At 53.2% G+C, this 881,848-nt stretch carries 952 protein-coding genes, 13 tRNA genes, 3 rRNA genes, 9 pseudogenes and 1 riboswitch (2 of these 978 only partly in view); of the genes and pseudogenes, 513 read left to right on the top strand and 464 right to left on the bottom strand.

The features are described 5' to 3' along the window. The 6 genes from nuoH to SynSYN20_RS13010 all read left to right on the top strand — a co-directional run. Positions 1–577, top strand: the 3' portion of a protein-coding gene (gene nuoH / locus SynSYN20_RS13035) for an NADH-quinone oxidoreductase subunit NuoH (RefSeq protein ID WP_011620517.1). The gene continues 542 nt to the left of window position 1, outside the view; 577 of the gene's 1,119 nt are visible here — the last part of the coding sequence; its start codon lies off the left edge, out of view; the stop codon is at positions 575–577. An 81-nt stretch (positions 578–658) separates the two neighbouring features. Further along, positions 659–1,318, top strand: a complete 660-nt coding sequence (ndhI, locus tag SynSYN20_RS13030) for an NAD(P)H-quinone oxidoreductase subunit I (protein ID WP_186524009.1) — start codon at positions 659–661, stop codon at positions 1,316–1,318. Next, a complete protein-coding gene (locus SynSYN20_RS13025; protein WP_186524008.1) occupies positions 1,315–1,914 on the top strand; it encodes an NADH-quinone oxidoreductase subunit J in 600 nt (199 codons plus the stop codon). The genes ndhI and SynSYN20_RS13025 overlap by 4 nt, the downstream gene beginning before the upstream one ends. A gap of 20 nt (positions 1,915–1,934) precedes the next feature. Further along, the gene (nuoK, locus tag SynSYN20_RS13020; protein WP_048347370.1) at positions 1,935–2,267 is read left to right on the top strand and encodes an NADH-quinone oxidoreductase subunit NuoK; all 333 of its coding nucleotides are present in this window, start codon (positions 1,935–1,937) and stop codon (positions 2,265–2,267) included. Positions 2,268–2,282: 15 nt separating this feature from the next. After that, positions 2,283–3,230, top strand: a complete 948-nt coding sequence (locus tag SynSYN20_RS13015; RefSeq protein ID WP_186524007.1) for an NAD(+) kinase — start codon at positions 2,283–2,285, stop codon at positions 3,228–3,230. A gap of 1 nt (position 3,231) precedes the next feature. After that, a complete protein-coding gene (locus tag SynSYN20_RS13010; protein ID WP_186524006.1) occupies positions 3,232–3,735 on the top strand; it encodes a CYTH domain-containing protein in 504 nt (167 codons plus the stop codon). A gap of 194 nt (positions 3,736–3,929) precedes the next feature. Here the strand turns inward: SynSYN20_RS13010 and SynSYN20_RS13005 are convergent, their stop codons facing one another. Then, positions 3,930–4,181 carry a helix-turn-helix transcriptional regulator gene (locus SynSYN20_RS13005; protein WP_186524005.1) on the bottom strand — a complete coding sequence of 84 codons (252 nt, stop codon included), beginning with the start codon at positions 4,179–4,181 and terminating at the stop codon, positions 3,930–3,932. A gap of 108 nt (positions 4,182–4,289) precedes the next feature. Here SynSYN20_RS13005 and SynSYN20_RS13000 point away from each other — a divergent pair, with 108 nt between their 5' ends. Then, on the top strand, positions 4,290–5,180 hold the full coding sequence (locus tag SynSYN20_RS13000) for a methylenetetrahydrofolate reductase (protein ID WP_186524004.1): 891 nt from the start codon (positions 4,290–4,292) through the stop codon (positions 5,178–5,180). Here the strand turns inward: SynSYN20_RS13000 and SynSYN20_RS12995 are convergent. The 6 genes from SynSYN20_RS12995 to SynSYN20_RS12970 all read right to left on the bottom strand — a co-directional run bounded on the left by SynSYN20_RS12995 (position 5,164) and on the right by SynSYN20_RS12970 (position 12,413). Further along, a complete protein-coding gene (locus tag SynSYN20_RS12995; RefSeq protein ID WP_186524003.1) occupies positions 5,164–6,339 on the bottom strand; it encodes an NDP-sugar synthase in 1,176 nt (391 codons plus the stop codon). The genes SynSYN20_RS13000 and SynSYN20_RS12995 overlap by 17 nt on opposite strands. Before the next feature lie 45 nt (positions 6,340–6,384). Continuing rightward, positions 6,385–7,287, bottom strand: a complete 903-nt coding sequence (locus tag SynSYN20_RS12990) for a segregation/condensation protein A (protein ID WP_186525652.1) — start codon at positions 7,285–7,287, stop codon at positions 6,385–6,387. A 97-nt stretch (positions 7,288–7,384) separates the two neighbouring features. Then, complete coding sequence (locus SynSYN20_RS12985) at positions 7,385–7,774, bottom strand: lipopolysaccharide assembly protein LapA domain-containing protein (protein WP_186524002.1); 390 nt, start codon at positions 7,772–7,774, stop codon at positions 7,385–7,387. An 85-nt stretch (positions 7,775–7,859) separates the two neighbouring features. Continuing rightward, positions 7,860–9,536, bottom strand: coding sequence for an NAD(P)H-quinone oxidoreductase subunit 4 (locus tag SynSYN20_RS12980; RefSeq protein ID WP_186524001.1), 1,677 nt, complete (start codon positions 9,534–9,536; stop codon positions 7,860–7,862). 116 nt (positions 9,537–9,652) lie between these two features. After that, positions 9,653–11,656 (bottom strand): NAD(P)H-quinone oxidoreductase subunit 5, encoded by a 2,004-nt coding sequence (locus tag SynSYN20_RS12975; protein ID WP_186524000.1) that lies wholly within the window; start codon positions 11,654–11,656, stop codon positions 9,653–9,655. Between the two features lie 34 nt (positions 11,657–11,690). Then, complete coding sequence (locus SynSYN20_RS12970; protein ID WP_186525651.1) at positions 11,691–12,413, bottom strand: NnrU family protein; 723 nt, start codon at positions 12,411–12,413, stop codon at positions 11,691–11,693. 114 nt (positions 12,414–12,527) lie between these two features. Here SynSYN20_RS12970 and SynSYN20_RS12965 point away from each other — a divergent pair, with 114 nt between their 5' ends. Continuing rightward, positions 12,528–13,523 carry a LysR family transcriptional regulator gene (locus SynSYN20_RS12965; RefSeq protein ID WP_186523999.1) on the top strand — a complete coding sequence of 332 codons (996 nt, stop codon included), beginning with the start codon at positions 12,528–12,530 and terminating at the stop codon, positions 13,521–13,523. Here SynSYN20_RS12965 and SynSYN20_RS12960 read toward each other — a convergent pair. Both SynSYN20_RS12960 and SynSYN20_RS12955 read right to left on the bottom strand, forming a co-directional pair. After that, on the bottom strand, positions 13,520–14,122 hold the full coding sequence (locus tag SynSYN20_RS12960; protein WP_186523998.1) for a DUF3172 domain-containing protein: 603 nt from the start codon (positions 14,120–14,122) through the stop codon (positions 13,520–13,522). The two genes, SynSYN20_RS12965 and SynSYN20_RS12960, sit on opposite strands and share 4 nt — an antisense overlap. After that, positions 14,119–14,466 (bottom strand): NAD(P)H-quinone oxidoreductase subunit M, encoded by a 348-nt coding sequence (locus SynSYN20_RS12955; protein WP_186523997.1) that lies wholly within the window; start codon positions 14,464–14,466, stop codon positions 14,119–14,121. Before SynSYN20_RS12955 ends, SynSYN20_RS12960 begins: the two co-directional genes overlap by 4 nt. Before the next feature lie 107 nt (positions 14,467–14,573). Between SynSYN20_RS12955 and pds the strand changes: the two genes are divergently transcribed. Both pds and SynSYN20_RS12945 read left to right on the top strand, forming a co-directional pair. Beyond that, the gene (gene pds / locus SynSYN20_RS12950; protein ID WP_186523996.1) at positions 14,574–15,989 is read left to right on the top strand and encodes a 15-cis-phytoene desaturase; all 1,416 of its coding nucleotides are present in this window, start codon (positions 14,574–14,576) and stop codon (positions 15,987–15,989) included. A gap of 3 nt (positions 15,990–15,992) precedes the next feature. After that, on the top strand, positions 15,993–16,901 hold the full coding sequence (locus tag SynSYN20_RS12945; RefSeq protein WP_186523995.1) for a phytoene synthase: 909 nt from the start codon (positions 15,993–15,995) through the stop codon (positions 16,899–16,901). A 22-nt stretch (positions 16,902–16,923) separates the two neighbouring features. Here the strand turns inward: SynSYN20_RS12945 and SynSYN20_RS12940 are convergent, their stop codons facing one another. Together SynSYN20_RS12940 and SynSYN20_RS12935 are read right to left on the bottom strand one after the other, a co-directional pair. Next, positions 16,924–17,355 (bottom strand): RNA-binding protein, encoded by a 432-nt coding sequence (locus tag SynSYN20_RS12940; RefSeq protein ID WP_186523994.1) that lies wholly within the window; start codon positions 17,353–17,355, stop codon positions 16,924–16,926. Between the two features lie 70 nt (positions 17,356–17,425). Further along, positions 17,426–18,643, bottom strand: coding sequence for a CCA tRNA nucleotidyltransferase (locus SynSYN20_RS12935; protein ID WP_186523993.1), 1,218 nt, complete (start codon positions 18,641–18,643; stop codon positions 17,426–17,428). Between SynSYN20_RS12935 and SynSYN20_RS12930 the strand changes: the two genes are divergently transcribed. Genes SynSYN20_RS12930 through SynSYN20_RS12920 form a run of 3 tightly spaced genes read left to right on the top strand, consistent with a single transcriptional unit; the run spans position 18,636 to position 20,094 of the window. Continuing rightward, positions 18,636–18,887, top strand: coding sequence for a Ycf34 family protein (locus SynSYN20_RS12930; RefSeq protein WP_186523992.1), 252 nt, complete (start codon positions 18,636–18,638; stop codon positions 18,885–18,887). The two genes, SynSYN20_RS12935 and SynSYN20_RS12930, sit on opposite strands and share 8 nt — an antisense overlap. Continuing rightward, entirely contained in the window at positions 18,884–19,507 is a 624-nt protein-coding gene (tsaB, locus tag SynSYN20_RS12925) for a tRNA (adenosine(37)-N6)-threonylcarbamoyltransferase complex dimerization subunit type 1 TsaB (protein WP_186523991.1), read from the top strand. Before SynSYN20_RS12930 ends, tsaB begins: the two co-directional genes overlap by 4 nt. After that, complete coding sequence (locus SynSYN20_RS12920) at positions 19,507–20,094, top strand: YdcF family protein (protein ID WP_186523990.1); 588 nt, start codon at positions 19,507–19,509, stop codon at positions 20,092–20,094. Before tsaB ends, SynSYN20_RS12920 begins: the two co-directional genes overlap by 1 nt. On the opposite strand, the gene SynSYN20_RS12915 is transcribed toward SynSYN20_RS12920, so the two are convergent. The 5 genes from SynSYN20_RS12915 to rpaB form a co-directional block, all read right to left on the bottom strand. Further along, positions 20,073–20,756 (bottom strand): 1-acyl-sn-glycerol-3-phosphate acyltransferase, encoded by a 684-nt coding sequence (locus SynSYN20_RS12915; protein WP_186523989.1) that lies wholly within the window; start codon positions 20,754–20,756, stop codon positions 20,073–20,075. The genes SynSYN20_RS12920 and SynSYN20_RS12915 overlap by 22 nt on opposite strands. A gap of 6 nt (positions 20,757–20,762) precedes the next feature. Beyond that, entirely contained in the window at positions 20,763–21,659 is an 897-nt protein-coding gene (fabD, locus tag SynSYN20_RS12910; RefSeq protein WP_186523988.1) for an ACP S-malonyltransferase, read from the bottom strand. A 27-nt stretch (positions 21,660–21,686) separates the two neighbouring features. After that, positions 21,687–22,676 carry a beta-ketoacyl-ACP synthase III gene (locus SynSYN20_RS12905; protein WP_186525650.1) on the bottom strand — a complete coding sequence of 330 codons (990 nt, stop codon included), beginning with the start codon at positions 22,674–22,676 and terminating at the stop codon, positions 21,687–21,689. An 81-nt stretch (positions 22,677–22,757) separates the two neighbouring features. Continuing rightward, complete coding sequence (plsX, locus tag SynSYN20_RS12900) at positions 22,758–24,098, bottom strand: phosphate acyltransferase PlsX (RefSeq protein ID WP_186523987.1); 1,341 nt, start codon at positions 24,096–24,098, stop codon at positions 22,758–22,760. Further along, complete coding sequence (rpaB, locus tag SynSYN20_RS12895) at positions 24,079–24,825, bottom strand: response regulator transcription factor RpaB (protein WP_186523986.1); 747 nt, start codon at positions 24,823–24,825, stop codon at positions 24,079–24,081. The genes plsX and rpaB overlap by 20 nt, the downstream gene beginning before the upstream one ends. Before the next feature lie 91 nt (positions 24,826–24,916). On the opposite strand from rpaB, the gene radA reads away from it, so the two are divergent. Beyond that, complete coding sequence (gene radA, locus SynSYN20_RS12890; protein WP_186523985.1) at positions 24,917–26,314, top strand: DNA repair protein RadA; 1,398 nt, start codon at positions 24,917–24,919, stop codon at positions 26,312–26,314. Positions 26,315–26,317: 3 nt separating this feature from the next. On the opposite strand, the gene SynSYN20_RS12885 is transcribed toward radA, so the two are convergent. Beyond that, on the bottom strand, positions 26,318–26,866 hold the full coding sequence (locus SynSYN20_RS12885; protein WP_370586688.1) for a photosystem I assembly protein Ycf3: 549 nt from the start codon (positions 26,864–26,866) through the stop codon (positions 26,318–26,320). Positions 26,867–26,903: 37 nt separating this feature from the next. Here SynSYN20_RS12885 and SynSYN20_RS12880 point away from each other — a divergent pair, with 37 nt between their 5' ends. Genes SynSYN20_RS12880 through SynSYN20_RS12870 form a run of 3 tightly spaced genes read left to right on the top strand, consistent with a single transcriptional unit; the run spans position 26,904 to position 30,882 of the window. Beyond that, complete coding sequence (locus tag SynSYN20_RS12880; protein ID WP_255476276.1) at positions 26,904–29,249, top strand: cation-translocating P-type ATPase; 2,346 nt, start codon at positions 26,904–26,906, stop codon at positions 29,247–29,249. A 2-nt stretch (positions 29,250–29,251) separates the two neighbouring features. Beyond that, on the top strand, positions 29,252–29,902 hold the full coding sequence (tmk, locus tag SynSYN20_RS12875; protein ID WP_186523984.1) for a dTMP kinase: 651 nt from the start codon (positions 29,252–29,254) through the stop codon (positions 29,900–29,902). Beyond that, positions 29,899–30,882, top strand: a complete 984-nt coding sequence (locus tag SynSYN20_RS12870) for a DNA polymerase III subunit delta' (RefSeq protein WP_186523983.1) — start codon at positions 29,899–29,901, stop codon at positions 30,880–30,882. Before tmk ends, SynSYN20_RS12870 begins: the two co-directional genes overlap by 4 nt. 10 nt (positions 30,883–30,892) lie before the next feature. Here SynSYN20_RS12870 and SynSYN20_RS12865 read toward each other — a convergent pair whose 3' ends face one another. From SynSYN20_RS12865 to SynSYN20_RS12850, 4 genes are all read right to left on the bottom strand, one after another. Then, on the bottom strand, positions 30,893–31,693 hold the full coding sequence (locus tag SynSYN20_RS12865; protein WP_186523982.1) for a response regulator transcription factor: 801 nt from the start codon (positions 31,691–31,693) through the stop codon (positions 30,893–30,895). Between the two features lie 303 nt (positions 31,694–31,996). Continuing rightward, positions 31,997–32,068: transfer RNA gene (locus tag SynSYN20_RS12860), tRNA-Asn, on the bottom strand. A 35-nt stretch (positions 32,069–32,103) separates the two neighbouring features. After that, on the bottom strand, positions 32,104–32,784 hold the full coding sequence (locus SynSYN20_RS12855; protein WP_186523981.1) for an ABC transporter ATP-binding protein: 681 nt from the start codon (positions 32,782–32,784) through the stop codon (positions 32,104–32,106). Positions 32,785–32,795: 11 nt separating this feature from the next. After that, positions 32,796–33,059 carry a hypothetical protein gene (locus SynSYN20_RS12850; protein ID WP_041426744.1) on the bottom strand — a complete coding sequence of 88 codons (264 nt, stop codon included), beginning with the start codon at positions 33,057–33,059 and terminating at the stop codon, positions 32,796–32,798. 157 nt (positions 33,060–33,216) lie between these two features. Between SynSYN20_RS12850 and psbD the strand changes: the two genes are divergently transcribed. Continuing rightward, complete coding sequence (psbD, locus tag SynSYN20_RS12845; RefSeq protein WP_115071676.1) at positions 33,217–34,272, top strand: photosystem II D2 protein (photosystem q(a) protein); 1,056 nt, start codon at positions 33,217–33,219, stop codon at positions 34,270–34,272. Between the two features lie 440 nt (positions 34,273–34,712). Here psbD and SynSYN20_RS12840 read toward each other — a convergent pair whose 3' ends face one another. The 3 genes from SynSYN20_RS12840 to SynSYN20_RS12830 form a co-directional block, all read right to left on the bottom strand. After that, positions 34,713–36,107 carry a DUF2079 domain-containing protein gene (locus SynSYN20_RS12840; RefSeq protein WP_186523980.1) on the bottom strand — a complete coding sequence of 465 codons (1,395 nt, stop codon included), beginning with the start codon at positions 36,105–36,107 and terminating at the stop codon, positions 34,713–34,715. Further along, on the bottom strand, positions 36,104–37,702 hold the full coding sequence (locus SynSYN20_RS12835; RefSeq protein ID WP_186523979.1) for a glycosyltransferase family 39 protein: 1,599 nt from the start codon (positions 37,700–37,702) through the stop codon (positions 36,104–36,106). Before SynSYN20_RS12835 ends, SynSYN20_RS12840 begins: the two co-directional genes overlap by 4 nt. Before the next feature lie 197 nt (positions 37,703–37,899). Next, a complete protein-coding gene (locus SynSYN20_RS12830; RefSeq protein ID WP_186523978.1) occupies positions 37,900–39,543 on the bottom strand; it encodes a DUF2079 domain-containing protein in 1,644 nt (547 codons plus the stop codon). A gap of 381 nt (positions 39,544–39,924) precedes the next feature. Between SynSYN20_RS12830 and SynSYN20_RS12825 the strand changes: the two genes are divergently transcribed. From SynSYN20_RS12825 to SynSYN20_RS12805, 5 genes are all read left to right on the top strand, one after another. Next, positions 39,925–41,541, top strand: a complete 1,617-nt coding sequence (locus SynSYN20_RS12825; protein ID WP_186523977.1) for an iron uptake porin — start codon at positions 39,925–39,927, stop codon at positions 41,539–41,541. A gap of 457 nt (positions 41,542–41,998) precedes the next feature. Then, positions 41,999–43,657: an iron uptake porin gene (locus SynSYN20_RS12820; protein WP_186523976.1), complete on the top strand. Its 1,659-nt coding sequence runs from the start codon at positions 41,999–42,001 to the stop codon at positions 43,655–43,657. A gap of 209 nt (positions 43,658–43,866) precedes the next feature. Then, positions 43,867–44,835, top strand: coding sequence for a cysteine synthase A (cysK, locus tag SynSYN20_RS12815; protein ID WP_186523975.1), 969 nt, complete (start codon positions 43,867–43,869; stop codon positions 44,833–44,835). Further along, the gene (locus tag SynSYN20_RS12810; protein ID WP_186523974.1) at positions 44,832–45,557 is read left to right on the top strand and encodes a J domain-containing protein; all 726 of its coding nucleotides are present in this window, start codon (positions 44,832–44,834) and stop codon (positions 45,555–45,557) included. Before cysK ends, SynSYN20_RS12810 begins: the two co-directional genes overlap by 4 nt. Further along, positions 45,557–47,629 (top strand): phospholipid carrier-dependent glycosyltransferase, encoded by a 2,073-nt coding sequence (locus tag SynSYN20_RS12805; RefSeq protein ID WP_186523973.1) that lies wholly within the window; start codon positions 45,557–45,559, stop codon positions 47,627–47,629. The genes SynSYN20_RS12810 and SynSYN20_RS12805 overlap by 1 nt, the downstream gene beginning before the upstream one ends. A 12-nt stretch (positions 47,630–47,641) precedes the next feature. Here the strand turns inward: SynSYN20_RS12805 and ndhO are convergent, their stop codons facing one another. Then, on the bottom strand, positions 47,642–47,899 hold the full coding sequence (gene ndhO, locus SynSYN20_RS12800) for an NAD(P)H-quinone oxidoreductase subunit O (protein ID WP_186523972.1): 258 nt from the start codon (positions 47,897–47,899) through the stop codon (positions 47,642–47,644). 55 nt (positions 47,900–47,954) lie between these two features. Between ndhO and SynSYN20_RS12795 the strand changes: the two are divergent. Together SynSYN20_RS12795 and SynSYN20_RS12790 are read left to right on the top strand one after the other, a co-directional pair. Then, a pseudogene (locus SynSYN20_RS12795) lies at positions 47,955–49,207 on the top strand (cation:proton antiporter). 29 nt (positions 49,208–49,236) lie between these two features. Beyond that, positions 49,237–50,181, top strand: a complete 945-nt coding sequence (locus SynSYN20_RS12790) for a TIGR01777 family oxidoreductase (protein WP_186523971.1) — start codon at positions 49,237–49,239, stop codon at positions 50,179–50,181. On the opposite strand, the gene SynSYN20_RS12785 is transcribed toward SynSYN20_RS12790, so the two are convergent. Genes SynSYN20_RS12785 through SynSYN20_RS12770 form a run of 4 tightly spaced genes read right to left on the bottom strand, consistent with a single transcriptional unit; the run spans position 50,117 to position 52,469 of the window. Next, positions 50,117–50,392: a hypothetical protein gene (locus SynSYN20_RS12785; RefSeq protein ID WP_186523970.1), complete on the bottom strand. Its 276-nt coding sequence runs from the start codon at positions 50,390–50,392 to the stop codon at positions 50,117–50,119. The genes SynSYN20_RS12790 and SynSYN20_RS12785 overlap by 65 nt on opposite strands. Beyond that, positions 50,393–51,595, bottom strand: coding sequence for a lipid-A-disaccharide synthase-related protein (locus SynSYN20_RS12780; RefSeq protein ID WP_186523969.1), 1,203 nt, complete (start codon positions 51,593–51,595; stop codon positions 50,393–50,395). A 1-nt stretch (position 51,596) separates the two neighbouring features. After that, positions 51,597–52,025 (bottom strand): M48 family metallopeptidase, encoded by a 429-nt coding sequence (locus tag SynSYN20_RS12775; RefSeq protein WP_186523968.1) that lies wholly within the window; start codon positions 52,023–52,025, stop codon positions 51,597–51,599. A 51-nt stretch (positions 52,026–52,076) separates the two neighbouring features. Then, complete coding sequence (locus SynSYN20_RS12770; RefSeq protein WP_186523967.1) at positions 52,077–52,469, bottom strand: iron-sulfur cluster assembly accessory protein; 393 nt, start codon at positions 52,467–52,469, stop codon at positions 52,077–52,079. A gap of 113 nt (positions 52,470–52,582) precedes the next feature. On the opposite strand from SynSYN20_RS12770, the gene zds reads away from it, so the two are divergent. The 3 genes from zds to SynSYN20_RS12755 are packed head-to-tail and all read left to right on the top strand — an operon-like array spanning position 52,583 to position 55,020. After that, a complete protein-coding gene (gene zds / locus SynSYN20_RS12765; protein WP_186525648.1) occupies positions 52,583–54,055 on the top strand; it encodes a 9,9'-di-cis-zeta-carotene desaturase in 1,473 nt (490 codons plus the stop codon). 4 nt (positions 54,056–54,059) lie between these two features. After that, positions 54,060–54,515: an SRPBCC family protein gene (locus tag SynSYN20_RS12760; RefSeq protein ID WP_186523966.1), complete on the top strand. Its 456-nt coding sequence runs from the start codon at positions 54,060–54,062 to the stop codon at positions 54,513–54,515. Positions 54,516–54,552: 37 nt separating this feature from the next. Continuing rightward, positions 54,553–55,020, top strand: coding sequence for a hypothetical protein (locus SynSYN20_RS12755; RefSeq protein ID WP_186523965.1), 468 nt, complete (start codon positions 54,553–54,555; stop codon positions 55,018–55,020). Here SynSYN20_RS12755 and SynSYN20_RS12750 read toward each other — a convergent pair. Genes SynSYN20_RS12750 through SynSYN20_RS12730 form a run of 5 tightly spaced genes read right to left on the bottom strand, consistent with a single transcriptional unit; the run spans position 54,999 to position 59,326 of the window. Continuing rightward, on the bottom strand, positions 54,999–55,808 hold the full coding sequence (locus SynSYN20_RS12750; RefSeq protein ID WP_186523964.1) for a uroporphyrinogen-III synthase: 810 nt from the start codon (positions 55,806–55,808) through the stop codon (positions 54,999–55,001). The genes SynSYN20_RS12755 and SynSYN20_RS12750 overlap by 22 nt on opposite strands. Continuing rightward, a complete protein-coding gene (locus SynSYN20_RS12745; protein ID WP_186523963.1) occupies positions 55,805–57,013 on the bottom strand; it encodes a glycosyltransferase family 2 protein in 1,209 nt (402 codons plus the stop codon). The genes SynSYN20_RS12750 and SynSYN20_RS12745 overlap by 4 nt, the downstream gene beginning before the upstream one ends. Before the next feature lie 41 nt (positions 57,014–57,054). Then, complete coding sequence (locus tag SynSYN20_RS12740; RefSeq protein WP_186523962.1) at positions 57,055–58,713, bottom strand: glycoside hydrolase family 3 N-terminal domain-containing protein; 1,659 nt, start codon at positions 58,711–58,713, stop codon at positions 57,055–57,057. After that, positions 58,710–59,114 (bottom strand): 30S ribosome-binding factor RbfA, encoded by a 405-nt coding sequence (gene rbfA / locus SynSYN20_RS12735; protein WP_186523961.1) that lies wholly within the window; start codon positions 59,112–59,114, stop codon positions 58,710–58,712. The genes SynSYN20_RS12740 and rbfA overlap by 4 nt, the downstream gene beginning before the upstream one ends. A gap of 2 nt (positions 59,115–59,116) precedes the next feature. Further along, complete coding sequence (locus SynSYN20_RS12730; RefSeq protein ID WP_186525647.1) at positions 59,117–59,326, bottom strand: DUF751 family protein; 210 nt, start codon at positions 59,324–59,326, stop codon at positions 59,117–59,119. Positions 59,327–59,384: 58 nt separating this feature from the next. Between SynSYN20_RS12730 and SynSYN20_RS12725 the strand changes: the two genes are divergently transcribed. Continuing rightward, the gene (locus tag SynSYN20_RS12725) at positions 59,385–60,110 is read left to right on the top strand and encodes a glutathione S-transferase family protein (RefSeq protein WP_186523960.1); all 726 of its coding nucleotides are present in this window, start codon (positions 59,385–59,387) and stop codon (positions 60,108–60,110) included. Here SynSYN20_RS12725 and SynSYN20_RS12720 read toward each other — a convergent pair. Continuing rightward, positions 60,022–60,783 carry a DUF6816 family protein gene (locus tag SynSYN20_RS12720; protein ID WP_186523959.1) on the bottom strand — a complete coding sequence of 254 codons (762 nt, stop codon included), beginning with the start codon at positions 60,781–60,783 and terminating at the stop codon, positions 60,022–60,024. The genes SynSYN20_RS12725 and SynSYN20_RS12720 overlap by 89 nt on opposite strands. 25 nt (positions 60,784–60,808) lie before the next feature. Here SynSYN20_RS12720 and SynSYN20_RS12715 point away from each other — a divergent pair, with 25 nt between their 5' ends. Then, entirely contained in the window at positions 60,809–61,069 is a 261-nt protein-coding gene (locus SynSYN20_RS12715; RefSeq protein WP_186523958.1) for a chlororespiratory reduction protein 7, read from the top strand. Here the strand turns inward: SynSYN20_RS12715 and SynSYN20_RS12710 are convergent. Beyond that, on the bottom strand, positions 61,026–61,640 hold the full coding sequence (locus SynSYN20_RS12710) for a shikimate kinase (RefSeq protein ID WP_186523957.1): 615 nt from the start codon (positions 61,638–61,640) through the stop codon (positions 61,026–61,028). The genes SynSYN20_RS12715 and SynSYN20_RS12710 overlap by 44 nt on opposite strands. A 52-nt stretch (positions 61,641–61,692) precedes the next feature. On the opposite strand from SynSYN20_RS12710, the gene SynSYN20_RS12705 reads away from it, so the two are divergent. Both SynSYN20_RS12705 and SynSYN20_RS12700 read left to right on the top strand, forming a co-directional pair. Further along, positions 61,693–62,613 carry a 6-carboxytetrahydropterin synthase gene (locus SynSYN20_RS12705; RefSeq protein WP_186523956.1) on the top strand — a complete coding sequence of 307 codons (921 nt, stop codon included), beginning with the start codon at positions 61,693–61,695 and terminating at the stop codon, positions 62,611–62,613. Positions 62,614–62,640: 27 nt separating this feature from the next. Next, positions 62,641–63,297, top strand: coding sequence for a dihydrofolate reductase family protein (locus tag SynSYN20_RS12700; protein WP_186523955.1), 657 nt, complete (start codon positions 62,641–62,643; stop codon positions 63,295–63,297). Here the strand turns inward: SynSYN20_RS12700 and SynSYN20_RS12695 are convergent. Continuing rightward, complete coding sequence (locus SynSYN20_RS12695; protein WP_255476275.1) at positions 63,279–63,662, bottom strand: hypothetical protein; 384 nt, start codon at positions 63,660–63,662, stop codon at positions 63,279–63,281. The two genes, SynSYN20_RS12700 and SynSYN20_RS12695, sit on opposite strands and share 19 nt — an antisense overlap. A 151-nt stretch (positions 63,663–63,813) precedes the next feature. Here SynSYN20_RS12695 and SynSYN20_RS12690 point away from each other — a divergent pair, with 151 nt between their 5' ends. Together SynSYN20_RS12690 and SynSYN20_RS12685 are read left to right on the top strand one after the other, a co-directional pair. After that, positions 63,814–64,995, top strand: a complete 1,182-nt coding sequence (locus tag SynSYN20_RS12690) for a GNAT family N-acetyltransferase (protein WP_186523953.1) — start codon at positions 63,814–63,816, stop codon at positions 64,993–64,995. A 24-nt stretch (positions 64,996–65,019) separates the two neighbouring features. Beyond that, positions 65,020–65,418: a DUF4346 domain-containing protein gene (locus SynSYN20_RS12685; protein ID WP_186523952.1), complete on the top strand. Its 399-nt coding sequence runs from the start codon at positions 65,020–65,022 to the stop codon at positions 65,416–65,418. Between the two features lie 4 nt (positions 65,419–65,422). Here SynSYN20_RS12685 and SynSYN20_RS12680 read toward each other — a convergent pair whose 3' ends face one another. From SynSYN20_RS12680 to rimO, 3 genes are all read right to left on the bottom strand, one after another. Next, the gene (locus tag SynSYN20_RS12680; RefSeq protein ID WP_186523951.1) at positions 65,423–66,997 is read right to left on the bottom strand and encodes a B12-binding domain-containing radical SAM protein; all 1,575 of its coding nucleotides are present in this window, start codon (positions 66,995–66,997) and stop codon (positions 65,423–65,425) included. A 235-nt stretch (positions 66,998–67,232) separates the two neighbouring features. Then, a complete protein-coding gene (locus SynSYN20_RS12675) occupies positions 67,233–68,462 on the bottom strand; it encodes an MFS transporter (protein ID WP_186523950.1) in 1,230 nt (409 codons plus the stop codon). Beyond that, the gene (gene rimO / locus SynSYN20_RS12670) at positions 68,459–69,856 is read right to left on the bottom strand and encodes a 30S ribosomal protein S12 methylthiotransferase RimO (RefSeq protein WP_186523949.1); all 1,398 of its coding nucleotides are present in this window, start codon (positions 69,854–69,856) and stop codon (positions 68,459–68,461) included. Before rimO ends, SynSYN20_RS12675 begins: the two co-directional genes overlap by 4 nt. Before the next feature lie 113 nt (positions 69,857–69,969). On the opposite strand from rimO, the gene SynSYN20_RS12665 reads away from it, so the two are divergent. After that, positions 69,970–70,911 (top strand): vitamin K epoxide reductase family protein, encoded by a 942-nt coding sequence (locus SynSYN20_RS12665; RefSeq protein WP_186523948.1) that lies wholly within the window; start codon positions 69,970–69,972, stop codon positions 70,909–70,911. A 16-nt stretch (positions 70,912–70,927) separates the two neighbouring features. Here SynSYN20_RS12665 and nadB read toward each other — a convergent pair whose 3' ends face one another. The 3 genes from nadB to SynSYN20_RS12650 form a co-directional block, all read right to left on the bottom strand. Beyond that, entirely contained in the window at positions 70,928–72,607 is a 1,680-nt protein-coding gene (gene nadB / locus SynSYN20_RS12660) for an L-aspartate oxidase (RefSeq protein WP_186523947.1), read from the bottom strand. 48 nt (positions 72,608–72,655) lie between these two features. Continuing rightward, complete coding sequence (gene psbU, locus SynSYN20_RS12655) at positions 72,656–73,033, bottom strand: photosystem II complex extrinsic protein PsbU (protein ID WP_186523946.1); 378 nt, start codon at positions 73,031–73,033, stop codon at positions 72,656–72,658. Positions 73,034–73,145: 112 nt separating this feature from the next. Next, complete coding sequence (locus tag SynSYN20_RS12650; RefSeq protein WP_186523945.1) at positions 73,146–73,841, bottom strand: DUF3120 domain-containing protein; 696 nt, start codon at positions 73,839–73,841, stop codon at positions 73,146–73,148. A gap of 173 nt (positions 73,842–74,014) precedes the next feature. Between SynSYN20_RS12650 and SynSYN20_RS12645 the strand changes: the two genes are divergently transcribed. The 11 genes from SynSYN20_RS12645 (at position 74,015) to SynSYN20_RS12595 (ending at position 86,206) form a co-directional block, all read left to right on the top strand. Beyond that, positions 74,015–74,866 carry an undecaprenyl-diphosphate phosphatase gene (locus SynSYN20_RS12645; protein WP_186523944.1) on the top strand — a complete coding sequence of 284 codons (852 nt, stop codon included), beginning with the start codon at positions 74,015–74,017 and terminating at the stop codon, positions 74,864–74,866. Between the two features lie 21 nt (positions 74,867–74,887). After that, a complete protein-coding gene (locus SynSYN20_RS12640; protein ID WP_186525646.1) occupies positions 74,888–76,285 on the top strand; it encodes a TIGR03279 family radical SAM protein in 1,398 nt (465 codons plus the stop codon). A gap of 66 nt (positions 76,286–76,351) precedes the next feature. Further along, positions 76,352–78,025, top strand: coding sequence for a TolC family protein (locus SynSYN20_RS12635; protein ID WP_186523943.1), 1,674 nt, complete (start codon positions 76,352–76,354; stop codon positions 78,023–78,025). A 5-nt stretch (positions 78,026–78,030) separates the two neighbouring features. After that, a complete protein-coding gene (locus SynSYN20_RS12630; RefSeq protein WP_186523942.1) occupies positions 78,031–78,831 on the top strand; it encodes an inositol monophosphatase family protein in 801 nt (266 codons plus the stop codon). A 603-nt stretch (positions 78,832–79,434) separates the two neighbouring features. Beyond that, positions 79,435–80,919, top strand: a 16S ribosomal RNA gene (locus SynSYN20_RS12625). Between the two features lie 184 nt (positions 80,920–81,103). Beyond that, positions 81,104–81,177: transfer RNA gene (locus SynSYN20_RS12620), tRNA-Ile, on the top strand. A gap of 9 nt (positions 81,178–81,186) precedes the next feature. Next, positions 81,187–81,259, top strand: a tRNA-Ala gene (locus SynSYN20_RS12615). 418 nt (positions 81,260–81,677) lie between these two features. After that, positions 81,678–84,543, top strand: a 23S ribosomal RNA gene (locus tag SynSYN20_RS12610). 113 nt (positions 84,544–84,656) lie between these two features. Further along, positions 84,657–84,773: ribosomal RNA gene (gene rrf / locus SynSYN20_RS12605) — 5S ribosomal RNA — on the top strand. The 16S, 23S and 5S rRNA genes sit together here with 2 tRNA genes alongside, the layout of an rRNA operon. A 98-nt stretch (positions 84,774–84,871) precedes the next feature. Further along, positions 84,872–85,804, top strand: coding sequence for a YihY/virulence factor BrkB family protein (locus tag SynSYN20_RS12600; RefSeq protein ID WP_186523941.1), 933 nt, complete (start codon positions 84,872–84,874; stop codon positions 85,802–85,804). A 51-nt stretch (positions 85,805–85,855) separates the two neighbouring features. After that, positions 85,856–86,206, top strand: a complete 351-nt coding sequence (locus SynSYN20_RS12595) for a hypothetical protein (RefSeq protein WP_186523940.1) — start codon at positions 85,856–85,858, stop codon at positions 86,204–86,206. Positions 86,207–86,210: 4 nt separating this feature from the next. Here SynSYN20_RS12595 and SynSYN20_RS12590 read toward each other — a convergent pair whose 3' ends face one another. The 7 genes from SynSYN20_RS12590 to SynSYN20_RS12560 all read right to left on the bottom strand — a co-directional run bounded on the left by SynSYN20_RS12590 (position 86,211) and on the right by SynSYN20_RS12560 (position 92,009). Further along, positions 86,211–86,567 (bottom strand): DUF2834 domain-containing protein, encoded by a 357-nt coding sequence (locus SynSYN20_RS12590; protein WP_186523939.1) that lies wholly within the window; start codon positions 86,565–86,567, stop codon positions 86,211–86,213. Next, complete coding sequence (gene xseB / locus SynSYN20_RS12585) at positions 86,560–86,844, bottom strand: exodeoxyribonuclease VII small subunit (protein WP_186523938.1); 285 nt, start codon at positions 86,842–86,844, stop codon at positions 86,560–86,562. Before xseB ends, SynSYN20_RS12590 begins: the two co-directional genes overlap by 8 nt. A 5-nt stretch (positions 86,845–86,849) precedes the next feature. Then, the gene (xseA, locus tag SynSYN20_RS12580) at positions 86,850–88,022 is read right to left on the bottom strand and encodes an exodeoxyribonuclease VII large subunit (RefSeq protein ID WP_186523937.1); all 1,173 of its coding nucleotides are present in this window, start codon (positions 88,020–88,022) and stop codon (positions 86,850–86,852) included. A gap of 278 nt (positions 88,023–88,300) precedes the next feature. Further along, positions 88,301–88,444 (bottom strand): chlorophyll a/b-binding protein, encoded by a 144-nt coding sequence (locus SynSYN20_RS12575; protein WP_186523936.1) that lies wholly within the window; start codon positions 88,442–88,444, stop codon positions 88,301–88,303. A gap of 89 nt (positions 88,445–88,533) precedes the next feature. Next, on the bottom strand, positions 88,534–91,092 hold the full coding sequence (gene hrpB, locus SynSYN20_RS12570) for an ATP-dependent helicase HrpB (protein ID WP_186523935.1): 2,559 nt from the start codon (positions 91,090–91,092) through the stop codon (positions 88,534–88,536). A 218-nt stretch (positions 91,093–91,310) separates the two neighbouring features. Continuing rightward, positions 91,311–91,694, bottom strand: a complete 384-nt coding sequence (locus tag SynSYN20_RS12565) for a hypothetical protein (protein WP_186523934.1) — start codon at positions 91,692–91,694, stop codon at positions 91,311–91,313. Positions 91,695–91,751: 57 nt separating this feature from the next. After that, positions 91,752–92,009 (bottom strand): DUF2973 domain-containing protein, encoded by a 258-nt coding sequence (locus SynSYN20_RS12560; RefSeq protein ID WP_186525645.1) that lies wholly within the window; start codon positions 92,007–92,009, stop codon positions 91,752–91,754. Positions 92,010–92,256: 247 nt separating this feature from the next. Between SynSYN20_RS12560 and SynSYN20_RS12555 the strand changes: the two genes are divergently transcribed. Then, entirely contained in the window at positions 92,257–93,318 is a 1,062-nt protein-coding gene (locus tag SynSYN20_RS12555; protein WP_255476429.1) for a trypsin-like peptidase domain-containing protein, read from the top strand. 18 nt (positions 93,319–93,336) lie between these two features. Here the strand turns inward: SynSYN20_RS12555 and SynSYN20_RS12550 are convergent, their stop codons facing one another. Together SynSYN20_RS12550 and SynSYN20_RS12545 are read right to left on the bottom strand one after the other, a co-directional pair. Further along, positions 93,337–93,522 (bottom strand): hypothetical protein, encoded by a 186-nt coding sequence (locus tag SynSYN20_RS12550; protein WP_186525744.1) that lies wholly within the window; start codon positions 93,520–93,522, stop codon positions 93,337–93,339. Positions 93,523–93,639: 117 nt separating this feature from the next. Then, positions 93,640–95,388 (bottom strand): ATP-binding cassette domain-containing protein, encoded by a 1,749-nt coding sequence (locus tag SynSYN20_RS12545; RefSeq protein ID WP_255476274.1) that lies wholly within the window; start codon positions 95,386–95,388, stop codon positions 93,640–93,642. 6 nt (positions 95,389–95,394) lie between these two features. On the opposite strand from SynSYN20_RS12545, the gene SynSYN20_RS12540 reads away from it, so the two are divergent. Continuing rightward, the gene (locus SynSYN20_RS12540) at positions 95,395–95,658 is read left to right on the top strand and encodes a hypothetical protein (RefSeq protein WP_255476273.1); all 264 of its coding nucleotides are present in this window, start codon (positions 95,395–95,397) and stop codon (positions 95,656–95,658) included. Here SynSYN20_RS12540 and SynSYN20_RS12535 read toward each other — a convergent pair. Both SynSYN20_RS12535 and SynSYN20_RS12530 read right to left on the bottom strand, forming a co-directional pair. Next, positions 95,636–95,863, bottom strand: a complete 228-nt coding sequence (locus SynSYN20_RS12535; protein ID WP_006854525.1) for a hypothetical protein — start codon at positions 95,861–95,863, stop codon at positions 95,636–95,638. The genes SynSYN20_RS12540 and SynSYN20_RS12535 overlap by 23 nt on opposite strands. Before the next feature lie 69 nt (positions 95,864–95,932). After that, a complete protein-coding gene (locus tag SynSYN20_RS12530; RefSeq protein ID WP_186523932.1) occupies positions 95,933–96,280 on the bottom strand; it encodes a hypothetical protein in 348 nt (115 codons plus the stop codon). Between the two features lie 137 nt (positions 96,281–96,417). Between SynSYN20_RS12530 and SynSYN20_RS12525 the strand changes: the two genes are divergently transcribed. Continuing rightward, on the top strand, positions 96,418–96,729 hold the full coding sequence (locus SynSYN20_RS12525; RefSeq protein ID WP_186523931.1) for a hypothetical protein: 312 nt from the start codon (positions 96,418–96,420) through the stop codon (positions 96,727–96,729). 7 nt (positions 96,730–96,736) lie between these two features. Here the strand turns inward: SynSYN20_RS12525 and SynSYN20_RS12520 are convergent, their stop codons facing one another. The 5 genes from SynSYN20_RS12520 to SynSYN20_RS12500 all read right to left on the bottom strand — a co-directional run bounded on the left by SynSYN20_RS12520 (position 96,737) and on the right by SynSYN20_RS12500 (position 102,982). After that, positions 96,737–97,891, bottom strand: a complete 1,155-nt coding sequence (locus SynSYN20_RS12520) for an anhydro-N-acetylmuramic acid kinase (protein ID WP_186523930.1) — start codon at positions 97,889–97,891, stop codon at positions 96,737–96,739. A gap of 3 nt (positions 97,892–97,894) precedes the next feature. Next, entirely contained in the window at positions 97,895–98,599 is a 705-nt protein-coding gene (locus tag SynSYN20_RS12515; RefSeq protein ID WP_186523929.1) for a TrkA family potassium uptake protein, read from the bottom strand. Between the two features lie 24 nt (positions 98,600–98,623). Then, a complete protein-coding gene (locus SynSYN20_RS12510; protein WP_186523928.1) occupies positions 98,624–100,027 on the bottom strand; it encodes a TrkH family potassium uptake protein in 1,404 nt (467 codons plus the stop codon). Between the two features lie 109 nt (positions 100,028–100,136). Next, the gene (hflX, locus tag SynSYN20_RS12505) at positions 100,137–101,837 is read right to left on the bottom strand and encodes a GTPase HflX (RefSeq protein ID WP_186523927.1); all 1,701 of its coding nucleotides are present in this window, start codon (positions 101,835–101,837) and stop codon (positions 100,137–100,139) included. After that, the gene (locus SynSYN20_RS12500; RefSeq protein ID WP_186523926.1) at positions 101,834–102,982 is read right to left on the bottom strand and encodes an NAD(P)/FAD-dependent oxidoreductase; all 1,149 of its coding nucleotides are present in this window, start codon (positions 102,980–102,982) and stop codon (positions 101,834–101,836) included. Before SynSYN20_RS12500 ends, hflX begins: the two co-directional genes overlap by 4 nt. Positions 102,983–103,030: 48 nt before the next feature. Between SynSYN20_RS12500 and SynSYN20_RS12495 the strand changes: the two genes are divergently transcribed. Further along, entirely contained in the window at positions 103,031–103,840 is an 810-nt protein-coding gene (locus SynSYN20_RS12495; RefSeq protein ID WP_255444291.1) for a phosphoadenylyl-sulfate reductase, read from the top strand. Then, the gene (locus tag SynSYN20_RS12490; protein ID WP_186523925.1) at positions 103,830–104,528 is read left to right on the top strand and encodes a type III pantothenate kinase; all 699 of its coding nucleotides are present in this window, start codon (positions 103,830–103,832) and stop codon (positions 104,526–104,528) included. Before SynSYN20_RS12495 ends, SynSYN20_RS12490 begins: the two co-directional genes overlap by 11 nt. On the opposite strand, the gene bcp is transcribed toward SynSYN20_RS12490, so the two are convergent. Next, positions 104,521–104,988, bottom strand: a complete 468-nt coding sequence (bcp, locus tag SynSYN20_RS12485; RefSeq protein WP_186523924.1) for a thioredoxin-dependent thiol peroxidase — start codon at positions 104,986–104,988, stop codon at positions 104,521–104,523. The two genes, SynSYN20_RS12490 and bcp, sit on opposite strands and share 8 nt — an antisense overlap. Between bcp and SynSYN20_RS12480 the strand changes: the two genes are divergently transcribed. The 3 genes from SynSYN20_RS12480 to SynSYN20_RS12470 all read left to right on the top strand — a co-directional run bounded on the left by SynSYN20_RS12480 (position 104,987) and on the right by SynSYN20_RS12470 (position 106,981). Continuing rightward, complete coding sequence (locus SynSYN20_RS12480; protein ID WP_255476272.1) at positions 104,987–105,643, top strand: 4'-phosphopantetheinyl transferase superfamily protein; 657 nt, start codon at positions 104,987–104,989, stop codon at positions 105,641–105,643. The two genes, bcp and SynSYN20_RS12480, sit on opposite strands and share 2 nt — an antisense overlap. Before the next feature lie 46 nt (positions 105,644–105,689). After that, complete coding sequence (locus SynSYN20_RS12475) at positions 105,690–106,169, top strand: thymidylate synthase (protein ID WP_186523923.1); 480 nt, start codon at positions 105,690–105,692, stop codon at positions 106,167–106,169. Positions 106,170–106,348: 179 nt separating this feature from the next. Next, positions 106,349–106,981: an alpha/beta hydrolase gene (locus tag SynSYN20_RS12470; RefSeq protein ID WP_255476271.1), complete on the top strand. Its 633-nt coding sequence runs from the start codon at positions 106,349–106,351 to the stop codon at positions 106,979–106,981. Positions 106,982–107,041: 60 nt separating this feature from the next. Here the strand turns inward: SynSYN20_RS12470 and SynSYN20_RS12465 are convergent, their stop codons facing one another. Then, positions 107,042–109,237 (bottom strand): AAA family ATPase, encoded by a 2,196-nt coding sequence (locus SynSYN20_RS12465; RefSeq protein WP_186525640.1) that lies wholly within the window; start codon positions 109,235–109,237, stop codon positions 107,042–107,044. Positions 109,238–109,341: 104 nt separating this feature from the next. Here SynSYN20_RS12465 and SynSYN20_RS12460 point away from each other — a divergent pair, with 104 nt between their 5' ends. The 3 genes from SynSYN20_RS12460 to SynSYN20_RS12450 are packed head-to-tail and all read left to right on the top strand — an operon-like array spanning position 109,342 to position 114,182. Continuing rightward, positions 109,342–110,481, top strand: a complete 1,140-nt coding sequence (locus tag SynSYN20_RS12460) for an efflux RND transporter periplasmic adaptor subunit (RefSeq protein ID WP_186523921.1) — start codon at positions 109,342–109,344, stop codon at positions 110,479–110,481. A gap of 9 nt (positions 110,482–110,490) precedes the next feature. After that, positions 110,491–113,901, top strand: coding sequence for an efflux RND transporter permease subunit (locus SynSYN20_RS12455; RefSeq protein ID WP_186523920.1), 3,411 nt, complete (start codon positions 110,491–110,493; stop codon positions 113,899–113,901). Continuing rightward, complete coding sequence (locus tag SynSYN20_RS12450) at positions 113,901–114,182, top strand: hypothetical protein (protein WP_186523919.1); 282 nt, start codon at positions 113,901–113,903, stop codon at positions 114,180–114,182. Before SynSYN20_RS12455 ends, SynSYN20_RS12450 begins: the two co-directional genes overlap by 1 nt. Positions 114,183–114,203: 21 nt before the next feature. On the opposite strand, the gene SynSYN20_RS12445 is transcribed toward SynSYN20_RS12450, so the two are convergent. Beyond that, positions 114,204–115,862 (bottom strand): alpha-D-glucose phosphate-specific phosphoglucomutase, encoded by a 1,659-nt coding sequence (locus SynSYN20_RS12445; protein ID WP_186523918.1) that lies wholly within the window; start codon positions 115,860–115,862, stop codon positions 114,204–114,206. A 92-nt stretch (positions 115,863–115,954) separates the two neighbouring features. Beyond that, positions 115,955–116,365, bottom strand: a complete 411-nt coding sequence (locus SynSYN20_RS12440; RefSeq protein WP_186523917.1) for a hypothetical protein — start codon at positions 116,363–116,365, stop codon at positions 115,955–115,957. Between the two features lie 89 nt (positions 116,366–116,454). Here SynSYN20_RS12440 and SynSYN20_RS12435 point away from each other — a divergent pair, with 89 nt between their 5' ends. Continuing rightward, a complete protein-coding gene (locus SynSYN20_RS12435; RefSeq protein WP_255476270.1) occupies positions 116,455–117,153 on the top strand; it encodes a PucC family protein in 699 nt (232 codons plus the stop codon). Here SynSYN20_RS12435 and SynSYN20_RS12430 read toward each other — a convergent pair. From SynSYN20_RS12430 to sufR, 9 genes and pseudogenes are all read right to left on the bottom strand, one after another. Next, positions 117,103–117,294, bottom strand: a pseudogene (locus tag SynSYN20_RS12430) (phospholipase D-like domain-containing protein); the annotation flags it as partial. The gene SynSYN20_RS12435 and the pseudogene SynSYN20_RS12430 sit on opposite strands and share 51 nt — an antisense overlap. A 475-nt stretch (positions 117,295–117,769) precedes the next feature. Continuing rightward, a complete protein-coding gene (locus SynSYN20_RS12425) occupies positions 117,770–118,648 on the bottom strand; it encodes a LysR substrate-binding domain-containing protein (protein WP_255476269.1) in 879 nt (292 codons plus the stop codon). Between the two features lie 288 nt (positions 118,649–118,936). Further along, positions 118,937–120,319: a phosphatidylserine/phosphatidylglycerophosphate/cardiolipin synthase family protein gene (locus SynSYN20_RS12420; RefSeq protein WP_255476268.1), complete on the bottom strand. Its 1,383-nt coding sequence runs from the start codon at positions 120,317–120,319 to the stop codon at positions 118,937–118,939. A gap of 79 nt (positions 120,320–120,398) precedes the next feature. Continuing rightward, complete coding sequence (locus SynSYN20_RS12415; RefSeq protein WP_006854495.1) at positions 120,399–120,569, bottom strand: hypothetical protein; 171 nt, start codon at positions 120,567–120,569, stop codon at positions 120,399–120,401. Positions 120,570–120,583: 14 nt separating this feature from the next. Further along, a complete protein-coding gene (locus SynSYN20_RS12410; protein ID WP_370586735.1) occupies positions 120,584–121,717 on the bottom strand; it encodes a DUF4912 domain-containing protein in 1,134 nt (377 codons plus the stop codon). Positions 121,718–121,864: 147 nt separating this feature from the next. Further along, entirely contained in the window at positions 121,865–122,626 is a 762-nt protein-coding gene (locus SynSYN20_RS12405) for a phycobilisome rod-core linker polypeptide (protein WP_186523915.1), read from the bottom strand. Positions 122,627–122,729: 103 nt separating this feature from the next. Next, positions 122,730–123,341: a phycobiliprotein lyase gene (locus SynSYN20_RS12400; RefSeq protein ID WP_186523914.1), complete on the bottom strand. Its 612-nt coding sequence runs from the start codon at positions 123,339–123,341 to the stop codon at positions 122,730–122,732. Then, complete coding sequence (locus tag SynSYN20_RS12395; protein ID WP_186523913.1) at positions 123,338–123,769, bottom strand: hypothetical protein; 432 nt, start codon at positions 123,767–123,769, stop codon at positions 123,338–123,340. The genes SynSYN20_RS12400 and SynSYN20_RS12395 overlap by 4 nt, the downstream gene beginning before the upstream one ends. 3 nt (positions 123,770–123,772) lie before the next feature. Then, positions 123,773–124,414, bottom strand: coding sequence for an iron-sulfur cluster biosynthesis transcriptional regulator SufR (sufR, locus tag SynSYN20_RS12390; protein WP_186523912.1), 642 nt, complete (start codon positions 124,412–124,414; stop codon positions 123,773–123,775). A gap of 278 nt (positions 124,415–124,692) precedes the next feature. Here sufR and SynSYN20_RS12385 point away from each other — a divergent pair, with 278 nt between their 5' ends. The 5 genes from SynSYN20_RS12385 to SynSYN20_RS12365 are packed head-to-tail and all read left to right on the top strand — an operon-like array spanning position 124,693 to position 129,836. Beyond that, entirely contained in the window at positions 124,693–125,052 is a 360-nt protein-coding gene (locus tag SynSYN20_RS12385) for a ferredoxin-thioredoxin reductase catalytic domain-containing protein (RefSeq protein ID WP_186523911.1), read from the top strand. 5 nt (positions 125,053–125,057) lie between these two features. Continuing rightward, on the top strand, positions 125,058–126,497 hold the full coding sequence (gene sufB, locus SynSYN20_RS12380) for a Fe-S cluster assembly protein SufB (protein ID WP_186523910.1): 1,440 nt from the start codon (positions 125,058–125,060) through the stop codon (positions 126,495–126,497). 50 nt (positions 126,498–126,547) lie between these two features. Beyond that, the gene (gene sufC / locus SynSYN20_RS12375; protein ID WP_186523909.1) at positions 126,548–127,336 is read left to right on the top strand and encodes a Fe-S cluster assembly ATPase SufC; all 789 of its coding nucleotides are present in this window, start codon (positions 126,548–126,550) and stop codon (positions 127,334–127,336) included. 2 nt (positions 127,337–127,338) lie between these two features. Continuing rightward, on the top strand, positions 127,339–128,571 hold the full coding sequence (gene sufD, locus SynSYN20_RS12370) for a Fe-S cluster assembly protein SufD (RefSeq protein WP_186523908.1): 1,233 nt from the start codon (positions 127,339–127,341) through the stop codon (positions 128,569–128,571). Continuing rightward, positions 128,568–129,836, top strand: a complete 1,269-nt coding sequence (locus tag SynSYN20_RS12365; RefSeq protein ID WP_186523907.1) for a SufS family cysteine desulfurase — start codon at positions 128,568–128,570, stop codon at positions 129,834–129,836. Before sufD ends, SynSYN20_RS12365 begins: the two co-directional genes overlap by 4 nt. 6 nt (positions 129,837–129,842) lie before the next feature. Here the strand turns inward: SynSYN20_RS12365 and SynSYN20_RS12360 are convergent, their stop codons facing one another. Then, positions 129,843–130,544 carry a class I SAM-dependent methyltransferase gene (locus SynSYN20_RS12360; protein WP_255476267.1) on the bottom strand — a complete coding sequence of 234 codons (702 nt, stop codon included), beginning with the start codon at positions 130,542–130,544 and terminating at the stop codon, positions 129,843–129,845. A gap of 37 nt (positions 130,545–130,581) precedes the next feature. On the opposite strand from SynSYN20_RS12360, the gene SynSYN20_RS12355 reads away from it, so the two are divergent. From SynSYN20_RS12355 to SynSYN20_RS12345, 3 genes are read left to right on the top strand one after another with little or no spacing between them, the layout of a single operon-like run. After that, a complete protein-coding gene (locus SynSYN20_RS12355; RefSeq protein WP_186523905.1) occupies positions 130,582–131,133 on the top strand; it encodes a DUF1543 domain-containing protein in 552 nt (183 codons plus the stop codon). Between the two features lie 54 nt (positions 131,134–131,187). Next, on the top strand, positions 131,188–132,300 hold the full coding sequence (mtnA, locus tag SynSYN20_RS12350) for an S-methyl-5-thioribose-1-phosphate isomerase (RefSeq protein ID WP_186525637.1): 1,113 nt from the start codon (positions 131,188–131,190) through the stop codon (positions 132,298–132,300). A gap of 13 nt (positions 132,301–132,313) precedes the next feature. Next, positions 132,314–132,982 (top strand): class II aldolase/adducin family protein, encoded by a 669-nt coding sequence (locus SynSYN20_RS12345; protein ID WP_186523904.1) that lies wholly within the window; start codon positions 132,314–132,316, stop codon positions 132,980–132,982. On the opposite strand, the gene SynSYN20_RS12340 is transcribed toward SynSYN20_RS12345, so the two are convergent. Further along, positions 132,972–134,888 (bottom strand): prolyl oligopeptidase family serine peptidase, encoded by a 1,917-nt coding sequence (locus tag SynSYN20_RS12340; RefSeq protein WP_186523903.1) that lies wholly within the window; start codon positions 134,886–134,888, stop codon positions 132,972–132,974. The two genes, SynSYN20_RS12345 and SynSYN20_RS12340, sit on opposite strands and share 11 nt — an antisense overlap. A gap of 65 nt (positions 134,889–134,953) precedes the next feature. Here SynSYN20_RS12340 and def point away from each other — a divergent pair, with 65 nt between their 5' ends. From def to SynSYN20_RS12315, 5 genes are all read left to right on the top strand, one after another. Then, a complete protein-coding gene (gene def, locus SynSYN20_RS12335; protein WP_186523902.1) occupies positions 134,954–135,562 on the top strand; it encodes a peptide deformylase in 609 nt (202 codons plus the stop codon). Between the two features lie 4 nt (positions 135,563–135,566). Further along, positions 135,567–135,764: a hypothetical protein gene (locus tag SynSYN20_RS12330; protein WP_006854479.1), complete on the top strand. Its 198-nt coding sequence runs from the start codon at positions 135,567–135,569 to the stop codon at positions 135,762–135,764. A gap of 59 nt (positions 135,765–135,823) precedes the next feature. Continuing rightward, positions 135,824–136,402: a DUF3747 domain-containing protein gene (locus SynSYN20_RS12325; RefSeq protein ID WP_186523901.1), complete on the top strand. Its 579-nt coding sequence runs from the start codon at positions 135,824–135,826 to the stop codon at positions 136,400–136,402. A gap of 53 nt (positions 136,403–136,455) precedes the next feature. Then, positions 136,456–136,626 (top strand): 30S ribosomal protein S21, encoded by a 171-nt coding sequence (gene rpsU, locus SynSYN20_RS12320; protein WP_006043142.1) that lies wholly within the window; start codon positions 136,456–136,458, stop codon positions 136,624–136,626. Positions 136,627–136,756: 130 nt separating this feature from the next. Further along, a complete protein-coding gene (locus tag SynSYN20_RS12315; RefSeq protein ID WP_222929776.1) occupies positions 136,757–136,894 on the top strand; it encodes a hypothetical protein in 138 nt (45 codons plus the stop codon). Between the two features lie 12 nt (positions 136,895–136,906). On the opposite strand, the gene SynSYN20_RS12310 is transcribed toward SynSYN20_RS12315, so the two are convergent. Continuing rightward, entirely contained in the window at positions 136,907–138,478 is a 1,572-nt protein-coding gene (locus SynSYN20_RS12310) for a YifB family Mg chelatase-like AAA ATPase (protein ID WP_186523899.1), read from the bottom strand. Positions 138,479–138,547: 69 nt separating this feature from the next. On the opposite strand from SynSYN20_RS12310, the gene SynSYN20_RS12305 reads away from it, so the two are divergent. The 3 genes from SynSYN20_RS12305 to SynSYN20_RS12295 are packed head-to-tail and all read left to right on the top strand — an operon-like array spanning position 138,548 to position 141,124. Beyond that, complete coding sequence (locus tag SynSYN20_RS12305) at positions 138,548–138,889, top strand: histidine triad nucleotide-binding protein (protein ID WP_186523898.1); 342 nt, start codon at positions 138,548–138,550, stop codon at positions 138,887–138,889. Positions 138,890–138,914: 25 nt separating this feature from the next. Then, positions 138,915–140,903 carry an ATP-binding cassette domain-containing protein gene (locus SynSYN20_RS12300; RefSeq protein WP_186523897.1) on the top strand — a complete coding sequence of 663 codons (1,989 nt, stop codon included), beginning with the start codon at positions 138,915–138,917 and terminating at the stop codon, positions 140,901–140,903. A 17-nt stretch (positions 140,904–140,920) separates the two neighbouring features. Next, positions 140,921–141,124: a chlorophyll a/b-binding protein gene (locus tag SynSYN20_RS12295; protein ID WP_370586734.1), complete on the top strand. Its 204-nt coding sequence runs from the start codon at positions 140,921–140,923 to the stop codon at positions 141,122–141,124. On the opposite strand, the gene SynSYN20_RS12290 is transcribed toward SynSYN20_RS12295, so the two are convergent. The 4 genes from SynSYN20_RS12290 to psbX all read right to left on the bottom strand — a co-directional run bounded on the left by SynSYN20_RS12290 (position 141,125) and on the right by psbX (position 143,341). Then, a complete protein-coding gene (locus SynSYN20_RS12290; RefSeq protein WP_186523895.1) occupies positions 141,125–141,610 on the bottom strand; it encodes a hypothetical protein in 486 nt (161 codons plus the stop codon). Next, positions 141,607–142,134, bottom strand: a complete 528-nt coding sequence (locus SynSYN20_RS12285; protein ID WP_186523894.1) for a Tol biopolymer transporter periplasmic protein — start codon at positions 142,132–142,134, stop codon at positions 141,607–141,609. The genes SynSYN20_RS12290 and SynSYN20_RS12285 overlap by 4 nt, the downstream gene beginning before the upstream one ends. Before the next feature lie 23 nt (positions 142,135–142,157). Further along, a complete protein-coding gene (locus SynSYN20_RS12280) occupies positions 142,158–143,138 on the bottom strand; it encodes a Ycf66 family protein (protein ID WP_186523893.1) in 981 nt (326 codons plus the stop codon). An 80-nt stretch (positions 143,139–143,218) separates the two neighbouring features. Further along, the gene (gene psbX / locus SynSYN20_RS12275) at positions 143,219–143,341 is read right to left on the bottom strand and encodes a photosystem II reaction center X protein (RefSeq protein WP_011620364.1); all 123 of its coding nucleotides are present in this window, start codon (positions 143,339–143,341) and stop codon (positions 143,219–143,221) included. A gap of 100 nt (positions 143,342–143,441) precedes the next feature. On the opposite strand from psbX, the gene SynSYN20_RS12270 reads away from it, so the two are divergent. Next, positions 143,442–143,762 (top strand): YggT family protein, encoded by a 321-nt coding sequence (locus SynSYN20_RS12270; RefSeq protein WP_186523892.1) that lies wholly within the window; start codon positions 143,442–143,444, stop codon positions 143,760–143,762. A 40-nt stretch (positions 143,763–143,802) separates the two neighbouring features. Here SynSYN20_RS12270 and accC read toward each other — a convergent pair whose 3' ends face one another. After that, on the bottom strand, positions 143,803–145,146 hold the full coding sequence (accC, locus tag SynSYN20_RS12265) for an acetyl-CoA carboxylase biotin carboxylase subunit (protein WP_186523891.1): 1,344 nt from the start codon (positions 145,144–145,146) through the stop codon (positions 143,803–143,805). A gap of 100 nt (positions 145,147–145,246) precedes the next feature. Here accC and SynSYN20_RS12260 point away from each other — a divergent pair. The 3 genes from SynSYN20_RS12260 to msrB all read left to right on the top strand — a co-directional run bounded on the left by SynSYN20_RS12260 (position 145,247) and on the right by msrB (position 147,100). Continuing rightward, positions 145,247–145,328, top strand: a tRNA-Leu gene (locus SynSYN20_RS12260). A 29-nt stretch (positions 145,329–145,357) separates the two neighbouring features. Then, on the top strand, positions 145,358–146,644 hold the full coding sequence (locus SynSYN20_RS12255; protein WP_186523890.1) for a glycosyl transferase: 1,287 nt from the start codon (positions 145,358–145,360) through the stop codon (positions 146,642–146,644). Positions 146,645–146,671: 27 nt separating this feature from the next. Then, a complete protein-coding gene (gene msrB, locus SynSYN20_RS12250) occupies positions 146,672–147,100 on the top strand; it encodes a peptide-methionine (R)-S-oxide reductase MsrB (RefSeq protein WP_186523889.1) in 429 nt (142 codons plus the stop codon). Between the two features lie 20 nt (positions 147,101–147,120). Here msrB and SynSYN20_RS12245 read toward each other — a convergent pair whose 3' ends face one another. From SynSYN20_RS12245 to SynSYN20_RS12235, 3 genes are read right to left on the bottom strand one after another with little or no spacing between them, the layout of a single operon-like run. After that, entirely contained in the window at positions 147,121–148,341 is a 1,221-nt protein-coding gene (locus tag SynSYN20_RS12245; protein WP_186523888.1) for a PRC-barrel domain-containing protein, read from the bottom strand. Positions 148,342–148,401: 60 nt separating this feature from the next. Further along, positions 148,402–152,007: a chromosome segregation protein SMC gene (gene smc / locus SynSYN20_RS12240; RefSeq protein ID WP_186523887.1), complete on the bottom strand. Its 3,606-nt coding sequence runs from the start codon at positions 152,005–152,007 to the stop codon at positions 148,402–148,404. Positions 152,008–152,057: 50 nt separating this feature from the next. Next, entirely contained in the window at positions 152,058–152,480 is a 423-nt protein-coding gene (locus SynSYN20_RS12235) for a hypothetical protein (protein ID WP_186523886.1), read from the bottom strand. 45 nt (positions 152,481–152,525) lie between these two features. Between SynSYN20_RS12235 and SynSYN20_RS12230 the strand changes: the two genes are divergently transcribed. After that, on the top strand, positions 152,526–152,951 hold the full coding sequence (locus SynSYN20_RS12230) for a hypothetical protein (protein ID WP_186523885.1): 426 nt from the start codon (positions 152,526–152,528) through the stop codon (positions 152,949–152,951). Further along, positions 152,951–153,349 (top strand): phage holin family protein, encoded by a 399-nt coding sequence (locus SynSYN20_RS12225; RefSeq protein ID WP_186523884.1) that lies wholly within the window; start codon positions 152,951–152,953, stop codon positions 153,347–153,349. The genes SynSYN20_RS12230 and SynSYN20_RS12225 overlap by 1 nt, the downstream gene beginning before the upstream one ends. A gap of 10 nt (positions 153,350–153,359) precedes the next feature. Here the strand turns inward: SynSYN20_RS12225 and SynSYN20_RS12220 are convergent, their stop codons facing one another. After that, a complete protein-coding gene (locus tag SynSYN20_RS12220; RefSeq protein WP_186523883.1) occupies positions 153,360–154,514 on the bottom strand; it encodes a class I SAM-dependent RNA methyltransferase in 1,155 nt (384 codons plus the stop codon). 723 nt (positions 154,515–155,237) lie between these two features. On the opposite strand from SynSYN20_RS12220, the gene SynSYN20_RS12210 reads away from it, so the two are divergent. Continuing rightward, positions 155,238–156,305: a tyrosine-type recombinase/integrase gene (locus tag SynSYN20_RS12210; protein WP_186523882.1), complete on the top strand. Its 1,068-nt coding sequence runs from the start codon at positions 155,238–155,240 to the stop codon at positions 156,303–156,305. 568 nt (positions 156,306–156,873) lie between these two features. Here SynSYN20_RS12210 and SynSYN20_RS12205 read toward each other — a convergent pair. Further along, complete coding sequence (locus SynSYN20_RS12205) at positions 156,874–157,266, bottom strand: PspC domain-containing protein (protein WP_186523881.1); 393 nt, start codon at positions 157,264–157,266, stop codon at positions 156,874–156,876. 158 nt (positions 157,267–157,424) lie between these two features. Continuing rightward, positions 157,425–157,691 (bottom strand): hypothetical protein, encoded by a 267-nt coding sequence (locus SynSYN20_RS12200; protein ID WP_186523880.1) that lies wholly within the window; start codon positions 157,689–157,691, stop codon positions 157,425–157,427. 253 nt (positions 157,692–157,944) lie between these two features. On the opposite strand from SynSYN20_RS12200, the gene SynSYN20_RS12195 reads away from it, so the two are divergent. After that, the gene (locus SynSYN20_RS12195) at positions 157,945–158,100 is read left to right on the top strand and encodes a hypothetical protein (RefSeq protein ID WP_186523879.1); all 156 of its coding nucleotides are present in this window, start codon (positions 157,945–157,947) and stop codon (positions 158,098–158,100) included. Between the two features lie 169 nt (positions 158,101–158,269). Further along, positions 158,270–158,548, top strand: coding sequence for a DUF1311 domain-containing protein (locus SynSYN20_RS12190; protein WP_370586687.1), 279 nt, complete (start codon positions 158,270–158,272; stop codon positions 158,546–158,548). A gap of 347 nt (positions 158,549–158,895) precedes the next feature. Here SynSYN20_RS12190 and SynSYN20_RS12185 read toward each other — a convergent pair whose 3' ends face one another. The 5 genes from SynSYN20_RS12185 to SynSYN20_RS12165 all read right to left on the bottom strand — a co-directional run bounded on the left by SynSYN20_RS12185 (position 158,896) and on the right by SynSYN20_RS12165 (position 163,462). Then, a complete protein-coding gene (locus SynSYN20_RS12185) occupies positions 158,896–159,318 on the bottom strand; it encodes a tetratricopeptide repeat protein (RefSeq protein WP_186523877.1) in 423 nt (140 codons plus the stop codon). Positions 159,319–159,332: 14 nt separating this feature from the next. Beyond that, positions 159,333–159,791, bottom strand: coding sequence for a DUF6636 domain-containing protein (locus SynSYN20_RS12180; RefSeq protein WP_370586686.1), 459 nt, complete (start codon positions 159,789–159,791; stop codon positions 159,333–159,335). A 283-nt stretch (positions 159,792–160,074) separates the two neighbouring features. Next, entirely contained in the window at positions 160,075–160,746 is a 672-nt protein-coding gene (locus SynSYN20_RS12175) for a hypothetical protein (protein WP_186523875.1), read from the bottom strand. A gap of 218 nt (positions 160,747–160,964) precedes the next feature. Then, positions 160,965–162,020 carry a hypothetical protein gene (locus SynSYN20_RS12170; RefSeq protein ID WP_186523874.1) on the bottom strand — a complete coding sequence of 352 codons (1,056 nt, stop codon included), beginning with the start codon at positions 162,018–162,020 and terminating at the stop codon, positions 160,965–160,967. Between the two features lie 203 nt (positions 162,021–162,223). Continuing rightward, the gene (locus SynSYN20_RS12165; RefSeq protein WP_186523873.1) at positions 162,224–163,462 is read right to left on the bottom strand and encodes a site-specific integrase; all 1,239 of its coding nucleotides are present in this window, start codon (positions 163,460–163,462) and stop codon (positions 162,224–162,226) included. Positions 163,463–163,787: 325 nt separating this feature from the next. Here SynSYN20_RS12165 and SynSYN20_RS12160 point away from each other — a divergent pair, with 325 nt between their 5' ends. The 4 genes from SynSYN20_RS12160 (at position 163,788) to SynSYN20_RS12145 (ending at position 167,470) form a co-directional block, all read left to right on the top strand. After that, positions 163,788–164,138: a hypothetical protein gene (locus tag SynSYN20_RS12160; protein WP_255476266.1), complete on the top strand. Its 351-nt coding sequence runs from the start codon at positions 163,788–163,790 to the stop codon at positions 164,136–164,138. 361 nt (positions 164,139–164,499) lie between these two features. Continuing rightward, positions 164,500–164,892 carry a cupin domain-containing protein gene (locus tag SynSYN20_RS12155; RefSeq protein WP_255476265.1) on the top strand — a complete coding sequence of 131 codons (393 nt, stop codon included), beginning with the start codon at positions 164,500–164,502 and terminating at the stop codon, positions 164,890–164,892. A 222-nt stretch (positions 164,893–165,114) separates the two neighbouring features. After that, positions 165,115–165,402, top strand: a complete 288-nt coding sequence (locus SynSYN20_RS12150) for a hypothetical protein (protein WP_186523871.1) — start codon at positions 165,115–165,117, stop codon at positions 165,400–165,402. Positions 165,403–166,285: 883 nt separating this feature from the next. Continuing rightward, positions 166,286–167,470: an acyltransferase gene (locus SynSYN20_RS12145; protein WP_370586685.1), complete on the top strand. Its 1,185-nt coding sequence runs from the start codon at positions 166,286–166,288 to the stop codon at positions 167,468–167,470. A gap of 1,357 nt (positions 167,471–168,827) precedes the next feature. Here SynSYN20_RS12145 and SynSYN20_RS12140 read toward each other — a convergent pair. Both SynSYN20_RS12140 and SynSYN20_RS12135 read right to left on the bottom strand, forming a co-directional pair. Next, entirely contained in the window at positions 168,828–169,139 is a 312-nt protein-coding gene (locus tag SynSYN20_RS12140) for a hypothetical protein (RefSeq protein ID WP_186523869.1), read from the bottom strand. Between the two features lie 979 nt (positions 169,140–170,118). Further along, positions 170,119–170,529, bottom strand: a complete 411-nt coding sequence (locus SynSYN20_RS12135) for a hypothetical protein (protein ID WP_186523868.1) — start codon at positions 170,527–170,529, stop codon at positions 170,119–170,121. Positions 170,530–172,269: 1,740 nt separating this feature from the next. Between SynSYN20_RS12135 and SynSYN20_RS12130 the strand changes: the two genes are divergently transcribed. Both SynSYN20_RS12130 and SynSYN20_RS12125 read left to right on the top strand, forming a co-directional pair. After that, positions 172,270–172,569 carry a hypothetical protein gene (locus tag SynSYN20_RS12130; protein ID WP_186523867.1) on the top strand — a complete coding sequence of 100 codons (300 nt, stop codon included), beginning with the start codon at positions 172,270–172,272 and terminating at the stop codon, positions 172,567–172,569. Positions 172,570–172,995: 426 nt separating this feature from the next. Further along, positions 172,996–173,346, top strand: a pseudogene (locus SynSYN20_RS12125) (carbamoyl-phosphate synthase); the annotation flags it as partial. A gap of 265 nt (positions 173,347–173,611) precedes the next feature. Here the strand turns inward: SynSYN20_RS12125 and SynSYN20_RS12120 are convergent. From SynSYN20_RS12120 to SynSYN20_RS12105, 4 genes are all read right to left on the bottom strand, one after another. Further along, positions 173,612–174,136, bottom strand: coding sequence for a hypothetical protein (locus SynSYN20_RS12120; protein WP_222929738.1), 525 nt, complete (start codon positions 174,134–174,136; stop codon positions 173,612–173,614). A 2,708-nt stretch (positions 174,137–176,844) separates the two neighbouring features. Beyond that, positions 176,845–177,018 (bottom strand): hypothetical protein, encoded by a 174-nt coding sequence (locus tag SynSYN20_RS12115; RefSeq protein ID WP_186523865.1) that lies wholly within the window; start codon positions 177,016–177,018, stop codon positions 176,845–176,847. A 456-nt stretch (positions 177,019–177,474) separates the two neighbouring features. Then, positions 177,475–181,389 carry a peroxidase family protein gene (locus tag SynSYN20_RS12110; protein WP_186523864.1) on the bottom strand — a complete coding sequence of 1,305 codons (3,915 nt, stop codon included), beginning with the start codon at positions 181,387–181,389 and terminating at the stop codon, positions 177,475–177,477. A 1,784-nt stretch (positions 181,390–183,173) separates the two neighbouring features. Next, a complete protein-coding gene (locus tag SynSYN20_RS12105) occupies positions 183,174–185,021 on the bottom strand; it encodes a YadA-like family protein (RefSeq protein WP_186523863.1) in 1,848 nt (615 codons plus the stop codon). A gap of 1,597 nt (positions 185,022–186,618) precedes the next feature. Between SynSYN20_RS12105 and SynSYN20_RS12100 the strand changes: the two genes are divergently transcribed. Then, complete coding sequence (locus SynSYN20_RS12100; RefSeq protein WP_186523862.1) at positions 186,619–186,870, top strand: hypothetical protein; 252 nt, start codon at positions 186,619–186,621, stop codon at positions 186,868–186,870. Positions 186,871–187,325: 455 nt separating this feature from the next. Here SynSYN20_RS12100 and SynSYN20_RS12095 read toward each other — a convergent pair whose 3' ends face one another. Continuing rightward, positions 187,326–187,643: a DUF3303 domain-containing protein gene (locus SynSYN20_RS12095; RefSeq protein ID WP_186523861.1), complete on the bottom strand. Its 318-nt coding sequence runs from the start codon at positions 187,641–187,643 to the stop codon at positions 187,326–187,328. Between the two features lie 1,288 nt (positions 187,644–188,931). On the opposite strand from SynSYN20_RS12095, the gene SynSYN20_RS12090 reads away from it, so the two are divergent. Both SynSYN20_RS12090 and SynSYN20_RS12085 read left to right on the top strand, forming a co-directional pair. Next, positions 188,932–189,360, top strand: coding sequence for a cupin domain-containing protein (locus tag SynSYN20_RS12090; RefSeq protein WP_186523860.1), 429 nt, complete (start codon positions 188,932–188,934; stop codon positions 189,358–189,360). 157 nt (positions 189,361–189,517) lie between these two features. Then, positions 189,518–189,835 (top strand): DUF3303 domain-containing protein, encoded by a 318-nt coding sequence (locus SynSYN20_RS12085; protein WP_186523859.1) that lies wholly within the window; start codon positions 189,518–189,520, stop codon positions 189,833–189,835. Between the two features lie 167 nt (positions 189,836–190,002). Here SynSYN20_RS12085 and SynSYN20_RS12080 read toward each other — a convergent pair whose 3' ends face one another. Together SynSYN20_RS12080 and SynSYN20_RS12075 are read right to left on the bottom strand one after the other, a co-directional pair. Beyond that, positions 190,003–190,476, bottom strand: a complete 474-nt coding sequence (locus SynSYN20_RS12080) for a hypothetical protein (protein WP_186523858.1) — start codon at positions 190,474–190,476, stop codon at positions 190,003–190,005. Between the two features lie 321 nt (positions 190,477–190,797). After that, a complete protein-coding gene (locus tag SynSYN20_RS12075) occupies positions 190,798–191,070 on the bottom strand; it encodes a DUF3764 family protein (RefSeq protein WP_186523857.1) in 273 nt (90 codons plus the stop codon). Between the two features lie 226 nt (positions 191,071–191,296). On the opposite strand from SynSYN20_RS12075, the gene SynSYN20_RS12070 reads away from it, so the two are divergent. From SynSYN20_RS12070 to SynSYN20_RS12045, 6 genes are all read left to right on the top strand, one after another. Next, positions 191,297–191,539, top strand: coding sequence for a hypothetical protein (locus SynSYN20_RS12070; protein WP_186523856.1), 243 nt, complete (start codon positions 191,297–191,299; stop codon positions 191,537–191,539). A gap of 67 nt (positions 191,540–191,606) precedes the next feature. Further along, positions 191,607–191,852 (top strand): sulfiredoxin, encoded by a 246-nt coding sequence (locus tag SynSYN20_RS12065; RefSeq protein WP_255476264.1) that lies wholly within the window; start codon positions 191,607–191,609, stop codon positions 191,850–191,852. An 858-nt stretch (positions 191,853–192,710) separates the two neighbouring features. After that, the gene (locus SynSYN20_RS12060) at positions 192,711–192,857 is read left to right on the top strand and encodes a hypothetical protein (protein WP_186523854.1); all 147 of its coding nucleotides are present in this window, start codon (positions 192,711–192,713) and stop codon (positions 192,855–192,857) included. Positions 192,858–193,483: 626 nt separating this feature from the next. Continuing rightward, positions 193,484–193,708: a hypothetical protein gene (locus SynSYN20_RS12055; RefSeq protein WP_186523853.1), complete on the top strand. Its 225-nt coding sequence runs from the start codon at positions 193,484–193,486 to the stop codon at positions 193,706–193,708. An 88-nt stretch (positions 193,709–193,796) separates the two neighbouring features. Then, on the top strand, positions 193,797–194,285 hold the full coding sequence (locus SynSYN20_RS12050) for a L,D-transpeptidase (protein ID WP_186523852.1): 489 nt from the start codon (positions 193,797–193,799) through the stop codon (positions 194,283–194,285). 136 nt (positions 194,286–194,421) lie between these two features. Then, on the top strand, positions 194,422–194,694 hold the full coding sequence (locus SynSYN20_RS12045; protein WP_006854405.1) for a DUF1651 domain-containing protein: 273 nt from the start codon (positions 194,422–194,424) through the stop codon (positions 194,692–194,694). Positions 194,695–195,605: 911 nt separating this feature from the next. On the opposite strand, the gene SynSYN20_RS12040 is transcribed toward SynSYN20_RS12045, so the two are convergent. Together SynSYN20_RS12040 and SynSYN20_RS12035 are read right to left on the bottom strand one after the other, a co-directional pair. Continuing rightward, complete coding sequence (locus tag SynSYN20_RS12040; protein WP_186523851.1) at positions 195,606–197,252, bottom strand: SulP family inorganic anion transporter; 1,647 nt, start codon at positions 197,250–197,252, stop codon at positions 195,606–195,608. A 3-nt stretch (positions 197,253–197,255) separates the two neighbouring features. Beyond that, the gene (locus tag SynSYN20_RS12035; RefSeq protein ID WP_186523850.1) at positions 197,256–197,624 is read right to left on the bottom strand and encodes a hypothetical protein; all 369 of its coding nucleotides are present in this window, start codon (positions 197,622–197,624) and stop codon (positions 197,256–197,258) included. A 115-nt stretch (positions 197,625–197,739) separates the two neighbouring features. On the opposite strand from SynSYN20_RS12035, the gene SynSYN20_RS12030 reads away from it, so the two are divergent. From SynSYN20_RS12030 to SynSYN20_RS12015, 4 genes are all read left to right on the top strand, one after another. Further along, positions 197,740–198,720 (top strand): DnaJ C-terminal domain-containing protein, encoded by a 981-nt coding sequence (locus SynSYN20_RS12030; protein ID WP_186525636.1) that lies wholly within the window; start codon positions 197,740–197,742, stop codon positions 198,718–198,720. Between the two features lie 42 nt (positions 198,721–198,762). Beyond that, complete coding sequence (gene hemB / locus SynSYN20_RS12025) at positions 198,763–199,764, top strand: porphobilinogen synthase (protein ID WP_186523849.1); 1,002 nt, start codon at positions 198,763–198,765, stop codon at positions 199,762–199,764. A gap of 107 nt (positions 199,765–199,871) precedes the next feature. Then, positions 199,872–200,273: a VOC family protein gene (locus tag SynSYN20_RS12020; RefSeq protein WP_186523848.1), complete on the top strand. Its 402-nt coding sequence runs from the start codon at positions 199,872–199,874 to the stop codon at positions 200,271–200,273. After that, the gene (locus SynSYN20_RS12015; RefSeq protein ID WP_186523847.1) at positions 200,273–202,690 is read left to right on the top strand and encodes an endonuclease MutS2; all 2,418 of its coding nucleotides are present in this window, start codon (positions 200,273–200,275) and stop codon (positions 202,688–202,690) included. The genes SynSYN20_RS12020 and SynSYN20_RS12015 overlap by 1 nt, the downstream gene beginning before the upstream one ends. A 16-nt stretch (positions 202,691–202,706) precedes the next feature. Here the strand turns inward: SynSYN20_RS12015 and SynSYN20_RS12010 are convergent, their stop codons facing one another. Next, positions 202,707–203,939, bottom strand: a complete 1,233-nt coding sequence (locus SynSYN20_RS12010; protein ID WP_186525635.1) for an ABC transporter ATP-binding protein — start codon at positions 203,937–203,939, stop codon at positions 202,707–202,709. A 60-nt stretch (positions 203,940–203,999) separates the two neighbouring features. On the opposite strand from SynSYN20_RS12010, the gene cgtA reads away from it, so the two are divergent. Beyond that, positions 204,000–204,989 carry an Obg family GTPase CgtA gene (cgtA, locus tag SynSYN20_RS12005; RefSeq protein ID WP_186523846.1) on the top strand — a complete coding sequence of 330 codons (990 nt, stop codon included), beginning with the start codon at positions 204,000–204,002 and terminating at the stop codon, positions 204,987–204,989. Positions 204,990–205,069: 80 nt separating this feature from the next. Here the strand turns inward: cgtA and SynSYN20_RS12000 are convergent, their stop codons facing one another. From SynSYN20_RS12000 to SynSYN20_RS11985, 4 genes are all read right to left on the bottom strand, one after another. Further along, the gene (locus SynSYN20_RS12000; protein WP_186523845.1) at positions 205,070–205,288 is read right to left on the bottom strand and encodes a CP12 domain-containing protein; all 219 of its coding nucleotides are present in this window, start codon (positions 205,286–205,288) and stop codon (positions 205,070–205,072) included. A 188-nt stretch (positions 205,289–205,476) separates the two neighbouring features. Further along, the gene (locus SynSYN20_RS11995; RefSeq protein WP_186523844.1) at positions 205,477–207,396 is read right to left on the bottom strand and encodes an ATP-binding cassette domain-containing protein; all 1,920 of its coding nucleotides are present in this window, start codon (positions 207,394–207,396) and stop codon (positions 205,477–205,479) included. Further along, entirely contained in the window at positions 207,393–208,055 is a 663-nt protein-coding gene (locus SynSYN20_RS11990; RefSeq protein ID WP_186523843.1) for a DUF2301 domain-containing membrane protein, read from the bottom strand. The genes SynSYN20_RS11995 and SynSYN20_RS11990 overlap by 4 nt, the downstream gene beginning before the upstream one ends. After that, positions 208,052–209,044 (bottom strand): glutathione S-transferase C-terminal domain-containing protein, encoded by a 993-nt coding sequence (locus SynSYN20_RS11985; protein ID WP_186523842.1) that lies wholly within the window; start codon positions 209,042–209,044, stop codon positions 208,052–208,054. The genes SynSYN20_RS11990 and SynSYN20_RS11985 overlap by 4 nt, the downstream gene beginning before the upstream one ends. Before the next feature lie 55 nt (positions 209,045–209,099). On the opposite strand from SynSYN20_RS11985, the gene SynSYN20_RS11980 reads away from it, so the two are divergent. Next, positions 209,100–210,038 carry an aspartoacylase gene (locus tag SynSYN20_RS11980; RefSeq protein ID WP_186523841.1) on the top strand — a complete coding sequence of 313 codons (939 nt, stop codon included), beginning with the start codon at positions 209,100–209,102 and terminating at the stop codon, positions 210,036–210,038. Here the strand turns inward: SynSYN20_RS11980 and SynSYN20_RS11975 are convergent. From SynSYN20_RS11975 to SynSYN20_RS11965, 3 genes are all read right to left on the bottom strand, one after another. After that, complete coding sequence (locus SynSYN20_RS11975; protein ID WP_186523840.1) at positions 210,027–210,395, bottom strand: hypothetical protein; 369 nt, start codon at positions 210,393–210,395, stop codon at positions 210,027–210,029. The genes SynSYN20_RS11980 and SynSYN20_RS11975 overlap by 12 nt on opposite strands. Positions 210,396–210,460: 65 nt before the next feature. After that, on the bottom strand, positions 210,461–210,829 hold the full coding sequence (locus tag SynSYN20_RS11970) for a hypothetical protein (RefSeq protein ID WP_186523839.1): 369 nt from the start codon (positions 210,827–210,829) through the stop codon (positions 210,461–210,463). An 89-nt stretch (positions 210,830–210,918) separates the two neighbouring features. After that, positions 210,919–211,197, bottom strand: a complete 279-nt coding sequence (locus SynSYN20_RS11965) for a hypothetical protein (protein ID WP_255476263.1) — start codon at positions 211,195–211,197, stop codon at positions 210,919–210,921. Between the two features lie 476 nt (positions 211,198–211,673). On the opposite strand from SynSYN20_RS11965, the gene psbA (SynSYN20_RS11960) reads away from it, so the two are divergent. Beyond that, a complete protein-coding gene (psbA, locus tag SynSYN20_RS11960; RefSeq protein WP_006854385.1) occupies positions 211,674–212,753 on the top strand; it encodes a photosystem II q(b) protein in 1,080 nt (359 codons plus the stop codon). 147 nt (positions 212,754–212,900) lie between these two features. Then, positions 212,901–213,407: an HIT family protein gene (locus SynSYN20_RS11955; protein ID WP_255476262.1), complete on the top strand. Its 507-nt coding sequence runs from the start codon at positions 212,901–212,903 to the stop codon at positions 213,405–213,407. Positions 213,408–213,418: 11 nt separating this feature from the next. On the opposite strand, the gene SynSYN20_RS11950 is transcribed toward SynSYN20_RS11955, so the two are convergent. Next, entirely contained in the window at positions 213,419–214,669 is a 1,251-nt protein-coding gene (locus SynSYN20_RS11950) for a DUF389 domain-containing protein (protein ID WP_186523837.1), read from the bottom strand. 109 nt (positions 214,670–214,778) lie between these two features. Here SynSYN20_RS11950 and SynSYN20_RS11945 point away from each other — a divergent pair, with 109 nt between their 5' ends. Next, positions 214,779–214,937, top strand: a complete 159-nt coding sequence (locus SynSYN20_RS11945; protein WP_186523836.1) for a metallothionein — start codon at positions 214,779–214,781, stop codon at positions 214,935–214,937. A gap of 402 nt (positions 214,938–215,339) precedes the next feature. Here the strand turns inward: SynSYN20_RS11945 and SynSYN20_RS11940 are convergent. Next, positions 215,340–215,412: transfer RNA gene (locus SynSYN20_RS11940), tRNA-Thr, on the bottom strand. Between the two features lie 41 nt (positions 215,413–215,453). Here SynSYN20_RS11940 and SynSYN20_RS11935 point away from each other — a divergent pair. Continuing rightward, complete coding sequence (locus SynSYN20_RS11935; protein ID WP_370586684.1) at positions 215,454–215,711, top strand: DUF3493 domain-containing protein; 258 nt, start codon at positions 215,454–215,456, stop codon at positions 215,709–215,711. 204 nt (positions 215,712–215,915) lie between these two features. Here SynSYN20_RS11935 and SynSYN20_RS14560 read toward each other — a convergent pair. The 10 genes and pseudogenes from SynSYN20_RS14560 to SynSYN20_RS11890 form a co-directional block, all read right to left on the bottom strand. Further along, positions 215,916–216,476 (bottom strand): annotated as a pseudogene (locus tag SynSYN20_RS14560) (low-complexity tail membrane protein); the annotation flags it as partial. Continuing rightward, positions 216,476–219,886: a translation initiation factor IF-2 gene (infB, locus tag SynSYN20_RS11930; RefSeq protein ID WP_186523835.1), complete on the bottom strand. Its 3,411-nt coding sequence runs from the start codon at positions 219,884–219,886 to the stop codon at positions 216,476–216,478. The gene infB and the pseudogene SynSYN20_RS14560, both read right to left, overlap by 1 nt. A 62-nt stretch (positions 219,887–219,948) precedes the next feature. Beyond that, complete coding sequence (locus SynSYN20_RS11925) at positions 219,949–220,230, bottom strand: YlxR family protein (RefSeq protein WP_186523834.1); 282 nt, start codon at positions 220,228–220,230, stop codon at positions 219,949–219,951. After that, complete coding sequence (gene nusA / locus SynSYN20_RS11920; protein WP_186523833.1) at positions 220,227–221,720, bottom strand: transcription termination factor NusA; 1,494 nt, start codon at positions 221,718–221,720, stop codon at positions 220,227–220,229. Before nusA ends, SynSYN20_RS11925 begins: the two co-directional genes overlap by 4 nt. Positions 221,721–221,777: 57 nt before the next feature. Then, on the bottom strand, positions 221,778–222,245 hold the full coding sequence (rimP, locus tag SynSYN20_RS11915) for a ribosome maturation factor RimP (protein ID WP_186523832.1): 468 nt from the start codon (positions 222,243–222,245) through the stop codon (positions 221,778–221,780). Between the two features lie 113 nt (positions 222,246–222,358). Then, complete coding sequence (locus tag SynSYN20_RS11910; protein WP_186523831.1) at positions 222,359–222,868, bottom strand: hypothetical protein; 510 nt, start codon at positions 222,866–222,868, stop codon at positions 222,359–222,361. Positions 222,869–222,885: 17 nt separating this feature from the next. After that, complete coding sequence (gene grrM / locus SynSYN20_RS11905) at positions 222,886–224,034, bottom strand: cyclophane-forming radical SAM/SPASM peptide maturase GrrM/OscB (RefSeq protein ID WP_186523830.1); 1,149 nt, start codon at positions 224,032–224,034, stop codon at positions 222,886–222,888. After that, entirely contained in the window at positions 224,031–224,345 is a 315-nt protein-coding gene (grrA, locus tag SynSYN20_RS11900) for a GrrA/OscA1 family cyclophane-containing rSAM-modified RiPP (RefSeq protein ID WP_186523829.1), read from the bottom strand. Before grrA ends, grrM begins: the two co-directional genes overlap by 4 nt. A 38-nt stretch (positions 224,346–224,383) precedes the next feature. Continuing rightward, complete coding sequence (grrP, locus tag SynSYN20_RS11895) at positions 224,384–225,301, bottom strand: extracellular substrate binding-like orphan protein GrrP (protein ID WP_186523828.1); 918 nt, start codon at positions 225,299–225,301, stop codon at positions 224,384–224,386. Positions 225,302–225,390: 89 nt separating this feature from the next. Continuing rightward, positions 225,391–225,663: a hypothetical protein gene (locus SynSYN20_RS11890; RefSeq protein ID WP_186523827.1), complete on the bottom strand. Its 273-nt coding sequence runs from the start codon at positions 225,661–225,663 to the stop codon at positions 225,391–225,393. A gap of 141 nt (positions 225,664–225,804) precedes the next feature. Here SynSYN20_RS11890 and SynSYN20_RS11885 point away from each other — a divergent pair, with 141 nt between their 5' ends. Both SynSYN20_RS11885 and rpiA read left to right on the top strand, forming a co-directional pair. Beyond that, entirely contained in the window at positions 225,805–226,935 is a 1,131-nt protein-coding gene (locus tag SynSYN20_RS11885; protein ID WP_186525632.1) for a trypsin-like peptidase domain-containing protein, read from the top strand. Positions 226,936–226,972: 37 nt separating this feature from the next. Further along, positions 226,973–227,689 (top strand): ribose-5-phosphate isomerase RpiA, encoded by a 717-nt coding sequence (gene rpiA, locus SynSYN20_RS11880; protein ID WP_186523826.1) that lies wholly within the window; start codon positions 226,973–226,975, stop codon positions 227,687–227,689. A 6-nt stretch (positions 227,690–227,695) separates the two neighbouring features. Here the strand turns inward: rpiA and hisD are convergent, their stop codons facing one another. Next, positions 227,696–228,979, bottom strand: a complete 1,284-nt coding sequence (hisD, locus tag SynSYN20_RS11875; RefSeq protein WP_186525631.1) for a histidinol dehydrogenase — start codon at positions 228,977–228,979, stop codon at positions 227,696–227,698. 147 nt (positions 228,980–229,126) lie between these two features. Between hisD and rpsT the strand changes: the two genes are divergently transcribed. The 14 genes from rpsT (at position 229,127) to SynSYN20_RS11810 (ending at position 246,297) form a co-directional block, all read left to right on the top strand. After that, the gene (rpsT, locus tag SynSYN20_RS11870; RefSeq protein ID WP_186525630.1) at positions 229,127–229,426 is read left to right on the top strand and encodes a 30S ribosomal protein S20; all 300 of its coding nucleotides are present in this window, start codon (positions 229,127–229,129) and stop codon (positions 229,424–229,426) included. Between the two features lie 49 nt (positions 229,427–229,475). Beyond that, a complete protein-coding gene (locus SynSYN20_RS11865; RefSeq protein WP_186523825.1) occupies positions 229,476–230,261 on the top strand; it encodes a TatD family hydrolase in 786 nt (261 codons plus the stop codon). Positions 230,262–230,533: 272 nt separating this feature from the next. Continuing rightward, a complete protein-coding gene (rpoB, locus tag SynSYN20_RS11860) occupies positions 230,534–233,827 on the top strand; it encodes a DNA-directed RNA polymerase subunit beta (protein ID WP_186523824.1) in 3,294 nt (1,097 codons plus the stop codon). A gap of 47 nt (positions 233,828–233,874) precedes the next feature. Beyond that, positions 233,875–235,779, top strand: a complete 1,905-nt coding sequence (locus tag SynSYN20_RS11855) for a DNA-directed RNA polymerase subunit gamma (RefSeq protein WP_186523823.1) — start codon at positions 233,875–233,877, stop codon at positions 235,777–235,779. A 46-nt stretch (positions 235,780–235,825) separates the two neighbouring features. Next, positions 235,826–239,923, top strand: coding sequence for a DNA-directed RNA polymerase subunit beta' (locus SynSYN20_RS11850; RefSeq protein ID WP_186523822.1), 4,098 nt, complete (start codon positions 235,826–235,828; stop codon positions 239,921–239,923). 67 nt (positions 239,924–239,990) lie between these two features. Further along, entirely contained in the window at positions 239,991–240,143 is a 153-nt protein-coding gene (locus tag SynSYN20_RS11845) for a high light inducible protein (RefSeq protein ID WP_186523821.1), read from the top strand. After that, positions 240,140–241,180 carry a 23S rRNA (adenine(2503)-C(2))-methyltransferase RlmN gene (gene rlmN, locus SynSYN20_RS11840; RefSeq protein WP_186523820.1) on the top strand — a complete coding sequence of 347 codons (1,041 nt, stop codon included), beginning with the start codon at positions 240,140–240,142 and terminating at the stop codon, positions 241,178–241,180. Before SynSYN20_RS11845 ends, rlmN begins: the two co-directional genes overlap by 4 nt. A gap of 33 nt (positions 241,181–241,213) precedes the next feature. Further along, the gene (locus SynSYN20_RS11835) at positions 241,214–242,980 is read left to right on the top strand and encodes a sodium:solute symporter family protein (RefSeq protein WP_186523819.1); all 1,767 of its coding nucleotides are present in this window, start codon (positions 241,214–241,216) and stop codon (positions 242,978–242,980) included. 29 nt (positions 242,981–243,009) lie between these two features. Next, positions 243,010–243,135: a hypothetical protein gene (locus tag SynSYN20_RS14555; RefSeq protein WP_255476261.1), complete on the top strand. Its 126-nt coding sequence runs from the start codon at positions 243,010–243,012 to the stop codon at positions 243,133–243,135. 24 nt (positions 243,136–243,159) lie between these two features. Next, positions 243,160–243,969: a HEAT repeat domain-containing protein gene (locus SynSYN20_RS11830; protein ID WP_186523818.1), complete on the top strand. Its 810-nt coding sequence runs from the start codon at positions 243,160–243,162 to the stop codon at positions 243,967–243,969. A 78-nt stretch (positions 243,970–244,047) separates the two neighbouring features. After that, positions 244,048–244,251: a DUF2997 domain-containing protein gene (locus tag SynSYN20_RS11825; protein ID WP_186523817.1), complete on the top strand. Its 204-nt coding sequence runs from the start codon at positions 244,048–244,050 to the stop codon at positions 244,249–244,251. Further along, entirely contained in the window at positions 244,251–244,643 is a 393-nt protein-coding gene (locus SynSYN20_RS11820; protein ID WP_186523816.1) for a DUF1257 domain-containing protein, read from the top strand. Before SynSYN20_RS11825 ends, SynSYN20_RS11820 begins: the two co-directional genes overlap by 1 nt. Further along, complete coding sequence (locus SynSYN20_RS11815) at positions 244,636–245,073, top strand: ferredoxin (protein ID WP_186523815.1); 438 nt, start codon at positions 244,636–244,638, stop codon at positions 245,071–245,073. The genes SynSYN20_RS11820 and SynSYN20_RS11815 overlap by 8 nt, the downstream gene beginning before the upstream one ends. Positions 245,074–245,079: 6 nt before the next feature. Continuing rightward, on the top strand, positions 245,080–246,297 hold the full coding sequence (locus tag SynSYN20_RS11810) for an aldo/keto reductase (RefSeq protein ID WP_186523814.1): 1,218 nt from the start codon (positions 245,080–245,082) through the stop codon (positions 246,295–246,297). Here the strand turns inward: SynSYN20_RS11810 and rsmG are convergent. Then, positions 246,273–247,037 carry a 16S rRNA (guanine(527)-N(7))-methyltransferase RsmG gene (gene rsmG / locus SynSYN20_RS11805; protein ID WP_186523813.1) on the bottom strand — a complete coding sequence of 255 codons (765 nt, stop codon included), beginning with the start codon at positions 247,035–247,037 and terminating at the stop codon, positions 246,273–246,275. The genes SynSYN20_RS11810 and rsmG overlap by 25 nt on opposite strands. A gap of 62 nt (positions 247,038–247,099) precedes the next feature. Here rsmG and SynSYN20_RS11800 point away from each other — a divergent pair, with 62 nt between their 5' ends. After that, positions 247,100–247,630 carry a J domain-containing protein gene (locus tag SynSYN20_RS11800; RefSeq protein ID WP_186523812.1) on the top strand — a complete coding sequence of 177 codons (531 nt, stop codon included), beginning with the start codon at positions 247,100–247,102 and terminating at the stop codon, positions 247,628–247,630. Beyond that, positions 247,602–247,838: a DUF3143 domain-containing protein gene (locus SynSYN20_RS11795; protein WP_370586683.1), complete on the top strand. Its 237-nt coding sequence runs from the start codon at positions 247,602–247,604 to the stop codon at positions 247,836–247,838. Before SynSYN20_RS11800 ends, SynSYN20_RS11795 begins: the two co-directional genes overlap by 29 nt. Positions 247,839–247,842: 4 nt before the next feature. Here SynSYN20_RS11795 and bioA read toward each other — a convergent pair whose 3' ends face one another. From bioA to SynSYN20_RS11765, 6 genes are read right to left on the bottom strand one after another with little or no spacing between them, the layout of a single operon-like run. Continuing rightward, entirely contained in the window at positions 247,843–249,135 is a 1,293-nt protein-coding gene (gene bioA, locus SynSYN20_RS11790; RefSeq protein ID WP_186525629.1) for an adenosylmethionine--8-amino-7-oxononanoate transaminase, read from the bottom strand. A 44-nt stretch (positions 249,136–249,179) separates the two neighbouring features. Next, a complete protein-coding gene (locus SynSYN20_RS11785; protein ID WP_186523810.1) occupies positions 249,180–249,335 on the bottom strand; it encodes a hypothetical protein in 156 nt (51 codons plus the stop codon). Beyond that, positions 249,335–249,997 carry a dethiobiotin synthase gene (gene bioD, locus SynSYN20_RS11780; protein WP_186523809.1) on the bottom strand — a complete coding sequence of 221 codons (663 nt, stop codon included), beginning with the start codon at positions 249,995–249,997 and terminating at the stop codon, positions 249,335–249,337. Before bioD ends, SynSYN20_RS11785 begins: the two co-directional genes overlap by 1 nt. Next, positions 249,994–250,749: a methyltransferase domain-containing protein gene (locus SynSYN20_RS11775; RefSeq protein WP_186523808.1), complete on the bottom strand. Its 756-nt coding sequence runs from the start codon at positions 250,747–250,749 to the stop codon at positions 249,994–249,996. Before SynSYN20_RS11775 ends, bioD begins: the two co-directional genes overlap by 4 nt. Then, positions 250,746–251,471 (bottom strand): alpha/beta fold hydrolase, encoded by a 726-nt coding sequence (locus SynSYN20_RS11770; RefSeq protein WP_186523807.1) that lies wholly within the window; start codon positions 251,469–251,471, stop codon positions 250,746–250,748. The genes SynSYN20_RS11775 and SynSYN20_RS11770 overlap by 4 nt, the downstream gene beginning before the upstream one ends. Positions 251,472–251,477: 6 nt before the next feature. Beyond that, entirely contained in the window at positions 251,478–252,638 is a 1,161-nt protein-coding gene (locus tag SynSYN20_RS11765) for an aminotransferase class I/II-fold pyridoxal phosphate-dependent enzyme (RefSeq protein WP_186523806.1), read from the bottom strand. 48 nt (positions 252,639–252,686) lie between these two features. On the opposite strand from SynSYN20_RS11765, the gene SynSYN20_RS11760 reads away from it, so the two are divergent. After that, on the top strand, positions 252,687–255,422 hold the full coding sequence (locus SynSYN20_RS11760; protein WP_186523805.1) for an RNA helicase: 2,736 nt from the start codon (positions 252,687–252,689) through the stop codon (positions 255,420–255,422). 5 nt (positions 255,423–255,427) lie between these two features. On the opposite strand, the gene fumC is transcribed toward SynSYN20_RS11760, so the two are convergent. From fumC to SynSYN20_RS11740, 4 genes are all read right to left on the bottom strand, one after another. Next, positions 255,428–256,819, bottom strand: a complete 1,392-nt coding sequence (fumC, locus tag SynSYN20_RS11755; RefSeq protein WP_186523804.1) for a class II fumarate hydratase — start codon at positions 256,817–256,819, stop codon at positions 255,428–255,430. After that, positions 256,816–256,917 (bottom strand): adenylosuccinate lyase, encoded by a 102-nt coding sequence (locus SynSYN20_RS11750; protein ID WP_115070580.1) that lies wholly within the window; start codon positions 256,915–256,917, stop codon positions 256,816–256,818. The genes fumC and SynSYN20_RS11750 overlap by 4 nt, the downstream gene beginning before the upstream one ends. Before the next feature lie 4 nt (positions 256,918–256,921). Then, on the bottom strand, positions 256,922–258,217 hold the full coding sequence (purB, locus tag SynSYN20_RS11745) for an adenylosuccinate lyase (RefSeq protein WP_186523803.1): 1,296 nt from the start codon (positions 258,215–258,217) through the stop codon (positions 256,922–256,924). A gap of 65 nt (positions 258,218–258,282) precedes the next feature. Beyond that, the gene (locus SynSYN20_RS11740) at positions 258,283–258,546 is read right to left on the bottom strand and encodes a hypothetical protein (protein WP_186525742.1); all 264 of its coding nucleotides are present in this window, start codon (positions 258,544–258,546) and stop codon (positions 258,283–258,285) included. Between the two features lie 98 nt (positions 258,547–258,644). On the opposite strand from SynSYN20_RS11740, the gene SynSYN20_RS11735 reads away from it, so the two are divergent. Then, positions 258,645–259,463 carry a TlyA family RNA methyltransferase gene (locus tag SynSYN20_RS11735; protein ID WP_186523802.1) on the top strand — a complete coding sequence of 273 codons (819 nt, stop codon included), beginning with the start codon at positions 258,645–258,647 and terminating at the stop codon, positions 259,461–259,463. Here the strand turns inward: SynSYN20_RS11735 and SynSYN20_RS11730 are convergent. Further along, positions 259,452–259,790 carry a P-II family nitrogen regulator gene (locus SynSYN20_RS11730; protein WP_186523801.1) on the bottom strand — a complete coding sequence of 113 codons (339 nt, stop codon included), beginning with the start codon at positions 259,788–259,790 and terminating at the stop codon, positions 259,452–259,454. The genes SynSYN20_RS11735 and SynSYN20_RS11730 overlap by 12 nt on opposite strands. 31 nt (positions 259,791–259,821) lie before the next feature. Next, the gene (locus tag SynSYN20_RS11725) at positions 259,822–260,049 is read right to left on the bottom strand and encodes a hypothetical protein (RefSeq protein ID WP_186523800.1); all 228 of its coding nucleotides are present in this window, start codon (positions 260,047–260,049) and stop codon (positions 259,822–259,824) included. A gap of 150 nt (positions 260,050–260,199) precedes the next feature. Here SynSYN20_RS11725 and queF point away from each other — a divergent pair, with 150 nt between their 5' ends. Then, on the top strand, positions 260,200–260,610 hold the full coding sequence (gene queF, locus SynSYN20_RS11720) for a preQ(1) synthase (protein WP_186523799.1): 411 nt from the start codon (positions 260,200–260,202) through the stop codon (positions 260,608–260,610). Here queF and SynSYN20_RS11715 read toward each other — a convergent pair. From SynSYN20_RS11715 to SynSYN20_RS11685, 7 genes are all read right to left on the bottom strand, one after another. After that, complete coding sequence (locus tag SynSYN20_RS11715; RefSeq protein WP_186523798.1) at positions 260,582–261,889, bottom strand: cytochrome c biogenesis protein ResB; 1,308 nt, start codon at positions 261,887–261,889, stop codon at positions 260,582–260,584. The two genes, queF and SynSYN20_RS11715, sit on opposite strands and share 29 nt — an antisense overlap. A gap of 4 nt (positions 261,890–261,893) precedes the next feature. Further along, positions 261,894–262,562, bottom strand: a complete 669-nt coding sequence (locus SynSYN20_RS11710) for a cytochrome c biogenesis CcdA family protein (protein ID WP_186525628.1) — start codon at positions 262,560–262,562, stop codon at positions 261,894–261,896. An 89-nt stretch (positions 262,563–262,651) separates the two neighbouring features. Beyond that, entirely contained in the window at positions 262,652–263,896 is a 1,245-nt protein-coding gene (locus tag SynSYN20_RS11705) for an FtsW/RodA/SpoVE family cell cycle protein (protein WP_186523797.1), read from the bottom strand. Positions 263,897–264,018: 122 nt separating this feature from the next. Further along, complete coding sequence (locus SynSYN20_RS11700) at positions 264,019–264,219, bottom strand: phycobilisome linker polypeptide (protein WP_006854332.1); 201 nt, start codon at positions 264,217–264,219, stop codon at positions 264,019–264,021. Next, complete coding sequence (gene apcB, locus SynSYN20_RS11695) at positions 264,219–264,707, bottom strand: allophycocyanin subunit beta (RefSeq protein ID WP_186523796.1); 489 nt, start codon at positions 264,705–264,707, stop codon at positions 264,219–264,221. Before apcB ends, SynSYN20_RS11700 begins: the two co-directional genes overlap by 1 nt. A gap of 41 nt (positions 264,708–264,748) precedes the next feature. Beyond that, positions 264,749–265,234, bottom strand: coding sequence for an allophycocyanin (locus SynSYN20_RS11690; protein ID WP_186523795.1), 486 nt, complete (start codon positions 265,232–265,234; stop codon positions 264,749–264,751). Between the two features lie 410 nt (positions 265,235–265,644). Continuing rightward, positions 265,645–268,560: a phycobilisome rod-core linker polypeptide gene (locus SynSYN20_RS11685; protein WP_186523794.1), complete on the bottom strand. Its 2,916-nt coding sequence runs from the start codon at positions 268,558–268,560 to the stop codon at positions 265,645–265,647. Between the two features lie 157 nt (positions 268,561–268,717). On the opposite strand from SynSYN20_RS11685, the gene SynSYN20_RS11680 reads away from it, so the two are divergent. The 14 genes from SynSYN20_RS11680 (at position 268,718) to SynSYN20_RS11615 (ending at position 278,525) form a co-directional block, all read left to right on the top strand. Continuing rightward, positions 268,718–269,938, top strand: coding sequence for a bifunctional 2-polyprenyl-6-hydroxyphenol methylase/3-demethylubiquinol 3-O-methyltransferase UbiG (locus SynSYN20_RS11680; RefSeq protein ID WP_186523793.1), 1,221 nt, complete (start codon positions 268,718–268,720; stop codon positions 269,936–269,938). 86 nt (positions 269,939–270,024) lie between these two features. Then, positions 270,025–270,360: a hypothetical protein gene (locus tag SynSYN20_RS11675; RefSeq protein ID WP_186525627.1), complete on the top strand. Its 336-nt coding sequence runs from the start codon at positions 270,025–270,027 to the stop codon at positions 270,358–270,360. Between the two features lie 23 nt (positions 270,361–270,383). Next, positions 270,384–271,112 carry a F0F1 ATP synthase subunit A gene (gene atpB, locus SynSYN20_RS11670; protein ID WP_186523792.1) on the top strand — a complete coding sequence of 243 codons (729 nt, stop codon included), beginning with the start codon at positions 270,384–270,386 and terminating at the stop codon, positions 271,110–271,112. Between the two features lie 154 nt (positions 271,113–271,266). Next, entirely contained in the window at positions 271,267–271,515 is a 249-nt protein-coding gene (atpE, locus tag SynSYN20_RS11665) for an ATP synthase F0 subunit C (protein WP_186525626.1), read from the top strand. A gap of 90 nt (positions 271,516–271,605) precedes the next feature. Beyond that, a complete protein-coding gene (locus SynSYN20_RS11660) occupies positions 271,606–272,070 on the top strand; it encodes a F0F1 ATP synthase subunit B' (protein ID WP_186523791.1) in 465 nt (154 codons plus the stop codon). Continuing rightward, on the top strand, positions 272,070–272,591 hold the full coding sequence (locus tag SynSYN20_RS11655) for a F0F1 ATP synthase subunit B (RefSeq protein WP_186523790.1): 522 nt from the start codon (positions 272,070–272,072) through the stop codon (positions 272,589–272,591). The genes SynSYN20_RS11660 and SynSYN20_RS11655 overlap by 1 nt, the downstream gene beginning before the upstream one ends. Continuing rightward, the gene (atpH, locus tag SynSYN20_RS11650; protein ID WP_186523789.1) at positions 272,591–273,139 is read left to right on the top strand and encodes an ATP synthase F1 subunit delta; all 549 of its coding nucleotides are present in this window, start codon (positions 272,591–272,593) and stop codon (positions 273,137–273,139) included. Before SynSYN20_RS11655 ends, atpH begins: the two co-directional genes overlap by 1 nt. Positions 273,140–273,198: 59 nt before the next feature. Then, positions 273,199–274,719, top strand: a complete 1,521-nt coding sequence (gene atpA, locus SynSYN20_RS11645) for a F0F1 ATP synthase subunit alpha (RefSeq protein ID WP_186523788.1) — start codon at positions 273,199–273,201, stop codon at positions 274,717–274,719. An 11-nt stretch (positions 274,720–274,730) separates the two neighbouring features. After that, on the top strand, positions 274,731–275,684 hold the full coding sequence (locus SynSYN20_RS11640; RefSeq protein ID WP_186523787.1) for a F0F1 ATP synthase subunit gamma: 954 nt from the start codon (positions 274,731–274,733) through the stop codon (positions 275,682–275,684). Positions 275,685–275,740: 56 nt separating this feature from the next. After that, positions 275,741–276,448: a putative 2OG-Fe(II) oxygenase gene (locus SynSYN20_RS11635; RefSeq protein ID WP_186523786.1), complete on the top strand. Its 708-nt coding sequence runs from the start codon at positions 275,741–275,743 to the stop codon at positions 276,446–276,448. A gap of 46 nt (positions 276,449–276,494) precedes the next feature. Then, positions 276,495–276,836, top strand: coding sequence for a 2Fe-2S iron-sulfur cluster-binding protein (locus SynSYN20_RS11630; protein ID WP_255476260.1), 342 nt, complete (start codon positions 276,495–276,497; stop codon positions 276,834–276,836). After that, positions 276,833–277,021: a hypothetical protein gene (locus SynSYN20_RS11625; RefSeq protein WP_186523785.1), complete on the top strand. Its 189-nt coding sequence runs from the start codon at positions 276,833–276,835 to the stop codon at positions 277,019–277,021. The genes SynSYN20_RS11630 and SynSYN20_RS11625 overlap by 4 nt, the downstream gene beginning before the upstream one ends. A gap of 38 nt (positions 277,022–277,059) precedes the next feature. Continuing rightward, positions 277,060–278,088: a DUF3326 domain-containing protein gene (locus SynSYN20_RS11620; RefSeq protein WP_186525624.1), complete on the top strand. Its 1,029-nt coding sequence runs from the start codon at positions 277,060–277,062 to the stop codon at positions 278,086–278,088. Then, positions 278,088–278,525 (top strand): YchJ family protein, encoded by a 438-nt coding sequence (locus SynSYN20_RS11615; protein WP_186523784.1) that lies wholly within the window; start codon positions 278,088–278,090, stop codon positions 278,523–278,525. The genes SynSYN20_RS11620 and SynSYN20_RS11615 overlap by 1 nt, the downstream gene beginning before the upstream one ends. 392 nt (positions 278,526–278,917) lie before the next feature. Here the strand turns inward: SynSYN20_RS11615 and SynSYN20_RS11610 are convergent, their stop codons facing one another. The 7 genes from SynSYN20_RS11610 to SynSYN20_RS11580 all read right to left on the bottom strand — a co-directional run bounded on the left by SynSYN20_RS11610 (position 278,918) and on the right by SynSYN20_RS11580 (position 286,869). Beyond that, the gene (locus SynSYN20_RS11610; protein ID WP_186523783.1) at positions 278,918–279,055 is read right to left on the bottom strand and encodes a high light inducible protein; all 138 of its coding nucleotides are present in this window, start codon (positions 279,053–279,055) and stop codon (positions 278,918–278,920) included. A 303-nt stretch (positions 279,056–279,358) separates the two neighbouring features. Next, complete coding sequence (locus SynSYN20_RS11605; protein WP_255476259.1) at positions 279,359–280,768, bottom strand: SagB family peptide dehydrogenase; 1,410 nt, start codon at positions 280,766–280,768, stop codon at positions 279,359–279,361. Positions 280,769–280,996: 228 nt separating this feature from the next. Further along, positions 280,997–282,136, bottom strand: coding sequence for an alanine dehydrogenase (gene ald / locus SynSYN20_RS11600; protein WP_186523781.1), 1,140 nt, complete (start codon positions 282,134–282,136; stop codon positions 280,997–280,999). Between the two features lie 70 nt (positions 282,137–282,206). Then, the gene (locus SynSYN20_RS11595) at positions 282,207–283,928 is read right to left on the bottom strand and encodes an NAD+ synthase (protein WP_186523780.1); all 1,722 of its coding nucleotides are present in this window, start codon (positions 283,926–283,928) and stop codon (positions 282,207–282,209) included. 6 nt (positions 283,929–283,934) lie between these two features. Continuing rightward, positions 283,935–284,513 carry a nicotinate-nucleotide adenylyltransferase gene (locus SynSYN20_RS11590; protein WP_186523779.1) on the bottom strand — a complete coding sequence of 193 codons (579 nt, stop codon included), beginning with the start codon at positions 284,511–284,513 and terminating at the stop codon, positions 283,935–283,937. Next, a complete protein-coding gene (locus tag SynSYN20_RS11585; RefSeq protein WP_186523778.1) occupies positions 284,510–285,859 on the bottom strand; it encodes a GTP-binding protein in 1,350 nt (449 codons plus the stop codon). The genes SynSYN20_RS11590 and SynSYN20_RS11585 overlap by 4 nt, the downstream gene beginning before the upstream one ends. Beyond that, positions 285,856–286,869: a CNNM domain-containing protein gene (locus SynSYN20_RS11580; protein WP_186523777.1), complete on the bottom strand. Its 1,014-nt coding sequence runs from the start codon at positions 286,867–286,869 to the stop codon at positions 285,856–285,858. The genes SynSYN20_RS11585 and SynSYN20_RS11580 overlap by 4 nt, the downstream gene beginning before the upstream one ends. 53 nt (positions 286,870–286,922) lie before the next feature. On the opposite strand from SynSYN20_RS11580, the gene SynSYN20_RS11575 reads away from it, so the two are divergent. Then, positions 286,923–288,260: an aminopeptidase P N-terminal domain-containing protein gene (locus SynSYN20_RS11575; RefSeq protein ID WP_186523776.1), complete on the top strand. Its 1,338-nt coding sequence runs from the start codon at positions 286,923–286,925 to the stop codon at positions 288,258–288,260. A gap of 6 nt (positions 288,261–288,266) precedes the next feature. Here SynSYN20_RS11575 and SynSYN20_RS11570 read toward each other — a convergent pair whose 3' ends face one another. Both SynSYN20_RS11570 and SynSYN20_RS11565 read right to left on the bottom strand, forming a co-directional pair. Continuing rightward, positions 288,267–289,409 (bottom strand): calcium:proton antiporter, encoded by a 1,143-nt coding sequence (locus SynSYN20_RS11570; protein WP_186523775.1) that lies wholly within the window; start codon positions 289,407–289,409, stop codon positions 288,267–288,269. Beyond that, entirely contained in the window at positions 289,409–290,200 is a 792-nt protein-coding gene (locus tag SynSYN20_RS11565) for a TIGR01548 family HAD-type hydrolase (RefSeq protein ID WP_186525623.1), read from the bottom strand. Before SynSYN20_RS11565 ends, SynSYN20_RS11570 begins: the two co-directional genes overlap by 1 nt. A 93-nt stretch (positions 290,201–290,293) precedes the next feature. Between SynSYN20_RS11565 and SynSYN20_RS11560 the strand changes: the two genes are divergently transcribed. Next, on the top strand, positions 290,294–290,854 hold the full coding sequence (locus SynSYN20_RS11560; protein WP_186523774.1) for a 30S ribosomal protein PSRP-3: 561 nt from the start codon (positions 290,294–290,296) through the stop codon (positions 290,852–290,854). A 190-nt stretch (positions 290,855–291,044) separates the two neighbouring features. Here SynSYN20_RS11560 and atpC read toward each other — a convergent pair whose 3' ends face one another. Together atpC and atpD are read right to left on the bottom strand one after the other, a co-directional pair. After that, positions 291,045–291,452 (bottom strand): ATP synthase F1 subunit epsilon, encoded by a 408-nt coding sequence (atpC, locus tag SynSYN20_RS11555; protein WP_186523773.1) that lies wholly within the window; start codon positions 291,450–291,452, stop codon positions 291,045–291,047. Positions 291,453–291,523: 71 nt separating this feature from the next. After that, the gene (gene atpD / locus SynSYN20_RS11550) at positions 291,524–292,987 is read right to left on the bottom strand and encodes a F0F1 ATP synthase subunit beta (protein WP_186523772.1); all 1,464 of its coding nucleotides are present in this window, start codon (positions 292,985–292,987) and stop codon (positions 291,524–291,526) included. 220 nt (positions 292,988–293,207) lie between these two features. On the opposite strand from atpD, the gene groES reads away from it, so the two are divergent. Next, on the top strand, positions 293,208–293,519 hold the full coding sequence (gene groES / locus SynSYN20_RS11545) for a co-chaperone GroES (RefSeq protein ID WP_011620192.1): 312 nt from the start codon (positions 293,208–293,210) through the stop codon (positions 293,517–293,519). 69 nt (positions 293,520–293,588) lie between these two features. Next, the gene (groL, locus tag SynSYN20_RS11540) at positions 293,589–295,217 is read left to right on the top strand and encodes a chaperonin GroEL (RefSeq protein WP_186523771.1); all 1,629 of its coding nucleotides are present in this window, start codon (positions 293,589–293,591) and stop codon (positions 295,215–295,217) included. Between the two features lie 159 nt (positions 295,218–295,376). Here groL (SynSYN20_RS11540) and SynSYN20_RS11535 read toward each other — a convergent pair whose 3' ends face one another. Further along, a complete protein-coding gene (locus tag SynSYN20_RS11535) occupies positions 295,377–296,402 on the bottom strand; it encodes a class I SAM-dependent methyltransferase (protein ID WP_186523770.1) in 1,026 nt (341 codons plus the stop codon). A 22-nt stretch (positions 296,403–296,424) separates the two neighbouring features. Here SynSYN20_RS11535 and groEL point away from each other — a divergent pair. Beyond that, positions 296,425–297,339, top strand: a pseudogene (groEL, locus tag SynSYN20_RS11530) (chaperonin GroEL); the annotation flags it as partial. Between the two features lie 319 nt (positions 297,340–297,658). Here groEL and secG read toward each other — a convergent pair. Together secG and gpmI are read right to left on the bottom strand one after the other, a co-directional pair. Continuing rightward, positions 297,659–297,889, bottom strand: a complete 231-nt coding sequence (gene secG, locus SynSYN20_RS11525) for a preprotein translocase subunit SecG (RefSeq protein WP_186523769.1) — start codon at positions 297,887–297,889, stop codon at positions 297,659–297,661. A gap of 13 nt (positions 297,890–297,902) precedes the next feature. Next, positions 297,903–299,534: a 2,3-bisphosphoglycerate-independent phosphoglycerate mutase gene (gpmI, locus tag SynSYN20_RS11520; RefSeq protein WP_186523768.1), complete on the bottom strand. Its 1,632-nt coding sequence runs from the start codon at positions 299,532–299,534 to the stop codon at positions 297,903–297,905. 146 nt (positions 299,535–299,680) lie between these two features. Here gpmI and pyrR point away from each other — a divergent pair, with 146 nt between their 5' ends. Continuing rightward, positions 299,681–300,265, top strand: coding sequence for a bifunctional pyr operon transcriptional regulator/uracil phosphoribosyltransferase PyrR (pyrR, locus tag SynSYN20_RS11515; protein ID WP_186523767.1), 585 nt, complete (start codon positions 299,681–299,683; stop codon positions 300,263–300,265). Here the strand turns inward: pyrR and SynSYN20_RS11510 are convergent. From SynSYN20_RS11510 to SynSYN20_RS11500, 3 genes are all read right to left on the bottom strand, one after another. Further along, positions 300,262–300,483, bottom strand: coding sequence for a ferredoxin-thioredoxin reductase variable chain (locus tag SynSYN20_RS11510; protein ID WP_186516228.1), 222 nt, complete (start codon positions 300,481–300,483; stop codon positions 300,262–300,264). The genes pyrR and SynSYN20_RS11510 overlap by 4 nt on opposite strands. A gap of 53 nt (positions 300,484–300,536) precedes the next feature. Further along, the gene (locus SynSYN20_RS11505; protein ID WP_186523766.1) at positions 300,537–301,379 is read right to left on the bottom strand and encodes a hypothetical protein; all 843 of its coding nucleotides are present in this window, start codon (positions 301,377–301,379) and stop codon (positions 300,537–300,539) included. A 75-nt stretch (positions 301,380–301,454) separates the two neighbouring features. After that, complete coding sequence (locus SynSYN20_RS11500; RefSeq protein ID WP_186523765.1) at positions 301,455–303,086, bottom strand: Hsp70 family protein; 1,632 nt, start codon at positions 303,084–303,086, stop codon at positions 301,455–301,457. Between the two features lie 39 nt (positions 303,087–303,125). Between SynSYN20_RS11500 and SynSYN20_RS11495 the strand changes: the two genes are divergently transcribed. From SynSYN20_RS11495 to SynSYN20_RS11480, 4 genes are all read left to right on the top strand, one after another. Next, a complete protein-coding gene (locus SynSYN20_RS11495; RefSeq protein ID WP_186525622.1) occupies positions 303,126–303,410 on the top strand; it encodes a hypothetical protein in 285 nt (94 codons plus the stop codon). A 26-nt stretch (positions 303,411–303,436) separates the two neighbouring features. Next, a complete protein-coding gene (locus tag SynSYN20_RS11490) occupies positions 303,437–303,664 on the top strand; it encodes a DNA-directed RNA polymerase subunit omega (protein WP_011620178.1) in 228 nt (75 codons plus the stop codon). Next, on the top strand, positions 303,661–304,029 hold the full coding sequence (locus SynSYN20_RS11485; RefSeq protein ID WP_186523764.1) for a DUF1818 family protein: 369 nt from the start codon (positions 303,661–303,663) through the stop codon (positions 304,027–304,029). The genes SynSYN20_RS11490 and SynSYN20_RS11485 overlap by 4 nt, the downstream gene beginning before the upstream one ends. Positions 304,030–304,428: 399 nt before the next feature. Continuing rightward, positions 304,429–304,662, top strand: coding sequence for a DUF2811 domain-containing protein (locus tag SynSYN20_RS11480; RefSeq protein ID WP_255444518.1), 234 nt, complete (start codon positions 304,429–304,431; stop codon positions 304,660–304,662). Here SynSYN20_RS11480 and SynSYN20_RS11475 read toward each other — a convergent pair. The 6 genes from SynSYN20_RS11475 to SynSYN20_RS11450 form a co-directional block, all read right to left on the bottom strand. Next, the gene (locus tag SynSYN20_RS11475; RefSeq protein WP_186523762.1) at positions 304,614–305,384 is read right to left on the bottom strand and encodes a hypothetical protein; all 771 of its coding nucleotides are present in this window, start codon (positions 305,382–305,384) and stop codon (positions 304,614–304,616) included. The genes SynSYN20_RS11480 and SynSYN20_RS11475 overlap by 49 nt on opposite strands. Beyond that, entirely contained in the window at positions 305,368–305,838 is a 471-nt protein-coding gene (locus tag SynSYN20_RS11470; RefSeq protein ID WP_186523761.1) for an EVE domain-containing protein, read from the bottom strand. The genes SynSYN20_RS11475 and SynSYN20_RS11470 overlap by 17 nt, the downstream gene beginning before the upstream one ends. Before the next feature lie 660 nt (positions 305,839–306,498). Next, positions 306,499–307,890, bottom strand: coding sequence for a UDP-N-acetylmuramoyl-L-alanine--D-glutamate ligase (gene murD / locus SynSYN20_RS11465; RefSeq protein WP_186523760.1), 1,392 nt, complete (start codon positions 307,888–307,890; stop codon positions 306,499–306,501). 27 nt (positions 307,891–307,917) lie between these two features. Next, positions 307,918–307,989 (bottom strand) — tRNA-Val (locus SynSYN20_RS11460). A 96-nt stretch (positions 307,990–308,085) separates the two neighbouring features. Further along, complete coding sequence (locus SynSYN20_RS11455) at positions 308,086–308,865, bottom strand: photosystem II S4 domain protein (protein WP_186523759.1); 780 nt, start codon at positions 308,863–308,865, stop codon at positions 308,086–308,088. Then, entirely contained in the window at positions 308,862–309,419 is a 558-nt protein-coding gene (locus SynSYN20_RS11450) for a hypothetical protein (protein ID WP_186523758.1), read from the bottom strand. Before SynSYN20_RS11450 ends, SynSYN20_RS11455 begins: the two co-directional genes overlap by 4 nt. 146 nt (positions 309,420–309,565) lie before the next feature. Between SynSYN20_RS11450 and serA the strand changes: the two genes are divergently transcribed. From serA to SynSYN20_RS11430, 4 genes are all read left to right on the top strand, one after another. Beyond that, positions 309,566–311,152, top strand: a complete 1,587-nt coding sequence (gene serA, locus SynSYN20_RS11445; RefSeq protein WP_186523757.1) for a phosphoglycerate dehydrogenase — start codon at positions 309,566–309,568, stop codon at positions 311,150–311,152. Further along, positions 311,152–312,045 carry a 50S ribosomal protein L11 methyltransferase gene (gene prmA / locus SynSYN20_RS11440; RefSeq protein WP_186523756.1) on the top strand — a complete coding sequence of 298 codons (894 nt, stop codon included), beginning with the start codon at positions 311,152–311,154 and terminating at the stop codon, positions 312,043–312,045. The genes serA and prmA overlap by 1 nt, the downstream gene beginning before the upstream one ends. A gap of 141 nt (positions 312,046–312,186) precedes the next feature. Beyond that, positions 312,187–312,486: a ferredoxin gene (locus tag SynSYN20_RS11435; RefSeq protein WP_006043345.1), complete on the top strand. Its 300-nt coding sequence runs from the start codon at positions 312,187–312,189 to the stop codon at positions 312,484–312,486. 91 nt (positions 312,487–312,577) lie between these two features. Continuing rightward, positions 312,578–312,982, top strand: a complete 405-nt coding sequence (locus SynSYN20_RS11430) for a hypothetical protein (protein WP_370586682.1) — start codon at positions 312,578–312,580, stop codon at positions 312,980–312,982. Between the two features lie 129 nt (positions 312,983–313,111). Here the strand turns inward: SynSYN20_RS11430 and psbV are convergent, their stop codons facing one another. Both psbV and SynSYN20_RS11420 read right to left on the bottom strand, forming a co-directional pair. Continuing rightward, a complete protein-coding gene (gene psbV / locus SynSYN20_RS11425; RefSeq protein ID WP_222929390.1) occupies positions 313,112–313,624 on the bottom strand; it encodes a photosystem II cytochrome c-550 in 513 nt (170 codons plus the stop codon). Between the two features lie 114 nt (positions 313,625–313,738). Beyond that, entirely contained in the window at positions 313,739–314,686 is a 948-nt protein-coding gene (locus SynSYN20_RS11420) for a ribonuclease Z (protein WP_186523755.1), read from the bottom strand. Positions 314,687–314,776: 90 nt separating this feature from the next. Here SynSYN20_RS11420 and SynSYN20_RS11415 point away from each other — a divergent pair, with 90 nt between their 5' ends. From SynSYN20_RS11415 to SynSYN20_RS11395, 5 genes are all read left to right on the top strand, one after another. After that, positions 314,777–316,285 carry a SpoIID/LytB domain-containing protein gene (locus SynSYN20_RS11415; protein ID WP_370586681.1) on the top strand — a complete coding sequence of 503 codons (1,509 nt, stop codon included), beginning with the start codon at positions 314,777–314,779 and terminating at the stop codon, positions 316,283–316,285. A gap of 75 nt (positions 316,286–316,360) precedes the next feature. After that, complete coding sequence (locus SynSYN20_RS11410; protein WP_186525619.1) at positions 316,361–317,086, top strand: glucosamine-6-phosphate deaminase; 726 nt, start codon at positions 316,361–316,363, stop codon at positions 317,084–317,086. A gap of 4 nt (positions 317,087–317,090) precedes the next feature. Then, positions 317,091–320,759, top strand: a complete 3,669-nt coding sequence (locus tag SynSYN20_RS11405) for a hydantoinase B/oxoprolinase family protein (RefSeq protein ID WP_186525618.1) — start codon at positions 317,091–317,093, stop codon at positions 320,757–320,759. Between the two features lie 704 nt (positions 320,760–321,463). Beyond that, positions 321,464–321,760: a hypothetical protein gene (locus SynSYN20_RS11400; RefSeq protein ID WP_255476258.1), complete on the top strand. Its 297-nt coding sequence runs from the start codon at positions 321,464–321,466 to the stop codon at positions 321,758–321,760. A 47-nt stretch (positions 321,761–321,807) separates the two neighbouring features. Then, positions 321,808–322,011 carry a hypothetical protein gene (locus tag SynSYN20_RS11395; protein ID WP_186523754.1) on the top strand — a complete coding sequence of 68 codons (204 nt, stop codon included), beginning with the start codon at positions 321,808–321,810 and terminating at the stop codon, positions 322,009–322,011. 856 nt (positions 322,012–322,867) lie between these two features. On the opposite strand, the gene SynSYN20_RS11390 is transcribed toward SynSYN20_RS11395, so the two are convergent. Continuing rightward, complete coding sequence (locus SynSYN20_RS11390; protein ID WP_186523753.1) at positions 322,868–324,154, bottom strand: MFS transporter; 1,287 nt, start codon at positions 324,152–324,154, stop codon at positions 322,868–322,870. A 752-nt stretch (positions 324,155–324,906) separates the two neighbouring features. On the opposite strand from SynSYN20_RS11390, the gene SynSYN20_RS11385 reads away from it, so the two are divergent. Both SynSYN20_RS11385 and SynSYN20_RS11380 read left to right on the top strand, forming a co-directional pair. Next, positions 324,907–325,425 (top strand): GNAT family N-acetyltransferase, encoded by a 519-nt coding sequence (locus tag SynSYN20_RS11385; RefSeq protein WP_186523752.1) that lies wholly within the window; start codon positions 324,907–324,909, stop codon positions 325,423–325,425. A 619-nt stretch (positions 325,426–326,044) separates the two neighbouring features. Beyond that, positions 326,045–326,194 (top strand): hypothetical protein, encoded by a 150-nt coding sequence (locus SynSYN20_RS11380; RefSeq protein WP_186523751.1) that lies wholly within the window; start codon positions 326,045–326,047, stop codon positions 326,192–326,194. Between the two features lie 124 nt (positions 326,195–326,318). On the opposite strand, the gene SynSYN20_RS11375 is transcribed toward SynSYN20_RS11380, so the two are convergent. The 3 genes from SynSYN20_RS11375 to SynSYN20_RS11365 all read right to left on the bottom strand — a co-directional run bounded on the left by SynSYN20_RS11375 (position 326,319) and on the right by SynSYN20_RS11365 (position 328,497). Beyond that, entirely contained in the window at positions 326,319–326,777 is a 459-nt protein-coding gene (locus tag SynSYN20_RS11375) for a cupin domain-containing protein (RefSeq protein ID WP_255476257.1), read from the bottom strand. A 188-nt stretch (positions 326,778–326,965) separates the two neighbouring features. Beyond that, positions 326,966–327,238, bottom strand: coding sequence for a DUF3303 domain-containing protein (locus SynSYN20_RS11370; protein ID WP_186523750.1), 273 nt, complete (start codon positions 327,236–327,238; stop codon positions 326,966–326,968). Positions 327,239–327,357: 119 nt separating this feature from the next. After that, positions 327,358–328,497: an acyltransferase gene (locus SynSYN20_RS11365; RefSeq protein WP_186523749.1), complete on the bottom strand. Its 1,140-nt coding sequence runs from the start codon at positions 328,495–328,497 to the stop codon at positions 327,358–327,360. A 301-nt stretch (positions 328,498–328,798) separates the two neighbouring features. Between SynSYN20_RS11365 and SynSYN20_RS11360 the strand changes: the two genes are divergently transcribed. Then, complete coding sequence (locus tag SynSYN20_RS11360) at positions 328,799–329,686, top strand: oxaloacetate decarboxylase (RefSeq protein WP_255476256.1); 888 nt, start codon at positions 328,799–328,801, stop codon at positions 329,684–329,686. Positions 329,687–330,103: 417 nt separating this feature from the next. Here SynSYN20_RS11360 and SynSYN20_RS11355 read toward each other — a convergent pair whose 3' ends face one another. Continuing rightward, the gene (locus SynSYN20_RS11355; RefSeq protein WP_186523748.1) at positions 330,104–330,850 is read right to left on the bottom strand and encodes a YebC/PmpR family DNA-binding transcriptional regulator; all 747 of its coding nucleotides are present in this window, start codon (positions 330,848–330,850) and stop codon (positions 330,104–330,106) included. Between the two features lie 17 nt (positions 330,851–330,867). Then, complete coding sequence (gene truB / locus SynSYN20_RS11350; RefSeq protein WP_186525614.1) at positions 330,868–331,761, bottom strand: tRNA pseudouridine(55) synthase TruB; 894 nt, start codon at positions 331,759–331,761, stop codon at positions 330,868–330,870. Positions 331,762–331,835: 74 nt separating this feature from the next. Between truB and SynSYN20_RS11345 the strand changes: the two genes are divergently transcribed. Further along, positions 331,836–332,600, top strand: coding sequence for a bifunctional 2-polyprenyl-6-hydroxyphenol methylase/3-demethylubiquinol 3-O-methyltransferase UbiG (locus SynSYN20_RS11345; protein ID WP_186523747.1), 765 nt, complete (start codon positions 331,836–331,838; stop codon positions 332,598–332,600). A 120-nt stretch (positions 332,601–332,720) separates the two neighbouring features. Here SynSYN20_RS11345 and rpmA read toward each other — a convergent pair whose 3' ends face one another. Both rpmA and rplU read right to left on the bottom strand, forming a co-directional pair. Continuing rightward, the gene (gene rpmA, locus SynSYN20_RS11340; protein ID WP_006853593.1) at positions 332,721–332,990 is read right to left on the bottom strand and encodes a 50S ribosomal protein L27; all 270 of its coding nucleotides are present in this window, start codon (positions 332,988–332,990) and stop codon (positions 332,721–332,723) included. Between the two features lie 42 nt (positions 332,991–333,032). Then, positions 333,033–333,410, bottom strand: a complete 378-nt coding sequence (gene rplU / locus SynSYN20_RS11335; protein WP_186523746.1) for a 50S ribosomal protein L21 — start codon at positions 333,408–333,410, stop codon at positions 333,033–333,035. A gap of 135 nt (positions 333,411–333,545) precedes the next feature. Between rplU and SynSYN20_RS11330 the strand changes: the two genes are divergently transcribed. The 3 genes from SynSYN20_RS11330 to kaiC all read left to right on the top strand — a co-directional run bounded on the left by SynSYN20_RS11330 (position 333,546) and on the right by kaiC (position 336,400). Continuing rightward, on the top strand, positions 333,546–334,442 hold the full coding sequence (locus SynSYN20_RS11330) for a circadian clock protein KaiA (protein WP_186523745.1): 897 nt from the start codon (positions 333,546–333,548) through the stop codon (positions 334,440–334,442). Beyond that, entirely contained in the window at positions 334,439–334,798 is a 360-nt protein-coding gene (gene kaiB, locus SynSYN20_RS11325; protein WP_048347100.1) for a circadian clock protein KaiB, read from the top strand. The genes SynSYN20_RS11330 and kaiB overlap by 4 nt, the downstream gene beginning before the upstream one ends. Positions 334,799–334,864: 66 nt before the next feature. Then, positions 334,865–336,400 carry a circadian clock protein KaiC gene (gene kaiC, locus SynSYN20_RS11320; RefSeq protein ID WP_186525613.1) on the top strand — a complete coding sequence of 512 codons (1,536 nt, stop codon included), beginning with the start codon at positions 334,865–334,867 and terminating at the stop codon, positions 336,398–336,400. 48 nt (positions 336,401–336,448) lie between these two features. Here kaiC and SynSYN20_RS11315 read toward each other — a convergent pair whose 3' ends face one another. Together SynSYN20_RS11315 and purD are read right to left on the bottom strand one after the other, a co-directional pair. Continuing rightward, entirely contained in the window at positions 336,449–338,530 is a 2,082-nt protein-coding gene (locus SynSYN20_RS11315) for an ATP-binding protein (RefSeq protein WP_186523744.1), read from the bottom strand. Between the two features lie 23 nt (positions 338,531–338,553). Then, positions 338,554–339,879 (bottom strand): phosphoribosylamine--glycine ligase, encoded by a 1,326-nt coding sequence (purD, locus tag SynSYN20_RS11310; RefSeq protein ID WP_186523743.1) that lies wholly within the window; start codon positions 339,877–339,879, stop codon positions 338,554–338,556. Positions 339,880–339,981: 102 nt separating this feature from the next. Between purD and SynSYN20_RS11305 the strand changes: the two genes are divergently transcribed. Genes SynSYN20_RS11305 through msrA (SynSYN20_RS11270) form a run of 8 tightly spaced genes read left to right on the top strand, consistent with a single transcriptional unit; the run spans position 339,982 to position 348,028 of the window. Then, entirely contained in the window at positions 339,982–340,968 is a 987-nt protein-coding gene (locus SynSYN20_RS11305) for a hypothetical protein (RefSeq protein WP_186523742.1), read from the top strand. Continuing rightward, positions 340,965–341,717 carry a phosphoribosylaminoimidazolesuccinocarboxamide synthase gene (gene purC / locus SynSYN20_RS11300; RefSeq protein ID WP_186523741.1) on the top strand — a complete coding sequence of 251 codons (753 nt, stop codon included), beginning with the start codon at positions 340,965–340,967 and terminating at the stop codon, positions 341,715–341,717. Before SynSYN20_RS11305 ends, purC begins: the two co-directional genes overlap by 4 nt. 47 nt (positions 341,718–341,764) lie before the next feature. Then, entirely contained in the window at positions 341,765–344,023 is a 2,259-nt protein-coding gene (locus SynSYN20_RS11295; RefSeq protein ID WP_186523740.1) for a BamA/TamA family outer membrane protein, read from the top strand. Then, entirely contained in the window at positions 344,023–344,877 is an 855-nt protein-coding gene (lpxC, locus tag SynSYN20_RS11290) for a UDP-3-O-acyl-N-acetylglucosamine deacetylase (RefSeq protein WP_186525612.1), read from the top strand. The genes SynSYN20_RS11295 and lpxC overlap by 1 nt, the downstream gene beginning before the upstream one ends. A 5-nt stretch (positions 344,878–344,882) precedes the next feature. Continuing rightward, positions 344,883–345,347, top strand: a complete 465-nt coding sequence (gene fabZ / locus SynSYN20_RS11285) for a 3-hydroxyacyl-ACP dehydratase FabZ (protein ID WP_255444244.1) — start codon at positions 344,883–344,885, stop codon at positions 345,345–345,347. A gap of 5 nt (positions 345,348–345,352) precedes the next feature. Next, entirely contained in the window at positions 345,353–346,204 is an 852-nt protein-coding gene (gene lpxA, locus SynSYN20_RS11280; RefSeq protein ID WP_186523739.1) for an acyl-ACP--UDP-N-acetylglucosamine O-acyltransferase, read from the top strand. Next, positions 346,204–347,388 (top strand): lipid-A-disaccharide synthase, encoded by a 1,185-nt coding sequence (gene lpxB / locus SynSYN20_RS11275; RefSeq protein ID WP_186523738.1) that lies wholly within the window; start codon positions 346,204–346,206, stop codon positions 347,386–347,388. The genes lpxA and lpxB overlap by 1 nt, the downstream gene beginning before the upstream one ends. A gap of 4 nt (positions 347,389–347,392) precedes the next feature. Continuing rightward, positions 347,393–348,028 (top strand): peptide-methionine (S)-S-oxide reductase MsrA, encoded by a 636-nt coding sequence (msrA, locus tag SynSYN20_RS11270; protein WP_186523737.1) that lies wholly within the window; start codon positions 347,393–347,395, stop codon positions 348,026–348,028. Positions 348,029–348,339: 311 nt separating this feature from the next. Here msrA (SynSYN20_RS11270) and SynSYN20_RS11260 read toward each other — a convergent pair whose 3' ends face one another. The 5 genes from SynSYN20_RS11260 to SynSYN20_RS11240 are packed head-to-tail and all read right to left on the bottom strand — an operon-like array spanning position 348,340 to position 352,126. After that, a complete protein-coding gene (locus SynSYN20_RS11260; RefSeq protein ID WP_006853577.1) occupies positions 348,340–348,576 on the bottom strand; it encodes a hypothetical protein in 237 nt (78 codons plus the stop codon). Between the two features lie 31 nt (positions 348,577–348,607). Next, positions 348,608–350,098, bottom strand: a complete 1,491-nt coding sequence (locus SynSYN20_RS11255; RefSeq protein WP_186523736.1) for a leucyl aminopeptidase — start codon at positions 350,096–350,098, stop codon at positions 348,608–348,610. Positions 350,099–350,135: 37 nt separating this feature from the next. After that, positions 350,136–350,750, bottom strand: coding sequence for a GIY-YIG nuclease family protein (locus tag SynSYN20_RS11250; protein WP_186523735.1), 615 nt, complete (start codon positions 350,748–350,750; stop codon positions 350,136–350,138). Between the two features lie 4 nt (positions 350,751–350,754). Further along, the gene (locus tag SynSYN20_RS11245) at positions 350,755–351,342 is read right to left on the bottom strand and encodes a hypothetical protein (RefSeq protein WP_186523734.1); all 588 of its coding nucleotides are present in this window, start codon (positions 351,340–351,342) and stop codon (positions 350,755–350,757) included. A 55-nt stretch (positions 351,343–351,397) separates the two neighbouring features. Then, on the bottom strand, positions 351,398–352,126 hold the full coding sequence (locus SynSYN20_RS11240) for a response regulator transcription factor (protein ID WP_186523733.1): 729 nt from the start codon (positions 352,124–352,126) through the stop codon (positions 351,398–351,400). Between the two features lie 106 nt (positions 352,127–352,232). On the opposite strand from SynSYN20_RS11240, the gene SynSYN20_RS11235 reads away from it, so the two are divergent. Genes SynSYN20_RS11235 through pyrF form a run of 5 tightly spaced genes read left to right on the top strand, consistent with a single transcriptional unit; the run spans position 352,233 to position 355,948 of the window. Further along, positions 352,233–352,562 carry a DUF1825 family protein gene (locus tag SynSYN20_RS11235; RefSeq protein WP_186523732.1) on the top strand — a complete coding sequence of 110 codons (330 nt, stop codon included), beginning with the start codon at positions 352,233–352,235 and terminating at the stop codon, positions 352,560–352,562. A gap of 37 nt (positions 352,563–352,599) precedes the next feature. Beyond that, positions 352,600–353,847: a tyrosine--tRNA ligase gene (gene tyrS, locus SynSYN20_RS11230; RefSeq protein WP_186523731.1), complete on the top strand. Its 1,248-nt coding sequence runs from the start codon at positions 352,600–352,602 to the stop codon at positions 353,845–353,847. A 40-nt stretch (positions 353,848–353,887) separates the two neighbouring features. After that, positions 353,888–354,283 (top strand): hypothetical protein, encoded by a 396-nt coding sequence (locus SynSYN20_RS11225; RefSeq protein ID WP_255476255.1) that lies wholly within the window; start codon positions 353,888–353,890, stop codon positions 354,281–354,283. Then, complete coding sequence (locus SynSYN20_RS11220) at positions 354,283–355,164, top strand: SMP-30/gluconolactonase/LRE family protein (RefSeq protein ID WP_186523730.1); 882 nt, start codon at positions 354,283–354,285, stop codon at positions 355,162–355,164. Before SynSYN20_RS11225 ends, SynSYN20_RS11220 begins: the two co-directional genes overlap by 1 nt. Before the next feature lie 28 nt (positions 355,165–355,192). Then, positions 355,193–355,948, top strand: a complete 756-nt coding sequence (gene pyrF / locus SynSYN20_RS11215; RefSeq protein ID WP_370586680.1) for an orotidine-5'-phosphate decarboxylase — start codon at positions 355,193–355,195, stop codon at positions 355,946–355,948. A gap of 47 nt (positions 355,949–355,995) precedes the next feature. On the opposite strand, the gene plsY is transcribed toward pyrF, so the two are convergent. From plsY to SynSYN20_RS11190, 5 genes are all read right to left on the bottom strand, one after another. After that, positions 355,996–356,583 carry a glycerol-3-phosphate 1-O-acyltransferase PlsY gene (plsY, locus tag SynSYN20_RS11210; RefSeq protein ID WP_186523728.1) on the bottom strand — a complete coding sequence of 196 codons (588 nt, stop codon included), beginning with the start codon at positions 356,581–356,583 and terminating at the stop codon, positions 355,996–355,998. Then, positions 356,583–357,575 (bottom strand): DUF3086 domain-containing protein, encoded by a 993-nt coding sequence (locus SynSYN20_RS11205; protein ID WP_186523727.1) that lies wholly within the window; start codon positions 357,573–357,575, stop codon positions 356,583–356,585. Before SynSYN20_RS11205 ends, plsY begins: the two co-directional genes overlap by 1 nt. 126 nt (positions 357,576–357,701) lie before the next feature. Further along, positions 357,702–358,100, bottom strand: a complete 399-nt coding sequence (locus tag SynSYN20_RS11200; protein ID WP_186523726.1) for a DUF3119 family protein — start codon at positions 358,098–358,100, stop codon at positions 357,702–357,704. A 12-nt stretch (positions 358,101–358,112) separates the two neighbouring features. Continuing rightward, positions 358,113–358,859: an ABC transporter permease gene (locus tag SynSYN20_RS11195; protein ID WP_186523725.1), complete on the bottom strand. Its 747-nt coding sequence runs from the start codon at positions 358,857–358,859 to the stop codon at positions 358,113–358,115. A 23-nt stretch (positions 358,860–358,882) separates the two neighbouring features. Beyond that, positions 358,883–360,199, bottom strand: a complete 1,317-nt coding sequence (locus SynSYN20_RS11190) for an MFS transporter (RefSeq protein WP_186525609.1) — start codon at positions 360,197–360,199, stop codon at positions 358,883–358,885. A gap of 134 nt (positions 360,200–360,333) precedes the next feature. On the opposite strand from SynSYN20_RS11190, the gene SynSYN20_RS11185 reads away from it, so the two are divergent. Continuing rightward, a tRNA-Gly gene (locus tag SynSYN20_RS11185) sits at positions 360,334–360,404 on the top strand. A 4-nt stretch (positions 360,405–360,408) separates the two neighbouring features. On the opposite strand, the gene SynSYN20_RS11180 is transcribed toward SynSYN20_RS11185, so the two are convergent. Next, the gene (locus tag SynSYN20_RS11180; RefSeq protein WP_186523724.1) at positions 360,409–362,484 is read right to left on the bottom strand and encodes a glycogen-debranching protein; all 2,076 of its coding nucleotides are present in this window, start codon (positions 362,482–362,484) and stop codon (positions 360,409–360,411) included. 66 nt (positions 362,485–362,550) lie between these two features. Here SynSYN20_RS11180 and SynSYN20_RS11175 point away from each other — a divergent pair, with 66 nt between their 5' ends. The 5 genes from SynSYN20_RS11175 to SynSYN20_RS11155 all read left to right on the top strand — a co-directional run bounded on the left by SynSYN20_RS11175 (position 362,551) and on the right by SynSYN20_RS11155 (position 365,646). Then, positions 362,551–363,222 (top strand): MBL fold metallo-hydrolase, encoded by a 672-nt coding sequence (locus SynSYN20_RS11175; RefSeq protein ID WP_186523723.1) that lies wholly within the window; start codon positions 362,551–362,553, stop codon positions 363,220–363,222. A gap of 142 nt (positions 363,223–363,364) precedes the next feature. Continuing rightward, positions 363,365–363,640, top strand: coding sequence for an HU family DNA-binding protein (locus SynSYN20_RS11170; protein ID WP_011620102.1), 276 nt, complete (start codon positions 363,365–363,367; stop codon positions 363,638–363,640). A gap of 76 nt (positions 363,641–363,716) precedes the next feature. After that, positions 363,717–364,643, top strand: a complete 927-nt coding sequence (gluQRS, locus tag SynSYN20_RS11165) for a tRNA glutamyl-Q(34) synthetase GluQRS (RefSeq protein WP_186523722.1) — start codon at positions 363,717–363,719, stop codon at positions 364,641–364,643. Between the two features lie 179 nt (positions 364,644–364,822). Continuing rightward, positions 364,823–365,323, top strand: coding sequence for a hypothetical protein (locus tag SynSYN20_RS11160; RefSeq protein WP_186523721.1), 501 nt, complete (start codon positions 364,823–364,825; stop codon positions 365,321–365,323). Between the two features lie 41 nt (positions 365,324–365,364). Next, positions 365,365–365,646, top strand: a complete 282-nt coding sequence (locus tag SynSYN20_RS11155; RefSeq protein WP_186525607.1) for a hypothetical protein — start codon at positions 365,365–365,367, stop codon at positions 365,644–365,646. A 528-nt stretch (positions 365,647–366,174) separates the two neighbouring features. Here the strand turns inward: SynSYN20_RS11155 and SynSYN20_RS11150 are convergent. Beyond that, a complete protein-coding gene (locus SynSYN20_RS11150) occupies positions 366,175–366,624 on the bottom strand; it encodes a GNAT family N-acetyltransferase (protein ID WP_186523720.1) in 450 nt (149 codons plus the stop codon). A gap of 58 nt (positions 366,625–366,682) precedes the next feature. Between SynSYN20_RS11150 and SynSYN20_RS11145 the strand changes: the two genes are divergently transcribed. After that, positions 366,683–366,883 (top strand): chlorophyll a/b-binding protein, encoded by a 201-nt coding sequence (locus SynSYN20_RS11145; protein ID WP_186523719.1) that lies wholly within the window; start codon positions 366,683–366,685, stop codon positions 366,881–366,883. A gap of 759 nt (positions 366,884–367,642) precedes the next feature. Here SynSYN20_RS11145 and SynSYN20_RS11140 read toward each other — a convergent pair. Both SynSYN20_RS11140 and SynSYN20_RS11135 read right to left on the bottom strand, forming a co-directional pair. Continuing rightward, entirely contained in the window at positions 367,643–367,903 is a 261-nt protein-coding gene (locus SynSYN20_RS11140; RefSeq protein ID WP_186523718.1) for a hypothetical protein, read from the bottom strand. A gap of 463 nt (positions 367,904–368,366) precedes the next feature. Beyond that, positions 368,367–368,528 carry a hypothetical protein gene (locus SynSYN20_RS11135; protein ID WP_006853551.1) on the bottom strand — a complete coding sequence of 54 codons (162 nt, stop codon included), beginning with the start codon at positions 368,526–368,528 and terminating at the stop codon, positions 368,367–368,369. Between the two features lie 407 nt (positions 368,529–368,935). On the opposite strand from SynSYN20_RS11135, the gene SynSYN20_RS11130 reads away from it, so the two are divergent. Both SynSYN20_RS11130 and SynSYN20_RS11125 read left to right on the top strand, forming a co-directional pair. Then, entirely contained in the window at positions 368,936–369,253 is a 318-nt protein-coding gene (locus tag SynSYN20_RS11130; RefSeq protein WP_186523717.1) for a DUF3288 family protein, read from the top strand. Positions 369,254–369,661: 408 nt separating this feature from the next. Beyond that, positions 369,662–370,117 (top strand): MAPEG family protein, encoded by a 456-nt coding sequence (locus tag SynSYN20_RS11125; protein WP_186525606.1) that lies wholly within the window; start codon positions 369,662–369,664, stop codon positions 370,115–370,117. A gap of 61 nt (positions 370,118–370,178) precedes the next feature. On the opposite strand, the gene SynSYN20_RS11120 is transcribed toward SynSYN20_RS11125, so the two are convergent. Both SynSYN20_RS11120 and SynSYN20_RS11115 read right to left on the bottom strand, forming a co-directional pair. Beyond that, a complete protein-coding gene (locus SynSYN20_RS11120) occupies positions 370,179–370,697 on the bottom strand; it encodes a DNA recombination-mediator protein A (protein WP_186525605.1) in 519 nt (172 codons plus the stop codon). A 71-nt stretch (positions 370,698–370,768) separates the two neighbouring features. After that, entirely contained in the window at positions 370,769–371,851 is a 1,083-nt protein-coding gene (locus SynSYN20_RS11115) for a phosphotransacetylase family protein (RefSeq protein ID WP_186523716.1), read from the bottom strand. A 122-nt stretch (positions 371,852–371,973) separates the two neighbouring features. Between SynSYN20_RS11115 and SynSYN20_RS11110 the strand changes: the two genes are divergently transcribed. Beyond that, positions 371,974–372,741, top strand: coding sequence for an SDR family oxidoreductase (locus SynSYN20_RS11110; protein WP_186523715.1), 768 nt, complete (start codon positions 371,974–371,976; stop codon positions 372,739–372,741). On the opposite strand, the gene map is transcribed toward SynSYN20_RS11110, so the two are convergent. Beyond that, entirely contained in the window at positions 372,722–373,561 is an 840-nt protein-coding gene (map, locus tag SynSYN20_RS11105) for a type I methionyl aminopeptidase (protein WP_186523714.1), read from the bottom strand. The two genes, SynSYN20_RS11110 and map, sit on opposite strands and share 20 nt — an antisense overlap. Positions 373,562–373,652: 91 nt before the next feature. Here map and SynSYN20_RS11100 point away from each other — a divergent pair, with 91 nt between their 5' ends. The 6 genes from SynSYN20_RS11100 (at position 373,653) to gltX (ending at position 376,719) form a co-directional block, all read left to right on the top strand. Continuing rightward, positions 373,653–373,979, top strand: a complete 327-nt coding sequence (locus SynSYN20_RS11100; protein ID WP_186525604.1) for a PepSY domain-containing protein — start codon at positions 373,653–373,655, stop codon at positions 373,977–373,979. A gap of 32 nt (positions 373,980–374,011) precedes the next feature. Beyond that, the gene (gene rplS, locus SynSYN20_RS11095) at positions 374,012–374,470 is read left to right on the top strand and encodes a 50S ribosomal protein L19 (RefSeq protein ID WP_186525603.1); all 459 of its coding nucleotides are present in this window, start codon (positions 374,012–374,014) and stop codon (positions 374,468–374,470) included. Between the two features lie 60 nt (positions 374,471–374,530). Next, positions 374,531–374,603 (top strand) — tRNA-Trp (locus tag SynSYN20_RS11090). 39 nt (positions 374,604–374,642) lie between these two features. Then, positions 374,643–374,834: a hypothetical protein gene (locus tag SynSYN20_RS11085; protein ID WP_186516106.1), complete on the top strand. Its 192-nt coding sequence runs from the start codon at positions 374,643–374,645 to the stop codon at positions 374,832–374,834. A gap of 361 nt (positions 374,835–375,195) precedes the next feature. Then, positions 375,196–375,269 (top strand) — tRNA-Asp (locus tag SynSYN20_RS11080). Between the two features lie 19 nt (positions 375,270–375,288). Next, positions 375,289–376,719: a glutamate--tRNA ligase gene (gene gltX, locus SynSYN20_RS11075; protein WP_186523713.1), complete on the top strand. Its 1,431-nt coding sequence runs from the start codon at positions 375,289–375,291 to the stop codon at positions 376,717–376,719. On the opposite strand, the gene SynSYN20_RS11070 is transcribed toward gltX, so the two are convergent. From SynSYN20_RS11070 to wecB, 4 genes are read right to left on the bottom strand one after another with little or no spacing between them, the layout of a single operon-like run. Beyond that, positions 376,669–377,949 carry a sodium:proton antiporter gene (locus SynSYN20_RS11070; RefSeq protein ID WP_186523712.1) on the bottom strand — a complete coding sequence of 427 codons (1,281 nt, stop codon included), beginning with the start codon at positions 377,947–377,949 and terminating at the stop codon, positions 376,669–376,671. The two genes, gltX and SynSYN20_RS11070, sit on opposite strands and share 51 nt — an antisense overlap. Further along, positions 377,939–378,184, bottom strand: a complete 246-nt coding sequence (locus SynSYN20_RS11065; protein ID WP_186516103.1) for a hypothetical protein — start codon at positions 378,182–378,184, stop codon at positions 377,939–377,941. Before SynSYN20_RS11065 ends, SynSYN20_RS11070 begins: the two co-directional genes overlap by 11 nt. After that, positions 378,102–378,731, bottom strand: a complete 630-nt coding sequence (locus SynSYN20_RS11060) for a DUF1643 domain-containing protein (RefSeq protein WP_255476254.1) — start codon at positions 378,729–378,731, stop codon at positions 378,102–378,104. Before SynSYN20_RS11060 ends, SynSYN20_RS11065 begins: the two co-directional genes overlap by 83 nt. Continuing rightward, on the bottom strand, positions 378,712–379,824 hold the full coding sequence (gene wecB, locus SynSYN20_RS11055) for a non-hydrolyzing UDP-N-acetylglucosamine 2-epimerase (protein WP_186523710.1): 1,113 nt from the start codon (positions 379,822–379,824) through the stop codon (positions 378,712–378,714). Before wecB ends, SynSYN20_RS11060 begins: the two co-directional genes overlap by 20 nt. A 110-nt stretch (positions 379,825–379,934) precedes the next feature. On the opposite strand from wecB, the gene SynSYN20_RS11050 reads away from it, so the two are divergent. Next, positions 379,935–381,089: a type IV pilus twitching motility protein PilT gene (locus SynSYN20_RS11050; RefSeq protein ID WP_186523709.1), complete on the top strand. Its 1,155-nt coding sequence runs from the start codon at positions 379,935–379,937 to the stop codon at positions 381,087–381,089. Positions 381,090–381,095: 6 nt separating this feature from the next. Here SynSYN20_RS11050 and SynSYN20_RS11045 read toward each other — a convergent pair whose 3' ends face one another. Further along, positions 381,096–381,281 carry a chlorophyll a/b-binding protein gene (locus SynSYN20_RS11045; protein ID WP_186525602.1) on the bottom strand — a complete coding sequence of 62 codons (186 nt, stop codon included), beginning with the start codon at positions 381,279–381,281 and terminating at the stop codon, positions 381,096–381,098. A gap of 39 nt (positions 381,282–381,320) precedes the next feature. Next, positions 381,321–382,391, bottom strand: a complete 1,071-nt coding sequence (gene tsaD / locus SynSYN20_RS11040) for a tRNA (adenosine(37)-N6)-threonylcarbamoyltransferase complex transferase subunit TsaD (RefSeq protein WP_186523708.1) — start codon at positions 382,389–382,391, stop codon at positions 381,321–381,323. Positions 382,392–382,468: 77 nt separating this feature from the next. On the opposite strand from tsaD, the gene SynSYN20_RS11035 reads away from it, so the two are divergent. Then, positions 382,469–382,948 carry a Photosystem I reaction center subunit III gene (locus SynSYN20_RS11035; protein ID WP_186523707.1) on the top strand — a complete coding sequence of 160 codons (480 nt, stop codon included), beginning with the start codon at positions 382,469–382,471 and terminating at the stop codon, positions 382,946–382,948. Positions 382,949–382,980: 32 nt separating this feature from the next. After that, on the top strand, positions 382,981–383,100 hold the full coding sequence (gene psaJ, locus SynSYN20_RS11030; protein WP_011620067.1) for a photosystem I reaction center subunit IX: 120 nt from the start codon (positions 382,981–382,983) through the stop codon (positions 383,098–383,100). Positions 383,101–383,150: 50 nt separating this feature from the next. On the opposite strand, the gene gmk is transcribed toward psaJ, so the two are convergent. Continuing rightward, a complete protein-coding gene (gene gmk / locus SynSYN20_RS11025) occupies positions 383,151–383,723 on the bottom strand; it encodes a guanylate kinase (protein WP_186523706.1) in 573 nt (190 codons plus the stop codon). 65 nt (positions 383,724–383,788) lie between these two features. Here gmk and SynSYN20_RS11020 point away from each other — a divergent pair, with 65 nt between their 5' ends. After that, positions 383,789–385,534: an NFACT family protein gene (locus tag SynSYN20_RS11020; protein WP_186523705.1), complete on the top strand. Its 1,746-nt coding sequence runs from the start codon at positions 383,789–383,791 to the stop codon at positions 385,532–385,534. Between the two features lie 120 nt (positions 385,535–385,654). Then, complete coding sequence (tatC, locus tag SynSYN20_RS11015; RefSeq protein ID WP_186525601.1) at positions 385,655–386,389, top strand: twin-arginine translocase subunit TatC; 735 nt, start codon at positions 385,655–385,657, stop codon at positions 386,387–386,389. On the opposite strand, the gene SynSYN20_RS11010 is transcribed toward tatC, so the two are convergent. Continuing rightward, on the bottom strand, positions 386,340–386,708 hold the full coding sequence (locus SynSYN20_RS11010) for a DUF3067 family protein (RefSeq protein WP_186523704.1): 369 nt from the start codon (positions 386,706–386,708) through the stop codon (positions 386,340–386,342). The genes tatC and SynSYN20_RS11010 overlap by 50 nt on opposite strands. Before the next feature lie 82 nt (positions 386,709–386,790). Between SynSYN20_RS11010 and petC the strand changes: the two genes are divergently transcribed. From petC to SynSYN20_RS10980, 6 genes are all read left to right on the top strand, one after another. Next, a complete protein-coding gene (gene petC / locus SynSYN20_RS11005; protein ID WP_186523703.1) occupies positions 386,791–387,327 on the top strand; it encodes a cytochrome b6-f complex iron-sulfur subunit in 537 nt (178 codons plus the stop codon). Positions 387,328–387,370: 43 nt separating this feature from the next. Further along, a complete protein-coding gene (petA, locus tag SynSYN20_RS11000) occupies positions 387,371–388,303 on the top strand; it encodes a cytochrome f (RefSeq protein WP_186523702.1) in 933 nt (310 codons plus the stop codon). 5 nt (positions 388,304–388,308) lie between these two features. Further along, a complete protein-coding gene (gene lgt / locus SynSYN20_RS10995) occupies positions 388,309–389,175 on the top strand; it encodes a prolipoprotein diacylglyceryl transferase (protein WP_370586679.1) in 867 nt (288 codons plus the stop codon). Then, entirely contained in the window at positions 389,172–389,927 is a 756-nt protein-coding gene (gene cobM / locus SynSYN20_RS10990) for a precorrin-4 C(11)-methyltransferase (protein ID WP_186523701.1), read from the top strand. The genes lgt and cobM overlap by 4 nt, the downstream gene beginning before the upstream one ends. Positions 389,928–389,966: 39 nt before the next feature. Then, a tRNA-Val gene (locus SynSYN20_RS10985) sits at positions 389,967–390,038 on the top strand. A 110-nt stretch (positions 390,039–390,148) separates the two neighbouring features. Next, positions 390,149–390,958: a helix-turn-helix domain-containing protein gene (locus tag SynSYN20_RS10980; RefSeq protein ID WP_186523700.1), complete on the top strand. Its 810-nt coding sequence runs from the start codon at positions 390,149–390,151 to the stop codon at positions 390,956–390,958. On the opposite strand, the gene SynSYN20_RS10975 is transcribed toward SynSYN20_RS10980, so the two are convergent. Continuing rightward, a complete protein-coding gene (locus tag SynSYN20_RS10975; protein WP_186523699.1) occupies positions 390,942–392,552 on the bottom strand; it encodes a Ppx/GppA phosphatase family protein in 1,611 nt (536 codons plus the stop codon). The two genes, SynSYN20_RS10980 and SynSYN20_RS10975, sit on opposite strands and share 17 nt — an antisense overlap. Positions 392,553–392,653: 101 nt before the next feature. Here SynSYN20_RS10975 and SynSYN20_RS10970 point away from each other — a divergent pair, with 101 nt between their 5' ends. Both SynSYN20_RS10970 and SynSYN20_RS10965 read left to right on the top strand, forming a co-directional pair. Further along, complete coding sequence (locus SynSYN20_RS10970) at positions 392,654–393,541, top strand: 4-hydroxybenzoate polyprenyltransferase (RefSeq protein ID WP_186525599.1); 888 nt, start codon at positions 392,654–392,656, stop codon at positions 393,539–393,541. Beyond that, a complete protein-coding gene (locus tag SynSYN20_RS10965; protein WP_186523698.1) occupies positions 393,541–394,473 on the top strand; it encodes an LD-carboxypeptidase in 933 nt (310 codons plus the stop codon). The genes SynSYN20_RS10970 and SynSYN20_RS10965 overlap by 1 nt, the downstream gene beginning before the upstream one ends. Here the strand turns inward: SynSYN20_RS10965 and ispD are convergent. Continuing rightward, positions 394,433–395,110, bottom strand: a complete 678-nt coding sequence (gene ispD, locus SynSYN20_RS10960) for a 2-C-methyl-D-erythritol 4-phosphate cytidylyltransferase (RefSeq protein ID WP_186523697.1) — start codon at positions 395,108–395,110, stop codon at positions 394,433–394,435. The genes SynSYN20_RS10965 and ispD overlap by 41 nt on opposite strands. A 72-nt stretch (positions 395,111–395,182) precedes the next feature. Between ispD and SynSYN20_RS10955 the strand changes: the two genes are divergently transcribed. The 3 genes from SynSYN20_RS10955 (at position 395,183) to fabG (ending at position 397,936) form a co-directional block, all read left to right on the top strand. After that, positions 395,183–396,013, top strand: a complete 831-nt coding sequence (locus SynSYN20_RS10955; protein ID WP_186523696.1) for a glycosyltransferase family 9 protein — start codon at positions 395,183–395,185, stop codon at positions 396,011–396,013. Further along, on the top strand, positions 396,013–397,119 hold the full coding sequence (locus SynSYN20_RS10950) for a TrkA family potassium uptake protein (protein WP_255476253.1): 1,107 nt from the start codon (positions 396,013–396,015) through the stop codon (positions 397,117–397,119). Before SynSYN20_RS10955 ends, SynSYN20_RS10950 begins: the two co-directional genes overlap by 1 nt. 64 nt (positions 397,120–397,183) lie before the next feature. Continuing rightward, a complete protein-coding gene (gene fabG, locus SynSYN20_RS10945; protein ID WP_186523695.1) occupies positions 397,184–397,936 on the top strand; it encodes a 3-oxoacyl-[acyl-carrier-protein] reductase in 753 nt (250 codons plus the stop codon). Between the two features lie 3 nt (positions 397,937–397,939). Here the strand turns inward: fabG and SynSYN20_RS10940 are convergent, their stop codons facing one another. Beyond that, positions 397,940–398,083: a hypothetical protein gene (locus SynSYN20_RS10940; RefSeq protein ID WP_186525734.1), complete on the bottom strand. Its 144-nt coding sequence runs from the start codon at positions 398,081–398,083 to the stop codon at positions 397,940–397,942. A gap of 151 nt (positions 398,084–398,234) precedes the next feature. Here SynSYN20_RS10940 and groL (SynSYN20_RS10935) point away from each other — a divergent pair, with 151 nt between their 5' ends. Next, entirely contained in the window at positions 398,235–399,896 is a 1,662-nt protein-coding gene (gene groL / locus SynSYN20_RS10935) for a chaperonin GroEL (RefSeq protein ID WP_186523694.1), read from the top strand. A gap of 219 nt (positions 399,897–400,115) precedes the next feature. On the opposite strand, the gene SynSYN20_RS10930 is transcribed toward groL (SynSYN20_RS10935), so the two are convergent. From SynSYN20_RS10930 to SynSYN20_RS10905, 6 genes are read right to left on the bottom strand one after another with little or no spacing between them, the layout of a single operon-like run. Next, positions 400,116–400,817 carry an N-acetylmannosamine-6-phosphate 2-epimerase gene (locus SynSYN20_RS10930; protein WP_186523693.1) on the bottom strand — a complete coding sequence of 234 codons (702 nt, stop codon included), beginning with the start codon at positions 400,815–400,817 and terminating at the stop codon, positions 400,116–400,118. A gap of 5 nt (positions 400,818–400,822) precedes the next feature. Beyond that, a complete protein-coding gene (locus SynSYN20_RS10925; RefSeq protein WP_186523692.1) occupies positions 400,823–401,272 on the bottom strand; it encodes a hypothetical protein in 450 nt (149 codons plus the stop codon). A gap of 4 nt (positions 401,273–401,276) precedes the next feature. Continuing rightward, positions 401,277–402,134 carry an ABC transporter permease gene (locus SynSYN20_RS10920; protein WP_186523691.1) on the bottom strand — a complete coding sequence of 286 codons (858 nt, stop codon included), beginning with the start codon at positions 402,132–402,134 and terminating at the stop codon, positions 401,277–401,279. 39 nt (positions 402,135–402,173) lie between these two features. Then, a complete protein-coding gene (locus SynSYN20_RS10915; RefSeq protein ID WP_186523690.1) occupies positions 402,174–403,187 on the bottom strand; it encodes an ATP-binding cassette domain-containing protein in 1,014 nt (337 codons plus the stop codon). 29 nt (positions 403,188–403,216) lie between these two features. Then, positions 403,217–404,200 (bottom strand): heme o synthase, encoded by a 984-nt coding sequence (locus tag SynSYN20_RS10910; protein WP_370586733.1) that lies wholly within the window; start codon positions 404,198–404,200, stop codon positions 403,217–403,219. A gap of 19 nt (positions 404,201–404,219) precedes the next feature. Continuing rightward, positions 404,220–405,152, bottom strand: a complete 933-nt coding sequence (locus SynSYN20_RS10905; RefSeq protein WP_186523688.1) for a heme A synthase — start codon at positions 405,150–405,152, stop codon at positions 404,220–404,222. A gap of 229 nt (positions 405,153–405,381) precedes the next feature. On the opposite strand from SynSYN20_RS10905, the gene SynSYN20_RS10900 reads away from it, so the two are divergent. The 4 genes from SynSYN20_RS10900 to SynSYN20_RS10885 all read left to right on the top strand — a co-directional run bounded on the left by SynSYN20_RS10900 (position 405,382) and on the right by SynSYN20_RS10885 (position 408,976). Then, a complete protein-coding gene (locus SynSYN20_RS10900; protein WP_186523687.1) occupies positions 405,382–406,206 on the top strand; it encodes a cytochrome c oxidase subunit II in 825 nt (274 codons plus the stop codon). Then, on the top strand, positions 406,203–407,867 hold the full coding sequence (gene ctaD, locus SynSYN20_RS10895) for a cytochrome c oxidase subunit I (RefSeq protein WP_186523686.1): 1,665 nt from the start codon (positions 406,203–406,205) through the stop codon (positions 407,865–407,867). The genes SynSYN20_RS10900 and ctaD overlap by 4 nt, the downstream gene beginning before the upstream one ends. Then, entirely contained in the window at positions 407,864–408,466 is a 603-nt protein-coding gene (locus tag SynSYN20_RS10890; RefSeq protein ID WP_186516075.1) for a cytochrome c oxidase subunit 3, read from the top strand. Before ctaD ends, SynSYN20_RS10890 begins: the two co-directional genes overlap by 4 nt. 96 nt (positions 408,467–408,562) lie before the next feature. Beyond that, on the top strand, positions 408,563–408,976 hold the full coding sequence (locus SynSYN20_RS10885; RefSeq protein WP_186523685.1) for an AbrB family transcriptional regulator: 414 nt from the start codon (positions 408,563–408,565) through the stop codon (positions 408,974–408,976). A 49-nt stretch (positions 408,977–409,025) separates the two neighbouring features. Here SynSYN20_RS10885 and SynSYN20_RS10880 read toward each other — a convergent pair whose 3' ends face one another. Together SynSYN20_RS10880 and SynSYN20_RS10875 are read right to left on the bottom strand one after the other, a co-directional pair. Then, entirely contained in the window at positions 409,026–409,616 is a 591-nt protein-coding gene (locus SynSYN20_RS10880; RefSeq protein ID WP_186523684.1) for an HdeD family acid-resistance protein, read from the bottom strand. 86 nt (positions 409,617–409,702) lie between these two features. Next, entirely contained in the window at positions 409,703–410,365 is a 663-nt protein-coding gene (locus tag SynSYN20_RS10875; RefSeq protein WP_186523683.1) for a riboflavin synthase, read from the bottom strand. 58 nt (positions 410,366–410,423) lie between these two features. On the opposite strand from SynSYN20_RS10875, the gene SynSYN20_RS10870 reads away from it, so the two are divergent. Continuing rightward, a complete protein-coding gene (locus tag SynSYN20_RS10870; protein WP_186525597.1) occupies positions 410,424–411,038 on the top strand; it encodes a bifunctional nuclease family protein in 615 nt (204 codons plus the stop codon). After that, on the top strand, positions 411,038–412,195 hold the full coding sequence (locus SynSYN20_RS10865) for an aldo/keto reductase (RefSeq protein ID WP_186523682.1): 1,158 nt from the start codon (positions 411,038–411,040) through the stop codon (positions 412,193–412,195). The genes SynSYN20_RS10870 and SynSYN20_RS10865 overlap by 1 nt, the downstream gene beginning before the upstream one ends. Here the strand turns inward: SynSYN20_RS10865 and SynSYN20_RS10860 are convergent. Genes SynSYN20_RS10860 through topA form a run of 5 tightly spaced genes read right to left on the bottom strand, consistent with a single transcriptional unit; the run spans position 412,184 to position 418,292 of the window. Next, complete coding sequence (locus SynSYN20_RS10860; protein ID WP_186523681.1) at positions 412,184–413,197, bottom strand: ABC transporter substrate-binding protein; 1,014 nt, start codon at positions 413,195–413,197, stop codon at positions 412,184–412,186. The two genes, SynSYN20_RS10865 and SynSYN20_RS10860, sit on opposite strands and share 12 nt — an antisense overlap. 2 nt (positions 413,198–413,199) lie before the next feature. Continuing rightward, positions 413,200–414,435: a nicotinate-nucleotide--dimethylbenzimidazole phosphoribosyltransferase gene (locus SynSYN20_RS10855; RefSeq protein ID WP_186523680.1), complete on the bottom strand. Its 1,236-nt coding sequence runs from the start codon at positions 414,433–414,435 to the stop codon at positions 413,200–413,202. Beyond that, positions 414,407–415,051, bottom strand: coding sequence for a DUF2232 domain-containing protein (locus SynSYN20_RS10850; protein ID WP_186523679.1), 645 nt, complete (start codon positions 415,049–415,051; stop codon positions 414,407–414,409). Before SynSYN20_RS10850 ends, SynSYN20_RS10855 begins: the two co-directional genes overlap by 29 nt. A gap of 5 nt (positions 415,052–415,056) precedes the next feature. Continuing rightward, positions 415,057–415,542, bottom strand: coding sequence for a hypothetical protein (locus SynSYN20_RS10845; RefSeq protein WP_255476252.1), 486 nt, complete (start codon positions 415,540–415,542; stop codon positions 415,057–415,059). 20 nt (positions 415,543–415,562) lie between these two features. Further along, positions 415,563–418,292 carry a type I DNA topoisomerase gene (topA, locus tag SynSYN20_RS10840; protein ID WP_186525596.1) on the bottom strand — a complete coding sequence of 910 codons (2,730 nt, stop codon included), beginning with the start codon at positions 418,290–418,292 and terminating at the stop codon, positions 415,563–415,565. Positions 418,293–418,418: 126 nt separating this feature from the next. On the opposite strand from topA, the gene SynSYN20_RS10835 reads away from it, so the two are divergent. The 3 genes from SynSYN20_RS10835 to SynSYN20_RS10825 are packed head-to-tail and all read left to right on the top strand — an operon-like array spanning position 418,419 to position 421,497. Next, positions 418,419–419,990 (top strand): NAD(P)H-quinone oxidoreductase subunit N, encoded by a 1,572-nt coding sequence (locus SynSYN20_RS10835; RefSeq protein WP_186525595.1) that lies wholly within the window; start codon positions 418,419–418,421, stop codon positions 419,988–419,990. Beyond that, positions 419,983–420,726: an ABC transporter ATP-binding protein gene (locus tag SynSYN20_RS10830; RefSeq protein WP_186523677.1), complete on the top strand. Its 744-nt coding sequence runs from the start codon at positions 419,983–419,985 to the stop codon at positions 420,724–420,726. Before SynSYN20_RS10835 ends, SynSYN20_RS10830 begins: the two co-directional genes overlap by 8 nt. Positions 420,727–420,744: 18 nt before the next feature. Then, complete coding sequence (locus SynSYN20_RS10825; RefSeq protein ID WP_186523676.1) at positions 420,745–421,497, top strand: response regulator transcription factor; 753 nt, start codon at positions 420,745–420,747, stop codon at positions 421,495–421,497. A 5-nt stretch (positions 421,498–421,502) separates the two neighbouring features. Here the strand turns inward: SynSYN20_RS10825 and SynSYN20_RS10820 are convergent, their stop codons facing one another. From SynSYN20_RS10820 to SynSYN20_RS10800, 5 genes are read right to left on the bottom strand one after another with little or no spacing between them, the layout of a single operon-like run. Then, positions 421,503–422,450: a M23 family metallopeptidase gene (locus tag SynSYN20_RS10820; RefSeq protein ID WP_186523675.1), complete on the bottom strand. Its 948-nt coding sequence runs from the start codon at positions 422,448–422,450 to the stop codon at positions 421,503–421,505. Between the two features lie 30 nt (positions 422,451–422,480). After that, a complete protein-coding gene (locus SynSYN20_RS10815) occupies positions 422,481–423,266 on the bottom strand; it encodes a biotin--[acetyl-CoA-carboxylase] ligase (RefSeq protein WP_186523674.1) in 786 nt (261 codons plus the stop codon). After that, positions 423,245–424,438, bottom strand: coding sequence for an aminotransferase class I/II-fold pyridoxal phosphate-dependent enzyme (locus SynSYN20_RS10810; RefSeq protein WP_186523673.1), 1,194 nt, complete (start codon positions 424,436–424,438; stop codon positions 423,245–423,247). The genes SynSYN20_RS10815 and SynSYN20_RS10810 overlap by 22 nt, the downstream gene beginning before the upstream one ends. Further along, on the bottom strand, positions 424,425–424,751 hold the full coding sequence (gene trxA, locus SynSYN20_RS10805) for a thioredoxin (RefSeq protein ID WP_186523672.1): 327 nt from the start codon (positions 424,749–424,751) through the stop codon (positions 424,425–424,427). Before trxA ends, SynSYN20_RS10810 begins: the two co-directional genes overlap by 14 nt. A 57-nt stretch (positions 424,752–424,808) precedes the next feature. Next, entirely contained in the window at positions 424,809–425,576 is a 768-nt protein-coding gene (locus tag SynSYN20_RS10800) for a PspA/IM30 family protein (RefSeq protein ID WP_186523671.1), read from the bottom strand. 79 nt (positions 425,577–425,655) lie between these two features. Between SynSYN20_RS10800 and SynSYN20_RS10795 the strand changes: the two genes are divergently transcribed. Continuing rightward, positions 425,656–426,249: a DUF721 domain-containing protein gene (locus SynSYN20_RS10795; protein ID WP_255476251.1), complete on the top strand. Its 594-nt coding sequence runs from the start codon at positions 425,656–425,658 to the stop codon at positions 426,247–426,249. Here the strand turns inward: SynSYN20_RS10795 and SynSYN20_RS10790 are convergent. From SynSYN20_RS10790 to SynSYN20_RS10780, 3 genes are read right to left on the bottom strand one after another with little or no spacing between them, the layout of a single operon-like run. After that, positions 426,209–428,062, bottom strand: coding sequence for a glycosyltransferase family 39 protein (locus SynSYN20_RS10790; protein WP_186523670.1), 1,854 nt, complete (start codon positions 428,060–428,062; stop codon positions 426,209–426,211). The two genes, SynSYN20_RS10795 and SynSYN20_RS10790, sit on opposite strands and share 41 nt — an antisense overlap. After that, positions 428,053–429,165 carry a glycosyltransferase gene (locus SynSYN20_RS10785; protein ID WP_186523669.1) on the bottom strand — a complete coding sequence of 371 codons (1,113 nt, stop codon included), beginning with the start codon at positions 429,163–429,165 and terminating at the stop codon, positions 428,053–428,055. The genes SynSYN20_RS10790 and SynSYN20_RS10785 overlap by 10 nt, the downstream gene beginning before the upstream one ends. Further along, positions 429,162–430,124 (bottom strand): DMT family transporter, encoded by a 963-nt coding sequence (locus tag SynSYN20_RS10780; RefSeq protein WP_186523668.1) that lies wholly within the window; start codon positions 430,122–430,124, stop codon positions 429,162–429,164. The genes SynSYN20_RS10785 and SynSYN20_RS10780 overlap by 4 nt, the downstream gene beginning before the upstream one ends. A gap of 54 nt (positions 430,125–430,178) precedes the next feature. Here SynSYN20_RS10780 and sppA point away from each other — a divergent pair, with 54 nt between their 5' ends. The 14 genes from sppA (at position 430,179) to SynSYN20_RS10710 (ending at position 441,759) form a co-directional block, all read left to right on the top strand. Beyond that, positions 430,179–430,991, top strand: a complete 813-nt coding sequence (gene sppA, locus SynSYN20_RS10775; protein WP_186523667.1) for a signal peptide peptidase SppA — start codon at positions 430,179–430,181, stop codon at positions 430,989–430,991. Further along, positions 430,988–431,374, top strand: coding sequence for a chorismate mutase (aroH, locus tag SynSYN20_RS10770; RefSeq protein ID WP_370586678.1), 387 nt, complete (start codon positions 430,988–430,990; stop codon positions 431,372–431,374). The genes sppA and aroH overlap by 4 nt, the downstream gene beginning before the upstream one ends. A gap of 99 nt (positions 431,375–431,473) precedes the next feature. Beyond that, positions 431,474–432,064 carry a DUF2808 domain-containing protein gene (locus tag SynSYN20_RS10765; RefSeq protein ID WP_255444256.1) on the top strand — a complete coding sequence of 197 codons (591 nt, stop codon included), beginning with the start codon at positions 431,474–431,476 and terminating at the stop codon, positions 432,062–432,064. 54 nt (positions 432,065–432,118) lie between these two features. Then, complete coding sequence (rpmH, locus tag SynSYN20_RS10760) at positions 432,119–432,256, top strand: 50S ribosomal protein L34 (protein WP_011620012.1); 138 nt, start codon at positions 432,119–432,121, stop codon at positions 432,254–432,256. Between the two features lie 53 nt (positions 432,257–432,309). After that, positions 432,310–432,699, top strand: coding sequence for a ribonuclease P protein component (locus SynSYN20_RS10755; RefSeq protein WP_186525591.1), 390 nt, complete (start codon positions 432,310–432,312; stop codon positions 432,697–432,699). Positions 432,700–432,701: 2 nt separating this feature from the next. Next, positions 432,702–433,118 (top strand): PH domain-containing protein, encoded by a 417-nt coding sequence (locus SynSYN20_RS10750; protein WP_186523666.1) that lies wholly within the window; start codon positions 432,702–432,704, stop codon positions 433,116–433,118. A 90-nt stretch (positions 433,119–433,208) separates the two neighbouring features. Then, positions 433,209–434,357, top strand: coding sequence for a membrane protein insertase YidC (gene yidC, locus SynSYN20_RS10745; protein ID WP_186523665.1), 1,149 nt, complete (start codon positions 433,209–433,211; stop codon positions 434,355–434,357). Beyond that, positions 434,354–434,905: a DUF177 domain-containing protein gene (locus SynSYN20_RS10740; protein ID WP_186523664.1), complete on the top strand. Its 552-nt coding sequence runs from the start codon at positions 434,354–434,356 to the stop codon at positions 434,903–434,905. Before yidC ends, SynSYN20_RS10740 begins: the two co-directional genes overlap by 4 nt. Beyond that, positions 434,898–436,397, top strand: a complete 1,500-nt coding sequence (locus SynSYN20_RS10735) for an AAA family ATPase (protein WP_186523663.1) — start codon at positions 434,898–434,900, stop codon at positions 436,395–436,397. Before SynSYN20_RS10740 ends, SynSYN20_RS10735 begins: the two co-directional genes overlap by 8 nt. Before the next feature lie 50 nt (positions 436,398–436,447). After that, the gene (locus tag SynSYN20_RS10730) at positions 436,448–436,630 is read left to right on the top strand and encodes a hypothetical protein (RefSeq protein ID WP_186525733.1); all 183 of its coding nucleotides are present in this window, start codon (positions 436,448–436,450) and stop codon (positions 436,628–436,630) included. A gap of 64 nt (positions 436,631–436,694) precedes the next feature. Continuing rightward, complete coding sequence (serS, locus tag SynSYN20_RS10725; protein ID WP_186523662.1) at positions 436,695–437,972, top strand: serine--tRNA ligase; 1,278 nt, start codon at positions 436,695–436,697, stop codon at positions 437,970–437,972. 19 nt (positions 437,973–437,991) lie between these two features. Further along, the gene (rseP, locus tag SynSYN20_RS10720) at positions 437,992–439,074 is read left to right on the top strand and encodes an RIP metalloprotease RseP (protein ID WP_186523661.1); all 1,083 of its coding nucleotides are present in this window, start codon (positions 437,992–437,994) and stop codon (positions 439,072–439,074) included. A gap of 43 nt (positions 439,075–439,117) precedes the next feature. After that, on the top strand, positions 439,118–439,420 hold the full coding sequence (gene rpsN / locus SynSYN20_RS10715) for a 30S ribosomal protein S14 (protein ID WP_186523659.1): 303 nt from the start codon (positions 439,118–439,120) through the stop codon (positions 439,418–439,420). Positions 439,421–439,593: 173 nt separating this feature from the next. Next, positions 439,594–441,759: a polyribonucleotide nucleotidyltransferase gene (locus SynSYN20_RS10710; protein WP_186523652.1), complete on the top strand. Its 2,166-nt coding sequence runs from the start codon at positions 439,594–439,596 to the stop codon at positions 441,757–441,759. Between the two features lie 17 nt (positions 441,760–441,776). On the opposite strand, the gene SynSYN20_RS10705 is transcribed toward SynSYN20_RS10710, so the two are convergent. Further along, the gene (locus SynSYN20_RS10705; RefSeq protein WP_186523650.1) at positions 441,777–442,694 is read right to left on the bottom strand and encodes a 3'(2'),5'-bisphosphate nucleotidase CysQ; all 918 of its coding nucleotides are present in this window, start codon (positions 442,692–442,694) and stop codon (positions 441,777–441,779) included. A gap of 23 nt (positions 442,695–442,717) precedes the next feature. On the opposite strand from SynSYN20_RS10705, the gene rsmI reads away from it, so the two are divergent. Both rsmI and SynSYN20_RS10695 read left to right on the top strand, forming a co-directional pair. Beyond that, complete coding sequence (rsmI, locus tag SynSYN20_RS10700; RefSeq protein ID WP_186523648.1) at positions 442,718–443,584, top strand: 16S rRNA (cytidine(1402)-2'-O)-methyltransferase; 867 nt, start codon at positions 442,718–442,720, stop codon at positions 443,582–443,584. A 20-nt stretch (positions 443,585–443,604) separates the two neighbouring features. Continuing rightward, a complete protein-coding gene (locus SynSYN20_RS10695; protein WP_186525590.1) occupies positions 443,605–443,838 on the top strand; it encodes a hypothetical protein in 234 nt (77 codons plus the stop codon). A 1-nt stretch (position 443,839) separates the two neighbouring features. Here the strand turns inward: SynSYN20_RS10695 and SynSYN20_RS10690 are convergent, their stop codons facing one another. Beyond that, a complete protein-coding gene (locus tag SynSYN20_RS10690) occupies positions 443,840–444,571 on the bottom strand; it encodes a helix-turn-helix domain-containing protein (protein WP_186523646.1) in 732 nt (243 codons plus the stop codon). Between the two features lie 66 nt (positions 444,572–444,637). Between SynSYN20_RS10690 and SynSYN20_RS10685 the strand changes: the two genes are divergently transcribed. Then, positions 444,638–444,711 (top strand) — tRNA-Arg (locus SynSYN20_RS10685). A 101-nt stretch (positions 444,712–444,812) separates the two neighbouring features. On the opposite strand, the gene SynSYN20_RS14550 is transcribed toward SynSYN20_RS10685, so the two are convergent. Beyond that, positions 444,813–444,938: a hypothetical protein gene (locus tag SynSYN20_RS14550; protein ID WP_255476250.1), complete on the bottom strand. Its 126-nt coding sequence runs from the start codon at positions 444,936–444,938 to the stop codon at positions 444,813–444,815. An 8-nt stretch (positions 444,939–444,946) separates the two neighbouring features. Here SynSYN20_RS14550 and SynSYN20_RS10680 point away from each other — a divergent pair, with 8 nt between their 5' ends. Both SynSYN20_RS10680 and SynSYN20_RS10675 read left to right on the top strand, forming a co-directional pair. Further along, a complete protein-coding gene (locus tag SynSYN20_RS10680) occupies positions 444,947–445,261 on the top strand; it encodes a DUF1651 domain-containing protein (protein ID WP_255476249.1) in 315 nt (104 codons plus the stop codon). Between the two features lie 68 nt (positions 445,262–445,329). Beyond that, the gene (locus SynSYN20_RS10675) at positions 445,330–445,608 is read left to right on the top strand and encodes a DUF3764 family protein (RefSeq protein WP_186523644.1); all 279 of its coding nucleotides are present in this window, start codon (positions 445,330–445,332) and stop codon (positions 445,606–445,608) included. A 90-nt stretch (positions 445,609–445,698) separates the two neighbouring features. Here SynSYN20_RS10675 and SynSYN20_RS10670 read toward each other — a convergent pair whose 3' ends face one another. After that, positions 445,699–446,451: a hypothetical protein gene (locus SynSYN20_RS10670; protein ID WP_186523642.1), complete on the bottom strand. Its 753-nt coding sequence runs from the start codon at positions 446,449–446,451 to the stop codon at positions 445,699–445,701. A gap of 437 nt (positions 446,452–446,888) precedes the next feature. Here SynSYN20_RS10670 and SynSYN20_RS10665 point away from each other — a divergent pair, with 437 nt between their 5' ends. Both SynSYN20_RS10665 and SynSYN20_RS14725 read left to right on the top strand, forming a co-directional pair. After that, complete coding sequence (locus SynSYN20_RS10665; RefSeq protein ID WP_186523640.1) at positions 446,889–447,122, top strand: hypothetical protein; 234 nt, start codon at positions 446,889–446,891, stop codon at positions 447,120–447,122. A gap of 241 nt (positions 447,123–447,363) precedes the next feature. Next, positions 447,364–447,666, top strand: coding sequence for a hypothetical protein (locus SynSYN20_RS14725; RefSeq protein ID WP_370586677.1), 303 nt, complete (start codon positions 447,364–447,366; stop codon positions 447,664–447,666). Positions 447,667–448,219: 553 nt separating this feature from the next. On the opposite strand, the gene SynSYN20_RS10655 is transcribed toward SynSYN20_RS14725, so the two are convergent. Further along, a complete protein-coding gene (locus SynSYN20_RS10655; protein WP_186523638.1) occupies positions 448,220–448,402 on the bottom strand; it encodes a hypothetical protein in 183 nt (60 codons plus the stop codon). Positions 448,403–448,783: 381 nt separating this feature from the next. On the opposite strand from SynSYN20_RS10655, the gene SynSYN20_RS10650 reads away from it, so the two are divergent. The 4 genes from SynSYN20_RS10650 to SynSYN20_RS10635 all read left to right on the top strand — a co-directional run bounded on the left by SynSYN20_RS10650 (position 448,784) and on the right by SynSYN20_RS10635 (position 451,226). After that, on the top strand, positions 448,784–449,860 hold the full coding sequence (locus SynSYN20_RS10650; RefSeq protein WP_186523631.1) for a site-specific integrase: 1,077 nt from the start codon (positions 448,784–448,786) through the stop codon (positions 449,858–449,860). A gap of 450 nt (positions 449,861–450,310) precedes the next feature. Then, positions 450,311–450,862 (top strand): hypothetical protein, encoded by a 552-nt coding sequence (locus tag SynSYN20_RS10645; protein ID WP_255476248.1) that lies wholly within the window; start codon positions 450,311–450,313, stop codon positions 450,860–450,862. After that, positions 450,859–451,065, top strand: coding sequence for a hypothetical protein (locus SynSYN20_RS10640; RefSeq protein WP_186523628.1), 207 nt, complete (start codon positions 450,859–450,861; stop codon positions 451,063–451,065). The genes SynSYN20_RS10645 and SynSYN20_RS10640 overlap by 4 nt, the downstream gene beginning before the upstream one ends. Next, positions 451,062–451,226, top strand: coding sequence for a hypothetical protein (locus SynSYN20_RS10635; protein ID WP_222929737.1), 165 nt, complete (start codon positions 451,062–451,064; stop codon positions 451,224–451,226). Before SynSYN20_RS10640 ends, SynSYN20_RS10635 begins: the two co-directional genes overlap by 4 nt. A 13-nt stretch (positions 451,227–451,239) precedes the next feature. Here the strand turns inward: SynSYN20_RS10635 and SynSYN20_RS10630 are convergent, their stop codons facing one another. Beyond that, complete coding sequence (locus SynSYN20_RS10630; protein ID WP_186523633.1) at positions 451,240–451,878, bottom strand: 2OG-Fe(II) oxygenase; 639 nt, start codon at positions 451,876–451,878, stop codon at positions 451,240–451,242. Positions 451,879–452,930: 1,052 nt separating this feature from the next. On the opposite strand from SynSYN20_RS10630, the gene SynSYN20_RS10625 reads away from it, so the two are divergent. From SynSYN20_RS10625 to SynSYN20_RS10610, 4 genes are all read left to right on the top strand, one after another. Beyond that, positions 452,931–454,007, top strand: a complete 1,077-nt coding sequence (locus SynSYN20_RS10625; RefSeq protein ID WP_186523631.1) for a site-specific integrase — start codon at positions 452,931–452,933, stop codon at positions 454,005–454,007. A gap of 450 nt (positions 454,008–454,457) precedes the next feature. Beyond that, entirely contained in the window at positions 454,458–455,009 is a 552-nt protein-coding gene (locus SynSYN20_RS10620; RefSeq protein WP_255476247.1) for a hypothetical protein, read from the top strand. Beyond that, positions 455,006–455,212, top strand: a complete 207-nt coding sequence (locus tag SynSYN20_RS10615) for a hypothetical protein (RefSeq protein WP_186523628.1) — start codon at positions 455,006–455,008, stop codon at positions 455,210–455,212. Before SynSYN20_RS10620 ends, SynSYN20_RS10615 begins: the two co-directional genes overlap by 4 nt. Positions 455,213–455,388: 176 nt before the next feature. Next, positions 455,389–456,180, top strand: coding sequence for a transposase (locus tag SynSYN20_RS10610; protein ID WP_186523626.1), 792 nt, complete (start codon positions 455,389–455,391; stop codon positions 456,178–456,180). Positions 456,181–457,074: 894 nt separating this feature from the next. Here the strand turns inward: SynSYN20_RS10610 and SynSYN20_RS10605 are convergent. Further along, a complete protein-coding gene (locus SynSYN20_RS10605) occupies positions 457,075–457,971 on the bottom strand; it encodes a sulfotransferase domain-containing protein (protein WP_186523619.1) in 897 nt (298 codons plus the stop codon). An 11-nt stretch (positions 457,972–457,982) separates the two neighbouring features. Then, positions 457,983–458,966, bottom strand: a complete 984-nt coding sequence (locus SynSYN20_RS10600) for a hypothetical protein (protein WP_186523617.1) — start codon at positions 458,964–458,966, stop codon at positions 457,983–457,985. A gap of 41 nt (positions 458,967–459,007) precedes the next feature. On the opposite strand from SynSYN20_RS10600, the gene SynSYN20_RS10595 reads away from it, so the two are divergent. Further along, on the top strand, positions 459,008–460,234 hold the full coding sequence (locus tag SynSYN20_RS10595; RefSeq protein ID WP_186523615.1) for a nucleotidyltransferase family protein: 1,227 nt from the start codon (positions 459,008–459,010) through the stop codon (positions 460,232–460,234). Here SynSYN20_RS10595 and SynSYN20_RS10590 read toward each other — a convergent pair. Further along, positions 460,194–461,921, bottom strand: a complete 1,728-nt coding sequence (locus SynSYN20_RS10590) for an ATP-binding cassette domain-containing protein (RefSeq protein WP_186523613.1) — start codon at positions 461,919–461,921, stop codon at positions 460,194–460,196. The two genes, SynSYN20_RS10595 and SynSYN20_RS10590, sit on opposite strands and share 41 nt — an antisense overlap. On the opposite strand from SynSYN20_RS10590, the gene SynSYN20_RS10585 reads away from it, so the two are divergent. Together SynSYN20_RS10585 and SynSYN20_RS10580 are read left to right on the top strand one after the other, a co-directional pair. Continuing rightward, entirely contained in the window at positions 461,920–463,347 is a 1,428-nt protein-coding gene (locus SynSYN20_RS10585) for a hypothetical protein (protein WP_186523610.1), read from the top strand. The two genes, SynSYN20_RS10590 and SynSYN20_RS10585, sit on opposite strands and share 2 nt — an antisense overlap. Beyond that, on the top strand, positions 463,344–464,453 hold the full coding sequence (locus SynSYN20_RS10580; RefSeq protein WP_186523608.1) for a hypothetical protein: 1,110 nt from the start codon (positions 463,344–463,346) through the stop codon (positions 464,451–464,453). Before SynSYN20_RS10585 ends, SynSYN20_RS10580 begins: the two co-directional genes overlap by 4 nt. Here the strand turns inward: SynSYN20_RS10580 and SynSYN20_RS10575 are convergent. The 5 genes from SynSYN20_RS10575 to SynSYN20_RS10555 all read right to left on the bottom strand — a co-directional run bounded on the left by SynSYN20_RS10575 (position 464,450) and on the right by SynSYN20_RS10555 (position 468,691). Continuing rightward, entirely contained in the window at positions 464,450–465,988 is a 1,539-nt protein-coding gene (locus SynSYN20_RS10575; RefSeq protein ID WP_186523606.1) for an asparagine synthase-related protein, read from the bottom strand. The two genes, SynSYN20_RS10580 and SynSYN20_RS10575, sit on opposite strands and share 4 nt — an antisense overlap. A 15-nt stretch (positions 465,989–466,003) precedes the next feature. Then, entirely contained in the window at positions 466,004–466,435 is a 432-nt protein-coding gene (locus SynSYN20_RS10570; RefSeq protein WP_186523604.1) for a lasso peptide biosynthesis B2 protein, read from the bottom strand. After that, positions 466,432–466,701, bottom strand: a complete 270-nt coding sequence (locus SynSYN20_RS10565; protein ID WP_186523598.1) for a PqqD family protein — start codon at positions 466,699–466,701, stop codon at positions 466,432–466,434. Before SynSYN20_RS10565 ends, SynSYN20_RS10570 begins: the two co-directional genes overlap by 4 nt. A gap of 64 nt (positions 466,702–466,765) precedes the next feature. Then, positions 466,766–467,923: a hypothetical protein gene (locus SynSYN20_RS10560; RefSeq protein ID WP_186523597.1), complete on the bottom strand. Its 1,158-nt coding sequence runs from the start codon at positions 467,921–467,923 to the stop codon at positions 466,766–466,768. Positions 467,924–468,547: 624 nt separating this feature from the next. Continuing rightward, on the bottom strand, positions 468,548–468,691 hold the full coding sequence (locus SynSYN20_RS10555; protein WP_186523596.1) for a hypothetical protein: 144 nt from the start codon (positions 468,689–468,691) through the stop codon (positions 468,548–468,550). Positions 468,692–468,819: 128 nt separating this feature from the next. Between SynSYN20_RS10555 and SynSYN20_RS10550 the strand changes: the two genes are divergently transcribed. Both SynSYN20_RS10550 and SynSYN20_RS10545 read left to right on the top strand, forming a co-directional pair. After that, positions 468,820–469,146 (top strand): 4a-hydroxytetrahydrobiopterin dehydratase, encoded by a 327-nt coding sequence (locus SynSYN20_RS10550; RefSeq protein ID WP_186523595.1) that lies wholly within the window; start codon positions 468,820–468,822, stop codon positions 469,144–469,146. A 643-nt stretch (positions 469,147–469,789) separates the two neighbouring features. Next, positions 469,790–470,242: a hypothetical protein gene (locus tag SynSYN20_RS10545; protein WP_186523589.1), complete on the top strand. Its 453-nt coding sequence runs from the start codon at positions 469,790–469,792 to the stop codon at positions 470,240–470,242. Between the two features lie 148 nt (positions 470,243–470,390). On the opposite strand, the gene SynSYN20_RS10540 is transcribed toward SynSYN20_RS10545, so the two are convergent. Continuing rightward, positions 470,391–470,600: a hypothetical protein gene (locus SynSYN20_RS10540; protein WP_186523588.1), complete on the bottom strand. Its 210-nt coding sequence runs from the start codon at positions 470,598–470,600 to the stop codon at positions 470,391–470,393. A gap of 107 nt (positions 470,601–470,707) precedes the next feature. On the opposite strand from SynSYN20_RS10540, the gene SynSYN20_RS10535 reads away from it, so the two are divergent. The 5 genes from SynSYN20_RS10535 to SynSYN20_RS10515 all read left to right on the top strand — a co-directional run bounded on the left by SynSYN20_RS10535 (position 470,708) and on the right by SynSYN20_RS10515 (position 475,207). Continuing rightward, positions 470,708–471,805 (top strand): DUF819 family protein, encoded by a 1,098-nt coding sequence (locus SynSYN20_RS10535; RefSeq protein ID WP_186523587.1) that lies wholly within the window; start codon positions 470,708–470,710, stop codon positions 471,803–471,805. Positions 471,806–473,331: 1,526 nt separating this feature from the next. Continuing rightward, entirely contained in the window at positions 473,332–473,868 is a 537-nt protein-coding gene (locus SynSYN20_RS10530) for a DUF2808 domain-containing protein (RefSeq protein WP_186523586.1), read from the top strand. 139 nt (positions 473,869–474,007) lie between these two features. Then, positions 474,008–474,418 carry a hypothetical protein gene (locus SynSYN20_RS10525; RefSeq protein WP_186589165.1) on the top strand — a complete coding sequence of 137 codons (411 nt, stop codon included), beginning with the start codon at positions 474,008–474,010 and terminating at the stop codon, positions 474,416–474,418. 71 nt (positions 474,419–474,489) lie between these two features. Then, positions 474,490–474,747: a hypothetical protein gene (locus SynSYN20_RS10520; protein WP_186523584.1), complete on the top strand. Its 258-nt coding sequence runs from the start codon at positions 474,490–474,492 to the stop codon at positions 474,745–474,747. 160 nt (positions 474,748–474,907) lie between these two features. Further along, entirely contained in the window at positions 474,908–475,207 is a 300-nt protein-coding gene (locus SynSYN20_RS10515; protein WP_186523583.1) for a DUF3104 domain-containing protein, read from the top strand. A gap of 229 nt (positions 475,208–475,436) precedes the next feature. On the opposite strand, the gene SynSYN20_RS10510 is transcribed toward SynSYN20_RS10515, so the two are convergent. Further along, positions 475,437–476,081: a hypothetical protein gene (locus SynSYN20_RS10510; RefSeq protein WP_255476246.1), complete on the bottom strand. Its 645-nt coding sequence runs from the start codon at positions 476,079–476,081 to the stop codon at positions 475,437–475,439. Here SynSYN20_RS10510 and SynSYN20_RS14545 point away from each other — a divergent pair. Continuing rightward, positions 476,081–476,242 (top strand): hypothetical protein, encoded by a 162-nt coding sequence (locus tag SynSYN20_RS14545; protein ID WP_255476245.1) that lies wholly within the window; start codon positions 476,081–476,083, stop codon positions 476,240–476,242. The genes SynSYN20_RS10510 and SynSYN20_RS14545 overlap by 1 nt on opposite strands. Positions 476,243–476,507: 265 nt before the next feature. Here the strand turns inward: SynSYN20_RS14545 and SynSYN20_RS10505 are convergent, their stop codons facing one another. The 3 genes from SynSYN20_RS10505 to SynSYN20_RS10495 form a co-directional block, all read right to left on the bottom strand. Next, a complete protein-coding gene (locus SynSYN20_RS10505) occupies positions 476,508–476,813 on the bottom strand; it encodes a hypothetical protein (RefSeq protein ID WP_186523582.1) in 306 nt (101 codons plus the stop codon). Between the two features lie 89 nt (positions 476,814–476,902). Then, complete coding sequence (locus SynSYN20_RS10500) at positions 476,903–477,094, bottom strand: hypothetical protein (RefSeq protein WP_186523580.1); 192 nt, start codon at positions 477,092–477,094, stop codon at positions 476,903–476,905. 282 nt (positions 477,095–477,376) lie between these two features. Continuing rightward, a complete protein-coding gene (locus SynSYN20_RS10495; protein WP_186523578.1) occupies positions 477,377–477,601 on the bottom strand; it encodes a hypothetical protein in 225 nt (74 codons plus the stop codon). A gap of 218 nt (positions 477,602–477,819) precedes the next feature. On the opposite strand from SynSYN20_RS10495, the gene SynSYN20_RS10490 reads away from it, so the two are divergent. From SynSYN20_RS10490 to SynSYN20_RS10475, 5 genes are all read left to right on the top strand, one after another. Next, the gene (locus SynSYN20_RS10490) at positions 477,820–478,026 is read left to right on the top strand and encodes a hypothetical protein (protein WP_186523576.1); all 207 of its coding nucleotides are present in this window, start codon (positions 477,820–477,822) and stop codon (positions 478,024–478,026) included. Positions 478,027–479,244: 1,218 nt separating this feature from the next. Next, positions 479,245–479,484 (top strand): hypothetical protein, encoded by a 240-nt coding sequence (locus tag SynSYN20_RS14540; RefSeq protein ID WP_186589060.1) that lies wholly within the window; start codon positions 479,245–479,247, stop codon positions 479,482–479,484. A 239-nt stretch (positions 479,485–479,723) separates the two neighbouring features. Then, positions 479,724–480,116, top strand: coding sequence for a hypothetical protein (locus tag SynSYN20_RS10485; protein WP_186523574.1), 393 nt, complete (start codon positions 479,724–479,726; stop codon positions 480,114–480,116). Positions 480,117–480,240: 124 nt separating this feature from the next. Further along, positions 480,241–480,585 carry a hypothetical protein gene (locus SynSYN20_RS10480; protein WP_186523573.1) on the top strand — a complete coding sequence of 115 codons (345 nt, stop codon included), beginning with the start codon at positions 480,241–480,243 and terminating at the stop codon, positions 480,583–480,585. Positions 480,586–481,018: 433 nt separating this feature from the next. After that, the gene (locus tag SynSYN20_RS10475; RefSeq protein WP_255476244.1) at positions 481,019–481,204 is read left to right on the top strand and encodes a hypothetical protein; all 186 of its coding nucleotides are present in this window, start codon (positions 481,019–481,021) and stop codon (positions 481,202–481,204) included. Positions 481,205–481,239: 35 nt separating this feature from the next. Here the strand turns inward: SynSYN20_RS10475 and SynSYN20_RS10470 are convergent, their stop codons facing one another. Beyond that, positions 481,240–481,482, bottom strand: a complete 243-nt coding sequence (locus SynSYN20_RS10470) for a hypothetical protein (protein WP_186523571.1) — start codon at positions 481,480–481,482, stop codon at positions 481,240–481,242. A gap of 318 nt (positions 481,483–481,800) precedes the next feature. On the opposite strand from SynSYN20_RS10470, the gene SynSYN20_RS10465 reads away from it, so the two are divergent. Further along, positions 481,801–482,295, top strand: coding sequence for a YajQ family cyclic di-GMP-binding protein (locus SynSYN20_RS10465; protein WP_186523570.1), 495 nt, complete (start codon positions 481,801–481,803; stop codon positions 482,293–482,295). A 6-nt stretch (positions 482,296–482,301) separates the two neighbouring features. Here SynSYN20_RS10465 and SynSYN20_RS10460 read toward each other — a convergent pair whose 3' ends face one another. Genes SynSYN20_RS10460 through hemL form a run of 3 tightly spaced genes read right to left on the bottom strand, consistent with a single transcriptional unit; the run spans position 482,302 to position 485,799 of the window. Next, entirely contained in the window at positions 482,302–483,225 is a 924-nt protein-coding gene (locus tag SynSYN20_RS10460; protein ID WP_186523569.1) for a DUF481 domain-containing protein, read from the bottom strand. A gap of 34 nt (positions 483,226–483,259) precedes the next feature. Then, positions 483,260–484,438 (bottom strand): carbohydrate porin, encoded by a 1,179-nt coding sequence (locus SynSYN20_RS10455; protein ID WP_255476243.1) that lies wholly within the window; start codon positions 484,436–484,438, stop codon positions 483,260–483,262. Positions 484,439–484,497: 59 nt separating this feature from the next. Further along, complete coding sequence (hemL, locus tag SynSYN20_RS10450; RefSeq protein WP_186523568.1) at positions 484,498–485,799, bottom strand: glutamate-1-semialdehyde 2,1-aminomutase; 1,302 nt, start codon at positions 485,797–485,799, stop codon at positions 484,498–484,500. A gap of 136 nt (positions 485,800–485,935) precedes the next feature. On the opposite strand from hemL, the gene SynSYN20_RS10445 reads away from it, so the two are divergent. After that, positions 485,936–487,408, top strand: a complete 1,473-nt coding sequence (locus SynSYN20_RS10445; protein ID WP_186525587.1) for an FAD-linked oxidase C-terminal domain-containing protein — start codon at positions 485,936–485,938, stop codon at positions 487,406–487,408. Between the two features lie 8 nt (positions 487,409–487,416). Here SynSYN20_RS10445 and xth read toward each other — a convergent pair whose 3' ends face one another. After that, a complete protein-coding gene (xth, locus tag SynSYN20_RS10440; RefSeq protein ID WP_186523567.1) occupies positions 487,417–488,235 on the bottom strand; it encodes an exodeoxyribonuclease III in 819 nt (272 codons plus the stop codon). A 160-nt stretch (positions 488,236–488,395) separates the two neighbouring features. Here xth and SynSYN20_RS10435 point away from each other — a divergent pair, with 160 nt between their 5' ends. The 4 genes from SynSYN20_RS10435 (at position 488,396) to SynSYN20_RS10420 (ending at position 493,284) form a co-directional block, all read left to right on the top strand. Then, positions 488,396–489,583 carry a tyrosine-type recombinase/integrase gene (locus tag SynSYN20_RS10435; protein WP_186523566.1) on the top strand — a complete coding sequence of 396 codons (1,188 nt, stop codon included), beginning with the start codon at positions 488,396–488,398 and terminating at the stop codon, positions 489,581–489,583. A 338-nt stretch (positions 489,584–489,921) separates the two neighbouring features. Next, complete coding sequence (locus SynSYN20_RS10430; protein WP_186523558.1) at positions 489,922–490,404, top strand: hypothetical protein; 483 nt, start codon at positions 489,922–489,924, stop codon at positions 490,402–490,404. 868 nt (positions 490,405–491,272) lie between these two features. Then, positions 491,273–492,181, top strand: coding sequence for a hypothetical protein (locus SynSYN20_RS10425; protein ID WP_186523556.1), 909 nt, complete (start codon positions 491,273–491,275; stop codon positions 492,179–492,181). A gap of 182 nt (positions 492,182–492,363) precedes the next feature. After that, a complete protein-coding gene (locus SynSYN20_RS10420) occupies positions 492,364–493,284 on the top strand; it encodes a hypothetical protein (protein ID WP_186523554.1) in 921 nt (306 codons plus the stop codon). A gap of 4 nt (positions 493,285–493,288) precedes the next feature. Here the strand turns inward: SynSYN20_RS10420 and SynSYN20_RS10415 are convergent, their stop codons facing one another. The 4 genes from SynSYN20_RS10415 to SynSYN20_RS10400 form a co-directional block, all read right to left on the bottom strand. Then, positions 493,289–493,924 carry a hypothetical protein gene (locus SynSYN20_RS10415; RefSeq protein WP_186523552.1) on the bottom strand — a complete coding sequence of 212 codons (636 nt, stop codon included), beginning with the start codon at positions 493,922–493,924 and terminating at the stop codon, positions 493,289–493,291. Continuing rightward, on the bottom strand, positions 493,917–494,138 hold the full coding sequence (locus SynSYN20_RS10410; protein ID WP_186523550.1) for a hypothetical protein: 222 nt from the start codon (positions 494,136–494,138) through the stop codon (positions 493,917–493,919). Before SynSYN20_RS10410 ends, SynSYN20_RS10415 begins: the two co-directional genes overlap by 8 nt. Positions 494,139–494,143: 5 nt before the next feature. Beyond that, complete coding sequence (locus SynSYN20_RS10405; RefSeq protein ID WP_186523548.1) at positions 494,144–494,434, bottom strand: hypothetical protein; 291 nt, start codon at positions 494,432–494,434, stop codon at positions 494,144–494,146. 559 nt (positions 494,435–494,993) lie between these two features. Beyond that, complete coding sequence (locus SynSYN20_RS10400) at positions 494,994–495,269, bottom strand: DUF3764 family protein (RefSeq protein ID WP_186523546.1); 276 nt, start codon at positions 495,267–495,269, stop codon at positions 494,994–494,996. 901 nt (positions 495,270–496,170) lie between these two features. On the opposite strand from SynSYN20_RS10400, the gene SynSYN20_RS10395 reads away from it, so the two are divergent. The 6 genes from SynSYN20_RS10395 (at position 496,171) to SynSYN20_RS10375 (ending at position 502,517) form a co-directional block, all read left to right on the top strand. After that, positions 496,171–497,235, top strand: a complete 1,065-nt coding sequence (locus SynSYN20_RS10395) for a carbamoyl-phosphate synthase (RefSeq protein WP_255476242.1) — start codon at positions 496,171–496,173, stop codon at positions 497,233–497,235. A gap of 363 nt (positions 497,236–497,598) precedes the next feature. Beyond that, entirely contained in the window at positions 497,599–497,730 is a 132-nt protein-coding gene (locus tag SynSYN20_RS14535; protein ID WP_255476241.1) for a hypothetical protein, read from the top strand. Positions 497,731–498,331: 601 nt separating this feature from the next. Beyond that, positions 498,332–499,396 (top strand): carbamoyl-phosphate synthase, encoded by a 1,065-nt coding sequence (locus tag SynSYN20_RS10390; protein WP_255476427.1) that lies wholly within the window; start codon positions 498,332–498,334, stop codon positions 499,394–499,396. Positions 499,397–499,775: 379 nt separating this feature from the next. Beyond that, complete coding sequence (locus SynSYN20_RS10385; RefSeq protein ID WP_186523544.1) at positions 499,776–500,150, top strand: hypothetical protein; 375 nt, start codon at positions 499,776–499,778, stop codon at positions 500,148–500,150. A gap of 119 nt (positions 500,151–500,269) precedes the next feature. After that, the gene (locus SynSYN20_RS10380; RefSeq protein WP_186523542.1) at positions 500,270–501,664 is read left to right on the top strand and encodes a DUF4041 domain-containing protein; all 1,395 of its coding nucleotides are present in this window, start codon (positions 500,270–500,272) and stop codon (positions 501,662–501,664) included. Between the two features lie 547 nt (positions 501,665–502,211). Beyond that, entirely contained in the window at positions 502,212–502,517 is a 306-nt protein-coding gene (locus SynSYN20_RS10375; RefSeq protein ID WP_186523541.1) for a hypothetical protein, read from the top strand. On the opposite strand, the gene SynSYN20_RS10370 is transcribed toward SynSYN20_RS10375, so the two are convergent. Beyond that, positions 502,483–503,247, bottom strand: a complete 765-nt coding sequence (locus SynSYN20_RS10370) for a hypothetical protein (RefSeq protein WP_186523539.1) — start codon at positions 503,245–503,247, stop codon at positions 502,483–502,485. The genes SynSYN20_RS10375 and SynSYN20_RS10370 overlap by 35 nt on opposite strands. Before the next feature lie 132 nt (positions 503,248–503,379). On the opposite strand from SynSYN20_RS10370, the gene SynSYN20_RS10365 reads away from it, so the two are divergent. From SynSYN20_RS10365 to SynSYN20_RS10350, 4 genes are read left to right on the top strand one after another with little or no spacing between them, the layout of a single operon-like run. After that, complete coding sequence (locus SynSYN20_RS10365; protein WP_186523537.1) at positions 503,380–504,051, top strand: hypothetical protein; 672 nt, start codon at positions 503,380–503,382, stop codon at positions 504,049–504,051. A gap of 4 nt (positions 504,052–504,055) precedes the next feature. Beyond that, complete coding sequence (locus SynSYN20_RS10360) at positions 504,056–504,694, top strand: hypothetical protein (RefSeq protein WP_186523536.1); 639 nt, start codon at positions 504,056–504,058, stop codon at positions 504,692–504,694. Further along, the gene (locus SynSYN20_RS10355) at positions 504,691–505,902 is read left to right on the top strand and encodes a LarC family nickel insertion protein (protein WP_186523534.1); all 1,212 of its coding nucleotides are present in this window, start codon (positions 504,691–504,693) and stop codon (positions 505,900–505,902) included. The genes SynSYN20_RS10360 and SynSYN20_RS10355 overlap by 4 nt, the downstream gene beginning before the upstream one ends. Further along, positions 505,896–506,831 (top strand): lysylphosphatidylglycerol synthase domain-containing protein, encoded by a 936-nt coding sequence (locus tag SynSYN20_RS10350; protein WP_186523532.1) that lies wholly within the window; start codon positions 505,896–505,898, stop codon positions 506,829–506,831. Before SynSYN20_RS10355 ends, SynSYN20_RS10350 begins: the two co-directional genes overlap by 7 nt. 247 nt (positions 506,832–507,078) lie before the next feature. On the opposite strand, the gene SynSYN20_RS10345 is transcribed toward SynSYN20_RS10350, so the two are convergent. From SynSYN20_RS10345 to SynSYN20_RS10330, 4 genes are all read right to left on the bottom strand, one after another. Beyond that, positions 507,079–508,617, bottom strand: a complete 1,539-nt coding sequence (locus SynSYN20_RS10345) for an iron ABC transporter permease (RefSeq protein ID WP_186523523.1) — start codon at positions 508,615–508,617, stop codon at positions 507,079–507,081. 177 nt (positions 508,618–508,794) lie between these two features. Further along, a complete protein-coding gene (locus SynSYN20_RS10340) occupies positions 508,795–508,944 on the bottom strand; it encodes a hypothetical protein (protein ID WP_186523522.1) in 150 nt (49 codons plus the stop codon). Between the two features lie 89 nt (positions 508,945–509,033). Beyond that, entirely contained in the window at positions 509,034–510,092 is a 1,059-nt protein-coding gene (locus tag SynSYN20_RS10335; RefSeq protein WP_186523521.1) for a GTP-binding protein, read from the bottom strand. Positions 510,093–510,100: 8 nt separating this feature from the next. Continuing rightward, positions 510,101–510,400: a 4a-hydroxytetrahydrobiopterin dehydratase gene (locus tag SynSYN20_RS10330; protein WP_186523520.1), complete on the bottom strand. Its 300-nt coding sequence runs from the start codon at positions 510,398–510,400 to the stop codon at positions 510,101–510,103. Positions 510,401–510,493: 93 nt separating this feature from the next. Between SynSYN20_RS10330 and SynSYN20_RS10325 the strand changes: the two genes are divergently transcribed. The 5 genes from SynSYN20_RS10325 (at position 510,494) to SynSYN20_RS10310 (ending at position 513,622) form a co-directional block, all read left to right on the top strand. Then, positions 510,494–510,781 (top strand): hypothetical protein, encoded by a 288-nt coding sequence (locus SynSYN20_RS10325; protein ID WP_186523519.1) that lies wholly within the window; start codon positions 510,494–510,496, stop codon positions 510,779–510,781. Positions 510,782–510,843: 62 nt separating this feature from the next. After that, entirely contained in the window at positions 510,844–511,077 is a 234-nt protein-coding gene (locus tag SynSYN20_RS14530; protein WP_255476240.1) for a hypothetical protein, read from the top strand. Beyond that, a complete protein-coding gene (locus SynSYN20_RS10320; RefSeq protein ID WP_370586676.1) occupies positions 511,026–511,310 on the top strand; it encodes a DUF6737 family protein in 285 nt (94 codons plus the stop codon). Before SynSYN20_RS14530 ends, SynSYN20_RS10320 begins: the two co-directional genes overlap by 52 nt. A gap of 106 nt (positions 511,311–511,416) precedes the next feature. Further along, positions 511,417–512,952, top strand: a complete 1,536-nt coding sequence (locus SynSYN20_RS10315) for a carboxypeptidase M32 (RefSeq protein ID WP_186523518.1) — start codon at positions 511,417–511,419, stop codon at positions 512,950–512,952. A gap of 82 nt (positions 512,953–513,034) precedes the next feature. Beyond that, positions 513,035–513,622, top strand: coding sequence for an inorganic diphosphatase (locus tag SynSYN20_RS10310; RefSeq protein ID WP_048346946.1), 588 nt, complete (start codon positions 513,035–513,037; stop codon positions 513,620–513,622). Between the two features lie 73 nt (positions 513,623–513,695). Here the strand turns inward: SynSYN20_RS10310 and SynSYN20_RS10305 are convergent, their stop codons facing one another. Next, a complete protein-coding gene (locus SynSYN20_RS10305) occupies positions 513,696–514,673 on the bottom strand; it encodes a hypothetical protein (RefSeq protein WP_186523517.1) in 978 nt (325 codons plus the stop codon). 128 nt (positions 514,674–514,801) lie between these two features. On the opposite strand from SynSYN20_RS10305, the gene SynSYN20_RS10300 reads away from it, so the two are divergent. Beyond that, positions 514,802–515,329, top strand: coding sequence for a L,D-transpeptidase (locus tag SynSYN20_RS10300; RefSeq protein WP_186523516.1), 528 nt, complete (start codon positions 514,802–514,804; stop codon positions 515,327–515,329). A gap of 10 nt (positions 515,330–515,339) precedes the next feature. Here the strand turns inward: SynSYN20_RS10300 and hemC are convergent, their stop codons facing one another. After that, a complete protein-coding gene (gene hemC / locus SynSYN20_RS10295; RefSeq protein WP_186523515.1) occupies positions 515,340–516,290 on the bottom strand; it encodes a hydroxymethylbilane synthase in 951 nt (316 codons plus the stop codon). 166 nt (positions 516,291–516,456) lie between these two features. Between hemC and SynSYN20_RS10290 the strand changes: the two genes are divergently transcribed. Continuing rightward, positions 516,457–516,912 (top strand): DUF6561 domain-containing protein, encoded by a 456-nt coding sequence (locus SynSYN20_RS10290; RefSeq protein ID WP_186523509.1) that lies wholly within the window; start codon positions 516,457–516,459, stop codon positions 516,910–516,912. A gap of 38 nt (positions 516,913–516,950) precedes the next feature. On the opposite strand, the gene SynSYN20_RS10285 is transcribed toward SynSYN20_RS10290, so the two are convergent. Continuing rightward, positions 516,951–517,307, bottom strand: coding sequence for a hypothetical protein (locus SynSYN20_RS10285; protein ID WP_186523508.1), 357 nt, complete (start codon positions 517,305–517,307; stop codon positions 516,951–516,953). Between the two features lie 233 nt (positions 517,308–517,540). Next, positions 517,541–518,875 (bottom strand): RNA polymerase sigma factor RpoD, encoded by a 1,335-nt coding sequence (rpoD, locus tag SynSYN20_RS10280; RefSeq protein WP_186523507.1) that lies wholly within the window; start codon positions 518,873–518,875, stop codon positions 517,541–517,543. Between the two features lie 319 nt (positions 518,876–519,194). Here rpoD and priA point away from each other — a divergent pair, with 319 nt between their 5' ends. Next, positions 519,195–521,474 (top strand): primosomal protein N', encoded by a 2,280-nt coding sequence (gene priA / locus SynSYN20_RS10275; RefSeq protein WP_186523506.1) that lies wholly within the window; start codon positions 519,195–519,197, stop codon positions 521,472–521,474. A 2-nt stretch (positions 521,475–521,476) separates the two neighbouring features. Here priA and SynSYN20_RS10270 read toward each other — a convergent pair whose 3' ends face one another. Genes SynSYN20_RS10270 through SynSYN20_RS10260 form a run of 3 tightly spaced genes read right to left on the bottom strand, consistent with a single transcriptional unit; the run spans position 521,477 to position 524,009 of the window. Beyond that, positions 521,477–522,571 (bottom strand): DUF3153 domain-containing protein, encoded by a 1,095-nt coding sequence (locus SynSYN20_RS10270; RefSeq protein ID WP_186523505.1) that lies wholly within the window; start codon positions 522,569–522,571, stop codon positions 521,477–521,479. Between the two features lie 3 nt (positions 522,572–522,574). After that, on the bottom strand, positions 522,575–523,432 hold the full coding sequence (argB, locus tag SynSYN20_RS10265) for an acetylglutamate kinase (protein ID WP_186525585.1): 858 nt from the start codon (positions 523,430–523,432) through the stop codon (positions 522,575–522,577). Positions 523,433–523,442: 10 nt separating this feature from the next. Continuing rightward, complete coding sequence (locus SynSYN20_RS10260) at positions 523,443–524,009, bottom strand: DUF2854 domain-containing protein (RefSeq protein ID WP_186523504.1); 567 nt, start codon at positions 524,007–524,009, stop codon at positions 523,443–523,445. Between the two features lie 67 nt (positions 524,010–524,076). On the opposite strand from SynSYN20_RS10260, the gene SynSYN20_RS10255 reads away from it, so the two are divergent. Next, a complete protein-coding gene (locus SynSYN20_RS10255; protein WP_186523502.1) occupies positions 524,077–524,271 on the top strand; it encodes a hypothetical protein in 195 nt (64 codons plus the stop codon). 21 nt (positions 524,272–524,292) lie between these two features. Here SynSYN20_RS10255 and SynSYN20_RS10250 read toward each other — a convergent pair whose 3' ends face one another. Beyond that, a complete protein-coding gene (locus SynSYN20_RS10250) occupies positions 524,293–524,787 on the bottom strand; it encodes a single-stranded DNA-binding protein (protein WP_186523500.1) in 495 nt (164 codons plus the stop codon). A 29-nt stretch (positions 524,788–524,816) separates the two neighbouring features. On the opposite strand from SynSYN20_RS10250, the gene cobK reads away from it, so the two are divergent. The 3 genes from cobK to SynSYN20_RS14715 are packed head-to-tail and all read left to right on the top strand — an operon-like array spanning position 524,817 to position 525,927. Then, positions 524,817–525,611, top strand: a complete 795-nt coding sequence (cobK, locus tag SynSYN20_RS10245; protein ID WP_186525584.1) for a precorrin-6A reductase — start codon at positions 524,817–524,819, stop codon at positions 525,609–525,611. Continuing rightward, positions 525,595–525,771 carry a divalent cation tolerance protein CutA gene (gene cutA / locus SynSYN20_RS14720; protein ID WP_370586675.1) on the top strand — a complete coding sequence of 59 codons (177 nt, stop codon included), beginning with the start codon at positions 525,595–525,597 and terminating at the stop codon, positions 525,769–525,771. Before cobK ends, cutA begins: the two co-directional genes overlap by 17 nt. Positions 525,772–525,774: 3 nt before the next feature. Then, positions 525,775–525,927, top strand: coding sequence for a hypothetical protein (locus SynSYN20_RS14715; RefSeq protein WP_370586674.1), 153 nt, complete (start codon positions 525,775–525,777; stop codon positions 525,925–525,927). Here SynSYN20_RS14715 and SynSYN20_RS10235 read toward each other — a convergent pair. The 4 genes from SynSYN20_RS10235 to SynSYN20_RS10220 form a co-directional block, all read right to left on the bottom strand. After that, entirely contained in the window at positions 525,911–526,924 is a 1,014-nt protein-coding gene (locus tag SynSYN20_RS10235; RefSeq protein WP_186523497.1) for an adenosine kinase, read from the bottom strand. The genes SynSYN20_RS14715 and SynSYN20_RS10235 overlap by 17 nt on opposite strands. Positions 526,925–526,998: 74 nt before the next feature. Next, positions 526,999–528,336, bottom strand: coding sequence for an adenylosuccinate synthase (locus SynSYN20_RS10230; RefSeq protein ID WP_186523495.1), 1,338 nt, complete (start codon positions 528,334–528,336; stop codon positions 526,999–527,001). 66 nt (positions 528,337–528,402) lie between these two features. Next, the gene (gene psb27, locus SynSYN20_RS10225) at positions 528,403–528,825 is read right to left on the bottom strand and encodes a photosystem II protein Psb27 (protein ID WP_186523494.1); all 423 of its coding nucleotides are present in this window, start codon (positions 528,823–528,825) and stop codon (positions 528,403–528,405) included. Between the two features lie 32 nt (positions 528,826–528,857). After that, positions 528,858–530,654 carry a proline--tRNA ligase gene (locus tag SynSYN20_RS10220; protein WP_186523492.1) on the bottom strand — a complete coding sequence of 599 codons (1,797 nt, stop codon included), beginning with the start codon at positions 530,652–530,654 and terminating at the stop codon, positions 528,858–528,860. A 148-nt stretch (positions 530,655–530,802) separates the two neighbouring features. Here SynSYN20_RS10220 and SynSYN20_RS10215 point away from each other — a divergent pair, with 148 nt between their 5' ends. From SynSYN20_RS10215 to SynSYN20_RS10200, 4 genes are all read left to right on the top strand, one after another. Next, positions 530,803–531,267: a resolvase gene (locus SynSYN20_RS10215; protein ID WP_186523491.1), complete on the top strand. Its 465-nt coding sequence runs from the start codon at positions 530,803–530,805 to the stop codon at positions 531,265–531,267. 300 nt (positions 531,268–531,567) lie between these two features. Then, on the top strand, positions 531,568–532,080 hold the full coding sequence (locus tag SynSYN20_RS10210) for an inorganic diphosphatase (RefSeq protein WP_186523489.1): 513 nt from the start codon (positions 531,568–531,570) through the stop codon (positions 532,078–532,080). Positions 532,081–532,186: 106 nt separating this feature from the next. Beyond that, a complete protein-coding gene (locus SynSYN20_RS10205) occupies positions 532,187–532,546 on the top strand; it encodes a 2Fe-2S iron-sulfur cluster-binding protein (RefSeq protein WP_186515992.1) in 360 nt (119 codons plus the stop codon). A 2-nt stretch (positions 532,547–532,548) separates the two neighbouring features. After that, positions 532,549–532,911: a Spx/MgsR family RNA polymerase-binding regulatory protein gene (locus tag SynSYN20_RS10200; protein ID WP_186523488.1), complete on the top strand. Its 363-nt coding sequence runs from the start codon at positions 532,549–532,551 to the stop codon at positions 532,909–532,911. On the opposite strand, the gene SynSYN20_RS10195 is transcribed toward SynSYN20_RS10200, so the two are convergent. Further along, a complete protein-coding gene (locus SynSYN20_RS10195) occupies positions 532,874–534,379 on the bottom strand; it encodes a hypothetical protein (protein WP_186523485.1) in 1,506 nt (501 codons plus the stop codon). The two genes, SynSYN20_RS10200 and SynSYN20_RS10195, sit on opposite strands and share 38 nt — an antisense overlap. Before the next feature lie 51 nt (positions 534,380–534,430). On the opposite strand from SynSYN20_RS10195, the gene lepB reads away from it, so the two are divergent. Next, complete coding sequence (gene lepB, locus SynSYN20_RS10190) at positions 534,431–535,204, top strand: signal peptidase I (protein ID WP_186523483.1); 774 nt, start codon at positions 534,431–534,433, stop codon at positions 535,202–535,204. Here the strand turns inward: lepB and SynSYN20_RS10185 are convergent. Next, a complete protein-coding gene (locus tag SynSYN20_RS10185; protein WP_186523481.1) occupies positions 535,176–536,453 on the bottom strand; it encodes a dihydroorotase in 1,278 nt (425 codons plus the stop codon). The genes lepB and SynSYN20_RS10185 overlap by 29 nt on opposite strands. A 4-nt stretch (positions 536,454–536,457) precedes the next feature. Next, positions 536,458–537,786: a histidine phosphatase family protein gene (locus SynSYN20_RS10180; protein WP_186525582.1), complete on the bottom strand. Its 1,329-nt coding sequence runs from the start codon at positions 537,784–537,786 to the stop codon at positions 536,458–536,460. Positions 537,787–537,907: 121 nt separating this feature from the next. On the opposite strand from SynSYN20_RS10180, the gene SynSYN20_RS10175 reads away from it, so the two are divergent. The 5 genes from SynSYN20_RS10175 (at position 537,908) to SynSYN20_RS10155 (ending at position 544,555) form a co-directional block, all read left to right on the top strand. Then, positions 537,908–539,299: a CPBP family intramembrane glutamic endopeptidase gene (locus SynSYN20_RS10175; RefSeq protein ID WP_304623037.1), complete on the top strand. Its 1,392-nt coding sequence runs from the start codon at positions 537,908–537,910 to the stop codon at positions 539,297–539,299. 87 nt (positions 539,300–539,386) lie between these two features. After that, complete coding sequence (locus SynSYN20_RS10170) at positions 539,387–539,842, top strand: hypothetical protein (RefSeq protein WP_186523479.1); 456 nt, start codon at positions 539,387–539,389, stop codon at positions 539,840–539,842. A 4-nt stretch (positions 539,843–539,846) separates the two neighbouring features. Then, positions 539,847–541,667 carry a penicillin-binding protein 2 gene (locus SynSYN20_RS10165; protein WP_186523477.1) on the top strand — a complete coding sequence of 607 codons (1,821 nt, stop codon included), beginning with the start codon at positions 539,847–539,849 and terminating at the stop codon, positions 541,665–541,667. 53 nt (positions 541,668–541,720) lie between these two features. After that, complete coding sequence (locus SynSYN20_RS10160) at positions 541,721–542,893, top strand: transaldolase (protein ID WP_186523475.1); 1,173 nt, start codon at positions 541,721–541,723, stop codon at positions 542,891–542,893. A gap of 147 nt (positions 542,894–543,040) precedes the next feature. Then, positions 543,041–544,555, top strand: coding sequence for a deoxyribodipyrimidine photo-lyase (locus SynSYN20_RS10155; protein WP_186523467.1), 1,515 nt, complete (start codon positions 543,041–543,043; stop codon positions 544,553–544,555). Here the strand turns inward: SynSYN20_RS10155 and SynSYN20_RS10150 are convergent. From SynSYN20_RS10150 to SynSYN20_RS10125, 6 genes are all read right to left on the bottom strand, one after another. After that, on the bottom strand, positions 544,552–545,682 hold the full coding sequence (locus SynSYN20_RS10150; protein WP_186523465.1) for an NAD(P)/FAD-dependent oxidoreductase: 1,131 nt from the start codon (positions 545,680–545,682) through the stop codon (positions 544,552–544,554). The two genes, SynSYN20_RS10155 and SynSYN20_RS10150, sit on opposite strands and share 4 nt — an antisense overlap. Continuing rightward, entirely contained in the window at positions 545,679–546,227 is a 549-nt protein-coding gene (gene frr / locus SynSYN20_RS10145) for a ribosome recycling factor (protein WP_186523463.1), read from the bottom strand. The genes SynSYN20_RS10150 and frr overlap by 4 nt, the downstream gene beginning before the upstream one ends. Before the next feature lie 8 nt (positions 546,228–546,235). Beyond that, a complete protein-coding gene (pyrH, locus tag SynSYN20_RS10140) occupies positions 546,236–546,943 on the bottom strand; it encodes a UMP kinase (RefSeq protein ID WP_186523462.1) in 708 nt (235 codons plus the stop codon). A gap of 139 nt (positions 546,944–547,082) precedes the next feature. After that, complete coding sequence (cobO, locus tag SynSYN20_RS10135; RefSeq protein ID WP_186523460.1) at positions 547,083–547,787, bottom strand: cob(I)yrinic acid a,c-diamide adenosyltransferase; 705 nt, start codon at positions 547,785–547,787, stop codon at positions 547,083–547,085. After that, positions 547,784–548,449, bottom strand: coding sequence for a class I SAM-dependent methyltransferase (locus SynSYN20_RS10130; RefSeq protein ID WP_186523458.1), 666 nt, complete (start codon positions 548,447–548,449; stop codon positions 547,784–547,786). The genes cobO and SynSYN20_RS10130 overlap by 4 nt, the downstream gene beginning before the upstream one ends. After that, positions 548,449–549,630 (bottom strand): site-specific integrase, encoded by a 1,182-nt coding sequence (locus SynSYN20_RS10125; RefSeq protein ID WP_186523457.1) that lies wholly within the window; start codon positions 549,628–549,630, stop codon positions 548,449–548,451. The genes SynSYN20_RS10130 and SynSYN20_RS10125 overlap by 1 nt, the downstream gene beginning before the upstream one ends. 72 nt (positions 549,631–549,702) lie before the next feature. Here SynSYN20_RS10125 and hemH point away from each other — a divergent pair, with 72 nt between their 5' ends. The 6 genes from hemH to SynSYN20_RS10095 are packed head-to-tail and all read left to right on the top strand — an operon-like array spanning position 549,703 to position 556,319. Continuing rightward, positions 549,703–550,878 carry a ferrochelatase gene (gene hemH, locus SynSYN20_RS10120; RefSeq protein WP_186523455.1) on the top strand — a complete coding sequence of 392 codons (1,176 nt, stop codon included), beginning with the start codon at positions 549,703–549,705 and terminating at the stop codon, positions 550,876–550,878. A 60-nt stretch (positions 550,879–550,938) separates the two neighbouring features. Continuing rightward, positions 550,939–552,720, top strand: a complete 1,782-nt coding sequence (gene ilvB / locus SynSYN20_RS10115) for a biosynthetic-type acetolactate synthase large subunit (protein ID WP_186523453.1) — start codon at positions 550,939–550,941, stop codon at positions 552,718–552,720. Next, positions 552,717–553,145 carry a thermonuclease gene (locus SynSYN20_RS10110; protein WP_186523450.1) on the top strand — a complete coding sequence of 143 codons (429 nt, stop codon included), beginning with the start codon at positions 552,717–552,719 and terminating at the stop codon, positions 553,143–553,145. Before ilvB ends, SynSYN20_RS10110 begins: the two co-directional genes overlap by 4 nt. After that, positions 553,090–553,365: a GIVxVP protein gene (locus SynSYN20_RS10105; protein ID WP_370586673.1), complete on the top strand. Its 276-nt coding sequence runs from the start codon at positions 553,090–553,092 to the stop codon at positions 553,363–553,365. The genes SynSYN20_RS10110 and SynSYN20_RS10105 overlap by 56 nt, the downstream gene beginning before the upstream one ends. 24 nt (positions 553,366–553,389) lie before the next feature. Continuing rightward, positions 553,390–554,646 carry an ABC transporter substrate-binding protein gene (locus SynSYN20_RS10100; protein WP_186523446.1) on the top strand — a complete coding sequence of 419 codons (1,257 nt, stop codon included), beginning with the start codon at positions 553,390–553,392 and terminating at the stop codon, positions 554,644–554,646. A gap of 5 nt (positions 554,647–554,651) precedes the next feature. Then, complete coding sequence (locus tag SynSYN20_RS10095) at positions 554,652–556,319, top strand: NAD(P)/FAD-dependent oxidoreductase (protein WP_186523444.1); 1,668 nt, start codon at positions 554,652–554,654, stop codon at positions 556,317–556,319. Here the strand turns inward: SynSYN20_RS10095 and pgeF are convergent. Genes pgeF through SynSYN20_RS10080 form a run of 3 tightly spaced genes read right to left on the bottom strand, consistent with a single transcriptional unit; the run spans position 556,311 to position 559,323 of the window. Beyond that, a complete protein-coding gene (pgeF, locus tag SynSYN20_RS10090; protein WP_186523441.1) occupies positions 556,311–557,129 on the bottom strand; it encodes a peptidoglycan editing factor PgeF in 819 nt (272 codons plus the stop codon). The genes SynSYN20_RS10095 and pgeF overlap by 9 nt on opposite strands. After that, positions 557,126–558,040 carry a Tab2 family RNA-binding protein gene (locus tag SynSYN20_RS10085; protein ID WP_186523438.1) on the bottom strand — a complete coding sequence of 305 codons (915 nt, stop codon included), beginning with the start codon at positions 558,038–558,040 and terminating at the stop codon, positions 557,126–557,128. Before SynSYN20_RS10085 ends, pgeF begins: the two co-directional genes overlap by 4 nt. Next, on the bottom strand, positions 558,037–559,323 hold the full coding sequence (locus SynSYN20_RS10080; RefSeq protein WP_186523437.1) for a S1 RNA-binding domain-containing protein: 1,287 nt from the start codon (positions 559,321–559,323) through the stop codon (positions 558,037–558,039). Before SynSYN20_RS10080 ends, SynSYN20_RS10085 begins: the two co-directional genes overlap by 4 nt. 56 nt (positions 559,324–559,379) lie before the next feature. Here SynSYN20_RS10080 and SynSYN20_RS10075 point away from each other — a divergent pair, with 56 nt between their 5' ends. From SynSYN20_RS10075 to folE, 6 genes are all read left to right on the top strand, one after another. Then, entirely contained in the window at positions 559,380–560,225 is an 846-nt protein-coding gene (locus SynSYN20_RS10075; RefSeq protein ID WP_186523436.1) for a creatininase family protein, read from the top strand. Positions 560,226–560,296: 71 nt separating this feature from the next. Next, a complete protein-coding gene (locus tag SynSYN20_RS10070; protein WP_186523434.1) occupies positions 560,297–561,025 on the top strand; it encodes an aldehyde oxygenase (deformylating) in 729 nt (242 codons plus the stop codon). Between the two features lie 159 nt (positions 561,026–561,184). Continuing rightward, entirely contained in the window at positions 561,185–562,231 is a 1,047-nt protein-coding gene (locus SynSYN20_RS10065; protein ID WP_186525581.1) for a long-chain acyl-[acyl-carrier-protein] reductase, read from the top strand. 20 nt (positions 562,232–562,251) lie between these two features. Then, the gene (locus SynSYN20_RS10060; protein WP_186523433.1) at positions 562,252–563,241 is read left to right on the top strand and encodes an acetyl-CoA carboxylase carboxyltransferase subunit alpha; all 990 of its coding nucleotides are present in this window, start codon (positions 562,252–562,254) and stop codon (positions 563,239–563,241) included. 24 nt (positions 563,242–563,265) lie between these two features. Then, on the top strand, positions 563,266–563,973 hold the full coding sequence (locus SynSYN20_RS10055; protein WP_186523432.1) for an SDR family oxidoreductase: 708 nt from the start codon (positions 563,266–563,268) through the stop codon (positions 563,971–563,973). Positions 563,974–563,985: 12 nt separating this feature from the next. After that, complete coding sequence (folE, locus tag SynSYN20_RS10050) at positions 563,986–564,729, top strand: GTP cyclohydrolase I (RefSeq protein WP_186523431.1); 744 nt, start codon at positions 563,986–563,988, stop codon at positions 564,727–564,729. A gap of 43 nt (positions 564,730–564,772) precedes the next feature. Here folE and SynSYN20_RS10045 read toward each other — a convergent pair whose 3' ends face one another. Together SynSYN20_RS10045 and SynSYN20_RS10040 are read right to left on the bottom strand one after the other, a co-directional pair. Further along, on the bottom strand, positions 564,773–565,321 hold the full coding sequence (locus SynSYN20_RS10045) for a hypothetical protein (RefSeq protein WP_255476239.1): 549 nt from the start codon (positions 565,319–565,321) through the stop codon (positions 564,773–564,775). After that, positions 565,296–565,979: a phosphoribosylanthranilate isomerase gene (locus tag SynSYN20_RS10040; protein ID WP_186525579.1), complete on the bottom strand. Its 684-nt coding sequence runs from the start codon at positions 565,977–565,979 to the stop codon at positions 565,296–565,298. The genes SynSYN20_RS10045 and SynSYN20_RS10040 overlap by 26 nt, the downstream gene beginning before the upstream one ends. A gap of 74 nt (positions 565,980–566,053) precedes the next feature. On the opposite strand from SynSYN20_RS10040, the gene SynSYN20_RS10035 reads away from it, so the two are divergent. Further along, a complete protein-coding gene (locus tag SynSYN20_RS10035) occupies positions 566,054–567,319 on the top strand; it encodes a site-2 protease family protein (protein ID WP_186523430.1) in 1,266 nt (421 codons plus the stop codon). On the opposite strand, the gene SynSYN20_RS10030 is transcribed toward SynSYN20_RS10035, so the two are convergent. Then, the gene (locus tag SynSYN20_RS10030) at positions 567,229–568,065 is read right to left on the bottom strand and encodes a lipoate--protein ligase family protein (protein WP_186523429.1); all 837 of its coding nucleotides are present in this window, start codon (positions 568,063–568,065) and stop codon (positions 567,229–567,231) included. The genes SynSYN20_RS10035 and SynSYN20_RS10030 overlap by 91 nt on opposite strands. A gap of 7 nt (positions 568,066–568,072) precedes the next feature. Between SynSYN20_RS10030 and SynSYN20_RS10025 the strand changes: the two genes are divergently transcribed. Continuing rightward, on the top strand, positions 568,073–568,840 hold the full coding sequence (locus tag SynSYN20_RS10025; protein ID WP_186525578.1) for a sulfite exporter TauE/SafE family protein: 768 nt from the start codon (positions 568,073–568,075) through the stop codon (positions 568,838–568,840). 59 nt (positions 568,841–568,899) lie between these two features. Here SynSYN20_RS10025 and SynSYN20_RS10020 read toward each other — a convergent pair whose 3' ends face one another. After that, positions 568,900–569,373 carry a CRR6 family NdhI maturation factor gene (locus tag SynSYN20_RS10020; protein ID WP_255476238.1) on the bottom strand — a complete coding sequence of 158 codons (474 nt, stop codon included), beginning with the start codon at positions 569,371–569,373 and terminating at the stop codon, positions 568,900–568,902. Positions 569,374–569,470: 97 nt separating this feature from the next. On the opposite strand from SynSYN20_RS10020, the gene psaM reads away from it, so the two are divergent. The 3 genes from psaM (at position 569,471) to SynSYN20_RS10005 (ending at position 571,048) form a co-directional block, all read left to right on the top strand. Beyond that, the gene (gene psaM, locus SynSYN20_RS10015; RefSeq protein ID WP_071778033.1) at positions 569,471–569,575 is read left to right on the top strand and encodes a photosystem I reaction center subunit XII; all 105 of its coding nucleotides are present in this window, start codon (positions 569,471–569,473) and stop codon (positions 569,573–569,575) included. Between the two features lie 62 nt (positions 569,576–569,637). Further along, positions 569,638–570,024 (top strand): hypothetical protein, encoded by a 387-nt coding sequence (locus tag SynSYN20_RS10010; RefSeq protein ID WP_186525577.1) that lies wholly within the window; start codon positions 569,638–569,640, stop codon positions 570,022–570,024. Between the two features lie 73 nt (positions 570,025–570,097). Continuing rightward, positions 570,098–571,048, top strand: a complete 951-nt coding sequence (locus SynSYN20_RS10005) for a protochlorophyllide reductase (RefSeq protein WP_186523427.1) — start codon at positions 570,098–570,100, stop codon at positions 571,046–571,048. Here the strand turns inward: SynSYN20_RS10005 and bchL are convergent, their stop codons facing one another. The 3 genes from bchL to SynSYN20_RS09990 form a co-directional block, all read right to left on the bottom strand. Next, the gene (bchL, locus tag SynSYN20_RS10000) at positions 571,049–571,939 is read right to left on the bottom strand and encodes a ferredoxin:protochlorophyllide reductase (ATP-dependent) iron-sulfur ATP-binding protein (protein ID WP_186523425.1); all 891 of its coding nucleotides are present in this window, start codon (positions 571,937–571,939) and stop codon (positions 571,049–571,051) included. A 219-nt stretch (positions 571,940–572,158) separates the two neighbouring features. Continuing rightward, complete coding sequence (locus tag SynSYN20_RS09995; RefSeq protein ID WP_186523423.1) at positions 572,159–573,727, bottom strand: ferredoxin:protochlorophyllide reductase (ATP-dependent) subunit B; 1,569 nt, start codon at positions 573,725–573,727, stop codon at positions 572,159–572,161. Positions 573,728–573,731: 4 nt separating this feature from the next. Continuing rightward, positions 573,732–575,018 (bottom strand): ferredoxin:protochlorophyllide reductase (ATP-dependent) subunit N, encoded by a 1,287-nt coding sequence (locus SynSYN20_RS09990; protein ID WP_186523421.1) that lies wholly within the window; start codon positions 575,016–575,018, stop codon positions 573,732–573,734. 195 nt (positions 575,019–575,213) lie between these two features. Here SynSYN20_RS09990 and SynSYN20_RS09985 point away from each other — a divergent pair, with 195 nt between their 5' ends. Further along, the gene (locus SynSYN20_RS09985) at positions 575,214–575,693 is read left to right on the top strand and encodes a hypothetical protein (protein WP_255476237.1); all 480 of its coding nucleotides are present in this window, start codon (positions 575,214–575,216) and stop codon (positions 575,691–575,693) included. A gap of 22 nt (positions 575,694–575,715) precedes the next feature. Here the strand turns inward: SynSYN20_RS09985 and SynSYN20_RS09980 are convergent, their stop codons facing one another. Further along, a complete protein-coding gene (locus SynSYN20_RS09980) occupies positions 575,716–576,120 on the bottom strand; it encodes a hypothetical protein (protein WP_186523418.1) in 405 nt (134 codons plus the stop codon). 96 nt (positions 576,121–576,216) lie between these two features. Between SynSYN20_RS09980 and SynSYN20_RS09975 the strand changes: the two genes are divergently transcribed. Beyond that, complete coding sequence (locus tag SynSYN20_RS09975; protein WP_115071553.1) at positions 576,217–577,002, top strand: BMC domain-containing protein; 786 nt, start codon at positions 576,217–576,219, stop codon at positions 577,000–577,002. Positions 577,003–577,043: 41 nt separating this feature from the next. Here the strand turns inward: SynSYN20_RS09975 and SynSYN20_RS09970 are convergent, their stop codons facing one another. Beyond that, positions 577,044–577,646, bottom strand: a complete 603-nt coding sequence (locus SynSYN20_RS09970) for a non-canonical purine NTP pyrophosphatase (protein WP_186523416.1) — start codon at positions 577,644–577,646, stop codon at positions 577,044–577,046. 318 nt (positions 577,647–577,964) lie between these two features. On the opposite strand from SynSYN20_RS09970, the gene SynSYN20_RS09965 reads away from it, so the two are divergent. The 13 genes and pseudogenes from SynSYN20_RS09965 (at position 577,965) to cbbX (ending at position 591,656) form a co-directional block, all read left to right on the top strand. Further along, a complete protein-coding gene (locus tag SynSYN20_RS09965) occupies positions 577,965–578,276 on the top strand; it encodes a BMC domain-containing protein (RefSeq protein ID WP_006169870.1) in 312 nt (103 codons plus the stop codon). 68 nt (positions 578,277–578,344) lie between these two features. Next, positions 578,345–579,757, top strand: coding sequence for a form I ribulose bisphosphate carboxylase large subunit (locus SynSYN20_RS09960; RefSeq protein WP_186523415.1), 1,413 nt, complete (start codon positions 578,345–578,347; stop codon positions 579,755–579,757). A gap of 102 nt (positions 579,758–579,859) precedes the next feature. Further along, positions 579,860–580,201, top strand: a complete 342-nt coding sequence (locus tag SynSYN20_RS09955; RefSeq protein ID WP_006853347.1) for a ribulose bisphosphate carboxylase small subunit — start codon at positions 579,860–579,862, stop codon at positions 580,199–580,201. 99 nt (positions 580,202–580,300) lie between these two features. Next, entirely contained in the window at positions 580,301–582,691 is a 2,391-nt protein-coding gene (locus SynSYN20_RS09950) for a CsoS2 family carboxysome shell protein (RefSeq protein ID WP_186523414.1), read from the top strand. A 7-nt stretch (positions 582,692–582,698) separates the two neighbouring features. Further along, entirely contained in the window at positions 582,699–584,504 is a 1,806-nt protein-coding gene (locus SynSYN20_RS09945) for a carboxysome shell carbonic anhydrase (RefSeq protein WP_186523413.1), read from the top strand. Positions 584,505–584,506: 2 nt separating this feature from the next. Beyond that, positions 584,507–584,791 (top strand): carboxysome peptide A, encoded by a 285-nt coding sequence (locus SynSYN20_RS09940; RefSeq protein ID WP_186523412.1) that lies wholly within the window; start codon positions 584,507–584,509, stop codon positions 584,789–584,791. After that, entirely contained in the window at positions 584,791–585,042 is a 252-nt protein-coding gene (locus tag SynSYN20_RS09935; RefSeq protein ID WP_115071559.1) for a carboxysome peptide B, read from the top strand. The genes SynSYN20_RS09940 and SynSYN20_RS09935 overlap by 1 nt, the downstream gene beginning before the upstream one ends. 46 nt (positions 585,043–585,088) lie before the next feature. Beyond that, positions 585,089–585,628: a BMC domain-containing protein gene (locus tag SynSYN20_RS14610; protein WP_272158940.1), complete on the top strand. Its 540-nt coding sequence runs from the start codon at positions 585,089–585,091 to the stop codon at positions 585,626–585,628. A gap of 79 nt (positions 585,629–585,707) precedes the next feature. Next, complete coding sequence (locus SynSYN20_RS09925; RefSeq protein WP_186523411.1) at positions 585,708–587,552, top strand: NAD(P)H-quinone oxidoreductase subunit F; 1,845 nt, start codon at positions 585,708–585,710, stop codon at positions 587,550–587,552. Positions 587,553–587,559: 7 nt separating this feature from the next. Beyond that, positions 587,560–589,065 (top strand): NADH-quinone oxidoreductase subunit M, encoded by a 1,506-nt coding sequence (locus SynSYN20_RS09920; protein WP_186523410.1) that lies wholly within the window; start codon positions 587,560–587,562, stop codon positions 589,063–589,065. After that, positions 589,062–590,204, top strand: coding sequence for a CO2 hydration protein (locus SynSYN20_RS09915; RefSeq protein WP_186523408.1), 1,143 nt, complete (start codon positions 589,062–589,064; stop codon positions 590,202–590,204). The genes SynSYN20_RS09920 and SynSYN20_RS09915 overlap by 4 nt, the downstream gene beginning before the upstream one ends. A gap of 293 nt (positions 590,205–590,497) precedes the next feature. Then, positions 590,498–590,749, top strand: a complete 252-nt coding sequence (locus tag SynSYN20_RS09910; protein WP_186523406.1) for a 4a-hydroxytetrahydrobiopterin dehydratase — start codon at positions 590,498–590,500, stop codon at positions 590,747–590,749. After that, a pseudogene (gene cbbX / locus SynSYN20_RS09905) lies at positions 590,733–591,656 on the top strand (CbbX protein). Before SynSYN20_RS09910 ends, cbbX begins: the two are co-directional and overlap by 17 nt. Before the next feature lie 4 nt (positions 591,657–591,660). On the opposite strand, the gene SynSYN20_RS09900 reads toward cbbX, so the two are convergent. Next, positions 591,661–591,885 (bottom strand): DUF3136 domain-containing protein, encoded by a 225-nt coding sequence (locus SynSYN20_RS09900; protein ID WP_006853336.1) that lies wholly within the window; start codon positions 591,883–591,885, stop codon positions 591,661–591,663. A 71-nt stretch (positions 591,886–591,956) separates the two neighbouring features. Further along, complete coding sequence (locus SynSYN20_RS09895) at positions 591,957–592,355, bottom strand: RidA family protein (RefSeq protein WP_186523405.1); 399 nt, start codon at positions 592,353–592,355, stop codon at positions 591,957–591,959. Here SynSYN20_RS09895 and SynSYN20_RS09890 point away from each other — a divergent pair. Continuing rightward, entirely contained in the window at positions 592,354–593,475 is a 1,122-nt protein-coding gene (locus tag SynSYN20_RS09890; RefSeq protein ID WP_186523403.1) for an ABC transporter ATP-binding protein, read from the top strand. The two genes, SynSYN20_RS09895 and SynSYN20_RS09890, sit on opposite strands and share 2 nt — an antisense overlap. A gap of 5 nt (positions 593,476–593,480) precedes the next feature. On the opposite strand, the gene gloB is transcribed toward SynSYN20_RS09890, so the two are convergent. After that, positions 593,481–594,245, bottom strand: coding sequence for a hydroxyacylglutathione hydrolase (gene gloB / locus SynSYN20_RS09885; RefSeq protein ID WP_186523401.1), 765 nt, complete (start codon positions 594,243–594,245; stop codon positions 593,481–593,483). A gap of 29 nt (positions 594,246–594,274) precedes the next feature. Between gloB and hisG the strand changes: the two genes are divergently transcribed. Both hisG and SynSYN20_RS09875 read left to right on the top strand, forming a co-directional pair. Beyond that, on the top strand, positions 594,275–594,928 hold the full coding sequence (gene hisG, locus SynSYN20_RS09880; protein WP_186523396.1) for an ATP phosphoribosyltransferase: 654 nt from the start codon (positions 594,275–594,277) through the stop codon (positions 594,926–594,928). Further along, positions 594,928–596,790, top strand: coding sequence for an ABC transporter ATP-binding protein (locus tag SynSYN20_RS09875; RefSeq protein WP_186523389.1), 1,863 nt, complete (start codon positions 594,928–594,930; stop codon positions 596,788–596,790). Before hisG ends, SynSYN20_RS09875 begins: the two co-directional genes overlap by 1 nt. Here the strand turns inward: SynSYN20_RS09875 and SynSYN20_RS09870 are convergent. Further along, positions 596,763–597,509 (bottom strand): alpha/beta fold hydrolase, encoded by a 747-nt coding sequence (locus SynSYN20_RS09870; protein WP_186523388.1) that lies wholly within the window; start codon positions 597,507–597,509, stop codon positions 596,763–596,765. The two genes, SynSYN20_RS09875 and SynSYN20_RS09870, sit on opposite strands and share 28 nt — an antisense overlap. 36 nt (positions 597,510–597,545) lie before the next feature. Between SynSYN20_RS09870 and SynSYN20_RS09865 the strand changes: the two genes are divergently transcribed. Next, positions 597,546–598,049 (top strand): GNAT family N-acetyltransferase, encoded by a 504-nt coding sequence (locus tag SynSYN20_RS09865; RefSeq protein ID WP_186523387.1) that lies wholly within the window; start codon positions 597,546–597,548, stop codon positions 598,047–598,049. On the opposite strand, the gene SynSYN20_RS09860 is transcribed toward SynSYN20_RS09865, so the two are convergent. The 3 genes from SynSYN20_RS09860 to SynSYN20_RS09850 are packed head-to-tail and all read right to left on the bottom strand — an operon-like array spanning position 598,019 to position 600,563. Continuing rightward, complete coding sequence (locus SynSYN20_RS09860) at positions 598,019–598,774, bottom strand: TIGR04283 family arsenosugar biosynthesis glycosyltransferase (RefSeq protein WP_186523386.1); 756 nt, start codon at positions 598,772–598,774, stop codon at positions 598,019–598,021. The genes SynSYN20_RS09865 and SynSYN20_RS09860 overlap by 31 nt on opposite strands. After that, positions 598,771–599,409, bottom strand: coding sequence for a TIGR04282 family arsenosugar biosynthesis glycosyltransferase (locus SynSYN20_RS09855; protein ID WP_186523380.1), 639 nt, complete (start codon positions 599,407–599,409; stop codon positions 598,771–598,773). Before SynSYN20_RS09855 ends, SynSYN20_RS09860 begins: the two co-directional genes overlap by 4 nt. Beyond that, positions 599,406–600,563, bottom strand: a complete 1,158-nt coding sequence (locus SynSYN20_RS09850) for a trypsin-like peptidase domain-containing protein (RefSeq protein WP_186523375.1) — start codon at positions 600,561–600,563, stop codon at positions 599,406–599,408. The genes SynSYN20_RS09855 and SynSYN20_RS09850 overlap by 4 nt, the downstream gene beginning before the upstream one ends. Before the next feature lie 86 nt (positions 600,564–600,649). On the opposite strand from SynSYN20_RS09850, the gene dnaA reads away from it, so the two are divergent. Continuing rightward, entirely contained in the window at positions 600,650–602,047 is a 1,398-nt protein-coding gene (dnaA, locus tag SynSYN20_RS09845; RefSeq protein WP_186523373.1) for a chromosomal replication initiator protein DnaA, read from the top strand. 3 nt (positions 602,048–602,050) lie between these two features. On the opposite strand, the gene SynSYN20_RS09840 is transcribed toward dnaA, so the two are convergent. Continuing rightward, complete coding sequence (locus tag SynSYN20_RS09840; protein ID WP_370586732.1) at positions 602,051–602,737, bottom strand: ParB-like protein; 687 nt, start codon at positions 602,735–602,737, stop codon at positions 602,051–602,053. A gap of 119 nt (positions 602,738–602,856) precedes the next feature. Between SynSYN20_RS09840 and gorA the strand changes: the two genes are divergently transcribed. Further along, on the top strand, positions 602,857–604,218 hold the full coding sequence (gene gorA, locus SynSYN20_RS09835; RefSeq protein ID WP_186523372.1) for a glutathione-disulfide reductase: 1,362 nt from the start codon (positions 602,857–602,859) through the stop codon (positions 604,216–604,218). A 22-nt stretch (positions 604,219–604,240) separates the two neighbouring features. Here the strand turns inward: gorA and SynSYN20_RS09830 are convergent, their stop codons facing one another. From SynSYN20_RS09830 to SynSYN20_RS09800, 7 genes are all read right to left on the bottom strand, one after another. Next, a complete protein-coding gene (locus tag SynSYN20_RS09830; protein ID WP_186523371.1) occupies positions 604,241–605,758 on the bottom strand; it encodes a GMC oxidoreductase in 1,518 nt (505 codons plus the stop codon). Between the two features lie 44 nt (positions 605,759–605,802). Beyond that, entirely contained in the window at positions 605,803–606,408 is a 606-nt protein-coding gene (locus tag SynSYN20_RS09825) for a heme-copper oxidase subunit III (RefSeq protein WP_186523370.1), read from the bottom strand. A gap of 4 nt (positions 606,409–606,412) precedes the next feature. Continuing rightward, complete coding sequence (locus tag SynSYN20_RS09820; protein ID WP_186523369.1) at positions 606,413–608,101, bottom strand: cbb3-type cytochrome c oxidase subunit I; 1,689 nt, start codon at positions 608,099–608,101, stop codon at positions 606,413–606,415. 5 nt (positions 608,102–608,106) lie between these two features. Then, positions 608,107–609,054, bottom strand: coding sequence for a cytochrome c oxidase subunit II (locus SynSYN20_RS09815; protein WP_186523368.1), 948 nt, complete (start codon positions 609,052–609,054; stop codon positions 608,107–608,109). Further along, complete coding sequence (locus tag SynSYN20_RS09810; protein ID WP_186523367.1) at positions 609,051–609,671, bottom strand: DUF2231 domain-containing protein; 621 nt, start codon at positions 609,669–609,671, stop codon at positions 609,051–609,053. The genes SynSYN20_RS09815 and SynSYN20_RS09810 overlap by 4 nt, the downstream gene beginning before the upstream one ends. Further along, entirely contained in the window at positions 609,668–610,177 is a 510-nt protein-coding gene (locus SynSYN20_RS09805) for a DUF2231 domain-containing protein (protein WP_186523366.1), read from the bottom strand. Before SynSYN20_RS09805 ends, SynSYN20_RS09810 begins: the two co-directional genes overlap by 4 nt. 86 nt (positions 610,178–610,263) lie before the next feature. Beyond that, complete coding sequence (locus SynSYN20_RS09800) at positions 610,264–611,361, bottom strand: calcium/sodium antiporter (RefSeq protein WP_186523364.1); 1,098 nt, start codon at positions 611,359–611,361, stop codon at positions 610,264–610,266. Between the two features lie 98 nt (positions 611,362–611,459). On the opposite strand from SynSYN20_RS09800, the gene SynSYN20_RS09795 reads away from it, so the two are divergent. Continuing rightward, positions 611,460–613,136 carry a SulP family inorganic anion transporter gene (locus tag SynSYN20_RS09795; RefSeq protein WP_186523359.1) on the top strand — a complete coding sequence of 559 codons (1,677 nt, stop codon included), beginning with the start codon at positions 611,460–611,462 and terminating at the stop codon, positions 613,134–613,136. After that, positions 613,137–614,216 carry a dihydroorotase gene (gene pyrC, locus SynSYN20_RS09790; RefSeq protein WP_186523358.1) on the top strand — a complete coding sequence of 360 codons (1,080 nt, stop codon included), beginning with the start codon at positions 613,137–613,139 and terminating at the stop codon, positions 614,214–614,216. 109 nt (positions 614,217–614,325) lie between these two features. Here the strand turns inward: pyrC and SynSYN20_RS09785 are convergent. Beyond that, positions 614,326–614,411: transfer RNA gene (locus SynSYN20_RS09785), tRNA-Leu, on the bottom strand. A gap of 57 nt (positions 614,412–614,468) precedes the next feature. Between SynSYN20_RS09785 and SynSYN20_RS09780 the strand changes: the two genes are divergently transcribed. The 4 genes from SynSYN20_RS09780 (at position 614,469) to SynSYN20_RS09765 (ending at position 616,328) form a co-directional block, all read left to right on the top strand. Continuing rightward, positions 614,469–614,720 (top strand): NAD(P)H-quinone oxidoreductase subunit L, encoded by a 252-nt coding sequence (locus SynSYN20_RS09780; protein ID WP_186523357.1) that lies wholly within the window; start codon positions 614,469–614,471, stop codon positions 614,718–614,720. A 4-nt stretch (positions 614,721–614,724) separates the two neighbouring features. Continuing rightward, positions 614,725–615,072 (top strand): DUF3007 family protein, encoded by a 348-nt coding sequence (locus SynSYN20_RS09775; RefSeq protein ID WP_186523356.1) that lies wholly within the window; start codon positions 614,725–614,727, stop codon positions 615,070–615,072. A gap of 28 nt (positions 615,073–615,100) precedes the next feature. Continuing rightward, positions 615,101–615,907 carry a tryptophan synthase subunit alpha gene (gene trpA / locus SynSYN20_RS09770; RefSeq protein ID WP_186523354.1) on the top strand — a complete coding sequence of 269 codons (807 nt, stop codon included), beginning with the start codon at positions 615,101–615,103 and terminating at the stop codon, positions 615,905–615,907. Positions 615,908–616,058: 151 nt separating this feature from the next. Further along, on the top strand, positions 616,059–616,328 hold the full coding sequence (locus SynSYN20_RS09765; protein ID WP_048346849.1) for a YciI family protein: 270 nt from the start codon (positions 616,059–616,061) through the stop codon (positions 616,326–616,328). On the opposite strand, the gene SynSYN20_RS09760 is transcribed toward SynSYN20_RS09765, so the two are convergent. Then, positions 616,304–616,630, bottom strand: a complete 327-nt coding sequence (locus tag SynSYN20_RS09760; RefSeq protein WP_186523352.1) for a c-type cytochrome — start codon at positions 616,628–616,630, stop codon at positions 616,304–616,306. The genes SynSYN20_RS09765 and SynSYN20_RS09760 overlap by 25 nt on opposite strands. Before the next feature lie 138 nt (positions 616,631–616,768). On the opposite strand from SynSYN20_RS09760, the pseudogene SynSYN20_RS09755 reads away from it, so the two are divergent. Next, positions 616,769–617,188: pseudogene (locus SynSYN20_RS09755) on the top strand (Nif11 domain/cupin domain-containing protein); the annotation flags it as partial. On the opposite strand, the gene SynSYN20_RS09750 reads toward SynSYN20_RS09755, so the two are convergent. The 5 genes from SynSYN20_RS09750 to SynSYN20_RS09730 all read right to left on the bottom strand — a co-directional run bounded on the left by SynSYN20_RS09750 (position 617,151) and on the right by SynSYN20_RS09730 (position 619,719). Continuing rightward, complete coding sequence (locus SynSYN20_RS09750; protein ID WP_255476236.1) at positions 617,151–617,723, bottom strand: phosphate-starvation-inducible PsiE family protein; 573 nt, start codon at positions 617,721–617,723, stop codon at positions 617,151–617,153. The pseudogene SynSYN20_RS09755 and the gene SynSYN20_RS09750 sit on opposite strands and share 38 nt — an antisense overlap. Positions 617,724–617,729: 6 nt before the next feature. Continuing rightward, entirely contained in the window at positions 617,730–617,987 is a 258-nt protein-coding gene (locus tag SynSYN20_RS09745) for a hypothetical protein (protein ID WP_186523350.1), read from the bottom strand. A gap of 40 nt (positions 617,988–618,027) precedes the next feature. Further along, entirely contained in the window at positions 618,028–618,357 is a 330-nt protein-coding gene (locus tag SynSYN20_RS09740; protein ID WP_186525575.1) for a hypothetical protein, read from the bottom strand. Between the two features lie 5 nt (positions 618,358–618,362). Further along, complete coding sequence (locus SynSYN20_RS09735) at positions 618,363–618,728, bottom strand: YkvA family protein (protein ID WP_186523349.1); 366 nt, start codon at positions 618,726–618,728, stop codon at positions 618,363–618,365. Between the two features lie 64 nt (positions 618,729–618,792). Beyond that, positions 618,793–619,719 (bottom strand): sigma-70 family RNA polymerase sigma factor, encoded by a 927-nt coding sequence (locus SynSYN20_RS09730; RefSeq protein WP_186523348.1) that lies wholly within the window; start codon positions 619,717–619,719, stop codon positions 618,793–618,795. A gap of 226 nt (positions 619,720–619,945) precedes the next feature. On the opposite strand from SynSYN20_RS09730, the gene SynSYN20_RS09725 reads away from it, so the two are divergent. Together SynSYN20_RS09725 and SynSYN20_RS09720 are read left to right on the top strand one after the other, a co-directional pair. Then, positions 619,946–620,437 carry a DUF2214 family protein gene (locus tag SynSYN20_RS09725; RefSeq protein WP_186523347.1) on the top strand — a complete coding sequence of 164 codons (492 nt, stop codon included), beginning with the start codon at positions 619,946–619,948 and terminating at the stop codon, positions 620,435–620,437. A gap of 8 nt (positions 620,438–620,445) precedes the next feature. After that, positions 620,446–621,090 carry a peptidase gene (locus SynSYN20_RS09720; RefSeq protein ID WP_186523346.1) on the top strand — a complete coding sequence of 215 codons (645 nt, stop codon included), beginning with the start codon at positions 620,446–620,448 and terminating at the stop codon, positions 621,088–621,090. Here the strand turns inward: SynSYN20_RS09720 and hisIE are convergent. Beyond that, complete coding sequence (hisIE, locus tag SynSYN20_RS09715) at positions 621,087–621,755, bottom strand: bifunctional phosphoribosyl-AMP cyclohydrolase/phosphoribosyl-ATP diphosphatase HisIE (RefSeq protein WP_186523344.1); 669 nt, start codon at positions 621,753–621,755, stop codon at positions 621,087–621,089. The two genes, SynSYN20_RS09720 and hisIE, sit on opposite strands and share 4 nt — an antisense overlap. A gap of 67 nt (positions 621,756–621,822) precedes the next feature. On the opposite strand from hisIE, the gene SynSYN20_RS09710 reads away from it, so the two are divergent. After that, positions 621,823–622,308: a 6-carboxytetrahydropterin synthase gene (locus SynSYN20_RS09710; protein WP_186523340.1), complete on the top strand. Its 486-nt coding sequence runs from the start codon at positions 621,823–621,825 to the stop codon at positions 622,306–622,308. On the opposite strand, the gene SynSYN20_RS09705 is transcribed toward SynSYN20_RS09710, so the two are convergent. The 4 genes from SynSYN20_RS09705 to clpB form a co-directional block, all read right to left on the bottom strand. Then, positions 622,289–623,338 carry an HlyD family secretion protein gene (locus tag SynSYN20_RS09705; protein ID WP_186523339.1) on the bottom strand — a complete coding sequence of 350 codons (1,050 nt, stop codon included), beginning with the start codon at positions 623,336–623,338 and terminating at the stop codon, positions 622,289–622,291. The two genes, SynSYN20_RS09710 and SynSYN20_RS09705, sit on opposite strands and share 20 nt — an antisense overlap. A gap of 64 nt (positions 623,339–623,402) precedes the next feature. Further along, entirely contained in the window at positions 623,403–624,893 is a 1,491-nt protein-coding gene (locus SynSYN20_RS09700) for an MFS transporter (protein ID WP_186523338.1), read from the bottom strand. Positions 624,894–624,964: 71 nt separating this feature from the next. After that, complete coding sequence (locus SynSYN20_RS09695; protein ID WP_186523336.1) at positions 624,965–626,470, bottom strand: MFS transporter; 1,506 nt, start codon at positions 626,468–626,470, stop codon at positions 624,965–624,967. 89 nt (positions 626,471–626,559) lie between these two features. Next, a complete protein-coding gene (gene clpB / locus SynSYN20_RS09690) occupies positions 626,560–629,151 on the bottom strand; it encodes an ATP-dependent chaperone ClpB (protein ID WP_186523335.1) in 2,592 nt (863 codons plus the stop codon). Positions 629,152–629,309: 158 nt separating this feature from the next. On the opposite strand from clpB, the gene SynSYN20_RS09685 reads away from it, so the two are divergent. Then, entirely contained in the window at positions 629,310–629,507 is a 198-nt protein-coding gene (locus SynSYN20_RS09685; protein WP_186523333.1) for a hypothetical protein, read from the top strand. 340 nt (positions 629,508–629,847) lie between these two features. Here SynSYN20_RS09685 and SynSYN20_RS09680 read toward each other — a convergent pair whose 3' ends face one another. Continuing rightward, a complete protein-coding gene (locus SynSYN20_RS09680; RefSeq protein WP_186523331.1) occupies positions 629,848–630,147 on the bottom strand; it encodes a hypothetical protein in 300 nt (99 codons plus the stop codon). 862 nt (positions 630,148–631,009) lie between these two features. Here SynSYN20_RS09680 and SynSYN20_RS09675 point away from each other — a divergent pair. After that, positions 631,010–631,216 carry a hypothetical protein gene (locus tag SynSYN20_RS09675; protein ID WP_186523329.1) on the top strand — a complete coding sequence of 69 codons (207 nt, stop codon included), beginning with the start codon at positions 631,010–631,012 and terminating at the stop codon, positions 631,214–631,216. Between the two features lie 14 nt (positions 631,217–631,230). Here the strand turns inward: SynSYN20_RS09675 and SynSYN20_RS09670 are convergent, their stop codons facing one another. The 12 genes from SynSYN20_RS09670 to SynSYN20_RS09615 form a co-directional block, all read right to left on the bottom strand. Then, positions 631,231–631,461: a TIGR03643 family protein gene (locus tag SynSYN20_RS09670; protein WP_186523327.1), complete on the bottom strand. Its 231-nt coding sequence runs from the start codon at positions 631,459–631,461 to the stop codon at positions 631,231–631,233. 89 nt (positions 631,462–631,550) lie between these two features. Then, positions 631,551–631,754 carry a Nif11-like leader peptide family natural product precursor gene (locus tag SynSYN20_RS09665; protein ID WP_186523325.1) on the bottom strand — a complete coding sequence of 68 codons (204 nt, stop codon included), beginning with the start codon at positions 631,752–631,754 and terminating at the stop codon, positions 631,551–631,553. After that, a complete protein-coding gene (locus SynSYN20_RS09660; RefSeq protein ID WP_186523320.1) occupies positions 631,751–632,119 on the bottom strand; it encodes a c-type cytochrome in 369 nt (122 codons plus the stop codon). The genes SynSYN20_RS09665 and SynSYN20_RS09660 overlap by 4 nt, the downstream gene beginning before the upstream one ends. Before the next feature lie 112 nt (positions 632,120–632,231). Then, positions 632,232–632,591 carry a plastocyanin gene (gene petE, locus SynSYN20_RS09655; protein WP_186523319.1) on the bottom strand — a complete coding sequence of 120 codons (360 nt, stop codon included), beginning with the start codon at positions 632,589–632,591 and terminating at the stop codon, positions 632,232–632,234. 34 nt (positions 632,592–632,625) lie between these two features. Continuing rightward, entirely contained in the window at positions 632,626–633,627 is a 1,002-nt protein-coding gene (locus tag SynSYN20_RS09650) for an NAD(P)-dependent oxidoreductase (RefSeq protein WP_186523318.1), read from the bottom strand. Next, positions 633,628–634,683: a uroporphyrinogen decarboxylase gene (hemE, locus tag SynSYN20_RS09645; RefSeq protein WP_186523317.1), complete on the bottom strand. Its 1,056-nt coding sequence runs from the start codon at positions 634,681–634,683 to the stop codon at positions 633,628–633,630. 96 nt (positions 634,684–634,779) lie between these two features. Then, positions 634,780–637,077, bottom strand: a complete 2,298-nt coding sequence (glgB, locus tag SynSYN20_RS09640; protein ID WP_186523315.1) for a 1,4-alpha-glucan branching protein GlgB — start codon at positions 637,075–637,077, stop codon at positions 634,780–634,782. 81 nt (positions 637,078–637,158) lie between these two features. Next, a complete protein-coding gene (locus tag SynSYN20_RS09635; protein WP_186523313.1) occupies positions 637,159–637,899 on the bottom strand; it encodes a DUF3887 domain-containing protein in 741 nt (246 codons plus the stop codon). Positions 637,900–637,935: 36 nt separating this feature from the next. Beyond that, the gene (locus SynSYN20_RS09630) at positions 637,936–639,594 is read right to left on the bottom strand and encodes a CocE/NonD family hydrolase (protein ID WP_255476235.1); all 1,659 of its coding nucleotides are present in this window, start codon (positions 639,592–639,594) and stop codon (positions 637,936–637,938) included. Continuing rightward, entirely contained in the window at positions 639,584–639,817 is a 234-nt protein-coding gene (locus SynSYN20_RS09625; protein WP_370586672.1) for a hypothetical protein, read from the bottom strand. The genes SynSYN20_RS09630 and SynSYN20_RS09625 overlap by 11 nt, the downstream gene beginning before the upstream one ends. A 143-nt stretch (positions 639,818–639,960) precedes the next feature. After that, on the bottom strand, positions 639,961–640,365 hold the full coding sequence (locus tag SynSYN20_RS09620; RefSeq protein WP_186523311.1) for a DUF4332 domain-containing protein: 405 nt from the start codon (positions 640,363–640,365) through the stop codon (positions 639,961–639,963). Then, positions 640,362–640,802 carry a Ycf51 family protein gene (locus SynSYN20_RS09615; RefSeq protein WP_186523309.1) on the bottom strand — a complete coding sequence of 147 codons (441 nt, stop codon included), beginning with the start codon at positions 640,800–640,802 and terminating at the stop codon, positions 640,362–640,364. The genes SynSYN20_RS09620 and SynSYN20_RS09615 overlap by 4 nt, the downstream gene beginning before the upstream one ends. A 64-nt stretch (positions 640,803–640,866) precedes the next feature. On the opposite strand from SynSYN20_RS09615, the gene SynSYN20_RS09610 reads away from it, so the two are divergent. The 5 genes from SynSYN20_RS09610 to SynSYN20_RS09590 are packed head-to-tail and all read left to right on the top strand — an operon-like array spanning position 640,867 to position 648,533. After that, a complete protein-coding gene (locus tag SynSYN20_RS09610; RefSeq protein WP_255476233.1) occupies positions 640,867–645,291 on the top strand; it encodes a translocation/assembly module TamB domain-containing protein in 4,425 nt (1,474 codons plus the stop codon). A 3-nt stretch (positions 645,292–645,294) separates the two neighbouring features. Next, on the top strand, positions 645,295–646,200 hold the full coding sequence (locus tag SynSYN20_RS09605; RefSeq protein ID WP_186523307.1) for an ROK family protein: 906 nt from the start codon (positions 645,295–645,297) through the stop codon (positions 646,198–646,200). A gap of 25 nt (positions 646,201–646,225) precedes the next feature. Then, a complete protein-coding gene (locus SynSYN20_RS09600; protein ID WP_186523305.1) occupies positions 646,226–647,548 on the top strand; it encodes a glutamate-5-semialdehyde dehydrogenase in 1,323 nt (440 codons plus the stop codon). Next, the gene (locus SynSYN20_RS09595; protein ID WP_186523303.1) at positions 647,545–647,928 is read left to right on the top strand and encodes a dihydroneopterin aldolase; all 384 of its coding nucleotides are present in this window, start codon (positions 647,545–647,547) and stop codon (positions 647,926–647,928) included. The genes SynSYN20_RS09600 and SynSYN20_RS09595 overlap by 4 nt, the downstream gene beginning before the upstream one ends. Then, positions 647,928–648,533: a triacylglycerol lipase gene (locus SynSYN20_RS09590; RefSeq protein WP_186523301.1), complete on the top strand. Its 606-nt coding sequence runs from the start codon at positions 647,928–647,930 to the stop codon at positions 648,531–648,533. Before SynSYN20_RS09595 ends, SynSYN20_RS09590 begins: the two co-directional genes overlap by 1 nt. A gap of 105 nt (positions 648,534–648,638) precedes the next feature. Here SynSYN20_RS09590 and SynSYN20_RS09585 read toward each other — a convergent pair whose 3' ends face one another. The 6 genes from SynSYN20_RS09585 to thrS form a co-directional block, all read right to left on the bottom strand. Next, positions 648,639–650,756 (bottom strand): M3 family metallopeptidase, encoded by a 2,118-nt coding sequence (locus SynSYN20_RS09585; protein ID WP_186523300.1) that lies wholly within the window; start codon positions 650,754–650,756, stop codon positions 648,639–648,641. A 5-nt stretch (positions 650,757–650,761) separates the two neighbouring features. After that, positions 650,762–652,333 carry an NAD(P)H-quinone oxidoreductase subunit 4 gene (locus tag SynSYN20_RS09580; RefSeq protein ID WP_186523298.1) on the bottom strand — a complete coding sequence of 524 codons (1,572 nt, stop codon included), beginning with the start codon at positions 652,331–652,333 and terminating at the stop codon, positions 650,762–650,764. A 56-nt stretch (positions 652,334–652,389) separates the two neighbouring features. Then, positions 652,390–653,337, bottom strand: coding sequence for a homoserine kinase (gene thrB / locus SynSYN20_RS09575; RefSeq protein ID WP_186523296.1), 948 nt, complete (start codon positions 653,335–653,337; stop codon positions 652,390–652,392). Between the two features lie 14 nt (positions 653,338–653,351). Next, positions 653,352–654,425, bottom strand: a complete 1,074-nt coding sequence (locus tag SynSYN20_RS09570) for a glucokinase (protein WP_186523294.1) — start codon at positions 654,423–654,425, stop codon at positions 653,352–653,354. Positions 654,426–654,503: 78 nt separating this feature from the next. Continuing rightward, positions 654,504–654,914 carry a DUF1824 family protein gene (locus tag SynSYN20_RS09565; protein WP_186523292.1) on the bottom strand — a complete coding sequence of 137 codons (411 nt, stop codon included), beginning with the start codon at positions 654,912–654,914 and terminating at the stop codon, positions 654,504–654,506. Then, positions 654,911–656,764, bottom strand: a complete 1,854-nt coding sequence (gene thrS / locus SynSYN20_RS09560) for a threonine--tRNA ligase (protein WP_186525571.1) — start codon at positions 656,762–656,764, stop codon at positions 654,911–654,913. The genes SynSYN20_RS09565 and thrS overlap by 4 nt, the downstream gene beginning before the upstream one ends. A 25-nt stretch (positions 656,765–656,789) precedes the next feature. Here thrS and SynSYN20_RS09555 point away from each other — a divergent pair, with 25 nt between their 5' ends. After that, entirely contained in the window at positions 656,790–657,107 is a 318-nt protein-coding gene (locus SynSYN20_RS09555; protein WP_186523290.1) for a DUF2605 family protein, read from the top strand. Here the strand turns inward: SynSYN20_RS09555 and SynSYN20_RS09550 are convergent. The 4 genes from SynSYN20_RS09550 to SynSYN20_RS09535 all read right to left on the bottom strand — a co-directional run bounded on the left by SynSYN20_RS09550 (position 657,104) and on the right by SynSYN20_RS09535 (position 660,539). After that, entirely contained in the window at positions 657,104–657,778 is a 675-nt protein-coding gene (locus SynSYN20_RS09550; RefSeq protein WP_186523289.1) for a glycoside hydrolase family 104 protein, read from the bottom strand. The genes SynSYN20_RS09555 and SynSYN20_RS09550 overlap by 4 nt on opposite strands. Before the next feature lie 246 nt (positions 657,779–658,024). Next, a complete protein-coding gene (gene trpS / locus SynSYN20_RS09545; protein WP_186523287.1) occupies positions 658,025–659,035 on the bottom strand; it encodes a tryptophan--tRNA ligase in 1,011 nt (336 codons plus the stop codon). A gap of 3 nt (positions 659,036–659,038) precedes the next feature. Beyond that, the gene (locus SynSYN20_RS09540) at positions 659,039–659,557 is read right to left on the bottom strand and encodes a hypothetical protein (protein WP_186523285.1); all 519 of its coding nucleotides are present in this window, start codon (positions 659,555–659,557) and stop codon (positions 659,039–659,041) included. A 76-nt stretch (positions 659,558–659,633) separates the two neighbouring features. Continuing rightward, complete coding sequence (locus SynSYN20_RS09535) at positions 659,634–660,539, bottom strand: cation diffusion facilitator family transporter (protein WP_186523283.1); 906 nt, start codon at positions 660,537–660,539, stop codon at positions 659,634–659,636. Positions 660,540–660,699: 160 nt separating this feature from the next. On the opposite strand from SynSYN20_RS09535, the gene SynSYN20_RS09530 reads away from it, so the two are divergent. The 5 genes from SynSYN20_RS09530 (at position 660,700) to psbA (SynSYN20_RS09510) (ending at position 667,929) form a co-directional block, all read left to right on the top strand. Then, positions 660,700–662,040: a YcjF family protein gene (locus SynSYN20_RS09530; protein WP_186523281.1), complete on the top strand. Its 1,341-nt coding sequence runs from the start codon at positions 660,700–660,702 to the stop codon at positions 662,038–662,040. A gap of 163 nt (positions 662,041–662,203) precedes the next feature. Beyond that, the gene (gene psbA / locus SynSYN20_RS09525; protein WP_186523279.1) at positions 662,204–663,280 is read left to right on the top strand and encodes a photosystem II q(b) protein; all 1,077 of its coding nucleotides are present in this window, start codon (positions 662,204–662,206) and stop codon (positions 663,278–663,280) included. A 145-nt stretch (positions 663,281–663,425) separates the two neighbouring features. Beyond that, positions 663,426–664,937, top strand: coding sequence for a TRIC cation channel family protein (locus SynSYN20_RS09520; protein ID WP_255476232.1), 1,512 nt, complete (start codon positions 663,426–663,428; stop codon positions 664,935–664,937). A 232-nt stretch (positions 664,938–665,169) separates the two neighbouring features. Next, positions 665,170–666,705, top strand: a complete 1,536-nt coding sequence (locus tag SynSYN20_RS09515; RefSeq protein ID WP_186523277.1) for a bifunctional orotidine-5'-phosphate decarboxylase/orotate phosphoribosyltransferase — start codon at positions 665,170–665,172, stop codon at positions 666,703–666,705. 144 nt (positions 666,706–666,849) lie between these two features. Continuing rightward, on the top strand, positions 666,850–667,929 hold the full coding sequence (psbA, locus tag SynSYN20_RS09510; RefSeq protein ID WP_006854385.1) for a photosystem II q(b) protein: 1,080 nt from the start codon (positions 666,850–666,852) through the stop codon (positions 667,927–667,929). Positions 667,930–668,028: 99 nt separating this feature from the next. Here psbA (SynSYN20_RS09510) and katG read toward each other — a convergent pair whose 3' ends face one another. From katG to nth, 6 genes are all read right to left on the bottom strand, one after another. Continuing rightward, complete coding sequence (gene katG / locus SynSYN20_RS09505) at positions 668,029–670,221, bottom strand: catalase/peroxidase HPI (RefSeq protein WP_186523275.1); 2,193 nt, start codon at positions 670,219–670,221, stop codon at positions 668,029–668,031. Between the two features lie 95 nt (positions 670,222–670,316). After that, entirely contained in the window at positions 670,317–671,138 is an 822-nt protein-coding gene (locus SynSYN20_RS09500) for a PfkB family carbohydrate kinase (RefSeq protein WP_186523272.1), read from the bottom strand. After that, positions 671,139–671,672, bottom strand: a complete 534-nt coding sequence (locus SynSYN20_RS09495) for a hypothetical protein (protein ID WP_186523270.1) — start codon at positions 671,670–671,672, stop codon at positions 671,139–671,141. Positions 671,673–671,754: 82 nt separating this feature from the next. Continuing rightward, positions 671,755–672,024, bottom strand: a complete 270-nt coding sequence (locus SynSYN20_RS09490; protein WP_186523261.1) for a hypothetical protein — start codon at positions 672,022–672,024, stop codon at positions 671,755–671,757. Between the two features lie 62 nt (positions 672,025–672,086). Continuing rightward, positions 672,087–672,323 (bottom strand): high light inducible protein, encoded by a 237-nt coding sequence (locus SynSYN20_RS09485; protein WP_186523260.1) that lies wholly within the window; start codon positions 672,321–672,323, stop codon positions 672,087–672,089. A 58-nt stretch (positions 672,324–672,381) separates the two neighbouring features. Continuing rightward, positions 672,382–673,035, bottom strand: a complete 654-nt coding sequence (gene nth / locus SynSYN20_RS09480) for an endonuclease III (RefSeq protein WP_186523258.1) — start codon at positions 673,033–673,035, stop codon at positions 672,382–672,384. On the opposite strand from nth, the gene SynSYN20_RS09475 reads away from it, so the two are divergent. Next, positions 673,035–673,310 (top strand): hypothetical protein, encoded by a 276-nt coding sequence (locus tag SynSYN20_RS09475; RefSeq protein ID WP_255476231.1) that lies wholly within the window; start codon positions 673,035–673,037, stop codon positions 673,308–673,310. The two genes, nth and SynSYN20_RS09475, sit on opposite strands and share 1 nt — an antisense overlap. 13 nt (positions 673,311–673,323) lie before the next feature. Here the strand turns inward: SynSYN20_RS09475 and SynSYN20_RS09470 are convergent, their stop codons facing one another. Continuing rightward, positions 673,324–673,539 (bottom strand): hypothetical protein, encoded by a 216-nt coding sequence (locus tag SynSYN20_RS09470; RefSeq protein WP_186523256.1) that lies wholly within the window; start codon positions 673,537–673,539, stop codon positions 673,324–673,326. Between the two features lie 213 nt (positions 673,540–673,752). On the opposite strand from SynSYN20_RS09470, the gene SynSYN20_RS09465 reads away from it, so the two are divergent. Next, entirely contained in the window at positions 673,753–673,977 is a 225-nt protein-coding gene (locus SynSYN20_RS09465; RefSeq protein ID WP_186523254.1) for a hypothetical protein, read from the top strand. Here the strand turns inward: SynSYN20_RS09465 and SynSYN20_RS09460 are convergent. Together SynSYN20_RS09460 and SynSYN20_RS09455 are read right to left on the bottom strand one after the other, a co-directional pair. Beyond that, positions 673,962–674,498, bottom strand: coding sequence for a rhomboid family intramembrane serine protease (locus tag SynSYN20_RS09460; protein WP_186523252.1), 537 nt, complete (start codon positions 674,496–674,498; stop codon positions 673,962–673,964). The two genes, SynSYN20_RS09465 and SynSYN20_RS09460, sit on opposite strands and share 16 nt — an antisense overlap. Continuing rightward, positions 674,495–675,277 (bottom strand): SIMPL domain-containing protein, encoded by a 783-nt coding sequence (locus SynSYN20_RS09455; RefSeq protein ID WP_370586671.1) that lies wholly within the window; start codon positions 675,275–675,277, stop codon positions 674,495–674,497. The genes SynSYN20_RS09460 and SynSYN20_RS09455 overlap by 4 nt, the downstream gene beginning before the upstream one ends. Before the next feature lie 85 nt (positions 675,278–675,362). Here SynSYN20_RS09455 and SynSYN20_RS09450 point away from each other — a divergent pair, with 85 nt between their 5' ends. Next, complete coding sequence (locus SynSYN20_RS09450; RefSeq protein WP_186523246.1) at positions 675,363–676,895, top strand: NAD(P)/FAD-dependent oxidoreductase; 1,533 nt, start codon at positions 675,363–675,365, stop codon at positions 676,893–676,895. Positions 676,896–677,143: 248 nt separating this feature from the next. Here SynSYN20_RS09450 and SynSYN20_RS09445 read toward each other — a convergent pair whose 3' ends face one another. The 3 genes from SynSYN20_RS09445 to SynSYN20_RS09435 form a co-directional block, all read right to left on the bottom strand. Next, positions 677,144–677,797 (bottom strand): methyltransferase domain-containing protein, encoded by a 654-nt coding sequence (locus SynSYN20_RS09445; protein WP_186523245.1) that lies wholly within the window; start codon positions 677,795–677,797, stop codon positions 677,144–677,146. A 47-nt stretch (positions 677,798–677,844) separates the two neighbouring features. Further along, positions 677,845–678,060: a TIGR02450 family Trp-rich protein gene (locus tag SynSYN20_RS09440; RefSeq protein WP_186523244.1), complete on the bottom strand. Its 216-nt coding sequence runs from the start codon at positions 678,058–678,060 to the stop codon at positions 677,845–677,847. Between the two features lie 538 nt (positions 678,061–678,598). Continuing rightward, positions 678,599–679,126: a hypothetical protein gene (locus SynSYN20_RS09435; RefSeq protein ID WP_255476230.1), complete on the bottom strand. Its 528-nt coding sequence runs from the start codon at positions 679,124–679,126 to the stop codon at positions 678,599–678,601. Between the two features lie 274 nt (positions 679,127–679,400). On the opposite strand from SynSYN20_RS09435, the gene SynSYN20_RS09430 reads away from it, so the two are divergent. Together SynSYN20_RS09430 and SynSYN20_RS09425 are read left to right on the top strand one after the other, a co-directional pair. Next, entirely contained in the window at positions 679,401–680,168 is a 768-nt protein-coding gene (locus tag SynSYN20_RS09430) for a hypothetical protein (protein WP_186523242.1), read from the top strand. A 163-nt stretch (positions 680,169–680,331) separates the two neighbouring features. Beyond that, positions 680,332–680,508, top strand: coding sequence for a DUF4278 domain-containing protein (locus SynSYN20_RS09425; RefSeq protein ID WP_186523241.1), 177 nt, complete (start codon positions 680,332–680,334; stop codon positions 680,506–680,508). A gap of 104 nt (positions 680,509–680,612) precedes the next feature. On the opposite strand, the gene SynSYN20_RS09420 is transcribed toward SynSYN20_RS09425, so the two are convergent. Continuing rightward, positions 680,613–680,783, bottom strand: coding sequence for a hypothetical protein (locus tag SynSYN20_RS09420; protein WP_255476229.1), 171 nt, complete (start codon positions 680,781–680,783; stop codon positions 680,613–680,615). Between the two features lie 200 nt (positions 680,784–680,983). On the opposite strand from SynSYN20_RS09420, the gene SynSYN20_RS09415 reads away from it, so the two are divergent. Next, the gene (locus SynSYN20_RS09415; RefSeq protein ID WP_186523239.1) at positions 680,984–681,661 is read left to right on the top strand and encodes an SDR family oxidoreductase; all 678 of its coding nucleotides are present in this window, start codon (positions 680,984–680,986) and stop codon (positions 681,659–681,661) included. A 127-nt stretch (positions 681,662–681,788) separates the two neighbouring features. Here SynSYN20_RS09415 and SynSYN20_RS09410 read toward each other — a convergent pair whose 3' ends face one another. After that, entirely contained in the window at positions 681,789–682,736 is a 948-nt protein-coding gene (locus tag SynSYN20_RS09410) for a bestrophin family ion channel (protein ID WP_255476228.1), read from the bottom strand. A gap of 38 nt (positions 682,737–682,774) precedes the next feature. Between SynSYN20_RS09410 and SynSYN20_RS09405 the strand changes: the two genes are divergently transcribed. Continuing rightward, positions 682,775–683,911: an NAD(P)-binding protein gene (locus SynSYN20_RS09405; RefSeq protein ID WP_186523238.1), complete on the top strand. Its 1,137-nt coding sequence runs from the start codon at positions 682,775–682,777 to the stop codon at positions 683,909–683,911. 241 nt (positions 683,912–684,152) lie between these two features. On the opposite strand, the gene SynSYN20_RS09400 is transcribed toward SynSYN20_RS09405, so the two are convergent. Next, the gene (locus tag SynSYN20_RS09400; RefSeq protein ID WP_186523236.1) at positions 684,153–684,554 is read right to left on the bottom strand and encodes a DUF1499 domain-containing protein; all 402 of its coding nucleotides are present in this window, start codon (positions 684,552–684,554) and stop codon (positions 684,153–684,155) included. A gap of 140 nt (positions 684,555–684,694) precedes the next feature. On the opposite strand from SynSYN20_RS09400, the gene SynSYN20_RS09395 reads away from it, so the two are divergent. Together SynSYN20_RS09395 and SynSYN20_RS09390 are read left to right on the top strand one after the other, a co-directional pair. Continuing rightward, positions 684,695–686,017 (top strand): Rieske 2Fe-2S domain-containing protein, encoded by a 1,323-nt coding sequence (locus SynSYN20_RS09395; protein ID WP_186525566.1) that lies wholly within the window; start codon positions 684,695–684,697, stop codon positions 686,015–686,017. Between the two features lie 22 nt (positions 686,018–686,039). Further along, positions 686,040–686,309, top strand: coding sequence for a cupin domain-containing protein (locus SynSYN20_RS09390; protein ID WP_255476227.1), 270 nt, complete (start codon positions 686,040–686,042; stop codon positions 686,307–686,309). A 51-nt stretch (positions 686,310–686,360) separates the two neighbouring features. Here SynSYN20_RS09390 and SynSYN20_RS09385 read toward each other — a convergent pair whose 3' ends face one another. After that, entirely contained in the window at positions 686,361–686,609 is a 249-nt protein-coding gene (locus tag SynSYN20_RS09385; RefSeq protein WP_186523232.1) for a DUF1651 domain-containing protein, read from the bottom strand. Between the two features lie 284 nt (positions 686,610–686,893). Here SynSYN20_RS09385 and SynSYN20_RS09380 point away from each other — a divergent pair, with 284 nt between their 5' ends. Beyond that, positions 686,894–687,271, top strand: coding sequence for a zinc-binding dehydrogenase (locus tag SynSYN20_RS09380; protein ID WP_255476226.1), 378 nt, complete (start codon positions 686,894–686,896; stop codon positions 687,269–687,271). A gap of 38 nt (positions 687,272–687,309) precedes the next feature. On the opposite strand, the gene SynSYN20_RS09375 is transcribed toward SynSYN20_RS09380, so the two are convergent. Continuing rightward, positions 687,310–687,633 carry a hypothetical protein gene (locus SynSYN20_RS09375; RefSeq protein ID WP_186523231.1) on the bottom strand — a complete coding sequence of 108 codons (324 nt, stop codon included), beginning with the start codon at positions 687,631–687,633 and terminating at the stop codon, positions 687,310–687,312. A gap of 224 nt (positions 687,634–687,857) precedes the next feature. On the opposite strand from SynSYN20_RS09375, the gene SynSYN20_RS09370 reads away from it, so the two are divergent. From SynSYN20_RS09370 to SynSYN20_RS09360, 3 genes and pseudogenes are all read left to right on the top strand, one after another. Beyond that, the gene (locus SynSYN20_RS09370; RefSeq protein ID WP_186525729.1) at positions 687,858–688,040 is read left to right on the top strand and encodes a hypothetical protein; all 183 of its coding nucleotides are present in this window, start codon (positions 687,858–687,860) and stop codon (positions 688,038–688,040) included. Between the two features lie 274 nt (positions 688,041–688,314). Next, a pseudogene (locus SynSYN20_RS09365) lies at positions 688,315–689,010 on the top strand (AhpC/TSA family protein). A 2-nt stretch (positions 689,011–689,012) separates the two neighbouring features. Then, a complete protein-coding gene (locus tag SynSYN20_RS09360; RefSeq protein WP_370586670.1) occupies positions 689,013–689,597 on the top strand; it encodes a pyridoxamine 5'-phosphate oxidase family protein in 585 nt (194 codons plus the stop codon). On the opposite strand, the gene SynSYN20_RS09355 is transcribed toward SynSYN20_RS09360, so the two are convergent. Beyond that, positions 689,587–690,060 (bottom strand): hypothetical protein, encoded by a 474-nt coding sequence (locus tag SynSYN20_RS09355; protein WP_186523230.1) that lies wholly within the window; start codon positions 690,058–690,060, stop codon positions 689,587–689,589. The genes SynSYN20_RS09360 and SynSYN20_RS09355 overlap by 11 nt on opposite strands. Positions 690,061–690,189: 129 nt before the next feature. Between SynSYN20_RS09355 and SynSYN20_RS09350 the strand changes: the two genes are divergently transcribed. The 4 genes from SynSYN20_RS09350 (at position 690,190) to SynSYN20_RS09335 (ending at position 693,139) form a co-directional block, all read left to right on the top strand. Beyond that, the gene (locus SynSYN20_RS09350) at positions 690,190–690,426 is read left to right on the top strand and encodes a DUF1830 domain-containing protein (RefSeq protein ID WP_186523229.1); all 237 of its coding nucleotides are present in this window, start codon (positions 690,190–690,192) and stop codon (positions 690,424–690,426) included. Between the two features lie 25 nt (positions 690,427–690,451). Further along, positions 690,452–691,702, top strand: coding sequence for a glutathione S-transferase (locus SynSYN20_RS09345; RefSeq protein WP_186523228.1), 1,251 nt, complete (start codon positions 690,452–690,454; stop codon positions 691,700–691,702). Positions 691,703–691,762: 60 nt separating this feature from the next. Further along, positions 691,763–692,107: a molecular chaperone DnaJ gene (locus tag SynSYN20_RS09340; protein WP_186525564.1), complete on the top strand. Its 345-nt coding sequence runs from the start codon at positions 691,763–691,765 to the stop codon at positions 692,105–692,107. A gap of 396 nt (positions 692,108–692,503) precedes the next feature. Next, positions 692,504–693,139, top strand: a complete 636-nt coding sequence (locus SynSYN20_RS09335; protein WP_255476225.1) for a hypothetical protein — start codon at positions 692,504–692,506, stop codon at positions 693,137–693,139. A gap of 413 nt (positions 693,140–693,552) precedes the next feature. Here SynSYN20_RS09335 and SynSYN20_RS09330 read toward each other — a convergent pair whose 3' ends face one another. After that, positions 693,553–693,771 (bottom strand): chlorophyll a/b-binding protein, encoded by a 219-nt coding sequence (locus SynSYN20_RS09330; RefSeq protein WP_186515851.1) that lies wholly within the window; start codon positions 693,769–693,771, stop codon positions 693,553–693,555. A gap of 83 nt (positions 693,772–693,854) precedes the next feature. Here SynSYN20_RS09330 and SynSYN20_RS09325 point away from each other — a divergent pair, with 83 nt between their 5' ends. Both SynSYN20_RS09325 and SynSYN20_RS09320 read left to right on the top strand, forming a co-directional pair. Beyond that, a complete protein-coding gene (locus SynSYN20_RS09325; RefSeq protein WP_186523225.1) occupies positions 693,855–694,274 on the top strand; it encodes a nuclear transport factor 2 family protein in 420 nt (139 codons plus the stop codon). 304 nt (positions 694,275–694,578) lie between these two features. Beyond that, entirely contained in the window at positions 694,579–695,061 is a 483-nt protein-coding gene (locus tag SynSYN20_RS09320; RefSeq protein WP_186523224.1) for a DoxX family protein, read from the top strand. Between the two features lie 13 nt (positions 695,062–695,074). Here SynSYN20_RS09320 and SynSYN20_RS09315 read toward each other — a convergent pair whose 3' ends face one another. Next, positions 695,075–695,242: a hypothetical protein gene (locus tag SynSYN20_RS09315; RefSeq protein WP_186523223.1), complete on the bottom strand. Its 168-nt coding sequence runs from the start codon at positions 695,240–695,242 to the stop codon at positions 695,075–695,077. Positions 695,243–695,502: 260 nt separating this feature from the next. Here SynSYN20_RS09315 and SynSYN20_RS09310 point away from each other — a divergent pair, with 260 nt between their 5' ends. Then, a complete protein-coding gene (locus tag SynSYN20_RS09310; protein WP_186523222.1) occupies positions 695,503–696,381 on the top strand; it encodes a GNAT family N-acetyltransferase in 879 nt (292 codons plus the stop codon). 11 nt (positions 696,382–696,392) lie between these two features. Here SynSYN20_RS09310 and SynSYN20_RS09305 read toward each other — a convergent pair whose 3' ends face one another. After that, positions 696,393–696,620: a hypothetical protein gene (locus tag SynSYN20_RS09305; RefSeq protein WP_186523218.1), complete on the bottom strand. Its 228-nt coding sequence runs from the start codon at positions 696,618–696,620 to the stop codon at positions 696,393–696,395. A 94-nt stretch (positions 696,621–696,714) separates the two neighbouring features. On the opposite strand from SynSYN20_RS09305, the gene SynSYN20_RS09300 reads away from it, so the two are divergent. Beyond that, positions 696,715–697,374, top strand: coding sequence for an SOS response-associated peptidase (locus tag SynSYN20_RS09300; protein WP_186523217.1), 660 nt, complete (start codon positions 696,715–696,717; stop codon positions 697,372–697,374). A gap of 17 nt (positions 697,375–697,391) precedes the next feature. Here the strand turns inward: SynSYN20_RS09300 and SynSYN20_RS09295 are convergent, their stop codons facing one another. The 4 genes from SynSYN20_RS09295 to SynSYN20_RS09280 form a co-directional block, all read right to left on the bottom strand. Beyond that, positions 697,392–697,568, bottom strand: a complete 177-nt coding sequence (locus tag SynSYN20_RS09295; protein WP_186523216.1) for a hypothetical protein — start codon at positions 697,566–697,568, stop codon at positions 697,392–697,394. Positions 697,569–697,570: 2 nt separating this feature from the next. After that, positions 697,571–698,074 carry a hypothetical protein gene (locus SynSYN20_RS09290; protein WP_186523215.1) on the bottom strand — a complete coding sequence of 168 codons (504 nt, stop codon included), beginning with the start codon at positions 698,072–698,074 and terminating at the stop codon, positions 697,571–697,573. Positions 698,075–698,088: 14 nt separating this feature from the next. Next, entirely contained in the window at positions 698,089–698,775 is a 687-nt protein-coding gene (locus tag SynSYN20_RS09285; RefSeq protein WP_186523214.1) for a response regulator transcription factor, read from the bottom strand. Between the two features lie 79 nt (positions 698,776–698,854). Further along, positions 698,855–699,073 carry a CP12 domain-containing protein gene (locus tag SynSYN20_RS09280; protein WP_186523213.1) on the bottom strand — a complete coding sequence of 73 codons (219 nt, stop codon included), beginning with the start codon at positions 699,071–699,073 and terminating at the stop codon, positions 698,855–698,857. A gap of 150 nt (positions 699,074–699,223) precedes the next feature. Here SynSYN20_RS09280 and SynSYN20_RS09275 point away from each other — a divergent pair, with 150 nt between their 5' ends. Next, entirely contained in the window at positions 699,224–699,442 is a 219-nt protein-coding gene (locus SynSYN20_RS09275; RefSeq protein WP_186523212.1) for a DUF3136 domain-containing protein, read from the top strand. Positions 699,443–699,476: 34 nt separating this feature from the next. Here the strand turns inward: SynSYN20_RS09275 and SynSYN20_RS09270 are convergent, their stop codons facing one another. The 6 genes from SynSYN20_RS09270 to SynSYN20_RS09245 all read right to left on the bottom strand — a co-directional run bounded on the left by SynSYN20_RS09270 (position 699,477) and on the right by SynSYN20_RS09245 (position 705,122). After that, positions 699,477–699,731 (bottom strand): DUF3136 domain-containing protein, encoded by a 255-nt coding sequence (locus tag SynSYN20_RS09270; protein ID WP_186523210.1) that lies wholly within the window; start codon positions 699,729–699,731, stop codon positions 699,477–699,479. Positions 699,732–700,879: 1,148 nt separating this feature from the next. Beyond that, positions 700,880–701,725: a sulfite exporter TauE/SafE family protein gene (locus SynSYN20_RS09265; RefSeq protein ID WP_186523208.1), complete on the bottom strand. Its 846-nt coding sequence runs from the start codon at positions 701,723–701,725 to the stop codon at positions 700,880–700,882. A 448-nt stretch (positions 701,726–702,173) separates the two neighbouring features. Then, entirely contained in the window at positions 702,174–702,494 is a 321-nt protein-coding gene (locus SynSYN20_RS09260; RefSeq protein ID WP_186523206.1) for a hypothetical protein, read from the bottom strand. Positions 702,495–702,529: 35 nt separating this feature from the next. Beyond that, on the bottom strand, positions 702,530–703,276 hold the full coding sequence (locus tag SynSYN20_RS09255; RefSeq protein WP_186525563.1) for a fatty acid desaturase: 747 nt from the start codon (positions 703,274–703,276) through the stop codon (positions 702,530–702,532). Next, positions 703,266–704,222 (bottom strand): orange carotenoid-binding protein, encoded by a 957-nt coding sequence (locus SynSYN20_RS09250; protein ID WP_186523204.1) that lies wholly within the window; start codon positions 704,220–704,222, stop codon positions 703,266–703,268. Before SynSYN20_RS09250 ends, SynSYN20_RS09255 begins: the two co-directional genes overlap by 11 nt. 81 nt (positions 704,223–704,303) lie before the next feature. After that, a complete protein-coding gene (locus SynSYN20_RS09245) occupies positions 704,304–705,122 on the bottom strand; it encodes an SDR family NAD(P)-dependent oxidoreductase (protein WP_186523202.1) in 819 nt (272 codons plus the stop codon). Between SynSYN20_RS09245 and SynSYN20_RS09240 the strand changes: the two genes are divergently transcribed. Continuing rightward, complete coding sequence (locus tag SynSYN20_RS09240; RefSeq protein WP_255476224.1) at positions 705,110–705,466, top strand: hypothetical protein; 357 nt, start codon at positions 705,110–705,112, stop codon at positions 705,464–705,466. The genes SynSYN20_RS09245 and SynSYN20_RS09240 overlap by 13 nt on opposite strands. On the opposite strand, the gene SynSYN20_RS09235 is transcribed toward SynSYN20_RS09240, so the two are convergent. Beyond that, positions 705,461–705,625 carry a hypothetical protein gene (locus tag SynSYN20_RS09235; RefSeq protein WP_186523186.1) on the bottom strand — a complete coding sequence of 55 codons (165 nt, stop codon included), beginning with the start codon at positions 705,623–705,625 and terminating at the stop codon, positions 705,461–705,463. The two genes, SynSYN20_RS09240 and SynSYN20_RS09235, sit on opposite strands and share 6 nt — an antisense overlap. A gap of 113 nt (positions 705,626–705,738) precedes the next feature. Between SynSYN20_RS09235 and SynSYN20_RS09230 the strand changes: the two genes are divergently transcribed. Beyond that, a complete protein-coding gene (locus tag SynSYN20_RS09230) occupies positions 705,739–706,548 on the top strand; it encodes a prohibitin family protein (RefSeq protein ID WP_255444220.1) in 810 nt (269 codons plus the stop codon). 949 nt (positions 706,549–707,497) lie between these two features. On the opposite strand, the gene SynSYN20_RS09225 is transcribed toward SynSYN20_RS09230, so the two are convergent. After that, complete coding sequence (locus tag SynSYN20_RS09225) at positions 707,498–707,875, bottom strand: DCC1-like thiol-disulfide oxidoreductase family protein (protein ID WP_186523184.1); 378 nt, start codon at positions 707,873–707,875, stop codon at positions 707,498–707,500. Positions 707,876–707,924: 49 nt separating this feature from the next. Between SynSYN20_RS09225 and SynSYN20_RS09220 the strand changes: the two genes are divergently transcribed. Next, positions 707,925–708,227 carry a TIGR03894 family protein gene (locus SynSYN20_RS09220; protein WP_186523182.1) on the top strand — a complete coding sequence of 101 codons (303 nt, stop codon included), beginning with the start codon at positions 707,925–707,927 and terminating at the stop codon, positions 708,225–708,227. Positions 708,228–708,379: 152 nt separating this feature from the next. On the opposite strand, the gene SynSYN20_RS09215 is transcribed toward SynSYN20_RS09220, so the two are convergent. Further along, positions 708,380–709,840: a glycosyl hydrolase family 57 gene (locus tag SynSYN20_RS09215; RefSeq protein ID WP_186525560.1), complete on the bottom strand. Its 1,461-nt coding sequence runs from the start codon at positions 709,838–709,840 to the stop codon at positions 708,380–708,382. 149 nt (positions 709,841–709,989) lie between these two features. Here SynSYN20_RS09215 and SynSYN20_RS09210 point away from each other — a divergent pair, with 149 nt between their 5' ends. From SynSYN20_RS09210 to SynSYN20_RS09195, 4 genes are all read left to right on the top strand, one after another. After that, complete coding sequence (locus SynSYN20_RS09210) at positions 709,990–710,208, top strand: Nif11-like leader peptide family natural product precursor (protein ID WP_186523180.1); 219 nt, start codon at positions 709,990–709,992, stop codon at positions 710,206–710,208. Positions 710,209–710,414: 206 nt separating this feature from the next. Further along, the gene (locus SynSYN20_RS09205; RefSeq protein ID WP_186523172.1) at positions 710,415–710,756 is read left to right on the top strand and encodes a hypothetical protein; all 342 of its coding nucleotides are present in this window, start codon (positions 710,415–710,417) and stop codon (positions 710,754–710,756) included. Between the two features lie 3 nt (positions 710,757–710,759). Next, positions 710,760–710,948, top strand: coding sequence for a hypothetical protein (locus SynSYN20_RS09200; protein WP_006853144.1), 189 nt, complete (start codon positions 710,760–710,762; stop codon positions 710,946–710,948). Positions 710,949–711,031: 83 nt separating this feature from the next. Then, positions 711,032–711,187: a hypothetical protein gene (locus SynSYN20_RS09195; protein WP_186523170.1), complete on the top strand. Its 156-nt coding sequence runs from the start codon at positions 711,032–711,034 to the stop codon at positions 711,185–711,187. A gap of 526 nt (positions 711,188–711,713) precedes the next feature. Here SynSYN20_RS09195 and SynSYN20_RS09190 read toward each other — a convergent pair. Beyond that, on the bottom strand, positions 711,714–711,872 hold the full coding sequence (locus SynSYN20_RS09190; protein ID WP_186523169.1) for a hypothetical protein: 159 nt from the start codon (positions 711,870–711,872) through the stop codon (positions 711,714–711,716). A 104-nt stretch (positions 711,873–711,976) separates the two neighbouring features. On the opposite strand from SynSYN20_RS09190, the gene SynSYN20_RS09185 reads away from it, so the two are divergent. The 6 genes from SynSYN20_RS09185 (at position 711,977) to SynSYN20_RS09160 (ending at position 716,829) form a co-directional block, all read left to right on the top strand. Then, complete coding sequence (locus SynSYN20_RS09185) at positions 711,977–712,216, top strand: hypothetical protein (protein ID WP_186523168.1); 240 nt, start codon at positions 711,977–711,979, stop codon at positions 712,214–712,216. Positions 712,217–712,646: 430 nt separating this feature from the next. Continuing rightward, positions 712,647–713,024 carry a hypothetical protein gene (locus SynSYN20_RS09180; RefSeq protein ID WP_186523167.1) on the top strand — a complete coding sequence of 126 codons (378 nt, stop codon included), beginning with the start codon at positions 712,647–712,649 and terminating at the stop codon, positions 713,022–713,024. 919 nt (positions 713,025–713,943) lie between these two features. After that, on the top strand, positions 713,944–714,228 hold the full coding sequence (locus tag SynSYN20_RS09175) for a DUF427 domain-containing protein (protein ID WP_186523166.1): 285 nt from the start codon (positions 713,944–713,946) through the stop codon (positions 714,226–714,228). 235 nt (positions 714,229–714,463) lie between these two features. Continuing rightward, on the top strand, positions 714,464–714,679 hold the full coding sequence (locus SynSYN20_RS09170) for a hypothetical protein (RefSeq protein WP_186525728.1): 216 nt from the start codon (positions 714,464–714,466) through the stop codon (positions 714,677–714,679). Between the two features lie 1,382 nt (positions 714,680–716,061). Continuing rightward, complete coding sequence (locus tag SynSYN20_RS09165; RefSeq protein ID WP_186523165.1) at positions 716,062–716,235, top strand: hypothetical protein; 174 nt, start codon at positions 716,062–716,064, stop codon at positions 716,233–716,235. Between the two features lie 399 nt (positions 716,236–716,634). Further along, positions 716,635–716,829, top strand: coding sequence for a hypothetical protein (locus SynSYN20_RS09160; protein WP_006853133.1), 195 nt, complete (start codon positions 716,635–716,637; stop codon positions 716,827–716,829). A gap of 167 nt (positions 716,830–716,996) precedes the next feature. Here the strand turns inward: SynSYN20_RS09160 and SynSYN20_RS09155 are convergent, their stop codons facing one another. The 3 genes from SynSYN20_RS09155 to SynSYN20_RS09145 all read right to left on the bottom strand — a co-directional run bounded on the left by SynSYN20_RS09155 (position 716,997) and on the right by SynSYN20_RS09145 (position 717,910). Continuing rightward, positions 716,997–717,134 (bottom strand): hypothetical protein, encoded by a 138-nt coding sequence (locus SynSYN20_RS09155; RefSeq protein WP_186523164.1) that lies wholly within the window; start codon positions 717,132–717,134, stop codon positions 716,997–716,999. Positions 717,135–717,263: 129 nt separating this feature from the next. Then, a complete protein-coding gene (locus SynSYN20_RS09150) occupies positions 717,264–717,494 on the bottom strand; it encodes a hypothetical protein (RefSeq protein WP_186523163.1) in 231 nt (76 codons plus the stop codon). A gap of 188 nt (positions 717,495–717,682) precedes the next feature. Further along, complete coding sequence (locus tag SynSYN20_RS09145) at positions 717,683–717,910, bottom strand: hypothetical protein (protein ID WP_186523162.1); 228 nt, start codon at positions 717,908–717,910, stop codon at positions 717,683–717,685. Here SynSYN20_RS09145 and SynSYN20_RS09140 point away from each other — a divergent pair. Then, on the top strand, positions 717,903–718,085 hold the full coding sequence (locus SynSYN20_RS09140; RefSeq protein WP_186523160.1) for a hypothetical protein: 183 nt from the start codon (positions 717,903–717,905) through the stop codon (positions 718,083–718,085). The genes SynSYN20_RS09145 and SynSYN20_RS09140 overlap by 8 nt on opposite strands. A 61-nt stretch (positions 718,086–718,146) precedes the next feature. Here the strand turns inward: SynSYN20_RS09140 and SynSYN20_RS09135 are convergent, their stop codons facing one another. The 3 genes from SynSYN20_RS09135 to SynSYN20_RS09125 all read right to left on the bottom strand — a co-directional run bounded on the left by SynSYN20_RS09135 (position 718,147) and on the right by SynSYN20_RS09125 (position 719,630). Continuing rightward, a complete protein-coding gene (locus SynSYN20_RS09135; RefSeq protein ID WP_186523158.1) occupies positions 718,147–718,560 on the bottom strand; it encodes a YccF domain-containing protein in 414 nt (137 codons plus the stop codon). Between the two features lie 10 nt (positions 718,561–718,570). Next, positions 718,571–719,200 carry an isoprenylcysteine carboxylmethyltransferase family protein gene (locus SynSYN20_RS09130; RefSeq protein WP_186523156.1) on the bottom strand — a complete coding sequence of 210 codons (630 nt, stop codon included), beginning with the start codon at positions 719,198–719,200 and terminating at the stop codon, positions 718,571–718,573. A gap of 190 nt (positions 719,201–719,390) precedes the next feature. Further along, complete coding sequence (locus SynSYN20_RS09125; RefSeq protein ID WP_186523155.1) at positions 719,391–719,630, bottom strand: DUF2973 domain-containing protein; 240 nt, start codon at positions 719,628–719,630, stop codon at positions 719,391–719,393. A 118-nt stretch (positions 719,631–719,748) separates the two neighbouring features. Here SynSYN20_RS09125 and SynSYN20_RS09120 point away from each other — a divergent pair, with 118 nt between their 5' ends. After that, the gene (locus SynSYN20_RS09120; RefSeq protein WP_186523154.1) at positions 719,749–719,982 is read left to right on the top strand and encodes a hypothetical protein; all 234 of its coding nucleotides are present in this window, start codon (positions 719,749–719,751) and stop codon (positions 719,980–719,982) included. 61 nt (positions 719,983–720,043) lie between these two features. Here the strand turns inward: SynSYN20_RS09120 and SynSYN20_RS09115 are convergent, their stop codons facing one another. From SynSYN20_RS09115 to SynSYN20_RS09095, 5 genes are all read right to left on the bottom strand, one after another. Beyond that, positions 720,044–720,910 (bottom strand): alpha/beta fold hydrolase, encoded by an 867-nt coding sequence (locus SynSYN20_RS09115; RefSeq protein ID WP_255476223.1) that lies wholly within the window; start codon positions 720,908–720,910, stop codon positions 720,044–720,046. Further along, positions 720,907–721,434, bottom strand: coding sequence for a superoxide dismutase family protein (sodC, locus tag SynSYN20_RS09110; protein ID WP_186523153.1), 528 nt, complete (start codon positions 721,432–721,434; stop codon positions 720,907–720,909). Before sodC ends, SynSYN20_RS09115 begins: the two co-directional genes overlap by 4 nt. A 48-nt stretch (positions 721,435–721,482) precedes the next feature. Continuing rightward, positions 721,483–722,706 carry a glycosyltransferase family 2 protein gene (locus tag SynSYN20_RS09105; RefSeq protein ID WP_186523152.1) on the bottom strand — a complete coding sequence of 408 codons (1,224 nt, stop codon included), beginning with the start codon at positions 722,704–722,706 and terminating at the stop codon, positions 721,483–721,485. A 334-nt stretch (positions 722,707–723,040) separates the two neighbouring features. Further along, positions 723,041–723,781, bottom strand: a complete 741-nt coding sequence (locus SynSYN20_RS09100; RefSeq protein WP_186523151.1) for a DUF924 family protein — start codon at positions 723,779–723,781, stop codon at positions 723,041–723,043. Beyond that, positions 723,781–724,077 (bottom strand): hypothetical protein, encoded by a 297-nt coding sequence (locus SynSYN20_RS09095; protein WP_186523150.1) that lies wholly within the window; start codon positions 724,075–724,077, stop codon positions 723,781–723,783. Before SynSYN20_RS09095 ends, SynSYN20_RS09100 begins: the two co-directional genes overlap by 1 nt. A 69-nt stretch (positions 724,078–724,146) precedes the next feature. On the opposite strand from SynSYN20_RS09095, the gene SynSYN20_RS09090 reads away from it, so the two are divergent. From SynSYN20_RS09090 to SynSYN20_RS09080, 3 genes are all read left to right on the top strand, one after another. Next, a complete protein-coding gene (locus SynSYN20_RS09090) occupies positions 724,147–724,542 on the top strand; it encodes a hypothetical protein (RefSeq protein ID WP_255444216.1) in 396 nt (131 codons plus the stop codon). A gap of 104 nt (positions 724,543–724,646) precedes the next feature. Next, positions 724,647–724,817, top strand: coding sequence for a hypothetical protein (locus tag SynSYN20_RS09085; protein WP_186523147.1), 171 nt, complete (start codon positions 724,647–724,649; stop codon positions 724,815–724,817). A gap of 21 nt (positions 724,818–724,838) precedes the next feature. Continuing rightward, positions 724,839–725,192 carry a hypothetical protein gene (locus SynSYN20_RS09080; RefSeq protein WP_186523146.1) on the top strand — a complete coding sequence of 118 codons (354 nt, stop codon included), beginning with the start codon at positions 724,839–724,841 and terminating at the stop codon, positions 725,190–725,192. A 195-nt stretch (positions 725,193–725,387) separates the two neighbouring features. On the opposite strand, the gene SynSYN20_RS09075 is transcribed toward SynSYN20_RS09080, so the two are convergent. After that, complete coding sequence (locus SynSYN20_RS09075; RefSeq protein ID WP_186523145.1) at positions 725,388–725,546, bottom strand: hypothetical protein; 159 nt, start codon at positions 725,544–725,546, stop codon at positions 725,388–725,390. 151 nt (positions 725,547–725,697) lie between these two features. On the opposite strand from SynSYN20_RS09075, the gene SynSYN20_RS09070 reads away from it, so the two are divergent. The 16 genes from SynSYN20_RS09070 (at position 725,698) to SynSYN20_RS08995 (ending at position 737,565) form a co-directional block, all read left to right on the top strand. Continuing rightward, positions 725,698–725,880 carry a hypothetical protein gene (locus SynSYN20_RS09070; protein WP_186525558.1) on the top strand — a complete coding sequence of 61 codons (183 nt, stop codon included), beginning with the start codon at positions 725,698–725,700 and terminating at the stop codon, positions 725,878–725,880. 308 nt (positions 725,881–726,188) lie between these two features. Continuing rightward, positions 726,189–726,383, top strand: coding sequence for a DUF2256 domain-containing protein (locus SynSYN20_RS09065; protein ID WP_255476222.1), 195 nt, complete (start codon positions 726,189–726,191; stop codon positions 726,381–726,383). A 117-nt stretch (positions 726,384–726,500) separates the two neighbouring features. Continuing rightward, positions 726,501–727,397 (top strand): metal ABC transporter substrate-binding protein, encoded by an 897-nt coding sequence (locus SynSYN20_RS09060; RefSeq protein WP_186523144.1) that lies wholly within the window; start codon positions 726,501–726,503, stop codon positions 727,395–727,397. Between the two features lie 14 nt (positions 727,398–727,411). Next, the gene (locus SynSYN20_RS09055; RefSeq protein ID WP_186525556.1) at positions 727,412–728,164 is read left to right on the top strand and encodes a metal ABC transporter ATP-binding protein; all 753 of its coding nucleotides are present in this window, start codon (positions 727,412–727,414) and stop codon (positions 728,162–728,164) included. A gap of 35 nt (positions 728,165–728,199) precedes the next feature. Further along, on the top strand, positions 728,200–729,027 hold the full coding sequence (locus tag SynSYN20_RS09050) for a metal ABC transporter permease (RefSeq protein ID WP_186525555.1): 828 nt from the start codon (positions 728,200–728,202) through the stop codon (positions 729,025–729,027). A 139-nt stretch (positions 729,028–729,166) separates the two neighbouring features. After that, entirely contained in the window at positions 729,167–729,451 is a 285-nt protein-coding gene (locus SynSYN20_RS09045; protein ID WP_255444213.1) for a DUF3721 domain-containing protein, read from the top strand. 9 nt (positions 729,452–729,460) lie between these two features. Continuing rightward, a riboswitch (cobalamin riboswitch) is annotated at positions 729,461–729,609 on the top strand. A 12-nt stretch (positions 729,610–729,621) separates the two neighbouring features. Next, the gene (locus SynSYN20_RS09040) at positions 729,622–730,251 is read left to right on the top strand and encodes a HupE/UreJ family protein (protein WP_186523142.1); all 630 of its coding nucleotides are present in this window, start codon (positions 729,622–729,624) and stop codon (positions 730,249–730,251) included. 92 nt (positions 730,252–730,343) lie between these two features. After that, on the top strand, positions 730,344–730,685 hold the full coding sequence (locus SynSYN20_RS09035) for a c-type cytochrome (RefSeq protein ID WP_186523141.1): 342 nt from the start codon (positions 730,344–730,346) through the stop codon (positions 730,683–730,685). A gap of 15 nt (positions 730,686–730,700) precedes the next feature. Further along, a complete protein-coding gene (locus tag SynSYN20_RS09030) occupies positions 730,701–731,660 on the top strand; it encodes a permease (RefSeq protein WP_186523140.1) in 960 nt (319 codons plus the stop codon). A gap of 4 nt (positions 731,661–731,664) precedes the next feature. Then, entirely contained in the window at positions 731,665–732,354 is a 690-nt protein-coding gene (locus tag SynSYN20_RS09025; protein ID WP_186523139.1) for a TIGR03943 family protein, read from the top strand. Next, positions 732,351–733,739, top strand: a complete 1,389-nt coding sequence (locus tag SynSYN20_RS09020) for a hypothetical protein (protein WP_186523138.1) — start codon at positions 732,351–732,353, stop codon at positions 733,737–733,739. The genes SynSYN20_RS09025 and SynSYN20_RS09020 overlap by 4 nt, the downstream gene beginning before the upstream one ends. 11 nt (positions 733,740–733,750) lie before the next feature. Beyond that, the gene (locus SynSYN20_RS09015) at positions 733,751–734,467 is read left to right on the top strand and encodes a metal ABC transporter ATP-binding protein (RefSeq protein WP_255444992.1); all 717 of its coding nucleotides are present in this window, start codon (positions 733,751–733,753) and stop codon (positions 734,465–734,467) included. Beyond that, positions 734,460–735,242, top strand: coding sequence for a metal ABC transporter permease (locus SynSYN20_RS09010; protein ID WP_186523136.1), 783 nt, complete (start codon positions 734,460–734,462; stop codon positions 735,240–735,242). The genes SynSYN20_RS09015 and SynSYN20_RS09010 overlap by 8 nt, the downstream gene beginning before the upstream one ends. A 48-nt stretch (positions 735,243–735,290) precedes the next feature. Further along, the gene (locus SynSYN20_RS09005; protein WP_186523134.1) at positions 735,291–736,184 is read left to right on the top strand and encodes a metal ABC transporter substrate-binding protein; all 894 of its coding nucleotides are present in this window, start codon (positions 735,291–735,293) and stop codon (positions 736,182–736,184) included. A gap of 40 nt (positions 736,185–736,224) precedes the next feature. Beyond that, the gene (locus SynSYN20_RS09000) at positions 736,225–737,256 is read left to right on the top strand and encodes a hypothetical protein (RefSeq protein ID WP_186523132.1); all 1,032 of its coding nucleotides are present in this window, start codon (positions 736,225–736,227) and stop codon (positions 737,254–737,256) included. 45 nt (positions 737,257–737,301) lie between these two features. Continuing rightward, positions 737,302–737,565 (top strand): 2TM domain-containing protein, encoded by a 264-nt coding sequence (locus tag SynSYN20_RS08995; RefSeq protein ID WP_186523128.1) that lies wholly within the window; start codon positions 737,302–737,304, stop codon positions 737,563–737,565. A 390-nt stretch (positions 737,566–737,955) separates the two neighbouring features. Here SynSYN20_RS08995 and SynSYN20_RS08990 read toward each other — a convergent pair whose 3' ends face one another. Together SynSYN20_RS08990 and SynSYN20_RS08985 are read right to left on the bottom strand one after the other, a co-directional pair. Continuing rightward, positions 737,956–738,429 (bottom strand): hypothetical protein, encoded by a 474-nt coding sequence (locus tag SynSYN20_RS08990; protein WP_255476220.1) that lies wholly within the window; start codon positions 738,427–738,429, stop codon positions 737,956–737,958. Positions 738,430–739,008: 579 nt separating this feature from the next. Next, on the bottom strand, positions 739,009–739,395 hold the full coding sequence (locus tag SynSYN20_RS08985) for a hypothetical protein (protein WP_186523126.1): 387 nt from the start codon (positions 739,393–739,395) through the stop codon (positions 739,009–739,011). Positions 739,396–739,621: 226 nt separating this feature from the next. On the opposite strand from SynSYN20_RS08985, the gene SynSYN20_RS08980 reads away from it, so the two are divergent. The 3 genes from SynSYN20_RS08980 (at position 739,622) to SynSYN20_RS08965 (ending at position 741,629) form a co-directional block, all read left to right on the top strand. After that, positions 739,622–739,924: a hypothetical protein gene (locus SynSYN20_RS08980; RefSeq protein ID WP_186525726.1), complete on the top strand. Its 303-nt coding sequence runs from the start codon at positions 739,622–739,624 to the stop codon at positions 739,922–739,924. 277 nt (positions 739,925–740,201) lie between these two features. Beyond that, the gene (locus SynSYN20_RS08975; protein WP_186523124.1) at positions 740,202–740,714 is read left to right on the top strand and encodes a hypothetical protein; all 513 of its coding nucleotides are present in this window, start codon (positions 740,202–740,204) and stop codon (positions 740,712–740,714) included. Between the two features lie 726 nt (positions 740,715–741,440). Continuing rightward, positions 741,441–741,629: a hypothetical protein gene (locus tag SynSYN20_RS08965; protein WP_186519590.1), complete on the top strand. Its 189-nt coding sequence runs from the start codon at positions 741,441–741,443 to the stop codon at positions 741,627–741,629. Positions 741,630–741,668: 39 nt separating this feature from the next. On the opposite strand, the gene SynSYN20_RS08960 is transcribed toward SynSYN20_RS08965, so the two are convergent. Next, positions 741,669–742,265, bottom strand: a complete 597-nt coding sequence (locus SynSYN20_RS08960; RefSeq protein WP_186523123.1) for a PCC domain-containing protein — start codon at positions 742,263–742,265, stop codon at positions 741,669–741,671. Positions 742,266–742,359: 94 nt separating this feature from the next. On the opposite strand from SynSYN20_RS08960, the gene SynSYN20_RS08955 reads away from it, so the two are divergent. Further along, positions 742,360–742,596, top strand: a complete 237-nt coding sequence (locus tag SynSYN20_RS08955; protein WP_186523117.1) for a CopG family transcriptional regulator — start codon at positions 742,360–742,362, stop codon at positions 742,594–742,596. 8 nt (positions 742,597–742,604) lie between these two features. Here the strand turns inward: SynSYN20_RS08955 and SynSYN20_RS08950 are convergent, their stop codons facing one another. Beyond that, positions 742,605–743,681, bottom strand: coding sequence for a transporter substrate-binding domain-containing protein (locus SynSYN20_RS08950; protein ID WP_186523116.1), 1,077 nt, complete (start codon positions 743,679–743,681; stop codon positions 742,605–742,607). Between the two features lie 256 nt (positions 743,682–743,937). Here SynSYN20_RS08950 and pdeM point away from each other — a divergent pair, with 256 nt between their 5' ends. Together pdeM and SynSYN20_RS08940 are read left to right on the top strand one after the other, a co-directional pair. Continuing rightward, a complete protein-coding gene (gene pdeM, locus SynSYN20_RS08945; protein ID WP_370586669.1) occupies positions 743,938–744,678 on the top strand; it encodes a ligase-associated DNA damage response endonuclease PdeM in 741 nt (246 codons plus the stop codon). Further along, positions 744,675–746,180, top strand: a complete 1,506-nt coding sequence (locus tag SynSYN20_RS08940) for a hypothetical protein (protein ID WP_370586668.1) — start codon at positions 744,675–744,677, stop codon at positions 746,178–746,180. The genes pdeM and SynSYN20_RS08940 overlap by 4 nt, the downstream gene beginning before the upstream one ends. Before the next feature lie 18 nt (positions 746,181–746,198). On the opposite strand, the gene SynSYN20_RS08935 is transcribed toward SynSYN20_RS08940, so the two are convergent. Continuing rightward, a complete protein-coding gene (locus SynSYN20_RS08935) occupies positions 746,199–746,477 on the bottom strand; it encodes a hypothetical protein (protein ID WP_186523114.1) in 279 nt (92 codons plus the stop codon). 15 nt (positions 746,478–746,492) lie between these two features. Beyond that, positions 746,493–746,951 (bottom strand): L,D-transpeptidase, encoded by a 459-nt coding sequence (locus SynSYN20_RS08930; RefSeq protein WP_370586731.1) that lies wholly within the window; start codon positions 746,949–746,951, stop codon positions 746,493–746,495. A gap of 92 nt (positions 746,952–747,043) precedes the next feature. Between SynSYN20_RS08930 and SynSYN20_RS08925 the strand changes: the two genes are divergently transcribed. Beyond that, complete coding sequence (locus SynSYN20_RS08925) at positions 747,044–748,228, top strand: hypothetical protein (protein WP_186523111.1); 1,185 nt, start codon at positions 747,044–747,046, stop codon at positions 748,226–748,228. Here SynSYN20_RS08925 and SynSYN20_RS08920 read toward each other — a convergent pair. Continuing rightward, a complete protein-coding gene (locus SynSYN20_RS08920) occupies positions 748,225–748,695 on the bottom strand; it encodes a CBS domain-containing protein (protein WP_186523109.1) in 471 nt (156 codons plus the stop codon). The two genes, SynSYN20_RS08925 and SynSYN20_RS08920, sit on opposite strands and share 4 nt — an antisense overlap. A gap of 31 nt (positions 748,696–748,726) precedes the next feature. On the opposite strand from SynSYN20_RS08920, the gene SynSYN20_RS08915 reads away from it, so the two are divergent. Then, on the top strand, positions 748,727–749,275 hold the full coding sequence (locus SynSYN20_RS08915) for a CDP-alcohol phosphatidyltransferase family protein (protein WP_186523107.1): 549 nt from the start codon (positions 748,727–748,729) through the stop codon (positions 749,273–749,275). Here the strand turns inward: SynSYN20_RS08915 and SynSYN20_RS08910 are convergent. Then, positions 749,241–750,164 (bottom strand): NAD-dependent epimerase/dehydratase family protein, encoded by a 924-nt coding sequence (locus tag SynSYN20_RS08910; RefSeq protein WP_186523105.1) that lies wholly within the window; start codon positions 750,162–750,164, stop codon positions 749,241–749,243. The genes SynSYN20_RS08915 and SynSYN20_RS08910 overlap by 35 nt on opposite strands. A 106-nt stretch (positions 750,165–750,270) precedes the next feature. On the opposite strand from SynSYN20_RS08910, the gene hisA reads away from it, so the two are divergent. From hisA to fba, 20 genes are all read left to right on the top strand, one after another. Next, the gene (gene hisA, locus SynSYN20_RS08905) at positions 750,271–751,041 is read left to right on the top strand and encodes a 1-(5-phosphoribosyl)-5-[(5-phosphoribosylamino)methylideneamino]imidazole-4-carboxamide isomerase (protein ID WP_186525552.1); all 771 of its coding nucleotides are present in this window, start codon (positions 750,271–750,273) and stop codon (positions 751,039–751,041) included. Between the two features lie 123 nt (positions 751,042–751,164). After that, positions 751,165–751,599, top strand: a complete 435-nt coding sequence (locus SynSYN20_RS08900) for a Fur family transcriptional regulator (protein ID WP_186523103.1) — start codon at positions 751,165–751,167, stop codon at positions 751,597–751,599. A gap of 66 nt (positions 751,600–751,665) precedes the next feature. Further along, positions 751,666–753,303, top strand: coding sequence for a DUF3685 domain-containing protein (locus SynSYN20_RS08895; protein WP_186525551.1), 1,638 nt, complete (start codon positions 751,666–751,668; stop codon positions 753,301–753,303). Positions 753,304–753,317: 14 nt separating this feature from the next. Then, positions 753,318–753,896: a thylakoid membrane photosystem I accumulation factor gene (locus SynSYN20_RS08890; protein ID WP_370586667.1), complete on the top strand. Its 579-nt coding sequence runs from the start codon at positions 753,318–753,320 to the stop codon at positions 753,894–753,896. A gap of 59 nt (positions 753,897–753,955) precedes the next feature. Next, positions 753,956–755,122 (top strand): F420-0:Gamma-glutamyl ligase, encoded by a 1,167-nt coding sequence (locus SynSYN20_RS08885; RefSeq protein WP_186523101.1) that lies wholly within the window; start codon positions 753,956–753,958, stop codon positions 755,120–755,122. A gap of 17 nt (positions 755,123–755,139) precedes the next feature. Next, the gene (locus SynSYN20_RS08880) at positions 755,140–756,210 is read left to right on the top strand and encodes a hypothetical protein (protein ID WP_255476219.1); all 1,071 of its coding nucleotides are present in this window, start codon (positions 755,140–755,142) and stop codon (positions 756,208–756,210) included. Between the two features lie 17 nt (positions 756,211–756,227). Further along, positions 756,228–756,683: a Holliday junction resolvase RuvX gene (gene ruvX, locus SynSYN20_RS08875; protein ID WP_186525548.1), complete on the top strand. Its 456-nt coding sequence runs from the start codon at positions 756,228–756,230 to the stop codon at positions 756,681–756,683. Between the two features lie 19 nt (positions 756,684–756,702). Beyond that, positions 756,703–757,248, top strand: a complete 546-nt coding sequence (locus SynSYN20_RS08870) for a DUF3727 domain-containing protein (protein ID WP_186523099.1) — start codon at positions 756,703–756,705, stop codon at positions 757,246–757,248. Continuing rightward, positions 757,248–757,757, top strand: coding sequence for a YqeG family HAD IIIA-type phosphatase (locus tag SynSYN20_RS08865; protein ID WP_186523098.1), 510 nt, complete (start codon positions 757,248–757,250; stop codon positions 757,755–757,757). Before SynSYN20_RS08870 ends, SynSYN20_RS08865 begins: the two co-directional genes overlap by 1 nt. Continuing rightward, the gene (gene proB / locus SynSYN20_RS08860) at positions 757,754–758,869 is read left to right on the top strand and encodes a glutamate 5-kinase (protein ID WP_186523096.1); all 1,116 of its coding nucleotides are present in this window, start codon (positions 757,754–757,756) and stop codon (positions 758,867–758,869) included. Before SynSYN20_RS08865 ends, proB begins: the two co-directional genes overlap by 4 nt. Before the next feature lie 4 nt (positions 758,870–758,873). After that, positions 758,874–759,914 carry a UDP-3-O-(3-hydroxymyristoyl)glucosamine N-acyltransferase gene (gene lpxD, locus SynSYN20_RS08855; RefSeq protein WP_186525547.1) on the top strand — a complete coding sequence of 347 codons (1,041 nt, stop codon included), beginning with the start codon at positions 758,874–758,876 and terminating at the stop codon, positions 759,912–759,914. A 28-nt stretch (positions 759,915–759,942) separates the two neighbouring features. Then, positions 759,943–761,016 carry a 3-isopropylmalate dehydrogenase gene (leuB, locus tag SynSYN20_RS08850; protein ID WP_186523094.1) on the top strand — a complete coding sequence of 358 codons (1,074 nt, stop codon included), beginning with the start codon at positions 759,943–759,945 and terminating at the stop codon, positions 761,014–761,016. Between the two features lie 74 nt (positions 761,017–761,090). Next, a complete protein-coding gene (locus SynSYN20_RS08845) occupies positions 761,091–761,993 on the top strand; it encodes a phosphoribulokinase (protein WP_186523092.1) in 903 nt (300 codons plus the stop codon). Between the two features lie 52 nt (positions 761,994–762,045). Next, the gene (locus SynSYN20_RS08840) at positions 762,046–762,375 is read left to right on the top strand and encodes a hypothetical protein (protein ID WP_186523090.1); all 330 of its coding nucleotides are present in this window, start codon (positions 762,046–762,048) and stop codon (positions 762,373–762,375) included. Then, a complete protein-coding gene (locus tag SynSYN20_RS08835; protein ID WP_186525546.1) occupies positions 762,372–763,205 on the top strand; it encodes an A24 family peptidase in 834 nt (277 codons plus the stop codon). Before SynSYN20_RS08840 ends, SynSYN20_RS08835 begins: the two co-directional genes overlap by 4 nt. Before the next feature lie 196 nt (positions 763,206–763,401). Then, positions 763,402–764,280 (top strand): acetyl-CoA carboxylase, carboxyltransferase subunit beta, encoded by an 879-nt coding sequence (gene accD / locus SynSYN20_RS08830; protein WP_186523088.1) that lies wholly within the window; start codon positions 763,402–763,404, stop codon positions 764,278–764,280. Next, entirely contained in the window at positions 764,277–764,675 is a 399-nt protein-coding gene (locus SynSYN20_RS08825) for a hypothetical protein (RefSeq protein ID WP_186523086.1), read from the top strand. The genes accD and SynSYN20_RS08825 overlap by 4 nt, the downstream gene beginning before the upstream one ends. A 16-nt stretch (positions 764,676–764,691) precedes the next feature. Further along, positions 764,692–765,780 carry a Gfo/Idh/MocA family protein gene (locus tag SynSYN20_RS08820; protein WP_186523085.1) on the top strand — a complete coding sequence of 363 codons (1,089 nt, stop codon included), beginning with the start codon at positions 764,692–764,694 and terminating at the stop codon, positions 765,778–765,780. 133 nt (positions 765,781–765,913) lie between these two features. Continuing rightward, positions 765,914–766,981, top strand: coding sequence for a class I fructose-bisphosphate aldolase (locus SynSYN20_RS08815; protein WP_186523083.1), 1,068 nt, complete (start codon positions 765,914–765,916; stop codon positions 766,979–766,981). A 126-nt stretch (positions 766,982–767,107) separates the two neighbouring features. Next, positions 767,108–768,181: a class II fructose-bisphosphate aldolase gene (gene fba / locus SynSYN20_RS08810; protein WP_186515786.1), complete on the top strand. Its 1,074-nt coding sequence runs from the start codon at positions 767,108–767,110 to the stop codon at positions 768,179–768,181. A gap of 55 nt (positions 768,182–768,236) precedes the next feature. Here fba and SynSYN20_RS08805 read toward each other — a convergent pair whose 3' ends face one another. The 3 genes from SynSYN20_RS08805 to purS all read right to left on the bottom strand — a co-directional run bounded on the left by SynSYN20_RS08805 (position 768,237) and on the right by purS (position 770,419). Then, positions 768,237–769,217 (bottom strand): LD-carboxypeptidase, encoded by a 981-nt coding sequence (locus SynSYN20_RS08805; RefSeq protein WP_186523081.1) that lies wholly within the window; start codon positions 769,215–769,217, stop codon positions 768,237–768,239. Positions 769,218–769,508: 291 nt separating this feature from the next. After that, positions 769,509–770,168 (bottom strand): phosphoribosylformylglycinamidine synthase subunit PurQ, encoded by a 660-nt coding sequence (gene purQ / locus SynSYN20_RS08800; RefSeq protein ID WP_186523078.1) that lies wholly within the window; start codon positions 770,166–770,168, stop codon positions 769,509–769,511. Then, positions 770,165–770,419 (bottom strand): phosphoribosylformylglycinamidine synthase subunit PurS, encoded by a 255-nt coding sequence (gene purS / locus SynSYN20_RS08795; protein WP_186525545.1) that lies wholly within the window; start codon positions 770,417–770,419, stop codon positions 770,165–770,167. Before purS ends, purQ begins: the two co-directional genes overlap by 4 nt. Positions 770,420–770,550: 131 nt before the next feature. Between purS and SynSYN20_RS08790 the strand changes: the two genes are divergently transcribed. The 3 genes from SynSYN20_RS08790 to SynSYN20_RS08780 all read left to right on the top strand — a co-directional run bounded on the left by SynSYN20_RS08790 (position 770,551) and on the right by SynSYN20_RS08780 (position 772,171). After that, positions 770,551–770,865 (top strand): hypothetical protein, encoded by a 315-nt coding sequence (locus tag SynSYN20_RS08790; RefSeq protein ID WP_255444205.1) that lies wholly within the window; start codon positions 770,551–770,553, stop codon positions 770,863–770,865. 15 nt (positions 770,866–770,880) lie between these two features. After that, positions 770,881–771,459, top strand: coding sequence for an isoprenylcysteine carboxylmethyltransferase family protein (locus SynSYN20_RS08785; protein WP_186523077.1), 579 nt, complete (start codon positions 770,881–770,883; stop codon positions 771,457–771,459). A 79-nt stretch (positions 771,460–771,538) separates the two neighbouring features. Then, complete coding sequence (locus SynSYN20_RS08780; RefSeq protein WP_186523076.1) at positions 771,539–772,171, top strand: L,D-transpeptidase; 633 nt, start codon at positions 771,539–771,541, stop codon at positions 772,169–772,171. A gap of 140 nt (positions 772,172–772,311) precedes the next feature. Here SynSYN20_RS08780 and cobW read toward each other — a convergent pair whose 3' ends face one another. Then, positions 772,312–773,397 carry a cobalamin biosynthesis protein CobW gene (gene cobW, locus SynSYN20_RS08775; RefSeq protein ID WP_186523075.1) on the bottom strand — a complete coding sequence of 362 codons (1,086 nt, stop codon included), beginning with the start codon at positions 773,395–773,397 and terminating at the stop codon, positions 772,312–772,314. Further along, the gene (locus tag SynSYN20_RS08770) at positions 773,397–773,915 is read right to left on the bottom strand and encodes a pentapeptide repeat-containing protein (RefSeq protein ID WP_186523074.1); all 519 of its coding nucleotides are present in this window, start codon (positions 773,913–773,915) and stop codon (positions 773,397–773,399) included. Before SynSYN20_RS08770 ends, cobW begins: the two co-directional genes overlap by 1 nt. A gap of 84 nt (positions 773,916–773,999) precedes the next feature. Here SynSYN20_RS08770 and SynSYN20_RS08765 point away from each other — a divergent pair, with 84 nt between their 5' ends. From SynSYN20_RS08765 to ilvD, 3 genes are read left to right on the top strand one after another with little or no spacing between them, the layout of a single operon-like run. Further along, complete coding sequence (locus SynSYN20_RS08765; protein WP_186523072.1) at positions 774,000–774,617, top strand: uracil phosphoribosyltransferase; 618 nt, start codon at positions 774,000–774,002, stop codon at positions 774,615–774,617. 24 nt (positions 774,618–774,641) lie between these two features. Then, positions 774,642–774,932, top strand: a complete 291-nt coding sequence (locus SynSYN20_RS08760; protein WP_186523070.1) for a hypothetical protein — start codon at positions 774,642–774,644, stop codon at positions 774,930–774,932. Between the two features lie 53 nt (positions 774,933–774,985). Next, positions 774,986–776,659, top strand: coding sequence for a dihydroxy-acid dehydratase (gene ilvD, locus SynSYN20_RS08755; RefSeq protein ID WP_186523068.1), 1,674 nt, complete (start codon positions 774,986–774,988; stop codon positions 776,657–776,659). A 119-nt stretch (positions 776,660–776,778) separates the two neighbouring features. Here the strand turns inward: ilvD and SynSYN20_RS08750 are convergent, their stop codons facing one another. Together SynSYN20_RS08750 and SynSYN20_RS08745 are read right to left on the bottom strand one after the other, a co-directional pair. Continuing rightward, a complete protein-coding gene (locus SynSYN20_RS08750) occupies positions 776,779–777,162 on the bottom strand; it encodes a hypothetical protein (RefSeq protein WP_186523066.1) in 384 nt (127 codons plus the stop codon). Beyond that, the gene (locus SynSYN20_RS08745; RefSeq protein ID WP_370586730.1) at positions 777,159–777,641 is read right to left on the bottom strand and encodes a CIA30 family protein; all 483 of its coding nucleotides are present in this window, start codon (positions 777,639–777,641) and stop codon (positions 777,159–777,161) included. The genes SynSYN20_RS08750 and SynSYN20_RS08745 overlap by 4 nt, the downstream gene beginning before the upstream one ends. 502 nt (positions 777,642–778,143) lie before the next feature. On the opposite strand from SynSYN20_RS08745, the gene SynSYN20_RS08740 reads away from it, so the two are divergent. Then, positions 778,144–779,499, top strand: coding sequence for a hypothetical protein (locus tag SynSYN20_RS08740; RefSeq protein ID WP_186523064.1), 1,356 nt, complete (start codon positions 778,144–778,146; stop codon positions 779,497–779,499). Positions 779,500–780,052: 553 nt separating this feature from the next. Here SynSYN20_RS08740 and pgl read toward each other — a convergent pair. From pgl to glpX, 5 genes are all read right to left on the bottom strand, one after another. Beyond that, entirely contained in the window at positions 780,053–780,769 is a 717-nt protein-coding gene (pgl, locus tag SynSYN20_RS08735) for a 6-phosphogluconolactonase (protein ID WP_186523062.1), read from the bottom strand. An 8-nt stretch (positions 780,770–780,777) separates the two neighbouring features. Then, entirely contained in the window at positions 780,778–782,196 is a 1,419-nt protein-coding gene (gene gndA, locus SynSYN20_RS08730) for an NADP-dependent phosphogluconate dehydrogenase (RefSeq protein WP_186523056.1), read from the bottom strand. 115 nt (positions 782,197–782,311) lie between these two features. After that, positions 782,312–783,607 (bottom strand): glucose-1-phosphate adenylyltransferase, encoded by a 1,296-nt coding sequence (locus SynSYN20_RS08725; RefSeq protein ID WP_186523055.1) that lies wholly within the window; start codon positions 783,605–783,607, stop codon positions 782,312–782,314. A 93-nt stretch (positions 783,608–783,700) separates the two neighbouring features. Beyond that, complete coding sequence (locus tag SynSYN20_RS08720; RefSeq protein ID WP_186523054.1) at positions 783,701–785,014, bottom strand: glutamyl-tRNA reductase; 1,314 nt, start codon at positions 785,012–785,014, stop codon at positions 783,701–783,703. A gap of 27 nt (positions 785,015–785,041) precedes the next feature. Further along, positions 785,042–786,046, bottom strand: coding sequence for a class II fructose-bisphosphatase (gene glpX / locus SynSYN20_RS08715; protein WP_048348193.1), 1,005 nt, complete (start codon positions 786,044–786,046; stop codon positions 785,042–785,044). Between the two features lie 138 nt (positions 786,047–786,184). Here glpX and rpe point away from each other — a divergent pair, with 138 nt between their 5' ends. Further along, positions 786,185–786,853: a ribulose-phosphate 3-epimerase gene (gene rpe / locus SynSYN20_RS08710; protein WP_186515771.1), complete on the top strand. Its 669-nt coding sequence runs from the start codon at positions 786,185–786,187 to the stop codon at positions 786,851–786,853. A 367-nt stretch (positions 786,854–787,220) separates the two neighbouring features. On the opposite strand, the gene SynSYN20_RS08705 is transcribed toward rpe, so the two are convergent. The 3 genes from SynSYN20_RS08705 to SynSYN20_RS08695 all read right to left on the bottom strand — a co-directional run bounded on the left by SynSYN20_RS08705 (position 787,221) and on the right by SynSYN20_RS08695 (position 788,396). Then, a complete protein-coding gene (locus SynSYN20_RS08705; protein WP_186523052.1) occupies positions 787,221–787,427 on the bottom strand; it encodes a hypothetical protein in 207 nt (68 codons plus the stop codon). Between the two features lie 138 nt (positions 787,428–787,565). Next, positions 787,566–788,123 carry a YqhA family protein gene (locus tag SynSYN20_RS08700; protein WP_186523050.1) on the bottom strand — a complete coding sequence of 186 codons (558 nt, stop codon included), beginning with the start codon at positions 788,121–788,123 and terminating at the stop codon, positions 787,566–787,568. 30 nt (positions 788,124–788,153) lie between these two features. After that, a complete protein-coding gene (locus tag SynSYN20_RS08695; protein ID WP_186523048.1) occupies positions 788,154–788,396 on the bottom strand; it encodes a hypothetical protein in 243 nt (80 codons plus the stop codon). Between the two features lie 333 nt (positions 788,397–788,729). On the opposite strand from SynSYN20_RS08695, the gene mfd reads away from it, so the two are divergent. The 4 genes from mfd to SynSYN20_RS08675 all read left to right on the top strand — a co-directional run bounded on the left by mfd (position 788,730) and on the right by SynSYN20_RS08675 (position 793,625). After that, entirely contained in the window at positions 788,730–792,272 is a 3,543-nt protein-coding gene (gene mfd / locus SynSYN20_RS08690; protein WP_186523046.1) for a transcription-repair coupling factor, read from the top strand. Between the two features lie 61 nt (positions 792,273–792,333). Then, positions 792,334–792,522, top strand: coding sequence for a hypothetical protein (locus SynSYN20_RS08685; RefSeq protein WP_186525725.1), 189 nt, complete (start codon positions 792,334–792,336; stop codon positions 792,520–792,522). A 63-nt stretch (positions 792,523–792,585) separates the two neighbouring features. After that, positions 792,586–793,125: a hypothetical protein gene (locus tag SynSYN20_RS08680; protein WP_186523044.1), complete on the top strand. Its 540-nt coding sequence runs from the start codon at positions 792,586–792,588 to the stop codon at positions 793,123–793,125. A 35-nt stretch (positions 793,126–793,160) separates the two neighbouring features. Then, positions 793,161–793,625 carry a hypothetical protein gene (locus tag SynSYN20_RS08675; protein ID WP_186523043.1) on the top strand — a complete coding sequence of 155 codons (465 nt, stop codon included), beginning with the start codon at positions 793,161–793,163 and terminating at the stop codon, positions 793,623–793,625. Here the strand turns inward: SynSYN20_RS08675 and SynSYN20_RS08670 are convergent. Genes SynSYN20_RS08670 through SynSYN20_RS08655 form a run of 4 tightly spaced genes read right to left on the bottom strand, consistent with a single transcriptional unit; the run spans position 793,616 to position 797,263 of the window. Then, positions 793,616–794,968, bottom strand: coding sequence for a S41 family peptidase (locus SynSYN20_RS08670; protein WP_186523042.1), 1,353 nt, complete (start codon positions 794,966–794,968; stop codon positions 793,616–793,618). The genes SynSYN20_RS08675 and SynSYN20_RS08670 overlap by 10 nt on opposite strands. A 36-nt stretch (positions 794,969–795,004) precedes the next feature. Then, positions 795,005–796,198: a (E)-4-hydroxy-3-methylbut-2-enyl-diphosphate synthase gene (gene ispG, locus SynSYN20_RS08665; RefSeq protein WP_186523039.1), complete on the bottom strand. Its 1,194-nt coding sequence runs from the start codon at positions 796,196–796,198 to the stop codon at positions 795,005–795,007. Then, positions 796,198–796,797 carry a uracil-DNA glycosylase gene (locus SynSYN20_RS08660; protein WP_186523029.1) on the bottom strand — a complete coding sequence of 200 codons (600 nt, stop codon included), beginning with the start codon at positions 796,795–796,797 and terminating at the stop codon, positions 796,198–796,200. The genes ispG and SynSYN20_RS08660 overlap by 1 nt, the downstream gene beginning before the upstream one ends. A 25-nt stretch (positions 796,798–796,822) precedes the next feature. After that, positions 796,823–797,263, bottom strand: a complete 441-nt coding sequence (locus tag SynSYN20_RS08655; RefSeq protein WP_186523027.1) for a VOC family protein — start codon at positions 797,261–797,263, stop codon at positions 796,823–796,825. 85 nt (positions 797,264–797,348) lie between these two features. Here SynSYN20_RS08655 and SynSYN20_RS08650 point away from each other — a divergent pair, with 85 nt between their 5' ends. The 6 genes from SynSYN20_RS08650 to SynSYN20_RS08625 all read left to right on the top strand — a co-directional run bounded on the left by SynSYN20_RS08650 (position 797,349) and on the right by SynSYN20_RS08625 (position 803,884). Further along, positions 797,349–798,527 (top strand): pyridoxal phosphate-dependent aminotransferase, encoded by a 1,179-nt coding sequence (locus SynSYN20_RS08650; RefSeq protein ID WP_186525542.1) that lies wholly within the window; start codon positions 797,349–797,351, stop codon positions 798,525–798,527. 18 nt (positions 798,528–798,545) lie between these two features. Beyond that, on the top strand, positions 798,546–799,460 hold the full coding sequence (locus SynSYN20_RS08645; protein ID WP_186523025.1) for a putative selenate ABC transporter substrate-binding protein: 915 nt from the start codon (positions 798,546–798,548) through the stop codon (positions 799,458–799,460). Continuing rightward, positions 799,457–800,218, top strand: coding sequence for a phosphonate ABC transporter ATP-binding protein (locus tag SynSYN20_RS08640; RefSeq protein ID WP_186523023.1), 762 nt, complete (start codon positions 799,457–799,459; stop codon positions 800,216–800,218). The genes SynSYN20_RS08645 and SynSYN20_RS08640 overlap by 4 nt, the downstream gene beginning before the upstream one ends. Further along, positions 800,215–801,744, top strand: coding sequence for a phosphonate ABC transporter (locus SynSYN20_RS08635; protein WP_186523016.1), 1,530 nt, complete (start codon positions 800,215–800,217; stop codon positions 801,742–801,744). The genes SynSYN20_RS08640 and SynSYN20_RS08635 overlap by 4 nt, the downstream gene beginning before the upstream one ends. A gap of 25 nt (positions 801,745–801,769) precedes the next feature. Further along, on the top strand, positions 801,770–802,444 hold the full coding sequence (locus SynSYN20_RS08630) for a GDSL-type esterase/lipase family protein (RefSeq protein WP_186523014.1): 675 nt from the start codon (positions 801,770–801,772) through the stop codon (positions 802,442–802,444). Positions 802,445–803,035: 591 nt separating this feature from the next. Then, entirely contained in the window at positions 803,036–803,884 is an 849-nt protein-coding gene (locus tag SynSYN20_RS08625; RefSeq protein ID WP_186523012.1) for a sigma-70 family RNA polymerase sigma factor, read from the top strand. Here SynSYN20_RS08625 and SynSYN20_RS08620 read toward each other — a convergent pair. Further along, positions 803,811–804,590 (bottom strand): TIGR00297 family protein, encoded by a 780-nt coding sequence (locus SynSYN20_RS08620; RefSeq protein ID WP_370586666.1) that lies wholly within the window; start codon positions 804,588–804,590, stop codon positions 803,811–803,813. The two genes, SynSYN20_RS08625 and SynSYN20_RS08620, sit on opposite strands and share 74 nt — an antisense overlap. A gap of 59 nt (positions 804,591–804,649) precedes the next feature. Between SynSYN20_RS08620 and SynSYN20_RS08615 the strand changes: the two genes are divergently transcribed. Further along, positions 804,650–805,126, top strand: a complete 477-nt coding sequence (locus SynSYN20_RS08615) for a translation initiation factor 2 (RefSeq protein ID WP_186523010.1) — start codon at positions 804,650–804,652, stop codon at positions 805,124–805,126. A 17-nt stretch (positions 805,127–805,143) separates the two neighbouring features. Here SynSYN20_RS08615 and SynSYN20_RS08610 read toward each other — a convergent pair whose 3' ends face one another. The 7 genes and pseudogenes from SynSYN20_RS08610 to SynSYN20_RS08580 form a co-directional block, all read right to left on the bottom strand. Further along, positions 805,144–805,908, bottom strand: a complete 765-nt coding sequence (locus SynSYN20_RS08610) for a 16S rRNA (uracil(1498)-N(3))-methyltransferase (RefSeq protein WP_186523008.1) — start codon at positions 805,906–805,908, stop codon at positions 805,144–805,146. A 5-nt stretch (positions 805,909–805,913) separates the two neighbouring features. Further along, positions 805,914–806,846, bottom strand: coding sequence for a glycosyltransferase family 2 protein (locus tag SynSYN20_RS08605; RefSeq protein WP_186523006.1), 933 nt, complete (start codon positions 806,844–806,846; stop codon positions 805,914–805,916). A gap of 101 nt (positions 806,847–806,947) precedes the next feature. Continuing rightward, positions 806,948–807,103: a hypothetical protein gene (locus SynSYN20_RS08600; protein ID WP_006171625.1), complete on the bottom strand. Its 156-nt coding sequence runs from the start codon at positions 807,101–807,103 to the stop codon at positions 806,948–806,950. Positions 807,104–807,141: 38 nt separating this feature from the next. Next, entirely contained in the window at positions 807,142–807,834 is a 693-nt protein-coding gene (locus tag SynSYN20_RS08595; RefSeq protein WP_186523004.1) for a DevA family ABC transporter ATP-binding protein, read from the bottom strand. 4 nt (positions 807,835–807,838) lie between these two features. Then, on the bottom strand, positions 807,839–809,011 hold the full coding sequence (devC, locus tag SynSYN20_RS08590; RefSeq protein ID WP_186523002.1) for an ABC transporter permease DevC: 1,173 nt from the start codon (positions 809,009–809,011) through the stop codon (positions 807,839–807,841). Further along, positions 809,008–809,913 carry an HlyD family efflux transporter periplasmic adaptor subunit gene (locus SynSYN20_RS08585; RefSeq protein WP_186523000.1) on the bottom strand — a complete coding sequence of 302 codons (906 nt, stop codon included), beginning with the start codon at positions 809,911–809,913 and terminating at the stop codon, positions 809,008–809,010. Before SynSYN20_RS08585 ends, devC begins: the two co-directional genes overlap by 4 nt. Continuing rightward, positions 809,910–810,703, bottom strand: a pseudogene (locus SynSYN20_RS08580) (phycocyanobilin:ferredoxin oxidoreductase). The gene SynSYN20_RS08585 and the pseudogene SynSYN20_RS08580 overlap by 4 nt, the downstream one beginning before the upstream one ends. Before the next feature lie 64 nt (positions 810,704–810,767). On the opposite strand from SynSYN20_RS08580, the gene SynSYN20_RS08575 reads away from it, so the two are divergent. The 4 genes from SynSYN20_RS08575 to SynSYN20_RS08560 all read left to right on the top strand — a co-directional run bounded on the left by SynSYN20_RS08575 (position 810,768) and on the right by SynSYN20_RS08560 (position 814,848). Further along, positions 810,768–811,964: a pitrilysin family protein gene (locus tag SynSYN20_RS08575; protein WP_186525540.1), complete on the top strand. Its 1,197-nt coding sequence runs from the start codon at positions 810,768–810,770 to the stop codon at positions 811,962–811,964. Beyond that, complete coding sequence (locus SynSYN20_RS08570; protein ID WP_186522999.1) at positions 811,961–813,223, top strand: pitrilysin family protein; 1,263 nt, start codon at positions 811,961–811,963, stop codon at positions 813,221–813,223. The genes SynSYN20_RS08575 and SynSYN20_RS08570 overlap by 4 nt, the downstream gene beginning before the upstream one ends. 695 nt (positions 813,224–813,918) lie before the next feature. Further along, positions 813,919–814,380 carry a hypothetical protein gene (locus SynSYN20_RS08565; RefSeq protein ID WP_186522997.1) on the top strand — a complete coding sequence of 154 codons (462 nt, stop codon included), beginning with the start codon at positions 813,919–813,921 and terminating at the stop codon, positions 814,378–814,380. A gap of 243 nt (positions 814,381–814,623) precedes the next feature. Further along, a complete protein-coding gene (locus SynSYN20_RS08560) occupies positions 814,624–814,848 on the top strand; it encodes a hypothetical protein (RefSeq protein WP_186522995.1) in 225 nt (74 codons plus the stop codon). Positions 814,849–814,968: 120 nt separating this feature from the next. Here SynSYN20_RS08560 and SynSYN20_RS08555 read toward each other — a convergent pair. The 6 genes from SynSYN20_RS08555 to SynSYN20_RS08530 all read right to left on the bottom strand — a co-directional run bounded on the left by SynSYN20_RS08555 (position 814,969) and on the right by SynSYN20_RS08530 (position 818,462). Then, positions 814,969–815,042: transfer RNA gene (locus SynSYN20_RS08555), tRNA-Pro, on the bottom strand. 14 nt (positions 815,043–815,056) lie between these two features. Next, entirely contained in the window at positions 815,057–815,404 is a 348-nt protein-coding gene (locus tag SynSYN20_RS08550; RefSeq protein ID WP_186522993.1) for a hypothetical protein, read from the bottom strand. Positions 815,405–815,471: 67 nt separating this feature from the next. Further along, positions 815,472–815,633, bottom strand: a complete 162-nt coding sequence (locus tag SynSYN20_RS08545; protein ID WP_186522991.1) for a hypothetical protein — start codon at positions 815,631–815,633, stop codon at positions 815,472–815,474. Positions 815,634–815,637: 4 nt separating this feature from the next. Next, the gene (gene msrA, locus SynSYN20_RS08540; RefSeq protein ID WP_186522989.1) at positions 815,638–816,360 is read right to left on the bottom strand and encodes a peptide-methionine (S)-S-oxide reductase MsrA; all 723 of its coding nucleotides are present in this window, start codon (positions 816,358–816,360) and stop codon (positions 815,638–815,640) included. Between the two features lie 24 nt (positions 816,361–816,384). Then, a complete protein-coding gene (locus SynSYN20_RS08535; RefSeq protein WP_048346672.1) occupies positions 816,385–816,636 on the bottom strand; it encodes a hypothetical protein in 252 nt (83 codons plus the stop codon). Between the two features lie 74 nt (positions 816,637–816,710). Next, the gene (locus SynSYN20_RS08530) at positions 816,711–818,462 is read right to left on the bottom strand and encodes an ABC transporter ATP-binding protein (RefSeq protein WP_186522987.1); all 1,752 of its coding nucleotides are present in this window, start codon (positions 818,460–818,462) and stop codon (positions 816,711–816,713) included. A gap of 209 nt (positions 818,463–818,671) precedes the next feature. On the opposite strand from SynSYN20_RS08530, the gene trpD reads away from it, so the two are divergent. The 8 genes from trpD to SynSYN20_RS08490 all read left to right on the top strand — a co-directional run bounded on the left by trpD (position 818,672) and on the right by SynSYN20_RS08490 (position 828,976). Further along, positions 818,672–819,718 carry an anthranilate phosphoribosyltransferase gene (trpD, locus tag SynSYN20_RS08525; protein ID WP_186522985.1) on the top strand — a complete coding sequence of 349 codons (1,047 nt, stop codon included), beginning with the start codon at positions 818,672–818,674 and terminating at the stop codon, positions 819,716–819,718. A 30-nt stretch (positions 819,719–819,748) separates the two neighbouring features. Then, positions 819,749–820,888 (top strand): glutamine-hydrolyzing carbamoyl-phosphate synthase small subunit, encoded by a 1,140-nt coding sequence (carA, locus tag SynSYN20_RS08520; RefSeq protein WP_186522983.1) that lies wholly within the window; start codon positions 819,749–819,751, stop codon positions 820,886–820,888. 68 nt (positions 820,889–820,956) lie between these two features. Continuing rightward, a complete protein-coding gene (locus SynSYN20_RS08515; protein ID WP_186522980.1) occupies positions 820,957–821,331 on the top strand; it encodes an STAS domain-containing protein in 375 nt (124 codons plus the stop codon). Next, positions 821,328–821,735 carry a Mini-ribonuclease 3 gene (locus SynSYN20_RS08510; RefSeq protein WP_186522978.1) on the top strand — a complete coding sequence of 136 codons (408 nt, stop codon included), beginning with the start codon at positions 821,328–821,330 and terminating at the stop codon, positions 821,733–821,735. Before SynSYN20_RS08515 ends, SynSYN20_RS08510 begins: the two co-directional genes overlap by 4 nt. 11 nt (positions 821,736–821,746) lie before the next feature. Beyond that, positions 821,747–823,558 (top strand): 23S rRNA (guanosine(2251)-2'-O)-methyltransferase RlmB, encoded by a 1,812-nt coding sequence (gene rlmB / locus SynSYN20_RS08505; protein ID WP_186522976.1) that lies wholly within the window; start codon positions 821,747–821,749, stop codon positions 823,556–823,558. A 55-nt stretch (positions 823,559–823,613) separates the two neighbouring features. Further along, positions 823,614–823,859: a DUF1816 domain-containing protein gene (locus SynSYN20_RS08500; RefSeq protein WP_186522974.1), complete on the top strand. Its 246-nt coding sequence runs from the start codon at positions 823,614–823,616 to the stop codon at positions 823,857–823,859. 43 nt (positions 823,860–823,902) lie between these two features. Next, positions 823,903–825,366 (top strand): Asp-tRNA(Asn)/Glu-tRNA(Gln) amidotransferase subunit GatA, encoded by a 1,464-nt coding sequence (gene gatA / locus SynSYN20_RS08495; protein ID WP_186522972.1) that lies wholly within the window; start codon positions 823,903–823,905, stop codon positions 825,364–825,366. Positions 825,367–825,454: 88 nt separating this feature from the next. Further along, the gene (locus SynSYN20_RS08490) at positions 825,455–828,976 is read left to right on the top strand and encodes a DNA polymerase III subunit alpha (RefSeq protein WP_186522971.1); all 3,522 of its coding nucleotides are present in this window, start codon (positions 825,455–825,457) and stop codon (positions 828,974–828,976) included. A 24-nt stretch (positions 828,977–829,000) separates the two neighbouring features. On the opposite strand, the gene SynSYN20_RS08485 is transcribed toward SynSYN20_RS08490, so the two are convergent. The 4 genes from SynSYN20_RS08485 to SynSYN20_RS08470 all read right to left on the bottom strand — a co-directional run bounded on the left by SynSYN20_RS08485 (position 829,001) and on the right by SynSYN20_RS08470 (position 831,658). Continuing rightward, positions 829,001–829,417: a PAM68 family protein gene (locus tag SynSYN20_RS08485; RefSeq protein WP_186522969.1), complete on the bottom strand. Its 417-nt coding sequence runs from the start codon at positions 829,415–829,417 to the stop codon at positions 829,001–829,003. Between the two features lie 27 nt (positions 829,418–829,444). Continuing rightward, positions 829,445–829,714 (bottom strand): 30S ribosomal protein S15, encoded by a 270-nt coding sequence (gene rpsO, locus SynSYN20_RS08480; protein WP_186515734.1) that lies wholly within the window; start codon positions 829,712–829,714, stop codon positions 829,445–829,447. 56 nt (positions 829,715–829,770) lie between these two features. Next, positions 829,771–830,430, bottom strand: a complete 660-nt coding sequence (gene ruvA / locus SynSYN20_RS08475; protein WP_186522967.1) for a Holliday junction branch migration protein RuvA — start codon at positions 830,428–830,430, stop codon at positions 829,771–829,773. Between the two features lie 808 nt (positions 830,431–831,238). Further along, a complete protein-coding gene (locus tag SynSYN20_RS08470) occupies positions 831,239–831,658 on the bottom strand; it encodes a DUF3750 domain-containing protein (protein ID WP_186522965.1) in 420 nt (139 codons plus the stop codon). A gap of 1,094 nt (positions 831,659–832,752) precedes the next feature. On the opposite strand from SynSYN20_RS08470, the gene SynSYN20_RS08465 reads away from it, so the two are divergent. The 4 genes from SynSYN20_RS08465 (at position 832,753) to SynSYN20_RS08455 (ending at position 836,279) form a co-directional block, all read left to right on the top strand. Beyond that, positions 832,753–832,983, top strand: a complete 231-nt coding sequence (locus tag SynSYN20_RS08465) for a hypothetical protein (RefSeq protein ID WP_186522963.1) — start codon at positions 832,753–832,755, stop codon at positions 832,981–832,983. A gap of 848 nt (positions 832,984–833,831) precedes the next feature. After that, positions 833,832–834,251: a hypothetical protein gene (locus SynSYN20_RS14710; RefSeq protein ID WP_370586665.1), complete on the top strand. Its 420-nt coding sequence runs from the start codon at positions 833,832–833,834 to the stop codon at positions 834,249–834,251. A 12-nt stretch (positions 834,252–834,263) separates the two neighbouring features. After that, on the top strand, positions 834,264–834,785 hold the full coding sequence (locus SynSYN20_RS14705) for a hypothetical protein (RefSeq protein ID WP_370586664.1): 522 nt from the start codon (positions 834,264–834,266) through the stop codon (positions 834,783–834,785). Between the two features lie 1,020 nt (positions 834,786–835,805). Then, positions 835,806–836,279: a hypothetical protein gene (locus SynSYN20_RS08455; protein ID WP_186522962.1), complete on the top strand. Its 474-nt coding sequence runs from the start codon at positions 835,806–835,808 to the stop codon at positions 836,277–836,279. 19 nt (positions 836,280–836,298) lie between these two features. Here SynSYN20_RS08455 and SynSYN20_RS08450 read toward each other — a convergent pair whose 3' ends face one another. Continuing rightward, the gene (locus SynSYN20_RS08450) at positions 836,299–837,213 is read right to left on the bottom strand and encodes a DMT family transporter (RefSeq protein ID WP_186522961.1); all 915 of its coding nucleotides are present in this window, start codon (positions 837,211–837,213) and stop codon (positions 836,299–836,301) included. A 102-nt stretch (positions 837,214–837,315) separates the two neighbouring features. Here SynSYN20_RS08450 and dnaG point away from each other — a divergent pair, with 102 nt between their 5' ends. Both dnaG and SynSYN20_RS08440 read left to right on the top strand, forming a co-directional pair. Then, complete coding sequence (gene dnaG, locus SynSYN20_RS08445; RefSeq protein WP_186522958.1) at positions 837,316–839,397, top strand: DNA primase; 2,082 nt, start codon at positions 837,316–837,318, stop codon at positions 839,395–839,397. Positions 839,398–839,615: 218 nt separating this feature from the next. After that, positions 839,616–839,813, top strand: a complete 198-nt coding sequence (locus tag SynSYN20_RS08440; RefSeq protein WP_186522956.1) for a hypothetical protein — start codon at positions 839,616–839,618, stop codon at positions 839,811–839,813. A gap of 93 nt (positions 839,814–839,906) precedes the next feature. Here SynSYN20_RS08440 and SynSYN20_RS08435 read toward each other — a convergent pair whose 3' ends face one another. Continuing rightward, positions 839,907–840,905, bottom strand: a complete 999-nt coding sequence (locus SynSYN20_RS08435) for a hypothetical protein (RefSeq protein WP_186522954.1) — start codon at positions 840,903–840,905, stop codon at positions 839,907–839,909. Positions 840,906–840,937: 32 nt separating this feature from the next. Here SynSYN20_RS08435 and SynSYN20_RS08430 point away from each other — a divergent pair, with 32 nt between their 5' ends. Beyond that, positions 840,938–841,195 carry a hypothetical protein gene (locus SynSYN20_RS08430; RefSeq protein ID WP_186525538.1) on the top strand — a complete coding sequence of 86 codons (258 nt, stop codon included), beginning with the start codon at positions 840,938–840,940 and terminating at the stop codon, positions 841,193–841,195. Further along, positions 841,195–841,494: a hypothetical protein gene (locus SynSYN20_RS08425; RefSeq protein WP_186522952.1), complete on the top strand. Its 300-nt coding sequence runs from the start codon at positions 841,195–841,197 to the stop codon at positions 841,492–841,494. Before SynSYN20_RS08430 ends, SynSYN20_RS08425 begins: the two co-directional genes overlap by 1 nt. 26 nt (positions 841,495–841,520) lie before the next feature. On the opposite strand, the gene SynSYN20_RS08420 is transcribed toward SynSYN20_RS08425, so the two are convergent. Next, positions 841,521–842,483 (bottom strand): AEC family transporter, encoded by a 963-nt coding sequence (locus SynSYN20_RS08420; RefSeq protein ID WP_186522950.1) that lies wholly within the window; start codon positions 842,481–842,483, stop codon positions 841,521–841,523. Positions 842,484–842,734: 251 nt separating this feature from the next. Here SynSYN20_RS08420 and SynSYN20_RS08415 point away from each other — a divergent pair, with 251 nt between their 5' ends. Next, entirely contained in the window at positions 842,735–843,754 is a 1,020-nt protein-coding gene (locus SynSYN20_RS08415) for an NAD(P)/FAD-dependent oxidoreductase (RefSeq protein ID WP_255476217.1), read from the top strand. 121 nt (positions 843,755–843,875) lie between these two features. Here SynSYN20_RS08415 and SynSYN20_RS08410 read toward each other — a convergent pair whose 3' ends face one another. From SynSYN20_RS08410 to SynSYN20_RS08400, 3 genes are all read right to left on the bottom strand, one after another. Further along, positions 843,876–845,150 (bottom strand): Y-family DNA polymerase, encoded by a 1,275-nt coding sequence (locus SynSYN20_RS08410; protein WP_186522948.1) that lies wholly within the window; start codon positions 845,148–845,150, stop codon positions 843,876–843,878. A 16-nt stretch (positions 845,151–845,166) separates the two neighbouring features. Next, a complete protein-coding gene (locus SynSYN20_RS08405; RefSeq protein WP_186522946.1) occupies positions 845,167–845,610 on the bottom strand; it encodes a LexA family transcriptional regulator in 444 nt (147 codons plus the stop codon). A gap of 260 nt (positions 845,611–845,870) precedes the next feature. Then, positions 845,871–846,626, bottom strand: a complete 756-nt coding sequence (locus tag SynSYN20_RS08400) for a GAF domain-containing protein (RefSeq protein ID WP_186522944.1) — start codon at positions 846,624–846,626, stop codon at positions 845,871–845,873. A gap of 90 nt (positions 846,627–846,716) precedes the next feature. Between SynSYN20_RS08400 and SynSYN20_RS08395 the strand changes: the two genes are divergently transcribed. Then, entirely contained in the window at positions 846,717–847,298 is a 582-nt protein-coding gene (locus tag SynSYN20_RS08395; protein WP_370586663.1) for a hypothetical protein, read from the top strand. 20 nt (positions 847,299–847,318) lie between these two features. Here the strand turns inward: SynSYN20_RS08395 and SynSYN20_RS08390 are convergent, their stop codons facing one another. The 5 genes from SynSYN20_RS08390 to SynSYN20_RS08370 all read right to left on the bottom strand — a co-directional run bounded on the left by SynSYN20_RS08390 (position 847,319) and on the right by SynSYN20_RS08370 (position 850,055). Beyond that, on the bottom strand, positions 847,319–848,002 hold the full coding sequence (locus tag SynSYN20_RS08390; RefSeq protein ID WP_186522942.1) for an SGNH/GDSL hydrolase family protein: 684 nt from the start codon (positions 848,000–848,002) through the stop codon (positions 847,319–847,321). 42 nt (positions 848,003–848,044) lie between these two features. Next, on the bottom strand, positions 848,045–848,479 hold the full coding sequence (locus tag SynSYN20_RS08385) for a 23S rRNA (pseudouridine(1915)-N(3))-methyltransferase RlmH (protein ID WP_186522940.1): 435 nt from the start codon (positions 848,477–848,479) through the stop codon (positions 848,045–848,047). A gap of 33 nt (positions 848,480–848,512) precedes the next feature. Further along, positions 848,513–848,938, bottom strand: coding sequence for a hypothetical protein (locus SynSYN20_RS08380; protein WP_186522938.1), 426 nt, complete (start codon positions 848,936–848,938; stop codon positions 848,513–848,515). After that, positions 848,935–849,387, bottom strand: coding sequence for a pentapeptide repeat-containing protein (locus SynSYN20_RS08375; protein WP_255476216.1), 453 nt, complete (start codon positions 849,385–849,387; stop codon positions 848,935–848,937). The genes SynSYN20_RS08380 and SynSYN20_RS08375 overlap by 4 nt, the downstream gene beginning before the upstream one ends. 62 nt (positions 849,388–849,449) lie before the next feature. Continuing rightward, the gene (locus tag SynSYN20_RS08370) at positions 849,450–850,055 is read right to left on the bottom strand and encodes an ATP-binding protein (RefSeq protein ID WP_186522934.1); all 606 of its coding nucleotides are present in this window, start codon (positions 850,053–850,055) and stop codon (positions 849,450–849,452) included. A 51-nt stretch (positions 850,056–850,106) separates the two neighbouring features. On the opposite strand from SynSYN20_RS08370, the gene SynSYN20_RS08365 reads away from it, so the two are divergent. Next, complete coding sequence (locus tag SynSYN20_RS08365; RefSeq protein ID WP_255476215.1) at positions 850,107–850,544, top strand: YraN family protein; 438 nt, start codon at positions 850,107–850,109, stop codon at positions 850,542–850,544. On the opposite strand, the gene SynSYN20_RS08360 is transcribed toward SynSYN20_RS08365, so the two are convergent. Next, on the bottom strand, positions 850,545–851,198 hold the full coding sequence (locus SynSYN20_RS08360) for a uridine kinase (RefSeq protein ID WP_255476214.1): 654 nt from the start codon (positions 851,196–851,198) through the stop codon (positions 850,545–850,547). A 23-nt stretch (positions 851,199–851,221) separates the two neighbouring features. Between SynSYN20_RS08360 and rsmA the strand changes: the two genes are divergently transcribed. The 8 genes from rsmA (at position 851,222) to SynSYN20_RS08320 (ending at position 857,727) form a co-directional block, all read left to right on the top strand. Beyond that, a complete protein-coding gene (gene rsmA / locus SynSYN20_RS08355; protein ID WP_186522933.1) occupies positions 851,222–852,055 on the top strand; it encodes a 16S rRNA (adenine(1518)-N(6)/adenine(1519)-N(6))-dimethyltransferase RsmA in 834 nt (277 codons plus the stop codon). Between the two features lie 4 nt (positions 852,056–852,059). After that, complete coding sequence (gene ispE, locus SynSYN20_RS08350; protein ID WP_186522932.1) at positions 852,060–852,992, top strand: 4-(cytidine 5'-diphospho)-2-C-methyl-D-erythritol kinase; 933 nt, start codon at positions 852,060–852,062, stop codon at positions 852,990–852,992. After that, a complete protein-coding gene (locus SynSYN20_RS08345; protein ID WP_186522931.1) occupies positions 852,989–853,306 on the top strand; it encodes a DUF3082 domain-containing protein in 318 nt (105 codons plus the stop codon). Before ispE ends, SynSYN20_RS08345 begins: the two co-directional genes overlap by 4 nt. Before the next feature lie 200 nt (positions 853,307–853,506). Next, the gene (locus SynSYN20_RS08340; RefSeq protein WP_186522930.1) at positions 853,507–854,490 is read left to right on the top strand and encodes a pyruvate dehydrogenase complex E1 component subunit beta; all 984 of its coding nucleotides are present in this window, start codon (positions 853,507–853,509) and stop codon (positions 854,488–854,490) included. Between the two features lie 3 nt (positions 854,491–854,493). Then, positions 854,494–855,984 carry a protein translocase subunit SecD gene (gene secD / locus SynSYN20_RS08335; protein WP_186522929.1) on the top strand — a complete coding sequence of 497 codons (1,491 nt, stop codon included), beginning with the start codon at positions 854,494–854,496 and terminating at the stop codon, positions 855,982–855,984. Between the two features lie 3 nt (positions 855,985–855,987). After that, the gene (gene secF / locus SynSYN20_RS08330) at positions 855,988–856,989 is read left to right on the top strand and encodes a protein translocase subunit SecF (RefSeq protein ID WP_186522928.1); all 1,002 of its coding nucleotides are present in this window, start codon (positions 855,988–855,990) and stop codon (positions 856,987–856,989) included. Then, on the top strand, positions 856,982–857,212 hold the full coding sequence (locus SynSYN20_RS08325; protein ID WP_370586661.1) for a hypothetical protein: 231 nt from the start codon (positions 856,982–856,984) through the stop codon (positions 857,210–857,212). The genes secF and SynSYN20_RS08325 overlap by 8 nt, the downstream gene beginning before the upstream one ends. 32 nt (positions 857,213–857,244) lie before the next feature. Then, entirely contained in the window at positions 857,245–857,727 is a 483-nt protein-coding gene (locus SynSYN20_RS08320) for a flavin reductase family protein (RefSeq protein ID WP_186522926.1), read from the top strand. Here the strand turns inward: SynSYN20_RS08320 and SynSYN20_RS08315 are convergent. From SynSYN20_RS08315 to mnmH, 4 genes are read right to left on the bottom strand one after another with little or no spacing between them, the layout of a single operon-like run. Next, positions 857,659–858,726 (bottom strand): AI-2E family transporter, encoded by a 1,068-nt coding sequence (locus tag SynSYN20_RS08315; protein WP_186522924.1) that lies wholly within the window; start codon positions 858,724–858,726, stop codon positions 857,659–857,661. The two genes, SynSYN20_RS08320 and SynSYN20_RS08315, sit on opposite strands and share 69 nt — an antisense overlap. Further along, entirely contained in the window at positions 858,723–859,802 is a 1,080-nt protein-coding gene (locus tag SynSYN20_RS08310) for an AI-2E family transporter (RefSeq protein WP_186522922.1), read from the bottom strand. The genes SynSYN20_RS08315 and SynSYN20_RS08310 overlap by 4 nt, the downstream gene beginning before the upstream one ends. Beyond that, a complete protein-coding gene (gene psb28 / locus SynSYN20_RS08305) occupies positions 859,799–860,185 on the bottom strand; it encodes a photosystem II reaction center protein Psb28 (RefSeq protein ID WP_186522920.1) in 387 nt (128 codons plus the stop codon). The genes SynSYN20_RS08310 and psb28 overlap by 4 nt, the downstream gene beginning before the upstream one ends. Positions 860,186–860,214: 29 nt before the next feature. Next, positions 860,215–861,270, bottom strand: coding sequence for a tRNA 2-selenouridine(34) synthase MnmH (gene mnmH, locus SynSYN20_RS08300; protein WP_186522918.1), 1,056 nt, complete (start codon positions 861,268–861,270; stop codon positions 860,215–860,217). Between the two features lie 40 nt (positions 861,271–861,310). On the opposite strand from mnmH, the gene SynSYN20_RS08295 reads away from it, so the two are divergent. Together SynSYN20_RS08295 and SynSYN20_RS08290 are read left to right on the top strand one after the other, a co-directional pair. After that, positions 861,311–862,024 carry a GUN4 domain-containing protein gene (locus SynSYN20_RS08295; protein ID WP_186522916.1) on the top strand — a complete coding sequence of 238 codons (714 nt, stop codon included), beginning with the start codon at positions 861,311–861,313 and terminating at the stop codon, positions 862,022–862,024. 63 nt (positions 862,025–862,087) lie between these two features. Next, positions 862,088–862,594 carry an ATP-binding protein gene (locus SynSYN20_RS08290; protein ID WP_186522914.1) on the top strand — a complete coding sequence of 169 codons (507 nt, stop codon included), beginning with the start codon at positions 862,088–862,090 and terminating at the stop codon, positions 862,592–862,594. On the opposite strand, the gene SynSYN20_RS08285 is transcribed toward SynSYN20_RS08290, so the two are convergent. From SynSYN20_RS08285 to SynSYN20_RS08275, 3 genes are all read right to left on the bottom strand, one after another. Further along, positions 862,554–862,808: a DUF6439 family protein gene (locus tag SynSYN20_RS08285; RefSeq protein WP_186522912.1), complete on the bottom strand. Its 255-nt coding sequence runs from the start codon at positions 862,806–862,808 to the stop codon at positions 862,554–862,556. The two genes, SynSYN20_RS08290 and SynSYN20_RS08285, sit on opposite strands and share 41 nt — an antisense overlap. Positions 862,809–863,175: 367 nt before the next feature. After that, positions 863,176–863,490 carry a copper-binding protein gene (locus tag SynSYN20_RS08280; protein WP_186522911.1) on the bottom strand — a complete coding sequence of 105 codons (315 nt, stop codon included), beginning with the start codon at positions 863,488–863,490 and terminating at the stop codon, positions 863,176–863,178. Positions 863,491–863,565: 75 nt separating this feature from the next. After that, a complete protein-coding gene (locus SynSYN20_RS08275; protein WP_186522909.1) occupies positions 863,566–864,621 on the bottom strand; it encodes a class I SAM-dependent methyltransferase in 1,056 nt (351 codons plus the stop codon). A 151-nt stretch (positions 864,622–864,772) separates the two neighbouring features. Between SynSYN20_RS08275 and SynSYN20_RS08270 the strand changes: the two genes are divergently transcribed. Then, entirely contained in the window at positions 864,773–865,039 is a 267-nt protein-coding gene (locus SynSYN20_RS08270) for a hypothetical protein (protein WP_186522907.1), read from the top strand. A gap of 473 nt (positions 865,040–865,512) precedes the next feature. On the opposite strand, the gene SynSYN20_RS08265 is transcribed toward SynSYN20_RS08270, so the two are convergent. The 4 genes from SynSYN20_RS08265 to SynSYN20_RS08250 all read right to left on the bottom strand — a co-directional run bounded on the left by SynSYN20_RS08265 (position 865,513) and on the right by SynSYN20_RS08250 (position 867,597). After that, positions 865,513–865,677: a hypothetical protein gene (locus SynSYN20_RS08265; protein ID WP_186522905.1), complete on the bottom strand. Its 165-nt coding sequence runs from the start codon at positions 865,675–865,677 to the stop codon at positions 865,513–865,515. A 159-nt stretch (positions 865,678–865,836) separates the two neighbouring features. Then, a complete protein-coding gene (locus SynSYN20_RS08260) occupies positions 865,837–866,325 on the bottom strand; it encodes a hypothetical protein (protein WP_186522904.1) in 489 nt (162 codons plus the stop codon). A 36-nt stretch (positions 866,326–866,361) separates the two neighbouring features. Continuing rightward, positions 866,362–866,730 (bottom strand): hypothetical protein, encoded by a 369-nt coding sequence (locus SynSYN20_RS08255; RefSeq protein WP_186522902.1) that lies wholly within the window; start codon positions 866,728–866,730, stop codon positions 866,362–866,364. A gap of 351 nt (positions 866,731–867,081) precedes the next feature. Beyond that, positions 867,082–867,597: an SET domain-containing protein-lysine N-methyltransferase gene (locus SynSYN20_RS08250; RefSeq protein WP_255476213.1), complete on the bottom strand. Its 516-nt coding sequence runs from the start codon at positions 867,595–867,597 to the stop codon at positions 867,082–867,084. A 646-nt stretch (positions 867,598–868,243) separates the two neighbouring features. On the opposite strand from SynSYN20_RS08250, the gene SynSYN20_RS08245 reads away from it, so the two are divergent. Continuing rightward, the gene (locus SynSYN20_RS08245; protein WP_186522900.1) at positions 868,244–868,639 is read left to right on the top strand and encodes a hypothetical protein; all 396 of its coding nucleotides are present in this window, start codon (positions 868,244–868,246) and stop codon (positions 868,637–868,639) included. Between the two features lie 250 nt (positions 868,640–868,889). Here the strand turns inward: SynSYN20_RS08245 and glnA are convergent, their stop codons facing one another. Next, complete coding sequence (glnA, locus tag SynSYN20_RS08240) at positions 868,890–870,311, bottom strand: type I glutamate--ammonia ligase (RefSeq protein WP_186522898.1); 1,422 nt, start codon at positions 870,309–870,311, stop codon at positions 868,890–868,892. 220 nt (positions 870,312–870,531) lie between these two features. Between glnA and SynSYN20_RS08235 the strand changes: the two genes are divergently transcribed. Both SynSYN20_RS08235 and SynSYN20_RS08230 read left to right on the top strand, forming a co-directional pair. Then, positions 870,532–871,056 (top strand): allophycocyanin subunit beta-18, encoded by a 525-nt coding sequence (locus SynSYN20_RS08235; protein ID WP_006852826.1) that lies wholly within the window; start codon positions 870,532–870,534, stop codon positions 871,054–871,056. A 97-nt stretch (positions 871,057–871,153) separates the two neighbouring features. Then, a complete protein-coding gene (locus tag SynSYN20_RS08230) occupies positions 871,154–872,350 on the top strand; it encodes an alanine--glyoxylate aminotransferase family protein (RefSeq protein ID WP_370586659.1) in 1,197 nt (398 codons plus the stop codon). Here SynSYN20_RS08230 and SynSYN20_RS08225 read toward each other — a convergent pair. Further along, complete coding sequence (locus tag SynSYN20_RS08225; protein WP_255476212.1) at positions 872,280–872,834, bottom strand: nucleoside deaminase; 555 nt, start codon at positions 872,832–872,834, stop codon at positions 872,280–872,282. The two genes, SynSYN20_RS08230 and SynSYN20_RS08225, sit on opposite strands and share 71 nt — an antisense overlap. A gap of 42 nt (positions 872,835–872,876) precedes the next feature. On the opposite strand from SynSYN20_RS08225, the gene SynSYN20_RS08220 reads away from it, so the two are divergent. Further along, a complete protein-coding gene (locus SynSYN20_RS08220) occupies positions 872,877–874,313 on the top strand; it encodes an aminotransferase class V-fold PLP-dependent enzyme (protein ID WP_186522896.1) in 1,437 nt (478 codons plus the stop codon). A gap of 90 nt (positions 874,314–874,403) precedes the next feature. Here SynSYN20_RS08220 and SynSYN20_RS08215 read toward each other — a convergent pair whose 3' ends face one another. From SynSYN20_RS08215 to SynSYN20_RS08200, 4 genes are read right to left on the bottom strand one after another with little or no spacing between them, the layout of a single operon-like run. Then, the gene (locus SynSYN20_RS08215) at positions 874,404–875,999 is read right to left on the bottom strand and encodes a YcjF family protein (RefSeq protein WP_186522894.1); all 1,596 of its coding nucleotides are present in this window, start codon (positions 875,997–875,999) and stop codon (positions 874,404–874,406) included. After that, entirely contained in the window at positions 875,996–878,158 is a 2,163-nt protein-coding gene (locus SynSYN20_RS08210) for a transglycosylase domain-containing protein (RefSeq protein ID WP_186522893.1), read from the bottom strand. Before SynSYN20_RS08210 ends, SynSYN20_RS08215 begins: the two co-directional genes overlap by 4 nt. Further along, positions 878,139–878,627 carry a signal peptidase II gene (lspA, locus tag SynSYN20_RS08205; RefSeq protein ID WP_186522884.1) on the bottom strand — a complete coding sequence of 163 codons (489 nt, stop codon included), beginning with the start codon at positions 878,625–878,627 and terminating at the stop codon, positions 878,139–878,141. Before lspA ends, SynSYN20_RS08210 begins: the two co-directional genes overlap by 20 nt. Continuing rightward, positions 878,624–879,196 carry a biotin transporter BioY gene (locus tag SynSYN20_RS08200; RefSeq protein ID WP_186522882.1) on the bottom strand — a complete coding sequence of 191 codons (573 nt, stop codon included), beginning with the start codon at positions 879,194–879,196 and terminating at the stop codon, positions 878,624–878,626. The genes lspA and SynSYN20_RS08200 overlap by 4 nt, the downstream gene beginning before the upstream one ends. A gap of 56 nt (positions 879,197–879,252) precedes the next feature. Here SynSYN20_RS08200 and SynSYN20_RS08195 point away from each other — a divergent pair, with 56 nt between their 5' ends. The 3 genes from SynSYN20_RS08195 to SynSYN20_RS08185 all read left to right on the top strand — a co-directional run. Next, positions 879,253–879,480, top strand: coding sequence for an NAD(P)H dehydrogenase assembly family protein (locus tag SynSYN20_RS08195; protein WP_186522881.1), 228 nt, complete (start codon positions 879,253–879,255; stop codon positions 879,478–879,480). Between the two features lie 384 nt (positions 879,481–879,864). Then, the gene (locus SynSYN20_RS08190; protein ID WP_186522880.1) at positions 879,865–881,484 is read left to right on the top strand and encodes an iron uptake porin; all 1,620 of its coding nucleotides are present in this window, start codon (positions 879,865–879,867) and stop codon (positions 881,482–881,484) included. Between the two features lie 325 nt (positions 881,485–881,809). Then, a protein-coding gene (locus SynSYN20_RS08185; RefSeq protein ID WP_186522879.1) for a response regulator transcription factor crosses the window boundary here: on the top strand, positions 881,810–881,848 show its 5' portion. The gene runs 675 nt beyond the window's last position; the window shows 39 of its 714 coding nt (coding positions 1–39); its start codon is at positions 881,810–881,812; its stop codon lies off the right edge, out of view.

Here is an 881,848-nt window from a genome sequence, read left to right as displayed (position 1 = left end):
GGCCGTCGTGATGATGAGTAACTCCCTAAGCACCGTCGATATTGTCAATCAACAAACTGGAGCTGGTGTTCTGAGTTGGAACATCTGGCGCCAGCCCGTGGGCTTCTTGATTTTCTGGATCTGTGCGCTCGCTGAATGTGAGCGTTTGCCTTTTGACCTCCCAGAAGCGGAAGAAGAACTCGTTGCTGGCTATCAGACCGAATACTCGGGAATGAAATTTGCCCTCTTCTATCTGGGCAGTTACATCAATCTCGTTCTATCGGCTCTCCTCGTTTCCATCCTTTATCTGGGTGGTTGGGGCTTCCCGATCCCGGTTGAATGGCTTGCTTCGTGGTTAGGTCAGCCCATTGACGCTCCTCTCGTGCAACTGATCACAGGCACTGTGGGCATAGTGATGACTGTCTTGAAGGCCTACCTGCTGGTCTTCATCGCAATCCTTTTGCGTTGGACCACCCCACGGGTCAGGATCGATCAGTTATTGGACCTTGGCTGGAAATTTCTGTTGCCTCTGGCCTTGGTCAACCTCCTGGTCACAGCCGCTCTCAAGCTGGCTTTCCCGGTCGCTTTTGGCGGCTGAACTCGTCACTTCTTCTTTCCCGGCGGCATCATGAAAGCCGGGTTTTGACTCCTCGATCGTTCACTTCCCCGATTCCAAACCATGTTCGGCTTCCTTAAACAGGTTGGTGATTACACCAGGGATGCAGTGGATGCGGCCCGTAATCTCACGCAAGGCCTGTCGGTCACCTTCGATCACATGAAGCGCCGTCCGGTCACGGTGCAGTACCCCTACGAAAAGCTGATTCCTTCAGAGCGGTATCGAGGACGTATTCATTACGAATTCGACAAGTGCATTGCCTGTGAGGTCTGTGTGCGTGTGTGTCCCATCAATCTCCCGGTGGTTGATTGGGTGATGAACAAGGAGACGAAGAAAAAAGAGCTACGCAACTATTCAATTGATTTCGGAGTTTGTATTTTCTGTGGCAATTGTGTGGAGTACTGCCCCACCAATTGCTTGTCGATGACTGAAGAATATGAATTGGCAGCCTTCGATCGCCACAGCCTGAATTACGACAATGTTGCTTTAGGTCGCCTGCCCACCAGTGTGACGACAGATCCATCGGTCCAGCCGTTGCGGGAACTGGTGTATTTGCCTGCTGGAGAAGTTCATCCCCATGGCGTTTCTCCTGATCGTCCACGAGCGGGCAAGCTCCCTGAGCAAATTCTTGAGGAACTCAAGGCAGCTGGATCCATGAAGGTTGCCGAGGATGGGAGAGAATCATCTTCATCAGCTTCCAATGAGGAGGAGAGCGCAGGATGACGATCGCCGCGTCAACGCAGCTCATTAGTTTTTTGGCACTGAGTGCCGTCATCGTGCTGGGAGCTCTCGGTGTTGTGCTCCTAAGCAACATCGTGTATTCAGCCTTCCTCCTTGGTGGTGTGTTTTTGGCTGTGGCAGGTCTCTACCTGCTGTTAAACGCCAGTTTTGTGGCAGCGGCCCAAGTGCTGGTGTACGTGGGTGCAGTCAACGTCTTGATCCTGTTTGCGATCATGCTGGTCAACAAGAAGGAGGATCTAGCTCCGATCCCTGGACTCCTCATACGCCGTCTTCTGTCTGGGGGTGTATGTGTGGGCCTCTTTGCTCTTTTGACCCGTGTGGTTGTCACCACTCCCTGGGCCAAGGGGCCAACGCCGATCGGGGAGGAAGCAACTGTGCGAATTGGTGAGCACTTGTTCACCGATTATTTGCTGCCTTTTGAGTTGGCATCTGTTTTATTGTTGATGGCCATGATTGGAGCGATTGTTCTGGCCCGTCGTGACGTTCAATCGGAGGATCCAGTGACTGGTGAAGAGGTTGATCAGGGCCTGATTGAGAAGGCACGTACCCCTTTGCTTGTCGACCAGCCTCGCGCCTGAATCCTTTCTTCTTTTTTGTGATGCTCTCTGAGCTTCTTGCCGGTTCCGTTCCTCTCCAGGCCTATCTGCTGTTGGCGGCAGTCCTGTTTTGTACAGGGGTCTGGGGTCTGATCAACAGCCGTAATGCTGTCCGCGTGTTGATGAGCATTGAGTTGATGCTCAATGCAGTGAACATCAACCTGATGGCGTTTTCGTCCTATGTGGATGGCCAACTCATTCGTGGCCAAGTTTTCTCGGTGTTTGTGATCACAGTTGCAGCAGCTGAGGCTGCGGTCGGTCTGGCAATCTTGTTATCGCTGTACCGGAACAGAGTCACTGTGGACATGGAGCGCTTCAACCTTTTGCGCTGGTAAAAGCGACACGCTGTTATGCGTCTTCAACGGGTCTGGCTGATATATCGCGCAGATAGCCCACTGGCGTTGAAAGAAGCGCGTCGCTGTGCCGATGAACTCGAGACGATCGGTGTGATTTGCGTCTTGGCGATGAGTGGCCTAACGGCAGACCCTTTCCCAGGGCTGCTGGCCTCTGAGCCTCGGCTACCGGATCTGGCGGTGGTGCTTGGTGGTGATGGAACCGTGCTGGGTGCTGCCCGACACCTCGCTGTTCTTGATGTCCCGATTCTGAGTTTCAACGTGGGAGGCCATCTTGGCTTTCTGACGCATGATCCCGGCTTGCTCAGGAGTGAAGGGCTCTGGCAGCGCGTGCTGGAAGATCGTTTTGCCTTGGAACGGCGCATGATGTTGCAGGCGGTGATCCAGCGCATGGGGGATCTGCATGGTTCGGAGGGGGCCTCTGGCATGGAAGTTGGTCCTTCTGACCATCAGGAGATTCACTGGGCCCTGAATGACCTTTACCTCAAGCCTTATCACGAGGATTTGTCTCCAACCTGCATTCTGGAAATGGAGATCGATGGAGAGGTTGTTGACCAAGTCCGCGGAGATGGCTTGATTTTGGCCTCGCCTACAGGCTCGACGGGTTATGCGATGGCGGCGGGCGGCCCGATCTTGCATCCAGGCATCGATGCAATTGTCGTCAGTCCGATTTGTCCAATGAGTCTGTCGAGTCGTGCTGTTGTATTGCCTCCCCGATCCAGGGTTGTGATCTGGCCTCTTGGTGATGCCAGCCGGCAGGTGAAACTTTGGAAAGATGGGTCTGCTGGAGAGGTTTTTGGTCCAGGTGAATGCTGCGTGATTCAGCAGGCCGCGCATCACGCGCTGATGGTGCAGTTGGAGCAAAGTCCCTCCTATTACCGAACGCTGTCACGCAAACTTCACTGGGCGGGGAGTTTGCTGGATAGTGCTCCCTCCGCAAACTGAGATGGCATTGGAGATTGAACGGCGCTTCCTGGTTGCAAATTCTGGTTGGCGTCTTCTGGCGGGACCCCCGCAAGCGCTACGACAGGGATATTTGTCAGCCTCGCCAGATGGATTCACTGTTCGCATGCGCTTGCGCGCAGATGGCAGGGCATGGCTGACGTTGAAGGCTCCTGCCGCCGGGATTGCTCGCCATGAATTCGAGTACGACATTCCAGAGAGGGATGCGGAGGAGCTTTGGGCACTGACGCCCCATCGCCTGGTTAAAACGCGCTACTCCCTTCAACAGGAAGGCGGCGACTGGGTCGTTGATTGCTTTGAAGGAAGTAATTCACCCTTAATCCTGGCTGAGGTTGAGCTCGAGACCTCCGATAGCCCCTTGACCATCCCCGACTGGTGTGGCGTTGAAATTACAGGGGATCAGCGCTGGAGCAATGCAGCGCTCGCCTATCAACCGCTTTCAAGGTGGCCTCAGGATTGGATTGACCAATATCGGCTCCAAACCTAAAAATTCTTTCGATTTCCTTTAGGTTTGGAGCATGGCTCGCGAGGGAGACGGCATGCTTGGTCTTTACGACTCTGATGGCATCCTGCGTTTCACAGGCTTAGATCGAGAAGCCTGTCTCGCTTACGCCAGCTTGTTTGGCCTTTCTTTGGCGAGCTGCTCGCTTACAGACATCCCAATCCCTGAACCTCTTCCGGTTAGGTCTCGTCGGAGGCATCAGAGGGAAGGACACAGCAATTAAAGCCGTCTCGACAAATTTTCCCGTGATCCATAGCCCAGTTCAACAGGGCCACTCGATTCTTTGAGCCGGTTTTCGTGAACACGTTGCTGACGTGGTTGTCGACCGTGCGCTTGCTGATCGTTAGTCGTTCAGCGATCTCTTGATTGGTCAGCCCTTCGGCCACCAGTTCGATGATCTCGATTTCGCGGCTGGAGAGGGAAACAGTCATTGAACAGGGCTCCTAGCCGATGGCCATTCTTCTTGGACCATGGTTTGCATCTTAAGCAGGTATGGAGAACCTGATCTTCCATAGTGTTCTGTAGTAGCGATCGTTCATTTGAGTTCAGCGCTGCAAAGCAGCCTCGAGGCTGGGACCGTCACCATTACGGCTGAAGTGATGCCTCCACGGGGTGGAGACCCATCCCATGCTCTCGAGATGGCAAGGGGCTTAAAAGGTCATGTCCATGCCGTCAATGTCACGGATGGCAGTCGAGCGGTCATGCGGATGAGCAGTCTTGCGCTGGCTCGCCTCCTGTTGGACGAGGGCATTGAGCCTGTACTGCAGATGGCCTGTCGCGATCGCAATCGCATTGCGATTCAAGCTGATCTCTTGGGTGCCCATGCTTTGGGGATTCGCAATCTTCTTTGCCTCACAGGTGACCCTGTTCGTGCTGGTGATCAGTCCAAAGCACGTCCTGTGAATGAACTGGAATCCGTGCGATTGCTACAGCAGGTCACGGCCTTCAATCGGGGCGATGATCCGGTTAAGGGTCAGCTTGCCGATGGCCCGACCAACATCTTCGCTGGAGCGGCTGCTGATCCCCAGTGTGCGAGCTGGTCGGGCTTGGTACGACGTATGCAGCGAAAAAAAGCTGCAGGAGCACGTTTTATTCAGACGCAGATGGTGATGGATGCTGCGGTTTTGGAGCGGTTTTGCCGTGAGATAGCCGAACCCATGCAGCTTCCAGTCCTCGCTGGTGTGTTCTTGCTGAAGTCGGCGCGCAATGCAAGTTTTATCAATCGGATGGTTCCTGGTGCTTGCATTCCCGAGAACCTGATCGCCCGATTGGAGGCCGCGGCAGACCCTGCGGCAGAGGGAATACAAATTGCCGCTGAGCAGGTTCAGCAATACCTAGGAGTGGCTCAAGGCGTTCATTTAATGGCCATCAAGGCAGAGGAACGCATCCCAGCGATTTTGAAACAAGCTGGCGTCAGCTTGCCTGGGTGAGATCGGTCCCTAGCAGTTCTGCCATGGCTTTCTGTTGAGGAGAAGGCTCCACCAAGTCCTGGCGACGTGCATCCGTGATCAACCAATCAAGTGCCGCTTCTTGGAGATCAATGTGATCACCTTCTTTGTCAACGCAATAGCGGCCAAACACAAGTTTCTCGACTAATTGCACGCCTGCCCCGATCCTGGAGTAATCAAAAATGATCGAGTTGTCGATGGTTGCGCCTTCGCAGATATAGCAACTTGGTCCAATCATCGTGGGACCGATCAATGAGGCACCATCCTCAATTTTGGTCATTCCGCCCACGTAGATCGGGCCTTCAACGTTGATTTTGTCCCAGTTGGCCGCCACGTTTAGGCCCGTAAAGACCCCAGGCTTGACCTCTTTCCCAGGGACGCCAACTTGGCGAACCTCTCCTTGGAGAACGCTGCGAATGGCTTGCCAGTAATCAGGCACTTTGCCAATGTCGACCCATTCGAAATCCATGGGCAGCGCATAAAAAGGAGCTCCCTGCTTCACCAAAGCGGGGAAGAGATCAGCTCCGATGTCGAAGGATGTCCCGGAGGGGATGTGCTCAAAAATCTCAGGTTCAAAGAGATAGATGCCGGTGTTAATCGTGTCGCTTAAAGCTTCCTCAACACTGGGCTTCTCTTGGAAGGCTTGGATTTTGCCGTCGTCATCACTCACCACCACCCCGTAGCTGCTCACCTGATCCTTGGGGACTGTTTTGGTAACAAGGCTGGCGAGAGCCCCTTTGGCACGATGACGCTTAACGGCCTCGGTGAGGTCGAGGTCGATCAGAGCGTCGCCACATAACACCACAAAGGTGTCGTCAAAAAAGGTCTGAAAATCTTGGATTTTTTTGAGGCCTCCCGCAGACCCCAGGGCGTCTCCGATCAGTTCGCCATCTTGAATACTGCCTTCGAAGCTGTATGCGATTTCAACCCCGAAGCGCTGGCCATCGCGGAAATAATTCTCTATTTCCTCGGCCAAGTGAGACACGTTGACCATGACCTCAGTGAAACCATGCTCTTTGAGAAGCTCCAGCAGGAACTCCATCACCGGTTTCTGCAGGATCGGAATCATCGGTTTCGGGATCACATGCGTGATCGGCTGTACCCGGGTTCCCTTGCCTGCGGCCAGGATCATGGCCTTCATTGACGTACCAAGCTTGAAAACGTGTTCCTCAACATACGAGGGTGATTAAGCGGCAATCGCGGGCAAGGTCGGCGTGATATCTGGCACTTCCAGACTTTTGATCGGCAACTGAGTGATTTCACCGGCAACGAGCAGACGTTTTAAACGAATGGGTGCATGCAGCGAGCCCACTTGCTCTAGTTCCACCTGACTCTGAGAGGACAGAAACAACAGGGCCCAAAACACCCCGACGCGATCGGTGTCCAGGTCAGGTCCAGCCGCCTCTGCCCAGCGGCTGACGAGAAACTCGAAATCAATCCAGTGCAAGGCCTGCTCCCATCCTTTCAAGAAAATTCCTAAGGCTGCGGTGGTTTCAGGGAGTTTTTCTCGGTGAGCCAACGCCGCTACTTGGGCGATCGCCTCGCGATTGCTGAAGCGCTTTTGCCGCTGCCGCCGGCGCATGTCTAGTTCGTCTGTCTCTAATTGCTCGGCAATGGTCTCCAACTGTTCGATCAGTTCCCCAAGCGTGACGGGCCGCCTTAGGGGAGGTGGAGCAACAGGGCGCCTTAGAAGGTGGCGTTCAGGGTGTCTGGGCAAATTGAAGCGGGGATCCAGCCAACCCTGCTCCATCAAGTCAGCGTCGAAGGCTTCTTCCAGCATTGGTTCTGGAGGGAGAGTGCTGGCTTCAAGCACTTCTGCTTTAAGCCCCACCAACACGGAAGCAGCGAGAAAGGCTTCGCTGCTTTCTGCTAGATCACGCTCGTAGCTTCCTCCCTGTTGGCCCAGCTGAACGGCAACGCGCCTGGGAACTTCGATGCGTTGTCTGAGTTGATCTAAGAATCCGTCTACGACTGCAATGACGTCAACATCCCATGGATCGAGAGTGCCGCTTTGGGCGGCATCCTGAAGAAGACGGATCGCAAGACGGGCGCCGGCATCAGCTTTCGAGGTCAGACCGGCATAAGACAAAGACAATCTCAATCTGAGCGAAGGGTATCGGCCCAATCCCGGGGACGCCAGTCCCCACAGGAGATTCGCTTCTTTCGCTCCGTCAAGCCTTTCTTTTTTAGGAATTGGTATCGATGTCGACGGTGGGATTCGCGCTTGTGGTTGAGGCCGAGTCACTGTTGCCTGATGGCAGCAGTCCTAACTGGGTCTGCACTGTTGAGCGGTAGCGATCGAGGTCGGTTTCCAGCTCTTGAATGCGAACCTGCTGGGCTTCGAGGTCAGTGGCTTTGCCTAAGCGTTCGACCGTGTTGAGCATTCCGCTCCAGCTTGCAAAAAGCCAGGCTGCAACTGCACCGATACCCGCTGATAGGAGTAGTAGAGCGGCCAGAGGCAAGGTGTAGTGCATCCACGGCAAAACGTTGACCGTGGTGGGGTTGGTGTTTTCCAACGTGAAAAACACCGTGCCGAGTCCGAAGATGAAAATCAGACTGAAATTGATCTGACGCATGGCGAACAGAGTGTGCGACAAGCGTCTGAAAATTAAGGAGCGATTCAGGCTCTGAATCGCATTCGCAGAGAAAGGACGAAGATCTTTACGAGATGGGCTGGGTGGCCTCTGTCAGTTTTGGTGCTGAGAACAGCGCTGGCACAAGGGAAGTGCTGCGGATTAAAGGTGCTGTTGGTCGTTTGATCCTTTCCATCGCATCGACGTCCCGCTTCACAAGAGCTGAGATTGTATTGCTGTAGCTGTCAGTCATCAGTTTTGGATAGAGCCCGATCCCAATGATTGGAACGAGCAGGCAACCAATGATGTAGACCTCCCTGGGCTCAGCATCCACAAGATTGGAGTGAGACACCAGTTCGCTGTTTTCTTTCCCGAAAAAGATCTCTCTCAACATCGACAGCAGGTAGATCGGAGTCAGGATCACCCCGATGGCAGCTAACCCATCAATCACGATGCGGAAGCTGAGGGTGTAAGCCTCATCGGTGGCAAAGCCTGTGAACACCATCAGCTCGCTGACGAATCCGCTCATGCCAGGCAGGGCGAGGGAGGCGAGGCAGCAAACAGTCCAGAGGGCAAACATGATGCGCATTTTTTGGCCAATGCCACCCATTTCATCCAGCTGGAGGGTGTGGGTACGGTCGTAGGTGGCACCCACAAGAAAGAACAGACTGGCTCCGATCAGTCCATGACTGATCATCTGAAGCATGGCGCCACTCGTCCCTAACTCGCTGAAGCTGCCAATGCCAATCAGCACGAAGCCCATATGGCTGATGGAGCTGTAAGCGATCTTGCGTTTGAGGTTGCGTTGCGCGAAAGATGTGAGCGCTGCGTAAATGATGTTTACGACTCCCAGCACCACCAGAAGGGGTGCGAATTGGGCATGTGCTCCGGGCAGGATTTCGGCGTTAAAGCGCATCAAGGCATAGCCACCCATTTTGAGCAAAATGCCTGCCAGCAACATGTGTACAGGTGCGGTGGCCTCCCCATGGGCATCAGGAAGCCAGGTGTGGAGGGGAACAATCGGTAATTTCACCCCGAATGCAATCAACAACCCCGCGTAACAGAGCAGCTCAAATCCAGTGCTGAATCCCTTTTGGGCTAGAACGCTGTATTCAAAATTGGGCACTCCACCTCCAAAAAAGCCCATGGCCAAGGCCGCCAAGAGGATGAACAGTGAGCTGCCAGCTGTGTAAAGAATGAACTTTGTCGCCGCGTATTGACGTTTCTTTCCGCCCCAGATGGCCAACAAGAGATAAACCGGAAGCAGCTCTAGTTCCCAGGCGAGGAAGAAAAGCAGCATGTCTTGGACAGCGAAGACGGCAATTTGGCCGCCATCCATCGCCAGGATCAAGAAGAAGAACAGCTTGGGTTTAAAGGTCACAGGCCAGGCGGCCAGAACCGCCAAGGCCGTGATGAAGCTTGTGAGCAGGATAAGCGGCATCGAGAGGCCATCAGCCCCGACAGCCCATGTGAGCCCAAGATTGGGCAGCCAGCTCACCCGTTCCGACAGTTGGAGTCCGCTGTAACTGGGGTCGTATCCCGTGAGATAGGCCGCAGCAGTGATGAGGAAGGTGGTGAGGGCGATACCGAGCGCAAACCAGCGCACTTGTTTGCCATCACCTTCGTCTGGCACGAATGGAACGATGAAGGCCCCAACGATGGGGAACAGGATCGAAAGGCTCAACCAGGGGAACGTGGCCGGAACGATACCGCTTGAGATGTCGAATGCCGGATCAAAGGGTGCACTAACGGCAAATTCGAGCACGGGACAGGTCTTTCACCACTGTTCGGAGTGTAGAAATCTTGGGCGAACGCGCATCCACTCGATAGGCGTTGACACACATAACCCTCATGCCTGAAGGCTCGGAATTCGAAGATCGCTCAGCCCAGGGCCCCGAAGAGGACCACCAAGGCAATCACTCCACCAAACACGATCAGGGCATAGAACTGGGCTCTGCCGGTCTCGAAGTATTTGAGACCTTCGCCACTACCAAGGGTGAGCAGACCGGTGAGATTCACCACCCCATCCACAACCTTTGCATCCACTTCCAGGACTTCACGGGCCAACTTGCGGCTGCTGCGAACGAACAATTTCTCGTTGATGGCATCTAGGTACCACTTGTTTGCCAAGAAGGCGTTGATGGTTGGAAAGCGAGCGGCAACCAGTTCGCCAAGGTCGATGCGGCGCAGTGCATAGGCGAGGACGGCCACTGTTAGGCCGGTTACTGAAATGGCGACGGAGGCGCCTGCGAGCGGAAGGAATTCTCCCCAGCTGAAATGTTCGGCCATTTCCGCTGCCTCTTCGGGATTCAGCAGCCCAGCAAAGCGACTGTTCCAGGGTGTTCCAAGCAAGCCGATCAGGGCTGAGGGAACCGCGAGAACAGCGAGCGGAAGGGTCATCGACCACGGCGACTCATGGACACTTCCGGCGGCATGGTGATCATGACCCTCTTCGACGTTCTTGCCGGCGGCAGCCATGAGCTCTTGTTGCAGAGCTGAATCATTGCCTCGGAACTCACCTTCAAAGGTGAGGAAGTAAAGGCGGAACATATAAAAGGCGGTCATACCCGCAGTGGCAAAGCCAACTGCCCAGAGCAGCGGGAAACTGTTGAAGGCCTGGCCAAGGATCTCGTCCTTGCTCCAGAAGCCAGCTAGGGGTGGGATGCCACTAATGGCAACACAACCAATTAAGAAGGTGATGGCCGTAATCGGCATCTTTTTGCGAAGTCCGCCCATCAGTCGCATGTCTTGGGCGAGGACAGGTTCGTGACCCACCACATCCTCCATGGCGTGGATCACAGATCCAGAGCCAAGGAACAACATCGCTTTGAAAAAGGCATGGGTCACCAGGTGGAACATGCCAGCAACGGGAGCGCCGCAACCCATGGCCAGCATCATGTAGCCCAACTGCGACACAGTGCTGTAAGCGAGCCCCTTTTTGAGATCCATTTGGGTCAGAGCAATGGAGGCGCCTAAGAAGCAAGTGATCGTTCCAATCACGGCGATGAACGTGCCCACAGCCGGGAACTGGCTGTACAGAGGTTCCAGCCTTGCAACAAGGAAAACGCCTGCAGCGACCATGGTGGCCGCGTGGATCAAAGCAGAGATCGGCGTGGGACCTTCCATGGCATCAGGCAGCCAAACATGGAGAGGAAATTGGGCTGACTTGGCCATTGGCCCCATAAACACGAACAGGCAGAGAGCGAGCGCTGCCCATCCAGGCACCACTCCACTGCTAACCGCTGCTGATAATCCATCGGCAATACCTTGGAATCCAAAGCTTCCGGTGGCCCAATAGAGCCCAAGAATGCCGAGCAGAAGTCCGAAATCGCCAACGCGATTCACGACAAACGCTTTCTGGGCTGCATGAGCGGCGCCTTCGCGGTCGTACCAGAAGCCAACCAAGAGGTAGGACGCCATCCCCACCAGCTCCCAGAACACATAGATCTCCAGAAGATTGGGGCTCACCACGAGCCCCAACATGGAGCTGCTGAAGATGGCTAGATAGGTGAAGAAGCGCACATAGCCCTTGTCGTGGGCCATGTAGCCGTGGGAATAAATCATCACCAGCAGCGCCACCGTTGTCACCAAGGCGAGCATCACAGCTGCAAGAGGGTCGACGACGTACCCCATCGGAAGGCTGAAGTCTCCAGCACTCGCCCAAATGAACAAATGCTCGACGGGGGGTGCTCCACCCAATTGCTCGAACAGAACGGCATAGCTAATGACCGCTGCAGCTCCAATGCAGCTGATCAGCAGCAAGGCAACGGGTTTTTTAAGCCGGTTGATGGTGCGATTGAAGCTAATCAGACCAAGCCCTGTGATCAATGCCCCAACGAGAGGGAGCACTGGGATCAGCCAGGCAAAATCGGCAGCCGAAGGCATCCGAATGAAGCAGAGTGTTTTGAGTGTAGGCAGTTCAGCTCAAAAGCCCTTCGAGTCGTGAGTGAAGGAACGCGATGCTTCCTAAGGAGATAAAGCGATGAGCCCACCAAAAAACTCCCACGGCGATCGCGATGCCGAGTTGAGCAGGCCGCAGAAACTCACTCCAAACCAGGGTCTGGCGTCCATCTAGAACAGCTGCAAAAGGCAGCACTGAGGTGCTTTGTTTCAGCTTTAAGAAGTCATCACCAAATCGAGCCTGTAGGCGTCGGTCTCCATGCCACACCGCAAAAAGGTGATGTCCGATCAGGCCTATGCAGGTCACGACCATGAAGCTGCTTCCGATCCAAAGGGCATGGCTAAAGCACCAGAGAACCTGACCAACGGCCTGAGGGTGTCGGCTAATCCGGATGATCCCGGTGGCATAGAGACGCACTTGCGGCTTCAGGACAGCGGGAATCTCAAGCAGGTTGTAAGTGGCTGGATACAGGAACAGAAAACTGATGGCTGTTAGCACCCAGATCACGGGTACCAAGCCAGGTACACCTTGAAGATTCCAGAGCCTGATGCCGTCATACCGATGGGCAAGGAAATAGCCGATCACGACAATCGCTGAGGGAATGCTCAAGGCGGCGAACAGTACGCGCCAGGCTCGGGCCCCGATTTTGGCTTCAGCGCGAGTGCGAAGGGCAGCCCCTCCGCTGTGAATGACAGCGAAAACCAAGAGCAGCAACAGCATCACCAAGCTGGAGTGATGCATTCCGCCGCTTAGGAGCTCATCCAAAGAGTTGCTGCATGAAAAGTAATTCTGAAGGGCGGCGGGTTCCTCCCCTCTAAAGTTTTGGAGCTATCCCTGCCGGGTCGGCTGTCGCTTATGGCCGATCTGCCTTTCACACTGGATCAGCTGCGTATCCTTCGCGCCATCGTCAGCGAAGGCAGCTTCAAAAAAGCTGCCGACAGCCTTTACGTCACGCAGCCAGCGGTCAGTTTGCAGATCCAGAACCTGGAGAAGCAACTTGAGGTGTCCTTGTTTGATCGCGGCGGTCGCAAGGCTCAGCTCACTGAAGCAGGTCACTTGCTTCTGAGTTACTGCGATCGAATTCTGAGTCAATGCCATGAGGCGTGTCGTGCTCTGGATGACTTGCACAACTTGAAGGGAGGGTCCCTCGTGGTGGGTGCGAGCCAAACCACGGGGACTTACTTGATGCCTCGAATGATTGGTCTGTTTCGGCAAAAATTTCCAGATGTGGCAGTTCAGCTGCATGTTCACAGCACAAGACGAACGGGCTGGAGCGTGGCGAATGGTCAGATCGATTTAGCGATCATCGGCGGTGAATTACCTGCTGAGTTGAATGAGTTGCTTCAGGTGGTTCCTTACGCAAGTGATGAATTGGCACTTGTGCTTCCTGTGAAGCATCCCCTGGCTCGCTTGCCAGAACTCAGCAAGGAAGATCTGTATCGATTGGGTTTTGTTTGTTTAGATGCTCAGTCCACCACTCGGAAAATGGTGGACCAGCTCCTGGCTCGTTCTGGTTTGGATGTGCAGAGGTTGAGGATTGAGATGGAGCTCAATTCCCTTGAGGCCATCAAAAATGCTGTGCAATCGGGTTTGGGAGCTGCTTTCCTTCCTGTGGTTTCGATTGAGCGAGAGCTCACAGCAGGCAGTTTGCACAAGCCATCAGTGGTGGGCTTGCAGGTGCGGCGGCAATTAAGGCTGATTACCCATCCCGCTCGCTACTGCTCTCGGGCTGCAGAAGCATTTCGGTGCGACGTTTTGCCGGTATTTGCCAGCGCCGATAGTCCTTTGCGTCAGCCAAGGACTGCGGCCATAGGGACAGAGCCCATGGTCGCAGAGCTCGACTCTCCCTAAAACTGATCAGCTTCCGGCGTGATTCCAACGGTGTCGTCGGCGATCCCTTTGGTCAGAAATTTGTTCTGTGTGATGTCGGTTTGATAAACACAACGAACGACGGGTTTGTCCCTCACGGATCCGATGTAAGCGAAGGTGTTCATCCTCTGTTTGCACTGCCTTTCCTGAGCAGCAGTGACAGCACCCTCTTTGCGTAAAACAGACCAGTTTTCTCGGCGAATCACGCAGCCAGGCTGGAGGGTGGGCTGTGTAACAAAGCTGCTGGATGGGTTGAGTGTGGTGTACATCTCTATGTCCATCACAAAAGCACTCGCTCCCCACTGTCTGCAAAACTCCGGATCAGGCACCGCCATATCCAGCTGTTGGCTGCTGGCGATGTTGCCTTGATCGCCCCCTGTGGTGCTCGTGACGGCACTGCCAATGCCGATCCCCACCACCAACACTCCGGCGAGGACAGCAATCCTGGTGGTGTTGAAACGACCTCCTCCATCACCACCATTGTTGTTGCCCTGTGGAGGGGGGCTGTACCGAGCTCCTCTGCGCTCATCAGGCCGACGTGGATTTCCGCCCCGTGGACGGTCGTAGGGGGAGCGGCTCACAGCAGTTCAGGTGTGCGGGGCAGGCCCATGGAGTAATTCAGAACCCGGCAATCAGGGTTGTAGCTCAGCTGGCCTGCCTGAAGGAGCTGGCGAATCGTTCCTTCTAATTCAGAGCCGATCCGTCGGAGGTTGTAATCGTTCAGAGGCTGGCCGGCATGGGCGTCAACTAACTCACGGAAGCGTTGTTGAACGGTTTGAACGCAGCTGTCGTTCCATAGGAATTCATTGTCTGGATCCAGGTCGAGAGTGAGCTGATTGGGGTCTGGTATAAGCCGCCCGTCATTCACGCGAGCTGTGAACAGGCGCACGTGGCGAGTGGTGCTCTTCAGCAGGGTGTCGGCCATGGGGGCTTGTATTGCGTAAGGACACCGCGCTTGCGGTTGGTGACGACTTTAGGAAGCGAACGGGGTCGTGATCCTTTTAAGGTTGGCTTCAAATTCTGGTTTGAAGCATGCGTATCGCCATTGCAGGAGCAGGTCTGGCTGGTCTCTCCTGCGCGAAATATCTGGCGGACGCGGGTCATATCCCCATCCTCATGGAAGCCAGGGACGTTCTTGGCGGCAAGGTTGCGGCTTGGAGAGATGAAGACGGCGATTGGTACGAAACGGGCTTGCATATTTTTTTCGGTGCTTACCCGAACATGCTGCAGTTGTTCAAAGAGCTCAATATTGAAGACAGGCTCCAATGGAAGAGCCATTCGATGATCTTCAATCAGCCAGAGGAGCCTGGTACTTACAGTCGCTTTGATTTCCCAGACTTGCCGGCTCCGATTAATGGTGTCGCGGCAATTCTCGGTAATAACGACATGTTGTCCTGGCCTGAAAAGATCAGTTTTGGCCTCGGCTTGGTGCCAGCGATGCTCAGAGGGCAGGGTTATGTGGAGGAGTGCGATAAATATTCTTGGACCGAGTGGCTCAAGCTGCACAACATTCCAGAACGCGTGAATGACGAAGTCTTCATTGCGATGAGTAAGGCGTTGAACTTTATTGATCCTGATGAAATTTCGTCAACGGTGTTGCTAACTGCTTTAAATCGGTTTCTTCAGGAAAAAAATGGTTCTCGGATGGCCTTTCTCGATGGAGCACCACCAGAGCGTCTATGCGATCCGATCGTCGAGCATGTGCAATCGCTCGGTGGTGAAGTGCACCTGGATAGTCCCTTGAGAGAGATCAAGCTCAACCCTGATGGAAGCGTTGCTGCTTTTCATATTGGAGGAGTAAAGGGCAAGGAAAGTTTTGATCTCGTTGCTGATGCTTACGTGAGTGCTCTTCCAGTGGATCCCTTCAAGCTCTTAATTCCAAAGCCATGGCAGCAAATGGATGTATTTCGCAAATTGGATGGTCTCCGCGGCGTGCCGGTGATCAACATTCATCTCTGGTTTGACCGCAAGCTTACTGATATTGATCATTTGCTGTTCAGTCGTTCGCCCCTGCTCAGCGTTTATGCCGATATGAGCATTGCTTGTAAGGAGTACGAAGATCCTGATCGATCAATGCTTGAGCTTGTGTTCGCTCCTGCGAAGGATTGGATTGGTCGTAGTGATGAAGACATCATTGAAGCCACTATGGGAGAGCTCCAGAAGTTATTCCCGATGCATTTTGGGACTGATAACCCTGCAAAACTCCGCAAGTCTAAAGTTGTAAAAACTCCTTTATCGGTGTACAAAACGACGCCTGGTTGTCAGCAGCTGCGACCTGATCAAAAAACCCCAATTAAAAACTTTTTCTTGGCAGGTGATTACACGATGCAGCGTTATTTGGCCTCCATGGAAGGCGCTGTGTTGAGTGGCAAACTATGTGCTGAGGCTGTGGACCGCAAGCATGACCAATTGTCATCATCATCTGTCAGCGAGCCGGTCACGGCCTGAGTCATGACTCTCGCAGCTTCGGATCTCGATGCTGCCTTCGAGGCCTGTCGCTCCGAGACGGCCGAGTGGGCAAAGACCTTTTATTTGGGCACGTTGTTGCTGCCGCTCGAGAAGAGGCGGGCGATTTGGGCCATTTATGTCTGGTGTCGACGAACCGACGAGCTTATGGATAGCGAGGAGGCTCAATCACATTCGGTTGATGAGCTTGCCGAGCGACTCGACCGTTGGGAAGAAAAAACCAGAGCACTTTTTAACGGCCATGTCGTAGATGATCTAGATGCGGTAATGCTCGACACCTTGCAAAAGTTTCCGCAGGATATTCAGCCTTACCTCGACATGATCGAAGGACAACGGATGGATTTATCTTGGACTCGCTATCCCACTTTTAAAGATTTAAAGCTTTACTGCTACCGCGTGGCTGGAACCGTTGGCTTGATGACCCAGGGGGTCATGGGAGTCGACGAGGCGTATACATCTGCGCCATGGAGTGATTGCCCTGACCCCTCCGATGCAGCCGTTGCTTTGGGGATTGCCAATCAACTCACCAATATTCTTCGAGACGTAGGGGAAGATCGTTCGCGCGGACGAATCTATCTTCCCCAAGAAGATCTGCGCCACTTTGGAGTGAGTGAAGATGATCTCTTGGCTGGAAGAATCAACGAGGCCTGGATTGATCTGATGACATTTCAATTGGCCCGTGCCAGGGAATGGTTTGTCCGCTCAGAAGCTGGAGTGCGTTGGTTGTCTGCCGACGCGCGCTGGCCTGTTTGGACTTCTCTTCGACTTTATAGAGGAATCCTGGACGCAATTGAACGCAATAACTATGACGTCTTTAATCGACGTGCTTTCGTGGGCAAGTTGGCTAAAGCTCTCGAACTTCCGAGATGCTTTGTGATCGCTCAGTCCCGCTAAGTGATCACAAAGCTCAAGAAAATCAGACTGTTGTTTTCTGATCCGCGAGTAAATCCTTCAGTTTGGATAATTCTCCAGCCCAGCGAGGGTCTGGGGCTGATTCGGTTTTAGCATCGCTATGAACCACTTTGTTGACGGCTTTCCGTGCCGAGCCAGGTGCGTTGCCAGGACCGCCACGGCGATTACCTGCAGCACCTGCGTTGCTCTCGCGTCGTTCAGAGCGTTCTACGCGCAGGGTGTTGCCGTTGAAATCCTTGCCGTTGAATTGCTCGATCAAAGCATCGGCAACTTTTTCATCGTCGACATTGGCGAAACCAAAGCCGCGGCATGCGCCCGTTTCTCGATCGAGAACGGTCTTGAAGCGGATTCCCTCCCCCACGCTGGTGAGTTGGGTCTCCAACTCTTTGGCTTCAAAGGTTTGCGGCAAGTTGCCGATGTAAAGACGCACGCTCATGAGACGGGGGGGAGAGAGAGAAGAAAACTGCCTATCAGGCCGATCGCTGTCGTTAAGGCAAGTCAGTTAATCACAGCGGCTTGTGAATCCAGGCGCGCGCGCACTGAATGGCGTCGTCTTGGCTACGAATTCGACCAAAGGCTTGTTCCAGGCAAAGATGATCAATGAGTTCCCCTAATCGGGGCCCTGGAGCCAAGCCAAGCTCTGCTTGCAACGTTCGGCCATTGAGTGGTGCACTGGGATGGAACAGCTTGTCTTCCTGATCACGCCACCGACTCAGCCATTCCTTTTGGTGCTCCATGGGCCAAGCCAGTGTGAACGCAGGAAGATCTTCCTCAAGCTCTTGATGCAGCTTTAATCGCTCACTCTCATTAAGAGTGTCGGCACTTTGCTGTTGATCTCGCATCCACCACTTCCGCAGTCGCATGCTGCGTTGGATTTGCTTCCGGCTGAACCGCAACTCGTTCACGCCTTGATCGCTAAGTAACTGCGTTAAGCGTGCGAGTGGCAAGGCGAGTTGTTGTTCTTGTTGTGTCAACGCTTCTGCGTTGAACGTTCTTTGCGGTTGATCGGAGCACCATGGCGCGATCAATTGCAACGAGTGCAGCAAACGGATCGCCTGATCGGCGCTGTTGGCTTGAACCAGCTTCAGGACTTCAGCCTGAATGCGCTCTGGTGCCACCTTGGCTAAGAGGTGGCGATGGCGCGCGATCATCTCAAGAGTGGTCTCATCAATCGTCATCGAGAGCTCTGCAGCCAGTCTTAGGGCTCTCAACAGCCGGAGGGGATCATTCAGCAGGTTCTGTTCGTTGACAGCAGTGATGCGTCGAGCGCGTAGATCAGCAATACCGCCGCTGGGATCCAAGAGCTTTGGGTCAGGTGTGAGGGTGAGAGCAATCGCGTTGATTCGATAATCACGTCGCAAGAGATCAGCGTTGAGGTCATCACCGTCTTGTCTTGCAAGATCGATGGTCCAGCTCCCCAGCACCAGGCGGGCCATGTCTCTTTCACGATCGAGCACCACGCAGGCGCCACCGAACTCTCGAGACAGTTTGCGGACCTGTTCCAGCGCATCCGCTGGAACCACCATGTCCAGATCTGGATGGTCTGGCAAACGGTTCAGCAATCCGTCACGGACGGCTCCGCCCACCAGCACCGTCCCTGCGGGTAGGCGGTCGAGTGGGATCGGCCAGCGTTCCGGCTGCAGCCGTGTCATAAGTTGACGCGCTATGTGGCCGCCCTCCCCCTCCAGAATGGAGTCCTCTACAGAGGTGGGGTGCATGTGCATCTGCGTAAATTGCCGCTGGGTGGATCGTTGTCAGGCCTATCACGCGGTGGAACGTCAGCATGGTGTGGCTCATCTCACTAACAAGCCTGACGTGAGTCCCCAAGATCCACGCATTCATATCAGCCTTCATGACCTCAGCGGGGGTGGCGTCGGCGTGGAATGGGATGTGCGAGCTTGCGCCAGCTTTGAGGCTGATGACGGGCGATGGCAGCGATTGCGCCCTGAGCAGGAGTTGCCTCGATGAGTCGTTGGCTGCTGGCTATGCATAGCTCGAGTGAAACGCTTGGCCTTGCCGTTTGCGACGCTGAAGCCCCCGCTGGGGGAACTCGCATTCTGTCTCGCCAGATGGGACGTCAGCTCACGAATGGTTTGATTTCTGCTGTCGAGGAAGTGCTCCCTCGCGCGGAATGGGCTTCGATTGGCCGTTTGGCAGTGAGTACAGGTCCGGGAGGGTTCACGGGGACTCGCTTGACCGTGGTGATGGCACGCACCCTGGCCCAGCAGTTGGGGTGCCCTCTCCATGGTGAGAGCAGTTTCGCTTTGATGGCCGCACGCTTATCCGTGGCCTTGCCGGCTAGTCAGGCATTGGAGCCGTTCTCGATTGTGCAGACCCTTCCCCGTCGGGGTCGCGTAGCTGGGCGCTACCGCCTGCGTTCAAATTCAGATGATGTGGAGGAGCTGGAACGTCCTCGTCTACTCAGAGAGGACGAGGACCCATCTCCTGCGTTGACCATGGAGCTTGATGTTGCGTCTGATGTGCAGCATCTGCTTGGGCTTTGTTGCCAATGGGATCTGGAGGACACTCCAGGCCCATGGGAGCCTGTTCTGCCCATCTACCCCACATCCCCTGTGGGACCCGTCTAATGGCCCCAGGTTGGCGCTCCTCGCTAGTGGTCCTTGCTTCTCTGGTGTGGGCCAGCACTGCGGGCCCTTTAAAGCCATTCCGTGAGGCCATCACCACGGTTGAGCCTCCGCAACGCATCCTCGTGCTGGGTGGAGATCTCGATCGCGAACGGGTAGGACTGCGCTTGGCGCAGCAGTTGGAGCTTCCTTTGGTGGTGAGTGGCGGCAGCAATCCGGAGTACGCGCAATGGCTTTTACGGGATGCGGGGATGGACCAAAGCCGGGTTGTGCTCGATTACAGAGCCAAAGACACCTTCACGAATTTCACATCTTTGGTGGATGACTTGAAACGCGATGGTGTGAAGCACGTCTATCTAGTGACAAGCGATGATCATTTGCCCCGTGCCATGACCGTGGGACGGCTGGTGGCGGGAAGCCGAGGAATTCGTCTCACTGGGGTGCCCGTTGCTTGTCAACCTTCCTGTCGGAAGGAGACGTTAGGCAAGCGCTTGGGTGATGGGATCAGAGCGCTGACCTGGGTCATCACAGGTCGAGATCTCAAGTCTTGGGCGCTACGGAATTGGCCTCAAGGATTTCCTACGCCTTGATCGATTAAGGCATTAATTCGCCGCTGAAGCTCACGGGTGGTGGCCTCTAGCTCAGGCTTTTTCCGACCGGTTGGCGCAGGGATTGGCTCTCCGATGCGAAGGGCAACGGGAAGAAGCCTTGGCCAGCCCCTCCCTGTGCCGAGGACTCGATGGCTGTTGATGATTGCCACAGGGAGAAGGGGAGCTCCACTGCGCGCAGCAAGTAAGGCTGCACCTGGTCTTGGTTGATTGACGCGGCCGTCCGATTGGCGCGTGCCATCAAGAAAGACACCGATCGCCCAGCCCTCATCAAGTCGAGCCGTTGCTGTACGGATCGCTTCTCGATCACTTGCTCCCCGTTTCACCGGGTAAGCGCCGCAGGCGCGGATAATGCTCCCCAAGATTGGAATTCGGAACAGTTCGGCTTTGGCCATGAACGCAACAGGACGGCCTAGTGCGTGGCCAAGGAATGGTGGGTCGAGATGGGATCCGTGATTCGCGACTACAACCAAGGGGCCTTGAAGCGGCACCAAGGCGTTGCCATTGGTGTGCCCTCTTAAGAGACCTCGAAAGACAGGAAACACCAGCAAGTAGCTCACGAGCTGGTACATCAGGCTTGGTTTTGGCGTGACGGACGTCACAACAGCAGAGCCGTCGCTCGGGCTTGGCACAAGAGGGGGCATGGCTTCTTAGAGACCTAAATCAGCAGAGCTTGAAAGCTGGACGGTTGAGACACCAGTCATGGCCCTTTTGGCTAAGCCACTGAGCACATTCCCAGGCCCCACTTCGACCAAAGTGTCGACCCCCGCTGATGTCAGCGTCTCCATGGTTTCTCTCCAGCGAACGCCCTTGGTCATCTGCTGAGACAAGCGTTGCTTCAATTGAGATGCGTCGCTGCAGGGGGTTGGATCGGTGTTGCTCAGTACAGGGACGCGAGCATCTTCGAAAGCCAGGCCTTCCAGGTGGAGCTTGAAGGCCGCAGCCGCTTCTGCCATCAAGGGAGAGTGGAAAGCTCCGGAGACGGCGAGGGGAATTGCGCGCTTGCAGGTGAGTTGCTTACTCACGCTTTTCACAGCCTCAGGGTTCCCTGAGATCACGACCTGCGCAGCGCTGTTGTCATTGGCGATCACCACGCCATCTGTTTTGTTGACAAGGCTTTCAAGCTGATCGCGATCAAAACCGATGACGGCCGTCATCGCCCCTCCTCCAGCGGCTGCCATCAGCTCGGAGCGCCGCTGCATCAAGGCAAGGCCTGTGGACACATCAAAAACACCGGCGGCGTACAGCGCCACAAGTTCTCCGAGGCTGTGGCCAGCGACAAACGCTGGCTCGCGTCCCTGCCTGCGCAGTTCATCCACAATCAGGCTTTCAACGACGAAGAGTGCTGGCTGGGTGTTGCGGGTGTCGTTGAGATCAGCGGGATCGGCTTGTGCATCCGCCTCCCCTTGGCAGATCGCCAGTAAATCTCTGCCAAGCAGTCGGGAAGCAAGTGCAAATCGTTCTTCCGCTCCGGGAAGGGTCAGCACGGGCGCAGCCATGCCCGACTTCTGAGACCCCTGTCCGGGGAACACCCAGGCAATCGTCATCGTTGGCAGGTAGAGATGGCTGGGAGCCTAGGCGGGACCTTGCCAACGCAACAATGCGGCTCCCCAGCTGAGGCCAGCTCCAAAGCCACTACTCGCCAAAAGGTGACCAGGGGCCACGCGGCCTTCTCGCACGGCTTCGTCAAGCATGAGCGGGATCGTGGAGGCCGAGGTGTTGCCGTAGTTCGCCAAATTGCTTAAGACCTTGGAGTGCGGGATGGAAAAGCGATCCGCCACGGCATCCAAAATGCGCTGGTTGGCTTGATGAAGCAGAAGCCAGTCCAGTTGGTCCGGGGTTGTTTCTGTTTGCTCTAGAAGCTCTTTGAGGATGGCTGGCACTTCGCGCACGGCAAATTTGTAAACCTCTTGTCCATTCATCTGAATCGGCAGGTAGCCACCGCATTGATGGCGAGTGGTGTTGACCAAGGGAAGACTGGTGGGGATCTGCGGCAAGGTCAGGGAATGGCCGCGGCTGCCGTCGCTTCGTAACCGGAAACCCAGTAATCCGTCGGCCTCTGCAGAGGTGGCTTCGAGGGCAACGGCTCCAGCCCCATCACCAAAGAGCACACAGGTGCTCCTGTCGTCCCAGTCGACAAAGCGGCTCAACTGGTCGGCGCCGATCACCAGTACCCGCTGCATGGCGCCTGTGCGTAGGTATTGGGCGGCTGTCACGAGCGCGAAAAGAAAGCCGCTGCAGGCCGCTGTGAGGTCAAAGGCAACGGCATTCTGCGCTTTCAATCCGGCCTGAACCCTTGGTGCAGATCCAAACAGGTCGTCAGGGGTGGAGGTGGCAAGTAATACCAGGTCCAGGCTGTCTGGCTCCCACTGGGCCATCGCTAGAGCCTGTTGCCCAGCACGAACAGCGAGATCGTTCAGAGATTCGTCCGGGGTGCTGACGCGTCGAGACTGAATTCCGGTGCGGGTGCGAATCCATTCGTCACTGGTCTGCACCCGCTCGCTTAGAGCAGCATTGCTGATGGTTTGGTTCGCCTGGGCGCTGCCACTTGCGACCAGAGCCATGCCACGGAAGGGTGGGGGAGAACCAGCCAAAGTGGAAGTGCTTTGAGTGGCGTCAGTCAATCACAGTCCAGACAAGGTGCTTCAGCTTTTGACAGGTGCTGGCTTGCTGAGTTCGGCGAGATCGTCCATCACGCCATGACTTGCAGCGGAGTGAGCTAAGCGCAGAGCGCTCACCACGGATAGGGCTTTGCTGCTTCCATGACCAATAACGCAAATCCCATTCACACCAAGGAGAAGAGCTCCGCCATGTTCCGCATGGTCGAGTCGTTTTTTGATGCGTTTGAGATTGCTGCGTAGAAAGGCTGAACCAACTTTGCCGCGGCGTCCCCTCGGTAATTCAGCCCTGAGCACGCCGAGCAGAACACTGCCGACGGATTCAAGGAATTTCAGCAGCACATTTCCCGTAAAGCCATCGCAAACCACCACATCAAATTCACCGGATAGAACATCTCTTCCTTCGCAATTTCCTGCGAAATGAAGACGGGTTTCCTCCCGGAGTAATTCGTGCGTGCGTAGAGCTAGTTCATTGCCCTTGCATTCCTCTTCGCCAATGTTGAGTAAGCCAACGCGAGGGCGGTCGACCTGGAGGACGTCGCGGCAATAAATGTTGCCGAGCAAAGCGAATTGATGCATGTAGGCAGGCTTGCAATCCATATTTGCTCCCACATCCAGCACCAGGACTGGCTGGCCGGGGTCCTTGGTGGGGAACAGGGCTCCAATGGCGGGTCGATCGATCCCGGCCAGGCGACCGAGGCGAAAGATGGCCGAAGCCATCACAGCACCAGAATTTCCCGCGGAGTAAATCGCTAAGGCGTCTCCGCGTTTCACTAAATCCATGGCCACATTGACGCTGGCATCACGCTTCCGGCGCACAACAGTGGCTTCCTCGTGCATCTCCACTGAAGGTCCACTGGGGATCAGCTCCAGGTGCCCGGCATTGATCGCGTTGTTGAGCGGTTCTGTGAGTCCAGAGGTCTCAGCCGCCTCCATGATCCGGTTGGTTTCGCCCACAAAGCGGATTCGCAAGGGAAGCCGATCGATGGCTTGAAGAGAGCCCTCCAGGATCTCCCCAGGGGAATGGTCTCCACCCATCCCATCCACCGCGACCCAAAGGCGATCACTGTCATTGATCAGTCCGTCATCACCGGTCTCTGTGGTTTGCAGGCGGCGCAGAGGGTCCATCATCGGTTGGAGCATCTGTCCAGCCATGCTCCCCGCGTTGGTGACGACGCTTCCTGCCATCGATCCCACCGATTCAGCCACGTTCCCTGCAGCGTTGGCAGAGGTGGTAGCGGTGTCGACGAGACTGGTCACGGCGCTATTGCGCCTGTACCAAATCACAAGTCTTCTCACCGCCTTGGATCGGCGTGCTTTGCTCCGGGCTTCGTCGGCCGGGCTGAATTCAGGATCCTTCGGGTGCAACGGAATCGATGATGCGCTGGAACAAGTAACCGGTTCCCCGAGCCGTCAGGATTAGCTCGGGATTGGCCGGATCGTCTTCGAGTTTGGAGCGAAGCCGTGAGATATGAACATCCACGACCCTGGTGTCCACGTGACGTTCAGGGGTATATCCCCACACATCCTTCAAGATCTCTCCGCGGCTGAATGGCTCACCGGAGCGACCCACGAGCAATTCAAGGAGGCTGAACTCCATTCCGGTGAGGCGAACCCGTTCATCCGCCCGGAACACCTGACGCTTATTGGTGTCGATGCGTAGATCTGCCACTTGAATCACCCCAGAGTTGGGGATGCCAGCGACCTGTTCTTTTTCAACTCGGCGAAGAACGCAGCGGATTCTTGCTTCAAGCTCTTTGGGACTGAACGGTTTGACGACATAGTCATCAGCACCGAGCTCAAGGCCGGTAATCCTGTCTGCAACGTCACCCAAAGCGGTGAGCATCACGATCGGAACATCCGATTCCTTGCGTAATTCTTGGCAGACGCCGTAACCATCAAGCTTTGGCATCATGACGTCCAGGACCACTAGGTCTGGATTGCACTGCTCAAAACTTTCGAGAGCTTCAGTGCCGTCGCAGGCGGTTACTACGTTGTAACCAATCATCGACAGACGAGTTTCCAGAATGCGTCGAATACTGGCCTCGTCGTCGACAACGAGAATGGTTTCTTTGCTGGCGGCTGTGGCCGTCATATCCGAACTTATTTCGTACTGGTATTGCTTACAGATAAATGGACGGAGGCCCCGTTCATTCACCGAAAGCCAACTTTCTTCATAGTTCTACGTGTCCCGACCCGTTTCAATCTTCGTTTGCCAGAGCTGTGGTGCGCAGACACGGCAGTTTTTTGGTCGCTGCAGCAGTTGCGGCAGCTGGAATTCTCTGGTCGAACAAACCGCTCCGAAACCCGACGGCCGGCGCAGACGCGCTCCTGCCGAGTCAGCAGCGGCGCCAGTGGCGCGACGTTCCACTGCCATGGCCGATCTGGGTGATCGGCCGATTCAACGTCTTGAGAGCGGTTATCCAGAATTGGATCGAGTCTTGGGCGGTGGAGTTGTACCCGGCTCGCTCGTGCTCGTGGGGGGTGACCCAGGGATCGGCAAAAGCACGCTGCTTCTGCAAAGTGCATCAGTCATGGCGAACCGCCTGTCCGTTTTGTATGTCAGCGCTGAGGAATCAGCCCAGCAAGTGAAGTTGCGCTGGTTGCGTTTGGGTGGAGCGAGCGAGGGGCTCCAACTGCTCGCTGAAACAGATCTGGAGTTGGTGTTGGAAGAGCTCGAGGCTCTACGGCCCGATGTGGCGATCATCGACAGCATTCAGGCGTTGCATGACGCCAACCTGTCGAGCGCTCCGGGATCAGTGGCTCAAGTGCGGGAATGTGCCGCGTCTCTGCAGCGATTAGCCAAGCGACAGAACACGGCTTTGCTGCTTGTCGGCCACGTCACTAAAGAGGGGATGTTGGCAGGACCGAAGGTTCTCGAACATCTGGTAGATGCCGTGCTCACCTTTGAGGGGGATCGTTTTGCCAGTCATCGACTCCTGCGTGCCGTTAAAAATCGTTTTGGCGCTACCCATGAACTTGGCGTGTTTGAAATGCAGGGCCAAGGTCTTGTTGAGGTTAATAACCCGAGCGAGTTATTCCTGAGTGGAGATGAGGCCAGCGGAGTCGCCACGATTGTGGCCTGTGAAGGCACCAGGCCTCTTGTTGTGGATCTGCAGGCTTTGGTCAGTACCACGAGCTATGCGAGCCCCAGAAGGACGGCCACAGGGATTGCTGTGAATCGTTTGCATCAGATCTTGGCGGTGCTGGAAAAGCACATGGGCCTGCCGCTGTCCCGCTTCGACTGTTACCTCGCGGTAGCGGGTGGTCTCGATGTGGAGGAGCCTGCGGCTGATTTGGGCGTGGCTGCCGCTGTAGTTGCGAGTTATCGCGATCTCATCTTGCCGGCAGGGACCGTCCTGCTAGGTGAACTTGGCCTTGGTGGGCAGCTCAGGCCTGTTGGTCAGTTGGAGTTGCGCTTGCAAGAGGCGGTCCGTCTTGGCTTCAGACGAGCGGTGGTTCCGAAAGGGTGCGGACTCGGAAAGGGGGAGGCCAGCTTGAACTTGGAGCTGCACGAAGCTGGTTCGATCACGGAAGCGCTGGTCCTTGCCCTTGGTGTTAATCCTTCCGATGACCAAGCATGACCGTCAGAAATACACGTCCACGTTGCTGCGGCCGGTTGATTTCAGCCAGTTTTCGATATCGAGATATCCACCTGGATTCAGCCTGACGGCTTGGGTCCAAACATCTGCTGCTAAGTCAAACCAGCCATCCGCATCATCACGACGACCATCTTCTTCCGCCGTGCGACCGCGTTTTTCATAAATCAGGCCCATGTTTTTCAGGCATGACGGTTGCTTGGGGTTCTCATCCAAGGCCTTTTGGTAGGTCTCCAGCGCTCGCTCTTCTTCTCCATTGCTCATGTAGATGATGGCAATGTTTTTAAGGGTTTCGCCCCTGTCGATCGCGTTCTCCTCCAGCTTCAGGCTTTCCTCGTAGTTTTCCAAGGCTTCCGCGTAATCACCGTCGTTCTGGGCTGAGAGCCCGTCGCGGTAATACACATAAGCTTCTTTGGCACGGGCGTTAATCGGCAGTAGCTTCACGATGAGATCGGCCATGACCGTGAAGCTTTTGTCGATAAAATTGTCGTTTCGGTTGCTGCGCGGCACAGGAAGCCAAAAAAGGTGTGACTCCATCCTGACTGGAATCAGCAGCCCTGCCTAGCGTTCCTTGATGCGTTCTGCAGTTGTGACAAATTCCGCCAACGCCACAAAGTCGTCCCCCACGATGCTCTTAGACGTGGATGGCATGAAGTGCGGTGGTTGCGTGCGTTCGGTCGAGCGCACGCTTCTGGATCAACCCGGGGTGTGCGAAGCCAGCGTGAATCTGGTCACTCGCAGTGCTTGGCTTCGCTTTGAAGAGGATGCCGTTGCTGATCTTGCTGGCGTCGTTGAGGCTTTAACGGCGCGAGGTTTCAGTGCCCATCCTCGAGAGACTGATGCATTTGGTTCATCGGTTGAGGCAGATCGCAGCTGGGGTTGGTGGCAGCAGTGGCGTCAGCTAATCGTCGCGCTGGTCCTGCTCGTGTTGTCCGTGGTGGGTCACCTGGCTGAAGCCGGAACTGTCCAGGTTCCACCACTTGGTTCGCTTCCTTTTCATGCCGGTTTGGCCACTGTTGCTTTGGTGGGACCGGGCCGCCCCATCCTGATCGCAGGTTGGCGATCCGCTCGCATGGGGGTGCCAACGATGGACACCTTGGTGAGCCTTGGTGTTGGAAGTGCCTACCTGGCCAGCTTGGTCGCTTTGGTTTGGCCTCAGGTGGGTTGGCCCTGCTTCTTTAACGAGCCGGTGATGCTCTTGGGTTTTGTGTTGCTGGGACGCTTTCTTGAAGAGCGGGCGCGCCGTCGCACGGGCCGGGCACTGCAGGACCTAGCGGCTCTCCAGCCAGATGGTGCTCGACTGTTGATGGACGATGGCACGATCCGTGAAGTATCGGTTTCGGCGCTGCGCCCAGGAGAGTGTGTGCAGCTCCTGGCTGGCGACCGCGTCCCGGTGGACGGAATCGTGCGTGAAGGGCATTCGGCTGTGGATCTTTCCAGCCTCACTGGGGAACCCTTACCTTTAGATGCCTCTCCAGGCGCTGAGCTCAGTTCAGGCAGCCTCAATCTTGAGGCCACCTTGATCGTTGAGGTGCAGCGGATTGGTCGTGAAACCGCTCTTGCTCGGATCATTGATTTGGTGGAGCAGGCCCAAGCAAGGAAGGCACCGATTCAGGGTCTTGCCGATCGCGTGGCAGGCCAGTTTTGTTATGCGGTGGTGAGTTTTGCCATTCTCACGTTCCTGTTTTGGTGGCAGGTCGGTTGTCGACTTTGGCCTCATGTCCTTGATGTGCCTGTCGCGTTGATGGATCACGGCCATGCGCATGGTCTGCATGGCTCTCTTGGTGCGGGAGCTGAGACGTCGCTTGGTCTTGCTCTACAACTCTCCATTGCGGTGCTTGTTGTGGCTTGCCCTTGTGCTCTGGGATTGGCCACTCCCACCGTGATCACCGTTTCCTCAGGTTTGGCAGCGAAGCAGGGCTGGTTGTTTCGAGGCGGAGATGTGATCGAGTTGGCAGCCTCTGTCCAGCGCATGGTGTTCGATAAAACAGGCACGCTCACGCTCGGGCGGCCCCTGGTTGATTCGGTGTTGGCCAGCGAGGATCCCCCTCAAGCGCTTCAGCTGGCGGCAAGCCTTGAACAGACGAGCCGGCATCCACTCGCCCATGCGTTGCTGCAGGAGGCACAAAGGCTTCAGTTGCCTCTTTTAGGGGTTGAATCCAGCCGCACCACTCCTGGTGCAGGGATGGAAGGTCGTTTGCAAGGCGTGGATGGTCTGGTGCGTGTTGGCTCGCCGGAATGGCTGCGTGATCAAGGTGTGTTCTGGACGGAGCAACAGCAACAAGCGCTTGATTCGGTTGTTCAGCGTGGGCAGTCGTTAGTGGCTGTTGCTTTGGCTGAGACTCCGCTTGGCCTCGTGACTGTTGACGATCGACTTCGCCCGGATGCATCGCTCGCCATCCAGCGCTTACGAGACCAGGGTCAGTCGGTTGCCATGTTGAGTGGCGATCGTCGCCAGACCGTTGAACGGGTGGGGCGTGAGCTTGGTTTCGCCGACGCCGATTTGGCATGGCAACTGTTGCCGCATCAAAAACTTGAACGCCTTGAGCTTTTGCGAGAGCAGGGTTCTGTGGCGATGGTGGGTGACGGAATCAACGATGCCCCCGCTTTGGCGGCAGCAGACCTCGGCATTGCAGTCGGCACAGGAACTCAGATCGCTCAGGACACGGCCGATCTGGTGCTGCTCGGAGATCGGCTTGAGGCTGTGCCTGAGGCGCTTTGCTTGGCCAGGCGAACGATGTCCAAGATTCGTCAGAATTTGATTTGGGCTTTTGGTTACAACCTCATTGCCTTGCCGATTGCGGCTGGTGTGCTTTTGCCCGGATTTGGCCTTTTGTTGTCACCTCCCCTGGCAGCACTGCTTATGGCGTTTAGTTCGGTGTCTGTTGTGCTGAATGCCCTCAGCTTGCGGCTTCGTTAACCATGGCCAGGAGCAAGGGACGACTGCTGGTGCTGGAGGGCATTGATGGTTGTGGAAAAACCACCCAGCTTCAGCAGCTGTCCAGTTGGCTCGCGACGAGCGGTCTGATGCCCGCGGGGTCTCAGCTGATTGTCACTCGAGAACCGGGAGGAACGGCCTTGGGAAAAAGCCTGCGTGAGCTTCTGCTCCACCCCCCTCAAGATGCTGACCCGGGTCCAACAGCAGAGTTGTTGTTGTATGCAGCGGATCGTGCCCAACACGTAGACCGAGTCATTCAGCCTGCCTTGGAGAGGGGTGATTGGGTGCTCAGTGATCGCTTCACGGGATCGACGATGGCTTATCAGGGATACGGACGCGGTCTCGATCGGGAGCTCATCACTGATCTCGAGCGCATTGCCACGAGAGGGCTCAGCCCCGACGTGACGGTTTGGCTTGATATCCCTTTGGCATTGAGTGTTCAGCGACGCGGTAGTCGAGAGGAGGACCGCATCGAAGCGGAAGGTTTTGCTTTCTTAGAGCGTGTCTCCAATGGTTTTTCTAACTTGGCTAAGGCGCATGGCTGGGTGTCGGTTATGGCTGACCGTCCGCTTTTGGAGGTTGCTGAGGTGATTCAAACCGCGTTGCTAACCCGAGCGGCGTCTTGGCAGCGATGAGCGACGTGTTGCTCGAAGAGCAAGATCTGTTTGCTGATCTGGTGGGCCAGCCTCTGGCTGTGACCCTTTTAAAGGCAGCCCTGATGCAAGGGCGCCTCGCTCCTGCCTATGTTTTCGCTGGCCCAGAAGGCGTTGGCCGTCGCCTGGCTGTTCTGCGCTTCCTCGAAGGCGTGATCAGTGAGGGCCAGTGCAATCAACGCCAGCGGCGGCGCTTGGCAGAACGCAACCACCCTGATCTCCTCTGGGTCGAACCCAGCTACAGCCACCAAGGGCGTTTGATCTCCCGCTCTGAAGCTGAGGAGGCGGGCGTCAGTCGGCGAACCCCTCCCCTCGTGAGGTTGGATCAGATTCGAGACATCAGCCGTTTCTTGTCACGGCAACCGCTGGAGTCGTCGCGTGGCCTTGTGGTGCTTGAGGAGCCTGAAGCGATGGCGGAAGCCGCCGCCAATGCTTTGCTCAAAACTCTTGAGGAACCAGGCCATGGAGTGTTGATCCTGCTCTCAGCGGCTCCCGAACGGCTGCTCTCCACCATTCGTTCGCGCTGTCAGCTGATTCGATTGATCCAGCTCAGTGCTGAAGATATGCAGTCAGTTCTCAAACGTTTGCCCGCTGATGTCGATCAAGAGGCTGTCAGGCAAGGGCTTATGCAACCTGAGTTGGTTGCAATGGCTGGTGGTTCTCCAGGTGCGCTATTAGGCCATGTCAGGCAGTGGTTACGTGTTTCACCCGAACTGATTGGACGCTTGCATCCCTTACCAACTCAACCGATTGAAGCCCTCGCGCTCGCCCGTGATCTCACTGAGGCTCTTGATGGTGAGCAACAGCTGTGGCTCATCAATTGGCTTCAGCAGCACCTTTGGAGGTTGCAAAAAAGTGAGCGAGTTCTCCGAAAACTCGAGAGGCTACGCATTCAATTGCTGTCGTTTGTGCAGCCCAGATTGGCTTGGGAAGTCACATTTCTGGATTTGATGGAACTTTGATTGTTGTCAATCAGGCCGTGGCCCGATTCGCTGCCTCAGTTTTTTGCTCTCGATCTTGGCGCGCTTGAGCGAGGACATCCTGAAGTCCATCGAGTTGAGATCCTGTGGGCAGTTCAAGGCAATACCCGGCTCCATAAACCGTTTTGATGAAACGGGGTTTGCGTGGATCTGGTTCTAATTTCGTACGTAGGTGACGAACGTGAACGCGAATCGTTTCAATGTCGTCGTCTGGTTCATAGCCCCACACTTCTTTGAGGATGAGAGAGGGAGCAACCGTTTGTCCGTGGCGTTGGAGCAAACAATGCAGAAGCTCAAATTCCAAGTGAGTCAGTCGTACCGGATGATCGAACCAGATCGCTTCAAAGCGCTCTGGCACCAAGGTCAGCGGTCCATAACTAAGGATTTCGTGATGGTTCCCAGATGTTCCGATAGGCGCTCTATCACTACGCCTCAGTAGCGCTTTGACTCGCGCTTGGAGCTCTTCGAGATCGAATGGTTTTGTGAGGTAATCATCAGCGCCTGAGTTGAATCCGCTCACTTTGTCTTTCGTCCCACCTAGGGCTGTCAGCATCAGGATCGGAATGGAGGCTGTCCTTTCATCTCGGCGTAATCGTTGGCAGAGCGTGAGTCCATCCACATTGGGAAGCATTAAGTCCAGAAGGATTAAATCTGGGGTGTATTGAAGTGCGAGCGCCTGTCCCTTTATGCCGTCGTCGGCTCGTTGGACATCAAAACCACTGTGCTCGAGGTGTCCACCTACCAATTCGCTCATGTCCCGGTCATCTTCGATCAGCAGGATGGAAGGTTTCATCTAAATGCTGGCGAAAAAACAATTGGACGAGGTAGGGCCGCGTCATTAAGAAGTAATTCTCTCAAGAGCAACAAGTTTGTGCAGAATTCAGGTCCTCCCCTTCATGGTTGGCATGCCCCTGAAAAAGTGTTTGCCTCACTGGGATTTGGCTCAGTAGCTTGGAGATCAGCTCGCGCAGCTCTACAGGAAATCTTTTGATTTGAATGGCCCCTATCGGCGATTTTCTTCTGAGCAGAGAAAAAATAGTGTTGCTAAGGGCAAAAAAAATGTCACCACCTTGAGGGTGATGACATTAATTAGAAACTCCCCGGGCGGGATTCGAACCTGCGACCAATCGATTAACAGTCGACCGCTCTACCGCTGAGCTACCGAGGATTGAGACCTGGAGACCTTAACTGTCTGGCCCTGACTTAGGCAAGTGCCTTGAGTGTGCGGCGCAAATTGTGACCTTTCTCCCAAGGACCAATCGCTCCCTTTTTCATGAGTGCTGCCCCGTCAGCATGGTCCAGTTCATCGAGTCGATGGGTGATCCAAAGAGCTGTGAGTGGATTGAGCGAGCGGTGACAAAGCTGTTGAACCGTTGCCAAGACTGAGCTTTGGCTTGATGGGTCCAACAGTGCTGTCGGTTCATCAAGCAGCATCAGTTTTGCGTCACTGGCTAGAGCACCAGCAATGGCTAAACGCTGCTTTTGGCCCCCACTCAAGGTGTGAATTTGCCTCCCAGCCATGCCGGCAAGTCCCACCTGCTCCAGCAGGTGGGCGATCCGCTTGCGTTTCAGGGAAGGAGCAAGCGTGGGGGGAAGGTTGAGCAGAAGGTCGCTGCCGCAACTTGGGAGCAGCAATTGATGATCGGGATTTTGAAACACCAAGGCCGTTTGGACATTGCAATCCACTCGTCCCGATTGAGGTTGGATCAACCCGCCGATCATTCGAAATAGGGTGCTTTTCCCGCTGCCATTACTACCTACCAGCATCCATAGGCCTGGCCCTGGAACGCTGAAGCTGCAGCGGTCAAGAGCGCGGGTCCCGCAGGGCCAGCAAAAACATACCTTCTCAAATTGAAGAATCCGTTCGTTGGTGTCCGTGCCCACAGCGGTTACGGTTAGCTGTCGAGTGAAAAGCCAGGGCGTTTGCTTCCCCCGGATGCCGCCGTCTTCTCATAAATCTGAACAGCTAAAACGTCGCTCGTAAGAACGCTGAGTCGTTTGCCTTCTACTTTTTCGCAGGTCATTTCAAGCAATCGAGGCTGTCCCTGTTCAAGGGCTTGGCGAACCTGTTGATAAACGGATTCGGCATCTCCTGATTCTTTGCGTTGAACAGAGATGGGCATCGGGCTCATGCGAAGAGCTAATTCGACGACGTACACAGCTAAAAAAAATGGTTATGGCTCCATTCTCCTCATCAGAAGCACGAAACGGAGTGATGGGTATTTTCACTCATCTATGGGCCGTCCGGCTGTGTCGCCCCTGCAAGAACAGCGGAAGCCATTAGTCTCCACATGTAAAGCTTCATGAAGCAACCTCATGACGATCGCTGCAGGTCGCATGCCGCAGCGGGGATGGTTCGACGTCCTCGATGATTGGCTCAAACGCGACCGATTTGTTTTTGTCGGCTGGTCCGGCATTCTTCTTCTTCCCACGGCCTACCTCTCGATTGGTGGCTGGTTAACGGGAACCACCTTTGTAACTTCCTGGTACACCCACGGCATTGCGTCGTCGTACCTCGAAGGTTGCAACTTCTTGACCGCTGCTGTGTCCACCCCCGCTGATGCGATGGGTCACAGCTTGCTGTTGCTCTGGGGCCCAGAAGCCCAGGGTGATTTTGTCCGCTGGATACAACTTGGAGGCCTTTGGGCTTTCGTTGCTCTCCACGGCGCTTTTGCACTGATCGGTTTCATGCTCCGTCAGTTTGAAATTGCTCGTCTCGTCGGCATTCGTCCTTACAACGCCATCGCCTTCTCAGGTCCGATTGCGGTGTTCGTCAGTGTCTTCCTGATGTATCCCTTGGGACAGAGCAGCTGGTTCTTTGCACCCTCCTTCGGTGTGGCTGCAATTTTCCGCTTCCTGTTGTTCCTCCAGGGCTTCCATAACTGGACCCTGAATCCATTCCACATGATGGGAGTGGCCGGCATTCTTGGCGGTGCACTGCTTTGCGCCATTCACGGCGCGACCGTGGAAAATACTCTTTTTGAGGATGGTGAACAGTCGAACACCTTTAAGGCGTTCGAACCCACCCAAGAAGAAGAGACCTATTCAATGGTCACCGCCAACCGTTTCTGGAGCCAAATCTTCGGAATTGCGTTCTCCAACAAGCGTTGGCTGCACTTCTTCATGCTGTTTGTGCCAGTGATGGGCTTGTGGACCAGTTCCATCGGCATCATCGGCCTTGCACTCAACTTGCGTGCCTATGACTTCGTGTCACAGGAAATCCGCGCTGCTGAGGATCCTGAATTTGAAACCTTCTACACGAAGAACATTCTTCTGAATGAAGGTCTGCGTGCCTGGATGGCACCGGCTGACCAGCCGCATGAAAACTTCGTCTTCCCTGAAGAGGTTCTGCCCCGTGGCAACGCTCTCTGATTTTCATCTTGAGCTTAGTTTTCATTTGCCCCCGCAAGGGGGCTTTTAATGCTCATAAAGAAATATTCGTTTAAATGTTAATTGTTTGTAGGTGCTTGATGGGCATGAGCTCAGAATTTTAAACGTATTTGAATGCAATATTGGTTTGCTAATGGTTTGCGGTGTAGCTAACTCTGTCCAGGGTGGATCAGGGCTGTAATTGTATGGGCTGGCAATGCGCCTTCAGTGCTTTGGATGGCAAAGAGTTGATCCTAGGCATCTATAGGATCTGGGAGTTGTGTTTAGGTTTAAGTTCTACGTTGTTGCATCGATTTGAAGCGTTTGCGAGTGGTGTGAGGCGAAATGAATTTCAATCTTAAACAAAGTTTATCGATTAAATATGCATTCTTATTCGAGAACTAAATTGCGATTTTGTTGGATGATGGGTAAGCCTTAGGAGGCTAGATTGCTGCTCTGGGATTTTTGCAAAATGTCAGCCCAGAGTGCCAACTTTCGCAATCCCAATTCCTTTCCTTGGCTTGATTGAGCAAGAGCTTTTGGATGCTCTTTTTGGACCCCCACCCTGGTTGGTTTGGGTTTAGTAAAAATACGTTCCAATTTCGCTTAAAGGCTTGCTTGCTTTGCGATTGTTTTGCAAAAGCGATGTGTTCCCTGTGGCTGATCTGCGGAACTAAATAACTTGTTGTTAAGACACGATCTTTTGGAGTGAGCTTGGCGATGACTTGTTGAACCTCGCCAACCATCTCCATTCTGTTTAAATAAGGGCCTGTGAAAAACCAGGGTTTGGCTAGTGCTATCCAGCAAGCTATAGCCCATATTATGCCTTTCCATGGGAAAACCTGTTTTTGTTTTGTTGCTAATCCATCGATCGCTGCTGTGACGCTGATCACTGCCAGGGGGATGCTGTAGTGGTGGATCAGTGTTCGATAAGATGATGTTTCAGCGTTGAGGTTGACGAGTAATAGTGGCACCGCAGCGCTTAGAATTACAAGTGAGCGTCTTCTCCAGAAAGGAAGTGTGGGAAGAATTAAGAGTAGTAAATAGAATGCGCTACCCCCCAAGTCGATGTGCGTGAAAGCAAGCCATGGTCGGCTTATTAATGTGAAAAGAATGTCGCCAAAGTTGTTGCCTAGATGGGAAAACATCCGACCAGCGGCTTTTGGCCCTTCTCCATTTCGGAGCAATGGATAAAGCCATTGGCTCAGCAGCAGAATCCAGGCGCCAGATAGTCCTGTGCCAGCAATGACCCAATTCCAGCGCTTTTGTATTAATAAGCTGAGGCTTAGCCCGAGCGTCACCAGAACGAGGCCATCACGGCAGCCCAGCATCAAGATTAGGAGCAAAATCCACCCTCTAAAGCGTTGCTGGCGTTGGCACCAAATCGCCATGGCTAGTGCTGGCATCACCCAAACCTCTGGGTGGAAATCGAAAAGATTGACGTTGAAGACCAAAGGTTGGAGCCACCACAGCAGGCAGCTGAACCAGCAGAGTCGTCTGGAAAGACCGGCTTGAGACGCAAGCATCCAAATCGGAATTGCCGTAAGGCTGAGAGCAAAAGCTTGACTTGCCAGCAGCCATTGAATAGTGGGATGAAACCAATACAGCAAGCCGGTTAAATACAACATCCAGGCGCCGTGATCAGCCAGTACATGAACGTTTTCCATCGATGAAATCGGTGAAAGTCCTTTGCTCATCAACCAGGCCCATTGATCAAAGAGACCAAGGTCGTAAGCATTGCTCTGAAGCAACCAATGACGTGAAGCGGCTACCCCCCAACCCAGGAATCCCAAGCCAAGAGCGGTCCACCAAAGACGTGGTGTAAGGGTGTTGTTCATGGTTGGTCCTCGGAGGAACAGTGCCAGAGAGCCCAATCCTCCATATGGGTTCTGTCTCCCGTTGTCGAACATGCCTGGCGAGGGCCTTTGCTCACGAGCCAAAACTCTGATGGAGGGTTGGAAGTCAATTCCTTTAAGGGACGCTTCGCGTACCAGTTCAATGAGGGTCGCGTGGATCCGTCCAGCATTACAACCGCATCCGGTGGGAGCGTACGGATTTGTGCTGCTACAGGCCTGGGATCCCAGATTTCATTAAGTTCCCATAGCCACAGTTGGCTGTGCCAAAGCGTGAGTAGACCGAGGCTCCAACCCGTGACCACCAGCGCGAGCCCCTGCCGGCGTTGACGCTCTGGGGATTGAGAGAGCTTCAGTCCGCCGATGAGCAGGCCAAGGCCTGCGGTAAGTAAGGCTGGAAATGGAAGCGCCGCGCTGGTGTTCAGCGTTATCAGAACGATGGTGCTGAACAGGAGGACAGTTCCGATCCATTTCCAAGCATGCGGGATCCAAAAGGGGCGACCTTCCTTCAAAAGACGAGCTAGGGCTTCTCCGCAGAGAAGAGCGATCGGTGGCCAGAGAAGGTGGCTGTACCAAGGTAATTGGGTCCTTAAGGGCAAGACCATCAACGCGCTACCGACTAGGAGGCCTAGTTCCCATAGGCCCGTGGGGGTTTTGCGATGGCGCCATGCCCAGTGAATGCCACTGGGTAAGAGCAAAATCCAGGGCCACCCCCCTTCAAGAACTTCTGTTAGTGGCATCACCCAGGCTCCACTGTTATTGCCTACGACTTCGGTGACGCGACCAAACCCCTGGCCGCCCCACATCACGAGTGCATCACTTCCGCGTTGCCAAAGGTGCCAGAGGTGCCAAAGCGCTCCTGGAATCAGGCCGCTCATCGCCCAGCCCAAGGCTGAATTCTTTCTGCTGTAGGACCTGTCTAAAAGGGTGATGATCCCGATCACGGCCAAGTAACCAATCAGGGCTGGTGGCTTTAGGAGCAAGATGCCGCTCCCTCCCAATCCGGCAAGCAAGCCATGCCAGGGCCAGCGTTTGCTGCTCAGCCAGGCGCTGATCAGTAGCAAACTGCAGCTCACAAGAGTGCCGTCCAGCATCGCTAGCCGCCCATGGCGTGCCATGGGCAACAGGGTCATCAGGATCACACCGGAACAAAGCGCGGAACGCTCAGTCCCTACGCCATCGTTGAGTTGGCGCCTCAGGATCACGATCAGTGGCACGGCCAAGCTGGCCATCAGGCTTGGCATCAGGCGCACGGCCCATTCGTTGTCTCCAAACCGCTTGATCGATGCACCAATCAGCCAGTGCAGTCCTGGTGGTTTGTTGAGGTAAATCGCCTCACTGTTTTTAATGGCTAAAAGCCAGTCCCAAGCCGGTTGTGCTGTGGTGGAGCGGGAGACTCCTGCTACGAGAGCTTCATCCCAATCGCGCAACGGCAGATTGCCCAGCCAAGGGAGCCAAATCAGCAGAGTCAGCAACCAGAGCAAAAGCGGCAATTGCACTGCCGTAAGCCCCCAGCGTCCGTTAGCTTGCAAAGGACTAGTTCGCAGTGATGTGGTCTCATCCTCAACCTTCGGGTCCATGGATGAGATCGAATGCATCGCCGGCGTTCATCTATCCATCCAGGAGGAGGTGTCCATGAGTTCCAGTTGTTTGACCCAGGGTCTGCTGATCGCGGAGAACGCCGGCTGACGGCATTGTCTCTTGATTGATCAATCGGTTTCGCGACAGAGCGGACCCGGCGAGAGCCCCCGGCCAGTTTCTGGTCGGGGGCATCGTTTTAGGACTTTTCGTCAGCTTGTTGGCGTGGGTCAGGAGGCAAAGGCGTTGCAAGTCTTTCCTGCAATTGCCGCTCTAATTCGGGTTTCAAAGGTCCGTTGTGTTGCAAAACGGCGATGCCATTCTTGATGGCTTGCACCCGGTAATCGCTCATCTGATCAGGCAACTCTTGCTTGATACGTCTGAGTTCACGCCAATCACTGCGAAACGCCACGCTGTAACGCTCTAACCAGTCGAGATCAATGGCGATCCAATCCACAGCACGTTTGTTCTTGTCTCGGTCGAGGTAATGCAGAGATTCGGGATAGCGCACCGCAACCTCACGTCGAGCGATTAACGGAACGAGAGGTGTATTAGCGCTCACAGAGGCGTCGTTGGGGATCAGACGAAGAACTTGGCGGGCATCCTGTCCGTGCCTCCATTGCTGAATCGGGCTGCTAAAAACCATCGGCTTAATGCTGTCAGGAACGATCCACGACAGGCTGCGATGGGGGTTGCTGCTCACGGTGAGCAGGAGAGAAAGGCTGATGGCAATTCCCCAGGCCAGGCGCGTGCGGCGGCCGGGGACCGGTTGCTGGCGACGGCTCCACCAGAGCAGGGTTCCCAGGCTGAAGCCCGGGACCACGAGCAGGGTGTAGCGAATGGTGATCGAGAGCGGGTCATTGCTGCCTTGGGCCAGAAACAAGCCAAGGAGTGATGGGCCTGCAAGGATCCATGCATCAAGGCTGATCAGTGGCACCATCAGGAAGGGAAGGCCATGACCCAGCAGGTACAACAAGGTTTGGCCTGGAGGGGAGATCAGTTCCCTGAGCATGATCAATGGCTGGCCCAAAGCCTGTTGCACCATTGAGAGGCTGCTGGCTCCTTCGCTCGGATCCACATCGAGATATTGGCCAAAGTTTTCCACCATGAATCGCTTGCTGTTGTCGTCGGAGAACAGCGGCATCAAGGCATTGGTAACCAGCACCATCCATCCAGCTCCCCAGATGACAAGGGCAATCGCCATTGGCCATCGTTTTGGCTCTCGTAGGAGCAACCACAGTCCGATGGCAATCAGCATGATGCCGGTGTCTTCTCGAATAAGCGGGATGACCACAGCAGCGCTGAGGATCAACCATCCCATTCGCTTCTGAAGACCCAGCATTAAGGCGAAAACAGCGAGGGGAAGCTGGCAGAGATCAGTGAAATTTCCCAGCGTGGGACCGATGAGTGCATTCCCTCCGTAAAACCCATAGGTCAGCCAGTTCGCCGTTCTTGCCGGAACGAGTTGAAGGGCAAGTCGATGCAGGACTAACCCTGCAGAGACAATGAGCCCCACCTGTACAAGTGGAAGCGCGGCGCCTCCGATCAACCCGAACAAAGGAGCCCAAAGCAGAAGGGAGGGCGTGAAATGCTGGCCTAAACGGGCATAGCCCAAGCCTGCTGGTTCACCGCTGTGGATCACATTGGTGGAGAGTTGTGAGGAGAGCGTGCTTTCAAAGGGGTGTCCCCGCAGGCTGTTCCAAAGCACTTGCTGAAAAATGCCTTGGTCGTAACTGGCGAGGAGGACCTGGGAGCGCCAAGCCTGCAATAGAAGTGCGACGACCGCGAAGATCAGCGCAGCAACCAGAGCTTGCCTGGTGGACTTTGAGAGCGTTGCAGGCATCCGCAAAGGCCCTGGGACAGTTTCTTATCAATAGTGGATGGCCATCTCCACGATGGGAGCATTCCCCTGCCGAGGAAGGGTGATGGGTGCTGCCTGAATTCATCAGGAAGAGACGCCCTGAAAATTAATTGGCTTGTATCAATAGATGCATAATTCATGTTTTCTGTATGAATGAATACATATAACTCATGCTTTGTATTTTGGGATACACAAAGGTGATTTTTATGTTGTATTTGATACGCGGCGAGGAGATATTGTCTTTTTCGATACACTCCATATTGCTTTCTGGCACACAGGTGCTCGATTTAATTGACTTGATAAATATCTTTTATTCGACGCCATGCGTCTCGATACCTCAATTTTTTGGTGTGAGGACCGAAAATGAAACTTTTCCATCAACTGCTGGTGGCCCCAGCTGCCCTGGGCCTTTTGGCACCTGTGGCTGCTAACGCCACTGAGCTGAACATCAACGGTGTTTCTGACTACGCCGCTACCGGCGAGCAAGTCACCAGCATCACTCAGTTTTCAGACGTCTACCCAACCGACTGGGCTTATCAGGCACTTAGCAACCTGATCGAGCGCTACGGCTGTGTTGCCGGTTACCCCAACGGCACCTACCGCGGTAATAGGGCAATGACCCGCTTTGAAGCGGCTGCTCTGTTGAACGCCTGTCTCGACCGCGTCACCGAAGTGACCGACGAGCTGAAGCGCCTAATGAAAGAGTTTGAAAAGGAACTCGCCATCCTCAAGGGCCGTGTTGACGGACTTGAAGCCCGCGTTGGCGAACTGGAAGCCACTCAGTTCTCCACCACCACCAAACTGAAAGGTCAAGCCACCTTTGTGGTCGGTGCTAACACCTTCGGCGGAAACGCTAAGCAATTCGATGGTGAGAAGCGTGCCGATGTGGCTGCTGCGACTTCAGGCGCTACTAGCTTCAACTACGACTTGCGCTTGTTCTTAGATACCAGCTTCACTGGTAAGGACTTGCTTCGCACCATGTTGCGTGCAGGCAACTTCGGTAAGTCAGCCTTCGGTGGCAATGGCTACGTAGGCCTTGATGCCATGGAGACTGCATTTGAAGAGCCTTCAGGTGCTAACAGCGTTGCTGTAAACCGCCTTTGGTACCAGTTCCCCATCGGCAGCAGCTTCACTGCAACCGTGGGTGGCTTGGTTCGTCAGGACGACATGTTGGCTGTATGGCCTAGTGCATATCCTGCAGACACAATCATTGACTTCTTTACCTATGCGGGTGCTCCAGCCACTTACAACCTCGGCCTTGGCCAAGGTGCTGGTATTTCTTGGGCTTCTGATGACTTCAGCATTAGTGCCAATTACTTGAGCACTAACGGTGCCCTTTCCGATCCCAACGCTGGTGGTATTGCCACCGATGCTGCCGGTTCCAATGGAACTGTTCAGATTGCCTACGCTCCTGAGAATTGGGGTTTGGCTGCTGCTTACAACTACACCTCTCAAAACGCTGGCACTCTTTACGCCGGTAATGGAACACCTCTCGCTGTTCTTGCGACCGGAGAAGGTAATAATTCTTCGTTCGGCTTGAGTGCTTGGTGGTCCCCAGAAGAAGCTTCCTGGTTCCCCAGCGTCAGTGCTGGTTGGGGCTACAACAGCGTCACCAACAACGACAGCCTCACTTTCCGTGAACTAGATACTCAGTCATGGTATGTGGGCTTGCAGTGGGCTGATGCCTTCTTGAAGGGCAACACCTTGGGCATGGCCGTTGGTCAGCCAACATTCGTAACTAATGTTGAGTACCGCAATGACGTGTCTGAATCAGACTTCGTTGCTGACGGAAACTACGCCTGGGAATTCTGGTACCAGTTCCAAGTCACCGATAACATTTCTGTGACTCCTGCGATTTACTACCTCAGCCGTCCCTATGGCGACCTGACTGATGGTGGTGGCAACATTGTTGGCGGAGATCGTGGCAACGACACCTTCAACAACTTCGGTGGACTTGTTAAGACCACCTTCAAGTTCTGATCTCTTTTGCATCTAAAGAGCTCATCTCGAGTTCTTGTTAATTAGATCCGAATTATTATCAGCCCTCTGGATGACAATTAGTCCTCCAGAGGGCTTTTTGTTTGCTGATTGTTGGCGCATATCTGTCTTTGGTCGCTTTCTTGCCGCTCCGATTTGAAAAGTTGTGCCTTAGCCCTGTTGGTGCCAAGTCACGAGAGTGCGGGGCTGCTTTCGTTTCTTGGGCCAATCGTTCAACTGTCATGCCATAAAGCTGGTTTCTGGGCGTCCGCGAGATGTCTTTTTTTCAGGCTGGATGCGGAGAGTGCGGCAATGGATGGATGAATCAAATCAAGGACTGTTGGCTGTGTGCCATTGCCTCATCTGGTACGCAAAGAATTGGCGTCAGGATCACTTGGTATCAAATTACACACGACGCCATGCGTCTCGATACCTCAATTTTTTGGTGTGAGGACCGAAAATGAAACTTTTCCATCAACTGCTGGTGGCCCCAGCTGCCCTGGGCCTTTTGGCACCTGTGGCTGCTAACGCCACTGAGCTGAACATCAACGGTGTTTCTGACTACGCCGCTACCGGCGAGCAAGTCACCAGCATCACTCAGTTTTCAGACGTCTACCCAACCGACTGGGCTTATCAGGCACTTAGCAACCTGATCGAGCGCTACGGCTGTGTTGCCGGTTACCCCAACGGCACCTACCGCGGTAACAGGGCAATGACCCGCTTTGAAGCGGCTGCTCTGTTGAACGCCTGTCTCGACCGCGTCACCGAAGTGACCGACGAGCTGAAGCGCTTGATGAAAGAGTTCGAAAAGGAACTCGCCATCCTCAAGGGCCGTGTTGACGGACTTGAAGCCCGCGTTGGCGAACTGGAAGCCACTCAGTTCTCCACCACCACCAAACTGAAAGGTGTAGCCACCTTCGTGATTGGTGCTAACAGCTTCGGTGGCGACGCTGATGATTTTGTCGGTAACCGACGTTCTGACGAGGCTGCTGCTCTCTCAGGCGGAACAACGTTTAACTACGACCTGAAACTTTTCCTTGACACCAGCTTCACTGGTAAGGACTTGCTTCGTACGGTTCTCCGTGCTGGTAACTTCGGCGATTCAGCCTTCGGTGGCGACGGCTACGTGGGTCTTGACGCTCTGGAAGTTGCGTTTGAAGAGCCATCAGGTGCTAACAGCCTTGCTGTAAATCGCCTCTTCTACCAATTCCCCATTGGCAGCAACTTCACTGCAACCGTTGGTGGTGTCGTTCGTCAGGACGACATGCTGGCTGTCTGGCCTAGTGCATATCCTGCCGACACCATTCTTGATGTCTTTACCTACGCCGGTGCTCCTGCGACCTACAACCTCGGTTTAGGTGCTGGTGCAGGTTTGAGCTGGGAGTCCAACGACTTCAGTATCAGTGCTAACTACTTGAGCACTAATGGCGCTAACTCCACACCTGGTGGCCCAGACACCTTGCTGGGCACTGATTGCGCAAATGCAGGTGGCATCGCCACTGATTGTGCAGGTTCAAACGGTACTGTTCAGATTGCTTACGCTCCTGAGAATTGGGGCCTTGCAGCTGCATACAACTACACCTCCAAAAACAATGGTGGTTCCTTGTATGCAGGCAACGGCACACCTCTTGCCAACATCTTCACTTCTAACGGCAACAGTTCTTCTGTTGGCTTGAGTGCATGGTGGTCTCCTGAAGAAGCTGGTTGGATCCCCTCCATCAGTACTGGCTGGGGCTACAACAGCGTCACTGATGGCGACGACACGAATTTCTTCCGTTCTGCAACTACGCAGTCCTGGTACGTGGGTCTTCAGTGGGCCGATGCCTTCATGAAAGGCAACACCTTGGGTATGGCCGTTGGTCAGCCCACCTTCGTGACGAACGTTGAATACCGCAATGACGTGTCTGACTCAGACTTCGTTGCTGATGGCAACTATGCCTGGGAATTCTGGTATCAGTTCCAAGTCACCGACAACATTTCTGTGACTCCTGCCATTTACTACCTCAGCCGCCCATTTGGTGACCTGACCGATGGTGGTAACCGTGCCTTCGGTGGAAACCGTGGCAACGATACCTTCAACAACTTCGGCGGTCTCCTGAAGACCACCTTCAAGTTCTGATCGCTTAAAGCTTGATCTCTCTTTAGAGGGATCTTCTTTTTTCCTTTTTCTCCCATACTGCTTCTGCAGTGTGGGAGTTTTTGATGGAGATTCTGTCCCTAAAACAATCTTCTGCGGGGCATGTGTCGGTCGTGAAAGTCTTTTTTATGGGGTTTCTGTTGGTGGCTTAGACCACAGATCTCTGGGACGCCATCTGATTGGATAGAAGCATGTCAATTGCTTCGGACATCACAGATCTGGTGGGTCGTACTCCGCTTGTACGTCTGAACCGGCTTCCCGCGCGAAGTGGGTGTCTGGCTGAATTGGTTGCAAAGCTTGAAAGCTTTAATCCCTCGGCTTCTGTCAAGGATCGGATTGCGGGTTCGATGGTTCAAGCTGCTGAACAAGCTGGCACGATCGCTCCAGGACGCACCGTGCTTGTGGAGCCCACCAGCGGAAACACTGGGATCGCTCTGGCCATGGTTGCGGCAGCTCGGGGCTATCGCTTAATCCTCACCATGCCGGACACGATGAGCACGGAGCGCCGCGCCATGCTCCGGGCCTACGGAGCTGAGTTGCAGCTCACCCCAGGCAATGAAGGAATGCAAGGGGCGTTAGATCTCGCCAGAGCGCTGGTCTCTGAGATCCCCGAGGCTTATCTCCTTCAGCAGTTTGATAATCCTGCAAATCCAGCGGTGCATGCCGCGACGACGGCAGAAGAGATCTGGAGTGATACCGGAGGTGAGATTGATGCTCTTGTGGCTGGTGTCGGGACGGGCGGCACGATCACAGGCTGTTCCAGGGTTCTTAAGCAGCGCAATCCTGATCTGAAAGTGATTGCCGTAGAACCGGCAGCAAGTCCTGTCTTGGCTGGTGGAGCCCCTGGCCCCCATCGCATTCAGGGCATTGGTGCTGGTTTTGTTCCCTCTGTCTTTGATCAAAGCTTGATTGATGAAATCCTGGGAGTGAGTGATCAAGAAGCGATGGACGTGGGGCGCCGTCTGGCCCGGGAAGAAGGTCTGCTCTCCGGGGTCAGTAGTGGAGCAGCTGTAGCGGCTGCTCTGCGACTTGGCCAAAGACCTGAGATGGCAGGGAAAAGGATCGTTGTGATTCTCGCCAGTTTCGGTGAGCGTTATCTGTCCACACCCATGTTCAGTGCATCGGCTGCTCCACCAGCTCGGCGGGATGGTCAGCTTTGAGCCACTCTCCTCAGCTTCAGACCAAAGGTGGTGACCCTTACCTCGTGCTCGGAGTGAGCCATAGCGCCACTGCGACTGAAATCAAGGCGGCCTATCGCCAACTTGTGAAGAGGCATCACCCTGATGCGGGTGGTGATTCTGAACGCATCCTTGCTTTAAATGCTGCTTGGGAGTTGCTTGGCGATCGCGATCGACGGCGCGCCTTCGATCAGCAACTGTCCCCTAAAGCTGGAGAGAAGAAAGAAGCTCGCCGCCGTGGTGTCAGGAATGCTCGAGCGAGTCAGGCTGCTCGACGTGCCTCTGGACAGGCTGCCGCTGAGGATGATGCCCTAGCAAATTGGTTGAAGAAGGTGTATGTGCCGATTGATCGCATGCTGGGACAGGTGATCAATCCCTTTGCCGCCCAGTTGCGTGAGCTTTCGGCAGATCCTTATGACGACAGTCTGATGGAAGGCTTTTGCCATTATTTGGAGCAAAGTCGCAGCAAGCTGGACAAGGTGAAAGATCTTTTCCAATCCATTCCAACGCCTTCATCCGCAAAAGGCTTCGGGCTGAGTCTTTATTACTGTCTCTCGGAGGTGGAAGATGCGATTGGCGAATTGGAGCGATACACGATGGGTTATGTGGATGGCTATCTCCACGATGGTCGTGAGATGTTGCGAGAAGCCAAGCAACGGCGCAAGCGTCTTCAGGAGGAACGCCCTCGCTTGGAGATCGGTTGATGAAGCCTTGGCAATTCAGGGGGTTGCTGACTTTGATTTGGCTGCTCTCAACCTTGATCGACAGGATGTGGTGGGCCAATCATGGTGGCTTACCTGCTTGGGATCAGGCGGACTACCTCAACAGCGCTCTTGATCATGGTCGTGCCTTGGCAATTCTCCCTGGTGGCAGTTGGCAAGGATGGGGCTCTTTATTAGATCTTTCGCCCAAAATCCCCCCCCTGGCCTCACTGGTGAATGGGACGGTGATGGCCTTCTCCGGTGATGAGCCTCAGCAAGCGGCCTGGAGCCTCAGCCTTTGGAACGGACTGTTGCTGTTTGTGGTTGCATCCTGGGCACAGCAGTTGCGTCAGCCCTTGAAAGGGGCACGCGCCTTTGCCCTGTCTTGCAGCGTTTTCGTTGCGATGGTGCCGCTTCTACTGGAGCTTCGGACCGATTACGTGTTGGAGCTTCCGCTCACCGCCACGGTCGCCCTAGCGCTTTGGCGTCTTGGCTGTTGGTGGCATCCCATGGATGGGGGACGTTGGAGACAGGCGCTTGGGGCTGCTCTGTCGATAGCGGCGGCGTTGCTGGTCAAACAAAGTGCGCTGTTGGTTCTCATCCCGGTGCTGCTGTTGGTCGTGGCGAGCGTTTGCCTTGATCGAGGCAGTCGCGTTGTCGTGCGGCGTTGGCAGCTGCTGATGGGCTTGGGTTTGGTGTGCGCGGCAGTCTTTCCCTGGTTAAGACACAACTGGATCACCACCTTGGGCGGCACAAACCGTGCCGTGATCGAATCGGCGGCTCTTGAGGGTGACCCCGGAGTGTTGAGTCTCGAGGGGTGGCTTTGGTACGTCCGTTTGCTTCCTGATCAGATCGGTTGGGGATTGCTCGTGCTTGGTGTGAGTGGTCTCATCCTCTGGTTTTGGCAGCGTCGCACGTCCAGCGGCGATGAGAGGTTCGCTTGGCGTTGGTTGATTCTCAGCCTCTTAGTGGGATGGATCTTTACCCATCTCAGCCCGAATAAGGACGACCGCTATATCTCCCCCTTGTTGCCCATGCTCCTGATTCTGTTGACGCGTGGCGTTTGGCAGTGGGGCCTCTGGTCCAAGCAGCGCTGGCCAGCGCGCTCCAGCTGGTTGCCGGGATTGGCCTTGCTTTTGGGTGCGTCCAACATGGTGTGGACTGGTTGGTCCCTTCAATCCCTGCGCTTGAGCCAAGGGCATCAAGGTCCTTTAGATGCGATTGTGCGTCGGGCTGGAGGCGTAGATCCCAAATCGCAGCCCTTGACGCTAATTGTTGTCCCGAGTACCCCTGACCTCAATCAGCACAATGTGAGCTACTACGGTCGCCGTGAAGGCGGACGGCTGGTCGGCAGGCAATTGGGCAGCAGCAAATCTGATGTGAAACCTGTGCTTGAGCAGGCCCAATGGGTGCTGCTGGCGGAAGGGGGTCAGGGCTCGGTGCGGGGCAGTGCTGAACAACTGGATCGTGCCGTTCGCATGAGCGGAGTGTTTGTGCGTGTTGAAACTTTTCCAAGGCCGCAGGGGGGGACTTATTCCCTGTGGCGTCGCGATGCAAACAGCGTGGAACCTGTGTTGTTTCAGGAGAGATTTCCAGCTCTCGCCGCAGGTCTTTCGCAGGGACCTGCGGGATTGGACGCTGTGTTCAGCTCCATTGCTGTGGAACACATGCTTGACGGTCACTTCCTCTATCGCGAACCATTGCAGAAGCAGGCGCTGAGTCGTCTGGCTACCAATCCTTCAGACGAAGAAGCGCGCTGGATTCTGGCCCTCTTGGCAGTTTTGGCCAATCGGCCCTCAGAAGCGGCTGAGCAGTTCGCTGCTCTGGAAGCCTTGCTCCCTGATAATCCTTGGCCGAGCGCCTATCGAAGTGTTGTGACCCTTGCAGGCTGGAATCCTTGGGGAGCATCCTCTGTGGCTGCTGCTGCTCGGCAACAGCATGGCGATCAGCCTGTTTTGGTGGGACTGGATGCAATCTCTGCTGTGTTGGGGGGAGCGCTCTGGAGGTTGCCGGAGGCCGTGCAGGCACTACCGCCGGCTGTGCGTGCTGTGGAGACCTCTTTAAACAGTCAGTAGAAGGCCTCTAAGTCAGGAGAACACCTCTAATTGAGCAAGTTTCAGCCAGACGTCTGGAACAGGACGCCTCCAGCGCACTTGGCCGTAGTCCCCTTTCACTACAAGCAGTTCTCCCGGGCCTTCGAAAATGTATTCCGGTGGTCTTAGATCACTGGCTGACGCTTCCACGCTCCCCATGTAGGCAGCGCGGTTGACGCGAACCAGCGCCCCCTTTTTGAGCGTCGCCGCTGGTTTAGCGGTCGGGGTGGGCTCAGCGGATGGTTCAGCCATGAAGAGACGATCAATCGAAACCAGGCTAAAACCTCCCTACCAACAAGGCTGATGTTTGTCTCACCCTCTTGCCTTGTACTTAGTGGCTTTTGGAGGGTTGCTGCTCGTTTCAGTCCTTCTTGACGATCTTTCCGCTCGTATCAGGATCCCTGGCATCCTCATGGTGCTGCTTTTGGGCCTGCTGATTGAAAACCACATCGGCGTTGTGGGAGACCAGCAGATCACGCTTCTAAACATCAATCAAGCCCAGCAAATCAGTCAGGCCGCCTTGGTGCTTGTGCTTTTTTTGGCGGTCTCACCACCAATTGGTCCGCGGTTCGCGGTGTGATTAAGCCTGCTGCGCGTCTAGCCACAGTTGGAGTTCTAATCACTGCGGTTTTGATTGGATGGGCTGGATTCGGACTGAGCGCAGCCAGTGGTGGTGGAACCAATTCAGGAACGTTGCCGCGGGTTCTATTCATTGGCGCGATGGTGGCCAGTACGGACGCCTCTGCCGTTTTGGTCCTCCTCCGCCCACTAGCCGGGCGATTGCCAAAGCGATTGATCGATTTGATCGAGTGTGAGTCGGGATTCAACGACCCAATGGCTGTTGTTTTGGCTGGCTTGGCGTTGGCCTTGGCCGGTGGTGATGGCGTAGCTGCCGGGGTCTTGGTTACGGATGTCGTCAGACAGTTTGTGCTCGGGATCTTGCTGGGGTTTATCGGCGGCACCCTCACCCTGCAGCTGCTCGGAAGCCGTCTAACCCTCAACCATGCCGCCATGCTCCCTGTCGTGAGCTTGGCATTGTTGATGGTCTTAACCGGTGGAACGTTGTTGGTGGGTGGGAGTCCATTGCTAGCGGCCTACGTGGCGGGCTTAGGGCTCGGCAATGGTCCATCCCTGGATCGAACAGCGCTTGCTGAGGCCCATTCCAGTTACGCAAAAATGGCTGAGCTTTTGCTGTTTTTATGCATGGGGCTTGTTGTAGCCCCGCAGGATGTGGTGTATGCCTCTGGCTGGGCCTTTGTTTTATTCCTGCTCATGCAGGCGGTGAGATTTCTGATGGTGCATGCCTTGCTTTGGCACACCACATTCACCAAGCCTGAACAGATTTTCGTGAGCTGCGCAGGATTGCGTGGAGCGGTGCCAATCGCATTGGCCATTGATGCCTGGTCGTCTGGGATTAGCTGGGGTGCTTCGATGCCCCCTCTTGCCCTTGCCGTCGTGCTTTATGGCCTTTTTATTCAGGGCTTTGCCCTAGTTCCCTTGGCTGAACGCATGAACCTCACACTGCCCTCTCCTCAACAGGATCCTGACGCTGCTGCCTAGCCTCTGGAAGCAGACAAGATGGATACTCCATGCGCCTTTTGCTGATCGGATGCACCGGACTTGTCGGTAGGGCCTTGGTTCCCATGCTTCAAACCGCTGGGCACGATCTCACCATTGTGAGTCGCAGATCAGCTCCGGCCGGACTTCCTGCCAGTTGCCTTGCAGGTCTGGAGTGGGTGCAGTGCAATCCAGCTGATTCGATCAGTTGGGCGCCGTCTAGCCCTCTGCAGCAGGCATTGGCGCAAGCAGAAGGGGTTGTGAACTTGGCCGGCGAGCCGATTGCAGAGAAGCGTTGGACACCAAGGCATCTTCAATTGTTGGAAGACAGTCGTCTGCAGACCACAGGTCAGCTTGTGAAGGCGATGGCGGATTTGTCACAGCCTCCGGGCGTATTGATTAATGCCTCTGCGGTTGGGTATTACGGCACCAGTGCAGACCAGTGCTTCGAAGAATCCAGCCCTTGTGGCAACGATGTACTTGCTGGCCTCTGTCAACGCTGGGAAGCGGTAGCGGCGGAAAAGCCTGCCGCCACGCGATTGGTGGTGTTGCGCATTGGGATCGTGCTGGCGGCCGATGGTGGCGCACTAGGCAAAATGCTGCCGATCTTTCGGATCGGTTTCGGTGGACCGATTGGATCAGGACGTCAGTGGATGAGTTGGATTGAGCGCAGCGATCTTTGTCGGATGATTCGTGCCGCTGTGGAGAACGACGCTTGGTCGGGAGCGGTGAATGCTGTAGCTCCTACACCGGTCACGATGGCAACGTTCTCAGCAAGCCTAGGTCGTTGTTTGGGGCGTCCCAGCCTGCTTCCGGTCCCCGGTCCACTTCTGAAATCGTTGCTTGGCGACGGAGCGCGGGTAGTGCTGGAAGGACAGCGGGTCCAGTCAGCCCGTCAAGCAGCGTTGGATTTCAGTTGTCGTTTTTCTGAGCTGCCTGCAGCATTCGACGCTGCCACCAGCTCCATAGGCCGTTGATCAGTGCGGCTGCCATGAGTAGCCCAATCGCTGGGGTAAAAAGGGGATCCCAGAGCCTTTGAAAGTGCTGCATAGGTGCTGTGAAGCCTTGTCCATCCGCGATGACCGCCACGGCAAACCAAACAGCACCCCCCAGCACTAAAAACACATCCAGAACAAGCAGCCGATCCAGCCAGCGTTTCCATGGGGGTTCAATGTTCTTTGACGTCATCTAGCTCTTTTGCAGTAGCCCACTAATCAATTCAGCCATCTTGCTGCCTCCGCCTTGGGGACCTAGCCGTTGCAACGCTTGCTCTCGACAATCACGACGAAGGGCTGGATCATTCACGCTTCGCTCTAGCAGCTCGATTGCCAGGTTGGCTGTTGCTTTTAGAAGCTCTTTCCCTTCACAAGGGGAGGCAGCGCAAAAAACGGTTGGACCAAGCAACCGGCGCTGCGCTTCCGCGAAACCAGCGGTGAATTGAGGGCCTTGGCCAGGGAGTTGCAGCACTGGCTTGGCCATGCCTACGGCCTGTTCTGCAGCTGTGCCGGCCATACATAGCAAGAGGTCTGAGCTGAGAAGTACGGAGGTGAACCCCTTCCGTCGCACCTGAATCTGCCGACCGCCCTTCTCTAACCGTGCTGGGGCGTTGGCATGCCCCAGCACAAAGGACCAGCCATGGGATTGGGCAAGTGTGTTCAAGTGGTCATCTCCTAGTGCTCCAACGAGTGCGATGTCGATTTCAAGGTCTCCTGGGCTGGGCTGCGAGATCGGGATCTGGTCGATCACGTCGAGAAGCAGCAGCAGATTGTGTTCAAGTTCTGGCCTACGGCTGCCTGGCAAGAGGCCAAGGCGTCTTTTGGCGTAGGGCAGGAGATTGCTGGGGCTCAAGACAGAATCCATAAAAGGATTGCCAACGAACACCACCTCTCTCTTCAGCTGTTCGCTGAGATCTTGAGCTGTAAGGGCATCTCGGCTGAACACCGCTTGAAATCTCTGCGACCTGAGGCAGCTTCCGCAGGGCCATGGAAGTCGCAGTCGACCCTCGTAATGACTGGAGTAGGCCACGAGATACGTTGCGACTGGTCGCTGGCAGAGCCATGCCGCCATCACGGGGATGACATCCCCGATCACCACCACTAAGTCATAACGGCCGGCGATACGAATCAGCCGTAGCAGGCGCCTTAGGAGATAGATCACTTGGCCTTGGACAAGCTCCGTGAGACGCCCGCGCAAGGTTGTGTAGCCAAGCCCACCAGTGCTGAATTCGCGCGTGCGAGCAACGAGAGGAATGGTTGCATCGCTGTAGGGATTGCCGCGACCCACCAAGGGAAGAGCTTCCACGTCATGCCCTTGCTCTTTTAAAACTTGTCCAAGCAGAGCCCCAGAGAGGTCTTCGCCATGACCATTGCTTAGAAGCAGCAGCCGAGCCACCTCAGAGCTCCAACCAACTCTTCACTTTGAGAAGGGCGGGCCAGTCCGGCCGACGTTTAAAACCATCGTTGATGGACTCTCTCAGTTCATCTCCCATCTCGGGTGCAACAGCTAAAACCTGCTGCACCACAGCAATTTGGTCACGAACGCCCTTTGCTTTGGTTTCGAGCATGGCCAGGGTCAGGTTGATCCGTGCTTGAGGATCTTGGCTGTTGAGCTTGACCGCCAACCGAGCAGAACGCAGCGCATCGTCTGGCTTGTCACAGAGCAAGAGAAGCCATGCCAAGCAAGTCCAGCCCGACGATTGACGGGGTGCCGCTTCGGTGATCGCGACGAAATCGTCGATCAAATTGGCCGCCGGCTCTCCAGCTTGATAGCGGGCCATGGCCTGTTCGAACAGGCTGGATTCCTGAGATTCCTGGGACTCCATCGCTGATTCTGATTCTCTAGAAATTGTCAACAGATTCCCATGCGGTGTTGTTCAGACCGCAAAGGAACTTCCGCATCCGCAGGTTTGGGTGGCATTTGGGTTGGTGAAGTTGAACCCACCCCCGATCAAGGCAGTGCTGAAATCCAGCTGCATGCCATAGATGTAAAGGAGGCTTTTAGGGTCACAGACCACCCGAAATGCAGCACCAGAGGGGGCTGCGTAGTCGTACATCTCATCGCCTTCCTCGATCTCAGTGGCGGGCACAAAATCCATGGTGTAGCTCATTCCGCTGCAACCCCCGGAGCGCACACCAACACGGAGGATTTGCTCATCACCTTGCTCCCTGCAGAGCTTCGAGAGTTGAAGCATTGCTGAATCCGTGATCTGAATGCCTTTTCCACCCTTCGCTGTGTGGGTCGCAGTACTGGGGGTGGAGGTGGTCATGAGTCAAGAGTCCAGCTGGCCTGACGTCACTGTATTGAACCCACGCGTCTCTTGCTCAAAGCAGTTAAGGCGTTCGGATTCATAGAGTCATGGAATTCTTGGTTGAAGCGCTGGTGCAGGTCGCGATTGTGGGCTCAGGACTGGCCGGCCTAGCCGCTGCCGTCGACCTCGTGGATGCAGGTCACAAAGTCGATCTGTATGAAGCGCGTCCATTCATGGGAGGCAAGGTCGGGAGCTGGGTTGACGAAAACGACAATCACATCGAAATGGGATTGCACGTATTCTTTTTCAATTATGCAAACCTGTTTGCGCTGATGCGCAAGGTGGGTGCGATTGATAATCTCCTGCCAAAAGATCACACGCATTTGTTTGTGAATAGTGGAGGTGATCTGCGCGAATTAGATTTTCGTTTTCCGATCGGTGCTCCGTTTAATGGCCTCAAGGCTTTTTTCACAACTCCGCAGCTGACCTGGGTCGACAAGCTGCGCAATGCATTGGCATTGGGCACGAGTCCAATCGTTCGAGGTCTCGTTGATTACGAAGGGGCGATGCGCACGATTCGCTCCTTGGATTCAGTAAGTTTTCAGACCTGGTTTGTTAGCCATGGCGGCAGTTTGGAGAGCATTCGCAGAATGTGGAATCCAATTGCTTATGCCTTGGGGTTTATCGATTGTGAAGCCATTTCAGCGCGATGCATGTTGACCATTTTCATGATGTTTGCGTCCAAGACAGAAGCTTCAAAGCTCAATTTGCTGAAGGGTTCACCACATCGATGGCTTACTGGACCAATTTTGGAGTACATCCAGGAACGAGGCGCCACATTGCATCTTCGTCACCGTGTGAAGGAGGTGCATTACGAGGAAGGAGAGACCCCAAAGGTGACGTCCTTAACCTTGAGTACTCCCGAGGGTGAGTGCAATGTTCAGGCTGATGTGTACCTGGCAGCCTGTGATGTTCCTGGGATCCAGCGCCTTCTCCCCGATGCATGGCGTAAACATGAGCAATTTGATGCCATTCATCGCTTAGAGGCTGTCCCTGTGGCCACGGTGCAGTTGCGCTACGACGGTTGGGTGACGGAACTGGCGGAAGGAGATGTCGCTGACACCCGTCGAACGGACTTGTCCCATCCGATTGGGTTAAATAACCTGCTCTACACCGCTGACGCAGACTTCAGCTGTTTCGCTGACTTGGCCTTGGCGAGTCCTGAGGACTATCGAAAGCCAGGGGAGGGATCCTTGTTGCAGTGCGTCTTGACGCCTGGAGATCCCTGGATTCCAAAATCAGTGAGTGAAATCGTTGCCCACACCGATGCTCAGGTGCGCAACCTTTTCCCATCAGCCCAGCACTTGAACCTCACTTGGAGCAACGTTGTGAAGTTGGCCCAGTCTCTGTATCGAGAAGCGCCTGGAATGGAGCCCTATCGCCCTGATCAACGCACTCCGGTTAGCAATTTTTTCCTTGCCGGTAGTTACACCCGACAGGACTACATCGATTCGATGGAGGGAGCAACGATGAGTGGCCACCTTGCTGCTGCAGCCATCCTTGGAACGCAAGCAAAGCTGGCCACCAACACCGCGGTGGCCTGAACCGATGGGACGCTGGCTTGACCACACCGTAACCACCGAAGTTCAAGCCCCTGTGGAGCAGGTTTGGACCGTTTGGAGTGATCTGGAAGCGATGCCTCGCTGGATGCGCTGGATCGAATCTGTCAAAACTCAAGAGGACCCTGACCTAACCGATTGGACCCTGGCAGCCCAAGGTTTTCGTTTCCACTGGAAAGCACGCATTACCAGCCGCATTGACCAGCAGCAACTGCTGTGGGAATCGGTGGGGGGACTTCCCACCAAAGGTGGTGTCCGTTTTTATCAAGAGCAGCCTGAACTCACAGCGGTGAAGTTGAGCGTGGGCTACGAACTGCCCGGAATCTTGGCACCGTTGATGGAACCGAGCATCCTGGGGGGGATTGTTACCAAGGAGCTCCAGGCCAACCTTGATCGTTTTAGGGATTTGGTGGAAAGCGGTTACACGCCACGGTCGGAGCCTTGAGTTGAGGCAAGCTTCGCGCCTTGCTCTTTCAACTCTGATGCTTGGGGCATTGATCGGTGGATGTTCTGCTGATTCAACGGATGCAACTCAAACCAATCGCGTTAATGCAACCCCTTTGGCATTGCCTGAGTCCAAGGTTGTTTCGCTGCCACCGGTAACTTCCTTAACCGTTTTGCCCAGTGTTGATGAGGTTCTTGTCGCTGTTCCAGAGGGACGCATCGACCCTTTTGCGCCTTTTCCGACACGTACGTCTGGGCCCGAGCTCGGTGCCTCGGGAGAACGGGACTGGAAGGTCCTCGGTGTGCTCTCTGTGGATGATCAGTTGCGTGCATTGATCAGCACTACTGAGGGATCGGGAGTGGTGTGTTTGGGGGCAGGAGGCCGTTGCCCTGGCGAGGCTCAGCAGCTTTTCCCAATGGACCTTGAGGTGCAAGCCATCAATATCCGCACGGGCTGCCTAACTGTGATTCAGTCCGGGCAGTCTCAGCGGGTTTGCATCACCTGAAGGCAGGCCTGGGTTAAACCGTCGAGATCATGAGGGTTGGCTTCTTGGTCGACGCGTCCGAATTGGTCAAGACAACGCTGGCTGGTTTGGGGCCCAATCGACACAAGTGCGATAGAGCTCATGGCATGGGCTGCTTTCTCCGCTCCAAGTGTTTGCTCCAGCAGTGCAGCCGTATGGAGAACCGTTTTCCCACTGCTGAACGTGATCGCATCCACCTCCCCAGAAGCCAACGCCGTGGCCGTGGTTTCTGGCATGTCCGCTGGACAGCGGGATTCGTAGGCAGCTACTTCCACGACCCTCGCACCCGCTTCTCCAAAGGCTTCAGCGAGCAGCGTGCGGCCTCCGCTTTGCACCCGCGGCAACAGGAGTCTGAGCCCCCAACCTGAAACAGGGAAGTGTTCGATCAGGCTGTCGGCCACGAAGTCAGGTGGGACGAAATCAGCGGGGGCTCCCAGGTGATCCAGCAGGCGTGCTGTTTTGCGTCCCACAGCAGCAATACGGAGCCCAGCAGGCCTACGTCCGAGGCTGCTGCCCTGGAGCCGCAGGCGTTCATCAACGGCCTGCACCCCATTGGCACTGGAGAAGACCACCCAGTGGAATTCATCCAATTCAGCTAGAGCATCATCCAGAGGCCCCCATTCATCAGGAGGGCCGATTTCTAAAGCCGGCAGGTCGAGAACCCTGGCACCTTGTTGTTCCAAAAGCTTTCGGGCTTCTCCCAGTTGTTCCCGAGCCCTTGTAACAACGATGGTGCGCCCTTTCAGACCGGGACTGCCTCCAGCAATCATGCATTCACCTCATTGAGTTTCACCAGTCCGCTCACCTGATCGTGCAAGGCTCTGGCCTGGTCGCCTTTCCCCTGGCTGTTGAATAAGGCGATTGCCTCACGGAATGACGTTCTCGCTCCGTCGATGTCTCCACCGACGAGCCGCGCAACGGCAAGGTTCTGATGGCATTCGGCATGGTTGGGTTCCAGGCTGATCGCTCGTTCATAGGACTGCAACGCATCCTTGATCTCACCCTTGCGGCGTTGCATCAGCCCCAGGTTGTACCAAGCAAGGGCCACTTCAGGAGCACGCTGACACGCTGTTTTGGTCAGTTGGATCGCCTCATCGATCTTGTTGGTCTGGAGCAGCAGGGCGGCCAAATTCAGCCTGGCGCCAAGGCCGAGACGGACGTCCAAAGCCTGCGCCAAGGCTTGTTTGTAGAACCCGATGGCCTGGTCGGTGTCCTCTGTGCTCAAGGCGATGCCCAGATGGAGCAACAGCTCATAGCGCTCTGCAGCGTTCTCATCACCCTCGCCAAGGTTGGCAAGTCCTTCGCGCAGCAGGGCGGTGCCGTGCATCCGATCTCCATCCGCCACCTCGAGGGCCCCGAGCTTGGCGCAGGCGTAGGGATGTCCGGGTTCCTGCTCCAGCCATTCCTGCATGGACCGGCGGAGACGATCTGCTTTATCCGTTCCTTGCAGTTGTTCGGGCCGGTAACCGTCGTGAAGTAGGGCTGGCTCTGGGCAGTCGGCGATTCGCCAGTGGGGTTCGTCCTGGAGCAGTTCGCGCACGCTGTCATCCACCATCGAGTGATATGGGCGGCTCCAGCGGATGCGTGGATGCCGGCGAAAGAGACGACTCACACTGGAGTAGGGCGCCATCGCAGCACCCTGCTCATGGCGCAGCAGATTGATGACCAGCACATCCGGCTGGGCCATGAGCGCCTTAAGAGCAGGGACCGCTTCAGCTCTTAGGCACTCATCCGCATCAAGCACGAGCACCCAGTCGCCGGTTACAAAGCCCAGGGCAACATTGCGTGCGGGAGCGAAATCGCCTGGCCAAGGCATCTGCTCGACCCGAGCACCAGCTTCTTTTGCAATTGCAATCGTGTTGTCGGTAGAGCCCGTGTCAACAATGACCATTTCGTCGGTAAAGGCCTTTACGGAGTCCAGGCAGGCCCCCAGCCGCTCCTGCTCGTTTCGCACGATCATTGAGAGGCTGAGCATGGTCTTGTCTTGGGCAGGTCTGGGGCTGAGGCTAGGCCCGTTCAGTCGGTGAATTCATTGATGCCCAACCTGGATAGAGCTGGAGAAGGATCGGGATTCAACAGACGTTGAAGCAGCTGTTCCTGTGCGTCAGGCATTTGGCCCGGGCTGTAAGCCGCTGGAATAAAGCTCGGCAGGAGTGCGCTCAGGGCCTCCCAGACATAGGGACTTCCATAGACCACCAATCCAAACAGTCGGTTCAAGTCAATCAGTTGTTGGATGGCGTCAGTCCAGGGTTCCCGAATGCTGCGGTTGGCTTGAAATGGATTGCCGCGCACAAACAATTGCAGGAGCAGAGGCCCATGCCCGAGGCGATCGAGCGCCAGAGGTGCCAGGGGGTCTGCAGGGTCTGCCCACGGAGAAATCCCGAGGGGATGACTCAGCACGGAGTGGAATCCGAGCTTCTTGGGAAGAAGGATTGCAGGGGCGTCAGCAGGAAGCACCGGGCAGGGAAGAACACCATCCACCCGGATCAGGTTGATGCCATCGATCCGGTTGGCCTCGGTTGACCCGTTGGGCTGAGTTGAGGCCTTGGTGGTTGGAGAGTTGGAGATCTCCAGCGACTGCGTTACGAGCTCCAACGTGAGGGCTCTTTCTTCTGCTGTTTCGATCCTGTGGTCGTTGTTGTCCGAATCGAGCGCCGGCGGGATCGACTGCACAGCAGCCTGGCGGCGTTCCAGAGAGTCGTGTAGACGGGCCATCGGCACACGACCAGAACGGAGTGCATCACAGAGGGCATCGATGGCCGCTACGGCATCGGCCGGCATCAAGATGAGGTCAGCACCTGCGGCGAATGCGAGCACTGCGGCTTCGCCTGCTCCGTAGCGAGCCGCTATGGCCTCCATCACCAAGGCATCGGTGACAACAAGTCCCTTGAAGCCAAGATCAACGCGCAAAAGCGTGGTGAGCACATTGGCGGAGAGGGTGGCTGGCCACTGTTCATCCAAGGATGGAATCAGCAGATGGCCGGTCATCACACTGCTGATTCCCTCCTGAATCAGGGTGCGAAACGGTTGAAGTTCAAGGCTCTCTAGGCGTTCGCGACTGTGTTGCAGCAGAGGAAGTTCCAGGTGGGAGTCGGTGGCGGTGTCTCCATGCCCAGGGAAATGCTTGGCGCAGCCCAAAACACCCGTAGCGGCCAGTCCACGCTGAAAGGCTGTTGTTAACTCCCCCACGGTGCGTGGATCTTCTCCCCATGCCCGCACGTTGATGACGGGATTGTCGGGGTTGCTGTTCACATCGCAAACAGGAGCTAGCACCCAGTTGAGCCCGCAACGCTTTGCCTGATTGCCGCAACAACGTCCGTAGTTTTCTGCAAGCTGCACCGCCTGTTGCGGAGCTCTCTGATGCAACCGTCCGAGCGCCATCGGAGGTACAAGCCAGCTGGCCCCCTCAAAGCGTTGGCCCACGCCTTCCTCAACGTCAGCGCATAACAGAATCGGTTGCCCAGCCCAGCGTTGCAGTGTGCGGCAGCGTTGTTGCAACTCTGTGGCTGTTCCACCGAGCAGGATCACCCCCCCGACTCCAGCGCCTAAGAGCTGTTCTAGCTCGTTATTGCTGAGCTCCCAGCGCGGGTATCGCCTTTGCCTGTCTGTGGCATGACCGCTGGCGCGCACAACCAACAACCTGGCGACGGCTTGACGGAGCTCTCCCTCTTTCATGGATTGTTTGGGAGATCTGTTCCCTCCGGTACGTCTCCTCGTACATTCCGCTCCCGTCCGAGCTCCCCAAGCAAATGGAGCACTGTGGTGCCTTTCTCAATTCCAAGATCGAGTTTGAAAACGATTTCAGGGGCTCGGCGCATTTGCAATCGACGGCCTAGTTCCCCACGGAGAAACCCTCTTGCAGCCTCAAGGCCCTCCATGACCTCATCTTTTTGCGCTTGTTCGCCGAAGACACTGACGAAAATTCGACAATGTTGAAGGTCGCCGCTGACTTCTACTTCGGTGATGCTCACCATCCCTTGATGGACCCGTTCGTCACGGATTCCATTAATGAGCAGCTCGCTGGTTTCCTTGCGGATTAAGGCGGCAACCCGCTCAACTCGACGTCCCTGGGCCATCGTCAGCTCAGTGGTGCTGTAGTAGTCACCATGGCACGCAGCACTAATCCAAGCGTGATCAATCCACTAATCAAAGCCCCGATCAGTGCAACTGCAGTGACGGGATTGCTGCGCCGCTGAGCCAGAGGCTCGGCAACGGAGTTAAGGACTCCAAGACTGAAGGCAATGAGATAGCGCGGGTAACGCGTCACATTGACGAAAAACTCGCGCATGGTCCTGGCAGGGATATGAATCTGATAGCTACTCTGCCGGCTTAGGGCAAAGACGGTCATGCTGGAGCTGCATCAATTCCGTCATTCCGCCTTCTGCCTCAAGGTGCGAATGGCGTTGCATGCCAAGGGTTTGAGCTTCCGAGAAGTGGAGGTCACACCAGGAATCGGTCAACTTGCCGTGTTCCGTTTGTCGGGGCAAAGGCAAGTTCCGGTGCTCGTGGATGGCGACACGGTGGTGGCAGATTCCAGCGCGATTTGTGGTTACTTGGACGAGCTGCAGCCCGAACCGCCCTTCTTCCCGAAGGATCGTCGCGCTGTGGCCCAGATTCATTTGATCGAAGATTGGGCCGATACAACCTTGGCTGGATCCGTCCGCGCGGCTCTGCTTCAGGCTGCTGTGGATGACCCAGATTTGCGTGCAGCCCTTTTGCCTGATGACGTACCGGGCCCGATTCGGCAGGTGATGACCGGCGTTCCCACGGGTTGGCTGAGTGGGGTCAATGAGCTGTTTGGCCAGGAGGAGCGTTCCGCCATGCTCCACAACCTGATCGCGATCGCAGATGGCCTGACTCCAGGCGGCTTCTTGGTTGGAGATTCCCTCAGCCTGGCTGATTTGGCAGTAGCGGCGCAGCTATCTCTGTTGCGCTTCCCCGCCTCAGCAGGGTCTCAATTGGCTGGCCGCGGCGTTGCTGGCCTCAGTGATCATCCCCGCCTTCAGCCATTATTTGAATGGCGCGATCAGCTTGAGTCTCGCGTGTTTCAGCCAGATCCTGCAGCCGTGTGAGCGTGAGCTTGAAACGGCTTTCTCGTTGCATAAATGATGTGCTGGCTTCCCCGGGAGCTGGATAGGTCTGCTGCCATTGCTCCACACAGATTCGGTTGATGATTTCAGCGGTTGGAACATCTGGGCATGGTTGATACCGACTCAGTGTTTCAATTCTGCTGAGCCTTGGTGCCCTTGCCCCATGCATGACCTGGAGAACAAGCTCATCACTCAGAAAGGCTGCGGCGTTGATCGATGTTTGTTGCCTCCCGATCACGGTCGTTTCCAGCAGTCGATCGTCGCTCAGTCGAGCGAGCTGACGGTTCACTTGATGAGGGGCTTGCTCCACGCTGATCAGTTGCTCGCCTAAGAGCGCCTGTCCAACGGCCCTGGCATTAAACGGTCGATTTCCCACCACATCGTCGTGCTGATTGCGCTGAAACTGGGCCAGATGCTGCAAGGGAGGCACGTTTACGTTCACCGTTCCGTCCGCCAAAAGATCGAGACTTTCCACCTCCCAAAGCCCTTCAAACCAATCGGGATACACCAAGTCCTGCTTGGCTCGTGGCCGCGGCAGAGGCGCAGGATCCGACCAGGCGGGCCATGCTTCGAGCCGGGCTTCGAGTTGCTGATTGTTTTGAGTGTTGTCCGCTAGGGCTGGTTTTGAGGGCCCACTGAGAAGAAGCACGGCCATGATCATTGCCAGCAGTGGCCGAGTTATGTCCGATCCCCTCATCCGTGCTTGTGATCACTATGTGGTGCTTGAACCGGGCAAGCCAGAACGACTGCTCAGTTCCGAGGACACCTTGACATGGCTGACCGAACAGCTGGAAAACATGTCAGTGCTACCGAGTGATTTGCGTGATTTTGGCTCCTCGTCTGCTGCCGCAGAAAGGCTGTTAGATACGGCGTGCGATCTCGAATTGGCTCCCGGCTTCAATCTTCAGTGGTTTGCGGTGCGTTTGGAGCCTGGAACATGAGCTCATCGGGTTTGAGAATGCCAGGGACGGCCTCAAGGATGCGTTCTGTCACAGCGTTGACCGTTTCGTTGCCCACCGTGATCCGTAAATCGGCCTCGGCATAAAGAGGGGTGCGAGCTTCAAGAAGTGCGTCTAGTGCCGCAGCAGGATCGCGCTCTTGGAGCAGGGGCCTTGCGCCTGGATCTTGATGCAGACGCGCCAGAAGTTGGTCCCGCTCAGGGGCAAGCCAGATCACGATCCCTTGATGCAGAACGCCCCAGTTTTCTGGTTGTGTGATCACCCCACCACCGGTCGCAACCACGAGCGAATGGCGCTCGCCAATGGCCTGCAGCACCTGCCTCTCGAGTGTTCGGAACCCTTGCTCACCGTCTGTTTCAAAGATTTGGGGAATGGGGCGGCCAGCTAAAGCTTCCACGACTCCGTCGGCGTCGACGAAGCCATAGCCCAGGCGTTGGGCCAGGGGGCGCCCTGTGCTGCTTTTGCCGCTTCCCATCATTCCGATCAGGTAGAGGTTGCGGCCGCCCAGACGGGCCTTCAAAGGGTGTGGTGTCGTGGTCGCGACGTCAGCCATCAGTTCGGCAGGTGGGTGAACTCACTAGGATGATCGTTGGTCAGACCACGTCATGACTGATGCCATCACGACGGCACCGCACGGCCAAGGTCGTGGCTGTGTCATCACCCGCCGAGCCTGTTTCAGCTCCAGCCACCGTTATTGGTTGCCGGAATTAAGTGCTGATGACAACGCTGCCCGCTTTGGATCCTGTGCCATAGCCCCTGGCCATGGACACAACTACGAATTGATTGTGTCCATGGCCGGTGGCCTAGACGCCAACGGCATGGTGCTCAACCTCTCTGAGGTCAAGCACGCGATTCGCTCGGAGATCACTGAACAACTCGATTTCCGCTTCCTCAATGAGGCATGGCCAGAATTCGATATCACGCGTTCGGAGGGTTGCCTGCCAACCACCGAAGCCCTTGTTCGGATCATCTGGTCTCGGTTGGCCAATCAGCTCCCTCTTGTGGCGCTGCGCCTTTACGAATCATCAGGCCTGTGGGCCGACTACCTCGGACAAACCATGGACGCCTATCTCACTATTCGCACTCACTTCGCTGCTGCGCACCGTCTGGCAAGACCAGAGTTGAGCCAAGAGGAAAATGAGCAGATTTATGGAAAATGTGCCCGACCCCATGGACATGGCCACAACTACTTAGTTGATGTCACTGTTCGCGGAAGTATTGATCCCCGTACTGGGATGGTTTGCGATTTAGCAGCCCTTCAGCGTCTCGTGAGTGATCTGGTCGTTGAGCCTTTTGATCACACGTTCCTCAATAAGGACGTGGCCCATTTCGCTGATTGTGTTCCTACCGCTGAGAATATTGCCCTTCACATCGTTGATCGACTAACCACTCCCGTTCGCGCCATTGGCGCTCAGCTGCACAAGGTGCGGCTTCAGGAGAGTCCTAATAACGCTGCAGAGGTGTACGCCGAAGCGCCTGCGCTCAACGCGATGCCAGAAGCAATGCATTCCGCCGTTAACGGCTAAGGCTGTCTTAACTGAGGCTGTTTCAACGTGGAGCGACCGTCGGTTCGCCTTGTTCTTGCCGTCAGCCTTGATGGACGGCTTGCACCTGCTTCTGGAGGGGCCGCTCAGCTGGGCGGTGCTGGTGATAGGCACGTGCTTGAGCAGGCTTTGGCCTGGTCCGATGCTGTCCTGATCGGTGCAGGGACACTGCGGGCCCACCGCTGCACCTGTTTGATTCATGAACAACAGCTTTTGGCTCAGCGCAAACAAGACGGCAAGCCATTACAGCCAACGGCTCTCGTGGTGAGTCGCAGCCCAGATTTTTGTCTGGAGTGGCCGTTTTTTCGACAAAAGCTTGAACGTCATCTCTTGACCCCAGATCGGTTGTCAGTGGAAGGTTTCTCCGTCATTCATCCGTTGCAAGCGTCTTGGGAGACCACCTTGGTTGATCTCGCTGCATTGGGCTTTCATCGCCTTGTTCTTCTTGGAGGGGCGGGCCTCTGCGGGTCTCTATTGGAAGCCGATCAGGTGGATGAACTGCAGCTCACCCTGAGCCCATGCCTTCTGGGAGGTCGGTTCAGCTGGATTCCGATCGATGGATTCAGCATGCCAACGGCGCTGTCGCAGCCCGACGCTTGGACGCTGTTATCGGCCGATCGACTGAGTGGCAGTGAGCTTGTGGTGCGTTATGGACGCAGTCGCTGAAAGAGCTCGCTGAGGGGGACATCTTGTAGGTCAGTTGCCTGGAGTCCCAGCAGCGACGCCAGACAGCGTTTGATCACAACTTCGACGTCATCTCCAATTCGGCCTGATAACAGCTCGCTGATCACACCAAGCTCTCTGCCACTACGACTGGTTTCACGAATCAGACATTCACTGACGGGTTTGGCCAACGCCTGACAAGGCTGCTTCCCCATGCTGCTAGGTGGTTCCAGGTCGAGTTCAGCGCCCTGGAGAGCTTGTTTTGCGAGTGCCTGACATTGATCAGCAAGCTCACGCTCTAGTTTTGGGCGCATCATTTGCAGCAATGGCTGCAGTAGGCCTGCTTGGACTGCAGCTCCGCTGAACATCAAGCTAAAGGCCAAGAACGTGAAAACCACCAGCTTTTTTCGTGGTGTTGAACGGTTCACAGCAGGTTGGAAAGAACTGACCTGCGTTCAGTGTGACTCTGTTGGCGCTCACTGGTTAGGGTCTTGACCTTCGCCGCTGTCTTCGCCGGTTATGGCATCCCTGAAGGCTCGTTGGCATCGCTCGATTCGGGAGATACCCGAACAGCAGTGGGAGCAACTGCTTGGTCCTGAAGTCATTCCCTTCTATCGCTGGAATTGGCTCGCTGCTCTTGAGGATTCTGGGAGCGTGGCGCCCGATCAGGGATGGCAGCCACTGCATCTTTCCCTGTGGCGTGGAGAGGACCAGCTTTGTGCGCTTGCGCCTCTGTATCTCAAGGGCCACAGCTACGGGGAATTTGTATTTGACCAAGCGTTCGCACGGCTTGCTGGCGATCTTGGTCTTCGTTACTACCCAAAATTGATTGGGATGAGCCCCGTAAGCCCGGTGCAGGGCTATCGCTTTTATGTGGCGGCAGATGAAGATCTTGCAGTATTAACTCAACTCATGCTGGAGTTAATTGATACCTTCGCTCGTAATAATGGCATCCTCAGCTGTAACTTTCTCTATGTCGATCCGCTTTGGCGCCCTTTGGCAGAAGCGGCAGGTTGCGCCTCTTGGTTGAATCAGCAGAGTCTTTGGACGTCTGATGGTCAGGCTAATTTCAGTGACTATCTGGCAGGATTTAATGCCAATCAGCGCCGCAATATCAAGCGAGAGCGGAAGGCAGTCCGTGAAGCAGGTCTAGAGATCACGCCACTTTCTAGTGATGATCTCGACCCTTCGTTGATGCAGTGCATGCATAGGTTCTATGAACAGCACTGTGCGCGTTGGGGAATGTGGGGTAGTAAGTACCTCGACGCATCATTTTTCGATGCTTTGGCTAGGAACTCGTTGCGTGAGCAGATTGTTCTCTTTAGTGCTCATCGTGGCAACCCCCATGAGCCCGTTGCCATGTCACTATGCGTTCACGATGATGCGTCGCTCTGGGGCCGTTACTGGGGTAGCAATGAGGAAATTGATTGTTTGCATTTTGAGGTTTGCTACTACGCCCCGATCGAGTGGGCGCTGAAACAAGGGCTGAAGAGTTTTGATCCAGGAGCAGGAGGGAGCCATAAACGACGGCGTGGGTTTGTTGCTCGACCTCATACGAGTCTCCATCGCTGGTATGAGCCCCAGATGGATGGACTGATTCGTGGCTGGCTTGGCACGGTCAATCCACTGATGCTCGAGGAGATTGAGGCAATCAATGCTGAGCTCCCTTTTCGAAAAGAGACGCCTTCACTTGCTCTGTAAGTTAAGAAGAGCATCGCCGCCAGATTGAACCAGATTAATACCGCCATTGCCCGAGACGCGCGTTCCCATCTGGATGATCAGCTGTCTCAACGGTTTATCGCTTTGGATCCATTGGGCTATTTCTTGATTCGCGTGGATGTTGCTGCCGATGACTTAGTTGTTGAGCACTACGGAAACACGATTGATGAGCGAGGCCTTGCACGAGACCCCGATTCCGGTGAAGTGATCGCTTGCCGCCAGGGTGGAGCGAGAACACCGTCGGCCGTGTGGCGAGGGCGTACTGCAAAAGAGGTGGGGATTGCTTTAAGCGAAGGGGCAGAGGACCATCCACTTAGCTGTTTAGATCATGCGTTGTATCTAGGTCGGGAACTTCAGAAGGCCGAACAGTGCTTGCGAGACGGAAGCACTTACGTTCAGGATTAATTCATCAAACAGGCTGAAGTTCGCGAGAATTGCTGGGTTCTTCTGGGGGCAACGATTCCAGCTGCTCACGGATCTCCTGTTGCACAATCGCTCTGTATTCCATGAAATGCTCGTTATGCGCGAGTACAACGATGAACTGCTCAAGCATCGCTGGATTCTGACGTGCCATCCCAAAGAGATAGCGCCAAAAGCGTCCGCGAGTATCGCGTTTTAGGCCTTGGCGCCAGATCACGATGGATAGGGCCTTGATATCAGTCCAGGTTGGCAATTTGCTGGTGCCTTTCCAGCGGGGAGCACCCATTTTTAAGTAATAGGAGTAAACCCGATCCATGTAGGCATTGGGTTCATACAGCGCACAAAATGCTTCAACATATTCGTTGGCGATATCACGAATGGGCCTGGTTGGTTTGAAATTAAGCAAATTAGTTTGATTCACACCTTTGGCTGCCGATTCGTCTTGAATTAATCGACCTTCTTTCTCAAGGCGATGCCATAGGGCTGTTTGAGGAAGAGCTTGAAGCATTCCCATCATTGCTGCGGGGATGCCAGTACGGGTCACGAAATCAACGATCCGTAAACCAGCACCATCTTTTTCTCCGTCAAAACCAATGATGAATCCAGCCATGACCCGAATGCCGTTTGCGGTAATGCGGTCAACAGCAGCATCAAGTGGGTTGCGAGTGTTTTGAACTTTTCTCGCAACTTCTAAACTTGCTTCGTCTGGAGTTTCGATGCCCAGAAATACGCTTTCAAAGCGAGCTTCGTGCATCATTCGCATCATTTCGTCGTCGTCTGCTAAATCGACTGAGGCTTCAGTGGCAAAACTAAATGGGTAGCCCCGATCTTCTTGCCAGGATTTGATTTCCGGGAGCAAAAGCTTCGCGTTGCGCTTATTGCCGATGAAATTGTCATCTACCAGGAAGATCGAACGTCTCCATCCCAGGTCATAAAGAGATTGCAATTCAGCAATCAATTGCTCAGGTGTTTTTGTGCGTGGTTTGCGACCGTAGAGAACGATGATGTCGCAAAATTCGCAATTAAACGGACATCCCCGAGAGAACTGCACGCTCATTGAGTCGTAGGCATCGAGCTGCAGCAGGTCAAACCGGGGAATTGGGGTGGAAGTCACATCGGGTTTTTCTCCTTCTGCGCTAAATCGACCGCTGATATCACCCCTTTGGATGGCTTCGATAAATAGAGGCAGGGTGATTTCGCCCTCATCCAAGATCTTGAAGTCGGCGTCAGCAATTTCAGGAGCATCAGGGGTGGAACTGGCGTAAGGGCCTCCCACCGCCACAGGAATGCCACGGCGCCTAGCTTCATTGATCTGCTGTTGCATGTCGTCCTTCTGGACAATCATTCCTGAGATCACCACCAGCTCTGCCCAATCCCATTCGGCATCGGCGACTTCGCGCACATTGCGATCGACCAACTTCATCTCCCATTCCTGGGGCAGCAGGGCTGCAACCGTTACCAGCCCTAAAGGCGGCAGCAACACCTTTCGGTTCACCAGTTCCAGAATTTTTTCGTAACTCCAGAACGTCTTTGGAAATTGTGGATAGACGAAAAGAGTGCGCATGGTGGTATCGGGAGAGCTAAGCGTTCGTGGAAGCCGGCCAACCCTCAATGCAGACCGGTTATAAATCCGAAGATTTCGATGCGTACAAGCTTAAGCGCGTTTGCACGTATCTCGGCACTGTTTCTGATCTAATGGTTGCTGCAACCTGTGTCTGTTATGGGCGTCGTTATCTATTTGGGTCTTGTGGGCGCCGGTTTGGTCGCAGCTTTTGTCTTCAGCACTCTCCTGCGCGGCATCAAGCTGATTTGACCTCGTTCATCGGCATTCCGCCGCGTCGCCAGATCTCCCCTACGGAGAAAATCAGGCCAATTCCCCCTGCAATCGCAAATGTTGCTTGGAGGCCAAAGGTGATCGTGAGCTGAGCTGCGATCAGTCCACTTAAGCCTCCACCACCCAAAAAAGCGATTTGACTTAACCCGGCCATACGGCCTCTAATCACCTGCTTCGAGCCAACCTGGGTGATCAAATTGGCGCTACTGAGCAGACCAGCAGTTCCAGCACCAATGAGCCAAACCATTAGCAGCACGATGGGAATCCATGTGCTGCTTGCCATCCCAAGCTGAGCCACCGCTGTAATTAGGGCGAAACAACCCAGCGTGAGACCAGGCCGGCTGCTGAATTTGTGGCTGTTCCTTTGCAGAACGATTCCACCGGTGATGCTTCCTGCGGCCAGCACACTGGTGAAGAGTCCTAGATCTTGGGGGCTTGGTCCAAGCGTGTTTGCGGCAATGAGTGGTGCCAGGCCTGGGTGAAAGAAGCCAACAACACAGATCAAGCCGGTGAATTTCAGCACATGCCTCAACACTGGACCGCACTCTTGCCATGCGGACTTCAACGTGGCGGCACGCATGTTGCTACTCAGTTGTTCGAGAGATCTGTTGGGCTTTAACAACCAGATCACGCTGGCAATTGGTAAGAGATAGGTGAGGGCATCGAGGCTGAGGGCTGTGGCTGGCCCGGTCAAAGCCACAAGCCATCCCCCCAGAGGAGGACCGACTAATTTGCCAACATTGAAAACCACCGAAAAGCTGGTGAGGTAAGGCGCCAATGTGCGTGGATCATCCACAAGCAATGCGCAGTACTTGTTGCGGGCCGTGAGTTCGTAGGCACTGGCAATCCCCATAAGCAGGGTGCTGGCGAGCAGCACAGCAACCTGGGCGTTGTCTGCAAGGAGAGGAATGGATAGGGCACCAAGTAGGCCTGCTCCTAGGAGGGCCCACTGCGCCTGAATCAAAACCTTCTCACAGCCGATTCGGTCTGTTCGCACACCCGCAGGACCGCTGACCAACAGAGTTGGTAAGGAGAGTGCGGCGAAATGCAGGGCGAGCAACATGGCGCTGTCTGTGCCGCTCATCAGGATCCAGCCCTTTGCGGTGAGCCCAGCAAAGGATCCCGCTGTGCTCAAGCCGGAGGCAAGAAGAAAAATAGTGCGTTGACGTCGATGCCAGCTAGGGCTTCTGTTCACGTAGCAGCGCGTGCTGCGGCAACCATGTGCGAAGCGCCAACAACTCTGCCGGTGAGGTCATAGATATCTGCTCCTGTGATCTGAACGGGCACCATGGTTCCCGGATTCACTTGCAGTCCGTTCTCCCCAGGTAGTACGAGCACTTCCCCATCCACTTCTGGAGCGAAACGGGAGCATCGACCGATCATTTCTCCGGTGGAGGGATTGTGTTGCTCCACTAAGACATCCACAGTTTTGCCAATCCAGGACGCATTACGAGCGGCAGAAATGGGCTGTTGCAAGGTCATTAACTTGTCCTTGCGCGCGATGGCAATCTCGTCAGGTACTGCATCAGGAAGTGTTGCTGCAGCCGTGCCGTCTTCTGGCGAGAAGGTGAAAATCCCAACATGATCAAAGTGTTGACGTTCTAAGAAACCGGCCAGATGTTCGAATTGGGCTTCTGTTTCGCCGGGGAAGCCCACAATCAATGTGGTGCGCAGGATCGCGTCAGGGAGTTGTTCACGAATCTGATCGAGCAATCGATCATTCACATCAGCCTGCCAAGGGCGATTCATCGCTCGCAAGACTTCAGGATGGCTGTGCTGAAGCGGTAAATCGAGATAGGGCAGAACATTGGGAACATCGCGGTAAGCCGCGAGTACGTCTGGGGTGAGGCCTGTGGGATAGGCGTAATGCACGCGGATCCAGGGGATTTCTACGTCGCCTAGGGCCTTCAGAAGATCTGCAAGCCGAGGCTTGCCATAGAGATCAAGGCCGTAATTGGTGGTGATCTGACTGATCAGGATCAGTTCTTGAACCCCTTGTGCTGCCAACTGATGGGCTTCAGCCACGATCGATTCAATCGTTCGTGAGCGCTGATTCCCCCTTAGATGCGGAATGATGCAAAACGCGCAGCGATAGTCGCAGCCCTCAGCAACTTTCAAGTAGGCAACGGCTTCACCAGTGGTGCGGTAACGAGGCAGGTTTTCGTCGGCCACAAAGGTTGGCGTTTCACTCACGCGGTTCACCCGTTCGCCAGCTTCTACCTGCTGCAGCACTTCCACAATGTGCTGATAGTCGCCTGTGCCAACGATCGCTTTTGCCTCTGGGATCGACTCCAGGAGCTCGTCCTGAAAATGCTGGGCCAAGCATCCAGCAATGATCAGCTCCTTGCCTTGCTCTGCAAGTCCCACAAGAGTTCGTACTGACTCTTCCCGGGCGTCTTGAATAAAGCTGCAGGTATTGACCACCACAAGGTTGGCGTCGTTCTCATCGCTGCTCACCCCATAGCCGGCCTCTGCGAGAAGTCCGAGCATGTGCTCAGTATCCACGCGGTTTTTTTCGCAGCCCAAATGGGCGAAGGCCACAGTGGGCCGTTCCGAGAGGCTGTTGCCTGTTTTGGCGTTCCCGGCCATGGCATGACCCTGCAATCCCCCACTTTAGGAGCGGATGAACGGATGACAGCCATGTTTAAACGCTGAATTGCTCACGCTTTGCTGTCAAAATCATGGGTAATTGATCAGCCTTGATGGCAACTCAGCGTCTCACCAGCCGACGCCGGCAGGACCAAGGTTCGAAATGGGTTCGGATTGTCATGGCCGTTTTGGCCACGGTCGGCGTCATCGATACCGGCTCGATCACTCTGAACTTTTGGGGAGTGCTGGGGAATCTCACCTGCCCGATGGGCGCTGGTGGTTGTGACAAGGTCCTGAATAGTCCATGGGGCACTTTGTTTCAGGGGGATGGGTTCAGCATTCCCCTCTCTTTTGCCGGCTTGATCGCGTATCTCGCGGTTCTGGTCATGGCGGTTGTGCCCTTGCTTCCAGGTTTGTCAGAGAACAAAGCTGACTTGTCGCGTCGCACCTGGTGGGGCTTGTTCACGGTCTCACTCGTCATGGCTGTGTTCAGCCTGGTGTTGGTGGGCCTGATGGTGATCAAGATCCAGGCCTTCTGTTTTTTCTGCGTTCTTTCGGCTCTTCTCTCCCTCACCTTGTTGGTGTTGTCGGTCATCGGAGGAGGATGGGACGAACCCTCTCAACTTCTGTTTCGCGGTTTCTTGCTCGCCCTAGCAGTTTTGCTTGGTGGCCTGATTTGGGCTTCAGTGCTTGACCCTGCTCGTCCCGATGCCGCAGCAACAGGCCCAGGTGTAGCTCCAGCGGTTGTTTCAGAGAGCAACCCAGCCAAAATCTCCCTTGCAGAACACCTCACGGCCTCTGGAGCAGTCATGTACAGCGCCTATTGGTGCCCTCACTGCCATGACCAGAAGGAGATGTTTGGGAAGGAAGCTGCAAAAACCCTCAAGGTTGTTGAGTGCGCCCCAACAGGTCAAAACAACGACGCCAAGCTCTGTCAGAGCAAGGGCATTGAGGGTTTCCCGACGTGGGAGATCAACGGCGAGCTTGACTCTGGGGTGAAAAAACTCCCTGACCTTGCTCGTCTTTCTGAATATCAGGGGGCCAAGGACTTCTGAGCCCAAGGCTCATGCGTTAAGAGGTCACAGCTCTCGTCCCGATGGCCTGGCCTTTCACTTGGCGGCTATGACGGCACCATTGAGGCATAGGAGCAGGGGTGTCGTTACGGAAATGTCCACCCCTGCTTTCTTTCCGGAACAAACAAGCTTCCAGTAGCAATGAACTCGATTGCTGGCGATGAAGAAGATCCAACATCAGGTTTAGCTCCGCACGCCTGCTTTCATCGAGAAGGGTGCTCAGCTCAGGATGTTGTTGCTGCATCAGCTTGAGGGGAGTCATCGCTTCGAGGAGTGGCGTGGCTTTCTGCAGTGTTTTCAACACGTCTTGCATGCCTTGGGCTGATCGATCAACGCCCGCGACCCGCCAGCATTCTGATCTCAGCCACTGGATGGATTGGGTGAGTTCTTGTTTGCTGAACGCTCCATGATCGTGATCGTTGTTTGAAGTTGCTTTCCTTTGTCGTTCCGTTGTGGTTGTTTTAGGGAGTGGATTGCCAAGGTCGATGTCACGTAGTTGCCTTGCGAACACCAGGCATTCCATCAATGAGTTGCTGGCGAGTCGATTGGCTCCATGCAATCCGGTGCAGGCCACTTCACCAACGGCGTAGAGGCCAGGCAGGCTGGTAGCAGCTTTCAAGTTGGTGGCAACACCTCCCATCCAATAGTGGGCTGCGGGAGCCACTGGAATTGGCTGTTGTTCTGGGTTAATCCCAAAGCTGTGGCAGCGTTCCAGGATGGTGGGAAAGCGCCGCAGCAACGTCTCAGTGTTGATGGGGGTGAGGTCCAGCCCCATATGCGCGACCCCTTGGGCCTGCATGCAACGAACAAGAGCGCGACTGACTTGATCTCTTGGGGCTAAGTCTTTCCCTACTAGTTCATGGACGGGGCTTTGCCCCAAGGCGTCGACGAGGAGAGCGCCCTCACCGCGGACGGCCTCAGAGATCAAGAAGCAAGGTGCATGCTCAAGCTTGAGGGCTGTGGGATGGAACTGAATGAATTCCAGATCTTCGATTGCGGCTCCGGCTTGCCAAGCCAGCGCTACACCTTCGCCGCAGGCTTGTGCTGGGTTGGTGGTGTTGGTGTAAAGGTGGCCTCCACCTCCGGTGGCTAACACCACTGCACGGGCCGGAATCCAGTGAAGCCGCGGGCCTTCTAGGACTTGGACGCCACAGCAGCGATTGTTTTGCACCCACAGCTGGGTCACCCGAACGCCACGGCGATGTTGCAAACCAGGACGAGCATCCACCCGGTCTCTCAAGACATCCACCAAGGCTTTGCCTGTGCGGTCTTGCACGTGGAGAACCCTTCGATGACTATGGGCTGCCTCGAGGGTGGTCGCGAGTGACCCATCCGGGTTGCGATCAAACTCCATGCCGACCTCTTGAAGTCTGAGCACGCATTGCGGAGCTTCATCAACCAGAAGACGCACGGCATCGCCATCACACAGCCCAGCTCCTGCTTGCACTGTGTCTTCGCCGTGGCTTCCAGCGTTGTCGTTGGAACGGGTGACGGCTGCGATTCCTCCTTGAGCCCAGCGACTAGACGATCGCCTGCTCGTGTTTCGATTGAGGAGCAGAACGCGCAGACCCGCTGGAAGCTCTAAACATGTCATCAGTCCGGCAGCACCGGCGCCAATCACGATCACATCCCAGGGTCCAGGCGCAATCGGATCGATAGAGGTTGCGTGGCTGCTCATGGGAGCAAAAACCGCCAGTGCTCCTGGCGGTTCAAGCTTGGGTCAATGTCAACGGTACTGACCGTCGTTGATGCGATCGAAGCCTTCGTTGAGAGCAATCGATGGAGCTGTGACCACGAAATTGTCGCGGTATTTCTCAAACAATTCTTTCTGACGTTCTGAAAGGTCGAGATCGAGAACGTCATCGACGTTCTCGTAGGGACCACCGAGAACAATCTTTCCCGCGAACGTGGGGTACATCCCAGGGAATTGCTGAAAGCGACGCACCGAGGAATTGTTTAAATCAACCTTGTCGCCGCGTTCGGCGAGTTTGTCGTCTGCGACATTTCTGATCTCAGCGGCAGAAACACTGGGGGGAACGAGAAGGCCTATCAATAGGCCACCGATCACTACCAAGCCCGTCAGCCAGGACAACAGGCGCTTCATCTGAACTCTCCGTCGGGATTCGGAACTGAACTTCCGGCAGCGCCGGTACGGAAACCTTACAAGTGCAGAACCCTTTTGCTGCCTCAGCACTGTCAGGCGTTCGCAGTTCGTTTCAGATCAGACCGCTCAGACTTGGAACTGACAGGGAGAGCACAAGAAACAATGCATCGATCAAGATGGTGGTGGAGAGGACAGCCGCTGCAACGCTCCAGGCCTCTTGCTGCTCTGAAGGCCTTGCTGCTTGGGTCCAAAACTGCTTTGCCAACCACAGAACAAGCCCTGCAGCTGAAACAAGGATCAAGAGAGACGTTGGTTGCAAAACCAACTTTGCTGCTGCGTTGAGGAGATGAGGGGCCTCGTTCGATGCGGCATTAACAACTTCTGGCCAAAACGACATCACCCCGGTCAGAGCCATTGTGATGTCAGTGATGGCTGTGCCTAGAAGTGAAGCTAGATAAAAAGAGCAGCTCAACTTCCAGCGACTGTTAAGCCCGCCAATGGCTAGCGGTAGGGCAATGGCCTCCACAGGGATATGCAAAACCGGATGCATGCGCAGCCATCCCCAAAACAGCGAGCCAGCAAGCCAACTCCCACTGAATCCAACCAGCAGGGTTCCGGATTGCTTCCAAGATGTATTGCCAAGCTGTACCGCCACGATCCCTGTTGTCAGGAGAATTGCGGTGAACAGACAAGAACTAAAAGGGTGAACTCGCACCCAGGGCGCCTGAAGAAAGACTGGTAGAACAACCAAAGCGCCTGCCCATAAGGACAGCGAGCGAGGAAACAAAAACGTTGGACCCTGGGACATCTCCAGGGTCTTCGTCTCTGTTGATGGCGTCTGAATCAGACCACTCAGCAAAAGGGCTTCCCCGGATGAGGTAACGAAAGGACTCGAAGATTAGAAGATTTGAACCCATCGTCGGGATCTGATTCAGGAAGTCAGTGGCGCATAGTCGTATTGGCCCCTCTTAGCAGAGCGCTTTGACGACAGATCCCGGACTGCTTGAAGCTTGCTGGCGTGATTTTGTGCTCGGTGTTGTGCAGGGCCTCACGGAATTTTTGCCGATTAGCAGCACGGCCCACCTCAAGGTTGTTCCTGTGCTTGCCGGGTGGGGCGACCCTGGCGTCTCGGTAACCGCGGTGATTCAACTCGGCAGCATCGTGGCTGTTATTGCCTATTTCCGCGCTGATTTGGCGGGAGTGCTCAAAGGCATCAGTGGAGCGTTCAGGCGCGGTCAATGGCGTGAGCCTGAGGCCCGGCTTGGGATTGCGATGGCGATCGGCACCGTACCCATTTTGATTGCTGGTTTATGCATCAAGTTGTTTTGGCCTGGCTATGCAACCTCGCCTTTGCGAAGTGTCCCTGCCATTGCTGTGGTCTCGATCGTGATGGCGCTTCTGTTGGGTCTCGCTGAACGCATGGGGCCGCGCTTGAAGCAGCTCACTCAGGTGGAAGGACGCGATGGTCTGGTGGTTGGCTTAGCTCAAGTCCTAGCTTTGATTCCAGGTGTTTCTCGCTCTGGAAGCACGCTGACGGCATCACTGTTTGATGGATGGAAGAGGGCGGATGCCGCTCGCTTCTCCTTTTTGTTAGGGATTCCTGCAATCACGATCGCAGGATTGGTGGAATTGAAGGATGCCTTTTCAGAGCCCAGCGTGGGGGGAGTGTTGCCTGTTTTTGTGGGGATCTGTTCTGCCGCAGTGGTGTCATGGCTGGCCATCGACTGGCTGATCAAGTATCTCCAGAGCCACAGCACCTGGATTTTTGTTGTGTACAGGTTGCTCTTTGGTGTGCTCCTTCTGGTCTGGTGGTCTGGTTCGGCATCAAACTGAACGGAGTTGACCGACAGCTCCGTGTGGAATGAACCTTCTGCCGGTGTGGCTGTTGCGGCTCTTGACCCAGATCGTGCCTCCCGCCAGCCCGCACCGGCTGTGGTGGCATCGGTCGAGCCGGGATCGATTGGAGAGGACCTTGGCTTTGAGCCCGGGGATCAGTTGTTGAGCATCAATGGTGTCCGTCCGCGAGATCTGATCGATTACCGCTATTTGATCGTTGAGGAGGAGTTGCACTTAGAGATTCGCGATGCAGCAGGGGTGCTCCATCAGGTGGATCTGGAAAAGGATGAGGACGACGGCCTGGGTTTGGCCTTCACAGAAGCATTGTTCGATGGCTTGCGTCAGTGCAGCAATGCCTGTGCGTTCTGCTTTATCGATCAGCAACCACCCGGCCATCGCAGCAGCCTTTACCTCAAGGACGACGACTATCGCTTGAGTTTTCTTTACGGCTCCTATCTCACCCTGACGAATCTCAGTGATGCCGATTGGCAAAGGATCGAACAACAGCGTCTGTCTCCCTTATTTGTTTCTGTCCATGCCACTGATCCCGATCTGCGCTCGAGCCTTTTGCAGAATCCACGAGCAGGTCAGCTCCTGCAGCAGCTGGCCTGGTTCTCTGAACGTGATCTTCAGATCCACGCGCAGGTGGTGGTCTGTCCTGATCAAAACGATGGAGCGGCGTTGCTACGCACTATTCAGGATTTGGCTCAATTTGGAGGCGGTGAGTGGCCGGCAGTGCTCTCTGTCGCAGTAGTTCCTGTGGGCCTGACCCGGTTCAGGCCAGCATCTGATGGTCTGCGAGCGGTGAATCCCATTGATGCCAGAAAGGTGATTGCCGCGGTGGAACCTCTTCAGAAAGAGTTTCAGACCAGATTCGAGAGCAATTTTGCCTGGCTTTCAGATGAGTGGTATCTGATTGCTGGCTTGTCGTTGCCCTCGCGCGCGAGTTACGAAGACTTTCCACAGCAGGAAAATGGGGTTGGAAGTATCCGGGCATTCCTCGCTGCGTTGGATGAAGCCACAACCAATCTCCCCCAGTCTGTTGAGAAACCAGTGAAGAGCAGCTGGGTGGTTGGACGCTTGGTTGCCAATGCCCTGGAGCCTGTACTGCAGAGGCTTAATGCGGTGGAGGGAGTTCAGCTCAGTTTGCATGGCCTCCCAAGCCCTTACTGGGGGCAAGATCAAGTTGTTACTGGCTTGCTAACGGGACAAGACCTCCTTGATGGTCTGCTGGATCAGGACCTTGGTGATCAGCTTTTGCTGCCTTCCGTCATGCTCCGCCAAGACGATCCTGTGTTTTTGGACGACATGACGTTGGATCAATTGAGGGCGAGTTTGCCGGTTCCGATCCGAATCGTGCATGGAGCAGCTGAGATCGTGGCCTCTGCACTCGATTCCCTCGAGAAAAGCACTTAAGCTCCGAGGAGTTTTAGTTTTGTTGTGCTTCGGACAGCTGCTCATATTTTTTTAGTTGCAGGTTGTATGCCTGTATTGGCGGCTTCGCCTGCCCTCGCTCAGTCTGTCGAGGGTGCGTCCCCCTCCCCTGAATCCTCACTCATGGATCAGTCGACGCTTCCTAATGCCATTGAACTCAAAGGATCACGGCCGAAGGCTGATTCTTCTGTCATGGCGCCCGCGGCTACAACCCTTCCTGAGGATTTGGATGCGTTTAAGTCACCGGACAGCCTCGCCTTACCCGATCTTCCTTCTCAAGTCACGATCCGCGAACTTCGTCCGCTAACACTTGCTGAGGTTGAACAACTTGTTGAAGTGAATAACCCCAGCTTGAAGGCTGCTTCAAGTCAGGTTGAACAGGCCAAATCTGCAGTGCTCGCTGCAATTTCAGCGTGGTATCCCACGGTGAACCTCACAGCTAATGGACTGCCTCAATACCTGGAGGGTGAGCAATATCGAAATCCAGCTTTCATTGGTGCAAATTCCGTTAACCCCGAAACTGGGGATCCGATACGACAACCCAACACCTACACAAGTCGCTGGTCAGCCAATTTTTCTGTCCAGGCGCAGTGGAACTTGATCGATCCTGCGCGTGTTCCTCAAATTTCAGCTGCACGTGACAACTTTGAGAAGGCCAGTGACGCCTACCTGATTGCGTTGAGAGAGCTGAGGCTGCAATCCTCGACAAGTTATTTTCAGCTTCAGCGTCAAGATGAACAGGTCAGGATTGGCCAGGAGTCAGTGCGTGCCTCGCTTTTGAGCTTGCGCGATGCTCGTGCGCGTTATCAGGCTGGAGTCGCAACTAAATTAGAGGTATTAGAAGCTCAAACACAATTGTCTAGAGACCGCCAAGTCCTTACAGACGGTCTTGGGGGGCAGGCCCGAGCTCGCAGATCCTTGGCGGCTCTTCTCGATCTTCCACAAGATGTCACCCCCACTGCGGCGAATCCCTCTCGCGTACTCGGGATTTGGCAACCATCACTTCAAGAAAGCATTATCGCGGCCTATGCGTTTCGGGAAGAACTGGATCAATTCATCCTCGATATCTCAATTAATAACAGCAACGCCAATGCTGCTCTAGCTGCTGTTCAACCGGTATTGAGCATTTTTAATAATTTCAGTACGAGCAAGAATCAAGGCCAAGCCAACCGAACTGGCTCCATCGATATGGCTGATTACAACTGGAATGTCAGCAACGCAATCGGACTCAATGCAAGTTGGGCCATCTTTGACGGTGGGCGTGCCCGTGCCCAATACCGCCAAAATAAACAGCGTGCTGAAGAGAGCAAATTTAACTTTGCCTCTGAGCGCGATCGCATCCGGTCTGAAGTGGAAGAAAGTTTTTATAACCTTCGCGAAGCTTCCCAAAACATTCACACCACTTCCACAGAAGTTCTCTCCTCAACTGAATCGCTTCGACTAGCTCGCCTCCGCTTCCAAGCTGGTGTAACCACTCAGAGAGAAGTTGTGGATACTCAGCGTGATCTCACAAATGCCGAGGTCCGATACGCCAACGCGATCACGGACTACAACATCAGTATTGCTGAACTGCGTCGTCGTACTGGGCTTGACCAAGTTCTGTCTTGCTCAGCTTTGAATTTGCCGGCTAGAAAGCCAAATCAGATAGATCTTGATATTCCGATTGAGCCTCAACCCAATCGTCCTGCTTGTGAAGCTCCTGTTCCTGTCCTTCAAGGCTGATTGGGGTGCCCGACCCTCTTACTCCCCAACAACTGCAGAGAGTGCATCGCCTGATCGATCAGGTTGCTGAACGTCAGCGCAATGATTTTGGCCACATCGTGTCTGATGTCAAACCCGACGGCAGTCTGATCACTGCCTGTGATCGATGGAGTGACGCTGCCTTTGTTGAGGGACTAGCGGAGATTGTCCCTGGCGAGGGGGTCCTAAGCGAAGAGGGAAGTCAGCAATGTCCGACGACTCCTGCGTACTGGGTGGTTGATCCCTTGGATGGCACCACCAATTTTGCTGCTGGGATTCCCTACTGGGCTATTTCGATTGCAAGATTTGTGGGCGGAGAGCCATCGGAGGCGTTTCTCGACATCCCATCTTTGCGCCAGCGGATCGTTGCGATTCGAGGACAAGGGGCTTGGCGGAATCAAAAACGTTTGACTCCTGAGAGCAGGGTTGCGGCTGGAAGCTCTTGCGTATCGCTTTGCAGTCGATCGATTCGTGTTCTCCAAAAAAGGCCCGATCAGTCCTTTCCTGGAAAAATTCGTCTTCTGGGTGTAGCAAGCCTCAATTTGGTCAGTGTGGCGATGGGGCAAACCGCAGGTGCGCTCGAGGCCACTCCGAAAATTTGGGACATAGCAGCAGCTTGGCTCGTGCTCACTGAATTGGATTGCCCGTTGATTTGGCTGGGCCCTCACCCCGCTCATTTGGAACCAGGTCTTGATCTTTCGGAGATGGGCTTCCCTGTGGTGGCTGCGGGCTCTCGGAAGCAGCTGGAACGCTTGGCGCCCTGGGGCGAGTCTCTGCTCAAGTCTTGAGATGCTGAAGTTTGAGTTGGAGTTGCAAAAAGGGCAGTGATTGGGTTATTGTTTTGTACTGCGCAGGTGAGCAAGACTCCGAAGCGCAGCCGCGGGACGTAAAGAGCGAAAGCTTGGAGTGTTCTGAGGGTTCTTACGAGATTGAGGGAGCGATCCCACGATGTTGTAAGTTTCAAAGGCGGTCGCGAGACCGCAGGCCGCACGTCTCTGAAAGGGGACGCAAGGCTAGAACCTGGACAACCGAAAAGTTTAGGAACTGACGCTTTTATCGCGTTTAGTTTGAGTTAAGACCGCAAGGTTTTAAGGAGAGCTGAATGATATTGCGATAGAGGTGTGAGGTCCCGTCAACAAAATTTTAGTTGCTTAGAAGCATTGTGCTTACAACTTGAAGGTTTTCACGAACCTTTTGGTTGTCGGTGTGCGCAATGTGGAGCAACGACCGGATCTGAGATCCTGGAAAGTCAAACAAGGAAGAAATTCTAAATTTGCACTCTTGTGAATCCTTCTGTCAGAGGAAGGGTGCGACAACTGCAAGCAGTACGCCAGTGCTGTGGAGTGGGTGAAGCAAGTCAATCTGAGGTGAAAGCCAAAAGGGGTTGATCTACAACGGAGAGTTTGATCCTGGCTCAGGATGAACGCTGGCGGCGTGCTTAACACATGCAAGTCGAACGAACCTTCGGGTTAGTGGCGGACGGGTGAGTAACGCGTGGGAATCTGCCCTCAGGAGGGGGATAACGGCCGGAAACGGCCGCTAATACCCCATATGCCGAGAGGTGAAATGAATTTCGCCTGAGGATGAGCCCGCGTCTGATTAGCTAGTTGGTGAGGTAAGAGCTCACCAAGGCATCGATCAGTAGCTGGTCTGAGAGGATGATCAGCCACACTGGGACTGAGACACGGCCCAGACTCCTACGGGAGGCAGCAGTGGGGAATTTTCCGCAATGGGCGAAAGCCTGACGGAGCAACGCCGCGTGAGGGATGAAGGCCTCTGGGCTGTAAACCTCTTTTATCAAGGAAGAAGATCTGACGGTACTTGATGAATAAGCCACGGCTAATTCCGTGCCAGCAGCCGCGGTAATACGGGAGTGGCAAGCGTTATCCGGAATTATTGGGCGTAAAGCGTCCGCAGGCGGCCCAACAAGTCTGCTGTTAAAAAGTGGAGCTTAACTCCATCATGGCAGTGGAAACTGTTGGGCTAGAGTGTGGTAGGGGCAGAGGGAATTCCCGGTGTAGCGGTGAAATGCGTAGATATCGGGAAGAACACCAGTGGCGAAGGCGCTCTGCTGGGCCATCACTGACGCTCATGGACGAAAGCCAGGGGAGCGAAAGGGATTAGATACCCCTGTAGTCCTGGCCGTAAACGATGAACACTAGGTGTCGGGGGAATCGACCCCTCCGGTGTCGTAGCCAACGCGTTAAGTGTTCCGCCTGGGGAGTACGCACGCAAGTGTGAAACTCAAAGGAATTGACGGGGGCCCGCACAAGCGGTGGAGTATGTGGTTTAATTCGATGCAACGCGAAGAACCTTACCAGGGTTTGACATCCTGCGAATCTCTTGGAAACTTGAGAGTGCCTTCGGGAACGCAGTGACAGGTGGTGCATGGCTGTCGTCAGCTCGTGTCGTGAGATGTTGGGTTAAGTCCCGCAACGAGCGCAACCCACGTCTTTAGTTGCCAGCATTTAGTTGGGCACTCTAGAGAGACCGCCGGTGATAAACCGGAGGAAGGTGTGGATGACGTCAAGTCATCATGCCCCTTACATCCTGGGCTACACACGTACTACAATGCTACGGACAAAGGGCAGCAAGTTCGCGAGGACAAGCAAATCCCATAAACCGTAGCTCAGTTCAGATCGTAGGCTGCAACTCGCCTACGTGAAGGAGGAATCGCTAGTAATCGCAGGTCAGCATACTGCGGTGAATACGTTCCCGGGCCTTGTACACACCGCCCGTCACACCATGGAAGTTGGCCATGCCCGAAGCCGTTACTCCAACCCTTGTGGAGGAGGACGTCGAAGGTGGGGCTGATGACTGGGGTGAAGTCGTAACAAGGTAGCCGTACCGGAAGGTGCGGCTGGATCACCTCCTAACAGGGAGACAAACAACGATTTTGATGTCTGAGTTTATTTATTCTTAGGCCAAAATCCTGTCACCTTAGGTCGATCGGTACCTCAACTTTGAAGCTAAGAGAATCCAGCAATGGATGCCTGCTTAGTGGAGATTTTTAGTTCCTAAACTTTGTCTAGTTCACAACCCATTAGGGATGAGACTCCTGGGCCATTAGCTCAGGTGGTTAGAGCGCACCCCTGATAAGGGTGAGGTCCCTGGTTCAAGTCCAGGATGGCCCATTCGGTGTAGGGGGTTTAGCTCAGTTGGTAGAGCGCCTGCTTTGCAAGCAGGATGTCAGGAGTTCGAGTCTCCTAACCTCCACTGACTACCAAAATCCCCATCTCCAAAGCCTGGAGTATGAACTCGTATGGATTGTGATTTAGATGTGTCCGCTAGATGACCCTAGCTTCTTGTCATTTTAAGGCATGGAAATGATTCCATGATATTTAATTGATAGGATGCTGGGCTCGATGCAATGTATTGAGAGATCGATGCATTGTTTTGATGTCTGGTCGAACCTTGACAACTGCATAGTAAGTCTGGAAAGAATAAAGCATCTTTATGGATGCATCATTCTTGAATGTTAATTCATGATGGGATGGTGTTAATTCTAAGCAAGAGCCGAGACTCCAGCATGTTCTTTCAAATGTGTCGAGCATTTGAGAGTTTGATTTTAATTTCTATTCGTAGAAGTTAGAAGAATCTGTTTCAACGACAGCAATCGTGTTGGAGATACATTGGTCAAGCTACAAAGGGCTCACGGCGGATACCTTGGCACACAGAGGCGATGAAGGACGTGGTTACCTGCGATAAGTCTCGGGGAGCTGGAAACACGCTTTGATCCGGGAATTTCCGAATGGGGCAACCCTTAAAACGGCCAGCTGAATCTATAGGCTGGCGCGAGCCAACCCAGCGAACTGAAACATCTTAGTAGCTGGAGGAAAGGAAAGTAAAAACGACTCCCTAAGTAGCGGCGAGCGAACGGGGAAGAGCCTAAACCAATGGTTTCGACCATTGGGGTTGTGGGACAGCAACGTGGATCAGGAATGTTAGTGGAAGTGTTTGAAAGACATGCCACAGAGGGTGAAAGCCCCGTACACGAAAACTGAACTGACCTAGCTGTATCCCGAGTAGCACGGAGCACGTGGAATTCCGTGTGAATCAGCGAGGACCACCTCGTAAGGCTAAGTACTCCTGTGTGACCGATAGCGAAACAGTACCGCGAGGGAAAGGTGAAAAGAACCCCGGGAGGGGAGTGAAATAGAACATGAAACCGTGAGCCTACAAGCAATGGGAGCCCTACTAATAGGGTGACCGTGTGCCTGTTGAAGAATGAGCCGGCGACTTATAGGCACTGGCGGGTTAAACCGGAAATGGTGGAGCCATAGCGAAAGCGAGTCTGAATAGGGCGTTTGTCAGTGTTTATAGACCCGAACCCGGGTGATCTAACCATGGCCAGGATGAAGCTTGGGTGATACCAAGTGGAGGTCCGAACCGACTGACGTTGAAAAGTCAGCGGATGAGCTGTGGTTAGGGGTGAAATGCCAATCGAACCCGGAGCTAGCTGGTTCTCCCCGAAATACGTTGAGGCGTAGCGTCTCGTGCTCCAGCAGGGGGGTAAAGCCACCATTTCGGTGCGGGCTGCGAGAGCGGTACCAAATCGAGATGAACTCTGAATACCCTGTGTGTAGCGAGGCAGTCAGACTGTGGGGGATAAGCTCCATGGTCGAGAGGGAAACAGCCCAGACCGCCAGCTAAGGTCCCCAAATCAACACTAAGTGATAAAGGAGGTGGGATTGCCCAGACAACCAGGAGGTTTGCCTAGAAGCAGCCATCCTCAAAGGAGTGCGTAATAGCTCACTGGTCGAGCGATCCTGCGCCGAAAATGAATGGGGCTAAGTGTTGTACCGAAGCTGCGGATTTATGGTAGGGGAGCGTTCTATGTGGGGCGAAGCGTTAGCGTGAGCGGGCGTGGACTGCATAGAAGTGAGAATGTCGGCTTGAGTAGCGAAAACATGGGTGAGAATCCCATGCACCGAAACCCTAAGGGTTCCTCCGGCAGGCTCGTCCGCGGAGGGTTAGTCTGGACCTAAGGCGAGGCCGAAAGGCGTAGTCGATGGATAACAGGTCAACATTCCTGTACCGGTTATGTTTTGGGAAGAGGGACGGAGAAGGCTAGCCAAGCCAGATGTTGGTTACTGGTTCAAGCGTCCGAGGCGTTGAGGATCGGCGAAAACGATCCGAGCTGAGGCGTGAGTACGAGCTGCTACGGCAGCGAAGTTGGTGATGTCATGCTTCCAAGAAAAGCTCTATACCCGTTAAGACATAACTGCCAGTACCCGAAACCGACACAGGTGGGGTGGTAGAGAATACCGAGGTGCGCGAGGTAACTCTCTCTAAGGAACTCGGCAAAATGGCCCCGTAACTTCGGGAGAAGGGGTGCCACAGCAATGTGGTCGCAGTGAAGAGGCCCTGGCGACTGTTTACCAAAAACACAGGTCTCCGCTAAGTCGCAAGACGATGTATGGGGGCTGACGCCTGCCCAGTGCCGGAAGGTTAAGGAAGCCGGTCAGCGTAAGCGAAGCTGGCGACTGAAGCCCCGGTGAACGGCGGCCGTAACTATAACGGTCCTAAGGTAGCGAAATTCCTTGTCGGGTAAGTTCCGACCCGCACGAAAGGCGTAACGATCAGGGCGCTGTCTCGGAGAGAGGCTCGGCGAAATAGAATTGTCTGTGAAGATGCGGACTACATACACCCGGACAGAAAGACCCTATGAAGCTTTACTGTAGCTTGGTATTGTGCCCGGGCTCTGAATGCGCAGGATAGGTGGGAGATGTTGATCTAGTGCTCGTGGGTACTAGGGAGTCAATGGTGAGATACCACTCTTTCAGAGCTAGGGTTCTAACGTTCACCCGTTATCCGGGGAGCGGACAGTATCAGGTGGGCAGTTTGACTGGGGCGGTCGCCTCCTAAAAGGTAACGGAGGCGCGCAAAGGTTTCCTCAGGCTGGTTGGAAATCAGCCGACGAGTGCAAAAGCAGAAGGAAGCTTGACTGTGAGACCAACAAGTCGAACAGGGACGAAAGTCGGCTTTAGTGATCCGACGGTTCTGAGTGGAAGGGCCGTCGCTCAACGGATAAAAGTTACTCTAGGGATAACAGGCTGATCTCCCCCAAGAGTTCACATCGACGGGGAGGTTTGGCACCTCGATGTCGGCTCATCGCAACCTGGGGCTGAAGTCGGTCCCAAGGGTTGGGCTGTTCGCCCATTAAAGCGGTACGCGAGCTGGGTTCAGAACGTCGTGAGACAGTTCGGTCCATATCCGGTGTATGCGTAGGAATATTGAGAGGATTTCTCCCTAGTACGAGAGGACCGGGAGGAACGCACCTCTGGTGTACCAGTTATCGTGCCAACGGTAAACGCTGGGTAGCCATGTGCGGAGTGGATAACCGCTGAAAGCATCTAAGTGGGAAGCCCACCTCAAGATGAGTATTCCCATGGGGTAACCCAGTAAGGTCACGGGAAGAACACCCGTTGATAGGCTCTACGTCGAAGTTCAGTAATGGATGCAGCGGAGGAGTACTAATAGACCGAGGGCTTGACCAACACTTGGTTCTTGCCTTTAAAGACTTTATTCAATTCAGATTGCATCAATAAAACGAAAGTTAAGTTGATGCTGCTATGCAGTTCTCAGGGGTCAAACCTTGGGAATTTTCTATCCTGGTGTCCATAGCGCTGTGGAACCACTCCGATCCATCTCGAACTCGGTTGTGAAACGCAGCAGCGGCGACGATATTTGGGGGGTAGCCCCCTGAGAAAATAGCTCGATGCCAGGTAAAAACATTCCAAACGAAGAAAGCCATCCCTTGAAGGGGTGGCTTTTTTTGTGCTTATTGTCTTGTTAGTTTCGTTTTAATTGCTGCCAGCACCTGCCATGGCTAGTTATAAACCACTGAAAAGGTTGGTTCGTAGCCTTTGGTGTGCCTGTTTGCGTTGGGCGAAGTGCGATTGTGTGGATCTGAGTGCTGCATTCGCGTACTACACGTTGCAGTCAATCTTCCCTATTTTGTTGATTTCGTTATCAATTGCCTCGTGGTTTCTTGGGCGCCAAGATGCCTTGGAGAGCAAGATTGTTGCGTATGCAAGTGGTGTCTTGCCGCCATCAGCAGTTGTGATTGTGCAAAACACGCTGATGCAGTTAGTCCGTCAGGGGTTTGGTGCTGGTTTGTTGGGTGCGGGTGTGTTGTTACTTACTGCAAGCAATGTATATCTGACATTGCAACGTGGATCGGAAAGACTTTGGAATGGTGTGATTGCACCCCAACAACGTAACTTGCCTTTCAAGCTTCAAGCTGTTCAGTTTTTTCGGAATAGGCTTGAAGCTTTTTTTGTTGTGATCTTGATAGGGCTCTTGGTTGTTCTCGATCAGCTCAGTGCCAATGTCCGCATGATTCCTGCTGATGCTTTGTCCGAGTTGTCGTTGACGATCCCTTGGCTTGGGACTCTCCTTTCTCATATCCCAGTCTTGCAATTTGGTCGGTTGATGGTTCCATTCTTTGGGTTTTCACTTTCAGCACTATCGCTTCAATTTTTGCTGCCAAGTCGCCGAGTCCCGTTTAGGCCGCTTATACCAGGTTCGTTATTGATTGGTTTTGCGCTTACTGTTCTTAATCTTGCTGTGAGTCGTAGCATCCTCTCTCTGGGGTCTCGCTTTCAGGCCTATGGAGTGATTGGCAGTGTCCTAGTTCTCACCTTGTGGGTTTGGATGGTGGGTGTTGTGATTTATTTTGGACAATGTTGGAGCGTTGAACTTGCGAAGGCCTCTGCCAGACATGCCAGGGATCCAAATAAATCCATCCGTGCCTGAATGCAAAAAAACAGCGATTATGAGAGCATCGTTCGTATGGAGTGTTGATTGATGGGACGTTTCCCTCCACTCCTCTGGTTGCTTTTGTTAGCGCTGTTGCTGCTACCTACGGCAGCAGGCCGTGTTCTGCTTGATTTGGCTGGAGGTCTCCTGATCACCCTGCTTGCCTTGCCCGTTGTCCTCGGTGGTTTGGGGTGGATTGGTTGGAAGGTGTTGCAGAGCCGGGTGAGGACGTGTGAGGCTTGTGGCTTAAGCACGATGACGACAGACGCTCAATGCCCTGCCTGCGGATCTCCTCTTCCGGCAAAACAATCTGGTGCATCAACGGAGAAAGCCGTTGATGATTCACTGCCAGCGAGTGATGTCACCATCGATATCAAAGCTGAGGATGTAGATCCCTAGCCTCTCAATTTGTATCTTGTTTTGAATTGATTTCCATTAATTTGCGTTCCCGCAAATACAGGAAGAGTGGGCCTCCACATGCGAATGAAATGCTGACGCTGACGATTAAAGCGATCCACCAACCCTTGATCTGTAGCTTTCTTCCTTCGGTAACGATCCAAATACTGAAGGCTGATGCGGCAATCACGAGATCCCTGTTTAAAGAGCGGGAGGCTGCATTGATATTGGCATCTTGGATGAAACTTTGGAGGTCAAATCCACCACCAGGATTCATTTGCATGAATTCGAGATTGGCTTGCCAAGGGAGGATGGCTCCAAGGATGGCAAGCAAGAGGTAAATCCACGGGAGAGATTTATTCATTGTTGCTTGTGTCGAGCGTGCGTTCTTCCATCGTATTCGGATCGAGCTGTCGGACTGATTGCTCCACCTGGCTGAGAAGTAAGTCGCAGCGATCGAGGTAGATCGTCGCACGCGCATGATTTTTCTGTAGATCCGCTAATGGAATGGAATCGTCTTGTAATTGGCCTAGCAGTACATCGAGAGCCTGTAAGGCCTCTTCATAGCTGAGCTTCGATGCATCTTCTCTCCAAGTGTCTTGTTCGGATGTCTTTGATGGTTCGGGCTTTTTGCGTGGCATATCAGTTATACAGATGCCTTTGAGTTAGATGTTTCATTCGCTTGAATGGTTTTGGTGACGGCCTGAATCACACCATCCTTGAGACGGATTTGCAGCTGTTCATTGAGGCTGATGTCATCAATGCTTTGCAGGGGTAGGCCGTTCGTTGTGTGCAGCATCGCAAAGCCCCGATTGAGCCATCGTTGGGGTGAAAGAGCACGCAACAATTGTTGCCGCTGTTGCCACTGATCTCGACGACGTTGCAGCGCCACAGCAGGTCGAAGTGCATGGAGGAGGAGATGTCGTTCTTTTAGTCGTGAGCTGGCTTGCTCTAGTCGCCAGCGTTTGTATTCGCTAAGGCGTGTGCGCCTTTGGCTGATGGTTTGTTGTGCCGACTCCTTGCTCGGCATCAGTGTGACCATGGCGGCTGTTGGCGTTGCGGCTCGATGGTCTGCCACGAGATCCGCAACGGTGAGATCATCTTCATGCCCGAGTCCAGTCACGACCGGAAGTGGGAACTTGGCCAACTTTCGGCAAACGTCTGCATCATCAAAGACCATCAAATCTTCTCGGCTTCCTCCCCCGCGGGCGAGCACGATCGCGTCCAATCTGAGCTGATGATGTTGTTCCGCAAGGCGACTTAGAACCCCGCAAATGATCGGCGCGACCTCCCCTTGGACGGGGATCGGAACCACAAGAAGCTCGCTCAAAGGCCATCGCTCTTGTGCGGTACGCAGCATGTCTGCGAGTGCTGAGCTTGGAACGCTTGTGAGGACGGCTAATCGTTTGGGGTAAGCCGGCAATTTTCGACGCCTGCCGGGATCAATGACGCCTTCCTCGAGCAACTGTGCTTTGACCGTTTCAAACCGTCGCAACACGGTGGTTAAGCTGGGCCTCATATCGAGAACCTGAACAGCAAGGCTCGCTCGTGCTGACCAGAAATTGAGCCTGCCAATCACGGTGACGCCGTCGCCGTCGGCAGGAACAAAGTCCAACTGTTTTAATTTTGAAGCCCAGGCCACGGCAGTGATGCTGGCATCTCCATCAGTCAAGGAGAGCCAGAGATGCCCCTTTTTGACTTGAGGCCTCGATGCTGTTGCTTGGATCACAAATCGAGGCGCAAAACCCCGCTCCAACAGCACTCCGATCGCGTTGTTGAGTTCGCGGACGGAGTAGGTAGGAACTGATTCAGCGTTCAAGACGTTGGTATGCCAATCCCCAGTAAATGCAGATGATCCCAGAAACAATGCTCAGGATGATTCCCCACGTCTGGTGAACCTGCGTCAATCCGATGGCTAAGAAAACGAGCATGCTGCTCAGCAGCCTGGCGCCTTCACGGCGACTGCTAGCAAAGAAGGGAAGCATTGCTAACGACGCGAGTCTCACCAGTTTGGACTAACGGGTGGATCCCATTAAAAAATCCCATCAAATGAATGATGGGATCAAAAGCTGGGACTCATCCCCAGCAGCGGCCGAATCAACCGAGGCCAACCTGAGTCAGGATGCCCTGACCGGTGAGAAGCTCGGTGCCAAGTCCGATGACGAAACCAAGCATGGCAAGACGGCCATTCCAGGTTTCTGCAAAATTTACGAATCCAAAGCGGGCTGTGTTGTCAGACATGTGAAACTCCGTTACTCATGCATCGTAACAAACCGTAGCGATCTCTTGACTGTTTCTTCGGATACATTTATAGGGATGCGATGAGCACCTCAAGGGTGTGGCTTCCTTTTTGCGGTGGGTTCGGCAATGGCTGGATCCTTTGGCCATGGATGCTTTGGATAGCGACCACGCATTTCCTTTCGCACCTGTTGGTAGCTTCCCTGCCAAAACCCAGCGAGGTCTCGGGTGCGTTGAAGCGGGCGTCCTGCGGGTGATAACAATTCAATGGTCACGAGGAGTTGGCCATTTAAAACAGCAGGTCCCTCAAGGCAGCCAAACATTTCTTGCAGCTTGACCGACAGCACAATGTCGTCGTTTTGATAATCCAGTGCTGCATTGCGCCCTGATGGGATTTTGATCTGCGTTGGTAAGAGCTGATCGAGTTGCTGCCGGTTCGACCAGGTGAGATCACCCCAAAGAGCTTCCATCAGTTGCTCTTCCTTGACGTCGTCCCAGCCTCTGCAACCCATCAAAGTGTCTCCAATCCAGGAGTCTGGATGCTTTACCAGGTGTTGAAGGTTGCGTAGCGGCCACGGCTTCCCTAGCTGATGGTGGGCTAAAGCGAGACGACTGCGAAGTTGTTCCGTTCGCTGGCTCCAGGGCAGTGCCGACAGGCCATCCTTGCTGAGTTGCTTGACCAAGACGTCCCGGCTTTGTTCATAAGACGCATGTTGTTGAGGCTGTCGCTCGAGTTCCAGCGCACCAAGCTGCAAGACCCGTTCAGCTCTGATCCGCTTGGTTAGCTCGTCCCACAGCACACGCTCTTGCCAGTGACCTTTTTGATCTGCAAGGTCCCTAACCCACTGATGTGTCAGGGGTAGCGCTAAACGGATCTTGGCTCTCGTGTCACCGAGGTCAAGCTGTGCAATCGCAAGTGCCTCAGCTCCATCGAGTGGATCGCTGACCTGCAGAGCCGCACCGCGCCCTTGGCGCAGCAGAAATTGTCCGCGTTGTCCTGGACGGGCCACTGCAATCCATTCTGGAAAAGCTGTTGCAATCAGCTGTGCTGCGAGTTGCTCGTCTGTGGCCTCAATGGTTTGGGGCGCTTGCTCCTGTTCGAATTGACCAAGTTGTTGAACCCAACGACGGCTCTGATCGAGGACTGTCCTGAGGCGATCGGCTGCTGCCCGATCCCCTGAAATTCGTGTTGAGCTCCGGTGGTCTCGGAGCAAGAGCATGCGAGCCCAGAGGTCGCTGCCGTGGTTGTTGTGGCTTAATAGATCGCGCTCATTGAGGATGGAAGCGAGATCGGCTCCTAGTTGTGGTCTCCCCATGGCACGCGCTTTCAGAAGAAGCAATCCCAGGCGCGGATGGGCACCAAATCGAGCCAATTTCTGCCCGGTGTCCGTGGGACGTCCCTCTGGAGTTAGTGCTCCCAGCTCAATCAATTGCCGTCGGCCTTCCTGAAGTGCGGCCCTCGGAGGGGGCTCCAGCCACGGCAAAGATTCGCCTAGACCAGCACCCCAGAGTGCAAGATCAAGAACGGTGGGTTGAGGGTCAGCTCGCTGCAATTCAGGGATGTCATGGGCTGGCCTTCGTTGCTGTTCGGCAGGAGACCAGAGCCTGATGCAACGACCAGCGTTTTGGCGTCCAGCACGGCCTCGCCGCTGATCAGCACTGGCCTGACTGGCTGGCACTGTGATCAGTCCCTCCATTCCGGTTCCAGGATCAAATTGGGTGTGTCGCGTGAGTCCGCAATCGATCACAAGGCGAACACCATCCAGAGTGAGGGAGCTTTCAGCGATGGACGTTGCCAAAATCACGCGTCCGTCGTGCTTGTGGTTGCAAGGTTTTAGGGCTCTCCCCTGCTCAGCGAGGGATTGCCTTCCATGCAGAGCGATGACCTCCCATTGGCTCAGCAAGCCTGACTTGAGTAAACGTTGCCGGCAACGTTCGATCTCCCCTAATCCAGGTAAAAAAACCAAGACGGTGGGCGGATGATTGCGACTTTCTTCAGTGATCAGCAGGTGGGCGATCTCCTGCTCAATCGCTCGTAGAACGCGCGCCTCGAGAGGTTCATTCGGTCGGGGCGAGAGGTGTTGCGTCTCAACAGGGAAGGCCTTCCCTTCGCTCGTGAGGACCTGCGCATGAGGTAATTGGGCGCGCAGGTTGGTGAGATCCAGCGTGGCCGACATCAGCAGCAGGCAAAGATCTGGCCTGAGCAGTTCCTGCGCTTCCCGAACCAACGCAAGCGCTAATTCACTGTTTCGACTGCGCTCATGGAATTCATCAAAGATCACGCAGTTAATCCCTGTGAGCTCGGGATCGTTTTGCAGTCGACGGAGGAAGAGGCCATCCGTCATCGCTTCCATCCGCGTGCGAGAGGAGCGCTTTTGCTCGTGCCGCACGGAATAGCCCACCCGCTCGCCAATCGGTTCGTTCAGGCTGAGCGCGAGCCTGGTTGCGGCAGCCCTTGCCGCAAGCCGCCTGGGCTCAAGCATCAGGGAGCGACCCGGAAGAGGCTCCGTCCCCGCAATTTCCCCAAGAAGTGCCAAGGGCACCCGCGTTGTCTTGCCCGCACCTGGCGGGGACTGCAGTAAGACCGTGGCACCTGGAACAAGACTGGCCCGCAGTCTTGGTAGTAAGGGATCAATCGGGTACTCGCCCAACGCCTCTCGCCCTTAGCTGAAAAAGTTGATCATCCCAACGAGCAAAATGCTGCTGAGGGCTCCGAAGGCAGCCAAGAGGCGCACCAGTGAACCAACGCGAACAGGAATGGAGGCCATGAAGAAATCCTTAAGGCCGGTTTGAATTCATGTTTAGCTGAGCTCAGGGAGGATTCTCACTCCCTGGTTGCAGTGCTTCACAACTTCTCCAAACTCAGACGTCAGCGAATGTGCCGTGCGCCGTCAACCGGGTGGTATTCCTCCCCCGTCAGCTCCTCGTAAACGATGGCGGGGAGTCCTGTTTCGAACATTGTTTGCAGCGCTTCTTTGAGATAGGGATTCCAGCCGCCGGTGCTGACATCGCCATGACGCACGGTCCAGTCCCAGGTGCCTTGTAGGTCTCGTGGAATGCGGCCTTCACGATCTCGTCGCGCCACTAAATCCAACGATTCCACCAGCCCTACCTGAATGGGATCTTTCCCGTAGGCAGGAGTCAGGCTGAGCTCAAGCCGAACAGGATCTTCTTTCATCAGCCTTAAGCGGAAGCGGGGTGGCAGTTTCACGGATTTAATTACCGCCGCCACAATCCGTGTTCGTTGGTCCACCTAGGAGTCCCCTCTACGAGTCAATCGAGCAACTTAAGCAGTTGCCATTAACCCAACCTATTCACCGGGCTTCGCCGTTGGATTTGGAGGCTCACTATCTCCGCCAAATCGCACAGTCAAAAGATCCTCTTCTGTGAGACGACCTTCTCCATCAAGGAGCTCTGGATGAATCGTCAGGCGACCTGTCCGGTCGACTTGTTCCGCGACAAGGGGTTTGCCGGCAGCGTTGAATCCGCGTCCCATGACGCGAAAGGCTTGCCACAACAGGACGATGAAGATCAGTCCATAGATGAGAGGAAACAGGCTACTGAGCATGGCAATCACCGCTGAACTCGGAGATGGGCCGAACCATCCCATGCATCATCGCTCTTTTTGGACATAGGGACGCTGATTTTGTGGACCCTGGTCGCATCCAGTCATGAAATCACTGGAAATGGGTCTGTTTTTGTAGGGATTCACTGCTTACGGTCACGTTGACTCAGATCATTGATGACATAGGGACATGGCGGTGTTTAATCCTTTGCTTCCCCTGGTTTGCGCTGGTGCGCTAACCGTTCCAGGGATGTTGATGCAACCGCCGCGAGCCTTCGCATCGGCTCCCCCACAGGCTGTCGCACCAAAATCGTTCGTTGCGCAAGCCGTTGCACGCAGTGGACCGGCTGTTGTCACACTTGAAACACAGCGAACGGTCCGGACGGCTGGTGGAAATGGGCTTCCTCGGAGCGTGATGGCGGATCCATTCCTGCGCCGTTTTTTTGGGTTGCAATCTCAAACGGCCCCGCGTTCACGGGTCGAGCGCGGGCAGGGCAGCGGGGTGATTTTTGATGAACAAGGGTTGGTCCTGACCAACGCTCATGTTGTGGAGAATGCGGATCGCGTGATGGTGGGACTGCCTGATGGCAGACGTGTTGCTGGTCGGGTGATTGGACAAGACTCGCTGACGGACCTGGCAGTGGTGCAGTTGGAAACCAGAGGGCCATGGCCTACGGCTCCCTTGGGCAACTCAGATCGTCTTCAGGTGGGGGATTGGGCGATCGCTGTAGGAAATCCATACGGTCTTGAAAACACAGTGACGATGGGGATTGTCAGCAACCTCAATCGCAACATGTCTCAACTGGGCATTTCAGGAAAGCGTCTGGATCTCATCCAGACAGACGCTGCGATCAATCCTGGTAATTCGGGTGGCCCGCTGTTGAACGCCCGTGGTGATGTCATTGGGATCAATACCCTCGTGCGCTCAGGACCAGGGGCTGGCCTCGGTTTCGCAATTCCCATCAACAGGGCACGGTCGATCGCCAGTCAGCTCGTTAAGCAGGGAAGGGCGAGTCATCCCATGGTGGGTGTCGGCCTTTCAACGGTTCCTGCTCCCACACCAGGATCGAGTGCTCCTCCTGGAGCTGTGGTTCGATCCGTTGTGCCGGGTGGCCCTGCAGATCGTGGAAACTTGCGCGTCAACGATGTGATCGTGTCGATCGATGGAAAATCCATTAACAATCCCGCTGAAGTTGTTTCAGCGGTTGATAGGCATGGCGTGGATCGTCCTTTAACTCTTGATGTGATGCGTTCTGGTCAACGTATTACGCTTTCAATTACACCTGTTGAGATGACATCTTTGCGTCGATAGTTATCTCAATGCTGTTCGTTAGCTATCGGTGTCTTTGAGTTGTTCTACGCACTGTGTGATGCATTCCCCATCATCGAGGGAGCATGTTGTGATGCACTCGAAGTAGGTTTCAACCGCGTCCCAGGTCTGGGCATGCTCAGCGCTTTCAGTCATGGACGCGGGGGTTCCAGCGGGAGTGACATGACGTGATTGCGTGTTGTTCATGGCCGACTGGGGATCAGTGATGTCAGCCTATCCACACCGTCTGGACTGGTAAAGGGAAATGAGTCTTCCTGCCTAAACAAGTGTGAAGTTTCGTCTTGCGATCGCCGAGATGCTTTGCTACGCAGCGTTCTTTTTGCGAGAGGCCCGCTGTTTTTGCTTGGCGGTGTTCGCTTTGCGCTTGGCTTCTTTCTCAGCACTCAGCCGGTTTGCCTCCGCTTCGGCCTTTTCCTCGACCTTTTTCTCTTGGTAGTACGCGTAATTTCCGCGATAGACCACAAGTTCTCCGTCGCGAATTTCCACGATCCTGTTCGCTACACGTGAGATGAAATAACGGTCATGCGATACCAATAAAGCGGCTCCCTCGTAGGCGCATAGTGCATCTTCAAGCATCTGTTTGGCGGGGATGTCGAGATGGTTTGTTGGTTCATCGAGAACCAGCAAATTGCAGGGACTGAGCAACATCAGAGCCAGAGCAAGACGTGCTTTCTCTCCGCCACTAAGTTTGCCAACGTCTTTAAAAACACTGTCATTGCTGAAACAGAAACTCCCCAGCAATGAGCGCACTTGAGTTTGCGTCCAATCAGGAACGGCTTCGAACATGGTTTCGATCACCGTCTTGTTGAGATCGAGGGCTTCGGCTTGGTTTTGTTCGAAATAGCTGGCAATGACGTTGTGTTCCCCGAGCCTTGCTGACCCTTCTTCGGGAGTTTCGACCCCCATGATCAATCGGAGCAGCGTGGACTTTCCGGCTCCGTTAGGACCAACAAAGGCGATCCGATCACCTCTCTCGATTTCGAGATCAGCTTCCATGAAAAGGATATTTTCCCCGTAGCAATGGGTCATGTTTTCGATCACAGCGACCTGAGCGCCAGATCGTGGTGCCGGGGGGAAGCGGAAGCTGGGTCCACCCACTGACTCAACCGGGGCATCAACCCTCTCCACCTTGTCCAGCTGTTTTTCTCGGCTTTTTGCCTGGGTGCTGCGCGTTGCACTGGCACGGAATCGATCGATATAGGCCTGTTGGGTTGCGATCTCTTTCTGCTGCCGTTCAAAAGCTGCTTGTGAGGCCTCTTTCTCGAGTGCTTTTTGCTCGAGGTGCGAGGTGTAATTGCCTAAGTACGCCCTCGACACACCTCGCTCAGTACTCACAATTTGATTGCAGACGCGATCCAGAAACGTGCGGTCATGACTGATGACGACCAGTGCAGCTTTTTGTTCGATGAGATATCCCTCGAGCCACTGAATCGTTTCGACATCGAGATGGTTGGTTGGCTCGTCTAACAGAAGAAGATCAGGGTCTTGTAAGAGGATTTTCCCCAGTGCTATGCGCATTTGCCAGCCACCGGAGTAATCCGAAACCAGGCGGTCTGCCTCATCGAGTTTGAACCCGATGGTTGGGAGAAGTTTGTCGATGCGTGCATCGAGCTCATAGCCATGCAGTCCTTCAAATCGGGTCTGCAGTCGCCCTAGTTCGTGAATGAGCTCATCAAGATGATCGGGGTCTGCCGCTGCGCGGTCTGACCCCATCTCCAATTCAACTTTTTTTTGTTTGTCCAGCACAATGGCGGCCTCCCCAAAGGCTTGAAACAGCTCTTCGCGGACCGTGCGGCTGGGGTCAACATCGAATTCTTGCTGCAGGTAAGCGATTCTTGGCTCACCTTGTTTCACGACTTGCCCACTGCTGGCTTCTTCCATGCCAGCAATCAGCCTGAGCTGAGTTGACTTCCCTGCCCCATTCACGCCAACGAGGCCGATACGGTCACCGGGTTTGACCTCCCAGGTCACATCCCGCAGAACTTCTCCGGTGGGATAAATCTTGCCGACTCGCTCAAGTCGCAGCACGGAGTGGAGGCAGGGAAATCCCATCATCCCGTGTCGAGGTTTCCAGGCAGACTGCTGGAGCTGGGAGCAGGCTCAATGCGAAGACTGGAGCAGGTCACGGCCCTTGTGGTGGCAGCCGGTCTTGCCGTGATTAGTTATTGGTTGTTTTTTAGCTGGGCAGGAGGAGGAGGAGTGCGAGAACGTTCGACACCCAAGCCAGTCTTAGCGCCCTCTGATCAATCCATTTCTGATCAATCCAGGACATCCAAAGACTCGCTGGAAGCAGCTGAAATCAAAGCCCTCCCCTCGCCTTGATCAGCCATTGCTTGGTGATCTCGTCGTCGAGGCTATTGAGGTGATCCTTCACCTCTTGGAGCGTGACAGGCAAGTTGAGTTGATTGCCGATTTCACAGATGGAATCGAGGGCTCCAGAAGGATTTTGAAGTGCCTGCCTGAACAATCCCTTGCTGAGGTCTCGATCATTCTCAATGCGTGCGTACAGAGCAGCTGCGTTGGACATGATCGTGATGCTTCTGACGAAACCTTATTCACGCCATCACGAACTGCCATCCCTTCCCCATGCCGCTCCTTATGCCGCTTGGTCGAGCTCTGTCGCCTTGAGACCGGAGGCTGAGGCGTCTTCCATGCTGCGAGCGTCCATGCAAAGCACTTTGCGCAGTTGGGCGTAATTCGCTGCTTGCGATCGGCGTCCGTCTTGAACGGCGCCATATTCAGCGCGTTGGAGCACGTGATGAAGATGGGTGAGCAGATAGGTGCTGATGACAGCCGAGACGAGCACCTCGCTGTTCTCAGGGGTGCGGCTCGGGCGTCGCTTCTTTCGAGGTTCGTTGCCTTGGCGATTGCTTTGACGAGCGACCGGCTTGCTGCGGCTTGGTAGCTGGGGGGAGCTGACGTCCGGGCTTTGGGAATGGGGCATGGCACTCCTGGAATGGGTCGGCCGAGGGCCTGGCCTGCAGATGGATCAGAGATCTGATCAATGACAGCAGCATAGTGCTGGATACTACCCTTGCGCATCTCTGTACACTTTTAAGTAGCTCTGCCTCTTTCTGGGTCGTGGCCACTCGCCAAAATTCATCCAGTGGGAAGCCAAAGTCACCTCGTATTCAGGTGGTGCTCCCCGAAGATCTTTGCCTCCGCTTGACTGCATTGGCTGAGGATGAATCGCGCACGGTCAGCAACATGGCCAAAGTGTTGATTCAGCAAGGGGTTCAGCGGTACGAACAGGGAGGCGACAGGCAGGCTTCGGCTCCCGTTGCGGACGCACATCAGGCGTCAACGGAGCAATTGCGCAACGCCCTGGAGTCGAAGCAAACCGGGCGGTTGCGGGGCGCACCGCGTCGGGTCAGGCTTCACCGCCCGAATTAATCCGAGATCAAGCCGGATTGACGCGTACTCCGAGGACGGCCTCGTGCTCTGCACCCGTAATCGCTGGTGCATTCCCTGGATATCCCAAGTGATGCCACCACGCCAAAAGAGCAAACACCATGGCTTCGCGGCTTTGACTGGGAAGTCTTAACTCGTCGCTGCGACGCAGTCTTAGACCTCGGCAGCGTTTGGTGAGTTCTCGCATCAACGTGAGGTTCTGACTGCCACCTCCAGCGACCAAGAGCTCGATGGGGAGCGGATGGTTTTGGTTGGAGAGCTGTTGCAGATCCTGCGCCACGACAGCGGCTGAGAAGGCTGTGAGCGTTGCGATTTGATCGGCAATCGCTTGTCCTTGCATGTCCTGAAGGCGCCTTGTCAGATCAGCTCTTCCAAAGAGTTCACGACCTGTGGACTTGGGGGGGCTGAGCTGGAAGTAAGGCTCAGCGAGCCAGCGGAGAATCAATGCTTCATCGCATTGACCTGTCTCTGCCAGGCGGCCGCTCTCGTCACAGCTTTCCTTGCCTTCGCTGAACTGCTCCATCGCCAGGTCGATCAAGCTATTTGCAGGCCCGCAATCCCAGCCCCTGACGGGTTGGAGTCGATCAGGACCTGCGTCGGGTGGAATGAGGGTGAGATTGGCAATGCCACCCAAATTGAGCAAGGCTCTCCAACCTTTGGTTCGTCCCAATAGGGCCGCATCAGCTTTGGGAACAAGTGGTGCTCCTTGACCTCCAAGGGCTAGATCAGCAGCCCGAAAGTCAAAGATCACAGGGCGTTTCAGCAGTTGTGCCAGCAGGGGTGCTTGCAACATCTGCCAGCTTGCTCCGGGCTGAAGTGCGCCAGTTTCGGCATTTTTCGGTGGGCGATGCCAGAGGGTTTGGCCATGACATCCCACCAGCTGCGCCTGTCCTTTTGGATCGCACTGACGAGCTGCTGCGGCCTGGATCTTGGTGATCGTCTCGGAAAGATTGAGGAGCGTTGACGCGGTTTTGGCTTCGCCTTGTCCTACGGCCAAGATCAGTTGCCGTGTTGAGGCTGGATAGTCCAGCGACGCTGATCGCAGCAGTGTCCAATGGGGATGTTCGGCGGACCCTGAGAGCTCGACAAGGACAGCATCCACGCCATCGGCGCTTGTGCCGCTCATCAGACCGAGAACGCGCATGGCTCAGGTTTTTGGCAGCTCTTGGAGATCGTCGGTTAAACCCATCACCACAAGGACATGACCGTCTTGAAGGACGTGGGACGCCGGTGGGTTGACCATGAGTTCTTTTGCAGGACCTGCCGCAAGAACATTCACTCGGAAGTTCTTGCGCAGGTTTAGGTCTCGAAGCGAGCGTCCCACGAACCTGCCTGGGACCTTGATCTCTTCAATTGAATGATGCTTATCGAGTTCAAGCCGCTCCATCAAGTTGGGGCGCACCAATTCCACACCCAAGCGTTCTCCCTGCATTCGGGAGGGAAAGACCACCCGATCAGCTCCCACGCGCTTGAGCATTTTTTCGTGCAAATCGCTGGTGGCTCTTGCAATCACGCGACGAACTTTGCTCCCTGCACTGTCTTTGGCAATCAGGGTGGCCGTGATGCTGGCTTCAATGGGTTCGCTGATGGCGACAACCACGGTTTCCATATCGAGAATCCCCGCTTCACGAAGCGCTTCCTCATCGGTGCAGTCCACGATGCGCGCTTCGATCGAAGGCTCGAGTTGGCGTAGTTCTTCGATGGCCTTTGAAGAACGGTCCACAGCAAGAACTTCAGCACCGTTTTGCATCAGTTCCTTGCAGACAGCACTCCCGAAACGACCTAAGCCCACAATCCCAAAGCTTGAAGGTTCTGCCTGGTTGGATTGGGACCAATGCCACCACTCCCTCACTGCATTTCTCCTAGGGATCGGTGATCAGACATAGAGATCCTCACGGGGATAACCAACACGATTCTCGCGCTGTAGATGTCCGCGGTTAAAACTCTCCCAAATGGCGCTTAAAAGTAAAAGGATGCCCAGTCGTCCCACAAACATTCCTATCACCAGCACAAACTGTCCAAAAGGAGCCAGTTGGCGCGTGACACCTAGATCCAATCCAACGGTGGCAAAGGCGGAAATACACGTAAAAATCAGCTCTAGGAAGGTGAAGGGTTCTTCTCCGCTGAGATTGCTGCTTAATGCCAATAACAAAGCCATCCCCAGCACAAAGAGTAGGGAGGCAACCGTGATGCTCAGAGCGCGCAGCACCACTTTGTCTGAGATTTGTCGATGACGAATCACCACATCGTTGTGACCGCGAAGGGTGGAGCGCGTAGCGGCCATGAGGGCCGCCACCGTTGTGGTTTTGATCCCGCCACCTGTTCCGCCTGGACTCGCACCGATGAACATCAGGGTCATTACCAACAACAGGCCTGAATCAGAAATGCTGTTCAGAGAGAGGGGCACCGTCGTGAATCCAGCGGTTCTAGAACTCACTGATTCAAAAAGGGCGCTCATCAACCGTTCGCCCCAACCCATCCCTGTGAGCACATGGCCCCTCGAGAGTGATTCTGTCAGCATTAATCCGAAGGTTCCGATCAGGATCAGAAGACCAGAGGTACGCAGAACGAGCCGAGTGTGAAGGCTGAGATGACGCCGTCTTAGCCGTTGACGGTTGATCCATAGGTCATTGGTGACACGCCATCCAAGTCCGCCCAGGACCACCAACACCATGATCACTGCGTTGACCGTGCTGTTGGTGCGATACGTCTCAAGACTGTCATTCCACAGTCCAAAGCCAGCGTTGTTGTATGCAGAAATGCTGTGAAAGAGCGCTGCCCACAGGCGTTCGCCTCCAGGAGCAATGTCTGTGAACCCAAAGACGTAGAGCATGAACGCCCCAAACAAGATCAGCACCACGGCGGTGAGCGCAATTCCGCGAAAGGTGGTTCCGACGCCCCCAACCCCAAACTCATCGAGGGTTTGACCACGATCGAGGCGACGCCGAAGAGCTGTTCCGCGAACCACAAACCCCTGCAGAAACGTGGTGACGGCCATCAATCCCAGGCCTCCGACCATGATCATCATGGCCAGCACGATTTGCCCGGGGCGGGTCAGATCTTCGCGGATGTCGATCACTGAAAGCCCTGTCACGGTCACGGCTGATGTGGCTGTGAAGAAGGCTTCCCAAAGGCCCACTCTGGAGCTTGAACACAGCGGCGTCGCGAGGATCAGTGTGCCGGCTGCGATGACAAGTAACCCCGTCACAACAGTGAACTGTGGAATTGTGAGGCGGCGGTACCAGGCCTGAGTGCGGTGAATGGCGTAGGGAATCGGCATTGCGCTTACCTTCCTCCCCGTGGCGAAACGCCCAATGCAGCACTCCTGCGCGTCAGCACTAAACCAGGTCGACCTAGCGTTTGGGAGATGAGCTCAGCCATTGTTTAGCTCAGCCATGGTCGGAAAAGGACGTCTGTTGGGTGAAGGATTCAGGGGTTGGTGCGCCGTCCCAGAACTGCTTTTCCAGCCAGCTTCGCAGACCTTTCAATCCCGTACCTTCGGTGGCTGATAGATAGATCACATCCGGCTCGAGAGTGCGCATCGCTTCGATCGCCGCAGCGTCACAACGGTCAATTTGATTGGCCACCACTTTGCGCAGTTGGTCACAGCTGAGGCCATCCAAGAGTTGATGAACCGCCTCCAATTGTGACTGCCAATCGGGGTCTGCGAGATCCACCACGAGGAGCAACACATCGGCCTCGCGTGTTTCTTCCAACGTGGCTCTGAACGCTTCTATGAGTGGTTTGGGAAGTTCACGAATGAATCCCACGGTGTCCGTTAGCAGCAGCTCTCTCGGTGCCGCTGATGTTTGGGGAAGGCTGAGTCTCCGAGTGGTGGGATCCAGCGTGGCAAATAACTTGTTTTCCGCTAATACCTCAAGCCCTGGATTGCGGCAGCACAGCGCATTTAAAAGTGACGATTTGCCGGCATTCGTATATCCAACAAGGGCGACGCGAGGTAGGCCGTCTCTGCGGTCGCGCAAGCGGGCGCGATGGGCGCCCAGCTGAAGCAGTGATCGTCCGAGATGTTCGATGCGACGGCTGATCGCTCGGCGATCCTTTTCCAATTGGGTTTCACCGGGTCCGCGCGTGCCAATCCCTCCCCCTTGACGCGAGAGGCTGAGGCCGCGGCCCTTGAGCCGTGGAAGTCGATAGCGCAATTGAGCGAGCTCCACTTGCAGACGTCCAGCAGCGCTCGCCGCTCGCTGGGCAAAAATATCCAGGATCAATTCACTGCGATCCATCACTGGGCAGTCAATGAGCAACTCCAGATTCCGAGCTTGAACGGGAGAGAGTTCCCGATCTGTGATCACGAGGGTGGCTTGATGGCGTCTCGCTTCGAGCGCCGCCTCTTGTAATTTTCCCGTGCCCCAGAGGGTCTGAGGGTTGGGTTGTCCCTGCCGCTGCCGGCAGACAGCAACGGGCAGAGCACCTGCGCTACGAACGAGCCCCTCTAATTCGGCTAGATCCCTTTCGCTCCGCTGTGTGTCAGCACCCGTGAGGATGAGTAGCAAGACCCGTTCTTGCACATCAGAGGGAGCTGTTGCGGGGCGAGTGGAATCAAGGTCTTTGGAGGTCTCTGGAGCGGGACGGTCGCAGAGCTCCTTAAGCGCGCCAAGCGCGGCTTGATGCCAGCCGGACTGCTGTCCTGGATCTGGTTGCCAAAGCGAGGCGAGATGCCCACCCCCTGTGGAGGGCGAGGCCTGAAAACGAAGCCAGGTGTCGGGCTTGAGGTCGAGGGCGACGACGGCATCTTTGCCATCAGGCTTCAGGTCCGTCCCCGCTTTTCCTTGCAGGCTGCTGATCAACCTCCAGCGTCGCTTGATCCGCCGTGGCCCCCCAGGTAAGTGGGAGCGTAATTGGTCTGATTCGCTCAGGGGTCCAACCCAGAGCAGTCTGCAGAGTCCCCGTTCATCGACGATCAAATGCAACGGCTGACCTAAATCGAGCACCAGCTCAGACAGTCGTTCCAAGGTGAGCGGATCGGCGCCGCTCGAGCTCGGGTGCCTCCTCTGACTCAATCGCTCAAGCTGACGGTTCAGTGATGGGCGTAGGCCGTTGGTTCGGCCTGCTAGGTGAGCCTGCTTCAAGAATGAACCAGCCAGGCGCCTGCAGACCTCAAGCCCAGGGAGAGTCCTGGCATTCGAGCGAGGTATGTGAGTCGCCTCATGCGATAGGCGAGAGGGCCGGCGAGGGTGAGTCCCATGCCTGTGATCGAGGCATCTCCCCTGCCAAGGCTGAGCATCTCGCCAAGATCTTGGAAGTGAAAACTGGGAACAGCCTGTCCCATGCGAATGGCCTGAAGCGTTCGGGCCGCCGCCGTTCCTTGCTGGAGTGCCGATTGGGCAGAGCGGGGCCAAGGGGCGTCTGCATCGGTGTGACAGGCGACATCCCCAAGAACCACAACATTCGGATCTGTCGTTAGTTGCAATCCATCGTCAACACTCAGAAGCCCTCGCTCCCTGGTGGGGTTGGGGATCAAGGTGGGCAGCACCGGTTTGGTCCCTGCCGTCCAGATCAAACCGTCATGGTGGAGAGTTTGCGGTAAGTCGTTTTCAAGCAGCTGAACGGCATTGGCTGATACGGAGGTCACGCGGGTGTTGAGGTGTCGATGCACGCCCTTTTTGTCCAGTGCCTTTTGCGCTTGTTCACGATTAAAGGCTCGGGAGCGTGAAAGAACGCTGTCTCCTAGTTCAACGAGATGAATCGCGGCTGATCCCTCCAACATGTCGCTGAGCTTGCAAGCCAACTCAACGCCTGTGGCACCCGCTCCAACGATGACCAGTGCCCCGTCTTTGGAGGCTCGGTTGCGAAGACTGTGAACGCGTTCTTTAAGGGGAGAAATATCAGCGAGGGAATGGAAGGTGAGGGCATGCTCCTTGACTCCTGCAATCCCAAAGTCATCGGGCTCTGAGCCAGTGGCGAGCACCAGCTGGCTGTAGTTCAGAACCTGGCCGCGGCTGGTTTGAAGGGATTTCTGCGCTGTATTGATTGATATCACCCGGTCATCCAGGTGGGGAATGCGTCGTCCTTGAAGAAGGCTGTCGTAGCTGGGAGCAACCTCCCAACTCTTCATTTCGCCGCTGAGAAGCTCGTAAAGAAGAGGTAAAAAGAGAAATTGCTGACGCGGTTCAATCAGTAATAACTGCGGACGGGGTCGTTGATTACTGAGCGCTAAAGCCGTTGTTAAACCAGCAAAGCCACCGCCCACAACAATGATTGGATCGTTGTGCATGGTGGTATCGGAAGTCAGAGCTTCGAAAGTGGTTTTGAAACCATAGACATGACACCGTGCCCCTCGGCGTTGGAAGATGGAGAGATGAGGGATGTCTCTACCTCCAAGAATCAGCCTGTCGTTGCCGCTGGCCCCAAGGCTGATGCGGGAGACCTTCAAGAGGCCCGTCAGCAGCTTGAGCCGTTGGATGCGCGTGCAAGGTTGCTGTGGGCTCATGAGCAATTTGGCTCGGGTTTTGCCTTGACCACGAGCTTCGGAATCCAATCCTCTGTGTTGCTCCACCTGTTGAGCGGGATGGATCGAGGCCGAGATATTCCGGTGATCTGGGTTGATACCGGCTATCTCCCCCCCGAGACCTATCGCTACGCCGAGGATCTTTGCCAGCGCTTTGATCTGAATCTCCACATCGCACAGTCCTCCTCATCTGCAGCGCGGATGGAGGCGCTCCATGGCCGCCTCTGGGAATCAGGTGTGGTTGAGGATATGGAGCTCTACCTCAAAATCCGCAAGGTGGAGCCACTCGAAGCAGCGATGCATCGTCTGCAGGTGTCCTGTTGGGCGAGTGGTGTGCGCCGTGCGCAGACGGATACACGTAGGACCATGACTTCCCTCGATCCCATTCGCGGGCGCATGTCTCTGAGGCCGCTGTTGGAGTGGACCTCAAGAGATGTTTTCTATTACATGCAGGAGAATGACCTCCCCCAACACCCCTTATTTGAGAAGGGGTATTCCACCGTTGGGGATTGGCATTCCAGTGGCCCGGATGGGCTAGAGGCGTCGGGACGAGATACCCGCTTTGCTGGCCTTAAGCAGGAATGTGGCATCCACGTGCCGGGTGTTATGGGTGATGGCATCTAGCGAGGACCTTCCATCCCGTTGCTTGTTGATTGGGAACAGCCGCTGGCACTGGGCCGAGCAGAGGGGGGCTTCTCACTGGACCTATCAGCATGAGGCCGCGTCCCCTGTGGGATTGGATGCAGCCAGCGATCTCCTCGCCTGGGCGGCTGTGGGACCAATTCCAAGCCATTCTTCTCTGCAGTCCAGCCGACGCTTGAAGCTCAGTGACATCTCTCTTCAGGGGATTCCCTCTTGGTTAGGGATCGATCGCGCGCTCGCCGGATGGGGGGCTTGGCATGCCAATCACAATCGTGTGGGCGTGCTGGTGGTGGATGCAGGCACGGTTCTCAGCGTGACCAGAATTTCGGCGAATGGCTCGTTCGCTGGTGGGTTGTTGGCGGCTGGATATGGCCTGCAGTTGCGTGCGATGGCTGAGGCCACCGCGGGTCTCAAAGCGACCTCGCCCTTGGTTCAAGAACCAGAAGAGCTGGAGCCTTTCCCTTTCGAGACTCAGGCAGCCATGCGCTCTGGAGCACAACAAAGTTTGGTGGGCCTCATCCGTCAAGCGCATGCCCAAAGCCCCTGGGCGATTTGGCTTTGTGGAGGAGATGCCCCCCAATTGCTCCCGAAACTTCAAGAGCAATTGGGTGTTGAAGTGATTCATTCACCGAATTTGGTGATGGAGGCGATGGTCGAGCTGATCAGCTGATCCCTAAGTCATTGAGGATTTGATCGGCCATCGAATCAGATTTCACTTTTCGGTAGATCAATTCCAACCGTCCTTCTGCGTCGACGACGAAGGTGTGTCGCATCATTCCGATGGATTCGCGACCCATGAACTTTTTCAGGCCGTAACTCTCAAAGCTGCTGGCAACAGGGCAAGGCTCCTCATCACTCAACAGCGTGAAGGGCAAGTCCTGTTTGGCGATAAAGCGCGTATGGGATGAGGCGTTGTCCTTGCTGATCCCTAAGACGAGAATTCCATGCTCTTTAAAGGACGACCAGCGATCTCGAAAGTTGCAGGCCTCTTTCGTGCAACCAGGGGTGGCGTCTTTGGGATAGAAATAGATCACCACGCGCTGCCCCCGTAAAGAGGACAGCTGCACGGGCTCTCCGTTTTGGTCAGGAAGTGTGAAATCAGGCGCGAGATCGCCGATCTGCAAAGTCATGGAGGAAGGCTTCAACCGGAGCGGAAGCGTAACCGTGATGTGGCTTGGGCCTGCTTCCCCAACAGATCCTTGCGTGTCGGATCAAGAACAAGACTGGGCCTGCAACTTGAGCCAGACCCGTCAGAGGCGCTTCCTTGGCTCTCGTTCCTGGATGCGTTCCTGCCTGAGTGATTTGTGGGGAGTGCCGGCACAGGACATTCCTCTGCATGCTCCTCCAGGCAAGCCTCCAGCTCTGCACTCAGGTTGGGGATTTGTCAGCCTCAGCCATAGCAAGGGGTCTGCGTTGATGGCCTGGTCTTCTGCTCCCGTCGGGGTTGATTTAGAGCGGTTGGATCGTCCGTTTGCTTCTGACGCTCTAATGAACCGTTACTACGCATCGAGCGAGCAGCGTCGTCTTAGAAGTCTTCCTAAGCACGCGTTTCACCAGGCTGTTTTGGAGCACTGGCTGATCAAGGAAGCTGCGATTAAGTGGCAACAGGGATCATTGGCTCAGGATCTGACGCACTGGGTTGTGGCGGCCGATGGGCTGAGTGCAAGCCACCAGAACAGAGCTGTTCAGGTGGCTGCTCGCTGTCGCCAACAAGGGCCATGGGGCATGGCGATCGTGTCAGCTTGCGAACAGAACTTGATTGGAGCACGAGTCTGCTTAGGTTGAAATCTCAATCGGGATCGAGATCCTTGTTGGCGTGACTCAATCTTGGATGCGATCTTTGCCCACTGTGGTGGCCGCCTTGCTATTAGGGGGCCTTGGCCTGATCGCGACCAGTCAAACGCAGGTGTTCTCTCCAGGAGATGCAGGCCTCCCAATGGATGCGCGTCTTGTTGAGCAGCTCGATGATCAAGAGGCAACCTTGAATCAACGTCGCCAAGCCGAAACCTTGCTTAGGGCGTTCGTTCGCGGCCAGCTCGCCAGCTTCTACTGGGGACAATTTGCGTCATCACTTACTGATCTCGGTTTGAGCAGCGATGAAACCATGGACGTCAGAGTTGAAACGCAAGCCAGCAGTACGCGCCTCTGGCTGACTCCCAAGCGCGGGAGTGAAAGCTACGTTGCGATCGTTCATTTCAATGGCTCCAAGCTTGTGCGCGTTCAGTGTCGAGGCCTAACCCCTGCTTCCACTGAGCAGATGGCTGCGGTTTGCCCCGAAGGATGGAGGGCGTTTGAGATCCCAGCGCTCTGAGTTTTGAGCCCTGCAAGGCGCTGTTAGAGCGAGAGTCGCGAGTCTCGTTTTGATACCCCTAGTGGGATGATCCTGTTAGTGCGTGTTTGGGACAGTTTCCTGTACTGGTCTCTACATTTTTGTTGGCATTTTATTTTCCTGCGCCTAAATTTTTAGTGATGTCTACATCTTCATCGTCCGTGTTTACACGTCTTGCAGCTGGCGTTCTTGCCGCCGCTTCTCTCACAACTCTGGCTGTTTCAGCCGAAGCCGCTGAGCGCCCTGTGCGCTGGAAAACCGGTGGTGCTGTTTGGTCCACTAAATCTTCAGCTTTCAAAACCTTCTTCGCTGACGGTGAAATCACCGATCGCGGCCTCCAAGGTGGAATCAACAATTCCGGTTGGACCGCAGAAGAAATCCAAGAGGGCATGACCCGCTCTTACGAGGTTGACCTCGTGGGCGTTTCACGCTTCCTGTATTCCAGCGATGGCGTTGCCTTCCTTGAAGAAGCGACCAAGAGCTACTACCCCTACTGGATGAAGCAGAAGACAGCCGTTGTTGCTCTTCGCTCCGCCATCGTTCTTGACGCTGCTGACGGCCAGATCTCTTCTGCCGGCATCCTGAATGGTCTCCCCGTTGATTTCGCTCTGGCTGACAACGGTGCATCAGATGGTTCCCAGAACGTCTGTAAGGACGGTCTTGACGGTGCCCAGGCCACTTCCCTGATGTCTTGGTACGTTTTCTTGCCTGCTTGTGTGCAAGCCAACCAGATCCTTCCTGCTGCTCCCGCTCCTCGCGCTGCTGCACCTGCTCCCGTTCGCGGCCTCTGGTGATCGAACGGCTTCGGCCCTTTCAAGCCTCGGCAATGCCGGGGCTTTTTTTATGGCTGGCTGCTACGAGGACGCCATCGTGCAGGTCAATCGGCGATGGATCAGGGGTTGTGGAAGTTGCCCTCCCCGTTTCGCTTGCAAGAGCTGCTGCAGTGTGGTGAGCACTTTTTCTGGCTGGCAGCAGCGATTGATCAGAGATCGATAAGGACGCTCCTCTCCCAGCCAGCGTTTCGACAGACGTTCGTCTATTGGGAGTGATAGAGATTCCTGCCACTGCTCTGTGATGACTGCGGTTGAGAGGTTTGCGAGCTGCTGCCGGACGAGCTGATCAAGCTGCTGGGTTAGAAGCCACTGCTGTTCCTTTTCGATGAGTTCCGACAGGACTTCGCTGGACCCAGGGCATTGCTCTGAGAGCGCTGCCGCTGGACCGATGGCTGTTTGGCTGAGTAGGACGTTGAGCTGTGCGCCAGGTGACAGCTTCCATTGGAGTTGCTGCCAAAACGTTGGCGATTCGATCCAAGCCTGATCATCACTGCTGAATCGACCTCCTACAACTTCGAATTGCCAATCTTGAGGAAGCCCCTGCAACGCCTTGAACCCTCCTGTGAGGAGATTGGGACGATGCAGTGGATCCAATAGATCCACCTGTGCTTCAAGTCGGGCGCGTTCTTCAGCGCTGCTGCACAGGATTGTGACGCTCCCCTCCTGCACCGCATTCAGGGGACCCAGGGCCCAGAGCAGGGATCGTCCCCCGAGCACCAGCACCCTGTCGGTGCGTTGAAAGGTCGCTGCGGTCCAGAGTCGCTGCTGCAGATCTTGCAAACGCTCATCGTTTTGGGCGAGCTGTCGATGCAGCCAGCGTTCCATCTCAGGCAGGTCTGGACCACTACTGAGGAGTAGGGGGTGGGTTTGGGCCACCTCTGCTGCGACGGCGAGCTGAGCAGCCCGTCGTTCGAGCATCCTTCCTCGCCGTTCCCCCTCCCACCCCTGCTTGCTAGGTGTCCAAAAGACCTCTCCCTGCAGCGCATCGGGAAGGTAATTCTGTGCGATCCAATGCTCTTTGTAGGCGTGGGGGTAGCGATACCCCTTTCCGTCTCCGAAGGCTTCACCATCGCGATGGGCATCGCGGAGGTGGCTTGGCACATTTTGGTTCTGTGTACTGCGCACAAGGCGGATGGCTTCGAACAGTCCCATCGTGCTGTTGCTTTTTTCGGCGCAGGCCAGGTAAAGGGCTGCCTGGGCAAGCGGATAAAGCCCCTCTGGCAGGCCGATGCGTTCGAAGGCTGCTGCACAGGCTTCGACGACGACCACAGCTTGGGGGTCGGCTAGCCCGATGTCCTCTCCCGCTGAAATCAACATCCGTCGAAAGATGAACCTTGGGTTTTCCCCTGCTTCCAACATTCGCGCCAGCCAAAACAGGGCTGCGTCCGCATCGGAGCCCCGAAGGGATTTGATGAAAGCGCTAATCGTGTCGAAGTGGGCATCTCCCTGTTTGTCGTAGAGCACAGCTCGCTCTTGAATCGACTCCTCGGCGATGGTCAAATCAATCTCAATCGTGGCCTCTGGATCGGAAGGCGTTGAGCTTTCCACCGCCAGCTCGAGGGCATTGAGAAGGCTGCGCGCGTCACCGTTGGCCACATCCACCATGTGGGCTTCGGCATCGGGAGTGATCGTGATCGAACGCTTGCCATAGCCCCGCTCTTTGTCGTGAAGGGCTCGATGGAGCAATTGACGTAGATCGTTGGCTTCGAGGCTCTGCAGTCGAAACAGGCGTGAACGACTCACGAGGGCTTTGTTGACTTCGAAGTAAGGGTTCTCAGTGGTGGCACCGATCAAGGTGAGAGTTCCGTTTTCGATCCAAGGGAGCAGCGCATCCTGTTGAGCACTGTTGAAGCGATGGACCTCATCGATGAACAGGATGGTTCTCAAGCCATGGTTTTCCAAGCGCTTCTTGGCGGCGTCCACTTGCTCACGAAGGTCCTTCACGCCGGCCAGAACAGCATTCAGACTGCTGAACTGCGCACGGGTGTGGGTAGCAATGATTCTGGCAAGGGTTGTTTTTCCGACGCCAGGCGGTCCGTGCAGGATCAGATTGCCCACACGGTCAGCGGTGATCGCCCGGCGCAGCAAACGGCCTTCGGCGAGGATCGCGTTTTGGCCCTCAAATTCTTCGAGTGATGTGGGCCTTAAACGGTCAGCCAAGGGCGCCTGACGTCGTCTTAGCTGGTTGCCGTGGTGGCTGAATAGATCTTCAACCAACCGACCAATCTCCTTTAAATGGTCTTCGTTTATGGAGTCTTGCCTGATCCGAACCAACACTGGGTTCAAGTTCGACCATAATCCGATCGTTTGTCACAGGATTTGTGCTGCGTTTTCGTCCACTGCTACCTGTGCTGCTAACAGCCATTTCCGTTAGTGCTTGTGGAGGCTCTGATGAAAAGACGCCTGCACTACCTGTCCAGCAAGCATCTGTCCTTGAAGCTCCCTTCACTGACGATATCGATACGGTGAGCACGCTCGAGGCCAATGCGTTGGTTGAGCTAGCTGCGCAAACATCAGGTCGTGTCACTGAGCTCAAAATGTCTCAGGGCGATCGTATTGAGGAGGGGCAGTTGCTCGTCGTGTTGGATCAAGTTCAAGCACGGGCGGCCTTGGCGGAACAACGGGCAAAAGCGGCAACAGCAAAAGTGGATTGGGAGCGCGAAGAATTTCTCGCAAAAGCGGGGGCTGCTTCGCTTCGTCAGCGGGACTCATATCGCACGCGCTATGTCGCGGCACTTGAAAAAGTTAAAGCTCTAGAAGCAGAGCTCAGCTACAGCAATTTGCGCTCCCCAACAGCAGGGACCGTGGCAAATGTTCAGGTGAAGGTTGGCGATGTGGTGCAACAAAATCAGCCATTCACGAGTGTTGTTCAAAACAATATTCTCGAGGCGAAGGTTGAGGTTCCGGCGGCTTACGGCGATCGTCTCGCCATCGGTCAACCCGTCATTTTGAGCGTGCCTGGCACGGTTAAGCCTCTAGCGACGAGTCAGATTGAGTCGATTGATCCGCAAGTGAATCCACAAACGCAGGGCCTCTTGGTGAAGGCCTTATTTAATAATTCTGATGGCCGACTACGCAGTGGTCAACGTCTTCGGACCAGGGTCCAATTGAAATCAGGCCAACAGATCTCAGTTCCATTCGCGGCCGTAACGCAAACTTCTGGGCAAAGCTTTGTCTTTCGTGTTGGTACCTTCTCCGACTTAAAGGCCAATCCAGGCAAGGCTGATATTGAGCGGATTAGTAAAGGCATCGAAAAGGGTAAATTGCCTAAAAATGCCCTGTTTGCACTTCAAACACCGGTCAATATAGGTGAGGTTCAGAACAACCGTTATCCGGTTACGAAAGGGCTGAAGCTCAATCAGAAGGTGATTACAACCAATCTCCTCAATCTCAAGCATGGAATGCCGATTCAGGTGAAAACACAGCGCGCGGGATCACAGCCTGCTGCAGCTAAGAACTGAGGTTGATTCATGTCTGCATCGAATAATTTTATTACGCGACCGGTTCTTAGTACGGTTTGTAGCCTTTTGATTGTGATCGTGGGATTGATTGCAATTCCGATCCTCCCGATCGAGAATCTTCCCGACATTGCTCCTCCAACGGTCAAAGTACAGGCCACCTATGTAGGGGCTGACGCTGTTTCTGTTGAGCAGGGTGTGACCACTGTTCTTGAGCAGCAGATCAATGGTGTGGAGGATATGGATTTCATTACCTCTACGAGTTCTTCTGATGGTGTGAGTTCCGTTTCTGTTTCCTTTAATAGTGGGACTGACGGTAATATTAACCAGGTTAATGTTCAGAATAGGGTTTCACTGGCTGAGCCCCAGTTGCCTGAGGAGGTTCGTAAGGCAGGCGTCACAGTTAACAAAGCCTCGAACTCGATCCTGCTTGTTTATAACTTTGTTAATACGGATCCCTCTAATGCGGAATATAGTGTTGAGACAATCAGTGGCTATTTAGATAAAAATTTAACCGATAATATAAAACGTGTTCCTGGTGTTGGAGAAGTTACCTATTTTGGTAATCGTAAAATCGCTTTCAGGCTATGGCTCGACCCTGAAAAGCTCGCTGCAAATGGTCTTACTTCAACTGATGTTGTTCAGCAACTTCAAAGTCAAAACCGTCTGGTTCCTGCGGGTAAAATCGGTGGCTCTCCTGCTCCTGAAGGTCAGCAATACACATTCACTGTGCAATTGCAGGGTCGTTTGACCACGGAATCTGAGTTTGAAAATATTATTTTAAAAACCACCGATGCTGGTGGCTTGATCAAGCTCAAGGACGTTGGTCGCGTGAGCCTGGGTGGAGAGGCCTATGGGATCGACGCCATGGATCTCAATGGCACGCCTTCTGTTGGTGTTGCTGTTTATCAACTGTCTGGCAGTAATGCCATTCAGGTGTCTAACGGCGTGAAGGATGTGATCGAGACATTTGAGCAAACGCTCCCTGTTGGTCTTGGTACACAGGTGATTTACGACACCACTGATTTCATCAATCAGTCCATTAAGGGCGTGACCAATTCTCTGCGAGATGCTGTGATTCTGGTGGTTTTGATCTTGTTCTTATTCCTTCAGAACTGGAAAGCAACTCTTGTCCCGGCTATTGCCATTCCCGTGGCCTTGATTGGCACCTTCGCTCTCGTGCTGGCCTTTGGCTTCTCCCTCAATCAGCTCACCTTGTTTGGCCTTGTTTTGGCAACAGGTTTGGTTGTTGACGACGCGATCACGGTGGTCGAAGACACCTCAGCAAAAAAAGCAGAAGGGATGACATCGGTTCAGGCGGCCATGGCCACCATGGATGAACTCTTTAGCGCTGTGATTGCAACATCACTGGTGAAGATGGCTGTTTTCCTTCCTGTGTTGTTCTTTCCCGGAGCAACAGGAACGATTTATAAGCAGTTTGCTGCCACGATCCTGTTCTCAATCGGGATCTCAACCTTCAATGCCCTGACGTTCTCGCCAATGCTTGCGGCCCTTTTGCTGGAAAAGGACACAAAACAGCTGAGCAAACAGCAATACGCCACAGCTGGTGTGTTTCTTGGATTGGCTTACGGCCTTTTGAGTGCGGGAGATGGTGCCGCATTGGTGCTGGTCCCAGTGATTGTTGGAGCATTGGTTGGCTTCGTTGCGATGAAGCTCACCTCGATTCCATTGCGGATGCCTGGAGCTGTAGGCGGTGCGGTTGTTGGGCTGATTCTCGTTGGCGTAACCAATCTCATCCCTGTGATCTTGTTTACGGGAATAGGTCTTGTTGTTGGTTGGTTTGTTCCCCAGATCTTCATCCACTTCAATCGCTTTTACTCAGGCTTTGAAAAGCGTTATTCGAAGATCCTCGACCATGTGCTCAAAGCTCGCCCAATCGTGATGGCGGCTCTTGCCGCTGGAATCTTGCTCACCGGTTTTGCGTTCACACGCATACCCGGTGGATTTGTTCCGATCGAAGATCAGGGTTATGCAATTGGTTTCGTGCAGGCTCCTGATGGGGTTTCGAATGAGACGACCCTTGCGGTCAACCGCAAAGTGGCCGAGGTGTTGCGTTCTGAGGATGATATCTCTGCTGCAGCCCTATTCAGCGGGGCCAGTTTGGATGGAAATGCTCCAAACAAAGGCTTGTTCTTTTTTGGAACGAAGCATTGGGATGAGCGGCAAGGAAGCGATCACTCTGTAGCGGCGATTGTTGAACGCTTAAACAAAAAACTGTTGATGTCGATTGATGGTGGTCGGGTGTTTGTGGTGGAGCCCCCCTCAATCCCTGGCTATGGGTCTGGTGGTGGCTTTGAATTCCAATTGTTGGATCAAAGCAGTGGTGCCTATGGATTGAACCAATTCTTTGCTTCTGCCGGTCAAATCATGCAGGCGGGCAACGCCAATTCAGTTCTCAACCGTGTTTACACCCTATTTTCGCCTGAATCACCTCAGATTGAGATCAAGGTGAACCGCGAGAAGATGGCTTCTTTAGGGGTTGATTTTGGCTCCGCCATGCAATCCTTCAGCGTTAACTTTGGAGGGGCCTATGTCAATGACACCTTCCAAGAGGGCAAGGTTCGACGCGTCTACGTGCAGGCTGATGATGTCAACCGGGCCACTCCTGAGCAGCTTTCGGCTGTTTATGTGAACAGCATGAAAGGTGAGCAAATTCCCTTGTCTGAGTTTTTCACCGTGAAGCCCACCAGTGGCCCCAGCGTCATTCCTCACTTCAATCTCTACCGCTCAATCAAGATTGAAGGAACACCTGCTGTTGGTAAAAGCTCAGGTCAGGCGATTACGGAAATGAAGACGATCTTTAAGGATGCCAACTTGCAAGGCTTGGGATTTGATTGGACTGGTATTTCAAGAGAAGAAGTGAAGGCCGGATCCTTGGCCGTTGTGATTTTTGCCCTTGGTATTTTGGCGGTGTTCTTGGTGCTCTCAGCACAATATGAAAGTTATTCGGATCCAATCATTATTTTGTTGACGGTACCAACTGCTCTGCTTGGTGCCTTGGTTTTTCTGGGTGCTGCCGGTCAGGTTCTGAATATTTACGCCCAGGTGGGTCTTGTGATGCTGATTGGTTTAGCAGGCGGAAACGCGATTTTGATTGTGGATCTTGCCAACCAAAAAATGGGCGAGGGCAGTTCAGCCCTTGAAGCTGCTCGATTCGCTGCTCAATCTCGTTTAAGACCGATCTTGATGACTGCCATTTCGTCTTTAACGGGATTCTTGCCGTTGATGCTGGCGAGTGGAGCTGGTGCGCAGAGCCAGTCTTCGCTCGGTTTGGTTGTGTTTGGCGGACTCTTGGTTGCCACGTTCCTTTCCACCCTGGTGGTTCCTGTGTTCTACGTGGTGATGAAGACGCTTCTAGGTCAGGCCGATGCCAAGCCTGCTGCTGATCCTCAGCTCAGCTAATGAATAAAAAGACTTTTAGTGGCTCAAGGGTGTTGGTGGCAATTGCGATTGGACTCATCATTGGTTGTGCAATTGCCTACTTCTTGAAGGTTTTAATTGAGAACACCCCAGCCGAGATTGATCTCCGCAGGATGCGATTGTTTTATTTAATGGTGATTACATCGTCTGGACTCGCTGGTTTTGCGATTGAAAGCACCCGTCAACTTCAGGAAGAAGCTGTTGACCCCCTGTATCGCCATGCCAATGCCCATCGAGGCAGGCGCGGGTCACTCAAGAAATAACCCACGCACGCCTGAGCCCAATCAGGTGATCACGGTTGGACGATCCATTCCGGTGCGTGTTGTGATCTCGGCGAGCTGATTGATGGCTTGGATCATGTCTCCCAACGCAATCTGGGGATCCTGATCAAGATCACCCGTGGTTGGCACGTAGCTCTCGAGGTACACCCTCAAGGTTGCTCCCTTGGTGCCGGTGCCAGACAGGCGCAGCACCACTCGGCTTCCATCGTCGAGCAGGATGCGCAGTCCCTGCCCTTTTGTGACGGATTGATCCACCGGATCGGTGTAGCTGAAGTTGTCAGCGGCACTGATGCTGCGGCCCGCAAATGGCTGACCGATGAGGCTTGGAAGCATGGCTTCCAAGCGGTCATACAACCCGTGCGCTGCCTCGCTGGCAACGGCTTCGTAGTCGTGGCGTGAGTAGTAGTGCCGCCCGTAACGCTTCCAGTGTTCGGCCATGATCTCGGCGACACTGCAGCGTCGCTTCGCCAAGATCTGAAGCCAAAACAGCACCGCCCACAGCCCATCCTTTTCGCGCACGTGGTTGCTGCCTGTTCCGAAGCTTTCTTCCCCGCAGAGGGTGATGTCGCCAGCATCCAGCAGGTTTCCGAAGAATTTCCAGCCGGTCGGCGTCTCAAAGCACTTGATTCCCAAATCTTTGGCGACAACATCCACAGCAGCACTGGTGGGCATGGAGCGAGCTACGCCGGCCAGGCCTGAGGCGTAACCAGGGGCCAGGGTGGCGTTGGCCGTGAGGACGGCCAGGCTGTCGCTTGGGTTCACAAAGCAACGGTTGCCCAGAATCATGTTGCGGTCGCCATCGCCATCACACGCAGCACCGAATTGATAGGCATCACCTTTCATGAGAAGGTCGGCGAGTTCGTGCGCATAGGTGAGGTTGGGATCGGGATGCCCACCGCCGAAATCTTCCAAGGGAGTCCCATTGCGGACGCTGCCAGCCGGTGCGCCTAAGACCTCTTCCAGCAATGTTTTGGCATAGGGGCCTGTGACCGCATGCATGGCATCAAAGGCCAACGGGAAGTCGTTGCGAATCAGAGAGCTGATGCTGTCGAAGTCAAACAACTGCATCATCAACAACACGAAGTCATCGACGCCATCGATCACCTCGACCTGCATTTCCCCGATCGTGTGGTGCCCTGGGGACTGCAGGCTGATGGCTGGGGCGTCAACAATCGAATAGCCCTCAAGGGTTTTGCTGCAGTCGTAGACCGCATCCGTAAAGGACGCCGGGGTGGGGCCGCCGTTGGCTCCGTTCACCTTGACGCCGAAGTCACCATCAGGCCCACCGGGGTTGTGACTGGCGGAAAGGATGATCCCGCCGATGGCTTGACGTTGTCGAATCAGGTTTGAGGCGGCAGGTGTGGAGAGGATGCCGCCTGTGGTGACGATCACCTTCTGCAATCCGTGAGCTGCACCCATGCGCAAGATCACATCGATGGCGCGGAGGTTTCCGTAGCGGCCATCTCCACCGAGAACCAAGGTTCCGCCCTTCATTCCAGGGAGGGTGCGGAAAGAGGCTTCGATGAAACTCTCTAAATAGTGAGGCTGTTCAAACTGTTGGCTGCTTTTGCGTAGACCAGAGGTACCTGGTTTTTGGTCGGTGAAAGGCGCCTCGAGTTGCACCTGCCGCTGGGTGGGTTCCGTCGGCATTGAAGGGGTCATGACGAGGCAGCATCGTTCCCCAAAACCTAAGCCTGTTCAGGTGCGTTCCTTGCCTTAGATCAGGCCAGTTATTACAGCTGTTGATGAGCTTCTCAGGTTTGACTCGGCGGAGATCCCGCTGAAGGGGGATTGTTTGGTTTATTGCGCTTTTCTGGATCCGCACAGACCATGGTCAGCCGGCGAGCGGGGCTGTCAATGCCGTCGCGACGTTGAGAGCTGTTGTTGGTAGCTGGTTTTGCTTCTTGCATGAGCTCCCATACCGTGTCTTTGCAGGCGGCTGGAAGCCGTGGATGGTCCATCAGTGGATTGGCAAGCTCGCGCGTGCGCGTACAGGTGTCCACCGTGTTTTCCCTTGAGCAGGCATAGGCCAGCAGCTGCAGGGACCTCAATTCACTCTTCGTGGGAAAGGGAACGTATTTCAGTTGTGCGCGGACAGCACAAGGCGCCAGGATCGCTAACCCAAGAAAGAGTGGCGAGAGTCGCACGGGCAGAAGAGACGTCATGGGGCCATTCTGGCGCCAGAACAAGCGCATGGACGCACGCCGCCAGGTCGTCCTTTTCGCTTTGCGTACCATCTCGGTGAATGGATGGATTGGCTCAGCCCTTGTCAGTTGTGCGTGTCGTACGTCTAGGTCTGCGTCTGGGCTTGTTTCAGCTCAGCCTTGGCATCCTCGGGGTTCTCATTCTTGGGCTCCTGAATCGTCTCCTGATTACTGAGATTGGCGTTTCTGCTGCATTGACGGCTCTGGCCTTCGGGGCCCAGCAACTGATGGGGTTCAGCCGGGCTTGGTTCGGTAATCGCTCGGATCGAATCCCTCCGGGGCGATTGCGGCGAACCCCTTTCATCGTGATGAGTTCGCTTGCCTTGTCGTTGCTGTTTGGAGGCGCGGGATGGGTGGTGTTGCAACTCGCCAGAACCATGCCCTCAGCAGAGCAGCCTTTCTTTGGTGCCTGGATGGGACTTCTGACCTTGATTTCCATCGCCATCGGTACAGCCGTTGCGGCGGGGGGAACGGCATTCTCTGCTCTGATCGTTGATCTCGCGACGGACCGCGAGCGTCCCCGTGTGTTGTCTGTGGTTTGGGGCATGCGGCTGCTTGGGGTTCTGTTAGTAACCGCTCTTGTGAATCGGATCTTTGGTGCTGCTTGTGGTTTGGAGGTGGGTCAAGCTGCCGTCATCGCTGGACTCGAACGGCTGATTGTGGTGACTCCCCTGGTGCTGTTTGGTCTTGGTGTGTTGTCAGTCTTTGGTTTGGAGCGACGTGATCCCCAATTCAGCTCCTCGCCATAGTCGATCCACCTCGCGGGTGAAATGTGCGGCTAGTTGTGGTGACTCAATGGCCAGCAGGGTTTCATCATTGGTGTAGGCGGCAGAGGGCGACAAATTGAATGAACCAGTAATCACTTTTCTGTTGTCGATCACCGCGAACTTGAGAAAGAAATGTGATGAATTTTATGTATTTCTCCAGGGCGAATAAGGTGATAGATAGCAGTTATGAGAAAAAGTTCCGACGCCATTCGTTTCCCTTTTCTGCTCAAGGGGTATAAGGTGCCTTCAATTCTTTTGACCATGTACGGAGTTCTTTGTATAAGATCTCGTATCCATTTGATGCTGCTATTGCAATGATCTGCTCGCAGGTTGTTGCTTCTTTTGTCTGGGACTACAAAACATTACTTTCGCTAAGTAGCGCGCAGAAGTTTATTGGTTGATTCGAAGGTGAGCACTCACTGAACGCTTAGAGATGATATTTTAATTGATGGTAGCGAAAATTCAAGTAGCAATGATTGCATTTTTTGCATAAATCCTCCTCAATTCATGATTTGCGTAAAAGTTTCAATTACCTCTTTGGGTATCGTTTTTAATGCATTGTTTGTGGAAAAAATTGTTATTGCGTGGTCTTATTGGTTCAGAAGCAGGGAGTTAATTCATTGTGAATTTTAGCCTTTTCAAGGATTCGTCCCTTTAGGCAAGATAAAAGCGAGTGTATTTTTTCATTGTCTATCAAGCTTTTCTTTACTATTAAGCTTTCGCCGCTGATCAGTTCAAGATCATAGTCAAGGACTGAAAGATTCTCCATTGCCTCTAGCCCCAAGCATGTTGCGTAGCTGAGTGTTGCCTGGTCTTCAGTTTTACCTTCCCATTGTTCCTTTATATACCTTTTCATCCTTGCTTCTGTGGACCATAATCCATGAGACCTAAGTTTTTCTTCGGTAAGTGGAAACCATCCTTTAGGTAGTGATAAAGCAGGGAATGATTCTAAATCTTGCTTGCAAATATTTTTTTTCTTTGCCAATGGGTGATATTTATTTGCAACTAGCTTTACTGGGGTTCTGCAAAGATCAATGACGGCAAACTCAGGATTGTCTGGTTCGGGTAAATCGGGTTGATAACTGCTTATCCATGCATCGATAATTCCTTCACGGATGAGATGGAGTGGTCGTGCCATCCCAACATGATTCCAGACACCATTAACCCATCCTTCTGGTACAGGCGTTGCCAATGTTGGTCCAGACCAGAACGTTGCTTCTAATCGTAGTTTCTCTTCGCTGTTTCCTGCTCTATAAAGCTGATGAATATTTCTTTCCATGTTGACAAATGTTTTGTCGCCCTCTATTATCCAATCGCCAAAGCCATCTCTCTTTGTATTTAGATTAAGTGTTTTAAGTGTTTCTGCATTGCGACGAGAAATAGTGCTTTGTGTAGTGAATAAGCGTTTTGCACACTCTTCGCCAGACCTTAGCCAGATCTGAAAGTCTAAATATTTTAGGTCTTCTATGCTGACCATCAATCTGTACGCAAATCAAAGAGTTGGAAAGATAACAGTTTTCGTGCTTGCGTACTGTGTTTGCAACGATTTTATGCATTTTGCGAATAAAGCGCTTTTGCGTAAAGGCTTAGATAAGATTGATAAATTTTTTCTTTGGACCCTAATTGTGTTTTGCTTGAGCTGTTGCCAATTGGTTTCTCTCGAAGTCGCGTTTCCGTTTAGTTGCCTATTTGCTTGTCTGGTTTGCCAAAAGCATCTTTATGCTATCTGTCTCTTTTTGGGATAAAGCCAGAACTCAAGCCGCTTTCATCCTCGCTTCACTCCGCTCCCGCATTTTCTTGTTTGTCGATCCAGCTTGCGCTGCATCCGAGCGGTGATCCCCAGTTCAGCTCCTCGCCACATTCGATCCATCTCACGGGTGAAATGTGCTGCAAGTTGTGGTGACTCAATCACCAGCAGGGTTTCATCATTGGTGTGGGCAGCAGAGGGTGACCAGTTGAATGATCCTGTGATCACTTTGCGGTTATCGATCACCGCGAACTTGTGATGGAGCTTGTCGCCATGGGCGAGGCGTGGAGTGCCAATGCCCTTGAGTGGTTTGGTTAAGGGTTGATTGCCTGCCTCTAGTTTGCAGAAGCGATCGGGCAGGGCGACGCCGAGAAGATCAAGCACTTCTGAAAAGGAGCGGCTGGCAAATCCAGGATCGGCAAGCAGCCGCAGCTTCACCCCGGCTGATATCCGCTCTGCAAGTTTGTTGGTGAGTTGCTGTGCAGAAAAGACAAATAAGGCGAGGTCAACGGTCTTTTTGGCTCTTCCCAGCTGATCCTCAATCAGATCAAGTCCTTGGCCTGAATGTGTTTTGGCATGGGGCGGAAATAGCACGCTGACATTCATGGAGCCCACCTTGACGGTCCGCAAAGGCTGGGCAGTTTTATTGCGTCCAAAGCGACTGTTTTTCGAGCCGCCAGGGCCATCTCCCCACATCTGAGCAAACTCTTTTTTAAAAATAGATGCCAGAGCTGGACTTTGAATGTTGATCAGGTGATTCACATTGCCGCGAGTTTGTGTGGCTCCAGCATCACCATGAATTCCGGAATTGGTGAAGTTGGCGCTGCCAGTGATCACGCGTTCACCATCGATGACGACAAACTTGTGATGCATCAGGCCGCTGCCCTTGCTGCCGTCTTCGGTGTCATCAATCCAAGCAATCTGTCCGTTCTGAAGGATCAGTAGCGCATCACTCTTTCGTTCTTCTTCTGGAGTCACAACACCGTTTTGGTCTTGATCGGCTAAAGCTTTTAAGCGCCGAAGTCTTTGGCGTCCGTGATGACTGAGATCGAGCTCATGCTGTTGGCTCCAGGGGGTGCTGTAGTTGTTTTCTAAAATGACTTTGACGTTAACCCCTCGGCGTGCTGCGGCAACAAGACTCTGGGCAATGTGCGGTAGGGAAAGTTCTTGGACCGCCACTAAGATTTCTTCTTCTGCAGACTGAATTCCATCCATCAGCATCTGTTCGAGATTGTCGCCATTTCTCCATTCGCCGCTTAGGGGACTTCGATAGCGACGGCCCCCGCGGTGGTTAAACCCGACATCGATCCCATTGGGTAAGGCCAGATCGATCGGCCTCTGTCCGAGCACTACACCAGCTCGGCTGCAACCACTTGCTAGGAGGCCAAAAGCAGCCGACACGATCAGCTTCCCTAAAGGAAGCCTGTGTTGTGATCGATTCACAGGGGAATGTTCTCTTCTCAGACTGAGGGTTCCACCCTCAGTGCGGCATCTCAGATGTCCGCAACATGGCGACAAACCAAAGAGTGCTCAAAACGAGAGCGACACCCACACCGGCGCCGATTCCCACTTTCGCCATGGTGATCGGCACAAGGATTGGGAAGGCCATGGCCCCTGCCAGGGGAGTGATCGCAACAAACCAACGCAGCATTGAAGAATTCAGAATCAGAACCACTCAGCGCGTGCTTCGCTAGCGGGATTGCTGTTGTCTTCCGGTGTTACACGCTCAAAATTGAGGGTGATGTTGCGCTTTTGTTCGCCGTCTGCAGCTGTGGCTTCGATGGCATACACCTGCTCGCCATCGCGGAATGGCACTTGAATGCGGAAGGTGCCATCGCTCGAAAGGGGCACATCTTCTTTGCCAATGGTGAGGCGGGCAGAGGGATCTGTTGCGCCGTAAACGATCAACTCAGCATCGGCAACAAGCCAGAACGACCGCTGACGCGGAGTCACTCCACCGAGGCCAGATTCATTGCGCCCGCTGGCCCATAGGCCAACACCTGAATCATTGAGCCCATGCTGATCAGGCCCCATCGAATCCCTTTCATGCAGGATCTCGGAGCCAACGCGGCGACTGCGGAAGTGGGTTGTTGCGCTTTGGTAGAGGCGCTCGTGCAGCTTGCTGTCGGTTGCTTCTGGATCAGGAGCCGGAGTGCTCATCGGCTGCGTGGGAGCAACCGTCGGTGTGGCTTCCAGGCTGAAAGGGACAAACTGATCAAGAATTTGATCGCTTGGGTGAAGTGCTGGGACCCTTGCTACTGAAGAGAATGCAAGGGAGATCCATTTGTTCTCAGACTTATATCCAAGTTCAACCCTGTAATCACGGTCGCAAAGAGGAACAGGCAAATACCACTCAGTGCTGTGGCTATCAACAGGCACTTCCTGGAGCGTGTGAGGGTGGGATGAGCCGTTGGCGAGTCCGGTCACATCGGCGAGGCGCAGGCAGAGGAACACTGCTCCCTCTGATTGAGCTTGCCGTCGATCGCTATCGGATATTTCCCAAAAAACGTAAGCCCACTGCGGGTCCCTAGGCAGGAAGACCACGCGGGTCGATGCCTCGGGCATGGAGGGGGCATGGAGCTCAGCCTCCACTGCCTTGAGATCGCCATCGCGACGATCTTGCCGCTCAGCAATAGCGCTTACAAGGTCCTCCTTGCTCTTCCTGCTGTAGAGGGTTACCCCCAAATCACTCGCCATTTGGCGAAGCTGACGCAGCGTCAGGCGGGCTAGAGATGAGAGGGCTTGCGTCACGGACAACCAACCGAGTTTCTTCGGGATCAGTTTGCAGCCAACTTCCATTTTTCTGACATCTCCCACTGCTGTGGTCAGCATCTTCTGACTCCAGACCAGCGCGTTTAAGGCCTCAGTTGGCTGCTTTAAACAGCTGGACACACAAAAAAAGAGGGCCTATTGGCCCCCGCGACTTTTGCTGTTTTTTCTTGTGGTTCAGCGACCAACGCTGCGATAAGGAACCTTGGCGAGGTAATCGATATCTGCACTGCCGCTGGGTGAGGCCCCGCGAGCGCTTCCCATGCCACGAACCCAAGGGAGGTAGTCCTCTGGGAAGCCGCCGCGCTTGATCTTGGCGCGGGCTGGGATCGTTTTGCCCGGACCGCCGGTGTAGATGAATTGGGGGAACCCAAGGATTCCGCGGTAGTACTCGTCGTAGCGAGGACTGGTGATGTTGAAGGGTGTGTCTCCTAGATCTCGTCCAGGGAGCACCCTGTTGCGTTGATAGGGGACCGTGTCATACCCAAAGGCGTCGAGATATTCCTCACTGTCGAGCAGCGCATCCACCATCCCGGTCACGCCTTTGGTGGCAATCAAGATCGACCAGGCGATCTCTTCGGATTTACCACTTGTCTTTCGGCCTAAGAGCTTCTCTACAAGGTGGCGGACCACCTTGTAGTTGCTGTTGAAGCCATAAAAGCTTCTTTGAAACGTGTCGGAGAGGCAGAGTCCACGAACGAAATCGCGGACAGTGATCTGACCGTCTCGCAGCTGGGATTCCAGATTGACGTCCCGATCTGACTTGAAGGCGTGGAAATAAATCTGCCGGTAGCCGCTTTCAATCACCGTTTTCAGATTGTCGGCATCCATGGCGATGTCCATGGAATACGCCCGTGGCACCTCTTCGGATGCGACCCGCAGCGCCGCCACCCTTGAATTTTGGGTGATCGGTGCGTACTGCAATAGAGGAATGGCCACGCAAACTTCATCATCCTTCGCCTGCGATCGTAGAAGAAGAGTCCGGTAGACCTCTTCTTCGCAGGTCAGCACTCACAGTCCGTAATAGTCATGCCGCCCGATCTCACCAGCCAAATGGGGCTGAAAGTGCTTCCAAAGACTCATCTTTTGACCCTGCTGGCGCCTCTGTGATGTCCTCGGTTTCTTCGCTCAAACGCGTTTCCATGCAAAAGGATGCGTTGTTCGAAAGGCCTTCCACCGTGCTGGATCGCAACCTCACATTTGGGCCGGTGAACCAGAAGCGTTCCCAGACGGTCATGGTTTCGTAGCTGGTGCAGAGAATGAGACCGTCCTGCTGATCCATTTGGAAGGTGGAGGTGGCCGGCGCTTTTTCGGCGTAGCCCAAATCGCGAAGCAGGGTTCCGCTGCGGCCGTCATCCCCATCAGGGATCAGGCCAAAGACGGTTTCGCCGTCATGGGCATCACCGTTTTGATCCCATGCCATCGAGGCGCTCCAGCGCACAAAGCTGCCTCCTGCAATGCTCCCCGGGGATTGGCCGTGTTGTTCCGCCAGTGTTTGCAGCCGTGGGTCATTCGGATCGAGATCTTCCACAACGATGAGCGATCCACCCGCTTCTGCACGTCGGTGCAAGAGGTGATGAACACTCCGTTGTGATCGCCAGCGACCGCAACTCAGTTGAAAGAAATGGACCGCGTTGGGAATGGCCGAGGTCATGAGGGGGATGACTCTTGTAGTGGATGATCGCAGTCCGAGGGATGGTTGTGCGGCGCCTCGAGCCTGGCTTTGCATGCCGTGGTGCTGGCCTCAATGAGTTCCCCCAGGTTCAGTTCCAAAGGTGAGAGGTCTCGCTGTTTGGCGAGGTCTTCCAGCTGCTGTGCTGCGGTAAGAAATTGCTGGATCAGTAAGTCGCGGAATTGAGGCTCTTCAACCAATTGTGGCTGCTCCAAGAGCCATTGCTCGAGCGCTTGTTGGTCTGGAAGTGGACCTGATTGTCGCGGTTTTGCGATCACTTGAAAGCTGCGTAAACAATGGGCTAGGAGGCGAAGGTGGTGGCGATCAAGGTTGGGAAGCAACGTGGCTTCAATCTGCTGGGCATCAGCGCGAGATAGGGGCCCCGAGCCGAAGGGTGGCCGTTCAGCCATGAATCAGTCCTGCTTAGGGGCGATGCTGAAACCACAGGAATGTCCTGATTCCAGGCGCCAATGCACCCGTTCGACAAGACAGTCGGGAAAGGTGTGCCTGATGAGCTGTAGCTCTTGATCACAGACCGCTGGGTATTCCTCAGCAATCCTCTGCACGGAGCAGTGAAATTCACTGACGCACCAACCCGGACCAGTTGGGGCTGGCTGCATGTCGCTGACGTAACCCTCTTTAAAGCGAAGATTCACAAGCGCACGGACGCGCTCTTCGAGCGGTGCGTTCCCCAGCTGTTTGCGATAAAGGGTGGCTTTCTCTATGGCTTGCTGACGCAGGAGATCAGCCATGACCTCAGGCGACAAGGTTGCTGCCATGGACTCAAGCAGACCTAAGGCGAAATTCTCGCTGCCATCGGGGAAGTGTTGGTGCCCTTTCGAGGTGAGTCTCCACAGGTTGGAAGGACGACCTGGACCCGCTGGGGTGGGGCTGGCCTCGACAAGTTCATCGTCTTCGAGGCTGCGCAGATGCCTGCGCATCGCTTGCACAGAAATTCCGAGTGTCTCTGCCAATGAGGCCGCACTGGTCTCGCCCTGCCGCAGAAGCAAGGTGAGCGTCGTTTCGCGAGTAGGGGCCTGCGCTTGAGCTCCCATGGATTGAAGCTATTGAACTCACGATGCCACGGGAAGGCCGCAACCGTCGTGTGAGTTCCCTCTGGCCTTTGCCTCGGTTAACGAATGATTGGATGGAAGTCCGCTCAGCGGGTGCCTGCCCCTTCAGAATGCTGGGGTCTCCGGACGATGGATCTGTGCCTTAGTCTCCTAGAAACGAAACCCTTTTGTTTCGTATCTCGGTCTAGGCCTGACTCCTGACCGGAGTGTATTCAGACTTTCGTTCTGACTACGTCCTCTTCTTTCCCCCCTTGAGCCCAATGTCCGATGCGTCCGCTGGCAGCACAGAGCCGACAGCTGAAAGCCTTGAGGTCATTCGCAAATTTGCCGAAACGTACGCCCAACGGACCGGAACCTACTTTTGTAGTGATCCCGGCGTCACGGCTGTTGTTTTAAAGGGTCTTGCTAAGCACAAAGACGATTTGGGTGGCGCGCTGTGCCCATGCCGTCACTACGAAGACAAGGAAGCTGAAGTGTCTCAGGCCTTTTGGAACTGTCCTTGCGTGCCAATGCGAGAGCGCAATGATTGCCATTGCATGTTGTTTCTCACCGAGGACAATCCTTTCCGCTGTGAAGACCAGACCATCAGCACTGAAACGATTCACGCCACGGCAGGTTGAAGTCCATGACCAGTACCTCCACACGCGATCTTGTTAGTCAGCCGTACAAGTACGGTTTTATTACTGACATTGAAACCGAGAAGATCGCAAAAGGTCTTAGTGAGGAGGTGGTGCGACTGATTTCTTCTAAGAAGAATGAGCCTGAATTCCTCCTCGATTTCCGGCTCAAGGCCTATCGCCAATGGCTCAAGTTGCAAGAGCCTGACTGGGCTGCATTGGGTTATAAAGCTATTGATTACCAGGATATTGTTTATTACGCTGCTCCAAAGCAGCAAGAGAAAAAGCAAAGCCTTGATGAAGTTGATCCCAAGCTTCTCGAAACATTCGAAAAGTTGGGGATTCCTTTAAGTGAGCAAAAAAGGCTTAGCAATGTTGCTGTCGATGCTGTCTTTGACAGTGTTTCGATCGCAACCACCTACAAAGAAAAGCTTGCTGAACATGGAGTGGTGTTTTGCTCCTTCACTGAGGCGGTTGCTGAGCATCCCGAGCTGATTGAGAAGTATCTCGGCTCGGTTGTTCCAAGTAACGATAATTACTTTGCAGCTTTAAATTCTGCCGTTTTTAGTGATGGATCATTCGTGTTCATCCCTAAGGGTGTGGAATGTCCAATGGAGCTTTCTACATATTTTCGAATTAATTCTGGCGATACCGGACAGTTTGAACGCACGTTGATTGTTGCTGAAGAAGGAGCATCGGTGAGTTATTTGGAAGGTTGTACGGCGCCGATGTTCGATACAAATCAGCTTCATGCTGCTGTTGTCGAGCTTGTCGTTTTGGATGATGCTTCGATTAAGTATTCCACGGTCCAAAATTGGTACGCTGGTGATGAGAATGGTGTTGGCGGTATCTATAACTTTGTGACTAAGCGTGGCCACTGCCGAGGTGCTCGCAGCCGTATCAGTTGGACGCAGGTCGAAACGGGTTCAGCGATCACCTGGAAATATCCAAGTTGTGTGTTGCAAGGTGCTGATTCCGTGGGTGAGTTTTACTCAGTGGCGCTCACGAATAATCGCCAGCAAGCTGATACGGGAACGAAAATGGTGCATGTCGGTCCACGCACCCGTTCCACGATCGTGAGCAAAGGGATCAGTGCTGGTCACTCAAGCAATAGTTATCGGGGTCTTGTTCAAGTTGGCCCGAATGCCAAGGGTGCTCGAAATTACAGCCAATGCGATTCGATGCTGATCGGAGATCAGGCTGCAGCAAACACTTATCCATATATCCGCTCTCAGCAACCTCAAGCTGCGATCGAACATGAGGCCAGTACTTGCCGCATGTCGGAAGACCAATTGTTTTACCTCCAAAGCCGTGGCATCGGCTTCGAAGAAGCCGTGTCGATGATGGTGAGCGGGTTTTGTCGGGATGTGTTCAACCAACTCCCCATGGAGTTTGCGGCCGAGGCCGACAAGCTTCTCGCTCTCAAGCTTGAGGGGTCGGTGGGTTAATCCCAGCGCCAAACTTTTAATACTCGTTTTTTTCTTCGTTTTCTTCTGACGTGATTCGTCCCGACGCCGAGCTTCTCCTCGAAATCAATGATCTGCATGCGTCCGTTGAGGACAAGCCGATCCTGAATGGGGTGAACCTGCAGGTGAAGGCCGGTGAGATTCACGCCGTAATGGGGCGTAACGGAAGCGGGAAGAGCACGTTGTCCAAGGTTTTGGCTGGTCATCCCGCTTACCGCGTGACGTCTGGGTCTGTGCGTTACCTCGGTCGTGACCTTCTTGAGTTGGAGCCTGAAGAGCGCTCTCGACTTGGCGTGTTCTTGGGATTCCAGTACCCGATTGAGATCCCTGGAGTCAGCAATCTTGAGTTTCTCCGGGTCTCCACAAATGCCCGGCGCGAGAAGCAAGGGAAGGAAGAATTTGACACGTTTGATTTCGATGATCACGTGCGTAACCGCTTGCAAGTGGTGCAAATGGACCCTGCGTTTCTTGAGCGCAGCGTGAATGAGGGTTTCTCTGGTGGGGAGAAAAAGCGCAATGAGATTCTTCAGATGGCTCTGCTGGATCCCGTGGTTGCGATCCTCGATGAAACCGACTCTGGGCTTGATATTGATGCCTTACGCATCGTTGCTGGAGGTGTGAATGAGTTGGCGAGTCCCGACAACTGCACGTTGCTGATCACTCACTATCAGCGGCTTTTGGATGAGATCACTCCGGACTACGTGCATGTGATGGGGGCTGGTCGCATCTTGCGAACCGGGGGGAGTGAACTGGCTCTGGAGTTGGAAAAAATTGGTTACGACTGGGTGGATCAGCAGCTCGCGGCCGAGGGGGTGGCCTAACGATGGCGATGCCCGAGGGTTGGTTGACGCAGCTTCCTGCACCAGCAGGGACACTGGAGCCGGTTCAGCGCCGGGGACGCTTGGCTCTGTCAGAGCAGGGCTTTCCCAGCAGGAAGCAGGAGTCGTGGAGGCTTACAGATCTCACGCGCCTTGAGGCGCTGTTTCAGCTGTCGATTGCGGATCAAAAAAGTGATCGCTCAAGTGCTGACAGCTTGCCCAGCGTTCCTGAGCAGGCTCTGAGACTTGTGATTGATGGCAGCCTGGATCCCTTGCAGGGTGTGACCTTGCCGGCAGGGATTTCGCAGCTTGAAGGTGCTGAGTTGCAGCAAGCTCTCGGCCATACCTTGTCCCGTTGTCGTTGCGCGTCGGATTGGCCGGTGGAGCTCAACCACGGAGTGAGTCAGCAGATTCTGGCGTTACGCATTCGCGGCAACGTTCCACCGGTTGAGTTGGTCATGCTTGCGGCCAACGCCATGTTGGTTCCAACCAGGGTTTTGCTGTTAGTTGAGGAAAAAGCAGAGCTTGAGCTTCTCCAGGTTGTGAGTGCTCAGGGTCAGGCTGCCCACAGTCATCTTCTCGAGATTCATCTCGGCCAGGAATCCAAGGTGAACCATGGCTTGCTTGCCTTGGGCGAAGGCCAAGAGGCTCTGCTCGCCAACCTGGCTGTGGAGCAAGAGTCACGGAGTCACTACTCCCTAGTTTCGGTGTCGCAGGGCTGGTCGTTTGGACGGCTGGAGCCGCGTGTTGTGCAGGTGGATGGCCAGGCTTCTACGTCGATTCATGGCCTTTCCGTCACCGCTGCTGATGAGCAGTTTGCGGTCCATACCGCGATGCGTTTTGAGGGCCCGGAAGGCACGCTGGATCAAGTGCAAAAAACGATTGCAGCGGATCGCTCTCACAGTATTTTCAACGGAGCGATTCAAGTGCCGAGGCCGGCGCAGCGCACCAACGCCTCCCAGCTCAGCAGGAACTTGTTGCTCTCGGGACGCGCCCGCGTTGATGCCAAGCCCGAGTTGGAAATTGTGGCCGATGACGTTCGTTGCACGCACGGGGCCACCGTGAGTCAGCTCCAGGAGGATCAGCTCTTTTATCTGCGTAGCCGTGGCATTACGCAGTCCTCTGCGGCAGCCCTGCTGCTGCGTGGTTATTGCAAGGAAGTGCTGGATCGCTTGCCTCTCGAGGGCTCGCAGCGCTGGCTGGGCGACAGCTTGCAAGTGGGAGGGATGACGCCATGACGACACTTCCCCGTAACGCTGCCGTTACCCTTGCGGAACGAGTGCGTGCTGACTTCCCGATCCTTGATCAGGTTTCAAGTTCTGGTCAGCCCCTGATCTATTTGGATCATGCGGCCACCAGTCAGAAGCCTCATGTGGTGCTCGACGCGATTCAGCATTACTACGCCTGCGACAACGCCAATGTGCATCGAGGTGCCCACCAGCTCAGCGCACGTGCGACGGAGTCGTTTGAAGCGGCTCGTGCCACGACCGCTGGCTTGATCGGTGCATCGAGTTCAAAGGAGATTGTGTTCACCCGCAATGCCACGGAAGCCATCAATCTGGTGGCGCGCAGTTGGGGTGATGCCCAGCTGAAGGCTGGTGACGAGGTGCTGCTCACCGTGATGGAGCACCACAGCAACTTGGTGCCTTGGCAGTTGCTCGCTGAGCGCACCGGTTGCGTACTCAGGCATGTGGGTGTGACCCCTGACGGCACCCTTGACCTCGCCGACTTGCGCGATCAGCTCTCGGAGAAAACGCGCTTGGTGAGCTTGGTCCACATCAGCAACACTCTTGGCTGCTGCAACCCGATTGAAGAGATTGCAGCCCTCGCCCATGCGGTGGGGGCCAAGGTTTTGGTGGACGCTTGCCAAAGCTTGGCTCACAAATCCATTGCCGTGCAGAGTCTCGGGGCTGATTTCCTTGTGGGCTCCTCTCACAAGCTATGTGGCCCCACCGGAATGGGGTTTCTATGGGCATCGGAGCAAACCTTGATGGCGATGCCACCCTTCCTTGGTGGTGGCGAGATGATTCAAGAGGTGTTCTTGGATCACAGCACCTGGGCGGAACTCCCTCATAAGTTTGAAGCGGGCACACCAGCTATTGGTGAAGCGATCGGCATGGGTGCTGCAATTACTTATTTGCAAACCCTTGGACTCGATGCGATTCAGGCCTGGGAGGCGGAGCTCACCATCCATTTGTTTGGCCGGCTTCAATCGATCGATGGCCTGCGCATTCTTGGTCCCACGCCAGAGCAGCAGCCTGATCGAGGAGCGCTGGCCACGTTTGTGGTGGAGGGTGTTCATGCCAATGACATCGCCGCGATGCTTGATCTCTCCGGTGTTTGTATTCGTAGTGGTCACCATTGCTGCCAACCCCTGCACCGGCTGTATGGCGTGACCGGATCAGCTCGCGCGAGCCTTAGTTTTTGTACAACGCATGCTGAGATTGATCGGTTCGCTGATGAGCTCGTCAGTGTGATTGAGTTTTTCCGTGAAAACGGCTAATGAGTTTTAGATGGGCTGAAGCAGCGCTACAGCTTCAGCATTGTGTTGACCGTTCCAAGCCCAGCAGAATGACCAGCCCAAGGCTCGAGCTTGCTTTTCCAACCAACCTCGGTTGGCTGGAAAATCATGGGTTTGGATGTGTTGGGTGATCGATTCTCGTTGCGTCTGACAGAGACCAGGCCATTGGTTGATTCGGTTGAAATATCTGCTGAGATAGTCCAATCGTGATTCTTGATTGGGAAGAAAGACATCCACCCAAATGAACAGGCCATTGGTCTCAATACGCTCCCTGGCACCCTCCAGAAACAGCAGCTTTTGGTCTTGATCTAGATGGTGTAACGCGAATGAGGAGTGTATGAGGTCGAATTGATCATTCGGGTTGGAACAAGCCCAGTTCATGAGATCGCCGTGCTCCCAGAAACAGGGGTAAGGAACGGATCCCAGGTTGCGTTGAGCGAGTGGCAGAACTGCTTGTGTGAGGTCTAACCCGACGTATTTTTCAAGTGGAAGGGTCTGGAGTAGGGGTGCCAGCTGCCCGAGGTCTCCACAGCCCAGATCAACCATGGAAACGGCTTGAGTCTGCTCTTCTCGTAGGGCCAGCCATTGTTGAATTGCACCGGTAGTGGCATTACTAATTTCGCGGTGTTCCATCAGGTTGTGTTCAACCAGGATTTGGTACGTGGCCCATTGCCTTGCGAATAGATCCACGCATGATTCACATCTGGACCACACGATGGCACGGTGAGTGAGCCCTTCCCACCCCTCACCTTTGGAGCTCTCAACCTTGTTTTTGGTGGTACTCGGAGGTCGCACTGATCGGAGCTTGATCGAGCTTCACGATGTGCGCTTTGTGGCGGGCCGCTGCATCGAAGACACCTATCCCGAGCTTCGTCGGCAGTGGTTTGGTCGCCGTCGTGGGTTGCATCTCGACAGCTACATGGCCGTGCATTGCATTGATGGCTGGCGCGTCACCCTTGAGCGGGAGCCTCCTTCAGAGAAGCAGCGGCTGTGGTTCGTCAACCTCGGGGGCTATCAACCCGATTCGCTTGCGGAATTGCATCACTTTGGACTTGTGGTGGCCCCTTCGCTGCAAGCCGCTAAATCAGCAGCCAAGAAGCGCTGGTTGCTGGATGCGCTTGAGCAGCACAAGGACGATCTCAGTGCCGTGGATGATTGCTTGGCGATTGAACAGTTGTCTTTGACAGAGAGCAACAGTGTGTATGTGCATCTCCATCTCCAGCTCGATGGTGAAAGTCAGCACCAGGTGCCTGACTGGTTTGGATATCGACCGATTTGATCAGCAAACGTGAGTGGTAAAACAATTGTTCCGGAGAACTGGCGCGTTTCGACCATGAACATTGATGGCCAGGCCTGGCGGACGATTTGGCTTGAAGCCGATCAGCGCTCCGTGGGTGTGATCGATCAAACCCTGTTGCCACATCGCCTGATCACTCGAACGCTGACGCGTTGTGATCAGGCGGCAGATGCGATCAGCACGATGGTGGTGCGGGGGGCGCCACTAATTGGGGTGACAGGCGCCTATGGCTTAATGCTCGCGCTTCAAGACGACGCCAGCGATGCTGGCTTGGCCCAGGCCTTTGATCAGCTCAATGCCAGTCGGCCCACAGCCGTGAACCTGCGTTGGGCTTTGGAACGGGTTCGTGATGTGGTGCAGCCGTTGCCGGAAGCGGAGCGAGCGGCTGCGGCTCGGCGGGAGGCGGCACTGATTGCTGATGAAGATGTGGCGATGTGCGAGGCGATTGGGGAGCATGGACTCGATCTATTCCGAACGCTGGCAGAGCAGCGACCGCGTGAACGACAGAATGAGCCGCTTCAGGTGCTCACCCACTGCAATGCGGGCTGGTTGGCGACCGTTGACTGGGGAACGGCGTTGGCACCGATTTATAAGGCCCATCGCGCCGGGTTGAACATTCATGTTTGGGTGGATGAGACCCGGCCGCGCAATCAAGGGGCATCGCTCACGGCCTATGAGTTGGCGCGTGAGGGTGTGCCGCACACCGTGATCGTGGATAACGCAGGTGGTCACCTGATGCAGCATGGCCAGGTGGATGCTGTGATCGTTGGGACGGATCGGACTACGCGCTGCGGCGATGTGTGCAACAAAGTTGGCACCTATCTCAAGGCTCTGGCGGCTCACGACAACAACGTTCCCTTTTATGTCGCCCTGCCGACGTCCACGATCGACTGGCGCCTTGCGGATGGGGTGGCAGAGATCCCGATTGAGGCGCGTTCCGCTGAGGAAGTGACCGCCATTCAGGGGCGGGTCATCGCTGGGGAGTCGGCTGGTGAAATTGTGAGCGTGCAGCTCACGCCTGATGGTTGTGCCGGGTTTAATCCGGCATTCGACGTCACCCCAGCTCGGCTTGTCACGGCTTTGATCACCGACCGAGGCGTAGCGAAGGCCAGCGAAGTTGGCCTGAAGGAGCTTTACAACCGTGGTTGATTCATGGATAGGGATGAACGATCGGGCGTTGCGCTGTGAGCTCGTGGACGTGGCCCGTGCCATGAACAGCAGCGGCTTGAATCAGGGCACATCCGGCAACCTGTCGCTGCGAATTGAGGGGGGATTGTTGGTGACCCCCAGCTCCTTGGCCTACGACTTGATGGAGCCGGAGGATCTGGTGGCAATCGATTTTTGCGGCCAACCTTTGCCAAGCGGGCTCCCTGGCCATGACCGCAGACCGTCTTCAGAGTGGCGATTGCATGCCGATGTCTTCGCTGATCGGCCCGATGCCATGGCGGTGTTGCATTGCCATCCCATTCATGCAACCGCGCTGGCCTGCCATGACAGGGGGATTCCACCGTTCCACTACATGACAGCGGTGGCTGGTGGTGACGACATTCGTTGTGCTCCCTATGCCACCTTCGGCACCGCTGAACTGTCGGCCCATACAGTGCAGGCACTGCAAGACCGCCAGGCCTGTTTGCTGGCTCACCATGGATTGGTCAGTTTGGGACGGGATCTTGATCAGGCGCTGAAGATTGCCGTTGAGGTGGAAACGCTGGCACAGATGTATTTGCAAGCTCTGCAGCTCGGGGAGCCGCCGCTGTTGTCGTCATCACAAATGGAAGAGGTGCATCGCCAGTTCCGTGGGTTGGGATATGGCCAAGCCACTAACAATTGAGGTGTTGCCGGAAAAAGCGCTCTGTTGCCTCCAGAACGGCTACCTGCACGCTGCTATCTCGGAAGCCATGACCTTCCTCAGGGAACGTGTGCACTTCCACTGGGATGGCATTGCGGCGTAAAGCATCGGCCATGCGTTCGGTTTGCTGTGGCAGGACGACCTTGTCTTTGAGACCCTGGAAAAAGATCACAGGACAGCGGATCTGTTGTGCATGGCGCAGCGGCGATCGCTGCTCATAAAGGTCCCGCTCCTGTGGCCAGGGGCCGATCAGTCCATCGAGATAGCGGGCTTCAAAACGGTGGGTCTCTGTGGCTAAAGCGCTGGGATCGCTCACGGCATAGCGGCAGGCACCAGCGCGGAAGACATCGGTGAAGCAGAGGCAGGCCAGCGTGGTGAAGCCACCGGCGCTTCCCCCTTCGATGGCGATGCGATTCGGATCGGCATGCTTCGCAGCAATCAAAGTTTTGGCTGCTGCTGCGCAATCGTTGACATCCACCACGCCCCACCCCCCCTGCAGTCTGTTTCGGTAGGTCCGGCCAAATCCTGTGGATCCCCCGTAATTCACGTCCACCACTCCCCAGCCCCGGGAGGTCCAGAACTGAACCGCGAGGCTGAGGCCGCGGCGGGCCATCGACGAAGGCCCGCTGTGACTTTTCACTAGCAGGGGGGATGATGCATCTGCTCCCCCGCTTGGGGGGTAATACCAGGCATGGGTGCGTTGCCCGCCAGACCCGTCGAACCACAAGGATTGCCCCACGCTGATCTCGTTGACCTCCATGGCGGCGGCGGCGGCGGCTGGAGTGTGTGTCCAGGTTCCTAAGCCCAAGTCGAGCTCCAGAAGCCCTTGGCCTGTGGTGCTGTTGCTTGTGATGGCAACAGCCCTGCCATTGGATGCGTTCAGATCGGCGAGATCGTTGAAGGGTTGTTCCACCCTCTCTGCAGAGCCGTCGAGCCCAAGTCGTTGCAACTGCCATTCACCTTGATCGCAGACGGCAGCTAAGAGCTTGTTCCCATCCCAAGCGGTGGTACTCATCCCAAACACCCACTGGGGCATGGCCGTCTCCTTGGCCATCGGCCAGAGACGTTGCCAGTGGCTACTGAAGTTCTCGGTGCTGGGATGGCGCATCAGATTCCACCAGCCGCTGCTGTCCTCAGCTACGACGAGGCTTCCATCCGGCAGCCATTGGGGTTGAAACACTGAGATCCCCTGGGGCTGTGAAGGTTCACCGCCGGCGATCATGTGGCAATCCTCCAGTGCTCCAGAGGTCCTAAGCCGCGCCACAACCAGCTGGGAGCAATCCCAGGGCATGGAGGGTTGCCGCCATTCCACCCAGGCAAGCTCGGCTCCGTCTGCGCTGAGGGCGAGATAGCCCGCGAAATCGGCCGGCTGATGCACGACAACAGGGGTTTGATTGCGTTGATCAAGGTCCACGCTCACCAAGCGATCACAACCGGCCTCCTCGATGACGCCCAACCATCGCGATCGGGCATGGTCGATCACCCCGCCCCCCAGCGCGCTGTCGCTGGGGGAGGTGAGCCGTTGGGGGCTGGCTATGGCTTGCAGCGATTGGGCGTTAGCCCCATTCAGGCCTGTCCAGGCTTGGAACCAGAGGCAAGCGTCGTTGTCATCGACCCAAACCAGCTGGAGTGTTCCTGCCGTCAGGGTCGCCGTCAGCGGCGCTCCCCCGTAGTCGTGCACTCTGCTGCGCAAATTAATTGGCGCTGGCGTGAGTTCCAGGGGTGTGGTTTCTGTCTCCCCCCAGCGGCGAATGAATGCTGTGGTGCGGCCTTTTTCGTGGGGTCGCTGCTCGAGCCAGAGCACCCAATCGCCAAGGAGTTGTGGAGCTCGCAGCACCGGAGTGCGTCCGAGCGCGGTTGTGGCGGGCAGGGGCTGTTGCAGAGACATGTCGAACGGATCAAGCAGAGATCAGGCCTGCCTAAGATCAGCACAACTTCAAGGTAGGAGGGGTTTTGGCTAGGAGCTTCGCCCAGTTGGCACGATCGGCTGAGAAAAGCAGCTCCTCTATTGCCGTGCCTAAGGAGCCCTTAGAAAGTGCTCCGCTCAATATTCATACTCTTGGCGACGATGCGCTACGGGCAGATGCTCGCCGGATCGGCAAGGTTGACGAGCGCGTGCGCGACTTGGTCCGTGACATGTTGCGCAGCATGTACACCGCCCGAGGCATCGGCTTAGCAGCTCCTCAAGTTGGGGTGCATCAGCAATTACTGGTAATCGACCTCGACCTTGAGACGCCAAGCACCCCACCCCTTGTCCTGATCAACCCTGAAATCACAACTTGCAGCGCATCTGTGGATACCTATGAGGAGGGCTGCTTAAGCATCCCTGGGGTGTATCTCGATGTAGTTCGTCCGACGGCTATTCAATTGAGTTTCAGAGATGAGATGGGGCGACCCCGCACGATGAAGGCTGATGGTCTGATGGCGCGTTGTATTCAGCACGAGATGGACCATCTCCGTGGGGTGCTGTTTGTCGATCGTGTGACCGATTCCAGTGGCCTCAACAAGGAGCTGAAGGACCATGGCTATCTCGCCAAGGACGTCCGCCCCATGACGCCTTAAACCGATGCCGATGAAACCCCTCTCTGGCCTGTTCCTGGCCCTGGCATGTGTGCTCGGAATCGCAGCTACAGGCTGTGTTTTTGAATTGGCATATGGAGATCCTGATCTGGGCGTGAATCCAACGCGATGGATCCTTGGTTTGAGTCTTCCGGCAACGCTTGGGTCACTTTTAGTCGCGATTCGTCTCAACAAACCGGCCTGATGGCACGTGCTCAGACGCAAAGGGACTAATACGATCCCCTTAATGATCGGATTTGATTGATGGGCCGTCCTTGGAACGCTGCTGTTGCTTGTGCTGTGTTTACGGCGACTGTCGCCACAGGTCTGCCGCAAGCAGCGAAAGCTCAAGGATCCGTCTTCACTGCTGCAGACGTTGACGAAAGTCAATTTGTGATGGTGTCGGCTCCCATCGGTAAGGGTGAGAGCTCTCAGCTGAATATTTATGAGCAGCGGAGCAGTGCCCGGCCTTGTTTTGCGGTGTCAGACGCTTCCCCTGCAGTGGTTGATCCCCTGTTGGCCAGTTTTGACTTCACCGGAATCTGTAACCGCTACATCGATGGCAATGGGTATTCCCTGCGCATTGGCGGCGATGACCTTGGAACGCGTTATCGACTCTCCGTGGTCAAAACCGGTTCCGATATCGAGCTCTTGGCCGTCCCGACGCGTGATCCCTCCCGCCCCACCATGGTGGTGGCTCGCTCAGGAGGGCCTGGAAACGGTTTCCTCAAGCTGAATCTTGAATCGGGCTGGAAGCTGATGAGGCGTCAATACGGCAAGCGCACGCTGGGACATCTCTATGTTTACCGTGATGGCATGCCTGGATCCCCCGGCGCCCTTTGAGCCATTTGCCGATCGCTTGCTACATTGCTGAGCTGGAAATCCTCGCTTTTTGAATGACTCAGGTCACGGTTGGAGAAAACGAAGGCATCGAATCTGCCCTACGTCGCTTTAAGCGTCAGGTCTCCAAGGCCGGGATCTTTGCGGATCTCAAGCGCCTGCGTCATCACGAGACTCCAATCGAGAAGTACAAGCGCAAAGCTCAGCAGCGCCGCCGCCGCCGTTGATCGGTCGGCATTTTTAGTTTTAAGCCCTCTGTTCTGTCGAAATATCGAAGGATCGGTATTTTGACTGGTTCTTTTTTTTAGTTGCGTTCCGAGACTAGAAGCATCTCGAATGGGATCCACCATGGCATTGATGTTTAAATCGCTTCGCGACTGGGTGGGTGAAACCCTCTCCCACGCCCTTGGAAATCCAAGTGAGGAGAAGAAGACGGTTCCTCCTGCGATTGGATTTCAACCGTACCGAGACGTTCCTGAAGAGGGATCGCGCTAAGCGGCGATCGGATCAAACAATGGCTTTGGGCCTTTGGTCATAGCTACGGAAGCAGATTGCTTCCGCAAGATGTTGTTCGCCCACTTTTGGTACAGCGTCTAAGTCGGCAATGGTTCGGGAAACGCGCAGAAGCCTCAAGCTGCTGCGCATGCTTAGCTGCCGTTTCGACACCACCTGCTCCCAGCATTGAAAGGCCCGTTCTTCGATCTGGCCGTAGCGGCCGAGCTCGAGCGCGCTGAGTTGGCTGTTGAGTTGGCCGCTCGGGTTCCGTTGGCACATTTTGATGCGCGCGGCTTGGATGGCTTCGGGGGAGACGCTCTCTTCCGTTTGGTTCTCTGTTGAATCTGCTGTTGTTTTGAAACAACGGCGTAGTTGGCCTGTTGGCACAGGTTCGAGGCGGCATTGAAGATCAAGACGATCCAAAAATGGACCTGATAGGCGGTTCCAGTAGCGCTGCCGTTGCAGCTCCGAACAACGGCAGCGGTTGGAAGGATCACCATGCCAGCCGCAAGGGCAGGGATTGGTGGCAGCCACCAGGGTCACCCTGCAGGGGAAGGCGCAGCGCAATCGCGCTCGGCTCATCCAGAGAACCCCCTCCTCCAAAGGCTGACGCAACTGATCGAGGATGGATCTTGGGAATTCGGTGAGCTCATCGAGAAAAAGCACGCCTCCATGGGCCAGGCTCAATTCACCGGGCCGAGGATTGGTGCCGCCGCCGAGAAGCCCCGCTGCCGTGGTGCTGTGATGCGGTGCACGGAATGGTCGTTGCCGCACCAGGCTTGTCACGCTGCCGAGCGTGCCAGCAATGGATTGAAGGCGGGTGAGCTCCAGAGCCTCTGAGTCGCTTAACGGCGGAAGAATCTTGGGGAGCTGGCGCGCCAACATTGTTTTGCCACAGCCAGGAGGCCCCACCATCAGGAGGTGGTGTCCACCGGCGGCAGCAATCGCCAGTGCCTTTCGCGCGAAAGGCTGAATCGTTAGGGGGGCTGCGGACGAGGGAGCTGAGGCGCTGGAAGGGCTCGTTGTCGTTGCAGGCTGCTCCCTTGTGGGCTGAGGGCAAGAGTTGTGCTCGATGCCATGCCGTAACTGCTCAACGAGTTGCCCCAGCGTCTGGGCGCTCACGATGGGGAGTCCGGCCACCAGAGAGGCTTCTGCCGCGTTGGCGGATGGCACCACAAACGCCTTGGCTTGCTGGGTCTTTGCTTGGCAGGCGATGGCCAGAATGCCGCGGCAGGGCCTCAAACTTCCATCCAGGCCCAGTTCTCCTGCGCAGCACAGCCCCTCCAGTTTTTGGGGATCAAGCTGACCGCTGGCGACGAGCAAGGCCAGCGCGATCGGGAGATCGAAGGCGGGTCCTTCCTTGCGTCGATCCGCTGGTGCCAGATTGACGATGACCCGCACGAGGGGGCCGCGAAAGCCGCTGTTGCGCAGCGCTGCTCGAACGCGTTCGCGCGATTCTTGAATGGCAGCATCTGGAAGTCCCACAAGCTGCAAACCTGGAAGCCCTGGGGCTAGATCCACTTCCACCGTGACGGGAAGCGCCTCCATTCCTTGAATGGATGCACTTGAGCAGCGTGCCAGCATTGGGTGGTTGCGGGGTAAGCATCTGATGCCCCACCCGTCTCATCCACTGTTTTGCCCAGGGTTGTGACCATGGCTGGCGACACGATTTTTGCCCGCATCTTGCGTGGAGAGATTCCATGCGATGAGCTTTACAGCGATGACAGCTGTCTGGTGTTCCGTGACGTTGCTCCGGCCGCTCCTGTTCATCTGCTGGTGATTCCGCGCAAGCCACTAGAGAGCTTGCGCGAAGCGGAGACAGCGGATGAGGAGCTGCTTGGGCATCTGTTAGTCGTGGCGGCGAAGGTTGCCAAGCAAGAAGGCTTAAGCGATTGGCGAACGGTGATTAATAGCGGAGAGGGTGCAGGGCAGACCGTGTTCCACCTGCACGTGCATGTGATCGGTGGGCGTTCCCTGGATTGGCCTCCCGGATGAAGGTGTGGCTTGAGAGAATGACGTCATGACAGCGTCTTCATTTGCCAGCAGCGGCCCGTTTAAAAATTTGCGTCATCAGCTGGCCAAGCTGCGTCACCTGGCCCAACCCTTCTTTTTGCCGCTCGATCAGGCGAGCGGATGGCAGTTCATTTGGCTGTTGGTATGCCTTCTATTTTGTGTTGGCGGTTTGGTGCTTGCGGTGCTTACCGCATTGATTCGCAGCCTGGATCAGTTTCAGCCGGACTTAACGGACAAATATCTCTCTGGTGTTTCGGGAACGATCGCCACGATTTGGTCGAGTTGGTGGGGCGCGGCTTTTGTGGCGCTCTTTTTGGTTGGTTTGGCCAGTTTCGTGGCTTTCCGTCAGCAATTGCGTCAAAGGCGTTGGCTTAATTGGGGCTTGCTGGCAACAATCGTATTCATGTTGCTTGCTGTGAATGGAATTAATACTGGGATTGGGTTTATCTATCGAGACATTACGAATGCCTTGGTTGATAAAGATCAAGGAGGCTTTTATGGGCGATTGGCAATCTATGGCGCCTGTTTTGTGATCGCCCTTCCGATTCGGGTGACTCAGGTTTATATCACCGCGAAGCTGGGGATTATTTGGAGAGAGTGGCTGTCTAAATCGCTGATTGGCGATTACATGAAAAATAAGGCGTATTACGTTCTTAACCCTAATAGTGAGGATGAAACAGATGTTGACAACCCTGACCAGAGGATTACTCAGGATACGGAGTCTTTCACGGCACAAAGCCTTAGTCTTGCTCTTGGGCTTTTTGATGCACTTCTAACGTTTTCGCTTAATATCTTGGTGCTTTGGAGTATCAGCTCCAGGCTTACTTTCACCCTGTTTGGATATTCAGCAGTTGCTACAACTCTATTGATTGTCTCAGGGCGCAATCTGGTAAGAATCAATTACGACCAGCTTCGTTATGAGGCTGATTTTCGTTATGGCTTGGTTCATATCAGGGACAACGCTGAATCGATTGCTTTTTATTCGGGGGAGGGGCAAGAAAAGCAAGAGTCATACAGGCGTCTTGGCTCGGTTGTTAAAAACTTCAACCTCCTGATTATTTGGCAGGTAATCATTGATGTCATGCGTCGATCGGTCTCCTATGCAGGGGTTTTCTTGCCCTTTTTGGTGATGGCTCCGGTATATTTTGCGGGTGAAATTGATTTTGGGGTTTTCAATCAGGCCAACTTTGCCTTCAACATGGTGGAGGGATCATTATTCTTCATCGTGGCCCGAATTGAGCAACTTGCTCAGTTCGCTGCAGGTATTAGTCGTCTCGAGGGATTCCAAACCAAGATTGAGCAGGTGAGCAAGCAGGCCCCTAGTAGCAATAGCCGTGTTGTTCCTGGAAGTAACAGCATCGTGATTCGTTCTGCCGACCTTTACCCTCCCAATGGAAAGAACCCGGTTATTGAAGATCTCACGATTGATATCGGTGACCACGACAAGTTGTTAGTTGTTGGGCCATCCGGATGCGGAAAGACATCACTCTTGAGGATGATTAGCGGCCTTTGGGAGCCCACTCGGGGCAGCGTGGAGAGGCCATCGATGGGTGACCTTCTGTTCATTCCTCAAAAGCCTTATATGCTGCTGGGCTCGCTCAGAGAGCAGCTTTGCTATCCAGCAGACGAGAACCGTTTTAGTGATGAACAGCTCCGAAGTGTGCTTGAGCAGGTCAGCTTGCAAAAGCTCGTGACCCGTTATCCCGACTTGGATATCAAGCAGGATTGGCCTCGAATCCTTTCCTTAGGAGAACAGCAGCGGTTGGCCTTTGGAAGGTTGTTGTTGAACTCTCCTAGTTTTGTGGTCCTGGATGAGGCAACCAGTGCCCTTGATGTGAAGACGGAGAAGCAGCTTTATGAGTTGCTCGTAGACCGAGATCTCTCGTTTATTAGTGTTGGCCATCGCCCTTCCCTCAAGCACTTCCATGACAACGTGCTTGAACTGCGGGGGGATGGCGATTGGAGCCTGATCCCCGCCAGTAGCTATCAACCATGACCAAATCTGATCAAGCCATGGATCGCGTTCCTGAGGAGCCCTCCTCAACGTCGACCGCTCCAGAGACCAGTGCCACAACAAAAGATGTGCCTGCCTTTGGCTGGAGTGCCTACGCGGAGCGGATTAATGGGCGCTTCGCCATGATCGGATTTTTAGCTGTGCTGCTCACGGAAGCGCTCAGTGGTGACACGTTTTTGCATTGGGCAGGGCTGATTCCCTAACTAGGGGAGGCGAATCAAGTCCACATCCCAACGCCCTCTTCGGCTCACCTGAACGGCTAACAGTCGGCCATTTTCATTGAGGCTGACCGAACGGGGCACCCCAGGAGGATTAATTGGCAGTCGTTGCAAAGCGCTCACACTGCGTCGGTAGAGCATTAATTCGGTTCGCTCTTCGCGTTGGCGGACCAGGGCGATCCTCTGACCATCACCACTCACACTGAGGCTGATGGTTTGGGAATCGGCCTGATTGATTCCATTGAGTGGCGCCGGTGTGTCGTTGCTCAGGTCAATAAGCTCCACACGCTCTCTGCCGTTGCGACTGGCCAGGCTGGCTAGCCAACGTTGTCCCATCGAGGGCAGACGCCGGCTCTCGGCGCTGCGTCGAAGGGATGCCCCGACCCGGGACATGGGGCGGATGCCGTTTTGACTGCACCCCAAAGCGACGAAGCAAAGCAGTAAAGCCGATGTGAGGCATCTCTTTTTCATCGGTTTGGTTCGCTTGGAGTGCTGCGTCGCTGGCCTCCAGGTCCGTCGGGCTCCAGTAATCCGCTCAGGTCAATCACTTCGACTCGCCAACGCCCTTGATCCGCGGTTTGAATCGCCAGTTTGCGTGCATCAGGAGCGAGGCTGACCTGCACAGGATCTCGACCGGAGGGCAAGCGTAGGGGGTGAGCTTTGCCGCTCAGGCGGTCTTCAATTAAGACCAGTCTGTGGTTGCCGCGTTGGGTGATCACAGCTAAGTAACGGCCGTTCCAGCTCAAGGACGGTGAGCTGTGGGGCTGATGACGCGAGAGGTGGCGCAATCGCAATGAACCCCCACCTTCCACGTTCCGTAATTGGACGGTCGGCCTGCCGTTTTGGTCCTCGATCACGGCTAACAACCGCCCGTTACCGCTCAGGGCAGGGTCTTGTTGTTGTGGTGAAAGCAGGCCAGATGGTGCTCGAGTTGAACGACCTTCACAGGCCAGCACTCCCAGTGCGAGCCACACGAGGAGGAGGTGTCGGGTCATGCCGGGGTGAATGCTCAGGCTGATCAGTCGTCGAAGCGGGAGCTGTTATCCCTTGGGCGGGAACTGCGAGGAGGAGTGCGGTTGCTCTCACGTGTCGTCGTTGGCCCTTTTTCAGACCCTGGATTGCCGCTGATGAAGGGCGAAGAGCTCGAGGGTTGACGCGTGCTTGGGGAGTAAGCGGCATCTTCGGGTTCTCGTCGCAGTGGGCTGCCTTGAGGAATGCCAGGTGGTCCCTCTAAGCCACGACTGCTGCTGCGCGCAGTTGCCGCCCCGCGCTGATTGATGCCAGCAGGCCCAGCAGAGGCTCGGGAAGAGGGCTCAGGTCTTGATGATGCAACTGGGGTAGGTCTGGAACCTCTGCGCTGATCCTGGCGTTGGCTGCGGCGCTCCCCAAAACTTGGGCCACTCGGTGCAGAGTCTTCATTGCGGCCGAATCGGGCCATGCGCCGATCTCGCTCGCTGCTCTCTGACCAATCGGAGGAGGGATCGGGCCGCTGACGGCTCCGACTTGCGGCCTGCTCGGGAATCGCAGCTCTGGAGGTGCGACGGGGGCGATAAAAATCCTGTTCAGGCCTTTCATCTTCATCAGAACCCTGACCGCCAAACCTGCGTCGAATCGGCTGAGGTTCGTCGAAACGCTCGTAGGGATCGTCATAACCACCTCGCAAGCCTCCGCCTCCAGCGGGGCTTGCGGCTTCAGGTTCGTCATCGAAATAGGCCGAGCGTCTGGCCTGTTCCGCTGAAATCCCCCGAAGGCGCACGCTCTCGTAGGCAAAAAACACGGTGGTTCCAGCCAACAAGAATTGCCCAAACTGGAGAATTGGATCAAGCCTCCAGCCCTGGAAGAAAAGAATTCCTCCGCAGAGCAAGCCGATCGCCGCGAAGAACACGTCGTAATCACGGGCGAGAGCGGGCTTGAAGGTGCGCATGAAGTAGAGCAGTGCTCCCCCCACAGCCAGCACAATGCCAACAATGCTGGCCCAATTCAGACTGGCATTAACCACAGTGAAGCTCTCTGATAAGGACCTGCGTGGAACCGAAGCTCGGGTCGAGTGAGCTCAGTCTACGGAGCGTGAAAGGGTCTTCAAAGTTTGCGATCAACCTGGTCGGTTTGGCTGAGAAAAAAGAGCCCGATAGAAGCAGGGATCACAACGATCGCTACACCAGCAACAAGGCTGGTAAGAAAATTGGAGAGGGAAGGCGTCATAGGGGATTAGGACCGAATGCGTACAGCGAGGCCTGATTGGCTGCGATCCTAGGGATCAGGGTCAAGTTTCTACGATGACAGCTCCATTGCTTAGGGCTTTGTGACGCCAACGCTTATCGCCATCCTTCCGCTGCTCAACGTGGCACTGGGTTTGCTGTTGGCCGCATGGACCCTCACCTTCCTGGCGCGCATCGTGCTCACTTGGTACCCCCAGGTGGATCTTTCCAAAGGCTTCTGGCCCCTTGTGGCCTGGCCCACTGAGGCGATTTTGGGGTTGACCCGCCGGGTTGTCTCTCCCATCGGGGGCGTGGATGTCACTCCCGTGATCTGGGTTGGGCTGCTCAGCCTGCTGCGCGAACTGTTGGTGGGCCAGCAGGGGTTGCTCTCACTGGTGCTGCTCCGCGCCCAGTCCATCGCCTAAATCACTCTTGGGAAGCAGTGCCCGGCATCGGTGAGCTGCCTTAAAGCATCTCCTCTTCGACGAATTTGGTGTGCACGTCACCCCTTTGGAATTCAGGGCGGTCGAGCATGCGCAGATGGAAGTCCACCGTTGTTGGGATCCCTGTGATGGCGCACTCGTTGAGAGCTCGTTTCATGCGTGCGAGTGCAGCAGGACGATTGGGCGCCCAGATGATCAGCTTGCCAATCAGGGAGTCATAGAAGGGCGGAATGTCGTAGCCCGTGTACACGTGGCTGTCGACCCGTACTCCAGGGCCTCCAGGAGGCAACCATCCAGTGATCCGTCCAGGGGCTGGCCGAAAATTGTGCTGCGCATCTTCGGCATTGATTCGGCATTCGATCGCATGACCGTTCATTTGAATGTCTTCTTGGCGCACGCTGATCGGTTCGCCTCCGGCGATGCGTAGCTGCTCAGCAATCAGGTCGATACCCGTCACCATTTCCGTGACGGGATGTTCGACCTGAATGCGGGTATTCATTTCCATGAAATAAAACCCACCGCTTCTGTCCAGGAGGAATTCCACCGTTCCGGCCCCCTCGTAATTGATGCTTCGCGCCGCTGCCACTGCTGCATCTCCCATCTGACGACGCAGCTCAGGGTCGAGGGCCGGGCTTGGCGCTTCCTCGAGAAGTTTCTGATGACGTCGTTGGATCGAACAGTCCCGTTCGCCGAGATGAACCACGTTGCCGTGCCTGTCCGCGAGGATCTGCACCTCGACGTGCCGGGGACGGTCGATGAATTTTTCCATGTACAGCCCCGGATTCCCAAACGCTGCATCGGCTTCCCCTTGAGCCGCTTTGTACAGCTTCACCAACTGATCAGGACTGGGGACGAGCCGCATGCCACGACCGCCGCCTCCAGCGGTGGCCTTGATCATGACGGGATATCCCATGGCAGCAGCGAGCTCAGCAGCTGCCTCCGGGTTGGGTAACAGGCCTTCGCTACCAGGCACCGTTGGCACGCCAACAGCCTGCATGGTGGATTTCGCCGTTGATTTGTCCCCCATCGAGCGGATGGCGTGGGGAGAGGGGCCGATAAAGGTGATGCCGTGATCGCGGCACATCTCGGCGAAGCGGTCGTTTTCCGCCAAAAACCCATAGCCGGGGTGAATGGCATCCACACCGCGAGAGGTGGCTGCCGCCAGGATGTTGGGGATGTTGAGGTAGCTCTTGTTGCTAGGGCCTTCGCCGACGCAGACCGCTTCATCAGCGAGCTGCACGTGCAGTGCAGAGCGATCCACGGTGCTGTACACCGCAACCGTGCTGATGCCGAGTTCACGACAACTTCTCAGAATTCTTAGGGCAATCTCGCCGCGGTTGGCGATCAGCACCTTGCCGATGGGCATTCCGCAGCATCCGAGCCAGCGCGGATCGTATCAGCGGTTGGGACTTTTAGGCCTCTCGGTATACTCATCCATCGACGAGCCTTCTTGGCAGCGTCGCCACGCGGATGTGGTGGAATTGGTAGACACGCACGTCTAAGGAGCGTGTGGCTTCGGCCTTGCGAGTTCAAGTCTCGCCATCCGCATCATTCTTTCCCAGCCCCACCGGCACTGAGTGACGTCACACACCAAGGACCAAACCCTGGCTGTTGTGTTTGTCTCCAACGGCCCCGGTGAACTCACGACCTGGGTTCGCCCCCTGGCAGAACAGCTGCATCGCCGCCTACTGATGCGGCCCAGGGCTCCTGGATCGTTATTGAGCCTGCGGCTCGTGTTGGTCCCCTGTCCCAATGCCACCGGAACAGAAGCCACAGCAGCCTCCCGTTGGGGTTTGTTTGATCGCATCACGCTGGCCCGGCAATTTTGGTTGTTGTTGTTCAGGCCTTCTCGGTTTGGGGTATGGCCAGACCGCGGTGTGGTGGTTTTTTTAGGTGGGGATCAATTTTGGAGTGTGTTGCTATCAGCTCGGCTGGGCTATCGCCACATCACCTACGCCGAATGGGTGGCGCGTTGGCCGCGTTGGAACGATCGAATCGCCGCCATGGCACCAGCGGTGCGGGATCAGCTGCCCAGACGCTTTCGCACCCGCTGCCGTGTGGTGGGCGACTTGATGGCGGATCTTTCCAGCCATGCAAGAGAAGAGGCTCCACTCCCATCGGGTGAGTGGGTGGCTTTGTTGCCTGGTTCGAAACCGGCCAAACTCAGCGTGGGTGTTCCGTTTTTACTTGAAACCGCCGATCGTTTGGCGGCTCAACGCCCTGGCTGCCGCTTTTTATTGCCGGTGGCACCCACCACCACCGTCGAAGACTTGGAGCGTTACGCCAGTCGCTCGAATCCGATCGCTGCTTCGTATGACACCAATATTGCTTCGATTGAACCGGCTCGATCGGGCGAGGGATTGCGGCGGTTCATTACGCGCCATGGCACGGAGATTCACTTGCAGGAAAACCCTCCAGCCCACGGAGCCCTGAGCCAGTGCCAGCTTGCGCTCACCACGGTTGGAGCCAACACGGCTGAACTCGGTGCTCTTGGGGTGCCCATGATCGTGTTGGTGCCTACTCAGCATTTGGGAGTGATGCAGGCTTGGGATGGTTGGCTTGGGCTCCTGGCCCGTTTGCCAGGACTGCGGCGTCTGATCGGTTTGTTGCTCAGCGCCTGGCGTCTCCGCAACCACGGATTGATGGCTTGGCCGAACATCAGCGCAGGTCGCATGGTGGTTCCTGAACGAGTGGGTCCGATCACGCCTGAGCAAATCGCCCTAGAGGCCGAGTCTTGGCTTGCAACCCCGGACAGGCTGCAGGGTCAACGCGATGACTTGCGGGGCCTTCGCGGTGAACCTGGTGCCGTTAGAGCCCTTGCTGAGGAGGTTCAGGAACTCTTGCCGTTGGCTCTTTCCGACTAGCGTCCCCGCCAGTCAAAAATTTGAGTCATGACGAGTGCGCCAATCGCAGGTGGAGATCGGGTGGAACGCACTCCTGAGGAATGGAAGGAGAAACTCAGCCCAAGCCAGTTTCAAGTGGCGCGTCAGGGCGGTACTGAAGCTGCGTTCACTGGTTCCTATTGGAATCACAAGGAAGACGGCATGTATCACTGCGTCTGTTGTGATGCGCCTCTGTTTAGCTCCAGCACAAAATTTGAGTCTGGTACGGGCTGGCCAAGCTTCTGGAATGGTGTGACCGAGGGTGCGATTCGCACCCATGAGGATCGAAGCCATGGGATGGTTCGAACCGAGATTCTCTGCTCACGTTGTGATGCCCACTTAGGGCATGTGTTCAACGATGGACCTGCACCCACAGGGCAGCGCTACTGCACGAACAGCGCTTCACTCGAGTTCAAAAAAAGTGATTCATTGAGCTGAGGAGTGGATGATCCCTGGCTTTACCAGGGATCATCCAGCGGTTGGCTGTCCTGATCTTGGGGAGAGTGACGTTCGATGGGTTCGACATCCAGTGGTTCGCCGGGGCGTTCGATCGGACGACGTGAAGCCGGTCTTGGACGCTGCTCGATGCGAGAAGCTGCATCCCGTTCCTGATATTGCGCTGATGTGCGCTGGGGTTCTTGGTAGCGGTCTTCGCGCTGAAACGGCTCGGCTTCGCGAAAACGCTCTGGCTTCGGTTCCGGGAACCTGCTGGCTTCGCGGTAAGGCTCATTCAGCGGCTGTCTTTCATCAAACGGCTGATTTTCATTGAACGGTTGCCTCTCATCAAACGGCTGTCGCTCGTTGAACGGCTGGGGCTCGTTGTATCTCTCAGGTTCGCGGTACGGCTCTTGATAGGAGTTGTTTCGCTCCTGCATCGGCGCCTCATCGAGGTAGCGACGCTCACGCGTGTTGTCACTACGACGATCTTCGAGTTCGACGTACTCAAGTTCCCGTTCCGTTTCGAAGCGTTGTGAATCGGAAGCCTCCAGCATCCTGGGTGCCTCTTCCACCGCTTGCCCTGAACTGAGCTGGTTTTCGACAGGGACGATGTTCACCCTGTAACGCTCCCGTTCCTGCTCCTCCCAGCTCGGACCTCCGACTCCCAGTTTTTCCAGAACGCCGCTGCTCAGTTGTTTGAGTTTGTCTTCGGCGCCCTCGTAAACAATGATTCGGTCGGCTCCACTGCTAACGATTTCACCAACAGGGATTTCCCAGGTGCTCAGTACTCCTTCTCCCAGGAGGGGGACGCCAACAGCTCCCATCACAAGTGTGGTGAGTTCGCCCGTCTCGATGTCGAAGGAGAAGCCCAAAACGCGGCCGAGTGTTTGCCCCGATTCCGTAATCACTTGGCAGTTGATCACCCGGCTGTATCGGTCTGGGGAAAAGCCCTCGCTGAGCGAGTCTGCGGAATCAACAAGGATCACATCGCCCACCTGGCGAATGCGATCAAGGGGCATCCAACGGGGGAGTCCCGGCAAGAAACGGGTGAGCGGGTTATCTCTCAAGCCGAGGGCGACCACTTCGCGACGGTCAATATCCACAACCACTTCGCCGACAACACCCAGGCGTCTGCCGGAGTCGCGGGTGATCACTTGGGTCCCCATTAATTCCGAGCGAAGCCACAGCCTGTCGCTGGGGACGGTTGCCAGTGGGTCGTTGGGGGACGGGGACGAGCTCAAACGCAGGCCTCAGCCGAAGCAATTCGACTCATTTTGACGCAAGGCCAGGGAGCCCGTTGTTCAGGCTGCATCGGGTAATCCCACCACCTGGGTATGAGCGCCACGCGCTTGGGTGACACCAATGGTGCGCTGTGAGGCGCCAATCATCGGTCGCCTGTGGCTCACGACAAGGAACTGGGCTTGTTCGGCTTGACGAGCAATCAACGCCGCAAGCCGCTCCACATTCACGCCATCGAGGAAGCTGTCCACCTCGTCGAGGGCATAAAACGGTGAGGGGCGGAAGCGCTGTAGAGCAAACAGAAAACTGAGTGCTGTTAGTGACTTTTCCCCACCAGACATCGCCGCCAGGCGGCGCACGGCCTTTCCTTTCGGGTGAGCGACCAGGGTGAGCCCTCCCTCGAGGGGGTCATCCGGATTGTCGAGTTGCAGCTTGCCGTCGCCCTCGGACAGGCTTGCAAAGATCTCTGAGAAATGCCCATCCACGGCTTCAAAGGCTTCCATAAATGCCTCTTGCCTGAGTGTGGCCACCGTTTCAATCCTTAGGAGCAGTTCCTCGCGCTCCTGGCTGAGCACATCCAGGCGTTCTCCTAGGTCTCCAAGTCTTTCTTCCAGTGCTGTTAGTTCTTCGAGGGCCAGCATGTTGACCGGTTCAAGGGCTTCCATTCGTTTCAGAAGTTGTTGCAGCTGTTCCTGCAGTGCCGCAAGGCCGGCATTGCGGATCTCCTCTGGGATCTCTGGAAGGGGGTTGGGCAGTGTTGGCTTGAGTTCCTCTAGGCGGATTCCACCGCTGCGCAGTTGCTCTTGAATCGCTTGACGCTCTTCCTGCAAGCGTTCAAGTTCCCAGCGGGCTTGCTGGAGGTTCTGTCGCAGCTCGGCCACTGAAGCCTCTGCTGCATCCCGAGCGCGACGCTCTTCCCCAAATTTGGTTTGGAGGATTTGTTGCTGGCTTTCCAACGTCTGGCGACGTTCTTGCAGCTCCTTTTGTTCGTTACGCCAGCTTTGATGCGCTTCGGCGAGTGCTGTGACGGCTAATTGGAGGGTGTTTTCTTCCTCTTCGATGGCCTGTTGTTGGTCACCGATTCGGGTCTGCGCCAGCTCGCGTTCACGCTGATGCTGAAGGCGATCATCACGATGGCGGCGTGCCTGCTCTAAGGCGGTGTCCGACTGTTCGAGTTCAGTCTGGAGTTGTTGCCAATTCCCGGCATCGGCCTCGGCTTGAACTTTTCGTTCCTCTGTGGAGATTCTTTCGAGTTCGTCCAGTAGAGGGGTGATGGTGGTTTTGAGAACTTGGAGCCGCTGTTCCTGTTCCGTGCGGTTGGCTTGAAGGCTGTGGAGACGCTCACTGCGTTGGCGGCAACGCTCCAGCAGTGGTCCATGGGCTCGCTTGGCTGCTGTTCTCTCCGCATCGAGAGCCGCTTGCCTCTGTTCCAGCTGACGCAGCAGTGGACGTTCGTGCTCAAGAGATTGGAGTAGTCGGCTTTCTTCGCGTCTGCAGGCGACCAGGGTCTCGCCGAGCTCGAGCAGCCGCTGCCGGAGGGGATCGGCCTCATCGCTATCACTGCTCACCCCGAAACTCAGCCCACCGCTGCGCTGGCTGAAGCTTCCACCCGTCATCGCGCCACTTTTTTCGAGCAGTTCGCCTTCGAGGGTGACGGCACGGAAACGCCCGAGCTGTTCTCGAGCACTGCCTAAGTCGCTGAAGACTTGAGTGTCGCCAAAGACATACCCGAACACGTCGCTGTAGATCGGCTCGTAGCGGATCAATTCCACTGCGCGACCAATGAGGCCGGCGCCATTGCCTCCCTCCGGTCGGCGGCCACGGGCCATCGCCGCGCCACCACCTGCGGCCTGCGAGCGAATTTTGTTGAGGGGTAGAAACGTTAAACGGCCTGCTCGCCTGCTTTTCAGTAGGTCAATGGCACGGGCTGCAATCCGGTCGTCATCGACGACCACCTGGGCCATGCGCGCTCCGGCCGCAACCTCTAGAGCCAGGCGATGACGATCTTCCACTTCACCGAGTTGGGCGACCGCTCCATGGATGCCATCCAGTCCCGCCTCCAGCAAGAGGCGTAAGGCTCCCGTGCCGCGTGTTTCCTGTAGGGCCTCCCGTCGACTCTCTAAACGGGCGATTTCTCGTTCCAGGCGGGTCTGTTCCTCTTCAAGCCTGGTGCGGGTGCGTTGTTGAATCGCAACGGCTTCAGCGCGTTCTTGCAGCTGTTCTTTGCCGCTGCGCAGGCTTTCCAGCAGCGATTGCCACTCCTGCTCCAGTTGTTCCAGCTGGTCTTGGACCTCACGGTCTTCGGCACCGGCTTCGTCACGCTCCAGCTGCAGCTCGGATTGACGAGCTTCGTCCTGACGCAAACGCTCGTGTAGTTGCTGTTGCTCCTCCTGAAGAGGCGTGAGTGTGGTCTGCAGGTCTGAGCGGCGTGCTGCCCGTTGGCGTTGCTCATCGAGCCAGGCTCCAGATCGTCCCGCGACATCGCCGAGGCGCCTGCGGGAGATTTCAACGGCAGCTTCGGCGTCGCGGCAGGCTTGCTCGGCGGCCTGGAGCACTTCTGGGTTGTTGGCTTGTTTGAGGCCTTCGCTATCTGCTTGAAGTTGGTGACGGCGGGAGGTGAGGTTGTGGCGCAGCCCTTGTAAGCGTTCTCCTTCTTGCTGATGTTGCGTGGCTTGACGTTCGAGCGCGCGATTCTGGGGATCGAGGCCGGCCAATTCAGCCTGAACGCTGAGCAGTTGGTCTTCGCCTAGAGCTTTGACGCTCTCCTGAAGGGTTTGCAGGCGTGCTGCTTCTGCAGACAGGGTTGCTTCCTTCTCGGTGATCGACGCGCTGTCGCGGATCTCCTTTTCGCTGAGGTGTTGTTGGCGGGCTTTGAGCTGCTTCAGCTCCGCTTCCGCTGCTTCGAAGGCCAGCACCAGCTCTTGCTGCCTGCCACGCTGCACCTGATCGCGTAGGTCCTGATAGGCCCGTGCTTTCGCGCAGTCCTTTTCAAGACGTTGGCGCGCGGTGAGTAGCTCCTGTTCAACGATGCGGCAGCGATCTTGTCGCTCTTGAACATCGTCAAGTTTGCGGCGGCTTTGTTCGATTCGGGTGTCGAAGAGTGCCACACCCGCAAGCTCGTCAATGAGGCCGCGGCGGTCCCGATTGCTCATCGAGACAATCCGAGTGACGTCGCCTTGCATCACGACATTGCTGCCTTCCGGGTCGATGCGTAATCGGCGCAACTGGGTTTGCAGCTGCTGCAGGTTGCACGGCTCCCCGTCTGAGCTGTAAGTGCTGCTGTACGAACCTCCAGGCATCACGCGCAGCTTGCGGGTCACCGTCCATTCATTGGCATCCGCTTGAATCCAAGGACCCTCTTCAGGAGGTTCAATCCCCTCCTCTGCGGCATCAGGCTTCCAGTCGCTCAGATCAAAACGCACACTGACGGTGGTCTCAGCCGACTTGCCTGCTTTGAGCATGCCGCTGTTAACCAGATCGGGTAAGCGATCGGCACGCATCCCACGGCTGTTCGCTAGACCGAGGCAAAAAAGGACGCCATCAAGAATATTGCTCTTTCCAGACCCGTTGGGACCGGTCACGACAGTGAACCCGGTCTCGAGGGGGATGGTCATCGCCCCACCGAAGGACTTGAAATGGGTCAGTCCGACCTGATTGATATGGACCAACAGGTGACACAGCTGTCAGCAATTCAAAACTAGCGAAGCTTCTGAAAAGCTCAAGGGCTTGGCGCCGGTCTGTGATCTGCCGATGAATGCAGCCGGCATTCGCCATCGGCCAGTTCGAGAGTTAGTGGGTCTGGTAAGTGCAGTGCGGCAGTGCCGGTTAGTTCAACTCTGATCAGCTCTGTTGGATTGTCTGGCAGGACCCCTTGGAAAGCGCCACCCACAATCCGGCGTCCCCAACCGCGTCCTCCAGACACAGCCGCTGAGGTTCGTTCAAGCCAGATCAGTCGGTGCCTTGGCAATGGGATCGCTTGAAGGCTGGGGCCGTTTGGAAGGGGCATACTGCTCAGTCGCCAGGTGCGGCAGCTTTCTCCATCCTCAAGGAGTAGATCCACATGCCTGGATGCCGGATCATCTGGAGCATTCGTGTGCTCAAGGAATAGGTATCGAGACAGTTGCGTTGTGATGGGTGTCATCTTCTAGACACCATCTCTAGTCTGGGAAAGGCGTTATCCCTATTCATGGACTCAGCTCCATCCCAAGAGGAAGACAAGGCTTTTGCGCAACGGTTTCGGGATCATTTTGAGACTCTCGTTCCTGAAATTCAGCGGCGTTGGCCCGAGGTGACGCATCAAGCTTTAGAGGCCACCAGGGGCAGTTTCGATGAGGTTGTGCACTTGATTGCCTCCCAAGGCGATCGTGCGGTTCAAACCGTGCAGCAACAGCTGGAAGATCTGATGCATCATCCCGGTGAGAGCGTGCGCAGTTTTGCCGACACCCTTGAGCCCCTTGAGGAGCAACTTGAGCAGCTGCTGGATGATCTCAACTCCACCTTGCGCCCCAAGATTGAACGGCCCGTGCGGCAGCGGCCGCTGCTGGCGTTGGCCATCGCTGCTGGGGTTGGCGTGCTCGTCGGTGCCCTGCTGACCGGAGGTCGTCGTTCCTGATGAGTGAACTTCCAGGATCTCAAGAGAGCCGCCCAAGGGGTCTCGGCGCTGCAGGTCGAGTGACAGCGCTAGCCAGTTCGGTGATGGACCTGCACGTCCGTATTGCTCTGCAGGAAGTGAGTCGCGAGAAACGTCGCCTGATCAGCGGAGGTGTGTTTTTGGCCATGGGCGGAACCTTGATGCTCCTGGCTCTTGTGGCTGCTGAAACGGCTTTTGTTGTTTGGTCGTTGACTGCTTTCAACTGGACGTTGCTGCAGTCGTTGCTCACCCTTGCTGTTTTGAATGTGGTGATTGCTGGAGCGAGCCTGCGGATTGGAGGACAGCTGGCGAAGGGCCCTTACCTGCCCCAGACCCTTGAAGGCTTGTCCAAAACCACCCGTGCCGTGATGGGGCGTTGATCGGTCTCGGCTAACGCACTTGGTAATGGAGCCAACGGCAGTCGAGCCCTCCGTTGTTGATGGGGATGCGTCGGGATGCTCTCATCCGGAGTGCTCCCGTGACGCCGGCATTACCGCTAAGCAGCCAGAAATCCCATCCTGAGGCTTGGGTTTTCACCATTGCTCCGAGATCGCCATACAGCGCCTCGAGATTCTGATCGGCTCCGATGCGTAATCCATAAGGCGGATTGCAAACGATTGTTCCTGGTCCTTCTGGCAACTGGAGATCTCTGAAATCTCCCGTTTGGATGGAGATCAAGTGGGAAAGGCCAGCGGCCTCTGCGTTGTTGCGAGCCTGTTTGGCGATCGATGGATCCTGCTCGCAGCCAATGATCATGGGCTGGAATTGACCTTGCTCTTGGCGCTTGCATGCGCGTTCTTTTTCCTCTCTCCAGAGGTCGTCATCAAAATCAGCCCAGCCTTCAAGGGCAAAGCTGCGGTTCATCCCTGGGGCATGCCCTGCAGCCAGGGATGCCGCTTCGATCAGCAGGGTCCCTGAACCACAGAGGGGATCCACGAGCGGAGTGGTTCCTGTCCAACCGCTCAGGCGGATCAAACCAGCAGCGAGATTCTCTTTAAGCGGAGCATCCCCCATTTCGGCGCGATAGCCGCGGCGATGGAGACTGCCGCCCGATCCATCGAGACTTAGCACCCCGCCCTCTCGATCGAGATGCACATGCAGGCAAACATCGGGTTCTTCGAGATCGATTGAGGATCGCTGCCCCCAGATATCGCGTTGTCGATCAACGATCGCGTTTTTGACCTGAAGTGCTGAATAGTGACTGTGATTGAGGCCTGGAGCCGTGCCGGTGACATCAACGCGGAAACTCATCGAGGGATGTAGCCAGCGTTCCCAGTCCAGTCCTTCCTGAATTCCTGAATACAGCGACTCGCGTCCATCACACGGGAATCGGGCCACTTCCCGGAGCAATCGAAAAGGAAGACGGCATTGCAAATGAAGCCGATAGAAGCAAGCCATATCTGCCTCAAATGCGGCCGCCCTACGCAGCGGTTTGACTGCTTTAGCCCCTAAGGCAAGAAGCTCAGCCACTCCTGCTTCCTCTAAACCTTGAGGTAGTACGGAGACACCTTTGATGCGCTCAAAGTTTGCTTTTGTTTTCTTCATTATGATCGCTCGCTTTTGCCAATGATTAGTAAGGTATCTGAACCTTAAGCCCTTGTCGCCATCACGTGGTTCGAGGGCATTCTGCGAAAGCCACTTTTAGGAAAAAGCGGAATAGAGATGCGATTAGGTGTTCTAAATGGAGTCTTAGATTGTGCTTAGGACCTGCAGGAGTCTTGGATTTGGCATATTAATTGCTGTCTTATTATAATTCGAAATGGTAGCGTAGGGGTGCCAAGGCTTCATGCCCGAACTGGAAAGCTTCTAAGTGGTGAATCGCAATAGATTCTTTATGCTTATTGGCTTTATTGCTTGCTTATGTGATAAGTAAGTAATTTTTGGCATGTTCAATCTTGATGCGTGATTGCTTTCAGGGCTTGCTATGGCAGAGCGTTGCTCCATCCGTGCATCTGCTGATTCAGCGGCGATGCCATCTCTCGTGTTGGATGCCAGAATGACAAAGTCCGTTCTTGAACGGACTAGGTGGTCCACACCGGTGTTTCGGACAGCGGTTCGATTCCGCTCAGCTCCATTCTCCCTTCGGGGCTGCAATGGTTTCGACGGGGCATAAGGAGGGTGACTGAAGCCTGCTCGGTAAGAGCAAATCCCGTAACTGCGAACAACATCGTACGTTTCTCCCGTCAGACAGCCCCTGTTGCTGCCTGACCCTATTAAGGGAGATGGGGTGAAGTCAGCCTTATCACCCAAGTGACTCGTGGGGGTGGAATGCCCCCTCTAATCGTTACTGCTGCAGATGATCTGGTAATTACGCCAGAAGCCAGTAAAGCGGTTTCCGACAAATCTTCCGACAAGCTTCCTGCGGTGTTCGTGGGGCTGGATAAGGCGGAGGCTTTGGCATACGTCAGTCGGCTCTTTGATGCCGCTCATGCTGGCGCTGTCCTTTGGGGGGACAAGCTCCTCCTAAAACGATTCCTTGATCAGTGCAGTCGCACTGGTTCTCAGGAAACCAAGGATGGTTATCGGCGAGAGCTGAGGCATTTCACAGGCTGGAGAGATCAGCACCATCCCCACCTGCACCTGAGGGAGTTGGACCCTGCACTTGCTCAGGATTGGGTGTCACAGCTGCGGGAACAAGTTGAGGGTGGCGCGCTGATGCCGCGTTCTTTTAATCGACGGATCAGTGCCGTCAGCGCTCTCTATCGCTGGGCCGCGGAACCTACGAGATCAGCTGTGTCAGGAGTGCCGCGGAACCCAATCCCCCAAAGAACAGGAATGTCGGCACCAAAGCTGGCCAAGCCTCTATCTGAGTCTGATCTGACATCAGTTCTTGGTGTAATTAGTGCCCAGAAGTTAAAGGGTTCAGCTATCGCGGCGCGTGACTACGTGATGGTGCGTGGGTCTTATTTGTTGGGGTGTCGCGTGTCTGAATTGTGCAGTCTCTGTTGGCAGGACATTGAGCGGTTGGAGGATGGCGGGAACATTCAGCTCTTGGGCAAGGGCAACAAACCACGCACCATTCGCATCAGCTCTGCAACGCTGGAGTTATTCGAGTCGTTGGGCCGCGGCAAGCCTGATGGCTGGCTGTTTCCATCCGATAGGAGAGATGTCCCATTGACCCGTCAGGCAGTTGCTGCTCGCATGGCGAAATGGGGAAGCGCAGCCGGAGTACGGCTTTATCCGCACCGGTGCCGTCATACCCACGCGACACATGCAATCAGGAGAGGTGTCGATGTCTTCACGCTTCAAACAACCCTCGGACACAGTTCATCTGGGACGACTGCTCATTACGTTGCGGCAAACCCAAAAGACAGCAGTTCATTGAGACTGGGATAACAGCACACTCAATAGTTGATAACAGCCTGCCTCAAGCATTTTTCGACTTTGTATGTATCGCGACAAACATGTTCGTTGCGATACATGATCCTTGCTGCGGCGGCGACGTGCTGCTCTCACAAGGACAGATGACATTGGGGGCGGAGTGAGAAACCGCTCTTTTTTTATGAGTAGACAAAAGAAAACCCCGCCAAAGGCTGGGTTTCTTGGCTTCTTGTTGGGCGTGTTGCCTAGTTTCCACTCCGTGAAGAAGCCCTCTTCACAAATGAATAATGCCTCAGAAATCCGGCTGAGCAAGTCCCTCCGTATCAGTTGATTGACTGATCTGCAGGCACCTCATCATCGTGGGAGAGGCCAACTCCTCACAAGGTTTGGCTCCTCACACCCCCTGAAGAAGGCTTAGTCGCCTTCTTTTTTTATGCCTTGACTCATCCTTTTAAATGAGTGGCTCTCACCCCAATGGGCAATCTCGCCAAACTGCTCTGATGTGGCAGCAGCAGCCTGATTACGCCCGATACAAAGAGAAGTCCGGCGGTGAGGGCTGTGGAGTGATTCTTTGTGGCGAAGATCAGCCGTTACCACTGTCTAGAGCTTTCTTCCTTAATTTGTCATACTCCTCAGCCGATATGAGATTCCTCTCATGGAGCTGCTTGAAATAGGAAAGCTCTTTTTCAAGTTTGCTCTGCGTTTCTGAAAGATCAGCTGAAGCAGTAACTCTTGCACTTCCACTATCACTACTTAAGGACATCTTTCTTTTGCCTTTCTTTGCCTCTTCAACAGTCGCGACCTGTGGTAAAGCTATTGCCATACCGATATAGACAGCGATTGGTAAGAAGAAAACGGCTCCTATTAGCAAAAAGAAAAGCCTCCAGGCTGTGGCTGAACCCCGATCACAGGCTTCAAGTCCGCTACAAACGCCTGAAAGATTCGCGCCCTCTTTAACACGGACTAATTCGGACATCGATTCATACTTGATACGTTACCAAGATGCTCGCGAAAACTATTGGTGTCAATGAGATATGACTCAGGCGCCCTTGCCTGCTGATCGGTCAGGCCATTGGCCGGCCTTCGGCTTATGAGCCCGACTGACTCAGAGGAGCTGCATTCGTAGCACTGCCATCACGACACACCGTGCCTCCGGCTGAACTCCTCCAGTACCTCAAGAAATTCTGATTCCTCTGGTGGGTCATCAAAGCGTGTGGCGCATTGCACGCAGAACCTGATCCAGGTGTTGGCTGGTGCATCGCCTGAAGCGATCACTAATGAATAGGCGTTATCGAACTCAGCACCATCTTGCAGCATCTCTCCGATGCATCGATACAGGGCATCCATCCCGTCGATTTGGGGGTCAGCAAATACAGCGCGGATTTCTTCTTTAGTTGCCATAGATTCGATTCTGGCAAAGGAAACACCTCGTACTAATCAGTTCATCCCAGCTGATTGCACCGACTCCACCGTCCACCAATTTCCTGCCGCGAGCGGGGTTTTATTGCATCGGGGAATGCTTCTAACCCAATAAAAAACTCCGCAAGGCAATGCTTGTAGGAGTGGGTGATGGGGAACTTGTAGCATAAGTTACATTTTAAGTTAGACGTGATTATTGTTACAGCATTGACCATTATTTATCATTGGATTATTGATGACGCTGACTCTGCTGCAAGAGCTACTGATGGCACTACGAGCGAATGACGCTGATGGCTACAAGTCTTGGCTTGCGCTTGGCATCGAAGAGCTTGGAAGGGATGTAGCTGCTGAGGTTGAGTCTGAGTTGATGGTTCCCTTGTTAGTGGAGTAAGTCCTGCAATAAATTTTTTTACTCAGTAGGTCGCTCTAAGCGAGCAATAGGTGAGTTCACTACAAACCCCACTAGGTCGCTGCACTCCAAGACCGAGTGCGGGATGCTGTGCATTAGCAAGTCCTAGAAAACAATGAGAGCACTTCTACTGCTGATGTTGCTGCCGATGATGCCAGCGAAGGCAGAGCAACCAGACATCAAGTGCCCGGGCAACAACACCGTTGAGATGAGATGGTGCGCCTCCAAGAGTTTGGATGAGTCCAAGGAAGCACTTGAGAAGAAACTCACACCAGAGACTGTTAAGCAATGGAGAGAGGCAACAATGGAAGTCTGCTCTGCTGCCTATAGACCTTATTTGCAAGGAACCATTTACCCGCAGATGGTGGTTGGGTGCGATGACCGACTCAACAGAGTTCTGCTTCAAGAGTTCAGAGGACTAGGCGAATGACGTTCTTACTCCCACTACTCCTTTCACTTGCACTACCAGTGATGGCAGCACCCAAATACAAGATCCAAGTAAGAAATCAGTTCGGTGGATGGCAGCAGTATCAAACCGTTCATCACCTTCCCTCTGCCGCAAGGACAGCACAAACCAAGGCAACTCAATCGGGTAAGCAATACAGGATTGTTGATGAGAACGGAAACCTTATGGACCTCTTCTATCCCTAACCAGAGAACCTTGTTTGGTAGTTCATCTTTGCCAATGCCTTCTCTCTTACATACTTCCTGTATTGACGTGGGTTCCACTGCTTGAGAAAGGTGGAGAACCTCATCGTGTGATGCCAGGACTGACCATTAACACTGCTTCTTGACCCATTCAGCAGGCTGTTTCAGTCCGAAATCTGCTGCTTTTCTCCAATCATCACATGCACCTTTGAGATCATTTACCATTTCCCTGGCAATACCACGATTCAGATAGGAATTGGTATTCTGAGAATTAATCTCTATTGCCTTATTATAATCAACAATTGCTCCTTGATGATCTCCTGAATCATACTTGGCAAGACCACGATTGTAGTAGGCAAGAGCATCCTGAGGATTAATCTCTATTGCCTTATTCCAATCAGCAATTGCACCTTGATAATTGCCTACCTCGTATTTCTCTACTCCTTGATTGAAATACTGAGTTGCCAATGGGTTCGCGTTTGCAATAACCAACGGAGATCCAAGAGCAAGCACAGACAGTGCAGCAGCAATGGCAGTAGTCCTGCGAGACATAGAAGACAATATACTTATCTAGGCACTGGCTTATTGAGGATATAGAACTCACGGTTTAAATGCAGTAAACCACCACTTGTATTCGTGCATGTAAGCCCGATCTTTTCGGAGATGCATGTAATTGTACCGTCTTCGGGACGGTCTGCAAAGGTTAACTTACTTCCATATTGCAAAACAGGACCTGCACTTCCAACCAATGTATCTGAACTCCCTATGGCTTCTGCAGGGCCATTACCAGGAATCATAAATCTATTGCCATGAGAACCATTCTGATCTCCTTGAATCCACTCCTTCCAGGCATGATGGGCAACATCACATGAGACAGATAAGGGGATTTTGGTCGAAAAGTCATGCCTCCTAACACACCAAATATTTTTAGATGGTGTGGTGAAAAATTCATAGTCATTGTCTGCAAAAGCAGGCATGGCAGAAATACATATTGAAGCTGTAGCAAGTGCTGTGAATAGTTTCATTGGGCAGATCATGACTTAGCTTGAGTATCTCAAGCCGTAGAGATAGTTAATCAGGCGGTAAAAAGGCTATGCCCGCTCAGGTGGTGAGCTAACAGTTCGGTTGTCTTAATTATTGTTCAATGCCGCATGATAGTCAGTTTTTTTCGTCTGTCACGGCTAATGGCAACTACTCTGCTCGATGTTGAGCGCGAAAAATTGCATAAGTGATTCAGGACAAAGGGCTTTGGAATAGAGACTAAGACTTAATGCTGATTCAAGGGATGCTTTTGTGACGATATACAAGTTAATTACATGTCCAGATCCCATCAGTGTATTTAATTCCTGATCCTTGATCGGAGCAGCCCTTTTTAATCGAAGCCGGATCGAATTGAGTCTTTTGATTTACTTCTTTTTTGTCACTGCAATACCAGCCTGCACCTAAAGAACCCTTGTTAGCAAAGCCGGGAGTACTGGAGCAACCTTTATGGATATAAGCCTTCTCAAGGCATTCCCAGCTTTTACTATTAGCTACATAGCCAACGTAGTTCTTGTCGTTTGTGCAGCCCTTGCGGATATTGCATTTATCAAAACTAGTATTTGTATTGACAACTTTTGCGTCTTTGCAATACCAGCCAGCTCCCATACTGTTTTTGTTATCACTGCTGTATCCAGCACCAGCCGTGCAGTTTGGATGTATAAAGCATGGGTCGTAATTCCCATCAACAGATGAAGAGTCAGAGTTATCGTTGCTTGAGTCAGAGTTATCGTTGCTTGAGTCAGAGTTATAGTTATCCGAGCTTGAGTCTGAATTTCCGTCATTAATTTCAAGTTCAGGCTTTCCTCCCCCAAGTTTTAAATCAATTCCGATTTCAGCAGAAGCCTTAGGGATTGAGGAAAAACTTAAAACACTAAGAGCCAAGCAGGCTGTTAAGTTAATTGCTCGCATTATGCTAATAAGCTTTTCATGATGATTCACGGATTATACATTTATTTAATAGAGAATAACGTGTTAAATCATGGTTTGAAACAATGCATATTGACTAGTCGATCAAGTAAAGCGATTGCTGATTTCAAAAGTTTTTGACAAATCAGCAAAGGAGAACTGGGAGGAGAGTGATTTACTCTAAATGTACAATTTTTTCAATTATATTTTTCACGAACGATAAACAAATCTTTCTCCTCTGCTTCTTCTTTCTACCAAGGGCTTCCGTATGGCTCTAGTTTCCATTGGCCTAACGATTTCATTGTCTTAGTGCTGTTGTCTAAGGTATAACCTCTAACGTCAAGATATTTATTTCCATTGTCTGTTCTTAGATTCATCCAATAAAGATTCATTTGTGGAGGCCAGTATGGATCCATTGCTCCTTCATCTCCATTTTTTGCCTTGTCTTCAGCCCATTGTGGGGCGCCACTTTCGTTGTCCCAATAACATTTGACACCTGGGGTATTAGTCTGTGTAAACAAGCCATTAGTTGCATCTCCCTCGTTTTGGTTGGCTCCTCCTTTGCCGATTCCTGTGCATACCCAAGGAAATGTCATCATATAAAGAACTGGCCCTTTACTGTTAGGAAAAGGGTTTCGAACGTAGGTAACTGCATTCTCTGCACTTTGAGACCAGCCTCCTGTCGCTGCTGATAGAAAAATATCTAAATTAATTTGGGTGGATCTATCTCCCCATTGCCATACGCCGGCTTCGTAATTCTCGTAAATATGGCCAGTACCTGGATGCTTGAACTTGCATTGTCTGCGGTTGGAGTTTTTATCGGTTGTATGCGAAGCCACTTGGTTGACCGTTATTCCACCTTGGCACCAAACCTTTGATTGATCTTTTGCATACCCGTAAAAACGCTCTAAGAAGAGAACATCACCTTTGCAATCTGGCATGATTCCGGCTCCATCGCAGCCGTGAAATACCCAATAACTAGTGTCTTTAGTACCATTACCCTTGTTATACATCCAAGCTTGAGATTGATATGGCCCACCAGCTACATCTTTGACTGTTTTTGACGTGCAAAAACTATTTTTATTTCCTCCGAGCCCATTTGCATTATTAAATGACCAAGGCTTGTAGGCAAATGGCGTGCAACTCATTTGATCAAGAGCGTTCCCTGCGGTGCTACCGCCGCCGCACCAAGCCTGTTTTCCCTCGTTTTTGCAGTATTCAGCATGAGCTGGTGCAGCCAGTGAAATCGCTCCAGCGCCACATGCAAATAAGACAATACTCAATAACCTTTGAAGCTTAATTGTCATCTAACGCTTTCCGTTAATTAAGTCATACCATGAATCATGGCTATCTGGCTCAAGAATGTGCTATTTGTTTATATTCATTAGACTATTTTGGGCTGTAAGTCTCCAGCGAAGGTCTGTTACATCAATCTTAAAACGATTACTCGCCTCCCCTAGTTCTTCCTTCTCAGAAGCCTGCTCGATATATCGAATGGCTTGTATACGATTTATCTTTGCCAACCTGCTGGTTCAGCTGCTGAAGCAAATGCCTTTGCTGTGGTTTGTTGGGATTCCCAGCGGTAAGCCCTGGCATGAGCTTCAAGGTTGTGGCCCATAGCGGCGCAGATCGCACCTAGTTCGATTTTTTGACGATGGCAGCGCAGGCTGAATGTGTCCCTGAAGCTGTACGCCCGAAGCCATTCACCACGGTCTTCGCATATTTGTTTGAGTTGGTTCCATTCCAGTTGTCGTTTCAGGAAGGTTTCGACGTAGTGGCCATCCAGTTTTCGTGGTTCACCGTCATTTCCCAGCGGTAACTCAAGAAGACCCGCGTGCATTTGCTCGATCACGGTCCATTTGATTAGAGCGCCATCGCTGTCTTGCAGCCAACAAGGCTCTAACTGTCGTTGAGATGTTTGGCTCCCTCCGCAGGTTTTCTCATAACTGCACCAGAGCCCGAGGCTTTTGTCCTCTCTTGTATTTGGAGAGAGGTATTGCAGCTCAATCGGACGCAATCCAAATAGGGTCAGAATCCGCAGCACGTTCGCCCAACGGTGATTCCGATTGGCGATGCCGTCGATCAGGAACTGAAGCTCGGTGTCGGTCAGTGTTGCCTTACGGCGTTTCTTGGCTGGTTTTCCGCGCAGCTCTTTGATGTCTAATGCCGTGATCTGCCAAGACTTCGCTGCTCCAAATCGTGAGATGGCGTGATCGCTGAGGTTGCGTAGCGCGATGCAGCAGGCAGCCCTTGATGGTGCTTTTCCAGCCCACTTAGTCAAGGTGTTCTTAAGCAGAGTATGTCCATCAGTAGCTTCTCCTGAATTGATCAGACGCAGTGCTTCGTTGATATACGGCTCATAGTTGTCACTCCAGGTTTTGGCCAGAATTTCGTTCCGATGGTTCATCAGAACGTCGCGTAGACCCTCAGCTACCTCTTCCCAATTCACGCCTATGCGCATGGTGGTGCTGTTGCCTTGGGCTATCGCGATTGCAGCAGTAAGCGAATCAGTACTGCCTTCTAGAAGAGCTTTGGCTGCACGGTTAATCAGCAGCGTTGCTCTATTGACATTTCCCTGCTCCCAAAGAAGTGGAAGACGTACGGCTTGAGCCTTCCCCTTAGAGGGGCGAAATCGAACCTGTATCTTTCCGCCAGCATTGCTGACGGTCCAGCTTTCGAGGCCAGGCGTAGTACGTATGGATGACCGGAAGTTAGCTTCCCAGGGTGAGCCCACATTGGTTTTTGGCATGGGTCACTTCTGACTTGCCCGTGACAAAAGCGTGACATAAGCGTGACAACAGGTCAATGCAGGTCCGTATAAGTCTTTATAGAGCTTAGTAGCAGCAATGAGTTTGAGTGATGATCTTTGATATGTCGCTCGTATCACCCAAGTGACTCGTGGGGGTGGAAGGCCCCCTTAAACCATTCCGTCGGAAGCAATCTCGGAATTACGCCACAGGCGCCCGAGAGCCATCCAGACAGCGGATCCAGACAATTCCCAGCGGTGTTTGCGGGGCTGGATAAGGCGGAGGCATTGGCATACGTCAGCCGCCTATTCGATACCGCCCAAGCAGGTGCAGTTCTCTGGGGGGGGGGGGGGTGACAAGCTCCTCCTGAGGCGATTCCTCGATCAGTGCAGTCGCTCCGGCTCAAAGGAAGCGCAGGACGGTTATCGGCGAGAGCTGCGGCACTTCACCCGCTGGCGTGATCAGAACCACCCACACCTGCATCTACGGGAGCTGGATCCTGCGCTTGTTCAGGACTGGGTGTCCCAGCTGCGGGAACAAGTTGAGGGTGGTGAGCTACTACCGCTTGTCAGCTCGCATTGGGAAACCCATCAGACAACAGCGGATGCTCAGACACCTGGGCATCGAGATGTGGATCAACCTGCAGAAAATTGGTTGGGAACGCTGCACGTTGCCTAACTAAATCCTCAATTTTGGAATAGCAACAAAGCCGAAACTGACTACTTCAGCGGGCATCACCGTTAGGAATAGTCAAGGTGAGCCTCTCACCAAGTTCTCAGACATGCTCCGTGTCTCTCTATGGCGCTATTGGCTTCTGCCAGATCTCATTCTGCATTGCAGGTGCAGTCAACAAGGTAGGAGAAGTGTTGTGTTCTACGCGCAATGGAGCCAATTGGTAATTCGATAGATTTTGTGCCTACTTCAAGTATCTTATGTTTATAGAAAAATATACCCTTTATCGATGAAGCTATTACGTGCCCTAAGCTGTTTTCTCATCTTCTCCTCTGCATTAAGCCTCAGCAGTTTTTCTCGTTCGGTGATGGCTCAGGTCGAACCTATCGAAAAGATTAACGGAAAGAATCTACCCGGTTTGATCAAAGGATTACGCGACAAGAAAACTCTTATTGATGATATAAGGCACGATGGACAAAGAGTTTTGGCTGCTCGCGGCACGCGACTTCCTGGTACGCGTACTCCGATTCATGTTCACGATTACTCGGGTCTGACCTGCGTTATTTCAGGACAGATAACAGATTTTATTGAAGGTAAGAAAGATCGAATCTATGGAGCTGGAGACTGCTATTTCATGCCTGCCGGTACACCAATATCGGCGGCTAATCTTGGTAGTGAGCCAGTGATTCTTGTTGACATTTTCGTGCTTCCCCCAGGTGAGGCACCAATGAAAGTGATTGATTCTGAGCTTTCCAAGTAAAATAACAGGCTAAATATTCACTTACCCCGCCACGAGCGGGGTTTTTTATTGCCTCACTCCTTTGGGGGATAGCTCAGCAGCAAAAACCCCTCAGATGGGGGATTCGGATTCGTTCCGTTTCCGCGATGGTGAATACATCGAGGGGCGACCTTCACACAACACCTGAATCAAATCAAACTTTCTGCTTTTGTCGCTATCGCTGCTGTTATTGGAGGTTCTTATTTGATTCCCGTACCAGCGGTAGCTGCTGACTGCAGTGCAATGAAAATAGAAAACCAGATAGAAGACCAGCGTTCTACTAACGAGCTTCTAGAACTTCAAGCGGCTAATAGAACTGCATCTAGACAGCAAAGGGAAAACGCAATTTCATCTGGGATGCGACCACAATTAGCTGCAACCTCGCAGGAATTTGACGACGCATTTAGAGCTATTGCTGAGCAAGACTTATGGGCAAGCCAACAAAAAGATAAGTTAAAACGCGATTCAGAATTTAAAATACAGTGTATGTAAAAATAAATGCATATTGGTCGGATACATATTTAGGAGCAATGGAGGAAACTGCAATTATCAATTCAAGTCGGGAAGCCTGAAGCCTTATGGCTGAGAGCAATACAACACCCGCAAGGGAAAAGCAGGGGGCGTGTGTGTCGCTATCGATCTCCCGACCAAGCAATGTAAAAATCCAATCAAGGAGAATATCTTGAACGATCAATCGTGGAAGAAGACTCATCTAACAGATCCCGACAGAAAACCTCTTGCTGAGTGCCCTCACTGCGATTGGAAAGCTTACTCAGTTATCGAAGCATGGGGCAAAGCTTCGCACATGTGGGAGTGCCACGGCGTCCCAGGCGAGTTCACCATGAATGGGAGAAGAACTCAATACGGACCAGATTCAGCAGACCCTGCTCCAGAGGACACAGAGCTTTCAGAACACCTGATTCTTTTAACCTTCCAAATCTTATTCAACGCATCACTCCTAGCAAGATCACAGCAATCTTCTTTCTTGGTCTTGGCACACTAATTCTCGTAGGAAATTTCACCTTTGCTCCTATCCACATCCTCTGTGCTGGAGGCTTCATCGGCTTTTGGTTCTGCGCCGCTCTTGTCGAAGGTCGCTACTGAATCTATGAACAAGGATTATTCCCACGCAGACCCTTGCAGTGAATGCGGGTCCATCGTCAAATGACGCTCATGGCTGCAAGTCCTGGCTGGCACTCGGCATCGAAAACTTGGAAGGGATGTGGCTGCTGAGGTGGAATCGGACTGGATGGTGCCCTTACTGGTTGAAGAAGAGAGGGACAAGTTTATGGCATGGCAGCTGGGTGTAAGCCCTTTGTTAATGTGAGATTTAGGTCTTTGTTACTAACTCTATGATCAGGAAGTAATAACCAACATGATGGTGCAAGAATTTCAAATCTCTGGCGAGGCTGAGCCTATGACATACCGGCAACATAGCAATAACAAGCGTGTGCTCTTCTTTGATCAGATCAAGGCACTAATGGTCGCGCTAGTCATTGTCGTCCATGTTTTATTCGCACTTTTGTTTGGCTGGTACGGAGTGCACATTCCTAGGGAAGGATCTTCTGATCCGTTGTTTGGAGTTGTAGCCGGTTGGTGCATATATTTCTGTCAAACCTTCTTCATGTATATGTTGTTTTTGCTCTCGGGCTACTTTGTCCCGCGTTCAGTACATAAGAAGGGCATAGCGGATTACCTCAAAGAACGTCTTAGGCGAATTGGCATTCCCTTTTTAGGTGGTCTGTTGTTGATCAACAATGCTTCTTGGTTGTTAGGGAGGCTCTCTCCAGCAAGTCCCTTGGCCGAGTTGCCCTGGAGCGATATACCTTTTAATCGCGTAGGGGTGCTGTGGTTTCTGGTTGTTCTTTTCCTCTTCGATTTGCTCTATTGCACCTGGGTTGCTTTGCGAGGAGATCGCTTCTCTGTCGACACCTCTGTTCCCACACCCCAGCTGCGCTCTTGGCTAATCAGTGCCGTTGTCCTCTCGATTCTTGAGGTAGTGCTAGCGACACGAACAGACTTCTGGGCTGCTTTGCGACGTTCATCGTTAGATGGCCTGGGTCTCCAAGGCATGCACGTTTTTACTTATGCCTTTTTGTTTTTTCTGGGTTGCAAGGCATCCTTCCATCGCTGGCTAGAGCGGCTTAATACCCATCTGGTTGTGCGTTGGTTCCGCTTCTCCGTCGCATTGGCTCTCTGCCTATTGGCAATCTCATTAGTGCTGACTTTCAACGGCAGTATGTCATCTGAGTCTGGCAGGCTCTCACTTTTAGGGACTCTCTTGAATCCATTCATCGGCTGGGGAATGATCGCCTATCTGTTGCTATGGTTCCAGCATCATGAGAATCAATGCGGGCAGTGGCTAGCCACCGCTGGAGTCGACAGCTTCGGGGCCTACATCATTCACCCACTAGTGCTAGTGATACTACTAAAGGCCATTGGTTTCATTGGACTCAATCATTGGCTGATTGCACTATTTGCATCAGCCACAGGAATGATGATCTCGTTCGGAATCAGCCATCAGCTAAGGCGGATTCCATCTGTAGCCAGGATCATCTAGATCACACATCACCTGCCTTCACCCATTATTTCTATTACTGCTTCAGCAGGGGGCGAAGGTGTCGCTATCGATCTCCCGACTGAATATTTACTAGCCCCGCCACGAGCGGGGATTTTATTGTCTTGGCTTACTCGAATGGCTTGCACGTCTAACAGGAACAGTAATAGGACTCAGAACTCATCCTTCAGGGATTATTATGTAACTTACAAAGATCTCTTTGGCTATTTGCTCAATATCAAGGTTGATGGATTATGGCAGGAGGCAACTGCTTAGAGCATTCCTCACTGTCAACTTCGAGTATCTGGTGATAAGTGCAGGAAAGTGCAAGCCATGCAGAGGGCTCTAATCGCTTTGCTACTTGAACCATTCTTAGAGTCGAAGTAAAGTAAAGCCTGATAGGCGGGCTGGGATACTATCTTCACTGAAGATTGCTAAAACTTTTGAAGAAATAATGCAAAATCCTTCTGACAGTCTTAAAATTAATATGTTTGCGTTTATTGCTATGAGAGTCTGCCTTGGATTGATTACTGGATTATTTCTTTTTGGAATACAAGCACAAGCCAATACTCGGTCGCTTACAAGGAGTGGAGTGAGTGAGGAGATCACGCTCAACCTCTTGAAGTCAAAGGTTCCTCAAGGCGCAACAGTTACAGATACATCCTGTAAGGAAATACAAACAGCAGGTTTTAATTATTCATATCGTTGTACTATTACGTGGGAAGAAAATTAGACATGATCCATTGAACTGCCCGCTTGATGATCTAAGTCCCATCAACAGCTTTTGAAGTAGAGCCAGCGTCATCTGAGTGTCGATGGTAATTGGTGGTAGGAGACAACTGCTTGAAGCATTCCCCTCTGCAATGAAAACCCCGCTCGTGGCGGGGGAAGGTAAGTAGAGGTGCCTGAAGCTCTTTTTAATTAAATTACGAATACCTCAGTTACTCTGAAATCCCCTTTCTCTGAACTTTTCCAATATAGAGGGCCTCGGATCACAAAAGAAACAGGAAAAGAATCATAAATGCAGAGCTAATAAAGAACAACTTGTCTGCCCCTTTGTCAATGTCAAATGGTTCGTAACGTTGCTGATTCATTGTGATGTGACTGAAATCGAATAAATTCTACTGCATTCACTTCCTAATCGTGTTCTACGACTCTAATGAATCTATTTAGATCCCACTACTTTTAAATACTCTAGCGAATTCGATAGTGACTCAAATGCCCCCTGCTTTTCTCTTATGGGTTTTATATAGCTTTAGGCATAAGGCATAAGGCAGGTTCATGTTCAGCTTGATTCTTTGTTTGCTATGTAAATCATCACAAATTCAGTAGATTTGTCTTCTGGAAATTCAATTGCTGCTCAGGCTAAAGCTCTATTTTTATAATCTGTCTCTTCGATAGCTCGTATGGCCTTTTGATTTTGTTCTTGAGTCATTCCCTGGAGTGACGACTTCACAATGGGATCCATAAAGATATTTGGATTGTTTGAAGTGTCTCTCTTCATTCGCTTAGTCAACTGATCTCTCGTAGGCATACTTTCCTTATAGTGATATCTTGAGGTTGCTACATAATCAATCTTTATCTCAGTAAACGATAGTACTTCGGCCTGAGTTGTTGAACAGACAGTCATTAATACTCCTGCAATAATAGTAAGTAAAAGTTTTGAATTCATGGTTTTCTGTTGTGTGGAGGTCGTCCCTCCTGGGCCCCTTCACCATCCCTGAATTAGAGCATATCCGAATCTCCCATTCGGATGGTCTTCGCTGCTCCTCTATCACCCAAACGGGTTAAAAACTCACGCCCAGCTGCCAATCCATCCTCCTGATCCTCTTCTCTTCAATCAGGTTGAACTTTTTTGGTCCTTCGTTGATTGCATCATGGTGACTCAACCATGCTTAAAAGATAAAGTCATAGCGTTCAATAAATATTTCCTCACCATCTTCATAGCTGATGCAATAGGTTCACATGTCAGCTAATGACTATCCACTCTCGCCGAGAATCAATGATTTTATAGTCATCTATGACTCATCAAACTTTTAAAGAACTAACTCCATGTCAATCTTACCCAAATTATCCTGTTCGTCCTTTTCTTCCTCCCAATGTTGCATGATCTCTTCGTATGATTCTGATGTACATTCGGTTTGAGATTCTCCCGTTGTTTGATTAAGGATGATTCTGTAGGTAGTCATTGCGAGAACTCTGCAATCTTATAAAGGATATAGAAGAGTAAGGTATAACCACCAGGTGCCATCAGTAGCTCCTGAAGCAGAGCCAGCATCATCTGTGTGTCGCGTGCCATTAATTAAGGTCAACTGCTTAAAGCATTCTCTGCTGCAATGAAAACCCCGCTCGTGGCTAGGTAAGTAATGATTAGTGGAAGGTATTGGAGGGTGAATTAAGGGCCAATGGTGGCGCTTGAAGAGATGGAATTCCTTTTATCGTTGTAGCTTTGCCGCTCTATACCTAGCATTAACCCTCAGACTAGCTCTTCTGTCGAAAATCTCTGCGGATGAAAGAAAAATTACTTCTCTGTATTGACTGCAAGCGAGTTCAAGTAACGTTAATTGATCTGATCTGTAGCACGTTCAACTAATAACCATTGCTCAGGAGCGTACATTGAAAATATTAGCTCACGTCTGTTGATAATAATGCTAACAAGAGAGGCACTGCCTGGTAGCAATTGATGGGTGGTTTAGTGGATTATGATCAGACGAATCTTCCGCGCCAATTGTTTTTAGGTGGTCATGGTTTTGGTGATAAATGCCTGTGAAGTTGTTGGTAATTTCCTTTAGGAATAGCTGATCATACTCATGACAACTTCTGAAGTCTAGGTAGGGGGTACGCTTGGCATTGCTTAGGAATGGCATCTTTTTGGATGAATATATGGCTGCCCAGTCATTGCCAATGTCTCTTAAGTGAAGACGTTTAGTCTTAAAAACGCAATCTCTATACAAATACCAGCTTCCAGTTCCAGTTAGAGAAATAATTAAATCAATACCTACCTGATAGATGGACAAGAGCTCAAAATACATAACGGTCACAAGCAAGACGGCTTTAGCCATTGAAGAAACATTGGAGTATCTAATGAGCGCTGGAGAGCTGTCTTTAGCTCAAAAGCTTTGGCGTGAGACGTTAGGTAGCACGATGATCAAGAGACCAGTTCTGCCTGAGCTGCCCTCCACCGCAAGAAGGAGCTACGCCAAACCACGCATGCCTCTGGCTCCCTCCAGCTTTAATCCTCTGCCTTTTGTGTCAAGCGACTGACGGTTGGCTGGTCCCAACCTCGTCAGGCAGTGTTTGCTTCGCTAACTCGGGTGAGATCGTTCGTCTGTGATCCTGCAACAGGAAAAGATATTCGCAGATGGGGGTAAAATTATATAAACTCATCGGTATGGAACCATTAGGGTCACTGTTTTCGCAGCTCAATAGCAACAGAAATGAATTTAGGCATCAACTGGAATCAGCGATGATGTTGACTGCTAGAAATTTCTTTCTTGTCAAATATCAGCGAGGCTATGGGACACATAACAGACGTTCATCGTGTGATCTTTCTCAGATTCAATTCAATCGCAAAGACTGAGATCATCGTTGCGGTTAATGTTTGCTAGCCATTCAAACCGATAAGCAATGAGTGGGCATTAGTTGATCGGACTATTCATAGCCGCTGGTGTTGGTGGCTTCATGTGCGAAAGTTGCATCAGTTCACTCCTTCTGTGGTGCTCGAAGAAGCAGGGCGAATCTTTCTGGCTTCCTTTGGATGAAGCTGGCAATCTAATAAAAGAGGCAAAGTCGTGAGAATCCTTTTTTCAGTACTTTTATGGTGTCAGTTTGAGGTTTTGAATTGTGTCTAGTGGTCACAATAGACCTTTTCAACTTAATGCCACGCAATCGACTTGTCTGCAGTGACGCACTAGGTCCAAGGCTTTGGAATCTTTTAGCTAACTCCTTACTTTTGATTCTATAAAAACTATGATCGGAATGCTTATGAGAAAAATGTTTCTGCCTATATCGTCTATTTAGTTTTTCTTGCCTTTTTGCTTGACCATAGGCTTTGCCTTTTGAGGCATAGATCTTGTTTTTTGGCTTTTTGTTGGCCAACTTCTCACAGGTTGGAGGTACGGTCCCACTAAAGCTGATTAGCGATCTACTCTGAGCGGAAAAATATGAGCTCGAAATTAGAAGTGTGAATGCCGTTATTGAAGCGAACCAACTCATCTCACCAGTGAATCGAAGAGTCAACGAGTCAGAGCCATCGGAATCACCTATGAAGCGGATATGCAACATAAATAAGTGATACCACGCTTTGCAAGTTTGTCAATAGGCCCGATAGTATCGACTTTTATCCGATTTTTTTCAATGACTAGTCCGAAAAATGCCTTATTGAGAAGTGAGTAACACGCTTGCTGCTACCATCTAAATGTCAGCTAAAAGTTAAGACATTTGCAGCTTTGCTGTATCGAATAGTCGGTATTGAGCCCATTCGTTGAATGCTCATCAGTTCAATATTGGTTGCTTTGTAACTCTTGTAGTGATGTTTGTGTTGATTGCCTCCAACAGAATGGTGGTTGAGAATAAATATTCGTCCTGTGGTGCTCGGAGGCTCTTGGCGTGTTGCTAGCTGCCCCCCAAGCACGGCATCAACGAAGCCTTCTCATCAAGAGTATCGGAAAAATCTGAGATGCACACACCGAAGAAGGCTTATTCGCCTTCTTTTCTTATGCCTTGACTCATCCTTTTGAGTGATTTAGATGACACTGTTTTTTGAATGAGTCTGCGAGAGTCCCAGCAATCGGAGATCTCAAGTGGCAGCCAAATTCCTAAATAACGTACGCGTGCTTTGTAAGGAGGGGTGCGAGGAAAGGTTCATTGCGGCAACTGAAGCCTGGGTGAATCCAAAGGGGATGCTGCATGCTTTTTGGGCTAAGACAGGTGATCGTCGTTATTGCTTTGTTGGTATCCGGAAAACCGAGGAAAATCCTGTCGCTGCAAGACCTCAGATGATTGAGCATTTAAATCCTGTCCGTGACTTTTTTGAGGAACTCTTTCCACATCAGGGTGTGACTGACCCTGTCTCTGGTCCTGTTGTTACCCACAAGAGATAACTGACCTCATCCTTTCGAGTGAGTCGGTCTCAACTCAATGGGCAATCTCACCTGAATGGTCTGCTTTGGCAGCGGCAGCCTGATTAAGCCCGATAAAAGAGAACTCAACGGTGAGGGCTGGCTGGTGAACAGGCAAGAGGAGATACTCCTTTAGATCAAGCCAGATACACCAACGCAACATACTCAGTTTGTTTTGGTGAGCTACTACCGCTTATCAGCACGCATTGAGTAACCCGTCAGACAGCAGCGGATGCTCAGACATCTAGGCTTCAGATGTGTTTCAACCTGCAGAAAATTGGCAGGGAACGCTGCTCAGCTACCAGATAAGGCTTGAATTACTGGAATTGCAGCAAAGCTAAAACTGGCTAGTACAGCGGGCATCACCAGTAAGAGCAAAGCATCGTTACGGCATCTAATTAACTTCCGATTCTGTGTCGTCTCTCCCTGGGGCTGTTGGATTCTGCCGTCTCTGTAGCTGCTCTGCCTGCCATTGCTCAAGAGGGCAGTGGTGCTGATGATCTTGGTATTGGCCTGAAGGATGTGGTCAAGGCAACTCTTGGCTTTCAAGGTGCACTGCAAGGAGCAGGTACACCAAACTAAGCAGGTGTTAGTGGGTTTCTGCCGCTGTCTGTTGGCGACAACAGCGTCTGGTTTCTTGATGTCCTCGCTAATGCCAACTTCGCTGATCGAGCAGGCGAGAGCCGCATCATCAATACCGATGTCGCTGGTATCATCATCTCAATCTCATCACTCCTTGGTGTAGTTCTCGTTGGTGGGATCGGGAGCACACCACTGGATCATGAAACGTGACATCTAAAAGCCTTGCAAGAGTGCTAGATCTTCGCTTTGGCAGCTGGATACCAGTGGTATCAAAACGTACATCCGGCATTCCGTGTTGATCTGCTCCCGCTCGATTTGGGTGGATCGTCCAATGATCGACCTGCCTCCGAGTTCTGCCTCGCTGTAGCGAGCTTGGATCTATCACCATCCTGAAATTACATCTTTAGCAGGTTGACCAGCAACAAGCGGGGCATTTTTTTATTCAGATGCATCGTTGTTTTAATGCCTTCATTAGCATCGATGATGCATTCTTCTGACCTTGAAGAAAAAATGCTTCCTGTTCAAGTGTGCGATTTTTATGGTTATAGTTTTTCAAGAGAATTGCGCTGATTTCGCGTTCAACAACTGGGTTTAGGCTAACTTGCCATCCCACTGGAGAAAGTCTTCCTGATGGGCAGCTTTGGATAGCATGAACGGCCTCATGCAAAAAAGTTTGGCGGGAGATACCGAGTGGAAAAGTAACTGGTGAAATCCAGAGGGTTTTGTTTTTACTTTGGAACAATCCATAACTTCCACGCAGGGGAGGTAATGCAATGAGAACCTTGAAACCTTTGGTGTTGAGGGCCTGGATGAGTGGTTGTAGGTCCGCCAGTAGTCGGCTCAAGGGCTGTGGTGACAGCGAGGATGATGTGATGATCACCTGAAATGCTGCTGAAAGAATTGGATTCATTGCTTGAGTTTCAATTTGACTTTCCCCTTTCCTTTGTGGCGATCTTTGAATAAGCATTATTTGCAATCACCGATAATCTACTGCTTTGGGGAATTCTTATATTTCACTCGCATAGAACATCTGGCTCAGAAACAGGGAGTTTAGTTTGCGCTGAGTAGCAAACAGCTTTCTACTCTTTAGATAATTCAAGACGATTGGACTGTTATAAAAGTGTGATACAAACTTGTTGAAGCTTCCAAGGCTTACATGTTTCGTTGTGTATCACTTTGCAGTACCCCTGCAGACAACAGTATCGACACTTCCAGTAATTAATACTCTTTCTTGATCAGAACATTGAATACCATCGTACTACTGAGCGGTACCGTCCACTGGTAAAGCCACCGACTTTTCGATGCACTCTGGGCATTAACTATTCATAGAAATGAGGGAGGTGTGATGGGGAACACCTCCTTCACCCTTGATGATCCGAACTACAAGCTCCCAACTTTGTTAGTTGCGGATATAATCAATATGGCTCTAAAGCAGTGACAAGTAGTTGTACTTAAAATGACAACGCTATACGAACAGTTTCGTCGGTTTTTGGACAATTATTGGTATCACTAAAGGTCTTTTGGGACTCAAAATTTAGCAGTAAATTATTTCCAGACAAAAAAAAAGAAGGTCATCACTCCTCCCTTTGATGAGATCTTAATTAAGAGCTGCCTTCAAGAACACTACTCTTAACAACTATCTGCCTTCCATACCACAACACTTCGCCCTGAGTTGACAGAGTCTATAAAGTGAGTTTCATCGCTTTTAAGCCAACAAGACCACGCATCTCGAACAAAACAGGCTGAAACAGGAAAATTGGGTGCTCATCGACCAAATGAGAGGAAATCAATCCTCCTACTGTATGCACCTCAACGCTAGTTTTTCGAATGTTCTAAATCTACTGGTTACGCATCAAAATATTTAATTTTCATGTGTAACATAGTTCGTTGCAAGAGCTTATGCGTTGATAATGTCAATTATTTTTGTCGTGCTCTGACTCTCTAAAGACGGAGATTTGAGTCACTACTCAATACTTCTGTATACTAAGCCATTTTTAAGAATAACGAGAAGAATGCTTATCCTGAAAATAGTTAATAGGTTCTATTGATGGATGCAACCTTCTCAAGCGTAAGACTTACTTGTGACATGTATGGTTTTAGTGATCAAGTGTCATGAATACAAGCATGTCAATTGTTTTTATAGTCAGAGCGGTTGATAGGGAAGAGTGTTGCTGAGTGCGTCCCTCAAAGGTAATGACTAGTTAAGTATCTCTAAGCCGTTAATTCGTCTTGGCTTGAAGATATATTTCATGATTTCTTTAAAGGTATGTTTCTGCAAGTCCAATGTAATATTCGAATAGTTTCCACATACACTCATATGGCTACTGTATAGATCCCGAATACGTTGCCTCGTTTCTCTGGATCGATCGATAGAGGATTGTTTCAGCTGACATTGATCACAATGTTAATAGTCGCTTGCCACCTCAGGGTAAATATTTAGCTGGGTGGGTAAGGTTCTGACAAGACCTTGCCTACCTCCCACAGACTCTAATCAATGTTGAGTTATTCGATATAGGAGAATTCTATTGGCTCACTGATTTATTATGACTGGAAGCCCCAGTCATAGATTACTTATCTGATATATTTGTTCTCATCAAAAACTATTGAAATAGATAAGTAATCTTTTAATTCTTAGCGGCCATCAATGCTTTGGATGCCAGGTGTTGAAAAACTTGTGCTTACTGTATTTATAGATGTAGCATTCTGATTCTCAGCGGTTCTTGTAATGAAGTGTGCTACTTCTCGGATTTCTGTATGGCTGTAAGGTTGTGTAGTTGCTCTTAGATGCATACTCTCGACACTTAGCTGCCCCATCTCTGATGGAGTATCTGTTCATTGGGATAAGATCTGCAGACGGCTATTAAGCCTTTCTTGCAATCGGTATTGAATGGTGGGAAGGAACCTGGCAGCAGCTGAGTTCTATTTGGGGTGAGTTTATCATCAATACGTGAAGACTAGAGAGGAACATTTCTTTCCGAGATTTTAAAGTTAAGCTCCCTAATATTGCGTGAACTCTTTGAGGCCAAGCTGTGGCGTCCTCAGAATCTATAATTTTTCCGAGCAAGATTCAACGCGCTATTTATTGCCTCTATTCTGCTATTGCCTCAGTTTACGATTGATGATGGTGTTTTTGGCTTAGTAGGCAATTCCTGCAACATCTACTATTCAAGAAATCTTTCAAATATTGATCTCGACTTTGGACGTGCTAGTATTCACTGCTTCTGCAATATTTCTGCATATATCATAAATAGTTTTAGTCCTTTACTGCTGTTCAATGTCAATCATTGCACTGGTGTGTAAGAGAAGAATGCATCTAGTAGATTCCAAAGACAGGCAGCGTTATATATTACTTGCGATAGACCAACCATGACGATTTTGCTTCAGATGCTTTTTGTACTTAGCTACGTAAGCTTATACGGAGAATCTCTCTCAGCTAAAACCACGCGGATAGTTCTTAGTATTTGTGGCGATGGAGAAGTGACTTTTCTTTGATTGGTTAACTAATATTATGAACATAGTTAGAGAGCTAATGGCTTAGACCCAAATAAATGGTCTTAAAGCTAAGATAGAGACTGTGATCTTTTTTTTGATTCTTAATCCTTTTTTATGCGGAGCTAGTGTCTCTAAATTGTTGGAAAGGTCTCCCATGTATTAATGAAGTCAGGAACAGATGAATCATTCTAAGGTTCGGGTTAATTCATCTTTTAGCAAAGTAAATGCTTTTTGTTCAGCTTTTAACAGTGTTTCTTGTTGGAGCCAAAATTGATGAGTCAATGCGTTTAACTCCTCCCTAAAGTTTCGAGCTTTCACCCAATCTGAAACTGCTACAGCTTTTTTGTAGGCTTTCATTACGTCTGATCTGCGAACTCTGTACTCTAAGTTGCCCATTGATTTATAGTATTTCATTGGTTATATTGGCTTGTATGATTCGGAATTGACTAAGCTTCTTATGATGGATCTCTTAGAGCTCGCTGAAACTTAGTATAGTTATCCATTCTATGGCAGGTATGGTGAGTAGTTCCGAGATTAATGGCATTGCTATTGCTACATTCTGAACATTTCTCTTTTCCTAGTTCATCTCGGTATTCATAATGCTTGCATTTGTTAGCGGACAAAAGTATTTCTGAATAGATGAGATTTCTGGATATAAATATGGCATTTTTGCAAAGCAAAAGGGAAGAAAACTCATTAATGAGTTTTCTTCCCTTTCTCTCAGGGTTTAGTTTCAGCTGGGCGAAAGGTATGAGTTTTATCTATTTTAAGATTGAAAGCAGTAACTACGATTATTATCTACTTAGACTACAATTAGGCTAAGGGAAGGAAAAACCCTTCACCAATCTGGTTGTGATCTATTGATGCTCTTGAGTTATGAGCAAATAAATTATTTTTGTTCCATGGATCAAGAGCATTGGCATCCCAGTTAGTTGCAAAATTCCTATAGATAGCACCTACTCGTTCGTATATAGCATTGTTATCTGCCAAAATGTAAGGATTTGGCATCGGGCCTTCGTGTGGACCTTCGCTTATTTCAGGTGCGCTTCCTTGACTTGCAGGACGTAAACCATCCAAATAGTCAACCTTGGCTATTGTACTAGGGTCGAATGGACCTTCAAAATTACCTGTTACAGCATCCCGAAGAGTGGCTTGGATAGGTCGTGTATTGAAGAACGTTTCATCAAATCCGGAGTCAATAAGATTATCAGAAGTAGAGTTAGTTGTATTTCTTGCAATAATATCTTCCAACGGATTTAATGTGTGGTTCCATACTCCATTACCAAGGCCATCAAGTGCGGTTAAATAGTAGTGTGCATCTCCATCCTGGAATCGATCGAATTGTTCCCATACAATAGACGCTGCTAGCTCGCCGAGGAGTTGTTCTCCACTAGGCTTTTCAGCCAGCATATAGTTCCATACGTCTGCTAACTCTATACCATTACTTCCAAGGCTGTAGATATCATTGTTGGGATTTGCTTGCGCGAGATCTATTTTTGCTGTAGCACTTATTTTCTTTTCGTTAATAGTACTGCCTTCTAATGAATCATCATATGCTGCCATGAAGCTACTTAGAAGATCATTTTTCTCTACTTGATTATTTCCTCTCATCCTATCCCCGAAGTCTTCCCAACTTATTATGGGACGTAAGCCATAGTTTCCTACAAAGCCGTAATCTAAGCCTGAGGTATCATCACTAGTTCCATACAATCCGTCAGCTCCAAGAACTCCTTTGGTTACATCACTTCCGGTTGCCAAATTTAGAGGGCGATAACCCTCCTTCATAACTCCATTCTCATCATGTTGTAATTCGTACTTGCCTGTTATATCATTATACTCAAAACCTGATAATGAACGAAGCAAAGCATTTGTGGAAGTCTGACCAGTTTCTCGGCTCCTCATTATATTTGCTGATTTGAGGTCGAGCTTGTTTGCAAGTAAATTAGATCTAACTGATTCGTTGACCTTTGTATCTACCTTTGCTGCTTCTAGATCTGATAATCCATTAAGTATACCTGAGATGCCGTACGAATCTGTTACCTGTGGAGTCAAAAATGCGTCAAACAGATCCAATCCTGGAATTAACTCTTTTTGGATTTGTGAATGTCCAAATCGATATGCTGCATTTGAAAACTCTTCTGCTACAGAGGGATCAACTTCTGGATTAAATCCATCCGATCCATGCCTTCCATCTTTGACTTTATCTCCAACTAACGTTGGAGCAAACTGTTCATAGAGAATCTTTTGATATTCCATTTCAACCATCCTTCTAGCCATATTTGCAATATCATTCGTTGTAATTGTTTCGAGGTTCACTCCATATTGATCATTGAATTCAGTTATACCTTCGTCAGATTTTTTGATTTCGTTAATAGTTGATGTTATCCAATCAACTTGGAAGGTATGCTCCCTAGTCCACAATGTATGTAGTGAAGTTAAGCCGGCATTTTCGTTAGCGCGCCAATCACCACCAACTTTATGAGTAAGTAGTAATCCTGTTCCCCAGTCTTCTGCGTTGATCTTTGGTTGAGGATTAGCAGTTAGATCTTCTACTTTTACTCCGTCAAAGGTGTATACAGGTATGTATGGTGAATTTATTTTTTCAATTGCATATACATCTGCTATATTATCTTGATTTTGGTCCAAGCTGCGCATTGCACCTTGATTGATTTCTCCAGCAAACACTCGAGGTGAGATGTCACCAATTAATGGATATCCATCAATATTGCCAAAATCAATAAAATTCGGGTCATTTTGTATATTGGCAAAGAGTGGATTGGTTTGACCCATCCTACTGAACCATTGTTCGCTTTGCTCAGCATCAAATACCGCTTGTATAAGAGCTGTGTCTACACCATTATTCGCCAACAAATCTGCATAATTTGGCAATGAGGCGAGACCATCGCTTCCTATAGATACAGATTTAAGCATATGTGGTGTTTTGAGGATATCAGCATCCAATATTTTACCGCCGCAATTTATTTTTATAAGTTCAGATAATGTCTCTCCATTTTCACCTAGTCCAGTTGAAATACCATAGTTTTGAATTGAATATGTTTCCCCATTCCTAATTACTGTACCTCGTACGATATCCCCGACCGTTAACATGTTCTCAGTTATTTTCTCTTTTTTGTATTCGTTGCCGAGGCTATCAGTAAAATAAACAAAATCTCCATCTTCCGTTGACCACCGAGCTGATTCCCTTAGTATGTAATTTCCAGCATCAGTTGCGCCATAAAGTTGGTTATTTTGAATCAATGATTCGGTTTTGTTCATATGAACTAGATCATCCCCTGTGATCTCCTGTCCATATCTATTGAGTACGGGCTGGCCTATAGCTGAAATATTTTCATCAAATTCATAAAATCCACTTTCTAGAATTTCCTGTTTTGTTGCATCTCCGTCAGCTTCAGGTGTAAATTTATCAAAATAAGCAACCCGAACGAGATTCCCTTCACTAGATACTACATAATGCTCGCCTCGTCCGCCCAGGATGCCCGTTTGGTTTGGAATTAGATTGCCTTGATCATCTTTTTTAACATTTGGCCGGCCGTCAAAACCATTATTGAGTGGATCAGTTAGATCATTAGGGTCAACCTCAGTTGCTAATCCTTGGCCTGTTGCTGTTCGATCTAAAAATGACATGTTGTGGTCTGTATATTGACCAAATGCCATGTGCATATTTGACACCCCCGATCTGTTGGCTGATTCTCCGTCTGATCCTTCGCCTAACAGGTTGCTGAGTTTCCTTGCATTAAGCAGAGTTCCTGTTTCAGAATCAGTAACTGCGTCGTAGGGATCAACCAGTCTTTCTTCACTGTTTACACCAAATTGTCCTTGATAGCCTTTTGGTCTTCCTGGCTGCTCAACAAGCTCTCCGTCAACAAGTACTGATCCCCATTCAGCTTTTGCAAAACGTATCAATGTGCCATTTGACTTCCCCCATATTTCTGAAGCTATACCTTGGTAATTAGGATCAATAGTATTCAATCCTTTGCCTGTTAATCTTCCTCCTGCAAATGTTCTGGAACCTGAGACATCAAACGATCCTTTTGGCGGCCCATTCGCATCTTTAATCTCTACACTCTTATTCGTGTAATCTCCATATTCCACGTATACGGGTTTATCTGTTACTAACTGGGTCAATCGCCCCAACAGTTTATCCATTCTTGATGAAATTTTTCCATCAGAATCCGGAAAGAAATCCCCTAGGTTTGCATTTGTTTTTCTTGTCCCAAAAACTAGCTGTTTTGGTACGTTGGTGCCTGAGTCTATGATATGTGAAAAATCTTGTATAGACAACGTTTCTTCAATATTTGTTTTTATTCCATCATCATTTTCTTCCTCTGAATCGGTTTCTTTAAGGAATTTCTTGAGCTGTTTCCTATCCTCTTTATTCGTAAGTTCAAGATTTTGATTGTCTGAAAGGAATTGATTTGCACTTGTAATTGAAGAAGCAAACCCCCAATCTTTTAGGATTTGGATAAGTGGCCGATCGTTGGATTCTTTGTGTGTTTTGTCACCTTCTTGATCTTTTTTTGACGTTTTACTTTCATCATTTATCAATGACACTCTTCCACTCTCTAGCGCACTTCTTAGTGACTCTATTTCGTTGTTGGTTCCGAAACTAAATTCCTCCAGAATTCCACTTTTTTCAAGTGTCTTCAGAAGGTCCTTTTCAAAACCCCAATCCATCAGTAGTGTTTCTAATTGATCGTTGATGTCCATGATGAAGGCAGAGAACGTGATTAATTAAAGGATCGATCTATTTTCAAAATGCTTGCATTCAGATATGACAATTAATGGGAAGTAAGTTTTGGCAATAAAAACAGTCAGCAGTTGCTTCTCCTCTGCTTTGTTATCTGTTATTGCACATAACAAGTGCCGAGGTGATTAAGGCTTCGGCAACTTTCTTTCCACTAGTTTAATCTTAAATGCAGAATTTGAAATAGAATGTTTATGCAGTTCTTCAATTAATCCAATGTGCGGAGATGAATCGCACAAGCCTCAGAGAATTAAATGTGATGCAATTTTGATTGTTTGTATTGCTGATATTAGTATTGCAAGCAATTTTGCACTAATATCGGTTTTTTGCTTGTTTTGGATTTGTATGGATTCATGTACTCCGATTTTGCAGTACAAGCCTCAGTGATCCATATTATCCTTCAGTTTTCATGGAAGCATGTTTTATTTATTAGATTCCTTCTCACTCTATACCAGTTCATCGCTTTATGTCAGCATGAACTTATTAATTCTTAAGATACGCTTTTAGGCCTCGATTCCTTCCCTGGGTAAGCAGTAGGCCAGTACTAGATTTTTTGTCATATGCTTTTTTTCTGTTCTTGTGCCTTTTGGCTTAACTAGCAGCATTGTCCTGAATTCGCTTCTTAGTCGTAAAAGTTTCCACCTTCTTGTAATTCTCATTTGTTTCATTCTTCTTTATATTGATAGATTTTAGCTTTTTAAGTCTTTTCGGTTGCTTGCTAAATCTTCACCTTTACATATTTGCCAAGAATTTAATTCAGGCGAAGGCTCTATACTCTTGCATTGTTTTAGAAGCTTATCATAGCTATTCCCCATTGGCATTTAATTGGCCATTATTGTTTCCTTTCTTATCTTTGTTTAAGCTTCGCTTTTGGTTCTTGTTTTATTTGCTTTTGATATGGCATTCTCGTATTATTCTTTTCGGGGTTTTCGCTCTCTCTTTATTTATACAAGCTTCCGCGTTTATTCTTCCTAGCTTGTGGCTTTTTAGCTAGTTGTTAGTATATTATCTTTTGAGCTCTCTTTTGGCCGTCTCTTGGTTTATAGATCGTTATATTCCCTCCTTATGCTTTTTCATGGATTATTGCTACAATATATTTTGTTTCCCTCTTCACTGGTCAATTTTTTGCAAGCAAATTATTTTTCATTCAGATAGTAGTTTTTCACTACCTCTCTTTAATGCCTATGTTTGATGCTGCTGCTTCATCTTTTGAGATTGTGTACATACAGTTTCTTGTGCATTTTTGGCTTGTAGCTTCTTTTTTCTAATTTTTTTTAGTTATATGTAATTGCTATCTTTATTAGCAGATCGTCAAGCAATCCCTAAGGCGTTATTGATTTTTAGCATTTTATTTTATCTGGAAATTCTTTCCACCATCTTTGCTTTAGCAGGCTATTTCTAGCGATTTTTGTTTAAGCCTTTATTCGTTTTGTTTAAGCCATCTCCCTTCTGTTTTAATGTCTATATTTTTTGTTCTGCTTATCATTACTCCTTCACTTCTGACTCTTGATTAGTATTCGCAGTTTTGCTATCACTTTTGAATTCTTGCTTTTATTTTGAGTTGATTGGAGGCTGAGGCTTGACTTCTTTTAATTCTTGTATTTCCTAAAGACTATTGATAAGTTGCAAGTTTGGTTAATGCAAATCATGCGATCATCTGTTGATTTAAAAACTTGGCTTGATCTCTTGCTTGATTGAGCTATCATTCTATCATTTTCAAATTATGTTATGTATTTATTTTTTGTTTTCATCTCATCCTTGTATTTGTAGATGCGCTCTGCACGTACGAAATAGCTTCTAAACGCTCCAGCCGCCTTATTAGCTCTTCATTTTGATTCTTTATTGCGTCATTCTCTTGCTGTATCTTGTTGTTTAAGTTTTGGATTTTCTTCAGTTGTGCTCTCATCTCTTCATTGTTTGTTGTAGGTGTATTGATTTTTCCTAGCTTCAAAATGAAACCAGCACGTGCAGCTGCAGTTGACAATGATCCATTGCCGTAATCAGCAGCTCCTCCAAACACATGAGATACTCCAGCATTGATCGAGACCCGCTTACCTGCTTTCACGGCACATCCAACACTCATAGCAAATCGACTGCTGTAACCACCTGTACCTAAACCACAGGATATGGGTGAGTCTTGAGAGACTGTTGGTAGTGCCGAGATTGCTGTGGATAGAGCCGTTGCACCGGCCACACCGTATCCAAGTTCATTTACGTTGTCTTGAACATTATTGATCACTTTTTGGTTGTTTAGTATAGCGTTTGTGTTGGTCGATATGTTTTCAATATTATTGTCGATTTGCCCCTGTACGCTTACACCATTTATCTGAAGATCTGACCCATTTGTTATATTGATTGGAATAGAGTTCCCGTTTGCATCAGCGGCCCATACTAATTGTTTCCCGTTTTGCTCTACTGTCTTGATTGAATTCTTTCCAATGCTTATTACACCATTCTTATCTCTTGATATTAAATTTTCGCCCTCAATTTCTATTCCGTTAGGATTGATGACTCTGCTGTTAATATTTTCAATGTCAATGATTGTTCCTAGGCTAGAAAGCGTTGATTGGTTTGTGGATATGCTTTCAGTATTGACAGTGATATTTCCAGTGTTTGTATTTATTTGATCGGTATTAGTTAAAATCTTTTCAGTATTTTTGCCAATGTTGTCTTTGTTGGTAGCAATGCTTTCAATGTTGCTACTTGCTTGATTCTTGTTGATATTAATTTCTTTAGAATTATTGCTAATACTGACTTCATTGCCAGAGATCTTATCAGTATTCTTGTTTATTAGACCATTATTTATGTTTATATTGTTGCTATTTGAGGCTATTCCTTCTCCGTTGATTTTAATCTTTTCGGTATTGCTTAATATTGCTGTGCCATTTGGGATCTCTACGTTGACTTTCATTATAAGATCTTGATTGTCTTTGATTGCTGCGTTATTGGATGATATATCCATAGTATTTGAATTTATTGCTGCGTTATTGGATGATATATCCATAGTATTTGAATTTATTGCTGCGTTATTGGATGATATATCCACAGTATTTGAATTTATTGCTGCGTTATTGGATGATATATCTACAGTATTTGTTTTGATAGCTGCGCTATTGTCTTTGATTGATTGCTTATTCGTCTCTATGTCTTGAGTGTTTTGTTTCGTAGCCGGATTGTTCAGATTGTTAGTGTTTATTTTCTCGAGATTTTCAATAGCGGCTGCATTGCCATCGATACTTTGTGTATTCTTATTGATATTGGTGCTATTTCTCTCTATCGCTTTTGTATTGCCGGCAATAGCGTCCATGTTTTTGCCTATATTGTTGATATTCTTTCCAAGGATTTTCTTTATTCTGTTCAAGTTTTGTGCATTGCTTTTGTAATCGCTTTTGTGAGACTTCTTTTTAATATCTTTGTGCTCTGATCTTTTTTGTACATCTCTTTTAATAGTATAGCGACTATTCTGCTTTGCTTCGTTCGTTTTCTTGCAATTTTTATAATAACGATAATTGCTCTTGCAATTTATTGTCGTGCTGATCAGTTCCTTTTTTTTGTATCTATTCGACCTGTTATTGGTTAAATCGTCTGCCTGCATCTCATGATTTGAGGCAATGTCTAGTGAGCAAAGTGTCAACAAAACTCCAAGGAATTTACTGCAATTCTTAGCTGTTTTGTTCATATTCTTTAAAGTTAGTTGTTGGTTTGTGGTTGGTTTTGGTTTGGTGTGTGGTTGACTTATATATACGAATCAGACGAACCTATCGCGTTGTTTGCCAGTTGTCAACTGTGACAGTAATCTTTTTGGTTCCAGTTGTTAATGCTTTCACTTGCTGTTGATTCGTTCTTGATTATTCGAAGTCTTTTGCTTTATCTATTAGCGTCAATATCATTTGAATATAGTCATTATACGGCCTTGCATTAATAGCCTTTCTAGTAGTGGTTGGCTAGTGTTTTTGTCCTTAGCTGTCAGATTTCAATTGGTCTTGTTCTTGTTTTGGAAATTCCCAAGGACTTATTTTGATTTTTTCTATTGTTCCACTCCCTTCGCATTCTTACTTTTCCTTTTGGATGTTTTATGCGATTATTTTTTCTTTTTCTGTTAGGTGTGATCTGTGACGTCTGTATGTCTTCTGTGAAACTTGATTCTTTCCCTTTTGTTGGTGAGTGCTCTTATTGCTTCGAGCTTACGGGTTGGCCTTAATCTTAATACTCTTGTTTTATTGCTAGAGGATGATTGTCCTGTTTTGAGCCTATTCATGGGAAGCACTTTCTCTTTTCAATAGTCGTTGCTAAAGCCTTGGGCCTTGCGATGGACTACTATGCGCACGATTTATTTCTTGTTTACCGTTTTTCTGGCAAAGTCTTGTTTGCCTTGTCAAGTGGCAGCCCAGGTAAACTCTATAGCCCAGCTCGATAGTACAAAATGGTGTACATTTGATAAGTCTAATTCCATAGCTAGGTTGACCTATCGTAGTGATCTTAGCTATTTTTCAATTGGTAATACTTGTATGAGGTTTGATAAGGTTGGGAATGTTGGAGCTTGGAAGGTAGGTTTTGAATGGTGGAATCTGGAGCCAAAGAGTAGAGCAAGAGAATACGCCTTGGGCTCACTGGTTACAACAAAAGTTCTTGCCTATGAAGAAGCAAAATCTGCTGAGGATCGACCTTCTCCCTATGCGAGCACGACCTCCTCGTACTAGAGGTGCGGGATTTATTAATGTTGTAGATGGAAAAACATTGAGATTGTCCCAATTGGGTACAGGCAGCAATGGGGATGTGACCCTTCTTGTGTACTATCTCGAAAGAGTTGATTTCTTTCCTGATTTGGTCATGGCTTTGACATTCCCATCGCCTCAGAATTAAGCAGTGAACAGGATCAAGTGATTCGATTGGTTTTTGCTTATTTTTCTTGGTTCTAATATTAGTTTATATTCTGTTCTTCGTATAATGTATTGGCGATTTTGTTTTGCTTTCTGAGCGTTTCGAATTGTTTAACTGACCCGTCCATCTTGATGTGAGAAATTTCCTTTTTCTGGCACCATACCTCATACCTTGTCACACTACTTGCAACATCAACGCAACAACCAGCAAGATGCGTTACATCATTCCATCTCTTTTGGTTTCACAACGGCATTGACTGGGATGAGGAAGACTCAATACTTACCTTGGCCTACTGGGAAGACTGATGTTTCATGGATGGATGGACGGACGAACGTTGGGCGGATAGCACAGACGTGATGCTGCTGATGCGTCATGTTCACACGCACGGCTTTCATGCCGTTGGTTGCACGTGGCAATTGGCTAAGCAGCGAGGTGATCGAGGGATCCGAGGCATGGGATCTAAGAAATTTGCGGAGGCTGTTCAGGAATTGGTTTCTCTCGGTTATGGAGAGGTGGCGTGTGCCAAGCCCCTCACCTATCGGTCCGTCAAAGAGTTGGCATAAAAAAAGAAGGCGACTCAGCCTTCTTTGGGGGGTGTGAGGAGCCAAACCTTGTGAGGAGTTGGCTGATCACATGTTGCGGAAATTCCGCAGAACAGTCAATCAACTGATGCGAAGGGACTTGCCCAGCCCGATTTCTGAGGCATCAGCAATTCGTGAGGAGAACTTCTTCACGGAGTGTAAACAAGGCAACACGCCCAACAAGAAGCCGAGAGACCCTGCCTTTTGCGGGGTTTTCTTTTTTACTTGTGCACAGCTAAGCCCGTGCTGTTCGCTTGTGCTCATCCACGATGCTTTCATCACTGACGAGTGAATGCTGTGATTTACCGACCTTGCAGCCAACTCTGCCTCGGCAACGTGTGCTGTTTGGCATTGGTCACTAAAAACCCCGCTGGTGGCGGGGCGCAACGCACAAACTCGAATGGTTCCATTCCGTGCTCGTTTTGGTCTGGTGAAATTCAGTCTGTTGCGGCAGCCGCTTGAACTCCAGGCCACATCGCTGCGAACTCTTGATCAGAGACAACAGGGGTGACTTCGAACTCGATTCCAAAGCCCTTGATCCAAGGAGCAAGATGAGCCCATACCTTGCCGATATCGCATGCAACTGCAATCGCTATCCCTGTTCCACCAATTGGTTCACAGATTCGATATTTGAGCTCAAAGCCTTCAAAACAATCTCCAGGCCCACCAGCGTTGATGTATTCAGCAAATGGAGTGCAGGCATCCCAAGATCCTTCTACTGTTGGGAAGTTCCAGGCAATTAGATAGTGCTGCATTGAAGCCCAATAAATTCCAACCTTACTAGTTGCTTAATTTACTGAATGTTATCGATCAGACTGAAAGTTCTCGAGACTTCCCTCTAGTTTGAAGCCATAAGCTCGTTGTGCTCTATTCCCACCAATTAGGGTGCAATCCACTCCGGCTAGGCCGTCGGTGGCTTCTGTCTATTGAACCGATCATCTGGGAGGAATTAGTCGCTTGGCTCCAACCCGGTTTTTAGTCACCTAGTCGTTATTTCTTTCGTCAAGCCTGACAGTCCTTGCCTAGGCAGCGGTTCTAGGGGCCTGAGCTAACTGTCAATTGAAATCAGTTGGAAGCGACTGAGAGTTGAGCAGCTCTTGTGATGCCTTTGGCGGAAAACAGTAGTGATTCGCACCACGACTAGTCCAGACAAATATTTAGAACAAGGAGAGAGAAGCTTGCCCTCATGGAAATCCACACAGCCCATGGCGAACCCATTGGTGAGTTCATTTGTGAAGGTCGTCATAAGCCATTTCGTGCATTGGCTTGCCCAATCGGCCCCAGCTGTCGGCTCACAATCGCGAACGAACTTATTCAGAAGACCTGAATCAGGATGATCAAGCCAGAAAGAACGTACTCCACCCCCGGAAAAAATTAAATGTCATCTTGCCTATGAAGCAGAAAGCTTTCTCTCGGCAAGCACGTGCTCTTGCTGGTTGATCAGAGAAATATGTTCGGGGCTAACCGACAAAATATCTGATGTGCTCGAGAGTGCTTTCAGTTGCTAAGGAACCGATGTCTAGAAGCACTTGGCTCAAAAGACCAACTCGGTGCTCGGTAGCCTCTACATGGCGCTTCTCTCACCAGCAGTCAATACAGGCGCTGACATCACCCTCTGAGATCACGTCTAAAGAGTCCTCATCTGTTCTCAGGGTTATCTCATCCTCTCCGATGTAATTCAGTGTGTCTTTATGGTTGTGTGTTGCAGCTGATGCCTGCTTTGGCGAGTTATTTGTAGCCTAATATTAATCTGTATCCTTCTAACAAGCAGCGTAATGGTCGTTTATTGACATCCTTTTGCTAGCGCTTTGAGCAAGAATGTACGCAAGTGGACCACTTTGGTTTTATAGTATATTTAGGTCTATGATCGCAAAGTATTAATTCTAGGGAAACTTCAGTTCGCACGAATGTTCTCAAGGCTTAAGCTAGACATTGGCTTATGTCGCGATGAAAGCCGCTGATAATAGAAACAATCCGTCAGCCACTGCATAATGCATCCATTGCATTTAGCCTGAGATTAAATAGCTCTTTCTTGCAATGATTATGGTTTCTAAGCTTTTTGGTATTGCTGCTGCGTCCCTGCTGCTTTATTCGGGCCATGCACTGGCCTCACCCAATCCAGTTGTTGAGGAACTTTTCACGGCCAATCGAACTCTTGGGGGGAGAATTGTTGCCTATCCCGAGGGAACCCCAGAGATGCGGGTTTATCGGATCACTGTTCCTGTTGGGGCCAAGATCCCTTTGCATATCCATCCATCACCTGTTGTGGTGATGGTTGAGCAGGGAAAACTCAGCAATGTGAGGATCGTCGATGGTGCTGAGGTGACTGACACTATTGCTGCAGGAGAAGGCTTTCTTGAAGGCCACCCAGGTGAACCGCATTACGTCATCAACACAGGAACTGAACCAGCAATAAGCCTGGTCACCTTTGCCAGTGTGGAGGGAATGCCAAATATGGTTCGTGTTGAGTGATCAAGTTTCGTGCTGACTCCCATGATCTTGATTTGTCATGTGAGTTACACCTCGTAACGCCTAGTGCTAACGGGTTCATCAGTCAGTAAGTGGTGACTTAGCCAGTATTTTTAAGTTGCACTTGCTATCAAAAGATTGAACTTGTCTTTGACACGCCATGCAGATGTATCTCGCGGATTGTATCTTTCCTGATATTGAAGGGCAGCTCGCTGCTTACAAGAGTTTTTGTGAGTTGTGGGATTCAGGTGAAATGGCAAAGGCAGATACCTTTCCTGGCTTTGAAATGCTGTTTCGTGTTCATGCACCAGGAGCTGGTCGTGTGACGTGTTTGTTTAAAGCCGAAAGTGACGCACAGATTTTTGAGCACTTTGCTCCTTGGCGCGCTCAATTCGGCATTGAAATGGACTTCACCCCTGTGATCGGCTGCCAAGACGTTGTGGACCATCACAAAAAACTGGTCGCTAAAATGGCCTGAGCAATACTGCCGGATTGAATCATCTCCGGGGCCGCCTCGACTGGCTAGATGCGCGCCTATATATGGTTTGCGTCTGGCCCCAGAGCCAAGGCACAGTTTGTAGACGGCTCATCTTCACGCTGTCAATGAATGGTCATTCAGGGCTTAAGAGGTCTTGCTCATTGTCATTAATCATCGGGTTGGTATTGAGCAAGGTTGTTCAATTCCTTTTGCCAGATTTCTGAGTTGGGATCCCAAACAGGTTTGGAGTATGTGCCCTTCAATTCTTTCTGCGGTTGCTTGATTTCAAGTGATTCGTGGCATTGCTTCGCGACAAGAATTGATTCTTTGTGGTAGATCGTCCAAGGCACCAAAGTTTCACCATTCCAAATGGGTGGGAGCCCTGTTTCTCTAAAGATCTGATCAAACGTCTCAAAGTGTTTAGGTAGTTCTTCTGGTGTTACCGACGCCTCCGTCTTGGCTGTGTTCAAGGCGTGCTTAAAGGGAGCGGCTTCCATGCAGGCCTCAAAGTTTTTAGTCAGCGTCGTCTGATGGCTCCACGCTCTTTGCCCTAAAAAAACACCAACCAGAGCAAGAACCAGAGCCAAAAAAGCAGCAGCCATCACTGGTAGGTGTCCTGCTGATTGGTTGGTTTGTTCCATTGGTTTGGATTCAGTGGGTGCATTGTGGATTGGTGTGGTGATGACCCAAAATCATGCTGAGGAACATACCCTCGCCTCCAAGTGGTCCAAGGAAGACGCTCTCTATAGATAGGGGTACTTTGCCTTCATTTCTGGTTTCGATGCCATCGCGCTTTGCAAGCACTAGGCGAGTTCCGCAATGGTCACCGGGCTCCAAAGTCTGTGCATCTCAAGAGGCCTATCCTTACAGCCGTCCACAAGGGCGAAACGCTCACTCTTAGCTCCTAAACCATCAGGCATACTCTGTTTGGGTGGGCTGATGGTGTGTCAAGCACTAACAAATTAGTGGTCTGAATAAGCTCTGATCACTGTACTTTCAATAATGTGCCCTGAGCTGCGAATCATCTCTTTGTTGTCCTCAAAGATCTTCTGAGCCACACCAATGGGGGCTTGTTGGATTGCACAGATCTTGGATGGATCGTCTTTGCTAATTCCACGAAAGATTGATTTTATACCAACTGCCTCGTGCATCTTTGCGACGTCTTCGCTGTCATAAATAGCAGCCCATGTTGCAAAGGGAACGTTCAGATTGAAAGTCCAGATCGTGGTTTCCATGGTTGACACTATTTCGATCATTAGAGCACATGCATTTTGGCTTCGTTGGTTGCTGTTGTTACAATGACTCTGTGCTTGCCGATAAGAATGATTCTGTCAGGCATTTCAGGAGGGTACCTGAGATTTTGTGGGCATCGAGATTGTGAATTGGATTTAAAGAAGCATCTCAATTGACTTGTCTTTTTATTGCCGTTCAGGCAGAACGGAGACAGTTCAGGAGCAGCGAATGTCTTCCGTACGCAACCGCTCGCAATCGCACTTCAGCCCTCAGGTGAATCAGCGCGTCCTTCAACATGATCTGGAAGGGGCGACGGAAGCCCTGGCAGCCTTTGATGGTTTCGAATCTGCAGGCCCAGTACTGCAGTCCACCGTTTTGCAACGGCCAAGGGGGCCTCAACAGCGCAGCCTTCTGCAGCAGTGGCTGAAACAGGCCCGCAACCTCTTTGCATCCGTTTGCTCTTGGCGATGACGGTTGTTAGAGATGGCGACATCACTTCATTCCAACAAAAGGCCGATTGATGAAAAGGTGCGTTCCAGTGCCGATTGAGGCCATTAATCGCCCTCATGAGAGCTTGATCGATGAAGGCAAAGTCGTTGATCTGATGAAAATTATCAGTGAGATTGGGCTTCTGGAGCCTGTTGATCTCATTGAGTTTGAGGGTAAGTTGTATGGATTCAATGGTTGCCATCGATATACAGCACATAAGCGTCTGGGCTGGACAACGATTCAGGCGAATATCCGCCATGTTGACCGGGCTACGTTCCGTCTTCATTTGATGTGATGCACCGGTATAGAAGGAGTATTGGCGTTAAACCTTCAAGGTAAATATAGCTGTGGGCAAAAGTTTGCTCTGGATTTAAAAGAAGCAAAGCAAGAGCGGCTTGGGGTGATTGTTTTGTCGTTTAAATTTCAATCTAAGTGTACTCTGTCTGCTTTATAGAGCTTGTTTTGAACTAGAAACTTCTACTTTTGAGGCCTGCACTTTTGACATTGGGAAATGCTGTTTTTGTGATCATCGGGAAGCGTTAGAAAATATGGATCTATGTCGAATTCATAGCCGCAATCACAAACGACGTGGTATCGAAGCTTTTTTGATTTGACGAGTCTTGTGAGTAGGGTGATCCTTCCATATTTCTGTCCTGATTTGAATCTTTCGAGTTTCCTTTCTCCAAGTGAAGCTCGATTGACCCGTGCTTTAACTAAGCAATTCCGAACTGAATTTTCGCTTCCTTTCCCGATGACTTTGGCGATTTGAGAAAAGGTTCTTCCTTCTTCAACGTACAGGCGCTTGATTTCTTCAAATTCGCTTTGAGTGAAACCAGATTTTCCTGCCACTAAAGGTTTTCCCGACTTCAGTACCAAGTATCTCAGGGCTCAGCCCACGGTCTACAAATGTTGTGTGCTCCCCACGGACCATGGATCGCTGCCTTTGATCCGCGAAGAGCTCGCTGTGATGATCTTTTGGGGTTTCGAACGCAGTGGACTGACCAAGGAGCGGTTGTTACACCATCGAATGTTCGGTCCATGGCTTTCAGATTTGCGTTTTCCGCCTTATATTCAAAGGACGTTGGTCCCCCCATAGGGGACGCAGTTCGATCTCAAACAAGCAACGGGGTTTGAGACGCTGTTGGTCGTTCCCATGAACACCCTCCTCCTGATCAAAGAGAAAGAGCTGAAGGCACAACGCCTACAGGATGCTCAGCGCTGGTTTGCTGCTCATTCAGAGGGCATTGATTACACCTCTGCGCATCTTTCCCCAACGAAGCTTGCTTCTGTTGGAAGCTGATTTTGCTCCGATCTTTAAGATTCACCCCGCTTTCAGTGGGGTTTTTTATTGTTTGATCGGTTTGGCGATTGCCTAGATGTCTGAGCCTTGAAGGAAGCTCTACTTCTTTGCGCTCGAAGATGTGAGCTGTCACAACCAAAGGGCTTCTATGACAAACCCTTTGGTTGTTCTTAAGGCATTAGCCCGTTTTCGTGTTCTTGGCCGCTTATCTCTTTTTGCCGATTCGGACCATGCGTGGATTCAGCGGGCAGGCCAAGGCGTGGAAGGGTGTATGTGTTCCGTCATGGATCAGGCTTCCCATTGGATGGGAGTTTGCACTATCGAGCTTCATTGCTTGGGAATATCACTTAATTGTTCTAATGAGCCGAGTATCCCTTCGGCGATAGGCATATCTGCCCATCTTTGATGCAGCCCCTGCGATGCTTGTCATACAACCGGTAGGAGCTGTTTCAAGGGCATTCCTTAAGGTCATTATTTCAACAAATTGCTGCGGCCATCAGTGGCCATCTTTGTTCGATCGCCGGTTGGCCCACTTGTCGGGATTGTCCTTTGTTGTCTTAAGTAAAACTGTATTTGCTGCCAGTGTTGGGTCTGCCTGTCAGCTTGGATGAAGATGCACCGGGTTGATGTCTAATTCATTCTCATTTAAGCCAGCAATTGAATTTGCAATCTCCCAAGACAAGATTAAGCATGAGGATGAAGTGGATTTGTCTAAAAGCTCTGTTGGGATCGACGCTGTGGTTTTGCGAAATGCTGATGGTCAGGTGTTAGCAAGTATCTATAAAAGAATTATCAAAGAATATGAGGAGTCTAAACGTCTTGAAGAAGGCGATCAAATGGTTGATTCTTGACTCTTGTCTTTCAACTTTCCTTCGTTTGATTGTTGCTTCTTTGGGTTGTTAATGGATGTAGAGTTCTCAAAACCCTCCTATTGACTCAATGCGTCTGCCAAAGCCTCTTTTGAATGTGTTTTTGGCCATGTCGGTTGGCTGCATTTCCTTGGTTAGTTCTGCTGCGCCTGAGGCTAAAGCTGAGATCGAAATTGAGGTGAGCCTCAAAGAACGCTACCTTTGGCTTAAGGACTCAGGAACTGTGGTTAAGAGATATCCGATTGCGATTGGGGCGCCTGAGTCACCAACGATTCCAGGTGTCTTTAGCATTCTCAAAAAAGTAAAAGACCCTACTTACTATTCAAAGTCTCATCATAAAGTCTTCCCTGCTGGACCAAATGACCCAGTTGGTGTTCGATTTATGCCTTACTTAAAGTCTGCTACGGATGGAAAAGTTTATGCCGTTCACGGAACGGCATGGCCAAGGTGGGTTCATCTTCGTGCGGCTGCCAGTTTGGGTTGTATCAGAATGCTGAATAGTGACGTCATTGAGGTTTTTAATCAGGTTGAGGTAGGCACTCCTGTTGTGATTCGATAGGGAGCTTCCCCATTCGGAATGCTTTGGTTTTGTAATGGCGTCAATGGATGTGGTTCATTTGCTCCTGAATCAGTACGTATATCTTTTGATGATTATTAATTCTGCCGATTTCCGTTAAGGCTGTCATAATTAATGGATGCCACGTCTTCGCCCCGATTCCAAGCGTTTGCCAGACATTCCTGGTGGTGAGGGTTGGCTCTCCAACGAGCTTCAACAGCAGCTGGTGCATTTTCAGTCTGCTGGCAACTCTGCTGATGGCGAATTGATTGCTTTAAGGACGTTTCAATGGAAACCGCCCTATCCACCAGTTCCCCTTTCACGCCGTCGGATGCTTCGTCATCAGGCCGTCGATACCTGGGACACCATGCGCGAGGCCGGGTGGCAGCGCTGTTACCCTCCGGTTCGATAAAGGAAGCCAAGATAGTCCTGGAAGATGATGGAAATTTTGCTTCAAGGTTGGACCAACATTTTTTGATGGATGGCCAAGAACCCTTGGGTTTGTTTGGTCGTCGTTGAGTAGAGGTTTCGCAGATCGTTGCTTTTTATTGGACAGCTTCGTTCTCAGCAATTTGCAAATGCATGTTGCGCCATGAAACGAATTGATGAGCTTCATCAATGAAGCCTGTTTTATTGACTTGGGTGCTTCATAACTGATTTGTAGCTTGTCGTTCTGGTCAATGGCTCATCGTTCTTCACTTTCTGACCGAAGCCCTTCTGCGACCCGTGCTGTTTACGATATTGCCATCACCGGTGGCATTTCCATTACCCTCCTAGGTATTGGTGCCACGATGTTCTTGGCATTCGCTGAGGCATCATCGAGACCATACGGCCATTGGCTTTCCGGACAAATTTTCTTCTGACTTTTTTGTTTAGAAATTGCTTAGACGTTTAATATTTGTATTCATTGTTGCCTGTTAACTTGGCCGATACTTTTCACTCTTTAGTTCGTCTAACTACGTTGAAAAGAAAGGTATGAATAATAAAGTTGTACCTTAGCTTTAAGGTTGATGTTTATTGGCTTTGCTGGTGGTTTCTTAGGTGTTGGATGTCTAAGGGATATCAGTATGCGAGATGGTCAAATGGTTTTGCACAACCGATCGCTCTGTGCCTTTATCGATTGTTTTGCTCTTCGAGCTCGGCTTCTCTAGCGCCGAGGACGAGAGCAGCTAAAAATGGCGCAATGGCAAGAGCTGTGAGGATTTCCATGGAATTTTTATTCGTATAAATATTTTGTCGAGAATCCCTATCTGCCGCGTGCCCAAAGCTACAGCGCCTCATTGTTGAGTATAAATACTTCCATCTGCTGCTGTTTTGATGCCTTTAGTGCGGATCTAGTTCTTGAGCTGCATAGGTCAAAGCTTCTCTTCTGCTTCCAGTGAGTTCCTGGATACGGAATTGTTCCAGACGCGCTTTGACCTTTGTATTGGCGCCCGCGATCAGGACTTGACGTTCGTGGTGCTCTGCTTCCTCCACCATTCTTTCGATCGCCAATGTGGCAGTGATTCCAAGATGTGGAACGTCTGTTACATCAAGTAAAAGTATTTTGTATTGCCTGATTTGGGTCATGCGCTCGCTAATCCCTTTTGCGGCTCCAAAGCTCAGTGGTCCCTCCAAGCGAAACAGCATCAGTGCATCTCCGCAACGATCGAGTAGATGTTTCTCTTCTTGATCGAGCTGAGAACTGTCTTCTGAACTCATGCTTTCCAACTGATGCGTTGTGATCGATTCAATGGTCAAAAGGTTGGCAACGAACATGCCAACGAGGACTGCACCGATGAGATCCCAGAATACGGTCATCAGTAAAACACCCCACATCACAAGTGCCGTTTTGATGGATAGACGGTGTGCTCTTAATAGGAATCCCCAGTCGATAATATCCAGGCCTACTTTAATTAATATCCCAGCTAGCAATGACTCTGGAATGCTTTCGGCTAGTGGCCCAGCGCCTAGCAGCAGCACCAGCAAAAAGACTGAATGTGCCATCCCTGAGAGTGGAGTTCGTCCTCCTGACTTGATGTTTATTACCGTTCGCATCGTTGCTCCGGCCCCAGGTAGGCCGTTGAACAGTCCAGCAACGCTGTTGGCAATTCCTTGTCCGATCAGCTCTCGATTGGAGTGGTGACGAGTTTGGCTGATGTTGTCGGCCACTAATGATGTGAGCAACGAGTCAATGGCACCAAGTACCGCGAGCACAAGACCAGCGCGTAATAAGACGGGGAAGTGATCTTTGAGATTCGGCAGGCTGAAATTCAATCCGCCTTCTGGAATGGTTCCAATTCGGGGGATCCCGTCTTGAAACAGCAGCATGGAAAGAGGTGTAATCACTACCAATGCAATCAGTGGTGATGGAACCCAGGTGCTGATTCTCTTGGGGGTTAAAAACACTACTGCTAGCGTCAATGCGCCTACCAGTAATGCAGCTGTATTGGGATTAAATTGACCAAAGACTGTTCCGAGCGAAGTGATCACTCCTCCCTGGGTTTTGATTCCTAATAAGGGCCCAATTTGCAGGCAAAGAATAATTACCCCTATGCCAGACATGAACCCCGATACCACGGAGTAAGGAACCAGAGTGATGTAGCGACCGAGGCGCAGAACCCCCATCAGGATCTGAATGAGGCCGCCGATTATGACGGCTCCCATAACAAGTGGGAGTAGCTCATTGCTCCCAAGCTCTCGAGAGATTCCAACGGCTGCGAGTGTGCCAATCACACCGGCAACGGTGACGCTCATCGGTCCAGTAGGCCCTGTGACTTGCGCAGGGGTACCGCCAAAAAGAGCGGCTAGAAAGCCCGTAATGATTGCTCCGTACAGCCCGTAAATGGCTCCGCCTGGTCCTAGTGCTGCGTTTCCGAATGCAAGGGCTAGGGGTAGGGCCACTACGGCTGCCGTGAGGCCGCCCAGTAAATCTCCTCTCCAGTGCCTCCAGCTGAAGCCGTGAACTAAGGCCAGTTTTGGAAGCGCCATGGATTAAGGACGGGCTGGCATGGATGTCCACACCTTGAGTTGCTCGAGGGTTTGAACTCCTTCTCTGCGCTCCCCGTTCTCAAGAATCCAGGTGGGATATGCGCGAATCTCGGCTGTTTTACAGGCTGCCGCTTGAATTGGAAGTTCCTTGGGTTTCGCGCATTCCACGTAAGGAAGTTTGTTGGCTGCATCGCCAAACAATCTGGTTTGCGTGATGCAGGCAGGACAGCGCCAAGAGCCGTAGTACAGCGCCTTGCTTGTCTTGAGGTGGTCTGCCAGGTCTGTCGCATTGGGTGATGCGGCTACTGGAAATGGCAGCGCGAAAGCCGCCAGAGATGCCAATACGGGCAACAATTTGTTGATTTCAACCATCTTCTAAATCTAAGAACGCTCTGCCGTTCGGGCATCCCGCCATTGCTCCGGTTCGCATCCACGGACGAAACTGTTCTTTGGATCTGATGCGCAGCCCTACGGGTTGATGAATTCCATGGCCGGCAGTGGCTACCGCGATTACTTCAAAGTGCTGGGTGTGGAACGCAGTGCTGACGCCGACACGGTGAAGCGTGCTTTTCGCAAATTGGCTCGTCAGTATCACCCCGATGTGAATCCGGACGATCAGGACGCAGAAGCGCGCTTTAAAGAGGTCAGTGAAGCCTATGAGGTGCTTTCCGATCCTGAGAAGCGCCGTCGCTATGAACAATTTGGCCAGTATTGGAACCAGGCAGGCATGCCCGGTGGTGGCTCAGGCCCTGCAGGAGTTGATGTTGACTTTGGCCGCTACGGGAACTTTGATGATTTCATCAATGACCTCCTGGGCCGTTTCGGTGGTGGGGCTGGAGGTGGTTCTGGTCCTGCCGGATATGGCGGAGGATTTGCAGGAGGTGGCTTTCCCGGTGGCGGTTTTCCTCGCGGTGGATCGAGAGCCCCAATCAACCTTGATGCAGAAGCTTCGGTCAAAGTGACGTTCTCGGAAGCGTTTCGAGGCGGAGAGCGCACCTTGTCTGTCAACGATGAGCGGGTTCAAGTTCGGATCCCCCCTGGCGTGAAAAGTGGTTCGAAGCTTCGGCTTAAAGGCAAGGGAAATGTTCAACCGGGTACGGGTCGTCGAGGTGATCTTTATCTTGTGATTGAGGTTCAACCGCATCCGATCTGGACCCTGGAGGGTGATCAGTTGCGAGCTGAATTGCCCGTTGCCTTCGACGAACTTGCTCTTGGTGGCATGGTCAAGGTCATGACGCCCGATGGTGAGGCAGACGTCAACATTCCCGCGGGTACAGCTCCAGGGAAGAGCCTTCGCTTACGAGGAAAAGGCTGGCCAGGAAAGTCAGGCCGTGGAGATCTCCTACTCACCCTGGATCTTCAATGGCCCAAGCAGTGGTCAGATGAACAGCGTGAGCTGCTTGAACAGCTTCAGACCAGCCGAGACGGAGATCCACGCCAACAATGGATCCAGAACGCCAGCCTTTGAGGCGGGATTTACGATTTCAGCATCTGTTGTCAGACCTTATTAATGGAGATCACCTATCGCCCCCGCCGTTTGCGTCGCACGCCTGCCCTAAGGGCCATGGTGCGCGAAAACCAATTGCTTCCAGCTGATTTCATTTATCCGCTGTTTGTGCACGAAGGCGCTGAGGTTGAGCCGATCGGTGCCATGCCAGGTGCAAATCGCTGGAGTCTCGATCGCTTGAGTGCTGAGGTTCAGCGTGCCTGGAATCTAGGGATTCGCTGCGTGGTGCTTTTCCCCAAGGTGGCTGAAGGCCTGAAAACTGAAGACGGTTCAGAAAGTTTCAATGCCAACGGTTTGATCCCCAGGGCGATTCGTCAGCTCAAGAGGGATGTTCCCGAGATGGCGATCATGACCGACGTTGCCCTCGACCCTTACTCCTGTGATGGCCACGACGGGATTGTGAGCCAAGAAGGCATCGTGTTGAACGACGAAACCATTGAGCAGTTGTGCAAGCAGGCCGTGATGCAGGCGGAGGCCGGGGCTGATCTCATTGGACCGAGCGACATGATGGATGGCCGCGTTGGCGCCATTCGTGAAGCCCTAGATGACGCCGGTTTCGAGCACGTTGGAATCATCAGTTACACCGCAAAGTATTCCTCTGCTTATTACGGCCCGTTTCGCGAGGCGCTCGATTCCGCTCCACGAGCAACTACTGAGAAGGTCATCCCTAAAAACAAAGACACCTATCAGATGGATCCGGCCAATGCTCGTGAGGCCATCACGGAGGCCCAGCTTGATGAACAAGAAGGTTCCGACATCATGATGGTGAAGCCAGGGTTGGCTTATCTGGACATCATCTGCCGCCTGCGTGATGAATCAGAGCTTCCGATCGCTGCTTATAACGTCAGTGGCGAATACTCCATGGTGAAGGCGGCTGCCGAACGTGGATGGATTGATGAACGTGCGGTGGTCCTCGAGACCTTGCTGAGCTTCAAGCGTGCAGGTGCCGATTTGATCCTCACTTATCACGCTTGTGATGCTGCCGAGTGGCTTCAGACGCGTTGAAGGCGGCTTGCTCATAGGCGGTCTGGGTCAAGGAACGGTCTGGCTCGTGGCGTCACTCACAGATGGTGATTGACACACCAGAATGATCCTCATCTTTCATCGCATCTATGCCAGCAGTACAGCGCCTTGGCCACGTCGCCATCCGTGTGCAGGATCTGTCACGTGCGATCGCTTTTTACTGTGATCTCGGCATGCGCTTGGTATGGAAGGCGGACGACTGGTGTTACCTCGAGGCGGGAGAGAGTCGAGATGGATTAGCCCTCCTGGGACCCACCTACAAAGCTGCAGGGCCGCATTTTGCCTTTCACTTTCGCGATCGCGCTGAGGTTGATGTGGTCCATGATCACTTAAAAGCGTCTGGGGCCAGCGTTGGGGCGGTGCATGACCACAGAGATGGCACAGCCTCCTTTTACTTCCGGGATCCAGATGGGAACTGGCTTGAGATGTTGTATGAACCTCCCGGTGGAATCCCTTCCAACCAAATGGAGGCATCGGCGGGTCTCTCTTAATGACGTCTGAATCCCGCACGACATCAGCTCCTCCTTCGGTTTCGATCCTGGAAGAGACACTGGAGTTGCTGGAGTGGCCACGGTTGTGCCAGCACTTTTCAACATTTGCCAATACACCACAAGGGCGTCAGCACTGTTTGAAGGGGCAGCTGCCAGCTGACCTCGAAACCACGCTGACCCTTCAAACAAGGAGTATGGAGCTCGCCAGCCTGGACGGGCTCCTTGATGGCGGATTGAGTTTTCAAGGGGTGTACGACCTCGAGATGGTGGTGCTCCGCTGCTCCAAAGGAGGAACGGCGTCAGGCGAGGAGTTGTTGTCTGTGGCGCACACACTCGCCGCCGCCCGACGCCTACGTCGTCAGATCGATGACCCTGATTTAAGACCTGACTGTTCAGCTCTGCTAGAGAACGTGGCGACACTTCCTGAGCTCGAACAGCGTTTGAAATTTGCCCTGGAAGAGGGGGGGCGCGTTGCGAATCGAGCGAGTGAATCGTTGGAAGAGTTGCGTCTCCAATGGCAGGTTGCACGCCAGGAACGGCGTGATCGTTTGCAGGCGGTTGTGAGGCGCTGGGCGTCTTTGTTGCAAGACACCGTGATTGCCGAACGCCATGGAAGGCCGGTTCTAGCGGTGAAGGCTGGTGCCGCCTCTCAATGTCCAGGAATGGTTCACGACAGCTCTTCGTCTGGCAACACTGTGTTTGTTGAACCGAAGACTGTGATTGGTCTCGGCAATCGTCTGGCCGCCCTCGATGGCCGAATCAGAGAGGAGGAGCGTCGGGTTCTGGCGGAGCTCAGTGCTGCCGTTGCAGAGCAAATCGATGCGATCGCTCGCTTGATGGCTGTGCTGTTGAAGTTAGATCTGGCCTTGGCGAGGGGGCGTTACGGCCAATGGCTTGGTGCCGTACCACCCCGGCTTGATGCTCAAGCTGATGCTCCATTTCAAATTCTGGAGCTGCGCCATCCCCTATTGGTTTGGCAGCAGCGCAAGGAGGGTGGCGCACCTGTGGTGCCCGTGAGCGTTGAGGTGTCGGAGCAGTTGCGGGTTGTTGCCATTACTGGACCCAATACCGGTGGCAAAACAGTGACGTTGAAGAGCATTGGCTTAGCTGCATTGATGGCCAGAGCCGGCATGTGGATTCCGTGCAACGGCAGTCCCTCACTCCCTTGGTGTGCACAGGTTCTTGCAGATATCGGCGACGAACAGTCGCTTCAGCAGAGTTTGTCCACGTTTAGTGGTCATGTGAAAAGGATCGGAAGCATCCTTCAATCCATCGCCTCTGGACCGTCTCCGGCATTGGTGCTGCTCGATGAGGTGGGCGCTGGTACCGATCCCAGTGAAGGCACAGCCCTGGCGATTGCGTTGCTGCGCAATTTGGCCAATTGCGCCCGACTCACGATTGCCACCACCCACTTTGGGGAGCTCAAAGCACTCAAGTACAGCGATTCACGCTTTGAAAACGCTTCGGTGGCCTTTGATAGCGATTCCCTTTCTCCGACGTATCAGCTGCTTTGGGGGATCCCAGGACGCAGCAATGCGTTGGCGATCGCAACGCGTCTTGGTTTTGACAGCGGCGTGATTGAACAAGCGAGGCAACTGTTGAAGCCAAGTGGGGATGGCGATGTCAACGCTGTGATCCGTGGTTTGGAAGAGCAGCGGCAACGCCAACAGGCCGCGGCGGAAGATGCGGCTGCACTCTTGGCTCGGACTGAATTGCTGCATGAGGAGCTCCTTCAACGCTGGGAGCAGCAACGCAAAAACTCTGCGCAGCAGCAGGAGTTGGGACGGCAGCGTTTGGAGAGTTCGATTCGTGATGGTCAACAAGAGGTGCGTCGTTTGATTCGCAGGTTGCGGGATCAGAAGGCCGATGGTGAAACCGCTCGTCGCGCTGGTCAGCGGCTGCGCAAGCTTGAATCCAACCATCGCTCCGTTCCAGAGCGTCGTCTGCATCCGGAATGGCGCCCCTCTGTGGGCGAGCGCATTCGCCTGCTTGCTCTCGACAAAGCAGCCGAGGTGCTGGAGGTGTCAGACGATGGTCAGCAACTGAGTGTGCGCTGTGGCGTGATGCGCAGCATGGTGGATCTTCAATCGGTGGAAAGCCTGGATGGTCGCCGAGCTGCACCGCCTGAGAAACCTGTGGTGCAAGTGAAAGCGCGGAGAGGAGTCGGCGGCTCCCAGGTGCGTACCGCTCGGAACACGGTGGATGTTCGCGGCCAGAGAGTGCATGAAGCTGAAGCCGCTGTGGAAGAGCTGCTTCGTGGTGCCAATGGTCCGGTTTGGGTGATCCACGGGATCGGGACGGGTCGCCTGAAGCGCGGCTTGCGTCAGTGGCTCGATTCACTCCCGTATGTGGAACGGGTTGGTGATGCTGATCAGGGAGATGGCGGTCCAGGTTGCAGTGTTGTTTGGGTGCGCTGATCGCTGATCGCTGATCTCAGCTCAGTAGGGGTAGTTGAGGCTCGTCGCTATCGACGGGCGGGAGCTCTTGTAAAGCAATGGCGTCCCCAGCCTCATCAAATAACCTCCAGCCATCTGGATCGGCTTCTAAGTGAATCGATCCACCAATCGAAACGTTCAGGCTTGGATCGGCTCGCACTTGTACGAGGTGGTCCCCATCCAGCAGGCGGCAGGTGAGCAGTTGCTCATTCCCTAAAACCTCACTGTGACTCACTTCGGCTGGAAGATTTCGGTTGGTGGCTGGTGCAACATGCAGATGCTCAGGACGGATCCCTCCGCTTAGCCGTTGGCCTTCGAGGTTCTGAAGTAGGGCCCTAGTGGGCCCCTCCACATTGAGGCGTCGGTCCTTCAGCATCAATGTGGCACCAGGCCCAACATGGACGGGCAGCACATTCATCGGTGGGCTACCGATGAATTGGGCCACAAACAGATTGGAAGGCCAGCGGTACAACTCCATCGGAGTACCCAATTGCTGCAGGTGTCCCTGGTTAAGTACGGCGATGCGGTGGCCCATGGTCATCGCCTCCACCTGGTCGTGGGTGACGTAGATGGTGGTGGTCCCGAGTTGTCGCTGGAGGTCAACGATCCGGGCGCGAGTGCTCCCGCGTAATTTTGCGTCGAGATTGCTCAGCGGTTCATCCATCAGGAACACCTCTGGCTTGCGGGCCATGGCCCGGCCCAGCGCCACCCGTTGTTTTTGTCCCCCAGAGAGTTCCTTTGGTCGGCGATCGAGGAGCTGATCCAATTCGAGAGATTGCGCCACATCCTGAATGCGCTTCTCGAGCTGTTGCTCTCGATGCGAGGGAATCCTTAGAGCCGCAGGGAGACGGCGTGTGTTGCGATGCAGTTGGTCCTGGAGCTGCTGCAAATTCGTGCGCTGTTGGCTTCTCCTCAGGCCGAAGGCCAAGTTGTCGCGAACGCTCAGATGGGGATAGAGCGCATAGCTTTGAAACACCATCGCCACATTGCGCTTCGCTGGCCTCAGGCCTGATACGGGTTGGTCTCCCACCAGGATTTCTCCAGAGCTGGGGGATTCCAGACCTGCCATCAGTCGCAGAAGTGTGCTTTTGCCGCAGCCAGAGGGACCCACCAGCACCAGAAATTCGCCGTCAGCGATGCTGAGGGAGAGATCACGAATCACCTCAACAGGCTTGCCCCCCCCACGGGACGGATAGTTCTTGCTGAGTGCCTCGAAGCGAACTCCGGCCAAGCTCTTGTCCTCGTACTCTTCGATCCTAGGGTTGGGAATTGGCCCCAACTGAGGCTTGCTGTGCAGTTCATCGACCAAGCGCGCATTTCCGTGCGGGGTGGCCGTGGTGGTGACGGCATCATGGCCTTCCGTCGAGAAAAATATGTTCCAGCTGGAGGGCCTTCTGGTGGTGATGGAGGCCAGGGCGCGGATGTGGTGTTGGAGGCAGATTCCAACCTGCAAACCCTTTTGGATTTCAAATACAAACGGTTATTCGCAGGAGATGATGGGCGCAGGGGAGGTCCCAACCGTTGCACTGGGGCATCAGGCCCGCCGTTGGTGATCAAGGTTCCATGTGGCACGGAGGTTCGTCATATGAGTACGGGAGTCGTGCTCGGTGACCTCACGACACCAGGAGAACGTCTCACCGTGGCGTTTGGGGGGCGGGGCGGGCTTGGCAATGCCCATTACCTGAGCAATCGAAATCGTGCTCCAGAAAAATTCACTGAGGGCCGTGACGGCGAAGAGTGGCCGTTGCAGCTGGAGCTCAAGCTCTTAGCCGAAGTGGGGATTATTGGGCTTCCGAATGCAGGGAAAAGCACCTTGATCAGTGTTTTGTCTGCCGCTCGACCCAAAATTGCCGACTACCCGTTCACAACCCTGATCCCGAATCTTGGTGTGGTGCGCCGCCCGACAGGAGACGGCACCGTGTTTGCTGATATTCCAGGCTTGATTGCTGGTGCAGCCCAGGGCGCGGGCTTGGGCCACGATTTCCTGCGCCATATCGAACGCACCCGACTCCTCATTCACCTTGTGGATGGCGGAGCCGAAGATCCCTTGCTGGATCTCCGCGTTGTTGAAAAAGAACTTGAAGCTTATGGACATGGGCTGGTTGAGCGCCCCAGAATTCTGGTTATTAACAAGCAGGAGCTCATTCAGGAAGAGGATCTGGAGGGGATCGTTTCTGCTTTGACCGATGCCAGCGGGCGCACTCCTCTCCTGATCTCGGCAGCGATGAGTCGCGGCTTGACTCAGATGTTGGATCGTGTTTGGAGCGAATTGGGGATCTAGGGCTGGATGCTGGATCGAAGGCGCTGCATAAAAAAACCTGCCTTGAGAGGCAGGTTCATTACCAAGAGGGGCTCGATGGCTCAGTCGTCGTAGACGCGGCACTCGTCGGCGTCTGGGTTTGCATCGCAATACAGCTCGAGTGAGGTGGGATCGTGCTTGTCCTCAGGATTGTGCTCCTTGTATTCCTCAAGAGAATGAAGCTCGTCCGTCAGGTGACGCACCTTTGCTTGGTCGCCTGAAGCGCGAGCTGCTTCAATCTCTGACTGATCTTTCTTGATGTGCTCGTCGATGGATTTCATGGAATCGGCGGCTCTTAAAAGCCAATTGCGATGTGATTATTTTACGTCTGGTTTCTTCTAGTGCCAATGATTCTGCTGGCGCGATGGCTTCCTTAACAACATGGCGGGCCTCTCTCAAGGGGCTGAATCTGTTGTTGGAGGGCATCAGTGAAGAAGGGCGATGCGATCTACATCATGAGGAATAAGGCTTAAGGCTCGAGTTCACTGAGTTCAAGCCAGCGCTCCTCACTGGTATGAATCGAGTCCAATAAAGCTGCGAGTTCCAAGCTCAGAGAGCTGAGATCTCCCCCACCACTAGCCATGGCCTGTTCCAGCTCCTGTTTTCTCAGCTCCAGGGCGGGGAGGACACTGTCGAGGCGCTCCAGCTCCTTCGATTCTTTAAAGCTGCGCCGTTTCGGCTTGTTGTCTGGAATTGAACCCTGTTTCGAAGCTGCTTTTGACGAACGTTGGGCGTTTTCCTGCGCTGCCAGTGCTTCGCTTTGCGCTTTTCCCAGATCACGTCGGTGATCTAGAAATGCGCTGTAGTTCCCTTCAAAACGCTGCAGGCGTCCGTTCTCAAAACAAAAGAGACGGTCAACGGTGCGGTCTAGGAAATAGCGATCGTGCGACACGACCACAACACAGCCACGGAAGTCCTCGAGGAGGTCTTCGAGGACACTCAGGGTCTGGACATCCAAGTCGTTGGTTGGTTCGTCGAGCAGCAACACATTGGGTGCCTGAATCAACATGCGGCACAGGCTTAAGCGCCGTCGCTCTCCACCAGAAAGTTTGCTGAGGGGGCTGTGTTGTTGTGCTGGTGGGAACAAAAAGCGTTCCAGCAGCTGAGATGCACTGAGTTGCTCATTCCCCAGGTCAATGGTTGACGCCGCTTCCTCGACAAAGTCGATCACTTTGCGCTCTAGTCCTTTTCCATCGCTGAGGACATCGGTGTGTTGGTCGAGATATCCAAGATGAACAGTTTCTCCAATCTGTAGGGACCCGCCAGTTGGCTGACGGCGTCCCGCGATCAGATCAAGCAGGGTTGATTTGCCACTTCCATTGGGGCCAATGATTCCGACACGATCTTCTGGACTGAAGCTGTAACTGAAGTCTGAGAGCAATAAGGGGCCGTCTTTGCTGCCGTCAGCTGAGACGGAGAGATGCTCCGCCTCGATCGCGACCTTCCCAATACGACGACTCACGCTGGCCATCTCCAGCTGGCTGCGACTCTGTTTCGTGGGCGCACTCTGCATCTCATCGATGCGTTGCAGCCGCGCCTTTTGTTTGGTGCTGCGTGCCTTTGGCCCTTGGCGTAACCAAGCCAATTCGCGCCGGAGCACGCTTTTGAATTTGGCAGCACCAGCGGCATCGGCGAGATTTTGTTCGGCTTTTCGCTGCAGATAAGCGCTGTAATTGCCGTCAATACTGCGGGCTTCCCCCAGCTCAACTTCCACGATCCTGCGGGTCACGCGATCCAGTACATAGCGGTCATGGGTAACGAGGACGACCGCTCCTGGATAGCGATCCAGCCAGCTTTGCAACCACTCGACAGCTGCGGCATCAAGGTGGTTGGTGGGCTCATCGAGAAGCAGGACATCAGGACAAGCCACAAGGGCCGATGCCAGACCTACCCGTTTGCGATACCCACCCGAAAGAGCCTCCACAGGGCTGTGTAGATCAGTGATCCCAAGCCTTTGCAGGACTTCCTGGCATTGTTGTTCGAGACTCCAAGCCTCGGATTCATCCATTCTTTGGCTCAGGACGCCCAGCTCGGCTAGGAGCACTGCATTGTCCGGATTGTCGGCAACGGCTTCGCTGAGTTCACTGAAACGCAGCAGCAGATCTCGTTTCTCTCCGCACCCTGCCAACACCTGTTCCAAGACGGTGAGGCCCGGGTCCACGCTGCTCTCTTGGCCTACCAGCTCGACCCTCAACCGCGACGAGCAGCGTCGTTCTCCTCCCCCAAGGGGCTCCTCGCCTGCAAGCACTTTCAGCAAGGTTGATTTCCCTGACCCATTGGGGCCGATCAGTCCCAGGCGATCACCTTCCCGAATGTGGAGGGTTAGGTCGGCAAACAGCGTGCGGATGCCGAAGTCTTTAGATGCATCGACAAGACTGATCAGGCTCACGCGCTCTTGGCCTTTCGCAGGTCTTCTAGATAAGCAAATACGCTTTTATCGCCAACGTCAGCAGCGGCCTCCATTCCGAATTTGCGTAAGGCAAGAAGCACGAGAAGAGAGGAGCAAATCGCAAGCATGCTGATGGCTACTGGCCCTGGAATCAGGCCACTCAAATGACCGAGGAGTGCCACTGGTAGAAGCAGGGTGAGTCCGATTGCTTCTGGACGTCTGAAGCAAAAGAACTCCTTGAAGCCGATGCCTGCCAGGGATGCAAACAGAGGACCAATCGCCAAGGTCCAAAGACGTTGGCCCTCAAGCGTGTTGAAGATGTTGGATGGACCGGCCTGCATGGCTAAGACCAGCCAGCCGATGCATCCAGCGGCCCAAAACAATTGAAGGGCTTGATGGAGAGGGCGCAAATAGATGTGAATCCAGCGCAAGGCAAGACCAAGTGATACGGCAAGGGGCAACAGCCATAGGGGTGCTAGCTGGGGCCCTATGAGGATCCATTGTCCGAGTCCGGCACTGAAGCTCAGACCACAGACCAGCAAGCAGATTCGGTAAAGCTGAACCTCTCGCTGATCCTGGAGAGTGATGCAATAAGGGCCATACATCCCCTCAAAGCAGGGTTCTGATTGTTCTGCTCTTGTTTTGCTGTTGGTCGTCATTTCGGTTGTGCCACTCCCGACCCAATCAGTCTGCTCAGGTCAGGGCTATCTGGAACAATTCCACTTGGGTTGAGCGGAAAGAGTGCCCCGAAATAATCCTGTTTCCACCCTTGGCTGTCGCAACTCTCACTGACTCCAGGAAGCGCAAAGAAGCGTTGACGCCAGCCCCAAAGGGCTGGAAACATCCAGAGTGGCTTGGCACTGCAACCAAAGAGGGATGCATAGACCACTTCCCAACGGATCAAAGTTGGGAAAAGACGCACGTCTGCCAGCGTGATTCGCTCGCCGCAGAGCCATGGTCCTTTGGTCTGCAAGCTCTCCTCTACTTTCTCCAAAGCTGAGAACAGGGCTTGGCTGGCTTGATCAAAGGCCCTTTGGTTCCGTGCAAATCCACAGCGATAGACGCCGTCATTGATGGAGGGTTGGATCAACTCCTGCCATGACGCAATGGAAGCTTTCAATTCGCTTGGGGCGAGATTGAGTGCCGTCGCCTCGGCTGGCCATGAACACAGTGCTTCGCTCAGGGGGGTGCTGTCATTCCCCAGCAATCGGGTTTGATCGGATGCGCATGCACCCGGATCAACCAGGACCGGCACCGTGGCCCTGTAACTGGGTGGTGCTCCGCACAACTTGTAAAGATCAAGGAGGGTGTCGCAGCCAAGCCAGGTCGGCTCCAGTCGCCAACGCCCTTCGCCGTGATCGGCATGGGCCATCAGCAGGTTGATGCTTGCGCTGAGCCCTCTCAGTTGAAACACCAGCCAGACCCGATGGGCCCATGGGCAACTTCGTCCAACGATCAGCTGGGGTTTTGTTGTGCTGTCTCTCGCTTCAAGCTCCCTCTCCCCTAAGACGAGGGTTTGCATCGGCGTGCTGGTTGGTCTCCGATAGTGACCTCCTTGGTCGGCAGGGCCTAGTCCTCCCATCAAGCGGAGCCATTGCCAGCGCCATCCTTGACGAGCGCTGCGCACAATCAGTGGATGGATCGCCATCGTTGTTCCATTTCCACTTATCTTCCAACAGATTGATTGAGGCTGCTGAGAGTTGATGCCAAGCCCTCGAGTGCTTGTGGTGGCTGGAACCCATGGAAATGAGATCAATGCTCCCTGGTTGTTGGAGCAGTGGCAGCAGCAGCCGCAATTGATTCAGTCCCATGGATGCGAGGCTCTTTCGGTGATTGGCAATCCCGATGCCTATGCCAAAGGTTGTCGTTATCTCGACCGAGATCTCAATCGTTCGTTCCATCCTGATCTTCTGCAGCAGGTTGGTTTAGGGCGGATTCCATCGTCCAAGGTGGATCTCGAAGTTCAGCGTGCCTTCGACCTGTTGAGCCGTTACGGCCCGGAAGGCATCGAGGCCTGTGGGTTCGTGATCGATCTCCACAGCACCACGTCTTCGATGGGAAGCTCATTGGTGGTCTATGGCCGTAGGCCTGCTGATTTGGCCTTGGCGGCGCTTGTTCAGGGACGTCTTGGCTTACCGGTTTATCTTCATGAAGCCGATCAGGCTCAGCAAGGATTTTTGGTGGAGAGCTGGCCCTGTGGCCTGGTGATTGAAGTGGGGCCCGTCCCTCAGATGGTGCGTCATCACAAAATCCTGACGCAAACTCGCCTGGCTCTCGAGGCCGTCTTTGAGGGCTGCTCTGATGTGCTGGCTGGCCGAGCCCGCTACCCCAGACAATTGGTGGTTCATCGCCATCTGGGGAGTCTTGACCTACCGCGCTCTTCATCCGGTTCACCTGATGCCTTCGTTCACCCTCAGCGTCAGGGTTCGGATTGGCAGCCCATGCGTCGCGGCGATCCGCTCTTTCAGAAGTCTGATGGCAGCTGCGTTGCCTATGAGGGGGCCGATGGACATGTCCCTCTTTTTATCAACGAAGCGGCTTATGCAGAGAAGGCCATTGCGTTAAGTCTCACACTTAGAGAGAGCTGGCCCCTGTCTTTTGAATGGACAGAGGCACTTCAAGCGCAGCTATCAGCGGGGTGATCCGTTGTAGAGGACCTCATTCACAGTTCGCCCATCTGGAGCAATCTTGATCTCTGTCTCCGTGGTGGGTGAGCTGCCATCTTCAGGCCAGCCTGGGGCTCCACCAAGAAATTGAAAGGTGTATCCGTTGTCCTCCTGATTCACAAGGCAATCCCCGCCTCCAGCACTGGTCTGAAACATGCATGGCTGAGGGCGATAAGCCGTAAGGCCACCATTTTCGGCAACAGCAGTGTTGCGAGCCAAATTGAGCGCTCTCACTTGAGACGCCGGGATGGTGCCTTGAGCAAGACCAGGTGTTGCGCCCATCACGCTTGCGCCAGTGATCACGGCCATGGCCGAGAGGGTACGGAGATTCATGCAGAACCAGGTAGTGCCATTACATCGGAATCATGGCGGCCTGATCTGTCAACTAAATCTTGCACTTAACGAATCGTTCCGTTGTAGGAAACTTCCAGAATTCGCTCGCCATCTCTGGAGATAAGCACCGATGTCTCGATGGTTGGTTCGGGCGGGTTTTGCTGTTGCCAACCTGGCGCTCCGCCTCGAAACAGAAAAAGGAAGCCTCTATTGCTCACGGACTCGAGGCAAGATCCAGCTCCGGTTTCGTACATGCAGCTTGCCGCTCTGTATTGACTTAACCCCCCATTCAGCGATTCTGCACGCATGCGCGCGAGATTGACTGCCTTTGGTTGCGCCAGTGGGACTGGTCTGAAGCTTTGTGCTGTTGCAGTAATTGGAGCTAATAGCCCGATGCTGCTGATGAGCGCCAACACTGTTTTGAACTGATTCATCCCGCAATTTTGACGCGATGTATCACTTCTTTAACGGTCAAAGCGCGTTGCAGGTGTTAGCGGTTGTGACTGGTTTTCCAGTGTTAGTTCTACCCACAGGCCCATGTGTTTTGTTCTCTGGTGCAGGGGAGGTCACTGCGCGTGCCGTCAGCCCAGTAAATCCTCAACCTGTCATCAGCAGTTCCTGTCCTCATCGTGATGGAACTAATAGGGCCGGCAGGAACCTTGCTGCTGGTGCCTGAAGGCGTTGGGAGCTTTTCTTCGACTTGGCGTTCGAGCTTCTCGATGCGTTGTTCCAAGCGAGTGATCGTTTCGTGCTGTGTTTTGTTGACTGGCACTGTTTTTGATCCGCAGGCGCTGAAAGTCATTGCCGCAGAACTGGCTAACGCAACAGTGATGACCCCTCTTTGAAAGCGGGATGACCTGGAGCTGATTGTCATTGTTCCTGTTGCGACGAAACCGTTTTGGATGGCTAAAAGGCGTTGCCTAGTCGTTCGCTCCAGTACACAACCGCTCCTTGAGCTTCAAGCTCATTTCTCCTATGCCTGGCCATGGCTACAGGAATGGTTTCCTCCGTGCGCCGTCCAGCTTTGTGCCATCGAATTAAAACCATGCGACCGTCCTCAGGGAGTCCAATCAAATCTTAAGCCTTTCTGAAGCTCTTCCTCTGACTTTGCTCATGTGCGGACGCTAACAACTGCATCTGCTGCAACGCCCGGCAGCGGGCTTAAGGATTACCGCATGAATAAGTGGTTACAAACCGCAAACTTGCTTTACAATGCATTCGGCAGGGCGTCCTGCCCTTCCGTAACCGTCTCCTTGCGAGACCTTCTTTTCCGTATTCATGACTACCACCATCCAGCAGCGCTCCGGCGCTAACGGCTGGCAGCAGTTCTGTGAGTGGGTCACCTCCACCAACAACCGTCTTTATGTCGGTTGGTTCGGTGTGTTGATGATCCCCACACTGCTTGCCGCTACCACTTGCTTCATCGTTGCTTTTATCGCCGCTCCTCCGGTTGATATCGACGGCATCCGCGAGCCTGTTGCAGGTTCACTGATGTATGGCAACAACATCATCTCTGGTGCTGTTGTTCCTTCCAGCAACGCCATTGGCTTGCACTTCTACCCAATCTGGGAAGCTGCCTCACTCGACGAGTGGCTCTACAACGGCGGTCCTTTCCAACTGGTTGTGTTCCACTTCCTGATCGGCATCTACGCCTATATGGGACGTGAGTGGGAACTTTCCTACCGCTTGGGCATGCGCCCTTGGATCTGTGTTGCATACAGCGCACCTGTTGCTGCTGCATCTGCAGTGTTCCTGGTCTACCCCTTCGGTCAGGGTTCTTTCTCTGACGCCATGCCTTTGGGCATCTCTGGAACCTTCAACTACATGTTGGTCTTCCAGGCTGAGCACAACATCCTGATGCACCCCTTCCACATGCTTGGTGTGGCTGGTGTCTTCGGTGGTTCACTGTTCTCCGCCATGCACGGTTCATTGGTGACCTCATCCTTGGTTCGTGAAACAACCGAGACCGAGTCCCAGAACTACGGCTATAAGTTCGGCCAAGAAGAAGAGACGTACAACATCGTGGCTGCTCACGGCTACTTCGGTCGCCTGATCTTCCAATACGCCTCGTTCAACAACAGCCGTAGCCTTCACTTCTTCCTTGCAGCCTGGCCTGTGGTCGGCATCTGGTTCACCGCCCTTGGCGTGTCAACCATGGCCTTCAACTTGAACGGCTTCAACTTCAACCAGTCAATCCTTGATGGTCAGGGCCGCGTCCTGAACACCTGGGCCGACGTTCTTAACAGAGCTGGACTGGGCATGGAAGTGATGCACGAGCGCAACGCTCATAACTTCCCCCTCGACCTGGCAGCTGCTGAGTCCACACCTGTGGCACTTCAAGCACCTGCAATCGGTTGATCTGGAACCCTTCAAAAGTTCAGATCAACTGAACTAGAAAGCCCCCTCCTCACGGAGGGGGCTTTTTTGTGCCTTAGTGAGGCTTTGATCCCAACCATGATGACGAGCCTTCGATCAGGATCATGGAGCGACCACAATCATTAACCGATGGCAATCAATCCAGACACGCCTACTTCTGTTGATTTGATTGAGCGTTCACAACACTGTGGGATTTGTGAGATTCATTCCGATATAGAACATCTGCGTGAACTAGAAATTTGGCGCAGTCGGCATTGGTTGCTGCGTCACCATCCGCATCCCTCTCCATTGCTTGGTTGGTGTCTACTCGATGCTCGTCGCCATCTCGCTGGCGCAGTCGATTTTCTCGGAGATGAAGCGGCTGAATGGGGAACAGTTGTTCAGCAAGCGTCCAAGCTCGTTCAAAAGGTGAGTGGTTGCGACCGGGTGTATTTGATTGCCTTTGGGGAGGGCGCTCGACATCTGCACTTGCATCTGATCCCTAGGTTTCAGGAGGATCAGCGCAGTGCGGCATGGAGTGTGGCTGATCTCTATCGCGATGTAGAAACTGGTCTTGAGCTGCCTGCTCAGTTTAAATCTGTTGAAGAATTTCTCGCAGCTGCTCGCCTTCAATCTCAAAAGGGTTTTATGAATTAATTCAATAGAAATTAGTTTAAGGTTTTACCTGTAGGTTGAATGTCAAGAGGCAACTCTTTTTCTGCCTTGATCTCTTCAAGCTCAGATATTGAGTTGGGCCTGTTTTTGTTTTCATTCATCAACGGTTGCATGTTGTCAAGGAAGGGCATGTTGTCAATTTTTGGTACTTCCTTGAAGGTTCTAGAGCTATCAATGGGTTCTGTTTCATTAAATGGTTGGGTGTTTAAATCGATGAGTTTTTTGGAGATTGGAGTTTGAGTGTTGGGCTTTTCTTTGGGGCCGACAATGTCAACAGCTGTCCGTTGAACGACAAGTCGAAATCGAAGCCTTTGCCTTTTATTGATCTCTTCTTGAACGGCTGAAACTTGTTTGAAGGTTGGAAGTTCTGGATCTGCAACACGCACGACCACTCGGACGACCGGTGGATTTTGCTTCCAGTCAATATCAACTCTCTCGACGTCAACTTTCTTTTTGTCTCCAAAAGTCAAGGTTTGCCGCGTTAGAAATTGTTCAATGGTTTTTTCCACTGAATCGCGAGTGTTGTCTTGTCTTGCCTGGCTAAGAAGATTTATAAAACTGCTCCCTAGCGGAATCAATAACAAGCCGGTGAGTGCAAAGTTTGCGGCTCCTAAATGGCTTCGCTTGAGTTCCTGGCGAAAGTAGGAGTCCCTGCAGGCCATGAGGACCAATCCCCCGGTCAAAATGCCAAGAAGGTTGGTGGCAAACAGGAGGCCGGCTCCCAGCGCGTCTTCCCAATACGCATGGGATAGGAGAAGGCCCATCACGCAGACCGGTGGTACAAGAGCAACGGCAATGGCAGTTCCTGCCAGTGAGCTCACGGCATCACTGCGAAGCTTGGCGTAAGTGGCCAGTCCACCGGCCACAAGAGCGATCCCTAAATCGAGAAGGTTTGGCGATGTCCGCGCTGCGACTTCCGAGCCGAATTGAGGCAACCCTGCCAGTTTTCCCAACACAATGGATAGGAGAGTGGTAGCGCATACGCCCACGAACAATGTTCGCAAGGAACGGGTGAGCAGGGGGATGTCACCAAAAAGCACGGCAAAAGCTGCGGCTCTTAGCGGCATGATCCATGGAGCCACGACCATCGCCCCGATCACGACGGCGGGGCTGTTGGCGAGTAACCCCAGAGTTGCGATGAGCCCTGCACCGATACTCAGCACGATGAACACTTCATCGAGTGCGGCATCGTTCCCAAAGCTGCGTTTCATGCGATCGAGCTTGCTGGGTTCGATGCTGGCCATGAACTCTGGTTTAGATGGTTTCAGTTTGAAGGAGTGTGCTTTCCCCCAGATGGGTGATGGACTTGGACGCATTTCCGTTTTATGAAAGTGGGAGACGTCCACTCAAGGCATGGCAACCAGTAATCAAATTTGTGCCTGTGCTCCCTGCACCTGCGCAGTGTCTGTTGAATCCGCTGTCGAGAAAGATGGCAAGGTGTATTGCTCACAGCCTTGCGCTGACGGACACGCCGGTTCCGAGGAGTGCTGCAACAGTTGCGACTGCTGCTGATCTTTAGATCGTTCGGCGCATTGCCCTTCCGGACTCAATCTGCAGATTGCTCCCTTATAACTTGGGATTCACTGTGGAATTTCAAGGGTTGATGCACCCCTTCTATTGGCTTGGGTTCGTCGTCATCTCCAGTGGTGATCAGTTGGATCATGCGGATACGTTTCAACTGAGATAAAAAGCATCGGTACAACTTGAGCTCGCTCAAGGGCTTTATTAGTTGTGTGATACCGATTGCTTTTACCGGTTACCAGTCGTTGATTCGATGTTGAAAGTATTTAGCCCTGGATATTCTGCGAAAGCAGAATTGATCGCAAAGTGAAGACGCCTTTACGGCTTGAAAGTGCAGGGGCATAAAAAACAGCTACAGCGCAAATGTCATGCTGCAACTGGGTTGGTGTTTTAAGCCGATGACCTGACTTGAACAGGCGACCCACGCTTTACGAAAGCGTTGCTCTACCAGCTGAGCTACATCGGCAGCTTTAGGAACTTAACATTTGGCATTGCGCAGCACAGGGTTTGAGCGACCGCGACTCTCAAAGACAGTTGGATCCAGAACTGAAGGCGAGGCTCTTGCAGGAAGCGCGCACGCCTTGGCGGTCGCTACGGCGCTTGCTTTGGCTCGCTCTCTTCGCTTCCGGAGGTCTTGGTCTGTTCGTCATGACCTTCAGAGTCAGTGCTGGAAACGATGTTGTTCTCAGTGATCTGGTCATCCAGATCAGCGCTGTTGCTCTCTTCGGCAGCTTGCTCTGGTTCGATCGAACTCGAGAGACTTGAATCTGGCGCCTTAGGGAGATTCAGTCCTTCTTCGTTTGGGTCGTTCAAAGCGTTGGAGTCAGAGTCTGAGAGATCCTCCTCGTCCTGCTCGATGGATGGCTCAGGAGGTGGAGGCGTCTCGATGGTCTTTTGAGGTTCCTTCGGTTCATCAACTGTTGATGTGTTGACCTCTGCCGTGTCCCAATCCAACGACTCCAGGCGTAGAAGACCCAATCCGAGTGAAAACCTTGAGTCTTCTAGCTGGCGTTCACTCATCGCCAAAGCTCCTTCAATGGCCATCGAAGGACGAGTGAGAAGCCAGATGGACTGAACCAGCTGATTCCATTGCCAAAAAATGATGGCCAGCAGTGGTGTTGCGATCAGCAGGCTTTGAAGGCGATGCCCACTTCTTAAAGGAGAGAGATCAGCAATCAACAGCGAGGATCGATCGATCCACCAGAACAGCACAAGCAGAAGAACTGCCCCCGCCGCTCCACTCATTTTTAAAAGTAGGTTGTCTTGGCAGTGACTGATTTTTCGTTGCCAGGTTGTTCGCCCTTTTAAGGGTTGACGCACGAGAAGAAGGGAGCCCCAATCAACAGGCCGTTTCCAGAGCAAAACGGCAGGAGCAACAACGGCGATCCCCCAGCAGAGAAAGCGTTCCACCGAGGGCACCGGACCGAGATCCGAGCCAGCCAAGATCAACCGAAGCAGCTGTAGCTCCAGTGGGATGGCTCCAATCGCCACCAACTGGAGCCATAGAAGCGGCTCGTTGCGAGGCGACATTAGGTGGCGAGCTTGCGGCGCTGGGTCACGAGCTTGTAGCCCTCAACAATGTCGCCGTCCTTCCAATTGGCGAAGCGATCACAGCCGATACCGCATTCGAACCCTGTGGCCACATCCTTAACGTCGTCTTTGTTGCGACGTAGGGAATCGAGATCTCCAGCGAAGACGATTTCTTTGCCGCGACGCACGCGCACCTTGCAGTTGCGTTGAAGTTTTCCAGTTGTGACATAACAACCAGCCACAGCGCTCTTGCCGATTGTGAAAACGGCTCGAACCTCTGCTTCTCCAAGGGACTCTTCCACAAGTTCTGGTTCCAGGAGGCCTTCCATGGCCAACTGGATGTCCTCCAGCAGCTTGTAGATGACGTCGTAGTCGCGAACGTCAACGCTATTGGCGTCTGCCGCTCGTTTTGCGCCTGAGGCCATCGAGGTGTTGAAGCCCACGATCACAGCGCCAGAGGCTGCCGCTAGATCGACGTCCGTTTCTGTGACTTCGCCAGGTGCGGACAGCAGGACACGGACCTGTACTTCGTCTTTCGGTAGCTGTTCAAGCGAGCCAAGGATCGCTTCCACACTGCCTTGAACGTCGGCTTTAAGGATGAGATTGAGCTCTTTGAGCTCGCCCTCTTTGGCCTGACCAGACATGGCTGTGAGTGACACGCGACGTGAGGCCATTTGTTGGGCCAGGCGACTCGCGCGGGCATCGGAGGCACGATCGCCGACGACAGCGCGTGCTGACTTCTCGTCGGGGTAGACCTCAAACTCGTCGCCTGCAGTGGGCACTTCGCTGAAACCAAGTGCTTCCACAGCACAGGAAGGACCGGCTTCTTTCAAACGGCCGCCTCCGTCATCCACCATGGCGCGCACTTTGCCGAGAACGGGGCCTGCGGCAAGCACGTCACCAGTACGGAGCGTGCCGTTCTGAACCAGCAATGTGGCCACAGGACCTTTGGCCTTGTCGAGATGGGCCTCGATCACAGTGCCTTTCGCGAGTCGATCGGGGTTGGCTTGTAAATCCTCAACCTCAGTGACGAGGAGGATCATTTCAAGCAACTTGTCGATGTTTTCACCGCGCAGGGCACTGACGGGAACCATCACCACATCGCCTCCCCAATCTTCCGCCAGCAGGTTCTGTTCAGAGAGTTCCTGTTTGACGCGATCGGGAGAGGCTCCCTCTTTGTCGATCTTGTTGATGGCCACAACAACCGGCACTTCTGCCGCCCGTGCGTGGCTGATCGCTTCAAGGGTCTGAGGACGGACCCCATCGTCAGCCGCAACCACCAAGACGGCAACGTCGGTGACTTTGGTGCCTCGAGCCCGCATGGCGGTGAACGCTTCGTGCCCTGGGGTGTCCAGGAAGGTGAGCCTCTGAGGGGCATCGTTGTGCTGAATCTCTACTTGATAGGCACCAATGTGTTGGGTGATTCCTCCAGCTTCTCCAGCGGCGACGCGGGCTTGGCGGATCGCATCGAGAAGACTCGTCTTGCCGTGGTCGACGTGACCCATGACGGTGACGACGGGGGGACGGCGAATGAGATGGGCGCGGTCTTTCTCTTCGATCATCTCGACGGTCTTCTTGGCCGCCTCTTCGACATCATCCTGAAGCACAGGTACGCCGAATTCCTGAGCCACAGCCTCAATGGTGGGCATGTCCAAGGTCTGCGTGACCGTGGCAATGACACCTTTGAAAAACAGGGATTTGATGATTTCAGAGCTCTCGATGCTGAGCATGTCAGCGAGCTCTTGCACCGTCAGGTTGTCCTCAGGGACCACGATCATCTCGGGCCGTACCTGTTTGGCTTCCCTTGCGGCACGAAGTTCCATCGCGCGACGACGCTGACGCTGACGTGCGGTTTCCTTACGCCGCTTCCTGATGGCAGCAACTGGCTTCGGAGCTGGCTTGTGCTTCGTTCTTGGCTTGGAAGGACGGGCCAAGCTGGCCGATAGCACCATCGCCTGGCGTTCACCAGCGAAGCCTCCGGTCTCAGCGGTTAGGGCATCATCGTTTTCACCGATGATATGGACCTTTTGACGCTGTTTCTGAGGTGATTTACTGCGAAGCGCTTCCAGTTTTGCGCTGTCATCCCAGTCAGGCCGTCCAGGCCTGCGCTGACCACCAGCTCCTGGGCCAGGCCTGAAGCCTGGACGCCTTGGTGCCGATGGTGGCGTGGCTGTAGGACGTGAAACAGGCGGTGTGGCCTTGGCTCCTCCAGCGGCAGCCTCGCCGCTACGCGTGGCCACAGGCGTGCCATCAACACGTCTCGGTGGTGGCGCTGACGGTCGGTTATTCGGTTTTTGGAGCTGCATGAGCTCACCGGGGGCTACCGGCTTACGCATCCCTGGCATGCCACCAGGACGGGGGGCTCCCGGTCTTGCTGCACCAGGGGGACGACCTTGTCCATCGCCGCGGCCACCGGCGCCGTCGTTGCTGCCATCTCTGCGGATGGGTTTGCCGACCAATTCCAGCGAACTCGCGGCTGAGCGGGGTTGCCCCGGCTTAGAAGGAGCATCTCCAGGACGTGTTGGGGCCCCTGGACGTTGAGCGCCTGCAGGGCGTTGCGGCATGTTGGAGCGCTGGCCTGGAGGCCCGCTTGGCCGTGGACTCACACCTGGGCGTTGTCCGATCTGACGGACGGGTGCACCAGGAGCAGCACGCTTGGGCTGTGGCCGGCCAACGAGTTCTGGTTTGGGTGCGGGTCGCTGCGGCGCCCCTCGGTTCACTGGCGCTTTCGGTTGCGGACGCGATGGCGGAGCGGTAGGCCGGGGGCTGCTGGCTTCGCTGCCAGGACGCTTCACCGGTGAGGTGCCTGTTGGCCTTGAAGGAACAGGTGCAGGTTTGGCCGAGGTGGGCCTTGCAGGAGCTGATGGAGCAGAAGCGGTAGGAGCGGGAGCTGAAGGCTTTGGAGCTGAGGGCGCTGCCGCAGGCTTGGGCCGTGGTGTGGGCGCAGACGGTGTTGCTGCAGACGGTGCTGCTGCAGAAGGTGCTGGCGCGGCCACTGCGGGGGCGCTTGGTCTGCTCACCGGCTTTTGTGGTGCTGTTTGACGCGACACGGGCTGCTGCACGATTTGGGGCAGGGGTGCTCCTGGTCGTGAAGGTGCAGACGGTTTGGGCGATGGTTTTGCTGCCGCAGGAGCCACAGGTTTGCTGGGCATCGACGGGGCTGCTGGACTAGATGCCTTTTTGACCGAGAGAATTGCTTTTCCAGGCGCTGGCTTGGTAGGAGCAGACGCAACTGCACTCCCACCTTGCTTTAAAAGGTTTCGGATTTTGCCGGCTTCTGTATCGCTGATGGAGCTGCTATGGCTCCTTGCCGCGATGGACAGCTTCTCGGCGGCATCCAGGACATCTTTGTTCTCCAAGCCAAGGTCCTTGGACAACTCATAAATTCTGACTTTGCCGCTGCTGGTCATTCAGGTCTCCGGTCGGTCCGGGCACGGTGTGCCTCGGGGCTCCACACACGTGGTGCCAGTGTTCATCTTGCCTCAGCGGCTGCAACCCGAGGTTCGGTGAGCCGCTCTTGCAGCGCCGTCATTAAGTCGTCAGAAACCTGGCAACGCAGGGATTTCTGAAGCTTTTTGCGGCGGCGAGCCTCTTCAAAACAGGCCTCAGTCGGACAGAGGTAGGCCGATCGGCCCATTCCCTGATCGAGGAGGACCCCCTCCTGATGGTCACGAATCACTCGCAAAAGCGTGCTTCGGTCGAGCAGCTCACGGCAGGCGACACAGCGACGGAGGACGGGGCGCGAATCGTTCACCGGGCTCCTTCCTCGTCGTCGCTTGCGCTGGGTGCCAGCTCAGAATCGGGCGCATCTTCCTGTTGTTCGGACTGATCTTCCGCCTGTAGTTCGGTCTCAGCAGTTTCGACTGATTCTTCAAAAGCTTCTGCCACTGGCTCTTCTCCTGAAGCTTCAGCGTCCTCGTAATATTCTCCATCTTCCGTATATCCCTCCTCATCTTCGGGAAGGGGATACAGCTCGCGAAGTCGGGCATCTTCTTCCGCCCTGGCTGCTTGTTCAACGGCGATGCGCTCTTCCGCCTCGCGCTGAAGGGCTTCTTCCTCTTCCCTTTGGGAGATGAGCTCTGCAACTACAGCATCTTCTGCGGTTTGGTCGTATTCCGTTGAATTTTTGATGTCAATTTTCCAACCCGTTAATCGAGCAGCAAGACGAACGTTTTGGCCTTCTCGGCCGATCGCAAGGCTGAGTTGATCGGGTGGCACCAACACATGGGCGTGTTGCCCTTCGGGATCAACAAGACGCACCACCTCGACTCGAGCTGGACTCAGCGAGTTGGCGATGTACTGGCTGGCATCTTGTGACCAGCGGATGACATCAATTTTTTCGCCACGGAGTTCATTCACGACTTGTTGAATGCGTGAGCCCCGGGCTCCGATGCAGGCTCCAACAGGATCAACTTCTCTCTCGATGCTGTCGACGGCCACCTTGGTACGAGGCCCTACCGATCTCGATGGAGGATTGGCTTCACGGGCTACGGCAACGATGCGTACAGAGCCCTCCTGAATTTCAGGAACCTCATTTTCAAACAAATACACCACTAGCCCTGCGTTGGCTCGACTCACAAAGAGTTGAGGCCCACGACGAGGAACTTCACTGACCTCCTTAAGGAAGACCTTGAAGGTGGCGTTGGCACGGTAGTTGTCGTTAGGGAGCTGATCGCGCCTTGGTAATTCAGCTTCGACCTCGGGGCGTCCGAGACCAGAACTCACGGCCATGATGATCGACTGACGCTCGAAACGAATCACGCGGGCGGTCAGGACTGGATCTTCAAGATCTGCGAATTCCTCTTGGATCATCCGTCGCTGCTGATCGCGCAGCTTTTGAGCCAGGACTTGCTTGGTCGTGGCAGCTGCCATGCGACCGAAATCCTCTTTCTCGGGAGTGACGTCAAGGACGACAGTGTCGCCGGCCTGGGCGTCTTCAGCCACCTGCATCACCTCGGCCAGGGCAATCTGGTGGTCTTCACTTTCAACGTCATCAACAATGATTTTGCTGGCGAGCACCCGATAACCCTCTTCATCGAGATCGAGGGCGACATCAAAATTGCTGAAGTATTCCTCGTCAAACGGATCTTCACTGATTCCTAAATAAAGAGTGCGCCGATAGCGTTCGTAGCCTTTTAAGAGTGCTTCCCGCAGGGCAGCCTCAACGACCTGAGGGGCGAGTTTCTTTTCCTCGCTGATGTCTTCGATCAGGTTGCTGAGGCCGGGGAGAAGGACGAGAGCCATCGAGGACGGGAGTGAAAGTCTGGGAAGTGAGTGAGGTTGAAAAGCGGCTAAAAGGGGTCAGCCTGTTGGACTGGTGAGCTCAACAGAAACAACGGAGTCCCGCGGGATCTGTTTGATTCGCCCGTGAATACTGAGCTTGATGTGATCTTCCGTTCGCTCTAAAAGGGTTCCGGAGTGCCTTTGTTGCGTCCCTTCAGTGTCACGTTGAATCACGTCGACCGGATAGCGACGAAAAGTCTGGAAATCGCGATCCGATTGAAGATGTTCTCCGATCCCTGGGCTGCTGATCTCAAGGACATAAGCCTCGGTGAGAAGAGCAGAATTCTCCAGGGCTTGTCCCATCGGTGCACTGAAACCGGCGCAATCATCCAAAGTCACATCGTCTCCGCTGGGACGGCGAATTTGGATCTGCACCGTCATCGGTTGCATGTGGGCTAGGGCCTGCAAATCAGCCAGCTCAAACCCATGGTCTAGGGCTGTGGCAGACGCCAATTCCTTTAGATCAGGGAGTAAGGGATGGGGCAAGAACAATCGGAAGGTTGTCGGGCACCGGCCCGATGGTTGATACAGCGATCACCCTCCCGGAGAGAGGAACTCACCAGGCCAATCAAAAATATAGTTGATTGGCCTTTCGCGGTTCAGTCGCAACCTTGTACCGAAATGCGGTAGCTGAATCCCGTTGCTCCAGGATCGTTGCCAGCACCAATTTTGAAGTTCACTTGGCTGACAGCTTTCCCTTGAGGAGTCTGGAATGGACCGAACTGAGCTCCAGTTCCCGTAGGTGGCTTCATGAATTCGTTGACAACTCTTAAATTGCTGCCGTCTGAAAATTTCAGAAAGGCTTCGATTGGATAGGACCCTGGGTTGCTATCTGTTGAGTCTGCCGTGAAGAAGAGTTTGTAAGAGGCAAAAGGTTGGTTCACGACAAAGTCGGTATTCCAGTTCGTACGGCCTATCAATGCCTTGTTGCGTTGAACTCTCTTTTTGACGATGTAGGGCTTAGGACCGTCGCCATTTCCGCCGATTGGCATCAAAAAGGTGCAACCCGCTTGAGCTACGGGCGCGTGAGCAAAAATCAGCGATGAGCAAGCTGCAACCACCCCAAAAGTGGTGGCCAATCGAAAATCTTTAAGCGCAAGTGAAGGCATGTTTGTTGTTGAAAATGTTAGGGCGTTTTTACACCCTTGTCTTCAATTTGTTCGAGAAGAACGTTGACAGGAATTTGGGTTGAAAAGCGGCAGGCACAAGTTTCACTGGAAGCCAAAGTTCCATGCTCCCAGTATTTGTTGCTTCCAGTACCGCCTCCGCAAAATCCGTAGTAGTCGCATTGATCACGGCAAAGCGATGTGCCAATTGTCATGTCTTGAAGCAATTGGCGAAACGTCTCAGTCTCAGCAGCACCGATAAGAGATTGATCACGAATATTTCCTAAATTAAATAACCCATACTTTTTTGTTTCAACGGAGAGCAATTCAGGGTCAAACGTGGAAAAATTGCCAGCTGAGTCCACACTCAAGATCGAGTATGGGCGATTCATTTCGTTTTGAAGCAGTCTTTGCCCGCCAGCCATCATTTCAGTGATTTGATCAAATTCACGCAGGCGAATTGGAAATCCGTCTCTTTGATTGCACTGCCAAAAGCACTTTAAGAAGTTGTGATATTGCTTTTCTCGGTTTAGTCCCTGCATGGATGAGCTTGCGTTGACGCCCTCCTGCTCTTCCACGTTGAAGCCGAGATCATGAATCCCATTGTCACGGAAAAAGGAATACATCCTCTCTGGATCTTCCATTGCCGCACTCGTGAGTACGGCGATCGCATGGATGGGAATCGCGTGATCTTGAAGTTTTCGAATACCACGCATTGTTAGAGCATGAGAGCCACTCCCATTGCGAAAACGGCGATGGGAATCATGGATCTCTTCTGGTCCATCAACGCTGACTCCAACAACAATTTGATTGCGCTTAAAGCATTCACACCAGGCGTCGTTAATCAACGTGGCATTGGTTTGCACATGCTGCTCAATCTGAACCCCTTGCTCCTGCAGCTCAGCTGTTTGCTCACGCACGATGGCACTGGCCTCGTCGTAAAAACTGCAGGGCAACGTGAGCGGTTCACCTGCATGCCAAAGGATTGAAAGATGAGGGCCCCAGAAGGGGCTCTCGTACACCCTGTTCAGCAACACAGGTAATTGGTTGAGATCAAAGATCCTTCGTTTTTGGCGATCAGGCAGGTAGCAGTAACTGCAATCAAGATTGCAGAGTGATGTGGCCTGAATCACCAAGAGGCCGATAGGTCCGTAATCAGCGTGGTTCACCAATTGGCGAAACCTGCGCGATAGCCATTGGCGAAGCCGCGGCCGCCGCCATTGCCAAAGGCGCGTCCACGGCCACCACCGTTGCCGAAGGCGCGGCCGTTGCCGTTGCCCCAAGCTCTGGCAATGGTCTGGCCCTCTTTGTGATCACTGGCCCCTAATCGCGCCCAAGCGTCACTCGAGAGCTTCTCAATGCGCTGCTCTAGAGCATTTCCTAGATCGGGCTCGCTGAGGACAGCTGAGTGTGATGCGTCGGTCAAGACAGTGCTTGAGGCGAGGATTGCAGCGATGCTCAGCAGAGTTGTTTTTTTCATGAAAGAAGTGAAATTTGAATGGTTTTGAGGAATAAAGCTCAGGAGCCTTTTGATAATTCAGCTGTCGTAGCGAGCACGATGGTGAAGAAATCGCCAATCATGTTTTCGCTGAGTCCAACTTGACTATCGGGACCAATCCACTTGTTGACGGCTGTGCGTACGTCCTTGTTGTCGTCCACATAGGCGGTCAGCATCCGACCGATGGCCAAGTTGCTGTAATTCAGAAGGTGAGGGGTGGTGTCTGCGACAACACAGCCCACGCTGGATCGTGCATAAGGGAATGTGGGGACGAGATCAGCATCCGGAGCTGTGGCTGCTCGACTTGCTTTCAGCCAGAGAGTGTCTCCACCAAGGAATTCAACTGTTCCGTCTTTCAGGCCTGCGAGAGCTTCTGTGGGAGTAGAGAAGAATTGAAATTGGGCTTCATCTACCGATTTGGCTAACACTGCTGCTGCAGCCGTGTCTTTTACGACGCCAATTGTTTTTCCCTTGAGACTCTCTGGTGTTCCATCATTCCCCTTGGGTGCCAGTAGACGCACGCCACTTGTTGCAAAGGGCAAGCTGTAAGTCAGCGTTCTTTGTCTCTCCCAAGTAAAGGCAACCCCACAGGCGATATCAGCTTCTCCGGAACGAATTTTGTTCAGTCCATCCTGGGCAGACTTGATCGAAACAGGCTCGATCACGATGTCGTCGGACTTGTTTTCGGTCGCTGATTTCAGCTGATCGCGGATGGCATTAAGCACCACGAAAGAAAGACCTTCGTACTTGCCATCTTTTTCATCAACCATGGGGAGCACATCGTCAACGACGACTGCTCTGAGCTTTCCTGTCTCAAACACGTTGCCCGTCTGACCTGACGCTCCACTCCCGTTTGTAGGAGCTGACTTTTGGCAAGCCACAAGGCCCACCGAAGTGAGGGCGATCAGGCCAGTAGCGGCCGCTTTAAGCAAGCGCATGATTGATCGTTGATGTCGTACCTAACGGTAGTAATAGACACGAATTTGGGACCTGTGCCAGTCCAGGATTGGAAAATGCACGATCGGGATCAGTTTTCGGCCTGAGTGCCTCCGACTTCAACAGGGGCGACGTCTTCGTAGCGATCACCAGGCTTCTCGGTGCCGCGTTGGGATGCGTCTTGATTGATGCAAGCAGCCTTCTGCTCACCTGTTTTTAGGTACTGACACACGCGAGCCCAAAGTTTGCTGCGACTCCCGGTGGCACCACGACTGAACAAAACCTCGTCGCCTTGATCAGCGTTTTCATTGATCTCGATCTGACAGAGCTCGCATCGAAGTTGTGCTTTTGATGACACGGTCATGGCTCTGCAGTGAAGAAAGAGTTGAACAAACTAATGCCGTGCTTCTTTTTCAAAGAAGTTGCATGGTGAGCGTGCGACGTTCACAAGAGTGGGGCCACTAGCGTGACGATTCTTAAGTATTCACGATCCTTGGCCGCCGGCATGAAGGTTTTGCAAATCATTCGCTGTTGTTGCCTGACAGCCCTGTTGGTCATCTCTTGCTTTGGAAGCCTTCCTGTTCAAGCTGCTGATCTGTCGTTTACAGCCGGTGGCCATAGCTTTGTTGCTAACGCCGTCCGCGAGGTGGCGCCGTCGGTTGTACGGATTGACACCGAGCGTTTGATCGAGCGGCAGCCGTTTGATCCGAATTTGATCGATCCCCTCCTGCGTGATCTCCTGGGAGAACCGGGCTATGGGATCGGCCCTGAGCGACAAAGGGGGCAGGGGTCAGGGGTTGTGATCGATGGGCGTGGTCTGGTTTTGACGAATGCCCACGTTGTTGATCAAGTCACCACTGTGAATGTGACGTTGTCTGATGGGGAACAGAGAGATGGGGAAGTGATTGGACAAGATCCGGTCACCGATCTCGCGCTGGTCAAATTGTCCGGACGAGCCCTGCCCTCACCTGCAACGTTGGGCGACTCCGAGGCCTTGGAGGTGGGTGATTGGGCGATTGCGTTAGGCACTCCCTACGGCTTGGAGCGAACGGTCACGTTGGGGATTGTCAGCAGTCTTCATCGCAATATCAGCAGCCTTGGCTTTTCCGACAAGCGGCTGGATCTGATCCAGACCGATGCCGCCATTAATCCTGGTAATTCAGGCGGGCCGCTTGTGAATGCTTCCGGTGAAGTAATTGGGATCAACACGCTGGTCCGCTCTGGACCAGGCGCCGGATTGGGTTTCGCGATCCCGATCAATTTGGCTTCCCGAGTTGCTGATCAACTCCAAAAGGATGGTGAGGTTGTACATCCCTACTTGGGAGTTCAACTTGTTCCTCTTACGGCTCGGATTGCGCGAGAACACAATCGTGACCCCAACGCTCTCGTTGAATTGCCGGAACGCTCCGGAGCGTTGGTTCAATCGGTTCTGCCCGATAGCCCTGCTCAACGTGCAGGATTACGGCGCGGTGATCTCATTGTTCAAGCTGGCGACGACACCATTCGAGATCCTCAGGATTTGTTGAAACAGGTCGACCAAGCTGAAATCGACCAGCCGTTGCTGTTGCAGATTCTTCGCAGCGGGGGAGATCTGCAGCTGTCGGTGAAACCGGCTCCTTTGCCAGGAATGAGCTGAGAGCTCTTGCTACGGTCTCGCCCTCAGCAGTTGATCGATGTCGGATCTCCAAACTCAAATGAAGCAAGCCGTCGCGGAGGCGGCTGTTGCCCAGATTCGTGACGGCATGGTCGTGGGCCTCGGCTCTGGGTCCACTGCAGCTTTGATGATTCAAGGCCTCGGGGCACGACTGGCAGCAGGTCAGCTTCACGACATTGTCGGTGTGACTACCTCGTTTCAAGGAGAAGTTCTTGCCGCTGAGTTGGGGATTCCCTTGCGTGCTTTGAACGCCATTGATCGCATCGATTTGGCGATCGACGGTGCTGATGAAGTGGATCCTTCCTTTCAGTTAATTAAGGGTGGTGGTGCCTGCCATGTGCAAGAAAAGCTTGTTGCTGACCGAGCAGAACGCTTCATCGTTGTGGTTGATTCCACAAAGCTTGTTCAGCGTCTAAACCTCGACTTTTTATTACCGGTTGAAGTGCTTCCTGGCGCATGGGTGCAAGTTCAATCCCGTTTGAAATCAATGGGAGGAGTTGCAGAACTCCGCATGGCAACCCGTAAAGCAGGGCCTGTGGTGACCGACCAGGGCAATCTTGTTCTGGATGTGCGATTTGAGGCTGGAATCTCTGATCCGATTGCCCTTGAGCGTGACATCAACAATCTTCCAGGTGTTTTGGAGAACGGCCTCTTCGTCAACCTTGCTGACGAAGTTCTCGTTGGTGAAATCAACGATGGCGTTGCTGGAGTGCGCAGCTTGGAGCGTGTGGGTTAACGCCCGTCACTGAAGACGGATCCGTACCGAATTGGCGTGGCTGTGGAGACCTTCGCTCATAGCCAAGGTCTCTACAGCCACTCCGGTTGCATCAAGGGCTTCCTTGTTGAACTCGATGAGCGAGGTGTGACTCATGAACGTCTCAACACTGAGCGCACCACTAAATCGAGCGGCGCCACAGGTGGGAAGTGTGTGATTGGGACCGGCTAAATAATCTCCGACTGCTTCCGGGCTCCATGGGCCAATAAAAATGGCACCTGCGTGGTTAATGCGGTCAGCCATCATTCTTGGTCGCTCCACAAGGAGTTCTAAATGCTCAGGAGCGAAGCGATCGCTGAGGCTTGCGCACTGCTCAAGGCTGTTGCAAGTCACAATCAACCCCCATTGATTTAAAGATTGCCTGCAAATGTTTTCGCGTGGATGGGACGCAAGTTGACGTTCAATCTCTACGGGAACAGATCGAGAGAGCTCCTCTTCCGTGGTGAGCAAGATGGCTGCAGCAAGTGGGTCATGTTCTGCCTGAGCTAGGAGGTCAGCCGCCACCTGCTCTGGCTTGGCTGTTTGGTCGGCGATCACCAGGACTTCACTTGGGCCTGCCAGAGAATCAATTCCCACCTGCCCATAAACCGATTTTTTGGCCAAGGTCACAAAAAGATTTCCTGGACCACTGATGACATCAACCTTTTGGATGGTTTCTGTTCCATAAGCAAGCGCTGCGATTGCTTGTGCACCGCCCACTCGATACACCTCGCGGATCCCAGCAATGTGAGCTGCTGCAAGAACAGTGGTGTTAATCAATCCGTTCGCCCCAGCAGGGGTGACCATCGCAATTCGCTTCACGCCCGCAGCTTTTGCAGGCACAGCATTCATCAAAACTGTGCTGGGGTATGCAGCTCTGCCCCCGGGGATGTAAAGACCGGCTGCCTCAACCGGGCGCCATCGCCGCCCGAGCTGTTCCCCGTGAATTCCGGAAACACTGAGGTCAGAGGGACGTTGTCGCTGATGAAAATCTTGGATTCGTCGGTGCGCGAGATCCAAGGCGTCGCGAAGGTTGGCAGGCGTGTCGATCCAGGCTTGTTCCAGCAGGCCTGGATCGATGCGCAGAGGTTCCGGACGGAAGCCGTCAAATTGCTCTGTGAGGATGATGAGCGCTTGATCCCCATCCCTCCTGACCTGCTCCAAAATCTCTTGAACCCGTTGCTCCGCTTCGCGCTGGGTTGCTCCGGTGGCTCTGGTTGCAATCCGATCAAGTTCTTGTTCGGCTTGCGTAGCGGTGCTGATGCAGCGCATGAGACCGGCAGGCGGATGCTCATTGCTCAGCACTGTCATCACCTGTTCGTTGTTCTTGATCAAACTAAGTGGCCCATGAACCATGTGCTCGATGATTGGAGGCGCGGTGGGTTATGGTCACAGATTGTTGAACTGAAATCCGGCTCTGTGGCCAATAACAAGTCATCGAAAAAGCGCGTCGAGATCGGCGAGCGCAATCGCTTACAGAACAAAGCGTATAAATCAGCGCTGCGTACCCTCATGAAGCGCTGTTTCACTGCATGCAGTGCCTACAGCGAGACCCCAGGTGAAGAGGCTAAAACCACGCTGACAGCCAGCATGAACGCTGCTTTTAGTAAAATCGATAAAGCGGTTAAGCGCGGAGTGATGCACCGCAACACCGGAGATCATCAAAAGTCTCGTCTGAGCGCTGCTGTGAAGAGCGCTATCGAGCCAAGCGTTAGCTGACTCTCCCCGGCACAATTGGGCCTGAAGGCGCGTTTCAGGTCCTGATCTGATGTCCATTCCAACCCTGATCGACAGTCACTGTCACATCGTCTTCCGCACGTTTGAGGACGATCTTGATGAGGTTGCTTCTCGATGGCGAGAAGCTGGTGTCGCATCATTGCTACACGCCTGCGTTGAGCCTTCGGAGATTCCGGCGATTCGAGCTTTGGCCGACCGTTTCCCTGAAATGCGTTACTCCGTCGGAGTTCATCCGCTTGATACGGAGCATTGGGCTACCGATACTGTTGATGTCTTACGCGCCGCAGCCAAAGACGACTCCCGTGTCGTGGCCATTGGTGAGCTTGGTCTCGATCTGTTTCGAGATAAAAACCTGGATCAGCAGCTGTCTGTGTTGAAGCCTCAACTAGATCTCGCTGTGGAGCTTGATCTGCCTGTGATTGTTCACTGCCGTGATGCTGCTGAACCGATGCTGGCTGAACTCCGTGAGAGACAACTCAGGGGCACGTGCCCACGGGGCGTGATGCATTGCTGGGGCGGGACTCCCTCGGAAATGGCAGCTTTTCTCCAATTTGGTTTTTACATCAGTTTCAGTGGAACAGTGACCTTCCCGAAAGCCGTTGATACGCATATCTGCGCCAAAGACGTACCGCAAGATCGATTTCTTGTTGAGACCGATTGCCCATTTCTTGCCCCAGTTCCCAGGCGCGGCAAGAGAAATGAACCTGCTTTTGTGGCATCAGTTGCCGAACGCGTGGCCGAGCTGAGGGGGCAGACCGTGATGGAAGTGGCTGATGCCAGCACCGCCAATGCCAGAAGCTTGTTCGCGCTTCCCTGACAAAGGCTCCATCGGGGTAGGCATGAAAGTGTACGATGTTCAATCGGCCTGGCCAAAATGCAGATTCTGTGTTTTCGGCCCCAGAAGCGTCCATTTCCTTCCGGTTCATTGACGACGTCATCTGTTCAGACCAAAAACCTCTAAAGCCATGGAGTACGGCAGTCATTCCTTGATTGGGATGACTGCCTCTTCTTGTGGTGACGAGATTTTGATTTTGAGTATCTGACGATCCTTCAGGCCTTTGTTCCCACTTTTCAACTGCAGGTCTCCGCATGAGCAGCAGCGCGATTCAAGTCGCCAAGACCGTCACCTATCTGCCCGATTTGGTGGAGGTGCAGCGGGCAAGTTTTAAGTGGTTTCTGGATAAGGGCCTTATCGAGGAGCTGGAGAGCTTCTCACCCATTACGGATTACACCGGCAAGTTGGAGCTGCACTTCGTAGGAAGTGAGTATCGCCTTAAGCGGCCTCGGCACGATGTGGAAGAAGCAAAACGTCGTGATGCGACTTTTGCATCGCAGATGTATGTGACTTGCCGTTTGGTTAATAAAGAAACCGGCGAGATCAAAGAACAGGAAGTTTTTATTGGAGAACTTCCATTAATGACTGAACGTGGAACGTTCATCATTAATGGTGCCGAACGGGTCATTGTTAACCAGATTGTTCGTAGCCCAGGTGTTTATTTTAAGGATGAGCAGGATAAGAACGGTCGTCGTACTTATAATGCAAGCGTGATTCCCAATCGTGGGGCTTGGTTGAAGTTTGAGACGGATAAAAATGATCTTCTGCATGTTCGTGTTGATAAAACACGCAAAATTAATGCCCACGTTTTAATGCGTGCGATGGGATTATCCGACAACGATGTTGTCGATAAGCTCAGGCATCCCGAGTACTACAAAAAATCGATCGAAGCCGCGAACGACGAGGGCATTAGCTCCGAGGATCAAGCGCTTCTTGAGCTGTATAAAAAGTTGCGTCCAGGGGAACCACCCTCTGTGAGCGGTGGCCAGCAGCTACTGCAAACCCGATTTTTTGACCCCAAGCGTTACGACCTTGGACGTGTTGGTCGTTACAAGATCAACAAAAAGCTGCGGCTCACGATTCCCGATTCGGTTCGCACCCTCACCCACGAGGATGTTCTGTCGACCCTCGATTACCTCATCAATCTTGAGCTTGATGTGGGTGGCGCAAGCCTTGATGACATCGATCACCTCGGTAATCGACGCGTTCGCTCTGTTGGCGAGCTTCTTCAGAACCAGGTTCGCGTTGGCTTAAATCGCCTTGAGCGGATTATCAAGGAGCGGATGACAGTTGGTGAAACCGACTCACTCACCCCCGCTCAATTGGTGAATCCCAAGCCACTTGTGGCGGCGATTAAAGAGTTCTTCGGCTCCAGTCAGCTGAGCCAGTTCATGGATCAGACGAATCCTCTGGCTGAGCTCACGCACAAGCGCAGGATTTCTGCTCTTGGTCCAGGCGGCCTCACCCGAGAACGCGCAGGCTTTGCTGTGCGAGATATTCATCCTTCTCATTACGGACGTCTTTGTCCGATTGAAACTCCAGAAGGCCCGAACGCTGGTCTCATTAACTCTCTGGCCACCCATGCCCGAGTGAATGAATATGGCTTCATCGAAACTCCGTTCTGGAGAGTCGAGAACGGAGTCGTTCAAAAGAGCGGAGATCCGATCTACCTCTCTGCTGATCTTGAAGATGAGTGTCGTGTCGCTCCTGGTGACGTTGCGACAGATGCCGATGGTCAAATCTTGGCTGAGCTCATCCCCGTTCGTTACAGGCAGGACTTCGAAAAAGTTCCTCCTGAGCAGGTCGATTATGTGCAGTTGTCACCGGTGCAGGTGATTTCGGTGGCGACGTCACTGATTCCTTTCCTGGAACATGACGATGCCAACCGTGCCTTGATGGGGTCCAACATGCAGCGTCAGGCGGTGCCTTTGCTCCGTCCAGAGCGACCTCTTGTTGGTACTGGCCTGGAAACTCAGGTTGCCCGTGACTCAGGAATGGTCCCAATCTCGCGAGTGAATGGGTCGGTTACCTTCGTTGATGCAACTGCAATCGTGGTGCGTGATGAAGAGGGCTACGACCACACGCATTTTCTGCAGAAATATCAGCGCTCCAATCAAGACACCTGCTTAAACCAGCGCCCCATCGTTCGACAGGGTGATCCGGTCATTATCGGTCAGGTTCTTGCCGATGGTTCAGCATGTGAAGGCGGAGAGATTGCTCTTGGCCAGAATGTCCTGATCGCTTATATGCCCTGGGAGGGATATAACTATGAGGATGCGATCCTTGTCAGTGAGCGATTGGTAAATGATGATCTTTATACTTCCGTTCATATCGAGAAGTATGAGATTGAGGCTCGTCAGACCAAATTGGGTCCTGAAGAGATCACCCGTGAAATCCCCAATGTTGCGGAAGAAAGTCTCGGCAATCTCGATGAGATGGGGATTATTCGTATCGGCGCCTTTGTGGAAAGTGGAGACATCCTTGTCGGCAAAGTGACGCCGAAAGGTGAATCTGATCAACCACCTGAAGAGAAACTGCTGCGTGCGATTTTCGGGGAAAAAGCTCGTGATGTTCGTGATAACTCTTTGCGCGTTCCCAGCACTGAACGCGGTCGTGTTGTTGACGTAAGGATCTATACCCGTGAACAGGGAGATGAATTACCCCCTGGTGCCAACATGGTGGTGCGGGTCTATGTTGCCCAGCGTCGCAAAATTCAGGTTGGCGACAAAATGGCTGGTCGTCACGGCAACAAAGGCATCATCAGCCGCATTCTTCCCCGTGAAGATATGCCCTACTTGCCGGATGGCACCCCAGTGGACATCTGTCTGAATCCTTTGGGAGTACCGAGCCGTATGAATGTGGGGCAGGTGTTTGAGCTGCTGATGGGTTGGGCTGCTCACAACCTCGATTGCCGCGTGAAAATTGTTCCCTTCGACGAGATGTATGGCGCTGAGAAGTCTCAACAGACTGTTCAGGCGTACCTCAAGGAAGCGGCGAGTCAGCCAGGAAAAGATTGGATCTTCAACCCGGAAAATCCAGGAAAACTCTTGCTGAGAGATGGACGGACCGGTGAACCCTTTGACCAACCTGTAGCGGTTGGATATTCCCATTTCCTCAAGCTCGTCCACCTGGTGGACGACAAAATTCATGCCCGCTCTACCGGCCCTTACTCCTTGGTGACTCAGCAGCCATTGGGTGGTAAGGCCCAGCAAGGCGGCCAGCGTTTGGGTGAAATGGAGGTGTGGGCGCTCGAGGCCTATGGCGCCGCCTACACGTTGCAGGAACTGCTCACGGTCAAGTCGGACGATATGCAGGGACGCAACGAAGCTCTCAACGCCATCGTGAAAGGCAAGCCGATCCCACGTCCCGGTACACCCGAGTCCTTCAAGGTGCTGATGCGCGAACTCCAGTCTCTTGGCTTGGATATCGCTGTGTTCACCGATGAGGGCAAGGAAGTGGATCTCATGCAAGACGTGAATCCACGCCGCAGTACCCCAAGCAGGCCCACATATGAATCCTTAGGCGTCGCGGATTACGACGAGGACTGACGGATCAACGAACGAAACGACACAACCGCCTTTTTTCTTAAACGCCAATGACCAACAGCAATCTGCGTACAGAGAACCACTTCGACTACGTCAAAATCACACTCGCATCACCCGATCGGGTCATGGAGTGGGGTCAGCGCACCTTGCCGAATGGACAGGTGGTTGGAGAAGTGACCAAGCCTGAAACCATCAACTACCGCACGCTCAAGCCGGAGATGGATGGCTTGTTCTGCGAAAAGATCTTTGGTCCCTCCAAGGATTGGGAATGCCATTGCGGTAAGTACAAGCGAGTCCGTCACCGCGGCATCGTTTGTGAGCGCTGTGGCGTTGAGGTCACAGAGAGTCGGGTGCGACGTCACCGCATGGGCTTCATTAAGTTGGCGGCCCCCGTCTCTCATGTTTGGTACCTGAAAGGGATCCCAAGTTATGTGGCCATCCTTTTGGATATGCCTCTGCGGGATGTTGAGCAGATTGTTTATTTCAACTGTTATGTGGTGCTGGATGCTGGCGATCACAAAGATCTGAAGTACAAGCAGTTGCTTACGGAAGATGAGTGGCTTGAAATCGAAGATGAGATTTATGCAGAAGATTCGGAAATTGAGAACGAACCCGTCGTTGGGATTGGTGCCGAGGCGCTGAAGCAGCTGCTTGAAGATCTTCAACTCAATGCTTTAGCGGAGCAATTACGTGAGGAGATTGCTGGTAGTAAGGGACAGAAACGCGCCAAGTTGATTAAGCGCCTTCGTGTAATTGATAACTTTATTGCCACCAACGCTCGCCCTGAGTGGATGGTGTTGGATGCCATTCCTGTTATTCCACCAGATCTGCGCCCGATGGTGCAGCTGGATGGTGGTCGTTTTGCGACCTCTGACCTTAATGATCTCTATCGACGGGTTATTAATCGCAATAATCGTCTAGCCCGCCTTCAGGAAATCCTTGCCCCGGAGATCATTGTTCGCAATGAAAAGCGGATGCTTCAAGAAGCGGTTGATGCCTTAATTGATAACGGTCGACGTGGTCGAACTGTTGTTGGAGCTAATAATCGCCCGCTTAAGTCATTAAGCGACATTATCGAAGGTAAGCAGGGTCGTTTCCGCCAAAACTTGCTTGGCAAGCGTGTGGATTATTCCGGTCGTTCCGTCATCGTGGTGGGACCCAAGCTGAAGATGCACCAGTGTGGTTTGCCTAAAGAGATGGCAATCGAGCTCTTCCAGCCGTTTGTGATTCATCGCCTGATTCGTCAAAACATCGTTAACAACATCAAGGCAGCGAAAAAGCTGATTCAGCGCGCTGACGATGAAGTGATGCAGGTTCTTCAGGAGGTGATCGACGGTCACCCAATCATGCTGAACCGAGCTCCCACGCTCCACCGCTTAGGAATTCAAGCTTTTGAACCCAAATTGGTGGATGGCAGAGCGATCCAACTTCACCCCCTCGTTTGTCCCGCGTTCAACGCTGACTTTGATGGAGACCAGATGGCCGTTCACGTGCCACTCGCTATCGAAGCACAAACGGAAGCCCGCATGTTGATGTTGGCGAGCAACAACATTCTGTCTCCAGCCACTGGTGATCCGATCATCACGCCATCCCAAGACATGGTGCTTGGTTCTTATTACTTAACGGCTCTGCAGCCCCACATGCATCCGATTGAGTTTGGTGATCGCTCTCGCACCTACTCCAGTCTTGAAGATGTGATTCATGCCTATGAAGACAATCGAATCACCTTGCATGACTGGGTTTGGGTTCGGTTTAACGGTGAGGTTGATGACGAAGACGAGCGTGAAGAGCCCATCAAAAGCGAAACTCTCAGTGATGGCACTCGTTTTGAACAATGGACGTATCGCCGTGACCGCTTTGACGAAGACGGCGCTTTGATCAGCCGTTACATCCTGACGACCGTTGGACGTGTGGTGATGAATTACACGATCATCGACGCGGTGGCAGCCACCTGAAGCCCCTCTCACAAAGCCTTCCCTTTCCTTCTGTTTAAGCGCTGTCATGACCTCTACACCCTCCAAATCCCGCAAGTCTGCGAAAGCTGCCAAGGCTGCTAAGGCAGCAGCAGCTGCTCATGCAAAATCTCGAGCACTAACTAAAACACCGCCTCCCTTCCGCAATCGCGTTGTTGATAAGAAGGTCCTAAAGGAACTTGTTGCCTGGGCCTTTAAGAATCACGGAACGGCTGTTACTGCGTCGATGGCGGATCAACTGAAGGATCTGGGTTTCAAGTACGCCACTCAGGCTGCCGTTTCGATTTCGGTCAACGACCTGAAGGTTCCTGCTGCAAAGAAAGAGCTGCTCGCTCAAGCTGAAGAGCTGATTACGGAGACCGAGGAGTCCTACCGGCTCGGGGTGATTACAGAGGTTGAGCGTCATACCAAGGTGATCGACACCTGGACGGAGACCAACGAGCGTTTGGTTGATGCTGTCAAAAAGAACTTCAACGAAAACGATCCGCTCAACTCGGTCTGGATGATGGCCAACTCTGGGGCTCGGGGCAATATGTCCCAAGTCCGTCAGCTGGTGGGCATGCGCGGTTTGATGGCGAACCCTCAAGGGGAGATCATTGACCTGCCGATCCGCACCAATTTCCGTGAGGGACTCACGGTCACGGAATACGTGATCTCCTCCTACGGCGCCCGTAAGGGTCTTGTTGATACCGCGCTGCGTACGGCTGACTCCGGCTACCTCACTCGCCGTTTGGTGGACGTCGCTCAAGACGTGATTGTTCGTGAGGACGACTGCGGCACCATGCGTTCGATCGTGGTTAAGGCAGAGGACGGTCGTTTTGGTAATCGCCTGGTCGGACGATTGACCGCTGATCAAGTGCTTGGAGCTGATGGTGAGGTGATCGTTGAGCGCAACACCGAAATTGATCCACCCCTCTCAAAACGCTTTGAAGCTGCAGGTGTCTCCGCGCTGACGGTTCGTTCTCCGCTGACTTGTGAAGCCAATCGTTCCGTATGCCGGAAGTGCTATGGCTGGGCTCTTGCCCATAATCACTTGGTTGACTTGGGCGAAGCGGTTGGAATCATCGCCGCTCAATCCATTGGCGAGCCTGGTACCCAGCTCACCATGAGAACGTTCCACACTGGTGGTGTGTCAACTGCTGAGAGTGGAGTGGTGCGCTCAAAATTGGAAGGCACTGTTGAATTTGGCTCGAAAGCGAAAGTGCGTCCTTATCGCACACCGCATGGTGTGAATGCACAGCAGTCTGATGTGGACTTTTCGCTCACGATTAAGCCCAGTGGAAGTGGCAAGCCACAGAAGATCGAAATCACGAATGGTTCACTTCTGTTTGTTGATGATGGTCAAAAGATTGCCTCTGACGTGACAGTGGCAACCATTGCGGCTGGTGCTGTGCAGAAGAGCGTTGAGAAAGCAACTAAAGATGTGATCTGCGACCTGGCTGGTCAGGTCAGCTATGACCCCACCATTCAGCCCCGCGAGGTGACTGACAGGCAGGGCAACATCACCCATAAAGCTCAGCGTCTGGGCCGGATGTGGGTTCTTGCTGGTGATGTATACAACTTGCCTCCAAATGCGCGCCCAGTTGTTTCGTCAGGTGGGTCCGTCATCCCGGCTCAGGTGCTTGCTGAAGCCAGTCAAGCCAGTGAGTATGGCGGTGCGATTCGCTTGCGTGAAGCCTTGGGTGATTCGCGTGAGGTGCAGATCGTTACGACTTCAATGACGCTCCGCGATTTCAAACTTCTCGGCGAATCAACCCACGCTGGTGAGATCTGGAATCTTGAAGCAAAAGATGGTACCCGTTATCGCCTGAATACCATTCCTGGAAGCAAAATCGGCAACGCAGAGGTGATTGCTGAACTGGCTGATGATCGCTTCCGCACACAAACCGGCGGATTAGTGAAATTTGCACCGGGACTTGCAATTAAGAAAGCTCGTTCCGCCAAAAATGGTTACGAGGTCAATAAGGGCGGCACCTTGTTGTGGATTCCTCAGGAAACGCATGAAATCAACAAAGATATTTCTTTGTTGATGATTACTGATGGTCAATGGATTGAAGCCGGCACCGAAGTGGTGAAGGACATTTTCAGTCAGACCGCAGGCATCGTGAGTGTGACTCAGAAGAACGATATTCTTCGCGAAATCATTGTTCGCAGCGGCAGTTTCCATCTCTGCACAGAGAAGAAAGCGCTCGAGCGTTTTCAGGGCGATGGCGTCATGGTGAATCCAGGCGAAGCAATCGCCAAGGGCATCAGTACCGACGCCATGGTGTTTGTTCAGGCCGTTGAAACCCCTGAGGGCACTGGCCTATTGCTCCGTCCTGTTGAGGAATACACCATCCCCAATGAGGCCCAGCTGCCTGATTTGGGCCATGTCAAGCAGCCCAATGGTCCCCATCTCGGGATCAAAGCAACGCAACGTTTGGCCTTTAAAGACAACGAGTTGGTCAAATCAGTTGAAGGGGTTGAGTTGCTGCGAACTCAATTGATGTTGGAAACGTTTGAGACCACTCCACAGATGACTGTGGATGTGGAAGCGATTCCCGATAAGAGGGCCAAAACGATTGAGCGTCTCCAACTCGTGATCTTGGAAAGCATCTTGGTTCGTCGTGACACCATTTCTGATTCCAGTCATGGCTCAACTCACACCGAGCTCCAAGTCGAAGACGGACAATCCATCAAGGCGGGTGATGTAGTTGCAACCACGCAGATTCTCTGTAAGCAGGCTGGTGTCGCTGAGATGCCAGAAGCCACAGAAGAGGAGCCTGTCAGACGTTTGATCGTTGAAAGGCCTGAGGACACGATCACGATCAAGACCTCTGGAGCCCCTGTCGTCACCGTTGGACAGCGTTTGGTGGATGGTGAAGAGCTGGCTCAGGGTCAGCCTTCAGATTGCTGTGGTGAGGTGGAGCAGGTGAGCGCTAGCTCCGTCACCATGCGTTTGGGGCGTCCTTACATGATTTCGCCTGACTCGTTGTTGCATGTTCGCGATGGAGATCTTGTCCAGCGCGGTGATGGCTTGGCTCTTCTGGTCTTTGAACGTCAGAAAACTGGTGACATCGTTCAGGGTCTACCTCGTATTGAGGAGTTGCTCGAGGCAAGGCGTCCACGTGAGTCTTCGATCCTTTGCAAAAAGCCAGGCACCGTAGAAATCAAACAGGGAGAAGACGATGAGTTCACCACGGTGACCGTGATCGAGTCCGACGATGCGATCGCTGAATACCCGATCCTGCTTGGTCGGAACGTGATGGTGAGTGATAGCCAGCAGGTGAACGCTGGTGAACTTCTGACTGACGGTCCTATCAATCCCCATGAGTTGCTTGAGTGCTTCTTTGAGGACCTGCGCAGCCGTAAGCCTTTGATGGATGCGGCTCAGGAAGCGATTGCCAAGCTTCAGCATCGCCTTGTGACCGAAGTCCAGAACGTCTACAAGTCGCAGGGCGTGTCGATTCACGACAAGCACATCGAGGTGATTGTTCGCCAGATGACCAGCAAAGTTCGGATCGAGGATGCTGGTGACACCACGCTTCTTCCCGGAGAGTTGATCGAACTCCGTCAGGTGGAAAACACCAATCAGGCGATGTCGATTACGGGTGGAGCGCCTGCCGAATTCACGCCAGTTTTGCTTGGTATTACTAAGGCATCGCTCAACACCGACAGCTTCATCTCTGCGGCTTCTTTCCAAGAAACCACGCGTGTGCTCACTGAAGCGGCGATTGAGGGTAAGAGCGATTGGTTACGTGGTCTCAAGGAAAACGTGATCATCGGTCGCTTGATTCCCGCATGTACAGGCTTCAGCGGTTTTGAAGAGGAGTTAAGAGCGGAAGCTGGTCCTCATCCCGATATCCTCTCGGAAGATCCTGCCGGCTATCGCCGTATGCAGAATCTTCGCCCTGATTACACCGTTGATATGCCTGCAGCTCCTGCCGCTAAATCGACAGCTTTGTTGGACGATCCCAGCGCCGCAGACCTAGAGGCCACTCGCAGCCGCCATGGCATTGAGGCAGAGGCCAGTAATTTTGCTGCCTTTACCCGTCCAGATGCCGATAACGAGCTTGCAGAAGAGCAAGTTCTTGACCCGGCAGCGGTTGAAAATCTGCAGGAGCAAGGTCTCCTAAGCGATGAATGATTCTTTCGCTCCTTTTGTATGAGCGGCTCTTGCCGCTTCAAACTGTTGCTCCTTACCGGTGTTGCTCATGATTGAGCCCTCCTTGATCCCAAAGCGGAAACTTCCCCGTTTTGGCTTCCATACCCACACTGAAAAGCTGAATGGTCGGGCCGCCATGCTCGGCTTCATTGCCCTTTTGATTGTGGAGTTCAAAATTGGTCATGGCTTGTTGATCTGGTGATCAGCGCGCTTCTCGGTCGAAGTAAGTCCGAGCTTGAAGAGTGGGCTGTTGCCCAGGGCCAGCCAGCATTTCGCGGCCGGCAGCTCCATGATTGGCTTTATGCCAAAGGGGCTCAGGATCTTCAGGGCATCACGGTGCTGCCCAAGGCATGGCGTGCATCCCTTCAAGAGAATGGGGTGTCGGTGGGGCGTTTGCATGAGCAAGAGAGACGTGTGGCAGCTGATGCCACCACCAAATTGCTGTTGGGTACCGAGGACGGAGAAACCCTAGAAACGGTTGGAATCCCTACCGATCAACGTCTCACGGTGTGTGTATCGAGCCAGGTCGGATGCCCGATGGCCTGTCGTTTTTGTGCCACTGGCAAAGGAGGGTTGCAACGCTCCCTAGCGGGACATGAAATTGTTGCCCAGGTGCTCAGTATCCGAGAGGTGATGGAGCGTCGTCCCTCTCATGTGGTGTTCATGGGTATGGGTGAGCCTTTGCTCAACATTGAGGCTGTGCTCGAGTCGATTCGCTGCATCAATGACGATCTGGGCATTGGTCAACGCCGGATCACAGTGAGCACCGTTGGAGTGCCGCACACCCTTCCTCGGCTTGCAGACCTAGCGCTCAAACAGTTAGGGCGGGCTCAGTTCACGCTGGCCGTGAGTCTTCATGCGCCGAATCAAGCGTTGAGGGAAGAGTTGATTCCTACGGCGAAGACCTATCCCTACGACGCACTTCTGGACGATTGTCGTTATTACCTCCACAAGACGGGGCGGAGGGTGAGTTTTGAGTACATCCTGCTTGGTGGGGTCAATGATCATCCGCATCACGCAGCCGAACTCGCTGATCGGGTGGGTGGTTTTCAGAGCCATGTGAATCTGATTGCCTACAACCCCATTGAGGAAGAAGAGTTTCAGCGACCTACCGCTCAGAGGATTGAGGGCTTTCGGCGCGTTCTTGAGCGTCGTGGCATCGCTGTGAGTTTGCGAGCTAGCCGCGGCTTGGATCAGGATGCTGCTTGTGGACAGTTGCGTCGCAATCGACGGTCTTAGAGGAGACTGCGAAAGCAGACTTAATTGGATCCGATGGCACCGATTGACTGGTTTTTGCTGGTCTTTTATCTAATTGGAACCTTGTTTCTTGGGCTTTGGCTGGCTCGACGCAATCAGGGGGAAGATGATTATTTCGTTGCTGGACGCAGCCTGAGTGGTTGGTTGGCAGGCGCTTCGATGGCTGCCACTACTTTCTCGATCGATACACCGTTGTATGTCGCGGGCTTGGTGGGCACTAGAGGCCTGGCAGCGAATTGGGAGTGGTGGGGGTTTGGTCTTGCTCATGTGGCGATGGCTGTGGTGTTTGCTCCTCTTTGGCGCCGCAGCGGCGTGATGACAGATGCAGCCTTTACAGAACTTCGCTACGGAGGAGCGACGGCGGCTTGGCTGCGGGGCACGAAAGCCTTTTTGCTGGCCCTTCCGATCAATTGCATCGGCATCGGTTATGCGTTTTTGGCCATGCGAAAGGTGGTGCAAGCGCTAGGGATTGTGTCCGATCAGCCCATGCCAGCACTCGGCGGTCTTCCCGACACGGTGCTGTTGTTGATGATCGTGGCTTTGTTGGTCCTCGTGTACACGGTGGCCGGTGGCCTTTGGGCCGTTGTGATCACTGATTTTGTGCAGTTGATTTTGGCGATGGTGGGGGCTCTGGCTGTGGCTTGGGCTGCCATTCATGCCGCTGGCGGGATGGATGCACTGCTCACCAGCCTCAACGAATTGGGTCGTCCCGAGGTGTTGTCGCTTGTCCCTTGGCGCTGGACTGACTCTGGTTTCGATTGGATTGGAGGGGCAGGCATCAGTGCTTCCACCTTCTTGGCTTACCTCACGGTGCAGTGGTGGAGTTTTCGACGTAGCGATGGCGGTGGTGAATTCATTCAACGGATGCTTGCCACCCGCGATGAACGTCAGGCGCGGTTGGCGGGCTGGGTGTTTCTTGTGGTGAATTACCTGCTGCGCAGCTGGCTTTGGGTTTTGGTGGCTCTTGCGGCTCTGGTTCTGCTGCCCGATCAGGCGGATTGGGAATTGAGTTATCCGGCTCTGGCGGTGGCCTACCTCCCGCCTGTGGTGCTTGGTCTCGTAGTGGTTTCCTTAGTGGCTGCCTTTATGAGCACGGTTAGCACCTCTGTGAACTGGGGTGCCAGTTATCTCACCCACGACCTCTATCAGCGCTTTGTGAAGCCTGATGCTTCTCAGAAAGAGCTGCTCTTTGTTGGACAGGCCACCAGCGTTCTTTTGTTGGTGTTGGGGGTGTTAACGGCTTTGATCAGTGACAGCATCGGCACCGTGTTCCGCCTGGTGATCGCGATCGGGACTGGGCCTGGTGTGGTCTTGGTCTTGCGTTGGTTCTGGTGGCGAATTAATGCTGCTGCAGAGCTGTCATCGATGGTGTGTGGATTCTTTGTTGGCTTGGCCACCTCTGTGATCCCCGTTCTTCAAATTTCGGACTACGGGCTCAGGTTGATGGTGACGACTGCCATCACGGCAGTGGTTTGGGTGGTGGTGATGTTGCTCACTCCTCCGGAGTCAGCGGAGGTGCTTGAAGGGTTCGTCCAGCGCGTTCAGCCCCCAGGACCTGGCTGGAGTCGTTGGCGGCGGCGCTGTGAGGTGGAGGCTTCTGAATCACTGCGAGATCTCCTCACTCGGTTTGTGCTGAGTAGTTGTGTTCTGTTTGGGGCGCTGCTTGGCTCGGGTGCCTTCCTTCTGCACCAGCAAGTTGCAGGTTGGTCCGGTTTAATCCTCACGGTTGTGTCCCTCTCTCTCCTTTTGCGAGCGCGGCAGTCGCGCCTTGCCGTTGAGTGACCCTTCAGAATGAATGGAAAACTAGAACCGTGAGTTTTTTTCGCAGCACCATTCTTCCTGTTTTGATCGTGGCTTTATTTGGCCTCGCTCTGTTTGCGGTGAGTGCACGTATCTGGTTGCCTGGCGACATGCTTGCGCCAGCTCCTATCAGTTGACCTGATGCTTCTACGATCAATGCCATGACCGATCGCCCGCCCCTGGATCGTGAATCACGTGTGGCCAATCTGGCCATCGATCCTGACGTGCTCGCCCGTGAGCTTGAAGCTGAACAGGTGGGTGATCCCCTTGATGAAATTGATCTCGATGATCCAGAGCAGGATGCCCTAGAGGCCATTCGTCAGTGTGATGAAGCTCTGAATTGGTTGCAGCAAGGTCATGATCAGCGGCTCCAAGGGTTGCGCGTGTTTTGTGAACATCGAGATCCCCGTTCGGTTTCGCTTCTGCTGCCCCTCTTAGAGGAGGTGTGCCCCGTTGTGCGCATGAGCGCTGTCTACGCCCTCGGTCGGAATCCCTCCCCCCCTGCTGTGGGACCCCTTCTGAAATTGCTGCAGGAGGACAGCAATGCCTATGTGCGCAAAGCCACGGCATGGAGTCTTGGTAATTATCCGGATGCACCAGTGCTGAATCCCTTGATTCGCGCCTTGCAGACCGATGTGGCGGCTGTGCGCTTGTGGGCGTCTGTTTCTCTCGCTGAAGCTGGTGTGACCTCTGCGGCAAAGGCAGATCCGGCGGCAGGCCAGTTGCTGATTAGCTTGCGAATCGACAGTGAGTCCGTGGTGCGAAGCAATTGCATCTGGGCTCTCGGCCGCTTGCTTGAACATCTTGTTGAACCCCGTCGCCTCGAGGTGATTGAGATGTTTGTCCGTGCGCTTTTGCATGATCGTGAAAGGTCTGTTCGCGATGAAGCCCGCACGGCTCTTGAGCAGATGGAATCCCCCGATGTATTGGATCGCCTCCAAACCTTGATGGACGAAGGATTGTTCAGCTGATACGACGTACTGACACGACCCCCCATCAGCTTCGCGTTCTCGCCCTTAACATGTGTTCATTGTTGGATGTTGTGGTGCATGCCTGAGCGCACGCTTCGTTTCCGAATTCGTCCTGACGGTCCCGTCGAGGAACAGGTGGAAGGCGTTGAAGGTGACGCTTGTCTGCAACTGACGGAACGGTTGGAATCAGCCTTAGGCACGGTGGAACGCCGTCAGTCAACGTCTGATGCCTTCGTTACAACCCAAACCCAGTCCCAGTCACAGTTCGTAGAGCCCTCCTGATGTCCCATTTCAGTACTGTCAAAACAGAACTTCGCCAGCGTGAGTCCTTGGTCTCCGCCCTCGAGGATCTTGGTTACGAGCCCAAACAGGGAGGCCATCCCGTCCGGGGTTATCGCGGCCAAACCGTGGAAGCCGAATTGGCGGTCACACTTCAGGATTCTGCTGATTTTGGTTTTGTTTGGAATGAAGCCAATGGTGCCTACGAGTTCGTGACCGATTTGGATCTGTGGCGCCAGTCAATGCCGATCGAGCGGTTTTTATCTCGTCTTACACAGCGTTATGCCCTCAACACGGTATTAAAGGCTTCTCTTACCGAGGGCTTTGACGTTGCTGAGCAGCGTGATTGCCAAGATGGGTCGATCGAACTTGTTGTGACCCGTTGGGATGCCTGACTCGCAGCGGGCGAGGGATCACTCCGTGAACGACTCGTCCGGTAACCCCTCTGCTGCTTACAGCGCATCCTCTCTTGAGGATAATCAATCCACTGGCATGGAACCGGTTCTGGGTGGTGCCCTCGCCGAAAAAGCTGTCTGGGTTGATGAAGCTGTTTGTATTGGTTGTAGGTATTGCGCTCACGTGGCCTGCAACACCTTCATTATCGAGCCCAATTTGGGACGTTCCCGAGCGATTCGCCAGGACGGTGATAGCTCTGAGCGCATTCAAGAGGCGATCGAAACTTGCCCTGTGGATTGCATTCACTGGGTTGCCTTTGATGATCTCAAGGGCCTACAAGCGCAGCTCGATTCTCAGGAGCTTCTTCCGCTCGGGTTGCCTTCGCCCGCGCGCCCACGACGGATTCTCCCCCGGCAGCCGCAAGACTGAACTGCGATGACATCAACGGCTTCCCTGGCATTACCAACCCGACGCTTTGGTCGCACTGAGCTGGCCATGCCCGTGCTTTCACTAGGGGGTATGAGGTTTCAGCAAAGTTGGTCGGATCTTGAGGCTGACGTGATTACTCAGGAGGCTCAAAGCACGGTAGAAAACACTCTCCACCATGCGGTGGAGCTTGGATTTCACCATCTGGAAACGGCGCGTTATTACGGCAGCTCCGAGCGGCAACTTGGCTGGGCTCTTCCGCATTCGCCTGATCCAGATCGCATTCTTCAAACGAAGGTGCCCCCCCGAGACGACCCTGCGGTGTTTGAAGCTGAGCTTGAACTCAGCCTGGAGCGCTTAAACGTTCAGCGAATCGAGTTGCTGGCGATTCATGGCATCAACAGGTTGGATCATTTGGAGCAAACGCTGCGACCAGGCGGCTGTATGGAGGTAGTGCGCCGCTGGCAGCGAGAGGGCCGTATCGACCATGTGGGCTTCTCGACGCATGGTGAAACAAGCGTCATCGAAGCTGCGATCAACTCTGACGCCTTTGATTATGTGAATTTGCATTGGTACTACATCCGGCAAGACAATGAACCAGCGTTGGCCGCAGCCCAACGCCATGACATGGGAGTGTTCATCATTAGTCCCACCGATAAAGGTGGGCATCTGCATACCCCTTCACAGCTGTTGAAGCAGCTCTGCGCCCCCCTTCACCCGATCGTGTTTAACGATCTGTTTTGCCTGCGTGATCCACGCGTTCACACCATCAGTGTTGGTGCATCCAGGCCAAGTGACCTCGATCTTCATCTTGAAGCTGTGCGTCAACTCGATACAGCTGGATTGCTCATCGCCCCGATTCATGATCGGTTGCAGACTCAAGCTCTACGGGCCCTTGGTGAGCCTTGGTTGATGACCTGGCGTGAAGGGTTGCCCCATTGGAAGGACACTCCCGGGGGTATCAATCTCCCCGTGTTGCTCTGGCTCCACAATTTGATTGAAGCTTGGGACCTCGAGGGGTATGCCAGGGCGCGTTACGGAATTCTTGGTCATGCAGGACATTGGGCCCCTGGTGCCAACGCCGATGCCCTGGATCAAGAGGTCAGTGAGACAGACCTCCGCAATGCTTTGGGCCAAAGTCCCTGGGGTGAAACGATCCCAGGATTGCTAAGGGGTTTAAAGGAACGGGTTGGCGGCGTTCCTCAGGAACGTTTGTCGTCTGCCTGATCACCAAGGGGAAGACGGCTAGGGAGACCAACGGGTCGGGGATAGATCTTGGGGCAGGGTTCCAAGGGTTCAATGCGAACCAATGTGCGCAGCCCCCGACCAGCCGGCAGGTTGATCTGCTTGCAGTCGGCAAGCTTGGCTTTGAGAGGAACCAAAGCTCGCTTCAGGTTGGCTTCGTCGTCGTGACTCCAGTGGCCGCGATAGAGCAGCGCCTGGCCTTGATGGGCCAGAAGGGGCACGAGATACTCCGCCACGACGGGGGGTGTGGCTACAGCTCGGGCCATCGCTAAATCGAACCTCCCACGACAGGAACGCTCCTGACCCGTGATCTCAATGCGCTCGGTGCGGACGTCCACGCGAGCTCCTAAACCAAGCGAGTTGGCCATTGATTTCACCGCCGCAGTTTTGCGGCCGACTGAGTCGACAAGAGTGAGAGTGGTACCGGGTAGGGCGATGGCGACAGCGAGGCCAGGAAACCCGCCTCCAGTGCCTACGTCAATGCAGCGACGCGGTAGATCTGGGGCACGTAGCTCATGTTTGAGCGGCCAAAGACTGTCAAAGACCTGGGCAATCCAGAACTCTTCGTTTTCCACCAATCGGGTGAGATTCACCCTGCTGTTCCAATGACGCAGCAGGGATTGCAGCTCTTTGAGTTGAGAGAGCTGAGTGTCATTGGGCTGCCAGCCCAGACAGTGCCATAGGTCAGGCCCGGCATCAGAAAAGCTGTTTGCTTCTGGCATGGCTGCCAGGGCAGCGACTCTTCCTACAATGCACCCTCGTGATTCGGCTCGAAAGGGACGTGATGTCGACCTCGACCCATTACGAACGGTTAGGAGTCGGCCGCGGAGTCGACGCCGAGACCTTGCGTCGCGCCTTTCGACGTCTCAGCAAGTCGGTTCATCCCGACACCACGACGTTGCCTGCCGTGGAAGCAGCTCGCCAATTCCAGCTGCTGCGTGAGGCCTATGACCACTTGTCTGATCCTTCGTTGCGTCGGCTCTATGACGCTCAATTAATCCAGCAAGATCAGCTCTTTCAAGAGCAGTACGCTCCGCTGCCTTCCCCAGCAACGGCGTCTCCAACGGAGATTGGTGAGCGACGACCGCTCTCAGGAGGGGAGTGGTTATCGCTGTTGATGTTGCTTGGGGCCTTGCTTTTGTGTTTATCGCTGGGGGTCGGGGTGGCCTGGAGTCGTGGTATGGAACTTCAGGTTCAGCCGAGTTGGCTGGTGGCCGAGCAGACTCCAAAGGAGCCGTTGATTAGGGATGTCCTTGATGGTGTCGATGCCTCCAGCAGAAACTCCTTTGAATCAGCATTCGCTGCAGGCCCTTGAGCTCTGGCTTCAGCAGCTTGGAGCGCAGCGGCTAGAGGATGATCCCTGTGGCTGGTTATGGACGGAACAGGGATGGATGGCTGAGATACGTCTGCAACAAACGGATCTCGCGGTGATCTGGAGCCCAAAAGAAGCGCCTCGCCCTTGCGTGTTTCCTTACGGACTGTCTCGAGCCGATGTCGAGGCGGCCCTGCGGCTGGGTCCATGAGGGCTCAGCTCGTTGCTGGTTTCTGCAGAAGGTCGAGCGCCTCCTGGAGAACGGAATAGCAGTGATCGAGCTGCTCATCGCTGATGCAAAGAGGTGGAAGCAGGTACACCACTTGGCCGAGGGGCCGCACCAGTACACCCCGCTCTCTTGCCAGCCGGCGCAGCACTTTTCCTGCAGGGTTTAGGTAGCCCTCTTGGTCGCTGACCACGAGATCAAAAGCGGCAATCGTTCCTGTCACGCGAACACGCCTGATTCCTGGGTGGCGTGCCAAAACCTCTAAGCGCGATCGATGCCTCGCTTCGAACCCCAGGTACCTGTCAGGTTCTGCTTCGAGTAGATCCAGACTCGCGTTCGCTGCGGCGCAGCCCAGGGGGTTGGCGGTGAAACTGTGGCCATGCCAAAGCGTCAAGCTCGGGTCCTTGCCAACGAAGGCGTCAAAGACAGCGCCGCTTGCCATGGTCACTCCCATGGGAAGGAATCCAGCGGTTAGTCCTTTGGATAGCGCGACAAGATCAGGTTTGATGCCTGCCCGCTGGGTCGCCAAAAAATCGCCGCAACGCCCAAATCCTGTAAGGACTTCGTCGGCAATCAACAAGGTCTCAGCGTTGCGAACGCGCTTTTCTACCTCTTGAAGAAAGGTGGGACGCACCATGCTCATCCCGCCGGCGCCTTGGACAAGCGGCTCGAGGATCACAGCAGCGGTTGGAGTCTTGAGTGCTTCTTCGAGCTGGTTCAGTGCTGTTTGTTCATGCTGTTCAACGTGATCGTCGTCCCACCACGTCGCTGGCCATGGAATGCGGGCGACCGGAAATAACAGTGGGTCAAAGGGTTCACTGAAAAGGCTGCGAGCTCCGACGGCCATCGCTCCAAACGTATCTCCGTGATAGGCGCCGTCGAAGGCGATGATCTGCTGTCTGGGCTCTCCTTTGTTGTGCCACCACTGAATGGCGATTTTGAGTGCCACCTCCACGGCGGTAGAGCCGTTGTCGGAGAAAAAGACTCGCTCCAATCCAGTTTTGGCTGCTAATCGATCGGCGAGACGTTCGGCTTGAGGGTGGGTGAATTCAGCGAAAATGACTTGCTCAAGGGTCTCGGCCTGACGAGCGATTGCGTCTGCGACATGAGGGTGGGCATGGCCATGCAAGGTGACCCACCAGCTGCTGATCGCATCAATTAATGGAGGCCCTTCATCGCGGTAGAGAAGAGCCCCCTCTCCGCGAAGCACCCTCTCTAAAGGAGGCGTTGTCGAGACCTGGGTGAACGGAGGCCAGAGGTGGGGATGGTGGTTCTGAGGCACTTCGTCGTCGCAACTGCCAGTGGATGAATTCGTCTTTGCTGAGCTCAGCGGCACATTTCACTGTTTTGTTCAGATTCCGTGGCGATCGGGCCACAGTTAAACCAACGCACAAACCCGACTTCTACATCGGTGAACAACACCAAAATTCCTGCGCAAAGGAAGGCAACAGCCACAGCGGCTCCGGTTTGACGGCGATTCATCAAGAAGCCTTTAAACGATTGATCTCGGTTTCGACCTTAGCTTTCACGTTCTGAACCTGCCATTGCCTGGCAAGGGCCGCGGCATTCAGTTGTTCCAGTGGTGGTAATTCGCATAGCAAAGGGACATCGCCGAGTTCATTCAGGGTGCGGGGATTGTCGGCATGGGAAGGGCCATTGATCACCAGCCCAAGGATTGGAATGTGCCGACTTCTCAGTGCTTCCAAACTGAGAAGCGTATGGTTCAAGGTTCCCAGCTCACTGCGGGCTACCAACACCACCGGAAGCTGCCACCGTTGCAATTGTTGGATTTGCAGCCAGTGGCGTGTGAGTGGCACCATCAGGCCTCCAGCGGTCTCCACCACCAACGGTTGATCGATGGCTGGCAACTGGAGCTGCTCGGGGTCAATGCATCGCCTCTCTTGTTCAGCAGCCCAGTGCGGTGAAACGGGAGCTTGAAATGCATAGGCTTCTGGTTGCCAACGCTCCTCTGAAAGCTCCAGAAGATCGATGACCCGTTGACGATCACCACCGCCTTCCGTTCCGCTTTGGACCGGTTTCCAATAAGTGGCTTCTAAGCCTTGAACAAAGAGGGCGCTAACGATTGTTTTTCCGACATCGGTGTCTGTTCCGCAAATCACCAATCGAAGGGGAGGCGTATTCATCTCTCGATCACCAGGATTTGGATCAACCAGGTCAATCTGACTTGCCCTTCAGCAGATCGCTCAGGCCAGTGGGCGCTGAGCTGACGCCATTGCTTCACGCTGAGAGCTGAGTGGGTGCTGGTCCCGGCGCCAATGGTTTGCATGGGCCTTAAGAGAGCCGTGATGTGGCTGGCTTGTTCGCTAAAGCAGAGCTGTTGTTGTTGCCTGACCTGCTGTTTCGGTATCGAGGCCAGCAACGCTTGGGTCGTTGGAAAGGACAAGGCCGAGCAGGGGACTGCCGCTTGGTGTGCCGCTGCCTGCCATTGCGGGAAGCAGCCTTCAACCGGCAGCGCCACGATTAACCACCCACCAGGGGCTAGACACTCGAACCAGTTCTGCAGTCTTGTGCCGGGATCGGACAACCAGTGGAGGCAGAAACTGGAGGCGATCAGCGTTGGTGCGTCGTCCCAGGATTGGAGGGGCTGATTCAAATCCCACAGCTGCGTGTGGTCTGGACGGGAGTGGCGGGCCAGCATGGATGGGCTTCCATCGATGCGTTCCACCACCCTGCCGGGGTTCCGTTGTTCGATGGCATCGGCAAGCAATCCCGTTCCACTTCCGAGATCCAGCCATCGACCTGATGGAATGGGGAGTCGCTTGCAGCACCCGGCGAGTCGCCAGGCCATAGCCGTTTGCAGACGGGCTGCTTGGTTGTATTGGGTTGCTGCGCCATCGAAGCGTTGTAGAACCTTTGCCCCCCAGGAGTTGCTCATCGCTCTTCAGGGATCTGATCGAGCCATCGCTGGATGCGCATCAGTAGATCTGGCACCAACAGTGCATGCCCGCTATCGGGCATGCACCAGTGCTCTGCTGGATGCTGCAGTCGGGTCTCAACTGCATCGCGCAGCTCTTGTCTGGCGACTGGCACCACGATTGCGTCTTGTTCTGCCTCTACCACCAACACTCTGGTTGTTGCTTGCAGCCCTGGCGGTAACTCTGCGCTTGCGATCAGCCGATCCAAGTCGTCGGTTAAGCGTTGACGCCCCTGGCTGGACAGTCCCTCATGGATTGGGCCGTGTGAGAGGCAGTCTGGCGGCGATGGCGCTGCCGCCCGCCTTAAAAAGGTCGTGAGCATCTCGGCCTCAGCTTCGCTACCAAGGCAGCGGCGCATGCTCTTCAAGCCGGTGTTGAGCGCGCGACCTTTGGCTCCTTGCGGCACAAATCTGGAAAAACTTGCCAGCAACACCACATCGGTGGCCTTGGCAAATACGGCATCTGGGAGCAGATGCGGCCCTAGGGAGTGGGCAATTACTACGCGGCGTTGCAGCTTTATTGGATCTTGGTCGTCTTGCCAAAAGGGCATGTGCTCCTGGCGCTTGCCATAACCACGCTCACCGCTTTGCCAAGACCAATGGTGATGCTTGAAATGCCGGATCCAGGGCGCCCATGAATGGCTGTCTCCGCTCCAGCCGTGCATAGCGATGACCTGTTTCATCGGGACCTATCGGCTCAGAGAGAGGGCTTGAAGCAGCGTGTCCAATGTCCCATCGGGCAGGAGCCGACGTACGACAAGGCGTAGTCGGGCCGTTCCTTCGGGAACGGTGGGGGGACGGATGGCAATGCTCAACAGCCCTGCGGCTTCGAGGGTTTGTTGGCGATCAAGAGCTGCTTGGTCCGAACCGATCACGAGGGGGAGAATCGGACCTGCTCCGCCTGGACGGGTCCATCCAGCGGCAGCGAGAGCGGAGCGCCACTGTTGGCTGGTTGCCATCAGCTCTTCCGACCAATGGGGATGGCGTTGCATCAGCGTTAATGCTGCAAGAGCTGCTGCGGCAAGGGATGGTGCTAACGCTGTGGTGTAGCGAAAGGCTCCACTGGTTTGGAGCAGGGTTTCGCCGAGGTCTGCATCGCAGGCTAGAAAGGCTCCACTGCTTCCAAAGGCCTTCCCAAAGGTGCCACTGAGCATGGTCACAGCCTTGTGAGGGAGGGCATAGCTGAGACCACGTCCCCCATCTCCCAGGACGCCCAGGGCATGGGCTTCATCCACCAGGAGTCGGGCAGCGTGGCTGGAGCAGAGCTCTGCCATGGCGCTCAGGTTGGGACTGGTGCCCTCCATGCTGAATAGGCTTTCCGTGATCACCAGCGGTTGTTGTCCTGGGTGCCGATCCCGGCAGCGCTCCAGTTTGCGGTTGAGATCGATGAGGTCGTTGTGGGCAAAGCGCTGTAGCCGCGCACCACTGGCTTGCACTCCAGTGAGTAAGGAGTGATGACAGAGCCGGTCAGCCAGTACTGGCGTACGGCGGTCGGCGAGTGCAAGAACGGCGGCAAGATTGGCTTGAAATCCGCTTGGGTAGAGCAGAACGCGATCTCGGTTCAACCACTGCGCTAGCTGGTGTTCCAGTTGGTCATGCACCGGGCGGCTGCCGCTCACGAGCCGGGACCCACCGGCTCCTACCCCGCTTCGCTTGATTTCTTCTGTTGCTGCCGCGATGAGCTCTGGGTGCTGAGCCAGATTGAGGTAATCGTTGCTGGCTAAATCCACCAGACAACGCGGCTCCCCATCGCCTTGATCGGTGGCATGGACTGGAAGCAGCCCTGATCCATTTGGATTGGGCCTCCACGTGCGGAGTTGACGTCGGCGTGCTTGAGACGGGCTGCTCATGTTGGCCAGTTTGCTGCTCCCTGCTCGCGCAATCCCTAGGATTCAACGATGGTGTCACCGGATGTTTCCCAGCTGTTTCCATTCCCTTTAGATGGGTTTCAGTTGGAATCGATTGATGCCTTGAATCAAGGCCATTCCGTTGTGGTGAGTGCTCCCACGGGATCTGGCAAGACGCTGGTAGGCGAGTACGCCATTCATCGGGCGATTGCCCATGGTCAAAAAGTGTTCTACACAACACCTCTAAAGGCCTTATCCAATCAAAAGTTGCGCGATTTTCGCGAAGAGTTTGGAGCCGAAAATGTTGGCTTGATGACGGGTGACCTGAGCGTTAACCGTGAGGCTCGAGTGGTGGTGATGACCACCGAGATTTTCCGCAACATGCTTTATGCCGAGGTGGATGAGCATGACGATCCGCTTGCCGATGTGGAGTCGGTCGTTCTCGATGAATGCCACTACATGAATGATTCTCAGCGGGGCACCGTCTGGGAAGAATCGATCATCCACTGTCCACCCTCAGTCCAATTGGTGGCGTTATCCGCCACCGTTGCCAATGCGGGGCAACTCACCGATTGGATCGAGAAGGTGCACGGTCCGACACGTTTGGTGCTCAGTGATTTTCGTCCGGTTCCTCTGCAGTTCAGTTTTTGTAGTGCGAAGGGTCTCCATCCACTTTTGAATGAACAGGGGACTGGAATCCATCCCAATTGCAAGGTTTGGCGTGCTCCAAAAGGGCACAAGCGCAAAGGTCGTTCGCCAAGGCCGCCTCAGCCGGAAGCACCGCCGATCAGCTTTGTGGTGGCCCAAATGGCGCAACGGGAGATGCTCCCCGCCATCTATTTCATTTTCAGTCGACGTAATTGTGACAAGGCCGTGCGCGACCTTGGGGTTCAGTGTTTGGTCACGGAGGCCGAGCAAGCCATCATTCGCGATCGGCTTGAGGCCTATACAGCCGCAAATCCTGAGGCTGTACGCGATGGCCTGCATGCAGATGCGTTGCTACGCGGGATTGCTTCCCATCACGCCGGAGTGCTGCCTGCTTGGAAAGAGTTGATTGAGGAGTTATTTCAGCAGGGGTTGGTGAAGGTGGTGTTTGCCACCGAAACATTGGCGGCGGGCATCAATATGCCGGCGCGCAGCACGGTGATCGCATCGCTCTCGAAGCGCACAGAACGGGGGCATCGCCCCTTAATGGCCAGTGAGTTTCTGCAAATGGCTGGTCGCGCGGGCCGTCGCGGTTTAGACACGCAGGGCTACGTGGTGACCGTTCAGAGTCGATTTGAGGGGGTACGTGAGGCGGCTCAGTTGGCTACAAGCCCTTCTGATCCGTTGGTGAGTCAATTCACCCCCAGCTACGGCATGGTGCTCAACCTGTTGCAGCGTCATGACCTAGCTAAGGCAAGAGAACTGGTGGAGCGCAGCTTTGGCCGCTACCTCGCCAGTTTGGATCTGGTGGAGGAAGAAGATCATCTGGGTGAGTTGCGGATGCAGCTGGCCCAACTGCAAGGCACGGCCGGTGATGTGCCGTGGGAAGACTTTGAGGAATACGAGAAATATCGTGGCCGTCTCCGCGAGGAGAGACGTCTGCTCAGGATTCTTCAGCAGCAGGCTGAAGAAACCCTGGCCCACGAACTGACGATTGCCCTTCAGTTCGCAAGCGTTGGATCGTTGGTCAGCCTCAAATCCCCTCGGCTGCGTGGGGGGGTAACGCCGGCCGTGATCGTGGAGAAATGCGATGGCCCTGGGCAGTTTCCCTTGTTGCTTTGTTTAACGCAGGACAACGTTTGGATCCTGTTGCCCTGTCAGGGGGTGGTGAGTTTGCATGCGGAATTGAGCTGTTTGCAAGTTGATGGCGTGATGTCACCTGATCTCAGCCGTTCCGGTGAGCTCCGTCATGGCGATCAGGAGAGTGGACGTTTGGCTTTGGCGGTGGCACATATGGCACGTCGTCATGACATGACCACCGCTCAGTACGACTTGGCTGGCGAAGTGTTGGATCAAGTTCGCCTCGTCCAGGAGTTGGAAGATCAGCTAGAGGGGCATCCGGCTCATCGCTGGGGAGATCGCAAGCAACTCAAGAAGCACCGGCGACGCATGGAAGATCTCGAACATGAAATCGGTGAGCGTCAGCAATTGCTCCATCACCGTTCCAACCGGCATTGGGAGACATTCCTGGCTCTCATTGAGATCCTGCGGCATTTTGGCTGCCTGGATGACTTGGAACCCACGGAAATTGGTCGCACCGTAGCCGCTCTTCGTGGCGACAACGAGCTCTGGCTAGGCCTGGCACTGATGAGCGGTCATCTCGATGAATTGCCTCCAGCAGAACTTGCCGCTGTGTTTGAGGCGATCAGCACGGAGGTGAATCGCCCAGATCTATGGAGTGCATTCCCGGCCCCTCCTCTTGCCGAAGAGGCCTTGCATGATTTGTCAGGGATCCGTCGGGAGCTTCTGCGGGCTCAGGAGCGCTTCAAGGTGGTGGTGCCAGCTTGGTGGGAGCCTGAATTGATGGGCTTGGTGGAGGCTTGGGCTAAGGGGACAAGCTGGAATGATCTGATCGCTAACACCTCTTTGGATGAAGGCGATGTCGTGCGGATCATGCGGCGCACAGTGGATCTCTTAGCCCAGGTGCCTTATTGCGAGGCGATTAGTGAGCAGCTGCGCAAGAACGCCCGTGCGGCCTTAACTGCGATTAATCGTTTCCCGGTTGCCGAGGCTGATCAGGTGCTCAAGGCCGCGGCTGCCGAATCCAGTGGCCTCAATGCAGCGACTGAACGGGCGGCCTGAGCGGATCAAGGGTTTGTCATGGCTGCAGGGTCAATAATGCGATCGAACTCCTTCGCACTCACATAGCCCAGCTCTAGGGCCGCATCGCGCAGGCTTGATCCCTGCTCGTGGGCGTACTTAGCGATCGCACTGGCCTTGTCGTAACCGATCACAGGTGCCAGAGGCGTTACGAGCATCAGGGATTGCTCCACGTCGCGTTGGATGCGACTGTGGTTGGGTTCGATGCCCTCCACCATGGCCACCCTGAAGAAATGGCAGGCATCGGTGAGCAGCTTGATCGTCTGCAGCAGGTTGAAGCCGATCAGAGGTTTGTAGACATTCATCTGCAGGTGGCCGCCTGCCCCGGCGATCGCAACGGCCGCATCGAGGCCGATCACTTGGGTGCAAACCATGGCCATCGCTTCGCACTGGGTGGGGTTCACCTTGCCAGGCATGATCGAACTGCCGGGTTCGTTCTCAGGTAAGTGCAGCTCCGCTAAGCCGGCACGTGGGCCGCAGGCGAGGAGACGGAGGTCGTTGGCGATCTTCAGCAAGCTCACCGCGAGGAGTCGCAGCTGGCCCATGGCATTCACCAGTCCGTCATGGCTTGCCATCACAGCAAATTTGTTTGGTGCTGAGACCAAGGGCAAGCCGCTCAGGCGTGCCAGTTCAGTCGCTGCCTGGTCTGCAAATCCGTCTGGGGCATTGAGGCCCGTTCCAACGGCGGTGCCGCCGAGGGGGAGTGGGTACAGCTCCTGCAGTGATCCTTCGATCCGGTTCCTGGCACTGCTGAGTTGATCGCGCCAGGCCGAAGCTTCTTGGCCAAGGGTGAGCGGCACCGCATCCTGTAGGTGGGTGCGGCCAATCTTCACGATGTCTTGCCAGGCCTCACACTTGGCGGCAAAAGCATCGCTCAAACGTTGGACTTCCGGCAGCAGTCGGTGTTCAATGCCGGCGGCAGCAGCGATGTGGATCGCTGCTGGGAAGGCGTCGTTGGTCGACTGAGAGCGGTTGACGTGATCGTTGGGGTGGACCGGCTGATGGCTTCCTAATGGCTCCCCTTCGCTCAGCGATATCAGGTTGCTGATCACCTCATTGACGTTCATGTTCGTTTGGGTGCCGCTACCGGTTTGCCAAACCCTCAGGGGGAATTGATCGTCGTGATGCCCCTCGGCAATGTCAGCAGCCACTTTCACGATCAGGTCGCGTCGGTGGTCATCCAACACGCCAAGGCGAGCGTTCACGATCGCCGCCGCCTGTTTGATTTGCGCTAGGGCATGGATTAGATCAACAGGAACGCGGTCATCGCTGATGGCGAAGTTCTGGAGAGAGCGCTGGGTCTGTGCCCCCCAGAGGGCCTCAGCTGGCACCTCCACCGGCCCCATGCTGTCGTGTTCGGTCCTAGTTGTTTGGGTCATGACTTTGCGTCAGGGCGAAGCACCAGCACGATGATGAGCAGCATCCCACTCACGCTCACCACCACGTAAATCCAGTCGGCATAGGGAGTCCAGAACATTCACTCAGAGTCCGAGTCGGTCCCAGACCACCCCCAGGTTGGCTTGGTGCAGCTCGGTGCTGAAGCACTCCGCCAGTTGGTCTGCATTGAGCTTGTTGCTCACCTCAGGATCGCTCTGAAGGTTGGCGCGGAAGTCACCACCATTGGTGTTCCAAGCGCTATGGGCATTGCGCTGCACCACGGCGTAGGCATCCTCACGGCTCATTCCCCCATCCACCAGGGCGAGCAGGACTCGTTGGCTGAAGACCACGCCTCCATAGACGTTCATGTTGCGGACCATGTTTTCTGGGTACACCCCGAGGCCAGAGATGACGGCGGTCATCTCACGCAGCATGAAGTGCAGGGTCACAGAGCAGTCCGGCAGCATCATCCGTTCCGTTGAGCTGTGGCTGATGTCACGTTCGTGCCAGAGAGCCACGTTTTCAAGGGCTGCCACCACGTAGCTGCGCAGCACGCGCGCTAAACCGCTGATCCGTTCGCTGCGAATTGGGTTGCGTTTATGGGGCATGGCCGAGCTTCCTTTCTGTCCTTTGGCGAAGCTTTCTTCAACCTCCAGAACATCGGTGCGCTGCAGGTTGCGAATCTCGGTGGAGAAGCGATCGAGCGAGGCTCCAACCAGGGCGAGGATCTGCACGTAGTCGGCATGGCGATCGCGGGAGATCACCTGGGTGCTCGCCGTGTCGGGAGTGAGGCCGAGGATCTCGCAGGTGAGCTTTTCCACCTCTGGATCCGTATTGGCGTAGGTGCCCATCGCTCCGCTCACCTGCCCTACCGCCACATCACGCTCTAGGCGAGCCAGACGCTCATGATTGCGGCGGGTTTCAGCCAACCAGCCAGCCAGCTTGAATCCAAAGGTGATCGGTTCGCCATGGATCGCATGAGAACGGCCGATCATCACGGTGGCTTTGTGTTCCGCCGCCAGCTTGGCAATCGCGGCGTCTAAGCCTGCTAACTCTTTGCGCAGCAGCGCGACGGAGGCTTTCAACTGCAGCGCCAGGCCCGTATCAAGGACGTCGCTACTTGTCATGCCGACATGGATGTAACGCCCGGCATCGCCAACGTGCTCATTCACATTGGTCAAGAAGGCGATCACGTCGTGGCGGACCTCGGCCTCGATCTCAAGGATCCGCTCCGGTTCAAATGCCGACTGTTCGCGAATCGTTTGCATCGCGTCCTTGGGGACACGACCAAGCCTGCAGTTGGCCTCACAGGCTGCAACCTCAACATCCAGCCAACTTTGGTACTTGGCCCGGTCTGTCCAGATCTCGCCCATCTCGGGCAGGGTGTATCTCTCGATCAAGGGCCAGCGCGTGGCGACAACTCAACCAATGTATGGCGCTGAAGGCTTGGACATTGCGCGTGGCGTTAAGCGGAGGTGAGACGGCGATGCTCAACTTCCCACTGAACGTTCTGTCCCCAGGCTTGCTGACGCACCCAGCACAGGCCGCCACGACATTCGATTACTTGAAAGGGAGGCAGATCTGTAGGTTGGTTGTCGAGGGTGACGAATGAGCCTGGAGCGAGCAGTTCGAGAACGCGGTTCGACGCCTCGCAGGATTTGCGACAAAATTTGGCCCGAAGGGATGGGCGTCGTCCGCTTTTGATGTTGACAACGTTGTTGGCTGACACGGACTTGCGTGCGGCTTCGCAAGATTTTCAGGGAGGTCTGCTGAACTCCTGGTAGAACTCCGGTATTTGTTTCGGTTTCACGGTGCTTTTATGCCGAAATGGCTCGTAAACAGCGTTTAGATCTCCACATGCTGACTTTGGGCTTGGTGGCATCCCGTCAGCAAGCACAACAGCTGATTCGTGCCGGCAAGGTCAGAGACCATCGGGGCCAGCTGCTCGACAAGCCAGGTCACACGGTTTTGCCCGATCTCGAATTGATCGTGGAGCAGCCTCCCCGGTTTGTTTCAAGAGGGGGTGAAAAGTTGCTGGCAGCGCTGGAGGCTTTCCCTGTCTCGGTGGAGGGGCGCACCTGCCTTGATGGCGGAATTTCGACGGGTGGCTTCACCGATTGTTTGCTGCAACACGGGGCCAGTCGGGTTTATGGAATCGACGTTGGCTATGGCCAGACGGCCTGGAGTTTGCGCATCGATGAACGTGTTGTTCTCAGAGAGCGCACCAATTTGCGTCGACTTAGCGCAGCTGAGCTGTATGGGCCTAATGACGTCCTCCCCACTCTGGCTGTCGCAGACGTGTCGTTTATATCCCTCGCACTCGTCCTTCCAGCAATTCGCGCCTTGCTGCAACCGCAAGGGAGCGAAGCGTTGGTGTTGGTGAAGCCCCAGTTTGAGGTGGGACGCGATCGGGTGGGAAAAGGGGGGGTGGTGAGAGATGGTTTAGCTCACCGGGACGCGATTGCATCAGTGATCTCTGCAGCAGATTCCCTGGGATGGAATGCCCAGGGAGTGGTGGGGTCTCCGATTACCGGTCCCGCTGGCAACCATGAATATCTGTTGTGGTTAAGCGAGCTTGAGCCACAACAGATCTCGGACGAAAAGGTTCAGCAGGTGGTTCAGGACACGCTGGAATCAGAGGGCTGAGCTGTCACGATCACCGGTGCGAATGCGCACGACGGTGTCGACAGAGGAGACAAAAATCTTGCCGTCGCCGATCTCGCCTGTTTTCGCTGCTTCTGCAATGGCGTTGATCACAGCATCGACGCGGTCATCGTCAATCACAACCTCAACTTTCAGCTTCTGCAAAAACTCAACAGTGAATTCAGAACCGCGATATCGCTCCACTTGCCCCTTCTGACGACCAAATCCGCGCACTTCGCTCACGGTCATGCCAACGATGCCAGCATTAACCAAAGCCAATTTCACATCTTCAAGCTTGAAGGGACGGATGACGGCTTCGACCTTTTTCATGGGTTGTTGAGGAATCGATTCTTCGAGTGTGTCAGGAATTGCGCTGAGATGACAGGGCCGGGAGAGGAGAAAGATTCAATCCGGCGTTCGAGGCATCCTCAATGAGCTCATCGGCATTGGAGTGACTCACCGTGGCAAGTCCCTCAGCGAGAAGCTCCCAATGGGACATCTCGAAATGAGTCTGGAGCCAAAGCATGCCGTGAACGCTCTCAGGCTGAAGTCGGAAAGCCTGTCCTTCGCTTATCAGACTCAGATCCATTGCAAGCAAGCCGAATACCTTCCCATTAGGCCTGCATTCCGGCCGATGAGTTGTACGCATTGATACCAAATCAGGCGGTGCTGAGATCCGCTCAACGGTCTTGGAAGGGTGGCTTTAGGGTCTTTTGCTGGAGTTTTCCTTACTCGTTTCATGAGCAACCCAGGCACTGAGCTCACCAAAACTCCGCTCTACGGCGAAAGGGCTATTGCAGATGCGGAGTTGATCTGTTTCGACAATCCCAGGGTCGGGCGCCCTTATGAGGTGTCGATCGAATTGCCGGAATTTACTTGCCTCTGCCCGTTCTCGGGTTATCCGGATTTCGCGGTGATGCGCTTGATTTATCAGCCAGGACCTCGAGTCGTTGAGCTGAAAGCGATCAAGTTGTACATCAATCACTTTCGCAACACTTCGATCTCCCATGAAGAGGTGGCAAATCAAATATTGGATGATTTAGTGACGGCCTGTGCTCCCGTTTGGATGCAGCTAGAGGCTGATTTCAACCCTCGTGGCAACGTTCATACGGTTGTGAGAGTCAGTCATGGGACCCGTCAACCCTGCTGATCAGGATTGGTAATTCAGCAGCGAAGCCAGCGAGATTTCGATTGCAAAGCCCACCGATGTGAAGCTTCCTGTTAGAGGCTTGAAACGGTGGGGGGTCGAGCACGGCCCATAGTTGTCGGGTTGCGATCAAGCTGAGGCCCCCGCCAAGCAGTGTGATCGCGAATCCTGCATAAACGAGTGGAACCCCAGGGTCACGCTTAAGGAGCAGTCCGCTCGCAGGCATGATTTCGGCCACCCTCAGAGGCAGTCCTTTGATTTCAGTGGATGCTCCGCCGGGTCGCAGGTTGCCAAGCAGTGATCCGTCGGCATCGAACACCTGAACAGGGCCTTGCTCACTGCTCGTGCTCATCAGTACTGGTTCGGATCCATCTGGCCGTGTGGGAAGCACAAGACCCCAGATTTGTTCGCCGAGTTCGGGAAAACTACGGAGGGGTAATTGCAGTTGCGGACTCTTGCCGATCTGCACAGTGATCGCAGCTAGAGACCAATCCGCTTGATAGACGGTCATCCCTCGATAGCGGAGTGGATGATTCACGCTGATCATGCGCTGCTCTGAAGGGCCCCCTGGTGGATCGAGCCTCAGCGTTGATCGGAATTGTTCGGTGCGTCCCGCTGGATCACGCTCAATCGCGAAGCGCTCGAGGGTGAGCGAGAGCCGGTTGTTGCCAGAGGGGTCAAGCAGATCAAGAGCTCGGCCAGGCGCAAGGAAGCGTTCCAGCCGGTTTCCAGACAGTGCCCCCCATGCGGCTCCAATCAACAGCAGCACCAAGCCGGTATGAACCAATAGGGGTCCAACCTTGCCAATCACGCCGCGCCTCGCAGCCAGGCGATCTTCATGCCTTTGGACCTGCCAGCCTTGCTTCTGGAGTTGTGAGCTCAGCATGTCTAAGGCCGACTCACCGTCGGAACAGCGAATCGATTCGGCCAACGCCAACTTGCTCAGTTGCCTGGGTTGGCGGTAGTCAATCCAGCGCGTGGTGGCGAGCAGTGCTGGCCATTGACGACGCCAGCTGCACAAGATCAAGGCCAATCCCAGCCAAGCTAAAAGGCTTAAAAACCACACGCTGGAATAGATGCTGTCCAGCTGCAGTTGCAACATCTGTTCGCCATTGATCAATCCGAGCCATGGGTCCGCATTGAAACGCTCGAGATACAAATCAGGCGCTTCGTTCTGCGGAAGAATGGTTCCAAGGGCGCTGGCTCCTGCAATCAGCAGCAGAAGCAGGATCGCCAAACGAAGATCTGAGAGCAGGGCGAAGAGTCGACGTAGTGCAGGCATCGGCTCAGGTCAGTCTCGCTAATAAGGTGAGAGTGCCTGTGGCAAGCAGGATCACGCCACTGATCGGTGGAACCCACCGGCCGATGGGTCGCAACGCCAGCAACCTTGGCAGCGAGGCTGCCAAGTTGCCCGCGAGCAGCAGAGGTAGCACTTGACCGACCCCGAAGCTTGTGAGCATCAGCACGCCGAGGAGTGGGCGTCCTGTGCTGGCAATCCAACCCAGTAGAACGGCCAGTACGGGTGTTGTGCAGGGTGATGCAGCGAGCCCAAAAGCCAACCCTGCAGCGACCGGTGCTAGCGGAGCTGGCACCTTGCTAGTCCAATGCATCGGGTCTGGCCCGGCGGGAAGGGGGATTCGAACGACTCCAAGCAGATTCAGTCCCATCACCACTGCTAAGACCGCAACAAAGGTTGGGACTAAACCAGGAACTTGACCGTAAATGCGGCCGAGCAATCCACTCAGGCTTCCCAGCACAACCAGGGCACCAACGATGCCAGCGCAAAATGACAGGCTGCGTTGCCAAGGTTTCTGCTTGCCATCGAATCCTGCTAGGTAGGCGAGCGTGACCGGCAGTAAAGACAGGGAACAGGGCCCCAGGCTGGTTAAGGCTCCTCCCGCAAAGACAAGAGCCACGGTGATTGGACCAGGCTGCTGCAGCGCATGGTTGAGCAGTTGCTCGCTGCTGCGCGCAAGGTCGGACAATGCCAGTTCAAATGAGGAAATGGTTGTACCGGTGAGGCCGGGCTCAATTCAAGATCACCTTATCCACGACGCTGTTGTTCGCGGAGGCTGCGACCACCGATTAAGCCGGTGGACTCGAGTGAGCATCGGATCAACAAGCCAATAATCACCATGCTGGAGAGCAACGAATTTCCTCCGTAGCTGACCAGTGGGAGTGGGAGGCCTGTTGTGGGCATGGCCCCGGAGGCCACTGCAATATTCATCAGGGACTGTCCAACCAGAAGGGTTGAACAGCCAATGGCTGTAAGCCTTGCCTGGTTGCTTCGGCAGCGCAAGGCAACACGTAGCCCCAAGAAGCCCATCAACATTAGAAAGACCAGCAACATCACAGACCCGACGAATCCGAACTCTTCGGCATAGACAGCGAAAATAAAATCTGTGCTTTGGATTGGCAGATATTGCAGTTTCTGGGTTGATAGCCCGAATCCCTGGCCAAAAATCCCCCCTGATCCAATCGCCAGCAGGCTTTGAATGAGTTGATAGCCATCCCCCTGGGGATCGTTCCAAGGATTCAGAAACGAGATCACCCTGATGCGCTGATATTCATTGATCAGGATGCTGCTGATCCCGAGCATGCCTCCGGCCAGTGCGGTTCCAAACAGTTGAAGCAGGGGAAGCCCTGCTGAAAAAGCCATCAACCAGATCAACAGACCGATCAGGGCCGCGGTACTCAGGTTCGGCTGTTTGAGGATCAGCAGAACGAGGACGGCGAAGCTTGCTAGCCAGAGCAGTTTTTGATCAAGTGCGTTCCGCTTCCAATGGGCGAAGAGATTGGCAGCCTGAAGAACGACAAATGGTTTCACCAACTCTGATGGTTGGATCTGGATGGGACCGATCACCAGCCAGCGACTTGCTCCATTCACCGTGGTGCCCATGACCAAGGTGGCTGCCACCATCAGGCAGCCGATCCATAGGCCAGGGCCGGCGATTTTGAGCCAACGTCTAAGCGTTGTGGAAGCAACGAACGCCATCAGGCTCCAGCTAGCCACCATCCAGACCAGCTGGCGTTTCAGGTAGTACGCCCCTTCTCCTTGTTCGCGAGCGGCAACCCACCAGCTGGCGGATGCCAACACCAACAATCCAGCAACGCACCAGATGGCTGTGAGACTCAGCAGGAGCCTCGCCTCTGTTGGCCAAAGGGACCAATCAAGAGGCAGCAAACGTTGCCAGAAGCTCCGCGGATTGGATGCCGAGTCCTTGGGGCCTTTTAGAGCCCCCTTCCGCGTGGGCCGGCTCCTTCTGGAGGTCACGCTGGTGTCGCTCAAGAGATGAAGAGATGAAGAGTCCGGCTTCTATTGAGCCGCCCTCTGAACGTTTTGCCAAGCCAACACAACAAAAAAACCCGACCTAGGCCGGGTTGGGGTGATGCAATGAAACGTGTTGGTGGTTAGTTCCCAACGTTGACCTGACGGCCACCGGTACAAAGTTCAACTTTGATGATGCGGCCACCTTGCTTCTGGATGCGCTGTTGCTCAGCGAACCAGCTCTCGTAAGGAACCCACTTGGTGAAAAAAGTGTTCTGCAACTCACGCTGCGAACGAACCTTTTCAGGTGAGGGGATGCAGGCTGTGACCTTGAAGAGACGCATCAGTTGCCAAGACCAGAACAGATGTAGTCGAAGTAGACACCCATCTCCTTGCCGGCATCAGGTCCAACGAGGGAAGCCGTGACTTGCTTCATCGCTTGAATGGCCTGGACGGTTGCGCCGATCGGCACGCCCAAGGAGTTGTAGGTCTCCTTAAGGCCATTAAGAACACGCTCATCAAGGATGGAGGTGTCACCGGCCAGCATCGCGTAGGTGGAATAGCGCAAGTAGTAGTCCAGGTCGCGGATGCAAGCTGCATAACGACGCGTGGTGTACATGTTGCCGCCTGGACGGGTGATGTCCGAATACAGCAGAGCATTAGCAACAGCATCTTTGATAATCAAAGATGCGTTAGTGCTAATCGTTGTTGCAGCCTTGACGCGCAGTTCGCCACTGGCGAAATACGACTCGAGGCTGGTCATGGACGTTGTGTCCAGATACAGGCCCTGAACGTCCGACTTGTTGATGACGTTGGTGATCGCGTCTTGCATGGATCAGAGAAGTGACGTGGAGAGGAGTTGGTTCCGTTGATTTAGGCGAGGGAGCCAATCACGTAATCGAAGTAAAAACCAGCCTCTTCGGCGTCTGAGCCGGTGAGGAGGCTCATGGCGACTGACTTCATTTCGCGCACAGACTCAGCCATGGCTTCTAGTGGAGTGCCAAGGGAGCGATAGAGCTCACGGGCACCAATGACGCCAATCTCTTCGATTGGAGTGACATCGCCTGCCACTACGCCGTAAGTGACCAGGCGAAGGTAATAATCCATGTCCCGCAAACAGGTTGCGGTCATCTCCTCGCCGTAGGCGTTACCGCCTGGAGAGATGACATCAGGACGCTTCTGGAACAGCTGGCCGCCTGCTGTTTTGACGATGCGCTCCCGGCTCTCGCTGAGAACCTGGGCAACACGCAGGCGACGCTGGCCGCCGGTGACGAAGGACTTGATTTGGTCCAGTTCGCCAGGGCTTAGATAGCGGGCTTCGGCATCCGCGTTGATGATCGAGTTGGAGACGATGCTCATGCAGTTCTACCTCGAAACAAGCGGCCGCCCGTAGGAGACCGATATCCGGTGAGTGATGGGTGTGGGGGGAGATCTCCTAGGAGATCGTGAAGCAGCTTAAGAGCCGCAAGGGGGGTGGATCAGAAGATCCGAGTCAAAAAGCCTGCAGATGTTGTATCTGTTGACGTTTCGAGGGTCGGGCTGGGTCGACTGGGTGAAGTTGAGCCTGCCTCTTCCGAAGATATTTTCGTGCAATCTGCCCATCTGAATTGACATCGGTAACAGATCTTCATCGCTTGTTCAGAAAGTGAAAATGTGATGCGAATAAAGGGCTTTTGCTTGGTATTTATTACAATAAAGCAATAAAAAAGCCGGAGATTTAATCCGGTCTCTTTTATTGCTTTTAGTGCTCCTCTAAAAAATAAATAAAATTAAAGAGCATCCTGTGGTGGTGGTGTCATACCCGCTGGACCTCGATAGAGAGATGCAGTGCGAGTGATCGTTTCCTGAGGGACTCCCTGTTGGGTATTCATTCCATCGAGTCCAGGAACGCTTGAGGGTTGTGTGGATGCATTCCTTTGGGCCAAGACGTCACTGACGGCTGCTGGCTGACCTGATTCAAATCTGATTCTCAGGAAGCGACTGGTCTCTGACGGAGTTGATGCTCGTCCGAGTAAGGCTAACGACGCAGCGGTGGCCGCTCGCAGGGGTGCCATGCAGTACAAACGCTCTTGGAAATCTTCCCCAAGGGCAACGGCTTCAACGAATTCATCAAGATCCATTTGTCCATCACGAAGTTTGGACTCGGGGATGACCATCCGTTGATTTTCAAGCGGAACTCTGTTCAGAAGCTGCTGGTAAGTGGCATCAATGACTTGGCGCAACTCGCTTTCATCAGCAGGTCTTCGCAGCATTGCCGGTATTGGCAATCCTCCTCTGAATCGATAGCCGTCGGCCTCGACGGTGACAAGGGCTGAACGCAGTCGAGCGTCAGATGTATTGGGGGTAGAGCTGCCAACCGTTCGACTGATTGGCGTGGCAAATGGGGATGCCGTGGGTGAGCCTGAGGAGCTTTTCGCTCCACGAGAACGCATCAGGTTTGACCACTGTGCTGAAGGCGTGGTGTTACTGACGTTGGCGGTCCACATGCCAGGGCTCGTCCCAGTGGGCTTCAAATTTCTTGTCGTGACATCACCAGTACCTAGGAACTTGTCATTGCGAATGGGATCGGGCCTCTGGCGCAGAGTCGTATCTGTGAGACGTGCAACCTTCACCTCTCGAATAAGCCCCGGAGCGCGTCTCCCAGTTAGGTCATTGGGGGTAATAAAGCGTTCATAAGGAACCGTGTCATCGCCGAAGCAGTCGGAAAACTCTTTGCTGTTGATGAGGGCATCAACTACGCCGTAGAAGCCTTTGCGAGCTGCGGTGTCGAACAGAGCATCAATTTCCCAGCGCCCAAAGGTGGGTCGGCCGAGTAACCGGCGATGGATCACTTCGATGGCCTTCGTGATGTAAAGGCCTTCCCAATAACGACGACGGAAGGGGTTGGAACAGGCGACTTGGCGGATGAACTCACGCAAATTGATATCGCCGTTCTCCAGTCTGTTCTCGGCGCTTTCAACTCTTTCTCCGGAGTAGCCGGTGTTTCCGAGCACCTGCACGTAAACGGCTTTAATCACAGCTTGGGTGCTGGATTCTGTGCCACGAATACTGGGTTGTCCGCCGCGGCGTGGCACTGAATTCCCTCCAGTCGCGATCTGCTGTAGGCGAACAACCGTGGGCCCAAGTCGGCGTGGCCGGCTGCTGCGGAACTGTGGACTGTCCATTTGCCCAGGCTGGGCGAGGCCATTGCTTACAAGCAGGCGACGGGTGCTGTAGCTAAACGGCGCTGGGCGTGTTGAAACCGATGCTGTGGAAGACGGGAAAATTGCGCCGTATTGATTGCCGATCGGATCATTCCCGCCGCCATAGACGTGCTGATCTCCTAAGGGCTGGCGGTAGGACGCGTAGAGAGTGACGTATTGGGGTGCCGATTCAAAAGGAGCGCTGAAACGGAACAAACGGCGATTGGAACCCCATCCAGCACTTTCTTGGGCCTCTTCACCGAGATCGCGCAGGTAAGGAACGGTTTCCTCCCCAAAGGTTTGGGCGTACTCAGCTCCATTAATCAGCACATCGATAAGACCGTTGAGCCCTTGGTTGCTGACGATCGAGAACGCCTTGCGGAATTCTTCGAGAGAACTGATCCCACGGCCTAGGAAATGTCTATAAGCAAGCTCGACGACCCGGCTGTTAACGAAGGGTCCATAAAACTGAGTTCTGTATTCGTTGCTTTTCCCTAGAGCACGAATGAATTCGCGCATGGACAATTTGCCTTGGACGAGCTGGCTGGCTTCTACTTCACTGGGTGTTTGTGAGTAGCCCTTGGCGATGTCGCGCTCGAACACCTGCCGATAAGCGGCGCGAACGACCTCTGCCTTTTCAGCTCCGGATAGTCCCGAACGCATTTCAAAGCGCTGAGCTGTTTCAGCAGCTAAGGCATAGATCGCAGGGAGCTGAAGTCCCTGGCGAACGGAGCTTCCTAGCTTCTGGCGCGTTGAAGGTGTTGCAACAGCAAGCTCTTTGAGCAGCACGTCAAAGCATTCGATCGCTAGTCGGCGTGCTTCAGGCCGGTCTTTCAAGAGGGCAGCAGCAGCAGCGCGCATTTCTTGCAGTGCCACGTTTGTTGCGAGAAGGGAGCAGCCCTTTTCAAGAACGTCTCGCAACCCCCGAGTGTTCACCGAGAGAATGCTTGGGTCTCCGGCAACTAAGGCATAACCCACATAACGCAGGAACCATCCCAGGTCGCGCACGGATTTGCGCATATTCCCTGGGCCATATTTCGCCACGCTGATGGCGGTAAAGCCTGTGGGTAAAACGACGCGTACATCGCCGTCATCGCTGCTTTGAAGCAGTCTGCTGATGAAATTTCCATTTGTATTACCAGACTCGCTGCCCGTAAAGGTGCGGACCGAGTCTTGAAATGCCACCTGATCAGCGGCCAAAGGCGTGGCACTACTGGCTACATCCTCGCCAGTGCTCAGAGGCTCCTCGAGAAAGGAGAGAGGGGTGCCGCCTACGAAAATTCGATTGGCGGCACGGGCAACGATCGATTCAGCATTGCTGGCTAGCAGCCGAGCTGCATCAAGCCGATCGTTGCCACTTCGGAAAAAGGTGATCAGGGTGTCGAGTTCACCACCGTCTGGAAAGCGGTCTTGTTGCTCAGCCCGACGGACACTGGAGAGCGGCAGGGTGTCGTACAGCTGAGGGGAAACCCTTGGGCTGCCGCTACTAGCGGTCACTGTCATGAACGAGAGCAAGCCGGATCGCGTCAGGTTACGGCCCATCACTCAGCCTTCTGGGCAGCCATGAACAAATGTTTGCAGCCCGGATGATGTTTGGGGTGCAACGAGGATCTCTCGTGAAATGCTCCCTTGAGCGTCTACTCCAAGAATCGGCGGCCTTATGAACACCCCACCCTCGGATGTGGCTACCCCTGTGGTGAGCGACTTTTATGACCGTTTCCCTTATCCGGCAGATCCGCTTCAAGACGGCCCACCTCCTGGATACAACTGGCGCTGGTGCCACGACAGCGTGTTCGCTGCGGTGAGAGGAGGGCTCATAGCGCAGGATTCCAATCCGGGTTCCATACGCATCCTTGATGCGGGGTGTGGCACAGGCGTCAGCACCGACTATCTCTGCCACCTCAATTCAGGGGCGGAGATTTTGGCCATAGACATCAGTGCGGGAGCGCTCGATGTGGCGCGAGAGCGGCTGCGCCGCTCTGGAGGCGCTGACAAGGTCCGATCGCTTCGCCAAGAGCAATGCAGCCTTTTGGATCTTCAAGATGAAGGCCGTTTTGATTACATCAACTCCGTTGGGGTTCTGCATCACTTGCGCGACCCGTTGGCTGGATTGAAGGCGCTTGGACAGCGACTAGCCCCTAAGGGACTTTTGCATTTATTTCTCTATGCCGATGCTGGCCGTTGGGAGATTCATCGCACGCAGCAAGCCCTGGAGCTTTTGGATGCGGGGACAGGCGCCAACGGCTTGATGTTGGGTCGTGAGTTGTTTTCAGGCTTGCCTGAGACCAATCGTTTGCGTCGCACCCATGAACAGCGATGGGCGCTCGATACCCACGCTGATGCCAACTTTGCCGATATGTATTTGCACCCTCAGGAAACTAGTTATGACCTCGAGAGGTTGATGGCTTTGATCGAGGCATCGGGGCTCTACTTCGCTGGTTTCTCGAACCCATCTGTCTGGGACCCTGCTCGATTGCTCAAGGGTGAATTGCTATCCCGGGCACAATCTTTACCGCTTGCGGACCAATGGGCACTGGTCGAGCAGCTTGACCCCGATATCAGTCATTTTGAGTTTTTTGTAAGCGCCCAACCTGTTCAGCCGTTGATTTGGGACAACGACGAAACGCTGCTCCAAGCGAGTGGTCGACGCCAGCCATGTCTTTGGGGGTGGCCTTCCAACAGCATGTTGGGGCCAGATTTTGAACCCATCTCTATTTCAGATGAGGAATTGAACCTGCTCCGTTTGGTGGATGACAACCCTGAAGTTCCGCTCGGAATCCTTAGTGAGACAGAGAAAACAGTTTCTCTGGCGAGAGATCTCATGAGTAAAAGATTGCTTTTGCTGGAGCTCGGTGATGGTGGCTCTGGCGGAAACGCGTGATAGATTCCGCGCGCTTTCTCAGGCGCTGCTTGCAGGCACCGACCTCCACAGACTTGGACGTGGCAACTGCCCCGACCGACTCCGGCATGGAGGGCTATGCCCAGCTTCAGCGACGCCTGATGCTGGTCACCCTTGTTATTTCATTATGTGCGGCTTTGGTCGCATATCTCAGATTTGACTTATTGGTGGCCCGCAGCCTGCTTGTTGGATCCTGCGCCGGTCTTCTTTACCTGCGCCTTCTAGCTCGCAGCGTGGCTCGGCTCGGTGGCGGTTCTCGTCAGGTTGGTCGATTTCAGATTGTGGTGCCGGTGCTTCTCGTCGTAGCAGCGGCAAAACTTCCACAGTTGGAATTGCTTCCTGCCTTTCTTGGATTTCTGCTTTACAAGCCAGCCTTGATTCTTCAGACCGTCATTGACGGCTGACCTCGAGCAACTTCGCTTCTGCCATGGTTCTGACTCCCCTCAATCTGCCGTTCGCCGAACTTGAGGTCGGTCAACATCTGTATTGGCAGATCGGCAACATCAACCTTCACGGTCAAGTTTTTCTCAGCTCTTGGGTTGTGATTGGAGCATTGCTTGCTCTGATCGTGATTGGTACTCGCAAGATGGAGCGTGATCCGAGTGGTGTCCAGAACTTTCTGGAATTCCTTTGGGATTATTTACGTGATCTCGCCCGTGAACAAATTGGTGAAAAGGCCTACCGAGACTGGCTCCCATTCATTGGGACCCTGTTCCTTTTCATCTTTGTCTGCAATTGGGGTGGAGCGCTAATTCCTTGGCGCTTAATCGAACTTCCTAACGGTGAGTTGGGTGCTCCTACCGCAGACATCAACACCACTGTGGCGATGGCCTTGCTGGTGTCTCTTTCCTACTTTTATGCAGGATTGAGCCGAAAGGGGTTGCGCTACTTCGAGTACTACGTGGAGCCAACTCCGATCATGCTCCCGTTCAAGATCATTGAGGACTTCACGAAGCCCCTCTCTCTTTCTTTCCGTTTGTTCGGAAATATTTTGGCCGATGAATTGGTTGTGGCAGTGCTGGCCTTTTTGGTCCCTGTACTTGTTCCGCTTCCAGCCATGTTCCTTGGTCTGTTTACCAGTGCCATTCAGGCTCTGATTTTTGCAACTCTCGCCGCTAATTACATCGGTGAAGCAGTGCACGAAGAGGCCCACTAGGTCTTTTCACCCCTATCGCCGATTCTCGGCGATCTGCTAAACAATTCGCGCGCAGGTCCGGGTGGAACCGGGCCCATTCTCTCTAGAGAGGATGTCCCGGGCGCGCCCTGTCCTATCCGCGCTCATCCTGCGCATCCCAAACCGCTTTCCACTAATGAGTGATCTGACCTCCGCCGCCTCCGTTCTGGCCGCTGCTTTAGCAGTGGGTCTTGCCGCTATCGGCCCTGGTATCGGCCAAGGCACCGCAGCCGGCAAGGCTGTGGAAGGGATCGCCCGCCAGCCTGAAGCTGAAGGCAAGATCCGCGGCACCCTGTTGCTCTCCCTGGCTTTCATGGAGGCACTGACCATCTATGGCCTCGTTGTGGCACTTGTTCTCCTGTTCGCCAACCCTTTCGCAGGCTGATTGAGATTGCGTCTGCAGCGAAGTTTCTTTCTGGAGACTTCGTTGCGTATTGCATTCCCTTCGATTTGATTTACCCCAGCGCACCCTTCCATGACCTGGCTTCTGCTCGCTGAAGCAGCTGTTCCGGAGGGAGGTCTCTTTGACCTCGATGCCACCCTTCCGCTTATGGCGGTTCAGGTGGTTCTCCTTACCTTCCTGCTTAATTCCCTGTTCTTCCGGCCAGTTGGCAAGGTCGTGGAAGATCGTGAGGGTTACATCTCTACGAGTCGTGCTGATGCCAAGCAAAAGCTTGAGCAAATAAAGCGACTCGAAGCTGACCTTCAGGATCAACTCCGCGGTGCCCGACAAGCTGCCCAGTCAGCAATTGTTGAAGCTGAATCGGAAGTTGATGCTCTCTATCGCGAGGCTTTAGCCGAAGCGGAAGCTGAGGCTAATCGCACTCGCGAGCAAGCCCGCAGAGAGATCGAATCTCAGCGTGATGCTGCACAAGCCAGCTTGATGAGTCAGGTCGATCAGCTCAGCTCCCAGATCATCCAACGATTGATGGCTGCCTGATGACTGTTTTCTTTCCCTTGATGGCTGCTGAGGGTGGTTTTGGAATCAACCTCAATCTGCTCGAAACCAATCTGATCAACCTGATCATTGTGATCGGAGTTCTGTATTGGTTCCTAAAAGGATTTCTTGGCGGCATGCTTCAGCGCCGACGCGAGACCATTCTTCGTGATCTCGAAGATGCCGAGAGTCGTCTTAAGTCTGCTACTGCTGAGCTGGCTGAAGCCCAACAGGAGCTTTCAGTCGCTCAGCAAAAAGCTGACAAGATTCGAGTTGACGGCACTGCTCGTGCACAAGCCATTCGCTTAGACGGCGAAAAGCGCACGATTCAGGCCATGGCTGCTCTGAAGCAAGACGCCCTGGCTGATCTCAATGCCGAAGGTGCACGCCTGACAGAACAGCTACGACGTCAAGCCGCGTTAGCTGCTATCGATCAAGCGATGATCGAATTGCCGAATCGTCTTGACAGCAATGCGCAAGGCCGGCTTATCGATTCCTCCATTCAAAATCTGGGGGATTCCTGATGCCTCTTCTTAATTCTCTAGCCACCCCATACGCAGACGCCTTACTTCAGGTCACCGACGCCCGCAAAGAGTCGGATGAAGTCGCAGCTCAGTGCAAAACGCTTCTTACTGCTTGGGAGAGTTCTGAGCCGCTTCGCGACGCGATGACCTCTCCTGTGCTTGAGCCTGATGCAAAGAAAAAAGCTTTAACAAGCCTTCTTGCTGAGCAAATCACTCCTTCGTTGATGAATTTGCTCAAGGTTTTGGCTGATCGCCAGCGCCTTCCAGCGCTTGAAGCAGTGCTCCTGCGCTACCTCGAGCTTTATCGAGAGTCTCGAAATATTGCTTTGGCGCATGTTCGCTCTGCTCAACCTTTAACTGATGAGCAGCAGGCCGCATTAACCACCAAAGTCCAGTCAATGGCTGGAACCAATGACGTCGAAATCGATCTAGAGGTTGATCCTTCCTTGATTGGTGGTTTCATCGTCAATCTCGGTTCTCAGGTGATCGATGCCAGCCTTTCTGGTCAGGTTCGACGCCTAGGTCTTGCCCTCGCTAAGGCGAGCTGAGCTAAGCCCCACCTTCATCTCGCCCTTCCACTCACCACCCGCCCCTGGGTTTTCCCGACATGGTTTCCATCAGACCCGACGAGATCAGCGCCATCCTCAAGCAGCAGATCGAGGACTATGACAAGTCCGTATCGGTCAGCAACGTCGGCTCAGTCCTGCAGGTAGGCGACGGAATTGCCCGTGTTTACGGCCTGCAACAGGTGATGGCTGGTGAGCTAGTTGAGTTCGAAGACGGTACTGAAGGGATTGCCCTCAACCTCGAAGACGACAACGTCGGCATTGTGCTGATGGGTCAGGGCATTGGTATCCAGGAAGGAAGCACTGTGCGTGCGACCGGCAAGATCGCCTCAGTTCCTGTGGGTGATGCCCTGCTCGGACGGGTTGTGAACCCTCTTGGTGAAGCCATTGATGGCAAGGGTGATCTTCCCTCTAATGAAACGCGTCTGATTGAGTCACCGGCTCCAGGAATCATTCAGCGCAAGTCTGTGCATGAGCCCATGCAGACTGGTATTACCGCGATCGACGCCATGATCCCCATTGGCCGTGGCCAGCGGGAGCTGATCATTGGTGACCGTCAAACCGGTAAGACAGCTATTTGTATTGACACGATCCTGAATCAGGCAGATCAGGATGTGGTCTGTGTCTATGTGGCAATTGGACAGAAGGCAGCTTCTGTTGCCCAGGTCACGGAAGTGCTGCGCGAGCGTGGTGCTCTGGATTACACCGTGGTAGTGGCTGCAAACGCATCGGATCCTGCTGCTCTTCAGTACCTGGCTCCTTACACCGGAGCATCGATTGCTGAGTACTTCATGTACAAAGGCAAGGCCACCTTGGTCATCTATGACGATCTGACCAAGCAGGCTCAGGCTTACCGCCAGATGTCTCTGCTCCTGCGTCGCCCACCCGGTCGTGAGGCTTATCCCGGTGACGTGTTCTATTGCCACAGCCGTTTGCTTGAGCGTGCTGCCAAGCTTTCCGATGCCATGGGTAAAGGTTCGATGACCGCCCTGCCGATCATTGAGACTCAGGCCGGTGACGTTTCTGCTTACATCCCTACAAACGTGATTTCGATCACGGATGGTCAGGTCTTCCTCAGTTCTGACCTGTTCAACTCCGGCCTACGTCCTGCGATCAACGTGGGTATCTCTGTGAGCCGTGTTGGGGGCGCAGCCCAGACCAAGGCGATTAAGAAGATTGCTGGAACCCTGAAGCTGGAATTGGCGCAGTTTGACGAACTGGCTGCTTTCTCACAGTTTGCTTCTGATCTTGATGCAGCGACACAGCAGCAGCTCAGCAGGGGCAAGCGTCTTCGTGAGCTGCTCAAGCAATCTCAGTTCAGCCCTCTCATTTTGGCTGAGCAGGTGGCGATCGTTTATGCAGGCGTTAAAGGCCTGATCGACGATGTGCCCGTTGAAGAAGTTGTTCAGTTCTCACGCGAATTGCGCGAGTATCTCAAGAGCAATAAGCCTGACTTCATCAGCAAAATCCAAACAGAGAAGGTCTTGAGCCCTGAAGCTGAGACCACTCTGAAAGAGGCGATTGCTGAAGTTGTGTCCACCATGATGGCCTCCGCCAACTGAGGGCTTAAGCCATGGCAAATCTCAAAGCGATCCGTGACCGAATTAAATCGGTCAAGAACACCCGCAAGATCACAGAGGCCATGCGCCTCGTGGCTGCGGCCAAAGTTCGTCGAGCCCAAGAACAAGTCTTGCGAAGTCGTCCGTTTGCGGATCGACTCGCGCGTTTACTAGAGAATCTTCAAGCGCGTATGCGCTTTGAAGATGCTGATGCTCCTCTGCTCGAGCAGCGCCCTGTTGAAACCATCACCTTGATGGCCGTCACTGGCGATCGTGGTCTTTGTGGTGGCTACAACTCCAATATCATCAGACGCACTGAGAAACGTTTCGCTGAGCTTCAACGCCAGGGTTACAAAGTCACTCTTGTGTTGATTGGTCGCAAAGCGATTAGCTATTTTACCAATCGTAGTTATCCCATTCAAGCTACTTTCACGGGCTTGGAGCAAGTACCTACTGCAGACGAAGCTGGTTCAATCGCTAGCGAAATCTTTGCTGAGTTTCTTTCTGAAACATCAGATCGTGTTGAGATCGTTTACACCAAGTTTATTAATTTGGTGAGCTGTAAGCCCGTCGTTCAGACGCTTTTACCTCTTGATCCTCAAGGGATTGCTGAGGCAGAGGATGAAATCTTCCGTCTCACAACCAAAGAAGGTCGTCTGACTGTTGAGACAGGAGATGCTCCTGCTAATACTCAACCTGCTCTGCCCTCAGACATCGTCTTCGAGCAAAGTCCTGATCAGCTTTTGAATGCGTTGTTGCCTCTGTATTTACAGAATCAACTTTTGCGTTCGTTGCAGGAATCGGCAGCGTCTGAGTTGGCCAGTCGTATGACTGCAATGAATAATGCCAGTGATAATGCCAAGGAATTGGCAAAAACGCTCACTCTTGATTACAACAAGGCGCGTCAGGCAGCGATTACCCAGGAAATTCTGGAAGTTGTTGGTGGCTCGGCGGCTGCAGGGGGCTAGCTCCCTGGTGATCATTAAAAAAGCCGGTCCTGTGGGCCGGCTTTTTTAATGGAGTGATGACTTTCACTCTTCTCCAGCTTTTCCCAACGGTTGTGGCCACAACCAAGCTGGTCATCGATCCGCTTGATCTTGCTGGGCATTTGCAGACGCTGCTGGCTCTTAGGGGTGGGGCTATTGGCAACCCCAGTGAGGGATGTGCTTGGACTGGGGATATCAACGGTGTCTGGCAGTTGCATCACCAAGCCGAATTTGCTCCCTTGGTGCAAAAGGTGTCAGAGCAGGCCACGGGTTACCTGGAGGCCGTTGGCTTTGATCGCAGCCAAGTGGCTTTGCATCTCCAGCGTTGCTGGCCTGTGCTGAGCGATTGGGATCAGCTCGTTGGCCGCCATCACCATCCCAATGCCCATCTCAGTGCGGTGCTCTATCTCACAGGAGATGGTTCAGGCAAGGAGGGTGTGCTTCGCGTGCATTCCCCTCATCAAAGCAATGAGCTCGTTCCAGGACTCGTCGCTGGCCATGGCGGGCCAATTTCTTCTGATCACCCTTTAAATTCTGAACGGTGGGATTTGGCTCCTGAGGTTGGCTTACTCGTGCTGTTTCCTTCCAGGCTTGATCACAGCGTGTTGGCGAATGGTGATCCTGAATCGCTCCGCTGCTCGATCAGTTTCGATTTTGTGATCACAGCTCCCGAGCAGGGCAACCCACCGGAATACCTGGCGCCCCATCCCTCGCAATGGAGTCCCTGCTCCGATCTGTCGTCATAGGGCCTGTTGCCCTGAGAAGATGAATGACCAAGGCTTCTCTTTAAGGATGAGCGATAACGCCATTGCTGCCGCTACCTTCAACGTCAGCATCGAGATCGATGGTTCTGAGCACAGTTTTTCCTGTCGCAGTGATCAGACCGTTTTGGCGGCTGCGGAAGAAGCCGGGGTCATGCTTCCCAGTTCTTGCTGTTCAGGTGTTTGCACAACATGTGCAGCCCGTCTGAAAAGTGGATCGGTGGAGCAATCTGATGCAATGGGGGTAAGAGAAGACCTACGTGCTGATGGTTTTACGTTGCTGTGCGTTGCGCTTCCTTGTTCCGATCTTCGGCTACTAGCGGGTCAAGAGGATGCGCTCTATGAGGCTCAGTTTGGTCAGTACCAAAAATGAGGTTGACGTCGAAAACGTTGCAATTCCCTTGGCCGAAAGATCTAAAGGCGTCTGATTTGCGTGGTTGGTTGAAAAATCAATTGCGCATTCATGGTGATCCCCTGCGTTGGGCGATTACCGCTGTCCATCATTCAGCGCAGGATCATGGTGCTGTCTTGCAGGTTGAAGCGGTGTTGATCGAGTGAGGGATGGGCTGGCTTTGGGATCTCCCTTGCCCACGGTGATGGTGGTCCCAACGGGTATTGGTTGTGCGATCGGCGGGTATGCCGGCGATGCCCTTCCGAGTGCCAGGCTTTTGGCCGCGGCCTCCGGGTGTTTGATCACCCATCCCAACGTGATGAATGGGGCTTCTTTGTATTGGAAAGACCAGCGCATTCACTATGTGGAGGGTTATGGTCTCGACCGCTTTGCCGCCGGCGATTGGGCGCTGCGATCTGTGCGTCAGCAGCGGATTGGTTTGCTTTTTGATGCCGGTATTGAGCCGGAGCTGCGTCACCGCCACCTACAGGTGGCCGATGGTTGTAGGGCAACGCTGGGCCTTGAAATCGGCCCTGTGGTGACTAGCGATGTGCCCTTAGGAGTTCATTTGGGCTTGGGCCACAGTGGAGCGAGTTGGGGCACTCTTGAGCGCCCCGATTCCTTATTGAGGGCGGGTGAACGCTTAAAAGCCAGCGGTGCAACGGCGATTGCGGTGGTTGCTCGCTTCCCCGACGATCAGGACAGTGAGGCTTTGCAGGCCTATCGCCATGGCAGTGGTGTGGACGCCTTGGCGGGAGCCGAAGCCGTGATCAGCCATCTACTCGTGCGCCACCTGCAGATTCCCTGCGCCCATGCACCGGCTTTGTCGGTGTTGCCGCTGGATCCGCAGCTGGATCCTCGTGCTGCAGGGGAGGAGTTGGGTTACACCTTTTTGGCGTGCGTGTTGGTGGGTTTAAATCAGGCACCAGCGTTGGTTCAGAGTTCAGCCGCCAAAGCAAGTGATCTTTTGGCTGATGATTTGGGAGTGTTGGTTGTCCCAGAGGGCTCTTTGGGAGGAGAAGCCGCGTTGGCTTGCCTGGAGCGCAGGGTTCCTGTGATCAGTGTTGCCAATCCGTCCGTCCTGGAGGTCACATCAACAGCCCTTGGTGTGGGCTCGGAGGTGTTGCATGCAGGCTCTTATGCCGAGGCGGCTGGATTGGTGCTGGCCTTACGCGAAGGTGTTGCTTTATCTGCATTGATGCGACCCTTATCTGCCTTGAAGGAGCTGGAGTAATGGCAAGCGCTGCTGGTTTTGGATCATCAAAAAGCAGTGAACCATGCCCTTGCTTGAGTGGAATGAACTACGAAAGCTGTTGCGAACCTCTGCATCGCGGGAGGCAATGGGCGATCACTGCTGAACAGTTGATGCGTTCGCGCTATTCGGCTTTTGCTCTTGCTGAAGTGGATTATCTAATCGCAACGCATCCGGATTCATTGACACCTTTGCTGCTACGCCGCAAAGAGTTACGTAAGAATTGCCGCGAGGTGCGTTGGTTGGGACTGAAGATCAAGGCCGTGGAGGCTGGCGGTGTGGAAGATCTTGAAGGCACGGTGACGTTCGAGGCGACATTTGGAGCGAGTGGCCAACGCAATGTGATGACTGAAACATCATTGTTTCAACGAAGGGATGGGAGCATAAAAAAGAACTGGCTTTATATCAAGCCGCTATGACTCAATAACCCCTGAGTGGTGCAACAGAAGGGATAATTAACAATGGTTTTTAATGCTTCCATGCATGTTTTATGAAAGGAGAAATTATTCTCTCCAAAAAAGTACAACGCCTTTATCTAATGCAAATTCAAAATATGATCCTGTCGAGAATCAAAGAAGTCTCTTCAGTTGTTAACGGGTGATTACTGAATCGTTGCCGATAAATGCTTCTGTGGCGTCGAAGAGTATAAGGGTGTTCCGAAATCAATTCCCATCGCCCTCAACGGATTACTAAAACTTCCTGTACATGAAAGTCTGTACTTGCGAGCTAGTGACAGCATTATTTGCAAAAAAAAGAGCCGGTCACTGACCAGCTCTTCTTAAAACTTGAATTATTGGATTAATTCAATAATTCAACCGAGACCGATTTGGGAAAGAATTCCTTGTCCCGTTAGGAGTTCTGTGCCGAGGCCGATCACGAAGCCCATCATGGCCAGTCTTCCGTTCCACTGCTCTGCAAATGACGAGAAACCTAATTTGGAGTCGTTCATGGATCGTTAAGAAAGTTGAACATACTGTAACAGACTGTTGCGTGTTTTAGCTGCTTGGCGCAAAGGTTCCCGTTTTGCGGCTGATTCGAGCTAGTGACGGGTCTGTCGAGGCGCTTCTGGCCACATGCCAGCGCCAAGCAGTGGCCTTTCAAGCAGTGCTTTTCTCGTCTGCTGACAAGTGCTGCGCAGTGAAGAGGAGCTCGATGGACATGTTCGGATTGCCTTTGTGGCTGGCCGTGCCCTTTTTTTCTGCTTTCGCAACTATTTAATTGCCTGTTTTTTGTTTGGAAGGGTTATGAGTCTTTATTTAGGATTGCCAATCATGAATTCACCGACGGAGCATTCGCTCTTGCCTGATATTCCGGAAACCTGTTCGAATAATTCACTGCTTCCAAAGCTAAGCCCGCACGGTGCGAGCCCCAGCGCTGTGGCAACAAGATAAAGTTGTTGATAAATTGATCCTGCATCTTTTAGGATCAGGGCATAGGCAAGCCCGGTTTCTGAATGAAGGCTTGCATTCCTTGCGTAGCGCGTAGCCATTACGATCAGGACATCAGGCTGCTGGCCCTGGCTAGGTGATACAGAAGCCGCCTGAGGGGCTCGACATGTTGTATTCACTGCCATCTCGAGCATGCTTTGGCATGGTTTGTTGAGATCACTCATCTTCCCAAGAGCGTGATCAAAAGAGTCGTAATGATAAAAGCCAGGGCTAATGCCGATGCACTGTTTAATGCATAGATAAAGCTCGATGGAATGGAGGCCTCCAGCACTTGCAGTAGGCCTCAGTAAGCCTTCGTAAGATCGAGGTAATCCTGGGTCGCAGGTGATCTCTTCTCGGGTATGCATGGAATACCAGAGTAGGCTCCCTAATGCTTTGGCGGTGATAGGCATGGAGCTGTAGGCGCGAATGGTTTGCCTTGCCTGAATGATTTGATAGAAATTTGAAATCTGATTGTTGATCGATGGTTTTGGTAGGGACACTTTGCTCAGAATGATTCTTTGATGCTTAGCTGGCGGGGTTTTCTTGTCGATTGTTTTCGGCAATAACTCTTCTTTGCATCGATCAATAAAATGGCCACGCGTGTGCGTATGGAAGCTCAGGTCTTGCCTGTTCCAACCGGCTGTGATGGCCTCTTGGTCGATCTCTACGTTGTTGCTGGTGTTGCAGATTCCAACCACGCCAGATGACAGTAAGAATGCAATAACATCTCGATGTTGAATGCGTAATTCTTCGGGTAGGAAGGTCCTGATGTCTTCCGTTGTGCAAGGCGATACGAGCTTCTGGATCAGTGGGTAAAGCCGATGATCTTGCAGGCGTAATGTTGTGGGAGATAAGGGTGTTGTGATATCTAGGCCTTCTATGCAGGGCTGAATGCTTATAAACTTTGAGAGTTTGAATTCTTTTTCAGTTTCTGGATAGGGATGCTGATCGAGTCCGGGATGGATCGGTAGGAGGCGCATGGCAATGCCATTGCATCCATCGATTTCGTGAATCAGTAAGCCGTTCTTGTAGAGCATCTTGAGTTGGGGCTCAAGAGCTAAATGCGGAGCTGTAGATTCTATTTTTTCTGGTATGGCTAAATATTGATTGCTTTCGATTCCAGCTTGAGATAGCTCTTTGAGAATTTTTTTTAGTGATTCTTTTACGCCTTTGAAGCGCAATGTCTGTCGATTGGGATTTGCTCGTGTGGCATAAGGGGTTGTGACAACCATGTCGTTGCCATCTGCGCTGATGTCTACCCCTTCACGAAATAAGTATCTAGGCATGTCTGTGACCTTTTGACCTTGACTGGAAGCCTTCTGTTGGATGTTATCCGTTGGTAGTTATGCATTAAAAGTTATCTGTTGAAAGCTATCTAATTGTGTGCTATGTCTGCGGTCGATTTCCGCTATTTTTTGCGTCTTGAAGGTCGTTTTTGTCCAGAAAAAAGCAGATCTTGATTAGCGCAAGCAGGCCATGGGATGACGAGGTGGCACATCGAGTGCTTTGGCGACACCTGGATGCCAAACAGAGCCCTGCACCGTATTAAGACCAGAAAGCAATTCAGGCCGTTCTGTCACCGCCTCCTCCAAGCCGCGCCCTGCGATGCCAACGATGTAAGGCAAGGTCACGCTCACGAGGGCTTCGGTGGAGGTGAACGGCACGGCGCCGGGCATGTTGCCTACGGCGTAATGCTGAACACCGTGGATGGTCACGGTGGGGTTTGTATGCGTTGTCTCGCGGCTTGTTGCGATGCAGCCGCCTTGATCGATGGCCACATCAACGATTGCTGAGCCTGGTTTCATCCCTTTCACCATCTCTTCATCCACCAGCGTTGGTGCCCTTCCTCCAGGCGTTAAAACGGCTCCAATCAGAAGATCAGCAGTGGGGATCAGTCTCTCGAGGAGCCCGCGGCTGCTCACAATGCTCATCAGGCGTCCGCTCCGATAGGCCTCCAGGCTGCGCAACCGTTCGGGAGAGCGATCCAGAAGCATCACTTCGGCATCCATGGCAGCCGCCAGACGTGCCGCGTTCCAACCCACGGTGCCTGCACCAAGAACCACCACGCGGGCTGGTTGCACACCAGTACAACCTCCGATCAGTACCCCTCGGCCTCCTTGCGGGCGCTCGAGCAATCGAGCCCCTACTTGTGCGGCAAGCCTGCCAGCGATTTCGCTCATCGGCGCCAGCAGTGGCAGGGTTCCGTTTTCTAGTTGCACTGTTTCGTAGGCAACGCCCGTGGTGCCAGCGGCAAGAAGGGCCTCGCCCACCTCTGGGTATGCCGCTAGGTGCAGGTATGTGAATAACACCATGTCATTCCGTAAAAAGCGGAATTCTTCAGGCTGCGGTTCTTTCACCTTTACGACCAAGTGAGCGCCCCAAGCTTGTTCTTGGTCCACGATCTGTGCGCCTGCAGCCGCGAAGGCCTCATCATCAATTCCTGCGCCGGAACCGGCACCGCTCTGGATCCGCACCTCCAGTCCGTGGGTCACGAGCTCTTTGACGGCATCGGGTGTGAGCGCGACGCGTTGCTCATCAACCTTGATTTCTTTTGGGACTCCGATGGTGGCCATCGGAGCCGTCAGTACGGATTGGGCCATGGCTGCCGAAGACGATTCTTCAATCTGACCCTGCTTTGCCGGATTGGCCACTGGTCTAAGTGTCTTGAAATCAGCGGGCGGCGATTGGGAGCCTCCAACCAGTCCCAAAGGCCTGTCGGCTCACTTTCAGGACAGGAGGAGCCTGGCGGCGTTTAAATTCCGCGCGTCGAAAGAGTTTCTCAATCCGTTTCACGTCAGCCGGATCATGTCCAGCTGCGATCAATTGAGCGCCTGAACTGTGCTTTTCGATCAGATCATTCAGAAGTGGATCGAGTGTTGCGTAGTCGGGAAGCGAGTCACTGTCTTGTTGGTCAGGACGTAGCTCCGCGCTAGGCGGCTTGTTCAGGATCTCCGGTCCGATCAAGTCGCTGTGCTCTGGAAGGCCAAGCTCTTTGCGACACCCCATGGCATCAGGGCTGTCTAACCAGCGGCAGAGGGAAAACACCGTTGACTTATAGAGATCACCGATCACTGCCAGCCCGCCATTCATGTCGCCGTAAAGGGTGCAGTACCCCACGGCAAGTTCTGATTTGTTGCCCGTCGCAAGCAAGAGCTGCCCTTGTTGATTGGCAACGGCCATGAGCAAGGTGCCTCGAATGCGTGATTGCAGATTTTCCGCCGTAATGCCCGACGGGGCTTGATCCAGTGCTGGGGTGAGGCTTGCTTCAAAGCCCTGCATCAAGCCTTGAATCGGCACTGTTTTAGTGGAAGCCCCCAGACGGTTTGCAAGCGCTTCTGCATCATCAATGGACCCATCAGAGCTCCAAGGAGAGGGCATCAGCATTGCCTGCACGCGATCTGATCCGAGTGCCGCTGCCGCAATCACAGCCACAAGCGCTGAGTCGATGCCGCCACTAAGACCGAGCAGGGCGCGTTGAAAACCGCATTTATCGGCGTAGTCATGTACGCCCAGCACAAGGGCCTTGAACAGTTGCTCGAGATCTGCGCTTTCCGAGGGGTATGTCGTACCTGTGGTTGTTTCAGAACTGGGATTGCTGCTGTCCCAGCAATCGATGGCTTCACGGCAGGCCGGAAGTTGCAATTCCACCTCACCGGTAGCTGCCATCACGAAACTGCCGCCATCGAACACCAACTCGTCATTGCCGCCCACCTGGTTCACATAAATCACTGGGCAATGAAGACGTTTGGCGGCGCGGGCGGCGAGCTGATGCCGGATCGATGCTTTGGTTCTGCCGAAAGGGGACGCGGAGAGGTTCAGCAACATATCCACTTGCTCTGGGATGAGGTTGGCGATTGGATCCGGTCCCACCAGGCGTTGTGCTTGAAGCGCGTCCTCAACCCAGAGGTCTTCGCAGATGGTGATCCCTAGGCGCCAATGCTGTCCTTCGGCTTGAAAGCTCAGAACACTGGGTTGGTTGGCAGGCCTGAAATACCGCGATTCATCAAAGACGTCATAGGTGGGGAGGAGTTGTTTGCGGGCTACAACACGCCAACCGTTTGCCTCCACCAGGGCTACCGCATTGAAGAGTCGTGGATGCTGCTGGTCTGGAGCAGGTTCCACAACCCCTACCAGCAGGGCCGTTTGCGGCAGGGCATGGCTGAGTCCCTGTTGCAGCTGATTGAGGGCCTCGCTTTGCTTCTGAAGATGCTCAGGACTTAACAGCAGGTCTCGAGGTGGGTAGCCCCAAAGGGAAAGTTCTGGGCTCACCACTAACGCGGGGGAAGTGCCCTGCGCCTGCTGGCTGATTTTGAGACAAGCCTCTAGTAGCCGTTTGGCGTTCCCGGACAGATCGCCCACCAGAGGATTGGTCTGGGCCAGGGCGATGCGCATGGCAGTTCAGGAGGGAGCGTCTTGGAGTCCATAAAGATTGTGCTGCAAAAGGAGGGGCCAGAGCGGTTTTGGGATTTGATCCGCCTTACTCGTCTTGCGAATGCTTGAGCTGGCTGTTTCAGGAATCTCCAAGGGCAGCACAGTGATCTGTGCACCGAGGTGGCGGAGTCCTTCGAGGTGTTGGGGCTCCAGCGGCCAACCCTTTCGCGGCACGACTCCCAGCCGGCAGCGCTTGAGCCAAAGCTCGCTTTGCTTCCAATGGGGGATCTGAGCAGCCAGATCACTGCCCACAACAAAGCAGAGCTCGTGATGGGGCCACAGACGTGCTGCACGTTCAACCGTGGTGATGGTGTATGGGCTACTGAGTGTTTGGTCGATGCTCAACCGTGGATTGTCGATGGCCATGACCAAGGCCTGGAGCAGCTCGCTGCGGAGCTCTAGGCAGGCATCGTGGCGTTTCATTGGGTTGTCGCTAGCCCAGGTTGCGACACGTTGAAAGTGATCTAAAAGGCCCTCGAGGAGACCCTGATGCCCGAGCGTTGGTGGATCAGCGCTGGTGCCAAGCAGGGCGATGGTTGCGGTCATGGCAGGAGCCCGTCGCGCCGGGGCCGACTTGATGGCTGTGGCCAATCTGCAATCAGGCGTTGCATGTTGGTATCGCTGCGAATAAGGCGTCGCATGAGGGTTGTCGGTGCTGGATTGCCCCGCCGCCCTCGACCGCGTTGATCGACCAGCCAGCGTGCTGTGAGCCGGCCAGTCCTGCGCGTTGTGTGCACAGCGAGAGCCGCCTGGGCTAAGGCGACGGGCGCAGCTGGACCGAGGCTTAATCCCCCGGAAAAAGGGGCAGCGATGAGCAACAGCTGTCGAAGACCCGAGAGCGCCAGCTGAAGTCCCAGTTGGACGCCTCCCAACATGGCGTTATGCCCCGAGAGCCGTTGCATCAGCCGTCGTGCTGCTGGTCCTCCCATCGGCAGGTCATAGAGCTTGCAAAGCTGCACCACCAGGGCGGTATCGCAGGCCATACCTCCGGCTAGATCGAGTAACACCAGAGGATTGGCTGCAACCCCTGTGGCCTTGAGCGCTGCGTAGCGGCCGATCAGGCTTTGCGCATCATGTCGTCGGCGCTCCAGTCGACCGAGTTCCAGTTGTTGTTGGAGCCGTTCTGCTTGACGGAGCGCATTCAAGGCCAAGAGGGCTTGGCCTTGCTCTTGCAGCAGATGGATCACAGCAGTGCATAGCGGGTTCACGACCGCTGGTTGGCGCTCGCTGCGAACCCTGCCGTCGGACTGTTGGCAGGCTTTGCGAGGGGCTGCTGAAACGGAAATCGGTTGAGGGATTTTCGCGCGATGGTTGCGATAGCAACGCTCCTGGATCCTTTGGCTGATGCTTTGCAGGAGGCACTCGAGTTGTTCTGGGGGACAACAATCACTGCGGTTCAGCACCGGAAGGACCGGTTTTCCACTGCTCATCAAGGTCTCCAAGGCATCGAGCTCAACCCTGCTGATGTCGGCATCCAACACAAGCAGCACAAGATCGGACTGCAGGGCTACCCGCGCTGCCAGTCGCGCACGCGCCGCTGCTGCAACCTCATCGATTCCTGGCGTGTCGACGAGTTCGACCGTGTTGAGACCAGGAATGGAGATCGTCCAAGGCAAAGCTTGTTGCTGTCTGGTGCAGCCGTGAGCTACGTCAGTGGCCAGGAGTTCTTGGCCGATCAGGGCATTGACGAGGCTTGATTTCCCCACTCCCACGCGGCCGAAGACCGCGACGCGCAGGTTGCGATTCGACAGGCGGTCCAATTGCAGGTCCAAGCTCCTGAGCGAGCCCGCCAACACGGTTTGTTCTCGGCGATTGAGCTGGAGCTGAGATCTCCAGGTTTGTAGCAGTGAGAGGCACCGCTCCGTAGTGGATGGAGGCGAGGACGTCGTCATGACGCCCCATTGGCTCCTGCTGACTTGCGCCACCAGCCAGCGAGCACGGCCAGAACTGCATCAGGGCCAATGACGCCAACAAACCCTCCGAATTCATCCACCACAACTCTGACCCCGCTGTTATCGCGACGGAAGGCTGTTAGTAATCGATCGGCGCGAATCATTTCAGGCACAAATTCGACGGGTTCGCTCAGATCTGCTGGGGTGAGTTGACCTTGGTTTTGGACGAGTGCCGCCAACAATCGATCGCGACTGGCGACACCTAAAACCTTGTCCACCGCATCACCTAAGACCACCCACCATTGGGCTTCGTTTTCGAGTAGGGCAGACCTTAGCTGCAGCAATGTGCTTGCACCGTCCAGGCTCGGAGCAGCAACCCTTGGTGTCATCAAATCCCTCGCGGTGAGGTCGTTGAGCTGGAACACCTTGGCGATCATCGCCGCCTCATCCGCTTCGATTTGGCCGGTTTGGGATCCCATCCGGGCCAGCAGTCGAATCTCCTCTTCGTCGGTATTGAGTTCACTTTCCTGAGTAATGGCCGGCAGCAGTCTCTCCAGCAGAAGAACGAGCGGACGCATCAGAACGCCAAGCAGGTGCAAAACCGGTGCACTAGCGAGGGAGACAGGCAGCGCCAGTCGGGTGCCGATCGCCTTGGGGAGAATTTCTCCTAAAAGAATCACCAGCACGGTGAGACCGATGGAGAAGAGAGGGAGAGCCACCGCGCTGATCCCCATATCTTCGAAGAGCCAAGCGGCGTATCCACCGAGCATCAAACTGCCGAAAATATTGAAGCCGTTGTTGGCAATCACCAGCACCGACAGGGTTCGGCCGAGTCGCTGACGGAGCTGGGCTAAGCGCCGAGCACCGGCAACAGGTTTGGATCGACCCGCGAGTTCGACAACGCGAACAGGGTTGACGGAGAGCAGAGCCGCCTCGACGCCAGAACACAAGGCGGATCCGGTGAGGACCACGACCACCAGCAGAATCAGGATCAGCAGGTCGTGAGTCATGCCTGGATGCTTTGCCTGCCATCCTGACGTCTATCTGGTGCCCTGTCTCCGTCGTGGTTCATAGTTCTCTCCCTATTGATGCTCAGGGTTACGCCGAGCGCCGTCAGCGCTTCATGGCCCATCTTGGCGGCGCGGCTGCTGTGATTCCAGCGGCAACTCTGGTTACACACCATGCCGACTGTGAGTGGCCCTTTCGTCAGAACAGCGACTTTTGGTATCTCACCGGATTTGATGAGCCGGATGCCGTCGCCCTGTTTTTGCCGCATCGGCCTGAAGGCGAGCGCTATGTGTTGTTTGTGAATCCTCGAGAGCCAGGGGCCGAGGTGTGGACAGGACGGCGTTGGGGCACCGAGGGTGCGGTGGATCAGTTCGGCGCTGATGTGGCTCACCCGCGCTCTGAGTTGGCCACCCATCTGCGTGGGTACCTGAAAGATGCTGAGGGCATCGCCTTCCGTACCGGACATCACCCGGCGGTGGAGTCCGTGGTGCTCGAGGTTTGGGCTGAACAATTGGATCGCGCCTCGCGACGGGGAGCCGCGGCTCTTGGGCTGGTTGCGCCCTGCCCTGTCTTGCATGAACTGCGCTTGCGCAAAGATCCAGCGGAGCTCGATCGGATGCGTGAAGCGTGCCGCATCTCAGCGGAGGCTCATGAGTTGGCGCGTGCAGCAGTAAAGCCTGGGATGAGCGAGCGACAGGTACAAGCCCTGATCGAGTTTCACTTCCTTGATCAAGGGGCCAGGGGCCCTGCCTATGGCTCAATCGTTGCAGGAGGAGATAACGCTTGCGTCCTGCATTACATCGACAATCAAGATCTGCTCAAAGACGGTGATCTGTTGCTGATTGACGCCGGCTGCTCAATCGGTGACTACTACAACGGAGATATCACCCGCACCTTTCCCGTGAATGGTCGTTTCAGCGGTGAACAGCGAGCTCTCTATGAACTTGTTCTGAGCGCTCAGGAATCGGCTATTGCCACCGTTAGGCCTGGAGGAACCGCGGAAGAGGTGCACCAGACCGCTTTGCGCCAGCTTGTCGATGGTTTGCTGGATCTAGGCCTTTTGGCTGGAGAGGCAGACGGGATCATCGAGCAGGGTGCCTACCGCCATCTGTATATGCACCGCACTGGGCACTGGCTTGGTTTAGATGTGCACGACGTTGGTGCCTACAGGCTTGGTGAGCATCATGTGGAGCTTGATCCAGGCATGGTGCTCACAGTGGAGCCTGGTCTCTATGTCAGTGACCGGCTACCGGTCCCGGATGGTCAGCCTGAAATCGACGAACGCTGGAAAGGGATCGGCATTCGCATTGAAGATGATGTTGTCGTTCTCAAGGATGGCTACGAGGTTTTAACGGCTACGGCTTTGAAAGACATTGCTTCGATGGAGCGCTGATGACGTTTAGCTCACCACTTGCAGTGAGATCCAGACCAAACCAACGGATAAGAGCATCAGGCCATCGAGTTCGCTGACCCTGCCGCTCAGAGGGCGGACCAGGATCAGTGTGAGAACTAGCAATACGGATTCCATCGGATTGAGCCCAAGGATCACGTTGGTGTTTGTCAGTTCTCCAATGAAGAGCACCGCTGGAACGGTGAGGCAAAGAGTGGATAAGGACGATCCGTAGAGCGTATTGAGAGACCGTTGCACCTCTCCTCGATTCGCAGCTTGGAATGCATTGAGAGCTTCCGGAGCCACGACGAGAAGGCCCACCAACACACCACCCAGGGAGCTGGGGAGCCCGAGGTCGGTGATACCCACTTCGATCAAGTTCCCCATGGATTCAGCGATCAGGACCAAGACCAAGAGGCCAATCGCCATGAGAAGACCGCTACGAAGCGCCGAGTCGTTGTCGCCGTCTGCTGCCTCCTGCAGCCCATTGGTTGCTTCGGTTTCCTGCAACTCCAGTTGCCTGGGGGCTTCAAGAAACAGATTGCGATAGGAGCCGGTTTGGAAGCGCAGGAAAGCTGCATAGAGCCCAATGGCCACAACGGTGAGAAGCCAGTTGATCGGAAGGGAAAAGTTGGCTTCCGAGCTATCAGAGCTGAAATTAGGGAGCACCAACACAAGCACGCTCATCGTCGTGATCAAGTTGATGTAGGTGGAAGCACCGCTCTGGTTGACGGTGGCCATGTCTTCTGGCCGGAAGGGTTCCGTGAACCCAGATGTTTGAAAGCGTGACGCCAAGATCAAGGTGATTCCTTTCACCCCGGTGAGAACAATCATCAACACCGAGAACATCGAATCCCTTGCCAAGGTGGGATTGCTCTCGCCGCTCAACATGGTGCTGGTGACCAGAGCCAGCTCAATCAGGATCACGGAGCCTGTCAGCACAAGCGTGCCAATCGGCTCACCGAGCATTTCGGCGAGATGATCGGCTTGGCTGGCAATGCGCCTCGCCAGCAGCAAAATCAAAAGACTGAGTCCTCCTAATCCCCCCAAGACGAGCGTTGCCGACTGCAGCAAGAGCCAATCCAGAAGATGGGTGGTTTGGAGGCCGATTAGGACGACCGCTCCAAGAAGCACGGGCCACTCTTTGCGCATCAATCTTGATTGGGATCCCAGTTGAGTGCCGCCTTGGTCGTGGGGAAGATCACCTCTGCTCCCGCAGCTCGTAGGTTCTCTTCGTAATGCGCTCGCGCCTCAGATTGCCCTGGGCTTTGGAGGTGGGGAGGAACAACAGCCAAGCTCATCCAACGCTGCTGAGGGACCTGCTCCTGGGCGCGCATCACGGTGTGGACGTCGGCGACGGTGTCCCCGAGATAGGCAATGAGTGGTGCGTCGGAACCGAGGCTGCAATCCAAAAGGGTGCTTGCCAACCTGATGAGCCCTTCGGGATCTGGTTTGTCTGGTGCATCTCCCATTGCAATTAGGGGAGGGTTCTGCAAACCGAGACGCTGCTCGAGAAGAAAGCGCGCGGACGGTGGCTCTGCACCGCTCACAAACCCCCAACGGATGTCCCGATTCGTTAGTGCTGCAAAAAAGTTTGGATCGACGAGGAGGGGTTCATCGCAGATGAAACCATCCCAAGTGAAGGGATCTCCCTCTGGATCAGATCCAAAGTAAAAACGGCTGAACACCTCGATCAGATCAGCGCGACTTGGCAGTGCATCTGAATGGGAAGAAGGCGTGTTTGAGCGATGGGTCAGTGCGTGCCGACGGAGCAGTTCGAGGCTCGCGTCCCAGTCATTGTTCCAGCGTCCTTCTCCTTTCAGTGCGTCAACCGTCTCGTGACCAGGCTCCCACCCGCAGTAGTGATGCACGGTGGCCTGGAGAGCACGGCGATAACTGCCTGCTACATCCCGAATGACGCCATCAATGTCGAAAAGCAGGATTGCTTGTGGCTTTGATCCTGAGGATTGCAGGGGGATTTGGCGTCAACAACTGGTAAGTTAGTTCTTTGTCCTTCATCCTTGAGCCCTGACACCATGACGGTTTCCGAAGGCGCTGCCGTCGACCAGGAGGTCGCAACAGAGGCAGCAGCAGCTGATGCAGCACCCCAGGCCGACGCAACACCCGCGGGTGATGCCGCTCCCCAGGGTGAAGATGCAACGCCAAAGGGTGAAGTTTCCGAGCAGCAGCAAGAGCCGAAAGAGGGCCGTCCAGTGATGCGCGGTGGCAGTGCAGCACTTGCTTCTGCCACCATTGATGCTGATGGAGTTCCCTCTGGCTACACCCCAAAAGCCGATGAAGGACGCTTCTTGTTGAAGATCCTCTGGCTTCCCGATAACGTTGCTTTGGCCGTTGATCAGATTGTTGGCGGTGGCCCCAGCCCGCTGACGGCTTATTTCTTCTGGCCTCGTGAAGATGCTTGGGAGACTCTCAAGAGTGAGTTGGAAGCAAAAAGCTGGATCACAGATAATGAGCGTGTTGAAGTTTTGAATAAAGCCACCGAAGTTATCAACTACTGGCAAGAAGAAGGCAAAGGCAAGAGCCTTGACGAAGCGAAGCTCAAGTTTCCTGACGTTACGTTCTGCGGTACCGCCTGATCCAACGATTGTTTTCGTTGTTCCGTGATCCAGGTTTTAGCCTTAGCCCCGCGCCCCGTTTCGACGGGGCTTTTTAATGCTGTTTTTGATGTTGCATATTGCAAAAACAGCTTCGAAAGTAAAACCTAATTCACAAAAAAAGCACCCTTAAAGGGGTGCTTTTATGAAATCGATCGTTGTTTTCTACAACTTAAGTTGGTTGGCTCGCTTGGGCACGCGCCCTAGCCCGTTCGAAAAGTTGCTGGGCTTTTACTTTTTCAGGAGAGGAAGGCTGGCCATCTAACTTCGTGACGGCAGTGCGTGCAGCTGAAAGATCGCTTTCAGCTGATGTGGAATCAATGTTGACGCCGAGTTCAGCTGAATTCACCAGAACGGTGACGTCATCGGATTCGATCTCTGCGAAGCCACCCATCAAGGCAATGGATTGCCAATCGCTATTGGTACGCACTCTGAGGACCCCAACGTCGAGAGCAGCAAGCAGAGAGACATGACCTGGAAGGATGCCGACTTGGCCGGTGGTGCTGGGGAGGATGACCTCATCAGCCGAGCCATCGAACACACTCTGGTCTGGTGCCAGAACGCGGAGGGTGAGTGACATGAAAGGGAGGCTGCGAAGAATGGGAAAGCGAATTGCTGGTCATGATCGGAGCGCAAGCGCTCCGATGACGATCAGTTAGCTTCAGCCGCGATCTTCTCGGCTTTGGCTTTGACTTCGTCGATGTTACCGACCAGATAGAAGGACTGCTCTGGAAGGCTGTCGAGTTCGCCGGCGAGAATTTGATTGAAGCCGCTGATGGTGTCCTCAAGCTTCACGTACTTGCCAGGCATACCGGTGAAGATTTGAGCAACAAAGAAGGGCTGAGACAGGAATTTCTCGATTTTGCGAGCCCGGTCTACTGTCTGGCGGTCATCTTCAGACAGTTCATCTAAACCAAGAATGGCGATGATGTCTTGAAGTTCTTTGTAACGCTGAAGCGTTGATTGAACAGCGCGTGCAGTTCGGTAGTGCTCGTCACCCACCACTGCTGGTTGCAGCATGGTGCTTGTGGAATCGAGGGGATCCACAGCTGGATAGATGCCTTTGGAAGCCAATGCCCTGTTCAACACCGTGGTGGCATCAAGGTGAGCAAAGGTCGTCGCTGGAGCTGGGTCCGTTAGGTCGTCAGCGGGGACATAGACGGCCTGAATCGACGTGATCGATCCTTCCAGTGTGGAAGCAACTCTCTCTTGGAGTGTTCCCACGTCGGTTCCCAGAGTGGGCTGGTAGCCAACAGCTGATGGCATGCGGCCCAGCAGAGCAGAAACCTCAGATCCGGCTTGGACGAAGCGGAAGATGTTATCCACGAACAGCAGAACGTCCTGCTTGTTCACATCGCGGAAGTGCTCGGCCATGGTTAACGCTGAGAGACCCACGCGCATGCGTGCGCCAGGGGGCTCATTCATCTGCCCGTAACAGAGGGCCACTTTGGACTTCGAGAGATCATCGGCATTGATCACGCCTGACTCTTTGAATTCTTCGTAAAGATCATTCCCCTCACGGGTGCGCTCTCCCACGCCGCCGAAGACGGACACGCCCCCATGCTCTTTAGCGATGTTATTGATCAGCTCCTGAATCAACACGGTTTTGCCAACTCCAGCACCGCCGAAGAGGCCAATTTTTCCTCCCTCGCGATACGGAGCCAAGAGATCAATCACCTTGATGCCCGTTTCGAACACTTTGGGCTTTGTCTCTAGCTCAGTGAGCTTTGGAGCTTCTCGGTGAATCGGTGCAGTGAGATCTGTTTTGACGGGGCCTTGCTCATCAACTGGTTCACCGAGCACGTTGAAAATTCGGCCCAAGGTGGCTTCGCCAACTGGAACTGAGATCGGTGAGCCTGTATCGAGGGCTTCCATTCCGCGCACGAGACCATCGGTGCCACTCATGGCCACCGCACGAACTCTGTGATCGCCGAGGAGTTGCTGAACTTCGGCGGTTAAGCCAATCGTTTCTCCAGCAGGGTTAGTGCCTTCGATCCGCAATGCATTCAGAATTTTTGGAAGCTTGCCGGCTGGGAATTCCACGTCCAGAACCGGTCCGATTACCTGACGGACAACGCCCTTGGAACCGGTGGAGGCGGGAGCAGCAGCGGCCATAAGTAAGGAGAAGAGAGAGGGACGCGCAACAGGACGAACCCTTCCTGAGCGGCAGAACCTTACCACCGTCTTGAAGTCAAACGTCTGTTCGGTCACCCGCACACGTCACGGCTGGTGCTTCGCCCACCAACGGACCTAGCTTTGGCACTCAACGACCTCGAGTGCTAACTCGCATCGTTTGTGCGGCGCCGAGCGCCCTGTTCTTGCTCTTCAAATACTCATGGCAGCTGTTTCCCTCAGCGTTTCCACCGTTAAGCCTCTTGGAGATCGCGTCTTCGTAAAAATCTCTGAATCCGAGGAAAAGACTGCAGGCGGCATCCTTCTTCCAGATACAGCCAAAGAAAAGCCCCAAGTTGGCGAAGTCGTCCAGGTTGGTCCTGGTAAGTCCAACGACGATGGAAGTCGTCAGGCTCCTGAAGTCGGAATCGGCGACAAGGTTCTGTACAGCAAGTACGCCGGTACAGACATCAAGCTTGGTAGCGATGAGTACGTGCTTTTGTCTGAGAAAGACATTCTCGCTGTTGTGGGCTAACCACAATTTCCTCTGAGATTTATCTCAGAAACGACTGAATTTTCCTCTTAACTTTTTTAATCGCCTCCTATGGCTAAGCGAATTATTTATAGCGAGAATGCTCGCCGTGCTCTCGAAAAAGGCATCGACATTCTCACCGAAGCTGTAGCAGTGACCCTCGGTCCTAAAGGCCGCAATGTGGTTCTTGAGAAGAAATTTGGCGCTCCTCAGATCATTAATGATGGAGTCACGATTGCCAAAGAGATCGAGCTTGAGGATCACATCGAAAACACCGGTGTTGCACTCATTCGTCAGGCCGCATCCAAAACCAACGATGCTGCTGGTGATGGCACCACAACAGCCACCGTTTTGGCTCATGCCATGGTGAAAGCTGGCCTTCGTAACGTGGCAGCCGGCGCCAACGCAATCACTCTGAAGAAGGGTATTGATAAGGCTTCCGATTTCTTGGTTGGAAAGATCCAAGAAAACGCTAAGCCGATTGCAGACAGCAATGCCATCGCTCAGGTTGGCACGATCTCTGCTGGTAACGACGAAGAAGTTGGCAAAATGATTGCCGACGCCATGGATAAAGTTGGTAAAGAAGGTGTGATTTCTCTTGAAGAAGGGAAATCTATGGAGACCGAGCTTGAGGTCACCGAGGGTATGCGTTTCGATAAGGGTTATATCTCCCCTTACTTCGCAACAGATACTGAGCGGATGGAAGCGGTTCTGGACGAGCCCTACATCCTCTTAACTGATAAGAAGATCGGCTTGGTACAAGACTTGGTACCTGTCCTTGAGCAAATTGCTCGCACTGGTAAGCCTCTCCTGATTATCGCTGAGGACATTGAGAAAGAAGCTCTTGCCACCTTGGTGGTGAACCGCTTGCGCGGCGTACTCAATGTGGCTGCAGTGAAGGCTCCTGGTTTCGGTGATCGTCGCAAAGCGATGATCGAAGACATGGCGGTGTTGACCAACGGCCAGTTGATTACGGAAGACCAAGGTCTGAAGCTTGAAAACGCCAAGCTGGAGATGTTGGGCACTGCCCGCCGCGTGACCATCAACAAAGACACCACCACGATTGTTGCCGAAGGCAATGAGGTGGCTGTGAAAACGCGTTGCGAGCAGATCAAGAAGCAGATGGACGAGACCGACTCCACCTACGACAAGGAGAAGCTCCAAGAGCGCTTAGCCAAGTTGGCCGGTGGCGTTGCTGTTGTGAAGGTGGGAGCAGCAACCGAAACAGAGATGAAGGACAAGAAACTTCGTTTGGAAGATGCCATCAACGCCACAAAGGCAGCTGTTGAGGAGGGCATCGTTCCTGGTGGCGGTACAACCTTGGCTCATATGGCACCAATCTTGGAAGAGTGGGCAGCCGCCAACCTTTCCGGCGAAGAGTTGATCGGTGCCAACATTGTGGCCTCAGCGCTGACTGCTCCCCTGATGCGCATCGCTGAAAATGCTGGCGTGAATGGCGCTGTCGTTGCTGAAAACGTCAAGTCCAAGTCCTTTAACGAGGGCTACAACGCTGCCAATGGTGAGTATGTCGACATGCTCGCTGCAGGCATTGTTGATCCTGCCAAGGTGACTCGCTCTGGTTTACAAAATGCTGCTTCGATTGCCGGCATGGTGCTAACCACCGAATGCATCGTGGCTGATATGCCAGAGAAGAAAGAAGCTGCTGCTGGTGGCGGTATGGGCGGCGACTTCGACTACTAAAACAAGTTTCCGAACTGTGTTTTTAGCCTCCGTTTACGCGGGGGCTTTTTTAATGGATGGGTTGCCAGCAATCCATCTGTGTTTGCTTTTCCAGAGCAGGATCCATTGCTTGCCCCCCGCTTTGGCGGGGGGCTTTGTTATTTGGTACACCGCATTTATTCAGTCATTTGGAGCTTTCCAGTCGCGCGAAAAACCAGTGTTTTTTGGATACATTGTGTTTTTAACGACAGTCGACAGCGCTCCGCGCCAGCTGAACAATTCATGATTGAAGGATTTATTTTTGCGGACGATGATGGATGAATGGCAGTACAAATCATTTACTGAATTACCCCTGAGGTTAGGTGCAGCTTCGTTGGCGAAGCGCCCAACAATTGGTGAGTCCAGTCCTGAGTCGATAACGTCAAACCCCAGGACTTCGTTGAACATGCATTCAAGTGCAGTTGAATTGAATTGAAAGAAATGCCACGGCAGTTCATGCTCTGAGAATGAAAAATGGGTTTCAATCGCAACATGTCCGCCAACCTTTAGGACTTTTGAGATTTCTTCTGCAACAACCCAGGGCATTGCTAGGTGCTCAAATACTGCAAAAGAAAGCACGAGGTCAAAACTTTCTTCCTCGAAATAGTCGGACAGCTTATGGGCGTCGGCTACGAGATCAACGTTCTCACCGTCGATGATGTCGATGCCGGTGTACTGAACATCGGGAAAGAAATTCTTCCAATGTGCTTGAGAGGAGACGCAACGTGATCCGATTTCAAGAACCTTTGTAGTTGGGCTGTTGAATTGTGCAGCCCAAGGGTGGATCTCCCCATGTTTTCCGATGGACGATCGTTTGGTTGGTGATTGAAAGAAAGCATCATCCTCCTTCGATGGAATTCCACAGATATGATGTCTCAAGATTAGTTCGCAGATGTTGAGGGGTGAAATATTCCGAGAAGTCTTGTTGTATTCCTGGAATTTTTTGATAGATATGCTAACAAATTTGGGCATCTTTTCTTTGAAGAAATGATAGGAAGAGCAAAATCTCTTTTCGCCAATTCCGTATTCAACAAAATGTGTTTTTGCAGAATTTTCGTCCAAATCCGCAAGGTCTGAGTACGACTTTGTGTAAAAACTGTAATCAAAGTGAAGATTGATGGCGATCTCCTCTGGATTGACGGGCGTTGATTCTTGAATTTCATTCATGATTCTCTTTGCGAAAATAGCGCCTTTACTAATTGTTAATTGGATTGATTGGTCCGAGGTTGCTGAATTCCTAGTACTTAATCAGAATTGTCTCATGGCTAGATGCCTTCTTGTTCTGAATGTGGCTGCAGTGAAGGCTCCTGGTTTCGGTGATCGTCGCAAAGCGATGATCGAAGACATGGCGGTGTTGACCAACGGCCAGTTGATTACGGAAGACCAAGGTCTGAAGCTTGAAAACGCCAAGCTGGAGATGTTGGGCACTGCCCGCCGCGTGACCATCAACAAAGACACCACCACGATTGTTGCCGAAGGCAATGAGGTGGCTGTGAAAACGCGTTGCGAGCAGATCAAGAAGCAGATGGACGAGACCGACTCCACCTACGACAAGGAGAAGCTCCAAGAGCGCTTAGCCAAGTTGGCCGGTGGCGTTGCTGTTGTGAAGGTGGGAGCAGCAACCGAAACAGAGATGAAGGACAAGAAACTTCGTTTGGAAGATGCCATCAACGCCACAAAGGCAGCTGTTGAGGAGGGCATCGTTCCTGGTGGCGGTACAACCTTGGCTCATATGGCACCAATCTTGGAAGAGTGGGCAGCCGCCAACCTTTCCGGCGAAGAGTTGATCGGTGCCAACATTGTGGCCTCAGCGCTGACTGCTCCCTTGATGCGCATCGCTGAAAATGCTGGCGTGAATGGCGCTGTCGTTGCTGAAAACGTCAAGTCCAAGTCCTTTAACGAGGGCTACAACGCTGCCAATGGTGAGTATGTCGACATGCTCGCTGCAGGCATTGTTGATCCTGCCAAGGTGACTCGCTCTGGTTTACAAAATGCTGCTTCGATTGCCGGCATGGTGCTAACCACCGAATGCATCGTGGCTGATATGCCAGAGAAGAAAGAAGCTGCTGCTGGTGGCGGTATGGGCGGCGACTTCGACTACTAAAACAAGTTTCCGAACTGTGTTTTTAGCCTCCGTTTACGCGGGGGCTTTTTTAATGGATGGGTTGCCAGCAATCCATCTGTGTTTGCTTTTGAAGGCAATGAACAGAACTCAAAGACTGGGTCTGAAACTCCGGGTCGAAGAAGAAGCGGAAAACCTGGGAATTAACGTGCAGTCCCATGGAGAAAAAAAGGCCTACGCCGAATGGGTAAGTCTCCTTGATTCCCATCAAAACGATATCAGCTGCTTTTGTTGTCTCTAGGGCTTTTTATAAGCCTTCATTCAAGCGTTTGTGAAAGATAATTGGTCGGATGAACTTGATTTAGTTCAGCCAGCCAGCGCTCAGAATCACAGCTAGTGCCAAGAAAAATGAAAGCATTGTCCAGGTAATGCGATTCAGGGTTGCCTCTGCACTACTAGAGCTGGTGAACGATGAACTTCCACTTGCTGCTATCCCTCCCATCCCATCACCTTTGGGACTATGCAAGAGAACAAGAAGAATCAGAACGGCACCACTGCCGATCCAAACCCAAGAGAGAACAGTCGTAAGCATGGCTTGATCTTACTTAAACGGGTTGAGGCAGCTTGGTCACAGATGGAGCTGAGGCTTCGATCGGTTCAATCAAGGAGATGCCAGTCATGGCCTCCGGTTTGTCTAAATTGAGCAGCTGAAGAAGCGTTGGCGCAATATCGGCAAGCCCACCATTCTCACGGAGGCGAATTGAATTCCCCAACCCTGGAACCTTGCGTTGTTCTCCTTCGATCAAAATGACGGGTACAGGATTGGTGGTGTGTGCGGTCCAGGCTTGACCATCCGGACCTTGCATACGTTCGGCATTTCCGTGGTCTGCGGTGATCAGCAACGTTCCACCCATTCGACCCACTGCATCCAGAAGTTTTCCGATACAGCGATCAACGGTTTCAATCGCTTGCGTCGCCGCTTCCATCATCCCGGTATGTCCCACCATGTCGGGGTTGGCATAGTTGATCACAACAAGGGAGTGTTCGCCCTGCTGGATTGCCGCAACACAGCTTTCAGTGAGAGTGTCGGCTGACATCTCTGGAGCTTGGTCGTAGGTGGCGACTCGAGGAGAGGGAACGAGGTGCCTCTTTTCTCCTGGAAGGGGCTGTTCGATTCCCCCATTCATGAAGTAGGTGACATGGGGATATTTCTCCGTTTCTGCTGTGCGGTACTGCTTCAGGCCGGCATCAGCGACCACCTGCCCCAAAAGCTGATCGAGTGATTCGGGTGGAAAGACCACTGAGACAGGAAGGTCAGTTTCATATTGGGTAAACGTCACCAAGTCGAGTGTTGGCTGATGAACGCGCTTGAAACCTTCAAACTCTGGCAATGAAAGAGCCTGAACAATCTGTCTGGCCCGATCTGGTCGGAAGTTAAACATCAGCAACGCATCACCATCTCGCAGTGGATCGCCGCAGAGGCGAACGGGCTCTAAGAATTCGTCGGTGATTCCGTTGGCGTAGCTGCTGGCTAAGACAGACGACGGTTCATCGTTGTGGAGCTCCACATCAGGATCGGTCAGTAGGGCATAAGCCCGCTCTGTTCTCTCCCAGCGATGGTCGCGATCCATCGCCCAGTAGCGCCCACAGAGACTTGAAATGCGGCCAATCCCATGACGGCTAATCGCGTCTTGGATTTTGCTCAGGTGTGTTGGTGCACTTTGGGTCGGCGTGTCTCGTCCGTCGGTGATTGCATGGATGGCGACGTTCTTCAGACCCTCTTCTTCTGCCCATTCGAGTAATCCACAAACGTGATCGACATGGCTGTGCACGCCACCATCGGAGCAGAGACCGAGCAGATGGAGGGTGCCACTGGTGCTGCGTAGACGTTCGGCGACCGATTGAAGAGCTGAGGTCCTGCCAAGCCGCTTCTCGCGCACGGTTTCACTGATACGCACCAATTCCTGACGGATGATCCGACCGGCTCCAATCGTGAGATGGCCAACTTCTGAATTCCCCATCTGACCGTCGGGGAGACCCACGTGAGATCCGCTCGCTTCAATAAGGGCGTGGGGATAGGCATGCCAGAGCGCATCGATGACAGGAGTGGAAGCACTGCGGATGGCGTTGTGCTCAGTCGAGTCACAAATTCCCCAACCATCAAGGATCGCAAGAACCACAGGTGCAACGGAAACGTTGCGGGGAAGATTTGTTTCGAGGTTGTTCGGTACGTTCACTCCGTCAATCTCAGTTCTTAAGTCCCTCTTCAGGAGCAAGTTACTTCCTTGATGCCCAAAAGGTTTTGATTCGTACCGTTCAGGTTTGCAAAAGCTGATCGTGTTGGGGAAAATCGTTCATACACTGATTCCCTCGAAAGGAAGCGATGGCAGATCGAGAGGCTGGGGATAATCGGATTGAAATTCTCTCTGCCGATGAGTTGCGAAAAACTGTGACCCGCTTGGCGTCTCAGGTTCTGGAGTCTGTGCCAACCGTTGAATCTCTGGTGCTTTTGGGGATCCCAACCCGCGGCGTTCAATTGGCTGGTGTTATTGCTAGCTCATTGAAAGATCAGAGCGGTCAGGCTGTGGCCACTGGCACCCTCGACCCCACCTTCCACCGCGACGATTTAGGTCGAGTGGGTGTGCGCATGGTTCAGGCCACCGATCTCCCCGTGAGTGTGGAGGGAAGGGATGTTGTGCTCGTGGATGACGTTGTCTTCACGGGGCGAACCGTGAGAGCTGCCTTGGAGGCGATTCAAGCCTGGGGCAGACCACGCCGAGTTTCCCTGCTCGTCATGGTGGACCGAGGCCATCGTGAATTGCCAATTCAGCCGGATTTTTGCGGGAGGGTGGTGCCGACGCGTCGATCGGAAAGCATTGAACTGCGCCTGCTTGGCTTGGATGGGGAGGAGGGCGTTTTCCTTCGACGCGTCAATGAAAACAACCCTGAAGCCTCAGGCTTGCCTTAACTCGCCGGGGTCAGCTCGTCAGCTCGGAAGTGGGCCTTGTAACGGCCAAAAGCCACAACGACAGGAAGCGTTGGGCTGATTGGACGTCCCTTCCAATCGTCGAGCACCTTGAAAACCTCTCCCTCACTTCCTTCCATATCGAAACTTTCTCCACGATGTTGGGGGTGGTTGAAAACAACAACACTGGTGGAGACGACAACCTTGTCACCCGGCTGCATGGACGTCCGTTCAAGTCAGGCGATTGTCTCACGGAGAGTCAGGCCAAGACCCTTTAGTTCTTGGCCTGACACAGGGTCTCAGGGCCATCCTCAATGATGGTGCCGCCTAGATCACTGCAACCGGCCATAAATGCTTCCCAAGCAGGCATCCCTTCGCGGATATGGGCTTCGACCACGTCGTTCAAGAGATCTCTCGCCACAGTGTGAGCCGGCAAGGCTCCATGGTTGTGGTGTTCTTTCTGGTCCCTTAAATCGTCAATGGCCTGCTCTACTTCCTGACGGATGGGTTCTGCTTGGCGTTGCCACCAGGGATGATCGAGCTGGTTGAGGGCGCTGAGTGCTTCCCACCACTGATCTTTGTTCACATGCTCTTTCAGCTTTTCAAGCTGAAGGCGATTGCGATTCCAGCTTTCCTTGAGGCTGTTACTCAAGCGGCTTCCGGGGCGACCATCGTGCTTCTCCAGCGGACGAAGCATGGTCAATGCCTCGTTTAAATGTCCAGCGCGAAATTGAGAGAGTGCCTGTTCACGCAGCTCATCACGCCAGAGTTTTAGCTGCTTTTGATCTTGCTCTTTTTGCTGTGGAGAGCCAACACCTGAATTCACGAGCTGTTCTTGAAGGAGCAGAGCTTGACCTGGATCAGCTTGGTCCCAAGTTTGTTGAGCCAGCTTTCGTCGACAAATGGCAAGCTCTTCAGGCGCCTTTTGCCCGAGCCAACGCAAGGCCGCTAGTTGCTCTCCATAGCGCAGGCAGGCTGGGAGGTCATCCGTGGCGAGCGCTCGGCTTAATTTTCGCGGCAGCTGTTGCTCCCACAAATAAGCTCCAGCGCAAAGTGCCGCGACTCCTCCAAGGGTCGCGATGATCCAAAAATGGGGCAGGTGGCGACGCAGCGCCAAAGTCCAAAGCCTCTTTATATGAACTCCTTTCTATGGAGGAGAGAAAGGACTCTCAACGGTGTGTGGACGGACCGTTCACTGCACCGTTATCAGCGTGCTCGTTTCGATGGCCAAACCCGTTCTTAAATCGTCTCCGCTCATGACGAGTTGAGCGTCGTCATTAAGGTGAAAAGCGAGGCGCAGGCAGTCTTCTCCTGGTTGGCCAAGTGGATTGAGCTCAAGGCGAATGGTCTGGCTCAAAAGAGGCCTAATGGTGTCTGGAACATTGCTGTTGTCTCTAACGGTGGGGAGCCCTCCGACGAACACCACTTCGTGTCGCCGTTCGCCTTGGGGTTCCCCGAGTACGAGTTCAAGATCTTTTTGATTGCTGCGGCTTGCGCTGAGCTTCAGTATCAAAGGTTGAAGAGAGGGCCATGGCTGGCCGCTCAGAAATAAGGGATGCCAGTGATGGGCGTTACTCCGACGGTCCCAGCAGCGCAAATACACACCTTTTTGAAGGAGATCTCTGATCCTTACCCCAGGGGTGAGATTGAGCGCACCGGTGGCCACGGCTTGAACAGGTGGTGGGGTCAGCAAAGGCACCGGCTTCATCGTCTCTGATAACCATTGGCGCATCAGTGGAAGTTGGGCCCCACCACCAACTGCGACGACGGCGTTGAGGTCTTCTGGTGTGCAGCCCTGCTGGCGGGCCGAGGCCAACGTGCGATCGAGCAGTCCTTCAAGCACCTTGAGCAATCCACGGCGTTCAAGAAGCGCGTGGAGTTGGTTGCGATTGAGCGACAAGGTGATGGGTTGGGTGAGGTCGATGCCGCTGGCTAACTCACTCAGGGTCTCTTCCTCTCCGAGATCGGGGTTGCTGAGGCGGCATTTCAACCGTTCAGCTGCATTTAAAAGGCTCGTCTGACTTCTCAGAATCAGTTCGGGATCGTTGGGGAGTAGGTGATCCAGGATCCAGTGATCCAAATCCCTTCCGCCAAGAGCGATGCCGGCTTTTCCTAAGACCCTTGCCGAGCGCAAGGTTTGCTTGCTGTTTTTGAGATCACGTCCCCGAAAGCGCAACAGCTGCGCTAGCGGAGCTGCTCTTCCCTCGCCTCCTTCTAAAGCGACAAGGGAGAGGTCCAATGTGCCCCCGCCTAGGTCCACCACCAACAACTTGGAGCCTGCAGGCAGTCCTGCGCCCATGGCTGCCGCTGTTGGCTCATCCACGAGCGCCACCTCGTCAACCGGAAGGCTTGTGCAGGCCTGCATCAGCCATTGGCGATAACCAAACGCCTGATCAACCGGAGCTGTAAGCACCAGCCGCTTCACCAACAGTGTCTTTGGCAGGCATTTCCAGATCTGGTGCAACAGAATTTCACCAGCTTGCTCAGGGCTCAGGGGATGGGATGGCAGGTCGGATCGATCTAAAACTCCAATCCAGCGTTTGAAGTCACGATGCAGCTCTAGGGATGATCCATCGGAGAGTCCGCCATCGAGGACTTGCCGGCCAACAAGCGGTTGAGAGTCGGCTCGAGCGTTGCTCCAGATAAGGCTCGGGACTTCCCCTATGCATCGACTGATCGGTGGGAGGTCTAGAAGTTGAGGGGGCGACGCGCTGCCGTCCTGAAAGGCCACCACGGTGTTGGTGCTCCCAAGGTCGATGGCAAGAGTTCCCTGAGCGGAAAGATGAAGGTTTTGTTCGTCCTTTGGGGGCTGAACCTCAGCCATGGCCATCTTGTTAAGGAGTTAAGGCTACGGGGCCTAGCGATGGATCGGTTGAGACGCCTGGTGTTTTCTTTCTACAGGGAGGAACCAGAGATTGAAGCTGAGTTGGAACCGTTGCGTGATTGCCGCATGTCCCGTAGTTGGGGATGCATTCGTATTGATTGCATCGATGGCCCACACCTGGAACAGGTGAGTGGTCTGATGACACATCTGAGACGTCCTCTCCTTGCGATGGGCTTGGGCCGCCAGATCGTTTTGCGAGTGCCAGGTCGCCCCCAGCGGGCTTATCCCATGCAGGTTCCCTTTCACAGCGATTTGCTCACTTAGAGTGAAGAGGCGTTGATTGGACAGAGATGATTTCTGCAGGTGTGGACTCAAAGGACCTCGCGAAGCGGGGCGAAAGCTTGATTCGTCAGTCCACCAACCGTTATCTGACCACAGTCAAGATCGCTTTTCGTGCCAAGCAGCGTCGTTTTGATGACTTTGACGGCCTCCTAGAGGAATCCAGTGTGAAGCCGGTTCATCGCGCCATCGTTGAGCTCTCCGATGAGCAGGATCAGCCTGATCTCCTGCCTGGATGATCCAACAAGAGGGGCCTGGCTGGCGTCTCGCCCATGACTCAAGCCGTCATGGCTTTCCCTTTCTGATTGGAGGGGAATTTTGGGCTGTCGAGCTCACCGCGATAGAGGTAGAGGGGCTGCATGCTCTTCTCGTAGAGCTCGATCACCAACACACGCAAATCCGTGATCAGTTGATGGAGGAGGAATCCATCACCCTGGAGTTGGAACAGCAGGAGTGGTGGGGGTGCCTCGATGGCACCCGTGAACGCTGGGGGCTGCAAGTGGTGCTTCAAGGCAATGAGATGCAACGCCGAGGACTAGAGGGCGCTTGGCCTGCTCCAGCGGCGCAAGCATTTTTGGCTGCTTTGAAAACGGTCTTGGATTGAACATTGGATTAGTTGGTCTAATCAATCCGGTTTTATTGATTTCTCCACGTTGGCGCGGGCAGACTGCACAGCTTTTCCACAGGCTGACACGCCTTTTTTGAGTTGCGGGCTTCGCCCTGTGGAAAAACATAAATTTTGGAGCTTGTGTGGTATCAACCGAGTGCAGTGCATGGGATCCCTGGATAAGGGGTAAAGCAAGGTGTGGACTGCATTTGTGGTCTCGATTTCATCGGTCGAGTGGGCGGAGACCGCTTGGTCGACCTCTCTTCAATGCCCCTTGTGCTTGTGGAGAACAGGCCATAGATTCGGGGCGTGGTGATGAAGGAGTTTGGAGTGGTTCAGGGCCAATTGTTGACCGATCAGGTTGTCGTTTCCCCAGTTGTTGTTGCTGGCCAAGCAATGCCGGAGCCCGTCCAGGGTGAGGACATCGTTAGTTTTCAAGCCGAGATGCCCTTGCCTTTGCACCAGGCCATGGCGGACTTTATTGAGCGTTGTCCAAACTGGGATCAGTACCGGCTCGTTCAGGCTGCTTTGGCAGGATTTCTTGTTCAGAACGGTGTGGACTCCAGAGAGCTCACCCGCCTTTATGTCGGCAACATGTTTCGTCGCGACTCTCTTCGCCCCGGTGTGTGAGTCCGGCAACTGGCCATCAACAGCAGGGCGCTAAACGGAACACTGAAGAGCAGTCCGAGGCTCGCAGCCATGAGGCCAAGCAAGTTAATTCCTAGAAGAAGTCCAAGCAACGCCAATACTTTGAGGCGATTGGCTTGAACAAGTTTGCGACTGTGCTCCATCGCTCGGAGGGGGCGATAGCCGTGATGGATCAGCAATGGAATGGAGAGGAGTTGGCCGACCAACCAGATGGCGATCCCGAAACCACCCAACACGACAACCAAGCTGGCGAGAACGCCGCTATGGGGTGCCAAAAATTGACTCAAAAGACGAATCGAACTGATTCCGCCAATGCCGATGAGGACTTCTAAAACCACAAGGCCGCAGGTCTGCTTCAGCAGCCACAGGAAACGGCGTCTTGAAGCGGGTTGTTCTGGGTCTCGATCCAATCCCCCGGGCAGGTGTTCGTCTGCCAGTTGCAGCAGAGCTAATAGGGGGGCTAGAGGAACAAGTGCTGCCATGACCAGTACAAGATCGCCGGTGTATTGAAAGAAGCGATTGCTGCTGAGTTGGAAATCTCTTGCGACCACACCTAAGCCCATCAAGCAGGTCAGCATCAATGCTGTGAGCCCGATGAAGGACCAGGGAGCTTTCCTGAAGCCGATCCATGCCCTTGGAATAATGGTGGCAATCGGCAGTCGCTCAGCAGAGATGCTTGCTAGCGGATCATTGAAGTGGTCCAAGTCTCTTTAATAAATCCAGCGCGATTTTTGTGTCAACAGGAAGAATGGACAGTCGATTCCCTCGACGAACAACAGTCAGTTGGTCTGCTTGGTACGACTCGCGAAGATCGTCAAGGGTCAGCATGTCAGAAAACTGACCCCGATAGGCGAGTTTCACGCAATCCCAGCGTGGAGAGTCCTGCTTGGAGGCTGGATCGTGATACTTAGAGTTGATATCAAACTGCGTTGGATCGACGAGGCCGGTTTCTGTGACCTCCATCAGGCCGATAATCCCCGGCGGTTTGCAATTGGAGTGATAGAAAAAGGCTTGATCTCCGACCTTCATCTTTCGCATGAAGTTACGGGCTTGATAATTTCTAATTCCATCCCATAAGGTAACTTTTTCTTCCTTCAGATGCTCAATGCCGTAAACATTTGGCTCGCTTTTCATGAGCCAATATGAGGTGTCAGTCATGTCAAGTGATTTTAAGGAATTAAGCTCTTGCGGTGAAGTGTTCTAGGACAGCCTTGGATTGCCCCTAAATGTGGGCAATCATGGCTTGCTTGTCCTTTCGTCATGATCTAGCTTAACTCGTTGAAAAAGGAAGCCATATTTGAGTTAGTAGAAAGGTTTTGGCTCTTTTACGGAGATTGTCTGGTCTGAGCGCAGGTGGTTGCGACTGGTTCAAATCTCTGCCCGTTCTCATTGGCTTTAAGTCCTAAGCGTTCGAGTGCTTCCACAGCATCAATTTTGTCAGCGTTGTATAGAGCGCAGGTTTGCTTATCTCTGGCTCCCTGGGAGTTGCAAGACGCTAGAAGGGCGATGAGAGTGAGAAGTAGTAGTCGTTTTGATGTCTTCATGTGATGAATTTAGGGCATATTGCCTGATATTCACTTCGTCTGGTATGCGCTTGGATCTTTAGGATAATGATTGACCATGCGATCAAGAATCTATCGTTATGAATGGTGTGTTTTTGAATATTTTTGGTGCGAGGATTTGGATGCTTTCCTTCTCCTGATTTTTGTTATACAAATGATGGGACAACCATTTCTTTTGTCGCTTGTGTGGAAGTTTTTATTTGAATTCACTATTGATCAATTTTATGAAATAATCACTTGCAGATGCTTGGTCTGGTCACGTTGATTGGTTCTGTGAATGCTGCTGAATGATGTCTCTGAAATGATTTCCGCGAGCTTCAAAATCTTTGTATTGATCGAAGCTTGCGCAGGCTGGCGATAATAATAGAGAGGAGGCTTTCTCGTTTTTTCCCTGCGCGATCGCTGCCGTTACGGCATCCGCCATGGTTGGGTGAGATATCACATTTCCTGTATAGCCAGACCTACGAATCAGGTCCCTTAAAACCTCTCGATCGCTTCCAAAGAGAGCGATCGAACAAACCCTGTCGTGGAGCAGTTGCAGCCATCCGCTGGCATCACCTTGTTTGGATAATCCACCGGCAAGTAAAGCGATCGGGCCCGGTACAGCTTGAAGTGCAACGGCAGCCGCGTCGTAATTCGTGGCTTTGCTGTCGTTGAACACGTGCATTCCATGAATTGACCCCAAATTCTCTAGGCGATGCGGCACTCCCGGGAAGCTGCGCAACCCACGCTCAATCGCAATCGCCCCTAACCCAGCTTGCAGCGCAGCTGCTGTCACAAGCAGCATGTTTTGGCGATTGTGTTCGCCAGGCATGGCTAGAGCATTGGCTGCAAAGAGTGCCCCTTTGTTGCTGCAGACCAAATCGTTTTCATTAATCCAAAGCTCAAGACTTGATGACTCCGGTCTCGTCTGCGCAGAGCTCACCCACTGGGCATCTGGCCAGTCAGCTTGCCTGCTTTTTAGATCAGCGTCGTCTGCATTGAGAACCACATGCTCGGAGCGTTGAAGCAGGCCTTGTTTGATGTCTCTGTAGGCATCCATGGAGCCGTGGCGCTCCAAATGGTCTGGAGTCAGCGTGGTCCAAATGCCGATGGTTGGTCTTACTTCGTTGGCTGATTCAATTTGGTAGCTACTCATCTCCATCACGATCCAATCCGGTTTGGTCTGGGCTGGATCCATGCATTGCAGCCCTAATTCGGCGGCGGAATGGCCCACATTTCCGGCCATCGGCGCATGCAGTCCCGCTTGGTTGAGCACGTGATGCAGCAAATGCGTCACCGTGGTTTTGCCGTTAGTACCTGTGATGCCAATCCAAGGGCAATGCTGGAGGGCCTGCCATGCCACGGCCATTTCACCTCTCACTGTGACGCCGTGATCACGCAGCTGCATCAAGGTGGGATGGTCCCAGGGAATCCCTGGGCTGATCACGACTTGCTCAATTTGATCCAACCAGCGTTGAAAGCTGGAGAACTCCAAAGGGCACCCCAATTCGGTTTGGATGCCTTGGTTTCTTAGTTGGTTCGCCTTGGATTGTTGTTCGGGTCCATCGTCTCTTTCAAGCACGACGACATGATGGCCCTGGGCATGAAGAAGGCGCGCTGCGCCGACCCCGGAGCGACCAAGCCCCACGATCAAGCTGCATGCCATTGTCCTACTCCTGTCCCTAAAGGGAAGTGGGCGATACTGGAATCGAACCAGTGACCCCTACCGTGTCAAGGTAGTGCTCTACCTCTGAGCTAATCGCCCTCAGTTCTCAAGTTTGTTCTTTGAGGTGGGTGGTTGATGAATGGCTCAACCAGCAACTGAAGTTAGCAGTTGGAGTGCCGTTTGAATCCACTCCTCTCACTGGCGGAGGATGTCAACACGCCATCTCTCGCGTTTCGTGCGTTCGATGTTTAGGACCTCAATGCTGCCTCTCTCTTGAAGTTGCAGGCGGTCTCCAACTTTTAAATCGCGACTCGCCAGCCGCACGGGTTCCCAGTTGAGCCTCAAGCGCCCTTCTTTGATTTGTTTGACGACTTTGGATCGGGAGATGCCAAAGCCTGCAGAGGCAATGGCATCAAGGCGGCATGAGGCCTCAACGCTGCTCAACCGGCGAGCGACTCTCTGAACAGGCCATTGCAGTGCCTCGAGGGGCAAGGATTCGCAGGAGATGATCACCTCGCGAAGGCTGCCTTGTTGTCCCTGCAGCAGGGCCGCGGCGTCCGCTGTACAAATCGCCTGGGCACCTCTGTCTCCACGAATCCAAAGATCGCCGAGGGACTCGTCTGCGATCCCGATGCGTTGCAGGGCCAGACGCATCTCGTCGGGTGAGGTTGGATCGAACAGGAAGTTCCCCTCCACGTTGAGACCCGCTAGAGGGCAAGGGGGCTCCGGTTCGAGGGAGGTTGCGTGTTGGATCAGCAACCGTTTGCGCTCTGCTCCTGGGTAGCCGCCATCTCGGCTGATCTTTAGTTCTGCCAGTGACTCAAGCTGATTGGCATCTTCCAGCATCAAGGCGGACAAAAAGGGACTCCATCGCGGTTGCCGGGTCCGCAGAACGTCTTCTGCAAGGTCGATCAAGGCGGCCATCGTTGTGGGATGCCTGCAGGACCGAAGCAGCGGTACGCGAGGAAGGCTCACAGTTCGCTGAGGCGAACCACTTGCTGGGGGCGTGCTTTTTGAACGGTTTGCCAAGGCAATTCCATCCCGGGCCTCGTTTCTAAGAGCAGTAGCCAGCAGCCTTCTAGGTTTCGATTGCGCAGGATCCTGACACCGTCCTCGTTTTCAGATGGAACGCTTGCAGCCGCTGCATAGCTGCCCATCAGGCCTGATCCCATGCCAAGCAGTCCTCCAATAAAGGCTGCGCCCCAGGGACCAAAGCTTGCAAAAGTGTCGAGTGTGGTGATCTGGGTGAAGGTGCACCCAGCAAAAAATCCGAAGGGCATCAACCAGCGCGCCATTGACTTCTGACGTCGACGGCGCGCCAGGCTGGGGTTGAGCAGGTCGACATCGTCCATCGCTTCTGCGGGCAAATCAGAACCAGAGATGGATTCAGCTTCCTGTGGTTTGGCTCCTTCCCCAGGGGCGGGGGCGACGAGGGCAACGCGAAGCAATGGCGTGCCTAACTCTTGGAGTGAGAGGCGAAGACGGTCGGCAGCAATGCGCTCATTGAGAACCAGAACGCAAACGGGCATGAAACAACAGCAGCCGAGTGATCATTCTCTCTCGGAATCGTTGCCCTTGGAGCCGATTCTCTTGGAACTGTTCGGGCTGGCAGACACTTAGAGGTGAACCTTCGGGCTGCTCACTACAGTTAATAGTGGCTCTCTCCCGCCGCTGGATGACAAAAGTTCTTGTTTCAGACCTCATTGATCAGGCGGGGCTCGACATCCTTGGCCAAGTCGCTCAAGTGGATGAGCGCATTGGGTTGTCACCGGAAGAACTCAAATCGATCATTGGTGAGTACGACGCCCTAATGATCCGTTCTGGGACCCAGGTCACAGCCGATGTAATTGAAGCTGCTGATCGGTTGCGGATTATCGGCCGTGCCGGCGTGGGTGTCGACAATGTGGACGTCCATGCGGCTACGCAACGCGGGGTGTTGGTGGTGAACTCACCCGAGGGCAACACGATCGCAGCAGCAGAGCATGCGCTTGCCATGTTGCTGTCGGTGTCTCGTCACGTGCCGCAAGCCCATGGATCGATGCGGTCTGGGGCGTGGGATCGCAAAAAATATGTGGGAAATGAGCTCTACAAGAAAATTCTTGGCGTGGTGGGGTTAGGCAAAATTGGCTCTCACGTCGCACGCGTCGCGAAAGCGATGGGTATGGATGTGATCGCGTTTGATCCGTTCATCTCCGCAGAGCGTGCCCAACAGATGCAGGTGCGGCTCACCACTCTCGAGGCTCTGTTCCAGCAGGCCGATTACATCACCCTGCACATTCCCCGCACACCTGATACAGAAAATCTGGTGAATGCCGAGCTGTTGCGCACGATGAAAAGTACGGCACGGATTGTGAATTGTGCGCGCGGTGGAATTGTCGATGAGCCTGCGATCGCGGAAGCGATTGAATCCGGGGTGATCGCTGGCGCCGGTCTGGACGTGTTTGCGTCGGAACCGTTAGCTCAGGACTCCCCTTTGCGCGCCGTGGAGCGAGGACTTGTCTTGACCCCTCATCTCGGAGCATCGACGGAAGAGGCGCAGGAAAATGTGGCGGTTGATGTCGCCGAACAAATTCGTGATGTGTTGCTGGGGCTGCCTGCCCGCAGCGCCGTGAATATCCCAGGGCTCAGTGCCGAGATCATGGAGCGCCTCAAGCCCCATCTCCAGCTTGCGGAAACCCTCGGTTTGCTGGTGAGCCAACTCAGTGGCGGTCAGATTCAGGAGTTGGAGGTGCGCTTGCAAGGTGAATTCGCTAGCCACCCGTCACAACCCCTTGTGGTGGCTGCTCTCAAGGGCCTGCTCAGCACTGCGCTGGGAGATCGGATCAACTACGTGAATGCGTCCCTGGAGGCCAAGGGCCGTGGCATTCATGTGCTGGAAATTAAAGACGATGCCAGTCGCGATTTTGCAGGTGGGTCGCTGCAGCTCACCACTCGCGGTGGTCAGGGAGGTCACAGCGTGACCGGTGCGGTGTTCGCAGACGGTGATTTGCGTGTGACCAGCATTGATGAGTTCCCCGTGAATGTTCCGCCAAGCCGTCACATGCTGTTCACCAGGCATCGCGATATGCCTGGGATCATTGGCCACCTTGGCTCTCTGCTTGGAGAGCACAATGTCAACATCGCATCAATGCAGGTGGGGCGTCGCATCGTCCGTGGTGATGCCGTGATGGTGCTCAGCATTGATGACCCGATTCCGCCCGCTTTGTTAACCACGATTCATGGCATTAACGGCATTCAGGAAGCTCACCCCGTCACGTTGTGATGTGGTGGCGCCTCTCCCTGCCCCTGCCACCTGTCCTTGAGGAGTCCATCCTCTGGAAGTTGGAGTCTTTAGGACTGCATCGCTTGGCCGTTCAACATGCCCCAGAGTCGCCCGATCAGCGCACGTTGCTGGCATGGCTTCCCGCGTCGGAGTGGCCGCAGGATCAACGGGATCAGTTGTTGTACAGCCTTCGCCCGATGGCGGACACGTTTGGACTGGCTTTGGCAGAGCCGCTTTGGGAGGAGTTGGCCGATGAAGATTGGAGTCTGAGTTGGAAAAAGCACTGGCAACCCGACCCCGTGGGTCAGCGCTTGTTGATCCTTCCAGCTTGGCTGGAGGTTCCCGAGGAGCACTCTCAGCGCTTGGTTTTGAAGATGGACCCGGGAAGTGCTTTTGGGACTGGGAGTCATCCCACCACTCGCCTTTGTTTGGAAGCTCTGGAGGCGCTGCCACCACGCGATCAGCGGGTGGCCGATTTGGGCTGTGGGAGTGGAGTTTTGGGCTTGGCTTCTTTGGCTCTTGGTGCCAGTGAGGTCTTGGCCGCCGACACCGACTCACTGGCGGTTCGAGCCACGACAGATAACGCTGCTCTCAACGGTTTGAAGGCCGAGCAACTGCGCGTCAGCCATGGATCGATTGAAACGCTGGCGACCTTGTTGAACGGAGAGGAAGCGGATTTGCTCCTATGCAACATCCTGGCTCCGGTGATTGAAGCTTTAGCCCCGCAGTTCGCTTCTGTGCTGAAGTCCACGGGTCGCGGCCTTCTGAGTGGTCTTTTGGTGGATCAGGCGCCTCGGCTGATGGAGGTCTTGGCTGAATATGGCTGGCAGGCAAGGCCAATCGGGGAACAAGGCCGCTGGGGCCTGCTCGAAATCAAGCGCATTTTTCAATAAGCCCTTCTTATCAATGTTCCTTCTTTGATTGGGCTTGAACAGAAAACCCTGATGAATCCCGTATCAAGCCGTCTGTCCGATGTAGAAGGGTTTCGTCCAGCAGGTTCAGATCGATTCGATCTCTGCGCATTACATCCAATCATGGCTTCTTATAAGGTCACCCTGGTCAGCGAGAGCGAAGGCCTCAACAAGACCATCGAAGTTCCTGACGATCAGTACATCCTTGATGCTGCTGAGGAACAAGGCATCGATCTTCCCTACTCCTGCCGTGCAGGTGCCTGTTCAACTTGCGCAGGCAAAATCACTGCCGGCACCGTTGACCAATCCGACCAGAGCTTCCTGGACGACGACCAGATCGAAGCTGGTTTCGTTCTGACCTGTGTGGCTTACCCCACCTCGGATTGCACCATCAAAACTCACGCTGAAGAAGAGCTGTATTGAGCTCCTCAGCCTTGAGCTGAGATCGCCCATCCAGGCGATCGCTCTGCCACCCTTGCGGGTGGCTTTTTAATGTGATGTCGGCCTTAAGTGCTTGAGCATCACCGTGACTCCTGTTCCTGCCCTGCGTTCTGATGTTCAGGCATTACTGGAGCATGCAACGGTGCATGCCAGCCCAGGCGGTCAGTACAGCTTTCGGGTGATTGGACCCTGTTGTCGCCTGTTTGATCGTGAGGAGCTGCCCTGGCCCTGTTGTCGTTTGGCTTGGCACAGTAAAGAGCCGAGTTGGCGCCGGGTGGGTCGCAGGTTTGTGCCAGATCTGGCTTCCAGGCGCTGCCCCTCGTATTCCGTTGAGTTGCTTCAGCCCGGCTCTCGCCCAACATCCACGCTTTTAACGCTCTTTTCGATGCGCTTAACGCCTGAGTTGCAGGAGTGGTGGTATAGCCGTCAGCCCAAATCCATGGTTGCGGAGAATGACATGCCTCAAGAGCCTTCTTGATCAGAGCCCTCCGCCAACTACAGGCCATACAAAAGCCTGCTCTCCTGAGCAGGCTTTGATCTCTAACTCGAGAGATACTGACTTCTAAAAGTACAGACAGAAGTAGATCCAGTGGATCTTGTATGGGCTTTAGAAGTAGATTTTTCCACCGCCCCATTCGACACCCAAGACTTTGGGGGCCACCAGGATGTATCCAGACATCAGGCGAAGATCTTCATCGGTGAGATCGCGCATAGCGGGGTACAGATCACGACTGCGCATGCTGGGATGCAGATCGGCGATGCTGTACTCCCCGTCATAGGACGTTGGGTCTTGGATGTAATCCACGAGAGCAGCAACGTTGTCACGGACTGGAGTGGCCAGTGCAAGCGTTTCAGTATCCAGGCCAACATTTTGGTTGGTTTTAGTGATGCCGCCGGCGTGACAGGTGCCGCAGCTGACGTTGAACACCTTCCGCCCTGTCTTGATTTCCTGCTCACTGAAGGTGACCAGGGCGCCATCGCCGTCAGCTGGCACCGTGAGGGTCTCGGCATCCCACTGGGCGGCCTGGGCGGGGGCACTGATCAACAGTCCAAGCAGCACTGGCAGGGCGATCAGCAGTCGATTCAAGGATCGACGCAATGTGGAGAAAAAAGAGGCCATGAAAGATGTCAGAGACTGACGTAGACAGCGCACCAAGCCCTTGTATCACGGGGTGGGATGCGGATGAGGCCCTAGAGGACCTAGTGATCACGAACTGTTGCAGCAAGCGCCCGCTCATGAAGAGGGATTCACGTCCACATTGAGGAAATCCTTGGCCAAAAACGTGTTCGGAAAAATGGCCCGGGCCTCGGCGACTAAATCGTCGGCGGTGACTGCGTTCCCAGGGGCGTAGCGAGGGCTGAGGTGGGTCAGTGCTAACTGCTTGACACCAGCCTCAGCAGCGGTCTGCGCCGCCATGGTGCTTGTGGAGTGTTGCCTTTTGAAAGCCATCTCGGCTTCCGCATGGGAGAAGGTGGATTCATGGATCAACAGGTCGGCTCCCTTAGCCAACTGCACTGCTGCTTCACAGAAGACGGTATCGGTGCAATACACAACGCTCACACCAGGTTGTTCTGGACCGCACAAGGTCCGGCCATCGATGGTGCGACCGTCGTCGAGCGTGACCGATTCGCCGCGCTTCAGAGCTGCATAGACAGGCCCTGGTGGAATCTGTAGCTCACGGGCCTTGTCGATGTCAAAGCGACCTGCTCTTGGTTTTTGTTCCGCTCGATAGGCGTAGGCCGGAACGCGATGGTTGAGGGGGGCCGCGGTCACAATCAGATCGTCGTCTTCGAACACGACGGTGTTCTGTTCGGCTGCTTCGCGCACGCGATGGACCGCAAGCGGATAGCCGATGCGAGTTGAACTCGTACGCAAAACCCCTTGGAGATAGGCATCTAAGGGATCAGGGCCGTAGAGGTCCACCCCATTGCTTGTGCCTCCTAGTCCCAAACTCGCCAACAGCCCTGGCAGGCCAAAGACATGGTCACCATGCATATGGGTGATGAACACCCTTCTCAGTTGGGAGAGGCGCAAGTCGCAGCGTAAAAATTGATGTTGGGTCCCTTCTCCGCAGTCGAACAGCCACAGCTCCGATCGCTGTGGCAAACGCAGCGCCACAGACGAAACATTGCGACCTCGGGTGGGCACGCCTGAACTGGTTCCAAGGAAGGTGACCTGCACGTCTCAACGCGCTCAACGATCAAATCTGCCACGGGGACCTAGCCGCGTCCGAATCATCAGGTCACACTGAGCTGCCTGGTTCAGCTTGCAGTGCTCACTCGTACGTCAGCGTTCTTCCCTGTGCTGACTGCTGCTTTGACAATGCCGATCGCTGTGATGGCGGTCAGCTTTGATCAGCGGGTTGTGGTGGCGGCGCAGGAGCCGTCGATGCGGGTGCTGCTGTCTCAAGCCTCGGTGGTTCGGCTTCGTGCTGATGGAGATCAGCCATTCCTGGTGCGAGGTCTTGGCCGTGGTGATCAAGGCATGCGCTCGATGGAGGTGAGTCTGCGAGCGGGGCGCCTCAGGATTCGTGGCCAATTGAGCGATGGGTCGTCTCGCTCCCTAGCAGCTCGTTCTGCGATCGAGGTGCTAGGGAGCGAGGATCCCCGCGGGATTTGGCTTGGCTCCCGTCGTTATCGCGGCCGGTTGCAGTTTTTAGTGCGTGGTGGCCAGGTGCAGGTGGTGAACCACCTTGGGATTGAGACCTATTTGGCCAGTGTTGTGGGGAGTGAAATGCCCCATCGGTGGCCGTTGCCGGCCTTGCAAGCTCAGGCTGTCGCGGCGCGCACCTATGCCCTTAGACAGCTCGGTAAGGCTGGAGACTTCGATGTGAAGGCCACGGTGTCTAGCCAGGTGTATCGCGGGGTTGAATCCGAAACCCCCAGCACAATCGAAGCCGTGGAAAGCACGCGCTCATTGGTCTTAGTCCATGCTGGCCGGCTGATTAATGCTGTGTTTCACAGCAGCTCTGGTGGTGCAACGGAACCCAGTGGTGAGGTTTGGCGCAATCAACTTCCCTACCTGGTCAGCGTTGCCGATCACGACCAGCACAGTCCGGTGCATCGCTGGAACAAACGTTTTGATGATGATGCGCTGCGTGATCTCTTCCGTGAAACCGGAGGTGTCAAGCGCTTGCAGGTCCTCAAGACAAGTTCAACCGGTCGGGTTCGTACGGCGCGAGTGCAGGGCCCACGTGGCTCTCTGGTGTTAACGGGCAGGGAGCTACGCAAGCGTCTGGGCCTCAAAAGCACGATGGTTCAATTCGAGCTGATCAATGGCTCCACCGATTCTTCAACTGCCTCTGCAATTGCAACTGCCCAGAGAGCTCCTCAAGCAACCTCTCAAGCAGCAGCTCAAGCGGCTCCTCCTTTGATCGGTCTGTGGCAAGACTCTGCGAGTGGTCCTGACACCACTTCCGGTAACAGCACGTCCAGCAACACCATGTCCAGCAACACCGCGTCCAGCAGCTCAGGTCGACTGGCGTCTCTACTGCCACCGCCACCATTACCGCCGCTGCTCCCCCTTCTCAACCCATCAGCCTTTAATCAGCCTCGTCCTGACCTCAAGGTGGGTGAGATCGTTCTCGAAGCGCGTGGTCAAGGCTTTGGACATGGGGTTGGGATGAGTCAGTGGGGAGCCCATGGACTGGCGCTTCAGGGTGCTGACTTTCGCGAGATCCTTTTGCACTACTACCGCGGTGCAGAAATTCGACCCTATCGCTCTAGTGATGACCCAGCGGTGGCGCTGCGGCTTCGTTCAGAGTCAGCCTGGTGGGGTTGATGTAAGTAGCAGTTCATCGTGCTCAAGATTTCAGACACGATCACCATCGTGCGCAGGCGCAATCCGCTGCAGCTCATGGATTCTGTTGTTGATCAGCTGGAGCAAGGGTTGCTGGACTCTCTTGAATATCAGGCATTTCGGCCCCTGGGATTGGCGACGGGACGCACCATGGAGCCGTTTTATGCCGCCTTGGTCTCGCGTTTAAGGGCTTGGCCTACGGATCGTCTGCAGCTGTTGCGTGAGCGCTGGCGCAGTTTCAATCTTGATGAATATGTGGGTTTGGCACCGGAGCATCCCAGCTCGTTCTCTGCCTTTATGGGGCATCACCTGGTGCGGCCTTTAGGGCTTAATCCTGCGCAAGTGTTGTTGCCAGATGGAGCTGCTGCAAACCCTGAGGCGGCGGCTGATCGCTTTGCAGCCGAGATCCGCGGCGCTGGGGGGATTGGCTCGCAGCTATTGGGATTGGGCAGCAATGGTCATGTGGGATTCAACGAGCCCCCATGCGGTCCAGATGTGCGCTGTCGTGTGGTCAAACTCAGCCCAGCTACGCGATCGCAAAATGCTGGTGCGTTCCAGGGCAGTCCAGCGTTGGTGCCGGAGCAAGCGATCACCCTGGGTTTGCGCGAGATCCTTGAGGCGAAGGAACTGCACCTGATCGTGACGGGAGCGCCTAAGGCAGCGATTCTGCGCAAGGCGTTGGATCTTGATGGTGATCCGGAGGTGCCTGCCAGCTGGCTACGGCGTCACCCAAACCTTTGGTTGTGGGTGGACGATGCGGCATGCGGAGAGGAAGGGCCCTGAACCGATGACAACCCAATGGCAATTTTGGATTGATCGAGGCGGAACCTTCACGGATCTTGTGGGTCGCGCCCCGACTGGTGAGCTTGTGGTTCGCAAAGTGCTTTCAGAGCCAGCGATCGATCGTGGTGATCCCGCTGTTTGTGCCATTCGAGAGGTCATGGGTTTGTCTGCGGCGGCCCAGATCCCGCCGGGTTTAATTCAGGAGGTGCGATTGGGGACAACAGTCGCGACCAATGCCCTTTTGGAGGGTGCAGGGGAGCCTGTTCTGTTGATCACGAACCAGGGTCTGGCGGATTTGTTGTTGATCGGTGATCAGCATCGCCCTGATCTATTCGCCTTGGAGATTCCTGCTCCGCAGTCGCTTGCTGTGGCGGTTGTTGAATCCAGAGGGCGATTGAATGCCGATGGGGAGGAGGTAGAACCGCTTTGTCTAGATGCAGAACTGGAGACAACGCTGCGCGCGTATCGCAGTTCCGGTATTCATGCCTGCGCCATTGCCCTGATGCATGCGTGGCGTGAGCCTTGCCATGAGCGGCGACTGGCTGAGTTGGCGCAAACGATCGGATTCACCACGGTGGTTTGTTCCCATCAGGTAAGCCCACTGCCGCGTTTGGTCCCCCGGTCGCAGACCAGCGTCGTTGAGGCGGCGGTGGAACAGGTGCTTTTTCGCTATCTCCAACAGGTGAGGCAGTCACTTGGTGGGCAGGCACGACTTCGGGTGATGTCCTCAAGTGGTGCCTTACAAGGTCTTGAACAACTGCTCGCGAAGGACACCATCCTGTCTGGGCCTGCTGGCGGAATGGTCGGGGCGGTTGCTGCAGCAGAGGCTGCTGGTTTGGCAGGTCAGGCGCTCGTAGGGGTGGACATGGGTGGCACCAGCACCGACGTGTTTTGTTTGCCAGCAGGAGCCTCAGACCAGGACTGGGAGCGCAGCGCTGAGACCAAAATTGCAGGTCTCGAACTGACGGCTGCACGACTTCCGATCCATACCGTCGCCGCAGGTGGGGGCTCGATCATTCGCAGTGATGGCGATGGTTTGCAGGTCGGCCCTCGCTCTGCAGGCGCTAGCCCTGGACCAGCTTGCTATCGCCATGGCGGTCCCTTAACCATCACCGACGCCCATCTTTTTCTCGGTCGATTACAGGTGGAAGCCTTCCCCCCCGTGTTTGGTCCGGCGGGGGATTTGCCTCCGGATCTGGAGGTGGTACAGCAGCGCTTTGGGGAGCTTGCCTGCCGATTGGGATGCGATCTGGAGTCGCTTGCGGAAGGAGCGCTTGACCTCGCCGTGGAAACGATGGCTGGTGCCATTCAGCAGGTGTCGTTGCTTCGTGGTCACGACATTCGTGCTGGGGCGCTTGTGTCCTACGGCGGAGCATCCGGGCAATTGGCCTGCCGAGTCGCGCAAGTGTTGGGTCTTCGCCAAGTGTTGATCCATCCACTTGCTGGCGTGTTGTCGGCTTTTGGTCTGGGTCAGGCGCGCCTGCGCGAATGGCGTCAGGTGGTGGTGCGGCGCCCTCTTGAAACGGACTTGCTGGTGTCACTTCCTGGAAGGATTCGCCAGGAGTTGGCTGTTGCGGAGGAGAAGCTGCAGGCTGCTGGAGCGGGCCATGCGTCCCTATGGGAGCACCGCATTCGTCTTGAACTTCGGGAGGCTTCGTCCGAACAGGGATTGCTGATCCCGATCACTGATCTCACCTCAACCTTGCAACGTTCGCAGTTGGAAGGTGCTTTTGACCAAGCCCACTGTCAGCGTTTTGGCTACAAGCCTCCTCGCACCACTGCCTTGATGTTGGAGCGGTTGGAGGTAGAAGTTTTTACGGCACCAGCACCCATTCAGCACGACACCCAGATGGCATCAGCCACGCAGCCGGTGTCTGGAGCTCTCAGCACAACAGCCACCATTCACTGGGCTGGGCTGGGTTGGCAGGAGGTTCCGGTGGTGCAGCGCTGTGATGCTTTGTTGCGTAAGCCCTTGCTGGGGCCAGCCTTAATCCTTGATGCCACGGGTTGCACCGTGCTGGAGCCTGGTTGGTCAGCCTGCTGCGACTCCGCAGGAAGCTTGCTACTCACTGCTGCTGAGCTACCGGTTCAACGGTCAGCTCGAGATCAGGTTGTAGATGTTCCAGATCCGGTGGACCTGAGCCTGTTTCATCACCGCTTCATGGTGATTGCTGAGCAGATGGGGGAGCGGCTTCGGCAGACGAGCCGCTCTGTGAATATCCGCGAGCGCCTGGACTTTTCCTGTGCGTTGTTCGATCAAGACGGAGCATTGGTTGCCAATGCTCCCCATATCCCAGTGCATTTGGGCTCTATGGGGGAGGCGGTGGTGGATCTTCTGCACCAGATCCAACGCGGTGAACGCCCTCCACTGGAACCGGGCGAAACAGTGCTGAGCAACGACCCGTATCACGGAGGTACCCATCTCCCAGACATCACGGCGATGACCCCTGTCTTCGGGGAGGGGGAACGACCCAGTTACTACGTTGCTTGTCGCGGACACCACGCTGATGTCGGGGGCCTTACGCCTGGCTCCATGCCTCCTTTCAGTCGTGAGATCGGAGAGGAAGGCCTACGGCTCCGCAACTGGTCACTTCTGCGTGGTGGGGTCTTGGATGTGGATGGCTGGAACGCGATTTTGAGAGCGGAGCGGCAGCCGCCGCGCTCTCCCGATGTGCTTTGGGCGGATCTGCAGGCTCAGGTGGCGGCCAACCTCCTCGGCGTGGACCGGCTCGAGACGTTGATGCTGCGGGAGGGACCAAGGCGGGTCAGTCGCTATATGCGCTTTGTTCAAACCCATGCGGCGGAAGCGGTGCGTCGTGTGATCAGTCGTTTGGCGGATCAGCAGTTCAGCGTGGAGCTAGACCATGGCGGCCGTTTGCAGCTTGCTTTGCATGTGGACCACAAAGCGCGTACGGCTTGCCTCGATTTCACTGGGACGAGCCCCCAAGGAGACCACAACTTTCATGCTCCGCTAGCGGTCACCAAAGCCGCTGTGTTGTATGTGCTGCGCTGCTTGGTGGATGAATCAATCCCACTCAATGCAGGCTGTTTCGAGCCGCTTACTTTGATCGTCCCGCAGGGATCACTGTTGAATCCCCTCCCCCCAGCGGCTGTGGTGGCAGGCAATGTGGAGACCTCTCAGGCGCTCTGCAACCTGTTATTCGCTGCGATGGGGGTGATGGCCGCGGCGCAGGGAACGATGAACAATCTCACCTTTGGAGATGAACATTCTCAGTACTACGAAACGATTGCCGGAGGCGGTGGGGCAGGTCCGGGGTTTCAGGGTTCGTTTGGGGTACAGACCCACATGACGAACTCCAGGCTCACCGATCCGGAAATCCTCGAACAACGATTCCCTGTGCGTTTGGAACGTTTCCAGTTGCGCCGTGGCAGTGGGGGGAAAGGACGCTGGTCAGGTGGTGATGGACTTGAGCGTGAGATTTGTTTTCTTGCACCGATGACGGTGGCTCTGCTGTCTGGGTCGCGCCGCGTCGCGCCATTTGGTTTGGCTGGCGGAGAAGCTGGTGCTCTGGGAATGGCTTGCTTGCGTGAAGAGGGAGGCCCCTGGCGAAATCAACCAGGTTGCTTTGAGCAGAGCGTTCAAACCGGTGAGCGACTTTGGATTGCAACGCCTGGTGGCGGTGGTTGGGGAATGGTGGAACGGACGCTATGAATCGGAGAATAACTTTCTTCGAATTGCTTCGCAGTAATCACCTTTTATGTGGTTTTTAGTGGGATTGGACTTGGTGTCCAGATCGACTTGAAAAGAGTCTTGAATATATAGACTAGAGAAAATCATGGTCTTCAGAATTTTCATCTTGTCCGGCTTGAATAAATAGAGCGCTCAGAAATGGGATGATGCAGATTCCAACGAACAATTCCATGGGACTCAGTCTGGTGTCCATCCACCATGAACTGCAGTCGTTGTGAGGGGCGTATTCGTTGTTACCTGGATTGTCTTTTTTGGTTAAATCTGATGCTGAATTGCTGGGATGAGTATCTTTGCTTTCAGGGATCTTGTCATGATTGATGCAAATTTTGCTCTGCTCTTTGTAAGTTGATTGGTCTAGAGCAGTGGATCTATGACCTCCCTTGCTTTTCCTGATTGAGAGCTCGTTAGATGGATTCGATGCAGAGTTAATGAATTCGCGAGATACGCTTTGGCTAGATCAGTCTTGGCAAGGCTTTGGACTGGTAGCTCGAGTGGCTCCCAGCTGGAATAGTGAGAGTCACAGCGTAGTAATAGCTGCGAAAAGAGCTCCAATGAAAAGGCGGCAATGATGATACGTGCTTTCTAATACGTTGTCGCGTATCTAGATTGACCAGGTTGATAGAAACGGATGTCATATTTTTACAGAGCAACGGGTTCATGATCCGATGAGCGAAATTGAAGCATTTCGACGGCAATTGATAGAGGCTAATCCTCGCTGTGCTTCTAGCAGTAATGATCCAATTACTTCGAGTGAAAGGAGGGATCTGATCCATGTTGATTTGGTTGTCGCCCACCAGGCATTGGATAGACTCACCGATAATCTTTTAAAGGAAATGCGCCAGGCTTATGGCAATGAAGCTTTTAGCTATTACGCAGGATTGCGCGGTGAATTGTGTGCTTACTTTGATGGGTTGTCTTTGCTCTTGGATGATTATCATGATGGAATTGAACTATCTAAATAATTTTAGTTCCAATACTTTTCGATAAAATTTGTTTTGAGGTTGAATTCATGGTTCTTGATGAAGATGGCAGTATGTCTGATTCTATTGATGCAAATCAGGAGCCTCTAAGTAGGCTCGGATTGATCCACCCTAAAGTGATTGAGCAGCATTCTCTTTCTGGCCGTCATCAGAATCCTCACTGTCGATTGAATCAAAGTATTGAGAATATTGAGGCTGAGGTTAGTTGGGATGAGCTGACGGGAAGAAAATAAAAGATGTGCCTGCGGAGAGGGATTGATTTATATCCCCAATCTGAAAGGAAGTGAGATGAGAGTGAAGTAGGCAAATTCTTATTCGTCCTATGGGTTAATTTGTATTTCGCTATTGTTTTTATGGGTTCTTCGGGTGGGATCGTGATTTCAGGAGTTTATATTGCCCTTTATCGTTCCATCTGGTCGTCTACGCATCTAGGGCTGGGGATCAGCTTGTATTGATTGCTGATCACTGTCTTAGTTGCTTTTTCGCGAAAAATTAATATTATTGCTTGTTGATTTTATTTTGAGGCTGATGTTGGCTTGGTGAAAATACCTCAAATCTTTGTCTATGACTTCGAATTGTGGTGGAAAAGAAGAGAGGCCGCCCCTCCCGGATGGAAGAGACGGCCTAGCTCGCTCGTTTATGCATAGCGCTAACCAAGATCCAGTGAATCTGTATCGGAGAAGCGTGAACCTCGAAACGACAACAGTGAACTGAAGGAGGAGTGCGAAGCGTCTGGCGTTTGGCGCCTGGGGCCTGGTTCCTAAGTGGTGAGTGGTTGAACTCCTTAGGGCACCTGGTTCGGTGCAGATGGAGTGTCGATCGACGTGGCGCTCAAGAGCTTGCCTACCGAAGGACGGAACTCGCCGTTGGGTGAAAAAAACTGTTGGAGCAGGGGCCAAGTGGTCAGGCTGCTTCTTTGATCTGCTGAGGTGGAGTGTCGGCCGTCATGGCTCCTCCGATTTCGATACACAAAGTGTGGCGCAGGCGAGCGAAAAGCACATCGGTGCAATCGCGCATTGCCATCAGAACCAAAACCGACGACATTGGAAATGGCGTGGTTGTGGCTTCCGCTTGAAGGGTGGCGTGGGATTAGGTAGCGTCCCGACTCAAATCAAACGCACCACGGGGCAAGCGTTCTTTCCAGGGAGCCAACACACACAACAAGAGCAGGGATGGAACGGCCGCCGCCATCGTGAGAGCGAAGAAAGTACTCCAGCCCACCTGACCTGCAATCACTCCTCCAGGTGTGGACAACAGTGATCTGCTGAGGGCATAAATTCCAGACAAAAGTGCATATTGAGCAGCAGAAAAACGAGGATTACACAAACTCATCAGAAGTGACAAAAAGGCACTAACCATCATTCCGCTGCAGAAGTTTTCAACGCTCACTGCCATTAAAAGACTTTTGAATCCTCCCCCAAATCGAGCTAGTGCCCAGTAAGCGAGATTGCTGAAGGCACCGATAACGCCATAGACCCATAGGGCACGATTGAGCCCCAACTTGGAAAAAAAGAGTCCACCGACCGCAGTGCCCGCGATTGCAGCGCCAATGCCCCAGCCTCCCTGAACCGTGCCAATCGTTTCTGGTGAGAACCCGCTTTGGATCAGGAATGGAACGGCCATCAAACCCAAAAGCCCATCGGGCCAGCGATACAGCATCACAAGGAGCAAAATCAGGACTCCCCGTTGACGGCCTGTTCGAGTGATGAATTCACGGGCAGGTCCAAGAACGGCTCCCCTGAGGGTTGGAACCGGGTTTTGGATTGCAGGGAGTGTTGGAGCAGCAAGGGTGATGGGAACGATGATCAACATGGCGGTGCCAGCCGTGATGAAAGCTGATTGCCAGCCAAATTGGCCCGCAATCACGAAGCAGCCGGCGCCAATAAACAACATGGCGCCTCGGTAACCGAGTGTTGCTGATGCCGCACCCCCGCCCCGTTCGGGTGGCGCAAGCAGGTCCGTCCGATAAGCATCAACGACAACATCTTGCGATGCACTCAAAATGGCAATTACAAAGGCTGCGAAGCCGATCGCGACAATTTCATTCGTTGAAACTGTTGCTCCGAAACGAGCGAAACTCACCAAGCCAATGCCGATCATCAGCTGTAAAAGTGCGATCCAACCCCTGCGTCGGTCAGGCCAAGGGATGGCCCAATGATCCATCAGGGGCGCCCAAAAAAGTTTGAGCGTGTAAGGCAGTTCTATGAGTCCTAGAAGACCAATCGTCGCAATAGGAATCCCATTAGCGGTTAGCCACCCCTGAAGTAGCGTGCTGACTGACATCAGTGGAAGACCACTGGCAAAGCCCTCCACTCCAACGGCGACAATCCGTTTCCAGCTTGAAGTGCCTCTGTACTTCTCTCTTGAATTGGACATCTTGGCTGAGAGTTTCTCTGGGAAAAAATTAAGGTGATTGCCTTGCTCATCCACGCTAGGCAATTTGTTGTTGGGTCTATATTATGCTAATATCTGAAAAGGAATAATTCAGAATGAATAAAATTGATCAACGTATTTTGATGATTGCTATTCGTATAGAGCACGCAAAATTTGCACTGAATGGAATGAGTTGATTTAATGCCAAGGCTTGTTCGTTTCTTTTTGATTCTGATTTCTCTGGGTAAAAAGCAGAGAGTGGGAACTTAAAGCACTGCACTTTGCAGATGTATTAGTGGCTATTCATCGCTAGATTTTGATGCTTTTTGCCTCTTCTCTTGGATTTTTTTGGCTCGCTGTTGTACCTCATAGTTGGAATTTCGCGTAAAGGAATAAAAAAAGACCACGAGAACCGCTGCTAGTCCTAGTGCCAAGAAAACAATATAATATCCAGGTAAAATATCTAGCATGTGGGTTATATTTTTCTTGAATCTAGCATGAACGCGGCTATGGCTTAGTGCCCCATCTGTTGTTGCGTTGGAGGCACTTGTCACATCAAAGCTGCTGAATGCATAGGATCCATGATTAATTTTCTTGCTCTTTGGCTGATTTGATTAATGTTGGTGTTGAGTTCCTCTGCCCGCTTTGGTTGCTGACGACGTCTCTCATCAGAGCCAGTTCACTGGGGTTGTCTCGATTGAACTCCGAACAGGTCTCTCGATTTGGAGGTCATCCTTTTGAGTGAAAGGCGAGAGATGGAGCTTCGGCCTCTACACCCGTTGGATGAGACTGACCTGTGCAGAGTGATTCGGGCGGCACTTGTTGAATTTGGTGCTGATCGCCCTGGTTTTGCTTGGCAAGATCCTGAGCTAGATGCAATGAGTAAAACTTACGCCGCGTCTGGATGGATTTATTTAGTCGTAGCGGAGGCTGGGAATGTTCTTGGGGGAGCTGGAATTGGCCCCTTAAGTGGTGTGGATGCGACTTGTGAATTGCAGAAGATGTACCTAGCTCCGTCAGCGCGGGGGAAGGGTGTTGGTTGGCAGCTTATGGGGAGCCTGTTGGAACACGCTCGTGTGCTCGGCTATCGCTGGGTTTATCTCGAAACCCTTTCTGGAATGGTGGCGGCTCAACGGCTTTATCGGGCTTGGGGATTCCTAAGGATTGAACAACCTCTTGGTCAAACAGGGCATGGTGGTTGTGATTGTTGGTTCCTCAAGGAACTGCATGGAGCTGGGGGGTCTGGTAAGCAAAGATATCCTTCTGAACACTAGGAATCAGGATTGCAAGGTCATAGCATCATCCTTCTTCTTGATAAGTTGGATCCCTGCAAGAGCTTTATTGGTTCTTCTTTGTCTCCTCTTTTAGGTCGATGCCAAGATCTTTCATGGCTGAAATCGTATCGCTTACGGCTGGTACATAAGCAATCTTTCGTCTGACTTTGTCGAGCAGATTCCTGAGTTTAGGCGGCATTAGTCCTCTCATTTTCATAGGGATTCTCTAATCACAGATGATTTATCTTGAACTTATGGCAAGTTTAGCGTTCTCGATCGTCCGTTGATAATGTCCTTTATGGAATTTTATTTTGATCTAGGAATCGTGATCATTTCCCTAAATGGGTGAGGCGAGTGCTGTCTCCTTTCACCCGTTTGGGGGAGTCTTTTTGACTGTTCGTGGACGATAGTGATCTCATCACTCATTACTACCTCGATGCCAGAACTACCAGTTTTTTCGATGAAGAAAGAGCGGAGAGAGCTCGTTGAATTAATGTCTACTCCCTTTAAATGCGAACCCAACTATTGCCAAGCGAAGACATCTTTCGTAAAGTTTGTGTCTGAGATGGCAGCACCAACCCTGCTTCACTCTCTCTTTATGATTCGGGGGTAAGGGGCGTTGGATCAAAAGCAACGGGCAGCTGCATATCGATTACTTGCAGCAATAGAAGCCAATGAAATCACAAAGAAAGATGCCATTGCACATGGTAATTGGTATTCATATTTACTTGAACACCTAAAAGCTGATGAGCAGGAGTGTGATGAATGAACAAACATCGTCAAATAGTGGTGCCGTTCAATGTGTTTCTTTTGTGATCTATCCTTAATGGCTTACGTGTCTCTAGCTGTGTCCAGACGGGCTTCTGCAGATGGCTGCTGAGTACTAATTGCTGCTAGGGATTGGTCTTGGGATTGGTGAGTACTGTTGTGGGCATCGCTTCCTCTCCTGCATAGAACACAATCAGGTCTACATCTGTAGTTCCCAATGCTTTGCCTGCATGAATCGTATTTACGACTTCAATCAATGCGTCGCCTTTTTGATAAATTTTTTGGCTGCCATCTTTTAATTTGAGTTCTAATGTTCCCTGCAAAATCACGGCTGCATTGATCACAGGATGGTAGTGCCACGGTAAGGTTGTACCTTTTGGTATTTGGATCCGAAGGATTTTGACCTTTGGCTGTCCATGGGGATAACTCGGCAATAGATTGCCATTCCACATTTTGGTGGAGTTGGCTAATACCTCAACTATAACGCCATGGCTTAATGAGTGGCCTTCGTGACTTTTTGCAAGTGATGGCCACAACATTGATGAAGCAAGGACTAGAGATAAGTGGACAAAGGGTCGTTTCATTTACTTATTGGAAAGGGCCTTATCTTTTAGACAAGGTTTACGCTTGATCTTACTCATTATTCACCGATTGTTAAAACAAGTTATTCCTGCCGCTTAAAGAGTATTTGGTGATGTTTTGGAAGGAATTGAATCCGCACGGAAAAGGCCAAGGCTCTGCTGGTGGCGGGAGTTTCTTCCTCAGACTGAGATTAGCTGTAAGCCTTTGCCATTAAGGGACCTGCTTGATCGTCAGTGAGAACGGGCGTCACCTTCCAATCCAAGCACTCAGCCCATTCAGCAGCATGTTCGTAGCAGGCATCTGCATTATCTGCTTCAACCAAAATCCAGCCCTCTAATGATCCAGGAGCATGAAACCGTTTCCATGATTTGCATTCCGGGAATGGAGCACCAGTGGATAAAAACTTCTTAGCCGCAATTGCATGGTAACCGGTTTTGAATGTCCAATGCATCAAGAATGTCATGAAGTCTGTTCAGTAAATATTCCTATTATACATGGCTTGTAGGAGCATCATGTAGTCTGCGATACCGAAGCTGATCTTCTCGCGGCATGTTGTGGTATTTGCTTCTGGGTGAAGAGCTATTAAATAATCTGCCGAATGGCCTGAATTTTGCGCAGTTGATGGCTTGCAATAAATGATAAGAAGACAGCCGTTACGGTTGATCCTAGCCCAAGTATCCAGATGTTCTTGATTCCTATTGAGTAAAAGGTGACCATCGCTCCAGCAAGGAGCGGTATGTGAATTAAATAGGCGCCAAAACTATCCTTGCCTGCTTTGATCAGCCATTGGCTATCTAGCTGTTCGTGGGCTTGACTCCAAGTTAAAACTGCAGCAATAAATCCCCAGCCGATGAGCGGTGTTAAAAATGCCATCAATGGCGAAATGAACTCCCAGGATGTTTTGTTATGACGTGGTATAAATGCTACATGGTTTGACGCTAGTAGGGCAAGTGTGATCACTAGAGAGAGGCGTAGCCAAGAAAATGCAAGCTGCTTGTCAATCCGTTCTAGCCATCGGTGTGATGCTGCTTTGCATCCAACAAAGAACAAAAATGCATAGGTCCATAGATGCATTCCTTGATAGCCAAGTCCATCAAGGCTTGAGTCTTTTAAGTCAGCCCAATATCCAGAAAAGTAACCCATGATTACCTCTAGTGTCCCAAGGACTACAGCGCTGATCAGCCATGATCGCCAGCCTGGTACGGTTTTTGAATTGTCAATTGTAAATTGATTTTTGCGAATGAAAGCCCAAAGGCAGTATATTGCATTCAATATTATGAGGACTAAGATAAACCATTGAGGACCAATCCTATTGAGTGGAAGGTTGTTGAAGCTCTGTCCAAAGGCATTGCTGTTAGGAATGAGTAGCCCTGCTAATGGGGTGATATTGTTAAGCAGAAAAGTTGCAATAATGAGAGGGATTGCCAGCCGGAGTAATCGTTGCCTGGCGTAGTTAGCGACCCCTCGTTTGTGTACTGAGCTCGGTACAAGATACCCTGAGATTAAGAACAGGATGTTCATGTAAAAGGTGTTGCAGATCCAGCCAAACCAAAAGCTTATCGCTTCGTATTTGGGTGCTGACTCGATGATCTGCTTGAGATCAGTTGAGAATAGTGTGCCTACTAGTATTGTATGAGTGGCAATCACCAGGGCTACCATTACCGCTTTGATTTGATCTAAAAAGGCAACTCTTCTTTTTTGTAGCATCGCCCTGCCGTGCATGATTTGATCTTAGCTTTAATTGGTTTGTCGCTTGTGATGTTTGGGATCCGATTGCTTTTGTGATTGAATTAAATTGATCATTGGGCGCGATTGATCGCTTATTGGCGTTCGCTCAGCTCCGAGGTGTTTTCCTCACCTTCCCGTCCAGTATGAGTCTTGGAAGCATCGCTTCTTAAAGTATGAGATTGAATGCCATGCAGCCTGCTTTTGGTTGTAGTTTTTGGAACTGAGGTGAAGTGAGGATTCCTTTGTCTTTTTCTCGCTTGACGTCCCCAATGATGCCTATGGAGGATCTTCAATCGTGACGCCAACAGCAGATACCGCCGCGCACTTACGGGCGTTGCTGTCGCAACAGTCCTGTCACGTGATGCCGTGTTGTTTTGATGCCTTATCGGCAAGGATTGTTGAACAGGCGGGCTGCCCGCTCACGTTTATGAGTGGGTTCTCCGTTGCCGCAGCCCGCGCCGGTTTGCCTGATACGGGCCTGATCACGGTGACAGAAATGCTGGATCAAGGCCGTCAGCTCTGTGATGCCGTTTCGATTCCAGTGATTGGTGATGGTGATACGGGCCATGGCAATGCGGCCAATGTGCAACGCACCATGCACCAGTTCAAGCAGGCAGGTTTTGCCGGGATCATGCTTGAAGATCAGGTTTCTCCTAAACGCTGTGGCCATACCGGAGTGAAGGAGGTCGTTGCCCGTGATGTTGCGATCCAGCGGATTAGCGCTGCTGTTGAAGCCCGCCGCCAGGGCGCTGATCTCGTGATCGTGGCGCGAACTGATGCTCGATCGGCGTTTGCGCAAAGCTTTGGAGAGCGCGGTGCACTGGATGAAGCGTTGTGGCGATTAAAAGCCTTTGCCGAACTTGGCGCTGATGTGCTGTTTCTGGAAGCGCCTCGCTCAGAAGAAGAGATGCTCCGCTTCTGCAATGAAGTTCCCGGAAAGCGCATGGCGAACATGTTGGAAGGAGGCGTGACTCCGTTGCTTTTGCCAGATCATCTCGGAGCCATGGGTTTCCATCTAGTGGCCTATCCCCTCACCCTGCTTGCATCTGCAGCCTTTGCAATGCGCCAAGCGGTGACGGATCTTCAGTTCGGAAAAACTCCCGAAAGGATGCTCAGCTTTTCTGAACTTAAGGCTCTGTTGAATTTTGATGCTTATGACGATGCGGTGAGCAAGCGAATTTAATGATTCTTGCCTCTCTCTAGGCAAGAATCATCCATCGGCCTTAATGACCAAGGGTTATTGACAACGACATCAAGAATGAGCTGAACTCATGCAGTCCTATGAAGGCAGTAGGGAATGGAAGAAGGTATACCGCTTTAGGGATATCTGTCGCCTGGGTGGATGCTTTCGAAAAATAGATTGGGATTAATTTGTATGGCCATTACATTCAATCTTGAGTCTGTGAGGTTTTGATGAAAAAATAGAGCTTCAGGAAAAATCAATGGCCAGAATGCAACGAAACTCTCGATTAACTCAGCCAGTGCGTGATTGATTTGGCGATTGAAGTGTTGGTGAGTTTGTGCCTTTGGCTCTTGCTTTGCTTCTTCAAACGTGTTCTTAATCGCAACTTCCCTGAGGAGAGGTTGTTTGCGAACAGAATCATTCTGATTTTATAGCTGCCTCGATTGGAGCAAGGTTGGTGCTTACGCTGCAGACATCATCGAGCGACTCCAAGGCCTCTTGTAAGTGTTTGCAGGTTTCTGCAAGGTGTGGGTCCTGGATCGCCACGAGCGTTAGTGGGTGCCAGCAGTGCTCCCAATCCACTACAGCCCAGCCACGATCCTGCAGCCCCTGTTGAAGCTGCTCCAGGGCTTCAAAGCCACCATGAACCATGGTGTTGCCATCGCTTTGCAACACATATCCCTCTGCATCGAGTTCGAGAAGGGTCTCCAGGAGCGCTTCTTCTTCGCAATGTCCCTCGAGTCGCACCTCGCTGCGGTGCTGAAAGAGATAACTCACGCATCCGGTTTCTCCGAGCTTGCCGCCGTGTTTGCTGAAGGCAAGACGTACTTCGGCCGCCGTGCGGTTGCGGTTGTCGCTGAGTGCTTCCACCAGGACCGCCATGCCTTCGGGTCCATAACCTTCGTAGCGAATCACTTCCAGGCTGCAGCCTGCTTCCCCTTGCCCCGATCCTTTGGCTATGGCCCGCTCAATATTGTCTGCCGGTAATCCGGCTGATCGTGCCTTCGTGATGGCTGTTCGTAGTTGGAAATTGCCGTTTGGGTCAGCTCCATTGCGTGCGGCCACGGTGATCTCGCGCCCAAGCCTGGTAAAAAGTGCGCCTCGCTTCCCATCCACCACCGCCTTGGTGCGTTTGATTTGAGACCATTTGCTGTGGCCGGCCATAGGGAGCAGGAGGGGGATCAGCCGCGCGCTTCGAACACGACCTTGGGTCTGAGCTGGTCTTCGCTGTTGGCGATTCCAATTCCCAGCATGATGTTGTCTGCGCTGAGAACAACGGTGGGACCGTCTCCATTTTGATGGGTGATCGTGCGACCGCAGCTCCAGTCGTCCCGTTCGAGCTCGGAAAGCGTTCGAATGGGTAGGTGGGTTAGGGCGCGTTGGGGAGGGATGAGAGTGAGGGAACCGATCGTTGGAGTGGTTTGTTCATTGGGATGCTCTGGCAGGGCAATCGCATGGGCCTCCACGAATCCCAGCGCTTGGGTGCGCCGCAGCCTGTCCAGGCAGCCGCCACACCCGAGGGCTTGACCAAGATCTCGGGCCAACGAACGGATGTAGGTGCCAGCAGAGCAGTGCACCTCAAGGGTGAGCTTGCCTTGCTCTGAATCCCAATCCTGAAGAGAGAGGGAGTGGATGGTCACACTGCGGGCCGGTAAGTCCATCACTTCACCGCGGCGGGCCCTGGCATAGGCCCGTTCGCCGTTCACGTGAACCGCTGAAACCTGTGGTGGACACTGCTCGATGCCACCGCGGAAGGGGTTGAGGGCCTGATCCATCTCCTCAATGCTTAAACGCGGCCAATCCTGAAGCGCAACAACTTCTCCCTGTAGGTCATCGGTGCTGGTGCTGGTCCCCAGCTGGATCACACCGCGATAGGTTTTCTCTCCTGGGAGGTAGGGAAGCAGTCGGGTGGCCTGGCCCACTGCAATCGGCAGAACGCCGGTTACGGCTGGGTCCAGTGTGCCACCATGCCCCACTCTTTTGGTTTGGAGCACGCGACGCATCCGGCTCACGCAGGCGTGGGAGGTGAGACCTGAAGGCTTGTCGATCACCACGAAGCCGAGTGGTGCATCCAAGGGGGTGTAATCGCAGTTGTTCTGAATGTGGCATCCGGCCTGCACTTAAATTGACGATGTCCGACCGGTAGAAGATGCAACGTCTGAGCAATTCTCCCCGCGTGGACATCGAGACCTTCTTGGACAACGGCTTTTCTGTTCGTGACCATTTGGCTGAATACCTTCAGCTCACGTTGGAGCAGGTGGATCAGCGCTTACCCGATGGGAAGGATGATTTAGCCGCACTGCATCCGGGTGCTTTTCAAGCGGATCAAGCCACGGAGTTTTACGAGACCACCGTGGGAACGGGGCATCTCTTTGAATTGGCGGCTTGGCATCTCAGCAGCTCCGACTACATCGCGGACACGCTTCGTTTGCAGGAGGATTTCGCTCGGGGCACAGTCCTTGATTTTGGAGGAGGGATAGGAACGCATGCCTTAGCGGCAGCGGCATTAGACAATGTTGATCGGGTTCATTTTGTTGATCTGAATCCACAAAACAGGGCATTCGTCTCGTCGAGGGCTGTTGCGCTTGGTTTGGATCAAAAAATGTCGGTTCATCGTGACCTTTCGGATCTCAGCGGCCAACGATTCGATACGGTTGTTTGTCTTGATGTATTGGAACATCTGCCCGACCCGTCAGATCAGCTCATGCAGTTCCATTCATTCATGAATGAAGATGGACGGGCCTTATTAAACTGGTATTTTTTTAAAGGACATAGCGGCGAATATCCTTTTCACTTTGACGATCCTATTCTTGTTGATTGCTTTTTTCGTGCGTTGCAATTGCATTTTCTTGAAGTTTTTCATCCACTATTGATTACGACAAGGGTTTATAAGCCCTTGCATGGCGGATATTAAAGCTTTATTTGAGGCCAAGTGTCTACGTGGAATAAACAATAAAAAAAGCCAATGATTCTTGTAATCATTGGCTTTGGAAGGAAATATCAGCTGATTGTCATGCCAGCCAGGTCATCAGAATTACTGAGCAGCTGCAGCAACCGTGATGCGTTTGCGATTGCGAAGCCCGCGGCGGATCGACTCAAATTTAACGATCCCGTCGGTCAATGCAAACAAGGTGTCATCCTTGCCGCGACCAACATTCACACCAGGCATAACGGAGGTGCCACGTTGGCGGATCAGAATGGAACCAGCCGTTACGCTTTCACCGCCGTAGGCCTTCACGCCGAGACGTTTGGAGTTGGAGTCGCGTCCGTTACGGGTTGAGCCTGTGCCTTTCTTGTGGGCCATGGAAAATCAAAGAAATGGAGAGAGGGAAGCTGGTTGAACCAATCAGCTGATGGCTTTGCCGCCGACGGAAATGGATTCGACCATCACTCGGGTGAGCTCCTGTCTATGACCATTCTTACGGCGTGTTTTCTTTTTAGGGCGCATTTTGTAAACGATCACTTTTTGACCGCGACGGTGAGCCATCACTTTGAGTTCCACGCTGGCGCCCTGGACATAGGGCTTGCCAACGGTGGCGACGTCACCGTTTTTGACCAGAAGCACTTTGTCGAGGGTGATCTTGGCGTCGACGTCGGCATGCAGCCGGTCGAGGTCGTAATAACGGTTGGGTTGCACCCAAAATTGCTGTCCAGAGGCCTCGACGATGGCGTACGAGCCTGCCTCTGGAGTGGTTTGTGAGCTGCTGCTGCTGGTTTCTGCCATGGGCTACGGGACGCGAACAGGCTCGGAGACTTGGAAGCCGCCGATTTGGCCTGTGCCGCAATCGAAAGACAAACAAAGATCTTCGACCTTCGTGCTCTCTTTCGTCAAGATTCACTTGAACACTTTTCGTTTTGGATGACCAGGCCGGCCCTCACGATCGCCTTGTTATTGAGGTCGCCTGAGCTCGAATCGGCTTGCTGTCAGTGGTTGCCTGGCAATCGCTACACCCCGGTGGATCTAGGACTTGAGGACTCAGCGGTCGATGTCGTCTCCGCGTTGGAGCGTCAACGCGAGGCTGTCGATGCCGTTGTGATTGAGCAATCTCTCCTGCAAGACAAGACACGTGAAGACCTACTAGCTCGTGGTTTGCTCTTTCCTGCCGTTGTGGTGGGCGAATTGATGGGCCGTGTCGATTACCACCCTGAAGAGGTTCATCTGCCAGACGATCAGCTTGAGCAGCTTGGTTACAACGTTGACGCAGCGATCTCACGCTTTCTTCGCCATGGTCAGAAAGATATTCGCCCTGAAGATGGATCCACCGAATCGGATCAGGTTGGTGGGCAGCCTGAGGGTCGTGCTTGGAAGTTGTCGAGCCGCTTGCAGGAGAGGCTTGGTTACCTCGGGGTGTTCTATAAGCGAGATCCCTCGAGATTCTTGGCCAATCTTCCTCCCCATGAACAGCGTGAGCTGCTGCAGTCGCTGCAGCGCACCTATCGAGATCTGTTGATTGGTTATTTCCGTGACCCTGCTGCTGCCAACCAGGCGTTAGAGAGTTTTGTAAATACCGCTTTTTTTGGCGACCTGCCCATTACTCAAACCGTTGAGATTCACATGAATCTGATTGACGACTTTTGGAAACAACTCAGACTTGAAGGGCATAAAGACGACTTTCTTCAGGATTACCGCCTTGCACTGTTGGATGTCATGGCTCACCTTTGCGAAAGGTACCGACGGTCAGTCCCTGGAGATATTCCCTTGGCTCCTGCTGGATCTAAGCGCCGTCAGCTTCAGGATTCGGAAGTGATCTTATGAGCCCGCGCAAGACTTATATCCTCAAGCTTTATGTAGCTGGGAATACTCCGAATTCGATGCGTGCACTCAAAACGCTTCGCAATATTCTTGAAACGGAATTCAAGGGTGTCTATGCCTTGAAGGTCATTGATGTCTTGAAAAATCCTCAGCTTGCAGAAGAAGACAAAATTCTGGCAACTCCCACGTTGTCCAAAATTCTCCCCCCACCTGTGCGTCGTATTATTGGCGACCTTTCTGATCGTGAACGAGTGCTGATCGGGCTTGATCTTCTTTACGACGAGCTTGTTGACAACGACCTCAGCTCTTCGCTGATGGATGCGTTGGAAGTTCCGGACATCGAAGAGGCAGATTCTTAAGTCACGGGGTGATCTAGAGGGTACTGAGGATTTTCCTTATTAACGTTGGAGAGCAAGGTCGCAGTTATGCAGATTTCTAGCTCAAGCGGTTCTCCTCAGATGCAGGTCCAGAAGCTCCCCACTGGAATTGAGGGCTTTGATGATGTGTGTCATGGCGGCTTGCCAATTGGACGCAGCACCCTGATTAGCGGAACGTCCGGAACGGGTAAAACTGTTTTTTCCTTGCACTTTCTCCACAATGGAATTGCTCATTACGATGAGCCCGGAATTTTTGTCACGTTTGAAGAGTCGCCACTCGATATTCTGCGTAACGCTGCAAGTTTCGGTTGGAACTTGCAGGAGATGGTGGAGCAAGATAAGCTCTTTATTCTTGATGCTTCACCGGATCCTGATGGTCAGGATGTGGCGGGCAGTTTCGATCTGTCTGGCCTGATTGAAAGAATTAATTACGCCATCCGAAAGTACAAAGCCAAAAGGGTGGCAATCGATTCGATTACGGCTGTATTTCAACAATATGATGCGGTGTTTGTTGTGCGCCGGGAGATCTTCCGTCTCATCGCACGCTTGAAGGAGATCGGTGTCACAACTGTGATGACCACTGAACGAATCGATGAATACGGGCCAATCGCGCGTTACGGCGTTGAAGAGTTTGTCTCTGACAATGTTGTGATTCTCCGTAATGTGCTTGAGGGCGAGCGCCGAAGAAGGACCGTTGAGATTCTCAAATTGCGAGGTACCACCCATATGAAGGGTGAGTTCCCGTTCACGATGGGAGCCCATGGGATCAGTATCTTCCCTCTTGGTGCGATGAGACTCACGCAGCGCTCATCCAATGTGCGCGTGAGTTCTGGTGTGCCGCGGCTCGATGAGATGTGTGGTGGCGGCTATTTCAAGGATTCAATCATTCTCGCGACGGGAGCGACTGGTACAGGCAAGACCTTATTGGTCTCGAAATTCATTGAGGATGCCTGTAGTAATAAAGAGCGAGCAATTTTGTTTGCCTATGAAGAATCACGTGCTCAATTAATGCGTAATGGCACAAGTTGGGGTATTGATTTTGAGCAGATGGAGCAAGATGGCCTGCTGAAGATTATTTGCGCCTACCCAGAGTCCACTGGTCTGGAAGACCATTTGCAGATTATTAAAAATGAGATCAGTCAATTCAAGCCAACGCGAATGGCGATTGACTCATTATCTGCGTTGGCGCGTGGTGTAAGCCGTAATGCCTTTAGGCAGTTTGTGATCGCATTGACTGGATATGCAAAGCAAGAAGAAATTGCCGGCTTCTTTACCAATACATCAGAAGAATTCATGGGGAGTCATTCGATCACTGATTCCCATATCTCAACCATCACTGACACGATTTTATTGCTCCAGTATGTTGAGATACGTGGTGAGATGGCTCGAGCGATCAACGTTTTCAAGATGCGTGGGTCCTGGCATGATCGCGGTATACGAGAATTCCTGATCACTGGTAACGGACCGCAAATTCAAGATTCTTTCTCCAATTTCGAGAGAATTATCAGCGGGGTTCCTCACCGCGTGACGATGGATGAACGGAGCGAACTATCGCGTATCGCCCGTGGAGTGGCTCCAGAATAAGAATGATTATCACTTGAAATATTAAGGCCAAATTGAAGCGACTTTTCTTTAGTCAACCTCGAATTCTTCTTGCTCATAGCGACTTTGTCGCTCAGCTTGCAATTTGATTTCGTCTTGGTCGGATTGGGCTAGAGGTAGGTCAAACCAGAATGTTGTTCCTACATCCGGTTCGCTTGCCATACGAATCACGCTGCTGTGTTTCTCTAAAATTCCCCTCACGATGGAGAGTCCTAAGCCCGTCCCTACTTCCGTATGAACTGCATTTTCTACGCGATAAAACCGTTCAAAGATTCGTTGTTGTTTGTCTTCGCTGATTCCATAACCTGTGTCACCCACTTCCACTCGTAATTTTGGAAGAGGTGAAATCATTTCGCATTGTGGTGCTTGAAGTGAATCTTCTGGAAGGGGTCCCATCCAGCAGCTGTCGGGCCAGGCGTAGGCGCGTATCACGATGCGGCTGCCACTCCGGCTGAACTTGAGAGCATTTCCAACGAGATTATCCAGCACCTGGAGGAGTAGGTCCCAATTGCCAAGAATGTCTGGCAGATCGATTGATGCCTCCAGGTCAAGTTCCACTTGTTTGTCTGATGCGTTCAGTTGGTAGCTGCGCAGGGTTTGTTCAAGGCCAGGCCTGAGATCGAGTTCAGAAAACTGAACGCTGGGATGGGCTTCGAGCCTTGAAAGATCCAGTACATCGTTCACGAGTCGCGTGAGTCGATCGGTTTCGTCATTGGCAATGCCCAGAAACTCTTGCTTGTCTTTCTCGCTGAGTTGATCCCCCATTTCGTACAGGGTTTCGACGTAGCTCTTGATGTTGAACAGCGGAGTGCGCAGTTCATGGGACACGTTGCTGATGAAGCGGCTCTGGGCCGCGTTCAGCTCCACTTCGCGGGTGAGGTCCTGCATGGTTACGGCGATTCCCTTTAGGTTTTCGCCGCTGGGTTCGCGTACGGCTTGAAGCACGAAGCGCAGGGTGCGAGGCGGCTCCCCGATGCTGCTTCGAAGATCATTGCTGTCACGGCCTTGGTTCAGGACTCCATCGAGAGGCTCATGGAGCTCATTGGCTAACAAGTCTGGGATTGCATTGAGAAAATCCTGTCCTTCGAGGTTGCGTCCCTCCCAGCGAAATAAGCGTCGAGCCGTTGGATTGGCCAACACAATTTGACCTTTCTCATCCAGCAACACCGCACCATCCGCCATCGTTGCGATCAGCGAGGCCTGCTTGACCTGGGCAGCCTGCAACTCTTCGATGTTGGCTGCGTCGTAGTCCTGGAGCTGCGAGGCCATCGCATTAAATCCATCCAACAACTCGCCAAGTTCGCCGCCAATAGGGAGGCCAATACGGGCCTGGAAATCTCCAGAAGCAATCGAGCGAACGCCGCGTAGCAGTTCCTTGACGGGGCGGGTGATGGTCAGCGCGTTGAAAACAGCCCCAAGAATTACCAGGACCCAGATTGAAATGAAGACGGCCACGGTGACCTCTCGGGTCAAGGAGGCACTGGCAAGAGCCGAGTCATTCGGATTCACCCCGAGGGCGAGAACGCCGAGATAGCGACCCTCCTGAATCAAGGGCACAAAAACATCAGTGACCTGACCCTCAGGGGTCAGATGTTGACGGACGAGGGGATTTTTAGGCCTCGATCTCAGTTCACTCGGGAGTTCGAGGCGTCGATTGAGACGTAGGTCTCCCCTGGTATCAGCGGCATTCCCACTGATGGGAATGCCGAGGTACACAACGCCTTCTGGGTCAGCAAAAAAGATGTAGCGCAGGCTGCGGCTTGAACGCCAAAACTGTTCGGCCACATTGGCCAGTTCTCGGTCGTGTCCTTCTGCAACCAGCTCGGTGACATTGCCCGCTAAAAGCAGCCCTAAATCGCGGGCGTAACGCGTGTCATTCATCACCGCATCACGTTGGATGCCGTTGAGCGCGAAGAAGGTGATGCTGGTCATCATCAGGCTCACCACAAGCGTGGCGATGGCCAGAAGTTTGGTCTGAAGGCTGAATTCGGCCCACCAGAGGCGGATGCCACTCCAAAGGCCCTCCTGCTCTGCGGCCGTATCAGAAGAGGCTGACCCTGCCCATGAGGACGCAGTCGAGTTCGCAGAAGCTGGTGCCGAACCGCTACTCATGGCGCATCAATGCTTAACAAAGCTTAGGTGCGCACTTGATGGCCAATGTCTGTTCTGAATTGCATGCCGTCGTATCGGACCTGCCTTAATCCTTCGTAGGCCTTCGCGAAGGCCTGATCAAAATCTGTTGCTTGAGCCACCATCGCCAGAACGCGGCCGCCGGAGGTTTCCAGCACCCCCTCAGTGCTGTGTCGCGTCCCTGCGTGGAACAACTGACGTTGGTCCGTGTTGGTTGGGTTGGGGCTGAATGCAACCGCAATCGGATCACCTTTCCGGGGGCTGTCCGGATAGCCCGCTGCTGCTGCCACAACACAGGCACTGCACAGCTCTGCCTGTGTGAGCGCTGGGGCATCTGCAAGACGTCCGAGCGCACAAGCCTGGAGCACGCGAGCGAGTTCAGGTCCCATCAGAGGCATCAGGGTTTGACATTCAGGATCGCCAAAGCGGCAATTGAATTCGATCACCTGCGGCCCCTCCTTAGTCAGCATGAGACCCGCATAAATCACCCCCCGGTAGTGGATTCCTCGCTTGCGCAAAGCCGCAAGGGTTGGTTTCAGGATTTGTTCGCGCGCCTGCTCTAGGCCCGCTTGATCGAGGAGGGGGGCCGGTGCATAGGCCCCCATTCCCCCGGTATTCGGTCCATGGTCACCATCTAAAAGTCGTTTGTGATCCTGCGCGGGCGGCAGCAAAACCATGTCCTCGCCATCGCATAGGGCAAACACGGAGACTTCAGGACCGGTGAGGCGTTCTTCCAGCACAAGCTGTTCGCCTGCTCGTCCGAATCGCCCTTGAAAAGCCTCTTGAATGGCGGCGGCCGTCTCCTCCACGGTGTTCGCCACCGTTACCCCTTTCCCAGCTGCGAGCCCATCCGCTTTCACAACCAAGGGGCGCTGCAGTCGCTGGAGAAGGGCAAGCCCCTCCTGTTCGTTGGTCACGGTCCAGTACCCAGCTGTGGGAATCCCTGCTTCTTGCATGAGTTGCTTTGCCCAGGCTTTGCTCGCTTCGAGCTGTGCACCCTCCGCACTCGGGCCGAAGACTGCGATGCCTTGTCCACGAAGCGTGTCTGCGAGACCAGCGGCCAAGGGTGCTTCTGGACCGATCACCACGAGATCGATGGCGTGGTCGCTGCACGCCGTAACCATGCCTTCGTGGTCCGTTTCTGCGATCGCCAGTGGAGTGCAGCTTTCCAAATCGCTGGTGCCAGCGTTTCCAGGACTGATCCAAATGTCTTCGATCTCTGGGCAGCGTCTGAACGCCCAGGCCAACGCCTGCTCTCGTCCGCCACCTCCGACCACGAGCACATTGCGCAACGGTGGCAGCGAGAGGGGACGGGTGCTGGAGATGGACATGGGCGGGTGCGGAACGGGGGGTGACTCCTAGGTTTGGAGTTCAGACGCAATGCTCGGTGCGTTGCCCTGATCTATCCATCTTTGTCGAACGACTGTCAGCCCATGGGGCTTTCCTCCCTGCCACTGGTGTTTTTGTTGGCGGCAGCACCGCCGTTGGGCGCGGCGCCTGTGCCTCCTATTGCTTTGCCGATGTCCCTTGAGGCCTTTGCAACGGTTCTCCAAGAAGGTGACATTTCCCAGCTGTCGGCGGCTTGTGCTGATGCGGATCGTTTTGGCCTGCAAGAGCGCCTGCGTCTGCTGCGCAATCGTTTGATGCTGGTGGCGCCTTCCCCGCAACCGTTCGCTGTTGTGATGGCGAATGCCCGGGCGCTGCTGGCCTGTAAGGCTCCCGACAGCACCCAGATTGTGCTCAGTCGATATGGCCCTGGACCAGGATTACAGCGCAGGGAGTGGTTGCTGCTGTCGTGGCAAGCCGCCAGTGCGGCCCTCGATCAAGATCGCGCTGCGCTGGCCCTGCGGCGTTTGGCTGATGGAGACCTCACGCGTCTCGATACCGAGCTGTTGATCGTGGGCCAATCGGAGGATGGCTTGCCGCTTACGCGTTCAGCTCTTGATCTTCTGGCGAACCATGAGCTGGCAGCTGGCAGGCCGGAGGAAGCCGTCACGGTGCTTCTAGCGGGACGTACTCCAGGGGTGGTGGCATCGCGCAGGCTTGGCCAAGTTGCTGAACTGTTGGCGCCGCTTGATCCAGAGCGCAGTGATCTGTTGTTGGAAGCGGCCTTGGATCAAGCGGCAGCTGAGCAAGCCTGGGGTTTGGCGGAAGATTTGCTCCGCCTGCAGTTGCGTTTGGCGTTGCAACGGGGGGGCGATGCTGAGCGACCTCGCGAACGGTTGCGTCGTTTGGCGAGCCGGGTTGATGACCGCTTAACGCTGCTTGAGCTCGAACAGATTTCCCCTGACTGGGATCAACAGCGTTTGCAAGACCTTGAGGATCAGCTGCGCTCACCTCGCGCTGCCGGTGGCCATGCCTCCCTGGGAGAATCGGACTCATCTGAAGCTCCTGCTTCCAATCCTTTGGCCACGCCATGACCAGCTCCCATGGACCGCTCCTCTATGAGGGCAAGGCCAAACGCATTTATGCCTCAAACAATGAGGCTGAGGTTTTGGTCGAATTCAAAAATGATGCCACCGCTTTTAATGCCCAAAAGCGTGCACAACTGGAAGACAAAGGCCGACTTAATTGTCAGATCTCAGCGTGTCTGTTTGAGTTGCTTGAACGGGAAGGGATACCAACCCATTACTGCGGATTGGAGTCGGATCATTGGATGGTGGTCCAACGGGTCAAGGTGATCCCGATCGAAGTGGTGCTGCGCAATGTGGCCACCGGATCACTCTGCCGTCAAACCCCTATTTCTCAAGGCACTCGCTTGGATCCAGCTTTGCTGGATTTGTACTACAAGGATGATGATCTTGGTGATCCTCTGTTGACTGAGTCTCGCCTCTTTTTACTTGACTTAGTCAGTCCAGAAAGTCGTCAGGAAATCGAGACGTTGGCAAGGCAGGTGAATACTGTTTTGATCCCTTTCTTCTCTGCTCTCAATCTGCAATTGGTGGATTTCAAGCTCGAGCTGGGACGCAATGCAGCAGGTGAATTACTTGTTGCTGACGAGATCAGCCCAGACACCTGCCGCCTTTGGGACATGAACAGTCGGGATGAAAAGGAGCGCATTTTGGATAAGGATCGCTTCCGTCAAGACCTCGGCGGAGTGATCGAGGCCTACGGGGAGGTCTGCAAACGGGTCCAAGGGGCAACCCCCAAACCCCGCAACTACAGGTAAGGTCACCGGACATTTGCGGCCGTTTAGGCCGGTATCCGCACCACCTCATGGTCAATCCCTCCTCATACCGAACCAGGAACGCCGTTCGGCGGGGAGCTTTGGGGCTTGCTCTAGCCCTACCGCTTCTGACCACCCTTCCTGCTCGAGCGCAAGCTGAGGCTGACTCCGATCAGAGTTCTGAGGAGCAGATCCAGCTCGAGGATGCGTTAACTGGGGAGAACACCGATCCTCAAGCTGTGGAGGTGGAAGCGTTTGAAGGTGTAGAAGAGGCGCCTGTTGCTGCAGAAGATGAGGGCGTTAATCAGCCCAGAGTGCTGATTACAGAGGTGATGATTGATGGGATCGATGGCCACCCTGAGCAAGAGCGGGTGGAATTGGCTGCTTATGACGCCATGACCGTTCGCCCTGGAAGCCGCGTCACCAGGGATGAGCTCAAAGTTGATTTGGAGGCGATCTACGCCACCGGCTGGTTCTCGGATGTACGGATTGAACCGGTTAATGGTCCTCTTGGTGTGCAACTTGTTGTTCAAGTTGTACCCAATCCCGTGCTTACAAAGGTTGAGCTGCTTCCCGAAGATAATGAGATCCCTCCACAGGTCATTGAGGACGCCTTCAGTTCTGACTATGGACGCACGCTGAATCTCTCTGAACTTCAGCTTCGGATGAAGGAACTTCAGACGTGGTACACAAGCGAGGGTTACGCCCTTGCAAGGGTCACAGGTCCTACGCGTGTTAGTCCAGATGGGGTTGTACAGCTCAAGGTTGTGGTCGGCACAGTTGCTGGCGTTGAGGTGCAGTTCCTCAATAAAGAAGGTGAAACGACCAATGAAAAAGGCGAGCCAATTCGCGGGAAGACGAAACCCTGGGTTGTTACGAGAGAAATCTCGATCAAGCCAGGTGAGGCCTTTAATCGCAATCAACTTGAGGGCGATATCAAGCGTCTATATGGAACATCGTTGTTCAGTGATGTCAAAGTCACACTGAAGCCCGTTGCAGGGAATCCAGGCGAAGTCAATATTGTTTTGGGGATCGTTGAGCAGTCAACCGGTTCTCTTTCAGGCGGCTTGGGCTACAGCCAAAGTCAAGGTGTGTTTGGACAAGTTCAAGTCCAGGACAGCAATTTATTTGGACGGGCTTGGAACTTAGCTCTCAACCTCACCTACGGCCAGTACGGCGGTTTAGCGAATTTCACGTTTACTGATCCATGGATCAAGGGTGATGCGCATCGCACATCGTTCCGTACTTCTTTGTTCTTGAGCCGTGAAGTGCCTCAGGTGTTTCAGAGCCAAAACAATGGAGATATCGTTACCGTTACTGATTACCAAGACAACAATTCATCCCGCGCTTACGAAATTAATACCAACAATAATCCTGCTGGCAGGAAATTTGACGACGTTGGAGAGGCTTCTGACCTCTTCCCTGAGTACAGCTGGTTCGATTATCAGGGCGACTCTGTTGCCTTGCAAAGGGTTGGCGGAAATATCATTTTTGCTAGGCCTCTCAACGGAGGCGACCCCTATAAGAATGCTCCATGGCAGATTCTTGCGGGCTTAAATGTCCAAAGCGTTCGGCCTATTAACTTCGAGGGTACGTCGCGTGTTTACGGCACCCCGAGTGAGGGTGATGACGATAGCGTCCCAAACGAAAATATTATATGTATCTCGTATAATTGTGCCAATGAAAACAATCTTGCTGGCCTAAGATTTGCGGCTACTTATAACACTCTCAATGATCCCCGAAACCCAACCTCGGGTAACTTCTTTAGTTTTGGTACTGAGCAATTCTTGTCAGTTGGCGAGAATTCTCCAACTTTCAATCGTGTGAAAGCAAGCTATACACAATTTTTTCCGGTGAACTGGCTGAAAATTGCGAAAGGCTGCAGGCCCAAGCCAGGTGAAAAAGCAAATTGTCCGCAAGCAATTGGTATTCAATTAAAGGCAGGTTCCATCGTTGGAGATCTGCCTCCTTATGAAGCCTTTTGTTTGGGTGGTTCGAATTCTGTGCGTGGTTGGTATGACTGCGACCTAGCGGTTGGGCGTAGTTACGGGGAAGCAACCTTGGAATATCGCTTCCCGATCATCAGTATTTTTGCGGGTGAATTGTTCGTTGATGCAGGTACCGATTTCGGTTCTCAGAGCAATGTTCCTGGTAAGCCCGGCACTCTTCTGAAAAAGCCTGGTTCGGGTTTCTCCATCGGTACAGGTGTGATTGTGACGACGCCAGTTGGCCCTCTTCGTCTTGAGGTTGCCAGTCAGGACTTCACCGGTGAGTGGCGCTTCAACTTGGGTGTGGGCTGGAAGTTCTAATGGTGTCTTGGCCTGCTGATTACAACGGGCCTTGGACGCTGGCATCCTGTGTGTCGCGCTCAGGGATTGGCCTGCATAGCGGCCAACAATGTCAAGTCACCCTTGCTCCTTCTGAACAAGAAGGTTTCTCTGTGCGCTGGCTTGATCAAACGTCAAAGCCTGTCCGTTTAGACCCCTCACAGGTGCGTGATAGCCAGCTGTGCACCACCCTCGACTTTGGAGACAGACAGCTCTCCACCGTTGAACATCTGCTCGCTGCTCTCGCCGGCTGCGGGGTATCCCACGTTGAGCTCCAGGTTTCGGGTACAGAAATTCCGCTTCTTGATGGGTCAGCTTTGGGCTGGGTGGAGGCAATTGCTGAAGCTGGTTTAACTGCAGCATCGACACCACGTTGCCCCCCTTTGGTGCTGTCTGAACCGCTGGCTTTTCATCGTGGTAATAGCGCCATCGTCGCGACGCCTGCTGATCGCTTCACACTGGTTGGCGTCATCGATTTCCCGCAACAAGCGATTGGTCGTCAGCAATTAGCCATCGAGCTCACCCCTCAGAGTTTTATTGATGAGATCGCTCCGGCTCGGACCTTTGGTTTTCGCGAGCAAGTGGAACAACTTCGCTCCTCTGGTCTCATTCGTGGAGGTGCTTTAGATAATGCCCTCGTCTGTGATGGAGATTCCTGGATGAACCCCCCGCTGCGTTTTCCAGATGAACCAGTGCGCCATAAGATCTTGGATCTAATCGGAGATCTGGCTCTTGTGGGTTTTCCTCAAGCCCAGGTGCTGGTCTATCGAGGATCCCACGGCCTTCATACTGAGTTGGCCGCGGCACTTGCCGATCAACTCGTTCCCCAACGCTGAGCCACTTGACCGTTCTTGCCTCTACCGACTCGCCTTCTGCGGTGCTCAATGCCGAGCAGATCATGGGGTTGCTGCCCCATCGTTATCCATTCGCGTTGGTGGATCGGGTGCTTGAGCATGTTCCAGGTGAACGCGCAGTCGCCATCAAGAACGTCACCCTGAATGAGCCACAGTTTCAGGGGCATTTCCCTGATCGTCCTTTAATGCCAGGGGTGTTGATCGTGGAAGCGATGGCTCAGGTGGGGGGCTTGATCGTGACGCAAATGCCAGATCTTCCGAAGGGCTTGTTCGTGTTTGCCGGAATTGATGGCGTTCGTTTTCGTCGGCCGGTGGTCCCGGGTGATCAATTGAGAATTACCTGTGAGTTGCTCAGCCTTAAACGCAAGCGTTTTGGCAAAGTGAAGGCGGAGGCCACGGTAGATGGACAGCTTGTCTGCTCCGGTGAGCTGATGTTCTCTCTGGTGGATTGAGCGTGATGAGTGATGAGCTCTCCACATCAGTGATCACGGACGATCGCCCCGCTCAGGTCCATCCGATGGCGGTAGTCGATCCCCGAGCAGAACTCGCCCATGGCGTTGTGATCGGACCTGGAGCCGTGATTGGTCCTGAGGTGAGTATCGGGGCTAACACCTGGATTGGTCCTCATGTGGTGCTCGATGGTCTGCTGCGAATTGGTGCTCACAACCGCATTTACCCCGGCGCTTGTTTGGGGCAGGAACCACAGGATTTGAAATACAAAGGGGCTCCAACAGAAGTTGTGATTGGTGATCACAACACCATTCGTGAATGCGTCACCATTAATCGCGCCACTGATGAAGGGGAGCAGACTCGGATTGGTGACAACAACTTGCTGATGGCCTATTGCCATCTTGGCCATAATTGTTTGCTTGGAAACAACATCGTGATGTCGAATGGCATCCAAGTGGCAGGCCACGTGTTGATTGAAGATCGGGCCGTGATCGGTGGTTGTTTAGGGATTCATCAATTCGTTCACATCGGTGGCATGGCGATGGTTGGCGGCATGACCCGTGTGGATCGTGATGTTCCTCCTTACTGTCTTGTCGAAGGCCATCCAGGCAGGGTGCGGGGTCTGAATCGTGTGGGTTTGAGACGTCAAGGCTTGCATCGCCTTGAGGGGGGTCAGGAATTCAAACAGTTGCAAGAGGTTTGGTCCTTGCTGTATCGCTCAGATCACGTCATTGCTGACGGCTTAAACCTTGCGAGGCAGCAGGCTCTGCTGCCTGCCGCTAACCACCTCTGTACCTTTTTGGAGGGTTCCTTGTCGACAGGTCGACGGGGGCCCATGCCTCCTCCCTCGAGTCGCTGATGGTGCGTCTGCTCATCAGCACCGGCGAGGTGTCGGGAGATCTGCAGGGAAGCTTGTTGATTCAGGCCCTATGGCGTGTCGCGAAGCGTCGTGGACTCGATTTAGAAGTCCTTGCTCTGGGAGGTGAGCGGATGCAGGCTGCTGGAGCTGAATTGCTGGCCGATACTTCGCCGATGGGCGCGATTGGCCTCTGGGAAGCCCTGCCTTTGGTTCTCCCCACGATTCGATTGCAAGCCAGGGTGGATCGGGTCTTAAAAGAGCGCCCACCCGATGGGGTGGTGTTGATCGATTACATGGGCGCCAATGTGCGCTTAGGCCACAGCCTCAGAGATCGTCTGCCGGATGTGCCAATCACCTACTACATCGCCCCCCAGGAATGGGCTTGGCGCATTGGGGAAGGAGGTACCAAAAGTTTGCTGCAGTTCACAGATCGCATCCTGGCGATTTTTCCTGAAGAAGCCGAGTTCTATGCCGGTCGAGGCGCTGACGTCACCTGGGTAGGGCATCCCCTCCTCGATATGGTCCCGGTCTCCCCCGATCGTCAGGCTGCTCGGCGTGCGTTGGGCTTGCCCTCGGAAGGAGCCTTGTTGCTTTTGATGCCTGCATCACGGCCTCAGGAACTGCGATACCTCATGCCTGAATTGGTGCAGGCTGCCGCCACCCTTCAAGCGCGTGACCCATCACTCCATGTGATCGTGCCAGCCGGATTGGAGCGCTTTGAGGAGCCATTGCAGCAGGCCCTGGATCAAGCGGGCGTTCGAGGGACGGTGATTCCAGCTGATCAGGCCGATGCCATGAAGCCCCACCTATTTGCCGCTGCCGACTTGGCCTTGGGTAAATCGGGAACGGTGAATTTGGAATTAGCGCTTCAGGGTGTTCCGCAAGTGGTTGGTTATCGGGTCAGCCGTGTCACCGCCTGGGTGGCGCGGCGAATTCTCCGTTTCCACGTGGATCACATCTCGCCGGTCAATCTTTTGCTGAAGGAGCGTCTGGTGCCTGAGCTGTTGCAGGAGGATTTCAATGCCGATCAGCTTGTGGCGTTGGCCATTCCTTTGTTGGATAACCAAGCGGATCGGCAAAGGGTTTTGGATGGGTATCAGCGCTTGCGTAACACCCTTGGTGAACCGGGTGTGACCGATCGTGCTGCCGAAGCCATTCTTGACCAGATCCAACAGCCCTCTTGAGCTCATGCGTGCGTTGATCCCGCTGGTTTTGACCAGCATCATGTTGATAAGCCCGATGTCTGCGATGGCAGCCGTTCAAGATGCTGTTCTTGCGGGTGGTTGTTTTTGGTGCCTCGAACATGATTTAGAGGATATTGAAGGTGTGATTTCGGCTGAAAGTGGGTATAGCGGTGGCCATGTGGAGAATCCCACCTATCAACAAGTGAGTGGTGAAAAAAGTGGACATCAAGAGGTGGTACGTGTGCGATTTGATTCCGATAAAATTAGTTATGCCACCCTTTTGCAACATTATTGGCGCAATATTGACCCTCTTGATGGTCAAGGTCAGTTTTGTGATCGGGGTGACTCATATCGACCCGTGATTTTTACCGCTGGTGAGCAGCAGGCCACCGCCGCTAAAGCAAGTTCTGCCTCGGCTGCAAGTGAATTAGGGGTCTCAAAATCTAAGATTAAAGTGCAGATTCGTGATGCAGTTCAGTTCTGGCCGGCGGAGGATTACCACCAAGATTATGCCAATAATAATGAACTTCGTTATCGTTATTACCGCTTCAGTTGTGGGCGAGACCGCCGCCTCGATGCCGTGTGGGGCGAGCGCGCAAGATCGGGTGCATCCTGGGTTGCTTCTCCACTAGCGCCATGACACCTTCCTGAAAACCGAAGAAAATCTGTAATTAGATCTTTGCTCCCGTTCAGGCGTTTCTCAGTGAAGATGCGGGTATTCCCCTCTCGACGCTCCAGGATTTTGTCCTTACCATTAGCCCAAGATTTGTGGAGGGGCTGTATGTATCTGCTGACGATCAAGGATGGTCTGGTGACGCGTCACGTTGGTCCTTATCCGTCGACGAAGCAGGCTTCAGACGATTTAGATCGTGTGTTGTCAACTTGTTCTGAGCGGGCGCGCTGGCAAATTCATGCCCTTGAATGCCCGCGTGTGATGACTGCGGTTGCGTCCTAATCCGCTCGTCGGCCTGGATACCCGCTGAGAAGACCGCTTTCGATCATTAGGCCGATTCCTGCGTTGATGCAGATCAGGCTCAGCGTTCCATACCAGAACCAGGGGCCACGGTCCTGTCCGAGCAGCTGGATAATGCGTCGACTGATGGCTTCCCCAAAGAGGCAGAGTCCAGCAGGCAAAAGCAGGACTCCAAGTTGAGCTCGCACGTACCAGCGCAAGGGTCTGGAAGCCATCGGTTTGGGTAGGTTCATAGTTGTGAAAACCCTAGGTCTCGGCCTGCTGCGATTGCTTGCACACCCAATGCACCAAGGTTCGGACTCCGTAGCCCGTGGCTCCAGCCGGATCTAGTGCTCTCCCTTTGTCGCTCCAAACCGTTCCTGCGATATCGATGTGGGCCCATGGGATGGAGCTTTTGACAAATTCCTTGAGGAATAAAGCGGCAGTAATAGAGCCACCTGGACGGGGACCTGTGTTTTTTAAGTCAGCAAGCAGTGACTTGAGGCCTTTGCGATAAGCCTGGTGCATTGGCATGCGCCAGAGCCCCTCTCCTGCATCCTTTGCGGCGCCCTCTAAGGAGCTGGCAAGCGAGTCGTCTCCAGTCCACAGCCCAGCGATTTCGTCGCCAAGGGCAACCACGCAGGCACCGGTCAATGTGGCCAGGTCAACGATGGCATCGGGTTCGAGCTCGGATGCGTAAACCAAGGCATCAGCGAGGGTGAGCCGGCCTTCTGCATCTGTGTTGTTGATTTCGATCGTGGTGCCGTTGGACGCGGTGACGATGTCACCTGGATGCACGGCAGAACCGTTGATCATGTTTTCGCATGACGCCACCAGCATGTGCACTTCCACACCCTTGGGACGGAGCTCAGCGATCGAGCGCATTGCGCCAAGTACCGCTGCACTGCCTCCCATATCGATTTTCATCATGTCGATTTGAGCAGCACCCACTTTCAGGTTGTAACCACCGGAATCAAAGGTGAGGCCCTTGCCAACCAAGACCACCCGTCTGGTGGCAGGACCGGAGGGGCGGTAGGTGAGATGGATGAACTTGGGATCCATATCCGAGCCTTGGCAAACGGAGAGGAACGACCCCATCCCCCTGGCTTCACAGTCGCTGCGCTCGAGCACCTTCAAGTCCAAGCCGTGCTCATGCGCCATATGAGCGGCGCTTTCGGCAAGAGCGGTTGGGGTGACACTGTTCGGAGGAGCCGCAACGAGCTCTCTTGCCAGTTCTACCCCCGCGCAAATGGGATGCACTGCTTCGAGGGCGCTGCTGAGGGTGTTGGGGAGCGGGCCGAGCAGTTCAAGCCGCTCGGGGTGGACGCTTGGCTCGGGTTTGCTGCGGAAGCGTTGATCGCTGTAGAGCGCAAGCCTGACCGCTTGCGCTGCCACGGTCACCGCTTCTGCAGGGTCAACAGCATTCCATGGCAATAGCAATCCGAGGCTGCCTGTTTGGTCCTTGCTCGCTCGGGCCGCAGCAGCCCCAGCCTGCCGAAAGCTATTCACATCCAATGCTTCAAGAGGCCCCATGCCTACGAGCACGAGCGATGCGCAGTCGGGGTTGAGAAGTTGAAGACTTGCGCTCTCTCCATTTTTCCCTTGGAACTTGCGTTGTTCCAACCAATCGCCAAGGGAGATGGAAAAGCGTTCCTCCATCGCTGGTATCAAGCCATTGGGATCTCCCTCAGCAATACCTAGGGCCAACACGGTTCCCGACCAGGCCTGTGGCTGGGCCGACGAGAGGGAGATCTGCATGAAGAATTGGCGCGTGAGCTGATGCTACGGGGCACCCTTAATCGGCATGGAACGGCGTGGACCATCGCTCACGGGTTTCCTTATTGAATGGCGGTTGCCAAAGGCGAATCAAGGTTTGTTCCAGTTGTCGTCGAGGACGGGTGTCCTGCGGGACATCGGCCCAGAAACGAATGCTTGTGCTGCAGGACAAGCCCGTGCTCATGCAGGCCTCTTGGTAACTCGCCAAGTAGGCCTTGCAATCGTGCTCGCCTTTCCAGCGCCGATCAGCCGCCTTGGTTTCTCCGATGTAAAGAAGGATGGGTTGTTCGAGTTCTTTCGGGCGATCCATCACGAGATAGATGGCCGCCCCTCGATGGGGACTGCTTGGCCAACGCCAGAAACTCAACGGTAAGGGCTTGAGCTGAAGAGGTTGGAAGCCACTCAGCGGATTGGGGTTGTCGCTGGGAAACAGTTGCTTTTGCTCTGCTGGTGGATTCCGATGCCCGAGCTGAGACGCCAACTGGGGGGAGAAGAGAGGTCCCTGGAACTGATGGATTCGCTCTTGCCAGCTTCGTAAAAGCTCTGCGCTCAAAGGTAGGGAATGTTCGACCAGCCCATTGTTTGCTGCCACGGGCTGCTCGAAAAGGTTGCCCTGCCCGGAGGGAGTGGCCATGGGATTAACTCCTTGGCGGCAGGCTGGGGCCGGATGGTCTTGCCCCAAAACTCACGCGGCCAATCAGCTGTTCCACAGCATCAGGGGGCAAACAAACGCGTTCTTGGAGATCGGCGAGATGCTCGAAGGGCTTCAGTCGTCGCTCGTGAATGAGGCGTTGGAGTCGGGGTTTTGGCCAGTTGAGGGTTTGCTCTAACAAGCTGGGTGCCGCGGCATTGACATCCAGGGGTGGCCGTTCAGGCAGCACTGGAACGTCCCCATGCCAGAGAAACACCAGGTGGGGAGTCCAGAGTTTCACCAGATCAGCAGGCAGGTTGAGCAGGAGAGCGAGATCATCCAGCTGGCTGAATTGCACCCCACCGCGTTGGAGGCGCATCAGTACATCGATCATCTCTTCACTGCAACCGGGCAGTTGTTGCCATTGCTCAGGGGTCGCCCTGTTGACATCCAGGCTCCAGGTTTCTGCTGGGCGGGGAGTCGCCCCCAACGTTGGTGGCGCTTGTTGTTTTGCTCGGACAGGATCTGGGGGTAGGTCGCCGGTGGCCTGCAAGAGTTTGCGAGCCAGGGGGTCAAGCCAGTGCTGGCGCGCCATTGCTTTAAAAAACTTGCTTATTGGCCAGGACCATACCGAGCCCAAGCCTCCGGTGTTAGGGGGTCCAGCGCGGAGGCAGGCTTGGAAGATCGATCAGTCCTTGTTGAAAGGCAACCACCACGGCGTGGGTGCGGTTGTTGGCTTGCAATTTGCGCAGCAGGCTGCCGATGTGGGATTTCACCGTTTCAATCGAGACCACAAGGCTGTCTGCGATCTCCTGGTTGCTCATGCCTTTACAAAGTCCACGCAGCACGTCTTCCTCCTTCAGGCTCAGCTCGGGCGGAATGGAACCAGAGGCTGTGCGTCCCAGTCGACCGTGCCGAAGAATGTCGGCGATCACCGAATCGTGATACATCCCGTCGGATTCCATTGCGGTCAGCGCTGCCGTGACGCCACCCATTCCAACGTTTTGGTGGGAGCACAATCCATCGCAAGGTGCGTCGATGGCCTGAAGGATGGTGCGCAGAATTGGACGTTGAACCAGAAGCAACGCTTTCAAGGAGGGGTGGTTCTGCTTGGCGCGTCGAATGAGGCTTGGGCCATTGCCACCCTCGAGTTGGTCTGTGCAGATCAAGAGGTTGACATCATCTTTTTGCATCCTCAGAAGACAGTCTTCTTCTGTGGTGGCGGCAGCAACAAGGGGCCCAAGATCTTGAAACCAGCCCATCCAGCTGGCTAACAACACGCGGTCGCCACTGGCAATCGCTGTGCGACTACTGCGCAGAAGACTGTGTCCCTGCTTGCTGCGGATCTGAAGTCTGGGGATCTGGGAGGTGAGATCCACGCCATTTCGAAACTCTCCACATATTGGCTTTGGTGAGGGGGCGTGGATCCGCACTGTGAGGGATTGCGTGAATTGTTCAAAATGTGAGTCAATCTTTTTCAGGACCATGGCCTTCTTCGATTCCGAAATCGTGCAGGAGGAGGCCAAGCATCTTTTTGGCGACTATCAGCAGTTGATGCAGTTGGGGTCGGATTATGGAAAGTTCGACCGAGAAGGGAAGAAGAAATTCATCAATACGATGGAAGATCTGATGGAGCGCTACCGCGTTTTTATGAAACGTTTTGAGCTCTCGGAAGACTTCCAAGCCAAGCTCACCGTGGAGCAGTTGCGGACGCAGCTCGGGCAGTTTGGGATCACTCCTGAGCAAATGTTCGAACAGATGAATCAAACCTTGGAGCGGATGAAAACTCAGCTCGAGCAATCAGAAGGTCAGTGAGCCGTACGATCCGTCGCACAGCACCGTCCTTCTTTAAATGACAGTCAAACCCCATTTACTGCCGAACTGGTTGGCGCGGGGGATGGCCGATTTATTTCCGGACGGAAATCCTGACGATGTGGATCAGGCATTAGCTGCTCGCTTGGCCGCGGCTGAGTTGGAGGGCCGTCCTCTGCGGGTGAAGTTGGGCATTGACCCAACGGGAAGTGATATACACCTGGGCCACAGCATTTTGTTTCGCAAGCTGCGCGCCTTTCAGGATGCGGGCCATACAGCCGTGCTGATCATTGGTGATTTCACGGCCAGGATCGGCGATCCAACGGGCAAGAGCGCCACGCGCGTGCAGCTCACAATCGAACAGGTGGAGGCCAACGCGACCACATATTTGCGCCAGCTGGGCGAAGGACAGCCCAAGGCGCAGGCTCTGCTTGATTTTGAGACTCCCGGACGGTTGGAGGTACGACGCAATAGTGAATGGCTTGAAGGTCTTGATCTGCCCCAAGTGATTGGTTTGCTGGGAACGGCCACGGTGGGCCAAATGCTGGCCAAAGATGATTTTGCCAAGCGCTATGGGAGCGGCACCCCCATCGCTTTGCATGAGTTCCTCTATCCCTTGCTTCAGGGGTATGACTCTGTGGCTGTGGATGCTGATGTGGAGTTGGGGGGGACGGATCAGAAATTCAATGTGGCGATGGGACGTGACTTGCAACGTCATTTCAGCCAAAAAACGCAGTTCGGCCTTCTCTTGCCAATCCTCGTCGGTCTTGATGGAGTGCAGAAGATGAGCAAGAGCCTCGGCAACACGGTGGGTCTGGAGGAGGATCCGTTGTCGATGTACTCCAAGCTCGAAAAAGTTGGTGATGCGGCCATCAACGACTACGTGACGTTGTTAACCGATTTGGCCAATGAATCGTTGCCAGATAATCCCCGTGAAAAGCAAAAAGCGATGGCTCTGGAGGTGACGGCAAGCCGCTATGGAATGGATGTGGCCCAAAAAGCGCAGGCGGATGCAGCCACGTTGGTGGCTGGTTCGGCTGCTTCCGCTGCAGATGTGCCAGAGGCATCCCTTTCTGCAGTGAATTTTCCTGCAAAAGCGTTCTATCTGTTCAGTGCGGTGGGCATGTGTGCCAGCAGTAGTGAGGCGCGCCGTCAGATCAAAGGGGGAGCCGCACGTCTTGAGGGAGAGAAAATCATGGATCCCAATCAGGAATTTGCTTCGGTATCCGACTTGGAAGGGAAGGTTCTTCAGCTCGGTAAAAAGACATTTAGGCGATTGGTTCCTTGATGTGCTGCTATGACTGCCACAGCTGAAAATCCGCGGAATCATGCTTGATGTGACCTCTTCTCGTTCAATCGTGGGGGCGGTCCTCAGCGTTTTGGTGGGTGCGGGAATGGCAGTACCTGCCAATGCGGGGATCAAGGATGAATATGAGCGCGCTCAGGAGTGTGACTACAGCAAGGCTGAATATGGAAGTGATGTTGGCGTTTTTGATGAGGTGAAGGTGAGATTTTGCATCAGTGAAGATCGTCGGTTTGTTGTGTATGTGATGCGAAGTGGTAAATCATGGGCCTTGCCGTTTGATCGTGACTATCGCCAGGCAGGAGTGATGAGTTTGAACACCATTGAGGACGATAAATTAGTTCATTACACCAAGAAAAAAGGTGTTGTGGATCGCGTGGTTTTGGGTAGAAAACGTATCGAAAGGCCAGTTTTATATTGATGAATTGTCGGTGTGTGTTGCCGGTTGCGGCAGGGTTGGCAGAGGGCCCCTGTTGGTGGGCTGAGAAGCAAGTTCTTCTTTGGGTGGATATTGAAGCTTCAAGAATTGGCCTGTTTGATCCTCAAACGGCTAAGAATAATTTCTTGGATCTTCCCACCCATGTGGGTGCGGTCGTTCCCACCTCTGCAGGGGACTTGCTCCTGGCAACCGCGACGGGGTTTCTGAGGCTGGATCTGAGCACGGAAGCGGTGACCTTGTTGTCTGATCCTGAGGCCGATCGCCCTGGAAATCGTTTCAATGACGGCAAATGTGATCCATGGGGGCGCTTTTGGGCCGGCACGATGGCTTACGACTTCGAGCCGCTGGCAGGAGCCCTTTGGCGGGTCAATGCCGATTTCAGCTGCGTTCGTCAACGGCAGGGGCTCACGATCTCCAACGGATTGGCCTGGAGCCAAGACCGAGGGAAGCTCTATGTCATTGATTCGCCAACGCTGAATGTGCTGGCCTTCCCGCTCACCAACGCAGGTGAGATCGCAGGAGAACCCAGCATCTGTGTGCAGATTCCAGAGGATTGGGATGCCGTTCCGGATGGCATGTGCATCGATGCGGAGGGAATGCTTTGGATCGCCCTGTTTGGCGGTGGTTGCGTGACGCGTTGGGATCCAGTTAGCGGTCAACGGCTCGAACGGCTGGCCTTGCCTTGTCGTCAGGTCACTTCCTGTTGTTTTGGCGGCCCCCACTTGGATCAGTTGTTTATGACGACTGCGAGAAGGGAGATGGATGCTGCTCCAATCAAGGCCGAGCCCTTGGCCGGTGGCCTGTTTCAGGCCGATGTGGGTGTGAAAGGGTTGCCGGCCGATTGCTTTCAAGTGGCGGCTTGATTCGAAGGCTTGCCCATGACCAATCACGATGAGGGCTCTGCGGAGATGGTGTGTGGCTACTTCTTTCTCGGCTGAATCAGCGGAACGGATCATTGTGGCCCTCGATGGCATGGCCCCTGATCAGGCTTTGGCCTTCAGCGCTCAAGTGGAAGGGCTGCGTTGGGTGAAGGTGGGGCTGGAGTTGTTCGTGCAGGCGGGGCCGGATGTGGTGGCTCAGTTGCGTGAGCAGGGCCTGCGAGTGTTTCTTGATCTCAAATTTCACGACATCCCGGCCACGATGGCGGGCGCTTGCCGGCGGGCGGCGGCGCTGGGGGCGGAGCTGATCACCGTGCATGCCTGCGCCGGCAGCGAAGCATTGCAGGCGGCGCAGACCGCGGCGGTGGAAGGAGCGCAAAGCACCGGGCAGCGGGTTCCCACTTTGTTGGCAGTCACGGTGCTCACCAGTTGGGAGGAACAGCGGCTGCAAAGGGAACTTGCCATCAGCCAGGGCATCGCTGAACGGGTGCCGGGGTTGGCCCAGCTGTCGGCGAGTGCTGGCATCGGCGGCTGCGTGTGTTCACCGTTGGAAGTCACGGCGCTACGGGCTCAACATCCGGAGCCGTTTGCCTTGGTAACGCCTGGGATCCGCCCCAAAGGTGCTGCAGTGGGCGATCAAGCCCGGGTGATGGGGCCTGCTGAAGCGATGGCTGCTGGCGCCAGCAAGCTGGTGATCGGCCGGCCGATCACTCAGGCTGAGAATTCAAGTGGAGCGTTTGCGACGTGCTGTGCTGCGTTGATGGTGTGATCCGGGTATCCCGTTCCGTGTACCCCTCTTGTTCGCTCAGCTCCACTTCAGTCCTTCTGGTTCAGCTTTGGTTCGGTGCCGTTGATCAACCGCTTGATGTTGCTGCGGTGACGCCAGAGCACCAGCAGCATCGCCACCAGGGCCACCACCAAATTGGCGTGGCTACTCGTGCCGGCGGCCATCAGCAGCGGCAGGCTGATCGCGGCCAACACGCTCGCCAGCGACACGTAACGACTCAGGCTGAACACGGCCAGGAACACGCCAAAACTGGCCAGTCCCACGGGCCAGGCCAGGCCGAGAAACAGCCCCAATCCGGTGGCGACAGCCTTGCCGCCCTTGAAGCCCAGCCAAACAGGCCAAATATGACCAGCTAGGGCGGTTAGACCTGCTAAGACCTGGATCCAATCCCCTAGGCCAAGAGCGCGGGCGATCAAAACAGCGGCGGCGCCTTTGCCCACATCGATCAAAAAAACAACCAACGCGGGACCTTTGCCCACTTGCCTGAGCACATTGGTGGCTCCCGTGGAGCCCGAACCGAGTTCGCGCAAGTCAATGCCTTTGAGCCAGCGACCTGCAAGCCAGCCACTCGGGATCGATCCGAGCACATAGCCGAGAACTAGAGAAAAGAAACCCATCAGAGCAGCTCGTTGTCGTCGTCGTAGATCTCACCGGGGCCAGCCGCAAAGGCCATCCACAGCGGAAACTGAAGCACAGGGATGTCCACGACGCGCTCAGCGGCATCGATCACAATCAAAGGAACCTCTCCGCGTTCTTCCAGGCGGTCGGCGCGCTCCACTAAGGCATCACCCCGTTCAAACAGCACGATGCCGCTGTTTGGACCAAAGTCTTCCCGGCCAAGGCCAAGGGCATCTTGCAATCCTCGCCGCCATTCGCCGAGTCGCTCTGGTTGCCCTGCCAAAACAAGGGTCTGGAATTGATCGCCATAAAGATCGCTAAGGATGGCGATCAGGGCACTGCCGACCAAAACGTTGCGCGGGCGATTTCCGCGACTGGACTGGGCTCCCCGTCCGCCCTGATTGAAGAACCAGTCCTCAAGGAGGGCGATATCGCTTTGGTCGAGGCTGCGGCGCAGCTTCCATGGATCGGCATAAAAATCAGGTTGCTCGGCAAACCGCTCGAGGCTGGCGCGAATCAGGGCTTCATCGGGCCGGAAGGTGTCGGCAACCGCTGGTGTGGGGTCTGCCGTATTGGCTTCTTTCTGGCCGTTCGCCGCCTGTTGATCCAGAGGAGAGGGCTGCACCACCACCGGCTGAGACACCAGCTCCAGCTGCTCAACCGACTGAGCCATGCCTTGAAGCGCACCGCTCAGATACTCCTGGAATCCCTTCACGCGCCGAGCAATCGCATCGGATTGGCCAACGAAGGTTCCTGCAATCTCCTGTTCAAGCTGCAGTTTGCGTTGGTTGAGGCTATCGATGTCTTGCTGCAAGGCATCACGGCGTTGCTGCAGCTCGGTCAGGGCGAGCCTGATCAAGGCATCGCTACCTGGGTCTGCAGGTGTTTCTGCTGCAGAATCGTCGCTCTGTGGTGTTTCAGGTTCAGGTGACGACGCTTCGGCCGTCTCGCCGGAATGGTCCTGGGGCGTCAGATCGGTGTCGTCAGGCATGGTCCGCTCGTCCTTGGGGTATTTCAGCTGATTGCGCGACGCAAGTCGAATCTTCTGTCCAAACGTGTGCAAAGCATTTCGTTTTCGTTACGCCAGCGCGTGAAAACAGAGGTCATCGAATGTTGATCAAGGCTTGGCTTGTTGTAGGTGCCCCACACGACGTTCCAGTTGCTTTTGAAGTTCCTTTGGATTGAACAGGATGGGAAGAAAGTGAATGCTTTTGGTCTCTCGGAAGTAAAACAGTCCGGGCAGCCAAGGAGCGAAGAGTCGCCAAGACATCCACTCACTGAATGGGAAACGCCGTAACTCCTCTTGCCCGCGCCACACCACGAGATCTTCTTCGCTGAATTCAAGCTTCAGGATGTAGGTCTGCACCAGAAGAAACACGCTGAACAACCCCACTACAAGAGTTGGCCAGGGACTGAGTGGTAAGGGCCAAAGGCATGCGCTTAGTAAAAGAATTACAAGCGGAAGCCTCGGGCTTGGGCGAATGATCACGTTGTTGGTCTTCGGGGTGGGTGTCATGGGATTGGGCAATCAGCCGAACAAAATCTGGGTGAGTAGGACATCCATCAGCGCCACGGTGACAAGAATCATGACCACAGCTCCAGTGGTGCTGGTGCCAACCTCTTTGGCGCCGCCCTTGGTGGTCATGCCCCATCCGCAGGCGATGACGCCAATTTGAAGACCAAAGACCAGCGCTTTGATCAGCATGAAGGGCAGGTCATCAGGGTCTAGCCAGGTCCTGACGGCTGTCCAAAACACGGCTGGAGGAATGCTGTAAAGGTTGGTGCTGCTGATTTGAGCGCTCCAGATTGCAACCCCAAAAAACAGGAGGCATTGCACCGGTGCCATCACCACCATGGCGATAAGGCGCGGCACCACCAAGTACTCCACAGGATCGGTGCGCAGCATCGTGATGGCATCGATCTGCTCGGTGACCTTCATCGTTCCTAGTTGGGCGGCATAGGCAGTTGCCACTTTTCCAGTCAGCAGCGTGGCGGTGAGCAGGGGAGCAATCTCCCTGGCTAGGCCAATGGCGAGAACACCCCCCACGGTGGATCCGGCGCCCATGCTGTTGAGCTCCGCTGTGATTTGAATGTTGAACACGGTGCCTGCCGCTAAGGCCGTGATGATCACGATCAAAAAGCTTCCAGGTCCTGCTTCCTGGAGCTGATCCAATAGATCAATGGTGTTGATGCGGCCTTTGGTTGTGGCTGAAACAGCTTGTCCACCGATCAGCAGGCTGCTGCCAAGTCGGTTCAGCCAGCGAGGGGACTTCATTAAAAGGAGATCACAGGAAAGACTTAAGCGCTGTGTAGATGAGCGCCGCGATCAGGCCAGCGTCGCATCAACAGAAGCCCGAGCACGACCAACACAGCTGGTATCAAACCCATGCAAAGCCGAATGGCGATCAGTGCTGTTTCAGGTTGTTGGACAGAACTCAAGGCGCCATCGGCTGTCTTCGTGGAGATGTATCCAGTGAGTGAGAGCAAGGTTCCAAACACGCTCATGCTGAGGCCAATGATTAATTTTTGCCCAAACACCATCCAAGCGGTGTAAAGGCCAGCTGGGCGGGTGGGATCCGCGTCGATCGCATCGGGAAGCAGGGACCAGGGGATGAGATAAGCGGTTGAGGCTCCCAATCCCACAAGCATGATCAAGCCGATCACAGGGATCAGAGCAACCACGCCACTGTTTTCAGGGATCGGGTTGAGGAGCGTGGAAAGAAGGCAGGCGGCAATCCAGATGCTCGAGCCCCAACCGAGAGCTGTGATGCGTCCATGCCGGTTCGACAGCACGCTCCAAACCTGAAGACCCACCAATGCGGCGACATTGAAGGCAAGCAAGAGCAACGTGGCGATTCCAGCTGGAACGTGGATGACTTGGACGAGCCAAATCAAGGCAACCACTTGCATCAGCTGTAGGCCAAACCACAGCAGCAAATACAGCCCTAGCACCATCAGAAAGCGTGGGTTTGAGCGAATGCGCCGCAGTTGTTGCAGCAAGGGCTCTTTGTTGCCACTGGGGCGTTGCGCTTTTTTGGCGTAGGGGGCTAGACCCCAGCAGCAAAGCAGGGTTGCCACTGCTGCGATCGTTCCTGAGATTTGTCCCATCAATAGGTAGCCACCACTGCCCTCTCTCAAGACGAAAACAGCGATGAGCAACCCGATGGTTCCCGCCATGATGGATCCGGTAAATCGAGCTGCATTCAGCCGCGTGCGAATCGCCGTATCCGGTGTGAGCTCGGTGGAAAGCGCCGCGTAGGGCAGATTCACGCTTGTGTAGGCCGTCATCAGCAGGATGGCCATCAGCACGTAATACGCCGTGCGTTGCAACGTGCTGCCCTCAGGGACCCACCACATCGCTGCCAGGCTGATGCCTAACGGCAGCGCAGCTGCAAACATCCAGGGAAGTCTTGGGCCCCATCGACTGTTGGTGTGATCGCTCATCCAACCGATCAGGGGATCATTGATGGCATCCCAAAGTTTGATCACGGTGAGGAGGGAGCCGGCAATGAAAGCTGGCAACCCTGCTGCAGAGGTGAAGAAGGGAAACAGGTAAAAACCCAGCGTTGTGGCGGCTAGTCCGGTTCCAGCATCTCCGAGCCCATACGCGAGCATGAGACGGCGACGGGAGCCCTCGGGGCGAGCTGTTGAAGAGGTCAATCCGGAACAGGGGGCACGCGGACCGTCATAATGCTTGGGCACGCGACTCAACGGCTACCATTACGAGTAAGCAGTTCAGGCGTACTAGTGCGGGCGTAGTTTAGTGGTAAAACCTCAGCCTTCCAAGCTGATGATGCGGGTTCGATTCCCGCCGCCCGCTTGATTCAAGAGCTCAGTCGGTCTGCATACTCCTGAGCCACCATCACCACGAGGCTGCGCGCTTCTAATGGAACTCCAGACGGAGTCCAGCGTTCGATGTGGCTGGGGAGATCTTCTCCAGCAGGTAATGCTGTATCGATCAAGCGACACCATGGAGAGGCTGCTTCCGGCAGGTCGAAGTGCATGGATTTGAAATAGGCGTTGAAGCCCATCCACAACACGGCACCATGATGTCCTTGCTGCAGGCTCATCGCTAAACAGTGGGACCAGTTAGCCCAGTCAGGCTTGCTGAGCTCTACTCCGTGCCACTGACGCCACAACTCGTTTGAGTCGCTTGATCGGATTGGTTTCTTTTCGTTGTGAGCTCGGATCGGATTGAACAAGACCGCAAGTTGTTGGCGCACATCGAGTAGGCGTCTCACGTAGGTCTGCAACTCGTGATCGCAATGATCATCTCCCCAGATCATCCAGCTGAGAGGGCTGTCCTGGCACCAGGTGTTGTTATTCCCTCCCTGACTGCGCCCTACTTCATCGCCCATCAGCAGCATCGGGACACCACGACTCAGCAGCAATGTGCTGAGCAGATTGCGTTGTTGGCGCCGCCGCAGAGCATCGATGGCGCGATCGCTGCTCGGTCCTTCTACACCGTGGTTCCAACTGTTGTTGTGGTTCTCACCATCCCTGTTGTTTTCACCATTGGCCAAGTTGTGTTTGTTGTTGAAGCTCACCAGGTCCAAGAGGCTGAAGCCGTCATGGGCCGTAATCAGGTTCACTGAGCTACCAAGGCTTGCCGCTTTTCCGTTGTACAAATCGGGGCTGCCACGGAAGCGTTGTCCGAGAGGCCAGGTGCTGCCCTCATCCCCTTTCCAAAAGCTGCGCAATGCATCGCGGAAGTGTCCGTTCCAGGTGCCAATCCGTTTGGCTGGAAAATCACTCAGCCGGTACAGCCCTCCACAATCCCAGGGCTCGCTCACCAGTTTGAGTTCACTCAGCTGCGGATCAGCTTCCATCGCTTCAAACAGGGGAGGGTTCTCCAGGGGTTTCAGCTTCTCTCCGCGGCTGAGAGCAATTCCCAAATCGAAACGGAACCCGTCGATGCCAAGTTCCGTGGCCCAGCAGCGAAGTGATTCAAGAATGAGTTGTCTGGAGAGCGGGTCGTTTGCGGCAATGCTGTTGCCACATCCGCTCACATCCATGTACTCACCTGCCTCGCTCTGGTGGTAGTAATTGCGATCGGCAAACCCCCTCCAGCTCAAGGTGGGACCGTTTCGGTTCCCTTCAGTGGTGTGGTTGTAAACGACATCCAAAAGGACCTCTATGCCGGCGTCATGGCAGGCCGCCACGAGGTCACGCACCTGGTCTCGAGCTGAATGGGGATCCGAGCCCACTGCGTATTCGTGATGTGGTGCAAACCAACTGAGAGGGCTATATCCCCAAACGTTGTCCCGTCCAGCGGGGGCGTCGTTGGGATCGAAGGCTTGGATCGGAAGCAGTTCGATGGTGGTGACCCCGAGCTCCTTTAGGTAGGGGATCTTTTCGATCACACCTAAATAGGTTCCGCGCCGATCTGGGCTGACACCGCTGTTGGGGCGTTTGGTGAACCCGCCGATGTGGAGTTCGTAGATCACGGTCTCTTGCCAGCTATGGCGAGGCCGCGGATGGGTTTGGAAATCGAACGGATCTCGCTCGCAAACCACCGATTTCAAGCATCTATCAGAGTTGGGTGATGCACCAGTCGCGGCTGCGCGCTGATAAACGTCCCAGCCATCAATGGCGCGGGCGCACGGGTCAACAAGAACCTTGGCGGGCCGAAAACCATGGCCACCCGGCTCAATGGGGCCAAACACCCGATAGCAGTAGCAACATCCGGCACCAAGGCCTTCGACCTCGACATGCCAATAATTGGCTGAGCGATGCTGCTCCGACAGCTCAATCACCTGCTCGGGTGCTGTTGCCTCTGCATGGGAAAAGATCAGCAATTCGAGCCGATTGGCCGTTGGCGCCGCAACAGAAAAATTCACACCTCTAGGTGTGATCGTGCTGCCTAGTGGCCAGGGACTGCCGCGATGGATCGTGCTCAAAGATCCGCCCGCAGATCGCAGGACGTACTTCCCTCAAAGTAGAGGGTGTGATGGAACTCCACCGAAATGACGATGACCTCGGCTTTGGAGTCAGGCCGACCACCTCTGCAAATCTTGGACAACCTTTGGTTGTTTCCACCCAATCGAGACTGTCGCGGCGGGTCGTCTTGGTGGCTCGATGTGGATCCAGAACCCGTTTTGATCGATTGCCCGCCGCTGACCGAGGCCACCCTTCAAGCCCTGCATGACCTGGCTTCTGATCGTCCAGCGCGGATTCTTTTGACGAGTCGAGAGGGGCATGGACGCCTTCGTCGTTTGCAAGAAAGATTGGGATGGCCTGTGTTGGTTCAGGAGCAAGAGGCCTACTTATTGCCAGGCGTTCAACCCCTTGAGACTTTTGTTGATTCCCACATCACAACCTCCGGTTTAAGGCTGCTTTGGACGCCAGGACCGACACCAGGAAGCTGTGTTGTGCACGCTCCAGCCCCTCTGGATGTGCTGTTTTGCGGACGATTGTTAATTCCGGTTCAGGAAAACCAGCTGGCTCCTCTGCGTCATCGACGCACGTTTCATTGGCCGAGACAGCTGATCAGTCTTCAGCGACTGCGCGACTGGATTCCTCCAGAATCCAGTCCAGCACTTGCTTCTGGAGCAGGGCTTGGGGCTCTGCGAGGTGGGCGTTTAGCTCCTTTTGATCATTGGAGTCCTGATCAATCAGACCTGATTTCTCAAGACTGATTCGGTGAATGCATTGCGGCACAGTGTTTTTCGGTTGCCTCTAGGCGCTGACCTCCATACGATTGGCACGCTCAGGGAAGCCGTGCGGATGTTGATCTCCGCAACGTCAACCAGCGCGCTCTCGCTCCAAACCACTCCTTCCATGAACAAAGCTGACCTCGTCAACCTCGTTGCTGCTCGCACCGAACTCACCAAAACGGACGTCTCCCTCGTCGTTGACGCCGCTATCGACACCATCATTGATTCCGTTGTCGAAGGGAAAAAAGTTTCAATCCTTGGTTTTGGTTCCTTTGAACCACGCGAGCGTTCAGCTCGTCAGGGCCTGAACCCTAAAACTGGTGAAAAAATCAAAATCCCTGCCAAGCGTGTTCCCGCATTTACCGCTGGCAAAATGTTCAAAGACCGTGTCCAGGGCTAGGTCACAGCTCTTTCGATGATGGTGGGGTGGTCGTTAGATCACCCTTTTTTGTTGATCTGAATGATCAGCAGTATTGATGGCTCTTCAGCTGCCCGATCATCTAAGTCAAGTCCTGCAAAACGGCCAGAGACTTCGCCAACAGGGCTATCGGGGCCGCTTTGCACCGACTCCCTCCGGCCCACTGCATCTCGGCAATGTGAGGACGGCCCTGCTGTCTTGGTTGCGTGCCCGACTCAGCAATGGGCAATGGCTATTGCGGGTCGATGACCTTGATACCCCAAGGATTCGTCCTGGCGCCATTGAGTCTGTGCTGCAAGATCTTCGCTGGCTAGGACTCAACTGGGATGGCCCCCTCTTTCTGCAGAGCAGACGACGGGGACTGTATGGATCCTTCCTCTCAACCTTTCGGAGGCAGGGTTATCTCTATCCCTGTCGCTGCAGTCGCCGTCAGCTTGGTGGTGCAACCATTTATCCGGGAACATGCAGCCGGCTTGATCAAGGCTGGGGCTTGAGGGATGCGCGATTACCGGCCTGGAGACTGCGCGTTGCTGAGCCTTACGACACAGTGGTCGGAGATGTTGTTCTCCGTCGCGCTGATGGAGTGATCGCTTATCACTTGGCGACGTCCATAGACGAATTGGCGTTGGGCATCAACGAGGTGGTGCGAGGGGAAGATCTGGTGTCGGTCTGCGCTGCCCAAAGGGCTGTTATGACGTCGTTGGGGATGGCCTCTCCGCGCTATGGGCATGTTCCGTTGCTCCTGGATACCGCCGGCCAAAAACTGTCAAAACGCGATCATGCGACAGGTCTGAGCTCGCTGCGTGATCGTGGAGAAGCGGCCGCACAAGTGATTGGCCAATTGGCCGCATCTCTTGGTCTGGTGTCTCCCGCGTGTGCGATTTCAGCTGAAGAATTGCTGGAGGAGCTGAGAGTGCGTGAGGACAAGCTCACGTCATTCATTGTTGGGGCTGATTCTTCAGGAAAAGTTCGGGATTACAGCTGAAAAAAGGCCTCAAACTGAAAGTCTTGAAATGGCAACAGGAACGATGACCTGCAGAAGCTGCGGCGGTAGTGGAATTCAGCGGATCAATGACAAGCGTTTTCGCACCTGTCTCGATTGTTTGGGTCAAGGCGAGCCCATTAAGAGTCACAATCAAGAGCTAGGCATGCCGCTGCCAGCACTTGGACTTCAGAACTCCGCGGCCCGCTCTGAGCCCCTTAACGCAGTTGTTTCTTCCTCTGTTGCCAAATAAAGAAGGCGGCGGTCACCACGACGGCCAGCAAGGGCACAGTGGTGAACAGAAGAAGGGCGACAGCAGTCCAGTCGGTGTACATCCGATCCGAGAAATAGCTGCCGCATCCTCTCAGGAGATTGCGATTTCTGGGGCAATTCTGTTGGTCGTTGGTGGTGCTTTCATGGGCGCCGCCTCAGCGGCCTCGCTGAGGAGCGTGAATCCTGTGGCGTTGGACTGTTTTCGCTTCGAGCGAATCGCTAGCTGTCAGCAGGCCCTGATTCGTTCTGAACAGCTGCAGCGCAGTGCGTCAGCTCGCGATCGTTATCCGTGTCAAACCATGCTTTTGGGCCTTCAATCCGATCTCGTCATGGTGCAGCTCCGTGCTGGACGTGGGAAAGACGCTGTCAAGTTTTTGACGGCTGTCAATGTTCAGTGTCAGGGCTTTTGATGGTCGATGGCGTCAAACTGGCTTTAGTTGTCCATCAGCTCATGCCGATCTATCGACGTTTTAATGCGCGTTTCAAGGCAGTTGTTCCTCTTGTTATCGGCTTCGTTTCACTGGTTGGTGTCTCAGTAGAGGGTCAGGTTCGCTTCAACGACTGCCAGCCTGTTGCTGGGGGAGGCGTGACCTGTAACACCGTCCCTTACGGGAACACAAGGACACAGATGATTGATGGCCAATACGGACTTTTGGATCAAGCCAGTCCTGGATGGGCTGAATATGACCCCTACGAGGGGTATGAAGACATGTTTGGTGGCAACCAGACCTGATTCAATCGATCGTGAAAACGAGGTGGATCTCGAGGTAAAAGTCTTGGCTTATTCCTGCCCACCTATTAGCAATTTGTAGATGATCTAGAACGGCATATTGGAGCAAGCATCGCCCTTAAAACCGGGCAGAAAAGCGGTGATCTCAAACGTTCCCATGATTTTCCACAACTTTTCCACAGGCGTTGATGGCGGCTGTTGTGGAGGTCGAGCTCAGCTTTCAGGGCTTGGATTGAGAGCTCTTTTCGTGCGTCCAGCACGATTTATTTCGTTATTCCCTTTTGAAGTATTCAAGCTTATTTAGTTCATGATCCAGTCATAGAAAGGGTTTATTACGTGTAATAGGCGACTTCTTGTTCTAACTCCGAAGTTGCGACATTTCATGACTGATCATGCGCTCACTGCGTGATGGATTTTGGTAGAAGCAATTTCTCGAGGAAAGGTCTGTCTCGATTTAGAAATCGTGTGGAAAAACAGATACAGCGTGAGGGGCGAGGCTCAACGCTCTGCGGTTCGCGATAGGGGTATGACTCAGTCCAATAGTTTTTCCATCTGGAAACGCACGAAAGGCACACCAGCGATCGTGAATGGCTCAGGAGCGATCATCATCCAGCCCCTTTGTTCCAGCATGGGCAGGCTGAGGAGACTGGCCTCTGTCTGCAACCGTTTGATTCCCATACGTTGGGCGTCGCATTCAATCGCCTGAAGAAGAGCTGAGCCATGCCCCTGTCGAGATGACCGACCTCGGCAATACAGCATTGACAGTCGGTTGGCGGGATAGCGAATCGCGAATGCAGCATCGACCCCACTGATCCAGCCTTGGCCTTCTTCAAAGGTGCGATCTAAAAGTCCTGGTAGCCAAGCAAGGTTTGCCCAAGCTTTTATTTGTTCAGGGCTGTAAGCCTGAGAAGCCTGCGTTTGAATGGCGTCCACGTAAATCTCGCGCAATAGCAAGGAGTCAGTGGGTTGAATGGGGCGCATGGCGCTGCTTCGTAAAACGTTGCAAAGCGGGTAAAGTGTATGTACTTATTCAAAGCCGATGGACTCCTCCTCTCAGTCTCAAGCCGTTTGGTTCCAGGATGACGCTTCAGAGAAAAATAGTTCTAGGCAGTTTGTTGCGGCTGAGCTTCTCAACGGTCGCTTGGCCATGCTCGGATTTGCAATTGGTCTACTCACGGAAGCTTTGACAGGCCATGGCATTGTGAGTCAATTCACTTTTGGCGTTTTAGGGATTAACTGATGACTGATTATTCTGCTTGGATTTACGCAATGCTGGCCGTAGGTGCATTGATTACAGCAGCTGTTGTCTATACCCTCTCTCAGCCAAGTGACTTGCCTTATTTGAAGAAAAAATAAATTCACCCATCGATTTTACTAGTCTGGGACTTTGTTTCGGGCTATTTATTGGAATCTTCCAATGGGTTTGTTATTGTGTCGTTCACAAGCTGATCAATCTACGGATAGAGAATATTTCGTGTGGATGCTCATTCTGCAAACCCTTTGAAGTATCTGAAACATTGCAAATTTGCTCTGTTGAGAGGTTTGAATTGACTTTTTGGTTGAATATTTTTTAATGTATTTTGACTTAGGGGAGTGAAATTGTGAATCTCCAAGTCATTAATCCGAAACAACTTTTTCCAGCTTGATAATCAGGCTGGTGCATCGATAGTTTTGACTATGCCGGTCCGGGATTGGAATAGGTTTATTCCGCACGCACTATTCAAATTGATTGACAAAAGTCCTTTCCTTGTTGGATAAGACTTGGGCATCCTGGGATTATCTTTAGAGGCAAAATCCTTAATGTCTCCATATCAGATGATTGAGATCAACGCTTTGCTTAGAAAGATAAAGAAATAGTATTCTTGCTTAGCGTCTAAGGTAGGTAAGCTGAATAGATCTAGATTTTGATCTATTCAGTTCCCAATTACGGTAAAAAAAAGTAAGCGCAGTCCTAAAAGCGACGCAGCATTGCAGCATTGTTCTGCTTCCGTATGTTTAATTAAGCGTTTTCAACGGCTCCGAGGTGAATGTTGTTCATGGTGTCAGTGAGATCGCCAATATCCAGGAGTCCTTCGGCGCTAAACCAGGGAGCGTTGGCCCAGCTGAATCCCTCGCCAAAGGTGTTGTCAGGTGCAACGACATACCAATGGCATGCCGTATCAGGAACGTCTACGGCGCACTTTGACCAATCGTTTGACCATTGTGGAACCTGGACCCACATCACCGCAGCGAAGAACAGCGAAACAATCGATCTGAGCATCTCATTCCAAGACGGTTCGATATCGTAATGGGATTTTACGGATTTCCAACATTCGAATTGGACCCAGTGGGACCCAATGGCATCAAAACCCAGCTGCGGCAGTCTTCTAGGCCTTCAACAGACCTCTCATTGGGACATGGATGGCCTCGAGACGGACCAGAGAGAGTGGTCTCAGCCTGTAGTCGAGGTGTGATCGCTACGGAGCACCACCGGCCTAGCGCCTCAGTGATCATGGGACAAAGAATTCATATCAACAATCAGAAAAAGATTAGTAGAGTGGTAAAGCAATATTTTTTTGAAATTATAACGATTGAAGAAAATTAGACCCTTTTAGGTTAATTAGAGGATATTTTATTGCTGAATGAACTTTATATTTAGAGGTCCTGAAGCTAGGGAATCACTCTTCCTCCATGGTTCTGCTATAAGCAGCTCTTTTCGCTGGCAAGCGGGATGTGGAGGCGTCTCAGCTTCCTTTCCTGGCATGCTTTTCGCGGGCCTGGCGCCGCTTCATCGCGTGCAAGAAGCCCTTTTCAAGGGAAGTGAGTTTTGGATTGGATTCACCAATTGCATCGTGGGCGCGTTGCTTCGCATCATCGATGAACTTATCTCCTTTGTCGAAGCCCATTTAGATCTCACGTTTCGTGCAACTTAGACACACTCTTTCAGCTTGACATCATTGTCAGCTAACCCTGTGAATTGCTTGCGACCAGTGACGGGCGTTGTCAGTAAAGGGGTTGAGGGGCTTATCGAATGAATCACCAGCTTGTACTTCCAAAGAATGAAAACAGATTTCGTTTGCTTGGAGCGTCCCTTTTGGTTTGGGGCAGTGTCGCTGCTTTTATTTGTTGGGGTGTCATGAGTGCGTACCCAGCACTTTGATAGTGCTTCGGTCAGCAGTGTTTTCCCCTGAGCTGGGTTGATTCAAGTCACGAAGCGTGGCCGTTGACGACTTGGCTGTGTATTCCTCATGCGCTTGAGTGTCTTCAGGGATGTCTGGCTCTTCCTGCGTCGTCGCTTTGAGGCTCAATTTTTATGGCAGAAGAGATTCAGCAAACCCATCCGCTTTATGCGTCTGATCGGGACATTTTGGATTCCTTGCTTGGTTTTGAGGGCGCTCCAGGACCCGATCAGCTCACCTCCGCAGCAAGACTTGCCACGCGTTATGGAGAGTTCCCTGGGGCTGATGACATCAAGACAGATTTAGGGAAAGTTGTTGCTGGCTGGGGCTTAACGCGGGACACCCTCAATACTCAATGCAGGGAGATCTGGGAAAGCGGTTGGCGTCCAGGTCAAAGCCTCAGTGAGGAGGTTGGCTCTGGGTCCGATGTGAGCGATTCGGAAGCCCCCTAGCGATTGAAAACACGACTTGATGGAAAACTTTTAGTTGTTCTTGTTGCATACGTAAAAGATATTTCATGAAAATGCTGCAGCTGATTGATGTATTTTCCAGGTAGCTCTTCAAGGTTTTAGTATCGATTTAGAGTTGTTTTGTTCGGTTTGGTGGCCTTTCTAAGTCATTGATAATAGCTGAGCTCTGGCAATTGATTTAACTTACCCAAACAATTGAAGTTGTGACTTTCGCGAAGCCTCATGGATAGGCTTACTCTCCTCACTTTTAGATCTGTCTCATGTTCGGGCCTTGTTCTTGGCTCTCGCTGAGGCCTTGCATCGAACCGTTGGACGGGAAAACTTGGGTGGTGGAAGGACGTCACAATTAGGACGATTGCTGTTTAGAAAGGATTTGCTTTTGGCATGCCCATGGATTTAATTGCGTTGTTTACAGCTGCTCCAGCTGCTCCCTACGCCTGGTCCCTTGTGCTGGCTGGTGCGGTTGTGATTGCAAGCATCGTTCCCCTAGGTGCGGCGCGCTCCCAGGCTGACTTCACCATGGCTGACATGGATGCGCCAAGGGCGATGTTTGATCGTCTGCCGGCCTGGGGCAAGCGGGCCAGTTGGGCCCATCAGAACAGTTTTGAATCATTTGGCCTGCATGCTCCCGCTGCGTTATTGGCTTTAATCGCTGCTCTTCAAACCGGACCTTTGCCGGGCATCGCAGCTGTTGTTGCGCTGATTCAACCGATCTTGCGTCTTGTTTATATCGGTGCCTATGTGGGCAACATTGCACCCTTAAGAGGTTTGTGTTGGGCTTCGGCGCTCTTTTGCACGGGCATTTTGTACTTAGAAGGTCTGAAGGCTCTCCTTCAAGCAGCTTGACCGGCCAAACGATCAATCCTTGGTTCGTAGAGCTGGAGCTCCACTGAATGGATTGAAATGCTTAGTCGAAGAATAGAAGACTGACCACTTTCCCCATGTCTTCTGCGCTCCTGCAACTAGCTAAAAGCGTTTCGCTGTCATGAAACGCCAGACAAATCAATTGATCACAACGGTTAATGATTTCTTGGTTGCAGAGACTGCTGGCAATAGGGAGTGGCAAATCATCGTGCTCCGGTTTTTCGATCAGATGAAGGACTTGATCCAGCTGGTCACGAATTTCCGGGACTTGTCGATCGAGGCTCTGGGGGAGCAGTACGGTCAAACGCTCTCGATCAACGGCTACAACACCCCGAATCACGGCTGCGTTCACACCCTGAGAGCCAGAGGTCAGCAACGTATGCCCCTCTTGCGCCAGTGACCGAGCAATTAGTTCTACTAAGTGAATCGCGACGACGGGCACGTGGCGGCTTCCAAGAATGGCAATTCTCCGCTTCCCCTTGTCCTGAAGAAGGGCAAGTTCTTGGGCAAGTGTGTCGACCCTGTCAAGTGCAGGAAGATCAAGAGAGCGGCTCAATGACATCCCACTGGCGATTGCAAACGCTAGCAGCGCCCCTCCAGAGAAGCGTGCTGCGTTGAACACTGCGTCAATGCTCAGCTAATCGCACGAAATAATTCACCCAGGTTGCAATGCTCTTCAACGAGTCGGAAGGCATAGGTGGCCTTCACTGTTTCATGGAGACGCACGTGTCCAAAGGCCTGTTCGATCACTTCAACGGTGGCCAGGGTGTCGTGTTCAACCTTCAGAAGTGGGACCTCTAATTCGTCGGCACGATTGACTAGTTGGGGGAGAGGCTCTCCAGCGCCGGTGAGGATCAGGCACTGTGTTGAGGCCTCTAATGCTGCGAGTTGAATGTCGGTGCGATCGGCTCCGGTCACGACCGCCATGTTGCGCCGCCTCCTGAAGAATTCCATCGCAGAATTCACATTCATGGCTCCGATACTCAGGGTTTCAACCAGGAGTTCGAGGCGTTCTTTGCAACAAATCACTCGGGCATCAAGACGTCGCACCAGCTCTCCAACGGTGACGCTGCGCAGAAGTGGAGATCGGGGCATGACCCCGAAAACCTTCAATCCCAGTGCCTGTAGAGCCGGCACAACGTGTTGGTTCAACTCCTCAACTTCATCGGGCGTCACCGCATTCAAAACAACACCGGCTAGTCGATCGCCGAGCTGCTGCTGCGCTGCAAGTAGGGCATCAACACTGCGGCTGTCTTGCCAAAGATGCACAAGGATCACAGGGGCATCAAGTCCCTGCGCGAGTTGTACGAGGCTGAGGCCGTACATCAGGCCTTCGTGCAGGCTTCCCGCTGCCTCGAGCATCGTGAAGCTGTTTGGATCATTTTGAAGATCCTTCAGCAACATCTCGAGTCCTCTTCCCGCATCCAAATTCCCCTGCCGCAAGCGGGTGTCGGCGGTTTCTGGAGAGAGCAGATGAAGAGAAGGTATCAAGCGGGTCTCATCGAGCCCAAGGGTTGTGCCAACGAAACGCACGTCGTCATCGATGAGCGGATCAGGCAGAGGAGAGCCTTTGGCCGTCCACTCGAGACTCGTGGCGAGTGGTTTGCCAAAGCGCACAGTCCGTCCTTCAGACAAAAGATGGCGGGCTAATCCGAGTACGAGAGCGGATTTGCCGCTGAACGGCTCACAGGATCCGATCAGCAGTGTGTTGCCCATGCAGGAGGTCCCGGCGTGTTCAGCAATTTAGAGGTCAAGCCCCGTTGTGCTGTCATCGTTGAGGCGGTGAAGAGCTGAATGGTTTCGGCCAGGTTGCTTCCCCCCGATTCAAAATCCCTTTCATGGCCAATCAGGCATCTCATTCCTCCGCTCCACTCCAGTCAGGACGTTGGGCCGGCCGAACGGTGGGAATCACTGGAGCGAGCGGGGCGCTTGGACGGGCTTTAACCAAGGCACTGATCGGAGAGGGTGCCTGGGTGATTGCCCTGAGCCACAGTCCGCCTCCAAAAGCCCAAGCATCGATTGAGGAGGCTCAAGAGTGGGTTCGTTGGTCTTGCGGAGAGGAGCGTCAGCTGGAGCCCATTCTTAAAAATGTTGATGTGCTGGTCTTGAACCACGGCATGAACCCAGGGGGTGATCAGTGTCCAGAGACTCTCTCTAAAACCCTTGAGGTGAACGCATTCAGCCATTGGCATTTGATGCAGCAATTCGAGACCATTGCTGATCAAGACCAAAATCGCGAAAAGCCACGGGAGCTCTGGGTCAACACCTCAGAGGCTGAAATCCAACCGGCCTTGAGCCCTGGCTATGAGTTGAGCAAGAGATTGATCGGTGAGTTGGTCAGCTTGCGTTGGAACAATCGCAGCGCACCGCAAGGCAAAACCCTGCGGATACGCAAACTCATCCTTGGGCCGTTTCGGTCCAACCTCAATCCGATTGGTCTATTGACCTCTGGATTTGTCGCCAATCAGGTGATTTGGCAAGCAAACCTCGGGGTGAACTTGATCATCGTCACTCCCAATCCACTCACATACCTACTAATGCCTTTCGTCGAATTGGTTCGAAGGGTTTATTGCCGCGCCTTGAAGATCAATCCCCCCGATCGGTGAGGATTTCGCATCCATCAGACGTCACCACGATGGTGTGCTCCCACTGAGCAGAAAGACTGCCGTCTTTGGTGACGACAGTCCAGCGGTCTTTAAGGGTGCGACAGGCATTGCTTCCTGCGTTGAGGATGGGCTCCACGGCAAGGGTCATGCCTGGACGCAATTTGACGTTAGGAAGATCATTCGTGCGGAAATTAAACACTGAAGGCTCTTCGTGGAGATTCCGTCCCACTCCATGGCCGGTGTAATCCTCCACCACACTGAATTGGTTGGCTTTAACGTGATCTTCGACTGCTCCAGCGATATCAAGAAGCGTGTTCCCGGCACGGATCTGGGAGAGTCCAGCCATGAGTGACTCCTGGGCGACCCGACTGAGCTTGCGGGCATCTTCAGAGACGTCACCGACGCAAACGGTGATGCAGCTATCTCCGTGGTAACCGTCGAAATAGGCCCCCGTATCCACTTTAAGTAGATCTCCAGCATGGATCACACGCTTGTTGCTGGGGATGCCGTGCACCACCTCATTGTTGATGCTGGCGCAGATGCTGGCTGGGAAGCCGTGGTAACCCATAAAGCTTGGGGTTGCTCCCATCTCCCGGATGCGTCGCTCCGCATGGGCATCAAGGTCACCTGTGGTTTGGCCGGGCTCCACCAGCTCCATAATTTCGCGCAGAACGGTGGCGACGATGGAACTGGCTTTCGCCATGATCTTCAGCTCGCGAGCTGATTTGATTTCTACGCCACGTCGCTGCTGGATGCGGGGGCCGGTGGAGGTGACAGGGGAGACCTTTGTGGAGGCCAGGAGGTCAGCGAACAAATTCATCGAGTTTCGGCGTTTCTTGTTTCAGGCCGTTAAAGCAAGCCGCGTCAGCGGAAGCTTTAAAGACAGTCTTCCTGTCACGCTATCAATTGCAATGGAGGGATCGACGGTGGCCCGCTTATTGGTTCGCGTACGCCAATGGCATCGCTGGATGGCGCCTCTTGTTGTGCTCCCTCTGCTGGTCACTGTCAGTACCGGCGTGACCTATCGGTTGGCTAAGGACTGGGGAGGATTGAGTCGTGAGCAGGTCCACTGGTTGATGACCATCCACGAGGGTGAGTGGCTGGGGCCTGTCCTCGAGCCCATCGTGGTCCTTCTCAACGCGGTCGGGCTGTTGTGGATGCTTGCGACTGGAGCCTGGCTCCTCTTGCAAAGCTTTCGAAAGCAGTGGATTGCGTCTCGGAAGGAGGCTGGGGGGTAAGCTGGTTGTTTGGCGTGTTACCAGGAGCTGGGATGGCGGTTGACCCGATAGAGACGTCTGTGGACGAAGCCACTGAGGCGACCAGCGGTGCAACTGCTGTTGCTGAAAAATCAACGTCGAAAAATTCGAAGAAGTTGAGTGCTTCTGCGCTGATTCAAGAATTCGAAGACGCTCAATTGAAGAGTGATCTTCCTGAGATTTACGTCGGTGACACCGTTCGTGTTGGTGTTCGCATCAGCGAGGGCAATAAAGAGCGTGTTCAGCCCTATGAAGGCGTCGTAATCGCTAAGCGCCACGGGAGTCTCAACCAAACCATCACGGTGCGGCGCATCTTCCAAGGAATTGGTGTTGAGCGGGTTTTCATGCTGCATAGTCCTCAAGTGGCTTCGGTCAAAATTGAGCGTCGCGGTAAAGTAAGGCGTGCGAAGCTCTTTTATCTGCGAGACCGGGTGGGCAAGGCCACTCGCGTGAAGCAGCGCTTCGATCGCTGAGGCTTTCGCTTCAACGAATTAATGCCATCGTTTTTCGATGGCTTAGGGGTTCATCGCCTTGCGCCGTTAGTTCAGTTGGTAGAACGCAGGTCTCCAAAACCTGATGTCGGGGGTTCAAGTCCTCCACGGCGCGTCCGATGACCCCTTACTTGCAGTTTTCTTGATTTCGAGCATGGAGTTAGATCTTCAACCTGGTGATGTGGTCAAAGTGCTCGAATCAGCCGCTCTCGGCTGGGTTCGTGCACGAGTGATTCGTGTCAAGTCCGGTGGACGAGTCGTTGTCCAAAGCGATCAAGGCCGTGAATTCACGGCTCGAGGTAATCAAGTGCGTTTGATTGAACCAGCTGGATTTAGTAGTCCCTAATCCAATTGTTTCGGACCTGTTCTGGTCCTTAAGCCTCCCCAGCTGGGGAGGCTTTTTTTAACGTGTGCATGATCCCTATGGACGGTTCGATCTCCCAACAATGCGGTTGCGTGCGTTCACCAAAACCATGGCCTTTTCAGTGCTACATCCCTGGTGGTTTGTCTTGAGCCTGGCCAGTGGAGAAGTTGTGCTGTTTCGATCAGACCAGTGAGCCTCAAGATCACAGCTGAAAAGCTCAGCAAACATTGGTGTCTCCTCGAGTGTGTTGACGGAGGGCAGGGCGGCAGTTGATACTGGCAAAGTCCGCGTGAGCGGCAAAGGTCACTCTTTGGGGTAGTTCTCCCTCAATTGAGTCCAGTCTGGGACCGTAGTTCAATCGGTTAGAGCACCGCCCTGTCACGGCGGAAGTTGCGGGTTCGAATCCCGTCGGTCCCGTTTTCATTCCTCCGGCTTAGTGACGGTTCGCGTTCGTCTGGCCCCAAGCCCCACCGGCACGCTTCATATCGGAACGGCTCGTACGGCTGTTTTTAATTGGCTGTTTGCCCGTCACCAAGACGGCAAATTTTTGCTGAGAATTGAAGATACGGATAAGGAGCGCTCCAAGCCAGAGTTCACCCAAAACATTCTTGATGGTTTGCGTTGGCTTGGCCTGGACTGGGATGAGGAACCGGTCATTCAAAGCGAGCGGATCGAAGCCCATCGCCTTGCAATCAGCCAATTGCTCGCTCAAGGTCTTGCCTATCGCTGTTATGCCAGTGAGCAGGAATTGGATTCCATGCGTGAAGCCCAGAGGGCTTCAGGGAAGCCTCCCCGTTATGACAACCGTCATCGTCAACTCAGTGCTGAACAGGAAGAGGCCTATCGCGCTGAAGGGCGCGAGGCGGTGATTCGTTTTCGGATTGATGACGAAGCCACCATCGCTTGGACCGACATGGTGCGTGGTCCGATGCAATGGCGTGGCGCCGACCTCGGTGGAGACATGGTGATCGCCAGACGTGCTCCTGCGAACACGATTGGTAACCCCCTTTACAACCTTGTTGTGGTGGTTGATGACGCCGCTATGGCGATCAGCCATGTCATTCGCGGTGAAGATCACATTTCTAATACGGCCAAACAACTGTTGCTTTACCAGGCTCTCCAGTTGAACTGCCCAAGTTTTGCTCATACGCCTTTGATCCTCAATCCAGAAGGACGCAAGCTCTCCAAGCGTGATGGCGTGACCTCCATTGGTGATTTTCAGGCGATGGGTTACACAGCAGAGGCCTTAGCCAATTACATGACCCTGCTTGGTTGGTCTGTCCCAGAGGGAATGGAGGAGCGGTTCACGCTCCGAGATGCAGCCGAGGTCTTTAGTTTTGATCGGGTGAACAAAGCCGGCGCCAAATTCGATTGGGACAAGCTCAACTGGCTGAATGCTCAGGTCTTACATGGTTGGTCCCCAGCTGAACTTCTCGCAGCACTGGAGCCTCGCTGGCAGCAACAAGGTTGGGTTGTCAACGATCCTCTTTGGGCTAATGACTTAGCCGTTTTGCTCGGGCCTTCTCTCACCTTGATCGAAGACGGAGTCACACAAGCTCGGCCGTTTTTTGAAGAACCTCCCTTAGAAGAGGACGGATTGAAGCAACTCGAGCAAGCAGGAGCTCGTCCTGCTCTTCAAGCTCTGCTGTCCGCTCTTGAACTGAAGGCATGGGACGGCCTTGATTTGGAGCGCGCCCAAACCTTGCTCAAAGAGGCCGCCGCCTCCGTTGAAGTGAAAAAGGGTGTCCTAATGAAGAGTCTTAGGGCCGCATTGCTCGGTCGACTTCAGGGGCCAGACCTCATCACCACGTGGGCGTTACTGGCCAGACTCGGGCACGATCGGCAGCGCTTGCGTCGTTGCCTCTGATACGGCAGAGGTCGTGGCGTCAGAGGCTTCTTCTGGACTTTCTGCAATTAGGCCAAGGATGCGTGCCAAGGGTTGTGCCGTTAATCCTTGGATACCCACGGTCATCAAGATGGTGAGGAAGACCAACCCTTGCAGTCGCCCTGCACCCAAAATTCCAGCTTGCTCAAGGCGGATGGCAAACAATGAGGCCACAGCTGCTGTCACGATTCCTCGTGGGGCCAGCCAGGCCATGAATAATTTTTGACGCCAAACCAAGGGCAATCCGACTGTGGCCACACCGACGGCGACTGGACGGACCACAAACATGAGCAGCAGGACACAGCTCACACCACCCCATCCGAGTGGGCTGAGCTCAGCCCAGGACACGTCTGCTGCCAACAGAGGAAACAGCATGGTGATGGCGAGTGAAGCCAACTCTCGGATCAATTCATCGAGCTGACCGGCTTCTTCGGTTGAGCGACGACCGACTACGACGCCCGCTGCAACGGATGCCGGTAGCCCTGATTCTGGAAGGAGCCATTCGGCTATCCCAAACATGAGGAATAGTGCCCCAAGCGTCAGCTGTAGGCGCAATCCGACGGCTTGAGAAGGTGTCAGGCGGCGTAACCCTTCTGACAACAGCCAGCCAACTGTGACACCAATGAGCACGCCCCCTCCGAGGCGTGCAAGCAGGCCCTGCACTAACTCACGCCAGCCGTGTAGGTCGCCCAGCGCGAGTTCCAGAAGCAGCAGTGCCAACACAGCGCCGATGGGCTCGAGCAGCAGTCCTTCCGCTTCCAGCACATCGCCAAGGGGATGCGCTAAGCGGATTTGTTTCACGATCGGGGTCACCACGGTGGGCCCAGTGGCCAGCACGATGGCGCTAAATACGGCAGCTAAGGACCAGCCAAGGCCTGCGAGCCAATGTGCCGCCAGGATTCCCGCACCGAGAGAAACGAAGATTCTCAAAACTGAGATGCGCAGCACGGTGGCTTTGATCGTGTCTCCTGGCAGGCGAAGGTTGAGACCTCCGTCAAACAACACCAAGCTCACCAATAGGCCAACGATGGTTTGCAGTCCTTGTCCAAGATCAAGAGGTTCAACGAGGCCAAGGCCAGAGCGCCCGATTAGCAACCCCGATAGCAGTAGCAAAACCACGCCAGGGAGATTGGATAAAGCGGCTAGCAGTCGCGCACCTGCACCCGCAAAGACAGTGATGCCCCAAAGCAGCCCTAAGCGCTCAGGCGTCATCGATCAAGGCGTATTGCGGTTCAACCCGCATTCCGATGACGGCATCCGGACGCACAACAAGAAATTCGCCGTCTAGATCACTGAGGGGAACATTCACAAAAGCCCCTTCTGCACTGGCATTGACCAGGCCTTGATACCAATCCTGGAATTGCTCAAGGGACGTGAAATGCACCACTTCGCTCTGCCCGCCAGACAGGTGAAGGGAGATCCGATACCGGCGCGGAGTGCGGTTCATCTAGGAACCGTACTGCCCAGGCAACTCTCTTCACCTCACTTGGAAGATAGAGAGGGTGACGGGGGTAGCCCGCTTTGGTCAATCCAGTCACAAAGGGGGGTGGAAGCACTCCTCGTTGATCGCTGACGTCGTTCAACATGTTCAACACGGCCTCATCCCTTTGCCTAAAACCGCCGCCAACCCCCCATCCGAGCCAGAGATCCCATGTGGGATGTTGAGCCCACTGTTGGAACCAGCTGCGCAAGGTCTGATCATTGTCAGCGCCAATGGGCTCTGAGCACCTGCATAGAAGGGAGGGGGATGGGGAGATGCGGGCAAACAGATTGAGGACCACGAGATGGTGATACCCCCAGTGGTGTGCAAATCCTTGTAGCCGTCTCAGGGTGGGGTCGTCTCGACGTCCATCGGCGCGTGACGGATTCAGACCAATGAACAGCAGCAACCGTCTCTGTCCCGAGCTTGGTTCACGGGATGGAATGGGCCGATGCAACAACCAGCGGTAGGCACCGCAAGAACTCAGTGTTGCTTCAGCTTGCCAACAGTTCAAGGGCAGCCTCGAGGATCCTTCCACTCGCCTGGCCATCGCCAAAGGGATTCACGGCTTTTGCCATGGCGTTATAGGCCTCGCTGTTTTCTAATAACAGGGATGCTTCACGGTGAATCGTTGTTGGGTCAGTCCCCACCAATAGGGCTGTTCCAGCTTCAACGGCTTCGGGGCGTTCCGTGGTTTCACGGAGAACAAGAACCGGTTTCCCGAGAGCTGGTGCTTCCTCTTGCAACCCACCGGAGTCAGTGAGTAGAAGAGTGCAGCCTTTCATGGCTGCGACCAAGCGGTCGTAATCCAGTGGCTCGGTCAGCACTACGCGTGGATGGTCCCCCAGTAATTGCTGGAGGGGCTCACGAACGGTTGGGTTGCGATGCAAGGGCAACAGCAACACGGTGTCGGGATGGCTATCGAGGACACGCAGCATTCCATCCGCAATGTTCTTGAGGCGCTCACCCCAATTCTCGCGGCGGTGAACGGTGGCCAAAATCACCCTTTGCGCGTCCCAATCGATGCTTAAGTCGCTCAAGGTTGGAGCGCGTTCAGACATGCGCAACAGGGCATCGATCACGGTGTTGCCCGTGAGCAGCACGCGCCCAACAACCCCAGATGCTTGAAGGTTTGCTTCTGATTGCTTAGTGGGAGCAAAGTGAAGATGCGCAATTTGCGAGATCAAGCGACGGTTGGCTTCCTCAGGGAAAGGATCGAGAAGATTGTCCGTACGCAGTCCCGCCTCGACGTGACCAACAGGGATTTGTTCGTAGAAGGCGGAGAGAGCAGCAGCAAAGGCCGTGGTTGTGTCTCCTTGAACCAGGACGAGATTTGGAGGAAATGCTTGAAAGTCATCACGCAAGCCCTGCAGCGCCGCACAGGTCACATGTGTGAGGGTTTGCCGTGGCGTCATCAGATTGAGATCCAGATCAGCGCTCAGGCCAAACAAATCCATGACTTGAGACACCATCTCCCTATGCTGGCCTGTCAGTACGACTCGGGTTTCGAGAGACTTGCAGGCCCGGAATTCTTGGATCACAGGCGCCAATTTGATGGCTTCAGGCCTCGTGCCCAAGACAATTGTCACGCGTGGCAGGCGAGCCATAACCATCAAGATTGTGAGTCAATCCTACGAGCGCTTCCCCCGGGAAGACTTGGCATCAACTTGCCAGATCACGCAGCATCGCGATGCTGCACGTCGCGGACACCATCAGCATGAGTCAGCCCGTATTTCCTCCTGGTCTCCCAGCGCGGCCAACGTTCACACCATCTCAATCTCCGTCTCCAGCTTCAGAGTCATTGGCTTCACAAGCCCCATCTTTAGAGCAGATCGTTCGCGTTGCTCACGAACAGGGGCATTCCGACGTTCATCTTGGAATCGGGGAGAGTCCAAGATTTCGGGCTCGAGGTGAGATTATTTGCTCCGATTGGCCTCCCACCGAACCCAGTGAGTTTCAGGACTGGCTTGGAGAATTACTGACTCCCCAACAGATCGACCACTTCAGACAGTGCAAAGAGTTCGATGGGGCTCATGCTTTTTCTTTTGTGAGGGTACGCATCAATTTGTTTGATGCATTACAGGGTGCGGCGATGGTGTTGCGGCTCATTCCTCAAAAGATCCTGTCACTGGATGATCTAAAGCTGCCGCCTGTGCTGCAAGATCTTTGTGCATATCCCAAAGGCTTGCTGCTTGTAACTGGCCCAACCGGTTCGGGTAAAAGCACTACGTTGGCGGCGATGATTGATTGGATTAATAACAATCAGAGTAGGCATATCCTTACCATTGAAGATCCCATCGAATTCGTGCATCAAAGCCGGCAATCTCTAATCCGACAGCGTGAGGTGGGGCGTCATACGCTCCAATTTCACCATGCTTTGAGAGCAGCGCTGCGTGAAGATCCTGATGTGATTTTGGTTGGTGAAATACGTGATAAAGAAACGCTCAGTACCGCCATGGAAGCAGCTCAGACTGGTCATCTTGTGTTAGGAACGTTGCACACAAACTCCGCCGTTAAAACCGTTGAACGTGTCCTTGGGATGTATCAACCTGAAGAGCAGGAGAATATAAGAGAAACATTAGCCGAGTCGTTAATGGGTATTGTCTCTCAGGGATTGATTAAAAGCGAAGGTGGCAAACGTGCGGCTTATCATGATTTATTAATTAATACCGATGCATGTAAAGATTATATTAAGAGAGGGGTCCTAGATGAGGTCGAAGACATCATGCAGAGAAGCGAGTTTGATGGAATGATGACTGCCAATCAATCTTTGCAGCGTTTAGTTGAATCTGGGCAAGTCGAAGCTGAAAGGGCCATTGCCGTAAGTCCTCGTCCTAATGAACTGACGCAGGCGTTGAGAGGTAGGAGTTAAGAGTATTCAGGCTGCGCTGTTAAACATCCGGACGATTAAGAGTGTTGCCATGCCGATGGATAGTCCGAGCATGGCGAGACGTCCATTCCAAATTTCAGCTTGAGGAGTAAATCCTCGCTTCCAAGCATTTAATTCGATGGGATCGATGGGCTCTGACACAACTTTTGTTTGGAGATCGGTTTTCGGAGCCATCGGTGAGATCTCGGGGGACGTCACCTTAAGAGAATAATTTTAAAAGGGGGGCTTTGAGCCATAAAGGCTTAACGCTTGCTCTAGTGGCCACCGCGCTGCGACGCCGAGCTCTAGAGAGCTGGGTTGAACGCCGTTAGAGAGTCGACGCAATGCCGCTACGGCAACCATTGCTGCGTTGTCTGTGCAATAGGCCAATGGGGCGATGTGCACGGACACCCCTTTTGATTGACCAACAGCTTGCATTTGGGAACGCAGACGATGGTTGGCGGCAACGCCGCCGACCATCACTAATTGATCAATCCCCTGCTCCTGGCAGCAGCGCAGGCTGCGCTCAACCAACACATCGGCCACGATCTGTTCAAAGCTGGCCGCGAGATCAGCAAGAGGAAGATCCTCAGACTCACGCCTTAACGCTTCCACGTGTCGAAGCACCGCAGTTTTCAGCCCACTGAATGAAAAGTCATAGGGGTAGAAGCCTCCTCCTGGTTTGGAAACGCGTCCTTTTGGTAACCGAAACCGTTTGGCATCACCCTCGACGGCAATGGCCTGAATCGCAGGACCGCCGGGGTAGCCCAGGCCCATGAGTCGAGCCACTTTGTCGAAAGCTTCGCCGGCCGCATCGTCATGGCTGCGTCCTAGGCGTTCCATTGCTCCAAGGTCATCCACCCGAATGAGTTCGGTGTGCCCGCCACTCACGAGAAGCACCAGATAGGGCGCATGTGGTGGGTGATCTGCCAAGAACACGGATGCCAGGTGTGCCTCGAGATGGTGCACGGCGAGAAAAGGTTTCTGATGTAGGGCGGCCAATGTTCGCCCTGTGATGGAGCCCACCATGAGGGCTCCCACCAGGCCAGGTGCCACGGTCGCCGCGATGGCATCGAGGTCGGCAGCAACGAGACCGGCGTCTTTTAAAGCGTGTTCTACGAGGTTTGGGAGCGCTTCCACATGACGGCGCGAGGCAATCTCAGGGACGACCCCACCCCATTGCGCATGCTCTTCCACCTGGGAGGCGATGCCATGGGACAACACCGTGAGCTGGTCGCCCTCCTGACGGAGCACCGCCGCGGCTGACTCGTCACAACTTGTTTCGAGGGCAAGCACTGTGGGCATGAAGATGGAGGGGGCTCCCCTACTGTCCGTTTGTGACATCCTGCCGCTTTAGGGCAGGCTCAACAGGAACCGTTCCGATGCGTCGTCTCTTCGCTCTTGCGCTCTCGGCCCTGCTGGTGTTCGGCTTTGCACCCGTCGCCAAGGCTGATGTAGCGGGTTTGACACCCTGCGCCGAAAGTGCCCGTTTTCAGCAGCGTGCAAGCGCTGCCGCCACACCTCAAGCTAAGGCTCGTTTCGAGATGTATAGCGAAGCCGTTTGCGGTGAAGATGGCTTGCCTCATTTGATCGTGGATGGCCGTTGGAGTCATGCCGGTGACTTCGTCCTTCCAGGCCTGATGTTCCTCTACATCACTGGATGCATTGGCTGGGCAGGTCGTGAGTATCTCAAAGGCACTCGCGGTACCAAGGAGCAGTACATGAAAGAGATTCAAATCGATGTCTCTCTTGCCTTCAAGTCCTTGCTGGCATCAGCCACTTGGCCTATCGCCGCTTTTGGTGAGCTTACGAGCGGCAAATTGCTTGAAAGCGATGACAAGGTGACCATCTCGCCTCGCTGAACTCGCACCACGACGTCCCTATCTTTCTTACGATGAAGAAATTTCTTACTACTGCACCAGTCGTTGCCGCGATTTGGTTCACTCTCACCGCCGGAATCTTGATCGAGTGGAATCGTTTTTTCCCTGATCTCCTCTTCCACCCCATGGGCTGATCGTTCAGTTCATAAAGTGATCAAAAGGGGCCGAAAGGCCCCTTTTTTAGTTAGGAGATGGTCAGGTTCATCTGCTTTTCTAAAGCGACTAAAGCTGTTTCAAGGTCGTCGTTGACGATCACAGCATCAAATTCTGTTTGTGCTGCCAATTCTTCTTGTGCTCGCTTAAGACGACGCTGGATCGCCTCTTCTGCTTCGGTTCCTCGGCCGCGAATTCGTTTCTCAAGCTCTTCAACGCTTGGTGGTGCAAGAAAAATTTGGATTGCTTCCGGCAAACTGTTTCTCACCTGCCTTGCCCCCTCTAATTCAATTTCAAGCAGCACGGGAATTCCATTGGCTAGGCGTTCGCTGACGGGTTGTCGAGGTGTGCCGTAGCAGTTTCCAGCGAATTCAGCCCACTCCAGCAAGCCGCCGCTTTGAACGAGTTCGTTAAACCGATCTTTGGAGTGAAAAAAATAGTGAATTCCATCGATTTCTCCACTGCGCGGAGCGCGCGTAGTGGCCGACACGGAGAGCCATATCTCTGGATGACGTTCTCTTAGGCGGGCGACCAAGGTGCCCTTACCGACGCCGCTTGGGCCGGTGAGCACCGTGGGCCTGGCGATTGATCGATCAGGAGCCATACGTTGCTTGAGACTGCATCGCAGGGTAGGAAGGCTTCCTGTTCAGCCTGCTTCTCAGGCAATCCATGGCCAGCCAAAGTCCGCAAGTGATGGATCTCACCAGCCTGAGGGCTGTGCTGGCGGATTTACGTGCCCGATTGCTGCCCAGCCGGTTTGAGAAAGCTCAACAGCCCGATCCTCAGACGCTTCAGCTCGGATTTCGCACCCTGCGAGGAATGATTTGGTTGGAACTGAGCTGGAAAGCAGAAGTTCCCCGACTGGTTGAAATCTCCGCGCCACCGAAGCAGGGTGCAGGAAGCACGCTGGCGCAACAGATTCAGCATGGACTCCGCCAACTCGCGCTGACAGAGCTGTGTCAGGAAGGGTTTGAACGGGTCGTGCACTTTCAGTTGGCACTTCGACCTGGACAGGCTCCCCAGCGCACCTTGGTGCTCGAACTCATGGGGCGTCACAGCAATTTGTTGTTGCTGGATGACCGGCAACGCATCACTGCGATCGCACGCCAGGTCCGCACGCACCAGTCGAGAGTGAGGCCGATTGGCACCGGTGATCTCTACAGCTCTCCTCCGGCCCTTCAAGGCATTGCTCCTCGGCTGGATGAGCCTGAGCAACGCTGGAGAGAGCGCTTGGAACTGTTGCCGTTAAGCCTGGAAAAGGCGATGCGCAGTGCCTACCAGGGCATCAGTCCGGTGTTGGCGAGATATCTGGCTGACGAGCATGAAGACGCTGCCAGAGCGCGATTGGCGACCAGCGTTCATGAGCTGAGCGAGCAGGAGTGGCAGGTGTTGCGACAGCGTTGGCAGTGCTGGTTGCAGGCGCTTGAAACCGACAGCTTTGCGCTGCAATTTGATGGGCCCAATTCCTATCGCGTATGGAAGCCTGCGTCAGCAGCGTGGTCTGAAGGGGAGTTGTTGGCCGATCTTGCAAAACAGGGGCAGCCCCTCAGCCTTCGTTTGGGCGAGTACTACGCCACCGTTCTTCAACGTCAGGAGTTGAATCGTGCCACTCAGGATTTGCAAAAGCAGCTCAAGCAGTTAAGGACCCGTGAGGAAGCCCTGTTAGCCGACCAGAGAGCTGGCTTGGAGGAGACGGGCGGTGCCGATGACTTGCAGCAGCAGGGTGATGCGTTGTTGTGTCAGGTGAGTCCGAATCGGGAGACCATCGATCGCGCCCAGAAGCTATATGGCAGAGCGCGAAAACTAAGACGGGCAATCCCGGCGTTGGAAGAACGGCTGCAGCATCACCAAAGCCGGCTGGTGTTACTCGAGGGCAGTGAAAGCTTTCTCGAAGAGCTGATTGGTGCTGATTGGGATGGGATGGAGGCGCGTACAAAAAGCCTTTTAGACCTGCGAGAAGAGTTGGATGATCTGTTGGCCCCAAAACGGCTTCGCCGCCGCCGTCGTCAGGGATCGCGTCGCGTGGACCCTCAGCCCCTCGAGATCCGAAGCCCGGCGGGATTATTGATCCAAGTGGGCCGAAATCATCGTCAAAACGACTGGATCAGTCTTCGGCGGGCACGACCTGGTGACCTTTGGTTTCATGCCCAGGAATGTCCAGGAAGTCACGTGGTGTTGAAGGCATCGGCGGGTTTTGCAGACGACGACGACGTCACCCTTGCGGCTGACATGGCTGCATGGTTTAGCCGCGCGCGTGGAAATCGCCGGGTTGCTGTGGTCAGAGCCCCTGTGGAGCATCTCCAACGCATTGCTGGTGCAGCGCTTGGGACGGTGCAACACAAAGAGGGTGAGGTTGTCTGGGCCGAGCCAGATCGAGCAAGACAGCGACTGATCGCCGGCAAGCTCTTAGCCTGAGTTGACTTAACAGCAGTCGGACTGATCCCTCCCGAGCCGAACGAGAAAACAGTGCTTCCCGCCCCCGAGCCGATTCGGGTGACCCTCCAACCTGAGCAGCTTCCACCCAACGATGTGGAAATGTCTTTGGTGGATCACCTGGAGGAGCTTCGTCAGCGTGTTTTTCGCAGCCTGATTGCGATTGTGCTCGGTGCTTTGGCATGCCTTCTCGCCGTGAAACCCCTGGTGAGGCTTTTGGAGGAACCAGCGGGATCGATTCGATTTCTTCAGTTGGCGCCTGGAGAATTCCTGTTCGTTTCGTTCAAGGTTGCCGGTTACGCAGGGCTCACCTTGGCGATTCCTTACGTTTTGTATCAAGGCTTGGCCTTCGTTTTGCCCGGTCTCACGCGGAATGAGCGTCGTCTCATCGCTCCCGCTGTGGCGGGTTCAGCGGTGCTGTTTTTCGCAGGAATTGCTTTTTCTTGGTGGGCACTCATCCCTGCGGCCCTCGGTTTCTTGGTGAGCTATGGGGCTGATGTGGTGGAGCCGATTTGGTCGATCGAGCGCTACCTCGATTTTGTGCTTCTGCTGATGCTCTCCACAGGACTGGCATTTCAGTTGCCTGTTTTGCAGTTGCTGCTTGGGTTGTTTGGGTTGGTCCGTTGGAAGCGGATGCTCTCGGCCTGGCGTTGGGTCGTATTGATTGCTGCGCTGGCAGGCGCAGTGCTGACCCCATCCACTGATCCGATCACGATGTCGTTGCTGGCCGGTGCGATTTCAGGCTTGTTTTTCGTTGGCGTTGCTCTCGTTGCGGCCGTTGAACGGTTCAGACCAGAAACTCCTCCAGGCGCCCCTCCCCCTGCAGCTGCAGGCTGAGGGCTTTCCCGAGTCGGGGACGGTCTCGCGTGTCGATTAACCACGAACGCACGGCGCCTGCTTGGCCTAGCCGATTCACCACGTCCAAGACTTGGGCTAGATGGGTGCGGTACTCCTCCTCGTTTAAAGGAAAGGATTGCTGCTCCAGATAGGCCCACATCACCTGGAGATACATCCGCTTGCGCCTTACGACGAGTTGCATGTCGTAGCTGGCTTGCCAGCGCTCCCGCAGCAGATCGATCACCTCATCGACTGTCAATGGAGGGATGGATTGTTCGATGGGTGGGTCTACAAGCACGGAAACGGCTGAGTGGATCATGTAAAAGACCAGTCGTCGCAAAGCTTGACGGGACCTTTACCCTCCATAATGGACCTCATTAAGTGTCGATTGAGCGTCAGCTATGACTCAGATCCCAGCCAGTGATGTGCCCGGTATGGGCCGTAGGCAGTTCATGAATCTGCTGACCTTCGGATCCGTCACAGGCGTGGCCCTGGGTGCGCTTTATCCGGTGGCGAATTACTTCATCCCGCCCAGAGCTGCCGGGGGTGGTGGTGGAACCAGTGCCAAAGACGAGCTCGGTAATGCCGTTACGGCTAGCGGTTGGTTGAGTAGCCACGGAGAGGGTGATCGCAGTCTTGTCCAAGGCTTGAAAGGTGATCCCACCTACTTGATTGTGGAAGGCTCTGACGCCATTGGGAGCTACGGCATTAATGCCATTTGCACTCACCTGGGATGTGTCGTGCCCTGGAACAGTGGTGCTAACAAATTCATGTGCCCTTGCCACGGCAGTCAGTACGACGCCACAGGCAAGGTGGTTCGCGGCCCCGCGCCTCTGTCTTTGGCGTTGGCCAATGTCAGCGTCGACAACGACAACGTGTTTGTCAGCCAATGGACTGAAACCGATTTCCGGACGGGCGAAAAGCCCTGGTGGTCCTGATCAGCCCCTCCTTTTTGCTGTCTCTCCCCTACCTCGCTTTCCCATGCGTCGCCTGCTCTCTTCCACTTTTGCCGCACTGATCGTCGGCCTTGCTGTCTTCAGTGCACCCGCTGCAAGTTGGGCCTATCCCTTCTGGGCACAACAAAATTACGATTCTCCCCGAGAGGCCACTGGCAAGATCGTTTGTGCGAACTGCCACCTGGCCCAAAAGCTCACTCAGGCAGAAGTTCCCCAGTCCGTGCTGCCCGACAGCGTCTTCAAGGCAGTTGTCAAGATCCCTTACGACACCGGCGTTCAAGAACTCGGTGCTGATGGCAGTCAGGTCCCCCTCCAAGTGGGGGCTGTTGTGATGCTTCCTGATGGTTTCACGCTGGCTCCTCAGGATCGCTGGACTGATGAAATTAAGGAGGAGACAGAGGGCGTTTATTTCACTGAGTACAGCGACGACCAACCCAACATCATTTTGGTTGGACCGATCCCTGGTGATGAGCATCAAGAGATCGTCTTCCCTGTGCTGGCTCCTGACCCCGCGACGGACAGCAGCATCAGTTTTGGTAAGTACTCCATTCACGTTGGCGGAAACCGCGGCCGCGGCCAGGTGTACCCAACGGGTGAGAAGAGCAACAACACCGTCTACACGGCCCCGGCCTCAGGCTCGGTTAGTGCCATTGAACCTGGTGACAATGGAGCGAGTGTGGTCACGGTGAAATCTGCAGATGGTGCTGAAATCACAGAGACCGTTCCAGTGGGTCCAGCTCTGTTGGTCTCTGTTGGCGATGTCGTTGAAGCTGGGGCCCCCATCACTGACGATCCCAATGTTGGTGGATTCGGTCAGCTCGACACCGAAGTTGTTCTTCAAAACCCTGTTCGCATCTACGGCATGCTCGCGTTCTTCGCGGCAGTTGCTTTGGCTCAGATCATGCTGGTTCTGAAGAAGAGGCAGATTGAGAAGGTTCAAGCTGCTGAAGGCGTCTGATCAAGGTGATCATTCCCGCTGTATTTACTTCACCTGGGCCCGTGCTTTTTCAGCTCGGGCCTATTACTTTGCGCTGGTACGGGCTACTCATCGCACTAGCCGTACTCATCGGCCTCAATTTATCGAGTTGGTTAGCTAAGCAGAGAAATCTCGAATCGGGATTGATTAGCGACCTTCTCCCCATCCTTGTGTTGGCTGCCATTATCGGCGCGCGTCTTTACTACGTGGCCTTTGAATGGCGCTCCTATCAAAACTCCTGGTGGGATGTATTTGCGATTTGGCAAGGGGGAATTGCGATTCATGGTGCATTGATCGGGGGCACGATCGCTGTGATTTTGTTCTGTCGTTGGCGGAGAGTCCCCTTTTGGGATCTGCTCGATGTTTTGGTTCCATCCGTGATTCTTGGCCAAACAATTGGTCGCTGGGGAAACTTTTTCAATTCAGAAGCTTTTGGAGTTCCCACCCAATTGCCCTGGAAATTATTCATTCCTTATTCAAGCCGTCCTCAGATATTTGCTGATTCAGAATTCTTTCATCCCACATTCCTTTACGAATCGATTTGGAATTTGGTGGTCTTTATGTTGTTGATAACGTTGTTTCGATTGGGGCGCAGCGGGCGACTTTCCCTCCCGTCGGGAGCTCTGAGTTGCTTTTATCTGCTCTCTTATAGCCTTGGTCGTATCTGGATTGAGGGTCTGCGCATTGACCCGCTTTGTTTGGGTGGTGTTCCCCCATTTTGTGACGGTGGTTTGAGGATTGCTCAGTTGATGAGCCTCTCGTTGCTGCTGCTTGCGGGCTTTGGTTTGTTTTGGCTATACGGGGTACGAAAGTCTTTGCCTGATCCAGGCTTACGCACCCCAGGTACTTCATGACCACAGTGTCGATCGTCGGTGCAGGACCCGGAGCTCCTGATCTTTTAACGCGACGTGCTGAGAACCGGTTGCAGTCTGCTCAGGTTTTGATTTGGACAGACTCCTTGGTCTCGCCTCAGATTGCGGCTCTAGCTCCTGATCACTGCGAAACGATCCGAAGCAGCACGCTCACGCTTGAGGATGTGCTCCCATTGATGATTGATCGTGCCAAAAAAGGCCTGCAGGTTGTTCGTCTTCATGACGGTGATCCCTGCCTGTATGGAGCGCTTTCAGAGCAAATTTGTGGATTAAACGATGCTGGGATCTCTGTCGATGTGGTTCCAGGAATCAGCGCTTATCAGGCAACCGCTTCAGCTTTAGGGGCTGAACTCACGATTCCTGGGCTCGTTCAGACCATTGTTTTAGGGAGGGCTGGTGGACGCACTGGGGTTCCGGAAACGGAGAGTTTGGAGAATCTTGCTCGCCTCAAGGCATCGCTCTGCCTTTACCTCAGTGCTCGCCATGTTGAGGAGGTACAAGCAACATTGTTGAAGCATTATTCGCCTGATACACCGGTTGCGATCGGTCACCGTGTGAGTTGGCCCGATGAATGGCTGCAAGTCGTCCCGCTGGAGCGCATGGCGGCGATCTCTCGAGAGCGAAATCTAATCCGGACCACTCTTTATGTCGTAAGTCCAGCGTTGAAGGCAGGTCGCCAGCGCTCAAAGCTTTACTCGCCAGACCACGATCACCTGTTCCGCCCTAGTCATTAAGTATCAGGCTTCCCCGTTGTGGTTTAAGATTTGCATTCGGGGCGATTAGCACAGTGGTAGCGCACTTCCTTCACACGGAAGGGGTCACTGGTTCGAATCCAGTATCGCCCATTTTATTCTCCTGATTTCAAATTTACTTCGTTTATTGACGGTGTGAAAATTTGATTTCTCTGACAGTTTGGCGAAACGCAACTAAAATTTCATATCGGTAAATGCATGGAATGTCTGAAGTTAGGGACGCTATCGATCATTCAGACTCCCGTCAGGACGACCTCGCTTCACTTGGCCGAGTCTTAAGGGAAGAGCGGGAAAGGCAAGGGATGACTTGCCAAGCTTTTGCTGATTCGCTCCGTATGGGGAAAGAGCAGCTTGCAGCGTTAGAAAATGGAGATCGGGACAACCTGCCAGAACCCGTTTTTATTTGCGGGATGCTGCGAAGAGTTGCGCAGAAATTGGGATTGGATCCCGCTCCAATGGTTCAACAATTCCAATCTCAGCTTCCTGAGACGAAGGGGGCGCCTGCAAAGCGTGTGAGTCGCGAGCGCTCCGGCTTTTCAGATCCAGCGCAAGGCAAGCAGGACTCCCAACCGATGGGTCGCTGGATCAGCAGTGCAGCTGTGCTTTTGCTTCTTGTTGGAGTGACAGCGGTTAGCGCCATTGCATTTCGTGGCAACCGTCAGCAACAAGCAGCCGTGAGCACCGTGGCTGCGCAGGACCAACCTGTGCCTCAGCCCTCTCCAGCCAGAGACAACAACTTAGGCATCAACGTTGCTGTTGATGGTGACAACAAGAGTTCAGAGGAGATTGTGCTTGTCAGTTCAAAACCGAGCTGGGTTTCTGTCCGCAATCGAAGCGGGGACGTGATCTTTGAGGGCACTCTGAATGAACCGAAACGGTTTGAGGGCGAGCAGGGTCTAGAAGTCTTCGCGGGACGACCTGATTTGGTCCGATTTAGTTACGGGGATGACTCTCCTCGTGTCTTGGGCAGCATCGATCAGTTGCGTTGGTACCCCCTCACTCCTGAACCTTGAGCTTGAGATTTAAACCGGTGACCTCCTTGAGAATGGGGGCACAGCTTTCCAAGCTCCACTGCTCGAGACTGAAATCCTGATCAGCCTGCTCTCCGACTAATTCCAGGACAAGATCTTCGTTTTTGACTTTGACCAACAAGCTTTTGACCACCGGCTCTGGACGTCGATCGAGGGCAACCGCCAATCTGAGCAACAAGGCCATCTCTGAGACCGTGCGCCGATTATCACGGCTTTGAAGCGCTTGCCAAGACTCATGCCTTTTTTTGGGAAGGCTGCGGCGGTGATAGCGCGCGATGGAAGCCACCATCAAATGTTCCGCTTCTGAATAGCCCAGAAGCTCGCCATGGCGAATCAGATACCAGGAGTGCTTGTGATACGCGCTGAGATTGATGTGTTGGCCGCAGGCGTGAAGCATTGCTGCTGCCCATAGCAAGTCACGGCCTGAGCCATCATCACGATGCAGATGGCCTTTGGTGGAGTCATAAAGAGTGAGTGAATGGGAGGCCACACGCTCGGCTCGTTGTTGATTGACGGCAAAACGCTGCACCTGATGGATCACGGTGCGCTGTCGAATGCTGCTTTGAAAGCTGAAACGGTCTTCTAGTAGGCCCTGACGCAACATCCAATCAACGATGAGGCCTTCGCGGAGGGCTCGTTCACTCAGAACCAGCTCATTCACTCCCAACATCTGCATGCTGGTTTGCAGAATTAAGGCACCTGGAACAATGATTTCCGCGCGTCGATCATTGATGGGTGCCAACGCTTTGCGTTGCTCCGGTGTCATCACCACCAAGCGATCCACAACCTTGTCGAGGCGTTGTTTGCTGACCCGATAGCCATGAAGCTTCAGCGGTGGGCGATCTTCCTCGCTGGCGGCCAGGGCTCCTATGGCCATCGCGGTGCCACTGGTGGCCACCATGACTGGAATTTCTTCTGGGGTGATCCGTCTCAACACTTTGTTGACCGCAGGCTCTAATGAGCCTTGGATGAAGGCCTGAAGAAAGGTCCGACGCTGCGGGGGCATCGGGTCAGCTTCAACAAAATCCCGCTGGAGTCGCACCGCGCCAACCCTTGTACTGGTGAGTGCTCGAGCATCACGACCATCCGCAAGGATCAACTCTGTGGATCCGCCGCCGATGTCCAGCACAAGATGCGGACAGTCTCCAAAAGGCATGCCTGAGAGCACGCCTAGGTAGATCAAACGAGCTTCTTCTGGTCCACTGACGAGATCAACTTCGAGATCAAACTGATCCTGAATTTCTTGTAAAAAGTCCCGACCATTCGGGGCTTCACGCACCGCGCTGGTGGCTGCGGTCACGATCTGTTCAACCTGATGACTCAGAGCGAGCTCGCGAAAACGACGCAACGCTTCGAGCCCGCGTTCTATGGCGGCCGCTGAGAGGTTGCCGGTCTCGGGATCTCTTTCACCTAGCCGAGTGGTTGACTTCTCAGCTAATTCGATGCTGAAGGTTCGTAGCTCAGGATCAACAGAGGCCACCAGAAGGTGGGTGGAATTGGTGCCGATATCAATCGCGGCAATCTTTCGCAAGGCTCGACCCTTTTGAACGCTCGGCCCTGCTGTCACTTGAAGCACCGTGCTGAAAGCCCATCCACTTTGCCCTAAGCAGACAGCAAGAACCTCTGCTTAAGGTTCAACAACTGGAGTTCTTTTTGTCAGTCAGCTCCGCCAAGCGCATGTTGTTTTCTCAAACCCTGGCTCCATGGGTTGCCCTGTTGCGTTGGAACAAACCCAGCGGAAGACTGATTTTGCTGATTCCAGCAGGCTGGAGTCTCTGGCTTACTCCGAATGCTCCGCCCTCAGCGACCCTCGTGGTGATGATCGTGCTTGGCGGCCTGGCGGTGAGTGGGGCTGGCTGTATTGCCAATGACTTATGGGATCGGCGCATCGATCGCAATGTGGAACGCACGAAGCAGCGTCCACTTGCGCAAGGAAGTTTGCGTGTTGGACAGGCCGTCGTTGCTTTGATCGTGCTGCTGATCATCAGTTTGATCGTGGTGCTGAGCTTGCCGAATTCCGTGCGCAACCTCTGCCTATTGCTGGCTTGTCTCGCCCTGCCGCCGATCTTGATCTATCCGTCCGCTAAGCGATGGTTTGCCTACCCCCAAGCGGTCTTGGCCTTGTGTTGGGGTTTCGCGGTGTTGATTCCTTGGGCCGCTCAAGAGGGAAATCTGCATGGTGGTTGGCCCTTGGCCGGTTGTTGGCTTGCCACCCTGCTTTGGACGTTTTCTTTTGACACGGTGTACGCGATGGCGGATCGTCCGGATGATGCCCGGATGGCTCTAAACAGCAGCGCACTGAGTCTTGGCTCGTCCGCATTGCGCGTGGTGGCTGTCACCTATGCGCTCTCGATGCTGGCCCTTGCTGTTGCCGCCTCCTTTGCAGGAATCGGAGTCATTTTCTGGCCGTTCTGGTTGGTGGTGGCCTTCGGGATGCAGCGTGCAACCCGAGCGCTCAAAAGCGTTCAGCAGCAGCCCATGTCGGCGTATGGCGTTCATTTCAGTCACCAGGTGCGCTTGGGCGCACTGTTGTTGTTGGGTTTCGTTCTCGGGCGGCTGGGTTGATGCACCACACCGAGCGGTCTGAGTGGTTGCTATCCCCTCTTCAGAGGGGTGATGAGGTGGCTGTCGTGGCCACCAGCTCTGCACTTGACAACACAGACAACCTTTTGCGAGGGATCTCGATCCTGGACAGCTGGGGATTGCGAATCCGTCCGGATGTGATCAGCCAAAGGCGCTGGGGCTATCTGGCCGGACGGGATGACGAACGTCGGAGTGATTTTCAAGCGGTTCCCAATGCACCCCTCTTGGCTTGCGCTCGCGGTGGTTGGGGCGCTGCCAGGCTGTTGGAACGCCCCTTCGTTTGGCAGCAAGGATGGTTGCTGGGTTTCTCAGATGTGACCGCCCTGCTCTGCGCTCGCATGGCAGCAGGTGTAAGCGGTGGGGTCCATGGGCCCTTAATTACGACCCTCGCCGATGAACCCGAGTGGAGCCAGCGGCGTCTGCATGATCTGCTCTTTGGCCATCCTCTGCCGGATCTTCAAGGGGTGTCTTGGCGGGGAGGCGTAGCTGTTGGCCCGTTGCTAACGCTGAATTTAACGGTGGCTTCCCATTTGATCGGGACTCCTTTCCTGCCGGATCTGAGTGGAGTTGTGTTGGTTATCGAAGACATCGGCGAAGCTCCCTATCGGATTGATCGCATGCTCACGCAGTGGCGATTAGCCGGACTGCTGCAATCGCTTGCCGGTCTTGGCTTCGGTCGATTCCTGGGCTGCGATCACGAGTCGGACTCGGGTGGTTTCAGCTTGGAGGAGGTGTTGCGAGAGCGCACTGCAGACTTGGAAATCCCGGTGGTGGCCAATCTGCTTGTGGGGCACGGCCCGGGGGGGAATGCAGCGTTGCCGGTTGGTGCGATCGCGACCCTCGATGGCGATCAGGGTGTCTTGAGCGTGGGGGCTAACCCTTGCGTTCAGCCAGCACCGCAGCAGCCACAGTGAGATCAAAAGGGGTCGTGACTTTGATATTGGAAGGACCAGCATCAAGAACGTTGACCGGCCATCCCAAGCGCTCGTAGAGGGAAGCGTCATCGGTGACAGTCCAGCCATTCGCGCGGGCCTCACGATGACCTTGGCGGAGTTCATCCACTGAGAAGGCTTGTGGAGTCTGGGCCGCCCACAGCTCTGCGCGATTCGGGGTCGCTGTGATCCGGCCTGATTCGTCCACTTGTTTAATCGTGTCGGTGACAGGGGTCGCTGCAATCACCGCCTTGCCGCCGCGAACGGCGTCTGAACAGCGGTTAAACAAGTCGGGTGAGGCCAGACAGCGGGCTCCGTCATGGATCAATACGTGTTGTGCTTGGTTTGGTAGCCCGGCCAATCCCCGTTCGACTGACTCCTGACGACTGTCTCCGCCGGCAATCCAAGCGACGGGTTTGGGAGCGCCTTCAACGAGAGCAAGAATCGCGGAACGGTCAATCTCCTGACCAATGATGCCGATCCAATCGATCGTCTCAGCTTCAAAAGCTGCTTGCAGTGTCCATGCCAGTACGGGTTGTCCTGAGAGCGGCAGCAGCAGCTTGTTGCGGGTTGCCCCCATCCGCCGCCCACTACCAGCGGCTGCGATCAACAGATGCATAAGCGACTCCTGTTTTCAGCAACCTGAAACGGCCTCCATACAATCAGCTCGCACCACTTGTGCTGTTGTTTCATGCGCCTTCTCGTTTTAAGCCCAGGAACAGCTCAACAGCAGCTTGAGCGTATGCCTGCCATAGCAGCCTGTGCCAACGAGCTTGGAGCTTCGATCCAAGTGGCCTGTTCCCCTGTCTATCGATCGCTGTGGACGTTGCTGCCCTCGGTCGAAAAAATCATTCCCTTTGACTTTTCGGCAAGTTTGACCATGGCCGATTGGGCCAATCTTCTTGGCTCTGTTCGAGAACCTGATTTCCAGGTTTGCCTCAATTTTGCTGAGGGGCGTCAGGTGAACCTGATGCTGTCGATGAGCCATATTCCGACGCGGATTTCAGAAGCTGGATTTGCTTCTACGGCTGTGGCCAGCCATGTTGAAGGCTGGAGTGCGCAACGCCTCTCAGGATTTCTGGCTCCGATTGGTCTCAGCTTGGATGCCGGGGCATTTCGGATCAGCTTGCCTGCAGAGTTGATGAACAGCGCGCGCGAACGGCAGCCCCAGGGAGATGGTCCGTTGTTGTTGCTTCAACCCGTTGCAACGGCGGGAGATTGGCCAGCAGAACGCTGGAAGCACTTACCACAAACGATCAAAGACAAGCTTCCCGCGTTGCGCACCATTCATCTCGGTGACAACAGCTCGTTTGCAGAGAGAGCTGCGCAGATTGCCTGCGCTGATGTGGTGTTGACCAGTTGTGCTGTCACCAGTCTGTTGGCAACATTTTGCGGGGTGCCCTTGGTTGCCCTCGGATTGTCTAACGATCAACTGCCGGAGCGGGATGTGATTCGGCATCTCGGCAATGACGATCTGCGCGCGCTCTCTGAAGCTGATGTGTTGCAGGCGATGGGCTTCTGATGAAGAGGCCACGACGGAAGTCGCAACAACGTCGTTGGCTTCAGCGCTACCCCATCCAGTTGTATCGCCCTCAGCTTCGTCAGCTGGCCAGACCATGGCTGCTGCCTGTCGTCGCCCTGGCCATCGTGATCTTGGGCGGAGCGATTGGCTATCGGATCACCGAGGGTTGGGACTGGGGCGATTGTTTGTGGATGGTGCTGATCACGATCAGCACCATCGGATACGGCGAAGTGGAGCCCCTCTCCCAGGCCGGAAGGCTGGTGACGGTGTTGATCGTGGCGGGAGGCATCGTTGTGGTGCAGCTCTCGATTCAAAAAATTCTTGGCCTGACAGAATCGGGATACTTCCGCCAGTTGCGGGAGTTGAGGTTTCGCCGAAACCTGCGGCGTATGAACAACCATGTGATTCTTTGCGGGTATGGCCGCATTGGCCGGGAGATTGCTGAACAGCTGCTTCTGGAGACCGTTCCTGTGCTCGTGGTGGAGATGGATTCGGGGCGTCGGCAGGCGGCTGAGGAACGCGGTTTGCCCGTGCTCCAGGCTGACGCGACTCTCGATGAGACCCTTCTTGAGGCTGGACTGCATCGCTGTCGCAGCCTGGTGGCGGCACTGCCTAGCGATGCCGCCAATTTGTATGTCACGCTCAGTGCTCGAGGCTTGGAACCGGGATGCCGTCTGATCGCCCGAGCGGATGGCGAGGAAGCGGCAGCAAAGCTTGAGCTGGCTGGAGCCACGGTTGTGGTGAGTCCTTACGTCGCTGGGGGCAGGGTGATGGCAGCAACAGCGCTGCGGCCTTTGGCGGTGGACTTCATGGATCTGTTGTCTGGATCGGAATTTGAAATTGAAGAATTTCGCTTGAGTCGTGATCCATCACTGGTGGGACATCTGGCCAGCAAAAGCTTGTCGGAGCTCCAGCTGGGTCGCCGCAGTGGGGCCATGGTGCTGGCCATCCGTGACGGCAGCGCATTGAAGGGAAATCCCAGCGGGGAAGAACGGCTTGGTCCTGGTCAACTTCTTGTGGTGATGGGCAGCCAGAAGCAGCTGGAGTTATTCCGCAATTTGCTGGGTGATGCCATCGACACGATTGAAACGATGCGGGGCGTTTAGCCGACCTTGATGACTGAAGGGGCAAACGATCCCTACGATCACACGATCGTAAAAACAAGTGTTCATGCGTTCATCCGCTTCTCTTGACGGTCAAATCGCCCTTGTCACCGGTGCAAGCCGTGGCATCGGTCGTGCAGTGGCCTTGGCTTTGGCCGGTGAGGGCGCAGAAGTGGTGGTGAATTACGCCAGTTCTCCAGACGCGGCTGAGGAAGTGGTTGCCGAGATTCAGGCCAACGGAGGCTCCGCTTATGCCCTTCAGGCCAACGTCGCCGACGAGGCTTCCGTTGAAGGCTTGATCAAAACGGTGTTGACGCGCAGTGGACGCATTGACGTGCTGGTGAATAACGCAGGGATTACGCGTGACGGCTTGTTGATGCGGATGAAAACAGAGGATTGGCAAGCGGTGATCAATCTCAATCTCACCGGAGTTTTTCTTTGTACTCGGGCAGTCACACGCCCAATGTTGAAGCAGCGGAGTGGTCGCATCATCAATATCACCTCGGTGGTTGGGCTGATGGGCAACGCCGGACAAGCCAATTACGCAGCAGCCAAAGCCGGCGTTGTGGGACTCACGCGAAGCAGCGCCAAAGAGATGGCGAGCCGGGGAATCACGGTGAATGCTGTTGCACCTGGCTTCATTGCCACCGATATGACAAAAGATCTTGAGGCGGACGCCATCCTTTCCGCCATTCCTTTGGGACGGTTTGGGACCCCAGATCAGGTGGCTGGAACCGTGAGGTTTTTAGCTGCTGACCCCGCTGCCGCCTACATCACGGGACAGGTGCTGCAGGTGGACGGTGGGATGGTGATGAGTTGATGTTCAGCTTTGGAGAGGCTGACCAAGCTCCTCTCTTAAGCGGCGAATGCGCTGAAGCAACTTCAATCTCCGACTGCGATCCGTCGCTGTGAGATAGATGCGCAATGGCACATAGACCAACGTCATGGTTGCTGCGGTCGCAGACATGAAAACGAAGAACAGCGCGCCGGAATCCTTCATTCCTAAACATTAACGAGCCCCTTTGCGCCGTTGGTCGATGGATTCGGCTTTCCCCACTTCCGAGAGGAGTGGGTGGTCGTAGACGCTGGAAGGGATTGACCCTCGGGCTTCATACACTATGGCCAAACTTCTCAGCTTCTCGAACGAATCACGGGAGTCCCTCGAACGAGGCATGAATGCTCTTGCTGATGCCGTTCGGGTCACGATCGGACCTCGTGGCCGCAATGTGGTGCTCGAGAAGTCCTACGGCTCGCCCGACATCGTCAATGACGGTGACACGATCGCCAAAGAAATCGAACTTGCAGACCCGTTCGAAAACATTGGCGCCAAGCTGATCCAACAGGTGGCGTCCAAGACCAAGGACAAAGCAGGAGATGGCACCACAACGGCCACCGTGCTCGCCCAGGCGATGGTGGAGGAGGGGCTTCGTAATACAGCTGCTGGTGCCAGTCCGATCGAACTGCGCCGGGGCATGGAAAAAGCTGTGGCTGCAGTGGTGACGAGCCTGAATCAGCGCAGTCAGTCCGTGAGCGGAGATGCGATTCGCCAGGTCGCCACGGTGAGTTCCGGCGGTGATGAAGAGGTGGGTTGCATGGTTGCCGAGGCCATGGACAGGGTGAGCTTTGACGGTGTGATCACCGTTGAGGAGTCCAAGTCTTTGGCCACTGAGCTTGAAGTGACAGAGGGCATGGCCTTCGATCGCGGCTATAGCTCCCCCTACTTCGTCACCGATGGTGACCGCCAGATTTGTGAATTCGAGAATGCGTTACTGCTGCTCACCGATCGCAAGATCAGCTCGGTGACCGATTTGGTGCCGGTGTTGGAAACGGTTCAGAAATCAGGCTCCCCTTTGGTCATTTTGGCTGAAGAAGTGGATGGGGAAGCCCTCGCAACCCTGGTCGTCAATAAGAACCGAGGGGTGCTGCAGGTGGCTGCAGTGCGAGCCCCATCGTTTGGCGAGCGTCGTAAGGCGGCTCTTGCTGACATCGCAGTGCTCACGGGCGGTCAAGTCATCAGTGAAGACAGGGCGATGACCCTCGACAAGGTGACGATGGAGGACCTCGGACGGGCACGCCGGATCACGATCAGCAAGGACAGCACCACGATCGTGGCTAGCGATGACAGCAAAGATGCCGTCAGCGCCCGTGTTGCCTCGATCAGGCGCGAGCTCGAGAACACGGATTCGGAGTACGACCAAGAGAAACTCAACGAGCGCATCGCCAAGCTCGCTGGAGGAGTGGCCGTCATCAAGGTTGGCGCCCCGACAGAGACAGAGCTCAAAAACCGCAAGCTACGCATCGAGGATGCTCTCAATGCCACCCGTGCTGCTGTGGAGGAAGGCATTGTTGCTGGAGGTGGATCCACCCTTCTGCACATCGCTTCAGAACTCGATGCTCTGGCCTCTGGGTTGGAAGGTGATCAAAAGACTGGGGTGGAAATCGTTCAGCGTGCCCTGAGCGCTCCCCTGCGTCAGATCGCTGAAAATGCAGGCTCTAACGGTGATGTGGTGGTGGATCGCGTCCGTACTAGCGGACAGGGGTTCAACGCGCTCACCGGAACCTATGAAGACCTGATGAGTGCCGGAATTCTGGATGCATCCAAGGTGGTTCGTCTTGCGCTTCAGGATGCGGTCTCGATTGCATCGCTGGTGGTGACCACTGAAGTTGTGGTCGCAGATAAGCCTGAGCCCCCTTCTCCTGCAGGTGGCGGTGGTGACCCCATGGGCGGTATGGGAGGGATGGATCCCATGGGCGGCATGGGCGGTATGGGAATGATGTAATTCCGGGATTGGGATCCCTTAAAGGGATCCCACCAGTCGAGCGTGGATTCGGCACACCGATAAAGCTTCACGGGGCGGCTGGCTGCACAGTCTCCCCAACTCTCGATTAAGGGCCTGTAGTTCTGTCATCGGCAACCCTGCAATTGGCAGTCCGAAGAAGGCACTGCTGAGGACGACAGGAAACGCAAATTTAAACAACATGCCTGAGTCTTTTGAGACTCACCCACTCTGCCTGTTCAGGGTCCTGAGGTATTCGGCCACTTGGAGGTCAACGCCAGTAATCGCCGTGCCAACGACAACAAGATCGGCTCCACGCTCAAGGGCCTGGGACGCTGAATCGGGCGACTTGATGCCCCCCTCACAAATCAACGTCACCTGGTCGGAAAGTTGCTCTCTCAAAGGTGAGATCAACCCGTAGCCGGGGGGATTCTCTTGTGCTGTTTGCTCTGTATATCCATAGAGGGTGGTGCCCACCCATTCGCATCCCAGTGATGCCGCGATCAAGCCGTTCTCGATGGAGTCCACATCGGCCATGAGTGGTGCTCCTAGGTCTTCTTTCGACCTTTGAATAAGTGCAGCAAGGTCGTCCTTCCCTGGCCTTTGGCGCGCTGTGGCATCGAGGGCGATGACGTCAGCACCGGCTGCCCAGACCGCTTGAATGTCGTCCCAGCGAGGAGTGATGTAGACCGAGCTCTCTGGAAAGGTGCGCTTCCATAGGCCAATGATCAAGGCGTTAGGACAGCGGTTGCGTACAGCTCCGATGTGCTCTGGGCTCTCGAGGCGCACACCAGTTGCTCCGTTGCGAAGACTGGCTTCAGCCATGGCCGCAATCACATCGGGATGCCGCATGGGAGATCCTTCTGGAGCTTGAACGGATACGATCAAACCACCCTGAAGTTGGGTGCGGGATGGGACGGGCATAGTCCTCAGGATGCCTGTAGATCTTGGACTGCTGAGGACGCCACCATCCAGCGACGAAAGCGCTGAGCACCGAGTGCAATCGGAGGTGGTGCGACTGCGAGTGGCGGATTGGAAGAACGATCAGCTAAGTCTTCAATCACCCTAGTTTCATCCTCATTGGAGTCACTCGGAAGGGGTGCCACGTGTAGGACCCGTGTCTCGGCTGCGACGGTTGGATCACTAACGATGGACAACCCTGGGATCTTTGGCTTCTCCTCTGAAGGCATGGAAGAGGGGAGAGCGTCCGGGGTGGCTTCCACCGTTCGTTGGGGAAGAGAGCTCACCCCATAGCGATGCACCCACTGCAGTTCTAATTGCGCGATCAGGGAGATTTCTCTTAATTCGTTGGCGACCAGCAAGCGACGTTGTAGGTCTAATTGGCGGGGGTTCAGGGGCTGAAACGAAGAGACAGACACGGAATCAAGAGAGTTTTCGGTTGAGCAGTGGTCGGATGAGGAGAAACAGCCCCACGGTGAGCCCGGTCAAGACCAACAAGCAGGTCTGTCCCGTGACTGATCCGTAGGGTGCGTCCAAAAGAACCAGCGAAAGATCGAGAGGGCCTGCATAGGCTGCTCGAATGGGTTCTATCGCGAAGGTAAGGGGATTTAGGGCTGCTAGCCAGCCCATCCACACAGGCATAAAGCTGAGAGGTGCTAACGCGGTGCTTGCAAAGAGCAGGGGAAGATTGGCGACAAAGATCACCGCAATTAACTCAATGTGACCAGGCAAGGCAAAGGCCAAACCCAGACTTAAGGCCGTAACGGCAAACACCAATAGCAGCAGGGTGAATAGGACGAGCAACAGACCACCAGCTCCAGGCCATCCATAGCCGAGCAATGCCGCTGTCACCATGATCGCCAAACTCTGCACGAGGCTCAACGTGGTGATGAAAATCACCGAAGCGAAGACAATCGAACTTCGACTTCTTAATGGCGCAACAAGAAGTCGGTTTAGAAAGCCAAATTCGCGGTCAAACATGACCGGAAGCCCTGCATTGAGTGCACCGCTGAAGGCTGTGAACACAATCACTCCAGCCCCCAGAAAACGCCCGTAGCTCATGCCGCCGGGCAATAGACCCTCTGGAGCCTTAGAGAACAGAGCTCCAAACAAAATCAACCAGATCAGTGGCTGTAGAACGCCGGCAATCAGCGTGGAGGGACGCCGTTTGAGCTGCACGAAGAGGCGACGCGTTAGAGCTGTCGTTTCCTGGATGATCTCGGTCAAAGCTCCTCTGGAGGACGCTTGACTCGCATCGATCTGAAGAAGGGGTGTGGTCATGGGGCGCACTGATGGAAATCGGATGGTGAAAGCAGGTCGTTACCGCATGGCTTGCTTGCGCTCTTGCTTCGGATCACGCTGACCGGCAATGGCCAGCTCGGCATCCATCAGGGTCCGTCCTGTGGCCTGAAGGTAAACATCGTCAAGACTGGGCCTGCTTTGGGCCAGGGCAAACACGGGAAGCCCTGCTTCTTCTAAACAAAGGCGAAGTCGAGGAAGAACCTGTTCTCCATCCACCACAAGGTTCAGAGAGTGGCCCTGCGAACGATTAATCACAATGTTTTGGACGCCATCAAGGGGTTGAAGCAAGTCGCGAATGGTCTCTGCTTCCTGCTCGTTGCTGAACTCACGCACACGCAAGGTGACTCGATCCCCTCCCAAACGTTTCTTGAGTTCGTTTGGAGTTCCCTCTGCAATCACCGTTCCGGCATCAATGATCGCCATTCGATCTGCGAGTGCTTCCACTTCCTCGAGATAATGGGTGCTGAGCAAGACCGTTGTGCCCTGGTCCCTTAAGTCACGGAGCACATTCCAGATCACGGCTCGACTTTCGATGTCAAGTCCGACGGTGGGCTCATCGAGGATGAGGAGTTGGGGGCGATGTAGGAGGCCAGCCGCTAGGTCAAGTCGACGACGCATGCCTCCGGAATAAGTACCGCATCGTCGGTCGATCCAGGGATCCATGCCCAACATCTCGATCAGGTCGTCGATCCGTTGATTCCTCTGCTTCGGTCGTAAGTGATAGAGGTCCCCTTGAAGTTCAAGGAGCTCTCGCCCAGTGAGGATTTTGTCAATCGCTACCTCTTGAGCGACATAACCAATCAGGCGTCGAATGTCCCGTTGGTCCTTCAAGGCATCGAGACCAGCAATGCGGACATCTCCAAGATCTGGAGCCAGCAGAGTGGCAAGAATTCTCAGTGTTGTGGTTTTGCCAGCACCATTCGGTCCCAGCAAGCCATACAGGCATCCCTCAGGGACTTGCAAGCTCAAGTCCCTGAGCGCTGGAATCGTCCCGTAAGACTTTTCCAGGTGATCGAGCACGATCAGGGACATGGAACCGTCCTAAAGCGAGAGTAAAGAATCTAGGAAGCGACAGGAAGAAATCCGCCGGCGAGGATGTCAATGACGGCCCTCACTTGCAGATCAAACTGAGCGGAACCAGACATTCGGCTCATGACAAGCAAGAGACAGATTCCGAACAGATAGAGGATTGACCAACGAAACAACCCCTTGGCGCGATCTCGATTGTTGGGTTCAGCAGCGAGACGCTCCACCATCTGCAAAAGGCGACCGTTGAAGGGAAGGATTAGCAGCCCATACAAGGCACCACCTTCCGGTAAGGCCCAAATGCCTAAAAAGCTCAGCACGATCGTGGCCCATCCGTAGCGTCGAATCGCCCTTGTGGTGATTAATGGCCCTTTGACGACTGGGAGCATTGGAATCCCAACGGCGCGATAGTCGTCATGCAAAAGCAGGGCTAGTGCCCAGAAGTGGGCTGGAGTCCACACCATCACAAGCGCGAAAAGCCACCATCCACCTAGGCCTATGTGGCCTGTTGCTGCAGCCGCTCCAACCAGGGGTGGGATGGCGCCAGCAACACCGCCAACCACGATGTTTTGTGTGGTGCGGGGCTTAAGAAGTGCGGTGTAAAGCAGGACATAACTGCAGAGCCCTAAAAGGGAGAGTCCAGCCGCAAGGCAATTCACCCCGCTCACAAGAAGAGCAGCTGCAGCGAGCGTGCAGGACACTGCCCCAATAAAGGCCGCTGACGGAGACAACCGTCCAGAGGGAAGTGCTCGACCGCTTGTGCGCAGCATGCGTCCGTCTAGCTCTTGCTCCCACAAACAGTTGAGAACTCCTGCTGCGGCTGCCGCTAACGCACCACCACCAAGGGTGCATGCCAGTCTTGGTGACGAGAGGGGCCAGCCTTCTGTGAGCGCCATTCCTCCCAGCGTGGTGGCGAGGAGAAGAGGGATCAGCCTTGGTTTGGCAACCTCAAGCCAGGGGGGAAGTTTGATTCTCTTGCGAGATGGCACCACCTCCTCTCTTGTGAGGGATGGGGGCATTGGAGCAACGGAAGCTGAACTAGCCATGACAGGGCTCCAGGGTTGAAGAATCGCGAGCGATCGTGAGAGGGGAGTCGGTTGCTGACGGGCGTCTCCAGGTGAGAGCCGCGAGAACGGCCACGAGCAGACAGGCAACGAGTTGATGACACACGGTCACCGCGGGCTGACTCAGACCAAGGCGCAAGGTGAAAACACCTAAAGCAATCTGTGTTGAGACCAGGAGGATGGCTGTGATGAGCAGAGGCCATTGCTGACGAGCCCAGCCGCCGGCGATCAGAGCTGTGGCAACGAACAGCAAAACGCAGAGGGCCGCTGGGGTTGCTGCACTGCGATGCCAATGGAGCCATTGGCAGGATTGACCCTCCTGTAAGCAGCGTTGGGCTGCCCATGAAGTTGCCATCCGTCCTCCGAGAAGGCACTGGCCTGAAACGGCTGCAAGGCTGATTCCGCCGAGCAAGGGCCACCAGCGAGGTGCTGCAGATCGTTTGGATCCTGTATGCAGCAGTCTTTGTGTCAGTGCGCTCATCCCAATGACCAAGGTCAGAGCCAGAACGAGATGGGCTGTGACTACCGCGGAGGGGAGCAGTTGAAGCACGGTCAGAGCACCAAGTCCGCCCTGAAGAACCACTAAAAGAACCAACAGGAACGACAGTGGCAGCAACCATCGAGGTAAGTCCTTCCTCCAGAACCAGGCGGCACCGAGTTGGACCAGCAGGGCGATGCCAACAACAAAGGCATCAAGGCGGTGAAACCACTCTAAGAACACCTTGAGATTCATCTGGCGCCCGGGCAGCAGGCTTCCGTAACAAAGAGGCCAATCAGGACAGGCCAGCCCTGCCTCCATCACACGGGTTGCGCCTCCAATCACCACAAGGGCAATTAGAGCCACGACCAGGTGAGCAGAGAGCTGAGCTAGACGCAAACGAATCGGAACTGTTGCCGATGAAGTCAACGACTGTTCCTCCTAATCGCGTGGTTTATTTTTGTAAACTAGCGATTTGATCTCAAACGGCACCCTAATTACAGGTCTCCAACATTTTTAAGATCGCCAACATCTCCCTTTGCTGACAACAACGCCCTAAAACAGCTTTGTTAGCAGGAACTACAGGCTGCTTTAACAATCACGGCATGAAGAAGGGCTGGGATCTCCATAGTCTGATGAGACATGTACCAGGAGTTTCGTGCCTATCCCCTCGGCAATTATCACTCTTGTTCTGGGAATGATCCTTGTCCTTGGTGGGTTGTGGATTGGCCAAAACATCAACCTTCTTCCTGTTGATGCCAGCGTCAACGCACCCATCTACGACGAACTGTTTCGTGTTCTGTTCAGCATCGGAACGATTTTGTTCGTAGGAATCGTTGGGGTGGTTGTGTTCAGCCTTGTTCGTTTCCGCCGCAAATCTGGACAGATTGGTGACGGGATTGCACTAGAAGGCAATTTGCCTCTTGAGATCTTTTGGACGGCTGTCCCGGCCATTGTTGTGCTGTTTGTGGGCTTATTCAGCTACGACATCTACGAGCGAATGGGAGGAATGGTTCCCCTCGGTCATGGGGGACACGGTGATTCTCAAGCCACTGAGGAGAGGGTATGGGGAGGCATTGGCACGGCAGGGGCGATGCAAGCCAGTTCTGAAATGGCGATATCGCCTCTTCCAGTTGAGGTCACTGCGATGCAATTTGCCTTCCTATTCCACTATCCAGATGGCGACATTATTTCTGGAGAATTGCATGTTCCATCAGGACGACCTATTTCATTGAAAATGGAGGCTAAAGATGTGATCCATGCGTTCTGGGTTCCAGAATTCAGGCTCAAGCAGGACATCATTCCAGGCCAGCCAACATTGCTTAATTTCACTCCCACTCGCCCAGGGAGGTATCCAGTTGTTTGCGCTGAACTCTGCGGCCCCTATCACGGTGGAATGCGCTCCACGGTGGTGGTTGAGTCGGCCGATGACTACGACGCCTGGTTCCAAGCCAATCGCAAGCTCCCTGTATCTGAGGCATGACACTTACTCTCCCGCAGCAAAGCAAACCCCCCTCGTTGCAGCCCACTGGGTGGCTTCGCTATCTCAGTTTTAGCGTCGATCACAAAGTGATCGGACTTCAATATCTTGTTTGTGGCTTTGCTTTCTACCTTATTGGTGGTGCCCTTGCTGGCGCTATCCGTACAGAGCTGACCAGTCCCGTGTCAGATTTTATGCCACGGGAGGTTTACAACCAGGTGCTTACCTTGCATGGCACTGTGATGATCTTTCTTTGGATTGTCCCAGTCGTCAATGGTGCCTTTGGAAATTATCTGATTCCGTTTTATGTCGGGGCCAGGGACATGGCTTTTCCAAGGCTAAATGCAGTTGCTTTTTGGCTGATTCCGCCTGCTGGTTTACTCCTGATCACCAGTTACTTTATTACCGGAGCAGCTCAGTCGGGTTGGACAGCCTATCCACCACTCAGTCTTACAACTCCTGCGAGTGGTCAGATTATTTGGATCCTGAGCGTTTTATTGCTTGGGGGAAGTTCAATTTTTGGTGGTATTAACTTTATTGCCACCATCCTGAAATTGCGTCGGCCTGGCTTGAAGCTGATGCAATTGCCGATGTACTGCTGGGCCATGCTTGGAACGAGCATTCTTGTGGTTCTTTCGACACCTGTTCTTGCTGGTACTTTGATTCTTCTGAGCTTCGATATCGTTGCGCACACAGGATTCTTTAATCCAGGAATGGGTGGAAACGTTGTTGTTTATCAGCACCTTTTCTGGTTTTACTCTCATCCAGCCGTCTACATCATGGTGTTGCCGGCATTTGGTTTGGTGAGTGAAATTCTTCCGATTCATTGTCGGAAACCACTTTTTGGATACACCACGATGGTGTATTCGATCATGGCGATCGTTGTACTTGGGCTTGTTGTTTGGGCCCATCACATGTTTACCAGTGGTACGCCTCCATGGATGCGTCTGTTTTTCACAATTGCAACGGCCTTTATTGCTGTTCCGACTGGCATTAAATTCTTTAACTGGATAGCTACTTTATGGGGAGGAAAAATCAGCCTTAATAGTGCAATTCTGTTCTCATGTGGTTTTATTGTCAACTTTGTTTTGGGCGGGATTACTGGAGTGGCACTAGCTCAAGTGCCCTTTGATGTTCATGTTCATGACACCTATTTCGTCGTTGCTCACTTCCATTACATTGTTTATGGAGGATCGGTTTTTGTGATCTTCGCGTCTGTTTATCACTGGTTCCCTAAAGTGACCGGCAGGATGATGGATGAAAATCTCGGACGTTTCCACTTCTTGTTGACTTTTATAGGATTCAATCTTTGCTTTGCCCCCCAGCATTGGCTTGGCCTCAACGGCATGCCTAGGCGTGTTGCTGAATACGATCCGCAATTTGCATTTGTGAATCAGATCAGCAGTGTTGGCGCTCTGCTGATGGCCCTAAGCACCCTGCCCTTCCTCTGGAACGTTTTCGCAAGTGCACGCTCTGGTGAGATTGCTGGAGATAACCCCTGGCGTGCCTTGACCCCTGAATGGTTGACCACCTCTCCACCTCCTGTAGAGAACTGGAAAGGTGAACCTCCTTTGGTCACGCACCCCTATGGATATGGAATCCCTGCAGACCAGATCGACTTGAAAGATGCCAGTGGCAGTGATTTATGGAGCAACGGCCGATGACTTCCCTATCCCCTCAAGACCAAGCAGTTGAAATTCAAGAGCATCACGAAGAAAGCCACCCCGACCACCGCATGTTTGGCCTAGCCACCTTCTTGGTGGCTGACGCGATGACATTTGCAGGCTTTTTTGCCGCTTATCTCACGTTTAAGGCTGTTAATCCCCTCCTGCCTGGTGCTGTGTATGAGTTGGAGCTTCCTCTCCCCACGCTGAACACCATTCTCTTGCTTGTTAGTAGTGCCACCTTTCATCGCGCTGGTGTCAATCTGCGCCGCAGCGACATGCAACGCTGCAGGCGCTGGTTACTGCTGACAGCCATTTTGGGCTTGGCCTTTTTGGTGAGTCAGATGGTGGAGTATTTCACCCTGCCATTTGGGTTGACTGACAACCTTTATGCCAGCACTTTCTATGCTCTCACTGGATTCCACGGTCTTCATGTGACCCTGGGTGCCCTAATGATTTTGATTGTGTGGTGGCAATGCCGCACTCCTGAGGGGCGCGTCACAGCCGATAATCACTTCCCCCTTGAAGCGGCAGAGCTCTATTGGCACTTCGTTGACGGCATCTGGGTTGTCTTATTTGTGATTCTGTATCTCATCTGAGCGAGCTTGATCGCTAATGCCTCTTATGTGCTTTCGATACTTTTGTTGCTTCATAAGAGAGTTATGGCCAGAATCAAATCAAATTTCTTGAGTTAGATGCTCACTGGCCAGGAATTGCTGAACAGGGCCCGGTCACTCAGCAATCGCTCTGAAGACGACATTGCGCGGGGATGCGGGTATGTCGGTCCCAGTGGTCGCGTGCTGCGCAAGGGCTTTTACAAAGCCTTAGTGGAAGCGAAGGGTTACAAGCTGCCCTCGTCCAGTTCTAGTGGTGGGGGTGGAACCAGAGGTCGCCAAGCCGAATTCAAGACCCGGGTTCATGGGAATGGAAATCTGCTGATCGGTCATGCCTATACCCGTCGTCTTGGCCTAGAGCCCGGTCAGGAGTTTCGGATTGAGCTGCGTCAAGATTCCCGCTCCATTTGGCTTCTCCCCATGAATAACGAGGAGCTCAAGGTTGCAGAGGTGGGCTCTGAGCCGGATCAAGACACAAACAAGGACCCAAGTTGAAGCTCGGGCCCTTGTGCTCACTGGTGTTCAGACGCTGACTGCGAGCTGATCATGCAGCAGCTGGTGGTTCTTGATCGTTGTGAATGGTTGAGCTCAAGGCAATCAGATCGATGCCGCTGAATAGGAAGCTGATGCCTACGAGTACGCCCAGGACCCAAAGCAAGCCCCAGAACTTCAAAGTCACGATCAGTAGCCCAAGGATGAAGGTGATGACTCCATTGGCAATCGCCCAGCCCGCTCCAGGACGGTTGCTATGAGATAGGCCGTTGAAAAAGGCCACAACACCCTCTAGAAGAAAAACGATTCCGATCGCTAGCGACAGCGTTGCGACCTGTTCCGCAGCGTCTGCAGGACTTCGGAAATTGCTGATCATCGAAGCACCCGCAACGATGAACAAGGTTGAAACCACTAATCGCCAGAAGCAAATCCAGCGCCCCATGCGTTTGGAGCGGGCCAGATTGCTGATCCAACCCACTACGCCTCCAACGAGAAAGACAACGGCGATCACTCCAGTGACCCATACGGATGCAATCACTGGAAAAATCAGGGAGAGAACGCCCAAGATGATCAGCAGAATGCCTTCGGCAATGGCGAAAGCTTTAAAGGTCCCAACAGAATCGGGACGATCGTCAGCGGTCATGAATTGTGTAACAGAGACAACTCTCGAAAGGTATTGATTCCCAGAAGCGCTGACCCGGTTTTGTGATGTTCCCTCAGCTCCAACCCTCAGCTCCAACCGTGAGAGGCAAGCCATTCAGAGCTCAGAGAGCTGTGGTTCCCAGGGTTGGAGGCTGTTCCCTCCTGCGCATGGCCGAGCAAGCGTTCCGTATAGCGAGCGAGAAGATCGATTTCTAAATTCACTTCATCCCCTGGTGCGAGATCGCGCAATGCCGTGGCCATCCAGGTGTGAGGAATGACGGCGATCCAAAATTGCGCGCCATTATCGGCAGACCCCGCCACTGTGAGGCTGATGCCATTGACGGCAACACTGGCTTTCTCACAGATGTAACGGCCATAGGCGGCATCTCGCCAGCGCAGCGCAAGTTTCCAGGATTGGCTGAGGGCTTCGATGCCCACCACCTCGCCAATGCTGTCGACATGACCACTGACGAGATGTCCGCCAAGGCGATCGGACAAGCGGAGGGCTGGCTCCAAATTGACCGAACCGCCAGAAGTGGATTTGCGTCCGAGTGTGCTGCGCTGCAGCGTTTCCTCGCTGACATTGGCCAGAAATCCATCACCGACCAATTCCGCCACCGTGAGACAGACGCCATCAACGGCAACGCTGTCTCCCAGCTGGAGGGGCGCGAACGGAGCGCAGCCACTCACGACAAGGCCACTGCCGCGGCGCTCAATCCGACCAACAGCTTGGACCAGACCCGTGAACATGCTGTGCTTTCAGCGTGAGTTCACTGGTCATAATCGAAGGAGGGGGGGAGAGCTGCCGATGGTGGAAATGAGTGTGATCGGGATTGCGTTGGATGCCGCTAGCCGAAGTCCAATCGTTCTGCTTCGAGATCCATCTCGACGGCGACAAGTTCCGATCTGGATCGACCAGGCTCAGGCCCACAACATCATGGCCGGATTGAATGGAGACCCTTCTCCTCGCCCCTTAAGCCATGACTTGATGGTGCAGCTGTTGGCTGCTGGTGATCTACATCTCGAGCGGGTCATCATCCATGCGATTGAAGACAGCACATTTCGTGCGGTCTTGAAACTCAGCCATGACGCCCCAATCGATGCGATCGAAGGGTCCCCAGACCATGAGCCGATCGAGGAGATCGAGTCGAGGGAGGAGCTTTTAGACATTGATGCCAGGCCCAGTGATGCCATTGCGCTTGCCATCCGCACTGGCAGCAGCATTTGGATGTTGGAGGAAGTTGTTGCTGAAGCCTCAATCGCTGTCGATGCCGAAGCGGATGCAGAGGATCGAAACGAGTTTCGTCGATTTCTAGATCAGGTCAGTCCTGCCGCCATGGTCCGGCACCTTCAGTCAAGACATCCCAAGGACGAGGAAACGGATAAGGAAGCGGATAAAGAAACGGATGTCGACAATTTGTGATGTCAACAGAGCCTTTGGCTGGTGCTGGGGTCCGTCGTGCTTTTGGTACTGGTCCTGCGGTGAGCTTGTTCACCTTGGGGACGATGCGCGCTCTGAAAGACCGCGAGCAAATGGTTGCCATTGTGCGAGCAGCCCATGCCGCCGGGATTAATCACTTAGAGACGGCACCGGCCTATGGCCCTGCTGAAACCTTTTTGGGGCAGGCCTTGGATCAGCTTGCACAAGAAGGGATTGCCCCTGAGGGGGGATGGTTAATCACCAGCAAACTCCTTCCAGGCCTGTCTTTGGACCAAGGGCAACGCGCTTTATCGGCATGCCTGGAACGGTTGGGACGTCCCTTCTTGAATGGCTTGGCCATTCACGGTCTTAATCGTGACGAACACCTGCATTGGGCGATCGAAGGGGATGGAGCCAGGCTCTTGGACTGGGCCCTGAAATCTGGGCTTGTGGGGCAGGTGGGTTTCAGCAGCCATGGCTCTAATCCACTGATCGCTCGTGCCATCGCAAGTGGTCGCTTTCGGTTTTGCAGCCTGCATCTTCATTTGTTGGATCCAGCACGGCTCCCCTTGGCATTGCAGGCGCTGGATGCAGGCATGGGAGTGATGGCGATCTCCCCCGCGGATAAGGGTGGCCGCTTGCAAGCACCAAGCCCGTTGCTACAGGCAGATTGCCAGCCGTGGGAACCCTTGGCTCTTGCTTACCGCTACCTCTTGGCCGCTGGGGTCAGCACCCTCACGGTTGGGGCCAGCAGCCCGTGCGATCTCAACCTTGTGGCCTCCATGGCCAGCAGCGATGGGGCGCTCACACCTGCAGAACAGACCGCTTTGACCCGTCTGGAACTGTTGCGTCAACAGCGGCTTGGTGAAACGCTTTGCCATCAGTGCAGAGCCTGTCTCCCCTGTCCAAAGGAGCTGCCCATCCCTGAGTTGCTACGACTGCGCAATTTGCGGCTCGCCCATGACCTTAAGGAGTTCGCAGAAGAGCGTTACAACTTGATTGGGCGCGCTGGCCACTGGTGGGAGGAAGTGAATGCCGAAGGGTGTGAGACCTGTGGGGATTGCCTCCCCCGATGCCCCCATCAACTGGCGATCCCTGATCTGTTGGCGGAGACCCATCAGTTGTTGGCCGCGGCCCCGCGACGACGTCTATGGGGTTGAGGCCTTCCACTTGGCTTTCAGAGCGTCTTGTTCGGACAGATCCAGAGGAGCAAGATTCCAGCAGTGTTGCCAGACCTCGTTGGAGGGAAGAACCAGGGCGCGAAGCCGTTTTGGTACTCGCGACATGGCGATGCTGAGTTGAGAACGAGCCAGGGGAGGAACCCATCCTGCAGAGAGCAGCCGACTGAGCAGGGGTTCTTCCCAGGCTTTTTTGACCCAGTCTTGAGGTAAGGGCTCTTTGCTTGAACTTGGGCGCAGCATCAGGGTCCAGTTCAGAGGCGCTCCCTGCGTAGGCAGCACTGCATGCAGCCTTTGATCTCGAAGGAGCGCTCCCATGCACCGTTGCAGAGGCAGCACTGCAACTTGTGCATCGCCTTGCAGCAACCAGTTGAGGGCATGTCGATCATCAAAACTGGTCGCTGCTGCTCGGAGTTGTCGCAGCGCATCAGGGGTCTGCATCTGCGCTGCCAGCGAGATCACCAACCGCGGGCTTGATGGCAAAAGGACTTTCCCCTTGAGTTCTGGATCCAGAAGAACGTCCCAGCTATTGACCGCTTGGTTTTTGAGGTCTGGTGCTCCTCGAAACAGCATGACCCAGGGGCTGACGCCCACAGGAAAAATTTTGCCTTTCCAGTCGGTAGGTAGTTCAGAGAGAAACCGCTCTGATGGAGGTCCTAGTTGCGCTTGTAGAGGAGCGGCATCAATGGCTTGAAACGATCCTGGGTTAAGACTCGATAACCAACCATCCCCAATCGTGAGTATATCGGTGGACGACAGCCACGGGGGATCGTCGGAGCTGGTAAAGGCTTTCAGCTCTGCAATGCGCCAAGGAGCTTTGAGCTGCTTCTGCCACAGTGCAGGAAGGCTTTTCGTTGGGGCTCGCAAGAGGGGCGAACCATTGGATCGCGCACAGCCTGCGAGCGATGAGAGTCCGGCAATGAAGCCAGCCTGAAGCAGCTGTCGCCGGCGAAACGAAACGGGCTGAGCAGATGGGCCGATCATTCTCAAACCTTACGGGGCTGGATCCCTTTGGGATTCGTTGGCGATTCAGGGGGGTTGAGCTTGGATTCGAGCAATTGATCCATGGCGTTGTCGCATGCCTGGCTGATGCGATCTAGGGACAGTCCCCGCAGTTGAGCAAGCAACGCGAGACCGCCGGCACCTACACCTTCTTTGACATGACCGAGCTCGTAGTCACGCAGCGAGCGGTGTCGACTGTCGCCAAAGCGAAGACCACTCGCCAGGGCAGAGATGCAAACATCGAAATGATCTTCTAGTAATGCCAGCAGCTCCATCAGGGATGGGCGCTTGCTCCCGGTTGGCGTCAGAATTTCTCTAGCCAACCAAGCCGTTGTGCCGATCAGCACCTGATTGGAAAGCAAGCGACGCTCTCTGGTCGACACCATGTTGAGGGCGAGTGCCAGCACGGCAGCCATCTGACTGCCCCCAGCTAAGAGGAGGGGTTGACTGCTCGAAAGGGATCCGATCAGTAATCCGGTTGCAAAGGCCTGAAATGGATCTCCCACGGCAGCTAAGAGCTCCTGAGAGGAAGGCGTTGCGCTGAGCTCTGCCGATTGCAGCCCCTGCTGCACAAGGTCTTGTTTCAACGCCATCGGCGGATGGATGGCACTGCCACTGATCAGGTCATTGGCGGGAAGTCCAAGACCACAAAGAACGGCTAACGCTGTGGTGGTTCCTCCAGGGATACATTCAGCAAGAACCAGTGGGTGCCGCAAACGCTCACCGAAACGTTGGCCTTTGCGGAGCAGCTGCTGGACTCGCTGAGGCGTCATGGCGTGCCCGGTGCTGATGCAGGCGGCTGGACCGCACTGCGGATCCTCAAAGCGCAGATGAGGGAAGGGAGGCAGCTTTGACAGCCCAATTGATCCCACCCAGGGCTGAATCTGGATGGCCTCCGCAGCAACCCAACTGATCAATGCTGGCGAGACGCCGGCGGGCAAAGGCGGCAATGGCCAGCGAGGTTGATGTGAGGGCCCATAAAGAAGCAACTCAGCGTCAGCTATGGCGGTGTAGCGCCGTGATTCAGATGTTGCACCGGCAGCAGAGATGCCTTCCACCTCTGCGGTCAAAGTGGAGGAAAGCAGCAGTAAGAGGCTGGGAGCGGGTTCGGGGTCGGACCAAAAGCGGTGCGTGGCACCCGACCAAAACTCGGATGCTGGGCCCGAAAGGCGTGTGCATCCCTCTGGGAGCTCAAAGAGGGTCGAGGGCGACCAGGCCATGGAGCACGGGAGGAGGTTCAGGAATCGGAGCTTGGAGACGGGGAAAGATCCAGTAGGCCAAGGCGTGTAGAGCCAGTACGTAAATGAGCTGCTGCACCACAACGAGCGTGATTGCCATGGATTGCACCAACAGCAGATCAGGGGCGAGGGGCAACTGCATCAGTTCAAGGACACGATCGAGCAGTCCGGCGCCGGCCCTTGTAATCACCACCCAAAGGTTCTCTCCCACCATCAAGGACAGAGCGACCACCCTCACCAGGAATCCAGCCGCTCCAATGACGACACCTAGCCCCCAACTGATCCACCAGCTCAGCTTTTTGTGCCAGCACCAGCCGAGCCAAAGGGACAGCAATCCGTAGGGGAACAGCATCAGGGGCCCGCGCAGAGGACCCATGAGCACCACCAGCAGAAGAATCGCTACAACGACGCCCTCAAGCCCGGCCCGACTGCCCCGACGGACAAGAAGCAGCGCTAAGGGCAGCGGTAGGGCTAGACGGAACAGGGCTCCACCGATGGGTAGGTAATAAAGAGCCAGCCAAATCAAGGCCGCCGCTGCCGCCAGGTAGGAGGCCTCCATCATGCGTAGAGCTTGTCGACGGCTGAGGCGAGGTTCCATCACGTTTAGGGCTGCCTTTCGCTGTCATTGGTGGCTTCTTTTGAGACTTGAAGCGAAGGGATCTTCTCAATCGTTTCGACCTCGAAACCAATTCCGGCGCGACGTAAGGCATCCGTGACACTTTCTGCAGGTGCGGCAGGATCCGCAGCTGCCAAGCGAATCGTGATGCGATAAGGCCGAGGTGCGGCGGGCTGCGAACGGATGGTGGCTGACTCTTTTTTGGCGGGTTGAACGTTGGTCAACGCTTGTTTCGGCGTCTGCGGTTCCGATGGATCTGTGGGCTCCGCGTCCGAATCCGAGGTCGTCTTGTCCTGGACGCCCTCGTCTTCAGCCTTCGCGGGTTCTTTTAAGGCGGAATCTGGTTCTTGCTTGAGCTTGGAGTTTGGTGTCTGCTGTGCCGCGGAGGGTGTGGGTGGTGAATCGAAGCTATCGGCAAGCTTCTGCCCAAACGTCGTCCCTGAGCAGGCTTGCAAGGCAAGCAGCAGCGGCATCAGCAACCACTGCGCGCGCATTACGCGTCACCAGGACGGATGACGCGCACGGCACTCGCGCGAAGGCGCCCGGTCTTGGTCGTTGCCGGTGCTTTACGGGCAGCAGGTTTGGCGGTTGCACCCTTGGCGGCGGAACTCTTGGTGCTTTTGGCTTTGCTGGCGCTTTTGGTCGTTGAGGTTTTGCGCCTTGCCGTTTTTTTGGTGGCGGCTTTTGCGTCGAGGAGCTCGATCGCTTCTTTCAAGGTGATGTCGTCGGCCACTTTGCCTTCAGGCAATGAAGCATTCACCTTTCCCTGTTTGACGTAGAGACCATAGGGGCCATCGAAGACCTGCACGGTCTCTTCGCTTCCCTCGGGTTTCCCAAGGTCCTTGAGCGCCGTTCTTCCTCCTCGTCCCCGCTTCGGCATGGCCAGCAGTTCCAGGGCTCGACTCAGACCAATCGCGAGGACGTCGTCTTCGCCCTTGAGGGAGCGATAGTCCTTTTCGCCTTTTCCTTTGTCCCAAACCACGTAGGGGCCAAAGCGACCCAAGCCAGCCTGAACCTTTCCGCTCTCTGGATGTTCGCCCAGGAGACGGGGCAAGCGCAGTAGCCCGAGTGCATCATCAAGTTTCAGCTCTTCGGGCTTCACTCCTTTCGGTAAAGAGGCCCGTTTCGGCTTGGGGTTTTCGTCGCTGACCTGACCCTTTTGCACATAGGGGCCGTACTGACCGAAGAGCAGATAAACAAGATCACCCGTTTCGGGATCTTCACCGAGCGCTTCTGGACCATCAGCCTTGTGCTTAAGGATCAGTTCTGCTTGTTCCTGATCCAATTCACCAGGGGTGATCTCTTTGGGAAGGGTTGCTTTGATGAGCTCCTCTTCTCCGTCGTCACCAACGCGTTTGGATTCGAGATAGGCCCCAAAGCGCCCGATCCTGACCACGCACGGCAAGCCCTCGAGGTCAATCGTGCGTGATGCTCCAGGGTCGATGTCTCCCTCACGCTTGTGGACCAAGGACTCAAGTCCTTCATCGCCTTTGAAAAATCCATCCAGATAGGGGAGCCATTGCACTTTTCCGGTGGAGATTTCATCCAACGTGGTTTCCATGCGGGCGGTGAATCCGGTATCCACCAAGTCGGGGAAATGCTCCTCAAGCAGGGCGGTCACTGCAAAGGCTGTGAAACTTGGTGTGAGCGAATTGTTGTTGAGCGAGGAATACCCTCGATCCACGATCGTGCCGATGATGCTGGCGTAGGTGGAAGGACGGCCGATCCCTTCTTTCTCCAGCATTTTTACCAGGGAGGCTTCGCTGAAGCGGGCGGGCGGCTGGGTTTGGTGTCCGAGCGCTTCAACGTCATGAACCTTGGGTGAATCGCCAACGTTCAGGGCGGGCAACAACACTTCCTGACCTTCCAAAGCAGCATCAGGGTCATCGCTGCCCTCGACGTAAGCGCGGAAAAAGCCGGGGAAATCAATGCGCTTTCCACTGGAGCGGAACAGGGCTTCTCCAACCGTGAGGTCCACGGCGAGCATGGTGAGTCGGGCTTCTGCCATCTGGCTAGCGACTGTGCGCTTCCAAATCAGCTCGTACAACGACAGATCACGCCCTTCTAAACCAGTTTCGGAGGGGGCTCGGAAGCTTTCACCTGAAGGACGGATCGCCTCATGGGCTTCCTGAGCATTGCGAGACTTGGTACTGAACTGCCTGGGCCCGTTGCTCAGATATTCCTTGCCGTAGCGCGATTCCACACAGCTGCGTGCAGCCGTAATCGCTTGATCGGAGAGATGCACCGAATCGGTGCGCATGTAGGTGATGTAACCGCGTTCATAAAGGCCCTGAGCGCAGCGCATTGTCTCTCGCGCTGACAGACGTAATTTGCGATTGGATTCCTGCTGCAGCGTGCTGGTGGTGAACGGCGGAACGGGCCTGCGCACCGTGGGCTTCTCTTCGACGGAAGAGACGTTCCAATCCGACGATTGAAGGGCAATCGATAGGGAGCGAGCGTCGTCTTCGCTCAGGAGGCGCACCTTGCTGCCTTGCTTGAGGCTGCCTGTGCTTTCGTCGAAATCATTGCCGGTGGCGACTTTCGTCCCTCCGAGGTGCGTGAGCTTGGCATCAAAGCGGATGCTCTGCTGCTCGAGCGCAGCTTTCAGATCCCAGTAGCTTCCACTGCGAAAGGCGCGCCTAGCCCGCTCTCGCTGCACGAGCAGGCGAACAGCCACGGATTGAACACGTCCTGCAGAAAGTCCCCAGGCAACCTTCTTCCACAACAGCGGCGAGAGGGTGTAGCCCACCAATCGATCGAGGATTCTTCGGGTTTCCTGGGCATGCACCAGCTCCATATCGAGCTCACGTGTGTCATCAAGTGCCCGGGAGATCGCCTCTTTCGTGATCTCGTGAAACACCATTCGCTTCACAGGGACCTTGGGTGACAACAGCTGGAGCAGATGCCAACTGATGCTTTCACCTTCTCGATCTTCGTCAGTTGCTAGCAGCAGTTCATCAACGCCCTTCAGGGCGTCTTTGAGCTCGCGCACAATTTTTTTCTTGTCCTTCGGAACCACGTAGAGGGGTTCAAAGTTCGCCTCGGTGTTGACTCCGAGGTTGGCCCATTTCTGCCCTTTTTGAGCTGCAGGGATCTCACTTGCGTTGTTCGGCAGATCCCGCACATGGCCCATCGAAGCTTCCACCCGATAGCCCTTGGGAAGGAATCCACGGATGGTGCGGGCCTTTGTGGGGCTCTCAACGATGACCAGGGTGTTCGCCACGTGGGGTCGGTAACCGTCCCCTTCTTTATCGCACCGCCGAGCTTTCTGCAGCGAAATCAGGGAATTCACTCAGGGAAGAGCAGGAGCGCAGCTACAGTCCCTCCAATTGGTTTGACCACACTCGCCATGCCCGAGTTGGGTGCTCTGTTTCTCTCCAGCCAGGCCGTGGCAGCTCCTGGGGAGCTGCTCAACCTTGCTTTGCATGCCGGCACGGTTGGGCCTGAGGCAGCTGTTTTGGTGGCGATGATCGCCACGTTGTTGGTTGATTTAGCCGGAGAAAAAGTTTCAGTTCGCTGGGTTCCACCCATTTGTTACGCGGGCTTAGGTACGGCTCTGGTTTTGCTGGCCCTGCAGTGGAATGCACCCCTCGAGCCTTCGTTTTTAGGCGCTTTTCTCTCCGATCACCTCGCGATTGCGTTCCGAGCGATTGTTGCTCTTTCAACGCTTTTGTCTCTCCTGATTAGTTGGAGATATGCCGAACAAAGCGGCACTCCCGTTGGGGAATACGCGGCCATCTTGCTCGCCGCCACCCTTGGCGGAATGATGCTTTGCGGTGCAACAGATCTGGTGAGCGTTTTCGTGTCGCTCGAGACGCTTTCCGTGGCCAGTTATCTGTTGTCGGGATACATGAAGCGTGATGCGCGTAGTTCCGAAGCAGCACTCAAATATTTGTTGGTGGGTTCGGCCGCGGCTGCCGTGTTCCTCTACGGAGCTTCCCTTCTGTATGGCCTGAGTGGCTCAACCAGCCTGGAAGTGATCGGTGAGGCTTTGGTGACGAGTCCCACACCATTAGCTGCTCTAGCTCTGGTCTTTGTCCTTGCCACGGTGGCTTTCAAGATCGCCGCAGTCCCTTTTCACCAGTGGACGCCTGATGTTTATGAGGGGTCACCGACCCCGGTTGTGGCCTTCTTGTCTGTGGGATCTAAAGCTGCAGGTTTTGCCCTAGCCCTCAGGCTTCTCGTTGGCTGTTTTGGAAGTTTCGATACGCAATGGAAACTTCTATTCACCGTTTTGGCGATTCTCAGCATGACGCTGGGCAACGTGGTGGCATTAGCCCAGACCTCGATGAAGAGGATGCTGGCCTACAGCTCGATTGGACAGGCCGGCTTTGTGATGATCGGCCTTGTGTGCGGCACTGAAGACGGCTTTGCCGCAATGGTGCTCTACATGGCCACCTATCTCTTCATGAATCTTGGTGCATTCGCTTGCATCATCCTGTTCTCGATCAGAACGGGTAGTGACCGGATTTCTGACTATGCGGGTCTCTATCAGAAAGATCCCTTAATCACCCTCGGCCTGAGTCTCTGCCTCCTTTCCCTTGGTGGAATTCCACCGATGCTTGGTTTCTTCGGGAAGATTTATTTATTTTTCGCTGGTTGGGCAGACCACCAATATGTCTTGGTCGTGGTCGGTCTCGTGACATCGGTCATTTCGATCTACTACTACATCGGTGTGATCAAGATGATGGTGGTGAAGGAGCCTCAAGAGGCTTCAGAGGTTGTGAAGGCCTACCCGCCGATCAACTGGAGCACCATTGGGCTTCCTCCCTTGAGAGTGGCTCTCGTGCTTTGCGTCGTCGTGACTGCCGTGGGCGGAATTCTTTCCAACCCGCTGTTTGAGTGGGCCAGCAGCACGGTTGCTGGCACACCTTTGCTTCAGCAGGCGATTGCTACTTCCTCAGGGGCCTCTCTTGGCTGATCTCTTTGACGAAGGCCGACCGGCGGTGGCTCAGCTCCGAGATGTCAGCAAGGTCTATGGATCTGGAGAAACGGAGGTTAGAGCTCTCAATGGGTTGGATCTGGATGTACTGCGCGGCGACTACTTGGCTGTGATGGGAGCGAGTGGATCGGGCAAGAGCACAGCGATGAATGTTTTGGGCTGCTTGGATCGGCCTACCAGCGGCTCCTATTGGCTCAACGGGAGTGCTGTTGAGCGGCTAGATGACGATGCCTTAGCAGATTTGCGCAACAAGGAACTGGGTTTTGTGTTTCAGCAGTTCCATCTCCTTCCCCATGCGACAGCACTTGAGAATGTGATGCTGCCAATGATTTATGCCGGCCTTCCATCCTCGGAGCGCGAGCGAAGGGCTGTTGCAGCTCTTGAGCAGGTGGGCCTTGGCAAAAGGATGGAAAATCGCCCCAACCAATTGTCGGGTGGTCAGCAGCAGCGGGTGGCCATCGCTAGAGCGATTATCAATAAGCCCGCTCTGCTGTTGGCTGATGAGCCCACCGGTGCTTTGGATTCACGCACCACGCATGATGTTTTGAATTTGTTTGATGAGTTGCATGCTCAAGGCATCACAATCGTTCTCGTCACCCATGAAGACGATGTGGCAGCTCGTGCCCAGACTGTGATTCACTTTCATGACGGCAAGGTTGAGCGAGTGGCACAAAACCGCATGAATCCAGGCCTTAAAGCGCCTTCACTTCATTGAATTGGGGAGTTTTTGAGAATGGCTCAGTTGCCAGAACCTTCTGATCAAACGATTCGAATTCTCCTTGTGGATGACGAAGTCCGCTTGACGGAGTTGTTGCGATTGGAATTGGACGTTGAGGGGTATGACGTTGAGGTCGCACCTGATGGCGCCACTGGATTAATTAAAGCCAGAAGTCACCCAGAGCCTGATCTCATTGTTCTGGATTGGAACCTTCCCGATTTCTCTGGTGTGGACATATGTCAGCGAATTCGTAGTAGTGGAGTGACGACTCCAATCTTAATGTTGACGGGTCACGATGATATTGCTGATCGCGTTAAAGCTCTTGATGCTGGTGTTGATGATTATTTGGTGAAACCTTTTTCGATCGAAGAATTAATGGCTCGGTTGAGAGCGATGCAGCGAAGAGCACAAGGCTTTTCGGGCTCAGGGCAAGGGAAGGATGCCGAGTTAACTTTTTTGGCGGTTGGAGGTTTGACAATCAATACCCAAACAAGGGATGTCCATCGTTCTGGGCAAAGAATTCAGCTTTCGGTGAAGGAGTATGAGTTGCTTTGCTTCTTGATGCGTGGGAGCGGAAAAGTCTTGGAACGAACAGAGATTATGAAGGGTGTCTGGGGTGAAGACTTTTACGGAGACGATAATTTGCTTGATGTTTATATCCGCTACTTAAGGCAAAAAGTGGAAAGCAAGGACCTTCCATCTTTAATTCATACCGTTCGTGGCGTTGGATTCATCTTGAGGGATGAAAGTGTTTCCTCCGGCTCATAAACAGGTCAGGATTTGTCTCTCTCGAGACTGTTCATGAGTTGACCAACAAGCAGAGATACGGCATCACTGCCAGATGCTGTGATCGGGTTGAGATCCAGTTCGCCAGGATCTTTTGCCACCCACCCGTTGCCCTGCTTTGTTCTCAGTTCAAAATGAAGATGGGGTCCCGTGCTGAGGCCGGTGCTTCCGACTCTTCCGATCACCTCACCTTGTTGGACCTTCTGCCCAGATTTCACGTAGATCTCTGAGAGATGTCCATAGAGCGTCCGCCGCCTGGGGGACTTGTGCTCTAATTCCACAGCGATGCCATAGCCCCCGGCGAGTCCACTACTCATGACCGTGCCTGAGAGTGCGGCAATGACTGGCGTTCCTTCTGGGGCCGCCAGGTCTTTTCCTGCATGCATCAACCAACGGCCGATCACGGGATGCTGGCGCATCCCGAATTCACTGGTGGTGATGGCAGAGCCAATGATGGGGAAAAGCAAGCGCTGATCACCATTGCCTGCGATCGCAAGAGGTCTGGGCGAAACGGAGAAAACGGACTCCAAACGAAAGCCATGTCCGGCTCCGGCAAGAAGCGCAGAAACGGGGACCGAGATCGGAGCGAGACGCCGATGTCTTTGGCTGAACGTTCCACGATTGGAGCGCCCGCGAAAGACAATGCCAGTGGCGCATTCGCGCTTGGAGAGAGCGCCACTTCGACAAGCTTGTTGAAAGCGCGGCACATTGATGGGCTTGGCAACCGCTCCTCTTTCCAGCGTTCGACGCTCTTGCGGAGTGATGATTTGATTGCGTTCGAGGGACTCCAACGAGCGATCGAAGCGCTGGGGTGGCTTGACGCGAAGTTCAGCGGGAGGAAGTAGGGGCGCCTGAGGCGCAGAAAGGCCTTGAGGACTCTGAGGAGCAGAGGGAAGGATCAGCACCAAGGGAGCAGCAAGCCAGCGCAGGACCACTTCGTTTCAACAGGCTTCTTAAACGAAATTTTAGAGATTGTCATGGTTGCCATCCGGCCAGCGGGTCCAGCTAGCGCTCCGGGCTCCTTGGCAAAGTTGAAGCGCTCCATTCAGGGCCAATCCTTGGATCTCCCAGATCTCTCCGCTCTGAGGATCCTTAACCTGATTGGCCCAAAGCCGCTTCTCTATCTCACGACGCACAAGCTCTGGACGGTTTGCCAGGGTCTGGATTCTCTCCAAGGCTCTTAAGACCTCCACCGTCCAAACGTCTCGACGGGCGCATCCACGTGGCAGGAGGTCGCGAAGGGCAATGGCCCCAACGGGAACCGGGTTGGCCACATTCATTCCAACGCCAATGCGCACCATGCGTAAACGACCACCACGAAAAACCAGTCGAGGAAGCAATCCAGCCAATTTTCGGGAATCGATGAGGAGATCGTTGGGCCATTTGATCCGCACGGGTAGACCCTTCCGTTCCAAGCGTTCACTTAGGGCTAGCGCCACCATCAGGCCGAGCATGTCGGCATGACCGCTGCTCGAATCCCAGGGAAGAGCAGCGCTGATCCAGACCCCTCCGCGGGCTGCCTCCCAGCGGCGGCCACGCTGGCCCTGTCCTCTGGTTTGGTGATTGGCCAGAACAGCTCGAGGACGTTCTCCGCGCCAGGGCACTGACTGAAGCCATTGGCTCAGTTCAAGTTCAGTGCTTGCACAAACTGGTTTGCATTTCAGCCTCCAACCGTCAGCTTCTTGTCTGCGCAGGCGATGGATGAGTCCTCCTGCCCGTTGGTGATGGTTCAGCACTGTTGTTGCCACCAAGGCGTCAGCCGTGCAACTGCAGCCTCAAGTTCGGCGACTGGACGGACTAACGCAAGGCGTAGCCAATCACGCCCAGCCTCTCCAAACCCGGAGCCCGGTGTAACCACAACCCCGCAATGCTCGAGAAGCTGAGCAGCCATCTGCTCGTCTCCCCATCCTTGGGCGCGGGCCCAGGCAGGAAGAGGCATCCAGAGATAAAGGGCCATTGATGGCGATGGGACCGACCATCCAAGATCAGTCAGTGCCGCAAGGGTGCGATCACGCCGTTCGCGGTAGATCGGCAGGAGATTGGCTGGCCAATCGGCGTGATCCGAGAGGGCCACCACAGCGCCCTGCTGAAGTGCCTGACATTGATTGAAATCGATCACGCTTTTGATCTGCCTCAAGGCCGTAATCAGGGGTTCGGCTCCGATTGCGAATGCCAGACGGAAGCCACCAAGACACCACCCCTTGGAGAGAGAAAAGAACTCGATCCCGCGTTCGCGCCATTGCGGACAACGCAGAAGGGAAGGGGCTTCTCCCTCAAGCGCTAGATCTAGATAAGGGTTGTCGTGGGCGACCACTAGATCATGGTGTTGGGCCTGACTCATCGCTTCGTCAAGCCAGGATTGTTGACCAACACACGCTGTCGGGTTATGGGGAAAACCCAGCATCAAGAGTCGCAGTTGATCCCACTGACTGGCTGTGATCGCTTTGAAGTCCGGTGCCCAACCTTGTTCCGGAGTGAGGGGCAGGGTCTGGATGGAAGCATCTGCTAGTTCAAGCCCTCCGCGATGGGAGGGGTAAGACGGATCAAGAATGAGGGCTTGATCACCCGGGTCTAAGACCGTCAGTGGGAAATGGGCGGTCCCCTCTTGAGATCCAACCAGGAGAAGAACCTCACGCTCAGGATCCACCGTCACATTCAGACGCTGCTCGCACCAGGCTGCTGCTGCCTCTCGAAACGAGGCTGTTGCTGCGTGCAGGCAGTAGGCCGCGCTCCTTGGCTTCTGGAGGTGATCCCCCATGGCCTGCACTGCAGCAGGCGGGGGAAGCAAATCGGTGCATCCCAGGGAGAGGTCGATCAGCGGTTGCTGTTGGTGTGTTGCTCCGAGCTTGTAAGAGCCTTTGCGCTGATCATTTCGATCAAAAACTCCGCTCCCAAGGCGAGCCAGTCGCTTAGAGGTGAGCATCCACAAAGGCTTGCAACTGAGGGCGGGCAATGGCCCCTTCGTGTCGAGCAATTTCCTGGCCGTTCCGGAACAGGATCAGGGTTGGAATGCCTTGAACTTTGAAACCATCGCGGGTGATCGGGTTGCCATCCACTTCAAGCTTGCCCACCAAAAGGCGGCCGGCATAGGTCTCAGAGGCCCAGTCCATCAACGGCGCCATCAACCTGCATGGGCCACACCATGGGGCCCAGAAGTCAACCAAAACGGTCGTGGACGCCTTCAATACCTCCTGCTCGAACGCTGCATCTGTGAAGTCGGAGACAGCTGAAGACACGGGCGGTAGTTGAACTGAATGAATCCTATGAACTCGGCTGCTGAAGGCGCTGATTCATCACAGTTTGTCGATAGATCGACGCAGCTCTTCTAAATCGGCATCCACCTCCTCCACCTTGACCGGTTTCACCTCGGAGTCGGCTGCTGGGAGAGCTGCAGCCTCCGAGCCTCCTTTGACCTGCTTTCGGAGGGCTGCCAATTCATCATCTACATCGTCGCCGCCTTCCAGAGCCGCGAACTGACTATCGAGGTCAGCACCAGCGAGCTCAGCGGCTGCTTGGCTACTGGCTTCAAGAGATTGAACCTTGTCTTCCATGCGCTCGAAGGCAGCCATGGCTGAATTGGTTCCCATGCTGCCAACGGCGCTCTGGAGCTGCTGTTGGGCCTGGGCGGCTTGAGCCCGGGCTTTGAGCATGTCTTTTTTCGTTCGAGCCTCGGCAATCTTTCCCTCTAAAGCGACCAAGCTTTTTTTGAGCGTTTCAACTTGAGCGCTTTGAGCCTGAACTTGGGTGCCAAGAGATGTGGCTGTCTCTTGGAAGGTTTTGCGACGGGTCAGGGCCTCGCGCGCTAGTTCATCCTCATTTTTCTTGAGAGCTAGTTCGGCGCGCTCGTACCAGGTACGGGCTTGAGACTCGGCCTGCTCTGCTTGGTTTTTGAGCCGTTTTTGACTGGCGATCGCCATGGCAACAGCCTGTCGGAGCTTGACCAGGTCGTCTTGCATGTCAGAGACGGCTTGGTCGAGGATCTTGACGGGATCCTCAGCTTTGCTAACGAGATCATTCAGGTTGGCGCGCAGCAGACGGCTGAGCCGGTCGAAGAAACCCATGAATCGTTGCGAGCACTGCCAGAGATTAGCGAGCTGGACCACCTATCCCCACTAAGGTCCAATTTCATTGGATGACGTTATGGGGCGAGCCCCTCGATCCCAACGGCGCCGTTTTGGTCGTGGAGAGGTGTTGGTGCCGCCGCCACCGCCGCCGGTTCAACCTCTTCAGGAGTGCCTGGAGTCTTTGCGGAGCAAATGGAGACGAGAGGGATCACTGGCTGCGCTTTGGCAGGACTGGCCCCAATTGGCGGGGCGTCCCTTGGCGGATCACTGCAAGCCTTTGAATTTGAGCCACGGCGTCCTCACGGTGGGAGCGCGTCACCCGCAATGGCGACAAGCTCTTCAATACAGCAAACCTCAACTTTTGGCAGCAGTGCGAAGCGCTGGCCATGCAGTGCGCGATCTGAGGATTCAGCAACATCACCCTTCCCCTCCAGCAGAGTTAGAGACAGAAGAGAGTGTTTGGGCTCGCCATCCGAGCCGGATCGATGTGCACGGAATGGCGTCATGCCCTTGCTGTGACAGCCCAGCTCCTGCAGGCGAGATGGCGCTCTGGGGTCACTGCGGGTTCTGCCGAAGACTGAAGTTGTCAGAGCTGAAGGGTTCGCTCCAGGAGGAGACCACTCAGTCGGTTAATACCTCTCTGGACGAGGAGCCTCCCAGGTCAGCGTGACACCATCAGCTTGAAGTTCGGCAGCCCGTCGCTCCAGCTTGGTCCTATCGAGGCGTACAACCCTGTAGATCCCAAATTGTCCAAGCACTTGGGGATCGAGTCCTTGCCAGTAACGACGTTTCAATGTTCCGGAATCAATCACGATCAGAACAGTTGGAGATCCTTCATCGGCATCGATTGGATGTCCTACCCAGCCACGGCGCCGCTCATGGCTTAACCGATCAGAAAGATTCACAAGGGCAGAATCTGAGCGCCCTTCGTACACCACCACCTGCTCTGTGTAGAAGTGCAGAGAGGGCTTCATCGCTCCCACCATTGCGAGGGGTTCTGACGGCTTCTGGACGCGCAGCATCGTGGCTGCTGCCTCTCGCACGGGAAGTTGTCGTACACGATCGCCGAGGTCAACCATCGGGATGAGAGCAATGAGCTGGAACATCACCAGCGGTCCCTGAACGGCTAGCAAGCGACCAGAGGCCTTTCGCCTGATCATCCAGAGGCCCAAAACGCCAGCGATCGAGAAGCACACCGCTGCTCTTAAAACCAAGCGGCTTGCCAGCAGTTCGGCTGGCAGCGTTGGCATTTCGGGGTCATCGATGAGAGGAACCCAGATCGAAGAACTCCAGAACCCCACTGCCAACACAAACGTGAGCAGGATTGTTGTGCCCCAGGCCCAATCCAAAGGAGGTCGGTTCCTTCGTTCGGAAGGCCTTGCTGCAAGGGCGATGAGAATGGCAGCAGCAGGCGTTGCAGGAATCCAGTAGCTCGGAAGCTTGGTGGCCGCGGTGGTGAACAGCAGCAATACAGAAAGAAGCCAGCAACTGGCAAAACTCTGAAGAGACAAGTTTGCGCTGGATTGGACAGATGAAAAGGCACGCTTGAGGTTTGAAGGGTGCAGGGTTTGCCCCAGCCCAAGCAGCAATAGGGGGGTGAAGGGCAGGGATGCCACAACCAAAATCACCCCGAAAAACCACCAGGGTTGGAGGTGGCTGTTCACGACCGATGTGAAGCGTTGCAGGTTGTGATAACCAAAAAAGCTATCCCAAAAAGGCTGGCCTTCGACCAGCAGTTCTGCGACATACCAAGGCAGGCTGATCAAGGCGGTGAGTGCAAGGCCGCGAAGCGGTTTGATGCATTGCGAGATGCCCTTCAGATCCCAGCGCAACAGAGCAAACAGCACCAGGGTCATGCCACTGAGGACCACGGCCACAGGCCCTTTCGTGAGCACGGCTGAGGCGAGCAGAACCCAGGCGAGCCACCATCGTCGAGACGTTCCACTGGCATAACAACGCCACTGGCAGAGGAGGCTCAGAGCGAGGGTGCCGCTGAGTAAGGGATCACTGACGGCCGTCCGACTCCAGAGCTGTACTAATGGAGAGAGCGCGAAGGCCAGTGCTGCTGCGACTGCGGTGCGGCGAGGGTGATTGTCATTTTCGGCCGGATGCACCATCAAGGTGTCCCCAAGCATCAGCATGGTTGCCACACTCGCCAGGGCTGAGGGAAGCCTCCCAGCCCAGGTGCCGAGTGGGTCCCAGAGCTCATTGGCAGGAATCGAGTACCCCAACCCCATAAGCCAGTACACCAGGGGCGGTTTGTCGAATCTTGGCAATCCATTAACCCGAGGGGTTAACCAGTCACCGGTGCGAGCCATGGCACGACCGGCAGCTGCAAAGAGCGGTGGGGTTTCATCGACCAGGCCAGTGGAACCCAGTTGCCAGCAGCACATGGCAAGGCCAAGCGCCAAGATCAGCAGCAGACCTCGGCTGCGCTGTCGTGGCGAGATCCGTGGGTCGGCAGGGGCGTTGATCATCGACATGGGGCGATCGTGCCATCCCTTGCAGAGAGCCCCTGCCTGATCCAAGCCTCAACGCGTTGTGCAAACACCGTATAGCTGGCGTTCTGCTCCACCCAACGACGACAAGCTTGTCGATCGATTTGATCGACTTTTCTGCTGGCCATTTTTAGGGCCTCGAGATCATCGGGAGGCACAAGCCATCCCGTAACTCCGTTTTGAATCAGTTCGCCCGGACCACCGCGGTCGTAGGCCACAACAGGGACACCGCAGGCCATGGCTTCCACCACCACATTGCCGTAGGCCTCATTCCATTTGGGAGTGTTCAGGAGAGCGCGGCAGCAGCCAAGCTCTTTCTGAAGTTGGTGTGTCGGCTGAAAACCGCGCCAATTAATGGTTCCTGGAGGCACGGCGGCTTCCACCGATTGTGCATAGTCAGCATCTTCGACCAAGCCCCAAACCAGAAGCGTTTCTCCTAGAGCTGCGGCAACAGCTGCAGCATCTTCGAGGCCTTTTTCAGGCGCGATGCGTCCGGCCCATCCGAGTGGGCCATGGAGGGACAACTGCAACTGATAACGCGTGAGGTCAAAGCCATTCCCCACAATTGAAGGTGGCATGGGCAATGAAAAATCCCCTGCCTGTCGTTGGGTATGGAATGACATTCGCCTTTGGTCCCAGCGCGCGAGTTGAGAGATGACTTCATCCATCGCCTGCGAGACCGACCCCATGCTCACCAAATGAAATAACGAGCACTTGGAATGGGGTGTGAGCCAGAGCGGTAACCAGTCGTAGCTGAAGTTGATCACTGCATCGGCGTCCTCGCCCAAGGACAAAGCAAGGTCCCACAAATGTGGAAGCACACCATCAAAGGGAATTTGAACGGAAGCGTCTTTTGCGGCATGTTGCCAGCTGGGTTGATCGCTGCCCCCAGCAGTGTGTAGTGAGAGTTCAGGGCAGTCGTCAGGCGCAACCGATCCGTTAGGGGCGACCAGGGTGATCCGATGCCCTCTTGCGGCTAGACCGCGCAATAACGAGGTCAGCGTTAGTTCCACACCACCACCGCGTCCACTGCCTAAATGTCCGATGGGTGTACTGACCAGTACCAAATGGAGAGGGGTGTTGCTCATGCTCCGAGATCGCCCTGCTGGGTTTCGTTCATGAGAGCAACCGGTTCCCAGAAACGTTTGCGTTGGCTCACCAATACCACCGAAATTAGAACCAAAAGCACTGCCAACCATTGAAGGTTGTTGAGTCGTTCTTGCAACAACAGCCCGCCGGAAGCAAGTGCAAAAACGGGTGTGAGAAATCCAAGTGTGGTGAACCCTGTCAGGTCCTCACGACTGGCAAACCAGAAAAATAGGGCGTAGGCCACGGCGCCCCCCATCAGGGATGCGTAGGCCATTTGCGTCCAAGCAGAGACGGACCAAGGAGGTACTAGCGGGAAGGCTCCGTCGAGCCCATGCCAAACCAGCAAGGGCAGTCCACCCAGCAGCATGTGCCATCCCGTGACGGCTACAGGATCACTATTTCGGCAGGCAAATCGACTCAGAACGGTGCCGACAGCCATCGCAATGGCAGCCGCCAACATCCAGCCCGTTCCAGCCTGCCAACCCGATTGAAACGACACTCCCTCACCCAATAGCCACCAGTGTCGTAGAAGCGGTTGGGGAACACCTAGACAGACAATTCCCACCAGGCCAAGAACCAATCCCACCCAACCGATGGGATTGATTGTTTCTGCAAAAAGCCAGCGGGCGAGCAGGGCAACCATCAACGGTTGAGAATCAATCAACACTGACCCGAGGCCGGCGCCAGTGCCTTCGAGTCCGCGTGCCAGGCAGATCTGAAACAGCACGGCATCAATCAGGGTGAATAGGAGAAACCAGCCCCGATCCCCAGGATCAATCGCTAACGAACGCCCGAGCAGCGGAACAAAGGCGATCACGACGATTCCAGCCGGGAGCAGCCTCAGGCAAGACACCAGAATCGGCCCTCCTGTGCTGACCAGGGGAGCCATTGCTGTCATCGCCGTTCCCCAGAGGACGAACGGCAGGACCATCAGCAGACCTCGGCGGAGAGATCCCATGGGGTGCTGCGAACAGGCTCCTTTTTAAGATCTAATCGTGTTCGATTGACCGTCATGATCTGGCCCTGGCGCCGCAAGTCCCGGCGAACGATGGCGAGGATCGCCATTGAAGGGGCGATCACTGGCTCCACCCGCCGTCGCGTCCTTAAAGCCTTAAAGGAGGTTCAGGAGAGGGAATTCCCTGCACTGTTGCTGCGAATTGATAGTCCTGGAGGGACTGTTGGCGACAGCCAGGAGATCCATGCAGCCTTGCTGAGGCTGCGCGAAAAAGGCTGTCATGTTGTTGCCAGCTTTGGAAATATTTCTGCATCTGGTGGGGTTTATGTCGGTGTTGCCGCAGACAGGATCGTGTCCAATCCAGGCACGATTACCGGTTCCATCGGCGTGATTCTTCGCGGCAACAACCTGTCCAAATTGCTGGATCGTGTTGGGGTCAAATTTGAAACGGTCAAAAGTGGAGCCTTTAAAGACATCCTTTCTCCAGATCGTGCCCTGGGCTCAGAAGAACGTGAGCTGCTTCAAGCTCTGATTGACAGCAGCTATGAGCAATTTGTGGCGGCCGTTGCAGAAGGACGAAAGCTTGATCCAAGCTGTGTTCGCGAGTTTGCTGACGGACGGGTGTTCAGTGGTGCGCAGGCCAAAGATCTTGGGCTCGTGGATGAACTGGGTGACGAAGAGTGCGCAAGGGTGCTTGCGGCACAGTTGGCTGATCTGGATGAGGAGCGCTGCCGCGTGGTGACACTTGGAAAACCCCGAAAGCCATTGCTGCAAGGGTTGTCAGGGTCCAACCTGCTCGCCCGAATTCAGGAGCTCGTCACGGTTGAAATGGAGCTCAGCGGTCAACCTTTGTGGTTGTTTCGGCCATGACCATGGGGAGCGGATTGACCTTGCGCGGCTTACGTGGTGCGACCACCTGCAGCACCAACACAGTTGTTGCGATTGAGCAGGCGGTCACTGAACTGATGGACGCCCTGGTGAAACACAACGCTCTGAAGCCGGACTGCATCGTGTCGATCACGTTCTCTGTGACGACCGATCTGGATGCGTGTTTCCCGGCTGCTGTTGCAAGGCGCCGCGAAGGTTGGGATGGGGTGGCCCTCCTCGACTGTCAGCAGATGGCTGTTGAGGGCGATCTGGCTAGGTGCATTCGTCTTCTGGCTCACACCTGGATGCCAGCAGATCAAGAGCTTCGCCACGTCTATCTGGGGGAAGCCAGCCGCCTCAGGCCAGATAGATCCAGTCACAACTGACAGATGCCACGCCGGCCCTTCGAACCCCTTGCCGCTGCCTGTCCTTAGGACAATCATGGGACATAACCACTGCGGTGAATGTTTTCACCAGCTGAATTAATGGACTTTTTGCCCACGACCCCGATCCGCCGCCTCGCTGTTGTTGCGGGGGTGATCGGATGCGGAGTCGTTGCTTCTGCTTCGGTGGTCGAGATGCTCCAACCCGTTGCTGTTCAAGCTCAGAACACTCCCTCTTTGATGGAGTTTCGCTGGGAAAGCGATAGAAATTATCGCAAGTTGTACTACGTCCAAACGAGCACTCGTACGCGCGAGCGCTCGGAATACTTCCTGGTGCTTCGGCCGAAAGATCGCAAAACCGCGATCCTCAAACTCACCATCACTATTCCTGATTACTTCAACGCAAAGATCCGCCCCAACAAATTGAAGCTCTGCAAGATGAAGAAGGGCGGCATGCTCAGCAGAAGCCGTTGTGAAGAGGTCATCCCTGCTGTTTTTGAGGTCAGCGAGAACCAAACGGCAATTGAGGTTTTCCCTGAAACTCCGATTCCCACTGAAGACACCTACGCCGTTTCGATGACGATCTTCAATCCCAATAAATCTGGGATGTTTCAGTTGAATGCTCTGGCACAGGCGCCTGGAGACGTTCCAGTGGCGGGCTACTTAGGGAGCTGGAACTTCAGTATCGACTAAGCATTGGCTGATAAGCTCTTCTACTGATGAAAGGCTGGGCGCCGGAGTGAATCCATGACCAAACGAACTTTTGGTGGCACCAGCCGTAAGCGCAAACGCGTTTCGGGTTTCCGTGTTCGCATGCGATCTCATACCGGCCGTCGCGTGATTCGTACGCGTCGTAAGCGTGGACGTTCACGCTTGGCTGCTTGAGCCTGATCAGCAACGCCTAGCCCCTTGAAGGGGTGACGTTTGAACAAATTTCGATGGTGCTTCCCACGTCAATGCGATTGCGGGGTCACCGCTGTTTCGATTATCTGCATCGCAGGGGTCAGCGCTTCCATGGATCGTTGATGACTCTGCGTAAAGCCTCGGCCAAGCCGAGGCTTCTGCGTTGGGAGTGCCGCCCTGTTGGGGAGAGTGGAGAAACGGCTGTTTGCCGATGTGCTGTGGTGATCAGTAGCAAGGTCAGTAAACGGGCTGTCATCCGCAATCGGCTCAGACGCTTGTTGCACGACCACTTACGTGAGCATTTTGAGCAGTCGTTTCAGCACTCCAATACCTGGGTTCTGATCAGCCTTAAACCCGGTGCAGAGGCCAAAGATGCTCCTGTCCTGGAAGAATGCGACAGATTGCTCCAACAAGCAGGGTATTAGCCATGCCAACCTCCATCCAAGAAGAGACCTTCTACGAAGGCGGTCCAGCTCGCGGTGACTTGATCTTCAATCTTTTGCTTGGGCTGACCTTGATCGGTCTGCCCTTTGCCGTTGGAGCGATTGTTCGTGCGGTCTGGTTGCGTTTCAACATCACCAGTCGTCGCATTTCTGTGACCGGTGGCTGGATGGGACGGGATCGCAGTCAGGTGGCCTTCAGCCAGGTGCGTGAAGTCCGCAGCGTGTCGCGCGGCTTTGGCGCCTGGGGCGACATGGTTCTTGTCTTGACAGACGGATCACGCCTGGAGTTGCGCTCAGTCCCACGCTTCCGGGAGCTCGAAGCATTCATCGAAGAGCGCATCCGTGCCCGACGTGAAAACGCGGGTGAGAAAGATGCAGACAGCAAGGGCTTCGCTGCCTGAGTTAGGTGTTCGCCTCAAGCGAATTGCCACAGAAGCCCCTGTGCTGTTGCACACTGGCAACAACATTCACCAATCACTCGGAACGCCATCGTGATCGGGTACATCTCCGACAATCTGCTGCTGCCAATCCTGGATTTTTTCTACGGATTGGTCCCGAGCTATGGCCTGGCGATCGTGGCCCTCACGGTGGTAATTCGCCTGGCATTGTTCCCTCTCAGCGCAGGGTCGATTCGTAGCGCCAGACGCATGCGAATTGCTCAGCCTGTGATGCAGAAGCGCCAGGCTGAGATCAAAGCCCGTTTCGCAAGCGATCCTAAAAAGCAGCAAGCCGAACTCGGAAAGCTGATGAAGGAGTTCGGTAGCCCCCTGGCGGGCTGCTTGCCGCTCCTCGTTCAAATGCCGATCTTGTTTGCGCTGTTCGCGACTTTGAGGGGATCACCCTTCGCGGATGTGCCTTACACCTTCAATCTCAAAGTGCTTCCCGCTGATCAGATTGCGGCTGTTGAGCCCAAGCCTTTCACCAGCGCCAGTCATTCGATCTTCATCACGGAAACGAATCACGTTCCCATCATCGCGAGCCTTCCTGGTGGTACCAAGATCGGGGCTGGAGAGACTGTTCCAATTCAGCTCGAGACCCGTGGTGGAGAAAGTTTCCGCGATGTGATTTCTGGCGTCGATAACGGCCAAAGATTTCTTCCAACTTGGACGGTTACCAAGGGAGAGGGCATTGTCAGCGTGAGTGACACGGGAGTGATCACGGCCCTCACGACCGGCGATGCAACCGTTGAAGGAAAAATCACAGGATTGGCCGCTCGCAGCGGCTTCTTGTTCATCAAAGCCCTAGGTCAGGTTGGCTTCTACACCGAGGGTGCGATCAATTGGGACATCGCAATTCTCATTGGCGCATTCGGTCTGAGTTTGTTTGCCTCTCAGCTTCTCTCCGGGATGGGGATGCCTGCCAATCCGCAGCAGTCCACCGCTAACAAGATCACTCCTGTGATGATTACTGGGATGTTCCTGTTTTTCCCACTCCCTGCCGGTGTTTTGCTGTACATGGTGATTGCCAATATCTTCCAGGCACTGCAAACGTTTTTGCTCACACGCGAGGCTCTGCCTGAAAATCTTCAGTCGATTCTTGATGACCAAAGGCTGCAAAACTCTCAGCCTGCAGCGGCCTCCGCAGGTGGCGGATCCACGTCTGGACGCATGCCTTTTGAGCCCAAAGGCGGAAACAAATGATCCCTGGGCTTGAGCCCGTTCCCCTTCGCGAGCTGCAAGCTCTTGGTTCCGTTCGTGAGTGGGAATTCGAAGGCCAACTAGAGGAGCTGCCCTCCCTCACCCCAGTACGTGGAACCATTCGGGCCGAGCATCGCGGCAATATTCTTGAAGTTTCCGGTTCAGCTCAGACCATCGTTTGTCTGTGTTGCGATCGCTGTCTGAAGCATTTCAACCGCGAATTGTCCACGGAAACGAATGAGTTGATCTGGCTTGGAGATCGTGAAGCTGCAGCGGAGATGGCTGAAGAGGGCCTGGATGCATCTTCAGTGGATGGACTTGTGGAGTGTCTGGATCCAAGGGGCCTTTTTGAGCCAGAGCGATGGGTGTTTGAACAATTGAGTCTTCAAATGCCAGCTGTAAATTTCTGCGGTGATGGTTGCTCAGGAATGCCTCAATCGGTCAACCCAGAGCTGACAGCTTCGGTGACGCCGTCTGCCGATCCGCGTTGGGAGGCTCTCTTGAGCCTGCGCTCTGACCCAGGCGAGGAGTCGGAGGTGACGCGTGACTGAACAGTGGGCACAACAACTCGATCTTCTGATTCGTGCGGGCACCCCTCTGATTTGGATTCGCAGCCACGAGGAGGAGCGCGTTGAATCTCTGCTGAGACAAGCGGCCGAACGCTTGCCTGGGCGTCGACTGGCGTCATGGGACTTTGTGAGTGGCCTGTCAGGCGTGCTTGGCAGCGAGGGACTTGGTGCGCGCCAGCCCATGCTGGTTTTGCAGTGGTTGCAGGATCTCGATGGCAACAGCCCCACGCTGCTGTTGCTCAAAGATGTGCATCGCTTCTGCGATGACGCGGGCATCGCCCGCATGCTCCGCAATCTCACAAGCTTGTTGCGTGGACGCCCTCATACGCTCGTGCTCGGTTGTGGTAGTTGGACGCCGCCACCTGATTTAGAAGAGGCCCTCACCCTGCTCGACTTGCCGCTTCCGCAAGAGCAGGAATTGATGACCTTGCTTGGCAATATTTCCAAGGCAACAGGATCGCCTCTCAATAGCGAGGTGCTTGAGGAGCTCACCCATGCCTGCTGCGGATTAAGTGAATCACGGGTTCGTCACGTTGCAGCAAAGGCGCTGGCTCAGCGCGGTGAGCTTGGACGCCAGGACCTTGCTGACGTGCTGGAGGAGAAGCGCCTCGCGCTGGCTCGCAGCGAAGTGCTGGAGTTCTGCCGTACCGATGCCACCCCTGCAGATATTGGTGGGCTGGAGGCTCTCAAGCAGTGGCTAGAACAGCGTCATCGTGCCTTCAGTGATGAAGCCCGGCGCTTCGGCTTGCCCCTCCCTCGTGGTGTCTTATTGGTCGGGCCGCAGGGAACGGGTAAATCGCTGACGGCGCGAGTGATTGCCCACAGCTGGTCCATGCCACTCCTGCGCTTGGATGTGGGGCGTCTTTTTGCTGGCCTCGTTGGAGCGAGCGAAGCACGAACACGCGAAATGATTCAAAGGGCTGAAGCGATGGCTCCTTGCGTGCTTTGGATTGATGAGATTGACAAAGGCTTTGGAAGCGACGGCCGAAGTGATGGCGGAACCAGCCAAAGGGTGTTGGCCACTGTGCTGACCTGGATGGCGGAGAAAACGTCTCCCGTGTTTGTGGTGGCTACAGCCAATGGAGTGGAAAGGCTGCCCGCTGAACTCCTAAGAAAGGGCCGCTTCGACGAGATTTTTCTCCTTGATATGCCAGCTCGCTCTGAACGTCAGAGCATCATGGAATTGCATATCAGTCGCAGACGCCCAGGTCTTCGCCTTCCTGTTGAAACCGTCGTGGACCGTACGGATGGTTACTCCGGTGCAGAGCTCGAGCAAACGGTGATCGAAGCCATGCACCTTGCCTTTGCAGAGAGCCGTGAATTGGCTGAGTCCGATTTAATTCAAGCCGCTGCTCAATTGGTTCCTCTCTCGCGTACCGCTAAAGAACAATTGGAAGGCCTCAAGCAATGGGCTAGTAGCGGCCGGGCGCGGCCAGCTTCATTGCGACTGGTAACGAACCCTGACAGGGCGTAACAAACAAGGGGCCTGCGTCCAGACAAGGCTTGGCGACCTCCGTATGTTTCGTGAATAGCGCCTTTTTGTCCGTGAATCGTTTTTCGGATCTCACCACCCAACTCGCTGCTGCCTGTCTTGGTGCTGGTGTCATTACAACCGTTGCGGTCGCTCAGGGGCAGAACCCAATTACCGCTCTTGGCATCACGTTGTTCTCGGCTGTTGCCGCGGTGATGGTTGGACAAGTTCTCTAAGAACCTTGATTGTTCGTTCTGAACCGAGACGTAGTCTTTTTAGCTAGTCCTCTTCAGAATTTCCGTGCTTGACCAGCGCCTGGTGCGTGATAACCCCGAACTGATTTCCCGTGAGTTGGGACGTAGGGGGATGGATGTTGATCTCACAGGTCTTCAGCTGATTGCACAGCAGCAACGCGATCTCGAGGAGCGTCGCAGCGGCCTTCAAGCCGATGGCAACCGCATTGGCAAAGAGGTTGGTCAGCGCATTCAAGCCGGGGCCGATCCCAAAGGGGCTGAGGTTGCAGAGCTTCGCCTCCAAGGCAATCAAATCAAGCAGACAGTGGCCGTTCTCGAGGATGAGGAGAAGCAGCTCACCGCGCGGCTGCGTGAAGAGCTGCTTAGCTACCCCAATCTGCCTTCAAAGGCCTGTCCAGACGGTCGCAGCGAAGACGACAACAAAGAAGTGCGTCGCTGGGGTGATCCCAGGCTGGAAGACGGGCTCATGGAGCATTGGCAAATTGCAGAGCAGCTGTCTTTGCTCGACACGGAGCGTTCCGTGAGAATTGCCCAGAGTCGCTTTGTGACCCTGTTTGGGCAAGGCGCTCGGCTGGAGCGATCGCTCATCAACTTCATGCTGGACCTGCACACGGGGAAGGGGTACCGCGAGGTGCTCCCTCCGGTTTTGGTGAATAGCGCAAGCCTCAAGGGATCAGGGCAACTGCCCAAATTTGCTGAAGAAAGTTTTCGTTGTGCAGACGATGACCTCTGGTTGACCCCAACCGCTGAGGTTCCGCTGACCTCTCTGCATCGCGACGAAATTATTCCTTCGGAACAATTGCCACTGCGTTATGTGGCTTACAGCCCCTGCTTTCGCAGGGAGGCCGGTAGCTATGGACGTGACACGCGGGGCCTGATCCGACTGCATCAATTCAACAAAGTGGAGCTGTATTGGTTTGTCCATCCCGAGCACTCTGAGGAGGCTCATGCGCAGATCACCGCCGACGCCGAGGCCGTGCTTCAGGCTTTGGAGCTGCCCTATCGCGTGCTTGAGCTCTGCACGGGTGATCTGGGCTTCTCCGCCGCCCGCACCTATGACCTCGAAGTTTGGTTGGCGGGAGCGGGTGCTTTCAGGGAGATCTCGAGCTGCAGTGTCTGTTCTGATTTCCAGGCTCGTCGTTCCTCGATTCGCACGAAAGACGGCAAGACCACACGGTTGGTTCACACGCTCAACGGCAGTGGCCTCGCGATTGGCCGCACCATGGCTGCTCTGCTTGAAAACGGGCAACAGCCTGACGGGAGCGTGAAGCTTCCCCAGGCTTTGGTTCCTTACTTCGGTTGCGATCGTCTCCAGCCAGAATGAATCGATTATTGGGTCCGATATGAACGTTCTGGCAGCACTATTGGTTCTGGGGCTGCTGATCGTGATCCATGAGGCTGGTCACTTTCTTGCAGCCAGAGTTCAGGGCATCCGTGTGAATGGATTTTCCATTGGGTTTGGACCTGCCCTCTGGAAACTTGAGCGTGGAGGCGTGACCTATGCCCTGCGCGCTCTTCCTCTTGGCGGATTCGTGTCCTTCCCTGACGACGACGAAGACAGTTCAATCCCTGCCGATGATCCAGATCTTCTTCGCAACCGCCCGATTCCACAGAGAGCCTTTGTTATTAGCGCAGGGGTGCTCGCCAACTTGCTGCTCGCCTGGGTGGTTCTCGTTGGACATACGGCTTTGGCAGGAGTTCCAGGCGACCCTGATCCCGGGGTGATGGTGATGGCAGTTCAGCAGGGAGAGCCCGCTGAGATCGCGGGTTTGCAAGCCGGTGATCAAATTTTGAGCATCGAAGGATTGCCACTGGGTCGCGGCGAGAAGGCTGTGAAAGAGGCTGTTACGCCAGTGAGAGAAAGCCCTTCCAAAGCACTGTCGCTTGAAGTGCAGAGAAATGGATTGGTGCGAGTGATCCAGCTCACTCCGGACGACCATCAAGGGCAGGGACGCATTGGTGCTCAGCTTCAGGCCAATTTCAGTGGAACCACGCGCGCTGTCACTGGCTTGGGCGAAGCGATCGCCAGTGGATCAGAGCAGTTCGGTGGACTTTTGCAGCGCACCGTGGCCGGATATGGAGCCTTGTTCACTGATTTTGGAACGACGGCTCAGCAGGTGAGTGGCCCGGTCAAAATTGTGGAGATGGGCGCCCAGCTCTCCAGTCAGGGAGGAAGTGGTCTTGCCCTCTTCATGGCTTTGATTTCGATCAACCTCGCGGTGCTCAATGCGCTCCCATTGCCGCTTCTTGATGGTGGTCAATTGGTGTTCATTCTTTTGGAGGGGGTCCGCGGACGGCCTATCCCAGAGCGCTTTCAGTTGATCGTGATGCAATCCAGCTTTTTGCTCGTCGTTGGCCTGAGTGTTCTTTTGATCGTGCGCGATACAAGTCAACTCTCGGTTGTTCAGCGCTTGCTTGGTCAGTGAACCGATAGAGTGCCTTCACTAGACGTCTGATCTAACCCGCTGCATGGCCAAGAAGTCGATGATTGCCCGCGATGTGAAGCGGAAAAAGATAGTCGCGCGCTTTTCGGACAGGCGCGCAGCTCTCATGGCTGCGTTCCATGCCGCTAAGGATCCGATGGAGCGTCTTGAGATCCATCGCAAGATCCAGGGTTTGCCTCGCAACAGCGCCCCAAACCGTGTGCGCAATCGTTGCTGGGCGACTGGAAAGCCCCGCGGCGTTTATCGCGATTTTGGGCTGTGCCGCAATCAGCTTCGTGAACGTGCTCACAAAGGTGAGCTCCCCGGTGTTGTGAAGTCCAGCTGGTGATTTGAGTTCAGTCTCTGTCAATCCATCGAATGAAGAGGTGAGTGATCACCTCTTTTTTTATGTCGTTTTTATGGCGATGGATCTGTTGGATTTTGTGGATCTAACCGGATAACCCCAACAATGGGTTCCGCTCAAATGTAAGAATCAGAATTGACAGAAAGACATAAACCAACGTGCAAGGTCAGACGCAGTCGATCTCCTTTGACGGTCGGGAGATACGGCTGACCACAGGGCGGTATGCCCCCCAAGCCGGCGGCTCGGTGATGATTGAATGCGGAGACACCTCCGTCTTGGTCACGGCTACACGCTCCACAGGTCGAGATGGAATTGATTTTCTCCCGCTGATCTGTGACTACGAAGAGCGCCTCTATGCAGCAGGCAGGATTCCTGGAAGTTTTATGCGGCGCGAGAGTCGCCCTCCTGAGCGCGCCACGCTGATTTGCCGTCTCATCGATCGGCCAATGCGTCCGTTGTTTCCAAGTTGGCTTCGCGACGATTTGCAGATTGTTGCGACTTGCATGTCGCTTGATGAGCGGGTTCCGGCTGATGTGCTCGCCGTTACAGGGGCCTCCATGGCCACCCTCTTGGCAAAGATTCCCTTCTATGGGCCGATGGCCGCTGTTCGCGTCGGTTTGCTGGGTGACGATTTTGTGCTGAATCCCAGCTACCGGGAGATTGAGCGCGGCGATCTAGACCTCGTTGTTGCAGGCACCCCACAAGGTGTAGTGATGGTGGAAGCTGGTGCGAATCAGCTCCCTGAGGGAGATGTGATTGAAGCGATCGACTTTGGCTACGAAGCTGTTTCTGAGTTGATCAAAGCTCAGCAATCCATCCTCAAAGAGGCTGGGATCGAGCAAGTGATTCCTGAGGTTCCTGAGCAAGACACAACGCTGCCTGTCTATCTAGAGAAAGCCTGCAGCAAATCGATTGGTGAGGTGCTTGGCCAGTTCGAGCAAACCAAGGCGGAGCGTGACGAAAAGCTGGATGCGATTCGCAGCACAACTGCAGAAACGATCCAGGGCCTCAAGGACTCCGATCCTGTTCGCGTTGCCGTCAGTGCCAACGGCAAAGCCCTCCCGAACAGTTTCAAGGCGCTCACCAAAACCTTGATGCGCCAGCAGATCCTGAAGGACGGCAAACGGGTGGATGGTCGCACCCTGGATCAGGTGCGTCCGATTAGCGCCGCTGCGGGAGTGCTTCCCAAGCGAGTGCACGGCTCAGGTTTGTTTCAACGCGGACTCACCCAGGTGTTGTCGACCGCCACTCTTGGCACCCCAAGTGACGCTCAGGAGATGGATGATCTCAATCCAAGCAACGAAAAAACCTACCTTCACCACTACAACTTCCCGGCCTATTCCGTCGGTGAGACCCGTCCGATGCGCTCTCCGGGACGCCGTGAAATTGGTCACGGTGCTTTAGCTGAACGCGCCATCGTGCCCGTCCTCCCCGCGAAAGACACCTTCCCTTACGTGGTGCGTGTTGTCAGCGAAGTGTTGAGCTCTAATGGCTCCACCTCAATGGGCTCCGTGTGTGGCAGCACCTTGGCTCTGATGGATGCCGGTGTTCCTCTGAAGGCGCCTGTGAGTGGTGCGGCGATGGGCCTGATCAAGGAGGGGGATGAGGTCAAAATCCTCACCGACATTCAAGGCATTGAAGACTTCCTTGGCGACATGGACTTCAAAGTGGCGGGTACGGATAAGGGGATTACCGCGCTGCAGATGGACATGAAGATCACGGGTCTGCCCGTGAGCATCATTGCTGAGGCTGTGAATCAGGCGCGTCCTGCGCGTCTGCACATCCTTGAAAAGATGATGGAAGCGATCGAGAGTCCGCGTGAAGGGCTATCTCCTCATGCACCTCGCCTGCTGAGTTTCCGCATTGATCCTGAGCTGATTGGCACGGTGATCGGACCTGGTGGGCGCACCATCAAGAACATCACGGAGCGCACCAATACCAAGATCGATATTGAGGACAGTGGCATTGTCACCATTGCTTCTCATGATGGTGCGGCGGCAGAGGAAGCCCAGAAAATCATTGAAGGCCTCACCCGCAAGGTGAATGAGGGTGAAGTGTTTACGGGTTCCATTACCCGCATCATTCCGATCGGTGCCTTTGTTGAAATTCTTCCGGGTAAAGAGGGAATGATTCACATCTCACAGCTTTCTGAGGCGAGAGTCGAGAAAGTGGAAGATGTGGTGAAGGTGGGAGATGAGGTCACAGTGCGCGTCCGTGAAATAGACAATCGCGGTCGTATCAACCTCACCCTGCGTGGCGTTCCCCAGAACGGTGAGTCGCCTGACTCCCAACCGGCTCCAACACCAGTAGCGCCTCTCTCCTGAGAGGCTCCTAACCAGGCTCAGACCTGAAAACCGGGATCAATCAGTCCCATCGCCCGTGTCGCTTTTTCACATAAAGCGGCATGGGTTTTTCCATGGCTAGCGATCAAGCAACCTGCCTGGCGAACATCTCCGGTGTTGTACGTGAGCTCTGCGCCATCGGCATGGGTAAAGGCACCACCAGCAGCGAGAAGGACGGCCTCTGGTGCGGCCATATCCCAATCTTTCGGAGCACTTTTCCCAGATAAGGAAATGTACAAATCGGTTTCGCCACGAAGGATCGTGGCCACTTTGCAGCCGACACTGCCCACTGCCTTTGAATCGCCGAGTTCTAGGGCGGTGATCAACTGTTCAAGTCGTTGATCCCTGTGACTGCGGCTTGCCACCAAGATGAGCTCATTTGTGATTGCGCGCGCACTGAAACGAACCGGTGCTCGCTCACCGGAGCGGTTTTCGCACCAGGTGCCGCTACCCACCACACCAATCCAAAGCTCTTCTCGTTCTGGAACCAGAACGACCCCAAGCACAGGGCGCTGTTGATGCACCAAGGCCAGATGGACGGCATATTCCCCTGTGCCTTGCAAGAAATCTTTGGTTCCATCGAGTGGATCCAAAATCCATAGCCACTCAGCAGCTAAGGGTTGTCCCTCAATTAGTTGCGCCTTGGCGGTTTCTTCACTGAGAAGGGTCCAACCAGCGGTGGGGAAAGATTGTTTTAAGCCATCCAGGAGCCATTGATTGACCGCTAGATCAGCAGCGGACACTGGGCCTTCGCCGCCATTGTCAACGCTGAGGGCTTTCGGAAACCCGTGGGGTGGCTGTTCTCCACGGGCATAGGCGCGCAGGATGTCGGCAGCCCCCCAGCTGAGAGGGCGAAGAACCTTTAAAACATCTTCCAGGTTGATACCGGCAAGAAGGGTCGGCGAGCTCGGCATCATGGTTTGATCTGGGCGGAGCCATTGTGAAGCAACGCGCTGAACCTGCGGCTGGAGTGCTTTATGTCGTAGGCACTCCGATTGGCCATCTCGGTGACCTGTCGCCTCGAGCGCGTGATCTGTTGATCGCTGTGGACACGATTGCTTGTGAGGATACGCGTCATAGCGGACAGCTGCTGAGCCGTATCGGTTCAACAGCAAGGCGGTGCTCGTTCCATCAGCACAACACCCGCACGCGAATTCCCCAGCTGTTACTGGAACTGGACGAGGGCCGCAGCGTTGCGGTGATTAGTGATGCAGGCTTGCCCGGAATTAGTGATCCAGGGCAGGAGTTGGTCGCTGCCGCGCGCCTGTCGGGTTGTGAGGTGATTTCTATTCCCGGTCCCTGTGCGGCGACGACAGCCTTGGTAAGCAGCGGGCTTCCTAGCGATCGGTTTTGTTTTGAGGGTTTTCTCCCCGCTAAGGGCAGGGAACGCCGAGAGCGGCTGGCCTTCATTGCTAGCGAGCAGCGCACCAGCGTGATTTATGAAGCCCCTCATCGTTTGTGCCAACTTCTCGACGAGCTGTTTGAGCTCTGCGGTGAGGAGCGACCATTACAAGTGGCTCGAGAACTCACGAAGCGGCATGAGCAACAGGTGGGCCCAACCGTTGGAGTGGCGCGGAATCATTTTCAAGAACACACCCCCCAGGGGGAATGCACGGTGGTGTTGGGTGGAGCCGTACCCGTCGAGATCGAAGCCTTAACTGACAAACAGTGTTGTGAGCAGTTATTAGCACTCACTGCAGAGGGGATGAGTGCCAAAGATGCGGCCAAGCTGTTGTCCAGCAAAATTGGGCGTTCCAAACGCGAGCTCTATGCGTTGCTTCACGCGGAGACCGAACAGGCAGACTGATGCTGGAAAAAGCGATTGTGATGTTCATCCGCCTGAGACTGCTCTTGTTGAGTTTGGGGAGTGGGCTAACGCTGCTGTTGGTTCTTTGCCTTGGTGCTCAGAACCTCAATGATCGCCATCGCCTCAATCTTGGCGTTGGTCAGTCTGCCCCCCTTCCCTCAGGCTTCATTGTTGGAATCAGCTTGGTGCTTGGGATCGTCAGCGGCGGCAGTGTGGCGGCGGTGTTGGCTCCAGCTTCTGATCCAGATCGCTGAATTAGGACTTGAGTGCGAACAGGGATCCTTCAACCACCAAGTGCGTGATGCCACGGGCAAGCAAGTAAGAGGTTGTTTGCTCAAAGACCTGGGTGTGTGGCACTTTGATTACGCGCTGATTGCGGCCGCATTGGCGTTTAGCAGCGCGTGGACTTGCGTAGAGGCATAAGGCCTGCCGTTGCTGCTCTGAAGGATCACTGAGGCCCAATTCAGGGAACTCACTGAGCGGCCGTGGATCGAGCTCCACCGTTTTGTCGACAAGCATGTACACGCTGTCTGGCAACAGTTCAGATGCAAAGGGCCGGCAAATGACTTGTTGGGTGGTGACCTGAGGTAGGTCGACCGGCAGCACTGCTATTTCATGGAAGACGTTTTCATCGTCCGTGTTGAAGGTCTCGTTGTCGTTGAGATCGGCGCTACCGAAATCCTCGCCCTCTTCCTTGGAGCTTGGTACTTCTATTCCGGAGTCTTCGAGGTTTGTTTGTGGGTTCTCGGGACGGCTGACCTCAGCAGTCTCGAGTTCAGGCACGCTGCTCGCTAAGCCAGAGCTTTTAGCCGAACGCTGGGCTTTGAGCTCGGCATACTCCTCAGGGCTGAGCAGGGACCTTACGGTTCGACTCACCGTGTTGGTGCTGCAGCTGTAGGCCGCGGCGATCTGGGCGCTTGTGTCTCCAGCGCGGTACCGCTCCACAATTTCCTGCTTGTGGCTGTCGTTGAGCCGGCTGGGGGACATTGTCTGTACCGCACAGTTTTCAAGTTTAAGCGGGGTGGCGTACGTCGACTGTCAAAATGAGTGAATGCTCCCTTAGCTCAGCTGGATAGAGCAACTGCCTTCTAAGCAGTCGGTCGTGTGTTCGAATCACACAGGGGGCGTTAATCACAGCAAGGGGTTTCAGCGAAAGCTGAGCCCCTTTTTCTTGTTTGTTGCTTTGTGTGGCCCAAAGTATGGCCCAAGTCGTCCTAGTGTTGATTACTCACCAAAAGCTGGATGTGCCAGCGGCTTTCAAAGGCTTATTGGCCATGGCATGAGCAACAGCAGCTGAGACCGCCGACCGCATCGACACGCTCCAAGGGCTGATCCAAAAGGGCATTCGACTCATCCTTTCGAGTGAATGGCTCTCACCCCAATGAGCAATCTCGCCAAACTGCTCTGATGTGGCAGCAGCAGCCTGATTACGCCCGATACAAGGAGAAGCTCAACGGTGAAGGCTGGCTGCTGAATAGGCAAGAGGGAACGCTCATACAGATCAAACCCGATAAACCAACACAACATGCTCAGTTCGTGTTGGTTAGCTACTACCGATTGTCAGCTCGCCTTGCGCAGCCCGCCAGGCAGCAAAGGATGCTCAGGTACTTAGGCATCGAGATGTGGATCAACTTGCAGAAGATCGGTTGGCAACGCTGTTCAGCTCCTCAGACCTGACTACCTGTTTGGAGAGTTACTCCATAACTAAAAAAATTGTGTTGGAATTACCTAGCTGCTTTCATACGATGACCGAAACAACTGTTCTGGACTTCAAGCTCAGCAACACATTCGAGGAATTTCGCACGCATATGAATGCGCCTGAGCAGCAGGCAATGTTTGCCCAAATGGGAGTAAAGACTTTTTATATCGGAGTCTCCAAGGACGATCCTGGTAGAGCAACAGTGATGTTTCAAGGACCTGAAAATGTCCTCTATGACATCTTTGTAAATCCAGAAACTAAACCCGTTGTTGAAGCTTCTGGTCATATTTACGACGGCACAGTTATTACCCGTTGGCTTGCTTGAGATGATTTGAAGGCGCTGCCCCCCGCCACGAGCAGGGTTTTTGTCAGAGGGTTGACTGTCGTGGGCAATAGCTAGGAGAATCTCTGCTGCTCAAATAAAATCAGGTTTCGCTTCGAACCAAACTTCGATCTCAGTATTTGGCAACACATTCCCTTCTGGAAAAGGTTCTCTGCTGTGAAACTCAAGATAACCAGGGGGCGCAAGGAAAGATGCAAAAAAGACATTAACGAAAGAGCCATCCTCTAGCGCAAATTGAAAACCATCTCCTGAAAGCTGCGCCTCAGGCTCTTGTTTGTTGCCATTGCCTACTCTAATCAGATTGTCTCCTTCAAATGGCGAATTTCCGGGAATTGATTCGCCTGCAGGGAATAATCCGGTGATGTTTTCATGATTGTATTGACCACGAATAGAGAAGATTTCATGCCAACCATCTCCGTCCTGGTCATAGTCTGTAAAGAAGGTCCCTTCAGCACGAATCTCTCCGAATTCATTCTCGCCATCTGAGCGATATTCCCACTCCCATTCGAGTAGGCAATCTCTTGTTTTTGATGGGTATTTGATTGATTTTGAATGTGCTTCTTTGCCGAATAACCGGTTGTGAATTTTGCCAAGTTGCTCTGTTCTTGGCTGATCATCCAGTAAAGCAACCAGTTTTTCATGACGAATGTCATGGAAATCATCGACCGTCTGCATTGCAGGCTTTCTCGTCATGATTGCTGAGGTCTGGGGCCTATTTGCCTCCAGTCGATTGATCAAGGCGTCTGTGTCATTTGATTCAATTTTGCTTTCAAGTGAGATTGATCTTCTTCTCGTCTCAACATATGGGGTCCAGGTCCAAGCCATCCGATGGGCTCTTGCTTTGTACCGGTACATCAATAAAGAAAGATTCAATAATCCAGGCCAAGAGAAATTAGTTTACATCCCCTAGATTTATGGCGGGGTTTTTTGCTGCTGAGGGCAATGCTTTAAGCAGTTAAGTTAACCCAATGACCCTCGACACTCAGATGACGCTGACTCTTCTGCAGGAGCTACTGATGGCACTGAAGTTATTCAGGCCGAACTATGAACGCAAATACTTAGCGATTCTTCCTTCAATCTGATCAATAGCTTCCTCCATCCGACAACATCATCGGCTGTAATCGTGACGATTACACCCATGAAGAGTTGGCATAATTAACAGTATGGGAAAGAAGTGCACTAGAGCTGAGAAGACGGCGCGCATTGAAGTTTTGGCCAACCTAATTGTGAAAGGTTTGTCTCAACGGCAGCTAATGCACCATGTGACCGAAAGCTGGGGGCTGTCTTCAGTACAAGCTTCCCGATACGTCCGCGAAGCAAGGGACTTGGTGAAGGCTGATCTAGGAGATATTGACCGTGTCGACATGCTGGCTAGCAAAGTACAGATGCTGGAGCAGATCGCTACTGATGCCGTTGCTGCAGGGCGGGAGAGCAATGCAATCGGTGCAATCAGATTGCTGAATGAACTTGTTGGGTTTGGGCAAGTGCAGAAATAAAACTGATCGAATCAGAACCACGAGCTCGAGGCTTATATCAACTCAGCGATCTGAGACTTAATCAAATAGCGAGAACCAACCACACTCTGATGCTCAATATCAACAGAAGCAGTAATGCTTATAGAACTGCAGAAGACCAACAAATCCTTTAGAGACATGCAGATATTGTTGCTAGATTTGATACGGCAGGAATACAGCAAGACAGCACAGGGCAGGGGGGCAAAGTAAAACCCACAATTCATTGAGCAATGCCCCGCCCCAAACGCCACCTGCCGCAATGCTTCTCAACCGCTTGAGCGGGCGTTGCGGGCACTTCTGGGAGGCAAGGTATTACGCCACTGCGATTTCACCTAAAGATCATCAAAGAGCACTGAATACTCTGCGGGATATCCACGCCAATCCAAAGGCAGCAGGAGTGCGTAAGGGTTTCTATGACCCATTTTCCAACTACGGACACTACGGCAGATTGGAAGTAGATGGATTATCGCAGTGGCATCCAGCATTTATGCAACTGGCACCTACGCTCAAAGGATGCTCTAAGTGATACATCAACTTCTGCAAGAACTATCGCTGCAAATCAAAACCAATCAAAACCAGACAATGGGGCAGCAAGTTGATTGCCCGTCTCAAATGCACAACAGCAAGAGCACAAGGCAACAGCAAACGCCATCGATCCTGCATTGGTCAGCAATCACTGCCACTCAACCTGCCTGCGCTGCGGGAACTACCAGATGAATGGCAGCACATCGCCCAGACGTTTCGCCAATGCAATGCACCACGCTGGGTAGATGACGAATGCCTGAATAGCAGTTAGGGCACAGAATGCTGTATTGGAGGAAAAATAAACTTATAAATAGACCGTCAAGCAGTTATCTTGTTACACTTATTGTCGCCATTGCTTTGCTGCGGCAACTTATCTATCTACTGGCAAAGAAAACATCAATAGCGCCCTCAACCCTGCTGCCCAATTCAAAATCAGCGCCATCCGTGCCAGGTAATCAACGCCTCAAATGACCGTAACTTACTAAAAAAGGGTCCTTTCAGACCCTTTCCGCTGACTGGTTTTGTAGGTGTGGCGAGGTTTGAGGTAAAGTTGGTTAGGAAGGAGCATTATTCAAGCTGAGGATCGTGCAAAAGATCTTGGATGTAGGGCATTCAGAGGGATTCGGAAATACTTTCCCATCAGTATTCTCCGCCTCCATCAGCGAAATCTTCGGGGTGACCCATTCCAACTTTTCTTGAGCAGGCGATAAGTCGTCGTTGCGGTCAGCAGAAGTCATCAGTCAGGAAATTACTATACACAACGTATCAACTGTAGGCATTATAACCCACCTGTTGCGGTGCTGCCTCACTCTTCAGCACCCGCGGCCCACCACTCCCCATAGGTACTGCAGAGACAGTACTAAAGAGGTGCTCAGGGGTTGTGCACCACTGCGTCCATGTCGCATAAGTTCAGCAAGAAGTAGTTGGATACTTGAGTTTCGCTTGATTGATTGTTAGAAAAGCTGATATACAAGCTAGTTTGACTACTTTTGCAGGCAATAGCTACAAACAGCTGCAACACAGAATATTTACGCCAAAGTATGTCTTGCTTGCTCAAGAATGGGTTGACCAAGTAGTAGTAAGCAACGTCTTTTTTGACTTTGAGTATTGAGTGCCAGATGAAAAAACCACCTGCATTGCGTAATAACAATGGCGTGGTGCAAGTGCGGATGCGACTGGATGGAAGAGATCGCTTTATCAACCGCATCGGCAGATGGGATGACTCTGTTGCCCAAGCAAAGGCAAGCGCCATTGCTGCTCAAATTTGGAGTGATGTGCAGCAGGGGATTTTGGATGCCTCCTTGCTCTCTTACCAACCTGCTGTCAAAGGGCACGAGGTCGGACTACTTCTCGCTCTCAAACAGAAGGCGGACCAGAGCAGGCAATCCAGCAGCATCCACGCCTACCGAGTGCTGCAGAGTTACGGCAAACCACTCAAGCGTCGTAGGGATGTGGAGGGTTTCATTGTCTGGATGCAACGGGAACGGGGACTGAGCAATGGCACGATCAACACTGTGTTGATGCACTGCCGCACCTGCTCTGGCGATAACAGATACCTTTTCTCCCACACGCTGAAAATCAAGAAGCGAGAGGTGCAGAGCGATGTGCTTTCCGTAAACGACATCCAAGCAGTATTGGGAGACCTCAAGACCAACGAAACTTGGTTTTACCCACTTTTTTGCCTATGGATAAGCACAGGAATGCGTAATGCAGAAGTGAGGGGACTGACGTGGGATTGCATCCGCTGGGATGAGTGTGAAATCTTGATCTATAAGACCCTCAAGCGAGATGGGTATTCATCCAGACAACACATCTGGGGACCCACTAAAACAGGCAAACAGAGGTTGGTGCCGCTAACCCCATTGCTTGCTGAAGTCCTAAGAGAGCATCAGCAGCAGATGCAGCAACTGGGTCTCTATGACCCCTATGGGTTGGTGTTTCTCACTCCCAACACCCACAGCAATGTCTATGACCATCTGCTGTCACGGGTGTGGCAGAGGACCCTGAAACGCTGTGGTCTCCAACCTCGCCGCCTGTATGCCCAACGCCATACGTTTTTGTCTCACGCCTTAGCGATGGGCAACTCCCCAGCGGATTTAGCAGCAGCAGCAGGACATAGCACCAAGATGTTGCTGGAAACGTATGCGAAACCAACAGGACGGTTGCAGATGCCAAGTTGGACGGTTTCTAGATAAAAGCAAAACGATCAACAGCAGAACATAAAAATCAAAAGAGTGGTCAGCAGTCAATCTATAAAAGTGGGTGCATCGTCAAGCAATCTAATATCTATTTTTACAGCAAATAAAACTATCAAATAAACAGCAATCGCTCCTTTGTTGCTGCGGTCTTTGCCTGCAAGGTGTCAGTGTTTATCAGCAAAGCAACACAATTTACCCTGCAAAAGCAGTCAAAGGAATAAATAGTTTTGTCGGTAGTGCTCACTCTGTAGAACGAGGAGCAACCATCTGCTGATCAACAATTTTATAGCAGTAGCAATCATTGACCTCAACACCTTTTTTATTGGTGGTTGGGGTCAGTAGGGGACCTATACCCATAAGAGACCACCAAATCTCAATGCAACAAATGGAACTGAATATCAACCAACAAAGATGCAATCAAAAAGACAACCAGAAACTCAACTAGAAATGCACCAGACCCAACGCCTCAGGCGTGGCATCAGGAACCTCATTCATTACCACCTCCAAGAGAGCATCAACCCCCATTGGTTGATCTCCTTTCACTACAGCGAAGGCAAGACCCACGAAGCAGAAGTGCTTGGCGACACCCAAGACCTCAAACGCAAACTGCAGCGCCTTATCTATCAAGCAAGAAATAAGAGCATCAAAGGTGCTGGTGCCTATCCCTACCCCAAACTGCTTTTCTTCCACGAAGTATCCCATCAAGGCACTGGTCAATATCACACCCACCTGATTGTAGAAGCATTGCCATCATCACTGAATACTCAAGCAGCAGTGGAGCACCTCTTCTCCAAAACCCTGCCTGAGAAGGTCAAAGCATTATCCAAGTGGAAATCCATCGACATCCAACGCATTCACCAGCACGACACTGACTACAAATGCATCAGCAACTACCTGAGCAAACAGAGCACACCAGAGCACCTATCGCTGGACCCATTCAGCAGTGACCTTCTATCCACGACTCAATGCACTTACAACCGCAGCAAAGGTAACCAATGAAACGCAATCAACTTACGATTACTTACCCCGCCAGAGATGCCGAGGACCTGCAACAGACCCTGCAGCACCTCAAAGCAAATCAGTATCTCAATCTTTCTGCCTTCTGTCGTGCAGCGATTGCAGAGAAACTCAAACGCCATCTAAAAAATCAATCACCTACTTATCACAATCAAAACCAACAGCAGCAGGAGACCTTCCAATGAAAACCATGACCCTACGCATCCCAGCAGTAGAAGAAGCAATGCTTGTAGAACTGCAAAAGACCAACAAATCCTTTAGAGACATGCAGACATTGTTGCTAGATTTGATACGGCAGAAATACAGCAAAACAGCACAGGGCAGGGGGCAGAGTAATGTTTCATGATCTCGCTGTTATTTTATTTTTCGGGCTTAGTTAGGATGATGTTGGCTGCAACACGCCAATAGGACAGTGACTCATTGACGACATAACCTCCATCGTGCTCAATGTAAGAGGGAAATACAACAAAACGCCCTGCCTTATATTCAATCTTTTCTTTGTCTAAATAAAATTCACCACCATCTTTGGCATTCCATACTGGATTGAGAAACCCAAGAATAGTCCAATCACTCTCGTCTTTTGAATCAGAGTGAAACTTTGTCCTGGAAAAGGATGACTTTCCTCCAACATGTATTCTCTTGACTTCTGAGGGTATTTGAGCGCTATAATCCTTTTTGAGTTGATGCTTGACCCTGAATATTAGTGAGCGAAAGTAACCAGAAAGGAATTCGTTATGAACCTCTCCACGCGTTTCAATCCCGAGGCCTGGAAATCCCATGAAGGGGATCATGTTTCTGCCTGGTCCTGTTGATGTACGCGAAAGCGTCCAGAGAGGTGTTTCGAGTAATCGGTGATAAATCCAAAGTAATTCTTCGCCACTGATTACGCCATCCAAGATATATCTCTTGAGATTCATGCTTGGAATTGAGTTACGTTGTTGCCATTGTATAGGATAATCTTCATCTAATTGGATAGTGTTGCCCAGACGTTTCGCCAATGCAATGCACCACGCTGGGTAGATGGCGAATGCCTGAATAGCAGTTAGGGCACAGAATGCTGTATTGGAGGAAAAATAAACTTATAAATAGACCGCCAAGCAGTTATCGTGTGACACTTATTGTTGCCATTGCTTTACTGCGGCAACTTATCTATTTACTCGCAAAGAAAACATCAATAACGTTCTCAACCCTGCTGCCCAATCCAAAATCAGCGCCATCCGTGCCAGGTAATCAACGCCTCAAATGACCGCAACTTACTAAAAAAGGGTCCTTTCAGACCCTTTCCGATGATTGGTATTTATAGGTGTGGCGAGGTTTGAGGTAAAGTTGGTCAGGAAGCACCAAAAGAGTTAGTGAGGATTAGCTAACCAAAATGACTGCACCTTTCCTTCAGTAATCTCCGCCAACGTCAGCGAAATCTTTGGGGTAACCCACTCCAATTTCTCTTGAGAGGTAACTAAGTCGTTATTATTGCTGTTAGAAGAAGTCATGATGCGTTAGTCAGTCGCAGGATACTCCAGAAGATAATATCACCTACCGCACACTCCTCAGCACTCACTCAAGATCCCACAGGGCATCCCAGCAGCAGCATGAAACGTCAATCAATAATCCAGTTTCCAATCAAAAAATGCCCTCAGGCATCCCTCCAATTCACTCAACAACCCCACACCACCTCCACCAGCAGTCCTCCACGCCCAACTCCCAGCACTGCCTGAAACCGCAGTGACCATCAGCACTTTGAGGTTTCAGCAGCAACGCAGAGCAACTCCCGCAAAGAAGCACTGAGATGCTGAAAAGAGGTGCTCAAGGGGTGTGCACCACTGCGTCTATGTCGCATAAGTTCAGCAAGAAGTAGTTGGATACTTGAGTTTCGCTTGATTGATTGTTAGAAAAGCTGATATACAAGCTAGTTTGACTACTTTTGCAGGCAATAGCTACAAACAGCTGCAACACAGAATATTTACGCCAAAGTATGTCTTGCTTGCTCAAGAATGGGTTGACCAAGTAGTAGTAAGCAACGTCTTTTTTGACTTTGAGTATTGAGTGCCAGATGAAAAAACCACCTGCATTGCGTAATAACAATGGCGTGGTGCAAGTGCGGATGCGACTGGATGGAAGAGATCGCTTTATCAACCGCATCGGCAGATGGGATGACTCTGTTGCCCAAGCAAAGGCAAGCGCCATTGCTGCTCAAATTTGGAGTGATGTGCAGCAGGGGATTTTGGATGCCTCCTTGCTCTCTTACCAACCTGCTGTCAAAGGGCACGAGGTCGGACTACTTCTCGCTCTCAAACAGAAGGCGGACCAGAGCAGGCAATCCAGCAGCATCCACGCCTACCGAGTGCTGCAGAGTTACGGCAAACCACTCAAGCGTCGTAGGGATGTGGAGGGTTTCATTGTCTGGATGCAACGGGAACGGGGACTGAGCAATGGCACGATCAACACTGTGTTGATGCACTGCCGCACCTGCTCTGGCGATAACAGATACCTTTTCTCCCACACGCTGAAAATCAAGAAGCGAGAGGTGCAGAGCGATGTGCTTTCCGTAAACGACATCCAAGCAGTATTGGGAGACCTCAAGACCAACGAAACTTGGTTTTACCCACTTTTTTGCCTATGGATAAGCACAGGAATGCGTAATGCAGAAGTGAGGGGACTGACGTGGGATTGCATCCGCTGGGATGAGTGTGAAATCTTGATCTATAAGACCCTCAAGCGAGATGGGTATTCATCCAGACAACACATCTGGGGACCCACTAAAACAGGCAAACAGAGGTTGGTGCCGCTAACCCCATTGCTTGCTGAAGTCCTAAGAGAGCATCAGCAGCAGATGCAGCAACTGGGTCTCTATGACCCCTATGGGTTGGTGTTTCTCACTCCCAACACCCACAGCAATGTCTATGACCATCTGCTGTCACGGGTGTGGCAGAGGACCCTGAAACGCTGTGGTCTCCAACCTCGCCGCCTGTATGCCCAACGCCATACGTTTTTGTCTCACGCCTTAGCGATGGGCAACTCCCCAGCGGATTTAGCAGCAGCAGCAGGACATAGCACCAAGATGTTGCTGGAAACGTATGCGAAACCAACAGGACGGTTGCAGATGCCAAGTTGGACGGTTTCTAGATAAAAGCAAAACGATCAACAGCAGAACATAAAAATCAAAAGAGTGGTCAGCAGTCAATCTATAAAAGTGGGTGCATCGTCAAGCAATCTAATATCTATTTTTACAGCAAATAAAACTATCAAATAAACAGCAATCGCTCCTTTGTTGCTGCGGTCTTTGCCTGCAAGGTGTCAGTGTTTATCAGCAAAGCAACACAATTTACCCTGCAAAAGCAGTCAAAGGAATAAATAGTTTTGTCGGTAGTGCTCACTCTGTAGAACGAGGAGCAACCATCTGCTGATCAACAATTTTATAGCAGTAGCAATCATTGACCTCAACACCTTTTTTATTGGTGGTTGGGGTCAGTAGGGGACCTATACCCATAAGAGACCACCAAATCTCAATGCAACAAATGGAACTGAATATCAACCAACAAAGATGCAATCAAAAAGACAACCAGAAACTCAACTAGAAATGCACCAGACCCAACGCCTCAGGCGTGGCATCAGGAACCTCATTCATTACCACCTCCAAGAGAGCATCAACCCCCATTGGTTGATCTCCTTTCACTACAGCGAAGGCAAGACCCACGAAGCAGAAGTGCTTGGCGACACCCAAGACCTCAAACGCAAACTGCAGCGCCTTATCTATCAAGCAAGAAATAAGAGCATCAAAGGTGCTGGTGCCTATCCCTACCCCAAACTGCTTTTCTTCCACGAAGTATCCCATCAAGGCACTGGTCAATATCACACCCACCTGATTGTAGAAGCATTGCCATCATCACTGAATACTCAAGCAGCAGTGGAGCACCTCTTCTCCAAAACCCTGCCTGAGAAGGTCAAAGCATTATCCAAGTGGAAATCAATAAATATTCAACGCATTCATCCTGATCCTTCTGACCACTGGCGGATCAGCAACTACCTATCTAAACAAACAACTCCAGAGCATCTATCACTGGACCCATTCAGCAGTGACCTTCTATCCACGACTCAATGCACTTACAACCGCAGCAAAGGTAACCAATGAAACGCAATCAACTTACGATTACTTACCCCGCCAGAGATGCCGAGGACCTGCAACAGACCCTGCAGCACCTCAAAGCAAATCAGTATCTCAATCTTTCTGCCTTCTGTCGTGCAGCGATTGCAGAGAAACTCAAACGCCATCTAAAAAATCAATCACCTACTTATCACAATCAAAACCAACAGCAGCAGGAGACCTTCCAATGAAAACCATGACCCTACGCATCCCAGCAGTAGAAGAAGCAATGCTCCAAGACCTACAGAACACTCAAAAGCATTTTCGCAACCTTGAGGCATTAGTGCTTGGTCTTATACGGGAGGAATACAACAAAACAGCACAAGGCAGAGCAGCAAAGTAAAAACCAATAGCAAGAGCAACCCAAGTGCCCCGCTCACGCCGTTTACTACCGCAAGGGCATTCGTTTCACATCACGCTGAGGTGCAATAGCAGAGCATTCTTGATTGCAAAACGCATTCGCCGTGATCTGCTGTTAGTAGTGCTTGCCAAAGCACAACAGAAGGTGCCTCACAATTTGTATGGGGTGTGCCTGATGGCAAATCACATTCACCTGCTCCTGCGTCCTTTAGATGCCACACAGTTACCCAAACTGATGCATTGGGTTGGTTGGTATGCCGCAATGGCACTCAACCGCCTTTCTGGGCGTTGCGGGCATTTTTGGGAGGCAAGGTATTACGCCACTGCGATTGCACCTAAAGACCATCAAAGGGCACTGAATACGTTGCGTTATATCCACGCCAATCCAAAGGCAGCAGGAGTAAGGAAAGGATTTTATGACCCCTATAGCAACTACGGGCACTACAGCAGATTAGAAACTGATGGCATCACCCAGTGGCATCCTGCCTTTCTGCAACTGGCACCCACACTGACGGGGTGCTCCAAGCGGTATGAGCACTTCTGCAGGAAATACCGCTGTAAATCAAAACCAATCAAAACCAGACAATGGGGCAGCAAGTTGATTGCCCTACTCAAGTCCACAACAGCAAGAGCACAAGGCAATAGCAAACGCCACAGGCACTGCATTGGTCAGCAATCATTGCCACTCAACCTGCCAATGCTGCAGCAACTACCAGATGAATGGCAGCACATCGCCCAGACGTTTCGCCAATGCAATGCAACACGCTGGGTAGATGACGAATGCCTGAATAGCAGTTAGGGCACAGAATGCTGTATTGGAGGAAAAATAAACTTATAAATAGACCGTCAAGCAGTTATCTTGTTACACTTATTGTCGCCATTGCTTTGCTGCGGCAACTTATCTATCTACTGGCAAAGAAAACATCAATAGCGCCCTCAACCCTGCTGCCCAATTCAAAATCAGCGCCATCCGTGCCAGGTAATCAACGCCTCAAATGACCGTAACTTACTAAAAAAGGGTCCTTTCAGACCCTTTCCGCTGACTGGTTTTGTAGGTGTGGCGAGGTTTGAGGTAAAGTTGGTTAGGAAGGACCCGTTGGGATGGTATTTACACCTCCTTCGGATGATGTTCTTGTTTTGCTTATACCATCTGTATTCTCCGCCTCCATCAGTGAAATCTTCGGGGTGACCCACTCCAATTTCTCTTGAGCGGGCACTAAATCTTCCTTCAAAGCAGAAGAATGATTGATAATCATCCGCAAAGCATGCAATAATCGTAAAAATATAAATCGACCAACGACACTCAGGTGTATCAACTAATACAAAAACCATGAATCTGTATCACGTCGATACTTTCTAGATATATTTAGTTATACAAAAAGGATGAATGAATGCCATTGCTTCTCTTTTGTAGGCATCCCAGCAGCAGCAAACCACGTCAATCAATAATCCAGTTTCCAATCAAAAAATGCCCTCAGGCATCTCTTAGGCACTTACCAAAGCAACTACACCCGTTTCAGCAGTCCTCCACGCCCAACCCCCAGTACTGCCTGAAACTGCAGTGTCCATCAGCACTTTGAGGTTTCAGCAGCAACGCAGAGCAACCCCTGCAGAGAAGAACTGAGACGCTGAAAAAATGTGCTCAGGGGGTGTGCACCACTGCGTCCAAGTTGTACAGCGATTCAGGCATCTTTTATTGGTAACCAAACCTCTGCAGGACATCTTTGAACCCGGCCTCCATCCGTTCTTTTTGATCCGGAGTCAACTGTTCACGCCCTTCGCCACTCCGGCCGGATCGAAAAAATCGTTCACAGCTATCGGGACGTTCGCGAAATCCTCCCTCAGCTTGTTCTTTGGCTTTTAGTTTCTCAAAGCTTGTATTTTTAACTGCCTGCTTGATTAACTCATCATCAATTTGTAGATCTAAAAATGAAGCCAACTGGCTAAAATGTTGTATTGGTTCAGTTAACAGATCTTCGTAGCGCAATAACAACACTGGAATCTTGTTCTGATCCACCCAGCTGCACACATGCGACGCCCAGCTACCCATGAACTGGCGCACCTGTTGTCCGCCTCGCTTGCTGGATCGACACAGCGCCGCTTCTTCGTTCAGCAGAAATGCGACGCAGCCTTCCAGATCCCAGGAAAAAAAATGGCTCAGAGAAACTGCAATATCGGCTGGATGGCGTATCACCACCACGGCACCGCGGCATCCCTCCACTGGCACCACTGGCTTGCCCATTGAATCGCTACTGAAAAATGCGTCGTGAACTTTGTGATAACGAAGGCAATCGGAATACAAAGCGCGTTGATGACCAACCCTGCCGCGGACGCGGTCAAGTTCCGCCCAGCGCAGATCACTGGTGTCGATGCCGAGTTGGTCATCGAGCCAGTGACGGCTGCTCATGATTGATCCGGTGGCCAAATCCTGGTTCAGTCGCAGCTCCCGTTCCGATTCCTGTGCTGTAGCTGTGGCTTCCGCAGAATCCAACTTTGCAATCCGCCTCAATTCGGTGATGAACACACGGCACCAGGTGTTACCCGATTTCGGGTAGCTCGCCAAATACCAATAAGGTTCTTTCTCGCTCATGGGCGCAGCTCCTATGTTTCGTCTTGCGCTGAAGGCCCTTCCGCTTCTGCCGCCGCGGTCAGCAGGTTCTGTTCGCTGAGCCAGGTCTGCATCGCGACAATCCCGCTTGGCAAAGGCAGCACCGCCATCGGGATGCTGCTCTGCAGGCGTGCCAATGCCATGAAGTTCGGTCCCTCTTGCCCCAGTCCTCTCACAAAGCGTGGCCGGAAGGCCTGATTGCGCAGGCGTAAAGCAGCTGCTTTTTCGCTGACGATCCGGGTGATCCTGTTGGCGTCGGCTTTCGATGCATCGTTTCGCCGTTGGTGGATGACGTACAACGCTTGCAGCGATGCAGCGTCAGGTGCCCGCTGTACTGCTTCACCCATCAGCAGATATTTGTGCATGGCATTGCGTATCGGCGGCAAGGTGTTTGGATCCAGCCCGAAAGCCTTTGCGGCATCATGCCAAAGCTTGATCCGAGGAATTCCCGGTAGCACCATGCCCTGCGGTGTCACCGCCACCAGATCGTCGGCGAGCAGCCGCCAGCCTTGCTGCATCAAGGCATACGCCAGTGTGGACTTTCCCGCTCCGGAATGCCCCATGCACACAATGGCTTGCCCGTTTTTTTCGAGCGCATTGCCGTGCAGCACCAACATGCCGCGTTGGATCAATAGAGCCCCTACCGCCGACCCCAACAGAAAGGTACGGATGTCCTGATCGCTCACGCCTGGATGTTCCCGGTGCCAAGCGATATGAGTGCCGTTTGTGATGCGAAACCGCCCGATCTCTTCCACAGTGAGGCGTAAATCCCCTCGCTTCATCTGCAGAAACGGTGTGTCGTGAGGACCCGGTGGTAGATCCGGCCAGCTGGATGGAGTTTCAGAGGCAATCACCACCTCCCCTGCAGGGGATTGGCCACTGTCAGCTAGCAGTTCAGGCAGTTCTTCAATTTCCAGATCGTCTGAACGCCAATGCAGACCAAACGCTGTGCGGATTGGACCGAGCCCTTGACGCATCAGATCACTTGTAAACGAATCGGATCTATTTTGACCTCCTAATGAGTTCCGAGGCTGTGGTCAGCGCAAAAAGCCTCCAAGTCACAAGACAGCTTGCTGGTCTGGTACTGCAACGCGAGCGAGAAGCGGGTGAAGGCTCAAGGCCCAACAGCGCCTGCGGTGTCAGCTCCCAGCTCGAAGCTTCATGCCGTTCCATCCCAGCGGAAGACCTTCTGGCGGCGATCCGCCGTCACCGTCTCGAAACCCTTTTGGCGGCTGATCCCCTGGTACTGCAGCTGATTCCGCTGCTGGCTGACAGGTTGAAGGTCTTGGCGCGCAAGGAGCAGATGGAGGCCCTTGCCCTTGCCAGCCTCACGCGCGAAATGGCAGCCCTTTTTGAACGCGCTGGCATCCCGATGCTGGTGATCAAGGGTGTGCCTTTGGCCCTGCAAACCACCGGATTGCTTGCTGCCCGTGGCCGCGGCGATTGTGATCTATTCGTTGATCCAGCTGATCTTGGTGAGGCAACAACCCTCTTGAAGTCGGTTGGTTTTGTGCTCTGTGAAACCAATGGTGCTCGTGGAATCGGAAGTGATGGCATTTATGGCCACTACAGCCGATTCGTGTCGATAGAAATTTCTCTTAAGAGAGTCGTTGGTGGTAAGTGGCAATGGATTGATCTGCATTGGCATGTCACCCATGCAAGAGATGTGTTGCCAGGTTTTCAGATTCTATGGAAACGTCTGGATGAGCTCTCGATCAACGGTCAAACAATCTTCACGCTTAACCACACAGATGCATTGCTGCATTCATGTTGTCATGCTGCGATGGACCGTTGGATGTCAATACGTAGCTTGATTGATATTGAAAGATTAACGCGCGGTTTTTCTGAGATTGAATTACATCGACTTCAGCGACAACGTCTTGTTCGGAAGAGCTTTGCTGTGCTAGAGGACTGCAACTTGCTTGCTGATTCTGTAAAATTTAGTAAATATCCAGCGTTTAGGGTGAGCGATCGCCATGTGATAAATGATGCACGAAAAACACAACTAATGGCTTGCCGTACAGATGAATCTCTATTGAATTTTGGATTGCGTCATTTACGACTTAGCTACTCACCTATCAATTGGCTGGTGAAGTTGCTGCTGATGTTGGCACCACCGGATGTGCTTTTTCACCCATCGACTGGTTCACCGTTGTCTCTCCCACAAGTGGCGGTAAGGCGCATCAGGAAACTCTCCCAGCAAGTCATGATTTGGGGTAATGCCTCGCAGCGCTTCCATCGCTAGGCGCTTTCAAGATCACCACCCGATCAGCAAGTTTGATTAACTCTTGGTCATGCGTACTGACCAGCACGAGCCGCTTTTTCATCCGTTCGAAAATAATCTGCCGCACCATCTGCGCTGATGTCTCATCAAGAAAAGCCGTTGGTTCATCCAGCACTTCCGCTGGGCAATCTCTCAGCCAAGCCCTCAGTAGACCTAACCGGTGAATTTCCCCTCCGGAGAAGGGATCCATCGCCAAAGACAATGGCTCATCAAGACCTTCCTGGCGCTGCAGCAAATGAACTAAGCCAAGACTCTCCAGCCAGCCTTCCAATTCATCTGAGCTTTTATTTTTATTTAGCAGCAAATTGTGACGCAGGCTCGCTTCGAACAACACAGCATCCTGAGGTGCATAAGCGAGGCCGCTACGTAAGAACCTGGCTCCCTCAATCCCTGACCAATGCATCGTGTTGTGCTCTGTCTTTATGAGCCAGGAGCTGTGGTTCTCATTCAGTAGTCCGCAGAACTGATCAAGCAGAGTGGATTTGCCGCTTCCAGAAGGCCCCACCACAGCCACCAATTGGCCAGCTTCCAGAAACAGAGGGTCAGCACTGGCCTTTTGGGATGGCTTCCATTCCAAAGACATCCAGCCTGTTTCTGGCTTCAAAGGCTTGTTGGGAATTGGCCGCGGCGTTTTCCCAACCTTTTGGTGGTTGGCAGGCTGCAGAAGCATCCGCTGCTTACAGAGTTCTTCGTAGCCGGGGAGTGACCCCAAGCAGAGCCGCTGAGCATTGATCACGGCACTTAGTGATGCGGCCATCCGATAGGCGAGCAGCAGGGTGGTGGCCATCACCGCTGGGCCGAGGTCAGATCGGCTCCAGAGCAGCCAGCTGCCTACTACCAACACCACCAGGGTGTCGCGCCAGGTGATGAACAGGGCTTGTCGTTGCACGGTTTGCTGCAGCACTCGCCGGAACCGAGCGCTGTCCTGTGTGAAGCGCTGCAACAGCCAATCCTCCGCGACTGCAGCGCGGACGGCTTTGAGGCCATGTAACCCATCTCCAACGGTGCGCTGCAGGGCCCCATTGAGATGGGTTTGAAGGCGCCCCAATTGCCAGCTGCCTGAACGTTGCAGCAGGGCCGCAGCGCCAGTTGCAGCCAGAGCCAACAGCAGTGGAATCGCTGCTGTCTTTCCCACCACGAGCACGCCAGCGGCATAAAAAATCAGAGAAAGCAACGCTTGAAGCGAGCGCACGCCCTGATCGAGAGCGAGCACTGATCGGCCGATATCAGCCATCAACAAACCGAGTAGATCGCCGCGGCCGATCGTCTCCAGCTGCAGGGAAGAAGCCTGCAGCACCAACGCAAGCAGCTGCTCACGCAGTCGATCGGTGAATCCTGAGCGCAGCCGTTCTTGCCTGATCGCTACGAGCGCTTGTAAGGCTCCGCGCAGAAGCATCACCACGATCAACACCACTAACCCTTGTTGCAAGGTCAGTTGAAGTGGAAATTTAGGTGTCTCTGTAGAACCTGATCCCAACAGCAACGTCACGCCAACCCCTAGCCCCGCAATATCGAGCACGCTGCGAAGACCGCTGCAGGCCACGAGGCTGGCGAGATGGCGCCAACCCGCCTCTCGTATCAACGCCCAGAAGAGATGCAGGCGAGGGAAACGCGGGATGATGGTGTTGAAGGGAAAAGTGGTGGGCATGATCACTGCTCAGCGAGCACGGCAGGGACTTGCTGCCGCAGCAATCACTGGTTTGGTGGTCGTGCCACTGACTTTAATGACGGGTGCCCGAATGCTTCGCAGGCTGGGGCACTGGTTGGAACCTGCGGGGAGCCATCGTTTACATCCACCATCAGCCCAGCAACAACCAAAACCCTCCCAAACGCCCGCGGAAGATTTCGTAGGCCAGCTCACGCCAAGTTGGCAGGCCAGCAGCCTGGGCAATCCGGCATTGGGTCGTTATCCCCTTTGCTGGCAAACCCTTCCACGAACCCCGTGGGATCTTGCAATCCACGATGGCCAGCTTTACGTGGGGCTCGGCAACAGCAGTAACGACGGTTTAACGGCCAATGCTGGACCTGTTCCGCTTTTTGCCTACGACATCGCAACTGATCACTGGAAGCAGGCAGCCACCCTTCCAGAAGAAGAGATCAGTCGCTTCAGCACCAGAGGCTCTGAGCTTTGGATTGCAGGGGCTGATGCGCGGGGCAGTTGGCGTTGGGGAAATCTCTACCGCCGCAGCAGCGCTGATGGGCAGTGGAGGCAGGAGCGCCTGCTACCCCAGTTCATCCATGTCCATGATTTGGCCTGGCATGGCAATGAGCTCGTTGTCGTTGGCAATGTGCCGGATGCCGTGGCTACTGGGCCCAAGCAGGAACGCCATGGCTCTGCCCTGGGGCGCGCCAGTGATGGAGGAGGTCACTGGTTGGTTCATCGTCTTAACGGCTGGCGCGCTACTGCTCTACTGCCTGTGGATGATCAACTTTTTGCAGTGCAGGCTCTACCGGGGCCTGCTCAGCGGCGTTGGCTTTCTGCAGGAGAGCGCCTTCAGGCCTTCACCGCCGTGCAGCAATGGCTCCCGGATGGCAGTTGGCGGCCTCGCCCCGACCTGACAGCTGCCGTTCTATTGCCAGGAATCAACGCGCCTGGAATGCGCTCGGTCTGGATGGAACGGGCCACACCAAGCGGTCAAGCTGTCGCCTGGATTGCCAGCATTGGCCCCTGGAAATCGGAGCGGCCACAGCGTGCCGCTTTTCTGGCAAGCCGCTTCAGTCCGGCTGCCCCGGACGTGCAGCAAGTTGCATTGCCAAGCGGCGAACAGGCGATGGACCTTTATCCCACTGAAGAAGGCTGGTTGTTGTTGAGCAGTGAAAAGCTTGCATCAGGCCAATGGCTGAACCGCATCAGGGCCATAACGGTTTCAGGACTAATGAAGGGAGAGCAAATGCCTTCTCCCAAACCCTGGGTTTCGTTTGAAACACCGGCGGCGGCCTGGTCATTGGCGGGCGATCGCCAACGCTTGTTTGTTGGCTTGGGCCATCCACCGTTTCAACAAGAGCCATCACCCAATCACTGCCCAGCGGGGGCCAAACTCAGCGGAACGGTGCTCGAATTTCGGCTGCGATGACCCTCACAATCCAAAGTGATTGCAGCCCCGCCTCGGCGGTACTGCTTGAGATTGCGGAGATCTGTGCCGCCCACGGAGCGCAGTGGCATCGTGAAATTTCCGCTGAAATCCGCGGCGGGGCGATGCGACTGTTGGCTCCCCCTGGAACGAATGGTCCGCTCATCAGCATGCCTACTGAGATGTTGGTGCCAATCGCCGGGGTCCAGTGGTCTGTCTCATCTGCTGAATTGAAACTGTTGCAGCCGCCTCAAGGAACCACGGCTGTGCAGCGCGAGCTGTTGCAACTGCATGCCGAGCTCTACAACGCCACAAACAAGTTGTCCTGGTGGAGCAACGAACACCCTGCCAGGCTCGCCGGCACCTCACCCGAGGTTCGGGCCGCATTGGCTCCACTCAAACCCAACTTTGATGCGAGAGCAGAGCGATCGGCTGTCGAAGGATTTCTGGCTACGCGGTCGTTCGGCTGGCGACGAAACCCCGGAGAGGGAGATCGACAGCCAGTGCTTTTGCCGCTGATTGATCTTCTCAATCACCATCGCCACGGGGCCCCGTTCAAAATCAGCGATGGGGCGATGCAGATCAGATCTGCTCAAGTGGGCGGATCTGAGTGTTTTGCCCACTACGGCCATCGCCGCGATGTGCTGGATTTGGCGTTGCACTACGGCCATTGCGATAGCTCAACTCCGTTCGCCCACAGTGCGCCCCTGGAGATCGAGGTTGAGGGCTTCGGCCGGATCTGCGTTGAGAAGCAAGGCCAACGATCACCAATCCATCCCTTCGATCCTCCGCGGGTGAGCCTCAAGCCTGAAGGGCTCAGTCTCAGCCATCTTTGCTGCCATCAGGATCACCCAGAGCGCGTGCAAATGATGCTCAGCTTGGCCCTGCAAGCTCATCTCAAACGCCGTGGATATGACGCCACCTCCGCCCTGCAAATGGCACAACTTGGCTTGTGTGCCATCGGAACGGCCAATACCCAACGGCTGGATCAGCTGATCGCTGCTGCACAATCCTCCCCCCATCCCGGCGCTGCAACGCTGGTGGCGGCAGCCCAACGCCAATCCGCGATTATCAGGGCCGTGCTTTGCCCGTCGCTCCTGCAGGTTTAGCTGTCGAGTGCCTCCCACCAGCCGCTTAGAGCGGTCATCGTGGCCAAGGCTCGGTTTGTTCCCATCACCTCCTTCATCGTTGGCTCAGGGCTGGCCAGTATGGAATCCGTTTCACGGCGAATCGCCTCCACATCCCAGTAGCGGATCAAATCGGGATGCCAGTTGTTAATCGATAACAGGCTGTGCTCAAGTGCTTGGTGTCCCCTTTGAGTCAGTTCAGAGCGCCATTGGTCGAGTCCACCCTCCGGCTCGCGATTCTTCGTGGGGTTATCGCGTAAAAAGGGCGGCAGAAAGGGAGCAAAGGCCATGCGATGGAGCAGGCGGCCGCGGCCAGAAGCTTCGCCGAACAGGGCTGGATCTTGCTGCAACAGGGCAGCAATCAGGCGTTCATCCAGCAATGGAAAGGCTTTGTCCATCCCGTAGCAGGCCGCCAGTCGGGTTTCTTCCTCTGCGCGGACGGCGACCCAGTCAGCTAACACGCGCTGGCGAATCGATTGATGCTGACGCAGGAAGCCATCGATCTCCCACGGGTATTGCTTTTTGAGATGCAGCCCTAGCCACTCTTGGCCAGTAGGGGTGAGCGTGCGGCTCAACAAATCACTCGAGCAGAAGTTGCGGGTGCGGCGCAACACCACTGCTTCGGCAAGCTGCCGATTTCGCAACATGAGCGAACGGCCCGCAATGTGTTTCAGCGACCGACGTTTGCCTCCAACCCAGCGCACAAGTTCAGACCAGCGGCCTTGCTCCACCAGATCAGTCGGCACATTCGCCGCGTTGTGGCTGATGGCTTGATCCCCGCCAAATCCGCTGAATAATGCCGTGCAGCCCTGTTGGCGCATTGACGCAACGGCCTGGGGGTTACCGCCGATCTGAGCAGGAGCCCCAAAGACCGAAAGCTGCTGTCGAATCCAATCACTGCTCGCGTTTTCTTCAGCTTCTGTGGCTTCAAAGCGATGGCACTGTTCAGGCGTCAAGCCATAGAAGAGTCTGAACTGCTGCAGGGGGGCACCTTCTCCACCACCTTCATTGCTCCAGGTGTGCAAGCGTGCAGGCTCAACATGAGCTCCATGGATCAAGGCCCCAAGTACGGCATTGGAATCAAGTCCGCTGCTGTGTTCACAGCCGATCGCGCCGTGATGACCTTCTAAGGCCTGTTGTACATGGTCGAGTAAACCTTGCCGCAGAAACTGATGCAGTGTGTTTGGTTCCATGGCCGCTGCTCCGCGAGACAACGGGTCGTAGGCGCTGGTCTGCACAACGCCGTCGCCGCTAACCAGTACGTAGTGAGCCCGCGGCAGGCGCCGGATTCGCCAGTACGGTGCCGCTTCAGCGTTGTGGTTTCCGCTGATCAAAGCCGCCACATAGGCGGGATTGACGTCAGGGATGGTTGCAGATCCATGCAAAGCATGGGCTTCACTCCAGCTGCGAACCACTTGGCCGTTCAACTCAAACAGGGGTTGACGATGAAAGGCATCGGTTTGGTGAATCCCTGCTGACAGAGGCTTGGGATCCGTGCTGGGCAGAGAAAGGACCATGGGGGCCACTAAAAATTAGAACTGGATAAGAGGTGCACCAGCACCAGGGCTGAGTCCAGGGGTGTAAAGCCTTCCGGTCTCCGGATCTCTGAGCCAGGCATGGGGAACCTTGCGGCCATCGCTGAACTTGCTCATGCCCAGATGCAATTCGTTGGCTACGCCAAGAAGATCAAACAGCATCCGACCGCTGAAGGAGCGACTCAAACAGGTGCTGCCCCAACTGGCACGCCGGCACCGCGTCCGCAACAGCCATGCCACGCGGTTTCGCCAGTGCCGTTGGCGAATTGGAGTAAGACTCCATTGCCAGCGTTGCCAGGGGCGCCGCCGCGCCAGCCCCATCAGCTTCGGACCAGGAAGGAGTTGGATCAACATCCAGATGCCGTGATCCAGCAGGCTGAACAGGCAATAGGCAATAAGCCTGCTGGGCCCACGCAACAGCGGCGTCATGCCGGCTGAGATTGCAGGAGCATGCCTTTCTCGAGCGCTTCAGACACAAAACTCTCCGTTTCGCTGCGACATATATCTGCATTCACGGCGTAGCGCGCTTGCAAATTGCTGATCAGCTCGTCCAATGCGGTAGGGGCTTCAAGCAGATTCCAGATGATGGAACCGGTGCTATTGAGGTTGAGATATACAGCACTTTGGGGATTAAACAGGCACACTTCCCCGTCCAATTCGGCAGCACAAATCTCAGGGTTGCGGTCAATTAACACTTACTAGATCCAAACACTTTGTTAATTATGCATAGCCTATATAGAAATGGATCACAGGCTCAAGTCATTCCAGACATTGCTGATTTAAACGGAGGTCAACAAACAGCTGTGGCACCAGCAATCCAAAACCACCGTTGCCCTCAAGCAGCACTGGTTGAGGCGACGCCGGTACCCAATCCCAAGCCACTTGATCAATCGGGGGAAGAAGAGCATGGAGTGCTTTGGCCGCATCCAAGCAGGCTCGAACGGACAACGGTGTGCTCTTGTTCAACAGCTGTTGCCATTGATCCAAGCGGTTCTGTTGGTCTGTTGTGAGGGGCTTTCCTGGTTTTGGCAGGCAGACACCTTCTGGGTTGATGAAAGCTATGGCGCCCTCATCCAATGGCACCTCTAGCCATGCCTGCCGCACATAGATCAGAGACCCTGGAGATGGCTGTCTGGTAACTACCCTGACGACCACAGACGGTTCGCTGGACGGTAATTCTGAGCTGTGGCAGACGTAAGGAGCTGCCAGGGCTGGTTCGTGAGAACGGAAAATCTGATGCCAATGGGCCAGCAGTGCGCTGGGATCAGGTGTTTGGCTGTTGGCGAAGTGTGGTGCGTCTTTCGGCAGTCGTCCAAACAAAGCCTCCTGCTGGAGGGTTGAGCCAAACCAGCGAAATCGAACAACGCCCCTACCGGCATGACCGCGAAGAGGCTTCAGTACGACCCCATGTCCCAACAAAGCAGCCTTCCACCACGAACTGACAGGTTCTGCTTCGGAGTAGTCGTCGCTGAGTACCAGAAAAGGTGCGCGCCACTGTGCTGGGACTTGTTCGAGAAGTGCAGCTTTGTTGGAGAGAAGCAACTGAGCGGGTCTACATCGTGAGGGCCAGAGGTGTCGACGCGCGTTGTGGCGATAAACCGTCAGGCTTTCTGAAGGATGTTTTGAAAGATCTGTCCAGCTCCGCACTCCTGTTGCCCACCACCAGAGCAATTCATGCGGGCGATAACTGTTAAGCCAGCATGCCTTCCATTGCAGTTGCCAAGGGATGTCTTCGTACAGAGCGGCTTGCTTGAATCTGCGGCGTATCGGGACGACCACCCACCATTGCAGTTGTTGCAGCAGTTCAAGTGGCAACAACAAGAGAGATGTAGAGCCAATGCGTTGAAAAAATGAACCTTCACAGCCCCATCGCCAAGGGGGTGGTTGCTGCAGTTTTCGAAGGATGCGATTGACCATTCACCAATAGGCGTTTACAGCCAAGTCTTGCGTGATTAGTGCCTGCACTTCAATCACTCGATACGAATGGGTTGTGATTGAGAGGTCATGCTCGAGGAAACGAATCTCCGCAGTGAGTTGATGAGTTTGACGGATCTCTAACAGCTGGAGGACCAGTGGATTGAGCTCTTGAAATCGAAGATCCTGAATCTATAGCGGTGGCGTTCAGGTTGGCGCTGGCTCATTTGGTGCAGACGAGCAAATCATTGCAAATTGCTGTGGTGATCCAGCAGGCAGAACAATCAATCGGCTGCAAGCTCAAGCACGGTGCGGAAAAGGCCTGAGCCACACCGGCAAGAAAGTGAGAGCACTGCTCTCACTTTTACGTCAAATCACGCTTGCAGAGGATTGCGGATGCAAGCACCGATTGACGAGAATCTTTTCCCTCACTCAAAAATGCCCACCGCTACTGAGCTCGATTACTGCCTTCTAAGCAGTCGGTCGTGTGTTCGAATCACACAGGGGGCGTTAATCACAGTGAGGGGTTTCAGCGAAAGCCGAGCCCTTTTTTTATGCTGCCGCGCATTCGAGCAACGGTTGCCTAATTCTTTGTTAGACGGCGATAGCCAAACTCTTTTGACTGATTCAGCCGTAATTGGCCTGGCGAATCATGTCGAAATCGATCCCCACGACCTTCGTTAGAACGAAGTAGAGACCCCATGCGGCGAGGTTGGCTCCGATGACCCAGGCAAAAGTAGTTCGTCTGGCTTTTCTGCTGTCTTCGTCCATGCCTCACCGGCCCTTGATCTTGAGGCTACGGAAGGAGGGGGCCATGGTGAGGCTGGATTTTTAGCCTCAGTTTCCGCGTCATTGTCTTCAGTGCTGCGTCCATACTTCAAAGGCTGCTGGAGACCTCAATGGATTTAGCCAAACAGACCTGTATCCCCTGCCAAGAAGGCGCTCCCAAGCTCACTGAAATGGAACTTGCTGATCTGCTGCCTCAATTGCCTGGGTGGGAGGTGGTTGATCACCATCACCTCGCTCGCTCGCTGCGATTCATCGACTTCCAGACTGCTCTCGATTGGGTGAATGCAGCTGGAGCAATCTGTGAGGTTGAGGGACACCATGCTGAGTTTTCCCTGGGCTGGGCCCATGCGGAAGCAGTGATTTACACCCACAAGGTGGATGGCTTAACGCAAGCCGATGTGGTCTTGGCCGCAAAACTAAATGGAATTGATGTTTAGATGCCTTTTGCTTGCAAAGCTATCTCTGCTTCAATGCAGATTCACTTATGACGGGGTAAATAAAACTGTTTTGTCGGGAGACTGATGCGAAGAATTGATCTTTTGGTTGGTGCTATCTCTCTTTTATGACCCTCTGACTCGTCTTTGAGTTTCTGTATCAGTCTGAATGCAACTCTAATCGTGACGACATTGTTCTGGTCTGCTGCAGTACTGCTAGGACAATAGTATTTTGATGTTATCGAAGACTCCAGGTAGTGGATCTGATGCTGAAGCCTGAATCAAGAGCTTTGGTTGTTTTTTACTTGCAAGTAAATGTGAAATAGAATGCAACATTAAGTGTTGGCAGAATTAGTCGCTTCTGAGTGAATGGCTGGGCATATGCTTTGCCAATAGCTTTATTGGTGCTCTTGCCATAGCTCTCTTGAGCAAAAGAAGAATTCCGATTTCTTCGCTGCATCTACTTCAAGGGTGGTACTCGCAACGCTTATTATCGAATGAATTAAAAGATAGGTAGCCACCAGTATTAGTAGTAGAGATCGAGCTTTGAGTTTGAATGGCTCTGGCTGGATGAAATTATTTATAACCAGATAAACCCTAGTGGCATTAAAAAATCGCGCTATAGTTGCTTCATTGTGCTTCACCCATGGATCTCCGTACGGCAGGGGTTGTCATCCAAGTCCTTAAATTAATGGCTGCCTCGGATGGGAATATTGCACCTGAGGAGCAAGAGCTTTTGGATTCTCTTGGTAAGCGCTATTTGAAAGAGGCCGCTATTCCCTCCTGGACTGCTGCCTTCAGTCATCCCAATGATTTGGAGGTTTTGGCGGAGGAGATCCCTGAAGAATGCATAGCACTGACTGCAAAATTGTCTTACATGGTGATCGCCTCCTCTCGCGATGCCTATCAATTCACGATTAATTCCGACGAACAAAAGGCTTTTGAGCGTCTCTGTGACACTCTTGGCCTTGACCAAGAGGCCCGCAGCGAGCTGATTGTGCAGGCGAAAAATGAGCTCGCAAAGCGTCCAGGCCTCTGGGATGTTCTGTATTCGAGTTTTTCTTCTCAATTCAGTATGGGCAGGATCCCTAGTGCATAAAGCTCGTGATGGATCTGCGCCAGGACTTGTATCGCTCAGTTTCTGCACGGCCAATGTGCCGACATGCTTGAAATCACCGCGCTGAATGGTGCGCCGTCTAAATCGCGTCTCAAGAGATGGGGTTGAAACGGAGGTTCAACCCAGATTCCTAAGAAGGAGCGTCCGTTCCTATGCCGCTGAGATTTGGTCTCGGTGCAATCGAGATTCCACGGAAAACTGGAGTGCGGAGACGCTCTTCTTGTTGAAGACGCGCTGCATCTGCGGGGGAATTGGCGGCAATGGCCCTCAAATTGCGATCGACTGACAAAAGGACAATCGGATAGGTGGCACAGTCTGCCAAGCGAAATTCAGAAAGCAAGGCTTATGAGCTGCAACATTCCATCCTCTCTGCGTTGAGATGCGAGGAGAGAGGCATCATCAGATTTCATACTGCCGGTAGCAACAATCAACTCAAGGGAGGAAGCCATGGCGCTTGCGCTGATGGTGATCCTGCTACTGACGGCTTTGGGCTGGTGGCTGAGTCGCTCGACGCCTTTGGGTCAACAGCTCGGCATGACGTTGGTCGTGCTGGTGTTGGGCCTGTTGGTGACCAATATCACTGGCTGGAAGCCAGATCAGCAGGCGGCTGGCTGGATCAGTGGACCACTCACGTCTTTGGCGATTGTCCAGTTGCTGCTTGCGATTGATCTCCGGAGTGTTTGGCCTGATGCCCGGCGTTTGCTCGTTCCGTTTGTGGCCTCTGTCCTGCTCACTCTTACGGCTGTGTTGCTGAGCGGCCTTGTGCTGGCCCCCTGGCTGGGAGAGCAGCTCAGTGTTTTATCTGGGGTGTTCGCTGCCAGGTTCACGGGCGGCAGCATCAATTTTGTTTCTGTCGCTCGCACATTGGGGCCGCCGGAATCACTGCTGCTGATTGCAACCGCTGCTTCTCACGTGGCTTTTGCAATTTGGTTTGCATTCAGTATTTGGATCGGTCAGCGTTGGGGAAGCCCTGATACCGCCAGTGGTGGTGAATCCAGAGCTCAGGATCAACCTCAAACGCATAAGCCGCTGAGTGTTTATGGCCTGGCTTTGTTTTGGGGTGTGGGTGTGCTTCTTGCCTCGCGGTTTTTGGAAGTGCTTCTTGCTCGAGTTCCCTCAATCTTGGTGCTCACCACCGTGGCGCTGATTGTTGCGCAATTACCTGGCCGCTTCAGCCGCCGCGGTTGTTATGACGAAGGTCTGCTGCTGATCCAGCCGTTCTTTACGGTGATTGGCTTGAACTCACCGATGAGCGGCTTACTGGGTGAAGGTCTTCCTGTTTTGATTTTTGCCACGCTGATCGTGGCTTTGCAGGCCGTTGGTTTGTTGCTGTTGCGCCGTTGGCGCCGCTGGCCCTTGGAGGAAACCCTCGTGGCGTCTCAAGCTTCGATTGGAGGGCCAAGCACAGCGTTGGCTTTGGCTACATCGTTCAAGCGTCCAGAATTGGTTTTGCCTTCTGTTGCAATAGGCCTTTTGGGGTATTTAGTGGGTACCTATCTGGGCTTGCTTGCCAGTGCTGTGTTGTCGTTGCCGCCAGCGACATAACTGCTTAAAGTTGCTTCTATTGAGATGAATCAAGCAGATTGTTGCCTCTACAAGGGAGGTGTGGACTGGGCTAGTAGCTACAACTTAATGGCTGAATTGAGTTGATTCTGTTTTGCATTCTGGACGTATCTTGATCATTACTGTTGAGTAAGGTTGGCATATTGCTTGGAGTTTGCGTAAAAATATGTGCATTTCAGCGCGAAATAGTTTAAAATAAAGCGAATATTCGTTTCTCCTTGAAAGGGTATGAAATTACATCTCCTGTGACGAGGTGAATCGGAACACAAAAATAAGGCGATGAAATCTTCTTCTTGTGTATGACAGTCACCCAGTATCAGGAACAACTAGCACTGTGCCAGTTCAAGCGTGAAATACGTTGATGAGTAGGGTCCCTTCACGGAGCGGAAACAAGGCAACTCTCCCAGTGAGAAGCCGAGAAGCCCTGACTTTGTTGTAGGTATCCTTTGGCTTTGAGAGATAAGCCGTTAGTTATTAAAAAGAATGGCTCATCGAGGCACCCTCACCGAGGCAACATCCTTTCATTTCGGGCATAAAAAAAGAACAGTCCTCCCGACCATTCTTTCGGGCGAGCATCCAGCAACACCTTCACCACCATTGTGGCTAAGGCCTTTGCGAATGTCCGCCGCCGTGTCCCTTTGAGGACAAAAGGAGGGCGTCTAGCCACTCCCCTCAAGAGTTCTCCGTCTTCTTGTGGAGGATGTTTTTTTGAGGTTATTTAGAAGGATGATTTTGTTTGCCTGAACTGATTGGTGAGCGTTCATACCCTTTTGAATCATGACGGGCTTGGGCTGGCTACCGGCACCCATTCATTTTTGTTTGGCAAAATATAAATAGAAGCATTGTGTTGGGGCTTAAGGCTTGGGTTGTTACGCCTTTTTCATGAAATTTCGTAAAGCAAGCTCCAGATGGTGACCAGATTGATAGGTTTCTAAATATTGGAGCTTCAGATTTCCTTTAGATTCTTTGGAGCGTTGCTGATGGGTTCGTCCCTTCTCTCTATGGCAAGTTCTAAAAAAGAGTTGGCACTGCTTGGAAGCACCTTCCTTTTTGGTTATGGGGCCCTAGAGCTCGCTCTGCGTTTTGGTGGTTATTAAGAGCTCTCCGCACTGCGGATGTACTGGCTTGTTGATGTGCCCTATGCCCTGTTTCTTCGTCGCCCTCCACATTGGTTCGATACGCATCAGCGGGAAGCAGCCAAAAGGCATGATCCAAGGGGTCTCGATTTAGGTTTTAGCCGTGTGTTGGGTTATGGATAAGCGATGAGGCCGTTCGAAAGATCACAGGAAATGGCTCACTCGGCTTCTGATGCATTTGGGTTCTGTTAGATCTCTGCCTGATGTGTGGGGTTATGTCTTGGTGGGATGCAGACTTGATTGACAAGGAGATGACTTCCCTCCAGCGCGGTGGCCCTGTTCTGCTGCTCTATGGATGCATCTGCCCTCTCTCATGATTGTGCTCTTTGCTTCTTCCCTTAATGGTCTACTAGAATCTAAAGAAAAGGACCTGTGAATAAGGCTGTCACTCTTTCTCTTCTTTTTCTTTGTGCTCAGCCATTGAGCTCGCAATCGACAGAGCTATATGGTCAGGAGTTTTTTGAAAGTCCTCCTAGAAATATTTCAATTCATAATTCATATTCTAATGCGTATCAGAGATCTTATCCCGTTATTTCATTGGAGCTACCTGCAAATGCTGGGGCGAACCTTGAAAGAATCGCTTTGTCGCAAATTAATGGTACTGAGAGGTGGAAATGGGGAAGTAAGGATCTCACTGTTTATTCCGGATTTTATAATATGAGAAAGCGTGGAGAAAAAGGTCTTGCAAATATACAATTCAATGATGAGAGTGGAATTACTGAAATTGTCTTCAATCCTTCTGTTAAGCCTGGTCAGATCGTTAGCGTGGTTATTCCAAGTATCAATCCAAAGCAGGGGGTTTACGAATGGTCGGCAAGTTTTTACCCTGAGTCTCCTTCCTTGCCTCCCTCCCAAACGCTTGGTCCAGTCTTGCGCTTGGATATTTATCGGTCAAACATTCGTTTTTAATTGTCATTGAAATTAGTCCCTTTGGTTCCGCTTACTCCTGTTTTGATGGGAGTCAGTGGTGGTTTGATTGCGATGGGATCTGGCTTGGAATTGAGAGGAATCTGACCATGTCTTTGAAAGGATTGAAGATGGTTCAGGTGTGATACAACCAGGAGCCCCTATCACTTCCAGCCGAATCACCCAGCTCCTTTTGGCAGCTTTGGTTCTTACGCAAGTTCCCCATTTCATTAATTTTATTGATGGTCTCAACCGCTATGAGTCGCCAGAGGCTGCACTTAGGGCATGTAATCAATGGGCAGAGAGTGCTGGTCAATACACAGTGAAGAGAACGGGGATCTGGACCAGTTACTCGCAGTCTCCAGCGCGTTTATGCCGTAAGGAAGGTGATCACTACGTGGGGTCCGAGATTCCTCTCGAGGAAGCAAAGGAGATCGGTCAAGGCCCTGATGATCCCAATGGCTTCCATGTCGACAGTGTTCCGAAGGCTGAGGATTCGGGGAAGCGTTGGAGGTTTAGACGCAACAAGTGGTCGATCACGATTCCCTTTTGAGGAAGCGACTCAGTGCTCTTCCTTTCAGGGCTTGTTTTAATCCTGGCGAGACAAGCGGTTGATCACATCATGTGAATGTGGCCTCGTTTTGTGCTGTGCGGTTTGGCCTGAGCTTGCAACTGGCGCCGATGCTCGCCTCAGACGCTAAAACGATCCTCTTAAAAGTCGATTTGGTTCAAGATGGCCTGCCCTTTACCGGCTCAGTACCGAGTCTCATAACAAAATCAAGCATCGCTTCCGTCTTCCGGGGTTCGTTTTCAGGACCTCCTCAGATCGTCGTAGCGGGGGGCATCGAAGGCGTCTTCACTGCTTCATTGCGTTTGCCATGACCTGCAGAACTGGCATTGTCTCCAAGAGTTAAGGACCAACCTCTTCTCCCCCTATGGCTGTGCGAATGGGAGCGCATGATGATCTTGGCAACGCCCTGAGAAGGGGCTTGACCAACTGAGGCAGCCGCCCTAGAACGTGAGAAGTAGTTCAGGCGTATTAGTGAGCGTCAACCACTCTCTTCAGGGCAGGAGTCCGTTTGCAAGCAAGGATGCTCCCGCATTCCTGAGCGTTAGTTCTGGCGACTTTGTGATTGTGCAGGCGGATCAGTTGGTTGCGCGAAAGGTTGATAGCAATTGGTGGATGGGACAGGTGGTGTTCTGTGAAGGGGGAGCTAGGGACCCGATGGTGAACACAATGTTCCAAGTCTCCAACGTCGATGATGGTGTTATCCATTGGGTCAATGGTGATGAGGTCACGCATATTGTCCGTTCGTTGGACGGCCTACAGCTGATGGCTTGATAGATATTTTTTCCATGCTAGTTCCATCTTTTTATGCATTTTTTCATAGAACTAACCTCATGTGATCCTTTGATTCCGTTGGTAATTATCAATGATCAGATGTCTTTAATGTTAGTCGTTGTAAAAAAATAGTGCCAGGGTTTAAAGGTGCTTAGGGAGTTATCTCTCTTGACCGTGTTCTCATTGTTCAGGGGTTTGTTGTTGCTCATTCAGGTGACTTGAGTCTCGATCAGTCCTTGATGCCCCAGGCTTCTTGCAGGTCAACCAACGGTTGATCAGCAACGCTGAAGTAATCGATTGCTAGTAAGTCCTGTTTGCATTGCGTCACGCGCCGCAGTGCGTGGGCGACGCGTTCCGGGCTCCCCGCTGCTGAGATTTGGTGAGGTTGGCAACCGGCTACGACACTGTCAAAGAGTCCTCCTTCGAACATCGCCATAGCACCTAAAAACCAGAGTGTTGAGCCTGGGACACTGCTGCTACCCGCTCCAAATGCGGCGTTCTCCACCTCACCGATGACATCCACGTTGTATCCACCCAGAACGTGTAACCAGTCGTGATGAGCAAGGGCTGCATTGGCGCCGCCCAGCTCTCCAGATGTCGTGAAGCTATGGTTCTGGTAATGCTGCCAAACAGCAGCGCCTAGCATGCCTCCCGGTAGCTGAGCTAAGGAGCGCCAATAAGCTGCTAGCTCTGGATCTTCTTCCACCGTGAAGGCCCAATCTTGCGTTCCATGCTTCTCCAGAAGAAGTTCAAAATTGGCTTTCTGAAGATCCTCTTCCCCCATCCAGAACAGTCGATAAAAATCACTCTGAGCTTGAGCCCTGGCTTGGATTGCTACATCTCTGGCCAAGACAAGGGATCGGTCGTGGGACATTGAGCGCATCTGCCCAGTGTTCTAGCGACCTCTCCAGCTCGACTGGGATGGGATTGACGATCATTTCTGTGAGTACGAGCAGTTCGATCAGCTCTCGCCGCTGCAAGGGGTCCGGAAAAATCACGCTGGCCTCTGCCACGCTTAGGCCAGGGATTCGTTGAAAGACGATCTCTACTTCCAGGAGCTCTCGGAAGATCAAAGACAGGAAATAATGGGGCTGGAATTGGGAACACTAACCACTGGGGGGTCGCATAGCACCTACAACAGCTGCAGCAAGTTGGTCGGCCTGATTTACAAAAGTATGAGCGAGAAACATTATGCGGAAACTCCCTTACCTTTAAATATCTCTACTAAAAAGTTTAAGGCTTGTCAGCATTGAAAATTAAAATTATCCGTGAGCTGATTTGTCAATTCTTTTGATTCACCTCAAGATGGTGAGCGTAGGTTTGCCATCCGGTCAACACTTGAGCCGATGCTCTCAACGACGAAAGCTTCCATCCCATCGTGATCGATGCCTGGCTTGAGACGAAATAGGAACGCATTCACCCAGGCTGTTTCCTTGTTATTCACTTCATGCCCTCGATCAACAAATCCGTGTTTTTGCCGAAACAGATGTAGAAGTATCTCTAATACATCTTGGGATGAGAGATTTTCAGGATCAACAAAAGGCAGGTTTTCTCTAACGTCCATCATTGAAATGGAGGCCGAATAGTCGAAGTCCTCTGGAATCACTGAAGAATTGATGCCGTGCTTATTGACGGAGCGTAGCGATCAATTCCTCTGTGCGTTGCAATACTGCAGCTCCATGGACTGATCAGTCATCAGCTCTGCTTTTTGTTGAGGACCTTCCAGCCCACATAGCCCGCACCGCCGAGGAACATGATTGGAAGGATTGCTTTGATGAACCCCAAGGCAACCCAAACCACCAAGATGCCAGCACCGATTCCAATACCAGTTTTCTTAACCATTGCTTGACTTTCGTCCGTCATCGTTTTCCATTTTGGAAGTGGCATGTCAGGTACTGCTGCGTCTCCTCTTTATGGCCCAATCTTTGGTTGTTGTCATGGAGATCTATTGGTAAGTGTGCAGATGCCCTCAGAGTGGATATTTGATCTAAGTCATAAGCTGAATTTCAAACCCCTTAAATCTTGACTGCTAATAACGAAAATAATGCATTTACGCTTATTCGAGAAATAAGAAATATTTCTTGGGGTTGGCGAAGCTGTAGTTCAAGCAACGATTAAAATTGTTTATTCGTAAAGAAGGGAATATGATCTATTAGTAACAGGTTCTTATTATCCAGCGGCGCGATTGAAGCCAAAGCTAGAACTTGCTTGTGCTTCTATTTCTTGACGCATTCGTGAAATAGCTTCTCTTGCAAAAGCTTTCTCGTTTTCTTGAGCCGTGATGATAGCTTTAGTGATCTCGCGAAGTTTGCCAATGTCATCGCAAGCATCAATGTCTCTAAAAGCCGCCTCTAGTTGAAACTTTTGTTCAATTGATAAGCGATGGTTGGTCATTGAAGGGATCAATATTTTTTAAAATCTATAGAGTTTTATCGGTGACTGCTGTTCGGTTGAAGGTACGGTCTCGAGCTATGAGGTGCTTCGCTTTCTTCCTTGGCAGAGAGCGGTAGGGGTGAGGGGTTGGTCGTAGGTGGGCTCGACGATGAGAGGGGGGATTAAACTCACCATCAATCGCATAGAGATCCTGACTGTGCGAAGAGACTCGAACTGACATGGATGTTGAGCTAAATGGGACAACGATCTATTTTGATCGCCCTAGTGATAAAGCTGTTGTTCAACGCGTAGCAGCTCATATTCAGCGTCGCATCGATGAAGATGATTGGAGACCTTATGCCTCCAAGGCTGATGCCTTAGCGGCTTGGGTAAAACTTGGAGGAATTCGCTTGAAAGTCCTTCAAGCCTTCGACTTGGTTGAGTAAGTGATCGGTCTTTTTGAACCGTTCATCGCTTTCTTCTGGATATCTCACTCTTTGCTTAGTTGGCGTCGTAAAAAAGCGAGATGATAAGAAAAATGGAGAGAGGCCATGATTTGTCCTCGCTATGGATCTTCTGTATGCGGTCCCCATTGTTCCTTAGTAACAGCCGAAATCTTTGCTATGTACACGCAAAGTGAACCTAGCTTTATGAGCTTCTGTCCTGTTGCTTCTCGCTTGAGTGAGTGGATCGTCGATGACGAGTCTCTCAGGGATTCACCACTCAAAACTGGATGATGGACGGGATTTTTACCGCAAACCTTCGCTGCACTTGTGAGTTGCTCTACCTAGGGAATATGCCAAGGTGACCACGCCATTTCCAATGCCGTCGGTTTTGGTTCTGATGGCAATGCGCGATTGCACCGATGTGCTTTTCGCTCGCCTGCGCCACACTTTGTGTATCGAAATCGGAGGAGCCATGACGGCCGACACTCCACCTCAGCAGATCAAAGAAGCAGCCTGACCACTTGGCCCCTGCTCCAACAGTTTTTTTCACCCAACGGCGAGTTCCGTCCTTCGGTAGGCAAGCTCTTGAGCGCCACGTCGATCGACACTCCATCTGCACCGAACCAGGTGCCCTAAGGAGTTCAACCACTCACCACTTAGGAACCAGGCCCCAGGCGCCAAACGCCAGACGCTTCGCACTCCTCCTTCAGTTCACTGTTGTCGTTTCGAGGTTCACGCTTCTCCGATACAGATTCACTGGATCTTGGTTAGCGCTATGCATAAACGAGCGAGCTAGGCCGTCTCTTCCATCCGGGAGGGGCGGCCTCTCTTCTTTTAGATGCGCTTTCGTTTTCGTTTCACGACAGAGCTTGATGTCATGGCTTGGCTTGAGCCAGACCATGGGTATTGAGGACTTCCGATGAATCCAAACTTGATCCAAGCCGCCGGTATCGGCAGCTTTTTAGCAGCAATTTCTGCAGTCTTTATTACGGCCATGGTTGTCGTTGGCTGAAGCAGAGGCCTGATCGCCCAGCTCTGGTTTGAACGGCCTTGAGGCAACCGTGTTTTGCGATGTTGCCTCGTGCAAAAGCCCCCGTTTGATTAAGGTCGCGCGATCTTCAGTTGCGGTTGCGGCTTTGTGTTGCATTTCGATTGTGCTTTCGATGGTTAGTCAGCTCGATCCTTGCTTTACAGTCATCACGGTGTCGGCTGACCTCAATGACGTGGGAATACACGCAATTGCGTTTTGTTCCGAAAGGAAAGTCGTGGACTGGAGAAATAGAAGAGCTTTGGCTTGATGAAAAGCAGTTGATCTCTCGAAGGAATCCACAGCATGAGGTCACTTTGGTGGGATTAATGAATGAGCTTGGACAGCAAGGATGGGAGCTGATTACCTATGCGCAACCCTTCACTGGGTACCACGGAGGCTGCTATACATTTAAGCGCAAAACATCATAATAGATGGCTAAAAAATCCGACCTGAAAGAAAGTTCCGTGATCTAAGTTGCGTCACAAGCTAATTGTATTTCGGGGGCATAGAATGTTCGTCAATGTGATTTTGTCTGGCAGTCCTAGTTGGCGTTCTGGAACGTAAATTGTTGTCCTGATTGTGGGGCTTTTGCCTATTTATATCCTCAATAGCCGGAAATGTACTGGTAATCGGTTATGTGATGATTATCTCTTTCTTGTCGGCAATGATGTTTTGGAACAAAATTGCCCGTTGGTCATTGCTTGCGGTTGTATGGACTCTCCCTTTACGTGCCATCGCCTTGGAGCCGGTGAGGTATCGCTGCGGATCACTAGGTGAGGTGAGTGTGGATCGTTCCAGGGCACATCCAACAAAAGCGGTCGTTGTTTATGGCGATCAACGTTGGTCAGGCACCATGAGTGGAGGATCAATGACATTTTTCAGCCCCATCAGTCAAACACCAGAAAGTCCTTGGATGAACTTCGGGCGAAACGGCGTATGGCTTTACACCAATTACGTGGGAACTGCCGGCTGGAGTGAGTTTTGGGCAGATGATGCCGCCAGCTATCGACGCCAGCATCCTGACTTTCTCGAATCAAGCTGCGTGATAGTCAGTCCTTAAGCCTTGAGCAGCGTGGTTCATCAACGCGTCATCGGCGGAAAAGTTTTCGCTTGATGTCAATGCGCTGGTCTTGTTGTCCAGCCTTTTCTAATTTCAGGACAGTGCGCGTCTGGATTGGCGTTTGATGCCCTCTCCCAAACCGAGACGCATCGTGCCGAGTCGTTCTCTAGAGCGATTTGTCGGTAGATGGTTGGTTGCTATCCCAGTGGCATTAGCTCCGGCCTGGCTCTCTGCAGAATTGTTCCGCCTTCCCGTCGGGAGGGTGTGTTCAGCAATGAATCGCTCCTTGCAAGAGCAACTATCAGGTTCTGTGGCGAAGCGGTTGCAGCAGGACTGTCGTCAGGCCGCTGATGAAAGCGTGAATTTTTGGCTTCTCTGGTTCATTTGGGCCCTCTTGATTCGATCGAGTTATCGCTACTGGCCTTTATTGGTTGCGATGGTGGTTGAGGGGGAAAAACATGACTTCTAGTGTTTTGTTTGGGGTTGTTTCTTGCTCAATCAATACAGTTGAATGAGAATTTGAGTGAGAATTGTGTTGGAAGGAATGGTTGGATTGCTTGAAAGTTGTTTCATGCTTTTGATTTGTTGATCTGATTGATCAGATTGTTCTGACGCCTTGGATTGTCTTTCAATGTTTTGCATGCTCGGGTTCAGAACTGTGTCTTTGAAAACACTTTGATGGTTGGGCTCCATTGGCTATCGGAACGCCATTTCAGCTGAGATCCGTTACCAGCACTCGTTGATGTCAGGATTGACGCGCTCATTAATAAGGGAGGTCTCGAGCATCCAGGCCTTATCAGCATATAAATCGATTAGCTTTGGTCTTGATTTGATGCTCAATGACATTTCACTGACATCCTCTGTCTAAGGGATGTTTTGAAATGTCGCGCCACACTAGACGCATGACGAACAGCACCCCCACGATCCTGATTTGGGTCAACCAATACAAGAAATACCAGCAGCTGATCGAGCAGGGGCTGACTGATGAGGCTTCAGTCTTGAAAACAGAAATTGATGAAGCGCTGCCCCTGATTGAATTGACTTGGAAAGATTTAGAGCAAGCTGCATCCGATGGGTCTAATCCATAGCCTGGTCGCTAGCCCGAGCAGAATGTCTTAGGACGTCAGCGCTTTCCATGCAGTTCCCTGAACGCTTCGAGTTTATCGAGATCTTTTTGTTCATCTACGCTGTAGTCAGTGAGGATGAGTGCTTTCCCAATCGTTCCAAGGGCATATTCAAGACGATCGAGATTCTTGCGCCCTTCCTCATCAGCTCGAGCGGCTCGAATCACGTCAGGCTTCAGCTGATCAGCAAGGTTTTCCATTTCATCGGCAATGATGCGAGCCTGATCGAGTGGTGTTGTCATGAAGAGCCTGAGATTTTACGTTGGTAAGCCTTTCCTAATTATAAATTAGGTTTGAGATTGTGTTCATAACAATCATTTGCAAGTTTTTTAATTCTTACTTTTCGATAGTTTAGATCCACGTTGGACTACTACCGAGTGACATCGCTTGCGATGTTGTGGAATGGATGTTGCATCTGCTTACGGCTTGGGGTCTTGAAACACTCTGGTTTGTAGCACCAAAAGCAACAGTGATGCTGTGCGTTTGTTTATTAACCCTGCCATGATCGCTCAACGTGAGTAAGTTGAGCAAAGATCTGTTCGGAAACGCAGCACAGCACTATGGCGTCATATTCATTTGATGTGGTTTCTGATTTTGACCGCCAGGAGCTGGTCAATACTCTGGATCAAGTCCGCCGGGATGTTGGAAATCGTTATGACCTTAAGGACTCCGGCACAGAAATTGATCTAGCGGAAACGGAAGTGGTGATCACCACGGCGAGTGACATGACATTGCAGGCTGTCGAAGATATCTTGCGGACTAAAGCGACGAAGCGAGATCTTTCTTTAAAGATTTTTGACTTCCAAACTCCTGAGGCTGTGGGTGGGAATCGCGTGAAGCAGGTCATTCAATTGCGAAAGGGCCTTAGTCAAGAGCTTGCGAAAAAGCTGAGCAAAATGGTTCGTGATGAATTGAAAAAGGTCACGGTTGCTATCCAAGGGGAAAGTCTTCGTATTACTGGTAAAAGTAAGGACGACCTTCAGGTAGCGATTCAACTCGTGAAAAGCAAAGAGGAAGAATTAGATGTTCCGCTTCAATTTGAAAACTATCGCTGAATAAAATTAAAAAAGCTGGGTGCCAAGTTGTAATGAAAAGCTATTGTCAATTTGAGGAGATGTAAGTGAGTTGTAGATGAGCTGGCCATTCAGAGATGTGAACAACTTCTTGTCTCCCAAAGGATAAATCTTGATTGTTCCTGAAAAGTTATTACTTGGAGAGAGGTCGTCTATATAGGCCCCCGTGAATTGATTGCTTAGTGAAAGATTGAAGTAATTGTTTGGATCCCAGTCAAAGCTAATTCGTGCGCTACTTGCTGCAAATGTATTTCCACAGTACTTGTCACGTGTGCAGAATTTTCCGCCCCAGATGGTCTGTACCGAAGGCCCCGCGGATACATTGAGGGTTGTAGTGTTGGTTTTTATGAGATCGTATCCAAGTCCAATTGAATTAACAAGATTATTTGCTCCTACCTGATTAAGGGTGTCATAGTCGTAAATATTTGAAATATAGGCATTCGTTTTTCCTGAAAAAGTGTACGAATAGCGTAGGTCTAGTTGTCCTTGATTCGTGTCAGTAGCCCCTTCCTGTTCGCCTGCACTTTTTGAAAACCCATATTCTGTATTGGCTTTAAAGGAAAACAGGTTGACTTCATCCCTATATTGCGTGATGAGTTGAGATGTGCTGTCTAGGTCTTTATCTCGATCTGTATTCGATCCTGTAATTCCTGCTGAAAAGCTTCCTGTCCATCGCTTTTTTTTGGGTTTGGCTTTCAGGGCTGTTGATTGAATTTTTAGTTTTCCCAAGCTTGGATGGTCAATGACCGTAACCGTATCAGTGCTTTCACTCTTAACTAATTTGCCTTGAATCTTGTCGCCGTTGCTTAGGGTTAGTGTAATCGTTTCTGCGGAAGCGATGCGTATTCCGCCTTCTAATAGCAGCAGCGCTGTTGCGTTTAGGGCGATTGAAAACCATCCTGATTTTATCAAAGTGGAAGGGTTAACTCATGTTTTTTATTTTACATTATATTGACAGGTTTAATTGCGCACCTGTTGCCCAGATTGTTGGCAGAGATCCTATCCCAGAAGGGTTGATGATCCACTGCATGAGTGGCTGTATTTGCAGGCGATCAGAGATTTGAATCTTGTAGTTGAGTTCAATCACTCCTTCATAACTATGGTTGGGAGTAATGCTTTGGCTGAATCCGTTTCTGTTCACGCCTAGGGCCAGCACATCCAAGGGCCTGCCAGGGAGGATCCCTTGGCTGAGGAGTCCCCCGGCTACATAGCTGATTAAGGGGTTGTTGTTTGGGTTCAAGCTGAGACTACTGGAGATCCAGATTCGGTTGTCGTTTCCAATGGGTAGGGATAATGGCCGTGTGATCGTTCCGTAAATACCATGATTGCTGCCATCACCTAAGTTTGTGCTTTGCGTTATGTCTAGGTCGGTGGTTGCTGAATAGCCGCCTAGTTGAATGAGAGGGTCTGGCAGGTTTTGTTCTGATTCTTCCGTGTTTGACTGTTGAGAATCGATCCATGGATACATCGACCATTGGAAGATTTGAAGATCACCTTGGAGCTTCGGCGTTAACGGCTTAACGCCTAGTGAAGCAGCAATTTGATGTGTCTTGTTTAAGTTGTAGTACGCGTAATCGAAGCTCCCAAGCTGTTCATGATGCCATCCTATTTGTGCCCCTAGTGCGACAAGTGGAGTGATTGGAAGGCCAATGATCGATACGTTGTAAGGTGTGTTTAAGGTGTCATTTGTGTAGTAATCAAGAGCTGGTATCTCCATTACATTGTTTTCGATCGAAATCACTCCAGCATTCATGCTCCAGTCGATTTTGTTTTCTCCCTCTATTCGTTCCAAGGATGCTTGTGTAATCCAGGTGCCAGTGGGAACTACCAGGCTTTGAAGGGGATAGTCCGTCCCTAGCTGTTCATTGAGTTTTGGATTGCCTGTGAACTGATTCAGTTCCAGCTGTATTTGCCAGTGATCGAAGCCTGTCCAGTTGCTTCGATTTTTGTTTAGGCCAGTGCCGAGGGTGAGTCCTGCCGCAACTTGTTGGATCCAACTGCTGGCTGAAGGTTCCAGTCCTCCTGCAATTCCCACCACCGGTTGGGCCGTGAAATCCAGAGTTAAATCAACCCAAGCAGGTGGTGGTTGAGCTGTTTCCGTTTCGTTTGCGTGTGCTTCAGTCATCAAAAGACCCAAGCTCAGCATCGCATTCGCGATACTTAGAGCCGTGATCTTCACTTGTTTCAGGCGATTGCAGAGAAGCTTTCTCGGAATGCCTTGATGGTCGCGTCGATGTCTTCATCGGAGTGGGCAAGCGACGTGAAGCCCGCTTCAAATGCAGACGGTGCAAGGTAAACACCGCGTTCCAGCATCGCTCGGTGCAGCTGTCCAAATCGTACGGAATCGGTTGTTTTCGCTTCTTCGAAATTGCGAACTGGACCTTCACAGAGGAAGAAACCAAACATGGCGCCAACGCTGCCCCCGGTGATCGGAAGCCCTGCCTCACGGCCCGCATCGAGGATTCCTTGAATCAAGCGTTCTGTTGTGGCAGTCAGTTTCTCGTAACTTCCTGGCTGCTTGAGCAACTCGAGTGTTTTGATTCCAGCCGTCATCGCTAATGGATTGCCGCTCAGCGTCCCTGCTTGATACATAGGACCAGCTGGAGCCACCATCTCCATGATGTCTTTGCGACCGCCATAGGCCCCAACGGGTAAACCTCCACCAATCACTTTCCCCATCGTGGTGAGATCTGGAGTCACTCCAAAATGAGCTTGAGCTCCTCCGTAGCTGATGCGGAAACCAGTCATCACTTCATCGAAGACCAGAAGTGCGCCGTTTTCTTTGGTGAGTTCTCGCAACCCCTCCAAAAATCCTGGCTCAGGTTGGATGAACCCTGCGTTGCCAACAATCGGTTCGAGAATCACTCCGGCGATCGCGTCGGGGTTTTCAGCGAAGAGCTGCTTCACCGATTCCAAATCGTTGTAAGGAGCGGTCAACGTGTTGGCTGTCGTGCTCCGTGGCACTCCGGGGGAATCGGGTAGGCCGAGCGTTGCCACACCGGACCCAGCCTTGACGAGGAACATGTCCGCATGGCCGTGGTAACAGCCCTCGAACTTGATGATCTTGTCGCGCCCAGTGAACGCGCGAATCAAGCGCAGCATCGACATGCAGGCTTCTGTGCCGCTGTTCACGAAGCGCACCATCTCCACGCTTGGGACGGCTTCAATCACCATCTCCGCCAGGGTGTTTTCTAAAGCGCAAGGAGCACCAAAGCTCGTGCCTTTCTCGATGGCTTCTTGGAGAGCGCTAATGACCTCTGGATGGGCATGACCGCAGATGGCTGGTCCCCAACTGCCGATGTAATCCACATATTTATTGCCATCGACATCCCAGGCATAAGGCCCTTTGACCCGATCGAACACGATGGGTTGTCCGCCGACTGACTTGAAGGCGCGCACCGGAGAGCTCACGCCCCCGGGCATCAGAGCCTTGGCCGCATTGAAGATGGCCTCGGAGTGGCTGGTGTTCAGAGTGGAAGCAGTCACGGGGACGGGAGCCAAAGGGCAGTTGCAAACCGTGCAACATCTTGACCCAAGAACGGCCCGATGTGTTTTTTATGTAGTTGAAGCCTAAGAATTGCTGACAAAACTGCCTAGGTTGCTGAAGTTCGGCACGTCATCCGTGAATTACGACTGGCCAGCGCTTGAGCGGGAATTGAGAGGGTTCCTCCCGTCGAAATCAGTCGTCGCAAGGCGCCAGGAATTGCTGACTTACGACTGTGATGGTCTCACCATGGATCGGCACATGCCGAAGCTTGCGGTGTTGCCAGAAACGGCCGATCAGGTAGCCAAAATCTTGGCCTGTTGCCATCGCCAGGGCATTCCTTTTGTGGCTCGAGGGAGTGGCACTGGGCTTTCAGGTGGTGCGTTGGTGGAGCAAGAAGCGCTGTTGGTTGTGACCAGCCGTATGCGCCGAATTCTCAAGATTGATCTCGAGAATCAGACGATCACGGTGGAGCCCGGTGTGATTAATAGTTGGGTGAGCCGTGCGGTGGTTGGTGATGGCTTTTATTACGCCCCAGATCCTTCGAGTCAGGTGGTCTGCAGCATCGGAGGCAATGTCGCTGAAAATTCAGGTGGTGTGCATTGCTTGAAGTACGGCGTCACCAGCAACCACGTGCTCGCCTTGGATGTTGTGCTGCCGGATGGCACACCCACGCGCCTTGGAACCTCGTTATGCGATGCGGCTGAGCTGGATCTGCGGGGCGTGTTTATTGGCAGTGAGGGCACGCTTGGAATCGCCACGGCAATCACGCTTCGCTTGCTGCGTGCTCCCGATGCCGTTGGTGTTTTGCTCGCAGATTTTCCGTCAATGCAAGCCGCTGGAGAGGCTGTGCGCTTGATCACTCGCGCTGGGGTGTTACCGGCTGGGCTGGAAATCATGGATCAAACCTGCATCAAAGCGGTGAATGAAGCGTTTGGAGAAGAGGAGTATCCGCCGGAGGCTGGAGCTGTTTTATTGATTGAGCTTGATGGCCAGGAACCGGAGGTCCAGCAAGCCGTCACGGTCACCTCGTCTCTTTGTCGAGAGGCTGGGGCCGGCGATATCCGTGAGGCCTGGAGTGAAGAGGATCGTGCCCGTCTCTGGAAAGGACGAAAAAGTGCCATCTCAGCGCTTGGCAGGCAATACCCCAGCTATTACCTCCAGGATGGGGTGGTGCCACGTACGGCTCTTCCCAGGGTTCTTAAGGCGATCGATCAACTCAGTGCGGACCATGGTCTGGTGGTGGCCAATGTGTTTCATGCCGGAGATGGCAACCTGCATCCGCTGATCCTGTATCGCGCATCAGAGCCGGGTGTGAATGAACGGGTAAAGGCACTCGGAGGCGCGATCATGCATCTTTGCCTTGAGGTGGGTGGCAGCATTAGCGGAGAACACGGAGTTGGCAGCGATAAGCGCTGTTATCTCGACCAAATGTTCAGCGCTGATGATCTGGTCAGCATGCAATGGGTTCGGCTTGCTTTTGATCCGCTTGGCCGTGCCAATCCCGGAAAAATTTTTCCAACACCACAGAGCTGTGGCGAGTCAATGCGACGTTCCGTGCAGTTGCAGGTTGAAGGGAAAACGCTTCCCGAAGAAGCGATTGTGTATTGAAATCAGTCTTAAACGTCATCGTCGTCCTCTAAGTCCCAGGCCAGGTCAACCACCACAGGTGCGTGGTCGCTGGGTTGGATCCGTCCTCGTTCTTGCTTGTCGATCGAACAGCTCCGCGCCACCCCCCGAAGTGTTTCATCGAGATACACGTGATCGATGCGCCAGCCACGATCTCGGTCCCAAGCACCACTGCGGTAATCCCACCAGCTCCAATGGCCGCTGTTGGGTTCAAACAGACGAAAGGCGTCTTGAAGATCAGGACCTAAGGCCGCTCTCAACGCGTCCCGTTCGCGATCTGAGGCCATGATCCCTCCGGACAAGCGATCCGGATCAGGTAGGTCTCGCGCTTCAAGCCCGATATTGAAATCCCCCACCACGCAGAGAGGTTCGTCTCTGGTTTGGATGGCCCTGAGGTAGCGCTCGAGGCAGGACAGCCATTTGAGTTTGTAGTTGTATTTATCCGAGCTGAGACTCGATCCATTGGGGACGTACAAATTCACCACTCGAACGCCATCGATGAGTGCGCTGATGACGCGTTTTTGAGCGCTAAGCTCCTCCGCCTCTGTGTCGTCAATGAGCTCTGCGCTGAAACCCATCCGCACGTCTTCAACGGGTGTGCGACTGATCAGTGCAACGCCGTTGTAGGCCTTCTGTCCGTAAAACTGAACTTCATATCCCCTCTGGAGAAAGGGCTCTAACGGAAATTGAGGATCATCCACCTTGGTTTCCTGCAAGGCCAGCAGGTCTGCTTGCGAGTGTTCAAGCCAATTCAGAACATGATCCAGTCGGGTTCGCACTGAATTGACATTCCAGCTGGCGATTTGCATAACTGACGAAAACGATTGCTGCTAGTGGTGGACAGGGTTCTATTGGGCTACTGTAGGTACACCTTGTAGATACAGTGCTGCTTTGGGCGCCATCACAACTATCCCAGGTCGTAGCGGCTTCTACATACGTGTTGCTGTCCCTAATCCGCTCAGGAAGGTCATGGGTACCAGCGCCGTGGTCAGGAAGGCTGGCAAGACGCATGCAGAAGCTCTCAAGAACCGAACTCGGATTGTTCTGGAGATCGACAAGCTCTTCCAAGACAAGCGCGGCTTAGATCCAATAGGTCAGCAGTTCGAGCAAGACGGTGGTCCTGAGGTTGACGAAAGCTTTCTGATCCATCTCGAAGACCGTCTTAAAAGCGTTGGTCTCAATGAGGACCAGATCAACTCAGTGCTCTACAGCCGTGATGAGCTTGAGCAGCAGGGTTTGCCTTATGAGCCTCAGCCCAAGCTCCATGAGCAGCTAAAAGCCTCTCTAAGCGGCTCTAGCAGCTATCTGAAGTGGATAGACCGAAGACTCAAGGCTGAGGCGCCTGCCGCTACTACAGAGCTGTCCTGGAGAGGTCGTCTTAAACGGTTGGCTGATTGGTATGGCAGTGACTACCTGGCTGGAATAGACCGCAAGCAAGCAGCTGAATACAAGGACCACCTCCTAGAGCAAAAGAAACCTTCAAGTGTCAAGACAGAACTTGGAACAATCCTTGCCTTCTGGACTTGGGCTATTGATGCAGGTGAAGTTCAAACCAACGTCTGGTCTGGCCTGAAAAAGAAACTAAAAGAATCAATCAAAGATGATGCGTTAGATCCTGAACTTGTTAAACAAGCAAAGGCCAAAGCTCTTCAAGTAAAAGATCTTGGATTCTTCCTGCAGCTTTATACAGGCTGTCGTGCAAGTGATCACCAAGGCTTGAGATATTCCGATATAGACATGTCGGGTTTGTCTATCCGCTTTGTTGAGTGGCAAACCGAAGCGATTGAACGACGGCTGAAAGGTGGAGCAAAAGATATACGTAAGGTTCCTATCTGCATGAAACTAAAAGCAGTCATAGAAGAATTCCTGCCTGATGTAGTCAATAACACCTCTGATGAACTGATCTTTCCAAAATCATATGATCCTTCTCTGAAGTTGTTCAGTCATCGCTGGTCGGTGAACTGTAAGAAAAGATATGGAATCAAAAGCCATGCAATCCGATCTCATGTCATCACCCAGCTAGGAGCCAAAAATATCTCCCCTGACTTCCTTTATGAAATAACTAGACACACACAGACTGGGATGTCAAAAGTAGTCATGGGTTACACAAGACCTTCTTGGTCGGACGTGGCAGCCGTAATGGAGCTATTGGACTGATCGACAGCACTCCTCACATTAAAACAAAACAACTAATGCGTATTTATCTAAATTGCAATTCCATCTATAAGATTCATTTGCTACCCCTCAGCTCTCTCAGAATCGCCTACAGCGCCACTTAAATAGCCGAGAGCTGCGTTTTACCAGCATCACACTCACAAGCCGCACAGAGCGGCATACACATCACATACATCACATTATAAATACGCGTAATGAAATTAAATATGAATAAAGACTAATCAGAGAAAGCAGAAAAGGCTGCAATAAGATCTAAAGAAGTAGAATAGAACACTCAGTCGCAGAGTAAGATGTTGAAGCGCTTTGGCTATTGATTCAACATGAAAAATGCAAATTTAAAAGGATGGAAAGTTTCATGCACCCTGGATTATCAAATTTCCATGCAAGAGCTTTTTGTAAATGGAATGTCGGCAGAGTCAAAAGATGAATTACCCAAGCCATTCCCGAAACGTATTTCCATTGTGCAAGTCACAAGAGAATCACTCGCTGTAGAAAGGCTAAAGCCCTTGGCTTCATCTAGTATTGTCATATGCTTTGAAGATGAAAAAGAGCTGGAGGACTATCAACCCCTAAGCCTCTATCCAACCAAGACTAAGCCTGAAATTACTGGTACTGCTTACTTGCAAGCCAAGATAGACATTTCATATCCTCATGGTTGTGGCTCAGGTGCACTATTGGTATATTCAAATCACCTTACAAGAGTATTGATACTTGGAGAAGAGTTAGCAGAACTCTTTGAGTTGTCTGACGCTACTGATCCTATTAAGGCACAGCAATGGATAAAAGAAAATTTATCCAAATGAAAGCATTGGGTGTAAATTCTAATTCTTGCAATGATTATGATTAGCTTGTAAAATTAACCTTGATTTACTTTTTCCAATCTAGGTGGCGGCAGTTTTTTCTGTGGATTCAGAGTTGCTAGTTGCATAACTAAAATAGCTAAAATAACATTCCACTATTGTCACATTCACAAGCCCTGAGGAAGAGCATAGGGGTTGTTGAGAAGTGCCTTCCTTGTGCAAGAGAAATGATCCCACCCGTATATAGGGAGATATCTAACCCCATATGTATGCAGGAAGAGCAATCGCTCCCTTAGAGAGGGAAAGAAAACATGAATCGAAAGTGTAACGGTATGGGCGGATGTATACAGCAAGAGAGATCCCACCCGTATACAGAGGGGGATCCCACATGTATACAGGAAGATATCTAACCCGACCCTTATATAGGAGGAGAAGAGATCCCACATGTATACAGGAAGAGATCTACCCCCTTATGTATACAGGGATGATTTCTCTTATCTCAAATTATTTGTCAAAGAAAAGACAATAAAACTCGTGGATTGGAAACCACGTAAAAGAAATGGATAACTCTGAATGCCCTTTGGGAGTAAGTCGTTATCCGCGCTATCAGACGCTAGGGAGAGCAAGCCTTCAGGCAGCTTGCAGTAATACCCGTTATCTGATCCCGTTAGCCCGACGCTTTAACACAGCGGCGGCACCATAGAACTCAAGTGAAATGTCATCGATATAACGATGATAAGAGTTCTAGTTTCGGAGTATGTACTACAGGCGGAGCCTACGGCAACACTTCCCTAACCAGAATCTAAGTGAATACATAAACATGTGCTTCACACATTCATAACCATTTATCAGGACAAAGAGTTACCAGTAAGTGGTTGAAACTTTTCCCCAGGGAAAAAATAAGAGCAAATTACAAGGATTTACTAAATTGAATATCACTAAAACACTTACACCAAAGAACGAGAATGGAAGCCTTGACCAAAGGTTTATCTCTTACGTCCAGAGTCTGATTGAGCATTGCGGTCAAGAGTGCATCGACACTCTTCACCAATTCCATAAGGAAACAGAGGAAAGTGAGAGAAAAGCAGGAGGTGCAGCACTGCACATGATCGTAAAGCTTTACTCGCTAAAAATGGAGGATTGGGAGAAAAAACGATTAGCAAAAAGCTTGAGAGAAGCCCTTCAAGAGATTGGATTTAAGCCTTCAAAAGTAACTAAACTAATGGGAGCTGGTAAGTTCAAAGCAGATCAATGGAATCGACTGCACCATTGCATTGGATACAAATCAGATCAACAGCTAAAGGAAGAGCAACATGATTTCCTAAACAAGTATGGAGTAGCAGCTCTATATGAGATATCACGAATGAATGATGTTGGGCAGGCAAAAGTCCGAAATGCATATGTCGATAATGGAAATATCATGAGTAAGCATGCTCTTGAGGAGATTCGACAAGAAATTCCTGCCATTGTCGATGAGAGACGAGGAAGACGTCAAAGCTCCATTCAGGGATCAACAAAACCACTATCTCAAGAAGCAGATACATCAATTAATCTGAATGCATATGAGAGTTTGAAGTCAGCAGAAGATAATAGTGAACCTCTTCAGCTTTCAGCGCAAAAGTCTGTTTCAGAGTTCCTGTACTCAGTAGAGCCTGACTATTTAGACAAACTCCTCAATCAATACACACCACACGCACAGGATCAGATCCTTTCCATGCTTTCAGAAGCGGTTACGAAACTAGCTAGTTATTTAGCTACAAGGCAATTCGTGAATATTTAAAAAACTACCCTATTCATAACAGAATGAATCAAGAAAGAAAGCTTGAGTCCTGCATCAGATTTTGGTGTCATGGCTCAATAGCAAATAGTGCAAAATCACGTATCGACAAAATCATTACCGTGTCTCAAAAAGATGCAGAAGCAATGATTGAAGAGTGGGTAATCAAACAATACTAAATACATATGCATAAAAACAAATATCAGAAGAAAAGGGGAATGCGTCCTTCAACTTCTGCTGCCTCAGCGACACAACAAGAACTAATCCAAGGACCAATTCAACAACCTTCTGGTGCTCAACTATCTACTGATTTAGGTAGAGAGACAGCAAGACAAGTAAGGGAGAATGCAAATCCCAATACAAGGTTCATTGATAAGCCAACACCAACGACAGATAAAAATCTTTTACGTCAAGCTGCAGAGCGAAAGCAATCAATGATTAGGGATGCTCAAAGACAAGCCTTTGGACAACCTCGTTCATCTATACCCACTAATCAATTCAAAGCACCAAGGATTCCGCAATATGAAATGAAGCCAGTATTGAAGGGAGGTTCAGTACGTCTACAAGCAATACCAAGAGCATCAATCATTACTGGCGTTGCTGGCATTGCAGCCGATATGCTTGTGCAACCAGTAGCTGATGTTCTTAGTGACTATTTAATAAATCCAGTGATTGGTGCTGTCTTAGGTAAAGACATCCCATCTGCTGAAGAACTACGCCAAATCCAAACAATGAAGAAAGAGATTGAATTAAAAGATGCTGAGAATGAGCGTCTTTATCAACAGAAATTAGATGAAGCTCAATTACCAATTATTGAAGGTGAAGCACCGCTACCTCCTGCGCTTCCTGAGCCTGCTTCATATGCCTCTACAGCAGCTCCAAGCCCATATCCGCATAGAAGCAATGGTGAAGTCAATTTAGGCTCGTCACAGAGCCATCTCGCTGGAGTATCAAAAGCACATTCACGATCACAAGATGATCCCAACCGTGAATACAAGATTAGACGAGCTGCCCTTGGAGATAATCCAACTAAAGAAGAAATGGATGCGGTTGTTGCTTATGGGTTAACTCAGCATATGAAGAACTTCCCGCATCTTTACAGCTAGATATTCAATCAACTGAGTGAAGACGGATGCGCTCCTGTTCTGCCATGTCAGGGTTCAATTCAGCCCATTTCTTCATTCCAGTATTGGCTTCTAAATAGTTATTATAGCTGCAATCATATTTTTCAAGTTTAAAATCGCACTTAGGTTTCTTTGCCTCCTCAACTTCTTTCCAGTTTGCTGGTGCTTTTTCACAAGAGCTATTCCACCCTATCTCTGGCTCAATAGGTGGACAATTCTCATCAGAGCCTACTGGTGCTACCTCTTCGAGTATCAAGGAACCAGACAAATAAATGCCACCACGGAAAACACTTTTACATTTCCAATTGCTTTTGCCTGCAACTATTGAATTATTACTAGTTCTACCTGTTAACCACCATCCATATTTACAGCCAACCCTTTGGCAGTTTCCATTCCCTATATATGCAAATTGAGACTGGCATTTATTTCCAACACCAGTTCTTTCTGATGGTACTATTTCTCCCTTCATGGCTCTCACGCAACCTGCGTAATCCTTTGCCTCTATGCAAAGCTTATGAATCTTGGGATCAACCTCAGCAAGGGCTGGCAGTGAAACTGCAAGCAGTAGTGGTGCTAATAGGATTTTCATTTTTGTTGATGAGTTTAGTTGTTCTTTAGTCAATGACTATCCACTCCCGTTGAGCATCTATTATCTCATAGTCATCTAACACTTCATCGTCCTTATAAAGAATTAACTCCATGTCAATCTTGCTGAACTTATCCTGTTCGTTCTTCTCCTCTTCCCATAGTTTCATAATCTCCTCATGGGATTCAGAAGACCATTGGGTTTGTGTCTCTCCATTTGTTTTGTTGAGGATGATTGTGTAGGTAGCCATTGCCTTTACTTTGAACCTTTGACGCAATAGTAGCTTTTATCCTTGCCATTGATTCCATCTATTACTGTTGTCTTCCATCTCTTACCTTCCTTCTCGCATTGATTGATATCTGGCATTGGGAAGGTTGAGTGAGCCGAGGATTTCACGCCTCGGACATTTGATTGTGTAATAAGCAAAAGATACACTTGCTGTATCGGAGCTTGCTGGACTGCAAACGACTCAGTTTCTATTTTCTCGACTTGAGCAACTGCTGGTAAAGCAGTAGCAAGAAGTAATGGTGTTAATAGAATTTTCATCTAGCAATGATTTGTCTTTATCCAGTCTATTGCCGCTTTAGGTAATCAGCAAGTCAGCATGAGTTTGCAAGAAGAAATGGATGCTGTGGTTGCCTATGGGTTAGCTCAGCATAGAAAGAATTTTCCGAATCAATATTCTAAATAATCAGAGATTCTTGGCTTTCGGTATTTCCACACGCTGAAGTTTTGTTGTCCACGTGAATTCAAGCTGCTCACCTTGGCGCTCAATTATTATTTGAGCTTGTTTCAAGACGAATTACCCAGGATTTAATTGAATCAAGATCACCGGTTGAAGCGCGTGGAGATCTTGGATTTGTTGATCATAAAACTTGTATTAATGTTCTTCAGGCCTGCAAGCTCTTTAATCCTCTCATCGATTGGCAGTGTATTGTTGAGCGGTGCTGCAGGCTCAAGATAAAACTATGCGTCATTTAAACCATCATTAAAATCGACGCCGCCACATCAAAAAGACAGCTATCTTTAGATGAACGGCTGATAGCTGTCATTGCTAAAAAGGCTTAAATATTACCGCCTTTACTTTCTAGGATTGAATAAAGTTCTACTCTGCTGACCATGTAGAAACCTCTGCTGTCTCAAGCATGACGCCATGGCTTGCAATCCAATCTGCGTACTTAGCCATGAACTTCTCTGCGGCCCCCTCGGGATGCTGGTGAACAATCAAGACTTGACTGGGATCTGATTGACTCACACCACGAAACAACGGCTGAATACCAAATTCTGAGTGGCGCTCTAGTGTTAGCTCAGAATCAAATTCTTTGACCCATTCACTGAATGGAACATTAATCTTAACCTTGATTGTGCTTGTAGTTGTCATGTTAATGCAGATGGGTGTGTTCCTTCTTTCGACTCAATCTTAGATCAAATCTGCATTCTGTCTAATAACTCAATCTCAATGTTGTATCTGCCTCCTTAACCGTAAGCAAGGCGTGAGCAAAAGCGCTGCAAACAAGAAAATCTTGGACAGGTGCGACCTCCAGGGAGGTCGTGCACATAACGCTTATGTATTCAGAGATGGACAACGACACGGCAAGTGGTGCCTCTGTTGGTTGAAGAGGAGCGGGACAGACTTATGGCTTGGCAGCTAGGCGTGAGCCTGCAGTTCCGTTGGGAAATTATGGAGGTGTTGTACCCACAACGGGTGAGGACTTGGGTGGGTTGTATGACGACATCATTTCGACCAAGCTGCCTGATAAGTGCAAGCGTGGCACTGCTGATGAAGCTCTGGCAACCAACGTTAAAGCCTTCTAACCCTGCCCTAACTGGTGGAGTTTTTTTCGTTTCCGTATAGTCATGATACCAATAGAAAGATTCGATTCACTTGTGTAACAGTACGAACAACAGAAACGTTGACGTTGTTGCTATAAAATAAAGTAGTCTTAACTACAAACATCGTTCACCTCACTTCTGTGAGGCGCAGACTCGCCAGGCCACGGAACGGGGACCTGGATTTCTGAGGAACCTCAAATGACTCTCACCTATCGTGGTAAGCAGTATGTCCAGCACAAAGGTGTTGGTTTTGATGCAACCAAGAAGGCACCATTCACCTATCGTGGCGTGTCATACGCCAAGTAAACCAAGGATTTCACATCAATCAGCTCTCGCTTAACAGCGGGGTTTTTTATTGCCTGCTAAATAGCAGCAAAGCTGAAACCGGCTACTGCAGCGGGCAACAGCAACACAAGCAAGGCATCCTTGGCGCAATAAATCAACGCTCCATGCTGCGTCGTCTTTCCCTAGGGCTGTTGGCTTCTGCCATCTCTGTTGCTTCCCTGCCTGCCATTGCTCAAGAGGACGGCAGTGCTGATGATCTTGGTGTGATGAGCATCAGCCTGGCTGATGTGGTCAAGCCAACCCTTGGTTTTCAAGGGGCGTTGCAAGGCGCAGGCACACCAAACCAAGCAGGTATTGGCGGGTTCTTGCCTCTCTCTGTTGGAGACAACAGCGTCTGGTTCGTTGATGTCCTCGCTAACGCTAATTTCGCTGATTACGAGAGCTACAGCAGCATTGGACAAACGACCGTTGCTGGCACCACCATCTCGACCTCAACGCGCTTCGGCTACCGCTGGCTGAATGGTGACCGCTCTTGGATGTATGGCATCAATGCTGGCTATGACAGCAGACCGATGGCAACAGGTGCAACAACCAATGGAATCGAAGTCTTTAATTCACAAACACCGTTCTTTCAGCAGGTTGCTGTGAATGCAGAACTACAAAGCAACCAATGGGGTGCGAATGTCTATGGATTAATACCGGTTGGGGAATATGGCTATGGCTCAGACAATGTCGCGTTGATTAATAGTAGCTTTGGAGCAGAGCCGTTAACAACTGTCGGTCTTGATGTTAATTACAACATAAGCAATTCATTGTCTTTATTGGCAGGTTATTACTACCAAACATGTGAGAAAGACCCAGAAGTATTTGAAAACTATGCTGAAGGATCTGGTGTTAAAGCACGGCTGGAATATGACATCAGCAATCAACTACAGGCTGGTGTTGGTTATTCCTATGACGAAAATTTTGAATCCAGGGTGACTGCTGATTTGAAATTACGTTTTGGTGGACCCAAAACAACAGCAATGAGGAACGAAGTTCAACAACAACCTGTGATTAAGGCTTTAACCGCAACGCCAAGCAACCGAGACGTAAGGGTGGGGAATTCGTTAACGATAATTCCAGGATTGATTCAAACTGCAGCGATTACTAGAGAGAGAAATTGTAGAGTTTTATACGTAAGTGTTTGTGAGGAATACGAAGAGGGGGGAATACGATTTGATCCATAAGGAGAGTTGAATTTTTTGGGAGGACGTTTTTGATAAAGGAATTATAAATGCGGCCCAAACGCGAGGAATTGCGGCCCAAACGCGTTGATCCCGGCCTACTGGAAAGGTAACGACATGCCGTGCACAATAGTAGAAATCTTGTCAAGCACAACCGCATTACCTATGGCATTATCTGGCGCTTTCAACCTTTTATTCACGCCTAAATGCCATCCGATACCTGGCACGATTGAGCAGAAATTAGATAAAACGAGATCGCTAAAATAAGGGTGTGAGCTAGGGACATTGCATAAGACATGACTGCGGCTCTCCAAAGCGGGGAATGCTTTAAGCAGCTGCCCTTAACCAATCACCCTCGACACACAGATGACGTTGGCTCTATTTCAGGAGCTACAAATGGCACTAAGGGCTAAAGACTCTGAGGGCTACAAGGCATGGCTCGGACTCGGCATTGAACAGCTTGGAAGCGATGTAGCTGGTGAGGTCGAGTCGGATTGAATAGCTGACGATGGTCGCTAGCCGAAATGCAGAGATTTAATGGGAGTATGCGCAACAATTCTCCTAAACCTCATGATGAAGAGCAGCCCACCTCCTGTCAGCTCTATTGCTGTTGCGCTCCTGGCAGTTGCCGTGATTGTTCTCGCAATCAAAGAACCTCGTTGTGACTGTGAAAACGGCTTGCCGTTAGTAGAAACGCCGACCAGTCAGCAGGCTTCACCACAACGACCTTCAACAAGCGGAAGCCAGCGCGAGTTGCGTAAATTTTAGACTGGTTATTATAAGCTAACAATGAATGAAGTTGCGCGAGTAATAATTCAATCAAATTTCAAGATGCTGGTGAAGCAAGTGCATCCTGATCAGAAACCACGGCTAGGTGATTAGGTATATGACGAATTGAAAGCAGCTCATGATCGAATGTTGAAGCGATCAGTCCATTGAAAATAAGGGGCTTGCTTGTGACGTATCCATAAAGCCTGTTGAATAGCGATGTAACTGAACTGTGCAGGCTGGGGCTCAGAGCAACAAAGCTGAAACTGCCTACTGCAGCGGGCAGCAGCAACACAAGCAAGGCATCCTTGGCGCAATAAATCAACGCTCCATGCTGCGTCGTCTTTCCCTAGGGCTGTTGGCTTCTGCCATCTCTGTTGCTTCCCTACCTGCCATTGCTCAAGAGGACGGCAGTGCTGATGATCTTGGTGTGATGAGCATCAGCCTGGCTGATGTGGTCAAGCCAACCCTTGGTTTTCAAGGGGCGTTGCAAGGCGCAGGCACACCAAACCAAGCAGGTATTGGCGGGTTCTTGCCTCTCTCTGTTGGAGACAACAGCGTCTGGTTCGTTGATGTCCTCGCTAACGCTAATTTCGCTGATTACGAGAGCTACAGCAGCATTGGACAAACGACCGTTGCTGGCACCACCATCTCGACCTCAACGCGCTTGGGCTATCGCTGGCTGAATGGTGACCGCTCTTGGATGTATGGCATCAATGCTGGATATGACAGCAGGCCGATGGCAACAGGTGCAACAACCAATGGCATCGAAGTCTTTAATTCACAAACACCATTCTTTCAGCAGGTTGCTGTGAATGCAGAACTACAAAGCAACCAATGGGGTGCGAATGTCTATGGATTAATACCGGTTGGGGAATATGGCTATGGCTCAGACAATGTCGCGTTGATTAATAGTAGCTTTGGAGCAGAGCCGTTAACAACTGTCGGTCTTGATGTTAATTACAACATAAGCAATTCATTGTCTTTATTGGCAGGCTATTACTACCAAACATGTGAGAAAGACCCAGAAGTATTTGAAAACTATGCTGAAGGATCTGGTGTTAAAGCACGGCTGGAATATGACATCAGCAATCAACTACAGGCTGGTGTTGGTTATTCCTATGACGAAAATTTTGAATCCAGGGTGACTGCTGATTTGAAATTACGTTTTGGTGGACCCAAAACAACAGCAATGAGGAACGAAGTTCAACAACAACCTGTGATTAAGGCTTTAACCGCAACGCCAAGCAACCGAGACGTAAGGGTGGGGAATTCCGACACAAGCATCGACTGCAATTTTCCGAGGAGTGAAGAACAATTCAATCAATGCAATCGCAATCCCATTTTATGCAATCAATGCAATCCCAATCCCATTTTATTTCGCCGAGACGGATGACAGATTTTGATCACTGCCTAATCACGCCTAAATGCCATCCAATACCTGGCATTGATTAATACTTAGTTTAACCACGAGCGGGGTTTTAGTGATTGATCACGATCCGACATACCTACGGCTGAACTCTTCCAATACCGCAAGAAACTCTGATTCCTCCTCTTTAAAGACGAAGTAATCGAATTGCTGGGTAGGAGTAATGTCGGCCATGCTTTATGGCTTTAATTTTGCAATATAGTTCAATCGTGAAGAAAAGTCAACTAACATTTTTCATTGTGCATAAGTAAGTAATATCTGTATGTCTACCCGGATTGTTTCAAATTCTACTGAAGCATCCTTTCCATTGTCTATTGGCTAAACAAACTGTGGATCAACTTTTTTAATGGATGACTACCGTCTAGAAGATGGTCTCTTCTACTGGCAAGATGAAGACCACAGTGGAGCAATCCTCGTCTCACAGAAGATGATTGACAAATATAAGCTAAATGAAACTGGATGTTATATCCAAACTATTGATGAGTATCTTGAAGATCTAGATGAGGAGGAAGGAGAAGACTATCGCAAGTGGGATGGTGTAATTATCCTTGACCACTGCTCCCATGTAACTGCAACAGATGATGAAAGTGGAAAAGACGTTACTTCACCGTTTGGACATGTAAGAGATGAAAAGTTCGTTTGCTGGTGGAATGATATTCCTATTGAACTATTAAAGGAAGGGAAGGACGATGTTGAGATTGATGGTTGGTCCGATGGGTAACGACTTTGATGAATCAGTCCTGCCTTTTGTTGGCGATCTAGCGAGAGCTGGCTGATGACCCAGCCTTATGAGTGCCAATTACAAGCTGGTGCAGAATGGTTTGAGATGCACCTTAATAAATGGCATGGCTTCTTTTTGCCCTGAGCACAGGGTCAGCAGGGCTTGTCTTGCTGTGGGCGCTGAAGATGCGAGGCCGACTCAACCAAATTAGACAGAAATATGCTCCAGCTCTTGATATTGATGATTACGTCAGCAAGGAAGAAGCAAAACTTTTCAAAAGGAAAAATGAAGCAGATAAAGACCTATCTCAGGCTTTAGACGAATTGCATAAGGTTCAAGATCTTTGCACAGATGCCGAAGAAAAACTAAATGACATAGAGGAACAGCTTGCACTTGCCCGCGAAGACGCGGTGCTGATGGATTATGGATATTATGAACCTAATTATAATTTTGAATCATCAGGCATATGGGAAAAGCACCTGTCTGATGTTAACGCCCAATTGAAGGCAATGATCCAAAATGTTCAACACAAGGCTGATAAAGCTTCGCTCAGCGATGAATGTGCTGGATACATAACTTCAGTGGTCACTTTCAATAACTCATCAGCAAAGGGGATAAGGATGCAGAAAGCATCTATCAAGCTAATCCTGAGAGCTTTCAATGGGGAGTGCGACGGATTTATAGCTAAGGTGAATTACAAGAATGTTCAGCTTATGATGAAGCGTGTAGAGGCTTCTTATGTAGCAATTTGCAAAATAGGTGAAAAAGCAAATATGGTGACTATCAATGAAATTTACAAAGAACTAAAGAAGACAGAGTTGGGTTATGTCTATGAATATGAAGAGTGGAAGCAGCGCGAGAAAGAGGAGCAAGCCCGCATTAGAGAGCAAATCCGCGAGGAGGAGAGAGCCAATAAAGAATTTGAGAAATCCAAGCGCGAAGCTGAAAAAGAAGTCAAACGAAATGCAGATGCACTTGAGAAGGCAAGATCAGAAGTGGAAGGTGCAAATGAGAAGCAGAAGACAAAACTGCTTGCTCAAATCGAGGAATTAGAAAAGCGTATGATCGAAATGGAGGAGAAGAATCGTTATATCAGCCAAGCCATGCTTACTAAGACTGGTCATGTATACATCATTTCCAACGTAGGAAGCTTTGGTGACGACATGCTGAAAATTGGCATGACAAGAAGACTGGAGCCAATGGATCGTGTGAAGGAACTTGGAGATGCCTCCGTTCCATTCCCGTTTGATGTCCATGCCATGATCAGGACATCAGATGCACCATCTCTAGAGAGTGCTCTTCACAAGCATTTTGATGCCCGAAGGGTGAACCTAGAGAACAATAGAAAAGAATTTTTCTATGTGACTCTGGATGAAATTCAAAGAGAGCTTGATGCTCTTAAAGACGAGCTAAACATTGAGGCTGATATTCACATCACAATGGCTGCTGAGGCCAAACAGTGGCGCATGTCAAAAGCCCGTCGACATCACCTTGAGCAGTCTTACGAAGGCTGAACGAACCTTGACGTCGAAAGATTGTTTAGCCATTACTGGAGCGTGGGAGAACGCTCTTGGTGGGGCGCCCACGTCATGAGGACGGAGGCGGCGTGAGTCGCCCTCCTCTTCTTGTATCCAACCTCACGACTGACTGACAGTTGATAGGGCGTGATGACTGAGCAATCAACATGCCAACACTCGGCGCGAGCCCTAAATGAGATTTATTAATGGCATCTAGAGAAGAGATCCGTGCTGTATCTGCTTGTCAAAAAAACTATAAAAATTTGTGAGGTGAATTACATATGTACCGCTCCCATTTATTGCCCCCATAGCCTCCTGCTGACTTCACTTCTCTGGTCTTTTGTGACCAAGTCAGTTCGTTTTTCGTCCTTTTGTAGGTACAGCGCGTAGGTACAGCATCTTTTCTTATATCTCTTAAGCCTTTGGTATAACTGCTATTTAAGTGATCTCATTTTGGAATAATATTCCAGCTGGCGATTTGCACGGATGATGCGGCTTCTGAAGGTGACCCTTAGCATCGAACCGTTATTTAGGAGCTGAGAACGTGCCATCGCTTACCGCGTTAAGACCTCATCTTCTTGGCCTGATCAGTGCGATGTCGCTGCTCACTTCCGTCGATGTTTTGGCTCAGGAAAGCCCGATGGGTAGCGGCTATCAGGCTCCCCAGCAGCGTGATGTGTTCCAGACCGTGCCAGGCCAGAACGACCAGGAGTCGGTACTTGATGCCACCAACCCCATGGACTTGATGAATCGGTTGCGCAGGGCCAATGCGATGAATGACGCCACACCGCCCGCTGACGCCATCGATGCGGCGCTTAAGGCTTTGGAGTCGTCTCAGCCCGCGCCTTAGGAGGAGGGGGAAGCACGTTTAGGAGACGCTTTGCCGTTCGCTCCTCACCCTTTCGGAAGGAGTCAAGTTGCCAGCGCACCGCTAGCTGATCCAAGGTCTGCTTGTTCTTTTCACTGACAGAAAGATTGTTTCTGGCTCTTAGTAATACCTCTTGCGATAGCTGTCGCTGTCCCTTGTCTCGATGGAGAAGGGCTAGGGCGAGCAGAGGTTGCATGTTCTTTGGAGATTCTGCGGCAATGAGGCGGTAGGTGGCGATGGCTGCGTTGTCTTGTCCGGAGAGGCGTTGCAAATCAGCGAGGCGCAATCCAAGCGTGAGTCGTTGACCTTTGGGTGTTTTCTTGAAACGATCGTATGTCTGTTCCAAAGCGGTGGCCTGACGCTTTGTTCCTAGATCCAACAGCAGTTGGAGGTTCTGGACTTCTGGGCGATTGGGCCATAGCGCTTGAAGAGTGATGAGCTCACGCCCTGCTCCATCGCGATCACCGCGTTGGAGCTTCCTTTGGGTCAAGAGCATGCGCCACCGCCACTCGCGTGGATGGGAGAGGGCAAGTTGCTCAAGCCTTTGCTCTGGCTCAATGGCTTGAGGAGCTTTTTGTTTGGCTTGATCTTCAACAGGCTTAATGCGTGACAGCGGCTGTTGATTGGTCTTTTGATCGGCCTTTGGATGTTGATTCAGTGCTTGGGCTACAAGCCAGCCTGTGATCAGGGCCAGAGGAAGCCCCAACCCCATCATCCATCGATGTCGAACCGCCTGTAATCGGTTAGCGCCGTGCAATCTGCATGGGGAGTGCTCAGCCCACTCTGATTCGAATCCCCCGAGCTGGCTAGAGTCTCTTAAGGCCAATGGAAGCCACTCACATCAATGCGCGACCATCCGATTTCCCCGGTTACAGAACCCCTCCAGTACCGGGCGATCGGTGTTGTTAGGGGGATCTATCGACCGGAATCTGACGATCAGCTGACCCGGGGGGTCTTGATTGATTCCGATGGCAATGAATTAGAGGCTGTCGTTCTTGGCAGGATGCTCACCCTCATGCGTCGTCATCTCGATATGTCAACGCCTCACCTGTGGGTGGTGTATCCCCGCTGCCGTGAGTCAGATCAGCTGCATCTCCAAATTGCAGGAATTTGGGAGCCGAGCACGCTGGCGACAGCTGAGGCCTCGGATACCGAGAGCGTGGATGCCGAAGCCTCAGAGACCCAGGGTTCCCCGGATCAACTGCCCGAAGGTGACGACTTCTTCTCGATTCGTGGCGAATTGATTTTTACGAAGCCAGAAGCGAATGAGCTCGTCGTGAAGGTTCGCCAGCTCCCTCGAGCTGATGGATTCCGTCCTTTGCCCTTCAAAGTTCAGCTCACAGGAGAACTGCCCCTCGAGCATCTAAGGCATTTCGTCAGCTTGGATGTGCGCCGTCAAGGACAGATCCTCTCTGTTGAGTCCGTTGAAGTGATTGCACCGATGCCGACGCGAGGCGGAAAAGGTCGGGAGGGATCCCGTAAGGGAGGCGCCCGTCCTCGACCTGCCAAAACCTGACCTGATGCCCTCTTCCCCCACCTTCAACACCACTGCCGGTGTCGCGGTGGCTAGCGCTACTGGTTTGGCAGTGTTTGGACCATTGATCGGGCTGTCTACGGCATGGATTGCCCTCGGGTTGGGAGGTGCCCTTTTGGGCCTCACCGTTGACGCTGCTCAGTTCAACGGGATGGGAGGTCACCTTTTGGCGGAATCGCTGCCCGGAGGACGCAACAGATTGCGCAGAGTTGCGTTTCATGAGGCGGGTCACTGGTTGGTCGCTCAAGAGGAAAATCTCGAGGTCAAACGGGTTCTTGTTGGAACCCGTGGTTGTCTTCAGGCAGGGTTGCGTTGCAATGGTGTCACCGAATTTGCTCTACCCGATCGGGCCCGTTTGTCTCTAGAAGACTTGCGTCGCTGGAGCCGGGTTCTTCAGGCCGGAATGGCTGCGGAAACGCTGCTTGAGGGGCCCCCTCAAGGTGGGGAAGACGACAAGGCTCTGTTGGGACGGATCTGGGGGGTGTCTGGACAAGATGTTGATACGGCTCAGCGAGAGCAACGCCGGGCACGTCGGGAGGTGGAGCAGCTGTTGCGTTTGCGACGCACTGAGCTCGAATCGATCGCCAACAGGTTGCTGGACGGCATGCCTCCAGAGCCAGCATGAGCGCCCTGGTGATTGATTGTCCAACCGGTCTTGCCGGGGACATGTTGTTGTCGGCGGTCCTGGATTTAGGAGTGCCGGAGTCGGTTGTTCATGAGCCCTTGCATGCTCTTGGTCTCGCCAAGGCCTACGGGCTCAACGTTGAGGAATCTCAGAGTGGAGGATTGCGTGGGCTTCGGCTCTCGGTGAGCAGCGAGGAAGCCAGCCCTCCCCATCGTCGCTGGTTAGATCTGCGCGCGTTGATCTCGGAGGCTTCGCTGTCACCTTCCCTAAAGACAAAGGTGTTGCAGGTGTTCCAGGCCCTGGCGGATGCGGAAGCCACGGTGCACGGTTGTGCCCCTGATCAAGTTCACTTCCATGAGATTGGGGCGATCGACAGCTTGGTGGATGTGATCGGCGTCTGCGCTGGCATCGAGAACCTTGCCCCTGAGTCGATTTATTGCACAGCCCCTCCCTCCGGCCATGGTCGAGTGACAACGGCCCATGGGGTGCTTCCTGTTCCGGTGCCAGCCGTACTCGAATTGGCGAAGCGTCATCAGCTGCCGCTCCTCACGGGGGAAGATCTTCCTGCTGCTGAGCTCACCACACCCACCGGGTTGGCCTTGGTGGCTGTGTTGGCGGATCACTTTCAACGCCCCTCAAGAATGGAGGTTGAAGCCGTCGGAGTTGGTCTCGGCCATCGCTGTTTGGATCGTCCCAACCTCCTGCGCTTGATCCGCATTCGTGCTGCGAGCAGAACACAGCCTGGTTGGCAGGAGCTTGTGGTGCAGGAGGCTTGGATTGACGATGCCACTGCCGAAGAGTTGGCAAGCCTGGCTCAGCACTTGCGTTTGGCTGGCGCGTTGGATGTGGTTCAGGGATCCGTGTTGATGAAAAAGCAAAGGCCTGGTACTTCGGTGATCGCCCTTACAACGCCAGATCAGGCTGCTGCCTTGCGGGAGGTGTGGTGGCGCCATAGTCCAACCATCGGCTTAAGGGAGAGAGAACAGGGTCGCTGGGTGCTGCCCCGTCGTTGTGGGGCAAGCGCAACTCCTTGGGGCACGATTCGCGCCAAACAGACGCGCCGACCGGATGGGACCTTCACTCTGAAGTGGGAGCAAGATGAGCTCCAGCGTGTGTCTGCTGAGGCTGGTCTCACCGTGATGGAGCTTCGTGATCGCCTCGCTCTCGAGGCCCATGCTTTTGAGCCCGAGGAGGACTGGCAGTGCTGAAACGGCTTTCTTTGCCTGGTGGTTTACGGCTTTGGATCACCCTGCTCACCCTCGCCTTTGTAGGAGTGGCATTGGCAAGCCATGCCACAGGATTGCGCGCCCTCACGATTAGCCGACAGGGATGGTGGTTGTTGTTGTTGGGGCTTGGCTTGAGTTGGCTCAGTTTGGTGGTCAATGCCCTGGCTTGGAAGGTCTTGGTGGTTTGGCTCGGGCATCAGCCTGGACGCTTGGCCTTGGTGCCGCTTTATCTCCGCAGCAACTTGCTCAAATATCTGCCTGGTGGTATTTGGCATTTCCTCGATCGTTTTCGTGCTCTCAGGCCTCAACTTGGTGGCGGCAAAGCTTTGGTGTCGGTGTTGATGGAGCCGATGGTGATGGCCGTTGCTGCCTTGCTGTGGGTGCCATTTGGTGGGTTTCAAAACGGGTTGGCGTTGCTCTGTGTTCTTCCTTCCGCGCTGCTGTTGCCGCGTTGGCGTGAGCCTTTGTTGCGTCGGCTGGAGACCAGCAAGTTGCGCCAGCTCAATCGCGTGGACCCTGGGAGTACGACCTCCATTGAGGATGAGGAATTGGGCAGCGGCAGAACGTCTTACCCCTGGTGGCCCCTGGTCTCTGAACTGTTGTTCGTGCTCTGTCGATTTGCGGGGTTTTGGTGCTGCTTGCAGACGTTCGGACTCCTGGCTGGGCAGCCTCTAGGCCTTTGGCTTGCGGCCTTTGCCCTCGCCTGGACGGCTGGCCTGGTTGTTCCTGCTGCTCCAGGTGGTTTGGGGGTGTTTGAGGTGGTTCTGTTGTTTCGTATGGGCACGATGGTGCCGGAGGCGCCGTTGCTTGCGGTGGCACTCAGTTACAGATTGCTCGTGACCTTGGCCGATCTGATCGCTGCCGCTGCTGTGAAGGGTGATGCCTGGATGGCAGCAAAGGTTCGCGTTTAATCGGCTGTTCTGATGGTGTGGCCGTTCACTGAACTCCCAATGCGCTGGGAGGCTTTCAGCAGCTGCTTCCTAGGCATCGGATAACCGACTTGGGTTGGTGCGTAAGGCGATCTGGGGTTTGGATTGTTAGCGAGGGGCGCTGCACTCTCGTGATTGTGAGTGACGGTAATTTCCGTTTGGTTCAACGAAATTTGGTGGGTTTGTTGGCTCCGCTCCGTAGCCCTCGATGCCCGTCTTTGCAGGAGAATTACGTCTCTGTTGTGTGGTCGAGGCCTGGCACCAGGGCTGCTGCAGCAATGAGGCCGAGTCCAAGGATCATCAAGGCAGGCCAAAGCGCTGCCGCAAGCCGCTCGTCGCTCGCATATTGAAAAACGCGCACGGAAAGGGTGTCGAAATCAAAGGGGCGAAGCGCGAAGGTCAGAGGCAGTTCCTTCACGGTGTCCACAAAAACAAGCAGTGCACCGACGGCGAGCGGGCCCTGTAGGAGGGGAATATGAATGCGACGGAGTACATCCGGCCAGCGGCAGCCCAGACCAGTGGCTGCTTCATCCAGGCTGGGTGACATGCGTTCCAAACCTGCATCAAGCCCCCCTTTGGCAACAGCAAGGAAACGATCGCTGTAGCCCCAGAGCAACAGCAGAATTGGTGAGAGCTGCCAGGGCCCACCGATGATGAGTAAGGCCAGGGCGAGCACCGCACCTGGAATCGCGTATCCGAGTCCGGCGAGAAAGGTAAGGCTGTGCAGCCAAGGAGCCGTGGTCCAGCGCTTTGTGATGGCAAGGAGCAAGGCAGCTGCTACGGCCAAGCCTGATGCCGCAAGGGCGAGACCAAGACTGCGCAAGGTCAGCAGCAACAGCTCTGGCTGTAAACCATTTTGAAGTTGATCCAGGTTCAAGCAGGCCCAGATCAATGGTGTGCCAAGGCTCAGAAATGGTGGAATGAACCCCAAGGCCTGGGCGGCCAAGGCTCTTGTTCCAGTAAGAGTCCAGTTCGGGGATTCTCCACCTGTTAGGCCTTCTGACCATCGACGGCTACGACGACGCAGTTTGCGTTCGCCAATCAAAAGACCCGTCACGATGATCAGCGTGACTAGGGCAAGTCCGACTGCTCCTGCTGGATTGCCTTCGAGTTGCCAGGCTTGAAGAATTCCAGCGGAGAGACTTGGAATGCCTAGGAGTTGAACGGCCCCAAGTTCGTTGACCACCTCCATTCCCATCAGCGCGATTCCCGCTCCGATGGCAGGGAGAGCCATCGGCAGGGCGATGCGTCGAAAGCTTTCCCATGGACCCACTCCGAGGCAACGGCAGGCTTCAAGTTGACGGCGACCGCAGATGCTGAAGCTTTCAGTGCTGAGCAGGAAAACGTAGGGATAGGTGCTCAAGGCCATGACCAGCACACCCCAACCCAGTCCATGAATTCGGAACCCATGGATGCTGCCCAGATCCACGAGCGTTGCAGCGAGAAGGTACGAGGGGCTGGCGAGTGGGAGCAGCTGGGCAATCCGAAGAAGGCGTCGGCCTGGAAAGCGGCAATTGGCGAGGAGCCAGCCATTTGCGGAGCCAAGAATCGCTCCGAGGCTCGCGGTGCCAAGCAGCAGGAGGGTTGTTCCTTGGATTTGGATCAGCCCATCGGCGCCCAGGCTGGCCGAACCAAGAAGAAGGCCTCTGACGCCCTCACCGATTAATCCGCCTAAGGGAAAGAGCGCGAGCGCTGCGAGGAGGCATGCCACGACTGCTAATAGGGTTCTCCCTTGCTGCCACTGGGCTTGCAAGCTCTTTCCTGTCATGAGTAGTAGCGAAGGCCTAGGGCTCGAACATTCACAAAGAGGTGGCAGCCAGGTCCACGTCCACGAATTGGATTGCCTCTGACCTGCATTTGTACCAAGAGCCTGTTGAGAACGATACTCAAGAGTGGATTGTTTGGCTTGGTCCTTCTGCTCAGTCACTGGACCGAGATCACGCTATTAGCGTCGGGCTTGCCGTACAGGGATCGGGGCAAGTGCGGGTTCCATCAAGCCGCCACCGCTATTGTCGTCATCGTCAGAGTTGGCGTTAAACCAAAGAAGGATGCCAATCAGAATGCAACAAGTCCCCAGAAGGGTGAGCTCAAACATCGCCAACCCAAAGCTGGGGAAACTCTAATCAGAATGCTTCGGTATCGACATCTCAATCGGATTTCAACCGTTGGAATGGGTTGGTTGGCTTAAGAAAAGCCTTGGCCAGCATCTTTGGCGACACAGGCTTGGAGTTGCCCCCTGAGGGTGCTGTGATCCATCTCCTGACCGATCAACACCAGTTGATTTTTGCGTTCGCCTTCCCAGTCGCTGTCATCGATAGAGAAGCGTTTGCCAGCTAAGTGAAAAACATGGCGCTTTTCACTTTCGTTAAACCAAAGGATGCCCTTGGCACGAAAAACGCTCTCGGGCAATTGATTGTCGAGGAAGTTTTGAAATTTGCGGAGCGAGAAGGGTCCATCGCTACTGAATGAAAGGGAGGTGTATCCCTCGATGTCGAGATGGTCAGCATGGTCGTGGTGCGCATGCTCGTGGTGCGCGTGGTCATGGTGATGGTGCGCATGCCCATGATCATGACCGTGATGGTCGTGATCGGCTTTGGTCGCCACGCGATCACTCTCGAATAATCCAACACTCATCAAGAGAGGCAGGGGAACATCTCCCTTTACGGAATGAAGGATGCGAGCGTCTTTTTTGATACTGCGCAGGCTTTCTTCTAATTCTTTGACACGCTCTGTGGATACCAAATCTGTTTTGTTGAGAAGAAGAATGTCTCCGTAAATAATTTGGGAGCGACCCACTTCACTCTCAAAAACGCGAGCATTGCAATTTTCAGCATCAACCAGGGTGATGATTGAATCCAACCTGGTCTGATCTCGCAATTCACTGCCTAGAAATGTCATGGCTACGGGAAGTGGATCGGCAAGACCTGTCGTCTCCACAACCAAATAGTCCAAAGGTTCGGGGCGCTTCAAGATGCGATCGACAGCTTCCAGCAATTCGCCGTTAATCGTGCAGCAGATGCAGCCATTGCTGAGTTCCACCATGTCTGCGCTGGTGCTAACCACAAGATCGTTGTCGATGCCAATCTCTCCAAACTCGTTGACCAGAACAGCTGTTTTGAGACCGTCTTGATTGCTGAGAATGTGATTGAGAAGAGTGGTCTTTCCTGCGCCTAGAAATCCGGTGAGAATGGTGACAGGAGTTCCATTGGTCTGAATCCTTTGGTTGGAAGCAGTCGCTGACATGGCCGGATTTAAAAGGTTGGAGAGAGAGCGTCGATCGCTTGGGCTAATTCGGCATCACGGCTGGAGAGTCCGCCAAGATCATGGGTTGTAAGACGAATGGTGACACGGTTGTAAACATTGCTCCACTCAGGGTGGTGATTGGCGCATTCGGCTAGGAGTGCGACCTGAGTCATGAAGCCAAAGGCTTCGATGAAGGAGTGGAAGCGCCACTCCCTTTCCAGTCCATCAGCTGCAATCGTCCAGGAAGGACAAGAAGAGCAGAGGCTTTGACGTGCCGCGTCATCGAGCAAAACAGCTTGCTTTGACATAGATGAATCTGGATCTTGAGATGTCTGGAGTTTGGTTCAGACCCTAATCAGAGGTAAAACCACCACTAATGTTCTAGGGCGTTTTGAGTGCCGATGGCGATGACGCCCTTGCCTGGTCGTTCGTCCTCTTTGCGGACCTGGAGTGTGAGTGCTGTCCTTGCCACAACATCGATTGTGTTGTGGGCCTGTCAGGCACCATCCGCTTCCGCGCAGCGGATTGTTGAAAAGATCGAGAGCCGTTGCCCTTTGGGCTATGTGGACATGCTCAATGGAAAATGCAGCACACTCGGGATGATGACGCATACCGTTCAAGCCATCGATGGTCGAGCCTGCCCATCCGGATGGCTGGATGTGGGTGGAGGGTATTGCCGCAAACAATGAGTTGTTGCTTTCTGACGACCAACAACGTCATCACTAAGCTGCCGATAGCGAATTCAACTCGAATGGTCCGTTTATTTGCTCTTGGTGTGTTGTTGTCGTTGATGGCACCAACCGACGCTTTGGCTCAAAAAAAGATCCCCAAAGCACAGGGGCATGATCAGTGCCCATTGGGTTATGTCAATACTCTTGGGACCACCTGCGTTTCGCCTATTAATTATCAAATGAGGCCTACAAATGGTGAGGCTTGCGACTCCGGTTGGATGAATGTTGGGGCTGGTTATTGCAGGAAAAAGTAGGTCTGAACGTGAATCAACAGCCGGTTGCTTTTTGGTCTCTGAAACCGTGGTGGTGTCAGCCCTGGAGCATTGTGCTCACAGGCGTTGTCATCACACTTGGCAGCTGGTTATTCCTACATCGACTTTGGATCACGCTTCCCATCACCATGGCAATTTTGGCTTGGTGGATGTTGTTTCTGGTGCTTGTGCCCACTTCGTATAGAAGGAAAGAGGAGATTCAGCCCCTGCCTTGAATCCAATCACCACCCCGGGTGTGGTGAAATTGCTTCGCTGAAATGTGTGGGTGTCTTCACCTTCAAGCACCGAATTGGATAGGGTTTAATCAGCGTTGGAGCCCAGATGGGATCCAGGACAACGGCCTGGGATCGGTTAGGCGATTACCTGCATCAGACCAAAATCACGGGCTCCATTGCGAGCACGCTGTACTGGGATCAAAACACGCGCATGCCCTCCGCCGGGGCCTCCTGGCGTGGAGAGCAATTGGCACTCCTCGCGATTCAATTGCATTCCCGGCAAAGCTCTCGGGAGTACGCCGATTTAATTCAGGAAGCTCGTGTTGAGTGGAGCCAGTCGGGGCTTTCAACGACTGAAAAGTTGGCTTGCGGCAGGAATCTTGACTTGCTCGAGCAGGATCTGGGCCGGCAACAGGCGTTAGATCCAGCTTTGGTAGCAGCGTTGGCAACGGCCAAAGCCGACGGCTACAACAACTGGCAACAAGCTCGTGCCAAATCGGATTTCGGCTTATTTGCTCCCTCCTTGCGCTCCATCATTGGATTGCGTCAAGAACAGGCTCGACAGCTTGCTGAGCCGCGCAGTTGTTGGGAAACATTGGCTCAACCCTTTGAGCCGGATCTCTCCTTGAAGCGTTTGCAGGAGTTGTTTGCACCGCTTCGCCAGCGCTTGCCAGAGTTGTTGCAACGCGCTGGAGGGCAGCCACGTCAGAGAGAGCTCAGTTGGGATCTCCCTGAACCCGCACAGCAACAGCTCTGCGACACGTTGTTGAGCTCCTGGGGACGAGATGCGTCGATCACCTGTGTTGCGCGATCCCCCCATCCCTTCTCGATCACGCTTGGTCCGAGCGACTACAGAATCACGACCAGAGTTGTTCCAGGGCAACCGCTGTCCTGTTTCCTGGCTACGGCCCATGAATGGGGCCACTCACTGTATGAGCAGGGTCTTCCAGATCAGAAACATCAATGGTTCGCCTGGCCTTTGGGGCAGGCGACATCCATGGCCGTGCACGAAAGTCAATCTCTATTTTGGGAAAATCGGGTTGCAAGAAGTCAACCGTTTGCGCAGCAGTGGTGGAAGGAGTTTGAGGCTGCCGGGGCTCCTCTCCCATCAGCAGACGCTCTCTGGAGGGCGATGAATCCTTTAGCTCCTGGTTTGAACCGGGTGGAGGCCGATGAGCTCAGCTATGGATTGCACATCATGATTCGAACGGATCTAGAAATTGCATTGCTTGAGCAAGGCCTTCCGGTGGAGGAGCTTCCTGCTGAATGGAATCGGCGTTACGGCGAGCTTCTTGGCGTGACACCAGCCAATGACGCAGAGGGCTGCCTTCAGGATGTTCACTGGAGCGAAGGACTGTTTGGATACTTCCCTTCGTATCTGCTTGGACATCTGATCAGTGCTCAGCTGAGCGAGGCAATGGCCGCTGCGATTGGTTGCCCTGAGGACCATGTTCGTCGGGGTGATGTCTCACCCTTGTTGGACTGGCTCCGTCAGCATGTGCATCCCGTCGGACGGGCCATGAATGCCGAACAATTGGTGCAGAGCGTGAGTGGTCGAGCCCTGACGCCTGAACCATTCTTGCGCTACTTGGAAGACAAACTCGACCGGGTTTTAGCGACGAGCCCAGTTGGCGGCACGTAAAAGTTACGTTTATGACGCGCCAGCGTGCTTTATTGCTGGGATCTGGCTCCCCGTAGGATTCCGGCGCTGATCGTCCTCTTCCATGGCCAATCTCGACCAGGCTCCAAGCCGCAGCATGCCCAACCTGCTTCATGTGCTGCCGGCCTTTGCTGATGAGGCTGAGCTACGCCTCAACACCATCGTGGAGCTCAACTCCAACACGATCAACAAGTACGAGCTCATTACGGAAACAGGCCATCTCAAGTTGGATCGGGTCGGTTACTCCTCTCTGGCTTATCCCTTTGCCTATGGCTGTATTCCCCGCACCTGGGACGAGGACGGAGATCCTCTTGATATTGAGATCGTGAATGTGACCGAACCCTTAATTCCAGGTTCGATCGTGGAAGCAAGGATCATCGGCATCATGACCTTTGATGATGGTGGTGAGGTTGATGACAAGGTGATCGCCGTATTGGCCGATGACAAGCGTGTTGATCACATCAAGAGCTTTGAAGATCTTGGTGAGCAATGGAAGAAAGAAACCACTTATTACTGGGAGCACTACAAGGATTTGAAGAAGCCAGGAACCTGCACGGTGAATGGATTTTTTGGTACCGAAAAGGCTGTGGAGATTATCAAGAGCTGCGAAGCTCGCTACATGACTGACATCGACCCTAAGTTGGTTGACTGATCTCCTCGTGTTCTCGTTGAACAAGTAGGTAAAAGCGGGGTGATACCCCGCTTTTTATTGCTTAATCTCTGATTTAGGGCTTGATCAAAAGAGGGCCAGAGGAGGCTGGAATATTAAACTTCTCTCTGAGAGTGAAAACGGATTGGTCTGCTTCTGACCAGAAGTTTAAATCCCTAATGAGATTTACATTACAAGCTAAACCCTTTTCATATCCTGCCATTGCATCGTTAGGGTGAAAGGCTCCTGTTGAGGGTGGAATGATATCTCCAACAGTGCTGAAAGCTTTTCCCAAGTGAAAGTCGAGAATAACCTCTAGAAGTGATTCAAATCCAAAGCCATCATCAAAAAGCCCAGCCTGAAAAGCTGCTACATTCATTTCGCCTTGGACATCTGTATTAAATCCTCCAAGAATGTGGCAGCAATCGTGATTTAAGAGCAATTCAGATGTGCTTTTTTTCTCTCCTGGTAGTGCCCAATTTCTATCCCGGTACCAATGGAACACAGTGTGGCCCAGGCTGCCTTCTGGGTAGGACTCTAATTGCTGGTAGCGCTCGGAAACACCCTTATCTCCGATGGCTTGATGGAACATTGTGATGACACCTTTGATCACTTTAGGTGCTGAATCAAGGCCTAGGAATTCGCCTAAGCTCCTGCGTCCATAATCGAGTAAAAGTCGCTTTAAGTGGTTGTCTCGAACTCGATGTAAGTCTTTGATTGTATTGGGATGAATCTCTAGATGTTCTGCAAATTTATCTACAATTTCTACCATCCTGGGGTCGACCTTCATGTCAACATAAGGAAGAAGAATGAGGATTTGAAGGAGTTGTTCGCGTTTCTTTTGATCGGATATCTTTCCTGGTAAATCTGCTGGTGCGATGCCCTTTAGATGGTTCAGGTCGATGGACGACTTCAGAACAAAGTTCTGAATGGATTCCATCATTTCGATGGTGATGGGCTCAACGTCTGCAATGCCTCCCATGGAGCCCACTTCGTGCATGGCTTGCAAGAACAGCTTTGCGTCTGCTTCGGGCCAGGACGGTTGGTTCTTCATTCCAGATTTGATGGGTTAGGGCTTGCGTAGCACATTTCTGAAATCCTTAAGGTTTCACTCCTCGCAGTGTGCGGTTTTTTTTTCGCACAGTGCATACGTTGAGACCAGTGAGTCTTGGTTATCCATCCATGGGTCTCAAATGCGCCTCTTGCGTTCCTTTGTCTTCACTGGGATTGCTCGCTTCCTCTCTTCTCGTGGCGGCTCCAGCGCTGTCTCAGGCCCAGCCCATCCAAGTGTCGATGGCTGTTCGTCCGCCAGAGCAAGGGCGTGTTGTGTTGGATCTGGGCCGCAGGCAAATCAGCGTTGTGCGCCAGGGCCAGACCCTTGGCCCATGGCCGGTAGCCATTGGTGATCCCAAGACCCCTACGCCCTCTGGGCTGTTCAAGGTCGAGAACATGATGATGAACCCTCAGTACCAGAGCACTAAGTCAGGGAAGCTGCATCCCAAACGTGGTCTTCAAAGCCCGTTGGGGCATCGCTGGATTGGTTTCCTGCGAAGTGGACCCAATCAATTCGGAATTCATGGCACTCCCTGGCCTCATTGGGTGAAAACCAGAGCGGCGGTATCCAACGGCTGCGTACGCATGTTGAATGCGCATGTTCAGAAGCTGTATGACCACGTGGAAGTGGGGATGGCAGTGGAAATTAAGCGTTGACCCCCAGCGATCACTGGCCTCGTTCCTGTTCAAAGATCTCCTGAAGGATCTCGCCGGCTCCTTGATCCTTGAGTTTGTGGGCGAGGTCTCGTCCCACCGCTTCAGGGTCGGCTAGGGGGCCAGCTTGCTCGTCACGGATGAGTCGTTTGCCATCAAGGCTGGCCACCATTCCAGTGAGCTGGATTGTGTCCCCCTGAATATGGCTGTTGACGCCGATTGGCACTTGGCAACCGCCCTCCAGAACTCTCAGGAATGCTCGTTCTGCTAAGCAGCGGGCTGAAGTTGGTTCATGGTTTAGCACTTGAATCAGCTCCATCACTTCGGGACGATCGCAAACGCATTCAATCCCTAGAGCTCCTTGTCCCACTGCATGAAGAGAGATGTTTCCGGGGATGCTTTGGTGAATTCGATCGCCGAAGCCGAGTCGACTGAGGCCAGCTGCTGCCAAAATTAAACAGTCGTAATTGCCTGAGTCGAGCTTCTCAAGTCTCGTAATGACGTTTCCACGAACGTCTTTGAACTGAAGATGGGGATAGTGGTAGCGCAGTTGGGCAAGGCGACGTAGAGAGCTCGTTCCAACGATGGAGCCCTCTGGCAGTGTCTCGAGTTTGTACTCAGCGTTTTTGCTGTTCACCACCAAGGCATCGGCGGGGTCTTCCCGTTCGGTGATGCAACCCAGCATCAGCCCCTCGGGAAGATTCGTGGGCAGGTCTTTTAGGGAGTGAACGGCGATCTCGGCACGGCCCACCAGCATTTGAGCTTCCAGCTCTTTGGTGAATAAGCCTTTATCTCCGATTTTCGCGAGGGCAACGTCGAGAATTTTGTCGCCTTGGGTTGCCATTGCCTCAACTGATATGGCAAGGCCGGGGTGGGCTTTTTCTAATTCTGCTTTGACCCAATTGGTCTGAACCATGGCCAGCTGGCTGCGGCGGGAGGCGATGCGCAGATGCTCTAGGGCCATGTTTGAGAGACTTCAATCCGCCAGATTACGCAAACGTGCCCCCCGCCGTCACGTGCATGTCTATGAAAATTGGCATGGGTCGTTGCGCTTGAGACCTAAAGGCCTGACTGTTTGTCGCCTTGCACAATCGCTCAGATTTACAATTCAACATAGTTGTGTGAATGCCATGCCAGGGCCTGTGGTTAACGGAGTTCGTAAAGACGGTCTGCCTGCTCTGGATCAGGCAATGTCTGCTAAGGAGGTTCTCCCATTTTTGCCACTCTTGAATGAGGGCACGATCAAATTGATCCTGTTGAGCAGTGGCGGTGTCTTGATGGCGCGGCTTAGGAATACAACCGATCCAGATGGCGAACGGGCGTACCAATTGATCCGTCCGCTCAGTGTGATCCAAGCCAGCTCGGATCAGCCTTGGCAATTGCAGCCTTATTTAGAGGGCTTGACGTCGCAAAAAAATATTGTGGTTTACAAAGCTGCAGTGGCATCCATTCTTGACCCTGATCCCCGGCTGCTTCAGGTCTATGCGCGCAATACATCCCAGGAGTGTCCGCCTTCAGAGACACCTGTTGAACGACTAAAGCGAGCTTTTCAAGAATTTACTGAATGCATTGAGGATGCTTCATAGGCCGCAGCGCGGGATGATGCTTTTAAGGAAAATTGTATTCAATTTTGATCGTTTTTTTCAGTGTCCTCTTTGAAAAGTTTTTCCAAGTCAATTTTTCCTTTTTCGGAAAGTAGCGTTTCATAACCAAGCTCTTCTTCGATTGATTCAATCAAGTCGTCATCATTTAAGAGTTCTGGATGTATCTCGCGATACCAAGACAGGATCCGGTCTTCGATTTCGAAAATGGCATTAAAAAAAGGCGTGATGCTGTTTTGAAGGTCATTCTGTTCGGCTTCGGTCAGGCCTTTGAATTGGTGGTCATGCGTCATAAATGAGTGGGTAACAAGTCTTGCTTGCTTAAGAGATTCCAGGGCTTCTAGGAATTCTTGGGATGTGTTTCTGTTGTTGATATTCATTTGCTTTGAGTGAAGGTTTTGTATGAGTGTGAGGAGCTGATTGGTGTCATGGTTGACGAGAAAGAGCTCTGTCTGTTGCGTTTGATTTTATGCACGTCTTTCGGGTAAGGTTTTCTCAAGCGTATCGATGACTAATACCGCTTTGGTGGATATAGACCTACGTACCATGGAGCATTAAAAAACCCCCTGTCTTTGGTAGGGGGCAGGAGAGATACAACCTCAAACTTGTCTTGTTATTTGATGTACTCCTTGAGCACGCCATTCCTGTTGGGATGGCGTAATTTTCGCAGAGCTTTGGCTTCGATTTGACGAATCCGCTCACGGGTGACATCAAAGATTTGTCCAATCTCTTCCAATGTCTTCATGCGTCCATCGTCAAGGCCGTAGCGAAGGCGCAGGACATCCCGCTCGCGAGGGCTCAGAGTGGCAAGAACTCCCTCAAGGTCTTCGCGAAGAAGATTCTTGGCAACATCTTGCTCTGGATTTTCGATATCGGCTTCGATGAAGTCGCCTAGTCGTGAATCTTCTTCTTTGCCAATAGGTGTTTCGAGGGAAATTGGAAGCTGAGCACTCTTGGCGATGAATCTCAATTTCTCGATGGTCATTTCCATCGATTCAGCGATTTCTTCCTCTGTTGGCTTGCGTCCAAACTCCTGGCTGAGGACCTTGGTGGTTTTCTTGATCCTGGAAATGGTCTCGTAGAGGTGAACGGGTAGTCGGATGGTTCGCGACTGATCGGCGATGGCGCGGGTGATGGCCTGACGGATCCACCAAGTGGCATAGGTCGAGAATTTGTATCCTTTTTCGTGATCGAATTTTTCTGCGGCACGAATCAGGCCGAGGCTGCCTTCCTGAATGAGGTCCTGAAAGCTCAGGCCTCGGTTCATATATTTCTTGGCAATCGACACCACCAGGCGCAAGTTCGATTGCACCATTTTTTCTTTGGCGCGTCGGCCGAGCATCAATCTTCTACGGAAGCGGATCACTGGCATCTCAACCAGTGCTGCCCATTCCTTGGTATCAGGAAGTTTTCCGTTGTCGCTTTCAAACTGCGCAGCGAGTTCCTCGAGATGCAGGAGGTCCGCAATTTTGCGAGCCAATTCAATCTCTTCGTCCGGCCGCAGTAGGCGAATGCGTCCGATCTCTTGAAGGTAAACCCGAATGGAGTCTTCGGTGTAAACGCCTTTAGGCCCTACTTTGATGCTCGCCAAAACCTTGGCTTTCGCTTCTGCTTTGGCCTTAGTTGCGGCCGCTTCAATCGCTTTTGCTGCGCTTGCTGTTGTCTCCGTAGCAGCAAGCAGTTGATCCGCTGATGTGTCCAGGTTGGCTGCAGTCGGGGTGGCTTTTACTTTGCTGCTGGCTTTGCTGGTTTTGGTTTTGGTTTTGGCTTTGGGGGCGGTTTTACTCGCTTTTGTTTTGGTGGTGGCCTTTGTTGCTGCTTTGGCTTTCGAGGCAGGCTTTGCTTTGGCCTTTACCTGCTTTGGTTGACCGTTTTCATCGGCCAGCATCATGATCGAAGGCGCTGGTGTTGCTTTGGCCTGTGCCAATTTGGTCGCGGCAGGACTCATGGCGGTCAGTAACGAAGGAGAGAGCGGGACAGGAAGCGAATGTCATCAACGGTCAATGCACCCGGCCGGATGAGGGCGGATGCTTTTGTGGCGTCACCTTCCCGTCATAGAAACGGTGCGCAACGAAAAACGCGGAGCGTTAAGCAAAATTGAGAGAGCTGGAGTGGTCCGATGCAGAACTGTCAAGGGCATTCTCAGACCGGTCGGCTTCATGGAATCCCATGGCTCGAACTTCGGATCTTCCCTTTGGAAGGAACTCTGCTTGTTCCAACAACAGCCTTTCAGCTGTCCAACCCTTTTATTTTAAAAAAAAGGTGTCATGAACGCAACCCCTTTAACCGATTTTTCAAAAAACCCCGTCCGCCCTCCGCCAGTTCTAGTGGTGGTCGATGTTTGGCTTGAGGCTGGTCGGGATGGTCGCACCTTCACCTACTGCGATCGCAAGCAGCTGAATGTCCGTTTAGGGGACCTTGTTCAGGTGTCTCTTCGCGGTCGTCGCATTCAAGGGTTGGTCACGGCTTGCCGCACACAACCTGAGGATGAGAATCGCCCGCTTCAGCCGGTGGAAGCTCTCCTTCAACCCGTTGCTGTCGGAAAGGCCTGGAGGTTGTGGCTTGAGGAGATGGCGCAGCGTTGCCACACCAGCCCGTTTCGAATGTTGAAAGCAGCTCTCCCTCCTGGTTGGTTGGGGCAGCGCGTGGTTTCAACCGTGAAGGAACGCAGGCTGTGGTGGGTGTCTTTGTCTGACAGCAGCGCCAGTTTGGAGGCTGACTTGCCTAAGCGACAGGCCTGCTTGGTCGCCAAGTTGCAGGAGTTAGGAGGAGGCGCGTGGCAGCGAGATCTCGTTGCTGCAGGTTTTCAAGCAGGACTTGTCCAAGCTCTGGTGCGCCGAGAGCGGCTGGTTCGTGAGTTGCGTCTCGCTACGGATGCCCAACCAAGTCCGCTGTCGCTGGGAGTTGTTCCGGAGATGGAAGTGCCGAGAACCCTTACCGACGAGCAGCAGGTTGCGATCGACACTTTTAAAGATCAGCCCGATGGTGGGGGTGTGCTGCTTTGGGGGATTACCGGTTCAGGCAAGACCGAGGTGTACCTCCAGCTCGCCGCTGATGAGTTGGCTGCAGGACGGCATGTGTTGTTGCTGACGCCTGAAATTGGTCTCATTCCCCAACTGGTGGATCGCTGTCGGCGTCGATTTGGTTCTCGAGTGCTCGAATATCACAGTGGTTGCACGGAACGAGAACGGGTCCGCACCTGGCGCAACAGCCTGGATGCAGAGGAGCCACTCGTCATCGTTGGCACCCGCTCCTCCATCTTTCTGCCGCTTAGCCCCTTGGGTTTGATCGTGTTGGACGAGGAGCACGACAGCTCCTATAAGCAGGAGTCCCCGATGCCCTGCTATCACGCCCGTGACCTCGCGATGGCGAGAGTGCAACGGGAGGGAGGTCGTGTGTTGCTTGGAAGTGCAACACCCTCCCTTGAAACCTGGATTCAGCTAGCCCCAGAAGGACCGTTGGCCTTGGCTCGGCTTCAACAGCGCATCTCGGCTCAACCCTTGCCCCCGGTTCAGATCATTGACATGCGCCATGAGCTCGCCGATGGCCATCGGCGCTTGATCAGCAGGGCGCTGATGGATCGGTTGTCGAAACTTCCCGAACAGGGGGAACAGGCGGTTGTCTTGGTGCCACGCCGTGGTTACAGCACGTTTTTGAGCTGCCGCAGCTGTGGTGAGGTCGTCCAGTGTCCTCACTGCGATGTGGCGCTAACCGTTCATGGGAAAAGCACCGGTCACCAGTGGCTGCGTTGCCACTGGTGTGATCATCGAGCCCCGGTCGCAGCCAACTGCGGGCACTGTGGCTCGTCGGCTTTTAAGCCCTTCGGCGCTGGCACGCAAAGGGTTTTGGAACAGCTGGAGTCTGAGTTGGAGGGACTGCGGTTGTTGCGCTTTGATCGCGACACCACGGGTGGACGCGACGGACATCGGCGTTTGTTGGATCAATTTGCAGCTGGTGAAGCCGATGTCTTGGTTGGAACCCAAATGCTGGCGAAAGGGATGGACTTACCGCGCGTCACGCTTGCCGCCGTGTTGGCCGCTGATGGCCTGTTGCATCGTCCCGATCTCCGGGCTGGGGAGCAGGCGCTTCAGTTGTTGTTGCAATTGGCAGGCAGGGCTGGCCGTGGAGAGCGTCCTGGGCAAGTGCTCGTTCAGACCTATAGCCCTGATCATCCGGTGATCTTGCATTTAGTGGATGGCCGTTATGAGCGTTTTCTGGAGGAGGAAGCTCAAGAGCGCCGCGAAGCCGGATTGGTGCCCTATGCCAGGGCGTGCGTGTTGCGGTTGTCTGGGACGTCCGCATCCACAACGGCAACAGCAGCAGCGGTGTTGGCGGAACAACTGCGCCCCGGTTGTATTAACGCCGGTTGGCAGCTCATTGGCCCTGCTCCAGCTCCGGTGGCACGGGTTGCTGGTCGCAGTCGCTGGCAGCTATTGATGCATGGTCCACAAGCTTCGCCTTTGCCTTTGCCACCCGGGAGCTCTCTGTGGGATGGCTTACCCAGTGGTGTAGCCCTGGCTGTTGATCCAGACCCGCTGCAGCTCTGAACTCAGGACGGTAATTCCGGGTAGCCGAAACCCATGAGCAGCCGAAGCCGTTGCAGGCCGGCGGTCAACACAAGCAGCGCCAAGATCGCGAGACTGCCGAGTCCAAGGCGGCTCCAGCGCCATTGACTCCACTGCAAACGATTCTGAACGCCAATTGTGAGCGGCCAGATGAGCTCACCCTTGGCATTTTTGCTCGCCATGGCAGGGCTGCTTTGCAAGCTGCGCAAGCTCGCTTGGTCCCTAAGGCGTACCGCGATTTGCAGCTCATTCAGGCTGTCAAGAGCGCTGAGATCCAGCTCCAAGAGCAGCTCCTGCTTAAGACCGACAAGCCAATTGCGCTCATCCAGTTTGAGGGTGGGTGCCGGCAAGAGAAGGCCGGCGGTTCGCCCTGCTGCCGCAACCGTTTGGCTGAGGAGTGCAGAGGCCTCTTCACTGTTTTGAGTTGGTGCTTTCACCTCAAGGTGACCGTTGCCTGCGTTTCGAATGTTCCAAGGCAGATGCCTCGCCCTCAACTCCTGGCTGAATGCGTCCTGCCAAGGAAGTTGTAAGCCACTGCGGCTGTCGATTGTCCAAGCCATCTCCACCCTGTCTGGTCCAGGGAGACTGAGGTCTGCGGTGATGCGTACGCAGCCACTCAACAAGAGTGTTAACCCCACCAGCACGGTGATGACCAGCACCGCGAAGCCTGCTGCTGGGGCCCTGGTTGGACCGGTGGGAGGTGATGGCGGCGGCGGCGGCAGCTTGCGGCGACTCAACAGCTTTGGACGTTTGCCCACACTTGGATCCATCTCCAAAGTCGGGAGTTGCATCGACCAGCTCTCAGGTCTTGCCAGGCTTGGCGCCTCAAGAACATCCAGCAACTGCCGCGACCTGTTGCGCACCTCTAGATCCTTGCAACGCGTGAGCAGTCGGCAGATGCTCAGCGCCTTGCTTTCATCTCCCTTCCCCATCCAAGCTGTGACCAACAGCATGCGGATCTCAGCCCCTTGACTGTTCGTGATCGGGTTGGCTTCTGCTAGCTGCTCCAACAGTGCGATGCACTGGCCGTAATCGCCACGCTCGAGAGCGGCTTCCGCGGCTGCCAGTGCATTGGTCATCGATTAACCGCGGCCCAGAACCATCGTTCCGATGCCTGCATCTGTAAACACTTCAAGGAGCAAGGCGTGGGGGACACGACCATCCACGATGTGCGCTGCAGCAACCCCTTGAGCCAGGGCACGAATACAACATTCGGTTTTTGGCGTCATCCCACCGGCAACAACACCGTCGTGGATCAATTGACGTGCCTCAGACAGCCGGAGTTGTCGGATCAGGGAGTCGGGGTTGTCACGATCGCGAAGGATTCCTGGGGTGTCCGTTAGCAAAACCAATTTTTCCGCTTCGAGTGCGGCAGCAAGCTCACCAGCAACTGTGTCGGCATTGATGTTGTGAGATTCCCCTTCCGGGTTGGCAGCCACGCTTGAAATCACGGGAACGTATCCCCGTGCCAGGAGTGGTTCCAACACATCTGGATTCACCCGTGCCACATCGCCGACCAAGCCGTGGTTGCCATCACCCCAGGGACGTGCCTCGACCAGTCGGCCGTCACTACCGCTGAGACCTACAGCACTTGCTCCCAGTCGGTTGAGTCCATTGACGATCTGTTTGTTCACGCGGCCGACAAGAACCATTTCCACCACGTCCATCGTGTCGGCATCGGTGACGCGCAAGCCGTCACGAAATTCAGAGGGAATATTGAGCCGCTTCAGCCAGGTGTTGATCTCTGGGCCTCCGCCATGAACAACCACAGGTTGCACTCCCACACTGGCCAGCAGGGCGATGTCGCGAAAGACGGCATCACGCAACTCTGCGTGGACCATGGCCGCACCGCCGTACTTGACTACGAGCCGTTTCCCAGCAAAACGTTGGATGTAAGGGAGGGCCTCACTCAGGACGGAGACCCTTAGGGAATCATCCATTTGAAGCTGCTCAGGGCTCTCCATGCTCGCTTGTCGTGGCGTCACTCTTTGGAAGCAGCTTCAAATCAAGTTGATCGTTCTCCAACGGCAGGATTTGCGCCTCTAAACCCTTGGCGAAAAAACGACCTAAGCGCTCGCGGCGTTCTTGCCAACGCTCGAGACCGACGGCTTCACAGGCAAAACGCATTCTGAGGCCATATCCACCTTCGTTACTGATCTCTTCAATTTCCAGCAGCTGAGAAGGCTTGTCCTCATCCCAGAGTTTCAACGCTTCGAGAGAGCTCTCGAGGTGAGCTTTCTGCCCATAGCGCCAGCGCGTGACGTCATTTAGCAGCTTGACCAGTTCAGGAGATGCAGCCTCGCGTTCCTCGCGAAATTTTGCTTTGGGTGTCACCCGGCGTGCTGGGGGAAGTTCTGAGGATTTGAGCGCAAGACCCCCGAGAAGAATCGGAATTCCATAAAAAATGGTGGGCAAGCTGAGATTGGCATTGCCAGCTCCGTAGGCCAGAGCACCAACCACGGTGAGGACACCGCCAGCGATGGTGATCAGACTTCCGGGCGAAATGAGCTCGTTCATGGGGGCCCGTGCATTGAAGCCATTGTGACCAAGAGGGCTGCAGGATGGGTGGAGAAGTCCAATAAACATGAACATCCCCTCCGTGCAGCCTGTAGGTACCCGAGAGCTGATTGCTCAGCTGGAGGCCGATCGTGCTTGGTTACTCGAACAAATTGATCGCGGCCGCTGGCCAGAGTTAAGACTGGATTTAGCGGCTCTCGAGCGAGAGCTCGGTCAGCTGCTGTTGCGTGCTGCAGAGCAATGTTCTGACAAAAGTCAGTGAAAACTTTGCAGCCCCTTGGTCTTAAAACGGAATGTCGTCGGTCTCGGGAACGAGGGGAGAGGTGTTCCACTGAGCCGCTGAATCCTGGCCGGCTTGCGCTGGCTTGCCCGTTGATTCGGCGGACTGAGGCATTTGAGCTGGTACGGGTCGAGCTGGAGCTGTGCGCGCTGCGGCAGGGGGCTGGCCTTGGCTTGATGCTGTCGTGGATCCAGCCGCGCCCACTGAATGCAGCCGCGAGAGGGTGAACTCAGCTTTTTTCTCTTTCGTGCCGTCTTGACGGGGAACAGTATTCATACGCAGTCGGCCTTCAATGACGAGACGCTGCCCGACCTGCACTCGGTTTTGAAGGTCTTGAGCGAGGTTGCCCCATCCCACCACTTTCAACTGCCCTTTGGGGTCATCGGGCCTGAGGGCATCGAAGGACACGTCCATCTCAGCAATGGGCGTTTGATTGTCTTGGGTGTATCGCAGGGTGGGAGCTTGAAGGACATCCACCTCGAGCACGCAGTGGTTCATTCTCAGCTGTGACAGTGAGCGCCATCCTGATGCACCGACAGGAGAATCGCCAGGGGACTGTCTGGTTGCTGGCAGGGACGGGTGATGGCCCGCGCTTAGCTGAGGCTTTGATCTCGCAGGGCTGGCATGTCCATGTCAGCGTCGTGGGCGCCACGGCCGCCCATCCCTATCGAGGAATGGATGTGGACGAGATCCACGTGGGTGCTCTGGGTGGTTCACAGGGAATTTCTCAATGGCTGCAGACGATTCCTGTGGATTGGGTTGTGGATGCCACGCACCCGTTTGCGCTGAGGATCAGTGACCAGTTGAACCAGGCTTGCAAGGTCTCTGGCCAGGGGTTGGTGCGCTTCGAACGGCGGATGGAGGCCTCGGGCAAGGCGGTTGTGCTCGGCTCCATGGCCGACCTTGCTGATCACGGCCTATCGGGACGACGACTTCTCCTGGCCCTTGGTGCCCGCCAGTTGGTTGAAGCTGCGCAGGTCGCTCGTGACGCAGGGGCCACAGTGTTTGCCCGAGTTCTTCCTTCGCCAATGTCTCTCATGAAGGCAGCGGCAGCAGGCGTTCCACCAGAACACCTAGCGGTGGTGCGACCACTTCAGGGTCCCCAGCAAGGTGCACTGGAAGCTGCTGTTTGCAGGCGCTGGGCGATCACAGACGTGGTCTGTAGGCAGTCGGGAGGAGCGACTGAGGCGCTCTGGGCGAGCCTTTCGATGGAAATGGGGTTTGCGTTATGGCTCCTGCGCCGACCTTCACCCATTGCTGAAGTTCCCGTCGTGCATAGCGTGAGCCAGCTTCTGGCGCATCTGAATGGCACAACACCCTGATCCTTTGTGGTTGGTCTTAACCACCGAGGCTGATCAACAGAGAGCCTCTGCACTCGCTGAGCAGCTGATCAGCCGTGAGCTCGCCGCTTGTGTGAGCTTTCAGGCCATTCAGTCTCGCTATCGCTGGGAAGGACGGGTTGAACGTGCCGATGAAGTGTAGCTTTTGATCAAGACCACGGCACCCGGTTTGAACGCGGTGCTCGGGGCTATTGAGGCGCTCCACAGCAACAACAACCCCGAGATTCTTCACTGGCAGGCTCGGCCATCGCACGCCTATGGCGCTTGGGCCGCGGCGTCGATCAATCCAGATGCTTAGCGATCAGATCAGGCAGTGAAACCTTGGAGCGAGGTCCTAATTGGGTCACGACCTGCCCGGCACAGATGGACCCCATTTTGCCGCAGACGTCTAAAGGGAAGTCATGGGTGTAGCCATGCAGGAAACCACCCGCATAGAGATCGCCGGCTCCTGTGGTGTCGACGAGATCTCCGAGCTTGTAGGAGGGGATTTCCCAGCGCTGATCCCCGCAGAGCACGACAGAGCCTTGAGCGCTGCGGGTTAAGACGGCCACGCTGCAGCGACCTTTGACTTGCTCAAGCGCGCTCTCGAAGTCAGCTGCTCCGTACAGCGATTTGATCTCATCCTCGTTGGCAAAGAGCACATCCACATGTCCGTCAACAAGCTCGAGAAAGCTTTCACGGTGACGATCAACGCAGAAGCCATCGGATAGCGACAGGGCTACTTGCCCGCCGCTTTCCCGGCAGGCTTCTGCGGCTGTGATGAAGGCCTTTTTTGCTGCAGGACTGTCCCAGAGGTAGCCCTCGAGATAGAGCACCTTGGTGTCGCGAACCATCGAGAGGTCGAGATCATCAGGGTCCAGTTGGGTTGAGGCACCGAGATAGGTGCACATGGTGCGTTCAGCATCCGAGGTCACGAGAATGAGGCAACGGGCTGTGCTCGCACCGCTCACGGCAGCCGGTGTCTCGAAACGGGTCCCAACAGACTGGATGTCGTGGATAAAGATAGACCCGAGTTGGTCGTCACGAACACGACCAATGAAACCGGCCTTGCTTCCGAGTTGAGCGAGGCCAGCCAGTGTGTTTGCAGCTGAACCTCCGGAGGTTTCTAGACCTGGACCGCTGGCGTCGTAGAGGCTTTTGGCCTGGTCTTCGTCCACAAGGGCCATGCTGCCCTTGCTGAGGTTGTGATCGCTCAGAAACTGGTCCTCGGTTTGAACCAACACGTCGACGATGGCGTTACCGATGCCCACCACGTCGAGAGAACTTGCAGTGCTGAACCGGGGAGTGGAGGACATCTCTGCTGTCGATAATACAGCGAAAGTATGGCTGTTCGTTGGATCGCTGCTCTGAGGGGGCGATGCGAGTGCGCTTAGGCGCTGAGGAGCGCGCGCTTAGGACCATGGATCGGATCCTCCACCACGATCGTTTGGTCTCGGCTGGCACCAAGGGAAACGATCGCAATCGGCACGTCCATCAGGTCGGCGAGGAAGCGTAAGTAATCCATCGCCGGGGCAGGAAGGTCTTCGAGTCGACGGCATTCAGCTGTGGAACATTGCCAACCAGGGAGGGTCTCAAAGATTGGCTTGCAACGAGCGAAATCTTCGGAGCTGCTGGGGAAGTAATCGATGCGTTCGCCATCAAGCTCGTAGGCCACTGACACTTGGATTTCATCCATTTCATCCAGCACATCGAGCTTGGTGATCGCAAGGCAGTCCAGTCCGTTGACTTGAACGGCGTAGCGCCCAATCACGCCATCAAACCAGCCACAGCGGCGACGGCGGCCCGTGGTTGTTCCAAATTCTCCGCCTCGATCACACAGCTGGTCGTTCAAGCTTCCAGAGAGTTCTGTGGGGAAGGGACCTTCTCCAACCCTAGTGGTGTAGGCCTTGGCGACTCCAATCACTCTGTCGATCAGGGTCGGACCAACGCCAGCACCGATGCAGGCCCCTCCTGACACTGGGTTGGAGGAGGTCACATAGGGATAGGTGCCGTGATCGAGGTCGAGAAGAGTCCCTTGTGCGCCCTCAAAAAGAATGTTTTTGCGGTCGCTTGCGGCTTCATGGATGGCGCGGGTGCAATCCACCACATGAGGAGCTAAGCGTTTTCCGTAAGCCAGATATTCACGAATAATCTCTTCAGCATCCAATGGTTTTTCGCCATAGATGGTTTCGAGCAGTTGATTTTTTTCGCTCAGCGGGCCTTCAAGTCGATCACGCAGCCGATCCTCATCGAGCAGGTCGAGAACACGGATGCCACTCCGCTGAGACTTGTCTGCGTAGGTGGGACCTATGCCGCGGCCGGTCGTGCCGATTTTGCGTTCACCTCGTTGCTTCTCCATCGCCAGATCCAAGAGGCGGTGGTAAGGCATCGTGACGTGCGCAGTCGATGCCAACTGGAGGCCTGAAATGTCGATCCCGTTGGAGATCAGCATGTCGAGTTCTCCAAGCATCACCTTGGGATCAACCACGGTTCCGGAGCCGATCAGGCACGTGGTGTCTGGGTAGAGGATTCCGGAAGGGATCAGGTGGAGTTTGAGAACTCGACCGTCCACCACGATGGTGTGACCAGCGTTAACGCCTCCCTGATAACGCACCACGACATCAGCGGAGCGGCTCAGAAGATCGGTGATCTTTCCTTTTCCCTCGTCACCCCATTGAGCACCGATGACGACAACATTGGCCAAAGAATCGGCGGCCCGAAGCCGCATTTCTGCACAATCCAGCACTTTCGCAGACAGTCGTGCCTGCGGTCAAAGTGCTGTTCGATTTTGTGATCAAGTGCCGCGAACTGCTGCTTTCTCGGCCTTGCCCAATTCCTTGTCGATCCTTGCTCTCAGCGCATCGGGAACGGGACGGTTGGTGTAATTGTTGTAGTGACCAGCCAAGGAATTGAGTGCGGTCTGCATGGTCGTGAATGAACTCAAGCCGTTCACCTTGGGACGTGCTCTGTAACGAGAGACGTACTCGGTGATCAAGTCGCGGGCCTCTCCTTCAGCTTCTTGGCGATTCGCCGCGTCCTGGGGCAACGCCAAAGTGTCGTGAATGGTGTGGGCTACAGCAACGGTGTCTTGGACGTAGTCCCCGGTAAGGGTGGACGATTCGTTCCCGCAAGCCGTCACGAGCAGAGCAAGCCCAAGGCAAAGGGCCAAGGTCACATTGGTTAGACGGCGAGTGAGGCGTTTCAGTACGGCGATCATGACCGGAGGAAATTTGGTGGACTTTACGCGGGTTAGAGCTGGACCCGAAGCTCGGTTGGGATCGCTTTAAGAAGGGACGAGATGGCGTCGGCCTTGCTTAAAACGTTGGCGTCTCGTTTTGAACGTTGCACCAGTTCCACGTTTCCTTCGACGGCAGCACGACCAACGACAACTCTCCAAGGGATGCCGATGAGATCGGCATCTTTGAATTTCACCCCGGCCCGCTCTCCACGATCGTCCAGTAGGGCATCGATCCCGGAGGCACGGAGCTCGTTGTAAATCTCCTCACCGAGGGCCATTTGGACCTCATCTTGAAGATTGGCCACCACCACGATCACCTGAAACGGGGCAATGCTGAGCGGCCAGATCATTCCGGCGTCATCGTGATTCTGCTCAACGGCGGCCTGGGCCAGTCGTGAGATTCCGATGCCGTAACACCCCATCCAGAGGTGCTCCTGTTTGCCCTCGTTTGTGGTGATTTGAGCTCCCATGGATTGGGAGTACTTGCGGCCAAGTTGAAAAATATGTCCCACCTCGATCCCGCGTCGTTCTTCGAGGCTCTGTTCTGGCCTATGGACACAGTGATCGCCTGCTCTGGCATTACGGAGATCCATCGTGGGAATGGCGCCGAGATCAGACCAGTTGCAGCCCCAACGGTGCTCGTCGCTTGTGTTGGCTCCGCAGACAAAACGGTCGAGCTCTGCAGCTGTTGTGTCAGCGAGCTTGTAGAACGTGTTCCGCCAGCTGCGCGCCCCAGCGAGGTGGTGATCTGAGAGGTCGGGGCCGATGGAGCCAAACGGGAAGGGCTCCAATCCTTGAGATTTCAGTTGTTCGGCATTGATCGGGTTGAGATCGAGAACGGGGCTGTCGAGTTGTTGTGTGAGTGCGTTAACAAGCTTCACCTCGTTGAGTTCCTGGTCTCCGCGTAGACAGACAAGAACCGGCTGTTCATCACCGGACTCAAGCTTGGCGAGGAGTAGCAGCACTTTGACCACCTGACTGGGATCAAGCGCATGGGCTGAACACAGAGCATCAATCGTGATTTGCCCTGGAGTGGCAATGACCTGTGATTTCCCGCTGGGTAAGGGCAGAGCAGGTGGTGCGATTGAGACGGCTTTTTCTTGATTGGCTGCGTAATCACCATCAGGACTGATGAGGATCAAATCTTCTCCCGCATCGGCTGTCACCATGAATTCCTGGGATGCGGCGCCGCCGATGGCTCCACTGTCGGCATCAACTCCGACAGCCGTCAGGCCGCAACGTTGGAAGATTTGGGTGTAGGCCCTCTCCATCTGCGTGTACATGCTGGCCAGATCTCCTTCATCTCCATGGAAGGAATAGGCATCTTTCATGATGAATTCCCGGCTCCGCATCAAGCCAAAGCGGGGGCGAATCTCGTCCCTGAATTTGCTTTGAATTTGATAGAGGGTGACTGGGAGCTGGCGATATGACTTCAGTAGATCACTGGCCAATTCCGTGATCACTTCTTCATGGGTGGGACCCAGGCCAAGGGAGCGTTCCTGGCGATCTTCAAGGTGAAACATGATCCCCTCTCCAGCGGTGTATCCCTGCCAACGGCCACTTTTTTCCCACAATTCGGCTGGTTGAAGTTGAGGTAACAACGTTTCAAGTGCACCAATTTGATTCATCTCCTCCCTGACGATTCTCATCACCCTTTGAAGGACCCTCCACATCAGTGGGAGATAGGCATAAATTCCTGAGCCAACGCGTCGGATATACCCGCCACGAATTAGCAGTTGTTGCGAAGCGATTTCGGCGTCAGCGGGAACATCCCGCAGCGTCACCAGCATCAGGCGGGAGACGCGCATAGCAATCAGTGTTGAATGAGATTGGAAGCTACCATCGCTGCGAGAAAATGGTCGCTTAAGGAAGTGTCCCGATCGCCTGGAACGTCGCTGGCATCCTGATTCTCAGCTGCTACTGTCTGCCCAATCCAGTGCGTCCTAAATCAGTCTCATGTTTCCTAGGTCGATCGAAAGTCCCGTTTCTGTTGCTGAGGATGCCTCTCTATCCGCAGCAGATGTTGACGCGGTGATGGCTCAATCAGATGCGTTAGTTGCAATCGATGATGTTCAAAAATCCTTGAACCGATCCAGAGCATCTGTTTATCGTTATACGAATACTGATTCCCGCAATTTAAATCCTCCTTTTAATCCCAAGAAGTTAAATCCCGAATATCGAAGCGATCAAAAAGATCCTCTTCTGTTTCATCCGAACGAAGTGGCGCGTTTTGCCAAGGATGTATTGAGGATCAAGGAGGTCACAGTTGAAGTTCTCAACTCTCCATCGACGGCGACTCAGCAAGTTCTAAGCGCCATCCTCGAGGAGTTACGCCAGATCAGAACGCACCTTGAAGACCTTCCTGCAGCACCGTCTGATCTTGCGGCCCGTCGCGATCGACAAGAACGTCCAGCCGCCTAGAGCCGCGATGGTGCGAGAATCATCTCTAGCCTTTTGATAACGCCTTTCCGGAGCTTTTCATGCCATTAGGTGTGGTTTGCGCAGGGTCAAAACCCTTCCCGGATGTCCTTAATCCTGCCTGAATGGACCCCGAGCCTGCCCGCGAACTTTCTCAGCAACCCTCGTTTCAAGTTGCTGCTCCAACACTTGCCTTTTTAGGGTTCATCCTTGCTTGCACCAGCCTTGGAATTCCCTTGGCGGCTGTACTGACCGATCGCCCTCCAATGGGTTCTTTGACACCACTCACTGCGCAAGATCGCCATGGATCTGAGGTCCCTGCCTCCTTCTCCCTCTCCGGGGCTACTCAATCTGATCGTTGAGATTCCAGCGGGTAGTTGCAACAAATATGAGTTTTCAGAAGACGTTGGCGTGATGGCACTTGATCGTGTGCTTCACCCTTCGATTCGATATCCCTTTGATTACGGATTTGTTCCCAATACGCTTGCCGAGGACGGCTCACCTCTTGATGCCATGGTGATCATGGCGGAACCCACCTTTGCGGGATGTTTGATTAAAGCCAGGCCGATCGGGGTGCTCGATATGGACGACACGGGGCATTACGACGGCAAAATTCTTTGTGTCCCGGTTGCTGACCCGCGGCAAGCAGGGATTAAGAGCATCCAACAAATTGCACCCAGCCAGCTTGAGGATGTGGCTGAGTTTTTCCGTACTTACAAAAATATGGATGGTCGCGTCATTTCGATTGGAGGTTGGCGTGACTCTGATGCCGTCGCTCCCCTGTTGGAGGCATGCGTTCGAGCGGCCGGTGGTTAAGGCCTCATGGAGCTGAATCCAGCTTTTCTGGGCAAGATCTGTGATTGGGGCGCTATTGAGGCCTTACTTCTTGTAAGTTGGTTCGCGCCTAGATTGTGAACGACCCGTGCCCACCATCCGTTTTGAGCAGGAAGGCCAACAGGTCGGTTGCATCGAAGGAGCGAATTTACGCAAAGCAGCCCTGTCATCTGGGATCAACCCATACAAAGGTCTGAACAACCTCAATAATTGTGGCGGGGTTGGCCAGTGCGGAACCTGCGTGATCGAGGTTCTTGAAGGAGCCCAGAACCTCTCCCCCCGTAGCGATGTTGAAGAGGTTTATCTCTCTGATCGCCCTGCAAATTATCGCCTGAGCTGCCGCACAAGTGTGAATGGCGATGTCACCATCAAGACTCGCCCTGACGAAGGCGTTGGTAAGGGTTCAAACAGCCTGCTTGGTGCTGTGAAGAACTTGTTTGGACGTTGAGCTTGGCTCCAACCATCAAGGTTTACAGCTACTCCCGATGTTCAACGTGCCGTAAGGCCCTGGCTTGGTTGGATGCCAATAACTTGGCCTACGAGGTTGTTGACATCACAACTGCTCCTCCTTTAAAAGAGGTTCTTTCGCTTGCCTTCGAGCGTTTGGGTCTTCGTCAACGTCTCTTCAACACCAGTGGCCAGAGCTATCGAGCCCTGGGCGCAGCTGTTGTTAAAGCGATGAATGACGATGATGCACTCGCCGCGTTGGCTGCAGATGGGCGTTTGATTAAACGCCCTTTTGTTGCCTTGCCCAACGGCGATTTTTTGGTGGGTTTCAAGACCGAGGATTGGAACCAGGCTCTTTTGGGTTGAAATTCAGCCCATCGAGCTCGGTAATCAGTTCATCGACGCCACCTTGCGTGTGAAGTTGGAACATACTGGTGCGTTTGAATTCTTCGAGAAACGCCACCAAAAGTTCCTGGCTCCGTTCCAGCACCACGCCTTGTTCGAGCGTGCGAGCGAGCTCCTCCCAAAACCGATCGAGCGTTTGAATCCCAAGATCTTCGAGAACTTGATCTTTCTGACCAAGTTGGTCTGCCGCGCTTTTTGAAAGCCCCAACAGCGAATCCACCATTCCCGTAGCGAGCTGACGGCTCAGTTCGGATTCCGCCTTTTGCACTCCAGGTAGCTCCCTCAGCGGTGCCGGTAAGACCAGACCATCCAAATTTCGTTGCAGAGCGTGGCCAAATAGCGCCACGAGTTGTGGCCGCATCCCTGGACCCACTTGCGTGAGGATGAGAGGGAGCCAGAGCCGAAGCAGCTCCGCGAGTTCCCTTTCTTCGCTGCTGTCCACAGATTGATGACTACAAAGCCGGAGAATCCTGTCGGGAAGATTCGGCGAGCGCACGATGCCTTGCATGGCATCTAGAACACGCAACGTGATCACTTCAAATAATTCGAGCGCCAGGACTGCGACAACGCCGCGACTGACGGCTGCTCGAAGGGGCTCAAGATTGAGAAGCTGAGCGCGGGACAGCCGTTCTGTGACTGGAACGACTCGCAATAGACGCCAAAATGGAATTAACAGTGGAAGATCAATCCAACGTCTGAGTAAGGCGTCTCTCCAGGCAATCGCCGGAAATCGACGTTTCAGTCGAAGCGTACGAACCAGGATGTCCAGTAGGAACAGGATTTGAAAAGGAATGTCGATCCGCCAGGACAGGTCGATCGGCATTCCGTTTTCATCAATTCCGCGCGAGTAATTGGTCTCCGCTAGCGGAAGAATTTTGGTGTTCCAAAACTGACGCTCTTGGCTCCAGTCGTGCTTGCTCAAGTAGCGGTCGCTGAGGAGATAAGCCGCAGCTTGTTTGGCTGAATCCATCTCAGCTCTCGCTCTGAGACGGTTCTTGAGTTTTTCGAATGCTCCAACGTTGCCAGAGCTGATGAACGGGTTTTCATCGACCAACTGGCTATTTCGAACCACCATTTCAAGGCGCAATTGTCGTGCGGCTGGACTGTTAACGCCCAACGTTGAAGCGGTGGTCTCGAGTCTGCGGAAGTGCTCGACGTAGGACATCGTGTCTCGGTGAACTTCGATGCCCTTCAGCGGGTCATAGAGGGGTGTGATGTCTGGCAGCCACGGCAGTGGCAAGGCCAAGTTGATCGATGGAAGGGGATAGAGCGTTCTCTGCAGCCAGAAATTTCGCAGCGGAATGTAGGTGACATCGAAAATCACCCAGATCAGATTGAGCGCTGCAATCAGGGCTAAGACCTGATCCCAGCGGTTCCAGAACAATTGGATGGTGCGGGGTTTCACGCCCTGCCAGCGGGGTCGGACCATGGATCACCGTGCCTGGTTTCAGGCTATAAGCGCAGGCTGATCGCGCCTATCGTGAGTGTCAGGATTGAAGCAAGGTGCCTGTTGGTAGACAAGCAACACAACAGTCGTTCTGACGACGAGCGGCCCAACAGCAGCGAGACGCTTCAGGAGGGCCATAAGGATCAAAAAAAGGAACGAGGTTCTGGACATCCGCTCTGGGATTTTTGGGGCCCGTTGTTGTTCACGATGGCTCTCTATTTCGGGATTCGTCACTATTTGGCCGAGGCACGCTTCATTCCCTCAGGCTCGATGCTTCCTGGCTTGCAGATCCAAGATCGCTTGCTTGTCGAGAAGCTCTCCTATCGCGGCCGCAAACCTCGGCGCGGTGAAATTGTTGTGTTCAATTCCCCCTATGCCTTCGATCCTGCATTGCGCTCAACAACGTCACCCCCACCTTTTCAATGCGTTCTCGCGAATATCCCTTTGATTGGGTTAATTCCTGGCGTCAGTCATCCGGCCTGTGATGCCTACATCAAACGCGTTGTGGCTGTGGCGGGTGATCAGGTGGTCGTCAACCCTCGAGGACAGGTGCGTGTGAACGGTGTTGATCTCGACGAACCATATGTGACTAATTACTGCCCTCTGGACAAGCGGGGGATGAGCCTTTGCCGCACCCTGAATGCCACGGTCCCGGAGGGACGTGTTCTCGTTCTTGGTGACAACCGCAGTAACAGCTGGGATGGGCGCTATTGGCCGGGTGGAGCCTTCCTGCCTGAAGATCAGATTATTGGTCGAGCGGTCTGGCGTTTCTGGCCATTTAATCGACTTGGTTCGTTGGGATCCTGAGTCCACAACTCACCACTTGCCCTCGCATGCGCACGCCGAGCCAAGGCTGGTTGGCAGCTCTAGGGGCTTGGGGAGCCGCACGGGTTTGATCCCATATTTGGTCAGGATCAAAGAGCAACCAGCGGTTGCTTCCGATGCTCAGTCGTTCCTCGTCCTGTCCAAGCAACCGTGCTGGGCCGAAACTGAGCGCCTGCCAGAGTTGGTTCACACTCCATTTTAAATCGACCACGAGATGCTGCCAGAGCGTTGGCAGCACTAAGTGATGACCGGACAACCCTTTTGGACGTTGATCGGGAGGCAATAGACACTCCTCATCGTCGAGAGGAATGCCATGAACAGCAACGGCGTTGATCTTTCCTTCTCCTAAGGCCTGAATTAAGGCCCAGCGATCACGTTGTCCACCAATGGAAGGGGTGACAAACCAATGGGTCGCTTCAGCTGGTTGGCTGGATCGATCCTGCACGAGGTGCCACCAGCTGACAGTGGCCAGAGGAGATGACGTTGCATGGCTCAACATCTCCACTCCAGCAGCGGTGGAAAGATTCATGAGCACAAGCTTGCGATTGCTATGGCGGCGCTGCAATTCCAGGAGCTGCCCCATGGGTAGCGTTTCGCTGATGGTTGGATCTGCAGGCCATCCGGCTCGTAGTGTCTCCACGCCTTCCCGGATCATTCCGTCTCCGCGCAGGTTGGAGTCATTGGGTGCAATCAGCACAGGGGCTCCATCCATTTCTCCGAGCGTTAAGGCGCGGTCGATGAGGTTGGCAGACGGCATCTGCTCCCCAGCGCTCAGACCGATGGCACCTGCTTCAAGCAGATCGGCGTGGAGGCTGAGGCGTTCGCCTTCTCCGTGATGGGTGAAGCTTCCCCATAAATGAATTTTGAGATCGCAATCGCTCGGCTGGAATCCCTTTAAACGTTCTGGGCTATCCCGTTCCGATTCACCGTTAGGAAGCAGTGCGAGCTGTCCATAACCGGCTCGCCCTGCGGAGTTGATGAGGGTTTTGAGCGTCTCTCCGCTTCCTGTAAATGGACTGGGAAGGCTTGAATGTGGGTCGACAAGACATGGGGCGAGGAGTTGCTGGGCCCGGTTATGGCCCGAAACACCTCGCTCAGCGGCTCGCTGCCTTGCCTCTTCCCCAAGGGCAATAAGACGATCATCTTCAAAGAGAGCAGCACTTCCTACTTGGAGCGGCTGATCGCTTGCGACTAGAACCTGCACGGGGTCGAGCAGCATCGTCTCAGTCATGGGTTCAGAGTGCTCCCGCTGCTGTTCGATCCAGAACCCCACCGAGGTGGGAGGTGAGATTAAGGCAACTCACCACTGCAGGTTGGCTGGGATCTTCTGGCATGTCGATCACCGTGACGCCTCCGTTGCCTTGTTTCACGGCCCAAATGTCTTTGGGGGCAAGGCCTAAGAGGTGACACAGGATTGTTTTGTTCACTGCATCATGCGCCACAACTAAGGCTGTCTCTGAAGGATCGAGCCCATCGGCGATGCTGTTCCAGCAGGCCACAGAGCGTTCCCATACGTCTTGAATCGTTTCGCCTTCGGGCATTTGCACCGTCTCGGGAGCGTCCTTCCAGGCCTGGAGTAACTCTTCCCAGCCCTCTCGAATTTCGGATTCCAGCTTTCCCTCCCAAAGCCCGTGGCCGATTTCCATCAGGCCATCAGTCACGGTGAGCGGTACGCCGGCGTGCGATTTCAAAATCCCCTCAGCGGTTTCTCTTGGACGAGACATCGAGCTGCTGTAAGCCCGATCCAGAGTCACAGCCTCGAGGAAGGAGCGAGCCGCCTCTGCTTGGGCATGGCCGTTGCTATTGAGGGGGATATCAATCTGTCCTTGGAATCGCCCCTGCCTGTTCCAATCTGTTTCACCGTGGCGGACAAGCACCAGACGCGCCTTGGTGCCTTTGGCTGGCAGCGCTGGCTCTAAGTGGGCAATGCTGTTTAAGCATTCGATCTGGACTTGGTAGCCTTTAGGCCCGGAAGAGAGGTTGAACACCGACAACGATGCATTGTCCAGGCGTAGCCGCCTGAAGCCTCCTTGAGGCTCGCCCAACAACACCAGAATTAAGCAGCGAAGAATGGCGTTGTGACCCACGACCAGAACGGTGTCGTCGCCAGTCACTGGATGCCGTTCCATGAGGCCTTTCAAGAACGCCCGCGCCTGAACCATCAACTCGGTTAGCGGTTGATACCGGGTGCCGTCAGCGCGGGTGAGTTCTAGCTCTTCCGGTCGTTGACGCCAGGTGGCGTAACCCTCTGGATCCTGGATCGCCCGTTCATCGGCTGTTAGCCCGCTCCAGGGCTCGAGATCAATCTCCAGCAGTCCGTCATCCAGAACGGGGGCCAGGCTGTCTTGACGCACGCTCAGCACTCCGGCTGTGGTAGCGGCAGCACGTTGAAGCGGTGAGCTGTAGGCCGCATCAAACGGCACGTCGGCCAAGGCCACGCCCATGCGTCGCGCCTGGTCTTCGCCAGTGGCTGTGAGTGTTGATAGATCATTGCGCCCCTGGATGCGGCGCTCAATGTTGAAGCTGCTCAGGCCGTGGCGGACCAGGAGGAGACGCAGTGACACCGCAACAAGGGGAAAGGCGCGGTCATCGTATGGGCGCACGGTCCAATCACGCCGAAATGGTCAAAATCGGTCGTTGGTAGCCCTTCGCCGGAGAGAATCACTTGCAGTTGCCCATCGTCTGTTGACCAGCCCGCTGAACGGACGTTCAAACGCAGCACCTAAGTGGAAAGTCCTTCTAGCTGTCGTTTCGATGGTGCTGGCTTGCAGCGTTTGGTCCCTCGGCTTGATGGACAGCCTCGGGCGACCCTCTGTCGCTCCCGCGTTGTCGTTGGAGCAGCAAGAGCTGGCGTTGTTGGCGGATCCCGCCTTGATGCCATCGCTCAAACCTCTGCTTGTTGGCCAAGATCCTGCTACGAGCTTGCTTGAAACGTTGAGAGAGACCCCTCTCGACAGCCTCAGCGATCGCCAAACACTGTTATTTGCATCGTTAGAAAACGATCCAGGTCGTCGCAAGACCTTGTTGGAGACTCCACTTCAAACCCCAAACCTTCGGACGCTTCAGGAAACTTTGGCCATCGAGCCGCGTCCCCGTGACCTCTCCTCACAGGACCAGGAGTTGTTGTCTGACAACAGTCCTGATCCTTTAACCCGGCGTCTGGTGTGTCAAGCATTGGGAGGTGAACCGTCCGATTGCCTTGAAAGCTCTGCAGCCAAGGCTGCATCCAAGGCCGCGGCTCGACGTCTTGTTCTGAGTGAGCTGATGCCGCTCGGAGCACTGTTGTTGGGTTCTCTTCTGCTGGTTCGTCAGCTTTGGTTGCTTCTGCGCCGCAAGCAATCGTCCTGGCCTGAACTGCAAGCCGCACCCCTTGGTTTGGTGGACATGGTGCTTCTGATCGCTGGGGGGTTTGTGGTGCTGGGCGAGGTGCTGGTCCCACTTTTAGTCACTCCTCTTTCAGCCTTGGTGGCTCGGAGCATTGCGGCGCCACTTAACCAGTCGGTGGCTGTGCTGATTGGCTATTGCGCTCTCGCGACGCCGCCGTTGCTCATCCTCAAAAGTCAGCTTGATGGTCTTGATCAGCGTTTGCTGCCTGCAGGTGGTTGGCTTCAGTGGCGCGTGAGCCCATGGTGGACGGCACTGTTTCAGGGCGGCCGCGCCTGGTTGATGGTGATGCCGCCTGTGGTGTTAACCGGTTGGCTGATGAGTCGCTTTATCGGCGATCAGGGAGGCAGTAATCCATTGCTGGAAATGGTGCTGAACGGCAGCGATCCGTTGGCCTTGTTCCTGCTGGCCATCACCGCGGTTGTGCTCGCCCCGCTGTTTGAAGAAACAGTGTTCCGTGGGGTGCTGTTGCCCGTTTTAGGACGCTCGTTCGGGCGGGGTTGGAGCGTTTTTGGCAGCGCCCTTGTGTTTGCGGTTGCTCACCTCAGCATTGGTGAGTTACTTCCTTTGTTGGTTCTTGGTTTGGGTTTGGCATTGCTGCGTTTAAGCAGTGGTCGACTCCTTCCTTGTGTGGTGATGCATGCTCTCTGGAACGGTGTCACCTTCCTGAATCTTGTCTTGCTGGGAAGTTGAGTTGATTTCCCTGATGCTGTAAGACATTTCAGCCTTGCGGGCGGACCATACGGGTGGTTCACTGGCGCATTGCCCTAATTGTTCAACGTGGTCGCGGTTCCCCAAACTCAACCTGCCCCACAGGAACACGTATCTGCCACTGGTGCCTTTGAGCTCATTCAGGGTTCACTGTCCGCCAAGCGTGTTGCACGTCGCTCTCCCCTGCTTGCCGGTCTTCATCGTGCGGCTGATGGCAGTTTGATTGGGGTTTTCACAGCTGTGCTGGCTCTCAGTGGACTCACGCTTCACTGGCAATATCGCTGGACGGTTGCTTTTGAACGCTTGGAGGACACCCGAGGTGTGGGCCACCGACTGACGGAGTCCACAGCAATGCTTGAGCGTTATCTCCTCGATCGAACCCAGACTCCAAAGTCGATGGTTCCCACGACCGCTGAAAAATTGGTGTATCTCGAACGTCCCAACGAGGAGAAGTCAGGCGGTTCCCACGATCATCTCGCTTTCATTGGCTCCTTGATGGATCGTTCTATTCATCACGGGTATTAAACAGATGCCAGCCAAGCGGCAAGGCTCGACCCCTACGACCCCTAAGGCGCGTCGTGAACGACGAAGGGTCATTCGTCTTGAGCCGGTGCCCGCGGGTCGCATGAAAGTGGTCTTTGTGCTGCTGTGCGCAGGTTTATTGGGTTTGGTCGGGCGTATGGCCTGGCTACAGATTGTTCAAGCCTCCGAGTTGGAGGCGCGGGCCCGTGTGGTGCAAACCCAACGCACCAAGCCCCTGGGCAGCCGCCGGCCGATTGTGGATCGCAACGGCAGGCTTGTGGCCTTAGACGAGGAGCGTTATCGACTCTGGGCTCACCCTCGTTACTTCAACTTTCCTGGCGACGAGCCGACGCTCATTCGTGACCGTCAAGAGGTTGCTGCACGCCTCTCCCCCGTGTTGGCCCTTTCCTCTGGCGAACTCAACAAAAGGATGGGAGACAGAGCGTCTGGCATCAAGTTGGCTGAGGGCGTTGACCCTGAAACGGCAACAACAGTTCGTTCCTTTGGAATCAGCGGCATCGATCTCGAGCCCTATCCCTATCGCGTCTATCCGCAGGGATCTCTTTTTGCCAATGTCGTTGGTTTCCTCAATCAAGAGCGTCAGCCCCAGGCGGGGCTGGAACAAAGTCGTGACGATGACCTGCAGCGTCACGAACAGTCCAGGAGTCTTCGTCGCGGAGCAGACGGAACCCCGTTGCCAGACAACCTCGCGCCAGGCGTGTTTTTCGGGGATGACTTGAGATTGCAGCTCACCTTGGATGCCCGCTTACAGGAGCTGGCTGCCAAGGCCCTGTCGGCACAGGTCAAGACCTGGAAAGCCAAAAAGGGAGTGGCGATCGTGATGGATGTCACCAATGGCGAATTAATGGCGCTGGCATCAACGCCGACGTACGACGCGAATCGCTATTGGGATTTCAATCCAGAGCGTTTTCGCGAATGGTCTGTTCAAGACCTTTACGAACCGGGTTCGACTTTTAAACCGATCAATTTGGCTCTAGCGCTTCAAGAAGGTGTGATCCAACCCAACGAGACGGTTTACGACAGTGGGGCCCTCAAAATTGGTGGCTGGCCGATTCGCAACCACGACCGCAAGGGCAATGGCGTCGTGGATTTCGCAACCGTGCTTCAGGTTTCAAGCAATGTCGGCATGGTGCAGGCGATGCGCAAAATGCGTCCTTCTAATTATTGGGACTGGTTGAGTCGGCTTGGGCTCGATGCGAAGCCGGACACAGACCTTCCAGGTGCAGTAGCGGGCCAGCTGAAGACCAAGGAACAATTCACGACGCAGCCCATCGAGCCAGCGACAGCAGCATTCGGTCAAGGCTTCTCGCTGACACCTCTCAAGCTTGTTCAATTGCATGCACTGATCGCCAATGGCGGGAGGCTTGTGAGTCCTCACATCACCCGTGGTTTACGGGCTGGCCATGCACTGGCTCCGAGTGGAGAGCGCATGGGGCAGCCCTTGCTTCGCCCAGAGGTCACGCGCACAGTGCTGAACTGGATGGAATCCGTGGTGGAAAAAGGCAGCGGTAAGGGGGTGCGCACCCCTGGTTATCGCATTGGCGGCAAAACAGGCACAGCCCAAAAGGCAGTGAATGGTGTGTATATCCCTGGGGCCTTGATTTGCAGTTTTGTCGCAACGCTTCCGATCGAGGACCCTCGTTATGTCGTGCTGGTGGTGGTTGATGAACCACAAGGGGAGCACGCCTATGGCTCAACTGTGGCTTTGCCTGTGGCTAAATCCATCATTGATGGGCTCCTGGTGATTGAAAAAATCCCACCAAGTGGCCCGGTTAAATCTGCACAAACGGACACACCTCCTCCTTGAGCTGTCAGTTTGAAAATCGTCGCTACGTTGAATTCATAGAGTTTTAGTGCGCTATGGCCACCCTCCTTGAGCAGCTTTCCTCCATGACCGTGGTGGTAGCCGATACGGGTGATCTCGAAGCGATCAGGCGTTTCACTCCCCGTGATGCGACCACCAATCCCTCCCTGATCCTTGCTGCAGCACAGATTCCTGCTTACGAGAATCTCATCGATGAAGCCTTGCGTTCGTCACGCCGGCTTCTAGGAGAGAGCGCTCCGGTGGAGCAAGTGGTGCATGAAGCGCTCGATGAAATCAGCGTGATATTTGGAAAGGAAATTCTGAAGATCGTTCCTGGCCGTGTTTCAACGGAGGTTGATGCCCGCCTCAGTTACGACACAGAGGCCACGATTGAAAAAGGTCGGAAACTTATTCGCCTCTACAACGACTCGGGAATCAGTAATGAGCGTGTCTTGATCAAAATTGCCTCCACGTGGGAAGGAATCAAAGCGGCTGAAGTTCTTGAGAAGGATGGAATTCATTGCAACCTCACTCTGCTGTTTGGTTTCTCTCAGGCTGTGGCCTGCGCCGAAGCAAGCGTTACGTTGATCTCGCCGTTTGTTGGTCGCATTCTTGATTGGTTCAAGGCCGATACAGGGCGCGATTCTTATCCAGGTCCAGAAGATCCTGGTGTGATTTCAGTAACCAGCATCTTCAACTACTTCAAGACATACGGCTACAAAACCGAAATCATGGGGGCCAGCTTCCGCAATCTTGATGAAATCACTGAGCTTGCAGGTTGTGATCTATTGACCATTTCCCCGAAATTGTTGGATCAATTGCGTAGTAGTGATGCTTCGCTGATTCGCAAGTTAGATCCTGCCAATCTTGCTCCTGTTGCAGAGCAAATGAACGTGGATCAGGAGCGCTTCGTCTCCATGATGGCTGCGGATCGGATGGCTACTGACAAGCTCAGTGAAGGCATCAAAGGTTTCAGCAAAGCGATTGAAACTCTCGAGCAGCAACTTGCTCACCGTTTGGCTCAGATCGAGGGTGGCTCTGCGTTCAGCCATGCCGTTCAAGAGATTTTCCTGCTGAACGATTTCAACGGTGATGGCTGCATCACCCGCGATGAATGGTTGGGAAGTGATGCGGTCTTTGATGCCTTAGATCAGGATCATGACGGTCGTTTGACACCAGACGATGTGCGCCTGGGTTTCGGTGGCGCCTTGTCTTTGACCGCCGTTTGATCGAGCTTGTTTAAGGCTCCAGACAGCAAGCACGCCCTCGCTCTATGGAGTGAAGGCGTGTTTTTTAGTGGCTTGCAACAGAGGCTCGCTGAGTCCATATTCAATCGTTAGGGTCATCCTTCGGGGAGATTTAGGGGGTTGGCTGCAATGGCGCTCCAGCTTGTCTGGTTCAAGCGAGACCTCCGGGTGAAGGATCACCAGCCCTTGCAGCAGGCCTTGCTTAGGGGGCCAGTGCTGCCGCTTTATGTCGTTGAGCCTGAGTTGTGGCAGCAGCAAGATGTCTCCGAGCGGCAGTGGTTGTTTTGTCGAGAGTCTTTGCTGGATTTGCGTCTCGCGTTGGCGGAGCTGGGTCAACCGCTGCTGGTGCGCCGTGGTGATGTATTGGAGGTGTTTGAGCGTGCCCATCGTCAATTTGGTCTTGATGGGCTCTGGAGCCATGAAGAAACCGGAAATGGTTGGACGTATCAGCGTGACCAACGCGTCGCTCTCTGGTGCCGGCAGCACGGCATCGCTTGGAAGGAGATTCCCCAATTTGGCGTGATCCGCCGTCTGCGGTCCCGCAATCGATGGGCCAAGCGCTGGGAGGCGCAGATGGCTGAGCCAATCACGCCTTCCCCGTTAGGGCTGCCATCGATCGAGGGGGTCGAGGCCGGCATCATTCCTGATCGCCCCCATCCGGAGCTGGCAGCCGATCCATGCCCGCATCGCCAAAGCGGTGGTCGTTCAATGGCCTTGCTGGAGTTGGACGATTTCCTCGAACATCGCGCGTCCGGCTATGCACGCTCCATCTCCAGCCCCAACACCGCGTTTACCGGGTGTTCACGCCTCTCTGCTTATCTCACTTGGGGATGTCTCTCGATGCGAGAAGTGATGCAAACAAGCCGTGGCTTTAGCGGTCGTGGAATTAGCAGTTTTGAGTCACGCCTGCATTGGCATTGCCACTTCATCCAAAAGCTAGAAGCGCAGCCAGCGATTGAATTCGAAGATTTTCATCCGTTCATGCGCGGGTTGCGCTGTGCGGATGATGAGCGACTCTCTGCCTGGGCGGAGGGACGCACTGGAGTGCCTTTCGTGGATGCCTGCATGCGCGCATTGCGGGCCCACGGTTGGCTCAACTTCAGGATGCGAGCGATGTTGATGTCGTTTGCCAGCTACCACCTCTGGTTGCCGTGGCGGGAGAGCGGACTTCATCTGGCGCGACAGTTTGTGGACTACGAGCCCGGGATCCACTGGAGCCAGTGCCAAATGCAGTCAGGCAGCACAGCCATCAATACCGTGCGGGTCTACAACCCGATCAAGCAGGGGCAAGACCATGACTTGAAGGGTGAATTCATTCGCAGTTGGTGTCCTGAACTCCACCTGGTTCCCGATGTCTACGTGCATGAGCCGTGGAAGTTGTCGATGGCAGCGCAACGTCAGGCAGGGCTCCAGCTTGGAGTGGACTATCCCCTGCCCATGGTGGAACCTGCGCTTGCAGCTCGGGAGGCGAAGCAGAGGATTTGGGCGATCAGGGAGCGCTCTGGATTTTCTGCTATCGCTGATGGAATTCAGCAGCGCCATGGGTCGAGACGTTCAGGTTTAGCGCCAACGGGTCAAGGTCGCCGCCGGCGACGGCGAAACCCTACGCCCGATGATTCCCAACAGCTCGCGCTTGATCTCTAACCCCTTTGCAGCATCAAGCGGCGGATGACCCTCTGGGCGATGTCCCCGTATCCCATTTCACCAGAGAGAATTTGGGCAATGCGCTGCGGCGCAGTGGGACGTTTGATGCCGAGTTGATAGCCCACGTTTGGAAAGCGATAAAACACCTGGGCAATGCGACGCCCCCAAGCCATTGAATCGCCCCAGCGTTCGCGCATCCGTTTTGAGTAGTTGGAAAGGTCAGGCTGAGTTCCGTTCAGCCAAGAATCGAGACTGGCCGCTGCTTCGCAGCCGCTCATCAGCGACGGCCTGAGGCCTTCGGCAAGAAAGGGGTCGCAGAGCGATGCGGCATCACCGACTGCCACTACGCCTTTGCCGTGGAGGGGTGTGTGGCCATTCCAGACTCTTAATTCGGAGTTTTGTCGCAGCCCGTCTGTGGAGGAAAACCCTAAATCCGGTAGGAGTTGTTCGAGCACGGCTTCCGCGTCACTGGCCCGGCGTCCAATAAACGTGCCCACTCCCACATTGATGCCGTTTGCCAGTGGAAACGCCCAGGCGAAACCATGGTGGACGAGCCCAAATTCAAACCTGGCGGTGCCAGGTTGCAAGCTTCCCATTCCTTCGATGCGAACAGAGAGTGTCTTGGCCATGTGCAGAGATCGAGGGCCGATTCCTAAGCGTGTGGGCCAAGGAGAACTGGAGCCATCGGCCAGAACCACGGCTTTGGCCTCGATCACCTCCCCGTCCTTGCTGCGTACAAGCCAATGGCTTTCATCCTGCTGAAGGTCCACAACCTCGAAGGGCTGCCGCAGCTCTGCCCCTAAAGCGATCGCTTGCTCCAGCAAGAGTGCGTCGAGCCGCTCACGCTTGACGATCCAGAAGGGTGCAGAGCCTGGAAGCTCCGCGACCACAGGATCAGTGAGACACCAGCTGAAATCCACCTGTTGGATGACGTCATCAACGGCTGGTTGTAAGTCGAAAGGGAACCACTGCTGAACGGAGGCCGCCATCCCACCAGCGCATGGCTTCACCCGCTCTGATCGGTCCCGTTCCAAAACGGTGACGCGATGACCTAAGCGGGCGAGATGGAAAGCCGTGCTGGAGCCGGCTGCACCGGCCCCGATGACAGCAACGTCAGTGGTGCTCAAACCTTGAGGATTTCAACCTCTTTATCCGCTAAATGTTTTTCCAGTTCTGCGATGAAACGATCGGTTGTTTTCTGAATTTGATCTTGCTCATCTCGGCTTTGATCCTCTGAAAGATCTCCCTCCTTCTCTTGTTTCTTGATTTTGTCGATGGCGTCACGACGCACGCTGCGCAAGGCCACCTTCCCCTCCTCTGAATACTTTGCGGCAAGTTTGCAGAACTCTTTACGGCGCTCTTCTGTGAGTGGAGGCACATTGATGCGGATGACCTTGCCATCGTTGTTGGGCGTGAATCCCAAATCACTTGTGGCGATTGCTTTTTCGATCAGCGCTAGAGATCCCATATCGAAGGGTTGAACGGCAATCGTCTGTGAATCTGGAGTTGAGAGACTCGCGAGTGATTTCAGTGGTGTATCAGCGCCGTAGTACTCCACACTCACTCGATCCAGTAGCGAGGGATTGGCTCGGCCCGTGCGGATGGTGTTGAAGTTGCGCTGGGTGGCTTCCACCGACTTGCGCATGTTGGCTTCGAGATTGGATTGCGACATGACGATGACTAGTTGCTGATACGAGAACCGATGGGCTCACCGGCCACGGCTCTGCCGATGTTGCCAGGTTCAAACAAATTAAAAACAACAATTGGGATGTTGTTGTCTTTGCAAAGAGCGATGGCAGTGCTGTCCATTACGGCGAGCTCGCCGCTGAGCACCTGTTGGAAGGTCAAGGAGTCGTAGCGGACGGCATCAGGGAATTGATGGGGATCTTTGTCATACACACCGTCAACCTTGGTGGCTTTGAACACCACATCAGCGCTGATTTCGGCTGCGCGTAAAGCAGCTGTGGTGTCGGTGGTGAAAAACGGATTGCCACAACCTGCTCCAAACACGACCACCCTGCCTTTTTCTAGATGTCGCATCGCGCGCCTGCGGATGTAGGGCTCAGCCACTTCTTGCATTTCAATGGCGGTTTGTACGCGGGTGGGAATTCCGGCTCGCTCCAGTCCGTCTTGCAGGGTGATGGCATTCATCACGGTGGCGAGCATGCCGACGTAGTCAGCTGTGGCGCGATCCATGCCGGCGGCGGAACCCTTCAAACCTCTGAAAATGTTTCCGCCGCCGACGACAATCGCTAACTGCGTGCCAGTGGCAACAACTTTGGCAACATCTGTGGCGATGGCCGAAACAATTTCAGGATCAATTCCGTAGCCCTGATTGCCCATCAGCGCTTCACCGCTGATCTTCAGGAGGGCACGCGCGTAGGCCATTCAATATCCTTATCTTTAGGACAGTAGCAAGGCTGTTCTTAAGGGATCGAGAAAGCTGATGGGCTGCTGATGCTGTTCTGCCAAGTGGGTGGAGAAGCCACCGGATTGCTTTGATCGCACTTATGAGGTCTTGATTTGTTCAGAATTCAATTCCTTGTTGTGCTTTGACGCCCTGTTCACGAAAGGGGTGTTTGACGAGGGACATTTCCGTGACCAAATCGGCTCTTTGAATCAGCCCATCTGGAGCTCCTCTGCCAGTGAGGGCAACATGCGTGAGTTCAGGCCTTTCATCAAGGCCTTGCAGGACTTGATCCAGTTCGAGATAGCCAAGTTTTAAAGCCACGTTCACTTCGTCCAGCACGACAAGTTTTTGCTTGGGGTCTTTGAGGTAAGAGAGCGAGGTCTCCCAAGCTGCTTGCACCAACTGACGATCACGCTCACGATCTTGGGTTTCCCAGGTGAAGCCCTCTCCGAGAGCATGCCAACTCAGGGCATCTCCAATGGCTTTGAGTGCTTTGGCTTCTCCAGGCTCCCAGCCCCCTTTGATGAATTGCACAACTGCAACCTGGTGGCCGTGACCGAGGGTTCGTAAGGCCAAGCCAAGAGACGCAGTGGTCTTTCCCTTGCCGTGGCCGGTGAAGACCAAGACCAATCCCTTCTCAACACTTCTTTCTGAGACCCGTTGGCGCTGCACGTCTTGACGCCGTGCCATGCGCTTTCGATAGGCATCAGCGTCTTTCTCTGGGGCTAAATCGCCTCCCATGCCAAGAGATTCGGCCGATTGGTCCAAGGATGATGGGTTCACAGGTGTTGGCTTTGCGGCTGATGTTTGATCCGAGCTCATGACAACTCCCCACTTCCCTCCAGCATGCCGCTATCGGGGCACCTTGCTGTGATGCGCTGCAGAGCAGCCCCGGCCAAAACAGACTGCTCAACCGTGGTGAAGCCGATCTGCTGCAATTGCTCGGGGATGTTGTCCTCAAGCAAAGCAATCGCAGTTTCTGTCTCGAACAAAGCGCAAAACAGTTGTTGGGGGAGTTGCAAGAGAGGACCAGCGGGGTGGAGATCAACAACAACGAGCCAGCCGCCTGGTTTCAGCAATTTCAAACAGGACAACAACACTTGATGCCGCTCGGCTCGAGGAAATTCATGCAGCGCAAGGCTGATTTGAATGGCATCAAAGCTGGCTGGCGTGCATGGCGGATCTTCTGCGAGCCCCTCAATGCAAGTGAGGAGTGGATGACGGGTTGCGGCGAGTTCGAGAACCTTGGGTGAGACATCGAGACCGGTGACCCGAAACCCTGCTTCGATCCATGGCGCTGCCGCTTCTCCTGAGCCGCAGCAAAAGTCGAGCACCGTGGCCCCCCTTGGCAGAACGGGATCGAGCGCTGCTAATCCAAGGCATCGCAGTCGATCGACACCTCCAACACTCAGGGCAGAGATCGCGGTGACGGTGTCGTAAATCCAGCGATGGCGGTAGGCCAGTTGGCGAAGGGGTGATGTCATCAGGCTTCTCTCCTGGCTAACGCGGCATCGACGGCCTGCTGTTGATCTCGTCTGGTGATCCAGTGGTGATAGGTGCGGGTGTGAATCGCCACGGAATGTCCCATCATCCTGGCGGCCACGGTATCGGGAAGTCCGATGTGGATGGTGCGTACGGCCCAGGCGTGGCGAAGGTCGTAGGGCGTGAGGGGAACGTCGTATCTCCTGAACTGCTCGGCAACACGCCGTCCGACTTGTTGGAGTGTGGTGTGGCGGAGATCGGTGCAAACAGGAGGGAGGGCCGCGGCATTGGAGGCCAGATGCGTCAAGTTGAAGCGATCCACCCATTCCGGATGGAAGGGCCAAACCTGATGCTCACCGGTTTTGGTGGTGGGAAGAACGCGGATGACCCTGTCTCCTCCATCCGCTAATGCCGAAACATCCGTGAAAAACACCTCATGGTTGCGAAGTCCATAGGTGGCCATCAGTCCATAGACAAGACGCCAACCCGGATTGGGAATGCGCAGCATGGCTTCAAGAATTTGCGGGTCGCTGGGTAACTGCCGAAAACGAGCGCGGTGCAGGCCGTATCCCCCCGCCTCTGCACGCCATGCATCTGGAAGGGGCAGATTTTGATGCCGGGCGAGCGCCCCTAGGGCAGTGGAACACTGCTGGCGACTTCGGCTTCCATCGGGATAGCTGTTCAGCGTCAGCAGTAATAAGTCGGGAGTGAGGAGCGAGTGTTGTTCAAGAGCCAAGACCTTGAGGCGTCGCAGGTAGGGCTGGTAGGCCCCGCTCCAGGTGGTGCGGCTACCAGCTGGGGAGCGACGACGACGGGGGTCTGCGAAGAATGCATCCTTAAACGTATCCAGATCGCGATCCAAGGGATCGGCAACTGAAGTGGCGTCGCCATTTGGAGTGTTGTGGTGCTGAACTTTTTGCTTCGGTAACCACTGGTCCCATACAAAAAGCTGTCGCTTTATTTGCAGCTCCACAAGCTGCACCATGCGCTCAGCCTCTTTCAACCCATTCAGGTCGGCCAGGAGTCCAAGACTCAGGCGCTGGGTTTTCCAGTGGTTGGGTTGCTTACGGCAGGGCAGCCGTCCACGCAGATTGAGTTTTTGCCCTCGGCGCTCCACACGAAGACCACAGCCCTGCTCGGCCAAAGCCGCATTGGCGGCCACGATCGCGGTGTCGAAGTTCATGACCCTGTAAAGACAGCGTCACCATGACGTTGATGGGAGTTACGCTCAACCCCTAAGAATCAAGAATTTTCCATGGCTCGGGTTGGCATTCTTCTGCTCAATCTGGGTGGTCCAGAACGGATTCAGGATGTTGGCCCCTTTCTGTACAACCTGTTTGCGGATCCAGAAATTATTCGGCTGCCCAACCCGATCCTGCAGAAACCCCTCGCTTGGTTGATCAGCACGTTGCGTAGTAGTAAGTCGCAGGAGGCGTATCGATCAATCGGAGGAGGTTCTCCTCTCCGCCGAATCACTGAGCAGCAAGCGCGAGAGCTCCAGAGTCTTCTGCGCCAGCGTGGGGTGGACGCCACCAGCTACGTGGCCATGCGGTATTGGCACCCATTCACCGAATCGGCCGTTGCTGATCTCAAAGCTGATGGCATTGACGAAGTTGTCGTTCTTCCCCTTTACCCCCACTTTTCAATCAGTACCAGCGGCTCGAGCTTCCGTGAGCTCCAACGTCTTCGGCAAATGGACGAACGCTTTGAGGCGTTGCCTTTGCGCTGCATTCGCAGTTGGTACGACCATCCAGGCTATGTGCGCTCGATGGCTGAACTCATCGCCGAGCAAGTTCGCGCCAGTGACGACGTCGAAAAAGCTCATATTTTCTTCAGCGCCCATGGCGTGCCGAAGAGCTACGTGGAAGAGGCCGGCGATCCCTATCAGCAGGAGATTCAAGCTTGCGCGGCTCTGATCATGGCTGAATTGGAGACCATTGTTGGCCACTCCAATCCCCATACCCTGGCCTATCAGAGCCGAGTTGGGCCGGTGGAATGGCTCAAGCCCTATACCGAGGAGGCCCTCGAAGAACTCGGCCGGGCGAAGACGCAAGATCTGGTGGTGGTCCCCATCAGTTTTGTGAGTGAGCATATTGAAACGCTTGAGGAAATTGACATCGAATACCGCGAACTTGCGACTGAGTCAGGTGTCGTGAACTTCCGACGCGTTAGGGCTCTGGACACCTACCCACCCTTTATTGCCGGATTGGCTGATTTAGTCGAGGCCAGCCTTGAGGGTCCGGAAGTGAATCTCGACCAGGCGGCTGAACTGGCCACCACCGTGAAGCTCTATCCCCAGGAGAAGTGGGAGTGGGGTTGGAATAACAGCTCCGAAGTGTGGAATGGACGCTTGGCCATGGTTGGTTTTTCTGCCTTCCTTCTCGAGCTGATCAGCGGCCATGGCCCACTGCATGCTGTTGGTTTGCTTTAAACACTGCCAATTGGTGAGATGGCCACTTAATCTTGAGGGTCAGATCCTTATGAGGCAGCCGTGACCCTGACATCCGTTCCCACGGCCGCGGATGCGTTGGATTGGAACGGTCAACGCCGTATCACTGGCGCCCACGCCCTGATGAATGCCCTCAGGCTCCATGGCGTCGACACCATTTTTGGCTATCCGGGCGGTGCGATCCTTCCGATCTATGACGCTCTGCACATCGCCGAAAGCGAAGGCTGGCTAAAGCACATTTTGGTGCGTCATGAGCAGGGTGGCACCCATGCGGCTGATGCCTATGCCCGTGCCACTGGTCGGGTTGGCGTCTGTTTTGGAACGTCTGGCCCTGGTGCCACCAACCTCGTCACGGGCATTGCCACGGCCCAAATGGACTCCGTTCCAATGGTGGTCATCACAGGCCAAGTCCCTAGGCCTGCGATCGGGACTGATGCGTTTCAGGAAACAGATATTTTTGGCATTACGTTGCCAATCGTGAAGCACTCCTGGGTGGTTCGTGACCCAGCGGATCTCGCTTCCGTGGTGGCTCAAGCGTTCTTGATCGCCTCTTCAGGACGTCCTGGCCCTGTATTGATCGATATCCCTAAAGATGTAGGCCAAGAAGAATTTGATTACATCCCAGTTCAACCAGGATCGATCCATCCGCCTGGGTTCAGGCAGCCGGCTCATCCTGCGGTTGATGCGGTTACCGATGCGCTTGCCTTGATTCGTGAGTCGAGTCGTCCCCTCTTTTATGTGGGGGGTGGTGCGGTCAGCGCAGGTGCCCATGACAGCCTCCAAGTCTTGGCTGAGCGCTTCCAGATCCCTGTGACCACCACGTTGATGGGGAAGGGAGCTTTTGACGAGAATCATTCACTCGCCTTAGGCATGTTGGGGATGCATGGAACGGCTTATGCCAACTTTGCAGTCACAGACTGCGATCTGTTGATCGCCGTTGGGGCTCGTTTTGACGACCGTGTGACGGGCAAGCTCGACACGTTTGCTCCCAAGGCCAAGGTCATTCATTTTGAGATTGATCCTGCGGAGGTTGGTAAAAACCGACGTCCCGATGTGGTTGTGCTGGGTGATTTGGGTTTAAGCCTTGCTCAACTTGTTGATCAGAGTCGACCGCATTCCGCCGAGTTGAAGACCTCGTCTTGGCTGGAACAAATCAAGACTTGGAAGACGCTTTACCCACTCACCATCCCTGCCAAGGAAGGTGCGATTTTTCCGCAAGAAGTGCTTTTGGCTGTCCGTGATCTGGCCAGTGACGCCATCATCACGACAGATGTAGGCCAACATCAGATGTGGGCTGCTCAGTACTTGCGTAACGGGCCGCGTTGTTGGATCAGCAGCGCTGGATTGGGAACCATGGGATTTGGAATGCCAGCCGCTCTCGGGGCTCAGGTGGCGTTCCCGGATCAGAAAGTGGTTTGCATTGCTGGTGATGCAAGCATCCTGATGAATATTCAGGAACTTGGAACCTTGGCTCAGTATTCACTTCCTGTGAAGGTTGTGATTGTGAATAATCACTGGCAGGGAATGGTTCGGCAGTGGCAGGAAAGCTTTTACGACGAGCGATATTCAGCATCCGACATGCTCAACGGCATGCCTGATTTCAGTGCATTAGCAAGGGCTTTTGGCGTTGATGGGGTCAAGATCACCGAACGAGATGATCTTCATACCAAACTCAGTGAAGCGTTTGCCTCACCACGTCCGACCCTGATTGATGTCCACGTCAGACGTGGTGAAAATTGTTATCCGATGGTGCCACCAGGCGCCAGCAATGCGCAGATGGTGGGTCTCCCCTCCCATCCTGAGTTGGCCCAGGATTCCAGATGATCATGTCCGGACTGCTTCACCGTCACAGCCAGCGATCCCCATGGCTGCACCGTTTGCGAAGAGCAGCTCTGATCCGTCTTGGCTCCAGTTTCCTAATTCTGTTGGTCCTGATGCTGGCTTCACCATTGCCATCTATGGCAGCAGAAGTCTTGCAAGTGCGTTCGTCCACTCTTCTTCAAATTGGAGATCGCAACCGCAATTACAGCGTTCGTTTGGCTTGTGTTGCAGTTGATCCCGCCAATGAAGAGGCTGCTGTTGATCTTTTAAAGAAAGCAGTGCCTCGACGCAAACGGGTGAACCTTCGTCCAGAGGGAAATGAAGACGGTGTTTTGATTGCCCGCGTTACCCCTCTAGATGCCGATCAGGATCTTGGCCTTTCACTGGTCACCGGCGGCTTGGCTACGCAAAGTTGCAACGCAAGCTGAGATGGGAAAAAATCGCTTCGCTGCCGGCATTGTGATGGTGCCCTGTTTGCTTCTATCAGCTGCTTTTTTTAGTACGGCGGTTTGGGGTGATGTGCCAGGAGAGAATCAATCCCTCGCCCTAGGACTGGGCGGGTTGTTGTTGGCAGCAGGTTTGCTGGCCCTGTTAATCCCATCGACAAATCCTGAGACAAAAGAGGACGAAACCGATCCATCTATCTAGGTTTTGACAAAGAGCGGTTCTCTCATGCCCCCTCCAACTGAGGCCCCCATGAGTGACCGTGCTTCTGATTCAAAATTAGGGAACTTTTGGAAGCGTTTCCGCATTGGTCAAGGCTTAATCGTGGCGGCAAGTCTGCTGGGATGCCAAGCTCTCGCGGCAAGCACGCCGGAAAGAGCCCCCGTGCTTGCGCTCTTGTCAGACGGGTTGATGCCTGCGCATGCTGTGTTTCGGCAAGGTTTTGCTCTCGGGGAAGAGCAGGTTCGAGAGTGTGGAAGTTCCCCCGCGGATGTGGAGTGGCGCACGATTGGTCTCGATGACGACCCGGCTCCATTTCTTGGTTCAACGCGTTCTGTGGTGATCGCGCCTTTTGCGACGGAACTCTCTCGTTTTTCTCGACTGGCCCAGGACCACCAGATCAATGTGATCCTTCCGTATCAACGCGGTGCGTCTTTAAATCAATTGGTGCCGCTTGATCCGCAGGGATTGCTGCATCCTTTGAGCCCGTCCCAACAGTCTGAAATCGATCAACTGGCAATCGATACGCTTGCGCAGGGATGGCGAAGAATCATGGTGGTTGCCGATCCGGCTGACCGCGCTGCAGGCATGGCAGTGACCTATACGGAGGCTTTCGAGCAATTAGGGGGCAAGGTCGAATCCTATGAGAAGTCCTTGGTGCAGCAGGTCAACGCAGGCGATCCGTCCGCTGTGAATCAATTGATTCAAGACGTGGCTTGGAAACGTCCTGCTGCCATTGCTCTGGCCGCTGATCCTTCTGGACAGTTGGCGAGGCTGTTGGATCAAGCACAGAACGACGGTCAGCTGATGGGAGCTTCGCTTGCGTCACCGGCCAGGATTTGGCTGTTGCCCGTGACCCGTCTTGATGCTGTCTCTCAAAGACCTTGGACACAATTGAGTCCTGAACAACAGGCGCTCGGTCCCGGTTGGTCTTCATTCGCGACGTCTTACCAGCAGCGCTGGGGGCAGGCTCCTGATCTGTTGGCGGCCTCTGGGTTTGATGCTGCCCGTGTTGTGGCTCTGGCTACGCTCGCCCCCGCGCCTATGTCATCGGAAGGGCTCCGTGACCCCATCGGTTGGCTTGATCCGGATGCCGAGGTGCAGCCTTTATGTCAGGCGATTGCCCTTCGTCAGCAAGGCAAGGCTGTTCTTTTAGAGGGAGCCGCCAGTGATCTGGCGTTGAGACCAGGACAGATTCCGTCGGGACAGGCGACCACCCGGGTGATTGCTCCGCGGTCGGGGTCTAACCGTGGTAGGGGGCTTTAAAGCCGGTGTTGCGTCTTAGTGAACTCCGACTTCCTTTGGATCACGGTCCTGATGATCTGGAGCAAGCGGTTCTGCGTTGCCTGAAGATTCCACCGGCGCGTCTGCTTCGTTGTCAGTTGGTAAAGCGGAGTGTTGATGCCCGTCGTCGCGATCGCATTCAGCTGATTTATTCCGTGGATGTAGCACTGGATGGAGAAGCAGCGCTGTTGCGGCGAAGGCACGGTGATCGAAGAATTCGTCCGACCCCAGACACCCACTACAAATATGTCGCCCAGGCTCCAGAAGGGAGTGTCTGGGACTCCGAGCAGCGGCCTGTGGTGGTCGGAGCTGGTCCGTGTGGTTATTTTGCTGCTCTCCTTCTGGCTCAGATGGGATTTCGCCCGTTGTTGCTGGAACGGGGACAGCCCGTGAAACAAAGAACGGCCGATACGTTTGGATTTTGGCGTCGAACAGCTGAGTTCAATCCAGAATCCAATGCCCAGTTTGGGGAGGGTGGTGCAGGAACATTTTCGGATGGGAAGCTCTACAGCCAGGTCAGTGATCCTGATCATTACGGCTGCAAAGTCCTGGAAGAACTGGTGGCCTGTGGTGCAAACCGCGAGATTCTCACGCAGCACCGACCCCATATCGGCACCTTCAAACTGGCCACGGTAGTGAGGGGGCTGCGGGCCAAAATTGAGGCTCTCGGTGGCGAGGTTCGTTTCGGCAGCCGGGTTGATCAGATCTTGCTCAAACCCTGCGCTGGTCCTCATGGTTCAGGTAAGTCCCAGCAAGTGGTGGGTCTGTCCTTGTCGGATGGAACTTCATTGCGTTGCCGTCAGGTGGTGTTTGCTCCAGGGCATTCAGCACGGGACAGCTTCCAGATGCTTCAGGAGGCTGGAGTCGCTCTTGAAGCCAAGCCGTTTGCGGTGGGCTTTCGTATTGAACATCCCCAGGCCTTGGTCGACGAAGCGCGCTGGGGGCTGAACGCAGGACATCCACTCCTTGGGGCGGCGGAATACAAGCTCGTTCACCATGCTGAAAATGGCCGTTGTGTTTATAGCTTTTGTATGTGTCCAGGCGGACTGGTGGTTGGAGCAACCTCGGAGAAGGGCCGGGTCGTCACCAATGGCATGAGCCAGCATTCACGCAATGAGCGCAATGCCAACGCCGCATTGGTTGTTCCTGTGGATGAGGACGACCTGGCGCCCTATGCCGCCTGGCGAGGGGATCCCTTGGCTGGTCTTGCCTTCCAGCGTGCGCTGGAACAAAAAGCGTTTGTTCTCGGGGGGGCTGATTACAGCGCTCCAGTGCAGCGGCTCCAGGACTTTTTGGCTGGACGTTCCACAACGGAACTTGGTGCAATCGGCGCTTCTTACCAACCTGGTGTGTCACCAAGTGATTTACGCAGCCTGCTGCCACCCCCAATGGTGGCAGCATTGCAAGAGGCTTTGCCTCGTTTTGCTCGTCGCATCAAGGGGTATGACCATCCCGATGCGTTACTAACAGCAGTGGAAACGCGCACATCGTCACCGCTGCGTATTCCTCGTGACGAACATTTCGAGTCGATCAATACGGTGGGTCTTACGCCTGCTGGCGAAGGGGCCGGCTATGCGGGGGGGATCCTGTCTGCGGCGATTGATGGGATACGAGTCGCAGAGGCCGTGGGCTTGCGGCTGGGTTCCTCACGCTGAGGAGTCCGCCGCTTGACCAACGATTCCACTCCATTGCACTGCTCTTACCTGATCGCGACGCCAGGAGTGGAACAGACTTGGCTCTGAAACGGTGCAGAGAGGGCAGAGATTGATCTGTTGCTCTGGTATGCCGCAGCATTGCAGCTGTTCAAGGGCGGCAAGACGAATATCGAGGCGACACTTGTTGGGGGCTGGATCGGGCAAAAGGATGCCCAGGGCCTCCAGTTCGCTGAGACCTAACGATCGATCTGAATGGAGAGCTTGTCCTACCTGCTCCGCTACGTCGGTTTCCACCTGATAATTCACCCCACTAACTGCTGGACCTAGGGCCACAATGAGTTGGTCTGGTTTTGCTCCTCGCGTGGCTAACCGCCGTATTGCAGCAGGCAGAATGCCGCTGGCGACCCCTCTCCAGCCCGCATGACAAGCAGCAACGTGGCCGCTTGTGGGGTCTGCAAAAAGAACGGGGGTGCAATCGGCACCGCAAACCCAGAGACTTTGCCCACCACGGTCGCTGACTAAACCGTCTGCATCAGGCCAGGGAGAACCGATCGCTTCTCCAGCATCGAGAACTCGGTTGCCGTGAACTTGTTGGGGGCGGTGGACACTCACTCCCGCAGATAGATAGGCCGCTAAGGCATCAGGCCCGCGGTTTTGCCAAAGACGGGTGAAAAAGCCATGCTCGAACCCTGCGGTCTGCATCGCGTCCGAGGTGAGGTAATAACCGCCGTAGCAGCCCACCCATGTCCAATGCTCAAGAGTGTTGAACAGATTGTCGGGCTGGCGGAACGGATCGGCAGCAGCGGTCATGGTTCTGCTTGATCGCGCAACATCCAAAACCCTTCAAAACGCTCAGCTTCCGGTGAGGTTTGAACAGCGATGAACTGCAACCCGTCAGCGCGCTCAGACGTTTGAGTCATCAGTCCTGAAACATGGGTGGCTTCCTCGGCGCTGAGATCGCTTACAAGCCAGCAGTCATCCTGACCAGCCTCGAGGAGAAGTTGGGTGCCGCTCACTCTGAGGCGCACGGGTTCAATTCCACCGAGGAGACCAGCCAGGGCTAATCCCCTGGTTTTGCTGAACAGGCGCAATCCTGGGATGACTTGGTCATCCTGAATTGTGGTGGGAACTGGCAGCAGTCCTCGGAATCCGATGGGCCATCCGGCGGCTTCACGTAAGGCTGAAGCTGGGAGTTCGGCCCAATTCCAGGCATCACCACGAACAGACTCTGGTAGGGGACGAGGCGGCGTGCTGATGGGTACTGGCGGGGGAGCAAGAGGTCCTGCCATATAGCCCTCTTCGTTGGGGTAAAGATCGTCTTCGCGCTCAGCGATCCAATCGAATAAGGAGTAGGTGCGACGGCTTGGGACCATCTCGAGACCCAGTTCAGACGCAGCCCTCTGAACCATGGTGCGCATTGAGCTTCTCCACGAACGCAGCTTTCGGGGTACGGACCAGCCTTGGTGTTGGGCAGCTGCAATCGCTTCCGAAAGAGCGCTGGTTAACCAGGTGGAGTTCACGTTGCCGGCTGGGCAACGTTTTTCGAAACGAAAACTGGCGGTCGTTCCTTCGCAGGGGGAGCTGATGATCAGCAGCTCCCAACGTTTTTTGCCATCAGGTTCGAGGATGGGCCTGGAATAGAAATCGAGTTCCCAGTCGCCTAAAAAAGTCCCGCTTGAACGTTCACTTGCATCGTTCTGGGTCTGTTCGGCGGAGATCATCCAGCTGATTGTTCCTGTTGCTTCAGGACGTTACGAGCTCTATTGGCTCGATCGGTCGCTTCTGCCATCACTTTGTCTTTATCAACAAGTAATTCACCAGGCTGTCCTTCAAGCATTGCGGTATTGAGAGCGATTCGCCCGCGACCTGGATCCAAGTCCGTAATTAACGCTTTCACCGCATCGCCTTGATCAAAGATTTCACGCATTGACCGCATGCTGCCTCCGGTAATGGAGGATTGATGGAGAAGCCCGCTGATCCCTCCGAGATCTACGAAAAGTCCGTAGGGCTTGATGGCCGCCACATGGCCTTCAACCAGTTGTCCAATTTCTAGTTCTGAGAACCGAGCAGCAGTGGCTGCTCTCTTCTCAGAAAGGACCAATTTTCGCGTTTCAGAATTGACCTCGAGGAAAGCCACACCCAAGGTTTTGCCAACTAAGGCTTCATGGTTTTCACCGTCCTGCAATTGGGAACGGGGGATAAAGCCTCGTAATCCTTCTAAATCGCAAGTCACACCACCGCGGTTAAAACCGGTGACTTTGACTTGAGCGACCCTGCCCTCTTTCTCAAGCTGTTTGACCTTGTCCCAGCTCTGACGTAAGGCGAGGGCGCGGCAGCTGATGGTGACCATCCCATCAGCATTTTGCTCACGCGTCACCAAGACTTCAATCTCGAGGCCCTTAGGGAATCTCTCCTTCAGGTTGGTGATCACTCCCAGACCACATTCGTTTTTGGGCATAAAGCCTGGGGCCTTGCCGCCGATGTCGACGTAAACACCATCGCTTTCCATCGCGATCACTGTTCCAGTCACCACTTCCCCTGTGGTGCCCACCGGTTCGTTGGCATCGAGGGCGGCGAGAAAAGCACCTTCGTCAAAGTCGAAGTCGTCGACGCTTCGACTTGAGGTTTTGGCAGGACTTGGCTTGGACTTCGAAGCTTTTCCATTCGCGTCGGATGGGCCGAGTAGGTCGGCCATGCTCATGCCACTGAGCTCATCGGTCCCAAAACGAGCGTCGTCATCAACCGCTGATGGCTTGGCCGTCGTGGTTGGGGCGGTTGGAGGTCTAGCCGTTGTGTTCTGAGCTCTTTGTGCAGCCTGCTCTAACTCAACAGCCCGTGCCATCGCCACATCTGCGGCCGCCCGTGCTTCTTCCGCCTCACGATGGAGGCGGTCCTGTTCGTCTTTGCGGCTGATATGCATCACCTGCAACGGCTTGCGAGGCGGCTGCGCTGCCGGGCTTTGCCCTTTGCTGTCTATGGAATGTTGGCTTTCTGATCCCGCCATGGGTCTCAATATCCTCGATCAGCCAGTCTGGCAGGAAATGGGAGGCATGTCGGCTCATGACTGCACAAGCTCACTTGGGTCTTTCAGCGACACGTCGCCTGGACAGGTTGAGTTGGCCTGAGGCGGAGAAGGCCTTGCAGCAATCCCGTTCAACGGTGGTTTGGCCGATGGGAGCGTTTGAACAACATGGCCCCCATCTCCCTCTTGCCACAGACGCTCTGTTTGCTGAGCAGATTTTGGACACTGTGTTGTCACAGCTCGCGCCCCACGCCCCGATTTGGAGTCTTCCCTCACAATCCATCGGGTTCTCTCCAGAACATTCAGGTTTTCCTGGAACCTTGAGCCTGACCTCTGGATTGTTAACCCAACTCATTATCGAGGTGGGAACGCAGTTGTGTGGCCAAGGGGTGAAGCGCTTGGTGTTGTTCAACGCCCATGGTGGGCAAATCGGATTGCTGCAGGCTGCAGCTAGGGAACTGCGTGTTCAATCGCCGTCGATGGCGATTCTTCCCTGCTTCTTGTGGAGTGGTGTTCCCGGTTTGGATGCGTTGATTCCTGGGGATGAGTTACGGGGCGGATTGCATGCCGCTCAGGCTGAGACAAGTTTGATGCTCGCGCTTGAGCCGGAGTTGGTGGGTGATGCAAGGCCTGTAGACGGTGACCATCGCCAGCCCTCCTCTCTCGCTACTCCTCCGCCTGGCTGGAGTCTTGAAGGAGCGGCTCCTACGGCTTGGTTAACGACTGACTTGAGTACTAGTGGTGTGATCGGTGATTCACGCGCCGCCAGTGCCGAATGCGGTGAAGCGTTGGAACGCTGCCTGGTGAGCCATTGGCTGAACCTTTTTGGCAGTTTGTTGGCTAGTGAATGGCCCCCTTCTCAACCTGTTGCGGTTAGCAACTGACCCTTAAAGCACGTCCGTTGAGGTGAACCCTGGTTACAGTCGTCAGCATTGCTGATAACCGGAAGCGAATCATGTCAACCCTTGACTCCACAGCAGTAGCTGTGCTCGACGATCAGCAGGGTTTGGCAGAGCTACCTGATTTCACGACGGATGCTTATAAGGATGCTTACAGCCGCATCAATGCCATCGTGATCGAAGGTGAGCAGGAAGCACATGACAACTACCTGTCCCTAGGCACGCTGATCCCAGATCAGGCCGAGGAACTCGCCAAGCTGGCGAAGATGGAAATGAAGCACATGAAGGGCTTCACCGCCTGTGCAAAAAACCTTGACGTTGTGGCTGACATGCCCTTCGCCCACGAGTTTTTTGCTCCCCTGCATGGAAATTTCCAATCGGCTCTGAAAGAGGGGAAGGTTGTGACTTGTCTGTTGATCCAAGCCTTGTTGATCGAAGCTTTCGCTATCTCCGCTTATCACATCTATATCCCTGTCGCTGACCCCTTCGCCCGCAAAATTACTGAGGGAGTCGTCAAGGACGAGTACACCCACCTCAACTACGGCCAAGAGTGGTTGAAAGCCAACTTCGAGTCAAGCCGTGATGAGTTGATGGAAGCGAACAAAGTGAATCTTCCGCTCATTCGCTCGATGCTGGAGCAGGTGGCTGCTGATGCGTCTGTTCTGCACATGGAAAAAGAAGATCTGATCGAAGATTTTCTGATTGCCTATCAGGAAGCCTTGAACGAGATTGGGTTTAGCTCCCGCGACATTGCTCGCATGGCAGCGGCCGCACTGGCGATCTAACTGCGCTCACCCCCAATGGTGTCGGGTTTGACAGGCGTCAATTTCCACCCTGTCCGTTCACCCTGAATCCGACCCGTGCTTAGGTGGATGCGCAATCCATCGCCTGATTCGGTTGATGCGGTTCAGATTCCTACTTTTAAGTACGACCGTCGGCAGCACATGTTTGGTCTGATCGGACATTCCACCAGTTTTGAAGCTGCTAGGCGTAAGGCTTTGGAGCTGGGTTTCGATCACATCGCCGAGGGTGATCTTGATGTTTGGTGCAGTGCACCGCCTCAGTTGGTAGAGCATCTTGAAGTCACGAGCCTGACAGGCAAAACCATCGAAGGGGCCTATATCGATTCCTGCTTTGTGCCAGAGATGCTGAGCCGCTTTAAAACAGCGAGGCGCAAGGTGCTGAACGCCATGGAGTTGGCTCAAAAGAAAGGCATCAACATCACGGCTCTGGGCGGTTTTACCTCGATTATTTTCGAGAACTTCAACCTTCTGAAGCATCAAACGATTCGCAGTACCACGCTGGAATGGGAGCGGTTTACGACTGGAAACACCCATACGGCATGGGTCATCAGTCGACAGGTTGAAATCAATGCTCCTTTGCTTGGTATTGACCTCAGTAAGGCTCGGGTTGCTGTGGTGGGAGCAACAGGAGATATCGGTAGTGCAGTTTGTCGCTGGTTAACCCAGCGCACTGGAATTAAAGAGCTGCTGATGGTCGCGCGTCAGCAACAGCCCTTAGCAGACTTACGAGAGGAATTGGGGGGCGGCCGCATCCTCAGCTTGGATGAAGCACTTCCCGATGCTGATGTTGTGGTTTGGGTCGCAAGCATGCCCCGCACCTTGGAAATTGATGCGGATCGCTTGCAAAAACCCTGCCTGATGATCGATGGCGGCTACCCCAAAAACCTTGACTCACGTGTGGCTGGACAAGGGGTTCATGTCTTAAAGGGAGGCATCGTTGAATTCGTATCTGATATCGGCTGGACGATGATGGAGAATGCTGAATGGCAGATGGAGAAGCCTAAGAGGCAAATGTTTGCTTGCTTTGCAGAAGCCATCCTTCTCGAATTTGAAGCTTGTCATACCAACTTCAGCTGGGGTAGGAACAACATCACCCTTGAAAAAATGGATTTCATTGGTGCTGCCTCGATGCGGCATGGTTTCAAGACCCTCAATCTTCAGGGGCAGCTTCAGGCTGCCGCTGCCTGACGTTCACAGATTCGGTTTTCATGGCACGTCGCCCCCTGCTTGAGTTTGAAAAGCCCCTGATTGAGCTTGAACAGCAGATTGAGCAGATCCGCCAGTTAGCTAGGGACTCAGAAGTTGATGTAAGCCAGCAGTTGCTTCAGCTGGAAACTCTTGCTGCTCGCAGACGCGAAGAGATTTTTCAAAATCTGACTCCTGCGCAGAAAATTCAGGTAGCTCGCCATCCTCATCGTCCGAGCACTCTGGATTTTATTCAGATGTTCTGCGATGACTGGATTGAGCTTCATGGTGATCGTCGTGGGAGCGACGATCAGGCTTTGGTGGGTGGCCTCGGTCGCTTAGGTGAACGCTCGGTGGTGGTTTTGGGCCATCAAAAGGGGCGTGATACCAAGGAAAACGTGGCTCGTAACTTTGGGATGGCAACCCCAGGTGGATATCGCAAGGCCCTGCGATTGATGGAGCATGCCGATCGTTTTGGTCTGCCGATTCTTACTTTTATCGATACTCCTGGTGCTTATGCCGGCTTGCTGGCCGAAGAGCAGGGGCAGGGTGAAGCGATCGCTGTCAACCTCCGCGAGATGTTCCGCCTGAGAGTGCCAATTATTGCCACGGTGATTGGCGAAGGCGGATCTGGCGGTGCACTTGGAATTGGTGTTGCTGACCGGCTGCTGATGTTTGAACACAGCGTTTATACGGTGGCGAGTCCAGAGGCCTGCGCCTCGATCCTTTGGCGCGATGCAGCCAAAGCACCGGAAGCGGCTGCGGCATTGCGAATTACTGGCAAAGACTTACTCAGCCTTGGTGTGGTTGACGAGGTGCTTGCGGAACCATCAGGTGGAAACAATTGGGCCCCCCTTGAGGCGGGAGCAACCCTGCGGGAAGCTCTCGAACGGAATCTGTCTGAGCTTTTGGCACTTCCGCCCGAAGAATTGCGGGATCAGCGCTACGGAAAGTTTCGGGCGATGGGCCGTTTCATTGATCCGAGCTCGTCGAATGCCGATCCAGCTTCTTAGGATCGACGTGATCGCTGAGGCTCGTTGCCCTCTGTACTAATTACCGGAGCATCGCGCGGCATTGGCCGCAGTGCTGCTTTCGCTTTTGCTGAAGCTGGCTGGGATTTGATTCTCTTGTCACGCAGCGAAGCCTCTCTCCAATCTCTGGCGAGTGAATTGGCATCGACAGGTCAACGCATCGTTTACGGAGCCGTTGATCTCACCAAGCCTGAGGAGATTGCTCCTGGGGTCAAAACATTGCTGAGTCAGGGGCTTACACCATCTGTATTGATCAACAACGCAGGTGCTGCATGGACAGGAGGGTTGCTTGAGATGCCCTTGGACCGCTGGAATTGGTTGATGCAGCTCAATCTCACCAGTGTGTTTCAAATGTGCGCTGAGGTGGTTCCTGCCATGCGCCCTGCAGGCGGACTGGTGATCAACATCAGCAGTCATGCGGCCCGAAATGCTTTCCCGAATTGGGGTGCTTACTGCACGGTGAAGGCAGCCTTAGCCAGCTTTACGCGCTGTCTCGCTGAAGAAGAAAGGGTGCACAGCATCCGTGCCTGCACGCTCACCCTCGGTGCTGTTGATACGCCACTTTGGGATTCGCCAACTGTCCAGAGCACGTTCGACCGCCGTGCCATGCTTCCAGCAGAACAAGTTGCTGTTACGCTTCTTCATCTAGCGCAACAGCCTTCCACGCAAATTGTTGAAGACCTCACTTTGATGCCAGCTACTGGTGCCTTTTAAAACACCCCTGACATGACTTCTACTATTCCTGCTATCTCAGACGGGACGTTGACTTCACTTAATGCTGGAGTCCAACCCGTTTCACAGAGAATCCGCCAACGCCTCGTTGATCAGGGTATTTCTTTCCTGGCGAATGACAACGTTGCGGCCTTCATCGAAACCGGTGAGCTCGATGAGCTCGAGCACGAGGTTGCTGATCGAGTCAGGGAGCTTCTGCGCAGCCTTGTCATTGACATCGACAACGATCACAACACTGCTGAAACGGCAGAGCGTGTGGCGCGGATGTATCTCCGTGAGGTGTTTAAGGGTCGCTACAACCATCAACCCAAAGTTGCGAGTTTTCCAAACGTCAAGCAACTCGACGAAATTTATACCGTTGGCCCCATAAGCGTTCGCTCTGCTTGTTCCCACCACCTCGTTCCAATCATGGGGAATTGCTGGATCGGGATCAAGCCCGGTGAGCGTGTGATTGGTCTTTCAAAGTTCACCCGTGTGGCTGATTGGGTGTTCTCTAGGCCTCATATCCAGGAAGAGGCAGTGATGATCCTTGCCGACGAAATTGAGCGGCTGTGTGCTCCCCAGGGTCTGGGCATCATCATCAAGGCTCAGCATTACTGCATGAAATGGAGAGGTGTCAAAGAACCACAAACCAGCATGGTGAACTCAGTGGTTCGTGGTGATTTCCGTCATGATCCCAGCCTTAAGCAAGAATTCTTTGAGTTGATTCGCCACCAAGAAGCAATGCTCAGCACCTGATTTATAAGCTGAGTTGACGGTGATCAGCACGATTGAAACGGTGTTATCGAATTGGACCGATTACATTGCTGCTCACCCTCTTTACGTCTCCATCATTAGTTGTGACAACCATCACAGCCATGACTGATCCACCACGATCGGCTTGGCTGATTCGATAGTTTTCTTCGCTGCGATTAGACACTAATTTCCAATGACCATCCCCTTGGCGTTGGTACCAGTGAATATCAACGCTGTTGATTTGCTCTCCCTGGAGATCAAATTTTGCTTTAATAAGTTCTCCTTCCTTTGCCTCTCCGATCAAGATAAATTTCTTGAGTCCTTGGATGGTTTGTGTGATCCTTCCTTCCCTCTGGACATCTATTGAGATCTCTTGATTGAGAACGTTGATTTGTTGTTCTGGATCTGCTGTTAACCCAGGCACGCATTGCAAGCTTCCGCCTTCCAGGCGACAACCAGGAAGCATTCCCTGCGCTTGCGTTGCTGCAGGTAAAAGGCTGATCCATGAGAGAAGCAATACAGATGCTGCAGCCCGATAGGCCATGGAAATGGGTTGAATTGACCGCAACTTATTGCCGAAGTCGTCTGTTGTCATGAACGGTTTGAACAAGAGCGCGCACTTTGTTGAGGTCTTTCACTCCTGGTTTCACTTCAAGACGGCTTGAGGCATCGAGTCCGTAGGGCAAAACGAGCCTGAGAAGTTCAGGGACCCATTCAGCGCTGATTCCTCCAGCTAACCACCAAACGGTGTTGGGTTTGAGCTGGTCATGCAAGTGGGTAAACCAGCTTGGGTCCAGGCGATGGCCTGTGCCGCCAAGTTGATCAGGGCTCCAGGCATCGAGTAACAGGGCATCACTGTGGGATTCAAAGGAGCTCAGTTCACTCAAATCTTGTTCTGTGCGCAGTCTCAGGGCTTTCCACCAGCGCACTGATGGATGCTGCTGCTTCAGCTGAAGGCAGCGCTCTGGCGTTTCCGATCCATGCAGTTGAACGATCGTTGGTGTCCCATCGCCTTGAAGCGCGTTTTGGATGGCGTGATCGGAGGGATCCGCGACAACCCAGACGCGCTCGACGTCCGGATGCCGCTTTTTCAATTCCGCAAAGATGGCACGTCGGAGCGGTTCCGCGGCGAAACGGGGTGTTTTGTCCACGCCGATCACGCCGATCGCCTGCACTCCCATAGCAGCGATGGAACAGGCTTGAGAGCGGTCGGTGAGCCCACAGATTTTCAGAGCGAGAGCCGCTTCGGACATTCGATCGAGGAGCTCGAGTGGTTCCTTTCTAGGATTGGGCGATCGGGCCACGGCAGTGCCCAACGGAGGAGCCCATGGGCGATGGCTGGCAGCTGATGCGGATTCGCGGCATTCCGCTAAGGGTCCACCCCAGCTGGTTCATCATTTTGGTGTTGTTCACCCTGGTTTTTCAGCAAGACGCAGCTCTTCTGCCAGGTGCATCTGGTTCCCCCGGTTTGAGCTGGTTGTTGGGTTTGGCCACTGCCCTTCTACTGTTCGTTTCGGTGCTGTTGCACGAACTCGGCCATTCTCTGGTTGCGCTTAGAGAAGGCGTCAAGGTAGTCAGCATCACCCTTTTTCTGCTCGGTGGTGTGGCTCGCGTGGAGAGGGAATGCTCCACGCCGATGGGATCGTTTCGGGTGGCCGCGGCAGGACCAGCTGTCAGCTTTCTGCTGGCTGGCTTTCTTCTGGCAAGTCAGCATGCTGCGGGTCATGCGAATCCCTTGCTGGGCAATCTTGTTGAAAGACTTGGCTATCTCAATTTGGTTCTGGCTTTATTCAACCTTTTGCCCGGACTGCCCCTCGATGGAGGCTTGATTCTTAAAGCCTTGGTTTGGCAATTCACTGGTAGCCAACGCCGCGGGATTCAGGTGGCAACGGCCACGGGGCGGCTTCTCTCGCTGACCGCGATCATGCTGGGCGTTTATCTCTTCCTTCGTGGTGGTGGGTTCACGGCCCTTTGGCTTGTGATGCTGGGCTGGTTCGGAATGGGAGCCTCTCGTTCACAAACCCAGACCTTGGCGTTGCAGCAACTTTTGATGCGTCTGACGGTTGGCCCTGCGTCCTCCAAGCGTTTTCGGGTATTGGAGGCTGATCAGAGCTTGCGCAGCCTGAGCCAAATGCGTCTGAGAGGAGCTGAGTCTGAGACGGATCTCATGCCCGACTGGGTGCTTGTTTGCCGGTCTGGGCGCTGGATCGGATACGTCACTGATCAGCCACTCAAGGACCTCTCCGTTCAGTACTGGGATCGACAGACCGTGGGGGAGCATATGCGACCGCTGGCTGAACTTCCCTCTCTTCAAGAGTCAGATCCACTCTGGAAAGCCGTTCTCGCACTCGAGCAAAGTGAGCATGGACGATTGCTTATGACTGGTGCTGCTGGTCTTCCCTCCGGAACTCTCGATCGCAGTGATGTGGGCGAAGCGGTTTTGAAGGGGTTGTCCCTCAAATTGCCGGCTCCCCTTCTCGAAGCCTCTAGGCGTCGAAACGACTATCCCTTCGGCTTGCCGCTTCTCCAGGCGGTGACGTCGATGCGTGCCTCGGGATTGTTGGATGAGACCGCTGAATCGTTGACCTCATAATCAGCAGCCCGTTCCGTTACGAGCTGCTGTTCCCTGCCGCTTATTGGCGTCACGCACCAGCGGAGTTCTGGCCAGAGCTCCGCAATCGCCTCGGTAAGAGCTGCTTCAACACGGGCAGCAGACGGTGCTGTGGGCTGCCAGCAAGGTGGAGCTGCTCCAAAGACGTCTTCCCAAAGCTGTTGGGACGGCGCCAAGGGGATTTCACCGTGCTGAAGGAGGTGGCCCCTTTGCCAAAACTGGGCACTGCCAATGCGTTTATGCCCCAAAGGATCCACGAGATCTGCCGTGGTGGCGCTGGCGAAGCAATTATGGCTTCCAGCGAGGGCTGGATCATCCCCTGGATGAAGCTCAAGGCCGAGTCGCGCCAATCCAGAGGAGATCCAGGAGTTCACCCTGCGATACGCTTCGCGCCGCTGTCGGGGTGGATGCGGCCAGATCAGGGCATAGGTCAGGCCGCCGCCATGCAAAACAGCCCCACCACCGCTAGGGCGTCGGACCATTTTCAAGCGTCCATTGCGGACCAGATCGAGCCATTGATTCGACCGTGGTGTCTGGTGGCGCCCGAGTGATAACCAGGACCCTTCCCAGAGATAAAAGCGGAGCACGGGGCCAGGGTTGTTTGTGGTTTGGCACTGTTCCAGCAACAGGGCGTCAAAGGCCATATGGTCTGGACCTTGGCCGGCGACAGCTGGGATCAGTCGGCCGTGGGTTCCGAACTCAGACCGGCAGGATGCAGGTATCGACATGGCCGGAATGGAGATTTTGGAGTGGCTGCTGGTAGTGCCTCTGGGACTGCTTGCCGGGGGATTGGCCGGACTGCTGGGGATTGGAGGTGGTTTGATTTTTGCCCCTTTGTTGCTCTGGATGGGGTTAACACCGCATCAGGCTCTGGCGACCAGCACCTTTGCCATTGTGCCAACGGCGCTCAGCGGCACGGCAGCGCACCTTCGCGCTCGAACTGTGCCTGCTCAGGCTGGATTGGCCATTGGTATAGCCGCTTTTGTGACGGCGTTGATCTTCAGTCGTTTGGGGCGCTTGGTTGCTGGCTGGCATTTGTTAGCGCTTCAATCACTTCTCTATCTGTTTTTGGCTTGCACGATTCAGTCACGCTCCAATGATTCGGGGTCAGATATGGATCAGACGTTTTCGTTGCCAGGACTGACCGCCGTGGGTGGCTTGGCAGGATTTGCCGGTGGAATGTTGGGCTTAGGCGGCGGCCTCGTGATGGTGCCCGTGATGGTGCGGGGGTTGGCCGTCCCGATTCGACTCGCGATCCGATTCAGCACGGTGGCAGTGGCCTGTTCCACCGCAGCGGCGTCTCTTCAGTTTCTTTCTGAAGGGAGAGGGCAACCCACGTTGGGCCTGATTCTGGGTGGAGTGGCTGCAGTGGGGGCGCAGTGGAGCGCATCGCGTTTGGATGACGTGAGGGCTGATCGACTGGCCTGGATGCTGCGTGGGTTAGCCATTCTGTTGGCCTTTGATAGTGCTCGGAGAGCCTTTCAGCTTGCGCTCATCGGTTGAATTCGTTGATTGATGGAAATGATGGGACAGCCCAATCACCATCCACGGTGTGATCTTCCTCAGCGTTGATCAAGGAGAGTCCAGAACGCTGCATCCACTTCGTAGCCAATGGTGGCGGCCATCTGGAGCAAGTTGCCCCGCTGAGATTGGGGAAGGTGTTTCCCCAGGTGATCGAGAAGCATGAACCGGTGGGTGATCCAGATCTCCAGGGCTTGAGGGTCGAAGCGAATCCCTTCACTGGGACTGAAGTCGTGGGGGACCACCATCGCCACGTGTTGGATCAGGCTTCCGCCAGATCGCTCCAGCACGAGAGGGAGCCAGGGGTGCACGGCATCGGCCCTGAGGGCCCAAAGCCTTGGCTCAGGGCATTCACTCAACTCTCTGGGGTCATCGGCATCCCGTGGCCAGTTGTACTGGAGCTCTAACTCCGCTCCATCGCTGAGAAGGTCTGTGAGCGAGCGCTCCATCCATGGGTTCAGCGCCTTGAGATCAAGCGTCTGAATGGCAACGGCATCGATAACAACGGGTTGCATCTGACTTTGGACATCCATGGGGGTGTGACAGGCCTTTGCGAATGATGGCTTGGAGAGGGGTTGAGGAGAAAGAATGGTGGGGCGTTATGAATCCGTCATGGTCAGTTCTATTACTCAAACTGAAATTTTCATCGCTTTGGTGGTGGCTGCCCATGCCGGCGTGTTGGCTGTGCGCCTTTGTGTGAGCTTGTATCGGGCGTGAAACTGACGTCGTGATTGAGCGACGGCCTCTTGCAGTCTTTGTCCGCTGCGTTACAAGCGGATATGGCTAAGGCAGCTCCATCGCCAACACGACAACGACGCAGGTCATCTGATCGCTCCGCTAAAGACCCGGTTGATGCTGTCAGCCGTGCTGCCCTGATTCAAAATCAGGGTGATCGCAGAGACGTGCTATGCAGTGGCCTTGCATTGGCTGTGAAAATTGGTCTGATCAGCCTTGGTGGCGTCAGTCTTGTCAGGCTTTCCGTGGCTTATCAGGAACGCTTAGACCGCCATGGAGAGCTTGCTGCTGTTGTGGATGTGGAGACCAACAAGCTTCGTGGCTTACAGCAACGTTTTGACCGTTTGTTCACCCTCGGTGGAAGAGAGCGCCTGATGGATGAACAGGATCAGTGGATTGCACCAAACCGACTTCGCATTATTTGGCGCTGAACTCAAGGTTCTTTGAGAGTTATCTCCAACGACACTTGAAAGGTCAAACTGGAATGAGATAAGGCATCTCAAGATGGGAACTCCAGGCACCGTTCTCATTACCGGAACCACCTCTGGTGTGGGATTAAACGCCACTCATGCGTTGGCTCGACAGGGATGGACCGTGATTACGGCTAACCGCAGTCCTCAGCGAGCTGCTGGTGCAGCAGATGAGCTTGGTATCCCTCGCAATCGACTTCATCACATCCTCATGGATCTAGGGGATTTAGAGAGTGTTCGTCATGGGGTTGAGAACCTCTCAATCGGGGTTGATGCGCTGGTTTGCAATGCTGCGGTCTACGAACCCAAGTTGAAGGAGCCCAAGCGTTCGCCCCAGGGCTATGAACTGTCGATGGCTACTAACCATTTGGGCCATTTCTTGTTGATTCAGTTGCTTCTTGACCGGTTGAAGGCGTCCAGCCACCCCTCAAAACGGATCGTCATCCTTGGCACCGTGACCGCCAACTCCAAGGAATTAGGAGGGAAAATTCCGATTCCGGCCCCAGCTGATCTTGGGGACCTCTCAGGTTTTGAAGCGGGCTTTCAAGACCCGGTCGCGATGGCGAGTGGCCAGATATTTAAGCCAGGCAAGGCTTATAAAGACAGCAAGCTTTGCAACATGATCACAACTCAGGAACTGCATCGACGGATCCACGAGGATACCGGAATTAGCTGCACGTCTCTTTATCCAGGCTGCGTAGCTGACACTCCTTTGTTCAGAAACACCCCGAAGGCATTTCAAGTGATCTTCCCTTGGTTTCAGAAAAAGATTACGGGCGGTTATGTCTCTCAGGCTTTAGCTGGTGAACGGGTTGCAATGGTGGTGGCGAACCCCGACTTCAGCCAATCAGGTGTGCATTGGAGTTGGGGAAATCGTCAAAAGAAAGATGGCAAGCAATTCAGCCAAGAACTGTCCGACAAGGCGACAAATCCTGATGTCGCCCGACGGGTTTGGGAGCTTTCAATGAAACTCGTTGGTCTCTGATCAGTCGAAACCAAGAAGGTCAAAGATCTCCCTGTCTTTCAGAGATACGGCTTCCAAGGGTTCAACATTGTCGAGCATATTGCTCGCCAATCGGATGTATTCCTCTTGGACAGCTTTCACACCATCCTCATTTTCGTCCATCTCGAAAATGGTGCATTTCTTCAGGCGTGAACGTCGAATAGCATCCACATCCTGGAAATGAGCCATCGTACGAAGGCCCGTACGTGCATTAAACTTATCGATCTGGTCCGTATCCACGGAGCGATTCGCAACTACACCGCCAAGGCGCACCTTGTAGTTTTTCGCCTTGGCTTGGATCGCTTGCACGATTCTGTTCATCGCGAAGATGGAATCAAAATCGTTAGCGGTCACAATTAGGCAATAGTTCGCGTGTTGAAGCGGTGCGGCGAAGCCACCGCAAACCACGTCGCCCAGCACGTCAAAGATCACCACATCGGTGTCTTCGAGGAGGTGGTGCTCTTTAAGCAGCTTCACGGTTTGGCCGGTGACGTAACCACCGCAACCGGTTCCGGCGGGTGGCCCTCCGCTCTCGACACATTTCACCCCGTTGTATCCCGTGAACATGAAATCTTCGGGGCGGAGCTCCTCGCTGTGAAAGTCCACCTCTTCGAGGATGTCAATCACCGTCGGCACCATTTTGTGGGTGAGGGTGAAGGTGCTGTCGTGCTTGGGATCACAGCCAATCTGGAGCACCCGTTTGCCTAGCTTTGAAAACGCGGCAGACAGGTTGGAGGAGGTGGTGGATTTACCGATGCCACCTTTGCCATAAACGGCGATGACAAGAGCGCCCTCCTCAATTTTTGTCCCTGGGTCCTGATGGACCTGAACACTGCCGTCACCGTCCGCCGGACGGGTGAGAGTTGTGGTCATGCAGAGACCTGCTTCGTGGGTGTTGTTTTCATTTTTACTTCAGCAAGGTTGAACAGTCAGCTTTCAATTCGCGATCGAAACATCAGGGCTGATGGTGTTGAAAGACTGACGAGGATTGAATGAATTGGCATCAAAATAGCTGGATCATTGAGTACAAAGACTCAGCCGATTATTCCTTGTTGTGGGTAAGAAATTGAAGCCAAGAAGGGTTTTTACTCGCTAGGCGCTGAAGTGAGCTTTCGCGTCGTACAGGGTTTCGCTGTCGATTTGGTTGCGTCCAGTGGATTTGGCAAATGTTTCGGTGTTTCGGCGTACCTTCCCCCGAACGAAGAAGGGAATCTTCTTCAGCTCCGCTTCTCCATCAGCAGTCCAGACCAGCTCGTCATTGAGGGTGCTGACCGCCACATCCGTTTCTGCACCTGCTCCAGAACCTCCCGCATGACCAAGGTGGCTTTGATGACCATCCACGAATTCAAAATCGTGCCGGAACATGCCGATGAGGTGCTCCTCTAAGCCCATCATCAGCGGGTGCACCCAGCTGTCGAAGATCACGTTCGCTCCTTCCCAGCCCATTTGAGGACTGTTGCGGGCCGGCACGTCCTGGACATGCATCGGTGTGCTGATCACTGCACAGGGGAGGCCCAGTCGTTTGGCGCTGTGTCGCTCCATTTGGGTGCCGAGCACCAGCTCTGGTGCAGCTGCGGCCATCGCCGCCTCGACCTCGAGGTAGTCATCACTGATGAGGGCCTCAAGTCCCATCGCTTTCGCTGCTGCTCGCACGGGTCGAGCCATTTCTCTGCTGTAGGTGCCTAGGCCAACCACTTCAAAGCCCAGCTCGTCTTTGCAGATCCGGGCTGCTGCCAAGGCATGCGTTCCATCGCCAAAGATGAACACCCTTTTCCCTGTGAGGTAGGTGGAGTCAACGGATTCGGAGTACCAGGGCAACCTCGACTGACGAATTCCCGCTTGGGGGGAGGGTGGTGTCATCCCCAGCAGATTGTGAACTTCAACAAGGAAGTCTTGGGTTGCGCCGATACCGATCGGCACGTTGCTGGTGAAAGGGATTCCAAAACTGCGCTCAAGCCAAGCACAGCTTGATTCCGCGATCTCTGGATAGAGGCAGACATTGAGGTCGGCTTCTGGAAGGCGAAGTACATCTGCCACCGTGGCTCCCAACGGAGCGACCACTCCCACGTCGATGCCATGGATGCCCAGCAGTCTTTGAACTTCTAGAACATCGTCTCGGCAGCGAAAGCCCAGCAACGAAGGACCCAGCAGATTCACACGGGGACGACGACCCTGCTGTTGCCATGCCTTGGGGTCATGGGTGAGCTCAGCAGGAGCATGATCTTTCAGCAGGGTGCGAACCAGTTGATAAAAGGTTTCCGCTGCACCCCAATTCTCTTTTTTGCTGTAGGCCGGCAGCTCCAAGTTCACGACCGGCATGCCCAATCCCATGCTGTTGGCTAAGGCGCCGGCTTGGTCCTGGATTAATTCCGCGGTGCAGCTTTCGCCAACCAGAAGGGCATCAGGTTGGAAGCGATCAACCGCCTCCCTGACGTGTCTCTTCACCAGTTCAGCGGTGTCTCCGCCGAGATCTCTGGCTTGAAACGTGGTGTAAGTGACGGGAGGTCGTTGATCTCGACGCTCGATCATCGTGAATAGGAGATCGGCATAGGTGTCGCCCTGGGGAGCGTGCAGCACGTAATGGACCCCTTCCATTGATGCCGCAATGCGCATGGCACCAACGTGGGGAGGGCCTTCGTATGTCCAGAGAGTGAGTTGCATGGCTTTAGGCGTGAACAGGGTCAGAGTCGATGGGGGCGCTACTGGGCGGGTTCAGTGCTGGGCGAATGAGTTCGCGTCGTCTGAGTGGGCGGGAGAACAACTCGGCCAATTCCCCGGCCTGATCGATGCCATGAATGGGACTAAAGACCAATTCAATCGACCACTTGGTGGCAATCCCTTCTGCTTCGAGCGGATTGGCAAGCCCCATGCCGCAAACCACGAGATCGGGTTGAGTGGCACGGACGCGATCCAGTTGTTTCTCGACGTGCTGTCCCTCCATGACAGTGGTGCCCTCAGGGAGTAGCGCTAGCTCCTCTGCCATTTGCTCGCGGTTTAAGTAAGGAGTCCCTACTTCCACCAGTTCCATGCCGCATTCTCTCTGCAGGAAACGAGCGAGTGGAAGTTCGAGTTGAGACTCTGGAAGGAGGAAAATGCGTTTGCCGTTCAGAATCTCTCGGTGTGGAGCGAGTGCGCTTTGGGCCCGAGCTACTAGAGGATCCAGCACGGATGCGACTTGGTCAGCATTGATTTGAAAGTCTTTCGCTGCGGCTTCCATCCAGCTGCGGCTGCCTTCAGCACCCAAGGGGAAGGGGGCTGTCAGGACGCGAGCACCACGATCACGAAGCAAGCGGGCTGTTGTTGTGAGGTACGGCTGCGTCAATAGGACCGTTGTCCCTGGTCCAACAGCTGGCAGTTCGGTGGACTGGCGTGGGGGCAAGCTGCAAACCGAATCGATGCCAATCCGACCAAAGAGATGAATGAGGCGATCCTCGACGGCATCGGCGAGAGTTCCGACCATCAACAGTTGGCGTTGATCTGTCGAGGGCAGGAGGGGAATTAAGGCCGAAAGTGCCCCGTCTTCTCCTTGGGTAAACGTGGTTTCAATTCCGCTCCCCGAATAATTAACAACCTGCACTCGGCCTCTCAATTCATCATTGAGACGTTCAGCTGCCCGTGCCAAGTCCAACTTGATCACTTCGCTGGGGCACGACCCCACCAGAAACAAGGTGCGGATCTCGGGTCTGCGTTCAAGCAGCTCGCGAGCGACGCGATCTAGTTCATCCTGAGCATCGGCAAGGCCAGCTAAGTCGCGTTCGTTCAAAATCGCTGTTCCAAAGCGAGGCTCAGCAAAAATCATCACGCCAGCGGCGCTTTGAATTAAGTGGGCGCAGGTGCGTGAGCCCACCACCAAGAAAAACGCATCAGGCATCCTGCGGTGCAGCCAGACGATCGAGGTCAGACCACAGAACACCTCCCGTGGTCCTGTTTCCTTGAGCAGATTCACGCTCATCGCTTTTAAGGCAGGTTCCTATCCGTCACGATGACGCCAGAATCACGCAGTGGTCAGACTTATCAAAATTCTTCGGTATCGGTGTTGATTCCCAGTTGGGCCAGATTCGCTGGAGATGACTAAATTCCGGTGGAAATGATGTTACCGACCTGAATGATGCCCTTCCGAGCTATCCCTGCTTTTCTAGCTCTTGGTATGGCTTTGGCTGCCTGTCAGTCCGTGGAGAAAAAGGCTGTTACTGATCAAGCCAAGGTGGTTTCAAATTCCGGTCTCGTTTGCACTGCGGCGGCCGAGGTGGAAAAAGCTTTGGACAAAGTTGATGATTTAACCACTGCATCCACGGTGGCTGATGCTGAGGCCGCTGGTGCGGCGCTGAAGAAAGCTCTCGCCACTTTTGATCAGGCTGAAACGGAACTGCAAACCGCGAAGCTGAAGGAATATCGTGACCAAGTTGAGATCTACGAAAAGTTTGTTGGTGAGATTAGACAGAACAAAACCATGACCCTGGAGGAAGCGGCTAAGCAACTGAAAGCAAAAGCTGCGCCTGTGATTGCTGCTCACGAGCAACTTGCCGAAACCACAGCTTGTATTGAAGTTGAAGAGCTAACGGATTCAAGTGATGACCGTTCTCGGGATACGTCAAAGGATGACGGCCCCGAAAAGGCTGATTCCTAATCATTGCAATCAATGGAGCTGTTCAAAGGCGACGACGGAAACGATCGTCGCCGAATCCACCTGTTGACTGAGATGAATCCATGCCGATCTGGGTGAGACGCCACACGTTTCTGCTCAATCGGCTCGCCCGTAGGCCTCCCCTTTCAACTTGTTCCGAACCAGGGCGGATGCCAAGCAATTGGGTCACTTCCGCCGTACTCAGTGGAGCCCCTGTCTTAATCGCAAGAGATGTCAGTTCGAGTCTCTGGCGCAGCTCAACAAGATTGGCAGCACCACCATCTTCAGCATCGCTCCAAATCCAACGACCTGGTCCTTCCTGATTGAGCTTTTGCATTAAGCCCATTCCGATCATTCCCAGCGCTTGCTCGGCGCTGAGCTCAGAACTCAAGGAGGTTGTTTCTGGGCTATGGGTTTGATTGGCTGCCATCCTGAACTCCCGATTTGCGCGGACGGTATCGGTTCCGTTGGCTGATGCAAGTCGTGAGACGAATTTTGTGAGCAACCTTCCGGTAGCATCGCCGCAATGAATCGCTTCGCCAGCTTCGATGCCCGGGAGCGGCGAGTAGGCGGAAGCGCTCTCGTCACCGGAACTGAGGTACATACCTCGGCGAGTGGAGCTAGCTGTGTCGTCACGACCGACAGCGAATCCCCACGGTTGTTGAGACAAAACAGCCACGTGCAGTCCATTGAACTGCGCACCTATGTCTTTCTCGATTCTCTTCAACCCCAACTCGCTGCCTATATGGGGACGGTGAGTCAGGGCTTTTTACCGATCCCAGGCGATGCCTGTTTATGGATGGAAGTTTCACCAGGGATGGCGGTGCATCGCGTTACTGATATTGCTCTCAAAGCCAGCAATGTCCGTCTAGGGCAGATGGTGGTGGAGCGTGCTTTTGGCTCCATGGCTCTCTATCACCGAGACCAAAGCACCGTGATTCATTCCGGTGATGTGGTTCTAGAGGCGATTGGTAGTTCCATCGACCGACGAACCCCCGCAGATGTCAGTTGGACCGAAGTGATTCGTGCCATCACCCCTGATCATGCCGTCCTCATTAATCGTCTGAACCGCAGGGGCTCGATGATCGAAGCCGGAATGAGCATGTTCATTCTCGAGACAGAGCCTGCTGGCTATGTTCTGATTGCTGCGAATGAGGCTGAGAAGTCCTCGAACATCACCCTGGTGGATGTCAAAGCGGTTGGAGCGTTTGGACGCCTTACGCTTGCGGGGAGAGAAGGTGATGTGGAAGAGGCTGCGGCAGCCGCCATGCGCGCGATTGAATCGATCAATCGAAATTGTTCGTCACGTTGATGGGTTAGCCCGCTGATCCTTACAAAGGATCAAGGTGGGGGTCAACGAATCCCTAGCTGCTGACGTAGGCGAGGAGCCATGTCTCTTGCTGCTTTTCCGCGGCTTCCCAGTCGACTGAGTTGGGCTGCTGTCATTTCGCCGTAGCTGCATCGTGTTTCGCGCAGCCAGAACAGTGACTCCAATCCACCACCTGAATAGGCAGGGCGTTTGAGAAGTTCACCCCAGCACACTCCTTCAGAGCTTTCAATCGACGCCCCGTCAGGGGAACAAAGAACCATGGCGCTGCGAAATCGAGCACTGCGATAAGGCTGGTCAGCCATCGATCGAAGCAACTTGGATATTTTCTCGTTATCAGTGGGCGCGAGTCGTGCTGTGTAGAGGCCAGGCGCACCGTTAAGGGCATCAACCTCCAATCCAGAATCATCAGCAAGAGCCCAGTTTCCCGTTAGCTGTGCGGCCGCAGAAGCCTTGAGGAGAGCGTTTTCGAGATAGGTGGTACCTGTCTCTTCAACGTCCAGCTCGGCAGGCTGTCGCAGCACATTGAGAGGGAGAGGCCCGAGCATCTCCTCTATTTCAGCAACTTTGCGTGGATTGCCACTGGCAATCGTCAGGTTGAGCACTGAAGGGGATCGAGTGAGTCCCATTGTGTGGGGTAAGGGTAAAAATATCGATCAGATTCGAAAATGAAGCTCAGCAGGGGTTGAACATTCCACTCCGCTTACGCGAAAGCTTTGCTTCGAGGGGCAAGTTATGGGGTCTTAGGGCCCTTGCCTACCGCTTGTGTTGGTGTGCTCACCCGAACCCGCACAGTGCTTCAGATCAGTCCAGGCAAGGCTGATCAGTATTGCTTATGAAGTTCAGTATGGACAATGATCTTGCAAAGCCCCCAAACCGCTTGACGAGTTGGCCTCTGGCAGACCAATGTCATCCCCGAACATTCCACCCCCCTTACTCGGTAGGCAATGGCTAACGAAACCATGGGTATCGCTCTCGGCATGATCGAGACACGCGGCCTGGTCCCAGCGATCGAAGCAGCTGATGCAATGACCAAGGCTGCTGAAGTGCGCCTGATTGGTCGTGAATTCGTCGGCGGTGGCTACGTCACAGTTTTGGTGCGTGGCGAAACAGGTGCTGTGAACGCAGCTGTGCGTGCAGGTGCAGATGCTTGCGAACGTGTCGGCGACGGCCTCGTGGCGGCGCACATCATTGCTCGCCCTCACCGCGAAGTTGAGCCAGCACTCGGCAACGGCAACTTCCTCGGACAGAAGGACTGAGATCAGCCGCTAACCCCTTGATGGGGTTGCGCCTCTCATTTCTCTTACCGACTTAACGGAATTAATCCATGAGCAAGAAGTACGACGCTGGCGTCAAGGAGTACAGGGACACTTACTGGACTCCCGATTACGTTCCCCTAGACACCGACCTGCTGGCCTGCTTTAAGTGCACCGGCCAAGAAGGTGTCCCCAAAGAAGAAGTTGCAGCTGCTGTTGCCGCTGAATCTTCAACTGGTACATGGTCCACCGTGTGGTCCGAGCTCCTTACCGACCTCGACTTCTACAAAGGACGTTGCTACCGCATCGAAGACGTTCCTGGTGACAAGGAGGCTTTCTATGCCTTCATCGCTTACCCCCTCGATTTGTTCGAAGAGGGTTCCATCACCAACGTCCTGACCTCATTGGTCGGCAACGTCTTTGGCTTCAAAGCCCTGCGCCACCTGCGTCTGGAAGATATTCGCTTCCCGATTGCATTCATCAAGTGCTGCGCTGGTCCACCAAACGGTATTGCCGTTGAGCGTGACCGGATGAACAAGTACGGCCGTCCCCTTCTGGGTTGCACCATTAAGCCAAAGCTTGGCTTGAGCGGCAAGAACTACGGCCGTGTTGTCTATGAGTGCCTTCGTGGCGGTCTGGACTTCACCAAAGACGACGAGAACATCAACTCTCAGCCTTTCCAGCGTTGGCAGAACCGCTTCGAATTCGTTGCGGAAGCCATCAAGATTGCTGAGCAGGAAACAGGAGAGCGTAAGGGTCACTACCTCAACGTGACTGCTAACACTCCCGAAGAGATGTATGAGCGCGCTGAGTTCGCTAAAGAACTCAATCAGCCGATCATCATGCACGACTTCATTACTGGTGGTTTCACAGCCAACACCGGTTTGTCGAAGTGGTGCCGCGCAAACGGCATGTTGCTGCACATTCACCGTGCGATGCACGCTGTGATTGACCGTCACCCCAAGCACGGCATTCACTTTCGCGTTCTAGCGAAGTGCCTGCGTCTCTCCGGTGGCGACCAACTTCACACCGGCACCGTGGTCGGCAAGCTGGAAGGTGATCGTCAGACCACCCTCGGCTACATCGACCAACTTCGCGAATCCTTCGTTCCTGAAGATCGCAGCCGTGGCAACTTCTTCGATCAGGACTGGGGTTCCATGCCTGGTGTGTTCGCCGTTGCCTCCGGCGGTATCCACGTGTGGCACATGCCAGCACTGGTTGCCATCTTCGGAGACGACTCCGTCCTTCAGTTCGGTGGTGGTACCCACGGTCATCCCTGGGGCTCCGCAGCTGGTGCTGCTGCCAACCGTGTGGCCCTCGAGGCCTGCGTCAAGGCACGCAATGCTGGTCGCGAAATCGAGAAAGAAAGCCGCGACATCCTCATGGAAGCCGGTAAGCACAGCCCCGAGCTGGCCATCGCTCTCGAGACCTGGAAGGAGATCAAGTTTGAGTTCGACACCGTCGACAAGCTCGACGTTCAGTGATCGGTGCAAGGGGTGAATTTTTCACCCTTTAACCGAGCCTCTCTATGACTCCGGCCGGAAGATTTCGATCCGGCCAAACCATTTTTTTCAAGCGTGATCCCCATGCCTTTTCAGAGCACCGTGGGTGACTACCAAACAGTCGCCACCCTGGAGACATTCGGCTTCCTTCCGCCGATGACCCAGGACGAGATCTATGACCAGATCGCTTACATCATTGCCCAAGGTTGGAGCCCGCTCGTTGAGCACGTCCATCCTTCCAATTCCATGGCCACTTATTGGTCCTATTGGAAGCTCCCGTTCTTCGGTGAGAAGGATCTCAACGTTGTTGTGAGTGAACTCGAGGCTTGCCATCGCGCATACCCCGACCATCACGTTCGCATCGTTGGTTACGACGCCTACACCCAGGGCCAAGGCTCCTGCTTCGTGGTATTCGAAGGACGCTGATCTTTCGGCTTCACGATTTCGAGCCCTGATTCATTCAGGGCTCAACTTTTCCTGTAGGGATTCGTTCCCTTCAACTCACGACGACACTCTCGGGCGGACATGGCAAGACTTTCTAGTCGCGAACTAGCACTTGAGCGCCGTAAGGCCCTCACCACTGCTGGCAAAAAGGCATCCGTTGCTGTATCAGCAGGTGCGAATCGCGTTCGGTCGGCCGGTGATGCCCGCAAGACGCGCACCAATGCAGACCCAATTGCGGCTGCCCCTACAAAGGCCGCAACCCCCGTCGCTGTACAGCGACCAAGGAATCAATCACTCGCATCTGCATCATCCGCTGCCCATCGTTCTCGGGTGAAACCTGTGAGTCACCCAAGTCGTGAGCTCGTGGTGGCTCGCAGAGAAGCCCTTTCACGTCGTGGGAAATCAGCAGATACCACTAAAGATAGAAATCGAGCTGAGGTCGCTCGCAAAACAGCGACAACAACATCCACAACAGCCCCCTCAGTCAGCAAGAAAGATTGTGGTTGTGGAGGTAGTGCTGCAGCTGAAACACCAACTCGTTTGAGTCGTCAGGCCGTATCTGTTGACCTCTCAACCAAGAGTTCCTCCCGCCGCAGCAAGGCTCCAAAGCGACGTGCCATCGATAATCCCAGCCGCGCTCTCGTGTTAGCCCGTCGTGAAGCGATGTCTAAACATGGGAAGACAGCCGGTAAACAACCCACAAGCGCTGCTGCGGTAGCCCGTCAGGCGAATCCTGATCTCACCAGCCGGGAGCTGGCTCAGCAAGTGCGTGAGCTGCGTGCGAAGTCCGGAGCTCGTAGCAAGCAAAGCGCCGGAGTCACACGTCCAACAGGCCCGAATCGCAACGGATCCAAGCAAGCCGCCGCCGCTGATGCTCACTGGAAGGTCGGTGAGTCAGAGACCACTGGAGGTCAGACCGTGACCGGTACTCAGGCGAATCGTTCTGTCAAGACGACGGGCAACGAAGCCAGCACATGTCGTTCGATTACTGGCACTGAATATCTCGGTGCTGAGGTGTTCCAGACCTTCTGTCAGAGCGCTCCAACACCAACGACCCCTGCCAAGGTTCGTGTGTCTGCCACCACCCATGGCAATCGGGTCACAGGTAATGAAGTTGGCCGCTCGGAGAAAGTGACTGGGGATGAGCCCGGCACCTGCAAAAGCGTGACAGGTACTGAATACATCTCGGCGAATCAAAGCGCTGCCTATTGCGGTGGCACGACCCCATCACCTCGGAAAGTTGGTCACAGCCAAAGCCAACAGGGCAGACCCATTAGTGGTGTCATGGTTGGCCAGTCCTCCAATGTCACTGGTAACGAGGCCGGTGCAAACCGCAGCCTGACGGGTGATCAATATCTCGGGTCTGATCCTCTGCCCGAAGGACGCCCAGCCACCAAGGTTGGTTTATCCGAAACTCTTTCTGGTACAGGTGTTACTGGCACTCTTGTTGGCCGGTCATCGGCGGTAACTGGTGATGAATTTGGTTCTTGCCACCGCGTCACTGGCAATCAGTACCTGAGTTCTGAACAGTTCTCTACTTTCTGTGGTTCCAAGCAAGAAGCAGAAGCTCCCAAAGTTGGTTTCAGCGTCACCAACCGCAACCTTGTGGTGAGTGGAACCCAAACTGGACGGTCGGAGCGTGTAACAGGAGACGAACCCGGTACGTGCAAAGCCGTGACGGGGACTCCGTACGCAGGTCTCGAGCAAGCTGGCAATTACTGCGGAAACTCAGCGGTTCAGGCGATCCGCGAACGGACTCCTGTCCGCCCCGGGACACCTTCCTCCCCAATGACAGGCCTGCAACCAGGGATTGGAGGGGTGATGACAGGCGGCGAACGCGGCGCTTGTGAAGCCGTAACAGGTACGCCTTATATCGGTGCTGATCAGCTCTCATCAGCTTGTGGTGCTGAGGCACCTCTAGGAACAGAGACGCATGGCCAATCGCCAGAAGGGTCGAGCTGGACTCGATTCAGCGTGGTTTCTCCTGCACGGGCTGCGCAGCAACAGCGTGAGATCAGCAAAGGTGTTACCGGCACGGCTTACGAAGACAGCAGCCGTATAACAGGCCCTTTTGATTTGGCCGGTGGCAAAATCACCGGCACGGAACAATTCCGATTCGATAATCGCGAATTTCAGGAGCGTCACAGCCAAAGCAAAGGCCAGCGTCAATTTCAACCCACCACCCCTGAGGTTGAAGTCGCTGTGCAGGAACCAGCCTCCCGGGTCACCGGAGAAGGCTCTTCCACCAAAGTTACAGGTGACGACTGGGATCGGGGCGAGCATGTGACGGGTACGGAAGGCGTCTCCGCGCGTCGTCGTAATCCAAGCCGCTCCGGTGGGAGGGAAGCTATGCCTCCGTTCGAACGAAAGCGCAACGAGCAGTCTGAATGGCCTGAAAGTCGTGTGACGGGTTCCAGTGGCAGTACCTCAAAGGGTTCACTGATTACCGTCTCCGGCGGAGCGCGGGGCTGATCGCCTGATGGTCCGCTCTGTGCCCTCCCGCGGAGGGCGACCTCTGTCTCCCTCCGCACCTACACGACGTCAGCTGCAACAAGAGAGAGCTGAGTCTTCTGCTTCCTCTGAGCCCAAGCAAGCTGATTCCAATTCGCTTTCAGCCCGTGCTGCCTCCCTTGAAAGACGGAGAGCGCTGACAACATCGGGCAAGGCAGCTGTTTTGGCTCAAGGCACGCTAGGTGCCGGTCGCGTCAGGACAAGCCAAGACAGCAGGCGTTCGGTGCCGCAACAGCCCGGCTGGGTGCGTCGCGATCAAAAGACGTCAATTGCAATGTCGAGCAGTTCGAATCGCTCAAGGTCTAGCCGTCCAATATCCAACCGTCCAATATCCAACCGTCCAACATCCAACCGTCCAGGCTCCAAACGCCTGCATCCTTTAACCGATTCGGTTGCTAATGACCATTTACGGGCTTACGAGCTGGAAGTTAAAGGGCGCTTCGAAAGAATTGTTCCTGTTCTCCAAAAGATTTCAGCGCTTCAACATCACGCTGATTTTATCGATCAGGCACAGCTACTAGCCTGTCGTGAACTTGGTTTTGACCTGCCCAAGCACATTCTTGAGCGTGCTTGGGTACGTCCATTAGATATGAGAGCGCTTTATGCATGGTGCGTTTTTGAGTCGCACCGTGTTTTTAGTGATTGCTTTTTTCAGAACGATCCTCTCGCGGCCTCTTCAGGGAGTGAAGCGGCAAAGACGTTTGAGCGCTTCCTTCTTGATTGCGGTTTCCATCTCCTCGATGTGACACCTTGTGCGGATGGTCGGCTGGCTCATTCCATTGCTTACGCCTTACGGATTCCGTTCAGTTCAGTGCGTCGCCGGAGTCATGCCGGAGCCATGTTTGATGTTGAAAATACCGTCAACCGATGGGTCAAAACAGAACATCGGCGTTATCGCGAGTCCATCCCTAACGCTGTCAGCCAAGACACCCGTTATCTCAAGGTTGTCACCTATCACTTCAGCTCCTTGGATCCAAGCCATCAGGGCTGTGCTGCCCATGGAAGTGATGACAAATTGGCTGCCTCCGCTGGATATCAGCGACTGCTTGATTTCCGACAAGCTGTTGAAAATAGCTTTTGTTGTGGTGCTTCCGTTGATTTGTTATTGATTGGACTCGATACCGATACCGATGCAATCAGGGTTCATCCACCCGCAAGCGATAGTTCAACTCAGTTGGATCGTTGGGTGTCAGCTCGAGATCTGTATGAGGCAACGTCAACGATGTCTCCCGATCAAGCCTTGATTCAAATCGCTGAAGCTGTTGAATCTGGTGCTCCCGGGACGATGGACTCGGGAATGGTGTCTTTATTGACTCGCTTATTGGCCAATAATATTTCTCAAATTGATTATGTATCTGAGCTTCATGGTGGTCCCTATCCAGATGCTGGCCATGCGGAACGTTTTATTGGTGTAGGAATCGGTTTTAAAGAAGTTCATTTACGAAATCTCACTTATTTTGCCCACCTAGATACCGTCGAAGAAGGGGCTCCAGATTTGGACGTTGGAGTGAAAATTTTCAAAGGTTTAAATGTTATGCATGATCTGCCTATCCCAGTTGTAATCCGTTTTGATTATTCCAGTTCCGTTCCTGGTGCGCGTGAACGAGCGATTTCAGATTGTCAGAGAGTGGATTCGGCTATTGCGAATCGATACTCAGATCTCGTTGGTGATGGTTTAATTCATACCTGTTTAACCATCCGAGATCGAAGTCAAACTTCTCCAGCAGAAGTTGTAGGGTCCACACTCGATCCAGATGTTCAGGAGGCTCACTGATCATGCTTATCGTCAAGGTTATTAAGCCACTGGTTTCTACCAATCGCATTCCTGATTTCGAACACAAGCACCTTCAGGTTGTTCTAGACGGCAGCACCCAAAAGGTTGCCGTTGATGCTGTTGGCGCGAAGCCAGGCGATTGGGTGATTTGTGTCAGTAGCTCTGCCGCTAGGGAAGCTGCAGGAAGTAAGTCGTATCCAAGCGATCTCACCATTGTTGGGATCATTGACCATTGGGATCCCGATCCACCGAAGCCATCGTCTCCATTGAAGGAGGCGAAGAGCTAGTGGAAATCATGCAGGTGATGGGGACTCTTGTCTGTACCTTCCGCGTTGGTGGTTTGGACCATATGCACCTGCGAATTCTGAAAAACAACAAGGGCAAACAACTCGTTGCTGTCGATCCTGTTGGCGCTCGAGAAGGCAATTGGGTTTTTACCGCTAGTGGTTCTGCCGCACGACATGCCTGTCCTGACAACACGGTGCTCACAGATCTCACCATCGGTGGAATCATCGACCACTGGATGCCAGATGGATAACTAATTCACGTTCTGCTCACCGTCCCACCTCAACCCAATCCATCCAATGGCCACCCCTTCACCCCGTCGTCGTTCCAGCGCCGACTCCGCCGCATCAACCCCAACGAATAAAGCCGCTACCCCCACTTCAGCCGCTGCGAAAGCCACCGTTGATGTGAAGCCTGTCGAGAGCGCTTCTGCTCCTGTAGCGAGCTCCCCTGCTCGCAGCACCTCCCGACGGACACCACCAAGTGGAGGCAGTGGAAAAGGGTCCTCCCTTCAGGCCTCTGCGAGCCCTTCTCCGAGGCGTCCGTTTGGTATCGCCCTTGGCATGATTGAGACCCGAGGCATGGTGCCTGCCATTGAGGCAGCTGATGCAATGACGAAAGCTGCAGAGGTGCAGCTGATCAGTCGTGAATACGTCGGCGGTGGATACGTCACGGTGATGGTGCGTGGAGAGACCGGAGCGGTGAATGCTGCCGTGCGCGCAGGTGCTGATGCCTGTGAAAGGGTTGGAGACGGCCTTGTTGCGGCGCACATCATTGCTCGTCCTCACGATGAAGTGGAACCAGCTCTCTCCTGTACGAACGTGACGCGGCGGATGTGAGCAATACGTCACCTCTGTTCAACTCCGTTTAAATTCCCGGCCCAACATTCCTCTCAACGGCGCAACCGCCCCGTTTCTCTTGATTTCAGCTGCAACGCTGCCTCTGCAAACCGCCTGGTTGATCCCGCTCTATGGGTTCGCCGGGATGTTGGTTTCACTGCCTTGGGCTTTGGGGGTCTTTCGTCGTGATTCCCATCGCCCTGCGGCCTACCTCAACATCCTGCTCACATTGCTTGCTTTCATCCATGGAAGCCTTGTGCTGCGCGACGTTATGGCAGGTGGACCCACCCTTCTGACGTTTCCATGGCTCAACGTGGCCGATCTCAATCTTGAGATCAGCTTCAGCCTCTCTCTCACCAATGTGTCTGCTCTTGAGCTGATCACTGGTTTGAGTTTCTTCTCTCAGTTGTATTCCCTTGGCTATCTCGATAAGGAGTGGGCGTTAGCCAGGTTCTTTGCATTGCTGGGCTTCTTCGAGGGGGCGATGTCCGGGGTTGTTTTGAGCGACTCCTTGTTCCAGAGCTATTTCCTGCTGGAAATGCTCACGCTCTCGACCTACCTCTTGGTGGGGTTCTGGTACGCCCAACCCCTCGTGGTGACTGCAGCAAGGGATGCATTCCTCACCAAGCGCGTTGGTGATGTGATGCTCTTGATGGGGATGGTTGCCCTAGCAACGTGGTCGGGTGTGACCAGCTTTGACGACCTCTATGCCTGGTCTGCTGCAGACACAATCAGCCCACTTGCGGCAACCTTGCTCGGGCTAGGCCTGATTGCTGGCCCAACGGGTAAGTGCGCCCAATTCCCAATGCATCTCTGGCTTGATGAAGCCATGGAAGGTCCTAACCCAGCCTCGATTCTTCGGAACTCTGTGGTTGTGACCTGCGGTGCTCTTGTTTTGCTGAAGGTGATGCCTCTGCTGCAGAACGCGCCCGTCACACTCGTTGTTCTCCAGGTGATTGGAACGATTAGTGCGATTGGGGGGTCTCTGGTCTCGATTGCTCAGGTGGATATCAAACGCACGCTGTCGTATTCCACAACTGCTTATCTCGGGCTTGTTTTCATCGCGATTTCTTTGCAGGTGCCCGTACTGGCCCTGCTGCTCCTGTTCGCCCATGCTGTCTCGAAGGCACTGCTTTCGATGAGTGTGGGTGGCGTGATTGCTTCCACGAATTGCCAGGACATCACTGAGCTTGGTGGCCTTGGCGGGAGAATGCCTGCCACAACTGGTTCTTATTTGGTGGGAAGTGCGGGGCTTGTGGGTCTTCTCCCCCTTGGGGGATTCCTTTGCCTGGCGCAGGCCGTTGAGCTAGTGGGAGCTCGCTCAGTGATTTTTGTACCAGTTTTCCTTCTCACCAATGCGCTAACCGCCCTCAATCTCACCAGGATTTACCGACAGGTTTTTCTTGGCCGCTCCCTAACAAAGACGCGTCGAGCGGCAGAGGTGAACTGGCAGATGGCCTTCCCGATGGTGTCTCTTGCCGTCATCGTTGTCTTAACTCCGCTGTTGTTGATTCGCCTGGAGTCTCTGGATGGTTTGCTTGCGTTCCCTCTGTGGGCTGCTGGTGTTGTGGTGGGGAGTGGTTTGATTGGCTTGTTGGTAGGAGCTTTCATCCCCCTCAACAAAGCCTGGTCTCGATCTCTCAATCCCGTGCTGCGTTGGATCCAGGACCTTCTTGAAAATGATTTTTATACAGAGAGGTTCTATCGCTTGACGATCGTTAATGTAGTGGCCTTATTCTCGAAGCTTGCTTATAGCTTTGATCGAAATGTTGTTGATGGAGTTCTCCATGGACTTGCTCGATTCTCACTTCAGAGTGCTGAAGGCTTGAAGTTGAGCATTAGTGGTCGAAGCCAAAGCTATCTTTTAACGGTCATCGCGGCGATCGTGTTGCTTTTGTCATCCCTGAGCTGGTGGCTGAACTGAATTAATGATGATTCTTACCCTGCTACTTGTTATTCCTTTCCTCGGGGCTCTGTTGCTGTCCCTATGGCCTCAAGGATCAACGCCAGCTCAACTAAGACGTCTGACCCTGGTCATTCTTTCCGTTCAATGCCTTGCCAGTTTTGCGGTGCTGTTCTGGTTTGATCCGAGCAACCCTGGCTTGCAGCTTCAGGAACGCTTGCCTTGGCTTCCCAGTCTTGGGCTTAACTATTCTTTAGCGGTTGATGGAATCTCCCTTCCGCTTGTTTTGATGAATGCTGTGCTCTGTCTCGTTTCAGCAGTGGCATCGCGAAAGATTGAGAATCGACCAAGAATTTATTTTGCGCTTTTATTAATCATTAGCGGAGCTGTGAATGGAGCCTTTTTAGCTCAAAATCTTTTGCTCTTTTTCCTTTTTTACGAGCTTGAACTCATCCCGCTCTGGCTCTTGATCGCGATTTGGGGTGGTGCCAATCGAGCCTATGCGTCCACGAAGTTTCTGATTGTTACTGCAGTTTCTGGGGTCTTGATTTTGGGAGCATTCCTTGGGATTGCTCTCGTCACTGGAAGCGTTGATTTTGGAATCCGACCGATCTTGTCGGGAGAGATGGGTCTCACGTCACAGCTGTTGCTGATGGGGGCACTGTTGATCGGGTTTGGGATCAAGATCCCTCTCTTTCCGTTTCACACCTGGCTTCCCGATGCTCACACTGAAGCGTCAACTCCAGTGTCGGTTCTTTTGGCAGGAGTTCTCCTCAAGCTTGGGACCTACGGGTTGTTGCGATTTTGCCTTGGTCTCTTCCCTGAGGCATGGGAGGTTGCAGCCCCCTGGTTGGCTCTCTGGGCAGCGATTTCTGTGCTGTATGGCTCCTTAGCTGCAATTGCTCAATCGGATATGAAGCGCATGGTGGCATACAGCTCTGTGGGACATATGGGATATGTCTTGCTTGCTGCTGCCGCAGCAACGCCACTGGGTTTGATCGGTGCGCTATTCCAAATGGTGAGTCATGGTTTGATTTCAGCGATCCTTTTTCTCGCTGTAGGTGTTGTTTATGAACGAACAGGCACAAGAGATCTGAATGTTCTTCGCGGACTCCTTAATCCTCAGCGTGGCTTACCCCTCACTGGAACCCTGATGATTGTGGGTGTGATGGCAAGTGCTGGAATTCCAGGTATGGCAGGTTTTATCTCTGAATTCCTTGTTTTCAGAGGAAGTCTTCAGCCCTTTCCAATCGCCACTTTGCTTTGCATGGTGGGATCAGGTTTGACAGCTGTGTATTTCTTGTTACTTGTGAACCGAGCCTTCTTTGGACGCTTGGCCATTGCTGCAGGCCGAGTCTCTAATCCCACCATTCTTTCCGTCGTGCCGCTCCATGAGCAGCTTCCGGCGATTGCACTGTCCTTCATTGTGCTGCTCCTGGGTCTGGCTCCTGATCTTTTGGTTGGAATGAGTCAGGCAGCTACCACCGGTCTCAGCGAATTAGCGCTCTTACCCATCACAGGAGGACTTTCATGACTGCTTCCAAGATCACTGATGTCCCAACAATCCCCACCCTCCCTGATCGTGAAGAGCTGATTCGTCGCTTGCTTTCTGACCAACCTTTATTGGCTGATACGCCTGATCATCTTCTCCAGATTGTCAATGTTCTCGATAGCTACGGGATCGTTCTTGATGCCTACAGCCGCAACCTTGTGAATCAGGGTGAAACTCAGCTTTTGAATCCATTTCCAGTGATGCGATTCTTTCACGAGGGTTTCAGTGTTGAACGCTTATGGCAGCACCTTCGCGGTGATCGCATCAACTTTGAGTATGCCGAGTATTGCCAGAAAGCAATGTTTTGGCACGGTACTGGCGGAATGGATGCTTATTTCGATTCCGAGCCTTTTCTGGAGACCTGTCAGAAAATCATTGCTTTGCGAAGTCGCAGGGATCCATTGTTGGCATTGGTGCATCGGCTTTATCCAGGCTTTGCGCCTGAGGCCATTCGATCGATGGCCACCATTTATGCCCTTGGTCTGTTTTGGCGGGTGATGAGTGACCTCTTCCTTGACCTGTCTCGTAAATATCGCAATGGTGAAATTGTGTCTGTTAATGATGCTGTTCATCACATCAGAGATGGTTTAGTTGCTGCCGCTGGAGATCCGATGACTTATAAGGTCACAGTTGGGAACGAAGAGGTTTGGGTTTTACCACCAGAGGCAGGACTGACATTTTTGGTTGATGTGGCGGTGCCCTACGTGGAGGCTGTCTTTTTTAGGGGAATGCCTTTCCTGGGAACCGTGTCTTACAACGCTCAGGCGCGACAAATTTCAGCTGATATCGGCGATTTTAAGTATGGAGCTCTGTATGCAGATCCAATCCCCAGTATGGGAGCGGGAATTCCGCCAAGTTTGTGCATGCAAGATATGTACCGAAATCTTCCAGAAGAGCTCCGTGATTGGTATATGTCGCATGGCAGGGGCATGCATGATGTTCATGTTCAGATCTGCATCAGTTTTCAAAAATCGATGTTTTGTGTCACGAATGGTGCGATCTCAGGCACCATGCCTCATCCCCTTGATACGACAGATGCTGATCAGCAACAAGCCAATCGTGCTTACGCTGAATCATGGTCTGAGCGGTTGATGGGATGTCAGCGAGGAGCTCTTCTCTAATCCCTGCTGTAGAAAATAGCCTGTTTTGAACATCTTCTGAATGAAGGAGATTCTTTTTTAAGTCTTTGAGTCTCCTTTTGCTTTTTACTGAAAAATTTAGCCTCGCTGGAACATACGCATCTGTTTTGCTGTTATCAAGCCGATGATGATCTGGATTTTTGACTTCAATCCTCTTTTGGTTGAGATGATTGATTTTTGATTTTCCTGTCAGTTGTAAGTTGAGCTTTAAGATTAATTTGTTAGGTTATCGGACCGCTCTCTACTAGGTTTGTAGGTGATGAAGGGATTGTCTTATGGACCAATGGCATGAGCGCAAAAGGCCAGTTTGCCTCGAGCGCCGATTTGAGTTTGAAAGCTACAGTGACACACGTGATTTTCTTGATCGTCTCGGCGATTTCAGCGAAGCGAAACAGAGATTTCCTGATATTAGTTTTGGCCGAACCTATGTGAACATCACTCTGCGCCCAGAGTCTGAGGGCGATGATAGTCAGCTCAGCGATGATGATCGTAGCTTCGCTTTAGAGATTGATGCCCTCTTCTGTTGATCTGGCGGCTGCTTATGCCGAGTCAGGCGTTGCGGAGGTTCTTGACCAGCTTGACCAGGAGCTCATTGGTTTGCTGCCAGTGAAGACGCGCATTCGTGAAATCGCGGCTTTGCTTCTGGTGGATCGTGCCCGTCAACAGTTGGATTTGCAAAGCACTGCTCCCGGACTACATATGTCGTTTACTGGAAGACCAGGGACGGGGAAGACCACGGTCGCTAAACGAATTTCGCAAATTCTTTATCGGCTTGGCTATTTGCGAAAGGGGCATGTTGTTACTGTGACTCGAGATGATCTTGTGGGTCAATATGTTGGTCATACTGCTCCTAAGACTCGTGAGATGATCAAGCGTTCTCTGGGTGGTGTTCTATTCATTGATGAAGCCTATTATCTCTATAAGTCTGATAACGAACGTGACTATGGGGCCGAAGCGATTGAAATACTCCTGCAAGATATGGAGAATCAGCGATCAGATTTTGTGGTGATTTTCGCTGGTTATAAGGATCGTATGGCCAGTTTTTACTAATCCAATCCGGGGCTTTCCTCGCGAGTGGCTCATCACATCGACTTTCCTGATTACAGCGAAGATGAGCTCATGGGGATTGCCCTTTTGTTGCTCACTCAGCAGGATTACCACTTCAGCGAATCAGCGCATGATGCCTTCAGCCTTTACATCAAGAGGAGATGTCAGTTGCCACACTTTGCGAATGCTCGTTCCATTCGCAATGCCCTTGATCGTCTGAGGCTTCGTCAAGCCAATCGGTTATTTTCTCGCCTCGATCAATCTCTTAGTCGTGATGATCTGACCACCATCGAAGCAGAAGATGTTTTTGCAAGTCGCGTGTTCCAGGGTGAGATTGAGGGTCGCGATCCTTCTCAGCCCTTGACAAAGATTTCGGGTTCTCCTTGAGCCGTCAGTGCTTGGGTTGATCCAGATCCCGCCGAATCAATGCCAACAAATAGGACGGTGCTTTGTAGCGACCTGGAAGGCAGCGATTCAGTGTTTCCAGGTGCCCCCAGCACACGGTTCGTTCAATGTCCTTAATGCTTCGCCCCTCTTTGAGAAGTCTCCGGAGGGCTTTGCAGTACAGGGGGTAGCCCGCTTCGAGTTCGCCAATGGTCAGCTTGGCTTGGGCCATGGGGTCTCTCAGCATCGTCTCAACCCAAGAAACCGTGAGCCCCCCCCTCTTGTGGAGGGCCCATTCCATGCTCAGTTCAACCAGGCAATGCAATCAATTTCTACTTTTGAGCCTTTTGGCAATGCTGCAACCTGAACGCAAGCTCTGGCAGGGCTAACTCCATCACCAAACACCTCGGCATAAATGGCATTGACGGCTTGAAAATCACCAAGATCCACCAGAAACACTGTGGTGCGCACGACTTTTGAGGGGTCGGTGCCGGCCTCTTGAAGAACAGCTTTTAAGTTGCTCAGCACTTGGCGGGTCTCAGCCTCCACATTTCCGTCTCCCACCATCGCTCCAGTTGCAGGATCAAGCGGAATTTGTCCGGAGCAATACAGCCAACCACCGGCGATCACAGCCTGGTTGTAAGGCCCCACCGGAGCTGGTGCCTCTTGGGTGATGACAGCCTTAAGTGGGGTGGATGACATGGTTACGGCTCAGAATGAAATCTCATTTTCGCGTTCCGTGTTGATGGAGTCGTGGCCGGTTGAGCTTGAGGGTCTCTGGCACCGCTATGGCGGCGCAGATGAAGCTTGGATTTTGAAAGACATCAATCTTCAGTTGAAGACGGGTGAGCTTGTGGGTTTGCTGGGGCCATCAGGCTGCGGAAAAACCACGCTTTTGCGTTTGATCGCTGGTTTTGAACATCCCAGCCAGGGCGTGGTTCGACTGCATGGGAATGACGTCGCGTCGTCGCGCTTGCGCCTCGCTCCAGAGCGCCGTGGCGTGGGCATGGTCTTTCAGGACTACGCCCTCTTTCCCCATCTCAACGCTTGGGAGAACACATGCTTTGGCCTTCGTCGTGGACAGGACACCAGCCGCGCCTCATGGTTGCTCGAACTTTTGGGGCTGACCGATCTCAAAGGACGCTACCCGCATGAATTATCGGGGGGGCAACGTCAGCGTTTGGCTCTCGCAAGGGCTCTCGCGCCTGCGCCCTCTGTTTTGTTGCTGGACGAACCCTTCTCCAACCTTGATGTTGAAGTGCGTTTGCGCTTGCGCAGTGAGCTACCAGGAGTGCTCAGTGCGTGCGGGGCCAGCGGTTTGTTGGTGACCCACGACCCGGAGGAGGCCCTTGCGATCTGCGGGCGGGTTGCCATTCTTCGTGACGGTCAACTTCATCAATGCGCTACTCCCCGTGAGCTCGTGGAAGTCCCGGCAACACCCTTTGTGGGCCGGTTTGTGCTTCAACGCAATGTGCTCCCGGTTTGGAGGGACGGATCCACGTTGTTGTGCCGTTGTTTGCTTGGTGATCTGGAGATTCCAGAAGGGCAGCGGTCTATGGCGCTTCCTGATGACGCCACCGTTTTAGTTGATCCGGCATTGATCGATTTGGCTCCTGATCCTGCAGGAGATGCCTATGTGATGGGGCGGGAGTTTTTGGGTCGCTCCTGGCTGTATCGCATTCAGATTGGAGATCAGCAGTTGCGGCTCATCAGGCCTCTTGCTGAAGACCATCAGAGGGGATTGCGCTGCAAGCTTTCTTTGCAACAAAACAGTGAGGTTCTGCTCCATCCTCAGTGCTTATCACTTCAAGTTTTGAATTGATGTGATCAACCTCTCCAATTGTCTTTGTGTTGACGCAGACGTCCCAATTGTTCGGCGCTGGTTGCCCGTAAGAACAAATTGGAGCGCCACTCCTCGGCAATGCTGCTGGGAAGGGTTAGGGAACCTGACCGACGTTTCGCCTGAACCTCCTGCAGTCGGTTTGTGATGAGGGCATCGTTAGGCACCTGTTGCGCGGCCCAGCGAAGATTTCCCTCGGTGTATTCGTGAGCGCAGCAGACCAAGGTGTCTGGAGGCAGGGACCCCAGCCTTTGTAGAGCGCGGTGCATGTCAGCAGGGGTTCCCTCAAAGAGCCGTCCACATCCGCCGCTGAACATGGTGTCGCCGCAGAACAACGCACTGGTTCGAGAGGTTGAGGACGCTCCCTCTGGCAACCAGTAAGCAATGTGAGCTCGGGTATGGGCATGCACATCCATAACCCTTACGGGCCTGCCCAGGAGCTCAATGGCGTCACCGTCGTGGACGGACAGCGTTTGAAATGGGATGCGCTCTAGGTCGTCCGCAGCGGCCACGACTTCAGCTGATGACCAGCGTTGAAGAAGTCCAGGGGTGCCGCCGATATGGTCGGAGTGGTGATGGGTCTGAAGCACTGCGACGAGCTGCAGCCCACGCGTGTCGAGCCAGTCGATGATGGGTTCAGAGACGGCAGGATCGATGACGATGGCCTGATTGCCATGCACCCAAACCCAGACGATGTTGTCGCTGAGGACGGCTACTGGGTGGATGCCATCAATCGTGGAGGCCATCGCCATCGTTAAAGTTCTGCTCGACGCTTGATTCCATGATCACTGTTGCCCTAGCCAAGGGAGCACTTCTGAAAAATTCAGTGGCCCGCTTTGCGGCGGCCGGGCTCGACTTTTCTGCAGTTCTCGACCCCGATAACAGGCAACTGATGGTTCCATCCGCATGTGGTCGAGCCAGAGCTTTGCTTGTGAGGAACGGAGATGTTCCTGTCTACGTGGCCTATGGGCAAGCTCAACTTGGAGTGGTTGGGTACGACGTTTTGCGGGAGCACCAGATGCCTGTCGCGCAATTGGTTGACCTGGGCTTTGGAGGGTGCCGTATGGCAGTGGCTGTGAAGGCAAGCAGTGGATATCAGCGGGCGACGGATCTTCCTCCCCATTGCCGAGTGGCAAGCAAATTCACCCGCTGTGCACGCGACTACTTCGATGCCATCGATTTGCCTGTGGAACTTGTCCACCTCACGGGTTCAGTGGAGCTAGGTCCGATTACCGGGATCGCTGAAGCGATTGTTGATTTGGTGGCTACGGGCAGGACGCTCCGCGATAACGGGTTAGTTGCAATCGAAGATCTTTTTCAAACCACGGCTCGTTTGGTGGGTCACCCCCTGTCATTGCGCCTTGATCAAGGCGATCTGCGCCAGATCGTTGAGGCGATGCGATCTACAACACCAATGTCCAAGGTGACCAGCTGATGGCTGGTTCCGATTTTCAGCGGGTTAAGCGGCTTGGTCGTTACTTAGGTCGAGATCGACGACGACTCACGCTCACGTTGGTGCTGCTCATTCCAGTGGCTGTTGCCGGCGCGATTCAGCCGCTGTTGGTTGGGCAGGCGATTGCCGTTTTGCGCCGTGTTGGAGGGGCCGCCAACGAGTCGGTGATTCCTCTTTTTCAGGGTCTCGACAGCACGGTTGCGATCAGACTGATCATCCTGATGCTGTTGGGATCGGTTCTGGTTCGCTTGGCTCTTCAGGGAGTTCAGTCGTTCAATATTCAAGCCGTCGGCCAGCGGCTCACCGCTCGCATTCGCAAGGATTTGTTTGCCCATGCGATGAGTTTGTCTCTGCGGTTTCATGACCGCATGCCTGTGGGCAAGCTGCTGACTCGCCTCACCAGCGATGTGGATGCATTAGCCGAGGTGTTTGGAAGCGGTGCCGTTGGTGTGCTCGGAGATCTCGTCAGTTTGCTGGTGATTGCGGTTTCGATGCTGCTGATCGAGTGGCGTTTGGGTTTGTTGTTGCTCGTGACCCAACTGCCCGTCACCTTCGTGATTGTTTGGCTTCAGAGGCGCTATCGAAAGGCCAACTATCGAGTGAGAGAGGAGCTTTCTCAACTCAACGCTGATTTTCAGGAGAACCTCCAAGGTCTTGAGGTTGTGCAGATGTTTCGCCGTGAAGCCGTCAATGGAGATCGGTTTCAGAGAACCGGTTTGGCGTATCGAAGTGCAGTGAATGGCACGATTTTTTTTGACAGCAGCATCTCTGCCTTTTTGGAGTGGGTGTCTTTAGGCGCCGTTGCCCTCGTTCTTGCGCTTGGCGGATGGATGGTCACATCAGGAGCGATGGGCCTTGGCACGCTCACAACCTTCATTCTCTACTCACAGCGCCTGTTTGACCCCCTTCGCCAAATGGCTGAGCGGTTTACCCAGATCCAAGGAGGACTCACTGCTGTGGAACGGATTGGCGAGCTCCTGGAGGAGCCTCTCGAGATTGTTGACCATGGTGCTGCCAGCGGTTCAACCTTTGATTCGAGAGGTGGATCCACGGTTGCTTCCACGGTTGGTCCCACGCTCCTCCAGAACGCTTCATCTTCACCAGCTCGTGGTGAAGTGATTTTTGAAGACGTGGACTTTGCTTACCGAAAAGATGAGCCGATCCTGCGCGATCTCAGTTTCCGGATTGCACCTGGTGAGCATGTTGCTCTTGTTGGACCCACCGGATCTGGCAAGACCACGGTGATTCGGCTCCTCTGCCGGTTGTATGAGCCCCAGCGTGGACGAATCCTGCTGGATGGCCAGGACATCCGTAGCTTGCCTTTGCAAGAGCTGCGTCGTCAGCTGGGTGTGGTGCTTCAAGACACTTTTCTTTTTAGTGGAACGGTGGCCGACAATTTGCGGTTGGATCGGCCCCTCGATGACCAGAAACTGCAGGAGGTTTGCCGTGATCTCGGACTTGATCCCCTGCTCGGTCGATTGCCTGAAGGTTTGGATACCGCATTGAGAGAGCGGGGAGGGAATCTCAGCTCTGGGGAAAGACAGCTGTTAGCCGTGGCCAGGGTGGCGATTCGCAACCCAACGGTCCTGGTGATGGATGAAGCGACTGCGTTTATGGACCCTTCAACGGAAGCCACCCTGCAGCGTGACCTAGATCGTCTCCTTAACCGGCGCACGGCAGTGGTGATTGCCCACCGGCTTGCCACCGTTGAGGCGGCTGACAGGATTTTGGTGCTTCGTCGAGGGAGCTTGATCGAGCAGGGCACTCATCTTCAGTTGCGTGCCAGTGGTGGTTTGTACGCCGAACTTGCCGATCTTCAGGAGCGAGGACTCGCCAGGCTTTGATCGATGAGCCAGTGATGGATCGTTTGTGCCAGTAGGTCGGGATGGCTCTGCATGGCCAGATGTCCGCACTGTTTGAGTTCTTTTAGGCAGTGCTTGTCGCTGTATTCGGCAAGATGTTGCACATAGCCGGGTTCCATCACGCGGTCCTGCTCACCGCTAATCCATAGGTTTTTAGCCTCCAGATCTGCAACCAGGTTTGGAATCTGTTTGACAGCTCCTCGCGTGGTGCTGTTCACCAGCAGACCCAGTGCCGCGCGTTGCTCCGCTTGAAATGGCCCCAACTGGCCGATGGGCCCTGGAAGTGAGGTGGGACGGAGTTTCAGAATCAATTGCCCTCCAAACCTGAGGCGTCGAAACGGTCTGGGTTGGTAGATCCCACCTCCGGCCGCCAACATCACAAGACCCGAGAGAGGCTGATCCCACTGTCGACGTAGATAGGTTTCTGCATGCAGGGCAATGCTTCCTCCTAGTGAGTGACCCATCAACACCACGCGGTGGCCCTTGGCTTGAGCTCGAATCTGCTCCGCAAGCCATTGGCCATAGGACGCCAAGGTTGGTCGAAGCTGAGGAGGGCGAGACTCCAGTCCAAATCCTGGTAAATCAGGACACCACAAAGGGATAGAGGTGCCTAAGCGTGTCCAGCTTTCTTCAAACGGTGCCCAGACCTTGCGGCTGAGCATCCAACCGTGTACGGCGATCAGCAGCAGATCAGAGGTCATCGGTGCGTCAGGATTAAGGCATCGTCGCAGGACAGGGTGACTAGTACTCCCTCTCTCACCCAAGAGATTTTGTTGCATTCCTACGGGAAAGAGGCTCGGATCTGTGAAACGGCCAATACCAAGCTAAGCCTGGTATTCAGCCAGTCTCGTCCAATGGATTTAGTTGAGCTGGAACAGCTCTTAGAGGCGGTGGGGTGGAGTCGCAGGCCAGTTCGGCGCGTTCGCAAGGCCCTCGATAACAGCTTGCTCAGGGTGGGGTTATGGCGCCATGACCCACGCATTCCACGCCTTGTGGGTTTCGCACGCTGCACTGGAGATGGTGTTCTTGAAGCCACGGTTTGGGATGTGGCCGTTCACCCCTTGTATCAAGGTGCTGGGCTTGGTCGTCAGTTGATGGATTACATCCTCGATGCACTAACAGAGATGGGAACGGAGCGCGCCACGCTGTTCGCCGATCCAGGGGTGCTGCCCTTTTATGACCGTCTTGGTTGGGACCTAGAGCCCAATGGTCACCGTTGTGGTTTTTGGTATTCCAATTGAATTGTTGAAAAGGGCTTTCCGTAGTAATCAGCTGCCAAGCGTGCTGGAGATTCCCCACGTCGCCAGCGATGCCGCAACCAGGCATTTTCAAGGCTGCGGCGCAGCACGCCTCCCCGCTGCCAGCGCCGGCCATCCGTGGTGATCGCCAGGCCAAGGGGACGTAAGCGTGTGAGTTGGTTAAGTCGCTGTACGAACTCAAGATCCTCCATTAACGGCAAGGCTGCGTATCCACCACTGCGCTCATACAGAGACCTATGGAGCAGGAGGCCCTGATCTCCGTAGGGTTGTTGGCACCAGCGACTACGAAGAGCGATCACCCCTTCCAGCAGGCGTCGGGCTGGAGTGCTGGGGTGAATGTGTAAGTCAAAAAACCATGCGAATCGTTGTGCATCGGGATGCTGAATCCGACGCAGCACGCTGCTGCACCAGTGTCTTGGCAGACGGCTATCGGCATGGAGAAAAAGGAGCCATTTGCCTTGGTTTTGCTGGATGGAGTGCTGGGCACCTGCAACCAGTTGCTTGCCTCGCCCAGGTGGATGCTCCGTGATGAAGCGTCCACCAGCGAGAGCGCTGATGCGATGGCTGTGATCGTTGCTGCCACCATCCACCACCGTGATCTCGATCGGAAGAGGCCAGCGCTGCAGGTCAGCGAGGAGAAGTGGAAGACGCTCCGCCTCATTAAGGCAGGGAATCACCACGCTGAGCATGAGCGGGTCAGTGCTCATCGCTGCCATGAATGGAGATCAGCAAGACAATCAATGTCGTTTTTCATGCTGAGTAGATGGGGTGTGAGACCCAGCCCCCGAGCGCGAGCGCAAGTGATGTCCAACACCTTGTTGCTTCCCCATGGCACGGCCGCAAAGAGTGCATCGAGCTGTTGCTGCGTTAATGCAGCGCCCAGCCCCAGCAACCAATACCCACCGTCTGCGGAGGGGCCCAGCACCAAGGATTGGTTTTGGAGCGTTTGGATCGCATGGCGCAGATCGTTTTGGCAAAGATCTGCAAGATCGGTTCCGATCACGATCACAGGCTTGTTCTGCTGCCTGAAGCGCGCGCGGTGAATCTGACGGAGCATGCGAGCCCCAAGCGATCCCCGTCCCTGATCCACGAGGGTGCAGGGCGGTAAGGAGGGCAGACAGCGTTGGGCTGATCGCAGACTCACGCCGCTCATTGCCACCTGCACATCCACGTCACCCTGCTCGTGGAGTGCTTCAGAAACAGCGAAGGTATGGGCGGTGAGGCGTTGCTGAATGATGGCCGCCTGCTCGCTTCCGATGTCGACGGCCAAGCGACGCTTGCAGCGACCGCTAGCTGGCCAGCGAGCCATCACAACGAGTGTTGGGATGGGTGATTGAATCATCTTTGGCGTGATAGCTCCTCAGGTGTGACATCCAGGGTTTGCTGTTCCCCAGCTCGTTCCACAATCAGCGGCATGACCTGACCCACCTGTCCTCGGTCAACGGCCAGCTGCACTTCAGAGGGGTCGTTGACGGCGGAGCCATTCACGTTGCGGATTAAATCACAAGGCTCAATACCAGCCTTGGCTGCGGGGCTGCCCTCCACCACTTCAATCACGAGCACGCCGTTGAGCTCGGGCACGGTGCAAAGGTTGCTCGTGGCGTTGATTTCTTTGGCCAATTGGGGGGTCAGGCTCTGCAGTCGTACACCGATATAGGGGTGGGAGGCCTGACCATTGCTGATGATTTGTTGGGCAATGCGCTTGGCCAAGTTGATCGGGATGGCAAAACTCAGTCCTGCGCCAGGTGCTTGGCGAATCGCTGTGTTGATGCCGATCACTTGCCCGGCGGCGTTAATGAGGGGACCACCGCTGTTGCCTGGGTTTACTGCAGCGTCGGTTTGGATGTAGGGGACACGCTGGCCTTCTCCTACGGCATTGGTCCGATCCACAGCACTGATAATGCCCGCTGTGACCGTGTTGTTGAGCCCAAGCGGATTGCCGATCGCGATGGCCCATTCACCGGGTTTTAGGTCGTTTGAGTTTCCAAGGGGTGCGACAGGTAGCTTTTCAGCTACGACTCTCACCACCGCCACATCCGTTAAGGGGTCGCCGCCAAGAACGCGTCCACTGAAGCTGCGACCGTCAGGCAAGGTGACGGCCACTTTGTCCGCGCCTTCCACCACGTGCGCATTCGTGAAAATCAGGCCGTCAGAGCGTGTGATGAATCCTGAACCTTGACCGGCTTGTTTTTGGGTGGTTGGCCCACCTCCAAACAGGTTGCCTAGTGGATTGGATACCCGTTTCACGGTGTCGATGCGTACGACTGACGGACCAACCCGTTCAACGGCTTGCACGATCACGTTGCGACCAGGTTGTAAAGGGGCCGAACGAGGCCCATCACTCACTTCGGGAAGGGTTGCGGGTGCCTTCGCTTCTGGCTCTAAGCCAAGCCGTTGACGCAAGGATGATCCACACCCTCCCATCGTCAAGCTGACGATTCCGATCCCGATCCAGGGCAGGGATCGTGCCAGGGCGCGGGAGACGGCAGCTGCCATGAACAGAAACGTGTTGAAACTGGTTTCATTAAAGACGGGCCACTCGGCATAAGGCGCGTAGATTCGTCATTCGCAGAAGGTGGGATGTGGTGCTGACGGGCAGTGAGCTCTGGAACAAGGTGCAGCACGCTCTTCAGAGCAACCTCAGCAAGCCCACCTTTGAAACGTGGATTCGTCCTGCGCGCTGTAACTCCTTCCAAGATCGGAGGCTGACCCTGCAGGCTCCCAATCGTTTCGCTAGCAATTGGCTGCGTAAGAACTACGTCAACACCATTGCTGAAATGGCGCAGGAGATCACCGGTCATCCGATCGAGGTGATCGTGCTTGCTCAAGACGATGAAGATGGGGCGTCTGGGTCGACTCTCGAGGCTCGGGTGTCGCCTTCCAGCCAGCAGGCTTTGGCACCAACGACGGCTGGAGTCGCTGCCCCGCCGAGCACCGCTCCCCGTCGGCTCCCCGGCTTGAACATGCGCTATGTGTTCAATCGTTTTGTCGTTGGCCCCAACAGTCGGATGGCGCATGCGGCTGCTTTGGCAGTAGCCGAGGCCCCAGGTCGTGAATTCAATCCGCTATTCATTTGTGGAGGTGTGGGCCTAGGCAAGACCCATCTAATGCAGGCGATTGGTCATTACCGCCTAGAGATTGATCCTGAAGCGCGCGTGTTTTATGTGTCGACGGAAACGTTTACGAATGATCTGATTGCTGCGATTCGTAAGGACGGTATGCAGGCTTTCCGAGACCGTTATCGGGCCGCGGATCTCATCTTGGTTGATGACATTCAATTCATCGAAGGGAAGGAATACACCCAAGAAGAGTTCTTCCATACGTTCAATGCTTTGCACGACGCAGGGCGACAGATTGTGATTGCGAGTGATCGGCCTCCTAGCCAAATTCCTCGGCTGCAGGAGCGATTAATTTCTCGCTTCTCGATGGGATTAATCGCGGATATCCAGGCCCCTGATCTGGAAACACGAATGGCGATTCTTCAGAAAAAAGCTGAGCAAGAACGCGTTGCTCTTCCTCGCGACTTAATTCAATACATCTCTGGCCGCTTTACCTCCAATATTCGTGAACTTGAGGGAGCGCTCACTCGGGCTGTTGCGTTTTCTTCGATCACAGGAATTCCGATGACCGTTGAATCGGTCGCGCCGATGCTTGATCCCAGTGGCCAAGGTGTTGATGTCACACCGCAGCAAGTGATTGAAAAGGTGTCTGAGGTGTTCGACGTCACGGCAGAAGATATGCGCAGCAGCAGCCGACGGCGGGCGGTGAGTCAGGCTCGTCAGGTGGGGATGTTCTTGATGCGGCAAGGCACAGATTTGAGCTTGCCGAGAATCGGCGACACCTTCGGAGGTAAGGATCACACCACCGTGATTTATGCCATTGAACAAGTGGAAAAGAAGCTGGCTACTGATCCGCAACTAGCGAGTCAGGTGCAAAGGGTGAAGGATCTTTTGCAAATCGACTCTCGCCGTCGTCGCTAGGAATCATGAGGCATCACTGCCTTTCCAACCTGCCAAGTGGGATGCCGCTGATGAGCGAGCCAGCCTGCGCGCTGCAGGTAGGGCTGGATCCAAATGTTTTGAGCTAAAGGGAGGCATGGGCCTCGTTCGCAACCAGAGGCCCCAACGAAACTCGTGATAAGGAATCAAGGGCTGTGGCTTGATTACTCCCTCCTGCTTCAGTTTCCAAACAAGGCTGCGGTAAGGATCATCCTGAAGGCCAAGCAATGTGGCGGGCAGGTCTTTCGCTGGCCACGGGCCATTGCCTCTGCCGTCTTGAAGATAGAGCCAACCCTTGTTGTGTAGAGCCTGGAGAGCCTCCTCCCTGGTGCTAGTGGTTAGGTCGTCGATCACGTAGCCGTAAGTCGTAATCGTTGGAACCAGTTCGAGCAAGGCTCGGAGGCGGTGATGTCGATCCACCATCCAAAGGTGTCCAAGCTGATTGCGTACCAATGGCACTGGCTTGCGATTGAGATACCGGCGACGTTCTTCGGGACTTTCCTCACGGAAATCACGTTGCCGGTTCCATACCTCAGCCATCCCCACACACATCTGTGTGGGCTGAAGGTCAGCAACGGCCACCTCAAAAAGCTTGAGCCCTTTGTTGTGATCAGGTATTGGGGCGTAATCAGGAAGATGCAGAGGGCAGGCCTCAACGCTGCATCCATCCACTATGCCGAGGTTGAGTTGTGAATTGACTCGCTGATCACTCCTGAGCTGACTTGGCTCTGATTGTTGGTGTACTCGTGCATCGAAGGCAGCGGGCAAAATGTGAGAAAACAGTGAACCCCATGGAACAAATCTTTGATCTTGTGGTTCTCGGTGCTGGGTCTGGAGGCTTAGCTGCTGCCAAACGTGCTGCCCGTTATGGAGCCAAGGTGGCGATTGTTGAAGGAGATCGCGTTGGCGGTACCTGTGTCATTCGTGGTTGCGTGCCGAAAAAGCTGTTGGTGTACGGCTCTCTTCTCTCCGAACAACTCGAGGGTGCGTCGAGTTATGGCGTGAGTGTTGCGGGGGCAACGTTTGATACGTCTGTGCTTTTGCGCAATGTGCGTCACGAGGTGGATCGCCTCAATGCACTTCATATCGATTTTTTGGCCAAAGCTGGAGTGGAGTTGATCACAGGTTGGGGCCGTTTTCTTGACCCGCATCGCATTGGTGTGTCTAGGGCGCGCGAGGGCGAGATCGATCAGGTGCTGCAGGCCAAGCGGGTGATGATTGCAGTGGGTGGGCGCCCTTTTCGGCCGAACATTCCAGGGGCCGAGCTGGCTTGGGTCAGCGATGACATGTTTTTGCAGCAGCGATTCCCAAACCAGGTTGTAGTGGTGGGAGCTGGGTTTATTGCTTGTGAATTTGCTGGCATCCTGCGAGGCCTTGGTGTTGCGGTGACCCAATTGGTGCGTGGCGAACAGCTTTTGCGTGGGTTTGACAGCGAACTATCAGGAGTTGTGCAGGAGGGCATGCAGGAGAAAGGCATCGACCTGCGCTTTGGACAAGGCCTTGCTGCGATTGAGGGTCAATCAAACGATTTGACTGTCGTGACCAAGAGCGGTGATCGGCTGCCGTGTGGTGGGGTCCTGTTGGCGACGGGGCGTCAACCATTCCTTTCAGGCCTGGGTCTCGACGCTGCTGGCGTGGATGTCGAGGGGCATCGAATCCCAGTTGATGCCGATCAAGTCACCAACCTCCCCCATATTTTTGCCGTAGGAGATGTGACGGATCGCATTTGCTTGACCCCTGTCGCGGTGGATGAGGGGCGTGCTTTTGCAGACAGTGTGTTTGGAAGCACTCCTCGGCAGGTCAATCACAACTTGGTGGCAAGTGCTGTGTTCAGTCAGCCGGAGCTAGCCACAGTGGGATTATCAGAGGAGGCAGCGATTGCCAAGCTTGGTGCGGATCAGGTTGTGGTTCATCGCGCGCGTTTTCGCTCCATGGCTCAGGCGTTGCCTCAACACGGTCCCCGTTGCTTGTTGAAGCTGGTCTTGGAAGTGAGCAGCGGGAAGGTGCTCGGATGTCACATGGTTGGTGAGCATGCGGCAGAAATTATCCAGATGGCTGCTATCGCCGTGGGAATGGGGGCGACCAAGGCCGATTTCGATCGCACGATGGCCTTGCACCCGACGGTTTCAGAGGAGTTTGTGACGATGGCTTGATCCCCTGAGGCCTTGTTTTGGGTCAGGTCATGCGCTGGCTGAGAGTGTCGGCTAATCGCAGGGCTAAGGCGATGGTGGTCAGACCCGGCCCCACGCTGGGACAGCTAGGAAACACACTTGAGTCGGCGATATAAAGATTGTCGAGTTCATGGCACTTCCCTGATGGGTCGACGACAGAGGCCGCTGGATCGGTGCCCATGCAACAGGTGCCGCATGCATAGCCCACAACGCTTAAGGGTGCTTCGCCCCTTGGGTGGGTTGGTGCGGTACTCACCACCCGAGTCAGTGGGTCGGCTTCGATCGCTTTGAGGGTGTCAATCCAGCGATAGACCAGTCGATCATGGGCTTCGCGATTGTTATGGATGTAGTTGATGCGGATCTGATCGTTACTTAGCCACACTTTGTTGTGGGTGTCGGGCAAAACCTCAGACATGGCCCACCAAGCCACCGATCGGGACGCCAGTCGCTCCAGTCCAAAATCAGGAATCATTTTGGTGACAAGGGACAGCACTGGCGGTGACTCTGCAAATAGGGCGTCCTGCAAGACACCTCCTGCGGCTTGAATGTGGCCCAGCGGGAACGAGACGTTTTTGTCTCCCCAGTAATAGTCATTGATTCCAAGCGATCGGGCATAGCGTCCGTCGTTGCGTTCGGTTGCGAGCTGCAGGATGGAGGTGAGTTGCAGATTCATCAGGTTGCGACCGACCTGGTCGGACCCATTACTGAGGCCTCGGGGGTGATGGTTGGAATGCGATCGCAGCAGGATGGCCGGAGAGTTGATGGCTCCTGCGGCCAGCACGATGAGATCCGCCTTGAACAGCCATGCTTCACCGGCTACGTCAACTTCCACCCCCTTTACGCAGCTGCCGAGAGGATTTAAGTGCAAACGCTTCACTGCGGCTTGCGTTCGGATTTCCAGTTTGGAAGGATCGGCATTGTCGATGCCATACAGCTGAGAATCTCCACTTGGATCTTCCTGGCTGTTGGACCAGCTCAGAGGTAGGTCATAGGGCTGACATCCATGGCGTTTGAGCGCTTCTCGCAGGGGCTCAAGAAAAGGAACCAGTGGTTTTGGCTCATGCTCAAAAGGGGAAGAGCGTGTTGGTTCAGTGGGGTCGATTCCTGAGCGACCATGCACTCGGTACAACTTTTCAGCTGCTGAGTAATAAGGAGAGAGCTGGTTGTAGTTGATGGGCCAGGACGGTGAAACCCCTTCTTGAAGGGGGACTTCATCAAAATCCTGTTCGCGCATGCGTTCCAGCACTGCACCCCAGATTTTTGTGTTGCCGCCGAGGGAGTAGGTGGTTTGTGGTGCGAATGGATCACCGTCAGGCCCAAACCAGCGCTCATTTTTTGGGTGGTAACGATCTTTCCGGAATAGATCCACATCGGCCACATTTTGATCTTCGAGAGCCATGGCCTCTCCTCGCTCAAGCATCAGCACCGAGTGACCCTTTCGGCTCAGGGCACCGGCAAGGGTTCCACCACCGGCACCACTGCCGATGATGATCACGTCGTAATGGCTGTCGTCGATGATCATGATGGAAAGATTGAGGGCAGATCAGATCTGAAAACTCGGATGGATCAGGTCGTGCGTTGCCAGACGTAAATCAAAAGGTAAAGAATGATCCAAATAACATCAACAAAATGCCAGAAAAGACTTACTGATGTGACGCCCATATCCCCCTTCTCATAATTATTTGGCCTGAAAGATCGAATCAGCATCAACCCCATTAACAGAATGCCTGTGATGACATGCAGGCCGTGAAATCCTGTTAAAAGAAAAAATGTACCACCAAAGACTCCACTGCTAAGGCCGAATTGAAGTTCGGACCATTCCACATATTGTCCATAGACAAAGTATGCTCCCATGGCCATCGTGAGAAGCCACAAGGCTCGAAAGCCCCAAAGGTTTTTCTGATGCAAATAGCGTTCTGCAAAATAGGCTACAAAGCTTGAACTGACCAGCACGATTGTGTTGATCAAAGGCATGCGTGTTTCTAGCCCCTCAACACCTTCAGGAAGCCACTCTGGAGCGGTGGTTTTTAAAAGCGCAAAGCCAATAAAAAAGGCTAGAAAAATAATACTTTCTGAACATAAGAAAATGATAAAACCTGTGAGGTTGTGCCCATCGTGCTTGATGTGACCGGGTTGGTGATTGAGCGGTAAGTCGGGATTGGTTGTGGTCATTGCTTCAGGCCTCCATAGAGCGATGGACGTAGAAGTCTTGGTCTTCGACTAAGGGTTTGCCCAAGCCATAGCCGTAGGGTTCGCTGATAACGGTTGGGACATCGTCTTCGAAGTTTTCGGCTGGAGGAGGGGAAGGTAACAACCACTCCAAGCCAATAGCATTCCAGGGATTGGCAGGTGCTTTCGGTCCTCTGGCCCAGGAGCTCACAATGTTGAGAATGAAGGGAATGGAGGCCACGCCCAGCATGAATGCCCCAATGCTTGCAATCACGTTCCAGATGGCAAATTCCGGGTCATAAGAAGCCACTCGTCTTGGCATGCCCAGTAATCCTGCCCAATGCAAGGGCAACCAATTCAGTGTGGCGCCAATAAATGTCAATACAAAGTGAACTTTGCCCAGCCCTTCGTAATACATGCGTCCCGTAAATTTAGGAAACCAGTGGTAAATTCCTGCGAAAATACCAAAGCCAATGGTATTGAAAATGATGTAGTGGAAATGAGCGACTACGAAATAAGTATTGCCTACGTGGATGTCAATGGGTGCGGTGCCAAGCATGACCCCAGTAATCCCTCCAAAGATGAAATTTATAAGTCCGCCAAGCACAAATAGCATGGGTGTACTGAGCCGTATTTTTCCTCCCCATAGAGTTCCCAACCAGGCAAAGACTTTAACCCCAGTGGGAACAGCAATCAACATGGTGGTCACCATGAAAAGATTTCGCATCCACTGTGGTGTTCCGGAATAGAACATATGGTGAACCCAAACAATGAGCCCCAAGAAAGTGATGATAAATGAAGCAAGGGCAACAAATTTGTAGCCGAAGAGGGGTTTGCGCGAATAAACCGTAATCACTTCCGAAAAAATACCGAAAACGGGAAGCACCATCACATAAACTGCTGGATGTGAATAGAACCAGAAAAAGTGTTGATAGAGAACGGGATCACCGCCTCCTTCTGGACGGAAGAAGCTCGTTCCAAAGCTGAGATCAAATAGCAGCATGATGGCTCCACCTGTTAATGCGGGGAGTCCAATCAGTTGCAGCGTTTGAGCAGCCCATGCGGTCCAGATGAAAACGGGCATCCGGAAATAGCCCATCCCAGGAGCTCGCATGCGAATGATTGTGGTAACGAAATTAACCGCTCCCATAATCGATGAAACACCGGATAAAGCGACGGCGAGGATCCATAGAAATTGACCGTTAATGAAATGGCCTAAGGGGTTCTGGATGCTCACAGGCGGGTAGGACCACCATCCTGAGGACGCAGGGCCACCGGGTACAAAAAAGCTGGCCAAAAGAACGATGGCAAACACTGGCACCAACCAAAATGCTGCTGCATTCAGTTTTGGGAAGGCCATGTCGGGTGCGCCGATCATGGTTGGAATCAACAAATTGTTGAATCCATTCAGGACGGGAAATAGAAAGAGAAACAGCATGATTGTTCCATGCATGGTGTAGAGCCCGTTGTAAACAGAGGGGTCCACTAAATCGGCGGGAGGTGTAATCAATTCTCCGCGCATCACCATGGCTAATAATCCACCTATGAGAAGGAAGATCAGAGCTAGGCACATGTACTGGATTCCGATCACTTTGGCATCGGTGTTGAATGTGAAAAATCTCTTCCAGTTGTCTGGTGCTCCTGGAACCGGATGTTGTGTTTTAAGGATGCGTGGATCGTATTTGGTACTAGTCATTCGTGTCAGGCTTCGTGGGGATCGTCAGGGTTGCCGGGATCGTTGACCATCGGAGGTGGTGCAGGTGGAACTGTTGCCCAACCTTTGTTTCCTTTGGAGAGCCTTTTTTGGTATTGAACTGTTCCCGGACTCAATCCAGGAACCAGTGGTTTCTCATTTGTGGATTGAAGCCAATTTGAGTAATCGTCTTTGGATTGGACGATGACATGGGTTTGATTGTCAGAGAAGTAAGCACCGCTGAAGTGGGCATCACGAAGGCGATAGCGGCCTTCTCTCGTTGGGGTGATGCTGTAAGAAATGACGCTTCCCGGAATGATGTCTTGCTTGAGCCGGAATGCTGGGATGTAGAAACTGTGGATTACATCTTTTGATGTGAGTAAGAAATTTGCGCGTTGATTAATTGGTAAATGCAATTCCGAACTTCGTACACCATTTGGATAGACGAATTCCCAATTCCATTGCCTTGAAATTACTTCGATCGGACCTACCTCGCTCAGTCCATCGAGACTGGCAACCGTTTTTGCTGACTGATTAACAGCCATGTCGTATTTATTCTTAGGTCCCAGTGTGTCGAGTTTTCCATTCACATCAATGGAGTAGATGGCTAGAGCCATCACGATGATGAATGGAATGACAGTCCAGATAATTTCGAGCTTGGTGTTTCCTTCGATTGGAAGTCCATCGCTCTCATCATATTTCTCCGCACGATTCGCAATGACCGACCACAAGATGAAGCCGACGCAACCGTTGAATAGAAACGCACCTATCCCTACTTCTAGGGAGAAGAGCCCATCAACATAGGGAGCTGCCGTAGAGGCAGCCACAGGTAGCCACGAAAATGACCATTGTGCAATTTGAAGACTGGCAAGCAGATTCAGTCCCACAAGACTGAGCAAGATAAGTATCAACCTGAGCGATAGACCTTTCTTTGGTTTAGGGGTTGTGGATGTCATGGCAACACTTGTCTTAGGTCCGTCCCTGAAGCAAGCAGCTGATCGGCTGTGATATGAACACCAAATTCACTCGCAAGCCAGGCGCCAAGGCTTCCATGCACGCCCATGGCCAGGAGCACTACGGCTCCGCATCCCAGATAGAGCCAGCTCACCTGGCGACCGTAATCTTTACGCCATAAAAATCTCTGAAATCCCCGCCAGATGGTCATCACCACAATGATGAGCAGCAGTGCGACCCCTCCGATCGCGTGCCACAACATGGTGTCGATTGCATTTTGGCCGATGATGCTGCGAATTCCTGGCAGTGGAACGGCCAAGAGCATTTCGTAAAAGCCAGCTGCAACAGTGAAAAAGGTGATCACGCTGCAAGCGAGAACGTTGTACCAGCCAACATCGTGAAAACCGCTTCGTGTTGCGGGTAGTGCCAGGAAACGAAAAACTCGTTTCTCTAGGGGGTAAAAGGCTCCGGCAAAATCAAAGGCAATCCCGATGGCAAACAGGCCAATGGTGAAGTGCACCAAATTGGGATGGATCGGGATTGAGTAAGGGAGATTATTCGCCCCAAGCTGGTCCGCAATTTCATTTACCGGCGAGAGAATCGTGCTGATTACATTCATGACAGTGCTCCACTACGGACTGCTTCCACCACCGGGACCGTATGGAGGCCGTATACCCAAACGAGTTTGTCGCCTAGGTAAACCTGGCAGAACACCAGCACTGCAAGAACGGCGTCAATAATCAGAAATCCTCGCGGCAGCACGGTGGGGTCTTTTTGTCTTGCGACGTATCGCCACCCCGTCAGGAGGCTGAGAATCGCGGCGAGCGACCAGCCAAGCGTGCTGTGGTAATTCAAAATGTCTCTTGAAGCTCCATAAGGAGTGGCTAAGCCCGCTTCAATCTGCCCAAAGATGATGGCCACAAAGATGGCCACGGTCGCCACCAACAAGTTCCAGAAGCTCACCTCAAACAGGTTGCGCTGCCGTGTGAGCACTCCAATCAGGTCAAAGACCACCGTGATCAGCGCCATGGCAATCACGAAATGAACCACGATTGGATGGATGACATCCAGCCAGGGGAGATTCTTGTCGTTGAGCGGGGGGAGCAGCAGCCCAATCATCGGCATGCCGATCGTGCTCTTTAAGCATGGATAGCTTTTGCTCCGCAGTCATCCCTCCATAACGGAAGAGAAGCAGAAGCACTTGTTGAACGTTATGCGCCCTCTCGTTTGAGCTGTCTCCAATAGCGAGCTGCCTGCACCGTGATGAGCACGACAACAGCAGGCAGTACAACGCAAAGCATGATGAGGCGAAATTCGTCTGACCATGAAGACAGCGCTGTGCGGGGAAGAACGTTGTCAGTGATGTAAAGGACGTAGAGGCCAACCAGTAAGCCCCCTTCAAGTCTGCTGATTCGTCCTTTGGTCCAGAAGATTGGTAGGCAAGCCAGGCTTGTCAGAATCATCACGGGCATGTCGTCATGAATTAAATCTGGAGTGACATTCAGACCCCTTGCTCCTGCAGCTAGGGCACCTCCAGCAAGGACCAGTAGAAGATTTAAGAGACAGCTACCCACCACATTGCCGATGGCGAGATCGGTTCTCCCTCGCAATGCGGCAACCAGAGAGGTAATCAATTCAGGCATGGAGGTGCCAGCCGACACGATGGTGAGCCCGATCACGGCCTCACTGACACCGAGGCTTAAGGCAACCGCGCTGGCTCCTTTGACCAGAAGTTGGGAGCCGAAGACAAGAACAACGATGCCCACCACAAGTCGAACCATTGCTTTGATCCATCCCTGCTTGGCGGTTCCCAAGTCAATCTCCGGTTCGGCAGGCTCCATCTCCTCTGGTTCCTCCCGTGCGGTTCGGATCTCCCAGACGGTGTTAATGACAAGGGCTAGCAACAGAGCAACGCCTGATTGCCAGGTCACACGTCCCGCAGATGCCATCCCCCAAGCAGCAGCCGACACGGCGAGCAGAAGGGGGACATCCCTTCTCACTAAGCGGCTTTCGACTCTCAGAGGAAGAACTAGGGCGCTGCAGCCGAGCACGACCAACACATTGAAAATGTTGCTTCCCACCACGTTGCTGACGGCGAGCGCATCAGCCCCTTGCATCACTGAACTGATACTGACGAAAAATTCTGGCGCGCTCGTTCCAAGCGAAACCACTGTCAGGCCAATGACCAGCTGAGGGACGCCGAGGATGACGGCAAGAATCACCGCACCTTGTACGAATAATTCTCCCCCTCCGAAGAGCAGTCCGATTCCCACCAAGAGCTCGAGGGTAGAGATCAGAAAGTCAGGCATCGACTCCTTGCTTCATCAGAAACTATCTTCCCTGCTGGCCTCGACGGCTGCAAAGGGGAAGAGACTTAGTATTATCCAACTTCTAAGAAGAGACCCTGGTGCTCCTGAATTACATCAGCTCCCGCAACCTCCGAGGTGATGCCTTTGGTGGGCTGACGGCAGCTGTGGTTGCCCTTCCGATGGCATTGGCTTTTGGAGTTGCTTCTGGTGCGGGTGCGGCAGCAGGCCTCTGGGGTGCCGTGATTATTGGCCTGGTGGCGGCACTGTTTGGCGGGACATCCACGCTGATCTCTGAGCCCACTGGTCCGATGACGGTGGTGTTCACTGCGGTGATTCTCAATTTCACCAGCCAAATCCCAGACCGAGCCACAGCGTTAGCTCTGGCTTTCATGGTGGTGATGCTCGCAGGCCTTTTCCAAATCCTCTTTGGGTTGTGTCGATTAGGCAGATACATCACGATGATGCCTTACACCGTGATTTCAGGCTTTATGTCTGGCATTGGTGTGATTCTGGTCATTCTTCAGTTGGCCCCATTTTTAGGTCAGAGCAGTCCAACCGGTGGTGTGATTGGGACGCTAACCAGCCTGCCTCAATTGATTTCTGGTGCACAACCACTGGAGTTTTTATTAGCGCTAATTACCCTGCTAATCCTTTGGTTTACCCCTGAAAATTGGAAGCGTTTTTGTCCTCCCCAGCTTCTCGCTCTTGTTGTGGGAACATTCCTTTCAATTACAGTATTTGCGAATGTGGGATTAAGTCGAATCCCTGAGTTTTCAGCTGCTTTTCCTAGTTTTCAGCCTCCTGCTTTTTCAGCAATTACTCCAGATTTGCTTCGATTAATGGTGGTAAATGGAGCTGTATTAGGAATGCTCGGTTGCATAGATGCTCTGCTTACTTCTGTTGTGGCAGATAGTCTGACTAGGACAGAACATGATTCCAATAAAGAATTAATCGGTCAGGGTTTGGGAAATTTGGTGTCTGGTCTTTTTGGTGGCTTGCCAGGCGCTGGCGCCACGATGGGAACGGTTGTCAATATTCAGGCGGGCGGCCGTTCTGCTCTTTCGGGAATTGTGAGAGCCATCATTTTGATGCTTGTAATTTTGGTGGCAGCACCGTTGGCTTCGCGCATTCCCCTGGCGGTGCTTGCAGGTATTGCCCTGAAGGTTGGTTTTGACATTATCGATTGGAGCTTTTTGAGGCGAGCGCACCATTTATCGATGAAGGCAGCTTGTATTACTTACGGAGTGATTGGCCTCACGGTACTTGTTGATCTGATTTGGGCAGTTTTTATTGGTGTGTTTGTTGCCAATGTTCTAACGATTGAGCGGATGACTGCTCTTCAGTCCAAGGGCGTTAAGACGATTAGCACCACTGATGATGATGTGATTCTTCCACCTGATGAGCAGGAACTTCTTGATCGGGCTTCCGGTCGATTACTGCTCTTCCAGCTCACCGGTCCAATGATTTTTGGTGTTGCCAAAACGATCAATCGAGAGCACAACGCGATTGAAGAATGTGAGGCTGTGTTGTTTGACCTAAGTGAGGTTTCTCACCTGGGTGTCACAGCATCCCTAGCACTTGAAAATGCAATCAAAGAAGCCATTGAAGTGGGCCGTTTGGTGTATGTGGTTGTACTCCCTGGGGCGACGCGCAAGCGCTTAGAAAAGCTCAAGCTTCTCGATCTCCTCCCAGAACACCATGTCAGCGCAAATCGCTATGAGGTGTTGTTGCATGCCGTCAATCAATTGCCTCAGCTACAGGAGCTCTCCTCTTAGATGGCCTCAGATCGTCTGGTCATGCGTCGTCCGGATGACTGGCATGTCCATCTCCGAGATGGGCCCATGTTGGAAGCGGTGCTGTTTGCAACGGCCAGGGTCTTTGGAAGGGCGGTGGTGATGCCGAACTTGCGACCACCCATCACAACTGTGGAAGCTGCGCGTGGCTACCGCCAGAGGATTGTGGATGCGCTGAACCACGGTGTGATGTTTACGCCATTGATGACTGCGTACCTGACGGATGATCTTGACCCCAGCGAGTTGGAGCGAGGTTTTGTTGAGGGGGTGTTTGCAGCAGCGAAGCTTTACCCAGCCAATGCCACGACCAATTCAGCAGCTGGGGTAAGCGATCTGGTGTTGATTGCGCCTTTGCTGGAAAGGATGGAGGCGATCGATATGCCCTTGCTCATTCATGGAGAGGTCACCGATCCAGATGTGGATGTGTTTGATCGGGAGGCAGTTTTTATCGAACGGCATCTCATCCCTTTGCGTGAGCGTCACCCTGGATTGCGGATTGTTTTAGAGCACATCACCACAGAGCAAGCCGTGGATTACGTCGCCAATGGAGACCAGCGTTTGGCGGCCACAATCACGCCCCATCACCTCCATCTCAATCGCAACGCGATGTTTGTGGGTGGCTTGAAAAGTGATTTTTATTGTCTTCCAGTCGTCAAGAGAGAATGTCATCGTCGCGCCCTGGTAAAGGCGGCGACGAGCGGCCTTCCTTGCTTTTTCCTAGGGACGGATTCAGCCCCCCATCCCCGATCGGGTAAGGAGTCAGCCTGCGGTTGTGCCGGGATTTTCAATGCTATGCATGCCATGGAGAGCTATGCCGCTGTGTTTGAACAGGAGGGTGCACTGGATCGTTTAGAAGCTTTTGCGAGTGAATTCGGTCCGCGCTTCTACGGCTTGCCCCTAAACACCGACACCATTGCATTGGTGCGTCAGCCGCAGATTGTGCCCCAGCAGCTCACTCTTCCTCAAGGTGGTTTCGAAGCATTCGACTCTGAAGAGGCGCCTGTCTTCTTTCATGCCGGTGAGTCTCTGGCTTGGTCTGTTGACTTGATGGGTCTGGCTTAAGGGATCTGCAACACGTTCGACGTTTTGACCGAATGGGTCCAGAGGGGCTCCCTCTGTCTTCTGCTCTTAAAACTAGATGTGTGATCTGTTACGACCGCGTCTTGACTGATGGGGGCGGGGGGACTTGAACCCCCACAGACATTTCTGCCCAAACGATTTTAAGTCGCGTGCGTCTACCGATTCCGCCACGCCCCCGCGTGCCATGCAGGCTCGCTCCGACATCTTAGATTCACCCCAACCAGGTCGTCTTCTGTGTCCATCGATAATCTCCTGTCTTCGGTCTCGTCAGACACGCTGCTTGTGATCGGTGGCTATGCGGCTTTGGGTGGCCTCTACCTAGTCGTGATGCCACTTGCACTCTTCTTTTGGATGAATCGGCGCTGGCATGTCATGGGGAAGATTGAGCGCTTCTCTGTGTATGGGCTGGTGTTTTTCTTCTTTCCAGGAATGATTGTGTTCGCACCATTCCTCAATCTCCGCCTCAGCGGTCAAGGGGAGGTTTAAGTCTTTGACGCGTGCCGGTGTTCTCAAGCTTGGTTTAGGTCTCTTACTCGCTGGGGGTGTTGGATTTTGGCTATTTAAGGCCGCAGGGTTTGAGGGGTTGTCAGCAGGAATCGCTGCTGAGGCCGTGTTAGTGGTGATTGTCGTGGTCTGGACAGGCTCCTACCTCTTCAGGGTGGTGACGGGGCAGATGACGTACATGCAACAGCGTCGCCGCTACCGAAAGGAGTACGACCAACTCACAACCGATCAGCTTCAGGCTCGTTTTGATGCTTTGAGTCCGGATGAGCAGCAAGCCCTGCTCGCATCTCTCAATTTGGATGAGTCTGAATCGGAACAGACCACAGAACCGTAGGCTCCGTTAATCAGACCCTCTGCTTTCTGTGACGGAACAACTTTCCAGGATTGAAGCGGTTTTCTCCCGAACGGCTCAGGAACAACGCATGGCATTGATGCCATTTCTGATGGCAGGGGATCCAGATTTGAGCGCGACGGCTGAAGTGCTCCTGAGCCTTCAAGCCAATGGCGCTGACATTGTGGAGCTTGGCATCCCCTATACGGATCCATTAGCGGATGGGCCTGTGATTCAGGCTGCTGCCTTTCGGGCCTTGGCGCAAAAGACCACGCCAGCGAAAGTGATCGAGATGTTGGCTGGCTTGAAAGATCAGCTCACCATGCCCGTGATTCTGTTCACATACACGAACCCTCTTCTCAATCGTGGACCGGAGCGCTTCTTTGCGGAAGCATCTGCTGCTGGTGCGGCAGGCTTAGTGGTGCCTGATCTTCCTTTAGAGGAAGCAGAGAGATTGTCTCCCTTAGCTGCATCGTTTGGATTGGATTTGGTCTTACTCGTTGCACCAACAACACCGCAAAATCGGATGCAGAGGATTGCTGAATCCAGTCGTGGTTTCACTTATTTGGTGAGTGTGACCGGTGTGACCGGCGAGCGCGTCAAGCTCCAGGATCGCGTAGCGACATTGGTCAGCGATTTGAAAGCGTGTAACAGCCGTCCGGTGGCTGTTGGGTTTGGGATTTCTGGGCCTGACCAAGTTTTGCAAGTGAAACAGTGGGGGGCTGATGGTGCAATTGTTGGTAGTGCTTTGGTTAAACGAATTGCCGCTGCTTCGCCCGGGAACGCTGCTCTAGAAGCTGGAGAGTTTTGTCGGCAACTTAGGAATGCTGCTGGATGATTTGGCTAGCTGATCGATGCCGTTGCTGCAAAGGCATCGAATCGAAGGTTCCTTAGGCTGATCGTCAATAACGATTCAATGAATACAAGTCGTTTGTGCAACGAGAAGATGCCATTCTATTGTCAACAAAATACTTAAAGGGGACGGGCAAGTGGCACGTTTTGTTCTTTGGGGAACATATTGCGATGGCGCACTTCAAAAGCGTGAGCCTTTTCGAGATGAGCATCTTGCTGGACTGCGTGCGCTTAAAGAACAGGGAACATTGATCACGCTGGGCCCTACAGAAGGCAGTACGCACGTGTTTGCGATTTTTGAATCAGACAGCAAAGCAAGCGTTTGTGCCCTACTTGAACAAGACGTGTACTGGCGTGAAGGGATCTGGACACAGCTTGATGTTTATCCCTGGGTCCAGGCCTTTTGAGCTTGTTGCCAAACCCATTCACCCACAATCACATCACCACCCTCACCGAGGGTTTCGGCGTAACCACTCATTTGTCCGATTCCTGCTCGGGCGACTTGCGCGATGGCCTCACTGCTATCGAGTCCACGCTTTTTTAACGCTTTGATCTTGAGAGTGCGTCCTCGACGAATAATGTTTTCGCCATTGGGGTGGCAACTCGCGCAATTGTTTTGAAACAACGAGGCTCCAGACTCAACGGCAAGTGCAGTTGAAGGCCACAAGAGCATTACGGCAAGCAGGATTGATGAGAGGAGTCGAATCATGCTCACAGAGGGTGGTAGAGCAATAGTTTGCTTCCTTGTTCGGCGTCGTGCTGATGCTTGTCTCGATTGTTGGCAGGATTAGAGAATTGATGGACATTCCCCTTGGCCGAAAAGGATCTTCAGCGATTCCTGCAAAAGGTGAATCATCTGAATGGCTTGGTTCAGTCCCTTCACGAGCATCCTGAGCGACGTGAGCAGCTCGCCGCTTGTGACGATCACAACTCAGTTGTGCAACTTGCCCGTTCCTGGGGGTTTGAGATCGCTCGACGGTGGGGTGATGGAGAGGGGGAAACGATTGATAGGCCGTTTGACAATCTGTTTCATAGTCAGGATTTAGATGATGGCGAGGAGCACGAGCGGATGCTTTGCCAAGGTCCTGATTGGCGCTTGATGCGGATCGAGTCATGCGCGGCTTCCAGCCCTGAAGGGTTCTGGTACGACCAGGCTGAAAACGAGTGGCTGACTCTGATGCGTGGCAGTGCCAGATTGCAATTCAAGGATCCCGAGGAATGTTTCGATCTCAGTGTGGGTGATCAGCTCTTGATTCCAGCCCATCGTCGCCACCGTCTGGTGAGGACAGATCCGCACCCTGGGACGTTATGGCTCGCTCTCTATTGGTCTGTGAACTCCAGTCCTCCTGTCTTGTCGCTGAATCAAGAGGGGTTGAGCGTTTGACGAGCCAGTAGGAGCCGGCAAGGGCAATCGACGCGATACCAAGACCAATGAGCAGTTGCGGTTTGTTTTCAGACCCTGCGGGTAAAACAATCACTTTTCGGGCAACAGCTGTTAAAGCTGTGACCAGAACGAGTTCAATCTGGATGACATGTTTCCTGAGGTAGCTCGTGACGTTCTGAAGGACTTCAAGGGCAATCAGGACGGTTAGGAGATCTCCAAGAATTTTGATCAGTCCATCTCCGAGCCAATACGAATTGCGATCGGTGTAAATCAGCGCAAGGCTGACGCGAATGCTGAGTTGGATCAGGGCCGCCACAATCACCACAGCTGTGATGACTGTGAGCAGCTTGGCAACTTGTTGCTCTGCGGAGTCGACGAGCAGCAGGAAGGATCGACGCTTGCGACGGGCCTGAGGCACGGCTGATCAGTTGGTGAATGGGTTGTAGTAAGGCTTGGCAGGGGTGGTACCTGCTGGGTTTTCGATCTTGGTATTACAGGTGATCGAACCGTCGTCTCCCGTTACGCAATCAGTTGGCACCACAGTGCTGCCTGGCCCTGAACGGCTGTTGGGACCAAGCAGCCATGTTTCTGTTTGAGCCTGCGCGATCTGAGGCGCAACAACACAGAGAGCAGCACCAGCCATGAGTCCGACGCTGAAGACGAGGGAAGCGGATAAACGCAAGGCAGGAAGGCATCTCAAACCACTTTGCCTGTGATTGCATTCAGTTGCCGCGATCGTCGCGGATTTCGCGCAGAAGGAGATCGAGTTGGCCAAATGGATCCGTGTCTGTCGTTAAGTCTGCTGCGGAGGCGTTGGCATGCGCTGGGGCGTTATTGATCCAATCGGCTTCGATGCTGCAGAGCTTCGCAGCGAGACGGGGTAGCCCTCCGAGGCGATGCTCTCTTTCAAGCACTTCCATCAGAGCGGGCATGCGAGTTGAGGTTGCTCGAAGGCTACGGCGAAGATCGGCTTGGGTTCGACCCTGCTGTTTCAGCCAATCCTTCAGAACGAGAGCCAGCTCTTCCTCAACGTCTGGAGACCAGGGATTCATGAGCGTCAGAGGGGGAACCATCGATCCAGTCTGCGTTGTGCCCGTAGACGGATGTCTGGAGTGATGTGTTTGCTGCATAAACCGATCACAGCTGTCAACGCAACAAGGTCATCGCTGAACCCCGCGACAGGAAGAAAGTCGGGAATGAGATCGGTCGGTATGAGCAGGTAGGTGAGCGCTGCCAGCATGGTGAGTCTGGCTTGAGGAGGAGTGGCCTGATCCATCACCATCTCAAGGGCTTCAAGGGCCGGTGCAGCAATCGTTCTTCCCGCGCGTTTGAGCAACCGTTGAAACGCTCCCTCATCAATGACGGAGCTTTCTATAACGTCAGCCTCAAAAACAGAATCGTTACAAGAAGAGCCATCAGTCATGAAGGAGAACGATGCAGCGTTGAAAAGTCAAGACACCCTCGCTGTTACTTAATTCTCTGAACTCTTAGTGGGCGGGTTCCACCAAGCCATGTTGGATACTTGTTTTACGCAGTTTGCGTAAAGCCCTTTGCACGACCTGACGGCAATATTCTCTACTGCAATTCATCTGTCGGGCGACTTCTGCAAGCGTGCGCCACTCGTGACTTCCGTCAAGTCCAAATCGCAGCATGACGATGGTTCTCTCTTTGGGAGTCAGGTTTGAATTGTCGAGCAGTTTCCAGGCGGAGTCAGAGCGCTCTGCGATTTCAGCGCGCTCCATTGGTGGGATTTCGTCGCTTGGCAGCACATCCACCAATTCGGATGGATCGGATTTCGACTTCACAACACCCTGAAGGCTCACGGTGACACTGCGAAGTTCACAGCCCAACAAGTCCTCGACTTCGCTGATCGGCAACTGCATGCTTTCAGCTAACAGTTCCGCGGAAGGAGCAAGTCCATTGCTTTGCATGAGACGCGCTTTAGCAGCGCGTAACCTCGTCAATTTTTCATTGACATTGACAGGGATGCGAATTGTTCTACTTTGCGTAGAAAGGGCGCGGTTTAAGCCTTGACGAATCCACCAATAGGCGTAGGTAGAAAAACGGTGGCCTCGAGTTGGATCATATTTTTCAACGGCTCTACTTAGTCCAAGGGTGCCCTCTTGGATAAGGTCAAGAAGGTCAAGCCCCTTACCTTGATAACGTTTTGAAAGATTAACAACCAATCTTAAATTAGCCGTAATCATCTGATTTTTTGCCTTTTCCCCGCGCTTGATTGTGCGCTTCTCCTCATCGTTGTAAATGCACGCATCCCCTTCGCCGCCGGCGATTGTGCAGCGCTCAGTGAGAGCTGCCATGGCCTGCACCTTGCGGCCCAGGGTTAACTCCTGCTCAGGCGTCAACAGTTGATGCCTTCCGATTTCGCCGAGATAAGCACTCAGAGAACTCACCATCTGTGACTCCTGCTTTTCTTGAACTTAGGACCAAAGTCTTTCTATTCAGATGGCGTAATAAAGACTGCGGAATTTGTATTTATTCCTTAATTCGTTTTTATTTCGTTATTCATTGTTGCTCCATAATTGCTTTTTGTTGCGCGTTGACTAGAGGCCTTCAGGTGGTCCTGACTCCAGCGCGAGTGGCAAGCCAGCAGCTACGGTCAGCCCCACTGAATCATTTGTTATGCAGCTGGCCACTTTGCTGACTCCAGAAATCGCCAAAAGCGCTGGTGTGGCCTATGTGCACTACCTCAGTTTCATGCTTTGTTTCGCCGCTCTCGTGGTGGAGCGGCGCTTATTGCGTCCAGATCCCGATCGACGGGCAGCCACGGCCATGGTGATCACTGACATTATTTACGGGATCGCCGCTTTGGCCCTGTTGGTGAGTGGCATTTTTCGTGTGTTGTATTTCGGGCAAGGCAGCGATTTCTACACGACGAACCCCTTGTTCTGGTGGAAGGTTGGTTTATACCTATCAGTTGGTGCTTTGTCGTTGTACCCAACAGTGACTTACATCCTCTGGGCGATTCCTTTGCGTAAGGGAGAACTCCCCAAAGTGTCTGAATCCCTGGCTAACCGCCTCGGCTGGATTGTCAACATTGAATTGGCGGGTTTTGCCCTGGTGCCCTTGTTGGCAACGCTGATGGCGCGTGGTGTCGGACTACCGGCATCGTGATTTGAAGCATGCAAGTTGACCCCTGTCCCCCAGTCCAGGCTCAGCAGATCAGGACCGACTCGTTGCGAGCTAGTGATCTGACCAATGCGCCAGGGTACGGCTCCAGATTGGCGATTAGCTCATCTGGATTCCCTGTGCTGCAGCGCTGGTGCGTCTGGGTTCAGCCAGCTGAAAGCACTGAGCCCAATCGCTGGGAAAGACGATGGTTCGGCGCTGTAGATCGTGCTCTTGATGAGTGGTCTGCTGTTTTGCCGATCATCCGGGTTGACGACCCTGAGCGGGCTCATGTCCGAGTGGAACGTCGCAGGCCGCCCCGGCGACGTCTGGCTGATGGATGGCGAGCGAGCAATGGCAGAAGCGTCCTTCAGGTGTTGGAGGTACAACGGCAGGGGGTGTGGCGTCTTGAGCCCCAAGTCACCGTGATGGTGTCACCTGAGTTGAGATCGGAATCTCAACAGGCCACAGCGCTTCATGAGTTAGGACATGCGTTCGGACTATGGGCCCATAGCTTGGCGCCGAATGATGCGATGGCACCTGTCCAAGGAGCGTCCCCGGTGTTGAAGCTGTCGCCCCGTGATCAGCTCACTCTGGAGTGGATGCGACGGCAGCCCACTCGATTTGGACTGCCTTTGCCTGCGCCTGCAAGGCCTTAGGAACGCCTGGGCGCTCCACGTCGACTGGCGAGAACAGCTTGGACGTCTCGCCAGCTGACGTTGTGATGGGCTAGAGCCACTTGGAGGTGAAAAATTAAATCAGCAGCTTCACCTGCGATTTCGTTGGCGTTGTTGTCTTTGCATGCCATTACGAATTCTGCGCTTTCTTCACCGATTTTTTTGAGAATTCGATTGTCACCCCCTTCAAGCAATCGGTTGGTGTAACTCCCTTCGTCTGGGCAGTTGCGGCGATCTTCAATCACGCGCATCAATTCGGTGCAAGCATCGGCTGGTGGGGGTAATGCCTCGTGTCCTCCTTGGCTAGGAACTGGACCATCGTCATAGAAACAGCTGCGTGCTCCTGTGTGACACGCCACATCGCCGGTTTGTTCGATCGTGAGAAGCAATACATCAGCGTCGCAGTCGTAGCGAAAGCCCTTGAGACGTTGAATGTGACCGCTGGTTGCTCCCTTATGCCACATCTCTTGTCGAGACCGACTCCAGTAGTGCACTTCACCGGTGCTCAGTGTGAGTTCTAGTGCCGCACGATTCATCCAGGCCTGCATGAGGATGGCACCATCAAGCCAGTCTTGAGCGATCGCAGGGATGAGCCCCTTCTCATTGAAGCGGAGTTCGTCAATGAAGGCGATATCAGCGGCTGGCATCGGGCCTCGGTGCATTTAGATGTAGACAAGGTCAATTCTCCCGCAGTGTGCTCCCTCTTTTGAGCTGATGTTTCTGCCTCCCGCCGGCTTCACCTGCAGCAAGCATTTCGAGGGGTATCCCTGCTGTCATAGGCAGTGGCAACACGAAGGACATTGTCATTTCGTCCATGGCTACAGCCGAAGCTTCACCTTTTGGTTTGCCGCTAAGGAGCTTGATGCATGTGGCTTTGTGGTGGATTTCTCAAGTTTGCGTCCCTTAGAGAAACAGTTGAGAGATCAGTTTGATCACACTTTTTTGGTCAATGATGATGATCCCTTGCTTGAACAGTGGCGTTCTCTGCATGAGCAGGGAGCCATCGATCTTCGCGTGATGAAAAATGTGGGAATGGAAAATACGGCACAATTATTGTGGAACTGGGCCAATGAACTCCTGAATGAACGTGATCTTGGCCGAACCTGTTGTTGGAAAGTAGAAGCGAGAGAAAATATTAGTAATGAAGCAACATATTATTCAGTCCCACACTGGTTTGAGTCTACTGATCCGGAGAAGTAACTTTCTGCATCGAACTATTGCTTTTTACAGCTTGCATCGTATTGATCGTGCTGTGAGCCGTAGATCCTGCTCGAAGTGGATGATTTGATGATTGCTTTATTTCGATGCGCACAGGGAAACGTTGTGGCACTTTCACCCAATTACCAGTGGCATTCTGAGGTGGGAGAAGGGAGTAATAGGCTCCACTACCTGAGCTAATATTAATAACAGTCCCTTCGAATTTCTTGCCTGGGTACATATCAAGCTTGATCGATGCTTTCATGCCAGGACGTATTCGATGAATTTGTGATTCTTTGTAGTTCGCATCAACCCACCATTGACTGTTGTCGACGATTTGGAAGAGAGCTTGCCCAGGTTTTACATACTGCCCTGTTCTGATCGTGAATTTGTTGCTGATGAAACCATCAAAAGGGGCATGATATTTTGCGTAATTGAAGTTAATCTTTGCAGTTCCTAATTCGCTTGAATTTGCATCAATTAGTGATTCCTGCTCGAGAAGCTTTTGCGAAATTCTTCGTATCTCTGCTGTGGCTCGAGTGACATCTGCATCTGCTTCAATGGTGGAAGCTTGGAGCTCTTGTTCTTTTTCAAGGGAAACGACATCTTTCTCCAAAAGGAAGGCATAGCGTTTTTGGTTTAAACCAACTAGCCAACGAGAAGCCTTTTTACTTTTGAGATCGTCTTTTGCTTTTTGAAGCTCTTGATGCATGCTTTTTAAGTTTTTCTTACTGGCTTCAAGTTTGCTTGTTTTTTGATCAACAATTACCTGAAAGGAATCAGGAACAATCTCATATATAAGCTCTCCTTTTTTGATAAATTGATTAGGTTGAATATGGATGTTTTTTATATAACCAGCGACATAGGGTGCGACTGTGACGGTATATGCATGAACATATGCGTCTGGAGTGTTTGGATAGTAATGCCCATAAACGAAAAAGCCTGTTAATCCAAGCGTTGTGATTCCGCCGAGGATTCCACCGGTTAAAATGAGCTTACGATTTTTGTTGTCCATCGCGTCCTGCTCAGTCATAGCTTGATTTTGGGTGCCCCTAGGTGTAATTAATTGATGAGGACCTAATTACTATAACGTGAATTTATGCTTTGTCTTGTCGCTCTCTATGTAAAAAAGGAAGTGCTCCAAAGCAGATTAGAAGACAGCCTGTGAGGGTTGCCTGGTTGATGTAAGACACAACTGCTGCTTGGTGAGAAAGAGAGTGGTTGATCATATCAAGTGATGCTTGATTCCAGTTATGAGCATGTATTCCTTCGATCATTTGATTGTTCAGAGGGGCTTGAAACTTCTCAAGTCCGATACTTGTTTGATTAATGTGGCTGCGAAATCTTTCCCAGCTCCCTTGAGTAGATACGGTGTCAATGCCACCACTTAGGGCACCACCAAAAACTTTTGCTAGGTTGCCACCAAACAAGGTAATTGAGCTGGCTGTTGTTGCAAGTTCGGCTGGGATCGTGGCAAAAGCCATCAAGAATTCATGAAAGAAAAAGCCAAAAGATATTCCAAGTAGGATTAATTGAATTGTGATGGTTTGATTGGATTGTGCAGATGATGTCTGTGCCATCCATAAGGAAGTTAGGCCGAATCCAATAACCCCTAGGCTTGACATGACTCGTCTCGACTTAACTGTTCTCGCAAGGTAGTGAGTGTTAATACCTGGAGCAAAGATATAGATTGTGATTGTTGATGCTGCTGAAAACAGGAAAAATGGCCCTGAATAAGTAGCAATTGTGTTGTGGGTCACGCTAATCATGAATTCGGGAACAATTGCAAAGATCAGATATACCGAAAAAAGGATGACCGAAATATTGATGCTACTGATGACAAAATTAATGTCAGAGAAAACCTTTGGGTTGAGTAGGGGCGGTGAGCTGCTGAAGCGAATAAAAAATAGGATAAGACCAATAATTGAGATTGCTAATAATAAAATATACGTCTTGCTTTGGAACCATTCATGCTGATTGCCGTAGATCAAAGAAATGCTAAATGTGCCGAATCCAGCACTGCATAGTATGAATGTTATCCAGTCTAGTGATGCGTTTTCGTCACCCTGGTCTTTTGGAAGATATCGAAAAATAAGAAACCAAGATATGAATTGAATCAGCGCCAAGCTCGCGTAAATGATACGCCAACTGAAGTACCAAGATATTGCTCCTCCATAAGCAACACCAATCGTTGCAGAAAATGCAAATGTAACGACAAAAAGTCCTTTCCCAATGTCACTTTGCTGTTTCCCAATTCCACCATTTAGAAATCCTCCTGCTAAGCCGCCACAAACTGCTGCGCCAGCTCCTTGCACAATTCGAGAGATGATTAAAGCCAGGCTATCTGTAGCTATTGCAGCTCCGACAAGCCCGATAATAAAAACGACTGGTCCATAGGTTGCCATTGTTTTTCTGCCGAACTTTTTAGTTAAATTTCCAACGAATATCATTATCAATGACATTGGTATTAAGAATGCATTCATGTACCAAAGACTATGATGTGGCGTTCCTCCTAAATAACCTCTTGCGTAATTGTGGGCAGGAACGCCAATGGCCCCTGCGATCGCGTAACAAAACAGCATCGCCATGAATGCTCCTGTTAGTACACCTCTGTTGGTCAGGAAAAATGATGGATGGAATTTTTGCATTGTTTTTTGTCCTAACTTTTGCGAGCTTCTCTGCCTGCTTTACCTTCACGGTGTAGAAACGGGAGTAAACCGAAGGCCAGGAGAAGGAAGCCGGTCAAGGTAGCTGTATTGATATAAGTAATAACCTCTGCCTGTTGTGAGATCGCATGATTAATGATATGTAGTGATGCCTGTGACCATGATTCCGCTTTAATTCCTTCTTGAAGATGATTTTGTAGAGGTTCTCGAAAGCTGGTAATGGCTTCTTGGCTGGCTCCAACTTCAATCCGAAAACGTTCCCAGCTGCCTTGGCTAGATGCTGTGCTGATAGCCCCGCTGAGGCCTCCCGATAAGGATTTGGCAATATTAGTTCCGAAGAAATTGACGGCACTTGCCGTGGTTGTTAGTTCTGCTGGCATTGTTGCAAAACACATAAGGAGTTCATTCAGGATGAGACCAAAGCTGATTCCCAGAGCAACTAATTGTACCGTTAGATTTGCATTGCTTTGGAAAGCATTGGTTTGTGCCATCCACAGGGCTGTTAGTCCAAAGCCAAAAACCCCAGCGCTCGAAAAGATTTTTCTTTGTGTAATAGTGTGTCCGATTGCATAGGGATTTAGCCCAGGGGCAAATAAGAAGATTGTTGCAACACTGGCAAAGCTAAACCAGGCAAATGGTCCAGCATAACTTCCTACAGTGTTTCCAACCACTTCGATCATAAAAGTAGGAACGATGTTGAAGACAAGAAAGACGGCAAATAGAATGAGAGTTAGGTTGGCTGTGCTGATGCAGAAATTGATATCTTGAAAGACCTTGGGGTTGAGCAGTGGAGGCGCGCTAGAGAGCCGAATGAAGAAAAGTATGATGCTTACGATCGATAACCCAAGTTGAATGCAGTAAAACGGACTTTGAAACCATTCATGTTGGTTACCCCAAGCCAAGGAAAAGCTAAATAACCCAAAACCGCTACAGATTAGTCCAAACGTTGGCCAGTCAATTTTGACGGATGAATCACTCGGGGTATGTGGCAAATAAAGCAAGATGAGCAACCAAGCTGCTCCAAGTAGTATCCCTGAGAAGCCATAGACAACGCGCCAGCTTAAATACCACGTTGTATAGGCTGAAATTGCGATGCCTGCTGTTGCGCCAAAGGCAAAAACAAGGACAAATAATCCCTTCCCTAATTTACTGTGTTTCGGTCCGATTCCACCATTCAGCCATCCACCTCCTACAGCTGCGCAGACTGCTGCACTTAATCCTTGAACGATACGTAGGATGATAAACAGGCGACTATCTTCTGTAAGTGCAGCACCGATTAGGCTCAGACTAAAGATTGCTGGGCCAATGATGGCCAAGTTTCTACCCCCGTAGCGTTGGCGAAGGTTGCCTACTAACGTCAGCATTAGCGCGCAGGGAATGAGGTAGGCGTTCATATACCAAATGCTTTGGTACGGAGTTCCTCCTATAAATCCTCTGACGTACTCGTGGGCTGGAACACCGATGGCGCCAATCACAATGAAGGTGAACAACACCACCATGAAAGCCACTGTGAGCACACCACGGTTGGTAAAAAGAAATTTGTTGCTTCCCAATTCTGAGGCTCGTCTGCGCCAATTAAAGCGTGCTTTTAGATCAGGTTTAGGCGTTCTTCTATGACTTCGATTTGGACGCTACTGCCTTCCTCGTAGGCGCCTGCGAGGATCGCTTTCGCAATGGGTGTTTCCAGTTCCCGCTGAATCGCTCGTTTGAGGGGCCTCGCTCCATAAACGGGGTCATAGCCGGCATTGGCTAGCCAGTCGGTGGCTTCTTCACTGATGTTGAGATCGAGCTTTCTCTCGCTCAGGCGTTGTCTTAACCGTTCTACTTGAAGGCCAATGATTTGGCGCAATTCATCGCGACGAAGACTATGAAAAATGATAGTGTCGTCGATTCGGTTTAGGAACTCTGGACGGAAATGGCTGCGTAGAGCTTCATTGACCCGACTCTCCATCTCTTGATGTTGGTTGTCATCACCTCCTAAATCGAGGATGGATTGACTGCCGATGTTGCTGGTGAGAATTAACACAGCATTGGTAAAATCAACAGTGCGGCCTTGGCCGTCGGTGACGCGACCATCATCGAGGATTTGGAGCATCACATTGAAGACGTCTGGATGAGCTTTTTCCACTTCATCAAACAAGATCACCGCGTATGGTCTGCGCCGTATCGCTTCTGTGAGCTGTCCTCCAGCCTCGTATCCCACATATCCGGGAGGTGCACCGATTAATCGGCTCACCGTATGTTTCTCCATGTATTCCGACATGTCGATGCGCACCAAGGCGTCTTCGCTATCAAACAATTGGGCTGCCAAGGCTTTTGACAACTCTGTTTTGCCCACACCGGTGGGTCCCAAAAATAAAAAACTAGCGATGGGTTGATTTGGGTCGCTGAGCCCGGCTCTGGATCGCTGGATGGCGTCGGCTACAGCCGTCACTGCTTGGTGTTGTCCGACGACGCGTTCATGGAGTTGGTCTTCGAGTTTGAGTAGTTTCTCCATCTCGGATTGAACAAGCCTTGCCACAGGAATTCCTGTCCACTTCGCAATCACCTCAGCGATGTCGTCTTCGCTGACCTCCTCTCTTAGCAGTGATTTTTCGCCAGTGTCATCGGTTTCTGCCAAGGCATGTTCCTGGGCGTGCAGTTGCTTTTGAAGTCCAGCGAGCGTTCCGTATTCCAACTCTGCAGCCTTGTTGAGGTCATAACTCCGCTTGGCTTGTTCCACCTGTAGTTGCACGCGTTCGATCTCTTCTTTCAGAGCCGAGAGCTCATCAATGGCACCTTTTTCTTGCTGCCATTGAGCATTGAGGGTGCTTTGTTGTTCGGATAATTCCGCAAGTTCTCGTTCCAATCGCTGCAGTCGCTCTTGACTCGCCGCATCCGACTCGCGTCCTAACGAGAGCTTCTCCATTTCTAACTGAAGGATTTTGCGATCGATTTCGTCGATCTCCTCTGGTTTGGAGGTGATCTCCATCTTGAGCCTGGCGGCTGATTCATCCACAAGGTCGATCGCTTTGTCTGGAAGGAAGCGATCGGCGATGTATCGACTACTCAAAACGGCTGCTGCTACGAGCGCGCTGTCTGCAATGCGGACGCCGTGGTGCACTTCGTAGCGCTCTTTAAGTCCACGCAAAATTGAAATGGTGTCTTCAACGGTGGGTTGATCGACCAGCACTTGCTGAAAGCGACGCTCTAGGGCGGGGTCTTTCTCGATGTGTTGTCTGTGCTCGTCCAGGGTGGTGGCCCCGATGCAGCGCAGTTCGCCTCGCGCAAGCATGGGCTTCAACAGGTTGCTGGCGTCCATGGCGCCACCGGTGGCACCTGCACCGACCACGGTGTGAATTTCATCGATGAACAAAACAATTTGTCCTTCGGAGTTGGTGACCTCCTTGAGCACAGCTTTAAGGCGTTCCTCGAATTCACCGCGATATTTGGCACCAGCGATCAGTGCTCCCATATCGAGGGCGATCAGCTGACGATTTTGTAGTGCCTGAGGCACATCGCCATTCACGATCCGTTGGGCCAGCCCTTCCACAATGGCTGTCTTGCCCACCCCTGGCTCACCAATCAGCACAGGATTGTTTTTGGTGCGGCGGCTGAGAATTTGAATGGTTCTGCGGATTTCTTCATCACGACCGATCACCGGATCGAGCTTGCCGTCTCGGGCAGCGCTCGTGAGATCGCGACCATATTTTTCGAGAGATTCGTAGGTTCCCTCAGGGTTTTGGTCGGTCACTTTCTGACTGCCACGCACGGCATTAATGGCGGTTTTTAAACGAGAGCTATCGGTGCCAGCTTGGCTAAGAAGCTGACGGCCACAGCGACCATCGTCGGCGAGGGCCAGCAGCAGATGCTCAATAGAAATAAAGCTATCGCCATAACTTTGCTTCAGCGTTTCAGCGCGATCGAGCAGGGCATTGAGACCTTTGCCTAGAAAGACTGAGTCGGGGGCGTTGGATAGTGAGGGTTGCTGACTGAGATAGCTGTCCACCGCAGTTTGGAGCACTGGTGGTGAAACCCCTGCCTTATCCAGGATTCGAGCCGCCAAGCCTTCTTGGTCCAACAAAGCCCTCAACAGGTGCTCACTTTCAAGCTGTTGATGCCGCTGGCTCTGGGCTAGCTGCTGGGCTGACATGATCGCGGTCCAGGCTTTTTCGGTGAATTGTTCGGCTGTTGGTTGCATGACTTTTTCTACGTTTTATTGATTGGAACCGTATGTGGATCTTTTGACTTTGTAGAGCGGTTCACCGATCCAGATCTGTCGGGCTTTCCGTCAGCCTGCGGCTTACCGACCTGCACTTGTAGGGTCAGCCGACCTTAATCAATCAATGGCAGATAAGGATGGCAACTGATCCCGCTCTGGTGACAGCTCTCGTGGAGCGTGTCCATGCCGTGTACGGAGCCCAACTCAGTGATGTGGAGCGCAAGTGCTGGACAGTGGTGCACGAACATCACCATGGCGCCATGCCTACGGAATACGACATCCGGGAGATCGACGAGGATCTATATCTTGCGGTGCTGGAGGCAGTTCGCAGTTAATTTGAAGGCCCCTCAGGAACTCAGGGGAGTTGTCCCAATGAATGATGCGTTATCAATATCCGGCAATAACTCTATTGCTCATAATCGAGAGTTTATGGAATGTCGCATTATATTGTGATTATTAAAGTCTAGAAGCGTATCTCGGTATTTACCTCGTAAAAGATCAATATATTGTAGGGAGCATAGAGTCATTGATGACTCTTTTGGCGGAATGGACTAATTGCTAAGATGACTCTCTTGGTGTCAACGAAGAGTGATGATTTGCTTCTGCGAAGATTTTGAAAGCTGAAAAGTGCTGATCTATACCTCTTCGTTAGATAGAGTTTCTGCTTTCATGTACTCATTTGATTGATTTTGGATGTCCAGATGGATAGCCATTCAAAGCATTTGCTCGTTTGTCGCTTTCGAAAAATTCGTGCCATCGGCTAAGTGCCTCTTGGCGTTGACCAATTGGACGGGTTGCCATGATCAGTCCTGCCTCGACAAGGGCTCCAGAGCCGGCCTCAGGCATTTCTAAGCGCACTTGCTGTAGGGCTTCGTCATGCTCGGTTCTCCAGGTCTCTCCATTGTTTTGATATTCCTCCCAGGCTTGGGCATAGGTCATTTCGCTGGGGCTTGGTAGGTTGTTGATGTCAGTCATTTCTTTGTTTTTAGTTCTGCAAACATAACTTTAGTCATTCATTGCTTGGCAAGAGCTTTTATTGTTTAGTATTTATTTTTGCATGTATCAAGTGTTTTGCTTTTGTGCGGATCATTTGTTGGTTAAGGCCTTGCATTCTGATGTCAAGCTTTCGCGCTTGACATTTCTGGTCGTAGTGCTGTCATTATCAATACATTTTCACGTAAAAGCGGTTTTGTTAGGTCTTAGAGGAATGGGGAGTGCGAATCCTAGTCATCTTTTGTTGTGATCTCTTTTGTGCTTGGCTTGTTGGCAGTTACTCGCGTAGTTCTATCGCTTTTCCCCAGGAACTCTGAAGATAATCCCCCCTCTTTTTCTGTTTGTGCTCAACTCTTTTACGGTCCATATCCGTGGCATGGTCTGGGATGTTGGTTGCTAACTAAAGTTGGAGATTCCTAAAGAGGTGATTTGCGTTCTACGCTCATCGATTGGGTGATCAGTCTGTGAATGTTGGCTTCAGGTATCCTGCCAAGGCTACTCTTTCTGCCTTTTTCCTTCCCCTCAGATTATTGAAGTTCTTAGACCTTAGGTGACTCCCGCTTGGATTTAATGCCGGATCAGTACTGTTGAGCCTGCTTTCACAGTTCCTTGCAATCTTTAACATGTAATGCTGGTAATAGATGAAGCTACAACTTGGAATGCTTGTTTGTAGCAGCTTGTTTGCCTCTTTTATGGGAAGCCTCTCCTCGATGACAGTATTTGCTACGGAGACAATGTCATCCGTGAGAATTGTCCCGATTGCGGTTGCTGCATCTAGGTCGAAGCCGGAACGATGCCATCGGCTGAGTGATCTCTTAGCTTAGGGAAAATGGTACTGATCTCGATGAACCCTAAACAGATTGGAGCTCTTCGCAGGGCTGGTATTTACTTTGTTGTGGGCTATGGAGGCTTGGTTCTCATTAATAACAGTGGTCTACAGCTCGACAACATGTGGGTTGCCTACTTGCCGATGTTTATTGCTGTTTATTTCTTCTCACGTTGGGCTGATGCCAAGATTGAGAGCCGCTCGAGCAACCAATCTGACGATTGATTTTTCGATGTTGCCTAGTGGTGGCAAGCTGCTCTGAATCGGTCGGCATGGCTCGTGGCTGCATGCTTGGTTTTGCGGCCTGAGACACGTTTACGCCAGCTACGGAAGGATCCTGGTTTTAACGTCTGGCGCATCAAGCTGATCACATCTTTCTCCATCAGACCGAACTGATATTCAATCGCTTCAAAGGGTGTGCGGTCTTCCCATGCCATCTCAATGACCCGGTCCAACTGTTCGCTAGTCATTGCATTTGCTTTGATCAACGCCTGATGTCGCTCCAGAGTTATCAGGATAAAGGTGAGATATGTACGCCGTGATGTCGGGGGTTGTCCGGTTATTGGATCGTGCTCTGCTCGAACCATTTGCTGATGGCTTCGGCTTGAGGGTCTTGGTTGAGGTCGTCTAGGCACAGTGAGAAACCTAGTCTTTTGCCAAGCGCAACGATGTCTTTTGTTTCACTACAGACGCTGAGTTCCCTTTGAAGAGCTGGACTTCGTTCTGCAGCACGCAAGAAATCTTTCCAACCCTCTCGGCTCATCGCTGCCAGCCTTTTTCAGCCTTGAGTTCTACGTAGGCGGCTACATCAATGATGTCTTGTTCGCTCAATTTTCCTTCAAACGACGGCATCGCATTCTTTCCATTTTCAATTTGGTGCTCGATGGCCTCAATGTGATCCTCGCCGTACTCATTGAGATGAGCTTGAAGATCGCTTTGACTCAATGTTCTGGACGCACTGATCACATTGCCACCGCCCATGTGACATGCAGCGCAATTCGCAGAAAAGAGTTGCCCACCATGTTCGACGTCAACGCCAGAAGTGCTTGCCGCAATTGCAGGTGAGACTCCCAGCAGGTTGAGGCCGATGCAAAGCAGCAATGCGAACACGGACATGGGATGGAGCATCAACACCAACTTCAATTTCTACAACCCTATCCATTTCGGTGGACAAAAAAAGAGCCCGGTGAGCATCTGTTAAAACGCTCGCCGGGCTTGTGTTCAACTGCTGATCTAAGGATCACTCAACGATAACTTTGCCAACCATGCCAGCACCACGGTGGGGCTCGCAGTAGAAGTCAAAAGTTCCAGCTTCAGTGAAGGTTTCTTCCCATGATTCGCCGGGAGCAAACGCTAGATCGCTGTGGCTGAGCTCGTCGTGGCCATCAAAAACGGCGTTGTGAGGTGCCAGCTTGTTGTTGACAAATTTGACGGTGTCACCAGCTTTGATGTTGAGGGTGCTGGGTTCGAATGCAAGCATGCCGGAATCTGTACCGAGCTTCACTTCAACAGTGGCAGCATTGGCTGTACCAACACCGATGCCCAGGACGAGTGCCAAAGCAATCGCGGCTGAGAGGAGAGAACGCAAACGGCTGATCATGAGCTCATAAACACTGTTGTGAGTTTAACGCTGTTCAGATGCTTCCACGATGTGGAAGTCCTGAATTCATCAGAACTGTTTCAAGGTCTGGTCCATGGCTTCGACCACCGAAGCGTTCAGGCTGGGTAACGGGATCATGAACGAAGTGACGTTGATGAATTGAAAATCGGTCCCATGCGTTGATTTCGATTGGAAGGATTTTGATCAGGCCTTCAATTAGCCAGCTCCAAAGGGGTATCCCAGGAGTTCGCGACACACCTCTCCAGCGACAGAGCGTGGCAACGGCATCGTTCACGCTGATCCACGGTTGTCCCATCACGATTCTGCGGACCGGTCCCTGCCCAGGTTCTGGATTGGGTTGGTGAGGCGTGGTCACCAGGATCCCGCAGATTTCAGCAATGTCAGCAGCATGGATGAAATGGAAGCTGGCATCGGCTCTCAGCCAGCGAGCGAGCCATAACCATTTGCTTGCTTCCGCTAAGCCTTCCGTGAGGTAACTGGTCGGGAAGGGACTTGTTCCATCTACCCTTCCGCCGAAGACCAGTGTTGGAAAGACCGCCACAATGCGTTCAGCTAACGGGTGTTGTTCAAGCTCTCCAAGGCATTGAGCTTTGGTTTGGATGTATTCGGTGCCGTAGGCCAGAGCTTCTTGAAGCGGTTGCAGGGAACGATCGAGAATGCTGGCGGTTGAGAAATAGATGATCTGCTCAACGACAGCTGGATTCAAAAGGGCCAGCATCCTTTTGACGGCCACGACATTCACCTGATGGGCACGCTCAGGATCTCCCCATGCAGTAGCCGTATGAATCACCCGGGTCACGGTGGAGAGTTCGCTCGCAAATCGATCTGTTTCACGCAGATCTCCTACTAACAAGCGGACACGTGGTTGATCTGCTGAGATTGCCGAAAGTTTGGCTGGATCTCGCAGCCAAAGCAGCAACTCGGCATCGGAATTTTCCAGGAGCCAAGCCGCTGTGTATTGGCCGACGCAACCACTTGCGCCGGTGATCAAGATTCGAGCGGGTGACGGGATCAATCAGCCCTCCCCGATTCGATCCATCACAGTCTTACCAGCTTCAAAGAATGCGCGGCCATTCTCCTCAGGCGTGCCAGGCAAAATTCCATGGCCAAGATTCAGGATGTGGCGGCGACCACGGGCCTTGCGCACGCAATCATCGATGCGATCGCGAATGGCCTCAGGTGTGCCAAACAGCAATCCAGGATCGACATTGCCTTGTACGCCTATGTGGTCAGGAAGGCGGGCGAGGCCCTCAGCCATGTCCACGGTCCAATCCAAAGAAATGATGTCGACACCTGTGCGACCCATTCGTTCTAAAACCCCTGCGCTTCCAGAGATGTAAAGGATGAATGGGGTGTCGGGATGCGTTTGTTTGACGAGATCAACAACTTTTTTCTGATAGGGCGCAGCAAACGTGTCGTAATCGGCGGGGCTGAGTTGCCCTGCCCAGGAGTCAAACATCTGGACAACCTGCGCTCCGGAATCAATTTGATAACGCAGGTAGGTGGCAATCGAAGTCGCGAAGTGATCAAGGAGTTTATGCAGGAGTTCTGGCTCCTGAAAGGCCATCTTTTTGATGACGGCATAGTTCTTGCTGCTTTTTCCTTCCACGACGTATGCCGCCAGGGTCCAGGGGGCGCCTACGAAGCCAAGGACTGCGGCCTGATTGCCAACGCTGCTGCGCAGCCGGCCCAGGACTTCGCCCACAAAGGGCATGCTCTCTTCTGGCTGCAAAGGTCTGAGCGCTTCAACTTGACTGAGGTTCCTGATTGGATCACCAATTTGAGGGCCTTTGCTCTCAACAATGTCGAACTCGATCCCCATGCCAGGCAGTGGGGTCAGGATGTCTGAGAAAAGGATCACCCCATCAGGCTGGAAGGCCTTAAAGGGTTGCATGGAGATCTCGTACGAGAGATCGGGGTTTTCAGATCGTTCTCGGAAGCTGGGGTGGCGATCGCGAAGGTCGCGGTAGACCTTCATGTAGCGCCCTGCTTGGCGCATCATCCAGACTGGAGGACGCTCTACCGATTCTCCGCGGGCGGCACGGAGCAGTAGGGGCAGGGTGTCGCTCATGAATGCGTGAAGATCCAGGCGGCAACCTACCTGACGAAACTGACCAAAACGCTGTGCTTTTCGGCGATTCGGCCAGTTTTGTCACATCACCTGAACCTAATCACTCTCTTTTTTGCTGGCTTCAGCCAAACTTTTCTTGGCATCGTGCTTAAACACCATCACGCTGAGTGGCGGCAGGCAGAGATCCAAGGAGTTTTCGTAGCCATGGATTCCCCATTCATCGCTTAGCTTCCCACCAAGATTTCCAAGGTTGCTGCCACCGTATTTGGCAGCATCGGTATTGAAGATTTCTTCGTAGAAGCCAGAGATTGGAACTCCCACTTTGTAATGGGAATGGCTTTGGGGCGTGAAGTTGGCCACGACGACTAACCAAGAGCCACTTGTGCTTTCCCGTCGCATGAAGCTAATCACGGAATGGCGATTGTCATTGCAGTCGATCCACTGGAAGCCGTACTGATCAAAGTCGTCTTTCCAGAGAGCAGGCTCTTGCTTATAGAGCGCGTTGAGTTCTTTCACCATGAGGTGAACACCCGCGTGCGGCTCGTAGTTCAGCAAATCCCACTGCAAATCCCCCCAAACGTTCCATTCAGAACGTTGACCGAACTCCATACCCATGAAGATCGTTTTCTTGCCTGGGTGCGTCCACATGTAGGCCAGCAAGGCGCGTGTGTTGGCGTACTTCTGCCAGTCATCGCCTGGCATCTTGTGAAGGAGATGGCTCTTGCCATGCACGACTTCGTCGTGACTAAGGGCAAGCATGAAGTTTTCGGTATAGGTGTACCAGATCGAAAACGTGATGTTGTTTTGGTGAAACTGGCGGAACCACGGATCCAGCTCGAAGTAATCGAGCATGTCGTGCATCCATCCCATGTTCCATTTGAGATTGAAGCCAAGTCCACCGTTCTCCGTGGGCTGAGTCACCATGGGCCAGGTGGTGGATTCCTCTGCGATAGAGAGAGCACCTGGGAAATGCTCGAACAGAACGTGATTGGCTTGCTGAAGGAAGCGAACGGCTTCGGTGTTTTCTCTACCCCCTTGTTCGTTGGCTAACCACTCACCATCGGGCCGTAAATAATCTCGGTAGAGCATTGATGCCACTGCATCAACCCGGATGCCATCGATGTGGAACTGGTCAAACCAGAAGACGAGATTGGCAACGAGGAAGTTTCTTACCTCATTTCTGCTGTAGTTGAAGATCAGCGTCCCCCATTCCTTGTGCTCGCCAATTCGTGGGTCAGCATGTTCGTAAAGGTGGCAGCCATCGAAGAAGGCAAGCCCATGACTGTCTTTGGGGAAGTGGCCAGGCACCCAATCGATGATCACCCCGATGCCCTCGGCGTGGCAGCGATCCACGAAGGCGCGAAATTCGTCGGGAGTGCCGTAGCGGCTTGTGGGTGCATACCAGCCAGTGACTTGGTATCCCCATGACCCATCGAAAGGATGCTCTGTGATTGGCATCAATTCGATGTGGCTGAAGCCTTGCTCTTTGACGTAAGGAATCAGACGATCGGCAAGCTCGGGATAGGTGAGCAGGCGGGCACCTGGCTTTAGATCAGCAGCAGGCACTGGTGGGCGTGGAGTTCCATCGGCTTCGATGAATGGATCGTCGGCGGCGGCGTGAATCCAGCTACCAAGGTGCATCTCGTAAACCGAGATTGGCTGATCGAGAGGGTTGCGTCTGTCTCGGCTGCTGATCCAGGCGTCATCATTCCACTGAAATCCGTCGAGATGACTAACGATCGAGCTGGTATCAGGCCTGACTTCATGCTGAAAGCCGTAGGGGTCAGCCTTCTGATAACAGTGGCCGTCTTGGGTACGGATTTCGTATTTATAGAAATGTCCTTCCTCAAGCTCAGGAACAAATAGTTCCCAGATACCGCCCAGCCTTTGCTGCATGGGGTGATAACGGCCATCCCAGGAATTGAGATTTCCGATCACGCTGACGGTGAGGGCGTTCGGTGCCCAGAGGCAAAACATCACACCTTGGATGCCACCTTGTTGGCATTGGTGGGCCCCCATCCGGCGCCAAATGTGATGGTGATTGCCTTCTGCAAACAGATGGCGATCCATTTCGCCCATCCATTCGTGCCGAAAGGCCCAAGGATCGAATTGCTCGTGCTCGAGCCCGCCTCGGCGGATCTTCAATTTGTAGTTATGCCCTGGATCCCTTGAGCATTGAGCTTCGAACACCCATGGGTGATGAGGCGTTTGCATTAAGAGACGTTCGCCATCGAGGATCAACTCAACGGTTTCAGCTTCTGGAACCCAAGCCCTAACAATCCATTGACCCGACTCCAGTTGTTGGGGCCCCAGAAGAGAGAAGGGATGATCGTGTCGGCATTCAGCCAGCCTCTGGCTGTCCTGAACCATCCAGTCGAGAACAGCGCCGGTCATGCAGGGGGATGGTCTTCGTTAGCCCGGGAGCTTAAGCGGAAAAGCCGCCACGGCTCCATGGATTCGCCCGAGTTTTTGGGATTAGACCAGATCCTCTGAGAAGTCCACGTTGATGATCCGGCCTTGAGCATCGAAAATCACGAACAAGTTGTCGGTCACAGTTCCAAATTCAATGGTGACCAAAACGAGTTGTTGTTCGGCTCCTCTGCTTGAGACAACAGCGTTTTTGACCCGCTTCACTCCACCGAGGGTGCGGCTCAACTTGCTCCACTTTCGCTCCAGATCCTCTGGGGAAATTTCTTTTTGAAAATCAAGCGATAGGTAGTAGCGAGCAGCAATCCAGCGTTTTGCGTCGAGATCGCGAACAAATTTCAGGGCGGTTGTCTCGATCGGCAGCGTTTCACCCAGCCATTTCCAGGCCACAAGCTTGCCTTCATCATCAAGAACGAGCAGCAGCTCCTTGCTCCCCTGCTCGGTTTGGGCAATCACATCCACGGTGGTGTCATCGATTCCTGGATAAATCGCCACAATGCGCGTGGATTCAATCCGATGGTCATCCTTTAATCCACCCTTTACGGCTTCAACGGTTGTTGCGTTTTGAAGTTGGGTGGAGAGTCGATCAAAAAAAGCCTGTGCGTCTTGGGCTTGGATAGCCGTGAGGAGTGCATCTGCCGCCTGGCTGGCCTCACTGGTGCTCAAAGAAGTCGTTGGGACCAGTGCTCCCTGGGCTAAAAGCTGTTCACCTCGTGCCGCTGGCATCGGGAACGCCTGCAGCATCGGTGCCGCGAGAGCGCAGACCAGAAGGCAGGAGGAGAGCTTCATGAATGTGGGGCAACAATGGAATCAGTTTGCCGGAGTTCATCCGGCTTGGGGAACAAGCAGTGGCGCCATTTGCAGTGTCGCTTCATCCAGCTGTAAGCAAAGGGTGATGACACGGCAATCGCTGTTGGGGGGGCCAAAGCGTTGCTTCCCATCGCCTGGATTGATCGCAATCGCTGGCCATGAGGCCCCCGCAAGCGAGAGCCTTAGTCGATCTCCAGGTTGGAAGCTCACAAGCAGTGGTTGTAATTCGAGCGTGATGGTGCTGAATGGGATGTCACTGTCGCTCTCGCTGTGAGTGGCTTGTCGCACTCGCAACACACCTGTTGAGAGCTGCTGCACCTCATCTCCACCGGCGGGGAGTTTTGATAGTGCAGCGCACAGATCAAAGGCTGGCTGATCGGCGGATACTTTTAACTTCAAAACAGGGCGACCGCACAGCTGGAGCCCTGTTTTGAGTGGCGCGGAACTAAACACGGCCACGTCCGAGCGTTGATCCACGATCCTCCGATCGCAGGGCCCAGCTGTAGGACTCAAATGACCACCCACGGCTGGTGCGGGTCGCCACGGGTCATGAACGATGACGCAGGTTCCTGATCCAGGCAGCGTGGTATCGAGCAATTGCCCATCGGTGGGATCAAGGCAAGCCAAACCATTGCTGTGGAGATGCCAACAGGCCTTGCTGCATTCGTTTCCGCTCTGACCTGACCAGGTCCTATCGCCTAGATCCCAAAGCCTGATCGCAGCTGTTTTGTCTTGGCTGGGGGTTGGGGGATGTTTGAGATGTTGATTGAAAAAATCGAGCAGAAGCTGGGTCGTTTCCGGCCACCACTGCAGATGGGTGGCGGGTCCGATGTGCAGTTCGGGGTTGCCGCCGCTGGATCGGGCCGTTTGGAGAAGGTCGAGGAGACCCCGCAGATGGGGATCCCACCAGCCGCCGATCAGCAGCATGGGTTTCTGGAGCCAGGTTTGCGCTGGGCGATGGAGAATCCAGCTCTCGTCCTGATCTGCCGGTTGTCGCAACCAGCGCAAAGCCATTCCCTGGGGGTCATGTTGCTCTAAGAGCTCGACGCCTTCGTGTAGATAGCGGCCATCCACCAAAGCGCTATGGATCTCGTTCCAACCGACTGAATCGTTGCGGCGCTTGGCTTGCAGGGCTGCAAGCTGCAAGCCCCAGCCAAGGCCAAGGTGCCACCAGTGAGCGCCGCCTTCGCAACTCCAATGCTGCCGTTCATCTAACCCGCACATGGCTGGCGCAAGGCAGTCAGGCGCCTGGCAATCCGCTGGTGCGAGCAGCTGGGTCAGCCCTTGGTAAGACAATCCATACATGCCAATGCGGCCGTTGCATTCGGGTAGCTCGCGCAGCCAATTCAGGGTCGCGGCAGTGTCAACAGCCTCTTGGCCGAAGCCTTGAAAGGTCCCCTCGGAACTGCCCTGTCCGCGCACGTCTTGGACGACGACTGCAAATCCTTGGTCGGTCCACCAGAGCGGGTGGGGGAGGGTCACAGTCGAAGCAATCGCTCGCCCATAGGGTTGCCTCATCAGCAGGGTGGGCCACGGACCAGAGCCCTGTGGAGTCCAAATGCGTGAGACCAAACACACCCCATCAGGGGTGATCAATGTCGCGTCTATAAACCTCTGATCAGGTAACTTCTGATCGGTGAAGGTCTGATCAGCAAACATCTGTTCAGCGAACATCCGAGCAGTGCATTCCGATCACGTACGTGGCCAAAATTTCTGCATTGTTCGCGCTCAAGTTGCGCTGACTTGCCAACTTATTGATGGCTTCAGGTGACATTGCGGACTGACCATTGCTGTTCATGGCCTTGAACGATTGGCACAGCGCTTTCGCTTCCGCGGGGTTTCTCTTGACACTCTCTAAAAGGCTGGATTGAGCGAACCCTGCTGAAGCGGATATCAACAATGAGAGGGAAAGGCATCGAATCGTCAGCTGGCGGAATGCTGAAGTGTTGACGAAACCTTGTTGGAGGGGACTCAAGGGTTCCTCCTTGAATAACTACAACTATTTGAAAGGGGTAAGACAGGGATTGCAGCTTTGAGCGGTCAGTTCATGGTTTGCCTGGCTTTCGCTTGCAGCATCCATCGTTTGGCAATTGCAAGATCTACAACGGGAGCTCTGCCACTCCCTAACTGGCGTTCCAGTCGCCCGGTGCGGTTTGTAATCTCCTGCGGCGAAGAGGTTGCGATGGCTGCGACCGTTGCAAAGCCTGCGTGCATCAATAGAGCTGCATCGGCTGGCTCAAGCTCCAAGTCGCACACCAATACAGCGATGCCGCGGAGGCGTTTGAGATTGCGTGCTGTGGATCGCCCCGTTGCGACAAGGCGGCTCAGATTTTGATCTGTGAGTTCACGCAACTCACACCAGTTGGTAATCCCAGCCTGTTTTAAATCACGCTGCTCATCGCGAAAACCTTGCGGCAATGGGTGGAGAGGGGCATTGGCGTTCATCCCTGACTGAAGTCTCGTTTGGTTTCTCCAAGCACCACTGGTTTTGAGGTGCCCTCGCTCACGGCCTGAAGCTGCCGAAGTCGAACACGCACTTCACGATTGCGACCACCCGGGCGGAGGTTCGCGGCGATCTGCTCCAGGGTTGGTGCAATGGCACCTTCTGCAAAATCACTGGAAGCTTGTGCCACAACAAGATTGGTGCCGTTGTCAAACACAATCGGCACTTGTAAAGCTCCTTTTACGCGCACCGGGGGCGAATAGCTGATTGAGAAAGCCCAACAACTCACCGCTAATAAGAACGTAAAACTGCTGACGCCAACAAGGCGAAAACGCAGTCCCCAACGGGTTACGAACGCAATCACCGTCAGGACAGAGAGGCCCAGGCCACTCCAGGCCAGCCATGTGCTGGATACATCCAACAATTCCGGAAGCGGCATGGGCTGGTTAGGGACAAATCTCCTCTCTATATTGCGTCGACCTTGGCAGGGATGACGGTCATCAATGGGGAGCACTGGCAAAGGCGCGATGGCTTCACGAGTGGTGATCTCTGGACTTGGCCTCACAGTTGTGGCTGCTGCTGTCGTTTGGCTTACTGCTGACCGATTGATTGCACGGGCCGTCAATGGTCTGCGCCCCTCCCTTGAACAGCAACTTTCCATACCTCTAGGACATCCGATTGAGATCGGCCCTTATCGCGGCCTTGGCCTGAATGGCATCGGGATTGGACCGGTCAAGATTCGTCCTGGAACGAAGGATGCTTCCACCCTTCGTTTGCAAAAACTCAGCTTGGGGATTGATCCTCTCTCCAGCATTCGCCATTTGCGCCTGGTGGTCGTCGCCCGACTGAAAGGGGTAAACGTCCACCTAAGCCGCAATCAGCAAGGTCAGTTTTGGGTGCCAGGGCCCAAGTCAAACGGTGATTTTTTGCATCGCGTTGACCTTCGCGTTCGGCTCATTGATCCAGCTCAAATTCGTGTTGAGCCAGCCAACCTTCAGCTTTCTTTGGCGGGAGCCGTCCGCCTCCGTCTCAATGAGAAATGGGCTGATGGTGCCTTTCAAATGGGTCTACCTGATCGCGGCTCGGTGACGTTGAAAGGCCGGGCTCACTGGGACCGTCCTGAATTTCGGCTTGCGACGCGTTTAAAGCGGATTCGCCTGGACCGCTTGCAAGGCTTGCTTCCGATGGCGCAGCCCATCGAACTGAGGGGTCAGGTGGGTGGTGATCTCAATTTCAAATGGAATCGAGGTCAAACCAGCTGTGGTGGTGGGCTGTCTGTTGTGGGCTTGAAGCTCAGTGGTAAGCCGCTTCAGCACGCGCTTGCGTCGCGACAGCTGCGTCTCCACTGTGATGATGATCAACTGACGATTCCCCGCAGTCACTGGCGTTATGGCCCCTATAGGGCCAGTTTGGGGGGTCGATTTCATCTCAATCAGCGCTTTGATTTAAGCGCCACCCTGAAGGAGCTGAATCAGGACAATCAGCTGGCGATGCGCCTTGATGGTGACTGGTCTCAGCCTCGTTTCAAATTGTCAGGGCGATGGCGACTTCCTGAGGCCAATGTCCTGGATCAACCCATTGCGATTGATCTGCAGGTGCGGGGAGATAGGCGTCGTTCAAAGGCATGGAAAGCCAGCCTCGAAACATTGGCGTTAGGCGCTCCTGGTGTATCGGTCAAGGCGCAGGGGGCCTTGTACCCGCTGCTGGACATCAAGACGAAGCAGCTTCAACTGGTGGGGAAAGCCTGGAAGGGACTGCCTTTGATTCCTGAGCTGTTGGGGACGAAAGCCCCTCTCCATGGTGAGTTGCGTGTGTCGGGCCCCAGCCTGTCGCCTCGACTTCAGTTGGCGCTCAATCAAGACAGCAATCCTTTGCTTGAGCGTTGGTCTCTTCAGGCCGAATGGTCCTCAAATCAGGGGTTGTTGAGTCTCAATCGCTTCAGTAGCTCTCAATTCAATGCAGATGCTGTTTTGCCCCTTCAAATCGGGAAGGGTGGGCTGCAGGTTGGCGCGTTGGAATCCAATGTGCGTCTACAGGACTATCCCCTCAGCAGGATTGGGCCTCTTCTTGGGATGGAGATGGACGGCACGATTGCGGCGGCCGGGGAGGTCCGTGGCCCTCTTCAGTCGTTGCAGCCTGACCTTCAGCTCGAAGTTAATAGTCCTCGTGCAGGTGCTATTCGCCTGGTTGAACGGTGGAAAGGCCGCTTCAAAGGACGCCATGGTGGTGGTGGACAGCTTCAGATGGCATCCGTTGGCGCTGTGATTCCTGGCTCCTTGGAGGCTCAACTCGGGGGCAATTGGTTGCCAGAAAGCGTTCGCTTGCAGCGCAGGAACGGAGAGCTGCAGATCAGCGGTAGTCCAGCCCTCTACCGCTGGACAGCGAACGACCTAAGTGTGGATGGTTTGGAGTTGGTATTGCCTCCGAAACAGCGTTGGGAAGGCGTGTATGGCCTTTTCAGTGGTTCTGGTGATTTGAGCTTGCAGCCTTGGAGCATGTCGGCGGATCTCAAGCTCGTCAAACCGGGATTGCTCGGAATTCAGTTCGGCCAAGCTCTGCTGACGGCCAAGTACAAAAATGATCGGTATGACGTCAGCGGCGAGCTTTTGCCTCGCGATAGCGGGCAGATCACCTTTGAGGCGGATGGATATCGAAACGCTGGACTGAACGCCAAGCTTCAGGCCCGTGGCCTGAGTGCGCGCTGGCTAACAGCTAATGTGCTCAGCCTCCCGCAACTCTCTCAGTCTCTTCCTCCGTATCAGGGCGATGCCACTGACCTAGGCAGCTTGTTGGTGAATACCTTCGGCGGATCGCTGGATGGTCAGTTGAGGGCCCTTAGAGGATCTCAACTGGCGCTAGCAGATGCCCGTCGTCTTCGCAGAGAGAAAGAAGCGTTTCATCCTGAAGATCTACGGGGGCAAGTCGACGCTGTTGTTGATGTTCAGGGGCCAAGCCTTAATCGCCTCGATCTGGATCTCACCGCGCGAGGTCATCTTTGGATCGATGGTGATGACAAAGATATTGCCCTGCAGGTGAAGCCGTTCATCGCTGAACTCAAGGGTCCCCTGCAGGCCGGTAAAGGAAGTTTTTCTTTGGCACATTTGCCGTTCAGTCTTCTTGCACTGGTGGCACCCGTACCTCCAGCTTTGCAGGGGGCTTTGGGGCTTTCAGGTCGCTATCGATTAGGTGAAGGGGCACCAGTCCTGACGACGGAGCTTGTGCTGGAGGAGGCACGTGTTGGCCAGGAGCCGATTGCACTCGATCGTGGTCAGGTTTTGCTCTCTAATGAGACGTTGCAGCTTGATTTGGCTTTGCGGGCAGAGGGGGCTAGTGAGCCGCTGACGGTGATTGGACAAGTCCCTCTCACGCCTGCTCGCCCCTTAGACGTCAGAGTTGAAAGTCATGGTGATGGTCTTCAATTCTTGGCTGGATTCATGAGCGATGTGGTCACTTGGAGTCAGGGAGATACCGATCTCCGCTTGTTAATTGGAGGCAGTCTCTTAGCGCCTGAAGCCAATGGATTCATCGTAATGAATGATGGCGAATTTGTGGTTCGGGACCAAATTATTAGCAAGGTTAAAAGTTCCATTTTGTTTGATTTCGATCGCTTAGAGGTGCAGAAATTCAAGGGCCGAATTGGTCGCTCGGGAACGATTCAGGCTGGTGGGGCTCTGAAATTATTCAAGCCTGCGCCTGAAGATGTTCCTTTGGCTATCACCGTTGAGAAGGCCCGCATTAAAATGCCTACTGCTGATTTGGCCCTTGCTGCTGATCTTCGCGTGAATGGAGCACTTGTAAGTCCTGATTTTCAAGGGAATCTTCAGTTGAGTGACGGGGTAATTACTCCGCAAAGATCTTTGTTTTCAAGATCAAAAAGGAGTGATGGAAAGAGTGGATATAAAACTGAACAGGTGGTTTACGACCCTTTGGTTTCGGCGAATGCTTTACTTGAAGAAGACTGGAATTTCAAAGAACCTCTTGTCTTGCTCGGCCCCAATGCTGAAGAGGACCCAAGCAGGGAGCTGAAGGCGTATTTGCCTAATTTGCCTTTTGTTGAATTTGACAACTTTCGGTTGAAGTTTGGCCCTGATTTAAAGGTTCAAGTGCAACCTGTAGCCAATTTCTCAACAACAGGCTTGATCGTAGTAAATGGTTCTCTGAATCCAGATATTGAGCTAAGAGGCGTTGTGCAGTTGCTCACAGGGCGTATTTCAGTGTTTACGAGCACCTTTAATTTGGATCGTAAAGCTCCGAATGTGGCTGTTTTCACTCCTTCGCAAGGGCTGATTCCATATGTTGATGTTGCAATGGAGACTAGGGTCTCAGATAGTGTGAACCTTGGAGTTGGTAGCAATACCTCGAGCACAACCGTCTTTGACACGAATGGCACCGGAACTCTTGGTGCTGGAGGTCAATTGCGTTTGGTCAAAGTGATGCTCCAAGCTGAAGGTCCGGCCAATCGCCTTGCTGACAGCATTCAGCTTCGTAGCTCTCCTCCCATGTCACAGCCCCAGTTGCTTGGGCTGATTGGTGGTAACTCGTTGGCTGGACTCACTGGTGGAGGTGCAGGCACAGCTCTCGCCGCGGTGCTTGGTCAATCTCTGCTTTCACCAGTATTGGGAACATTTACGGATGCTTTTAATCAGAGCCTTCAATTTGCTCTTTATCCCACTTATGTTACGCCTACAATAAATAATAATGGAGAGCGAGTTTCAGGCCGTGTTCCGCCACAATTAGCAATTGTGACTGATTTTGGAGTAAATATTACGGACCGTTTTGATTTGTCTGTCTTGGCTGCTCCTAATCGCAACGATATTCCTCCTCAGGGAAGCCTTAGTTATCAAATAGATCAAAACCTAAGTATTTCAGGTTCTGTTGATTCGCAAGGCACTTGGCAAAGCCAATTACAGCTTTTCTTTCGATTTTAGGCCATGCATTCTCTGGAGGTCATCGGAGTTGATTTGGGTGGAACGGCAATCAAGCTGGGTCTCTTCTCAGCAGATGGCATTCTTCTACAGAAGCAGCAGGTACAAACCCCACAGCCTGCAACACCAGGTGCTGTTTGCATCGCATTGGTAGAAGCAATCGAAGCATTGGATCCCGATCATCGCGCCTTGGTCGTTGGGATTGGTTTGCCCGGTCCGATGGATGTGAGGGCACGCGTGGCCAGGGTTTGCATCAACCTGCCCGGTTGGGAGGACGTGCCTCTGGCTGATTGGTTGGAACCCCGTCTTCAACGTCGAGTCACCCTTGCCAATGATGGCAACTGTGCCTTGGTGGGCGAGGCTTGGAAGGGGGCGGCTCAGGGTTGCTCCGATGTGGTGATGCTCACTCTCGGTACTGGTGTGGGTGGAGGTGTGATGCTGTCTGGCCGTTTATTCACGGGTCACAATGGGGCCGCGGCTGAACCAGGTCTGATCGGTCTCGATCCAAACGGACCACCCTGCAACAGCGGAAATAGTGGCAGCCTTGAACAATTTGCCAGCATTTCGGCGCTGAGGAGATTGTGGGATGGAGATCCGGCTGAGTTGGCAACCTTGGCTGCACATGGTGATGCCGAAGCGCAAGCTGTGTGGTCCCGATATGGGACCACACTCGGTGTAGGGATTAGCTCGTTGGTGTACATGTTCACGCCAGAGGTTGTTCTGCTTGGTGGTGGAATCTCTGGAGCTGCCTCCCATTTCCTGCCTTCGCTGCGCAAGGAAATTCAGCAAAGGGTCCAGGCTGTGAGTCGTGAAGGGCTGCGCATTGAAGCCTGTGCTCTAGGTAATGGTGCAGGTCGTCTCGGGGCTGCACGACTGGCCATCGAGCGCTTGACGAGAGGCGAAACGAGATGATGAAGCAAAGAACAAATGCGCGACGATGACCAGTCAGGCTGTGCCCGAACCATCAGCAGATCTATTGCTTCTGGCCACAGCGGTTCGGCGTGCTGCTGTTGGCTTGGGACAGAGCTCAAATCAACAGCGCCAACAGGCGCTGTTGTCTATGGCCTCCTCACTCGAGGCCAATGCTGATCGCATTGTTGCTGCAAATTCAGAAGATCTCGCTGAGGCCTCCGCTAACGGCTTAGCTCCTGCCTTGGTTGCTCGTCTCAAATTGGATGCGGGCAAGCTTGCCGGAGCCATTGATGGCGTCCGTCAATTGTCGGCTTTGTGTGACCCTTTGGGTGCGACGCAGTTGCATCGCGAGCTTGCCGATGGCTTGGTGTTGGAGCGCGTCACGGTCCCCCTTGGGGTTTTAGGGGTGATTTTTGAGGCGAGGCCTGATGCTGTAATCCAAATTGCTGCACTGGCGATTCGTTCAGGCAACGGAGCAATCCTTAAGGGTGGCAGCGAGGCCAAGTGCACCAATCATGCTGTGATGCAGTCGTTGAAAGAGGGCCTTACTGGCACAGGAGTGTCTGCAGATTCCTTGGATTTGCTTACAACCCGAGCAGAGAGCTTGGCTCTACTCCGGCTCGATGGTCTTGTGGACTTAATTATTCCTCGGGGTAGCAACGAGCTGGTCCGTTTCATTCAGGACAACACCAGAATTCCGGTCCTTGGCCATGCCGATGGTGTTTGTCATTTGTATGTGGATGAAGAGGTCGATTGTGCCCAGGCTTTGCGCATTGCGATCGATAGCAAGACCCAATATCCGGCGGCTTGCAATGCGATCGAGACGCTCCTGGTTCATGAGCAGATTGCTTCTACTTTTCTGAAAGAGGCTGTTCCTGCCTTTAAAAATGTTGGCGTGTGCTTACGCGGCGATGAGGCGAGTAGAGGCTTAGGGGTGGAGCAGGTTGCAACCAGTGATGATTGGAGCCAGGAATATCTAGATCTCGTGCTCGCTGTGCGAGTGGTGAAAGATGTCGACGAAGCCCTCGAACACATCAGGAGATATGGCTCACGCCATACCGAGGCCATTGCAACGGTGAATCAAGCCACTGCAGAACGCTTCTTGCGGGCAGTGGATAGCGCCGGGGTGTACCACAACTGCTCAACCCGTTTCGCTGATGGTTTTCGCTACGGCTTTGGTGCAGAGGTTGGTATCAGCACCCAGACCTTGCCGCCCCGCGGGCCTGTAGGGCTGGAAGGATTGGTGACCTATCGCTACCGGTTGCGCGGTGAGGGGCATATCGCTGCTGATTTTGCTGAGGGACGGGAACAGTTCAGCCATCGCGACCTACCCAGCGGTACGACATGACAGCTGGAGATTTGATTCATATCCATGATCTGCGCCTCTGGGCTCATGTTGGAGTGCTGGACCATGAACGACGGGATGGCCAATGGTTTCAACTCGACATCACATTGGGCTTAGATCTCAGTGAATCGGCCAAGTCCGATGATTTAAGCGCGACCGCCGATTATAGCCTGGCAGTGCTGGCGCTTCAGGCCTTGGTGAGAGAGCTGTGTTGCCTCACCATTGAACGTTTTAGTGAGGAGGTCTTTGAGGTGCTGGAACGTCTCTATGGCCCTTTGCCAATGCATTTGCTCTTGCAAAAGTGCAACCCTCCTATTGCTGGTTTTACAGGCACAGTTGCCATCGAGCGGCGGCGTAATTGGTCAGGTCAGCAGGATTTTTAATGCCATCTGAAGCTGCTAACCGACCCCTCGTTTTGGTGCATGGACTTCTCGATACGCCCCGGTTGTTCTCTCGCCTGGAGCGTCGCCTTGAAGGACAAGATCGTCCGGTGTTGTCTCCGCATTTGCCCCATCGCTTCGGTGCGATTCCGCTCCGCAAGCTCGCTCAGCGGCTGGATGGATTGATTCAAGAACGTTGGGGAACGAAAACGCCGATTGACCTTCTTGGTTTTTCGATGGGTGGGGTGATTGCTCGGATTTGGCTCCAAGAGTTGGGTGGTGCCAAGCGAACCCATCGGTTCATCAGCGTTGGTAGCCCCCAACAGGGAACGCTCACAGCACAATGTGTTCCTGCCTGGTTGTTCGCTGGTTTGGCAGACATGAAGCGCGGAAGTCCCCTGCTGCGCTCCTTGAATGGCGATTACGCCGAGTTGCAGTCTGTGGAGTGCCTGAGCTTCTTCTGCCGTTGGGATCTCATGGTGTGTCCTGGGTGGCAAGCCGTGCTTCCCATCGGGACCAGTGCTGCGGTGCCGGTCTGGACGCATCAGCAATTGATGTCCCATCCCAAATCGCTTGATTTGTTGGTCGAATCACTTCTGATTGACTAACTGACAAGGCTGAAGTGCGTGACTATGTCTTTCCTCAAGATGCTCTGCTTGAGGGCTTCTTATAGCGATACCAGGGCAAGCAGGTCATGCTCCATGTCTGCAAGCTCAACGCCCGGCTGCTGCCAGTCCGGAATGGCGAATCAAGGCATCAGTTCTGGCCGTTCGACCCCTGAAAGACTTGTAGACATCAGCTGGTCGTTGACTTCCTCCGAGGCTGAGAACCGTGTTGCGGAAGCGTTGACCGGTGGCTTGTATGTCCGCTTCTCGATCGAGGCCAACTTCTTCGAAAGCGGCAAAAGCATCGGCACTTAAGACTTCTGCCCACTTGTAGGAGTAATAACCAGCGGAGTAGCCACCAGCAAAAATATGGCCGAAGGCACAGAGGAATCGGTCTTCCGGGATCGGTGGCAACACGGTTGTGTTGTCCGCAATCGAGCGCCTGAATGCATCCGGGGATTGACCAAGATCAGGGCTCCAAGCGCTGTGAAGTCGTAAATCGGTCAAAGCGAAATGAACCTGGCGGAGGGTTCCACATCCCTGCATGAAGGTGCGGCTGTTGCGCAATTTGTTGTAGTCCTCTTCGGGTAATGGCTCGCCTGTTTTCCAATGACGGGCCATTCCCATCAGGGTCTGTCGATCAAGGCACCAGTTCTCCATGAACTGACTAGGAAGCTCCACCGCGTCCCATTCCACATTGTTAATTCCGGCGGCTTGAGGATGTTCAACCGTGGTGAGCATGTGTTGAAGCCCATGGCCAAACTCATGAAAGAGGGTCTCAACCTCTTCAAAACTCATCAAACTTGGGACGTCTCCAGCCGGTGGGGTCTGGTTGCAAATCAGATAGGCCACAGGGTGGGTGAGCTCACCCTCAGAATTGCGAGACCTGTTCAAACATTCATCCATCCAGGCTCCGCCTCGTTTGCTGGCGGGTCGGCTGAAGGGATCGAGATAAAACGCTGCGAGTGGCTGGCCTTCTTGATCACTGACTCTGAAAAAGCGCACATCCTGATGCCAGATCGGTGCTTCGCCATCTGCAGGCTCAATCTGGATGGAGAACAAGCGTTCGCAAAGATGGAAAAGGCCATCGAGCACTTGTGGAAGTGGAAACCATGGACGCAACTCCTCTTGATTGAGGTTGAATCGCTCTTGACGAAGTTTCTCCGCCCAATAGCTCACATCCCAGGGGCTGAACTTATCCGCTTCTGTTGCCCCATGACGACGGGCGCAGTCCCTCAGTTCGTCAATCTCTTCTTCCGCGACGGGGAGGGCTGCAGCACGAAGTTCTTCAAGAAGCTGTTCAACAGCTTCTACGTTGTCGGCCATTTTTGAGGCCAGGCTTCGTTCGGCCCAGTTTTGATAGCCAAGGCGTGCAGCCTGATGGGTTCGTAGGTCAAGGATCTCCTCGATGAGAGGAGTGTTGTCGAGATCCCCTGAGCTCGCCCGACTCACCTGTGCCCTGTAAACCGTTTCTCTGAGCGTTCGCTTGTCGGCATAGGTCAGTACGGGTAGGTATCGGGGCATATCGAGACCAAGACGCCAAGGCCCTTCCAAGGCCGTGGGATCTTGGCCATCGCGATGTTGATCTCCAGCATCCTTGGCGGCAGCAGCCAAGGCTTGAAGGGCCCGTTCCGGTATGCCTTTGAGTTGTTCAGCGTCATGCACCAACAGGGTCCAACCCTGGGTGGCATCGAGAACGTGATTGCTGAATCGAGTGGACAGGGAAGCGAGTTGTTCGCTGGCTGCGTTAAAGGACTCTTTGGCAGCTCCGCTCAATCCCACCCCCCGATGGCGCATCGACAACAGCTCGGCATCAAGGATGCGGATTTGAGTGGAGTCCAGCGGATGACTGGGGTTGCGTTGAAGACTTTCCAGGGCTTGGTGGATTACTTGGCTTTGCCCCGCGCGGTTGCCAAAGCGCACCACCTCCGGTTGCTGTGCCGCATGGGCTTCGCGCAGCTCGGAGCTGTTGCAGACGCCGTTGAGATGACTTACTACTCCCCAGCTCCAGCGCAAACGTTCTCCAAGATTGTGCAGTGGAGTCATCACCTCATCCCAGCTCAGGGCTGTGGTGTCAGAGAGTCGTTGTTGCAGCGTGGATTCCAGCGCGCTGAGCTGTTCTCCTAAGTCCTGAATCAGTGCTGGGATATGAGTTTCTACCTGGGATGCATCGATGGCCTCGAAGCGTGGAAGGCCCTGTCCGCGCAAGAGTTCTGGATTGGTCATCGCTGTCAGCCCGCCGGCAGCAGGGTTGTGAGGGCTACCAGGCTATGAGTGCCGAGATCACTGGCGAGAGCATCGGTGGCTGCTTCGTAGAAATCCATGGCGATACGAGGCCAAATTCCAATCACCAAAGTTGGAACCATCAGGGTGAGCCCGATCACGAGTTCTCGAGGACGCATGTCATCGATGAAGGCCAAAGCTGGAATTCGTGGGCCGAAGAACACTCGCCTGCACATTGACAGGAGGTACATCGGGGTGAGCACGAGTCCAATCGCTGCAATGGCAACAGCGGTAACGCGGAACAAGGTGGTGAAATTTTCCTGACTTGTGATTCCTAGGAAAATCGTGATTTCACTGATGAATCCGCTCATGCCTGGAAGGGCAAGGGAGGCCAGGGAGCTTGCAAGAAAGAAAGCAAAAGTGATCGGAAGCACCTTTGCAAGACCGCCCATGTTTGGAATCGACAGGGTTTTGGTGCGTTCGTAGAAACAGCCTGTTACGAAGAACATGGCTGCTGCAATCAGTCCATGACTGATCATTTGGAGCATGGCACCACTCAGGCTCAGGGCATCTACCGCACCGATTCCAAGCAACACAAAGCCCATATGGCTTACTGAGCTGCAGGCGATACGCCGTTTGACATTGTCTTGAGCAAAAGCGTTCAGTGCTCCGTAGATGATGTTGACGATGCCAAGAACGATGAGGGCTGGTGCAAGAACAAGATGCGCATCGGGAAGCATCTGAACGTTGAAACGCAGAAGGGCATAACCGCCCATTTTTAAGAGCACACCAGCTAGCAACATCGACACAGGCGCATTGGCTTCTCCGTGGGCGTCTGGGAGCCATGTGTGAAGCGGAAACATCGGTAGCTTCACCCCAAAACCAATCAAGAAGCCCAGATAACAGAGCAACCCAAAGGTTCCGCCTGGCGAACGTGCTGCGAGTTCAGTCAGGTTGAGTGTGAAGGTGTCTCCGGATAGGGCTAGCGCAAGACCGCTGATCAAAATCAGGAGGGATGCGACAGCGGTGTAGAGGATGAATTTTGTGGCTGCATATTGACGATTACTTCCACCCCAGATCGCTATGAGGAGATAAACAGGCACGAGTTCTAGCTCCCAAGCGAGGAAGAACAGCAGAAAATCCTGGGAGAGGAAAACCAGCCCCTGAGCCGAGGCCTGAACGAGCAAGAGACCGAAATACAACTTGGTCTTGTGTTGAACGTTCCAGCTGGCGGCAACTGATAAGAGCGTGACCAATCCACTCAGCACAACAAGTGGTGCTGACAGGCCATCAGCGCCTAGGGACCATTCCAATCCGATCGATGGAACCCAGCTGACTCTCTCAACGAGCTGGAGACTGCTATCACTCGGGTCGAAATGCTGGCTGAAGACCACCAGCATCAGCACGAGATCGACGAGAAGGACGCCGATGGCCAGATTTCGCGGCAACGGTGATTGCTGCGAGTCATCACCTGGAAGCAATGGCATCAATAAAGCCATCGCCGCTGGTAGTAAAACGATGAGCGATAGCCAGGGGAACGCTGCCTGAGACGCAGCCGTCAGCGGCAAATTGGCGTCCATGGCATTCGCAAGATTGTGATTGAACTTATCAGCCCTTGGGGCCCTGCTGAGTAATTCTACTCAGCGTCTTTGGGGTGCCAGTGGCTCCCTGTCGTCTGAAGGTTAAGCAGTGGAGCGCGACTAGCGACGCCAGCCGCTTCCCAAGCCTTCACCATGGCATGACTCACTGCTGGCCCTCGTTCTTCTGCGCATAACGCCAAGATGCTTGGCCCCGCTCCACTGATGGCACACCCCCAGGCTCCAGCCGCTAGAGCAGCCTCTTTGACTTCCTGTCCACCTTTGATCAGTCTCCAGCGATAGGGCTCGTGTAAGCGGTCATGCATTCCATCTGAGATCAAATCGCCGTTTCCGGTCCTCAGACCTTGCAGCAGCAGGGTGAGGGCACCGAGGTTGACCACTGCGTCACCAATGGGAACCGATTTGGGCATGGCCCGCCTCGCTTCGCTGGTGCTGAGACGAATGGCTGGGATCGCAACGACTGCCTTGATGCTGTGCATCCATTCGCAACGCACCACTCGCCAGCGTTGCGACGCAGCCTTTGCTGTCATGCAAAGCCCCCCCAATAGCGAAGGCACAACATTGTCTGGGTGTCCTTCGATATCGATCGCGAGCTCCAGCAGTTTTTCTCGACTTAGTGGCTCTCCCACCAAGGCATTGGCACCGACAAGCCCCGCCACGATGGCTGTGGCGCTGCTGCCTAGTCCCCTGGCTGGAGGAACGGCTAAACGCACTCGAGCCTCGATCGCTACGGGCTCTTGGCCTGCTGCTTTCCAGACCCGCTGCGCGGCTCGATAGACGAGGTTGTCTGGCCCTCCCCGTAAATGAGCCCCCTCCTGCCCCTCGATGATCAATTCAAATCGCTCTCCATCGCCATCGATTCGACGCATAGTGAAACGGTTATTGAGATCCAGAGCAGCGCCTAGACAGTCGAATCCTGGTCCAATGTTGGCGGTGGTAGCGGGAACATCCACCACCACTGTTTGGCCGATACGCGGCTGCGCCATCCCTGCGTTTCCACTCAGGCCAGTGTCCCACTCGACTCAGCCAGTTCCCGCGCTCTGCAAGCAGCACTGAACAGACCAGCTTCCGGATCGATCACGGCACGCACCGTCAAACCTTCCAAAAAAGGCTGAAAGCGCCCCTTCTGACGCATGGCATTTAAGAAGTCCATGGACTTCAAACCATCCTGGTTTTTTTCGGCTGTTCCTCCACCGATCCACAGTCCCCCACTACACAATTCTTGTAAGGCCAGGTCACCTGCTGCTGCTCCATAGGCACTAAGCCAAAGCGTCATCGCAGCGTTCGCGAGCTGGTCGCCTGCTTTGGCGTATTGACATGTGGAAGCAGGGAGATCGTGATACTCAGGATGATCTGGTGTGTTGTATCTCCAGGCCTTGGCCTTCTCTAGAAGTGGGTGCATCGCATTGTCTGACTGCTGCAGCATCCAGTTCATGACATGCCCCAATCCGGTTCCGCTGACAACTCTCTCCACGGAGATTCGCTCGAGGGAGAGATCGCGCTTGAGCCATTGCACAAGGGTCCATTCATCGTTGCAACGGGGAGCGAACTCTCTGTGCCCCCCCTCGCTGGGTAACGCAATCAAGCCTGTCTTGCTCGGAAGTCCCCGAGCCATCCCCAAGCCTGTTCCCGCTCCAAGAATGGCGACGGGACCTTGCTCGGCTTGGCTGCTTTCGGAATCCAATCCTGATCCGGCTTGAAGCGTGATCTGCTGACTGTCGCTGAAATGCGGCAGGCCGTAGATCAGAACGGCGAAATCGTTGACGAGCTCAACGCGCTCCAAACCCGCCGATTGTTGCAACGACTCCTGGCTGATGCTCCATCCCAAATTTGTGAGTTCAGCAGCGCGGTTTTTAACCGGACCTGCGACGGCAAAGCAGCTGGTTTGAGGAGTTGAGTTGGCGTCAGGTCGTGATTGGAGGAAGTGCTTGAGCATCGAGTCGAGAGACGTCCATTCCGCCGACACGTAACGCTGGAGATGCTCTTGTTTCAGCTTGCCGTTTTGATCGCTGTAGATCGCTAATAGCGTTTTGGTGCCACCGAGATCACCGGCCAGGTAAGTGGTTGCCTGCATTGGATCGATCGGCGCATCTCAGCTGAAGGCTGATGGCTTTGATCGGAATCGACAAGTCTTCAAGAGGCTCTAGAACACTCAGTCATGAAAAAAGTCGAGAGGCAGGGGCCCCCATGTGGGGCCTGACTGTGGACCCAATTGTTGAGACTCAGCTTGATGGCCGCTGATTAAGAAGCCTTCACCCAGCCCCGCCTCTGCTCGGATGCGAATGCAACCGGTGGATTGGTTGGCTTTTAGGAAAACCCCGCTCTCAATGCGTGTTCCCTCCTCGCACTTCATGGGAGGCCAACCCATCGCCAGCTCAAGGTCGCGGAGGCATGTCATGGCGTCAGTGGACGAGGGAGCCATAACGCCAACAGTGAACCAGGCAAAGTGATGCATCTCAGCGATGAGCTCGTTTTTGAGATCCTTGCGCTCATGTGAACTCAGCTGAGGAGCACTACGAAATCGATTGAGATCGGCAAGAGACGTGATTGCTGGGTCGCTCATACCCCGATACTCCCACTGTCGGCAAAACAAAGTGATGCGAGCCGTTCTTGGTTGGCCGATTGTGCTGTCGTGACCAGGAGTTCCCTCGTGATCACGCCAAGGTCCCCATCGCGGCGGCTGCGCAGACTCGCGGCGCCCTGTTCAGCTTCTTTGGCTCCAATCACAGCAAGCACTGGGATTTTCATTTGTTCTCCCGTGCGAATCAACTTGCCAAGTCGATCTCCGCTGCGATCAATGCTGGCGCGAATACCAGCTGCTTTGAGCTGGTTTTGAAGCTCTTCCGCGTATCCCAAAACGTCATCAGTTACTGGAAGCAGCCGGATCTGTTCAGGCGCGAGCCAAAACGGAAAATCTCCCGCGTAGTTTTCGGTCATGATTCCGAAAAATCGTTCCAGTGACCCAAAAATGGCCCGGTGAATCATGATTGGGCGCTGTTTGCTGCCATCCGCTGCGATGTAGTCCAGTTCGAAGCGCTCAGGCAAGTTGAAATCAAGCTGGATGGTTGAGCACTGCCACATCCGACCAATCGCATCCTCGATTTTCAAGTCGATCTTGGGTCCGTAAAACGCTCCCCCACCCTCATCAATTTTGTAGTTCCAGCCCTTGCGCTCTAAGGCTTCGATGAGGCCTTTGGTGGCGAGATCCCAGACAGCGTCCTCTCCGATGGCTTTGTCTGGTTTTGTTGAAAGGTTGATCTCATAGTTGCTGAAATCGAATGTTGACAGGATCCGTTCTGTGAGATTCAGGATTCGCAAGATCTCATCACTGATCTGTTCGGGTAGACAAAACACGTGGGCATCGTCTTGCGTGAAGCCACGGACTCTCATCAGCCCATGCATCACCCCGGGTCGCTCGTAGCGGTAAACGGTCCCTAGCTCTGCCCATCTGATGGGGAGTTCTCTGTAGCTACGAAGTTTGCTGGCGTAGGTCAGAACGTGGAACGGACAGTTCATTGGCTTGAGCTGATACTGCCTCTCATCCACCTCCATGGGGCCAAACATGCTCTCTGCATAGAAGTCCAAGTGTCCTGAGGTCTTCCAGAGGCTGATATCCGCAACGTGTGGTGTGTAGAGGAGCTCGTAATCCCCTTCGAAGTGCGCTTGCCTCCAGAAATCTTCAATCAGAAGACGCATGCGTGCGCCCCGGGGATGCCAGAACACAAGCCCGGCTCCAGCTTCGTCTTCGATGGAGAACAGATCGAGGTCTTTGCCGAGGCGGCGATGATCACGACGCAGTGCTTCTTCTTTGCGGCGTCTGTGCTCTGACAGTTGATCGGCGGTCTCCCAGGCAGTCCCGTAAATGCGCTGCAGCTGAGCTTTTGTTTCGTCGCCACGCCAGTAAGCACCAGCGACACTTTCGAGCTCAAACGCTTTTGGATTGAGTTCGCTCGTGTTGGCCACATGCGGTCCAGCACAGAGATCCCACCATTGCTCACCCAGGGTGTAGAGCGTGATTGGCTCAACCAGTCTTTCGAGAATTTCCAGTTTGTAGGGTTCGTTTTGAGCCTTGATTCGACGTTCTGCTTCGTCACGACTGACTTCAATCCGCTCCAACGGGAGCTTGCGGCCAATAATTTTCCCCATCTCCTTCTTGATTGCCTTGAGATCGGCTTCCGTGAAGGGTTCCGGATTGTCGAAGTCGTAATAAAACCCTGATTCAGTCCAGGGACCAATGGTCACTTGGGCCTTAGGAAATAGCTTCTGAACTGCCATGGCCATCACGTGGCTCATCGAGTGGCGAATCTTCAGCAGGGTCTCGCTATCGCTGGTCTTGGGCAGAACCACAGGCGCGGTAGGGGCTGGGGTGGTTGCTGCGACGCTGCTCACCTTTTCCTGTTCAGGGCCCGCCATCCTATGGGGGTGCGTTGAAAAGGTCATGAATCAAGAGGCAAACGCTCTGCTCGAGTCGTTGTTGGACTCGTTGCTCAATGACTTCAACCACTGGTTTAAGCGTGGTCAGGAGCTTTTGGCGGCTTGTCCAGATTCAGTCTTGACTCCGGATGATCGCGAAGCGATGGGAGTTCGGATTGACGAGGGCCTCAAGGCGATTGCTGCCACAAGAGCCCTGGTCAGTGCCACCCCTGCGGCAATGGCTATCTCAATGGAGGCGATGACGCCTTGGCACCAGCTTGTGATCGAGATCTGGGGTCTCGCAGCTCGTGTGTCGGAGGCGAATGCGAAACAGTCGCTCTAGGCGCCTTGACGAAGCGTCTGAAGATTTTTTGAATAAAAACTTGCTAGCTCAGCATGGCTTTTGACGGGTTGACCGTAAGCACTGCGTCCTGAGTGGGTGGGAAAAGAAGCCCATTCCGGGGCGAGGCTGTTCATGGCTTCAGCCGTGAGACCTTTCTGATCCACTTCGTTGAGAGCTCCGCGTCTCTTGACCAGATGAAGAGCCGCTTGGTCTTGATGTTCTGGAGAGAAACTTGGCAAGTCCAATCGGCCTGAAACCTCTTGCCAGGTGGTGGGCAAAAATTGATAGGCCCCGGCCGCGGCGCTGACATAACGCTTCACGACAACCCTTTCTGGATGTTTGGAGAGATCTTCAAACTGGCCACCTCCGTAGAGGGTGCGATACCCAAGGTCGTGACCGTCCTTCCAAGTCCCTTCTGCGAAGCGAATGGTGTTGAGCAGGGCGCGTCGTTCAGGAGTGATCGAATAAGGAGATGCTTTTTGATCGGTATTGACGTCTTGTTGAAGTGCGGAAGCCAACTTTTCTGCTTGTTCAATCCTTTCGCTGGAGCGTTCAGCATGAATGCTGTGTCCTAGGCCAAGCAGTAGACCCATGCTGACAACACCGATGCCACTGGCTTGACGGAAAGTGGGTAAAACGGCGCGGGGCAGCCTGGAGAAGGAGCTCAGCAAAAGGTGACGTTCCGTAACGAGACTGCCACCTTCGTCAGGATGGGAAGCTTTTGGCGAGTCCTTTGGTACCGGCCTTGACGACTGAGTATCAGTTGTGCATGAGCAGAAACACTTAATTAATCTCTCCTCAAGACTCGCGAGACGCGCCGTTTTTGCTCGTTTTTGCTGGCATTCCTTGGATCTGGAGTCAAGGCTTCTCAGGAAGCCTTAAGTATTAGAGAATCTTTTCAAAGGCCTCCCAAATCATTAGGCCGTCAGAAAGCCCATGGCCTTGCGTACGCGATCCACGGTGGCTGTTGCCACGCCTTCAGCCCGGATACGGCCTTGTTGCAGCACGTTCTCTAATTCGGCCCGATCATCCATGAGCTCGCTATATCTGCTTTGAATCGGCTCTAAGGCGCTCACGGCGGCCTCTGCCAGCAGAGGCTTGAAGGTTCCCCAGCCCATCGCTGCGCATTCTTCAGCAACGGCTGTTCGGCCCTTGCCGCTCAGCAGCGCATAAAGGCCGAGGAGGTTGTCGGTTTCCGGTCGATCCGGGTTGCTGAATTCAAGACCCATTTGAGGGTCTGTTTTGGCCCGCTTGATCTTCTTCGTGATCAGTGCAGGTGGGTCAAGAAGCGTGATCCGACTGTTGTCGTTCGGATCGCTTTTGCTCATTTTGCTGCGGCCATCCATCAGGCTCATCACCCTCGCCCCTTCGCGCATGATCAATGGCTTGGGAACTTGCAGGAGCGGTTGATCCTCTGAGCCGAAGCGAGCGTTGATGCGTTGTTGGGCGATGTCGCGCGCTAATTCCAGATGTTGTTTCTGATCTTCCCCAACAGGCACAAGGTCTGCGTCATAGAGAAGGATGTCTGCGGCCATCAGAACTGGATAGTCAAGAAGGCCTACTGAGACGTTGTCGCCTTGCTTGACGGCTTTTTCTTTGAACTGAATCATGCGCTCCAGCCAGTTCAAGGGAGTGACGCAGTTCAGGAGCCAGCACAGCTCGCTGTGAGCTTTGACGTGACTTTGGACAAAAACGGTGGATTGATCAGGGTCGAGACCGCAAGCCAGATAAAGGGCTGCCGTGCTGAGGGTGTCCTCCGCTAAACGATTTGGTTGGTGTGGAACGGTGACGGCATGCAGATCAACGACACAAAAGAATGTGTCGTTGTCGTGCTGCAGATCCACCCAATTGCGAATGGCGCCCAACCAGTTGCCCAAATGAAGAGCACCTGTTGGTTGAACGCCGGAGAGAACCCTCGGCCGCCCCATCGATCAGGCTCCAGTCTCGGTGTTGTCGTCGCTCGCTGGCGTGGAAGTCCCATCGCTAGCGCTGGCGTCTGTTGAAGCTTCTGTCTCTGGTGAAGCCTCTGCTTCTTCTGCAGGGTCTGGTTCCGCTGCAGGTTCTGGATCAGGGGCAGGAGGTTGGGGTTTGGCTGGCCGTGCAAAAGGATCAGGACGTGGTGTCCGATTCCGTTCACCCCGATTGCCTTCTCCTCGTCCGTCTTCGGATCGTCGCCCGCCACCTTGGGCTCGTTGCTGAGCGATCAACTCAGTGAGCTGGCCGTCCTCCAGCATCTGAGCAAGAGCGCGAACGGCAAAACCCAGCACTGCAACGGTTGAACGCAGATTGAAAGCCTCTTGGAGGGCTCTCACTGCACGCATCTCGTTGTCACTGAGTCGAATACGGAATCCGCCCCCCTCTCGGTTGCCGGAATTGCGGCCGCCACGGGAGCCCCCGCCGCCCTCACCTTGTCTGCCCTGTTGACGGGAATCGCTGTTGGAATCAGTCATGGCCCGAGGCCTGGAATCAGGCGCAAGTGTGACGCATCATCGAACTCCTAGAGGCATCCTTTCTTGATCTCCGTGCTTAACCGTGGGTTCCACGGAAGGTGATCACTTGTTCTGCATAGTCTCTTGGCTCGAGGTGAATGGTGCAGCGAACGGGGCCGAACCGGGATTCAAGGCGCTCTTCTACACGCTCAGTGATCTGATGCGCTGCAATCAGGTCATCGACATCCACCACCATGTGCATATCAATGAAGACCTGTTGGCCCAGGATCCCTCTGCTGGCGATGTCATGGCAATTGAGGACTCCAGGTACACCCAACGCCTGTTCGTTGATGGCTTCAGGGGCAATCGCAATGTGATCCACAAGCCAGGGCAGGTTGTCGCGCAAAACCTGCCAGCAGACACGAATCAGAAGCACGGCAAGGGGCATGGCAAGCGCGACGTCAAGCCAGCTGATCTTGAGCAGCCAGGCCCCTGTCAGCCCCACCAGGACAATCACGGTGGTCCAGATGTCACTCGTGGTGTGATGGGCATCGGCTAGGAGCAGTGGACTGTTTAATCGGCGCCCCTCTCGTCGCTCGTAGCCGGCGAGCAGAAGATTGAAGACGAGCACTAGAAGCAGCAGCAACAGCTCCGTTGCGTTAATCCGTAGTTCAGGCAATCCCTCGGTAAGGCGTTCACTTGAGGTGATCAGGATTTCGATTGCTGTGAAAAAGATGAAGCCAGCAACCGCCAGAGCCCCAATTCCTTCGTATTTGTGATGGCCGTAGGGATGATCTCGGTCTGGTTTGGGATCCGAGAGCCCATTGGTGATCAGTCCCGTCAAGCTTGAGAGAGCATCGGTTGCGCTGTGCATTGCATCAGCAACCACAGCCAGTGATCCACTGGCTAGTCCCACCACCATCTTCAGCAACGTCATGGCCACGTTGATGGTGAGGGCCACCATTAGGACCCGTTTGACCTCATGGCGACGATCGCGGGCCATCGATGTGAGGTACAGGTCCCCTAACCATATAAATTTCTCGTTCAGAGGTCTCGTTATGAGGGACGGACTGGACGCTGCCAGTTTTCATACGTACGCAAGTGCTGGCCCTGACTAGACAGGTTGAGCTAGGAAAGCCCCAAGTTATGGATTTGTTGTGCTGATGCCGGTTCCATCAATCAGCACCATCAAGCTGATTCCATCCATCGCAGGGAAACTTGCTCTGGCTGGAGGGACCCTGGCTTTTGGAAGTTGGCTGTTCAGCGACCTGGTTCACCTCCCCGGTGGAGGCGCCGGCTTCTTGGTCTTGGGAGCTGGTTTCTGGTGGATGTCCCGTCCTTCTCGGCCTCCTCAATTTTCAGAGCCGTCCTCAATCTCTGGATGGATCCGTCGTTGTGAGGCGGTGCTGGCGCAGTTCACTGAGCTCGAGCTGGCGTTAGGTCTCGATGGTTTGCGATGTCCGCGCGAACAGGAGCTGGATCTGTTGAAAGCTCAGCATGCGCCTCTCAGTGTGGGTGTGGTCATTAGTGAGGGCGGGACTCATCCGAGCACTTCCGAGCTTCACAACGCTTTGGAGGGTTCCAATTCACTTGAGCTGTGCATCGCAAAGCCGTTGCCAGTGGTTGCTGATGCTTGGAACTGGCCTCAGGAGCTTGAGCTGCTTGATGTGATCTTGTACGGACTTCCAATGCCGCTGAGGGCAGCTGATCTTTTGCGATTGGAACAATTGCCCACGGATCGCCCCGCTTGGTTGCTCATTAAGGATTCTGTTCACGACTCTCGCGAAGCTCGACAGCAAGCCTTGAGCTGTCAATTACCCAAGCCATGGTGCGATCGACTGTTGTTTTGGAGTGGTGAGTCAGCTGATCTACGGAGAGGCTTGCATCCAGTGCGACGCCATTTTGCTCAGCCTTCTCGGAGCCGCGAGATCACCAAGCAACGCTTGTTGACCTCTCTTCATCGCCGTTGGCAAGCAGAGCTAGAGCAGTTGCGTCGTGAGCGATTCCGCTCCCTGCTTCAAAGGAGTCAGTGGATTGTGGCGGGTGTGGTGATTGCCTCCCCTGTCCCAAGCGTTGATCTTCTTGCTGTGGCTGTGGTGAACGGCTTGATGGTGAAGGAAATGGCTCAAATTTGGGGCTGCTCCTGGAGCTCTGAGGTGTTGCAGGTTGTGGCGCGCCAGTTGGGGACGGCCGCCCTTGGGCAGGGGGTTGTGGAGTGGAGTGGTCAAGCATTGCTTGGCATGGCCAAACTTGACGGTGGTACTTGGTTGGCGGCAGGGATGCTTCAAGGCCTTAGTGCTGCCTATCTCACTCGCGTAGTGGGTGCATCAATGGCTGATTGGATGGCCCTTAATGCCGGTGTTGCCCAGCCTGACCTCGATGATCTCAAGCAACAGGCCCCGCTGTTGGTTGCGAAGGCGGCAGAGCGTGAGCGAATGGATCTTCCCGGTTTTGCTGATCAGGCCAGGGCATGGCTCAAGACGAATCAATTCGCCGGCGCGTGACACAACTTCATGAATCATTCATGAAGTTGTCATGAAAAATGTTGTCGAGATAATGAGATCCGTTTGTTTCTCTTGAATTGTGGAGGCCTGTTCATCATCCTTAGCTCGATCATTTGCCCTCTTTTGAGGATGGATTGATCGATCCCGTTCTTATTTTCATCTCATGGCAACTGCCGTTCGTAGCGGTCGCTTAAGCAGCTGGCAAAGTTTTTGTCAGTGGGTCACAGATACCAACAACCGTATTTATGTCGGTTGGTTCGGTGTGCTGATGATCCCTTGTCTGCTTGCTGCTACCACTTGCTTCATCGTCGCTTTCATCGCCGCCCCTCCGGTTGATATCGACGGCATCCGCGAGCCTGTCGCTGGCTCCTTGCTTTATGGCAACAACATCATCTCTGGTGCTGTTGTTCCTTCCAGCAACGCCATTGGCTTGCACTTCTACCCAATCTGGGATGCTGCCTCACTCGACGAGTGGCTCTACAACGGTGGCACCTATCAGCTGGTTGTCTTCCACTTCCTGATCGGCATTTCGGCCTATATGGGCCGTCAGTGGGAACTTTCCTACCGCTTGGGCATGCGCCCTTGGATCTGTGTTGCATACAGCGCTCCGCTGTCTGCAGCCATGGCTGTTTTCCTGGTCTACCCCTTCGGTCAGGGTTCGTTCTCTGATGGCATGCCTTTGGGCATCTCTGGAACCTTCAACTTCATGTTGGTCTTCCAGGCTGAGCACAACATCCTGATGCACCCCTTCCACATGCTTGGAGTGGCTGGTGTCTTCGGTGGTTCACTGTTCTCCGCCATGCACGGTTCATTGGTGACCTCATCCTTGGTTCGTGAAACAACCGAGACCGAGTCCCAGAACTACGGCTATAAGTTCGGCCAAGAAGAAGAGACGTACAACATCGTGGCTGCTCACGGCTACTTCGGTCGCCTGATCTTCCAATACGCCTCGTTCAACAACAGCCGTAGCCTTCACTTCTTCCTTGCAGCCTGGCCTGTCGTCGGCATCTGGTTCACCGCCCTTGGCGTGTCAACCATGGCCTTCAACTTGAACGGCTTCAACTTCAACCAGTCCATCCTTGATAGTCAGGGCCGCGTCCTGAACACCTGGGCTGACTTGGTGAACCGTGCCGGTCTCGGCATGGAAGTGATGCACGAGCGCAACGCTCATAACTTCCCCCTCGACCTGGCAACTGTTGAGTCCACACCTGTGGCTCTTCAGGCACCTGCAATCGGTTGATCTGGAACCCCTTCAAAGTTCAGATCAACTGAACTAGAAAGCCCCCTCCTCACGGAGGGGGCTTTTTTGTGCCTGGATTCGTCAAGTTCTGTTTTTCAGTAGCACTGTGTTGAGGCAGCATGAAAAGCACCCTCAAAATAGATCCGTGAAGCTCAAGACATTCGTCATCGTATTGGCGACCATGTGTCTGACTATGAGCCTGTCGCTCTCTGGTTCTGCTTCAGAACAAGGTGTCATCCAAGGAGGATGGTATCCCTGGAGGCCATATCAATACCTAGAAGAAATCAATTTTGATCGCCGTCAGCTCACTGGTCTGGACGTTCAGTTGTTCAGGGAAGTTTTCGAAAAAGAACTTGGATTCATCCTTAAACTTCCTCAAGTTACCTGGAACATTCATCAAGAAGATATTCGGCAAGGAATTCGTGATGTAGCAGGAGGGGCTTTTGCAACTCCACAGCGCGAACGCTATGCCTACTTTTCGACTCCCTATCGAAGTGAAGATATTATCTTAATTAGCAGAAGAAGCGAGCCGAATGCGGTCGCAATGCTTAAGCCTGAAGTCTTTAAAACGTCGTTTTTAGATAGCAACCTTCGTCTTGGAGTCGTGTCGGGGTATTACTATGGCGAGGAAATCGATACTTTCATTGCAGATCCATCTAATCAAAGGCGTTGGACTTCAGCTGGTTCACACTTAGAAAATATTCAAAATCTGATCAAAGGGAGAGTAGACCTGGTTCCAATTGATCGCCTAGTGGGTGGAAATTTACTGTGGGAAGAGTCTTTAAACCGAGAATTGATCGCAGGTAACAATTATATTTTTTCAGGACCAATCGTCGCTCTTTTTAGTCGGGCCAGTACATCACCAGAGCTTGTTACAGCGTTCGATCAAGCCATGCAAAGAATCAAGGATGATGGGCGATATAACCGAATAGTTCGAGATTATCTCTTCCCCTCATTACTAGGAATGACAGCTGGACAGCCTTGGTTTTTCGCTTTGGAAACCATCGGTACAGCAGCTTTTGCTTTTTCTGGCGTACTTCTAGCTTGGAAAGATCGTTTCAGTATATTTGGAGCTCTTGTTTTAGCCAGTCTTCCCGCTTTTGGCGGAGGAATCTTAAGAGATCTGATCGCGAATGCAGGCCAGGTAGCGGTGCTTCAGTCGACTCACAATCTCATCATTGTGATTGCGCTTGTTCTGCTCAGTCACATCACGATGAGGTTGCCTAAATTGCGTGGAATTCCACGTTTGCTGTCGAAAACACATTTCGGAGAGAATGCTATTCAGGCTTTGGATGCCATTGGCTTGGCGACATTCACAGTGACTGGGGTCATCGTCGCAGTAGAAGAGCAATGCTATCCATTGCTCTTATGGGGCCCAGTTTTCAGTGCCATGACGGGAGCGGGTGGAGCCATCATTCGCGATGTAGTTCGAGGTGACGCAAGCCACCCGACCCTTCGACGTGAGCTATATGCTGAAATCTCATTGCTTTGGGGGCTGGTTCTTGCAGTGTTTATTTCTCTTTATGCCAATTCAAATAATATATACCCTGGGCCAATTAGCCTTGCTGTCTTGGTTACAACTTTGGGATGCTTGTTCACTCGATTATTTGCAATCCACTATAAGATAAAAGCCTCCTCATTCATGCAAAGAATGTGACCATTCCATTCGCTCTGCTGGTAATATGATTTTGATTGATTACGAGTTGGAAAAAGCTTTGGATTTTTTCGTGCAGGTTTCACTTTGCGCGCGGCTAAGTAATTTTTTAAATTTTAGTGCAAAATATGCTTAGGGTTGTTGACTATATCATTAAATAAGTCATTTTTCTCCTTGCGTGTAACGAAGGACTCAGGAATCGCGCATTCTGGTTGTTGCAACAACCCTTAGAGCCATGGGTTTCTTTACGGCACTCACCGATGCCATGAGCAGCAGGAAGTCGCTTCTTGTGACTGGCCTCGACCCAAATCCAGAAATGCTCCGCAGCTGGGCTGGCCTTCGTGGTCTTGGGGGAAGCTCGCTGCTCAGTCAGGCGCGCTCATGGTGCAAGTCAGTGATTGAAGCCACATCTGACCATGTTTGTGCTTACAAACCAAGCCTTGGTTTTTATCAGGCGATGGGTTCAGCAGGTGTGGAACTGTTGTTGGAGGTGCGTGAACTGCTTCCCCCAGATTTGCCATTAATCATCGATATCAAGCACGGAGATCTCAACAGTTCCAGTGCAGTCGCGGCCTATCTGTTCAAAACCCTGCATGCCGACGCGGTCACTCTCAACCCCCTCGCCGGTCAGGACATCGCTGCTCCGTTCCTCCTGTATCCAGGCAAAGGGGTCTTGATCAACTGCCACAGCTCCAACCCTGCGGCCGTCGCCCTACAACACCATCCCAACGAAAGCGATCCTTTTTATTTAAAGGTTGTGCGCGAAAGCCAGAGCTGGGGGACACCAGATCAGCTGCTGCTCGAAGTTGGCACGAGCGATCCGTTGATTTTGGGGCATGTGCGTCAAGCAGCGCCTGAACGATTTGTCATGCTCCGCTCGCTTTGGGGTGAGGAAGGAAATCTGCAACGTCTGATGGCCAGCGGACTTAATTCGGCGGGGGATGGGTTGCTGCTACCTCTGCCGCAAAATCTTTTAAACGAAACCGATATCAACGAGCAGACCGCTGCGCTTAAAGAGCGAATTAATCGGATGCGCCAAGACCATCTCCAGCAGCAGCCATCAATCGTGGAACAAGAATCCGAGCAGTGCAGAATTTGGCCTCACGCTGATCAACCTTCTACTGGTGTTGCAACGTCGGCAGCGGCTTCGGCAGCTGCCGAGCTGATTGACTCTGAGCTCCGTGATCTTGTGATTGATCTGTTTGATATTCGCTGCTTGCTTTTTGGGGAGTTCGTGCAGGCCAGCGGTGCTGTTTTCAACTACTACGTGGATCTGAGGCAGATCATTTCTGACCCTGCGCTCTTTCATCGCGTGCTCGATTGCTATGCCCAGGTTCTACGCCCACTGCAGTTTGACCGAATTGCCGGGATTCCTTATGGATCCTTGCCTACGGCAACAGGCCTTTCTCTGCAATTGCATAAGCCCCTGATCTATCCACGCAAAGAGGTCAAGGCCCATGGAACTAGGCGCTTGGTGGAAGGAGAATTCAATGAGGGTGAGACCGTGGCAGTCGTTGATGACATCCTGATTACTGGCAGTAGCGTCCTTGAGGGAATTGGCAAGCTCGAGTCTTCCGGTTTGAAAGTGAGTGATGTAGTGGTGTTCCTTGACCATGGCGGCGTCCATGACACCCGTGCCAGGCAGCGCCTGGAGTCCAATGGTTTACGGCTACAGGCCGTGCTCACTTTGGACACCATCAGTGAAGTCTTGGAAACTGCAGGTCGGATCAGCACCCAACAGGCACAAGTGCTCCGTCATTCAGGGAAGTGATCAGCTGCGCTGATCATTTGGATCAAGAGCCCTCACTGCGGGATTGTGTCAGCAGCGCAATCTTCCGTTACATTACGTAAGTCGGGTTAACCGACCTTCTTTATTCGCCACCGGGATTCATCCCACAGGCTCCTTTCCGTTCTCATGACTACCACCATCCAGCAGCGCTCCGGCGCTAACGGCTGGCAGCAGTTCTGTGAGTGGGTCACCTCCACCAACAACCGTCTTTATGTCGGTTGGTTCGGTGTGTTGATGATCCCCACACTGCTTGCCGCTACCACTTGCTTCATCGTTGCTTTTATCGCCGCTCCTCCGGTTGATATCGACGGCATCCGCGAGCCTGTTGCAGGTTCACTGATGTATGGCAACAACATCATCTCTGGTGCTGTTGTTCCTTCCAGCAACGCCATTGGCTTGCACTTCTACCCAATCTGGGAAGCTGCCTCACTCGACGAGTGGCTCTACAACGGCGGTCCTTTCCAACTGGTTGTGTTCCACTTCCTGATCGGCATCTACGCCTATATGGGACGTGAGTGGGAACTTTCCTACCGCTTGGGCATGCGCCCTTGGATCTGTGTTGCATACAGCGCACCTGTTGCTGCTGCATCTGCAGTGTTCCTGGTCTACCCCTTCGGTCAGGGTTCTTTCTCTGACGCCATGCCTTTGGGCATCTCTGGAACCTTCAACTACATGTTGGTCTTCCAGGCTGAGCACAACATCCTGATGCACCCCTTCCACATGCTTGGTGTGGCTGGTGTCTTCGGTGGTTCACTGTTCTCCGCCATGCACGGTTCATTGGTGACCTCATCCTTGGTTCGTGAAACAACCGAGACCGAGTCCCAGAACTACGGCTATAAGTTCGGCCAAGAAGAAGAGACGTACAACATCGTGGCTGCTCACGGCTACTTCGGTCGCCTGATCTTCCAATACGCCTCGTTCAACAACAGCCGTAGCCTTCACTTCTTCCTTGCAGCCTGGCCTGTCGTCGGCATCTGGTTCACCGCCCTTGGCGTGTCAACCATGGCCTTCAACTTGAACGGCTTCAACTTCAACCAGTCCATCCTTGATGGTCAGGGCCGCGTCCTGAACACCTGGGCCGACGTCTTGAACCGTGCCGGACTTGGCATGGAAGTGATGCACGAGCGCAACGCTCATAACTTCCCCCTCGACCTGGCAGCTGCTGAGTCCACACCTGTGGCACTTCAAGCACCTGCAATCGGTTGATCTGGAACCCCTTCAAAGTTCAGATCAACTGAACTAGAAAGCCCCCTCCTCACGGTGGGGGCTTTTTTGTGCTTTGGTTAGAGCCTCAAGGGACATCGCTCAATGCAAATCAAAGCGATCGAGCTCCATAACTTTGACCCAGGCCGCAACAAAATCCCTCACAAAGCGCTCCTGGCCATCGTTTTGGGCGTAGACCTCGGCAATGGCGCGCAGTTGACTATTTGATCCAAAGACCAAATCCACCCTGCTCGCTGTCCAACGTGGTTCACCCGTGTTGCGATCACTGCCGATGTAGCTGTCGTTGCTGTTGTTGGTCGGCGTCCAAGCCGTGCTCATATCAAGCAGATTCGTAAAGAAATCCGTGCTGAGCACCCCAGTGCGTTGTGTCAACACACCTTGTTGGTTGCCGCCGGTATTGGCACCAAGCACGCGCAGTCCTGCCACCAGTACTGTCATCTCAGGTGCACTGAGTGACAGAAGTTGGGCTTTGTCTAAGAGCAACTCCTCACCACGGATCGCCATATCCGCTCGTTTCCAATTTCTAAAGCCATCTGCAATGGGTTTGAGTGCGTTGAATGAGGCGCTGTCTGTTTGTTCTGCGCTTGCATCGCCTCGGCCGGGTTGAAATGGCACCGTGACAGGGTGCCCCCCATCGGCTGCTGCTTTTTCGATTGCGGTGCCTCCACCGAGCACGATTAAATCGGCTATGGAGACATGCTTCCCTTCGGAAGAAGCTCGATGAAAAGAGTCCTGAATGCTCTCAAGCTGTGGGATTACACGCTTGAGTGTTTCCGGGTTGTTGACGTCCCAGCTGTTCTGCGGAGAGAGTCGGATGCGACCACCATTGGCGCCTCCGCGTCGATCTGAATTTCGGAAGGTGGAGGCTGAGGCCCAAGCGGTGGAGACCAAGTCTTGAACGCTGAGATTGGCCTCAAGGATTTGTTGCTTCAGTGAAGCAATCTCAGTGGCGTTGATGAGTGGGTGATCTACTGCTGGGATGGGGTCTTGCCAGATCAGAATCTCGGTGGGTATATCGGGGCCTAGATACAACGCACGAGGCCCCAAATCTCGGTGGGTGAGTTTGAACCAAGCTCGTGAGAATGCCTTGGCAAAGGCTTCTTGATCTTGGTGGAATCGCCGCGCAATCGGTTCCATGATTGGATCGTGGCGCAGAGAGAGATCGGCTGTGGTCATGATCGGAGCCGAAAATGTCCCGGCGATATGGGCATCGGGAATCATGTGCTCTGGTTGCACGTCTTTCGCGACCCATTGCCATGCACCCGCTGGACTTTTCGTGAGTTTCCAGTCGTAGGTGAACATCATTTGGAAATAGCCCTGATCCCAACGCGTGGGATGGGGTTTCCAAGCCCCTTCAATTCCGCTGGTGATGGTGTGTTCTGCTTTACCAGTTTCGAAACGATTGCTCCAGCCCAGGCCTTGGGCTTCGAGTGCGGCTCCCTCTGGATCGACGCCCAGATGATCAGCGTTTGCTGCTCCATGGCATTTCCCGAACGTATGGCCACCAGCGACGAGCGCAACGGTTTCTTCTGGATTCATGCCCATCCGGGCAAAGGTTTCACGAACGTCTTTGCCTGCTGCGATCGGATCTGGATTGCCATGGGGTCCTTCGGGGTTGACGTAGATCAACCCCATCTCCACCGCTGCGAGCGGCTGGTCGAGTGCCCCTGCATCGTCATGACGTTCGTCAGCGAGCCACTGTGTTTCTTTGCCCCAGAACACGTCGTCTTCCGGTTCCCAAATGTCTGTGCGCCCCCCTCCAAACCCAAAGGTCTGGAACCCCATCGATTCCAGAGCGATGTTCCCCGTGAGAATGATCAAATCAGCCCAGGAGATGCTGTTGCCGTACTTGCGTTTGATGGGCCAGAGCAAACGTCGGGCTTTGTCCAGGTTGGTGTTGTCCGGCCAGCTGTTCAGTGGTGCAAAGCGTTGATTGCCATGGCCGGCACCGCCACGGCCATCGCCAATGCGGTATGTGCCTGCGCTGTGCCAGGCCATGCGGATAAATAAGGCGCCGTAATGCCCCCAGTCGGCGGGCCACCACTCTTTGGAGTCCCTCATCAGGGTGTGGAGGTCAGCTTTGAGCGCTTCAAAATCTAGTTTTGAAAAGGCTGTGGCGTAATCGAAGTCCTCTCCGAGTGGATTGGCCGATGGATGGTGTTGATGCAGGATCCTGAGATCGATTTGATTCGGCCACCACTGTTGATTGCCAGTGTGTCCATCAGGAGTCGTGGCCCCTGTGTGGCCGCTAAAAGGGCACTTCAGATCAGCCATGGCCAGTGGTAGTGGTGTTGCTTGGTTCCTGTCTCCTCGAGATTATGCATAGACAAGACTTCCGCCCACATCGTCTGGGCGCAGTGCCTTTGGCGCTAGGCGTAGGGACCGAAGTGGGTTGCACAGGTCGCACCACATTGGGCCCCAAGCTTGATGGCGTCAGTGGTGGACCACCCTGCAGCGAGTCCGGCCGTCACGCCAGCTGCAAAGCTGTCGCCGCATCCATAGGTTTCAGTAAGGGGGCCTGGCAGAGGTTGGGCTTCAAATCGTCCTCCTGGAATGAGAACCCCTCCCCTTTCTCCTTCTGTGGCGATCCTCAAGGTTGGCGCTGGGGTGAATGCACCCTCTTCGATGCATTCGCCTGGATCAAGATTGCTGCCGATCAAGGCATCGAGACTGACTCCGGCCTCTTGAAGAACGGGTAGTCGAAGCCGGGGCGTAGCCGTTAAAACTTTGGCTGCTCGTGCCAGCTTGAGTCCTTGCGGATCGGTTGCAGAGACAAACACCCCGGCACAATTGGCGAGATGCTCCCACGGCAATGGATCATGAGCGACTGGTGTCAGTCGCTCCCCAATGACCGTGATCGCTCGATCGCTGCTGCGATCAACCAAGCTGATACCGCGGCGGGTGGGTTGGTCTCGCCAGGCAACGATGGGTGTGACACCTAATTCATGCAGGCGTGCTTCGCTTCGCGCGCCGATTTCATCCTTCCCAAGGGCTGTAAAAAAGGCCACTTTTTGGCCCGTCAGCCTGGCCAATTGAACAGCCACGACAGCGCCAGCACCCGCTGGCTCCTCGAGAGAGCGATGGGCACGGCTGATCTGCCCAGGTGAAGGGAGCTCATTAACGGCGAGAAAAGTAACCCATTCGAGATGCCCAACAACAGCCAGAGTGAGATCAGTTGGAAGTGATCTCATTTAAGGAATCGGCAGAACAGATTGAGCCGCATCACGCAGGCGCACATTGATCCGACCGCCGATCTCGGTGACGTCTACCGCTCCACCGACGGTCAACTGATCTTCGTCGGATGTTCCGACAAGAACAGGACCTTCATCCACCCCTTGCACTTTGACGGGAGCTGTCACTTCGTTGACTGAAACCTGTCCTTGCACGTCAAGTGATCGGTTTGATTCAATCAACACGGGCTTGGTGACGGAAACTTGGCCTTGAACGGGGAGAGCTTCAGAGGCCTCAATGGGGAGTTTTTTCGAAGCCTCAATGGCGATCGAACCCTCACTCTTCACCCTTACAGGTTCCTTGATTTCATCAACAATGACACCGTCAACGAGACGCACTGGAAATGGCTGTCCGAGGGGCAGTCCGATCGGGATGGGTTGACGGAGTATTTGGGTCGTAGCCACGGCAACTGATCCCGCCGCAATCACAACTGCGAGCGGCCAGCGGCTAGCCATCGCCAAGGTGAACCAGCGCGGATCGTTCTGGTCTGGCATCAAACTAATTCTAAATACCGTTCCGGTTGTACAGGATTTTTAGAAAAAAATTAGTGGATAAGGTCCAGATCTTGAAAATGCCCTAGAGCTCGTAATCTTCTTCAAATTGATTGAGAAGACCTTTGTATAGAACGAGTGTGCCTTCGCTCTCCTCAGTGATGCCCTCAGCGTCGTACAACTGAGAGAGGTGGGTGCATGCGGCGTGCACTTGAATAAAGGCTTCTGCGTATTCGTTTTGAATATCTTCTTCTCGGATGTCTCGAATTAACGCAGAAATAAACTCAACTTTCTTATGGGCCGCTTTGATTTCGGCTTCCATGTCTTTGCTGAGTTTGCGCCGCTTTCGAGCCATTGGCCTGCACTGTCAGCCCTGAATCCTAAGGCCAGGGGGCTGACAGGCATTGACTGGTCAGATCAGAAACAGAAGGGAAGCATCTGAGCGCTGCAAGCTGTGTAGCCATCGATAAGGGGGCCGAGGCCGATTTGATGGAGGATTCCTTGACCTGTGAGTCCTTCGGTAATCACCCCGATCACAAATCCGATCATCGCGGCACGACCGTTAAAAAGTTCAACTTTCTTGAGTTGATCTTCATGAATGGAGCGAGCTGCTTTGCTTTGGAACCAGGTGTCGGTAGCGGGGGTACGGTCCATGGTGATCTTTCAATTGAAACGAACTGTAACAGAAGTTTGACGTTGGAGCGCCTTGCGGCTACGGCCTTTTCCAGATCACCGGCTGTCTTCGCTTTGGGTATAGCTCGCGGCACATCGGGCAAACGGTTCCATCGCATCCACGAGCAGTGCAGTGCTCACGTCCGTAAAAGATGATTTGCAAGTGAAGCTTGTTCCAGCTCTTCGGGGGGAATAGGGATTTCAGATCCTTTTCGGTACGCTCAACGCTGTCTCCATTGCTAAGCCCCCAGCGCTGCGCTAACCGATGAATGTGCGTGTCCACAGGGAAGGCCGGTACTCCGAAAGCTTGGGCCATCACCACGCTGGCGGTTTTGTGACCTACGCCAGGCAGCGCCTCCAGCTCTTCAAAGCTGCTTGGTACTTTCCCTCCGTGCACTGTGATCAATAGGTGAGCGAGTTTGTGCACATTGCGGGCTTTGGTTTTGGCGAGCCCGAGCTGGCGGATGTGTTCGTAAATCTCTGCTTCTGTTAAGGCCGCCATGGCACTTGGAGTTGGTCCAGCTGCAAACAAGGCCGGAGTCACTTCATTGACCTTTTTGTCGGTGCACTGTGCACTGAGAAGCACAGCGATCAGCAGGCTGAAAGGGTCGCTGTGATCCAGAGGGATCGGTGGATCTGGATAGTGCTCATCCAGGCGGCAGAGCAGGTGGGAAGCACGCTCTTGTTTGAGCAATGGTCAGCGAGTTGCAGGACTGCCATCATGGCCGCACTGCTTTTGCGGCCATGACATTTGTTCGTAACGACGGTTCATCAGACGTCAGTTCCGCTTATCAGCGTGCGATCGCGCGAGAAGAAAAGAGCGTGAGTTCGGATGACGATCTCTCGGCAGTGGAGTTCCCCCAGCCAAGACCTGGTCCCCAGTACCAAGCGAAAGCCGAGAGCGACAGTGATGGCGATAGCGATCTCTACCGCCATCACAGCCAGCAGCAATCGGCGGAAGGGGGGTGAAGCGGAGCTGCCTTTAAGACCCAGGCTGAATGGCTTTTTTCAGGGTGTCCACGCCTTTCTGGATCGCTTCTTTGGGCGCTTCGATCATTCTTTTCTGCGTGTTTGACCAGATTGTGACGGCATAGACCAGCGCACCGCCAAGAATTAACGCCGCCAGAACCAGGCCAATGCCAGTGCCGCCGCCTCCTTGCTTGATCACAACAGGTTGCTGCTGATTGTTTTCAGACATAGGAGGACCTTTCTGCTTTTTCAAAGTGATCACCCAAAGGTCCTAGCGAGGTGATGGTTCATTGTCAGGTTGCTTCAAGAAGCTTTGAAAGAAACCTCTCCATCAGTGGAATCAGTGATCAGGTAACTGATCGGCCATTGATCAGCACTGAAAGACTTGGATTGACGCCTGCCCTAGCGTCGAGTTGAACAAGCATTTTCAAAAGGAGCTGCCGTGAACACCGCCGTGAGGGGGATTCTCTACGTTTCGATTTGGGTTGTTGTGTGGGGTGTCGCCTCATCACTCGTGGATTGGGTTTTGTTAGGTGGAGAGGTCTACGAGATGGGATCTTTTGGTCAAGTGGCCACCTTTATCGGCTATGGAGCCGCTTGTTCTGTCTTGGCTGTTCGCTTGTCTGGTCGCTTTCTCAAATCAGCTGAGGATCAGGCTGACGGTTGATGGGGTTCACGTGACACAGCGCCAGCTGCCAAAAGCCCAGCGATGAATCCACTCGCGTGACCAATCCAGCTCACTCCTGCAGGTGAGGCCCAGGGCAGCAATCCAGGTAAGGCGCTTCCGTAGAAGGCAACGGCAATCACGCTTAAACCAATGGCCAGCGGTCGTCGTTCGAGAAATCCGATCAGCACAAGGTAGCCAAGGAGTCCATAGACGACTCCTGAGAGTCCGTGGCTGCCCACAGGCCAAAACATCCAGAGCGGAATTTCGAGAAGAATGACGGCAATCCAAACCGCCACATAACCGCGCAGGCTTTTCAACAGCACGAGATAGCTGAGAGGTAAAAAAACGATGCTGTTGCCGATGAGATGACCTAGATCTCCATGGCTGAATGGTGCGGTGAGCAGGGTCCACCAAGGCGTTCCAGGCCCCATGGCCAAATTCCATCGTCCGCCTAGCAAGAGTTGATCGATGCCTTCCTGCAGCCAGGACAGACCTAACAGGACCAAGGGAAGAAGGATCACTGCACTCTGAATGTCACTCCCATCACCGCGGTGATGTCTTTGTCGATGGTGCTGGTGTCATAGGAGCCATAGCTCCCCATTTTTGTGGAGTTCGGCACGGTGATTTGGAAGGTGCCTGTGTCTGCATTGGTAATGGCTCCAATACCGGAGCCAGCCTGACCTGCGATCGCAATCGCTCGATCTCGAGCATCGGCAGTTGCTTTGGCAAGCATGTCGACGCGTTTTTCAGCCAGCTTTGTATAGGTATAAGCCGGTGGCTGAATTGCTAACGACACTCCGTCGCCAATCAGATTGCTAATGGTGTTTGATGCCTTACGGATTAACGCCACATCTGAGCTGCCAACGTGGATGGACTGACGTGCTGTCCACTCCGTGTTGGTCAACATCCCGGTGACACGGTTGCGAATGTCGTTGCGATCAGTCCGTAAAATGGTGAGTTGGGTGCTGTTTTCGGGGATGCCCGCGTCTTGCAGAAAGGCGAGCGTCCGCTTCAAATCAGGTTGCAGATTTTGATAGGCCTGCTGCTGGCTCAGACCGTTGCCACTCACGGTCACGGTCCAATCTGCATAGTCGCTACGAAGCCTTTCGGTGCTGGCACCGGTCACGGTCACGGTGTCTGTTGCGGTTCGAATCCCTTTCACGGCAACAGCTCCAGCCACAACAAGACCGCAGCTCAGCACCAGCATCGGCAACACCAGAGGAGGCGTTCGACGCCATAGTGAAAGCCGGTTCGGATTTGGGGACGATTGTTCTGGCACGGACTTTGGACTTTTAACCATTCCAACCGATCTGTGGATTGGGATGTGTTTTTCGCGATCACAACTGTGACTGGCTATGACCCAATTCAAGACCCATAAGTCATTAATGCCAAAAAGCACTGAGGTGATCGTGATCGGCAGTGGGATTGGCGGCTTGTGCTGTGCCGGACTCACTGCTCGAGCTGGTAAGGAGGTTTTGGTTCTTGAAGCTCATAGTCAGCCAGGCGGGGCTGCTCATGGCTTTGAACGCCAGGGCTATCGCTTCGAATCTGGTCCATCCCTATGGAGTGGGTTGTCGCGTTGGCCAAGCAGTAACCCGCTCACCCAGATCCTGCGTGCCTTGGATCAGCCTTTGGATGTGGTGAGTTACAAGGATTGGGATGTCTTGTTTCCGGAAGGCCATCTCCGTGTTGGGGTGGGAGGCGATGGCTTTGAACGCGTGGTGCAAAGGCTGCGTGGACCTGAGGCTGTAGCTGAGTGGCAGCGGTTTACAGAGGTGCTGCAGCCGATCGCAGCCGCCGCAGATGCCTTGCCGTTGCTGGCATTGCCGGCATCCGTTGATGGGATTGGTCCTCTGTTGAGACGGAGTGGACGCCTGGTGCAGCATCTTCCAGCCATCCGCCATCTAAGTGGTGCATTCGGACCTCTAGTGGACCGTCACTTGCAGGATCCATTCCTGCGTCACTGGGTGGATTTGCTCTGTTTTTTGATCAGCGGTATGCCGATGGCTGATACCAACGCAGCCGCGATGGCCACCTTGTTTGGTGAGTGGTTTGACCCTCAATCTTGCCTTGATTTTCCGAAAGGAGGCAGTGCGGCCGTGGTTGATGCACTCGTGCGTGGCCTTGAGGCTCATGGCGGCAGCTTGAGGCTTGGCGAAAGGGTTCGTCAGGTGTTACTCGATGGGGATCGGGCCATTGGCGTGGAACTCAGCAATGGCGAGACGCTTTATGCCGACGTTGTGGTGAGCAATGCGGATGCCTGGGGTACAGCGGCTCTTTTGCCAGAGACGGCTGCGAAGGCTTGGAGACAGGACAGGCTGTCTACTCCTCATTGTCGTTCTTTTTTGCATCTTCATCTGGGATTTGATGCGAGTGGTCTTGAGGACCTACCGATTCATACCGTTTGGGTCGGAGACTGGGAACGTGGGATCGATGCTGATCGCAATGCTGTGGTGGTGTCGATTCCATCTGTGCTCGATCCCTCGATGGCACCGGAGGGACATCATGTGCTCCACGCCTATACCCCGGCCAATGAGCCCTGGACAAAATGGGCGGATCTCCAGCGGGGAACTGCGGCCTATCGGGAGAAACGTGGACAACGCTGTCAGGTGTTTTGGGATGTGTTGGAGCAACGCATTCCCGATCTGCGCAGTCGTTGCCAAGTGGTGATGGAGGGAACCCCTATCACTCACCGTCATTACCTCTCCACGGATCAGGGGAGCTATGGCCCTGCAATGTCAGCAGCCAAGGGGCTGTTTCCTGGGGTCACCACTCCCGTTAAGGGATTGCTGCAATGTGGATCGAGTTGTTTTCCTGGAATTGGTATTCCACCCGTTGCTGCGAGTGGTGCTATGGCAGCTCATGCGATCACAGGTCGCAGGGCTCAAAAGGATTTGCTTCGCTCACTAGATCTATAGGGATTCAGTTGATAGAAAACTCAGAAAGATTGATTTTTTAATGGTTAAAAGCTTGTGCATGTCAAGAAAAGAAATACACAAATTGCTTAATTCTTGATTCCATGCTTGTAGCTGTTGACTCTTCGATCATGCTTGTAATGTCTAATCATGAGGCAAATATCAATCAACTTGATTTGATTCCAATGCTGTCTTGATGCGCAAAATCAATTTATTATTGAATTCTTTTGAGTTGGTGGTGGAAATGATGATTAGCCGATACTTTTGCGGGCAACAACTGCAAAAAATGGATTGCCTTTCCCGCCAACTATTCCCATCAAACCAGCGGCTTTTGTTTCTTCCGCAAACACCCGTACGTCAGACCAACCATTGGCTTGGAGCACTGTGCCCACGTAGTCGAGATGCTGTCTGTCATCATTATCTGTCCAAACCTGTGGTGCTTTCGTAAAAAACATCCGATTCGAGAATGCAACGATTGCTGTTCCATTGGGTCTCGTGACTCGGAGCATCTCTGACGCGACATTTTCTGGTTGTGTCCAGTACTGCCAAGCAGCAACGGCCAGGCAGACATCAACGGATGCATCCTTTAGGGGGATCGTGGGCTCCAGATTCATGTCTTGAACGTAGTGGCTGTCGAGTCTTGGGTTGGCCACGAGTTCTGCCTCGTTCATGCCATGGCCAATTACGCGCTCGTAATGAATGTCTTCTGGTAGGTGACTCACCCAAGACGATCCCAGATCAAGCACAACAGCTCCGGATGGAATGTGCTCTCTGTAAAAACTGGTGAGACGTGTCCTAAAGCCTTCATCTAAATGCTGGACGAAGCGTGGTTCTGAATAAAAAACGCGATCAGGCTCGCGGTCGAGCTTGTATCGCTGGTCTTCAGTGAGAATTTGAACTGCCATGAGTGCATTTTGGCGAGTTTGTTGGCTGCCCTGCGAGTTCGAAGCCCTCACTCGTCTGGTGGAAGCTGTTGCCAACCGCTGGTCCAAAGCTCTTGGTTCTTGAGTTCGTTCCAGTGGATGCGTAGACGAACGCTTGCATCAAGCACTGCTTCTAATTCCACCCATCGGGATTGTCCTTTCCCTCCCTGAAGGATTAGGCGAAAATGGCGGAAGCCCTTCTGGGGCGTAACGCTTGTCCAGGATTTAGCAACAGTCCAGCTCATGGTTGAGGCCTAGGGATTTGTTCTTGAAAAGTGTTAATTCTGGCTCATCAATTGTGAGTTCTCAGCGTTGGTGACTTGTCAAACTATTTTGATTCTCAAGAGTATAAGTCGTGAGATTCCGCTGTGAAAATAAATTGTTTCGATTGTAAGACAGTCAATGCTCTGGGGAGTCTGTTTGAGTCTACAATCAAGTGAACTGAATCGGTACATTGGCCAAGCTAGCAGAAACTGGAGTTAAAAGTCTTCAGCAATTCAATACAGCAGGAAATGGCCGAATTGTTGCATTCCATAAGTCTATTTTGAATGGATTAATTAGAAAGTTTGGTCTCTCAGCCTATCAACTCTTATGGCTTTCCTTTTTAAAGGGAATCGTTCTTGCAATGGTTGCAATCTGTCTTTACTATGAGCTTCGTTAAAACCCTATATTAGTTTAATATGCTCTTTTGATCTAGGCTTTTCGGTTAATAATTTTAACCCTTGCTTGCAGGCGGAAAAGATTTGTATTATTGGTCTATGGAATCTATAATTATACTTTTGCTCAATTCTGAACGGTCAACTTATCGATCCCAGTGGCTTTTACCCACGCGGCAATCGCTTCAAGGTCATTGCGACTGGGAATGCATAAGCATCCACTACCTGGGTTGCAATGATGGATGCCGAGTCCGCTTCGGTCTGTTTTGAATTGCGGCTGTAGGTTCAACCAGATGTCTGCTCCCCATGGCTCGGGCTGCCCCAGCAGATAATCTCCAATTGGTAGAGCTGCTCCATTCCCTGGACTCCAGCGTCGATCAGCCGTTGGCTTCGTGTTGTATCCGCTGATGGCAGGCCAGCGGGCAAGGCGTTCGCTTCCTTGAAATAATTCGACCAGCCATTGGCCATTGTTGTTTGAGCCTGTGCTGGATAGACGCCTTGCTTTGAGCGAAAAGCTATCGCGATGACCCTGAAGAAGGGCTGGATTTGGACCTGTTTGGCCAGAATCAAGATTGTTTGGTTTTTGCGTATTGCTTCGTTTGATTTCATCTTTGCTTGCGGACTGCTTTGCGGAAATTCCTGGCTCGCAGCTCATGATTAACAGCAAGGGAGCTGCTAAGAACAGTCCTTTGATGATGTGAAGTGTTGCTTTGTAATGCATGGCTTTGCTGTTAGTTTCTCTGTGCTTTGACCTAAAAAACTTTTTATTGTTAGGCTTTTGCGCTTGTTTGTTAGTGAATTTTGATGATTCACTCCTTTGTAAGCCATGCATTGCCTTTTGAGACTTTTTAGGACTAGCTGTTTTGAACCTAAGTATTGCATGATCACTTGCTAAATAATCGGTTTCGGTTCATGCCGGTTTTTTGGCTATGAACGAGAGGTCTTGCTACCAAGAAGTGGTGTTCTTTTTTAGTGATATGAAGCATTTGGTTCGTGTTGGTGTTGTGGTGTCTGGGGTAGCCACGATTTCATCCCTGCAATTGTTTGCGGGTCCTGCAATGGTCTCTGCAAAAACGATTGCTCGTGCACAGGGTGTGTGCCGATTGATGAGTGGTGGTGCTGTTGCCTTTCAGGGGCATTGCGTAAGTCAACAAAAGGTCAATGCTGGCAACACTGTGTTGGTGATCAAGCTTGACAATGGCTCCACCTATCGCTTTCGCGGACCTTCCAAGGAGGCTCTGCAAATTGAAACATCCTCTGGCTTGCACAACGCGCAATTTCGTGATGGCGGCAATAGCAATGTTTTTGCATGGAACGACAGAGGTCAACCGCAACGCCTTGCTGTTCGTTTAGAAACCGCGCATGATCCGAGTCCTCGCTATGACAATTCTTCAACGAGTACGGGGTCTGCAATTGGAGCGTTTGCTGGAGCTTTGATCGGAAGTTTGATTCAAGGTCACTCTGGTCATGGCGGGGGAAATCAGCGCCAGCATGCAGAGTCAACCTGTCTTCGCGCGGTATCGAATCAGGTTGGGCGAAGGCGTGATTCGCTCCAGATCGTTGGGACTGAATCGTATAAGGGAGGATTTTCAGTACGCGTCAATGTTCCTCGTACAAAGGCGCCCTGGCTTTGCCGTGTGAATGGTGAGGGTCATGTGGTGGACGTGGAGCACACCCATCCCAATGGTTTCCTTTGATCCTGATTTGTGTCTTTGTATCGAAGTGAACGACGAACTAGTTGACCAATCAGTATGTTTATGCTGTAGCAATCGCTACGCATTGCATCGTTCACCTCGTTTTCGCGAGGCGCAGACCAACCCAAGCCAAGGAACGGGGACTTGGGCTTTCTCGGAGAACAACATGAGCACTCTTCTTTACAGAGGTCAGTCCTACGCAGCACATCAGCCCTCTGCGGCTAAATCCTGTGTGGAGCTCACCTATCGCCACGAGCATTACAACACTTGCCGTGAACAGATCAGAGCTGAAATGCAGCAGCATCCAGTTTTGAGCTACCGAGGTATTCGTTACTCCAAGTAACTAAGCCCCCATCTCCACCATTTTCGGTGATTGAGTTTGTTGCCCGGTTGCTTAAATGCAATCGGGCTTTTATTTTGAGTATTCAGAATGACCTTAACCTGACCTTATTTGTCCCAGACACTCTTGCAGTTTGCTTTTTTATATTGTGCTTTTGCTTTGCGATAGCTTTTGTTTTGTTCTGATAGCTCATCGCTAGCTTTTTTTGCGGCTTCACTATCCCCCTTGCTTGAAATGATGTAGCGATTGATGCTCATTCTTGAGCCAAGGCTATTCATGATTCTTGTGAGTAGCTCACATTCTGTTGTCGCTTGACTTTTGCCTGCTTGCCAGCTCATAAGTGTCAGTATGACTGCAGCTATTGAGATTCTCATGGTTTGATACGTCAGTTTTGACGTTGATGTTGATGCGTTGCTGTGCGCTCTACCTTAGATCTCCCTTATCATCAACTTTAGAATTATTGCAATAACACCTTCTCATGAGTCAGCGAACAATTGCGATTACTGGAGCCTCTGGAAAAACAGGGTTTCGGATTGCTGAGGAGTTGATGGCTTACGGAGACTGTCCGCGTTTGTTGCTGAGGTCTGAGTCGGTGATTCCCGAAACCCTTAGCAATGCTGAACAAGTTCGGATCAGCTTGCAAGACCCAAGCGCTTTGGATGCAGCCTTAAAGGGTGTGGATGCCTTAGTGATTGCAACGGGTGCCAGGCCTTCGATTGATTTGTTAGGTCCGATGCGAGTTGACGCTTGGGGAGTGCGCTCTCAAGTGGAGAGTTGTTTGAGAGTTGGAGTGTCTAGGGTGATTCTCGTGAGTTCTTTATGTGCGGGGCGGTGGCGTCACCCCCTGAACTTGTTTGGTCTGATTCTTGTCTGGAAACGAATTGGGGAGCAGGCTCTGGAGAACAGCGGGCTGGATTGGACGGTCATTAGGCCAGGTGGTCTTAGTGAAAGAGAGCAATCACTGGAGGAAGAGGGGGTGTATTGGACAGGTCCTAATCAGCAGGAGAAGGATTCCATTCCAAGGCGTCTTGTTGCCCGTTGCTGCGTAGAGGCATTGAATACGCCGGCTTCGATCGGGAAGATTCTTGAAGTGACAAGCAGTGCCTCTCGCCCACTGATCGCTCTTCCCGAAGCATTATTGAGTATTGATTCCTAGAGACCAGGTCCTCTGGATATGCGATAAATCAGTGATCAGAGTTTGACTTCTGATCATTGCAATCAAGTTGAGAAGATGGGCCGCCACCCATCTTTTTTAATGGCTTGTGACTTCAGTTTTGATGACCTTATGTCCATCGAACAGGGTCTTTGGAGAAATGATGGAGGCATGAATCGGTTTCATTCCCTAGTAAGTCGCGGCTAATCGTGAGACAGATTGCATTGAGAGGCAATGCAAATGTGCTTCCATCTCCATCGAATGGACCTTCAACGTAGGCACCAATGCGTTCGGCCATTAAAAAGCCAAGGAACAACACGATCCCGGTGATGCTACCGACTACAGATGTCCCATCTGTTTTGAAGTTCAACAGGAGCTGGAACCCGAAGATCCAGCTCAACATGCGAACAAAAACGTCGTAACTTGCAGGCAATGGCGTATTTCTAATTCTCTCAAGGCCACCGATTGCGTCAACGGTGGCATTGGCAATGTTCATTAATTGTTCTCTACCACGAGCATTGATGCTTTTGTTTTCATATAGTTTGCGAACTGCAATGGCTCTAGCCTGCCCTAATTGTCTTAGCGTTGTTGTTGGTTTTATCTCTAGATTCTCCAAGAGGTAGTCTTGGAAGCGTCTTAGATCTTGATGGTAAAAGTTTCTTAACTGAAAATTGAGCTGCCAAACCATTGCGACTTGATAACGCACTAAGTTACGTCCATCTGCCCTCGCTAAGTGCTCTTCTGGAAGCAGACTTGTTAAAATGTCGGTCCAATTGCGGCTGTGGTTAACGATTGCTCCCCATAATTGCCGTGCTTCCCACCAGCGGCCAATCGCCTGAGTATTTCTAAAACCTATAAAGATCGATACCGTGATTCCCATAATTGAGACCACGCTGCCGCTTTGTTGCCAATTTGTGGGCACTGTGTCACTCAAGATCAGAGTGCCAACCACCGCCAACAGCAAGAGGTCGTAGCGCATACGCCACAGCAACAGCAACAAAACAACGAAATAGTCCCGTCGAGCTGTACGCGGTGGATCGCCGTAGGTCCCAGACTTAATTGGAATGGCGTTCCCCATGATTCGCTTTGACATAATCCCGCGGCCATTGGCGCTTTATGACCCTATTAGCTGACTCTCCGCATTCAGATTTTGATCTTGCTGTGATCGGAGCTGGTCTGGCCGGCACTGGTCTTGTTGCTTCGCTTCGTCAAGCCGGTTTTGACGGCACTATTGTGCTGTTAGAAGCTGGTCGAGGGCCTGGTGGTCGAGCCGCGTCGCGGCGTCGACGCGACGATTTGCTCTGGCGGCTCGACCATGGAGCGCCTTGTTTCAGCTTCAGCCAACCACCGAAGGGTCGTCTCGCTGAATTGTGGAATCCTCTTCTGGAGAGGGGGATTGTCCAGCCTGATCGAGGACTTGTTGTTGGGTTGAATGAGACGGGTTGCCTCGTGGACCCACCGGATCACCCACTGCTGCAGGGCCCTCGTTTTCGTGGTGTGCCAACCATGGCATCGGTGCCAGAAGCGTTGTTGCAGGCTGCAGGCGCAAAAATGCACGGGGTGTTTGGAGAACGAATCAGTGGCTTGAGGAGGGAAAATGGATGGTGGTGCTTCTCCGGTCAGCACCGTGCGCGTTCTTTAGTGGTCACTGGAAATCTTTTGGCGCATCCCCGCTCCCTGGCGATGTTGGGGTGGCGCGATGTGCCTTTGCGTTCGGCAGTTCCGGTGAATGTGGATCCCTCCCTGGACGCTGCACTCGAGCAAATTGCTGAGATGCGTGCATCGGTGCGCTGGAATTTGATGCTCGAATTTCCTCGATGTGCCGACCATCTCCCTAGGCAAATTTGGTTGACGTCTGAAGCTCAAGAAACATTTGGCATTGAACGGATCGTTCTTCATCGTCAGCAGGATCAAAAGCTGGGCTTAGTGGTCCATGGATTAGATGACGGGTCCCCGATCACGCCAGACAGCCAGCCTGGTTTGTTGGTGTCGCACGAATTACGTCAACGAAAGGCTCTCACTGAGCTGTTGCTGCCTTGGCCAGAGTTGGCTCAGGCACTTCCTCTGGCACGTTCTTTAGGGGTCATGCGTTGGGGAGCATCTCAGCCCCTGGATTACCCGCTCCCAACGTCCCTTCAATGGTGCGGGACCAGTGCTGTTGGCTTTTGTGGGGACTGGATTGCCGGCCCTGGTTTTGGCATGGCTGAAGGGGCTCTGCAAAGTGCGGTTGATCTCGCCGTCCATCTGATCTGAGTGAGGACTGATCTGAATAAAAGCGGATCTCTAATTAATTGATGACAACAATTTCAGGATGGATTGCTAGCCCTGCTGAGCCGTTCATTGATGCGTCAAAACAGTTCAAAGCGGATCACACATGCGCCCGAGTTTTCGCCCTGTTCAGCTCCATGCCAGTGTGGATGATGATGACCCTTGTATGTGTTTGAGCTGCACTGACTTACGTGGACGCTTAATGCTAAATGCGACACAATCTCATTCACTCTTGATTGGACAAGGCAGCTTCCAAGCTTCGAAGACGTTGTTCGTTGACCCCAAGATCTGATTCTCCAAGTCTTGAAACTGAGCGTGCCTGTAGTACAGATCGTTCTGAATCTGCGTAGAGCTCTAGATCATCAACGAAGCCGAAAATCTGACTGCTTGCGGTGGCATGGAGATAATCCTCTCGCTGTTCGATGATCTCGGATCGAGGGGTTTGTTGGATGACTTCGGCGAGTTCCCTCAGGCTTTCGACTGGATCGTTTTGCTCCCACTCAAGTCGTGCGCAGTGAGCGGGTGATTCGCACGAACTGAGTTGACCTTGATGGATGCCCAGATCGGTGGGCATCGGCCCGACGAAATGAAACAGAGCCAGAAGAATTGAAAAAACGGTCAAAACCATAGGGAAGCTGTCTCAGCGTTGTTCAAGTGAGTTTGGGAGCCGATGGCCATCGAGCTGAACGTTCAATCTGCTCGGTACGGCGTACAACCTCACGATACGGATCAAGATCCGACGATCATGGCGTCAGTCGTGAAGCAACCATGCACCCCAGCTGGAGTGAACAGTGGTGGCCCGTGGCCTATATGCGCGATCTTGACCCAACCCGTCCCCAGCGATTCACGCTTCTTGATCAAGATTTGGTGCTGTGGTGGGATGCTCCTGGCGACAGCTGGAGAGCCTTTAAAGATGTCTGCCCTCACCGACTTGTTCCATTGAGTGAAGGCCGGATCAATGAGGCCGGTCAATTGGAATGTCCCTATCACGGTTGGAGTTTTGACGGGGACGGTACGTGTCGGGCTATTCCTCAAATGGGGGAAGGAGCTCGCTCGCAAGCCCGGCGAACGGAATGTGGGAGCTTGCCCACTGCGATAGGCCAGGGATTGTTGTTTGTCTGGAGCGGCACGGCTTCAGCTGCTGATCCTGCAGCGCTTCCCTTGGTTCCAGTTTTGAAGGAGCAGGGAGATGGTTGGGCGGATGGCTGGATTGTGCAAGACACATTCCGCGATTTGCCGATGGATGCTCTCACCCTCCTTGAGAATGTTTTGGATGTGAGTCATGTTCCCTTCACGCATCACCGCACCGTGGGCAAAAGGGAGAATGCCTCTCCAGTGGAGGCAGTGATCATCCGCGAGGATTCCCAAGGGTTTGAAGCCTTTTGGCAGGAGGGTCCTCGAAAGGGAAAGCTCGGTTCACAGGACACACATTTTCAAGCTCCCCAGTTGATGTGGCATGACCTCACGGCTAAGGGGTTTGCGCGCATTTTGACGGTGGTTTATGCCGTACCGATCAGCCGAGGGAAATGTCGTTTGTTTGCTCGGTTCCCCTTCCAGTTCAAGGCTGTTGCTCCTCGCGTCTTGGTGGGGTTGCGGCCTCGCTGGTTGCAGCACATCGGCAACCACAAGGTTTTAGAAGACGATCAGGTCTTTCTGCACTGGCAAGAAAGGGTCCTTGAAGCCGCTGGTGGCAGTGCTTCCGCTGAACAGGCTTTTGTCCTTCCCACATCAGCTGATGTGTATGTGAAGGCGCTACATCGCTGGGTCAACCGCCAAGGAGGTGGCCCCTTCGCTGGCCGGCCGCTGCCGCCGCGTCAGGATGTAGAGGTTTTAATGGATCGATATCACAGTCATACCAAGCACTGTCGCAGCTGCTCGGTTGCTCTGCGACGGATTCGTTCACTACGGCCTTGGCTCTGGGGTTCGTTGTGGCTGTCTGCCGTGTTGATCGGAGCGGGTCAGTTGAGTTGGCTGCTTTGGTTGGGTGTAACTCTCGCTGCACTGAGTGGTGTCTCGCTCCGCCAAACGTCTCGTTGGCAGCGGGGATTGCTCGTTGGGGATGGTCAGGCGCCCCGAAATCAGCGAATCTGAGAAGCTCTGTTCAGTTACCACGATGATCAGTGTCACATCGCCTTGTCCCGAGAGCACGATCCTGGCTCTTGGTTTACGAGATTGGCCGATTTGGGGCTGCGACATCAGCACATTCCCTTGGACCTATGACCAGAGCGAAACTTGCTTGTTGCTTGACGGGGATGTGACGGTGACTCCGGATGGCGGCGAGCCCGTGAGATTTGGGGCGGGAGATCTTGTTGTGTTTCCGAAGGGGATGAGCTGCACTTGGGATGTTCACCAACCTGTGCGTAAGCATTACCAATTCGGTTAGGTGCAGCGAAACAGGCATTCCTAATCAAGCGTTGATGGTGATGGAGGTAGCTCAAATGTCTGAGTCTGAGCTCCACTGTGGGCCGCAGGGCCTCCAGCCAACGCGTACGAGCTCTCGCCAAAGTTGATCAGCTGTTTGCTGGCTCAAATGCACACGCGTCTTCAACAGGGGAGGGGCACCTGAAAGAGGTCGCCCTGAATCCACGAAGACGTGTGGATCACGGCTCCAACTTTTTTCATCGGGGTGGAAACGTTTCGTGTCCGTGGAGTTTGGATCCTGGATCCAGTCCTGGTGTGGCATGTCTTTCGAGGGCTGATGACAGAGTCATGCATCCACGCTTCAGCCTGGAAATGGGCGTAGGGCGAACTCGGAGCCAAGAATCTGTCGCTGGTACAGATGTTCTAGTTGAGTTCTGCGCGTGCGTCAACGCGCTGCTTGTTTTTCTGGCTAATGCTGAATCAGGCTGGCTGGATTCACCGTGCATATCGATGTCTGGGAAGCTGAGAGTGCATGGGCGTCAGGGCGTCACTGCAAAACGGCAAACGCGTCTCGCTTGAGCCTGGGGATTTGGGGTCCACAACGTGATGCTCTTAGAAGAGCTCCCCGCATTGGCTGGACGCTTCGATCTCGTGATTAACACCGCGAATCAACCGCTCGACTGGTCTGCCGTGATGGGATCTCTGGCCCCACGGGGTCGCTTGCATCAGCTGGGAGCCGTCTTGCAGCCCATACAAGTTGGTGCTTTCGATTTGATTTCCTTTCGTCGGTCGATCACGGGTAGTCCCACGTCGTCGCCTGGGAGTCTTCGAAAAATGATGGAGTTCTGCGTGAGGCATGCCATCAAACCTCAGGTGGAGCATCTTCCGTTCGATCAGGTCAATCAAGCGATTGAACGCTTGCATCGTGGTGATGTGCGTTACCGCTTCGTGCTCGATCAGACAGACGGCCTAATGGATGGCTGAGTCTGCGCTTGGTTGTCTGGTTGGTCTTGCAGAATCCATCATTCAGCACAACCAGAGGAGAGGAGTTCAGTTTTTACTTTCTCACGCTTGGCCTGCCAAGTCGCAGCTTCGTTAGACCACTTGTTTTTGAACTCTTCACTATTCCGTGCGCTGAGTTTGCAATTTAGATATTCAAATCGTCTGGAACCTGCTGCTCCTCCGATCCAAGATTGACTTTGAGATCCGCATTTCTTTTTGACGTGCTGTTTTCGTGCTTTTTTCAAGGACTCTTTCTCTTCAGCATTGATCCTGCTCAGCTTGGTTGAAAGGGTGTCGCAACTGGCATGAACTGAGCTGGATACTCCCAGCGCAAGCAGCAGCATCGGAAGGCAAAGATGTTGGGTTTTCATTCTGAATGCTGCATTCATAGATGGATCATCATCGCTCTATGGCTCTCGAATTTCAGGCCTGGATTTCTGATCGCGATGGCTTGGGATCGTGGTAGCGGTAGGGAGTGGCCATCCACTGTTGATGTGCTCCCCAAGACAAACCCTTGTGACTTCCTACCTGGTCCGATCAGATTTAATTTGTTGATGGAGACCTCTCGTTGATCGTCACCTCTAAAAAGATGGTTGATCCCAGCCAGTACCTTGTGACTGATGGTCACATTTACAAACGCATTGACATGCCAAATGCTCCCTCCAAGCAGTGGCGGCTTGAAGAATTAAATATTGAAGAAGCGATACGGTCGATGATCTCGGATTTTGGAGGTCGCAGTGATGAGCCTTAATCACGTTGTGGAGACCCATACAGATTGAGCAAAGGGGACGTGATCGCGCAAAGAAGACTCAGCTCGAATGTGTCCAAACCTGGAAGCAATCTTTGGTGTTTGCCTAATCTTGTTGGATTGTTGTTAGTGGCTCAATCATGGATCGATGGGGCTTCCCTCGATCTCTCCTCTGCCCTGAGCTGGTGCATGAATTTGTAGGTCAGGTCATTGGATCAGATTTTGATTAAGGTTTGGATCTTCAGCATCGAATTGCGCTGATAGGGCTCGATCCAACATGAAAGCACCAGAAGCCTTACTCGCTTATCTCCAACAAACCCCTGGCATGGAATCAGGTTCCAAGCGTTTGGTGTTGCTGTTCACTCAGCTGGGTGATTTCGACTCAATGGAATATGCCCAAGCCCTCGTGCCTGCTCTCTCTCATTTGGAGCAGGTAGGAATCCAGACTTTGGGCATCGCGATCGGGGATCAAGCCGGTGCTGATCGTTTTTGCGTTTTTACCGGATTCCCAAGATCTCAGCTTCGGGTGGTTCCTGATGCGGAGCTGCATCGCAGTGTTGGCCTCTCACCAGGTCTTCAGGCTGCGGGCGGTCCTTGGCCATCCCTCTTGCTGATGTGTGCAGGGATTGGCTCGCCAGGCACTCTTGCTGAAGTGCTGAGGGGATATACGGGGGATCGCAGTGCACCAGGCCGTTTTGATGAGTCTTCCCTGTTTCGCCTGGCTGGGGGCAGCGGATTCCAACGGCCATTTGAGCTGGCCACGGTTCGTCTTCGCAACATGAATGAAGTGCTCTCGAAGTGAGGGACTTATGTCCCCAACAACGCCTACATCACGCAGCGAGGCGGCACGTTTCTTTTGGATGAGGATGATTCCGTTCTCTACGTCCACCGCGACAAGGGGATCTTGGGCTTCTCGGAAACAATGAATAAGCCGCTTACTTTCCTTGATCCTTGGCTGGATCGTGAGGACTGAAGGTGAGCACTGAAATGGATGCAGAGCAGCCGCTCCCTCCTTGGAGACCGCTCTTAACTGCGGCGCGCAAGCGAGAAGGCCGCTTACCAGGTGGTCGCTGGTTGCAGCTTGCAACTCTTTCCGTGCATGGTTATCCGAGGGTGCGCACGCTCGTGTTCCGCGATTGGAGTGCTGCGGCGACGCTAGATCTGCTCACGGACGCCCGAAGTGAGAAGTGCTTAGAGATTGAAAGAACGCCTGAGGTGGAGTTGTGCTGGTTGTTTCGTAAGGCCCGTGAGCAGTTTCGCCTTCGTGGAACGGCAACGCTGATCGCTCCCACAGGGGATTCTGTGGATTTGGATCAGCACTGGAAGAGGCTCCCAGCTTCTGGCCGATCTGTCTGGGCTTGGCCTCCTCCCGGTGATCCGTTTGATCCTCAAGGCCCATGGCCGCAGGAGGTTTCAGATGATGCAGCTACGCCAGAGCATTTGCGCCTGCTTCGGATTTCGTTGCACCTCGTTGAGCAGCTCGATCTCAAGCCACACCCGCATTTGCGACGGTTGTGGACCTCTTCCAGGCAATGGCAAGAACAAAGGATTAATCCTTGAGTACCCAGAGCGCGAGTCCGCCTCCCCGTCCACGGGCCGCCATCCAGCCATCAGGGTTTCGTTCGATCAGAGCAAAAAAAGGCATGCGTTTTTGATCTGGCGTGGGCAATACTTTTTTGAGCAAGACAATGCCACCAATGCGCAGCGTCAGCGAGTCGAAGTGAAAAATTAGTAGTGGGCGCTTTCCTTTCAATAAACCTGGACCTTGGAATTTGAGTTCAAGAGGTCCAAAGTTGACGGCGTTAGAAAGACGTAATTCACTGCTTTGCCCTTCGAAATCTGCTTCGATCTCCAGGCGGGCATCCAGGCTTCTCAGCATCCAGCTGCTGAATGGATTGGCGTTCTGGTCTCCCTTCGACCAAACCGTTTGTAGGTGCCAGCATCCCAACAGATCGCTGCTCTTGAGACCAGTGCCTGTCAGGCGGACGGCCTTTTCCCTGACATTCAGAATGGCGAAGTTCATGAGAGCGGGGAGGGAGCAAGGAGTCGTCGCATTGAAAAAATCTAAAGATGCTTCTGTTTTGGTGTTGAGTTAGACAACTCTGAAGAGGTTTTCAAGGGATGTTTTAACGATCGTGAAAGGAATTCTTGGATGGGTGAATGTTGCTATCGGAATGATTCGTCAAAAATGGTAATCCTCAAATGTATTGGCGAGAGTCAATTCTTTTGTGAAAAAGTTTTGATGCCATCTGAGGTGTACTTGTTTGAGGCGCCCGATGAGGCTCGCCTTGAATTCTGGTTGCTGAATGGCGGCGAGCCCATGCTGCACATCACGGCCGAGGCTAAGGACTATGCCCTCCTGAGCCACCACAGGCTGGGTGATCCTTGATCATGCATAGATCTGAATGTGGGCTATGGCCGATTTGCTCGCTGATTCTGTTGCCCTGAGTTGGGAGCAGCTCAAAGCTTTGGCTCCTGCTCCTGCGGAGCGTTGTGAAGGCCCAGCGAATGCCCAAGCCACATTGCGCTTGTTTGGACAGCCTGAGTCTCAGGTGCGTGTCACGTTGTTTCGTGATCATCACGCTTGGTGCCCCTATTGCCAGAAGGTATGGCTATGGCTGGAGTTTCGTCGAGTCCCCTATCGGATTCGAAAAGTCACCATGCGCTGCTACGGGCCGAAGGAGCCCTGGTTTACCGCCAAGGTGCCATCAGGAATGCTTCCGGCCCTTGAGTTAGATGGACGGCTCCTCACAGAAAGTGATCGCATCCTGGAAGCGTTGGAGCATGCCTTTGGCGCTTTAGGCGCAGGGATGCATGACCAACGGGTGCGCCGGTTGCGCGATCTCGAGCGCCTTTTGTTTCGTGCTTGGTGCATGTGGCTTTGCACCCCCAGGCTGAACAATCGGCAGGAGGTTCGAGCTCGAGATCAGTTTCAGGCTGTGGCTCGTCAAATGGAGGGGGCTCTCATGGCGGGAGGTGGCCATTGGCTTGATCCTGATTGTCCGGGTGGAGCTCATCCCGGAACGGCAGATCTGGTGTTCGTTCCTTACGTGGAGCGGATGAATGCCTCCTTGGCTTACTTCAAGGGCTTTGCACTTCGGCAAGAGCATCCAGGCATCGATCGATGGTTCAAGGCTTTGGAGCAGCTTTCGACCTATCGCGGTACCCAGAGTGATGTCCATACGCATGCCCACGACTTGCCACCACAAATGGGTGGTTGTTGGAGTAGTGGACGTCCTGAACAGCAAGCGATGGCGCGTGCTGTGGATCAAGGTGCTGGTCTCGCTGAACTCGAAACAAGCTGGTCAGCGCAGATCGATGACGACGGTGTGATGTCTTCTTACAGGGCACTAGAGAGAGTGTTGCGCCATCGTTCTGCGCTGATGGATCGCAACCCTCTTGGTGCTGCTTTTGATCAGCCTCTGCGGGCTGCACTGACCTCTTTAGTGTCGGGTAATCTTTGTCAGCCAAATGCTGACACTGCAAGCGGTCTGCGTTACTTGAGAGATCGAATTTCGGTGCCGAGAGATATGCCTCTGCAGAGTGCTCGGTTATTGAGAGCGGCCCTTGAAGCAACAGCAGCTCTTGATGGTGAGGCTCAATCAGCCCCACCGCCCTTTGAGCATCGTTTTGATCAAGACCCAAGGCCATTTTTGTCCTTGTGAGGGTTTGCGTTTCTTCTGGTGATCGCGATCCGGCAGGCTGGCTTCTTACGTGAGATCACCATGTCGAGCGGTCAAGAGGCTCAAGCGGGCTCTGGTTTCGGAACCGGTAACGCTGGCGGGAGCAAGCGCAACAGAAAGAGCAAGCGCAAACCTGGTCACTCCAACCATGGCCGCGAGCGGCAGCCCTTAGGTAGGGATCCTGATTATGAAGCGATTTGCGCGAGGCAGACCCTGGGCTTGGCTCTCTCGGGCCGGTTAACTGAACAGCTGGTGAAGAGGGTGCACAAAGCTCTCGCTGTGCAGCATCACCCAGATAAGGGTGGCGATCCCGAAACGATGACGCGTTTGAACAACGCCCGCGACGTGTTGCTCCAGCCTGAGATGTCAGACATCGTTGTGCCGTGACATCGAGGTTGACTTAAATACAGACTCTGGATGCTTTACGAATGCAGGTACTTCAGTCTGTTTCTATGGTTTGTTGAATTTTTTTTGGCAGTTGATGATTGAGAGTAGGAAAAGTCATGGATCCTAATTAGCCGTTCGTGTTTTTTATGCAGCAATGCTTGGTGGTGCAAGAGCGATTGACCTGGATAGTCGGATTGGTAATTTTTGAAATGGAAGGAGGCCGATTTCGTCTCTTTTGACGCGCATGCTGGTCAAATACCAACCGGAATTGATGATGATATGGAATTAATGTTTCGTGTTTTAGGATGTGGAGATAATTGCAGTGTGCCTGAAGCTTGGACTTCTGCACAATGATGCTGTTAAGGCAATTTTAAGGGAGATTGAGTAATGGTTTCGATGCTTACTGGAGAGGAGTTTACGTATACATTTAAGAGCGAAATTTCCATGCTTCAGCTCGATGGCTATAAGGCGCTTCAGGAGAGAATTAATCATGTTGCCATGAAGTTTGAGGGTTATCTTGGGCAGGATCTTGGCTTCTCCCCACTTCCATCAAGTAGTGGATACCTTTGTACTGCAAGAGTAACGTTTGTCAGTCTTCAGCTTTGCTTGGCTTGGTTGGATAGTACTGAGCGTCGTCAGATCTTAAATGAGGCAGAGGCTTCACTTGGTTATAAGTATTATTCGTTGTTAGAGCCTCATTCTTTTGATCAGTGGCTCAACTGTCGAAAAGGTATGCAAACACCTATTTGGAAAATTAATTTATTAGTTTGGTTGGCGCTTTATCCTTCAGTGATGATTCTGATTGTGATTGGTCAGAATACCTTGGATGTTCTGCCCTTGCCGCTAAATATGTTAATCAGTAATGCCATTACTGTTGCAGTAACGGGTTGGTGGCTTGTGCCATGGTTGAGCCAGCGTTATAGCGGTTGGTTTCAGACTAATAGTAAACGCTTGAATTTGATCTATTCGTCTTCTGTACTTGGCTTTCTTCTTTTGTTTTTGTTGCTTTTTAGCGCCTTGTGGAATGGCTAAAAGTAGACATATGACCTACTTGTGGCCAATGTTTCTATGTCTTTAATTGTTGCCCATTCTGGCAATTAATCAAGATTGTATTTTCCTCCTTTCGCATGCGTCTAGGGTGATAAGTATGACAATTTCTTTGTCACCCAATGATTGCTTTAAGGTTTTAGGTAAAGGTAAATATTATCTCTGTGGTTAGTTGATACAAGTAAGTGAAATAATAATTTATTCCTGTCTTTAGGGCGGTCAATTGCTATGGTTTTAAGCTAAAGCGTGAGGGTGACCATCAAGCTTTCTGTTGAAATAGATTTTTTATTGGCTGGTTTTGTTTCTGCATGCGAATAATTTTTGTGAGCAAAATTTTTGCAATCTATTGTTGCTGATAAAACTTAAGCGAAATGTAAAAGATGTTTTTGTGGTGAGATTTATAGAGATAAATACCAGCGGATGACATCTGCAACTTGGCCTGCAGGTCCATGACCACTAATCAGTTCTCCGATGATGGCAGCCATAAAACCCAACATCGCCACTCTTCCGTTGAGTCGTTCAACAAAGCCCAAGGATCCTTGATTCCAGGGGCGTTTCGTCGTTAGGCCTTCACCGAAAGCTTCTAAAGGTTCGTACTGAAAATTTTGGGGTGACAAATCGTCTCCATCAAATCTCTGTTGACTGTATGCAGAGATCCAGCTTCTTTTCATAAGCTTGGGACACCCTTAGGCCCGAACCCATGGACTCTGCTCGTTTAAAAGCACTTTTTACTAAACCCTATGGACAGTCGGGACCCACGGAGTCTCAATGGAGAGAGTTGTATGACGATCAGGTTCGCTTTCAGGATCCAACTCAGGAGCGTCAAGGCATTGATGCCTACATTGCTGCTCAAGATGGTTTGATGAAGCGGTGCGACGACATTTATCTTGTACCTGGCGCAATATCCATCAATGAAAGTATCGCTTTCATTGAATGGGAAATGGGCTTGAAAATTAAGGGAATAGAATTTATTTACCCTGGTGTTTCTCGGCTAGAGATCAACGCTGAGGGAAAGGTCATCAGCCACAGGGATTATTTTGATTTTATTGGTCCCACTTTTGGTCCAGTCCCAGTCCTTGGCGGTTTCGTCAGATGGCTCTACAAGAAATTTGTGGATTGATCACCCTTAGGGGGCTGCACAAATTTGACTTCGTTCTGGCAGGTTCAACGCGTAGAAGAATTTTGGGGTGAACGGCTTTGGCTCAGCTTCCAAAACGTGAGGCTGGTCACGGCAGCTCCAAAACCGAGGAAGACTGTGATCAACGCTTCGCTTGACATGTTAAGCATTTGTTACAAATGTCATCATGGCGCATCCGCAAGCCGTGCGCGAGTGAGTAATTGTTCCTAATTACCTCGCCCCTAGCTACGCACTTCTTCACAAAGGAGCCTGTTTTGATTAGGGTATGTTGAGAAACGTAAACCAAATGCTGAGATCCATTGCGACGAAACCTTTTCTCTCGGATTTCGGAATTCTGATTCTGCGTGTCGTCACAGGCACCCTTCTCATTCACCATGGTTACGAGAAGTTGGCCAATATCGAGAATTTTGCTGACGCATTCGTCCGCCCACTTCACCTCCCCTTCCCAATCCTTCTCTCATATGTCGCCGCTTTTTCTGAAGTTATCGGTAGTTGGCTGTTGATTACGGGTTTCCTGACACGCTTCGGTGCATTGGCGATCATGGGAACGATCTCAGTTGCCATCTATCACGCCATTATCACAGCAGGATTCAACATCTATTTGCTGGAGCTACTGGGTCTGTACTTCGGGGCCGCCGTGGCGATTTTGGCTGTAGGCCCAGGGCTGTTCGCAATTGACGAATTGATTGTGCGCCGCTTTAGTTCTGAGCTAGAGCGTGAGCAGTCTGGCACCATCGACACAGTTGTATCAGAAGGTGGAGCTGCTTAGCTTTTAGTCAGTCTCATGGAAGGGTGAAGCCGGACTGGAGATGTTTGACGTCGAGCATGACCCAGCTCAGCCAAATCACCACGCCAATCACCCCTGACACTGCAGCAAATTTGCCTACGTTGCGAAGTAGCAGTTCGCCAACACTCATCTCTCGCAAGGTTCTGTCCCGATCAGCCTCCATCCTGCTTGATCAGTGACACCAATGACCATTCCTCTTAATTCCCCCTCAGTCAGCCTTTTGATTGTGGGGGTTTTCTTTGGGGTTCTTCAGGTCTGGTGGATTCGCTCCTTGTGGTTTAGAAATGCAGCGCGTCAAAAAGCTCAACCCTTGAGCTCCAAACAGTTTCGAAAGGATTTGGAACGAATATTCAAGAATGAATTCTGAGTCCTCAGGCAGGTTCTTCCCCATGATTGAGGACGCGTCACGTGTCTATTGGTTGGATGGGCTCTCTTCAAATCTATGAATTGGAGTCAGACCAGATTCCAATCGTGACCGATTGGTCCCGACGCGAGGGATTTGCCCCAGGTCTTGGGGACATTGAGATTTATCGGCATACAGATCGGCAAGGGTTGTGGATTGCCTGGCTTGATCGCGAGCCGATTGGTTGCATTGCGGGCGTTCGTTACAACCTTGATTATGGATTTATTGGCCTCTATCTCGTTGTTCCACATCAGAGAGGTCATGGCTATGGACAACAGCTTTGGAGGCATGCTCTGAATCACCTTGCGGATCTCACCTGCATCGGATTGGAGGCAGCCCCCGCTCGCATCTTGGACTATGCGGGATGGGGATTCAAATCATCCTCATTGACCACCCGTTGGTCCTGCTTCAACAAGGGCATTTCAGAAGATTCCAGAGGCGATCTCCCATCTGGTCTTCAGGTTGTGGAGGGCCGTGATATTCCTTCAGAAGCTGTACAGCTGTACGACGCTCAGCGAGAGCCAAGTCCCAGGCCCCATTTCCTGGCCGATTGGCTTGGACATCAGTCTGGTCAAGTCCTTGCCCTTCTTGATGACAGCGGCAACTGCCATGGATTCGGCCGCATTCGCCCCTGCCTTTTGCAGGATGGTGAAGGCTGGCGCATCGGCCCCCTCCTTGCTGATTCCCCTGGGTTAGCCACCTATCTCATTCAAAAGCTTCAGCAGCGCCACCCAGGAATGTTGTTGATCGATACGCCTGGATTTAACGCTGCTGCGACTGAGCTCATGGCTGCACTGGGTTTTACGGCTGAGTCGGAAACCATGCGGATGTATCGAGGTGATCTGCCGAAAGTGGCTTTAAACGACGTGTTTGCTTTGGCCTGTTTGGAATTGGGTTGAGTGGCTTGGCTTTACTTCTTCGCCGCATAGACGACGGCTCCACCTGCAACGAGCGTCAGGGCGCCAGTGGTAAGTAGGAATCCAACCAACAGGGTGAAACCAATCAAGGAACCAAGAAGCGACATCTTGATGCGTAGAAGCTTGGACTTCATCAACATCACCATCAAGATCATGATGGTGGCTTTAAGGCCAGCCACCTTGCCTGCATTGATCAGGCAGAACGGATTAACAGGAAGCATTTTTTCGCATTTTAGGTTCCGCTAATTCTGACGAGTTTGATCTCTCATCTGTGAGATCTTCCATCGCGAGCATCCGCCATCGATGATGGATGGCATGTGTGGACGTTTTTCACTCACTGCGGATGCTCTTCAGCTCCCGGCGGCGATTCGGGAGCGAATGGATGATGTGCATCTCTCGCGCTATGCACCACGGCAATTGATCCGCCCTTCTGAACCCGTGTTGGGATTGCGTCGTGAGGAGTGCAAGACCGAAGCCGCGCTCATGCTTTGGGGCTTGATTCCTTCCTGGGCGAAAGACCCCTCCGCAGGACCTCGCCCCATCAATGCTCGCTCTGAAACCGTTGCCGAGAAAGCGAGCTTTCGAGCAGCCTGGCGCCACCGGCGATGTTTGATTCCAGCCACTGGATTTTTCGAAAAAAACTATTTGGTTCGCCGTCGAGATCAACGTTCCTTTTGGATGGCTGGGTTGTGGGAGCGCTGGCTTGGTTCGGATGGAAGTGAACTTGACACCTGCACGATTCTCACCACGGCACCGAATTCTCTGATTCAGCCGCTGCACGATCGAATGCCTGTTTTGATTCCTGATGGTCTGGAAGAGGCATGGCTGGCCGTTGCTGATGGCCATGACCTCCGCGCTTTAGAACCACTCCTGATGGGTTGGGATCCTCAAGGTTGGATTGTTGAACCGATTCAATCGAGCGGGAACCAACCATCTCCATCTGCTGTCCAGGGTTCGCTGTTTGACATCCAGTGATCCCCGTTCCTTGCTGATCAATCTCGAATTCGTTGCTCCCTGAGGCGTCGCATGCTGTTGCGGGGCATGATCCGATTGTCTTTGAGTGAACGAAGAGGGGCGTCTCGATTCGCTGTTCTTGGGTTCAAGCTGATGAGCACCATCAAAGCAATCAAGCCCAGCAATGTGATCCCAGACCGAATCGGTGAGATCATTTTCAATCCTCCACTGACGTCACCACATTCTGTTCGAGTGGTAGCAATTCATCGTCGTCGTTTGCACGAGTACGAACAGGAGCATTGAACCCACGAGCTCGTGGGTTCTTGACCTCAAAAGGGCCTGGAGTGCCTCTGGGCACAGCGAGTCGGAGGGCGAATGGATGGGCTCCTGGGTCTACATCTCCAATCGATCCAACTCGTGTGCGGTTTTGAAGCACTGGCTCACCGCTGCGATCAAGAATGCGTGCATAAACATCTGTATCGACAACAGCGCGTTTGCTTGGATTATCGACTGTGCCGCTGAGCACGTAGCAGCTGGCTCCTTCAGGACTTGTGATGTTGTTGCGCGTATTCCCTTGCGCCTGTCCTGGTTGTGCCCCTGGGTCACTGGCATCGCAAGGAGCTAAGGCCACGTCACTCAACCGCAGTTCAGCTGCCAGAACGGGGGTACTGATCAGCAAACACATTGCGATCAGAAGTGAAATAAGTGAGCGCTGAATCATGGCTTGGACGGGGTTCAGATCTGCACCATGCCGCAGCGCATGCCTTTAAGGACAGCTTGCACCCGATTGTTGACCCCAAGAATTTTTAGCAGTCGCTTGGTGTAAGTCCGTGAGGTTTGTTCACTCACGGTTAAGGCCTCTGCAATCTCCCGATCTGTCATTCCCTGTGCAAGAAGATCGAGAACTTCATATTCTCTCGGCGTGAGTCTGGGACAGCTCAAATAGGGCAAATGACCTGAGCGAAGAGAGGCACTCCGGTAGAAGTGGTGCCCTAAGACCGCGAGCACAGCTGCCTCAAGGGGCTTGCGATCTTCAATGATGTCGGCTTCCGCGACAACCGCTTCAAGCCAGGAGGCGTTGGCGTATTCAACAGGGATGGCATCTCCGAGAGCCAGGACGACGACCTTGAGCGAAGGTTGCTGCTCGCGTGCTTTGCGAGTTAATTCGAAACCATTTCCCTTTTCCAGCCGATCGGTGCAAATCAGAAGCTCAAAGGGTTCTTTTTCTAGGTATTTAATACAACTGTCTTCATCAGTTACTGCACAGCCAATGCATCCTGTGTCTTGAAATGAATCACAAAAACAACGGAGAAAAAAGCGCCCCTTCATCGCAAGGGCGACCTTCCCTGTCACCGTGACCGTAAGAAGGCGATCTTCATTTTCGCGCTGCTCTTGGTTCTGGATATAGGGGGTCAGATCCATGGTCCGGACATCTTTAAGCGCAGGAACGTTATCAGCGATCCTCGCAAAAAATTTACGACGTCATCGGTTCGATGGGGGCTTAGTCGTCATAAACGAGGCATTCCGGGGCATCGGGATTAATTTCGCAATGCAACTCCAAAGGAGAGGGGTCTTTATGCTCATCAGGGTGGTTTCGCTTATAGGTCTCGAGCCTTTCAAGTTCTTCTTTTAGATGAGCTTGTTTGCCAGCATCACCATCTCTCTTTGCTTTTTCAAGATCTGCTAGGTCTTTGGAGATATGGTTTTCAATGCTTTCCATATAGAAATCAAATGATCACTCAATATTCAAAGCTTTCCGGCTTTGGGCAGATACCCCCGGATGGGGACCTTTGAATTGACCCCAAATGGGGGTCGAAGAGATGTCCTTTGCTAAGGCAATGTGAAGTTGATTCACAATAAGGCTTAGCTAATGAGCACGAGCCCAGCAATCACGATTGGAGAATTAGAAGCAAAGTATCCCCTTTATTGCAAGGCGATGCGTCTTTTGCTTTCAGAAGGCCGCTCACCCCTGCAAATGAAGAAAACTTTGTGTTGGGAAAGGCTGGAGACACTACACATGTCTCTCCCTCGTCGTTATAAGGCTCCTTCGCATTTGTTACGTCTTATCCAGAGGGATTTGGGAGATTAAAAACTCGTCTCAGGGAAATCTATTGATCTTCTGATTAACGACTTTTTCTTTTACTTGGGTTAATTGCTGCTGTATCGGCAAGCATTTGCAAGAAGAGGTGTTCTGGATTTAAGTATTGGTTTGGCATTGCTTCGTGGAGTCTGGTCAGTCGATTCCAGCAAACAGTCTTTTGTGCCTTCTCCATTGAGGATCCATCCTGAATGAGAATTTGTAATGCTTTTAAATAGATCGATTGCTGATCACGTAGTTCGGAAATGCTTTGAGTGGTGCTGAATGTTGGAGTGGTCATGATGCGCAAGTCTCGGATAGAAGTTCATGTGCAGTTTGCTTATGTGAAGATAGTGGGTGGAGTTCTGAGCTAATGGACCTTGTGCCGCAGCATCCTTCAAGGATGACCCTGCTACCTAATAAGACGATTGTGAACGTCCATCCATCCATTGAGAAAGTCATTTTTTTGCTTCGAGAGGGCCCTTGTACTGAGCTGTGGATGGAGCATGCTCTATGTAAGGCGATTTTGTTAGTCCCTATTTGGGGGTGATTAGTGGCCTATGCATGAGCTAACAATCACGAGATGATGGATTTTTTGGTTGGTTATGTCAGCCTTGATCTTTGCTGATATTGGAGAGTGCAATGGCTCGTATGTTGCACATTTGAATCTTCAGGGCCACCAGGATCTGCTGAATGAAAAATGAGAGTTCTTAAAGATAATCTACTAGTTGCTAGAATGTTTGCTTGATATTGCAATAGCAAGCCTATTCTCTAACAGGCTTAACAATAAGCGACTACGGCACTCACGATTGGATGATTTGAAGGCATTACTGGTTCTCTAGCCACTGCTACAGGAGGAAAGGTTTGCTTTTGCTGTCTTTAGAGCAACCTCGCAAGCCGATCGATCCTCCGCATCGATATCCCCCTGACTTCCATTTAGTCGTGCTTCCAGGAAGGCAATTTCGTCGATCCAATAGTCTTTGCCTTTTGCAGAATCGTTGCTCATCTGGGGTTTCTGGCTGCAGATTCATTCTCTCTTCTTTGCGAGCAATTTGCAATCTCCCCCCTTGGCATCCAGTATATTTTGCTTACCAGAGTTGAAATTTCGTTGTATCAGTAGAAGATGCGGACAGTTTTTGGCTAAGAGCAACGGCAGCTAGCACTGGTGCAACCACACCTATGACAATTGTCTTGGTTATGAGCTGCTGCAGCTCATTGTGTTTGGATTGGCCATAGTGAAAGCCCTTAATTGCACTCGTCATCCGTATGATTGCATTCTAATAATCGTACCGAATCATGTTTTCTTGATCTTAGAGTTGGCTGAAAGTTCTATTAAGTACCAATGAATAATGATATTTTCTAATGTATGAATCAATTCTTTGAGCTTGTCTTCCTTGCCTTGAAAAGGTGTTTTAACCACTCCTATTGTTCTGAATATGATCGTTGAGATCAATTCAGTACAAGTTGAATCGCGCGGCGGCTGCTGTCGATGGCCAAGACAATGGCTAGTCCTCGTAAGCAACGCACCAAAACTAATGAATCAAAAAGATCGAGGCGTCTCGCAGTCCATTGAGCAGCTATTGCCGCAACGCTGCCCAGAGTGAGTCCCATCCAGGGAATCCCCCGTCCTTCGTGCAGAAATTGGAGTGACGCTGCACTGGCTGAGCAGAGCACGGCCACTGTGCTCAGGCGAATGGCCCGATGGATAGGGACTGCAAAAGGCCCACTCATGAGTGGTACGAGAACGAGTCCCCCCCCGAGGCCAAGCATTCCTGCTGTCCAGCCCGCGATGCAGCCCACTCCAGCTAGCAGGGGCGCGGGCGTTTCTTCTGGTTCTAAGCAGAGTGGTTTCTCGAGCTCTTGCTCTATCTCTGCGTCTTCGATTTTCTCTTCGGCTTCGTCTGTTTCTGCATCTTCATTGGTCTCAGCTTTTGGCGCCTCTTTGATGGAAAAAGCCAACAACACATACACCGCTGTCTGCATGGCTAACAGCATCCATCCAGCAGCAAGGCCACCGAGTCCTCCAAAGACCAACGCTGATCCGAAGCCTGCTAGGCCAATGGCTAAAGCCGATCGTGTTGGCAGGCTTCCACTTTGCAGGTGCACGATTGTCCCAGCTAAAGCGGTTGGCACAATCGCAAAGCTGCTAGTAGAGAGCGCCTGGTGAGGCGGCAGGTTGAGCCAGAGCAGAACAGGAGCAAAGATCAAACCGCCGCCGATTCCTAACAATCCAGCCAAGCCTCCTGCCAGGAGTCCGAGGCTGATCAAGATCGGTATATCCCACCAAGGCACCACGGCGACTGTTCCAGTGCGCTCTCAGCATGCTGTGAATGGCTGTCGCAATGGGGCTGATGCGTTCAGATGGTTACTGATTTTGTTGAAAAGTGGCGGTATGAACCACGTAGTTGCACCAATACCCTTAGAAAGGTTAAAATATGAGTAGGTAGGTGAAAAATGAATCCGGCTAAACAGCATCGCAAGTTACATAAACTTCTCTCAAAGGCTGAAGTGTGTCTCACGAGAGACGAAGCTCAGAAAATCTTGAAGAAAGCTGCAAAAACTCAACGCAAACTTGAAAAAGGTCCTTCACCTGAAACTAGTGAAGAACCAAATTTGCAAGTTAGTAACTTATAGTATTTGAATAAGTGTCAGTTTAGTGATGCTGAGCTTCAGCAAATGTTCGAGAAAAACAATATTTTAGTAATATTTTTTATCAATTAAATCGCTTCAATTGATTGGAAATCTAAAAGAGAGACATTGCTTTGATCTTTGAAACTTTTTTGGGGTCTAATCCCTGAAGATCATTGGCTTCGATCAGATCTCTTTTCATCATTTCAGCTAGTGAGAAGAGAATGGTGTCGTAGTTGAAATCCATTCTTCCTTCTAACGCGAATCTCTCCGTACTGAGATAGTCGTGAAGTGAGCAAACAGATTCGAGTGAGTTCAGAGACTGACTCTTGTTTTGGATGGCACTAATCAAAACGGTCACAGCGCGCTCGTTGCCTTTGAGGAAGGCTTTACGAGCAATCTCTGTTTCGGTGGAAGGCCAGTCAACTTGCGTCATGACGAGAATCAAAAGGGTTGGTGTTAGCCGGTGGTTCAGGCCGTCTGACTCAATGGGGATCGTTGACGCAGACGCGGAAGATCAAACCAGGGTGTGGACGGTGATAGGTGATGTTCGCGATGGTATCCAAAGTGATAGCAAGCTGCGAACGAGAGCAATGGATGAACCGTCAGACTTCTAGGTGTTTGACGATGAGGATTGTTCTTGTTGAGGTGGTGGGGAAACCAAGTGCCTACGAAAAAGAGCTGCAGAGCGCTCAAAATCAGAGGAAGAGTACAGAAAAGCGTGACCGATAAAATGGCTTGTTGGCCTGTTGACGGAATGAGAGTGATAAGGACCAACCAACACGAAATCAAAATCGTGAGCGGTCTAACACTCATGTACCGCCTGAGAAAGTCCCAGAACCAGCGCAAGGCTGAATGGTCTGGGTGATTGAGATAATCAGGGTCTCGTTCGGTTTCAGCCTTTAAATGATGAAGATCGTGATTGCTCTTGCATCGTTGATAACTAAGACCCGCATAAAGAATGAGGGAAGCAGTACCAATGAAGTTGTTTAATTTAGAACGGTTTGGTGAGAGGGTTCCATGCATAGCGTCGTGGCCGATGATGAACAATCCCGTCTGTACAAATGTTCTCAATAAAACAAGAGGGATTAATGCTGAGATCGGCAGTAAATCAAGATTTAACGAAAGGCATCCCACGAGTGAAATGAGCCAAATCGCTGTGATTACTGCTGCGAACACTAATCCGAGATCACGCTGCTGATCAGATTCAGCTACCACCAAGTTTCAGGAGTTCGGCTGGTGATGCCAAGAGATCGATGGCAACAAAATAGATCTTATCGTTTTCGTCTAGCAGGAAACGCCAGGCAACATTCATGCCAACTTCTCCTCCAAACCAAGGAGTTTGAACTTGTCCCGTGACTTTAATTTGATTAAAACCACCATCTGTGGGTTCTCCGTAACCACCTTGAGGCAACAGTTTTAGGTTCTGACAGTCCCGCTTGAAGAACTTGAGAATGGCATCTGTTCCAACGATGGGCCTTTGAAATGGTGGTTGGAGAGCACCATCAGATAAGAACAATTTAATCAGACCGTCAAAATCGTTGGAATTGAGTAGTTCCATGTAATCCAGAATCGTTTGATTCAAGACTCCAGGAATGAAAACTTTTACGCGAGCTTCTGCAGGTGTGGGCTCAACGATCGGTTCGGAGACAATCGCTGAATCATCGTTGTCAGGGTCAAAACCCATGTCAACAACAAAATTTCGCAGAATGCTGATTTGTTGGCCTTGCTCAACTTTCTTGACGGACTCAAGAACAGCGTTGGCGTTGGAAGACAATTTATAACCTTCGGGAATCGGTGCGACTTTCCCTTGATTCATCAGTTCGCCAAGTTCATACCAGAAACCGAGCTTTACGTTGATCGACCAGAACGCATAACGCGTAGAGATAGGAGCATCCACTTTTCCAGCTAAGTCGCACATCACGCGGCTTTGCTCGCTGAAACCCATCCCAGTAATTTCATCGAGTGTTGGCTGTGCGATTGCCATTCGTGCGGCACCCGGAGCAGCAACAGTGATCGTGCGTCCCATCTCTAGATAGGCGAACCAGATGAGGGCGAGTTGATCCTCTGCACTTAGCAACTTGTAGCGGGCAGTGATGGCCGGGACGGCATCTGCTGTACGTGTATCTGGGAATATCTGCGCGGCCTTATCGATCGTGAACATGGAAGTACCGCGCCTGAAGATGAAGACAGTGTAACACTCTGTATCGTTGGGGTCGCGCTTGAGTCGTTGATTTGGTAGGAGCTAAATCATTTGGCTGCGAATGATGCTGTCCCACACATTGGTGGGGAGCAATTTTTGAATAGCGACAGATTCCGAACGGTGGCCGCATCGATAACGCGCATTCGGTGCGCGAGCCTCAAGGGCTTTTCTGATGGTTTTAGCAACGACATCTGCTGGAGAGGCACGCCTAAACCCTTCCATCCAGTTTTGCTCCACTTTTCTCATCATTGCTGTCCAAGCCGGATCGCTTTGGGCTTCAATCATGGATGCCTTAGCGACATTTTCGAAGCCGGTGGCAATTAAGCCTGGTTCGACAATGACGACTTGGATTCCGAATTGATGAAGCTCAAGACGCAAGGCGTCGCTAAGGGCCTCAAGCGCATACTTGCTTGCTGCATACCAGCCGGACCCAGGGGTCACAAATCGTCCGGCAATCGATGACACATTGATGATTCGCCCTTTGCCATGCTTCCTCATCTCCGGCAAAAGCATTTGGGTGAGACCGATGAGCCCGAAGACGTTTACCTCAAAAAGACTCTGAGCTGTTTGTATTGGCATGGTTTCGATCGGCCCTACCTCTCCAAACCCTGCATTGTTCACAAGGGCATCAAGAACTCCAAATTGTTCATGGACATGCGTGACAAGGGATTGCCTTGATTGGATGTCCGTGATGTCGAGGGGAAAGACTTTGGCACCTGAGGCGCAAAGATCAGTCATCGCATCAGCTCTCCGTGCTGCCGCGATGACCTTCCACCCATGAAGGAGGAGGAGTTGAGCGGTTGCTTTACCAATCCCGCTGGATGCCCCTGTGATCAAGACGGTGCGTTGTGGCTTGGTCATCCAGCCTTGATATGGAAGAGTGCGCACAGGCTGACAGCGATGTCATGAAACAGCTTCCAGGTCGCACGCGACCTCGTTGGCAGCAACAACTTATTTCTGGTCTTGTGATTGGCTTGGGATTGGTGGTGATGGTGGCGTTGCTGCCCATCTTGTTGCCGATCATGTTGATCGCTGGGTTGCTTGCCGCGCTAGCCCTGATCCCGATCCTGCGTCAATTGCGCAGTGAACTCGAGCAACTGGATCAAGTGCAGAGAACATCTGCCGAACGGATTCCAACGGATGTCACTCCCTGGCAGCAAAAGTTATGGGACCAATGGAAAGCGTCGCTTAATCGGCGCTCATAGGGCACTGTCGTCGTCAGCGGTTCGAACGACGGAGATGGTTCGAGATCCGAATTCATCAAGAGCTGCAGCCCAAGCTGCTGCATGGTCTGAGGCAAACACTGTGATGGAGCCGACACTCTCACCCGTGAGTTTGAAAAAAACGGTGAATCGCTGGGACATCGTTCTCCAGTCGATTCCAATGTCACTGTGGCATTTTGAGCACGATCATCGCCTCATGACCGCACATTTTCGCTAGAGAAGGGTCAGAAAAGTTCTAGCGGACAACATTTCCTATGCAGACCCCATCTCAGATGCGTTCGGTGACCCCAGGAGGGCCTGAAGGAGGACTGGTCGCGATCCTTGGTCTCGTCTTAGCTGCTTTGTTGTTGCTTTCTCAGGCTTTATTTGTGGTGCCAGCTGGTGAAGTTGCTGTTGTGACAACACTTGGCAAGGTCAGTGGCTCGTCACGCCAGCCTGGTTTGAACACCAAGCTTCCCCTGGTGCAGCAGGTTTGGCCTTTCAGTGTTCGCACCCAGGTTCGCCCTGAAAATTTTGCAACTCTGACAAAGGATTTGCAGGTGATTGAGGCCACGGCCACAATCAAATATGCGTTGCGTGCCGATCAAGCTGGTCGTGCTTACAGCACGATTGCGAGCAGTGATCGTGATATTTATCCTCGAATTATTCAGCCTTCCTTGCTGAAAGCACTCAAATCTGTGTTTTCTCAATATGAATTGGTCACAATCGCATCTGAGTGGAATGATATTTCGACTCTTGTAGCAGAAACGGTTGCTGATGAGCTTGATCAATTTGACTACGTCAAGGTGTTAGGCCTTGATCTCACTGGACTAGAAATAGCCGAAGAATATCGTGCAGCGATTGAGCAGAAACAGATTGCTGAGCAACAACTTCTCAGGGCTCAAACCGAGGTTCTTATTGCTGAGCAAGAGGCTTTGCGCTACGACACTTTGAACAAAAGTCTTGATGATCGTGTGTTGTACAAATTATTCCTTGATAAGTGGGACGGTATGACTCAAGTTGTTCCTGGTTTGCCTGGCACCAATGGTGGGATGCCTTCCGTAATCGTTGGATCACGCAAATAGTCACTTAGCTGGTCTATTGGCTAAAACATCAATAAAATGAATGTTGCAAATCTTTTGTGAATTTCATTTTATTGATTCAAATTGTTGAAGCCTTGGGTCTTTCTTGAGGTCTTGCGTTGAAGGTATAACTTATCGCAGGATGTAGAAATTGTATTTATTGTATGTTTTCTTGAAATCTGTCATGTGCACACAGCGATGCTCTTTATTTTCGATGAAGAACGGCCTCGAGCAATATGTTCGCTTTTTTCTTGCTGAAAAACCTTTAAAATGTCGAGTACCAGGTTTGTTTGAATAACCTGCTTCAAGTCACCATTGGTGGTTTTGTTTGATCTTTAACCCTGAAATATGAGGTGAGTGGGTGAATCGTCGTGTGGTGAGGGGTGTTTTCGTAGTGTTGCTCCTGGGTGTGCTCACGCATTGTGCATCCAAAACTCAAGTGCGTGTTCGCTATCGGGTTGTGCCACAACGCTCGCCAGAACGGTTTCAGCTTCCGAAGCAAACTCCTTCGCAGCATGGTCTGTTGTTGTAGGAATCAAGACAAAATTTGAGCCTGGCTTGAGATTGTCTTCAAAAGACAATGGTTGATCTTGCCAGTTTTTGAATTGTATTACTCGAATTCGGTGTGAAGAGAGAGTCGGCTTGAGCAGTTGTTGAGGTTAGCGGGTGTTTTTATTTCATCTTTTCGTGCGATGTCCGCGCCCTTTTTTACTGGAGCTACATCGCCATTGAATTAAAAAGCATTGAGCTGTGTAACAGCAAGCTCACCTTGTCCACGAACGGTCGTTCAAGTCACTTAGAAGAGTCTTGACCTGTATCGAGCTTCAGCCATGCAGAATAGTTTCAGCAGGGAACTTGCTCAATCACTCGTGGTCATGCTCTTGGAGATGCAGGCAGAGATTCGCGAGTTCTCATATCAAATGGATCTTGAGGAGCAGCGCTGTCAAGCTGCTCAAGCACGATCTGGGTCTACAGGTAGTCCTTTTAGTGTGAGCGCTAATTGACGGGCTGCGAGCAACCCCGGGTATAGAAAACTGGCTCGTTTGCTATTACCAAAGAGTCCGTTCAGTAAAGCCAACAAAGGATCGCTTGGTTTGAGTTGACTACAGAGAACAGAGATAGCTTTGCTTCCATGCCAGATCTGATCCCCGTCGATCAACACGGCCCCTTGACTCAAATTGAATCCCCGTCGACGCAAGTCATTGCGAAGTTCATGGTCGAGCCTTCCGTCTCGGATCAGTAGATCTGGAATGCCACCTTTTAGTTCGCTGCGCAGGGCAAATGCTTCGCAAAAAGGACAGCCACCGTCGTAAACCAGCGTTTTCAGCAACCCCTCCAACCGTTCGTTCGGTAAGTTGATGTGATTGACAATAATTTAGATGGCGGACAAGGAGCTACTCAAAGAGGTCGGACAGGAACTGTGGGGGTCTGTCAAGAAGCTCCGCCCTGGCTTGCCTCGTGAATCTCGTTTGGAGCTCACCCTCAAGGCACTGATGGTGATTGGCGATCTGTCTGATCAAATTCAGGCTGCAGTTGTTGTTGGGCTTATTGCAGAGCAAGAACCGCCCGAAAACGAACCTGAGGGCAAAGATGTCACAACCAGTGCTGACAGCGAGTCGGAGGTGGAGCAAACACCGGATGGCCGTCGCGTGGTGCGTCGTCGCTCGCGTGCTGCCGGTTAAGCAGAAAAGGAATGCTTGATCAGCATCAGCCGATCGAGCATTTTTTGGCCTTGATTTTGTAGTCCCTATGCATGGGCTGTTCCAAGGGGCAAGAAAGCCCTGCAACATCTGTGTTGCAGGGCTTTCTATTGGCGATTAACTCGTTACGTGCGTTAGTTCAGCAAAGCCTTCCCTCGGCTGTGAATGTTGCGGGCGTACTCAGTCCACGTGCCTTGGCCCCAATAGCGAAAGCAGCTTGTTTCCAGTAAAAGCAGGTGCAGAAGTGCTTTTTGATATCTCTCATCCTTCGTGAACGATGGATTTTCTTCTGTCTGCTGGTCGAAACGTTGATGAAAGGCTGCGCTGAGTTGGTTCATCGGCTCCAAAACGTTGTCGTACCCTTCAACCCAACTGAGGTTGTTGGTCCAAGAGGCCCCCTCCATTGAGAAGCCATTGTTATTGGCTTTGAGTTCTTCGATTGCGGCGTTGACAGTCTCACGATTCGAATCGTTTCCTACCTGTTGCCATAGCCGGTGCTGCTGCACCGCCTGCACTTCGGGGAAATCGGTCGCCGTTACTCCTGCCTGTTCGAGAAGCTCAAGCCATTCGCTTCCGTTGATTGCCACCGTTTGGGTGTGCCCCTCTCCCACTGGGTTCTGCTGGCGCGCTTTGCGGTGCGCTTGAAGAAACGCTTCCGGGAATTCATTCATCATCACCCCCCCGTTTTCGCCATCAGCGATTTGCGTCACCACTGATGGAATGTGCCTGCTTCCAAGCGGTTGTTGTTCAAGGGTGAGCGCCTCGTAATAGGGCTGCATTTGGCCCACCAGTTTGGTGTCAGAACCTTGTGTCTTGATTAATACAGTGATCCTTGCGGTGTCTCCTGTTGAGCTCCTTGCGACCAGTTGATTGGGGAGGTACCTCTGTGCATGGCTAAGAGGTGAGCCATCCGGGTTTTCTACGCTGTGTTCTTGAACCATCAACCAGCTGTAACCGCAATCAAGAAGAGCCTGGATGAAGGCATGAAGAGTATCTGGGTGGTTTGGAAGATGCATTTCGGGGGGTGAAAACCCTTTCACCCGTTTGAGCGCGTCCTCGCCGAAAAGATCAACGAACTGGTGCTGCCAAGCACTGATCTGAAGCTTGAGATCGGGAATTGGTGTGGATGGAGCCACCGCATGGCTCCAGAACGTACCTAGCCATTCCACATGGCGTTGCATGTCTGGATCACAGGCGAGATAGCGCAGCGCGTCTGTGATGTCTTTACGCCCCATCTGGTGAACTCCCCAGAGGAGGTTGCCGGAATAATCGAGCATGATCCGGGGATTGCATCCTTCGCTGATCAGCTGCGGTATGAGATCAGCCATGCGTCGGTAGCACTGGGCGAAGGGTTCCGCGTTGTGGTTGTCGCCCTCTCCCTGGTTCTCAACCATGTATTGCAGATGGGAAACCAGTTCTCCGCTTCTGCCTGCCGGGATTGTTGGCTGATGCATGTGCAGCGCACAGGCGAACGCTGAGCGGATCCCCTCAAGCCGCAGATTTGTGTGCTGGATCCAGACAGGCTCGCGATTTTGCAAAAGGGAATGCAGATCGGTTTCTCGGCCAGCGATTGCTGGAGATTGGTGTTGTGTCATGGCTTGATTCGTACTCCATCGAGGCTTGGACGTCATGTCACGATCGATTCAGCAGCTCATTTCTGTTCTTGGGTTTCGTTTGCATGGGGTCTCATTGTGGTTTCCTTTCGTGATTCACTAACGGAGACAAGGGGCATGGGCTATCTGTTTTGAGCGCTCTCCATTCATTTTTGGAACACTTGCAACGCGATGCTCGGTTGCAAAGCCGCGTCCAGTCAGCAATGACAGCAGCTGAGGTTGCGATGATCGCTCAGGAGCTTGGTTACGCCGTTTCAGGAAGTGAGCTCCTGTTGCTATCTGGCAAGTCACTGACAGGGATGCGGGTTGTTCGTATCGATCATCCTGGTGAATACCCACACCGTTATTGAGTGAAGCTGCTGAGTACAAACACTGATGTTTCTGAGAGATGGCATGCGCCATAACGAAAGAGCCCGATGGGAAGGGCTTAGATCAAGTCCAATGAATGCGTCTCGTGGGCAGTGGCCGGGGGGTTACGGCCTTTTTATTGGTCTGTTGTATCCATGCTGGAGGAGTTCTGTACGTCGTCTGTTATTCCCTTGAATGTGCTGAAAGCTTGAAAAATCGCCGTTATTTGTCTTTATCACCACATGAATCATCCGTGATCCCGAAGACTTCTGATGTATGTGCGTGGTTTGCACCATGTTTTGCAGGTTGGGTGCATAAGTTGAGTACATACGAAACGTCATTGATGTACAGAATTCAAGAACTGAGCTCTTCCGGCTGGACGGATCATGGAGCCAGAACAACTGAAATCGTGGCCTTTTGGGCTGCTCATGCCCTCAGCCAGCAGGAAGGACAATCTGCGAGAGTCCTCAACCCTTTGGATGAGATGGTTTGCATCATGAACCGCTCTGGATCGACTGCGATCCAAACTGATCACGAATTGGTGGCTTAACCGATGGCTTATTTCAGTCACTACAAGCATTTCACGATTCGCTACAAGATGTCTGATGGCAGCAAGCAGGAGGCTTGTTTCTATGCATCAGACGCTTGGGAGGCCCGCATCCTTGCTATGGAGTTTTACGAGCACATTCGACGATGGCCCAACAGCATCGACTTAATCCATGAAGTGGGTTGTCGCTTCTGATCATGACCAGCCGAATCGCCCATTAAGTCAAGAAATAGCAACGAATGGGGCCAGAGGCATGAACTGGCTCCAAGATTGGGTTCATGACTTTGACGCACTGTCCGCTTTGTATTGGCTTAGCGCTGCTTTCAGCGATTCGCACTACGGCTCATCTCGTGATGATTGCCCAACTCGAGCGTCGAACTGCAGAAAAGTTTGAGCATCCAGCAAGTGTGCTGGGTACCGTGTTTCAACTTTGAAATTGGCAACGGGATGATCTCCTCAGTGTGAGTAGAGAAGCAGTGGTCACATTCTGTTGATCAAAGGGAGTTTCATAGAGCCAGTGGTGGTTTTCCACCAGTGGAAGCCACTCGAGGGCTAAGCACCTCACCATCTTTGAGCCTTTTTATCGGAGGCCGCTCGTTCAAGCGAAGGGTTTACATGTGATCTGGCATCACAATGAGACTAACAAATCATCATAGTATCAAACAAGGCTGAATAAAAAATAGATGATTAATTAAGAATGCTTTCAAGGTTGCAGGTATTGTGTAATGGCTTAATCGAGCTGGATGTTTGAAATTAAATTTTTATAGTATATACGTTCTGAACCGATAAGGATTGCGATACTTATAGCTTTTGAGAATCTTGTTTTAAATATTTAATGGGACCACTTGGATATGATGAAATCGAAGACTCGTTTTGATATGTAGGTTTAAAAATCAGCTCAAAATTGAATTAATCGTGGAATGGATTAGAGCCTTTCTTTCAGGCAAGGAAAATGAAGGATCATTTGTTAGCAATCACCCAAGCAGTGGCAACACGTTGCTTGAGATAGAGATCTGCGAGATGCCTCGCTAGCTCTTGAAGAGCCACAACGTCAGTCGTGGCGTCAATTTGTCGCTTAATTGACTCGGTTTCGAACTGCTGAGCAAGAGTTGCTTGCATGAAAATGCCTTTTGATCTCGCTACTTTAAAAACTCTTTACGGAGACTGCGGGCCACGGTTGGCCAATAGAGGCGCCAAGTTGTAACGAAATCGTTACAAAGCTCATGACTGTTGGCGAACTCGTGCTCGAAACCCTTTCCACTGGTGTGATTACGGAAGATGAGGTCACTTGGCTTACTGATCATCTGCAGACATTTACTCGGCCTGAAGAAGCAGCTGCCATTCGTTTGGGTCGTCTTATGGATGAAGGTCAAGTCAATCTCGGGTGCCGTGTCTCGAAGCGCTGGCTGCATCATCGGGAGGTTCTCGTGGACTGGATTGAACCACTCGGTCGTCACAGCTGATCAGTGTTGAGTGTGGCGACTCAAATGCCTCTGCTTTTGGAAAATTTAGTGTTAGCTCGATTTTGAGGAGCGCAAGGCTGAGTCGCTCACTTATTGCAAAGCCTCATACCAATTTCTGATTCATTTTTAACACAGCCTTTGAACTATTCCTTTCTCTTATAAGTTGTGCATTTTTCACTTATTTTTGATCGGGTCTGATGACATTTTTATTGTTTGCGAATAAAGTCATGAATTTTTAATCACATCTAATATTGAGTGTATTTATTCGTGTTTTGATAGCTAACTTGACTTTGACTCTTCACGCGACGCGATTTCATCCATCTCTAAGTGGTTTCGCTTATTTTTGCGAGTCGGCATTAATTTTTGACTATTGTTTTGGTTGAAAACTAATCCATCTTTACTATATTGATAACGTAATGGGTGAAATTTGATGAAAAAATTACGTCAATTGAAGAAGCTAGAATTAGTAGTTGGAATTGGTTTCTCTTTGATTGGCTTCTTTATTGGCTCACTTTTGATTGGAAACACATTGAACAGTAAAATCCAGCTGGATTCACCTAAGGAAATTAGTGACAATGACTCTAGACCTTATTTGAGTGAGAAATCTCCTGATATTGAAATTCCAAATGTTCCCAATCCTCAAGTAGAGAACGTTAAACAATTACGAAAAAAAGAGAAACAAACTGCTTCTACCTCTCCCTCTAATAAATTTACAAGTTTGTCTCAAGAAGAGAAGAATTGTGTTATTTGGAAGAATGCATATCCTGAAGCTGCTTATAAGCTCAAGCAAGGTGATGCATGTTACTAATCTATGGTGACTACTTTTTTATTGGATTTTTATTGTTATTTGAAAGCAACAATGAACTGAATGGTTCTTTCATGGGTTTACAAAGTATGGAGTTTGGAAGCGCTCTCTTCAGACTCCGCTTTTAACCTAAAAAGCTTTTTAGACTGTTTCCACGACCCTAAAGCTGGGTGGAAAGTCGTTGTCTTTTGTTGCTCTTGTGATTGTTGCTGCCTTAATCGCTTGGTTTATGTGGCCGTCTATTCAAATGCATAGATGGCCACACATCTATCAGCTCACGCGTTGCTCCTGAGTTCTTAGAATTTCATAAGCTTTCCATAACCCATCAACCTCTGAGCATGTGAATTGCTTGTCACAAACTCGATATTTCCCATTTCCAACGGCATCGATTGTTGAACCCTTAGATGTTGCGCAGATTCTGCTGAGAAAGGCCACTGGATTGACTCAGTTATCCATGGTCTAGGTCAGCATCGGGGCATTGTGCCCGTTTTGCACCTATTCCTTTTCAGATCGAAATAGATTCTTGCAGAGAATAAAGACTTGGAGCAATGCTTCATCTTTTGATCTTGATGACATGCCTACCAGCTTTACTTTTATTGTTTGGGTTGAATCGATGATTTTTCTATTCTCTATAATAAATTTTTTGTGGCGAGAACTGATAGGTTTGACTATCTAGTTTTTGTTTCGTTTTAGTCCATCCTTTTGTGGCTTTTGCTTTGTCCTTTAGATGCCTTTTATGAATAAAACATTTTTATCAGATTTGACATTAATAGAGACTGATTCACTTTCAATAGCATTTGCTGTCTCCACTTCATTCTATTGGTTAGTCGTTACCTACTTTCTCTTCGATTTACTCGATGCATGACGGCAATGTTCACACTTCAGCGCATCGCTACTTAATATGGTCAAAAGACTATTCTCCATGAAAGCAGTTTTTGACGACACCATTCTTGCTGAAAGCAACGATATTGTCTATGTGGATGGAAATCCCTATTTCCCTCGTGAAGCAATCTACGACCAATATTTTCGCGATTCTCGACACACAACGGTGTGTGGTTGGAAGGGTAAGGCGCGCTACTGGGACTTGATTGCTGATGATCAGATTATTACCAATGTGGCTTGGAGCTATGAGACACCAAAGCCTGACGCAGAAGCCATCCGTTATCGGGTTGCTTTCTATTCCGGAAAGGGCATCATCATATCTTGATGGATATGAGCTACATTTGTTTTTAGCAAGAAATGGTGGTCCATAAATTTACTTTTTACTGGTTTTGATATGTACTAAGAATATTGCTTCGCTCTGCTCATGGTTCTATTCTATTAGTCATAGTGGATCGTATTCTTTGACGAACGTACTAATTGCTTTTAGTTTGACTATTTTGTTTGCAATCCTGTCCATTCTCTATTGCTGACCTATAATGATTTTTTCATTGTGTGCTTATATGGAAAACGAATCATTTGAAGCTTTAGAACCTGATTTCAAAAAGTTGAACGTAAGTGTTCCTTTGTACCGCATTGTTCGTGATGATCTTCAGGAAGATGCGATCACTAAGCTACAGTTCAGTTGTTACGATAGCGCTTATGATGAGCTAGAGCGCTTTTATGGCGATTTATGCTGCTCAGATGAGAGAATAGAATACTCAATTGTATCTATTTGATTGTTTGTCCTGTTTGCGTAAGCTTCCAACTGATTAACTTTATGAGCTATGTTTACATTATGTGCTCCTGGGCGAGCTGATTTGTTGTTGCATTGTCTTGGATTTCGCTAGTGAGTTTATTTCGTGCTGCATTCGCCACCAACTTGTTATTCGTTGGTGCGAACGCCATGCTCCTTGATTATTGTTCCCTTCTATAGCTTCACACAACGTAGTCATAATCTTGAGTAAATCGATACCCACGCTCTGTTGGTAAGAGTCGTCACTATTATTTGCTCATCACATCTCAATGTGATGCAAAAGGCCGGGTGATGGGGATTACTTGGCGGATGACCGCTCTTGTTTCGAGCGGTTTTTTTGTGCTTACCCAATTTGGCTTATTGGATTGGTTACGTGCTGTCTTATCGTTTTAAAATTGTTCTATCATTGATTCAATTTTTTGCTCTTTATGACTCCAACAAAGATTTTACGTATACTTATTATTGTGGCTTTTCTTGGATTGTCCGTTTTGGCGATCCAGTTGACCAGTGGAGTGAGCGATTCTGACCCTTCTAGTGAGCTTCAAGAGGCTATGCCGGCCTTACAGCAATGAGTAGATACCTGTTAATGACTTGAAAAAAGTTGTTTTTTGCACGTATCGAGTGTGATTGTGTATCTTACATTCTGCTTGTCGTCTACAACTCTGTAAATCTTTCCCGTAGCCATACATTTTGTCCGAGCATCTACAAATGCTTTGAACTCTGTCTTTCTGGTTACTTCAGGTGTCCAGTTTTCATCGGACAGGTGTTCAATCGTGTACATCAAGATCTAAGCGTTATAGATATGCTGGCCTCTAATGGGATAAAAGTGTGGAATCTACTGATTAACCTTGGGATCACAAAGGCATTTTTAATTGTTCCAACGTGTTTCTGTATTTTTTATTTAATTTCGATTTGATCTCCATGCGCTTATGCCAAGAGTTTGAACGGCTTTCTGAACACTGGTGATCTAATTATTTTGGACTTTCTATTGGCTCCAGGCACCTGGTTTGGCGATCAAAGGCTTGTGCCTGACTCATTTTGTTGAGCAGCTTATGGATGTCATGGGTGGAGAGTTCTCCATTCGAAGCCCACTTCATTGATGACAATTCGTATTTTTGAAGAGGGGCTGGCATCGACCATTTGATTAGGTATTTGAGCTTACGTTGAATCTTGAAATCAGAACAGGCTCATCCTTTGTTTTGCCCTTCAGAAATTCTGTAATTCGTTGTTAGCTCATGCGTTCTCTCCTTGCTCGTCGGTTTCTGGTGGTGGGGGTTGTTGAGTGCTGTGTGACCCTGTATCGCCTGGGCATTGCGCATCGGCAGCTCGGGGGAGCATGATGAAGAAAATATGTAGTTTTCCGCCGTGAACCATGGACCCTGCTGCCCCATTCATCAATCCACTCTCGATTCACCTGACTATTGGACAGATCCAGCCTTGATGTCATCGGCTACGCCTGCCTCTTCCACGGAATGGCGTCGTTGGGACATTGAGAGTCGCAGTCGCCACGCCAAGTGGGCAACTCGTCATGGCCAATGACAGACGATACTCAGTTGTTTTATGCGCGGCTTGATGAAGCCCTGCGCATGTTCTTTCTATGTTTCATTGAAATTGTTAGCGAAATTGCTTGATTTTTAAGATTAATACGCTTAGATGACCTTGTTGTTGTATACATTTGCTTGTTAAGCGTTCATTTTAAGTAACTCTTTATTGGCTTTGTGGATTGACTGATGTTTTCTCTGAGCGGTTGTCTCTTTTGACGCATTCTTTTCAGTTTTGTTTCTTCAGTCTTTCCATTGATCTTTCGTGGGTTTCTTGATGAACCTGAACGCTCTTTGCAGAGATGCGTCTCCGTTTTAGGTTGATGACCTAACTGGCTCAGACTGGTCAACTGCTGCAGTCGGTAAGGCAGACTGGGCTTAGGTCAAGGATTCAATCATGGCAACAGCAGAAGAGAAGCGCACCATTACGAAGAAGCGCCTACAGGAACTGCGCAATATGTGTCGTGAGCACTACAACGTGCTCATTGAGGAGGGCACCATGCCTGATGCAGCAGATGTTCGTGTTACCAATCAAAAGCTTGAGGAACTCATGGAACTCCTTGATGGCAAAATTAAATGGGATAACGCCTGATTTGATTGTTTGGCACGACAGGGATTGGCATCATCAACTTCCTTAGTCGTAACCAAGCATCAGACCTTTAAGTGTTTGACTTGGTTCGTTTGATGGGTCTCGATACGTTGTGGTTTTTGATTGTCTGGCTGCTTGAGTAAATCATTGTTGATTTTTTCAATACTCTTTCAATAAAATATGAGGCTATCTGAGCCTTCGTTTTTTTCTAGTAAAAATCTTTCTTTTATGTCTTCAGCATCCCAGGGATGAGCCGAATTTTTCTCAACCTTGTTTGCTGCTGAAATGTTCTTCTGGGTTGAGTTCAAGCATTGTTGAATGGGCTGCCCCGTTCAAGTTAATTCTATATATTTATTTGATTTTGAGGGTTGTGTGCTCACAGCGAGCAGGAGGAACATAGAAGTCTTTGGATCCACCTGCTTCTGGTCTCAGCTTTCCTACCCATCCTCGTGCAATTGGGATAGAACCCTCGCTGCTAGACCTCGTGAAATCCTGCGTTCGACCAATAAGTTGCAAACCCAATTGAACAAGGGGGGGTTGGCTGGGTTCGAGGTCAGCCGACTTTGCAAGAGCATGAGCTCTTGCTTTGTTTTGATTCCTCGTAAGGCATCAATCAGCATGTCTTCGCCTGTTGTGGCTTGAATCGTGCGTTGAGCTGTGCTGGTCATCTGCCAAAGGCTTTCGTTCCTTTGTTCTGGCACGTCTTGCCTTCAATTTGCAAACCTGGTTTCTGTGCCCAATCAACCGCTGCATAGCTGTCGCTTTTCAACGGAGTCCCTACAGCTCCCTTCCCTTTGCCTTGCAACCCTTTTGGGATCTAGCTGACAGGCATTTCTTCTTGTTGATGCGCTTCTGCCTACTGGTCCGCAAGTTTTTCCAGGGAGTTAGCTGTTCGATACATCTGGTGTGAAGCCTGTGGGCTGATTCCGTCAATGGAACTCGCTGAATAGATGCTCCCGTCCCAGGCCAGATATTGAATGCCTTTGTCCTCGCTCCACATCCAGCCGAGCACATTAATGAAAGCGCTGCCATCCCTGATGGCGTGGACGTTGGAGAAGGCTTGAAATTCACTAGGAATGTTCATTGCGATTCTGATTATTGGCATGCTCGTTGTTTGCAGTTTGGCAACGGATGTCTTGATGGACCACATCAGTTGCAAGCTGTCTTATCTCTTCCCTTATCGCTTTGCTGTCCATCGCAGCATGCTGATCCAGATTGCAAACAGGGTCCCAACCGGGATCACGATCACGAGAAGTTGACCGATCACCAATTGGCGTACTTCTGGATCCATTGTTTCAGTTCCTCTTGGTTAGCTGCTTGCTATTCGTCAGTGCGATGCGCTGGAACGATCGTCATTCCAATCGGAGCGATGGCAATGAGAGCGAGTTTGATGTGCTGAATTCCGAAAGGAATCCCAATAACGGTCACGAAACAGGCGAGTGCCGAGGTGAGATGGCCAATTGCAAGCCACCATCCAGCCACTAAAAACCAAATTATGTTTCCGATCAGTCCTAACGGGCCGGTGCCTAGATCAACACGTCTGCTGAGGTCGCGTCGGTTTATGGCCTCAAAACCAAAGGGCCACAGAGCAAATGTACCAATCACAAAACATGATCGGCTCCATGGCAATCCCACGATGCTGACGGCTGAGATCAGTCCCACCAGCCACCAGCCCAAGGCCATCGGCAGGCCTCCAAGGACGACCCAAAGAATATTGAGAATAGATTTGAGCATTCTCTCATTCTCACCAGATCCCGGGAATTAGATAAAAACTTTTTGATTTGTAATCTGAAAAGTCTTGATATTTAAATTTCATTGAAGATTCTTTGTCTCGAATGCGTTGAATGTATAAAAATAAGATGGAAAGTGGCACTAAAAATGCCCACAATGAACCTGCTACCACGCTAAAGCTGAGGTAGCGCATTAAATCACCTGTGTAATTGACATGCCTTACCCCACTCCAGATCCCGGAGCGCACTAAGCCCACACCGCTTGTTTTTTCTGTTGTTTTTTGTATGTCGGCGGCAGTATTGATTAAGCTACCAAAGTAAAAAAGTGGAATAGCTGTTGCTGTGGCTGCGATTGATAATTTTGTTGGATTTGTAAAAGCCAAAAATGCTGGTAATGAATAAAAGATGCCCACGATGATGATTGCACCTATGAAACCGGCTCCATCAACCTTTTCTGTGAAAATTTGCTTGCGGCGTTCTGGATATATCTTTTGTTCTAGGAGCCACCATAAGCAATAGCTGATGTGCATGCATGCGTAGAGGATTTGCCTCTGCCCATTAATGCCAAAAAAAAGAGATAAACCAATGATGACTGCAATCGTGATTACTTTTGCCCAGTTAATCGCTGTAAGTTGTGTTTGCATTATAGGCTATGGATTATTTTTTTAACAATTTGATTACGACTAGAGTTGTGCAGATTGCGAGTATCCACCAAATCCAAGTTGCGCTTGTTACGAGTGCAAGCGCAATTCCCACAACCAAGAAGATTAAAAATTGATTGAGGGTCATGGGCTCTACAGGTGGTTCTTCATTCTGAATGCAACCCGGCGCTCTTCAATCTGTGATCGAAGCTTCCGGTTGATCCTGGCTTGGGAAACGGACAACCAGAAGGTCTTCACCTGTGATGGAGCCATTGGCGTCAAGAAGTTCAGGATGGGTGGTCAGCAAGCCTGTGCGGTCTGTGCGACGTGTTGACTTGGCTGGCCCAGAGCTCAAGCGCATCATCCGGAAAGCCTGAACTAACAGAAAGACAAAAACGGATCCATAGACCAAGGGGAAAAGAGCAGAAAGCATGACATAAAACCCTTTTGTTACGAAACGTTAACGGGTTTCTTGCTGATTCGCGTTTCTGAATCAGCTGGAAACTGGAAGTTTCCTTGGTTTTGCCCTTGCTTTGAGTCAGCTTTGGGACATGACGATCTCTCTTCAATTGGCTGTGGCCCGATGCACCGCTCGCGGTTTGATCAATGGAACGGCTGCTGCTGACTACAGCGAGGTCATCAGTCTCCACCGAATGATGCAGCTTGAAGGTGAAACGGTTCTTGCTGCTGGATTGTTGGCACTGGCCCGCTCATTGAATCCAACTGGGGCCATGCGTGATGTTTCAGCCCATGCACGTCACCCGTTGGCTAAGCCACATGCTTGAGCCTTCGACCTGGACCTGGACGTGGAGTGGTTCAGTTGAAGAACGGGTTTCAGACGAATGATTAGAGATGAGAAGCTGGATCGAACTGTGGTTTGAAACGGCTTGACGCAGTTTCTTGATGTAGCAACCAGCTTTGGAGTTGGGTCACGCACGCATCGGTTGATTCATAGGGAAGAACGTTGCGCCCATCAATACTTGCGCTTACAGCATTCGGCAGCTGCTGCGCATAGGCGTGGATACGTTCTTGAGCATCATCCCAATTCTTGGAACGGCCGATACCGGTTGCCTTGAGCCCAAACAACAGCCAAATCGGTTGTTTGATGTCTTGCCATTGCTTGGTCCAGTTGCGTCTCCAAAAACCAGCTAAAAAAGAAAATGTTGCCCAGCGTGTTGTCATATTGGCTGCTTCTTGTCCCAACGTGTCGAGCCATTCGGAGTCAACATCTTTGTGGTTGGCAAATAAATTATTGATTGAAAATGATTTTAAAAATGCACGGCGGCGTGCATAGCGGTAAAACAAAGAACCGATGGGTCCTTGAAACAGCAATCTCCAAAGCAGTTGAGATTGCATTTTTGGAAAAGGTTCCTCAAGAATGCGCCAACTTGGTGGGCTGATTGCGACCAAGCCTGAGACGAGTTCCGGTGCGGTCTCGAGCACAGCTAAAGCGATTGGAAGAGAGGCGCCTTGCGAGACAAGAACCGCTGGGGCGTTGTTATGTTCTTTCAGTAGATCGATGAGGTGTGCTGCCCAATCCTCAGGGGCAAGCCGTTGATTTGGATGCTCGCTCCCACCGCATCCGAGTAGGTCTGGAACGAGCAGGGCTGTCGTGTTGTCTGAGGCTCGCCAACAGGTGATAAAACGATCCCAAAACCGACTGGATAAGCCAACGCCAATGGGATGGATGAGGAGCAAGCGTTTTGCCTTCAAGACCCGACACCGCAGGCAATACGAGCACCGCCTCCCCCTAGGGGAGGCGTGTCGGTGTAAGTGTCACCCCCTGCATGAACCACAAGGGCAAGGCCACGCAGGTCAGAGGCCTTGAGCCTTGGTGCCACAACGCTTGTGGTGGTATTTCCATCTCGGTCCACCACTAATCGGCTGAGGTCACCGCGATGGCCATTGCCGAAAGGTCCGAGATGGGTGTCTGTTTGGTCAGGATCCCAATGTCCGAGTGCTGCCAGACCGGCAATGGAGGCCCCTTCAGAGTTGGTTTGTGGATCACACTGAGCTCCAGCATGCAAGTGAAACCCATGCTCGCCCTCGCTCAGGCCGCTGAGTTCAGGAATAATCACCAACCCTTGGTCTGTGTCTCGGGCACTGATCGTGCCAATGGATTCACCGATTCCCTCGGCGTTGATGCTGTTCATCGTGACTTCAATCGTGCTCGCTTGTACGGCTGAAGGCAGCAGCAATGCCAAGCACAAAGCTAGGAGCGCACCAAGTCGGTACATGGGGTTTCTACAGATGCACTCATTTTGTCTGGATGATGGCTCTAACTGCTAGCGCGCATGTGCTTCAGCAAGGGAGCGGCCTTTCCAGGTCCAGCCCCTTCCCGTAAGGCTCTTCCAAACGGATGTGGGTGCGATCAGACCGATGATCATGCCGCCTACCCCCATGAGCCACCAATGGCGTAAAGGCACTGAAAAACGAGCACGGGTCCAGAGGCGAACGTTCAGCTGCATCAGGATTGCGATCAATCCGAGACCAGCATCACTAAGCCAAAGGATCTGATCCTGGCTGCTCAGACATGCCATCGTCAGGCTGGCTGGCAAAAGCAGCCATGGCATCGTGAACATCAACAGCACCACTCCGCCAGCTCCAAGGGATTTGCTGATGCTGCGATCAAGACCGAGAAACCAGTTTTTGCTCCAGCCTTCCCAAAGAGCCTGGAGATTGGCGTACATCTGTAGGTCGACTGCATCGATTCCAAGCACGTATCGCAAGCGAAATCCCCCCTCTTTAATCCGACGCGCTAAGGCGAGATCTTCTACAACCTCCCCGGCAAGGGCCCTGTGGCCGCCGATCGCGTTGTAGCTGTCCCTGCGGAACAACATGAAGGGTCCTGCGGCAAAGGCCACCGTTGAGGCAGGGTCGTTGGCTTCAAGGATCGGAAACCCAAGCCCTAACAAGCTCGCCATGATCGGTTGGACCATCCATTCGGCGAGACAGCCACAGGTCAGGCGTGGAGCCAGGCTGAATAAATCGGCGTTCTCGTTGATGCTCTGATGGAGTGCGCGACGTATGGCATCGGGTGCCAGGGTTACGTCTGCGTCGATGAACAGCACCCACTCGCTGTTGACCTGCTCCATCGCTTGAGAGCAACCCCAGTTTTTTCCAACCCAGCGCTCTCCCTTTGGTCGAGGGCCAGCTTGGAGAACAGTTGCACCAGGTTGGTCAGCTCTAGCGACGGTAACGATCGCCTGTTCCGCAATCTTGACGGTGTTGTCGCTGGACTGATCATCGACAACGATGACGTCCCATCGAGAGCAAGGCCGTTCAGACATCAGGACGTGAGTTAGGCAACCCTCAATGTTTTGTTCTTCATTGAAGGCTGGGATTACAACGCTGAGACTGGTGTCCTTGACGTCCCGATCGTTGCTGTCCCAGAGCGTTGGAGCTGAGGCAAACACGCGTTGTAGGCCTAAAAGAAGGATGCTCAATCCAATCGCGGCCGCTAGAGCTGTGACTCCTGCAACCAAAGCCACAATCTGGAGCAGGTTCAAGAGCTAGGCGGCGTCTGCTGACTACTTTGACCAACGCCTGCCTCGATGTTGTCTTTGCAGGTCGAGCAAAGCAGATGACCCTTGTGTTTCCAATAGGTACGGGTGGAACGTTCGATCGTTTGCCTGCAGATCAAACACTGAAACATTGGACTCATGATTTTCAATTCCATCACGCTTATCCCTTATCCCACGTGCCCGATCCACGTTTTGTTCATGCAGATGCGATTTGACGATGCCTCGCTCTTCATGTCTTCAGCGTCTTCTTTCGTCCCCAGTGTTCATCCCCACTGTTCGTCCCACTGTTTGTTGTTTTGAGCGATGCGTGATTCGTTGCTTATCGACGTTTTCGTTCACGACGATTTTCTTTTCTCGTTCCCCCGTATTGATAACCAGGCTGGTGTTGCAGCTTGTTCCAGCAGCTGGGGCATGCAAATTGCCAGTTGGGTTGGCCTGCAATTTTTATTCGGTAGTGAATGGGCCCGTGACTGGAGCATTGATCACAAGCATGAGATTGGGATCGTTTGTGTTTGCCACGGGAGTGCCAATCCTTTAAAAACTTCAACTCTTCCTTTGTGGAGGCTCTCCCCAGTGCGGCATTGCGTTGGGGATAACGTCCATATCGCTGGATCAAGGTCTTGTTGCGATCAGCGACTGCAACCGTGGCGGGGTCGCTCCAGCGCTCCATAAACGAGATCGCATCCAGGATCACCCCCAGCTCCTCGCTGTGAAGCATTGGCATCAACCAGAACTGCCGACGCACCCGTTCTGGTTCTTCATCAAGCCATCCCTCTGCAATCGCTTGGCGGGTCAGTCTCAGGGCGTAAGGATCGCCTGTAAACGCTTTGGGTTCATGTCTCCAGATCTGCCGGGTGAATTGATCCATCATCAAAACCAGCGCTAATGCGCTGGTTGGGTGCTTCTCCCAGTGACTCAGTTCACCGTTCAATGCTGAACATGTGAGCTTGCCGAAGCGGTCCAACACCACGGCGTCAAAGTCCGCATTTTCGCGAAACCATTGGTGCGGGCGACAATCTTGAAACCAGAAGCGGAGAACCGCATTCGGCCTGGTCTCCATTAGCTGCTTTGACGCACTGCCTTTACGGCCAAGCCTGCTTCCGCGCTGGTCACAGCGGCCAGAGCAATCAAGCCAATGAGCCCAACGAGTTGGTTTTGTGGTTCAGCTTCAGCTGCGGAGTTTTGAGCTAAAACGGCTCCCACCACAAACCAGGTCGTGGCGAGTAGGGAGGTGATCCAGTAAGCCTTCCAACGTCGCTGATACAAATAACCAGCTCCAAGACCGGGCACCACGTTCAGCACAACCGCTACCCAGCCAGCTGATGCAGCGAGCACCTGATCTTTTGTCGGTGTCATCAAAACGCTCCTTCTTGACAACACTCTGTCGTGTGAGGTGCTTGGGTGGGGTGAACGGCTTCTCCTGCCTTGCGCTCTCTGCTCTCGTTTTGCTTGGTGGCTTTGTTGTGGCTTGCGCCATGCTCTCCTGCGCTAGCCACTAGCTATTGGTGTGAAGGAGATCTGCTCACTGCGGAGCGAACCAATTTGGGTCAGGAGGCGATCGGCGCTGTTTTGGAACCGATCCCGAACAGTGCTGATGGAACGGTTCCTGGCGATGGAATCCTTCTGCATTGGCGGGACCTCAATCTGCAACTGCCCCGCACCAACAATGCTGGACCACCCAGCTACACCGATGGACGTTGGTGGTGGCGGGTGGAGGATGCGGATCATCCTGAATTCCGCCAAAGGAAAGCGTCGATTGAAACTTATGCCTGTGAGGCTCAACTGGAGGGTGCTAACCCTCTCAACAACAGGAATTCATAGATCGCGACTGCGCCCACCAAGAGTCCAATAGCTCCAACTACAAGCTTGCCGTTCATCGACGAATTCTCCGCAGCCACCATCATGGAGGTATTCACAACTTTGTCGTGCACGGTTCTGCCTGGATCTTGTTGGCTTGGTTCGTCGTCGCGATTGCTTGCGCAACACGTTTCTGGCGGATCACAGCAGCCTTTCGTCGAAACAATGGGCTGGCTGAGCCCTCTAGCAAAGCGATGAGAGAGTCACTGGAACGGGCATGGGAGCGCAGTCCCCGTTGAGAACGGCGATACCGTGGGGATATGGATCCTTCTTCCAGTACGGACAAACTTGAACGTGAGTTCAAGCAAGCACAACAATTTGGACGTTGGCTGAGCGATGAAGAGCGTTTGGCTTTGGAAGAGGAGGAGACCAAAGCGTTGAGGGTGATCGAACAGCAACGTCAGAGACGTGTGCGTTTGATCGTTTTGACAGGTGTTTGTGTGCTGATTCCTCCTTTATGGGGACTTGCGGCAGGACTTAGTTTTTACTTGTTATTCCCAGAAACAGCTAAACGAGTGGCCTTGATTGCTGGAGGTGGTCTTATTCTCCTTTCAGTTTTATCCGCTTTAACAATGGGATTGATAATAATGAGTATTATTTATCTACTTTTTTGAATAATAAATTTTTAGAAACGTGGTTGGTGCACTCTGTTGATGCTGAATCTTCTAGCTGCAATGGATAGAGGGATTCAAAGTTTAAGAATTAGCCAAGCGAGTGAGCAGCTCAATACCAATGAAATGATTCCAGCAACCGCTTTCCAGAAGCGAGGATCATTTGTTTGAAACATGGGAAGGTGCTGACCAGGTCCGTCAGGATGACAGCTGGATCGTTCCGGCTTCAACGCGTTTCAAAAGATTGCTCCTCAGTTTTTGATCCTGTTCATCCAATCCGTGGTTCAGCAAAACTTCGCGATAGTGCTCAACACTGATTTGGTTGTGCAAGGTGGCATCCAAGTAAAGCTCAACCATGACACGTAGACATGTAGTTCTGTAAAGCTACGTGTCTTAATCGGCGACTGCGTGCAGTTTTTCGTTCGGTTCTCCCCGGCTAAGCGACAGCAGCAGCTTGATGGTCCCGGTTCAGCTGAAGCTTGAACTCCGTTGCTTGTATCTTTCACTTATGGATCATCGCCTGCGTCAATACACCCGTTTTGGCCTAAGGGGTTTGCGAATCGGGGCAAGCACTTTGGCGTTGGTTTCGTTGCTGCGCTCAGAATGGGCGGCGGGAGCAGGAGCGTCGTTGGCCTGGTTCCTGTTTGTTCAAGTTGAGCGACGTTGGACCGATCAATCTGAAAGCGATTGATTTTTGCTCATGATGAATGGGTCTTCAGCTCAGCCCCTCAGCCCTCGATTTCGGCTGAGATTTTGATGGCTCCTGGAAATTCGTTGGTAATCACTTTTTGTCCTATGAATTGGATGCCGCTTGGGGTTGTGATGCAGCAGCTATGAACGTTTCTCAAAGATGATTTTGAAAACACTTTTTGCAAAATAAAATATTGGGTGTTGTCGTCTAGTTAAGATGTAATGAATATGGACTGCTGATTTCATTGATCGCTTGACAAGTCTCAATCACGCGTCATCGGCCTTATGGTGGCAATCTGCTGGTTATTGATGCCTGATCAGCTGTTCCCTGGGGTGTTTTGTCTGATGGCGCCATCACTGGATCGCCCAACAAAAATCTGTGCCGTCTGTGGGCGCCCATTCCAATGGCGTCGTAAATGGAAAGATGTTTGGGATGAAGTGCGTTACTGCTCTGAGCGCTGCAGGCGCCGGCGCGGAACAACTGCAGCAAAACCATCCTCGTGAACACAAGTTCATCCAATCATGAATATGGCTAATATGGGGATCATTAACATCTTTTTGGCGGGGATATTGAGGGGATGTATTTTGCGTCAGGTGGCTATAACTACTTTAGTTTTGCCTATGGCTTTTGCCTGCTCAAGTCAGGGTACATTGTCTAACAAATCAGGAAATAGTGCTGATAATCGTCCAGTTGTTCTGACAACATTCACGATCCTCGCTGATATGGCACGTCAGGTGGCTGGTGATCGTTTGCAAGTTAGATCGATTACCAAGCCGGGTGCAGAAATTCATGGATATGAGCCTTCACCTCGGGATTTAGAGCAAGCCTCAGGTGCAGACTTAATCGTAGAAAATGGGTTGGGTTTGGAGCTTTGGGCTCGCCGCTTTGTCCAATCCGCTGGTGATGTGCCCACTGTCACTCTCACCGAGGGAATGCAGCCGTTGCTCATTGAGGGTGATGCCTATGCCGGTAAGCCCAATCCCCATGCCTGGATGTCACCCCTGAGAGCTCAGGGATATGTGGATCGACTTGTGGATGCGTTTTCTCAGCTCGATCCAGAGGGAGCTCAGTTGTATCGCAACAATGCTGATAGCTACAAGCTCCAGTTGGAAAACCTGGATGCTGAATTACGCAACCTCCTCGCTGTCATTCCCCAGAAGCAGCGTGTTCTCGTGAGTTGTGAAGGGGCCTTTTCTTATTTAGCTCAAGACTATGGATTTGATGAGGCCTATTTGTGGCCGGTTAATGCTGAGAGCCAGATCACTCCAAGACGTATGGCTCGATTAATCGAGCGTGTGAAGAAAGATCAGGTCCCCGCGGTGTTTTGTGAAACCACAGTGAGTGATAAAGCTCAACGGGAAGTGGCTCGTGCCTCGGGAGCTCGTTTCGGTGGCAGCTTCTATGTGGACTCTTTATCAAAACGCAACGGTCCTGCACCAACTCTGCTCGACCTTCAACGCCACAATGTGAAACTTATTAGGCAGGGGTTGGCTGCATCCGCCGAAACGTCCTCATGACCCAAAGTGAATTGATGCGGATCGAGGCCGATCAGATCTGTGTTGACTACAACGGCACAGTTGCCCTCTATGACGCTTCTCTTCATCTCCCTTCGGGATGCATCTGTGGATTGGTAGGGATGAATGGGTCCGGTAAGTCGACCCTTTTCAAGGCTTTGACTGGTTTCATACGCCCTTCGCGTGGACACATCAGAATCAACGGTCGCAGCGTTGCCCGGGCTCAGCGCGATCAAGCTGTTGCCTATGTGCCTCAGAGTGAAGGGATCGATTGCGATTTCCCCGTCTCTGTTTGGGATGTGGTGATGATGGGCCGCTATGGAGCCATGAATGTGCTCCGGATTCCACGCCAGTCAGACAGGGTTGCGGTTCGGGATGCTCTTGAGCGCGTTGAGCTTCTTGATCTCAGGGATCGTCCGATCGCTGCTCTCTCAGGAGGTCAACGTAAACGGACATTTTTGGCAAGAGCTATTGCACAGCGCGCATCGGTTTTGTTGTTGGACGAACCCTTCAATGGTGTGGATGTTCGTACGGAAAAGTTGATGGCAGAACTGTTTTTTCAGTTGCGTACGGAAGGACGCACCATTTTGATTTCAACGCATGATCTCAGTCATGTCAGAGACTTCTGCGATCTCACGGTTCTGATCAATAAAACGGTTTTGGCTTACGGTGAAACATCGGAGGTGTTCACCCCGGAAAATCTTTCTTTGGCCTTTGGGGGCCTCCCTCCGGACTTATTAACCGGAAATAGTTCCTCGGAGGACGCTTGACCACATTTTTGCTCGAGCCTCTTCAGCATGCCTTCATGGTGCGGGCACTGCTAATCAGCGCCACCGTTGGTGGCGTCTGCGGTCTCCTCTCTTGCTACATGACCCTCAAGGGATGGGCGCTGATGGGTGATGCGGTATCTCATTCTGTGTTGCCAGGAGTCATCCTTGCCTATGCCATTGGGTTGCCTTTTTCAGTTGGGGCCTTTGTGTTTGGTGTGGGATCAGTCGCCACGATTGGCTTCGTTAAGCAGAAATCCCGAATCAAAGAAGATACGGTCATAGGCCTTGTGTTTACGGGTTTCTTCGCTCTAGGACTGGTGTTGGTTTCGAAGACGCGTAGCAATATTGATCTCACCCATATTCTTTTTGGCAATGTACTTGGTATCTCTATTTCTGATATTCAACAAACGGTTCTGATATCAGTTTTGGTCACGGCTGTTCTTTTGTTGTTTCGTCGTGATCTGTTGTTGTTTTGTTTTGACCCCACGCATGCACGCTCGATTGGAATCAACACGGGTGTTCTCCACTACCTCCTTCTCTCCGTACTTTCTCTTGCTGCGGTTGCTGGATTGCAAACGGTAGGCATCATTTTGGTGGTGGCCATGCTGGTCACGCCTGGGGCTACCGCTTACCTATTAACCGATCGCTTTGATCGAATGAGTTGGTTGGCGATTGGCAGCAGCATTCTTTCCAGCCTTCTTGGGGTGTATACAAGTTATTGGACTGATAGTTCAACAGCTGGTTGCATCGTTCTTGTCCAGACAGGTTTGTTTGTGATTGCTTTCCTCTTTGCTCCTAAGCACGGGATCTTGCGCCATCGATTCGCATCGTCGCTGCCCATTTCAACCTTGCCCAATCGGTGAGATCCTGATTTAAGACTTGGATCTGCACTGGTTGGATCGTTTTGTATCGCACTTCAGCACCATTTGAGGCTTGATGTGTAGCGCAGCTGTCTAGCGCGGCCTGATGCATCAAACTCAACTGGTTGCAATCAAATCTGAGATGCGTCTCTCTCCCTCCGCTGGACTGCTTTTGGGCTTGCTGGCTTTGACGACTCCAGCAATCGCTCATCACGAGATAGGTTCTGACCACAGCGACACGTTGCTGTCGATGGAGATGGAGCCTTCCGCATCAAAAGCTGGAACGGAGCCCATCAAAGCGATGTATGACACCAAGGCAGAAGCCGAGGAGGCCGCAGCTTTGTTCAACTGCAAGGGGGCCCACCAGATGGGGGCGAAATGGATGCCTTGCAACGCTCATAACCATGGCTCAAGTGCAGGGCACTGACCTTGAACTGAGGTAGAACATTATTTCGGTTCTAGTGGGATTCAGTCACTAGAGGTAACGGGGAAAGAGCGGTGAAAATCCGTCGCTGTCCCGCAGCTGTGAACTGCTGAAATTCATCAGCAGAAGTCAGAACGCCCGCCGATTTTTTAACCGACGAGGATCGACCATTGATGTTCAAAAGAAGCACCAGAGCCCTTTTCGGTCTCGGAGTTGTTGCTGTAACCGGATTGTTACTCACGTTTGCAGGGCCCGCTGTTGCCCACCATCCCTTTGCGATGGCTGAAGGGGGTGACATGAATGCGCTTCAAGGATTGATCAGTGGGATTGGCCACCCCCTGCTCGGACCTGACCATCTCCTCTTTCTTCTGGCGATTGGATTGATCGGACTTAGGCGCCCAGTGGCTTGGGTTCTTCCCCTTTTGGCTTTCGCCCTTGGAGGGGCGGTATTAACGCAAATCTTTCCTCTGCCCTCCAGTCTTGCGCCTGCTGCTGAGGTGCTTGTTTCACTGACTTTGGCGGTTGAGGGTTTGATCGCTCTCAACATCATTCCTGCAGGAATCTTGCTGCCGGTTATTGGATTGCACGGATATCTGCTCGGTGGCGCGATCGTTGGAGCTGAATCCACGCCTCTATTCACTTACTTCTTGGGTCTTTTGATTGCCCAAGGTGCCTTACTTCTTGCTGTCAGCCTTGCCTCGAAGCGATTGCTGGATGCTCTTGGAGCTGAGGGCAAGCGTGTGGCAGCAGGGATTTGGATTGGTATCGGTGGAGCATTCGCCTGGGCTGCCCTGGTGGCTTGACGACTCTCAGATTCATTCCATAACGATCTGCAGCAACGTCACCACCGGTGCTTCAGATCTCCTGAGAATGGTGACAATTGATTTGGGGCACCATGCGTTTTTTGCTATCCGCTGTTTTTGCTTTGGTGCTGGTCTTGAGCATGCCCATGCGTGCGATGGCCTCTGACACCGTTAGGGGCGGTCAGATTTTTAATACCAATTGCGCCGCATGCCATGCCGGCGGTGGAAACATTGTGAAAAGTGAGCGCACGTTGCGGCAGGCCGACCTTGAGGCGTTCCTTCCTAACTACTTGACTGGTCATGAGACTGGAATCGTGGCTCAGGTCACCTATGGGCGTAACGCGATGCCTGCATTCCTGGATGTGCTTAGTGAGAATGAAATTGCTGATGTTGCGGCTTACGTTGAAGATCAAGCCAGCCATGGCTGGAGTTAACAGCTTCACCGCTTGATGACACGCTTCGCTACGGGCTGGGCCATCTTTCAAGGCCTCTTAATCGAAGCGCTTCCTTTTTTGCTTTTGGGCGTTTCGATTGCTGGCCTGGCGAGATGGCTTGTCCCCCAGTCCACTTGGATTAAGCGCCTGCCTCGCCATCCACTCTTGGCGCCAGTGGTTGGCGCCTTGCTTGGTTTCGCTTTGCCGGCTTGTGAATGTGGGAACGTTCCTGTCGCGAGACGTTTGCTTGCAAGCGGAGCGCCGTTGGGGACTGGTTTTGGTTTTTTGTTCGCAGCGCCGGTTCTCAATCCGATTGTGTTGGCGAGCACTTGGGCTGCCTTCCCTGATCAGACCTGGTTGCTTTGGGGGCGACCAATCGGTGCTTTTCTGATTGCGATCGCGCTCAGCGCTCTGCTGGGGCTGCTGCCTGAGTCGAGGTTGTTGGCGTCTGCCTTGCTCGAGGAAAGAAGACTGAGTCAACCCCTTTCTCGGGTGGGACTGCTTGAACGTGGCAGTGGACTGGTTGGTGTGGACTTCAATGCTTCTGAACGTCGGCTCGAGGAGGTGCCGCTTCGGCCTGCGGAGCTGCTCCAACACAGCACGCGTGAATTCTTGAGCCTGCTCACCCTGCTCGTGTTTGGCTGTGCCCTTGCCGCTGCGGTGCAAACCTGGTTGCCGCGCAGTTGGCTGCTGGCTTTGGGCTCAGGCCCCACCGTTTCGGTGCTAGCTCTGATGCTCTTGGCACTCGTGGTTTCGGTTTGTTCCAGCGTTGATGCATTTCTTGCGCTTGGCTTTGCCGCCCAGGTCACGCCCGGTGCCTTGTTGGCCTTTCTGCTGCTTGGTCCAGTGGTGGATCTCAAGCTTGCTGGCTTGTTCACTGTGCTTCTTTCAACGCGAGCCATTGCCATCACCGCAGTTGCAGCATCGTTGCTCGTTCTCTTGATCGGGCAATGGGTCAATCTTGTGCTGCTGTAACGCAATGCCACGTCTGAACCGGATTCGACAAGCGCGATACGTACCTCCCCTTGTTTTGCTGCTTTGGGGATGGTTGTTGGTTTGGAGCAGTGTGTCGGCTCGTTTGGATCTACTGCTGAATGCGGTTTTCCATCCGGTGGTTGCGATTGCAGGAGTTGTGCTGATGGTGCTCGGAGCCATACAGCTTCGCTCTGCTCCACGCTTGAAAACTCCTCTAACTCCTTTGAGTTGGTTGGTTTCGGTTGCGGTGGCCTTGTTGGTTTTGCTGTTTCCCCCTGAACCTTCTTTCAGTGATTTGGCTGCGAATCGCAGCGAAACCTTGCCTGAGGCGCCGCGATTGAGTTTTTTCCTTCCGCCTGAACAACGCACGTTGACGGAATGGGTGCGGCTGCTGCGCAGTCAGCCCGATCCCAATTTGCATGCGGGTGATCCTGTGAGAATTAGTGGTTTTGTGCTTCAACGCCCTGGGATGCAGCCCCAGCTCGCCCGTCTCACGGTTCGGTGCTGTCTGGCTGATGCCACCCCTGCTGGCCTCCCCATTGAATGGCCTGCAAACGCGGATCCGAAGCCGGATGAATGGCTGGCTATCGAGGGAACGATGACAACAAAGACCATGGATGGACTGCTAATCAACATGGTGAAGCCCACCACAATTCAATCCATCCCTAGGCCTGAACGGCCTCTGGAACCATGAGCTCTAAGGAGTTTGGCTCATCGAGCGCAAAAATTCGACTTTTAAGCGTCGCATTGATGGGCTTGGGCCTGGTTGCTTTGGTCCAGCAGCAGATTTTGTTGCGTCGTCCGCCGCGTTTGCGATCCGTTGCGATTCAATCCATGCGTTCAGGTGCTGCAGCACTTGAGGTTCGTTTCAGCCGAACGATGAACCGCAAGTCGGTGGCTGAAAACAGTGGTCTGTTCCCCGATCAGCCCCATCAGTGGTTTGGTCAACAGGATCAGTTCCGCTTGCTTCTGGATCCTGGCGCCCTCATTCGTTCGCCTCAGAGGCTTGTTCTTGCTGGTGATGATCAACGGGGGCTTGCTCTGCCTAACCACTCGCTTTGGTGGGACCCTCGTTCCACTCTCGTTGCAGTGGTGGTCGAGGAGGAGGGAGAGCAGTTAAAACTGCGTCGTAAGGATGGCAGTTGGTTGCCGTTGTCGTCTATTGAGCAGCGCATTCTTCAGCTTGAGCCGCTTGGCAATGGAGAGGGCGTTGCCTTCGTGACCGATAACGATCCTTCCAAGCTGGACGTGTTGCTTCGCCAGCTCACCCCACGGGCGATTAGCGATCAAGCGCAACAATTAGCTGAACCGTTGCCTGGTGCCATCCAATCATTGGCATCTGGGTCACTTTTGTTTGCCCACTTAAGTAGCAATCAGCGCGGGGAATTACTCGTGCAAGTTGGTGGTATTGAAGCTGGTAGCGATCGAACCTGGATTCGTTCGGTTAACTCCAAGCGACGGGATCTCAACCTCGAGGTTGCAGGCGCAATTCGTCTTCTTCCTGATGGAAGCGGAATGGTTGTTCCCTCTTACGACGGGCTTGATCTTTTACCAATGAACCCTGATCGAAATAGGAATGCTTCGCAGAGCCTGCCTGGAAGCAGGGAGCTCAAGTCGTTTTGCACTGGCTCTGGTCGCGCGGTGTTGTTAAGGAATTGGCCTGATTATCGACGGTCGATAGAGCTCGTTATTCCAGGACAGCCCCCACGACAGGTTTGGTTGGGAGAGGCGGGAGTGATGGCAACGGCTTGCGATAACCGGGGAGAAAAGATTTGGATTGTTCTGCGTGATGCATCGCCGACTCTTCGAGATGAATTACTGCTTCTGAACAGCTCTGGAACAGTGCTCAAGCGAAGGTCTTTGCCTGGATGGTATTTGGCTTCAGGCGCGATTCTTGATGTTGATCCCGCCACGAATCGTCTTCTTACGGTGATGACAGATGGGGATGGTATGCAACGCCGAGCGGCCCTAATTGATGGCAGCAGCCTTGAGTTTGAACTTCTTAAGCCTCAGGTTGTGTTGGCGCGATGGTTACCAGCAGGTGGCGAATTGGATGAATTCTCCAAGGTCCGTCGATAGGTTGAGCCAACTTGACGTTTCAATTTTTGGAAGAGCCAGTTCTCAGAGCAAGGGATGTGAATGTTCAATATGGCGATAACGTTGTGTTGGAAAACGTCTCGCTGTCGCTGCAATCAGGGACATTGACAGCTCTAGTTGGTGCAAATGGAGCCGGTAAATCCACTCTGTTGCATGTGCTTAAAGGGCAATTACGTCCGTCAAGTGGCTCGGTTTACTGCGATGGGGATCCGATCGAAACTTGCCGTGAACGGGTGGTGTTGATGCCTCAGCGCAGTCGGATTGATTGGTCGTTCCCAATCAGTGTTCGTGATCTCGTGGATCTTGGCGCCATGAACGGTCAAGCCTTTGGGTGCTGCGATCGGGAGGCTGCGATGCAACGGGTTGGGCTGGCAGACCTTGGAAACCGACGCCTTGATGCACTCTCAGGTGGGCAGCAGCAACGCGCTTTGCTGGCCCGCGCTTTGGTACAACCCTCTCGCATGCTTCTTCTCGATGAACCCTGTGCTGCGATTGATCCGCCCTCTCGTGATCAGTTGTTAGTCCTGATGCGCCAATTGGCTGATGCTGGTCATACCTTGCTGGTGAGTAGTCATGACTGGGGTGAGGCGCTCGATTCCTATGACCGCGTGATCGTGGTTGATCGGCGTGTTCTTGCTGATGGCCCTCCTGCAGAGGTGAGGAGCTCTCTTAAAGGTTTGGTTAATCCGGGGAATCATCACTGTGGATGAGATCGTTTTTTGGTTGTTGCCTCTGTTGATGGCACTTTTGGTGGGAATTTTGTGTCCTGTCATGGGAACTCTGTTAGTGACCCAGCGCCGGGTGCTTCAGGCCAACCTCATTTCCCATGCCGTTCTTCCAGGACTGGCGGTATCCGTTGCGTTTGGTTTTGACCCAGCAGTGGGGGGCGTCATCAGCGGCATTCTTGGTTCCCTGCTGGCGGAACGATTGCAGCGCAGCTCGAAGCTGAATGAGGAAGCTGTGATCAATACCGTGCTTGCCGGTTTTCTTGGGCTCGGCGTTTTGCTGATCCCTTTGCTGGGTTTGCGCCTGGATCTTGAAGCCTTGCTGTTTGGTGATTTGCTCACGGTGGGTTGGCTTGATGTAGGCCGGGTGTTATTGGCTTGCCTGGCTGTGGCCTTGCTTCTTGGCACTCGCTATAGGCAGCTTGTCTATTTGGGTGTTGATCCAGAGGGTGCAGCGGCGGCGGGGCTGCCGGTGCGAGGTCTACGGCTTGCCATGTCTGCGGTTACGGCTGCGGTGATTGTCAGTGCAATGGCAGCAGTGGGAGTGATTCTGGTGATTGGCTTGCTATGCGCACCGGTTCTTCCAGGGCTACGCCGGGTAAAAAGTCTTCGTGCCGCAATGGTTCAGGCAGCTGTTGTGGGTTTGGCCCTGAGTGGCGGTGGTTTCCTTTTGGCCTTGCCTCTCAATCTCCCCCCAGGTCCTTTGATTGGTGTGGCTTGCGTTGTGTTGCTTTGCCCATTGGCAAGAAGAAGTACCTAGCCATTTTCATGAGAATGATTATCGTTTCTAGAAGTTCTCCTCTCGCAAGTGCCCCTGATCGCTTCTTTACCGTTTGCAAGTGTCTTGCTGGCGGCAGCTAATACGGCAACTCCCACCGTGGTGGCTGCCGACGGGATTCTTTGCGATCTCACGCGCACTTTGGTTGAAAATCAAGCAAAAGTGATCTGTTTGATCAAGCCGGGCACAGATCCGCACTCCATGGCATTGCGCCCAGCTGATCGCCAAAATCTTGCGAAAGCAAAAATTGTGCTCTTGAACGGGTACAACCTCACGCCGGCGTTAAACAAGATCAGAATTCCAGGCACCGTTGTAAAGGTTGGAAATATTGCTGTCCCCAACAACCCCGCAAAAGATCCCCACATCTGGCATGACCCAGCCAATGTGATTGCAATGGCCAACACCGTTGCATCGAGATTGAAACCCTTGTTTGATGCCAACGGTGATGCTCAAATTGACCAGCGCCGCGCGAAGGCTGATCGCGTTCTTGCTTCTCTTGGCGTTTGGATCGGTCAACAAGTTGCCACCGTTCCAGAAAAGCAGCGTGTGCTTGTGACCGGTCACCGCACTTACGATTTTTTGGCTAAGCGTTACGGCGTTCGTGAACTTCCCGTTCTGGATGATTACACCACGGGGGGAACATTGCGTCCTTCGAGCTTGTCTGCAATCAGCAAGTCGATCAAAGCTTCTGGAAGTAAGGCCATTTTCCCCGAGTCACTTCCTCCTTCTAAAACGATGCGACGGATTAGTCGGAGTAGCGGGGTTCCGATTGCCAAGCAAGTACCTTTTGGTGATGGGCAAGCACCAGGGAAGAGCTTGGTGCAAACGGCAACGAGCAATGTTTGCATTTTTGTAAATGCTCAAGGAGGGAAATGTGATCAGAAGGGAGCGTCTCAACTTCAGCAGCGTTGGGCAGCTATTTAGTCATTCTTTTTATCTTCTTTTTTAACTATTTCTTATTGTGATGAATTTAATCTTGCGTCGAGTCCTTCAAGGTGGTGCTGTTGCTGGACTCTTATTAGGAGGCGATCTTGCCTTTCATCCTGTTCGAGCTCATGGAGCACACGGAGGAGGTGGTGAGGAGCTCAAACCAGGAGAATTCACTGCCCGGCCAGTGGTCACGATTGAAGGCCATGGCGGCTTCGAAACCAATCTGGAGGGGCGTCCAGAGCACTACGCCATTGATGGCCAGTTCGGTGCTGTTTTGGAATGGGGCTTACCCAATAAGGGAAGTTTCGCGATCGAAGCACAGATCGGTCCCTCCCTGGTGTGGGGGGAAGCAGAGCATTTTTATGGTCGCGTGCATGTTGAGGAGGGAGGTCATGACGGCTATGGCGATGAACACGGCGATGATCATGGGGATCACGCTGAAGATCATGGTGATCATGAGGAGGGTCATGGCGATTCCCATGCTGGACATGAAGGTCACGGCCATGGATCAGGAGCACCGTTCCGTCGTACAGATATCAAGGGCTTTATGCAGGCCCGTTATCAACCGAATGATCGCCTTGAATTGTCATTGTCTTGGTGGCCTTATTACGTCACCGGTAATGAGGGTGAAGACAGTGTTGGTCTGAAAAATGAGGTGGGAGCCAAGCTCGTTTATGCCTTTGGAGATGGCGATCTCAACTTTGCCCTTGGAGATGGACTTGAATCCGTTCTAGATGGTGTGTTTGTGTCTGTTGAAAATCGAAGCGGTTGGGAGACCGACGGCCTTTTTATTGGAAATTACACGGATACCTGGCTTGGATTCGGCTTTTTTGTTGACCAGCTCAATGTGACCCTTACTGCTGGGCCTCGTTTTTACTCACCTGGTGATTACTCAGGTCTTCCCCAGAGGACAGATTGGGGCGGCGAGATTGGGATGGAATATCCACTTGCAGACAGTGTGGTGTTATTTGCCCATTGGAAGCCTATCTACAGCACCGCAGGTGGAGAAGGCTGGGGTAAGGGCTGGAGTCATCATGTGGGAACTGGTGTGAGTTTTAGCTTTTAAGGGGATGACTGGCTATAGAGAGCACCAAGGATTCTCTATAGCCAGATGACAATCGACGAAGAATCACGGCGTCATGCCATCAGCCGTCTTAGCCGCAAGAGGGCCTATCGCCATCAAGTGATCAATTACCTCTGGGTAAATGGTCTCTTGATTGTGGTGTGGGCTTTCTCTGGGTTTGGTTTTTTTTGGCCGATCTATCCACTTATCGGTTGGGGGGGCGCTCTTTTGATTCAAGGATGGAAAATCACCCATCCTCATCGACACTCCTTTAGTGAAGAGGAGATCAAGAGAGAGATCGAGCAGAGCTGAAATGAAAAAGTCTTAAGTGCGTGTCTCCTAGATCCGCACTTTTCCTACTTCCGCTTGGATCGGCTCGCTTCCAGTTCCTACAAGAATGGGTAAACGCGTGAAGATTTCAACTCGGATTCCAATTCTTGCAACCACGATGAGGGCACGACTAACAAAAAAGATGGAAAGAACGATTGCTAAAGGCCATCTCCAGCTTTCTAGAAAGTAAAAAAAATCGCTCATCAGCTGATGTGATTGTATCTTCTTTCTAGTGATAGCAATGTTTTCAGTGGAAGAAACGCTTCATTGGATTTTTTGATCAAGGCTTTGCACTTTGCTAGATGATTTAAAAGCTTTCAACGATGTACACGAAACCAGCTTCGATCTATAAAGATTCAAAACAAGCTGGGATTAAAGCGTTTCGGGGTTGAGTCGGCTTGGTCGGTAGGAAATCAAAAATTTCTGTACATTGCCGCTCGTTCGTTTTACGGCTGTAATCAGATCCTCACCTGTGTTCCAAACCCAGAGCTGATCCTCATAGTGGTCTTCTTTGATCGATGTGCTGATTGGCTTGCCGTGCCGAGCACTCAAACCGGCAAGGACCTCGGTCATGTCATCCATGCTGAATTCGTAGGCCAGTGATGCAAGCCCTCCCTGCTCGTTCATGTCCAACGTGAGCTGGGAGACAGGCAATTGATCGAGATGGATGTTACGAGCGATCAAGCGTTGATGGTTCAAGTCTTCTTGTCTGACCGCACCATTGAGGTGGTCGTTGATCTCTGATTGGGGCATACCCCAGGCCAATCCCTCCACACAAGCGTTAGCTGTTGAAGGACTCATGAGGAAGTAGGCCACCAGTACAAAGGCGAAAAGTGCAGACAGCACATTTCGAATCATGGCTCAGTGGATCAAACGTTCCGTACCAGTCTGTTCGGTTTTTGGCTCGACTTTACAAAGCAAAAATGAAGCTCTACTCGGCTTGCATTGAAAAAGCTGTTATTTGAGAAAAATCCAACGGTCTTTTCGTCTTGTCATGTGTCACATCAGTTCAATCGCTTTAGTAGCCCTTCTTAGCCTCATGATGCCTTCATTCGCTATTGCTGCAGATGTTGGTCATGGAGGGCAGTTGTTTTCTGCTAGTTGCGCTGCATGGCACATGGGCGGTGGCAATGTGTTTGGATAGGAGCTTTGAAAGAATAATATCTATAGCTTTTGATTTTGGATGAGATTGATTCAATATTCTTTGAATGTCATTATGATTGGAGGCTTCTACTGTGTGATAACAGCTTTAAGTGTCTAAGAGTTGACCACTTGCTTGATTGGCTGTGTGTGATTACAATACAAGAAAAGTGCTTGAATCTGAATGAAATACGGACGTTACGTTGTAACGTAAGCTATTTTATTAATATTTTTTGTTTGCTCGGTATTGTAAATCTGTCTTGCATTTGTTGGCGCGCGGGGGATTCAATTCCTCTGATTGTTGTTGGAACTGCATAATAATTCGCTCTCTCGTTGTGTTTGAGATTTGGGAGCTGCCCTATGCCAGTGCATCTTGCTTGTAGCTTCTTGCGGGGTGGAACTATCCAGCTTATTGACATACCAGTATTTTACCAAGATCATGTCTGAATTGCATTTTACAAGGATAATATTGTTGTCTGCATTTTGATAGGAAAACTCTTTACCTCCCAGTTTTCGAATTTTCTTGATTGAGATTTTGCTGAGTTCTTCTGATAATCCTATGTTAATTTGATCTCCCTTTTGTTCATCGTCTGCAGATACAGGGTTGAGTACCGTTAATCCTGCCAGCAGTGCGATAACGAGGGCCTGATTTTTATGGTTGAAAATCTGCATCCCATGGCTGTCTCTTTGTAAATTCTACAGATGATTGATTCCATACTCTTGGAATTGGTCTTGTCCTTGAGTCAGAATTCGTTTCAGCATTTGAAGGCCGGTCAAACTTATCTGTTAAAACATGCATTCAGAGGCATTGGATCAATGGCTCTGAATCTGAATTGACTTTTTGATCCATTACTGGTTCCTGTCTTCACTGATCCATCTATTTTGAGCGCACTGCTCAATGGATCTAGCCTTTGCTCAAGTTTCCTATCATCTGGCCTGCCTTGTAATGGCTGAGAACCATTGGCCTCACTGGTTTTTTGCTCGGATAGGATCCATTGCGTTAACTCTTTCACGAAGGAATAATAAGAATTCGTCACAATCTTTTTTTCGTCGTATTGTCATGGAATCTCTAGGCATAAAAATTATGGCAGAAATTCAAAGGCGAATTCGTTTTAATACCATCAGCATGAGCGTACTGATGATCACAATTGCTGTAGGAGTGATGACAGCCATGTGGATGTATGCCGATTCAATCGTTTGATTTTTTAAAACAAACTGCCAGGGCATACTTGTGTTGCTAGTGGATTTTATTTGGAATCTTTATGTAAACAATTGCTCTTTATTCTCTCAACTTTGTGATGTTTGATTGATGAAGAATTAATCTTTGCATCTCAATTTTTGGATCTGAGTGTATTGAGACTGGATTTGTGCTTTTGGTTGCTGTTGAGCAATTCGATGGCTCGTTGGCGTGAGCACTTCTGTTGTTCTCAATTTGATAGAGCCTTAACAGCAGTCGTTTTAAGCGATATTTTGTATGCATGACTATTTCAGAAGACAGCGTTAAACGATTGGTGGAGCAGTTTTCTCAACCACTGACTGTGATAGCTGCTGATGTGAGAGAGCGTCTGGTATGGGATTTCAACCTTCCAGTTGCTGTTATCGATGCTCGACTTGAGCCACCCGTGTTGATGCAATCGTCAGTTGGAAGTTTGGGAAATGTTTTGCGTGTTTCAACTAAAATTGATCATCCTTTAATCCGTCAATTGTTTGATATTTACCCAGACCGTGGGCCTGATGCTGCTATTGATGAGATGCTCAATGGTCAGCATGGAAATGAGTTCGCAGATGTCTTTGCGGACTATCAAGAAGAAAAAAAAGCGGGGACCTTGATGTGGGGTGCTAACGATCTAGCTAGTTTTGTTGTTAAATCTCGTACATGCTTCGAGGATGATGAGTTAGCGATTGCAGCCGTCTTTCCTGCAGATTTGGGCGATAATGGTCATGCACTTGCGACGTTTGGTATTCCATGGAGATATTTTACTCCTCTTTGACTATTCTTTGTGCTCCTATAACTCGTCTTTGGGTTGATTTATTCATTGAACAGATAGCTTCCCCTCTTGATATTTATGGTCTTGTTTGAGCTTTACATCTGCTTGCACTTTTTGTAGTAATTTTAGGAGTATTGTGAAGCTTATTAGGTTTTGCCTTGCTTGATAGGTATAACTTAAATCTCTGATTCGTTCCTAATAAATAAAGTTAGCTTGATTGAATGGCGATCACAATGAGCAGTGTGCCAAGTCCAATAGCCCACCAAATCCATTGCCGATTGACTTGACGCATTGAATTTTGATTGGTTCGCGTGGTTTGTCCCTGCCCAACTGCTGCACCGCAGTTCATGCAGACCAAGCGTCCACCAAGGGAGCGATCAGCTCTGATGGAGGTTGATCCACAGCGCGGGCAGCTTCTGATGGACATTGACAGGTTTCTCCTGAAATTATTATCCCTGATGGGTATGACTTGAACTTTGTAATTATACTATTTAGAATCCCTGATTTGCTGATTAACAGAACGGTTGGTTGTTGATTGTCTTGATCATTTATTCCTGATCTTGTGGTCGTTTACTACGTTCATTGATCTTGGCTTTAGAGATTTAATGTTCTTTGATCGTTTGTTGCATGCTTTTTGCTTTTGCTAGAGCTAGTTTCAATGCTTCGGTTACAAATGCTTCTCAAGGACCCAACGGTGTCATAGCCTCATTTGATGAGACCCACTCAGCCATGAATTTTTCAGCAAAAATTGATGCCTTGCAGCTGATGCTGACGGATCTAAGAACGCGAAACGAGCCGATTCGTCATAAAGCAGCTTTCCGTGGTTGTCAGCCTGAATTTCAGGCGCTTGTTACGAAGTTGATTCATCAACTAGAAACTGAGCTACTTCATGAGAAGCAGCAGTTTAGAGAGAAGTAAAAATCGTTTTTGTTAGATTGCTTTTGAGAATGGTTGTGCTCATTTGAGTGTGAGCAATTCGCCGGAACGTTGTAGTTTTTCAAGGCTATCGAAGCCGCCAATCGTTGTTCCATCAATAAAGACTTGTGGAAAGGTATTCATCCCACTACGTTGCTGACACTGTTGGAAGGTGACGTCATTGTCAACAGTGATGACCAGGTGAGGAATGTTATAAGCCTCTAAGAGCCTGAGTGCACTAGCGCACCATGGACATCCAGGAAGGACCGCAATCTCTAAGCGTGTTTTGGTTCTGCTTCGCGCTGCTTGACCTTGTTTGAGAATTCCCAGAAGAAGATCCGCCCCTTTCAGTATCAGTGAGCCTTTTTCTAGATGGCCTCCCCAAACCTGACATGCGCCATCTGAAAGACTTAAGTGGAGATGAACTCCGTCTGCATCAAAGGTTCCATTTAAGGTGATGATTTCTAGCTCACCCTCTAAAACTGTTGGTTGATCGCGTCCTGGACATTGAAATGATGCTTTTGACAAATTTCCCACGACTCCTAATAGGAATCCGCTGATCTGCTTCTCTTGGGCTACCTCTGAAAGCGATAGCAGTAGGTCTTGTTCTGGCTCAAGATGAAGCGTCAGCGTATCCATTCGTCGAATTGGTCTTCCCTTTATTAGGTAAGAGACTAACCGGAGCTGGATCCCCTGCTAAGATACGTCTTAGTAACGGTACCGTAACTTAACCGTGTCTTTTCTTGAAAGTCTTTTGCATGAGCTGCAGGACCAGCTCGTTCCTGTAGATGCTTCGATTAGTGCTGGCCAAGTGGCCGAGGCTGCCACGTCGGAGCGTCTTAATGTGACACTTCCCGCTGGCATTATGAGTCGGCTTAAGCAGCAAGCACTTCAGGAAGGTAGGAGTTGTAGTAGCTTGGCAACATTTCTAATTGAAGATGGGTTGCGACGCCACACTGTGATTCAATAAATATCCTCTTAATCCAATAATTTTGTTTTAATTCTTTCTGTGACTCCGTTCCGTTCCATATCAAGTAGCTCAATATTTAATTGGTTTCTTAATGGACTTCCCATCGGTAGTACGAATCCATAGGTTTGTATCGCTAATGGAAAGTTTGCAAGTTTTAGCTTGCTCTTTTTGTTTTGTTTGAGATAGTGTCGAAGCGGAGCTTCGTCAAAAATAATGCCTTCTACTTTTCCTTGATTAAGGATTTTGATTGCTCCGTTTAAGTCTTTGGTGAGGAAGGCGTTGATTTCATATAGTTTTCCCCACCTTAGGCTCGTTGTTCCTTCTACAACGGCTATTTCTTTACCCCTTAAATCGGCTTTTTCGCGAATAGCTGAAGGTGCTATTTCAGCGAGGGATAATGTAAACGCCGATGCAAGCCCTGCGGTGATTGACGAGACTGCTACGAGTGAGATCACCATCCAAATGCCAGCGATGATGCGGCCACTTCGTGATAGTGGTGCTCGATCACCGTAACCAACGGTTGTGAGTGTAACGAGCCCAAACCACATTCCATTTCCTACGCCATGAAAATAGTGGCGAGGAAATTGTTCGGTGTTTTTGCGTCGCTCAGCCAACCAAATGAGATTGCCAAAAATAAACAGAAGTGTGATCAGTATGCCCACTGATGATAAAGCAGCCCAACCAATGAATGGGCGAAGCCGCGTTATCAGTCCAGGTGGTTTCTGAGGGATCAGTAAACCTTCGTATCCGTGATAATAAGGTTGCGTAAAATCTATTTTCGGATTGGCTAGGCGGGTTGGCGTAATGCTGATTGGACCGATGGCTAGATCAACGCTGCCATCAGCGACAGCTTCTACATTTGCATTGGTGTTCGGCTGAACAACAAATTTGTAAGGCTGCTCGAGACGCTCTGCGACGTCCTTCCAAATCTCGACACTGATCCCACTCAGCACACCGTCCTCTTCGATCACAAATGGTGGTGACCCACTGACCCCAATCTGCAACTCCTTTGCGACTTCTTTTGCGAGTGTCTGAATCGGCAGTGAAATCAGAACGATTCCAGTGAGTACAAGCGTACGTATCATGACGATCCCCGCTTGATTAGCCCTTTTCCAGCCGGCGAATAATGAAACCCATAGCCATCAGCGATCCAAGGAGTGCAAGTAGCAATGCCAGGGTCATCATTCCAATGCGTCTTACGTCAAAGACTCTCATCACGACTGTCTGGAAGGAACTCTCGAAGCAACGTATGTGTGATAACGGCAATCAAACGGTTGCTTTGTCCTTTAGGGGTCTGATGACGTCTGGTTGTTGTTGGAGGAGCACCTTTTGAGTTTAGAGTTGATCCCTTCAACGAGTGCTGATCCTCAGGGCACTGGCTATGGCCTGACCTGGACTTGGGGGCAGGAGCGACTCGAATTTCTCCCGGAGAAAGCTCTCTGGCGTCCTAAAGGCCGTGAACTCCTGATTGCCGATCTGCATTTGGGCAAAGCCGAGGTGTTTCAAGCCCATGGAATCCCTCTGCCGAGTGATGGGGATCGCGGCACGTTGAATCCATTGTTGGAGCTTTGCGCGCGCGTTCAGCCCGAGACTCTCATCATTCTTGGTGATCTGGTTCATGGTCCCCTTGGTTTGACCGAGACCCTTCGCGAGACCCTGGAGGCACTTCCTGAGCTTGCGGGTTGCCCCATCACCCTGGTGGGTGGCAATCATGATCGTCACTGCCGCACGTTGGGTCTGCCCCAGCAGCCGAGTTATCGACTCGGACAACTTTGGCTCAGTCATGAACCTGAGCATGCAGCGGATTCTTCATCCGATCTTTCCTGCCAACAAGCTCATTTGCTTAACGTTTGCGGCCATATTCACCCGGTTGCGAGCCTCAGCTCTGGTAGTGATCGCCTTCGTCTTCCCTGTTTTGCTTACGACGCTATGGAGGAAAGATTGTTGATTCCAGCCTTTGGTGAGTTGACGGGAGGGCATGAATGCGGTCAGCTTTACCGCAAATGGTTGGTGGCTGAGGGCACCATTGTTCCTTGGCAGAACCCCGAATCCCGCGTTCGAAAAAAAAGGCTGGTCCTGTGATTCGAAATCGGACTTCAGCTTCTGCTGCAGATATCCCGGCTCAAAAGAAGAGACTTAAGCCCAAGCCCGTCCCCCAGCGTTCCAGCCTCTGGCGCAACCGTTGGCTGATTGTGGTGATCCCGATAACGGTCTTCATGGGTTTGATTGCGCTTGCGCCTAGAACTCCCGAAAAAGGGGAGATTTCGACAGAGCCCAAGCCAATCGATACGGCCAATTCTGTGGCAGGGCCTTTTTCCTACCAGCCCGACGATGAGGTCTACGCCCTCGATTTTGACCCCCGTGATGTGCGGCTAGGCCTCCTTGAAGGTTGGGATCGCGAGCAGGATGCCTTTGAGGACACTGCCGCTCTCGCCTACGTCTCTGGACCGATGTACGAGCGGCATATTGATGAGTTTGGACAGGAAATTACTGTTCCACTCGGTGATTTGAAACTTGGCAACAGAGTTTGGCGCGGACGCAATCGAACGGCTTCAAGACAACGCGCCTTCATTGGCATCCTCAAGGATGGAACCGTTGATTTCGGATATGGAGAATTAACCCCCGATCGTGCCAAGGCCTACGACATGTTTGTTGGGGGTCTGCACAGCATCTACAACGACCTGGAGGAGCCACCTGAGAGCTACAAGGGGGCTTACAGCATCAGCATGGGCCAACGGATTCGTTATTACTTGCCACGCATTCGCATGGTTTACGGCTTGAAGGCTGACGGGCGCATCGAAATGTTGATGAGCAAAGACGGCCTCACTCTCGAGCAAACAAAGGATCTGGCACGTCGGCGGGGTCTTGTTGCTGCCTACATGCCAGATCACGCCTCGAAGAGTCGTCTCATCATTCCTGGAGTGAAAGGTTTCACAGAAGAAGATGCCAACTGGATTAGTGGTGGCGTCACCAGCTTTGTGCATGTTCCTTACTTACTCCGATTGAGTGAGCGTCGTGTCCGACTGGAAGGAGGGTTGATCGCTGATTTGACCAGACGCATCGAGACCAGCCAGCGCTGCGAAGGTGCGTCGGACTGTGCTTTCTTCTATGGGGGGCAACTCATGGATCGTGCTTTGGCTGGTTTGAACCGTGTGATGGAGCAGGGTGTTGAGCCGATTGCGCGCATGATCTGGGCACCTAAGCCCTCAGTACGCCTCGATCACAACCAGACCACACCTGTCACCGAAATCGTTCCGACGAGGCAACCCCTGCGGGAACCACCGATTACCGCGGACCCACTCGTGCTCCGAGAACGGTCCGACGTTGAGAGCGGTCAGGACGACCTGTCCAACTCAGATGCTGAGACTCAGCCATGGGATTTCGCTTTACCTCCGGATCTACCACCACCCGTTTTGCTTCAGGAGGATCAGATCCTTCCAGAGGATCCTGAAGCCTGGCCTGAGCCCATCCCTCCAACCCCTGGACTGAACGAAGAGGAATCGCTGTCGTTAGCTGAGGACGAGAAGAGCATCATCTATGGAGCACCACCTCCGCCGGTGCTCCCTCCTCCACCTTTGCCCTGATCGTTCTGTTGATGCGCTTCAACGGGTGAACAATCCATTGCAATCACCTTTGGGGGGATTGCTGAAACACACATTGTCTGGAGACCAATAGCCCACAGCAGGAAATTTCAGGCCTTTGCGGCGGGCTTCAGCGTTCACCGCATCAGCACCACGGGCTGTAATCAGCACATGGCCAGGGGCTTCAACCTGATCTAAAAACTTTTGCTCCGGCATCTCTTGCCTCGATGAGCCTTGAGCTGAAAGGGGGGCGGCGATGCAGGCTGAAATCGCAACCAGAAGGAGTGGATTTAAACGCATGGCTTGATGGAGTGGTTATTTGGATGTCACAACGACGGGTGTCCCGACGTCGACTTGATTGAACAGGTTGATCACATCTTTGTTGAGCATGCGAATGCAGCCAAGGCTGACAGCAGCTCTCAGATTGACCCAGTTGGGCCAGGCTGTTCCGTGAATGGCGTATTCACCAGTCCCAAGCTGGAAGTAAGCCATGTATCGCACTCCAACAGGATTCTTGGGACCTGGCGCGATGACCTTCCCTTTCTTGTGATAGATCGGCGCATTTTCCATGCGGGTGATTGCGTAGTTCCCCGCGGGCGTCGGTGATTCAGGAGCTCCTATCGCAACGGGAAAGCGAGCGACAACAACCCCGGAATCCAGCAGCTTCAAATAGCGATCCTTCAAGCTGATTTCGATCGTCTTCTCAGCGCGGGCTGGTAGCTGAGTTGCTGAAGCAACAACAGCGACACCAATGCAAAGCGCCACCTGGCGCATCCATGAACTTGACATGCGCCGCACGCAAACTGTGCGTATTTTGACTCATCAAAATAGGGAGCTACCGTCTCTGCACGTTTAATCACCAACCAATGATCCGCACGTCGCGCCAGAAGACCCGTCAACAACTCCATGGCCGAGTGCTGCTGATCTGCACCTTGCTGGCCTCAGCAGTGCTCTGCCCTCAGCGTGCCCTTGCTGGATTCGATAAAGAGCAACTGGCTGGTTTTGAGGTGACGGAGCTGAAAGGAACCGTTAGCGAAGCTCTAGCCAAAGAAAAGGTGATCGAAATTGTGGATCCAGAGGGGCACACCGAGGTTTATACGGTTGGTCTCGACCTAGAGCCGCTTGGCTTAGAACCTGGAGATGAGGTGAGCCTCTCCGTTCTCGACGGATTGTTGGTCGACCTTGAACCAAGCGACGATCAAGATCTGAGCTTTAGTCGTGAAGACATCATCCTTCCCAGTGATATGGGGAAGTTGAAGAAAGGCATGCGCGTCGCCCTTGCCTCAGGAACGGGAAGGGTGATCAAGCTGGATCGTAAGGATGGAAGCCTGAGCCTGATGGGTCCGTTTGGCGGCATCAATAATCTCGACGTTTTAGTGACGCCAGAGAATGATCCTCTTGAGGATTTGAACGTTGGCGATTTCGTGGATTTCCGCTTGGTGCAGCCCGTCGCGGTTGATGTCCGCAAACTGTCTCGTTCGCTGAGCCGTCCTTCGGCCCTAAGGCCTCCCTTAGCGAGCGACCTGCTTCGGTCTGGAATCACTCTGAAGGCGGAACTTCTGGAGTCATTTGAGATCACCCATCTCCACGCCATCGTGACCCGCCTTCTTCCAGATCAGAAGGTGCTGGAAATTGAAGGCCCAGAGGGACACAACATCGTTGTGACGTCGGCCGTGGATCTCAACAGCTTGAAGTTGAGTCCAGGCACAGAGATTTCAATGGATATTTTGGATGGTTTGGTGGTTGACCTTCGCCCTGCCACGAGCAAAGCCCTCAGTTTTGAGCGCCAGGATGTTGAGATTGCTGGAGATTTTGGCCCTGTGCCGAAGGGCACTCGCGTGGCGATGGCTACGGGCAGCGCCGAGGTGGTGAGGATCTCGCGAACCGATCGCACCTTGAGTCTCCGCGGACCATTCGGGAAGGTTCACAATCTCGACGTCAGCAAGCGAATGCCTGGAACGGTGTTCGATGAGCTAGCTCTCGGGGATCTGGTGGAGTTCCGTTTCATCAAGCCTGTGGCGATTCGAATCACGCCACTCGCTTCTCGCTAAGACTGTCCTGACGCCAAGGCTCGGACGATGTCACCCCGCGTTAACACTCCCACGGGATGTTTGTTGTCGTCCACCACAATCAGTCGCTGGGTGCTGCGTTCATGCAGCAACGATGCAGCTTTGGGGAGAGGGAGACTCTCTGAGCAGCTGTGAAGGTCACGTCCCATCAGATCGGCCACCGTGGTGCCCAGCACTTGATGAACCTGCTTGTCCCAGTTGAGTGGATTCTTCAGATAAATCACGCTGTCCAACAGCATCACGTAGGGGCCGGCATCAACTCCGCTTTCACGCACCATGAGGTCTTGCTCGGTGAGCTCACCGATCAGAAGTCCGTTCTGATCTACTACCGGCAGGCCACTGATGTGGTGATCGCTCAGCAGACTCACGGCATCTTTTAATGCCGTTTCTGGTGTCACAGTCAATACGGGCGATGACATCACCTCTTTGACCGTCTGCTGAAGCACCATGGAATCCACGCATCTCAATGCATTCTGAGCCTTGATCTCTCCCTGGCGCCTCTGGGCTGATCGACTCACCCTGGCTCGAGCCCTGATGGGGCTCCCGCTTCTGCTTGCCTTGGCGACGCATTACGACGCGTTGGCCTGGTGGTTATTGCTGATTGGAGGCTGGAGCGATGCAGCGGATGGCTGGTTGGCGAGACGTGCCGGTGGTGGCAGCACGTGGGGCGCTCGGCTGGACCCTCTCGCTGACAAGTTATTGATCAGTGCTCCTCTGATCTGGTTGGCGTCAGAGGGAACCCTTCCTGTTTGGGCTGTCTGGCTGTTGCTGGCCCGTGAATTGCTGATCTCTGGCTGGCGTGGTGGCAGCAGTGATGGGGCACCAGCATCCGCTGCAGGGAAAGCCAAAACAATCCTCCAATTTCTCAGCCTTGCGCTCATGCTTTGGCCCCCTCTGTGGGGAGATGCAGCACTGGTTCAGGGTTTGAGAAGGGTTGGTGTGGGTTTGTTTTGGCCCTCGTTGTTTTTGGCGTTGTGGTCAGCCTGGGGCTATCTCAAACCTCGCCGATCAGAGCCTGGTCAGCGCTGAAGTCAGGATCGGGTGTCGGCTTGCCTTTGTATTCCCGTTGATAGCTGTCAACGAGGGAGGCACAGGCATCAAACCGGGGTTCCCAAGCCAGTTCACGCCTGACGCGGGTGGTGTCGGTTAAAAAATGACTGAGCCTTAAAGGAAAGGCCTTGCGAGCTTTGGGATCTAGTCCACTGGGGTCAAACGGTCGTAAATCCAATTGCTTGGGGTCTCGGCCACAGGCCACGGCTGCCGCCTCAATCAAGCCACGGAAGGTGATGCCCCGGCTTGCGCTGCAGTTGTAGATCCGATTGCTAGCGGCATCCACCTCAAGCGAGCGCGCCATGGCCTCAGCCAGGTCTTCAGCGTGGCCGATCTGGGTGATGGTCTCACCTGATCCTGGAAGGGGAATCGGTCGATCATTGACGATGCGGTCAAAGAACCAGCGCTCTACGGGGTTGTAATTCCCAGGTCCCACGATGTAGGTGGGACGGAAGCTGGTGAAGGGAATCCCCTGCTCTTGCAGCCATTGTTCGGTGTCGGCCTTGCCTGAATGTCGACTGGCGGGATCGATCGCAGCTGTTTCATCCAGCGGCCACTGCGTGGAGGCGGAATAGACCCCAGCGGAACTCACATACAAAAAGCGATGCGTCGGCGTGCCCGTTACTGCTAAGACGCGACGACTATCGTCCAAACTGCGGCCGGAGCTGTCGATGATCACCTCAAAGTCACGTCCCTTGAGTTGGTCGAGATCGGCATCAACACTGCGATCTCCTTGAATTGACTCCACTCCTTTGGGTGAGGGAAGTCGACCTCGTGTGAACAGGGTGAGTGCATGCCCCTGGTCTTGAAGCCTTGCCACCAATGGCTTCCCAACAAAGCGGGTGCCACCCATTACGAGAATCTTCATCAGCAAGGCGCTCAACCCAGCCATTGAAGCGCGGCCATTCCACAGCAGACATCACGCTTGCCCCCCGGCCTGCAGGATGGAGAGAGTGAAACGTGCCACCGGCGTCATGGAGATCATTCCCGCGATTGACCTCTTGCAGGGCAGCTGTGTTCGTTTGCATCAGGGTGACTACGACCAGGTCACTCGCTTTAGCGACGACCCACTCGCGCAGGCTCAACAGTGGGTCAAGCAGGGTGCAACCCGTTTGCATTTAGTGGATCTCGATGGTGCTCGAAGCGGTGAGCCCATCAATGATCAAGCGGTGCGCTTGATTGCAAAAGAGCTCTCCATTCCTGTGCAACTTGGTGGCGGAGTGCGGTCGTTGGAGAGGGCTGAAGAGCTGCTCAGCTGTGGACTGGATCGAGTCATTCTCGGCACCGTGGCGATTGAGAACCCCGAGTTGGTGATGGAACTTGCCAACCGTCATCCTCACAAAATTGTGGTGGGCATCGATGCACGCAACGGTTTTGTCGCCACCCGTGGATGGGTTGAGGAGAGCACCGTGGAAGCCACGGCTCTGGCTCAGCGGTTCAGTTCCGCAGGGATTGCGGCCATCATCAGCACCGATATCGCTACCGATGGCACGTTGGCTGGGCCGAATCTTGATGCCTTGCGCGCCATGGCTCAAGCGAGTGAGGTTCCTGTGATCGCCTCTGGCGGCGTGGGTTGCATGGCAGATCTGCTATCGCTACTCGCCCTAGAACCACTGGGTGTGGAGGGAGTGATCGTGGGTCGAGCGCTCTACGACGGTCGCGTCGACTTGCATGAAGCGATCCAGGCGATGGCGGATGGCCGACTGCAAGACCCTCTGAGTGATCAGTGCCGCACGATCGCTTGAGACGAATTGGATTGATGGAGCCCTCGTGTCAGCTTGAGCGCGACGAAGTCTTGAATAAGGTTTTAAGATGCCACTAATAAAGTTGCATTAGTGGCGGTCGGAAGCACCCATCTAAGTTCGGATTTGTCCGCTGCTTCCAGTGGACTTCAAGCCACTTTTGAGTTGTGCCGAAGACTTGGGATGCGCTTGAGTCAGCAGAGGCGGATGGTCTTGGATCTGCTTTGGACTGAAGCCAGCCATTTAAGTGCGAGGGATATTTTTGAAAAATTGAATGATCAGGGGCGACGGATTGGCCATACATCGGTGTACCAAAATCTTGAAGCTCTCCAGAGAGCTGGTGTGATCGAATGTCTGGATCGGGCGAGTGGCCGCCTTTATGGCTATCGAAGTGACCCCCACAGCCATCTCACTTGCCTCGAGAGCGGACGAATCGAGGACCTCGATGTTCAACTGCCTGATGAACTCGTGCGGGAAATCGAAGAGCGCACTGGCTACACAATTGAGACCTATACCCTTCAACTGAGTGGACGTCCAACAGCATTAGATCGACGGCGATGATTCGAGCTGGAGCATTTGCTCCTTCACCATTTCCCTGCGATCATTCGTGAGGGATGGATTACAGCGGTGAACGGGATTCCAAACAAGATTTTGCTTATCGCAAGGAATCTGCTTGCTCAATCTCTTTTGTCGGGGCTCGCTGGCAACAAAGAGTTAGAAATATCGGTTTCCGCGAAGCAGCTGGATGGACAACCTGATCTTGTGATCTGGTCCATCGAAACGATTGCATCGCCGGCACTGCTCCAGCTTGAGGTTTTGAAACTGCAAAGCCGTTGGGGATCCGCTCCACTGTTGTTGTTGCTTCCTGCAAAACTTCCTTGCGATCCCACAGAGCTTCTTTCCCTGGATTGTGCGGGATTGCTTCAGGATCCTGATCTTGAGCAATTGCAGCTGAGCATTGAAACGTTGCTGTCTGGGGGCAGGGTGGTCGAACTGTCGGCGCACGCTTCGTCCGAGACGTTTGGATCGTTTCAGTCACCAGGGCTGGGCCCCTGGTTGTTGATGACTGGTCTTCAGCAAATCAATCACGACCTGCGCATGATCGAGGTGTTGTTGAACCCACCGCCAGAGAATCCGATGTTGCGATTCATGCTGGAGGGTCGCTGTCGTGAATTGAACAGTGCTCGTCAGCTGTTGCTTTGGCTTTGGGGACCATTGCAATTAGGGCTGGAAGGTGCGCTTCCTCTCCAGCAATCGTCTCCCTTCAATGAACCGTCAGGAACATCGATTCAGTTGAAAGAGAGAAATGGTGCTGCGGTGTGGGATGCCATTCATCAACGCCTTGAAATGGCGGTGACGGGAGGTTTAAGCAACGCCACCGGTCAGATGCTGGCGATTGAAGGTCTCCACCCTGAGCGACGACGCGAGCTCTTGCTTGCCCTGTTGCGACAGCTCAACGCTGTGCTGCAAAGGTTGCGTTTGGATCAGCAGGCTTCCGCTGAAAAGCGGTCGGATCGCGCGCTCTCGGAGCACTGGCAGGCTTTGCAACCGGAATTGCGCAAGCAGGCGTTGTGCACGATGGCGGGCCATTACGTACGCCTTCCTATGGGGGAGGAACTCAGCGGCGTGGCCGATCACCTGGTTCTGAATACAGAGCTGGAAGACATCGATGAGGAACTGCCGAATCCAAAGCGGATGCTTGCCCCTTTTCTTGACGATCAGCCCGTTTTGGTCGATGGGCAATTGCTGCCTGCCGATGATCCCCGCGCGTTGCTGCAGCTCGAAACGTTGGTGAGCAATTGGTTGGTGCGCACAGCCGAACTGATTGGATCTGAGCTGCTTGGCGTTTGCGGAGACTGGCCTGAGTTGAGACGCTACTTATTAGATCAACGCTTGATTTCCACACGAGAGCTGGAACGTCTACGCAACCAACTCAACACCCAGTCTCGCTGGCAAGCTTGGATTCAACGTCCGATACGCCTGTACGAAAGCCAGCGTCTTCTGTATCAGCTCAATGACGGAACGATCGCACCGCTGTTGTTAATGGAACCCAGAGACGAAGAGTTGCGTCGTCTTGGCTGGTGGCAACAACAGGTTGCTCTTCTTCTAGAAGCGCGGGATGCCTTGGCTCCTCAGGTTCAACTTCTGGTCCGCAGAGTGGGTGATCTGTTAGCGGTGGTCCTGACCCAAGTGATTGGTCGAGCGATCGGACTGGTGGGTCGAGGTATCGCTCAAGGGATGGGCCGCAGCTTCAACCGCAGCTGATCCAAGCGGTCAGAATGCTGCATCCACTGTTCAGCACCATGCCTTTGCTCAGCATCATGCGCCCGGTCCTGCGTTCTCTATTCGCTGCGGGATTGTGCTTGCTGCTGATTGCAAGCCCAGCCGAGGCAGCTAGGGACACCGATAGTTACGACGGCAATATTTTTGCGTTGTACGCAGGCAATGGATCACTGGTCCCACCCGCTACAACCCTGAAGGACGCTTTAGACAAAGAACGCACCAGCGTGATCGTCTTCTATTTGGATGACAGCAGTACCAGCAAGATTTTTGCGCCTGTTGTGTCTGAACTGCAGCGTTTGTGGGGGCGAGAGGTGGAACTGTTGCCCTTCACCACCGATGCCTTTCAGGGAGATGACAGCCAAGACCCATCCGATCCAGCGACCTATTGGCATGGCACCATTCCGCAGGTCGTCGTTATCGATGGCAAAGGCACGGTTTTGCTCGATGAGGATGGACAGGTTCCTCTTGAAGTCATCAATGCTGCCGTCAGTGCAGCCACTGGAATTGAGGCACCTACCCAGGGCAGCACCACAATCAGTTTCAACGAGCTCAATACAGAAGTGATGTCGCGCTGATCAATCCACCGGAACGCCTTACGCTGCTTGATTGTTTCCGGTCAGCTGACCGTTTTCCTATGTGCACGCTGTTGCTGATCTTGCTCCTGCTCGGCATCGGTGTGCTTTGGATTGAGGCGCGGCACAGGCTCAGGCCTTCGTCACCCCTTCAATTACGCGCCCACGATTGGCAAGTGCAACACACGCCAAAGAGCCTTGTTCTTGAGGGTTGGTTGACAATCACGAATCCGCATCAGCGCATGGAAGTGATGGTTCCAGAGCTTGGAGTGGACCCCACATTGCTCGGGAATAGCGACCTGAGTTCCGTCAACGTTCAGACCAAAATCACTCCGCATCACCCCGATGAGGAAGCCCGCCCGGATGGATATTGGGCCGCTTACATCGTGAAAGGCCGCAAGAGCACTCAGGTGAAGGTGCAACTCACATTCAGTTCGGATCAAGAGGTCGCGATCAACGATCGCGTCGACAGCGTTTGGGTTGATGTGCACTGGGTGAATTACGGGCCGTTTGGCCGCTTACATCGCCGTCAAGGGATGGTTGTTCCAACCCGTCAACCCGAACCGCTCCAGCTGGCTAATGCTTCCTTCCGTCAAGGAGATGGCTGCTCGGTTTTGCCCATCAAAACGCACTTGCTGGGTCCCTTAGATGACACGGTTGATGTGCTGAGGCACTATGCAGGTGGTCTGATTCAGCCCGGAGATGTCCTCACGATTGGGGAAACTCCTGTTGCTGTGATTCAGGGCCGATACGCTCATCCCTCCACGGTCCAGCCAAGTTGGGTTGCCCGCTTGCTGTGCCGTGTGTTTCATCCCACGAGCAGCTTGGCAACAGCCTGCGGCCTCCAAACGTTGATCGATCAGGTTGGTCCTACTCGCGTTTTGGTGGCTTGGAGTGTGGGGTTCGTTTTAAAACTTGTGGGTCAGAAGGGTTGGTTCTATCGACTTGCCGGTGACCAAGCACGACTGATTGACGACATCACCGGCACCACACCTCCCTATGACCAAACCATTGTTCTTGGTCCGGACTCTCCAGCAGAGCTTTGCAATGCTGCCGCAGAGACGCTTGGCGTTGCGGTGGCGATCGTTGATGTCAATGATCTTGGCCGGGTCAAAGTGCTGGCTTCCAGTCGTGGTTGCGATGAAGCATTGCTTCACCGTGCCCTGAAGCCAAACCCTGCTGGCAATGCCAACGAACGGACCCCCCTTGTGTTGGTTCGACCTGCCTAAATCCTCGGCTGCTCGAGGTGAGCGATACATTAATGATCTACAGCAGACGCGATGTGGATCAAGCATCCGGCAGCTCTCCTCGGGTGGAAACTCTCAACGCATCCCATTTGCGATTGCTGTTGACATCTGCTCAGATCAGTTCATCGAACCAATGGGCCGATCAACCGCAAGCCATGATTCTCCAGGCTTGGCTGCTCCACAAGTTGCGGGTGTTGGTCGCTCTGGAGCAAGACGATGCAAGGGCTGAGCGATTGCTCTCTCTTGTGGTTTTGCGCTCGCTAAATCGCCTTAGCAGCTGTTGGCAACTCGAACTCGAGGAACGGCAGGAACCAACGGGCACGAGCAGGATTTCTGTGATCCGGAGGTTGCTTCATGAAGCGCTTAGCGATGGGGTCGCCCGTTCACAGAGTTGGTTGATCCGCTGCGATAGCAACGATCAAGACCAGCTTGATTTGGTTCGTGAACTGGGATTTCAACCGCTCAGGAGGTTTGGGGTTTGGCGGCGCGATCCGTCTGCCATGTCAGAGACATCAAGCTTTGAGTTGCCGCCCCATTGTCGTTGGAGCGCTCTCGACAAGAGCACCGCAAGACAACTGCTCGCTCTCGAGCAAGCCTGTTGTTCAACGCATCATCGCCAAATTCTTGATCGCCAATGGCAGGACCTTGTCGATCAACGCGCGAAGGGTTGCGGCCTCTTAGAGCGGATCGATTCCGATCAAAATCAGGTGCTTGCAGGACTTGTTGCCAGACCCTCTGGTTTTGCCAGACCAAGGCTTGAACTGTTGCGAGGTTTGGCCTGGGATGACCGTCTCAAGGATGCCTTGCCTCCCGCTTTGGCGCGTTTGTCCCGACTTCAACCAACCCCTGAACTCCTGGTTGATGACGATGATGCCCGTCTCCAGTCCATCGTTCAGCGTTGTGGATTCCAGTCGCAGCAAACCCAACTCGTCCTGGGCCGCAGTCTCTGGCGCAAGCTTGGAAGCCGAGAGCTCAGTGGTATCCGTCCTCTGGAATCGATGCTGGGTCGTCTCCAACCACAGCAGCCGCCCTTGCCGACGCCATCACTGGGTCGTGAGCGCTCATCGTGAGTCCATCTCCCCGTTCGATGTTGAGCCTGGATGTGGGGCGCAAGCGCATCGGCTTGGCAGGGTGTGATGCTCTGGGCATCACGGTGAGCCCCCTCCCAGCTCTTTTACGCAGAGCGTTTAAGCAAGACCTTGGGCATTTGGAACAGATCTGCCTGACCCGTCGCGTGCAGGGCCTGGTTGTGGGTTTACCCCTTGATGCAGAAGGTCAATTCACAGAGCAAGCAGCCCATTGCCAGCGTTACGGTCAGCGCCTGGCCGTGGCTTTAAAACTGCCTTTGGCGCTCGTGAATGAACACAGCAGTAGTTGGGCCGCGGCCGAACGTCATGGCTTGCAAGGGGATCGCAGCGGAAGACTTGACAGTGCTGCCGCTTCACTCCTCCTTGAGCAATGGCTCGCTGATGGGCCAGAGCCTGAACCGGTCGACATGGCGACCCCGTCTGCTAGCAAGACGGACGGCGATGAAGGATCCTGAGGGTATTGATTCTTTAGCAATGAGTTCTAGCGGGCCTAATAACAGCGGAGACGTGCCAACGCTGCTGGTTAAAGACAGTGAAGGCCGTGATCTTCTTTGTTTCCTAGAGCAGCTCATCCCACTCGATGGTAAGGATTACGCGTTACTGACCCCTGTCGATACTCCGGTCTGTTTGTTCAGGTTGAAGGATGGAGATGAGCCTGAAGTCATCGACAGCATCACAAGCAATGAACCGATTCTCTCGGTGGCTGATGTGGTTCTTCAAGAGCATGAGCTCACCCTTGTCCGCTCCGCGGTCACCCTCACGGTGAATGGTGAGCTCGATGAGCCCGATCCTGAAGATCTCGATGAGGATGAGGCGGGTGACGATGAATCTGAGACCTATGAATTGCTGGTGAGTTTTTTGGTCGATGAATTGGAATATGGGCTCTACATCCCTTTAGATCCCTTCTTTGTTGTAGCCCGAATGGATGATGGCGCAGCAGTTTTGGTGGAAGGGGATGAGTTCGATCAAATTCAACCTCGAATCGAGGCTGAGCTTGATGAGCGTGAGCTCTCCGAGTGATGCGTCGTGATTGGCTGCGACCTGATTGGGATCCAGGCTTAACGCTGGCCCATCTTCCGTTGGAACCCTTGCTTGGCAGAGGGATCAAAGCCTTATTGCTTGACGTTGATCGCACCCTTCTTCCAGGACGTGATGTGGCGTTGCCTGCCTCTGTCCTTCGCTGGGCCCAATCGGCTCAACGCCATACGCATCTCTATTTGATCAGTAACAATCCCTCCCGCGAGCGGATTGGTGCTGTGGCTGAGCAGCTTGGAATTGGCTTCACCAGCTCAGCAGCTAAACCGCGTCGCGGTGCGATCCGACGTGTGATGGAGACCCTGGATCTCAAGCCAGAGCAGATCGCAATGGTTGGGGATCGCGTGTTTACGGATGTTCTTGCAGGAAACCGTCTTGGTCTCTATACCGTTTTGGTGAGACCCCTAAGTGCAGACGGAACGCCCTGTCGTCACGATCGCGTTCAAGTGTTGGAGCGACAACTCGCTCGATGGCTTGGAGCAGGCCAGGCATGAGCCTGCGGGTCGTGAAGGTTGGAACCAGTTTGCTGCGCAGCACGGAAGCTCGCAGCACTGCTGAAGCCATTTCAGCTCTATGCCTGAATCTCGCCCAATGTCTTCTGCGCGGTGATCGTGTTGTCTTAGTCACGAGTGGTGCGGTTGGACTTGGATGCCAGCGCCTAGGCCTGAAGACAAGACCCTCCACGCTCAGAGGTCTTCAAGCGGCTGCGGCGATCGGTCAAGGCCATCTGATGGCTCTGTACGAAGACGCGATGGCCGCCCATGGCATCCCCGTTGCACAGGTTCTTCTCACCCGATCTGACTTAGCCGACAGTCGCAGTTATCAGAACGCTTCGGCAACCCTGCACCAGTTGATCGAATGGAAGGTTTTACCCGTCATTAATGAAAACGACACGGTGTCCTCCGCTGAGCTGCGTTTTGGCGATAACGACACGCTCTCAGCGTTGGTGGCAGCAGCGATTGATGCGGATGATTTGATCCTGTTAACCGATATCGACCGGCTCTATTCCGCTGATCCGCGCAGTGATGCCTCCGCTCGTCCGATTTCGGACGTGCATCACCCAGCAGACTTGCAGGCGCTTGAACAGGGCGCAGGAGATGGAGGTCGTTGGGGAACCGGCGGGATGACCACCAAACTCGCGGCCGCTCGGATTGCCACCGCGAGTGGAATCACCGTGCATCTGGCGGATGGTCGTGATCAGCGCACGCTTGAAACGATGCTGGCTGGGGGGCGTGGAGGCACGGTCTTTCATCCCCATCCCCAACCCCTGGGTCATCGCAAAAGCTGGCTGGCCCATGCCTTGCAACCCCAAGGCAGCCTTCACATCGATGGTGGTGCCTGCCAAGCGCTGTGCGACAAAGGCGCCTCGTTGCTTTTGGTTGGCATTACGCACTTAACAGGAGAGTTTCAGGCCAATCAACCCGTGCGGATCCTCGATCAGGAAGGCCATGAAATGGCCCGTGGCTTGAGCTCCCTGAGCAGTGAGGCGCTTCGACGTCTTGTTCATGAGCCAGCGCGGACTGATCGGCAAGGGGGCTCGCCTGTTGTGGTCCATCGAGACGTGCTTGTCCTCAGCACGCCTACGATCCGCCAACCAGACCCCTGAATCGATGCGTTTCAGCCAGTTAATCGCCGTCCTTAAGGACGGAGAGGCAGGTCTGCTGGAGCATCAGCTCAGCAGTGATCCTGAGCTCCGTGGTGCTGCATCTTTGGAGAGAGCCGGTGCCGATCAACTCAGCTTCCTTGAAAAGGGCAACGCTCTGATTCAGAGCTTAGAAACCAGCCATGTTGGCGCCGTTTTGATTCCCAATCAGGATGACCTCAAGGCCATGGCAGAGCAGCGTGGTCTGGCTTGGGCCGTGATGCGTGATCCTCGCTTGGCCTTCGCAGAAGCTCTCGAGCGTCTGCATCCTCGGCCCAGAACAGAAGCAACCATTCATCCTTCTGCGGTGATCGGTGACCGGGTTCAGATCGATGCTGGGGTCTCGATTGGCCCTCACGTTTGCATTGGCGATGACACACGCATCAGTGCCAACAGCACCATTCATGCTGGTGTTGTGATTTATGGCGATGTGAGGGTCGGTCAGTCCTGCGAATTGCATGCCAATGCGGTGCTTCACCCAGGAGTGCGTTTAGCCAACCATTGCGTGGTTCACTCCAACGCGGTGGTGGGTTCAGAGGGGTTTGGATTTGTTCCGACTGCTAGTGGATGGCGAAAAATGCCTCAAACCGGTCTGGTGATCCTTGAGGAGGGTGTTGAAGTGGGTTGCGGCAGCACGATTGATCGCCCGTCTGTAGGTGAAACCCGAATTGGTGCGGGAACAAAGATCGATAATCTCGTGCAAATTGGACATGGCGTTGTCACCGGCCGGGGCTGTGCCCTGGCCTCGCAGGTGGGTATCGCGGGCGGCGCTCGCCTTGGACATGGGGTGATTTTGGCTGGACAGGTTGGTGTGGCCAACCGAGCGGTGATTGGTGATCGTGCGATCGCGAGTTCCAAGAGCGGGATTCATGGTGAGGTGGAGCCCGGTGAAGTGGTGAGTGGCTATCCGGCTATTCCCAACAGGCTTTGGCTGCGTTGTTCAGCAGCCTTCAGCAAATTGCCTGAGATGGCGAAACAGATTCGCGAACTTAAGAAAGCCACTCAGTAGCCTCTCTTGTTCCTCCCTCTGAAACCCAATGCCACAACATCGCGTTGTTTTGCTTCCGGGTGACGGCATTGGTCCAGAGATCACTGCCGTGGCGAGGCAGCTCCTGGAAGCCGTGTCGGCTCGACATGGGTTCACGCTCGAGTTCAGTGAAGCGCCGATTGGTGGCTCTGCCATCGATGCCACTGGTGAACCCTTGCCGGCGAGCACCCTTGAAGCTTGTAAGGCAGCCGATGCCGTCTTGCTTGCAGCGATCGGGAGCCCTCGATTTGATGCCTTGCCACGTGAACAACGGCCTGAAAGTGGATTGCTAGCGCTGCGCTCTGGAATGGAGCTCTTCGCGAATCTCCGACCAGTCAAGATTGTTCCAGCCCTCATTAGTGCCAGCAGCCTGCGACCTGAAGTTGTGGAAGGTGTGGATCTGATGGTGGTGAGGGAGCTCACCGGAGGTATTTATTTCGGGAAGCCGAAAGGTCGTGTGCAGGCCGATGGCGAAGAGAGAGCGTTCAACACCATGACCTACTCGGATTCAGAGGTCGACAGAATCGCCAGGGTGGCTTTCAAGCTCGCCTGTGAGCGTCGCGGGCAGCTTTGCTCGGTGGATAAGGCCAATGTGCTCGATGTCAGCCAACTGTGGCGTGATCGCGTGGAGGGCATGAAAGGTGAGTACGCCGCAGTGGATGTCAGTCACCTGTATGTGGACAATGCGGCGATGCAACTGGTGAGAGATCCTCGCCAGTTCGATGTGGTGCTCACGGGCAATCTTTTCGGAGACATTCTCAGCGATATTTCGGCCATGCTCACCGGCTCGATCGGCATGCTTCCCTCAGCCTCTTTGGGAAGCGAGGGGCCTGGTTTGTATGAACCCGTTCATGGTTCAGCTCCTGATCTCGCTGGTCAAGACAAGGCCAATCCAATGGCCATGGTGCTCTCCGCAGCGATGATGTTGCGGACTGGTCTCAAGCAAAACGCAGCTGCGGACGATCTGGAACATGCTGTGGATCGCGTTTTGGCAGCCGGATTCCGCACAGGAGATCTGATGTCTGAAGGCTGTACTTCCCTGGGCTGTCAGGCGATGGGGGAGGAACTTCTCAAGACACTGTGATGCAACCTGGCAGGAAAAATGTGGAATTTGCCCTTTGACCTGCCAAACTCATCGGGCCAGATCTTCCTCCGTCGATGTCGAAGCGTCACCCCGTCGTGGCTGTCACGGGTTCCTCAGGTGCAGGCACCAGCACTGTTAAGAGGGCTTTTGAGCACATCTTCGCTCGGGAGAACATCACTCCTGCAGTGGTGGAGGGCGATAGCTACCACCGCTTTGAGCGGATGGCGATGAAGACCGCCATGTCTGAATCGCTTGCGAAGGGTGAGAATTTCTCGCACTTCGGTCCAGAAGCCAACCTCTTCGACAAGCTCGAAGAGCTCTTCCGCGTCTATGGCGCAACTGGTGGAGGTCAGAAGCGTTATTACCTCCACAGTCCAGAAGAAGCTGCTGAACACAATGCTCGCCTTGGCGTGAGCTTGGATCCAGGTCAGTTCACCCCCTGGGAAGACATTCCCGGTGGCACAGACGTCCTGTTCTATGAAGGCCTCCACGGTGGCGTTGTCGGAGACGGCTATGACGTGGCGTCCCTCGCCGATCTCCTTGTAGGTGTGGTTCCGATTACCAATCTCGAGTGGATCCAAAAGATTCAGCGTGACAATGCCGAGCGTGGCTATTCAGCCGAAGCGATCGTGGACACGATCCTGCGCCGCATGCCGGATTACATCAATCACATCTGTCCCCAATTCAGCCTCACGGACATCAATTTCCAGCGGGTGCCCACGGTTGACACCTCCAACCCATTCATCTGTCGCAATATCCCAACGCCTGATGAAAGTTTTGTGATCATTCACTTCCGTAAGGGAGCGCGTGAAAAGTGGGGAATTGATTTCAGCTACCTGCTGAGCATGATTCATGACTCCTTCATGAGCAGTCCCACCAGCATTGTTGTGAATGGAGGAAAAATGGGCTTCGCGATGGAACTCATCTTGACCCCCATCATTCATCGCATGATTGAAGACCAAAGCAAACTCTCCTGATTGCTTTGCTCGATACACATCGAGCGAATACATCTATCGTGGACTCATCTGAATGATCAGGTGGGTCCTTTTTTTGTCCTCTCCCTCCTTTGAGATTGCAGGTGCCAGTGGATCAACAACTGCTCCACCGCGTTGGGACAGAGTGGATAGTCGTCGTCTGATCGCGTTGGCACGACGGATCTACTTCCGCTTCTTAACTGAGTCTGGGCAGCAGCTGGAACCGATGGGTGTTGTTGTGAATGAGCGGTTAGATGAGGGCAGGGTTGTGTTCGCAAGCCCCACACTGTTGCTTCAAGAACATTTCATCAGCATCGATCTCATCGGTCGACGATTGCGGCGTCCGCGTGGTTGGCGAGACCGACCCAGGGGGTCGGGGCTTTGACAAGTGTGCTGGGTCTGATCCTTGTGGTGGCTGGTGCCTGTGTGGGGAGTTTCGCCAATGTGGTGGCCTGGCGATTGCCTCGCGAAGAATCAGTGGTTTGGCCTGGCAGCCACTGCCCAAAGTGTGGTCAGGCGGTGCGCTGGCACGACAATGTGCCGGTGTTGGGCTGGGTCTGGCTTCGGGGACGTTGTCGCGATTGCCACCAAGGCATCTCAAGCCGCTACCCATTCGTGGAATTTTTTAGCGCCCTCCTTTGGTTGAGCGCGTTGTGGGGCCATGGATTGCTCGCCGCTTCGGATCAATTAGGCCTGGCGTTGCTCAATCTGCTGGCGGGGATTGTTCTAATCAGTGTGCTGCTGCCACTGGTGTTGATCGATATCGACCATCTCTGGCTCCCCGAACCTCTTTGCCGGATCGGCGTGTTGCTCGGCCTTGCCTTTACAGGTGCTCTCTATTTTGTGATCCCCGCTCCAGAAGCCAGTTCCGTGATTCTCAATCATCTGTTGGCGGCATCAGCGGGATTGCTGGCGCTCGAGGGATTAAGCGCTCTCGCGGAGCGCATGCTTGGCCAACCTGCCCTCGGACTTGGTGACGCCAAATTGGCAGCTGTCGCAGGCGCTTGGCTCGGCTTGGGAGGTGTTTTGGTTGCTTTGGCAATCGCCGTTTTTAGCGGCGCATTCTTTGGCACGGTTGGACGTCTCTCTGGACGCTTAGGGCCGAGACAACCCTTCCCATTTGGCCCTTTTATTGCCCTTGGCATCTGGCTGACCTGGATCGGAGGTTCTGAGTGGTGGGGTCAGCAATGGTTCAGCCTGTTTGGTGGCCTTTAAAAGAACAGAAATCAGCTCAATGCCTGTTGTGCAGAGAGATTGCAACATCCCTGTCCTAGCCTGATGTGATTGGTGCAAGATTCAGGCCCTTGGCTTGATTATTTGTTCCCTCGGATCTCCCCAATGTGGCGCTCGTACAAACCGAATGCCCCAATGCCAACTGAGATCTGCTGTTGCCATTAAGGAGTAATCAACCTTGAGTTTGTTCGACTGGTTCGCTGACCGCCGTAAGGGTCAGTACGTCGGCAAGGTGAATCAAGAACCCGATGAAGGGGATGGCCTGTGGAGCAAGTGCCCCGAGTGCGGTCAGGTGGTGTATCGCAAGGATCTGTTGAGCAACGCCAGCGTTTGCAGCAACTGTGGCTATCACCACCGCATCGATAGCACCGAGCGCATTGCGGTGTTGGTGGATCCCAACACTTTTGTAGCCATGGATCAACAGCTTCAACCCACGGATCCATTGGGCTTTAAAGATCGCCGGGCCTATGCGGATCGCCTGCGCGAAACGCAGGCCAGTACAGGGCTTCGTGATGGTGTCATCACTGGACTCTGTGAGGTCGAGGGGATTCCTATGGCTCTTGCCGTGATGGATTTCCGTTTTATGGGCGGTTCGATGGGGTCGGTGGTCGGTGAAAAAATCACTCGCTTGGTGGAAGCAGCAACCGCCAAAAAGCTGCCACTCCTCATTGTGTGTGCGTCGGGTGGAGCAAGGATGCAAGAGGGAATGCTCAGCCTCATGCAGATGGCCAAGATTTCCGGAGCTTTGGAACGCCACCGCGAAGCTGGCGTGTTGTACATGCCCCTACTCACTCACCCCACCACTGGGGGCGTCACAGCAAGTTTTGCAATGCTTGGTGATCTGATTTTGGCAGAGCCAAAAGCTCTGATTGGCTTTGCTGGGCGTCGCGTGATTGAACAGACGCTGCGCGAAAAATTACCGGATAATTTTCAAACCGCCGAATATCTACAAGATCACGGATTCGTTGATTCGATTGTTCCGCGTACGCAATTGCGTTCCACTCTCGCGAGTCTGCTCAGATTGCATGGCTGTGAATCTCGGGTCGCAAGCTCATGATTCAGGTTTTGGCTTCATTCTTTCGGAGCTTGGCTGCTGTTGCTTTAGCTGTGATCCTTTGCGCCGCTCCTGTTGTTGCGGGTCAGGTTGAATGGCGCGAAGTGCCATCTAGTACGGAGGGACAGCAATGGTGGGACGCCGGGAGTTTGCGTCTGAAGAAGGATGGCACCGTGTCAGTGCTGAGCCGCTATAGCTTGCGTCAGGAGGATGACAGCCCCGCGTTGGGAACGCTGGTCGTGATGGAGATCGACTGCAGCCAACAGCTGTATCGAGACAAGCAAAAGAATGGATTGCCCCAATTCAGGGCCGAATGGCAACCTTCTGGTTCCGATCCTTTGATCGACGGTGTTCTTTCCGGTGTGTGCTCATCGGACGAGCTTTTGTCGCTTTCCTGATCCCAACGCTTCCCTTATGGCTCTTTCATCCTCAAGCCCTTCTCCGATTGGAGTGGCAATTGCGGGTCTCGGCTTTGGTGAATCGGTTCATCTGAAAGCCCTTGCCTCTCAACCTGATCTCCAGGCGGTGGCGCTCTGGCATCCCCGTCGGGAACGTTTAGATCAGGCCTGCCTTGAGCACAATCTCCCTGGTTATGACGATTGGGAGGCTTTGCTCAGCGACCCTCGCGTGCAAGCCGTGATCATTGCCACCCCTCCGGAGCCACGCTTTGCCTTGGCCCTTCAAGCGCTAAAAGCAGGCAAACACTTATTGCTTGAAAAGCCTGTTGCTCTCAAGGCTGAATCAGTGGCAGAGCTGCAACGCGTCGCCATCCAGAACCGGCTCAGTGTTGCGGTGGATTATGAGTATCGGGCCGTGCCTCTGTTCATGCAGGCCGCGAGGATGTTGGAGGAAGGTGCCGTCGGCACTCCCTGGCTGGTGAAGCTCGACTGGTTGATGAGCAGCCGTGCGGATGCCTCTCGACCTTGGAGTTGGTACTCCCAACGGGATGCTGGTGGTGGTGTGCTTGGTGCCCTTGGTACCCATGCTTTCGACATGCTGGCTTGGTTAATCGGACCGATGCGATCCGTTCAAGGTCTCAATAGTGTGTCAATCAAGGAGCGTCCCCATCCCAGTGGGGGCATGGCGCCAGTGGACGCTGAAGATGTCTCACTGATCCAGATGCAACTTGATTGGCAGGGCCGTTCGGACCAGAGGGTTCCAGCTCAGGTCAATTTGGCATCTGTGGCTCGCAACGGTCGGGGGTGTTGGCTCGAGATCTACGGATCTCATGGCAGTCTCACCCTCGGTAGCGCGAACCAAAAGGATTATGTCCATGGCTTTGGGCTGTGGCACACGCCGATGGGAGAGGCCACTCGCAATATCGAGGCGGATGCTGAGTTCATGTTCCCCACCACCTGGAGTGATGGTCGTGTGGCGCCGGTGGCCCGCATCCAGAGTTGGTGGGCGCGCAGCATTCAAACCGGTTCTCCGATGGTGCCTGGTCTGGCAGAGGGACTTGTCAGCCAGCAAGCTTGTGATCAATCGAGCATCGGAATCGATTGAATTTGACAGATTGAAGGATTAATAATCAATTTTCTCTGCGACCTTGGATACTGGCCTGGGCATCAAATAGCTTTTTTAAGATTAGATTTGGTGTGTACAGTTCTGGCGCTTTCGTCGTTGTTGCGTCATTCCTATGTCTCTCTCCGCTTATTCCAAAGAGTTAAGTGCTACAGCCAACGCTCTGGCAGAGTCGGGGAAGGGAATTCTTGCTGTTGATGAGTCCACAAAGACCATCGGTAAGCGACTAGGTGGAATCCAAGTTGAAAATACTGAGGCCAACCGCCAGGCCTACCGAGGAATGCTGTTTACAGCGTCAGGTCTTGGTAACTTTATTAGTGGCGCAATTTTGTACGAAGAAACCTTGTTTCAGAGCCATGCTGATGGCGAAACAATGGTTCAGAAGTTAAACAAAGCGGGAATTATTCCCGGTATCAAAGTGGATAAGGGCCTTTGCCCTTTGCCCGGAGCTCAGTCCGTTGAGACGGTTTGTACGGGTCTGGATGGCTTGGTGGAAAGAGCTGCTGACTATTACGCCCAAGGTGCACGTTTTGCAAAATGGCGCGCCGTACTTCAGATCACGGCTGATGGATGCCCCTCTGATCTGGCCATTCGTGAAAATGCTTGGGGCCTAGCGCGTTACGCACGTTCTGTTCAGGAATCAGGTCTTGTGCCAATCATTGAGCCTGAAATTTTGATGGATGGTGATCATTCGATTGAAGTCACTGCAGCCGTGCAAGAACAGATCCTTAAGGAGGTGTACTTTGCTTGCCAGCTCAATGGAGTTTTGCTCGAAGGAACGCTCCTTAAGCCTTCGATGACGATTCAAGGAGCTGATTGTGCGCAGAAATCAGATCCCCAACTCGTTGCCGAAATGACCGTGAGAACATTGGAGCGTTGTGTTCCTGCCAGTGTTCCTGGAATTGTCTTTTTATCAGGTGGTTTGAGTGAAGAAGCGGCGTCGGTGTACCTCAACAACATGAATACAATTACAAGAAAAGCGCAATGGAATCTTGGCTTTTCCTATGGACGTGCCTTGCAGCATTCCTGCCTGAAGGCATGGGCTGGTAAGGACAAAGAGGCAGGCCAGGCAGCGTTGCTTGCGCGGGCGAAAGCGAACTCTGAGGCCTCACAGGGGCGTTACGTCCCCGGCTCTCAGCCGTCATCGGACGAGCAGCTTTTTGTAGCTGGATACACCTACTGACCCATCATTTGCTGACACTCCGGCGTGCTTTCTGCCACGGAGTGTCGTGACATTCACACGACTCAACTGTAAAGTCGCGCGGCTACGGACACATGTCCGTTTATCTGCCTTCGTTAGGACTTCACTATGGCGCTCGTTCCGCTTCGACTTTTGCTCGACCATGCCGCGGAAAACGGCTACGGCATCCCTGCTTTCAACGTCAACAATCTTGAGCAGGTGCAGTCGATCATGGAGGCGGCTCACGAGACTGACTCTCCTGTGATCCTGCAGGCATCACGTGGAGCTCGTGCTTATGCAGGCGAGAATTTCTTGCGTCATTTGATCCTGGCGGCTGTTGAGACCTATCCCGACATCCCTGTCGTGATGCACCAGGACCATGGCAATAGCCCCGCAACATGCTTCGGAGCGGCGGCTAACGGTTTTACCTCCGTGATGATGGACGGCTCTCTTGAGGCTGATGCCAAGACTCCTGCGAGTTATGACTACAACGTCAACGTCACTAAGGAAGTGGTGGACGTTGCCCATGCCATCGGCGTGAGCGTTGAAGGCGAACTGGGTTGCCTTGGTTCCCTTGAAACCGGTAAAGGCGAAGCCGAGGACGGCCATGGTTTCGAAGGTGAGCTCTCCAAGGATCAGCTGCTGACCGATCCTGCTGAAGCCGCTGATTTTGTGGCCAAGACCAAGGTTGATGCCCTGGCCATCGCCATCGGTACCAGCCACGGTGCTTATAAGTTCACCCGCAAGCCCACGGGTGAAGTGCTGGCTATCAGCCGCATCGCTGAAATTCACAAAGTCATCCCCAACACCCACCTGGTGATGCATGGCTCCTCCTCCGTTCCCCAGGAATGGTTGGCAATGATCAACAAGTACGGCGGCGCGATTCCTGAGACCTACGGCGTTCCCGTGGAAGAAATTCAGGAAGGCATCCGTAATGGTGTTCGCAAAGTGAACATCGATACCGACTGCCGTTTGGCTTTCACGGCTGCCGTACGAGAAGCAGCCATGGCTGATCCTGCCAACTTCGACCCTCGGCACTTCAACAAGCCGGCTCGTAAGTACATGAAGCAGGTTTGCTTGGATCGCTTCCAGCAGTTCTGGGCTGCAGGTAACGCCAGCAAGATCAAGCAGCGCGACATCAACTTCTATTCCGGCCTTTATGCAAAAGGCACCCTTGACCCCAAGACAGCAGTTGCTGCCTGATTATTCGGTCAAAACCAACCTATCGGGGGGGCATCAGCCCCCTTTTTTGATGGCTTCATTCATGTGCTCGATCAGGAATGAGTTTCAGCGTTCCTTGATTGGCGTCGAGTGTTGCTGCTGCACCAAGGGGGAGAGCCATGTTGGGAAGTCCATGCCCAAGGGGCAGATTCATAACCAAGGGGATGCCTAGATCAGAGAGTCGCTCCTCGAGGATCCCATCCATTGAAAAATCACCTGGTTCGACCTCCCCTTTCCAGCTGAATCGTCCCGTTGCCACCCCAGCAAGGCCACGCAGCACGCCAGAGCTGCGCCACTGCGTCAGCATGCGATCCACTCTGTAGGGAGCCTCTCCAACATCCTCCAGCACCAGGATGGATCCGCGTAGATCAGGGAACCAGGGTGTGCCAATCAAATGGGTCGCAACCGTGAGATTGGTCACCACGAGCGGACCTCTGGCCACTCCGGCGCGGACCGCACGCCCCTGCAGAGGGGCGACCAGTTCCCCTTTCAGGAGGCGGACCGTCCGTTCCCACTGTGGATCAGGTCCCGCGGTGGATCCGTGGATGGCGCCCTGCAAGCCAGCTGACCATTGCGCCATCAGCATCGAGCTGGTGTCAGAAAACCCCAGGGTCCAGAGCGATCGCTTGGGGAAGCGAAAGCCAGCTTCTAACACCCTGGCGCCTCCCCAGCCAGCACCGACATAAATCAGACCATCCAGGGAAGGATTGTTCCAGGCACGCTCAAGATCATCCGCTCGTTGCTGATCGGTTCCTGAAAACCATCGCCATTGGCGTTTTACTGATTCTGGGACTTCTAAGGTCCAACCCTCAGCTTCACAGCGTTCCACCAACGGGCCAAAGTCTGTTTCCGGATCGAGCCAAGTTCCGGCATTAACGGCTCGAAGCCTTGAGCCCTTTTGTAACGAGTGAAGAGTGGAGTTTTTTTGAGTGGATGCCGCTAAACCACTAGCGGAAGATGAAACGGCTATCGCTACGGCCGTTGGGACTCCCAACGTTAAAAATGATCGACGATGCATTAAAGAGCTTCAACTCTAATGAGCTTTAGTCTGACAATTCGAGCGGGTTAAAGCTTTAAGTAATTCCTGAAAACCTGTTTAGAACATAAATTGCAATAGAGAAACTTGCATTGATGTATGGAGCTAGGAGCAGTTTATAGTTTTCAGACGCATTGTTGCGAGTATTTGCTGAATAAGGTATTGTTTTATTGGCCAAATGAATATGTTTAATTGTTTGATTTGCTTCAGGTAAGTGTTGATCAGTTGATGTTCTCGATCTTCCGGTCTTGTCTTAAAACTAATAAGGACGGGTCATGATGACTGGATCAGAGCTTCAATCAATTTCCGTCCATCGGTGCATCCAGTGACTGGATCACAAGCCCGTTCAGGATGGGGCATCAAACCGAGCACATTGCCAGCTGGATTCGTGATGCCGGCAATGTCGGCAATGGAGCCATTGGGATTGTTGTTGTATTTCAGCGCGATGCTGTCTTTATCTTGAAGCGCTTTTAGTGTGTCATCGCTGCATTGATAACGGCCTTCCCCATGGGCAATTGGAAGTTTGAGCTCACTTCCGGCTGTTAAGTGAGAGAGCCAGGGGGTGCGCGCACTCACCACATTGAGTGGGGTGTCTTCGCAGATGAAATGAAGACCGCTATTGCGCGTGAGTGCTCCTGGCAATAAGCCAAGTTCAGTGAGCACCTGAAATCCATTGCAGATGCCCAGCACCCGCCCGCCTTTGTTCGCGAAATCGATCAGGGATTCCAGCACTGGGGCAAACCTGGCGATGGCTCCGCAACGCAAATAGTCGCCATAACTAAAGCCTCCGGGTAGGACTACAGCATCTAAGCCGCTGAGATCTGTCTCCTCATGCCAGAGGTAACGGGTTTGCATGCCAAGGCATCCCTGCGTCGCCCAACGAACATCCCGGTCGCAATTGGAACCAGGAAAGACAACAACACCAATGCTCATGACAACTTGAGTTCCAGGGTCCAGTTTTCAATCACAGGGTTGGCCAGGAGTCGATCACTCAACAGTTCAACCTGTTGGCGAGCATCAGCTTCATCAGACGCCTCCAGCTCGAGCTCGACCGCCTTGCCGATGCGTAGGCGGTCGATGCCTTCCACCCCTAATCGGCTGGCAGCTGAACGCGTGGCCTCACCGGCTGGATCGAGGACAGAAGGGCGCAGATGCACCAGAACACGAGCTTGATAACGCGGCACGGGCTCGGAGCAGGAATTGTTAAATCTTCGCAGGCCGCAGTCCCGTTCCAGGCGCTTTCTATTCACGTTGAAAACAGACCACGTCTCCATGTCCTTTTTCTGTGATCCAATCCATCGGATTCACAATCAGGTTGATCACACCACTTCTGCTGATTGCCCCTGGCTTCGCGCAGCTCGCACAGGCTGAGCCGGTGGCCGTTGATGTGGAGTGTCGCTGGAGCCATGAGGCTTGGGAGCCATGCCGTTTTGTGGCCGATCCGGTGGGCAGCCGTTGGAATTTGGCATTCAATGCTCACAGAATTCAGTTTGAGCATGACGGCAGCGGTTTGATGCGGATGCGGATGAATGAACGCTCTGCTTGGAATCGTGTTCAGGCCAGTTGGAGTGAGGAGGGTGCGCTTTGCTGGGGTGAGGTCTGCGCTCGAGGCGACCTGCCGATGGACTAACCCCTGCAGATCACCATGGACAACAAAGGTCTTCCGTTCAAGGAGCCAAGGCAACAGGGCGATTGGCGTGAGAGTTTTCAGGGTTGGGGTCTGAGCTGGTCAGGATTGCTCAACAATCAAAAGGGTGAGTGGTGGTTGTTGGCTCAGGTGGTTCTGATCTGCGCTCATATCCTTCCGACCTGGCCCTCTGAGCTCCTCCAGGCCTGGAGTTGGCCTGTTGTGCTTCATGTCACGGGGTTGATGGTGTTTGCTGTTGGGCTTGGCTTGGCCTTGCAGGGTTTTTTGGCTTTAGGCCCCAGCCTTTCCCCATTACCTGATCCAAAGCCCAATGCCGTTTTGATCACCACAGGGGTGTATCGCCATTGCCGGCACCCTCTCTATCGAGCTGTTCTGATTTGCTCCGTTGGTGTGGTCCTTGCCAAGGGAAGCCTGCTTCACCTGGCGCTGTTATTGATCTTGGTTGCGGTGCTCAATGGCAAGGCTCATCGAGAAGAAAAGCGCCTCTGCAACGTCCATCCCGACTATTTGACGTATCGCTCCAGTACCCCAGCAATCCTTCCCGGTCTTCCTGGCTTGGATTGGCGCCAGGATTAGGGCCAGCTGAACAACCGTTTATTTTTTCCAAAAACAATAAATAAACCCCTTAAGACAAGGTCGCTTTTGATCGCTTCGGATGGTTCTGTCTGCGCCCTTGCAGTTGCTGGCAAGCAAAGCGACGCCTTCCGTGTTGCTCCTCAGTGCTGTCTGCGCAGGTCTCGAATTCAGCGCCCCAAGTCAGGCCAACGAATTTGTGCCGAACACCCCCCAACCGGTTGAGGTCAGTTCAAGGCTAATAGCGATTCTTGAGCCTCCGATCACCATCCCGGATCCAGAGCCTCAGCTCGTCCTTAACCGTACAAAGAGACAGATTCGTTCCACAGGAGATCCCATCTGGGACTTGCGGCTTGAGATTCCTGGAGAACCGGCACGTCATTTCGATGCAGTGAGCGGTCGAGCCCATCGCCAGGATGCGGACCGTGATCAGATGGGCAGTAAGGCTCCCCTGCCAACAGGTCGCTACAACCTTGGGCCAGTGGAGCCTCTTGCCAAAGGTGCTTATCCAGAACTAGGTCCGGTTTGGATCGGCATCGAACCGACCTTCATCACAGGTCGAAGGGTGCTTGGGATCCATCAAGACCCAAGCGTGGGTCTCAATGGAAATAGCGGCACCTTGGGATGTATTGGACTGATTCATGAACATGACTTACTCGAACTATCTCAGTTGATTCAAGCCAGTGATGTGCGCTTATTGGTTGTTGAAGACTAAAGAAATGGACTCAAATAGCTTTGATTTTAGAGTCAAAGCTGTACTTTTTTATGATTATAGCTAGTTAAGTTTAAATTAATTAATTCGTTAAAAAGTAGTTTTGCAATGGCTCAATCACTGAGAGCATTTTCTTTCACTCATTAGCTTGAAGTAGCGGAAGCAAGCAGGAGGGTTGTGAGTTTTTCAGAGGCAGTTGGATCAAATCCAATCACAACCAGATCTACTCCTGAGCGGCTTTCGGGAGTCCAGGCCGCGTCAGGAGCAGCTTCAAACCAAGTCTCTAAGCGGGGTCCAACCATTTGCACTTGCAGAGGAAGGGATTTGCCAGGTAACCAGACCCGTCCTTTTAGGCGTACCACCTGATGTTCAGTCACAAATGCAGGAAGGATCCGTTCAAAATCCGACCGTTGAATCACACCTTCAAACCGAACATTGCCGCCTACAACATCTAAATGGGTGTGATCGTGGTGATCATGCGCATGATGGTCATGGTCATGGTCATGGTGATCGTGCTCATGATGCTCGTGGTTGGCAGACGTCTCACGCTCCACTCCCAGCAGCAAACTCGGGTCGACTTGGCCGCGAGTCATGGGGATCACTGTTGTACCGGTTCGGATCTTGAGGACCAGTGATTGCTGGATCTGGTCCAGCTCGGTGGGCTCTAAGCAATCGGAACGGCTAACTAACACGAGGTCAGCGGATTGAAGTTGATCGGCGAACAATTCATCAATGGCCGTGAGGTGGTCGAGGCTTGGATCCTCCTGTCGTTGCCGCTCCAACGCCTCCGGATCTCCTACAGGACTTCCGTTGTTCAGGGCTTCCCCATCCACAACAGTGACAACACCGTTCACGTGTACCCGGGCCCGGATCGCGGGCCATTCGAGGGCCTGAAGTAGGGGTCTTGGAAGAGCTAGACCACTGGTTTCAACAACAATTCCATCGAGCTGATCAGCGCGAGCGAGCAGCGTTTCCATCGTGGGTAGAAAATCGTCCTGCACGGTGCAGCAGAGGCAACCGTTGTTCAGTTCAACGAGACGCCCCTCGATTTCATCCTCTGGGCAGAAGCCGCAGCTTCGGATGAGATCGCCATCCAGGCCCACGGTTCCGAATTCGTTGACCATCACGGCGAGGCGTTGGCCGCTGTTGATCAAGAGATGGCGCAACAGCGTTGTTTTCCCGGCTCCAAGAAAGCCGGTAATCACGGTGACGGGAAGGCGTTCAGACATCAGCGGCACCCCAGGCTTTCGCGGGTGCTCACGCCGCTGACACTATTCACGCCACTGGCACGACCGCATAAAGCCTTCATCTGAGTGAGATCGATTACGGCGTTGGTGAAATCCGTTCCCTCAATGCGCGCATCCACAAAGCGGCTTTGCATCAGCATTGCGTTTGTGAAGTTTGCGTCGCTTAAGTCGGTTTCATCAAATCGGCTTGAGAACGCCACCACATCCTCAAGGTTCGCTCCATGAAGATCAGCTCCCTGCAGTTGAGAGGTGTTGATCACAGCTCCGCGCAGGTCGGTTTCACTGAGATCAACACCGCGGAGATCAGCTTTTAAAAATTCTTTTTCTTTTAAATCCCGGCCATGCATGTCGTTGCTGATGTCTTGCACCGCGAACTGACCACGTAATTCAGGGGCGGTAATGGCCTGAACAGGATGAGGAAGGGAGATCAAGCTCGACGCAAGAAGCACCCCCAACAGAACGGGTAACAGGTGCTTGTGGAACAAATCGGGAAGGGGCATCAGAGAAGGATGCAGCCGGCATCAGGTTGCAGCTGCCGTAACTTAACTTTCACGTTATGGCAGACAGCTGCCCAGCTACGTGCCATGGCCAAAACCTTGAGGGTGATTGTTCCTCCCCATCCACTGATTGCTCACTGGCTCACGATGTTGCGCCATGTCGGCACACCGCCGTCGCTGTACCGAACAGCGCTTGAGGAGTTGGGACGTTGGCTCACCTATGAGGCCTTGAGGGATTGGCTCCCCCATCGCCGCGAAGAGGTGCAAACCGCCCTAGAGCTCACGGAAGGAACTGTGATTGAAACGGGTGTTCCCCTGCTTGCTGTGCCTTCTCTCCCTGGCGGGTTGATGCTCTGGGAAGGGGCTAGGCAAGTGCTGCCCCACGCAGAGCTCTGCCTGGGTGGTTTGCCTGAAACGATTGAAGCCAACGCTGGGCTGGTGTTGCTGATCGATCAAATCAGTGATGGGGAAGAGCTTGTCGGGCTGATGGAGGAGCTTGTCTCAAAAGGTGTTGAGAGTCGAAGGCTTCGTGTGATTTCAGCCTTAACAGCCAGCCCTGGCCTCAAACGACTAGGTGAAACATTCCCCGAACTCACCATCCACACCGCCTGCATTGATGAAGAACTCAATGCGGATGGGCAGATATCTCCAGGGATTGGCAACACATCTCAAAGGCTGCAAATCAGAACAGCTCCCTCGACCTAGGCTTGAAAAAATCCATCGGCGGCGATGAGCAGGCAGCAGGAATCCACCTCAGGAACACTCTTCACACTCCTGAGCGGAGCCCTTATTGGGGCAGCAGGTGTGGGTTGGTGGCTGCTCACCGAAGCAGAACGGCGTCAGCGGATCAAGCGTCAGCGCTCCATGCTCTATGCGCCAAGGATGCAAGACGGCAGTGAGGCCTTTGAGGCCAATCAATACGCCGATCGTGACGATCAACTGGAACATCGCGTTGAGCAGCTCAATTCAGCTATCTCTGATGTCCGTCGTCAGCTTGAAGACCTCGGCTCCAAGTCGTAACCACCACGGCCGGTAAGTTGGGGCTTGTCCCCATCTGCGATCCAGTCGTTGCCATGCTTCGCTCAGACGCCGTTACTCAAGGCATTCAGCGCTCACCCAATCGAGCAATGCTGAGAGCAGTTGGCTTTGGTGATCATGATTTTGGCAAGCCAATCATCGGGATCGCAAACGGTTTCAGCACGATTACACCGTGCAACATGGGATTGGATGCCCTGTCCCGTCGTGCAGAAGACGCTGCTCGAAAGGCAGGCGGAATGCCTCAGATGTTTGGCACGATCACTGTCAGTGATGGCATTTCTATGGGCACCGAGGGAATGAAATATTCCTTGGTGAGCCGTGAGGTCATCGCTGATGCGATTGAAACGGCATGCAATGGCCAGAGCATGGATGGTGTTCTGGCCGTTGGTGGCTGCGATAAAAATATGCCTGGCGCCATGTTGGCGATGGCACGTATGAATATTCCCTCGATTTTTGTGTATGGGGGAACCATTAAGCCTGGGAAACTTGGAGGCTGTGACCTCACTGTTGTGAGTGCTTTTGAGGCTGTAGGTCAGATTACGAGCGGGAAGATTGATGAAGAGCAGCTGACAGCGATTGAAAAAAATGCCTGCCCAGGAGCTGGAAGCTGTGGAGGTATGTTCACCGCTAATACGATGAGTGCTGCGATTGAAACGATGGGGCTGAGTCTTCCCCACAGTTCAACGATGGCTGCTGAAGATGAGGAAAAGGCAGAGAGTGCAGCCCGTTCCGGTGAAATTCTTGTTGAAGCCATTAAATCTAATATTCGCCCCCTTGATTTACTCACGCGTGAAGCTTTTGAGAATGCGATCAGTGTGATCATGGCGGTGGGCGGGTCCACCAACTCTGTGTTGCATCTGCTCGCGATCGCGCGCACAGCCGGCGTTGATCTCAGTATTGATGATTTTGAAATGATCCGAGAGCGCGTGCCAGTGATTTGCGATCTCAAGCCGAGTGGTCGTTTTGTCACCGTGGATCTTCATCAGGCAGGTGGTATTCCCCAGGTGATGAAATTGCTATTGGACGCAGGACTGCTTCATGGCCATTGCCGCACGATTGAAGGCAAAACCCTGAAAGAACTCTTGGCGAATGTTCCTTCCACACCTCCTGAAGGACAAGAAGTGATCAGGCCACTGAGTGATCCTCTTTATGCAAAAGGCCACTTGGCCATCCTGAAGGGAAATTTGGCATGCGAGGGAGCTGTCGCCAAAATCAGCGGCATTAAAACGCCCGTTCTCACTGGCCCTGCTCGGGTTTTTGAAAGCGAAGAGGATTGTTTGGCTTCAATTATTGGCAAACATATTCATGCCGGCGATGTCATCGTGATTCGCCAGGAAGGTCCTGTAGGAGGACCTGGAATGCGTGAAATGCTTGCACCAACTGCTGCCATTGTTGGTCAGGGACTCGGGGATAAGGTGGCGCTGATTACGGATGGACGCTTCAGCGGTGGAACGTACGGTTTAGTTGTTGGCCACGTGGCACCAGAGGCTGCCGTTGGGGGAGCAATCGGCCTTGTGATGGAGGGAGATAGCATCACAGTGGATGCCAATCAAAATCTTCTTCAACTCAATGTGAATGAGGTTGAACTCGAACGCCGCCGCAGCATGTGGTCAGGGCATCAGCCTAAATATAAGACAGGAGTTCTTGGCAAATATGCTCGACTCGTTTCGAGTTCGAGCCTTGGTGCCGTGACAGATCAGCCTGATTAATGCTCTCTTAAAGAGGGTTCTAATTGATTCATTAGTAGTGGCGTGGTTGATGGACATCTTCGCCATTGATGCGTTTGAAATATTTTGTTGAAGGATTATCTTGAGCTGACATCCTTAGATCAATCCAATCGAGATTGACTCACGAGTTGTGCTCTGAGCCGTCGTGCCATCGCTTCTAAGGGTTGGCCGTCGGCTGGTGCCGTGCAGCGCATGCCGTTATCTCCATGCATCCAAACGGGATGCTGCCCCTGCCAAAGCATGGGGCGCTCAGCTTGATCACACCAACTCAGCATGAGATTCACATCACTGCCGCTTCGATAGATCTCGAGTTCGAGGTCCATGTCCTCCATCCGAGATCCAGACGCATCACGGGTTTCGATGCGAACAAAGAGATCATCAATGCTGGATGGCCCTTCATCCTCGTGAATTGGAACAACAGCATGCTGATATGGCTTACGGCAGAGATCAGCCGTGTGGGCAATCACAACTGCTAAATCGATCATTTGTAAGCTTCGATCGAATGAATCAGAAGTCGGATTGCACCCGCACGGAAGCCTGGATTGGTGGATCCCGCCTCATCAAACCGCGAATGGAGCACTTGTAAGCGCGTGATTGCGGATGCATCAAAGCGCAAAGGGAGTCCCACCGGTTTGGCACGGACCACGGGCTGAAGATCTTTAAAAGCAACCTCCACAACAGTGGTTCCTTCCACCTCTGTTGGAACGGGTGTCACCCAGCGCAATCCGCCAGGAATCATCTCTGTGAGTCCCATCAATCCATCAGAGCAGGCCACTGCAAATTTCAAAGTTCGCCCTTCTGCTTCGATCGCTAAGCGCAAGCCGCTGAAAGCCGAAAGATCGAGGGGGGGTCTGAATAAGGGGGAACGGCAGCTCACAAAACCTCCGCCATCAGCGACCACCTCACCCTCCAGCAATAGACCTTCAGGAGTGAGGCGGCAGCCGGCTTGGCTTGTCCCACCCATGATCGTGTCATTAAGGCAGGTCCAGGTTTCTGGGACCCACAAGTCCTTGTTTCCTTCAGTCACAGAAATCACCAGCCCTGCAATTCCTATTCCCATCAATCATTTTGGATCCAGGTCTGTGATTTGTGTTGCCATTCTGATCTGATGACTGAGTCTTCGTTGGGCGGCCTGTTGTCTTCGTCGGGGTTGGATTTCTATTGCGACTTCTAGCCAGTCTTCCCGCCAGGATGATTGCTGTTCCGCCTTTGACACGAATCTTGCCTTCTTGGTGGCTTCTGCTGCTGCTTTACCTACCTAAAGGTCCATCATTTCTCTTTTCATGGCAATGTAGTGTGAAATACAGCAATACGTAAGATCTAAGTCCGACGATTGAATTGAATTTTCCAAAATAAGAGTTTTTGCTTACATAGTCCACTATCCTTAATCTAGTCTTTACCAGTTTTTTACTAAATGGATTGTTGATTGCCGTAAATAAAATGAGTAGTTTTTTCTACTTGTTAAAATGGCAACCTTTCGCGTTCATACTGCCTCAGAGCTGCAATCAGCTCTCCAAGAAGCCAGTAATAACTCAGCACGCGATAACAGGATTTTGATCCATGATGATATTGAATTAACTCACGGCCTGATTTATTCAGGTTCTGGAAAACTCAAAATCGATGGTGATGGCTCAAGTCTTACTGCTGCTCATGACTTTGAGTCCTATTCTGAACAATCTGATTTGAGTGTGGCCGGCAAGGGTGTAGCCTTGATAACCTCAAGAAGTTCTGCAAAATTTGAAATAAAGGATCTAGTGCTCGATGGTAATAATGGGAGTTCTCAACATGGTTTCGAATTGGATGTTCCTGAAGAGGCAATCGGCACAGTTGAAGTAACTTTTAAAGGCGTTGAAGTGTCTGGTTTCTGGGATCACGGTATTCATATTGATGATCAGTCAGGAGCTACTGGAGCAGGTGGGGATACAGGTGGTGGTAAGGATGACTCAACTGGTGCTAACTCTCAGGCGTCTTTGCTGGTCAAAGTGATTGATTCACAAATTACTGATAATGGTGGTTTTGCAGGTATCAGTGTGAGCGATAGCGACGGACTCCGCATTGATGAGGGTGGAGAAGGCTCGGCGAAGGTGGTTATCAAGAGGAGTGAATTTCTTCGTAATGGTGCAGATGGATTTGAGCTTGATGAGACCGGTATTGGTGATGCAGAGGTGATCGTTAGAGATGCAACTTTCAATGAAAATGGGCCCTTCGATCTCAATGACACTGATGATGGTCTGGATGTTGATGAAGCTGGAGATGGTTCCCTCATCGTAGATATTCGGAACAGCGAGATTAATAACAATAAAGATGAAGGCCTGGATCTTGACGAGGCAGGTGAAGGTGATATTCGTCTAACTATGAAAAGTTCTGAGGCGAATTACAATGGTAATTCTACGGTTGTTGGAGCTACCGATCCCGGTGGTACTGGAGTTAAGCTAAGTGAAGAAGATAGCGGCGATATCATTACTAGCTTTAGGCAAGTTGAAGCTGATGGGAACGATGATTATGGATTCCGTTTAGAGCAGTTTGGGGGTGGTGAGATTGATGCCAACTTCCTCCACTCTAGCGCGGTAAATAATATTAATAGAAATGGCATTCGTCTGGAAAGCTACCAAACAGAAGATGGTGCAGCTGTGGAAATCTACGATCCTATTAATGCGCTTTTTAGAAATGTCGTTGCGACGGGCAATGGTAGATCAGCTCTTAGAGCTGATGGATCGACGGGGACTATCCGTGTAGTGGGCGGCGATTATGCTCCAATCGGTAGTGATCTTTTTGATTTCGATGACTATAGTGGAACTGTTTTATTTGCGCAATCATTCTAATTCTTTACGTCTTTCCCCTGTCTTCTAGGCACTGGTGAAGGTCCAATTGTGTTTTGATTTGACTGCGATTTAGTGCAGAAAATTTAATCTATACCAAGCAAATTTATTGTTGAACATGGTAAACCCTTGTCTTTTGACAGGGGTTTTTTTTGGCAGCCGCCTCGCCCCACTGGCTCTCTATTCTGACCTTTTCGGTAGCCTCTCTTGCAAGGATGGAAGTAATAGCTTCAGTTGATCTCGGGCTATTGAGCAGACGTGCTCAGTTATATGCCGCTCCCTTCAGAGGTGGCTATTCAGCCCACTAGTAGGTCATGCCTGCAAGAAGATATGTGAATCATCTTGAATGTTCCCTGCTGGATGCGATGACTCTCGGAGGCATAACGTGCTTTGGATTGCTAAGTACTCAATCCTCTCTCCAGATTTCAGGAAGCTTAATCCTCGAATCGATGGCTACTGATTACAAGTTCTTCGAAACCAAATAGAGGATTAGTTCGAAGAAGCATTTCTACTGTTGTCAGGTCGAGTTTGCGTTGGTTTTTGCTGGTGATGTGTTTCATGATCCCTCTCTGGCAGCTTCGTCGGCGAGCACAATAATTTCAGCCTCTGGTTTCGCCAATTTTGCGGGAGTGCGTAGTGGGGATTCAGCTGGATCGAGCAAGCGTCGCAGGGCTTCCCGTTTATTGGCACCACTAACCAGGAACATCACGGTTCGAGACGCGCTGAGTACCGGTGCAGTCAGTGTGATGCGCTCCAACCCCTTACCCCGTCCAATCGTGGTCCAGCGATCACGAACCTCAGGAGCGTCAGTGCCGGGGAAGAGTGAGGCGGTGTGACCGTCATCACCAAGGCCCAACACCATCATGTCGAAGATGGGTGGTTCGCCATTGCAGCTGTTGGCAATTAGTTGAGCAAAAGCATCGGCACTGGCTTCGGGTGAGGGAAGTTCCACGGTTGGAACCGGATGAAAGCAGGCCGCTGCACCAGGCTCACCGGTTTGGAGCAACGTGGAACGAAGCATGCGGGCATTGCTGGACTCATCATCCGCAGAGACCCAACGTTCGTCTCCGAGGAACACATCCACGCGGTTCCAAGGTAAATGTTGTTGCCCTAAGCGCTGATAAGCCTGGGAGGGAGTGCTCCCTCCCGACAGTGCAATCTGAGCTCGATCACGTTGATCAAGCGCCAGTTGTATGGCTGTGGCGATGTATTCAGAGGCCCGCAGCGCTAGATCCTGGGGATCTCGGGCGCGTTCAATGCGATAGGAGGTCATCGGTCAGCTCAATCCAACCACTCGGTGTGAAAACTGCCTTCCTTATCAACGCGTTGATAGGTGTGGGAGCCAAAGCAGTCGCGCATGGCTTGAACGGCATTTTGAGGCAGACGAGCTGTGCGGTAGCTGTTGATGTAGTCGAGCGTGTTGCTCAAGCAAGGCACGGGAATTCCGGCTTCTGCGGCTCCTGCAACGACCTTGGCTAAACCGGGAAGGCGGGTGTTGACCTGATTGGCAAACCAGGGATCAATGAGCAGATTGTTGAGCTGCGGATCGGTTGTGAAGGCATCCTGAATGCGCTGAAGCAGTCGTGCGCGAATGATGCAGCCACCCTTCCAGATCTGAGCGATGGAAGGCATGTTCAAGTTGTAATCGTGTTCTGCGGAAGCGATCCGCAGAAGCTCCATCCCTTGGGCGTAGCTGGCCATACAAGCAAGCACCATCGCATCCATTAGGGGTGCCATTCCATCGGCAGGGGTGCCTAGATCAAAGGCCTTGACTGCGGGACCTTTGAGGATGGTTTCCGCTTTGACGCGTTGATCTTTCATCGAACTCATCACGCGGCCATTGAGAGCTGCATAGATGGTTGGGACAGACGCACCCATCTGCAGGGCGCTCACCACAGTCCATAAACCCGTGCCTTTTTGCCCAGCTTTGTCCTGAATCTTTTCGATCAGATCGCTCCCATCATCGGGATCCTTGGTGCGCAAGCAGACCTCTGTGATCTCAACGAGGTAAGAGGCGAGTTCCTCCGTGCTGTTCCAATGGGCAAAGACGTCGGCCATCTGGGTGCCATTCATGCCCCCCACCCTCTTCATGAGGTCATAGCCCTCAGCAAGGATTTGCTCGATCCCGTATTCAATGCCGTTGTGCACTGTTTTGACGAAGTGTCCTGATCCGCCTGGGCCGATGTAGGTGACACAAGGACCGTCTTCGACTTGGGCCGCCATTTTGGTGACCAGGCTCTCGATGGCGTCGTAAGAGGCCTTGGTGCCGCCGGGCATCATGCTCGGACCTTCTAGAGCGCCTTTGGCACCGCCAGATACGCCCATGCCGATGAAGCCGAAGCTTTTGCTTTCCAACTCGGCCACACGACGCTCTGTGTCGCGATATTCCGAGTTGCCCCCATCAATCAAGAGATCTCCTTCATCTAAAAAGGGAGAAATCTGTTCGATGACGGCATCAACGGGACCACCCGCTTTCACCATCATTAAGATGCGGCGAGGCCTTTCTAATTTGTCAACAAAATCCTGAAGGTCGGTGGCACCTTGAATGTTTTTACCGGCGCCTAAACCTTTCAGAAAGTCTTCTGTCTTTGAATAAGTGCGGTTGTAAACAACACTCGAAAAACCATTGCTCTCAGCATTGAGAACAAGATTCTCGCCCATCACGCCTAGACCGATGAGACCAAAGTGAGACTTGGACATCAAAAACTGCTTTCACTGCTGTCAGTGTGACCACAGGATCAAAGATCGGCTGCGAACTGGTCCACCTCTGTCAGGGATAAGAGATGGAAGCGCCGATCCTCAAATGGCTTTGTGCTCAAATCACTGTGTCGTCGGCAATTGAAGCGTTTTTAACGACAACGATGATTCCGTTTCGAATGTAGAAGCCTTGGTCAGGACGATCGGCTTCTTCCACGTGATCCTTATTCACGATGGTGACGTTCTTACCAATCCGAGCATTCTTATCAAGAATGGCTCGTTTCACAGTGGTGCCCTCACCAACGCCGACAGGAATACCACCTCGTGCTCTCAGGGTTTCGCGTTCGCTTTGAGATTCAAAGAAGTCAGCTCCCATCAACAACGAATCCTGGAGAACCACATTGTTTTCCACGCGACTACGCACACCAAGAACGGAGTGGTGAATGCTGCAGGCCTTGATAATCGATCCCTCACTAATGATCGAATCTGTGATCTGACTGTCCACAAACTTGCTAGGTGGCAAATACCGCGGGCGTGTGTAAATCGGGAATGCTTCGTCGTAGAAGCTGAATGGAGGAGTTGGCTGCTGGGTTAGGGCCAGATTGGCTTCATAGAAGGCTCCGATGGTACCGATGTCTTCCCAGTAATCATCAAAGACATAGCTCTTGAGGGTGTCACCACGAGAGAGTGCTTCTGGGATGACCTCCTTGCCGAAATCCTTATGTCCAGGATTTGAATCGAGGAGATCAAAAAGGGTTTTACGACTGAAGACGTAAATGCCCATGGAAGCGAGGTAAGGACGCTCCTTAGAGGACTCAGCGCTGAGGCCAAAGCGAGATGTGTCAACGGCCATTTCCTTCAAGGAATCGCCCTTGGGCTTCTCGCGGAACTCCTTGATGTTTCCGTTCTCATCGGTTCGCATCAAACCGAATGCTTCTGCTTGTGCAGCGTCCACAGGCAGTGCTGCAACCGTGAGGTCTGCTCCCGTACTGCGGTGATGCTCCACAAAACGGCTGTAATCCATCCGGTAGAGCTGATCACCGGAGAGAATCAAGTATTCATCAACATCCCATTCGCTAAACAGGGTTTGGTACTGGCGCACCGCATCAGCGGTTCCTTCAAACCAAGACGGGCTATCGAGCGTCTGTTGCGCCGCTAGAACTTCGACAAACCCTTGTCCAAATCCGGCATTGAGGTTGTAAGTCTGGCTGAGATGGCGATTCAGCGAAGCGCTATTGAACTGCGTCAACACATACATCTTGTTGATGCTGGAGTTGATGCAATTGCTGATTGGAATATCAATCAGGCGGTATTTGCCCGCCAAAGGCACTGCTGGCTTGGCTCTCATCTTTGTGAGTGGTTGGAGACGGGTGCCAGCCCCTCCCCCGAGAATGATTGCCAGTACTCGCTTCATGCCGCTCCCGCCTTTCGGCTATGCCGGGCAAACTTACTGGATTTTTCCCGTTCGAAACCAACCCTTGGGCCAGATGGTGGAGATTGCAGGAAATTAATCTTGCGAGGGTGCTCCAGATTCCAAATCAAAAATTCTTTCAACGACCTGAAGAGCCTGTTGTCGCTCGCTGCGTTGCTGTGCACTGCGGAGCTGAGTCACAGGGGTGTGAAGGATCTTGTTGATCATTCCCTTGGTTAAGGCCTCCACAACCTTGCGTTCTCGTGCTGAGAAATCAGGACCCATGCGGCTCAGCGCTTTGGTGAGTTCCTCGACTCGGATCTCCTCAAGCGAGGCCCTCAAACGGTTGATGGTGGGAACGGCCTCAAGGCTGTCCCACCACTCGAGGAAAAGGCGGCTCTCTTCTAGAAGCAACCCTTCAGCTTCTCGAGCAACCTGTTGTCGGGCCTCTTGGTTGCGCTCTACAACCTCTTGAAGATCATCCACATCGTGGGATTCCACTCCAGATACCGCATGCACGTCGGAGGCGATATTGCGAGGCACGCCGATATCAACCAGTCGCAATGCGCTGCGGCGATTGAGAGCGTTCAATCTGTTGGCATCGATGATTGGATCATCAGCGGCTGTGCTTGTAAAGACCAGCGAACAGGTGCTCAAGCACTGATCAAGATCATCAAGCCCACGGCACTGAATGGGCAGATTTGGGAAGTCTGTTGCTAACGCTGAGGCCCGCTCAATCGTGCGATTCAGCAACACCACTCCAGAGGCTCCCTTGGCTTGAAGGTGTTGGAGGAGTAACCGGCTCATGCGTCCAGCGCCGACAACGGCGATCTGCTCCGTTTCAAGCGTTACTAATGCATCCTGGCCGCGAGATTGTCCAAGTTTGAGTTGAGCCAATTCAACCGCTGCTGAGCTCACAGACACAGCACCGGTGCTGAGATTGGTTTCAGAACGGACGCGCTTTCCTGTGCTGACAGCTTGGGTTAGCAGACGATTGAGAATGGGCCCGATCGATTTGTGTTCTTGCCCCAGGCGCATCATTTTCTTGACCTGGGACAAGATTTGTCCCTCACCAAGAACAAGGCTGTCGAGTCCTGCCGTCACGCGCATCAAATGTGCGATGGCTTCATCGTGGTGATAGGTGAACAGGTGCGGAGATAGATCACGGCTTTCCAAACCGGAGTGGCCACTCAGAAAATCACGTACAGCAGCAATCCCTAAATCGGGGTTGCGCACCAAGGTGTAAATCTCAAGTCGGTTGCAGGTGCTGAGGATTGATGCCTCCAACACCTGCTCATGATTTCGCAGGTTTTGTAGGGATTCCTCCATGGTTTGCTCAGGAATGCTGAGCTTTTCGCGCACTTCGACCGGAGCCGTTCGATGACTGAGGCCGACTACGGCGATATGCATAGAGAAATCCCTCTGTTGCTGCGTGAATCAGTTCAAAGCGATGCTTTGAGCACCATCCTTCATGTGAATGGTGTTTGTGAAACTGCAGGTGTTGTTCAGGTTGCTGATGATCAAGCTGCTCGTGCGGGTGCAATCAGTTTCGAACTTCACTCCGTTGAAAAGAAGACCATCTGTGATGCCGCTGCCGGCGAACACAACGTGCTCTCCGCAGGCGAGCTCACTGGCTTCGTACACCTTATCGGGGTCGGTAATCCCCATTTCTGCAAGGCGGGCGAGATTGCCTTCCTTCGTCATATCTGCCCACTCAGATGTCTGAGCAATGGCTGGGTCATACACCAGTTGTCCTTGGAAGTGTCCGCCAAGCGCGCGCATCGCGGCAGCTGAGATCACACCCTCAGGTGCAGCACCAATGCCCATCAAGCAATGCGTTCCGGTTCCAGCAAAACCACAAGCGATAGCGGCCTGCACATCACCATCTGAAATGGGTTGAATACGAGCACCGGTGGCGCGGATTTCAGTGATCAGATCTTTGTGACGGGCACGATCCATCACAACGATGGTGAGCTCGTCAGGAGCAAGACCCAAGCACTCGCTGAGGATTTTGATGTTTTCAGTCGCAGATTTGCGAATGTCAACCTTGCCCTTAGCTGCTGGAGGAGCAGCCAACTTCTTCATGTAGAAGTCGGGAGCGTTGAACAAACCACCGCGGTCGGAAGCAGCTAAAACGGCCATGGAGCCGCGCTGGCTGTAGGCACAAAGATTGGTTCCTTCACAAGGGTCAACGGCGAAATCCACGCCAGGGCCAGTGCCGGTACCGACTTCTTCGCCGATGTAGAGCATGGGAGCTTCGTCGCGTTCCCCCTCGCCGATCACAATGCGGCCCTGCATTTGGATCTGATTCATGCGCTTGCGCATGGCATCAACAGCCAATGCATCCGCTTCATCCTTCAGACCTTTGCCGGAGAGCGTGGCGGAAGCGATGGCGGCCTGCTCGACGATCTCGAGAATTTCCTGGATGAGAGTGCGATCCACGTAAGTGCTGCGGGGGTTAAAGAGAGGCTTTGAGGAGAAAGCCTGCAACAGCAGGGATTTCTGTCTCAGATGCGCGGCTCACTGTATCAGTGGTATCAGCGCTCTTTACAATCGACCTATCCCATAGCGCACTCCGTCATGAGCACCAAACCCCTGGTGATCTCTCCATCGATCTTGTCTGCTGACTTTTCCCGCTTGGGTGAAGACGTCAAAGCTGTTGACGAGGCGGGTGCTGACTGGATTCATGTCGACGTCATGGATGGTCGATTTGTTCCCAACATCACGATTGGCCCGCTGATTGTGGAGGCCTTGCGTCCGGTTACTAAAAAACCTTTGGACGTGCACCTGATGATTGTGCAGCCTGAAAATTATGTAGAAGACTTCGCAAAAGCTGGGGCAGACATTATTTCTGTGCAAGTTGAGGCCTGTCCTCACCTGCATCGCAATCTTGCTCAAATTAAGGATCTCGGCAAAATGGCGGGGGCTGTGCTTAACCCCAGCACTCCACTCGACACGCTTGAGTACTGCTTAGAGCTCTGTGATCTTGTTTTGATCATGAGTGTGAATCCAGGTTTTGGTGGTCAGAGCTTTATTGATAATCAAGTCAAGAAAATTAGTGATCTTCGCCGTATGTGCGATGAAAAAGGCCTTGATCCATGGATTGAAGTGGATGGAGGCGTTAAAGGTGCTAATGCATGGAAAGTGATTGAAGCTGGTGCGAACGCCATCGTGAGTGGTTCTGGTGTGTTCAACCAACCCGATTACGCAGCGGCAATTCAGGGAATCCGTAACAGCAAGCGCCCTTAGTGGTTTGGCGTTTAGCAAGGAATTCAATGTTGCTCGTTTAGACCCAACTCAATTCTCTGTGACCCCTGCAATTTGCAGGGGTTTTTTGATGCACTGGTGAATGCATGATGATTCTAAGGGATGTATCTTCTTTGCTATTTCAAGGTTCCATCAGTTGTGTGAGTGGATCATCTTTGCTTCGAACATCTGGCGAGTGAAATGCTTAAAAGTGTTTAAATCGCCTTTTTTAGGGGTAAAGGACCTTGATAGGTTGAACCTAAAGAGGGTTTTATGAAAACATTTACCGCACGTTATTTTTGCTTCCATGATCGTACCTAAGGCCATTAAGGGCCTGTCTTGCTTGCTCTGTGATGCGCCCGTTCAAGTCTTAGATTTTTTCTTTGAAGGCTTTTCTGTAATCCTTGCACTGGTAGGAGGAGTGAAGGCTTTGGGTTGTTTCGTCGATTGCACAGTTAAAGCCTTCTCTGAAAGCAGCACGCTTCATGGCTTCGATTTGAGAGACAGCGTAAATGCCGAGCACAATCAAGATGAAAAGTGAAATCCCTGCTCCCGTGCCTTTTGGGTACAGCTTCATCGCTTCTGGGTCATGTGTTGAATGAGTTTAGGGCGCTAATATTGAGTTGTAAAGAATGAAAGATCAAGGTCTTCAGTTTGCTTGTATTTTGGTATGGGGAGTATGTTTTTCAGGTGTTGGCTGGCTGAACTGAAATCTTTATGTGCTTTTTTTGTTTTTTCCAACAAGCCAAGCACTAAATGCAAGCATCAGTACGCATCCACAGTATTGGAGTATGTCTGATATTGATTGCACTTCATAGCTAATCATTTGCTTAAATGCTGTTACGATTAATGCGACGATGATGACATTTGTTAATTTCTGCTTGAGAGATTCAAGTGAGGTAATGCTGAGTATGTTTCGCCTTTCTTTTGATAGATCTTGAAGTCGTGGATCGATGTCAGAAATGATCAGCTCATAGATCCCGTATCCGAAAATAAGTAGGGCAATTCCGATCACGTAGTAATCAATTCCGCCTACCACTTTGCCAAGCAAGATAATACTTTTATCTGGATTGAAGGATCCTTTGAATAAATGACTGAGTGCGTGAATCTCCTCTTGGGTTCCAAGGATGAAACAGCTAACGCTGCCAAGGAGGCTCATCACAACAGGCAGGATGGTCACCAGTCGGAATCGCCACAGCAAATGTTCAAAACGTGACTCGAATCGGGCTCTCCGACTCTTTTTGATTTGAAGTTCTGCCATTTGCTCATTCATGGTTGATTGTTAATGCTTTGGTTCTTTTCATTAAACGGTTGCGGCTGGTGGATTGGTTGGTGGCGGAAGCGGACGCGGTGTAAAGAGTGCCGGAATAGACAGCGTGATCAAGGCGCTACCAACGGCCAGCAGCACGAGGAGGGGCAACGGTTTGACGAGGGGCTGCTTCTCTAGGACCGTTCCACAGCGCACGCAAATTGGCGTGGCTCCAGGGGGTGGGTGTAGGACAACGGCTGGTCCACAACAGCATTCTGGGCAGCGAAAACGGGCCATGGGTTTATTTTATAGATGCTGATCTCTTGCTGCCACAGATTAATTCGTCGCTGCAAACTTTGTGTGATTAAAGTCTTTTGAATCAATGGTTCGTTGATTTCTGTTGATTCGTTCGTGGCTAATTTTGAGTTTATGGACATGATTTGTCTGTTCTATATCTAATAAAAAAGTAGGCTAATGTATAAATTTTTTGTATGCACAAAAGACCTCTAAATACTTTTTTATATTCAAGCAGGGATTCAATTGGCAGGCAAAGGCAAAGGCAAAGGGTAGAAACCTGCGGTTGGGGCCTAGTCCTTGACAGAATCGTGCGTTGCCGACAGTTGTTCTGCCATGCCCCTCAGCTCTTTGGTGCGTCTGTTGCAGACCTCAGCGCTGAGCGGTGAGTTGTGCGAAAGAGCGGAACGGGACCAAAGGCTGTTGATGCGCGGCGCTGGCCGAGCCGCTAGGGCGTTGGTGGCCAGTGCGATGGCGCGACGCATGGATCAGCCCCTGCTGGTGGTCGTTCCCACGTTGGAGGAGGCCGGACGTTGGACAGCCCTCTTGGAGCTGATGGGGTGGTCCCGTGCCCAGCTTTATCCCACCAGTGAAGGGTCTCCATACGAACCTTTTGACTCCACAACCGAAATCACCTGGGGCCAACTGCAGGTGTTGAGCGAGCTGCAAACAGACCGCAGCAAAAGTGATTTAGCGATCGTTGCCACAGAGCGCTGTCTGCAGCCCCACTTGCCACCTCCGCTGGCACTTGCAGAGCATTGCCGGGCCTTGAAGAAGGGCGATGTTGTGGATCTCGAAGAGCTGTCGACCTACCTGAGTCAACTCGGCTATGAGCGCGTCTCGACGATTGATCAGGAAGGAACCTGGAGTCGTCGTGGCGACATTGTTGACGTTTATCCCGTGAGTAGTGAGCTCCCTGTGCGTTTGGAGTTCTTTGGGAATGAACTCGACAAACTTCGCGAATTTGATCCAGCTAGTCAGCGTTCCCTCGACGCTGTCGACACGCTCAAGCTCACCCCAACTGGTTTCAGTCCTCTGATAGCTGAATGTCTGCGCGAGCAGGTGCCTGATGACCTTGACCAATTGCTGAATGAAGCGCAGATCACTGAGCTGCTGGAGGGCGGAACCCCTGAGGGGATGCGTCGATTGATGGGTTTGGCCTGGGACGCACCTGCGTCCCTACTCGATTATTTGCCTGCAGACTGCTGCATCGCTATCGATGAGCGCCGGCATGGCAGCGCCCATGGGCAGCAGTGGCTTGATCACGCTGAAGAGCAACACGCCGAGCTTCCTGTTCCCATTCCCTCTTTGCATCGGCCCATCAAGGAGGCGATGGAGCTTGCTGAGGCGTTTGCTGGGTTCGATCTGGCAGAACTTCAGGAACACGACAGCCACCCCAATGCCTTCGATCTCGCCAGTCGGCCCGTTCCTTCTTATCCCAATCAATTCGGAAAACTCGGTGAATTGATCAAACAGCATCAACGGGAGCGTCAGGCTGTTTGGTTGTTGTCAGCCCAGCCCAGCCGCGCTGTGGCTCTGCTTGAAGAACATGACTGCATCACGCGCTTTGTCCCCAATGCAGCCGATACGCAAGCGATCGATCGCTTGATTGAGCAGGGCACACCTGTGGCCTTAAAAACCCGAGGAACAGCTGAGCTCGAGGGACTGCAACTTCCTGCATGGAGGGTGGTTCTTCTTACGGACCGCGAATTTTTTGGACAGCAGTCGCTCACCAGCAGCGGTTACGTGCGTAGGCGGCGCAAAGCGGCCAGCCGCACCGTTGATCCCAACAAGATGCAGCAAGGGGATTTCGTGGTGCATCGCAACCATGGAATTGGTCGCTTTAAAAAGCTCGAAAAATTAGCGATCAGCGGTGAGGTTCGCGATTACCTCGTTGTTCAGTACTCCGATGGCATCTTGCGGGTGGCCGCCGATCAGCTGGGAAGCCTCGGTCGGTTTCGCGCCAATAGTGATACGCCGCCGCAGCTCAGCAAAATGGGCGGCTCCGCTTGGGTGAAGGCGAAGGAGAGGGCCACCAAGGCGGTTCGCAAAGTTGCTCTTGATTTGGTGAAGTTGTACGCCGAACGCCATCAAGCTGCAGGGTTTGCCTTTCCGATCGATGGGCCATGGCAGGTTGAACTCGAGGATTCCTTCCCCTACGAACCCACCTCTGACCAACTCAAGGCCACGGTTGATGTCAAGCGAGACATGGAGAAACCAGAGCCGATGGACCGGTTGGTTTGCGGTGATGTGGGTTTCGGGAAAACAGAGGTGGCCATCCGAGCGATTTTCAAAGCCATCACCGCTGGCAAACAAGTGGCCATGCTGGCTCCCACAACGGTGTTAGCGCAACAGCATTGGCGCACGCTCTCAGAACGTTTTGCCCCCTACCCAATCAAGGTGGCTCTGCTCAATCGTTTCCGCACCACAGGTGAGCGCAAAACAATTCTTGAGGAACTCAAGGCTGGCACCATCGATGCGGTGGTGGGCACACACCAGCTGCTCAGCAAGAACACCGCCTTCGACAAACTTGGTTTGCTGGTGGTGGATGAGGAACAACGTTTTGGTGTGAATCAAAAGGAAAAAATCAAGGCCTTGCGCAAGGACGTGGATGTTTTGACGCTCTCGGCGACGCCCATACCGAGAACCCTTTACATGAGCCTGTCTGGGGTGCGTGAGATGAGTTTGATTACCACTCCACCACCGTTGCGCCGTCCGATCAAAACCCACCTAGCAGCTCTGGATGATGAGGCGGTGCGGAGTTCCATCCGCCAAGAACTTGATCGTGGTGGGCAGGTGTTTTATGTGGTTCCTCGAGTGGAAGGGATTGAAGAGGTGGCCGGCAAGCTTCGTGAAATGCTTCCTGGTCTCAAGCTCCTCGTGGCCCATGGACAAATGGCCGAAGGTGAGCTCGAGAGCGCGATGGTGGCGTTCAACGGAGGGGAAGCCGACGTGATGCTCTGCACCACGATTGTGGAGAGCGGCCTCGACATTCCCCGTGTCAACACGATCCTGATTGAAGATGCCCACCGGTTTGGACTCGCTCAGCTCTATCAGCTCAGGGGACGGGTCGGGCGCAGTGGCGTCCAAGCCCATGCCTGGTTGTTTTATCCAGGAGATGCCTCGCTCAGTGAAGCGGCACGTCAGCGCTTACGGGCCATCCAGGAATTCGCACAGCTCGGCAGTGGGTATCAATTGGCGATGCGGGATATGGAGATCCGCGGGGTGGGCAACTTGTTGGGTGTGGAGCAAAGCGGTCAGATGGAGGCCATTGGTTTTGATCTCTACATGGAGATGTTGCAAGAGTCGTTGGCTGAGATTCAGGGACAAGACATTCCCGCAGTGGATGACACGCAGGTGGATCTGCAGGTCACGGCCTTTATTCCTGCGGATTGGATCGTGGATGCCGACGAGAAGATGTCTGCGTATCGAGCTGCATCCGAGTGCCTGAGTTCAGAAGCCCTTGTGGAACTTGCTGCTGGTTGGGCTGATCGCTACGGGGCCTTGCCTGGACCTGTTCAATCCCTGCTGCAGTTGATGGACCTCAAGCTGCTTGCGAAACGCTGTGGATTTGCGCGGATTCGTCCTGAAAAACCAAATATTGCGCTCGAAACGCCGATGGAGGAACCGGCGTTCCGTCTTCTTCGTCAGGGTTTGCCCCAACATCTTCATGGCCGACTTGTTTACCAAGCGGGAAGTGGAAGCGTTGCCAAGGTCCTGGCACGAGGTCTTGGCATCTTGCCTGTGGAGAGGCAGCTTGATGAGCTCAAAGGCTGGCTAGAGCAGATGGCATCACAGATTCCTGATCCGGATGGACTGACGCGTGAGCAGCGCGACCGACAGCAAAAAGATCGTAACGAGGCTGTTTTGACGGTTTGAGCCCAAGCCTGCGCTGGAAAGATGAGAAAGTCCAACACAATTCGCAATCCTTCGTTACCATGTGGGCCTACGACGTGATACCCCTGTGGCTGAATTCATCGATCCAATTGCTTCGGGAAGTTCCCTCAGTCTTCTAGGCAGTTTGGTTGGTGCAGCTGCACTTGGAATTTTTGCTCTGTGGCAGAACGACACGGAAAACGATGACGACGACTCGTCTCCTGGTGGTGGTCTGATGCAGCCCGTGGCCTGAGCTGCTCTTCCCTCACATTTGGTCATACAAATCACCCATCTGGGTGATTTTTTTTATGCATTGATGTCCGACCCTGATGAGGTGACCCGACGGCGGACCATGCCAATACAGCCGCTTGACCCCTTTAAACGATGGACGTTGCTTGCTTGCTTCACACCTCTAGTGCTGCTGGTCCCAGCACCTGTCCACGCGCAATCCTGGGCCGCGGTTGATGCCTTACGCACCAAGCTCACGTCTCACGGCGTCAGGGTGGTTCAACGGGATTGCTCAACCCCGGGGTTGCAAGGGGCTTACCACCCAAAAAATGACACCTTGATTGTGTGTCGTACGCACCGCAATGCGGCACAAGTTTGGAACACCCTGGCTCACGAAGCCACCCACAGAATGCAAAGCTGCGCCGGTGGATCGATCACACTTCCGAGCCAACATCGCATGATGTCTCGCGTGTTGAGACGGGAAACACCACAGGAATGGAAATCGATTAGGGCGTATCCCCGTGGTCAGCATCTTGCAGAACTTGAGGCTCGCTATACGGCAAAGCTTCCTGCCAAAGATGTCTTGAAGCTCTTCGATCGCTACTGCGGCTCAACAGTTCGCGTCTAAGACCATCTCGCTCCCTAACAAATACCAACTGACTGATGAATAACCTTCTTCTCCAATTAGCCATGGCAGCCCTTGGGCAAATGTCTGGAGGTGGACGATCTCAATTGCCGCTCAACATTCCATCGAGGCCTTTCCCAGTGAGCCGCCAGAGCCGACCTATGTATCCCACGCGCTCCACTCAGGCGGTCAATCTTCAGGTTGCCACCTTGGCAACGACCACTTGTTTGATGCGATCAGGTTCCATCGGGCGTGGAGAGGCGATCACCTTGTTGGAACGTCAAGGACAGACCTGGGGATGGCCTAGGACTTGGGGGCAACGCATTCCTTTGAACAGCGTGGATCAGGCGATCCAATCGGCTGGTGGCTGCAATGCTCTTGTCCAGAGGGCTCATGAGGCCGCTCCAGGAAGGACAGCCACGATTTCTGCAACGCACCGAGGCCGCAATTCTGGAGGGAATCAAAGCGAACGCGAAGGGTTTGGATTGGCCCCTTATCGCTGAAGTGCCGACTGAAGGTTGGCCGCTCCTGGTTGATAGGTGCTTCCAGTTTTCGGAGCTTGCAATGCTTTGAGCAGGGTGGTTTCTGCTACGCGGTATTGCCCATCTTTGTTGGTCCCCAATTGTTCAACAGTGAGGGTTTTAATTTCCTTCTCGCTCATCTCCACCGGAACATCCGGTTGGATGCCGTTTTTGTGGATATCGGTTCCCTTGGGTGTGAGGTATTTCGCAATCGTCACAGTCATCCCAGAACCGTCAGAGAGACCTCTCACGGATTGGACGAGTCCTTTGCCAAATGTTTTTTGGCCCACCAGAAGTCCACGCTCGTTGTCTTGCAGCGCTCCTGAAAGGATTTCGCTTGCACTTGCTGAGCCTTCGTTCACCAACACCACGACTGGACGGTCGGTTAACGCATTGCCAGTGGCGCGGCGCACATCTTGAATGCCCTCACGGGTTTTTGTGCTGACAATTGTGCCTTCATCCAGCCACTGACGCGCAATGTCGACACTGGCTTCGAGCAATCCCCCTGGATTGCTGCGTAAATCAAGGACGTAACCCTGAGATCCTTGCTTCTCCAGTTCGCGAATCGCTGCACGCATCTCTTTGGATGCATTGGCATTGAACTGCTTCAGGCGGATGTAACCCACCTTGGTGCCATTGGCACTGGTATTGAGCTGACTGTCAACGGCCTGAATTTCAATGCGAGCCCGCACAAGAGGTACGTCGATGATGGAGCCATTCCTGCGCAAGCCCAGGACGACGTCACTTCCTTCCGTTCCACGAATGAGCTTCACAGCATCTTCCGTGGTCATCCCTTTGGTGAGTTGACCATCAATCGAAACGATGACGTCTTTGGGTTGCACCCCGGCTTTTGAGGCAGGCGTGCCCTCGATTGGAGACACCACCACGATCTCTTTGGTGTCTTTGTCCAGTGAGATTTGAATGCCGACACCGGTTAATTCACCTGACGTGTCGATTTGCATTTCCTTGAACTCTTTCGGGTCCAGGAATCGGGTGTAAGGGTCATCAAGACTCGCCAACATGCCGCGAATCGCTTCATACGATTCCGCTGTTCCGGCATAGGACTTGGAGAGCAAGTCCTTGCGAAGAATGGACCACTGATCGAGGTCATAACCCCCGGATGAATCCAGGAAATCTCGATAGACGATCTGCCATACCTGATCAATAACCTCTTTCGGGCTGTTGGTGATGGACGACGAGGTCGTGCTTGGTAAACCCAACCCAGGATTGGCCACCACCACTGCCGCTGTGACAGCCCCTGCGCCTAGGGCAACAAACCAGCTGCTGCGTTGGGATCCTTTGATGCCGAATTTTTTAGCGCGCATGCCGTCCACAAGGACCTTTCCAGCACCTTAACGACATCAGTCGGGTTCAACCCAGCGACCGTCGTCTTTGATCAACTGAACCAAGGCGGCCACACCTTCCGACTCGGGTACTTTTCGGATCTCATCACGATTGCGGTAGAGCGCGATCACCCCAGGCCCTTTGCCGACGTAACCGTAGTCCGCATCAGCCATCTCGCCAGGACCGTTGACGATGCAACCCATCACAGCAATGTCGAGACCGGTGAGATGGCAGGTGGCGTTTCGGACCTGATGGAGGACCTCCTCGAGATTAAACAAAGTGCGACCGCAGCTCGGACATGCCACGTACTCGACCATCGTCTTGCGGATGCCCAGCGCCTGCAAGATCGAGAAGCACACAGGAATTTCCTTTTCAGGGGCTTCTGTTAGGGACACCCGGATGGTGTCTCCAAGGCCTTCCGCCAGCAGCGTTGCGATTCCGGCCGTGCTCTTAATGCGGCCGTAGTCGCCATCCCCTGCTTCGGTGACACCCAAGTGCAGTGGGTAGTTGAATCCTTCCCGATCCATGGTGTCGGCCATCAATCGGTACGCCGCCAGCATCACGGGCGCACGGGATGCCTTCATCGAAATCACGATGTTGTGAAAATCGAGTGAATCGCAAATGCGCACGAACTCCATGGCCGACTCGACCATGCCCTGGGGGGTGTCTCCGTAGGTAAACAGCATGCGTTCAGCCAAGGAGCCGTGATTCACACCAATCCTCAAGGCCTTGTTTTGCTCTTTCAGCACCTTCACGAGAGGAGCAAATGTGTCCTTGATCCGATCTCCAATCGCATCAAACTCGTCTTGGCTGAACTCCTGGCGATCGGGATCTGGTTTATCGAAAACAAACAGCCCAGGATTGATGCGCACTTTGTCGACGTGCTTGGCGACTTCGAGGGCGATGCGCGTGCCGTTGTGATGGACATCGGCCACAAGTGGGACCATGCATCCCTGAGCTCGAAGCGCTGAGCGAATCTTCCCCATCGCTTTGGCATGTCCGATCGACGGCGTCGTGACGCGCACGATTTCGCATCCTGCATCGACAAGACGTCGGATTCCTGCGACCGATCCGTCGATATCAAGCGTGTCTTCATTGATCATCGATTGCACCGCGATCGGGTGCTCACTTCCGATCGGAACATCGCCGACCATCACCGTGCGCGTCACCCGGCGGTGAATCTTGGTGTCGTAACGCTGCGAGGCGGTCATCAAGGATCGCTCGAATCTGGAGTTAACCCTGACACAACCCCGTTCAGGGCGTGCTTGACGTTGGCTAGATCAGTCATGAACAGCGAGCGGGGCTTGCCAGGGTCTCGTGAAGGATTGCGCAAGAGGTAGGAGGGATGAAAACTCGGCATCACATAACGCCCTTGCCATTCCGTCCACTGCCCCCTTAAGCGACTAATCGGGGTGCGGCATTCGAGCAGTGTTGCTGTGGCTGTTGCTCCAAGAATGAACAGGATCTCCGGATTGACCTCAAGAATTTGACGATCCAGCCACGGTCTGCAGGCCTTGAGCTCAGCTGGGCTTGGACGTCGATTGCCAGGGGGCCGGCATTTGATCAAGTTGCAGATGTAGATGTCGTCGGTTTGATCAAGACCGACCTCCGCCAGGCAGGCATCCAAAAGTCGGCCGGAACGCCCAACAAAGGGACGCCCCTGAGCATCCTCATCAGCCCCTGGTGCTTCACCAATCACCATCAGCCGCGCTGAAGGATTCCCGCGACTGACCACAACATGCTGGCGTTCTTTCGCTAAGTCACAGCGTTGACACTGGAGACAGGACGCTTCTAAGTCTTCTAAGGACACGCGCTTGGCTTGCTCGGCTCAAACCCTATGAGTTCAGGGCACCTTGCGGCAGCACCAAGGTGAGAAAGGGCTGCCCTTCCGGATCCTCCATCCAGCATTCCGCTCCAAACGATTCGAGACGAGCGGCTTCGCGCCGCCGCGCTCCCAACGCTTCCAGTTGTTGGATCCAACCTCCGAGCTCCGTCTCTGGATGGTCGGTTCCGATCCGTTGAAAACAAGGGGACAGGGCCGCACCTCGAACGGGCCAAGGCCGTTGACGAGAAGGGCAATAAATCTGAAGCGTTCCTCCGGTTGGTAGAGACACCATCCAGTGCTGGTCAGACAGTCCTGCACGGCATGAACATCCCAAAGCTTTCGCATAAAACTCAGCCAGCGATTGGGGATTGTTGGCCGCCAACACCCAACTCAGAGAGGCCTTTTCAGCTGACATGTTCGTCGTGGTCAACATTTCGTTCCAGGCTGTCATCAGCACATCGGTGTTGTCACCGACGCCACATCAGGCAGGATGTTGGTTCACATATCTGAGCATCCATCGAGGGGGTGCCGTGCTGATGCCAGGCCCCCCATCTCTCTCGCACCGAGCCTTGGCTCTGCAGCCATCGCTCACACTTGCCATCAGCGCCCGAGCAAAAGCTCTGCAGCAGCAGGGTGTAGACGTTTGCAGCCTGAGTGCAGGGGAGCCGGATTTCGGCACGCCAGAATTCATTGTTGAGGCAACGATCCAGGCCCTCAGGGATGGCATCACCCGGTACGGACCCGCTGCTGGCGATCCGGAGCTTCGCGCTGCCATTGCTCAGAAATTGAGTCTTGAAAACAAGATCCCCACCACCGCCGATCAGGTCTTGGTGACCAATGGCGGCAAGCAGGCGATCTACAACCTGTTCCAAGTTCTTTTGAACCCAGGTGATGAAGTCATCATTCCGGCCCCCTACTGGTTGAGTTATCCAGAAATTGTTCGCTTGGCCGGGGGAAAGCCCGTCACAGTTCGGTCGTCAGCAAGCGATGGGTTTGGCCTTGATCTGAACTTGATCGAACAATCCATCACCTCAGCAACCAAGGTTTTGGTGCTCAATTCACCGGGTAACCCAACGGGGCGTGTGTTGTGCCTCAGTGAATTGGAAGCCTTGGCAGAGCTGGTGCGAAAGCATCCAAACCTGATGGTGATGAGCGACGAGATCTACGAATATTTATTGGAAGACGGAGAATCTCACCACAGTTTTGCCGCCGTCGCGCCAGATCTCAGAGAGCGTTGTTTTGTGGTGAATGGTTTTGCCAAAGGTTGGGCGATGACCGGATGGCGACTCGGATATCTCAGTGGTGACAGCACGGTGATTAAGGCCGCGGCTGCCCTTCAAAGCCAAAGCACCAGCAATGTGTGCAGCTTTGCCCAACGGGGAGCATTGGCAGCGCTTCAGGGGTCACGGGACTGCGTCCGTGCGATGGCTGTGAGCTACAACACGCGGCGTGCTGAGCTCTGTACGGGGCTGCAACAGATGGAAGGCATCACCCTCGTGCCACCCAGAGGTGCGTTTTATGCGTTCCCTCGCTTGCCTGATGCCATTACCGATTCACTGGCCTTTTGTGAGCGTGCTCTCGAGCAGGAGGGACTGGCGATTGTTCCTGGTGGTGCCTTTGGCGATGATCGTTGCGTCAGGCTTTCTTGTGCCGTCTCGCGTGAGACGATTTCAGAGGGACTGAGTCGGTTTCAGCGTTTGCTGACAAGTCCCTAACACCATTATTTGTCAAGCATGACCAATCCTTTGACGCGGGTCCGAAAAAAAGGGGCCGTTGTTCTTTTGGCCCTTTTTTGTGGTCAAGGCGCAACGGTCCTTCCTGCTAATGCGCAAGCAACACTTCGGATCGGGGCCATACCTGATCAAAACCCAGAACGTTTAAATCGTCGTTACGGCCAACTCGCCACTGAATTAAGCGACCAACTCAAGGTTTCTGTGCGGTACGTGCCAGTGAGCAATTACCCAGCAGCCGTGAGTGCTTTTAGGACCGGAAGTTTGGACCTTGTTTGGTTCGGAGGGCTCACAGGTATTCAGGCTCGTCTTCAAACACCAGGTGCTCAGGTTTTGGCACAACGGGCGATCGACGCCAAGTTCAACAGTGTCTTTATTGCTAATACTTCAGCGGGTTTACAACCCATCGGCAGCATTGATGGTTTGAAATCCCTGAAAGGAAAGCGCTTCACCTTTGGATCAGAAAGCTCCACGTCGGGGCGATTGATGCCTCAGCATTTTCTGGCCCAAGCAGGAGTGACCCCGAAGCAATTCGCTGGAGGACAAGCAGGCTTCAGTGGCAGCCACGATGCCACGATCGCTTTGGTGCAGAGCGGCTCTTATCAGGCTGGTGCTGTTAGTGAGCCCGTTTGGAATGTGGCTGTTAAGAACGGGAAAGTGGATCCCAACAAGGTGAAAGTGATTTGGAAAACTCCTCCTTTTGGGAATTACCACTGGGTGGTACGCCCCAATCTTGATCAACGTTTTGGGAAGGGATTCACCACCAAACTCCAAAAGGCCATTTTGGGTTTAACCCCCACCAACGAGCGGCAGAAAACCATTTTGGAGTTGTTTGCAGCCAAACGTTTTGTTCCAGCGCAGGAATCTCAATATCAACCCATTGAGAAGGTGGGTCGTCAGCTCGGCAAGATCCGTTGACCTCTCTCCTTGAGTTGGTAGATGTAAGTCTGAGTGGCCCGAGAGGAGATCGACTGCGCTCGATTTCCCTCTCGGTGTTTGAGGGGGAGCGAATCGCCTTGTTGGGACGAAGTGGGGCTGGCAAGAGCACCTTGCTGGCCATCGCTAATGGCAGTCTTCGTGTGGACCAGGGAGAGGTGCGTTGGCGCGGTGCGTCGGTTTGCACCATGCCTCGCCGCAAGAAAAGGGAGATCGGAATGCTCTGGCAAGACTTGCTGCTTGTGGAAGAGCTCAGCGTTGGACAAAACGTCAATAGCGGCGCCTTGGGGCGCCACAACTTGATCTGGGGATTGGCCAATCTGTTATTCAACGTGGATCAATCGGCTTGCAAACATTGCCTTCAGCGCGCAGGGCTGGATGCCGATCTCATCGAGCGCGGGTTGATCGATGCTCCGATCCGCCAGTTGTCCGGAGGGCAGAGACAACGCGTGGCTCTTGCCCGTTTGCTGCGACAGCAACCGCAACTGATCCTGGCCGATGAGCCGATCGCCAATTTGGATCCTGCAATCGCCTCTGACTTGTTGGATCACTTGCTGAATCGTTCACCAGAGGGGCCGCTGAATTGTGGCGCCAAGGCGATTGTGATCAGCTTGCATCAACCCCAACTCGTTCATCGCTTTGATCGTGTGATCGGTTTGCAGAATGGGGAGCTTGTGATGGATCAACCCTCAGAGCAACTCACTGCTGCTGACCTGTCGAGGTTGTACGAGGCCGGATGAACCGCCTAAAACCAGCGGCACCCCTGCTCACCTTGTTGCCTGCCATGGCGCTGGTGCCCGTCTTCATCGTGACTTGGACAGGGCTGCATGGAGGCGGGCTCTCGATTTGGCAGCAATTCCTTTCAGGGGCGCTGCATCCATCGTTGGATCCCGATGTCCTGCATGCGGTTTGGCATGGTCTTGGCGTCACCATGGCCACGGCTTTTCTGAGCTGGAGCCTCAGTTTGTTGTTTGGCGTGCTGCTCGGCAGCGTTTGTGCGGATGTGGTTTGGAGAAGCTGGTCTCTGCCTACCTGGCCAGCGACAGGGCTTCGCCGGGGCCTTGCGATCCCAAGAGCCGTGCATGAGCTGGTTTGGGGACTGTTGCTACTGCAGGTGTTTGGGCTCCATCCTTACGTTGCTGTCGCTGCTATCGCGATTCCGTACAGCGCTCTGGTTGCAAGGATTTGGCGAGATCATCTCGACAGCGCAGACCACCGTCCTCTCCATGCCCTCATCAGCGCTGGTGTGCATCCGCTGTCTGCTCTGATGACGGCTCTCAACCCAGGGATGGGCAGCGTTTTGATGAGCTACGGGGGGTACCGGCTCGAGTGTGCCTTGCGCAGCGCCACCTTGCTGGGGGTTTTTGGCTTGGGAGGGCTTGGCACCGAACTGCAGCTCACCCTGCAGTCGTTGCAGTTCCGTGAGTTGTGGACAGGTTTGTGGGTTTTAGCGGCCGTGATGTTGATTCTTGAGCAGCTGTTGAGGTTTTGGCGAAAACGGTCCGGAGTGGGTGTGCATGGTCAGCGTCGAATCCTGTTGTTTGGACTTTTGGCGATTGCTTTTGGGGTGATCGGCACGTTTTGGCTACGGCACATCGTCCCCGATCAGTTTTCAGGGCTCAGTTGGTTCGGGCTAGAGGTTCCTTCTTGGACCCAACTGAATGCCGCCGCCCAGGAACTTCCTTGGTTGCGCATGATTTTGGAAACGCTGGGTCTCACCGTGTTGGCAGCGGGGATTGCCATTGGACTCCCACCTCTGGCCTTGCTCCTTTGGCCGTCACCAAGGTGGCATCAATGCTGCTCCATGTTTTGGGCTTGCATGCGCTGGATTCCCCCGCCACTGATGGTGCTTCTGCTGTTGCTCAGCAATCGGCCGAGCCTGGCGATTGGTGCCCTAGCGATTGGTCTTCACAACAGTGGGGTGATGGGGCGTTTGCTGCTCGAAGGCCTTCAGCAACAAAGTGGCCAGCATCAAGACGCCCTCAGAGCGATGGGGAGTTCGGAGCGGATCAGTTGGTTGTACGGCCTGCTCAGTCCCCAAAGCCCTAGTTATCTGGCTTACGGGGCCTACCGCAGCGATGTGATTCTCCGCGAAACAGTGGTGGTGGGAGTGATCGGTGGAAGTGGTTTGGGCTGGCAGCTGCTGGAATCACTCAGTTCCTTTCATTGGGCCGCGGTGGTGTTAGTGCTTTGTTGCTACTGCGCCCTCACGATCACTGGGGAGTCACTCAGTGATCGTTGCCGTTCGCTCTGGCTGCAAAGCTGACATCTGGATTGCGTGACCGCCAGTGATGACAACAGCGCCCCGCAAGCTTGTCGTGATTGGTGATAGCGGTGTGTACGGATGGGGTGATCCAGAGGGGGGTGGATGGTGTGAACGCTTGAGGCGTCAATGGATGTCGATGCCCTCTGCCCCAGTGGTGTACGGGCTTGGCATTCGTGGGGACGGACTGGAGCGCGTTGCTCAGCGTTGGCAGCAAGAGTGGAGTTGCCGCGGTGAACTCCGTCGTCAGAAGCCCGATGGTCTGCTCCTTTCGGTGGGACTGAATGACAGTGCACGGGTTGGGAGGCTCGATGGACGGCAGCAATTGAGCGCTGAAGCGTTTCGCTTCGGGCTGGAGCAATTGCTTGCGGCGATGACGCCTGCTACCCAAGTCATGGTGATGGGGCTCAGCGTTGTTGATGAAGCGGTCATGCCTTTTGCTGACTGTCTTTGGTACAGCAATGAGGCAGTGGCCATCCATGAAGTGCAATTGGAGGAAACATGTCTGGAGGCCGATGTTCCGTTTTTAAGCCTGCACCAAGCGATGGCAGCAGAGCCTGATTGGCTCACCTGGTTGGAACCCGATGGGATTCATCTCAACAGCACTGGTCATTACTGGATTCATCAACGTCTTCAGGGGTGGAAGCCCCTTCTTAATTGGGCTGGTCTCGAGCCCCACCGTCAGTTCACACCCACCATTTAGTTGGTGAACCCTTCACTCCTGTAATCCTCGCTAAGGGTGTTTTTTGCTACAAGGATTAGTTCTGATTGCTACCAGCATTGAAGTAGAGCCGATTAACATATGCGGGCACCAAAAATAAGGGTAATGAGATTCCGCTAAATCTTATTTGCTCTTTTTATATTTTCCTTCCTCGCTTCATTGTTGCCGTGAGAAGACCAGAGGTTACTGCTACACATCTTTGGTTTATTTTTGGCGTGTTGCTATGTTTCTTAGTGCAGGCTGGCAAGCATTAGCCAGTTTAATTGGTCTGGGTAGTAACAATTGAACTAGCAAGTAATGGCTAAAGAAGATGGAAAAGGTAAAAGATGATCGATGAGAGCTATTCTCTCATTAGTGCAATTCTTTTTTTTGAGTCCATCTAGGATTTTCATTGATTCATTGTTTAAGTGGGGTATGTGGGCTTATGGATTAATCCATCTTCCCCAGTGTGAGGAATGGCATCGAAAGGATGAACTGTTTTTCATCCTTTCGAGTGGCACCTTTCATTGAAAAGGAGGAGGGTGGAAACGGCGAACAAAGCGACGTTGAAAGGGTCGTACATACCCATGCTTCATGCCTTCCACCCAAAGTCTTCGACGGCGCGAGCAGCGCAGATCGTTGCCCAAGCCCATCCTTGAGCGCAACGATTCTGTTCTTGAACATCTTGGATTGGCGCACCATGCAGCTATCCATCAAGCGGCTCGCTATCCAGGCGAGCAAGACGATTTAATCCAAGAAGGTCGCGTGGGTTTGATCCATGGAGTGGCCAACTTTGATCCTCAACGTGGATTTCGTATCAGCACCTACGTGTTGACCAGAGTCAACGGCCAAATTCTGCATTTCCGCCGTGATCGTCAACATGCGCTGAGGATTCCTTGGCGCTTGAAGGACTTGCATAGCAAGGGTGTGCGTCTTCAGGCTCAACGCTTGCAGCAGGGACTCGAGCCACTGGATGAGCAAGGCCTCGCGGCATCCCTCCAAGTGAGCCCTCAGCGTTGGCGAGAGGCCCTGATCGCTCATGCTTTCGGCCATGTGGAATCGCTGGATGTTGCTCCTTCCATGCAGGCCTTAGAAGGCGAGCTGAGATGCTCCCTGCTCGATCAGATCGAGGATCCTTCTTCCATGCCTGTATCGCTGGATGAACCGACACTTCTATGGCTGCAGGATGCGTTGAAGACCCTTGAGCCGCAACAGCGTTGTTGGCTTCTTGCTCGTTATGTCGACAACATTTCAATCAAAGATCTTGCCTTGAGAGAGAAGGTTCAGCCAGGCGTGCTTCGCCAATCCATTCGCGCGGCTTTAAGCATCTTGCGGCAGGCAGCGCAATCCTCTACTGCCTATCCTTCCGTCAGCCACCAAGTCCTAAAGAAACCGCGATCAGCATCGCCAAGACGGCGGCCCAAGCGGTTTGCAACCCATTGACGATTTCATTCGTTAACCAACTGACCTTCTCTTGAGCCAGAGCTCCCAGCAGGCTTTCCAACAGGGTTGCGATCAGACCCACAATCGCGACCACGATCATTGCCGTGGGTGTGGTCAACACCGATAGCCCGGCCATCACCAGCATCATCAGCAGGCTGCCGGCGGCGCTCGCCAGGGTGCCCTCCAAGCTCACGGCACCTTCCGTTCCTGCTGGCACTCTGCGAAGACTGGTAATCAAAACGGTGGTTCGTCCCCAGCGTTTGCCGATCTCACTGCCAAAGGTGTCAGCAAGTTTGGCCGCGAAGCTTGCTGCAAATCCAATGAGCAACAGCGTGGTGGAGCCGATGCCTGCTCCAATCGAAAGGGCGATCACCGTGCCAGTGAAGGCAGATCCCCAAACGTTTGCTGGTCCTCTTCGGCCTCCACGCGCCTCCGCAAGCCCCTGCTTTTGTTTTTGGGCAAAGCCAAGGCGTGTGACCAGTGATCCCAATACGAGGTAGATCACTACTGCGACCCAGCCTCTCCAGCCGAGGCAGCCCCAGAGAATTGTTCCCAGGATTCCTGCATGCACCCAACCTTTTGGTGTCAGGAGGGGAAGGGGCTGTGCAATAGCGATCAGCACGCCATTGAGAAGCAGGGCTATTCCCCACATCGTGATGCTTTGGTCGGGCAAAACCATCGAGCTGTGTTGCACTGCCCTAAGCATCAGCCCATTCAGACTGTTTGGGTTGGATAATCAGCCCACGTTGTCCACCGGAACCTTGCATGGCTCTGAAGAGCAAAGGCTTTTTCCTGAATCTCGAGGAAGGCGCTCCGACCGACCAGGCGATTCAGATCGCGCCTGTGCGCGATCTCCCTGTCGAGGACGGTGAAGAGGAGTCTCTTGCGCCGATTCCCGCCATTTCCAAAACAACGGATGGAAGTGGCACGGCTGAGACCGCTATGCCAGCTTCAGCGGTGAGCACTCCAGTTACGGCTGCTGCTCCAGCTGCGGCTGCTGCTCCAGTTACAGCATCTGCACCAGCTCCAGTGGCTCCGGCAGCCGCAGCTGGCTCCCTGACCACGGCGGAAGCGATCGCATCTGCCCTGGCTGAGGCTGAAGCGGCCCGTCCTGTCGCGACGCTCAGCACCTTCGCTCCAGACATGCTTCAGCCTGGTCGTGCCCTTCGTTCTGAGCCGCGTCGTCCTGGGCGCAATTTGAAGGGTTTCAAGGACATGGCCTCCGAACTGTTCAGTAGCTGAAGCCTCTTCAGTTGTTCTCAGCAGTTGGTTGGCTCAGTGGTCAGCGTCGTACGACGCCAACTGCTGAGCGTTGCCACCCCAGCAATTGCTGCTGTGGAAGAGCGCAAAATGTCCTCACTGAGACTGACCGGCGACCATCCTTCGGTTAAGGCTTGCGCTTGTTCTTGAGGGTCCCAGCCTCCCTCCGGACCAATCGCAAGCCAGATGCAGTTGCTTTCAGGGGTCTGGCGCTGCAACCAAGGCTCTAATGCCATGAGCCCTTCTACTCGTGTAGTGGCAATCGCCCGCGTATCGCCGTTTTCCGGCATCGACCACCAGTGATCCGACGATGCAAGTGGTAGGAGCTGGGGCATCCAGAGCCGCTCGCATTGCTCGACTGCCTCTTTGAGGATCAGCTGCCAGCGCTCTGGTTTGAAGTCCGCTTGGGGTGTACATCGCTTTGCTTGCAAGGGCTGGATCCAATCCACGCCTAACTCACAAGCCATGCGCATCACGTCATCCATGCCTCGACGCACTAGGGAAATCGCAAGACCGAGCTGAGGGCTTTTGGCTGGGCTTGTGGTTTCACAACTGTTGGGGAGAAGAAGCTGTTCCTCTCCCTGAAACCATCCCTCCCAAAGATGGCCGCGGCCATCCACTACCGCCACTGGTGATCCAGCACGCAGCCGTAAAACCCGGCGGAGGTAATGACGTTCGTCATCACGTAGCACAAGGAATCCATTGCTATCGCGATCGGCCAATCGTTTGGGCTCGATCAGTAACCGACGCAGCTCTGCCACCATTCGGTTCAGTTCAAGCCAGCTTGTCGGGCTTCGCGATACAGCGCCTCAACACCAATCCTGTTCAGGGGAAGACGCAACAACTCCAAAGCCAGGGATGGTTGGCCCCGTTGAATCAGCCAAGCCATGAGCGGCCGCAGGCTGTGTTCATTGAGAAGGCCGCCGAGCGTGAGCAAGGACCAAAGCACGCGATGCAACCAGGTGAACTGAATGATGAAGCGGACCCGACGACTGGGGTGCTTGCGATAAAAAACCAATCCCATGCGAGCGCGTTCCCGCTCCACACGAATCAGGTCTGGTATTTGCTCCAGGCGAAAGGCTGGATGCCAGTGATAGCCAACCGCTTCTGGACACTTCACCAGTTCCACACCCATTTGCCTGAGTCGCTCTCCGAGCTCTAGGTCTTCCCATCCGTAGAGGCGGAACCCAAGATCAAATAACCCCGATCGTTCCAAAACCTCACGGTCGATCGCCACGTTTCCTGTTGCGAAGTACGCCCAGGAGAGATCCCGCAGTTTGTGCCGTTCTGCCGTTGGCTGATCAAAGTTGGCCGTATTGATGACGGCCCCGTAAGTGAAACAGAGACGATTGTCCTGCTGATTCCAACGTCGACTTAAAGCTCGGGCATGGGATGCCAGGAAGCTTGATGTAACCACTAAATCGCTATCGATAAAAACGATCACATCGCCTTTGGCATGATCAACGCCGCGATTACGACCTTCAGCAGGTCCGCCATGTTGTTGTTCCACAAGGCGGACATGGGGGAAGTGAGCTGCGTTTTGACGCAACCAGTCGGGAGTGCCATCGCTGGAACCGTCATCGACGACAACCACTTCGTAGGTCTCGATCTCTCCGCTGGGATCCTGGTGTTCCAGTGCCTGAAGACACTTCTCAAGAATGGAGCGCCGGTTGTAAGTGGGGATGACGACGCTGATGAACATCCGCGCGAAACAGAGGCATTAAGGATTCAGCCTAAAGCCATTAAAAAGAGAGGGGTCTCCCCCTCTCCTAATACAAACGATGCAGGGTCACGCCAAAGCGATCAATCCGCAGCACCACCATTGTTTGCCGTACCGGTCACTCCGTTACCAGCACCTTCACCACGGCCATCGTTGCGCAGCTTGCGCTTTTTAAATTTGCGGGCGTAAGCGCGATTGCGCTCCTGCTTTTCCTTCTTGAGGTTTCTGCGCTTAGCCATGCGTTTTGGAAGATTCCAATTCTTAAACTCAGACCAACTTAACGAATCGTCTGGTAAAGACGCCCATCTTCCATTCGAACAAGACGATCTGCCACATCAAGGATGCGCGGATCATGCGTCACCATCAGGACAGAACACGACTGTTCTCGCGCGAGGCGCTTCAACAACTCAACAACTTCTCGGCCTGTGCCGCTGTCGAGAGCAGCGGTTGGTTCATCGGCTAAGAGGAGCTGAGGTTTGGCTGCAAGAGCTCTGGCGATCGCTACGCGCTGCTTTTGTCCGCCGGACAGGTCATGGGGAAGTTTTCCCAATTCGTCTTCTAGTCCCACAGACCGCAACCACTCCCGTGCTTGATCGCGACGAGCCCTGTAGCCAAGATTCGGCAACAAATCAGCTCCCATCTGAACATTTTGTTCAGCGGAGAGACAGCGCAAAAGATTGTGTCCCTGGAAAATCATGCCGATGCGACGGCGCAAACGCTGACGCTGGCCTCGAGCCGCTCCGCGTAGCTGCTGTCCAAACACTTCAACATCACCCTCCTGAACCTTTCGTAGCGCTCCGATCAAGGTGAGCAAGGTTGTTTTGCCACAGCCGGACGGACCTGTGAGTAAGACCACCTCACCTGCAGAAATTTGCAGGTCAACACCTTGCAGAACCTGCCTGCGGGTTGAGCCTTTGCCATACCAATGGCTCAGTGCCTGGATATCAATGGTGAGTGAGCTCGTTCCCATTGCTTTAAAAGATCTCCGCGGGATCGGCATCAACGAGTCGGCGCATGGCAAGACCTGCTGAGAGCATGCACATGATCAAGATCATGCTGAACACGCTCACGGCTCGAACCGTGTTCATCGCCACTGGCAACTGGGTGGCGTTTCGCACCAAGAGGTACAGGCCCTGTCCGGCGGCGTAGGCCGGTAAGTAACCAAACAAAGCAAGCAACAAGCCTTCTCTGACCACAACTCCCAGCAAACTATTGAGCTTGTAACCCATCGCCATCAGGGTGGCGTATTCGGGCAAATGATCGCTCACATCTGAATATAGAACTTGATAAACAATGACGCAGCCCACCACGAAACCCATGGCGGCACCGAGGGTAAAAATGAAGCCAATGGATGTACTTGTACGCCAGTAATTTTGCTCGAAATCGATGAATCCTTGCTTGGTCAGCACGGTCACATCATCTGGTAATTGAGATTGAAGGCGTTGAGCTACCTGCGCTGCATCACTTCCAGGCTTAAGGCGAACCAAGCCCACTTCGATACTTCCCGAGGGAGTGTTTGGAATTAAATCCAAAAATGTTTCGCTGCTCGTTAATAAGTTGCCATCAGCACCAAACGACGCACCAAGGCCAATCAGGCCGGCCACGCGAACTCTTTTGCCATTGATTTCACTTTCAACAGTGCGTCCCTCACGAAACCATTCGGCTACGGGACCAAATTCTGCTCGCGATTTTTCGTCAAATAAGACCCGGCCTTTCTGTGTGAGCAGCTTGGCTTTTTCTGCCAGCGTTGGATCGGTGAAAAGAGGATGGCCTGGTTCAAATCCCAACGCAAGAATGGATCGTGTCCCAAGGGTTTCTGGATTCCTCCAAAGCAGCAGATTCCAGTGGACGGGAGTAATCCCTTCAACCTCAGGAGAGGCCATGGCTTGAATCAGTCGTCTACGAGGGAAGCCAGCCATGCTCACGGAACTGGTAGAGCGTGGGCTGATTAAGACGATGTCTGCATCAAATAGGCGATGCACGGTGACGCTGGCGTCAAACAAGCCGTCTCGGAAGCCCAGCTGCATAAACATCAGAATTCCAGCGAAGCTGATACCGGCCAGAGCGACAGCTAGACGAACGGGCTGACGGATCAGCATCAAGGATGCCAACGGAATTCTGCGCTTCCGCCAAAAGGCTCGGATCATGGGGTCTTGAAGCGGGCAATCACTTTCAAACCGGAGAGTTGAGTCACTCTTTTTGCCGACTCTGGCGTAAGAACAACATCCACTTCGATGACCCTGGCATCGGCATCACCGGTTGGATCGGTTGAAAGCACTTTTCGCTGTCGCACCTGGGGGGTGATGCGTTCGACGCGTCCCTCGAGTGTTCCTTTGAATCCGCCGTTTTCGCTAATCAAGCTGACGGATTGGCCAATGGAAATGCGATTGATATCCGACTCATACACCTCAACCAAGGCCTCCATGCTTTGGCTTGCTCCGACCTCCATCACACCGTCACTGCCAGGACGCTCTCCAACGCGACTGTGAATTTTGAGCACCACACCATTTATCGGAGACAGCAACTCGCTGTCAGCAAGATCCGTTTCAAGGCTCCGTCGCTTCGCGATCAGCTCGACGCCTTTGCGTTGGAAGCGTCTGAGTTCATCTTGTTTTTCCTCGTAGGCCACCATCGCGGCGGCTCCTACCTTGGCTGCGGCTTCGTAGCGGGACACCTCTCGCTGTTGAAGTTGCACTTCGATCGCAGTCGATTCGATTTGGACGTCAATCTCAGCGATTTCAGCTTCTAGTTGGGGTCGGTTGTCAAAGATTGCCAAGGGCTCACCTTTCCGAATCTGGTCCCCTTCTTTCACAAGTACGACAGCAATCCGCGGTGTACCGCCAAACCCACTCACGGGAGCTGCCAAGCGACGGACTTCACCAGCTGGCTTGAGTTGGCCAAGGGCAGCAACTGCTTCCGGAGCACGAACTTTTGGAACTGCAGCTGCTGGTATGGCTTCTGGTGCCGGCCGGCGGGTGACCGAGACTCCGGCGCCGACAACAGCAGCACCGAGCACCCCGACCATCACCCAGAGACGGATTTGTTTCATGGGAGAGGTGGAGGATCGTCGAACAGCATCTCTTCGATGTAGCGATCGGCCCAAGCGCTCCCGAAGGCCTTCTCTAAGACGCGTCGGGTTTTGTCGTTGCGTTTCTGCTGCCGGCAATAGGAGAGTTGTCCTTGCTGACGATTGATCGTAGGGAGTTCATTAACAGCATCGGGAGCTGTTTCCAGAATTGCCTGGCGAAGAATGTTGAGGTATTCAGCGACAAGGCCAACGAACCATGTCTCCTCTTGCTCATCTACGGGGCGTATGAATTTCACATAAGGGGAAAAAATGGTCCCCCATGCAGGTAGGTCTCTTACTTGCTGAAACGGTGGCAATTTCAGCGCACTGAGCGGTTGACTCACCGCATCAGGTAAGGCATCGCATACGGGAGAGAGATCAACAATGGCCGCTGAGATTCCAGCTTTGCTGGCAACAATATCGGCTCCAAAGACGGGTAAGTCGAATCTGGGATCTGGAAAAAAAACGCAGTGAAGGATCTGCAATCCCATGCCCAGGCGAGCAATCTCGAGATGCAGTTTGCGTAGACCAAGGCATTGATGCAGCTCGTTGCGAATGAAGAGCGTTTCACCATCCAACATTCCGCTGATCGCCTCTAATGCCGGGTCTACAGCCAGAGGAGACAGGTCAGGTAGGGCTGTCCGACACGTACGAATTTGCTCCGCTAACGAGGTCACCAGCGGATGCAATTCAAGACCGTTGGTGGATTCGGACATCAGTCCAGCAAGGGACAACACAGAATGGGACTTTGACACGGGACCCTGAACGAGATCGCCTCCGGCCTTGAGCTGCAGCATCAGCTCTTGAAAAACGGTTGCCGAACCGTGAGTGCACTGATGCCAGATGCAGACCTCACTTGCCTCGACTTTTGGTGTCGAGGAGGAAGCACCTTTGAAGACCATGGGGAAGAAGGTCTTGCCCACTTTTTAGAGCACATGGTGTTTAAGGGCAGTGCAACCTTGCAGGCTGGAGAATTCGATCGTCGGATTGAGGCTCTTGGTGGCAGCAGTAATGCGGCAACAGGTTTCGATGATGTGCACTTTCACGTGTTGGTGCCGTCCAGCTGCGCACAGAACGCCCTCGACCTGTTGCTGGACCTCGTGCTCAATCCTGCGCTGAGAGAGGACGCCTACGGCATGGAGAGGGATGTGGTGCTGGAAGAAATTGCCCAGTACCGAGATCAACCCGACGAACAAGTGTTCCAAACCCTTCTCTCTCAGGGTTTTGGAAAGCACCCCTATGGCCGTCCAATTCTTGGCTGGGAACAGAGTTTGCTCGACAGCACTCCAGAGGCGATGCGCCAATTTCACAACAGGAGGTATCGCGGACCCAACTGTTGTTTGGCCATCAGTGGCGCTGTGACATCGAACCTGTTGGAGCAGATTCACTCGAGCCGCCTCGCCGAGCTCGAAGTCAATCTTGATCAAGGGGACGAAACCGCATCCGCTTCGCGTTCGCTTGCATTTCACAGCGGACGTCAAAGCATCCGATTTCCTCGCCTGGAAGCAGCTCGTTTGTTGATGGCGTGGCCGATGGCTGCAGCCAGTGATCAAGACAGCGTGATGGGAGCCGATCTGGCGACCACCCTTCTGGCGGAGGGGAGGCGCAGTCGTTTGGTGCAACGCTTAAGGGAAGACCTACAAATTGTGGAATCCATTGATATGGATGTCACGGTGATGGAACAGGGAAGTGTGGTGATGCTGGAGGCCTGCTGCCCTGAAGACCAGATCGAGCAGGTGGAAACCGTGATCGCGGAGGAATTGAACCGGGCAACGCTGGATGCCATCGGTGATGACGAACTGCATCGCGCAAAGCAATTGGTGGGGAATGGGCTTCGATTCAGCTTGGAAGCACCAGGATCCGTTGCTGCAATTGCTGGATCCCAATCCTTATGGGGGCGCAACCAAACGTTGTTGTCTCCGCTCAGTCATCTGCAGACCTGGACGGTTGAGCGCTTGCAACAGTCCCTTTTGCCTCGTTTGCAACCTGAACAAGCGTTCACGCTTCTGGCCTTACCGGAGGACTCTGAATGAGCCCGACTGATTTGGTTTTAGATCCGGTTCAGACACCAGGGGTGTTGGCCGCCAAATTGTGGATCGGTCGTGGAAGCGCTGCTGATCCGATCGGCCAGAGGGGCGCACATCAACTGCTGGCATCCGTGTTGACTCGCGGGTGTGGCTCCCTTGATGCCATGCAAATGGCCGATCTCGTTGAGGGTTGTGGCGCTGGACTTCGCTGTGATACCAACGAAGATGGCTTGCTGATCAGCCTGAAATGCAGGGATCTCGATAGCCCTCAATTGCTTCCCTTGTTGAGCTCGATGGTGCATGAACCCCATCTGCAAGCCGATCAGGTGAACCTCGAGCGGGAGTTGAGTCTTCAGGCACTGCAACGTCAGCGAGAAGATCCCTTCCATCTGGCCTTTGATGGTTGGCGCCATCTGGCCTACGGGCTGGGCCCTTATGGCCATGACCCCTTGGGAGTTGCTGGTGAGTTGGAGCAACTCACCGCAGCATCTCTTCGGCCGATTGCACAATCCCTCAGCGCCGAAGGAGCGATTTTGGCGTTGTCGGGTTCGATTCCAGCGGGACTATTGGACCAGCTCCGAGCAGACGGTATTTCCCCTCAATCCAATTCTGCTGATTTTGATTCGGACGCTAGAGACTTAATTGATCAAGCATCTCTGAGTGCGGAACAAAAGGTTTATCTCCACCCTCAGTCCACCGAGCAAGTCGTGCTGATGCTCGGTCAGCCAACGCTTCCTCACGGACACCCAGATGACCTTGCCCTTCGTTTGTTGCAAACCCATTTGGGTACAGGGATGTCCAGCTTGCTATTCCGCCGCCTTCGCGAAGACCATGGTGTGGCCTACGACGTTGGCGTGCACCATCCAGCAAGAGCGAAGGCCTCACCTTTTGTTTTGCATGCATCCACTGCAGTTGATAAGGCCTTAACCACCTTGGACCTGCTGATCATGAGTTGGCAGGAATTGATGGAACACACGCTGGAGGCAGCAGACCTCAACCTGGCGCGGGCCAAATTTCGTGGTCAGTTGGCTCATGCCTCACAAACAACAGGTCAGAGAGCCGAACGTCGCGCTCAGCTCAGAGGTCTCGGCCTACCCGACAATCACGACCATCGCTGTATGGAGGTTTTGGAGACCCTTGATGGCAAGGCATTGCGTTTGGCGGCATCCCGCCATCTGGCCAATCCACTTCTCAGTCTCTGTGGGCCAAAATCTGCCATCGAATCATTGGCTGAACGATGGAAACAAGCACTTGATCAGCGCTGAGTCTTTGCAAGATTGGAGGTCTTCTTGAATCAGACCAGCAAAATCATTCTTGCTGAGAAGGCTTTTAATCGCTTGGGAAGACGTCTTTTGAGTTCAACGAGTTAATTATTGATTGGTAGCTTTTTGGTTCCAGCAAAAAGCATTAATCGTTAAAAACCGCAAATTCTTTGACCCGTGACATGAAATCCTTCATTTCATGCTCTCAGATGCTGCACGCTAAGTCTGTCCATCGATCTAAATGCATCTGTAGTTCTTGGCCAGAGTATTTATCTGCAAATCTTTGAAATGTGTGGTGCAGTATTAAAATTAAATCGCGCTTGGGAATCTATGGATCATGGATGGGCGAATGAAATTTGATCGAGTCTGTTGAGCCTGCCGATCTGCAAGTACATGAATGCATCCGTGACGGATCACTAAGGATATAGAGACATATTTGATTCTTTTCATTCAAAAGCAAAAGAGTCCCGTATCAAATGAATGTTTGAAGGCAACGCGATGTATGACTCACTTGCTATTGCGTGCATTGCAGGCTGGGGGGCGGAGCCTTCTCTTCTCTGTCGGCTGGTCGACCTGCACCAACTTTTTAGCGTTGGTGATCAAGTTTTTGTGTGACGTATGGATACTTTGTCTGTGGAGATTGCAGTGACTGGTGAGCTGACTCGCGGCGCAGGGTCGAAATTTGCCAAGGTATTCCCATGAAAAAATTGCTTCTCAAACTGATCGGTCCGTTGTTTGCGGCAATTGGTGTGTTTGGCCTCGCTGGATCAGGGATTGTTTGGAATTTCCTAGGTCGTTCCCTTGGTCTCCCCAGCACGGTGGCCTCTCTTGTTGTGTTGATGCTTGGGGTCGTGCTTCTACGCCCCCTGGCTCGTACATCAACATCACTTCCCAAGCCATCCCCATCGTCAGTTCTGAGTGAATCTGTCGCCACAGGATCGGAGTCTCCTGTAGCTGCGTCTGAGCAGGCTCTGACTACAGCCGAATCCATCGCTCGAGAACTGGCCGAATCGCAAAAGTTAATTGACACCGCTCCCCCGGTAAATTTTGCGCCAGAAATACTTTTGCCTGGTCAAGGTGTGCCAAGTCGTAAGCGTCGCCCTGGTGCATCGTTGAAACGCTATAAAACAATGGCAGGAGAGCTATTCGTTACCAAATAATTCTTAGAAGTTTTCATTAACTTGACTTCTTCTTAAGAGCAGTCCAAAAATTGTTTTGCAAGAGCTTGTGAAGCAATAACTTTAGACTCGTTCTGGCTATATTTTTGCTTCGATATGGGTCTTGATTGATAATATTTTTTTGGATGAGTTGCCTCCTCTGCCGTTGGTTGAATGTCAAACAGGTGCTTCTCCAGTCATCTGGTTGATGTGTTGCTAGAGAGAGGGTCATCACTATTTTTTTTGATGAAAGTCGTCCTTTCGCTTGCAACGGCTGCCATGGTGCTTGGTACTTGCGGGGTTACTTTTGCCGGATCAGCAACTCAAGAGGCGATGGATGAAGAGGTCGCGACCAACCGGGCGTTGTCCAAAGTGCCCCAAGGTCAAAAAGTGACTGGTACGTCATGCATCTCCATCGAGATCGGTATGGGTGGCGAGACCTCCTATCGCTGCACAGCGACCTGGGAGTGAAGACACAGCAACCTGTGCTTTTCAGCGCAGATTCAAGGCCTTAAGAGTGAGAGTGCTTCCCATAAAAAAGCCGGCTCTAAAAAGCCAGCTTTTGAGTAGGGATTTTGTTGTTGTTTGAAATCGGAGCGGCGGGATTTGAACCCACGACCCCCACTACCCCAAAGTGGTGCGCTACCAAGCTGCGCTACGCCCCGTCAGAAGGAAACTATCACAGCGCATTCCCAGTTTTGTTGAAGCGTGTGGAACGTTTCAGCAGGCGGTCTGTTAATTCGCTGCGGGCGTCGCTGCTATACCCCCAAACTTGCAAATCCCTTGCAAGGAGACGCAACTCACAGAGTGTCATCGAAGCCAACTGGAGCTCAGGCAGGGTGCGCCAAGCTCGACTGGTCATCGGCATCGCAGAGCGGTTAGGACGCTCGTTCAAGGCAAGCGTTCCATCCGCTAGCCACTCAGGAATGAGCACAACCAAAACGGCAATCAAGCCGTAGAGCTCCACCAATCCCTTAGGCAATGGGTGAAGCCGACGGCGCTGGCGTTGCTCAGGTGAGGGCTTCACGAACCTTTTTTAGGTGCCTTGATGGATCTAAATAAGCGAATTTTCACAGTCAAAACTCTGTTTGTGATCAAATCGCCAAGGAGCTCCCGTTAGGGGTGGATTGCTCTTTCCAAAGAAATGGCTCGGCGTTGTTGTCATTGGGCCTCAGACTGAAGATCAAAACGAACACCAAAACGAGCGTGAGAGCAATCGCGGCCATGACGACCCTGTCTGGCAAGGCGTTGTTCATGGGTTTATGCCTTCAGAGAAATCGGGCTGTTGTCACCGCGCAAAACACAGTGACTGATGGACCAGTCGTAGTGGCTCCAAACAGAACTCGGCAGCTTGTAGTTTGCACCCGCAAAGTCGCCAAGCAAGACACCGCTTGGCATGGCCGAGCAATAGGGCCGGCTGCCTGGTCGGGCTAGGTATTGCTGGTGATACTCCTCAGCTTTAAAAAACACTTGATCGGCCGCGATCTCCGTTGTGATTGCGGCACTGTCTTGTTGGTTTAAGGCTGTTTGATACCAATCACGGCTTGCGCTTGCCAGCTTTGCTTGATGTTCGTTGCTGGTGTAGATCGCGGATCGATACTGACTGCCTCTGTCGTTGCCTTGTTGATCCCCTTGCGTTGGGTTGTGGCATTCCCAAAACAGCTTCAGGAGATCACTGAAATCAATCGCCGTCGTGCTCCACACCACGCGCACCACTTCCGAGTGGCCTGTGCGGCCGCTACAAACTTGTTCGTAGGTTGGATTTTCGACGTTTCCTCCCGCATAGCCAACGGCTGTTGAAACCACTCCAGGAAGTCTCCAAAAGCCTTTCTCAGCTCCCCAGAAGCAGCCGCAACCAAACAGGGCTTCTTCCTGATCGTCCATCAGAGGCGCATTGAGTGCAGTTCCGAGCACTACATGCCGCCCTTGATCGCTGGACGGCTGTGACGAAGTTGTTTGTCCGGTAAGCCAGGAGGGCAGCATCGCGATTTAGTCAGTGACAAAACCCTAGGCAACTGATTTGGGTTCCAGTTGGATGTGATTCAGCAAGGTCGTCACAAAGGCGAACAGCAGAAAAGGCAAGCTCAACACAAGAATGAGACCGACTCCCACAAGAGCGAACAGCGGTTTGGACGACCCCATGAGAGCCAGACCAGAGGCCAAACTCACAAAAATCACTGCCATCCAGGCCAAGATTTGGCCGTAAACGTCGCCGAAGGTGAGGGTGCAGCGCACCGCGAAAGGAGGGCTAGAAGACATCGCTAAAACCTTTTGCTCCAGCTAAGCCCCGAACGCATCATTTGTCGTGACTTTATGGATAAGCGTTTCATGTTTCATGCCACAGCATCTAATCGTTCTGCGGCCTGCTCCCGCTCCCAAAGGCTGCGGTAAGGGCCTTTGACGGTAATGAGTTCGTTGTGATGCCCCTGCTGAACGAGGCGTCCCCGCTCCATCACAAGAATCCGATCGCAAGCTGCCGCTGCCGACAATTGATGGCTGATCATCACAATTGTGCGCTGGGTTTGGCGACGGACGGAGGCGAGAATTTCTGCGGCTGTGTTGTTGTCAACGCTGGCTAAAGCGTCATCCAGCACCAGCAGCGGTGACGTCATCAACAAGGCTCTGCCCAGGGCCGTTCGTTGTCGTTGCCCCCCGCTGAGTGTGATCCCTCTTTCTCCCACCAAGGTGTCAAAACCATCAGGAAAGCCCTTCACATCAGCAAGCAGGCGCGCTTGATCTGCCGCTGCTTCCACCTGATCCATTCCTGCTTCTGGATCTCCGTAACGAAGATTGTCGGCAAGGCTGCTGGTGAACAAGTAGCCCTCCTGTGGAACGAGTGCAATCTGTTCTCTGAGGTCTTGCAGTCGCAGTTGTGTGAGATCGCAGCCATCTAAAAACAGCTGTCCCTCGGGGACTTCCACCATCCGACCAAGGGCGCGGGCCAAGGTGGTTTTTCCACAACCAACAGGACCAACGACTGCCACCAACTCGCCAGGTGCAATGCGGAATGAAAGGCCCCTCAAAGTGTCTTGATCGCTGCCGTCATAACGAACATGCAAATTTCTTGCTTCTAGTTCGCCCTGCATTTGCTCTTTAACAGCGACGGGCTCCAATGGATCAGCAACACGAGGACGGCGTGAAAGGAGCTCCTCGACTCGCTCCAGACTGACCTGACCGGTCTGAAAGGTGTTGAGCGTGAAGCCCAATAAGGCCGTTGGAAAGACCAGACGCTCCACGTAAAGGATGAGAGCAACCAAACTCCCGATGGTGAGAGCCCCTCGCTCAAGCTGCCCACTTCCGAGGGCAATCAAGAGCAGCAAGGAGATGGAGGAAATCCCTTCTAGTAATGGGAAAAGGGTGCTGCGGGTTCGAGCCAAGCGAATGGCCGAATCCCTGTAATTTTTATTCCGAGCGCTAAAGGCGTCCAATTCTGGAGCCTCCTGTCCGTAAATCTTGATCGCTGCGATGCCGGAGAGATCTTCTTGGATGAGCTCACTCAGACCAGCCAAATCTTCCTGTTGGCGTCGCTGTTGGCGCATCATCCGGCCGCCAAACAAGCGCACTGAGCCGAGCATCACTGGATAGAGGGCGATTGCTGCAACGGTTAGTCCTGGATCAATCGCCAACATTGCTGGGAGCGTGAAGGCATAAGCCAAAACAGTGTTGGTCAGGCTGAGGACAGCAAAGCCAAGAAGCCTCCTTACATTTTCAACATCACTCGTGGCACGGCTAATGATTTCGCCGCTACCCGTTTGCTGCACCCAGCCGGGCTCCTGCAGCAACATTTGATCAAATAGTTTTTGGCGTAATTCCACTTCAACTTGCCGTCCAACCCCAAACACCAACTGGCGAGAAATCAGCCTGGCAATGCCCATACTCGTGGCCAGCAGCACGATGAAACCGGCTTGACGCAGAACGTCGGAGATTGCGAACCCGTCTTGTAAGTCATCAATCACCCGCCTTACTTCAAGGGGGATCGTGACGCTGAGAATATTCACCACGACCAGAGTCAGGGCTCCCACCACAACCGTGCGACGGTGCGGACGCAAATAGCGACCGATTAAATCGAGACGGAAGGCGGCCATGCCTGGTGCAGAACAGCTATCAACCTAGGCATTCGTCATGGCTGAAAGTTGGTTCGCAATCTTGATTTTTCCTAGTCTTAGCTAGTCATTGATCAATCTGGTCATTTCTTCATTTTTGGGTAATAGTGGAGAAGTCCCCATCACTCGGCCCGGCGTGCATCTGCACACCGGGCTTTTTTCTGACCAGCACCTTTAATCGCGTTTCTTTCATGGTCACTGCATCAGCGTCCTGGCCCCAACTCCTCGAGCAATTGTTGGCTGGAAACGTTCTGTCTAAAGAGAACGCTGCTGCGCTTATGGAGGCTTGGCTGGCGGAAGAGCTCACTCCAGTTCAGACCGGAGCCTTTCTTGCGGCGTTGCGCGCACGCGATGTTCAGGGCACAGAACTCGCTGCAATGGCCCAGGTGTTGCGCAAGGCGTGTGCGCTCCCAGACGCGAAACCAAACCTTGCTCTTGTCGACACCTGTGGAACGGGTGGTGATGGGGCCAATACCTTCAATATTTCAACAGCTGTGGCTTTCACAGCGGCGGCCTGTGGGGCCACTGTCGCGAAACATGGCAACCGCAGCGCTAGTGGAAAGGTTGGCTCAGCGGATGTTCTTGAGGGATTGGGCTTGCAACTCAAGGCTCCATTGGAAACAGTGGTGGGCGCCTTGTCTGCGTCTGGAGTGACGTTTCTCTTTGCACCCGCATGGCATCCAGCACTCGTCAATCTCGCTCCGCTTCGCCGCAGCTTGGGGGTGCGAACGGTGTTCAACCTGCTTGGCCCTCTCGTGAATCCACTCACACCAGAAGCTCAAGTTCTCGGTGTTGCAAAAGCTGAACTGTTGGATCCGATGGCGGAGGCGTTGCAACAGCTCGGGCTCACCCGTGCTGTTGTGGTGCATGGTGCAGGAGGGCTGGATGAAGCCTCGCTAGAGGGGCCCAACCAAGTGCGCATTCTTGAGAATGGGAACGTTCATGCCGATCAACTCAGCGCCTCTGACTTTGGTTTGACACCTGCTCCCCTTGATGCACTGCGGGGTGGGGATTTGGTGACCAATCAGCAGATTCTTGAGGCGGTCTTAAAGGGTGAAGCGCCTGCTGCGCATCGTGATGCAGTTGCCTTGAACACCGCGCTGGTCCTTTGGGCTGCAGGCATTCAGTCTGATTTGTCTGAAGGAGTGAAGCAGGCTTTGACAAGCTTGGGGGAAGGTCAGCCGTGGCATCGGCTTGTGTCTCTGCGTGATGCCCTGGAAGGTCGCAAGGAAGAATGAGGAGGCCATGGCTGACACTCGCTTCTGCTAATGACCGCTCCTAACCCATTCACAGCGCGTCTGGTCCTGCAGGACGGCACGGTTCTCGAGGGCTTTGCCTGCGGTCGGCGCGGCAGCGTGATCGGCGAGGTGGTGTTCAACACCGGGATGACGGGATACCAAGAGGTCCTAACGGATCCGAGTTATTCCGGTCAGCTCATCACTTTTACGTACCCAGAGATCGGCAATACCGGTGTTAATCCAGATGATCAAGAGGCGGATCAGCCTCATGCCCGTGGATTGATCGTGAGGCAGATGGCTCCTCAGGCGAGCAATTGGCGGAGCAAACAGTCTCTTCCTGAATGGCTGGAGCAAAACGGTGTGATCGGAATTCATGGTGTGGATACTCGTGCTCTGGTGAGGCATCTGCGCGAATTGGGCCCCATGAATGGTGTGATCAGCAGCGACGGTCGCCCACCTCTTGAGCTTTTAGAGGATCTCAAGCAAGCCCCCTCGATGGAAGGGCTCAACCTGGCTGATCAGGTGACCACCCCAACCGCGTACCGCTGGACCAAGTCCTGCAGCGTTGCTTTTGACCAACGGTTTCAAACGCGTCCTGAGCGTCCTTATCGGGTTGTCGCTATCGATTTCGGGATTAAGCGAGCCATTCTTGAGCGATTGGTTAGCCACGGCTGTGACCTAACTGTTTTGCCCGCCAATACAGATCTCGATACCGTGCTCTCTCACGAGCCGGAAGGTGTTTTCCTCTCCAACGGTCCTGGTGATCCAGCGGCTGTGCAATCAGGCATCACGCTGGCCCAACGTTTGCTGGAACATCGTCAGCTGCCGATGTTTGGGATCTGTTTGGGGCATCAAATTCTGGGGTTGGCCCTCGGGGGCACAACGTTCAAGTTGGCCTATGGACATCGAGGCCTTAATCATCCCTGTGGCAGCACCGGTCAGGTGGAAATCACAAGCCAAAACCATGGCTTTGCTCTTGACGCTGGTTCATTGCCCGAGGACAAAATAGAGGTGACTCATTTCAACTTGAACGACCGCACAGTGGCGGCATTTGCCCATCGGAATCAACCGGTGTTTGGCGTTCAATATCACCCTGAAGCAAGTCCAGGCCCCCATGATGCAGATCATCATTTCGCCCGCTTTACGGGCTTGATGGCAGATCGCCGTTGAATCTTGATCAGATCGTGGTGAGAAGCAGCCAATCTCCCTAGAATTTCGTCCAATAGATCATCGGGGGGATGAGTCCCATTACTGAACTGCAGCGATTAACCGTTTCGCTTCGGGGTGGCTTCGAGCAAAAGGGTGGCTGTGTGGTGTTTCATTTCACCGGTCAGCTTGATGCCTATTCCGAGAGTCAGTTTCTGACCTACGTGACTGATGTTTTGAAACCGAATAAGTCACCGGCCGTGATTGATCTCATCAAGATTGATTTTCTTGACTCGTCTGGCCTGGGTGTTCTTGTGCAATTTGCCAAACAATGCAAAGACTCGAAGCGACGCTTTGCGGTTGTTGGCAATGCCCGCGTTGTTCAAACCGTCAAATTGGTGAAACTTGAGGAGTTTCTCCACCTATCGGAAGATCTCGATAAGGCTGTTAGCCAATTGGCAACTTGAGTGACTGGATTCGTTCTCAGTTGCCACAAGAGCCTGAGCGTGATCTTGGATCGTTACAGCTTGCTTGGCTTGGAGATGCTGTTTGGGAATTGCATCAAAGACTGAGGTTTTGCAAAACTCCAGGACGATCCCAGGATCTTCACCAAGCGGTCGTTTCTCTCGTCAGGGCTGATGCTCAGGCGGCCGCATTAGAGAAACTGGATCCGTTTTTGACAGATCAGGAACGCGATTATGTAAGGCGTGGACGCAATCGGGCTGGCCGTGGACCCAAGCGAGCTGATGCCGGCGTGTATGGCAGAGCTACGGGATTTGAGACAATGATTGGCTGGCTCTTTTTGCAGAATCCGGCGCGGCTTGCGCAGCTCTTGGATCGACTTGAGGAGACCGACACCGTCCTGTCATAACCACCCCTGCTATGAGCTCACGATTCGATCGCCGCCCTCCCTCTGGCTCTGGCAGCGGCTCAGGTTCACGCAGTCGACGTCCGTTTCGTGATGGATCACCACCCATCCGTCGCGATCGGGATGACAGCTGGGGGGGACGTCCTGAAAACGGAAACAGCGAGCGACGTTCCAGTGACCGTCGTCCCTCGGATCGGCGCTTTTCAGAACGTCGTTCTGGCGACGCGTATGGAAAGGACCGTCGACCTGCTTTTGATCGCCGCTCGTCCGATCGAAGCCCTTCAGATCGACAGTTTTCGGATCGAAAGTCTTCAGATCGATATTCTTCGGAACGGCAATCTTCTGATCTCAGGCCCTCCGACGATCGTCGCTCCGCTGAGGGCCGCTCTCCAGGCAACCGTTTTTCAGATCGTCGCTCAAGAGATTCGGTCTCGAGTGACCGCCGTTCTTCATTCGATCGTCGACCCTCATTTGATCGGTCTTCAGATCGCACCTCAGATCGTTCCACTGGGGATCGCTCCTCAATGGATCGCTCCTCCTCAGACCGGTTCAATGACAGTCGTCCCCCTGAAGGCTCTTTCTCAGATCAACGTTTTTCCGAACGTCGTTTTAAAGATTCGGGCTCAACGGATCGTCGTCCTTCTTCTGATCGCCGTTCTACTGATCGCCGCTCGTCTGATCGCTCCTATGGAGAGCGTCGAGCGCGTTTTGCGGAGCGTCGTGGTCAGGGCGGCAGCGTTGGTAAAAGCTTTTCAGCACGCTTGGACGACAAACCCCGTGGTGAGTCCAGTCCTCATGCCGCGGAGGCTGTTGCCGATGACTTGCTCTGGGGGCGTCATGCCACTCAGGCGGCTTTAGAGGCCGGAAGACCCATCCATCGCATTTGGTGCACCTCTGAGCTGCGCAGTGCCGCGAAATTCCTTCAGCTGCTCAGGGATGCCAAATCGTCCGGAGTGTTAGTTGAGGAGGTCACCTGGGCAAGGCTTGGCCAGCTCACCGGTGGCGCTGTGCACCAGGGCATTGTTTTGCAAACTGCCGCAGCTGAAACCTTTGACCTTGATGATTTGGTGAATGGATGCAGCGCCTTGGACGAGGCACCGCTGTTGTTAGCCCTGGATGGTTTAACCGATCCCCATAATTTGGGCGCCATTGTGCGCTCAGCTGAAGCGCTTGGAGCTCATGGTGTTGTGCTTCCTCAGCGAAGAAGTGCTGGATTAACGGGCTCTGTCGCGAAGGTTGCTGCCGGTGCGCTTGAGCACTTACCTGTTGCTCGGGTCGTCAATCTCAACCGTTCTCTTGAGACCTTGAAATCGTCTGGTTATCGGGTTATTGGCTTGGCTGAGGAAGGTGATCTCACCCTTGAGGAGGTGGATCTGGATGGTCCGTTGGTGATTGTGACTGGCTCTGAAGGGCAAGGACTTTCGATGTTGACGCGTCGTCATTGCGATCAGTTGATCCGCATTCCCTTGCGAGGCGTGACCCCCAGCTTGAATGCATCCGTTGCTACGGCCCTTTGTGTGTATGAGGTGGCGCGTCGCGGCTGGATGAAGGGTCTCAAGGGACAGAACCCATCGCCACGAATTACGAGGCCGAAGTTGGCCGGACCAGCTGTCGAAACAGCCCCTGTCGTTCCAGAGCTTGGAGACGCCAAGATCTCTGATCAGCCCTCTGACCAGCCTTCTGATCAGCCCTCAGAAAAGCCCTCTGGTGCGGTTTATGAGCACGTTTCTGAGCAGGCCTCAGAGGGTCCACTGGTCAGTGTTGATTTAGAGCAGGAGTCTGAAATGTCAGGAACTGATGCTTTTGCAGTGAGTATTGATCTCTAATTTCGAGCAAATGTCTTGAAGCAGTGCAAAATATATTGACCTCGACCGCTCTTCCATGAGCCCCTTGATCAGGCCCCTCCGCAGTCTCGCCAATGGTCTTGGCTTTGCATGGTGGGCTCGTGTCCAAACTCATGGGCCTGATGTCACGTATTGGTTCGGTCCTTTTGTGACCAAGAACGGTCTCGAACAAGTCCTGCCGGCCTTTCTCGACGACCTTTCCTCAGAAGCACCGTCCTCGATGGATCACTCGGTTCTCCGTTGCCGTCGATCCGAACCTCTAACCATCAACGCTCAAGGTTGATGCTGCGGCTGATAGCGTCAATGTTGGAACCCAAATCCTGCAGATGGCGATTGCCGAGTGGCGTCAGCAACTTGAACGCGGTGAAGTCTCCGCAAGGGAGCTGACAGATCATCATCTGGCCCGAATTGAGGCAGTTGATTCAAGCGTTCATGCCTTTTTGGAGGTCACAGCAGATCGCGCTCGCGCCGATGCCGATCGTTTAGATGAGGCTCGTGCTTCAGGGGAGGATCTTCCGCCCTTGGCGGGTGTGCCGATCGCCATCAAGGACAACCTCTGCACGAAAGGCATTCGTACAACTTGCTCTAGCCGGATGCTGGAGTCTTTTGTTCCGCCCTACGAATCCACCGTTACGGAGCGCCTCTGGCGTTCTGGAGCTGTTTTGATCGGAAAGACCAATTTGGATGAGTTCGCCATGGGCGGCTCAACCGAAACATCAGCTTTTGGACCCACAGCCAATCCCTGGAACACGGAGCACGTGCCTGGAGGGAGTTCTGGAGGCAGTGCAGCAGCCGTTGCGGCGGGTGAATGCATGGCGTCCTTGGGGTCTGATACGGGTGGATCCATCCGACAACCAGCATCCTTTTGTGGCGTGGTGGGTCTAAAGCCCACCTATGGCCGCGTGAGTCGGTATGGACTTGTGGCCTTTGCAAGCTCGCTTGACCAAGTGGGCCCCTTTGCGACATCTGTGTCGGATGCAGCCGAGCTGCTGCAAGCGATCGCTGGGGAAGATCCTCGAGATTCGACCTGCCTTAAGGCCCCTGTCCCCGATTACCGCGAGCGTCTTGGTCGCTCGGTGAGTGGGCTGCGCATCGGAGTGGTGCGTGAGTGCTTTGATCAAGACGGACTCGATCCTCAGGTCAAAGCTTCGGTTCTTGCCGCTGCGGATCTTCTGCAGTCTCTAGGGGCTGAGCTTGTGGATGTGAGCTGCCCCCGTTTCAACGACGGGATTGCCACCTACTACGTCATCGCTCCATCAGAAGCTTCAGCCAACTTGGCTCGCTACGACGGCGTGAAGTACGGCTTTCGAGCTGACGATGCTTCCAGCCTTGCTGCGATGACAGCTCGAAGCCGAGCTGAAGGCTTTGGTAGTGAAGTGCAACGGCGCATTTTGATCGGGACCTATGCCCTTTCTGCCGGATATGTGGACGCTTACTACCGCAAGGCTCAGCAGGTTCGCACCTTGATCCGTCGAGACTTCGAGACGGCATTTGCCTCAGTGGATGTGTTGCTCACTCCCACTGCTCCGTCCACCGCCTTTGCCGCGGGTGCCCATGCAGACGATCCCCTGGCGATGTACCTGGCGGATCTACTCACCATTCCTGCCAATCTGGCCGGTCTACCCGCCATCAACGTGCCTTGTGGTTTTGATAGCGCGGGGCTGCCGATCGGAGTTCAACTGATCGGCAACGTGCTCGAGGAACCTTTGCTTCTCCAGGTGGCCCATCAGTACGAGCAGTCTGCAGATGTGATGGCTCGACGCCCTGAGGGAAGCTTTATTCCCGCTTGAAGCCGCATCAAATCTCCTCATCACCCTGCATGTAGTGCTTGCAGGGATTGATACCCCTACATCTTGCGCATGCGTTTACGCTAGTGGCATGGCATTTGTTCCCCTCCATAACCACAGCGACTACAGCCTTTTGGACGGAGCCTCACAGCTTCCCCAGATGGTGGAACGTGCCAAAGAATTAGGGATGCCGGCACTGGCACTCACGGATCACGGGGTGATGTATGGAGCCGTAGAGCTTCTCAAGCTGTGCAAAGGAGCAGGCATCAAGCCGATTATCGGCAATGAGATGTACGTCATCAACGGTTCGATTGATGACCCACAACCCAAAAAGGAGCGCCGCTATCACCTCGTGGTGTTGGCCAAGAACGCCACTGGCTACCGCAATTTGGTGAAGCTCACCAGCATCAGCCATTTGCGTGGGATGCGAGGACGAGGAATCTTTTCCCGCGCCTGCGTTGATAAACAGTTGCTGAAGCAATATGGAGAAGGTTTAATTGTGGCCACCGCTTGTCTCGGGGGTGAAATTCCCCAGGCGATTATGCGTGATCGCCCTGATGTGGCCAGTGATGTGGCGCTTTGGTATCAGGAGACTTTTGGCGATGACTTTTACTTAGAAATTCAGGATCATGGCTCACCTGAAGATCGCATTGTCAATGTAGAAATTGTTCGAATTGCTAAAGAGTTAGGAATTCGTTTGATTGCTACCAATGATGCTCATTACCTCACGCGTAACGATGTAGAAGCGCATGATGCTTTGCTCTGTGTTTTGACCGGCAAGCTGATCAGTGATGTTAAAAGGTTGCGTTATACAGGCACTGAATATCTTAAAAGTGAAGAGGAGATGTCACGACTCTTTGCTGATCATCTCGAACCAGATGTGGTCTCAGAAGCGATCAGCAACACTGTTCAAGTTGCTGAAAAGGTTGAGGATTACGACATCCTTGGCCGGTATCAGATGCCGCGTTTCCCAATTCCAGAGCCACACACTCCGGTGAGTTATTTGCAGGAAGTAACAGAGCAGGGGTTACGCAATCGTTTGGAGATTGATTCCGAAACAGCCATTGATCCCATCTATGGAGATCGGTTGTCCCATGAATTAAAGATCATGGAACAGATGGGATTTCCTACCTATTTTCTTGTGGTGTGGGATTACATCCGCTTTGCGAGGGAGCAGGGAATCCCCGTTGGACCTGGGCGAGGCTCAGCGGCTGGATCGCTGGTGGCCTATGCCCTTGGAATTACCAATATTGATCCTGTTAGTAATGGCCTCTTGTTCGAGCGATTCCTGAATCCAGAACGGAAGTCGATGCCTGATATTGATACCGATTTCTGTATCGAACGTCGGGGTGAAGTGATTGATTACGTCACCCGCCGTTACGGCGAAGACAAGGTGGCTCAGATCATCACGTTTAACCGTATGACCTCCAAGGCGGTCTTGAAAGATGTGGCCAGAGTGCTGGATATTCCCTATGGCGATGCTGATCGACTCGCCAAACTGATTCCGGTCGTACGCGGTAAGCCTGCCAAGTTGGCAGCGATGATCGGTGAGGAATCGCCCAATCCAGAATTTCGCGAGAAGTACAAGAAAGATCCAGTCGTCAAGCGCTGGGTCGATATGGCGATGCGCATTGAAGGGACCAACAAAACATACGGAGTTCATGCTGCTGGTGTTGTGATCGCAGCGGACCCTCTCGATGAACTTGTTCCTCTGCAGAGAAATAACGATGGACAGGTTATTACTCAGTACTTTATGGAAGATGTGGAGTCCATGGGACTCCTGAAGATGGACTTCCTAGGCCTTAAAAACCTTACGATGATTGATAAAACTCTGGAGCTCGTTGCTGCCACGAGTGGAGAAAGGATAGATCCAGACAAGCTTCCAATTGAAGACCCTGAAACGTATGCCCTGCTTGCCCGTGGTGACTTGGAAGGAATCTTCCAGCTTGAATCCACTGGAATGCGCCAGATCGTTCGCGATCTAAAGCCCTCATCTTTGGAGGATATTTCTTCGATTTTGGCTCTTTATCGACCTGGTCCTTTAGATGCGGGATTAATTCCTAAATTTATTAACCGAAAGCATGGTCGTGAGGCTATTGATTTTGCGCATCATTCCATTGAGCCGATCCTTCAAGAAACCTATGGGATTATGGTTTATCAAGAGCAAATTATGAAAATTGCTCAAGATATGGCAGGGTATTCATTGGGTGAAGCTGATCTGCTTCGTCGCGCGATGGGAAAGAAAAAAGTGTCAGAAATGCAAAAACATCGGGGGATCTTCGTGCAGGGTGCTTCCGATCGAGGTGTGGATCAAAAAATTGCTGACGAACTCTTTGACCAGATGGTGTTGTTTGCTGAATATTGTTTTAATAAAAGCCACTCCACAGCCTATGGAGCTGTTACTTATCAAACGGCCTATTTAAAAGCGCATTACCCAGTTGCTTATATGGCTGCTTTGCTCACAGTGAATGCTGGAGCCAGCGACAAAGTGCAGCGCTATATCTCCAATTGCAATGCGATGGGCATTGAAGTGATGCCTCCTGATATCAATGCATCAGGTATCGATTTCACGCCTAAGGGTGATCGCATTTTGTTTGGGTTGTCTGCTGTTCGTAATCTTGGCGATGGCGCGATCCGTGCCGTGATTGGGTCTAGGGAATCAGAGGGGGCGTTCCAATCGCTTGCTGATCTGTGTGATCGTCTTCCCTCTGCGGTGCTCAATCGCAGAAGTATGGAGTCGCTGATCCATTGCGGAGCGATGGATGCTCTTGAGCCCGAGGCGAATCGGGCCCAACTGATGGCTGATTTAGATCTTCTTCTTGATTGGGCCACGTCAAGGGCTAAAGATCGCGCCAGTGGACAAGGCAATTTGTTTGATTTGATGGCGGCATCCAGTGACGGCGCGGATGACGCGGCAACCGACCTCAGCTTGGCGCCAAAGGCTCCTGCGGTGAAGGATTACCACCCCACCGAAAAGCTCCGTTTGGAGAAGGATCTTGTTGGTTTCTATCTCTCTGATCATCCGTTAAAACAGCTCACTCCTCCCGCGAAGCTTCTAGCTCCCATTGGGCTCGGGAGTCTTGAAGAACAAGCGGATAAAGCCAAGGTCAGCGCAATCGCGATGATCAGTGAGATGCGTCAGGTCACCACGCGCAAAGGAGATCGAATGGCGGTTTTGACTCTGGAAGACCTCACTGGATCCTGTGAAGCGGTGGTTTTTCCCAAGAGCTATGCACGTTTAGCTGATCATTTGATGGCTGAGGCTCGTTTGCTGGTCTGGGCGGCGGTGGATCGCCGCGACGAGCGCGTGCAATTGATCGTGGATGACTGCCGAGCCATCGATGATCTGCGTCTACTGATGGTGGAACTTGATCCAGAACAGGCCAGCGATGTGGCCGTGCAACACAAATTGCGTGAATGTTTGCAGGCTTTCCGTCCAGATCAGGAACAGTTGGGAGTTCGAGTCCCCGTTGTTGCTGCCGTTCGACAGGGCAATACGGTTCGCTATGTGCGACTTGGGCCTCAGTTTTGTGTACGCGATGCTTCAGCTGCCGCTCTTCATCTCCAAGAAAAGGCCTTCAATGTGAAATGCAGCGAACCTCTATTGAATTAATTGCGGTGTGAATAACAGTATTAGTTAACTCTGCTTTTGAGCCCGAATGGATTCGCGCATGCGCTGAATATTTGGCTTGATGTGCTCAAGTCCAAGCAAAGTTCCGGCATTTTGTTCCCAGCTGGCTGATAGAACGCCATAACTCAGTCCTCCGAGACCCAACAAAAAGAAGCCGCCAGAGCCCAACAAGGTGATCCCTGGTGGAACATCCATGATTTGGCGTGAGACCAGGAAATAGCTTCCTACAAAAACACCCATCCCCATGATTGAAGGGATTCCTGTGGCGATAGCCACGCGTCGTGCCATTCGGTTGGCCACCGACTTGGGAATGGGTTTGCTACTTCCTGATTCAGAAGCAGCTCGTTTGGTTTTGGATTGTGATTTCGTTCCTTCAGCTGACCGGCGCGGCTCGAAGGGCAGAGAGTTGCGTCGATCAGCCATGGGCTCCTGAAGTCCTGTGCAGCTTGCTTAGCCGCGGATTCCAAGTTTAGAAATGAGATCGCTATAGCGCTGCTCGCTCTTGCCACGGACGTAACCAAGCAGACGCTTGCGACGTCCAATCATCTTCAGGAGACCCTGGCGGGATGAAAAGTCGTGGATGTTTTGCTGAAGATGGCCGCTGAGCTTGGAGATGCGCTCGCTGAGCATGGCGACCTGAACCTCTGCCGATCCGGTGTCGGTGGCATGAGTTTGGTGACTGTTGATGAGTTGCTGCTTTTCAGTTGTATCGAGCGACATGCGAAGCGTCCGGCCCTACTTGTGCAAAGAACCAATTTACCTTGTCGTGGGCACGATTACGCCGAAGGGCGGTTCAACCAACGCAGACTGGCGCGTAACCACCCATCTCCGTCATCCGACGCCGGGACTTCTGCCCCTGTGGCCACTGCGCGCATCGCGCGACGGATCTCTAGATCCTCATATCCCAGTGTGCTGAGGGTGAGCTGTAAATCCTGCAGTGGGTCAGGTTCAATTGGCAGTGATTTGAGATCACTCCTATCCACAAGGGAGAGTTCGGAACGATCACTTTCTCGCTCCGCACTCCATGCACTCAGACGATCGCGAAGCTCTACCGCAAGGCGTTCTGCTGTTCGTTTGCCGACACCTTGCGCTTGGGTGAGGCGACGCAGGTCTCCATCGATGATCGCTTCGATCAAGTCTGCAGCGCTGCAGCTCTCCAGCAACGCCAGTCCCACCTGAGGACCAACGCCATTCACGCTGATCAGAACTCGAAATAGGTCCCGTTCTCTTCGGTCCGGGAAGCCAAACAAACTCGAGCCATCGTCCCTCTGCACCTGATGAATCCAGACGGTGCAGGTTGTCTCTGCCGAGAGAGGTTGCAAGTACCTCGATGCAAGTTGAACTTCGTACCCCACACCGGCGCAAGCAATGACTAATCCCTGACGCCCGCCCTGACTCCAGTGTTCGATTCGTTCTCCTTGAAGCCAGCCAATCATGCGAATCCTTTTAATGGCCCCATCGAGGCTGCTGGCGGCGTGTGGTGAGGAAAGACATCAGACAAGGCAAGCCACCGATGGCTGACAGCTCCATTTTGAACAGGAGTCAACATCCGACAACCACCGCGAAGAGCCAAGCGTTGATCGCAAGGTCACACAGATGACAGGCTTGGTGCCATGCCAGGTCATAAAAAAAGAAGGCGAATCCGCCTTCTTCGGGGGTGTGAGGAGCCAAATCTTGTGAGGAGATGGCTTTCTCCATGGTCAATAAACACGTGCCACTCAGTCAACCAACTGATACGTACAGACTTGTTTGTACTGATGTCTGCGCCTTTTGTGGGGTTTTCATTCAAGACCTCCCCTCACAAACATGAGTGTTGATCGGCTCTGTTTGGCTGTTTCCCAGAGTTTGCGTGCAACGCAGGCCACCCGTTTGGCATAAAAAAAGAAGGTGTTTGACGCCTTCTTTGGGGGGTGTGAGGAGTCAATCCTTTGTCAGGAGTTGACCCTATCTTTATAAGTCAATAGCCAAGCTGGGTGGTAATCCAACAAGTGACAAGACGTGTTTTGAACACTCTGCCCCATACGCTTGATCGTTCTGTTGGCAATGAATCGAGACAGCAGTTGATGTGTTTAGTTCCCAACTCGGCCGGACCAATTTGAGTGGTTTTGTTGCTGGTCATTCATGCCCTCTTCTATCAGGGATATTGACGGAAGTCATTGATTTACGATCATTTGGCGGGCAGGCGATGACGCCACTCTTTCTAGATCAATGAAAAGCAAGACCTTGATCGCATTGTCATCTAGCTCATTCTGGAAGAGGAAAGCTTTTGCCAATCGCGCGAGCACCTAATTCCATTTTATCGCTTACGACCCATTGAGCAAAAGTGTTGCTGTTGGGGCCTGGCCAGTATCTATATTTTTGAATGAACGGATAATTGCTCGGGGATGATTCAATCTTTTTAACCATTGATAAAGCATCATCATTTAACCATTTTTGTATCAATCGAGATTGTCCATTTCCAACTCCCTGATAGGGATCCAAGAGGTTTTTATGAAGATGCCCCCAGCAAGAATTGTTTTGGTGAGGATGTTGCCATATCTCCCAACGATCACACGTTTGGTTGTGACTGCTCTCGACACCATGAAGAACAAGAAGCCAATAATGATCTGCAAAGATGCCAGGCAATCCAGGAATCTTGGCAGCCCGAAGCTCCACTTTAACCATTAATCGTGCCCAAGATATTTATGATTTTATTATGGCAGAGTGCCATCATTTATGTGTTTAATGCAATGTGATTCCGATTATGTGTTTTGGCTCAGAAGCTTGCGATGGCTGAGGTATGTATCTGCTAAAAGGGTTACCCTAAAACAAAGCCTCCGCTCGTGCGGGTCTAAGTATTGGTTAGCACCAGCGATTTAAGTTTTATTTAGGGATCTATGACGGTAGCTTAAGTTATAAAAATGTCTATAGTGGCAGTGGCTTTGGGTATAATTCATTGTTACTTCACTTGGCCTGTTCCGTTTTTGTAGTTGATTAATCCAACCATAAACCCAGAACTCTTTGATCACCTAGTGCTCTAACGATGAAAGCAGCGACAGCTCTATTGCTAGCATTTTTGATTATCCCTGGTACGGTTAATTCTCAGGGATTGAAGAGCTCTATCAAGCAATGCAGTCGAGAAGTTTACGATTTGATAGAGGGAGAGTATCAATATACGTGCCTTACTAAATCAGAAGTGAAACATTCTGATTCTAAGAAGGACTATATAGAGGAATGCAAGACTACATACGCTAGGAGATACGAAAAATGGTCTAGAAGGTTTTTGGATAGGATAGTCAATGAAGAATGTCAGTCTAAAGCTAAAGTGCCAGAGATAATTATTGAGTATCCTGAAGACTGGCCTTAGTCCTAGTCATTGGTTGCTGAAGGTAGTGCTCTTTGCGGGGTTAATCAGTATTTTGTTGGGAGATCGATCGTGAACCTACGTCCCCTGCTGAAGGAGTAATAGAAAATAATGGGTTAAAGGCAGGTGATTTGTGATCTAGATGATCCTGGCTACAGATGGAATCCGTCTGAGCTGATGGCTGATTCCGATCGAGATCATGATTTCGAGTGGTGATGCAGCGAGTGCAATTAGCCAGTGATTGAAGCCCTTAGCGTCATTAGCCCTTATTGCGATCAGCAGCTCCTTACGCAGATTCCGTGTCCTCCGAGTATTGAGAGGGGCATGGCAACAAGGTGGTTTCTTAAAGCATCCCCCTGCGAGCAGCGATGTCGACAAAGCTCTGCTAATACAGATGTACTAACGCCGAGGGTTTGTGGAGGAGTGGAGCTATGTGGACGAGCGGGAGTTGAGCAACTGCCGATGTTCAAGCGTTTGTGTGGCTTGCCAGCACTTTCGGCATGGGGTTGATCAGCACTGCCGCACCTTGGTGGCGTGCAACATCCGGCAGCAATTGCTGCAGCAGGGCCAGCATCTCACCAAGACCTGCAAGCTCTGGGCGCCCACCTGGCAAAGCACAGCAGGCTGGGCTCCTGAGATGGGTTGAGCCAAGGCATAAAAAAAGATCTGCTTCCACACAGACCTTTCTTTATTGATTTGAAGACCGCTCCCTCAAGCGACATTCGTGTGCAGATCCCGTCCAAGGAACGCTTTGCGTAATGTAACAGATTGGTAACGGTTTGTAAAGTTCACTGGCTAGTCTCTCGCAATTCAAGGTCTGCAAATGAACCGATCACCAAACATCGCTTTCTTTGGCGGCACAGTGATCATTGCAATCATGGTCATGGCAGCGTTCGCAAACTTGGCGAACGCCTAGGAGATTGTTGCTTCGTGCTCGAACCTGGCAGAGCGGGCGCATGCAGGCAGTGCATCTGAGATGGGTTGAGTCAAGGCATAAAAAAAGAAGGCGACTAAGCCTTCTTCAGGGGGTGTGAGGAGCCAAACCTTGTGAGGAGTTGGCCTCCCCCATGATGATGAGGTCTCTGCAGATCAGTCAACCAACTGATACGTGGGGGCTTGCTCAGCAAGATTTCTGAGGCATGATTCATTTGTGAGGAGGGCTTCTTCACGGAGTGGAAACAAGGCAACACGCCCAAAGAGAAGCCGAGAAACCCTGCCTTTGGCGGGGTTTTCTTTTGCCTTGCTTTGTCTTGAGGTCCAAAAGGCAGCTTGATCAGATTCCGTCAATTAGCGGAATCAGTCAGGAATAACAGGCCAAAAAAACGAGCGGTTTCTCAGGCCGCTCGTGCTCTCCCTTTTGTCAGCAGCTCGATGCCACTGGGGAAAGGATCTTCTATGTCCGTGTTTTTGTTTGTAGCGATACACACTCATTGCCGAAAGTTTGTGCACCGAGAGAGTGCAGAGAACTTGGCGGACAATCCCTGCTTGTCGTAGTTGAACGGATGGGACGCAATCGGCATGGCCGCCACGATTTATCTGCATTGGACCGCCACTGCCTACGACTGGATTCGCCCTGGGCACTATCACTCGATCATTACTGGTGATGGTCTTGTGCACCGTTTGCATTCCTACAGCGTGGATTTGCCAGCCCATACCTGGCAGCGCAATAGCAATGCCGTTGCCCTCTCTTGCTCCTGCATGGGTGGCACCCCTGATCCTTGGACGCAACCACCAACGTCATCACAGCTCGAAAGCCTTTGCGCAGAAACGGCTTCGATCGCTCGGAGCTGGGGTTGGAGCGCGGCTGATATCAACATCACCACAGTGATGACCCACGCCGAAGCCGCATCCAATCGCGATGGCAGATCAATGCATGACAACTATGGACCGGTGATTTGGGGTGGCAGCGGCTAGCGTTGGGATCTTTTGCAACTGAAGCGGAATGGTGCCACGGATGGTGGTGAACAACTTCGCGCCGGTATTCAGGCACTCATGCGCGGTGAACCAAGTGCTGGCTTTACCACCAGAGCTGACAAGCTTGAACCACTGTTGTTTCGTGGTCAAACGACAATCAAGGCGCGTGGTGATGATTTACCTGTACAAATTGATGCGAATGGCACGTCATGGGCTCTAGCCGCTGATCTATTGGCTCGTTATGACATTCCTTATGTTTGGGACACCAGTTTGCAGCGGCTTTTAGTGGGTGCCCTTGATGTTGCGCCCACCTACCGTGCTGATGCCATTCAGGCTGATGTGGGCTGGGCATTGTTTGAGATGTCGTTGCAAACCGGCAATGCTCCTGTGATTCTCACTGGAATCATGAGGCCCACGATTGATCGCCCTGTTCAGACCGCCCGTGCTTGGTGCCGGGTGGTGGAATTTGCTGAGGAATTCGGTGTCTCGATTGCTTATAACCCTCTCGTATTAGGTGAACGGCGGGGTGGTTAAGCGGCTGAAAAGACAACTTGATGCAGCTGTACTTCACCCTTTCCAATGAATAAAGAGAGGCCGCCCCTCCCGGATGGAAGAGACGGCCTAACTCGCTCGTTTATGCATATCGCAAACCATTAATCAGTGAACCTGTATCGCTGAAGTTTGAACCTCGTATCGAAAACAGTGAACTGAAAGGGTGGTGCGAAGCGACTGTCTGCAGGATCACCTGGGGCCGGGGCTCTAGGTGTGGGGTCGTGTTCTCCGTAGGGCACCTAAGACGGTGCAGATGGAGCATCGATTGGCGTGGCGCGCAAGGCCTTGCCTACCAAAGGAACAACCCACGTCTTGTTGAGACTGTTGGAGCAGGGACCTGAAGTCAGCTTGCTTCTGCTGATAACTCAGGTGGAGTGTCGTCTGTCAAAAGCGCCTCCGATCTCGATGTCCATAGTTTGTGCCAACAGCGCACCCTTGCCATCGGTGTAAAGGCGCATTGCCTTCACAGCGAAAACCACCGAAATTAGGAATGGCGTGCCTCATCAGCTATTAAGACGTGTTGATGAATCTTTTGTGGATGAGAGCATCGCAAAGGCACACGCGTGATTCGCAGCGTCTGATCAATCTTTTCTGAGTGCCAACTCTGGATCCTGTTGGATCAACGAAGGATGCAATTAGACGACCATTGTCATGGTCGCAATAGCCCCATGGATGGGCGGTTTTACCTATCGCACCTTGTTCAGAGCCTTTGTAGAACGAATACAGCGAAACACTCACTCATGGAAATTCATACTGCTCATGCTCAACCGATGGGGAGCTTGATTTTTGAAGGTCATCACAAGCCATTTCACGCTTTGGCCTGCCCTCTCAATCCTCAATCCGTGCGGATAGCCAAGAAAAAGTAATGAGCTCCTGCCCCATCAATGATTCAGCACTCATCCGCCTTGTGCGGATTTTTTTTGCACCTTCACGGCTCTCGTTTTGTGGCCAACAAGGTGGATCCAATCGGCAACTATCGTTATCAGCATTGATTGGCTGCTCATGCCGCCTGCCCTGCCAAGCCTGAATGTTTGGATCACACCGCTCAAGCGCAGCGTTCGGCATTTGCTTGTTGTTTGCATGGTGTTGCTTCTGAACCTTGGATTAACTGGATGTGGTCCCTCCGATCAACCTCCTCGCGGTGTGTTGCTGAAAGCGTTGGGACTGCAAATTCAATTAACCCAAACAGCAATTGCGCGCTCCCTGGAGTTAGAGCCCGTTGGGGTGCCTGAAGTGAGTCGTGTGCGCGTGGAAGAGCAGGAGTCGATCCGCCTCGGAGAGCAACGTGGGATCCATCTCACCGGGCGTTTTGATTGGAGGCTTCCCTCCGATTCCGTGCGTGTTGATAGTCCTTTTGAGCTCTTTTTAGAGCGAGGTGAACGCCGCCAAAGCTGGCGTCTAGCCCAACCGGTTGGCTCGATCGATGGCACCTCTCAAGATTGGATTACCCATCCTTTGCCGATTGATTCGCTCTGAATTCCAGGTTCGACAGGATTCAGGCTCCTGCTTTTCGAGCCGTCCTGGCGCTCAGGCTGATCAACGTTGCCCCCAAGACGCATAAGGCTCCAAGCACTACAGCGCTCGTAATCGGCTCAGCAAAAAAGAGCACGCCCCACAGTGACGCAAACACCACTTGGACGTAATTAATCGAGGTGGCGCGGGCTGCAGGCAGGGCAGATAGGCCTTCTGTTAACCAGATCTGCCCGATCTGAGTGAACAACCCAACTCCGATCAGCCAGACCCACTCCGTTGGATTGGGCCACAGCGTGGCCTGCCCCCATAGCAAGGGCAGGGTTGCAGGCACAGACACCAAGGGGAAGTAAAAGACGATCACTAGAGGGTGCTCTTGAACCGATAGCTGGCGCACACTCACGTAAGCCAGTGCCGTCAGTAACGCACCGCCTAGGCCAATCAGAGCCGCCATGGCAGGCAGGCTTCCCATCGTGCCTCCGACCCATTCCGGCTGCACCACCAATGTGACCCCCAGCAGCCCTAGCAACACAGCGATGCCGATTCGGCGTCGGATGGGCTCGCCTAACAGCAGCCATGCCGCGAGTGCCGTCAGGGTTGGATAGGTGTATTGGAGCAGGGTTGCTGCCGCGAGTGGAAGCCGAGCGAGAGCCTCAAAGAAACACAACAAGGCCGCCGTCCCTAATCCCCCACGGATCAATAACAACCCACGTTGTTCGCCCCATGGCGAGACCTTGAGACGACGCAACATCGCCAGAGTGATGGCAATGCTGATCAAGGAGCGCACCAGCACGACTTCTGCCACGGGCAGCCGTCCCCCTAGGTGTTTCACGCAAACGGTCATCAAACTGAACGCCAACGCACAGGCGATCAGGGCTCCGCAGGCTCGCCATTCCTTCGTGGACTGGCTGCCTCGTATCGCGCCTAACAGCCCCTGCATGGTGGTTCACGACGACACCTGCCAACCATGGCGCATCGCGCTTAACAGCCAGCGCATCGCGCTGAACAGCCAGAACGGCATCGGGGCTCGCAGAATGGCGTCATGGCGATGCCCCGTCTTCACCCCCGCACGATCGACGCCGTTAAGGAGCGTGCCGACATCGTTGATGTCGTGGGCGAGCACGTGGTGCTCAAAAAAAAGGGACGGGAATTCGTTGGTGTCTGCCCGTTTCATGACGACAGCAAGCCGTCGATGACGGTGTCGCCGCAGAAGCAGTTTTATTACTGCTTCTCCTGCGGAGCGGGTGGCAATTCCATCAAGTTTTTGATGGAGTTTCAGCGGCAGAGCTTCAGCGACGTTGTTCTGGATTTGGCGCGCCGCTATCAACTCCCGGTGGAAACGGTTGATGGTCCTCAACAGGAGCGTCTCCGTCAACAACTCTCAAGGCGGGATCACCTGCATCGTGCGTTGGCCCTCGCTTCCGGTTGGTTTCGCAGTCAGCTCAAGAGTGCATCGGGCGCCGATGCCCTGGCTTACCTGCGCGATCAACGTGGCTTGAGCGAAGCCACGATGGAGACCTTCGAGCTCGGCTATGCCCCCGATCAGTGGGACGGTTTGCTCAAGCATCTTCAACACGTGGAGGGGTTATCGCCAGAGCTGCTTGAGTCAGCGGGCCTTGTCGTGCCAAGAAAAGGAGGCAACGGGTTTTATGACCGCTTCCGTGGCCGGGTGATCGTTCCGATTCGCGATCGGCAGGGACGGGTTATTGGCTTTGGCGGTCGAAGCCTTGATGGCAGCGATCCCAAGTATCTGAATTCTCCCGAAACAGAGGTCTTTGAAAAAGGCAAGCACCTCTTCGGTCTGGATCAGGCGGCCAATGCGATCCGCAAGGACGATCGAGCTGTGGTGGTGGAGGGGTATTTCGATGTCATTGCCTTGCATGCGGCGGGCGTCACCAACGCTGTGGCATCGCTTGGTACCGCCCTCAGCAGTCAACAGATCACCCAACTGTGCCGGTGTAGTGACGGCAAGCGCATCGTTCTCAATTTTGATGCCGATCGTGCGGGGATCCGAGCTGCGAATAGGGCGATCGGCGAGGTGGAGCAACTTGCGCTTCAAGGACAGCTGGAGCTGCGCGTGCTCCATACACCCTCCGGGAAGGATCCAGATGAGTACCTCAAGGATCACGGAGCTGGGGACTATCGCGCCCTGCTTGATCAGGCACCGCTTTGGCTCGATTGGCAGATCGAACAGGTGCTGGAAGGTCGTGACCTGACCAAGGCTGATCAGTTCCAACAAGCCGTTAGCGGGTTGGTGGAGCTGTTAGGCAAGCTGCCTCAATCTGCAATTCGTACGCACTACCTCCAGCAAGTCGCGGAGCGGCTAAGCGGTGGTCAAGGCCGTTTGGCGTTGCAGTTGGAGCAGGATTTGCGCCAACAGGTGCAAGGTCAGCGCTGGCATGGTCGTTCAGCCCGGCATGAAAAGGCTGGTGAAGTCAGCCAACGAGAGCGTTGTGAAGCCGAGATCCTGCGCATTTACTTGCACTGTCCGATTCATCGCTCGCAGGTGCGTTGCGAATTACGCCAACGGGAGTTGGAAGACTTCGCTCTTCAGCACCACCGTCTGTTGTGGTCTGCGATCACCGATCTTGAGGAAGGCAATATCGGCTCCGGTCGGCTTGAGGCGATCAGTCGGGGGAAAGATCCTGGTCATGAGTTGGCCGACCTTGATCTTCCGCGTTTGCTCACCGACCAGCTGCTGCTCGAAAACAGCGCGTTGGTGGCCAGGTTGACGCCACTTTTAGAGCCTGCTGAACTGCAGCGTTTGGCGTTGGCACGTCCTATGGACGTTTTACGAGGTACCGCGGCCATTTTGGAGCGGCAGAAGAGCCATAAACGCTGCCGTCACTTACTAGAGGCATGGGGTGGTCAACGGCTTGAGACTCTGGAACGGTGCATTGCTTCCCTGATTGCGAATGAGCAAGAGCAGACGGCGACAGCCGAGGGAGTGGATATGGAAGGTCGTATTCAGGAGATGTTTGAACAGTTGAATGCAGATGCCCTTCGATTGCAAGAGCTGTATTACTCCGAGAGGAAGCATATTCAGCATCTTGATCAACAACGTTGTGCTGGCTATGAGGTTGCTGTTGCTAATCCCCCTGAATCCATTCCTCCTGCGGCTTGATGCATTGGTGCTAGCCCAATGACCTATAGATCTTGATGTTGCGACAAGAGTGGGCCTCACTCTTGTATCAGCTTATGCAGGCCGTTTTGAAAATGTGTCATTTGATTCGATGAGGTGTTAAAAATGAAGTCCAGAGCTATCTATCCGTCCGATTGGCTTGGTAGATGATGCCGCAGTATTTTTTTAGAGCTAGACCTTGAGGGTGTTCTTCAAGACCAATGAAAATTGCGCTCGCCACACTTGTTGTTGCCCTTGCCGCACCCATTGCTGTTACAGCTGCTCCTGGGGTGCCTGACTCAGTCATGAGTGAAATTACTGAGAATTGCAACGAAGCGGTTGCTGGAAATAGTCAAGCAACTGCATCCGATGAAAACTGCATCGCTAGAGCTGTGGAGGCTTACAAGAAATCCAACTGATAGGACCATCAGTAAATGCTGGTCCAAGTGATAGGAGTTGAGCCTGAGTTTTTTCTCGGCCCATACCTCAATTTTGGTTTTTAAGTCCTGCTTTCAGCAGGGTTTTTTGTTTGACAATCTTGATGTATTGGGAGTCTTAACGTTTGATTTAAGTGCTTGATCAAGAGTTGACCTTGTTAGGGACTTCAGCAGCTTGATGGAGTCAGAGGGTAATTGCTTTGTATTCAGCATTTGTTCAAGTTCGTTTGCCCGTGCCAGCACCATTTGGCAGGCTGCAACATGATCATTGGGATCTAACTGTTGAACATAGAGATGAGCACGGGCATCGTCTTGGATTGTGCCATCAAGATTCAGTCCAAGGCCTTGCCTGAATAATTCTGCCTGAAAGTGGCCAAGAGCAGTTTTCATGCCAATGGCATCAGCGAGCAACTCGTCGAAAAGGTTGATTCTCATTTCCCCTACAAGTTTGCGGCAAGCGATATGGGCTAGCTCATGTTCCAGTCGCCAGATCTGAGACTGCTTGATCCATTGATCGAGACTGGGGCTGCCAGGAATGCTTGAAGCTGAGAGACTGCTGTATGGGGCTCGATGCAGAATCAAGATCTGACAGCGATCTTTCACATCGAGCTCTCTGATCAAGCCCCAATGAATCAAGCCTGCAACAGCTTGTGCATGCACTGTTCCTTGTACTGGAATAGGTTCACAGCGATGGGCGAGGCAGCGCATGATCAGCACAAAGTCATCGTGATCGCTAACAGATAGAACCGGCTTTGCTCCGCACGGATGGTTTGCGATGGTGATGGAAAACCCTTTCGGGTCCCGCAAGCGTGGAGCAACCTCAAGGTCCTTTGGCTGCGGTGATTCACCCCGAAGCACCAAGCGTTGATAGCGATCACTGAGACGTGCCAACGGTTGTGGGGTCACCAGAAGTTGTGGCAGCTCTGCCCTTAGGGCCTGCCACTGGTTGTCCTTCGCTGTGGCAAGCAGCCAACGACGCCACCACAGTTCAATGGCGTCTGGCGGAAGCGGAAGCGCGGGCCAGATGGCGTCAGCCTTTGAGAAGGGCTTGCAATAGTCCTGGAGATCTTGCATCGCTGATAATGGCTGAACAGCTTTCCTCAGAGATGTCTGAATTTTTTGAAGCAATCTGGCATGGAGAAGGCATCGGCGATGGCGGCGATCTCGATGAAGCCCTTCAGGCCTTCGTGGTTGTGAAGCCTGAGAATAATGATTGGATCGAGGCCTGTGCTGTTGAGGGGGCTAATCCTCGTATTGAGCGTTTCGCCTCCTTTGATTCCTATCTTGATAATCAAGATGCCCTTGAAGTGATTACGGTGACTCCTCAGATGATTGCAGTTGCGATTGAGCAGTTGCCTGTTTGATGGCTGATTCCACGATTGACTTCTCGACCTACACGCCAGTGAACCACCTCTGGCCCGCTTTTGTGGAACGATTGGGATCTGAGAAAGCACAGCAAGCAGTGCGTCAGGCTTTGGATCTTCAAGGCATGAGTGGGAATGCCGGCAGTCTTCCCGTTTTGTTCGTTGAAACCTGTGGCCTGGCTCTCGCTCATACAGATCTTGTGCGAGAACAAACAGGTCTTAATAGCCACGGATATCGCATGGTTTTATTGCTCAGTCGACGTGAATTAGAAGTGCAGCTCTTGCAAGATACGTTGTGAATTCATGTCTATTGCTTGGTGCAAACTTAGGTCACTAATGTTGGGTATTCCTTGGCAAGCATGGCAATGACAACCGCCAGTGTGACCATGGAAAGAATTGTTGTTCCGGCTACAATGGACTCAGTTTCTTCAACATAGACATCGTGTGATCGGGCTACGGCATATTGGCATTTTGCTGTAGGTACTGCGCTGCATAGAATCACGGCAACCGAAGGTGCTGGTGGTAACTTCACGAGGTCACAAATAAACCAAGCAAGCGCTGGCATCAGGAATAATTTGAAAAATGTGCATTCACTCACGATGCGAATGTGATTTTTGAAAAGTGTGAAATTCAACTGAGCTCCAATGGCAAAGAGTGCGACTGGTGCTGTTGTCATGCCCACTGCGTTCAAGCTCGTACTTAAGACGCTCGGAAATTGGAAACCTAGGAAAGAAAGAATTAAGCCCAACACCATGGCAATGAAGTAATTCGCTTTCATGGCTTTGCCGATTGAAATGAGTATTTTTCGTACATCTAGTTTTGCGTTTTCTTCTGAGGTGTATTCGTAGATGATAGATGTTGTTTGCAATCCAATGATCAAAACTATTACTCCAATCACGCCATACGTTGCACCGCCAACTGGAAGCATTATGGCAAGGATTGGCAGTGCAATCATGCAGGTATTTGAATAGGAAGCGGCAGCGGAAAAGTAAGATCCAATCAATAGATTTTGGCGCTTAACGATCCGTGCATATGAATAGGCTATGGTGAATACAATGGCGGATACTAATAGATAACCGCCGAAGAATTCAGCATACTTTGAAAGGTCTTTGAACATGTCCTGCCTTGTCATGTCAAGGACAATCATGCAAGGAATTGAGATGTTTAAGACGTAGCCAATTAAGATTCCGCTATTGCTCGGGTCGAATTTTTTGGTTCGTTTTGCGATGTAGCCAATGCATAAGTATGCAATGACTGGAAAGATTGCCTTAAGGATTGATCCTGGCATTTTTGCCTATTTCTGATCCTTTACTTAAGGCGTAAAAAGTGGCACTGTCAATTTTCTGTTGCCATAATCTATATTTGCTTTAACGGATGTAAGCCCAGATGCTTAATTGTGATAGCTGAAGCTGCTGCTGGTAGCATTAAGTTGTTTTTGCTGGTGTTGATCTTGAATAATTTTGCTTGTAAAATAATCTTGATTATTCAGATTAGCCGACTTTCGTCTGCTGGGTTCATCTTTTCTTTTGGTATTGAATGATGAAGAAGGTGTTGATTATTGGTGGTGGGATTGCTGGTCTAACGCTTGCCTTGTCCCTTAAGAAACTCGGAATCCCTGTTGTTGTTCATGAAAAGTATGATCATTACCAAAATCAGCAAACAGGATTTCTGATTTGGAGTTATGCGATCAAAATCTTGCAGGACTTGGGCATTCCTGTTGATGAGGTAGGTGCGCCCCTCGAATCATTCCAAATCCATGGTCGAAAGGGAAGATTTGTTTGTGAGATGCCAATCGGCTCAGTGTCGCGATTGCATGGAGCAAATAGTTATGAAATCAATCGATATCGACTTTCTGAATTGCTATCTAGAATGGTCGGTGATGATTTAATTCTTGGTAGTGAATGTATTTCTGTCTCTAGTCTTGAGGAGAAAGCGATAGTAACTTTTGCTGATGGTAGCTCAGATCAAGGCGATATTTTGATTGCCTGTGATGGATCTAATAGTGTTGTTAGGATGTTTATTCATCCAGGTGTTCAGCTCAGAATGCTTGGCTCTGGTGGTTGGATCTCAGTGATCAATCAACGTCCTCCCTTGTTGCCATTAAACACTCAAATGGAGTTTTGGCAGCCGGGTGTGAAAGCAGGAGTTGCTGATCTTGGGCATGGTGAAACACGCTGGTATGTTGCTTTTAAAAATTATATTCCTAGTGCAGTTGAATCAAAAAAAGATCAGATTTTCAATCGTATGAAGCCTCTTCCAGAGATGATCAAGTCCTGTTTGGAATGTACTGATGAAGATCAAATGGTGCCTACTCAGGCCGGAGATCTTTTGGCCTTGTCTCCTTGGTACCGTGATCGCGTCTTGATGATTGGTGATGCTGCCCATGCCACTAGTCCGTATGCCGGAATGGGAGCCTGTTCAGCGATTGCTGATGCCTCATTCCTTGCCGATTTAATTGGTTCTGGTCGGTCTATTCCTGCCATCTTTCAAGATTTCCAGGCGGTGCGTAAGCATGCAGCGGATTCGGTGATTAAGGAATCACGACGTGGCCTTGATTGATCCACTTGTGGTGATCTCAAAGGCTGGGTTCGCGATTGGATGTTTAGGAATATGCCAGAGAAGAAATGGAATCAGATCATGACTGACATGGTGACTGGTCATTGAACAATTCCATCGTTTCTTATGCCTGCACCACAGGCACGTCGCTCAGGCGAGTTGTGGCTGCCCGACCCAGCCGTTCGCGTCGCATGGCCCAGCTCGGATCCAGACCGCAGGCAGCCCATTGCACCGTACCTCGCCCGTAGCGGTGATTGAGGCGATCGACTGTTGCCATCAAGCTCTCCCGTTTCCGTTGCTCTTCCTCTGTGCAGGGCACCCATAGATGCTGTTGAAGTTGATCGATTCCCTGCAGGTGTTGCATCAGAACACCTGCCTTTGCCAGCGGTCGGTGCGGTTGGAAAATTCGTTCCACTAGGGGTAATGCAGCGTCCAACAACACGCGTGTGTCGTTGCTGGGTAGATCAAGGCTGGTGCTGGCAGCTCGGCTGTAAAAGCCTGGAATGAATGGGCTGGTGCGCGTATAAATGGTGAGAGCCGCTGTGCGTTGATGCTGTTTTCGCAGCTTCTCAGCTGCTCGCACCACATAGGTCGCTATCGCTTCACGGAGCTCTCCCAGGCTGGTGATCGGATGACTGAAACTGCGGCTTACGCAGGTTTCCTGCTTCGCAGAGGGTTGGAGATCAAGCGGTAGGCAGGCATGACCTTGCAGTTCTCTTTGGAGTCGAACTCCCACCACACCGGCCTTTGCGCGCAGGCATCCGCTGGGCATATCACGCAGCTCCCGTGCGTTCACCACTCCCCGCATTCGGCACCAGACAGCGAGTTTGCGGCCGATGCCCCAGACGTCTTCAATCGAAATTGTTTCCAGCCAGCGATCGGGATCGCGACACAATCCAAGATCAAAGAGTCCAGCGTGGGCCGGCACCACTTTCGCGAGGCGGTTGGCGAGCTTGGCCTGTCCTTTGCTGGCTCCGAGACCAATGGCAATGGGTAATCCGAGGTTGCGTCGAGCCAAGGTTCGCAACTGCTGGGCCCATGGACGCAGATTTCCGTCCGATGGGCGGCTGAGCCGGGCAAAAGCCTCATCGATGGAGTAAATCTCCAGATCCTCAACCTGGCTTTCCAACAAACTCATCAGCCGCTGACTCATGTCGGCGTAGAGCGCGTAATTCGAGCTGCGAATCACAACATGGTTCTGTTCCAGATCTCGTTTCGCCTTGAAATAGGGAGTGCCCATGGCGATGCCAAGAGCTCGTGCTTCAGCGCTACGGGCCACGATGCAGCCATCATTATTTGAGAGCACCACCACTGGCCTGCCGATCAGGGCCGGATCCAGGCTCTGCTCGCATGAGGCATAAAAATTGTTGGCATCAATGAGAGCCGTGACCTGGTTCATCGCGACGACCTGAGCTCTAGAGCGGATGGATGACGTGAATGGCGACGCCCCAGATCTGCACATCTCCGCAACGATGGAGATCTAAATGGGGATAGTCAGGGTTGGCCGCTTCCAGACGTAGATGGCCGCGATAGCGAGCGAGGCGTTTGAGAGTGAAGGCCCCATCCAGGACGGCTACCACCACTCGGCCAGGGCGAGGATCGAGGCTGCGATCGACGAGTAGGAGATCGCCATGGTGAATGCCCGCGCCAGTCATGGAGTCGCCGCTCACACGCAGAAAAAAGGTGCTGCTTGGATGGCGAATCAGTTGTTCATTGAGATCGATCCCCACGTCGATGTAGTCGTCAGCAGGGGAGGGGAACCCTGCGGCAACCTGGTCACTTGCTAGAGGAAGGCTGAGCCTTTGACGCTGGAGCCGCAGAGGCTGGGGTGGCTGAAGCGAGATCCGATCCACTCTCACGGAAGCGCACGTTCACACTCAGCTCATAGTACAAGTGTTCTAATCGCTTTCCTGTCGCTTTCCGGCATGCGCTGTCAGGGCTGGGAGCAGGTCGTCCTTGGCTCCAAGCAGGCGAATCGTCGCCGCTTACCGAGAAGCATTCGCGATTCAATCCGAAAAGAGGCCAAGCCAAACCCATAGGCACGAACCTCAACGCAAGGGGGGCTTTTATTCTCTATGCAGCTTGAAGGAGGAAGTACGCGCTACTTCAGCGACAACTTTTAGAGCACAATCTTACGGTTGGTTGGCTTGCACTCAAGCTTCTGCTTTTCTTCTGACTGCCAGACTTCAAGAACATCAGGGAAGTGCTCTTCAATGCATAAATCACAAATTCCATGACTAAAATTAAGATTAGTTCGCTTAGATAGATATCGATCTAGATGCAGCCAATGCCCGTCGGTGTCTTTCGCTTTTCTGCAGTAAGAACAGGTTGAAATAATGTTTCCATCGTCTACAAGTGAGCAATAAGATTCAATCAGTTTAATGGATCTTTTTCTTATTTCCAAGAAAGCAACTGCTTGCCTGGATAAGGATTGCATGACACTGAGCTGTACGTCTGTAAGCCCATGCGGCTCTCGATCAATAACACAGAGCGTCCCAATTCTGTGATTTTCTTCATTCTGTAAAGGGAAACCTGCATAGAGTCTGATCTTCGGTTCTCCTTTGACTAAGGGGTTATCGAAGAATCGTTCGTCTTGTAATGCGTCTTCAACGATTAAAGGCTCAGAGGAGTGAATCGCATGGGCGCAGAATGACCAATCGCGCACAGTTTCTTGAGCGTCAATACCAACTTTGGCCTTAAACCATTGCCGATCTGAACCAACTAAGCTTAAGAGAGCAATTGGCGTGCCACATGTAAGAGAAGCTATTTTTGTTATATCATCATAATTTTCTTCAGGCTTTGTGCCAAGAATTCTATATTCGCTAAGTGCTTTTAGCCTTTCTGATTCATTTATGGGGATATCTGGCTTTTTCAAGTGAAAACTTGTGCTTTTTAAAAGGTTGAACGCAAATTGTAGGGTTCGCAAAAAGGGGCATAAAAGTTCATTTGAAATTGTTTAAGTTTCTTGTCGCTTCGGCTTTTTGGTGGTGGATTGGACGAGTGTTCATTAGGTGCGCCTGTCAGTTCTTGCTCTCTGTTGAAGGTGATGCCTGATGGTCTTTGCAGAAGCATCGTCGAAGCTTGGATCCCGAATCGATCAAGATGGCTGCCTCTGCAGCTGCTGCTGATGGCCGACTCTCCCTACCTCCTCGCCATTGCCCTGTTTACACAGAATGGGAAACGAGCCATGCCTCTTGGCGGTCGCTCCCTGCCGAAGGATGTCACGCAAGATGAGCGGGGGGTTCCTGCACAGCTGGCGAGTGAGCTGGCTTTTGAACTCCTGCTTCGCGTTTGGCAACGCAGCGATCAGGGACCTGTGCAACGCGAAGCGGCGCCAGGAAGTTTGCTGCTGGCTGAATTAGGCATGGAGCATTTGCCGGAGGATTTGCCCCTGCTTAAAGCGGCCTGGCTCACCACTGGGGATAGCCCAGCCTTTCGGCGAGGACTGTTGGCGATCACCTCACGCTGTTGGAGTGTGAGCGTGGCCAAATTTGAGCCCATTGCATTCACCGCACTTGAGGTGTCGGCGTCACAGGCGGAAGGCTGAACGGGCCGTTGAAAACGGTTTCAGGATGGAACCGCTTGAATCAGATCTGCTAATCCAGACGCAATGGAGTCCTGCTGATCGGCGTCGAAGTGAACGCCATCGAGGGGAGAGGTTTCCGCAACAGCTTGTATATCAAAAAAGAACACCGACTCTTGTTCAGCAAGATTGCAATAAAGAGAGGGAAGCAATCGAGACTTTTCATGGGCACCTTTAAAGCCCCAATCAAGAGATTGTGGTGTGGTTTGAATCACTCCAGGAGGGACTAAAATAATCGTGGGGGGTTGATTAGAATGGCGTGGTCCACATTGATAGGACATGCGCACATCGTGGATCAGAATTTTTGCTCCTGATGTAATTTCTTCTGGAGAAAGATGTAGATGGCTTTTGCAATCGTTGCATCCAAGTGCAAGAATAACAACGTTAAGGGGTTTGCAGCTATGCAAAATCACGGGTAAATCTTTCCTGCCATTGCAGCTGTAGTCGCCACCATAATTAACGGCTCCAAGAGGATCATCCATCACCCAAGTTCTGGAATTCAAGCCTTGTTCAAAGACAACCCATGGCTGATGATTGGGATTCCGCTGATTCAGAATCTGTTGGAGGCGATTGGGCCAGCGTGTTTCAAATGGCAGGCGCCCACTTCCATCAGGAGCCATTCCCCAAGTGTTGGAGTCTCCAAAACACAAAATACTTTTTGGCTCCATGATGATTTGGTTTAGCAGTAGGCCAACAATGGTGTCTCTTGCTTAGGCACGGTGATAGGGACTCCCTTGCTGGATGGCTTGGGCTCTGAACAATTGTTCAATTAAGAGAAGTCTTGCAAGCTCATGGGGGAATGTCATCGGTGAGAGGCTGAGTTTCCAATGGGCCAGGGTCTTCAGCTCGGCTGTTAATCCATCAGCACCACCAATCACGAAGGCCAGTCGTTGCGATCCAAGGCTGCGGAGCCGCTCAGAAAAGCTGATCGACGTCAGGGTTTCACCCTGTTCCATCAACATCACTGGCCATTCATCGCTTCGCAGCGTTTGACGAATCAATTCAGCTTCTTTCTCAGGATTTCCATCCCGCAACTCAACGATTGTGAGTCCAGGAAGGCGTTTGCGATAGAGCTCGATTCCTTCCTGAACCCAGGTCTTTCGAACTTTCCCGATGGCGATAATGCGGCAGCGAGATGGATTCATCCTTGGAGATCCAAATGCATGCAGGAGTCGGACTCAGTCTTCGTCATCTTCTAAAAGAAGCTGGCCAAACGCAACGTAAAGCGATTCTTCTTCGCTGCCAGCCGCCACATTCGGGCGAGTGGGACGGGTGGTTTTTCCTTGGCCGCCGCGCAGCGGTTGTCTGGAGAGAGTCTGCGATGACGGCAGCGTCTGCGCGTTTGCCTTCATTTTGTTCTGAGTCGCAATGTGGCGCTCAGCATCCTTGAGCCGTGCCATCAAATGCTCGGGAACAGTGCCATCACTGCTCGCTTTCATCAGCTCTTGAAACAGGCGTTCTGGATTGTCTTCGGTTTCAATGCGATGGCGCTTTTCGGTCGCCTTCAAGGGGCGATCAGTGGGTTGTTGGGGAGGCGCGATCGGCTCAGGCAAGGAGCGGCCCAACTCCTTGAGGCGCTCCAAACTGCGGGGGTCAAAGCTCATGAGCAGCCCAGGGTTTCGCGCGTGTCTCGACCGGTTACGGGGTTCACCCCTTCGGCGTTGGCGCACAGCACCTTGAGTGCATCCGCTCGCAGAGGCACGTTGGTGAAATCAGCGCCTTCAACTGACACGTTGATGAAGCGAGTGTTGAAAGCAAACGCATCCTCCAGCACTGCATTGGTGAGGTTGGTGCCATCAAAGACCGCTGAATCAAGCGTTGCATCACGGAGATTGGTGTCGCTCAGATTGGCGTCTTGAAGTTTGGCGCCATAAAGGCTGGCACCCTGCAGATCACTCCCCGAGAGATCAGCTTCTCGAAGATTGGTGAGATTAAAGGTCACACCTTGCATTTCCCGATTTGAAAAATCGGCTCCGATCAACACCTGCTTGGCATAATCCATCGCTGCAAATGCCGGTTGCATCGGCAAAGCCAACGTGACCCAAAGAACCATCAGCGCAGGCAATAAGCGCAATCGCATCGGGAGTGAGATATCTGTAGTTCAGCCTAGGACTTTTAGATCCGTTTGTTCTTTTCGCATTGAATCGCCTGTTCCAAGCTGTTCAGGCGATCTTCTCTTGAGCCCCAAAGCTCAATGAAGGCTGGGGGGTTGTTGATTGGCATGACAGAGAACCGTTGCTCCCTATAAATTTGTTTAAAGATGGCATCAACTTCATCGCGATAGGAAAGATCAATCGGGCGAATTCCATCGTTTTCCATTGCTACTGGCCATTCGCTTGTTATTGGTAAAAAAATCAGCAGGTCAAGGTTGTGAAGAGAATCGCGAACTCTTGCAGCTAACGACTCAACAAATTGATCATCAATGTCGGTGGTTTTGTGATTGGCTGTGTATTGCGAATAGGCGATATAATCAATTGGGCAGCGGTCAAAAATAATGCAATCACTTGGTTGCTGGTAGTGCATCAATCTGCTGATGTTGTAGTACATCTGGATCCCGTTATGTAGTCTTGTGCTTTCTTGGCGAAAGCGAATGTCGTAACCCTCATCATGTAACGCTCGAAAAGGTTCTTCTTCGCGAATGTAGTGATGATGGCGCTTAATCCAGTCGTGCACGAATGTGCTTTTCCCTTGTGAATGTGTGCCACTAATAGCAATGCGCATACGAAGATTTAGCTTTGAAGAGTTATAGCCCCCAAGCGCCGTCCTTTAATCGTGCTGAGCGGGGGAATGGTTGAGAGCACGTTGTACTGCCATACCTTGTTGCCTCACTCTCAACTGCAAGGAGCTCAAGCAGAGCACTATGCGAAAGAAATCTTGCTGAGTCATGGATGGCGCTTGCTGGAGCAGAACTGGAGCTGTCGGTATGGAGAAATTGATCTGCTTTTGTTGAAACAGTCTTTCCTGAACAATCGAATTTTGGTTGTTGAGGTGAAGGCGCGTCGCCGTTCAGGGTTGGATGGCTGGGGTCTCGCTGCATTTCATCAAGCCAAACGGAGGCGGATTGCCAGCAGTGTGTCTTGCTGGCAATCCGCCAACCCCTGGAGTGAGACCTGCTATTTCGAAGTTGTGCTGGCTCTCGTCGCACTTCCAGTGCACAGACATTGCGTGCGTTGGATCCGCATCGACGGGCTCGATCACATGAGTCGGTGATCACCTTGCTGATGATTCAGTGATCAGGGCCTGGATGCGCGCAATCGCAGCCACTTGTCCCTGGCGTGGGTTGGTGATGACAAGCCCCGAGACCGACCGCAGTGGGCGGATAAAACTCCATTCACCAGGAATCATGTGCATCAGCATGTGTTGGATGATCTGAATTGGATGACGACCGCGCTCTTGTTGATCTCGTCGTAGCCGTCGAATCATGCGCAGCAGCAAGGGTGCTTCGAGATAAAACAGTGCTGTGATCGAGCCATCGTCGAGCAGCTCTTGCGGTCCATAGGCTCCCTCGAGCAAGACAAGCTGGTAGCTCCGGTTCAGCGGTTTGCGCGCTACATCACGCGTGCCCATGTCATAGGTGCGCAAGCTACTTGCAGCGTGATGCTTGACCTCATCCAGATCAGTGCGCAACGCGTCGATGTCGATGGCTGCCGCTGTGTCGAATCCAAAGCGTGGGTGAGGGCGCCAGTGGTGCCTGTAGTAGTCATCGCAGCAGATCACAAGCACTTCAAGCCCAATAGCGCCCAGTGCTTGTGCCAGGGCCAAGGTGAAGCTGGTTTTCCCAACCGCGGAAGGGCCAGTGATGCAAACCACAGGAACCTTTGCCATCACGCCGTCGCCCCAGTCGATCAATCCTGCATAGGGCACAGTGAAGCAACGCTGTGAATGTCATGACTTTTTCAGGGCACACGGCCCGCAAGCGTTTTGGCCAGCACTGGCTGATCAATGAGCGAGTGCTGGATCGAATCGTTGAGGCCGCCGAACTAGGAGACGGGGATCGCGTCCTTGAGGTGGGTCCCGGTCGCGGGGCTCTGACCGATCGTCTCCTGGCCTCAGCGGCAGCTGCGATCCATGCGGTGGAGCTTGACCGTGACCTCGTCGCTGGGCTTCAGCAGACCTTTGGACGCCATCCAAAGTTCTCTTTGCGTGAGGGAGATGTGTTGTCCGTTCCCTTGGAACTATCCGATGGGGTGCCTGCCGACAAAGTTGTGGCCAATATCCCTTACAACATCACCGGGCCCCTGCTAGATCGTTTGATCGGTCGTCTCGATCGTCCCGTCGATCCCTCGTATCAACGACTGGTATTACTCGTTCAGCATGAGGTTGCTCAGCGCATTCGGGCTCGGCCTGGGCACAGCAATTTCAGTGCCTTGAGTGTGCGCATGCAGCTCTTGGGACGGTGCAGCCATGTTTGCCCTGTGCCACCACGCTGCTTTCAGCCACCCCCCAAAGTGCAGTCGGAGGTGATTTGCATCGATCCCTTCCCACTTGAACTGCGTCCTACTGCTGCTTTGGCCAGGGGGGTGGAACGGCTGCTGAAAATGGCCTTCTTGAGCCGCCGCAAAATGCTGCGCAATACCCTGGCCCCGGTGTGTTCCCCAGACCACTTGCAATCGTTGGCAGAAGAGGCCGGCATCAGCCTTCAGCAACGACCCCAGGACGTGTCACCAGAAGCCTGGGTTGCCCTTGCGAAGGGTTTGAATCAGTTCGACTCTGCTGCTTGATCGGATGACCGCCACCGTTCGCGTCACCGCTCCCGCCAAAATCAATCTCCATCTTGAGGTGCTTGGTCAGCGCTCGGATGGGTTCCATGAATTGGCGATGGTGATGCAAAGCATCGACCTCGCGGATCAGCTGGAGTGTTCCAACAGCGCTGATGGATTGATAAAACTGAGCTGTGATCAGCCTAGACTCAGTTGCGGCAGCGACAATCTGGTGATGCGTGCCGCCGAACTGCTCCGGCAGCGGTCTGGTTTCAATGAGCTTGGTGCTCATCTTCATCTGCGCAAACGGATCCCCATTGGCGCTGGTCTTGCCGGCGGTTCGAGTGATGGTGCTGCAGCTTTGCTGGCGCTTAATACGCTCTGGGGGCTCGGACACACCGAGGACTCTTTACGAGCCATGGCCGCTGAACTTGGCTCCGATATGCCGTTTTGTCTTGCCGGTGGGATTCAGCTCTGCTTCGGTCGAGGCGAATGTTTGGAATCCATCCCGGCTGCAGCGCAGCCTTTAGGTGTAGTGCTGGTGAAGGATCCCACTGTCAGCGTTTCGACGCCCTGGGCCTATGGCGAGTGTCGTCGTCTCAAGGGCGACCACTATTTGCGTGGTGAACAGGCTTTTGCACAACGTCGGCAGGATCTGCGTGCAGCGTCTTGGTTGAACCCCCTGCGAGCGGCTGAGCCACCGCCGCTTCGTAATGATTTGCAGGATGTTGTGGCACCTCAAACAGCCTCAGTGCAAACGTCCCTGCGTTTGCTCCAAAATCTTCCCGGCCAACTGAGAACAGCGATGAGTGGTTCCGGCCCTAGCTGCTTCGCCCTATTCCCAAATCGCTTGGATGCTGATCAGGCTCTGAATGCAGCGCGTGATTCCTTCGTTGAGGCCGGTTTGGAGGCATGGAGTTGTTCATTCGTGGCTCATGGCGCCAAGCTGATGCCATGACCAGCAATGACAGCCAAACGCCAGAGGCGCCTTCAGAACGCAAGAAGGGGCCAATCAGTTTCCTTTCGGGCTCGTTGACAAGCTTGATGTTGAGCTGGCTCAGCCTGGGTCTGAGTAAGGGGATGGTGGCCTATTTCGCAAAGCATCCATCAACGTCCAGTTCTGCCATCGCTCAAAGCATTACCTCAGCGCTAAAGACGCTGTTTACCGGCATGTGTTTCCTGGCCACATTCAGCTTTGCTTTTATTGGTGTTGGATTGTTTTTGGTGTTTCTTCGCAGTCTTTTTACAGGCAAAGAAGCCGATGCTGTCTAGCCTCAGATCACTGTCCTGAACTGCTAATGGCAGTTAATGGTAATGACTCCCCACGATCTTGGTCAGCTGATCCTGCTGCTTTCTCCGGGGTTGCTTCTCTCGGTGCTCCTGCTCACGACGTTTGCGGCAGGGGGCTGATTTTTTCGTTGCTGAGATAGCTTGGCCACTCACGCCGGCTTGGCCGGGATTGCAGAAAAGCCGTGGCAGGGACTCTTCTCTTCAACGCACTTCGTGAGGCCATCGACGAGGAGATGGCCCGGGACCCCCACGTTTGCGTGATGGGTGAAGACGTCGGTCAATACGGCGGCTCTTACAAGGTCACAAAGGACCTCTACGAGAAATACGGTGAGTTGCGTGTGCTCGACACGCCAATTGCTGAAAACAGTTTCACGGGTATGGCTGTTGGTGCAGCCATGACAGGCCTGAGGCCAATCGTGGAAGGCATGAACATGGGCTTCCTGCTTTTGGCTTTCAATCAGATCTCCAACAACATGGGGATGCTGCGATACACAAGTGGCGGCAATTTCACGATTCCCACAGTGGTGCGTGGACCAGGCGGTGTGGGCCGTCAGCTGGGAGCAGAACATAGTCAGCGCCTTGAGGCCTATTTCCATGCCGTTCCTGGCATCAAAATTGTGGCTTGCAGCACGCCTACCAATGCCAAGGGGCTGATGAAGGCTGCGATCCGCGACAACAACCCTGTGCTCTTCTTTGAGCACGTGTTGCTCTACAACCTCACAGAAGAATTGCCAAATGGTGATTACATCTGCGCTTTAGATCAAGCCGATCTTGTGCAAGAGGGCAGCGACGTCACGATCTTGACTTACTCACGCATGCGGCACCATTGCTTGAAAGCGGTGGAGCAGCTGGAAGCGGATGGCATCAGTGTTGAGTTGATCGATTTGATCAGTCTTAAGCCGTTCGATATGGCAACAATTGCCAAATCGATCCGGAAGACCCATCGCGTGATCGTGGTGGAGGAGTGCATGAAAACAGGCGGAATCGGTGCTGAATTGATTGCCCTGATCACGGAGCACTGCTTCGACGATCTCGATGCCCGGCCGATTCGCTTGTCCAGCCAGGACATTCCCACGCCGTACAACGGCAATCTTGAAAATCTGACGATTATTCAGCCCCATCAAATCGTGGAAACGGCCCAGGCCATCGTGCGCAAGGGGCTCTGATTCATGGCCCGTCAACAAGGGTGGTTCGCCCTCATCCTCGCTCTGGCCATCGCTGCCGGATCTGTCCTTATCAGCCCCGGTTTTCCTCTAGAGCTTGGCTTAGATCTCCGTGGTGGGAGTCAACTCACTTTGGAAGTGCAGCCCTCCGGTGAAATCACCAAAGTGAAACCTGAGCAGCTGGAAGCCGTGAAGGCCGTGCTGGATCGCCGCGTCAACGGCTTGGGTGTGGCCGAGTCGACTCTCCAAACCGTTGGAGACAATCAATTGGTTTTACAACTTCCCGGAGAAACTGATCCCACCAGAGCAGCTGAAGTTCTTGGAAGTACAGCGTTGCTTGAGTTCAGAGCGCAGAAACCTGGCACTGATGAGGAATTGCGTGGATTGATGCAGCTAAGAGCTCAATTGGAAAGCGTGCTGGAGTTGAACAAAAGCAAAGACAACTCTGATTCAGGCGATCAAAACGATGGCCCCTCCCCTGAGCAGTTAGCCAAGGCCCAAAAAGAGTTGGGTCTTGAAGGAACTGCTGATTCTGAACAAGAGCAGCTGGAACAACTCCTGGCTCGTGCCAACGAAGAAATTGTGGATCGGTTTGAGCCGGCGGGACTCACCGGTAAGGATCTCGTCACTGCTGGGCGTCAACAGCAGCAAAACGGCAGCAGCTGGGAAGTGACGCTCACCTTCAATCGAGAGGGTGGTGACAAATTTGCAGAGCTCACCCGCTCAATCGCAGGCACCGGGCGTCTGCTGGGAATCGTGCTTGATGGGTCCTCAATTAGCGAAGCGGGAGTGGGTGAGCAGTTCAAAGCCGCTGGCATTACAGGAGGTTCCGCTGTCATCACTGGAAACTTCACCGCAGAAGAGGCTCGCGACCTAGAAGTCAAAATTCGCGGAGGTTCCCTCCCTTTGCCGGTAGAAATCCTTGAGGTGCGCACGATTGGACCCAGTCTTGGCGCTGAAAATGTGCGTCGCAGCCTGATCGCCGCACTTGCGGGTTTGGTGTTGGTCGCCATTTTCATGCTGCTCGTTTATCGACTGGCAGGTGTCGTGGCTGTGCTGGCACTCAGTCTTTACGCCCTGTTCAACCTGGCGGCCTATGAGCTGATCGGAGTGACCCTTACATTGCCTGGAACGGCCGGATTCATCCTCAGTATTGGTATGGCAGTGGATGCCAACGTGTTGATCTTTGAGCGCATCAAAGACGAATTACGTCGAGGCAACACCTTGATCCGATCGATCGAAACAGGCTTCTCTCAAGCTTTCTCCTCGATCGTTGATGGTCACATCACCACGCTGATTAGTTGCGCTGCGCTCTTTTTCCTCGGGACGGGCCTGGTGAAAGGTTTTGCAGCAACGCTTGGAATCGGTGTTCTGCTCAGCCTGTTCACGGCACTGACCTGCACGCGCACGCTCTTGCGCTTCTTGATGAGCTACCAATCGTTGCGCCGTCCAACCAATTTTCTGCCCGCAAGGCAGCTGCCTTCCTCCGCTGTTTGAGCCATGGCTGTGTCCTCCCCAACTGGTCAAGAACGCCCTTTGCGTTTTCCTCTGAGTCGACAACGGCGCAAGGTTTGGTTGATCTCCGTGATTGTGCTGTCGCTCAGCGCGCTGGGTTTGGTGCTGAGCTGGACGAATCCTCAGATTCGTTCCCCCTTAAGGCCTGGACTCGATTTCACAGGTGGAACCAAAATCCAGCTCGAGCGCTTGTGCAAAGACAATTGCCAAGACATCAGGGCCATCGATATCCAGCAGACGCTTGGAAGCCTCACGTTGCCTGCTGAAGGTCGTGATCAAGACGCCAACACCCTGCCTAATCTCGCTTCGGCTCGGGTGCAGTTGCTCGACCGGGGTGAATCGGTGGTCTTGCGCATGCCCGCTTTAACCGCCTCACAGGGGCAGGCCGTGATCGAGGCTGTTGAGCCCATCGCTGGTCCCTTTGAAGTGGGTGGCCAATCGGTTGACACGATTGGACCCAGTCTTGGTGGTCAGTTGCTGCGCAGCAGCATGATCTCGTTGCTGGTGGCGTTTGCCGGCATCGCTCTTTACATCAGCATTCGTTACGACGGTCGTTATGCCGTTCTTGCCCTCGTGGCCTTAGGCCATGACGTGTTGATCGTTTGTGGAGTCTTCGCCTGGCTTGGACTGATCAGCGGTTTGGAAGTCGACAGTTTGTTTGCCGTTTCACTCCTCACCATCGCCGGCTACTCCGTGAATGACACCGTGGTGGTGTTTGATCGCATCCGCGAACGACAACGGGAAGACGGTGACCTACCTCTGGATGCTCAGGTGGATCGTGCCGTTTCCGCGACGCTCACCCGCACGATCTACACCAGTGGAACCACCTTGTTACCCCTTTTGGGTCTGATTCTGTTTGGTGGGTCCACCTTGTTTTGGTTTGCAGTGGCGCTTGCGATTGGCGTGATTGTGGGCAGCTGGTCGAGCATTGCTCTGGCCCCTTCCCTTCTCAGTATCTGGCCAAGGCAACGCACGGCAGGTGCGTGATTTGGCCGTCACACCCAGCTCTCCATCCCAACGCTGGGTTCCCATGCTGTTGGGCGTTCTTGCTCTGTTGGATTTACGGGTGGAGCTTCAGCTTCTGGTGGATCACATCACTCTGACCAGCCTGAATTTTGCGATTCGGCACCATCTCCTTGCAGTGGTGGTCATCCTTCTTCTTCCCTCCATGTGGCGTCACTACGGACCTGTGCGTCGGTCTGAGCCCTGACTCCTAAGTTGGATGTCCGCCTCGAATGCATGATGTCGCTCGATCTCGACGCCAAGAAAACCCTTCTTAGAAAAATTCCCCATGGCTTGTTCATCTGTGGGGTTGCAGAAGGGGATCAAGTCAACGGGTTCACCGCTAGTTGGGTGACTCAGGGATCGTTCGATCCACCCCTCGTGGTGATGGCTGTTCGTGCTGATAGCACCAGCAACGGCATGATTCAACGCACGCGCCGCTTCTCCCTCAACGTGTTGGCAGCCGATCAGAAGGATTTAGCTGCTGTGTTTTTCAAGCCCCAGCAAGCGGTTGGCGGACGCTTTGATGCCGCACCTTTTACAACGGGCGAGCTGGGTTTACCGATCCTGAAGGATGCTCTGGGTGCAGTGGAGTGCGAGCTCGTGGGGGAACTTGCCCATGGTGATCACACCGTGTTTCTTGGCCAAGTGAAATCAGCGGTTCTCCACCGTGATGCTGCTGCCCTCGAGCTCAGCAGCACGGGATGGCAATACGGGGGATAACTCCCAGCGATCCATGATCTGCCTGATCACAACTTGCTGCATGATCACTTGAAGCACCACGACCAGCGGTAACGCAAGCAGTACGCCTGGCAGCCCGAGCAGGGCTCCCAGGCTGAGCTGGGCGGTCAGCGCCACCGTTGGCAAGAGATTCACCGTCCGACTCAGCAGAACAGGCGTTACGACAAAAGCTTCTAGGTTTTGCAGTGCAAGTCGCATGACCAACACCTGCACCATCAGGGTTGGGGAGATCAGCAGGGCAATCCCCATTGGCAAAAGAGTTGCGGCTGTAGGCCCAATCGTGGGGACAAAGGTGAGCAAGCCACACACCAAGCCGCTGAGCAGGGCCAAAGGCACACCAAGAAGGGCGAGCCCTGTCCAGGTGAGGACAAACACTGCGGTCGCTGAAATGGTCATGCCGGCAAGCCATCCACCGAGAGCTTCACGGCAGCGATCCAGCAATTCCGTGACCTGACCCCGTGCAGGGCGTGGACTCACGGCGATCAGCATCTGCCGATGAGAATTAGGATCTAGCGCGAGCAGAATCGCCAGCAGACTCATTAGGAGCACTTGAATCAAGCCGTTGGCGGCACCACCGGCATAACCAAGTAGCTGTGCCCCAACGGGCTGAATCCCTGTCCAGCTCAGTGATTCAGAGGGACTGATGTTGAGGTCTGCCAGGCTTGGTTGGGTGGCGATGATCGACTTGATTTTGTCGATCAAATTGGGCAATAGCGCAGTGAGTTGTTCGAATTGACCCAGCAGTTCAGGCAGGAGAAGTTGAACCACCAAGGTTCCACCAAGGAACAGAATCACCAGAACCAGCAACAGCGCAACGTGCCGTTTGAGCCTGAAGCGTTGCATCAACTTCTGAATCGGAACGTCGAGGGTTACGGCCAATACGATGGCTCCGAACAGAATCAGCAGCACCCAGCGCAGCTGCCAGAGCAGCAGGGTGAGCAGAATGGATGTGAGGGCAATCAGCAGGGTGCGTGCGTTCATGAGGCCAGTTTCTGCCTCTTCCAGGGGTCAAGAAGATCGTGAACGACGACTTCGCGGATGAGCACCTGCAAGACAACCGCCAAGGGCAGAGCGAGCAACAAGCCAAGCGGACCGAACAGAACGGTGAATACAAATTGAGCAGCAAGGGTGAGCCCTGGAAGCAAATTGACCTGGCGCTGCATCACCGAAGGCGTGATGACGTAGCTCTCAAGGTTTTGAATCACGATGTAAAGCCCCAAGACAGCCAATGCCTTCCAAGGAGCATCGAGGAGAGCCACAGACATCGGAAAGACCGTGCTCAGCGTGGGCCCCACATTGGGAATCACGTTGAGCAATCCCGCAAGCAATGCATTGGCCATCACCAGCTTTACTCCCAAGAGTGAAAGCCCGATGCCCGCCAAAACAGCGACGCAAACCGAACTGATCAACACGCCGATCATCCAGCTGCTGAGGGCATCGCCGCACATGTTGAGGATGACGCGAGCTCGTCTTCGATAGAAGGACGGCAACATCTGAATGCCAACGTTCTTGTACGAATGGGGCTGGACCGCCACCATCAAGGTGACGGCAACGACGAAGAGAAGCTGCAGCAGACCACTGCCAACATTGCCTGCCAAGCCAAGAAGGCTGAGAAATCCTCCAGTCACGCTTGAGGCAATCGCAGGCCCGCCTGGACTATCCGCCAAACCTTTGGGAAAAAGTAGTTCGCTCCAATTACTAGAACTCCCACTGCCGTAAACCATTGAGCTAACCGATGAAAAAGCCTGCAAAAGCAGTTCTTTCAGGGCTTTTGCCGCTGATGGCAGCTGAAGAATTAATTGTTGAAACTGGCTCGTAAAGGGCGGCACGATCACGGTTAAGCCAACCGCAACCATCACCACGAGACCGAAAACACAGGCCAAAAGAGCCAGAGGCCTGGGAATATTCCAGTATTGACGCAGGGCTCCAACAAGGGTGCACAGCGCCATTGCCAAAACAATGGCCGCGAATAAGTGGATTAGGACTTCACGCAGACTCCAAAGCAGCAGACCTGTTGCCAGAACGGCGCAAAGTCCTAGCCAGTGTTGAAGCTTCACCCGTTTGCGTTGTCACTCTCTGCAGCTTCGCCTGAATCCTGGGAATAACCAAGACCAGAGGAATCGGCATATCTCTGAGCAAAGCGCATGAAACGCTCAAAATCCTGCTCACTCTTCCAGGTGTAGGTGGCTTCCAAGGCGCTTGCTTTGCCGTTCACAAACTTGCCATTGACCTCTCGCGTGACGAGCGTGCCCTCTTCGTCGAGCATGAACATGCCTGTGATCGCTTCCATGACTTCGGGAGCCAGGGCCTCGGGTTGTTCAAAGACGAAGATCGCTTGTCCTGTACGTCCGTCACGACTGCGTGTCACGCGGATATCAGGAACGACGGGCTCATCCACACCACGAAGGAACTGGATTACTGCCTTGCTTCCGTCTGCCATGAATGCTGCTCCAGTACCTAAGCGGGATCTTAAGGGGCATCGATCGGTAGAACGCGCCCGGTGTTCAGCAGTTCGATTGCCGCATCCTGTGGATTGCGGCCACTGAGATCAAGATTGGACGTTTCTCGGGCTTGTTTCAGCTCGTGGTCGTAGCAGCGGTCGTAGTAATCGAGCATCGCGCTGCAAGCATCGTGCCAGCGCTGATCTTTGATTGCCTCTAGGGCTGCCTGAGTTCTTTGTGGGCCGAGCCTGCGCTGGATGCGTTCTGTGGCCTGTTGCAGCTGATCGGAGTCTTGGCAGCCGTACACCTCCACGAGCTGATCGATGCGCTCTTCCAGAGTGCGTCGAATTTCGAGGACCGGTGCCTGTTGCATCTGTTCGAACAGTGCTTTTGGGATGCGACAGCAGCCCACCGAAGAGCTCTCGGCTTCCAGCCAAATTTGTGGGGCTTGTCGTTTCCGATAGCCATCTAAGGCTTCAGCAAGTTTGTTTTCGTAATGCTCACTGCTGGGCTGGTTGGGTTGACCAAGACCACCGAAGCTGCTTCCTCGGTGATGAGCTAAACCCTCCAAATCCACCACAGCCACATTTAAAGCTTGCAAAGCGATCAGGAGATCTGTCTTTCCCGTGCCCGTTCTTCCACCAAGCAGCTGGACGGGCCACCGGCGTTCAAATTGCTCGAGCACCCAGCGGCGATACACCTTGTATCCGCCTTCGAGCACAAGGGTGGGATGGTCTTTGAGAGCTGCAAGCCAGGCCATGCTGTTGGAGCGCATTCCTCCACGCCAGCAGTACAGCCGAAGCGGCTGGTCGGGTCCTCCTGCTGCCTTTGTAAGCGCTTTGGAAAGATCGACAAGGGCTGGACCGGTAAAGCTCAGACCCAGCTCTATGGCTTGTTTCCGGCCCTTTTGCTTGTAGGTGCGACCCACGACAGCTCTCTGCTCATCGTCAAACAGCGGGATGTTGATCGCGCCTGGCCAATGGCCCTGTTCAAATTCCGATGGAGTGCGCACATCAACCAACGTTCCACTCGCTGTCCGAAACTGATCGATACCGCTCACGTTTGTGGATCCCATCCCTGACATAGTGGGATAACGCCGAGCCAGTTAGAGCCGGTAGTTCGTCATGCTTTCTGGTCTTTCTTCTTCCTCCGATCTCAGCGTCGACCAGCTCCTAGAGAAATTCTCCAGTGGCTCGTTACGACAAAAACGCTCCTTGATCCCAGCAGTCGAGAAAGCGGCTGATCAGTTTGCTGCCATGGGTGCGGCTGCGCTGGCCTCCTTCGACCGAGAAGGAGACGACTGGGGTGCGGGTTGGATTTTGCAGACCCTGTATCGCCATCAACCGTCGGCCCTCAGCTCTCTCCTCGATGCTTCAGGGGGATGGTTTGTCACCGGTTCGGAATCCGATCTCGACTACTCCCCTCTTCAGCAGGCTCTTCTCGAAGAACGTTTTGAAGAGGCTGATCGCCTTACGAGTGTCTTCCTTCGCCAGCTTGCTGGTGAGCAGGCTGTACGGCGAGGCTATGTCTACTTCAGCGAAGTGTTATCCATAAGAGGTCTGGATCTCGTCACGCTGGATCGTCTCTGGATCGCTTACTCCCAAGGTCGATTTGGTTTCACAGTGCAGGCCCGTTTGCTGGCCACTCTCAATGGTCGTTACGACAAGCTTTGGCCTCGGATTGGCTGGAAGAAGGAAGGAGTCTGGACGCGTTATCCGAAGGCTTTTGATTGGTCCTTGAAGGCTCCAGAGGGCCATATGCCCCTGGTCAACCAGCTTCGAGGCATTCGACTGATCGATGCATTGCTCAACCATCCGTCCCTGGTTGCTCGTCAATGAGTTACTGCCCTGTGGCATAGATCAGATCAAGGGGTATGGTCAAAACAGAGTGCTTCGGTCCTGATGTCATCACGGCTTGGATCGACTTCAGGGTCGTTCGGTTTCAACCTCACCCCCTCGTTCCCACGAACGCGCTGGGCTGATTTCATTCTTCCTTCAACGCTCCAACTCTCTCCATTGTTGGAGTTGCTTCTCGACCCTGTGGATTGTGTTGAGACAACGGGTCGACTTCAGCTCGGTCTTCAGGAAGCGCTTGTTAACGCTGTTCGTCATGGGAACTCTGGCGATCCCCAAAAGTGTTTACGTGTGCGCCGGATTCTCACCCCTCAATGGATGATTTGGCAGATCCAGGATGAGGGTGAGGGGATTCCCTCCGATGCCCGTTTCGGCGATCTTCCTGAGTGCATCGAAGCGAATCAAGGCCGTGGGCTGTTTTTGATTTATCAGTGTTTTGATGATGTGCGTTGGAGTCGCCGCGGGAATCGTGTCCAGTTGGCAAGCCGCAGGCCCGACTCTCGAGTGGCGTCCCTCAACGGTGCGGACACCCAGGATCTTTCAGTTCCCGTCTGATCCAGCGGAGTGCTTGCTCTGTGAGTTCCTCAACATCGTGACGCTCTCCACCCTGGATGAGTTGCGACAGAGCAGCAGCCATCAGTTCAGCGCTCCGACGGTCGGCATCGGTCTTCAAACGATGCCAGTCACGGTCGCCAAGACTCAAGCATTGATGAAGGTCTTTAGCGAGTTCAGGTGCAGCTTCTGGCCAGCGCGATTCAGCCGTTGACATTGTCTTTGGACGATCGGGTGCCTTTATCCTGATGGTTCACGTCAGATGTTGTGACGTGCATCGTGAACGCTCTCATGGCATCAGGCTCCCGTCGCAAACAGTTGCGTCCAATACACGCCCTGGCCACATTGATACATGTTCAGCCAAGAGGTTGGGAGGGCAACGATGTTCGCTCTAGAAGACGATTACAACGTCGGAAGCTTCTTCAACAACTCGTTGAAGGTCAGAATGAATTTAATTGGATTTTTAAACCGAAATCAGCCCCAATTTTTTGGCGTTCGCTGCGTTGGGGCGGTCCCGGAATTTTGATTGGATTTGTGTTGGTGAAACTATCTACGTGAAGCGACAACAAGCACATAGCCTTGAATCAACAAATGAGAGACTTGTGATGCACAATCACAAGCGAATCAGGCACGGTAGTCGTCGTTTCAGGGGAATCAGGGGATTCACAGGAATGAGCTGGAACGGCTTGACCTTTTAACCAAGATTGATGCAGTGCGTGGCGCCGCGTGTCTTCCTGGAGAACGAGTCGATCGGCAGCATCCTGAGGTGTTTCGCCATGCAAGAGAGCTGTACGGATACAGATTCCAAAACCATGCGCCTCCACCTGCACTTTTCCTTCCATTAAGACCAACTGGAATGTCCAGCCTTGAAGCCAGCGGACATGGAAAGGGTTGATCATCAAAGCCCTCGGCAAGGGTTCCTGCACCATATGGGGCGCTAGTCGACATCACCGCAGGTATGTCAGGGAATCACTTCAAGGCTTGTTGGCCGTCCAAACCCTCACCATGAAATGAGATTCAGCTGAAATCCCTGTGAAGCCAGCATGACTGAGGCGTGATTCGATGTCATCTGAAATAAAATCTCGGTAGAAGGGCTCATGAAAGATCCGGCGGAAGTTATCCATCGCCACGCTGTACTGCGGTGAATCTTTGAGTTGAATCGAATCGGCAAGAACAAGAACTCCACCGGGCTCTAGCAATCGATAGGCATCATTAAGAACAGCCTGGCGGGCTTCAGCTGGAAGCTCATGCATCAGGAACACGCAGGTCACGGCCTGCATGCTTTCATCACCAAAAGGCATGGATTCGCCATTGCCTTGCAGCAGTTGCACAAGGCTTTCGCTTCCTTTGTTCAGCCATCGATTGGCTTGACGCAAATAGGATTCAGAGAGATCAAGCCCAAACAGTGAGGCTTTCGGAAGAGCAGCTCGGATCTGGTGGAGCGTCCGACCTGTTCCTGTCGCGACGTCAAGGATGCGAAGGCTGGATTCAGGGCGATCACTAAAGCGCTTCAAGCCGCGTTTCAAGGGAGCGATCAGCCTCCGGCGCATCGAGTCTGCGGAGCCGTTGAACAAGATGTCGACTTGTAGGTCGTAGAGCTCAGCGGAGTGATCGCTGAGATAACCATCGGTTTGATGATGGAAATTTTGTAAGTAGTAGTCGGGATACAGCTCCTTATCGTGCGTTTCAGGGATGTCTTGGACGTTTCGAGACCTTCGCCTGGCCCAATTCGAGGGAAGGTCAAGCCACACGCGTGGGTAACGTTCGGCCCACTCCAGCCAAGGAATATCAAATAGCAGGGATTTGGGATAGAGCCCTTGTTCAGACTCCTGCCAATCAATGTCCTGAAGAGCGCTTAATGAGCGCCGGAGCTCGTTCAACAACGCGTCGGGAACAGGCTCTGTGCTTGGCACAACATCGGGTGCCAACAGCTCCATGGCTTTGGTGCTCAACTCCTTATGAGCCAGTCCTGCCAGGCTCCGGCCCTGCTGGATGGTGCGGTAAGCAATTTCAGTCAGGCTCGGCGCCATTGGGCTGTGGTCCTATCAATGCGCCTATTTCAATCGATGAGCCCATGCAACCGGGGATGCAAAGCAGGTCTTTCAGGAAAGAAATGTGAAGCAGATGCAAATTTCGTATCAACCGCTACAGAATAATCGCGTCGAAACGAGGCCTTGCACCATGAAAGCCGTTCTTCGTTCCCTGCAGGTTGGCTACAGCGGCAATGTGCTGGAGCGTCGCAAGAAGTCTGCTGCTGAATTTCTTGCCTGGGCTGATCATCACGCCCATGAGCAAAGGCTGAGTCAATCCAGTCACGTCCAGCTTGAGGGACATCCAGATCTTCTTGATTCCAAGAGCGCACTTGCTCAACAGCGCGTTTGGGCGAACCGCCATGCTCATGAAAGGCATCTGCATGAGAGTGCGATGGCTCACCTGCGCCATGGCTGAGTCCAAGGAATCAAAAGCAGAGCCAGCATTGATCTCGGTTGAGTGACTACGCCCGAATCAGCATTGACATTGACGTTGTCTCAGGCATCTTGAACTTGCCATTTTTTATCTTTATTAGAGCAAGATCAAGTTGATGATTTGGAGTAGGCATATGATTTGTATATTGACTGAAGAATATGGATCGCTGAACCATAAAAATCCTGCCAAAAGCAGAGTTTATGGATCGTTATTGTTCGTGTTGCCTTGTTTCCACTCCGTGAAGGAGCTCTCCTCACCTCTGAAGTTTGCCTTGAAAATTGTGCAAAATAAGGGCTTGAATCTTTAGTGATTGATGGTCGTAGTGGATAACCCATACAAGCCTGAGGAGGCCAGCCGAACACCTTGCTTGCTTTCTTCCTGATTTTCCTGGAAGCAGGTGTATAGATGCATTCTCTCTTTCAACAAAATAAAGATTGAGATATTGAGATGAAATGTCAGCGTGTGAAGAGCTCTTCGATCGAAAACTCACCACGCAAGGCCCTTGCATCTTGAATTCTCTGTTGACTCACAAGGTGTCTTAAGCGCTCGTCAAGCCATAGCCGTAAACGAGGGGTGAACAGCTGATTCGATGGTTGGTACTCGCCAAATGGAATCGTCATCAGTGTCAATGTGGTGATTTACGCTAACAAGATAAGAAGAAGCGGGCTTTCCTAATCGGATTAAGACTCTCAGATTATAGATTTATGTTGTTTTTGTTTACTGATTAAACATTCTTCAAAGAGATGCCGGCAATTTATTATGAATGACTTCTTTGGTATTTAATTGAATGAGGACCAGCATCCCTTGTCATATTTGTGAACCTTCTCCCCAAGGCTGATTTTGTAGATCTCGGAGCTGTCGAGTCTGCATTGCTCTTCCTTGTTGGCGATTGGAGCAGCTGCTTTTGCTTTTTCAACGCCCTCAACGACGTCATTTTCATCATTGTCTTCATTACAATACGTTTGAGCTATTGAATTAGCCCAAACTTTGAAAGTCGCATCTTTCGAGGTTGTCGCAAAATTAGTGGAATTTGTGCAAATTGTCTCTGCTGAAGCTTGGTTACTGATATCGGATTGGATCCATTCGGCCCATTTCTGTTCATTAACGCCTCTCCACGGTGTTTCTGCTGCTGAAGGGATCAGACAGGATGATGAGATCATCACAACTGAAGCAAAAGAGATTGAGTCCAGGCGTTTCATTGGCTGCTGGTTTGTGGGTGATTCTTCTTGTGCTTGCTTAGTATCGATGCAATACCCCGTTTTCCACATCCCCTCAATGGGGGAATGTCGGCAGTCTGTTTGTTTCTAGCGTTGATCTTCTGTGATGACGTAATGGATTCCTGTCACCACACTGTCATTCTGCATGAAAAACTCTATCAAGCTAGGGTCAACAATCTCGATCTTCGTGGTGGTGCCATCAGCATCCATCTCAACCCACAACAACCAACTGTGTGATCCGTGGCCTGTTGGTTCTAGACCAACATCCGAGTACAACTCCCCTGTTACCACTCTTAGATAACGTTTCATCCAGGCAGGCGCTGCTTCGAGTGCTGCAGGGGCACGCTCATGGCAACGTCCAAGCCCAAACTTCTGGGTCAAGTCAGCAAGTTTCTGTGAGAGTACAGGGTTGAAAACGTCCATTCCGTAGGTGACTGTTTTCTTTTTGTCTGTCATCTGCTCTGTAAAAAGTCAAGCACCTTGTTGGATGTGTGAGAGGAATGATGCTGCCTATTCGCTGATGTCAGGAGGAGGCATTAGATGCCTGCGACAGCGCTCAATCTTTATGATCTCAACCGCTCTTGCACGTTGCTGTCTTGCAATCGATAACGCTCAACAAAATGCTATCAAGACGATTTGATCTAGATCTGGTTATTCCAATATTACAGACATGGATGAAAAATGAGGAGGTTCTTTGCCATTAATGGCATGAACCTCTTAGTGATCAAAAAGTTGCTCAAAAAGCATTTAATTTGCGCCCGAGCAATGACTTATAGCCAGCGTTACAAGGACTGATTCTTGGCGCTTTTAAGTAGCCAAAGAAATTTTATCGCTCATCTGCAAAAGGTAGGGAGCGACAAAGCCCTCGTACTCATCTCTTTTTTCAATGGATAATCCCTTCCAGCCATTGACATGCACTCTGCAAGTTACTTCTCCACACAAACAGGGATCGGGAAAATAATCAATTGAATAATTTCGCATTGCATAGTCAAAAGTAATTTCTTCACCCTGCTCAATATCTCTAAAGGCAATAAAATCATGAGCACCAGATGCATTGACTGAAATGCCACATGATGGATTGCATGAGTGATTAACCTTGCTGATTAAGCCTGCATGCTGAACATGCAGTGATGCTGATACTTGTGAAGCATGAGAGTGGTTTGCGGTAAGAGTTTTTTCGATAACTCCAACCATCACGATGTCTCCAATTGAGAAGGATTTGGTAGAAAAAACACCATCTCCTCTGCCTGGAGTGACCTTCAACTCATATCCTATTGACAAAATACGATTCCAATGATCAACCTTATTCTTGTCAATTGTCATTTTTTAGCAATGAGTATTATCACTCACCAGTGAATTTAATTTTTCAAAAAAGTCAATAATTATAGCACTAATCCCTTCTAATTATTAGAAATAATTCTTGCTCAAAAAGAAAGTGCTTCGACGCTTTTTGTTCTGGTTTCAACTTATATCGCATTGCAATCGAATGATGCCGGGTTTTCGCTTAGATTGAAAGTGATGATAACCGCGAATGCTCAAAAATTTCTTGACTATCATATGTTATGAAGTTTCTATGCTATGAAGCTTCACCTAATTTGCTCTTTTTCAGGGCTGGTAAATTTTTTGTGTCATTTATGCTGTAATGATTGAATTTCTTGTCTCAACTCCTGTTGCTTAGGTCTTGTTTTGGTGTTTGCTGATCATTCCTCAAAAGATGATTGATGCAGCATCTTATCAAGTTTTAGCACCATATGTCGCGCTTAAACGTATGACTACTGCCCATTTGCTGCCGGCGAGACCAACCCATCACTCCGCTAGATGCTATGGACACATTGAGAACTATCTTGTTTCTGCACACCAGTTGACACGTTCAGAGAATTCGAGACTTGTTGTATATCGTTCGGGTGCTTGCCTAATTGGGCTATCGCTTTAATTTTGAACTTTGACGTAATTTATGGGAGGCGAGCTGATGACCATCGAAACAGTTGACAACGTGCTCCATGCCCTGATGTCTGCCGGCGGCGAAAAGATCGATTGGAAAGAGGGTGAATCGCGCTCTTGTCCTAATGGCAGTTGGAGCATTTCTGAGAGTACTGACTGCAGTCATTTTGGACATTTAGATGAAACGATTACCAAGCGTTTGTCTCGTCTTGACATTACTGTTAACCAGGAGATCAACTTGCAAGTGATTTTTGACCCTGAAAGCCGTCGAAATGAAGCACTTGAGATTTATGAATCCACTACCGCTCGGTCTTTGCTGATACTTATGTTTTGGCCAGGTTTGGAGTCCGCTAAAAAGCTGGCGATCGCAGCTATTGATCAATGGCAAAGAGCCATTGAGGACGGCTGGTACGAGAGCGATTGAGTTAAGCCAAGTTGATCGTCACCGTCAAAACAGGTGCCGTTTGATGCAAGGCCAAATCACTGCTGATTTCACTCCCTAAGGTGAGATGGAGATGGGGTTCGATCTAAGCATTCGTGATGTTTATTGGAATGTTTTGTGATTGGCATTGATGTCGCCCTACTCATGAAAAAATGATCCCCATCATGGGGATCATTGAGTAGAGAGCTTTAGGTGGTTGTTCTCGATCCTGTGCGCTACTAAGCCGTTTCGATCAGGCGTCGTAGTACATGGTGAACTCGTGGGGATGGGGCCGCTGACGCAACTGCTGAACCTCTTCGTATTTGAGATTGATCCAGTTGTCGATGAAGTCTTTGCTGAACACCCCACCTTCCATGAGGTAGTGGTGATCAGCGTTCAAAGCTTCCAAGGCTCCGTTCAGTGATGCAGGAACGGTGGCAATGTTCTTCAGCTGTTCGGCTGGGAGTTCGAAGAGGTCACCATCGAAGCCATCACCAGGATCAATCTGGTTCTTAATGCCATCGATCCCCGCCATCATCATGGCCGCAAAGGCCAGATAGGGATTCGCTAAAGCATCACCAGAGCGGAATTCCAAGCGCTTGGCTTTTGGATTGGGGCCAGTGAGGGGGATCCGAACTGCAGCAGATCGGTTGCCTTCCGAGTACACCAAATTCACAGGTGCTTCGAAGCCGGGAACCAGTCGCTTGTAGCTATTGGTGGTGGGGTTGGTGAAGGCCAGGAAGCTTGGGGCATGCTTCAAAATGCCCCCGATATACCAACGGGCTGTCTGGGACAGATCTGCGTAGGTTCCTTCGCCGAAAAATAAGGGGAGCTCACCTTTCCAAAGGCTTTGGTGCACGTGCATGCCAGTGCCATTGTCGTTAAAGACAGGTTTGGGCATGAACGTTGCCGATTTGCCGTACTTTTTGGCCACGTTGCGAACAACGTATTTGTAGGTCATCACGTTATCGGCAGCTTGAATAAGCTCCTCGTACACCATTCCCAATTCGTGTTGACCGGCGCCAGCCACTTCATGGTGGTGCTTCTCAGTTTTAATCCCCAATTGAGCCATCATTAACAACATCTCAGAGCGGATATCCTGAGCTGTGTCGTTTGGTGCAACAGGAAAATAACCCTCCTTAGTTTGGATTTTATAAGCGAGGTTTCCACCTTCTTCTATCCTTCCGGAGTTCCAGCCAGCCTCGATGGTGTCAACGCTGTAGAAACATCCGCCTTCGCTTGAGTTGTAGCGAACATCATCGAACAGAAAGAATTCGGGCTCGGGGCCGAAAAATGCCTTGTCTGCAAGACCTGTATTAGCGAGATAAGCCAATGCTTTCTGAGCTAAAGCCCGCGGGCAACGGTCAAATGGTTGATGAGTACGTGGATCTTGAATCGAGCAGATCATGCTCAGAGTTTTATGCCGATAAAACGGATCAATCCAGGCCGTGGAAGGGTCTGGAACCATGGACATATCCGACTCGTTGATCGCCTTCCATCCGCGAATCGAAGAGCCGTCAAAGGCCAAGCCTTCCCGAAACTCATCTTCGCCAAGCATGTCGGAACACACCGTTAGGTGTTGCCACTTGCCATGCAGATCGGAAAATTTGAGGTCGATCAGCTCGATTCCTTCGTCCTTGATCTGACGAAGCACGTCCTGAGCAGTTTTAGCCATGGTTTGGACGACAGCCTAGAAAATATTCTTAGAAGGTAGGCATCGAACCGGCTCGTTTTTGTATCCTTTCGCACTTTTTTAAGAGTGCGCCCCTGTCGGTGAGTGATCGGTTAACGCTTGGTAACCGTTTCTGTCAAATTCCTTGAATCCCAGGTGATGAGAGCGTTCTGACCGCCTTTGCAGTGTTAGCTTTCAGCTAGTGATCCCTAGCGACCTCATCATGCGTGATGCCATCACCGGGTTGATCGGCCGTTATGACCAGTTGGGTCGCTATTTCGATCGATCGGCCATCGATCGGATTGAGGGTTATTTCGGTCAAGCCGAGCTGCGACTCAAGGCCGTTGAACTGATTAATCGCGAAGCGACTGAGCTCGTACGAGAAGCCAGTCAAAGATTGTTTGTTGGAGATCCTGAGCTTTTATTGCCCGGTGGTAACGCCTACACCACCCGCAGGCTTTCAGCTTGCTTGCGTGACATGGATTATTTCCTGCGTTACGCGAGCTATGCCCTAATTGCCGATGACAGCACGATCCTGAATGAACGGGTTCTTAACGGCTTGGACGACACTTACAAGAGCCTTGGTGTTCCGACCGGACCCACGGTTCGCAGCATGATTCTTTTGGCAGATGTCCTCTGCGAACGCATGGTGGCTGAAGGATCAAGTCCCAGCGACTGCTTGATGCTTCGCAAGCCCTTCGATCATCTGGCCTCTGGTCTTTCTGCAAACGACATCAGTCAGCGCTAATCGCTCAGCGATTGGTCTCGTTTCAAGAGGCGTTGCAAAGCAACCGTTTTGCCCCCTTTTGTGACCTGTCTATGCGTAGGCTGCTGGCCATTAATTGGTGATCCTGGCTTTGGCGACGACGCACTCCCCCCGGTTGGTTGATTCGTCCCATCGCAGGGTCATTGCCCCAATCAGCACTCCCGATCGTTTGCTGCTCGGTCCAGGACCTTCGAACGCTGATCCAACGGTGCTTAAGGCTTTGTCTCGAACTCCGATTGGCCACCTCGATCCGCTGTATGTGGAGCTGATGGGCGAAGTGCAGGAGTTACTTCGCTACGCCTGGCAGACAGACAACCGCCTGACTTTGCCGATGAGCGGCACGGGCAGTGCGGCCATGGAAGCAACCCTTGCCAACACGGTTGAACCCGGCGACACCGTTCTTGTTGCTGTGAAGGGCTATTTCGGGAATCGTCTTGTGGACATGGCCGGTCGTTACCGCGCCAACGTGAAAGTGATCGAAAAGCCCTGGGGTGAAGCCTTTACGAAGGAAGAGCTTGAAGCCGCTTTGATTGAGCACAAGCCCACGATCTTGGCGATGGTGCATGCCGAGACGTCTACCGGCGTTTGCCAACCGATGGAGGGAATCGGAGATCTCTGCCGGAAGCACGATTGTTTGCTCCTGCTCGACACCGTGACCTCCCTTGGTGGTGTTCCTCTCTATCTCGATGAATGGAAGGTGGATCTGGCTTACAGCTGTAGTCAGAAGGGCTTGAGCTGCCCTCCAGGTCTTGGCCCATTCACGATGGGTCCCCGCGCTGAAGCCAAGCTTGCTGCGCGTCAAGACAAAGTTCCTAATTGGTATCTCGACGTTTCCCTTCTCAATCAGTACTGGGGAAGTGACCGTGTGTATCACCACACAGCACCGGTCAACATGAATTTCGGCATGCGCGAAGCGCTCAGGTTGTTGGCGGACGAAGGCTTGGATATGGCTTGGGCGCGTCACCGCACTAACGCTGAAGCGCTTTGGTCCGGTCTGGAAGCGATGGGCATTGAAATGCATGTGCCCGAGGAGCTTCGTTTGCCCACCCTCACTACCGTTCGTATCCCAGAAGATGTGGATGGAAAGGCTTTCACCCAGCACCTGCTCAATAACCACGGCATTGAAGTGGGTGGTGGTCTTGGTGTTCTTGCTGGAAAAATCTGGCGAATCGGCCTGATGGGTTACAACTCAAACCCTGAGAACGTCAGCAGGTTGTTGAATCTGTTTGAAACGGAGCTTCCCCAGTTCCGTCAGAACGTCGCCGTCGCTGCTTAAACCAGCTCGATAGCATCTCTTTCGCTTCCTCAGCCTGCACACCACCGATCACTGTCATTCGGTGATGTGCGCTGACATGAGTGGCCAAGTTGACCGTGCTTCCCATAGCGCCTCGCTTGGGGTCAGTTGCGGCAAAGATCACTTGTCCGACTCTCGCTTGAACCAAGGCACCGGCGCACATGGGACAGGGTTCCAAGGTCACCAACAGGGTGCAGTCATTAAGACGCCAGTCACCACGCAGACGGCAGGCCTGTTGAATCGCCATCAATTCAGCATGCCCAAGCGGATCATTGTTCAGCTCCCTTTGGTTGATGCCATGGCCGATGCATCGGCCTCGGTGATCCAAAACAATGGCGCTAACGGGAACCTCTCCACGCTCCCCGAAACGGCGCGCGCGCTCAATCAAGCGCTCCATCCAGGCTTGCATCTGCGTGGAAGACAGTTCGATTGGAGACTGCATCGTCAGGCTCTTGGCTGAGCGCATCGTTTGATGTGCCACCACTTTGATGTTCCACCAAAGGGGAGAATGATCACTCCCCATCTTGTCTTCTTGGTTGGACCTTCCAGCAATCCTGAACCGGTAGCTCTGTCGGCGTTTGCTTCACCCGATGCGCTTGACCCTCTACTCCTTCAGTTTTTGGAGGATGCTTCCGAGCGCTTATGCAGCTGGATCGGTTCGGCGGGTGAGCGGGGTCCACTGCCAGCACTTCGGGTGCTTCCTGATGCTGCCCCGCAAGCCCATGGTCGCGATATGGAGCAACTGCTGGATGACCTCCAGCAGGTGATGGATGGGTCGTTTCAGCCTTCCCATCCCGGGGCTCTTGCCCATCTCGATCCGCCGCCACTGAGTGCGTCTATCGCCGCGGATTTGATCTGCGCGGGGCTGAACAACAACCTTCTGGCCGAGGAGCTGTCTCCCAGTTTGAGTCATCTCGAACGGCAGCTTTGCGCCTGGTTTGCCGAACGCCTTGGCTTTCCTGCAGGGGCCTCAGGTGTTGCGGCTAGTGGTGGCACGCTGAGCAATCTGATCGCCTTGGTGTCCGCTCGCCATCATGCGGGCTTGGATCACAACCCAGAGGCCGTGGTGGTGGTCAGTGCTGATGCCCATGTGTCATGGCATAAGGCAGCGCGCGTGATGGGGCTTCAAAGCGACGGAGTTCGTGCCATCCCGGTGGACGAGCAAGGGCTCATCGATCTGCAGCAACTAGAGGCTGAAGTCGCAACGCTTTCAAGAGAAGGACGCCCTTGTATCGCAGTGGTGGCGACAGCAGGCACCACGGTGCGAGGCGCCATCGACCCCGTTTCTGCGATGGCTGATTTCTGCGCTCGCCTGGGCCTATGGCTGCATGTGGATGGGGCGATCGGTGCGGTTTTTGCTCTGAGTGCCACCACCACCCATCTGCTCCATGGGATTGCGCGCGCTGATTCGATCACCGTGAATCCCCAGAAAGTTCTTGGCATCACAAAGACCTCATCCCTTCTGCTGGTTCGTAAGGCCGCCGTGCTGGCCGCTGCGTTCTCCACAGGCCTTCCCTACATGGAGCCTGCCCTCGAGCACGATCACGGTGGTGAATTGGGTCTGCAGGGCAGTCGTCCGGCGGAAGTGCTCAAGCTCTGGCTTGGCTTGCGACAACTCGGTGAATCAGGGATTGAGCAGGTGTTGACGGCCGCGATCGCTCGACGTGAGTATCTCCAGCAACAACTGGATCCGAACAGGCTGATGATTCTCTCCGGCCCTTTGCATGTGCTCGCCGTTAGGCCCCAACGCGGACAGGCGCAGCAGCATGAACGCTGGTCGATCGAGACACGCCGGCTCTTGCTCAGCCAGGGCATCATGGTGTCGAGACCGCTCCATCAAGGACATCATTTCCTGAAGGCTGTTCTTGGCAACCCGCATACCGATCATGGTTTGCTGGACCAACTGGCATCAGCTCTGAATCAATCCGTGGAGGCTTTGCCCTGATGGCTGCCCCAAAGCAGCAACGTGGCCGCTGGGTAGCGATCATCACAGGCATTGTGTCTGTGCTGATTGGTGTGGCCTATTTGGCTCTGATTACCGTTCTCGATGCCCGCGGCCCGATGCGTCCCCCTCCGCCCGAGGCCCTGGTTGGGGTGGTAAGCGCTTCTTTGCCTTTTGCCGCAGTGGTTCCACCACCTGTCTGAGAGCGGTATCGAGGAATCGTTGGAGGGCGCTATCGCGACGGTTGAGGTCGTAGTGCTGTTGCACAACGTCTTGCACGCCACCATCCCCCCAATCTTGATCTTGCTGGAAGTAAGTGATGAAACTGGCTCCTGCGATCCGCGTTAACCATGCAGCAGCAACACCTTGAACGGCTTTTCCCAGTAAAAGGGTGGGCAGATTCACGCTCAGTGCGGTGCCAATCAAGGCGACACCACCTTTAACGACCCCCAGACCTGCCAGGGTTCTTCCCACGGATACGGCCAACTCCTGCGCTTTGGCGCGAGTGAGCTGCACGTTGTAGACCTTCGCCACCTCCATCACCATCTGGGCATTGACGGCAGCAGTACCAAGCAAGTCGATGCCGGGTAGTGGTGTCGCAGCCACGACGCCTGCACTAATCCAGCTGTAACGGTCCACGATCCGTCTTGCTTCGCTCTGTCGCTGTTGGTTGAGGAGTGAACGCCCCTTGTCGCCCAGCGTTCTGCATTGCAGAAGAATGTTGTCGGCCAAGAGCTCTTCGCCGTCGGCATGGAGCACCACGGCCATGCGTTGAAGTAGCACTGCCACTTCTGCTGGAGGTTGCCAGGGTTTCTGGCCAGGTCTTGGCAACGATTGGGGAGAGGCACTGGTTGGGATGACGTCCTCAGCAGCCAGCAGGCCTTGGCAACGTCCCCGCAGCAAGGCCAGAAGACGCTTCTCCTCCTCCTCTCCCCGTAAATCGCATTTGTTCAAGACCAACATCAAGCGCTTGCCTAACCCCGCAAGGCTGCGCACCACATCCCATTCGGCAGAGCGAAGATCACCATCCACCACCACCAGCATTAAGTCGGCCCGGCTAGCGCGTTCACGGGCTTCTTGTTCCCGATCTCTTCCATCCAGTCCGCTTTCAAGGATTCCAGGTGTGTCCACCAATTGAAGTCCGCGTTCCAGCTTGTTGAGACGAAGCCGATAGGTCTGGCTGCCGGTTGTGGAGCCCATCGGTGCTCCAACCTTCCCAACAATGTCTTGGAGCAGGGCACGAATCAGGGAGGTTTTGCCGCTAGAGCCCGTGCCAAACACCACCACCACTAAATCGCCGCGTGCTAACTCACGCGCCACGCGCTCGCGCTCCAGATGCAAAGCCTGCCGGGCTACATCGTCTTGGAGACGCTCCAGGAGGCGATCAATGCTTTCCAGGCTCTGTTCAGCCGCTTGACGACGCGACCCAGGCGGCAAAGGGGCTGTAGTGCCGGCTTTTGTCGCTCCGCGACGGCTTTTCCATCCCTTCCACACGGGCCAGCCAACCTGCACCACGAAGGCAATCAACAAAATGGTGCCGATCAGCAGCACGGGTCCTACAAGCCAGGGCGGAAGGATGTAGCTGAGATCCCAGAGCAGATTGCGAATCGCCTGGAGCACTAGGCCAAGCACCAAGAGGACGATTAGCCCAGCGGCGCCAAACAAGATCAGGCGGTTGGATCCCTTCATCGGCCCACCACACCGCCCTGTCCTGCGGCACGCATGATGCGACTCCAGAGAGAGGCTGCTAAGACGCTGGAACTAGCGGAAGGACTGTTGTCATCGTTGCCCAGCCAGATTCCCAGCACCCAATGGCGACTCGGCTCGTAGCCAATGAACAGCAGGTCCCGCCCATCATTTGTGGTTCCTGTTTTTCCCCCTTCTCGACCACCGAGCGAGGCGGCACGCCCTGTGCCGCTGCGAATGACCGCTCGCATCAAGCCCTGCATCTGCTGAGTGGTCTGTGCCTTCAGCACACGACGAGACGTTTGGCGCTGTCCAGCTTCGCCATCTCCATTGAGGCTGCCGCAGCCACTCGGTCGATCCAAGCGGCAGGTTTCAGCATCAAGCAAACGACGAATGGTGGTGGGCGCTTGCCAGATGCCGCCATTGGCCACAGCGGCATAGGCACTGGTGAGCTCAATTAAGCGAACTTCACTCTGTCCAAGAGCGAGCCCCGGTACAGGATCTAAGGGAGTGGTGATTCCCAGGCGTTTTGCCAGACTCACCACTTGCTCCAGGCCCACGCGTTGGGCCAAGCGCAGCGCTGCGGTGTTGTGGCTTGAGGCGAAGGCACTGGCCAAGGTCAGTTGGCCCGAACAGGTGCTGTCGAAGCGCTGTCCTCCCCAGCGAAGGGGGCTGCAATCCAAGGTGTCGTTGGGTTTCAGGCCTTGTTCCAGGGCCGCCAAGTAAGTGATGAGTTTGAAGGTGCTTCCTGGTTGCCGTAACGCCATTGAGGCACGGTTGAACTGGCTCGCGTTGTAGTCACGACCTCCGGCGATGGCGAGAACTCCGCCCGTGCGGCTGTCGAGCACAACAGCGGCCCCCTCCTGAACGCCAAGCCTGGAATTGTTGGCCAACAAACCGCTCAATTGGCGTTCCAGCACAGATTGCAGAACAGGGTCTAAGTGCGTTTCGATCAAGAAATTTCCTTCATCCGCCACGTCAGGACCTACGAGCGCTGTGAGGTCTCGGCGCACTTGATCGGTGTAGAAGGGTGCTGAGCGACTGACCTGCTCCCGACTGCAGGCCTCTTTTGCAAGCTGAATCGGTTGACGACGGGCCAGTCGCGCTTGCTCCAGGGAGAGTCGACCGCCATCGGCCATTTTGTTGATCACCCGATTACGCGCTTTTAAAGCGCGCTGGGGAAACTGACAGGGATCGTGCCCATTGGGTGATGGCAATAAACCCACAAGAAGTGCAGCCTGCTGCACGTTTAGATCTGCTGCGGATTGATCAAAAAACACGCGTGAGGCATCTTCAAATCCCCAGCCAACGCCTAAGTACACGCGATTGAGATAGCTCAGCAGCAATTGGCTTTTGCTGAAACGACTTTCCAACTGCAAGGACACAAGCAGCTCTTTCCATTTCCTCTCCAGGGTGTCTCCATCTCCTACGTAATTGGGATAGAGGCTGCGAGCTAATTGCTGCGTGAGACTGCTGCCTCCCTCCAGCACCTTGCCGCCGATCAAATTGGTGCTGAAAGCTCTCAGCGTGCCAACCGGATCGACCCCTGGATGCCACCAGAAACGGTTGTCTTCACTGCTGAGCAGAGCATCAACCAGCAAGGGGGAGAACCCATTGACCGATTTGAGCTCGCGATGACGACTGGAGTCAACAGAGGTCAGCGGTTGGTTATTGCCGTCGTAAATGGCCACCGGACCGCGCACGCGCGCCAGTTGCCCGCGGATCGGCATGGTGAGATTGGACAGCAATAGCAGCGCTCCTCCTCCACCCAGGCATCCGAACAAGAGCAGGCCCAACCAGCGCTCAATTCGATGGCGTCGGCGGCCGGCTGCATCGTTGAACTGTAGGAAGGGAGCCTTTTCGTCTAAAGCCGGCGCAAACTGAACAACGTCTCCATCGCGCAGTTCCAGCTGCGACACCCGGCGGCCTTTCCACCACAAGCCATTCGTGGAGTCCAAATCTTGAAGGATCCATTGCCGCCCCTGGCGATGCAGCAAAGCGTGTTGGCGGCTGACGGCTGGATGATCGATGCTCACTTCCAGAGGACCATCGCGTCCAATCCGATAGCCATCGCCATGCAATGGAATGGTCCGATCCGCCTGATCGCTCTGATGAATGATCAGTTGGGCTGAGGACGGGCCGTCAGGATTTCGCTTGTCCATGGCGTTGGGAGAGAGCGTCGATGGCGAAGCAGAGGACAGCGAGATTGATGGCGATGTCCGCGCCATTGAAGATGGGAAAACGGAAGGGCACCAGCTCGATGAAGTCGGTGACATATCCCAATTGCCAGCGGTCGATGCCATTGCCAAGCGTTCCTCCCAGTAGGCAGGCCAGGGCCAGACCTAACCAGAGATCGAGTCGCTTGGATCGCCAGATCCAGACCAGCAAACCCAGCGAAACGAGCAGGCTGAGCAGTCCGAGTAAGGCGGTGGAATCACTCAGCATGCTGAAGGCGGCGCCGGTGTTGCGTACGAGCCGCAACTGCAGTAACCCCGGCAGGAACGGTTGCGACAGATTTGGAAGAAGATGGGATCGAGCCCAAAATTTGGACGCTTGATCCAGCAGCAGGATCAATAGGCTGATGAAGACAACTGTGCGACGCCGGATCACTCGGTTGCTGCGGCTGATCATTCGATCCAGAGCAGACGACGAATCGGAAGTGCAATCAAGGCGATTGCGACGCAAAGAGCCAGTTGGGCCAGCAAGGGACCCAAGCTGTAACTGAATAACAGATCAGGGAGTGATTCACTCCAACGATTCACACCTGCACCGAGAAGCAAATTAAGAATTCCGCATAGCTGAATCGTGACCACTCCGGCAAGACCCGCCAACGTGAGACGCGCTAAGTCGTTCATTCCTTCTTGATGCGCAAGCCGTCCGGTGAGCCAGGCAGCCGGCACAAAGCCTGCGAGATAACCAAAGGCGGGAGTGAGGACATAGCCAAGACCTCCACCGTCATGAAAGACGGGAAGATCAACCAGCCCCACGGTGATGTATGCAACCGCTGCTATCACGCCTGATCGTGGGCCGCAGACAAGAGCGCATAACAACAGAGCCGGCACTTGCCAGGTGCTGGGCAAACTCAGCAATCGGGGGGGAAGTTCTGCACCCGGCACCAGGACGGCGGCCGGGATCAAACTTCCAACAAGGATCAGGAGCACTCCCGCGATCGCACCGCTCCAAGTGGCAAGAGCCCGCACGGGCAAATAACAGCTGACCCCATCCTGCTGTAGGAGAGGGTGATTGCCCAGGTGTCATGACCGTTTCTATTGGTGACCAAGTCCAACTGATCAGCCCGATGCCCTATCTCAAAACGGCAGATCCCATGCCAATGCTTCGGCCTTCCGATCTCGTTGGCAGTGATGAATCAGGGTCTGTGGTTGCTCTCCATCCCCTCGAAATTGCCGCTGTCCGCTTTCGGCGAGGCACATTTTTAATTCCGATTGATCGTTTATGTCCCGCAGGAACTGAGAAGGAGAGTTAAAGACGAATCGAGCTACTCAGGGCTGGCAGACGTCTTAATGGCTAGTGCCTATTGGACTGCTCAATGACAGCTGAGAGCGTTCAGCAACGCACTCAACAACAGGGCCTAGATGGACACGGAGATCATCGGAGCCATTTCTATCCTTTTTGAACAAAGGATCTTTGACTCTAAAATTTCTTTTTAAAGCTGATAAGATAAAAGATTAAAATGGTTTGATTAAGAAAAAGTTAACCGAGGGTAAAAGATTAATGAAGAGGGCTAATTGGGGGTAGTTGTAGTTTGGAATACATCCTATTGGCGTCGAGCATACAGAGTATTATTTGCTGGTCGAATAATTTGGTTGCGGGTTAATTCCCTCATTAATTTTTGGTGTGAGGACCGAAAATGAAACTTTTCCATCAACTGCTGGTGGCCCCAGCTGCCCTGGGCCTTTTGGCTCCTGTGGCTGCTAATGCCACTGAGCTGAACATCAACGGTGTTTCTGACTACGCCGCTACCGGCGAGCAAGTCACCAGCATCACTCAGTTTTCAGACGTCTACCCAACCGACTGGGCTTATCAGGCACTTAGCAACCTGATCGAGCGCTACGGCTGTGTTGCTGGTTACCCCAACGGCACCTACCGCGGTAACAGGGCCATGACCCGCTTTGAAGCGGCTGCTCTGTTGAACGCTTGTCTCGACCGCGTCACTGAAGTGACCGACGAGCTCAAGCGCCTGATGAAAGAGTTCGAAAAGGAACTCGCCATCCTCAAGGGCCGTGTTGACGGACTTGAAGCCCGCGTTGGCGAACTGGAAGCCACTCAGTTCTCCACCACCACCAAACTGAAAGGTCAAACCACCTTTGTGATTGGTGCCGTTAATGCTGGCGGTGACAGCCTGGGCGACAAAGGTGCTGATGCCTATAACGAGTCGTTTGGTGCATTCACTTTCAATTACGACCAACGTTTAGTTTTTGATACCAGCTTCACAGGCAAGGACACGTTACGGACTCGTCTTCGTACTGGTAACTTCGGTGATTCCGCATTTAGTGGTGCAGGCAATAATTTAACTGCCTTGGATGTCGCATCAAATACTGATAATAGTGTCACTATTGACCGTCTGTATTACAAATTCCCTGTCGGTAAGGACTTCACATTCATTGCTGGTGCCCTAGCAAGGAATACCGAATCCTTGGCAATGTGGCCTTCTAAGTACAACAAAGGTGGAGCAAAGATTCTCGATTTCTTTGCCGTAGCAGGTGTTCCAGGCGTTTATAACAAGGAAACAGGTCAACTAATTGCTGCTTACTGGCAGCAAGATGTTGCTAAGGGCGACCCTGGTTTCAGCATCAGTGCTAACTATGTTGCAGATGATGGTGAGGGAAATAGCTCTGATTCCACTTCAGGTGGTTTTATGACAGATAACTCTCGCGCCAACCTTCTTGCACAAATTGGTTGGGGTAATGGTCAATATGGTGCAGCGGCCGCTTACAGATACGGTCAGTGCAAGTCAGGTATGCGCCGTTCTACTTCGTTCGTCAAGACCGGTGACTATAACCTCAAATGTCAAGGTGGTAGCGATAGCCGCTCTTCCAATAGCTTCGCGCTGAATGCCTATTGGCAGCCAGAGGATCCTGGATTCATTCCTTCTATCTCTGTCGGTTGGGCGATCAACACAATTAATGGAGACAATATTGTAGATGGCTCTTACACCACTTCTCAGAGTTGGTTCACAGGTCTGAAGTGGGAAGATGCATTTATGGAGGGCAATGCCTTAGGCTTTGCCTTTGGTCAGCCTACGTTTGCTACTGCACTTAAGGGAAGCGATACTCCTTATGATGGCAATTATGCTTTCGAATTGTATTACAACTTCCAGGTGACCGATAACATTGCTATTACCCCAGCATTGTTCTATCTGTCTCGTCCTGAAGGGCAGCTTACCCAAAAAACAGTGACGAACGGAAGTGGCTATGACGGCCAGTTCAACATCTTTGGTGGATTGATTCAAACAACCTTTAAATTCTAAAGTTTGGTTGATGCTAATTCAATGTTAGCTTGTTGATTTTATGGCCCTTAGCATTTGCTAAGGGCTTTTTTATTGCCATACAATTCAGTCTTTGCTGTTGATGTGCAACGTTAATAATAAGTGTCATTGTCTGTTAATATTTTGATATCCATCCGCTCGTTTGGGCGTGTTGTATTAACATTTTTTGATCGACTGTTGTTCACTTGCTCACTCCTGCTTGGTGCCCGTCTATCTCTAGATGGATGGACCCAGACCTGCAAAGGAATAGCTCTTTGGCTACAGTGGGGGCCATACCTAAAAGATTTTTTAAGGTGTTCAAACCTGCATGACAACAGATTTTTTTGATATCTCCCATGCAGCCCGT

Source organism: Synechococcus sp. SYN20, assembly GCF_014279555.1.
Taxonomy (GTDB): domain Bacteria; phylum Cyanobacteriota; class Cyanobacteriia; order PCC-6307; family Cyanobiaceae; genus Synechococcus_C.
Note: the sequence above shows the minus strand (reverse complement) of the source record. Positions and strands in the feature narration are given on the sequence as shown.

Excerpts from the sequence above, each read along its gene's own strand:
- ndhI (WP_186524009.1), top strand. The coding sequence starts at position 659 with ATGTTCGGCTTCCTTAAACAGGTTGGTGATTACACCAGGGATGCAGTG.
- SynSYN20_RS13025 (WP_186524008.1), top strand. The coding sequence starts at position 1,315 with ATGACGATCGCCGCGTCAACGCAGCTCATTAGTTTTTTGGCACTGAGT.
- nuoK (WP_048347370.1), top strand. The coding sequence starts at position 1,935 with ATGCTCTCTGAGCTTCTTGCCGGTTCCGTTCCTCTCCAGGCCTATCTG.
- SynSYN20_RS13015 (WP_186524007.1), top strand. The coding sequence starts at position 2,283 with ATGCGTCTTCAACGGGTCTGGCTGATATATCGCGCAGATAGCCCACTG.
- SynSYN20_RS13010 (WP_186524006.1), top strand. The coding sequence starts at position 3,232 with ATGGCATTGGAGATTGAACGGCGCTTCCTGGTTGCAAATTCTGGTTGG.
- SynSYN20_RS13005 (WP_186524005.1), bottom strand. The coding sequence starts at position 4,181 with ATGACTGTTTCCCTCTCCAGCCGCGAAATCGAGATCATCGAACTGGTG.
- SynSYN20_RS12995 (WP_186524003.1), bottom strand. The coding sequence starts at position 6,339 with ATGAAGGCCATGATCCTGGCCGCAGGCAAGGGAACCCGGGTACAGCCG.
- SynSYN20_RS12985 (WP_186524002.1), bottom strand. The coding sequence starts at position 7,774 with ATGCGTCAGATCAATTTCAGTCTGATTTTCATCTTCGGACTCGGCACG.
- SynSYN20_RS12975 (WP_186524000.1), bottom strand. The coding sequence starts at position 11,656 with ATGCCTTCGGCTGCCGATTTTGCCTGGCTGATCCCAGTGCTCCCTCTC.
- SynSYN20_RS12970 (WP_186525651.1), bottom strand. The coding sequence starts at position 12,413 with ATGCATCACTCCAGCTTGGTGATGCTGTTGCTGCTCTTGGTTTTCGCT.
- SynSYN20_RS12965 (WP_186523999.1), top strand. The coding sequence starts at position 12,528 with ATGGCCGATCTGCCTTTCACACTGGATCAGCTGCGTATCCTTCGCGCC.
- SynSYN20_RS12955 (WP_186523997.1), bottom strand. The coding sequence starts at position 14,466 with ATGGCCGACACCCTGCTGAAGAGCACCACTCGCCACGTGCGCCTGTTC.
- pds (WP_186523996.1), top strand. The coding sequence starts at position 14,574 with ATGCGTATCGCCATTGCAGGAGCAGGTCTGGCTGGTCTCTCCTGCGCG.
- SynSYN20_RS12945 (WP_186523995.1), top strand. The coding sequence starts at position 15,993 with ATGACTCTCGCAGCTTCGGATCTCGATGCTGCCTTCGAGGCCTGTCGC.
- SynSYN20_RS12940 (WP_186523994.1), bottom strand. The coding sequence starts at position 17,355 with ATGAGCGTGCGTCTTTACATCGGCAACTTGCCGCAAACCTTTGAAGCC.
- SynSYN20_RS12930 (WP_186523992.1), top strand. The coding sequence starts at position 18,636 with ATGTGCATCTGCGTAAATTGCCGCTGGGTGGATCGTTGTCAGGCCTAT.
- SynSYN20_RS12935 (WP_186523993.1), bottom strand. The coding sequence starts at position 18,643 with ATGCACATGCACCCCACCTCTGTAGAGGACTCCATTCTGGAGGGGGAG.
- tsaB (WP_186523991.1), top strand. The coding sequence starts at position 18,884 with ATGAGTCGTTGGCTGCTGGCTATGCATAGCTCGAGTGAAACGCTTGGC.
- SynSYN20_RS12920 (WP_186523990.1), top strand. The coding sequence starts at position 19,507 with ATGGCCCCAGGTTGGCGCTCCTCGCTAGTGGTCCTTGCTTCTCTGGTG.
- SynSYN20_RS12915 (WP_186523989.1), bottom strand. The coding sequence starts at position 20,756 with ATGCCCCCTCTTGTGCCAAGCCCGAGCGACGGCTCTGCTGTTGTGACG.
- fabD (WP_186523988.1), bottom strand. The coding sequence starts at position 21,659 with ATGACGATTGCCTGGGTGTTCCCCGGACAGGGGTCTCAGAAGTCGGGC.
- SynSYN20_RS12905 (WP_186525650.1), bottom strand. The coding sequence starts at position 22,676 with ATGGCTCTGGTCGCAAGTGGCAGCGCCCAGGCGAACCAAACCATCAGC.
- rpaB (WP_186523986.1), bottom strand. The coding sequence starts at position 24,825 with ATGACGGCCACAGCCGCCAGCAAAGAAACCATTCTCGTTGTCGACGAC.
- SynSYN20_RS12885 (WP_370586688.1), bottom strand. The coding sequence starts at position 26,866 with ATGGAGTCACACCTTTTTTGGCTTCCTGTGCCGCGCAGCAACCGAAAC.
- SynSYN20_RS12880 (WP_255476276.1), top strand. The coding sequence starts at position 26,904 with ATGCGTTCTGCAGTTGTGACAAATTCCGCCAACGCCACAAAGTCGTCC.
- tmk (WP_186523984.1), top strand. The coding sequence starts at position 29,252 with ATGGCCAGGAGCAAGGGACGACTGCTGGTGCTGGAGGGCATTGATGGT.
- SynSYN20_RS12870 (WP_186523983.1), top strand. The coding sequence starts at position 29,899 with ATGAGCGACGTGTTGCTCGAAGAGCAAGATCTGTTTGCTGATCTGGTG.
- SynSYN20_RS12865 (WP_186523982.1), bottom strand. The coding sequence starts at position 31,693 with ATGAAACCTTCCATCCTGCTGATCGAAGATGACCGGGACATGAGCGAA.
- psbD (WP_115071676.1), top strand. The coding sequence starts at position 33,217 with ATGACGATCGCTGCAGGTCGCATGCCGCAGCGGGGATGGTTCGACGTC.
- SynSYN20_RS12840 (WP_186523980.1), bottom strand. The coding sequence starts at position 36,107 with ATGAACAACACCCTTACACCACGTCTTTGGTGGACCGCTCTTGGCTTG.
- SynSYN20_RS12835 (WP_186523979.1), bottom strand. The coding sequence starts at position 37,702 with ATGGACCCGAAGGTTGAGGATGAGACCACATCACTGCGAACTAGTCCT.
- SynSYN20_RS12830 (WP_186523978.1), bottom strand. The coding sequence starts at position 39,543 with ATGCCTGCAACGCTCTCAAAGTCCACCAGGCAAGCTCTGGTTGCTGCG.
- SynSYN20_RS12825 (WP_186523977.1), top strand. The coding sequence starts at position 39,925 with ATGAAACTTTTCCATCAACTGCTGGTGGCCCCAGCTGCCCTGGGCCTT.
- SynSYN20_RS12820 (WP_186523976.1), top strand. The coding sequence starts at position 41,999 with ATGAAACTTTTCCATCAACTGCTGGTGGCCCCAGCTGCCCTGGGCCTT.
- cysK (WP_186523975.1), top strand. The coding sequence starts at position 43,867 with ATGTCAATTGCTTCGGACATCACAGATCTGGTGGGTCGTACTCCGCTT.
- SynSYN20_RS12805 (WP_186523973.1), top strand. The coding sequence starts at position 45,557 with ATGAAGCCTTGGCAATTCAGGGGGTTGCTGACTTTGATTTGGCTGCTC.
- ndhO (WP_186523972.1), bottom strand. The coding sequence starts at position 47,899 with ATGGCTGAACCATCCGCTGAGCCCACCCCGACCGCTAAACCAGCGGCG.
- SynSYN20_RS12790 (WP_186523971.1), top strand. The coding sequence starts at position 49,237 with ATGCGCCTTTTGCTGATCGGATGCACCGGACTTGTCGGTAGGGCCTTG.
- SynSYN20_RS12785 (WP_186523970.1), bottom strand. The coding sequence starts at position 50,392 with ATGACGTCAAAGAACATTGAACCCCCATGGAAACGCTGGCTGGATCGG.
- SynSYN20_RS12775 (WP_186523968.1), bottom strand. The coding sequence starts at position 52,025 with ATGGAGTCCCAGGAATCTCAGGAATCCAGCCTGTTCGAACAGGCCATG.
- SynSYN20_RS12770 (WP_186523967.1), bottom strand. The coding sequence starts at position 52,469 with ATGACCACCTCCACCCCCAGTACTGCGACCCACACAGCGAAGGGTGGA.
- SynSYN20_RS12760 (WP_186523966.1), top strand. The coding sequence starts at position 54,060 with ATGGGACGCTGGCTTGACCACACCGTAACCACCGAAGTTCAAGCCCCT.
- SynSYN20_RS12755 (WP_186523965.1), top strand. The coding sequence starts at position 54,553 with ATGCTTGGGGCATTGATCGGTGGATGTTCTGCTGATTCAACGGATGCA.
- SynSYN20_RS12750 (WP_186523964.1), bottom strand. The coding sequence starts at position 55,808 with ATGATTGCTGGAGGCAGTCCCGGTCTGAAAGGGCGCACCATCGTTGTT.
- SynSYN20_RS12745 (WP_186523963.1), bottom strand. The coding sequence starts at position 57,013 with ATGCTCAGCCTCTCAATGATCGTGCGAAACGAGCAGGAGCGGCTGGGG.
- SynSYN20_RS12740 (WP_186523962.1), bottom strand. The coding sequence starts at position 58,713 with ATGAAAGAGGGAGAGCTCCGTCAAGCCGTCGCCAGGTTGTTGGTTGTG.
- rbfA (WP_186523961.1), bottom strand. The coding sequence starts at position 59,114 with ATGGCCCAGGGACGTCGAGTTGAGCGGGTTGCCGCCTTAATCCGCAAG.
- SynSYN20_RS12730 (WP_186525647.1), bottom strand. The coding sequence starts at position 59,326 with ATGCGCGAGTTTTTCGTCAATGTGACGCGTTACCCGCGCTATCTCATT.
- SynSYN20_RS12725 (WP_186523960.1), top strand. The coding sequence starts at position 59,385 with ATGCTGGAGCTGCATCAATTCCGTCATTCCGCCTTCTGCCTCAAGGTG.
- SynSYN20_RS12720 (WP_186523959.1), bottom strand. The coding sequence starts at position 60,783 with ATGGCCGTGCTTCTTCTCAGTGGGCCCTCAAAACCAGCCCTAGCGGAC.
- SynSYN20_RS12715 (WP_186523958.1), top strand. The coding sequence starts at position 60,809 with ATGTCCGATCCCCTCATCCGTGCTTGTGATCACTATGTGGTGCTTGAA.
- SynSYN20_RS12710 (WP_186523957.1), bottom strand. The coding sequence starts at position 61,640 with ATGGCTGACGTCGCGACCACGACACCACACCCTTTGAAGGCCCGTCTG.
- SynSYN20_RS12705 (WP_186523956.1), top strand. The coding sequence starts at position 61,693 with ATGACTGATGCCATCACGACGGCACCGCACGGCCAAGGTCGTGGCTGT.
- SynSYN20_RS12695 (WP_255476275.1), bottom strand. The coding sequence starts at position 63,662 with ATGTTCAGCGGAGCTGCAGTCCAAGCAGGCCTACTGCAGCCATTGCTG.
- SynSYN20_RS12690 (WP_186523953.1), top strand. The coding sequence starts at position 63,814 with ATGGCATCCCTGAAGGCTCGTTGGCATCGCTCGATTCGGGAGATACCC.
- SynSYN20_RS12680 (WP_186523951.1), bottom strand. The coding sequence starts at position 66,997 with ATGCGCACTCTTTTCGTCTATCCACAATTTCCAAAGACGTTCTGGAGT.
- rimO (WP_186523949.1), bottom strand. The coding sequence starts at position 69,856 with ATGGCCGGGAACGCCAAAACAGGCAACAGCCTCTCGGAACGGCCCACT.
- SynSYN20_RS12665 (WP_186523948.1), top strand. The coding sequence starts at position 69,970 with ATGGCAACTCAGCGTCTCACCAGCCGACGCCGGCAGGACCAAGGTTCG.
- nadB (WP_186523947.1), bottom strand. The coding sequence starts at position 72,607 with ATGAGCAGCCACGCAACCTCTATCGATCCGATTGCGCCTGGACCCTGG.
- psbU (WP_186523946.1), bottom strand. The coding sequence starts at position 73,033 with ATGAAGCGCCTGTTGTCCTGGCTGACGGGCTTGGTAGTGATCGGTGGC.
- SynSYN20_RS12650 (WP_186523945.1), bottom strand. The coding sequence starts at position 73,841 with ATGTCCCAGGGTCCAACGTTTTTGTTTCCTCGCTCGCTGTCCTTATGG.
- SynSYN20_RS12635 (WP_186523943.1), top strand. The coding sequence starts at position 76,352 with ATGCCTGTATTGGCGGCTTCGCCTGCCCTCGCTCAGTCTGTCGAGGGT.
- SynSYN20_RS12600 (WP_186523941.1), top strand. The coding sequence starts at position 84,872 with ATGGCTAGTTATAAACCACTGAAAAGGTTGGTTCGTAGCCTTTGGTGT.
- SynSYN20_RS12595 (WP_186523940.1), top strand. The coding sequence starts at position 85,856 with ATGGGACGTTTCCCTCCACTCCTCTGGTTGCTTTTGTTAGCGCTGTTG.
- SynSYN20_RS12590 (WP_186523939.1), bottom strand. The coding sequence starts at position 86,567 with ATGAATAAATCTCTCCCGTGGATTTACCTCTTGCTTGCCATCCTTGGA.
- xseB (WP_186523938.1), bottom strand. The coding sequence starts at position 86,844 with ATGCCACGCAAAAAGCCCGAACCATCAAAGACATCCGAACAAGACACT.
- SynSYN20_RS12575 (WP_186523936.1), bottom strand. The coding sequence starts at position 88,444 with ATGTCTGACAACACAGCCCGCTTTGGATTCGTAAATTTTGCAGAAACC.
- SynSYN20_RS12560 (WP_186525645.1), bottom strand. The coding sequence starts at position 92,009 with ATGCTCAGTAGCCTGTTTCCTCTCATCTATGGACTGATCTTCATCGTC.
- SynSYN20_RS12555 (WP_255476429.1), top strand. The coding sequence starts at position 92,257 with ATGTTGATGCAACCGCCGCGAGCCTTCGCATCGGCTCCCCCACAGGCT.
- SynSYN20_RS12550 (WP_186525744.1), bottom strand. The coding sequence starts at position 93,522 with ATGAACAACACGCAATCACGTCATGTCACTCCCGCTGGAACCCCCGCG.
- SynSYN20_RS12545 (WP_255476274.1), bottom strand. The coding sequence starts at position 95,388 with ATGGGATTTCCCTGCCTCCACTCCGTGCTGCGACTTGAGCGAGTCGGC.
- SynSYN20_RS12535 (WP_006854525.1), bottom strand. The coding sequence starts at position 95,863 with ATGTCCAACGCAGCTGCTCTGTACGCACGCATTGAGAATGATCGAGAC.
- SynSYN20_RS12530 (WP_186523932.1), bottom strand. The coding sequence starts at position 96,280 with ATGCCCCATTCCCAAAGCCCGGACGTCAGCTCCCCCCAGCTACCAAGC.
- SynSYN20_RS12520 (WP_186523930.1), bottom strand. The coding sequence starts at position 97,891 with ATGCGCGTTCTCGGTCTGATGAGCGGCACAAGCGCCGATGGCGTGGAT.
- SynSYN20_RS12510 (WP_186523928.1), bottom strand. The coding sequence starts at position 100,027 with ATGCCGATTCCCTACGCCATTCACCGCACTCAGGCCTGGTACCGCCGC.
- SynSYN20_RS12500 (WP_186523926.1), bottom strand. The coding sequence starts at position 102,982 with ATGCACAACGATCCAATCATTGTTGTGGGCGGTGGCTTTGCTGGTTTA.
- SynSYN20_RS12495 (WP_255444291.1), top strand. The coding sequence starts at position 103,031 with ATGACACCGTGCCCCTCGGCGTTGGAAGATGGAGAGATGAGGGATGTC.
- SynSYN20_RS12490 (WP_186523925.1), top strand. The coding sequence starts at position 103,830 with ATGGCATCTAGCGAGGACCTTCCATCCCGTTGCTTGTTGATTGGGAAC.
- SynSYN20_RS12480 (WP_255476272.1), top strand. The coding sequence starts at position 104,987 with ATGGAGGAAGGCTTCAACCGGAGCGGAAGCGTAACCGTGATGTGGCTT.
- bcp (WP_186523924.1), bottom strand. The coding sequence starts at position 104,988 with ATGACTTTGCAGATCGGCGATCTCGCGCCTGATTTCACACTTCCTGAC.
- SynSYN20_RS12475 (WP_186523923.1), top strand. The coding sequence starts at position 105,690 with ATGCGATCTTTGCCCACTGTGGTGGCCGCCTTGCTATTAGGGGGCCTT.
- SynSYN20_RS12455 (WP_186523920.1), top strand. The coding sequence starts at position 110,491 with ATGTCTGCATCGAATAATTTTATTACGCGACCGGTTCTTAGTACGGTT.
- SynSYN20_RS12450 (WP_186523919.1), top strand. The coding sequence starts at position 113,901 with ATGAATAAAAAGACTTTTAGTGGCTCAAGGGTGTTGGTGGCAATTGCG.
- SynSYN20_RS12445 (WP_186523918.1), bottom strand. The coding sequence starts at position 115,862 with ATGACCCCTTCAATGCCGACGGAACCCACCCAGCGGCAGGTGCAACTC.
- SynSYN20_RS12440 (WP_186523917.1), bottom strand. The coding sequence starts at position 116,365 with ATGACGTCTCTTCTGCCCGTGCGACTCTCGCCACTCTTTCTTGGGTTA.
- SynSYN20_RS12425 (WP_255476269.1), bottom strand. The coding sequence starts at position 118,648 with ATGGTCAGCATAGAAGACCTAAAATATTTAGACTTTCAGATCTGGCTA.
- SynSYN20_RS12415 (WP_006854495.1), bottom strand. The coding sequence starts at position 120,569 with ATGCTGCGTTGGTTTGTTGCGATCACTCCCCTGGCAGGGGCCATGGCC.
- SynSYN20_RS12410 (WP_370586735.1), bottom strand. The coding sequence starts at position 121,717 with ATGGAAGTTGGCTGCAAACTGATCCCGAAGAAACTCGGTTGGTTGTCC.
- SynSYN20_RS12400 (WP_186523914.1), bottom strand. The coding sequence starts at position 123,341 with ATGACCTCGGCCATTCCCAACGCGGTCCATTTCTTTCAACTGAGTTGC.
- SynSYN20_RS12395 (WP_186523913.1), bottom strand. The coding sequence starts at position 123,769 with ATGGCTGAACGGCCACCCTTCGGCTCGGGGCCCCTATCTCGCGCTGAT.
- sufR (WP_186523912.1), bottom strand. The coding sequence starts at position 124,414 with ATGGGAGCTCAAGCGCAGGCCCCTACTCGCGAAACGACGCTCACCTTG.
- SynSYN20_RS12385 (WP_186523911.1), top strand. The coding sequence starts at position 124,693 with ATGTCCGATGCGTCCGCTGGCAGCACAGAGCCGACAGCTGAAAGCCTT.
- sufB (WP_186523910.1), top strand. The coding sequence starts at position 125,058 with ATGACCAGTACCTCCACACGCGATCTTGTTAGTCAGCCGTACAAGTAC.
- sufD (WP_186523908.1), top strand. The coding sequence starts at position 127,339 with ATGGCGATGCCCGAGGGTTGGTTGACGCAGCTTCCTGCACCAGCAGGG.
- SynSYN20_RS12365 (WP_186523907.1), top strand. The coding sequence starts at position 128,568 with ATGACGACACTTCCCCGTAACGCTGCCGTTACCCTTGCGGAACGAGTG.
- mtnA (WP_186525637.1), top strand. The coding sequence starts at position 131,188 with ATGAACATTGATGGCCAGGCCTGGCGGACGATTTGGCTTGAAGCCGAT.
- SynSYN20_RS12345 (WP_186523904.1), top strand. The coding sequence starts at position 132,314 with ATGAACGATCGGGCGTTGCGCTGTGAGCTCGTGGACGTGGCCCGTGCC.
- SynSYN20_RS12340 (WP_186523903.1), bottom strand. The coding sequence starts at position 134,888 with ATGTCTCTGCAACAGCCCCTGCCCGCCACAACCGCGCTCGGACGCACT.
- SynSYN20_RS12330 (WP_006854479.1), top strand. The coding sequence starts at position 135,567 with ATGCCGATGAAACCCCTCTCTGGCCTGTTCCTGGCCCTGGCATGTGTG.
- SynSYN20_RS12325 (WP_186523901.1), top strand. The coding sequence starts at position 135,824 with ATGGGCCGTCCTTGGAACGCTGCTGTTGCTTGTGCTGTGTTTACGGCG.
- rpsU (WP_006043142.1), top strand. The coding sequence starts at position 136,456 with ATGACTCAGGTCACGGTTGGAGAAAACGAAGGCATCGAATCTGCCCTA.
- SynSYN20_RS12315 (WP_222929776.1), top strand. The coding sequence starts at position 136,757 with ATGTTTAAATCGCTTCGCGACTGGGTGGGTGAAACCCTCTCCCACGCC.
- SynSYN20_RS12310 (WP_186523899.1), bottom strand. The coding sequence starts at position 138,478 with ATGCTGGCACGCTGCTCAAGTGCATCCATTCAAGGAATGGAGGCGCTT.
- SynSYN20_RS12305 (WP_186523898.1), top strand. The coding sequence starts at position 138,548 with ATGGCTGGCGACACGATTTTTGCCCGCATCTTGCGTGGAGAGATTCCA.
- SynSYN20_RS12300 (WP_186523897.1), top strand. The coding sequence starts at position 138,915 with ATGACAGCGTCTTCATTTGCCAGCAGCGGCCCGTTTAAAAATTTGCGT.
- SynSYN20_RS12295 (WP_370586734.1), top strand. The coding sequence starts at position 140,921 with ATGGATCGCGTTCCTGAGGAGCCCTCCTCAACGTCGACCGCTCCAGAG.
- SynSYN20_RS12290 (WP_186523895.1), bottom strand. The coding sequence starts at position 141,610 with ATGAAAAAGAGATGCCTCACATCGGCTTTACTGCTTTGCTTCGTCGCT.
- SynSYN20_RS12285 (WP_186523894.1), bottom strand. The coding sequence starts at position 142,134 with ATGACCCGACACCTCCTCCTCGTGTGGCTCGCACTGGGAGTGCTGGCC.
- psbX (WP_011620364.1), bottom strand. The coding sequence starts at position 143,341 with ATGACGCCTTCCCTCTCCAATTTTCTTACCAGCCTTGTTGCTGGTGTA.
- accC (WP_186523891.1), bottom strand. The coding sequence starts at position 145,146 with ATGCCCATCGGCAAGGTGCTGATCGCCAACCGCGGCGAGATTGCCCTA.
- msrB (WP_186523889.1), top strand. The coding sequence starts at position 146,672 with ATGACGAGTGCGCCAATCGCAGGTGGAGATCGGGTGGAACGCACTCCT.
- SynSYN20_RS12235 (WP_186523886.1), bottom strand. The coding sequence starts at position 152,480 with ATGACACCCATCACAACGCAACTGTCTCGATACCTATTCCTTGAGCAC.
- SynSYN20_RS12230 (WP_186523885.1), top strand. The coding sequence starts at position 152,526 with ATGGACTCAGCTCCATCCCAAGAGGAAGACAAGGCTTTTGCGCAACGG.
- SynSYN20_RS12225 (WP_186523884.1), top strand. The coding sequence starts at position 152,951 with ATGAGTGAACTTCCAGGATCTCAAGAGAGCCGCCCAAGGGGTCTCGGC.
- SynSYN20_RS12220 (WP_186523883.1), bottom strand. The coding sequence starts at position 154,514 with ATGAAGAAAACAAAAGCAAACTTTGAGCGCATCAAAGGTGTCTCCGTA.
- SynSYN20_RS12210 (WP_186523882.1), top strand. The coding sequence starts at position 155,238 with ATGCCCCCTCTAATCGTTACTGCTGCAGATGATCTGGTAATTACGCCA.
- SynSYN20_RS12205 (WP_186523881.1), bottom strand. The coding sequence starts at position 157,266 with ATGTCCGAATTAGTCCGTGTTAAAGAGGGCGCGAATCTTTCAGGCGTT.
- SynSYN20_RS12200 (WP_186523880.1), bottom strand. The coding sequence starts at position 157,691 with ATGGCAACTAAAGAAGAAATCCGCGCTGTATTTGCTGACCCCCAAATC.
- SynSYN20_RS12195 (WP_186523879.1), top strand. The coding sequence starts at position 157,945 with ATGACGCTGACTCTGCTGCAAGAGCTACTGATGGCACTACGAGCGAAT.
- SynSYN20_RS12190 (WP_370586687.1), top strand. The coding sequence starts at position 158,270 with ATGCCAGCGAAGGCAGAGCAACCAGACATCAAGTGCCCGGGCAACAAC.
- SynSYN20_RS12185 (WP_186523877.1), bottom strand. The coding sequence starts at position 159,318 with ATGTCTCGCAGGACTACTGCCATTGCTGCTGCACTGTCTGTGCTTGCT.
- SynSYN20_RS12180 (WP_370586686.1), bottom strand. The coding sequence starts at position 159,791 with ATGAAACTATTCACAGCACTTGCTACAGCTTCAATATGTATTTCTGCC.
- SynSYN20_RS12170 (WP_186523874.1), bottom strand. The coding sequence starts at position 162,020 with ATGACAATTAAGCTTCAAAGGTTATTGAGTATTGTCTTATTTGCATGT.
- SynSYN20_RS12165 (WP_186523873.1), bottom strand. The coding sequence starts at position 163,462 with ATGCCAAAAACCAATGTGGGCTCACCCTGGGAAGCTAACTTCCGGTCA.
- SynSYN20_RS12155 (WP_255476265.1), top strand. The coding sequence starts at position 164,500 with ATGGCTCAGGTCGAACCTATCGAAAAGATTAACGGAAAGAATCTACCC.
- SynSYN20_RS12145 (WP_370586685.1), top strand. The coding sequence starts at position 166,286 with ATGATGGTGCAAGAATTTCAAATCTCTGGCGAGGCTGAGCCTATGACA.
- SynSYN20_RS12140 (WP_186523869.1), bottom strand. The coding sequence starts at position 169,139 with ATGAATTCAAAACTTTTACTTACTATTATTGCAGGAGTATTAATGACT.
- SynSYN20_RS12135 (WP_186523868.1), bottom strand. The coding sequence starts at position 170,529 with ATGGCTAAAGCCGTCTTGCTTGTGACCGTTATGTATTTTGAGCTCTTG.
- SynSYN20_RS12120 (WP_222929738.1), bottom strand. The coding sequence starts at position 174,136 with ATGCTTATTCAAAGATCGCCACAAAGGAAAGGGGAAAGTCAAATTGAA.
- SynSYN20_RS12115 (WP_186523865.1), bottom strand. The coding sequence starts at position 177,018 with ATGAAAGCCTACAAAAAAGCTGTAGCAGTTTCAGATTGGGTGAAAGCT.
- SynSYN20_RS12110 (WP_186523864.1), bottom strand. The coding sequence starts at position 181,389 with ATGGACATCAACGATCAATTAGAAACACTACTGATGGATTGGGGTTTT.
- SynSYN20_RS12105 (WP_186523863.1), bottom strand. The coding sequence starts at position 185,021 with ATGCAGGCAGACGATTTAACCAATAACAGGTCGAATAGATACAAAAAA.
- SynSYN20_RS12100 (WP_186523862.1), top strand. The coding sequence starts at position 186,619 with ATGGATGGATGGACGGACGAACGTTGGGCGGATAGCACAGACGTGATG.
- SynSYN20_RS12095 (WP_186523861.1), bottom strand. The coding sequence starts at position 187,643 with ATGCAGCACTATCTAATTGCCTGGAACTTCCCAACAGTAGAAGGATCT.
- SynSYN20_RS12090 (WP_186523860.1), top strand. The coding sequence starts at position 188,932 with ATGGTTTCTAAGCTTTTTGGTATTGCTGCTGCGTCCCTGCTGCTTTAT.
- SynSYN20_RS12085 (WP_186523859.1), top strand. The coding sequence starts at position 189,518 with ATGCAGATGTATCTCGCGGATTGTATCTTTCCTGATATTGAAGGGCAG.
- SynSYN20_RS12080 (WP_186523858.1), bottom strand. The coding sequence starts at position 190,476 with ATGGAACAAACCAACCAATCAGCAGGACACCTACCAGTGATGGCTGCT.
- SynSYN20_RS12075 (WP_186523857.1), bottom strand. The coding sequence starts at position 191,070 with ATGGAAACCACGATCTGGACTTTCAATCTGAACGTTCCCTTTGCAACA.
- SynSYN20_RS12070 (WP_186523856.1), top strand. The coding sequence starts at position 191,297 with ATGTCTTCCGTACGCAACCGCTCGCAATCGCACTTCAGCCCTCAGGTG.
- SynSYN20_RS12060 (WP_186523854.1), top strand. The coding sequence starts at position 192,711 with ATGAACACCCTCCTCCTGATCAAAGAGAAAGAGCTGAAGGCACAACGC.
- SynSYN20_RS12055 (WP_186523853.1), top strand. The coding sequence starts at position 193,484 with ATGTCTAATTCATTCTCATTTAAGCCAGCAATTGAATTTGCAATCTCC.
- SynSYN20_RS12050 (WP_186523852.1), top strand. The coding sequence starts at position 193,797 with ATGCGTCTGCCAAAGCCTCTTTTGAATGTGTTTTTGGCCATGTCGGTT.
- SynSYN20_RS12045 (WP_006854405.1), top strand. The coding sequence starts at position 194,422 with ATGCCACGTCTTCGCCCCGATTCCAAGCGTTTGCCAGACATTCCTGGT.
- SynSYN20_RS12040 (WP_186523851.1), bottom strand. The coding sequence starts at position 197,252 with ATGGCGCTTCCAAAACTGGCCTTAGTTCACGGCTTCAGCTGGAGGCAC.
- SynSYN20_RS12035 (WP_186523850.1), bottom strand. The coding sequence starts at position 197,624 with ATGGTTGAAATCAACAAATTGTTGCCCGTATTGGCATCTCTGGCGGCT.
- SynSYN20_RS12030 (WP_186525636.1), top strand. The coding sequence starts at position 197,740 with ATGGCCGGCAGTGGCTACCGCGATTACTTCAAAGTGCTGGGTGTGGAA.
- hemB (WP_186523849.1), top strand. The coding sequence starts at position 198,763 with ATGGAGATCACCTATCGCCCCCGCCGTTTGCGTCGCACGCCTGCCCTA.
- SynSYN20_RS12020 (WP_186523848.1), top strand. The coding sequence starts at position 199,872 with ATGCCAGCAGTACAGCGCCTTGGCCACGTCGCCATCCGTGTGCAGGAT.
- SynSYN20_RS12015 (WP_186523847.1), top strand. The coding sequence starts at position 200,273 with ATGACGTCTGAATCCCGCACGACATCAGCTCCTCCTTCGGTTTCGATC.
- SynSYN20_RS12000 (WP_186523845.1), bottom strand. The coding sequence starts at position 205,288 with ATGAAATCCATCGACGAGCACATCAAGAAAGATCAGTCAGAGATTGAA.
- SynSYN20_RS11990 (WP_186523843.1), bottom strand. The coding sequence starts at position 208,055 with ATGACGACCAACAGCAAAACAAGAGCAGAACAATCAGAACCCTGCTTT.
- SynSYN20_RS11985 (WP_186523842.1), bottom strand. The coding sequence starts at position 209,044 with ATGGCGATCCATCCACTGATTGTGCGCAGCGCTCGTCAAGGATGGCGC.
- SynSYN20_RS11980 (WP_186523841.1), top strand. The coding sequence starts at position 209,100 with ATGCCAAGCCCTCGAGTGCTTGTGGTGGCTGGAACCCATGGAAATGAG.
- SynSYN20_RS11975 (WP_186523840.1), bottom strand. The coding sequence starts at position 210,395 with ATGAATCTCCGTACCCTCTCGGCCATGGCCGTGATCACTGGCGCAAGC.
- SynSYN20_RS11970 (WP_186523839.1), bottom strand. The coding sequence starts at position 210,829 with ATGAATCAGTTCAAAACAGTGTTGGCGCTCATCAGCAGCATCGGGCTA.
- SynSYN20_RS11965 (WP_255476263.1), bottom strand. The coding sequence starts at position 211,197 with ATGACTTTCAGCGCCTGCGGATCAAAAACAGTGCCAGTCAACAAAACA.
- psbA (WP_006854385.1), top strand. The coding sequence starts at position 211,674 with ATGACTACCACCATCCAGCAGCGCTCCGGCGCTAACGGCTGGCAGCAG.
- SynSYN20_RS11955 (WP_255476262.1), top strand. The coding sequence starts at position 212,901 with ATGGCAATCAATCCAGACACGCCTACTTCTGTTGATTTGATTGAGCGT.
- SynSYN20_RS11950 (WP_186523837.1), bottom strand. The coding sequence starts at position 214,669 with ATGGCCAGCATCGAACCCAGCAAGCTCGATCGCATGAAACGCAGCTTT.
- SynSYN20_RS11945 (WP_186523836.1), top strand. The coding sequence starts at position 214,779 with ATGGCAACCAGTAATCAAATTTGTGCCTGTGCTCCCTGCACCTGCGCA.
- infB (WP_186523835.1), bottom strand. The coding sequence starts at position 219,886 with ATGACCAGCAGCGGCAAAGTCAGAATTTATGAGTTGTCCAAGGACCTT.
- nusA (WP_186523833.1), bottom strand. The coding sequence starts at position 221,720 with ATGGCTCTCGTCCTTCTCCCCGGCCTCAGCAACCTGATCGAAGACATC.
- SynSYN20_RS11910 (WP_186523831.1), bottom strand. The coding sequence starts at position 222,868 with ATGCCTTCACTTGCGCTTAAAGATTTTCGATTGGCCACCACTTTTGGG.
- grrA (WP_186523829.1), bottom strand. The coding sequence starts at position 224,345 with ATGAAAAAAACAACTCTGCTGAGCATCGCTGCAATCCTCGCCTCAAGC.
- grrP (WP_186523828.1), bottom strand. The coding sequence starts at position 225,301 with ATGCGCTTGCTTAAAGCGGCCGCTACTGGCCTGATCGCCCTCACTTCG.
- SynSYN20_RS11890 (WP_186523827.1), bottom strand. The coding sequence starts at position 225,663 with ATGACCGTGTCATCAAAAGCACAACTTCGATGCGAGCTCTGTCAGATC.
- SynSYN20_RS11885 (WP_186525632.1), top strand. The coding sequence starts at position 225,805 with ATGAAGGTTTTGCAAATCATTCGCTGTTGTTGCCTGACAGCCCTGTTG.
- rpiA (WP_186523826.1), top strand. The coding sequence starts at position 226,973 with ATGTCGGATCTCCAAACTCAAATGAAGCAAGCCGTCGCGGAGGCGGCT.
- hisD (WP_186525631.1), bottom strand. The coding sequence starts at position 228,979 with ATGCGCTGCATCAGCACCGCTACGCAAGCCGAACAAGAACTTGATCGG.
- SynSYN20_RS11865 (WP_186523825.1), top strand. The coding sequence starts at position 229,476 with ATGTCCATTCCAACCCTGATCGACAGTCACTGTCACATCGTCTTCCGC.
- rpoB (WP_186523824.1), top strand. The coding sequence starts at position 230,534 with ATGAGCAGCAGCGCGATTCAAGTCGCCAAGACCGTCACCTATCTGCCC.
- SynSYN20_RS11855 (WP_186523823.1), top strand. The coding sequence starts at position 233,875 with ATGACCAACAGCAATCTGCGTACAGAGAACCACTTCGACTACGTCAAA.
- SynSYN20_RS11850 (WP_186523822.1), top strand. The coding sequence starts at position 235,826 with ATGACCTCTACACCCTCCAAATCCCGCAAGTCTGCGAAAGCTGCCAAG.
- SynSYN20_RS11845 (WP_186523821.1), top strand. The coding sequence starts at position 239,991 with ATGATTGAGCCCTCCTTGATCCCAAAGCGGAAACTTCCCCGTTTTGGC.
- SynSYN20_RS11835 (WP_186523819.1), top strand. The coding sequence starts at position 241,214 with ATGGCACCGATTGACTGGTTTTTGCTGGTCTTTTATCTAATTGGAACC.
- SynSYN20_RS11830 (WP_186523818.1), top strand. The coding sequence starts at position 243,160 with ATGACCGATCGCCCGCCCCTGGATCGTGAATCACGTGTGGCCAATCTG.
- SynSYN20_RS11825 (WP_186523817.1), top strand. The coding sequence starts at position 244,048 with ATGCCTGAGCGCACGCTTCGTTTCCGAATTCGTCCTGACGGTCCCGTC.
- SynSYN20_RS11820 (WP_186523816.1), top strand. The coding sequence starts at position 244,251 with ATGTCCCATTTCAGTACTGTCAAAACAGAACTTCGCCAGCGTGAGTCC.
- SynSYN20_RS11815 (WP_186523815.1), top strand. The coding sequence starts at position 244,636 with ATGCCTGACTCGCAGCGGGCGAGGGATCACTCCGTGAACGACTCGTCC.
- SynSYN20_RS11810 (WP_186523814.1), top strand. The coding sequence starts at position 245,080 with ATGACATCAACGGCTTCCCTGGCATTACCAACCCGACGCTTTGGTCGC.
- rsmG (WP_186523813.1), bottom strand. The coding sequence starts at position 247,037 with ATGCCAGAAGCAAACAGCTTTTCTGATGCCGGGCCTGACCTATGGCAC.
- SynSYN20_RS11800 (WP_186523812.1), top strand. The coding sequence starts at position 247,100 with ATGTCGACCTCGACCCATTACGAACGGTTAGGAGTCGGCCGCGGAGTC.
- SynSYN20_RS11785 (WP_186523810.1), bottom strand. The coding sequence starts at position 249,335 with ATGAATCGCCGTCAAACCGGAGCCGCTGTGGCTGTTGCCTTCCTTTGC.
- bioD (WP_186523809.1), bottom strand. The coding sequence starts at position 249,997 with ATGAATACGCCTCCCCTTCGATTGGTGATTTGCGGAACAGACACCGAT.
- SynSYN20_RS11775 (WP_186523808.1), bottom strand. The coding sequence starts at position 250,749 with ATGAGCAACTCCTGGGGGGCAAAGGTTCTACAACGCTTCGATGGCGCA.
- SynSYN20_RS11770 (WP_186523807.1), bottom strand. The coding sequence starts at position 251,471 with ATGAAACAGGTCATCGCTATGCACGGCTGGAGCGGAGACAGCCATTCA.
- SynSYN20_RS11765 (WP_186523806.1), bottom strand. The coding sequence starts at position 252,638 with ATGAGCAGCCCGTCTCAAGCACGCCGACGTCAACTCCGCACGTGGAGG.
- SynSYN20_RS11760 (WP_186523805.1), top strand. The coding sequence starts at position 252,687 with ATGGTGTCACCGGATGTTTCCCAGCTGTTTCCATTCCCTTTAGATGGG.
- fumC (WP_186523804.1), bottom strand. The coding sequence starts at position 256,819 with ATGACCCAAACAACTAGGACCGAACACGACAGCATGGGGCCGGTGGAG.
- SynSYN20_RS11750 (WP_115070580.1), bottom strand. The coding sequence starts at position 256,917 with ATGTTCTGGACTCCCTATGCCGACTGGATTTACGTGGTGGTGAGCGTG.
- SynSYN20_RS11735 (WP_186523802.1), top strand. The coding sequence starts at position 258,645 with ATGGCTCGTAAACAGCGTTTAGATCTCCACATGCTGACTTTGGGCTTG.
- SynSYN20_RS11730 (WP_186523801.1), bottom strand. The coding sequence starts at position 259,790 with ATGAAAAAGGTCGAAGCCGTCATCCGTCCCTTCAAGCTTGAAGATGTG.
- SynSYN20_RS11725 (WP_186523800.1), bottom strand. The coding sequence starts at position 260,049 with ATGGATCTGAGTCTGATAAGCGAAGGACAGGCTTTCCGACTTCAGCCT.
- queF (WP_186523799.1), top strand. The coding sequence starts at position 260,200 with ATGAGCAACCCAGGCACTGAGCTCACCAAAACTCCGCTCTACGGCGAA.
- SynSYN20_RS11715 (WP_186523798.1), bottom strand. The coding sequence starts at position 261,889 with ATGCCTGCACTACGTCGACTCTTCGCCCTGCTCTCAGATCTTCGTTTG.
- SynSYN20_RS11700 (WP_006854332.1), bottom strand. The coding sequence starts at position 264,219 with ATGCGTCTCTTCAAGGTCACAGCCTGCATCCCCTCACCTGAAAAGGTT.
- apcB (WP_186523796.1), bottom strand. The coding sequence starts at position 264,707 with ATGCAAGACGCGATCACCAACGTCATCAACAAGTCGGACGTTCAGGGC.
- SynSYN20_RS11690 (WP_186523795.1), bottom strand. The coding sequence starts at position 265,234 with ATGAGCATCGTCTCCAACTCGATCATCAACGCGGATGCCGAAGCCCGC.
- SynSYN20_RS11685 (WP_186523794.1), bottom strand. The coding sequence starts at position 268,560 with ATGACAGTGACCGCTAGTAGCGGCAGCCCAAGGGTTTCCCCTCAGCTG.
- SynSYN20_RS11680 (WP_186523793.1), top strand. The coding sequence starts at position 268,718 with ATGAACACCCCACCCTCGGATGTGGCTACCCCTGTGGTGAGCGACTTT.
- SynSYN20_RS11675 (WP_186525627.1), top strand. The coding sequence starts at position 270,025 with ATGGAGGGCTATGCCCAGCTTCAGCGACGCCTGATGCTGGTCACCCTT.
- atpB (WP_186523792.1), top strand. The coding sequence starts at position 270,384 with ATGGTTCTGACTCCCCTCAATCTGCCGTTCGCCGAACTTGAGGTCGGT.
- atpE (WP_186525626.1), top strand. The coding sequence starts at position 271,267 with ATGAGTGATCTGACCTCCGCCGCCTCCGTTCTGGCCGCTGCTTTAGCA.
- SynSYN20_RS11660 (WP_186523791.1), top strand. The coding sequence starts at position 271,606 with ATGACCTGGCTTCTGCTCGCTGAAGCAGCTGTTCCGGAGGGAGGTCTC.
- SynSYN20_RS11655 (WP_186523790.1), top strand. The coding sequence starts at position 272,070 with ATGACTGTTTTCTTTCCCTTGATGGCTGCTGAGGGTGGTTTTGGAATC.
- atpH (WP_186523789.1), top strand. The coding sequence starts at position 272,591 with ATGCCTCTTCTTAATTCTCTAGCCACCCCATACGCAGACGCCTTACTT.
- atpA (WP_186523788.1), top strand. The coding sequence starts at position 273,199 with ATGGTTTCCATCAGACCCGACGAGATCAGCGCCATCCTCAAGCAGCAG.
- SynSYN20_RS11640 (WP_186523787.1), top strand. The coding sequence starts at position 274,731 with ATGGCAAATCTCAAAGCGATCCGTGACCGAATTAAATCGGTCAAGAAC.
- SynSYN20_RS11635 (WP_186523786.1), top strand. The coding sequence starts at position 275,741 with ATGACTTTCACTCTTCTCCAGCTTTTCCCAACGGTTGTGGCCACAACC.
- SynSYN20_RS11630 (WP_255476260.1), top strand. The coding sequence starts at position 276,495 with ATGAGCGATAACGCCATTGCTGCCGCTACCTTCAACGTCAGCATCGAG.
- SynSYN20_RS11625 (WP_186523785.1), top strand. The coding sequence starts at position 276,833 with ATGAGGTTGACGTCGAAAACGTTGCAATTCCCTTGGCCGAAAGATCTA.
- SynSYN20_RS11620 (WP_186525624.1), top strand. The coding sequence starts at position 277,060 with ATGGTGGTCCCAACGGGTATTGGTTGTGCGATCGGCGGGTATGCCGGC.
- SynSYN20_RS11615 (WP_186523784.1), top strand. The coding sequence starts at position 278,088 with ATGGCAAGCGCTGCTGGTTTTGGATCATCAAAAAGCAGTGAACCATGC.
- SynSYN20_RS11610 (WP_186523783.1), bottom strand. The coding sequence starts at position 279,055 with ATGAACGACTCCAAATTAGGTTTCTCGTCATTTGCAGAGCAGTGGAAC.
- SynSYN20_RS11605 (WP_255476259.1), bottom strand. The coding sequence starts at position 280,768 with ATGGTTGTCACAACCCCTTATGCCACACGAGCAAATCCCAATCGACAG.
- ald (WP_186523781.1), bottom strand. The coding sequence starts at position 282,136 with ATGGCCCAATCCGTACTGACGGCTCCGATGGCCACCATCGGAGTCCCA.
- SynSYN20_RS11595 (WP_186523780.1), bottom strand. The coding sequence starts at position 283,928 with ATGCGCATCGCCCTGGCCCAGACCAATCCTCTGGTGGGCGATCTGTCC.
- SynSYN20_RS11590 (WP_186523779.1), bottom strand. The coding sequence starts at position 284,513 with ATGACCGCAACCATCGCCCTGCTTGGCACCAGCGCTGATCCACCAACG.
- SynSYN20_RS11585 (WP_186523778.1), bottom strand. The coding sequence starts at position 285,859 with ATGACGACGTCCTCGCCTCCATCCACTACGGAGCGGTGCCTCTCACTG.
- SynSYN20_RS11580 (WP_186523777.1), bottom strand. The coding sequence starts at position 286,869 with ATGACTCACGACCTGCTGATCCTGATTCTGCTGGTGGTCGTGGTCCTC.
- SynSYN20_RS11570 (WP_186523775.1), bottom strand. The coding sequence starts at position 289,409 with ATGCGCAAAGAGTGGCCCGTGCTTCTTGGAGCGGTCGTCCTAATCGGC.
- SynSYN20_RS11560 (WP_186523774.1), top strand. The coding sequence starts at position 290,294 with ATGACGGTTTCCGAAGGCGCTGCCGTCGACCAGGAGGTCGCAACAGAG.
- atpC (WP_186523773.1), bottom strand. The coding sequence starts at position 291,452 with ATGTCACTCACCCTCCGCGTTCTGGCACCAGACCAGAGTGTGTTCGAT.
- atpD (WP_186523772.1), bottom strand. The coding sequence starts at position 292,987 with ATGGCCGCTGCTGCTCCCGCCTCCACCGGTTCCAAGGGCGTTGTCCGT.
- groES (WP_011620192.1), top strand. The coding sequence starts at position 293,208 with ATGGCAGCTGTTTCCCTCAGCGTTTCCACCGTTAAGCCTCTTGGAGAT.
- groL (WP_186523771.1), top strand. The coding sequence starts at position 293,589 with ATGGCTAAGCGAATTATTTATAGCGAGAATGCTCGCCGTGCTCTCGAA.
- SynSYN20_RS11535 (WP_186523770.1), bottom strand. The coding sequence starts at position 296,402 with ATGAATGAAATTCAAGAATCAACGCCCGTCAATCCAGAGGAGATCGCC.
- secG (WP_186523769.1), bottom strand. The coding sequence starts at position 297,889 with ATGCTTACGACTGTTCTCTCTTGGGTTTGGATCGGCAGTGGTGCCGTT.
- pyrR (WP_186523767.1), top strand. The coding sequence starts at position 299,681 with ATGGCAGATCGAGAGGCTGGGGATAATCGGATTGAAATTCTCTCTGCC.
- SynSYN20_RS11510 (WP_186516228.1), bottom strand. The coding sequence starts at position 300,483 with ATGCAGCCGGGTGACAAGGTTGTCGTCTCCACCAGTGTTGTTGTTTTC.
- SynSYN20_RS11500 (WP_186523765.1), bottom strand. The coding sequence starts at position 303,086 with ATGGCTGAGGTTCAGCCCCCAAAGGACGAACAAAACCTTCATCTTTCC.
- SynSYN20_RS11495 (WP_186525622.1), top strand. The coding sequence starts at position 303,126 with ATGGATCGGTTGAGACGCCTGGTGTTTTCTTTCTACAGGGAGGAACCA.
- SynSYN20_RS11490 (WP_011620178.1), top strand. The coding sequence starts at position 303,437 with ATGATTTCTGCAGGTGTGGACTCAAAGGACCTCGCGAAGCGGGGCGAA.
- SynSYN20_RS11485 (WP_186523764.1), top strand. The coding sequence starts at position 303,661 with ATGATCCAACAAGAGGGGCCTGGCTGGCGTCTCGCCCATGACTCAAGC.
- SynSYN20_RS11480 (WP_255444518.1), top strand. The coding sequence starts at position 304,429 with ATGCCGGAGCCCGTCCAGGGTGAGGACATCGTTAGTTTTCAAGCCGAG.
- SynSYN20_RS11470 (WP_186523761.1), bottom strand. The coding sequence starts at position 305,838 with ATGACTGACACCTCATATTGGCTCATGAAAAGCGAGCCAAATGTTTAC.
- murD (WP_186523760.1), bottom strand. The coding sequence starts at position 307,890 with ATGGCATGCAGCTTGATCGTGGGGCTTGGTCGCTCCGGGGTCGGCGCA.
- SynSYN20_RS11450 (WP_186523758.1), bottom strand. The coding sequence starts at position 309,419 with ATGCCCGTTTGCGTTCTGGTTCTCAATGAGCGCATTGCTGCCGACCGT.
- serA (WP_186523757.1), top strand. The coding sequence starts at position 309,566 with ATGACAAAAGTTCTTGTTTCAGACCTCATTGATCAGGCGGGGCTCGAC.
- prmA (WP_186523756.1), top strand. The coding sequence starts at position 311,152 with ATGTGGTGGCGCCTCTCCCTGCCCCTGCCACCTGTCCTTGAGGAGTCC.
- SynSYN20_RS11435 (WP_006043345.1), top strand. The coding sequence starts at position 312,187 with ATGGCTTCTTATAAGGTCACCCTGGTCAGCGAGAGCGAAGGCCTCAAC.
- psbV (WP_222929390.1), bottom strand. The coding sequence starts at position 313,624 with ATGGCCTCTTTTTTCTCCACATTGCGTCGATCCTTGAATCGACTGCTG.
- SynSYN20_RS11410 (WP_186525619.1), top strand. The coding sequence starts at position 316,361 with ATGGATTCTGTTGTTGATCAGCTGGAGCAAGGGTTGCTGGACTCTCTT.
- SynSYN20_RS11405 (WP_186525618.1), top strand. The coding sequence starts at position 317,091 with ATGACAACCCAATGGCAATTTTGGATTGATCGAGGCGGAACCTTCACG.
- SynSYN20_RS11400 (WP_255476258.1), top strand. The coding sequence starts at position 321,464 with ATGAGCGAAATTGAAGCATTTCGACGGCAATTGATAGAGGCTAATCCT.
- SynSYN20_RS11395 (WP_186523754.1), top strand. The coding sequence starts at position 321,808 with ATGGTTCTTGATGAAGATGGCAGTATGTCTGATTCTATTGATGCAAAT.
- SynSYN20_RS11390 (WP_186523753.1), bottom strand. The coding sequence starts at position 324,154 with ATGTCCAATTCAAGAGAGAAGTACAGAGGCACTTCAAGCTGGAAACGG.
- SynSYN20_RS11385 (WP_186523752.1), top strand. The coding sequence starts at position 324,907 with ATGGAGCTTCGGCCTCTACACCCGTTGGATGAGACTGACCTGTGCAGA.
- SynSYN20_RS11375 (WP_255476257.1), bottom strand. The coding sequence starts at position 326,777 with ATGAAACGACCCTTTGTCCACTTATCTCTAGTCCTTGCTTCATCAATG.
- SynSYN20_RS11370 (WP_186523750.1), bottom strand. The coding sequence starts at position 327,238 with ATGACATTCTTGATGCATTGGACATTCAAAACCGGTTACCATGCAATT.
- SynSYN20_RS11365 (WP_186523749.1), bottom strand. The coding sequence starts at position 328,497 with ATGCACGGCAGGGCGATGCTACAAAAAAGAAGAGTTGCCTTTTTAGAT.
- SynSYN20_RS11355 (WP_186523748.1), bottom strand. The coding sequence starts at position 330,850 with ATGGCCGGCCACAGCAAATGGTCTCAAATCAAACGCACCAAGGCGGTG.
- SynSYN20_RS11345 (WP_186523747.1), top strand. The coding sequence starts at position 331,836 with ATGCAACGTCTGAGCAATTCTCCCCGCGTGGACATCGAGACCTTCTTG.
- rpmA (WP_006853593.1), bottom strand. The coding sequence starts at position 332,990 with ATGGCCCACAAGAAAGGCACAGGCTCAACCCGTAACGGACGCGACTCC.
- rplU (WP_186523746.1), bottom strand. The coding sequence starts at position 333,410 with ATGGCAGAAACCAGCAGCAGCAGCTCACAAACCACTCCAGAGGCAGGC.
- SynSYN20_RS11330 (WP_186523745.1), top strand. The coding sequence starts at position 333,546 with ATGACCAGGCCGGCCCTCACGATCGCCTTGTTATTGAGGTCGCCTGAG.
- kaiB (WP_048347100.1), top strand. The coding sequence starts at position 334,439 with ATGAGCCCGCGCAAGACTTATATCCTCAAGCTTTATGTAGCTGGGAAT.
- kaiC (WP_186525613.1), top strand. The coding sequence starts at position 334,865 with ATGCAGATTTCTAGCTCAAGCGGTTCTCCTCAGATGCAGGTCCAGAAG.
- SynSYN20_RS11315 (WP_186523744.1), bottom strand. The coding sequence starts at position 338,530 with ATGAGTAGCGGTTCGGCACCAGCTTCTGCGAACTCGACTGCGTCCTCA.
- purD (WP_186523743.1), bottom strand. The coding sequence starts at position 339,879 with ATGTCCATCTCCAGCACCCGTCCCCTCTCGCTGCCACCGTTGCGCAAT.
- SynSYN20_RS11305 (WP_186523742.1), top strand. The coding sequence starts at position 339,982 with ATGGGGCTTTCCTCCCTGCCACTGGTGTTTTTGTTGGCGGCAGCACCG.
- purC (WP_186523741.1), top strand. The coding sequence starts at position 340,965 with ATGACCAGCTCCCATGGACCGCTCCTCTATGAGGGCAAGGCCAAACGC.
- SynSYN20_RS11295 (WP_186523740.1), top strand. The coding sequence starts at position 341,765 with ATGGTCAATCCCTCCTCATACCGAACCAGGAACGCCGTTCGGCGGGGA.
- lpxC (WP_186525612.1), top strand. The coding sequence starts at position 344,023 with ATGGTGTCTTGGCCTGCTGATTACAACGGGCCTTGGACGCTGGCATCC.
- lpxA (WP_186523739.1), top strand. The coding sequence starts at position 345,353 with ATGAGTGATGAGCTCTCCACATCAGTGATCACGGACGATCGCCCCGCT.
- lpxB (WP_186523738.1), top strand. The coding sequence starts at position 346,204 with ATGGTGCGTCTGCTCATCAGCACCGGCGAGGTGTCGGGAGATCTGCAG.
- msrA (WP_186523737.1), top strand. The coding sequence starts at position 347,393 with ATGCGTGCGTTGATCCCGCTGGTTTTGACCAGCATCATGTTGATAAGC.
- SynSYN20_RS11260 (WP_006853577.1), bottom strand. The coding sequence starts at position 348,576 with ATGGCTTCCAGACCCTTGCGCTGGTACGTGCGAGCTCAACTTGGAGTC.
- SynSYN20_RS11255 (WP_186523736.1), bottom strand. The coding sequence starts at position 350,098 with ATGCAGATCTCCCTCTCGTCGGCCCAGCCACAGGCCTGGTCGGGAACC.
- SynSYN20_RS11250 (WP_186523735.1), bottom strand. The coding sequence starts at position 350,750 with ATGGCCACTCCCTCCGGGCAGGGCAACCTTTTCGAGCAGCCCGTGGCA.
- SynSYN20_RS11245 (WP_186523734.1), bottom strand. The coding sequence starts at position 351,342 with ATGGCGCGCCAGCACTGGCTTGACCCCCTGGCTCGCAAACTCTTGCAG.
- SynSYN20_RS11235 (WP_186523732.1), top strand. The coding sequence starts at position 352,233 with ATGGCCTTCTTCGATTCCGAAATCGTGCAGGAGGAGGCCAAGCATCTT.
- tyrS (WP_186523731.1), top strand. The coding sequence starts at position 352,600 with ATGACAGTCAAACCCCATTTACTGCCGAACTGGTTGGCGCGGGGGATG.
- SynSYN20_RS11225 (WP_255476255.1), top strand. The coding sequence starts at position 353,888 with ATGCTTGATGTGACCTCTTCTCGTTCAATCGTGGGGGCGGTCCTCAGC.
- SynSYN20_RS11220 (WP_186523730.1), top strand. The coding sequence starts at position 354,283 with ATGAATTGTCGGTGTGTGTTGCCGGTTGCGGCAGGGTTGGCAGAGGGC.
- pyrF (WP_370586680.1), top strand. The coding sequence starts at position 355,193 with ATGAGGGCTCTGCGGAGATGGTGTGTGGCTACTTCTTTCTCGGCTGAA.
- plsY (WP_186523728.1), bottom strand. The coding sequence starts at position 356,583 with ATGGGTTTCTTTTCTCTAGTTCTCGGCTATGTGCTCGGATCGATCCCG.
- SynSYN20_RS11205 (WP_186523727.1), bottom strand. The coding sequence starts at position 357,575 with ATGCCTGACGACACCGATCTGACGCCCCAGGACCATTCCGGCGAGACG.
- SynSYN20_RS11200 (WP_186523726.1), bottom strand. The coding sequence starts at position 358,100 with ATGACACCCACCCCGAAGACCAACAACGTGATCATTCGCCCAAGCCCG.
- SynSYN20_RS11195 (WP_186523725.1), bottom strand. The coding sequence starts at position 358,859 with ATGAAGTCCCCTCGCTGGCTGAACCGACTTGGCAGCAGCCTGCTGATC.
- SynSYN20_RS11190 (WP_186525609.1), bottom strand. The coding sequence starts at position 360,199 with ATGCTCGCGTATGGGCTCGGAGATGCTGGAACCGGACTAGCCGCCACA.
- SynSYN20_RS11175 (WP_186523723.1), top strand. The coding sequence starts at position 362,551 with ATGACGATGACCTCGGCTTTGGAGTCAGGCCGACCACCTCTGCAAATC.
- SynSYN20_RS11170 (WP_011620102.1), top strand. The coding sequence starts at position 363,365 with ATGAACAAAGCTGACCTCGTCAACCTCGTTGCTGCTCGCACCGAACTC.
- gluQRS (WP_186523722.1), top strand. The coding sequence starts at position 363,717 with ATGGCTCTTCAGCTGCCCGATCATCTAAGTCAAGTCCTGCAAAACGGC.
- SynSYN20_RS11155 (WP_186525607.1), top strand. The coding sequence starts at position 365,365 with ATGCCGATCTATCGACGTTTTAATGCGCGTTTCAAGGCAGTTGTTCCT.
- SynSYN20_RS11150 (WP_186523720.1), bottom strand. The coding sequence starts at position 366,624 with ATGCGCCCCATTCAACCCACTGACTCCTTGCTATTGCGCGAGATTTAC.
- SynSYN20_RS11145 (WP_186523719.1), top strand. The coding sequence starts at position 366,683 with ATGGACTCCTCCTCTCAGTCTCAAGCCGTTTGGTTCCAGGATGACGCT.
- SynSYN20_RS11140 (WP_186523718.1), bottom strand. The coding sequence starts at position 367,903 with ATGCTCAGATCGATTGTTTCGCTGTTCTTCGCTGCGGTGATGTGGGTC.
- SynSYN20_RS11135 (WP_006853551.1), bottom strand. The coding sequence starts at position 368,528 with ATGGGCTTCGACAAAGGAGATAAGTTCATCGATGATGCGAAGCAACGC.
- SynSYN20_RS11130 (WP_186523717.1), top strand. The coding sequence starts at position 368,936 with ATGGCAGAAGAGATTCAGCAAACCCATCCGCTTTATGCGTCTGATCGG.
- SynSYN20_RS11125 (WP_186525606.1), top strand. The coding sequence starts at position 369,662 with ATGGATTTAATTGCGTTGTTTACAGCTGCTCCAGCTGCTCCCTACGCC.
- SynSYN20_RS11120 (WP_186525605.1), bottom strand. The coding sequence starts at position 370,697 with ATGTCATTGAGCCGCTCTCTTGATCTTCCTGCACTTGACAGGGTCGAC.
- SynSYN20_RS11115 (WP_186523716.1), bottom strand. The coding sequence starts at position 371,851 with ATGGGCAACACACTGCTGATCGGATCCTGTGAGCCGTTCAGCGGCAAA.
- SynSYN20_RS11110 (WP_186523715.1), top strand. The coding sequence starts at position 371,974 with ATGGCCAATCAGGCATCTCATTCCTCCGCTCCACTCCAGTCAGGACGT.
- map (WP_186523714.1), bottom strand. The coding sequence starts at position 373,561 with ATGAATTTGTTCGCTGACCTCCTGGCCTCCACAAAGGTCTCCCCTGTC.
- SynSYN20_RS11100 (WP_186525604.1), top strand. The coding sequence starts at position 373,653 with ATGGAGGGATCGACGGTGGCCCGCTTATTGGTTCGCGTACGCCAATGG.
- rplS (WP_186525603.1), top strand. The coding sequence starts at position 374,012 with ATGGCGGTTGACCCGATAGAGACGTCTGTGGACGAAGCCACTGAGGCG.
- SynSYN20_RS11085 (WP_186516106.1), top strand. The coding sequence starts at position 374,643 with ATGGAGTTAGATCTTCAACCTGGTGATGTGGTCAAAGTGCTCGAATCA.
- SynSYN20_RS11070 (WP_186523712.1), bottom strand. The coding sequence starts at position 377,949 with ATGACGCCTGAGCGCTTAGGGCTGCTTTGGGGCATCACTGTCTTTGCG.
- SynSYN20_RS11065 (WP_186516103.1), bottom strand. The coding sequence starts at position 378,184 with ATGAACCGCACTCCGCGCCGGTATCGGATCTCCCTTCACCTGTCTGGC.
- wecB (WP_186523710.1), bottom strand. The coding sequence starts at position 379,824 with ATGGCTCGCCTGCCACGCGTGACAATTGTCTTGGGCACGAGGCCTGAA.
- SynSYN20_RS11050 (WP_186523709.1), top strand. The coding sequence starts at position 379,935 with ATGAGTCAGCCCGTATTTCCTCCTGGTCTCCCAGCGCGGCCAACGTTC.
- SynSYN20_RS11045 (WP_186525602.1), bottom strand. The coding sequence starts at position 381,281 with ATGGCTCCGAAAACCGATCTCCAAACAAAAGTTGTGTCAGAGCCCATC.
- tsaD (WP_186523708.1), bottom strand. The coding sequence starts at position 382,391 with ATGCCCACAGTGCTTGCCCTCGAAACAAGTTGTGACGAGTCAGCCGCG.
- SynSYN20_RS11035 (WP_186523707.1), top strand. The coding sequence starts at position 382,469 with ATGCGTCGTCTCTTCGCTCTTGCGCTCTCGGCCCTGCTGGTGTTCGGC.
- psaJ (WP_011620067.1), top strand. The coding sequence starts at position 382,981 with ATGAAGAAATTTCTTACTACTGCACCAGTCGTTGCCGCGATTTGGTTC.
- gmk (WP_186523706.1), bottom strand. The coding sequence starts at position 383,723 with ATGGCTCCTGATCGATCAATCGCCAGGCCCACGGTGCTCACCGGCCCA.
- SynSYN20_RS11020 (WP_186523705.1), top strand. The coding sequence starts at position 383,789 with ATGGCCAGCCAAAGTCCGCAAGTGATGGATCTCACCAGCCTGAGGGCT.
- tatC (WP_186525601.1), top strand. The coding sequence starts at position 385,655 with ATGTCTTTGGTGGATCACCTGGAGGAGCTTCGTCAGCGTGTTTTTCGC.
- SynSYN20_RS11010 (WP_186523704.1), bottom strand. The coding sequence starts at position 386,708 with ATGATCCACTCAGCCGTTTCCGTGCTTGTAGACCCACCCATCGAACAA.
- petC (WP_186523703.1), top strand. The coding sequence starts at position 386,791 with ATGACTCAGATCCCAGCCAGTGATGTGCCCGGTATGGGCCGTAGGCAG.
- petA (WP_186523702.1), top strand. The coding sequence starts at position 387,371 with ATGCGTCGCCTGCTCTCTTCCACTTTTGCCGCACTGATCGTCGGCCTT.
- cobM (WP_186523701.1), top strand. The coding sequence starts at position 389,172 with ATGACCACAGTGTCGATCGTCGGTGCAGGACCCGGAGCTCCTGATCTT.
- SynSYN20_RS10980 (WP_186523700.1), top strand. The coding sequence starts at position 390,149 with ATGTCTGAAGTTAGGGACGCTATCGATCATTCAGACTCCCGTCAGGAC.
- SynSYN20_RS10970 (WP_186525599.1), top strand. The coding sequence starts at position 392,654 with ATGTTGTTTTCTCAAACCCTGGCTCCATGGGTTGCCCTGTTGCGTTGG.
- SynSYN20_RS10965 (WP_186523698.1), top strand. The coding sequence starts at position 393,541 with ATGCACCACACCGAGCGGTCTGAGTGGTTGCTATCCCCTCTTCAGAGG.
- ispD (WP_186523697.1), bottom strand. The coding sequence starts at position 395,110 with ATGCATCTGTTGATCGCAGCCGCTGGTAGTGGGCGGCGGATGGGGGCA.
- SynSYN20_RS10955 (WP_186523696.1), top strand. The coding sequence starts at position 395,183 with ATGCGCCTTCTCGTTTTAAGCCCAGGAACAGCTCAACAGCAGCTTGAG.
- SynSYN20_RS10950 (WP_255476253.1), top strand. The coding sequence starts at position 396,013 with ATGAAGAGGCCACGACGGAAGTCGCAACAACGTCGTTGGCTTCAGCGC.
- fabG (WP_186523695.1), top strand. The coding sequence starts at position 397,184 with ATGCGTTCATCCGCTTCTCTTGACGGTCAAATCGCCCTTGTCACCGGT.
- SynSYN20_RS10940 (WP_186525734.1), bottom strand. The coding sequence starts at position 398,083 with ATGTCTGCGACCGCAGCAACCATGACGTTGGTCTATGTGCCATTGCGC.
- groL (WP_186523694.1), top strand. The coding sequence starts at position 398,235 with ATGGCCAAACTTCTCAGCTTCTCGAACGAATCACGGGAGTCCCTCGAA.
- SynSYN20_RS10930 (WP_186523693.1), bottom strand. The coding sequence starts at position 400,817 with ATGCCCGTCCCATCCCGCACCCAACTTCAGGGTGGTTTGATCGTATCC.
- SynSYN20_RS10920 (WP_186523691.1), bottom strand. The coding sequence starts at position 402,134 with ATGACCACACCCCTTCTTCAGATCGATGCGAGTCAAGCGTCCTCCAGA.
- SynSYN20_RS10915 (WP_186523690.1), bottom strand. The coding sequence starts at position 403,187 with ATGTCCCTGATCGTGCTCGATCACCTGGAAAAGTCTTACGGGACGATT.
- SynSYN20_RS10910 (WP_370586733.1), bottom strand. The coding sequence starts at position 404,200 with ATGCCCCCATCCCTCACAAGAGAGGAGGTGGTGCCATCTCGCAAGAGA.
- ctaD (WP_186523686.1), top strand. The coding sequence starts at position 406,203 with ATGACACTTACTCTCCCGCAGCAAAGCAAACCCCCCTCGTTGCAGCCC.
- SynSYN20_RS10890 (WP_186516075.1), top strand. The coding sequence starts at position 407,864 with ATGACTTCCCTATCCCCTCAAGACCAAGCAGTTGAAATTCAAGAGCAT.
- SynSYN20_RS10885 (WP_186523685.1), top strand. The coding sequence starts at position 408,563 with ATGCTCACTGGCCAGGAATTGCTGAACAGGGCCCGGTCACTCAGCAAT.
- SynSYN20_RS10880 (WP_186523684.1), bottom strand. The coding sequence starts at position 409,616 with ATGACCGCTGACGATCGTCCCGATTCTGTTGGGACCTTTAAAGCTTTC.
- SynSYN20_RS10875 (WP_186523683.1), bottom strand. The coding sequence starts at position 410,365 with ATGTTCACGGGTCTGGTCCAAGCTGTTGGTCGGATTGAGCGCCGCGGC.
- SynSYN20_RS10870 (WP_186525597.1), top strand. The coding sequence starts at position 410,424 with ATGGTGGAAATGAGTGTGATCGGGATTGCGTTGGATGCCGCTAGCCGA.
- SynSYN20_RS10865 (WP_186523682.1), top strand. The coding sequence starts at position 411,038 with ATGTCAACAGAGCCTTTGGCTGGTGCTGGGGTCCGTCGTGCTTTTGGT.
- SynSYN20_RS10860 (WP_186523681.1), bottom strand. The coding sequence starts at position 413,197 with ATGATCGGCCCATCTGCTCAGCCCGTTTCGTTTCGCCGGCGACAGCTG.
- SynSYN20_RS10855 (WP_186523680.1), bottom strand. The coding sequence starts at position 414,435 with ATGGCCTGGTCGCCCTCGACCCTCTTTGAGCTCCCAGAGGGATGCACA.
- SynSYN20_RS10850 (WP_186523679.1), bottom strand. The coding sequence starts at position 415,051 with ATGGAACCTCGCCTCAGCCGTCGACAAGCTCTACGCATGATGGAGGCC.
- SynSYN20_RS10845 (WP_255476252.1), bottom strand. The coding sequence starts at position 415,542 with ATGCCGCTGCTGCTTGCCTTGCAAGCCTGCTCAGGGACGACGTTTGGG.
- SynSYN20_RS10835 (WP_186525595.1), top strand. The coding sequence starts at position 418,419 with ATGCCCGAGTTGGGTGCTCTGTTTCTCTCCAGCCAGGCCGTGGCAGCT.
- SynSYN20_RS10825 (WP_186523676.1), top strand. The coding sequence starts at position 420,745 with ATGGCTCAGTTGCCAGAACCTTCTGATCAAACGATTCGAATTCTCCTT.
- SynSYN20_RS10810 (WP_186523673.1), bottom strand. The coding sequence starts at position 424,438 with ATGCTCACCTCTAAGCGACTGGCTCGCCTTGGGAGCGGAGTTTTTGAT.
- SynSYN20_RS10800 (WP_186523671.1), bottom strand. The coding sequence starts at position 425,576 with ATGGGTTTCTTCGACCGGCTCAGCCGTCTGCTGCGCGCCAACCTGAAT.
- SynSYN20_RS10795 (WP_255476251.1), top strand. The coding sequence starts at position 425,656 with ATGGGGCGAGCCCCTCGATCCCAACGGCGCCGTTTTGGTCGTGGAGAG.
- SynSYN20_RS10790 (WP_186523670.1), bottom strand. The coding sequence starts at position 428,062 with ATGTCGATGATCAACGCCCCTGCCGACCCACGGATCTCGCCACGACAG.
- SynSYN20_RS10785 (WP_186523669.1), bottom strand. The coding sequence starts at position 429,165 with ATGAGCAACACCCCTCTCCATTTGGTACTGGTCAGTACACCCATCGGA.
- SynSYN20_RS10780 (WP_186523668.1), bottom strand. The coding sequence starts at position 430,124 with ATGGGATCTCTCCGCCGAGGTCTGCTGATGGTCCTGCCGTTCGTCCTC.
- sppA (WP_186523667.1), top strand. The coding sequence starts at position 430,179 with ATGATCTGGCCCTGGCGCCGCAAGTCCCGGCGAACGATGGCGAGGATC.
- aroH (WP_370586678.1), top strand. The coding sequence starts at position 430,988 with ATGACCATGGGGAGCGGATTGACCTTGCGCGGCTTACGTGGTGCGACC.
- SynSYN20_RS10765 (WP_255444256.1), top strand. The coding sequence starts at position 431,474 with ATGGACTTTTTGCCCACGACCCCGATCCGCCGCCTCGCTGTTGTTGCG.
- rpmH (WP_011620012.1), top strand. The coding sequence starts at position 432,119 with ATGACCAAACGAACTTTTGGTGGCACCAGCCGTAAGCGCAAACGCGTT.
- SynSYN20_RS10755 (WP_186525591.1), top strand. The coding sequence starts at position 432,310 with ATGGTGCTTCCCACGTCAATGCGATTGCGGGGTCACCGCTGTTTCGAT.
- SynSYN20_RS10750 (WP_186523666.1), top strand. The coding sequence starts at position 432,702 with ATGCCAACCTCCATCCAAGAAGAGACCTTCTACGAAGGCGGTCCAGCT.
- SynSYN20_RS10740 (WP_186523664.1), top strand. The coding sequence starts at position 434,354 with ATGATCCCTGGGCTTGAGCCCGTTCCCCTTCGCGAGCTGCAAGCTCTT.
- rseP (WP_186523661.1), top strand. The coding sequence starts at position 437,992 with ATGAACGTTCTGGCAGCACTATTGGTTCTGGGGCTGCTGATCGTGATC.
- rpsN (WP_186523659.1), top strand. The coding sequence starts at position 439,118 with ATGGCCAAGAAGTCGATGATTGCCCGCGATGTGAAGCGGAAAAAGATA.
- SynSYN20_RS10705 (WP_186523650.1), bottom strand. The coding sequence starts at position 442,694 with ATGATGCCGAGCTCGCCGACCCTTCTTGCCGGTATCAACCTGGAAGAT.
- SynSYN20_RS10695 (WP_186525590.1), top strand. The coding sequence starts at position 443,605 with ATGTTCATCCGCCTGAGACTGCTCTTGTTGAGTTTGGGGAGTGGGCTA.
- SynSYN20_RS10690 (WP_186523646.1), bottom strand. The coding sequence starts at position 444,571 with ATGTCCCCCAGCCGGCTCAACGACAGCCACAAGCAGGAAATTGTGGAG.
- SynSYN20_RS14550 (WP_255476250.1), bottom strand. The coding sequence starts at position 444,938 with ATGAGTCGAATGCCCTTTTGGATCAGCCCTTGGAGCGTGTCGATGCGG.
- SynSYN20_RS10675 (WP_186523644.1), top strand. The coding sequence starts at position 445,330 with ATGACCGAAACAACTGTTCTGGACTTCAAGCTCAGCAACACATTCGAG.
- SynSYN20_RS10670 (WP_186523642.1), bottom strand. The coding sequence starts at position 446,451 with ATGGCTTGGACCTGGACCCCATATGTTGAGACGAGAAGAAGATCAATC.
- SynSYN20_RS10655 (WP_186523638.1), bottom strand. The coding sequence starts at position 448,402 with ATGACTTCTGCTGACCGCAACGACGACTTATCGCCTGCTCAAGAAAAG.
- SynSYN20_RS10650 (WP_186523631.1), top strand. The coding sequence starts at position 448,784 with ATGAAAAAACCACCTGCATTGCGTAATAACAATGGCGTGGTGCAAGTG.
- SynSYN20_RS10645 (WP_255476248.1), top strand. The coding sequence starts at position 450,311 with ATGCACCAGACCCAACGCCTCAGGCGTGGCATCAGGAACCTCATTCAT.
- SynSYN20_RS10640 (WP_186523628.1), top strand. The coding sequence starts at position 450,859 with ATGAAACGCAATCAACTTACGATTACTTACCCCGCCAGAGATGCCGAG.
- SynSYN20_RS10635 (WP_222929737.1), top strand. The coding sequence starts at position 451,062 with ATGAAAACCATGACCCTACGCATCCCAGCAGTAGAAGAAGCAATGCTT.
- SynSYN20_RS10625 (WP_186523631.1), top strand. The coding sequence starts at position 452,931 with ATGAAAAAACCACCTGCATTGCGTAATAACAATGGCGTGGTGCAAGTG.
- SynSYN20_RS10620 (WP_255476247.1), top strand. The coding sequence starts at position 454,458 with ATGCACCAGACCCAACGCCTCAGGCGTGGCATCAGGAACCTCATTCAT.
- SynSYN20_RS10615 (WP_186523628.1), top strand. The coding sequence starts at position 455,006 with ATGAAACGCAATCAACTTACGATTACTTACCCCGCCAGAGATGCCGAG.
- SynSYN20_RS10605 (WP_186523619.1), bottom strand. The coding sequence starts at position 457,971 with ATGAGCGAGAAAGAACCTTATTGGTATTTGGCGAGCTACCCGAAATCG.
- SynSYN20_RS10600 (WP_186523617.1), bottom strand. The coding sequence starts at position 458,966 with ATGCGTCAAGGGCTCGGTCCAATCCGCACAGCGTTTGGTCTGCATTGG.
- SynSYN20_RS10595 (WP_186523615.1), top strand. The coding sequence starts at position 459,008 with ATGAGTTCCGAGGCTGTGGTCAGCGCAAAAAGCCTCCAAGTCACAAGA.
- SynSYN20_RS10585 (WP_186523610.1), top strand. The coding sequence starts at position 461,920 with ATGATCACTGCTCAGCGAGCACGGCAGGGACTTGCTGCCGCAGCAATC.
- SynSYN20_RS10590 (WP_186523613.1), bottom strand. The coding sequence starts at position 461,921 with ATGCCCACCACTTTTCCCTTCAACACCATCATCCCGCGTTTCCCTCGC.
- SynSYN20_RS10580 (WP_186523608.1), top strand. The coding sequence starts at position 463,344 with ATGACCCTCACAATCCAAAGTGATTGCAGCCCCGCCTCGGCGGTACTG.
- SynSYN20_RS10575 (WP_186523606.1), bottom strand. The coding sequence starts at position 465,988 with ATGGTCCTTTCTCTGCCCAGCACGGATCCCAAGCCTCTGTCAGCAGGG.
- SynSYN20_RS10570 (WP_186523604.1), bottom strand. The coding sequence starts at position 466,435 with ATGACGCCGCTGTTGCGTGGGCCCAGCAGGCTTATTGCCTATTGCCTG.
- SynSYN20_RS10560 (WP_186523597.1), bottom strand. The coding sequence starts at position 467,923 with ATGGTCAATCGCATCCTTCGAAAACTGCAGCAACCACCCCCTTGGCGA.
- SynSYN20_RS10555 (WP_186523596.1), bottom strand. The coding sequence starts at position 468,691 with ATGGACGAAGACAGCAGAAAAGCCAGACGAACTACTTTTGCCTGGGTC.
- SynSYN20_RS10550 (WP_186523595.1), top strand. The coding sequence starts at position 468,820 with ATGGATTTAGCCAAACAGACCTGTATCCCCTGCCAAGAAGGCGCTCCC.
- SynSYN20_RS10545 (WP_186523589.1), top strand. The coding sequence starts at position 469,790 with ATGGATCTCCGTACGGCAGGGGTTGTCATCCAAGTCCTTAAATTAATG.
- SynSYN20_RS10535 (WP_186523587.1), top strand. The coding sequence starts at position 470,708 with ATGGCGCTTGCGCTGATGGTGATCCTGCTACTGACGGCTTTGGGCTGG.
- SynSYN20_RS10510 (WP_255476246.1), bottom strand. The coding sequence starts at position 476,081 with ATGTCCCACGACCGATCCCTTGTCTTGGCCAGAGATGTAGCAATCCAA.
- SynSYN20_RS10500 (WP_186523580.1), bottom strand. The coding sequence starts at position 477,094 with ATGCCACTTCCAAAATGGAAAACGATGACGGACGAAAGTCAAGCAATG.
- SynSYN20_RS10495 (WP_186523578.1), bottom strand. The coding sequence starts at position 477,601 with ATGACCAACCATCGCTTATCAATTGAACAAAAGTTTCAACTAGAGGCG.
- SynSYN20_RS10490 (WP_186523576.1), top strand. The coding sequence starts at position 477,820 with ATGGATGTTGAGCTAAATGGGACAACGATCTATTTTGATCGCCCTAGT.
- SynSYN20_RS14540 (WP_186589060.1), top strand. The coding sequence starts at position 479,245 with ATGACGTGGGAATACACGCAATTGCGTTTTGTTCCGAAAGGAAAGTCG.
- SynSYN20_RS10485 (WP_186523574.1), top strand. The coding sequence starts at position 479,724 with ATGTTTTGGAACAAAATTGCCCGTTGGTCATTGCTTGCGGTTGTATGG.
- SynSYN20_RS10480 (WP_186523573.1), top strand. The coding sequence starts at position 480,241 with ATGCCCTCTCCCAAACCGAGACGCATCGTGCCGAGTCGTTCTCTAGAG.
- SynSYN20_RS10475 (WP_255476244.1), top strand. The coding sequence starts at position 481,019 with ATGACGAACAGCACCCCCACGATCCTGATTTGGGTCAACCAATACAAG.
- SynSYN20_RS10470 (WP_186523571.1), bottom strand. The coding sequence starts at position 481,482 with ATGACAACACCACTCGATCAGGCTCGCATCATTGCCGATGAAATGGAA.
- SynSYN20_RS10465 (WP_186523570.1), top strand. The coding sequence starts at position 481,801 with ATGGCGTCATATTCATTTGATGTGGTTTCTGATTTTGACCGCCAGGAG.
- SynSYN20_RS10455 (WP_255476243.1), bottom strand. The coding sequence starts at position 484,438 with ATGACTGAAGCACACGCAAACGAAACGGAAACAGCTCAACCACCACCT.
- xth (WP_186523567.1), bottom strand. The coding sequence starts at position 488,235 with ATGCAAATCGCCAGCTGGAATGTCAATTCAGTGCGAACCCGACTGGAT.
- SynSYN20_RS10435 (WP_186523566.1), top strand. The coding sequence starts at position 488,396 with ATGGGTACCAGCGCCGTGGTCAGGAAGGCTGGCAAGACGCATGCAGAA.
- SynSYN20_RS10430 (WP_186523558.1), top strand. The coding sequence starts at position 489,922 with ATGAAAAATGCAAATTTAAAAGGATGGAAAGTTTCATGCACCCTGGAT.
- SynSYN20_RS10420 (WP_186523554.1), top strand. The coding sequence starts at position 492,364 with ATGCATAAAAACAAATATCAGAAGAAAAGGGGAATGCGTCCTTCAACT.
- SynSYN20_RS10410 (WP_186523550.1), bottom strand. The coding sequence starts at position 494,138 with ATGGCTACCTACACAATCATCCTCAACAAAACAAATGGAGAGACACAA.
- SynSYN20_RS10405 (WP_186523548.1), bottom strand. The coding sequence starts at position 494,434 with ATGAAAATTCTATTAACACCATTACTTCTTGCTACTGCTTTACCAGCA.
- SynSYN20_RS10400 (WP_186523546.1), bottom strand. The coding sequence starts at position 495,269 with ATGACAACTACAAGCACAATCAAGGTTAAGATTAATGTTCCATTCAGT.
- SynSYN20_RS10395 (WP_255476242.1), top strand. The coding sequence starts at position 496,171 with ATGCTGCGTCGTCTTTCCCTAGGGCTGTTGGCTTCTGCCATCTCTGTT.
- SynSYN20_RS14535 (WP_255476241.1), top strand. The coding sequence starts at position 497,599 with ATGACGTTGGCTCTATTTCAGGAGCTACAAATGGCACTAAGGGCTAAA.
- SynSYN20_RS10390 (WP_255476427.1), top strand. The coding sequence starts at position 498,332 with ATGCTGCGTCGTCTTTCCCTAGGGCTGTTGGCTTCTGCCATCTCTGTT.
- SynSYN20_RS10385 (WP_186523544.1), top strand. The coding sequence starts at position 499,776 with ATGGATGACTACCGTCTAGAAGATGGTCTCTTCTACTGGCAAGATGAA.
- SynSYN20_RS10380 (WP_186523542.1), top strand. The coding sequence starts at position 500,270 with ATGGCATGGCTTCTTTTTGCCCTGAGCACAGGGTCAGCAGGGCTTGTC.
- SynSYN20_RS10370 (WP_186523539.1), bottom strand. The coding sequence starts at position 503,247 with ATGGGGTTGGGGCTTCCTCTGGCCCTGATCACAGGCTGGCTTGTAGCC.
- SynSYN20_RS10365 (WP_186523537.1), top strand. The coding sequence starts at position 503,380 with ATGCGCGACCATCCGATTTCCCCGGTTACAGAACCCCTCCAGTACCGG.
- SynSYN20_RS10360 (WP_186523536.1), top strand. The coding sequence starts at position 504,056 with ATGCCCTCTTCCCCCACCTTCAACACCACTGCCGGTGTCGCGGTGGCT.
- SynSYN20_RS10355 (WP_186523534.1), top strand. The coding sequence starts at position 504,691 with ATGAGCGCCCTGGTGATTGATTGTCCAACCGGTCTTGCCGGGGACATG.
- SynSYN20_RS10345 (WP_186523523.1), bottom strand. The coding sequence starts at position 508,617 with ATGACAGGAAAGAGCTTGCAAGCCCAGTGGCAGCAAGGGAGAACCCTA.
- SynSYN20_RS10340 (WP_186523522.1), bottom strand. The coding sequence starts at position 508,944 with ATGTTTGAGCTCACCCTTCTGGGGACTTGTTGCATTCTGATTGGCATC.
- SynSYN20_RS10335 (WP_186523521.1), bottom strand. The coding sequence starts at position 510,092 with ATGTCAGCGACTGCTTCCAACCAAAGGATTCAGACCAATGGAACTCCT.
- SynSYN20_RS10330 (WP_186523520.1), bottom strand. The coding sequence starts at position 510,400 with ATGTCAAAGCAAGCTGTTTTGCTCGATGACGCGGCACGTCAAAGCCTC.
- SynSYN20_RS10325 (WP_186523519.1), top strand. The coding sequence starts at position 510,494 with ATGGCGATGACGCCCTTGCCTGGTCGTTCGTCCTCTTTGCGGACCTGG.
- SynSYN20_RS14530 (WP_255476240.1), top strand. The coding sequence starts at position 510,844 with ATGGTCCGTTTATTTGCTCTTGGTGTGTTGTTGTCGTTGATGGCACCA.
- SynSYN20_RS10315 (WP_186523518.1), top strand. The coding sequence starts at position 511,417 with ATGGGATCCAGGACAACGGCCTGGGATCGGTTAGGCGATTACCTGCAT.
- SynSYN20_RS10310 (WP_048346946.1), top strand. The coding sequence starts at position 513,035 with ATGGCCAATCTCGACCAGGCTCCAAGCCGCAGCATGCCCAACCTGCTT.
- SynSYN20_RS10305 (WP_186523517.1), bottom strand. The coding sequence starts at position 514,673 with ATGAAGAACCAACCGTCCTGGCCCGAAGCAGACGCAAAGCTGTTCTTG.
- SynSYN20_RS10300 (WP_186523516.1), top strand. The coding sequence starts at position 514,802 with ATGGGTCTCAAATGCGCCTCTTGCGTTCCTTTGTCTTCACTGGGATTG.
- hemC (WP_186523515.1), bottom strand. The coding sequence starts at position 516,290 with ATGGCCCTAGAGCATCTGCGCATCGCCTCCCGCCGCAGCCAGCTGGCC.
- SynSYN20_RS10290 (WP_186523509.1), top strand. The coding sequence starts at position 516,457 with ATGCCAGGGCCTGTGGTTAACGGAGTTCGTAAAGACGGTCTGCCTGCT.
- SynSYN20_RS10285 (WP_186523508.1), bottom strand. The coding sequence starts at position 517,307 with ATGAATATCAACAACAGAAACACATCCCAAGAATTCCTAGAAGCCCTG.
- rpoD (WP_186523507.1), bottom strand. The coding sequence starts at position 518,875 with ATGAGTCCTGCCGCGACCAAATTGGCACAGGCCAAAGCAACACCAGCG.
- priA (WP_186523506.1), top strand. The coding sequence starts at position 519,195 with ATGAACGCAACCCCTTTAACCGATTTTTCAAAAAACCCCGTCCGCCCT.
- SynSYN20_RS10270 (WP_186523505.1), bottom strand. The coding sequence starts at position 522,571 with ATGACCAATGCACTGGCAGCCGCGGAAGCCGCTCTCGAGCGTGGCGAT.
- argB (WP_186525585.1), bottom strand. The coding sequence starts at position 523,432 with ATGGATGATTCCCTAAGGGTCTCCGTCCTGAGTGAGGCCCTCCCTTAC.
- SynSYN20_RS10260 (WP_186523504.1), bottom strand. The coding sequence starts at position 524,009 with ATGAACGAGCTCATTTCGCCCGGAAGTCTGATCACCATCGCTGGCGGT.
- SynSYN20_RS10255 (WP_186523502.1), top strand. The coding sequence starts at position 524,077 with ATGAACATCCCCTCCGTGCAGCCTGTAGGTACCCGAGAGCTGATTGCT.
- SynSYN20_RS10250 (WP_186523500.1), bottom strand. The coding sequence starts at position 524,787 with ATGAACCACTGCGTGCTCGAGGTGGATGTCCTTCAAGCTCCCACCCTG.
- cobK (WP_186525584.1), top strand. The coding sequence starts at position 524,817 with ATGCACCGACAGGAGAATCGCCAGGGGACTGTCTGGTTGCTGGCAGGG.
- cutA (WP_370586675.1), top strand. The coding sequence starts at position 525,595 with ATGGCACAACACCCTGATCCTTTGTGGTTGGTCTTAACCACCGAGGCT.
- SynSYN20_RS10235 (WP_186523497.1), bottom strand. The coding sequence starts at position 526,924 with ATGTCCTCCACTCCCCGGTTCAGCACTGCAAGTTCTCTCGACGTGGTG.
- SynSYN20_RS10230 (WP_186523495.1), bottom strand. The coding sequence starts at position 528,336 with ATGCGGCTTCGGGCCGCCGATTCTTTGGCCAATGTTGTCGTCATCGGT.
- psb27 (WP_186523494.1), bottom strand. The coding sequence starts at position 528,825 with ATGATCGCCGTACTGAAACGCCTCACTCGCCGTCTAACCAATGTGACC.
- SynSYN20_RS10220 (WP_186523492.1), bottom strand. The coding sequence starts at position 530,654 with ATGCGCGTCTCCCGCCTGATGCTGGTGACGCTGCGGGATGTTCCCGCT.
- SynSYN20_RS10215 (WP_186523491.1), top strand. The coding sequence starts at position 530,803 with ATGTTTCCTAGGTCGATCGAAAGTCCCGTTTCTGTTGCTGAGGATGCC.
- SynSYN20_RS10210 (WP_186523489.1), top strand. The coding sequence starts at position 531,568 with ATGGATCTGAGGTCCCTGCCTCCTTCTCCCTCTCCGGGGCTACTCAAT.
- SynSYN20_RS10195 (WP_186523485.1), bottom strand. The coding sequence starts at position 534,379 with ATGGTCCGACCCCGCTGGCAGGGCGTGAAACCCCGCACCATCCAATTG.
- SynSYN20_RS10185 (WP_186523481.1), bottom strand. The coding sequence starts at position 536,453 with ATGACTGAGACGATGCTGCTCGACCCCGTGCAGGTTCTAGTCGCAAGC.
- SynSYN20_RS10165 (WP_186523477.1), top strand. The coding sequence starts at position 539,847 with ATGCCAGCCAAGCGGCAAGGCTCGACCCCTACGACCCCTAAGGCGCGT.
- SynSYN20_RS10160 (WP_186523475.1), top strand. The coding sequence starts at position 541,721 with ATGGCCACCCTCCTTGAGCAGCTTTCCTCCATGACCGTGGTGGTAGCC.
- SynSYN20_RS10155 (WP_186523467.1), top strand. The coding sequence starts at position 543,041 with ATGGCGCTCCAGCTTGTCTGGTTCAAGCGAGACCTCCGGGTGAAGGAT.
- frr (WP_186523463.1), bottom strand. The coding sequence starts at position 546,227 with ATGTCGCAATCCAATCTCGAAGCCAACATGCGCAAGTCGGTGGAAGCC.
- pyrH (WP_186523462.1), bottom strand. The coding sequence starts at position 546,943 with ATGGCCTACGCGCGTGCCCTCCTGAAGATCAGCGGTGAAGCGCTGATG.
- cobO (WP_186523460.1), bottom strand. The coding sequence starts at position 547,787 with ATGAGCTCGGATCAAACATCAGCCGCAAAGCCAACACCTGTGAACCCA.
- SynSYN20_RS10130 (WP_186523458.1), bottom strand. The coding sequence starts at position 548,449 with ATGACATCACCCCTTCGCCAACTGGCCTACCGCCATCGCTGGATTTAC.
- SynSYN20_RS10125 (WP_186523457.1), bottom strand. The coding sequence starts at position 549,630 with ATGAACTTCGACACCGCGATCGTGGCCGCCAATGCGGCTTTGGCCGAG.
- hemH (WP_186523455.1), top strand. The coding sequence starts at position 549,703 with ATGGCTCGGGTTGGCATTCTTCTGCTCAATCTGGGTGGTCCAGAACGG.
- SynSYN20_RS10110 (WP_186523450.1), top strand. The coding sequence starts at position 552,717 with ATGATCATGTCCGGACTGCTTCACCGTCACAGCCAGCGATCCCCATGG.
- SynSYN20_RS10100 (WP_186523446.1), top strand. The coding sequence starts at position 553,390 with ATGCCCCCTCCAACTGAGGCCCCCATGAGTGACCGTGCTTCTGATTCA.
- pgeF (WP_186523441.1), bottom strand. The coding sequence starts at position 557,129 with ATGACCGCTGCTGCCGATCCGTTCCGCCAGCCCGACAATCTGTTCAAC.
- SynSYN20_RS10085 (WP_186523438.1), bottom strand. The coding sequence starts at position 558,040 with ATGATCTCCGCCGAACAGACCCAGAACGATGCAAGTGAACGTTCAAGC.
- SynSYN20_RS10080 (WP_186523437.1), bottom strand. The coding sequence starts at position 559,323 with ATGGCGGGATCAGAAAGCCAACATTCCATAGACAGCAAAGGGCAAAGC.
- SynSYN20_RS10075 (WP_186523436.1), top strand. The coding sequence starts at position 559,380 with ATGACTGCACAAGCTCACTTGGGTCTTTCAGCGACACGTCGCCTGGAC.
- SynSYN20_RS10070 (WP_186523434.1), top strand. The coding sequence starts at position 560,297 with ATGTCAACCCTTGACTCCACAGCAGTAGCTGTGCTCGACGATCAGCAG.
- SynSYN20_RS10065 (WP_186525581.1), top strand. The coding sequence starts at position 561,185 with ATGTTTGGTCTGATCGGACATTCCACCAGTTTTGAAGCTGCTAGGCGT.
- SynSYN20_RS10060 (WP_186523433.1), top strand. The coding sequence starts at position 562,252 with ATGGCACGTCGCCCCCTGCTTGAGTTTGAAAAGCCCCTGATTGAGCTT.
- folE (WP_186523431.1), top strand. The coding sequence starts at position 563,986 with ATGACTTCTACTATTCCTGCTATCTCAGACGGGACGTTGACTTCACTT.
- SynSYN20_RS10045 (WP_255476239.1), bottom strand. The coding sequence starts at position 565,321 with ATGACAACAGACGACTTCGGCAATAAGTTGCGGTCAATTCAACCCATT.
- SynSYN20_RS10040 (WP_186525579.1), bottom strand. The coding sequence starts at position 565,979 with ATGTCCGAAGCGGCTCTCGCTCTGAAAATCTGTGGGCTCACCGACCGC.
- SynSYN20_RS10035 (WP_186523430.1), top strand. The coding sequence starts at position 566,054 with ATGGGCGATGGCTGGCAGCTGATGCGGATTCGCGGCATTCCGCTAAGG.
- SynSYN20_RS10030 (WP_186523429.1), bottom strand. The coding sequence starts at position 568,065 with ATGTCGATACCTGCATCCTGCCGGTCTGAGTTCGGAACCCACGGCCGA.
- SynSYN20_RS10025 (WP_186525578.1), top strand. The coding sequence starts at position 568,073 with ATGGAGATTTTGGAGTGGCTGCTGGTAGTGCCTCTGGGACTGCTTGCC.
- SynSYN20_RS10020 (WP_255476238.1), bottom strand. The coding sequence starts at position 569,373 with ATGCAACCCGTTGTTATCGATGCCGTTGCCATTCAGACGCTTGATCTC.
- psaM (WP_071778033.1), top strand. The coding sequence starts at position 569,471 with ATGGTCAGTTCTATTACTCAAACTGAAATTTTCATCGCTTTGGTGGTG.
- SynSYN20_RS10010 (WP_186525577.1), top strand. The coding sequence starts at position 569,638 with ATGGCTAAGGCAGCTCCATCGCCAACACGACAACGACGCAGGTCATCT.
- SynSYN20_RS10005 (WP_186523427.1), top strand. The coding sequence starts at position 570,098 with ATGGGAACTCCAGGCACCGTTCTCATTACCGGAACCACCTCTGGTGTG.
- bchL (WP_186523425.1), bottom strand. The coding sequence starts at position 571,939 with ATGACCACAACTCTCACCCGTCCGGCGGACGGTGACGGCAGTGTTCAG.
- SynSYN20_RS09995 (WP_186523423.1), bottom strand. The coding sequence starts at position 573,727 with ATGCAACTCACTCTCTGGACATACGAAGGCCCTCCCCACGTTGGTGCC.
- SynSYN20_RS09990 (WP_186523421.1), bottom strand. The coding sequence starts at position 575,018 with ATGAGCGTGAATCTGCTCAAGGAAACAGGACCACGGGAGGTGTTCTGT.
- SynSYN20_RS09985 (WP_255476237.1), top strand. The coding sequence starts at position 575,214 with ATGGCTTTGGCTGCCTGTCAGTCCGTGGAGAAAAAGGCTGTTACTGAT.
- SynSYN20_RS09980 (WP_186523418.1), bottom strand. The coding sequence starts at position 576,120 with ATGGCAGCCAATCAAACCCATAGCCCAGAAACAACCTCCTTGAGTTCT.
- SynSYN20_RS09975 (WP_115071553.1), top strand. The coding sequence starts at position 576,217 with ATGAATCGCTTCGCCAGCTTCGATGCCCGGGAGCGGCGAGTAGGCGGA.
- SynSYN20_RS09970 (WP_186523416.1), bottom strand. The coding sequence starts at position 577,646 with ATGGGACTCACTCGATCCCCTTCAGTGCTCAACCTGACGATTGCCAGT.
- SynSYN20_RS09965 (WP_006169870.1), top strand. The coding sequence starts at position 577,965 with ATGGCTAACGAAACCATGGGTATCGCTCTCGGCATGATCGAGACACGC.
- SynSYN20_RS09960 (WP_186523415.1), top strand. The coding sequence starts at position 578,345 with ATGAGCAAGAAGTACGACGCTGGCGTCAAGGAGTACAGGGACACTTAC.
- SynSYN20_RS09955 (WP_006853347.1), top strand. The coding sequence starts at position 579,860 with ATGCCTTTTCAGAGCACCGTGGGTGACTACCAAACAGTCGCCACCCTG.
- SynSYN20_RS09950 (WP_186523414.1), top strand. The coding sequence starts at position 580,301 with ATGGCAAGACTTTCTAGTCGCGAACTAGCACTTGAGCGCCGTAAGGCC.
- SynSYN20_RS09945 (WP_186523413.1), top strand. The coding sequence starts at position 582,699 with ATGGTCCGCTCTGTGCCCTCCCGCGGAGGGCGACCTCTGTCTCCCTCC.
- SynSYN20_RS09940 (WP_186523412.1), top strand. The coding sequence starts at position 584,507 with ATGCTTATCGTCAAGGTTATTAAGCCACTGGTTTCTACCAATCGCATT.
- SynSYN20_RS14610 (WP_272158940.1), top strand. The coding sequence starts at position 585,089 with ATGGCCACCCCTTCACCCCGTCGTCGTTCCAGCGCCGACTCCGCCGCA.
- SynSYN20_RS09920 (WP_186523410.1), top strand. The coding sequence starts at position 587,560 with ATGATTCTTACCCTGCTACTTGTTATTCCTTTCCTCGGGGCTCTGTTG.
- SynSYN20_RS09915 (WP_186523408.1), top strand. The coding sequence starts at position 589,062 with ATGACTGCTTCCAAGATCACTGATGTCCCAACAATCCCCACCCTCCCT.
- SynSYN20_RS09910 (WP_186523406.1), top strand. The coding sequence starts at position 590,498 with ATGGACCAATGGCATGAGCGCAAAAGGCCAGTTTGCCTCGAGCGCCGA.
- SynSYN20_RS09900 (WP_006853336.1), bottom strand. The coding sequence starts at position 591,885 with ATGGCCCAAGCCAAGCTGACCATTGGCGAACTCGAAGCGGGCTACCCC.
- SynSYN20_RS09890 (WP_186523403.1), top strand. The coding sequence starts at position 592,354 with ATGGTTACGGCTCAGAATGAAATCTCATTTTCGCGTTCCGTGTTGATG.
- SynSYN20_RS09895 (WP_186523405.1), bottom strand. The coding sequence starts at position 592,355 with ATGTCATCCACCCCACTTAAGGCTGTCATCACCCAAGAGGCACCAGCT.
- gloB (WP_186523401.1), bottom strand. The coding sequence starts at position 594,245 with ATGGCGATGGCCTCCACGATTGATGGCATCCACCCAGTAGCCGTCCTC.
- hisG (WP_186523396.1), top strand. The coding sequence starts at position 594,275 with ATGATCACTGTTGCCCTAGCCAAGGGAGCACTTCTGAAAAATTCAGTG.
- SynSYN20_RS09875 (WP_186523389.1), top strand. The coding sequence starts at position 594,928 with ATGGCTGGTTCCGATTTTCAGCGGGTTAAGCGGCTTGGTCGTTACTTA.
- SynSYN20_RS09870 (WP_186523388.1), bottom strand. The coding sequence starts at position 597,509 with ATGACCTCTGATCTGCTGCTGATCGCCGTACACGGTTGGATGCTCAGC.
- SynSYN20_RS09860 (WP_186523386.1), bottom strand. The coding sequence starts at position 598,774 with ATGAGCACTGACCCGCTCATGCTCAGCGTGGTGATTCCCTGCCTTAAT.
- SynSYN20_RS09855 (WP_186523380.1), bottom strand. The coding sequence starts at position 599,409 with ATGATTCAATCACCCATCCCAACACTCGTTGTGATGGCTCGCTGGCCA.
- SynSYN20_RS09850 (WP_186523375.1), bottom strand. The coding sequence starts at position 600,563 with ATGGCAGCTGCCGTCTCCCGCGCCCTGGCACGATCCCTGCCCTGGATC.
- gorA (WP_186523372.1), top strand. The coding sequence starts at position 602,857 with ATGGAACAAATCTTTGATCTTGTGGTTCTCGGTGCTGGGTCTGGAGGC.
- SynSYN20_RS09830 (WP_186523371.1), bottom strand. The coding sequence starts at position 605,758 with ATGATCATCGACGACAGCCATTACGACGTGATCATCATCGGCAGTGGT.
- SynSYN20_RS09825 (WP_186523370.1), bottom strand. The coding sequence starts at position 606,408 with ATGACCACAACCAATCCCGACTTACCGCTCAATCACCAACCCGGTCAC.
- SynSYN20_RS09820 (WP_186523369.1), bottom strand. The coding sequence starts at position 608,101 with ATGACTAGTACCAAATACGATCCACGCATCCTTAAAACACAACATCCG.
- SynSYN20_RS09815 (WP_186523368.1), bottom strand. The coding sequence starts at position 609,054 with ATGACATCCACAACCCCTAAACCAAAGAAAGGTCTATCGCTCAGGTTG.
- SynSYN20_RS09810 (WP_186523367.1), bottom strand. The coding sequence starts at position 609,671 with ATGAATGTAATCAGCACGATTCTCTCGCCGGTAAATGAAATTGCGGAC.
- SynSYN20_RS09805 (WP_186523366.1), bottom strand. The coding sequence starts at position 610,177 with ATGCCGATGATTGGGCTGCTGCTCCCCCCGCTCAACGACAAGAATCTC.
- SynSYN20_RS09800 (WP_186523364.1), bottom strand. The coding sequence starts at position 611,361 with ATGCCTGACTTTCTGATCTCTACCCTCGAGCTCTTGGTGGGAATCGGA.
- pyrC (WP_186523358.1), top strand. The coding sequence starts at position 613,137 with ATGGCCTCAGATCGTCTGGTCATGCGTCGTCCGGATGACTGGCATGTC.
- SynSYN20_RS09760 (WP_186523352.1), bottom strand. The coding sequence starts at position 616,630 with ATGATTCGACTCCTCTCATCAATCCTGCTTGCCGTAATGCTCTTGTGG.
- SynSYN20_RS09740 (WP_186525575.1), bottom strand. The coding sequence starts at position 618,357 with ATGAATCCCTGGTCTCCAGACGTTGAGGAAGAGCTGGCTCTCGTTCTG.
- SynSYN20_RS09735 (WP_186523349.1), bottom strand. The coding sequence starts at position 618,728 with ATGACTGATGGCTCTTCTTGTAACGATTCTGTTTTTGAGGCTGACGTT.
- SynSYN20_RS09730 (WP_186523348.1), bottom strand. The coding sequence starts at position 619,719 with ATGGTGAGTTCTCTGAGTGCTTATCTCGGCGAAATCGGAAGGCATCAA.
- SynSYN20_RS09725 (WP_186523347.1), top strand. The coding sequence starts at position 619,946 with ATGCAGCTGGCCACTTTGCTGACTCCAGAAATCGCCAAAAGCGCTGGT.
- SynSYN20_RS09720 (WP_186523346.1), top strand. The coding sequence starts at position 620,446 with ATGCAAGTTGACCCCTGTCCCCCAGTCCAGGCTCAGCAGATCAGGACC.
- hisIE (WP_186523344.1), bottom strand. The coding sequence starts at position 621,755 with ATGCCAGCCGCTGATATCGCCTTCATTGACGAACTCCGCTTCAATGAG.
- SynSYN20_RS09710 (WP_186523340.1), top strand. The coding sequence starts at position 621,823 with ATGTTTCTGCCTCCCGCCGGCTTCACCTGCAGCAAGCATTTCGAGGGG.
- SynSYN20_RS09705 (WP_186523339.1), bottom strand. The coding sequence starts at position 623,338 with ATGACTGAGCAGGACGCGATGGACAACAAAAATCGTAAGCTCATTTTA.
- SynSYN20_RS09700 (WP_186523338.1), bottom strand. The coding sequence starts at position 624,893 with ATGGCGATGCTGTTTTGTTACGCGATCGCAGGGGCCATTGGCGTTCCT.
- SynSYN20_RS09695 (WP_186523336.1), bottom strand. The coding sequence starts at position 626,470 with ATGGTGGTGTTGTTCACCTTCATTGTGATTGGCGCCATCGGTGTTCCA.
- clpB (WP_186523335.1), bottom strand. The coding sequence starts at position 629,151 with ATGCAACCAACAGCCGAACAATTCACCGAAAAAGCCTGGACCGCGATC.
- SynSYN20_RS09685 (WP_186523333.1), top strand. The coding sequence starts at position 629,310 with ATGGCAACTGATCCCGCTCTGGTGACAGCTCTCGTGGAGCGTGTCCAT.
- SynSYN20_RS09680 (WP_186523331.1), bottom strand. The coding sequence starts at position 630,147 with ATGACTGACATCAACAACCTACCAAGCCCCAGCGAAATGACCTATGCC.
- SynSYN20_RS09675 (WP_186523329.1), top strand. The coding sequence starts at position 631,010 with ATGAACCCTAAACAGATTGGAGCTCTTCGCAGGGCTGGTATTTACTTT.
- SynSYN20_RS09670 (WP_186523327.1), bottom strand. The coding sequence starts at position 631,461 with ATGACTAGCGAACAGTTGGACCGGGTCATTGAGATGGCATGGGAAGAC.
- SynSYN20_RS09665 (WP_186523325.1), bottom strand. The coding sequence starts at position 631,754 with ATGAGCCGAGAGGGTTGGAAAGATTTCTTGCGTGCTGCAGAACGAAGT.
- SynSYN20_RS09660 (WP_186523320.1), bottom strand. The coding sequence starts at position 632,119 with ATGCTCCATCCCATGTCCGTGTTCGCATTGCTGCTTTGCATCGGCCTC.
- petE (WP_186523319.1), bottom strand. The coding sequence starts at position 632,591 with ATGATCAGCCGTTTGCGTTCTCTCCTCTCAGCCGCGATTGCTTTGGCA.
- hemE (WP_186523317.1), bottom strand. The coding sequence starts at position 634,683 with ATGAGCGACACCCTGCCCCTACTGCTCCGTGCCGCCCGCGGAGAATCG.
- glgB (WP_186523315.1), bottom strand. The coding sequence starts at position 637,077 with ATGACCGGCGCTGTTCTCGACTGGATGGTTCAGGACAGCCAGAGGCTG.
- SynSYN20_RS09635 (WP_186523313.1), bottom strand. The coding sequence starts at position 637,899 with ATGAAGCTCTCCTCCTGCCTTCTGGTCTGCGCTCTCGCGGCACCGATG.
- SynSYN20_RS09630 (WP_255476235.1), bottom strand. The coding sequence starts at position 639,594 with ATGTTCGCTGAACAGATGTTTGCTGATCAGACCTTCACCGATCAGAAG.
- SynSYN20_RS09620 (WP_186523311.1), bottom strand. The coding sequence starts at position 640,365 with ATGAACGCCAATGCCCCTCTCCACCCATTGCCGCAAGGTTTTCGCGAT.
- SynSYN20_RS09615 (WP_186523309.1), bottom strand. The coding sequence starts at position 640,802 with ATGCCGCTTCCGGAATTGTTGGATGTATCCAGCACATGGCTGGCCTGG.
- SynSYN20_RS09610 (WP_255476233.1), top strand. The coding sequence starts at position 640,867 with ATGGGGAGCACTGGCAAAGGCGCGATGGCTTCACGAGTGGTGATCTCT.
- SynSYN20_RS09605 (WP_186523307.1), top strand. The coding sequence starts at position 645,295 with ATGCATTCTCTGGAGGTCATCGGAGTTGATTTGGGTGGAACGGCAATC.
- SynSYN20_RS09600 (WP_186523305.1), top strand. The coding sequence starts at position 646,226 with ATGACCAGTCAGGCTGTGCCCGAACCATCAGCAGATCTATTGCTTCTG.
- SynSYN20_RS09595 (WP_186523303.1), top strand. The coding sequence starts at position 647,545 with ATGACAGCTGGAGATTTGATTCATATCCATGATCTGCGCCTCTGGGCT.
- SynSYN20_RS09590 (WP_186523301.1), top strand. The coding sequence starts at position 647,928 with ATGCCATCTGAAGCTGCTAACCGACCCCTCGTTTTGGTGCATGGACTT.
- SynSYN20_RS09585 (WP_186523300.1), bottom strand. The coding sequence starts at position 650,756 with ATGACCAATCCAGAACTCTTGCGCGGACAGGGCCTTCCACGCTTCGAG.
- SynSYN20_RS09580 (WP_186523298.1), bottom strand. The coding sequence starts at position 652,333 with ATGGACGCCAATTTGCCGCTGACGGCTGCGTCTCAGGCAGCGTTCCCC.
- thrB (WP_186523296.1), bottom strand. The coding sequence starts at position 653,337 with ATGGCGCAGCCGCGTATCGGCCAAACAGTGGTGGTGGATGTTCCCGCT.
- SynSYN20_RS09570 (WP_186523294.1), bottom strand. The coding sequence starts at position 654,425 with ATGCAGGCAACCACTTACCTGGCCGGTGATCTCGGTGGCACCAAAACG.
- SynSYN20_RS09565 (WP_186523292.1), bottom strand. The coding sequence starts at position 654,914 with ATGAGCGACCCAGCAATCACGTCTCTTGCCGATCTCAATCGATTTCGT.
- thrS (WP_186525571.1), bottom strand. The coding sequence starts at position 656,764 with ATGGCGGGCCCTGAACAGGAAAAGGTGAGCAGCGTCGCAGCAACCACC.
- SynSYN20_RS09555 (WP_186523290.1), top strand. The coding sequence starts at position 656,790 with ATGAATCAAGAGGCAAACGCTCTGCTCGAGTCGTTGTTGGACTCGTTG.
- trpS (WP_186523287.1), bottom strand. The coding sequence starts at position 659,035 with ATGGGGCGGCCGAGGGTTCTCTCCGGCGTTCAACCAACAGGTGCTCTT.
- SynSYN20_RS09540 (WP_186523285.1), bottom strand. The coding sequence starts at position 659,557 with ATGACTGATTCCAACAGCGATTCCCGTCAACAGGGCAGACAAGGTGAG.
- SynSYN20_RS09535 (WP_186523283.1), bottom strand. The coding sequence starts at position 660,539 with ATGGCCCGCGATCGTCGCCATGAGGTCAAACGGGTCCTAATGGTGGCC.
- SynSYN20_RS09530 (WP_186523281.1), top strand. The coding sequence starts at position 660,700 with ATGCCGGTTCCATCAATCAGCACCATCAAGCTGATTCCATCCATCGCA.
- psbA (WP_186523279.1), top strand. The coding sequence starts at position 662,204 with ATGGCAACTGCCGTTCGTAGCGGTCGCTTAAGCAGCTGGCAAAGTTTT.
- SynSYN20_RS09515 (WP_186523277.1), top strand. The coding sequence starts at position 665,170 with ATGGGTTTCTTTACGGCACTCACCGATGCCATGAGCAGCAGGAAGTCG.
- psbA (WP_006854385.1), top strand. The coding sequence starts at position 666,850 with ATGACTACCACCATCCAGCAGCGCTCCGGCGCTAACGGCTGGCAGCAG.
- katG (WP_186523275.1), bottom strand. The coding sequence starts at position 670,221 with ATGGCTGATCTGAAGTGCCCTTTTAGCGGCCACACAGGGGCCACGACT.
- SynSYN20_RS09500 (WP_186523272.1), bottom strand. The coding sequence starts at position 671,138 with ATGAGATCACTTCCAACTGATCTCACTCTGGCTGTTGTTGGGCATCTC.
- SynSYN20_RS09495 (WP_186523270.1), bottom strand. The coding sequence starts at position 671,672 with ATGCCAGACCAGAACGATCCGCGCTGGTTCACCTTGGCGATGGCTAGC.
- SynSYN20_RS09490 (WP_186523261.1), bottom strand. The coding sequence starts at position 672,024 with ATGGCTCGAAAGCGGCGCAAACTCAGCAAAGACATGGAAGCCGAAATC.
- SynSYN20_RS09485 (WP_186523260.1), bottom strand. The coding sequence starts at position 672,323 with ATGGACCGTACCCCCGCTACCGACACCTGGTTCCAAAGCAAAGCAGCT.
- SynSYN20_RS09475 (WP_255476231.1), top strand. The coding sequence starts at position 673,035 with ATGGTCAGCGAGTTGCAGGACTGCCATCATGGCCGCACTGCTTTTGCG.
- SynSYN20_RS09470 (WP_186523256.1), bottom strand. The coding sequence starts at position 673,539 with ATGTCTGAAAACAATCAGCAGCAACCTGTTGTGATCAAGCAAGGAGGC.
- SynSYN20_RS09455 (WP_370586671.1), bottom strand. The coding sequence starts at position 675,277 with ATGGTTAAAAGTCCAAAGTCCGTGCCAGAACAATCGTCCCCAAATCCG.
- SynSYN20_RS09450 (WP_186523246.1), top strand. The coding sequence starts at position 675,363 with ATGCCAAAAAGCACTGAGGTGATCGTGATCGGCAGTGGGATTGGCGGC.
- SynSYN20_RS09445 (WP_186523245.1), bottom strand. The coding sequence starts at position 677,797 with ATGGCAGTTCAAATTCTCACTGAAGACCAGCGATACAAGCTCGACCGC.
- SynSYN20_RS09440 (WP_186523244.1), bottom strand. The coding sequence starts at position 678,060 with ATGAGCTGGACTGTTGCTAAATCCTGGACAAGCGTTACGCCCCAGAAG.
- SynSYN20_RS09435 (WP_255476230.1), bottom strand. The coding sequence starts at position 679,126 with ATGAGCTGCGAGCCAGGAATTTCCGCAAAGCAGTCCGCAAGCAAAGAT.
- SynSYN20_RS09430 (WP_186523242.1), top strand. The coding sequence starts at position 679,401 with ATGAACGAGAGGTCTTGCTACCAAGAAGTGGTGTTCTTTTTTAGTGAT.
- SynSYN20_RS09425 (WP_186523241.1), top strand. The coding sequence starts at position 680,332 with ATGAGCACTCTTCTTTACAGAGGTCAGTCCTACGCAGCACATCAGCCC.
- SynSYN20_RS09420 (WP_255476229.1), bottom strand. The coding sequence starts at position 680,783 with ATGAATAGCCTTGGCTCAAGAATGAGCATCAATCGCTACATCATTTCA.
- SynSYN20_RS09415 (WP_186523239.1), top strand. The coding sequence starts at position 680,984 with ATGAGTCAGCGAACAATTGCGATTACTGGAGCCTCTGGAAAAACAGGG.
- SynSYN20_RS09410 (WP_255476228.1), bottom strand. The coding sequence starts at position 682,736 with ATGGGGAACGCCATTCCAATTAAGTCTGGGACCTACGGCGATCCACCG.
- SynSYN20_RS09405 (WP_186523238.1), top strand. The coding sequence starts at position 682,775 with ATGACCCTATTAGCTGACTCTCCGCATTCAGATTTTGATCTTGCTGTG.
- SynSYN20_RS09400 (WP_186523236.1), bottom strand. The coding sequence starts at position 684,554 with ATGGTTTTGACCGTTTTTTCAATTCTTCTGGCTCTGTTTCATTTCGTC.
- SynSYN20_RS09395 (WP_186525566.1), top strand. The coding sequence starts at position 684,695 with ATGCACCCCAGCTGGAGTGAACAGTGGTGGCCCGTGGCCTATATGCGC.
- SynSYN20_RS09390 (WP_255476227.1), top strand. The coding sequence starts at position 686,040 with ATGATCAGTGTCACATCGCCTTGTCCCGAGAGCACGATCCTGGCTCTT.
- SynSYN20_RS09385 (WP_186523232.1), bottom strand. The coding sequence starts at position 686,609 with ATGCCACACCAGGACTGGATCCAGGATCCAAACTCCACGGACACGAAA.
- SynSYN20_RS09380 (WP_255476226.1), top strand. The coding sequence starts at position 686,894 with ATGCTCTTAGAAGAGCTCCCCGCATTGGCTGGACGCTTCGATCTCGTG.
- SynSYN20_RS09375 (WP_186523231.1), bottom strand. The coding sequence starts at position 687,633 with ATGCTGCTGCTTGCGCTGGGAGTATCCAGCTCAGTTCATGCCAGTTGC.
- SynSYN20_RS09355 (WP_186523230.1), bottom strand. The coding sequence starts at position 690,060 with ATGAACTTCGCCATTCTGAATGTCAGGGAAAAGGCCGTCCGCCTGACA.
- SynSYN20_RS09350 (WP_186523229.1), top strand. The coding sequence starts at position 690,190 with ATGGGTGAATGTTGCTATCGGAATGATTCGTCAAAAATGGTAATCCTC.
- SynSYN20_RS09345 (WP_186523228.1), top strand. The coding sequence starts at position 690,452 with ATGGCCGATTTGCTCGCTGATTCTGTTGCCCTGAGTTGGGAGCAGCTC.
- SynSYN20_RS09340 (WP_186525564.1), top strand. The coding sequence starts at position 691,763 with ATGTCGAGCGGTCAAGAGGCTCAAGCGGGCTCTGGTTTCGGAACCGGT.
- SynSYN20_RS09335 (WP_255476225.1), top strand. The coding sequence starts at position 692,504 with ATGCTTACTGGAGAGGAGTTTACGTATACATTTAAGAGCGAAATTTCC.
- SynSYN20_RS09325 (WP_186523225.1), top strand. The coding sequence starts at position 693,855 with ATGGACTCTGCTCGTTTAAAAGCACTTTTTACTAAACCCTATGGACAG.
- SynSYN20_RS09320 (WP_186523224.1), top strand. The coding sequence starts at position 694,579 with ATGCTGAGATCCATTGCGACGAAACCTTTTCTCTCGGATTTCGGAATT.
- SynSYN20_RS09315 (WP_186523223.1), bottom strand. The coding sequence starts at position 695,242 with ATGGAGGCTGATCGGGACAGAACCTTGCGAGAGATGAGTGTTGGCGAA.
- SynSYN20_RS09310 (WP_186523222.1), top strand. The coding sequence starts at position 695,503 with ATGGGCTCTCTTCAAATCTATGAATTGGAGTCAGACCAGATTCCAATC.
- SynSYN20_RS09305 (WP_186523218.1), bottom strand. The coding sequence starts at position 696,620 with ATGCTTCCTGTTAATCCGTTCTGCCTGATCAATGCAGGCAAGGTGGCT.
- SynSYN20_RS09300 (WP_186523217.1), top strand. The coding sequence starts at position 696,715 with ATGTGTGGACGTTTTTCACTCACTGCGGATGCTCTTCAGCTCCCGGCG.
- SynSYN20_RS09295 (WP_186523216.1), bottom strand. The coding sequence starts at position 697,568 with ATGATCTCACCGATTCGGTCTGGGATCACATTGCTGGGCTTGATTGCT.
- SynSYN20_RS09290 (WP_186523215.1), bottom strand. The coding sequence starts at position 698,074 with ATGATTCAGCGCTCACTTATTTCACTTCTGATCGCAATGTGTTTGCTG.
- SynSYN20_RS09285 (WP_186523214.1), bottom strand. The coding sequence starts at position 698,775 with ATGGATCTGACCCCCTATATCCAGAACCAAGAGCAGCGCGAAAATGAA.
- SynSYN20_RS09280 (WP_186523213.1), bottom strand. The coding sequence starts at position 699,073 with ATGGAAAGCATTGAAAACCATATCTCCAAAGACCTAGCAGATCTTGAA.
- SynSYN20_RS09275 (WP_186523212.1), top strand. The coding sequence starts at position 699,224 with ATGAGCACGAGCCCAGCAATCACGATTGGAGAATTAGAAGCAAAGTAT.
- SynSYN20_RS09270 (WP_186523210.1), bottom strand. The coding sequence starts at position 699,731 with ATGACCACTCCAACATTCAGCACCACTCAAAGCATTTCCGAACTACGT.
- SynSYN20_RS09260 (WP_186523206.1), bottom strand. The coding sequence starts at position 702,494 with ATGACGCAAGTTGACTGGCCTTCCACCGAAACAGAGATTGCTCGTAAA.
- SynSYN20_RS09250 (WP_186523204.1), bottom strand. The coding sequence starts at position 704,222 with ATGTTCACGATCGATAAGGCCGCGCAGATATTCCCAGATACACGTACA.
- SynSYN20_RS09245 (WP_186523202.1), bottom strand. The coding sequence starts at position 705,122 with ATGACCAAGCCACAACGCACCGTCTTGATCACAGGGGCATCCAGCGGG.
- SynSYN20_RS09235 (WP_186523186.1), bottom strand. The coding sequence starts at position 705,625 with ATGTCCCAGCGATTCACCGTTTTTTTCAAACTCACGGGTGAGAGTGTC.
- SynSYN20_RS09230 (WP_255444220.1), top strand. The coding sequence starts at position 705,739 with ATGCAGACCCCATCTCAGATGCGTTCGGTGACCCCAGGAGGGCCTGAA.
- SynSYN20_RS09220 (WP_186523182.1), top strand. The coding sequence starts at position 707,925 with ATGGCGGACAAGGAGCTACTCAAAGAGGTCGGACAGGAACTGTGGGGG.
- SynSYN20_RS09215 (WP_186525560.1), bottom strand. The coding sequence starts at position 709,840 with ATGACACAACACCAATCTCCAGCAATCGCTGGCCGAGAAACCGATCTG.
- SynSYN20_RS09200 (WP_006853144.1), top strand. The coding sequence starts at position 710,760 with ATGGCTTATTTCAGTCACTACAAGCATTTCACGATTCGCTACAAGATG.
- SynSYN20_RS09195 (WP_186523170.1), top strand. The coding sequence starts at position 711,032 with ATGACTTTGACGCACTGTCCGCTTTGTATTGGCTTAGCGCTGCTTTCA.
- SynSYN20_RS09190 (WP_186523169.1), bottom strand. The coding sequence starts at position 711,872 with ATGCAAGCAACTCTTGCTCAGCAGTTCGAAACCGAGTCAATTAAGCGA.
- SynSYN20_RS09185 (WP_186523168.1), top strand. The coding sequence starts at position 711,977 with ATGACTGTTGGCGAACTCGTGCTCGAAACCCTTTCCACTGGTGTGATT.
- SynSYN20_RS09180 (WP_186523167.1), top strand. The coding sequence starts at position 712,647 with ATGAAAAAATTACGTCAATTGAAGAAGCTAGAATTAGTAGTTGGAATT.
- SynSYN20_RS09175 (WP_186523166.1), top strand. The coding sequence starts at position 713,944 with ATGAAAGCAGTTTTTGACGACACCATTCTTGCTGAAAGCAACGATATT.
- SynSYN20_RS09170 (WP_186525728.1), top strand. The coding sequence starts at position 714,464 with ATGGAAAACGAATCATTTGAAGCTTTAGAACCTGATTTCAAAAAGTTG.
- SynSYN20_RS09160 (WP_006853133.1), top strand. The coding sequence starts at position 716,635 with ATGGCAACAGCAGAAGAGAAGCGCACCATTACGAAGAAGCGCCTACAG.
- SynSYN20_RS09150 (WP_186523163.1), bottom strand. The coding sequence starts at position 717,494 with ATGACCAGCACAGCTCAACGCACGATTCAAGCCACAACAGGCGAAGAC.
- SynSYN20_RS09140 (WP_186523160.1), top strand. The coding sequence starts at position 717,903 with ATGTTCATTGCGATTCTGATTATTGGCATGCTCGTTGTTTGCAGTTTG.
- SynSYN20_RS09145 (WP_186523162.1), bottom strand. The coding sequence starts at position 717,910 with ATGAACATTCCTAGTGAATTTCAAGCCTTCTCCAACGTCCACGCCATC.
- SynSYN20_RS09135 (WP_186523158.1), bottom strand. The coding sequence starts at position 718,560 with ATGCTCAAATCTATTCTCAATATTCTTTGGGTCGTCCTTGGAGGCCTG.
- SynSYN20_RS09130 (WP_186523156.1), bottom strand. The coding sequence starts at position 719,200 with ATGCAAACACAACTTACAGCGATTAACTGGGCAAAAGTAATCACGATT.
- SynSYN20_RS09125 (WP_186523155.1), bottom strand. The coding sequence starts at position 719,630 with ATGCTTTCTGCTCTTTTCCCCTTGGTCTATGGATCCGTTTTTGTCTTT.
- SynSYN20_RS09120 (WP_186523154.1), top strand. The coding sequence starts at position 719,749 with ATGACGATCTCTCTTCAATTGGCTGTGGCCCGATGCACCGCTCGCGGT.
- sodC (WP_186523153.1), bottom strand. The coding sequence starts at position 721,434 with ATGTACCGACTTGGTGCGCTCCTAGCTTTGTGCTTGGCATTGCTGCTG.
- SynSYN20_RS09100 (WP_186523151.1), bottom strand. The coding sequence starts at position 723,781 with ATGGAGACCAGGCCGAATGCGGTTCTCCGCTTCTGGTTTCAAGATTGT.
- SynSYN20_RS09095 (WP_186523150.1), bottom strand. The coding sequence starts at position 724,077 with ATGACACCGACAAAAGATCAGGTGCTCGCTGCATCAGCTGGCTGGGTA.
- SynSYN20_RS09080 (WP_186523146.1), top strand. The coding sequence starts at position 724,839 with ATGGATCCTTCTTCCAGTACGGACAAACTTGAACGTGAGTTCAAGCAA.
- SynSYN20_RS09075 (WP_186523145.1), bottom strand. The coding sequence starts at position 725,546 with ATGGTTGAGCTTTACTTGGATGCCACCTTGCACAACCAAATCAGTGTT.
- SynSYN20_RS09070 (WP_186525558.1), top strand. The coding sequence starts at position 725,698 with ATGGATCATCGCCTGCGTCAATACACCCGTTTTGGCCTAAGGGGTTTG.
- SynSYN20_RS09065 (WP_255476222.1), top strand. The coding sequence starts at position 726,189 with ATGCCTGATCAGCTGTTCCCTGGGGTGTTTTGTCTGATGGCGCCATCA.
- SynSYN20_RS09060 (WP_186523144.1), top strand. The coding sequence starts at position 726,501 with ATGGCTTTTGCCTGCTCAAGTCAGGGTACATTGTCTAACAAATCAGGA.
- SynSYN20_RS09055 (WP_186525556.1), top strand. The coding sequence starts at position 727,412 with ATGCGGATCGAGGCCGATCAGATCTGTGTTGACTACAACGGCACAGTT.
- SynSYN20_RS09050 (WP_186525555.1), top strand. The coding sequence starts at position 728,200 with ATGGTGCGGGCACTGCTAATCAGCGCCACCGTTGGTGGCGTCTGCGGT.
- SynSYN20_RS09045 (WP_255444213.1), top strand. The coding sequence starts at position 729,167 with ATGCGTCTCTCTCCCTCCGCTGGACTGCTTTTGGGCTTGCTGGCTTTG.
- SynSYN20_RS09040 (WP_186523142.1), top strand. The coding sequence starts at position 729,622 with ATGTTCAAAAGAAGCACCAGAGCCCTTTTCGGTCTCGGAGTTGTTGCT.
- SynSYN20_RS09035 (WP_186523141.1), top strand. The coding sequence starts at position 730,344 with ATGCGTTTTTTGCTATCCGCTGTTTTTGCTTTGGTGCTGGTCTTGAGC.
- SynSYN20_RS09030 (WP_186523140.1), top strand. The coding sequence starts at position 730,701 with ATGACACGCTTCGCTACGGGCTGGGCCATCTTTCAAGGCCTCTTAATC.
- SynSYN20_RS09025 (WP_186523139.1), top strand. The coding sequence starts at position 731,665 with ATGCCACGTCTGAACCGGATTCGACAAGCGCGATACGTACCTCCCCTT.
- SynSYN20_RS09020 (WP_186523138.1), top strand. The coding sequence starts at position 732,351 with ATGAGCTCTAAGGAGTTTGGCTCATCGAGCGCAAAAATTCGACTTTTA.
- SynSYN20_RS09000 (WP_186523132.1), top strand. The coding sequence starts at position 736,225 with ATGAATTTAATCTTGCGTCGAGTCCTTCAAGGTGGTGCTGTTGCTGGA.
- SynSYN20_RS08995 (WP_186523128.1), top strand. The coding sequence starts at position 737,302 with ATGACAATCGACGAAGAATCACGGCGTCATGCCATCAGCCGTCTTAGC.
- SynSYN20_RS08985 (WP_186523126.1), bottom strand. The coding sequence starts at position 739,395 with ATGCAGATTTTCAACCATAAAAATCAGGCCCTCGTTATCGCACTGCTG.
- SynSYN20_RS08980 (WP_186525726.1), top strand. The coding sequence starts at position 739,622 with ATGGATCTAGCCTTTGCTCAAGTTTCCTATCATCTGGCCTGCCTTGTA.
- SynSYN20_RS08975 (WP_186523124.1), top strand. The coding sequence starts at position 740,202 with ATGACTATTTCAGAAGACAGCGTTAAACGATTGGTGGAGCAGTTTTCT.
- SynSYN20_RS08965 (WP_186519590.1), top strand. The coding sequence starts at position 741,441 with ATGAATTTTTCAGCAAAAATTGATGCCTTGCAGCTGATGCTGACGGAT.
- SynSYN20_RS08960 (WP_186523123.1), bottom strand. The coding sequence starts at position 742,265 with ATGGATACGCTGACGCTTCATCTTGAGCCAGAACAAGACCTACTGCTA.
- SynSYN20_RS08950 (WP_186523116.1), bottom strand. The coding sequence starts at position 743,681 with ATGATACGTACGCTTGTACTCACTGGAATCGTTCTGATTTCACTGCCG.
- SynSYN20_RS08935 (WP_186523114.1), bottom strand. The coding sequence starts at position 746,477 with ATGCGTTTAAATCCACTCCTTCTGGTTGCGATTTCAGCCTGCATCGCC.
- SynSYN20_RS08930 (WP_370586731.1), bottom strand. The coding sequence starts at position 746,951 with ATGCGCCAGGTGGCGCTTTGCATTGGTGTCGCTGTTGTTGCTTCAGCA.
- SynSYN20_RS08925 (WP_186523111.1), top strand. The coding sequence starts at position 747,044 with ATGATCCGCACGTCGCGCCAGAAGACCCGTCAACAACTCCATGGCCGA.
- SynSYN20_RS08920 (WP_186523109.1), bottom strand. The coding sequence starts at position 748,695 with ATGGTGCTTCAGCAGACGGTCAAAGAGGTGATGTCATCGCCCGTATTG.
- SynSYN20_RS08910 (WP_186523105.1), bottom strand. The coding sequence starts at position 750,164 with ATGAAGATTCTCGTAATGGGTGGCACCCGCTTTGTTGGGAAGCCATTG.
- hisA (WP_186525552.1), top strand. The coding sequence starts at position 750,271 with ATGGAGATCATTCCCGCGATTGACCTCTTGCAGGGCAGCTGTGTTCGT.
- SynSYN20_RS08890 (WP_370586667.1), top strand. The coding sequence starts at position 753,318 with ATGCTGCATCCACTGTTCAGCACCATGCCTTTGCTCAGCATCATGCGC.
- SynSYN20_RS08885 (WP_186523101.1), top strand. The coding sequence starts at position 753,956 with ATGTGCACGCTGTTGCTGATCTTGCTCCTGCTCGGCATCGGTGTGCTT.
- ruvX (WP_186525548.1), top strand. The coding sequence starts at position 756,228 with ATGTTGAGCCTGGATGTGGGGCGCAAGCGCATCGGCTTGGCAGGGTGT.
- SynSYN20_RS08870 (WP_186523099.1), top strand. The coding sequence starts at position 756,703 with ATGAGTTCTAGCGGGCCTAATAACAGCGGAGACGTGCCAACGCTGCTG.
- SynSYN20_RS08865 (WP_186523098.1), top strand. The coding sequence starts at position 757,248 with ATGCGTCGTGATTGGCTGCGACCTGATTGGGATCCAGGCTTAACGCTG.
- proB (WP_186523096.1), top strand. The coding sequence starts at position 757,754 with ATGAGCCTGCGGGTCGTGAAGGTTGGAACCAGTTTGCTGCGCAGCACG.
- lpxD (WP_186525547.1), top strand. The coding sequence starts at position 758,874 with ATGCGTTTCAGCCAGTTAATCGCCGTCCTTAAGGACGGAGAGGCAGGT.
- leuB (WP_186523094.1), top strand. The coding sequence starts at position 759,943 with ATGCCACAACATCGCGTTGTTTTGCTTCCGGGTGACGGCATTGGTCCA.
- SynSYN20_RS08845 (WP_186523092.1), top strand. The coding sequence starts at position 761,091 with ATGTCGAAGCGTCACCCCGTCGTGGCTGTCACGGGTTCCTCAGGTGCA.
- SynSYN20_RS08840 (WP_186523090.1), top strand. The coding sequence starts at position 762,046 with ATGATCAGGTGGGTCCTTTTTTTGTCCTCTCCCTCCTTTGAGATTGCA.
- SynSYN20_RS08825 (WP_186523086.1), top strand. The coding sequence starts at position 764,277 with ATGATTCAGGTTTTGGCTTCATTCTTTCGGAGCTTGGCTGCTGTTGCT.
- SynSYN20_RS08820 (WP_186523085.1), top strand. The coding sequence starts at position 764,692 with ATGGCTCTTTCATCCTCAAGCCCTTCTCCGATTGGAGTGGCAATTGCG.
- SynSYN20_RS08815 (WP_186523083.1), top strand. The coding sequence starts at position 765,914 with ATGTCTCTCTCCGCTTATTCCAAAGAGTTAAGTGCTACAGCCAACGCT.
- fba (WP_186515786.1), top strand. The coding sequence starts at position 767,108 with ATGGCGCTCGTTCCGCTTCGACTTTTGCTCGACCATGCCGCGGAAAAC.
- SynSYN20_RS08805 (WP_186523081.1), bottom strand. The coding sequence starts at position 769,217 with ATGCATCGTCGATCATTTTTAACGTTGGGAGTCCCAACGGCCGTAGCG.
- purQ (WP_186523078.1), bottom strand. The coding sequence starts at position 770,168 with ATGAGCATTGGTGTTGTTGTCTTTCCTGGTTCCAATTGCGACCGGGAT.
- SynSYN20_RS08785 (WP_186523077.1), top strand. The coding sequence starts at position 770,881 with ATGGACAACAAAGGTCTTCCGTTCAAGGAGCCAAGGCAACAGGGCGAT.
- SynSYN20_RS08780 (WP_186523076.1), top strand. The coding sequence starts at position 771,539 with ATGGTTCTGTCTGCGCCCTTGCAGTTGCTGGCAAGCAAAGCGACGCCT.
- cobW (WP_186523075.1), bottom strand. The coding sequence starts at position 773,397 with ATGTCTGAACGCCTTCCCGTCACCGTGATTACCGGCTTTCTTGGAGCC.
- SynSYN20_RS08770 (WP_186523074.1), bottom strand. The coding sequence starts at position 773,915 with ATGCCCCTTCCCGATTTGTTCCACAAGCACCTGTTACCCGTTCTGTTG.
- SynSYN20_RS08765 (WP_186523072.1), top strand. The coding sequence starts at position 774,000 with ATGGCCAAAACCTTGAGGGTGATTGTTCCTCCCCATCCACTGATTGCT.
- SynSYN20_RS08760 (WP_186523070.1), top strand. The coding sequence starts at position 774,642 with ATGAGCAGGCAGCAGGAATCCACCTCAGGAACACTCTTCACACTCCTG.
- ilvD (WP_186523068.1), top strand. The coding sequence starts at position 774,986 with ATGCTTCGCTCAGACGCCGTTACTCAAGGCATTCAGCGCTCACCCAAT.
- SynSYN20_RS08750 (WP_186523066.1), bottom strand. The coding sequence starts at position 777,162 with ATGATCGATTTAGCAGTTGTGATTGCCCACACGGCTGATCTCTGCCGT.
- SynSYN20_RS08745 (WP_370586730.1), bottom strand. The coding sequence starts at position 777,641 with ATGGGTGGGACAAGCCAAGCCGGCTGCCGCCTCACTCCTGAAGGTCTA.
- SynSYN20_RS08740 (WP_186523064.1), top strand. The coding sequence starts at position 778,144 with ATGGCAACCTTTCGCGTTCATACTGCCTCAGAGCTGCAATCAGCTCTC.
- pgl (WP_186523062.1), bottom strand. The coding sequence starts at position 780,769 with ATGACCTCCTATCGCATTGAACGCGCCCGAGATCCCCAGGATCTAGCG.
- gndA (WP_186523056.1), bottom strand. The coding sequence starts at position 782,196 with ATGTCCAAGTCTCACTTTGGTCTCATCGGTCTAGGCGTGATGGGCGAG.
- SynSYN20_RS08725 (WP_186523055.1), bottom strand. The coding sequence starts at position 783,607 with ATGAAGCGAGTACTGGCAATCATTCTCGGGGGAGGGGCTGGCACCCGT.
- SynSYN20_RS08720 (WP_186523054.1), bottom strand. The coding sequence starts at position 785,014 with ATGCATATCGCCGTAGTCGGCCTCAGTCATCGAACGGCTCCGGTCGAA.
- rpe (WP_186515771.1), top strand. The coding sequence starts at position 786,185 with ATGAGCACCAAACCCCTGGTGATCTCTCCATCGATCTTGTCTGCTGAC.
- SynSYN20_RS08705 (WP_186523052.1), bottom strand. The coding sequence starts at position 787,427 with ATGAAGCTGTACCCAAAAGGCACGGGAGCAGGGATTTCACTTTTCATC.
- SynSYN20_RS08700 (WP_186523050.1), bottom strand. The coding sequence starts at position 788,123 with ATGAATGAGCAAATGGCAGAACTTCAAATCAAAAAGAGTCGGAGAGCC.
- SynSYN20_RS08695 (WP_186523048.1), bottom strand. The coding sequence starts at position 788,396 with ATGGCCCGTTTTCGCTGCCCAGAATGCTGTTGTGGACCAGCCGTTGTC.
- mfd (WP_186523046.1), top strand. The coding sequence starts at position 788,730 with ATGCCCCTCAGCTCTTTGGTGCGTCTGTTGCAGACCTCAGCGCTGAGC.
- SynSYN20_RS08680 (WP_186523044.1), top strand. The coding sequence starts at position 792,586 with ATGTCCGACCCTGATGAGGTGACCCGACGGCGGACCATGCCAATACAG.
- SynSYN20_RS08675 (WP_186523043.1), top strand. The coding sequence starts at position 793,161 with ATGAATAACCTTCTTCTCCAATTAGCCATGGCAGCCCTTGGGCAAATG.
- SynSYN20_RS08670 (WP_186523042.1), bottom strand. The coding sequence starts at position 794,968 with ATGCGCGCTAAAAAATTCGGCATCAAAGGATCCCAACGCAGCAGCTGG.
- ispG (WP_186523039.1), bottom strand. The coding sequence starts at position 796,198 with ATGACCGCCTCGCAGCGTTACGACACCAAGATTCACCGCCGGGTGACG.
- SynSYN20_RS08655 (WP_186523027.1), bottom strand. The coding sequence starts at position 797,263 with ATGACAGCCTGGAACGAAATGTTGACCACGACGAACATGTCAGCTGAA.
- SynSYN20_RS08650 (WP_186525542.1), top strand. The coding sequence starts at position 797,349 with ATGCCAGGCCCCCCATCTCTCTCGCACCGAGCCTTGGCTCTGCAGCCA.
- SynSYN20_RS08645 (WP_186523025.1), top strand. The coding sequence starts at position 798,546 with ATGACCAATCCTTTGACGCGGGTCCGAAAAAAAGGGGCCGTTGTTCTT.
- SynSYN20_RS08635 (WP_186523016.1), top strand. The coding sequence starts at position 800,215 with ATGAACCGCCTAAAACCAGCGGCACCCCTGCTCACCTTGTTGCCTGCC.
- SynSYN20_RS08630 (WP_186523014.1), top strand. The coding sequence starts at position 801,770 with ATGACAACAGCGCCCCGCAAGCTTGTCGTGATTGGTGATAGCGGTGTG.
- SynSYN20_RS08625 (WP_186523012.1), top strand. The coding sequence starts at position 803,036 with ATGCCTTCCACCCAAAGTCTTCGACGGCGCGAGCAGCGCAGATCGTTG.
- SynSYN20_RS08620 (WP_370586666.1), bottom strand. The coding sequence starts at position 804,590 with ATGCTTAGGGCAGTGCAACACAGCTCGATGGTTTTGCCCGACCAAAGC.
- SynSYN20_RS08615 (WP_186523010.1), top strand. The coding sequence starts at position 804,650 with ATGGCTCTGAAGAGCAAAGGCTTTTTCCTGAATCTCGAGGAAGGCGCT.
- SynSYN20_RS08610 (WP_186523008.1), bottom strand. The coding sequence starts at position 805,908 with ATGGTGGCAGAGCTGCGTCGGTTACTGATCGAGCCCAAACGATTGGCC.
- SynSYN20_RS08605 (WP_186523006.1), bottom strand. The coding sequence starts at position 806,846 with ATGTTCATCAGCGTCGTCATCCCCACTTACAACCGGCGCTCCATTCTT.
- SynSYN20_RS08600 (WP_006171625.1), bottom strand. The coding sequence starts at position 807,103 with ATGGCTAAGCGCAGAAACCTCAAGAAGGAAAAGCAGGAGCGCAATCGC.
- SynSYN20_RS08595 (WP_186523004.1), bottom strand. The coding sequence starts at position 807,834 with ATGGGAACGAGCTCACTCACCATTGATATCCAGGCACTGAGCCATTGG.
- devC (WP_186523002.1), bottom strand. The coding sequence starts at position 809,011 with ATGATCCGAGCCTTTTGGCGGAAGCGCAGAATTCCGTTGGCATCCTTG.
- SynSYN20_RS08585 (WP_186523000.1), bottom strand. The coding sequence starts at position 809,913 with ATGAAACAAATCCGTCTCTGGGTGATGGTCGGGGTGCTCGGTGCTGCT.
- SynSYN20_RS08575 (WP_186525540.1), top strand. The coding sequence starts at position 810,768 with ATGCCAGATGCAGACCTCACTTGCCTCGACTTTTGGTGTCGAGGAGGA.
- SynSYN20_RS08570 (WP_186522999.1), top strand. The coding sequence starts at position 811,961 with ATGAGCCCGACTGATTTGGTTTTAGATCCGGTTCAGACACCAGGGGTG.
- SynSYN20_RS08565 (WP_186522997.1), top strand. The coding sequence starts at position 813,919 with ATGAAAAAATTGCTTCTCAAACTGATCGGTCCGTTGTTTGCGGCAATT.
- SynSYN20_RS08560 (WP_186522995.1), top strand. The coding sequence starts at position 814,624 with ATGAAAGTCGTCCTTTCGCTTGCAACGGCTGCCATGGTGCTTGGTACT.
- SynSYN20_RS08545 (WP_186522991.1), bottom strand. The coding sequence starts at position 815,633 with ATGAACAACGCCTTGCCAGACAGGGTCGTCATGGCCGCGATTGCTCTC.
- msrA (WP_186522989.1), bottom strand. The coding sequence starts at position 816,360 with ATGCTGCCCTCCTGGCTTACCGGACAAACAACTTCGTCACAGCCGTCC.
- SynSYN20_RS08535 (WP_048346672.1), bottom strand. The coding sequence starts at position 816,636 with ATGTCTTCTAGCCCTCCTTTCGCGGTGCGCTGCACCCTCACCTTCGGC.
- SynSYN20_RS08530 (WP_186522987.1), bottom strand. The coding sequence starts at position 818,462 with ATGGCCGCCTTCCGTCTCGATTTAATCGGTCGCTATTTGCGTCCGCAC.
- trpD (WP_186522985.1), top strand. The coding sequence starts at position 818,672 with ATGGTCACTGCATCAGCGTCCTGGCCCCAACTCCTCGAGCAATTGTTG.
- carA (WP_186522983.1), top strand. The coding sequence starts at position 819,749 with ATGACCGCTCCTAACCCATTCACAGCGCGTCTGGTCCTGCAGGACGGC.
- SynSYN20_RS08515 (WP_186522980.1), top strand. The coding sequence starts at position 820,957 with ATGAGTCCCATTACTGAACTGCAGCGATTAACCGTTTCGCTTCGGGGT.
- rlmB (WP_186522976.1), top strand. The coding sequence starts at position 821,747 with ATGAGCTCACGATTCGATCGCCGCCCTCCCTCTGGCTCTGGCAGCGGC.
- SynSYN20_RS08500 (WP_186522974.1), top strand. The coding sequence starts at position 823,614 with ATGAGCCCCTTGATCAGGCCCCTCCGCAGTCTCGCCAATGGTCTTGGC.
- gatA (WP_186522972.1), top strand. The coding sequence starts at position 823,903 with ATGGCGATTGCCGAGTGGCGTCAGCAACTTGAACGCGGTGAAGTCTCC.
- SynSYN20_RS08490 (WP_186522971.1), top strand. The coding sequence starts at position 825,455 with ATGGCATTTGTTCCCCTCCATAACCACAGCGACTACAGCCTTTTGGAC.
- SynSYN20_RS08485 (WP_186522969.1), bottom strand. The coding sequence starts at position 829,417 with ATGGCTGATCGACGCAACTCTCTGCCCTTCGAGCCGCGCCGGTCAGCT.
- rpsO (WP_186515734.1), bottom strand. The coding sequence starts at position 829,714 with ATGTCGCTCGATACAACTGAAAAGCAGCAACTCATCAACAGTCACCAA.
- ruvA (WP_186522967.1), bottom strand. The coding sequence starts at position 830,430 with ATGATTGGCTGGCTTCAAGGAGAACGAATCGAACACTGGAGTCAGGGC.
- SynSYN20_RS08470 (WP_186522965.1), bottom strand. The coding sequence starts at position 831,658 with ATGGTTAAAGTGGAGCTTCGGGCTGCCAAGATTCCTGGATTGCCTGGC.
- SynSYN20_RS08455 (WP_186522962.1), top strand. The coding sequence starts at position 835,806 with ATGCCGCCTGCCCTGCCAAGCCTGAATGTTTGGATCACACCGCTCAAG.
- SynSYN20_RS08450 (WP_186522961.1), bottom strand. The coding sequence starts at position 837,213 with ATGCAGGGGCTGTTAGGCGCGATACGAGGCAGCCAGTCCACGAAGGAA.
- dnaG (WP_186522958.1), top strand. The coding sequence starts at position 837,316 with ATGGCGATGCCCCGTCTTCACCCCCGCACGATCGACGCCGTTAAGGAG.
- SynSYN20_RS08440 (WP_186522956.1), top strand. The coding sequence starts at position 839,616 with ATGAAAATTGCGCTCGCCACACTTGTTGTTGCCCTTGCCGCACCCATT.
- SynSYN20_RS08435 (WP_186522954.1), bottom strand. The coding sequence starts at position 840,905 with ATGCAAGATCTCCAGGACTATTGCAAGCCCTTCTCAAAGGCTGACGCC.
- SynSYN20_RS08430 (WP_186525538.1), top strand. The coding sequence starts at position 840,938 with ATGTCTGAATTTTTTGAAGCAATCTGGCATGGAGAAGGCATCGGCGAT.
- SynSYN20_RS08425 (WP_186522952.1), top strand. The coding sequence starts at position 841,195 with ATGGCTGATTCCACGATTGACTTCTCGACCTACACGCCAGTGAACCAC.
- SynSYN20_RS08420 (WP_186522950.1), bottom strand. The coding sequence starts at position 842,483 with ATGCCAGGATCAATCCTTAAGGCAATCTTTCCAGTCATTGCATACTTA.
- SynSYN20_RS08415 (WP_255476217.1), top strand. The coding sequence starts at position 842,735 with ATGAAGAAGGTGTTGATTATTGGTGGTGGGATTGCTGGTCTAACGCTT.
- SynSYN20_RS08410 (WP_186522948.1), bottom strand. The coding sequence starts at position 845,150 with ATGAACCAGGTCACGGCTCTCATTGATGCCAACAATTTTTATGCCTCA.
- SynSYN20_RS08390 (WP_186522942.1), bottom strand. The coding sequence starts at position 848,002 with ATGGAGCCAAAAAGTATTTTGTGTTTTGGAGACTCCAACACTTGGGGA.
- SynSYN20_RS08385 (WP_186522940.1), bottom strand. The coding sequence starts at position 848,479 with ATGAATCCATCTCGCTGCCGCATTATCGCCATCGGGAAAGTTCGAAAG.
- SynSYN20_RS08380 (WP_186522938.1), bottom strand. The coding sequence starts at position 848,938 with ATGAGCTTTGACCCCCGCAGTTTGGAGCGCCTCAAGGAGTTGGGCCGC.
- SynSYN20_RS08375 (WP_255476216.1), bottom strand. The coding sequence starts at position 849,387 with ATGGTTCTTTGGGTCACGTTGGCTTTGCCGATGCAACCGGCATTTGCA.
- SynSYN20_RS08370 (WP_186522934.1), bottom strand. The coding sequence starts at position 850,055 with ATGCGCATTGCTATTAGTGGCACACATTCACAAGGGAAAAGCACATTC.
- rsmA (WP_186522933.1), top strand. The coding sequence starts at position 851,222 with ATGACTTTTTCAGGGCACACGGCCCGCAAGCGTTTTGGCCAGCACTGG.
- ispE (WP_186522932.1), top strand. The coding sequence starts at position 852,060 with ATGACCGCCACCGTTCGCGTCACCGCTCCCGCCAAAATCAATCTCCAT.
- SynSYN20_RS08345 (WP_186522931.1), top strand. The coding sequence starts at position 852,989 with ATGACCAGCAATGACAGCCAAACGCCAGAGGCGCCTTCAGAACGCAAG.
- secD (WP_186522929.1), top strand. The coding sequence starts at position 854,494 with ATGGCCCGTCAACAAGGGTGGTTCGCCCTCATCCTCGCTCTGGCCATC.
- secF (WP_186522928.1), top strand. The coding sequence starts at position 855,988 with ATGGCTGTGTCCTCCCCAACTGGTCAAGAACGCCCTTTGCGTTTTCCT.
- SynSYN20_RS08320 (WP_186522926.1), top strand. The coding sequence starts at position 857,245 with ATGTCGCTCGATCTCGACGCCAAGAAAACCCTTCTTAGAAAAATTCCC.
- SynSYN20_RS08315 (WP_186522924.1), bottom strand. The coding sequence starts at position 858,726 with ATGAACGCACGCACCCTGCTGATTGCCCTCACATCCATTCTGCTCACC.
- psb28 (WP_186522920.1), bottom strand. The coding sequence starts at position 860,185 with ATGGCAGACGGAAGCAAGGCAGTAATCCAGTTCCTTCGTGGTGTGGAT.
- mnmH (WP_186522918.1), bottom strand. The coding sequence starts at position 861,270 with ATGTCAGGGATGGGATCCACAAACGTGAGCGGTATCGATCAGTTTCGG.
- SynSYN20_RS08295 (WP_186522916.1), top strand. The coding sequence starts at position 861,311 with ATGCTTTCTGGTCTTTCTTCTTCCTCCGATCTCAGCGTCGACCAGCTC.
- SynSYN20_RS08290 (WP_186522914.1), top strand. The coding sequence starts at position 862,088 with ATGTCATCACGGCTTGGATCGACTTCAGGGTCGTTCGGTTTCAACCTC.
- SynSYN20_RS08285 (WP_186522912.1), bottom strand. The coding sequence starts at position 862,808 with ATGTCAACGGCTGAATCGCGCTGGCCAGAAGCTGCACCTGAACTCGCT.
- SynSYN20_RS08280 (WP_186522911.1), bottom strand. The coding sequence starts at position 863,490 with ATGATCAACCCTTTCCATGTCCGCTGGCTTCAAGGCTGGACATTCCAG.
- SynSYN20_RS08275 (WP_186522909.1), bottom strand. The coding sequence starts at position 864,621 with ATGGCGCCGAGCCTGACTGAAATTGCTTACCGCACCATCCAGCAGGGC.
- SynSYN20_RS08270 (WP_186522907.1), top strand. The coding sequence starts at position 864,773 with ATGAAAGCCGTTCTTCGTTCCCTGCAGGTTGGCTACAGCGGCAATGTG.
- SynSYN20_RS08265 (WP_186522905.1), bottom strand. The coding sequence starts at position 865,677 with ATGACGATTCCATTTGGCGAGTACCAACCATCGAATCAGCTGTTCACC.
- SynSYN20_RS08260 (WP_186522904.1), bottom strand. The coding sequence starts at position 866,325 with ATGTGGAAAACGGGGTATTGCATCGATACTAAGCAAGCACAAGAAGAA.
- SynSYN20_RS08255 (WP_186522902.1), bottom strand. The coding sequence starts at position 866,730 with ATGACAGACAAAAAGAAAACAGTCACCTACGGAATGGACGTTTTCAAC.
- SynSYN20_RS08250 (WP_255476213.1), bottom strand. The coding sequence starts at position 867,597 with ATGACAATTGACAAGAATAAGGTTGATCATTGGAATCGTATTTTGTCA.
- SynSYN20_RS08245 (WP_186522900.1), top strand. The coding sequence starts at position 868,244 with ATGACCATCGAAACAGTTGACAACGTGCTCCATGCCCTGATGTCTGCC.
- glnA (WP_186522898.1), bottom strand. The coding sequence starts at position 870,311 with ATGGCTAAAACTGCTCAGGACGTGCTTCGTCAGATCAAGGACGAAGGA.
- SynSYN20_RS08235 (WP_006852826.1), top strand. The coding sequence starts at position 870,532 with ATGCGTGATGCCATCACCGGGTTGATCGGCCGTTATGACCAGTTGGGT.
- SynSYN20_RS08225 (WP_255476212.1), bottom strand. The coding sequence starts at position 872,834 with ATGCGCTCAGCCAAGAGCCTGACGATGCAGTCTCCAATCGAACTGTCT.
- SynSYN20_RS08220 (WP_186522896.1), top strand. The coding sequence starts at position 872,877 with ATGATCACTCCCCATCTTGTCTTCTTGGTTGGACCTTCCAGCAATCCT.
- SynSYN20_RS08215 (WP_186522894.1), bottom strand. The coding sequence starts at position 875,999 with ATGAAGGGATCCAACCGCCTGATCTTGTTTGGCGCCGCTGGGCTAATC.
- SynSYN20_RS08210 (WP_186522893.1), bottom strand. The coding sequence starts at position 878,158 with ATGGACAAGCGAAATCCTGACGGCCCGTCCTCAGCCCAACTGATCATT.
- lspA (WP_186522884.1), bottom strand. The coding sequence starts at position 878,627 with ATGATCAGCCGCAGCAACCGAGTGATCCGGCGTCGCACAGTTGTCTTC.
- SynSYN20_RS08195 (WP_186522881.1), top strand. The coding sequence starts at position 879,253 with ATGACCGTTTCTATTGGTGACCAAGTCCAACTGATCAGCCCGATGCCC.
- SynSYN20_RS08190 (WP_186522880.1), top strand. The coding sequence starts at position 879,865 with ATGAAACTTTTCCATCAACTGCTGGTGGCCCCAGCTGCCCTGGGCCTT.